This is a genomic window from Georgenia sp. Z1491 (assembly GCF_057652395.1).
Genome location: NZ_CM172729.1, coordinates 1 through 911284, shown reverse-complemented (window position 1 = coordinate 911284; position 911284 = coordinate 1). Strand labels below are relative to the sequence as shown.

The window sequence follows — 911284 nt, the reverse complement described above, 5'->3', positions numbered from 1 at the left end:
GAGCATCTCGACGACGACCCGGACGACGTCCCCGAGGTCAACGCCTGGTTGACCATTGTCATGTTCGCCTTCTTCGTCGTGACGACCGTCGGCTGCTACTTCCTTCTCGACGGCTGGCACTGAGCCCGGCACAGGGCCTGAGGGCCCGTAGAGTCGCCACATGCAGGTCGACGTGCTGGGCCCGATTCGGCTCCGCACCGATGCCGGCCGGGCCGTCGAGCTGACCGAGCGCCAGCTGCGGACCGTCCTCGCGGCGCTGGTCGCCTCCGAGGGGCGACCGATCACCGCCGACACGCTGATCGACCGGCTCTGGGGTGACCGCCTCCCGGCCGCCCCGCCCAAGGCCCTGCGATCCAAGCTCTCCCGCCTCCGTACCGCACTGGACCGGGCCGAGACCGACGGCCGCCGTCGCCTGCGGCACACCCCGGCGGGCTACGTCCTCGACCTCGACCCCGACGCGGTCGACGCCGGCAGGTTCCGTCGCGCGATCGAGCGCGCCCGCCACCTGGGTCCGTCCCGCCGTCAGGTGGCCGAGGTCCGCGAGGCCCTGGCGCTGTGGCGCGGCGAACCGTACGGAGATCTCGCCGACGACCTCTGGCTGGCGCCCGTGGTGGCCGAGCTCTCGAGCACCCGCGCGGACGCCGTCGAGCTGCTCGTGGAGGCGCTGACCGAGACCGGTACGCCCGAGCAGGGCATCGACGTGGCGACGAGCACCGTGGCGACCCACCCCGCGCGGGAGCGCCTGGTCGCCGCGCTGATGCGCGCGCTGTACCAGGCAGGGAGGCAGGAGGAGGCGCTCGGTGCCTTCGAGGCGCTGCGCCACCACCTCAGCGTCGAGCTCGGCCTGGATCCGGGGCCGCAGATCCGCACGCTGCACCAGCGCATCCTGCGCCACGACCCTTCGCTGGCGACGTCGCCGGCGGCAGCCGCCCCACGGGCATCCCGTTCGCACCTGCCCGCCGAGACGGAGCCTCTCATCGGTCGGCGCGAGGAGACCCGTCGGATCGCCTCGCTGCTGGCCACCGCCCGTCTGGTCACCCTGACCGGGATCGGCGGCGTGGGCAAGACCCGCCTCGCGCTGCACGGGGCGCGCAGACACCAGGCGCACACCGACGGCGACGCCTGGTTCGTCGACCTCACCGAGCTGTCCCGCTCCGGCGACGGGGAGCCGCCCACGGGAGAGCGGCTCGCCATGCTGGCAGCGACCGTGCTCGACCTGTCCGGGCGCGAGGCCGGCGGCGGCGCCATCGATCTCGTCGTGGCCGCACTCGGGGCGCGCTCCGGGCTGCTGGTGCTCGACAACTGCGAGCACGTCGTGGACGAGGCCGCCGCATTCGCCGGCGAGATCCTGGCGCGCGCCCCGCAGGTGCAGGTCCTCACCACCAGCCGGCGGCCCCTCGGTCTTCCCGCGGAGCGGCGGTACGACGTCGCGACCCTGAGCACCGAGCCGGGCGACGGCGAGGTGCTGAGCGACGCGGCGCGGTTCTTCGTCGCACGCGCCCGGGCCGGCGACCCGGGCCTCGTGGTGGACGAGGATGCGGGGGTCGTCATCACCGAGCTGTGCCGTCGCCTCGACGGCCTCCCGCTCGCGCTGGAGCTGGCCGCGAGCCGGATCCGGGGAATCACCGTGCACGAGCTGCTCGAGAGGCTCAGCGACCGGCTCCAGCTCCTGCGTCGTCCCGGCGGAGGCGTGCCCCGGCGGCAGCAGACGCTGCGCGGGACGATCGGCTGGAGCTGGTCCCTCCTCGACGACGCGGAGCGGACGGTGCTGCGCCGGCTCGCCGTCCATCCCGGAACGGTCACGCTCGAGGCGGCCGAGTCGATCTGCGGAGGTGCCGCCCCCGGGACCGCCGGCCCGGCGGCCGGCCGGTCGGGCGACGTCGCGCAGGTCGTCGACGTCCTGATCGGCCTGGTCGACTCCAGCATGGTCAGAGCGACGCCGACACCCACGGGCATGCGGTACGGGCTGCTGGAGTCCATCTCGGCCTTCGCGGGAGAGAAGCTCGACGAGGCCGGCGAGCGCGACGGCGTCGCCCGTCGCCATCTGGACCACTACCTGACGCTCGCGTGCGAGGTCGACCGCCGGCTCCGGGGCCCGGACCAGCAGCGCTGGCTCGCCCTGATCGACGCCGACAGGACACAGCTGCGCCATGCCTTCGACGAGGCCACGCGACGTCGCGACGGTGCCAGCGCCGTGGCCATCGGCGTGGCGACGTTCTGGCACCACTGGCTCGCCGGGCGTCACACCCGCCTGCGCGACGACCTGCTCAGGGCCGTCGACCTGCCCGGACCACGGGACGACGGCTACGCCGCCGCCATGTCCTACGCGACCTCCATGCAGTTGAGCCGCCACCCCGGCGAGGAGGCCCGCATGGTGGCCGAGGCGCTCGAGCTCTTCTCCGGCCACGGGCCGGCCCGGGCGCGAGCGCAGTGGTTCGCCGGCATCACCCTGCTGTCCCTGGGCCTGCGCGCAGACGGCGAGCGGCACGTCGACGAGGCCATCGGCGTCCTCGCCGACGCCGGCGAGGAGTGGGACATGGCAGTCGCCGCGAGCCAGCGCGACTGGTTCCTCGTCGCCAGCTCGTTCGACGAGCCACGCGGCCTGCCCGACGGGCGCGATGCCGGGGCCGTGCTGCGTGAGCTCGGCGACGGGTACGGGCTGTCGCAGGTCGTGGCCCTCGACCACCGTGCAGCAGAGGCTCGCGGCGACCACGTCCGGGCCGGTGAGGCCGCCCGCGAGGCGCTGCGCCTCTCCCTCGACCACGGACTCTGGGGCCAGGCGTCCGAGTACTTCAGCGCCACGGCGACGGCCGCCCTGCGCTCCGGGGACGTGACCACGGCACACGCACACCTCGCCCGGGCCAGGACGTTCGCCGCCGACACGGTGTACCAGCGCGGTTCCCTCTTCGCGGACGGCGCCGCCGCGATGCTCGCTCGCTACGAGGGGGACCTGCCGGCTGCCCGTACCGCGTTGGAGCGCTGGCTGTCCCGGGGCGGCGTCGACATCACGCACGCCGTCGGCTCGCATCTCGAGAGCGGCTTCCTCGCGGTGCAGCAGGCGGACCTCGCTCGTGCCGAGCAGGACCTCGCGACCGTGCGTGACCTGCTGCCACCCTCGACCGACGTCCCGGTGGTGGCCGGCGTCCTGGAGCTGGCGGCCGCCGTGCGCGCCGAGAGCGGCGACGCCGCGTTCGCCGCCGAGCTTCTCGGCACGGCCGCCGCCCATCGGGACCGGAGCGGCGTACCCCTCTCCGCGCCGGCGACGCGGGACCTGTCTCGGACACACGCACGCCTCGTCGAACAGATTCCCGCGGACCAGGTGGAGGCCGCCGCCGCACGGGGGCGGACCATCGACACCGGCCGGCAGCTCACGGCGATCTTCTGACGTGACCTGACGCCCGACGAACGGTGCCCGGCGGACGACGAACGGTCCCCGGCGGACGACGAACGGTGCCCGGCGGACGGCGAGCCGAGCCAGCCACGCCCCGCCGACGCGCCGCCTCGCCGTCAGTCGCCACCCGTGTCGTCCGTGGCCACCGGTGATCGGACGGCCGGCGCGGCCGGCGGCGGGGCATCGCCGCGCTCGCTCGGTGGCGCCACCGGCAGGCCGTCGGGCTCGTCCTCCGCAGGGAGGCGCACCCCGCGCAGTCCCCGCGCGACCAGCACCAGCAGGACGGCGGCCACGACGAGTGCCGCCACCACCGACCCCGTCGTGCCGTGGGCCCAGGCGTCCTCGGTCACCGCGTGCAGGTCGCCGCCGAGCGCGCCACCGATCCCGTCGGCGACGGCGACCGCAACACCGGGGCCCTCGGTCGCCGCGTCCAGGTGCGCCGGGGACAGGCCCTCGGGCGCCCCGGATCTCAGGCTGCGACCGAAGATGCCGAGCGCCAGACTGCCCAGGGCCCCGATCCCGGTCGCGGCGCCCAGGCTCGCGCTGACGTCCTGGAGCGCGGCGGCCGGACCGGACTTCCGCATCGGCACGGACGTGACCATCAGCTGTGCCCCCAGCACCATGGGCGGACTCGAGCCGAAGGCGACGATCGACAGCGCCGCGGTGAACGCCGCGGGCGACGGAACCACGGTCAGGGCGACCAGGATGAACCCCAGCCCCACAAGGCCGGTGCCGATACCGGCGACCATCACCGCCGACGGCGTGAACCTGCGGGTGAGCAACGGCGTCACGGCCGTCGCGACGATCGCCGCGACCCCCGGGGCCGCGAGCATCAGCCCGAGCGTGCCGGTCGGTATCCCGAGCACGATCTGCAGGTGCTGCACCAGCACGAGATCGATCGTCAAGAACGCCACCTGGATGAGCAGGAAGGCGATCGCCAACCGACGCAGCAGCCGAACCGCGAACAGACCGAGGTCGAGCAGCGGGTCGGTCAGGCGCCGCTGCCTCCGGACGAAGAGCGCACCGAGGACCAGTCCCCCGCCGACGGCCGCGGCGTGGGTGGCGGTGACGCCCCGGTCGGCGATCTCCTGCAGGCCGTAGACGACCAGCATGACTGCAGCCATGGACATCACGACGCTGGTGATGTCGATCCGGTCGGTGGTCCGCTCGTGGCCGCCGGGGAAGAGCCACAGCCCGCCGACCAGAGCGACGACGGCCACCGGGACGTTGACGAGGAACACCGAGCCCCACGAGAAGTACTCCAGGAGCGCGCCGGTGAACGGTGGCCCGAGTGCTCCGCCCACGGGGAAGGCGCCCATCACGACGGCGAAGGCGATGCCACGATGCTCGGCGCTGGTGAACATCGAGCGCACCATGGCGAACACCGCGGGGGTCGTCGCCGCCGTCGCCACCCCGATGAGGGCCCGGGCGACGAGCAGCACCTCCACGGTCGGGGCGTAGGCGGCCAGCGCCGACGCCGCGCCGTAGAGCCCGAGTGCCATCAGCACGAGCACGCGGGGGCCGAGGCGGCCGGTGAGCCAGCCCATGGTGACGAGCGTGCCCGCCGCGACCAGCTCGCCGATGTGCACCAGCCACAGCGACTGCGTCGAGCTCGGCGCCAGGTCCGCGCTCACCGCCGGCAGCGCGAGGAAGAGGGCGGTGAAGTCGGTGGCCATCATGACCACCGGCAGGCCGAGCATGACGAGCGCGGCCCAGTGCCGCCACGTGGTGCCCGCCGGTGCCGACCTCACGCGGTATCGAACGGGTAGGGGCGGGCCGTCCGCGCCTCGCGCAGCGTGGTGGCCCACCAGGCGAGCTGGTCGAGGAGGCCTGCGGCGAGCCGGTCGGTCCCCGCGGCGTCGAGCGGCAAGCCGTCGTGATCGAACGCCTCCCAGAAGTTCGCGAAGGCGATCGAGTCCCGCAGGGTCACGGCATGGAACTCGGTGAACACCCCGCGCAGCGCGTCGACGGCCTGCAGGCCGCCCGTGATTCCTCCGTACGAGACGAAGCCGACGGGCTTGAGCTGCCACTCGGTGTAGAAGCGGTCGATGGCGTTCTTCAGCGACGCGGGGTAGGAGCGGTTGTACACCGGCGTCACGACGATGAACGCGTCGGCGAGCGCCAGCCTCTCTCCGAGGCGGCCCACGGTCTCGGGCACCTCCGGGGCCGTCGAGCCGACGTCGACGGGCAGGTCGTGGTCGGCCAGGTCGATGAGGTCGACCTCGAGCCCCTCCCGCCTGCGTACGTGCTCCGTGATCCAGCCGGCAGGCACCGTGCAGAAGCGGTCGGTGCGGACGCTGCCGACGACGACGGCGACCTGCGTGGTCGTATCGGTGTGCGCCGCCGTCGCGGATCGGGTGCGGGAGTGCTGATCGTGGTCGAGCTGGACAGCCATGGAGCGCCTCCTCCTGGTTCGGGTGTCTCGGTCGACATCGACCCTGGCCACGGAGGGTTGTCTCAGGGTTGCGGGAAGGCTGCGGCCCGGCCGGAGGGCTCCTGCCCCACGGTTACGGTCGAGCTCACCGGGGACGAGGAGGACAGCAGATGCTGAACGGACGCGGCCCGGACGGCCGGTACGTCCTGGTCGTCGGGGGCACCGGGATGCTCCGCCGGGCGGGCCACGAGCTGATCGGGCGCGGGCACGGGGTGCTGGCGGTGGCACGCCGCCCCGCGCGCGGGGCTCCGGTCGGGGACGGCCCCGGTGAGTACGTTCCCGTCGAGGCGGACTGGCGCCGGCCCGAGGCGCTCGGCGACGCGATCCGTACCGAGCTGCTCGGCCGAGGCGTCGCGTCCGGCGCGATCCTGGGCGCGATCGTCTGGGTGCACTCGCCCCACCGGCAGGCCGTCCTGGACCAGCTCGAGGGTCTGCTCGAGCCGGGCGCGACCGTCCTGCAGGTCTGGGGCAGCGCAGCCTCGGACCCCCGGGAGGTCATGGCGAACGACGACGGCTGTGCGGCGCGTCCGTGGCGGGCACGGCACCTGTTCCTCGGCTACCACCTGGACGAGAGGGGAGCCCGCTGGCTCACCGACGAGGAGATCTCGAGGGCCGCAGTCCGGGCGTGGGACGGGGACGGCCGGCCTTCGCTCGCTGGGCAGGTCGACCCGTGGGAGCACCGCCCCTGAGCGGGTGGCGGTCGTGACGAGCGGTGCCCACGCCCCTCACCCGGGCAGCACCTGGGTCGGCAGCCTCCTAGGCGGTCGGCACCGTCGAGGGCTCCCGGCCGGCGACCCGGTCGATGGCACGCAGGTAGGACTCCCGCTGCGGCCGCCAGTCCAGCACCGCGACGGCCCGCTCGCGGCCACGCGCGCCCATCTCCGACCTGAGCCGATCGTCGTCGAGCAGCCGCTCCACCGCGTCCGCCATCGCAGGGAGGTCGCCGTCCGGGACGTAGAGCACCGCGTCGGCACCGCTGACCCGGGTCTCCTTGAGGTCGAAGGCGACCGAGGGCAGGGCGAAGGCCATGTACTCCATCGTCTTGTTCATCGTGGACAGCTCGTTGAGCGGGGTCGCCCCGTCCGGCCCGATCCCGACGTCGGCCTGGCTGAGGTACTGCCCGATCTCCTCGGGCCCCACCCGCCCGGTGAACTCCACGTACGGATCCAGGTTGAGCTCCGTACTGAGCCGGCGGAGGTCGTCGAGGCTGTCCCCGAAGCCGAGGAGCGCGGCCCGCACCGTCGTCCGACCTCGGCGGTGGACCAGCTCGTCCATGAGGTGCAGGACGACGTCGACGTCGTCCTGCGGCCCCATGATCCCGAGGTAGACGAGCAGGTGGTCCGCGCCGCGGCGCACGTCGACCGTCGGAGCGGTCGGCCGCATCCGCGTCGTGTCGGGACCGCTGCGCACGACGCTCACCCGGTCCTGCGGCACGTCGCCGCGACGTCGGGCTATCTCCGCGTAGGACTCGTTGGTCGAGATCACGTGGTCGGCCGTGCGGAACGTCCTGCGCTCGAGCCACCTGAGCGCGGCGAGCTGCATCCGACCAGCCACCGACCTCGGGCTGCCGAACCGCGAGAGGAACAGCTCCGGGTTCAGGTCGTGGTGGTCGAAGACGAACCGGACCCCGCGCATCTTCCACAGGTGGGCGAGCAACCAGTAGGTGTCCGGCGGGTTGCACGCCTGCAGGACGTCGAAGCCGCGCTCGCGACGGACCCGCAGGCTCAGCCAGGCCGTCCGGAGCCAGGAGTAGGCGAACTCGTACGCGAACCCCGCGGCCCCCTTCGCCTCGGGCGCCGGCCGGTACTTGTACAGCGCCACGCCGTCCACGTCGTGCCGTGCCGGGTCCCCCGGCCCCTTCGGGCAGATGACGCTCACGGTGTAGCCGTGGTCGCGCAGCGCCTGGCACTCGAGCCACACCCTGCGGTCCAGCGGGACCGGCAGGTTCTGGACGATGATGAGCACGCGCTTCTTCGCCTCGTGAACTCCCATACGGAATTGTGACGCACCGGGGCGGCCGGCGGCAGCCCTTCAGCCGCCGCGCACAGGATCGTGGGTGTCGATCCAGAGGTTCGAGTCGTCCCAGTCGCTCTGGGGCCCCAGGTTGGCGACGGCTCCGTAGTTGTGGTCCGGTCCGAGCACGTTGTCGCGGAAGGTGCACGCCGCGCCGTCGGTCCCGCCCCCTCCCCCGTTGACGGTGTAGTTGCCGCCGTTGAGGTAGTTGCCCTCGACGAGGCAGTCGGTCACCGGTCCGTCGTCCTCCCCGAACATGAAGGCCGCGTTGCCGAGCACGTCCTGCTCCGGGTTGTAGACCTCGAGCGCATTGCCCCGGATGACGATGCCGCTACCGGAGACGACCTGAATCACGTCGGTATGGTTGTCGCCGACCTGGACCAGCTGGTGGATGAGCGAGTCCTCGATGGTCACGTTGCTGCCGGCGATGCGCGGCCCCTCGGCGACGTTGTGGATGTGCACCCGGCGCAGGGTGTAGCTGCTGAACGCGACGGCGGCATCAGCGCGACCCTGGCCGTCGATCTCGGAGTCCTCGACCACGAGATTGCTGCCGCCGGAGACCCGGATCGGGAAGTGTCCGGTGTTGAGGATCCGGGTGTTGCGGATCGTCACGTCGTCGGCCTCGACCGTCACCGTCCCCGTGATCTCCAGGCCCTCGACGACCGCTCCGTCCTCGTCGATCGTGAGTGATCCGGACTCCTCCAGCTCGATCCCCTCGGGCACACCGGTCGTCGTCTCGTCGGGGAAGTCGGCCCGCGTCGGCGGCGGGATCTCCGGCTCGGCGTCGACAGCGACGTCCTCTGCGGAGTCGGGCACGGCCTGCGGCTCCACCGGCGCGTCGGACGACGAGCACGCGGCCAGGAACAGGGCGGTGGTGACGGCCAGAAGCCCACCCGTTCGTCGATGCGAAGCAGCCATGTCGGCTCCCTGGGGTCGGACCTCGGTCGGCCCGGACGCGCTGGACCTACCACCTAGTCAAGCGTGCCGCAAGTCCGGGGTCAACGGTCCGCCGACCGGAGGCTGCTACGTTCGCCGTCGTGGACCCTGTGGCCAGTGTGATCATCCCGGCACTGAACGAGGCCGGGACGATCGGCACGCAGCTCGGTGCGCTCGCCCGCCAGGAGATCGACGCCGACTGGGAGGTCGTCGTCGTCGACAACGGCTCCACCGACCAGACCGTCGAGGTCTGTGAGTCCTTCGCCGCCACCCTCCCGCTGAGGGTCGTCACGGCCGAGCGCCCCGGCACGAGCGCGGCGCGGAACCGGGGGGCCGCCGAGGCCTCGGCCGACCTGCTCCTGTTCTGCGACGCGGACGACCAGGTGTCCCCGGGGTGGGTGAGCGCCATGATCGCCGCCCTGGACCAGCACGACGCGGTCGGCGGCGGCATCGAGAACGACCTGCTCAACGGCGAGCGGCCCGGCTACATGCCCCGGCATCCCGACCGTCTCCCGGTCGTCGCCGGGTTCCTCCCGAGGTCGATCAGCGCGAACCTGGCAGTCCGTCGCTCCGCCTTCGAGGCGGTCGGCGGTTTCGCCGAGGACTACACGTACGGCTCGGACGACACCGAGTTCTGCTGGCGGCTGCAGCTGGCGGGGTTCAGCCTCGGCTACGCCCCCGACGCCGTGGTCCACTACCGGCACCGCTCCACGCTCCGGTCGGTGGCGGTGAAGGCCTTCAAGGCCAACCAGTCCCGCGGGCGCCTGTTCCGTGACTACGGCCCGCAGGGCATGCCGCAACCCCGCCTGGTCGGGGTGGCCGGTCGCTGGGCCCGCCTGGCCGTCGCGCTCCCCGGGGTCCCGTTCTCCCCCCGGCTGCGCTGGTGGTGGGTGGAGCAGGCCGCCGGCGCCGCGGGTCGGGTCGACGGCAGCGTCCGGCACCGCGTGCTCTACCTCTGATCCGCGCCCTACCTCTGAGCCGGTGGCCCGGGCCGGCGCGCCATCCTCCGCAGGTGCACGCCCACGCGCAACGCCCGCACGTAGCTGAACGCGGCGGCGTACCGCACCCGGCCCGGGGCGTCGGTCGGGGCCGGTCGGGACCCGCCCCAGACGCGCAGCCAGATCGACATCCCGCCCCGCGCCTCCCGCCAGGCCCGGCGCGCCAGCGCCCCGCGACCGAGGTGCTGGGTCCGGTCGGCGATGCCGTTCGCGACCCGTACCGACTTGCGCCCCAGCTCCCGCCAGGTGCTCCGGGCAGGATGGTCCACCACCACCTGCGGTGCGAACACCAGGCGGCCACCGCTGCCGACCAGGCGGGTCCCCCAGTCGGTGTCCCCTCCCGACTTCAGTCTGGCATCGAAGGGTCCCACCCGGTCGAAGACCTCCCGGGTGACGAACACGTTGGCGGTCGCGGCGAACGACCACTCCTCGACGTACCTGCGCTGCTGGAACTCGTTGTGGGCCTCGAAGTGCTCCGGACCGGTGCGCCGGTGCGGCCCGTGCGGGAAGAAGATCTCGATGGCGCCTCCGATCGCGTCGGGGCGGGGATCGGCGTGCAGCGCTGCGACGCCGAGACGCAGCCAGTCGGGGCGGGGCACGCAGTCGCTGTCGGTGAAGGCGAGGACCTCGCCGGTCGCCTCGAGCACCCCGGTGTTGCGCGCGGCGTAGGAGCCACGGCGGGCCTCGTGGAGCAGCCGGAACCGGGGGTCCTCCGGCACGGCGGCGGACACGTCCTCGCTCGAGGCGTTGTCGACCACCAGCACCTGGACGCGGTCGGCGGGGTAGTCCTGACGCTGCAGCGCCGCCAGGCAGCGACGCAGGGCCGGGACGTCGTTGTAGACGGGAACGACCACGCTCACGGTCGGGTGCGTACTCATGCTCACCAGCCCTCTCGCCATTCTCGACGACGTCGCCAGCTCTCCTGCCAGTGCTGCGCGGGATGAGCTCGCCGACCACCGGCGGGACGGAACCTCGCCCCCACGGCGCGCAGGCCGGTGCCGGCGACCAGCAGCTGTGCGGCCAGCGCCCCGAGGGGGCGGGGGTAGTGCCGGCGGTAGGTGGTCGCCCGTCCGCGCAGGACGAGGGGGAGGCGGTTGGAGCCGGCCGAGGAGGAACCGACCTCGTGGCTGTAGATCGCCTCCCGCGTGACCCGGGGCGACCAGCCCGCCCGGCGGGCCCGCAGGCAGAGGTCGACGTCCTCGCCGTAGAGGAAGTAGCTCCGGTCGAAGCCGTCCAGCGCGTCCCACACCTCGCGCTCCACGAGCATCATCCCGCCGCTGACGACGGGGACCGCCCGAGAGGTCTCCAGCCAGTCGCGGCCGGACTCGGGGTCGAGGACACGGGAGCCGGGAAAGACGCTCGACGCACCGGAGGCGAAGCACAGAGCCGACCACATCGTCGGCCGTCCCATCCAGGACTGGTGGTCCGTCCCGCCGTCCGGCAGCACGGACCTCCCCCCGACGATGCCGGCCCCCGGATGGCTGTCGGACGTCCGGACCAGGGTGTCGATCGCGGAAGCGTCCACGACCGCGTCGGGGTTGAGGAAGAGCAGGGCGGACGCCGTCGACGCCTCGGCCCCGGCGTGGCAGCCCACGGCGAAGCCGTCGTTGTCGTCCCGCAGGATCAGGGTCAGCCGGTCCGAGATCCCGGAGACGGCGTCCGCGACGTCGTCGTCGGACCCGTTGTCCACGACGATGATGCGGGCGTCCGGGAACCTCTCCAGGGCGGGCTCGACCGACGCCAGGCAGGTACGGATGTCGTCCGCGCTGCGGTAGGTGACGATGACGACGTCGAGCCGGGCGCTCACAGCGCGCCCCTGGCCCGCTCGCGGGCCCACCGGCGGTAGGAGGCCCCGGCCCGGGCCCGCCCGGCCCCCAGCCACGACCGCCCCCGACGCAGCCCGGTGGACGCCACCCTGACCGGCAGCCGGGTCAGACGTCGGGCACGGAAGGTGGCACGGTGCAGGTGCTGGCGCCAGGTCGGGTCGCCCAGCAGGGAGGCCCGGGGCAGGCCGAGGAACGGCTGCCAGCCGGCTTCGTAGGACATCTCGCCGACGGGCACGTCACCGGTGAAGTCCTGCGGCGGTCCGACGAAGCCGTAGATCTGGTCGAAGTCGGGAGCCTGCCCGTCGTAGCGGTGGCTGAACTCGTAGTCGACGAGCCGCAGCTCGCCGCCGGGTTCGAGGAGGAAGTTCTGCGGCTTCGCATCGATCAGGTCGAAGCCGCGCGCGTGGACCTCGCGGAGCACCCGCATCATGTCGTGGGCGACCCGCAGCGGCACGAGCCGGCCGTCCGGACGGTCCGGCAGGTCGGCGAGGCCGTTGTCGAACAGCTCGGTCTCGAACCAGTTGGGGCCGACGTCCAGCAGGGTGGGGACGGCGGCGACCACCGGGCCCAGCTCGCGCATGGTCGCGACCTCGCGCTCCAGGTGTCGCGCTCCGTGCGGGGCGAAGGTCTTGCGCAGCACCCGCCGGCCGTCCTCACGCTCGACCACCTCCACCTTCGCGCGGCGCCCTCGACGCAGCACATCCACCACCGGCACGCCAGTCCGGTAGTCGTCGCGGCGGCGGGCCACCTGCGCCCTGAGCTCGGCCGTCTCCTCGGGCAGGGCGAGGGAGAGGTACTCCCAGGTCTCGAACTCGTCGTCCGAGGAGTGCACGGGGTTGAACGACTGCGCGGCACCGACGCGCGCCTCCACCAGCTCCCGCATGTCGACCTTGACCTGCAGCACGTCGCCGTTGGTCAGCCGTGGGTACCGCGCCAGCAGCGAGCTGTTCGGCGGTCGGGGGCCGTAGTGCACGGCGACGACGACGAGGACCGGGTCCCCGCCGCTGAGGGGGTAGGGCCCGCGCCCCCAGTTCCCCCCGCGCACCAGCTCCACCGAGGCCTGACGGGCCGCCCCGGACAGCTCGCGCACCGCGAGGATCTCGAACTCCAGGGACTCGATCACACCGAGCACCTCGGCCTCGTCCAGGACCGAGAGCGTGCGCTCACGGACGAAGAACACCGTCGGCTCCGGCAGCTCCGCCGGCTGCTGGTCGGCCGTGGGGAAGAACCGCCGCCGGACCCAGGGATTGTCCTCGGCGAGCCTGCGCAGCGTGTCCAGCGGTGGCCGCCAACCCTGCTCCTCGAGCACCGCGTCCACGTCCTCCAGCCCCGTGGGGAAGTCCCGGCCGAGGGAGGCCGCGACCTCTGCGAGCGTCGCCGCGTAGTCGTGGTCGGGCCGCGGCTCCTGGGCGACGAGCGCGGAGGCCAGGCCCGAGGCGGGGCCCTTGTGGTAGACCGCGTGGTAGGCCAGCGAGTGGAGGTGATCCTCCGCGGACGGCACCCTCGCCCCGCTGACGTGCGTGTCCGCCCGTTCCAGCATCCGCGTGGCCAGCCGGGGCGGGTAGTAGGCCATCCCCCGGTAGTCGGCCCCCTCCAGGCCGGTCTCGCTGTAGATGTCGACCGGGATGGTGCCGGGCTCCTCGGCGAGGATCTCGTGCAGCCGGTGCAGGTGCCGGTCCGCGACCATCAGGTCGAGGTCCTCGCCCGGGGCCAGGTCCGGCAGCTGGTCGAACCAGCGCAGGACGACATAGTCCAGCCCCTCCTGCTGAAGCCGCCGGATGAGCCCGGGCACGCCGACGGCCTCGGAGAGGTAGTGCCGTGGTCGGGGCCGTCGGACCGGCTGGGCCTCGTAGACCAGGAACCGGCTCTCCCCGCACGTGCGGACCCCCAGCAGGCGCACCCGGCGCAGGAGCCGCGAAACGGCGAGCGCACCCCAGGTCTCCACCCGGGCCGACGGCGAGGTCAGCTCGACGGCGATCCGACCCACGTGGGAGAGGTCCCTCAGGCCCCACACCGCACGGGCGACGGGTGCCCGCAGGATCAGCAGGTCGGTGTCGTGGCGGAAGGCCTGCTCCGGCGCGACGACACGATGGAAGCGACCGGCGTACCGGTCGGGGACGTCGTCGAGGAAGGCCTGGTCCTGCGGCAGCACCAGTCCGAGGTAGCGATGCGCCCCGACGGCGGCGAGGGCGTCCGCGACTCCTTCGTCATGGACCCCGACGTCCAGCACCCGGGACGCCGGCGTCACGAGCCGCTCGAGCGTCACGGACGCACTCTACGACAGCCGACCACCCTCGAGAGGCCCTTGCGGCGTTCACGCGGCGTCAGGCGGGAGCGTCCGGCCGGGACGGCCGCCCGGAGGTGGCGGGAGGGCTACGCTCACCTTCCGATGGGCGTTCCGTCCCCCCAGGAGGCACCCCGTGACGAGCTCTCCCCCACAACCTGCGCAGCCCTCGGACCGGGGCGGCGGCGGGCGGCTCGTCGTGGCGCGGCGCGCCCGACGTGCGTGGCGTGAGCTGTCGCCCTTCTTCCGTGGGTCCGGGCTCCTGCTCACGGCCCTGGTCGCCGTGTCGGTGCTGGCCGGGCTCAGCGAGGCGGGCCTCCTCGCTCTCATCGCCGCGGTGGCGGCGGCGCTGTCCACCGGCGAGTCCGAGGTCACGCTCGGCCTCGGGCCGATCACGCTCTCGTCGGGCGTCGAGGTCACGTTGCTCGCCGGCGTGGGGCTGGCGCTGGTGCGCGCCGGGCTGCAGCTGCTGCTGGCCTACATCCCCGCCCGGCTCGGGGCCAACGCGACCGCCGACCTGCGACGCCGGCTGTTCGACGCGTTCACCCAGGCTGCCTGGCCGATCAAGGCGTCGGAGCGTGACGGGCACTTCCAGTCGTTGATGAACGCCCACATCACCTCGACCAGCCTGGCCATCGTCAACATCGGCAACGGCTTCTCGGCGCTGTTCACCTTCGGCACGATGCTGGTCTCCGCCCTGGTCCTCAACCTGACCGCGGCCCTCGCCCTCAGTGCGAGCTCCCTGGTCCTCTTCCTCGCCCTGCGCCCGCTGGCGCGCCGGCTGAGGCGGCACGCCAAGGCGCTCAGCGGGGAGAACATCGAGTACTCGAAGGGCGTCCAGGAGATCGTCCTCGTGGCCGAGGAGACCGAGGTCTTCGGCGCCTCGGACACCTACCGGTCCGGGGTCTACGAGACGATCGACAACGTGCGCCGGCCCCTGCTGCGCACCCGGTTCCTGTCCGCGGCGGTGCCCGCGGTCTTCCAGAGCGCGGCCCTGCTCCTGCTCATCCTGGCGCTTTTCGCCGTCTCCCTGACCGGGGTGGGGCAGATCGCCACCCTCGGGGCCGTCGTGCTCATCCTGTTCCGCACGCTCACCTACGCGCAGCAGGTCCAGACCGCGGTCACCAGCCTCGACGAACGCATCCCCTTCATGGAGCGGCTCGCCCGGGCGCTGCACAGGTACGAGGCGAACCCCCAGCAGGACGGCGAGAACGACCTGCCCGAGATCCGCACGATCGGGTTCGACCAGGTGCACCACAGCTACCGGTCCGACCGGCCCACGCTGACCGACCTCAGCTTCACCGCGGGCCGCGGCGAGGCCATCGGCGTCGCCGGACCCTCCGGGGCCGGGAAGTCGACCGTCGTGCAGCTCCTGCTGCGGCTGCGCGAGCCCACCGGCGGTCGGGTCGAGGTCAACGGGACCGACGTGCGCGACTTCCGGCGCGACCAGTGGCGGCAGCGGGTGGCCTACGTGCCCCAGGCCCCCCAGCTCGTCTGGGGGACGGTCGCGGACAACATCCGCTTCTTCCGCCCGCACCTGACCACCGAGGACGTCGAGGCGGCCGCCGCACGGGCCAACATCCACGAGGAGATCATGTCCTGGCCGCAGGGCTACGACACCGTGGTGGGCCAGCGCGCCTCCGCCGTCTCCGGCGGTCAGCGTCAGCGGCTGTGCCTGGCCCGCGCCCTGGCCGGATCGCCCGAGGTGCTGATCCTGGACGAGGCGACCAGCGCGCTGGACGTGCGGTCCGAGGCCCTGGTCAACGACTCGCTGAGCCAGCTGCGCGGGTCGGTGACGATCATCCTGGTCAGCCACCGCCCCTCGGCACTGTCGATGTGCGACCGGGTGATGGTCCTCGTCGACGGCCGGTTGCAGAGCATGGACGCGCCCTCGGTCCTGGCGTCCAGCAGCGCCTTCTACCAGGAGGTGACCCGGCTGTCGGGCGGTCGGCAGAGCTGACCGGGCCCCGCGGCGGAGCCGACCGGCCCGGACGGGCGCGGCCGCCCACCCCCGCGGCTACGCCTGGCCGGTCACCACGACCCCCGGCCCCGCAGCCGTCGTTGCACCCGCTTGACGAGGTTGCGCCGCCTGAACCGCCACCCCGAGTACTCCCGCAAGTCCAGCGACGCGGCCTGGACAGCGACAGCCGACTCGTGCTCCTGCTGGGCCCACTCCGCCACCGTGGAGATGCCGAGCGCCTGCGCGGTCAGTGGCATGCGACGGTGGAAGCTCTCGTCGTCGGGGAAGAGGGTGTGCGGCGAGCGGGGGTCGTCCAGGTTCTCCTCCCGGACGAAGGGGTAGAGCCAGCCGTTGACGGCGCCGTGCCTCGCGAGCTCGATGCAGTAACGGGTGAAGGACTGGCCGTCCCTGATCGGACCGTGCCGCTCGACGAGCGCACGGGGCAGCAGGTAGCCGCTGCCCTGGACCCAGTGGTTGCGCAGCAGGCTGACACCTGAAGCGAACGTCTGGATCTTGCGCTCGGCCAGCTCCGGCACGAAGTCCTCGTCCCGGAAGCGCCAGCAGCCGATCGCCCCGAACTGCGGGTCGGCACGATGGGCGTCCCGCAGCTGCTGGATCCACCCCGGCTCGGGCATGCAGTCGTCGTCGACCTTCGAGACGAAGGCTCCGTCGCTCTCCTGCCACAGCCAGTTGGTCGGCGGGCGGAGCCGGACGTTCTCGCGGCTGTGGTGGAAACGGTGGACCCGCGGGTCGGCGGCGAACGACCGCACCACCTCGAGCGTCTCCTCGTGGTCCCCGTTGTGCCAGAGCCACACGCGGGTACTCTCGTCGCACGTATCGAGCAGATGGGGCAGGGTCCGCCGAACATGCTCCGGGCTATTGTAGGTAATCATCAGCACATCGACGTCTGATCGCATCGGCCCGGCCCTCTCGTAGGGAGATCGAGGCTCCACCGGCGGAGTCACCCGTCTCCCCCTCGTGTGGGGACCGAGCCTCCGTCGGCGGAGTCACCCATCTTAGGAGCATCGCTCGTATGGACCTGTTCTCGATAGCCGGGGCGATGATCCGACGCTGGTACCTCACGATCCCGTTGCTGCTCCTCGTCGCCTTCTTCGCCTATCGGTCCTACGCGGCGGTCGAACCCCTCTACATGTCCACCCGGTCAGTCGTGGTGCTGCCGAGCCTGCCGGAGGAACCAGAGGTGGGGTCGCCGGTCGACGAGACCGAGGACCCGTCGGAGCCCGACAACCCGTACTCCGGACAGGGCGGCTCACGCTTCGCCGTGGCCGTCCTGGCCCGCAACATCAACAGCTCCGCCTTCGAGGAGCGCCTCGGCCTGGACGAGAGCCTGGAGCAGGAGTTCGAGGCCAACAGCTCGAGCGAGCAGCCGATGATCCACATCGAGGCCACCGCCCCCAGCGAGGAGGCCGTCCACGACCTCCTGGAGACGGTCGTCGCCGAAGCATCCGTCGTGCTGGACGAGTTCCAGGCCGAGGCCGGCGCACCCGAGGTCACCCGGTACCGCATCGCCCCGGCGGTGCCGGCGGGCCCGGTCGAGGACGTCACCCCGAGCCGACTGCGAGGCGCAGGGGCCATCGCCGCCCTCGGGGGCGGGCTCACCGCCGTCGTCGTCGTCGGACTCGACGCCCTCCTGGCGGCCCGGCTCCGGCGGCGCCGGGCCGCGACGGAGCAGGGCGAGAACGACGGCGCGCCGGACGGTGGCGACCACCTGCGGGACGACGACGCGCACGAGCAGACGCGCACCGGCCGCGCCCGGACCGGAGCCCGGTCCGGAGCGCCCACCGCAGCGCCCACCGCAGCGCGCACCGGAGCGCGCACCAACCGTGCCAAGACCGGAGCGCGGCGGCGGTCGCGCTCCGGCAAGGCACCCACCACACCGAAGGACTGACCGTGACGGTCCACCAGGAGCCGCCGACCTCCGCCCGGCGGTCGTCTCGTGAGAGGCGCCCACAAGGACCGTGGGGTGCCCTGCTGGCCCTTCCCGTCGTCGCGCTGGTGATCCCGGGCTCGCTCGTCCTGGCCGGACCGCTCAGGTCCAACGGGTGGCCGGCTCGCCTGCTCGTCTTCTGGATCGCGAGCATGGTCGTCCTCGGCTGGATCGCGCGGCGCCCCCGTCGGAGCCCCCTGGCACCCGGGCGGGTCGCACCCGCCGAGGCCGGCACCTGGCTGCTGATCATCGGTCTGCTCGCCGGGCTCGGCGGCGCGTTCGTCCGGGACCTCAGCGAGCTGGAGGCGGCCGGGACGCTGCGCTTCGCGCTGGTGCTGTTCCCCCTCGCCATCCTCGCCGTGGGCATCTCGACGCTGGCGGACTCGCGCCGGGCCGACCTCCTCCTGGCCGGACTCCTGGTGGGGGCGACCATCGGCGGCCTCATCGCGATCGCCCAGTTCGTGGTGCCCTTCGACTGGGCCGGGCTGCTGCAGGTACCTCCTCTGCAGAGCGACGATCCCAGCGGCGGCGGATCACGAGGGGGGTTCACGCGGATCAGCGGTGCCGCCGGCCACGCGATCGAGCTCGGGGTCATCAGCGGGGCCGCCCTGCCGCTCGGCATGCATATGGCCAGGTTCGCGGCGACCCGTCAGGCCCGGGTGCTCGCGGCGATCGCCGTCGCCGTCCTCGTCGTCAGCATCCCGCTGTCCGTCTCGCGCTCAGGAGTACTGGTGGCGATCCTCGCCGTCGGGATCTACGCGGTCAGCCTCGACAACCGGCAGCGGCTCACCGTGCTCGTCCTGGCGCTCGCGGGGCTCGCCGTCTTCCGGGCCGCCGTGCCGGGGCTGCTCGGAACCGTGGTGGCGATCTTCGGGGGCGCGTCCACCGACGACAGCATCACCGGCCGGACCGAGGACTACGCCCTCGTCAACGAGCTGTGGAGGGAGCAACCCGTCCTCGGCCACGGCCTGGGCACCTTCCGGCCCGAGGAGTACTTCTTCCTCGACAACCAGTACCTGATGGCGCTCGTCGAGGGGGGCGTCCCCCTGCTGGCCGCCACCATCGCCTTCTTCCTGCTCGCGATGGCGAGTGCGCGGGGCGCCGTACGGCGCGCATCCCACCCGGAGTACTCCTCGCGGGGCCAGGCCGTGCTGGCGTCGATCGTCGCGATCGCCATCTCCGGCACGTTCTTCGACCTGTTCAGCTTCGAGCAGGTGACGGTCATGACGTTCGTGCTCACGGGCGTCGCCGGGGCGATCTGGCGCCACGGCGTGGCCAGCGGCCACCCGCTGCCCATGCCCGCGGAGCGGTTCCGGGCAGCGATGTCCTCCCCGACCGCGAGTCGCTAGGCACGGCTACTCTCGTCCCGCAACCACGTGTTGAAGTCGCCCCGCCGGACTGCGGCCCGCGCCCGCCACGCGGCGAGCCCGGTGACGGCCACGAAGACCGGCACCCTGGGTGCGAGCGCCGGCCTGCGCCGGACCAGGCGCAGGAGCTCGGCCGGCCGCGTGCGCGAGTCGGCGCGCCGGAGCCGACCGGCGTCGGCCTGCGCGTTGCCCGTGCGCACCCGGATGCGGCGGCGCAGCAGGTCCCGGACCGTTCTCGGCGGCCGGACGACCACCGTCACGGACTCGTCCACCCCACGCTCGTGCGGGGCGCAGAGCTCGGAGATCACGAGGTCGTCCGACATCGCGGGCGGGAGCTCCGCATATCGCCGGTGCCCCTCCTCGGACAGCGCGATGACGCCGCGTCCGAAGAGCCCCTCGCGCACCTGGGGCAGCTCCTGCCAGACCTCGTAGTACGAGCGCGCCAGCAGGCCGACGCCGTCCAGCGGGACGCGCCGCCCGGGGGCGCGCGCCAGGAGCGGTCCCGTGCGTACCGCGTCGGCGAGCCGCAGCACGGCGTCGGCCCCGATCTCGACGTCGGCGTCCACGTAGACGCGGGGGTAGACCGAGGCGACCTCGCTGCCCGCACGCATCGCGAGGTGCTTCGACGGCTGCGGGATCTCGACGACCGTCACGCCCGGGAAGTCAGCCGCCCGCTCCGCCGTCGCGTCGGTGCACCCGTTGCAGACCACGACGACCTCGAGCCGGCGCCCGTCAGCCGACGCGGTCAGCCCGGTCAGCAGACGCCCGATCGACCGTTCCTCGTCGTGAGCAGGGACGATCACCGAGGCGGCCGGGACGGTGTGGCCCTTCATGTCACCATGCTGCCAGACTCTGCCCATCGTCGGGCAAAGACGCAGGAAGGGGTCCCCCATGATGCTGCGTGCCGGCTGGGCCACGAGGATGGAACGGCTCTCTCGTACGCGCGGCGCGCGGCGACGGACCCGTGAGCTGGCCCGGACCGCGGAGCACCTGCTGCGGCCCGGGCTCTACCTCCGCGCGGGTGAGAGCATCTGGCGTCACTGGCGCGCCGTCCTGCCTCGTCACCTGCGACAGAGCAAGCTCGACGCACGCTCCGGCACGCCGCGCGCGCTGATCGTCAACGCGGCCCACCGCCTCCTCCCGCCCCTTGTCCTCCGGGTGGGGCGGGGCCGCGGGGGGAGCTTCTCGATCGTCGTGTCGGCCGACGACGGGGGCCTGGTGCTCCTGGCGCCCGAGCACGGTCGGGTCGCGCGCACCTACGGGTCGCGCCGGATCGACGACGACTACGTCAGCCTCCGACGCCGCTTCGAGACGCACGTGGTGACGCCCGCATTCGAGGTGCGGGACGGCGGCCGTCTGCTCGTCGAGGAGTTCGTCCACGGCGACCACTTCCTCGATCTCGAGCCCGACCATCAGCTCGGGGTGGTCCGCGACCTGGTGCGCCGGTACGCCGAGCTGGGCACGCACGAGGGAGAGGGCGACTCGCGTGACCCCGTCGCGACGACGCGGGCCGCCGTCGCGCGGGGCAGCCCGCCGGGCGAGGTGGCCGAGCTGCTCTCCTCATCCAGGATCGAGGCGTGGTCGCGCGCCTGGCCGCTCGTCCCCTCCGCCACCGATGCCAACGTGAAGAACCTGATCATCCGGTCCGACCGGACCCCCGTACTCATCGACCTGGGCAGGATCCGCCTGGACCCGGTCTTCTACTACCCGGTCGGGGTGGTGGTCATGGCGAGAGGACACGTGCTGGACCGGTTCCTCGCCGGAGACCTGGACGACGATCTTCACGCGCTCGCCCCCGGCGGCACTGCGCAGAACCGGCTGGACGACGAAATTCGGCGGAGCCTGCTGGCGCTCCGGGTGGCCATGGTCAGCTACCGACGGGCGAGCACGTCAGGAACCTTCGACCGAGCCGCCTTCGACGACATCCTGGCCTATCGCTGGTCGGCCCTGTGGTCGGGAGTACCGGCGACCTACACCGGGTCGTACCCGGCCGACTCGAGATCCGCACCCGGCCCCTCCTCGGCCCCGGGCGCCGGCCCCGCATCGGGTTCCAACGAGGGTCGCACGGCCTGAGCAGGGCCCGGACCCGCGTGACGCGGAACATCAGAGCGCGCCGTTCGTCCGGTCGTCCGGTGACCACGACCGGCCCGCCGACCTGGCCGCCGCCACCACGCTGTCGAGCACCCGCCCGAGCTCGCCCGCGGTCATGGTGTGGAACATCGGCAGGACCACGGTCGAGTCCGTCAGCCGCTCCGTGACCGGCAGAGGGGGCGCGGGGACCGTGCGCCTCGCGTACGCCGGCTCGCGGTGCGTCGCCATGACACCGCGCCGGGCCGAGATGCCGTCGGCGGCCAGCCATGCCAGCAGGTCGTCGCGCCCCATCGGGAAGCCGGGCAGCACCTCGACCCAGAAGGACTGGTAGTTCGTGGTCCCGTACGGGGGGTCGGCCACGCAGCGCAGGTCCGGCAGGCTGTCGAGGACGCTGCGGTAGTCGGCCGCCAGGGACCGGCGTCGTCGCACCATCTCCGGCAGGCGCTCGAGCTGGACGAGACCGACGGCGGCCTGCAGGTCCGTCATGCGGTAGTTGAAGCCGACCTCGGCATAGCTCGCGTCGGCGGCCGGCACGCCGGCGTGCCGGTCGGCGGCCGAGACGTCCATGGCGTGCTCGCGCAGCCTGCGCGCCCGCGCCGCCCACTCGGGATGGGACGTGGTGAGCATCCCGCCCTCACCGGTCGTGACGAGCGTTCGCGAGTGGAAGGACCAGGTGGTGACGTCGGCCCCGACACCCACCGGCGCACCGGCGTAGGTCGAGCCGGCCCCGCAGGCCGCGTCCTCCACCAGCACGAGGGAGTATCGGTCGCACAGCTCGCGCAGCGGGCCGAGGTCGACCGGGACGCCGCCCTGGTCGGCGACGATCACCGCGGTCGTCGCCGGGGTCAGCGCCGCCTCCACGGTCCGCGCGGTGACGTTGCCGGTCGTCGGGTCGACGTCGGCGAAGACCGGCCGGGCCCCCACGTAGGTCGGGGCGTTCGCGGTGGCGATGAACGACAACGACGGGACGACGACGTCGTCGCCGTGTCCCACGTCCGCCACCGTGAGGGCGAGGTGCAGGGCCGCGGTGCCCGACGACGTCGCGACCGCGTGCGGCACGCGCTGCGCCCGGCTGAACGCGCCCTCGAAGTCGGCCGTCCGCGGCCCCTGGGCGAGCCACCTGGAGGCCAGGACGTCGGTGACGGCCGCGACCTCCTCGGCACCCAGCCACGGCCGGGTCACGCCGATCCGGTCCACCGTCGTCGCCGTCTGTTCCATCGGAACCCCTCCCCCTGTGCTGTGCGCCGACGGTCGCCGCCGACGCCGTCTGCCGAGATGCTCATCAGTACGCGCCGTCGGGTCTGACCATGACCTTGACGGTGCGCCACATGATCATGAGATCGCCGGTGACCGACCAGTTCTCGACGTAGTAAAGGTCCAGGCGGACGCTCTCCTCCCAGTCGAGGTTCGACCGGCCGTTGATCTGCCAGAGCCCCGTGAGGCCCGGCTTGATGTAGAGCCGACGGCCGGTGTGGCCCTCGTAGGTGGCCACCTCCTCCGGCAGCGGGGGGCGGGGGCCGACGAGCGACATGTCGCCGCGCAGGACGTTCCACAGCTGCGGGAGCTCGTCGAGCGAGTGCCGGCGCAGCACGGCACCCACGCGGGTGACCCGGGGGTCGTCCTTCAGCTTGAACAGCGGGCCGGCGCCCTCGTTCCGGGCCGCGAGCGCCGCCTTGTCCTGCTCGGCGGTGGCGACCATGGTGCGGAACTTGCCCATCCGGAACGGCCGCCCGTACCGGCCGGTCCGCGTCTGGGAGAAGAACGCTCCGCCGGGCGAGTCCCACCTGACCATCAGGGCGACGGCGAGGAGCAGCGGCGAGGCGATCAGCAGGCCCGCGCCCGCACCAAGGATGTCGAGCCCCCGCTTGACCACGTGGCGGCCGCCCTCGAACCGGGGCTGGTCCACGTGCAGGAGCGGCAGGCCCTCGACGGGGCGCATGGTGATGCGCGGACCGGCGACGTTGACCAGGGAGGACACGAGGACGAGCTCGGTCCGGGTCCGCTCCAGGGACCAGCCGAGCGTGCGGATGGCGCTCGTGCCTGCACGCAGCGGGCCGGCGACGACCACCGAGTCGGCCCCCAGCTCGGTCACCGCCTGCGGGACGCGCTCGACGCCGTAGAAGGTCGGGGGCGCCGGCGGGCCGTCCCGGTCGGGGTCGCCGGTCCCGGCGTCCTCGGGTGCCGGCCCCGCCGGCGGGTCGGTGGGGACGTCGAGGACGACGCCGACCACGCGGTAGCAGACGGCGGAGCGGCGGGCGATCTGACGGGTCACGTACGCCACGTCGGCCGGCTGACCGACGACGACGACGTCCGACAGCGCGACGCCGCGCAGGCGCAGCCGGTGCAGCCACGTCCGCCACACCCAGCGGCCCACCACGAGGGCGGCCAGCCCGACGGGCAGGCTGAGCGTCAGGTGCGGGCGCGCGTGCGCGGAGAGGTCCGCGCCGAGCAGGACCGTGACCGAGCAGGCGATGCCGGCCGTGGCGGCGGTCGCACCGACGACGCGCTTGTACTCCTCGGCCCCGACCGCCATCCGGCGCGGGGACCGCGTGCGGAACAGCTGCAGGGCCAGGCTCCAGACCAGGACGAGCCCGACTCCGAGGGCGACCGTGGCCCCGGCGGCGACGTCGCCCGATGCCCACGTCCCCCAGGCGACGGCCAGGAGGATGACGCCGAGGTCGGTGGCGTGCACCCGTCGTCGGTAGCGCCGCGACCAGTCGACGCGGCGGTGGACGTCGGGCGGGTCCGGTGCGACGTCGGGCCGCAGGGGGCTCATGGCCGCAGGGGCCGGGCTCAGGACCTCGGGCGCGGGTCCCGCGTCCGTGTGCGGGACGGTGGCGGGCGTGGGTACCTCGAGGACGCGGGCGCCGAGGGCGCCGAGCGTCCCGGTGCGCGCCGACCTCGGTCGGTCGTGGGTCGTCGTCGACTGCGAGTGCACGGGGGCCTCCGGGGGGTGGCAGCACCGGCGCGCGTGGGGGGCGCTGCGCCGGGTCTCCGACGGCGGGTCCGTCGGTCCGTCCTCGACGCTAGGAACGGCCGGTCGCCCGTACATCGGTGGGCGGTACTCGCTCGCCCCCCCCGGGGACCACGTGGAACCACGTGGTCGATGCGCACCGACCACCTGGACGGGTCAGGGCCAGACGTCCCGGAGCTCGGTGCGGTCGCTGATGCCCAGCTTGGCGAAGGCCCGGTAGAGGTGCCCCTCCACGGTCCGGGGCGAGACCACGAGGGTCCTGGCGATCTCGCCGCTCCGACGTCCCTCGAGCGTGAGCCGGACGATCTCGAGCTCCCGGGGCGTCAGCGCCCCCAGGTCCAGCGCCGACCGCACGTACCGGCCGGGCACCCCGCCGAGCTCTCCGACGACCCCGTGCAGGTGCCGCAACGCCTCGCCGCGCCGCCGCAGGTCGTTCGCCCGGTCGTGGAGCCGGACCACGCGTGCCCACGCGTCCGCCGCGACCACCGGGAAGCCCTCGGTCATGGCCTGCTCAGCCACCTGGGACAGGCGCACGGGGTCCCCGGCGATCGCCGGGTCGTGGGCACGCACGACGAGGTCGGCCCGTGGCCCGTCGAGCAGGAGGCCCGCCCGGTGGATGGCCGCGACCAGCTCGTCGTCCGCGGTGTCGGGGTCCCGGACGGCGGACGCGACGAGCAGGATCTCCAGCGCGACGGCGGGGTGCGCGGCGACCTCCGCGTCAGCGACGATCCGCGCCCACGCCGGGGGTTTCCCGGGCGCGTGCTCCCGCCCGGCGTCGTCGACGACCTCGGCGACGCCGGACGCGAGCAGCCGGCGCTCGGTCCGACCGTGGGGCCCCGCGTCCCGGACGCGGTCCACGAGCGACGTGCCGCCCGCGGGTGCGCCGACGGGCGGGGCGGCGGAGGCTCCCTCGAGGGCGGTGACCAGGGGCCGGAGGCGGACCGGGTCCCACTGGTCGAGGTCCGACGCCGCGTCGCGGAGCACGTGGCCACCCGGCCGCACGCGGCCGCGAGCGAGCTCGACGAACCCGTCGAGGGACTGCAGGGTGCCGGCCCAGGCGTGGCTCCGGTACGCCGACCCGCCGCGCCGGTCGGCCACGACCCGGGCGGCACCGTCGACGTCCCCGACGAGCAGCAGCGCCTCCACCAGGTGCACGACCGCGTGCACGCCCAGGAGCGCCGACACCCGTGCGTCCCCCGCCACCAGCGCGTCGGCCTGCGCGGCGTCGTCCGCGGCGTCGACGAGGCGCCCCGCCCGCGTGAGCAGGCATCCTCGTACCCAGTGCGCGACGCAACGCATCACCGTCGGGGCCTCAGGGTCCGTGGCGACCGCGGAGCTCAGGTCGAGAAGCCGGGCCGACTCGTCGGCGACGTCGACGCGGTCCAGCGCCGACCACCACGCCGCGAGCGAGCCGGTCGCGGCGGGCGCCGTGCGCCCGGCCCGGAGCGCGCGGTCCTGCCGCTCGAGCCAGACCTCGCTCAGCGCGGCCCACGGGGTCGTCGACGCCCCCTCCTGGGCCCGGTCCATCGCCAGCGCGGCCAGCACCTCGGACAACACGTGCACGTCCTGCGTGCGGTCGGCCACCTCGACGAGGTCGGTCCGACCGGACATCGCTCGGCCGGCGGCGAGCATGACCTCCGCACGCAGCACCACGCTCTCCTCGTGCGCGGCGTCCGCCGGCCGCGCGGCCAGGAACCAGGCGGTGGCGAGGTCCCGGCTCGCGAGGAGCTCGTAGCCGGCCGCGACGCGGTCCTCGTCGGGCACGGGCAGCCCGCTCTCGACGGCCCGGGCCACGGATCGCGCGGGCTGCCGTCGCGGGGGCCCCGCGACCGAGGCCGGCCGCCGCGCCATGAGCTCGGCACCCCGTCCGGGCGGCGTGATCGAGCGCATGACCTCGCCGTACAGCTCCGCGCTCAGCTCCACGTCCCCCTCGGGGGTGCCGCGGACCACGTGCGTGTCCCACAGGTCCTGGACCTGGTCCCCCACCGCCGCGCGCAGCTCGGCGGCCGGCATGCGTCCGACGAGCGCCAGCATGGTCACCGCCGTCTGCTGCTGGTCGGTGAGCTCGGACTGCATCCCCTCGACGACGCCGACGAGCCGTTCGTCGACCGAGGGGGCCGGTCGGAGCAGCGTCCACCGGTCCGGGCCCCCGTTCGTCCAGGTCTCGCCGTCGGCACCCACGAGGATGCCCTGCTCGTCCGCCGACGCCAGGAACGCGACGACGAGCCCGGGCATCCCGCCCGTCATGCCGAGGATCGTCGCGGCCGCGCCGCCGGTGGGTCGGGCCCCGACGACGGACGCACACAGCGCGCTGGTCTCCGCGAGCCCCAGGGCGGGCATCGTCACGGCGGCGAGCAGGCCCGTGTCCACCAGCGCGCCCAGGCCGGACTCCCCGCGCAGGCCCACGCTGGTGGCGAGCAGGACGGCCTCGCGGTTCTGGGCCAGGAGCGCGAGGACGAACGCGCTGGCCGCGTCCAGGAACTGGCAGTCCTCCACGACGATGACGGGTCGGAGCCGGCTCCCGTCCTGCGCGGGGGACGCGATCCCGTCCAGGTGCCGCTGCACGGCCGCCAGCACGTCGACCGGTCCCTGCACGACCTCGAGGTCGGTGAGGTACGGGGACAGCGCGCCGTAGGGGACGTCCACGAGCGCGGGACCGCACTGCACGGTCAGCGCGGTCGGTCCGCCCCCGTCCCGCAGGAGCACCTGCACCAGGGACGTCGTCCCGGACCCGGGCGCGCCGACGACGACGACGCCGGCCCGGTCGACGTCGTTCAGCCGTTCGTGCAGCACGCCGATGTGGGCGTCCCACAGCGTGTGGTCGAGTGCCGTCATGTCCGCTGTGCCCCGGCCTCCTCGAGGACCGGCCGGTCCGTCGCGAGCCGGCTCAGGCCCCATCGGCCGCGGACGTGCAGCTTGGCGTAGACCTGACCGAGGTGCCCCTCGACGGTCCGGACCGAGATGCGGTGGTGTCGGGCGATCGAGGCGTTCGACAGCCCGTCGACGACCATGACGGCGATCTCGCGCTCGCGCGGCGTGAGGGACCGCAGCCATCCGGGCTCGTCGGACCCGCCGCGCTCGGCGCCAAACGGGCGGGTCCTGGCGACGACCTCGGCGAGCCGCCGGGCGTCGGCCGCCGGCAGGGTGGCGACCACCGACGTCGGCGCGCCGTAGCTCCAGGCGAGGTACCCGATGGCGGCCATCGCGGTCAGGGCGGCGCGGGTGCGCCCCGGATCGTTCTCGCGGACCCCCACGGCGAGCTCGGCGCCGGGACCGGACACCACCGCCCGGGTGCGGGCGACGGCGCTCCCCAGCCGTCCGGCCACCGTGGCGTCCCCGAGCAGCGCGGAGGAGAGCAGGGCGTACATCTCGACCACGGCGAGACCCTCGTGGCCCGCCCGGTCGGCGAGCCGGCCCAGCCGCGCGGGCGCGTCGTCGACCCGGGCGGACGCGACGTCGTCGACACGGGAGGGCGCGGCGTCGTCGCCCGGGGCAGGCGTACCCGCCACCGCGCGCGCGAGCTCGGCGAACCAGCCGAACCGGCCCCAGGTGAGCGGCACCGCCCGGTGCGTGTCCGGCGGCTCGGTCGCGCGGCCGGCCGGCCGGCGAGGCGCGGGACCCTGGTCCGCGCGCGGGTTGAGTGAACGGCAGCAGTCGACCAGGGCCTGGGCCACCGCCCGGCCCTGCGGGTCGTGGACCGCGGCTGCCTGCTCGACGAGACCGGTGGCCGACGCCTCGGCCTCGTCCGGACGGCCGGAGAGCAGGTCGAGGACCACGAGCCCGAGCTCGGCGTCGAGGACCGCCTGGGGGTTGCCGTGCCGGGCGAGAAGGATCGCGTCGGCCAGGCCCCGGGCGGTCGCGAGGTCGCCGCACCTCAGCGCGGTCTCGAGCAGCGACGCGGCGATCGCCGCCCGGTCGTAGGGACCCATCACGCTGTCGAGGACCCCGCGGCGACGGTAGGTGGACAGCTCCGCGTGGACCCGTGCCGCGGCCGCCCGCGCACCGTCCTGGTCGTCCGTGAGCGAGAGGATCTCGGCGCGGGTCGCCTCGCCACGCAGTCGCACGGACTCCTGGTTGCGGCCCGGGCGACCGGGATCGAGGCGGACCCCGGGGTGCGGGTCCGCGGTCCGCCGCAGTCGGTCCTCGGTCCTCGAGCGGTCCCCGACCAGCGCCGCGATCGTCGCGGACAGGACGAGCAGGCACGGCGAGTCGTCGTCCGCGGCGGCGTCGACCTCGTCCTGCGCGCGGCCGACCTCCCCGAGGGCCAGGAGCGCCCGCGCCCGGGCCCAGACCAGGTGTCCGTGCACGTCGTCGGGCCCGGCCGCAGCGGCGGACCCCGGCGTGCGGGCTCCCCCCGGCGTGCCGGCGCCCTCCGGCGTGCCGGCCCCTCCCGGCGGGCGGCCCGGCACCCGTGCCCGGTCCAGCAGGCGCAGGGCACCCGCCGCATCGGCCGAGGCCAGCCGGTCCTCGGCCCGTTCGAGCAGCCGGGCCGGCCCGTCCTGCTCCGACGCCTCGCGCTCGAGCCGGGACCTGCTCTCCGGGTCCAGTGCGGAGACGACACGGTCGCGCCACACGGGCTCGACCGCCGCCACCGTCCCGGCGGGCGTGCGCCGGACCGTGACGATGCCCTGCGCCTGCAGCGAGTCCAGGTCAGAGCCGTGACCGTTCCTGATGAGCTCGCCGGTCTCGACCGGGCCGCGCGTCGCCAGCAGCTCCAGCAGCGCACGGCGCTCGTCGGGCATCCGCCTGAGGACGACGTCCTCGCCGGGCACGCCCCGTCCGCCGTGGAGCGGACCGTCGGTCAGCACCCAGCGACCGTCGACCTCCCGGAGCCTGCCGGACCCGACGCAGTCGTCGGCGATGCTGCGCAGCCGGCCGAGATGTCCCCCGCCGTAGCGCCACAGCACGGTCGCCGCCACGCGCGAGACCTCCCCGCCGAGGTGGTCCACGAGCAGCGCCCGCGTCCCGGCGGGCGTGAGCGGACGCACGGCGACCTGAGCGAGGTCGCCCGAGCGCGCGAGGACCGCGAGGTCGGGCGGCACGTCGATCATCCGGTCGCACTGCACCAGGAGGACCACCCGACGCTGGTGCGCCAGCTGAGCGAGCACCGTCACGGAGCTCGGGTCCATCTCGCGGGGCTGGGAGAGGATGACCACGGCCGGCTCCTCGCCGACCGGTGCCAGGTACTCGCCGAGCACCTTGGCCATGCGGTACCAGGTCGGTTCCGGACCCACGCCCGAGCGCGCCTGGAGGATCGACAGCGCCCCGTACGGCAGGTCGGCGACGAACGCGCTGCCGTGCAGGTGATGGACCGGGCGCTCGGCGCGCAGCTCGTCGACGGCCGCCTGCGTCACCGCCCGACGGTCCTCCGGCGTGCCGACGAGCACCGCGCCGACGCGCTCGACCTGCACCGCGCGCAGGACCTCGTCCACCGCGGATCGCGGGTCGTCGCTCCAGATGCCGTCCGAGTCAGGATTCAGCCATGCATGTGCGAGCGGCATGACTCCTCGCCTCTCGGCCGACGTGTCAGGCTCGCGATCCGCCGCAGGGTCTGCGACAGAGGCGGCACGTCAGGGGCGAGGAGGAATGAAAGCTTCATGTCGATGTGCTCCTTGCGTCTCCGAGGGGAGGCACGCACCCGCGGTGGGGGAGTCCGCGGCCGGCAGCATCGGCACGACCGGTCGGTGCGAGCCCCCGAGGGACGCCCACCGCCGAACCCGACGATCCTGCCCTCCGACGGGTCGGAAGCTCGCGGTCCGGGGGCTCCCGCCGGGCGCCCGGTCGCTCCGCCGTCCGTCGGGACGGCGGGCGCCGGGAGCGTCGTCGTCGACAGCCTGACGATCGTCCTCGGACCACTCCGACCAGCCGGAGGTGCCATCGACAGGAAACCTCCGAGACCCACCGGTGTCAACGCGACATTGACCGTCGGTGACCACCGACGGCGTCCGTTAACCCGGGACGACGCCCGAGGGTCTCCGGACGCGGACATCCGTCCGCTCCGGACCCGGCCGCCGAGGGGGGACGCCGAGTGGGCGCGGACGACCTGTCCAGGCAGCGTCGAGGTGGCGTCGAGCACCGGCGGAAGCGCCCGGTCCTCATCGGCGCGTCCATGCGCGGCGTCGCCTCGCGCCGTGTCCCCGACCGATCGGGGCACACACGCACCGCTCGGGTCCGCTCCCGACCGCGTCGGGGCGCACGGGATGCTCTAACGAAGATATGTGCGGACCGCGCGAGCGTCATCTGGACGCCGGCCCGCGCGGATCACGCCTCCGAGCCAGGTTTGTCACCCTTGCCACCCGGGCGTGGTCCCGGGCATGTCCGCGGACGGGGTGAACCCCCGGCGGCCGAGGAGGTGGACCAGCACCTCCTCGGCCGCCGGGACATCGGGGCGTCAGGGCGTGCGCCGCACCCCGAGGGTGTCGGTGCCGTCGCCGTCCCAGTCGCCGACCAGCACCTCGTCACCTGCTCGTCCGAAGTGCACGAGGACGTCCTCGTTGCCACCGGCCAGGGAGTTCTTCACGTAGTAGGCGTTGCCGCGGCGCACCGCGAACGTGTCGATCCCGTCGCCGTCCCAGTCGCCGGCCAGCACGGCGTCACCGCTGCGCCCGTACTCGAACGCCCGGTCCGCGTTGCCCCCGCTGAGGCTGTTCGCCACGAAGTACGCGTTACCGCGGCGGACGGCCAGGGTGTCGGTGCCGTCGCCGTCCCAGTCGCCGACCAGCACCTCGTCGCCCGCACGGCCGTAGCTCAGCTCGTGGTCGGCGTTGCCGCCGTCCAGAGAGTTCGCCACGAAGTACCGGTTCCCTCGGCGGACGGCGAGGGTGTCGGTACCGTCGCCGTCCCAGTCGCCGACCAGCACCACGTCGCCCGCACGGCCGTAGGACAGGACGTGGTCGGCGTTGCCGCCGCGCGGGGCGTTGGAGACGAGGTAGAGGTTGTCGCGGCGGACCGCGATGGAGTCCGTCCCGTCGCCGTCCCAGTCCCCGATCAGCACCTCGTCGGCGTGCCGTCCGTACTGGAAGGCGTGGTGGGTGGTGCCCTGCCAGTCGTTGCTCAGGAAGAAGCCGTGCTCCTGGTGCGCCGGCGGCCCCGGCTCGGGCTCCGGCTCCGGCTCGGGCTCGGGCTCCGGTTCGGTCGCGCGGTCGCGGATGTGCGCGTGGAGCACGTCGGCGACGTCGGTGTTCTCGATGTAGTCCCCGCGCACCGGGTCACTCTCGTCGGCGACCGCGTCGAAGTCGGACGCGGCGGCGCCGCGGGCGAAGAACGGCACGATCTGGTGCGTGTGGTAGTGCGGGGTGTCCTCGATCTCGTTCTCCTTGAGATCGGTGAAGTCGGTGAACTCCGCCGCGGGCAGCTCGCCCGCGCTACCGGTCAGGGGCGTGAAGTCACCGGTGAACTCGACCCCGCCGTCGACGACGGTGCCCGAGCCCCACAGGTTCCCCGTCTCGTGGTCGGAGGTGACGATGACCGTGGTCTCGTCCCAGCTGGACTCCGAGTCGACCCACTCGATCACCGCGTCGACGGTGGCGTTGAAGTCGATCATGTTCTCGATCGTGCGGCCGAGCTCACCGTGGTGGCCGGCGCCGTCCACGTTGGCCTGCTCGATCACGGTGAAGAAACCCTCGTCGCTGGCGTTCGAGAGCACGTTGAGGGTCGCCGCGGCCATCTCCGGGAGGCGGGCCACGTTGTCCGCGATCGGCGCGGCGAACGGGGTCTCGCGGTCGCCGGGCCGGTCGTGCGTGAGGGCCCCGCTCGTCTGGGCCAGGCCGAGCACGCGGTCCGGCGTCTCGCCGGTGGCGAGCGCCTGGAAGTCGGCACGCTCCTCGACGAGGGTCCACGGCGCCAGCCCGGTGCTCGTGTCACCGGCCGCGATCGCCTCCCAGTCCGCGCGCGGGATGTTGTGGTAGCCCGGCGCCTGCGGCTCGCCGTTGTTGCTGAACGCGGGGTGGCCGCCGCCCATGACGACGTCGAGGTCCTCGTGGCGCAGCAGCTGGTCGATGATGAGGTCCTCGTCGCCGTCGTCGGCGTGGACGGCGAACCCGGCCGGCGTGTCCCCCAGAACTGGCCGCTCGTGACGACCCCGGTCGCCAGGCCAGCCTCGCTCGCGACGTCGACCATGTCGGTCAGCGGCTCCTCGTCGCGGTCCCAGCCCAGGTAGCCGCCCCGCGTGCGCACGCCGGTCGACAGGGCGGTCGCCGCGGCCCCGGAGTCGGTGACGTTGAGCCAGGAGCCGTCGCGCTGGTCGCGGGTGGCGTTCTGCGGGTGCCCCCACGCCTCGATGGTCGAGTAGGCCGGGCTGAAGACATAACCCGTGTCCATCGAGAGCCGCGTCTCGAACTCCTGGTACTCCTCCGACGTCACGCTGTCCGAGCCGTGCGCCGCGAGGTAGGGGTTGTCGCCCTGGTCCTGGTAGGCCGCGGTGCCGTGCTCGTAGAGGCTGGCGGCATCGATGTGGTTGTAGCCCATGCCGTCGGCGATGAGCAGGATGACGTTGGTGCGCTCGTCGTCGTCGGCGACCGCCGCGGCGGGGGCAAGGGTGGCGAGCAGGGTCGCCGTGACGGCGACGGCGGCCGCCCGTCCGGGGCGTGGCAGGCGCATCTGATGGGCTCCTCGTGGGTGCGTGGGATCGACGCCGGTCACCCAAGCAGGGGCGTATGAACCTGCGATGACCCCGGCGCGACGCGCGCGCACCCGTCCGATGAACACCCGGGGGTGCCGGAGCGATCAGCCCTCGAGCTCCTCGGCGGTGTGCAGCCACTCCTCCTCGAGCTCGTCGGACTCGGCGCGCAGCTGGTCCGACTGCGCGGCGAGCGACGTGATCCGCCCGACGTCCTGCTGCTCGGCCGCCTCGGCCATCTGCGCGTCGAGCCGCTCGATCTGGCCGCTCAGCTTCGTCATCCGCCGCTCGATGCGAGAAAGATTCTTGCGAGCCTCCCGCTCGCGCGCGGCATCCGGGGTCCTCGCGGTACCGGACGCGCCGGCCCCTCCCCCGGCCGGGTCCGTGGTGACCGCGCCGTCCGTGCCGGGCTCCGGAGTCGGGCCGGCCGCGGCCAGCGGGGTCCGCCCGCCACCTGCGGACTCGCGCTGGGCACGGCGCAGCTCGAGGTACTCCTCGACGCCGCCGGGCAGGTCCCGGATGTCGCCGCCGATGACGGCGACCTGGTGGTCGGTGACGCGCTCGAGCAGGTAGCGGTCGTGGCTGACCACGACCAGCGTCCCGGGCCACGAGTCGAGCAGGTCCTCCACGGCGGCGAGGGTGTCGGTGTCGAGGTCGTTGGTCGGCTCGTCCAGGAGCAGCACGTTCGGGCCGGCGACCAGGAGACGGAGCAGCTGCAGGCGCCGCCGCTCGCCGCCGGAGAGCTCGGACACTCGCGTCCAGGCGCGCTCGCGGGCGAACCCGAGGCGCTCGACGAGCTGGCTCGCCGACAGGTCCGTCCCGCCCACGCTCACGTGCTCGGCGACGTCGGCGACGGCCTCGACGACCCGCAGCTGCGGGATGTCGTCGAGCTCGCCGGTGTCCTGCGTGAGCACCGCGAGCTCGACCGTCTTTCCCCGCTTGACGCGGCCGCTCGTCGGTTCCTGCAGGCCGGCCAGCAGCCGCAGGGCGGTCGACTTCCCCGCGCCGTTCGCCCCCACGATCCCCACGCGCTCGCCCGGCGCGAGCCGCCAGGTGACGTCGTCGAGGATCGGGGGCGGTGCGTCGTACTGCACGGTGACGGCCTCGAGGTCGAGGACGTCCTTGCCGAGTCGTGCGCCGGCGGCGTCGGTCAGCGCGAGCGTGTCGCGCGGCGGCGGCTCGTCGGCGATGAGCGCGGCGGCGGCGTCGAGCCGGAACTTGGGCTTGGACGTGCGCGCGGGGGCACCGCGGCGCAGCCACGCCAGCTCCTTGCGCAGGAGGTTGTTGCGCTTCTGGGCGGCGACGGCGGCGCTGCGCTCGCGCTCGGCGCGCGCGAGGACGTAGGCGGCGTACCCGCCGTCGTAGGTCTCGACGTGGCCCGGCACCGGGGACCGCCCGCCCGCGCCGTCGTGCCCGGGGACCACGTCCCAGACCCGCGTGCACACCGCGTCGAGGAACCAGCGGTCGTGGGTGACGACGAGGAGCGCACCCTTGCCGGACGCGAAGCGCTCCGTGAGGTGGGCGGCGAGGAAGGCGACGCCCTCGACGTCGAGGTGGTTCGTCGGCTCGTCGAGGACGAGGACCTCCGCCGGGGCCGCGAGGACGGCCGCCAGGGCGACGCGCCGACGCTGACCGCCGGAGAGCGTGTCGACGTCGGCGTCCAGGTCGAGCTCGGCGATCAGCCCCTCGTGGAGCTCACGGACGGTGCGGTCGCCGGCCCACTCGTGCTCGGCGAGGCCGCCGTGGACCGCGTCGAGGATCGGGGCGCCCGGGGGGAGGGTGTCCTGCTGGTCGAGCACGGCGATCCGCGTGCCCGACGGCGAGGTGACGCGGCCGCCGTCGAGCGGGCGCCGTCCTGCCAGCGCGGCCAGCAAGCTCGACTTGCCGGCACCGTTGCGGCCGAGCACGCCGATGCGCATCCCGTCGTCCACACCGAGCCCGACGCCGTCGAGCAGCACCCGCGGGCCGGCCATGAGTCGGAGGTTCTCCGCGCCGAGGAGGTGGGCCATCAGGCGGCTCCACCGGCGCCGTGGTTCGCCGGGGTCTCCGGCGCAGCCTCGACCACGTGGGCACCCCGGGCCGGTGCCGTCGTCGTGAGGACCCGGTCGGCGACCTCGGCGCCCCTCACGACGGCGGCGACGGACGCCGCGTGCCGGGCGTCCAGCGCGAGGGCGGCCACGGTCGGCCCGGAGCCGGAGAGCACGGCACCCAGGGCGCCGGCACGCTCGAACGCGGCAAGGACGTCGCCGAGCTCGGGGCGCAGCTCGAGCGCAGGCTCGGTCAGGTCGTTGAGCAGGAGGCGGCCGAGGGCATCGGGATCGCCGTCGGCGAGGGCGTCGCCGATCGCGGCCTCGTGGGCGCCCGGGGCGAGCCCGCCGCTGCCCGGCCCTGCGGTGCCCGGCCCCACGGTGGTCGGCCTCCCGTCGCCGGGATGCGGCGTCCCAGGGGCGGAGGGCTCGTGCAGCATGCTCGGCACCGACGGCGGGCCGCCGCGCGGATGGCCGTGCATCGAGTCGTAGACCCCGAACACGGCGGGCGTCGAGAGTCCCGTGGCCTGGGTGGCCAGCACCCAGTGCCACTCGCCGACGTCCGGCATCACGACGAGCCGCTCCCCGCGGCCGGTGCCCAGCGCGCTCCCGCCGAACAGCGGGAAGGAGACGTCGGACCCGAGGTTGGCCGCGAGGGCGTGCAGGTCGAAGGCGCCGAGGTCGGTGCCCCACAGGGCGTCGCACGCGAGCAGGGCGGCCGCCGCGTCGGCGCTGCCGCCGGCCATGCCGCTGGCCGCGGGCACGCTCTTGTGGATGGTCAGCTCGACCCCGGCGTCGACGCCGGACGCCGCGCGCAGCGCCTCGGCCGCGCGGGCGGCGAGGTTGGAGGCGCCGAGCGGGACGCCGTCGACGTGCTGGGCGAGCCGGACCGTCGTGCTGCCGCGCGGTGCCGGGGCGGCGGTGACGTGCTCGCCGAGCTCGAGCGCCTGGAAGACGGTGACCAGCGGGTGGAAGCCGTCCTCGCGCGGCGGCCCGACACGCAGCGAGAGGTTGACCTTGCCGGGCGCCCGGACGGTGACGGGGGCGGCGGTGGGACCGGTCGTCATCGGGACTCCTCCGGGTCGTGGGTGGGACTGCGGGCGGCGCGGGCGGCGGCGATCGCGGCCAGCTGCGTGATCGTCAGCGTCTCCCCTCGGGCGGACGGGTCGACGCCGGCACCGCGCAGGGCCCGCTCGGCGGCGGCGGGCGATCCCGCCCATCCCGCCAGCGCCGACCGCAGGGTCTTGCGCCGCTGGGCGAACGCGGCGTCGACGACGGCGAAGACCTCGCGCCGGTCCGCGTCCACGACCGGTTCGGTGCGCCGCACGAGGCGCACGAGGGCCGAGTCGACGTTGGGCACCGGCCAGAACACCTGCCGCCCGATGGTCCCGGCCCGCTCCGCCCGCGTCCACCACGCGGCCTTGGCGGAGGGGACGCCGTACGTCCGCGATCCGGGCGGGGCCGCGAGGCGGTCGGCCACCTCGGCCTGCACCATGACGAGGACGTCGGTGACCGAGGGCAGGTGCTCGAGCGCGGTGAGCAGCACGGGCACGGCCACGTTGTACGGGAGGTTGGCGACGAGCCGGGCGGGCGGGGTCCCGGGCAGGAGGTCCGGCTCGGCGAGCCGCATGGCGTCCGCGGTCACGACCTGGAGCCGGTCGGCGGCGGCCGGTGCGCGCTCCGCGACCGTGGCCGGCAGGGCGGCGGCGAGGACGGGGTCGATCTCGACGGCGACGACGTCGGCCCCGGCCTCGAGCAGCGCGAGCGTGAGGGAGCCGAGCCCGGGGCCGATCTCGAGGACCCGCTCACCGGGGCGGACGCCGGCGGCACGGACGATGCGGCGGACCGTCCCGGCGTCGTGGACGAAGTTCTGGCCGAGCATCTTGGTGGGCCGCACGCCGAGCCGGTCCGCCAGCGCGCGGACGTCCGAGGCGCCCAGCAGCGAGACGTCGGACGGTTCGTTCACAAGGGGACAGCCTACGTGCGTGACGCGGGAGGTACCGGCGCCCGCCCCACACGATCCCACCGGGCGCACAGGGAAGACGCCGAGCCGGACCACGGCGTGGTCCGGCTCGGCGTGCGGTCTGTGGGTTCGGCGCGGAAGGGTGGTTTCGGCGCAGACGTGTGCGGTCAGCGAGGAACCGTTGACCCTGCGGCGTGGATCAGTACCAGCCGACGCTCTCCGAGTGGCCCCACGCGCCGCACGGGGTGCCGTAGCGCCCGGCGATGTAGTCCAGGCCCCAGGCGATCTGCGTCGCGGGGTTCGTGCGCCAGTCGGCGCCGGCAGCGGCCATCTTGGAGCCGGGCAGCGACTGCGGGATGCCGTAGGCGCCGGACGACGGGTTCTGCGCGGTCGGGTTCCAGCCGGACTCGCGCTCCCACAGGGAGTTGAGGCAGGAGAACTGGTCGGCGCCCCAGCCGCGCGAGGCGGCCATGCTCTGGGCGATCGCCCGGGGGTCACCGCCGCTGTAGGCGGGCGTCTCCGCGGCCGGGGCGGCCTCCTCGGCGGGCGCGGACTCCTGCGCGGCCGCGGGCGCCTCCTCGGTGGGCTCCGGCTCGGGGGCGGCCTGGACCGGCTCCGGCTCGCGCGTGCCGACGAGGACGACCTCGTCGACGCGCTCGTCCACCGTGACGCTGGCGACGAGCTCGCGCTCGTCCTCCTCGCCCTCGGCGGAGGTCACGCGGTAGGTGTTGACGACGCGGCCGTCGACGCCCTCGGTCCGGACCTGGGTCTGGCCGACCTCGAGCTCGTCGGTCTCGACCTCGGACGTGCCGTGCTCGTCGATGACCTCCTCGGTGACCGAGTCCGAGGTCACGCGGACGATCTCGACGTCGGTGACGGGCCCGGCGAGCGGGGCGGACACGCGGTCGTCGGCGCCGATCTGGATACCGGCCTCGTGCAGGGCCTCGTCGAGGGTCTGCGCCGCGGTGGTGAAGTCGAGGGTCTCGCCGTCGACGGTGACCGTGAAGCTCGTGGTGACCTCGGCGGTGTCGAGGGCGATGCGCTCGGCGGTGGAACGGCCGGCGGCGTCGCCGCGGTCGACGGGCTCCACCAGGGCGGCGCTCGCGGCGGTGCCGGAGTCGGCACCGAGGCCGGCGTCGGCGGCGATCACGCCACCGGTGACGACGAGTGCGCCGCCGGCCAGCACGGACGCCAGGACGGCGCGCTGGTGCCGGCGGAACCGGTCGGCGCGGCGGGAGGTCGTGGCTGTGTCGGTCACGGGGACGTCGTTCCATTCATCAGGTGTCCGGGGGGCGGCAATGAACGTAACCGTTCTGTGACCTAGCGACAAGGCTGCGACCGGGCGTGAGGTCAAGGTCACGACACGCCTGCGCGCACGGCGCTGCGACCTGGCCCACAACCTGTGCTAACAAGCACCCTCCCGACGCCGGGTCTCCTCCCGGCCGGCCGGGCCTCCGCGCGGCACCGTGACCTGGGGACGTGACCGTCCCGTGACCCAGGACCGTCGCCGATCACGCGGCACGAGCCCCACCGGTCACGCGGAGCAAGCCTCACCAGTCACCCGGCGCGGGCCTCCCGGTCACGCGGAGGCGGACCAGAACTCCCCGTAGACCTCGCGGGTCGTGGCGGTGAGCCGCTCGCACAGCCGCTCCAGGCCGACCCCGCGCTGCTCGGCGAGCGCCCGCACGGTGCGCGTGAGCACGTAGCTCGCGTTGGGCCGGCCCCGGAACGGCACCGGCGTGAGGTAGGGCGCGTCGGTCTCCACGAGCAGCAGGTCGTCCGGCACGAGAGCGACCGCCTCGCGCAGCTGGTCGTTGCTCCGGAAGGTCACCGGGCCGGCCACGGACACGTACCAGCCGTGCTCGGCGCACAGGCGGGCGAGCCGCTCGCCGCCGGAGAAGCAGTGGAAGACCGTCCGCTCGGGGGCGCCGTCGCGCAGGAGGATCTCGGCGACCTCGTCGTGGGCCTCGCGGTCGTGGATCTGGACCGGCTTGCCGAGCTCGCGGGCGAGCGCGAGGTGGTCGCGGAACGCGGCGACCTGGGCGTCGTGGCCCCGCCCGGCGGCGGTGCGGAAGAAGTCGAGGCCGGTCTCCCCCACCGCGACGACCCGGTCGTCGCCCGCGAGCTCCACGACGCGCTCGAAGGCCTGCGCGTAGGTCAGCTCGTGGTGGTCGCGCACGGCCGGGTCGAGGCCGTCCGGGGCGACGTCGTGCACGCGGGCGTGCAGCGCCGACTCGTTGGGATGGATGCCCACGGCCGCACCGATCGACGGCTCGGAGCGGGCGAGCTCGACCGTGCCGGCCAGGCTGGGGACGTCGCAGGCCACGCTGAGCAGGCCGACGACGCCGACCTCCCGGGCGCGCGCGAGCTGCTCCTCGGTGGTGAGGGGGTCGACGCCGCCGGGCAGCCCGGCGTCGCGCGGGTCGACCGGTGAACCGTCCGCCCGCAGGAGCGGCAGGTGGGTGTGGTTGTCGACGACGGCGCCCGGGAGCGCGTCGTCGGTAGGCGGGAAACCTCGCTCCTTCTTCTTCCCGTTCCCGCCGCTCACGAGTCGCTGCCCGCGGACGCCGCGGGGGGCGCTCCGTCGACGCCGAGCCGGCCGAGCTCCTCGGTGACGATCGAGTCGTCGAGCTTGGTGAAGATCGGGGACGGCTTCCCGACCGGGGCACCGACGCGCACGGGGCGTGCGGCCCACGGCGTGGGGTCGGAGTAGTCGCCGGTGATGATCGGGTACCGGCGGTCGTTCTCCAGGTCGTCGACCTCCTCGAGCCGGGGCATCGGCTGGATGTCGCCCGTCCCGCCGATCGCGGCGTCGACGGCGTTGCTCGAGTGCGGGAGGAACGGCGAGAGCATGACGTTGAGGTCCGAGACGGCCTGCGCGAGCGTGTGCAGGACCGTGAGCAGGCGCGGCCGCTGCTCCTCGCTCTTGAGGCGGAACGGCTCGGTCTGCGTGACGTAGGTGTTGGCGACGCCCACCAGACGCATCGCCTCGGCGATCGCCGCGCGCTGGCGGTGGGCGCCGACGAGCTGACCGACGGTCGTGAAGCCGCCCGCCACCGCGGCGCTCAGCTCGCGCTCGAGGTCGGTGATCTCGGCCTCGACGGGCGCCGGCACCTCGCCGACGTTCTTGGCGATCATCGACGCCGTGCGGTTGACGAGGTTGCCCCAGCCGGCCACGAGCTCGCCGTTGGTCCGGCGCACGAACTCCGCCCAGGTGAAGTCGACGTCGTGGGCCTCGGGACCGGCGGACGCGACGAAGTAGCGGAAGGCGTCGACCTGGTACCGCTGAAGCATGTCCCGCACGTAGATGACGACGCGCTTGGAGCTGGAGAGCTTGCGGCCCTCCATGGTGAGGAACTCCGAGCTGACGACCTCGGTGGGCAGGTTGAGCTCGCCCAGGTGCCCGGCGGTCCCGCCCCTGGCGCCGCGCCCCGAGTAGGCGAGGAGCTCGGCGGGCCAGATCTGGGAGTGGAACGTGATGTTGTCCTTGCCCATGAAGTAGAAGGACAGGGCCTCGGGGTCGTTCCACCAGGCGCGCCACGCGTCCGGGTCGCCGGACCGGCGGGCCCACTCCACCGACGCCGAGAGGTAGCCGATGACGGCGTCGAACCAGACGTAGAGCTTCTTCGTGGGGTTCTCGCGCCAGCCGTCGAGCGGGACGGAGATGCCCCAGTCGATGTCCCGGGTCATCGCGCGCGGCCGGATGTCCCCCAGGATGTTCTGGCTGAACCGGATGACGTTGGGCCGCCACGTGCCGGCGGCCTCGCGCTCGTCCAGCCAGCGGCCGAGCTCCTCGGCGAGGGCCGGCAGGTCGAGGAAGAAGTGCTGGGTCTCGACGAACTCCGGCGTCTCGCCGTTGATGCGGGAGACGGGGTCGATGAGGTCGGCCGGGTCGAGCTGGTTGCCGCACGTGTCGCACTGGTCGCCGCGCGCGCCGCCCGCGCCGCAGATCGGGCACGTGCCCTCGATGTACCGGTCCGGCAGGGTGCGTCCGGTCGACGGCGACACCGCGCCGTGCGTGGTCTGCTCGATGAAGTAGCCGTTGGCGTGGACGCCCTCGAACATCTCCTGGACCACCTTGTGGTGGTTGCCCGCCGTCGTACGCGTGTAGAGGTCGTAGGTCAGCCCGAGCGCGACGAGGTCCTCGGCGATGAGCCGGTGGTTCGTGTCGGCGAGCTCCTGGGCGGACACGCCGGCCTCGTCGGCGGCGATGAGGATCGGCGTGCCGTGCTCGTCGGAGCCGGACACCATGAGGACGTCGTGACCCGCCATCCGGGCGTACCTGCTGAAGACGTCGGAGGGCACGCCGAAGCCGGCGACGTGCCCGATGTGCCGGGGGCCGTTCGCGTACGGCCACGCCACGGCGGAGAGGATGTGGGTCATACCGCCCAGGGTAGTTGCGCCCACGCGTGCCGGAGGTCTCACCTCCCCTTGCGCCACGGCCACCTTCCGGTGGCAGGATGGCGCGGCACCGGGTTCACCCGAAACCGGTCAGTCGAACGGAGCAACGTGATGATGGGCGACCGCAGGCGCCGGAACCGGCGCGCACTGCTGGTGGTCGATGTTCAACCCACCTTCTGCGAGGGAGGTGCACTTCCGGTCCCCGGCGGCAACGAGATCGCGCGTCGGATCGCCGCCTACGCCGGGTCCCACAGCGACGACTACGCCGCGGTCGTCACCACCCAGGACTGGCACGTGGACCCCGGGGACCACTTCTCCGACACCCCGGACTTCATCGACAGCTGGCCGCCGCACGGCGTGGCCGGCACCGACGAGGCCGAGCTGCACCCCGCCCTGACGGACCTCGAGACCGACGCCGCCGTGAAGAAGGGCGCCTACGAGGCCGCGTACTCGGGCTTCGACGGGATCGATGCCGAGGGGCGCACCCTCGCCGAGATCCTCGACCAGCTGTGCATCGGCAGCGTCGACGTCGTGGGGCTCGCGGAGTCGCACTGCGTCAAGGCCACCGCGCTGGACGCACGCCGGCTCGGGCTGCCGGTCCGCGTGCTCACCGACCTGACGGCTCCGGTCTCGCCCGAGCTGGGCGAGATGGCCCACGAGGTGCTCACGGCCGCCGGGGTCGAGCTGGTGGAGTCCGAGCGGGTGGCGCTGGCGGTCCGCTGAGACAGCGGCCCGGGTACCGCCACCGGACGCTGCGGGTGCAGCGACCGGGCGGCCCGGGCCGAACGCCTTCCCGAGAGACCGAACGCCTCCCCCGGGAGGTCAGCCGGCCATGCTGGGCGGCAGGCACTCCAGCTGGCGTGCTGACAGACCCGTCCGGATCCGCTCGAGGTGGGCGGTGGAGTAGTCGGGTGCGGGCTGGGTCTTGATCGGCGTCCGGGAGGACCAGGTGAAGGTGACGGAGTACCGGTCCCGGGCGACCGGGGGCGTCGCGCGGTGCAGCAGCCGGCAGTTGTCCGCCACGATCGTGGTCCAGGTCGGCCCCGTGGCCGTCCGGGCCGCGTCCGCGGGCACGAAGCTGTCCAACCGGTCGTCGGCCACGAACCCGGACACGTAATGAAGCCGGCCGACGGCCCGGAGGGACTCCGCCACGGGTAGGTAGGCGAACGGGCCACCCTGTTCGTCGACGTCGTTGAGCCAGACGAGGATCTTGACGGTCCTGCGGTCCTCGACATCGAGGTGCCACTGCCGCACGCCCTCGACCTGGCCGTTGCCCACCTCGCGGCGGACGTCCGCGCCGTAGTACCGGGCCGGGACCCCGAGGTAGTTCTCGACGACGTCCAGCAGCCGGGGCTCGAGCCCCCAGTGCCAGAGGGACATGTCGTCCAGCAGCTCGTCCAGCGAGGGGCGGAGCGTGCTGGCGCCGTCCGCCGACTGCGCCGCCAGCCGGCCGACCAGGGCGTCGAGTGCGTTCTTCAGCTCGGCCGTCCGGGGGATCGCGAGATCTTCGAGCAGACCGATCCGGATGGCGTCACGGTTCAGGGTGGACACCAGGGCGGCCTGCTGCGCATCGAGCACGGGCAGGTACGGCGCCCAGTGACGGCGACGCTCCTCGTGCCTCCCGTCTGCGGCCCACCGTGCGGGAGGAAACTGCGTGAGGATCTGGCGCTTGACCCGGTTGATGGTCCGGGACAGGGGTGCTGCCAGCTCGGCGCTGGGCGTCATGCACGGACATTAGCGGCGGATCCTCCGCGTGGCGAGGCTTCCGAGCAACCTGGTGCTGCTCAGGTAGATCCTGCGATCCGGCTACCTGGGACGACAGTGGAGTCGCCGATCGGACCGTGGCGCCCTGACCAGCACCATCGACAACCACGGCGCGCAGCGGGCGCAGCTACCGCGCCGCCCGGGCCTCCAGCGCCGCAGCGTAGAGGTCGTTCTTCCTCAGGCCCGTGGCCGTCGCGACCTCGCCGGCGGCGTCCTTGAGGCGCAGCCCGTCCGCGGCGAGGGCGAGCACCTCGTCCACGTGGTCGGCCACCGTCGCCACCGTCGGCGGCGCACCCCCGACGACGACGCAGATCTCGCCGCGCACCTCGTCCTCCCAGGCGGCGAGCTCGCCGAGCGTGCCGCGGCGGACCTCCTCGTAGGTCTTGGTCAGCTCGCGGGCGACGGCCGCCGGGCGGTCGGCCCCGAACGCCCCCGCCATCGCGCCCAGCGTCTCGAGCAGGCGGTGGGGCGCCTCGAAGAACACCAGCGTGCGTGCCTCGGCGGCGAGGCCGGCCAGCGCCCGCGCCCGGTCCCCGGCCTTGCGCGGGAGGAAGCCCTCGAACGCGAAGCGGTCGGTGGGCAGGCCGGACAGGGCGAGCGCCGTGAGGACGGCCGACGGGCCGGGCAGCGCGGAGACGCGTGCGCCGGCGTCGATCGCGTGGCGCACGAGGCGGTACCCGGGGTCGGAGACGGCCGGCATGCCGGCGTCGGTCACCACGAGCACGGTGGACCCCTCCTCGACGGCGGCGAGCAGCTCGGCGGAGCGGGCGTCCTCGTTGTGCTCGTAGAGGCTGACGACACGACCGGTCACGGTGACCTCGAGGCGGCGGGCGAGGTCGCGCAGCCGGCGGGTGTCCTCGGCGGCGACGACCTCGGCGGAGGCGAGCGCCTCGCGCAGCCGCGGGGAGGCGTCCCCGGCGTTCCCGATGGGGGTGGCGGCCAGGAGGACGACGCCGGACTGCTCGCTCATGCGCCCAGTCTCCCCCGTCGTCGGACCGTGCTCGCGGCAGGGCCCCGGGCGCGCGCCCGCTCTCAGCCCTTCATCGAGATCCCGACGTACTTGGTCTCGAGGAACTCGTCGATGCCGGTGAGCCCGCCCTCGCGGCCGAGCCCCGACTCCTTGATCCCGCCGAACGGCGCCGCGGGGTTCGAGATGACGCCCTGGTTGAGGCCCACCATCCCGGCCTCGAGCGCCTCGCTCACGCGCAGCGCCCGGGTGAGGTCGCGGGTGTAGACGTAGGAGATGAGGCCGAACGGGGTGTCGTTGGCCATCGTCACCGCCTCGTCCTCGGTGTCGAAGGCCGTGATCGCCGCGACGGGGCCGAAGATCTCGGTGCGGGAGATCTCGGCGTCGGCCGGGACGTCGGTGAGCACGGTCGCCGGGTAGAAGTAGCCGGGCCGGTCCGCCGGATCCCCACCGATCCGGGCCCGGGCGCCGCGCCCGACGGCGTCGGTGACGAGCTCGTCGACCTTGTCCACCGCGCCCTGGTTGACGAGCGGGCCGACGACGACGCCGTCCTCGACGCCGCGTCCCATCGCGAGCTCGCCCATCCGCCGCGCGAGCCGGTCGGCGAACTCCTCGGCGAGCGGTCGGTGGACGAGGATGCGGTTCGCCGCGGTGCAGGCCTGGCCGATGTTGCGCATCTTGGCCTGCATGGCCCCGTCCACGGCGGCGTCGAGGTCGGCGTCGTCGAAGACGAGGAACGGCGCGTTGCCGCCGAGCTCCATGGACGTGCGCATGACGGTCTGCGCGGCCTGCTCGAGCAGGTGCTTGCCCACCGGGGTGGAGCCGGTGAAGGAGAGCTTGCGGGAGCGTGGGTCGAGGATGAGCGGCGTCATCGCGTCGCCGGACCTGCTGGTGGTGACGACGTTGACGACGCCGTCGGGCAGGCCCGCCCGCACGAGGATGTCCGCGAGCGCGAGCGTGGACAGCGGGGTCTGCGCGGCCGGCTTGATGACCGAGGTGCACCCGGCGGCGATGGCCGGTCCGATCTTGCGGGTGCCCATCGCCATCGGGAAGTTCCACGGCGTGATGAGGATGCTCGGTCCCACCGGCTGGCGGCTGACGAGGAACCGCGAGCCGCCCGCGGGGGCGGTCATGTAGCCGCCGTCGATGCGGACGGCCTCCTCGGCGAACCAGCGGAAGAACTCCGCCGCGTAGGCGATCTCGCCGCGGGACTCCGCGAGCGGCTTGCCCATCTCCAGGGTCATGATCAGCGCCAGCCGCTCGGTCTCCTCGACGAGCAGGCCGTGCGCGCGGGTGAGGATCTCGCTGCGCTCGCGCGGCGGCGTGGCCGCCCACGCGGGCTGGGCCGCCGCCGCCGCGTCGAGCGCGGTCATGGCCTCCGCGGGGTCCGCGTCGGCCACCTCGCACAGCACCTCGCCGGTGGACGGGTCCTCCACCGGCATCGTCCTCGCCGCGGGCGTCCACCGTCCGCCGATGAACAGCCCCGACGGGACCGTCGCGATCGCTTCCTTCTCCTGCATGTCCGCCTCCCTTGCCGTCCCGACCATCGTAGAAGTATTGTCGACAATCAGACAACCACTCGAGGAGGTCTCCATGACGACGCTGTCCCCCAGACTCCTGCAGGCGACGCCGGTCACGGTCGACCACGCGCGCGGCAGCCACGTGTTCGACGTCGACGGGCGCCGGTACCTCGACTTCACCGCCGGCATCGGCGTGGTGAGCACGGGGCACTGCCACCCCAAGGTCGTGGCCGCGGCCCAGGAGCAGGTCGGGAAGCTGATCCACGGCCAGTACACGACCGTCATGCACGGCCCCCTGCTCGAGCTCACCGAGCGCCTCACGGACGTGCTGCCCGCCGGGCTGGACTCGGTGTTCTACGCCAACTCCGGCAGCGAGGCCGTCGAGGCGGCCCTGCGGCTCGTGCGCCAGGCGACCGGCCGGCCGAACGTGCTCGTCTTCCACGGCGGGTTCCACGGCCGCACGGTCGCGGCGGCGTCGATGACGACGTCGGGCACCCGGTTCTCCGCGGGCTTCAGCCCGCTGATGAGCGGCGTCCACGTGGCGCCGTTCCCCACGGCCTACCGGTACGGGTGGTCCGAGGAGGAGGCGACCGACTTCGCGCTGCGCGAGCTGGACTACCTCTTCGCCACGATCTGCTCGCCGGCGGAGGTCGCCGCGTTCGTCGTCGAGCCGGTGCTCGGCGAGGGCGGGTACGTCCCCGGCAACACCCGGTTCTTCCAGGGCCTGCGCGAGCGCGCCGACCGCCACGGCATCCTGCTCGTGATGGACGAGATCCAGACCGGTTTCGGGCGCACGGGACGGATGTTCGGCCACGAGCACTTCGACGTGCGGCCCGACGTCGTCACCATCGCCAAGGGCATCGCCTCGGGGTTCCCGCTCTCCGGGATCGCCGCGTCCACCGAGCTCATGGGCAAGGCCTGGCCCGGCTCGCAGGGCGGGACCTACGGCGGCAACGCGGTGGCCTGCGCGGCGGCGGTCGCCACGCTCGGCGTCATCGAGGAGGAGGGGCTCGTCGCCAACGCGGCCGAGCGCGGCACGCAGCTCCTCGACGGTGCCCGCCGGCTCGCCACCGAGGCGGTCGGCGACGTCCGCGGGCTGGGCCTCATGGTCGGCAGCGAGTTCACCGGCCCGGACGGCGAGCCGGACAACGCCCGCGCCCAGGCCGCGCAGAAGGAGGCCGCGCGCCGCGGCCTGCTCATGCTGACCTGCGGCGCGCACATGAACGTGGTGCGCATGATCCCGCCGCTCGTCGTCACCGCCGAGGAGATCGACGACGGCCTGGCCATCTGGGAAGAGGTCCTCGCCGCGGTCTGACCGCGGCCGGGGACGCAGGACCGGGGAGGGACACCGTGGCCCGCCACCTCACCGTCACGCTCGTGTCCCGCGGGGTCACGTGCCGAGCGCGCCTGCTCGACGACGAGGCCCCCCTGACGAGCGAGGCGGTATGGCGGGCGCTGCCCCTGTCCGGCGCCGCGATGCACGCGAAGTTCGCGCGCAACGAGGTCTACACGCTGCTCCCCCGCATCACGGATGCGCCGCGGCGCGAGAACCCGACGGTGACGCCGATCCCGGGCGACCTGTGCCTGTTCGACTTCGAGCCGTGGGAGATCGGCAACCCCGCCTTCGGCTACGAGCCGGGCTCGGCCGCCCACGCGGCCGGCGGGGCGACGGACCTGGCGATCTTCTACGGCCGGAACAACCTGCTCGTCAACGGCGACGTCGGCTGGGTGCCCGGCAGCGTGTTCGGCACGGTGGTCGAGGGCCTGGCCGAGATGGCCGAGGCGTGCAACGACGTGTGGCGCACCGGGTTCGCGGGCGAACGGCTCGCGTTCGCCCGCGCGGACTGAGACGACCGGGCCCGCTCAGTCCTGCAGCTGCTCGACGAACCGGGCGACGGCGAGCACGAGGTCGTCGGAGTGCCGCGGCCCCACGATCTGCAGCCCCACGGGCAGCCCAGCGGCGGTGGTGCCCACGGGGACGCTGATCGCCGGCTGCTGGGACAGGTTGAACGGGAAGCTGAGCGTGGCCCACTGCGGCCAGCGCTCCAGCCCCGAGCCCGGCGGCACCTCGTGGCCGGCCTCGAAGGGCGGGACCGCCACGGCGGGGGTGAGCAGCAGGTTGTGGCGCTCGTGGAAGGTCCCCATCGTGATGCCGACCTGGGCCGCGACCGCGCGGGCCTGGAGGTACTCGACGGCGGAGAAGGTCTCGCCGCGGTCCCAGACCCGGCCGAGGCCGGGGTCGATCGTGTCGCGGGCGCCCGGCATGGTGCGCAGCAGGGTCGCGGCCCCGCTCGCCCACAGCAGCTCGAAGGCCTCGATCGGGTCCGTGAAGCCGGGGTCGGCGGCGTCGACGTGCAGGCCTGCGGCGTCGATGCGGGCGACGGCGGCGTCGACCACGCGGGCGACCTCGGGGTCGACCCGGGCGTAGCCGAGGTCGCGGGAGTAGGCGACGTGCAGGCCTTCGACGTTGCGGCCCAGCTCGCCGCGGAACGTCCGGGCCGGGGGCGGCATCTGGGTGGGGTCGCGGTGGTCGGGCAGGGCGAGGATGTCCATGAGCAGCGCGGCATCCTCGACGGTGCGGGTCATGGGGCCGGCGTGCGCGAGGGGCCCGAACGGGCTGGCCGGGTACATCGGGACGCGCCCGTGGGTGGGCTTGAGGCCGACGATCCCGCAGAAGGAGGCGGGGATGCGGATGCTCCCGCCGCCGTCGGTCCCGACGGCGACCGGCGCCATCCCGCCCGCGACGGCGGCGGACGCCCCGCCCGAGGAGCCGCCGGCGGTGAGCGAGGGGTCGACGGGGTTGCGGGTGACGCCGGTCAGCGGACTGTCGGTCACCGCCTTCCAGGCGATCTCGGGCGTGGTGGTCTTGCCGACGAACACCATCCCGTCGGCCCGCAGCCGCGCCGCGACCGGCGAGTCGACGTCCCAGGCCTGGTCCGGGTCCACCGAGCGGGAGCCGCGCAGCGTGGGCCAGCCCTTGGTGAGGAAGATGTCCTTGATGGAGATCGGGACGCCGTCGAGCAGGCCGGCGGCGTGGCCGCCGAGCCACCGCTCCTCGGACGCCCTCGCCTGCGTAAGCGCGGCCTCGCGGTCGAGCAGGCAGAACGCGCCGAGCTCGCCGTCGACCTCCTCGATGCGGTCGAGCACCGCGGTGGTGACCTCGACCGGGGAGAGATCGCCGGAGGCGTAGGCCGCCACGAGCTCGGCCGCGGACATCTCGACGGGGTTCATGACTCGCTCCCTGGACTCGGCACGTATCCCAGCTCCTTGTCGACGACGTTGCGCAGCTCCGCGCCCGACGTCCACCGCCGGTAGTTGTCGACGAACAGGTCGGTGAGGGCCTCCCGCCAGCCGTGGAAGTCGCCGGCGTTGTGGGGGGTGACGACCACGCCCTCCAGGTCCCACAGCTCGTGGCCCGGCGGCAGCGGCTCGGGGTCGACGACGTCGAGCGCGGCGCCCGCGATGCTCCCGGCGCGCAGCGCGGCCACGAGGTCGTCCGTGCGGACGAGCTCGCCGCGGCCGACGTTGACGAGCCGCGCGTGGGCCGGCATCGCGTCGAACGCGGCGGCGTCGAACATGCCGTGGGTCTGGTCGGTCAGCGGCGCCACCGCCACGACCCAGTCCGCCCGCGCGAGGGCGGCGTGCAGCTCGTCCGGTCCGGTGACGTCGCCGAGGTCGGGGTCCCCCGTGCGCGCGCGACGCCCGGAGACGGTCACCTCGATCCCGACCGCCCGCAGCAGCCGGGCGGTGGCCCGTCCGATCGGTCCCGTGCCGACGACGAGCGCCCGCGTCCCGGCGATGCGCTCGGACTCGCGGTGCACCCACCGGTGGTCCCGCTGCAGCCGCAGGGAGCCGGGGACGTCCTTGGCGAAGGAGAGGATCTGGGTGAGGACGTACTCCGCGATCGGCTCCTCGTACAGGCCGCGGGAGTTGGTGACGACCACGTCGCTCCCCCGCACCTCGGGCGTCATCACCTTGTTGACGCCGGCCGCCGCCACGTGCAGCCAGCCGAGCCGGTCGGCGGCGTGCCATGCGCCGGGGACGGCGCCGGAGAGGAAGTCGTACGCGAAGAGCACGTCCGCGCCCCGCAGGGCGTCGGCCAGGCCGCCCTCCTCGGCGAGACGGATCTCGGCGTGCTCGGCGACGGGGCGCAGGGCGTCCTCGGGCGGGACGAGGCCGTCGTGGAGGACGACGACGACGGGCTTCTCGGGCACGTTGACAACGTATGAGCGGCGTTCCTAGATTGTCAACAATATGGCAATCTGGCGCGGCGCGGAGGTGGGGCCATGGCTCTGACGGGCGCCGAGTTCGACGGCCCGCCGACCCAGCGCGGCATCGGCGTCATCGCGCCCTTCGACCTCGCCCTCGAGCGGGAGCTGTGGCGCTGGGCGCCGCTGGACGTCAGCTTCCACCTGGCACGCACCCCCTACGAGCCGGTGCCGGTGAGCCTGGAGATGGCCGAGCTGGTCTCCCGGCACGAGCACCTGCGCACGGCCACGCGGGACGTGCTCGGGGTGGAGCCTGAGGTCGTGGCCTACCTGTGCAGCTCGGGCAGCTTCATCCACGGCCTCGCCCACGAGGAGAAGCTGCGCGCCGCGATCCTCACCGCCGGAGCGCCCGCGGCGGTGACCACGTCCGGAGCCCTGGCCGAGGCGGTCAGGGAGCTCGGCCTGGAACGTGTCTCGGTGATGACGCCCTACGACGAGCCGCTCACCGACCGGCTGGTCGCGTTCCTCGCGGAGCTGGGCGTGGAGGTGGTGCGCTCGCTCCACCTCGGGCTCGGCGGCGGCATCTGGAAGGTCAACTACCGCACGGTGGCCGAGCTCGTCCTCGCGGCGGACGACTCGCGCTCGCAGGCCGTGTTCGTCTCGTGCACGAACCTGCCGACCTACGACATCATCACGCCGCTCGAAGACCGGCTCGGGAAGCCGGTCCTCACGGCCAACCAGCTCACCGTCTGGGCCTGCCTGGGACGTATGGGCCTGCCGATGGTGGGCCCGGGGCGCCGGCTGCGCGGCGTGTTCGACGACGCCGCCACCACGACTGCCGACGCCACCACGACCGCCGCGGGCACCACGACCGCCGCCGGCGCCGCCGTCGAGGAGGCCACATGAGCGCGCACGCACCGACCGTCGGCATCATCTACCCCGGGCACGCGGCGGAGGACGACTACGCCCTGGCCGCCGGGATGCTCGGCGCGCAGCTCCCGCTCGCCCACGTCTACGGCACCGACCTGCACGCGGCCGACGAGCTGCTCGACCTCGGGGCGCCGGAGCGCCTCGCCGAGGGAGCACAACGCCTCGCGCCCCACCGGCCGGGGTCGGTGATGTGGGCGTGCACCTCCGGCGGCTTCGTCCGGGGTCCCGAGGGCGCACGGCGACAGGTCGAGCGGCTGTCCCGGGCGGCGGGCGTGCCGGCGTCGAGCACGAGCCTCGCGTTCGTCGCCGCGCTCGAGGTCCTCGGCGTCTCGCGGGTCGCGGTGGCGGCCACCTACCCGGACGACGTCGCGGCGATGTTCGCCGGCCTCCTCGGCGACGCCGGGATCGAGATCGTCGCCGCCCGCAGCGCGGGGATCACCACCGCGGCCGAGGTGGGCACGCTCGCGCCGGACCGGGTGCGCGAGCTCGTCCTGGCCCACGAGCGCTCCGACGCCGGGGCGGTCCTCGTGCCGGACACCGCGCTGCGGACGATCGCGCTCGTGCCCGAGCTCGAGTCGCTGCTCGGCCGGCCCGTGCTCACGGCCAACCAGGTGACCGTCTGGCAGGGTCTGCGCCTCGCGGGGGCCCGCACCACGGCCACGGATCTCGGACAGCTGTTCACCCAGGAGGCAGGATCGTGACCATCGATGAGCTCCGGCCCGCGCGGCGCCGCTCCACGGTCGAGCACGTGGCCGAGGAGCTGCGCGCCGCCGTCATGTCGGGCCGGCTCACGCCGGGCACGCAGCTCGGCGAGGTGGAGCTCGCCGAGCGGTTCGAGGTCTCCCGGGGCCCGCTCCGGGAAGCCATGCAGCGCCTGGTGTCCGAGGGGATCCTCGACGCCGTCGTCAACCGCGGCGTGTTCGTCCACGAGCTGTCGCTGGACGAGATGATCGACGTCTACCGCACCCGGTCGGTCATCGAGCGCGGGGCCGTCGAGATCGTGCTGGATGGGCGGCGCGAGAAGGCGCACCGCGCGCTGGGGCGCAGCGTGCGGGCGATGCGGACGGCCGCGGCGCGCGACGACGCCGACGCGGTGGCGGACGCGGACCAGGAGTTCCACGAGGTGCTCGTCGCCTGCTCCGGCAGTCCGCGGCTCATCCGGGCGATGCGGACCCTCGTCGTCGAGACCCGCATGTGCCTGGGCGAGCTGGGGACCACCTACCCGGACCTGGGCGGCCAGGTCCGGGAGCACGAGGAGCTGTGCGAGGCGATCCGCGACCAGCCGGGCGACAGCGTCAAGGCGCTGCTCGTCGCCCACCTCGACGACGCCGTCGCGCGCCTCGTCACCAAGCGCGGGGACGAGCAGCCGGCACCGTCGCGGTCCCGCTAGGGGATGACCATCCGGACCTCGGCGAGCGCCGTCCGGTTCGCGGCCGCGATCCCCAGGGCCGTCCGCCTCGGCGGCACGCCCGAACCGAACCACTCCTCGAGCAGCTGGCCGACCTTGGCCCGCATCTCCGTGCCGAGGCGGTCGAAGGAGTCCGCGGGGTCGGTGCCGACCTGGCCCTGCAGCAGCCACCACGCCCACGCGGCGGCGCCGGCGTTCGCCACGAAGTCGGGCACCACCGGGATCCCGCGGGCGGTGAGCGTCGCCTCGGCGTCCGGCGTGAGGCCCGCGTTGGCGGCCTCCACCACCACGCGGGCCGCGACCCGGTCGGCGTTGTCGGCGCGGATCGCGTAGGACACGGCCGCGGGGACGAGGACGTCGGCGGCCACGTCGAGCACGACGTCGCGGTCGAGCTGCAGGACGTCGTCGGGGATCCGCGACCGGTCGATCTCCCCGTAGTCGTCGCGCAGGTCGAGCAGGGCGGGTACGTCGAGGCCGTCGGCGCGGTAGAGCGTGCCCGCGGCGTCGGCCATGGCCACGACGCGTGCGCCCGCGAGGTGCAGGTACCAGGCGGCGCCGCCGCCCATCGTGCCGACGCCCTGGACCGCGACCGTGGCTGCGGTCGGCTCCGTGCCTGCCGCGGTCAGCGCCGCGAGGCAGGCCTGGGCCACGCCGTAGCCGCCGATGATCTCCCCGAGCAGCAGGCCGTCGGGCGTGCGGGCGGCGAGCCCGGCCTGGACGCGGCGCAGCGCGCGGTCCGGCGCAGCGGAGCGCCCGATGGCGGCGTGGTAGGACTGCTCGAGCCCGAGGCGGGCGAAGGCCTCGTCGATCGTCGCCTGGGTGACACCGAGGTCCTCGGCGGTCACCCAGTGCTCGTCGAGCCACGGGAGCATCGCCGTGCAGAACCGCTCGAGCACGTCGGTCGCACGCGGGTCGTGCGGGTCGAGGTCGATGCCGCCCTTGGCACCCCCGACCGGGAGCCCGAACGCGGCGGTCTTGAGCGACATGCCGCGGGCGAGGTCCGCGACCTCGTCGATCGTGCAGCCCGCCCGCATCCGCGTGCCGCCCGTGGCCAGGCCGCCCACGAGGTTGTGCACCACGAGGAAGCCGCGCACGCCGGTGACCGGGTCGGTCCACTCCAGGCGGTGGGCGTCCACCGGCTCCGCGGAGGCCGGGAGGTGCTCCGGCGGCGCGAGAGTCGTGCGGGTGTGCGGGTCGTGCATGATCGTCACGGGGACCACCTCCGTCGATGCTTCGTGTCCCGCCAGCGTGCGAGCGGCTCCATGACGGCGTCCAGCAACAGTTCGTGCACGGTGCTCTGCACGTTTCCTGCACAGCGAGCGACCGGCGCGGCGCGGCTCGCCCCCGGCCGCGCGTGCTGTCCCGCCCCTACGCTGACCGCATGGAGCTGTCGCTACGTCGACTTCGCATGCTGCGCGAGCTCCATCGGCGCGGCACCGTGACCGCGGTCGCCGCCGCCCTGCACTACAGCCCGTCCGGCGTCTCCCAGCAGCTCGTCCAGCTCGAGCGGGAGGTCGGCATGCCGCTCGTCGAGCGGCACGGCCGCCGCGTGCAGCTCACCGAGCTCGGCGTGCTGCTCTCCGAGCACGCCGACGAGATCCTCGCGTCGGTGGAGCGCGCGACCGCCGCGCTCGAGGGCGCCCAGGAGGGCATCAGCGCACGGCTCACGGGCGGGGTGTGGGCGTCGGTGGCCACCGGGCTCGTCCCGTCCGCCCTCGCCCGGCTCGCCGTGGACCACCCGGGCATCGAGGTCCGCACCACCGAGCTGCCGCCCGAGGCGACGGCCGAGGCGGTGCTCGACGGCGTGCTCGACTTCTCGTTCGTCATCGACTACTCCGACTACCCGATGCCGTGGGAGGGCAATCTCGTCCGCACGGTGATCGCGGTCGAGCGGCTGCACGTGGCCGCGCCGGCGGGCGTGCTCCCCGGCGGCACCCTCTCCCTCGCGCAGCTCGCCGACTCGCCGTGGATCCTGGCGGGCTCCCGCTCGCACTTCGGCCGGGCCGTGCGCATCGCCTGTCAGCGGCACGGGTTCGAGCCGCGGATCGTCCACACGGTCGAGGAGCAGTCCACGGCGTTGGCCATGGTCGCCGGCGGGCTCGGCGTCACCCTCGTCTCCGACCTCGGGCTCACCCTCCTGCCCGACGGGGTCGACATCATCGCGCTCGACGAACCGGTCATGCGCACCGTCTCGATCGTCTCCCGGGCGGGCTCGCCGCTGCGCCCGTCGCTCGAGCTCGTCATCGACGCGGTCCGCGTCGCCGCCGCGGCCAAGGGGCTCGCGGCGAGCTCCAGCCTGCCCCTGACCGACGAGGCGTGAACGCGGCTACCGGCGGCCGGCCCGCCTGCCGGGGAGCACCGACCTAGACTCTCCGGGTGACGTCGAGCGACCCCGCGGACGAGCGCCCCGAGGCCTCCCCCGCCGCACCCGCGCCGACCGGACCGGACCCAGCGACGATCTCGTCCTCCTCCTCGACCCCGGGCCCCGGCGCGTCCCGGCACGGGCGGCCGTCCCGGCGCACGGGGCTGCTCCGACGTCGGGACGACTCGCCCCGTCCGCTGCACGGGAGCGCCGACGAGGTCGAGCACACGCTGCGCGCCCGCCTCGGCCTGCGCCCCCTCGGCGAGGTCCTCGACCCCCGCGCCCGGGTCCTCGGCTGGGTGGTCCCGCTGCTCGTGGGGCTCGTCGCCGCGGTGATCCGCCTGCCCCGGCTCGGCATCCCCGAGCGGCTGGCGTTCGACGAGACCTACTACGTCAAGGAGGCCTACTCCTTGCTCACCCTCGGGTACGAGGGCGACTGGGTCGGGGACGACGCGAACCCGCTGTTCGCGGACGCCGACTTCTCCGCGCTGACCTCCGATCCCGACTACGTCGTGCACCCCCCGCTGGGGAAGTGGATCATCGCCCTCGGGATGCGGCTCCTCGGCCCGGAGAACCCGGAGAGCTGGCGGATCGCCTCGGCTCTCGCGGGGATCGTCATGGTCGTCCTCGTCGCCCGGCTGGGCGCCCGGCTGTTCCGCTCGCCGCTGCTCGGCGGCGTCGCCGGCCTGCTCCTCGCCCTCGACGGCGTCGGTATCACGGCCAGCCGCATCGGCCTGCTCGACATCTTCCTCGCCCTCCTCGTGCTCGTCGGCACGATGCTCGTGGTCAAGGACCGCGAGTCGACGCGCGCGATCCTCGCCCGTCGCTCCGCGGAGGCGATCGCCCGCTCCGGCACGGGGCTGCTCCCCCGCTCCGGCGCCCCGTCGGTGGGCATGCGGTGGTGGCTGGTGGCCGCCGGCGTCGTGCTCGGCGCCGCGTGCGGGGTCAAGTGGTCCGGCGCCTACGCCGTCGCGGTGCTCGGCCTGATGATCTTCGTCTGGGACACGGCTGCGAGGCGCGCCGTGGGTGCGCGCGCCTGGCTCTCCGACGGGGTCTGGCGCGGCGGGGCGCCCGCGTTCTTCGCGCTCGTCCCGACGGCGGCGCTCGCGTACGTGGCCAGCTGGGCGTCGTGGTTCGCCTCGTCGTCGGCGTTCCACCGGACGTGGGCGGCCGACCAGCGGGCGGCGGGCATCCCGACGGGTTACCCGTCGTGGCTCCCGGACTCCTTCGTGTCCTGGTGGGACTACCACGCGATGATGATGGAGTTCCACACCGGGCTGGTGAACCCGCACGAGTCCCAGGGGCACCCGCTGGTGTGGCTGCTCCAGCTGCGCCCCACCCTGTTCTACCGGGCCGGCGGCGAGGAGCGGACCACGCTGGGGATGTGCGGCGACGAGCAGTGCATCGCCGGCGTGACCTCGATGGGGAACCCGCTGATCTGGTGGCTCGCCGTCGTCGGCCTGGGGGTCGTCCTGTACGCGGCGTTCCGGCTGCGGGACTGGCGCGCGTGGGTGGTCCTGTCCGGCTACCTGTCGATGTGGCTGCCGTGGGTGGTGCTGTACTCGCACCGCACGATCTTCCAGTTCTACTCGATCGCGTTCGTGGCGTTCGTCGTCCTCGCGCTGACCTACGCGCTCGGCTGGGTGCTGGGGATCCTCCGGCCACCGACCGACGCACCGGTCCCCCGCGGCGAGCCGCGCGAGAGCGAGGTCGCGCGGTGGCGGTGGCTCCGCGGCCACTTCGCCCGGGTCGTGCCGTTCGCGCAGCGGCCCGCCGTGCCGGACGTTTCCGGCGCGGTGCCCGCCGGGCCCGGGACCGGGAGCGACGTGCCCGACGACGGACGCCGGCCCGACGGCGAACGCGGGACCCCCGGTGACCGGCCGCCCGCCGCGCGCCCGGGGCTCCTCGCGCTCGCGGTCTCGGAGGACGCCTCGACCTCGATGGGGCGCACGGGGTGGATCGCCCTGGGCGTCGTGCTCGTCTCCGTGATCGCCGTCTCGGCCTGGTACTACCCCGCGTGGACCGCGTGGAACCTCACCGAGGCCGCGTGGGAGCTGCGGGTCTGGGGCGGCTGACCGGCACGGACCCGGTTGCGCGGCCTCAGCGCCGGGGGCCGATGCCGAACATCGCCCGGACCATGCCGCGGGTGCGCCGACCGTAGGGGGCGCGCACGAGCGCGAGCGTGTCGGGCCGCAGGGGCTTGCTGAACACCGACTTCTCGTGGCTGAAGAGCCGCACCGACGCCTCGCCGTGGTAGGCACCGGTCCCCGACTCCCCCACGCCCCCGAAGGGCAGACCGGGGGTGGAGAGCTGGAGCATGGGCGCGCCGAACGCCATGCCGCCCGCGCGGACCTCGCGCACGAGGCGCCGACGGTCGGCGTCGTCGTCGGTGAAGGCGTAGGCGGCGAGCGGGTGCTCGCCGGCGCGGATCTGGTCGATCGCCGAGCCGAGGGAGTCGACCTCGACGATCGGCAGGACGGGGCCGAAGATCTCCTCGCTCATCACCCGGTGGTGGGGGCGGACGCCCGTGAGGATCGTCGGCTCGAGGTAGCGGGCGGCGGTGTCGCGACGTCCCCCGTGGTGGAGGTGGGCTCCGGCGGCGACGGAGTCGTCGAGCAGCGCCGCGACGCGGGCGTGGTGCTGCTCGCTGACCAGGCATCCGTAGTCGGGGCTCGCGGACGGGTCCGCCCCGTACATGGCGCGCACGGCGTCGGCGAGGTGGTCGGCGAGCGGGCCGGCGGCGTCGGGCGTGGTGAGGACGTGGTTGGGGGCCACGCAGGTCTGGCCCGCGTTGAGCCACTTCGCCCAGGCGATCCGACCGGCGACCGCCTTCAGGTCCTGGCGCGGGTCGACCCACACGGGGCTGCAGCCGCCCAGCTCGAGCGTGACCGGGGTGAGGTTCTGCGCCGCGGCGGTCGCGACGATGCGGGCGACCCGGCTGCCGCCGGTGTAGAAGATGTGGTCGAGGCGCTCCTCCAGCAGCGCGGTCGTCGTCCCCGCCCCGCCCTGCACGATGCCGACGACGTCCGGGTCGAGGTGCCGGGCCGCGAGGCCCGCCAGCGCGCGCGAGGTGGCGGGCGCGACCTCGCTCGGCTTGAGGACCACGGTGTTCCCGGCGGCGAGCGCCCCCACCAGCGGTGCGAGGACCAGCTGGACCGGGTAGTTCCACGGCGCGATGACACCGACGACGCCGAGCGGCTCGCGCACGACGGTCGCCGACGCCGGCAGGAGTGTCGCCGGCACCGGCACGCGGCGGTTGCTGGTCCACCGCCTGAGGTTCCGGGCGACATGGTCGAGCTCGCCGACGGTGAAGGCGATCTCGACGAGCCAGCTCTCGGTCGGGTGCCGGCCGAGGTCGGCGGCCAGGGCGTCGCCAAGCTCGTCGCCACCCTCGGTCAGGAGGCGCCGCAGGTCCGCGAGGTGGGCACGCCGGGACTCGCGCGGGAGGGTGGCCCCGGCCTCGAACGTGCGCCGCAGGCGCGCGACGACGCCCGGGACGTGGGCCTCGTCGGAGGGCACCGGGGGATGCTGGTCGGCCATGTCCTCGACCGTAGCCGCCGGGGTGGGGTGCCGCAGGGTGCGGTGGTGGCGCCGGCGCGGATGCGGGTGCGGGTGCACCCACGTGCGGGTGACGTCTCCACAGGTGTCGCGGCGACCTCGCCATCCACAGCGGGTCGGCCGCAGCGTGCGCCGCCGGCCCGAGAGACGTCACGATGCACCTATGACGCAGACGAGCAGCGACGCCGCGACCGAACCCGGGGACGGCCTCGTCGTCGGGGAGGACGGTCTCGCCCGGCCGGGATGGGCGGCGACCGACCCGCTGCTGCGCGAGTACTACGACTCGGAGTGGGGCATGCCGGTCACCGACGAGCGGGGGCTGTTCGAGCGGATCAGCCTCGAGGTGTTCCAGTCCGGGCTCGCGTGGGTGACGATCCTGCGCAAGCGGGCGGCGTTCCGGTCCGCGTTCGCGCAGTTCGACCCGGACGCGGTGGCGGCGTTCGACGCGACGGACGTCGAACGGCTGATGGCGGATGCGGCGATCGTCCGCAACCGACGCAAGATCGACTCGACGATCGACAACGCGCGGGCGACCGTGGCCCTGCGCGAGGCCGGCGGGCTGGTGGACCTCGTGTGGTCCCACCGGCCGGATGCCACACCTGCCCCGCGGTCGGTGGACGAGGTCCCGAGCTCGTCGCCGGAGTCCGTGGCCCTGGCGCGGGCGCTCAAGACCGCCGGCTTCCGCCACGTCGGCCCGACGACGATGTTCGCCCTGATGGAGGCCGTCGGGATCGTCGACACGCACCTGGTGGGTAGCCACCGGCGCGGGACCTCGGGGGTGTGGGGGTCGGCCGTCTGATCGGCCCTCGTCAGGGAGCAGCGCCGGGGTCCAGGCGGCGCAGTCCCGGTACGCCGTCGAGGTCCCGGTCCGGCGAGACGATCGCGTCGAACCCCTGCTCGAGTGCGGTCGCTGCGTGCACGGCGTCGCGACCGCCCACGCCGCCGGCGGCGACGAGATCCAGCATGCGGGAGACGATCGTGTCGTCGAACGCGTGGACGCGGCACATGGTCCGCACGTCTCGCACGAGCGAGACTGCCACGCCCCGATCCCCCCGCCGCATGCGATGGAACAGGAGCTCCTGGATCGCCTCGGTGCTGATGTTGAGCTCGACGTCACCGGCCGCGGCGGCGTGGAGCAGTGCCCGGCAGGGCTCACGCAGCGGATGGTGGCCACCCACGGCGAGCGCCAGCACCGCGGTGTCGACGAAGATCCGCTCCCTCACTCCGCGCCTGTGGACGTGGCGTCGAGGACCGGACCGGGATCGCGGCCCGCAAGAAGGCTCGCCTTCGAGTCGGCCCAGTCGGGCTCGGCGGCACCGGGTTCGGCGGTGGCCTCAAGCACGCGCCGTGCGGCCGCTCCAGCTGCTGAGGTCGCTGCCGCGTCGTCGAAGTGGGCGTCGATCGCCGAGCGCACGAGGGCGCCGACGGAGCGCCCCGTGGCACGCGCCTCGGACTCCAACCGCTCGTACCTCTGCGCGTCGACGAGGACCTGGAGCCGCCGCTCGAGCAATGACATGCGCAGACCGTAGCATGTGCATACCTGCTCATGTCTGGAGTCCCCGCCGTCCCACCTGGTGGGCTCAGCCGGTTCCGCGCCGCACGACCCCAGGCCGGCACGGTTCACTACGCTGGACATCTCGTCGACCCCGAGGAGCAGCACGTGACCGACCACCAGACCTTCACCGCACGGCTCGACGCCGGCCCGGTGATCTGCGCCGAGGGATTCCTCTTCGAGCTCGAGCGGCGCGGCTACCTCACCGCCGGCGAGTTCGTGCCCGAGGTCGCGCTCGAGCACCCCGAGGCCCTCACGGCGCTCCACGTCGACTTCCAGCGAGCCGGGTCGGACATCGTGGAGGCGTTCACGTACAACGGCCACCGCGAGAAGATGCGGGTGATCGGCAAGGAGGATCTGCTCGAGCCGCTCAACCGCTCCGCGCTGCGCATCGCGCGCGAGGTCGCCGACCGCGTACCCGGCAACCTCGTGGCCGGCAACATCTCGAACTCCAACATCTGGGACCCGTCCGACACCGCGCGCCAGGACGAGGTGCGTGCGATGTTCGAGGAGATGGTCGGCTGGGCCGTCGAGGAGGGCGCCGACCTCATCGTCGGGGAGACCTTCTACTACGCGGGAGAGGCGCTGGCCGCCCTCGAGATCGCCAAGGGCTCGGGCCTGCCGGTGGTGCTCACCCTCGCGCCGATGGCCTTCCAGGAGATGGCCGACGGACTCGGGATCGTCGAGACCGCACAGCGCCTCGAGCAGGGCGGGGCCGACGTCGTCGGGCTCAACTGTTTCCGGGGCCCGGACACGATGCTGCCGTGGCTGCGCGAGATCCGCGCCGCCGTCTCCTGCCACGTGGGCGCCCTGCCGATCCCCTACCGGACGACGGAGGCCGAGCCCACGTTCTTCAACCTCTCCGACGTCGCCGCCTCCGTCCCCGCGCCGCACGGCCGGACGTTCCCGACCGCGCTGGACCCGCTGTACGCCAACCGCTACGAGATCGGCGCGTTCGCCCGCGAGGCCCTCGACCTCGGCGTGAACTACCTGGGCGTGTGCTGCGGCGCGGCGCCGATCCACATCCGCGAGGTCGCCGAGGCGGTCGGGCGGACCACGGAGGCGAGCCGGTTCTCCGAGCGCATGGAGAACCACTTCATGTACGGCAGCCACGAACGGCTCCCGGAGCACATCGCGGCCCTCGGGTCGCGCGCCTGACCTGGGTCGCCACCCTGCGGGCAGGCCTCGACAGCTTCAGGCCCGTCCGGGTAGCGTGCCGGCAACCCCCGGGGAGCGCCTGCAGGCGCTGAGAGTGCGGAACGACCGCAGACCCGCCGACCTGATCCGGTTCGTACCGGCGTAGGAAGCAGGGAGCCTGTCGGCCGCCGTGCCGGGAGGTCTCGATGTACCCGCGGGCCGAGGAAGGCACCGTGACCCAGCACGACACCACCCGGACGGACCCGGGCACCCGCTCGACCGGCACGAGCATCGCCACCGACACCGTCTCGACCGACGCCACCGAGCAGCGCGGGATCGGCATGCGCGTGAGCATCCACCCGCACACGAGCGACTTCGTCGACGTCATCCTCGGCTCGCTCGCCGACGTCGCCGACCGCGGCCTGCTCGACGGCCTGGTCGTCGAGTCCGACGCCGTCAGCACGTACGTCGGCGCCCGCCGTGCCCCGGCCGAGCAGCGCCTGGCCGCCTACGCGGCCGGGCTGGTCGAGGCGGCCTCGCGCCGCACCGACGGCGGCCACGTCGTCGCCCACATCCTGCTCTCCCGCGGCTGCCCCGGCGAGGTGACCTGCGAGCCGGGCGCCGTCGTCGGCGGCGGCGAGCCGGTCGAGCTCGCACCGACCGGGATCGCCGCGCGAGCGCAGTGGTCGCTCTACCCGCTGCTCGACGGCTCGTCCGGCGCCGGCGAGCACATGGAGCCGATCATGGCGGCCATCGCCGAGGCGCGGGAGCGGGGCGTGGCGAGCGAGGCCGCGCACTACGCGACCATGCTCACCGGCGACCTCGCCGAGGTCCTGGCCACGGCGACGGACGCGTGGGCGCGGGTCGGCGCGAGCGTCCCGCACGTCGTCACCCATCTCACGGTCTCGGTGGGTTCGCCGAGCGAGCAGGTGGCGTCATGAGCGGCGCGGACCAGAGCCACGGGTACGGCCCGTGGGCGCTGAAGGACCTCGTGATCGTGGTGGTGCTCGGCGCGGTCTTCGGGTTCGCCTACTGGGCTCTCGTCCAGGGCTGGAGCGGGCTGCGCGTCCTCATGGGCCCCGCGGGCGACCTCTCCGAGCACGTCCTCTTCGGTGGTTGGCTGATCGTCGCCCCGATCGCGGTGGCCATCGTGCGGCGTCCCGGCGCCGGCGTGCTCGCCGAGGTCCTCGCCGCGACCATCGAGTTCGCGTTCCTCGGTTCACCGGTCGGCCCGCTGCTCCTCGTGGCGGCCCTGCTCCAGGGCGTCGGCTGCGAGCTCCCGTTCTTCCTCACCCGCTACCGGAGGTTCGGGTGGGGCATCTTCGCCCTGGCCGGGCTCCTCGGCGCAACGCTGGTGTTCTTCTACTCCGCGTTCCGCTCGGGCTGGTACGGGCAGGACATCTTCGCGCTGCGCCTGGCGATCCAGGCGCTGTCCGGCGTCGTCCTGGGCGGGCTCCTCGCCAAGGTGGTCGTCGACGCGCTCGCGCGCACCGGGGTCGTGGACAACTTCGCCATCGGCCGGGCCGGTCAGGCATGACGGGCCTGTCGGCACGGCCGGCCCGGACCTCCCCCGACGACAGGGCCGCCACCGGGCACGACCGTCCGGCCGTGGGCACGGCGGCGGCGTCGGCCGTCGCGCTGACCGACGTGTCGGTGCACTTCCCGCGCCGGCCGGAGCCGGCGCTGAGCGGTGTCACGCTCGGCGTCGCGCCCGGCGAGCACGTGGTGGTCCTGGGGCCCTCGGGCTCGGGCAAGTCGACGGTGCTGCAGGTGATCACCGGGGTCGTGCCCCACACGGTGACGGCACGGGTCACGGGGGAGGTGACGGTGGCCGGGGCGCACGACCTCGGCACGCCCGTGGTCGAGCGCTCCCGCCGCATCGGCGCCCTCGCACAGGACCCGGGCGCCGCGGTGTGCCTGCCGGTGGTCGAGCAGGAGCTCGCGCTCCCGCTCGAGAACCACGGCACCGACCCGGCCGCGATCGACGACCGCATCGACACCGCGCTCGACGCCGTCGGCGCGGGCGCGCTGCGCGACCGGTCCTCCGCCGACCTCTCCGGCGGCGAGTCGCAGCGGGTGGCGCTCGCGGCCGCGCTCGTCACGGAGCCGGAGGTGCTCGTCCTCGACGAGCCCACCTCGATGCTCGACCCGGCCGGCATCGCCGCCGTGCGCGACGCACTGGGCACGGCGGTGCGGCGCCACCACCCGGCGGTCGTGCTCGTCGAGCACCGGCTCGACGAGTGGGCGGGCCCGGCCGGCATCGCCGGGCTGCCCTCCCGCGCCGTTGTGCTCGGCCCCGACGGCACGCTGCTCGCCGCGGGCGACACCGTCGAGATCCTGCTCGCGCACGCCGAACAGCTCGTGGCGGCCGGCTGCTGGCTGCCGCTCGAGGCGGAGCTCGCGGCGGCCTGCGGTGGACCGGGCGGGCTGTCGTCTGCCCGCTGCACCGACTACCTGCGCGGGCTCGCCGCCGAGGTGGCACCGGGGTCGGGCCCGGGGACCGAGCCGGAGACCGATCCAGGACCGGGGCCCGAGCCTGTGTCGGCGCCCGAGTCGGCGCCGACCACTGCCGGACCGCCCCTCCTGTCCGCGCGCGGGCTGAGCGCCGGCCGTGCGGCCTGGCGCGGCGGACGTCGGCGCGCGGGGCGTCGCGGTGGGCGGGACGACGGACGGGGGGCCGGCCCGGCCCCCGAGGACCACCCGGTGCTCACCGGGATCGACCTCACGGTCCGAGCCGGGGAGGTCGTGGCAGTCCTCGGCCCCAACGGGGTCGGCAAGTCCACGCTGCTGCTCACGCTCGCCGGACTCCTGCCGCCGCTCGCCGGCACCGTCACGGGGGCAGCTCCGGGCATGGTGTTCCAGAACGCCGAGCACCAGTTCCTCACGCACACCGTGACCGCCGAGATCGGGCACGGGCTCACCGGCGCGGCGGGCGAGGCCTCGGTGGCGGACCGCCTGCGGCGTCACCGGCTCGAGCACCTGTCCGGGCAGAACCCGTTCCGGCTCTCCGGCGGGGAGAAGCGCCGGCTCAGCCTCGCGGCCGTCCTCGCCCACGACGCTCCCGTCCTCCTCGCGGACGAGCCCACCCTCGGGCTCGACCGGCGCGACGCGGTCGCGACGATGGAGACGCTGCGCGCGGAGTCGGCCGCGGGACGTGCGATCGTGCTCTCCAGCCACGACCTGCGCACGGTCGCCACGCTCGCCACCCGGGTGGTCCTGCTCACCGAGGGCGAGATGATCGCCGACGGTCCGACGCACGAGGTGCTGGGCGACGCGGCCCTCGTGCGGCGCGCGGGGCTCAGCCTGCCCCCGCTCGTGTCCTGGCTGCTCGCGCACGTGCCCGGCACGTCGGTCGCGCACGTGCTGCGCAGGCTCGACGAGCGGGTGCGCCGATGACCGCGCTCACCCGGGCACCGCTCGACGACGCCCCGCTGAGCCGCCGCAACCCCACGGTCAAGCTCGCCTCGCTCACCGCGGTCTCGCTCGCGGTCGTGTTCGTGCTCGACCCGCTCACGCCGCTCGTGCTCTACGTGCTGGCCCTGGCCGCCGTGGCCGTGGGCACCCGGGCCGCGCCGCGCACGCTGGCGCTGGCGCAGCTCCCGTTCCTCGTGTTCGGCCTGGGGGTGCTGTCGGTCAACGTCCTCACCCGTCCCGGGGAGGTGCTGTGGCAGTGGGGCGTGCTGCGCGTGACGGCCGAGGGGTTCGAGGTGGGCGCCGCGCTCGGCGTCCGCTCGCTGGTCATCGGGGTGTGCGTCGTCGGGTTCCTGCTGTCCACCGACGGCGTGGCACTGATGACGAGCCTGCACCACAACGCCCGGCTCGGCGCGCGGATGACCTACGCCGTCCTCGCCGGGTACCGGATGCTGCAGGAGATGCCGCGCGAGTGGTCGACGATCCGGCACGCCCACGCGGCGCGCTCCCCCGGCGTGCGGGGCCGGCCCCCACGAGGGGCGCGCCACCTGGCCGGGGTGGTGTTCACCCTGCTCGTGGTGTCGCTGCGCAAGGGCGAACGGATGGCTCAGGCCCTGGAGTCCCGGGGGCTGGGTCTCGCGCCCCGCACCACGTGGCGGCCCACCCCGGTGCGCGGCGCGGACTGGGCGCTGCTGGCCGGTGTGCTCGCGGTGCTGACCGCCGTCCTCGTCGTCAGCCACCTCGCCGGGACGCTGCGGGGCCCCGGTGCCCTCTTCGGATAGCCGGACGACCGCACCCACCGACGAACCACCACCACCGACGGAGAGATCCATGCACCTCGTCGCCCTGGTCAACGCCCCCACCAGCCAGTACGCGGAGTCGTGGCGTCACCCGCTCTCGCGTGGGGACTGGCTGAGCGCGCCGTTCTACGCCGACCTCGCCCGCACGCTCGAGCGCGGCCGGTTCGACATGATCTTCTTCCCGGACGCCCTCGCCGTCCCGGAGGACGCGGCCGGCGACTACGCGACCACCGTCCGCACTGGCGGCAAGGGGGCGATCTACCTCGACCCCGTCACCCTGGCCACGGTGGCGGCGTCGGCCACGACGCACCTGGGCGTGGGCGCGACGATGTCGACCACCTTCCTGCCGCCCTACGCCATCGCTCGCACGATGCTCAGCCTCGACCACCTCTCCGGCGGTCGGACGGCGTGGAACATCGTCACCTCGACCACCGACGCCGAGGCCCGCAACATGGGCCTGTCCGCGATGCCCGACAAGGCGGCCCGCTACGACCGGGCCGACCGCGTGGTGCGCACGGTCCTGGACCTGTGGGACTCGTGGGGGCCGGACGCCCTCGTGCTCGACCGGGAACGCCGGATGTTCGCGGACCCGGCGCACGTGCACCGGGTCCCGGATGCGGGCGCAGGCGCAGGTACGGACGCGGACGCCGTGAGCCGAGGACCGGTCACGCTGCCGCGCAGCCCGCAGGGACGACCGGTGCTCATGCAGGCGGGCGCCTCGGAGCGGGGCCGGACCTTCGCCGCCCGATGGGCCGAGGTGGTGTTCGTCGTCGCCGAGGACGCGGTCGCGATGCGCGCGCTGCGCACCGACCTGCGCGCCCGCGCCGCCGCGTGGGGCCGGGACCCGGACGACCTGCGGGTGCTGGCCGCGGTCCAGCCCGTGGTGGCCGCGACCGACGACGCCGCCCGTGCCCGCCTGGAGGAGATGGCCGCGCTGCTCGACGAGCGCGCGATCCTCACGATGCTCGGACGTCTGCTGCACGCGGACGACCTCGACCCGCACGCCCGCGCGGCGGACCTCCTCACCGCCCACCGGGGCGCGACCGGGAGCGAGGGGTTCGAGGACATGCTGCTGCGCGCGAGCCGGGCGGAGGACCTCACCGTGCGCGAGCTCGCGCAGCGGCAGGCGATCAGCCAGCTCAAGCCCCAGCCCACCGGCTCCCCGGCGACGGTCGCGGACGAGCTGTGCGCGATCGTCGACGCCGAGGCCGCCGACGGTTTCGTCGTCATGTCGGCGCTGTACCCGTCCTCGCTGACGGAGTTCGTCGACGGGGTCGTCCCCGAGCTCCAGCGCCGCGGGCGCCTGCGTCGCGACTACCGGGGCGGAACGCTCCGCGAGCACCTCGCGCCCGGCGCACCGACCGGCCGGACGGCCGACCAGCCGGCTGGCCGGCCCACCGGTCACCTACCGACGGCGACGAGCCCCGACTCGTAGGCCGTCACGACGATCTGCGTGCGGTCGCGCAGGCCGAGCTTGGTGAGGATCCGGGAGACGTGGGTCTTCACCGTCTGCTCGCCGAGGAAGAGATCGCCGGCGATCTCGCCGTTCGACCGCCCGGTGGCGACGAGGCGCATGACCTCGAGCTCGCGCTCGGTCAGCGGGGAGAGCACCGTGGGGTCGGGTCGTCCCGAGGGACGGGCCGCGTAGTCCGTGATCACCTTGCGGGTGATCGACGGCGAGAGGAGCGCCTCCCCGGCCGCCACCACGCGGACGGCGCCGGCGAGCTCGTCGGCCGTGGCGTCCTTGAGCAGGAAGCCGCTCGCACCGGCCTGCAGCGCGGCGAAGACGTACTCGTCGACGTCGAAGGTGGTGAGCATGACGACCCGCGGGTGCTCGTCGCCCGGCATGGCGAACACGGCCCGCGTGGCGTCGAGCCCGTTGACCTTCGGCATGCGGATGTCCATGAGGACGACGTCGGGGCGGGTGCGGCGCACGAGGTCGACGACCTCGGAGCCGTCCGACGCGCTGCCGACGACCGTCATGTCCTCCTGGGCGTCCAGCAGCGCGCCGAAGCCCTGGCGCACCATGGCCTGGTCGTCGACGACTGCCACGCGCACGACCGAGGTGCCCGGCGAGATGCTCACCGGGACACCGTAGTCGGGCGGCCCTCCCCGACGTCGGTCGACCTCCTGCCGTCCCGGGGCTCCCTCTGCCGTAGGGGCCCGGTTCACACCCACGGGTGACGCGGGAGCACCGACCACCGGACGACAGTCCCTGTCATGCACACGACCGCCGCGGTCCCCCACCGCTCCGACACACTGTCCCCACCCACCAGATACGGACGTGACCACATGACCACCGCCTCCGCCGCCGGACCACGCACCTCCCGCGCCGGCCGTGCCGTGCGCACGCTCGGCCGGGACCTCGGCTACCTCGTGCCCGGCACGGTGCTCGCGATCGTCGCGTTCGCCGTCCTGCTCGCGCTGTTCGTCACCGGGGTCGCCACGTTCGTCGTCTGGATCGGCGCGGTGATCCTCCCGCTCTGTCTCGTCGTCGCGACCGGGTTCGCGCAGATCTCCCGGGCGCGGCTGCGGGTCTGGGGCGCCGACGTCACCACGCCGCGCTACCGCGAGCACCGCGGCGGGCTCGGCGGCTGGTTCCGGCTGCTCGCCGACCCGCGACGCTGGCTCGACCTGCTCTACGAGGGACTCCTCGCCTTCCCCCTGCGACTGTTCACCGGGCTCGTGGCCATCATCTGGCCGGTCACCGCCCTCGGCGGGCTCACCTACTGGTTCTGGGGCCTGTTCCTCCCCGAGGACGACGCAATGACCGGCGTCGAGTGGCTGCTGCTCCAGCTGCCCGACGGATGGGTCTCGCAGTCGTTCGCGGAGAGCTTCGCCGCGGACGCGATCCTCACCGGGCTCGCCGGCCTGGTCTTCCTCCTCACCACGCCGTGGGTGGTGCGTCTCATGGCGCTGATGGACGCGGGCGCGACCACCGTCGCGCTCGCGGCCCCGCCGGCGACCACGGCCACCGGGGGGCAGCAGCGATGACGAGCACCGGCACCACCGACCCCGTGGCCGACCTCCTCGCGCTCCGTTCGCCGCGCACCGGCTGGGCCTGGCTGGGCAGCATCTACGCGGGCGTCATCCTCGTCGCCGTCGGGTGGCCCGTCCTCGCAAACGTCCACGGCGTGCAGGTCGCGATCGCCATGGTCCTCGCGTTCGCCACCTCGACGGCACTCGTCCTCGCCGTGCGGTGGCCGGCCGTCGCGATCGCGCTCGCCCTCGTGACGGCCGCGGGCACCGCGGCGGCGGCCTCGACCGCGGCCCCGTGGCCGTGGCCGGTCCCGACGATGATCGCGTTCCTCCTCACGCTGCTCGTCCTCGCGCTCCAGCACGGGTGGCGATGGGCCTCGGGCCTGTGGGCGGGTGGCGCGCTCGTCTCGATCGTCGCGATCCTGGTCCGGCCGGACACCGGCGGTGCGGTCGCCAACGCGATCGTGTGCGCGGGCATCGGTGCCGGACTCCTCGCGGCCGGCAGCGGCATGGGGCTCCTCCTGCGCAGCCGGCACGCCCTGGAGGCCGAGCAGCAGGCCCGGGCCGCGGAGTCCGAGCGGCGCACCGAGCTCCAGGAGCGCAACCGGATCGCGCAGGAGATGCACGACGTCGTCGCGCACTCCATGTCCGTGATCTCCGTCCAGGCGACGACCGCACCGTTCCGCCTCGACGGGACGTCGCACGAGGTGGATGCGGAGTTCGCGTCGATCGCGTCGTCGTCACGCGCCGCGCTCACGGAGATGCGCGGGCTGCTCAGCGTGCTGCGCGGGCGTGAGGACGCCGACCTGGCCCCGCAGCCCGCCCTCGTCGACGTGCCCGAGCTCGTCGACGGGGCACGCAGCTCGGGCGCGACCATCACGTTCGACCACCAGGGCGAGGATCCCGCCTCCGTGCCGCCGGCCACCGGGCTGACGGCCTACCGGATCGTCCAGGAGGGGCTGAGCAACGCACTGCGCCACGCGCCGGGGGCCGAGGTGGCCGTCACCGTGGCCGTCGGCTCGGACGAGGTCGGCGTCGCGGTCGTCAACGGGCCGGCCGCGGAGGAGGCGACGCCGTCCGGGCCGGGGGCCGGCCTGGGGCTCGCGGGGATCCGGGACCGCACCCGCGCGCTCGGCGGGACCGTCGAGATCGGTCCGACGCCGGAGGGCGGATTCGCGATCACCGCCACCCTCCCGGTCGGATGAGCACACCGGGCGGGCCGTGACCGCCATGTTCACGGCGGTCGGGGCCGACGGTTCCCGCGGGACGGTCGCCGTCAGATCCCGATACTGCCGAGGCCGCCGACGAGCAGGCTGACGGTCATGGCGACGATGACCGTGTTGAACGCGAACGCGAGCATCGAGTGGGTCCGCATGACCGACCAGGACTCGCTCGTGCGGCAGCGCACGCCGGCACCCTGCATCGTCGAGGTGAGCACCGACAGGGTGAGGTAGTCGCGGTAACGGGGCTCCGAGAGCAGGTCGAACTCGAGGACCCTGCGACCGACGTCGAGGCGCATGTACCGGGTGGCGTACGCGTAGATCATGAGCGCCCAGGAGCCGGCGACCGAGGCGAGCCCGAGCAGCAGCATCCAGGTCGAGGAGCGGAACTGGTCGGTCTGCGCGATCGCGAGGACGCCGACCGCAGCGACGAGGGCGCCCTGCACCGTCCAGGACTCCGCGCTCACGTCACCGACCATGGCTCGCCACCACCGGCCGCGCGAGCGCACCTGCACGGCGGCGACCCGCCGCAGGTCGATCGGCGTCATGCGGGAGAACGCCCGGTGGGTGAGGACGATGTGGACGATCGCGAAGATCACCCAGAACACCAGGACGATCGGCACGGTGAGCTCGCCGAAGTAGACCCGCAGCCATTCCCGCGCGCTCTCGTACTCGTCGAGCCGCCTCACCAGGGACGACATGCTCGGGAGGAACGCCACCATCGTGACGGCCAGCGCGACGGCGGACGCCACGTTGACGCGGAACAGCTCGCTCGCGAGCCGCGGGATCCGGTCCATGGGTCTCCTCGTGCGGTGGGCGGTGCGGCCACGAGGATGTCACGCGACGCCACGGTCGAGGCCCGACCGCGCCGACGGACCCGGCCCCGCGGTGGGGCGCGCGACGTGGGCGTCGGGGACGGTCGGCGAACCAGGGGCCGCGGCCTCCTCACCGGGCCGTCCCGGGCGCGCTCGGGTTGCAGGATCGACACACCTCGATAGGTTGTGACGCAGGCGATAGTTCTCGACGGGAGCGAGCCCATGGGACCGGGCGACGGCCAGGTGCAGAGCAGGCGCGGACGCCTGCCGCGCTGGGCAGCCCGTGGCCTGACGACGATCGGCGGCACCGGCGCGCTCGCCGTGCTCGGTTTCGCGCTGGCCTCGCCCGCTGCGGCGGACGGCACGTCGACGCCCGTCGACGACCAGCACTCGATCCTCGGATCCGTGCTGGACGGTCTCGGCGAGCACGTCGTCGACCCGGTCGTCGAGCACGTGGTCGAGCCGATCGTCTCGACGCCTCCGGACGTCGAGGATGCGGACCGAGCCGCTCCGGACGACGAGGACGTACCTGCCGACGACGCCGCGCGCACCGAGGAGGGGGCGCCGGGCGACGACGTGGGCACCGCAGAGGTGCCCGTCCTGACGGAGGACCCGGCGGTCATCCCTCCGGCGACCGACGTGTCGGCCGACGAGGCACAGGTTCCGACCGCAGCGCCCGCCACCACGGAGGATCCGGCACCGGCCGACGGGGTCATCCCCACCGACGCACCGGTGCCGACCGAGAACTCCGTGCCCACCGACGGGGTCATCCCCACCGAGGCACCCGAACCGAGCGAGTCCCCGGCACCGGCACCGACTCCGGCCGACTCGCCCCCGGCCGACGCGCCCGGTGCCACGGACGCACCGGCACCGGCCGAGCAGCCGCCGTCGGAGTCCCCCACCCGGACCACCGATCCGCTCGCCCTGCTGACGGACCCGCTGGCGGCCGTGCTCGAGGAGGCGACCGCTCCGCTCGAGGAGCTCACCGCCCCCCTCGGCCAGGTGGTCGGACAGGTCGTCGAGCCCGTGACCCCCGTGACGGACGCGGTCCTGCCCCCCGTCGTCGACGAGGTCGTGACCCCCGTCCTCGAGACCACCGGTCCGCTCACCGACTCGCTGCGTCCCGTCCTCGAGCCGGTCGGCCACGTGGTGCAGCCTGTGACCGGGGCCGCCGCACCGGTCCTCGACGTCGTGGAGCCGGTGCTCGACGTCGCCGCGCCGGTCACCCAGGCCCTCGACCCTGTCCTCGAGCCGCTCGCACCGACCGTGGACGAGGTCCTGTCGACCGTGCGTCCTGCCGTCGACGTCCAGGAGGTCGTCGACCTCGGCGAGCTCGCTCCCTCCCTCGAGGGCCCGACGGCTCCGACGGTCGACGAACCCGCCGTCGACCCGCCCGGCACGCCACCGGTCGTGCCACCTGCGCCGGCGGAGCCCGGATCGTCCGGGGCCGACCCCGCGGAGCCGGCCGCCGAGCCTGGCGTCGGTACGACCAGCCGCGCCGACCACCACGCGCCCGCCGCCGCGGCCGCCACGCTCGTCCCCGACATCGCGGACGCGCCCCAGCCCGCCCGTTCGGACGCTCCCGTCACCGCGACCGAGATCACCCCCGAGCGGGCCGCGGCCGACCGGGACACCCACGAGTCGCCCACGGAGACGGTGGAGCTCCCGCACCTCCTCGACGCCGCCGCCTCTGGCGGACACTCGTTCGCGGTCCTCACGCAGGGCACCGACTCTCCGGTCCGCGCCGGCGGCGCCGACGCGGCGCCGGCGGGCCGCTTCGTACTCGACACCGCAGCCCTGACCTGGGCCGTCGGCGACTCTGCCGATCGGGCCCTCCTCGACGTCGACCACGAGGTCCCGGTCTCCCCTGCCTGAGGGGTGCCCGGTCGGCACACGCGTGCCGGCAGACGCATCCCGCGCATCCGCGCACCCCAGGCAGATCCCAAGGAGACTCATCATGCATGCATTGCTTCGCCATGCGCTGAGAGCCACGGTGCTCTCGGGCGGGCTGCTCGTCGCAGGGGCCGCAGCGGCCCAGGCCGACGACAGCCGGACGGACGACCTCTCGCTCGACGGCCTCGTCGAGGACGTCGTCGCCGACAACACGGTCACCGCACCGGTGACCATCCCCGTCGACGTCGGCGACATCACCGCCAGCGTCCTCGGCGACACGGACGTCGACTCGCAGGAGGTGCCGGCGCCCGAGCCGGCCCCGACCTCGACGGTCGACGTCACGACTGCGCCGGCGCCCGCGGACGATCCCTCGCCGCCGCCGGCCGACCCGGACGAGCCGCTCGCACTCGACGTCGTCGCGGACAACACAGCCACGCTGCCGATCACGGCGCCGGTCACCGCCGGCGACCCGACAGTCACGGCCGGCGGCTCGACCGATGTCGACGAGGCGATGGCCGTCGAGACGGCCGTCGCGGCACCGACGTCGCAGACCTCGGTGTCCGCCCCCGCCGAGTCCCCGGCCCCGGTTGCCGAGGACACTGCTCCGTCGCCCGAGGAGCCGACCGGTGACGACGGGATCGTCGAGGAGATCGTCGGCGACGAGCTCCTCGGCGACGGCGTCGCCGAGGACGTGGCGGCGGACAACTCGGTCACCGCACCGGTGACCATCCCCGTCGACGTCGGCGACATCACCGCCAGCGTCCTCGGCGACACGACGATCGACTCCACCCAGGACGCCGCACCCACCGAGGCACCCACCTCGACCACCACCGTGGACGCCCCGGGCGGGCAGGGCTCGACCGACGACGCGGCCGTCACGGACGTCGTCGCGGACAACACGGTCACCGCACCGGTGACCATCCCCGTCGACGTCGGCGACATCACCGCCAGCGTCCTCGGCGACACGACGATCGACTCCACCCAGGACGCCGCACCCACCGAGGCACCCACCTCGACCACCACGGTGAACACGGCCGACGCAGCGACCGGTACCGCCCCGACGGACGGCTCGGACGGACTGCTCGACGGTGGCCTCCTGGGCGACCTCCTCGGCGACGGCGTCGCCGAGGACGTGGCCGCGGACAACACGGTCACCGCACCGGTGACCATCCCCGTCGACGTCGGCGACATCACGCTGACGCTGATCGGTGACACGACCGTCGATAGGACCGAGGCCCCGGCTGCGCCGGCCGCCCCGGTCTCCGAGGTGGACGTGACCACGCCGTCCGAGCAGGGCTCCACCGGATCGCTGCTCGAGGACATCCTGGCCGGGAACGTCATCACGCTGCCGGTCACTGTGCCGATCGACCTCGGCGACCCGACCGTGACGATCATCGGCGACACCGAGATCGTCGACGAGGGCACGACGCCTGAGCCGGTGGACCCGACCGACCCGGTGGACCCGACCGACCCGGTGGACCCCACTGACCCGGTGGACCCCACTGACCCGGTGGACCCGACCGACCCGGTGGACCCGACGGTTCCGGGCACGGACCCGGGCACTGACCCGGGTGTCGACGGCACCACGCCCGTCGTCGTCGAGCTCGGTGCGCCGCAGGCTCCCGCCCCCGCCGGGGCTCCTGGGCCTACGGACGCCGGTGCGCCGGTGCACGAGCTGCCGGAGACCGGCGCCGGAGCGACGCTCCTGCTGACCGGGCTCGCCGGTGCGCTCATCGTCGTCGGGCTGCTGATGCGGAGGCTCGGGCAGGTCTGACCCGACAGCCCTCGCGTCCGAGCGCGGCGCACGGCGTCGGGCCAGCCCCGGTGGGGATCCACACCACCGGGGCGGGCCCGGCGGCCGTGCCGTGCCCGCAGGCGTGGGCCCGACGGCGCGGAACCGCTCGCTCGCCGAACCGGCCAGAGGTGGTTACCGACCCGTCAACCACTGGACGAGGAACACGATCGGCACGATGACGACGGCGGAGGCGCCGATCAGGCCGACGATGAGTGCACCCTTGGCCTCGGCACCCAGCTTCGGCTTGGTCCATCCTGCGCGGTCGAGGACCGCCTGCAGCGGGGTGTTGAGGTCGGCGGTGTTCAACGTGTAGTCCACGGGCGTCGGCGCGCCGTCGGTGCTCGTCCCGAGCTCGACACGCTTCTCGAAGCGCCAGACCCGGCCGCCGCCGCTGCTGCCCCTGAGCGCGCCGACGACCGGCGCGCCCGCCTGCCAGTCGAGGGCGTAGTAGTGGTCGGAACGCGTGACCTTGCCAGGACCGGCCATGACCAGGCGGGTCTCGAAGACGCGGTTCGTCCCGTTCCGCTGGGCGAGCACCCACCAGGACCGGTCCTGCAGTTCCCAGCGCACGTGGATCACCTCGTCGTTGTGGGCGACGACGTACGGGGTGTCCCGCAGCTCGTGGGCCAGCGCGGCAGCGACCGCGGCGAGCGGCCACGGCGTGTCGGGCTCCTGGACGACCGGGTCCGGGGCCGCCGGCCTGAGGTCGCCGGCACCCTTGGCCCCCATCTCGCGCCTGGCGCGCGGCGCGAAGGCGAGTGCGGTCACGCCCACGACGAGGAACAGCACGGCGATGAATCCGACGGCGAGCCGATCACTCGTCTCGCTCATCACCACCAGCGCCGCGACGGCCGCGACCAGACCCAGGAGCGTGAAGATCACCCCGAAGACGATCATGCCGATCCACCGATGTCGCGGCTGCAGCTCCACTCGCACGTTCGATCTCCTCCCCCGTCGGGCCGCCGATGCTCGGCGGCCGGGGCCGACACGCTAGCTGCCGTCGGGTACGGACGGCCGGAGCGGATGGGGACAGGTGTCCCCGGACCTGCCCCCAGGGAGCACCTGAGGAGTCCCGCCGTCTGTCGCACGAGGTCGCACGCGATCTCGGCGAAGGGAGGGGATCAGTCCGAGGTTGTCGCCGTGGCGAGGCGGCGCTGGAGGTGGCGGCGTTCCGCGGGCGCGTGCGTGAGCGCGATCGCCCGCTCGTACGCGACCACGGCCTCGTCGGTGCGGCCGGCCAGCCGGAGCAGGTGGGCACGCACGACCCAGGCGGGCTGGAACCCGCCGGCCCGGTCGGCGATCCGCTCGAGCACGGCGAGTCCCGCGTCCGGTCCGTCCGTCGTGCCGAGCACGGCGGCGTACGCCGTCGTCCCGCCGAGCGACGGTGCGACCTCGTCGAGCGCGCGGTGCAGACGTCGGAGCGTCGGCCAGTCGGTCGCCGCGCCCGGTGTGCGCGCGCAGTGGACCGCCTGGATCGCCGCCTCGAGCTGGAACCGTCCGACGACGCCGCGTGCGTGGGCGGCCCGCAGGTGCTCGTGCGCGCGCTCGATGAGCGAACGGTCCCAACGCCCGGGGTCCTGCTGATCGAGGGGGACGTACTCACCGTCCGGTCCGCTGCCCGCTCCCGCGCGCGCGGCGGAGAGCAGGACGAGAGCGGCGAGCCCGCGCGCCTCGGGATCGGTCGGGGCCAGCTCGGCGACGATCTCGGCGAGGTACCGGGCCTCCGGCGGCAGCCTGCTCGGCTCCTCGCCGGTGGACCACTCGATGACGTAGGCGCCGTACACGGCCTCGAGCACGGCGGCCATCCGTTCGGGCAGGGCGTGCCGGTCGGGGACCTCGAACGGGACGCCGGCGGCCTTGAGCCGTCGCTTCGCCCGCGTCAGCCGCGTGGCCATGGTCCGGCCCGGGACCACGAACGCCCGGCCCACCTGGGCGGCGGTGAACCCCAGGACGACGTCGAGCATGAGGGGGGTGCGAACCGCCCGGTCGATGTCCGGGTGCGCGCACGCGAGCATGAGCTCCAGGCGCCGGTCGCCGACCGCGTCGGGGTCGACCTCCTCGACGACGCCGAGGCGGCGCGCCACGTCGTCGTCGAGGGGGCCGGTCAGGCGGGTCTCGGCCGATCGCCAACGGTCGCGCGCCCGGTTCCGGGCCACGGTGAGCAGCCAGGCTGCCGGGTCGTCCGGGACCCCGCCCTCGGGCCACGCGCGCAGGGCACGCTCGAGGGCGTCGCCGACGGCGTCCTGGGCGGCCTGGAGGTCCCCGTCGGCGGCGGCGAGCAGAGCGACCACCCGACCGTAGGCGTCCCGGGCCGCGCGCGCCGCGGCGTCGTGCGCGACCTCGCGCGCGTCCTGGGTGGTGCCGGCGCTCAGGCGGTCCATGTCCCGTCGACGATCGACGTCGCGGCCGGGCGGACCTCGATCGTCCCGTAGGAGCTGGCGGGGCAGCGCTCGGCCCACGCCAGTGCGGCGTCCGCGTCGGGCACGTCGACGACGAACACGCCGGCGAGCGCCTCCTTCGTCTCGGCGAACGGCCCGTCCTGGACCTGTGTCTCCCCCGTCCGCCGCGTGACGGTGCGCGCGTCCCCGGGCGCGGTGAGGATGTCGGCGCCGACGAGCACGCCGGCCCGCGTCAGCGCGTCGGCGTACTCGCCGAACAGGCGCTGCATGTCCGCCATGTCCTCGTCCGACACCTGCCCCGGGTCCGGCTCTCCGTTGTGCAGCAGCAGTGCGAATCGCATGATCGTCTCCGTCCGTCGTCGTCAGTCTCACGCAACCAGGATGGTCGCGCACAGTGATGACGATCGGCCGGGGCCCGGATCGTCACCCCGGTCGATCCGGCCCGACGCCGTGGGGGGGACTACCGGTCGTGCACGCTGCGCGCGGCGGCGACGAACCGGTGGATGAGCGCGGGGTCCTTGACGCCGCGAGTGACCTCGACGCCGCTGGAGACGTCGACGCCCCACGGGTGGACACGGGAGATCATCTCGGCCACGTTGTCCGGCGTGAGCCCGCCGGCGAGCATCCACCGGCCGTGCGGGGAGGTCAGCTCCTCGACGTCCCACGTGTCCCCGGATCCCGGGGTCGCCGAGTCCAGGAGGAGGACCTCCTCGTCGTGCGCCCGGACCTCGGTCGATCCGTCGGCCCCGGAGGTGGCCCGCCACACGCGCGGGAAGGTCGCGGCACCGCGCAGGTTGTCGGCCTCGCCGTACCCGTGGAGCTGGAGGACGTCGACGCCGACGTCCCGCGCGAGAGCCACGGCGTCGTCGACCGGCAGGTCGTGGACGACGAGAACGGTGGTCGTGCCCCCCGCTGCGCGGACGAGCCCGGGGATGTCCTCGGGCGGCACGGCGCGGACGCTCGTCGAGCTGACGACGATGCCGACCGCGTCGGCGCCGGCGCCGCGGGCCTCCCGCACGTCCTCGACCGTGCGCATCCCGCAGATCTTGACGAACACCGGCTCTCCCTCCCTCGGCACGACGACGCCGCAGCTCCTCCCGGTCCGGGCCCCGCAGGACCCGGGGCGGGCCGGACGCCATTGTGCCCACAGGCCCGTGCCGGCCCACCCTGCCGCGCGACCTGTGGACGCGCACGGACGCACCCTCGGCCGCCGGGCCACGCTCGTGGCATGACGGGCAGTGACACGACGGCGGAGGTGGAGGACCATGAGCGTCATGACGGTGATGCCGCGCACGGACGGGTGGACGGTCGACGACCTCGACCGGATCCCCGACGACGGCCTGCAGTACGAGCTGCTCGACGGGATCCTCCTCGTGACCCCGGCGCCGGTCCTCGCCCACCAGCGCGCCATCGGCAACCTGCACCTCCTGCTCAGCGCCGCCCGTCCGCCCGGGTGCGAGGTGCTGCTCGCCCCGTTCGACTGGCGCCCGGACCGCCGCACCTCCCTGCAGCCGGACCTGCTGGTCATCGGGGTCGGCGACTCCGGCCCGGCGAACGTGACGACGCCGCTGCGGCTGGCCGTCGAGGTGCTCTCGCCGTCGACACGCCGCAAGGACCAGGTGCTCAAGCGCTCGAAGTACGAGGAGTCGGGCGTCGAGTCGTACTGGATCGTGGACCCGCAGGAGCCGGGCATCCTCGCCCTCGACCTCGTCGACGGCCGGTACGTGGAGGTCGCGAGTGCGAGCGGCGCCGCGGCCGCCCACCTCACCGCGCCGTTCGACATCGACGTCGTGCCGGCCGAGCTCGTCCGCCCGCCCGACTGACCGCCGGACTCGATCCTGGCGAGGTTGCGCCATCGCGGGCGTCGTGCGCCCGTGCCGCGGTCCCGCGCCCCCTCCGCCGATCGGCTGATCCGGCCGTGCGTCCGCGTCCATAGCGTCGACAGCATGGACCGATCAACCACCACCACGGACCCGGGACCGGCCCGCGCGCTCGCTCCCGATCTCGCCCGCGGTCTCATGCTCGCCCTCATCGCGGTCGCCAACGTGGCGATTTACCTGCACGACCGCCCCTACGGGCTACGCCAGCACATCGTCGAGGACGGCGTGCTCGACCGCGCCGTCACCCTCGTCGTCGCCCTGGCCGTCGACGCCCGCGCCTACCCGCTCTTCGCCGCGCTGTTCGGCTACGGGCTCGTGCGGATCGCCGACCGGCAGCGCGACCGCGGGCTCGGCGAGGACGACGTGCGGCGCCTGCTGCGCCGCCGCTCGCTCTGGCTCGTCGCGTTCGGCGCCGGCCACGCCCTCCTCGGGTTCTCGGGGGACATCCTCGGCTGGTACGGGCTTCTCGGTCTCGTCCTCGCCGGGGTCCTGCAGATCTCGGACCGGGCGCTGCTGCGCGCGGCCGTGGTCTGGCTCGTGGTCGCCTCCGCGATCCAGGGACTCGTCTACGCCGACGGGGCCGTGACGACCCAGCGCGGCCACATGTGGTCGTTCGCCATCGGCGACCCGATCGAGGCGCTCGTGTGGCGCCCGGTCGAGTGGCTGATGGGTCCGGTCGGCCTGCTCACCGTCGGTGCGCCGATGCTCGTCGGTGTCTGGGCGGGCCGGCGCCGGATCCTCGAACGCCCCGGGGCGCACCTGGCTCTGCTGCGCCGCACGGCCGGCGTCGGCATCACGGTCGGGCTGCTCGGCGGGGTCGGCACGGCGCTGGCGACCGCCCGGGTGTGGACCCCGGGGGACATCGCCCTCGTCGGCTGGTCGTGGCTGCACATCCTCACCGGCGTCCTCGCCGGGCTCGGGTACGCGGCGGCGGTCACGCTGCTCGCCCGCCGTCTGGGCAGGGACCGCGACGGCGGCGCGGGCAGGCGCGTGATCGATGCGCTGCGGGCCACGGGCGAGCGCTCGCTGAGCTGCTACCTCGCCCAGTCCGTCATCTTCGTCGCGCTGCTGCCGGCATGGACGCTCGGGCTCGGGGGCGACCTCGGTACCGCCGCGGCGAGTGGGCTCGCCCTGCTCGCGTGGCTGCTCACCGTGCTGGGCGCTGACGCCCTCGCCCGGCGGGGTCGACGCGGTCCTGCCGAGGCGCTGCTGCGCCGGCTCACGTACGGCGTCCCTTCGCAGCCGACGCGGTCCGCCGTACGGTGACCGTCATGGCGGACGCACCGCGCAGCAGCTGGACCGATCGGGTCTGGATCCTGCTGCCCTACGTCCTCCTCGTCGCCTCGGCGGTACTCACGCTCCTGGCCGACGGCACCGGCCGGGCCGACCTGCCCGTGCTCGTCGGCGGGAGCGTGGCGCTGATGGCCTGGCACACCGGGTGGTTCTCCCTCCGCCCGGGAATCCTCGGCACCCGCCTCCTCCCGTCCGCCGTCTACTACGTGGGGCTGGTCGCGCTGTGCGCGGTCCTGCTCCACCAGTCGTTCAACTTCTTCCCGCTCTACGTCGTGTGCTTCCCGCTCGCGTTCGACGCGCTGCCGGGCCGCTGGGCGTACGTCGGGGTCGCGCTCACGTCCGGGGTCGTCATCGCCGGACCCGGCGACGTCACCCCGACCGTGGAGAACACCGTCGTCACGCTCGCCGCGGGCCTCGTCGCCGGTCTGGCCGGCTGGTCGATCCGCACCGTCGAGCACGAGTCCGCCCGCCGACGCGCCGCGGTGACCGCGCTGGCCGCGGCCAACGACGACCTCGCCCGCAGCGTCGAGGAGAACCGCTCGCTGCAGGGCCGGCTCCTCACGGAGGCCCGGTCCTCCGGGGTGGCCAGTGAGCGGGCCCGCCTGGCGGGCGAGATCCACGACACGCTCGCCGCGGGGCTCGCCGGCGTCGTCGCCCAGCTCGAGGCCCTCGACGCGGAGCTCGGTGAGGACCACCCGGCCCGCGGGCGCGTCCGGACCAGCGTCACGCTCGCGCGGGACGGCCTGGCCGAGGCCCGTCGCTCGGTGCGGGCGCTGCGACCCGGGCCGCTGGCCCATCAGGCACTGCCGGCCGCCCTGGCCGAGTCCGCAGCGCGGGTGCAGCGGACCCACGGGCTGCCGGTCACGATGATCGTCACCGGCGAGGAGCGGGAGGTGGCCGCCGACGTTGAGGACGTCCTCGTCCGCAGCGCGCGCGAGGCGCTGAGCAACGTGGTGCGTCACGCCCGGGCCACCGAGGTCCGGGTCACGCTGTCCTACCTCGACGACGCCGTCGCGCTCGACGTCGCCGACGACGGCACCGGCACCACGCCCGCACCGGACGACGACGGAGGCTCCGGCTCGGGCGTGGGATCCGACGGCGGGGCCGGCGCGGGCAACGTCACCGGCCCCGGCTCCGGCTCGGGATCCGGCCAGGGACTGGCGTTCATGCGCGGCCGGGCCGAGACCGCCGGGGGCACGATGACGGTGGACTCGACGCCCGGCGAGGGCACCGTCATCACCGTCACGGTGCCCGCAGCACCGGACGCGCGGAAGTCACCGAATCGGCCGGACGCGGCCGAGTGGCCCGATGCATCGACGGGGGCGCGCCCATGAGCGACCCGGGCGACCGGACACCGGGCGGGTGCCCCGGTCAGGACCGTGTCCGGGTGCTCCTCGTCGACGACCACCCGGTCGTCCGCGACGGACTGCGGGCCCAGCTCGACGCCGCCCCCGACCTGAGCGTCGTCGCCGTGGCGGCGAGCGCGGAGGAGGCGCTCGCGCTGCTGCGGCGGCACGCGGTCGACGTCGTCGTCACCGACCTGCGCATGCCCGGCCGCGGCGGCGTCGCCCTCGTCCGGGACGTCCGTGCCCACCACGAGGGGACCGAGGTGCTCGTCCTCACCACGTACGACACCGACGACGACGTCGCACCCGCCCTCGCCGCCGGCGCCCGCGGCTACCTCCTCAAGGACGCGAGCCGCGCGGAGATCGTCGCCGCGATCCACGAGGTCGTCCGCGGCCGGGCCGTCCTCGCGCCCTCGGTCATCGGCCGGACCGGCGCGGCCGAGCGCCCGCCCCTGCTCTCGGCCCGCGAGAGCGAGGTGCTCGCCCTGATCGCCGAGGGGCGGACGAACCGGGACGTCGGGCGCGCGCTGTTCATCGGCGAGGCCACCGTCAAGACGCACGTGCAGAACATCCTCGCCAAGCTCGAGGTGCCGGACCGGGCGGCGGCCGTTGCTGCGGGCTACCGGCGCGGCCTGCTCTGAGCGGTGGCGCCGCCCGCGCCCGCCGGCGCACTCCCGCGTCGAGACCCGGCAGGCCGACCCAGCCGCAGCGCTCAGGGCCGCCGGCCGAGCGGCAGCGGAGATCCGGTCGGGTCGGCGAGCCGCTCGGCGGTCACGGCCACCGCGGGGACGAGCGCGCGCGGCAGTCGGAAGACGTCACCCGTGCGCTCGACGACGTCGAGGCGGGCGAGCGCGAGCAGGTCGAGCCACACGAACCAGTCGTCGCTCGGCTCGGTCGTCCTGCGCGGCTCGGGCACGCTCAGGCCGTCCGGCCCGGCCGCCGCGAGGAGGGTGACGGCGGTCGACGGAGCGGCCGCCGCGCGCCCGGGGTCGGTCTGCCAGGCGAAGAAGGCACCGAGGACGTTGGAGTGGAAGAGTCGGGAGCGGCGCACCGTCTCGTCGATCGAGGGGCCACGGACGAGGACCGGCAGGCCGGGGCGGGCGCGGGTGGCGGCGAGTGTGACGGCGCCCGAGCCCACGAGCGCCGACCACACGACCGACAGCTCGAGGACGTCCCACATCGAGCTCCTGGGTTCGTTCCACGTCCTGATGCCGAGCAGCTCGGCGGCCTCCTCGGTGTCGCCACGTCGCAGTGCCCCGGTCCGCGTGGTCGGCCGGCCCTGCCCCAGCAGGTCGAGCAGCTGCCGCGCCCACCGGACCGCCCTCGAGGTGGTGAGCAGCGCCGCCTCCTCCTCGGGGCTCGGCCAGGTCCGGGCCTCGTCCGGCAGCGCGACGTCGTCGAGGAGCTCGGGCAGGCCGGGACCGAGCAGCACCGTGGGCAGCCCGTACGGGCCGCGCACGGACAGCTCGGGCGGGGGCACCAGGTCGGTCCCGCCGACCAGGCGCAGGTGGCCGCCCGTGCGCGCGTCGCCCGGCGGGGGTGTCCGTCTCCTGGCCATCCGTCCTCCGTCAGCGCTGCCGGCAACGACCGCAGGCGGCGGTGCCGTCTCGCGCGCCGCGGGCCCTCACGGCGACGCTAGCGGGATCCTGCCAGCACGTCCCGCAGGATCCACCGTGCCTGCCGCACTTCCGCATGCTGCCGCTCGCGTGGGCCCAGGCGTGGCCCTCCTCCCCGCACCTGGACCGACCGGACCGGGCGGCGCATAGCCTGGACCATGGCCCTGACGATCGCGGGACGGATCAGGCGGTACGACGTCGCGGAGGACACCCCGCTCCCGGCGCGGCCTCGCGTACCAGGGGTGGACCGGCTGCGCGCGGGCCCGACGGTCCTCGTCCACGAGGAGCTCCTCGACACGCCCGACGGGACCCTGGCGGGTGAGGACGGGGTCCTGGCGACGCACGGGGCGGCGCTGCGCCGGACCTTCGACGGCGCCACGACGCTCGCCGTCGAGGTCCCGCACCGCGGGGGGCACCTCGTGCTGGTCGACCCGGACCAGGACGGGGAGGTCACCGACGAGGTCACCGACGCACTGCAGGCGCTGCTGCGCGGGCGCGAGGTGGACGTCGTCGCGGCACGCGCCGTGCGACGCTCACCGGTCGACGTCCTCGACCCCGGCGGACGGGTCCTCGCGACGTTCGACGACGACGTGGTCGGGAGCGCCACGCAGGGCACGACGACGACGTCGTCCCGCGAGTGGTCGGTGACGTCGGACGACGCCGAGCTGCTCGAGGCGCTCGACGACGAGATCCAGGCCGCCGGGGGTCGGCCCGTCCGGCACGGGGCCGCGGCCGGGGGGCGGACCGGCGACCTGGCCGCGACCCTGTCGACTGCGCTGTCCGCCCAGGTGTCGATCCTCGTCGGCTGGGACCCGTTCGTGCGGTGCGACGTGCCGGACTCCGTCCATCGCATGCGGGTCGCCGCTCGGACGCTGCGCTCGATCGTCCAGGTCTACGCACCGCTGCTCGAGCCGGGGGCCGCGAAGGAGGTCTCGGCCATCCTCAAGGGCCTCGGCCGGGCGCTCGCGTCCGCCCGCGACGCGGAGGTGCTGCGCGAGTCGCTCGACGCCCGGCTCGCCGACCTGCCCGGAGGAGCGGAGGGTGCCGTGGCGGACCTGGTCCCCCGCAAGGCACGGCGGCGGCTGCGCCGGACCCGCGCGGCCAACTATGACAAGGCGCATCGCGCGCTTCTCTCGGCGATGGCCGGACCCGCACACTGGGCCGACCTCGAGCGGATCGAGCGGTTCGCGCGCGAGGTCCCCGCGCGGCGGGACGCCTCCCCGGACGACGCGGCGCAGGGGGCGGTGACGAGCACGCTGGCGGGGCTCGGTCGGGCGCAGGTCGACGTCATCACCGACCTGGTCGAGCAGGCGGACGCGGAGACGGACGACGACCGGCGCCTCGAGCTCCTGCACGACGTGCGCAAGGAGGCCAAGCGGCTGCGCTACGCCGTCGTGGCCGTGCAGGACGAGAACGGTACCGAGCTCGATCCCGAGCTGTCCGACCTCGTGGCCGAGGCGCACGCCGTCCAGAAACGCCTGGGCACGCACCGGGACTCCGTCATGCTGCAGGAGCACCTCCTCGACTGCGCGCGCAGGGCACGGAAGAAGGGCGAGGACACGTTCGCGTACGGGCTGCTGCTCACGGGCGAGATCGAGCACGGCGAGCGGGCGCTGCGCAGGGCCCGCAAGCGCCTCGCCCGCCTCACGGCCGGGTCACCCACGGTCTAGCGTGGCCGACGGCCGGGTCGAGCTCGGCCCGGCGTGGCATCCGGCCGCGATCACGACCACGACCACCACGACGACGAGAAGAGGCAGTCGAGCATGTTCACGGGCCTGAGCGCCTTCCCCCTCACGCCGCTCGCGGACGACCACCTCGACGAGGCCGCGTTCGCCGGACTCGTCGAGCGCCTCGTCGACGCGGGCGTGGACTCGATCACCGCCCTCGGCTCTACCGGCTCCTACGCCTACCTCGACCCCGAGGAGCGGGCGCGGGTGGCCCGGCTCGCCGTCGCGCACGCCCGGGACGTCCCGGTGCTCGTGGGGGTGGGGGCGCTGCGCACCTCGCAGGTGCTCGCGCACGTCGACAGCGCCGAGCAGGCGGGTGCGGCAGGAGTGCTGCTGGCGCCGATGACGTACCAGCCGCTGACCGACGACGACGTGCTCGAGCTGTTCCGCACCGTCACCGAGCACACGGACCTGCCGGTGGTCGTGTACGACAACCCCACGACCACACGGTTCACCTTCACCACCGAGCTCTACGCCCGCGTCGCCGCACTACCCGGTATCGCGTCGATCAAGATCCCCGGCGTGCCCGCGGATCCCGCTCAGGCCCGTCGGCACGTCGACGCGATCCGCACGGCCGTCCCCGATCACGTCACCGTCGGGGTCTCCGGCGACGCCCTGGGGGCCGCCGGGCTCGTTGCCGGGTGCGACGCCTGGTACACCGCGGTCGGAGGCACGCTTCCCGCTCCGATGCTCACGATCACCAGGGCCGTGCAGGCCGGGCGTCCGGAGGAGGCGGCCGCGGAGTCGGCACGCCTCGCACCGCTCTGGGAGCTCCTCCCCGAGCTCGGCGGGAGCGCCCGGGTCTCCGCGGCGATCGCCCAGCACCTCGGCCTCGTCCCGGGCTGGTGCCTACCGCTGCCGATCCGGGCCCTCACCCGCGCTCAACGGGCGCGGGTGGCCGACGTCGTCGACGGGCTCGGGCTCGGCCGGTAGCAGCGCGGGAAGCGGCCTCCGCACGAGACGAGAACGACGTCACCCAGAGGCAGGACCGATCGGGCTCCGGTCACCATGGGTTGGCACTGAGCTTGTGCAGCTGTCCGGGCGGCGGCGCGGAGGCAACTTGACGCCTTCGGTGAGCCCCCGCCCGGAAGAGGTGAGATGTCACACAGGTTCTCGACGTGACCGATGGTAACGACTTAGTCTCACGCGGTCACGTTCCGATAACGAGGAGAACCGACCGACGTGTTTGCACCCCCGCGCGGCCGCCACGCCCGGCGCCGCACCCTCGCCCCCCGGGTCGCCACCGCACTCCTGACCGTCGCCGCCGCGAGCGCGACCGTCACGACCGCCCAGGCGGCCGAGGCGCCCTCGGGCGTCCGCACCGTCAGCCCCGTCATCCGCACCGACGCCGGCTGGCAGAACCAGGTCGCCAACGCGATCGCCGCCCAGACCAACGCCTACCGCGCCGCCAACGGCCTGTCCCAGCTCACGCGCACCGGGTCCATCGACTCGGTCGCGCAGTCCTGGTCCAACCACCAGGCGAGCATCGGCTCGATGGTCCACCGCGGCGACTACGGCCGGTCGGCCGTGCCCGCCGGATCGACCGGCACCTCGGAGATCCTGTCCTGGGGCATCTACCCGGACCACCAGGCCGACTACTTCATGAGCCAGTGGCGCAACTCGCCGGTGCACAACAACATCCTGCTCACGGGGTCCTACACGCACTTCGGCGTCGGCGTGGCGGTCTCGGGGGACGGACGCGTGTTCGCCACCCAGAACTTCGCCACCTACCCGGGCGGCGGCCCCGGCGGCTCGACCCCCGCGCCGGCCGAGCCCGCGCCCGCGGAGCCGGCCCCGGAGCCCGAGACCGCGCCCCAGCCCGAGGCACAGCCGCAGGACGAGACCGAGGCGCAGAACGACCAGGTGGCCCCGGACACCGATGCCGCGCGCGAGGCGGACGCCGCCTCCCGCGACGCCGCGCGCACCGAGCCGGAGCCGGCCCCCGAGCCCGAACCCGAGCAGCTGCCCGGCACGCCGCGCTTCCTGCTCTCGGACGAGCTCGCCGGCGACGCCGCGCACAGCTTCCTCTACGGCGTCGAGGGCGACGAGATCTTCGTCGGCGACTGGGACGGCGACGGGTCCGACTCGATCGCCGTGCGCCGCGGGAACGAGATCCACCTGACGAACACCCTCGGCACCGGCCCCGCCGAGCAGGTCGTCCGGCTCGGGGAGCCGGGCGACGAGATCGTCCAGGGCGACTTCGACGGCGACGGCACGGACACGTTCGCGGTCCGTGACGGCAACGTCCTGCAGATCATCAACGACCTCGAGAACCCGGGCGAGATCGAGCTCGCCGCCTTCGGTGCCGACGGGGACACGCTCCTCGTGGGCGACTTCGACGGCGACGGCACGGACACGTTCGGCATCCGACGCGGCTCCGACGTCATCTGGACGAACGATCCGACCGGCGCAGGCGTGGACGGCGAGATCTCGCTCGGCCGCGACGGTGACCTCGTCCTCGTGGGCGACTGGGACGGCGACGGCGCGGACAGCCTCGCCCTCCAGCGTGGCGCCGACTTCTTCGTGACGAACGAGATGGCCTCCGACGCCGAGGTGATCGAGACCCGCTACGGGCGCGACGGCGACGTCGCCGCGTTCGGCGACTGGGACGGCGACGGCGCGGACAGCCTCGGGGTCGTCCGCATCGAGCAGACCCGCTGATCCACGCTGGGCGGGCCGTCCTCTGTCGGTCCGCCCAGCGCTCCTTAGCAGCGGGACCCGACGGGGTCACCGGTCCATCGGACTGGTGACCCCGTCGTCGTTGACGGGACTGAGTCGTCCCGGCGCCGCGGGCAGGTGTCGGCACGAGCGCTGCGGGTGGCGCCGGTGGGTCAGCTGCTGCGGCGTGGGCAGGGCCGGTGAGCACGGAGAGAAAGGTCCTGTCACGGGCACGAGGTCAGTGAGGCGAAGGGGCCTGACTGTGGTCGACGCTCCTATCCCATCCTCAGCAGGCGGTGAAGGTACTCCTGACAGTCAGACGATGGTCTGGAAGTTGGCGGCGAGGCCCTGCAGGTAGCCCGAGATCCAGTTCCAGAGCCCGGTGATCATCGCCAGTCCGAGCAGGACGAGGAGCCCGCCGCCGAGGCGCTGGAAGGTGAGGCGGTGGCGCCGTAGGAACTTCAGCGCCCGGGTGGAACGGGACAGCAGCATCGCTCCGGCGACGAACGGGATCCCCAGCCCGAGACTGTAGGCGAACACGAGGATTCCGCCGCGGGCGGGATCGGCCTCGCTGAAGGCGAGGCTGAGCACCGCGGCCAAGGTCGGTCCCATGCAGGGGGCCCAGCCCAGCCCGAAGACGACGCCGAGCAGCGGCGCGCCCCAGAGGCCCTGCCGGGGGGTCAGGTGCAGGCGCCGCTCGCGCTGCATGAGGGGGACGTAGCCCATGAAGGCCAGGCCCATGAGCACCACGAGGACACCCAGGATGCGGGTGATCATGTCCAGCCAGGGAGCGAGCAGGATCCCCAGCCAGGCGAAGATGACGCCGAGCAGGACGAACACGGCGGTGAAGCCGGCGACGAACAGCAGTACCCCGGCCAGCAGGCGCCGGTCACGAACCTTGGTCTGCTGCCCGCCGGCCAGCTGCGCACCCGGGGTGGTGGCTCCGGCCATGCCGCCGAGGTAGCCGACGTAGCCGGGCAGCAGCGGCAGCACGCACGGGGAGGCGAAGGAGATGAATCCGGCCAGCGCGGCTACGGGCAGCGCGGCGAGCATGGGGCCGGTGAGCACGGTGCTGGCGAAGAACGAGCCGACCTGGTCCCAGCTCATGCGTCTTCGGCCCTCTCGGCGAGCGTGTCGTCGATGAGGCCGCGCAGGCTGGTGGGGTCGAACTCGCCCATGATGCGGGCCGCGACCCGCCCCTGGCGGTCCAGAACCACGGTCGTGGGCATGGCCTGCAGGGGCACGAGGCCCTGGAAGGCGGCCACGGCACGTGCGCTCTGGTCATGGATGGAGGGGTAGGGGATCTGGAAGGTACGTTCGAAGGCCTGGGCGGTGGCCGTGTCATCGCGTGGGTTGACTCCGAGCAGGCGGACCCCTTGGTCCTGGTAGTCCTCGGCGATGGCCTCGAGGGCTGGCGCCTCGGCCCGGCACGGCGGACATGCGGCATACCAGAAGTTGACCACCGCCACCTCCCCGCGCCAGTCGGTCAGGTCGATGCTCTCCCCGGTGTAGCTCGTGCCCGTCATCTCGACCGGTGCACCGCGCTCGTCGGGCGTCCACAGCGACAGGGACCCGTCACCGGACACGTAGCCTGCGCCGGCCACCTCGGCGGGACTGCCGCCGCTGCCGGGTGCGCATCCGGCCAGCGTGATGGCAAGGGCGAACACGGTCGCTACGACAGCGCGCAGCCGTCCCGGGCCGCGACGAGCCTGTTGGTCGGGATCTGGGTGTGGACGAGGGGCAGGCATTATCCGGAACGTCTCTTTCACGGTTGACATGGGACAGGGCAGCGAGGTCTGCCCGGGCGTCCAGAACTGAGCGCAGACGAGCGTTGGGCGTGGTCGGTGTGCCGGAGCCCGGCGTTGTGATGAGCACGATGACGCAGCGGCGAAGGACCCCACGACCGTGCACCCACAACCGCGCGGGTCGTATCCATGCCGCGCCTCAGGACTTCACGAGGCGACTGATGGCTTCGGAGGCTTCCTTGAGCTTCTCGTCAGCGTCGGCGCCGCCGGCCTTGGCAGCCCGGACGACGCAGTGCTTGAGGTGGTCGTCGAGGAGGGCCAGGGCGACGTTCTCCAACGCGGAGGTGACGGCGCTGATCTGGGTGAGGATGTCGATGCAGTAGGTGTCCTCGTCGATCATGCGGTGGATTCCACGGGCTTGTCCCTCGATGCGCTTGAGACGAGCCAGGTAGCGGTCCTTATCGCTGATGTATCCGTGGTCAGCTTCGGTTGCTGTCGCGGTGGTGGTGTCCATCGTGTCTTCTCCGGATTCGTGCGGTCTCTGCTACGACAGCAGACGGGTGCTCATTCGGTCGTGGCCTGGTCAAGGATCTTCGCCGTGCTGGACGCGGGGGTGAGATCGAGGCGCCGCAGCAGCTGGGCATTGAGTGCAACGACGACGGTGGAGGCCGACATCAGGATTGCGCCGATGCTCATCGGCAGTACGAACCCGATCGGTGCGAGCACACCGGCGGCCAGGGGTACCGACATCAGGTTGTACCCGGCGGCCCACCACAGGTTCTGCTTCATCTTGCGGTAGCTGGCGCGGGAGAGGTCGATGACGGACAGCACCGAGCGCGGGTCGGAGGAGGCCAGGATGACTCCGGCGGACCCGATGGCTACGTCGGTACCGGCACCGATGGCGATGCCGACATCGGCCTGGGCGAGCGCAGGGGCGTCGTTGACGCCGTCACCGACCATGGCGACCTTCCTGCCTTCGTCCTGGAGCTCGGCGACCTTGGCAGCCTTGTCCTCTGGCCGCACGCCGGCGAAGACCCGGTCGATGCCCAGCTCGCGCGCGACGGTGTCGGCGACGGCCTGGGCGTCCCCGGTGATCATCACGACCTGGGCGCCGGCGGCGTGAAGGGCGTCGACAGCATCGTGGGATTCGGGGCGGATCTCATCGGCCAGACGTAGCGCCCCGATGACCTCGCCGTCGGCCAGGACGTGGAGGATGATCGCCCCCTCGTTCCGCCACTGGTCGGCGACCGGCAGTTCGTCCAGCCCGTGCTGGTCGAGCAGGTAGGGGCCACCGACCTCGACCACGGAGCTGTCGACGGTTGCCTTGACCCCGACCGCCGGCGAGGAGGAGAAATCCTGAGCCTTCGCGACTGGAACCTCGCGGGCACTGGCTGCGCCGACGATGGCCCTGGCCAGGGGGTGCTCGCTGTCGGACTCCGCAGCCGCGGCCAGCGCCAGAACGTCCTCGGCACTGCGGTTCCCGACCGGTTCGATGGCGGTGACGGTGGGCTCGCCCTTGGTCAGCGTTCCGGTCTTGTCGAACAGCACGGAATCGACGGTGCGCATCGATTCCAGGGCGAGCCTGTCCTTGACCAGCACGCCCCCGCGGGCTGCGCGCTCGGTGGCGATGGACACCACGAGGGGGATCGCCAGACCGAGTGCGTGCGGACAGGCGATGACCAGGACGGTGATGGTGCGCACCACCGCGGCGTCCGGCAGCCCGATCAGCGACCAGATGACCGCGGTGATCAATGCGGCGCCGAGGGCGAACCAGAACAGCCAGGCAGCGGCGGTGTCGGCGATCCTCTGTGCGCGCGAGGACGAGGCCTGCGCGTCGGAGACAAGTTTCTGGATGCCCGCCAGGGCGGTGTCGTCACCGGTGGCAGTGACCTCGACCCGCAGCCCGGAGTCGGTGGCGACAGTGCCGGCGACGACCTGCTCACCGATCTCGCGGCGTACCGTCTTCGATTCTCCGGTGACCATCGACTCATCCATGGAGGCCGACCCGTCGACGATCTTTCCATCGGCGGGTACCGAAGAGCCGGGACGGACGACGACGACGTCGCCGACCACGAGATCGCCGGGGGAGACCGTCACGACCTCGTCGCCGTCAACCTTCTCGGCCTCGTCCGGGAGGAGCGCTGCCAGGGAGTCGAGGGCGGAGGTGGTCTGCGCCAGGGAACGCATCTCGATCCAGTGGCCGAGCAGCATGATGTCCACCAGCAGCGCCAGTTCCCACCAGAAGTTCAGCTCATGGTCCAGGACGCCCAGGCTCGCACCCCAAGAGGCGAGGAACGCCACGGTGATGGCTAGGCCGATCAGCAGCATCATCCCGGGCTTGCGGGCGCGGAGCTCCGAGACCGCGCCGGTGAGGAACGGCTGGCCGCCCCAGACGTACATCACGGTTCCCAGGACCGGCGACACCCAACGGACCCATCCTGCCTCGGGCAACGGGTACCCGATGAGATCGGCGAACATGTCGTTGAACCCCACCACGGGCACGGCGAGGACCAGCATGATCCAGAACAGGCGTCGGAACTGCGCGACATGGTCTCCGTGACCCGCGTGCCCGCCATGTCCGTGATCGCCGTGTCCACCGTGGTTCCCGTGCGCCTCGGAGTGATCCGAGGCCTCGTCATGTCCCTGGGTGTGGGAGTGGTGGCCAGCATGCGGATCGGACCCGTGGTGCCGCGTGTCGTCGGGCGTCGAGGGTGATCGTGTTGAGTGGTCGTGGTGGCTCATGGTCGCCTCTTTCGTGTGTCCTCCAGGCTGGGAATGGAGCCTGAGCGAAGGGCCCGCGCTCTGCGAGGACGTGCGTCGAAGGAGCGCGGGAACGGATGCGGCCTCAGCCCACCGTCGCGTATCGATCGGGGTCGGCGTCGAACAATGGGCCGCAGGACGCGCAGCACAGCCAGTACCGCTGGCCGTTGTGATCGCGGACCAGACCGGCGTTCTCAGCTTCTGCCTTGACGACCGGGGTGCCGGCCATCACGGGGCACTCGGCCATCTCCTCAGCGGAGGTCTGTGCGACGGCGTCGGCGCTCGGCGCGTGTCCACAGCAGCTGCCTCCACTCGACGAAACGTCGGTCAGGTTCAGGTTCTCGTGTGCAGTCATCGGGTGTCCCTTCCTGTTGCGTGATGACGACGGTCAGACGTTCACCGGCTCACGGGCCGGTGCCGTGCCAGCAGGAGCCGCCGCGCTCTCGTCGTCCGCGCGGGCCGTGAAGGTCCGCAGCCGCAGGCTGTTCGACACGACGAACACCGACGACAGGGCCATGGCCGCTCCGGCGAGCATCGGGTTGAGCAGACCGAAGGCGGCCAGTGGGATCGCGGCGGTGTTGTAGGCGAAGGCCCAGAACAGGTTGGTCTTGATCGTGCGCAGCGTCCGCCTAGCCAGCCGGATGGCGTCCGCAGCGGCGCGCAGGTCCCCGCGCACCAGGGTGATGTCGGCGGCCTCGATCGCCACGTCGGTGCCGGTGCCCATCGCTAGACCCAGGTCGGCCTGGGCCAGGGCGGGGGCATCGTTGACGCCGTCGCCGACCATCGCGACAACCTTGCCCTCGTCCTGGAGCCGGGCGACGACACCGACCTTGTCCTTGGGTAGGACTTCGGCGATGACTTGCTCGATGCCGACCTCGGAGGCGACCTGCTCGGCCACGGACTGGTTGTCGCCGGTCAGCAGCACCGGCGTCAGTCCGAGTTCCTTGAACTGGGCGACGGCCCGGGCACTGGTGGGCTTGATCTGATCGGAGACGACCAGGACCCCACGGGCGGCGCCGTCCCATCCGACCGTGATCGCGGTCTTGCCCTGGGCCTCGGCGGCCCGCTTGGCCGAACGCAGGCTCTCGTCCACGTGCATCGACCAATCGGCCAGGAGCGACTCCCGGCCAGCGACCACTGCGTGGCCGTCGATGACGCCCTGCACACCTTGCCCCTCGACATTGTCGAAGGACTCCGGCGCAGGCAGGTCCCCGACCTCGCTGGTGGCGGCGGCCGCGATGGCTTGGGCGATCGGGTGCTCGGAGTAGTCCTCCAAGCCACCGGCCAGGCGCAGCAGCTCGGCTCGATCGCCCCCGTCGGCGGTGATGACATCGGTGAGGGTCATCTTCCCGGTCGTGACGGTGCCGGTCTTGTCGAGCACGATCGTGTCGACCTTGCGGGTCGATTCGAGGGTCTCGGGGCCCTTGATGAGCACCCCCATCTGCGCACCGCGACCGGTGCCGACCAGCAGTGCCGTCGGAGTGGCGAGGCCCAGGGCGCAGGGGCAGGCGATGATGAGCACCGCCACGGCGGCGGTGAAACCTGCCGACAGGGGGAACCCGGCGCCGATCCACGCGCCCAGGGCTGCAACGGCGATCGCGATCGCGATCGGCACGAACACCCCGGAGACGCGGTCGGCGAGGCGCTGGATCTCGGCCTTGCCCGATTGAGCGTCCTCGACCATCTTTGCCATCTGCGCCAGCTGCGTGTCCGAGCCCACCCGAGTGGCCTTCACCACGAGCCGGCCGCCGGCGTTGACGGTCGCCCCGGCCACGGTGTCGCCTTCGCCGACCTCGACGGGAACGGATTCGCCGGTGAGCATGGAGGCGTCGATCGCGGACTTGCCGGAGCTGATCGTTCCGTCGGTGGCGATCTTCTCCCCGGGCCGGACGACAAACTCCTCGCCTACGGCCAGCTCCTCGACGGAGACCCGCTGCTCCCTTCCATCGCGCAGCACCGATACTTCTTTCGCCCCAAGCTCCAGCAGGGCGCGCAGGGCGGCACCGGCGCGGCGCTTGGAGCGCTTCTCGAAGTAGCGGCCGAGCAGGATGAACGTGATCACCCCGGCTGCCACCTCGAGATAGATGTGTCCGAGCCCGTCGGAGCGAGAGATGGTCAGCTCGAAGGGGTGAACCGTGCCGGGCTGGCCGGCGGTGCCGAAGAACAGGGCCACGCTCGACCAGAGCATCGCCGCGGTCGTGCCCACCGAGATGAGGGTGTCCATCGTCGCCGCGCCATGGCGCAGGTTCATCCACGCCGCCTTGTGGAAGGGCCAGCCGGCCCACACCACGACCGGAGCGGCGAGCACCAGTGACGCGAAGCCCCAGTAGTCGAACTGCAGGGCGGGAATCATCGCCATGGCGATCACCGGCACCGCGAGGATGGCAGAGCCGATGAGCCGCTGGCGCAGCGAACGCAGCTCGGCGTCCGCGGCAGACTCACCCTCCTCGCCCGGGCTCTGATCGGAACCCTTGGTAGGGGTCGGGAGTGCGGCCGTGTACCCGGTCTTCTCGACTTCGGCGACCAACAGCATCGGATCGAGATCGTCGGGGCCCGTGACGCTGGCCTTCTCGGTCGCGTAGTTCACGCTGGCGGTGACGCCGTCGAGCTTGTTGAGCTTCTTCTCGATCCGGTTCGCGCACGAGGCGCAGGTCATGCCACCGATCTGCAGCTCGATGCTGGCGATGCCCGTGCTGGTGTTCTCAGTGGTCATGGCCGTCTCCGCCCTCATTCTCGTCAGCGTTTCCCGGCTCCTGGCCGGGACGCCCGTCCTCGGAGCGCTCCCCGCCGCGGGGGCCTTCGCCTGGGTCGGTGGTCGTGTCGATCACCAGCGGCGCGGTGTGGACCTCGCCGTCGATCTGGAAGTCGAGATAAAGCAGGTACCTCCCAGGCGTGGGCGCGGTGGCCTCGAACACGATCTCGGGTCCGGAGGTCTCCCCAGCCTGGGGTTCGTCCCCGTGCGGGTGGACGTGCAGGTAGGCCAGGTCCCCGTTACGAAGGGCAACCAGGTGACCGAATGCGCCCAGGTAGGGCTCCAGTTCGGTGACCGGCTCGCCGTCACGAGTGATGGTCATGGTCAGCTCGGACGCCTCACCTGCGGTGAGGCTGCCCTCCACGCTGACGTCGAAGCCGCCCACGGTCGTCTCGGTAACCGGCTCGGTCGCCGGTCCCGGGTTGTAATCGCCGGCCACCTGGACCGAGGTCGAGAGCGTGAGGCCCTCTCCGGTGTCTGCGGGGACAAAGTCCGCGAAGACCCGGTAGGAGCCAGCTCCGTCCCACTGCCAGGGGATCGACCAGGTGCCCTCGTCATCCATCTCGGGGTGCACGTGGCGGAAGTGCTGCCCGTCAGCACGGACGGCGATCAGGTGCAGCTCCTGCTCGTGCTCCACCTCGAAGTCCGTCACCGCCATGCCGTCCGGGCCGGTCACGGTCAAGGACAGCTCGCCCTCGCTGGTCGTGTCGGTCGGCGCGATCACGGCGGCCAGCCGGTAACCCCCCTGGGCCAGGCTCAGGCCCAGTGACGACACTCCGGCCTCGCGACCGTCCTGCTCGACGGCGTTCATCAGACCTTCTCCGTCGTGGTGGGCGGTGTCGTCGGTGTCGTGCGTCCAGCCCTGCACGGTCTCCTCGGAAACCACCGCGTTCGCTACGAATCCAGCCACAGCGAACACAGCCACCAGGAGCAGCCCGTACAGGCCGAGCCGCGCAGGCGCCTTCATGTCAGCTCCTGACGGCGGCGTAACCAGCCTCATCGACTGCGGCGATCACCGCGGCATCATCTACCGGCCCATCGGCCGTCACAGCCAGGTGGCCGGTGGCCGCGCTGACGTCGATGCCGGTGACGCCGGGGACCTCGCCTACCTCGGCGCGGACCGCGCTCTCGCAGTGTCCGCAGCTCATGCCAGTCACCTGGTACTCGGTCGTGGTTGCCATGGCTTCCTACTCCTTCATCTGTGTACGACGACCGTCACCCTATACCCCTAGCGGGTATCAATCAATTGTTGGAGCCGCCACGTTCTGCCTCGACCCCGATGACGCGCCGCGGTTCATCTAGGCGATCCTGTTGCCGGCGTTCACTGCCTCCGCGACTCAGGAAGGAACGCGGTGAGCAGCTCCGCGATCGCGATCACCGGCGAGGGTCACCGCACGCCCGGTAACAACACCCGGCCTGTCTCCATCGACCCGCTGTTCACCGTCCGTCACCTCGGCGATACCACGGTTGCGCTGACCGGGGCCGACACCGCCAGTGGTGCTCCTGCACATGAGTCAGGTGTCCGGGCGGCTTGTGGTCGACCACAGGGGCGGTCGGTAACCTGGCCCGATGGTGTCCGTGCCGGCGACGCGATCCGAGAGAGCCCCTCGGGGCATCTTCCGGCGCCTCCTCTGGGGTGGTCTGCTTGTTGCCGGGATCATCGTGGGCCTGGTCGCCATGCATACGCTGAACCTGCATGGCACTCCGACTGCCCAGGCGCCCGCAGCCATCTCAGTTTCCGCCCCTGAGGCCGGAGAGGCCCACCACGCGGCAGTAGGGCAGCAGACATCCAGCGACACGGCCAAGAATCACGAGGGTGCGTGTGCGGACTGCGGCGCCAGCGACCATCTAGAGATGGCGATGGCGTGTGTGCTCGCGCTTCTGCTCGCGCTGCTCGTCCTGATGCCGCCGCGTCTCCTCCCTGGATGGATGCACAGCAACCCACGATCAGATCATCCCCAGGTCCGCCTCACCGTCCGAGTGCCACTGAGGGCACCGTCCTTACACGTTCTCTGCATCAGTCGCACGTGAGGGGCCGGTGAACCCGGCGCGTCCCAGAACGCCCAGGGTTCCCCACCTCACTCACGCGATGCCATCGAGGTTCGCGTGCCATCCAAGCGACTGTTGATATTGGAGAACACTGATGACTACCCGAACTGCGGCGACCGCTGCGCTCGCCCTCGCCGCTGCCTTGGTACTGGCCGGCTGCTCCGCCGGGAGCGAGGACGACTCGACGCCGGTCACGGAAGACGACTCGACCGAGCAAGCAGCAGGCGTCAACGATGCGGACGTGATGTTCGCATCGATGATGATCGTCCACCACGAGCAGGCCATCGAGATGAGCAACATCGTCCTCGCCAAGGACGACGTCGACCCGGAGGTGGCGACGTTGGCCGAGGAGATCAAGGCGGCCCAGGGCCCCGAGATCAACCAGCTCAATGGTTGGCTCGATGACTGGGGCGTCGACCCGGACGAACGCGAGATTGACGGGATGGACCACGGCGACGGAATGATGTCCGAGGAGGATCTCGCCGCCCTCGAAGCGGCCAGTGGCACCGAGGCGTCGCGCCTGTTCCTGGAGCAGATGATCGTCCATCACGAAGGAGCGGTCGAGATGGCCCAGACCCAGGTCGAGGACGGAAGCGACCCGGCTGCGATCGAGCTCGCACAAACGATCATCGACGACCAGACCGCAGAAATCCAGGAGATGGAAGACCTCTTGGCCTCCCTCTAACGCTCCGTCCGGGCCGGTGTCGGAACGCTCGAGCGTTCCGACACCGGCTTGCCCCCACGTCTCAAAGGATCAAACTATGACCAACCCCACCAGGACCCGACGAGGGAGTCTGCTCACCGCAGCCACCATGGCGCTCATCTCTGGCCTCGTGCTCGCCGGTTGCGCAAACTCCACCCCCGAATCAGCAACGCCGCCATCCAGCAACCAAGCTTCCGACAGCGAGTTCTTCTCCACGCACGACCTGGCGGGACTCGACGCCGCGCAGGTCATCGAGCGGCTCGACACGATGCCCGTTGCCGATCGCCCATCTGATCTGCTCGCATCCGTTCAGCCTGACGCTCTCGTGCTCACCGATGACCAGGGCCGCGAGGCACAACTGCCGATGCCCGAGGACGAGGTATACGTCTCCGTCGCGCCCTATCGCGAGCAGACGCACGACTGCTATTTCCACAGCCTGACCACCTGTATCGGTGAACTCGGCAATGCGGACGTTCAAGTCGTGCTCACCGACGCCGACGGTGAAGTTCTCATCAACGAGACGCGCGAGACGTTCGACAACGGCTTCGTCGGGTTGTGGGTGCCTCGCGACATCGAGGGAACCCTCACGATCGCGCATGAAGGACAGGAAGGGACAGTGGCAATCACCACGCTGAACGAGGATGACCCGACGTGCATCACCACCCTGCGAGTTACCTGACCATCAGATAACAGGTTCGACAGCGCGGCGGCGAGTACAGGCTCTTCGGACATCGGGGGCTGCTCGGGTGAGCGGTCGGGAGCGGGGCGCGCCGGCTTGAGGTTGCGGGGGTAGGCGTCGGGGTCCCCTGGATGACCAGCAGTGACGAGTCATGCTGATCACCCTCGGGGACCTCGACGTTGTGCCACGCTACTCAGTGCCCTGGTGCACCCTTCTACGACTGAACTACGCCAACGGCGGGACGACCTCGTGGGACAGCCCGGGGCGCACGTCGAGGCTCCCGAGTGCACCGAGGAACTGGTGACGGTCACAGTCTCCTCGCCGCGGCAGCTGATGGGGTGCCCAACCTACGGCGTCGTCACTCCTAGCCGTGGCCGCCAGCTGCGAGCCCTGCGGAATATGCCGGCGACCGTACCGGTGGGCGTGATGTGGCAACACGAACCGCCCTGAAGCCTGCGCACGCCCACCAACGAAATACGGCTGAACTCCCGGCGCCCGGGGGTTCAGCCGTTCACGAGTCGCTGTCTCACGACTTCCTCGAATGGACGCAGGTGGACTCGGACCGAACATCTGGCGGCGGTTCGAGCGGCTCGGTTTCGCGCGGAAACAGCCGAAGCTCAATGCTGACAAAGTGGTGCCCCTGAGACTGATCTTGCCGCTGGCGACCGCGCCCATATCTGAGACGACCACGAGGTCACCGCACTGCACCACTATCCGGGACTCAACTGTGCGCAATGTGTCCTTCGCAGGGCATGCACACGTCTCATGACCTTCTAACATCGGCCGTGGCGAAGAGATGCTGGCTGCAAATCTACGCAGGCGTGGTGATACTCGGTCACTTCTCGAGACACGATTCGTCATCAGATGTGCGTATGTGTATGCGGTTAGTGCCGGATGGAGGATGGTGGCGATGTCGACGTTGAGGGCGCTGCTTCACATAGTCTTGATGCATCTTCGTGTCGCCCCCCGTGCACTATGGACGAGGACCAGAGCCAGGGTCAGCAGCAGGAGGCTCCCGTGGTGCTCAGCGACGTTCTTGGCCTGGCGGCGGCGGGGTGGGGAGTCGTCACGGCGATCGCCGGGCGTGTCAGATGGTTTGTGTAAGGGGTGGGGTCAGCGTTCGAAGGAGAACATGCTGTGACCATGACCAAGGAGAGTCCGGAGCGTGCGGAACGCAGACGGCGGCAGAAGGAGATCGCGGACGGTCTGAAGGGCTCTGGAGCGTTGGACGACATCTTCGCCAAGATCGATGCCGGCGAGCCGCTCACGGGTGAGCAGGGCCTGCTCGGCGGGATGCTCAAGGCCGCGCTCGAGCGGGGTCTGGGTGCCGAGCTGACCGAGCACGTGGGCTACGACCGTGGCGACGCGGACGCTGCCGAGCACCCGAACTCGCGTAACGGGACCAGCCCGAAGACCGTGGCGACCCAGATCGGGGACGTCGATCTGGCCGTCCCCCGGGACCGGGACGGGACGTTCACGCCGATGCTGGTGCCCAAGGGGCAGCGCCGTCTCGATGGCCTGGACGGCATGATCATCAGCCTCTACGCAGGCGGGATGACGTTGCGGGACGTCGAGCACCACCTCGCGACCACGATCGGCACCGAGATCAGTTACGAGACGATCTCCAAGGTCGTGGACCAGATCAGCGAGGAGGTCCTGGCCTGGCAGCACCGCCCGTTGGAGGCGCTGTATCCGGTGATCTACCTCGACGCGATCGTGGTCAAGATCCGCGATGGCGGACACGTGCGCAACAGGTCCGCCCATCTCGCCATCGGCGTCGATATGGACGGGATCAAGCACGTCCTGGGTATCTGGGTCCAGGCCAGCGAGGGAGCGAAGTTCTGGGCCGGCGTCTGCGCCGAGCTGGCCAACAGGGGCGTGCGTGACGTGCTGATCGTGTGCTGCGACGGGCTCACGGGGTTCCCCGAGGCCGTCGAAGCGACCTGGCCCCAGGCGACCGTGCAGACCTGCGTGGTCCACCTGATCCGGGCCGCGACGAGGTTCGTGAACTACAAGGACCGTAAGGCTCTGACGGCCGCGCTGCGGCCGATATACCAGGCGCCCAGCGCTGAGGCCGCCCTGGAGGTGCTGGAGGCCTTCGAGGCCAGCGAGCTCGGCCGTCGCTACCCCTCGGCGGTCAAGACGTTCCGCGCCGCGTGGGAGCGGTTCACCCCGTTCCTGGCGTTCCCGCCCGAACTCAGGCGGGTCATCTACACGACCAACGCGATCGAGTCGCTGAACTACCAGCTCCGCAAGGTCACCAAGAACCGGGGCCATTTCCCCAACGACGCCGCGGCAGTGAAGCTGCTGTGGCTGGCGATCTGCAACATCGAGGACAAAAGAGCGCGCGAGCGAGCCAAGGAACGAGGACGACCCGCCGCCGAGCGACGAGCCTCGGGCCGGCTCGTCGAGGGCGCTGTCACCACGAACTGGAAGACGGCCCTCCAACAGCTCTCACTGGTCTACCCCGACCGAATCAACCCCCACCTCTGACCCGGCCCCCTTACACAGACAACTTGACAGGCTCCGATCGCCCCGACTCTGCAGATTCACAGGATGCTGCGAACTCGGTCCGCCGACGATGTATCACTCGGCTATTTCGCCCTGCTCATCCCGGGCTTCCTGCTGTGGGCCTTCTACGGACTGGCCCGGCACGACTGGCCGCTCGTCATCCCCAACACGGTAGCCACGGCCGTGGCACTCGTGACCATCGCCGTTGCGGCCCAACTCAAGAGGAGCAGCGCGCAAGCCGAACCGGACGTCTGAGTCGCACCTCTCGACCGCGAACGGACCCGGCAGGGCAGTCCGGTCGGCCCGAAGCGATTGACCATGCGGATCAGAATCGGCGCGACCTCCTCTGCCAGACGCGCGACAGCCTGGCAGGCTCCGGACGGGAGCGAGATCAATGTCCGAGCTCAACCGCCCTGACGCCCGCGCACTCCTACCGACGGAGAAACGGCCGGACCCCCGCATCCGGGGATCCAGCCGTTCACGAGTCGCTGTCTCACGAGTTCCTCGAGTGGAGCTAGGGGTGTCTGGTTCCAGGACATCGTGAACGGGTGTCCCCAGACATCGTGAACGACTGCCCCCTGTCGGGATCGGATGTCCCACGACATCGTGAACGGTGGCGAAGTACGAGGTCCTCATCAAAGCGGTCACCGTCCAGAAGCTCTCCTACGGGCAGGTCGCTGCCCGCTACGGGGTGTCGAAGTCCCTCGTCCACAAACTCCACCACCGCTGGCTCACCGAGGGCGAGGCCGCCTACCAGCCCCGCTCACGCCGACCACTGACCGTCCCCACCCGCACTCCGGACCAGGTCCGAGAACGCGTCCTCCAGCTCCGCGGCGAGCTCACCGCCCAAGGCCTGGACGCCGGCGCGGACACCATCGACTGGCACCTGACCCGCCAAGGCCACACCATCGGCCGAACCACGATCTGGCGGATCCTGACCAGCAATGGCACGATCACGCCCCAGCCTCAGAAACGCCCCCGATCCTCCTGGCGCCGCTTCGCCGCCGACCGCCCCAACGAGCTGTGGCAGTCCGACTTCACCCACACCACGCTCACCGGCGGCACCGAGGTCGAGATCATCGGCTGGCTCGACGACCACTCCCGACTCCTGGTCCACCTCTCCGCCCACCACCGCGTCACCGGCACCACCGTCACCCAGACCTTCACCGCAGCAGCCAGCCAGTACGGATACCCCACCGCGACCCTGACCGACAACGGCATGGTCTACACCACCCGCTACGCCCGCGGCGGCCGCGGACGACCCGACGGAACAGGCAACGCGTTCGAGACCCTGCTCGCCCTGCACGGCATCCAGCAACGCAACGGCAAACCGTTCAAACCCACCACCCAGGGCAAGATCGAACGCTTCTGGCAGACCCTGAACAAGCGCCTCGCCACCCGGCCAGCCGACACCCTCGCCCACCTCCAGGACGAACTCGACGACTTCCGCGACTACTACAACAACGACCGCCCTCATCGCGGCATCGGCCGACAGACCCCCGCCCACGCCTACCAGCTCATCCCCCCGGCGACCCCCACCCCGCCCGGCGACCCCGACCTGTGGCGAGTGCGCTACGACACCGTCGACCGCGACGGAAAGATCAGCCTGCGCCACAGCGGCCGCATGCTGCACCTCGGCATCGGCCGCGCCCACGCCCGCACCGAGATCACCTGCCTGGTCCACAACGACCACGCCACCGTGCTGGACGCCTCCACCGGCGAGATCCTCAGCGAACACACCCTGAACCCCGCACACACCTACCAACGAAAAAACGGCTGAACCCCCGTCACCGGGGGTTCAGCCGTTCACGATGTCCTGGGACATCACACGAGTGGAGCTAGGGGGATTCGAACCCCCGACCTTCTCATTGCGAACGAGACGCGCTACCAACTGCGCCATAGCCCCATGCTCCCCGGCGGGCCGGTGAGCGAAGAAAAGTCTAGCATCGCGCGGACCCCGGGCCAGCGCCTCGATCCGTGTCCTGCGTCATGGCCGCACGGCCGTCGAGGCAGGTCCGGCACCCGGCCGCGGGCGCTGCCCGAACACTCCCCGGGAGCGACCGGAGCCCGGCCGACGCACGTCTCGCGGCGGTCAGGCGCCCTTCGCGCGACGGCGTGCAAGTGCCGCGTCGAGGTCGAGCACGGGTGCGCGCGGCGTCCCCACGGGAGGGGCGTCGGCGCCGGACCCGGCGACGACGCTCCCGGACGAGGCCGGCCGGGTCGGGCGCAGCGGCACCCGGGCGGACGGGGCCGCCGGCGGGGAGAAGGAGGGAGCGGTGCGGCGCTGGAGCCCGGCGCCGTCGTCGGCCCACCGCGAGGCGGGCACCGGCACCGGGGTCCAGGCGTCGGGCGCCTCGTTCGCCAGGAACGGGCGAGCCGGGTGCTGGTCGCCCTCGGGCGCCTCGGTCGGCTCGTCGGCGTCGTCCCTCGCATCCGCGCCTGCCGGCCCATCCTCGGCCCGGTCGGCCGAGCCGGTGTGCTCGTCGCTGTCGGCGGTGAGCCGGGCGGCGGCGACGGTCGCCCAGGTCCGCGAGGCGACGTCGTCGAGGCGGGCAGGCGCCGGAGCCTGGCCGGCACGCGCCGGTGCTCCGACGGCGTGCGCCGCCGCGCCGCCGGTGACGCTCCCCGGCACGCCCGCGACGTCCTCGTCCTCGAGCGGAGCCGCGGTGAGCTCGCCCGGGCGATCCCCGGAGGCGGGCTCGGCGGCGGCCTGCTCGAGCAGCCCGACCTCGCGCGGACGGCGGGCCAGCTCCTTGAGCTCGCCGTCGATGCGTCGGATCTCCGCGCGGTCGATCGAGTTGAGCGTCCGACGCTCCCCCGCAGCGCGCACGGACAGCGCCACGACGCCGGCGAGCAGCACGCTCGGCACGATCGCGGCGGCGAGGTTCCAACCGGCGTAGTGCACGAGGGCCCAGGCCGCGACGGTCAGCAGCCCGAGGACCACCTGGTACATCGTGCGGCGGTTGCGCGCGGCGTCGCGCCTGCTCATCCGGGCGGCCCGCTGCGACCTGGCGTGCGCGAGGTCGCGTGCACGCCGGGCCGGCTCCGAGAGGCGGGGCTTGATCGTGCTCATGGCGCGTGACTCCGGTCCGATGGGCAGCAGTGGCGGGGCGGTGGGGCGATCGGTCGCGCTGCGCGCGAGCCGACCGGGGTGGCCGGGCGAGGCCCGGCCGCGACGGCCGCCGTCGCCGACGGTCGCCAGCACCCGCAGCCGGTCCGAGTGCCGGTCCTCCAGCCGCGTCGCGGCCATGAGGCGCCGACGGTCCGCGACCGCGGGCAGCGCGTAGACCAGGAGCATGATCACCGCCGCAGCGAGGACGTAGCCCTGAAGATCCACGGATCCCACGCTAGGTCGGGCCGCGCCGGAGTCCGGGGAGGCGCGCGGACGTGAGGGGGACCGCAATCCGTTCATTTCCGCCGGATGCACCACCTCGCGTCGCTATCCTGCCGAAGGCCCCTCATGGGGCGACGAGCGAGGCGCCCCCGCCCCTCGCCGACCCGATCGACGAACCGAGGAGCACCCCCACATGCGCAGTACCACCAGGAGGATGACCGCGACCGTCGCGCTCGCCGCGGCCACGGCCCTCACGCTCGCGGCCTGCGGCGGCGACGACGCCGAGGAGACGACCCCCGTCGAGGAGCCCACCAGCGAGGAGGCGCCCGAGGAGGAGACCACCGAGGAGGCCCCGTCCGAGGACGAGGAGTCGGAGTCCGACGAGACCCCGTCCGACGACGCCGCCGCGGAGTCCCCGAGCGAGTCCGAGAGCGACGAGGCCCCGTCCGACGGCGCCGACGCGTCCGGCGGTGCCGGTTCCGCGGCGCCCTGGGCCAACGAGGTCACCGAGGACGGCGAGCTGCTCGGCACGATCGAGGCCGGCGACGTGACCGTCGACGTCTACCAGGTCGGCACCGGCCAGGCGACGCGCTCGAGCGTGTGGGCGGACCCGGACACCGAGGAGCCCATCGTGGCTGAGGGCGACGAGGTCCTCATCCTCAACTACGTGGTGACGAACAACGGCGACCCGATCAACCTCACCTACGGCCTCGTCGACGCCGGCCTGTCCTATGACACCTGGCCCTACATGCAGCAGCCGTCCGTCGCGGACAGCGACCTCCTGGAGGAGAACGGCGTCAACGACAACGGCGTCAACAGCGACTCCCTCGGCGAGGACGTTTACACCCTCGGCAGCGGCGAGCAGTACTCGGTCGGCGAGGTCATGCTCTACCAGCCCGGCGAGGCCTTCACGATCGAGGTCTCCTTCGAGCCCCGCGACGACGCCGGCGAGCGCCTCGGCGAGGACTTCGAGGGCGAGCTCACCGGCACCGTCGAGTAGTCGGTCCCGGCGCCCGTCAGGCGCCGACCACCTCCGGCCCCGTCCCGCTCCCGCGGGGCGGGGCCGGACCCGTTGCGGGGCCGGACCCGCCCCGGTGCACGTGGCGCAGCACGGCGCCCGGGCCCGGGCCGAGGTCGCCCGCCAGGAGCGCGAAGGAGCGATGGTCGCGCCAGTCGCCGTCGACGAACATCAGTCCGCGGCGCCGCCCCTCCTCGGGGAACCCGAGCTTGGCCACGACGCGCAGGCTCGCATCGTTCTCGGGCCGCACGTCGATCTCCACGCGGTGCATGCCGAGCTCGTCGACGAGGTGGTCGGCGACCAGTGCGACGGCGCGGGGCGCGACCCCCCGACCGGCGACGTGCCTCGAGACCCAGTAGCCGATCGACGCCGACCAGGAGGACCCGCGCGTGATCGGCTGGGCGGTCACGGCCCCGACGAGCTCGCCCGCCACCTCGACGACGAACGGCAGCGCGTCCCCGGCCCGCGCGGCCCGCCGGTGGGCGACGATCTGCTCACCCACGCCCATGGTCCGCCCGGGCGCGGGTGATCCGGCCATCCACGGCGACAGCCACTCGTGGTTGGCACCGAGCAGGGCCTGCCACCGGCGGCGGTCCCGACGACGCAGGCCGCGCAGCACGAGGTCGTCGTCGACCAGCCGGACGGGCCAGGTGGCGGGATCGGGCACGCACCGAGCGTAGGCCCGGGCGTGCGGGGATCCGACCGCGGCACCGGTTCCGCAGGCACCTTCGCGCACGGTCCACCACCGCGTCCGCCGGGGGCGAAACGGACCGAACTTCCCGTCCCCAGCCCGCGCCGGACCAGCCGATCCTTGGCATCATGGTGGCCATGCACCGGCGCATCCTTGACCTTCCGCGCGTGGACCACCTCGAGGTCGACGACGCGAAGCAGCTGCTTCGCGAGGCCGTCCGGGAGCACCGTGGTCGGCAGCCGGACACCGGGCGCGCACGCGCGGGGCTCGACATCGCCCGACGCGTCCTCCCCCTGCTCGACGGCGCACGGACGGTCGCGCACCACGTCGCACGGCCCTCCGAGCCCCCCTCGCTCCCGACGATCGAGACCCTCCACGAGACGGGCGTGCGCATCCTGCTGCCCGCCCTCGGTCCGGGGCTCGCCCGCGCCTGGGCCGTCTACCGCGGCACCGACGACCTCGCCGAGCGCGCCCCCGGGCGCCCCCTCGAGCCGTCGGGCGCCCCGCTGCCGTCGGAGACGATCGCGGAGGCCGACATCGTCATCGTGCCCGCCCTGGCCGTCGACCGGCACGGCAACCGGCTTGGTCAGGGCGGCGGCTGGTACGACCGCGTCCTCAAGCTCATCGGGCCCGAGACGGCGGTGTGGGCGGTCCTCTTCGACGACGAGCTGGTCGAGACGACCCTGCCGCACGGGCCGCAGGATGTGCGCGTGACCGGCGTGGTCCAGCCGTCCGGCACGACGAGCCTCCTGCCGCCCGACGACCCGTACGAGGCGACGGCCAGCGGCGGCACGGCTCCCGCCCGCGGCGCCTGACGCCGCCGGCCATCGCCGCCACCCCCGCGGCGGCTGCCCGCGCGGGGCCCCTCAGCCGCCCGGGGTCAGGACGAGGCGCTCCTCCTGGGCGTCCTCGACCGCGGCCCGGCTGAACGCCCACGGGAACGTCTCTCCCTCGGCCCACGCCTGCGCCTGGTCCGTGTAGTGGCCCGAGGCCGGGTGACCGCTCGTCCCGGAGGTCGTCACCCACGTCGAGGCGTCGAGGTCGGCCATGTCGACGACCATCCGCATGGACGGCCCCGCGGTCACCTGGTAGCTGGGGCGGCCGTACTCGTCGCGCGCGGAGGCGCTGTAGCTCGTCGCGTTGACGACCGCCGAGCCGCCCGGCACGCCGACCGGTTCGGGGTTGACGTACCGGCGCACGAGCCCGGGCACGCCGTCGCCGCCAAGCACGGGGTGCTGCGGGGCGAACGTGTGCAGGTCGCCCCACCGCCACGTCGTCGGGTCCTTGCCGAGGCGCGCGGTCAGCTGGTGGCGGCCCTCGACGAGCGCCTCGCCGAGGATCTCGTCCCGGGTCTCGACGACGTTGACGGTCGTGCGGTCGTCCCAGTGCCGGGCGGAGGGCTCGGCGAGCATCTGCTCGAGCACCAGGAGCCACCGCGCTCCGCCGTCCGGCGCCTGGGCGTCGGGGAGCTCGTCCCCGAGCGTCATCGACAGGATCTCGACCCACACGGCGTTGAAGTAGGCCGCCCCGGCGGAGTCGACGTCGTTCGGGTACCCCTCCTCCGCCCAGCTCTCGAGGAGGTCGATGGCCTCGAGCACGAACGGGTCGGTGACGTCGACCTCGAGGAGGTAGGGCACGACGACCTCGCCGAACGGGCTGGCGTCGTCGAGCATGATCTCGTTCGCCCCGTCCACGGTGAGCGGCTCCCCCTGCGCGATCCGTTCCTCGAGGAGGGTGCGGATGCGCTCGGACCGGTAGCCGGCGTCGTAGTCGCCGGTGAGGAACGGGTCCGCCTCGAGAGGCTGGACGGCCTGGTTCGCCGCGACGACGAACCCCTCCTCGGGGTTGAGGGCCGCCGGCATGTCCGCCGGGTCCACGTATCCCTGCCAGTCGTAGCGCTCGTCCCAGCCGGGGCGCGGCCAGGAGCCGTCGGCCGGCAGGTCGCCCTCGGGAACCTCTCCGCGCACGGGGATCCGTCCGGGCGCCTGGTAGCCGATGTCCCCGTCGGCGGTGGCGAAGACGATGTTCTGGCTCGGGACCTCGAACAGCTCGGCGGCCGCGGCCACGTCCTCGGCGTCCTGCGCCCGGTTGAGGGCGAACACCGCGTCGCCCGTCCGGCCCGGGGTGAGCGCGGTCCACTGCAGGGCCACCGAGTAGCCCTCGAAGTGCGCCTCGGGGGAGCCCTCGGGCACGGGGACCCCGGCGGCGGCACGTGCCTCGCCCAGCACGTCGGAGACGATCGGGCCCGCCTCGGTGGACAGGACCTCGAGGGTCACCGGGTCTCCGCCGTCGACGAGGATCGTCTCGGTGCGCCGCTCCAGCGCCAGGCGATCCTCGCCGCGCAGGTACGTGCCGTCGGAGAACGTCCGCTCGAGGGTGAGGTCCATGACGTCGGCGCCGAGGTTCGTCAGGCCCCAGGCGAGCTGGTCGTTGTGGCCGATGATGACGCCGGGCATCCCGGCGAACGAGAAGCCGGTGACGTCGAACGTGCAGTCGGCGGTGAGCTCCACGCAGTGCAGGCCGACCTGGTACCAGAGGTTGGGCTGCTCGAGGCCCAGGTGCGGGTCGTTGGCGAGGATCGGCTCGCCGGTGGCCGTGTGCTCGCCGGACACGACGAACGAGTTCGACCCGATGCCGTCGCCCTCCCCGAGCAGCACGGGCACCGCGTCCAGGGCGGACCCGGCGCTGACGACGGCGGCACCGGCCCGGTTGGCCGTCAGCGGGGTCGAAGGGCCGGTCGTGCCGGCCAGCGGGTCCGCGCCGACGGTCCCGGGCGGGAGGTCGCTGCCGGACCGGCCGGACGCGTCGGTATCGGTGTCGGTCGCGTCGGCGTCGTCGGTGGGCGACTCGTCGGCGGGCGCGTCGGAGGGGCTCTCGCCCTCCCCGTGCGCGTCGGACGGGGACCCGGCGGAGTCGCCACCCTCGGGGAGGATCGGCGCGTGCTCGTCGGCGGGGTAGTCCGGGAAGAGTCCGTCGACCACCTCGACGTCGCCGAACATCGGGCGCAGGGCGGAGGCGCGGGCGACCTCGTCGTCGTAGTTCCCACGCAGGTCCCACGCCATGGCCTTGAGCCAGGCGAGCGAGTCGACGCCGCTCCAGGGCTCGACGTCCTCGACGTCGGTGCTCAGGGAGAGCACGGTGTACTCCAGGCCGAGCCGAGAGGCCTCACGGTCCTCGACGTACGCGTTCACGCCGTCCGCGTAAGCGGTGTACAGGGTGCGGGACTCCTCGCTCAGGAGCTCCCACTCCTGCTCCGCGACGTCGCGCCAGCCCATCGTGCGAACGACCATGTCGGCATCGACGGCGGCGGGAACGTCCCCCACGAGCTCCGCCAGGCGGCCCGACGTCACGTGCCGTCGGTAGTCCATCTCGAAGAACCGGTCCTGGGCGTGGACGAACCCGAGCCCGGCCATCAGGTCGGCGTCGGTCTCGGCGTACAGGTGCGGCACACCGCGCTCGTCGCGTAGGACCTCCACCTCGCCGGTCAGGCCGGGTACGCGCTGCTCGCCCCCGTGGTCCGGCAGCGGGCGACGGACGAGGAACGTCACGACCGCGACCAGCGCCACGGACACCACGAGCGCGACGACGAGGATGCTGACGAGCGCCGTGCGCCACCGGGAGGTCGAGGATCGTGCTGCCACCGCACGAGCGTATGGTGCGCCCCTCCTTCGGCGACGCAGGTCACTGCGCGAGTCGACCCCCGGCGCTAGCATTGGCACTCGATCGGGCGGACTGCTAACCACGCCCCACGAGACCGGAGGTCCAGCAGGTGCCCACGTACGCCTACCGCTGCACGATGTGCAGCCACGAGCTCGAGGCGAAGCAGTCCTTCTCGGACGACGCCCTGACCATCTGCCCCGAGTGCGGCGGGAACCTCCGCAAGCTCTTCAGCTCGGTGGGCGTCGTGTTCAAGGGCTCGGGCTTCTACCGCACCGACTCCCGTTCCGGCTCCGGCTCGTCCGCCTCCGGGACGTCCTCGTCGGCCGCGGCCACCTCCGGCTCGTCCGACACCGGGTCCGCGCCCTCGACGGCGGCGCCCGCCGCGTCGGCCTCGACCTCCGCCGGCAGCGGCTCGGGGGCCAAGGCGTCCGCCACGAGCTCGGCCTCGTCGGGCTCCGCCGCCTGACCACTCCCCCGGCGCACAGCCGCGCGCCAGGACCGGCCGTCCACAGGTCCTGATCGTGCGCGCTCGCGGCGCGGCGGGCGGCTCCTAGCGTCGGGGCATGCCGAGAGCCGCCTCCCCACCCTCGCGCAGCGCCGAGGCCCGACTGCGGCGGGGTGCGTGGCGCTGGCGCCACGCCGTCGCCGCCGTCTGCCTGGCCGGCGCCGTCTCCGTCGTCGTCGGGGAGCTGAGGCCCGAGCCGCCCCCCACTACCTCCGTGGTCGCCCTGGGCACCGACCTGCCCGCCGGTCACGTGGTCGAGGCGGGCGACCTCGAGGCCCTGGACCTGCCCGACGGGGACATCCCGGCCGACGCGCTGCACGATCCCGACGTGGTCGTCGGCCGACCGCTCGCCGTGCGCCTGGCCGAAGGCACCGTCCTGGGGGAGGGCATGCTCGCCGGCGCGAGCGTCTCGGCGGCGCCCGGCGAGGTCGTGGTCGCGGTCCGGATCGCCGACGACGGCAGCGCGCATCTCGCCGAGGCCGGGCTACGCGTCTCGCTCCTCGCCCCGCCCGCCGACGGCGGACCGGCACGGACCGTCGCCGAGCAGGTGCTCGTCCTGGGCGCCGTCGAGGAGGAGGAGAGCGGTCTTCTGGCGTCCGGCGAGACCGACATCACCCGAATGTATGTTTCTGCAAGCCCTGACACCGCTACTGTCCTCGTTGGCTCAAGTGCGTGGACCCCGTTGAGCGTCGTGCTCGGACCGAGCTGACCAGGGGGCCTGCGTGGGCCTGGCGCCACCCGCCGCCACGTTCGCGTTCCCCCCAGCCCTATCAGCGCAGATCCTCGGAGGTCAGCATGCTCAACGGATTCAAGGAGTTCATCTCCCGCGGCAACGCCATCGACATGGCGGTCGGCATCATCATCGGCGGTGCGTTCACGCCGATCGTCACGGCCATCACCGACAGCGTGCTCCTGCCGCTCATCGGCGCGATCTTCGGCGAGCCGAACTTCGACACCATCGGCCAGTTCGTCGTCAACGGCGCCACCATCTCGCCCGGCACGATCGTCACCGCGCTCGTCAACTTCCTGCTCATCGCCGCCGCGCTGTACTTCGCGGTGGTCATGCCGATGAACAAGCTCGCCGAGCGCCGCAAGACCGACGAGGAGGAGCCGGAGGAGAAGGCCGACGACGTGCTCGTCCTCGAGGAGATCCGCGACCTCCTGCGCACCCGCAGCGCCTGACCTGCTCGGTCGCGGCCGCCCGCCGGCCGCACCGACGAACGGCCCACCGCCCCGCCGCCCGGGCTGGTGGGCCGTTCGCGTCGGCGCTCAGATCCGGCCGAAGTGCGGAGGGATCTCCCGCAGGAGATCGGCGTCCGCGCGCGACGGGCCCGGCGATGCCGTACCCGCGGAGGGCGCGTCGTCGTCGACGTCCGGCTCGGGCGCGCCGAGCGCGTCCTCCGCGTGCGCGATCTCCCCGGACTCCAGGCGCCGCCGGTCCGCCGCCGAGAGCGCGATGACGCGCCGCCGGCGTCCGCTCACCGCCCGGTCCCGTCCGGCGCGGCGTCCGGCACTCCGTCCGGCGCCTCGCCTGTTGCTTCGCCCGTCGCCGCGTCCGGCTCCTCGTGCGGGCGGACCACCGGTCCCGACTCCGCCTCGGTGGCGGGCGGGAGGTGGGCGTCGTCGGGGACCGGCGGCTGGACGCCCGACACGCCGCGACGAGCCTCGACCTCGTCGAGCACGACGCGAAGGAGCCGGTCCGCCTCGGCCTGGGGGTCGAGGAAGACGGACACGGTGAACGCGCGCTCGACCCGCCACCCCGCGCGTGCGAGCACCGCCCCGCGGTCGAGCCGGCGGCGCAGGCTGTGCTCCCCCGCGTCCTCGCCGGCGTCGGTGAGCACGGCGACGAGGCGCTGGCCGGGCAGGTCCGGGTGACCGAGCGCGACGGGGACGTCCACCGCACCGCGGAGGCCCTCCTCGACGACGATGCCGAGCGCGCCCAGTCGGCGCACCAGGTCACCGAGGATCTCGTCGTCGCCACCCCCCGAGGCGTCGTCCACCGCGGCGTCGTCCACCGCGGCATCGCCCGACGAGGCGTCGACCTCCGCGACGTCGCCTACCGAGGCGTCGCCCGTCGCGGCAGGGTCCGGCCCCTGGACCTCGCCGCCCGCCAGCTCGAGGAGCTCGGCGAGCATGTGCGCGCCCTCGTGGTGCACGCGCGCGCGGTCGATCGCTCCGGGAGCGATCGTCGACACCACCACGAGGGACTCGCGGGGCGCGGCGAGCGCGGTCACCATGCGGGTGCGGCCGTCCGCGCCCGAGAGGTCGCCGAAGCGGTGGATGAACCGGCCGTGCGCGTTCGCACCGAACCCGACCGAGAGCACCACGACGTCGCGGCGCAGCCCGCCCGCGTCGGCCAGGTCCGCGACGACGAGCGGCTCGACGAGCCGCGGGTCCAGGGCTGCCTCCAGCGCCGGGTCGTCGGCGGCGGCGTGGGCGAGCGCCTCGCGCAGGCGGGAGGCGTGGCGCGGGGAGGGCGTGACCACCGCGACCGATGCCAGCGGCGCGGCGTGCACCTCGCGCCGGACGACGTCGACGACGCCACGGACCTCGGCGTCGACGCTCTCGACCACCTCGGAGCCGGGCGCGGGCGTGCCGTACCCCTCGACGAGCTCGAGCCGGACACCCCCGTCCGTGCGCACGGACGGGACGGGGGCAACCACCGACTCGTACCCGTGGGCGGCGAGCAGCAGGGCCGCTCCGGGGACCAGCGGGCCGCGCACGGCGGGCAGCTCCACGGCGGGCAGCACCTCGGCCAGCGCGTGCGTGGCGCCGCCCTCGTAGCGCCGGGTGTCGCCCACGACGACGACCTGCCGGGCGCGCCCGGCCACGGAGACGGCCTGGGCGAGCGGCAGCTGCTCGGTGCCGTGGAGGACGACGAGGTCGGCCGTGGGCCCCGGCGGGATGGTCTGGGCGACCAGGAGCGGAGCTGCGGCCCGGACGGGACGGATCGTCGGCGCGACCTCGGGGTGCTCCGCGAGGGCGCGCCCGAGCGTGGCGCCGCGGTCCGCGGCGAGCTGCTCCCACAGGTGGGCGGCCTGGGTGCGGTGGGTGCGCACGGCGCGGCGCAGGCGCGTGGCCGCGGCGGAGCGCACGGCGGGCACCAGCGTGGCGCGCTGCTCGGCCTCGCGCCGTTCGAGATCGGCGAGGTCCGCCGTGAGCGCGGCGGGGTCCCGGCCCGCGAGCGCCGGCTCGTCGGCGAGCACCTGCTCGAGGACGGAGCTCCACCAGGCGAGGTCGAGCTCGTCGGCGACGAGGTCGTCCGGCACGGCACGCTCGGCGAGGTCGTCGACGAGCTCGCCGAGGCCCTCGGCCCGCAGCTCGTCGATCAGTCGGGTCCGCTCCGGCAGGGTGCGCAGCGCCGTCGTGTCGGCCTCCAGCGCGTCGACGCGGCGTCGCAGGTCCGCCAGCGGCAGGTCCTCGAGCGCCTCGTCCTCCTCGTGGCGTGCGAGCAGCGAGCCGAGCGCGGCCACGTCCTCGCTCGTCTCACGCTCGAGCTCGCGGACGTCCGCGAGGCCGTCCGGCAGCCGGGGCCAGCCGCCGCCGGTGGAGTGCCGGCGCCAGATCTCGCGCTGCTCCTGCACGCGCAGCAGCTCGGCGTGCAGGTCCGCGACCGACCGACCGGGCCGGACGAGGTCGCGCGCCTGCCGCGCGAGGCGGCGACGCATCCCGGCCGACATCTCGATCTCCTGGGTGCGCCGCGCCTGCCGCGGCGCGGTCGCCGCCACCATGTCGGCGGCCGAGTGCTCGAAGATCTGCGGGAGGAACACGTCGAGCGCGTCGGCGACGCCGTCGAGCATCGCGAGCTGCTCGCGCCATTCCCGCAGGGTGGTGGCCTGCCTGAGCCCGGTCTGCACGGCGGTGCTCTGGACGAGGTCGTCCACCGCGGGCAGCTCCACACGAGTGAGACGCTGAACGCGCTCGAGGGCGTCGGCCGCCTGCTTGTTGGTCGTCAGCCGCGAGCCGTACCAGGGGGTGCTCGAGGGTCGCAGCGTGAACGCCCCCAGCGCCGCGGCCCTCGAGAGCCGGGCGGCGGCGCCGGAACGGGCGTCGCCGCGCAGGGCACGCAGGTCCTCGCCGGAGATGCGGGCACCCGTACGCGGCCCCGGGGTGCGTGCGGTGAGGCGGGCGAGCGCCTGCAGAGCGTCGAACAGGGAGACGCCCCAGCCCTCGTGGCGGCGGTGCAGGGAGTCGAGCTGCTCGCGCACGACCGCGCGCGTGGCGCGCAGCTCCTCACGGGTCCGGGCGACCGACGTCTCGTCGACGACGACCGCGGGCGCCTCCATCCCGCGCCGGACCGACCGGGAGGCCTCCTCCCGCCATCCCCCGTCGGCACGCAGGTCGAGCACGAGCTCGCCGAGGCCGAGCTCGTGGAGATGGGCGACGGTCGACCGGCCCGTGCGGCGGTCGCCCGGGACGTAGGTGACGGTCCGGCCGTCGGCCGCCGAGGCGGCGAGGATCGCGGCGACCACCCCGACGTCGTCGGACCCGGGGGGCGCATCGACGACGAGCTGGTAGCCCTGCGTGACGAGCCGGACGGCGCGCTCCCCCGCCACCTCGACGTCGCCGACGGCGCGCTCCTCGTCCGGGTCGGGGTCGGTGCCGTCGTCCGGCGGTGGGAAGATCGCCAGCCGGTCGCGCGCCTCGAGGTCGCCCGCCAGGGCCGCCACGACGTCGGACGCCGCCAGGTGGGGGACCATCGCCTTGAGGTCCTCGACGGCGACCTGCCCGGGATGCAGGAACGTCCCGACGACGACGCGGTCCTCGATCTCGAGACCGGGCAGGTACTGCGCGGCGAGCTCGGCGAGGCCGGGGAGCGCCTCGCGCTGGCTGGAGGCCGGACCGAGGGGCGCGAGGTGGTCGGCGACGTCGCCGGGCAGCCCGGCCTCGGTCAGGGCGCGGGCGAGCACCGGGTTGAGCTCGACGGTGCGCTCGAGGGTCAGCTCGACCTCGCCGTCGGCGGAGACGGGCTGGAGGCGGACGCCCCGAAGGAAGACGGGCGTGCGGATCGTGCGGGCCAGGGGGGCCTCGACGCTCTCGTCGGGGCGTCGACCGGCCGGCGACGCCGCCGGGTCGAGGTCGGCGTCGTGCTCAACGCCGTCGACGACCGGCGGCGGGAGCGCCGACCAGGTGGCGACGCCGGTGGCGAGGTAGGTCGGGGCCACGCCGAACCGCTGGGCGAGGTCCTCCGCGCGGGCGCGCACGCCCCGCGCGTGCTGGTGGGCCGCCGCGGAGGCCTGTCGCTCCCGCACGAGGTTCGACAGGCGCGTGGGCCGGCCGGCGTAGAGCTGCGCGGTACCTCCGGGGTGCGCGTGGGTGAGATCGAGGACGGCCTCGCCGAGGTCGTCGTCGTCGCCCAGCCCCTCGGCACCGAGCGCGGTGAGGTCGGCGACCCACTGCTCGACGGCGCGGGCCACGGTGGCGGTCCTGCTCGACCTGCGCGTCCCGGCCTGCGCGTACCCGGGCCCGGTCCCCGTCCCCTCCCCACCGGCCGGGGCGCCGGCGGAGCGCTGCTCGGTGGTCGCCGGGGCCCCGTCCGGGCCCGCGTCGACGCGGTCGGGACCCGGGGTCGCGCGGGACGCGTCGTCGGCGCCGGCCCGGGCCGCGTCCCGCGTGCGCGAGCGGTCGCTGTCCCGGCCGCGGCGGAAGGGCGGGATCGGCGGAGGCGTCATTCCTCCAGGGTAGGCGGGGCACCGCCGCGGGGAGCGCAGCACGGGCGCCGGGAGGTGGTGGTGTCGCGGGCTGCCGGACGACGGCGTCGGGTGCGGACACAAGAACGGAGCGTGACGCGCAGGGGGGGCAGGCGTCACGCTCCGTCAGACACCCATTGTGCCGATACCGACGGCTCCGCGCAAGCCTCCATTGCAGGACCGGCGTCACACCCCTTCGCAGGACCGGCGTCACACCCCTCCGACGAATGCGCAAGACATATTTCGCAAGATGTCTTGCGCAATAGTTCTTTAACATCTACGTTCGGGCTCATGACCTCCACGAACAACGAGCGGATCCATGACCCCGAGCGCATCCGAGGCATGGCGCACCCGCTGCGCCTCGAGCTCCTCGACGTGCTGCACGAGCTGGGCGAGGCGACGGCCACCGAGTGCGCCCGACGCGTGGACGAGTCGGTGGCGAGCTGCTCCTTCCACCTGCGCACGCTCGAGAAGTACGGCTACGTCGAGCGCGCCGAGCCCCGGGGCCGCGAGAAGCCGTGGCGAGCCGTCCACCGCTCGTTGAGCACCGCGGCCAGCCCGGACGTCCCCGGCTCCCTGCACGCCACCACCGAGCTGGCCACCATGAATCTCCGGCGCCGGATCAGTCAGTTCGCCGCCGTGATCGAGCGGCTCCCCCACGAGCCGGACGAGTGGGTCGACGCGACGAGCCTGTCGACCGCCGACGTGTGGCTCACCGCCGCGGAGACGGTCGAGCTCCGCACGCAGCTCATGGCGCTGATCGACCGGTACGAGGAGCGCACGACCGACCCTGCGACGCGCCCCGCGGGCGCGCGCCGCGTGCACCTGACGACCACCATCCACTCCGACCCACCCCGGGAGACGTCGTGACCGGGCCGCGCACCGCACCTCGCACGGGCCGAGGGCCGGCCGCCCTGGCCCACCGCGGCTTTCGCCGGCTGAGCGTCGCGTGGGTGTTCACCAACCTCGCCGACAGCGCCCTCTACCTCATGATCGCCGTCTGGGTGAAGGAGCTCACCGGGTCCGACGGCGCGGCGGCCGCCGTGTTCGCCGCGCTCGGGCTGCCGGCCCTCGTCGCACCGCTGCTCGGCCAGCTCGTCGACCGCTTCTCACGGAGACGGCTCCTCGCGTTCACCAACGTCGTCATGGTCCCGATCATCCTCAGTCTTCTGCTCGTCGGCGGCCCGCGCGACGTCTGGCTCGTCTACGTCGTGACCTTTCTCTACGGGGCGACCGGCTACGTCACGGGAGCCGCGCAGTCCGGCCTCGTCCGCGACCTCCTCGACGACGAGGAGCTGCCCGGCGGGAACGCCCTGCTGAGCACCGTGGACCAGGCCTTCCGCCTGATCTCGCCGCTCCTGGGCACGGGGCTGTACGTGGCGGCGGGACCGCAGGCGGTCGTCGCCGTCACCGCGGCCGGGTTCGCGGTGAGCGCCGTCCTCCTCGCCCGCCTCGAGGTCACCGAGACGCCGGCCGAGCAGGCGACGGAGAGCTACGTCGCCGAGCTGACCGCGGGCTTCCGGCACGTGGCCCGGACGGCTCCCCTCGGCCCACTGACCATCGCCATGGCGATCACGATCGGGGCCACCGGCCTGTCCAACGTCGTCGTCTTCCCCGTCATGGAGCAGGGTCTGCGGGTCGACCCCGAGATGCTCGGCGCGCTCGTCAGCATCCAGGGCGTCGGCGCCCTCATCGGCGGAACCACCGCGGCGCTGCTCATCAAGCGCCTGGGCGAGCGCCGCACCATCACCCTCGGCATGCTCGCGCTGGCGGTCGGCATGTCGGCGCTCGTGTTCGCCGGCACGCTCGTCGAGCACCTCGGGCAGGCCCTCGGTCTCGTCGTCGTCGGCGCGGGTCTCATCGTCGTCGGTCTCAACCTCCCGTGGCAGATCGTCGCCTTCGTCACGCTGCGCCAGCGCCTCACGCCGCCGCGCATGCAGGGGCGTGTCGCCGTCGCGACCGGCGTCGTGCTCAACCTGCCGCAGACCCTGGCCACCATGGCCGGTGCGGCGATCATCGGCGCGATCGACTACCGGTGGCTGATCGTGACGACCGTGGTCCTCGTGCTCGTCGGCGCCGCGACGTCAGCGGCTGCGGACCGGCGGCGGACGGGTGCGGGCCGCACGCCCACCGCGGGGTCGGCCGGCGAGGCCGGCACGCCGGCGGCGCGCACGCTCGGGCAGGCGCCTCCGGTGGCGCGCACATGAGCGTGCCCGGCGCACGCAGGACCTGCGTACCGGGCCGGTGCCCTCGGGCGGATTCGAACCGCCGACACCCGCTTTAGGAGAGCGGTGCTCTATCCCCTGAGCTACGAAGGCGGGGAGGTGGCGGTCAGTTTATCGCGGGTCCGCGCCGCCCCCGGCGACGCTCCTGTGAGTCGGACGACGCCGGGACGGTCCGGGCCCGGCGCCGCCGGGGTCCGCCACGGGTGTCCGTTGCGGCCCCGCGTCGGCCGGCCGCGGTGCCGCCCACATCGCGGCCCGGACTGACGGGAGCCGCACCCGTGTGGCAGGGTTCACGACAGGCGCAACGTCGCGCCACGACGATCGGGGGGTCCGATGAGCGCAACCGTCCGCACCACGGCGACCGCACTCGCGGTCGAACGCGTCCTGGACGCGCCGATCGACGCGATCTGGCGGATCCTGTCGGTCCCGGCCCTGCACGTGGCCGCGGACGCGAGCGACATGCTCCGGGGCGCGCGGTCCCCGCGACGGATCGAGGCACTCGGCGACCGGTTCACGATGGACATGCAGCAGGGCCAGGAGGGTCCCCACTACGTCACGGTCAACACCGTGAGCGACTTCGTGCCCGGCCGTTCGATCGGCTGGATCGTCAACGCCCCGGACCGACCCCTGGGCTGGGGCTGGCGCTACGACCTCACCGCCGTGGGTCCGGCGTCGTCGCGCACGCTCACGCGCCTGACGTACCACTGGGGCGACGCCGACCCCGACGCCCTGGCCTCGATCGGCTCCCCGATGCCGGCCATCCCCGCCGAGGTGCTCGAGCGCAGCCTCGAGCTGCTCGAGGTCGAGGCCGCGCTCACGCCCCCACCCGACGACGGGCCGGAGGCCGCCCTGCTTGCCACCGGCTCCCGGCCGGACGCGCCGGTGCCTGCTCGGCCGCCCGAGCGCTGATCGCCGTGTCCCGTGACGCCTCCCGGCTCGCGCGGAACTACGCCCCGCTCGACGTTCGCCTTGTCCGGGCCGAGGGGGCGTGGGTCCAGGGCGACGACGGCCGCCGCTACCTCGACCTCCTCGCCGGCTACTCGGCCCTCAACTTCGGCCACCGGCACCCCGCGCTCGTCGCCGCGGCACAGGCGCAGCTCGACCGCTCCACGCTGGTCTCGCGCGCCTTCGACCACGACCTGCTCGAGCCGTTCGCGGCGGCCCTGACCGCGCTGACCGGCACCGAGATGATGCTGCCGATGAACACCGGCGCCGAGGCGGTGGAGTCGGCGATCAAGGTGGCACGGCGGTGGGGCGCCCACGTACGCGGCGTGCCGCCGGACCGCGCGACCATCGTCGTCGCCGAGAACAACTTCCACGGTCGGACGACGACGATCGTCTCCTTCTCCACGGACCCGGTCGCCCGCGACGGGTACGGGCCGTGGACCCCGGGGTTCCGGCACGTGCCGTTCGGCGACGCCGACGCGCTGGCCGGCGCCGTGGACGAGGACACCGTCGCGGTGCTCCTCGAGCCCGTCCAGGGCGAGGCCGGCGTGATCGTGCCGCCGCGCGGCTACCTCACCGCCGCGCGCGAGATCACCGAGCGGGCGGGCGCCCTCCTCGTGCTCGACGAGATCCAGTCCGGCCTCGGGCGCACGGGCGCGACGCTCGCCCAGGACCTGGAGGGCGTGCGGGCGGACCTCACCACGCTCGGCAAGGCGCTCGGCGGCGGGATCCTGCCCGTGAGCGCCGTCGTCGGGCGGTCGGACGTGCTCGGCGTGCTCACGCCCGGGAGCCACGGGTCCACGTTCGGCGGCAACCCGTTGGCGTGCGCGGTGGGGCTCGCCGTGGTGGACCTGCTGCAGGACGGCAGCATCCAGGCGCGGGCGGCCGAGCTCGGCGAGGTGATGGGCGCCCGGCTCGACGCGATGGTGGGCACCGGCCTCCTGGCCGGCGCCCGTCGCATCGGCCTGTGGGCCGGGATCGACGTCCCGGAGGCCCTGGGGGCGGACGGCCACGACCTGAGCGTCGCGCTCGCCCGGCACGGCGTCCTGGCGAAGGACACGCACGGCAGGACCGTGCGTCTCTCGCCGCCGCTGACGATCGACGCGGCGGACCTCGAGACCGCGCTCGACGCGCTCGAGAGCGCCCTGGGCGAGCTGGCCGCCGGCTGACCCGCGCCGAGCTGGCCGCCGGCTGACCGCGGCCCGGGGTCAGGTGGCGTCCGCCGTCAGCCCGGCGTCCGTGACGCGGGCCGGGGTGACGATCACCGGGCAGGTCGCGTGCGAGAGCACCCCCTGCGAGGTGGAGCCCAGCACGAGACCGGCGAGACCGCCGCGGCCCCGGCTGCCGACCGCGAGGAGGTCGACCTGCTCGGAGATCTCGGCGAGGACCACGCCGGGGTTCCCGTCCACCGCGCGGCGGTGCACGGTGATGTCCCGGCCGTCGAGCAGCGGGTCGACGACCTCGTCGATCGACATCCGCACGTCCGCGAGGATCTCCTCGTGGTCCACGGTCGAGGGCAGCCAGGCCATCGCCGAGGCACCCGCCGTGAGCGGGACCGCTGCGACGGCGTGCACCTCGGCGCCGAAGGACTCCGCCAGGTTGAGGGCGACCGTCACGGCGAGGCGGGCGGCGGGCGAGCCGTCGACCCCGACGGCGATCCGCCGGATCGGGACGAACGGCTCGTCCCGGGCCGAGGGGACGACCACGGCCGGGCTGTGGGCGTGCGCCGGCACGGCGGACGGCACCGCGCCGAGCAGCCGGTCGGTGAACCCGCCACCACCGCGCGTGCCGCACACGACGGCCCGGGCGCCCTTGGACAGCTCGATGAGCACGCCCGAGGGGTCGCCCGGGTCCACCGTCGTGCGCACCGGGACACCGTGGTGTGCCACGCGGGCGGCGGCGTCCTCGACCACGGCCTGCGCGCCCTCCCGCACCGTCGCCTCGTCGATGACGACCGTCCCTGCCCGGCCGCTCGCGATGTAGCTGGGCAGGCGGTAGGCGCAGACGATGTGCAGCCCGAGCCCGCGGACCTTGGCCACCGCGGCGGCCCACTCGAGGGCCCCGAGGCTGATCTCCGAACCGTCGACCCCGACGACGACGTCCTGTGTCATGACGCTCACCCTTCCTCGACGCGTGCGTGGCCCCATTGTGCCGCGCAGCGGGGCCGAGGGGGACGGACGAAGGTCACGATCCGGCGGCCACGCCGGGAACGACGGCGCCCCGCCCCGCTCGAGGCGGGACGGGGCGAAGCGTCGGGCTCGCGTCGGGCGTCAGCCCACGCGGATGTAGGTCGGAGCGCCGAGCCAGGAGTTCGGCCCGATGCGGGTACCCATGCCCTCGTTCCAGGCCCCGATGTTCTGTCCGTCGCCGATGTAGATGGCGACGTGGCCGGGCGTGTAGATGATGTCGCCCGGACGCGCCTGCGAGGCGGGCACGCGGGTGCCGGCGGAGAGCACGGCGGCCGGCGTGCTGCCGACCTCGTGGCCGAGCTGGCGGTAGACGTAGCTGACGAAACCGATGCAGTCCCAGCCGGACGGGCTCGTGCCGCCCCAGACGTAGGGGGCACCCTGGTACTGGAGGGCGATCGAGACCGCGGCGCTGCCCGAGGCGCTGGCCGCGGGGGCCGGGGCCGGCTCGGCGGCGGCCTGCGTGGCCGCCTCGGTCTGGGTCTCGGCCTGCGGCGCCGCCTCCTCGACGGCGGGCTCCGGCGCCTCCGCGCGCTCGTCGGTCCGGGAGGCCGCGGCCGCCTCGCGCTCGACGGGCTCCGGCTCCGGCTCGGGGGCCGGCTCCGGCTCCGGCTCCGGCTCCGGCTCGGGGGCCGGGGCAGCGTCGGCGGTGCCGAAGACGCTGGCGGTCTCGACGTCGTACGTGGCGTCGGCGGCGACCGTCAGGGCGGCGTTCGTCGGGACCACGCGGTCGGAGACCTGCGAGATGCGCTCGGTGGACTTGGAGCCGGCCTCGACCGCGGGGTCGGCGGCGGCGGAGGTCGCGGCGACCGCGACGATCATCGAGGCGGAGACGGCCGCGAGGGCGGTGCGGCGCGCGGGGAGACCCTGGAACGTGGTGGTCATGGATCAGCCCGCCACTCGGATGTAGGTGGGGTTCGCGCGGTAGATCGGCGACTCGTGGGTCGGCGTGCCCGGGTTGCGGGCCGCGATGTGGTTGCCGTCGCCGGTGTAGATACCGACGTGGCCGGGCCACCAGACGAGGTCGCCGGGGCGGGCCTCGGCGGCCGAGACGACCTGGCCGGCGCCGAGCTGGGCGGCCGAGGAGCGCGGGATCGTGATACCGGCCTGGGCGAAGACGTAGGACGTGAAGCCGGAGCAGTCCCAGCCCGACGGCGAGGTGCCTCCCCAGACGTAGGGGACGCCCGTGTACTGGCGGGCGATCGCCACGATCGAGCTGCCGGCGGCCGACGGCGCGGCCTCGGGCCGCGGCGCGGGCTCGGCGGCGGCCTCCGGGGCCGGCTCGGCGGCGGGCGCCTGCTCGACGGCCGGGGCGGTCTCGGCGGGCTGCTCGGCCACGGCCTCGCGCTCGGTGTCGCGGGCGGCGGCCTCGTCCTCGCGGACGACGGGCTCGGGCTCGGGCTCGGGGGCCGGCTCCGGCTCGGGGGCCGGGGCGGCCTCGGCGGTGCCGAAGACGCTGGCGGTCTCGACGTCGTACGCGGCGTCGGCGGCGACCGTCAGGGCCGCGTTCGTCGGGGCCACGCGGTCGGAGACCGTGGCGATGCCGCCCTGGGTCTTGTCCGTGGCGGTGTCCGGGGCGGGGGATGCTGACGCCGACGACGCGGCGACCGCGACGACGATCGACGCCGAGACGGCGGCGAGCGTTCCGCGGCGGGTGGAGCTCTGCACGATGGGGGACCTCTCCGGTGTCATCTACGGGGTGAGCTGTCGGGTTCGGACACGGAGAGCGTCCGGCGCGACCATGACGGCCGCACTTCACCCCTAGGCCGGTCTCCCGGCCGTACTACCTGGTTCCCCCGCCCCTGTCGCGGTGGTTCGCACCTACCCGGGGCGGCGACAGGGCTCGATGTCCGTCCGGGTGCGCCCCCAGCGGGAGGCACGCGTAGGACAGTAACCATTCCGAGACCAAAAGTCACACCTGGGTAACGACTCTGTGTGGAAGGTCACGACCGGGACACGCCCCGCGCCGTGGGGCGGCCTCTCCCGCAGCATCTCGCGGCAGACGACGGGAGCACGAGTTCTCCACAGGCCCGTGGCCGCGGGACTTGACCCGCCCTTGGGGTGGACCGGAAGGTCACGGAACCACATCGGTCGTGACCTTGCTGTTGCCGATCCTCGTTCGGTCACGAACCGGGCACGGCCCGTGACCTGACGTCCGCACGTCGCGCGGCCACCGGGCCGTGCCGGCCGCGGCGCGCGCCGGGAAAGGTCAGGCGACGACGGCGAGGTGCCGGCCGTCGGCCGGGGACATCTCGAGGACCAGCTCCTGGCCGGCGTCGAGCTCGAGCACGTCGTCGCGCCGGGTCACGGTGATCCGTGCGCCGGGCAGGAGCCCGCCGCGGCGCATGTCCGCGAGCAGACCGGTGTGCACCTGGAGCGGCTCCCCGATCCGCACGATCTCGAGCTCGCTGCTCTGGCCCTCCGCGAGTTCGGCCGTGGCCTCGGCGAGCGACGTCATCCCGTGCCGGGGCTCGGGGGCGTCGGACCCGGGGATCGGGTTGCCGTACGGGTCGGTCGTCGGGTCGCCGAGGAGGTCGACGAGGCGCTCCTCGACCCGGCCCGACATCACGTGCTCCCAGCGGCAGGCCTCCTCGTGGACGAAGGCCCAGTCGAGCCCGACGACGTCGACGAGGAGACGCTCGGCGAGGCGGTGCCGGCGCATGACCTGCACGGCGGCGTCCCGGCCCACCTCGGTGAGCTCGACCTCGCGGGAGGGGCTGAGGTGGAGCAGACCGTCGCGCTCCATGCGGCCCACGGTCTGGGAGACGGTCGGCCCCGAGTGGCCGAGGCGCTCGGCGATGCGCGCCCGGAGCGGCGGGACGCCCTCCTCCTCCATCTCGACGACAGCCTTGAGGTACATCTCGGTGGTGTCGATGAGGTCGCTCATGGTCTCTCCGCTGCACGAGGACGGGGCGGAACGCTGCCCCGCGTGCCCGGTCCGGGCACGACGTCGAGCCTACCTGCTGGGCCGGAGGCGGGAGGCGTGCCGCCGAGCGGCGGGCGGCGGGTGCGGACGTCCTCCCGGCGGCCGCGGCGGCGGTGCGATGATCGGTCGGTGGCCGACCTGACGATCCCCTCCCACCTCCTGCCCGCCGACGGACGGTTCGGTTCGGGTCCCACGCGGGTGCGGCCGGGCCAGCTGGCGGCGCTGACCGCGGCCGGCGCCGGCGTGCTGGGGACCTCCCACCGGCAGGCGCCCGTCGAGCACCTCGTCTCGCGCGTGCGCGCGGGGACCGCCGAGCTGTTCGACCTGCCCGACGGCTACGAGGTCGCCCTCGGCAACGGCGGCTCCACGGCGTTCTGGGACGCCGCCGCCTTCTGCCTGGTGCGCGAGCGGGCCCAGCACGCCGTGCACGGCGAGTTCTCGGCCAAGTTCGCCACGGTCACCGACCGGGCTCCGTTCCTCGCGCCGAGCCTGCGGGTGGAGGCGGAGCCCGGCTCGGTCGCCCGCCTGTCCGCCGTCGAGGGCGCCGACGTCCACGCGTACCCGCACAACGAGACCTCCACGGGCGCGCTGTCACCCGTCGAGCGGATCGGCGGCCCGGACGCGCTCACCCTCGTGGACGCCACCTCGGCGGCCGGCGCGGTCGAGGTGGACCTCGCGGCGACCGACGCCTACTACTTCGCGCCGCAGAAGGTGTTCGGCGCCGACGGCGGGCTGTGGGTCTCCACCTTGTCCCCCGCCGCGGTCGATCGCATCGAGGAGCTGACCGCAGACCGCTGGGTGCCCGCCTTCCTCGACCTGGGAGCGGCCCTGGCGAGCTCCCGGAAGGACCAGACGGTCAACACCCCCGCCGTGGCCACGCTCGTCCTGCTCGCCGAGCAGATCGAGTGGCTGAACGAGCGCGGCGGCCTCGCCTGGTCGGCCGGACGCTCGGCCGAGAACGCGACGCACGTGTACGGGTGGGCGGCGCAGCGGGAGTGGGCGGCCCCGTTCGTCGAGGAGCCCTACCGCTCCCCCGTCGTCGCGACGATCGACCTGGCGGGCGTGGACGCGGGCGAGGTCGCGCGCGTGCTGCGCGAGCACGGCGTGGTCGACGTGGAGCCGTACCGGAAGCTCGGTCGGAACCAGCTGCGGTTCGGGCTCTTCCCGGCGGTGCCGCTCGCCGACGTCGAGGCGCTGACGGCCTGCGTCGACCACGTGGTCGAGGCCCTCGCCTGAGCAGCCCGCCGGTTCTCCCCGCCGAGAGTGCGGTTCGGACCCACCCGGAGTGCGGTTCGAACCCGCCGAGAGTGCGGTTCGAACCCGTCGAGAGTGCGGTTCGGGCCCGCCCAGAGTGCGGTCGGGAAGGCCCCGACCGCACTCTCGGTGACCACCGACCGCACTCTCGGTGACCAGGGGGCTAGCTGGACTCGCGTCCCTCCTCGGCGGCCCGGGCCGCGCGCTCGCGCGGCCCCTCGTAGGTGAGATGGCGGGGCGCCGCACGGTCGTAGCCCACCCGCACGTCCCACGCGCGCCGGACCCACAGCGCGGCGATCGCAGCCACGAGGATCGAGGGCACGGCGCCCACGAGGATCGACTCGCGGGCACCGAGCACCTCCGCGATCCATCCCACGAGCGGCGCCCCGAACGGCCCCGTGCCGAGCAGCACCATCATGTACAGGCTCATCACGCGCCCCCGGTAGGCGGGGTCGGTCGACGTCTGCACCGTGGCGTTGGCCGAGGTGAGCATCGTCAGCACCGTGAACCCGACCGGCACGAGCGAGGCGGCGAACCACCAGAAGGTGGGCGCGAGCGCGGAGAGGAACGAGGCGACGCCGAACGCGAACGCGGCGAGGATGACCGTCCGCACCCGGGGGTTGCGGCGCCTCGTGGCCATGAGGGCCCCCAGCAGGGACCCCACGGCCATGATCGAGCCGAGGACGCCGAACTCCTCGGGGCCCCGGCCGAAGATCTGCCGGGCCATCACCCCCTGGGTGACCGCCTGGTTCATGCCGAGGCTGGACACGACGCCGACGGTGACGAGCACGATGACGAGGTCGGATCGGTGCCGGACGTAGGCCAGGCCCTCGCGGAACTGGCCGCGCGCCCGCGGCACCACCACGCGCGGCACGAGCTCGTCGACCCGCATGAACGTCAGCGCGAGGATGGTCGCGCCGAAGAGCACGCCGTTCGCGATGAACACCCAGCCGGTCCCGACCCACGCGATCGCGAGTCCCGCGAGGGCGGGGCCGGCCATGCGGGCGAGGTTGAACGACGTCGAGTTCAGGCCCACCGCGTTCGGCAGGTCCGCCGGCTGGACCATGTCCGAGACGAACGTCTGCCGCACGGGGCCGTCGAACGCCGAGGCACAGCCGAGCGCGAACGCGAACCCGTACACCATCCACAGCTCGACCGCCCCGGTGAGGACGAGAGCGCCGAGACAGAGCGCGAGGATGCCCATCGAGCCCTGCGTGACCATGAGCATGCGGCGCCGGTCGACCCGGTCGGCGTTCACCCCCGCGATCGGGCTGAGCAGCAGCGCCGGGAGGAACTGGAGCCCGGTGACGATGCCCATGGCGATGCCGGAGTCGTCGGTCAGCTCGGTGAGGACGAGCCAGCCCTGCGCGACGCGCTGCGCCCACGTGCCCGTGTTGGCGACCATCGACCCGAAGAACCACAGCCGGTAGTTGAAGTAGCCCAGCGAGTGGAACGTCGAGCCGAGGAACCCGCGCCTCGGGCCCGTGGACGCTGCCGTCATCTATCCATCAGACCGAGCATGGCCAACAGGTCCTGGAATGGCTCGAGCGCGAAGTAGATCGCGAACGCGACGACGACGCCCCACATGAGCGGGTGCACCTTCCGCGCCTGCCCCGTGGTCGTCATGAGGATCGCGTACGCGACGACGCCGACGCCGATGCCGACCGCGATCGAGTAGGAGAACGGCATGAAGATGATCGTGAGGAACGCCGGGATCGCGAGCGACAGGTTCTTCCAGGGGATCTCGACGACCTGCTGCATCATGAGGAAGCCGACGACGACGAGCGCCGGGGTGGCCGCTTCGTACGGGACCGCCTCGGCGAGCGGCGACAGGAACGTGGCCAGCAGGAAGCACACACCCGTGACGACCGAGGCCAGGCCGGTGCGGGCACCGTCGCCGACGCCCGCCGCGGACTCGACGAACGAGGTGTTCGAGGAGACGCCGCCCGCGCCGCCGGCCGCGGCGGCGATCGAGTCGATGACGAGGATCCGGCGCGTGGCGGGCGGGTTGCCCTGCTCGTCGAGCAGGTCGCCCTCGGCCGCGACGGCGACCATCGTGCCCATCGTGTCGAAGAAGTCGGCGAGCATGATCGAGAAGATGAGGACGAGGACGGCGACGATGCCGATCTTCTCGAAGGCGCCGAACAGGGAGAACTCGCCGAGCGTGGCGAAGTCGGGGACCTGGACGATGCTGCCCTCGATCGACGGGACCGTCAGTCCCCAGCCGCCGGGGTTGGCGCCGTCGGGCGTCTGCGTGCCCTGGCTCGAGATCGCCTCGACGATCGCTGCCACCGCGGTGGCGACCACGATGCCGATGAGGAGCGCGCCGCGCACCTTGCGGGCCATGAGGACGAGGATGAGGACGAGCCCGAGGACGAAGACCACCAACGGCCAGGAGGCGATCGAGCCGCCGATGCCGAACTCCAGGGGCGTCCCGGCGCCGGGTCGGACGATGCCCGCGTTGACCACGCCGATGAGCGCGATGAACAGGCCGATACCCACCGAGATGCCGGTCTTGAGCGAGGGCGGGACGGCGCGGAAGATCGCCTCGCGCAGCCCGGTGAGCACGAGGATGAGGATGACGATGCCCTCGAGGACGATGAGGCCCATCGCATCGCCCCAGGTCATGCCCTCCATGCCGACGATCGTGTAGGCGAGCAGCGCGTTGATGCCCAGCCCGGCGGCGACGGCGAGCGGGAAGTTCGCGACCGACCCCATGAGGATCGACATCACGCCGGCCACCAGGGCGGTGCCCGCCGCGATCGCGGCGAAGTTCGCGCCCTCGGTCCCGCCGCCGAGGTACTGGCCGGTGGAGTCCGGCGTCGACAGGATGATCGGGTTGAGCACGATGATGTAGCACATCGCGAAGAAGGTGACGAGGCCACCGCGGACCTCGCGCCAGGGGGTCGAGCCGCGCTCCCGGATCCTGAAGAGGCGCTCGAGCAGGTTGTCCGCCGGTACTGGGTCTGCGCGGCCGGAGGTGGGCTCCGGGGCGGTCGCGTCTGCGTCGGGGGTCACAGTCGGTCATTATGGACGCCGCGGGCCGTTCCCCATAGCCCATGCCCACAGTAGGTGCCTGGAGTGGCGCCGTCCGGTGCCCGGCCACCCGTAGCCCGACGGAGGATGTCGACGTGAAGATGCTGGTCACGAACCGTTCCGACCTCGACCTGAAGGTCCCGGACGGGGTCACCGTGGTCCCCCTGCGGGAGGGCCGCGAGGTCCCGGCCGAGGACCGGGACGCCGAGGCGGTCGTCGCCTGGGGGACGCCGACGCTGCTCGCCTCGGTCGCCGCCGACCTGCCGCGGCTGCGCTGGGTGCAGTCGCTCGCGGCCGGCACCGACATGTTCGAGGCCGCGGGGCTGCCCGACGACGTCGCGCTCACCTCCGGGCGCGGGCTGCACGACGCCACCGTCTCCGAGCACGCCGTCACCCTCGCGCTCACGCTGGTCCGGCGGATGCCGCAGCTGCTCGCGGCCCAGCGGGAGTCGCGCTGGGCGGACGAGCTGAGGCGCCCGCGCGCGATCCAGCCGCCCGAGCGGGTCGCCTCCCTCATCGACGCGCGCGTCCTCGTCTGGGGCTTCGGGTCGATCGGTCAGCACCTCGCCGGCATCCTCGCGGCGCTGGGGGCGCGGGTGCGCGGCGTGGCGCGCACGGCGGGCGTGCGCGCCGGGTTCCCGGTGGTCGACGAGGACGGGCTGGACGAGGCGCTGACCGAGACCGACGTCCTGGTGATGATCCTGCCCTCGACCGACGCGACGGACCGCGCGCTCGACGCGCGTCGGATCGACCAGCTGCCCGACCGGGCGATCGTCGTCAACGTGGGCCGCGGCTCGACGCTCGACGAGGACGCCCTCGTCGATGCCCTCGAGGCCGGCAGGCTCGCCGGCGCCGGGCTCGACGTCAGCGCCGAGGAGCCCCTGCCCGCGGACTCCCGGCTGTGGACCGCGCCGAACCTCGTCTACACGCCGCACGTGGCCGGGTACCGCGCGCACGGCGGCAAGGAGCTCATCGAGCACAATCTGGGCGCGCTGCTGGCCGGTGACCTCGGCGGGATGCGCAACCTCGTCGAGCGCTGACCTCCCCCACCGCCCTCGACGAGTGAGCGGGAATCTGTCTCTACGTCGAGACAGATTCCCGCTCACTCGTCCTGCAGAGCTCTCTCCGGCAGAACTCGCCGGACAGAATCCCGCTCACTCGTCCGGCAGAATCCCGCTCACTCGTCGAGGCGGGTCGGCAGCGAGCCGTCCGGGCGCAGGCCCGCCGCGCGCCGGGTCGACCGGTTCGCGTGCACGGAGTAGCGCGGCAGCCACCGCCGCTGCACACCGATCGACACGGCGGCCACGGCGGAGGTGACCCACACGGCGACCGCGAGCGAGCCGAGCGCCGGGCCGGCGGCGAGCACGAGCGGGCTGGCGGCCGCGCCGAGGTCGCCCTGGAGCCGCCACGCCGCGAGGAACTGGGCCTGGCCGTCGGCGGGCGCGGCGTCGGACCCGATGGTCATGAGGATCCCCGATGTGATCCCGTTGCCGATGCCGAGCACCAGACCGGCCGCGCCGAGCTGGCCCGCCGTGCCCGTCAGCGGGATCGCCGCGAGCGCGAGCCCCATGATCGCCATGCCGGGCACGCCGACCCACAGGCGCCCGAAGCGGTCCATCACCTGCCCGCACGGGTAGAACAGCAGCATGTCCATGCCGGCGGCGACGCCGAAGATCACCGACGTGGTCGCGCCGTCGAGGCCGATGTGCTCCGCCCAGATCGGCAGGACCGTCTGCCGTGCCCCGCGCACCGCCGCGATGGTCACCGCGACCGCGCCGAGGCGGACCAGCACCGCCCGGTGCCGGCCGACGACCGCGCGCATCGACTGCCGTCCGGCGCCGTGCGGTGCCGGGCTCGGGCGGTCGGCGGCGCTCCCGCCGGCGGCGAGGACGACGACGACGGCGAGCAGCGACGTCACGGCACCGACCGCGAACGCCCAGCGGGTCGAGGCGGCCAGCAGCACGGCGGCCCCGACGAACGGGCCGACGAACAGGCCGGCCCGGAAGACCCCGGCGATGGTGGACAGGACGCGTGCCCGGCGCTGCGGCGCCGTCGTGGACGTGAGGTACGCGTGGCGGGCGATCGCGAACACGGACTGCGCCCCGCCGAGGAGGAGGGCCGCCGCGCCGAGGACGACCACCGACCCGGCGGCCACCCCCAGGACGAACCCGACGACGGCGACGAGCCCGGCGACGACCATCGCCCACCGGTCGCCGACGCGGGCGGTGAGCCCGCCGGCGGGCAGGTCGGCGAGGATCTGCCCGACCGGCACGAGCGCGGCCAGCAGGCTCGCGACGCCGAGCGAGGCGCCGAGGTCGGTGGCGCGCGTGACGACGATCGGCAGTGCGGCGCCCACGCCCACCTCGAGGAGGAAGGTGGGCACCATCGCGCCGAGGACGATCGGGCGGAACGGGAACATCGGGCCGTCCGCGGCGGCCGGTGCCGCGGGCGTGCTCACCGCGGGAAGTCGTCGACCATGACGGCGATGTCGTCCGCCGTGTACAGCTCGTTGATCTGCGCGTCGTTGGCGCCGCCGTACCCGTTGGACTCGAACAGCCCGGTCTGCCACGGCCGCTCGATCTCCCGGAAGTCCCGGGGCCGGTTGTGAACCTGCCGCACTCGGACACCGGTGCGCAGCGAGTGCCAGTGCAGCCAGATGTCGTCGGCCTTGGGGCAGCGCTCGGTGAACTCGGTGCCCGAGGCCCTGAGCGCGGCCAGCATGGCCGGCGGGTGCAGGACCCCCGAGACGCCCGTGGCGAAGTGGCGGTGCGAGGCCTGGGTGGAGCGCACCGGGTGCCAGGTGAGGTACGGCGTGAGGATGCGGCCCTGGAGACGCACGCGGTGGGCGCGCATGGCGATGACGTCGTCCGGGTGCTGGGAGTGGACGCCCCAGATCTGCTCGAGCCACCGGTAGGGGTAGATGACGTCGTCGTCGGCCGTGACGAGCGGGAGGTCGTGGCTCTCCCGGCTCGCGACGTACGGGTAGTACTTCTTGTGCGGCCCGTAGTCCTCGCACGGGAGGAGCTCGACGCCGCGCGCCACGAGGCGCCGCAGGGCCTGCGGCGGGTCCTGGAGCACCTCGGGCTCGTCGACCCACAGGATGAGTCGGGCGGGGCGCACGGAGCCGCGGGCGATGGACTCCAGGGCGAGGTAGGCGGTGCGGCGCAGGCGCTTGCCGTAGCTGGTCATCGACACGACGACGGGTACGGAGCCCACCGCCGGCTCGTCCCGGTCGACGACGTTGCGCAGGCCGAGGCGGATCTCGTGCCCGGTGGCGGTCCAGCGGTGCCGGATGAAGCCGCCGGCCCAGCCGGCGACGTTCTTCAGCGCGAGGCGCTGGCGCTCCTGCTCCTGGGCCTGCCAGTCCTGGGAGTCCGTCACCGGGGGTCCGGCCCCGCCTGCCCGCCGTCGGGATCCGTCTCGTCGTCGCCCGTCGGCTCGGCGTCGTCCGCCGACTCCTCGGGGAGCGGGTTGAGCGGCGGAAGGACGATGAGGTCCATCTCGTCGCGCACCGGCGGGGTCGCGTCCCACAGCGCGGCGGGCGCCTGCTCGGTGGTCTCGGAGTGGGCGCCGCAGCCGTGGTCGAGGGAGACGACCCGGCCGTCGTCGGGCGACCACTCGTTCGCGCAGACGCCGAACATCGTCCGGGCGGAGCCGGCGAGGTGCAGGAAGAACCCGCACGAGGAGCACGACGCCGCGGCGTTCTTCGCCGGGGCGGCGTTCGGGCCGGACGCGCCGTCGTACCAGCGCTGCATGGCCTCCTCGCGGCCGCGCGGGGACAGCACCCTGGCCCGCCCCAGCCCCAGCTCGTGGACGGCCTGCCGGTCGGCGTCGTCCTCGTCACCGGTGAACTCGTAGCCCTGGACGAGACGGTCGTCCTCGGCCACGTACGGCAGGACGTCGTTCGTCCCGAGGTCCCCCGGGCGCAGCCGGTCGGCCCACGGCACCCACTCGGGGGCGAGCAGGGCGCCCTCGCCGGGCACGAGCTCGACCTCGCTCACGCTCGGGGTGCGACCGCGCGGCACGCGCGCGACGGTCACGGACCAGCGCCAACCGAGGTAGCCCGGGACGGCGGAGGCGAAGTAGTGGGTGCCCACCCGGTCGGCGAGCAGCTCGAAGCCCAGATGGTCGCCCACGTGACCGCCGACGGCGACGTCCTCGGCCGCCGATCGTGCGACCTCGACGGCTCCGGCGAGGACCTGATCCTTCACGGGGGCGCGGGTCGCGCGGGCAGCAGACACCCCGACAGTCTAGGCGTCGTACCGTGCGCGCACGGTTCGCGGCCCGGCAGACCGGGCCCGGCCGGCATGGGGTCGGTCACCCCGGAGCGCCGGGGCCGAGTCCCCCGGCCCGAGGGCGGGCCGCCGCGAGCCCGGGCGGTCCCGGTCCGGCGGCGAGCAGGAGCGGCGCCGTCAGGCGTCGAACTGGTCGGCCACCGCGCGGAGCATCGCGGCGAGCTTCGCGCCGTTGTCCGGGTAGCGGCCACGGTTGAGCGAGCTCGAGGCCCGGTCGAGGGTCCGGATGAGGTCCTCGACGATCGTCGCCATGTCCTCGGCCGGACGGCGGTGCGCCTTGGCGACCGACGGCGGCGCCTCGAGGACCGTCACCGACAGGGCCTGCGGGCCGCGCCGTCCGTCGGCCACGCCGTAGTCGACGCGCGCGCCCGCGCGCGGGCTGGCGCCGGCGGGCATGGCGGAGGCATGCAGGAAGACCTCGGAGCCGTCGTCTCCGGCGATGAAGCCGAACCCCTTGTCGGGGTCGTAGAACTTGACCTTGCCGGTGGGCACCGCGGAACCTCATTCGTCGCTCGGGGCCGATCGCGTCGGCGTGCGGGGGGTCGGGCCTGCCTCGGCCCGGCGTGGTGATGATACCCGTGGCTCCCGACCTTTCGCCGCGCCGAGCGGTACGCGTCACGGCGCGGGTCCGTCCGCCCGCGGCGGACCGGGGAGTCCGCTCGTTGCGACGGCGGCCGCAGCACGACAAGATCGACTGGTGAGACCTGCCTCTCGTCGCCCCCGTCCCCTCGCCGCCACGCTCGGCGTCGCCGCGCTCACCCTCGGACCCGTGCTGCTCGCGAGCCCCGCCTGGGCGACCGACCCGTCGAACCTCCCCGACGGCGTGCTCGACGAGGCGGACGTCCTCAGCGACGGCGAGGAGGCCGAGCTCGAGGCGCTGTACCAGGAGATCGAGGCCGAGCACGACGTCCAGCCGTTCATCGCCTACGTGTCCGACTTCGGCGGGCTGGAGGCGCAGAGGTGGGCGGAGGAGGCCGCGCAGATGTCGAACATGGGCGACGACGAGGTCCTCCTCGCGGTCGCCGTCGACGAGTCCGCGTACGGGGTCGTCGTCGGGCCGAACGCTCCCGTCTCCGAGGGTGACGCGCGGCAGGTCGTCGACGGCGACGTCGCCGACCACTTCAACGCCGGCCAGTGGTCCGAGCTCGGCACCGCCTGGGGCGAGGGGCTCGGCGACGCCACGGGCGGGATCGGGATCGGGACCGTGCTCGTCGGCGGCATCGTCGTCGTGGCCGTCGGTGCGGTCGGGTTCGCCGCCTGGCGCCGGAAGACCGGGAAGAGCGGCGTCAAGGACCCCCTCGAGAACCTGCCCGAGGGCCACCCGGCCCGCCTGCCCCTGCCCGAGCTGCGCAACGAGGCCGGGTCCGCGCTGGTGGGCGCGGACGACGCCGTGCGCTCGTCCGCCGCGGAGCTCGAGTTCGCCAAGGCCCAGTTCGGCCTGCGCCGCACCGACGAGTTCACCGAGGCGCTCGCCGCCGCGCAGAAGGCCGTCGACCAGGCGTTCCAGGCCCGGCGCACCCTCGACGACGAGCACCCGGAGACCGAGAGCGAGGAGCGTCGGCTGCTGCTGCGCATCCTCGACCGCACCGACCTCGTGCGCACCACGCTCAGCGCCCAGCAGGAGGAGTTCGAACGGCTGCGCAACATCGAGTCCCGGGTCGAGCAGGTCCTCGAGGAGACCCGCACGCGTGCGGAGGAGGTCAGGGCCGACGTCGAGAACTCCCGCATCCACCTGCGGGCGCTCACCGACCGGTACCCGGCGAGCGCCCTGGCCTCGGTCAGGGAGGACCCGGAGCAGGCCGAGCAGCTCATCGACTCCGCGCTGCGCAGCGTCGACGAGGGGCTCGCGACCGCCGCGCGCAACCGCCGGGCGGCCGTCACGCACGCCCGGGTCGCCGAGGAGGCCGTCCACCAGGCCGCCGAGCTCGCCGACCGCGTGATCGGCGCCGGCAAGGAGCTCGAGCACGCGTCAGCGAACCTCGCCAAGGCCCTGTCCTCGATCTCCTCCGACGTCGAGGACGCCGACCGTCTCGCCCCCGACAACCCCGGGGTCCGCTCCGCCCGGGAGGAGGCGGTCGCCGCGATCGCGCAGGGCGAGGCGGCCCGGCAGGGCGGCGACCCGCTGGCGGCGCTCGACCGGCTCTCGACCGCCGAGAACGCCATCGACGAGGTGCTCGCCCCGATGCGCGAGCGCGCCGAGGTGGTCCGCCGCAACCGTGCGACCGCCGCGGGGCGGATCGAGGCCGCGGAGCACCTGAGGCGCTCGGTCGACCAGCTGATCAGCACCCGGCGCGGCGCCGTCGGCCAGCACGCCCGCAGCCAGCTGCACGGCGCGGAGGACGAGATCGCGCGCGCCCGCTCGCTGCTCGACTCCGCGCCCGACGAGTCGGTCCGGGCGGCCGCCCGCGCGCAGTCGATGCTGCGCGAGGCGCAGCAGGACGTCGAGCGCGACCTCGCGTCGCTGCAGATGGGCTCCGGCCTCGGCGGGCACAACCCGTACGGCCGCGGCTACCACCCCCGGCGGGGCGGGGTCGACGTCGGCTCGCTGGTCATCGGCGGGATCATCGGCGGCCTGCTCGGCGGCGGCAACGATCACCACGGCGGCTGGGGCGGTGGCGGCTTCGGCGGAGGCTTCGGTGGCGGCTTCGGCGGAGGCGGCGGTGGTGGCGGCAGCTTCGGCGGCCGCTTCTGACCCGCGCGTGGCCGACCCGCCGGGACCACATGGACGGCCAGCCGGGCACCCGGCCGGCCGAAAAGACGACGTCGCGCACGCGGCGTGGCACGACGACAACCGCGAGAACCAGGAACTGAGGAGTTCACATGGCTGAGAAGCAAAGCATCCTCGGGCGCATCGCCCAGCTCACCCGCGCGAACGTCAACGCGCTGCTGGACCGCGCCGAGGACCCGCAGAAGATGCTGGACCAGATGGTGCGCGACTACACGAGCTCCATCAAGGAGGCCGAGGACGCCGTCGCCGTGACCATCGGCAACCTGCGCCTCGCCGAGCGCGACTACGACGAGGACGTGCGAGACGCCCGCGACTGGGGCCAGAAGGCCATGGCGGCGTCGAACAAGGCCGAGGAGCTGCGGTCCTCCGGCGACTCCGCGGGCGCGGCGAAGTTCGACAACCTCGCCAAGATCGCGCTCAACAAGCAGATCACGGCCGAGGGCGAGGCCCAGTCCGCGAAGCCGATGATCGACTCGCAGAACGAGGTCGTCGAGAAGCTCAAGGCCGGCCTGGTCCAGATGCGCGGCAAGCTCGACGAGCTCAAGGGCAAGCGCGACCAGCTCGTGGCGCGCCAGAAGTCCGCGGCCGCGCAGAAGCAGGTCCAGGGCGCGATCTCCTCGATCAACGTGCTCGACCCGACCAGCGAGATCTCCCGCTTCGAGGACCAGGTCCGCCGCGAGGAGGCGTACGTCGCCGGTCAGGCCGAGATCACCGCCGGCTCGATGGAGGACCAGTTCGCCGAGCTGGCCGACCACAGCAAGGACATGGAGATCGACGCGCGCCTCGCCGCCCTCAAGGCCGGCCGGTCGCCGCAGGCGATCACGGCGGAGTCCGACGACGCCGGCGAGTACGTCCCGGGCCAGACGTCCGCGGACCCGCACGCCGAGGACCGCACGGCCTACTGATCCTGCTCCCGCTCGACCGCGGGCCGAGATCTCCCGGAGCGCCCGTGACCGCGATGGTCACGGGCGCTCCGGCATCCGAGGGCGCCGGAGCGCCCGATCGTCGAAACGGTTGTCGACCGTCCTCATTCTTGTGACACTGTCGCCGTAAGTGGCGCGCGGGGTGCGCATCCGTCCGGCGCGGTCGCTCGGCGGCGGGCCCGTCCGTCGCAGTCACGGACGACCGACGAGGAGATCGACGCACGATGAAGACCCGCACGTCCCGACTCACCCAGGCCCTCACGGTCGCGGCGACGGTGACGCTCACGCTGGCCGGCTGCTCGGGCGGCGACGACGAGGCGGACCCGATCCGGGTCGGCGCGGTCAGCTCGATCACCGGTCCCGCACCGTTCCCGGAGGTGCCCGCAGCGGCCGCTGCCGTCTTCGAGCGCGTCAACGCCGAGGGCGGCATCGACGGACGCATGATCGAGCTCGTCTCGGAGGACGACGGCGCCGACCCCGCCCAGGCGAGCCAGGCCGCGCGGCGTCTCGTCGACGAGAGCGGGGTCGTGGCCTTCGCCGGCTCGGCGAGCCTCGTCGAGTGCAGCGCGAACGCCGCGTTCTACGCGCAGCGCGACGTCGTCGCCCTCTCGGGGACCGGCGTGGAGCCCTCGTGCTTCGAGTCGTCCCACATCGCGCCGGTCAACAACGGCACCATCCGCGGCTACGAGGCGCTCCTCCACTTCGCGTCCGAGGACCTCGGGCACGACAGCGTCTGCCCGGTCATCCAGGAGAGCGCCGGACTGACCGAGCCCTACCTCGAGCTCATCGACCGGTGGGAGCAGGGGACCGGCTCCGAGGCGCCCCACATCGACACCTCGGTGGTGCTCGGCGACGACCCGACGCCGGCGATCCTCGCCGTGCGGGACGCGGGCTGCGAGGCGGTCGTGTTCAACTCGAACGAGCCCGTCGCGGTCGCCTTCATGAACACCGTCGACCAGCAGGGGCTGCTCGACGAGATCGACTGGCTGACGCTGACCTCGGCCTACAGCGAGGACGTGCACGACGCACTGGCGGAGCAGGGCACGCTCGGCCTCTACGCGAACTCCGAGTTCCTGCCGTTCACGAGCGACGACCCGGAGCTCGAGGACTGGCGTACGACGCTCACCGACGCCGACGTCCCCCTCACGTCCCTGTCCATGGGCGGGTACGTGGCCGCGGAGATCCTCGTCGAGGTGCTCGAGGGCATCGACGGCGACATCACCAACGAGTCGGTCACGGCCGCCTTCCGCGACCTCGACGAGGTGGAGCATCCGCTCATGGGTATGCCCTTCACGTTCGGCGACGCGACCGCGCACAACCCCAACCGCTCGAGCATGATGGTCCAGGCCGCCGAGGACGGGTGGGAGACCGTCAGCGACTGGGTGCGCCTGCCGTGACAGCGGCGCCCCGGCCACGGGAGACCGTGGCGGTCCGGACCACCTGATGCTCGACGGCGTCGTCTCGGGCCTCGTGTCCGGCTCCGCCTACGCGATCCTCGCGGTCTGCGTGGTGGTGCTGTATCGCCTGGTCGGGGTGCTGAACTTCGGTCAGGCGGCCCTCGGCGCCGTCGGGGCCTACCTCTGCTACGGGCTCCTGGGCACCGGGGTGCCGCTCCCCCTCGCGGCGCTCGGCGGCCTCGCGGTCTCCGGCGTCGTCGCCGGTCTCGCCGGCTGGGTGATGGCGCGCTGGTTCGCCGAGCCGTCCCAGACGGTGCGGTCCGTCGTCACCGTCGTGCTCCTCGTCGTGCTCCTCACGGCGGGCTTCCGCATGTTCGGCGACTCGCCCCGCGTGATGCCGAGCATCGTCCCGGACAGCACGTTCGACGTCGCCGGGGTACGGATCTCGCTCACCACGGTGGTCGCGCTGGCGCTCACCGTGCTCGTCGCCGCGGCCCTGTCCCTGCTGCTGCGCCACTCGCAGATCGGTCTGCGCCTCGAGGCCATGTCCGAGCGCCCCACGACCGTGCAGCTGCTCGGCGTGAACTCGCGCCGGCTCGCCGTGATCGTGTGGGCCACCACCGGGGTGCTCTCCACCCTCGCGCTCCTGCTCGTCGCCCCGACCCGCAACCCCACCTTCGAGTCGATGTCGTTCCTCGTGGTGCCCGCGCTGGCGGCGGCGCTGCTCGGCGCGTTCAGCCGGGTGTGGGTCGCCGTCGCCGGCGGCCTCGCCGTCGGGGCGGTCGAGGGGGCCGGCGCCCGGATCGACGCGCTCGCCGAGTACCGCGGCGCGATCCCGTTCGTCGTCATCGCCGTCGCGCTCGTGTGGCTGCGCAGGAGAGAGGTCTGGGATGCGCCTCGCTGAACCACGGGCCCTCACCGTGATCGGTTTCGTCCTCACGCTGATCACGCTCGGTCTGATCCTGCCCGTGTACTGGGTCTACCTGCTGAGCACCGTTGCGCTCACCGCGCTCGTCGCGCGCAGCGTCGGGGTGCTCACCAACCAGGCGGGGCTCCTCACGCTGTGCCAGATGTCGTTCGCGGCGATCGGCGGCTGGGTGACGTCCTGGCTCGCCCTGTCCTGGCCCGGCCTCCCGTTCCCGCTCCTCGTGCTCACCGGCGGCCTCACCGCCGCGCCGGTCGGGCTCGTCGTCGGGCTGGCCACCACCCGCATCCGCGGGGTCGAGCTCGCGGTCGTCACCCTCGGGTTCGCCACCGCGCTCGACCTGGTGCTGCGGCAGGGGAGCTTCCCCGGCGTCGGCTCGGGCACGCCCGTGCTCCCCGCCGCACCCTTCGACGACCCGATCTGGTTCTACGCCCTGTGCTGGGCCCTGCTCGTCCTCGCGCAGGTGGCCCTCTCGGCGGTGGGGCGCACGGCCCACGGTCTCGGGTGGTCCGCGGTCCGGGAGAGCGAGCGCGCGGCCGCGGCCCTCGGGGTGCGGGTCGGCGCTGCGAAGGCGAGCGCCTTCATGTGGGCCGCCCTGCTCGCGGGCCTGGCGGGCGGGCTGCTCGCCGGGCAGTACGGGCTGCTGACCACGGCCGTCTTCTCGCCGATGACCTCGATGGTCCACCTGGTGACCGCGGTGCTCTGCGGCGCGTCGATCTTCGGCGGCGCGGTGCTCGCGGGGGTGTTCTCGGTGTTCATCCCCGAGCTCCTGCGGCGCGTGGGCCTCCCGCTCGACACCGCCGACGCCCTCCTCGCGCTCGGCGCCTTCGAGATCCTGCGCAAGGGCGGCGGCGGCCTGATGGAGCAGCTGGACGACCGCCTCGGCGCCCGCGCCGTGCGCGGCATGCGCCTCACGTGCGACCTTCCGCCGGCAGACGATCCCGCGCCTGCTCCCGGTGGTGGCGCGCCGTCCGACGCCACCGGTGCCGCACACGTGGCGGACCCGACCGACGACGCCACGGCCCCGACGACCCGCACGGCCGGCACCCCCGGTTCCGACGGCCTCCCCCGCCTCGCGGTCCGGGGCCTCACCGTCACCCTCGGTACCGCCCGGGTCCTCGACGACGTCGACCTCGAGGTGACCGGCCCCGGCGTGCACGCGCTCATCGGCTCGAACGGCGCGGGGAAGTCCACGCTCGTCGACGCGGTCACCGGCTTCCTGGCCGCCTACCGGGGCGAGGTCCGGCTCGACGGCGAGCGGGTCGACGACGCGTCGGCCCGCGACCGGGCCCGGCTCGGCATCCGACGGACGTTCCAGCACGGCCACGCGATCGACAGGCTCACCGTCGGCGAGTACCTGCGGCTCGCCGCCGGGGGGCGAGACACGGACCGGGTCTCCGCCGTCGCGGAGTTCCTCGGACTCCCCGACGCCGCGGTGCCGATCCGGCTGATGGACGCCGGCTCGCGCCGCATCCTCGAGATCGGCGGCGCCCTGGCCTCCGGCCCCCGCGTGCTGCTCCTGGACGAGCCCGCCGCCGGCCTCGGCGAGACCGAGAGCCGCGCGCTCGCGGAGCGGGTACGACGCCTCCCCGCCGAGCTCGGCTGCGCCACGCTGCTCATCGAGCACGACATGGGGTTCGTGCGGGCGGCGGCGAGCACCGCCACCGCGCTCGACGACGGGCGCCTCATCGCCTCGGGCCCCGTGGCCGACGTGCTGGACGACCCGCGGGTGGTCGCCGCCTACCTGGGGACGACGACATGACCGACGAGCTGAGGGTGGAGTCGCTCACCGTGCGCCGCGGCGACCTCACCATCTGCCGGGACGTCGACCTCGTCGTCCCCCGCGGCGAGATCACCGTGCTGCTCGGCCCGAACGGCGCCGGCCGGTCCACCCTGCTCGACGGGATCGCCGGCGTGCTCCCCTCGGCCTCCGGCACGATCTCGCTCGGCGGCCGGCGGATCGACGCGCTCCCGATCCACCGCCGGGCGGCGGCCGGGCTCGCGTACGTCGAGCAGGGCCGCAGCGTGTTCTCCCGGCTCACGGTGACGCAGAACCTGGTCGTCGCGGACCGCTCGAGGCGCACGCTCGATCGGGCGTTCGACCTCTTCCCCCGGCTCGCGCTCCGGCGCGACGTCCGGGCCGGCCTGCTCTCCGGCGGCGAGCAGCAGATGCTCGTCGTCGCGCGCGCCCTCGCGACCCGCCCGACGATCCTCATGGTCGACGAGCTCTCGCTCGGCCTGGCCCCGCAGGCAGTGCGCACGCTCGTGGACGCCCTCGTCGAGCTCGCCGGCTCCGGCATGGGGATCCTGCTCGTCGAGCAGTTCGTCGAGATCGCGCTCGGCGTGGGGTCGGTCGCTCACGTCATGCATCGGGGCCGGATCGTGCGGACCGAGAGCTGCTCCGCGCTGCGCGAGGAGCGGTCCTCGGTGCTCTCCCCCTACTACCTCGGCGACGGGGGCGCGGGACACCCTGGTGCCACCGAGCCCGATGTGCGTGGCGAGGACCCGACCACCACGTAGCCCGATGCGGAGGCGGAGCCCCCGCGCAGCGCGGGACCGCACAAGTCGTCCATCATGTGAGACGCCACGCCGGGTGGTTCCCACGTGCCCGGATGTGTGCTCCTATTGAAACGTCAACTTTCTCGGTCCGCGCCGCGGACCCGATCCGGGAGCAGCGTTGGGCAACCTCTGGCACCTCACGTCGCGGCTCGACGTCGACCTCGTGCGACGCTCGACCTGCTCGTGTCGGCCCGTGCCCTCCCGGCCGGTCGCCTGACCCGCCGCTGACCGCACCGCGCCGTACGACGGCGCCGACCCGCCGGTCCGCGGCCACTCGCGGACCGGCCCCTGGGCCCGGGCCTGCCCCGGCACCCCTCACCTCGAGCGCAGCGCCCCGGCGGCGTGCGCCCGCGCGACGTCGCGCCTGACCTCCCCACGAAAGGCACATCCGTGTCCACCACCTCCACCACCACGCCCGGCCGCCGGCTCAGGCTGCCGTCGTTCGGCACCCAGATCCTCATCGGCCTCGTCGCCGGCGTCCTGCTCGGCTGGATCGCCCTCGAGATCGGCACGGGCGCCGAGGAGGAGCCCAACGCGCTGACGACGACGCTCGACACGATCGGCTCGGTCTTCATCGGGCTGCTGCGCGCGATCGTCCCGCCGCTGGTCTTCCTCGCGATCATCACGTCGATCGCCAACCTGCGCGGCATCGCCAACGCCGCCCGGCTCGCCGCCCAGACCCTCGTCTGGTTCGCGATCACCGCCCTGGTCTCGGTGCTCATCGCCATCGGCCTCGGCCTCGCGCTCCAGCCCGGCAGCAACGCCGGCGTCGACGCCTCGCAGGCGGAGGCCCCCGGCCGCCAGGGCAGCTGGCTCGGCTTCCTCGAGGGCATCGTCCCGGCGAACTTCCTCGGCCTCGAGATCAACGCCGGCGTCCAGACGGCCGCCGACGGCGCGGTCGAGGGCGTGAGCGCGTCGCCGGGCTTCAACGTCCTGCAGATCATCGTCGTCGCGCTCGTCGTCGGGATCGCCGCGCTCAAGGTCGGCGAGAAGGCCGACCCGTTCCTGTCGGTGTCCGCCTCCGTGCTCGCGGTCGTCCAGAAGGTGCTCTGGTGGGTCATCCGCCTCGCCCCGATCGGCACGGTCGGCCTCATCGGCAACGCGATCGCCACGTACGGCTGGAGCTCGATCGCCTCGCTCGGCACCTTCGTGCTCGCGATCTACATCGGGCTGGCGCTCGTCCTGCTCGTCGTCTACCCGGTCGTGCTGAAGTCCCACGGCCTGTCGGTCTCGCGCTACTTCCGCGGGGCCTGGCCGGCGATCCAGCTGGCGTTCGTCTCCCGCTCGTCGATCGGTACCCTGCCGCTCACCCAGCGCGTGACCGAGCGCAACCTCGGTGTCCCTCGCGCGTACTCCTCGTTCGCCGTCCCGCTGGGCGCGACGACGAAGATGGACGGTTGCGCAGCGATCTACCCGGCGATCTCGGCGATCTTCGTCGCCCAGTTCTTCGGTCTCTCGCTCGGGATCACCGACTACCTGCTCATCGTGTTCGTCTCGGTCGTCGGTTCGGCCGCCACGGCCGGCATGACCGGCGCGACGGTCATGCTCACGCTCACCCTGTCCACGGTGGGCCTGCCGCTCGAGGGCGTCGGCCTGCTGCTCGCCGTCGACCCGATCCTCGACATGGGTCGCACGGCCGTCAACGTCGCCGGGCAGGCCCTCGTCCCGACCGTCGTCGCGCACCGCGAGGGCATCCTCGACCGCGCGCAGTACGACGCCGCCGATGCGGAGGACCTCTTCCGCGACGACGAGGACCGGGGCGGGGCGGACTCCGCGGACGGCTCGGCCCCGGATCCGGCGTCGGACGCCGGTGACCGCCGGGGTGGCGACGACCACGGCCGACGGGACGAGGACCGCTCCGTGCTCGTGCACTGACGCTCCCCCGCTCGCCCACCGGGTCACCCACCGTCGAGGTCGTGCCTGGAGCGGCGAGGTCGTGCTTCGCAGGCACGACCTCGCCACCTCACGCACGACCTCGCCGTCGTCGGGAGTCAGGAAGGGCCGGGCAGGGCCGGGCGACCGGGCACCGCGCCGGCCGCCTAACCTGTCCTCATGAGCGACGCCCCCACCACGTACCTCGTCATCGACGGCGAGAACATCGACGCCACACTGGGGGTGAGCATCCTCGGCCACCGGCCGAGCCCGGAGGAGCGGCCGCGCTGGGACCGCGTGCTCACCCACGCCACGGACGCGTGGGGCGCCGAGACCAAGGGCCTGTTCTTCCTCAACGCGACGTCGGGCAACCTCCCGACCTCGTTCATCCAGGCGCTGCTCGCCATGGACTACCGGCCGATCCCGCTGTCGGGAACGACCACCGAGAAGGTCGTCGACATCGGCGTGCAGCGGATGCTCGAGGCGATCCTCGCCCAGGGGCACGGCAACGTGCTGCTCGTCTCCCACGACGGCGACTTCCTCCCGCAGATGGCGGACCTGCTCGACGCCGGGCACCGGGTCGGTGTGCTGGCCTTCCGCGAGTTCCTCAACCACGAGCTCACCGCGCTGACGGGCCGCGGACTGGAGATCTTCGACCTCGAGGACGACGTCCGGGCCTTCACGACGGCGCTGCCCCGGGTCCGTGTCATCCCCCTCGTCTCGTTCGACGCGAGCCAGTTCCTCTAGGCACCGCAGCAGTTCCTCCCGTCACCGCGGGCCGGGGTTCCCAGGTGCCGTCCAGGCTCAGGGGGGATCATGGGTGGCATGCCCACCCTGCCCGGCTCCGGTCCCGCTCCGACGGAGGCCCACCTGCTCGTCGTCGACGACGAGCCGAACATCCGCGAGCTCCTCACGGCGTCCCTGAGGTTCGCCGGCTTCGAGGTCACTCCCGCTGCCGACGGCAACGAGGCGCTGCGCAGGGCGGGCGAGAACCGGCCCGACCTCGTGGTCCTCGACGTCATGCTCCCCGACATGGACGGGTTCACCGTGCTGCGCCGGCTACGCGCCCACGACGAGTCCCTCCCCGTGCTGTTCCTCACCGCTCGCGACGACCTCTCCGACAAGGTGCACGGGCTGACCGTCGGCGGGGACGACTACATCACCAAGCCGTTCAGTCTCGAGGAGGTCGTCGCGCGGATCCGCACGGTCCTGCGCCGGGTCGGCATCACGGGCCCCGAGCAGGACCCGATGCTGCGCTACGCGGACCTCGAGATCGACCAGGACGCCTACGAGGTCCGCCGGGCCGGGGTGCTCGTCAACCTCGCGCCCACCGAGTTCAAGCTGCTGCGCTACCTCCTCGTCAACGCCGAGCGGGTGGTGTCCAAGGCGCAGATCCTCGACCACGTCTGGGAGTACGACTGGCACGGGGAGGCGACGATCGTCGAGTCCTACATCTCCTACCTGCGGCGGAAGATCGACTCGGCCGAGTTCCTCGGGCTCGAGGGTGAGGCGGCCGAGGATCTCGTGCCGCTCATCCACACCCGGCGCAACTTCGGCTACGTGCTGCGCCGCCCGGCCGGCTGATGCACGCGCTCGGACGGCGCCGGGGCACGCCCACGCCCAGGGAGGGCCTGTCCCTGTCGGCACGGCTCGTCGTGGCCACGGTCCTCCTGCTCGGGCTCGGGCTCGGCCTCGCCGGCGCCACCGTGATCGCGGTGCTGCGCAGCCAGCTCGTCGACCAGCTCGACGACAACCTGCACGACACGGTGGACACGATCGCCCAGCAGGATCTCGAGGACCTCCGCTCGGGCGGCGACCAGGTGGTCCCCACCCGGTACGTCGTCAGCATCGCCCTCGAGGGCGAGAGCACGCAGACGGTCGCCCACCCCCGCACGTCGTCGGTGGTGGGTCTGCCCGTCCTGCCCGACGAGCCCACGACCCACCCCACGTCGCTGCGCGGCACCGATCCGGCCGTCACCTGGCGGGCGCTCGCCCTGCCGCTCGTCAACACCGCCGGCGACCAGGTCGGGGTGCTGACGATCTCCACCCCGATGGACGAGCTGTCCGCCACCGTGCAGCAGACGGGCAAGTACGTCGTCCTCATCTCCGTCTCGCTGGTGGTGCTGGGCGCGACCGGCGGGTACCTGCTCATCCGGCACGAGCTGCGCGACCTGCGCGCCATCGAGCGGACGGCGGGAGCGATCGCGGCGGGCGACCTCACACGCCGCGTGGCCCCCGGGGCGCCGGGCACCGAGATCGGCAGCCTGTCCTCGTCCCTGAACTCGATGCTCGCCCAGATCGAGCGGGCGTTCGCGGCCCGCTCCGCGTCCGAGCGACGCATGCGCCGGTTCGTCGCCGACGCCTCCCACGAGCTGCGCACCCCCCTTGCCACGGTCCGGGGCTACGCCGAGCTCCACCGGATGGGCGGCGTGCCGGAGAGCGAGGTGCCGGCGGCGATGGGTCGGATCGAGGCGGAGGCGCGGCGCATGGGCACCCTCGTCGAGGATCTGCTCACGCTCGCCCGGATCGACGAGGACCGGCGCCTCACGCTGTCCGACGTCGACGTCACGGACCTCGCCCGCGACGCCGTGCGCGACCTGCGTGCGCTCGACCCGACCCGCAGGGCCACGCTCCTGCCGCTCCCGGGAGCCTCCGGACCGACGGTCGCACGGGCCGACGCCGACCAGCTGCGCCAGGTCTTCGCCAACCTCGTCGGCAACGCGGTGCGGCACACGCCGGAGGGCACCGACGTCGAGATCCTCGTCGGGCTGCGACGGGCCGATCCCGCCGCTCCCCCGGCCGGTGCGTCGGCCGCTCCCCCGGTAGGTGGGTCGGCGGCTCCTCCCGCGGGTGCGTCGGCCGCTCCCCCGGCCTCAGGATCACCGTCCGGCGGCCCGATCGGCGGCGAGGTCGGCGGCCCGGTGGGCTCGCCGGTCGGCAGTCCCGCACCGGCCGGTGGCCCGCTGCCGGGCGGGGCCGCGCCGGTCGGCGCACACTCACCGGACGGCGGGGCCCCGACCGGCGTCTGGGCCGCCACCGGTCAGCTCGGTCCGCTGCCTGACGGTCGTGGCGACGCCGCACGGACGACCACCGACGACGCCGCACGGGCACGCTCCTCCGACGCGGGCACCGGCGGCCCACACGCAGCAGGCCCCCCGACGGCCGACCCGGCCGCGGCCGGCCGGCCCTCCGGCGACGCCCCCTCGGCCGATGACGACGCACCGCCCCGTGGAACCGACGCACGCGCGGCGTCCCGCGCGGAGGAGCCCGAGCCCACCGTGCCGCGCCAGGCTCTCCGGCGCGGCGGCGACCGGCCGGCCGTCCGGGTGCCCGACCGTCGGCTGCTCGGGCTGCTCGCCGGCCGTTCGGCGTCGTCGGTGCCGACCGCCGCGTTGCCCGAGCACGCCCCGGAGCAGGACGAGATCGTGCTGCGCGTGCAGGACCACGGGCCCGGCATCCCCGCGGAGGAGGCCGGTCGCGTGTTCACGCGCTTCTACCGGATCGACCGGTCCCGTGCCCGGTCCGCCGGCGGGGGCTCCGGGCTGGGGCTGGCGATCGTCGCCTCGGTGGCTGGTGCGCACGGTGGGAGCGCCCGGGTGCTCCCGACGCCCGGCGGAGGTACGACGGTCGAGCTCACGCTGCCCGTCGCGGGCCCGTCGGGCGGGATGCTCACCGGCGACGAGCAGGCCCCCGTCGCGGTCTAGCTCCGTGCGACCGCCCCGGGCCCGCACGGCCCGGGGCGTCCGTCACCACTCGCGGTGCGCGGGGAGCAGCGTGCCCGGGTTGAGCCGGCGGTGCGGGTCGGCCGACCCGAGCAGGCCCACCATGAGCTCGACGCCCGCCTCGGAGATGTCGGCCTCCATCCAGGGCGCGTGGTCCGTTCCCACACCGTGGTGGTGGGACAGGGTGCCGCCGCCGTCGATGAACGACTGCTGGATCGCGGACTTCAGCTGCCAGTACTGCTCGAGCGGGGGCGCGGCGCCGTCGGCGTCGTCGGCCGGGAAGGCGAACGTGAAGTACAGGCACGCACCCGAGTGGTAGCTGTGCGAGAGGTGGCACATGATGTATCCGCGCACGCCGAGGGCGTCGTAGGTCGCGCGCGCGGCGGTGACGGTGCGCTCGTAGATGCCGCGCAGCCTGGCCCAGGGCGCCGCGGTCTCGGAGACGTCGGCGAGCGCCCCCATGTCGAGGAGGAAGTCGCGGATGTAGGGGGTGTCGAACTTCTTCTGGTCATACAGCGCCCCCGGGCCCGTCCCGAGCGGGATGCCCCCGTGCCGGCCGACGATCCTCCCGACGGCCCTGCGCTGGTAGGCGACGTGCTTCGGGGAGCCCTCGTACCCGACGTAGCTGAGGCAGACCTGGTCGAGGTCCCAGCCGCGCCTGGCCAGCAGGTCGAAGATGCCGGTGGAGATCTTGCCCTTGATCCCGGTCTGCGCCTTCTGCGTGGACAGCGAGAACTGGGTCTCGGCCGGGTCGGAGACGCGGGTGATCGAGGGGTGCACGTCCGAGGTCGAGATCTCGCGCATGGCCTCCAGCGCCGAGCCCCAGCTCTGGTACAGGTAGGCGACGACCAGGCGCTTCTCGGGGAGCCGGTGGACGTGGATCCACACCTCGGTGATGACGCCGAGCCGCCCCTCGGAGCCGATGATCATCTCGCGCACCGACGGGCCGGTCGACGTCGACGGCAGCGGTCGCAGCGAGACGACCCGGCCCGGGAGCACCGAGCGCAGCCCGCGGGTGATGTCGGCGATGTCGCCGTACCGGTCGGACTGCATGCCGGAGCTGCGGGTGGCGACCCACCCGCCGAGCGTGGAGTGGCGGAACGAGTCGGGCTGGTGCCCGGACGTCCAGCCCCGGGCCCCGAGCTGCTCCTCCAGGTCCGGGCCGAGGACGCCGGCCTGGACGCGGGCCAGGCCGGAGGTCTCGTCGATCTCGAGGACCTTGTTCATCCGCCCCATGTCGAGCGAGACGACCGGCCGGGTCTCGCCCGGCTCGGGCGTGAGCGAGCCCGAGATGTTGGACCCGCCGCCGAACGGGATGATCACCGCGTCGGCCGCGTCAGCGAGGTCGACGACGGCGCGCACCTCGTCCTCGTCGCCGGGGTACACGACGACGTCGGGCACCCGCGGGAGGTCGCCCGCGCGGACCCGGACGAGGTCCGAGATGCCCTTGCCATAGGTGTGGACGACCCGCTCCATGTCGCCGGTGACGACGTGGGTCTCCCCGACGGCGGCGCGCAGCTCGTCCGCGAGGGCGTCCGGCAGGCGCGGGGCGGGCACCTCGAGGTCCTCGAAGCGGGGCGGCGGCGTGCCGCCCAGGGAGAGGTCGAGGCCGACCTTGTCCAGCACGAAGGGGGCGAAGTTCGGCTTGTTGTCGTGGGTGAACGTCACACCCTCGACTCCCCATCCCCACCACTTCTGGTGCTGGACCTCGGTCATGATGCCTCCTCCTGGCCGTTCCTGCGGCCGACGGTTCCGGTCCCGCGGGCGACGACGACGTCCGGGGTCCGCGCCCGGTACATGGCGGCCACCTGCGCCTGGATGCGCTCGTTGAACTCCCGGATGCGCTCGCCACGGCGCGGACGCAGCGGCCGGCCGATCACGACCTTGAGGTGCGGCCGGCCGCGGGAGACGAAGGACTGCCCCACGGGCATCGCCTCGTGGAAGCCGATGAGCGCCACCGGTATGCAAGGGATGCGGCGCGTGACGCACAGCGCGGCGACGCCCGGCTTGAACCGGGCCATCTCGCCGGTCCGCGACCGGGTGCCCTCGGGGAAGATGAGCAGCGGGACGCCGGCGTCGACGAGGCGTGCGGACAGGCCGGCCTTGCGGCGGTTGCCGGAACGGTCCACCGGGTAGGTGTTGAAGAACAGTGCCGTGAGGACCCGGGTGAGCCGCCTGGTGTAGAACGTGTCGCCGGCGGCGGCGGTGGCGACCCGGCCCGCGTGCTGCCAGGGCATGGTCGCGTGGATGACGGCGGCGTCGAGGTGGGAGCTGTGGTTCGGGGCGACGACGAACGGCCCCCGCACGCCCTGCAGGTTCTCGCGGCCGACGACGTCGATGCGCGTCACCGTGTGCAGGAGCGCGTTGAGCGGCCCCTTCTGGGCGACGACCCGGCCGGCGCGCCAGAAGCCCGAGGTGTACTGCAGCAGGCTCTCGCCGGCGGCGTCGACGAGCCGGCTCGCGGCCTTGCGCGCGGCGAGCGCCGCCTGGTGGGCGTGCTGGCGGGTGGTCGGCGCCGGCGCGGCGGCGTCCCCGTCGTCCGCGCGGTGCATCGGTGCTGCGCTCATCGTCTGCCTCCCTGGATGATGCGGGAGACCGCCCGCACGGCGGCCTTGGGCCCGCGCTCCGCCGCGAAGGCGATGACCTTGTAGCGCAGCGACGGCACCACGCGGTAGTCGCCCTGCTCGGCGGCGTCGAGCGACTCGACGACGACCTGGTCGGGGTCGAGCCACAGGGCGTCCGGGATCTTCCCCGTCGACATCCCGGCCCGCTGGTGGAACTCGGTGCGCACCCACCCGGGCAGCACGCACGTGACGGTGACGCCGGTGCCCTCGAGCTCGGTGGCCAGCGACTCGGCCCAGCTGTTGGTCCACGCCTTGATGGCGGAGTAGTGGCCGGTGGCGATCATGCCGGAGATCGAGCCGATGGGGATGATCACGCCGTGGCCACGCGCGGTCATGGCGCGTGCGGCGGCGGCACCGGTGTCCAGGACGGCCCGGACCATGAGGTCGATCGCGGCGTGGTGCGGTGCCGTGTCCTCGGCCGCGAGCGGCGTGTACAGGCCGTGGCCGGCGTTGGCGACGTAGACCTCGACCGGTCGGTCCTCGTCGGCGAGGCGGCCGCACACGGCGTCGGAGCCCTCGCGGGTGGACAGGTCGGCGACCATCGTCTCGACGTCGACGCCGAGCGCCCCGAGCTCCGCCGCGATGGTCCCGAGGCGGCCCTCGTCGCGGGCGACGAGGACGAGGTCCAGGCCGCGCAGCGCGAGCCGGCGGGCGAAGGCGAGCCCGATGCCGGACGTTCCGCCGGTGACGAGCGCGCGCCCGCGGAGCCGGGCCGTCACGACCGCGTCCCCCGCACGGCGCGCCACACCGGCGCGAGCCGGGACTCGGCGGTGCCGGTCCAGCTGACCACCGGCCAGCGCCGGGCCCGCGCGAACGCGTACAGCGCGGCGTCGGGGTTGACCGCGGTGGGGTTGCCCACGACCTCGAGCCACGGGCGGTCGGCGTAGGCGTCGCCGTACGCGAAGGAGCCCGACAGGTCCCAGCCGTGCTCGCGCGCCGTGCGGTGGAGCCAGGCGGCCCGTGTCTCGCCCACGAGCGGAGAGACCTCGAGGTGCCCGGTCCAGCGTCCGTCGTCGTCGACCTCCATGCGACCGGCGACGATGTGGTCGAACAGGTCGTGCAGGGGCTCGACGAACACGTCGATCTCGCCGGTGACCAGCACGGTGCGGTGGCCCGCGGCGCGGTGCTCGGCGATGCGGGCGAGCGCCTCGGAGTGCAGGTTGGCGCGCAGCGACGGGGCGAGTCGCTCCTGGACGAGCGCCCGCATCCGCGCGTCGGGCACGCCCTCGTAGCGGCGCATCACCGAGCGGATGAACTCGCCGCGGTCGTGCCGGTCGGCGGTGAGGAAGCCCGGGGCCTTCGAGACCACCTCGAGGACCGAGCGGGGCCAGGAGCCCGGGGACTTCGCGGTGAGCTCGGCCCACAGGAGGTGCTCGACCGGCGTCGAGCGGGCGATCGTCCGCTGCAGGTCGAACACGGCGACGACGTCCTCACGCCGGGCGAGGTCCGCACCGGCGGTCGGGCGCACGCCCTGCGACGCCGCGCGGCGCTCGCGCATGAGGCCGGGCACGTTCGGGATGTGCACCTCCTGGAGGTACACCTGCCAGTCGATCGCGGCGACGTCGAACCCGTGCTCGGCCCGCCGCTCCTCGGGCAGCGAGTGGTGCAGCTCGCGCGTGCGGCGGTCGTCGAAGATCACCTCGGTCTGCGTGTAGGGCTGGTAGAGCTCGGTGAACTTGCGCAACGTGCGCAGGTCGCGGCCGGCCTTGTACAGGGTCGAGGACCAGCTGCGCGACCGCGGGGAGCCGGGCAGCGCGGAGACCGCGCGGTCGGCGAGCTGGACGAGGCGCTCGCGGCGGCCGAGGCCGCGCTCGACGGCCCGTCCGTGCGGGAACGACCAGGTGGGGACCGTGACCTGCTCACCCTCGGCGTCGGAGAGCGGGTGGTCCTGGAAGTACTCGCGCACCAGGCTGTACAGGCGGCCGAACCGCAGGGGGTTCGTCAGGCCGGAGCCCACCTGGTAGTACGCGGGCGCGCCCCGCTCCGGGGGCGCCGCAGCCGCCGCGAGGATGGCCCCGACGACGAAGTCCACCGGGATGACGTCGAGGACGGTGTCGGCGAGCGCCGGGAACTCCGGCAGCAGCCCGCGCCCGTAGGCGGCGATGAGCGGGTCGGCGACCTTGAAGCCGTCGATCCAGCCCGGGTAGGGGTGCCGGAAGGCGGACTCGATGATGGTGGGGCGCACGACGGACAGGCGGTGCTCCGCGCCCCACCGGGTCTCGGCCACCCGCTCCCCGAGCGCCTTGGTGAACGTGTAGACGTCCGGCCATCCGAGCGTCAGGGCGCGGTTCCGGCCCGCGGCGACGAGCTCGTCACGCACGGAGTCCTCGCGCGCCTCCTCGGCGGCGGCCGAGACCGCCTGCGCGCCGGCCCGTCCGTGCTCCCTGGTCGCCCGCTTGAGGACCTCGGCGAGCCGGTCGGCGTCGCGCGAGGCGTGGTCGGCGCGCGTGCGGGCCACGCGGGAGGCGTCCAGCTCGGCCCGCCAGTCGACGTCGTGCTCGAGGGACGTCTCCTCCGAGACCCCCTTGCGCAGGCCGGCGACGTAGGAGGTGGAGACGTGCACGACGTGCGGGTCGGAGCCCGATGCGGCGATCGCGTCGTAGAGCGCGACCGGGCCGGCGACGTTCGAGGCGAACGCCTCGTCGATCGGCAGGTCGAACGAGACGGTCGAGGCGGAGTGCACGACGACGTCGAGGTCGCCCGGCAGGTCCGGGACGCTGCCGAGGTCACCCTCGACGACGGCGACCCGCTCGGCGAGCGCCTGCTCCACGCCCTCGGCCCCCACGCTCTCCCGCCAGGAGGCGAACACCGGCTTGCGGGTGAGCCGGCGGATGCGCTCGGCCCCGCTGATCTCTCCGCGCGCGCGCACGAGCAGCGTCATACGCGTGGTCGGGTACCCCGAGAGGAGTCTCTCGAGCACGGCCTGGCCGACGAATCCGGTCGCGCCGGTGATGAGGACGTGGGCCCCGTCCAACGGTTCAGTCACGCTGGCACTCTACTGGCCGCCGGCGGTGCCGTCGGGCCGAGGGGACGTCGGGTGGCTCTCGTCGCCCGGCGCCGCCCGGACGTCGCGAGGCGGCAGCCCGACGCGCCGTCCGCACGACCTGGAGCGAACGCGGGCCCGCACCGGGTGCGGGCGTGACTAGCATCGTCCGCGCGGACCGCACCGTCCGTGCACGAGGTACCCGACCGGAGAGAAGGCTGCACCCATGGGCGTCACCGACGCTCCCCAGTGGCTCCCGGCCGCGTTCGTGCGCAGCGCCACCGCCGTGGGAGCGACCGCCGGGCCCGCCGACCTCGAGGCCCACGCCCGGGACCTGCTTCAGCGGTGGGCGGCCCCCGGACGACACCACCACGGCCTGCGCCACCTCACGTTCGTGCTCAAGATGGTCGACGAGCTCGCCGAGGAGACGCACCACCCCGACGTCGTGCGGCTCGCCGCCTGGTACCACGGGGTGGTGTTCTCGGTCGCGGAGGAGCACGCGTACCGACGGGCGGCCGGCGAGGACGAGGTCGCGTCCGCCGAGGTGGCCCGGACCGAGCTGGTGCGCCTCGGCGTGCCGCGCGACCTGGCGGACCGGGTCGCCGAGCTCGTGGCTCACCTGCGCGGGCACGAGGTCGACCGGCGGGACATCGACCAGCTCGCCCTGGCCGACGCCCACCTGGCGGTGCTGGCGAAACGGCCGCAGGAGTACAAGGCCTACCGGCAGACGGTGCGGGCCGAGTACGCGCACATCCCCGCCCGGCACTACCTCCAGGCACGCCTGGCGATCGTCGAGACCCTGCTCGACCGGCGCCGCATCTTCGGCAGCCCGCTGGCGGCCGACTGGGAGGACGCGGCACGGGAGAACCTCTCCTCCGAGCGCGCGATCCTGCGCGCCGAGCTCGACGGACTCGGCGGCTCGGGCCCCGAGGGAGACCTGTCCACGGCGGAGGCCGCCGCAGGCGGCCCCGGGCCGGTGCCCCCGGTCCGGCACCGTCCGGGCACGTTCCATCACGCTCCGGTCCCCCCGCCGGGCTCTGCGCCCGTGGTCGCTGCCGGTCCCGCGTCCGGACCCGAGCTGGTGCCCACGCCAGGGCCGGCGCCCGGACCCGACCCGGCGCACGCGACCGGACCGACGCCCCCGCCCGGTCCGGTGCATGCGACCGGACCGACGCCGACGTCGACCCTCGAGATGGGGCCGGACGAGATCCTCGCCCGGCCCCGGACCCGCGGCGGTCCCGGGCCGGGGACCGGCCCGCGCCGTGTGCACGAGGACGAGGACGAGAACGACCTCGCCGCGCGCTCGGGGATGGAACGCGGCCCCGACGATGCCCCCGGTCGTCGCAGGCGCTGACCCGGCGCCGTCCCCACAGGCCTGTCCGGCCCCTCGTTGCCCACAGGTCGCGGCCCGACCGGCACGGCCGTCGCGCGGCGCTCGTAGCGTCGCCCGCGTGGTCCCGCAGCGGGCGGGGCCGGGACGGGGGTAGTCATGGCACGGTTCCAGGTCGACAGCGGCGAGGTCGCCACGGCGGCCGCGCAGGTACGGACGACGGCGAGCTCGGTGCGCGGAGAGGTCGCGGCGATGATGGCGCACCTGGTGGCGCTGCAGAGCACGTGGACCGGCGGGGCGTCCGTCGCGTTCGGCACGTGCGCCGACCAGTGGCGCACCGTGCAGTCGCAGGTCGAGGCCAATCTCGACCAGATCTCGCTCGCGCTCGACTCGGCGGCCCGGGGATACGACGAGGCGGAGTCGGCGGCTCACGGCATGTTCGCCGTGTGACGCGGCGCGTCAGGGCCCGCGCGCCCTGACCGACGCGGCAGAGCACGGCCGCAGCGCCAGGGCCCGGCCGGCGGCCGGGCCCACCAGTCCGCCCGACGGGCGTGGGCACCTAGCATCGGGCCATGGCGCTGCTCGTGGACGACCCGTTGTGGCCCGCCCATGGGATGACCTGGGCGCACCTCGTCTCGGACACCTCGCTCGAGGAGCTGCACGAGTTCGCACGCAACCAGGGCCTTCCGCCGCGCTCCTTCGACCTCGACCACTACGACGTGCCGGCGAGCGCGCTGGATCGGCTCGTGGCCGCCGGGGCGAAGCACGTCGACCGTCGCACACTGGTCACGAGGCTCGCTCGGTCCGGACTGCGGGTCCGCCGGGTGCGCCGGGAGGACGAGCGGCACGCCCGGCGCGCCGAGGAGCTCGCCACGCGGTGGGCTCGGCTCGGCTCGGCCCTGGCGCGGCGGTCGGCCACCGAGGACGAGGACGCCGCGCCCACCGACGGTTCATCGACGGCCGCCGGCACCGACGCGGCGTGGCGGGATCTCGGCAGCGACCTCCTCGAGCGCTGGCAGGAGCCGCACCGCCGCTATCACGACCTCCGGCACCTGGAGGCCGTCCTCCTCGACCTCGACGAGCTCGCCGCGGACGGGGCCGAGATCACCGTGGCCGTCGAGCTGGCCGCGTGGTTCCACGACGCCGTGCACGAGGGCCGCACCCCCGACGACGAGCGCGCGTCCGCCGAGCTCGCCCGGGCCGCGCTCGCCTCGCCCGCGATCGACCCGACCGGCTCGGGCGACCTCGCCGACGAGGTCGCCCGCCTCGTCCTCACGACGGCGGAGCACGACGGGACCGACCGCGACGCCGCCCTGCTCGGCGACGCGGACCTGGCGATCCTCGCGTCGTCACCCGTGCGCTACGAGCGGTACGCGCGCGACGTGCGCGCCGAGTACGCGCACGTCCCCGACGAGGCGTTCGCCTCCGGCCGGTCGGCGGTCCTCACCGCGCTGACCGGACGCGGGACGATCTTCGCGACCCCGGAAGGACGTGCGCGGTGGGAGGAGCGCGCCAGGCACAACGTCGCCGCCGAGCTGGACCGGCTCGGCCGGCGACCCGGCACCTAGGTAGCCGCTCCTAGGTACCCGAGTCGTCCGTCCGGTGCCCGCGGGGCAGACCCAACGGGTGCGGCGCGGCCGCCGGCAGGCCCATGGCCACGAGGGCGACGGCGATCCCGAGGATGACCAGGCTGCCGGGGAGCCAGTCGCCGGAGAGTCCGAAGATCGCGCCCAGGGCGATCGGGCCGAGGGCAGCGAGCGCGTAGGCGACGGACTGGACCATGGCGGACACGCTCCGGCCGTGGTCGGCGTCGACCGGCCGTACCGCGACGAGGGTGAGCGCGGTGCTGATGCCGACCCCCTGGCCGGTTCCGGCGATCACCACCCACAGCGGCCAGAGCTGGGGCGCGAGCAGCAGCCCCAGCGAGGCGAGGATCCACATCGCCCCCGGGAGGGGCGAGACCCGCCGGTAGCTCCCGAGCGCCCGGGCGATCAGCGGGCTGGTGAGCGACCCGACGATCCCGACCAGGAAGAAGATGCTGAGCGCGACCCCGCCCTCGGCCCGGGTGGCCCCCGCCCGGTCGGCGAGGATCGCGGGCAGCCACGCGGCCGCCACGTAGAAGAGCGCGGACTGGGCCCCGAAGTACGCCGCGAGCCACCAGGCGGAGCCCTCGGCCCAGGGCGTTCGCCGCCGGGCGCCGGCCGCCGGCACCGCACGCGGCAGCACGTCGAGCGCTGCCCCCGCGCTGTCCGCGCCTCCCCCGCGGTCCGCCCGTGCGGCACGCATGCGCAGCAGCCACAGCACCGTGGCCAGCAGCGCCGGCACCGCCACCACGGCCAGCGTGGTCCGCCACCCGAGCAGCTGCTCGGCGTCGACGGCCACGAGCGAGGAGAGTGCCGCGCCCAGCGACAGCGAGGCGGTCGAGAGCGGCATGAGCGTGCCGACCCGGGCGGACGCGTCGCGACGGACCACCACCGGCTGCAGCACGTTGGCCACGGTGATCGCGGCTCCGACCGCGACGGTGCCGGCGAACAGCAGCACGACGCCGCTCCACGGTCGGACGGCAGCCGCGACCGCGAGAAGTACCAGCCCGCCGAGCATCGTCCGGTCGGTGCCGAACCGGCGGACGAGGGCCGGGACGACGAGCCCGACAAGGGCGAAGCACACCAGCGGGACGGACGTCAGGGCGCCGGTGAGCGCAGGTCCCATGCCGAGGTCGGCCGCCACCCGGTCCTGGACCGGCGGGATCGACGTGATCGCCGGGCGCTGGTTGAGCCCGATGACGAGGACCGCGGCGACGAACAGACCGAGGCCCGCCCCGGAGGGGGCGGGCCTGCGGCTGGAGCGGTCCCGGGGCTTCACCCGGCGACGTTCACGGTGGCGGGTTCCATACCGTCAGAACCCTGTGGCGCCCGGACCGTCGGGGAGGACGCTCGCCGGGGCGCCCCCACGACCCCCTGTCGTGCCGTGCCCGTGCGCCTCGGCGTCGGCAGCGGCCTGCTGGTCCGCGGTGCGGCCCTCGGCGTAGATGTACTCCTGCCCCTCGCCCCGGTACCCGTTCTTGGCCTTCTGGACGAGCGTGTGCACGTGCGTGCGCAGCTCGGCGAAGCGCGGGTCGTTGCGGGTGACCAGCTGGGAACGCTCGTCGGGCAGGTCGACCACGACGTCCTCGAGGATGATCGTGGGCCGGTGGGAGAGCACCAGGACACGCTGGCCGAGGTAGATCGACTCGTCGATGTCGTGCGTGACGAACAGCAGCGACATGCCCAGCCTGCTCCACAGCTCGCGGACCAGGTCCTCCAGGTCGGCGCGGGTCTGCGCGTCCACGGCCGCGAACGGCTCGTCCATCAGCAGCACGTGCGGCTCGTAGGCCACGGCGCGCGCGATGGCGACGCGCTGCTGCATGCCGCCGGAGAGCTGCCACGGGTAGGAGTGGGGCACGTCGGACAGGCCGACCGCCTCCAGGGCCGCGGTGACCTTCTCCTTGCGCTCCGCCTTGGGCATCCCCCGCTCCTTGAGCGGCAGCTCGACGTTCTTGTAGACCGTCAGCCACGGGAACAGCGAGCGCGCGTACTCCTGGAAGACGACCGCCATGCCCTTGGGCGGGGCGTTGATCGTGTCGCCCTCCATGACCAGGTTCCCGCTGGTGGGCGGCAGGAGTCCTGCGATCGACCGCAGGAGCGTGGTCTTGCCGGCGCCCGACGGGCCGACGATGCAGACCATCTCGCCGGCCTTGAGCGAGAAGGAGATGTCACGGATCGCCTCGTTGGCGTCGGGGCCGGAGCCGTAGACCTTGTTGAGGTTGGTCACCGTGAGGATCTCGGTGCCGCGTTCGGCGCGGTGGGTGGACATCAGTTACCTCCTCGCTGGGCCCGGCGCAGGCCGGTGTACCAGGACAGCACGAAGTGCTCGACGACACGGAAGATCAGGGACAGGATGACGCCGACGACTCCGAGCAGGATGATGCCGGTCCACATCTGGGGGATCGCGAAGCTCCGCTGGAACTGCACGATGGTGAAGCCGAGGCCGTTGTTCGCGGCGAACATCTCCGAGATCACCATGAGGATGATCCCGATCGACAGCGCCTGCCGTGCCCCGGCCATGATCTGCGGGCTCGCACCGCGCAGGAGCAGCGTGGCGATCCGCGTCTGCGGCCGCAGCCGGTAGACGCGGGAGGTGTCACGCAGCAGCTCGTCCACGCCGCGCACGCCCTCGATGGTGTTGAGCAGGATCGGCCACATGCAGCCCATCGCGATGACGAAGATCTTCATCGGGTCCCGGATGCCCAGGAACAGCATGAGGACCGGGACCAGCACCGGCGGCGGGATAGCCCGGAAGAACTCCAGCGTGGGCTCGAGGAACGCCCGCAGCCTCGGCGAGGACCCGATCATCATGCCCAGCAGGATGCCCACGACGACGGCGAACCCGTAGCCGATGAGCAGTCGCTCGACCGAGGGGATCACGTCGGTGAAGATGCGCCGACCGGTGCCGCGCTCGTCGAGCCACGTCGGCCGGAACTCGCTGATGATGCGTTCCAGGGACGGGAAGAACGGGTTCGTGGAGCCCGCGGAGAGGAACCACCAGGCGGCGATGAGAGCGATCGGCAGCGCGAGCGCGATGACGATCTTCAGCCACAGCGGCCGACCCTTCTTCTTCCGCCGCCTGGCCGGCGGGGTCGGTGCCGAGGCCCCCATCGGGGCGCCGGTGCTCACGTCAGGTGTCGTGGTCATCAGCCGTTCGCCTCCCGTCGGACCGAGGTGTGCCAGAAGAGCAGCCGCTTCTCGACCGCCCGGGCCAGCAGGTTGACGCAGACCCCGAGGAGCCCGGTGACCAGGATCAGCCCGTACATCGACGCCACCGCCCCGGACTGCTGCGCGACCGAGATGAGCTTGCCCAGGCCCGGCGTGCCGATGATCAGCTCACCGGTGATCGTGAGGATCAGCGCCACGGACGCGGCCAGCCGGAATCCGGTGACGACGTAGGGCAGCGCGGTGGGCCACACGACCTGGTAGGCCTGGACCCACCACCGGAACCTGTACGACCGCGCCGTGTCACGGGCGACCGGGTCGACGTCCTGGGCCCCGTACATCACCTGCAGGAGCACCTGCCAGAACGACGCGTAGACCACCAGGAGCAGCGTCGAGGGCCGGTCCGTGCCGAGCGTGAGCACGACCAGCGGGATCAGCGCCACGGACGGGATCGGCCGGAGGAACTCGATCGTGGACTGCGTGAGGTCCTTGACGATCTGCATCGAGCCGATGACCATCCCCAGCACCGTGCCCGCGACCATCGCGATCGCCAGCCCGAGGAACCAGGTCACCAGGGTGTCGCCCAGCGCGAACCAGAACTCGCCGCCCTGGACGCGCTCGGCCAACGAGGAGATCCACTCCGAGAACGGCGGCAGGAACCGGGGGTTGACCACCCCGGTGCGCGGGAGGAGCTCGGCCAGGGCGATGACCAGCAGGATCCCGGCAACACCGAGCATCCGCTTCTCGCGCGCCGCGCGCGCCTTGCGTCGTCGGGCCGGCTTCACGGAGGCGGGGACGACGACCGTCATGATCGATCACCCCTTCCACCGGGGGGACGTACGGGCCGCACGGGGCCGGTCAGGGCCCCGGCGTTCCGCGAGGGGATGGCACGCATGCGAATGAACTCCTTCGTTCGTGGAACTGCCGAGCGTGATCGGCCCGGCCGACTGTAGCGGTTCGGGCACGCACGCCCGCCCGCCGACCGGATGCCGTCGTACGCCCCCTCGCGCCGGCCGCCCGGGGGCGTCAGTCCGTGGGCGCGCCCTTGACCGCGAGCACGGGGACGTCGGCCTTCATGAGGATCTGCTGGGCGTTGGACCCGAGCAGGAGCTTGCCCACCTGCGAACGTCGGCGCAGGCCGATGACGATGAAGTCGGCGTTCTCCTGGCTCGCGACCTCGACGAGGTCGTCGGCCGGGTCCTGTCCCCTGATGAGCGTGCGCAGCTCGTGGTCCACACCCTCCGCCTCGAGCTCCGTGCGCACCCGGGCGAGGTCGTCCTCGAACCGGACGGACTCCTCCGGGTCCCACGTTCGCCCGCCGTGCTGGGAGTTGACGACGATGAGCTTGGACTGACGCAGCTTCGCCTCGGCAGCCGCACGTCGCAGGGCGGAGCGCCCCTCCGGGGTCGGTACGTATCCCACGACGATCGACATGGGCGGACTCCTCTCGCTGGGGCCTGTGCCCGGCGACTTCGCCGAGGCTCGTCACATCATACGAACGCGCCGTGTGCACTACAGCCACGGGGGCAGCTCCGGGACCTGGTCGCCCTCGGCGTCCAGGCGCAGCGCGCCGCGTCCGGTCACCCACCGCACGAGGTCGGCCTGGGCGCCGGCGACCCGGCGGCCGCCCGCGCCGACCACGGTCTGCCCGGGCCGGTCGGTCGGGTCCAGCACGACGTCGGGGGTGGTCCCCTTGCGATCCCACACCGCGAGGACGTCCCCGGAGAGGCGGTCGAGCAGCTCCGGCGGGAAGTCGCGGTAGGACCCGTGGTTGTCGAGATCGACGGCGTGGATCCAGACCTCGCGCGTACGCATCCAGGCGGTCTCCCGCACCGGGACCGTCCGGCCCTGGGCGGTGACGACCTCGTGGTCCCACTGCTCGTCCGTGAGGTCGCGCCACTCCACGTTCAGGTGCACGGCGGAGTGGTCGATGAGGTGGCGCAGCGCGACCGGCGGCAGGGTGGCGCCGAGCTCGATCTCGGCGTCGCGCTGCCCCGGGGCGTACATCGGCGTCTCGACGCCGGTGCGGGCCCACTCCGTCAACCGGGTGAGGGCGCGCGCGTTGTAGCCCACGTGCGCGATCAGCTCGCGCCGGGTCCAGCCGAGCAGGCTCGGGCCGTCCAGCTCGTCGTCGGTCAGCTCGCGCAGCTTGCGCAGGAAGTACGCGGTGCCGGACCTGGCCCAGCCCAGCTCCTGCTTCGGGGCCTCCTCGGCGTCGTAGCGGGCGCCGGAGCCCTGGCGCTCCCTGAGCTCCTGGAGGGCGGCCTCGTCGTAGGGGGTGGTCATGCACGCACCGCCTGGTTGGCGACCTCGCCGACGCCGTCGATCGTCACGGTGACCCGCTGGCCGGCCTCGATGTACACACCGGGCTTGCGGGCGTGGCCGACGCCGCCGGGGGTGCCGGTGAGGACGAGGTCGCCCGGGTTCAGCGTGAAGATCGTCGAGATGTAGGAGATCAGCGCGGCGGGGCCGAACACGAGGTCGTCGACCGGGGTGCGCTGCATCTCGCGGCCGTCGAGGCGGGTGACCAGCTCGGCTCCCGCGGTGAGCTCGTCGGGCGTGACGAGGTGCGGGCCCACCGGCGTCGAGGCCTCCCAGGCCTTGCCCTGGAACCACTGGGTGGTGCGGTACTGCCAGTCGCGCATCGTGATGTCGTTGGCCACCGTGTAGCCGGCGATGGCCGCGGCCGCCTCCTCCTCGTCGACCCGCCGCACGGGCGTGCCGACGACGACGGCGAGCTCGCCCTCCCAGTCCACCGCCGGCGACTCGGTCGGCAGGACGATGTCGTCGTAGGGGCCGATCAGCGCGTCGGCGTACTTCGTGAACAGGGTCGGGTACTCCGGGAGGTCGCGACCCATCTCGAGGATGTGGTTGCGGTAGTTCAGCCCGACGCACACGACCTTGCCCGGCGTGGTGACGACCGCGGCGAGGTCGGCGCCGGTGAGGTCGTGGCGCTCCCCGTCGGCGGTGGCGGCCTCGGCGAGCCCGCCCCCGCGCAGGAGGTGGGCGACGTCCCCGTAGCCGGGAACCTCGATGCCGACGTCGCCCTCGACCCGGGCGACGAACGTCCCGCCCCCGCGGCGCAGCGTGGCGAGCCTCATCGGGCACCCCCCTCGAGCTTGGTGCGGGCGAAGTGCAGGCGCTCCATGATCGGCGCGTCCGAGAACCGGAAGAGGTCGAACCGCGACTCCGCCTGCAGCGACCACTCCACCCAGGACGGGACGACGAACATGTCCCCCGTGGCCAGGGAGTGCTCCGTGCCGTCGAGCACGACCTGGCCGGTGCCCTCGAACACCTGGAACACCGTCGAGCCGACCTCTCGGCGGCCCTGGGTGACCGCGCCCGCGCGGAGGCGGTGGAACTCGGCGCGGATGGTCGGCATGACGTCGCCGCCGGTGGTCGGGTTGACGTAGCGGATCGCCGCGTGGCCCTGCTCGACCGTGGCCGGCTGCCCCTCGGACTCCAGCAGGAGCTGCTCGGTGAGCGCCCGGTCGGTGTGCTCCCAGCGGTAGGCGCCGATCGGGGAGGACACGGTGTCCTGCAGGCCCGACAGCGGGCGCAGGCCCGGGTGGGTCCACAGGCGCTCGCCGCGCGAGAAGTTCGGCGTCGCGTAGTCCGTGACCCGCTCGGAGCCGAACTCGAAGAAGCCGACGTCGGTGTAGTGCGAGAACGGGATGTCCAGTCCGTCGATCCAGGCCATCGGCTGGTCGGTCTCGTTGTGGTGCCCGTGGAAGTTCCAGCCCGGGGTGAGCAGGAAGTCCCCGCGCGACATGCGCACGGGATCACCGTTGACGACGGTCCACACCCCCTCGCCCTCGACGACGAACCGGAACGCGTTCTGGGAGTGCCGGTGCTCGGGCGCCGTCTCCTTGGGGCCGAGGTACTGGATCGCCGCCCACAGGGTCGGCGAGATGTAGGCGTTGCCCGGCAGGCCGGGGTTGGACAGGGCGATCGCGCGCCGCTCGCCGCCGCGCCCCACGGGCACGAGGTCGCCCGAGCGCTGCGCGAGCGGGAGCAGGTTGCTCCACCGCCACACGTGCGGCACGGCCTTCGGGGCCGGGTGCATCGGCATGAGCTCGTCCAGCTGCGTCCACAGCGGGATGAGGTTCTCCTTCTCGAAGTCCGCGTACAGCTGACGCAGCTCCGGCGTGTCCTCCGGGGCCATGGCGTTCTCGGTCGAGGCGTGGTCCTGCTGCTCGATGGTCATGACAGGTCTCCTTCGCTGGTCGGTCTCTCAGGCGCCCGTCGGCGCGGTGTCGCTGTCCGGGTAGGCGGCGGGCAGGGGCGGCGGCGGCACGTCGTCCTCGCCGACGACGGGGCCGTACAGCCAGTCGACGAGCGAGTAGTCGGTGATCTCGCGGTTGCTGAAGGCGTGGTCGCGCAGGAGCACGGCGACCGGGTCCTCGACGTGCCAGATGTCGCCCCACACTCGGCCGACCGTCTGGGTCGCCCCCGCAGCGGCGACCCGGTCGGACTCGTAGGCGGCGAGCGCGGCGGCCACGGCGTCGCCCGTCCACTCCCCCTCGATCGCGGCGAGGTGACGCGTGAGCGAGGCGCCGTCGAGGAGCGACTGCCCGGCTCCCTGCGCGAGGTACTGCAGCATCGCGTGGGCGGCGTCGCCCAGGAGGGTCACGCGTCCGGTCGTCCACCGTCGTAACGGCTCGCGGTCCGACATCGGCCACCGGTTGACCCGGCCGAGCGAGGGGATCGCGCCGCTCACGGGCTCCGCGAGGTCGGCATAGGTCGCGTCGAGCTCCTCGGGCGTCCCCCAGTCCTCCTTGCCGTCGAGGTACTCCTGGCTGCGGAAGACCGCGACCTGGTTGTAGAGCTCGCCGGCACGCACGGGGTACTGCACGAGGTGGCACCCCGGGCCCAGCCAGACGTTGACGTCGTCGAGCGCGAGGTGCGCGGGGGCGTCGTCGAGGGGCACGGCGCCGCGGTAGGCGACGTAGCCCGACGGGACGGGCTCGTCGTCGCTGAGCAGACCGCGCACCACAGAGCGCACGCCGTCGGCGCCCACGAGCACGTCGCCGGTGAACCGGCGCCCGTCGGTCGTCACCGCCGTCGCACCGTGCTCGTCGTGCTCGACGTGGTCGACCGCGGCGCTCGTGTGCAGGGCGACGGTGTCGAGCGCACGTGCCGCGTCCACCAGCGCGAAGTGCAGGTCGCTGCGGTGCAGGACGATGTAGGGCCCGCCGTACCGGGCGCGGGCGTCGGCGAGGTCGAGGTGCGTGAGCTCGGCGCCGGAGACCGCGTTGCGGAAGACGAGCCGGTTCGGCACGACGGCGAGGGGCAGGATGTGCTCGAGCACGCCGACCTCGTCGAGCATGCGCGTGATGTTGGGGGCGAGCTGGATCCCGGCGCCGACCTCCCCGAACTCCGGGGCCTGCTCGAGCACCGTCACGCTCACCCCGGCGCGGCCGAGCATGAGTGCCGTGGCCATGCCGCCGATCCCGCCCCCGACGACGACGACCCGTGTGCGGGGCGGGTTCTCGGAACTGCGGTGGTCGCTCATGCGCGCCTCCTCGTTGAAGCCGTGTCGCACGCACGGGTGCGCGCTACATCTGCGCCGACGAACGTCAGCCTACGGGGACCATAGACCGCGTATTCCATTAGTCGCAAGACCCGTCTAGGGTGATTCCATGGAACGGAACAACGCGTCGGCTGCGCCGGCCGTCGTCGAGTCGGTCGACCGTGCCCTCAGGCTGCTCGGCACCCTGGGCACGAACGGTCCGCTCGGCGTGGTCGAGCTCGCCCGGGGGATCGGGGTCGCCCCGTCGACCACCCACCGGCTGCTCGCCACGCTCGCCGCGCGCGACTACGTGGTCCAGCTCGCCGACCGCCGCTACGACGCCGGACCGGCGCTGCTCGCCCCCGGCATCAGCCGCCGCGGCGGCACGGTGGCCGAGGTGGTGCGGCCGTTCCTCGACCAGCTGCTCGAGACGTGCGGGGAGACCTGTCACGTGCTGGTGCGCAGCGGCGCGGAGGTGACGTTCGTCGACGGCGTCGAGTCAGCGCAGGGGCTGCGCGTGACCTCCCGCACCGGGATGACGATGCCGGCCTGGACCACGTCGGGCGGCAAGGCGATGCTCGCCGAGCTGGATATCGAGGACGTCCGCGCCCTCCTCGGCCCTGACGGCGGGGCCGGACCGCGGTCGCGGGTACGGGTGGCGGACCTCGAGCAGGAGGTCGCCCGGATCCGCCACCGGCGCTACGGCCTCAACGAGAACGAGTCCGAGTCCGGTGTGACGGCGATCGGCGCCTCGATCGGCCGGGTCGCCGGTCAGCACGTCGCCCTCACCATGTCGATGCCGAGCGTGCGCGCCACGCCCGAGCTCACCGCGCGACTCGCCACGGCCGTCGTCGCCGTGGCCGATCGCGCCCGGACGGCACTCGCGGGCGACGCCGCGGGCTGAGACCGGCACGGACGTCCGAGCAGGTGCGCGCGTTCCGGCGCGGGCCCGCGCTCGCAGGGACTCCCGGAACCGGTCCACGGGCCACGGATCGTTGGCATCCTTGCGCCATGCACCCGCGCCTCCGCCCCGTCGCCGCCGTCACCGCGGGCCTGCTCGCGCTCCTGCTCGGCGCCTGCGCCGACGACGCGCCGGCCGGCCCGACGGGGGCGCCGGGCGACGAGGTGCCCGTGGAGCGCCCGGACTCCGACGACGGCGACGCGGTCGCCCGCACGACCTCCGCGGAGGGCCTGAGCATGACGGTCCGGCTCGACACGACGGGTGCGGCCGCCGACCCGGCGCAGACCACCCTCGAGGCGATCTACGAGGTGACGAACACCGGCGACACGGACCGGCTGCTCGTGCGCGGCATCGGGGCCACCGCCCCGGGCGCGGAGGAGCTGGCCGCCGACCCGGCCTCGATCCAATCGGCCGTCGAGGTCGACGGCGGCGTGGCGTGGCTGACGAGCCGGTCCGCGCCGGCGACCGTCATCCCCCTCAATGCGCGCGGCATCGTGCTCGCGCCGGGCGAGACCTACGTCAGCCGGGCGTTCGCCCCGCTCCCTCTCGAGCTCGCCGACGGCGCGCGCACGCCGTCGTCGTGGGGCGTGTGCATCGAGCACGGCACGGCGGCTCACGGCGGAGCGACGACGTCGGGACGCGGCCGGGACCTGGGCACGGCGCCGAGCCACGACGGCTCGGGCTCCTTCCCGCTCGTCCTGCTCGACGTCGAGACGCTGGGCTCCATCACGGACCGGCCCGAGCCGATCACCGTGCTCTGCTCGAGCACGGCGCAGGTCCTGCCCGCGCAGGCGCTCCCGGGGGCCACCTGACCCCTGGACCGCCGGGCCGCCAGGTCGCCGGACCGCCGGCCCACCACCACGGACCGACGACGGCGGGCCGCCTCCCGCGTGGGAGACGGCCCGCCGTCGTGGTCCGGGGGTGGACGTCAGCGGATCAGAAGCCGCCCATGCCACCCATGTCGTCGCCGCCGCCGGCGGCCGGGGCCACCTTCTCCGGCTTGTCGGCGACGATCGCCTCGGTGGTGAGGAACAGACCGGCGATCGACGCGGCGTTCTGCAGCGCCGAGCGCGTGACCTTCACCGGGTCGTTGACGCCCGCGGCGAGGAGGTCCTCGTACGCACCGGTCGCGGCGTTGAGGCCGTGACCGGCGGGCAGCGAGCGGACCTTCTCCGCCACGACGCCGCCCTCGAGGCCGGCGTTGATCGCGATCTGCTTGAGCGGGGCGTCGACAGCGGTGCGGACGATCGCCGCACCGGTCGCCTCGTCGCCCTCGAGCGAGAGGTTCTCGAACGCCGCCACGGCGGCCTGGATGAGCGCGACGCCACCACCGGCGACGATGCCCTCCTCGACGGCGGCCTTCGCGTTGCGGACGGCGTCCTCGATGCGGTGCTTGCGCTCCTTGAGCTCGACCTCGGTGGCCGCTCCCGCCTTGATGACGGCCACGCCGCCGGCGAGCTTGGCGAGGCGCTCCTGGAGCTTCTCGCGGTCGTAGTCCGAGTCCGAGTTGTCGATCTCGCCACGGATCTGCTGGACGCGCCCCTCGATGAGGTCCGCCTCGCCGGCGCCCTCGACGATCGTGGTCTCGTCCTTGGTCATGACGACCTTGCGGGCGCGGCCGAGGACGTCGAGGTCCGCGTTCTCCAGCGTGAGGCCGACGGTCTCGGAGATGACCTGGCCGCCCGTGAGGATGGCCATGTCCTGCAGCATCGCCTTGCGGCGGTCGCCGAAGCCCGGGGCCTTGACGGCGGCGGACTTGAAGGTGCCGCGGATCTTGTTGAGCACGAGCGTGGTGAGCGCCTCGCCCTCGACGTCCTCGGCGATGATCGCCAGCGGCTTGCCCGACTGGATGACCTTCTCCAGCAGCGGGAGCAGGTCCTTGACGTTGGAGACCTTCGACTCGACGAGGAGCACGTAGGCGTCCTCCAGGACGACCTCCTGGCGGTCCGCGTCGGTGACGAAGTACGGCGAGAGGAAGCCCTTGTCGAAGCGCATGCCCTCGGTGAGCTCGAGCTCGAGGCCGAAGGTGTTCGACTCCTCGACCGTGACGACACCCTCCTTGCCGACCTTGTCCAGGGCCTCGGCGATGAGCTCGCCGATGGCCGGGTCGCCGGCCGAGATCGCGGCGGTCGCGGCGATCTGCTCCTTGGTCTCGATCTCCTTGGCGTCGGCGAACAGGCGCTCGACGACGACCTCGACGGCCTGCTCGATGCCGCGGCGCAGCGCGATCGGGTTGGCGCCGGCGGCGACGTTGCGCAGGCCCTCGCGCACGAGCGCCTGGGCCAGGACGGTGGCGGTGGTGGTGCCGTCACCCGCGACGTCATCGGTCTTCTTGGCGACCTCCTTGACGAGCTCGGCGCCGATCTTCTCGTACGGCTCCTCGAGCTCGATCTCCTTGGCGATCGAGACGCCGTCGTTCGTGATCGTGGGGGCGCCCCACTTCTTCTCGAGGACGACGTTGCGGCCCTTGGGGCCGAGGGTGACCTTGACGGTGTCGGCGAGGACGTTGAGCCCGCGCTCCATGCCGCGCCGGGCCTCCTCGTCGAAAGCGATGCTCTTGGCCATGCTGGTGTGTTCCTCCACGGTGTGGTGGCGTTCCGGCCGAGGTGCCCGCGACGGACGACCGCCGCACGACGCGTTCATGTCCCGCGTCGGCGGGCGGCCTCACCGAGGCCGGTGGATTGTCACTCTCGGGTCGAGAGTGCTAACCCGAGTCTGGCACTCTCGGTGGTCGAGTGCAAGGAGACCGGGGCGGGCCGGCAGCGGCCACGGGCCGCCCGCACGTAGGGTGCCCCGGTGTCCGCCGAACGCCCGTCCGCGTCGAGCCGGCGGCGCGCCGGCATCGGCCGTCCGAGCAGGTTGCGCCTCACGGTCGCGCTCCTTGTCACCTTCGCCTCGCTGGCCCTGGTCACCGGCGCCAACGTCGTCCAGGGACAGCGGGGTGGGACCTCGACCCACATCGCGCTCTACCAGGACGGGCTCGGGACCGGGGCCGACGGGCTCGTCCGCTCGCTGCCCGCCGGTCGGGACGCCGACTACCTCGCCGGGTCGCGGGTCGTCGTGCCGACGCGCGCCACGGACCTGCCCGCCGCCCGCCTGCAGGCGAGCCGTGAGCGGGCCTGGCTCGCGAGCGGCGTCGTGCCGGGCGCCGGCACGCAGTGGGAGGAGATGACCGCGGGTGCCCTGCTCGACCTGCACGCCCTCCAGGGGGGTCGGGGCACGTCGGGACCCGTCGCGGACACGGACCCGCGCGCGGTGCTCGCCGCGTGGCACCCCCGGTGGCAGTACGTCTGGCCGCGCGACACCGCGTTCGTCGCGGTCGCGCTCGCCCGCACCGGCCATGTCCGCGACGCGGCGGACGCCCTCGTCGCCGTCGGCGAGGCCCGTTCGGAGGACGGCCTGCTCGCCCCCCGGCACCTGCCCGACCTGTCCGGGACGCCGGACGACCGGCCACCCCAGGGCGACGGCCCGGGCTGGATCCTGTGGGGTGCGGGCGAGACGGTCGCCGCCTGCCGCGAGCAGGCGGGCCACCCGGCCGTCGACCCCGCACCGGCCGCGGACACCGGCGCGCCGCCGCGCGGGCCCGCCGAGGACTGCGACGCCGTGCTCGCCGATCTCGCCCCCGTCGTCGTGCGATCGGTGGACGCCGTGCTCCAGGCCACGGACACGCCGAGCCGCCTGCCGGCGCCCACGTCGGACTACTGGGAGATCCCCGAGGACCGGTTGCCGCTCGGTGCGGTCGCGCCCCAGTGGGCGGGCCTCGCCGCCGCGCCCGCCCTGCTCGAGGCGCTCGGCGAGGACGAGCTCGCCGACCTGGCCCGGGAGCGCTCGGAGGAGGTCCGCGCGGCCCTCGAGGCCACCTTCGGGGTGCACGGCTGGACGCGGTACGCGTCCTGGGACCCCACGGCGGCCGTCCGGGGCGTGTCGGGCCGCGACGCCTCCACGGCCTTCCTCCTGCCGCCGTTCACCGACGCCGGCCCGACCGGCGCCGAGACGGCCTGGCTCGTGTCGTCCGGGGAGATGTCCCGGCCCGCGGGTGGGCTGGCGCCCGGGAGCAGCTGGCGGCGGGACGGCATCTCCTGGACGCCGCAGACCTCGCTGTACGCGTGGGTGGCCGCGGAGAACGGCCGGCCCGACGATGCCGTGCGCCGCCTCGCCTGGATCGAGTCCCACCGCACGGAGTCCGGGGCCATCCCCGAGAAGGTGCTCGCGGACGGCTCGCCGGCGGCGGTCGCACCGCTCGCGTGGTCCGCGGCCAACGTCGTGCTCACGGTCCTCGCCCTCGAGGAGTCCGGGCAGCTGCCCGCTCAGATCCCGTCCGGCCAGGGGTCGCCGTCGTCCGACTGACGACCCCCGACCGTCCGATGATGCACCGGCGTGGGCGGGCACGCGGTGCGCGTGGGTGCGGGCCGGGGTCCGGCCCGGCTGTCAGCCCGACTTGCGGCGGAAGGTCCGCTTGAGGTCGGGTGCGGCGACGTCGTGCGCCTTGCCCTCGCCGTGCCCGCCGTCGCCGTGCGAGGCACCGCCCCTGGCCTTCTTCCGCTCGAGGGCCTCGCGCATCTTCGCCTTGACGTCCTCGGTGGTCGGCTGGGAGTCCTGGTCCGACATGGCGCCTCCTTCGTACCTCGCCGGTCCGGCTCTCGGCACCGGATCGCCCCATCCTGGGGCAGGCGCCCGCCCGCCGCCAGCCAATTCGCGGCGTGCGCCGACGTCCGGCCGGGCCGGATCGCCGGGGAGGCGGGCGCTACTCCTGGAAGTCCGGGCGCAGCACCACGACGACCGACGACGTCGCGGCCTGCTCCGCGTCCTCCTCGACGGCGTCGATGCCCAGCGCGTCGGCGACCTCCTGCGCCGTCGCCGCCAGCGTGGGGTCCGCGTAGTACACGGTCGACACCTCTGGCGGTCCCTCGCCGATGTTGCCCGTGGTCACGGTCGTGAACCCGGCCGCGCCCAGCGTCTCCGCCGTGCGGCCCGCGATGCCGGCGACCCGTGCGCCGTTGAGCACCTCGACGTCGGTCGCCAGGTCGACGTCGCCGGCGGGGACGTCCTCGCTCGGCGACTCCTCGTCGGCCGAGCCGTCGGTCGGGCTCTCTTCCCCGGCCTCGCCGGACGGCGTCTCCTCGCCGGTGGGCGACTCCACCGGACCGTCGGTGGGCGTGGGGCCCTCGGTGGCGGTCTCGTCGTCGTCCCCGCCGCCGCCGACCAGCAGCGCCGCCACCCAGACGACCACCACGAGGGCGGCCAGGACCGCGATGAGCGGGAGCAGCGAGGCGCGACGCGCGCGCTCGCGGTGCGAGCCGTGGGCCGCGCGGCTGCGCGCGGCCTCGTCGAACTCGTCCTCGGGGTACTGGTCGGGAGCGCTCACGCGGGTCACGCTACCCGGCGTCGCGGCCCGTGCTCGGACCCTCGCTCAGGGGACACGGGCCCGGCCTCAGGGGAGCTGGAGGCGACGGACGCTGCGCTCGCGGTGCCGCTCGGACCGCAGGCGGCGCAGCCGCTTGACGAGCATGGGGTCCTGGGCGAGCGCTGCCTCGGAGTCCAGGAGCTGGTTGAGGATCTGGTAGTACCGGGTGCCGCTCATGCCGAGGCGTTCCCGGATGGCCGTCTCCTTGACACCGGAGTAGCGCCACCAGCGCCGCTCGACGTCCAGCACGCCCGCCTCGACGTCGGTGAGGCCGTCCGCCGCACCGGTCGCCCCGGTCCGCGCCGCGCCCGCCTCGGGCGTCGCTGCCGACATGTCACGCTCCTCGTCCGTCCCTCGTCGCCCCGGCCGGTCGACGGCCGGGGATACTTCTCGGCCGCCATGGTAGGGGCAGAACGACACCGGTGTCATTCGCCCGCGCGCCGGGGCCGGGCGGGTGCGCCCCGCCGTCGCGGAGCGTGCACCGACGGTGGGAGCGCGCAGGTTCCTCGCCGCGCCTCCCGGGCACGGCTGGCGCCACCCCACCGACGGCACACCTCGGGCCCCGGCGCCGGCCGGGGCCCGAGGACCGTCGGAGCGAAGCCGAGGTCAGCTCGTGTACTCGAAGAGCGAGAGCCAGATCTCGGTGTCGGCATCGACGTTCTCGAGGTACTCGTCCATCGTCACGCGATAGACACCCTCGTCGTCGAGCGGCGGCATCTCACTGTCACCGATCGTGGGCGCACCGACCTCCGGGTTGATCGGGTAGTCACCGATCTCCGTGGCTGCGGACTGCCCAGCCGTCGAGAGGGTCCAGTTGAGGAAGATCTCCGCGGTCACCGGGCTCGAGCCACCGTCGGACAGGCCGACGATGTACTCGTTGACGGGGAACCCCTCCTCCGGCACGACGAGCGTGATGGGTGCCCCGTCGTTGTAGGCGACCTGCCCCACCGTCAGCGGCACGGCGCCGGCGTGGATCTCGCCGCGGGCCAGGGAGTCGGTGAGCGGGGAGGCGGAGTCGAAGATCCGTGGCTCGGTCGCAGCGAGCCCGCCGAGCCACTCCTCTCCCATGACGTCGAGATGGAAGCGCTGGAGCAGGTGCGTCGAGCCGGCGACGTTGACCTGGGTGACCCCGATCTGCCCGGGGTCGAAGCTCTCCGGTGAGAGGTCGGCCCACGACGTCGGCTCGCTCTCCGCGACCTGGTTGTTGTAGGCGAACACGTACGGGCGGTTGTAGGACATGAAGTAGGCACCGTCCTCGTGGATCGCCTCCTCGGGGAGCTCGATCGACTCCGGCGGGGTGTGCGGGACGAAGACCTCGGCGTCGACGAGCTGCTCGACGAGGTCCCAGCCGTCGATCCGGATGACGTCGCTGCCCAGCTGGCCGGAGGCGTGCTCGGACAGCACGCGCTCGGTCAGCCGGTTGGGCACGAGCCGGACGAGGTCGGCCGGCAGGCCCGTGTCCTCGGTGAACTGCTCGAGTAGCTGGCGCTCGCCGGTCTCGCCCGAGCCGGTGTACAGGACGAGCCCGTTCTCACCGGACGCCTCCTCGAGCTGGTCCGCCGTGGCGATGACCTGGCCCTCGACCACGAGGTCGCCGTCCTCGTTGACGTCCGCCTCCGACTCCCCTCCGTCTCCCCCGCCGCACGCGGCGAGCGTGAGTGCGACGACGGTTGCCGCTGCGAGGGTGCCTCGACGCTGAGACTTCTTCATCTGATCCTCCTGTGGTGCATGGGTCGTGCGTGGACGTGTGGCGGGGTCAGGCGATGCTCTTGACACCGAGGCGACCGGCGATCACCGCGAGCGCACCGATGATGAGCACGTACCAGACCCCCAGGGCAGCGGCGTTCTGCATCGCGCCGTTCTCGTACTGGTCGAAGATGACGATCGACAGCAGCCGGGTGTTGGTGTTGTAGAGGAAGAGCGGGACGGTCATCTCACGCATGGAGAGCATGAGCATGAGGACGAAGGTCGAGCCGATGCCCGAGCGCATGAGGGGCGCGGTCACCGTGACGATCGACCGGAACCGGCTCGCCCCGTGGACCATCGCCGACTCCTCGAGCTCCTTGTTGACCTGGAGCATGGAGCTCGACATCCCGCGGAACGCCTGTGGGAGCTGGACGGCCACGAAGGCGACGACGAGGATCGCGAGCGTCCCGTAGATCGGGATCGGGAGGATGAGCCACGTCCAGAGCAGACCCATGCCCATGACGATCGCCGGGATCGCCACCGGGGCCATGGACAGGCCCTCGAGCACCCCGCGCCCCCTGAGGTGGGTGCGGTACACCAGGTAGGCCACGATGAACGCGAGAGCCGTCGCTGCCACCGCGGTGACCACGGAGACGATCGCGGAGTTGCCCATCGCGTCGAGAACCATGGAGTCGCTGAGCGGCGCCAGCAGCCGCTCGCCGGTGAAGCTGCCGCGGTCGAGCATGTTCGTCACCGAGGCTATGTACGGCGAGGAGTAGGCCGAGACGACCACGAGCGCCCCGACGGGCAGGACCACGGTGACGAAGAAGTAGAGCGCCACGGCGACGGCGGCGACCCACCGCAACGGGCCGAGGTCGAGGACCCTGGCGCGCATGCCCTTGCCGGCGACGGTGGTGTAGTCACGGCCGCCGACGATCACCCGTTGGAGCCAGGTCAGGCCCAGCACGATGACGATGAGAACGACGGCGATCGCGGCCGCCTCGTTGCCGCGCGGCGGGGACTCGCTCATGTACCGGTAGATGAAGGTGGGCAGGGTGTCGATCCGACCGGGCGTCGCGAGGAACTGGGCGACGGGGAAGTTCTCCAGCGCGAGGATGAACACCAGGAACGTCGACCCGACGATCGCCGGCGTCATGAGGCTGAGCGTGACGCGCCTGAGGGTGCCGAACATCGAGTCGCCGTGGACGAGAGCCGCCTCCTCCAGGTCGGGGTTCATCAGGGCGAGCGCGCTGGAGACGAAGAGGAAGACGTAGGGCGCGTAGTAGACGCCGAGGACGAAGACGAGCCCGCCCATCGAGTAGGCGTCGATCGTCAGGTCGATGCCGAGGTCGCGCAGGAGGACGTTGATGAGGCCCGACTGGGGGCTGGCGAGGATCGACCAGGACAGCGCCGCGACGAATGCCGGGATGAACATCGGGGCGATGCCGGCCACGCGCAGGAAACGCCGGCCGGGGATGTTCGTCCTGGCGAGCAGGACCGCGAGGACGGTGCCGGTCACGAGCGCGACCAGCGAGGCGCCGAACGCGAGCAGCAGCGAGTTCGTCGCGGCGTCCAACGTCTGCCCGTTGACGATCTGGCGGATCGTCTCGATGCTGAGGTTGCCCATCGAGATGTTGCCCGGCCGCGGCATGACGTCCGAGAGAGCCGCGAACACGACGAACAGGATCGGGATTCCGACCAGCACGACGACGACGGCGACCGTGACGCCGAACGCGATCCTCATGCCGCTCGACTGCCGGCGCGCGGCCCGCCTAAGCACCGTCACCACCACCGAGGATCCGGGCCGCCTCGACATCGACGGCCAGGCGCACGCGGTCACCCCGCGAGAACCTCGCGGCGCTCCCGCCGACCTTCACGCGGATCGTGGTATCGCCGTCGATCACGCAGTCGTACTCGACGCTGCGGCCCTGGTAGGTGACGACCGAGATCTCGGCCTCCGTGTCACCGGTCCCGCCGTCGTCAGCGGCCGTGAGCGTCACGTTCTCCGCCCGGACGCAGAGGTACTCGCGGCCCTGCGCGGGCGTGCCCTCGCCGTCGGTCTCGTGGTCGGTCACCGCGTCGGCCACCTGGTCGGAGTGCGGCACGACGTAGCGTCCGGCCAGTCGGACCGGGGTCTCGCCGGTGGCGATCTCGAGGATGTTCTCGAACCCCATGAATCGCGCAGCGTCCTTGTCGACGGGGTTCTCGAAGAGCTCCGCCGGCGTACCTGTCTGGACGACCCGGCCGGCGCGCATCATGGCGATCCGGTCGGCCAGGGCGAGCGCCTCGGCCTGGTCGTGCGTGACGTACACCGACGTGATGCCCGCCTCCTGCTGGATGCGTCGGAGCTCGTTGCGCAGGTTCTCGCGAAGGAGTGCGTCGAGGTTGGACAGGGGCTCGTCGAGCAGCAGCACCGACGGGTTCATGGCCAGGCTGCGAGCGAGTGCCACGCGCTGCATCTGCCCGCCAGAGAGTCGGCTGGCGCCTCGGTCCGCGTACTCGGTCAGTCCGGTCAGGGCGAGGATCTCGTCGCCCCTCCTCCTCCGCGCGGCGGTCTCCGTCCTGCGGACCCGGAGGGGGAACTCGACGTTCTCGCGCACGGTCCTGTGCGGCCAGACCGCGTAGGACTGGAAGACCATGCCGACGTTGCGCTTGTTCGGAGCGACGTTGGTCCTCGTCGAGGCGTCGAACATCGGCTGCCCACCGATGGTGATGCGTCCGCCGCTCGGGGTCTCCAGGCCGGCGATCGTCCGCATGGTCGAGGTCTTCCCGCACCCCGACGGGCCCAGGAGGACCAGCGCGCTGCCGTCGTCGACGGACAGCGTGACGTCCTTGACGGCGTGGAAGTCGCCGTAGTGCAGCTGGAGGTCGGTCATCCGTACGTCCATCGGACTTACTCCTTCGTCGTACCGGGAGCGGCGGTCGCCGCCGTGGTGTCCTCGCTCTGCCAGCGGTCCCAGAGGGTGGCGACGGCGGCGTAGTCGAGCCGCCCCAGGCCCTCGGCGACTGCGATCTCGTAGACCGAGTGCGCACCCTGGATCGCGAACAGCGGCACGCCCTGGCTGTGGGCGTACTGCAGGGCGAGCACCGAGTCCTTCCGCGCGGCGTCGGTGGGCATGCCGGGCTCGTACTCGCCGCGGGCCACTCGCTCCTGGATGCGGTGGGTCAGGGGCCGCAGCACGCCGCCCTCGCTATCGGCGAGCAGGTCGGCGATGTCCTGGAGCGCGATACCTGCCGACCGTGCCAGGGCGACGGCCTCGACGAGCACGACCATCACCGCGTGCGCGACCGCGTTGTTGACGACCTTCGCCGCCATGCCTGCTCCGAGCTCGCCGAACGTGAGGATCCGTCCGCTGAAAGCCTCGAGGACGGGGCGGACGCGGTCGACGTCCTCGGGTTCCCCGCCGACGAGCAGCGTGGAGTCGCCGGATCGCATGGCGCCGACTCCCGAGAGCACGGCCGCGTCGATGCAGCGCAGTCCTGCCGAGGCACAGAGCCGGCCGACCGCGTGCATGTCGGTGGCGTTGACCGTCGACGTCTCGATGATCGTGGCGCCATCGGCGAGGTGTCCGGCCAGCCGGTCGAGCACCTCGAGGGTGACCTCGGGCCGCGGCAGGGAGAGGACGACGCTCCCGCAGCCCGCGAGGCCCGAGAGGTCGTCCACCGGGACTACGCCGGCGGCGGCGGCCCGGTCCCGCGCCGCGGGGTCCGTGTCGTACCCGACGACGTCGCAGCTCCCTGCGAGGCGGGTTGCGATCTCCAGGCCCATGTTCCCGAGGCCGACGACCCCGATCCGCGGATCACTCATCGCCCGCTCCCGTCTCCTCGAAGCTGTCGTGGTAGTCGGCGGACAGGTCGACCATGACGTTCTTCACGCGCAGGTACTCGTCGAGGGCCTCCTCGCCCCGTTCGCGGCCGTGGCCGGAGCGGCGCACGCCGCCGAACGGCGCCTGCGCGGCGCTCGCGCGGTAGGTGTTGACCCAGACCGTTCCCGCGACGAGCCGCGCGGCGACCCGGTGCGCCCGGGAGAGGTCGGTGGTCCAGATACCCGAGGCGAGCCCGAACTCGGAGTCGTTGGCCAGCGCGATCGCCTCGGCCTCGTCCCGGAACCGGATGACCGACGCGACGGGCCCGAAGATCTCCTCCCTGGCGAGGGGCGAGCTGTTGTCGACGTCGGCGAAGACCGTGGGCCGGACGAACAGGCCCTTGTCCGGCAGGTCCGCGGCAGGCTGCTCGGCCGAGAGGTCGCGGGCCCCCGAGGATCGGCCCGCCTCGATCGCGCCGAGGATGCGGTCGCGCTGCGGCTCGTTCGCGACCGGGCCCATCTGGGTGCCCGGGTCGCGCGGGTCGCCGAGGCGGATCCGGGACGCGCGCCGGGCAAGGCGCTCGACGAGCTCGTCGTGGACGGAGTCCTGGACGAGGATCCGGGAGCCGGCGATGCAGGTCTGCCCACCGGCCGAGAAGATCCCGGCGAGCGCGCCCGCGAGCGCCCGGTCGACGTCCGCGTCCTCGAAGACGATGTTCGGCGACTTGCCGCCGAGCTCGAGCGTGACGGGCACGTGGTTGGCCGCGCAGGTCTGCGCGATGGCGGCACCGGTGCCGACCGAGCCGGTGAAGCTCACCGTGTCGACCGCGGTCGAGCCCGACAGGGCCCGTCCGCACTCGGCCGCGCCGGTGACGACGTTGACGACCCCGGGCGGGAAGCCGACCTCATCGACGAGCTCGGCGAGCCGGAGGGTCGACAGGCTCGCGTGCTCCGAGGGCTTGACGACCACCGTGCACCCGGCGGCGAGCGCGGGAGCCAGCTTGTTGGCGAGAAGCTGCATCGGCGAGTTCCAGGCCGTGATGAGGGCGGCCACGCCGACGGGCTCGCGGAGCGTGTAGTCGAGCATCCCGGGGCGGTCGAGCGGGATCGTCCGGCCGTAGAGCTTGTCGGCGTAGCCGGCGAAGAATCGGTAGTTCCGGGCGGCGAAACGCGCCTGGCCGACGGTCTCGGTGAGCAGCTTGCCGTTGTCCCGGGTCTCGATCGCACCGATCTCCTCGGCGTGCGCGTCGATCGCGTCCGCCAGGACGTGCAGGAGCCGCGCCCGCTCGATGCCCGGCGTCGTGCGCCAACCGCCGTCGAAGGCGGCACGGGCCGCGGCGATCGCGTCGGCGACGTCGGCGGCGTCGCAGTCGGGGATCGTCCCCAGGACCTCTCCGGTGTAGGGGTCGGTGGCCTCGAGCGTCCGTCCGCTCGCGGACGGACGCCTCTCGCCGTCGATGTGGACCAGGTGCTCGCGCACGTTCCCTCTTTCGTCGTCGAACGGGGTGGACCCGGTCCCATGGCGACGGTCCGCGACAACGTCACGCCATTGTGTCGACACTTAGCCGGGTGGGTGGCAAGGAAGTTACGGATCGGCCGGCAGTCTGTCAACACCCTCGGCATCTTCTGTCGACAGTTTGGGGCAGCGACTGTGATGACTGCGCTATGCTGGGCGCATGTCAGGGAGGACGGGAGCGGCCGACGACGACCTCGTCGTGCGGCTCGGCGGCACCGAGCTCACGCTCGCCCAGCTCTCGACCTTCATCCTGTCGCGCAGCCTGCAGGTCTCGGCCTCCCCGTCCGCGCAGGACATCGCCGTCACCATCGCCCGCCAGATCATCGAGGGCGACCTGCCGCCGTCGACGGACCTGAACTCCGTCGGAATCGCCGAACGGTTCGGCACGAGCCGCTCACCGGTGCGCGACGCGCTCGGAGCGCTCGAGCGCAGCGGGCTCGTCGTGGTCCCGCCTCGGCGTCGGCCGACGGTCCGCACCAGCAGCATCGAGGAGATCCGCGAGATCTACGAGATGCGCGCGCTGCTCTACGGCTCGGCCGCGCAGCACTTCGTCGACCGCGCCCGGCCCGAGCACGTCGAGACCATGCACCGCATCCACGCGCGCATGGCTGAGGCGGCCGAGCGGGGCGATCTGACCACGACGCTCTGGCTCAACGTCGCGTTCCGTGAGACCGAGCTGGACGGCGCGGACAACGCGCTCCTCAAGGAGCTCCACGACGTCATCGCGCTGCGCGCCATGATCCTGCGGCGACGGGGCCTCACCGCGGACCGGCTCGGCCGGTCGCACTTCGACCACGGCCGGCTGATCCTCGCCTACGAGGAGGACGACGTGCCGACGGCGCGCGCCCTGTCCCGGAGCATCGTCATGCGCGGGCTCGCATCGCTCGAGACCCTCGCCGAGGAGGGCGAGGAGGGCGACGGCGACGACCGGGACACGCAGCGACTCGCCTGATCCCGGACCGTCCTTCGCGGCCGGACGTGCCCGTGCCTCCCGGGCACGTCGGGCGCCACCCCACCGCCGACACTCCTCGGGCCTCCGCGCCGGACGGATCCCGCGTCAGTCCGCGCCGGGCGCGTCCGTCGCCCTCGGGGCCGCCACCCCGAGCTCCGCGGCGAGGCCGGTCAGCTCCTCGACGGTCCGCGCCGGCAGGGTGAGCCCGCCGGCCTCCCGCACGGCCTCGGCCGCGAGGTCCTCGATCTCGCCGGGGTAGTGGATCCGCGCGTGCCCGGCCGCGAGCGGCGATGAGCGCACCTCGTCGACCATCTGCTGCACGCGGGCGTCGTAGTCCTCCACCGGCCCCATGGCCGCGACGTCGATCGCGAGGACGAGGTGCCCCACTCCGCCGGCGCCGTCGGGGACGTAGGGACCGACGACGGACGTACCCACCGAGCTGCCGGTCAGGGCGCCCGAGAGCAGATCCATCATGAAGCTGATGGCGTAGCCCTTGTGCCCGGCCATCGGCAGGATCGTCCCCGCGATCCCCTCGCCCGGGTCGGTGGTGGGCGAGCCGTCGGCCGCGATCGCCCAGTCCGGGGGGATGTCGTGCCCCCGCTGCTTCGCGAGGTAGAGCTTGCCGCGCGCAACGGCGGTGTTCGAGACGTCGAGCGAGATCACGCCGTCGCGCCAGGGCGCCGCGACGGACCAGGGGTTCGACCCGACGCGCTTCTCCTTCCCGCCCCACGGCGCCATGGCCGGCGAGGAGTTGGTCGACAGGATGGTCACGCAGCCCCGCTCGGCTGCCCGGCGCGTGAAGTACATGGCCGTGCCGAAGTGGTTGGAACGCCGCACACCGACGCCGGCGATGCCGAACCGGCGCGCCCGGTCCACCGCGAGCCGTTGGGCCCGCTCGACCATCACCTGACCGATGCCGTCGGCGGCGTCGAGGAGCACCAGCGGCCCGGTGTCGACCAGGACGGTCTCTGCGGCGTCGGCACGCACGGCACCGCTGCGCAGCCTGGCCACGTACCAGGGCAGGCGCAGCAGCCCGTGCGAGCTGTGCCCCCACACCTCGGCCTGGACGAGGGAGTCCGCGACGAGGTCGGCGTCGACCCCGGGGACGCCGAGCGCACGGAGGATCCCGGCGGCCACGCGCTCCAGCTCGCCCGGTGCGTACCGCGCACCCGGCTCGCCCACCGGCACCTCCTGGTCCGCTTCGCCCACCGTGCTCAGGCCAGGGTGCCTGCCCGACGGCCGAAGACCGCCCCCGCGGCCAGGCCCGACCCGCCCGGGTAGTTCCCGGCGAACAGACCGCCGAGCGCCTCTCCGCACGCGTACAGGCCTGCGATGTGCTCGCCGGCACCGTCGAGCACCCGGCCGTGGGTGTCGGTGGCGAGCCCGCCGAACGTGAAGGTGATGCCGCACGTGACCGGGAAGGCGTAGAACGGGCCCTCCTCGATCGGCAGCGCCCAGTTGCTCTTCGGGGGCTCGACCGCGGCCCGCCGTCCGTCCTTGACGGTCGGGTCCGCCGGGATCGAGCGGTCGATGCTCGCGTTGAACTCGCGCACCGTCGCGGCGAACGCGTCGACGTCGACCCCCATCCCCTCGCCCAGCTCCTCGAGCGTGTCCGCGACGACGACGCCGACGCCCGGCATGTCGTACTCCTCGGTGCGCAGGAGCGGGCGCTGGGTCGAGTCGAAGACCTGGAAGGCGATCGCGCCGGGCTGGCGGAGGATCTCCGCGCCGTACTTGGCGTAGGTGTAGTTGCGGAAGTCCGCGCCCTCGTCGACGAACCGGCGCCCCTCGATGTTGACGACGATGCCCAGCGGGTATCCGCCGCGGGTGAGCCGGTTGGTGAGCTCGCGGTTGGACTCGTTGTCCTCGGCCCATGCGTCCCACGCGACCGCGTGGCACGAGCCCCAGTCACCGTTCGTGCCTGCGCCGAGGTCCAGGGCGCGCTCGAGCATGGTGCCCGTGTTGTGCGGGGTGCCGCGCAGCTTCGCGCCGCCCCATCCCTGCCCGAGGTGCTTCTCGCGCATCTCCGGGTTCGCCTCGAAGCCGCCGGACGCGATGACGACGGACTCGGCGGTGATCTCGACGCGCCCGCCGTCGGCGGTCTCGGCGACCACGCCCCGAACGGCACCGTCGCCGCTGACGAGCTCGGTCACGCGGTGGCCGTACCGGACGTCGATACCCGCGCGCTCCGCGGCGGCCTGGTGGTCGCGGATCAGTCCGACCCCGCCGCCGACGTTGCCCACGTGGAGGCCGCCCCAGAAGAGGTAGCCGCCGCCGTCGCGCTCGTAGGCCTGACGCTCGTACATCAGGCGGTAGCGCGCGCCGTGGGAGTCCTTGAGCCACTGGAGGACCTCGCGCGACTCGGCGGCCAGCACCCGGCTCAGCTCGGGGTCGTTGCGCCCGGCGGTCACCTTCTCCAGGTCGCCCACGTAGTCGGCCTCGGTGTAGGGCGGGACCTCCGTGGTCGCGTGCCGCTCGTCCGGCTCGACCAGGCTCGTCAGGTCGGCGAGACCGTCGTGGACGATGCGGGTGGCGCCGGCGGTGTAGAAGCTGTTGCCACCCTCCTCGCCGTCGACGGCGGCCTCGAGGAGCACGACGCTCCGGCCGCGGTCCGCGGCAGCGAGCGCCGCGACGAAGGCGGCGTTGCCTCCGCCGACGACGACGACGTCGGTCGTTCCGGGCGAGCTGGTCTCTGCAGTCATGGTGGCGTCCTCGGGAGTGTCGGTGGGGCCGGGGCACAGCGACGCGGGTCGCCCCGGCAGCCGCCGGATGCAAATTGTATGCAACGTGGGTCCGGGCGGCAAGGGCGGCCGTTCGGATGATCGGAGCCGCCGATCCTCGACGACCGGAGTCGCAGGTCGGCGAGCAGGGCGCGCGCCACCGGGTGCGTTCAGCGGGAGCCCGCCCTCGACTCGCGCGATCCCGGACGCAGCTGGCCGGCCACCTCCGTCGAGACGCCCCTGAGCACCTCCAGCATCGCGAGCTCCGGCGGCGCCGGCACCCGCCGCGCGTCGCGCGCGAGCAGGATCCGCCGATGGGCGGCGTCGTCGCCCAGCGGGATCGCCCGGACGTCGGCGCGCAGGTTCGCGGTCGCGAGCCGTGGCGCGAGGGCGACACCGAGACCGACCGCCACCATCCCCTGCACCTCCTGGTAGTCGTGCGCCTCGAACGCGACGGTGGGCTCGAACCCGGCGGCGACCGCGCTGCGCCGCAGGACGTCGGCCACGGGGTGCCCCTCGGCGCGGGTGATCCAGCGCTCGCCCGCCAGGTCGGCCATGCGCAGGCTCGGCGCCCCGGCGAGCGGGTGACCGACGGCGACGAGCAGGTCGGTCGGGTCGCGCATGAGCAGCTCGAGGTGCAGGTCCGACTCGTCGAATCGTGTCCACTCGTAGTCCCACAGCAGGGCCGACTCGACGGCCCGCGCCCGCAGCAGGTCGAGCAACGCGCCGATGCGGGCGCTGCGCAGCGACAGCGTCACGCCCGGGTGCCGGGCGGCGAAGCGGGTGATCGCGACCGGGAGCAGACCGGCTCCCGCGGTCGGGAAGGTCGCGAGCCGGAGCGTCCCTGCTCGCAGGCCGGCGATGTCCGCCAGCCGGTCGTCGAGCGCGGCCAGCTGCGACTCGACCGCCCCGCCGGCCTCGACCACCGCCCGCCCGGCATCGGTCAGGCGGGCGCCCCGTGCGTGCCGCTCGAGCACGGCGAGCCCGATCTCGGACTCGAGGCGCCGGACCTGCTGGGAGATGGCGGACAGGGTGTAGCCCATCGACCTGGCGGCCGCCGTCATGCTGCCCGAGCGCGCCACCTCGGAGACGACGCGGATCTGATGGATGTCCGGGCTCATGCGACAAACCTTAAGGGCTGCTTAAGGGTGGCTCGAGAAACTATCGATTGCGTTGACCTCACCGACCATGCAAGATGCACGGAGCCAGCGTGCAGCGTGCATGCAACTCAAGGACGAGAGCGAGACCTGGTCGATGCGAGCAGCCGGTGTGATCATGCGGGGTGGGACCAGCAAGGCCGTGTTCTTCCACGAGAGGGACCTGCCCACCGACCCCGCCGGGCGGGACGCCTTCATCCTCGCCGCCTACGGCTCCCCCGACCGGTACGGCCGTCAGATCGACGGCCTGGGCGGCGCGACGTCGACGACGAGCAAGGTCGCCGTGATCTCCGACGGTCGCGAGCGCGGCGTCGACGTCCTCTACGACTTCGGTCAGGTGGCGATCGACCGTCCGCTCGTGGACAGGAGAGGCAACTGCGGGAACATCTCCTCCGCGGTCGGGCCGTTCGCCGTCGACGAGGGCCTGGTCACCCCGACGGACCCCGTGACGATCGTCCGGTTCCTCAACACCAACACGGACAAGGTGATCGTCGCCCACGTCCCTACGAGGGACGGCCGGTTCGACCCGGTCGGCGACTTCCACCTGCCCGGCGTCCCGGGGACCGGCGCACGCATCCAGCTCGACTACATCGAGCCGGGCGGCGCCGTCACGGGGGCCACGCTGCCCACGGGCAACGTCACGGACACCGTGGACCTGCCCGGCACCGGCACCGGCACCGCCCAGGTGTCCATCGTCGACGCCGCCAACCCGTTGGTGTTCGTGCGCTGGGAGGACCTCGGCCTGACCGGCCTCGAGCACCCCGACCAGATCGACGGCGACCCGGAGCTGCTCGCGCGCATCGAGTCCGTCCGCGCGCAGGCCGCCGTACTGTCCGGCATCACCGAGACGGTGGAGATCGCCACGAAGGAGGTGCCCTCGGTGCCGAAGATCGCGTTCGTCGGCGCACCGCGCGACTACGCGCTGAGCGACGGCACGACCCAGGCCGCCACGGGCACGACGATCCGCGCCGCCATGATGTCGATGGGCCGGCTGCACCGCAGCTACGCGCTCACCGGTGGCATCGCCACGGCGGTGGCCTCGGCGATCCCGGGCACCGTCGTGCACGAGGCGTCCGGCGGCGTGGCGGGCCCCTGCCTCATCGGCCACACTGCCGGCGTCCTCGAGCTCTCCGCCGAGGTCGTCCAGGCCGAGGACGGCTCCTGGCAGGTGCCGAGCGTGGCGGGCTACCGCACCGCACGTCGCCTCATGGAGGGCACCGTCCTCGTCCCCGACGAGCTCCTGCACGACTGATCGAGCCGTCCCCTGCTCCCCGACCATGACCGACGTCCCCCACGGGCACCGACGCCCGCGGACCACGAAGGAGACACCATGAAGTTCACCCACCGCCGTGCCGCCCTGGCCGGCTCCGCCGCCACCGTCGCTCTCCTGCTCGCCGCGTGCGGCAACCCGCAGGGCATCGGCGGCGAGGAGGGCGAGGAGGGCGCCTCCGAGCTGCCCGAGCGCGTCAACCTCGTCGTCCCCTACTCGGAGGGCGGCGGCACCGACACCTGGGCGCGGTTCCTCACGCCCTACCTCGAGGAGAACGTCGAGAGCGGCTCGTCGTTCGTCGTCGAGAACCGCCCCGGCGGAGAGTCGATCACCGGCTCCAACCAGTTCGTCCAGGACGGGAGCACGGACGGCTCCGAGCTCCTCGTCACCTCGGGCACCACCTACTTCCAGGCGCTGCTCGGGCGGCCGGAGGTCGAGTTCGACTTCTCCGTCATGGAGCCCCTCGTCCTCAACGGCACGGGCGGCGTCATCTACGTGTCCTCCTCGACCGGCATCGAGAGCGTGGAGGACCTCGCCGACTACTCCGAGACCCTCACCTACGGCGGAATCAGCGCCACCGGGCTCGACCTCTCCCTCCTGCAGGCGATGGACGTCCTCGAGGTCGACATCGAGGCGACCTTCGGCTTCGAGGGACGCGGTCCCGCGCGGCTCGCCCTCGAGCGCGGCGAGGTCAACCTCGACTACCAGACGACGTCGGCCTACCTCACGCAGGTCGCCCCGCTGGTCGAGAGCGGCGACGCCGTACCGCTGATGTCGTTCGGCGTCATCGAGGACGGAGAGATCGTCCGCGACCCGAACGTCCCCGACCTGCCCACCGTCGAGGAGGCGTTCGAGTCGATCCACGGTGAGGCCCCGTCCGGTCCGGCGTACGAGGCCTACCGCGCGTTCCTCATCCCCGGGTTCGTCTACCAGAAGGGCATCTGGGCGAACGAGGGCACCTCCGAGGAGATCGTCCAGAGCGTCCGCGACGCGGCGGGGGCCCTGACCGACGACGAGGAGTTCAACGAGGCGGCCGCCGACGTGCTGGGCGGCTACCCCCTCTACCCGGGCGAGGTCGCCGAGGACGACCTGCGCGAGGCCTTCAACATCGACCCCGAGGTCCAGCAGTACACGATCGACATGCTCGCCGAGCAGCACGACACGACGTTCTGATCATCGCGCGGGTGCCCGTCGGCCAGGTGATCCGGCCGGCACCCGCGCGTGACCTCACGCGAAAGGCGATCCGATGCTCGAAGCCGCATCAAGCGCACTGTCCTCCCTCCTCGATCCGGCGACCCTGGTCTTCCTCGGCGCCGGCATCGTCGCCGGTCTCGTCATCGGCATCATCCCCGGGCTCGGCGGCACCGGCGCGGTCGCGATCCTGCTGCCGTTCATCTTCGTCCTCGAGCCCAACCAGGCCCTCGCCCTGATGATCGGGGCGGTGGCGGTCGTCCATACCTCCGACACCATCGCCTCCGTCCTCATGGGCATACCCGGCTCCGCGTCGGCGACCGTCCTCATGCTCGACGGTCACGAGATGGCGAAGCAGGGCATGGCGGCCCGTGCGCTCGCCATCGCATTCCTGTCGTCGATGTTCGGCGGTCTGCTCGGCGCCCTCGGCCTCACGCTCTCGATCCCGATCGCCCGGCCGCTCGTGCTCTCCTTCGGGTCTCCCGAGCTCTTCATGCTCACGGTGCTCGGCATCTCGATCACGGCGCTGCTGTCCAAGGGCAACATGATGAAGGGGCTGCTGGCGGGTGCGTTCGGTGTGCTCCTCGGTCAGATCGGCGGCGCCCCCGCGGCCCCCGACTACCGCTTCACGTTCGACTCGCTGTTCCTCACCGAGGGGCTCGACCTCGTCGCGGTCGCCCTGGGCATCTTCGGCATCGCCGAGGTCATCTCCCGCGTGGCCAAGAAGACCTCCGTCGCCACCGGAATGGGGATCGGCCAGGGCTGGGGCACCGGCATCAAGGACGTGTTCTCGAACTTCGGCCACGTCCTGCGCGGCGCTCTCGTCGGCATCTGGGCGGGGGTGCTGCCCGGCCTCGGCGCCACGGCCGGCACATGGATGGCCTACGGCCAGGCCAAGGCCTCCATGAAGGGCAAGGACCGCAAGAAGTTCGGCAAGGGCGACCCCCGCGGCATCATCGCCCCCGAGAGCGCCAACAACTCGGTCGAGGCGGGAGACCTCATCCCCACCCTGCTCTTCGGCATCCCCGGTGGCGCACCGGCCGCGCTGCTCCTCGGCGCGCTGCTCATCTTCGGCATCGAGCCCGGCCCCCGGATCATCGAGGACAACCTCGACACCGTCTACGTCATCGTCTGGTCCTTCGCGATCGCGAGCGTCGTCGGCGCCGCGCTGTGCTTCTTCCTCGCCGCCCCGCTCGCCAAGCTCAGCTTCGTGCGGTTCCCGGTGATCGCGGGCGGCCTCATCGTCATCCTGTTCATGGCGGGCTACCAGGACTCCAAGGAGATCCAGCTCCTGCTCGTCATGCTCGCGCTCGGCATCATCGGCTGGCTGATGAAGATCGCGCACATCCCACGCGCGCCGTTCCTCATCGGCTTCGTCCTCGCGGTACCGCTCGAGCGCTACTACTACCTCACCGAGAACCTGTACACCCCCGCGGAGTGGCTCGTCCGGCCGGCGGTGATCGTCATGATCATCATCCTGCTCGTCCCGGTCGCCCTCGCGGTCTACCGTCGGGTCCGTGCCCGTCGCGACCCGGACGTCCCGGGCCTCATGCCGGACGACGACGACGACGCCGAGGGCGGCGAGAGCGCCGAGCCGCCCGCGATCTGGCGCGTGGTCATCGCCGCCGCGTTCCTGCTGGTGTTCGTCGGCGCGTTCGTCCTCGCCCAGGACTTCAGCCAGCGAGCCCGGCTCGTGCCGAGCCTCATCACTGCGCTCGGGGCGGTGCTCGCCGCGATCGTGCTCGTCATGGAGCTCCGCAACCGCAGGAAGATCGACGCCGACGTCGACCGCGCGGAGTGGCGCCAGGAGCTCAGGTGGGTCCTCTCGGCCTTCAGCTGGCTCATCAGCTTCATCGTGCTCGTCTACGTCCTCGGCATGCTGCTCGCCGCGGTCGTGTTCATCCCGGTCTTCCTCCGCGTCGTCGCCGAGATGAAGTGGTGGCACATCGCCGTCTACACGGCGGTCACCATCGCCGTGATGGTCGCGCTGCGCGAGTTCGCCGACATCGGGCTACCCATCGGCTATCTCACGCCGGTCGGAATCCCCGGCATCGTCTGACCCGGATCCGACGTCGCGCTCCCGGCGCCCCGCCTCGCGCGGGTGCGCCGGGGGCGCGACCTCGTTCGGCGCGACCTCGTTCGGCGCGACCTCGGGCGCCGGCGTCCGGACGGGCACCGACCCGGCCGGGACGCCGTCCGACGGCGGACGGTCGTCAGGAGCCGAGGACCGCGTTCAGCCGCAGCTCGCGCGCGCGCCGCATGTGCGCCTTCGCCGCGGACTCCGCCGCCGCCGCGTCCTGGGCGGCCACCGCGGTGATGATCCCCTCGTGCTCGGCGAGCACCTCCTCGACCCGACCCGGCGCCTCGAGCGTCGTCGCGTTGAGGCGACGCACGGCGTGCTCGACCTGCTGGAGGAAGCGCCCGAGGTAGGGGTTGGAGGAGGCGTCGCGCAGGACCCGGTGGAACTCGAGGTTGACCTTCCGCACCTCCGGCACGTCGCCGGCCTCGTGCGCGGTCCGGATCCGGTCGTTGATCTCCCGCAGCGTCGCGGCCAGCACGTCGTTCCCGCGCACGGCCGCGAGACGCGCGGCCAGCCCCTCGAGGTTCTCCCGCACGACGTACAGGGCGAGCAGGTCCTCGAGCGTCATCGGCGCGACGACGGTGCCCTGATGGGCCGTCTTGACCGTGAGGCCCTCGTCGGAGAGCCGGCGCAGCGCCTCGCGCACCGGGGTCCGGCTCACGCCCAGGGACTGGGCGAGCTCGTCCTCCCGCAACCACGTCGAGGGAGCGAGCACGCCGTCGAGGATCGCCTCCCGCATCGCATCGGTGACGGCCTCGGTCGTCCGCCCCCGCGCCGTGCCCGGCTTGAGGTACGCGCTCAGCCCGTCCGGGCCCTCGGAGGTCGTCATAGCGCCCCACGGTAGGCGAGCGGCGGGCACCCCGGCACCGTGCCACGGGCGGGTCCCGCCCCGAGACGCCCCCTCATCCCGCGATCCGCTCCACGACGGCAGCCGTCACCGCGCGGGTCCCGCCTGCCGGGGAGCCGGTCGGTCCGATGCGCACGGCCCCGTCGGCGAGGGCGGCCGTGACCGCGGCCCCGACGCGCCGGGCGGATCCGGGCCGGCCGACGTGGTCGAGCAGCATGACGACGCTGAGCAGCTGCGAGAGCGGGTTCGCCAGGTCCTGCCCCGCGATGCCGGGTGCGCTGCCGTGGATGGGCTCGAAGTACGCGGCGTCCGCGCCGATGTTCCCCGACCCGCACATGCCCAGCCCGCCGACGGTCCCCGCCCCCAGGTCCGAGAGGATGTCGCCGAGGAAGTTCTCCATGACGAGCACGTCGAAGCGCTCGGGGTGGGCGACGAGCGCGTGCGCGGCGGCGTCGGCGTAGAGGTGGTCGGCAGCGACGTCGGGGAACTCGGCGGCCACCTCGTCGAAGACGGCGCGGAACAGCGCGAAGCTGCGCAGCACGTTGCTCTTGTCGACGCAGGTCACCCGACGCACGCCGTCGCTCGGGGCGCCGGAACGCGAGCGGGCGAGCTCGAACGCGTGGCGCACCACGCGCTCGGTGCCGAACCGGGTGATGAGCATCTGGTCCGAGGCCGCGTGCGGCGTCGCCACCCCGTTGCCGCGCGAGAGGTACAGGCCCTCGGTGTTCTCGCGCACGATGACGTAGTCGATCTCGCCGGCGCCGTGCCGGGTGGGGCCGTCCACACCGGGGAGCAGCCGCACGGGCCGGACGTTGGCGTAGGTGTCGAGCCCGACCCGCAGGACGCCGCCGAGCAGCCCGCCCTCCGTGCCGTCCGGGCGCCGGACGTCGGGCAGCCCGACCGGTCCCTTGATGACGGCGTCGGCGGCACGCAGACGGTCGAGCGCGCCCTCCCGGACGGGCTCCCCGAGCTCGCGGTAGACGGCCGCTCCCCCGGGCTCGTCGTGGACGGCGACCGAGAAACCGTCGACCTGCGCGACCGCGTCGAGGACCGCCAGCGCGCTGTCCACCAGCTCCGGTCCGATGCCGTCACCGCGGATCACCGCGAGGTCGAGGGTCGTCGTCGCTCCGTCCATGAGGAAAGTATGCAACATGACCTTGCGCACGGAACACGTTGCATGCAAGATCGCTCCATGGCAGTCATCGTCAGCTACGTGCCCACGCCCGAGGGGCACGCCGCCCTGCAGCACGCCGTCCGCACGGCGCGTGACCGCGGGCAGAGCCTGCGGGTCGTCGACGGGTCGGGAGGGCGCTCGAGCGTCGGCGGCGAGAAGGGCGAGGTCCCCTACGACGACGTCACCACCCTGCTCACGGACGCAGGCGTCGAGTTCTCCGTGGCCGCCCCCGCCGCGCCTGGGGCCAACCTCGACGACACGACGGCCGCGGAGGTCCAGGACCCGGCCGAGGACATCATCATCGTCGGCATCAGGCACCGCAGCGCCGTCGGCAAGTTCCTGCTCGGCTCCAGCACGCAGCGGCTGCTGCTCTCCGCCGAGTGCCCCGTCGTGGTCGTCAAGGCCACCGCCACCGCCTGACCCGGACAGGAGCACCGAACCACATGGGAACGACCGACGACGCTCGATCCATCACCTCCGTCGACGTCGTCGTGGTGGGGGGCGGCAACGCCGCGCTCACCGCGGCGCTCTCGGCGCACGAGAACGGGGCCCGGGTCCTCGTGCTGGAGGCCGCGCCCCACGCCGAGCGCGGGGGCAACAGCCGGTTCTCCGGCGGGCTGTTCCGCTGCGCGCACGGCGGGATGGACGACCTCCTGCCGCTGCTCGTCGAGGAGTCCGCCGCCTGGGCCGACCGCGTGCGCGTCGACCCCTACACCCGTGCGGACTACGTCGCCGACCTCCAGCTCTCCACGCAGGGCCGCATCGACCCCGACCTCCAGGACGGGCTGGTCGACAAGGCGCTCGACACGATCCGCTGGATGGCCGGCAAGGGTGTGCGCTGGGAGCTCGCCGTGGGCAAGCTCATCGACCCGGAGAACATCGACCCGGACCAGGAGTACGTCCTGCCCCCGGGCGGCGCGTTGCGCGCCCACGACGAGGGGGTCGGCCTCATCGCCGACCTGTACGCCGCCGTCGAGCGCGAGGGGATCGAGGTCTGGTACGACTCCCCCGTCCTCGAGCTGATGATGGACGGCACGGCGGTCACCGGCGTCGTCGTCAAGGGGCCGGACGGCGAGCGACCGGTCGAGGGCGTCGTCGTGCTCGGCTCGGGTGGTTTCGAGGCCAACCCGCAGATGCGCCAGCGCTGGCTCGGCCCGGGCTGGGACCTCGCCAAGGTCCGCGGCACCCGGTTCAACCAGGGGCACGTCCTCGAGCACGCGCTCGAGCGCGGCGCGCAGGCGCACGGGCACTGGGGCGGCTGCCACGCCTCCCCCCTGGACTTCGACGCCCCCGCCGTGGGCGACCTGCGGTACACGGACAAGATGAGCCGGTACTCCTACCCCTACTCGATCATGGTCAACCGGGACGCCGAGCGGTTCGTCGACGAGGCGTCGGACCACGTGTGGATGACCTATGCCAAGACGGGCTCGAAGATCCGCGAGCAGCCCGGCGCCTGGGCCGCGCAGATCTTCGACGCGCAGACCGTCCACCTCCTCGAGACCCGCTACTCCACCGGCACACCGGTCGTCGCGGACACCCTCGCCGAGCTCGGCGAGAAGCTCGGCCTCGACGTCGAGGGATTCCTCGCCACCGTGGAGGCGTACAACGCGGCCTGCCCGGAGCAGGAGTTCGACCCCTTCCGGATGGACGGCCTGCGGTCGGCCCCGCACGGGCAGCCCGTGAAGTCGAACTGGTCGACCCGCATCGAGCAGGGCCCCTTCGTGGCCTACCAGGTCACCTGCGGGATCACCTTCACCTACGGCGGACTGAGGATCGACGCCGAGGGGCGGGTGCTCGACGTCGCCGGCCGCGTCATGCCGGGCCTGTACGCCACGGGAGAGATCACGGGCGGGTTCTTCTACCACAACTACCCGGCCGGCTCCGGGCTCCCCCGCGGCGCCGTATGGGGCCGCATCGGGGGCGCAGGCGCCGCCGCCGAGGCCCTCGCCCGCTCCGGCTCGCCCGCCGCGGCGGAGGTCGGCGCGTGAGGCCCCGCCTGCTCGTCCTCGACGACTGGGAGGGCCGGCTCGCCCGCTCCGAGGGGGTGCGCCGGATGCGCGAGCTCGCGGACGTCACCGTTCTCGACCGTCCCCTCGCCGAGGTCCCCGACGCCGATCTCGCCGACGTCGAGCACCTCATGGCGGTGCGCGAGAGGACGCGGTTCGACGCCGCCACGTTCGACCGCCTGCCGGCCCTCAGGGTCGTCCTCCAGTCGGGCGGGCACGCCTACCACCTCGACGCCGCCGCCGCGCGCGAGCGCGGGATCGTCGTCACGCACGGGAGGCGTGCGCACGGCCCCCGTGCGGCCGTGCCCGAGCTGACGTTCGCGCTGATGATCGGGGCGCTGCGGCACTTCCCGGTCGCGCTGCGCGAGATGGATGCCGGCGCCTGGCCCGCGCTCACGGGGCGCACGCTCGCCGGACGCCGGCTCGGGCTGCTGGGCACGGGGCGGCACGGGACGAACGTCGCGCGCATCGCCCAGGCCTTCGGCATGGACGTCGTCGCCTGGGCCCGTCCGGGCTCGGCCGGGGCCAACCCCGAGATCCCGCGGGTGCCGCTGCCTGAGCTGCTCGCCACCTGCGACGTCGTCAGCATCCACCTGCGGCTCTCGGACGAGGTCCACGGGCTTCTCGGCGCCGGCGAGCTGGCCTCGATGCGCGAGGGTTCCGTCCTCGTCAACACCTCGCGCGGCGCGATCGTCGACGAGCACGCGCTGGTCGAGGCGCTGCGCGCCGGGCCCCTCGCGGCCGCCGGGCTCGACGTGTTCGCGCACGAGCCCCTGGCTGCCGACTCACCGCTGCGCTCGCTGCCCAACGCGCTGCTCACCCCGCACGTCGGCTGGACGGTCGACGAGGTGCTCGACGAGTTCGCCACGATGGCCGCCGACCAGCTGGAGGCCTACCTGGGCGGCACCCTGTCCCCGGACGAGCTCAACCCCGGGGCTGCCGGCCTGTGACGCCGGGGGACGGTCGCGGACGGCTCGCGGCCGGCCTCGGGATCGCGCGGGTCCTGGCCGGGGCCTCGGTGGGCGCGCTCGTCCTGCACCTGCTGTCGGTGCCCGCGGGCATCCTGCTCGGCTCGGTGATCGGCGGCGCGCTCGCCAACCGGGCGGTCCCGGGCACCTCCGCCGTGAACATGCCGCGCGCCGTGCGGGTGGTCGGGTTCGTCCTCCTCGGTGCGCTGACCGGTGTCCGGCTCGAGCCGCACGCCCTCGGCATCCTCGCCCGCGTCGCACTTCCCGTGCTCGGCTCGGTGGCGATCCTCCTGCTCATCAACGTGGCGCTCGCGCTGGTCCTCGTACGCAGGTACAGGGTCGACGCGATGACCGCGGTGCTCGCCACGGCCCCCGGCGGGCTCAGCGAGATCGTGGGGGTGTCGATGGACTGGGGCGCGCGCACGTCGCTCGTGGTCGCCATACACACGGTGCGGGTCATGGTCATCGTGCTCGTCGCGCTCCCGCTCCTCGTCGCCTATCTCTCGACCCGATGAACTGGCTCGAGGTCCTCGCCATCATCGCCGGCGCCATCGCGGTCGCCGCCGTGTTCCGGCTCCTGCGCGTGCCCATGTGGCCGATCACCGGGGGCGTCGTCGGCGCCGCGGCCGTCCATCTCGTCATCGGCGGCACGACGACGATGCCCCCGTTCCTCTCGCCCACCGCGCAGATCCTCGTCGGCGCCGCGATCGGCGCCACGATCGGGCCCGACATCTTCCGGGAGTTCGCGCGCTTCCTCACGCCCGGCGTCATCGCCGTGGTGCTCGTCGTCGTCGTCGGGGTAGGACTCGGATTCGCGCTGTACGGGTTCGGCCTCCTCCCGCCGGCCGAGGCCGTGCTCGGCATGGTGCCCGGCGGCGTCGGAGAGATGGTCGCCGCGGCGATCTCGCTCGAGGTCGACAGCGCGGTGGTCGCCGGGATGCACCTCGTCCGCCTGCTCGTCGTCATGTGGACCCTGCCGCTGCTCGTGCGCTTCGCCCGGCACCTCGGCGGCCCGGGCGGCACGCACCCTCCCGCGGCCACCCCGGACCCCGGCCCGGTCCCCGACTAGCCTGGCCGACATGCCCGCACGCCCCCTGACCGAGATCATGGACGCCGGCTGGGCGGCCGCGATGGAGCCGGTCGCCCCGCAGATCGCCGAGATCGGCGAGCGCCTGCGCGGCGAGCTCGACCAGGGGCGCACCTACCTCCCGGCGGCCGATCACGTGCTGCGCGCGTTCACCTACCCGCTGGCGGACGTTCGGGTGCTGATCGTCGGGCAGGACCCCTACCCCACACCCGGGCACCCGATCGGCCTCAGCTTCTCGGTCGCGCCTGACGTCCGCCCGCTGCCGCCGTCGCTGCGGAACATGTTCACCGAGCTCGCAGACGACCTCGGAGCTCCCCCGCCCTCGAACGGTGACCTCACGCCATGGGCCGAGCGCGGCGTCATGCTCCTCAACCGCGTGCTCACCGTGCGGCCCGGCGCCGCAGCCTCGCACCGCCGGTGGGGCTGGGAGGCCGTCACCGAGCACGCGATCAAGGTCCTCGTCGAGCGCGACGCACCCCTGGTGGCGATCCTGTGGGGCAAGGACGCCGGCACGCTGCGCCCGATGCTCGGCGACACCCCGGTCGTCGCGTCGCCGCACCCGTCGCCGCTGTCCGCCTACCGGGGCTTCTTCGGCTCCCGGCCCTACTCGCGGACCAACGAGCTGCTCCTCGCGGCCGGCGCGGAGCCCGTCGACTGGCGCCTGCCGTAGCGGGTGCCACGGAAAATGCACGGGACAGTCCGGTCGGACGCGCCTAGGCTGGCCCCCGTGATCCAGCAGCTGCTGTTCCTCTGAGGACTCCCGCTCCCGACCCGCCCGCCTGACGGCCCGCGGGTCGGTCGACCGGACCCTGCACACCGGCGGGCCGCCGCACGCACGGCGCCCGCGGACCGACGGATGCCGCGCCGCGCGCGCCCGTCAGGAGGAACGCATGACGATCACCCCACCCACCGTGCCCGCGCGCACCCTCGCCCAGCTCTCCGCCACCGACCTCCACCTCACCAGGGGCGGCATCCCGGTGCTCACCGGCGTCGACCTCACCGTCTCCCCGCGTTCGCGGTGGGGCGTCGTCGGCGAGAACGGCCGCGGCAAGTCGACCCTGCTCCACGTCCTCGTCGGCGATCTCACGCCCGACTCCGGGACGGTGAACCGCACCGGGACGATCGGGGTCGCGGAGCAGCAGATGCCCGCCGGCGACGGCCGCACCGTCGGCGACCTCGTCGACGCCGAGCTGGCCGACTCGCGCCGGGCGCTCGCCCGGCTCGACGAGGCTGCGAGGGGGCTCGCGGACGGCACCGACGGCGCGGACGCCCGGTACGCGGCGGCCCTCGAGGCAGCCACCCTGCTGGACGCCTGGGACGCCGACCGCCGCGTCGACGTCGCCCTCGAGCGGCTCGACGCCGTCACCGACCGGACCCGCCTGCTCGCCACGCTCTCCGTGGGACAGCGCTACCGGGTGCGGCTCGCGGCGCTCCTCGGCGCGGACCACGACTTCCTGCTGCTCGACGAACCCACGAACCACCTCGACGCCACGGGCCTGGACTTCCTCACCACGTCGCTGCGCGAGCACGGCGGCGGAGTCGTGCTCGTCAGTCACGACCGGGCGCTGCTCACGGACGTGGCGACCTCGATCATCGATCTCGACCCGAGCCCCGACGGCCGCCCGACGGTCTACGGCGACGGGTTCGCCGGCTACCAGACCGGCCGACGGGCCCAGTACGAACGCTGGGTGGCCGAGCACGAGGCCGAGCAGGTCGAGCGCGCCCGCCTCACGCATGACCTCGCCTCCGCGCAGGACCGGCTGGTCACCGGCTGGCGGCCGGACAAGGGCACCGGCAAGCACCAGCGCCAGTCCCGCGCGCCGGGACTCGTGAAGTCCGTCCACCGGCGCCGGGAGGCGCTCGAGGCCCAGTCGGTTGCGACGCCCCACCCACCGCTGCGCCTGCAGATGCCGGAGCTGCGGACCCGCACGGGCGTGACGATGCTGGCGGCCGAGGAGGTCACCGTGGCCGGTCGGCTGGACCGGCCGACCACGGTGGACGTCCCCGCCGGCGAGCGGCTGCTCGTCACCGGTCCCAACGGGGCGGGCAAGTCGACTCTGCTCGCGCTCCTCGCCGGGCGGCTCGAGCCGACGTCCGGGACCGCTCGCGTCGCCCGGACGGCCCGGGTCGAGCTGCTCGGCCAGGAGTCGCCGTCCCCGGGCCGGCTCACCGCCCACCAGGTGTACGAGCGGCACGTGGGCCGGCTCGTGTCCGAGGGCGTGCTGCCCCAGGGCCGGGTCGTCGGACTGTCCGGTCTGGGCCTGCTGCGGCCGGACGAGCAGCGCCGGCCGGTGCGGGAGCTGTCGATGGGCAAGCAGCGCCGGCTCGACCTGGCCCTCGCCCTGGCCTCGAGGCCGCACGTCCTCCTGCTCGACGAGCCGACGAACCACCTGTCGATCGCGCTCGTGGAGGAGCTGACCGAGGCGCTCGAGGCGACCCAGGCTGCCGTGGTGATCGCCAGCCACGACCGGCAGATGCTCCGCGACGTCGCGCACTGGCCGCGGCTCGAGCTCTCGCCCGTGACGCCCCTGGGCGCGGAGCCGACTGCGGGACTCGAACCCGCGACCGTCCGCTTACAAGGCGGGTGCTCTACCAGCTGAGCTAAGTCGGCGCGGGCCCGGCCGGAGCCGGGCCTGCGCCGAGGGTACGCGAGGTGTCAGGGGGCGACGGACTGGCTCTCGTCACTCGGCGCCTCGGCCGGGGCGTCGCTCGACGTCTCGGCGGCGGGCTGCTCGTTGCCGGTCACCTCGAGGTAGAGACCGCCCGGGGTGTACCGGCCCTCGGTGAACTCGTCGCCGTCGATGAGGATGGTCGGCGTGCCCTCCACGCCGTCGGCGACGGCCTGCGCGGTCACGGCCTCGACGTACTCCGTGTACTCGTCGTCGGTGATGCTCGAGGCGACCTCGGACGGCACGCCGGCACCCTCCAGGGCGGCGATGATCTCCTCGTCGCTGGGCTCCTGCCCAGTGGACTGGATGACCTCCAGGTTGCCGACCCACAGGTCGAACAGCGCGTCGTTGGCCTCGAAGATCAGCTCGGGAGCGCCGTCGGCGACGACGTACATGGCCTCGACCCCGCGGCCCGAGTAGCCGGAGTAGTCGCCCGACCGGTCGAGCAGGCCGACGGGACGCAGCGCGGCCTGGGCCTCGCCCTCGGAGACCAGCATCTGCAGGCCCTCACCGTTGGCCTCCTCGAAGTTCGCGCAGTAGCTGCACGTGTGGTCGGCGTAGACGTCGATGACCGGCGCCCCGTCGGTCGTGCTGCCGGCGCTGCCGTCCTGACCCACCATGATCGCGCCGTCGGCCTCGACGTTCTCCGGCACCGGCCCCTCGTACTCGTCCAGCGGGGAGCGCGTCCCCTGCCAGACGATGTAGCCGATGACGCCGACGACGAGCGCGGCTCCCGCGACGACGGCGACGATCGTGAGGATCCGGTTGCGGCGGGCCCGGCGCGCCTGCTCCGCCTTGACCTTGCGGGCTCGCTCGCGGGCGGCCTCGCGCCGCTCGTTCGCGGTGGGTCGGTCGTTCTTGGCCATGGGTCCAGTCCTCCGTCGTACCGTCACCTCCCGCGACCGGCCGGAGGCGAGCCCACACTACGACGGGCCGGCACCGCGGCGGGGCGGCGTCTGTCTCGCGACCGGACGAACGTGGCCGGTCTCTCAGCTCCTTCGCGCGTCTCACGGACGGGATGCGTCGGCTCCCAGCGCCGTCGGGCGTCGGTCCGCCGCGCCGGACGGGGCGGGCCGCGGTCCGCCGTGGACCACGGCGCCCGCGTGCTGCAGGTCAGCCCGCCGTGAGGGAGCCGAGGTCCGGCAGCGGCCACCACGTCGGCTCGGGCGCGGCACCGAGGGCGACGGTCCCGCCCGCGACGGCGGCGAGCGCCAGGAACGCCGCGAGCAGCACGATCCGTCCGAGCCGTCCCGGGGCCAGGGCGCCGACGACGGACCGGAACCCCTCGCGCGCGTTGCTCCCGGTGGGCGCGAGCCACACGCCGCACACCGCGAGGATCCCGGCGAGCAGCAGGACCGGCGGTGACGCCGGCTCGCCGCTGAGCAGCTCGGCCCCCAGGACGACGGACGCCGCCAGCACGAGCCCGATGATCATGCCGACGGCGCTGGTGAGCGCGCCGACGACCAGGTACCAGGGCATCGCGGCGAGCATCCGACCGGTGTCGCCCGCGCGGACGCCCCGCCTGAGGCGCGCGTTGCGCCGGGCGCGGTCCGCCTGCCCCCAGGCCGCCAGCAGGACGGTGGAGATCACGAGCAGGACGAGGAACCAGCCCGGTGCGTGCGGGGCGATCGTGGCCATGGCGAGCCCGGCCGCGGCCGCGACGCCCGTCCGTCTCGCCGGCGGGCGGGCCCAGGCGGGCGGTCGCCCGTCCTCGCCGAGGAAGGATCGCGCACCCGCTCCGTCGGGCGGCTCGGTGCCGGCGTTGCCGTAGGCGGCCAGGCCGCCGGGGTTGCGCCCGTAGGGGCCCGTCTCCGGGTCCGGACGATCGAGCCCGAGGGGGCCGATCGGACGGCCCTGGCCCCCGCTCGGACCCGATCCGTACCGCTGCGCGCCGCGCTGCCCGCCGCCGTCGGCCCAGGGCTCCGCGTCCTGCCGCTCGGCGGACCCGGGCGGGTAGCTGCGCGGGGCCTGGCCGCCGGGGGGTGCGCCGGCCGGCGCTCCGCCGTGGGAGTCGTAGCCGTGGGCGTCGTAGCCGCCGGCGGCCCCGTGCCCCGCGACCTCGGCCCACGCGGGGTCGGCCACGCGGGTCCGCCCGTCGGCGCCGCCGCCCGGCGGGTAGGTGGGCGCGCCGTGGTCCGACGACCGGTGGTCCGACGGTCCGTGGCCCGACGCGACGTGGCCGGCCGCTCGGTACCCGGCCGGACCCTGCACCTCGGCCCCGTGCCCGGCGCCGCCGTGCGCGCCGCGCGAATCGTGCGGAGCGTGCGGCGCGCCCGGGGCGCCGCCGGGCAGCACGCCGGTCGCCGCGTGGTCGGCGGGAAGCACGCCGTGCACCGCCGACGACGGCTCCCTGGCCTGCCGCTCGGCGATCCGCTCCTCGAGACCGTCGCGCCCGATCTCCCCGTCGATGACGTCGAGCACGGCGGACGGGTCGAGCCGGTGCGCCGGGTCGGGGCTCAGCGCGGCCGCGAGGGCGCGGGCCAGCAGGGGCTCGACGCCCTCGAGGTCGACCCGGCCGGTCGCCACCCGTCCGAGGACGGCGGCGGTCGGTCCCCGGCCGAACGGCGGGCGGGCGGTCGAGGCGTGGACGAGCACGGCCGCCCATGCCCACCAGTCGCACGCGGGCGACGGCTCCGCGCCGGCCAGGACCTCGGGGTCGAGATAGCCCGGCGTGCCGGTGACGAGGCCGGTCTGGGTGAGCCGTTCGTCGTCGACGACCTGGGCGATGCCGAAGTCGATGAGCACCGGCCCGTCCGGCGAGAGCATGACGTTGCCGGGCTTGAGGTCCCGGTGGACGATGTCGGCGGCGTGGATGGCCCGCAGGGCGTCCGCGAGCCCGTGCGCGAGCATGACGATCTCCTCGGCGGAGAACGCGCCGTGCTCCGCGACGTCGGCCTCGAGGGTGGGCCCGTCCACGAGCTCGGTGACGACGAACGCCTCGGAGTCCTCGACCTCCGCATCGATGACGCGGGCGACGCCGGGCGCCCTGACGCGGTGGAGGAGCTGGACCTCCCGGGCGAGCCGGGCCCGCGAAGCCGCCTCCCTGGCCACGTGCGGGTGGAGCAGCTTGAGGGCCACGCGGTGCCCGTCGCCGTCGACGGCCTCGTGGACCTCGCCCATGCCGCCGGAGCCGATCCTGCGCAGCAGCCGGTAGCCGCCGAGCTCACGCTGGGGCTCCGCCGGCGCGGTGGCGCGGGCAGCGGTCACCTCGTGACCGTCCCTCCCGCCGGCCGCCCGCCCGGGGTCCGTCGCACTGTCCACGGCCCGAGGCTATCCGGGTGGCCCGCCCGGCGCCCGGGGCGCTCCGACGCAGATGCACCAGGTCACGGGGAGGCCTACGGTGGACACGGGCGCCCGGTCGGCGCCGGAGGAGGACGGACCGATGACGAGCAGCACCCACGGCGAGCAGGACGCGGACGGCGCGGGCCGGGACCGGGCGCACGACGGCGCGGACGCGGCGGACCACGCGCACGACGACGCCGCAGGACCGTCCGGCGAGGGCTACGACCTCGTCGTCGTCGCCAACCGGCTCGCCGTGGACGCCGTGGAGGGGGAGGACGGCGAGCGCGAGTGGCGCCGCTCCCCCGGCGGCCTGGTGACCGCGCTGGCCCCGATCATGCAGTCGGTCGACGGCGCCTGGATCGGCTGGACCGGGGACACCGCCGAGGAGGCGGACACCCCGGAGCCGTTCGACGCCGTCGGCATGCACCTGGTGCCGGTCCCGCTGCGCGCCCAGGAGGTCGAGCGCTACTACGAGGGCATGTCCAACGGGACCCTGTGGCCGCTGTACCACGACGTCATCGTCCAGCCCGAGTTCCACCGGGAGTGGTGGGAGGCCTACCGGCGGGTCAACCAGCGGTTCGCCGACGCGGCGGTCGCCACGGTCGCCGAGGGCGGCACCGTGTGGGTGCACGACTACCAGCTGCAGCTCGTGCCCGCGCTCATCCGCACGCGCCGGCCCGACGTGCGGATCGGCTTCTTCAACCACATCCCGTTCCCGCCGGTGGAGATCTTCACCCAGCTGCCGTGGCGCCAGCAGGTCGTCGACGGCCTCCTCGGCGCCGACGTCATCGGCTTCCAGCGCGAGTCCGACGCCGGCAACTTCCTGGCGGCCGTCCGCCGTCTCACCGACCACCCCACCCGCCGCGACCAGGTGCGCGTCCGGGCCAGCAGCCTCCTGCCCGAGGAGCGGTCCGTGCGCGCCCGCGCGTTCCCCATCTCCATCGACTCCCAGGGTTTCGCGGCGACCGCGTCGCGGCCCGAGGTGCGCAAGCGCGCGCAGGAGATCCGCAAGGAGCTCGGGAGCCCGCGGACCATGCTCCTCGGCGTCGACCGACTCGACTACACCAAGGGGATCCTCCACCGGATCAAGGCCTACGGGGAGCTCGTCCGCGACGGCCTGCTCGACGCCGACGAGACCGTGCTCGTCCAGGTCGCCTCGCCCTCGCGCGAGCGGGTCGAGCAGTACAAGGTGCTGCGCGACGACGTCGAGGTCGCGGTCGCCCGGATCAACGGCGACCACGGCGACATCGGGTCCGCCCCGATCAGCTACCTCCACCAGTCGTTCCCGCCCGAGGAGATGGCCGCGCTCTTCCTCGCCGCCGACGTCGCCCTGGTGACCTCCCTGCGCGACGGCATGAACCTCGTGGCCAAGGAGTACATCGCCGCCCGGGAGGACCTGGGCGGTGCGCTCGTGCTGTCGGAGTTCACCGGGGCGGCCGACGAGCTCCCGCAGGCGTTCCTCGTCAACCCCCACCACATCGACGGGCTCAAGGCGGCGATCGTCCAGGCCACGCACGTCAACGCCCGGGAGGGCCGACGCCGGATGCGGTCGATGCGCCGACGGGTGATGAGCCACGACGTTCAGCGCTGGGCCGACGACTTCCTCGGCTACCTCGCCCAGGCCACCCCGCGGGGCCGGGCCCCCGCGGCGGAGGAGGAGACGACCCAGGACACGACGACGGACAACGGCGCCGGCGAGCCGGGGACCGGCACCGGGACCGGCACCACCACCGAGGAGAAGCAATGAACGACCACCAGCCCGACCCCTCGGCGGACCGCGGCGTCCCCGGACCGGGGATCGACGCCCCGATGTTCACCGCGCGCCTGGAGCACGAGCTCGACGAGGCGGTGGCAGCGTTCGCCCGCCGGGGGCACCTGCTCGTCGCGCTCGACTTCGACGGCGTCCTCGCCCCGCTGGTGGACGACCCCACGACCTCCCGCATGACCGACGCCGCGGTGTGGGCCGTCGACCGCCTGGCCGCGCTGCCGGACGTGACGGTCGCGGTCGTCTCGGGCCGGGACGCGGGCACCCTCGCCTCGCTCGCCGACCTCCCGGACGGGACCCTCGTCGTCGCCTCCCACGGTGCCGAGCGGGGTCGCATCGACGCGGGCTCCGAGACCGGCCTGACGAGCGAGCCGATCGACCTCGACGACGAGCTCGCCGCGCTGCGTGCCGAGGTGCTGCGGGGGACCGAGGAGGTCGTCGCCGCGCACCCGGGCACCCACCTGGAGGCCAAGCCGGCGTCGATCACCCTCCACACGCGCGGCATGAGCGAGGACGCCGCGCGCGCCGCGACCACCGAGCTCCTCACCGGCCCGGCAGGCCTGCCCGGCGTACGCGTGATCTCCGGGCACGACGTCCTGGAGATGGCGGTACTCACCGTGACCAAGGGCGACGGCGTGCTCGACCTGCGCGCCGAGACCGGGGCGGACGCCGTGCTCTACGCCGGCGACGACCGCACCGACGAGGACGCGTTCGCCGTGCTGCGGGAGCACGACCTCTCGGTCAAGGTCGGCGACGGCGAGACGGCCGCCCGCTTCCGCGTGGGTGACCCCGACGAGTTCGCGGTCGTCCTCGACCGGCTCGCGCAGCTGCGCGCCTGAGCGAGGGGTCCGGCCCCGCGAGGGTTCCGGCCCCGCGGGGGCGGACGCGGCGTGCCATGATGCTCCTGCGGCGGTCCCGTGTGGCTTCCGCGCGTGTCGGTGTAGACACACCACCGCTCTTCACGACGGATCGTCCGGCACGTACCTGCCGGTGAAGGGAATCAACCACCATGGCTTCAGTGACCTTCGACAAGGCCACGCGCGTGTACCCCGGCTCGGACCGGCCGGCCGTCGACGCGCTCGACCTCGAGGTCGCCGACGGCGAGTTCCTCGTCCTCGTCGGCCCCTCCGGCTGCGGCAAGTCCACCTCCCTGCGGATGCTCGCGGGCCTCGAGGACGTCAACGCCGGCCGCATCCTCATCGGTGACCGCGACGTCACCGACGTCCAGCCCAAGGACCGGGACATCGCGATGGTGTTCCAGAACTACGCGCTCTATCCGCACATGAGCGTCGCCGACAACATGGGCTTCGCCCTGAAGATCGCCGGGACGCCGAAGTCCGAGATCGAGTCCCGCGTGGCCGAGGCCGCGAAGATCCTCGACCTCTCGGACTACCTCCAGCGCAAGCCGAAGGCCCTCTCGGGCGGGCAGCGGCAGCGCGTGGCGATGGGCCGGGCGATCGTCCGCCAGCCGCGCGTGTTCCTCATGGACGAGCCGCTGTCGAACCTCGACGCCAAGCTCCGCGTCCAGACCCGCACGCAGATCGCGTCCCTGCAGCGGAGGCTCGGGGTCACCACCGTGTACGTCACGCACGACCAGACCGAGGCGCTGACGATGGGCGACCGGATCGCGGTCCTCAACTTCGGCCTCCTCCAGCAGGTCGGCACGCCGCGCGAGATGTACGACCGGCCCGAGAACGTGTTCGTGGCCGGCTTCATCGGCTCGCCCGCGATGAACCTCGGTGAGTTCACGCTCGACGGCGAGCACGCCACGCTCGGCGCGGCCCGCATCCCGCTGAGCCCGGCGAGCCTCGCGGCCCTGCGCGAGGAGGGCGCCACGACGGTGACGATCGGCTTCCGCCCGGAGTCCACCGAGCGCGTCTCCGCCGAGACCCCCGGTGCGCTGGCCGTCGAGGTCAACCTGGTCGAGGAGCTCGGCTCCGACGCCTACGTCTACGGCTCCCTCGTGGGGCGCGAGGCCGCCGCGAACGTCGGCTCGGGCGAGGACCCGGACCAGGTCGTCATCCGGATCGACCCGCGCGACGTGCCGGACAAGGGGTCCGTCATCCACGTCGCGATCCGGCCCGACGAGCAGCACGACTTCTCGCCCTCGACCGGCCGACGCCTGCCCCGCTGAACGCCGACCGGCGGCGGCGCGGGTCTCCCGCTCCGCCGCCGGCCCGTTCCCGACCAGCACGACGAGGAGTCCGCGAGTGCCCCAGGAACGGCAGATCACCGCGGCCGTCGTCGACGCCGGCCTGCTCGCCCTGCCCTGGGACGTCCCGCTGGAGGACTGGCCCGACGACGTCCTCGCGGCCCTCCCCCGCGGCCTGTCCCGCCATGTCGTCCGGTTCGTGCGCACGTCCAGCGGGCTGGTGGCCGTCAAGGAGATCGGCGAGTCGGTGGCCTACCGCGAGTACGAGGTGCTGCGCGCCCTGGGTCGTCTCGAGGCGCCGGCCGTCGCGCCGCTGGCCGTGGTCACCGGACGGACGGGCGCCGACGGCGAACCGCTGAACTCCGCCCTCGTCACCCGGCACCTCGAGTACGCCCTGCCCTACCGCGCGCTGTTCAGCCAGCACATGCGACCCGAGACGGTCGGCCGGCTCATCGACGCGCTGGCGGTCCTGCTCGTCCGCCTGCACCTGCTCGGGTTCTTCTGGGGCGACGTCTCGCTGTCGAACACGCTCTTCCGCCGGGACGCCGGCGCGTTCGCGGCCTACCTCGTCGACGCCGAGACGGGCGAGCTGCACCCGCCGCTGTCCGACGCGAAGCGCTCCTACGACCTCGACCTGGCGCGGACGAACATCATCGGCGAGCTCATGGACCTCCAGGCCGGCGAGATCGCGCCGGAGGACATCGACACCATCGCCGTCGGGGACCGGATCGTCTCCCGCTACGAGTCGCTGTGGGCCGAGCTCACGCGGAGGGAGAGCTTCGCGGCCGGCGAGCTGTGGCGGGTCGAGGCCCGGATGAACCGGCTCAACGAGCTGGGCTACGACGTCGACGAGATCGACATCACGACCGACGTCACGGGCACCAACGTCTCGATCCAGCCGAAGGTCGTCGACGCGGGCCACTTCCACCGCCAGGTCATGCGGCTGACCGGCCTCGACGTCCAGGAGGGGCAGGGCCGGCGGATGCTCAACGACCTCGAGCAGTTCCGGGCCACCCGGGGCGGGGCGGGCCAGGACCTCGTCGTCGTCGCCCACCACTGGCTCGCCGAGGTGTTCGAACCGACGGTGCGGGCCGTCCCGCGCGAGCTGCGCCGCAAGCTCGAGCCCGCGGAGATCTTCCACGAGATCCTCGAGCACCGCTGGTACATGTCCCAGGCCCAGGGGCGGGACGTGCCCACCGCGGAGGCCGTGCAGTCCTATATCGAGACCGAGCTGCGGCACCGGATGGACGAACGCCGTGTCATCGACGCGGTCGGGCCCGACGACGAGTAGCCGACCGGGCGGCGCGGGGTACGTCGAGAGGGCGCGACCACGCACCTGTGGTGCCGGTATCCGTGCACCTTCGCGCCCCCTCGACGATGATCCGCGCCCCGGGGACGTCGCCGGTTCAGTCCGTCCGGTCGCCGCGGGGCCGCGGCGGGAGGACGAGGCGCCCGGCAGCGTCGGTGTGCCGGCGGGCGTAGGCCTGCGTGACCAGCTCGCCGACGGCGTCCACGACCAGCAGGACGCTGCCGATCCTGCCGAGTGCGGAGCCCCGGCGTGCGAGGAGGATCGCGGCGCCGACCTCCGCGGCCACGACGGTGCGGGCGATCCACGGGCGGTCGACGGCGACGCTGCGGTAGAAGCCCCACAGGTCGCGCACCGGCAGCGGGATCTGAGGGTCCCGCTCGTCGACGACGAGGCCGTCCCCCGCGAGGACCGCCTCCGCGGCGCGGTCGAGGTACTCGTCGACGCGTGACATCACGCCCCCTGCCCGGCCGGCGCCGGCCCGGCCTCGGCGCGACGACGGGAGATCTCGTAGAGCGCGACGCCGGTGGCGACCGCGGCGTTGAGCGACTCCACGTCCTCGGCGATGGGGATCGAGGCGACGACGTCGCACGTCTCCCGCACGAGCCTGGAGAGTCCCTTGCCCTCGGAACCGGTGACGAGCACGAGCGGCTCGGTGGCGAGCTCGAGGTCCCGGACCGAGGTGGTCCCCTCGCCGTCGAGCCCGACGACGAAGCAGCCGGCCTTCTTCGCCTCGGTGAGCGCCCGGGTCAGGTTGGTCTCGCGGGCCACCGGCACGCGGGCCGCGGCTCCGGCCGAGACCTTCCAGACGGTCGAGGTCACGCCGGCGGAGCGTCGTTCGGGCAGGAGCACGCCGTCGGCGCCGAACGCCGCCGCGGAGCGCAGCACGGCCCCGAGGTTGTGCGGGTCGGTGACGGAGTCGAGCGCCACGACGAGGGGGGCGTGCCCGCGGCGCTCGGCCCGGTCGAGCAGGTCCGCCAGGTCGGCGTAGGCGTACGGGGCGACGGCGATGGCCACCCCCTGGTGCACGCCTCCGTCGGTGAGGAGGTCGAGCTCGACGCGGCTGGACTCCACCAGCGGGGCGCCGAGCGCGGTCGCGGTACGCACGAGCTCGGCGAGGCGCTCGTCCGAGGCGGCGGCCCCGGAGATGAGGACGTGGGACATGGTGACGCCGGCCCGCACCGCCTCGGCCACCGGGTTGCGCCCGACGACGAGCTCGGCGTCCGCGGGGATGCCGATGCGCGTGCGGAGCCGGGCCGCGCGGTCGGCCGCGAGGGCGGCCTGGGCCTTGGGGTCGTTCGAGGCGCGCCGCCGGCTCGCCTCCGCCCGCTTGGCCGCCGGGTGGTACTCGCGGTCCTCGGCCTTCGGGGTCGGGCCCCGGCCCTCGAGCCCGCGGCGGCGCTGCCCGCCGGAGCCCTTCGTGGGTGCCTTCTTCGAGCCTGCCTTGCGTACGGCGCCGCGGCGCTGGGAGTTCCCCGCCATCAGGCACCTCCTGCCAGATGCCAGCGGGCGCCGCCCGCGCCGTCCTCGACCGAGATCCCGGCCGAGGTGAGCCTGTCGCGCACGGCGTCCGCCCGCGCCCAGTCCTTGTCCGCCCGCGCCTGCGCACGGTCCTCGAGCGCACCCTCGACGAGGGCCGCCAGCGCGTCGTGCGCGGCGCCCCCGCCCGCGGCGCCGCCGGCCCCGGTCGTCCCCGCCCGCCAGGGCTCGGCGAGCGGGTCGAGCCCCAGCACGTCGAGCATCGCGCGCACCCGCACCTGGCCGGTGTGCGCGTCGGCCGACCGGCCTTCGGCGAGCGCCGTGTTGGCGGCCCGCAGCTCGGCGTGCACGACCGCCATCGCCGCCGAGACCCCGAGGTCGTCGTCCATCGCGGCGGTGAACGCCGCCGGGAGCGCGTCGGGCGCGGCGAGCTCGTCGTCCGTGGCCTCGCCGGTCGCGTCGGCGGACCGCAGGACGAAGGAGGTGATCCTCTCCCACTGGGTGGCGGCCTCGGCGAGCGAGACGTCGGAGAACTCGACCGCGCCGCGGTAGTGGACCGAGGCCAGCGCGAGCCGCACCACCGGGGCGGCTGCCCGTCCGAGCACGGCGTCGACGGTCAGCGCGTTGCCGAGGGACTTGCCCATCTTCTCGCCCGCGACGACGACCCAGGCGTTGTGCATCCAGATGCGCGCGAACCCGTAGCCCGCGGCGCGGGACTGGGCCTGCTCGTTCTCGTGGTGCGGGAAGCGCAGGTCGATCCCGCCGCCGTGGATGTCGAAGTCCTCACCGAGGTAGCGGTGCGCCATCGCCGAGCACTCGAGGTGCCACCCGGGCCGCCCGCGCCCGTAGGGGGTGTCCCAGGCGGCGGAGGCGGGCTCGCCGGGCCGGGGGGCCTTCCACAGGGCGAAGTCGAGCGGGTCGCGCTTGTCCGGGGCCAGGTCCGTCTCGTCGACGGCGGAGCTCCCGGCGCGCTGGTTCGTCAGCGCCCCGTAGTCCTCGAAGGAGCGCACGGAGAAGTAGACGTTGCCCGGGTCGCCGGCGTAGGCGTGCCCGCGCTCCTCGAGGCGCCGCATGAGGGCGACCATCTCGGTGACGTGCCCGGTGGCGCGCGGCTCGTAGGTCGGCGGCAGGACACCGAGGGCGGCGTACGCGGCGGTGAACTCGCGCTCGTAGCGGTAGGCCCACGCCCACCACGGGGCGCCCGCCTCGGCCGACCTCGTGAGGATCTTGTCGTCGATGTCGGTGACGTTGCGGACGAGCGTGACGTCGAGCCCCGACCGGCGCAGCCAGCGCACGAGCACGTCGAACGCGATTCCGGAGCGCAGGTGCCCGACGTGGGGTGCGCCCTGCACGGTGGCGCCGCACAGGTAGATGCCGACCTTGCCCGGGGTCACCGGGTCGAGGGGGATCTCCCGACGGGAGGCGCTGTCGTGCAGGTGGAGGGTCACCGGGACAGCGTAACGACGACACCCGCGAACCGGCCGACGTCACCTCGCCGACACCACGGGCGGCTAGGTTGCGCGAGTGACCATCCCGGAGCCCCCCGAGCGCCACCGCCCCACGGAGCGCGCCCCCTCGACCGCCGACCAGCCCGGCGGTGCCACCGCGCCCGGCGGCTCTCCCGCACCGGGTACCGAACCGGGCCCCGGCTCCACCGCACCCGGCACCGACCCCACCTCGGGCACCGACCCCACCTCGGGCACCGACCCCGCGGCGGCGTGGCTGCGCACGGAGGCCCGCAGGCTCACCCGCCCGTCGAAGATCGTCGTCTGGGCGCTGTGGGACTGGGCCTCGGCCGCGTTCAACGCCGTCATCACGACCTTCGTCTTCACGGTCTACCTGACGAACGAGGACCTGTTCGGCGAGGGGGCGGACGGCACCCTCGCCGCGGTCCTCGCCGTCTCGGGCGTCGTCGTCGCGCTCATCGCCCCGGTCACCGGCCAGCGGGCGGACCGGTCCGGCAACCGCTCGCTCAACCTCGCGCTCTACACGGCCGTCATCGCGGTGGTCACCGCGTGCATGTTCTTCGTCGCCCCGGCCGTGCAGCCGGACGGGTCCTTCGAGGCCCAGTGGCTGTGGCTCGGGCTCATCCTGCTCGCGGTCGGCAACGTCGCCTCCGAGCTGGCGGGCGTCAACTACAACGCCATGCTCAACGACATCTCCACGCCGAAGAACGTGGGCCGGGTCTCCGGGTTCGGCTGGGGCCTGGGCTACGTCGGCGGCATCGTGCTGCTGCTCATCGTCTACTTCGGGCTCATCAACCCCGACGTCGGCCTGTTCGGCGTCACGAGCGAGGGCGGCATGGACGTGCGGGTGACCACGCTCGTCGCAGCCGTCTGGACGGCGGTCTTCTCGCTGCCGCTCGTCCTCACCTCCCTGCGCGACGCCGCCCGGCTGCGCAGGCGCACCGGCGCCGAGGCCGAGGCACCCAAGGAGTCGATCGCCCAGTCCTACCGCCGGCTCCTCGGCTCGATCGCCGGCCTGTGGCGCACCGACCGGCGGACCGTCTGGTTCCTCCTCGCCTCGGCCGTGTTCCGCGACGGGCTCGCCGGTGTCTTCACGTTCGGCGGCATCATCGCCGCCGGCACGTTCGGGTTCAGCGCCGGCGAGGTCATCATCTTCGCGGTCGCCGCGAACGTCGTCGCCGGCATCGCGACCATCTCCTTCGGCCTGCTCGACGACCGGTTCGGTCCCAAGAAGGTCATCGTGCTGTCGCTGGTGTCGATGGTCGTCGCGGGCATCGGCATCTTCGCGCTGCACGACCTGGGAGCGTCGCTCTTCTGGGTCCTGGGCCTCGTGCTGTGCGTCTTCGTCGGCCCGGCGCAGTCCGCCTCGCGGACCTTCCTCGCGCGGCTCATCCCGCCGGGCAAGGACGGCGAGGTGTTCGGCCTGTACGCCACCACGGGCCGCGCGGTCTCGTTCCTCGCGCCGGCCATGTTCGCCGCCGCGCTCGCGATCGGTGAGGCCGTGACCGGCCTGACCGGCGACGACGTCCAGTACTGGGGGATCCTCGGGATCGTCCTCGTCCTCGCCGCCGGGCTCGCCCTCGTGCTGCCCGTCAGCGCCCGGGACGTCACCCCGGTCCGGTCGGACCGGGCGTCCCCCGCCGAGGGATCGGGGGCGTCCCGCTGACCGGAGCCCGGGCGACGAGCGCGGTCGCGATCGCGGCGACGCCCTCGCGGCGACCGGTGAGACCGAGCCCGTCGGTGGTCGTCGCGGACAGCGAGACCGGGGCGCCCAACGCGGACGTCATCGCGGCCTCGGCCTCCTCGCGGCGCGGACCGACACGCGGGAAGGCGCCGACCACCTGGACGGCGACGTTGCCGATCAGCCAGCCGGCCGCGCGGACGCGGCCCGCCATCTCCGTGAGCAGCTCGGCGCCGGAGGCGCCCTTCCACCGTGGGTCGCTCGTGCCGATCTGGGTGCCGAGGTCGGCCATGCCGGCGGCGGACAGGACGGCGTCGCAGGCGGCGTGGGCGGCGACGTCGGCGTCGGAGTGGCCCGCGAGACCCGTGACGCCGGGCCAGCTGAGGCACGCGAGCATCATCGGCCGGTCGGGATCGGTCGAGACGGCGTGCACGTCGGTGCCGACTCCGGTGCGGGGCAGGTTCACGCCAGCCGCCTCAGTCCTGGCCCGCGGCGCGGTCCGCGAGCACGAGCCCGGCCACCCGCAGGTCCCACGGGGTGGTGATCTTCAGCGCGGCGGTGGTCCCGGGGACCACGACGACGACGCCGCCGAGCGCCTCGACGAGCCCGGCGTCGTCGGAGGCCGCGAGGCCCTCGTCCGCGGCCCGGTGCGCCCCCTGGGCGTGGGCGGAGCGCAGGACGCGCGCGGTGAACCCCTGGGGCGTCTGGACGGCGCGCAGCTCGGCGCGGTCGACGGTGGCGCGCACCGGCTCGGCGCCGCCCGCGGGGGGCCCGTCGGTGGCCGAGCCGGCGGCCGTCGCCCCGCCCGCGCCGGCCCCGTCCGTGGTGCCGGTGGCGGCCCCGACCCGCTTGAGCGTGTCGGTGACGGGAACCGCCGGGACGACGGCGCCGTGCCCGGCGCGGACGGCGTCGACGACAGTACGGATCTGATCGGGCGGCGTGAGGCAGCGGGCGGCGTCGTGGACGAGGACGACGTCGTCGTCCGCCGGCGCGGCCAACGCCTCGAGGGCGTCGAGCCCGGCGACGACGGACCCCTGCCGGGTGGCTCCTCCGGCGGCGACGTCGAGCGCACCGGCGTACCCGTGCTCGGCGAGGGTGGCCGCGGCGAGGTCCCGCACGTGAGACGTTCGCCCCTCGGGGGCGACCACGACGATCGAGTCGAGCACGCCCGAGCGGGCCAGCCCTCGCAGCGCGTGCACGACGAGCGGCTCACCAGCGAGCGCGACGAGCGCCTTCGGCCCGCGGGCGCCGAGCCGGGTCCCGGACCCGGCCGCCACGAGGACGCAGTGGACGCGGGTCACGACGTCGCTCCCCAGCCGGCGGGTCAGGAGGCGGGCGCGTCCGAGGCGACGGGCTCCGCCTCGGCGGCGGCCGCGGCCCCGACGGCGAGCACCTCGTCCAGCAGACCCTCGGCCTCCTCCTCGGAGACGTCCTTGGCGAGCGCGAGCTCGGAGGACAGGATCTGCCGGGCCTTGGCGAGCATGCGCTTCTCTCCGGCGGACAGGCCCCGGTCGGTGTCCCGGCGCGACAGGTCGCGCACGACCTCGGCGACCTTGTTGATGTCGCCCGACGCGATCTTCTCGACGTTGGCCTTGTACCGGCGCGACCAGTTGGTCGGCTCCTCGGTGTGCGGCGCACGCAGGACGTCGAGGACCCGCTCGAGCCCCTCCTCGCCGACGACGTCGCGCACGCCGACGAGGTCGACGTTCTCCGCGGGGACCTGGATGCTCAGGTCCCCCTGGGCCACCCGCAGGTGCAGGTAGGTCTTCTCCTCGCCCTTGATCGTGCGGACCGTGATGTCCTCGATGAGGGCGGCTCCGTGGTGGGGGTAGACCACCGTCTCACCCACTGCGAACGTCATGTGCGAAATGCTCCCTCAGGTTCGGCGACGGACCATTCTACCACGGCGAAACGGCGTGATTCCGCGCCTCGTGGCGGCGCCCGGTCACTGTACGGGGGCCTGTGCCGCCGCGGGTCTAGTACCCTCGCGGCAGGTCCCGTCCACCCCCTCGAAGGAGCTCGACCATGGCCGTTGCCCGGCGCATGTCCCGCGCAGGCCTCGCCGTCGCGTCCGCCTCGCTGCTGTCGTCCTGCATGCTGGCCTCGCCCGTGACCACGCTCAACGAGTACGCCCCGTCCGACGGCACCCGCATCGCGGTCGCGGACGGCGTCGCGGTGGAGAACCTGCTCGTGCTGACCGAGGCCGAGGGCGAGGTCGGCCACGTCGTCGGGAGCATCGTCAACAGGTCGGGCGAGACCGTGACCGTGCAGCTCGACATCGGCGAGACCGGGGCGCCGTCCCCGTTCGAGGTGCCCGCGGGGGGCAACATCGCGCTGCACGACGCCAACGTGACGGTGGAGAACGTCGAGGCCGCACCGGGAGCCACCCTGCCCACCGCGATCCAGGGGCCCGACGGCTTCAACGACGTCCGCGAGATCCCCGTCCTCGACGGCACGCTCCCCGAGTACGCGGAGTTCCTCGAGCAGGCGGACTCCCCCGAGTCCGGCTCCGAGTCCCCCTCCTGACCGCCCCCTGACGGGACGCCCTCACCACGGGGGTCGGCGGTCCGGGCGCCCGCGCTGCGGCGCCGCGCCGGGGGCCCGCCGCGAGCGTCGTCCGTCAGTCGGCGTCGGTGACGAGCTTGTAACCCAGCCCCCGCACGGTGTGCAGCATCTGCGGGTGCGCCGGGTCGATCTCGATCTTGCCGCGCACGCGCTTGACGTGGACGTCCAGCGTCTTGGTGTCGCCGTGGTAGTTCGGGCCCCAGATGCGGTCGATGAGCTGGCCGCGGGTGAGCACGCGGTCGGGGTTGCGCAGGAACAGCTCGAGGAGCTCGAACTCGCGCAGCGGCATGGCCACGGACTCGCCGTCGACCGTGATCTCGTGGCGGTCGACGTCCATCCGGACGCGGCCGACGGTGAGCACGGCCGACTCCCCCTCCTCGACGGCGGGCCCCCGGCGCAGGACGGCCCGCACGCGGGCGACGAGCTCGCGGTAGGAGTAGGGCTTGGTCACGTAGTCGTCGGCGCCGAGCTCGAGGCCCACGACCTTGTCGATCTCCGAGTCCTTCGCCGTCAGCATGATGACCGGCACCTGGGACCGCTGGCGCAGCTGCCGGCACACCTCGGTGCCGGACAGTCCGGGCAGCATGAGGTCGAGGAGCACGAGGTCCGCGCCGTGGCGGTCGAACGCGGCGACCGCCTCCGTCCCGTCGCCCACGGCCTCGACCGCGAACCCGTCGCGCTCGAGCTTGAACGTCAGGGTCTCGCGGTAGGTCTGCTCGTCCTCGACCAGCAGGATCTTCGTCATCAGCGCTCCTCGTCGGATGGGTGACCGTCGCGGTCGTCGCCGTCGGCGTCGACCTCGTCGTCGGGTGAGGGGTGGGGCCCGGGCTCCTGGGCCTCGGGCAGGACCAGCGTGAACGTCGAGCCGCGCCCCTCGGTGGACCACAGCTCGGCACGCCCGCCGTGGTCGGCGGCGACGTGCTTGACGATGCTCAGGCCCAGGCCCGAGCCTCCCGTCTCGCGGGACCGGGCGAGGTCACCGCGGAAGAAGCGCTCGAAGACGCGCTCCCGGGCGTCCGCGGGGATACCGGGCCCCTGGTCGACCACGGCGATGCGGATGAGTCCGTCGCCGCGGGACACGCCGACCGAGGCTGTCGAGCCGGACGGCGAGTACCGCACCGCGTTGTCGAGCAGGTTGCGCACCGCGGTGGTGAGCATGCCCTGGTCGCCGTACAGCCGCAGCCCCTGCGCGCCGCCCGAGCGGATGTCCACCCCGCGGGACCCGGCCTCGACTCGGACCCGGTCCACCGCCTCGGCCACGACCTCGTCGACCTCGACGACCACCGGGTCGACGAGGGCGTCGGGCTCCTGCAGGCGGGACAGGTCGATGATGTCCTGGACGAGCTCGGCGAGCCGCTGCGACTCGGTCTCCATCTTCGACGCGAAGTGCCGCACGCTGTCCGGCTCGTCGGCGACGTCGTCCATCGTCTCGGCGAGCAGCGCGATCGCGCCGACCGGGGTCTTCAGCTCGTGGGAGACGTTGGCGACGAAGTCGCGGCGCATGTCCTCCACGCGGCGGGCCCGGGTGCGGTCCTCGGCGAGCAGCAGGACGCGCCCGTCCTTGAGGGGCGCGACGCGCACCTGGAGGTGGACCGTGCCGGCACCGTCGACGGGGCCGCGGGGCAGCGCGAGCTCGGCGTCGCGGATCTGCCCGTCGCGGCGCAGCCGGGCGACCATCTCGGCGAGCCGGCCGTGCGCGAGGCGGTCGTGCCGGACGAGTCCGAACCCGTACGCCGCGGAGGAGGCCCGCACGACGTCGTCGTCGGCGTCGAGGACGACGATCGACTGGGGCAGGACGGTGAGCACCGAGATGACGTCGTCGTCGAGGCCCGGGGCCGGTCCGGTGGGCTCGAGCTCGGCGTCCCGCTCCCGGTCGGACGCGCGCAGGGCGAGACCGGCCCCGAGCCCGGCGACGAGTCCGAGCAGGGCGACCACCCAGAGCTGCCAGGAGTCGTGCACGGGTCGAGGTTAGGCCGAACCACCCGAGTTCACCGACCCCGCCCCGCGATGTCGCCCCACCGCCACCCTCCGTCCACCACGCGTTCATCGAACAGGTCTTGGCTACCCTTGGACCGTGCGGCCGCGACCCGGCCGCCATCATCACCGCCGCGGAGGCCAAGCAATGCGCAAGATCTTCACGCACGACCTGGAGCAGCTGCAGGACAACCTCGTCCGGATGGCCGAGGCCACCAGCCAGGCGATGACCAAGGCGGCCGAGGCGCTGCGGACGGCGAACCTCCAGCTCGCCGAGCAGGTCATCGACGCCGACGAGCGCATCGACGAGCTCGACCGCCAGCTCAACGAGCAGGGCATCGCGCTCCTCGCGCTTCAGGCGCCCGTCTCGCGGGACCTGCGCCAGGTGATCTCGGCGCTGCGCCTGTCCGGGACCATCGAGCGGATGGGTGACCTCGCTCAGCACGTCGCGTTCGTCGCGCGCGGCCGGTTCCCCGACCAGGTCGTGGGCGGCGCCGGGCACGAGCTGCTCGTCCAGATGGCCGACGAGGCGGTCCGGGTGGCCGACGACGTGGTCGAGCTCGTCCGCGGCGCGGACCTCGACAAGGCGCGCGAGCTCGAGGAGAAGGACCACGTGCTCGACAGCCTGCACCTGCGGACGTTCGACACGGTCCTCGACGACTCGCTCGAGCTCAGCCGCCAGGAGATCGTCGACATCATCCTCATCGCCCGCTACCTCGAGCGCTTCGGCGACCACGGCGTCTCGGCGGCGCACCGCATCAACTACCTCGTCACCGGAGCCACCTCGCCCACGATCGGCGAGGACGAGATCGACCCCGGCGTGAGCGCGAACGTCATCGCGGACGAGTACGGCAGCGAGGGGCACTGACCCCACGACCGCACCACGCACGACGGCGCCGCTCACCTGGAGGTGAGCGGCGCCGTCGTCGTCGGGGCTACCTGCCCTGGTTGGCGACCGCCTCGATCGCCGCGGCGGCGGCGTCGGGATCGAGGTACTGCCCGCCCGGGGTCAGCGGGCGCAGGTCCTCGTCCAGCTCGTAGAGCAGCGGGATCCCCGTGGGCACGTTGAGCCCGGAGATGGTCTCGTCGTCGATCCCGTCGAGGTGCTTGATGATGGCGCGCAGCGAGTTGCCGTGGGCCGCCACGAGCACCGTCTTCCCGGCCCGCAGGTCGGGGACGATCTTGGCGTCCCAGTACGGCAGGGCGCGCTCGAGGACGTCCTTGAGGCACTCCGAGGCGGGGATCGGCTCACCCGCGTAGCGCGGGTCGGCGTCCTGGCTGAACTCGGAGCCGAGCTCGATCGGCGGCGGCGGCACGTCGTAGGAGCGGCGCCACTGCATGAACTGCTCCTCCCCGTACTCGTCGCGGATCTCCTTCTTGTTCTTCCCCTGGAGCGCCCCGTAGTGGCGCTCGTTGAGGCGCCAGTCCCGCGTGACGGGGATCCAGTGCAGGTCCGCCTCGTCGAGGGCGAGGTTCGCGGTCATGATCGCGCGCCGCAGGAGCGAGGTGTGCAGCACGTCGGGCCGCACGCCGGCGTCGGTGAGCAGCGTGCCGCCACGGCGGGCCTCCTGCACGCCCTTCTCCGAGAGCGGCACGTCGACCCAGCCGGTGAAGAGGTTCTTGGCGTTCCATTCGCTCTCGCCGTGGCGGAGCAGGACCAGTCGATAGCTCATGGTCGCCATCCTTCCACCGATCACCCGTGCGCTGCTCGGGGCCCTCAGATGCGGGACGGCCCGCGGACCGATGGTCCGCGGGCCGTCCTCCTCCGACCACGAGGGGTCAGCGGTTGTTGTACTGCTCGACGATCTCGGCCTTGATGCGGCCGCGGTCGCTCACCTCGATGTTGTTCTCGCGCGCCCACTCACGGATGGCCTGCGCCTCGGAGGCGCTGGTGCTGCGCGAACGGCGGGCACCGGTCGAGCGACCGGCACCGGTGCGCTTGGCGGCGCCCCGCACGGGGCGCGCGCCGGCGACCCACGGCGCGAACGACTCGCGCAGCTTCGCGGCGTTCTCGTCCGAGAGGTCGATCTCGAAACGCTCGCCGTCCAGCGCGAAAGTCACCGTGCTGTCCGCGGGCGTGCCGTCGATATCGTCGATGAGCTTGGTAATGGTCTGTCGAACCATGATGCCCTCCCCGGGATTCATACCGACCACTGGATGTCAATCGGCTGGGTGAAGAGTACGAGTAATTGCTCTCCGCTGTCACGTCGACCGACGGAATCGCACTTCTGCACGCCGTGCGAATGAATTTCCGCACACCCCGGGTCGAGGTCGTCGGCACTTCTTCTCGTGGTGTCGCACACATGATGTCGCGACACGTTCGGCGCATCCTGTCATCTCGTGCACGGCATACATCGACGTCACGGGGCATCCCCGTGACGTCGGACGCATCAATTGCCCTGATGATCGGCGGAAATGCGACCGTGCTTTCGCCTGGGTCGACGACGAAGCGCCGCGATCGGGCGCGTGTCGTTATCGGCGATCGCCCGCGGAGCCGGTGTCGGTGTCGGTGTCCTCGGCACGTTCCGCGGCCGCGAGGGCGCCGGCCACGCTCGACCGCGACGGGGGCAGCGGAGGAAGCTCGAGGTCGGGGTGCTCGGCGCGGAACTTCTTCTCCGCCTCCCGCTCCGACCGGTCGGCGCCGAGGAATGCGCGCACGATGACCACGAGGGCGACCAGGAGCCCGATGGGCGGCACGAGGGCGATCACGTAGTCCATGCGTCCAGGATAGGCCGCGGTCGTCGCCCGTGACACCCGCGCACCCGTCCCTGCCCGAATCGGCGCGGCCGCCCATTCGGGTTCCGGCGCCGATTCGGGCACGGTCCCTGATGCGGCCACCGTCCGCGATTCGCGGGGTCGTCACTGTTTCTCGCCGGTCGTGGATTCAGGTGCACGCCCGACCGGAGCCACTGATTCGGGTCCACGCCCGACCGGAGCCACTGATTCGGGTCCACGCCCGACCGGAGCCGCTGATTCGGGGCTTCCCGGGGACACGGTGTCCGACGACGATCTGCGCAAGGCCCCGATCCCTCATTCGGCCGGCCCTCCGGGGCGCGACCGGATGCACTGCGTGCGCGGGGGACAAAGAACCCCTGACCGGATATGTGACCCGGTCAGGGGTTGCGCGGAGCCGCCTGGGAGAATCGAACTCCCGACCTATTCATTACGAGTGAATCGCTCTACCGACTGAGCTAAGGCGGCCTGCCGCCCGTGAGCAGCGCCGTCCATGCTAGCGGCCGGCCGCCTAGTCGACGAACCCGTGGGGCGCGCCATGCGTCACAGTCGGCCACCGGTCCGTGGCGGAGCGGGCGGGCACCACCCGAGGATGGCGCCCGCCCGCATCCCGGCTCAGCAGGAGAGCTCGTCCTCGGGCGGCGTGCCCTCGAGGAAGAACTCGTCGACGGCGCCCTGGACGCAGTCGTTGGACCGGCCGTAGGCCGTGTGCCCCTCGCCCTCGTAGGAGACGAGGACGCCCTCGTCGAGCTGGTCGGCCAGCCCGACCGCCCACTCGTACGGTGTCGCCGGGTCGCCGGTGGTGCCGATGACGACGATGGGGCCCGAGCCCTCGGCCGACACGGGGCCCGGCTCGCGCTCGGACTGGTGGGGGTAGTTCAGGCAGAGCTCGTCGTTCTCGCCGCCGAAGAACTGGCCGAAGGTCGGCGCGACCTCCTCGAGCTCGGCCACCTGCTCGTCGAGCTCGGCCTGCGTGTGCTCGACCGCGGGGTAGTCGAGGCAGTTGATCGCCCAGTTCGCCTCGGTCGAGTTGTCGGCGAACGTGCCGTCGGGGTTGCGCGTGTTGTAGAGGTCGGCGAACTGGAGCAGCGCCGAGCCCTCGTCGAGGTTGATCGCGGCCTGGAGCGCCGCGGTCAGCATCGGCCAGGACGACTCGTCGTACATCGGCAGGATGATGCCGGTCAGCGCGAGCGCCTGCGTGAGCGGCCGGTCGGGGTCGCCGGTCGGCAGCGGATTCGCCTCGGCCGACTCCAGCAGCTCGACGATCTGCTCTGCGCCGTCGTCGACGCTTCCCGACAGCGGGCACAGCGAACCTGACTGGCAGTCCTCGATGTAGGCGCGCAGGGCGCCCTCGAAACCACCGGCCTGGCCGAGCGTGACGTCGAACCCGGTCGAGGTCGGGTCGAGCGCGCCGTCGAGCACCATGCGCCCCACGTTGTCCGGGAAGAGGTCGGCGTAGGTCGAACCGAGCAGGGTGCCGTAGGAGTAGCCGAGGTAGTCCAGCTGCGACTCGCCGAGCACCGCGCGGATGACGTCCATGTCGCGGGCGGCGGACTCGGTGTCCACGTTGCCCGCCAGATCGCCGGACTCCGCTGCGCAGCCCTCGCCGATGAGCTGGGCGTCGGCCTCCCAGTCGGCCTCGCCCTCGGGGGTGTCCGGATAGTCGGTCGCGAGCAGCCGGTCGAGCTCGGAGTCGCTCACGCAGTCGATCTGCGTGGAGTTCTGCACCCCGCGCGGGTCGAAGCCCACGACGTCGTACACGGAGGTGACCTCGGGAGAGATCGAGGAGGTCGCGTACTCGACGAACTCCACGCCCGAGCCTCCGGGACCGCCCGGGTTGATGAGCATGGAGCCGATCGGCTCGCCGTCGGAGGCGGGCAGGCGCTTGATCGCCAGCGAGATCGTCTCGCCGTCGGGGGCGTCGTAGTCGAGGGGCACCTCGATGTCCGCGCACTCGTAGTCGTCGCAGTCGGTCCAGGAGACCTCCTGCTCGTAGAACTCCTCGAGGCCCTCGGGCGCGGGCGGCATCTCCTCACCCGCGTCGCTGCCCTCCGCCCCGGACTCCGAGCCGGTCTCGCCCGGTGCCTCGGCACCGGACGACTCCGCGTCCTCCGCATCGCTGCAGGCGGTGAGGACGAGCGCTGCGGCGGCGAGCGCGGGAACGATTCTGATCAACCTCGGCATGCGGCCCAACCTAAGGCACGCCGGGCGGCCGGCGGTGCGCGGCCCGTCGGGGAGCGCTCCCCCGGCCACCTGGGCGTCCGTCGTCGCTCAGACCCGCTCGAGGTCGGTGCCCGACCACAGCTCGACCATGAGCGCCTCGGTCGCCAGCAGCGGCGGCACGTTGAGGGTGAGCCGGGTGCGGGCGGTCGCCACGGCGTCGAGGCGCCGCAGCGTGGTCTCGGCGGTCGACCCGCGGGCGAGCTCCGCGACGGCGTCGGCGGCCGACGCGTTGACCGGCTCGACCGCGGAGCCGAGCTGACGCAGGAGCACGTCCCGGTAGAGCGACATCAGAGCGAGCAGCGAGCCGTCGAGGACGTCGCGCTGCGCGCGGGTGGTGCGGCGCTTCTGGTCCTCCTCGAGCTGGCGGACCTGCGCGCGCAGCGCGGGCGGGAGCCGGGCGCCGTCCTCGACCCCGAGGGTGCGGAGCAGCTCGGCGCGCTCGGCGGCGTTGCGGTCCTCCGTGCTCGCCGCGGCGTCGGCGGCCGCGATCTCCACGAGCCGGGCGGCCGCGAGCACCGCGTCGCCCACCGAGCGCAGCTCGAGCGGGACCCGGAGCAGCGCGCTGCGCCGCTCGCGGGCGTCCTCGTGCAGGGCCAGGCGCCGGGCGAGGCCGATGTGGGACTGCGCGGCCCGCGCGGCCTCGAGGGCGACATCGGGGTCCGCGCCGTCGCGCCGTACCAGAAGGTCGGCGACCGCCAGGGGGTCGGGGATGCGCAGGTGGATCGACCGGCAGCGGGAACGGATCGTCGTCACGACGTCCCGCGGGCTCGGGGCGCACAGCAGCCACACCGTCCTCGGCGGCGGCTCCTCGATGGACTTCAGCAGCAGGTTGGAGGTCCGCTCGACCATGCGGTCCGCGTCCTCGACCACGACGACCCGCCACGGGGAGGACCCGGGCGCGCGCTGGGCGAGCGTGACGAGCTCGCGCACCTCGTCGATCGAGATCGTCACCTTCTCCGTGGCGAGCACGGTGACGTCGGCGTGCGTGCCGGCGAGCGCCGTCGTGCAGGCCGCGCACTCGCCGCACCCGGGCTCCCCCTCGGCGGTGCACATGAGCGCCGCGGCGAAGGCGCGGGCCGCCACGGAACGCCCCGAGCCCGGCGGGCCGGTGACGAGCCACGCGTGGGTCATCCCGGCGGCGCTCGCACCGTCGGCGCCCCGCGCCGCCCGGGCCGCGCCACGCAGCGTGTCCACGACCGCGTCCTGGCCCACCAGGCCGTCCCACACGCTCACGACGCCCCCTCCGCGCGGCCCGCGGCATCCGTACGGCCCGCGGCATCCGTACGGTTCCCGGCATACGTGCTGCTCCCGGCGTCCGTACTGCTCCCGGCGTCCCCGCGACTCACGGCCAGCACCGGGGCGAGGGCCGCGCGGACGCGCGCGTGCACCTGCTCGACCGTCCCGTCGGCGTCGACGACGACCACGCGGGCCGGATCGGCCTGGGCGATGCGGAGGAACTCCTCGCGCACCCGGGCGTGGAACGACTCCCCGGCGCGCTCGAGGCGGTCCGGCTCCCCCGGCCGCCTCGCGGCCGCGGCGGCGGGATCGACGTCGAGCAGGATCGTCACGTCCGGGACCAGGCCGTCGGTCGCCCACCGGGAGAGCTCGCGCACGTCGCCGGCCCCGAGGTCGCGGGCGGCGCCCTGGTAGGCGACCGAGGAGTCGACGAAGCGGTCGGTGACGACGACGGCGCCGCGCTCCAGCGCCGGACGCACGAGCGTGGCCACGTGGTGCGCGCGGTCGGCGGCGTACAGGAGCGCCTCCGCGCGAGGGTCGACGTGGTCGCCGTGCAGGATGAGCCGCCGGATCTGCGCCCCCAGCTCGGTGCCGCCGGGCTCCCGGGTGGCGACGGCCTCGCGCCCCTGCGCGGCGAGCCAGTCGACGAGCAGCCGCTGCTGGGTGGACTTGCCGGCGCCGTCGCCGCCCTCGAGGGAGATCAGGACTCCGGCAGGTGCGCTCACCGGCCCAGCGTAACGACGCCGGCCGTCACCTGTGCCGCGCCCGCCGGGGCCTGTGGACGCGGCTACTTCTTCCCCGTCGCGGGCTTCCTCGCCGCGGGCTTCTTGGCGGCCGGCTTCTTGGCGGGAGCCTTCCGGGCGGGCTTCTTGGCGGGGCCCTTGGCTCGTTTCTCCGCGAGCAGCTCGTAGGCGCGCTCGTTCGTCAGCGTCTCGATCGGATCGTCCTTGCGCAGCGTGGCGTTGGTCGTGCCGTCCGTGACGTAGGGGCCGAAGCGGCCGTCCTTCACGATCACCGGCTTCTCCGAGACGGGGTCGGTGCCGAGCTCCTTGAGCGGGGGCCGGGCGGTCGCGCCGCGGCGACGCTTGGGCTGGGCGTAGATCTCGAGGGCCTGCTCGAGCGTGAGGCCGAAGATCTGGTCCTCGGTCTCGAGGGACCTCGAGTCGGTGCCCTTCTTGAGGTAGGGGCCGTAGCGGCCGTTCTGCGCCGTGATGTCCTCCCCGCTCGCGGGGTCCTGACCGATCACGCGGGGCAGCGACAGCAGCCTGAGGGCGTCGTCGATGTCGACGGTCGCCAGGTCCATGTCCTTGAACAGGGAGGCGGTGCGCGGCTTGGGCTGGCCCGGCTTCTTCCGTCCGGACGCCGTCCGCTCGGGCTCGGGCAGCACCTCGGTGACGTAGGGGCCGAAGCGGCCGTTCTTCGCGATGATCGTGTGCCCGGTCTCCGGGTCCTCGCCCAGCTCGCGGCCGTCGTCGGCCTGGGCCTCGAGCAGCTCCTTCGCCCTGGCGACGCTCAGCTCGTCGGGGGCGACGTCGTCGGGGATCGACGCGCGGCGCCCCACGGGCGCGGCACCGTCCTCGCCCGGCTTCGCGTCCGCGGCCGGGGCCTCCTCGACGTAGGGGCCGTACCGGCCGACGCGGACCGTGATCCCCTCGCCGATGTCGATCGAGTTGACGGCGCGGGCGTCGATGTCGCCGAGCCCCTCGACGAGGGCCCGCAGGCCCTCGCGGCCCTCGCCGCCCCGGTAGAAGTGGGCGAGCCAGTCGGTCCGGTCGAGCTCGCCGGTGGCGATCCGGTCCAGGTCGGACTCCATCTCGGCGGTGAAGTCGTAGTCGACGAGGCGCGGCAGGTTCTCCTCCAGGAGGCGCACCACGGAGAACGCGAGCCAGCTCGCGACGAGCGCCTGCCCGCGGCGGGTGACGTAGCCGCGGTCCGTGATCACGCCGATGGTCGCGGCATACGTCGAGGGGCGGCCGATGCCGCGCTCCTCGAGCGCCTTGACCAGGGAGGCCTCCGTGTACCGCGGCGGCGGCGTGGTCTCGTGGCCCGAGGCCTCGGCACCCAGGACGTCGAGCACGTCGCCCGAGGACACGTCCGGCAGGCGGGTCTCGCCGTCCTTGTCGCGGTGCCGCTCGTCGTCGCGCCCCTCCTCGTAGGCCGCGAGGAACCCGCGCTCGGTGATGACGGTGCCCGAGGCGGTGAGGATCGCGCGCTCGGCGTCGGCCTCGCTGCCCGTGAGGTCGGCGGCGACCCGCAGGGTGGCGGTCGAGCCGGTGGCGTCGATCATCTGGGAGGCGACCGTGCGCTTCCAGATGAGGTCGTACAGGCGCAGGGCGGCCGGGTCGAGCTGGGACGCCAGCTCGTCCGGGGTGCGCATCTGGTCCCCGGCGGGGCGGATGGCCTCGTGCGCCTCCTGGGCGCCCTTGGCCTTGCCCGCGTAGAGCCGCGGCTTGTCGGGGATGCTCGCGGGGCCGTACAGCTCGGTGGCCCGGCGCCGCGCGGCGCCGACCGCCTCGGAGGACAGGTTCGTGGAGTCCGTCCGCATGTACGTGATGAAACCGTTCTCGTACAGGCCCTGCGCCACGCGCATCGCCTCGCGGGAGGCGAGGCGGAGCTTGCGGGACGCCTCCTGCTGGAGCGTCGACGTGGTGAACGGTGCGGCGGGACGCCGGCGGTAGGGCTTGGTCTCCACGCCCTCGACGGCACTGGTCGCCCCGCGCAGGGCGGTCGCCACCGCGGTCGCCGAGGCCTCGTCGAGCACGACGACGCCGCGGGCCCTCTCGGTGAGCACGCCGTCGTCGCCGAAGTCGCGGCCGGTGGCCACGCGGGCGCCGTCGAGCTCGACCAGGCGGGCGTCGAAGGACTCCGGCGCGTCCGGCGCCGTGTAGGTGCCCTGCACGGACCAGTAGGAGGCGGCGCGGAACGCCATGCGCTCGCGCTCGCGCTCGACGACCAGGCGGGTGGCGACGGACTGCACGCGGCCGGCGGACAGCCCCGAGCGGACCTTGCGCCACAGCAGCGGCGAGACCTCGTAGCCGACGAGGCGGTCGAGGATCCGGCGGGTCTCCTGCGCGTCGACGAGCGGGGCGTCGATCTCGCGGGGGCTCTCCAGGGCGCGGTTGATCGCGTCGTTGGTGATCTCGTGGAAGACCATCCGGTAGACGGGGATCTTCGGGTTGAGCACCTGGTGCAGGTGCCAGGCGATGGCCTCGCCCTCCCGGTCCTCATCAGTGGCGAGGTAGAGCTCGTCGGCGTCCTTCATCTTGCGCCTGAGCTCGGCGACCTTCTTCTTCTTGTCGGCGTCGACCACGTAGTACGGCTCGAAGTCGCCCTCGACGTCGACGGCGAACTTCCCGTACGGCCCCTTCTTCATGTCCGCGGGCAGCTCGGAGGGCTGCGGGAGGTCGCGCACGTGCCCGATCGAGGCCTCGACCTCGAAGTCGGGGCCGAGATAGCCGCCGATGGTGCGGGCCTTGGCGGGCGACTCGACGATGACGAGCTTGCGGGGCATGCGCGGGGCGATCCTTACCGATGGGGGCTGGGCGGGCGGGGCTGTGCCGGGACGGGCTGTGCCGGCACGGGCTGGTCGGCCTGGCCCGACCGTAACAGCGACCTCCCGCGACGACGCGGGCCGGCCCGGCCGATGGTAGGCGACGGCGGCCCGGCGAGGGGACGACGGCCGCTCGTGGGTGACGCCGCCGAGGCGTCGGCGTCGGCGTCGGCGTCGGCGTCGGCGTCGGCGTCGGCGTCGGCGTCGGGGATACCGTGCGCGGGTGAGGTGCGAGTACTTCGACGACGGGCGCTGCCGCTCGTGCACCTTCCTGCGCACCCCCTACCCCGAGCAGCTTGCCACCAAGGTCCGCGCCCGGCGCGAGCTGCTCACCTCGGTGCCGGCAGGCGCCTGGTTGGAGCCGGTGGCCTCGGCCGACGAGGGCTTCCGGAACAAGGCGAAGATGGTCGTGGCCGGGCGGACGGGCGCGCCGACGCTCGGCATCCTCGACCCGGCGGGCGCCGGCGTGGACCTGCGCGGCTGCCACCTCTACCCGCCGCCGATCACCGAGGCGCTGCCCGTGGTCGCGGACATGATCGCCCGGGCCGGGCTCGTCCCCTACGACGTGCCCGGTCGCCGCGGCGAGCTCAAGCACGTCCTCGTGACCGTCTCGCCGGCGGGTGAGCTGATGATGCGGTTCGTGCTCCGCTCGCGCGACCAGCTCGGCCGGATCCGCAGGCATCTGCCCCGGCTGCTGTCCGACCTGCCGAACCTGGCCGTGGTCACCGTCAACCTGCTGCCCGCCCACGTGGCGCTGCTCGAGGGCGAGGAGGAGATCGTGCTCACCGAGCGGTCGGCGTTGCCGATGCGGCTCTCGCTGCCCGGCGGGCCGCTCGATCTGGAGCTGCCGCCGCGCTCGTTCTTCCAGACGAACACGGCGATCGCCGAGGCCATGTACGGCCAGGCTGCGGCGTGGGCGGCCGAGATCGGGCCGGGGACCGCGTGGGACCTGTACTGCGGGGTGGGCGGGTTCGCCCTCGCCGTCGCGAAGGTCGGCACGGGGGCCGGCGAGGGTGCAACGGCAGACGCAACAGTCGGCGCCGGCGCGGCCCGCTCGCCACGGGTGGTCGGCATCGAGTCCTCTCCCGACGCCGTCGCCGGGGCCCGAGCGGCCGCCGCGCGTGGCGGCGTCGCCGATCGGGTGACCTTCGCCGACGGTGACGCGACCGCCTGGGCGCTGGCGTCGTCGTCGGGGGCCCCGGACCTCGTGGTGGTCAACCCGCCGCGGCGCGGGCTCTCCGAGGAGCTCGCCGGACGGCTCGAGGGCTCGGGCGCGGGTCACGTCCTGTACTCCTCGTGCAACGCGACGACGCTCGCGCGGGACCTGGGGCGGATGCCGTCGCTGGCGCCCGTCGCGGCGCGACTGTTCGACATGTTCCCGCACACCGCCCACGACGAGGTCATGGTGCTGCTCGAGCGAGTCTGAGGTCACCCTGTCTGGGGCCCCGGCACCGCAGCTTCTCGGCGCCCCCGCCTGTCTCGCCGAGGCAGTCGGCAACGCGCCCAGTCAGTGCCCCGGTCGACCGACTCGATGGATAGCTGACTGACTCGGCGAAGTCGTCGAGCGCGGGCTTCTCCGCGAGGTAGAGCGACTTCTCGTCGGACAGCTCCCGATCGAGACTCAGGCGTCGCGCCGCCGCGCACTGCTTGTGATTTGCTACCAGTTGCGAATAACGTAGAACTGCTCGTGAATCACGACCAGCAAGGAGGAGAACATGATCGCATCGGCAGCGACGACCGTCCTGGTTCCAGGCGCATGGATGGGCGGGTGGATCTGGGAGCCGACCGTGGAGCGCCTACGCGACCGAAGTATCGACGCCGAGACGATCTCGCTCGGAGGCCTGCAGCCCCACGAGTCCAGCGCAGACATCGCCGCCGTTCGCCTCGACGACCACGTCCGGCAGCTCGTCGAGCTCGTCGAATCCAAGGGCTCCCGACCTGTCATCCTCGTCTCGCACTCCTACTCCGGCATCGTCACTGCGTCCGCCGCGGACCGGCTCGGTGACCAGGTGCTCGGACTCATCCATGTGGGCGCGTTCGTGCCGACGTCCAGGCGCTCGCTGCTCGATGACTGGGGTAGCTCCGACAATGAGCGCGCCCGGGAGCGCGCGGACATCGAAGCGGCGGGTGGCCTGTGGCTCGCCCCTGCTCGAGAGATGCTCGACCACGAGGCAGACCTCGCACCGAGCGACCGCGACTTCCTGGCCGCGAGGTTCACGCCTCATCCCGGGCGGACAATCCTCGACCCCGCCGAGCTGTCTGCACCGGTCGAGCACCAGCCCTCGACCTACGTCGCCCTGACGCCGAGCGGCGGCCTCGAACAGGCATGGAACGGGGCGCCTCCGGTAGCGAAGACCGCCTCAGAGTGGCGACGGAAACACATCGTCAGCGGACACTGGCCGATGGTCTCGGCCCTCGATGCCACGGTCGACCTGCTCGAGGCGGAGATCCACCACTACGACACGACGCAGGGCTGAGGCGTGGCGACGACCGGACGATCCGGCTGCCCGATCAATCTCGCCGTCGAGTTGTTCGGCGACCGATGGACGCTGCTCATCCTGCGCGACATCGTCTTCGACGACCGCCGCCACTTCCGTGAGCTCCTGCGCGGATCGGACGAGAGGATCACGAGCAGCGTCCTCGCCGACCGGCTCGACCGCCTGACCGAGTCAGGGATCCTCACCCGATCGGGCGATCCGACGCACAAGCAGAAGGCCATCTACAGCCTCACCGATCGTGGCGTGGACCTGGTCCCCGTGCTGGCGACGATCGGGAACTGGGGCGCGACGCACTGCCCGGCAGACCCCGACCGGGCAGCATCCGCCCGCGAGCTGCACTACGAGCTGCCCGAAACCTGGGCGGCACTGATGGACTCCCTCCGAGCGGGCCATCTTCGGGTGGACGCGCCCTGAGCGTCGAGCGGTGCGAACTGTCATCTGCGCGGGCAGAGCCGCCTCGATGTCCCGCGGTCCTTCCAGTCCTCCCCCAGGCCGGCACCGGACGCGAGCGGGCCGACCACGGCGATCGCGATGCCGGCGGTCTGATTGTGTCGGCGCTATGTGGTCGCCCCCAGCTGACGACGATGACGAGGGTGCAGGCAGCTTAGTGTCAGGCGGGACGCAGGAACACCTCCCGCTCAAGCCGATTCGCGACCGTGCCGCCAACCCCCTGGTCCTCGGCGTGCAGCCGATCGAGCGCTCAGAGCCGGATGAGGGAGGAGACCGGGAGATTGGCCTCCGTGACCGCCCGCTGCAACCGCCCGTGCTCTCCGTCGGAGAGACGCACGCACACAACGGTGCCGCGACCGGCATTGGGCCGACCTGCCCGGACACGTACGGGCAGTTACTCGGTCGTCTCGTAGTTCTCGGCCGCCGCGCGTGGCGGCGTCGCCGATCGGGTGACCTTCGCCGACGGTGACGCGACCGCCTGGGCGCTGGCGTCGTCGTCGGGGGCCCCGGACCTCGTGGTGGTCAACCCGCCGCGGCGCGGGCTCTCCGAGGAGCTCGCCGGACGGCTCGAGGGCTCGGGCGCGGGTCACGTCCTGTACTCCTCGTGCAACGCGACGACGCTCGCGCGGGACCTGGGGCGGATGCCGTCGCTGGCGCCCGTCGCGGCGCGACTGTTCGACATGTTCCCGCACACCGCCCACGACGAGGTCATGGTGCTGCTCGCGCGGTCCTGACGGCGTCCAGCTCGGGGCCGGTCACCCGCAACTTCTCGGCGCCCCCGCCCCGCCCGCCGGCCGCCCCCCACCCCGCCCGTCTCGCCGAGGCAATCGGCAACGTGCCCAGTCAACCGCCCTCGTCGACCGACTCGATGGATAGCTGACTGACTCGGCGACATGGGGTTCAGGAGAGCCAAGGGAGCCAGGGCATCTCGCCGGCCGCTCAGTCCCGACCGAGCGCTGGCGCGACGTGCCGCACGATGCTCTCCAGAAGGGCCGCGTTGTAGTCCACGCCCAGCATGTTGGGCACGGTGACGAGCAGGGTGTCGGCCGCCTGGACCGCGGCGTCGGCGGCGAGCTCCGCGGCGACGACGTCGGGCTCGTCGGCATACGTGCGGCCGAACCGGGAGCGCACGCCCTCGAGGACGCCGACCTGGTCCTCGCTGTCCTCGCTGCGCGAGCCGAAGTAGCGGCGGTCGAGGTCGGAGACGATCGGGAACACCGAGCGGGAGACGGAGACGCGGGGCTCCCAGTCGCGGCCCTCCTCGGCCCAGGCGTCGCGAAACACCTGGATCTGCTCGGCCTGGAGCTCGTCGAACGGCACGCCCGTGTCCTCGGTGAGCAGCGTGGAGGACATGAGGTTGTACCCCTCCTCGGCGGCCCAACGCGCGGTGGCCCGGCTGCCGGCGCCCCACCACAGGCGCCGGTCGAGGCCGTCGGACAGGGACTGGACCGCGAGCGGCACGCTCTGCCCGGTCTGGCCGGGGTCGGACATGACGACGCCGGCGCCGCGGATCGCCTGACGCGCGATGTCGGCCTTGGTGCGGGCGACGTCGGCCATGGTCTGCCCCTCCGGCGCCCGGTAGCCGAAGGCCGCGGCGCCGTCCTGCGCGGGCTCCGGGGAGCCCCGCGAGATGCCGAGCTGGAGACGGCCGCCGGCGATGAGGTCCGTGGCCGCGGCCTCCTCCGCGAGGTAGAGCGGGTTCTCGTAGCGCATGTCGATCACGCCGGTGCCCATCTCGATGCGGGACGTGCGCGCTGCGATCGCCGCGAGCAGCGGGAACGGGGACGCGAGCTGCGGCGCGAAGTGGTGCACCCGCAGGTAGGCGCCGTCGATGCCGATCTCCTCGGCGGCCTCCGCGAGCTCGATGGTCTGCAGGTGGGCGTCGGCGGCCGTGCTCACGGCGCTGCCGCCGACGTCCCGCCAGTTCCCGAAGGTGAGGAATCCGATGCGCTTCACTGCTGGGTCAACTCCGTGGCGGCGTGGTTGTTCCCGCGCTCGCGCGGCCTCCCCTGTGTCTCGTCGAGCGGGACAGGCACTGGACCTCCGACCGAACCGTTGACGACCCGGCGCACCGTCCGTAACCTCATTAGACAGTTACCGGAGGTGATGGTCATGGCGGAACGCATCCGCACGTGGGACGGGCAGTCGTGGACGTTCGACTCGGGCGCGCTGTTCCTCGACTACGTCTACACCGGCGAGTTCGGGGTCGGACAGTGGCGGGACGGCATCATCTCCACCGCCGACGAGCTCGACGGCTGGCTCGGCGAACACCTCGGGCGGCCGCTGCTGCCGCTGACCGACGAGGAGCTCGCCGCGGCCCTCGACCTGCGCGACCGCCTCACCCGGCTCGTCCGTTCGGCCGCCGGGGTCAGCAACGGCAGTGGCACGGCCTCCCCCGACGACGACCTCCCCCACCTCGCCGAGCTGGCCGCCCAGCCCGACCTGCCGCCGGTGTTCCCAGGCCACGAACCGCCCACCGACCCGGCCGCCTGCCAGGCGCTCGCGACCATCGCCCGGGACGCGCTCGTCCACCTCCGTGACGACACGGATCGCCTCCGGAACTGCGACGGCCACGGTTGCCCGATGGTCTTCCTCGACCTCTCGCGCGGCGGCCGGCGCACCTGGTGCTCGATGGCCCGCTGCGGAAACCGCGCCAAGGTCCGCGCCTTCCGAGATCGCCAGGCCATGCAGGAGATGCCCGTTCAGTGAACGTCCATGCAGGGACCGACAAGGGAGCCGGCGACATGACACGCAGAATCGTCATCACGGAGAACATCACCCTGGACGGGGTCGTCGAGAACGACGGGTCGTGGTTCGACCCGACTGACGACTCGACCCAGGGCCGGCAGCTCGCGGAGATCACGCGTGAGCACGCGGCCGCCTCGGACGGCTTCCTCGTCGGGCGCATCACGTTCGAGGAGATGCGCGGCTTCTGGCCGCAGCGGGTGGACGATACGACCGGCGTGACGAACCACCTCGACCGTGTGGAGAAGTACGTCGTCTCCGCGAGCCTCGAGAACCCGGGCTGGGACGGCACGACCGTCCTGCGCGGCGGTGACGACCTCGACTCCCAGATCAGCGAGCTGACCTCCCGCGAGGGCGCCGACATCGTGCTGACAGGCAGCATCTCGCTCGCCCAGCAGCTGCTCGCCCGCGGCACGGTCGACGAGCTGCGGCTGTTCGTCTACCCGGTCGTCGTCGGCACCGGTCGTCGCCTGTTCACCGACGCGCACGAGCTGCGTGACTTGGAGCTCGCCGAGACCCGCTCGTTCGACGCGGGCGTCGTCCTGCTCCGCTACACGCGTCGCAGCTGACCCACGGTCGCGTAGCCCTGACGACCGGAGAAGCCCGACGAGCGAGGGGCCCGAGCACGAGTGCAGGGATCCAGTCCCCTCACTCGTCGGTCGACCCCCGCACCGGTGGGGGTACGTCACCCGTCCGCCCGGTCAGGCAGGGGCGAGCATCCCCGTCTCGATCAGCTCGCGCAGCTGGGGGACCAGCTCGGTCCGCAGACCGGTCGCGTCGACGTCCAGGAGCCCGGCCACGGCGTCGACGAGTACACCGAGCGGCAGCTCCCCGTCGCAGGCCCCGACGACGGCGGACAGACCGGTCGAGGCGCGCACCGTCCGCGCGTATCCCCCGCCCTGGACGAGCTCGATGACCTCGGGCTGGCCCGCGCCGGGCCGATGATGACGGACCTCGGTGACGTCCGCGGCGACGACGACTGTGGCCGCGAGCAGGGCCTCGTCGTCGACGAGCGCGGGGCGCAGGAGGGCGACGGCGTCGAGCACGGCGGCGACGTGGTCGCCGAGCCGCCCGCTGCCCAGCCCGTCCGCGTCCTCGAGGCGGCGCCACGGCGCGCCGGCCGGCTCGTCCGCGCCCGGGCGGCGCACGGTGACGTGCCCCATGCCGATGGCGCTCACGCCGCGGTCCTCAAGGTCACCGAGCCAGCGCGCGGCCTGCGCCTCGAACTCCTCCCGGCCGGCGGCGGGGTGGGCACCGCCGTCGCGCAGCCAGGTGTCGACGTAGGTCGCGGGGTCCGCGGCGTCGCGCTGGACGACCCACAGGTCGAGGTCGGTATCGACCCAGCCGCCGACCCGCTGGCGCCAGTCCTCGCCGCCCAGGTGCTCCCAGTTCGCGAGCAGCTGGGCCGTGCCGCCGGGCGCGAGGTGCTCACCGACGCCGCGGAGGAGCTCGGCGACCAGGGCGTCGCCCGCGGCCCCGCCGTCGCGGTAGGTGGTGCGCTCGGCGCCGGTGCGGCCGGAGACGACGAACGGCGGGTTGGAGACGATCCGGTCGAACTGGCCGCGGACGGGCTCGAACAGGGATCCCCGCCACAGGTCGATGCTCACGGCGCTGAGGTCGGCGCCGAGGCCGGTGAGGGCGAGCGCGCGCGGGTTGACGTCGGTGGCGACGACGCGGGCCCCCGCGGCGGCGGCCCGCAGCGCGAGGTAGCCGCCGCCGGTGCCGACGTCGAGCAGCCGGTCCCCCGGGCGGGGCCGCACGGTGAGCGTGTCGAGGGTGCGGGTGGCGGCGCCGACGCCGACGACGTGCTCCGGTCCGGGCGCGACGCCGGGGACCAGGCGGTCGGACACCGCCCAGCCGGTCCGGTCCCCGAGGTCGACAGGGGCGACGGTAACGAGCGGCGTCACCGTCGTCCCGTCGGACTCCGTCAGGCCGAGGGCGACGAGAAGGACGACGACGTCCGGCTCCCCCGTCGGTCCGCGCGACGTCAGGTCGGCCGCGTCGACGCGCTCGCCGAGCACGAAGAGCCGGACCCAGACTGCGAGCTCCTGGTCCGCGGTGCCGGCGGCGTCGAGCGCGGCGCGCGCCGGCACGCGGCTTCCGGTCGCGAGCAGCGTCTCGGCCAACGGACCGAGGAGCCGGGCGACGCCGTCGGGGGTGAATCCGGCGTGCCGCCACGCGGCGGCGAGCGTCTCCTCGGGAAGCGGCTGCACCCCTCGAGCGTAGGGCGAGCCGCTTCCCCAGGCGGGCACGTGGCGCAGGCGGGCACGAGCCGCAGGCAGTCACCAGGCGCGGGCGGTCAGGAGGCACAGGCGGTCAGGAGGCGCCGACGGCGTCGTGGCGCCGGCGGTCAGGAGATCCCGGCGTCGGCCAGCTCGCGCTCCTCGGCGCGGACCGCCCGCCTCCGGGACACGAGCACGGCACCGACGGCGACGAGCCCGGCCACGGTCGCGAGCCCGATCCGCAGCGCGTGGTTGGCGTCGGCGGGGACGGACCACTCGACGACCAACGGCGCGATGAGCAGGGCGACGAGGTTCATCACCTTGATGAGCGGGTTGATCGCGGGGCCGGCGGTGTCCTTGAACGGGTCGCCCACGGTGTCGCCGATGACCACGGCCTCATGCTGCGCGCTGCCCTTGCCGCCGTGGTGGCCGTCCTCGACGATCTTCTTCGCGTTGTCCCAGCTGCCGCCGGAGTTCGCGAGGAAGACGGCCATGAGGACGCCGGTGGCGATGGTGCCGGCGAGGAAGCCCGCGAGCGGCCCGACCCCGAGACCGAAACCCACGGCGATCGGGGCGAGCGCGGCGAGCAGACCCGGGGTGGCGAGCTCACGCAGCGAGTCGCGGGTGCAGATGTCGACGACCTTGCCGTACTCGGGGCGCTGCTCCCCGGTCATGATGCCGGGCAGGTCGCGGAACTGGCGGCGCACCTCGCGCACGATCGCCCCGGCGGAGCGGGTCACGGCGTCGATCGTCAGCCCGGAGAAGAGGAAGACCGTGGCGGCACCGAGGATGACGCCGACCAGCGTGACCGGGCTGATGAGCTCGTAGCTCATCATCGCGCCGACGATGCCGCCCGCCTCGGCGCGGCCCTCCTCGGCGAGGCCGGCCACGGCGGTGGACACCACGTCGGCGTAGGAGCCGAACAGGGCGGTGGCCGCGAGGACCGCGGTGGCGATCGCGATGCCCTTGGTGATGGCCTTCGTCGTGTTCCCCACGGCGTCGAGGTCGGTGAGGATCTGGGCACCCTCCTCGTCGACCTCGCCGGACATCTCGGCGATGCCCTGAGCGTTGTCCGAGACCGGGCCGAAGGTGTCCATCGCCACGATGACACCCACCGTGGTGAGCAGGCCGCAGCCCGCGAGCGCCACGAGGAACAGGGCCAGCCACACCGACCCGCCCGCGAGGAGGAAGCACCCGCAGATCGCGGCGGCGATGACGCCGGCGGTGTAGACGGCGGACTCGAAGCCCACCCCGATGCCGGCGAGGACGACCGTGGCCGCACCGGTGCGGGAGGTGGCGGCGACCCGCTTCGTGGGGCTCGTGCCGGTACCGGTGTAGAAGCCGGTGAGCCAGAGGATGACCCCGGCGAGCGCCACGCCGATGAGCACGGCGAGCGAGGCGACCACGCGGGGGTCGTCGATCGGGACGTCCGTGATGGTCCCGGTGGTGCCGACGGTGTCGGCGAAGGAGGCGGGCAGGTAGGCGAACGCGGCGATCGCGGCGAGGACGACGCCGGCCACGGCCGCCGTGTAGAAGCCGCGGTAGATCGCCTTGAGGCCCGACTCCGTGCCGCGCACCCGGGTGGTGAGGACGCCGAGGACGGCGACGACGGCGCCCACCGCGGTGACGAGCAGCGGCAGGATCATGCCGTGCTCGCCGAGGGCGGCGCGACCCAGGATGAGGGAGGCGACGAGCGTGACCGCGTAGGACTCGAAGAGGTCGGCCGCCATGCCGGCGCAGTCGCCCACGTTGTCGCCCACGTTGTCCGCGATCGTGGCGGCGTTGCGGGGGTCGTCCTCGGGGATGCCCTGCTCGACCTTGCCGACGAGGTCGGCGCCGACGTCCGCGGCCTTGGTGAAGATCCCGCCGCCGACCCGCATGAACATCGCGAGCAGGGCGGCGCCGAAGCCGAAGCCCTCGAGCACGACCGGCGCGTCGGTGCCGTAGACGACGACGGTGAGCGCGGCCCCGAGCAGCCCGAGGCCGACGACGCTCATGCCGACGGCGCCGCCGGTGCGGAACGCGATCCGCGCCCCCTCGGCGCGGCCGTCGGCGCGGGTCGCCGCCGCGGCCACCCGTACGTTGGCCCGCACGGCGAGCCACATGCCGAGGTACCCGATCGCCGCGGAGAACGCCGCGCCCACGAGGAACGCGACCGATCGGCCGATGCGGACGTCCATGTCGCCCGGCAGCAGGAGGAGCAGCCCCGTGATGACGACGACGAACACCCCCAGGGTGCGGAACTGCCGGGCCAGGTAGGCGGATGCGCCCTCCTGGACCGCCCGGGCGATGGAGACCATGTTCTCGCTGCCGGACCGTTCGGCGAGCACCTGTCGCCGCAGCACGACGGCGAACGCGAGCGCCCCGATCGCGAGGACGCCGACGCACACGGCGATGACGAGGGACGAGGTCGAGAGATCCTGCACGGGTCCTCCACGGTGAGGAGCGCCGCGAACGGCGCTGACGAGGGCCGGTACCGGAGGGCCGTCGGCGGCGACGTCGCGGCCGCCCCCCGGGGCCGGCTGATCTTCTCAGGAGGGTAACTGACGCGGAGCGATGCGTCCTCCCAGGTGGGCGCGGCACGCCGCGGGGCCCGGGCAGAGCTCCCCCGGTGAGCGCTCCCCTCCGCCGGCGTGGTGGCCGCGCCCACGCTGGGGCATCCTCCCGGCATGAGCACCGCATCCGTCCCCGGCGACAGCGCACCACCGAGCCTTCCCCGCGGCACCGTCCGCCACCGCCGTACGGTGCTCGTCGCCGCTCTCGGCGTCGGCCTGCTCGCGGGGTGCGCGGGGACCGACACCGAGCCGGGGACCGAGGGCCCGGGCACCGGAGGCTCGGAGGGCACGGGGACCGAGGGCACGGGCACGCAGGGGCCGGGCACGGGAGGCTCGAGCTTGACCGAGGATCTCCCGGCCCCCTACGGCGACGCGCTGATCTTCTCGAGCAGCGCCGAGAGCCTCTGCCACGTCCCGACGAACCAGGTCGAGGACATCTACGTGAACGGCCCCGACCCGACCGACCTCTGGCACGACCACGGCGGCGTGCGCGCGAGCGGTCCGGCCCACGCGGCGTCGGCTCATGCGGCAACTGCCCAGGCACCGACGGCCCATGCTGCGACAGCGCCCGCCCCGCGCACTCTGATCCTGCCGGACGAGGGCGTCGTCGAGGAGGTGAGCGTCGAGGTCGTCTCCGCCCCGGACGACCCGATCCTCGAGCTCGAGATCACCCTCACCGGCCCCGAGCAGGAGCAGCCGTACCTGACGGACGCGGTCAGCGTCTCGTTCCTCACGCCCGATGACGACCGTCGCTGGGTCGGCTTCTCCGCGCACGACGGGGAGCTGACCCGCACCATCCAGCTGGACGAGCCGATCGCGCCGTCCCCCGGCGGGACGAGCACGCGGGTCCAGGTGGTGCCGGTGGCATGCCCCACGGACGTCGAGGAGGACGCCGAGTTCACGGCGCAGCCCCTGGCGGACGGGACGTACACGATGACGGTCTTCGGCAGCGCACAGCTCGCCGAGGGCCCCGAGGACGACGAGCGCACCGGGCATGCGATGTGGGGACAGGAGCAGACCACCGTGACCGTCACGGACGCCGTCGTCGAGGGCATCGGCTACTCCGGCGAGAACGCCTACAGCGACTAGCACAGGAGCTCCCGATGACCGCAGCAGCACGGCACGGCCGCGCGCGAGGGCGCGTCGCCCCCACCGACCCGGGCGTTGCACCCCCCGTTCGATCTCGGTCCGTCGTCCGTGCGCTCGCGCTCGGATCGATGCTCGTGCTGGGCGCCTGCGACACGGGCCCACCGGCGGGCTCCTACCCGCCGGACCGGTCCGACCACCCGGACGGGTCCGACCACCCGGACGGGTCCGACCCGCCGTCTGCCCCCGGTGAGGTCGCGTACTCGGAACGAGCGCAGGAGGTGTGCGGGACGCTGATCGACGACGTCTACCGACCCCGGGGCGACACCAGCGCCGTCGACCACGTGGCGGTCCGCCTGCTCGACGGCTCGACGCCGGCCCGTCTCGGCCTGGAGGTCGAGCTCGGCGGACCGGGCTACACCTCCACCGACCTGTTCGCACACACCGTCTTCGTCGTTCTCGTCGACCCCGTCAGCGACGAGGTCGTCGCCGTTCTCGCCGGGGACGACGAGACGGTCACGTACGCCGGCCTCGAGGAGCCGATCGAGATCGGCGCACCGGCCACCTCCACCACGACCGTGTTCCCCATGCCCTGCGGGGACCACGAGACGGGGGAGACGGTCGCCGTCACGCCTCTGCCCGACGGGGAGTACGAGCTGGTCATCGAGGGGCATCTCACCTCGCCGAACACGGCGTTCGAGCGGCCGATCAGCTGGGCGGCCGAGCCGATCCGCGTCGAGGTGGCGGACGGGGTGATCGCCGCGGACTGATCACGCTCCCGCCACCGCCGCCTGGGCACCACCGGTCGGTCGCCGCGCGGGGCCGGCACGCCTGCGGGCACCCTGCCCGCTACCGTGCTGGTGTGACGCTGCTCGCGGAAGACCTCACCCTGCTCCTGCTCGACGACGACTCCGGGCGCTTCACCCACCACTCCTACCTCGTCGCCGGGCTCGGCGGCGCACTGCTGGCCGAGCTCGCCCTCGGCGGCTGGGTCCAGATCGGGGAGCCGTCCGGGCTGTTCCGGCGCTCGACCGTGGAGCCGACGGGTGCGCCGCCCCCCGAGCACCCCGTTCTCGCCGACGCTCTGGAGGAGGTCACGGCCAAGGACCGCACCGCGAGCGAGCTCGTCACGCGGCTCGGCCGCGCCGCCAGGGAGCCGCTGCTCGAGACGCTCGCGGAGCGCGGCATCCTGCGGCGCGAGGAGGGGCGGGTGCTCGGCCTGTTCTCGAGCACCACGTGGCCGACGGACGACGCCAGGCACGAGCGCGAGATGCGCGCCGCGCTGACGGCGGCGATCGCCGAGGGCCGAGGGGACGCGCGAGCCGTCGCGCTGCTCTCCGTGCTCTCGGCGATGGACATCGCCCACAAGGTCCTGCCCGTCGAGGGGCTCGGCGGTCGGGAGGTCCGCCGCCGCGTGAAGGAGATGGCCGAGGGCGACTGGGCCGCCAAGGCGGTCAGGGACGCCGTCGCTGCCGTCGACGCCGCCGTGATGTCCGCTGTCGTCGCCACCACGGTCACGGGCTCGGGGGGCTCGAGCTGACTCGGGTACGGCGCAGAATGTCCCGGTGACCTCACTCGTCGACCTCCTGCGCCGCGTGGGCGCCGAGGACGACCGGCTGGTCCACCTCGAGCACCTGCCGGCCCGTCCCGCCCGCACGGCCGACTGGCCGTCGTGGGCCGACCCCGATCTCGTGGCCGGCTACCGCCGGCTGGGCGTGGCGCTGCCGTGGACCCACCAGGTGACCGCCGCGCAGGCCGTCCACGAGGGAAGGCACACGGCGGTGGCGACCGGCACCGGCTCCGGCAAGTCGATGGCCGTGTGGCTTCCCGTGCTGTCCGCGGTACGCGCGGGCGCGCTCGCCGCCGTGGGCCCTTACGCGGGGTCGATCGCGCGGCACACACGTCGGCCGACGGCTCTGTACCTGGCGCCGACCAAGGCCCTCGCGCACGACCAGGCCACCGCGCTCGAGGGCCTGCTCGCGGCGAGCTCGCTGACCTCGGTGCGGGTGGCCACGTGCGACGGCGACACCCCGGACACCGAGCGTGACTGGGCGCGCGAGCACGCCGACGTCGTGCTCACCAACCCGGACTTCGTCCACTACTCCGTGCTCCCGTCGCGGCGCCGCTGGGAGCGGGTCCTGCGCGGGCTGTCGGTCGTGGTGGTCGACGAGGCGCACGCGTACCGGGGCGTCCTCGGCGCTCACGTGGCGCTCGTCGTGCGGCGGCTCCTGCGGGTCGCGCGGCACCTCGGCGCCGATCCGGCGGTCGTCTGCCTGTCCGCGACCAGCGCGGAGCCCGGCGTCGCCGCCGCCCGGATCATCGGCACGTCGACCGACGAGGTCGTCGTGGTCGACGACGACGCCTCGCCGGCGGGCGACCGCTACCTCGCGCTGTGGCAGCCGGCCCCGGCCGACCGGTGGGGGGCCGGAATCGCCTCGTCCGGGTCCGCGTCCTCGGAGCCCTCGCGCGTCGGCGCCGCGCCCGCGGCGGCGGCCACGTCCCCGGGCGGGCCGCCGGTCCCCCTCGTCGACGACGCGCCGCGCGGCGACAGCGACGACGACCCGTGGGCACTCCCCGCGGACGCGGTGGCGGCCGAGGAGGAGGTGCTCGACCGCGCCGAGGTCGACGAGGTCGAGCGCAGGTCGGCGCTCGCGGAGTGCGCCGAGCTCGTCGCCGACCTCGTGCCCGCCGGTGCCCGGACGCTGGCGTTCGTCCGGTCCCGTCGCGGCGCGGAGGCCCTGGCCGAGTCGGCTCGCCGACACCTCGCGCTCGTCTCGCCCGCCCTCGTGGACACGGTCCGTGCCTACCGCGGGGGCTACCTCCCCGAGGAGCGTCGTGCGCTGGAGGCCCGGCTACGCTCGGGCGAGGTGCTCGCGATGGCGACGACCAACGCGCTCGAGCTGGGCATCGACGTCTCGGGGCTCGACGCGGTCCTGCTGTGCGGGTGGCCCGGCTCGCGCGCCTCGATGTGGCAGCAGGCGGGGCGCGCCGGGCGCGCGGGGGCCGACGGCGTGGCCGTGCTCGTGGCCTCGGCCGACCCGCTGGACTCCTTCCTCGTCCACCACCCCGAGGCCGTGCTCGGGGAGCCGGTCGAGGCCACGGTGTTCGACCCGTCCAACCCCCACGTCCTCGCGCCCCACCTGTGCGCCGCGGCCGCCGAGCTGCCGCTGACGGCCGAGGACCTCGCGCTGTTCGGCATCGAGGACGAGCGCGGGCGCGCGCTCCTCGACCACCTCGTCGACACGCTCGGGCTGCTGCGGCGCCGCCCCACCGGCTGGTACTGGGACGTGGCGAACACCGTGCGTGCCCAGGACCTCACCTCGCTGCGCGGCAGCACCGAGCGGCAGGTCCAGATCGTCGAGTCCGCGACGGGCACCGTGCTGGGGACCGTCGACGCCGGCAACGCCGACACCACGGTCCACCCCGGCGCGGTGTACGTCCACCAGGGCCGGGTCCTGCTGGTGGAGACCCGGGTCGACGACGTCGCGATGGTCACCGACGGCGCCCACCTGCCGTACCGGACGCGCGCCCGGAGCAGCTCGAGCGTCCGGTTCCTGTCCGAGGAGGCCGTGGTCGAACGCGGCGGAGTGCGCTGGTCGACCGGCGAGGTCGAGATCACCGGGCAGGTCGACTCGTTCGTACGCTACCGCGTGCCCGACCAGCGGCAGATCGGGGTCGAGCAGCTCGATCTCGACGCGCGCACGTTCCGCACGGTCGGCACGTGGTGGACCCTCGACGAGGCCGCCCTCGAGGCGGCGGGCGTCGACCCGGGCCGGCTCGGCGGGGCGCTGCACGCGGCCGAGCACGCATCGATCGGCATGCTCCCGCTGCTCGCGACGTGCGACCGGTGGGACATCGGGGGCCTGTCCACCGAGGCCCACGACCAGACCGGCCGGCCCACCGTGGTCGTGCACGACGGCTTCCCGGGCGGAGCAGGGTTCGCGCGCCGCGGCTTCGACGCATCGGTGGAGTGGGTACGCGCCACCCTGGAGACCGTGCGGACGTGCCCGTGCGTCGCCGGGTGCCCGCGCTGCGTGCAGTCGCCGAAGTGCGGCAACGGCAACTCCCCGCTGGACAAGGCGGGAGCGATCGCGCTCCTCACCGTCCTCGCAGGCGCCGCCGAGCGGCACCCGGAGGCGGAGGCTTACGCGCCCCCGACCGGCGACCTCTGACTGGCGCTCCCTCCGCCCGGGCACCGCGCGCCCACCGCACGTGGCGGGCGCACTCACCGCACGGGGCCGGCGCACTCACCGCACGGGGCCGGCGCGGGCGTGAGCCACCGCGTCGTAGGTCCCGAACACGCCGAGCTCCACGAGCACCGTCGCCGACACGACGACCTCCTCGCCCTCCACCTCGCACGACACCGTGGCGGCCTCGTTGAGGCCCACCACCCCGGTCGACCGCGCGCACGCCTCGGCCGGTGCGGCGCCGTGCTGGAGCGCACCGGCGGCGGCCAGGGAGCCGAGGTCGGCGGCGCCCTGGGCCTCCTGCCGGGCGACCTGGACGCGGGCCAGCGCGAGCACACCGACCAGGAGGAGGAGCATGGACGCGACGACGCCCGCGACGAGGACGGTCGCCGCACCGTGCTCGCGGTCCCGGTCGACGACCCGCGCGGCCTCTCGGCCCCGGACCCTCCCGGCAGGCGGCCCGGAACCCGGGGCACTCACGGCGAGCCCTCTCCGACGAGCGCCTCCTCCGGGACCGCGCTCGCGCTGGCGATGACCCGACCACCGACGAGCGAGAGCGGACCCGGGTACGGCGCCACGACCGTGACGACGACGAGGCCGTCGTCCTGCGCCACCGTGACGTTCGCGTCGTCGGGCGCCAGGCGCTGGGCGTGGTCGACGACCACCTGGGAGCTCTCCCCGGCGGCGGCGGCCCGCGCGCCGGCCTGGGCCGCGTCGGTGGCGCGGATGTGCGCGGCCCCAGTGGCGATCGCCGAGAGGACGAGCAGGAGGACGAGGGCGACGGCGGGCAGGACGGTCGCGAGCTCGGCCGTGACCATGCCGCGCTCGTCCGGTCCGGGCCGGTGGGACGCGGCGCCGGCCGCCCGGTGACGCGAGGACCGGCCCGTCCGACGGAACCCGGCCTCGTCCGTCCGGCGGGGCGCGGCCGGGGGCCGGGCATGGTGCCCGGCCCCCGGCTGTGCGTGCGTGGTCATCAGACCCCGAGCGCCCGCGTGATGAGCCCGGTCACCATCGAGATGACGGCGTCGCCGTTGAGGATCCCGATGAGCGCCGCGGCGAGGCCGGCCGCCGCGACCGTGCCGATGGCGTACTCGGCGGTCGCCATCCCCGCCTCGGGATCCTCCGCCGCGCGTCCGTGCCGTGCACGAAGGGTGGTGGTGAGGCGGTGAGCCGCCTGGGTGATCGTGTGCATGTCGTCGTCCTTCCCCGGTTCGTCCCGGTGTGCGCCCGACCCGGTGCCGGGCTCGCGGGACCAGGCTGCCGAGGCGGTGTGCCGGCCCGCTCCGGGACGGTCGGGGCCTGTGCATCCATGCGCACGACGGATACCTGTGGAACCCGCGTCGCGCGAGCTGTCCCGCGCTCGGGGCGCCGTGGCCGGCGCTCTGCACCGCGCGGCACGCGGCCCTCATCGCCCGAGCAGGTCGAGCCCCGCGCCGAGGACCACGGGCAGGATCCCGAGCAGGACGAAGGCGGGCAGGAAGCACAGTCCGAGCGGGAGGACGAGGCGGACGCCTAGTCGCGCCGCGGCCTCCTCGGCCGCCCGGGCCCGGTCCGCCCGCAGCGTCTCGGCCCGCATCGTCAGCAGCGGTCCCGGGTCGGCGCCGTCGTTCCAGGCGGGCTCGAGGCAGTCGGCCAGCGCCCGCGCGTGGGCGGGCGCGCCGGCCCACGCCTCCTCCCACGACGCACCGAGCAGGAGGAGGTCTCCGGCCGGGCGCAGCGCCCGGGCGGTGCTCCCGTCGCCGATCTCGGTCAGGGCACCGCCGAGGGCGCGCAGCGCGCCGGGCACGGAGCTGCCGGCCGCGAGGGCCGCCCCGCACAGGTCGAGCAGGACGGCGGGGTCGAGGGCGAGTCCGGGCAGGCTCGGTCCGCGTCGCCGTTCAGGAACGGCGACCGGGCGGGTCAGCAGCCACGGGGCGACGGCCGCGACGGCGAGCAGGAGCAGATGGACACTCATGCGTCGGCCGTCTCGGCCCGGCGCTCCTCGCGGAGCACCCAGCACCAGCCGCCGACGAGGAACGCCGTGCCGACCACGAGGCACACGGTGCCGAGCCCGCCGTCGAGCAGGACCCCGACCGGGTCCGCCCCGACCGCGGCACCGAGAAGCAGCCCCAGGAGGGGGAGCCAGCCGAGCAACCTGCCGGTCGCTCGCGGCCCGGCGAGCGCGACGGTACGCGCCCCGGCAGCGCGCGCCGACTCGGCGATGCCGACGGCGCTGCGGTCGAGGATCTCCGCCAGCGGCGCACCGGTGGCACGCGTGACGCGGCAGGCCGCGACGACCCCCGCCAGCGCGCCGCGGGCCGAGGCCCGCTCCGCCCGGTTGCCGAGCCGTGGCCCGGCCCGGCGGCCCGCGCCCGGCCGCCCCGCGGACCGCGGACCGCCGCCGAGCCGACCGGCGAGGTCGAGGAGCGCGACGGGGACGCCGCTCTCGTCGAGCTCGGCGCCGGCCCCGAAGGTCTCGCCCGCGGCAGCGCCGGCCGAACGCGCCGCGCCGACGGGCGCCACACCCTCGACGGCACCGGCGGCCCCGGCGCGAGAGAGCTCCCCGTCGGACGAACGAGCCACGACGACCCCCGCGTCACCCCCACGCCCGGCGGGCTCGCCACGGGGCGGGAGACCGGACCGGCGCAGCGCGGCGGTCCAGGCCCGCCCCGGGTCCGAACCGGCACGCAGCCGCATGGCGACCTCGGACACCAGCAGGCCGGGATCGAGCTGCACGGGCCGGTGCCGCCGCCTGCGCCGTGTCAACGGGGCCGCGGGACCGACGGCGCGACGCGCAGGTCGCCGCACGCGCCTGGGCGGCGGCGCGAGGAGCGCGACGGCGAGCAGCACGAGCACGCCGGCGAGCAGGACACCGGACGTCATGCCCCGGTCCTCACCCGTGCCCGGTCGGCGCGCCGACCGGGTTCCGCACGTGCCCCGTCCGTCCGTGCGTCCTCGCCCACCGCGGTCCGGGCCCGCGCCCGTCCTGCCCGCGCCTGCCCGGTCCGCCCACCGTCGGCGCCGACCGGGGACCGGTCATGGCCGTCGTCCTCCGCCGAGACCGCGGCGAGGGCGGCGGCCACGACGTCGTCGCCGACCCGGTGCGCGAGGCGGTCGACCCCGGGGCCACCCGTCACCCGTCCGTCCGGCGCGACCGTCAGCGCGTCGACGCAGTCCAGCTGTGCTCCGGACCGGACGAGCACGCCGACCTGGGCGACGTGCCGGCGTCCGTCGGACCGCCGCAGGTGCACCACGGCGTCGATCCCGGAGGCGGCCTGCGCGGCGAGCGTGGACTCGGTCATCCCGGCGAGCGCCGCGAGCGCGACGAGGCGGCTGGGCACGTCCTGCGCCGTGTTCGCGTGCACCGTCGCCCACCCGCCCTCGTGGCCCGTGTTGAGCGCGCCGAGGACGTCACGGACCTCGGCTCCGCGGCACTCGCCGAGCACGATGCGGTCCGGCCGCATCCGCATCGCGGCCCGCACGAGGTCGGCCAGCGTGACCTCGCCGGCCATCTGGACGTTGGGTCGGCGGACCTGGAGATGGACGACGTGCGGGTGCGCGGGGCGCAGCTCGACCGAGTCCTCGAGGCAGACGATGCGCTCGCGGTGGTCGGCGAGTCCGAGGAGCGCGGCGAGCATCGTGGTCTTGCCCGTACCGGTGGCCCCGGAGAGCACGACGTTGGCCCGGCTGCGCACGAGGGCTTTCAGGACGGGTGCGACGTGCGCGGGCACCGCGCCCAGGCCGACGAGGTCCGCCAGCGACAGCGTCCGGTCCCGGAAGGTGCGCAGGGAGATCGTCGTCCCGTCCGCGGCGAGCGGCGGGAGGACGGCGTGCAGCCGCGTCCCGTCGGGCAGCGTGCCGTCGACGACGGGCGCGGCATCGTCCAGCCGCCGGCCGCACGCGGCCGCGAGCCGGGTCGCGAGCCCCCGCACGGCGCTCTCGTCGCCGAGCACCCGACGCGGGTCGGGCACCGGGACGAGCCCCTCGCCGCGGTCCGCCCACACGCCCGAGGGGCCGTTGACGAGGACGTCGGTGACGTCGGGAGCGGCCAGGAGGGGGGCGAGCAGGGTGCCCGCACCGAGCAGCTCGGCACGCAGGTCGTGCTCGAGGCGCAGGAGCGTGCCGGAGCCGAGGGCACCGACCGTACCGGCGTCGAGAGCCTCGGTGACGTTCCGCCCGGCGGCGACCTCGGCGCGCACCCAGGAGGCACCGGACACCGACGCGGGTCGCGCCCTCACGGGAGAAGCCCCAGCGCGTCCGCGACCTCCTCCGCGGCGGCGCGCAGCGGCCCGCGCCGCGCCCCGGGGACGACCCCGTGCTCGACGCCCGCGTCGAGGGTGCGTACGTGGCGTACGACGCCACGCAGCGGCAGCCCGCAGGCCTCTGCCACGTCGGACGCGAGGACGTCCTCACCGCTGCGCCGGCGCACGACCAGCGAGATCTCCGGGCCGCCGGAGGACCTCGCGAGCGCTCGTGCCGCGGCTGCCGCGGCGGCACCGCCGCGCAGCCCGGCGCTCGCCGTCAGCACCAGGTGGTCGAGGTCGTCGATCAGCGACGGGCGGGAGTCCTGAGCGCGGAAGAGGACGGTACGCGGCAGGTCGAGGACGACGACCTCGGCGGCCTGGGCGACGGCGCGCACGGCCCGGGCCACGACGGGCTCGTCGACGTCGGCACCCCCGCGCAGGTCGCCCCCGAGGAGGCGGACGTGCTCGAACGCGGGAAGGGAGGTGGCGAGTCGCTCGGGCAGCAGCGTGCCCTCCTGGCGCCGGAGGTCCGCCCACCGCGTCCCCGGGTCGCGCTCGAGGCCCGTAAGGAGCTCGACGACGCCTCCGGCCGGGTCGAGGTCGACGAGCGAGACGGGGATCCCGGCGCGCACCGGCACGCTCGCGAGCGCCACCGCGAGCATCGTCGCCCCCGAGCCCCCGTGGGCACCCACGACCCCCACGCGGGTCGCCCGTGCGGGCACCGCGCCGAGCAGCAGGTCCAGCAGCCGTTCCTCATCCCTGGGGACCTGCAGGCGGGCCCCTACCTCCGGGCCCGCGACCACCACCAGCTCGCCCGAGCCGACGTCGTCGAGGACGATCGCCGCGCCGCGCCAGTCGTCGCTCACGCGCACGCCACCCAGCTCGCCGAGCCGCCGCACCGCGTCCCGGCCGGCCGAGTCCGGCGCCCCTCCCCGCACGGCCACGACCGCCGTCGTCCCACCCATGGTCACCCTCCGTCCGCGGCACGGGATGCGCCGTCGGAACCGACGCTGCCGCACCCGACCGGGCGCTCGCCCTGGACCTGTGGACCACGACTCGTCGTCATGCCCTGTGGACCGGCGACGGGGCCCGCGGGGAACGGCGACGGCCTCCGTGGCGACCGGGGGTGGGCGCCCGCGGGGACCGCGGCGGCCCGACTACCCTGGTGCCGACTCGTCCGACCCGCGGGCGCCCGACCGGAGGCCAGAGCTCGATGTCGTCGCCGTCCGGACCCGCTCCCACGCCGGTGTCCGCGGAGACTCCCGAGGACGCCGGGGCCACGGACGGTTCCGTGCCCCGCGCGAGGGCCGGGGCCACCTCGGCGGGTCGTGCCCGGCGGCGTCGGCCCTACCGGCGTCGCACGCGGCTGCCCCAGCACGCGTGGGCCGTCGTGTTCGCCGTCCTTCTCGTCCCCGGCACGCTCGGCGTCCTCGCCGTGCTGCCGTGGGCCTCGGCCCGGGTGGTGGCGACCTCCGGCACCGACGGTGCCCTCGGACCCATGGCCGCGCTGCTGGCTCTCACGCTGGCCGCCCTCGTGCTCAGCTGGCTCGTCGGCTGGGCGACCGCCGTGTTCTCGTCCGTGACGGCCTGGCTCTACGCGCTCGGCGGCTGGCTGGTCGTCTCGCTCTCGGCCGACCGTCTCGCCGAGGCGGACCCGCCCGCCGCGTTCAGGCGGGCCGCCGACGGGTTGCACGTGCTCGCCGAGCACGGGACCGCCACCGTCGCGGTCGTCCTGGTGGCCGGTGTCGCGATCGGCACCTCGATCGCGCGCCGGGCCGGTCGCTCCGACGAGCGCGCCGAGGCCACCACCGGGCACGAGCGTTCCCGCCGCGGGGACCACGTCCTGGCGACCGCGCCCGCCGTGGTGCTCGGCGCCGCCGGTGCGTGGTTCGTCGCGCTCGCCTCGCCCGGGCGTCCCGAGGGCGACGGCTGGGGGTCGTGGCTGCTGCTCCTCGGCGCCGTGCTCCTGGCGGCGTGCGCCGCGACGTCGGGGATCTCCTCGATCGGGGGGCAGGTCGCCGGCGGGCTCCTCGTGGTTCTGTGCCTGCTGCACACGTCGTTGCTCGGCACCGGGCCGGTCCCCGTGGACCTCGACCCGGGCCAGTCCTCGAGCGCCCTCGCCGACGGCACGCTCCTCACGCTCGGTATCGCCCTGGCGATGGGGACGTCCGGCGCACACTGGGCGCGCCGGTCGGGCAAGCGGTACGAACGCACCGAGATGGCCATCGCGCAGGTCTCCCGCACGGGCGGTCCCGCCGCCCGTCGCACCCCTCGCCGCCCCGTGTGACGCGCGCAACGCGCCGGGGCGCCTCCGCGGCGCGCGCGAGATGCGGCCGTAGCGTGGCGGGAGACAGGTGGGAGGCCGTCCCGCCACGCCCACGTCATGTCGAGGAGGCAGTCACGGTGACGGACAACCCGACCACGGACGGGTCGCGCACGTCGGCCGACGAGGAGCTGGCCGCGGCGCGTCGCCGCGCGCTGCTGCCCACCTCCTCCCCCGACCGGTTCCAGCCTCGCCCGGGTCCGGAGGAGACCGGGGCGCCCGCGGCCGAGGTCGACGACGACGCCGCCACCGAGCGGGATGCCACCGAGCGGGATGCCACCGAGCGGGATGCCACCGAGCGGGATGCCACCACCGAGCGGGATGCCGCCGCCGAGCACGCGGCCGGTACCGACGGCCGCGAGCCCGAGCGGACCGAGGCAGCACCCGCGGAGCCCGACCCCGCCGACCGGGCCCACGCCGACGACGTCGACACCGTCGTGGTCGCCGACGACGCAGACCCGGCAGCGCCGCACGGCGCCACCGGCAGCGGCGCACGGGCCGCCCGACCGGACGACACGTCGGTCACGGCCCCGCCGCCCCCGACCGGCGAGGAGACCGCCGAGGACGAGGTCGACGCCGAGTCCTGGGACGCCGCGTTCGCCTCCGGCGGCGACGGCGTGCCGACGGCGGCCGAGCACCCCGCCGACGCACCCGACACGGACCCGCAGACCGCTGACGCACGCGACGCGGACGCGCACTCCGCGGACACGGACGGCGCGCCCTCCTCCGGCACCACCACCGACGGCGCGCCCACGACCACCACCGCACCCACCACCACCGCCGCTCCGGCGGACGACGAGGACGACGAGGCCTGGACGCCGCTGTTCGCCGCCTCGCGCGCGGCGGCCGCCCGCAGCGCCGGCTCGGCCGACGCGGCGCAGGGGCACGCGCCCGACTCCGCCGTGCCCACGACCACCACTCCTGACGCCCCGGGCTCCGACGGCACGGCCACGACCAGGCTCGCCGCCGGCGGAGCCGCCCGCAGCGGTCGCGGCGGCAGCACGCCCGAGTCGAGGGCGGCGGCGTCCACCGCGGGTGCGACCGCAGCGGGTACGACCGCCGCCGGCACCGCGGCGGGCTCGACGACCACCGGCCGGAAGGACCAGGGACTGCCCGACACCTGGGACGGCGACGCCCCGCAGGACGCCCCGCCGAGCCGGGGCGCGGGCACGCACGTCTGGGTCCTGCTCGTCTCCCTCGTCCTGGCCCCCGTGGCCTGGTACCTCGTCGCCGACGCCGGGGCGCGCCTCTCCAACGGCGAGAGCACCGCCTGGGTGACCGGCGACGTCGTCGCCGAGCACGTGGCCGAGCTCGGCGCCGGTGCGGTCCTCGTCCTGCTCCTCGTCCTCCTCGCCCGCGTCAGCTCGCTCGGCGCCTGGGTGTGGGGCATCGTCGGGACCGTGCTCGGCGCGGCCTGGCTCGTCGTCCCGGGTCCCCTGTCCGACCTGCTCGACCCGGTCCTCGACGGCCTGACGAACCTGTCCGGCGTCGAGTCGCTGGGCGAGAACATCGCCGCGCACCTCGTGACGGACGGCACGTCCGGGCGCCTTCTCATGTACGGGCTCGCGCTTCTCGGCGTCGCCATCGCCACCCACGGGGCTCGCCGGGCGGGCCGTGCGGAGGGCGTCTTCGTCGCGGAGGAGCGGCGCGCCACCCGCCCCCGGGGCTAGGCTCGTACCCGGACACGGAACCGGGCCCGCAGGGCCCGCAACGGCGAAGGGGCCCCGATGACGACCGACGAGACGACCGGCGGAGTGGACAACCTGCTCACCGAGACGCGCACGTTCGCACCCGACCCGGAGTTCGCCGCCCAGGCGAACGCAGGGGCCGACCTCTACGACACTGCCGCCGCCGACACCGACGCGTTCTGGCTCGACCAGGCGCGCGACCTGCTCACCTGGCGCACCGAGCCCACGCAGTCCCTCGACTGGTCGGGCGCCCCGGTGGCCCGCTGGTTCGCGGACGGCACCCTCAACGCGTGCGAGAACGCCGTCGACCGGCACGTCGCGGCCGGGCACGGCGACCGGGTGGCCATCCACTTCGAGGGCGAGCCGGGCGACCGGTACGACCTCACGTACGCCGAGCTGCTCGAGCAGGTATCGCGCGCCGCCGGAGCGCTGGAGGCCCTCGGCGTCACGACCGGCGACCGCGTGGCGATCTACCTGCCGATGATCCCCGAGGCCGTGGTCGCGATGCTCGCCTGCGCACGCATCGGCGCCGTCCACTCCGTGGTCTTCGGCGGGTTCTCCGCCGACGCCCTCCACTCCCGGATCATCGACGGCGACGCGCGGCTCGTCGTCACCGCCGACGGCGGCTGGCGCCGCGGCAAGCAGCTCCCCCTCAAGCGGGCGGTCGACGACGCGCTCGCCAAGGGCGGCACGAACGTCGAGCACGTCCTCGTCGTGCGCCGTACCGGCCAGGAGACCGACTGGACCGAGGGTCGCGACGTCGAGTGGGCCGAGGCGCTGGCCGCGGCCCCGGCGGAGCACGAGCCCGTCGCCGTCGAGGCCGAGCACCCCCTGTTCCTCCTCTACACGTCCGGCACGACCGGGAAGCCCAAGGGCATCCTCCACACGACCGGCGGATACCTCACCCAGTCGCAGTACACGTTCCACAACGTGTTCGACCACAAGGCCGGGCAGGACGTCTTCTGGTGCACCGCCGACGTCGGGTGGGTCACCGGGCACTCCTACGTCGTCTACGGACCGCTGTCCGACGGCGTCACGCAGGTCCTGTACGAGGGCACCCCGGACACCCCGCACCAGGGCAGGTGGTGGGAGATCGTCGAGCGGTACGGCGTGACCCTCCTCTACACCTCGCCGACCGCGATCCGCACGTGCATGAAGTGGGGCGAGGACGTCCCGGGGAAGTTCGACCTGTCGAGCCTGAGGCTGCTCGGCACCGTCGGTGAGCCCATCAACCCCGAGGCGTGGATGTGGTACCGCCGCGTCATCGGCGCCGAGCGCACGCCCGTGGTCGACACGTGGTGGCAGACCGAGACCGGCGCGATCATGATCGCGCCGCTGCCGGGCGTGACCTCGACGCAGCCCGGCTCGGCCACGAAGCCCCTGCCGGGCATCTCCGCGGAGATCCTCGACGACGCCGGCAAGGCCGTCACCGACGGCCAGGGGGGCTACCTCGCGCTGACCGCGCCGTGGCCGGCGATGACCCGTGGCATCTGGGGCGACGAGCAGCGGTTCGTCGACACGTACTGGTCGCGCTTCCCGGGCAGCTACTTCGCGGGCGACGGCGCGCGCAAGGACGACGAGGGCGACATCTGGTTCCTCGGCCGCGTCGACGACGTGATGAACGTGTCCGGCCACCGCCTGTCCACCACGGAGATCGAGTCCTCCCTCGTCTCGCACCCGAAGGTCGCCGAGGCCGCCGTCGTCGGAGCGAAGGACGACACGACCGGCCAGGCCGTCGTCGCGTTCGTCATCCTGCGCGGCGACGCGCTCCAGGAGGCCGACGAGCCCGGCGAGGGGTCCGACGTCGTCGGCGAGCTGCGCGCGCACGTCGCCGCCCAGATCGGACCGATCGCCCGGCCGCGGACGCTCCACGTGGTCGCCGAGCTGCCGAAGACCCGCTCGGGGAAGATCATGCGCCGCCTGCTGCGCGACGTCGCCGAGGGCCGCGACGCCGGCGACGTGACCACGCTCGCCGACACCTCGGTGATGGACCAGATCACCCGGGGGATGCAGCAGGACTGACCGCGGGGCTACGCGACCCCGACCCGGGGGCACAGCCCGCGCAGGACGCACGACCCGCACGCCGGGGCGCGCGACGTGCACACGGCCCGGCCGTGGGCGATGAGCCGGTGGCACGCGAACGTCCAGTCCCGCTCGGGCAGCGCCCGGGCGAGGTCCTTCTCGACGGCGGGCGACGACGTCTCCCGGCTGAGGCCGAGCCGCCGGGCGAGCCGGCCGACGTGCGTGTCCACGGTGATCGCCGGGACGTCGAAGGCGTTGCCGAGGACGACGTGCGCGGTCTTGCGGCCCACGCCCGGCAGGGCGACCAGGGCGTCACGGTCCGGCGGGACCTCGCCGGCGTGGTCGTGGACCAGCGCGGCGGCGAGCCCGACGAGCTGGGTGGCGCGGCGGGCCTGGAAGCCGAGCGTGCGGACCACCTCCCGGACCTCGTCGGGGTCCGCGCCCGCGAGGTCCTCGGGCGTGGGCCAGCGGCGGAACAGCTCGGGGGTGACGGTGTTGACCCGCTCGTCGGTGGTCTGCGCCGACAGGACGGTGGCGACGAGCAGCTCGAACGGACCGGAGTGGTCGAGCGCGCAGCGGGCGTCCGGGTAGGCGCGGGCGAGCACGGCGTCGACCTCCCGGCCGTACTCGTCGCCCTCGCCGTCGCCCCGGGGCGCCTCCCCGGCCGTCTGCGCAGATCCCCGGACCACGTCCCGATGCTAGGTCGCGGCGAGGCTCGGTGCCTTGGATCACAGAGAATGGCAGGATAGGGAGGTAGTGCCCCGAGGTACTGCCCGCCGCGAGAAGAAGGAGAAGCGCCGTGGATGGTGACGTCATCGACTCGGTCCCCCTGTTCGAGGACCTCGAGGAGGCCGACCGCGCCGCCCTCTTGCAGGTCATGGGGCAGATCAAGCTGCGCCGTGGCGAGATCCTGTTCCGAGAGGGGGAGCCGGGCGACCGCCTGTACATCCTGATCGACGGCAAGGTGAAGGTGGGGCACCGTTCGGCCGACGGCCGCGAGAACCTGCTCGCCGTGCTCGGTCCGGGCGAGCTGCTCGGCGAGCTCACCCTGTTCGATCCGGGACCGAGGTCGACGACGGCGACCGCCGTCGCGCCGACCCGCATGCTGGTGCTCGAGCACCGGGACCTCATGGAGTACGTCGACACCCGCCCCGGCCTGGGCAAGCGGCTCCTGCGCTCGCTCGCGCAGCGGCTGCGCCGCACCAACACCGCGCTCGGCGACCTCGTCTTCTCCGACGTGCCCGGCCGCGTGGCCAAGGCCCTGCTCGACCTCGCCGACCGCTTCGGCGAGTCGACCTCCGAGGGCGTCCACGTCCCGCACGACCTCACTCAGGAGGAGCTCGCCCAGCTGGTCGGCGCCTCCCGCGAGACGGTCAACAAGTCGCTCGCCGACTTCGTCTCCCGCGGCTGGATCCGCCTCGAGGGCCGCGCCGTCCTGCTCCTCGACATCGAGCGTCTGCGCCGCCGCGCCCGCTGACCCCGACGGCCCCGCCCCGGTCCGTGCGTCCCACGGCCCGGGGCGCCGTCGTGGGGACGCCTGCCGACACCCGCCGAGGAGCTCACGTGAATCTGCCTGCCGACGCCATCAGCGTCGACGCCCACTACGACCTCGTCGTCCTCGGCGCCGGCTCCGGGAACTCGATCCCCTCCCCCGAGCTCGACGACCGGTCGATCGCCATCGTCGAGGAGGGACGGTTCGGGGGCACCTGCCTCAACGTCGGCTGCATCCCCACGAAGATGTACGTATACGCCGCCGACGTCGCGTTGGAGACCGCCGGGGCCGGCCGGCTCGGCCTGGACGCCGAGGTTACCTCCGTCGACTGGCCCGGCATCGTCTCGCGCGTGTTCGAGCAGCGGATCGACCCGATCGCCGCCGGCGGCGAGGAGTACCGCCGCGGACCGCGCACGCCGAACATCGACGTCTACGACCAGCACGCCGTCTTCGTCGGCGAGCGCACGCTGCGCACCGGGCAGGGGGCCGAGCAGAGGATCATCTCCGGCGACCAGATCGTGGTCGCCGCGGGCTCGAGGCCGGTGGTCCCCGACGCGATCGCGGCCTCGGGCGTGCACCTGCACACCAACGAGGACATCATGCGGCTGCCGGACCTGCCGCGCTCCGTCGTCATCGTCGGCGGCGGATTCATCGCCATGGAGTTCGCCCACGTCTTCGACGCCCTCGGGTCGCGGGTCACGATCGTCTCCCGCTCACCGCTCCTGCGGCACCTCGACGCCGACCTCGGTGAACGCTTCAACGACCTGGCGCGGGCCCGGTTCGACCTGCGCGAGGGGCGCACCGTCGTCGGGGCCGAGCAGTTGGCGGACGGCGTAAGCCTGCGCCTCGACGACGGCACGACGGCGGACGCGCAGGTCCTGCTCGTGGCGACCGGCCGCACGCCGAACGGCGACCGCCTCGACCTCGCGGCCGGCGGCATCGAGACGCTCGACGACGGGCGGCTCGCGGTCGACGAGTTCGGCCGATCGACGACCGCGCCGGGCGTGTGGGCGCTCGGTGACGTCTCCTCGCCGTACATGCTCAAGCACGTGGCCAACGCCGAGGCGCGGGTGATCCACCACAACCTGCTCCACCCGGACGACCTGCGGCGCCTGCCACACGACCACGTCCCCGCCGCCACGTTCACGCACCCGCAGATCGCCACCGTCGGCATGACCGAGGAGCAGGCGAGGGCCGCGGGGCACGACGTGACGGTCAAGGTGCAGAGCTACGGGGACGTGGCCTACGGGTGGGCCATGGAAGACACCACCGGCATCGTCAAGCTCGTGGCGGACCGCAGCACCCGCCGGCTGCTGGGGGCCCACTACATGGGCCCGCAGGCCTCGACCCTCGTCCAGCAGATGATCACGGTCCTCGCGTTCGACCTCGACCTGCGCGAGGTCGCGCGGAACCAGTACTGGATCCACCCCGCCCTGCCGGAGGTCACCGAGAACGCGCTGCTGGGCCTCGACCTGAGCTGACGCGCCCGGCGCGCGGCGGGTCGCGTCCTCGTCGGGGCCGGCCGTGCGCCGACCGGCCGGCTCAGTCCTCCTCGGGCGAGAGCTCGACGAGGAGCTCGACCTCCACCGGGACGCCGAGCGGCAGCACGGCGACGCCGACGGCCGAGCGCGCGTGCCGGCCGAGGTCCCCGAAGATCTCGCCGAGCAGCTCGGAGGCGCCGTTGACGACCTGCGGCTGGCCGGTGAAGCCCGGCGCCGAGGCGACGAAGCCGGTCACCTTGACGACGCGGGCGACCGCGTCGAGGGAGCCGGCGAGCGAGCGGACGGCGGCGAGCGCGTTGAGGGTGGCGGTCCGTGCCGCGGCGTACGCGTCCTCGGCGGAGACCTCCGCGCCGACCAGGCCGAGGTGGGTCGGCTCGCCGCCGACGACCGGCAGCTGGCCGGAGGTCTGGACGTGCGTTCCGGTGCGGACGGCGGGCACGTAGGCCGCGACCGGGGTCGCCACGGCAGGGAGCTGGATCCCGAGCTCGACGAGCCGGGCCTCCGCGCCCATCAGGCGCTCGTGGGGCGCTTGAGGTAGGCCACCGGGTTCGTGGTGCCCTCGGGGCCCGGGACGATCTGGACGAGCTCCCAGCCGTCGGCCCCCCACTGGTCGAGGATCGCCTTGGTCTGGTGGCTGATGAGCGGGATGGTCGCGTACTCCCAGGTAGTCATGCGCCGATCCTAGAGGGGTGCGTCAGGTCGTGGCACGCGCCATGAGCAGGCGCGGGGCCTCGGCCTGCCGGAGCTGGGCGATGACGGCGTCGTCCTCGCGGCGCAGCGCCTCGCTCCACGAGGTGACGGCGGGGTACCGGCGCTGCAGCGCGCGACGCTCGCGCTCGGTCAGGCCGCCCCAGACGCCCTGGACCGGGCCCGCCTCGAGGGCGTCGGCCAGGCACTCGAGTCGGACGGGACAGGCGAAGCACACGGACCGGACCTGCCGCTGTGCGGGGCCCTCGGCGAAAAGGACGTCGGGGTCCAGATCAGCGCACGCTGCCCTCATCGTCCAGCTTGCGTCACTCAACGCGTCACACCTTTCTTTGCCTCATCGTGTCGCGACGCACCGGGACGGACGTTGCCGGAACGAAACGCGACGCGCCGAAGTTAGCCCGAATTCCTGGGTTATGGGAAGACCCTCGGGCTGAGGTGAGACGAAATCGCCACGAAGACCTCGCTCGTGAGTGACCTGGCTTGCACCGCTGCAGGTGGCTCGCTGCGTACCCTGACGCCCATGAGTCGCAGCTCCTCACGATCCCGCCGCGCGCTGCGCGTGGACCAGGCGCTCGTCACGCTTCTCGCGTTCCTCCTGGTCTCGATCATGGGGGGGCTGCTCGGTGCCGCGCTCGTCATGCCCGCCGTGGCTACGACCGGCCAGGTCACGCGCGCCGGCACGGAGCTGTTCAGCGACCTGCCGGCCGAGCTCGGCATCCCCGAGCCCTCGGAGCGGTCGACGATCCTGGCCTCCGACGGCACGGTGCTGAGCACGTTCTACGCGGAGAACCGGATCATCGTCGAGTCGGAGGCCATCGACAACGACATGCGCAACGCCGTGGTCGCCATCGAGGACGAGCGGTTCTACCAGCACAACGGCGTCGACCTCCAGGGCATCATGCGCGCCACCGTCAACAACCTCACGGGTGGCGCGCTCGCCGGTGCCTCCACCCTCACGCAGCAGTACGTGAAGAACCTGCTCATCGAGCAGGGCCGGCGCTCGGGCGACGCCGAGGCGATCGAGGGCGCGACCGAGACGTCGCTGGGACGCAAGCTCCGCGAGGCCCAGCTGGCCATCGCGCTCGAGCAGCAGCAGTCGAAGGACGAGATCCTCACCGGCTACCTCAACATCGCGCAGTTCGGTCCGTCGGTCTACGGCGTGGAGTCCGCGGCGCAGCACTACTTCAACCACTCGGCGGCGGACATGAGCGTGGCCGAGTCCGCGCTCCTCGCGGGCATCACGCAGTCCCCCGCGCGCTGGGACCCGGTCGCGCACCCGGACAACGCCCAGGTCCGCCGTGACCTCGTCCTCGACAACATGCTGCGCCTGGAGTTCATCACCGAGGAGCAGCACGCCGAGGCGATCGCCACCCCCGTGGAGGAGATGCTCGACGTCACCTACACCCAGAACGGGTGCGGGGCCGCCGGCAACGCCGCCTACTTCTGCGACTACGTCGTCAAGGACCTCCTGGCGAACGAGGAATGGGGCGAGTCCCTGGCCGACCGTCAGGCGATGCTCTACCGCGGCGGCCTGACCATCACCACCACGCTCGACCTCGACCGGCAGGCCGCGGCCTACGAGACCGTGACGGCGAACGTCCCCGTCACCGACCCGTCCGACATCCGCATGGCCCTCACGTCGATCGAGCCCGGCACGGGCCGGATCCAGGCGATGGTCCAGAACACGAACTACGGACCACCGACGGAGACCGACCAGGACGCCACGCTCATCAACCTCAACGTCGGCACGGACCGCGGTGGCGGCAACGGCTTCCTCACCGGCTCGTTCTTCAAGGTCTTCACGCTCACCGAGTGGGTGGACGAGGGGCACTCGATCAACGACCGGGTCAACGCCACCGATCGCGAGTTCCGGCGCGCGGAGTGGAACATCTCCTGCATGCCCGAGGTGGCCGACGACTACGATCCGGGCAACCTCGAGAGCGGCCTGGGCGCGGCGCGCGGCCTCGTGACGGTCCTCGACGCGACCGCACGGTCGATCAACACCCCGTTCATCGAGATGGGCACGCAGCTCGACCTGTGCGGCATCATCGACACCGCCGCCGCGATGGGTGTGGACGCCCAGGCCAACGGCGACCCGATGGTCCCGCGCCCCTCGATGCTGCTCGGCACGAACCAGAACACCCCGATCCAGATCGCCGAGGCCGTCGCGACGCTCGCCGCCGAGGGCGTGCACTGCGACCCGGTGGCGATCCTCGCGGTCACCGACAGCGCCGGCAACGACGTTCCCCTCCCGCCCGCGAGCTGCGAGGAGGCGCTCGCCCCCGAGGTGGCGGCCGAGGTGACGACCGCGCTCGAGTCGGTGGTGCAGCCGAACTCGACCGGCTCGAACGCCGTCCTGCCCGACGGGCGGCCGGCGGCCGGGAAGACCGGCACGGCCAACCTCGACGCCGCCGCGTGGTTCGCCGGCTACACCCCCCAGCTCGCCTCGGCGATCTGGATGGGGCACATCGACTCCAACGAGTCGATGTTCGACTCCACGATCAACGGGCAGTTCCACGAGGAGGTCTACGGCGGCCTGTACCCGGCGATGGTGTTCTCCGAGTACACCGCCCGGGCGCTCGAGGGCGAGCCCGTCCTCCAGTTCCCCGACCGGACGACGAACCGGCCCTCGACCGCCGACGACGATGACGACGACGCACCCGGCGTCAACGTGCCCGATGTCGTCGGGTACTCGGTCGACGACGCCACGACCCTGCTCGAGCGCGCCGGCTTCACCGTGAGCGTGGGCGCCGAGCGCCCCTCGGAGTGGCGCGCGGGCGGCGTGGCTGCGAGCAGCCCCGCGTCGGGCTCGTCCGCTCCGCGCGGGTCGGTCGTCAACATCTACCCCTCGTCCGGCCCGCCGAGCGAGGAGCCGGCCTCCGAGCCTCCGACCACGGAGGAGCCCTCGCCGTCCGACCCACCGTCGGACGACGAGACCGAGGCGCCGTCCGGCGGGGACGACTGATGGCGGGGGCCTGGCGAGGTGTCGCCAGGAGTGTCGGGCGCAGCGCCGCCCGGATCGGCCGGAACGCGTGGCCGTACGCGCTGGCCGCCGTGCCGGCGGGGGTGGCGACCTGGTCGGTGGCGGAGACCCGGATGTTCACGCTGCGCCACGACCGCGTGACCACGCTCGCGGCGGGCAACGAGCCGCTGCGGGTCCTGCACCTGTCCGACCTGCATCTCCTGCCCACCCAGCGCGCCAAGCTGCGCTGGCTGCGCTCCCTGAAGGACGTCGAGGTCGATCTCGTCGTGCTCACGGGCGACCTCATCGCCTCGCCGGACGCGATCGAGCCGCTGCGCCAGGCGCTCGGCGGTTTCCTCGACGTCCCCGGGTTCTTCGTCCTCGGCTCCAACGACTACACCGCGCCGAGGTGGCGCAACCCGCTGCGCTACCTCACGGGCCCCTCGTCCGAGGACGAGGCGGAGACCGACGAGACGCCGCTCCCGACCGACGAGCTGCGGGCCATGCTCACGTCGGGCTCCTGGACCGACCTGACGAACCGGCGGGACGAGGTCGAGGTGCGCGGCGTGCGGGTGACCGCCGTCGGCGTCGACGACGCCCACCTCGATCGCGACCGCTTCCCCGACCGGGCCGCGGCGACCGAGGCAGAGGACCGCGTGCCGACCGTGCACCTCGGCGTGACGCACGCGCCGTACACGCGGGTGCTCGACGCGATGGCCGACGACGGGTGCGACCTCATCCTGGCCGGGCACACGCACGGCGGGCAGGTCCGCGTGCCGCTCTACGGGGCGCTCGTGACCAACTCCGACCTCGACACGGGCCGGGCGTCCGGCCTGCACGGCTGGCCCGGTGCTCGCCCCGACCGCAGGGGCGGCGAGGTCTCGACCTGGCTGCACGTCTCCGCCGGGCTCGGGACCAGCCCCTACGCGCAGGTGCGGTTCGCGTGCCGGCCCGAGGCGACCGTGCTCACGCTCGTGCAACCGCGCGGCGAGGGCTGACCGGGCCGGACGGCACGACGTTCGACCGGCGTCGCGGCCGCGCCTCCTCCGCACCCGCGCATGTGTGGCGTACCACCTGGTCGAGGAGCGGTGCGCCCCGGCCGAACGGGTAGGCTGGTCCGGTTGCCACGGGGTGTGGCGCAGCTTGGTAGCGCGCTTCGTTCGGGACGAAGAGGTCGCAGGTTCAAATCCTGTCACCCCGACCACGTGGAGGGCCGCTGACCTGCGGAGACGCAGGGAGGTGGCCCTTCGTCGTTCTCGGCCCCGTCCCGGGCCGCCCGGCGTGCCCGATCGGCCCACGCGCTCAGCCGGTCAGGACGACGAGCTGCTGGGTCGCGCGCGTCATCGCGACGTAGCGATCCACGGCCCCCTCGACGCCGTCGCCCCAGGCTGCCGGCTCGACGAGGACGACGAGGTCGAACTCGAGCCCCTTGGCACGCTCGGGGGTCAGCGACGCGACCCGCGGCCGCTCGGGGAACGTCTCGTCACCGATGACGCACGCGACGCCGTCGGTCCGGTCCGCGCTGTCCTCGAGCCACTGGTCGATCACCGCCTCGAGCTCGTCGACCGTGCCGTACCGCACCGGGACGCCCGTGCTGCGCACCGACGTCGGGACGGCGGCGTCCGGGAGCACCTCCCGGATGACCGGCTCGGCCCGCGTCATCACCTCACTCGGGGTGCGGTAGTTGACGCTCAGGGTCGCGCGTCGGGCGTTCCCGATGCCGCACCGCGCGAGGCGCTCCTCCCAGGACTCGGGGAACCCGGACCGCGCCTGCGCCCGGTCGCCGACGATCGTCAGGCTCCCCGAGGGGCAGCGCGCCCGCACCATCTGCCACTCGGCGTCGGTCAGCTCCTGCGCCTCGTCGACGACGACGTGGGCGAACGGGCCGGCCAGCACGTCGACCGGCGGCGTCCGGCGGGTGATCCCCGCGTCGAGGGAGGCGCGCAGGTCCTGCCCGTGCAGCATGACGACCGGACTGTCCGGGTCGTCGATCGACTCGAGGATGCGGTCGACGGCGTGGTCGAGCTGCTCTCGCTCGACCTCGGACTCGAGCTCGGCGTAGCGGTCCCCGGCGCTGCGGCCCGGGCCCCCGATGCGACGCCGCGCGGCGTCGAGCACCGGGAGGTCCGCGGTCGTCCACGCCCACCGACCGGCACGCCCGAGCGAACGCACCTCGTCGTCGGTGAGCCACGGCGCGCAGCGCCTCAGGTAGGCCGGCACCTCCCAGAGGTCGGCGACGACGTCGCTCGGGTCCAGCCTGGGCCAGGCCCTCTCGAACGCGCCGGCGAGCTCGTCGTTGCCCAGCAGGGCACGACGCACGCGCACGGGCGTGACCTCGTCGTCCTCCTCGATCTGGTCGATCAGCCCCTCGACCAGCACGTCCCACACCTGGTCGCGCGCCTCGTTGTGCGGCAGGCCGACCTCGGGCGAGCGGAACGCGGTGGCCCAGTCCGTCGTGGAGACCACGAGGTCGGCCCACGGGGTCCCGACGACGAGCGGCTCCGTCGGGGGCTCCTCATAGATCCCGACGGCGGCGTCGACGGCCCGGACGACGTCCGCCGAGGACTTGAGCCGGGCCACCTCCGGGTCCGGCTCCTGCGCCGCGCCCGCCCCTTCCGGGACGAGGTCGCGCAGGGTGCAGGCGCGCACCCCGTCCTCGCCGAGGTTCGGGAGCACGTCGGAGACGTAGGACAGGTAGCGGTCGTTCGGACCGACGAGCAGAACGCCGCCGCGTCGGTGGCCGAGCCTGGGCTCGGAGTGCAGGAGGTAGGCCGTCCGGTGCAGCGCGACCACGGTCTTCCCGGTCCCGGGCCCGCCGTCGACCACCAGCGCCCCGTCCGCGGCGTCGCGGATGATCGCGTCCTGGTCCGCCTGGATCGTGCCGAGGACGTCGCGCATGCGTGGCGAGCGGTCGGCGCCGAGGCTGGCGAGGAAGGCGGAGTGGTCGTCGAGCGAGGCGCGGGACCCGAGCTCGCCGGAGAACACCTCGTCCCAGTAGTCGTTCACACGGCCGCGGCTCCAGCGGTAGCGGCGGCGGGCGGTCAGGCCCATCGGGTCGGCGTGCGTGGCGGCGAAGAACCGCTCGGCGGCCGGCGACCGCCAGTCGACGAGGAGCCGGCGGCCCGCCCGGTCCGTCAGCCCGGTGCGCCCGACGTAGACGGGCTCGTCGCCGTCGCCCGGGACGAGCCGGCCGAGGCACAGGTCCGCGCCGAAGCGCAGGGCCATCCGCAGCCGGGCGGTGAGCCGGTGGACCTCCTGGTCGCGTTCGAGCGCCTGCTGCCCACCCCCCGCGGGTGCGCGGCGTGCCCGCTCCAGGCGGTGGGTGAGGTGCCGGACCCGGTCCTCGACAGCGGCGGCGACGGCAGCCAGGTGCTCCTCGTCCGGCCCGATCAGGTCGGGGTCGTCCTTGGCTGCCAGGTGGTACGGCAGGTGGAACATGCGTGGCGTGGTCATGGGGCCTCCGGGGGCGCGGGCTGGCGACGAGCCCGCGATACTGCCCCACGAGGGGGGCCTTGCGGCAAGATCCCCCACCCGCCGTACACTTGGGGCAACGGCGGAGGACGGCTCGACGACGAGCGTGACCCGCGTACACCGAGGAACCTGACGGCGGGTCGCCGCGCCGGACGAGCGGCACGCGCGCACACCCGAGCAACGACGAGGGGCCGCAGGCTGTGTGCCTGCGGCCCCTCGTGATGTCTGCGCTGACCCGACGAATCCCCCTGCGATCCGTCCGGACGGCGGTGGCAGATCCGTGGCACGTCCCGGCTGTCCCCCCGGATCGTCCGGGACGCGCCACGGTGTACTGCTGCGGACGCCCCCGCGCCCACAACCCATCCTGCCGCCTCGACACGTTCCCGCTCACCGTCACGAGGGTGAACTCCGGAGCGAATGTCTCCACCGCGAGGAGGAGAGAGCACTACCCACGTGCCCGGCCTGCGCGGGGCTCGTCGATGTGGTACCGGTCTTCACGGGCAGGTGGCGAGCGCCTCGTCGATCGTCGCTGCGTACCGGCCCGCGCCCGCGGTGCCGGGGTGGATGTGGTCCGGCCCGAGCAGCTCGGGATCGGCCTCGACGACGGCGGCCCAGTCGGCGACGACGACGCTCGGGTGCCGCTGCGCGGCCTCGTGGATCGCGCCGTTGGCCTCGGGGATCCAGGTGGCGCTGCCCGGTCCGGACCCGGTGACCAGCACGACGCACCGCTCCCCCGCGGCCTCGACGAGCTCGTCGATCTCGCCGGCCCGGACGATGCCGTTCGTCGCGCCGGCCACGACCAGGTGCTCGCGCAACGAGCCGGTCCGCGCCATCTGCTCGACGATGCCGATCTCGGCGAGGAACGACCGGGAGACCTCCGCATCGACCGTCACGCCAGGCAGCGCCTCTCCGAGCGCCGGGCCGGCGGCCAGCGTGACTGAGTCCCCGACGACGCTCACTGCCTCGCCCGGGGTCGGGTCGGCGCCCGGGGTCGGGTCGGCGCCCGTGCTCCCACCGGGGTTCGCCTCGGCGTCGGAGGGGGTCTCGCCGCCCGGCCCGTCCGCGCCGTCCGACGAGCTCGGGGCGCCGGCGCGGTCCTGGTCCCCGTCGGGCGTGCCGGGTCCGCCGCCGGGTGTGCCCGGGTCGTCGGCGCCCGGGTCCGCCGTCCCGGGGGCCGCGCCGTCGGGCTCCTCCGCCGGCCCCGGGTAGGTCACGACGCCACCGGTTCCGTGGGCGGAGGCGAAGAGCTCCTCGGTCGAGGTGCGGTCGGGCGCCTCGTCCACGGCCCAGGCCGTGCCCGTGAGCACGAGCGCGGACACGGCCGCCACGGGTACCGCGAGGGTGGTGACGCGGCGTCGGAGCGAGGCCGCGGCCCCGCGCAGGCCGAGACGCCGGAACGGGGTCTCGACCCAGCGGTAGCTCGCCTCCGCCGCGAGGAGCGTCGCCGCGAGCACCCCGAGCGCGACGAGGCGCGGGTCGGCGTACGGCCAACGGGCCTGGGCGAGGACCAGCAGCGGCCAGTGCCACAGGTAGATCGAGTACGAGCGCTCCCCGAGCCACACCACGGGCGGGAGCTCGAGCGCTCTGGCGAGGGAGCGGCCGGGCGACCGGGAGAGGACGGCCGGCGTCATCGCCTGGACCACGAGCGCGGCGAGGACCGAGGCGGCCAGGAGCAGCCACGGGGTGGCGAGGTCGCTCGCCGCCGTCCCGAGGACCGCCAGGCCGACCAGCCCCGCGAGCGCTGCCCACCCGGCGAGGCCGCGGATCGCACCCAGGGCCGGCTCCGTGCCCCTCGGGGCGGCGCCACGGGCGGGGTGGCCGGCGGCGGGGTACCAGAGTCCGTCGCCGGCTCGCGCAGGGGCCGGGGCCAGCGCGAGGGCGAGTGCGGCGCCGAGCATGAGGCCGTAGAGGTGGGTGTCCGTGCCGAGGTAGGCGCGCGAGCCGCCGAGGCCGGCGGCCAGCGCCACGGATCCGGCGCCGATCCCGAGGGCCAGGAGGGGCCGGACGCGGCGCGGGGCTCGCCAGATCACGAGGAGCACCAGGGGCCACAGGAGGTAGAACTGCTGCTCGACGCCGAGGGACCACGCGTGCGTGAGAAGGGCCGGCGTCTGCTGGTCGAAGTAGCTCTGGCCGTCGGCGACCTGGACCCAGTTCGCGGTGAAGGTCAGCGTCCCGGCGAGCTGGCGGCCGATCCGGACCAGCACGTCGCCGCCGACGAGCCCCGCGAGGGCCGTGACGACGAGCGCGCACACGGCCACGGCAGGGGCGAGCCGGCGGAAGCGGCGCACGACGAACCCGACGACGTCGACCGAGCCGGTGCGTCCGATCTCGCGCACGAGCAGCGAGGTGATGAGGAAGCCGGAGACGACGAAGAAGACGTCGACGCCGATGTTGCCGGCCGGGGCGAGCCCGGGCAGCAGGTGGTAGACGAGGACGAGCGCGCAGCCGAGCGCGCGCAGGCCGTCCAGTCCCCTGATGCGTCCACCCACCGACATGCGGCGCGCTCCCTCCCGCTGGTGCCCGCCCGGTCGGGACGGCGGCACCATGGAACACCACAAGTCCCTCGAGTCACAGGAGACACGCGGGCCACAGCCGTCCCGCGCCGGCCCGGCGGGCGCACCCGCCCGAGGGACCCACCGCCACGACGGACGGCCCCACCCGGCGGACGCGCACGGCCGCAGCCGCGGTTCGGGCGGTCGGGGAACGGCCGCGGGGCCCGCGGACCCACAGGTCCACGGGCCCCGCGCGGGCGTCCCGGAGGTCAGCCGGCCAGCTCGGCCGCGAGCAGCTCCCCGATCTGGACGGTGTTGAGGGCGGCACCCTTGCGCAGGTTGTCGCCGACGACGAACATCGCGATCCCGCGACCGTCCGGGGCGGCGCCGTCGGCGCGGACACGGCCCACGAGCGTCTCGTCCCGGCCCGTTCCCTTGAGCGGGGTCGGCAGGTCGTCGAGGGCCACACCGGGGGCCGTGGCGAGCACCTCGAGGGCCTGCTCGGGGCCGATCTCCCGCTCGAACTCGGCGTTGACCGACATGCCGTGGCCCGTGAAGGTCGGGACGCGCACGCACGTGCCGGACACGCGCAGCTCCGGCAGCTCGAGGATCTTGCGGGACTCGTTGCGCAGCTTCTGCTCCTCGTCGGTCTCCCGCGAGCCGTCGTCCACGATGCTCCCCGCGAGGGCGACGACGTTGAAGGCGATCGGCTCGGCGTAGACCTCGGGGGCGGGCAGGTCGACGGCACCGCCGTCCAGGGCGAGTGCCTCGATGTCCTGCGTGACGCCCGCACGGACCTGGCCGGCGAGCTCGCGCACGCCGGCGAGACCGGAGCCGGAGACCGCCTGGTAGCTCGTCACGGTGAGGCGGACCAGCCCGGCGGCCTCGTGCAGGGCCTTGAGGGCCGGCATCGCGGCCATCGTCGTGCAGTTGGGGTTGGCGACGATCCCCTTGGGGCGGGCGGCCACCGCGTGCGGGTTGACCTCGGAGACGACGAGCGGGACCTCGGGGTCCTTGCGGAACGCGGAGGAGTTGTCGACGACGACCGCACCGGCCTCGGCGAACCGCGGCGCCCACTCCCGCGAGGTGCCGCCTCCCGCGGAGAACAGCGCGACGTCGATGCCCGCGAGGTCGGCGGTCTCGATGTCCTCGACCACGATCTCCTCGCCCCGGAACGGCAGGCGCGTGCCGGCCGAACGGGCGGTGGCGACGAAGCGCACGTCCGCCGGGGAGAGCTCGCGCTGCGCGAGGAGCTCGCGCATCACGCGTCCGACCTGTCCGGTCGCACCGACGACCGCGACCTTGAGTCCCTTCATCGCCCGGTCCCTCCGTACACGACGGCCTCGGTGTCCTGCGCGTCGAGGTCGAAGGCGGTGTGCACCGCGCGCACCGCCGCCGTCAGGTCCTCGCCCCGCGTGACGACGGAGATGCGGATCTCCGACGTCGAGATCATCTCGATGTTGATGCCCGCGTTGTACAGGGCGTCGAAGAGGCGCGCGGAGACGCCCGGGTTCGAGCGCATGCCGGCGCCCACGAGAGAGAGGAGGCCGACCTCCTCGTCCGCGCGCAGCTCGCCGTACCCGATCTCCTCCCGGGCGGCCTCGAGCGCGCGCCGCGCGGCGGCGACCTGCGTGGTGGGGAGCGTGAAGGAGATGTCGGTCGTCCCCGTCGCCTTGGCGGAGACGTTCTGGACGATCATGTCGATGTTCGCCTCGGCGGCGGCCACGACCCGGAAGAGCCTCGAGGCGGAGCCGGGGATGTCCGGCACGTCGACCACGGTGATCTTCGACTGGCTCTCGTCGTGGGCGATGCCCGAGATGATCGGTTCTTCCATGTCGGCTCCCTCGTAGGTGTCCTCGGAGGTGACCAGGGTCCCCTCCAGGTTCGAGAACGACGAGCGCACGTGCAGCGGCACGCCGTAGCGGCGGGCGAACTCGACGGCCCGCAGGTGGAGGATCTTCGCCCCGTGGGAGGCGAGCTCGAGCGTCTCCTCGAACGAGATCCGTTCGATCTTCCGGGCCTTGGGCACGATGCGCGGGTCGGCGGTGAACAGGCCGTCGACGTCGGAGAAGATCTCGCAGACGTCGGCGTCCAGCGACGCGGCGAGCGCGACGGCGGTCGTGTCGGAGCCGCCGCGGCCCAGCGTGGTGACGTCGTTGCGCTCGTTGACACCCTGGAAGCCGGCGACGATGGCCACCTGGTCGTCCTGCAGCGTCTGCAGGATCCGCTCGGGCGCCATCTTGACGATGGACGCGCGCCCGTAGTTGATGTCGGTGACGAGGCCGGCCTGCTGACCGGTGTAGGACCGGGCGCGTACACCCTCGCCCGTCAGCGCCATCGCGAGCAGCGACATCGAGATGCGCTCGCCGGCGGTCAGGAGGATGTCGAGCTCGCGGGCCGGCGGGTCGTCGGGCATCACCTGGGCGGCGAGGTCGAGCAGGTCGTCCGTCGTGTCACCCATCGCGGAGACGACGACCACGACCTCGTGGCCGGCCTTCTTCGTCGCGGCGATCCGGCGCGCGACCCGCCGCAGCGCCTCGGCGTCACTGACGGAGGACCCGCCGAACTTCTGCACGACACGTGCCACTGCGGTGCCTCCCGCTGGTCGATGGTGTGCCGACGGATCAGGCCACCGCCGACGTCGTCGTGCCGACAAGGATAGGGCGGCCGCCCGAGGGCCGGACAGGTGGTCCCGATCCGCGGACCCGAGTGACGCCTCACACGGGGTCCCGTCGTAGCGGGGGCCACCGTCGCGGGGCCCGGTCACCACCAGCCGAGCTCGTCACCCATCTGCCGGCCCAGCCGCACGACGAGGACCGAGACGACGACGACGAACACCACGCGCACGAACCCGGACCCGCGGGCGACCGCCGTGCGGGCCCCCAGGTAGCCGCCGGCGAGGTTGCCGACGCCGACGGCGAGGCCCGCCGCCCAGACCACGTGGCCCGCGGGGACGAAGAAGAGCAGCGCGCCGAGGTTGGTCGCGAGGTTGACGATCTTGGCGATGCCGGAGGCCTGGAGGAACGCGTACCCGAGCAGGCCGACGAGGCTGATGACGAGGAAGGATCCGGTGCCGGGGCCGAGCACGCCGTCGTACATGCCGATGACGGCGCCGATCGCGCAGGCCGCGGCGAGGTGCCGCCGGCCGGTGAGCCGCAGCGCGTTGTCGCGGCCGACGCTGGGCCGGGCCACCGTGTAGACGAGGACCGCCACGCAGGCGCCGAGGATGATCGGGGTGAACGCCTGCTCGGGGATCGAGGAGGCGATCGCCGCGCCGCCGACCGCCGCGAGCAGCGCGGCGCCCGCCATCGGGAGCGCGGTGCGCAGGTCGACGTGCACGCGCCGGTAGTAGGTGATCGAGCTGACGGTCGTGCCCATGATCGAGCCGACCTTGTTGGTGGCCACGGCCGCGAGCGGGCTCATCCCGGGGACGAGGAGGAGGGCGGGGAGCTGGATGAGGCCGCCGCCGCCCACGACGGCGTCGACCCAGCCGGCGGCCAGCCCCGCGAGGGCGAGCAGCAGGAGGACCGTGAGGTCGATCTCGGGCACGGCCGGGGCTCAGGACGAGATGCGCGTGCGGCCCTCGAACGACCGGCCGAGGGTGACCTCGTCGGCGTAGTCGAGGTCGCCGCCGGCGGGGAGCCCGACGGCGAGGCGCGAGACCGGGATCTCGAGCTGTCCGAGCAGGCGGGTGAGGTAGGTGGCCGTGGCCTCGCCCTCGATGTTGGGGTCCATGGCGAGGATGACCTCCTCGACCGGGTGCTTGCCGATGCGGGTGAGCAGGTCGGCGATCCGCAGGTCGTTCGGGCCGACCCCCCGGAGCGGATCGATGACTCCCCCGAGCACGTGGTACCGGCCGCGGAACTCGCGCGTGCGCTCGATGGCGACGACGTCCTTGGGCTCCTCGACGACGCACAGCAGCGCGTAGGTGCGGCGCTCGTCGGCGCATATCCGGCACAGCTCGGCCTCGGCCACGTTCCCGCACTCGTCGCAGAACCGGACCTTGGCCTTGACCTCGACGAGGGCCGTGGCGAGGCGGGCCACGTCCTCCGGGTCGGCGGCGAGCACGTGGAACGCGATGCGCTGGGCAGACTTCGGCCCGATCCCGGGCAGCTGCCCGAGCTCGTCGATCAGGTCCTGAACCGCGCCGTCGTACACGCGGGAAGCCTACGTCCCCGGGGGGACATCGGCGCCCGGTGACCGTTTCTCGAGGATCCGCGCGCCGAACGCGGAGATCAGCAGGTCGACCCCCATGAGGCCGGACTGGTCCGCGTCCTCGTCGTCCGGGGAGGGCTGGTCGTCGGCCGGGTCGACCCGGGGCCGGGCCGGGCGTTCCTGACCGGTGCCACCCGGTCCGGTGCCGGCGCCCCGCCCGGCGTTCCCCGCAGGCTCCTCGCCGCCGTCGAGGGGTCGCTGCCCGGGCAGCACGACGGGCGGCGGCTCCGGACCGTCGTCCTCGGGTGCGTAGCGCTCGTCCGGGGGCGGGTGGTCGCCGTACACGCCCCGGTCCGCGGTGTATGCGCCGGCGCCGTCGCGCCCGGCGCCGGGCCCGTACGCCTCGGCGCCGGCCGCGTCAGGACCCTCCGTGTCGGAACCGTCCACGTCGGGACCGGCCGCGTCCTGGTCCGGGCCGACGACGGAGCTCTCGTCGACGGCCTCGCCCACCGGGCCGCGCGGCCCGGCCGGGGCGGACCAGCCGTCCTCGTCCGCGACCTCGGGTCCGGGCAGGTCGGCGAGATCGTCCTCGTCGGGACTCGCGCTCACGCCCGGCCCCGCGCCCGGACCGCCGGGTGAGCCGGGCGATGTCGCTGCGCCGGGCGAGGTCGACGACGTCGGAGCGGCCGGCGACGTCGACGACATCGGTGTGGTGGGTACGGGTGCCACGGACGCCGGGGCCACGGAGGCGGCCCGTTCCGAGCCCTCGTCCCCGGCCGCGGCCTCTCGCAGGGCTCGGCCGGGCACGGCCACGGCCGGCCAGCCGTCCGGACCCACCGGCGGCGGGGCGGGCGGGCGTGACTCCGTCGCCTCAGCGCTCACCGGCGGCGGGGCGGGCGTGCGTGACTCCGTCGCCTCGTGGTCGAGGGGGGCGCCCGGCGGACGGTGGCCGTCGGACGGCGCGCGGTGGCCGTCGGCGGGCGGGCCCGGGTCGGTCTCCGGCTCCGCGTGGGCGTGCGAGGACGGCCCGCCGTCCGGGTCGACGGCAGGCTCGCCCTCGGGCGTCAGGGGGACGCCGGGCGTCGGCGCGCCCTGCTCCGGCGGGTGGGCTCCGACCTCGGAGCCGTCCCCGGTGGCCGCGCCGGGCTTCGGGGCGTGCGGCGGTGCGTCGTACGGGTCCGCGGGGGGCTCGGGCTCGGGGGCTCGATGACCGGGGTCGTCGTCGGAGCCGCTGCCGCGCGCGCCCGCGGGTCGTCCCGGGCGGGGCGAGCGTCCCCGCGCCCCGGACGTCTGGGCGTCCGCACCGCCGCCGGGAGGAGCGCCCGCCACGGCCGACGTCGTGCGGAGCCGCACACCGAACGTGCGTCGCAGCGCCTCCTCGACCGGCTCCGCGTGCCCGCCGTTGCGGAAGGCGTCGGCGAGTCCGGCACTCGGGAAGTCGAGGCGCACCTCGTCCGAGGAGACGTCGCCGACGACGGCGTTCTGCGACACGAGCGCCCAGGTGGCGCGGCGCAGCCCGGCCAGCACCTCGACGACCTCGCTCCAGCGTTTCGAGACCGCCTCCGGGCCGATGCCGTCCGCCGTCCCGTCGGCCGCGCTCGGGCCAGCGGTGCCGTCCGCGGGCATGTCGCCCTGCGATGCGCCTCCCTGGCCCTCCGGGCGGTGCGGCCCCGCTGGCGTCGGGGCGTCGTCCCGCGCCTGTGCGGTGCCCGACGGCGGTGGCACCTGCCGGTCGGCCGCCGGCTCTGCGGACGGGGCCGGCGGCGGTGCCGCTGCCGCGTCCGCGGCGACTCCGTCCGGTGCCTTGCCCGCGGTCGACGGGCTCGTGGTCGAGCGGCTCACGGCACCCGGACGGTCCGCCGACTCTGCCGGCGACGCGCCCCCGTCGGACGACCCGCCGGACGACGGCGCCACGGGGGGCGAGAGCATGTCGCGCCAGTCCGGCGCGACCACGGGCTCCGGCGGCACCTGCGCGGGCTCGCTCCCCGACCCGGCGGGCGCGGCCCCCGCGTCCGACACCTGCCCGCCCGCGGACGAAACGCCCGGGCCGGGGTCGACCTCCGTGCGGGCATCCCCTGCAGGGCGGCCTGCGGCGAGCGGACCGGCACCCTCGATCTCCCGACCGACGTCGCCGCCGGTCGTCGCGCGCCCGGGTGCACTCCCTCGGGCGGGCGGCGCCTGCGGTGCCGACGCGCCGCCGTCGTGGGCGATCGCCCCGCCCGAGGCGAGGGCCTGCTCGACCGTCTCGACGCGCGCGAGGATGCCGGCCTCCGCGTCCCCGACGCCGGGCAGCAGGATCCGTGCGCACAGCAGCTCGAGGTGCAGGCGCGGGCTCGTGGCCCCGGTCATCTCCGACAGGGCGGCGTTCGTCAGGTCGGCGGCCCGGCTCAGGCGGGCGGAGCCCATGCGCTGAGCCTGGTCCTGCATGCGCGTCAGCTGGTCCTGCGGGACCCCGCGGAGCACGGAGTCGGCCTGCTCCCCGGCGACCGAGATGACGACGAGGTCGCGGAGCCGCTCGAGGAGGTCCTCGACGAACCGTCGGGGGTCGTGGCCGGTCGCCACGATGTCGTCGACGACGTCGAACAGCGCTGCGCCGTCCCGGTCGACGAGCGCGTCGACGACCGAGTCGAGCAGCGCCGAGTCGGTGAACCCCAGCAGCGCGGAGGCGCGGTCGAGTGCGAGCGTGCCGCCGGCCGAGCCCGCCACGAGCTGGTCGAGGACCGACAGCGAGTCACGGACGGACCCGCCGCCCGCCCGCACGACCATCGGCAGGACGCCCTCGGCGACCTGCACCCCCTCGGCCTCGGCGAGCGAGCCCAGGTAGCCGGTGAGGACCCGGGGCCCCACCAGCCGGAAGGGGTAGTGGTGCGTGCGCGAGCGGATCGTGCCGATGACCTTCTCGGGCTCCGTCGTCGCGAAGACGAACTTCACGTGCTCCGGGGGCTCCTCGACGAGCTTGAGCAGGGCGTTGAAGCCCTGGGGCGTGACCATGTGCGCCTCGTCGAGGATGAACACCTTGTACCGGTCGCGCACGGGGGCGTAGGACGCGCGCTCGCGCAGCTCGCGGGCGTCGTCGACGCCGTTGTGGCTGGCTGCGTCGATCTCGACGACGTCGAGCGAGCCACTTCCCCCGCGCGCGAGCTCGACGCACGAGTCGCACGTCCCGCACGGGGTGTCGGTGGGGCCCTGCGTGCAGTTGAGGCAGCGCGCGAGGATCCGGGCCGACGTGGTCTTGCCGCAGCCGCGCGGACCGGAGAAGAGGTAGGCGTGCGTGATGCGGCCGGTGCGCAGCGCGGCCATGAGCGGCTCGGTGACGTGCTCCTGGCCCACGACCTCCTGGAAGGTGTCCGGGCGGTACCGGCGATACAGGGCTGTCGTCACGGGGTCGACCCTAACCGGGCGAGGGGACACGGTGCGTCGCGTCCCCACAGGGCATGAAGGGACCCCCCGCGCACCCGGTAGAGCCCGCCTACCCTTGCTGCCTTCCGGCCCTGGGGGGGTTCAGCGAGATGCCGCCGCACGGGGGGTCTGGTGACAAGTCTACAAGTCGTGGGGACCGGTGCCGAGGACTGTGGCCCGTCACTCGCCGTCGGGGCGTGAGGCGCCCGGCCGACTCGGGTAGGATCGATCCCCGGTACCGCGCGCCCCGGCACGCGGCCCAGGAGGATTCGCCTAGTGGCCTATGGCGCACGCTTGGAAAGCGTGTTGGGTGCAAGCCCTCGAGGGTTCGAATCCCTCATCCTCCGCAGGGAGAAGCCCCGGATCCGCAAGGGTCCGGGGTTCTTGCTTTCACTACGCGGGCAAGAGCAGCGCCTGTGGCGAACGCGCGTTAGTCTTCTGGACGAGCAGGACGTCGCGCATCGCACACGGTCCGGGAGGGTCATCGATGGTTCAGGGCACCAGCACCCCCACGGAGAGAGCTCCCGCGGTGTCGAGCGCGGCAGTGCTCGACATGGCTCTCACGCTGTTCGCGGAACGCGGGTACCACGGCACCACGCTCCGCCAGATCGCCGAGGCACTCGGGATCAGGACACCGAGTCTCTACAACCACATGACGTCGAAGGCCTCGCTGCTCGACGCCATCACCACCAGCACCATCACCGCTGTGGTCGACGAGTTCACCGCGGCGACCGAGGGTGTCACCGACCCGGTCGAGCGCCTCCGCCGGGCGACCGAGGTGTACGCGTTCCGGCATGCCGTCCACCGCCGGGAGACCATGGTCGTCAACGGGGACGCCGTCCACCTCGAGGACCCGGCCCGGAGCCTCGTGCGCGAGAAGCGTCGCTGGCACGAGAGGGCGTTCAGACAGATCATCGTCGACGGTGTGGACGCCGGCGTGTTCGACGTCGAGTCCGCCAAGCTCGCCTCGTTCGCTATCCGCGAGATGTGCGTGAGCGTCTCGCGCTGGTTCCGCGTCGGCGGCGGCGACACGACGCCCGAGGAGCTGTCCCGGCAGTATGGCGAGTACGCGCTGAGGATCGCCGGAGTGCGTCGGACCGCGTAGCCGCCTAGCGGTGGATGGGCTGGTCGAGCTCGCTCAACGGCCTCCCGGAACCACCCCAGCTCGACGCGATGATCTCAGCGGCGATCGACACCGCCGTCTCCTGCGGGGTGCGACCACCGAGGTCGAGCCCGATCGGGGACGAGAGCCGGGAGAGCTCGTCGTCCGAGAAACCGCGCCTGCGCAGCTCATCGATCCGGTCCAGGTGCGTGCGACGACTTCCCATGGCACCGACGTAGCCGGCGGGACTCCGCAGCGCGAGCTCGAGCAGCGGCACGTCGAACTTCGGGTCGTGCGTGAGGACGCAGATGACGGTGCGAGCGTCGACGGAGATTTCGGCGAGGTGATCGTGCGGCCACGCGACCACGATCTCGTCCGCGTCGGGGAACCGACTGCTCGTGGCGAAGACGGGCCGCGCGTCGCAGACCGTGACGTGATAGCCCAGGAACTTCCCGATCCGCACCACCGCGGCGGCGAAGTCGATCGCACCGAAGACCAGCATCCTCGGGGGCGGGCCGAAGGAGTGGACGAACACCTCGAGGTCCTCGAGGCGGCGCTGGCCCGTGGCGCCGATGGTGACGACCTCCGAGGTGCCGTGCATGAGGCGGGCCCTCGCCTCGTCCTTCACGGCGGCGTCCAGCGTGCCGTTGCCGAGGCCACCGACCGCGCCGTCCGGCCGGACGACCACGTACCCGCCGCGGGCCCCGGCGGTCGGACCGGGGTCGCGGCCCGCGCCGGCTCCACCGTCGGCATCGTCCTCGGCGTCAGCGCGGGAGCCGGGGTTCACACCGGGGACCAGGCTCACCAGCGCGACAGGTTCGCGCGACCGGACGTCGTCCACCACCGCGCCGAGCTCCGGGAACAACTCGCGGTCGACGCGCTGCACCAGGAGCTCGATGGTGCCCCCACAGGTGAGGCCGACCGCGAAGGCGTCGTCGTCGCCCACCCCGTAGGTCACCAGCTCCGGCCGCCCGGTGCGCAGGACCTCCTGGGCGACCTCGTACACGGCGCCCTCGACGCACCCGCCCGACACGCTCCCGACGACCTCCCCCGTGCCCACCACAGCCATCGCGGCACCAGGGGGCCGAGGGGCCGAGCTCCAGGTACGGATGACGACCGCGACGGCGAACGGGACGTCGGACTCCCACCAGCCGACGAGGTCGTCCAGGATGTCCTTCACTGCTCGGGGCCCACGACGGCGCCCTCCTGGAACCCGCGCAGCTCGGCGGCGGCCTGCTCGACCGCGTCGACGATCCCCATGTATCCGGTGCACCGGCAGATGGTCCCGGACAGCTCCTCCCGGATGTGCTCCCGGGAGGGGTTCTCCTCGCGGTGGAGGAGGTCGAGCGCCGACATGAGCATGCCCGGCGTGCAGAATCCGCACTGGAGGCCGCCGCACTCGCCGAACGCCTTCTGCAGCGGGTGCAGGGTGCCGTCGTCGCCGGCCATCCCCTCGACGGTCGAGACAGACATCCCGTCGGCCTGGACCGCGAGCATGAGGCAGGCGCGCGCGGGCTCGCCGTCGACCAGCACGGTGCACGCACCGCACACTCCGTGCTCGCAGCCCAGGTGCGTGCCCGTGAGGTGGAGGTCCTCGCGCAACGCGTCCGCGAGCGTCCGCCGCGGCTCGACGTCGACCTCGACCGCGGCACCGTTGACCGTGAATCTGACCTTCATCCTCAGCCTCCTGTTCTGGCGCTGGCCACGGCGCGTGCCACGGCCCTCCGGGTGAACTGCTCGGTCATCGCCCTGCTGTAGCGGGCTCCGGGCGCGTCCTCGTCCGGGATGGCGATCCCGTCAGCGGCGGCGCGGGCGGCCTCGTCGATCCGCTCATCGGTCACCGTGCCCTCGTCGAGGACGCGCTCGGCTCCGGTCGCGCGGTGGGGCACGCCGCCGACTCCGCCGACGGCGATGCGCCACGAGCCATCGACTGTCGCGGCACAGACGGTGACGAGACCGAAGTCCCCGTGCCGGCGGGACAGCTCCGTGAAGCCCCAGAGCTCCGGCAGCGGGAGCGTCACCCGGGTCACCATCTCAAGCTCCTCGAGGGACGACTCCATCGTCCCCACGAACATCTCGCTCGCCGGGATGTCCCGGGCCCCGTCGGGGCCCGTCACGTGGATGACACCGTCGAGGGCCGCAACGACCACCGGGAGCTCCGCGGAGGGGTCGGCGTGCGCGAGACTGCCGCCGAAGGTGCCGCGCGACCGGATGGCCGGGTGCCCGATCCACTTCGCCGCGGCGGACAGCAGCGGCACCTCGTCCTGCCGGACGAGGTCGACGTGCCGCACGAGCGCTCCGATCCGTACCGAGTCGCCGCGCACGTCGATGGTGCTGAGCCCGGGGATCCGGTTGACGTCCACCAGGATGCTCGGTCGGGACATCCTCATGGCCAGGACGGGCATGAGGCTCTGTCCGCCGGCGATGATCTTGCCGTCGCCGTCGGCCTCGTCGAGGGTCCGGATGGCGTCGTCGACGGTGGAGGCCCGGACGTAGTCGAACGGTGCAGGTTTCACGGTGGCTCCCTCAACGTCCCTGGAAGACGGGCGAGCGCTTCTCCGTGCGTGCCCGGCGTGCCTCGGCGGCGTCGTCGCTGTCCCAGCACCGCAGGAACTCCGCGTCGATATCTGCGGGCCACGCGGCGGGCTCGAAAGCCGCCTCGAGAGCCCGCTTCGAGTACGAGAGCGTGAGCGGAGCCAGGTTCGACATCTCCTCGGCCCAGGCCATCGCGTCGTCGAGATCACCGAGCCGTTCGGTGAGACCGAACGCCGCGGCCTGCTGCGCCGTGAACGACGCCGCGCCCAGCAGGAGCGCCCTGGCCGGCCCGCCGCCGGCCAGGAGCGCGAGCCTGCGCACCGTCCACGGGTCGACGGCCAGCCCGTTCCGCCCGGTGGGGACGGCGAACACGGCGTCCGGGGCCGCCACCCGTAGGTCGCAGGCGATGGCGAGCTGGGTCCCCGCGCCGATCGCCGGCCCGTTGACGGCGGCGACCACCGGCACGGGCGACGAGGTGATCGCGCCGAGGGTGCCGTAGAGGGCGTCGCGGAAGTTCGCGCCGTAGACGCCGTCGAGGTCAGCACCGCCGCTGAAGCTGGTGCCGCGTCCCGTGATGACGACGACGCGGGTGCCGTCGTCGGCCGCCTTCTCGACGGCGCCGCGGATGCCCGCCAGGTGCTCGATGTCGAGCGCGTTGCGCTTGCTGTGCCGGTCCATCTCGACGAGCGTGACGGAGCGGCGTGCGGTCGTGCGGATCATTGCATCGCCTCCCAGACGGTCGCCGGCGTGACCGGCAGCTGTGTGATCTCGAGTCCCAGGGCGTCGGAGACCGCGCCCGCGATCACGGCGTTGGGTCCGAGCGTCCCGCCCTCTCCGACGCCGCGGACGCCGAGCGGGTTGTCCGCGTGGTGCGAGACGTGCTCGATCGTCAGCTCGGGGATCTCGTAGGTCGTGGGCATGAGGTAGTCCATGAGACTGCCGGTCGCGAGGTTGCCCGACTGGTCGTATATGAGGTGCTCGTACATCGCCCCGCCGATCCCTTGCGCGATGGATCCGGCGATCTGGCCGTTCACGACCAGCGGGTTGATGATGCGACCCGCGTCCTCCACGCAGATCCAGTCCAGGATCTTCATCTGTCCGGTGGCCCGGTCGAACTCGATGACGGCGGCCTGTGCGCCGGCCGAGAATGCTCCGAGGATGGGATCGAAGAAGCGCGTGGCCTGCAACCCGGGGTCGATCTCCTTGGGCAGCCGGTTGGACTCCAGGTAAGCGATCCGGGCCACCTCGGCCAGCGTCATGACCGGGTCTCCGTCCAGCCCGTAGATCGTCCCGTCCTTCACGGTGAGGCTGTCCGCCTTGGTCTCGAAGAGGGCCGCCACCAGCTGAAGGATCTGCTCCTGGACGGCGGTCCCGCTCAGGTGGGCCGCTCCTCCGCCGATGACCGCCTGCCGCGAGGAGAACGCGCCGAAGCCCCACAGCGCCTCGTTCGTGTCGCCGATCCGGACGTTGACGTCCTCGTACCGGACCCCGACGGCGTCCGCGACGATCTGGGCGATCGTCGTCTCCTGCCCCTGGCCCTGCGACGTCACGCCGGACAGCACGGTCACCGTCCCGTCGGCCTCGACCCGGACGGTGCAGGCGTCGTGCCCCGTGCGGAACGGCATCCGGGGGCCCGCCGCGGCGGCACGACCGAGACCGGTCAGCTCGTTGTAGCAGGCCACCCCGAGGCCGATCGGGTGCTCCCCCGCGTCGCGACGACGCTCCTGCTCGGTGCGGAAGTCCTCGTACCCGACGAGGGTCAGCGCCTTGTCCAGGCACTCGCGGTACCAGCCGGAGTCGTCCACGAGGCGTGAGGGCATGCGGTAGGGCACGGAGTCGATGAGGTTCCGGCGACGCAGCTCGATCGCGGTCGTCCCGAGCTCGAGCGCCGCGGCGTTCATCACGGACTCCATCGCGAACACGGTCGCCGGCCGCGCGACGCCGCGGTACGGCCCGGCGTACCCGGTGTTCGTCGTGACTCCTCGCGTGGTGCACCGGTAGTTGGCGAGCTTGTAGGGGCCCGTGAGCAGGCCTCCGGCCATGAGCGGCTCGATGCCGGCGGTCCACGGGTACACCGAGTAGGCGCCGATGTTGCAGGTGATGTCCGCCTGCAGAGCGATCAGCTCGCCGTCCTCGGTGAATCCGGCCTTCATCAGGTACCGGTGGTCGCGGGCATGGGCCGCCGCCTGGAGGTGCTCTGCCCGGTCCTCGACCCACTTGAGCGGGATACCCCGCATCTCTCGCGCCATGAGGCACAGCGCGACGTCCTCGGGGTAGAGGATCGACTTCGTACCGAACCCGCCGCCCACGTCGGGGGCGATGACCCGGACGTTGCCCTCCGGCAGGCCGAGCAGCTCGGCGAGCATGTTGCGCACGAGGTGGGGGATCTGGGTCCCGGACCAGTAGGTGAGCCGCTCCTCCGACCGGTCCCAGAGTGCGACGCCCGCGCGTCCCTCCATCGGGTTACCGGCGTGCCGGTTGGTGATGTACTCCCGCTCGACGACGACCGTCGCACGTTCGAATGCCTGGTCGACATCGCCGGCGTCGAACTCGCGCTCGAGGAGGACGTTGTCGGGCGCCTCCTCGTGCACCGGCACACCGGACGGCTCCCAGGCGAGCGTCGTCGCCGGCAGCGGGTCGTAGTCCACGCGGATCTGCTCCAGGGCGTCCTCGGCCCGGTAGCGGTCGCCCGCCACGACGGCGGCGACCGGCTCCCCGACGAACCGCACCTTGTCCCGCGCCAGCGGCGGCTGCGCGGTCTCCACGTACGACTTCAGGGCGGACCTCGCGCGCAGCTCCGTCGTCGCGAAGCTACTGCTCGTCCCCGTGAAGACGGCGTCGGCCCGCACGGCCGAGGTGTCGACGTCGAGGATGCTCGCGTGCCCGTGAGGGGAACGGAGGAAGGCGACGTGACGCATCCGGGGCAGGACGAGGTCCGAGACGTAGTTGCCGTGTCCCGTGAGGAGCCGCCGGTCCTCCTTGCGGGTGACGCTGCGGCCGATGGCGCCCTCCGTGGGCTCCGCGTGCGCGTCCGTGGTCTGCTCGTGGGTGGCGCTCATGGCATGGAGTACCCGCCGTTGACCGACAGGATCTGACCCGTGGTCCACGACGAACGAGGTGAGGACAGGAGGAGGACCGTGGGCGTGATGTCCTCCGTGCGGCCGAACCGGCGCAGCGGGTAGGCCGAGAGGATCTTCTTCATTTTGGCCTCGTCGGCGTTGCCCGTGTGCTCGGCCAGGCTGCCCGTCTGGACGAGCGCGATGGAGACGGCGTTGGCGCGGATCTTGTGCCGGGCGAGCTCCTTGGCGAGCGACTTCGTGAGCCCGAGCGCCGTCGAACGCGCCGTGGCGGTGACCAGCAGCCGCGACTCTCCCACACGACCGGAGTCGCCGGTCATGGTGAGGATCGAGCCCTCGGTGCCGTCCTCGACCATCTGGCGCGCCACCGCGTGGGTCATGCGGAGGGTGCCCGTCACGGTGATGTCGATCTGCGGTAGCCAGTCCTCCTCGTCCGACTCGAGAAAGGGCTGCGAGACGGCCAGTGCGGCGTTGTTGACGAGGATGTCGATCGGTCCGAGCTCGCGTCGCACGGTCGCCACCGCCTCGGTGACCGCCTCACCGTCCCGCACGTCGCAGCCGACCGCGAGAGCGCGGACGCCGGCGGAGCGCGCCTCCTCGGCGGCCTCCTCAGCGCCCGCGGAGGACGAGCCGAAGTGGAAGGCCACGTTCGCGCCCTCCGCCGCGAACGCCAGGCCGATCTCCTTGCCGAGCCCCTTGCCGGCGCCGGTGACCAGGACGTTCTTGCCGTGCAGATCGAGATCCATCTTCGTTCCTTCAGATCGAGGACCAGCGGGGTCCAGTGGGGCCGGCGACGAGACGGCCGGGCCGGAAGTCGGGGAAGTGGGCGGCCGCGATGACCGCCCCGGTGTCGGTGAACTCCTCGACGAGCTCGGTGCGCGAGCGCGCCGCCAGCTCCTGGTCGTGGTCGTGCCGGAACCTCCAGCCGGTCTCCACGAGCTCGACCGGGCTGTGCGCCAGGTCCCCGACGAGGACGAGCCGGTCCTTGCCGTCCGAGACGACGAACGACGTCGAGCCCGGGGTGTGCCCCGGCATGGGCCGGGCGTCGAGGCCCGGAGCGATGGTGCGACTGGCGTCGAACGTCTCCAGCTGCTCCCGGATCGGCTCGAGCTTGCGCAGGGCCCCGGGCTGGGCGTCCGGGGCGTCGACGAAGTGGTTCCAGTCCGCCTCGTGTACGCGATAGGTGGCCCTGGGGAAGACGGGGCTGCCCTTCTTGGAGACCCAGCCCACGTGGTCGAAGTGGAGGTGCGTGAGGAGAACGTCGGTGACGTCCTCGACCTCGACGCCATGCACGCGGAGGCTCTCGAGCAGAAGCCCGCCCTTGTACCGGCCGTTGTCGATCGTGCCCGCACCGGTGTCGACGACGATCGTCCGGTCGCCGCTCTGCAGGAGGTACCCCCCGACGGCAAGGTGGAGGTCGCCTTGCTCGTCGAGCAGGTCTCCGTGGCACGACCAGCCGTCGGCGTGCCCCTCCCGCGTGAGAACGTCCCGGGCGACCTCCCGCCCGTGGCCGTCCTCGAGCGTGAGCACGCGAAGGTCGCCGACCTCGATGACCGGTCCGCTCGAGCGCCCGGTCACTGCTCGCCCCATGTGTGGTCCGTCGGCACGGGGACCGCCTGCCAGGCACCCTGCGGCAGCGTGACGTGGATGTGCAGGCCCCCTGCGGGCCAGCCGCCGGCCCCGGATCCGGAGCCCCCTCGGCGGCGCAGCAGCGCCGCGCCGAGCCCCAGCACCGCCAGGGCCCCGGCGACGGGGAGGAGGTACTTGGCGACGGCCGGTCCTATGGACATGACGTCGAGGGGTTCGACGTCGTCCGCCGATGACGAACGTGCGGTCGGGCGCGACGCCGCCTGGGGGGTGCCATCCTTCGCGCCTGCGGCTGCACCGTCGCCTGCGCCGGGCTGCACCGAGCCCGGATCGGACGGCGCCGCCAGGGACCCGCTCGCCAGCTCCTCCTGGAGGTTCTTGGCGAATCGGCTGAGGATCTTGCCCGCGACGTCCGCGACGATGCCCCGACCGAAGCCGGCGACGCGGCCCGACAGGTTGAGGTCGGTGTCCACCTGGACGCGCGTGCCGCCGCCGTGCTCCTCGAGCGTGACCGTGAAGAGCGCCTCGACGCCCCCCTGGCCTCCGACGTCGGTGCCGGCCGCCCTGATCACCGCACGGTGGTTCTCGGCGTCCTTCTCCACGAAGCGGGCGACGCCCGAGTACTTCGTCGAGACCGGCCCCACCTTGATCTTGACGATCCCGTGGTAGTCCTCGCCGTCAACGCGCTCGATCGCGCCGCCGGGCACGCACGGCATCACCCGTTCAAGCTGCTCGAGCGTCCGGAAGGTGTCGTCGACCGGAAGGTCGACGGTGAAGGCGTTGGTCAGCTCCATCGGTACCCACTCCCTGTACTAATGAACGTTTGTTCGTTACAGTACGGAGGTCATCTCAGACCTGTCAAACCTCGGAGGCACCGCATGGGCACGACGACCGATGCACGGGCACTGACCCGCACGAACTTCCCCGTTCTGATCCCCCAGACGACGCGGTGGGCGGACAACGACATGTTCGGACACATGAACAACGCCGTGTACTTCGGACTCTTCGACAGCGCGATCAACGGATGGATGGCCGCGCAGACCGGGCGCGACCCTCAGGAGTCGCCCGAGATGCCGGTCGTTGCCGAGTCCACCTGCCGCTTCTTCCGTGAGGTCGGCTTCCCCCATCCGGTCTCGACCGGGCTGCGGGTCGCCAATGTCGGGCGCTCCAGCGTGGTCTACGAGCTGGGCCTGTTCGACGACCGGGAGCCCGACGGGACCGTCTCCGCGTACGGCAGGTGGGTCCACGTGTACGTAGACAAGGCGTCCCGCAGCACGGTCTCGGTTCCCGACCCGGTCCGCGACGCCCTGGAGCAGCTCCGGGTCGAGGACGGCGGCGAATCCGCGGGTGCCGTGAGCTAGTGGTTCAAGCCTCGACCGAGTCCCAGAAGTCCGCGACGAGGGAGTTGTAGCGCTCCGCCTCGCGCGGGACGCTGTGGCCGGACCCAGGCACCAGCTCGCGGTGGCCGCCCGTCCGGGCGGCCACCGCGTCGCACGTCGCCTCCATCCCGGCGACGGACCCGCTCGAGAGGACGAGCACCGGCACGCGCGCATCCGCCAGGCGCTCGAGTTCCGGCCGGGCGGTCCACGGGCGACGTTCGCCCCGGAGCAGCTCCACGCCCCTGACCGCCGCCGGCGGCAGACCTCCCGGGTACTTGCGCTCGTCGATGAGGTCGGCCAGGCGGTCGAACCAGGTGTGCGGGTCGAGCCCGGTGTCGTCCCACAGGTCGGCGGCGTCCTCCATCAGTCGGCGCGCGGCCGGGTCGTCCGCGGCGATCCCGTATATCGGGGGCTCACTGACGACGACCGACCGCACGCGCTCCGGATGACGGGTGGCGAGGGTCAGGCTGACGACGGCGCCGTAGGAGTGCCCGACCAGGTGCGCGCCGTCCGGGAGCACGTCCTCGAGGAGGTCCGCCTCGTCGTCGAAGTCGACCCGGGCCCGAGCGGGCGTCCCACCGTGGCCCGGGCGGTCGACGACGAGGAGGCGACGTCCCTCCGCGAGGGGTCGCTGCCGGCGCCACATGAGCTCGCCGCCCGCGCCGCTCCCGTGGACCAGCAGGGCCTCGGGCCCCGCCGAGCCCCAGACGTTGACGTGCATCGTTCCTCCTCGGGAGTCGTAGCGCCGGCGGACCGGATCAGTGCGAGCTCGCGCCCTCGGCGCCGAGGCCGGTCATGGACCGGACGTGAAGCTCGGTGTAGCGGTCCTCGTCCGTGTCGCGCCGAGCACCCAGCAGGGTGCCCACGAAGCAGCCCAGGAAGCCGAGCGGCACGGAGACCAGGACCGGGAACACCATGGGGAACAGCGCCTCCTCCGGCCCACCGGGCCACACGTGCGGCCCGACGAGGATGAGGACGACAGAGCTGATGAGCCCCACGAAGATGCCCACGACCGCACCCGCCGTGTTGAACCGCTTCCAGATGAGGGAGAGGACCAGCGCCGGGAAGTTCGCGCTCGCCGCGACCGAGAGCGCCAGGCCCACGAGCACAGCGACGTTGGTCGAGCCGCCCACCATGAGCGTGACGACGATCGCGAGCCCCCCGACCACGAGGGCGGCCAGGCGTGCGACAAGGGTCCCCTGCCGCTCGTCGCGCGGCTGACCGTGCTTGAGCACGTTGAACCACAGGTCGTGAGAGACCGCTCCGGAGGCGGAGATGAGGAGTCCGGCCACGACAGCCAGGATGGTCGCGAATGCGACGGCGGTGACGACGGCGATGAAGATGTCGCCGCCCACGGTTCCCGCGCCGCCACCGAGGTGCTCGGCCAGGAGAGGTGCGGTGAGGTTGCCGCCGGCCGTGGCCTCCTCCGAGCCCTCCGGCAGCAGGTGACGCGCGCCGTAGCCGAAGAACGAGGTACCGATGAAGAAGGCGCCGATGATGCCGACCGCCCAACCGACCGAGTTCCGCGCGGCCTTCGCGTCGGGCACGGTGAAGAACCGGATGAGTACGTGCGGGAGCGCCGCGGTGCCGATGCCGTAGGCGGCTGCCGAGGACAGGGTGTTCCACGGGCTTTCGCCGGTGCCGCCCGGGCCGAGGTAGCCCTCACCCAGAGGGTGACGGTCGGCCGCGGCGTCGAAGATGCCCAACGGGTTGAGGCCGGACTGGGCGATGATCCCCACCGTCAGTGCGATGCCGACCGAGAGCAGCAGGACAGCCTTGATGATCTGGACCCAGGTCGTGGCGAGCATGCCGCCGAACACGACGTAGGAGAGCATGACCACGCCGGTGATGACGACCGCGGCGTCGAAGCGCAGGCCGACGAGGGCCTGCAGGAGCACGCCGGCGCCGACCAGCTGGGCGACGAGGTAGAAGATGGCGATGACCAGGGTGGCGATGCCGGTCGCCCCGCGCACCGGCCGCGCCGACATCCGGAAGGACAGCACGTCTGCCACCGTGAACTGGCCGGCGTTGCGCATGCGCTCCGCGAGGAGCAGGAGGATGAGGATGAAGGACCACAGGGCCGCCATCGCCATGACCCAACCGTCGAACCCGTTGAGGTAGATCAGACCGGTGAAACCGAGGAAGGTCGCGGCCGACATGAGGTCGCCCGAGATCGCCAGGCCGTTCTGGCGGGCACTGATCCCGCGGCCTGCGGCGTAGAAGTCCGCCTGGGTGCTCGTGCGACGCGAGGCCCATACGGTGACACCGATCGTCACCACGATGATCAGGGCGAAGAAGATGAAGCGGGTCATGTTCATCGCGCAGCCACCTCCTCGGCGACGAGGAGCGCGCGCTCCTGCAGGGGCACGAACACCCTGTCGGACATGCGGATGTAGAGCCAGGTCACGACCCACACCAGGGCGAACTGGGAGAAGCCCAGCAGGTACGCGAGCGAAAGGCCCGGCACGAGGATCGTGGCCATGAGGTCGGGGGCGAACGCGATCAGCAGGAGAAACCCACCGAACCAGGCGATCGAGAACGTCAGCGCGGCGCGGACGAACCTGGACCGACGCCGGACGAGCTCCCGGAACGGCTCGCTGCGCGCGACCTCGTCGAGGATCTTCTGCTTCTCCCTCTGCTCGGGCGAAGAGGTGTGTTGCGACATCGTTGTCTCGTTTCTCGTCGTGCGTGCGTGGCAGCCCGGACGGGCTAACGTGCGATAGTTAGTTAGGCACACCACTCACTGCCTGTCAAGGGCCGAGCAGCACGCCTGGTACCGGAGCTCACCCAGTGGCGACGGACAGGTGCGCGCCGCTGCTCAATCGCGGGCACCGGCCATACGAAGGGCGTAGTCGGCGTAGATCTCCGCAACCTCGGCCGCACTCCGATCGCCGCCGCCGTCGAACCACTTGGCCACGGACACGCACATCTCGAGCACGCCGAACGAGACGAGCGCCGGATGCTCCGTCCCGAACCGACCGTTCGCGACCCCGGCCTCGATGAGCCCCCGCACGCCGCGCTCGTGCCGGCGCAGCAGGGCCAGCGCGCGATCGCGCGCCGGAGGCGCCAGGCTCCGGGCGTCACGGTTGACGATCACCGCCTCGCGAGGGTGCGTGGCGTGCCGCAGGGCGTAGACGCGCACGGCCGCCCACAGGCGGCGCTCCGGGGTTCGCTCCGTCCGCACGGCATCCTCGAAGTCGCGCCACACCTGCTCGGCGGTCGCCAGCACGATCTCCTCGAGCAGGAGATCCTTCGACGCCATGTGGTTGTAGAGGGACGGCGCACGGACACCCAGCAGCGCAGCGACCTGCCCCATCGATGAACCATGGAAGCCGACACGGGCGAACGTGGTCAGAGCGGCCTCACGCACACGCCCCGCGTCGATCGTGCCCCTGGGGCCACCGGCCTCCGACTGTGCCATCCGAATCAACCGCCAGCTCCTCGATCCCGCCCGAGGCTTCCCCTCGGGCCCTCCTCACGCTAGGCTAACGAATACTCGTTAGTAAACGAAGGAGGTTCGATGCTGAACATCGACGCAGTGCGCACCGTCCCCGAGCTGCTGGCGGAGCATGCTCATGCAGGTCAGGACAAAGTGGCGTTCGTCGACGACGTCACGGCAGTGACCTACGGCGACCTGGACACGCGGACCTCTCGGCTCGCCGGCCACCTTCTCGCCGCCGGCCTGAAGCCGCAGGAGCGGGTACTCATGTACCTCGACAACAGCGTCGAGGTGGCCGAGGGATACCTCGCCGCTCCACGCTCGGGCCTCGTCACGGTGTGCGCGAACCCGGCCGCACCCGCAGCCGAGCTCGCCCACATCCTCACCGACAGCGCAGCCCGGGCGGTCCTCACGGACCAGGAGCATCTCGACACGGTCCTCGAGCTCGTCCCCGGGACCGATGTCGACCTCGTCATCGTCACCGGCGCGGCGCCGGTGGACGCCGGTGCGGTCGACGGATCGGTCCGGATCCGTCGGTACGACGACCTGATGGCCGTCGAGCCCGACGTCCAGAGCCCCGACTCGACCGGCCTCGACGAGTGGTGCTGGATGCTCTACACGTCGGGGACCACCGGCCGTCCGAAGGGCGTCAAGCTGACGCAGCGCAGCTGCCTGTGGGTCGTCGCGGCCTGCTGGAGCACCATCGCCGACCTCGGCCCGGACGACCTCGTCCTCTCCCCGCTCCCCCTGTTCCACTCCTACGCGCTCGTGCTGTGCGTCCTCGCGATCGTGGCGACCGGAGCGAGCGAGCGGATCCTCAGGTCGTTCTCCCCCAGCAAGGTCCTCGACCTGCTGGCGAACGAACCGGTGACCTTCTTCCCGGGCGTCCCCACGATGTTCCGGTACCTCATCGACAGGTCGCCGACCGACCGGATCGAAGCACCACATCTACGTCTCTGCGTCAGCGCAGGCGCCAACATGTCGGCGGACCTCAACGCGGAGTTCGAGGAGTTCGCCCAGGTCCGTCTTCTCGACGGGTACGGGATCACCGAGACGTCGACCATGGTGACCCTCAATTCTCCGACCGCCAGCCGCGTGCTCGGCTCCTGCGGGATGCCGCTCCCCGGGCTGACGGTGCGGCTCGTCGATCCGGCGAGCCTCAAGGACGTCGCGCCGGGCGACGAGGGGGAGATCTGGGTGCAGGGCCCCAACGTCATGCTCGGCTACCACAACCTGGACGGCGCCACCGCCGACGTCCTCACGAACGGCTGGTACCGCACCGGCGATCTCGGCCAGCGCGACGAGCACGGGTTCCTGCGCATCAGCGGCAGGGTCAAGGAGCTCATCATCCGCGGCGGCGAGAACATCTACCCCGCCGAGGTCGAGGCTGTCCTGCAGCGCTGCGACGGCGTCGCCGACGCGGCCGTCGTGGGTGCACCCCACCCCATGCTCGGTGAGGTGCCCGTCGCCTACGTCGTCCCCCCGGACGGTAGCGCCCTGGACCACGAGGCGGTCCTCTCCGCGTGCCGCAAGGACCTCAGCTACTTCAAGGTCCCGGCCGAGCTCATCGAGGTCAACGAGATCCCGCGCACGGGCTCCGGGAAGATCCGGCGTTTCCAGCTGACCAAGAACCGACCGGAGCTCCCGAAGGACTCCGGCACTCCCCAGAAGATGGAGGCGAGCAGATGAAGATCCGTGGAGCAGTCCTGGAGGAGATCGGCCGCGAGAGGCCGTACCGGAGCACCCGTCCACTCACCGTGTCCGAGCTCGAGCTCGACGGCCCCGGGCCGGACGAGCTGCTGGTCCGGATCGAGGCGGCCGGTGTCTGCCACTCCGACCTGTCCGTCATCGACGGCAACCGCGTGCGCCCGGTCCCGATGCTGCTCGGGCACGAGGCCGCGGGGCGCATCGAGCAGGTCGGCGACGGCGTCGACGACCTGCAGGTCGGGCAGCGCGTGGTCCTCACCTTCCTACCCCGGTGCGGGGACTGCGAGGGATGCGCGACGGACGGCCGGGCGCCCTGCGTCCGCGGGAGTCTGACGAACAACGAGGGCACCCTGCTCCGAGGCACGAACCGGCTCGAGCGGGACGGTCAGGAGGTCAAGCACCACCTGGGCGTCTCCGCCTTCGCCACCCACGCGATCGTCGACCGCCACTCGGTGGTCCCGGTCGACGACGACGTGCCCCCGGAGGTGGCCGCCGTCCTCGGGTGCGCCGTGCTCACAGGCGGCGGTGCCGTCGTCAACGCCGCGAATCCCAAGGACGGCGACGTCGTCATGGTCGTCGGTCTGGGCGGTGTCGGGATGGCCGCACTCCTCACCGCGCTCGCGCACGCGGGCGTCACGGTGATCGGCGTCGACGGCGTGGACGACAAGCTCGCGGCGGCACGCGCGCTCGGCGCCCACGAGACGTACTCGCCGGCGGAGCTGGCCGAGAAGGGCGTCAAGGCCTCGATCGTCATCGAGGCGGCCGGCAACGCCCGCGCCTTCGACAGCGCGCTGGCCGCGACCGCACCGGGGGGGACGACCATCACGGTCGGCCTGCCCTCACCCGACGCCTCGGTCGATCTCAAGCCGCTCGGGCTGGTCGCCCAGGGGCGGACCATCGTCGGCAGCTATCTCGGCTCGGCCGTCCCGGCCCGCGACATCCCGGTCTTCGCCCAGATGTGGCGGGAGGGTCGCCTGCCGGTCGAGTCGCTGATCTCCTCCCGCATCACGCTCGACGGCATCAACGTCGCGATGGACCAGCTGGCCGACGGCGTCGCGATCCGCCAGATCATCTCGTTCGAGGACGGAGCCACCGCATGACCACCATCGCTGCACGCGACGAGAAGGACCTGCTCGCCACGGTGAGGAACGAGCTGTACATCGGCGGTGAGTGGCGCGCCGCCGGCTCCGGAAAGACGTTCGCGGTCGAGGATCCCGCCACCGGCGACGTCCTCCTGAGCATCGCGGACGCGACGGCGGAGGACGGTCTCGCGGCCCTCGACGCCGCGACGGCCGCACAGGAGGAGTGGCGACGCACCGCGCCCCGCGTCCGCGGAGAGATCCTGCGCGCCGCCTACGAGGCCGTGGTCGCGCGCACCGACGACTTCGCCCTGCTCATGACCCTGGAGATGGGCAAGCCGCTCGCCGAGGCCCGGGGCGAGGTCGCCTACGGCGCGGAGTTCCTCCGGTGGTTCTCGGAGGAGGCGGTACGCATCGACGGTCGGTACTCCACCGCGCCGGACGGGAGGACGCGACTGCTGGTGCACAAGAGGCCCGTCGGCCCGTGCCTGTTCATCACGCCCTGGAACTTCCCCCTCGCCATGGCGACGCGGAAGATCGGTCCCGCGATCGCGGCTGGCTGCACGATGGTGGTCAAGCCCGCGAGCGCCACGCCGCTGACCACTCTGCTGCTCGCCCAGGTGCTGGCCGACGCGGGCCTTCCCGCCGGCGTGCTCAACGTGGTTACCACGTCGAGCGCGAGCTCGGTCACCGGCCCGCTCCTCCAGGATCCGCGCCTGCGGAAGCTCTCCTTCACGGGGTCCACCGAGGTCGGGCGGCGCCTGCTCAAGGACAGCGCCGACCAGGTGCTGCGCACCTCGATGGAGCTGGGCGGCAACGCGCCGTTCCTCGTGTTCGAGGATGCCGACCTGGAGGCGGCCGTCGACGGCGCCATGCTGGCCAAGCTCCGAAATATGGGCGAGGCCTGCACCGCCGCGAACCGCTTCATCGTCCACGAGTCCGTGGCCGAGGACTTCGCCTCGCGCCTGGCCGACCGTTTCGGGGCGCTCCGGCTGGCCCGGGGCACCGAGGAGGGCTCGGACATCGGTCCGCTGATCGACTCGGGCAGTCGGGACAAGGTCGAGGAGCTCGTCCGCGACGCCGAGAGCGGCGGCGGGCGTGTGCTCACCGGCGGCGCGCCCGCGGATGGTCCCGGCTACTTCTTCCCGCCGACCGTCATCACGGACGTCGCGCCGGACGCGCGCATCCTCCACGAGGAGGCGTTCGGCCCGGTCGCGCCGGTCGTCACGTTCTCCACGGAGCAGGAGGCCGTCACCCTCGCGAACTCCACCGAGTACGGGCTGGTCGCCTACGTGTACACCCGGGACCTGGCCCGGTCGATCCGTCTGACCGAGGAGATCGAGGTGGGCATGCTCGGCGTCAACGTCGGCGTCGTGTCGAACGCAGCCGCTCCCTTCGGCGGGGTCAAGCAGTCCGGTCTCGGTCGCGAGGGCGGTGCGGAAGGCATCGAGGAGTATCTCGAGACCCGGTACGTCGGTCTCGCCGACCCGTACGCCTCGCTGACGTAGGCAGCATGCACCTCCACGTCGAGGGCCACGGCTCAGGTCCCCGCGTCGTCCTCATCCACGCGGACGTCGCCACGGGGGCCTCGGCGTGGCGGCGCCAGCTCGAGCTCGCCGACAGCTACCGGCTGGTGATTCCCGACCGCCCGGGATACGGGCAGAGCACGGCCCAGGGACGCGTCGACTTCGAGCGGGAGGTCGAGGCGGTCCTCCCGCTCCTTGACGGCGGGGCGCACCTGGTGGGTCACTCCTACGGCGGTGTCGTGAGCCTCCTGGCCGCTGCCGCACGGCCCTCGTCCGTGCTGTCGCTCACCGTGGTCGAGCCGCCCGCGTTCGCCCTCGCGCCGGACCTTCCCGAGGTGCGCGAGATGGTGTCGGCGCTGGAGCGGGTCTGGGCGGAGGAGCCCGACGATCCCGAGAGGTTCTTCTCGAGGTTTGCCGCGATCATCGGGGAGCGGGCGTGGCCCCGCTCCCCGATGCCCGAGGCCATGGCGGACGGCGTCCGGCAGCTCATGGCCGAGCGTGTGCCGTGGGAGGCACAGATCGACGTCGCCACCATCCGCGAGGCCGGGATCCCGGTCATGGTCGTCTCCGGCGGCCACGCCGAGGCGCTCGAGCTACTGTGCGACCGCCTGGCCGGCGAGCTGTCCGCCCGGCGCGAGGTCGTCGCAGGCGCCCGGCATGCGGTGCCGCGGGTCGGGCCGGCGTTCAACGACCTGCTGCGGGACTTCCTCCCTGCGTGATGCCGTGCGATGCGGGGCACTGCCGTGGGCCAGCACGCCGCCACCCCGACAGGTTGAGAGGGCGCCGACGCCGCGCGCCATTACCCTGGTGCGATGGACGCAACGAGGCGGGGACGTCGACGGGCTCGCACGACGGCGCTGGTGGCGGCCTCGAGCCTCCTGGTTCTCACGGGCTGCGGCGGCGACGAAGCGTTGACGGAGGACGACGCCGTCGAGCGCGTCGCCACGGCGATGCGCGAGGCTCCGACCTTCTCCTTCGAGTGGACCTCCGACATCCCGGACGCCGGCACGACCACGGACGGGGTGGTGCGATACGACGACGAGGGGGAGGTGGATCTCCTCTCGCTCACCACTCGGGACCACGACGGCTCCGTGACCCTCGAGGTGCGGCTGATCGACGGGACGATGTACGAGCGCACCGGCGGTGCCGGTGAGTACGCGGTCCTCGACGACGAGGCCCGTGCTAACCACATCGAGGGCTGGGACTGGGCGGGCGCCACCGAGGCGTGGGGGGATCCGGAGTCCATGGAGGAGGTCGGCGAGGCCGACGTCGAGGGCACCACGACGGTCGAGTACGAGGTGGACCTCGGCGACCAGGTCCACCGGTGGTGGGTCGACGACGAGGACCGGCTCCTTCGCATCGACACCGGGCCGGATGGTGGGGACGGGATCCTGCGCGACTGGGGCGAGCCCGTCGATGTCCAGGTGCCGGACGGCGTCGAGAGCTCCTGACTCCCGTCCTGCCGACGCCGGCCACGCGCGTCCGCACTCCTGTTGCCCGCCCCACCCGGCGGGCCCGTCCGCGGTGAGAACACCCACTTCCCGCGGGGTCATTAGTTGATAGATTGATTGCGTATTGGTCCGCGAATCGCCCGTCGTCGTCGAGGGGAGGCGAAGTGACCACACAACCCTCGCAGGCACCCGTCCTCATGCCGATCCCGACCATCCCGTCGCCCTCCGGTACGGACGCAGCCACCGGTACCGGTTCCGGCACCCCGCTGCCCACCGACGCCCGCGGCCTGCCCGACCGCTTCGGCCGCCGCGCCACCGACCTTCGGGTCTCGCTGACTGACCGCTGCAACCTGCGCTGCACCTACTGCATGCCGGCCGAGGGCCTCGACTGGCTCCCCACGCCGGACGTGCTGACGGACGACGAGGTCGTCCGCCTCGTCGCCATCGCCGTGCGGGACCTCGGGGTGCGCACGGTCCGGTTCACCGGCGGCGAGCCGCTGCTGCGCCGGGGCCTCGAGCACATCATCGCCGGCACGGCCGCGCTCCGGGACCCCGACGGGAACAAGCCGGACATCGCGCTGACCACCAACGCCCTCGGCCTCGACAAGCGCATCGACTCCCTCGTCGAGGCCGGCCTGGACCGGGTGAACATCTCGATCGACTCCCTGGACCGCGAGCGGTACGCCGCGGCCGCTCGCCGGGACCGGCTCCACGACGCGCTGCGCTCGCTCGACGCCGTCGACCGGGTCGGGATCCGCCCGGTCAAGATCAACGCCGTCCCGATCGCCGCCTCCTACCGCGAGGACGCGCCCGAGCTCCTGCGCTTCTGCCTCGAACGCGGCTACCAGCTGCGGTTCATCGAGTACATGCCGATCGGGCCGCGCGAGTCCTGGAAGCGCGGCGAGGTCGTCACCGCCCAGGACCTCCGCGACGCACTGACCGACGCCGGGTTCACCCTCACCCAGCGCCCCGGCCCCCGTGGGTCCGCGCCCGCCGAGGTCGAGGACGTCACCGCTCCCGGCCTGCCCGACGGTAGCGTCGGCCTCGTGGCCTCGGTGAGCGAGCCGTTCTGCGCGGCCTGCACCCGGACCCGCATCACCGCCGACGGACAGGTGCGCTCGTGCCTGTTCGCCACCTCGGAGACCGACCTGCGCGGCCTGCTGCGCGACGGCGCGGACGACGCCGCGCTCGCCCGCCGCTGGCAGGAGGCCATGTGGGGCAAGCCCCGGGCCCACGGCTTCGGCACCGACGACTCCTTCGCCGCCCCTTCCCGCACGATGTCCGCCATTGGAGGCTGACGTGACCACAGAGGCCACGCCCACGACGACGACCACCACGCCCGGCCCGACCGCTGCCGGTACGAGCACCACGGCCGGCACGACCACCGTCACCGTCCGGTTCTTCGCCGGCGCCGCCGAGGCGGCCGGCACCGGCGTCAGGACGGTCGAGGTCCCCGCGGGCGCGACCGTCGGTACGGTCGTCGCCGCGCTGCGCGAGGACGCCGACGAGCGCCTGACGAAGGTCCTCGACGTCGCGACCTGGCTCCTCGACGGGCGCCGCACGCAGGACTCCGCCCCGGTCCCGGCCGGAGCCACGGTCGACTGCCTCCCGCCCTTCGCGGGCGGCTGAGCATGGCCCGACGCGTCGCCGCGGACGTCCTGGAGACCCCTCTGGACCCGGCGGCCCTGACCGAGGCGTGCGCCGACGACCGGTGCGGCGCCGTCGCCACGTTCGCCGGGGTCGTGCGCGACCACGACGATGGCCGCGGCGTCACCGGCATCACCTACAGCTCCCACCCCGACGCCGCGCGGTTCCTCGCGGAGGTCGTCGACGAGTTCACCGACCGGCCCGGCGTGCACGCGGTCGGCGCCCAGCACCGGGTCGGCGACCTGGCGATCGGGGACCACGCGCTCATCGCCGCCGTGGCGGGCGAGCACCGCGCGGAGACCTTCGCGGCGTTGTCCGAGCTGATCGAGCAGATCAAGTCCCGCGTGCCGATCTGGAAGCACCAGGCCTTCACCGACGGATCCACCGAATGGAGCGCCCTCCCGTGAGCCCCGCACCCGCCCCCCTGCCCTCGCTCGAGATCCCGCTCGGCCGGCCGCTCGAGCCGCTGCCGCCGGGCGCCTACGACCGGCACCGCCGGTCGCTCCTCGTCGAGGGCTACGGGGAGCGCGGGCAGCAGCGCCTCGCGGCGGCGCGGATCCTCGTCGTCGGCACCGGCGGGCTCGGCTCGCCCGTGCTCTTCTACCTGGCCGCCATGGGCGTGGGCACGATCTACGTCTCCGACGCCGACGAGGTCGAGCTCAACAACCTCCAGCGGCAGTTCATCCACACCGAGGCCACCGTCGGCACGCTCAAGGCCGACTCCGCCGCCCAGGCGCTGCGTGCCCTGAACTCCGAGATCGAGATCGTGCCGATGGGCCCCGCCACGCCTCAGTCCCTCGACGCGCTGCGCGACGACATCGACCTCGTGATGGAGTGCTCCGACGTCTTCGCCACGAAGTACCTGGTCGGCGACTGGTGCGCAGCGAACGGGAAGCCGCTGGTGTGGGCGAGCGTCATGGCGATGATCTGGCAGGCCTCCGTGTTCTGGACGAGCCCGCCGGCGCCCTGGCGCCCCCTCGCGCTGCGGGACCTCCACGCGGATCCCCCCGCGCCCGGCGCCGTGCAGACCTCTCACGAGATCGGCGTGCTCGGCCCCGTCGTCGGGCAGGTCGCCTCCACCCAGGCCGTCGAGGCCGTCAAGCTCATCGTGGGCACCGGCTCCCCGCTGTTCGGCCGGGTGCTCGTCGGAGACGCACGGACCCAGCAGATGGACCAGCTCGAGTACTCGACCCCCAGGGACGACGCATGAGCCGACTGGTCGACGTCGAGACCCACCTCGGTCGCATCCTGGCCGCGGCCCGCGACGTCGTGGCCGCCGAGCCGGAGCGCACCGTCGAGCGGGTCCCCCTCGGCGCCGCCCGCGGCCGCGTGCTCGCCGCGGACGTCGAGGCGCGCGCCGACGTCCCGCCGTTCACGAACTCCGCGATGGACGGGTTCGCCGTGCGGGCCGCCGACCTCGCGGGCCTGCCCGACGACGCGATCGAGCTTCCCGTGTGCGGCGACGTCGCGGCCGGCGCCGTCCCCGAGCCCCTCGCGAGCGGGACGGCGCAGCGCATCATGACCGGCGCGCCGCTGCCGGACGGCGCCGACGCGATCATCCCCGTGGAGGACACCGACCACTCCCCCGGCCCCGGCCCCGCGCCCGCACGGGTGCGGATCGCCAGGCGTGCCGAGCCCGGCGCGTGCGTCCGGTACCGGGGCGAGGACGTCGCCGTGGGCGACACCGTCCTCACCGCCGGCACCGTCCTCGGCCCGGCACAGGTCGCGGCCGCGGCGTCCGTCGGCCACGGCAGCCTCACGGTCGCCCGCATGCCCCGGGTGCTCGTCGTCACCACCGGGGACGAGCTGGTCGAGCCGGGCGACGCGGCCGCCGTCGGCCTGATCCCCGACTCCAACTCGACGCTCCTCGCGGGCCTGGTCGCCGAGGCCGGCGGCACGCCGGTGCACGGCCGCAGCCGCGACGACGTCGACGCCTTCCGCGCGCGGCTGGACGAGTCGCTGCCCGAGGTCGACCTGGTGGTCACCGCCGGCGGGGTCTCTGCCGGCGCCCACGAGGTCGTGCGCCAGAGCCTCGAGGGCCGCGGCGTCGAGTTCCTGGGGGTCGCGATGCAGCCGGGCAAGCCCCAGGGCTTCGGCACGCTCGACGACGGCACCGGACGGCGCGTGCCGGTGGTCGCGCTGCCCGGCAACCCGGTGAGCGTGTTCGTCGCGTTCCACGTGCTCGTGCGTCCGCTGCTCGCGGTGCTCACCGGCGCGGACCCGGACCGTCCGACGTTCGAGGTCGTGGCCGGCCGCGACTGGCCGACCCCGCCGGGGCGCCGCCAGTACGCGCCCGTGGTCGTCCGGCGCGAGGACGGGGCGCTCGTGGCCGAGCCGCCGCACGCGAGCGGGGCGAAGTCGCACTTCGCGGCCACCCTCGGGCTCGCGGACGCGCTCGCGATCGTGCCGGCCGACGCCGACCGCGTGGCGGCCGGGGACCGCCTCGAGGCCTTCGGTGTCCGAGGATGGGGCGCATGAGCGAGCTCACCCACCTGCGGTCCGACGGCACCGCCTACATGGTCGACGTCACCGCGAAGACCCCCACCGTGCGAGAGGCGACGGCGAGCGCCGCCGTCACGTGCGCGCCGGACACGATGGCGGCCCTGCGCGAGCGGAACGTCCCCAAGGGCGACGTCCTCGCGGTCGCGCGGATCGCCGGCATCCAGGCGGCCAAACGGACGCCGGAGCTGCTGCCGCTGGCCCACGTCATCGGCGTGCACGGGGCGAGCGTCGACCTCGAGCTCCTCGAGGACCGCGTGTCGGTGCGGGCGACCGTGCGGACCGCCGACCGCACGGGGGTCGAGATGGAGGCGCTGACGGCGGTCACCGTCGCCGCCCTGGCGGTGGTCGACATGCTCAAGGGCATCGACCGGACGGTCGCGATCCGCGACGCGATGATCGTCGCGAAGTCCGGCGGGCGGTCCGGGGACTGGGTGCGGCCGGCCGACTGAGGTTGCGGTCGGCCGAGAGGGTCAGCCGGCTGACGAGGCGGTCCGTCGCACGTCCACTGGACCGGCGCGGTCGCTCAGCTGTGTGTGGTCGGGCGTGCGGCGGCGGGCCCCGCCGCCGCACGTCCGTGTGTCAGGACTCCTCGCGGCGCGAGAAGTCCTTCTGCTCGAGCACGAGGGAGGTGAGCACGCCTCCGACGAGGGCCCAGAACGGTGCCGAGATGTGGAGGATGGACACCCCGCTCATGGCGATGACGAGTGCGACGAGCGCTCCGACCTGGAATCGCCTCTCCCGGAAGCTGGACTGGAAGGCCTGGAGCAGCACGCCGATCATGGCGAGTCCGGCGAGTGCCGCCGTCAGCTCCGGCGGGAGCGTGCCGACGATCGCGACGGCGACGCTGGCAAAGATCCCGAAGACGGCGAAGAGGACCCCGTTGACGGCGGTCGCCGCGTATCGGCCGTCCTTGTTCGCACCCGCCTGCTCGGACGAGCAGATCGCGGTCATCGGTCCGGCGATGTTCGCGTTGTGCCCGCCGAACAGGGGCGCGAGGATGCCGCCCACGCCGCTGATGACGGTCATCGAGTTGAAGGGCGGCCGGTACCGCTCGACCATGAGCACGCCCATCGCCTGGGCGTTCTCCGCCCCGATGACGAGGAACGCGAGCGGAACACCGACGGCGAGGATCGCGCTCACGTCGAACGACGGCATCACCAGCTCGGGGGCCGTGAGCGCGAGGTTGCTCTCGAGCGGTGTGAACGACCCTGTGACCGCGGCGGCGATCGCACCGGCCACCAGCGCGCCGACGACTCCGGGCACCGCCTTGATGAACCGGGAGAGCATGAGATACCCGGCGATGGCGGCGCCGACGACGACCGGCAGGGCGACGGCCGCGTCGACGACCCCGGTCCCGAACCTGATGAGAGCTCCGGCGATCATCGCCATGACGATCGGGAACGGCAGCCAGGTGGCCACCTTCCGCACCAGGCCCGTGAGCCCGATGACGAGCACGATGACACCGGCGGCGAGGAAGGCCCCGACCATCTGGGAGAACTCGTACTCGGCGAGCGCCGCGACGACGAGGACTGCGCCCGGGATGCTGTAGGCCCCCGTGATGGGCTGCTTGTAGTACAGCGCCATGACGAACGAGATGAGGCCACCGAACACGTAGATCCCGAAGATCCACGAGGAGATGACGACGTCGGACAACCCGTTGGCCTGGCCGCCGTTGATGACGATGAGGGCCGGGCCGGTGCACCCGAAGATGGCGGCGATGAGGCCCGCGCCGACCGTGGAGATGTTGAGGTGCTTCGGCAGGTCCCGTACACCCGCGGCGAACCCGGACCCCGCCTCGACGAACCTGCGGTCGACCACCGTGGGCGTGGGTTCCTGCTCGTGCTCCTGCTGCTGCTCGCTGACGCTCATGACGCGCCGACCTCCGTGGTGGAACGCAGCTGGTAGTCGCCGGCGACGAGCTTCCGGCGCAGGATCTTGCCGACCGGGCTCTTCGGGATGGCGGAGATGACGAGGATCTTCTTGGGCCGCTTGTACTGCGAGAGCGGGGCCTCGTTGCGGCTCCACTCCTGGAGCTCGGCAGCGAAGGCGGTCGGGTCGACGCCCGTGTCGGCCGGGACGACGAAGGCCGTGACCGCCTGCCCCCACTTCTCGTCCTTGAGACCGACGACGGCGACCTCGGACACACCGGGGTGACGCGAGAGGACGTCCTCGACCTCGATGGGGTGGACGTTCTCCCCGCCCGTGATGATCATGTCGTCGACCCGGCCGTCGACCCAGAGGTCGCCGTCGGCGTCGATGTGCCCGAGGTCGCCCGTGTGGTACCAGCGGCCGCGGATGGACTTCGCGTCGGCGTCGGGCCGGTTCCAGTAGCCCTGGAAGGCCTCGTCGGAGTCGAGCGAGGCGACGATCTCCCCGACGACGTCGACCGGAAGCTGCTCGTGGGTGTCCGTCGACCCGGGGTCGACGACCCGGAGGCGGGAGTACAGGCCCGGGCGCCCGGCGCTGCCGGGCTTGCGGGCCGCGTTCTCCTCGATCGCGAAGGTGTAGACCTCGCTGGACCCGTAGTGGTTGACGAACACCTCCGGGGCGATCGCCTTCTCGAGCTGCTCGCACAGGGTCGAGGTCATCGCGGCGCCCGCGAAGGCGAGCTTGCGCACCGAGCGCCCCACGCGATCGAGCCCGCCGGTCTGGGCGAGTGCCCAGAAGGCGGTCGGCACGAGGTACAGGGCGGAGACCTGCTCGGCCTCGATGAGCTCGACGGCCTGCGGCGCGTTGTAGACGGGCATCTCGACGAACGTGCCGCCGACGATGAGCATCGACTGCAGCGAGCGCAGCCCCATCGTGTGGTACATCGGCATGGCGCCGAGCGTGGACTCGCCGTACTGGTAGCTGCACTGCATGACGTGCGCGGCCGAGGCCGCGAACTCGTTGCGCTGGGTCCGCGGCACGCCCTTGGGCTTGGCCGTGGTGCCCGACGTGTAGAGCATGACGGCGGGGTCGTCCTCGGTGACGACGACGTCCGGCGCCGCGTTGCCGGCGGCGGCGACGACGCTCGCGAAGTCCTCCGCCCCGTCCAGCGGGTCGGTACCGGCGTACAGCAGGACGGGGCTCACCGTCGCCATGCGCAGCGCCTCCTCGGCGACCCCGCGTGCGAGGTCGTCGACGACGACGACCTTCGGCTCGGCGTCGTCGAGGCAGTAGGCGAGCTCCGGCCCCGAGAGCCGGATGTTGTACGGGGTCGAGAGCACGCCGAGCTTCTGCAGCGCGAGGTGCGTGGAGGCCATGACCTCCGAGTTCGACAGGAACATGGCGACCCGGTCGCCCGGGGCCACCCCCAGCCCGCGCACGGCGTTGGCGATCTGGTTGGTGCGCTCGTCCCACTCGCGATACGTCATGCGTCGCGAGCCGACGAACCCGAGCCGCTCAGGGAACCGCTCCGCCGTCCAGGCGAGCGTGCGTCCGATCTCCATCGATCAGTTCCTCCTCGTGATGCGGTTGAGAACCCCACGCAGGCGCGCGGCGGTGAGCTGGGTGACCATGGCGATGGCGCTGGGCGGTGCGGTGGTGACGGGCTCCTCGCCGCGCGCGGTCGCGTCCATCGCACGCGTGAACTGCCCGAACATCTCGCGGCTGACGTCACCCGCGAGCGAGCGGCCGAACTGGGCGATGCGGCCCGTCATGTGCAGGTCGGCCTCGGCGTGGATCACTGCGCCGTCGCCGTGCGGGGCCACCGTGAGAAGCACCCTCGCCTGGACGCTGCCGCCCCCGGCGTCCTCGGCCTGGGCGAGCGCGACGATCCGGCGGTCGGTCCCGTCCCGCTCGACCACGTGGATGTCGCCGACGAACGCGAGCTTGACGGGGCCGAGCGCGACCCGGATGCGACCCTTGTACCGGTCGTCGCCGAAGTCGGAGACGAGCTCGGCGCCCGGCAGGCAGCGGGCGAGGCGTTCGGTGTCCGCCATGACGGCCCAGATCTGCTCGGGGGTGGCGGCCACCTCGTCGTCGACCTCGATCGCCACGGTCGGCTCGGTGGCGGGCATGCGGATCTCGGCGACGCCCTGGTCGACCTCGGCCTCGTCCTGCCCGGCGGCCGAGGCCCGCCCGCCCACGCTGTCGCGCGGGAGAAGGGCGGCCGTGGCGCAGTTGTGCGGGGCGGGGACGCCGTCCGGGTGGTCCTCGGAGACCTCCGCGACCGCGTCCATGATGTTCCGGTACCCGGTGCAACGGCACAGGACGCCGGACATCTTCTCGGGCAGCTCCTCGCGCGACACCCCGGGCTCGTGGTCAAGGAGGTCGTAGGCGCTCATCAGCTGGCCGGGCGTGCAGAAGCCGCACTGGAGCCCGTGGTGCCGGCCGAACGACTCCTGCAGCGGGTGGAGGTCGTCGGGCCGGCCCAGGCCCTCGACCGTCATGATCTCGGCCCCCTCGAGCTGGCAGGCCAGGAGGAGGCAGGCGCGGGCGGCGTCGCCGTCGACGATCACGGTGCACATCCCGCACACGCCGTGCTCGCAGCCGATGTGGGTGCCCGTGAGGCCGAGGTGGTCGCGCAGGGCGTCGGAGAGCGTGACCCGGGGCGCCACGTCGACGGTGGCGGGCCGACCGTTGACGGTGAAGGACACGCGCACGGTCTCCCCGGCCTCGACCCGCAGGGTCTCCGGGGCGTCCTCGGCCGTGCGGCCGGAGCGTCCGGGCCGGCCCGAGCGGCCCGTGAGGAGGTCGCGGGTGGCGGACAGGGTGCGCGGGGGGTTCATGCGGCGACGCTCCTCACGGTCGAGGTGTAGGCGCGGGCGAGCTCGCGGGCGGCGAGCGTGCGGACCAGGCGGCGGCGGTAGGCGGGAGAGCCGCCGGCGTCGCCGCCGGTCGTCACGACGTCGGCAGCCATCGCGTCGGTCGCTTCGGTCAGCCGGGCGGCCAGGTCGGCGGCCGACCCGTCGGAGCCCTCGAGAGCCTCGGCGAGCGCGCCACCGAGGTCGCGGCGCTGCGGCCGGTCGGAGACCCCGAAGGAGGTGACGTGGGCGTCGCGGATCTCGCCGTCCCGGGTGCGCACCCGGACGCCGACGCCTGCGAGCGCGAAGTCGCCGTGGCGGCGAGCGACCTCGGAGAACCCGTACCCGTCACCGGCCTCGGGCACGGGCATCCGCACCGAGGTGACGACGTCGGTGGGGCCCAGCGCCGTCGTCATGGCCCCGACGAAGAAGTCCTCGGCCGTGACCTGTCGCCGTCCGGCCGGCCCCGCGACGTCGAGCGTGGCGCCCAGGCAGAGCGCGACCGCGGGCAGCTCGGAGGACGGGTCCGCGTGTGCGAGCGAGCCGCACACGGTGCCGCGGCTGCGGATCTCCCGGTGGCCGATCCACGGGAGCGCCTGGCTCAGCAGCGGCACGGTGCCGCGGTGCTCCCGCTCGATGCGGCGCTGGCGGACGGCGGCACCGATGCGCAGGCACCCGTCGGAGATGCCGACCTGGGCGAGCTCGGGGACGCGGGTGATGTCGACGAGCGTGGCCGGCCGGCCGAGCCGCATCGCGAGGACGGGCACCAACGACTGTCCGCCGGCGATGACCTTGCCGCCGCCCTGCTCGTCCGCGGCGACGAGCTCGGCGACGACGTCCGCGAGCCTGGTCGGTCGGACGTAGGCGAAGGGGGCGGCCTTCACGTCAACGGCCCTCGAAGACGGGCGCGCGCTTCTCGGTGAACGCGGCGACGCCCTCGGCGAAGTCGTGCGTCGCGCGCAGCATCGAGTAGGACTTGCGCTCGAGCTCGACGCCGGTGGACAGGGGCCCGTCGACGCCGCGGTCGAGGACCTCCTTGGCGGTGCGCAGGGCGACGGGCGAGTAGCCGAGCATCGTCGACACGACGCGCTCGACCTCGGCCTCGAGGCCGTCGCGGTCCTCGGAGACGGACGCCAGCAGGCCCCAGTCGAGCGCCTGCTGCGCCTGGATCCGCTCGGCGGTGAGGACGTGGTACTTGGCTCGGGAGAGGCCGATGAGGCGGGCGAGGCGCTGGGTCCCGCCGCTGCCGGGCATCATGCCGAGACGCATCTCGGGCAGGGCGAACTCCGAGCGCGCGGTCGCGAGCCGGATGTCGGTGGACAGGGCGAGCTCGAAGCCGACGCCGAAGCAGTAACCGTCGACCGCGGTGATGACGGGCTTCGGCGAGCGGGCCGGTGCCGTGATGTCCTGACCGAGGTCGGTGAGATCGAACGGCTCGACCTCCATGAAGCCGGCGATGTCGCCGCCCGAGGTGAAGTGCTCGCCCTCGCCGCGGATGACGACGACCGCCACGCGCGGGTCGGCGTCGATCTCGGCGAACCGCTCGGCCATGAGCGCGCGGGTCTCCATCGTCACGATGTTGAACCGCCCGTGGTCGAGCGTGAGGTTGGCGACGCGGCCGTCGTGGCTGCGCTCGAGTCGGATGTCTCCGCCGGTCAGGGGCATGTCGTCTCTTTCCTTCGTGGGTCAGCGGGAGGTGGTGAGCAGGTCGTGGATGACGTTGCCGTGGAGCGGGAGGCGCGTGATCTCGACGTCGTGCGCGGACAGGGCGTCCTCGACGGCGTTGGCCACGGCCACGGGGAAGCTCATCGAGCTCCCCTCGCCGGAGCCCTTCGCGCCGAGCCTCGTGACGGGGGATGGTGTCACCAGCCGGTTCCCCACCAGCGGGAACATCGACTCCGCGGCCGTGGGCACGAGGTAGTCCATGAACGTCGAGGTCGGCTGCCCGGAGTCCGTGTAGGCCATCTCCTCGTAGAGCGCGCCGCCCAGGCCGTGGACGATCGCCCCGTGCACCTGGCCCTCGATGAGCAGCGGGTTGAGGACGGTGCCGGCGTCGTGCACGCCGGTGACCTTCTCGACGGCGATCTCGTACGTCTCGGGGTCGATGCGGACCTGGACGAGCTCGGCGACGAAGCCGTAGCACAGGGAGGAGTTGACCTGGTCCGTGCGCGAGGGCGCCTTCGCCTCCGGCGGGACGAACGCGGCCTCGGCGTAGAGGCTGGCCTCGACGTCGTCGGGCAGGGAGCCCGGGTCCCAGTGGACGACGCCCGCGGCGTGCCGGAACTTCACCGAGCGCTCGGGCTCGGCGGCGACCCGCACGAGGCCGTCGACCAGCTCGAGCTCGTCCGGCTCCGCCTGGAGCAGCACCCCGGCCGCCACCTTGATCGACGCCGCGATCCGGTCGGTGGCCTCGACGATGGCCGAGGTCAGGAGCGGTGAGAAGCGCGAGGAGTAGCTGCCGGAGGTGACCGTCCACGGCGTCGTCGAGGTGTCCATGTCCACCTTGGGCACGACCTGCTCCAGCGGCAGCCCGAGCTGGTCGGCGACCACCTGCCGGGCGACCGTCGCGTGCCCCTGGCCCTGCGGGACCGTGCCGAGCAGCACGGAGACGACGCCGAACGGGTCGACCGTCACGCGCACGTGCTCCGTCGAGCCGGACTTGTCCCGCCCGGGCGGGCGGTCCTCCGAGGGGGTCGCGAGGCCGACGTAGCCGATGTTCGTGGCCGACGGCTCGACGACGACCGCCACGCCGCTGCCGACGAGCTCGCCGCGCGCGCGGGCCTCGGCCTGCTCGGCGCGCAGCCGCGCGTAGTCGGTCGACTCCAGCAGCAGCTCGACGGCCTTCTCGTAGTCCCCGGAGTCGTAGATGCCGCCGGTGGGCGTGGCGTAGGGGAACGATCCGGAGCGTACGAGGTTGCGCTGCCGCAGCTCGACGGGGTCGTCGCCGAGCTCGCGCGCGATCTTGTCCATCACGCGCTCGAGGCCGAAGTACAGCTGCTGGCCGCCGAACCCGCGGTTGAGCCCGGTGGGTGTCTTGTTCGTGACGACCGCGCGGGACCTCAGGCGCACCGCGTCGATCCGGTAGGCGCCGGTGATGTTGCCGAAGCACCGGTAGAGCGTCGCCGGCTCGGGCGGGCGCAGGTAGGCACCGACGTTCTCGGTGAAGTCGACGTCCAGGGCCTGGACGAGCCCGTCGGCATCGACGGCGGCGGTGAAGCGCATGAGCCGGTCCGACCCGGCCGAGCTCGCGAGCAGGTGCTCGTTGCGGTCCTCGGTCCACCGCACCGGGCGGCCCGCATGCCGGCTCGCGAGCGCCATGAGCGCGATGTAGGGGTAGATGCCCGCCTTGATGCCGAAGCTGCCCCCGTTGTCCTCCGGCACGATCAGCCGCAGCTGCGCCGGCCCGATCCCCAGCGCGCCGGACAGCACCGGCACCATCGAGAACGGTCCGTGGAAGTTGGAGTACGCGGTCACGTGCGGGCCGTCGGCCTCGTCCCGCCACTCGGCGACGACCGAGTAGCACTCCATCGGTGTGGACGAGTACCGCGGGAAGCTGTACTCCCCGGTGACCACGCGCGCTGCCGAGGCGAACGTCTCGTCGACCTCGCCGAAGGTGAACGTGCGGTCGCTCGCGACGTTGGTCTCCGCCGTGTCGTGCAGCAGGGGCGCGTCCGGCTCGATCGCCTTTGCGGTGTCGACGACGGCGGGCAGCAGGTCGTAGTCCACACGGACGAGCTCGGCGGCGTCCTCCGCGGTGTACCGGTCGGTGGCGACGACGACGGCGACCGGCTCGCCGACGAAGCGGACCTTGTCCGTGCCCGTGGGGTAGTAGGGCATCGGTGCGCGCAGCGAGAGGGGGAACGGCTTGAGCGCCTCGAGGACCTCCTCGGGGCCGATGACCGCGGCGACGCCGGGGTGGGCGCGGGCCCGGTCGAGGTCGACCGAACGGATGTAGGCGTGCGGGTGCGGGCTGCGCACGACGGCGGCGACCAGCGTGCCCGGAAGGGGGTCGAGATCGTCGAGGAAGCGGCCACGGCCCGTGAGCAGCGCGGGGTCCTCGAGGCGCGCGAGGCCCTGCCCCACGAACCTCTCGCGGCCGTTCGTATCCCCGGTCATGGCATCCTCCGCCGACATCGTCACATAACCATCCGCTTCAGACGGTATGTCCCGGAGGATGAAACTAGAGTACGGTCGGGGACATGTCAACGGTGCGGCTCTCGACGACGTCCTACGTCGTCCTCGGACTCATCGGGCTGCGTGGCCCGTCCACCTCGTACGACCTCAAGCGCGCCGTCGGCCGCTCAGTCGGCTACTTCTGGCCGTTCCCGCACGCCCAGCTGTACTCCGAGCCGCGCCGCCTCGCCGACGCCGGACTGCTGGAGGTCGAGACGGAGTCGGACGGGCGCCGCCGGCAGACGTTCTCGCTGACGTCGCAGGGCCGCACCGAGCTGTCGCGGTGGCTCGCCGAGCCCGTGACGGACCCCATGCAGATCCGTGACGTCGCCGAGCTCAAGCTCTTCCTCGGTGAGCTTGCCACCGAGGACGACCTGCTCGCGCTCGCCGAGGAGCAGGTCCGCCAGCACGGCGCACGGCTGGGCGTGTACGACGACATGGCGGCCCGCTACGAGGGCGCCCCGCGCCTGGCCCCACGTCTGCGCTCGCTACGGCTCGGGCAGCGGCTCGAGCGCGCCGCGCTCGAGTTCTGGACCGAGCTCGTCGACGAGGTGAGCACCGGCGCCGGCCGGGCTGACGAGGAAGGCACCGGCACCGACCCGGCCGACGAGGTGGGGACGGAGGGCGATCTCATCTACACGGTGGCCGCCACCGAGGACCTGAGGCGCCGGGCATGACCGGCGAGCTCCACGCCACGAGAACCAGCGACCTCCACGTCACCACGACCGGCGACGGCCCACGGGTGGTCCTGCTGCACTGCGACGCCGCCACCGGCAGCACGGGGTGGCGCGCGCAGCGCGGACTGGCTTCGCGCTGGACCCTCGTGGTCCCGGACCGACCGGGCTACGGCCGCAGCCCGCGCGCCCGGGTCGACTTCGAGGCCGAGGCGCCCGCACACGCGGGCCTCCTGAGCGAAGGCGCGCACCTGGTGGGCCACTCGAACGGTGGCGTGGCCGCCATGCACGTCGCCGCGCTGGCACCGCACCTGGTCAGGTCCCTGACCCTCGTCGAGCCGCCCGCCTTCGGCGTCACCGACGCGCCCGAGGCCGTCGCCACCCGCGAGCGGCTCATCGAGCTCTGGGAACAGGGGCCGGACGACCCGTTCGAGTTCTGGGACCGGTTCGCGCGCACGATCGGCGAGCGCCCGTGGCCCCGGCAGCCCCTGCCCACCGCCTTCGAGGACGGCGTGCGGGCGCTCATGGGCTCGCGCGGCCCCTGGGAGGCGCGGCCTGATCTCGTAGCGCTCCGCGCGGCGCCGTTCCCGGTGCTCGTCGTCTCGGGCGGCCACCACGCCGGGTTCGAGGCGGTGGCGGACACGATCGCCTCCGCCACGGACGCCGAGCGTGCGGTGCTGCCGGGCCGACAGCACATGGTGCCGCTGGTGGGCGAGCCGTTCGACGCGCTGGTCGACGACTTCTGGCGGCGGACCGACAGCGCCCAGGCGCGCGACGCCGGCGCCGGTCAGGCCCCGCGGGCGTCCGCGTGAACGGCTGACAGCTCGAGGTACGTCTCGGCGTTCCGGCGGATCGCCTCGACCTCCTCGTCCGTGGTCTGCCGGCGCACCTTGCCCGGGACGCCCGCCACGAGCGAGCGCGGTGGGATCTCGGTCCCCTCGAGGACGACCGTCCCGGCGGCGATCAGGCTGCCCGCGCCGATCCGTGCGCCGGTGAGCACGACGGCGCCCATGCCGATGAGGACGTCGTCCTCGATCTCGGCGGCGTGCACCACCGCGTTGTGCCCGACGGAGACCCCCTCCCCGATGCGGGCGGACTGCCCGACCTCGACGTGGACGCTCACGTTGTCCTGGATGTTGCTCCGTGCGCCGAGCCGGATCTCCTGACCGTCGAGGTCCGCGCGCAGGACGGCGCCGTACCAGATGCTCGATCGCTCGGCCGCCCTCACGCGTCCGACGACCGTGGCGCCGGGGGCGACGAAGGCGTCCTCGGCGAGCTGGGGCGTCGCGCCGTCGGGCAGGGCGAGGGTGCGGGGGGCGCGGTCGGCGTTCATGCGCGGCCCCCTGCGCCCGGGCGGCCGTCGAGGCTCGCAGCGACGCCGGGCCAGCGCTCGACAAGCCCGACCTCGATGTCGAACAGGTCCAGCATCCGCCCGACCGAGTGGTCGACCACGTCCTGCACCGTCGCCGGGTGCGTATAGAACGCCGGCACGGGCGGGGCGATCACGGCACCCAGCTCACTCAGCTCGGCCATGGTTCGAAGATGGTTGCGGTGCAGGGGTGTCTCCCGTATCCCGAGGACGAGACGCCTGCGCTCCTTGAGCTGCACGTCCGCTGCGCGTGCCATGAGGGAGGAGGTCACTCCCGAGGCGATCTCGGACATGGTCTTGACCGAGCACGGTGCCACGACCATGCCCATGGTCCGGAACGATCCGCTCGCGATGCTCGCGCCGATGTCGTGGTTGGCGTGGACGACGTCGGCGAGGTCCTCGAGGTCGCCCGTCCGCAGGCCGGTCTCCTGGGCGAGCGTGAGCCGTCCGGCCTTGCTGACGATCAGGTGCGTCTCCACCGGAGTGTCCCGCAGCACCTGGAGGATCCGGATGCCGTAGGCAGCGCCGGACGCGCCGGAGATGCCGACGATCAGGCGCGGCGTCATGTCGGAGAGATCCATGCGTCCATCCTCCTCATCGAGCGGTGACTGCTGCGTGCCAGTCTGTCACGGAGGCGTCGACGACCGCCTCGAGGTCGACGTCGTCCTCGCCCGGCACCCGGATCCTCAGGAACTTCATGTCGGGAGCGCCCGCCGGGACGGTCGCGTCGAAGCCCAGCTTCGCACCGACACCCTCGGTCGTGGACGGATCGAGCTTGGAACCCTGGGACGGTCCCACGACGACGAGGTCACGATCCGCCTGGAACCTCGTCGCGACGGCCCACTCGACCTCGCGCGGATCGTGCACGTCGACGTCGGTGTCCACCACCGTGACGTGCTTGATGTCGTAGTGGGTGGCGAGTGCGCCGAGGATGACGTTCTTCGCCTCGCCCGGCTGTGCCTGGTCGACCTGCACATAGAGGTGGTAGCGAGCGACTCCGCCGAGCGAGAGGTGGACGTCCTTCACGCAGGGAAAGGTGCGTCGCAGGTGCGAGAGGAACGACGCCTCGCGCGGGATGCCCCCCAGCAGGAGGTGTTCGAGCCCGCCTCCGACGATCGTGTGGAACAGCGGGTCCTTGCGATGCGTGACCCGGTCGACCTCGATGACGTGCCTCTCCGCGCGCTCGCCGTAGTACTGGGGGAACTCTCCGAACGGCCCCTCGGGCTCTCGGCGGTTGGCCAGCAACCGACCCTCGATGACGATCTCTGCGTCCGCCGGGACCCGGACGTCGTTGGTACGGCATCGCGTCACCCGAAGCGGCGCACCACGCAGTGCACCCGAGATCTCGAGCTCGTCCTGCCCGAGCGGGACGATCGCCTGGGAGGCCATGAGGGTCAGCGGGTCGACACCGACCACGACGGCGATCTCGAGGTCCTCGTCGGCGGCCTCAAGCTCGTCGAAGAACCGCATCGTGTGCCGCGGCAGCAGGAGCGCCCCCAGGCGGTCCGGCCCGCTCACCTGGAGCCGGTGGATGGAGACGTTCTGGGCGCCGGTCGAGGGCTGACGGGAGATGAGCAGCCCCGCCGTGATGTAGCTGCCGCTGTCGTGCTCGTTGTGCGTCGGGATCGGAAGGATCCGCTCGAGGTCGACCTCTTCGTGCTCGACCTCCTGGACCGGGGCGTGGGGAACCTCCGTCCACGGCAATGGATTGCGACAGGCAGCCTCGAACGTGCTGACCAACTCGTCTTCCCCGACGCCGACCGCCTCAGCCATCCACGCCCTCTGAGAGAGCAGGCCGGAGATCACCGTGCCGTTATGGGTTCCCGGTCGAGGGAACAACGATGCGGTCGATCCGTCCAAGCGGTTGGCGACCGCGGCGACACCGTGCCGCAGATCGATCCCATGGTGGATGACGGACAGGCGGTTGCTCGCCGCCAGGTGGTCCAGCCAGCCTCGGAGGTCACTGCCAGGCGGAAGCTCCTCCCGGTGGTCCGGGTCGTCCGTCGATGCCGCTCGCGTACTCATCTCTGACTCTCCTGCTCGGTTTCATGAAGGGATGGCGGGCACGGATCCGGGATCTACAGGGAGAAGTGGACGTGCTTGAGCTCGGTGAACTGCTCTATGCCCTCGACCCCGCGGGTGCGCCCCAGCCCTGACATGCGATATCCACCCGAGGGGGCTTCTGCGTAGGACCTGTTGTAACCATTGATCCAGACCGTGCCGGAGCGGATTCCTCGTGACACGGACAGAGCGCGGCCGAGATCGCGACTCCACACCGAGGTGGCGAGACCGAACGAGTTCGCATTGACGAGCTCGACCGCGTCGTCCTCGTCCCGGTAGGACTCGACCGAGAGCACAGGACCGAAGATGTCGTCCTGAACGAGTGCCGATCCCGGCTCAGCGTCCGTCACGACACTCGGCGTCATGAAGAATCCGCGGGTGCCCGCCGGTTGAACCTGCTCGCCACCGACGCGGACAGTTGCGTCCCGACGGGCAAGGTCGACATACGACGACACCTTCTCGAAGGCTGCCTCGGAGATCAACGGGCCGAGGTCCGACGTCGGATCACGCGGGTCCCCGACCTTGAGCGCGCCGATCGACTCGCCCAGTCGGTCGGCGGTCTCGCCGAGCTGATCCTCGTGAACCAGCACACGGGTGCAGGCCATGCACATCTGCCCGGAGGTCGTCACCGCGGCGCGGGATGCTGCTGCGAGTGCCTGGTCGAGGTCGCCGTCCGGGAGGACGAGCATCGAGGCCTTGCCCCCGAGCTCGAGCAGCGGCCGAGTCATCGTCTCCGCCGAGTCGCGCAGGACTGCCTGTCCGGCTGCCGTCGACGCTGTCAGAGCCACGGCCGCCGTCCCCGGGTGACGCACGAGGGCAGAGCCGGCCACGGCTCCACCGGCGACGACCTGCAGCACACCCGCCTCGATCCCCGACTCGTGGCCCAGTCGAACGATGTGCTCCGTGACCATGTGGGTCTGCGGACTCGGCTTGACGATCGCGGTCACCCCGGCAGCGAAGGCCGGCGCCAGGTCCCGCAGCAGGAGAAGGACGGGCCAGTTCCATGGTGTGATGAATACCGTCGGACCAACGGGCTCACGCACGAGATGCGACTCGCTGCCGTCGGACATCGAACCTGCGCGACCGAGCGGAAGTCGCGCGAGTCCGGCGTTGAACCGCAACGCATCGATACTTCCGACGAGCTCCGTCCGCGCCTCGGCCGTGATCTTGCCGGTCTCCAGGACGATCTCGTCGACCAGGCTGTCGAACTCCGACTCGATCCGTTCCGCCCACCCGAGCAGCACCTCCGCCCGGCGCTTGTGGTCTCGGGGCCACGATCCACGGAAGGCGGCGAGCGAGGCGGAGACGACACGGTCGATCTCCTGGTCGCTTGCCTCGTCGGGGACCTCGAGCTCGTCCTGACTGACCGGTAGAAGGACGTGAGTCATACGAACACCCCACCGCCGTCGACGACGATCGTCTGTCCTGAGACAAAGCCTGCGCTCGGTCCGGACAGCCACATGACTGCTCCCACGAGGTCCTCCGGGACCATCGAGCGTTGGACGGACCGGGTCGAGGCGACCTTGCTCATGTATTCGTCGGTGTTGACTGCGCGGGACCCCGTGTCGTCCACGAGCCCCGGGGATACGGCGTTCACCGTGGTGCCTGATGCGCCCAGCTCACGCGCGGCAGCTCGGGTGAGCCCCTCGACCGCCGCCTTCGACGCGACATAGTGCGCGAATCCTGCGGCCCCCATCCGCGTCACGGTCGAGGCAATGTTGACGACGCGTCCCCCGCCGCCGTCGGCGAGTGCGGGTGCAGCGGCGCGCATCATCTGCCACGTTCCAACGACGTTGACCCGCAGGACGAGGTCCCACTCGGCCTCGGTGAGCTCGAGCATCGAGCGCTTCGCACCGAGCCCGTGATAAACAGCTGCGTTGTTGACGAGGGCATCGAGGCGCCCGAAGCTCTCGACGGCAGCCTCTACCGCGCGGTCAGCGCTCGCCCGATCGGTGATGTCGCCGCCCATGAACTGCGCCCTACCCGGACCAGCGGAGCTTGCCCGTTCGACGAGAGCGCTCGCCTGATCAGCCGTGGACTCGAGGTCCATCGCGAGCACGTTCGCACCGGCTGCCACGAGGGCGCGGAGATACGCCTGGCCGATGTCCCCCACCACACCCGTGAGCAGGACGGTGCGCCCTGCGTGTTCGTTGGTCATTTGTCGCCTTTCAGGTGGTCGACGGTCGGCCGGATCAGTAGAGGAGGCTCTCAGGGGCAACTTCCTCCTCGAGCAGACCGTGCTGATAGGCCAGATCGGCGAGGGTCTCGATCGACTCGATCGCGAACTCGCTGGGCCACCGAGGCAGAACGATCGCTTCACGCACCTCCGGAGCGATCTCCGTGAACTCGGAGAGAACGGCACGCGCCTCGTCCGGGTGCTCCTCCGCGTACGTCAACGACTCCTGCATCGCGGCCTGGAAGGCCTCGATGACCTCCGGGTCCGAGCTCGCGAGCTGCTCCGACGTGAAGTACGCGGCAACCATCAGCTCGGGGTGCACCTCCGCGTAGGGACGACTGATGGACTCCGCTCCCTCGTCGTTCAACATCGTCATGAACGGGTCGAGCACCCACGCGGCCTCCACCCTGCCCTCGGTCAGCGCCGCAGGCATGTCCGGGAAGGCGAGCTCGACGAACTCGACCGCGTCCGGGTCTCCTCCGTCGGCCTCGACGACGGACCTGACCACCGTGTCACCGATGTTGTTGAGGGTGTTGACAGCCACCGTGCGCCCCTCGAGGTCCGACGGAGACGAGATGCCGGATCCAGGCATGGTCATCACGGCGCTGAAGTCCTCCTCGACATCACCCGTGGTCGAGGCAGCCGGAGCCACCCAGCTGAGCCCGAGCCCCTGGTCCGCCGCGATAAGTAGTGATGTCGTGTTGGAGAAGCCGAACTGGATGTCACCACTGAGCACCCCAGGAATGACGGCGGCGCCGCCCTGGAGCACCTGGATCTCGACGTCCAGACCGTGTTCCTCGAAGATTCCTTCCTGCAGCCCCAACCACGCGGGCGCGGTATCACCGATCGGGATCACGCCGACCGTGATGCTCGTCAGGCCACCATCCCCCTCTGGTGCCTCTCCCTCTGCGTCGCCCCCGCACGCGGCTAGCGCGAGAGCACCGGCGACCAAGACGGTCCCAACTGTCAGTCTGCGACTCATGAGCTGCTCGATTCCTCGTTGAACGTGCACCACTCCGGACACGCACCCACGGTGCTCGTCGTGCAAACGTGATCGGCGCCCCGACTCACGTAGTCCGACTCGGACCATCCTTGTCGGACCATTGAGAAGGTGTCAAGTCCGCTGAGATCCAGGCCGTCATCGCGGCTGGTCAGCTACGGGAGACGAGAGGGTCGCCATCGAGCGCGTTCGGAAGACTCACGCTGCCCTCCGCCGGAGGGCTCTGGGTCAGGCGTGGATCGGCGAGGTGGTGTCGCTCAGCCGCCGGCCGCTCCCGCCCCAGTGCGCGGCGACGATCTCGGCGGCGATCGCGACCGCGGTCTCCTCCGGGGTGCGGCCGCCCAGGTCCAGCCCGATCGGGGAGGAGAGCCGGGCCAGGTTCGCCTCCGAGACCCCCTCCTCGCGCAGCCGGGCCATCCGGTCGTCGTGCGTGCGCCGACTGCCCATCGCCCCGATGTAGCCGGCCCTGGTCCCCAGGGCCTCGACCAGCAGCGGCACGTCGAACTTCGGGTCGTGCGTGAGCACGCAGATCACGGTCCGCTCGTCGACCTCGCGACCGGCGAGATAGTCGTGCGGCCACTGCACGACGATCTCGTCCGCGTCCGGGAACCTCCGGGCGGTGGCGAACACCGGCCGCGCGTCGCACACCGTGACGTGGTAGCCGAGGAACTTGCCCACCCGCACGACGGCCGCGGCGAAGTCGATCGCGCCGAACACGATCATCTCCGGCGACGGCGCGAACGACTCGACGAACACCGTGACGTCCTCCATGCGGTGCTCCCCGTGGGCCCCGAGGTGGAGCACCCCGTTGCGCCCGTGCGCCAGCAGGCCCTCGGCGAGCTCCGCCACGCTGTATGCCAGGTCGGGATCGCGCACCGTGCCGGAGGCACCGTCCGGCCCGAGGACGATCCGGCCGCCGAGCTCGCCCTCGCCGTCGACGACGGTCGCGACCGCCGTCGCACGGCGGTCGGCCTCGGCCGCGGCCACGGCGGGCAGCTCGGGGAACGACTCCGCCGTGACGAGCTCGACGAACACCTCGATGGTGCCGCCGCACGTCAGCCCGACGCCGAACGCCTCGTCGTCGGAGACCCCGTAGGTCTCGCGCACCGGCACGCCGGTCGCGATCACGCGCTCGGCCAGGTCGTACACCGCCCCCTCGACGCACCCGCCGGACACGCTCCCGACGACCTCGCCCGACTCCGCGACCGCCATCGACGCACCGGGCCCGCGCGGGGAGGAGCTCCACGTCCGCACCACCGTCGCCAGTGCGAACCGGGTCCCTGCCCGGTGCCACGCCAGCACGTCGTCGAGAATGTCCCTCATCGCAGCCTCCCTGAACGTCCGCGCCCGGCCAGCACCGGTGCCAGCGCCTCGAGGCCGGCGATGCTGTGACCGGCGCGGAAGTCGTCGATGTGTGGCAGCGCAGCAGCCATTCCGCGCGCCAGCGGTTCGTAGCGGGGATCCGCCTTGAGCGGGTTGAGCCAGACCAGCTCGTGGGCCAGGCGCTGCAGCCTGGCGATGCTCGCGGCCATGACCGCGGGCTCGTCGTGGTCCAGCCCGTCCGAGCATACGACGACGACGGCGCCGCGCAGCGCGTCCTGCCCCCGTCCGCCCCGCAGGAGGGTGGAGATGGAGGACGCGAGCCGGGTGCCACCGTCCCAGTCCGTCACCGCGGCGCCGACCCGTTCGAGGGCACGATCTGGTGAGGGCGTGCGCATGTCGGCCGTCACGCGGTGGGGACGCACGCCGATCGTGAACACCTCGATCCGTTCGCCGGCACGCATGAGCATGTGCGCGAACCGCAGGATCGTCCGGCCGTAGGCCGACATGGAGCCGGAGACGTCGACGAGGAAGGTGATCGGCCGCTGACGCGTGCGCCGCCGGAGCCGCCGGAGCCTCAGCGGCTCGCCGTCGGTGGCGAGGAGGCTCCGCATGGTCCCCCGCATGTCGAGGTGCCGACCGGAACGGGCGGGGCGCCGCCGCCTGCTCAGCCTGTGGCGCAGGCGCAGCCGCAGGTCCCGGATCATCCGGGCCGCCTCGCGCCGCTCCTCGTCGGTCATCGCGGTGAACGACTTGACCCGGAGCCGCTCCTCTGCGCTGGCCACAACCCGGGCAGGCTCGGGCTGTTCGCGGTACTCCTCCTCGACACTCCCGTCGGACGGCGGCTGCCCCTGACCGTCCGGAGCCTCGACGAGGAGGCTCGTCGGGGGGCGTGCCACGACGGGGAGATCCTCACCCGGCACGGCACCGGCGAAGAACTCGGCGAACGCCCGCGCGTAGGCGTCGTAGTGGCGAGGGTCCTGGACGAGGATGGCGCGACCGGCCCAGAAGAGCTCGCCCGCCCGCACGCCACCGAGCGCATGGAGCGCCTGGACGAGGGTGAGGACCTGCGACGTGCCGATGCGCACGCCGTGTCCGCGCAGGACCTCGGCGAACTCCGCGCACAGCGTCTCGACCTCCCGCCCGGAGGTCGTCGTGCCGGCCGGCGGGTCCGGGCGCCGGAGGGTGTCCGTCGCCGTCCTCGTCACGCCGGCCCCGAGTCCCGGTCGGGGACGATCGTCTCCACGGCGTCGAGCACGGCCCGCTGGTCGTCGACGTCCTTCGTCATGGTCGAGAGCGTGGCGCGCGCGACGTCCGCGTCGAGCGTCGTCACGCCCAGCATGTGCAGGGCACCTGCCCAGTCGAGCGCCTCCCCGACGCCGGGCCGGTGGGAGAGCTCGAGGCCGCGCACCCGTGCCACCGCCTCGCACACCTCCCTGGCCAGCTGCTCGGGCACCTCGGGAGCCCGAAGGGCGAGGATCTCACGTTCACGCTCCGGCCCGGGGTGCTCGACCCAGCTGTAGAGGCACCGGCGACGGACCGCGTTGTGCAGCTCGCGGGTCCGGTTCGACGTGAGGACGACCAGCGGCGGCTCGGCCGCGCTCACCCGGCCGATCTCGGGGATCGTCACGGCGAAGTCGGACAGGAGCTCGAGCAGGAACGCCTCGAACTCGTCGTCGGCCCGGTCGAGCTCGTCGATGAGCAGCACGGCACCCGAGCCTGCCCGCAGCGCCCGGAGCAGGGGACGCTCAAGCAGGAACTCCTCGGTGAACACATCGGCGTGACCGGCGCCCTCGCGCACGGCCAGCAGCTGCGCCGGGTAGTGCCAGTCGTAGAGCGCCTGGCTCGCGTCGATGCCCTCGTATGCCTGGAGCCGGACGAGCTCGCGACCGAGCACGTCGGCGAGCGCCCGAGCGATCTCCGTCTTGCCGACGCCGTTCTCCCCCTCCAGGAGCAGCGGACGGCCCAGCCGCAGCGCGAGGAACGCCGCCATCGCGAGGTCGTCGCCGGCGACGTAGCCGACACCGCGCAGGGCGTCCCGCAGCTCGCCCGCGTCGGCCGGTCGGGCCTGGGCGGGCGAGCCGTGGTGCTCGGGCACGGTCGTCATGTGCTCAGTCCTGACCGGCGCGCCCTGGCGACGCTCTCGACGATGGCGGACGGCTTGACCGGCAGCTCGCGCACGCGCATGCCGAACTCCTTCAGCGCGTCGTCGATCGCCGCCGACAGCACGCCCGGGGTCGCCATGCGGCCGCCCTCGCCGCCGCCCTTGATACCGAACTCCGTGTACGGCGACGGGGTCTCGACGTGCCCGAGCTTGACGTACGGGACCTCGTGCGCTGTCGGCACGAGGTAGTCACGGAACGAGATGGCCTCGAACGTCCCGTCCTCCCCGTACGGGAGCTCCTCGAGCAGCGCGGTGCCGATGCCCTGGGCCGTGCCGCCGACCACGTGGCCGCCGAGCGTCACGGGATTCACGACGGTGCCGGCGTCGTGGACGGCGGTGTAGTCGAGGATCTTCAGCAGACCGGTGTCCGGGTCGACCTCGACGACGGCGATGTGGCAGTTGTGCCCCATGATCGGGTAGAAGACGCCGAGGTCCGCGCGGTCGGCGGACGGCATCGTGGTCATCGGGTGGTCGTACGTGAACTGCTCCTCCAGCCCGCTCGTCACGCCCGGCGGGAGGTTGAGGGCGAAGAAGTAGGCCGTCCCGGCGACGTCGGCGAGCCCGAGGCTGACGTCGGGGGCGCCCTTGACCTGGACGCGCTCGTCGACGATCTCCAGGTCCTCGGCCGGCACCTCGAGGGTGTGCGCCGCGATGTCGATGACCTTCTTCTGCAGCTTGCGCGCCGCGCCGCGGATCGCGCCGGTCACCATCACCGTGAAGCGGCTGCCGCCCGGCCCGGTGCCCGGCAGTGCGTGCGCCGAGTCCTGGTACCGGATGTTGACGGTCGACGGGTCGGTGCCGAACTCCTCGGCGACGACCATCGCGGCCACGGTCTCCGGGCTGTTGCCCCACATCGCCTGCGAGTGCAGGACGACGTGGAACTGGCCGGTCGGGTCGATGGTGATCGTCGCGCTCTCCGGGCTCGAGGTCGGGGCGAAGCCCGGCTCGTCGAACCAGTACCAGAACTCGGTCGAGCTGAAGACGCTGCGCTCCTGCGTCGAGACGAGGCCGATGCCGACGTAGCGGCCCTCCTCCTCGCGTAGCCGGACCTGCTCGGCGCGCCAGTGCTCGAGGTCGACGAGCCCCAGAGTCTCGTCGAGGACCGCCTCGTAGTCGCCGGAGTCGTAGAGGTTGCCGCCCGGGATCTTGTGGGGGAACTGCTCGGGCCGTATGAAGTTCTTCCTGCGGATGTCCTCCGGCCGCATGCCGGTCTCCTTCGCGGCCAGGTCGACGAGTCGTTCGAGCACCCAGTTCTGCACCTCGGAGCCGAAGCCCCGGTAGGCGCCCTGCTGGCACTTGTTCGTCACCGCGGCACGGAGGTGGTACTTCAGCTTCCCGATGTTGTACGGCCCCACCGACTGCGAGAGTGCGTTGCCGTGGGTGCCGACGCCGAACTGGAGGTAGGCGCCGTAGTCGTCGAGAACATCGACGTCGAGCGCCGTGAACGTCCCGTCCGCGGTGAGCGCGAGCCGGGCCTCGTAGTACCGGTCGGACGCGTGGTGGTCGGAGTTCATCGTGTGGTCGAGCCGGTCCTCGATGTAGGCGACCGGCTGGTCGACCTGCAGCGCGAGGAACCCGGCGAGGGTGGGGACCTTGTGGGCGGTGAACTTGGTACCGAAGCTGCCGCCGGCCGGGACGGGCTGCAGGGTGACCTGGTTGCTCGGCAGCTTGAGGGCGGTGGAGATGAGGAAGGCGAAGTAGGTGAAGTTGATCGAGTTGCAGAAGATCTCGAGCACGCCGTTGAGCCCGGGGCGGGCGACGGCGCCGGTCGTCTCCATGGGCGTGCCTGAGGACCGTCCCCAGTGGAGCGTGTCGGAGACGATGATGTCTGCCTCGGCGAACGCCTCCTCGGCGCCGCCGAAGTCGAAGGTCCGCTCGTAGGCGAGGTTGGAGCCGTGCTCCTCGTGCAGCACGGGAGCGTCGGGCTCGAGCGCTGCGAAGGGGTCGACGACGTGCGGCAGCGGCTCGATCTCGACCTTCAGTGCGTCGATGCCGTCCTCGGCGATGTAGCGGCTGTCCGCGATGACCGCGACGACGGCCTCACCGAAGTAGCGCACCTTGTCCACCGCGAGCGGGTACTGCGGGATCGTCGCCGGCCCGAAGTTCATGCAGGGGTTCATCTTCGCCTTGCAGTCCTCGCCGGTGACGACGGCGACGACGCCGGGGATCTTCAGCGCCTCGGAGGCGTCGACGGAGACGATCCGGCCGTGCGCGACCGGGCTGCGGTAGACGGCGGCGTGCTTGAGCCCGGGGATCTTGAGGTCGGCGATGTAGCCGCCGCGACCGACGAGCAACCGGGGGTCCTCGACCCGCTTCATGCTCCGGCCGATGTACCGGTGCTTGCTTCCTTCCGGGGCCGGCACGGACTCCGTGCCGCTGCGGTGCTCGGTGCTGGCGCTGGTCATGACTCGTGGCCTCCTGCCTCGTCCGCGGCTCCGTTGCCGCCGGCCGCTGCCGTGGCCCGACGCGGGCACCCGCCCGCGTCAAGCTTGCGTGCCGCGCACTGGACGGCGTTGATGATGTTCTGGTAACCGGTGCACCGGCAGAGGATCCCGGAGATGCCGTCCCGCACCTCGTCGTCGGTCCGGTCCCGTCTCTCGTCGAGCATCTCCTTGGTCCGCAGGACCATCGCGGGGGTGCAGAAGCCGCACTGGAGCCCGTGCTCCTCGTGGAACGCCTCCTGGATCGGGTGCAGGTTCTTCTGGTCGGCGGACAGGGACTCCACCGTCTCGATCGAGTGGCCGTCGACCTGGACCGCCAGCATGAGGCACGAGCGCACGGACTGCCCGTCCATGAGGACGTTGCACGCCCCGCAGACGCCCTGCTCGCAGCCGAGGTGGACGCTGACGAGATCGAGCTCCTGGCGGAGCCAGTCGGCGAGCGTCATGCGCGTCTCGACCTCGCGCACGACCTCGCGGCCGTTGACGGTCACGGTGATCTCACGCCGCCGGGTGCGGTCCGTCGTCGGTGTCGTCATGCCGTCTCTCCTCTCGCCCCGCGGTGGAGCGCAGCGGTGATCGCGCGGGCGGTGATGGTCGCCGCGACGTGCTTGCGGTAGTCGTGCGTGGCGTGGATGTCGTCGCCGTTGGTCACCTGGTCGCGGACGGTGCGCGCGGCCTCGGTGACGAGCTCAGCGGTCGGTTCGCTCCCGACCAGCAGCTGCTCCGCCGCGGAGGCGCGCAGGGGTCGGTCGGCGATGTTGCCGACGCCGATCGCGGCGGCCGCCACCGTGCCGTCGTCGGCGAGCTCGAGCTGGCAGGCGGCGGCCGCCATCGGCCGGTCGCCGACGCGTCGGGAGACCTCCACGTATCCGTGGGACCCTCCGGGCACCGGCCACCGGGTCGCGACGAGGACCTCGTCGGGCTCGAGCGCGTTGATCTTCTGCCCCACGAAGAACTCCTCGGCCGGCAGCGTGCGGACCCCGGACGGGCCGGCAACCACCATCTGCGCGCCGAGGGTGACGGCGACAGTGGGGAGCTCGGTCGCGGGGTCGGCGAACGCGATGCTGCCGCCGACGGTCCCGCGGTGGCGGATCTCGGCGTGACCGATGTAGGAGATCGCCTCGGTGAGGATCGGGACGGCCGTGCGGACCCCGCCGTCGGTCTCGGCGGTCCGTTGGCGGACACCCGCGCCGATCTCGACGTGGTCGCCGGCGACGACGACCTGCTGCATCTCGGTGACGCGATTGATGTCCACGAGTACCTCGGGCCGGTGCACGCGTGCGTAGATGAAGGGCATGAGGCTGAGGCCGCCCGCGAGCACGGTGGCGTCCGACCCGTGGGCGGACTTCAGCGTCACCGCCTCGTCGATGGTCTCGGGGTCGTGGTAGGCGAAGGCCGACGGCTTCATCGCGCTCCCTTCGTTCTGGTGGTCTGTGCGTCGGCGTCGACGACGCCTGACGGGTGGGAACGTGCTGCTGCGGGGGGCTCCATCGCTCTCCTTCGGGCAAAGGCCTGCTGCCGGGGTCGGGACGACGTCCCGCGACCGGCGTGGACGCCAGTCTCGCGCACACCGCCGAGGTCATCCATGTGGCAACGCACCGACCGCCAGTGGTCGACTGTGCCCCGTCACAGCGGATGCGCCTCCTTACCGGTCGCGGCCTGGCGAGCCCTCCACCCAGGGGGGAAGACCGGACGGCGACGGTGCACCGTGGACCGGCCGCCGGTCAGCCGGCGTCGACGGGAAGCGGGTCGTTGTCGCTGTCCAGGTGCTCCACGGTGGTGAAGATCAGCTCCTGGTCGCCGATGTTCTCGATGTCGTGCAGCAGGTACTCGCCGGGGCCGAAGTGGAAGTGCCGCGTCTCGCCCGCCCCGTAGGACACGTCGCGCGTGGTGCCGTCGAAGGTGTGCTGTCTGCTCGTCCCCGCCGTCACGGCGGTCCAGAAGTAGTCCAGCACGTGCCGGTGGGCGTGCCACCGCTCCCCCGGCGCCAGCCGGATCTCCCACACGCGCACCCGGTCGGTCTCGCTGAGCAGCCGGGATCCGACGTGACCGTCGAACGCAAGGTCCTCGAACTCCTTGCGCACATCGTCCGGCCAGCCCTCGAAGTTCTCTCCCACCAGTTCTCCGGCCAGCGGGAAATCCGCAAGAAACTTCGGCGTCGTCATCGTTCTCACCACAACCTTCCTCGTCCTGTCGGGTCCGGCCCTCGGGCCCGGTACTTGTTCCGTCCGCGCCGGACGGCGCCTGCTGATCAGGGCGTCGCCGTGGCCCGGGCCGCCTCGCGGGTGAGCACCCCGGCGCCGTAGAGGCCGAACTCCAGGTCCTTGTCTCCGGGCACCCACGTGTTCGTGAACTGCGAGCGCTCCCCCATCGCGGAGACCCTGTCGACGAGGGCGTGCCCCAGCGCGAGCTGCTCGGGCTCCCACGCCGCCAGCGCGGCGGGGATGTCCCCGTCCCCGGACCCCAGCGTCTCGGCCAGCGCCCACGCGTCCGCCGCCGCCTTCGCGCTCCCTGCGGCCGCGTGCGGTCGGGACGCGAAGGACGCATCGCCGACCAGGGCCACCCGCCCGACGGCCGCGCGCTCGCTGCGGATGTCGTACAGGGCCTGGATGTACGGCTCCTCGGTCAGGCGCACGAGCTCGGCCGCGGCCGGGGCGAGCAGGTCGCCCGCGGCCTCCTTCATCTCGGCCACGTAGCGGTCCTGCACCTGGCCCGGGTGCACCGACACCGGGCGGGGGATCCCCTGCTTGTCAAGCATCATCTCGTCAAGCTCGGGACCCTCGGTGACGTTGCGGTACCAGACGTAGTTCATCAGCCGGTCGCCCTGTCCGAGAGCGTCCTGCGACGCCGGGATCGGGTACATGCAGATCTGGGTGTGGGGCGCCACCGAGTAGGCGAGCGCGTCCCCCAGCAGCGCGTGCGACCCCGGGGACAGCAGGCTCTCCGGGACCGTGCCGCGCCAGCCGACGTAGCCGGAGTAGGTCGCTCCCGCACCGGGGTTGAGCCGCTGCCGGCCGATCGACGAAATGCCGTCGGCGAACACGACGAGCTCCGCGCGCTCGACCCGACCGCTGACGAACCGGACCTCGACGCCGTCCTCGTCCTGGCTGAAGCCCGCCGCATACTCGCCGAGCACGTACCTGTGCGGGTCGAAGTCCTCGTAGAGCGCGCGGTAGATCGTCGACCACGAGGAGTATCGCCACTCGATTCTCTCCTCGTGGAGGATCGCGTCACCCTTGCCCAGGTAGCGCAGGTAGCTCGTCGCCGAGCTCACGTCCTCGGGCGTTCGCTCGCTGCGCTCGGCGAACCATCGCACCGTGTCGGGCTGCAGCACGATGCCGCCCCCGCGGTCGGTCAGCAGGCTGGGGGTCCGCTCGAACACGGTGACGTCGAACCCCAGGTCGCGCAGCAGCAGCGCCTGCGTGAGTCCGCCGATCGATCCTCCGATCACGAGGGCCCGCGCGCCGTCGAACGTTGTCACCATCGACTTCTCCTTCGTAGTGGTTCGCGGCCGGTCGACGCCGGTCTCCCCGCGTCGCGCCCGGCCCTCAGTATCGAGGGGCCTCGATGCCGCCTCCATGGCGGGAGCGACAGAAGATGCGCAGTTTGCTGTGTCACGGCCCAGTCCTCGCCGCCGGCCGTCGAACCGGCAAGGAACCAGCCGGCGACAGGCGCCCGGCAGGCCACCACGGTGCGGTGACTCGCGTCGGCTGGTGCGCCACCGGCGAGAGGCAGCCGACTTCAGTGCTGCTGCGCGTGCACCGCCATGACAGGGCAGCGCGCACCGAGTAGTACTCGCTGTGCGTCGGAGCCGAAGACGAGCTTGCCGACCGGCGAGCGTCGTCGCATCCCGATGACGACGAGCTCGGCAGACCGCTCGTCGGCGACGCGGAGGATCTCGCTGCTCGGGTCCTCGCTCGACACGATCGGCACCAGCTCGTGCTCGACCCGCGAGTCGACGAGCAGCCGGCCCACCTCGTCGAGCACTCCCGCGACCGCGCGGCGCGCCTCGTCGAGCTCGTCGCGGAACGCAGCCGCGGCACTCGCCCCCTGGGGTTCTCCGGCCCGCCCCACCGACACCACCACGAGCAGTGCGTCGCGCAGGCGTGCCTCGGCGGCGGCCGTGTCGACGGCTGCGCGCCCCGCATCGGTCGGTGAGTATCCGACGACGATCGTCATGTTGTTCCTCCTGGTGCTGATGGGTGTCGTGACGGCGGAACGACGGCGGAGCCCGGACGCGGACCGGGGCTCATCCGAGCAGCGACGGCAACCACGTCACCAACGGTGGGAACGCGGCGAGCAGGCCGAGCGTGAGCAGCATCGCGAGGACGAACGGCATCGCGCCGGCGAAGATCTCGCCGACCGTGGCGCGGTCGCCGAGGACGGCGCTCATGGCGAACGGGGACATCCCGAACGGCGGGGTGAGGAGCCCGACCTCCACCGCGACGATGACGATGATCGCGAACCAGATCGGGTCGAGTCCGAGCGAGGTCACGACCGGGGCCATGAGCGGGACCATGATGAGCAGGATCGAGCTCGAGTCGAGCACCGCCCCCAGCACGATGAGGACGACGACGAACAGCAGGACGACCATCCCCGCCGAGAGCGCCGAGTCGGTGATCCGGTTCGTCATCTCGGTGACCAGCCCGCTGCGGGCAAGGGTCCGGGAGAACAGCTGGGCACCGATCAGCAGCAGCATGATGGAGCCGATGCTGACCGCGGACTCGCGGAACGCGCTGACGATGGCCCGCGTCCGCATGCCGTAGCCGACCGCGACGACGAACGCCCCGGACGCACCGACGGCCGCCGCCTCGGTGGGCGTGAACCATCCGAGCCAGATCCCGCCGAGGACCAGGGCGATGAGTGCGCCGATCGGGAGCGCGCGCACCATCGTCCGCGCGGCCGAGACGTCCTCGACCGTCGTCCTCGCGGTCGGCAGCGCCGGCGAGGAGCACCCGGTGCCGGTCGGCTCCGTGGCGGCGGACGAGGAGGAGGTGGGCGACGCGGTCGCGATCCGCCCGGGCCGGGCCGGGCGGCCGACCCGCTCGGGGCGTGCGACACCGATGGCGGTGATCGTCAGCACGTACACGAGCGCGAGAAGGACTCCGGGCACGATGCCGGCGATGAAGAGGGTGCCGATCGAGACGTTGGCGAGGACCCCGTAGAGAATCATCAGCAGGCTGGGCGGGATGAGCATCCCCAGGACCGAGCTTCCGGCGACGGTCCCCAGGGCCAGCTTCTTGTCGTACCCGCGCGCGACCATCTCGGGCACGGCGATGCGTGCGAAGATCGCGGCTGAGGCGACGCTGACGCCGGTGACGGCGCCGAAGATCCCGTTGGCGAAGACGGTCGCGGAGGCGAGCCCGCCGATGAGCCGTCGCGCCACCAGCCTGGCGACGTCGAACAGGTAGCGCGCCGCGGGGCTGTGGCTCATGAAGGCGCCCATGAGGATGAACAGCGGGATGACGGCGAACACGTAGTCGCGTACCCCGCCGAGCACCGTGTTGGACACGAGCACCGCCGTCTGCTCGACGCTCCCGGTGAGCAGGAGCATCCCGAGCAGGCTCGCGACGAACAGCGAGAAGGCGATCGGAACGCCGAGGACCACCAGGGCGAAGAGCGCCACGACGGCGACGCCTCCGACGGCAAGATCCGCCATCACGCCTCCCTCCTGCCGGTCCGGCCGGAGCCGTTCCGGGAAGAGTGCCCCCCGGCCGGTGCCACGGTGTCGGCACCGTGACCGGGGCCGGCATCGCTCGCGGGGGCAGCACCGTCGTGGTCGGCGGACGACCGGGGCCCTCGGTGCGCGGCAAGCAGGCACTCCACCGCCATGCAGACGGCGAACAGGACGACGATCGTGCGTAGCGGGCCGGTCGGAATCCGAATAGACCCCTCGCCCGAGTACTCGCCGGAGGCCCAGGACTCGAGCATCGGCCCCCAGGTCGACCACGCGACGACGGCGAACACGATGGCGCCGAGCAGGCAGGCGACGATCCAGGCGACGCGCTGTGCTCGCACCGGGAGGCGGTCGACGAGGATCCCGGTCCGGATGTGGCCGCCGCTCCGCATCACGTAGGGCACGCACAGCAGTGTCACTGCGGCCACCCCGTTCGAGGCGACCTCGGCGCTCCCGATCACGACGACACCGTCGACGAACCGACCCACCACGCTCGCGAGGACCCAGCCGATCATCACGACGAGGAGCACCCCCGCCAGCACCGCCATGGCACCGGACACGGTCCGCATCACACGGTCGGCTCCGTCGACGAACCTGGCGGCACCGCCAGGACGTGGGCCGCCGGTCGCATCGCGCGTGGTCACTGCTGCTCCCCCGGTTCGTAGGGCACGGGGTACTCGTGCCCGAGCTCCTCCTGCGCCGCGATGTAGGCGGAGATGAGCTCGGAGCCGGGCCGCCCGGACTCGTCCATCTCGTCGGCGCGCCGCTGCGGGAGGTCGGCGAGCGCCTCGGTCCAGTGCTCGCGGAGCTCGTCGCTGGGCTCCGTCACCGTCATTCCCTCCGCCGCCATCGTCTCCTCCGAGTGCGCCACGGCCTCGTTGACCGCCTGAGCGGAGACCTGCTCGAACTCGAGGGCGACCTCGAGCACGATGTCCTGGACCTCCGGCGGGAGCGTCTCCCAGGTGTCCTGGTTGACGGTGAGCGCCCCCAGCGGCACCGCGCCGAAGTCCATCGCGGTGAAGTGGCTGAGCACCTCGTAGAGCCGGAGGTTGTCGAATCCCTCGACGAAGTTGACGACGCCGTCGTACACACCCGTCTGGAACGCCGAGTACCACTCGGTCGAGGGCGCCTGGACCGGGACGACGTCCATCGGCCCGAGCCATTCGAGGTTCGATCCGACGCCGGCGACCTGCCGGTCGGTGAGGTCCTCGACCCCTTCGACCGGGAAGTTGGTGCCGAGCCCGTAGTTGCCGACCGCGAGGAACGCGATCGCCGTCTGGTTGCGATCGGCGTAGACCTGCTGGAACTCCTCGTTCCCCTCGTAGACCTGCCGGAACGCGGCGATCGCGATCTCTGCGTCGGGCGAGGAGAAGGGCACGTAGTAGCCGAGGTTGTGCAGGGGGAGCTCAGACGGGTTGTAGGGGAAGACCGAGGCCCCCATGTCGAGCTGGCCGGACTCCATCGCGTCGAGCTCCTCGCCGACCTCGACGTAGGTGCCGAAGAACTCGTCGAACTCGATCTCGTGGATCGTCTCCTCGGAGACCCTGCGTACGACCTCGGGCACGAAGACGTCGGACACCGATCCGACCGAGGTCAGCGCGGTCCGGGGGACCCCGGCTCCGATCGTCAGGGTGAACGTCTCTCCGCCCTCGGCGGTCGTGGGCGCGCCGGTCGAGCAGGCCGCCAGCGCCGCTGCACCCGCCACGACGGTGGCGGCCGTGGTACGCCGCATGGTCGAGCGTCGCCTGCGCGTCATCACGCGAGCCATCGAGAACCCTTCGGGTACGGGGACAGAACTGCCCGAGTGTCACCGGCTCACACTCACCCGCTCAATGGGCCGCTGCACCGCTCGATGAGCTCCCACTGTGGCGACATCCAGTACGGTCGGCCACGAGGGCATGGCAGCGTCGACGCTCCGCCCCGAAAGGACCGCGCCATGTCGCCCACCCATCCCCCCTCGCACGAGCCGATCGACGTCGGCCGTGACGCCTCGTCACCGGAACCGGTCGGCCTACGCGACCTCCTGCACGGCGTCGCCGAGATCTCGTCGGCCGTGAACGAGCCGGTCTCGGTGCCGACCCTCCTCAACCTCGTGGCGGAGACCGCGTGCCGGCTCATGGGATTCGACTTCTGCGGCGTGTTCCTGCCCGACCGCACCAAGGGCGTCCTCGTGGTCGAAGGCTCCTACGGGTTCTCGCCCCGGTACATCACCGAGGTCAACGCCCTCCACCCGATCACGATCGAAGAAGGTACGACGCAGGCCCCGTCCACGCGCGCGTTCCTCACGCAGGAGCCGGTCCAGGTGCTCGACACCGCGACGGACCCGGCGTTCGCACAGTGGGGCGAGGGGGCCCGGGAGCAGGGGTTCCGCTCCATGATCGCCGTGCCGCTCATCGTGTCCGGCACGACCGTCGGGACCCTCAACGGGTACACGAGCAGGCGCCAGACGTTCGACGAGCACGTTGTCGAGCTCGCCGGCACGCTCGCGAACCAGGCGGCGATCGCCATCGCCAGCGCCCGGTTGCGTACCGCCCAGGCCCGCACGATTCAGAACCTCGAGCAGCTGAACTCCTCGCTCGAGGAGCAGCACACGCTCGCCCAGCAGGCCGAGGCGATCCACCAGCGGCTCGCACAGGTCGCCCTCGAGCAAGGCGGCGTCGAGGGCGTCACGCTGGCGCTGAGCGAGCTGCTCCATCGGTCCGTCGTCGTCGAGGAACCTGGCGGCCGGGAGATCGCGCGCGTCGTGGTGGACGGGCAGTCGCTCACCGCGCCACCGGCCGACGACGGTCCGGGCGACGGCCGCGCGGAGGAGACATCGACCGGTGGAGAGCTGGTCGACGTCGACGGTCCGGACGGCCCCCTGACGATCCTGCAGGTCCGGCTCGGCGGGGACGTTGCCGCCCACGTGTGGCTCGAGGGCCGCAGCGCGGACCTGTCCCGGCTCGAGCGGCGCGCGGTGGACTACGCCGGGACCGTCCTCGCGCTCGAGCTCCTTCGGCGGCGGACCGCGCAGGAGGTCGAGTGGCGCACGTCGAGCGACCTCGTCCACGAGCTCGTGCGCGGTGGGCCGACGACGCCGGCCGACCTGACCTCCCGGGCGCAGCGCCTCGACCACGACCTCGACCACCCGCACGTCGTCCTCGTCGCGCGGCCGGACACGGCGAGCACCGCCGGGGAGAGCGCACTGCTCGGCGCCGCTCGCTCCGCAGCGTCGTCGGTTCGTCCACGCCCGCTCGTGGCCGCGATCGGTCCCTACGTCGTCATGCTGTGGCCCGACGACGAGGAGTCGGCGATCGATGCTGTCGCGGACGAGCTCAGGCGCACCTACCGCCGGATCCGTGGACGCTCCGGGACGGCGTCCGTGACGGTCTCCTCGACCTGCCGCTCGATGCACGAGTACGCGGGCGCCTTCCGTCTCGGGCGTGGCATGGCCGAGCTCGCACGGGTCAGGCGCCGTCGGGACGGCACCATCCGCCTCGACGACCTCGGTCCGATGTCCCTCCTGCTCCAGATCGAGGACCCCGCCGAGCTCGTCCGCTACGCCGAGCGCCTGCTCGGCCCGCTGCGCGCGCACGACGAGCGGCGCGGCTCAAGCCTGGTCGACACGTTGTCCGTGTACTTCGCGCACGACCAGAACACGGCGGCGACGGCGCGCGAGCTGCACGTGCACCCCAACACCGTGGGCCTGCGCGTGCGGCGCATCGAGGAGATCCTCGGCCTGTCCCTGTCCGGGACGGACGCCGTCGTCCACGTGGGGATGGCGCTCATGGCCGACCAGGTCGCGCTGACCCTGGACGCGTAGGCCCGTCGTTCAGCGTGCGCGGGAGCGCGAGGAGCGGCACCGCCCACGCGACCGCGACCACCACCAGCGCACCGGCGGTCGCGCCGCGCTCGATCGCCCACGCGAGCAGCGGTGTGCCGATGACGACGAGGAAGTTCGCTGCGGCGTTGAGCACGCCGACCGCGGCCCCCGGCCGGTCGTCGCGCAGCCGCTGGGCGCCGGCGAGGGCCGAGGCGAACGGCAGGCCGCTCGCCACGCCGATCGTCAGGGTCGCGACCACGGCCACGGCCGGCGTCGAGGGGACGGCGAGCAGCAGCGTGCCGACGGCGCAGGCGACCAGCGACACCGCGACGAGGCTGCGGCTGCGGTGGCCGATCAGCGAGGTGAGGTAGCCGCCCAGGGGCCGGCTGACCAGGGTCGTCGCCAGCACGAGCGAGGCCACGGTGGACGCGGTGCGCGGCTCCATCCCCCAACGCTCCGTGAGGATCGTCCCGGTCCAGTTGCCGAGGACGACTCCGATCCCGAAGGTCGAGGCGTGCACGGCGGCGAGCCGGAGGAGCTCGGGGTCGCGCAGCAGGTGAGGTCGCGCCCCCGAGGCGGTGGCTGCCGGCGGTCCTTCCTGTGGCGCGTCGTCGACCAGGAGGAGCACGAGCAGCCCGGCCAGGACGGCCACGGCTATGCAGGTGATCCAGGCCGAGCGCCAGCCGAGCAGGTCCTCGAGGGCGGGGATCACCGCGACCGCGATGCCGCCGGTGCCGATCGCCATGCCGCCGAAGACGCCCAGCCCGGTCGGGCCGGTGCGCGAGCGACGCGCCAGCTCGGCGCCCGCGACGAAGCCGACGGCGCAGCCCGCGCCGGCGAGCAGCCGCGCCGGGAACGCGATGAGCAGCGAGGGGGTCACGACGGCGGCCGCGTAGGCCAGCACCGTCAGGCCCAGTCCTGCGAACGCGGTCCGGCGCACGCCCCACCGGTCGACGAGGACGCCGGTGGGGATCTGGAGCGCCGCATAGGCGACAGCGAACACGGTCGTCAGCAGGCCGATCGTGACGAGGGTGGTGCCGTGCGAGCGGGCGAGCGTCCCGGCCGCAGCGCCCGCGGCGGTGAGCCCCCAGCCGGCGGCGGAGGCCAGGAGTCCGGCAGGGATCAGGAGGAGCGGGTGCGGCCGGTCCGATGCGCCTGCTCGCGTGCCGCTCCCCGTCACGCAGACCTCGTCTCCCTCGTGTCCTCGTCCGCGACCGGCACGCACCGCCGGTCCGGACGTTCGGGCAGCCATTCTCACCCTCGACGCCGACCCCGTCCATGTCGGCCCGGCCAGCGGACCGCGCCGCCGGTGTGCCGGGCCACCGCCCCTCGCCCGCGCCGTCGCCACCGGGAGCGACCCACACCGGACGCGGGCCGGACACCCCTGTCACGGGTCAGCCCGGGACGTCGACGTCCTCCCCGCCGGCGAGGTCGCCGCACTCGACGAGCCGCACGCGCTGCCCGCGCAGGTAGGGCGCCGCCCCGTCGTCGTCGGTGAGCGCGGCGAGCAGCGGGGCGAGGTGGGCGGCCGGGACGACCACGGGGTGCCTCGGGCGTCCGTCGAACGCGGCGCGGGCGAGGTCGTCGCCCGCGGCTGAGAGGATGCGTGCGACGACGTCGTGCCCGATGTCGGGGTAGTCGACGAGGTGGATGGCCACGCGCCCGGCGCCCGCGGGGACCGCGCCGAGCCCGGCCCGCAGCGAGACTCCCATCCCCCGGTCCCACCCGGCGCAGTGGACCTCCTCCGCGCCGCGCGGTATCTCGGGCCGGGCGGCGCCGGTGACGACGAGCACGCGATCGCAGCCGCCCCGACCCAGTGCGTCGACGGCGTGCTCGAGCCAGCCCGGGACGAGGATCTTCGGGTGCCCGTAGCGCCTGCCCGCGCCCGCGGCGAGCAGCAGCCCGTACGTCCCACCGGCGGGGGCCTCCGTCTCCATCCGGCCAGCGTCCCCCAGCCGGGGCTCGGCGCCAAGCGGGGCGGCAAGCGGGGTGCTCGCCGCCGATCCACAGCCCGCCGAGGTGGAGAAGTGTCCACGTGTCGCCGTGTGTCATCGACCGCCCGCGTGATGCACTACGGTCACCCGTCTACCCGGGACCACCCGTTCCGGATACCGCACGACCTCGGAAGGAGACCCGCGATGTCCCACGACGCCACGACCGTCGGCTCCACGAGACCTGAGCGGGTGGCCGAGGCGTCCCCCCTTACCGGCGTACCGTCGGCCCTCTCACCGGACACCGCCTGGATGCTCCCGCCGGCCGAGCTCGTCACCGACGTCGAGTCGGCGTTCACGGGGGCTCCCCGGACGACCCCTCCGCCGTACGGCGGGCTGCGCTACACGGCCTCCTGGTGGGCGGCGCGCGCCGGCCACTGAGCACTCGCGGACGGGCCGGCCGCGCTACCGGGCGGGCAGCGCCGCCCCCACAGGCTCCGGGTCGCTCGTGGCGAACCGTTCGATGCGCACCCACACGACCTCCGACCCGAGGCCCTCCCAGCCCGGCGGGACGTCGACGTCGAGGGTCTGACCGTCGCCGAGCTCGACGTCGAGGCGGACCGCTCCGACCGAGGCCGTCACGGCGACCGGCCTGGCCGGGAGCGACCCGGGCAGCTCGTCGAGCGAGGCGCGGGCGTCCGCCGCGCGGACGTGGACGAGGCACGCGCCGGGCGTACCGTCACCCGCCCGGGTGGCCGCGCCGCCACCCCGCCCGGGCCGGCCGGCCGGCGCGGGGCCGCCGGGCGTGCCGTCCGTTCCGACGAGCTCGGTCCCCGCGACGGCGACGCTCCCCGAGGGGGTCCGTTCGCCGTCGAGCGTGGTCACCCCGGTGAGCCGGCGCCCGAAGTCCGACCGGGGGGCGGCGAGGAAGGTCTGTACGGGCACCGACTCGGCGAGGCCGCCGTCGGTGAGGACGACGACGTCGTCGGCGAGGCTCGCGACGTCGAGCAGGTTGTGCGTGACGAGCATGCCCGTGCGGCCGACCAGCACCTCGCGCACGACGTCGCGCACCTCGGCGGCCGCGCGGACGTCGAGGGCGGCGAACGGCTCGTCGAGCAGGAGCACGTCCGGGTCGACGGTGAGCGCGCGGGCGAGCGCCACGCGGGCGCGCTGGCCGCCGCTGAGGGTGCCGACGCGTCGGCCCGCGAGGTGCTCGGAGCCGACCCGGCGCAGCGCCGCGTGCGCCTGCTCGCGGGCCGAGGCGGTGCGCGCGCCGCGGATCCGGGGGCCGAGGGCGACCGCGTCTACCACCCGCTGGCCCGGCAGGAGTCCCGGGTTCTGGCTGAGCAGGGCCGTGCGGGGGGCGCGGTCGTCGGAGGCGGCATCGGGAGCGGGCGCGCTGCCGACGGCCGGCGCACCCTGGGTGCCGCCGGTTCCCGCCCCCGCGTCGGCGCGGTACGCGCTCACGTCGGTCTCGGCGTCCGGGAGCAGGCCCGCGAGCGAGGCGACGAGGGTGGACTTGCCCGCACCGTTCGGCCCGACGACCGCGGTGAGGCGGCCGGGCCGCAGCGTCACGCGGACGTCGACACCCCGCGCAGGGTGCACGACCCGTGCCCGCAGAGCGACGGCCGCCCCCCGGTCGGTGCGTCCGGCGTCGTCGGGCGTGGTTCCGGCTCCGGACCGGAGCGGGGACCGGTCACCCGGGCCCTCTGCGGACCCCTCCTCCGGAGGTGCGCCCCGGTCCCGGCCGCTGCCGGCGGTGAGCCGGCCCGCGAGCCACAGGCCGGCGCCGATGAGGACCACGGCGGTGAGGATGAGGACGAGCGCCAGCGCGTAGGCGCCCTCGGGGTCGGAGACGCGCGAGAGGTAGATCGCCGTCGGCATCGTCTGGGTGACACCGGGCAGGGAGCCGGCGAACGTCAGGGTCGCCCCGAACTCGCCCAGGGCGCGCGCCCCGGCCAGAGCGGCACCGGTGACGACGGCGGGTGCCACCGCCGGGAGGACCACGCGCGCGAGGACCGTCCAGCGCCGCGCACCGAGGGCGCGCGCGGCGTCGGCGGGGGCGGGGTCGAGCACGCGCAACGCCGACTCGACGGTGACGACGACGTACGGCAGCGCGACGAACACCTGGGCGAGGACGACGGCGGGGGTGGTGAACCCGACGTCGAGTCCGAGCTCGCCGAGGACACGCCCGAGGGGTGAGTTGCGCCCGAGGGTGGCCACGAGCGCGAGGCCGGCGACCACCGGGGGCAGTGTGAGGGGCAGGAGCACGAGGAGCCGCGCGACCGGCGCCAGGCGCGCCTGACCCGACAGCCACAGGCCGAGCGGCACGCCGAGCAGCGTCGTGACGACGGCAGCCGCGGCAGACGTGCGCAGCGAGAGCCACAGGGCGTCGAGCAGGTCGGGCCGGGACAGGGTCTCCGGCAGCCCGGCCCAGTCGACGCGCGAGACGAGCCCGACCAGGGGGAGGACGAGGTAGGCCAGGGCGAGGATCCCGACGGCGACCACCGCCGGGTGCCGCCCCGACGCACCCACCGCGGCGGACGGCGGGGTGGCGGCTGTACGCCCGGTCCGCTCACGTGTCACGGGCGTCCGAAGCCCTCCTCGTCGAGGGTGGCGCGCACGTCCTCGGACAGGAAGTGCTCGAGGAGGCTCCCGGCGTCGTCGCCGGCGTCGGCGGTGAGCGCCACCGCCGAGGTGACGATGACCTCCTGGGACTGGTCGAGCTCCACGAACTCCAGGTCGCCGACGTCGGTCTGGTAGACGATGCCGACGTCGGCCTCACCGGTCTCGACCTTGCCGACCGTGTCGGTGACGTTGGGTTCGAGGGAGACGGGGTCGTACTCGACGCCGCTCAGCTCGGCGAGCTCCTCCGTCGCCGTGCCGCAGGGCACCTCGGGCGCGCAGACGACGAGCCGGCCGGACGCCCACGCGTCGGCGCCGCTCTCGATGCCGCCGGGGTTGTCCGGCGCGATCGCGGCGACGAGCGTGTTCGTCGCGAGGTCAGTCGGGTCGGCCGCGACGCCCTCCTCGACCGCGCGGTCCATCGTCTCGAGGTTCGCGGTGACCAGCATGTCCCCCGGCGCACCCTCGACCAGCTGGTCGACGAGCGCGTTCGAACCGCCCCCGACGACGGAGACCTCGACCCCGGAGGTCTCTGTCCAGTCCTCGGCCGCCGCGGTGAGCACATCCGCGAGCGAGGCGGCCACGTAGATCGTCAGGTCGCCGCCGTCACCGCCGCCTGCGCCGTCGCCGACGTCGTCCGACCCGGACCCGTTCTCGTCGTCGCTCGTGCCGCAGGCGGCGAGCCCCAGTGCGAGCACTCCCGCGCTCGCGGCGAGCGCCACCCGTCCCGGGCCTCGTCTCATGTCACCCGTCCGTTCGATCGCCGTCGTGATGCCGATGATTCGGCATGAATGGAACCCTAGCACCGCATCTGCGGCGCTGTTCGCGTGTTGTCAGCGTGGATGCGGAACGTCTCATGTTCGCAGGGTCGCGTCGGCGTCGGCGTCGGCGTCGGCGTCGGGCGAACGTCCCACGGGCCCGTCTCCTACCGTGGTGAGCATGAACACGACTCCGGACGTCCCCGCTGCCGTCATCACCGTGTCCGACCGCTGCCACGCCGGCACGCAGGAGGACCGCTCGGGCCCGCTGGCCCGCGACCTGCTCGCCGCCGAGGGCATGGTCGCGGACGAGGCCGTCGTCGTGCCCGACGAGATCGACGCCATCCAGGGGGCCGTGCGCGCGGCCCTCGAGGCCGGCGCCCGCCTCGTGCTCACCACCGGCGGGACCGGGGTCGGGCCGCGGGACGTCACGCCGGAGGCCGTCGCTCCGCTGCTGGCGCTCGACCTGCCGGGCGTGGCCGAGCAGGTCCGCGCCCGCGGCCTGGCCTCGACGCCGCACTCCGTCATCGCGCGCGGGGTCGTCGGCCTCACGGACCGGGGCGAGCGCGGCGCGCTGGTGGTCACGGCGCCCGGATCGACGGGCGGGGTGCGGGACACGGTCGCCGTCGTCGCGCCGCTCGTGCGCCACGTGCTCGGGCAGGCCGCCGGCGCCGCGCACTGAACGGAACCCCCGGGCCCGCCGGGCAGAGCTCCACGGTCCCTGCGATCCACGGACCCCCGGTCCACCCCACCCACTGCCGCTCCTGTGCGCCGTGACACAACGGCAACCTCGGGCCACCGCACGGATCGGCGACGCGGGCGGTCCGCCGCCTACGATCGGACGGACGACGCGGCTGCGCCCGGCAGCGGGGCGCAGCGAACGCGTCGGCCGGTACGCGGGCTCACGGCCGGCGCCATCACCAGGACACCGGACGGGGCCCGCACCCCGGAACAGGCGAGGAGCGACGAACGAGCGATGATCTTCAAGGCCGTCGGCGAGGGGCGCCCGTACCCCGACCACGGCCTGGTCACGCCCAAGGAATGGTCCGCGGTCGCGCCGCGCCAGGTCCGCCTCGACCAGCTCGTCACCACGCGCGCCGAGCTGGACCTGCACTCGTTGCTCTCCTCCGACTCGACGTTCTTCGGGGACCTCTTCGCCCACGTCGTCCGGTGGCAGGGCGCCCACTACCTCGAGGACGGGCTGCATCGGGCGCTGCGCGCAGCGCTCCAGCAGCGGACCGTCATCCACGCCCGGGTGCTCGACCTGGACGACCCGACGAACCCGACCGGCACGCACACCGCGATCGACGCGCCGCTGCGCCGCTCGTCCCGGGCCGGCTCCACGCGCCCTCCGCTCGGCTCGGCCCCACCGCCTCCTCCGCGCACGTCGACCGCCCCTCCGCCGCCGCCACCGCCGCCCACGTCCGCGGCCGGGCCGGAGCGCCAGGTGCGCCGCCGTCCGCTCTCCCGCCGTCGCCCACCTACCGATCGCGCGTGACCTTCTCGATTACGGTGGCCCGGTGAACTCGGCCCGTACCAAGCTGTCGCCGCACGACCGACGTCGTCGCGCCATACAGCAGCGGCAGACGACCGTCATCGGCGGCCTCGTGGCCGTGCTCCTGCTCGTCGCCCTCGTCGCCGCCGCGATCTGGGCCCAGATCCTGCCCAGCCCGTTCGACCGGGAGTTCAGCGCCGACCCCGAGTCCGCCACCGACGGCGGCGGCACGGGCGAGGCGTCCCAGCCGTGCCCCCCGCCCGGCGCCACCGCGCGGCCGCTCGACGAGATCACGGCGAACGTGTTCAACGCGACCGAGCGCGGCGGGCTCGCGGGCACCACCGCGCAGGAGCTCGCGGCCGCGGGCATCGTCGTCAACCAGCAGGGCAACTGGGCGGGCAGCCCGATCACGGGGGCGGTCCGGATCATCGCCGGCGCACCGGGCGTGGTGCCCGCCTACTCCGTGGCGCGCGTGTTCCCCAGCGCCGAGGTCACGATGGACGACCGCACCGACGAGTCCGTCGACATCGTCCTCGGCGAGGCCTACGACTCGCTGCTCCCGCCCGAGGAGATGACCGCGCTCGACCCGACCGAGCCGCTCGTCGCCCCCGAGGAGTGCGTGCCGGTCGAGGAGGTCCCGACCGACGGCTGAGCCGCCGGGGCGGACGCCCCGCGGCAGGGTCGGTCCGCGCTCCCCCGGTCACGACCGGCCTGCGCCCCGCGCGACCCTCGGTCCGCGCTCCCCCGGTCATGACCGGCCTGCCCCCCGCGCGACCCTCAGTCCGCGCTCCCCCGGTCACGACCGACCTCCGAGCCCGACGGCGCCGACGCCGGCGAAGCGGACTCCTGGTGCGTCCCACGCAGCCAGGCGATGAGTCGCATGCCGTGGTAGACGATCAGCGTGGCGAACGAGCCGAGCGCGATGCCCTCGAACGTCATGTCCCCGATGACGAGGGTGAAGTTGGCGATGCCGATGACGAGCGCGACGGCCGCGGTGTTGAGGTTGGCCGGGTCGGAGAAGTCCACGCGGTGCTGCACCCAGATGCGCGCACCGAGCATGCCGATCATCCCGTAGAGCACGGTCGCCGCACCGCCGAGGACGCCGGCGGGGATCGTCGCGATGAGCTCCCCGAACTTCGGTGACATCGACAGTGCGAGCCCGAACAGGCCGGCCACGAGGTAGGCCGCCGTCGAGTAGACGCGCGTGGCGGCCATGACTCCGATGTTCTCCGCGTAGGTCGTGGTGCCGGAACCGCCCCCGCTGCCGGCCAGGACGGTGGCCAGGCCGTCGGCCATGAGCGCCCGCCCGGTCACCGGATCGAGGTCGCGCCCCGTCATCGCGGCCACCGACTTCACGTGGCCCACGTTCTCCGCGACGAGGACGAGGACGACGGGCAGGAACAGGCCGAGCACGTTGATGTCGAACGTCGGGGCGGTCAGGTCCGGCAGGCCGATCCAGGCGGCGTCGCGCACCGGGTCGAGGTCGACCTCGCCGCGCACGAGCGCCGTGGCGTACCCGATGAGCACGCCGACGAGGATCGAGAGCCGCCCGAGCAGCCCCTTGAACAGGACGGTGATCAGCAGGATCGACACGATGGTCACGACGGCCGTCACCGGCGCCAGCTGCACGTTGCCCCACGCGGCCGGCGCGAGGTTGAAGCCGATGAGGGCGACGATCGTTCCCGTGACGACCGGCGGCATGACGAGGTCGATCCACCTGGATCCGGCGACGTGGACGAGCAGCCCGACCAGCGCCAGCGCCACGCCCGTGACGAGCACGCCGCCCAGGGCGAGGGCCATCTCCTCCGGTGTCGGCTCGCCGGGGACGACCTGCAGTGCCGTGATCGGCGCGATGAACGCGAAGCTCGAGCCGAGGTAGCTGGGCAGCCGCCCGCCGGTGATGACGAGGAACAGCAGGGTCCCGACGGCGGAGAAGAACAGCGTCGTCGCGGGCGGGAACCCCGTGAGGAGGGGAACGAGGAACGTGGCGCCGAACATGGCCACGACGTGCTGGGCGCCGATGCCGATCGTCGCCGGCCACGAGAGCCGCTCCTCGGGGGCGACGACGTCGCCGGACCCCACGACCTTGCCGTCCCCGTGAAGGGTCCACAGACCCTTGCGGCCCGTGTGTTCCGTGCGTTCCGTGCGACCCGACGCCATGTGCACTCCCTCGCCTACCTGCGCGTTCGTGGCCCCGGGCGGGACCCGCGCAATGCTAGCCCCGCGCCGGGGGCCGCTCCCCGCGGCGGACCGCGACGTCGTCGGCCGCCCTGTGCGATGCTGCGAACGTCCGGGCCGGCGCCCGGACCCGCCGGCGCCACGGGCTCCGGCCTGGCTGTGGCAGCGCGGACGGAGGGGCGATGAGCGAGCACGGGTGGCACCTCCCTGCCGGCGCGGGCGACCGGTTCGCCGGGGCCGGCGGCGCGGGGGCCGGTAGCGCAGCGACCCGCGCGCCGGCCGGCGAGGCGCTCGCGACGTACGGGGCCGCGCCGACGCCGGGCGGGCCCGCCACGGCACCGTACGGGGTCGCCGACCTGCCCTGGGCGTGGAACGGCAGCGAACGAGCGGACTCGACGCCGCCGGGCCGCGCCCACGAGCCGTTCCCGGGCACGGAGTTCGTCGACCTGCAGGCCACTCTCGGCGGGCAGGGCTACGAGGGGCGGCCGCCGCGCACCGACGGCCTCGCCGTGCTCACCCTCGTGGTCGGCATGCTCGGCGTCATCCCCTGGGTCGGGCTCGGGGCGATCGCGCTCGGCCACGTCACCCTCCACCGGCTCGCGCAACGGCCCTACACAGGGGGTCGCGGCATCGCGCTGACGGGCACCGTCCTCGGTTACCTGACGGTGGGCGTGCACGTGCTCATCGAGCTGTTCGTCGAGACGTTGCGCTCATTCTTCTGAGCCCGCGCTCGACGGCTCCGCCGCCGCCCTAGCATCGCGGCCATGAAGCCGTTCCTTCTCCTGGCGACCCGGCCGGAGAACGCCGTCGCCGACGCGGAGTACGAGCAGCTGCTGCGGCACACCGGGCTCGCGCCGGACGAGCTCGTGCGCGTGCGGCTCGAGCAGGGGCCGCTCCCGGACATCGACCTCGGGGACCTGTCGGGCATCGTCGCCGGGGGCAGCCCGTTCACCGGGTCCGTCCCGGAGGAGACGAAGTCCGACACCCAGCTGCGGGTGGAGGCCGAGCTCGCCGGCCTGCTCGACGTCGTCGTCGCCGAGGACTTCCCCTTTCTCGGGGCCTGCTACGGCGTGGGCACGCTCGCCCGCCATCAGGGGGCCGTCGTGGACGGGACGTACGCCGAGCCGATCTCGGCCCCGGTGGTCGAGCTGACGGATGCGGGCCTCGACCACGAGCTGTGCGCCGGGATGCCGCGGAGGTTCCAGGCGTTCGTCGGGCACAAGGAGGCGGTGCGGCAGCTCCCCGGGGGTGCGACGCTGCTGGCCACGTCCGAGCGCTGCCCCGTCCAGATGTTCCAGGTGCGGGAGAACCTGTTCGCCACGCAGTTCCACCCCGAGCTCGACGTACCGGGGATCCTCCAGCGCATCGAGGCCTACCGGCTGGCCGGCTACTTCGACCCGACGGACCAGGCGCTGGTGGAGCAGGCGGTCGAGGACGTCGACGTGTCTGCGGCCCACAAGGTGCTGACGAACTTCGCCCGCCTCTACGCCCGCCACTGACCGACTGACCCGCTGACCCGCTGACGAGTGAGCGGACTTCTGCCGGTTGGGGAGCGGGTCGCGGGTGTCGCGGTGTGGCGCCGTCGCCCAGTCAATCGGGTAACCACCGAGGCAGTCCCCCCGGGGCACTGCCTCGATGGGTATCCCACTGACTCACCGACCAGACCGAGCCGGCGCCGGGCACGACGACGGCGAAGGGCGGGCCCCGCACCCATCAGGATGCGGGACCCGCCCGTCGTGAAGCCGAACTCCGCTCACTCGTGGAGCGGAAGTCCGCTCACTCGCCGATCGTCGGCATCAGCTCCTGGTTCAGCGGCGCACACCAAGGGTGTCGCTGCCGTCACCGTCCCAGTCGCCGACGAACACGGTGTCGCTGGACCGGCCGTAGTGCTGCTCGATGTCCGCCCAGCCTGACTCCAGGCTGTTGGACACCAGGTACAGGTTCCCGCGGCGCGAGGCGAACGTGTCCACCCCGTCGCCGTCGAAGTCTCCCACCAGCACCTCGTCGTGCACCCGGCCGTAGGTGAACTCCGCGTCCGCCCAGCCGGTCTCGAGCGAGTTCGACACCAGGTAGGCGCTCCCGCGACGCACCGCGAAGGAGTCCACGCCGTCGCCGTCGTAGTCACCCACGAACACGCCGTCGGTGGCCCGCCCGTAGTCCAGCTCGGTCTCGGCATTGCCGCCGGTCAGCGAGTTGGTCAGGAAGTAGCTGTTCCCGCGACGCACCGCGAACGAATCACTGCCGTCGCCGTCCCAGTCGCCCACCAGCACCGTGTCCCCGGCGCGGCCGTAGGTCAGCTCCACGTCGGCAGCACCGCCGTACAAGGAGTTGGAAAGGAAGTAGGCGTTGCCGCGGCGGACCGCCAGCGTGTCGCTGCCGTCGCCGTCCCAGTCACCGACCAGGACGTCGTCACCCGGGCGGCCGAAGCTGAACTCGTGCTCGGCATTCGCGTCCCACCCGTTGTTGAGGTAGAACCCACGCCCCGGCGTCGGCGGCACCGGCTCACCGGGCTCGCCCGGCTCCTCCGGGTCCTCGACGAGGTCGGTGACCTGGAAGAACGTCGTGGTGCCGGAGACCTCGTTGCCGACGATGAGCAGCGGCTGCTCGTTCGGCGACTCCTCGGCCGTCACGAACGCGAGACCCTCGGGACCGAGGTCGCCCGCCTGCGGGAGCGCCTCCTCGGTGTTCCCGGCGTCGGCCTCGTCCTCCATCGAGATGGAGAAGTCACGGTTGTTGACGTAGGTGACGAACGTGGCGCCGGCCGGGTCGGTGATGTCGTAGACGGCCACGCCGCCGACGCGCTCGAACCCGATGAAGGCGTACGTGCGGTCGCCGACCTCGCCGAGGACGAGGCCCTCGGGCTCGGGGCCCTTGTCCTCGGAGCGTCCCTCGAGGTTGGACTCGGAGTGGTTGGAGTTGAAGAACTCGGGCGCCGCCTCGTGGGTGATGCGCTCGAAGTCCTCGCCGGAGTCGAAGACCCGGTTGCCCTCGGTGTCGAAGATCGAGAAGGAGCGCGAGCCGAAGGCGTGGAGCTCCTCGTACATCCCCGTCTCCTCGTTGAAGCCCTCCTCGATGCTGACGTTGAGGCGACCGAGCTCGTCGTCCTCGAGCAGCTCCGCGGGGAAGAACTCCGGGTCGACCGGCCCGTGGCCGACGTAGTCCTCGTCCTCGGGGTCGGCCCCGAGGTGCTTCACCCGCACGGACTCGAGGTAGTCGTTCTCGGTGCCCTCGCCCCACTCGCGCGCGTCGCCCTCGTTGGCGGTGACGATGTAGTCCTGGTCGCCGACCGTGTAGGCGCCGACCGAGTCGGGCATGTAGATGCCGAACAGGTTGTCGTAGGTGCGGATATCGAAGGTCGGGTCGTCCTCAGGATCCCGGTCGGACGGGTCGATGCCCTGGCCCTCGGCGGAGTGGTCCTGGCGGCCCAGCGGGAGCAGGTCGGTGAGCGTGGCCGACCCGATGTCGACGACGGCGATCGCGTTCGCCTCCTGGACCGACACGTACGCGGTCGACCCGGCGATCGTCACGAACTCCGGCTCGAGGTTCTGCGAGATCCGACGCTCGGGCTCGCCGTTCGTGTTCGGCCGCTGCGGGCCGAACACGCGCACGCCCTCGGGCAGGGTCTCCGGGGCCTCGTCGAACTGGTGGAAGGTGACGGTCTCGACGTCGGCGGCCGTGGCGGCGGCGATCCCGCCCGGGAGGGCGACGACGGAGATCGACCCCTCCGGGTCCACCGAGAAGTCGTCCGCCGGCTCACCCTCGTTGGCGACGACGGCGTGGCCACCGTCCTCGGAGAGCGCGACGGAGTCGGGCAGCGGTCCGACCTGGACCGCGCCGAGGGTCGTCGGCTCACCGCTGACGTCGACGAACATCAGCCAGCCGTCGTCGGTCTTCGTGGGGTTCTCCACCGCGACGACGGCGAGGCCGTCCTCCCGCACGTCGATCGAGTTGGCGATGGCGCCCTCGGGGATGGTGCCGCCACCGTCGACGTCGACGCCGGCCGCGGCGATCTGCCCGGACTCGACCGGGGTCGTGGGGTCGCCGGAGTCGATGACCTGGACGACGCCGTCGAGGGCGTTGACCACGAACGTCCGCTGAGTGGGGGCGTGGAAGGCGACGATCTCGGAGGCGGACTCGTCGAACACGCCCGACTCGAAGGTGCCGATCGGGTCGAGCGACACCGACGGGTCGTCCGCGGAGACGGTGATCGGCTCGGGGACGATCGCGGTGCGGCCGGGCACGGAGCCCGGCCCGGCGACCGCCGGGGCCGCAAGTGGCAGGAGGAGGGCGGAGCCGAGGACGGCGGCTCCGCACGCGCGGAAGCGCTGGCGGTTCATCAGGTGTCACCTTCGTCGGTGGGACTGGGGAGCCACCAACGTACGAGCGAGCGGTGGCCGTCCGATGACCTCGAGGTGAACGTCCCGGGTTGCCGCGCGCCAGTGGTCGGCCCATCCGCGCGCGCTCGCGCAGAGCGAACGACAGCGGCGGCCACGCCCCCGTCCGGTTGCGGACCCGGGGCGGGCGCGGAACAGTGGAATGCAGGCCCGGCGCTCGCCGGGAGCTCGACGACACGAGGAGGTGGCCCGATGGGCCTCGGTGACAAGTTCGACGAGATGAAGGGCGCGGCCAAGGAGAAGTTCGGCGACGCCACGGACGACCGCTCCACCCAGGCGAAGGGCGCCGCAGAGAAGCACGCCGCCAGGGCCAAGCAGGACGTCAAGGAGGGCGTCGACAACCTCAAGGAGGGCGCTCAGGAGCGGTTCGGCGACGACAAGCCGCGCAACGTCTGAGCCTGCCCCACCGCCGTCGGCCGCGCCGACGACCACACCCGAGCCCCCGGCCGATCCGGCCCGGGGCTCGGTCGTGCTCGACGGCGAGCAGCGCTCCGGGCCCGGGTGCGCCGGCCCCACACGGGTACGCCGGCCCCACACGGGTACGCCGGCCCGACCTCCGGTTCGCCGTGGGGCCCGGATCTACCGCGGCCCCTCTCGACCGGGCCGCACGCGGCTGCGATGCTGTGGCCGTCCCGCCGGCCGGAGCCGATCTTGTCGTCGATGTCGATCCGTCCCCTCCCCGTTCGACGGGACGGTAGGAGGGCGCACACGGCCCCTCCACGACGAGGGAGCACCACGATGAAGTACATGCTGATCATGCGCAGCACCGACGCCGCGCTCGAGGCCTCCAAGGAGATCGACTTCGAGGAGATCCTCAACGCCATGGGCCGGTACAACGAGTCGCTGATGGGGGCCGGCGTCATGCTCGCCGGCGAGGGCCTGGCCGGAGCCGAGGAGGGGTTCGTCGTCGACTTCGACGGCGAGACGCCGATCGTCACCGACGGCCCGTACGGGGAGACCCACGAGCTGTTCAACGGGTTCTGGATCCTCGAGGTCTCGGGCAAGGAGGAGGCCGCCCAGTGGGCGAGCCGCTGCCCGCTGGGCCCCGGCAGCAAGCTCGAGGTCCGCCGCGTGCACGAGGAGGCCGACTTCGCCGAGTTCGAGGGCAACGAGTACCTCGAGAAGGAGAAGGGCTGGCGCGAGGAGCAGGAGAAGAGGGCGCGGGCCTGAGCACCTCTGACGGAGCGACGGCGTCGTCGTCCGGCGGGGCGGCGTCGTCGTCCGGCGGGGCGGCGTCGTCGTCGTCGAACAGGTCTGTTGCGGACGTGCGCCGAACCGTCGAGGCGGTGTGGCGGATCGAGGGCGCGCAGGTCGTCTCGACGCTCGCGCGCGTGACCGGCGACGTCGCACTCGCGGAGGACCTCACGCAGGAGGCCGTCGCCGAGGCCCTGGAACGGTGGCCGACGACGGGCGTCCCGCGCAACGCGGGTGCCTGGCTCACGGCCGTCGCCCGGCGGCGGGCGATCGACGCGTGGCGGCGTCAGGCGGCGCTCGACGCCCGGTATCGGGACATGGCCAGGGACCTGTCCGAGATCCACGACGACGAGTGGCAGCCGATCCGCGACGACGTCCTGCGCCTCGTGCTCACCGCCTGCCACCCGGTCCTCTCGCGCGAGGCACAGGTCGCGCTCACGCTCCGGGTCGTCGCGGGACTGACCACCGAGGAGATCGCCCGGCTGCTGCTCGTCCCGGTGCCGACGGTGCAGCAGCGCATCGTCCGGGCGAAGAGGACCCTGTCCGCCGCCCGGGTGCCGTTCGAGGCGCCCGACCCCGGCGAGTGGCGCGAGCGGCTCGGCGCGGTCCTCGGCGTGATCTACCTGCTCTTCACCGAGGGCTACGCCGCCACCGCCGGTCAGCGCTGGATGCGCCCCGACCTCGCGATGGAGGCGCTGCGCCTCGGTCGGGTCCTCGCCGGACAGCTCCCGCGCGAGCCCGAGGCGCACGGACTGGTCGCGCTCATGGAGCTCCAGGCCGCACGCTTCGGCGCGCGCACGGCGCCCGACGGCAGCCCGGTACTCCTCGCCGACCAGGACCGCTCCCGATGGGACCGGGCGCAGACCCTGCGCGGACGCGCCGCGCTCGCCCGCGCCGACGCCGTCGGCCGGGGCCGGGGCAGCTACTCGCTCCAGGCGGCGATCGCGGAGTGCCACGCGGTGGCGCGCCGCTTCGAGGACACGGACTGGGACCGCATCGTGCTGCTCTACGAGGCACTCGGTCGCCTGGCGCCCAGCCCTGTCGTCGAGCTCAACCGGGCGGTCGCCGTGGCGATGGCCACCGGACCCGGAGAGGCGCTGCGGATCGTCGACGGCCTCGCGGGCGCGAAGGGGCTGCGCGGCTCCCACCTGCTGCCGAGCGTGCGGGGCGAGCTGCTCGGCCGGCTCGGGCGTCGCTCCGAGGCGCGCGCCGAGCTGCTCGCCGCGGCCGACCTCACCCGCAACCACCGGGAGGCCGAGGTGCTGCGGGCGAAGGCGGCCGCGCTGTGACGCTTCGACACTCGCGTGCCGGCGTGGCGCGGAGCCGACCGGGCCCGTGCGCGGCCCGGATGCCGCGGCAGGTCCGGACGCCGCGGCAGGCCTGGATGCCGCGTCACCGAGGCGCGGTGACCTGCGTCAGTACCTGAGGATCGCCGCCACCGGGGCGCCGTCGGGCAGGTCCTCGAGGACGCGCACCGCGCCCCCGGCGCGCAGCGTGGCGCGGGCGGCGACGCCCACGCGCCCGTAGATGTCGTACGGCTCGGGTCGCGACGGGGCGACGGTCGGACCGCCCGATCCGCCCGGGTGCCCGGTCTCCGTCGTCATGAGCAGCGTGTCGACACGCCCCTCGTGAGCCGCGCGGAAGGCGTCGTCGAGGCCCAGCGCGGCACCGCCACGTGCGTGCTGCTCGTGGAAGCGGTCGAGCAGGCGCGCGTTCTCACGGCCCAGGCGCTCCTCGACGAGCTCCCACGCAGCAAGCCGAAGATCGTCCTGGCTCAGGTCGTCGGGATTGCGCTCGATCGCCGCCTCGACCAGGTGCGGGTACGAGCTGACGTCGCGGTACATCGTCACCCACTCGGGAAGTCCGGCGAGGATCATCGGCACGGTGCGACCGTTGAAAGAGCTCTCCACCCCGCGCGCGACCTCCCGGAGGAATTCGACCATGTCCTGCTGGTGCACGTTGTCCAGGGCGCTCGCCCCGTAGTAGACGGACCCGCCGTTGCCGATCGCGCCCGACGCGTTCGGTCGCGGCACCTTGTCGGACTGGGGCCCGTCCTTCTCGTACACGTCGGAGAAGGCGCGCGGCACCCCGTCCAGCTCCAGCTCGACGATCCGGTCGCGGGCGCCGCGCAGGACCCGCACGTTCTTCTGACTGAGCGCGAGCACCACGAAGTTGCGGTCGGTGAGCAGCGGCAGCAGGGGCGTGAGGACGAACTCGGGCCCGACCGTCGCGTGCTCGGGCAGGTCGAGCGGCACGCGGTACGTCGCCTGCCAGCCGGGCGCGAGGAACATCGCCAGGCCGTCGGCCATATGGCTCCAGGCCACTGAGTCGCCGTGCAGGTCCCAGGCCGGGGCGAGCAGCTCGTCGATGTCGCGCCGCGCGTGCCCCTCCTCGGTCAGCGTGGCCTCCACGGCCGTGAGCAGCTTCTTCCAACGCAGCCGGTCGGCGTCGCTCTCCCGCGGGCCGCTCACGCGGTGGGTGGGCACGTACAGGGACACCCGCGTCCCACCACCGTCGCCCACCAGCTCCTCGAACTCGGGCCTGGTCATGAGGTCCATACGTTCCTCCAGTCGCTCGGTGACCGTCCACGCTATCGTCCGGCGCCTCCCACGTCCTGCCCGATTTGGCTGCGCCCCGCACCGCCGCGACGTCCGCCACCGACGAAAAAACGGCTGAACCCCCGTCGCCGGGGGTTCAGCCGTTCACGATGTCCTGGGACATCACATGGCGGTAGCGGTGGGATTTGAACCCACGGTGGCTGTTAACCACACAGCATTTCGAGTGCTGCACCTTCGGCCGCTCGGACACGCTACCTCGGCGCACCACTGTACCCGCGGGGCTCTCCCGCCTCGCACCGATCCGACGCGAGACGTGTCACGCTCACGCGTCGCACACGACGCCGTCACCTGTCGCCCATACCCTGACCTGGTGACTCAGCCGCCGACGCCGAACGGGAGCGGCCACACCCTGGGCGACTTCTTCCCGGGTGTGGGCGCCGGCGACGCGCGCGTCTCCGCCGCGGACGGTGCCAGGCAGGGCGCGGGCACTCACGAGGCCCCGACCACGACCCCCTCGACGCCGAGGCTCCGCCTCATCCCGCCGCCCCCACCCCCACCGGCGGGCTCGCTGCCGCCGGAGCCGAGCGACATCGACGCCGCCGTCGAGCCGCTGGCCGACGCGCTCGACGGCCGCCGCTTCCTCGTGATCTCCGGCGCGGGCATCTCCACCGACTCCGGCATCCCGGACTACCGCTCCCCCGGTTCGCCGGTGCGACGGCCGATCACCTACCAGCAGTTCCTCACCTCGCCCGCACACCGGGCGCACTACTGGGCGCGCAACCACCTGGGCTGGCGCTACATGGCGGGCCGCCGGGCCAACCTCGGCCACCGCACGCTCGCGGAGATGGAGCGGGCGCGATTCGCGACCGGCGTCGTCACCCAGAACATCGACCTCCTGCACGCGCGGGCAGGCCAGCCGACGGTCGTGCACCTGCACGGCCGCTACGACCGCGTGCGCTGCCTGGGCTGTGGCCGGACGATCCCGCGGGCCGAGCAGGACGACCGCCTCACCGCCGCGAACCCGGGCTGGCGCGAGCGGCTGCTGCGGCTGCAGGACGTCGAGGTGGCGCCCGACGCCGACGCCGTCCTCGACGACACCTCCGACTTCCACGTCGTCGACTGCGAGGTGTGCGGCGGGATCCTCGTGCCCGACGTCGTCTTCTTCGGCGGGAGCGCCGAGCCCGACCGGTCACGCCGGGCGGCCGAGCTGGTCGAGGCGTCCACCGGCGTCCTCGTGACCGGCTCGACCCTGTCCGTGTTCGGCGTGCGCCGCCTCGTCCGCCGGGCCGTGCGCAACGGGTTCCCGCTGGTGATCGTCAACCGGGGACCGACCCGGTCCGACGACGAGGCGGCGGCCACGCTCTCGGCCTCCACCACACGGGCGCTGCCCGCCCTCCTGCGCGCCCTGCGCAGGCGCCGCGACGCGCGCCCGGCCTGGCAGCGCTGAGCCCTCCCCACGTCGTCGAGCGTGCGGTTGCCGGTCGTCGAGTGTGCGGCTGATGCTCGCCGGAGAATGCGCGCACCCGCACACTCGAGGGTCACGAACCGCACACTCGACGAATCCGGGGGTCAGCGGCGGGCGCGGAAGAAGGACTCCAGCACCTGGGCGCACTCGTCGCCACGCACGCCGGCGACCACCTCGACCCGGTGGTTGAGCCGGGAGTCGCGCACGACGTCGCGCACCGACCCCGTCGCCCCCGCCTTGGCGTCCCACGCGCCGAGCACGAGCCGCTCGACCCGGGCGAGCACGAGCGCGCCGGCACACATCGTGCACGGCTCGAGGGTGACGACGAGCGTGCAGCCGTCGAGCCGCCACTCCCCTATTTCCCGAGCCGCCGCGCGCAGGGCGAGCACCTCGGCGTGGGCGGTGGGGTCGGCGTCGGCCTCCCGCCGGTTCGCCCCCTCACCGAGCACGCTCCCGTCGGGACCCAGCACGACGGCGCCAACGGGCACGTCCCCGCGCCCCGCCGCCTGACGCGCCAGCCCGAGCGCCCGGTCCATCGGAGCGCCCCACGGCGACGACGCTCCCCCGCCGGCCCGCACGCTCACCATGCCGCCATGGTGCCAGCCACGAGGCGTGGGCCCCCTACGCTCGGTCCATGACCGCCCGGTCCGACCTGCCGCCCTGGCCCGACACGGCCCCGGCGCACGGCGGTGCGGTGCTCCGCAGGCCACGGACGGCAGACGCGGAGATGGCCCGCGAGCTCGCGACCGACCCGTACGTCCCGCTCATCGGCACGCTCCCCGCGCACGCGAGCAGCGACGAGGCGATCGCCTGGGTGGAGCGGCAGCGCGCCAGGTACGACGACGGCGCCGGGTTCTCGTTCACCATCGTCGAGCGGGCGACCGGGGCGGCGGTCGGTAGCTGCGGCCTCTGGCTCCGCGAGCTGGCCGACGGACGCGCGAGCATCGGGTACTCGCTCGTCCCCTCCGCGCGCGGGCGCGGGCTGGCGACCGACGCCCTCCTGGCGCTGACCGCCTTCGCCTGGACGGTGCCCGCCCTGCACCGCGTCGAGCTGCGGATCGAACCGGGCAACACCGGGTCGCTGGCTGTGGCCGAGCGTGCCGGCTACGTCCGGGAGGGCGTGCTCCGCAGCCACGAGGAGATCGGCGGCCGGCGGGTGGACATGGTGATCCTCGCCGTCGTACGGCCGAGCGGACCCGGGCCCGGTCACGCGCGCCACCGCACGCGCTCCGACCCTTACCCCGGGTAAGTTCGTCCCATGCGCGTCCACCTCGCGGAGCACCCGCTCGTCGCCCACAAGCTGACCACGCTGCGCGACGAGCGCACCGAGTCGCCGACCTTCCGGCTCCTCGTCGAGGAGCTCGTCATGCTCCTCGCCTACGAGGCCACGCGCGACGTGCGCACCGAGCCGCACGAGATCACCACACCCGTCACGACGACGACGGGCGTACGGATCGCCCGCCCCCGACCGCTCGTCGTGCCGATCCTGCGCGCCGGCCTGGGCATGCTGGAGGGGATGAGCCGGCTCATCCCCACCGCCGAGATCGGCTTCCTCGGGATGAAGCGCGACGAGGAGACGCTCGAGGCGATCACCTACGCCAACCGTCTGCCCGACGACCTCTCCGGCCGCCAGTGCTTCGTCCTGGACCCGATGCTGGCCACCGGTCACACGCTCGTCGCCGCGATCGAGTACCTGCTCGACCTCGGCGCCCGCGACGTCACCTGCATCACGCTGCTGTGCGCGCCGGAGGGGCTGCGGCACGTCGAGGAGAGCGTCGGCGCCCGCGGGGACGTCTCGGTCGTCACGGCCGCGATCGACGAGGGTCTCGACGACAGGTCGTACATCGTGCCCGGTCTGGGGGACGCCGGGGACCGCCTGTACGGCATCGTCGACTGACGCTCGCCATGGTGTCGACTCCCCCGGTGACCACCACCGCGGACCTCTCGGCCCCCACCGCCGACGTCCTCGGCGACCCGTACGTCTCCCGCACGGTCGGACTCTCCCTGACCGACGGCGGCCACTCGCGTCGGGTGCGCGACGTCGCCACGATCGTGCACCACGAGGGCACGGGCCGGCACGGCCGCGCGGTGGTCTACCTGCACGGGTTCATCGACACGTTCTTCCACGCCGAGCACGAGCACGCCTGGCACGAGGCGGGCTGGGACCTCTACGCCCTGGAGATGCGACGGTCCGGCCGATCCCTGCGGCCCGGGCAGGTGCGCGACGACATCCGCATGATGTCGGTCCGGCACGAGGAGGTGGGCCTCGCCGTCGACCTCGCCCGCAGCGAGGGCGCCCAGGAGGTCGTCCTGCTCGGCCACTCGACCGGCGGGCTGCAGGCCGTGCTCTTCGCGCACGACCACCCCGGCGCCGTCGACGGCGTCATCCTCAACTCGCCCTGGCTCGACCTCGGCCGCGGCCCGCTCACCGACGTCGTCGCGACCGCCGTGATCGACCGCCTCGCCCCCCTCGCACCCCGGCTGCCGATCTCCTCGCTGACCGGCACGTACGGCGCCTGGCTGACGGACCCGGACGGCGGCGGGTGGAAGGTCCCGCCGTCGCTCAAGCCGACCGACACGATGCCCGTGCACGCGGGCTTCTTCCGGGCCGTGCGGCGCGCGCAGCGGGCCGTGCAGGCGGGCCGCGCGACGGTCGCGGAGCCGGTCCTGATGGCGATGTCGCGACGGTCCGGCGCCCGCGTCGATCCCGGCCCTGCGGACCTGTCGTCCTCGGACGTGGTGCTCGACGTGACGACGATGCGGCGCAGCGTCTCCCTGCTGGGGGACCGCGTCGACGTCCTCGAGGTCCCGGGCGGGATCCACGATCTCGCGCTGTCCCCGGAGCCGGCCCGTTCCTTCTACACCTCGGAGGTCATCGCCTGGGCGAGCTCGCGCCCGTGGACCCCCTGAGAGCCGGCACCCGCTCATCGTCGGTGCGGTCCGAGGGGCCGACGACGTCGTTCACGTCGCCGTCGGGCAGGGTCGCGTCGGCCTCGGGCGGCGTGAGTCCCGCTGGTGCCGTGGTCACGGACGCGCCGGACGTGGGGACGACGGGGCCCGCCGGACCGGTCGCCCGTTCGACGTCGACCGTGTCGCGCAGGGAGGTGCCCCGCATGAAGATCGTCGCGACGAAGCCGACCAGGGCGAGCGCGAAGATCGAGAGGAACACCGGTCCGATGCCCTCGGCGTAGGCGGCACGCACGACCACCTCGACGTCGTCGGGCAGGCCGGCGAGGTCGAGCGTGCTCCCGGAGGCGTCGCCGCCGGGCATGGTGACGCCGGCGTCGCGCATGTGGCTCGCGACCTGCCGCGCGTAGAGGATGCCGAAGACCTGGATGGCGATCGCGCCGCCCAGGTTGCGGAAGAACGTCACCGAGCTGGTGGCCGCACCCATGTGCCGGAGGCCGACCGTGTTCTGTACGGCGAGCACGAGGTTCTGCAGGCACATGCCCATGCCCCAGCCCGCGACGAACAGGAACAGCGACGTCAGCAGGAGCGAGGTGTCCTGGTGGACGCGGGTGCCGAACAGGAACGTCCCCTGCGTCATCAGACCCATCCCCCACATGACGACGCCCTTCCAGGTGCCGCGGGCCGTGACGACCCGGCCGGACCAGGTCGACGCGATGAGCAGACCGAACATCAGGGGCAGCCCGAGGAAGCCGGCGACGGTGGCCGAGTAGTCGCGGCCGTACTGGAAGTACTGGCCGAGGAAGACGTTGGAGCCGAACATCATCCCCCCGACGCCGAGCGAGGCGACGATCGCGAGCACCGTGGTGCGCGACCCCAGGATGTGCAGGGGGATGAGCGGCTCGGGCACGAGCCGCTCGACGACGACGAACAGCACCGCGAGGACGATCGCGCCGCCGAGCATGAGGGCGGACGGCCACGACGCCCACTCGAAGGTGGTGCCACCGATCGAGATCCACACCAGGAGCAGCGTGGAGCCGACCGCGATGATGGCCGCGCCGAGGAAATCGATCCGGGCCCTGCCGGTGCGTGGGTTCGGCGGGAGCTTGAGACGCGAGCCGACGACCGCTGCGGCGAGCAGCATGAACGGGATCATCACGAAGAAGCACCAGCGCCAGCCGAGCCACGGGGTGTCGACGATGACGCCGCCGACGAACGGGCCGGAGACCGTGGCCACCGCCATGACGGCGCCCTGGTAGCCGTTGTACCTGCCGCGCTTCCTCGGCGGGATGATCGTCGCCATGATGATGATCGACATCATCACCTGGCCACCCATGCCGATCCCCTGCAGGATCCGGGTGGCGATGAGCATCTCGGCGTCCACCGCGAGGCCGCTCAGCAGCGAGCCCAGCACGAAGACGCCGATGAAGGCGATGAGCATGAGGCGCTTGTCGAAGAGGTCGCCGAGCTTGCCCGCGATCGGCGTCATCACCGTGTTGGCGAGGATCGCCGAGGTGATGATCCAGACGTACTGGTCCGGCCGCGCGCCGACCTCGGCGGCGATGACCGGCATCGCGTTGCCGACGATCGTGTTGGCCATCATCCCGAGGAACTGCGTGAGCAGCAGGCCGGTGAGCACGGCCATGATCCGGCGGTGCTCCGCCTCCGCGGCCTCCGCCTCGGCCTGCGTGAGGCCGGCGTAGATCTTCTTCCGCGTGAGGTCCTTCGGCCTGCGCCCGGACTGGCGCGCGCTCGTCCGGGCGCCGGGTGCCGCGGGATTCGTGGGGGTCCTGGAGCTCGTCGTCTCCCTCACCGGTCCTTCGTGTCGGTCGTCGTGGTACTCGCGCCGGTGGCGTCGGCGGTCTCGCTCGTGCTCGCCCCGCCGTCCGCGTCCGCCCCGGCGTCCTCCGCCGTGTCCGCGACGGCGGCCTCGGGCCGGTGCGAACCGAGGCGGTGGAGGCCGGCGGCGAGGGTGGCGAGGTCGTCGGTGTCCCAGTCGGCCGTGAGCCGCCCGACCGCCTCCGTGTAGATCCGGCGGTTCTCCGCGATGGTGGCGCGCCCGAGCTCGGTGACGGACACGACCTGGGCGCGGCCGTCGTCGGGGTGCGGGCTGCGGGAGACGAGGCCGAGCTCGTCGAGGGCGGCGATCTTCCGCGAGATCACCGACACGTCGAGCTCGAGGCCCGCCGCGATGTCCGAGATCCGGGAGCGGTCGAACTCCTGGATCCGCAGCAGCGTGAGGTAGTTGGCGCGGTGGATGCCGGTGTGCTTGTTGACGGCCTCCCCCAGGCCGCGGGTGACCCGCCCCGCCTCGAGCACGGCCAGGACGAGATCGGCGACGACGGCTCCGCGGTCCTCGGGGGGCCCGGGGGGCGCGGGGTCGGGGGTCCGGGAGCTGGCGGACGAAGTATCGGGCACAGTCCCGATATTACGCTTTTGTTTGCCACATGCAACTAGTCGTGAGCCGGGGCACATCGGGCGGGTCGCGGCCATGGTCGGGCGGGCTCGCCGGAGCGGACGAGGCCGGGGACCGGAGGGCGATCGAACGGGCCGGCGGGGCCATCGGAGCGGCCGGGCCACACTGGTGGCGGGGCCGGACGTCCCCGGGAATGACGAATGCCCCGGCCGCATACGCGACCGGGGCATCTGCGCGCCCGAAGGGACTCGAACCCCCAACCTTCTGATCCGTAGTCAGATGCTCTATCCATTGAGCTACGGGCGCACGCCACGAGGGCAGGGACCAGGTTACAACGGCCCGGGGACCGCAGCCGCCCCCGTCCCCGTGAGTGTGCTCACCACGACCGGGTGGCCGGCGCGAGGGGGCCGGCGTGCCGGCCCCCTCCCCCGGACCGCCTACATCGCGATGCCGAGGACCCAGTTGCCGAGGGTCATCACCGTGAGGGTGATGAGCACGATCCCCGAGAGGTTGAGCCACAGGCCGGCCTTCACCATCTGGGAGATCTTGATGTAGCCGGAGCCGTAGACGATGGCGTTCGGCGGCGTGGCCACCGGCAGCATGAAGGCGCAGGTCGCGGCAAGCGCCACGGGCACCATGAGCAGCATGACGTCGACGTTCATGCCCGTGGCGACGCCGCCCATGATGGGCAGGAACGCCGCGGCGGTGGCCGTGTTGGACGTCATCTCCGTGAGGAAGATGACGAGGGCCGTCACGCCGGCCACGATGAGGATCACCGGCGCTCCCTCGAGCCCGCCCGCGGCTTCACCGATCCACTGGGACAGCCCCGTCGCGGTGAAGGCGGCCGACAGCGACAGGCCGCCGCCGAACAGCAGGAGGATGTCCCACGGGACCTCCTTGGCGGTGTCCCAATCGAGGAGCTGGACGCCCTTGTTGACGTCTGCCGGGACGAGGAACAGCACGAGCGCGAGGATCATCGCGATGACCTCGTCGCTGAAGTTCGACTCGGGCCAGACCAGCGGCACGGTCACCCAGGAGATGGCGACTCCGGCGAAGATGACGAGGGTCATCTTCTCCTGGCGGCTCATCGGACCGAGCTTGCGGTACTCCTCCTGGATGACCTCACGGCCGCCCGGGATCTCCTTCATCTCCGGCTTGAACACCACGTTGACGAGCAGCAGCCAGCACAGGAGCGTGAAGACGATCGCCAGCGGGGTGGCGAACAGCATCCACGTGCCGAAGTTGAGGTTGATGTCGTAGTTGTCCGCGAGGTTCGCTCGGAGCAGCGCGTTCGGGGGCGTCCCGATGAGCGTGGAGACGCTCATGATCGACGACGAGTAGGCGATGCCCAGCATGAGCGCGGTACCGAAGTTCGACCTCTTCGTGTCGTCGCCCCTCAGGGTGCCGACCAGCGCCAGCACGGAGAGCCCGATCGGCATCATCATCACGGCGGTGGCGGTGTTCGACACCCACATGGTGAGGAACCCGGTGGCGACCATGAAACCGAGGACGAGCATCTTCGGCTTCGTCCCGACCGCCAGCACCACCCCGAGGGCGATGCGCCGGTGCAGGTTCCACCGCTGCATCGTCAGGGCGAGGAAGAACCCGCCGAGGAACAGGAAGATCGTCGGCGAGGCGTAGGGCGCGGCCGTGTCGCCGATGCTGACGACACCCAGCCCCGGGAAGGCCACGAGCGGCACGAGCGCGGTGGCCGCCAGGGGGATCGCCTCCGTCATCCACCACACGCCCATGAGGACGGCGACCGCCGCCGTGATGGCGATGTGGTGGCCCGACGGCTCGATCTCGTTCTCCGTCAGGGTGGCCACCAGCTCGGCCGACAGCTCCTTCGGGAAGATGAAGTAGATGACGAACGCGCCGACGACGCCGAGCGCGAGGCCGATCCATCGTCGGTTGCGGGTCCTGGGGTCGGCGGGGAGATCGTCGAGGCCGGCGGCCCGCGACGTGCTCTCCTTGACTTCTGGGGTGGACACGAGCTGCTCCTTGCGTCGTCGCAGGCGGCAGGGGGCAGGCGTGGGCCGGGCCCCCGCCACGCACCGCTGCGTGGTTCCGGTCGCTCGCGAACCTACCAGCGGGAGAGGCGCGTCACAGGATCTGCGTCATCGCCTTCCGTCGGCGCGTCGCAGGCCCGGCACCGTGATCGTGCCGGGCCCGCGCCGCACGTCGGGGCGGGCCGGCCCTTACGGGGCCGAGCCCTCCCAGTCGGCGTAGATCTCGTAGCCGACCACCTCGAACGTCCCGACGTCGGTCGGCGCCACCTCGGCACGCCCGATCGGCCGCTCGTGGTCGTCCGAGTAGACGTCGCACGTGATGACACCCGTGTCGAACGACTGGTGGCAGTTCTCGATGCTGGACGGCGTCAGCGGCGGGTCGTAGAAGCCCTGGAACGCGTACCAGAGCTCGTCGTAGCCCGCGGCGTCCGTGTACGCCTCGAGCTCGGCGGCGTCACCCTCCGCTGCGGCGAGCGTCGCGCCCCGGACCGCCGCGCGGATGAAGTCGGCACGCCGCACCATGGGCGAGTCGACGCCGTCGCCGTCCCAGTCGCCCACGACGAGCCCGTCGTCGAGGCGCCCGTAGTCGAGGACGGTCTCGGCCGGCCCCGTGGCGATCTCGTCGTGCAGGTAGATGCTGATGCCGCGGCGCACGCCGAGCGTGTCCGCGCCGTCGCCGTCCCAGTCACCGACCAGGACCGTGTCGTCCGCCCGGCCGTAGATCGCGTGCTCGTCCGCGGGACCGGACTCGAGCGTGTTGTGCAGGAAGTACTCGGCGCCGCGGCGCACGGCGAGCGTGTCGTGCCCGTCGCCGTCCCAGTCACCGACCAGGACCGTGTCGTCCGCGCGGCCGTAGGCGACCGTCGTGTCCGCCGGCCCCGCGCTCAGCGTGTCGCGCAGGTGGTACTCGTTGCCGCGACGGACGCCGAAGCTGTCGGCGCCGTCGCCGTCCCAGTCGCCGACGAACACCGAGGAGGTGGCGTCGCCGAACGTGAACCGGGTGTCGGCCGTCTCCGACCAGGAGTTGCTCGGGTAGTAGCCCTCGCCGAGCTCGTCGTTGGAGCCGCCGGTCGCGTGCGCCGCGATGGCACCGGCGGCGACGAGACCGGTCGTCGCGAGTCCCGCGCAGATGAGGCGCAGTCGTGCGGGTGCGATCTGTGTGCGGTGGGTGCTCATTGCTGATGTCCCTCCAGTGTGGCGTCCTCGGAGCACCGACCGGCCCCCCGAGTCGTGGCGCCGGGCCGGCAGGTGCCGGCCCAGCGCCACGACCGTGTCGGACCACCCGGTGCGCGACAACGCTCGGTCGCGGGAACGCCTGACCTGGCCACCGGTAGGGGCTGCGCGGGACCGGCCGAAGGAGTACGCTCCCTTGACGGATGCGTGACCTTATCGTGACCTTCACCTCCGCAGCCCGTCGGCCCTCACCAGTCCGCGACGATGGCGTAGTCGATGACCTGCCAGGTGGTCCGCCCGTCGGGCGCCACGTAGGCGTGACCGATCGCGACCGGGTAGTCGTCGGAGCGGACGGCGCACACGAAGACACCGCCGGGCTCGGGGCTGCAGCCCGTCACACTGGTCGGCCACTGCGGCGGGTCGGAGAACTCCTGGAACGCGTACCAGAGCCACTGCTCGCCGTTGTCGCTGCTCAGGTGGTCGAGCAGGGGCCGGTCCCCGGCGGAGGCGGCGCGCGCGGCCCGCAGCACGACGTCCTCGATCGGGCCGGGCCGGCGCACCCCGAGGGTGTCGTCGCCGTCGCCGTCCCAGTCGCCCACCAGCACGCTGTCGCCGGCTCGCCCGTAGTCGAGGACGATCTCGGCGGCGCCCGGCGCGATCTCGTCGTCGAGGTAGTAGGTGTTGCCTCGACGCACGCCGAGCGAGTCGCGCCCGTCGCCGTCCCAGTCACCCACGAGCACCTCGTCCCCCGAGCGGCCGTAGTCCACGACGATGTCCGCCGGACCCGAGCTCTGCGAGTTGCGCAGGAAGTAGGTGTTCCCCCGCCGCACGCCGAACGTGTCCACGCCGTCGCCGTCCCAGTCACCCACGAGCACCACGTCGTCCGCGCGGCCGTAGTGGACCACCCGGTCGGCCACGCCGTGGGTCAGGGTGTTGCGCATGAGGTACCGGTTACCGCGGCGGACCGCGAAGGTCTCGGTGCCGTTGCCGTCCCAGTCGCCCGTGTACAGGGTGTCGAACGTGCGGCCGAACGTGAACCAGCCGTCGAACTCGGTGGGACCGAGGATGTTGACGTAGTCGATGACGTTGCCGCGCTGCCGGGCGAAGGTGTCCGTCCCGTTGCCGTCCCAGTCGCCCATGAACACCATCTCGACAGGCAGGCTGAACGGGATCTCGTGGTTGGCGGTGCCGGTCCACTCGTCGTTGAGGAAGTACATCTCCCCGAAGTCGTCGTTGCCCTCGCCCGCGGCCACGGCCGACGGCGCGCCCACCCCCAGCAGGCCCAGGGTCAGCGCGGACGCCGCCCCGGCCCTCAGTGACCTTCTCGGCGGACTCGTCCCGGTCTCACGATGCATCCCCATGGCTCACTCCTGCGTGATCCTCGAGGCACGTCACCGGGCCCCGGTGGGCGGTCGGGCGGGCTCGTGCCGGTCCGATCTCAGGAACGTACTCCCGCGGGATCGCCCGGTACAGGCCCGGTCGGTCACGGTTGGGCGGCATCGCACGACTGTGCCCGGCCGCGGTCGTTCTCGCGGCCGGGCGCAGTCCGGGCCGGGCGGGATCCGCCGGCATCGCTCCTGGTCAGGCGGCGGGCGTGCCGGCGTCGCTCCGGGTCAGGAGACGGGCTCGCCCGTCTCGAGCGGGAGCGCCGGGTTGTTGGCCCACTCGGTCATGGACCCGTCGTAGACGGCGACGTCGCCCCGGCCGGCGCGTGCCAGCTGGAAGGCGGCGTAGGTCGCCGCGATGCCGCCGCCGCAGTAGGTGATGATCGAGGGCTCGCCGTCGATGACCTCTGCCGCGTCGCCCGTCGAACGCACCTGGTCGACCTCGGCGGCCAGTCCGTCCTCGCCGATGATCCCGCCCCAGAACACGTGCTTCGAGCCGGGGATGCGACCGGCGCGAGAGAACGTCTGCCGCTCGCCGGTGTAGGTGCGCCGGTCGAGGACGTTGACGAGCACCTTGGTCGGGTCGTCGATCGCTGCGGCGACGGTGTCCACGGAGGCGTAGAGCTCGGGGCGTGGGTGCGCGACGAAGCTCTGCGGCGGCAGTGCCGGGGTCGGACCGGTCTCGACCTCGAGGCCCGCGGCCTCCCAGGCGGGAAATCCGCCGTCGAGGACGTAGATGTCGTCGTGACCGACGTAGCGCAGGTTCCACCACAGGCGGGTGGCCCACATGCCCTGGCCCTGGTCGTACACGACGACGGTGGTGTCGTTACCGATGCCGAGCGCGCCGATCTTCTCGGCGAACTCCTCGGGCGCCAGGGCCGTCCAGAACTCGGGGTTCGAACGGTCGGCGAACTCCTCGAGCAGGTCGACGAACACGGCGCCGGGAACGTGGCCGTTCTCGTGCACGTCGCGGCCGGTCTCGGCGTCGTAGAAGCCGTCGCCCTCGGGGTGGTGGATGATCGAGGTCGCGTCGAGGACGACGACGCCGGGCCGGTCCTTCAGCTCGGCGAGCTCGGTGGCGGAGACGAGTCGGGCGATCGAGGTCGGGTCGGTGGTGCCGGTGGTGGTCATGGGCGCTCCTGGGTGTGGGTGGGGGTGTCGGGTCGGCAGCGCTGAAGAAGCGCTGTCAGCGACATCGGCGGGAGCGGGCCTGGCCCTGGTCGAGCCAGAGCCGGCGCACGAGCACGAGTTCCACGCCGTCGACGCTAGGTGGGAACGGGGCCCTCGTGGGTCCGCCCCCGCCAGGTCCCGCCATGTGGACCACCGGGAGGCGCGGTCGGGGCCGGACCGGCGAGCGGACGTCGTCCGCGACCGTGCCGGTACGGGTCCACCTCCCCGTCGGAATCCGCTCCTCGTCCCCGACGCGCGGCCACAATGTCGGCAGCCGACCGAGTTGAGCCGTGGAGACCATGCCCAGGAAACGCCCCGCCGTCCCCGCCCTGGCGCTCGTCGGCGCCCTCGTGATGACCGCGTGCTCCGCCGCCCCCGAGGTCGCCCTCCGGCCGTCGCCCACCCGGGCGGGCCCCTCCTGGCAGGAGGCCGCACCGATGGGATCGACCGTCACCGTCGGCGGGTGGGCCGTCACCCTCGGCGAGACCGAGGACGACGCGACCAGGCAGCCCGTCGCCGGCGTCGACCTCGTCGCGGCTCCCGGCGACGACCAACGGATCGTGTCCGTGGTGGTCGACGCCGTCAACCAGGCGGACGGCCCGCTGGATCCGGGCGCCCGGTTCGGGCTCGAGCTCGTCACCGCGGCCGGCGCCTCCTACCCGGGCAGCGCCTGCGAGGGCGAGGCGACGGTGGTCGGCTCCCCCGCCGTCGCGCCCGGCGAGCGCCTGACCGCACGCTGGTGCACGGTCGTACCGATCGACGGGCTCGAGGGTGCGGTGTGGGCCGTCGCCGACGGCGTCGAGGATGCCGAGGAGCGCCGCTACGTGCGCCTCGCCGCCGAGGCGCCGGGCCAGCTCGGCCCCCTGCCCGTGGTGGACCCGCTGGCCGGCCGCAGCATCGAGCTGCCGGCCGCCAGCGGCACGCCGATGCGGGTGGGAGACATCGCCGTCGCGGTCGGGCCCACCGACCTGGCGCCGGAGCTCCTGCCCGACGAGGACGGGGACGAGCCGGTCCCCCATCCCGGCGACATGTTCATCGGGACGACGCTGACCGTGACCAACCTGGGGACCGAGCCGGTGCGGCCCGCCCTGGGCGGCCTGGAGTTCGTCGACTCGACCGGGCTCGCCCACCCGCAGGTCCCCGAGTGCACGCCGCTGAGCCGGCCCACGGACCCCCTCGGCCCGATCCAGCCGGGTGGCACCGCGGAGATCTCCCTGTGCCGGTCCGTCCCGACCGAGATCGTGGCCGGCGGGCGGTGGCAGCTCGCCGAGGGCTCGGTGGGCTGGGAGGGCTCCTACCGGTACGTCGAGCTCGGGGTCGAGCCGACGCCGGAGCTCCTGGCCGCGTCGACCGCGCCGGAGCCGGGGAGCACCGAGGGGATCACCCGGGAGCAGCCGGCGCCGGCCGGGAGACCGCTCGAGGTCGGGCACACGACCGTGACCATCGGCCCGGCCGAGACCGACGACGTCATCGGGTTCGGCGACCACGACCGCGAGAGCGAGGCCCGGGACGGGCACGTCTTCGTCCTCGCCGACATCGAGGTCGTCGAGGACGCCTCCGGCGTCATCGACACCTGGAACCGGTACTCGTTCGACGTCTCCTACGTCGACCGCGACGGCCGGCTGCACCGGGCCACCGGTTCTCCCTGCAGCTACGGCTCGGACGACGAGTTCGACGTCGACGATCTCGAGAGCTCGCGCGGCGGCAGCCCACGGGGCCACGCCTCGGGGGTGCTCTGCGTCGAGGTCGGCGAGGACGTCGTCGACGGCGGCGCCTGGCAGGTCACGAGCTACGGGCCCGACAGCACCGCCCCGCGCCGCTACGTCGCGACCGACGCCGCGGCGACCGAGCTCGATCCCCTCGAGATCCCGGTGGTCGACCCCGAGGACGGAGTCGACGAGGACCGGCCGGCGCCCGCCGGCACGCCCGTGCGGGCGGGACTGTGGGTCGTCGAGGTCGGTCCGGCGAGCATCCGGGGGCACGCGGTCGACGACGAGGAGCCCCTGCGCAGCGGTCGGACGCGGCTCGGGGCGACCGTGATCGTCACCAACACGTCCTCGGTGCCGGCCGGCGCCTTCGACGAGGTGACCCTCGCCTGGATCCCCGACGACGGGTACCCCGCCGCGTACGGGGACTCCCACGCCCAGTGCTCCTGGGATCTCGGCACCGGGCTCGCGGTGGTCACCGCGGGGTCGGTGACCCACGACGTGTGCCTCGAGATGCGCGAGCACGAGGGCGCCGCCGGGCACTGGGAGGTCCGCACGACCGGGTGGACCCAGGACCCCGAGACGGAGGACCTGGTCGAGGAGGAGATCGTCCGCTACGTCGCCGCCGGGTGACGGCGACCCCGGCCGCGGCAGCTCGGCGCGCGGCCGTGCGGGCGCGCGTTCCGGCCGACGGAGAGGTCAGGTGCGCCGGCTGATCCACCAGATGGCGCCGATGATCGTCATCACCACGCCGAGGATGCCACCGAGGATGCCGCCGACGAGCCCGACGATCGGCGCCGCGATCTCGCCGGCGCCGATGTTGTGCCCGACGAACGCGCTCTGGTCGCAGGTGACCGAGTACGTGCCGGCCTGCGGGGTGGTGAAGCGGTGCCCGAGCTCGTACTCGTTGACCGAGATGTCGGTGCCGGTGGTCGACAGGGGCACGCTCGCGCCGTCGGGCCCGACGACCTCGCAGGACTGCGTCCGCGCCTCGGGCGATCCGCCGTCGGAGGCGTAGAGGGCCCATTCCTCGCCCGCCTCGGCCTCGATCTGTGCACCGCCGGCACCCACGGTCTCGAAGTCGGCGTCGGAGACGAGGCTGCCGATGCGCGAGATGCCGAAGACGACCCCGGCGATCGCGAGGACGATGAGCCCGATACCGATGAACGTGACGACCTTGGGACCCGTGGTGCTCTTCTGCTGCCGCCCCGGCATGACTCCATCACCCTGCGCGTAGGGGTTCCCCGGAGCCTGGCCGTAGCCTCCCTGGGGAGACCCGTAGCCTCCCTGCGGAGCGCCGTAGCCTCCCTGGGGAGCGCCGTAGCCTCGCTGGGGCTGACCGCCCTGCGGCGGGTTGCCGTACGCCCGGTTGAACTGGTCCTCGTAGCCACCGCCGGGACCTCCGCCCTGCTGGGGGCCGTACCCACCGCCGTAGCTGCTCATCTGTCCGTCCGTTCGTCCTGTTCGTGGGGCCGGCCTCGCTGGTCGCGCCGGGCGGTCGCAGGGCGAGCCCGCTCCCGGCGCGACGCTAGCAGTGCGCAGGCGCGCGCCAGGCGACCGTGTGCGGGGCCTCCGCCTCGTGATCGCCATCTCAACCCGTCCCCCCGGCCGCGCGGTGGTGGGACCATGTGGCCATCCTCTGCAGAACCCGCCCTAGGAGACCCTGTGCGTCGCCGACTCGCCGCCCTCGCCTTTCCCGCCCTTGCCGCGGCGTCGCTCGCCGCCTGCGGCGGGCCCGACATCCCGACGGCCGTCGCGCCGCAGACCCCGGAGGTCGAACGGTCCACCGAGCAGCCCCCGGCGCCGTCGTCAGAGCCCGCCCCGAGCTCCGAGCCGGCGCCGACCACCGAACCCGCCCCGACCACCGAACCGGCACCGACCACCGAACCGGCACCGACCAGCGAACCGGCACCCTCCGGCGGCGAGGGGGACGACGTCGGGGTCTCGCGCGACGCGCCCGCACCGATCGACACGGCCGTGCGCGTAGGCGACTGGGAGATCCAGGTCGGGTCGACCGTCGACGACGCGAACCAGACCATCGCCAACGAGAACATGTTCAACGACCCGCCGGACGACGGCCACAACTTCGTCGTCGTGCCGATCACGGCGACCTACCTGGGCTCGGAGTCCGGCACCGCCTGGCTCGACCTCAGCATCGAGTTCGTCGGGACGGACGCCGTGACCTACTCCGGGTACTGCGGCGTCGTGCCGAGCCCGCTCATGGATGCCGGCGAGGTCTACGAGGGCGGCACCGTGACCGGCAACTCCTGCGCCATGGTGCGGGTGGATGCGATCGAGGGCGGCGTCTGGCGCATCGAGGAGTCGTTCAACTTCGAGCAGGACACGGCGCGCTTCTTCGCGGCCGGCTGACCGGGCCGGGGCGCTCCTCTCGTCGAGAGGGCGCGAAGGTGCACGAATCGGCCTCCGTTCGTGCAGTTCGGCGCCCTCTCGACGCGCCACGCCGGGCCCGACCCCGAGCCGCGCAGCATCATCGGCACCGGTCCGGCGGCCCTCGCCACCGTGTGGTTCGCCGTCGTGAGCGCTGCCGTCATCGCCGGGATCCGAGCGGCGTCGGCGCGGCGCCCGAGTGGTACTGCGCGTAGACGCGCAGCACCCCGCCGTTCTGGCCGGCGTGCCAGGCGGGCGTCTTGTGCTGCATCGCCCTGAGCCGGTGCACGACGACCCCTGTGCGCGGGCTGACCAGGAGGAAGGCGAACGGCACGTCTCGACCACGCGAGCAGCAGGTCAGCAGCCACCCGACGGTGCCGAAGACCGAGGCGAGCTGGGACACGCAGGCCCGGATGACGTCCTCGAAGTCGGAGCCGGCCGCCATCCGCCACGACTGACCGTGTGACATGGCGTCGTCGCCCGCCGCGACCGGATCACGGTCGAACTCCACCACGAGGTCGTCGGCCGCGGCCCGCTGCTCTCCCTGCATGGCTGCACGGTAGGCGGGTTCACCCTGGATCCCGCACACACCTACCGACGAAAGAACGGCTGAACCCCCGGTCACCGGGGGTCCAGCCGTTCACGATGTCCTGGGACATCACACACGCGGAGACGGTGGTGTCTGGTTCCAGGACATCGTGAACGGGTGTCCCCAGACATCGTGAACGACTGCCCCCTGTCGGGATCGGATGTCCCACGACATCGTGAACGGTGGCGAAGTACGAGGTCCTCATCAAAGCGGTCACCGTCCAGAAGCTCTCCTACGGGCAGGTCGCTGCCCGCTACGGGGTGTCGAAGTCCCTCGTCCACAAACTCCACCACCGCTGGCTCACCGAGGGCGAGGCCGCCTACCAGCCCCGCTCACGCCGACCACGCACCTGAGCGCGCCGAGTCGTCGAGAGGGCGCCACTGTTCATCTGACAGGCCGTCCGGATGCACTTCGGCGCCCTCTCGACACGCCTCGCGCAGCAATAACGGGGCGCCGCGGCCCTCGCAGAGCTCACCCCCGGGCTTCAGCCGCGGCCGGCCACCGGCCACCAACGAAAAAACGGCTGAACCCCCGACACCGGGGGTTCAGCCGTTCTCGATGTCCTGGGACATCACACACGCGGAGACGGTGGGATTTGAACCCACGAACGGGTTACCCCGTTACATCCTTAGCAGGGATGCGCACTAGGCCTGACTATGCGACGTCTCCAGATGCAGCGTCCAGGGTACCCGGACACCCGCGACCGTTCCAAAGCAGAGGGCACGCCGGACGCGCGAGACTCGTCACCACCGCCGCGGAGGGTAAGGGATTCGAACCCTTGGTGGTTTCCCACAACGGTTTTCAAGACCGTCACATTCGGCCGCTCTGTCAACCCTCCTCGCCCGGCACCGCCGGGCCTGCGGCCCGCCCCCGAGCGGGCCGCGGACCATCCTACGATCCGGTCGATCCGGTTCCGCCACATCTCGTGAGCGCCTGGGGCACGATGGGCGGATGGACGCCATCACTGTCACCGACGACGGCCGGCTCGAGCTCGTCGACACCCCCGACCCGGTCCCCGGTGCGGGCGAGGTCCTCGTCGACGTCGTCGCCGCCGGCGTCAACCGCGCCGACCTCCTCCAGGTGCGGGGCGGCCACCAGCCGCCCGAGGGCGAGTCCGACGTGCTCGGCCTCGAGTGCTCGGGCACGATCAGCGTGCTCGGCGACCACGTCGAGGGCTGGCAGGTCGGGGACCGGGTGTGCGCGCTGCTCGCCGGCGGCGGCTACGGGACGAAGGCGGTCTTGCCGGTGGGGCAGCTGCTCAGGGTCCCCGACTCCGTCGACCTCGTCGACGCGGCCGCGCTGCCCGAGTCGGTGTGCACGGCCTGGACCAACATGGTCGAGCAGGGCCACCTCGCGCCGTCGCAGACCGTGCTCGTGCACGGTGGGTCGGGCGGCGTCGGCACGATCGCCATCCAGCTCGCCCACACCTACGGCTCGCGCGTCGTCACCACCGCGGGCGGGCCGGAGCGGACGGCCCGCTGCATTGAGCTCGGCGCGGACGTCGCCGTCGACCACCGCTCCGACGACGTGGCGGACCAGATCCTGGGCGCGACCGACGGCCGCGGGGTCGATGTCGTGCTCGACGTCCTGGGTGCCGGCGGCCTCGAGCTCAACATCTCGGTCCTCGCCGAGCGCGGGCGCATCATGGTCATCGGCGTCCTCGACGGCGCGACCGGGCCCATCGACCTCGGCGCGCTGCTCGCCCGGTCCGGCACGATCAGCGCCCTCAAGCTGCGCACCCGCTCCCGCGCGTCGAAGGCGGCACTCATCGACGACGTCCGCGAGCGCGTGTGGCCATGGGTCGCCGACGGCCGGGTCGTGCCCGTGATCGCCGAGCGGATCCCGCTCGCCGAGGCCGGGCGCGCCCACGAGGTGATGGCGGCCGGCGGCGCGTTCGGGAAGATCCTGCTCACCGTCTGACCGGGCGGTAGGACGGCGCCACGCCGCACGGGACCGGGACACGCACGGCCCGACGACGACGGACGGCGGCGTCTGGGCGCCCCCGCGCCCGCGTCAGTACCCGTAGACGTCGAGGGCCGCGTCCTCCAGCGCCTGTGCGGTGGCCTCCGGGTCGGAGGGGTCGTCGTAGAAGTCGGACAGGATCGGCCACAGCCCCTCGAGCTGGTTCGACCCGAAGTCGGGCGCCATGAGGCCGGACATGTCGAGGCGGAACACCTCGGCGTCGACGATCTGTTGGGCGAGCTCTCGCGACACGTCGTCGTCGTAGAGGTCGAGGTCTGCCTGCCGGTTCGGTGCGGGCGAACCGCCGAGCTCGATCCAGGTGTTCGCCGCCTCGGGCGAGGCGAGGTAGCGCATGAGCTCGGCCGTCCCCTGCTCCTCGTCGAACGCGACCGCACCGGCCGCGTCCCCCACGACCGACGGGGCCGAGCCTTCGATCGCGGGCCAGGGGTAGAACCGGGCGTCCTCGCCGACCACCGCGTCGGTCTGCCCGACGATCGAGTCGGCCACGATCTCCCCGCCGACCAGCGTGGCGGCGCTCGGCTCGTCGCCGAAGACGTTCTCCACGCTGTCCGGGTAGGTGCGGTCGGCGCCGCCCTCGAGCACGATCTCCTCGTCGCTCCACAGCTCGCCGAGGAGCTCGAGGGTGTCGACCACGCTCGGGTCGGTCCACGGGATCTCCCGCGCCACCAGCTGGTCGTAGGCCTCCGGGCCGGCCACCCGGAGGTACGCGTTCTCGAACCAGTCCGTCAGCGTCCAGCCGAGGTCGACGGCGACCGCCAGCCCCGCGACGCCCGTCCCGGAGACCGTTCGCAGCGCCTCGCCGAGCTCCTCCCACGTCTCGGGAGCCTCGACGCCGGCCTCGGCATAGGCGGCGGTGTCGTACCAGAACAGGGAGTTCGTCGAGGCCTCGAGCCAGACGGCGTAGACCTCGTCGTCGACGGAGCCCAGGTCGATCCACGTCTGCGCGTAGCTCTCCTCGACGCTCGCGAGCGTCTCCTCGCGCAGCGGCACGATGCTGCCGTCCTCGGCCAGCGCCTCGACGAGCCCCCGGTCGCCGACGAACGAGATGTTCGGCGGCCTGCCGTTGTCCAGGCTCTCGGTGATCGCGAGAACCGGGTTGCCGCCGAGGCCCAGCTGGTCGACGCGGGCCCCGGTGGCCTCCTCGAACGCGACGACGACCTCGTCGAAGCGGTCGCGCTCGTGGCCGGTCCAGGGGGTCGCGACCTCGACGGTCTGTCCGGACAGGTCGGCGTACCCCTCGAGCTCGGGCAGCTCGACGTCCTCGGGGACCGGCGGGCCGTCCGAGCCGGCCTCCGGCGGGCCCGACGACGGGGCCTCGGCGGGGCCCGCCGCGTCCGGCTCGTCGGCCGTGCCTGGGTCCTCCGCGGTGCCCTGCTCCTCGGAGGTGTCCTCGGCGTCGTCGGCACTCCCGCCGCACGCCGCCAGCAGCGTCGCCGCGGCCAGTCCCGCGGCGAGCGCCGCACCTCGACGTCGCCTCGTGCTCCGTGCCATCGTCCGCCCTTCCGCGCGCCCCCTCTCCCGGGAGCGCCACGCCATCGTAGGGCGAGCCGGGCACGAGGCCGACGACGCGTCCGACCGCCCCGGGGCGCGGAACGTCACGACGCGTCCGCCGCCCCCGGGGCACGGAGCCGGAGCGGCCGCTACTTCTGGGACCCCGCCATGAGCGCGCTGACGAAGTACCGCTGGAAGGCGAAGAACACGATGAGCGGCACGATCATCGACAGGAAAGCGCCCGCGGAGAGCACGTCCATGTTCGACGAGAACTGCCGCAGCTGGGACTGCAGGGCCACGGTGATGGGCTGGCTCTGCGGGGAGGCGAACAGCAGGGCGACGAGCATGTCGTTCCAGGACCACAGGAACTGGAAGATCGCGAGCGAGGCGATCGACGGCATCGCCAGCGGCAGGGCGATGCGCACGAAGATCCGCATCTCGCTCGCCCCGTCGATCCGTGCGGCCTCGAGCATCTCGTTGGGGATCTGCATGAAGAAGTTGCGCAGCAGGAACACCGCGAACGGCAGCCCGAAGGCGGTGTGGAACAGGACTACGGCCGTGACGGAGCCGAAGATCCCGATGTCGCCGAACAGGCGGGCCAGCGGGATGAACGCCACCTGCAGCGGCACCGCCATGAACGCGATGATGACGATGAGCAGCCAGTCCCGCCCCGGGAACCGCACCCACGCGAGCGCGTAGCCCGCCATCGCGCCCAGGCCCACCACGAGCAGGGTGGACGGGACCACGATGAGCACCGTGTTCCACAGGGACGACATGATCCAGTCGGCCTGGAGCAGGCCCCGGTAGTTGTCGATCGAGAACTGGGACAGGTCGAGGAACCCCGCCCACCAGCCGGACTGGGCGTTGGCCTGCGAGCTGCGCAGCGAGGAGAAGAACAGGCCCACGGTCGGCACGAGCCAGACCAGCGCCACGACGACGAGGACCACGTTGACGATGCCGCGGCCCAGGAACCGCGTGACGCGCGAGCCCCCGCCGGGACGTGATCCGGGCGGGGTGGCGGGCGGCAGCGGGGCGCCGCCGCCGCTCCCGGGGGCACCGCCGCTTCCGCCGGAACCGCTGCCGGGTCCGCCCACGTCGGCACGGTCGTCGCGGTCCGGACCGTCCACGGGCGGCGTGGTGCCGACGACGGCCGTCATGCCTGACCTCCTCGGCGGAAGTTGCGGATGTTGAGCAGGATCGCGGGCAGCACGAGCAGCAGCAGGAAGATCGCGAGCGCCGAGCCGAGCCCCTGGTTGTTGCCGCCGCCGAAGGACACGGTCCACATGCGCGTGGCGATGACGTCGGCTGCGGGTTTCGACACCCCGGGCGGGATGACGTAGACGAGGTCGAAGATCTTCAGCACGTTGATGACGAGCGTGACCATGACGACCATGAGCACCGGCGCCAGCTGCGGCACGGTGATCTTGCGGAAGACCTGCCACTCGTTGGCGCCGTCGGTGCGGGCGGCCTCGAGCAGGGAGCGGTCGACCGAGGACAGCCCGGACGCGATCATCACCATGGCGAACCCGGCCCAGATCCACACGTAGGCGAGGATCGTCACCGGCGTGATGAGGCCCGGACCGAGCCAGTCGATGCCGGCGGCGCCGGGGGCGAAGCTCGTGGCCGGGAGCGTGAGCGTGTACTCAGCCCCGGGATCGAGGCCCTCGACGACGAAGGTCCCGTCGTCCTGGGTGACCGCGGTGCCGACCTCGGCCCCGGAGGCGTCGGTGAGCACCACGTCGATGCCGCCGAGGCCCGGCTTGCCGTCGCCGACCTCGCCGTTCGTCCCGCCGCCGCCGACGATGAAGTCGAACCAGATCGTTCCGGTGACCTGGTCCGCGCCCGGGGCGGGTGCCGTCACGGCGTCGACGGCGTCGTCGGGCCGGCTCTCCTCGGAGATGCCGACAAGTGGGACCTCGACGACGGACCCCGCGGCGATCTCCTCGGTCGAGGTCATCTCACCGGTCTCCTCGAGCGCGACCGGGCCCTCGGGCCGCGGCCGCGCATCGGGGTAGGACGTGGACTCGGCGCCGACCATCTCCTGCACGGAGACGATGACGGCGTTGGCCAGGCCGATGTCCGGGTTCTGCTGGAAGACCGAGCGGAAGATGACGCCGGCGGCGAGCATGGAGATCGCCATCGGCATGAAGATGATGAGCTTGAACGCCGTCTGCCAGCGGATGCGCTCCATGAGCACCGCGAAGACGAGGCCGAGCACCGTGCACACCGCCGGCGCGACGAGCACCCAGATCGCGTTGTTGCGCAGCGCCCGGAAGGTCTGCGGGTCGGTGAACATGTCGACGTAGTTGCCCAGGCCGACGAAGGTGTCGCCGGAGGCGTCGAACAGGCCCCGGGTGATCGAGTAGACGATGGGGTAGGCGACCAGGGCCCCCAGGACGAGGACCGCCGGCCCGAGCAGGATGACAAGGACCAGCCACTGCCGGGACCCCGAACGGGGGGCGCGCCGTGCGCGCCCCCCGCGAGGTTCGGCCGCGGTGGTCTCGGCCGAGGTCACGTCGTCAGCCGCCGTACGCGGCGGCCGCTGCGTCCTCGAGGGCCTGGGCCGTGGCCTCCGGGTCCGACGGGTCGGTGTAGAACTCGATGAGGATCTGCCACATGCCCTCGCCCTCGGTACCGCCGAAGGCGGACGGCGCGAGGTCGGACAGGTCGAACCGGAACACCTCGGCGTCGACGAGGTTCTGCGCGATCTCCAGGGAGATCTCGTCCGGGTAGAGGTCGAGGTCCGCGTTCTGGTTCGGCGAGGTGAAGCCGCCGAGCTCGATCCAGATGTTCGCGGCCTCCGGGGAGGCGAGGTAGCGCATGAGCTCGGACGTGGCCTCGTTCTCGTCGAACGCGACCGCGACGTTGCCGGCGCCCATGACGGACGGGGCGGAGTCGTTCATCGTCGGCCAGGGGTAGAACAGGGCGTCCTCGCCGACGACGGCCTCGGTCTGGTCGGCGATGTTGCCGGCCACGAAGTCTCCCTCGAAGACGGTGCCGGCCTCCGGCGGGTCGGAGAACACCGAGGTGACCGAGTCGGGGAACGACCGCTGGCCGCCGCCCTCGAGCAGGAGCGCGTCGTTGCTCCACACCTCGGCGAGGGTCTCCAGCGCCTCGACGACGCTGGGGTCCGTCCAGGGGATCTCGTGGTCGGCGAGCTGGTCGTACATCTCCGGGCCCGCGGTGCGCAGGTAGACGTTCTCGAACCAGTCGGTCAGCGGCCAGCCGACGTCGGCGCCCACGGACAGGCCCGGCACGCCGGAGTCCGACACGAGCTGGAGGGTGGAGACGAAGTCCTCCCAGGTCTCGGGCACCTCGGCGCCCGCATCCTCGTAGACCTGCGTGTTGTACCAGATGGTCGACTTGTTGGCGGCCTTGAACCAGACGCCGTAGACCTCGCCGTCGACCGAGCCGAGGTCGATCCACGTCTCCGCGTAGTTCTCCTCGACGGCGGCGAGCGTGTCCTCCGACAGCGGCACGATGTTGCCGTCGGCAGCGAGCTGGTCCATGAGCCCGGGCTGCGGGATGAGCGCGAGGTTCGGCGGGTTGCCGCCCTCGACCCGGGTGCCGATCGTCGTCGCCACGTTGTTGCCGTAGGACTCGTAGGTGACCTCGGCGCCGGTCGCCTCCTCGAAGGCGTCCAGGACGATCTCGAAGTTCTCCTGCTCCGCGCCGGACCAGTCCGACGCCACGACGAGCGTCTCGCCGCCGAGGTCCGCGTAGCCCTCGAGCTCGGGCAGCTCGGCGCCGCCGCCGTCACCGCTGTCACCGCCGTCGGAGCCGTTCTCGGACGACCCGTCGTCGCCGGTGTCCTCCGAGTCGTCGTCCGCACCGCCACCGCAGGCCGCGAGCATCGCTGCCGCGGTCAGACCCGCGACGACCGCCATGCTGCGGCGTCGCCCCATGCCTCGTGCCATTGTTCGCCCTCCTTGGCCAACCGGTGATGCACACCATGATCCCGGTCAGCGTAGGCCTCGGGCGCTGCATCGGAGGCCATCTCGATGTCTCGAACCAGTCACGGCCCGGGGAGGTCGCGGGGAGCGCCCGAGGGGGCGCCGGCAGGTCCGAGGGACCGGAGTCAGCGGGCGGTGCGCCGGGGGCGACGGACCGAGGTCAGCGGGCGGTGCGCAGGTCCGGCGGACCGACGTCAGCGGGAGGAGCGGCGGGGTCGGGCGAGGAGGTCCAGCAGGTCGGCGAGCCCGTCGGCCTCGACCGGGCCGACCTCGGCCCGGGCGTAGGACTTGACCTCGGCGCGGGCCCCGCCCATCGCGACCCCGAGCCCGGCCCAGGAGAGCATCTCGACGTCGTTCGAACCGTCCCCCGCGCCGACCGTCGCCGTGGTCTCGACCTCGAGGAGGTCGCGGACGCGTTCGAGAGCGGTCGCCTTGGAGATGCCCTCCGGGGCGACGTCGACCCACGACGACCAGCCGATCGCGTAGGTCACCGACTGCATGCCGGCCGAGTGGACGGCCTCCTGGAACGTCTGCGCGTCGAGGTGCGCGGCCCGCACCGTGAGCCGGGTGACCTCGCGCGAGCACAGGTCCTCGAAGTCGACGAGCTCCCACTCCCCGCCGAGCTCGCCGGGTGGGAAGGGCGAGGACAGGCGAAAGCCCGTGCCGACGTCCTCGACGGCGAACACCCCGTCCGGGATCGCCCGGTGCAGGGCGCGCAGGGCCGGCTCCGGGTCGAACGTGACGACGTGGTCGAGCTCGTACCCGTCGGGCGCGTCCTCGTCGAGCCGCACCGTGACGGCGCCGTTGGAGGAGATCGCGTACCGGCTGTTGAGGCGCAGCTGGCGGGCCACGGGGACGGTCGCGAACACCGAGCGTCCGGTCGCCAGCATGACGTGGGTGCCGGTGTCCTGCAGCGCCGCGACGGACTCGGCGACGCGCGGGGACAGGGTCGTGTCGTGGTGGAGGATCGTCCCGTCGATGTCGAGCGCCACGAGGAGCTCCGGCCCCGCCTCGGGCAGCGCGGACACGGCCTCGACCAGCGGGTGGGGGCGCGGGCGTCGACGCACCACCGACCGCGCCCAGGAGGCGGCCCTGGTCAGCGCGGCCCCGACGGCGGGGGCGGTCCGACCTCCCGGACGGCGCTCACCACCGACGGCAGGATCGTCGTCGGGGGCCTCGTCGGGGACGTCGGTCCCGTTCTCGAGGTCGGGGTCCGCGGGCCCGGCCTCGTGCGCGTCGGGCTCGAGGTCGGCCTCGTCGACGTCGAGGTCCGTGCCGTCGAGGTCCTCCTCGCCGTCGACGAGGTCGGCGTCGGCCTCCTCGTCGACCACCGTGGCGCCGGCCGGCCCGAGGTCGCTCCCGCCGTCGGCCCGGGTGACGCCGTCGGCCCGGGTCTCGCCGTCGGTCCGGGTACCTCCTGCCTGGTCCTGCTCGACCGGCAGCGTGTCCGCCCCGGCGTCGAGGATCGCGTGGTCCCCGGCGGGCGTGGCGACGAGGGCCTCGTCGTCGCGGGGAGTCACGCAGCCACCGGCGTGAGGACCTCGCGACCCCCGAGGTAGGGACGCAGCGCCGCGGGCACGTGGACCGAGCCGTCGGCCTGCTGGTGGTTCTCCAGCAGAGCGACGATCCACCGGGTCGTGGCGAGGGTGCCGTTGAGGGTGGCGACCGGCGTCGTGCCCGTCTCCCCGCGCTCGCGGGTACCCAGGCGGCGGGCCTGGAAGGTCGTGCAGTTCGACGTCGACGTGACCTCCATCCAGCGCTCCTGGCTGGGCAGCCACGCCTCGCAGTCGAACTTGCGGGCAGCGGACTGCCCGAGGTCCCCGGCCGCGGTGTCGATGATCCGGTAGGGCAGCTCCACGGCGTCGAGCATCTCCCGCTCGAGCTCGAGCAGCGCGGCGTGCTCCTCGGCGGCGTCCTCGGCGTGGACGTAGGAGAACATCTCGAGCTTGTTGAACTGGTGGACCCGGATGATGCCCCGGGTGTCCTTGCCGTAGGAGCCGGCCTCCCGGCGGTAGCAGGTCGACCAGCCCGCGTACCTCAGCGGGCCCGCGGAGACGTCGACGATCTCGTCCGCGTGGTAGCCGGCCAGCGCCACCTCGGAGGTGCCCGTCAGGTACAGGTCGTCCGCGGGCAGGTGGTAGATCTCGTCGGCGTGGGCACCGAGGAATCCGGTGCCGGCCATGATCTGCGGGCCGACCAGCGTCGGCGTGGTCATGAGCGTGAAGCCGGCCTCCTCGGCGCGGTCCGCCGCGCGGGTGAGGAGCGCGAGCTCGAGGCGCGCACCGATGCCCGTGAGGTAGTAGAACCGCGCGCCGGACACCTTGGTGCCGCGACGCACGTCGATCGCGCGCAGCGACTCCCCGATGTCGAGGTGGTCGCGCACGGTCACGCCCTCGGCGGCCAGGTCCCGCGGGGTGCCCACGTGCTCGAGGACCTCGTAGTCGTCCTCGCCGCCGGCGGGCACGCCCGGCGCCACGATGTTCGGCATCTGCCACAGGAGCTCGTCCGCGGCGGCAGCGGCGGCGTCGGCGCGCTCCTGCGCGGCGGAGACCTCCGCGGCCATCTCCTTGGCGCGCGCCAGGATCGCGGGCCGCTCCTCGGGCGAGGCCTTCCCGACGCCCCGGGAGAACTCCTTGTGCTCCGCGCGCATCGACTCGAACTCACCGAGCGTGCTGCGACGCGCCTGGTCCGCCTCGAGGATCCGGTCGACGAGACCCGGATCCGCACCTCGGGACACCTGGCTGTCGCGCGCGGTCTGGGGGTCCTCGCGCAGGGCACGCACATCGATCATGCCCCGAGCCTATGCCGGACCGGGAACACCTCCCCGCCCTGGACCCTGCCGTGGTGTCGCGAGCGGTGCCAGGATGTCCGGCGGACCGCGTGCGGCCCGTCCGTCCATCCGTCCCACCGAGGCACGAGGGGTGTCCCATGATCGTCACCACCACAGCGACCATCCAGAACGCGAACATCGCGGAGTACATCCGCGTCGTCGCCGGGGAGACGGTCGTCGGCATCAACATGTTCAAGGACATCGGGGCCGGGTTCCGCAACCTCGTGGGCGGCCGCTCCGAGGGCTACGAGCGCGAGATCGGTGGCGCCCGCGAGTCCGCGCTCGGGGAGATGGTCCAGCGTGCGATCGAGCTCGGCGCGAACGGGGTCGTCGGTGTCGACATCGACTACGAGTCGGTCGGCCAGGGGATGATGATGGTGACCGCCTCCGGGACCGCCGTGCGCATCGCCTGATCCTCGTCGGGCGACGGGAGGCACGCGCCCACCGCCGCGCCGCACCGTGCGCTCCGGGCTACCGTGAGGTGTGCCCTCGGAATGGTTGATCGTCCTGGTCGTCGCGCTCGTCGTCGCGCTGCCCACCCTCCTCGTCACGGTCTCCGTCGCGCGCAGGCGCGGCGCGCTCGAGCGGGAGTCGGCCGCCGCGAACGCGGAGGCAGCTCGGCTGCTGGACGAGGAGCGGGCCGCCCGGGAGGAGGCCGCGGCGAGGGCCGGCCGCCCCGTCCCGCCGCCGGTCGCCGTCGTCGTCAACCCCTCGAAGAACGTCGATCCCGACGAGCTGCGCCGGCACTTCCAGGAGGCCGCCCGGCGCGAGGGGCGTGCCGAGCCTCTCTGGTACGAGACGACCGCCGACGACCCGGGACGCGGCCAGGCCACCGAGGCGTTGCGCGCCGGGGCGAGCACGATCGTCGCCGCAGGCGGTGACGGGACCGTCCGGGCGGTCGCGGAGATCCTCGCCGGCACCGGCACCCCGATGGGCGTGATCCCGCTCGGCACGGGCAACCTGCTCGCCCGCAACCTCGGCCTGCCGCTGGAGGACACCGACCAGCTCGTGCGGATCGCGACCTCGGAGGAGCCGCGCCCGGTCGACGTCGGCTGGCTGCGGGTCGAGGACGCGGGGCGGGACCGCTCGGGCGACGCCGAGGGGATCCTTGCAGACGAGGCGGACGCCGGCCGCGACGGCTGGCACGCGTTCACCGTCATCGCGGGGCTCGGGTTCGACGCCGACATGGTCCGCGAGACCGGCGACGAGCTGAAGTCGCGGATCGGCTGGGCCGCCTACTTCGTGGGCGGCGTGAAGAACATGGTGAAGTCGCGCCTGAAGGTCTCGGTCACGGTCGACGACGCCGCGCCCGAGGACCTCAAGGTCCGCACCGTCATGCTCGCCAACTGCGGGCTGCTGCCCGGCAACCTCGTCCTCTCCCCGGACTCGCGCTTCGACGACGGAGTGCTCGAGGTCGTGACGGTCGACACGCGCTTCGGCCTCGTCGGCTGGGCGAACCTCGGCCTGTCGGTCCTCGCCCAGCGGGCCGGCCGGCGGCGGACGGGCGACCTGCCCGGCAGCGAGCTGCTGTTCAAGCCCGCGCGTCGCATCCGGGTCGCGGCCCAGGACACCGCACACGTCCAGCTCGACGGCGACCTGCTGAGCACCTCGGGGGCGATCGAGGTGCGGGTCGAGCAGGGGGCGCTGCAGATGCGCTACCCGGTCCCGGCCGACCGCCTGCAGACGCGCGAGGGAGAGCACGTGCCGGGCGAGCCGGCCGAACGACACCCCGAGAAGCTCGACGAGTGAGCGGGTTCCTGCCCGGCTCAGGCCTCAGGTGCCCGTGCCCTCGATGGAGACGTTGGTGGCCTTGACGACCGCGGTCGCGGGGGAGCCCACCACGAGCCCGAGCTGATCGACGGCCTCGGTCGAGAGGAGGGACACGACCCGGTAGGCGCCGCACTGAAGCTCGACCTGGCTCATCACCTGGTCGGAGACGACGCGCGTGACGATGCCCGTGAGGTGGTTCCGGGACGACCGGCGGTCGATACCGTCGTCGAGGGAGTCCACGGACTTCTCGCTCGCGAGCTCCTGCGCAAGGGCGGCGACCGACGCGCCGTCGACGGAGCGCCTGCCGCCGTCGTCGACGACCTCGAGGCGACCCTGGTCGACCCAGCGACGCACGGTGTCGTCGGAGACCCCGAGAAGATCGGCCACGGCGCGGATCCGGATGTGCGGCATGAGCAGATGCTAGTTCGCGCACCTGCGGAAACTTCGGGGATCATCATCGACGAGTGAGCGGACTCCTGCCCGACGACTGACCGAGATTCCTCCCCATGGGTGAGCTCCTGTCCCCCCGCCGGGGGACTCGCGCCGCCCGCGCGGTCGATAGCGTGACTCCATGACGGCGACGACGACCCCCAGGTCAGGCCGCCAGGTCCTGGCCGTGTCTCACTCGGGCACGACCTCCTTCGGCGCGACGACGGCGGTCGCGCTCGCGCTCGAGGCCGCCCGCTCCGACCTCACCGTCCTCCTCGTGGACCTCTCCCCCGACGGCGAGGCCACGCGCTGGCTCCAGGCCGCCCCCTGGGAGAAGGGACAGGACGTCGGCGCGATCCTCGACGACCGCTACCCGCTCGGGTGGGCCCGCTCGCTCTCGGTCCCCACCCGCGACCACGCCGGGCTCAAGCTGCTCCCGGCGTCGTCGGGGCCCTCGAGGGAGCCCCGCGCCGGGGCCGGTCCGCAGCTGCGCCACGCCCTGACGACGGCCGACGAGTTCGACGTCGTCGTCATCGACTGCGGCCGGATCCGGTCGGGCGCGCGGTTCGTCGCGGCGCTGAACGCTGCCACGGACGTCATCGTCACGACGTCGGGCTCCCCCGGCGACGTTGCCGAGGTCGGCGACATCCTCACGAGCGTGGACAGGTACCAGACGCTCGTCGGGGACGACGCCGGACCGGACCTGGTGCGCCTGCGTGGGGTCGTGGTGGGCGCGCCGGTTCGCGGCTCCGGACCCGACGCGTCGACGGTCGCCGACCTCGCGGCCGCCACCGGCTGGTCGGAGCTCGCGCTGTCTCCCGTCGTCCCGGCGCTCCCGACCGAGGACGGGACTCCCTCGAGCCGGCAGCGCCCGTTCGGCATCTGGAAGGCGGACAGCGAGCTCGCGCGGCACTACTCACGGCTGGCCGCTCAGCTGATCGACGCCCATCCGCAAGCCGAGTAGACGCTCACCCGGCAGGCAGAAGTCCGCTCACTCGCCACGTCGGACAGGCAGAAGTCGGCTCACTCGCCAAATGGGTCAGAAGGCGGTGCCGTCCGCGAGGGCCGACACCCAGGCCCGCGCCTCGTGGAACTCCTGGTCCGACGTGCCGCGGGCGAGCACCGGGCGGCGCTGGTCGGCGCGCGGGTAGGAGCCGAGGAAGCGCACCACGGGGCAGACGCGGCGCAGGCCGAGCAGCGCGGCCTTGACCCGCTCGTCGGTCACGTGCCCCTCGGCGTCGATGGAGAAGGCGTACCGGCCGATGGCGTCCCGGATCGGGCGCGACTCGATGCGGGAGAGGTTGACCCCGCGCGCGGCGAACTGCTCGAGCATGGTGAGCAGGGCGCCGGCCTCGTCGTCGGGCAGGTGGACGAGCAGGGTCGTCTTGTCGGCGCCGGTCGGCGGGGGCGGCGCGACGAGGCGGGAGACGGCGATGAAGCGGGTGACGGCCTGGCGGTTGTCCCCGACGTCGTGGGCGAGCACCGGCACCTCGTACCGACGGCCGGCCAGCGGGGAGACGATGCCCGCGTCGAAACCGGGCTCGCCCTCGTCCGCGAGCATCCCCGCGGCGGCAGCCGTGGAGGTCGCGGGGACGTGCACCGCGCCGGGCAGGTGCTCGGCGACCCAGCCGCGGCACTGCGCCCACGCATGCGGGTGGGTGGCGATCCGGCGCACGTCGGCCAGCTCGGTCCCCTCGCGCGCGATCAGGTCGAACTGGATCGGCACGAGCATCTCCGCGACGACGACGAGCGGCTCCTCGCCCGCCACCAGCGAGTCGATGGTCGCGTTCACGCCGCCCTCGACGGAGTTCTCGATCGGCACGACCGCCCGGTCGAACCGGCCCTCGCGCACCGCGGTGAGCGCGCCGGGGACGTCGGTGCTCGGCTCGGCGACGTCGGCCGGGTCGAGGATCTGGTTGAGGGCCTCCTCGGTGAACGTGCCCTCGGGGCCCAGGTAGGTGTAGCGCACCGGCCGAGCCTATCCGCGACCGACCCCCGCGTGACGGGTCCCGCACCTGCCGGACGGCCGACGGCACGTACCCTCGGACGCATGTCTTCCGGCCCGATCCACCCACGGCCGGTCCTCGCGTGAGGCGCGACGACCGGAGGCGCTCCGACCGGCGCCGCACGGTCATGCTGGTGCTCGGCGTCCTCGTGATGATCGCGATGGTCAGCCCGTTCATCCTGCCTCTGCTGGCCAACGGCGCCACCGGCGCTCCGGCCGGGTCCGCGACCACGACCGCGGTCGGCGACCCCCGCACGGCCGGGCCCGACGACGACGCCCCGGTGGTCCTCCTCGGCACCGGCGGGCTCACCTGGCGGAACATCGACGCCGAGGGCACGCCGCGGATCGCCGAGCTCGTCGCCGAGGGGTACTCGGCCAACCTCGTGGTGCGCTCCGTCGGCTCGACGACGTGCCGGACCGACGGCTGGCTCGCCGTCTCTGCGGGGCAGCGGGCGTCCGGCGAGCGCGACGGCGGCGACTGCGTCCCGCCGGCCGAGGTCCCGGCCGGCTCCGGCCAGGACTGGTCCGTGGTCGGCTGGTCGGACTACGTGGACAACGCGCGGGCAGATCGCTTCGACGCCGTCCCCGGCACGCTGGGCGCAGCCCTCGCCGAGGCGGGCCGCAGCCCGGTCGCGATCGGCCCAGGTGCTGCCGTGGCCCTCGCCGAGCCGGACGGCTCGGTCGCCGACGCGCGCCCCGCACCCGAGGACGACGACGCGCTCGCAGAGGAGGTGGCCGCCGCTCTCGCGGACGGCGCGGACGTCGTCGTCGTCGACCTCGACCCCGCCGAGGCGACCGGCCGCGTCCCGGACGGCGAACGCGACTACTTCGGCCTCCCCACCCCTGCGCTCGACCGCCGCGTGGGCGCCGTCGTCGACGCGATCGAGGAGAGCGGCACAGACCCGACGGTCCTGCTCGCCTCCCTCTACGACGGCACGCGCAGCTCCAGTCTCCAGGCACTGACGATCGCCGGCGCGGACGACGGCTCCGGCCTCGCCACCTCCCCGGCCACCCGGACCGACGGCATGGTCCAGGCCCCCGACCTCCTGCCGACCGTCCTGTCCCTGCTCGACGTCGAACGACCGGGCGGGCTCGTGGGCTCCCCGATCGTCACCCGCCAGGTCGAGGACGACCCGGAGGCGCGGGCGGACGGCCTGCGCGACGTGGGACTGCGGGCAGCCGCGGTCGCGCCGCTGGTCTCGCCGGCGGTGCTGTGGCTGGTCGGGCTCAACATCGCCCTGGGCGCGGCGGCCCTCGTCGGGCTCAACCGCCGGGTCCTGGCAGCGCTGGGTGGCACGGAGCGGGCGAGGCGCACGGTCCTGCGGGTCCTGCGCAGCGCGGCACTGGTCGTGGCCTCCCTTCCGTTCGCCCTCATCGCCTCCTCCGTGCTGCCGTGGTGGCGCGCCGGCGAGCCGGGCCTGGCGCTCGCGGGCGCGACCCTGGGTGGCGCCGTCCTGCTCGCCGTGGTCGCCGGCGCCGGGCCGTGGCGGCGATCGATCGTGGGCCCCCTGGCGGTCGTGTCCGGGGCGACGGCGGTCGTCATCGCCGCCGACGTCATCGGCGGCTCGCACCTGTTCCTCGGGTCCGTGCTGGGGACCCAGCCGCAGATCGGCGCGCGCTACTACGGCATGTCGAACCACTACTTCACCCTGTTCGCGACCGCCTCGCTCGTGCTCGCGGCGACCCTCGCGCAGGCGCTCGTCGCCCGCGGGCGGATACGGGTCGCGGCCGTCTCGGCGCTGGTGATCGGCGCGGTCGCCACGGTGATCGACGGCTGGCCGGCGATCGGCGCCGACTTCGGCGGGCCTCCCGCGATGATCCCCGCGTTCGTCGTGCTCGCGCTGCTCGTGGCGCGCGTCCGGCTGACCTGGCCGCGGATCCTGGTCATCGGTGTGGTGACGGTCGTGGTGGTCGGGGGCGTCTCGCTGCTGGACTGGCTGCGCCCCCCGGACGAGCGCTCGCACCTGGGCCGCTTCTTCGCCACCGTCCTCGACGGCGGTGCGTTCGACGTCATCTGGCGCAAGCTCGGCCGCAACCTCGAGATCCTGGTGTCCTCGCCCTTCACGGTGATGGCCGCGGTGGGGGCGATCGTCGTCGTCGTGCTCGTGGCCCGTCCGCTGCGGCGACCGGACACGGCGGCGACCTCGGACTACGGGTGGCTCGTGCGCCGCCCGGCCGAGCCCGCGGTCGGCGACCGCCCCGCGGCCGACGCGCGCGCCCTGCCGGAGGCGGCCCTCGTGCTGCGACCGGCCGCGGTGTCGCTGGTGATCCTGTGGGTGATCGGGTTCGCCGTCAACGACTCCGGGATCGTCATCCCGGCACTGGGCATCGCGCTCGTCGTGCCGCTCACGCTCGTGCTGCTCACGTCCTGGCTGCTCGAGCGGCCCCGGCACGGCCCCCTGCCCGAGGAGCCGGCCCGGGTGAGCGCCACCACCTGAGGTCCTGCCCGGGTGAGCGCCACCGCCTGAGGTCCTGCCCGGGCGGACCGCTCGCGTCAGCCGGTGAGCAGCGCGGGCAGCGCGCGCGAGGCCGTGAGCACCGCGACCACGGCGAGCAGCGCCGCGAAGATCCCCGTGAGCACGGTGGTGGAGGCCCGGGTCGAGAGCCGGGCGCCGAGCTGGCCGGCGATCGTCGAGGCGAGGGCGAACGCGAGGACCGGCGGCCAGTCGAGCTCGATGCCCTGCGGGACGCGGGCGATCAGGCCGGCCGCCGAGTTGACGGTGATGACGAGCAGCGAGGTCCCGACGGCGTCACGCACCGGATAGCCGAGAGCGAGCACCAGGGCGGGGATCGCCGCAAAACCCCCGCCGACGCCGAAGAGCCCCGTGAGCAGGCCGACGAGCGCCGCGAGCCCGACGAGCACGAGGACTCCTCGCCGCACCCCCTCGGCCCCGGCGACCGCCCCGGCGACCGCCCCGGTGGCCGCCTCGGTGGCCAGCTCGGGAGCCGCCTCGGGGGCCGCCTCCGAGGCTTCCTCCGGGGATGCCGAACGACGCTCCGTCGTCGCGCGGCGGGCCATGAGGACGGCGACGCCGAGGAGCAGCACCGAGAACGCGGCCATGAGGACGGGGCCGTCGACGAGGTGGGCGAGCCACGCACCACCCACGGCCGCGACCGCGCCGACGGCCCCGAAGACGAGCCCGCCGCGCAGCCGCACGTGGCCGCGCCGCGCGTGCGGGACGAGCGTGACCAGGGAGGTGGCCCCGACGATGACGAGCGAGGCGGTCGCCGCCGCGTGCGGGTCGAACCCGACGAGGTAGACCAGCGCCGGGACCGTGAGCACTCCCCCGCCGGCCCCCAGCGTGCCGACGACGACGCCGACGAGCACACCGATCGCCGCCGCGAGGACGAGGGTCTCCACGGGCGTCCCCTATCGGAGCGTCGCGCGAGGCCCGCGGCCGCGACCCGCGCGGCCGCGGAGCTCGCTGCGCGACCCGCCGCACCGGACCCCGCCGCGGCAGACAACGCGGCCCGGGGTCACGCGGGCGAGTGGGCCGACCCCGCGGAGTCGGGCGACTCGGGGGTCTCCGCCGTGGGCTCGCCTGCCGGATCCTGCGCCGCCGGTCCGGTGAGCGCCGCGTCGCCGCGCTTCCCGCCGGCCTCCCGGGCGTCGACCCGCCCCGCGTCCACGGGCGTGGCGTCGTCGGGGGGCTCGTCGGGACGCCGGGGTGCCCACGCGCGGTAGGGCTCGCCGGGCTGCTGGTCGTCCGCCTCGGCGCTGCGCCGGCTCATCGGCACGTTGTGCCTCCGGGAGACGCGACCGGCGACGGCCATCGCGACGTCGCGGTACTGGCGCATGCGGTGCATGCGCCCGGCGATGTCCCGCCCGGTGGGGCGGTGGCTGACGTCGCAGGGGATCTCCTGGACGGTGAGCCCGGCGACGAGCAGGTCGATCGTCATGCCCACCTCGACGCCCCAGCCGCGCGCGAGCGGCTGCGCGGTCTCGTAGGCGCGGCGGGTGAGGCACCGCTGCCCGGACAGCGGCTGGGCGCTGACGAACCCGGTGGCGGACTCGATGGCGGCGCGCGCCATCCGCACCACGCGACCGCGGCCGCCGGAGCCTTTCTGGGGCGGCAGGACGGCGACCGCCAGGTCCGTCTCGCCGGCGAGGACGGCCTCGACGAGCGGGGACAGCCCGACGGCGGAGTCCTGCAGGTCGGCATCGACGAAGAGCAGCGCCCGGGCCGGGGCGTCGGGCAGGTCCCGCATCGACACGACCGATGCACCCGTCTCCATCGCGGACGCCTTGCCGCGGTTGACGGAGTGGCGGACCACGACGGCGCCGGCCGCGCGTGCCACGTGCTGGGTGTCGTCCGTCGACCCGTCGTCGACGACGAGGACGAGATCGACGTGCGGGATCGCCCGGCAGGCACGGATGGTGGCAGCGATGTGTGTGCCCTCGTCCTTGGCAGGGACGACCACCGCCACCCGCCTGGAGTCCTGCGCCACAGCCTTAGCCTAACCAGGTTGCACGCCACGGTCCGTGACCTGTCCGCGAACGGGCGGCCCGGCGAGCCGTGCGGGGAGGCGGGGCCCCCGCGCAAGGGGCGCCGACGGTATGTCTGCTCGTCGTGCAGGTGACCGGTCGGCGGTGTCCCCGGCGGTGCGTCAGCGCAGGGAGACCTGGCGGCTGACGAGGCCGGCCCGGGCGCGACGCGCGTCGGGGTCGAGCGGCTCCTCGATCGCGAGCGCGGCGTCGAGGCGCGCGCCGAGGTCGGCCAGCGGGCGGGCGATCTGGTCCGCCTCGGTGCCCTCGGCGAGCTCCCACACGGGCACGAGCAGCCCGCACGTGCGGAAGGCGCCGACGAACCGGGTGCCCTCCTCGATCGCGGACTCGCGCGCGGCGTGCAGGCGGGCGAGGGCGTCGAAGACGGCCTCGGGGTCCTCGGGGCGGACCCACCGGACGAACTCGCGGCCCATCCGGCACCAGTAGGCCGAGCCCGCGGAGTCGATGTGCACGGTGGGCACGATCTGCTCGGCGCTGTCCTTGACGGCCTGGGCCACGTCGGCCTCGCCGCGCTGCTCGTCGGAGAGCCAGTACGCGAAGTCCTCGTGGACGGTGACCACGGGCTCGACGCCCGGGTCGAGGATGTCCTGCAGGCGCGGGCCGGGCTCCGGCAGTCCGCCGACGGGCAGGGGCTGGCCGGGCTCGAGCTCGAGGGCCCGCAGGAGCGCGTGCGCCACGTCCCGGGAGGCGTCCCCGGAGCTGCTCGCGGTCTGCATGCCGACGAGGATCGTGCCGTCCTCGCGGCGCAGGGCCGGGGCGAGGTCCGGCAGCAGGCTGGCGATGAGGACGTCCGCCCCGCCGTGGTCGGCGGTCGTGCGGACGGGGATCGTCGCGGCGGGGACGATCTCGCGCATCGCCACGAGGTCGGTCTCCGCGGCCAGCCCCTCGAAGGGCCGCTCGACGTACTCCGCCTTCGGCGGGCGCACCCGCGTCGGCCGCTCCTGCTGGCGCGCGCGGCGCCTCGATGCCTTACCCATGACAGGCAAGCCTAGTTGCGCCGCGGCCAGGGGTGCGCCCGGGCCGCGGCGCAGCGTCACATGATCTCGGGCACGGAGCCGTCGGAGGCGACGATCTCACGGCCGGCGGCGGCCCAACCGGTCATCCCGCCGTCGACGTTCCAGGCGTCGTAGCCGGACTGGTTGAGCCACTGCGCGGCGCGGGCTGAGCGTCCGCCGGTGCGGCAGATGACGAGGATGTCGTCGTCGCCGAGCTCGTCCGCCCGCTCGGTGAGCTCGCCGAGCGGGATGTGGACCGCGCCGGGGGCGTGGCCGGCCTCCCACTCGTCGTCCTCCCGGACGTCGAGGAGCGTGTAGCCCTCCGGGATGGTCTGGCCGGGAAGGTCGGCGATCGTGATGGTGCTGGGTGCGTCGGGGATGGGCATGTCTCCAGCCTTCCTGGCCCTGCGCCGTCCGTCCAGTGCTGTCCGCGCGGAGGTGAACCGGCCGGCGGGGGCGCACCTACCGGTAGACCGATCCCGGGGTGCGGCCAAGAGCGGCCCGGAAGACCGTGATGAACGCGCTCGGCGTCGCGTAGCCGCAGTCGGCCGCCACCCGGGTGACGGAGCGCCCCTGGGCGAGCAGGAGGTTCGCCCGGTGCAGGCGCACCTGGTGGCGCCAGGTCGTGAAGCTCATCCCGAGCTCGCTGCTAAAGAGCCTCGAGAGCGTGCGCTCGCCGGCACCGACCTCTCGCGCGACGTCGGACAGGCTCGGGCCCTCCGCCAGCCGCTCCTCGACGACCTGCGCGACCCGCCGGAGCCGCTCGTCGCGGAGGACTGGGACCACGGTGGGGGCCTCCCGGGCCGGCAGGACCTGGTCCGCGAGGACGGACAGCAGCCGGCGCTCGGCCGGTGTCTCGGCGCGCCCCTGCTCCGAGCAGGCGACGAGGAGCTCGCGCACGAGCGGCGTGACGACCACGAGGGACGGGGCGGGGTCGTCGGGGTGGTTCACGGACGTCTGCGTCGGCGTCGGCATGCCGACCATCCGCACGGTGGTGGCCCCGTGGACCCGCCAGGTGTGCGCGGTCCCGCCGGGGACCAGGACGGCGCGGGTGGGCGGCGTGAACCACGTGCCCTCTGCGGTGAGCACCTCCAGCACGCCGGTGCTCGCGCTGATGAGCTGCGGGCCGTCGTGGCGGTGGAGGTCGACGCCCGCGCCGCCGGGCAGGTGCCGCACCTCGGTGGGCGCCTCCGGGTGATGGCGGATTCTCGACACAAGTTGGCACACTAGCGAAGGTGCGCAATGCCGTACGCGCCTCAGGGTGGGGGCATGACCTCCGTCGTCCCGACCCGGGCGCGCCGCTCGGCCCGCCTCCTCGCCTACTCCCACGCGACGGTCGACCTCTACCAGGGGGCCGTCGCCGCCCTGGTGCCCTTCCTCGTGCTCGAGCGCGGCTACAGCTACGCGGCGTCGGCCGGCATCGTGCTCGCCTTCTCGCTGTCCTCCTCCGTGGTGCAGCCGATCTTCGGGGCGCTGGGCGACCGGTGGCGGATGCCGTGGCTGATCCCGGTGAGCATCCTGCTGGCCGGCCTGGGCATCGGGGCCGTGTCGGTCTCGGAGTACTTCTGGGTCACGGCGACCGTGGTGGGGGTGTCCGGCGTCGGGGTGGCCGCCTTCCACCCGGCGGCTGCCGGGCGGGCCCGGGAGCTGGCGCGGGACGACCACGTGGTGATGGCGTGGTTCTCGCTCGGCGGGAACATCGGCTTCGCCGCGGGGCCGCTGGTCGTGGCTCCGACGATCGGGCTCCTCGGCCTGGCCGCGAGCCCGCTCCTGGTGGTCCCTGCGCTCACCGGCGTCGTGGCGGTCGCGCTCGCCGGGCGACGACGCGCCCGGCCGTCCGCGGTCGGCGGTGCGGCGTCCACGCGGCCCCGTGGGCGGGACGACTGGTCGGCGTTCGGACGCCTGTCGGTCGCCATCGTCTGCCGCTCGATCGTGTTCGTCGGGCTCGGCTCGTTCCTCGTGCTGTTCATGGGGCGGCACGAGGGGGTGGGTGAGGCGGCCGCGGCGGCGTCGTTGTTCGTGTTCTACGCCGGCGGTGCGTTCGGGACAGCCATCGGCGGCCACCTCGCCCGCCGATGGCCACGCACCTCGATCCTGCGCGGGGCGTACCTCGCGGCCGTGCCCCTGCTCGCCGGGCTGCTCCTCGTCCCGGGCCCGGCAGCGTTCCTGCTCGTCCCGCTCGTGTCCGTGGCGCTGTACGTGCCGTTCTCCCTGCACGTGAGCCTCGGTCAGGACTACCTGCCCCGCCACATGGGGACGGCCAATGGGGTCACGCTCGGGCTGGCCGTGTCGATCGGCGGGCTCGCCTCCCCCGCGATCGGCGCCCTCGCGGACCGGGTCGGCCTTCAGCAGGCGCTGCTGCCGATGATCGCCCTCCCGGCGATCGCCGCGCTCGCCCTCGTCAGACTGCGGGATCCCCGGTCGGCGACGGCCGGCGACGCCGGAGGCCGGGCACCGGGAGGCGACGGGGGTCCGCCATCGGCGGACGGCACAGGCAGGTCACCGGACGACGCCGGAGCGGACACCGGGGCCCCGCCGGGACGTGCCGACGCACGCGCCTGACCCGTGCGCGGCGGCGCAGGCGCGACTACCTCTTGGTAGCCGCGCGGTACTTCATGTAGTCCGTGCTCGTGCGCTGCCACATGAAGACGAGTACGAGGATGACGAGGATCAGTCCGATGACGGTGGCCCCGGCATCGACGCCCTGGCCGAGCTGGGCGAGGCTGCCGAGGAGCGAGAGACCGAGGAGCACGGTGAGGATGATGCGGGCGACGTTGGAGCCCTTCCAGACGAACACGGTGAGAAGTGCGTAGAGCGCGGCCATGACCATGATGACGACGCCGACGGTCTGTTGGACGCCGCTGTCCTGGCTGCTCAACCCGAGCTCCGACGGCTGCATGGCCATCACCCCGATCCCGCCGAGCAGCGCGAACCCGGAGATCACCCACAGGATGATGCAGGCGGCGCTGAGCATGCCCGGTCGGCGCACGGGCCCCCCGTGCATCGGCGTCGCGCCGTAGGGCTGCGGCGCGGCGAAGGGATTGGTGTCCTGGCCCTGGTAGGCGGGCAGGCCACCCTGCTGCTGCCCGTACTGAGCGTTCTGGCCGTACTGAGCGTTCTGCCCGTACTGCGGGTCCCCTGGCTGGGCGTAGGCGCCGAACTGCGGCTCGCCGGGCTGGGCGTAGGCGCCATAGCGCGGGGCCTCGGGCACGCCCGGGTCCGCCGGGCTCTGCCCGTACGGGGTCTGCTGGCCGAAGCCGCCCTGCTGGTTCTGGCCCCAGGGGTCACCCTGCTGGGGCGCCGGGCCCCACCCGTCCTGCCCGTAGCTGTTCGACATGCGTCAAGTCTGGCAGTTTCCCGCCCGTCGGGACCGAAGTGTGACGAGCGCCCACCGGGCAGACGTGCCCCGGACGACGCCGCGCGTCCGTCCCGGTCGGCCGACCGGGTCCGCCCTCGTCGTACGCGTCCCCGCGGACCGGCTCACGGCCGCAGCGCGCGGCGCATCCGGATGTACCGAGAGCTGGCCGGGAGCCACATCGCGACGACGACGAACACCGCGAGCGCGAGCCCGAGGATCGGGCTGCCCTCGGCCTCCGGGAGTCGCACGACGAGCGCGACGGCCGCGACCAGGGCGGTCGCCGTGAGCCCGATACGTGCGCCGTTGCGGCCCTGCCAGAGCAGGGCGGCAAGCACGATCGCGAGGCTCGAGACGGCCACGCAGGCAATCCCGATGATCAGCGTCTCCGTCGCGGGCCCGGGCGTACCGAACACGCGGGAACCGCCGGCGTCGAGCATCCGTCCGAGCCCGCCGATGAACGTGGCGAACAGGCCGTAGAGGAGCGGCCACGGGGCGATGACCCACACGAGGATCGAGGCTGCGACGATCCAACCCGGACGGCGCGGTGCCGGGTGGCCACCGGTGGGCGGCGACGCGTACGGGTTGCTCGGGTGGGGAACGGTCACGGGCCGATCCTGGCAGGCGGGAGACCGGACGCCCATCGGTACCTCTGCCCGTCCGTCGTCGGCGGGCGACGCTTGTGACCACCCCCTCGAAGAACGGGCCCGCTGCTGGCAGGATCAGTCCATGGACCCCCGCGCCGGCACGCCTGCACAGCCTGACGACCTCATCGACGTCGACGAGGTGCGCGGCGCCTACTACGACCGCACGCCCGACCCCGAGGATCCGGCGCAGCGCGTAGCGTTCGGGACCTCCGGCCACCGCGGCTCGAGCCTGGACACCGCGTTCAACGAGGCGCACATCGTCGCCATCACGCAGGCGATCGTCGAGCACCGCCGGTCGGCCGGGGTCGACGGCCCGCTGTACCTCGCCAGGGACACGCACGCACTGTCCGACCCGGCGTGGACCACCGCGGTCGAGGTCCTGGCGGCGGCCGGCGTCGAGCTGCGGGTCGACGCCCGCGACGGGTACACCCCCACACCGGCGCTGTCCCACGCGATCCTGCGGGCCAACGGCGCGGGCACCACCGGCGGGCTCCGCCTCGACGGGCCCGGTCTGGCCGACGGCATCGTCATCACCCCCAGCCACAACCCGCCGCGCGACGGGGGCTTCAAGTACAACCCCCCGCACGGCGGCCCGGCGGACTCGGCGGCGACGTCGGCCATCGCGGACCGCGCCAACGAGCTGCTCGGGAGCGGGGTCGGCCAGATCGAGCGCCTCCCGGTGGAGCGGGCGCTCGCGGCCGAGTCCACCCGGACCCACGACTTCATGTCCGCCTACGTGGACGACCTGGCCAACGTCCTCGACCTCGACGCGATCCGGGCGGCCGGCGTACGCATCGGCGCGGACCCGCTCGGCGGTGCGGCGGTCGCGTACTGGGGCGAGATCGGTGAGCGATACGGCCTCGACCTCACGGTGGTCAACCCCGACGTCGACCCGACCTGGCGGTTCATGACCCTGGACTGGGACGGCAAGATCCGGATGGACTGCTCCTCGCCGTCGGCCATGGCGTCCCTGCGCGAGGCCATGGCGACCACCGGCGGCGCCGCGGCACCCTTCGACATCGCCACCGGGAACGACGCCGACGCCGACCGGCACGGCATCGTCACCCCCGACGGCGGCCTGATGAACCCCAACCACTTCCTCGCCGTCGCGATCGACTACCTCTTCTCCCACCGCGAGAGCTGGCGGGCCGACGCGGCGATCGGAAAGACCCTCGTCTCGTCCTCGCTCATCGACCGCGTGGCCGACTCGCTGGGCCGTCGGCTCATCGAGGTGCCGGTCGGGTTCAAGCACTTCGTCCCGGGCCTGCTCGACGGCTCGGTCGGCTTCGGCGGCGAGGAGTCCGCGGGCGCCTCGTTCCTGCGGACCGACGGCACCGTGTGGACGACCGACAAGGACGGCATCCTCCTCGCGCTGCTCGCCTCGGAGATCACGGCCGTCACCGGCTCCTCGCCGAGCCGGCGGCACGCCGAGCTCGTCGAGCGGTTCGGCGCGAGCGCCTACGCGCGCATCGACGCCCCCGCGACGCCCGAGCAGAAGGACCGCCTGAGGAAGCTCGCCCCCGACGACGTCACCGCCACCGAGCTCGCGGGCGAGGCGATCACGTCCCGCCTGGTCGACGCGCCCGGCAACGGCGAGGCCATCGGCGGGCTCAAGGTGACCACCGAGAACGCCTGGTTCGCCGCGCGCCCCTCGGGCACCGAGGACGTGTACAAGATCTACGCCGAGTCCTTCCTCGGCGAGGAGCACCTCGCCCGCGTACAGGAGGAGGCGCGCGCCGTCGTCGGGAGCGCGCTCGGCGCCTAGCCTTCCGCGCGGTCCCGGTCGACGCGCGCCGCCCACCCCGCGCGCGATCACCGATGTCCTGCCATCCTGGGGCCACCGGGGCCCGACCGGCGGGCCCCCGACGAACGAGGAGGCGCGATGGCTGCCCTCGGCATCATCCTCATCGCGGTCGGTGCGATCCTGTCCTTCGCGGTCCAGGACTCGATCGCGGAGGTCGACCTCACGATGGTCGGCTACATCCTCATGGGCGTCGGCGTCGTCGCCGTCATCATCGGGATCATCCAGATCGTGTCGCGGCGTCGCACGGAGCACGTCACCCGGGTCGAGCGCACGGGCCCGCCGGACGTCGAGGTCCGCGACCCGCGCGATCCCCGGGACCCGCGCGTCTGACGACCGCAGCGCCGGCGAGCGGGCGCACACCCGGCGTCGGGGGCGCCCGCCTGCCGTCGCCCGACGACCGCGGCCGCTCGTGCGCATAGGCTGGCGGTATGTCCCTCGCGAACCTCGGCATGGCGTTCGAGGACGGCATCAACAAGCGGTCGGTCGACATGCTCAAGCGACGGGGCTGGCGCCCGCGGACCATCGGTCTGACCGGGTACGGCTCCGTGCACTCCCTGCACGTCATGGGCCGCGTCATCATGGGCGACCCCGACGCCACCCCGGAGTCCGACCCGTGGGTCGACGTGCACGGCGAGGGCCCCGGCTCGCGCCCCGCGCGGTACCCCGCGCTCAGCGACAACGCCGGTGAGTTCCTCGCCCGGACCGCGCAGGAGGCGCGCCGCGGGTGGCGGCAGTTCTTCACGGCGCAGGTCGGCCACCTCCCGGTGACGGTGCGGGTCGACGGCCGGGAGTTCGCGACCACCACGGACCGCTCCGGCTACATCGACGTCATGGTCTCCGACCACGGGCTGGCGCCGGGGTGGCACCCGGTGACGCTCGAGGCGAAGGCGGCGGAGCCGGTCGTCACGGACGCGCTCGTCGTCGCCCCTACCACGAGGGTCGGGATCGTCTCCGACATCGACGACACGGTGATGGTGACGATGCTGCCGCGCGCCGCTCTGGCCGCGTGGAACTCGTTCGTCCGGCACACGAACACGCGCAAGCCGGTGCCGGGGATGGCCGAGCTCTATGCCAAGGTCCTCGACGTCCACCCCGACGCGCCGATGTTCTACCTGTCCACGGGCGCGTGGAACGTGGTGCCGACCCTCAAGCGGTTCATGCTCCGCCACGGGCTGCCGGTGGGGCCGATGCTCATGACGGACTGGGGGCCGACTCCGACCGGGCTGTTCCGCTCCGGCAAGGAGCACAAGCGGGTCCAGCTGCGGAACCTCATGATCACGTTCCCCCAGATCTCCTGGCTGCTCGTCGGCGACGACGGGCAGCACGATCCGATGATCTACGACGACGTGGCCCGTGAGCACCCCCGCAACGTGTGGGCGATCGCCATCCGCCGCCTGACCCCCACCGAGCAGGTCCTCGCGCACGGCACGATGGAGTCCGCCGAGCTGCCGATCCGGGGGCGATCGGCGGCGACCGAGCACGGCGTGCCGACCGTCCACGGCAACGACGGCTACGCGCTGGCGGACGAGCTGCCCGACGTGCTCACCTCCCAGCGCCGGCGGCGCGAGCGGCGGGAGCAGGTCGAGGCCGGCACCTCCCCGGACCAGGCTGCGGCCGGCGCGGCCGTCGCAGACACACCCGGCACGGACCACGCCGCCGCGACGTTTGGCGGGCCGGCATGAGCGGCCCGGGTCCCGACGTCGGGGCGGGCCTTTCCCCCGACGCCCGGCAGGATCTTCCACCCGACGTGGCCGACGCGATCGACGCCGCCCCGGCCCGCTTCCAGGGGCTGACCGAGCGGCTGTACCGGATCCTCGAGGGGGCCATGCCGGACGGCTACGAGCGCTCGGTCGACCGCGGGTTCGTCACCTGGTCGATCCCGCTGTCGGTGTACCCGGACACGTACAACGGCGAGCCGCTCCAGTACGTCGCCCTCAAGGGCCAGAAGGGCTACGTGAGCGTCTACCTCATGGGCGTGTACTCCCGAGCCGAGGAGGCCGAGGCGTTCCGACGGGCGTGGGCGGACTCGACCGGGCACCTCGACATGGGCAAGTCGTGCCTGCGGCTGAAGAAGGACGAGCAGGTCGACGAGAAGCTGCTCGCCGAGACCGTCGCGGCCACGCCGCCGCGGACCTTCATCGAGACTTATCAGAGGATCAAGGGGTAGGACCATGCCCGACGCCGCAGGCCAGGACTCGTACGACGTCGTCGTCGTGGGAGGGGGCATCGTCGGGCTCGCGACCGCCCGCGCGCTGCTCCGTGCGCGACCCGGCTCGCGCGTGGTGGTGCTCGAGAAGGCCGACGACGTCGGCGTCGGGCAGACCGGCCACAACTCCGGGGTGATCCACGCGGGCCTGTACTACCGGCCCGGGTCGCTCAAGGCGCGCCTGTGCCGCGCCGGCGAGCGGGCCACCAAGGAGTTCTGCCGCGAGCACGGCATCGAGGTCAAGGAGATCGGCAAGCTGGTCGTGGCCACCGACCACGACGAGAGGGCGCGGCTGGACGCGCTGGCTGCCGGCGCGCGCGAGAACGGCATCGACGTGCGCGACATCGACGTCGCCGAGCTGCGCGAGATGGAACCGAACGTCACGGGGGTGGCGGCGCTGCACTCGCCACGCTCGGCCGTCGTCGACTTCGGGGAGGTCGCCCGGGCCTTGGCCGACGAGGTGACCGAGCTCGGCGGCGAGGTGCGCGTGCGATCCGAGGTCGACCGGATCGCCGAGTCCGAGACCGGCGTCGACGTGTCGCTCGAGCACGGGGAGCGGCTGCGGGCGCTGCGGCTCGTCGCGTGCGCCGGGCTGCAGGCGGACCGGGTCGCGGCAAGCGCGCACGTGCGGACGGACGTGAGGATCGTGCCGTTCAAGGGCGAGTACTACACGCTGCCGGGCCACCGGGAAGGGCTCGTCGAGCGGCTCATCTACCCCGTGCCCGGCGAGGGGCTGCCGTTCCTCGGCGTGCACATCACGCCGACGGTCGACGGGCGGATCCTGCTCGGCCCGAACGCCGTGCTCGCGATGTCGCGGGAGAAGAACACGCGCTTCGGGTTCGACGCCGACGACGTGCGGGACGCCGTGAGCTTCGGCGGGCTGTGGAAGCTCGGCCAGAAGCACTGGCGCACCGGCGCGAAGGAGCTGTGGAACTCGCTCGTCCCGGACGGCTACCTGTCCGAGGTGTCGAAGTACTGCCCGTCGCTGCGCTCGACCGACCTCGTGGGCTACCGGACGGGCGTGCGGGCGCAGGCCCTCCGGCCGGACGGCACGCTCGTGGACGACTTCGAGATCGCCTCGACCCCGCGCCAGGTGCACATGCTCAACGCGCCCTCCCCCGCCGCGACGGCGGCCATCCCCATCGGCGAGGAGCTCGTGGGCCGCGTCTGGGAATGACGGCCGGCGGTGACGGACCGCGTTGCCGCCGCGGCCGTCGTGAGCCAGGCTGGTGGGGTCCCCTCGTCACCGCTGCCGGAGGTCCATCCATGCCGCACAAGGTCCAGGCCGTCGTCTCCCGTTCGAAGGACGCTCCCGTCGAGGTGGTGACGATCGTCGTGCCCGACCCGGGGCCGGGCGAGGTGGTCGTCGACGTCGCCGCCTGCGGGGTGTGCCAGACCGACCACCACTACGTGGTCGGCGGCGTGTCCGACGACTTCCCCTTCCTCCTCGGCCACGAGGCCGCCGGGACGGTCTCGCAGGTCGGCGAGGGCGTCACGCACGTCGAGGTCGGCGACTATGTCGTCCTCAACTGGCGGGCCGTGTGCGGGGACTGCCGCGCGTGCGACCGGGGCGAGCCCTGGTACTGCTTCGCCACCCACAACGCCACGACGAAGATGACGCTCGAGGACGGCACCGAGCTCACCCCGGCGCTCGGCATCGGGGCGTTCGCGGACAAGACGCTCGTGGCGCAGGGCCAGTGCACCAAGGTCGACCCCGCCGCCCGGCCGGAGGCCGCCGGGCTCGTGGGCTGCGGCGTCATGGCCGGCGCCGGCGCCGTGCTCAACACGGGGAAGCTGCGGCGGGGCGAGTCGGTCGCCGTCATCGGCTGCGGTGGCGTCGGGGCGGCCGCGGTGGCGGCCGCGAGGCTGGCGGGGGCGACGACGATCATCGCCGTCGACCTCCAGGAGAAGAAGCTGAGGTGGGCGAGCGAGCTGGGTGCGACCCACACGATCGACGCCGGCAGCGAGGACGTCGTCGAGCGCATCCGGGAGCTGACCGGCGGGTTCGGCGCGGACCTCGTCGTCGACGCCGCGGGCGTGGCCGCGACCTACCGGCAGGCGTTCGAGGCCCGCGACCTGGCGGGCCGCGTGGTGCTCGTGGGCGTGCCCGACCCGGGTACGGAGATCACGCTGCCGCTGGACCAGGTGTTCGGCCGGGGCGGGTCGCTGATGTCCGCCTGGTACGGCGACTGCTTGCCGGAGCGGGACTTCCCGATGCTCATCGACCTGTACCTGCAGGGGCGGTTCGACCTCGACGCGTTCGTCACGGAGACGATCGGCATCGACGACGTCGGGGCGGCGTTCGACACGATGGCTGCCGGGGACGTCCTCCGGTCGGTGGTGGTCCTCGGCGGGGCCGGTTCGACGAACGAGGAGGTCACGGCATGAGCGAGCTGCGGATCGAGACGGTGGTGACGTCGGGGACGTTCACCCTCGACGGCGAGACGTTCGACGTCGACAACAACGTGTACGTCATCGGCGACGACGCCTCGTGCGTGATCATCGACGCCGCGCACGACGCGGCGCCGGTGATCGCGGCGGTCGCCGGCCGGAAGGTGACGGCGATCCTGCTCACCCACGGGCACGACGACCACCTGCACGCGGTCGCCGCCCTGCGCGAGGCGACGGCGGCGCCCACCTACCTGCACCCGGCGGACCGGATGCTGTGGGACGTGACGAACCCGGACCTCCCGCCGGACGAGCAGCTCGTCGACGGCATGGAGCTGGGGGTTGGCGGGGCAGGCTCCGGCTCGGGTTCGAGCTCGGGTGCCGGCTCGGCCGGCGCCGGTGGAGCAGGTGGCCCCGATCGCGCCCGGGTCACCGTGATCCACACGCCGGGCCACTCCCCCGGCTCGTGCTGCTTCCACGTGCCCGAGCTCGGCGTGGTGCTCACCGGGGACACCCTGTTCCAGGGCGGGCCGGGAGCGACCGGCCGCAGCTACTCCGACTTCCCCACGATCATCGACTCGATCCGGGACCGGCTGCTCACGCTGCCGGCCGAGACGCGGGTACTCACCGGGCACGGGGACTCCACGACGATCGGTGCCGAGGCGCCGCAGCTCGAGGAGTGGATCGCGCGCGGGCACTGAGCGACGCGGGCCGCCGGTCGGGGCCGAGGTCGGTCAGACGACCTCGACATCGACGTGCCGGCGGGCAGCCGACGCGAGCCGTCGATCCCGGGTCCAGAGCGGGCAGCCGAGCCGATCGGCGACGACGACGAACGCCGCGTCGTAGCTCGTCATGGTGTCCCGGAGCATCCAGACGCTCGCCCGCAGTCCGGGTGTGCTGGCGTGCCGCCGGATCGCCAGGTCGTCATAGTCCGTGAGCGCGTCCTGGGCGCGAGCCGCGCTGATGTGGCGGCCGAGGGCAAGTCCGCGAAGTGCACCGACGATCTCGTGGTCGATGAGGTCCGGGGCGTGGAGGACCTCGCCGGCCAGGCGCCGGCGCAGGTCAGCGAGTGGTTGCTGAACGAGGGCGTCGGCGATGACGGACGTGTCGACGACGATCATCGACGGTCGCGGTCGTCCCGGACGAGATCCACGGTCGAGACGGTGCTCGACTCCGACCTGGCGTCGACACGGGCGAGCACATCCGCGAGCTCGGGCGTCGCTGCCTCGCGCTCGATGAGGTCTCGGAGATAGGCCGACAGGCTCTGACCGCTCCGTGCAGCGCGCGCCGCCAGCTCGTCGCGCGCCCGGGGGTCGACCCCACGCACCTGAATCAGTATGGATGACATACATCCATTGTGCATCCATCCGTAGCGATGTCCAACGCCAGGCCGACCGGACGTGTCGGTGGTGCGCGGGACCATGCGGCATGGGCATCGCGAGCGACCGTCCGATCCTCGTCCTCGGCGGCACCGGCACGGTCGGTGCGCGCGTCGTCGAACAGCTGCGTGCCACGGGCGTGGTGGCGCGGCCGGTGACGCGCGGAACCGACCCGCCGTTCGACTGGGGCGACCCGGGGACGTGGGACGCGGCGCTGGACGGGGTGCACCGGCTCTACCTCCTCCTGCCCGACGACGGCGAGCTCCCCGGCGGATTCCTCGAGCGCGCGTCGGCCGCCGGCGTGCGGCGGGTGGTCCTGCACTCCGACCGCGGCGTCGACGTGATGTCCGTCGAGCGGCTGCAGCGTGCGGAGGCCGCGGTACGGGGCTCGGGCCTGGAATGGACGATCCTGCGTCCGGACTGGTTCGACCAGAACTTCGAGACGTTCCTCCGGGACGACGTGCTCGCGGGCCGGGTGGCGCTCCCGGTCGGTGACGGCCGCCAGGGCTTCGTCGACGCGGAGGACATCGCGGCGGTCGCGGTCCGCGCGCTGGTCACCGACGACCACCTCGGCGAGGTGCTCGAGCTGACCGGGCCGGAGGCGCTCTCGTTCGGCGAGGCCGCGGCGGCGATCGGGCGCGCGACCGGTCGGAACGTGACGTACGTCGGGGAGCCGGCCGAGTACCGCGAGGCGATGGCGGTGGCCGGCCTGCCGGAGCCGGTGGTCGACGGGATCGTGGCGCAGCTCGCGCCCCTGCGGGCCGCGGGGGACACGACGCCGACGGGCACGGTCGAGCGGGTGCTCGGGAGGCCGGCCCTGGCGTTCGAGGACTACGCCTCGGACGCGGCGAAGCGCGGGGTCTGGGGCGGGGTCGCCCACTAGCGTGGGCGCCGTGAGCGACGTCGAGATCACCGTGCGCGGGTCGCACCGCCGGTTCCACCCCGCCGAGCGCGGCACCGTCCACGCGCGGGCGGACCTCCAGGTGAAGTTCCGCGACTTCGACCGGCTGAGCGCCTGGCTCCGAGAGATGTCGACGGTGACGGGGTTCGTCGTCGACCGCGTGGCCTGGTCCCTCACCGAGGTGCGCAAGGCGGAGCTCGTGCGCGAGGCCCGGGTGGGGGCCGTGACGAACGCCCGGGACAAGGCGGGCGCCTACGCCGCCGCCCTCGGCCTGGCCACCGTCACGCCGCTCGAGGTCGCCGACGCGGGGATGCTCGGCGACGACCGCCGCGCCGAGAACGAGGATGCCGTACCCTTCGCCCGCGCCGCCGCGCTCGGCAGCGCGGGCGAGCCCGACCTCAGGCTCGTCCCCGAGGACATCGAGATCACCGCGAAGGTGGACGCGCGGTTCGTGGCGTCGGGCGGGTGAGCGGGTCCGTTCGGGATCGGCTCCTGTCGGTGGCCCCCAGGTCGGGGTCGGTCGGCCAACGCCCCAGGTCGGGCTCGACCGTCCGAGCCCGACCGCGCTCAGTCCGCCGCGGCCTTGACCGCGAGGACGGGGCACGGGGCGTCGTGGAGGACGGCGTGGGCCGCCGAGCCGAGCACGAGCTTGCCGACCGGGGACCGGGGGCGCAGCCCGATGACGATCATCGTGGCCTCAAGCTCAACCGCGAGCTTCACCAGGTCGTCGCCCGCGAGCCCGTCCGAGGTGCCGTGCCGCACCTCGTGCTCGACCCCGGAGCTCGCGAGCGCCTCCGTCAGGCGGGTCATGTCGGCGTCGTGCGCGTAGCGCGGGTCGGAGAGGCGGTCGCCTCGAGTGGTGTTGAGGACCACGAGGCGCTCGCCGCGCAGCCGCGCCTCCTCCAGGGCGGCGGCGAGCGCTGCCTCCCCCGGCGGCGTGGGGATGTACCCGAGCACGACGGTCATCGGTTCTCTCCTTCGGAGGGTTCGGCAACGGGTGCCGACTCGCCGGCGGCAGGAGCCGCCTGGTCGGCGGCGACCGGCGCAGTCTCGCCGGACATCGCCTCCGCCTCGACCACCGCCTCGAGGCGCTGCTGGCGTCTCTTGAGCCAGAACGACAGCGCGAAGATCACCAGCAGCGCCACGTACACGAACAGCGCGAACCCGGACTGGACGAGCGCGACCGGGTCGCCCTGGGAGATCGACAGCGCGCGGCGCAGGTGTGCCTCGAACATCGGGCCGAGGATGAGCCCGACGACCATGGGTGCCACGGGGTAGCCGTAGCGCCGCATGAAGAACCCGAGCAGGCCGATGATGAGCAGCAGGAGCACGTCGGCGGGCGTGAAGTTCACGGCGAAGGCGCCGAGCCCGGCGAACGTGATGATCCCGGCGTACAGGTAGGGCCTGGGGATCTGCAGGATCTTCACCCACATGCCCACGAGCGGCAGGTTGAGCACGAGCAGCATGAGGTTGCCGATGTACAGCGACGCGATGAGCGTCCACACCAGAGCCGACTGGTTCTCGAACAGCAGCGGGCCGGGCTGGATCTGGTAGCGCTGGAAGGCGGCGAGGATGATGGCGGCGGTCGCCGTCGTCGGGAGCCCGAGGGTGAGCAGCGGGACGAGCACGCCCGCGGCGGCGGCGTTGTTCGCGGACTCCGGGCCGGCGACGCCCTCGATGGCGCCCGTGCCGAAGGCCTTCTTCCGCTCCCCCTTGGCCAGGCGGCGCTCGCTCGCGTAGGAGAGGAACGTCGCGACGTCGGCGCCGCCCGCGGGGATGGTCCCGATGGGGAACCCGATGGCGGTGCCCCGCAGCCAGGGCTTCCAGGATCTGCGCCAGTCGCCCCTCGACATCCAGCTGCGCCAGCCACCGGTCACGGGGATGACCTCGACCGGGCCCTTCCGCAGGCGGGAGGCCACGTGGAAGGCCTCGCCGACGGCGAAGAGCCCGACGGCGACGAGCACGACGTCGATGCCGTCGACGAGCTCGGGGATGCCGAGCGTGTACCGCTGCTGCGCGGAGATCGCGTCGACGCCGATGAGCCCGATGAACAGGCCCAGGCCGAGCGAGACCATGCCGCGCGTGACCGAGGAGCCCAGCAGCGCGCCGACGGTGAGGAAGGCGAGCACCATGAGCGCGACGTAGTCCGCGGAGGAGAGCTTGACCGCGAAGCGGGCCGCGACGGGCGCGACGAAAGTGAGGCCGACGGTGGCGACGGTTCCCGCGATGAAGGAGCCGATGGCGGCCGTCGCGAGGGCGGCGGCGCCCCGGCCGGCCCTGGCCATCTTGTGGCCCTCCAGGGCGGTGACGATCGAGGCCGACTCCCCCGGTGTGTTGAGCAGGATCGACGTGGTCGACCCGCCGTACATGCCGCCGTAGTAGATGCCGGCGAACATGATGAACGCGGCGGTCGGCTCGAGCGTGTAGGTGAGCGGGAGCAGCAGCGCGACGGTCATCGCGGGGCCGATGCCCGGCAGGACGCCGACGGCGGTCCCGACGAACACGCCGAGCAGCGCGTAGAGCAGGAAGATGGGCTGCATCGCAGCCCCGAAGCCCTCGATGAGCAGCGCGAGGTTATCCACGGAAGATCGCCACCTCCTCCAGGAGCGGGCCCGCGGGCAGCGAGATGCCCAGCCCGCCGGCCATGGCGATCTGGATGATGAGCGCCATCGCGAGGCCGGTGAGGATGGCCCGCCAGATCGGCCGGCTGCCGAGCGTGATGGCCGTGCCGGCGAACAGCATGGTCGCGGCGATCGGCCAGCCGAGCGGCGAGATGAGCAGGATGTGCACGACGACGACGGCCACGAGGATGCCGACCGTCAGCCAGTCGGTGCCGGACGTGGGGTCGATGTCCTCGCTGTCCTCGGTGTCGCCGCGCCTGCCGCGCAGGAGGGTCGCCAGGACGCCGAGGCCGGCCAGGACGAGCAGCCCGCCCACGAGGTAGGGCATGGTCCGCGGCCCCATGGCGCCCGAGGTGATCGGGACGTTGATGTTGCCGGCGTCGAGCAGGACGTACCCGCCCAGGGCCACGACCGCGACGGCGAAGACGAGCTCGCCGACGGGCGCACGCCGGGCCGCCGCCGGCTTCGTGCCGGCGGCGGCGGGTGTGGTGGGCGCCGTCATGTCAGACGAGCCCGATGTCCTCGAGCGTCTGCCGGACCGACTCGATGTCCTCCTCGAGGAAGGCGGCGAACTCGTCGCCGGCGAGGAAGGCGTCGTCCCAGTTGTTGGCCTCGAGCGCCGAGGCCCACGACTCGGAGCCGTGCATCTCGGTGACGAGCTGGGTGAGCGCCTCGGCCTGGTCGTCCTCGATGTTGCCGGGCGCGACCACGCCGCGCCAGTTGGTCAGCACGAGGTCGACGTCCTGGTCGGTGAGGGTGGGCGTGTCCGGCAGGGCGGGCGAGGGTTCCTCGCTGGAGACCGCGAGCGCCCTCAGGGTGCCGGCGTTGACCTGCTCGGCGTACTCGGCGACCCCGGAGATGCCGGCGTCGACGTTGTTGCCGAGCAGCGCCGCGAGGGACTCCCCGCCGCCGGAGTAGGGGATGTAGTTGAGCGAGCTCGCCACGTCGGCGGGGTCCATCCCAGCCTCGGTGAGCAGCTGGGCCGCGAGGATGTGGTCGACACCGCCGGCGGACCCGCCGGTCACCGACACGTCCTGGCCGTTGGCGATGATGTCGTCGGTGAGGTCCTGGATCGTCTCGTACTCGGACTCCGCCGGGACCACGACGACGAGCGGCTCCTCGGTCAACCGCGCGATCGGGGTGACGTCGTCGAGGGTGGTCTGTGACTGGTTGGTCTCGATCGCGCCGACCATGACGTAGCCCATCACCATGAGGGTGTCCGGGTTCGTGGCGGTGGCGAGCTGGGCGAGGCCGACGGTCCCGCCGGCACCGCCGACGTTGACGACCTGGGCGTCGCCGACGATGTCGTTGTCCTGCAGCTCGGACTGCATGGTGCGGCCGGTCTGGTCCCAGCCACCACCCGGGTCGGCGGGGACGATGATCTCGACGCTGTCGATCGAGACCTCCCCGTCCTCGGAGCCCTCGCTGTCCGAGCAGGCGGTGAGAACGAGCGCGGCGGCGGCGCCGACGGCCAGGGCGGTGGTCGTACGTCGCGCGGATCGACGCGCGGTGGGGCGTGCGGACATGAGGCTCCTCCTTGAGCTGATCAGGTGCCGCGAAGTTAGGACCTTGGTCCCGGGCCGGAGAAGTCTTCGGCCGTAGTGGTCGCAGAGGTCGTTGCGGTCGTTCCGGTCGTTTCGGTCACGCTCATGGCGGGGGGTGCGGCGCGGCGGGCGTGGCACGCTGGGCGCATGCGCCGGCCGATGTCGCTGCGGCGACAGCTCCTCCTGCTCCAGGCGGCGATCGTGGTGATCACGATCGGCACCGTGGGGCTGGTCGCGATGCGCATGCAGGAGTCCCAGATCCGGGACTCCTACGAGCAACGGATGGTCGGCGTGGCCCAGTCGGTCGCGACGCTGCCGTCCGTCGTCGAGGCCTACGAGGACCCGGACCCGTCGGCGGTCATCCAGCCGATCGCGGAGCTCATCCGTGAGGCGTCGGGCGTGACGTACGTGGTCGTCACCGACGCCGAGGGCATCCGGTACTCGCATCCCAACGTCGAGAACATCGGGCAGATGGTGTCCACCGACCCGAGCGAGCCTTTGTCCGGCCGCGTGTACGTGGGCACGCAGACCGGCACGATGGGCGAGTCGTGGCGGGTGAAGGTCCCGATCTGGGCCGGTGGCGAGGTCATCGGCTCGGTGTCCGTCGGCACCCTGGAGGAGACGCTGCGCGCCGAGCTCATGGACGACCTGCCGCCCCTGTTCGGCTGGCTGCTCGGCGCGGGACTCGTCGGCACGCTGGGGGCGGTCTACATCTCCCGGTTGGTGTGGCGGCGCATCTACCGGATGGAGCCCGAGGAGATCGCCTCCCTGCGCGATGTCCGCGAGGCCATGCTCCACGGCCTGGGCGAGGGCATGGTCGCGGTCGACGAGCATGACCGGATCGCGCTGGCCAACGACCAGGCGCGGCGGATGCTCGACCTGCCCGAGGACTGCATCGGGAAGCCGGCGGGCGACGTGCTCGCACCGGCGCTGACGGAGATCCTCGCCGGGCCTGACGAGGTGCGGGACACGCTCGTGCTGGTGGGCGAGCAGATCCTGTTCGTCCGGGTGGACCGCGCGGAGGTAGATGACCGGCAGGTGGGCTCGGTGCTGCTCCTGCGCGACCGGACGGAGATCTACGCGCTCGTTCGGGACCTCGACGGCGCGCGGGACCTCACGCAGGCACTGCGGGCGCAGGCCCACGAGTTCGCCAACCACATGCACGTGGTCTCCGGCCTCATCGAGCTCGGGCGCGAGGACGAGGCGGTCGAGTTCATCGCTCGGACCGGCCGCTCGGGCGTCGTCGGCATGTTCGGCTCGCTGCCCGGCGTCACGGACCCGGCGGTCGGGGCGCTCCTCCTGGCCAAGACCGCGATCGCCCACGAACGAGGGGTGAGCGTGCGGACCGATCCCGAGGCGCGGATCGAGCCGGACGGCACCACGGACGTCGTCACCATCCTCGGCAACCTCATCGACAACGCGATCGACGCCGCAGGCAGCGGCGGGACCGTCGAGGTCTCTGCACGCCGCGTGGACGGGCGGGCCGTGCTGACGGTTGGCGACGACGGGCCGGGCATCCCGGTCGAGCGACGCCAGCACGTGTTCGAGGCCGGGGTCTCGACCAAGGACGGGGCACGCTCGCGCGGTATTGGCCTCACGCTCGTGCGGCAGGTCGTCGACCGGCGCGGCGGGACGATCCAGGTGGGCGACTCCGAGACCGGGGGCGCATCTGTCGAGGTGGAGCTTCCCGCGGCGCGGTTCTCGGCCGAGGAATCGCCGGGCGTGCAGTCTGCGGAGAAGCTCCCTGGCACCAGCACGCACCTGGCCGGGGTGGCAGTCTCTGAGACGCAGTCCGCAACGATGGCGGGCCGGGCCGAGGCAGGAGCCGCCAGGTGAACGTGGAGAACGTGCGCGTGCTCGTGGTGGATGACGACTTCGCCGTCGCCGGCCTGCACCGCAGCTTCGTCGAGTCGACGCCCGGCTTCGAGGTCGCCGGCGTGGCGGCCACCGGCGCCGAGGCGCTGATGGAGGCCGAGCGGCTGGCACCCGATCTCGTGCTGCTCGACATCTACCTGCCGGACATCACCGGGCTCGAGGTGCTGCGGCGGCTGCGGGCTCAGCAGGAGGTCGACGTCGTGGTCATCACGGCGGCGCGCGAGGTCGAAACCGTGCGGTCGGCGATGTCCGGCGGGGTGCTGCACTACCTCATCAAGCCATTCACGCGGGCGGACCTCGCGGCTCGGCTCGACGACTACCTCCGCCGACGCCGCATGGTCAGCGAGCAGCCCTCGGAACCGCTGAGCCAGGAGCAGGTCGACCGGTTGCTGGGCGGGACGCGGTCCGCGCGGACGCGCGCGGGTGATCGGGCGGTCCTGCCGAAGGGCCTCGCCGCACGGACGATGGAGATGGTCACCGAGGCCCTGCGGGCGAGCGACGAGCCGCTGTCCGCCGAGGAGCTGGCCGACCGGGTCGGGATGTCCCGGGTGTCGGCGCGCAGGTACCTCGAGCACCTCGTGGCGACGGAGCAGGCCGAGGTACGACCGAGGTTCGGTGGGTCCGGGCGGCCGCAGCATCTGTATGAGGCGACGGGGTGACCAGCCACAGAATTGATGGCGTGAACTCTCAACTCAGCCACTGCTGCAACCTGTGCGGTCCATCTGCAGTCCACTTGATCATTCAGTGACCGCGGATCGATGAGGCTACACACCAGCAGGTGGAGGACCGCACGAGGCCGGTGTATGACCAACCAACCAAGATCGCACAGTCCACATCTGAGCGAACGGAACATCGCACGCACGCGGAATGTCAGACTCTTGACATGGAGGACGGACTCTACGAATCGCTCGGTACCCGTCGACTTCGCGACGAAATTGCGCACCTGGACGCAGCGCATGTCACGTGGGAGGACGTTGAGGAAGCGGAACGGCCGCAGGTACTTGCTCGACACCTCGGTGCGCTGGTCGAGCACGCCCTACGGTCTGCGAGGGGTGACGAGCGCAACAAGCTGGCCAACCGACTCATTGAGGCGATTGACCCGAGCGAAATCGTGGACGATCCTCCGCGCCAACTCCATTACCTCCAGCGGTTCCAGGCTCACACGAGTCCCGCCACCCCATCTCGCCCGACGACACCGCTCAGCGATGCCGCACTTCTCACTAATGTGCGCGGCGAGCCGAGCCTCGGCGCGGAGTTGCGAGCTGAGCTGGCTTCGGCCGATCAAGTCGACCTGCTCTGCGCATTCGTCAAATGGCACGGACTCCGCGTCATCGAGGACCACCTCCGTGAACTACGGGACCGGGGGGTGAGGTTTCGAGTCATCACAACGACCTATATGGGGGCCACCGAACGACGAGCGATCGATCGTCTCGTGGAACACTTCGGCGCCGAGGTCCGAATCCACTTTGACGAAGCAAAGACCCGGCTCCACGCGAAAGCGTGGATGTTCCATCGAAAGTCAAAGTTCGACACTGCATACGTCGGGTCGTCAAATCTATCTCGCAGCGCGCTACTCGACGGTCTGGAGTGGAACGTCCGACTTTCCAACGTTGCCACACCACACCTTCTACAGAAGTTTAGTGGCACATTCGAAACCTATTGGAACGACCCGACATTTAGACCCTACGACCCCGACGATGAATCTCAACGAGACCAACTCGATCACGCACTTGCAGTCGCAGGAGGCCGTTCCGGCTCCCGCGACCAACACATTGACCTGTCGGGCCTCGATGTCAGGCCCTACGCTTTTCAGCAACACATGCTCGACGCCCTGGCGGCCGAACGTGGACTACATAACCGGCACCGAAACCTCGTGGTCGCGGCGACGGGAACAGGCAAGACTGTAGTCGCCGCCCTCGATTATCGTCGTTTAGCCAACACGACAACACGAGAGTATCCGAGCCTTCTCTTTGTCGCCCATCGACAGGAAATCCTCGAACAGTCACGTCGCACATACCAAGAGGTGCTCTCGGATCCGAAGTTTGGAGAACTGTACGTTGCAGGAAATCGCCCCGGACGATGGAGACATGTCTTCGCGAGCGTTCAGTCACTTCGCTCGGCTGACATCCAGACGATTCCACGCGACGCATTCGACATTGTCGTCATCGACGAGTTCCACCACGCTGCAGCGAAAAGCTACACGGCACTTCTGGAACACCTCGAACCACGGGAACTCCTAGGGCTCACCGCCACACCTGAACGCGCAGACGGGTTCGACGTTCGTGCGTTCTTTGACGGTCGAACAGCAGCCGAATTGAGGCTATGGGAAGCGTTAGACGCCGGCATACTTTCGCCGTTTCATTACTTCATGTGCTTTGATGGCACCGACTTGCGCGAAGTTCCGTGGACCCGCGGCCACTACGATCAAACACAGCTCGAGAACCTGCTCACCGGCAACGACTCAAGAAGCCGGGTAATCCTGCGGGAACTCTACGACAAAATTCTCGACGTCCATTCGATGCGCGCTCTTGGGTTTTGTGTGGGCGTACACCACGCCCACTATATGGCACGAGTATTCTCCGATCAGGGGATCAATGCGGTGGCATTAGATGGCAGCACGCCCGACAACGAGCGCAAGAACGCCATAAAGGGCCTGCGTAACGGTGACTTGAACATCATCTTCACGGCCGACTTGTTCAATGAAGGCATTGACATACCGGACGTCGACACGATTCTGTTTCTTCGGCCTACGAGCAGTGCAACCATTTTCCTCCAACAGCTCGGCCGGGGGCTTCGCCAGCGACCTGAAAAGCCAGTTCTCACGGTCCTCGACTTTGTCGGCAATCAGCGCGACGAGTTCAGATTTGACCTGAAACTGCAGGCATTAACAGGCCGTTCGCAGCGTCGGCTTGAGCGAGACCTCGAGGACGGGTTCCCCTTCCTCCCTGCCGGGAGTCAAATAGTACTCGATCACCAAGCTCAGGAAATTGTGCTCCAGAGCCTTAAATCTCAGATCAATGCTCGTTGGCCACATCTCGTCGCGCAACTACGAGCGCTGGATTCAACGGTTGACCTTCCCGAATTTTTGGATCGCACTGGGTACAGCTTGGCAAGTGTTCTCCGAAAGGGGACGCGCTCGTGGACTGAACTGCGCAGAGAAGCCGGTCACCTTGAGGTAGAACCAACTGAGCACGAATCCTCGCTCGCCAGGCGAATCCGGGCATTCGCGCACATCGATGATCCGATTCGACATGATGGCTATTTGAGAATCCTCCGCGCAATAATTACCGGCGAATCGGCCCCCGTTGACGACACTCTCGCCGAGATGCTCTTCTTCTCAATATGGCCCGGTGGAGGCGGGTACTCAAGCGCTCAGAACGGGCTCCGCACGCTCGAAGCCGAGCCCGAGCTGGTCAACGAGCTAAGCACCGTAATCGAGCTCGCCTACGAAGCTGCGCGCCGTCCCGTGGAACGTGCACCTGGTGATCTAGCTACGCTTCCCCTTCACGTCCATGCTCGCTATCAACGCGAGGAAGTTCTTGTGGCGCTAGGGTACTCGTCTCTTGCACGCAAGCCTAACTCATTCCGCGAAGGCGTGCTTTACGAGCCCAACCGCAACATTGATGCGTTTTTTGTTACGCTCAACAAGACTGAAGAACGATACTCACCTACAACGATGTATCGCGATTTTCCAATTAGTCGCGAGTTGTTCCACTGGGAAAGCCAGTCGACCACGAGCGTCAATTCACCAACCGGCACCAGATACATCTCTGGCTCGAGCACTGTGCTTCTATTCGTTCGCGAGGAGGGTCAGGACGAGTTCGGAACGAGTCCATACATGTACCTGGGCCCTGCAACCTATGTTTCACATTCTGGCGACCGACCTATCGCAATAACCTGGCGCCTCGAAGTTCCTATGCCTGCGGACATGTTCGCGTCGACCACCGTGGCGGCGAGTTGACTCGTCGCCCTCACACGTGCGCGATGTACCCCGCCAGCAGCGCCTGGATGACGAACAGGTCCACCCCGCGCCCCAGCTTGCGCACGTAGGGGTCCGCCTGGCTGCTCACCCAGAACTTCAGCTCGCCGTCGAGGTCCGCCGTGCCGGCGGTCTCGAGGGAGAACTGGGTGATCGCCCGGTAGGGCACCGAGTGGTAGTCGACCTTCGAGCCCGTCACGCCCTGCACGTCGATGAGGATCACCCGGTAGTTGGTGAACATGAACCGGTCACGGATGGTCTTGTACCCGAGCTCGAACTTCTCGCCGTGGGCGAGGATCCGGCCCCAGTTCTCGTCCATCTCAGCCATGTCCATGACCGACGCGTTGTCGATGATCCGTCCGACCGCCACAGCACCCTCCCTCGTCCTCGGGCGCCGGGTGGCGGCCCTGCCTCACATCCTTGCGCGGCGCGCGTCACGAGTGGTGGACAGCCTCCGACCGCTCGTCACACCCCGGGCGCGACGACCTCACCCCCGCCGGCCCGCATCGCGGCGGCCAGCCCGTCCGGCGGCGGCTGGTCGGTGACGAGGCCGTTGACGTCGAACCACTCCCCGATCGCGTACCGGCCGACCACGCCGTGCTTGGAGGAGTCCGCCAGGATGTAGGACCGCTCGCTGTTGCGGGCCACCGTCCGCTTGACCTCCACGTCGTCGAAGTCGAAGTCCGTCGGTCCCGCCGCGGCGTCCACGCCGCCGCAGGAGATGAGCGCAAGGTCGAAGTGCATCTGCCGGATGAACGTGTGCGTCGCCGTCCCGGACAGCGACCACTCCCCGCGCCGCAGCCGCCCCGGCGCGAGCACGAGCTCCGCTCCGGTCCCGCGCGCGATCTCGTTGGCCACGAGCAGGGAGTGGGTGACGATCGTGCCCTCGAAAGACGGCGCGAGCGCCGCGGCGACCGCCTGAGCGGTCGTCCCGACGTCGAGGAACAGCGACTGTCCCGGCCGCACCAGCCCGCGCACCAGCTCCCCCACCACCCGCTTCTCCTCCTCGCGGATCGCGGAGCGCTGGTCGAACGACGGCTCGCTGCTCCGCTGCCGCGTCACCGTCACGGCGCCGCCGTACACCCGCCGGAGCAACCCCTCCCGCTCGAGGTGCACGAGGTCCCTGCGCACCGTCTCAACCGAGACCCGCAGCGCACGCGAGAGCTCGAGGGTCGACACGGACGCCTGCGACCGGAGCGCCCGCAAGATGTGCCGGTACCGCTGCTGGACGAGCACGCCCACCTCCATCCCAAACCCACAACATTCCACACCGGTTGCCCGCAGGTCCACATCGGGCGAGGCTCTCAGCAGTGCCCGCTCCCGGGCGCACGGGACGAACCGGACGGCACCGTCCGGACCGCAACGACACGAAGGGTTGCATCGTGGCAATTCTGGCCCTGGACCAGGGCACCTCAGGATCGAAGGCGATCGTCGTCGACGCCGACGGCATCCACGCCGTCGTCGAGATCCCCATCCACCCGGCCTACCTCCCCGGCGGCGCCGTCGAGCAGGACCCCGAGGAGCTCTACGCCTCGGTCGTCGAAGCCGGCAGGCAGGCCGTGGAGCAGGCCGGGAAGACCATCGACGGCGTCTCCCTGGCCAACCAGGGCGAGACCGTCCTCGCCTGGGACCCCGAGACCGGGGACCCGCTCACCACGTGCGTCGTGTGGCAGGACCGCCGCGCCGAGGTGGTCGTCGACCGCCTGCGCGAGCACGCCGAGGACATCCACGCCCGCACCGGCCTCGTGCTCGACTGCTACTTCACCGCGCCCAAGCTCACGTGGGTCCGGGAGAACCTCACCCGCGACGGCGTCGTCACCACCACCGACACGTGGATGCTCCACCGCCTGACCGGCGAGTTCGTCACCGACGTCTCCACCGCGTCGCGCTCGCTCCTCGTCGACGTCGACACCGGCGAGTGGGATCCCCACCTCGTCAATATCTTCGGCCTGACGGGCGAGCGCCTCCCCCGCATCGCCGCCTGCGACGAGATCGTCGGCACCACCACCGTCTTCGGCGGCGAGGTCCCCGTCGGCGGCCTCATCGTCGACCAGCAGGCGGCCCTGCTCGCCGAGGGCTGCCTCGAGCGCGGGCAGGCCAAGTGCACGTACGGCACCGGCGCCTTCATCCTCGTCAACATGGGCGAGACCGCGCCCCGCTTCGACAACGGGCTCACCACCTCGGTGGCCTGGCGCCTGCGCGGCCGCACCACCTACTGCTCCGACGGCCAGGTCTACACCGCCGCCTCCGCGGTGCGCTGGATGGAGGAGCTCGGCGTCATCACCGGCCCCGAGGAGATGGACGAGATCGCCGCCGACGACGCGGGCGGGGTCCTCTGCGCGCCCTCCTTCGCCGGCCTGGCCGCACCGTGGTGGAAGCCCGAGGCGGGGGCGTTCGTCGTCGGGATGACGCTGTCCACCGGGAAGCCCCAGATTGTGCGCGCCGTCCTCGACGGCATCGCCGCCCAGATCGCGGAGCTCGCCGACCTCACGCACACCGAGCTCGGTGCACCACTGACCCGGCTCCGCGTCGACGGCGGACTGACGAGGTCCGTGCGGCTCATGCAGGCGCAGGCCGACATGCTCCAGGCGCCGGTCGACACCTACCCCTCCGCGCACGCCACCGCGCTCGGCACGGCGGCCTGCATGCGGCTCGCGCTGGACCCCGACCTCGCCGTCGAGGACGCCCCGTTCGCCTGGGAGGCCGAGGCCTCCTACGTCCCGCAGCGCAGCGCCGAGGACGTCACCGAGTTCCGCGCCGCGTGGCGCACCGCCGTCGAGACCACGATGGGGCTCTGAACCGTGAGCGAGACCGTGTACGACGTCGCGGTGATCGGAGCCGGCGTCGTCGGTGCCGCGATCGCCCGCCGGCTCGCCGGCACGACCGGTTCGGTCGTGATCATCGACGCCCGTGACGACGTCGGCGAGGGCACCACCAAGGCCAACACCGCCCTGCTGCACACGGGATTCGACGCCACGCCCGGCACCCTCGAGGCCCGCCTCGTCGCCCGCGGCTACGCGCTCCTCACCGACTACTGCGCCCGGGCGAACATCGGGCTGCGGAGGACCGGCGCGGTGCTCGTGGCCTGGGACGAGGAGCAGGCCGAGTCCCTGACCGGCCTCCAGGCGAAGGCGGAGGCCAACGGCTACCACGCCACCGAGATCATCGGCGCGGACGAGGTCTACGCCCGCATCCCGAGCCTCGGCCCGGGCGTCACCGGCGGGCTCACCGTGCCCGACGAGGCGGTCATCGACGCCTGGTCCGTCCCCCTCGCGTTCGCCACCGAGGCCCTCGCCCGCGGCGCGACGTTCCTGCGCGAGCACCGCGTGGCCTCGGTCGAGGTCGGTCCCGCCACGACGACGATCCGCACCGACCGCGGCGACGTCACCGCGCGATGGGTCGTCAACGCCGCCGGTCTCGGCGCGGACGCCGTCGACGCGATGCTCGGGCACGACCGCCTCGACGTCCACCCCCGCAAGGGCGAGCTGCTCGTCTACGACAAGCTCGCCGCGCCGCTGGTGGACACGATCGTGCTCGCGGCCCCGTCGAAGGCCGGCAAGGGCGTGCTCGTCAGCCCGACGATCTTCGGCAACGTCATGCTCGGCCCCACCGCCGAGGACATGACGGACAAGGCCGACACCTCCACCAGCGAGGACGGGTTCGAGTTCCTCCTGGACAAGGGCCGGCGGATCATGCCCGCCCTGCTCGAGGAGGAGGTCACCGCCTCCTACGCCGGCCTGCGGGCGGCGAACAACCAGTCGGACTACCTGATCGACGTCGACGCCGAGCAGCGCTACGTGATCGCCGCAGCGATCCGGTCGACCGGGCTGACCTCCGCACCGGCCGTCGCCGAGCACGTGGTCGAGCTCCTCACGGACGCGGGGGCGGACCTCGACCTCGAGGAACGGGCCGGCCTGCCGGAGCCGCCGGTGATGCCGCCGCTGGGCGAGCACCAGCTGCGCCCCTTCGCCGACGAGGAGCGGATCGCCCGCGACCCGGACTACGGCACGGTCGTCTGCTTCTGCGAGCGCGTGACCCGCGGCGAGATCCGCGACGCCATGACGTCCGGCGTCCCGCCGTGCAGCCTCCAGGGGCTGCGCCGGCGCACGCGGGCGATGAACGGGCGCTGCCAGGGCTTCTACTGCGGCGCCGAGGTCCAGCGACTGTTCGACACCCACCATGCGTGCGGCACCGACCGCGGGAGCGGCACCGACCACGCGTGCGGCACCGACCGGGGGGCCCGGGGCGACCATCCGTGCGAGACCCGGTCAGAGCACCACACGGAGGCCGACGATGCCTGAGCTCCTCACCCCGACGGTCGCCGTGATCGGCGGCGGCCCGGGCGGCCTCTCCGCGGCCGCCCGGCTGGCCCCCGAGCTCGACCAGGTCCTCGTCCTGGAACGCGAGCAGCAGGCCGGCGGCATCCCCCGCCACTCCGACCACCCCGGCTACGGCATCCGCGACCGGAAGCGGTTCATGTCCGGCCCGGCGTACGCCCGGGCGCTCGAGGCCGACGCCCGCGCGGCCGGCGCCCAGATCCTCACCGGCTGGACCGTCACGGGCTGGGCGGACGAGGACACCCTCGCGGTCACCACCCCCCGCGGCCTCCTCCACGTGCGTCCCGACGCGTTCTGTTTCGCCACCGGCGCCCGCGAGCGCCCCCGCACGGCGCGGCTCGTCCCGGGCACGCGGCCCGCCGGCGTGCTGACGACCGGTCAGCTGCAGAACCTCGTCCACGTCCACCACCAGGAAGTGGGCCGGCGGGCCGTCGTCGTCGGTGCCGGGCTCGTCAGCTGGTCGGCAGTGATGACCCTCGCCGAGGCCGGCTGCGCGACCGAGGCGCTGGTCTCCGAGCACCCCGTCGGCGAGTCGTACGCCCTGTTCCGCGTCCCGGGGAAGGCCCTGTTCCGCACCCGGGTCGAGACGACGTCGAGGGTCGTGGCCATCCACGGGCGGACGCGCGTGACGGGTGTCGAGATCGAGGACACCCGCACCGGGAACCGCCGGACGATCGACTGCGACACGGTCGTGTTCACCGGCGACTGGATCCCGGACCACGAGCTCCTCCGGTCGGCCGGCGTCGAGATCGACCCGGCCAGCGGAGCGCCGGTGGTGGACGCGGCGATGCGCACCTCCAAGGAGCGCGTGTTCGCCGTCGGGAACCTCAACCACCCCGTCGACACCGCCGACGTCGTCGCGCTCGCCGGCACCCACGCGGGCGAACGGATCCTCGAGCACCTGGCCGGGCGGCCGGCGCCCGAGGCGAGCGTCCGCCTCATGGCGGAGGACCCGATCCGGTGGGTCTCGCCGTCGAGGTGGGCACCCGGCGGGCCGGCCCCCGCCCGGAACCGGCTCGTGTGCTGGATGGACCGGCTCGTCACGCGGCCCGTGGTCACCGTGCGGCAGGGCGGACGGGTGCTCGCGCGTCGGCGGCTCCCGTGGCCGGCGGCGCCCGGGCGGACGTTCCGGATCCCCTCGGGCGTGCTCGACGGCGTCACCGCCGACGGCGGGGAGGTCCGGCTCTCGGTCGACTGAGACGGAGGACGGCGCGGCCGCGTGGGACCGGACGACGGCGGACGGGCTGGACGACGAGGCGCGGCAATGGAGGGGACGTAGGCCCGGAACCCGCCCGGCGTGGCCGCCGACACCCGGGACTCCCGTCGACCGATGTCGGCGAGCGTGCGCATGATGGACCCGTGCACGAACCCGGTTCCTCCCCCACGCCCCCCGACCGCGAGCCCCCCGCCGACATCAACACCTGGACGGTCGACCCCGACGCCATGGCGCTGTACCAGGCGACCGTCGAGGCGCGGGCGATCACCTTCGGCAGCGGCCAGCACTTCTCGGGCTCGCTCGCCGCGGTCCACCTCACCCCGCCCGTGATCGTCCTCGTCGACGACCCGCTCGCCCAGGCCGCCGAGGTCCTCGACCGCGCGGCGCTCATGGCGGCGGAGTGGGACGACGATGACGAGGACGACGAGGAGTGGGAGGTCGTCGTCATCGAGGAGTGGGACTGGGACGACGACGACCTCGACGAGTGAGCGGCTATCCGTCCGACGAGTGAGGGGATTCTTGCTCACTGGTGAGGACGGTTTGGCCTCGCGTACACGCGCGAACCGGCCCGGCACCGCGGAAGAGTTTCCTCCCGGGAGAGACCTGACGATCACACCGATATTTGCAGCTCTGTTACCGATCACACCGATATCGACAGCCCTGCGCAGAAACGAACAACCCTCTCCCCTGCGGCCGGGCCGCATCGAGAGCCTCCGTCACGAGCAGCCGGCACGAGCGGATGGGCCGGTCGCGTCGAGACTGCGTTCCAAGCGGAGCGGCCACCACCCCAGGCACGACCTCGGCATGCGTGCCACGCACGAGAGCGCCCACCACTACGGCACGATCCCGACGTCGGGCACCCCGGTGTCGACGCGCCAGCGCCCTCCCACCGGCGGACCAGCTGGAGTCCGCTCGCTCGTCGGGGAAAAGTCCCCTCACTCGTCGGGGAAAAGTCCCCTCACTCGTCAGAAGGAGGCGCTCCCGGAGCGGCCAGCCGCGAAGATCCGCGTCACCGTCGATGCGGCCCGCCGGAGGTTCGCGCCGCCCTCGGCGAGCGCCGTGGGCAGGTCCGTCACGCCGGGCACGATCGGCACGAGCGCGGTGACCCCGTGGTCGAGCAGCACGGCGGCGTCGTCGGCGACCCGCCCGGCGAGCACCACGCACGGCACCCCCGCCCGCGCGGCGACGGCCGCCACCCCGGCGGGCGTCTTGCCGGACAGCGTCTGCGCGTCGACCGAGCCCTCGCCGGTGAGGACGAGGTCGGCCCCCGCCACTGCCTCCTCGAGCCCGACCGTCTCGACCACCAGCTCCACCCCGGGCCGCATCCGCGCCCCGAGGAACCCGATGAGCGCGTAGCCCAGGCCGCCCGCGGCGCCGGCACCAGGCTCGTGCGCGGCCCCGCCATCGCCGTCGTGCCCGGCGACCTCGGCCACGCGGGCCAGGATCGCGTCCAGCTCCGTCACGAGCTCCGGGGTCGCACCCTTCTGCGGGCCGAAGACCGCGCTCGCGCCGGACTCCCCCAGCAGGGGGTTCGACACGTCGCAGGCCGCCTGGACCTCGACGCCGGCCATGCGCGGGTCGAGCCCGGACACGTCGATCTCGGCGAGGTGCGCGAGCTCGCGGGGGGTCGTGCCGATCTCCGCCCCGGACGCGTCGAGGAACCGTGCGCCGAGGACGCGGAGCATGCCGGCGCCGGCGTCGTTGGTCGCGGACCCGCCGAGCCCCACGACGATCTCGTCCGCGCCCTCGTCGAGGGCCGCCCGGATCAGCTCGCCGACGCCGGTGGAGTCGGCGCCCATGACGTCCCGCTCGTCGGAGGCGATCATGCCGAGCCCGACGGCGGAGGCCACCTCGAGCACGGCCCGCCGCCCGGCGACGGCGACCTGCCCGGTGGCCTCGCGACCGAGGGCGTCACGGACGGGGACCTCGAGCGTGCGGGCGCCGAGCGCGACGGCGACGGACTCCGTGAAGCCCTCCCCGCCGTCGGACACGGGGAGCTCGCGCACCTCGGCGTCGGGCACGGCGTCCCGGACGCCGGCGGCCATGGCGGCTGCTGCATCGGCGGCGTCAATCGACTCCTTGAACGAGTCGGGGGCGAGGATCACGAGCATGCACGAACTCCTTCGTCCTGGCCGGGCGCCTCCCGACCGGGGTCAGCCTACGGCGCCGCCGAACAGCAGACCGAGGACGTACGTCACCGCGGCCGCGCCGTAACCGATCGCCAGCTGGCGCAGCGCGCGCGGCAGCGGTGCCGAGCCGGACAGCACGCCGACGACGGCGCCCGTCATCAGCAGCGCGATGCCGACGAGCGCGGCGGCCACGGCCACGGCGGCGAGGCCGGTGAGGCCGAAGAGGTAGGGCAGCACGGGGATGATCGCGCCCGAGGCGAAGAACAGGAAGCTCGACGACGCCGCCTGCCAGGCGGTGCCGATCTCCTCGTACGCGGCCTCGTCCGCGCGGGGCGCCTCCTCGCCGCCGGCGACCCGTTCCCCCGCGTGGGCGGCGATGACGGCGCGGGCGTGGGCGTCGGCGTCCTCGACGGACATGCCCCGCGCCCGGTAGAGCAGGGACAGCTCGTTGGCGTCGACGTCGAGCGCCGGCACCACCTGCGCGCTGCGCGTGCTCGGGGTGGAGGACTCGAGCAGCTCGCGCTGGCTGCGCACCGAGACGTACTCCCCGGCGCCCATCGACAGGGCGCCCGCGAGCAGACCGGAGATGCCGGTGGCGAGCACGACCGACGTGCCGACGCCGGTCGCACCGATCCCCAGGACGAGCGCGAGGTTGGAGACCAGTCCGTCGTTCGCGCCGAACACGGCGGCCCGGAAGGTCCCGGACATGCGGGCGCGTCCGCGGGCGGCGAGCGCCCGCACCACCTCGCCGTGGACGCGCTCGTCGGCCGCCATCTGCTCGGTGGCGTCGGCGTCGTCGTCATAGTTCGCCCGCAGCTCGGCGCGCTGGGCGAGCGCGAGGACGAACACCGACCCGAAGCTGCGGGCGAGCCACGCCATGAGGCGGCTGCGCAGCGTGGCCCGGCCGGGCCGCTCGGCATGGGGACCGAGCAGGTCGATCCAGTGCTGCTCGTGGCGCTTCTCCGCCTCGGCGAGACCGAGGAGGATCTCGCGCTCCTCGCCCGACTTGCGCTGGGCGAGGTTCCGGTAGACCGCGCCCTCCGCACGCTCCTCGGCGAGGTTGCGGCGCCAGCGGCGGATCCGTGCGGGATCCGGCGCCCGCGCGGGCACGTCGGGACGGGACATGGTCATCACGATCACCCATTGTGCTCCCGACGCGCCGGACACCTGTTGCGGGTCCGCACGAAGGGTGATGGGCTGGCTCACATGGCCAACACACCTGACAAGATCGTGTACACCGCCACCGCCACCAGCACCGGGGGCCGCACGGGTTCCGGCGTCTCCGAGGACCCCCACCTCGAGCTCACGTTCACCTCCCCGAAGGACATGGGAGGTTCCGGCGAGGGCACCAACCCCGAGCAGCTCTTCGCCCTCGGCTACGGCGCCTGCTTCACGGGCGCCCTCGGCCTGGCCGGCAAGGAGAAGGACGTCGACGTCTCCGAGGCCACCGTCCGCACCAAGGTCGGCTTCGGCCCCGAGGGCGAGTCGTTCGCCCTCACGGTCGAGCACGAGGTCCACATCCCGGGCCTGGGCATTGACGAGGCCCAGACCATCGTGGACCGCACCCACGAGCTGTGCCCCTACTCGAAGGCCACGCGCGGCAACGTGCCCGTGACGGTCACCGCCGTCGACTCGCTCTGAGCCGACCACCAGCTGAGGGAGGGACCGCCGTGCCGGTGACCGTCGAGCGTCACGAGATCGTCGGACGGGCGCCGGACGGCGGGCCCTTCCCCAACAACACCTACCTGGTGGGCGACGAGCGAGAGGTCCTCGTCGTCGACCCGGCGCACGACGCCGACGCCGTGCGCTCCTGCGTGGCCGGGCGCACCGTGGTGGGCCTGGTCCTCACGCACGGGCACTGGGACCACGTCGGTCCCGCCGCCGAGCTCGCCGCGGGGTGGGGTGTCGTCCCGCTGCTGCACCCCGCCGACCGGTTCCTGTGGGAGCAGACGCACCCCGGCGTCCCCACCGGAGATCTCGCCGACGGCCAGGTCATCGAGGTGGCCGGCGCCGAGGTGACCGTGGCGCACACGCCCGGGCACACCCCCGGCGCCTGCTCGTTCCTCGTCCCGGACGCCGCCACGGTGCTCACGGGCGACACCCTGTTCCCGGGCGGCCCCGGCGCCACCCGCTGGGACTACAGCGACTTCGACCAGGTCATCTCCTCGATCCGCGAGCGCCTCGTGACCCTCGACCCGGCCTGGACGGTCGGGCCGGGTCACGGTGACCCGACCACGGTGGGCACCGAGGCCCCCGAGGTCGACGCGTGGGAGTCCCGCGGCTGGTAGCGGGCAGAGCGCCCGTCGCCCGCAACATCGGCGGTCCTCCGCGTCCGGCGGACACGGGGCTCCGGCACCGAGCAGGGGTTCCGACGTCGGGCGGGGGTTCTCCGCCGTCGTGCCCCGGTTGTAGGTTGGCTCACATGTCCTCGGGAGCGCGGTCCATCGACAGCTCGGTCAGCGACGAGAAGGTGCGCGAGGCGACGGGTCGCGCGCGCGAGGAGTGGTTCGCCCTCCTCGACGACGCCGGCGCCACCGACTGGGACCACACCCGCACCGCGACCTGGCTGCGCGAGGAGCACGGCGTCGACGGCTGGTGGGCGCAGGGCGTGACCGTCGCCTACGAGCAGGCCCGCGGTCTGCGGGAGCCCGGCCAGCGGCGCGACGGTGGCTGGGAGGCCTCGGCGTCGAAGACCCTCTACGTGACGGCGCAGAACCTGTGGCCGTACCTGGCCGAGCGGTCGCACCGGTCGGACTGGATCGGTAAGCGCCTCGACGTCACCGGGCAGACCGAACCGACCTCGGTGCGGCTGCGCGACGGCGACGAGCGCATCACGCTGCGCATCGACCCGCTCGAGCCCGGCGCCGACGGCCGGCACAAGGTGCGCCTCGCCGTCCAGCACACCGGGCTCACCTCCGGGGAGCGGATCCCCGAGCTCAAGGCGTCGTGGAAGAAGGCGTTCGCCACGCTCGCCGACCTGCTCTCCGAGAGCTGACCCGAGGGCCGGTCCGCTCACCGGTCAGCGACCGGCGAGGGACCCGACCGGAGGGCCGGACAGGGACCCGACCGGAGGGCCGGCCCGGGACCTGATGTGAGGCGCGGCCGGGACCCGGCCCGTGGGCGAGGTCCCGGCCGCGACCGGGGCGGCGCGCTCCGTCAGCGCAGCGGCCCCTGCCAGGCGCCGGAGAGCGACGCCAGCTCGAACCCGACGGCATGGTTGACGTCGAGCATGTGCCGGTTCTCGGCCGCGTTCCACGTGTGGATCCGCTCCACGTCGGGGAAGCGCTCGAGCAGGGCGAGCTGGTTGACGAGCTTGACGACCGTGCCGAGCCGGCGGCCGCGGTGCTCCTTCATCACGAGCGTCTCGTCCTGCCAGGCGGCGGGGCGGCCGAGCGGGACCGTCAGCTTGGAGAACGCGACGAGCGCCCTGGTGGTGGTGTCCCGCACCGCCGAGACGAGGTAGGTGCGGTGGCCGGACGCCAGGCGGGCGGCCTCGGTGGTCCGGACGCGCTCCGCGTCCCAGGCCTCCTCCTCCCAGTCCAGGCCGCCGAGCGGCACGTCGGTGCTCATCCGGCGCATGAGCTCGGCGATGTGGGCGAGCTCGGCCTCCGGCGTCGCGCCCACCCAGGTGACGATCTCGTCCGTGGGCGCCGTCCAGCCGCGGGCCTGGTCCAGCGCGCCGCGCCACGCGCGCTCCCGACCGGCAACGTGGAGGACCGAGTGCCGTTCGACCTGCTCGAGGACGAGGCCCCGGTCGGTGCAGAACCGGGCGGCGGCGTCGCGCGCGATCGCCCCCTCGCTCCGGGTGGGCCGGATCGGCTCCGCGTCCCCGGCGGGCGGCTCGTGGTCGACCCAGGCCTGGACCACGCTGCGCCCCTCCGCGCGGGCGACGTCCGTGGCCGCGCGCCACAGCGCGTCGCCGATGCCCTGCCCGCGGTGCGCGACCCGGGTGAACAGCTCGACCCCGCAGGTCCGGGTGTTGTCGCGCAGCTCGAGGTCCATCGCGAGGTACCCGAGGACGTCGTGCGCCTCGGGGCCGGGGTCGTCTGCGCCGGAGGCGACCGCGGCCGGCGCCGCGGTCCCGCCCGCGGCCAGCCGCTCGGCGACCGGCCCGGTGGCGGCGACGATCACCACCCGGCGCACCGAGGACTGGTCGGCGTAGGCGCCCAGCCGGGTGGCGGGGTCGCCGAGCAGGTCGGTGTCGCCGAGCCGCTCGAGCAGGTACTCGGCGTCGATGTCGGTCAGGGCCCGGAAGGCGGCCGACGGCGTGGCCCCGGCGGCGATCTCCTCGGCCGCGGGCGCGACGAGGTGGAGCAGGTGGACGCCGGCAGGCAGCCCGTCCGGGCGCACCGTCGGCGCCGTCGTGGCGGGACGGGTCGTCCCCTCGTCGGTGGTCGTCATGCGGGCAAGCGTGGCAGCGCACCGGCTACGGCGCACCGGCTTTTCCGACGTTCGCCCGCAGGGGAGGCGGGTGCGGCGCGGGTGCCGCTTGCCGGTGCGGCGTGGGAGTGCCCGGCTCAGCCGACGGGCTCGACCCGGACGACCAGCGCGCGGTGCGTGGCCTGTCCGACGTCGAAGACCGCGCCCTCGGCCACCCGGTAGCTGGCCTCGTCGACGAGGATGCGGTCGATCGGCGAGCCGAAGAACCAGGGGATGTCCGCGGGCCACGTGGCGACACCGCCGAGGCCGGCCTCGGTCGCGCCGTCGACGCAGCGGCCGAGGTCGCGCGCGGGCGCGTGGTCGACGGTGGCGTTGAGGCCGCCCGCGACCACGACCGGTCCCGAGCCCGTGCGGCACCACGTGAGCGCCTCCCCGACCTCGCGGCGCCAGACGTCCATCGCGTCGGGCCTCGGCGCCGTGGGGTGCACGGCGACGATCGTCGGCCCCACGCCGGAGACGGGTCGCAGGGCGAACGCCTCGGCGGTGGGCTCGGCGTCGACCGGCACGTAGCCGCCGAGGGAGTCGGCGAGGAGCACCGCCGTCGCCCCACGGTCCTCGGTGGCGGAGCCCGCGCCGTAGGCCGTGAACGGGTGGCCGGACCCGGTGAGCTCGGTCGCGAGCGCCGTCGCGTCCGCGTCGAGCATCTCGGGCAGGACGACGACGTCGACGCCCTGCTCGACGATCGGTGTGGCGAGATCGGACCCCGCGACGTCGCCCTCCTCCATGTTGACGGTGAGGATCGTCAGCGCGGCGTCGGGCGCCGCGGCCGTGTCGTCGGTGCGGCTGATCGAGGTCGCGGCCGACGTGCCGCGGTCGAACATGATGGCGAGGTGACCGACCGCCACGAGCAGGAAGACGCCGCCGAGCACCATGATCGCCGCGCCGGCCCGGATGAGCTGCCGGCGGACGAGGCCGATGACGAGGAAGACGATGCCGAGCACGGCGAGGGTGAGCACGAGCCAGCCCTTGAGGGCCACGACCTGAGCCACCGGCGTGACGCCGGAGATCCCGTCCAGGGGCGGGACGATCGCACCCGGGAGCTCGGGATCGAGCGTGAGGGCGGCGAGCAGCCCCACGACGGCGACGACGACCCAGATGACGATGCGCACGGATCCAGTGTCCCGCACGTGCGTCGGCGGGCCCGCAGGCCGGGGGTCTCGAACCGGTCACGCCCCCGGTCGGCGAGAGTGCGGCTCCCGGTCGTCGAGAGTGCGGCTCCCGGTCGTCGAGTGTGCGGGTCCCGGTCGGCGAGAGTGCGGGTCCCGGTCGTCGAGAGCGACGGTCGACCGTCGGTCAGTCGCTCGGTGCGGTGAGCCGGAGCTCGACGGCCACGGCGCGGTGGTCGGAGCCCCCGACCTCCTCGACCTGCCCGGACGTCCCCCGCAGGCCGCCGGCGACGAGGACGTGGTCGATCGTGGCGCCCGCCCACACCGGCCACGAGGCGGGCCACGTGGCCAGGCCGCCGATGCCGGCGTCGACGCCCGCGTCGTGGCACCGCCCGCCCGCGGCCGCGACGCCGGTCAGCGAGGCGTGGTCGAGCGTCATGTTGAGGTCGCCGGCGATGACGGTGGGCCGCATCGCGCGCTCGCACGTGCCCATGATCGCGCGGTTCTCCGCCCGCCAGGCCGCCATGTTCCCGGCGACCGGGGGGATCGGGTGCGCGGCGACGAGCACGGGCTGGTCCGGGTCGTCGCCGGTCGGCCGGAGGTGCACGCGGCCGAAGCCGCCGGTCACCGCGTCGGTGCGCTGCTCATAGGGGCCGAGGGCGTCGGCCACGACCATCGAGGTCGCCCCGACCGCGCCCGTGCCCTCGGTGTAGCCGGTGAAGCCCTGACCGGTGCGTTCCTCGAGCACCCGGACGATCTGCTCGGCGAGGTCGGCGGAGGTCTCGGGCAGGGCGAGGACGTCGGCCCCGACGCTCACGGCATGGTCGACGACGTCCGTCGGCGTCGCCGCACCACCGAGGGTGTTGAGCGTGAGAACGGTGAACCTCTCCGGCGTGGGCGGCTCGTCCGAGGCGGTGACGCCCTCGCCCGAGACGCCGCGATCGAGCAGCTCGACGCCGTGCGCCACCCCGGCGAGCGCCGCGACGACTCCCCCGGCCAGCACGACCACGGCGGGCGCTCCGCCCCGCACCGGGCGAGCCGGGGCGCGGCTCCTGTCCGCGCGCGAGTCCCTGCTTCCCTCCCGCTCGACCGGGTCGTCGGCCCGGTGATCGCCCGGGCCTCCCACACGGGCCCGTCGCTGCCGGGCGAGGAGCACGAGGCGACCGGCGAACACGAGGAGCAGGCCGAGGACCAGGAGCGTCGCCGCGAGCGTGCCCTTGAGGGCGAGGACCTGCGCCACCGGCATCCGCTCGCTGAACCACAGGGGACGCAGCGTGTAGAGGCTCGCGAGGGCAAGGAGCACCGCCGCCACGGCGCCCGCCACCCCCGCTCCCCTGCGCATACGCTCCATCGTCGGCCACGTCACCGACGTCGGGCCACCCCACGGTGGGGAGTCCGACCCAGGTCAGCGCTCCCCACAATGGGTGCACGCCTGGTGCGGGGTTCCCTGCCGAGAGCGCGAGGTGTCGCCGAGAGCGCGGTTTCCGACCGAGGGCGCGGAATATGGCCGAGAGCGCGAGGTGTCGCCGAGAGCGCGGTTTCCCACCGAAGGCGCGGTCAAGACGCCGAGTGGATGGCCGCCGGGGGTCCACTCGACACGGAACCCGCGGCCTCGACACGGAACCCGCGCCCTCGACACGGAACCCGCGCTCTCGGCACGGCGCGCGCAGCGCCGACACCCGACCCGCGCCGCCGACGCACACGAACACGGCCGTCGACGCACATCTCGCTTCCTCCAGGGACGCGTGCGCCCCGAATCTCCCGATTCCCGGTGCATCCTGGGGCGGACATGCCGAACAATGGATGCCCGTGACCTCCGCCGACCACGATCCCCGCCGCCCCGACCAGGGTGAGCCGCGTCGGCGCGCGAACCGACGCCCCACCGGTGGTCACGGCAACGGGGCCGGCATCCCCAACGACGGTACCGGCACGGACACGACGGCGAGTCGTCGTGGGGGACGCCGCAGGGGTCGTGGCGCGGCGCGCGGCGCGGACCGGGTGGCGCGCGGACCTCGCCCCCCGACGCCGGAGCAGGTCGAGGCCCGCCGTGCCGCGGTCCCCGTCATCAGCTACCCCGAGGAGCTCCCGGTCGCCGAGCGGCGCTTCGAGATCGCGGCGGCGATCGCGAGCCACCAGGTCGTCGTCGTCGCGGGCGAGACCGGGTCCGGCAAGACCACCCAGCTGCCGAAGATCTGCCTCGACCTCGGCCGCGGCGTCGAGGGCATGATCGGGCACACCCAGCCGCGTCGCCTCGCCGCCCGGTCCGTCGCCGAGCGCATCGCCTCCGAGCTGGACGTCGACCTCGGCAAACAGGTCGGCTACCAGGTCAGGTTCACCGACGAGGTGTCCGCCACCACGCTGGTCAAGCTGATGACCGACGGCATCCTCCTCGCGGAGATCCAGCGCGACCCGCTGCTGCGGCGCTACGACACGATCATCGTCGACGAGGCCCACGAGCGGTCCCTGAACATCGACTTCCTGCTCGGGTACCTCGCCCAGCTGCTCCCGCGCCGTCCCGACCTCAAGCTCGTCATCACGTCCGCCACGATCGACTCCGAGCGCTTCGCCGAGCACTTCGGGAAGGCCGCAGGGATGGACGGCCCGGCCCCGGTCGTCCAGGTCACGGGCCGCACCTACCCGGTCGACGTCCGCTACCGTCCGCTCGTCCCCGACGTCGACGACGAGACCGACGAGGACGAGTCCCCCGACGACGACGGACGCACCCGCACCGCGGCCTCCGCCCGGCGCGCCGACGGCCCGGGGAGCGGCCCGGCGGGCGGCTCACCCGCCGACCCCGAGGAGCCGATCGACCAGGTCACCGGCATCCTCCGGGCCTACGACGAGCTCGCCGCCGAGGGGCCCGGCGACATCCTCGTGTTCCTCTCGGGCGAGCGCGAGATCCGCGACACCCACGTGGCGTTCGCCGAGCACCTGGGCGAGCGGTACCTGGCGCCCGGGGGCCGGTCGACGGTGCCGGGCGCCGTCGAGATCCTCCCCCTGTACGCGCGGCTCACCGCCGCCGAGCAGCACCGGGTCTTCGCCCCGCACAGCACCCGTCGCGTCGTGCTGGCCACGAACGTCGCCGAGACGTCCCTGACCGTGCCCGGCATCCATTACGTCATCGACCCGGGCACGGCCCGCATCTCGCGGTACTCCACGCGGACCAAGGTGCAGCGGCTGCCGATCGAGCCGGTCTCGCGGGCGAGCGCCGCCCAGCGGTCGGGGCGCTCGGGCCGCGTCGCCGACGGGGTCGCCATCCGGCTCTACTCGCGCCGGGACTTCGACAACCGTCCGGAGTTCACCGAGCCCGAGATCCTGCGGACCTCCCTCGCCTCGGTCATCCTGCAGATGGCCTCGCTCGGGCTCGGCGACGTCGCGCAGTTCCCGTTCGTCGACCCCCCGGACACGCGGGCCGTGCGCGACGGCGTCCAGCAGCTCGAGGAGATCGGTGCCCTCGAGCCCGGGTCGACCGAGCTGACCCGCGTGGGCCGGGACCTGGCCCGCCTGCCCGTGGACCCGCGCCTGGGACGGATGCTGCTGGAGGCCGAGCGGCTCGGGTGCGCGGCCGAGGTGATGGTCGTCGTCGCGGCCCTGTCCGTGCAGGACGTGCGCGAGCGGCCCGTGGAGAAGCAGACCCAGGCCGACCAGAAGCACCGCCGGTTCGTCGACGAGACCTCGGACTTCCTCGCCTACCTCAACCTGTGGCGCTACCTGCGCACGCTCCAGCGGGACCTGTCCGGCTCCGCGTTCCGCCGCACCGTGCGCGGGGAGTACCTCAACTACCTGCGCATCCGGGAGTGGCAGGACGTCGTCACCCAGCTCCGCCAGCTGGCCAAGCCCCTCGGCCTGCACCTGCGCCCCCTCGCCCTGCCGCCGGCGGCCGAGGTGGACACGCCGGACACCGACCTCGTGGCCTCCACCGTGGTCGCGCTCGGACGCGGGTCGGACGCCGCGTCCGCGGACTCCGTCCACCAGGCCCTGCTCACCGGCCTGCTGTCCAACCTGGGGAGCTACGACGAGCGCAAGCGCGACTACGCGGGCGCCCGCGGGACCCGGTTCGTCATCTGGCCCGGCTCGGGGCTCTCGCGGAAGACGTACCCGTGGGTGATGGCGGCCGAGCTCGTCGAGACCTCGCGACTGTTCGCCCGCACGGTCGCGCGGGTGAACCCGGACTGGGTGGAGCGGGCCGCCGGGCACCTCCTGCGCCGCACGTACTCCGAGCCCTACTGGTCCACCCGCAACGGCGCCGCCATGGTCAAGGAGCGCGTCCTGCTGTACGGCATGACGCTGGCTGCCGACCGTCCCGTACTGCTGGGTCGCCTCGGCGACCAGCCGATCGGCGACGCCACGGCCGCCGAGCTCGCGCGGGAGATGTTCGTCCGCCACGCGCTCGTGGAGGGCCAGTGGCGCACGCACCACCGGTTCGTGAAGGACAACGCGGCGGTGCTCGAGGAGGCCAGAGAGGTCGAGGCACGGCTGCGGCGCCACGGCGTCGTCGGGGACGAGGACACGCTGTTCGCCTTCTACGACGAACGCGTCGGCGCCGAGGCCGTCTCCGCCCGCCACTTCGACACGTGGTGGAAGAAGGCCCGGCGCGAGACCCCGGACCTGCTCACCCTCACGCTCGAGGAGCTCGTGCCGGAGAACCCGGTGTCCGAGGCGGACCAGCCCTCGACCTGGCAGCAGGGCGACCTCACCCTCCCCCTGTCCTACGACTTCACACCCGGCGCGTGGGCGGACGGCATCACCGCGACGGTCCCGGTGGAGGTCCTCGGCCGGCTGCGTCCCGAGGGGTTCGACTGGCTCGTGCCCAGCTACGTCGACGAGCTCGCCGTCGCGACGATCCGCGCGCTGCCCAAGCGGGTGCGGCGCGAGCTCGTGCCCGCCCCGGACGTCGCGCGCGCCGTCGTGGCGGCCATGCCCGACTGGCACGACGCCGTCGCCGCCGCCCCCGGGGACGCGGGCCGGCAGGGCGGCCGGGTCGACCCCGCAGACGTGCCCGCCTGGCAGGACGCCTTCGCCGCCGCCGTGCGCGAGGTGCGCGGGGTGGAGATCGACGAGGCCGCCTGGGGCGAGTCCGCCGAGCTGCCCGGGCACCTGCGGATGAAGTTCCGGGTCGTCTCCGCCAAGGGCGCGGTGCTCGGCGAGGGCGACTCGCTGCTCGCCCTGCAGCGCGAGCTGGCGCCGGCCGTCGAGAGCGCGGTCGCCTCGGCGGTGCGCGGCGCCGTCGCGGTGGCCATGGCCGAGGCGCGGTCCGCCGCCGGGGAGGGGGCCGGGGGCGCCCGTGGGTCCGGTGCCGCCAAGTCCGGTGCCGGTGCGCGCGGGGGCCGCTCCTCCGGCGGCCGCGGCGCGGGCGGGAGCGAGGCCGCTGTGGAAGCCTCCGACCCCGCGGCCGGCGGGACCGCTCCCGGGGCCGCGACCGCCGTCGAGCAGGAGGGCCTGACCACCTGGCCGGACGTGCCGGGCGGGGCGATCCCGGCCAGCGTGGAGACGATCGGGCCGGCCGGGCTGGTCGTGCGCGGCTATCCCGCGCTCGTCGAGGAGGCCACCTCGGTGGCCCTGCGGGTCCTGCCCGACGCCGGTTCCCAGGTCCGCGCGCACCGTCTCGGCGTGCGTCGGCTGGCGCTGGCCGCCACCGCGCTGCCCGAGCAGCGGGTGAGCACCCGGTGGGGCGGGCAGGACGCGCTCGCGCTGGCCTCCTCGCCCTACCCGAGCACGGGCGCGCTCGTGTCCGACCTCCAGCTGGCCGCGGTCACCGAGATCGTCGACGACTGGTGCGCCGAGCACGTGAGCGGCGGAGCCGGGATGCTGCGGGACAAGGAACGGTTCGAGGAGCTCGTCGCGCACGTGCGCACCCGGCTCGAGGACCGGGTCTTCGAGCTGGCCGGCACGGTGGTCAACGTGATGAACGCCTGGCGCGAGCTGCAGGCCACGGTCAAGGCCTCCAGCTCAATCCACCTGCTCGGAGCGGTCACCGACGTGCGCGCCGCGGTCGGTGACCTGGTCTTCGACGGGTTCGTGGCCGTGACCGGCCCGGACCACCTCGTCCACCTGCCGCGCTACCTCAAGGCGGCCCAGCGCCGCCTCGAGCGGGCCGCGCAGAACGTGCACGCCGACGACGCGGCCGCCTGGCAGGTGCAGGAGATGGTCGACGCCCTCGAGGCGGCCCGGGCCCGCGCCGGGGACGACCCCGACGCCCAGGCCCGGCTCCGCGAGGTGCGCTGGCTGATCGAGGAGCTGCGGGTCTCCCTGTTCGCCCAGCAGCTCGGCACGCCGGTCAAGGTCTCGACCACGCGGGTGCGCAAGGCCATCGCGGCGGCGCTCGGGGGCTAGGGCCCCGCGACCGACAGGGTCGCCGGCCGTCGGGCGGGCCGGGCCTTCCTGGGTCCAACTACCCAGGTCACGGGCCTGCAGGACCGTCCCGGGCGCTCGTAGCGTCGAGGGTGCACGACGGGGAGGGCTTCGGATCTCCCCCACCGTCCGGTCGGCACCGACGAGGGTCGACCGGGTCCGCGACGGGCCTGCCACCGGCCCCGAGAGGAGGACGACATGTCCACCATCCGCCGATACGCAGCATCCACGACCGCGGTCCTGCTCCTGGCCGGCGGAGCGGTCGCCTGCAGCTCCGACGACGAGGCGTCGCCCCAGGGTGACGGCGACGCCAACATCGAGCCGCCGGCCACCGACGGCGAGCAGGACGGCGGGGCCGAGGCTCCGAGCGACGACCGGCCCCCGGCCGACGAGGATCCCGCCACCGTGCCGTCCGACGACGGCAGCGTCGACGACTCCGTCGTACCGGGTGACGAGGAGCCTGGCGCTGAGGACCCCGGCGCCGGGGAGCCTCCCGTCGAGGACCCGGGCGCAGAGGATCCGGCTGCCGAGGACCCGAACGCCTCGGTCCCCCCGCGCGCCGAGGCCGGCTTCGTGTCGTTCGAGCTGCCCGAGAACGCCGTGGAGGATCGCCAGGAGCCCGGACTGTGGCAGTGGTCCCTCCCGGCCACGCCGGAATCCGACCCTCAGCCGGCCGAGCTGCTCGTCGTCCAGGGCCCGGAGAACCACCAGATGACCGGCACCTTCGACGAGGAGATCGCGGCCTTCGAGCAGATGATGGTCGAGGGCCTCCCGGAGGACGTGAACTGGGAGGACGGCGAGGTCGATGCGGCCGAGGGTCTGCGCGTCTACCGCTTCGAGACGCTCGGCCTGGAGCCGGGCGAGGTCCACTGGATCGTGGAGAACGCCTCGACCGGCGAGCTCATGCAGCTCACCGTCACCGTGAACGGAGACAGCACCGAGATGGTCGACGCGATCGACGCGACGCTGCAGCCGTCCGCCAGCTAACCCGCGTGGCCGGCCGACCCGGGCGGCCGGCTGACCCGCGTGGCCAGCTGAGCCGCACCGCCAACCCCGACCGCGTACCACGGCCCCCGAGCGCTCCGGCGCCGGGGGCCGTAGCGTCGTGCCCATGAGCACCGAGTTCACGCACGAGCCCGCCAGGAGCCGCTACGTCACCACGGTCGACGGTGTCGAGGCCGGCGAGGCCACCTACGTCCTCGAGGGCGACATGCACGTCTTCGACCACACGTTCACCGATCCGAAGCAGCGCGGGCAGGGGCTCGCGGGCCGGCTCGTCGAGTTCGCGCTGACCGACGTGCGCGAGCGCGGCGGGATGGTCCGGCCGGTGTGCCCGTTCGTCGTCGACTACATGGACGCCCACCCGGAGTTCGCCGACATCCGCGCCTGACGGCTGCGGGGCCGGTCGACGGGTCCGGCTCGCCGACCCACTCCGCCGAGCTGGACCGAAGCCGCCCGACCAGGACCTCAGCACGGTCCACCTCGACACTCGAAGGTCCAGCTCGCGGACCCGCGCGACCACACGCTGCGCCCTGCCGACGACGCGTCGGGGGGGCGCGACTGCGCAGTCGCGGCAGGGGCTTGTGCCGTCGGTCCGGTCCGGCCAGGATCGTCGCAGGCGCACGGACGCGCCGACGCAGGGGGACCTGGACCTGGAAGGCCGCGCCGATGTCAGCTCCCGCTCACCGACGCCCGCCGCTCGACCGTGCCGACGACCCCCGCGCGGCCGACACCAGGCCCACCGACACCGGGCCCGAGAGAACGAGGCCCACCAGTACCGGGCCCGACGGCAGCCAACCCGCGGCCGGTCCGATCGACACCTCCCCCGCCCGCCCCGCGGCGGGCGCCGCGCTCATCGCGCTCCTCCTGGCTCTCACCGCCTGCGGAGGCTCCGACGACGAGGGGACGACCGAGCACGAGGTCCACGTCGAGGTCGACGACGCCGCGGACGGGACGCCCGAGCTCGCCCCCGTCGAGTCCGGCTCGGACGACGCCGTGGAGGTCGACGCCGACCAGACCGGCGCCGAGACCCTGTCCGACGGCGCCGCGGGCGGGGGTTACGGCGTCGTCGGGGAAGAGGTCGGGGAGGAGGCCCAGGAGGCGGGCCCGACCATCCGCGACGTCGACCTGTCGACCCTCCCGTGGCGGCAGGCGCTCACGGGGGAATCCGTCGTCCCCGTCGAGGGCGACGAGTACGGGCGGATCTACACGGTGGGCGAGCAGATCGAGTTCGCGGACGTCGACGGGGACGGCCACGAGGACGCCCTCGCCGTGCTCGAGGTGGTCGACGGCAACGCCGTGGAGGAGACCTGGTACATCTGGACGTGGGACCCGGAGGCCGAGGCTGCCGTGCAGGTCGAGAGCCCGGTGGCGCGGACCGCCCGCTGCGGGGACACCGTGCACGAGGTCGCCGCGGTCGACGGGGCGTTCGCCGTGACCGAGGCGCTGCGCTACCAGGACGACACCTCCGGCGACTGCGCGACCGACGGCCCGATCGTGCACACCCGCCACGTCACGTTGGAGTCCGGGTGGCCCGTGCTCACCGGCGGCCTGAGCGGTGAGGGCGGGATCTGCCCGCAGTTCCAGTACGCCACCGACGACATGTGGCCGGTCGGCGACGTCGAGCTGCACGCCGCACCGGTCGACGGCAGCGCGCCGCTCGGCGAGCCACGGCCGGACTGGTGGCTCGAGGTCGACGTCTCCCGGCACGAGTTCCTGTGGCGGCCGAACTGGATCCTCGTGCACCAGGTCTACGACGCGCAGCCCGAGGCGCTCGCGAGCTCCAACGGCTACCGGCCCTGCGCGTGGGCGTACCTCGCGGACGATCAGCGCCCGCTCCCCCACGGCCCCTACGTCGACGACCTGTGACGCGGTGCGGCGGTGAGCCGCCCTCACCCCAGCAGGTCGATGATCGCCGCCACCGCGCGCCGCCCCGCCCGGGTCGCCCCCACCGTCGAGGCGCCCGCGCCGTACCCCACGAGGTGCAGGCGCGGCTCGTCGACGACCTCCGTCCCGCGCACGAGCACCCCACCGTCGCGGGTGCGGATCCGCATGGGCTTGAGGTGCCGCAGCTCGTGCCGGAACCCGGTGGCCCAGAGGATCGTGTCGACCGGCGTGAGCGTGCCGTCGGCCTCCCGCACAGAGTGCTCGGTCATCTCCGTGAACATGGGACGCCGGGCGAGGACGCCGGCGTCCATGGCGCGTCTCGTGGCCGGCCCGAGGAACAGCCCGGTCTCGGCGACCACCGGCAGCGGCCGCAGCCCCTGCTCGACCCGTGCGGTCACCCGTTCCTCGACGCCGCGCCCGGCCTCGTGGTCGAACCGTCCGGTCGACCACCGCGGCGGTGTGCGGGTGTACCAGAGCGCCTCCGCCGCGTGCGAGAGCTCGAGCACGTGCCCTACGCCGGAGATCCCGCCGCCGACGACCGCCACGCGATCACCCTCGTGCTCCTCCGGGCCGGCGTAGTCGTGGGTGTGGAGCTGCCGGCCGCGGAACCGGTCGACGCCCGGGACGGTCGGCCAGAACGGTCGGGACCACGTGCCGGTCGCGGAGACGACGGCGCGCGCCGCCCAGCTCCCCTGGTCGGTGTGGACGAGGAGCCGACCGCGCGGGTCGTCGTCGGCGCGCTCGACGGCCATGACCACGACCGGCCGCAGCACCGGCAGGTCGAACATGTCCTCGTACGTCGTGAAGTACCTCGGCAGCGCGGTGGACGCGGGCTCGACCGGGTCCGGCTCCGGGAACCCCGCGCCGGGCAGGTCGTGGATCCCGTTGACCGTCGCCATCGTCAGCGTGTGCCACCTGTGCCGCCAGGCGCCGCCGGGCCCGTCCTCGGCGTCGAGCACGACGAAGTCCGGCACGTGCCCGCGGTGCCGCGTCGCCCCGGTCTGCTCCACCGGGTCGCCCGCGTACCCGACGAGTCCGCGCCGCTGCAGCCGGTATGCGGTGGCGAGTCCGGCCTGGCCGGCTCCGACGACGACGACATCCACCTCACGTGCGCCCGCGCCCCGGTCCACGGGGGCGTCGCCGGCCCGAGCGGCGGTCGAGTCCCCGGGCAGGCGGCGGGGGCGCACGGTGAGCCGTTCGCCGTCGGGGTCACCGCTGGGCGAGAGCACCGGGACCCACCCGGTCGGGCCCGGCACCGGTCGTCGGGTCTCGACGTACTCGCCCCAGGGCTCGCCGCCGTCGTCGCGCAGCTCGGCGTCGGTGTCGGTATCGATGTCGTCGTGCCCGGCAGCCTCTCGGGTCCGTCGGGGCGACGCACGGCGGTCGGGGCCGGTCGCCGCGCTGTCCATGCCGCGACGGTACCCGGCCGGACCCGGGCCCACCTGGTCACTCACGCTCGCCCCCGGCCACCACGTGCGGCCCGCCACGGTACCCACAGGCGGCCGTGCCACGTGGTGATCCACACGCCGTCGGCCGGGTGCGGGACCCCCGACGCCGCGGGAACGTACCGTGGCCCGGTGACCATGGACGACTCGCCGGAGCGCGACGGCGCACGCCGGCACGGGCGCCCCTCCGACGACGGTCCGCGGCCCTTCGAGCCCGTCCGTCTCGGGCGCTCCCCGCTGCACCGGATCCCCACGGTGTCGGTGCTGGCGTTCGCGGTCCTCATCGTCATCGTCGCGTCCACCACCCGCGGTCCCGTCCGGTGGCTCATGCTCGCCGTGGTCCTCGTGGCCGCCCTCAGCGCGTGGCGCTCCGCCCGCATCCGCGCCCGCTCGAGCAGGGACGACGCCGCCGACGTCAGAACCACCGACGCCGACGGCAACGCCGACCCCGGCACCGACACCGGCCCCTGCCCCGGCCGCGACGGGAACCGGGCGTAGCACCGTGGACGGACCCGGCGCGCTGCGCCTTGCACGATCCCTCGTGGCCGAGCACGGGCTGCGCGGGTGGACGGTCGCGCTCGACCGGGCCGTCCGTCGCGCCGGCGCGACGCACTTCCACGACCGCCGCATCACCCTGTCCCGCCACCTCGTCGAGCTCTACACGGAGGACGAGGTGCGCGACGTCGTCCTGCACGAGATCGCCCACGCCCTGGTCGGACCGCGGGTCGGTCACGGCCCGCGGTGGCGTGCCGCCGTCGTGCGCATCGGGGGCTCCCCCCGCCGCACGACCGCTCCCGACAGCCCGAGCGTCCCTGCCCCGTGGTCCGGGCGCTGCCCGGCCGGCCACCTCCACCAGCGCTACCAGCGCCCGCGCGCGACCTACCTGTGCCGCCGGTGCCCGCCCGCCCTGCGCCGGAGCGCCGTCATCGAGTGGACCCACGTCCGGGGTGCGGCATGAGGCGAGAGGCACCGACCGGCACGCCACCGCCGCCGGGCGCCGCGGTACCCGGCACCCCGGCGGGTCCCGGCGACACGCCACCGCCCTCCGGACCACCCCGCGGTTCCGGTCGCGAGGGCGTCCCGGCGTCGGCCCGCGCCCGCCGACGCCGCGAGACCGCCGCGGCCTACGCGCTTCTCGCGCCCTCGCTCGTCGGGCTGATCCTCTTCCTCGGGCTGCCGGTGCTCCTCGTGCTCGGCATGAGCCTCACGCACTACGACCTGCTCGGGGATCCGACCTGGGCGGGCCTGACGAACTACACCGACCTCGCCGGCGACCGCCAGTTCCGCGGCGCCCTGCTCGTCACCGCCGGGTACGTGCTCATGGCGATCCCGCTGACGGTCGGCGCCGGGCTCCTCCTCGCCGTCCTGCTCAACCGCCACCTGCCCGGCTCCGGGATCCTGCGCGTGATCTACGTGCTCCCGTGGGTGTGCTCGCCGCTCGCGCTGGGCGTCGTCTGGCAGTGGATGCTCGCCCCCAGCAACGGGGCGATCAACGCAATCCTCGGCCAGCGCGTCGAGTGGATGAGCGACCCCACGCTCGCGCTGCCCGCCGTCGCGCTCGTGTCCGCATGGTCCTCGATCGGCTACGTCTCGCTGTTCTTCCTCGCGGGCCTCCAGCAGATCCCGCCGAGCATCTACGAGGCGGCCCGGCTCGACGGCGCCGGCCCCTTCCGGATGCTCACCTCGATGACGATCCCGCTGCTGCGACCGACGATGTTCTTCGTCCTCGTCACCACCGTCATCTCCAGCTTCCAGGTCTACGACCTCGTGTACGGGCTCACGGGCGGCAGCCCCGGCTACCCGTCGGGCAGCACCGACGTCATCGCCGCCCGGATCTACCAGGAGGCGTTCGTCGCTCTCGACCTCGGCAGCGCGTCGGCGATGGCGGTCGTGCTGTTCGTCGTCCTCGTCGCGATCACGCTCGTCCAGCAGCGGTACTTCGCGTCCCGCACGACCTACGACATGTCATGAGCACCAACCAGCCGGACACCCAGCTCTCGGCGGCGGGCCCACCACCGCCGCCGACGGACGCCCCCGAGGACGACGCACCCCGCCTCCGCAGGCGCCGCCGCCCGGTGTCGGTCGGCCGCGGGTCCGCCCACGCGCTGACCTACCTGCTGCTCCTGGCGGGCGCGGTGGTCACGCTCGCCCCGCTCCTGCTGCCGGTGATGACCGCGCTGAAGACGAACCGCCAGTTCGCCACCGAGAGCCCGCTCGCCCTGCCCGACCCCCTGACGCTGGAGAACTTCCGCGCCCTGTTCGGCGACGGCGCGAACTTCTGGGTACCGATCGCGGTGACGGTGCAGATGGTGGCGGTCCTCGTCGCCGGCCAGCTCGTGGCCTCGATCCTGGCCGCGTACGCGTTCGCCACGCTGGAGTTCCGGGGGCGCGAGACGCTCTTCTGGTGCTACCTGGCCACGCTCATGGTGCCGGCGGTCGTGACGATCATCCCGCTCTACACGATGATGACGCTCGCCGACCTCAAGAACACGTTCGCCGGGCTCGTCGTCCCGTTCGTGCTCGGCTCGCCCTACGCCGTCTTCCTGCTGCGGCAGAACTTCCGCTCCATGCCGCGCGAGCTCCTCGACGCCGCCACCCTGGACGGCGCAGGCGTGCTCCGGCGGCTGTGGTCGGTGGTGCTGCCGATGAACCGGCCGATCGTCGTCACGCTGCTGCTCATCACCGTGGTCACCCAGTGGAACAGCTTCCTGTGGCCCTCGATCATCGCACCGCGCCCGGAGTGGCACGTGCTCACCACCGCGACGTCGGCGATGCAGACCCAGTACGACGACCGGGTCGTGCTCGTCATGGCCGCCGCGGTGGTGGCCATGTCCCCGCTCATCGTCCTGTTCCTCATCTTCCAGCGGCACATCACGCGCGCGATCGGCGTGGGCGCGGGCCGCTGAGGTCGCGTCCCGTCGAGCACTCGCGCCCACCTGCGCCAGCTCTCGCCCGCCTCCGCCCACTCCTGCCGACCTGGACCCTGCGCCGTCGAACCTGACCTCAGCAAGGTCCAGCTCGGCGGACACAGGTCCAGCTCGGCGCGGAGCGCACACGGCAAGGTCCAGCTCGATGCGCACGGCGCGCGGCACGGGCCGGCCCGCTGTCCGGCCACCGGATGACCGAACGCCGAGCACGCGACTCATGTAATCTTCAACTTTCCGCGCCCGGAGACCCGATGGAGGATCCGATGATCCGTGCTCGCCGCCCGCTGACCACCGCCGCACTGCTCGCGGCGACGGCCCTGACCCTGGCGGCGTGCTCCCCCGGGGCCGACGACCCGGGCGGCGAGTCCGGGACCGACGGTGACGGCACGACCGTCACGTTCCGCCTGTGGGACGAGGTCGCCGCCGAGGCGTACGAGACCTCCTTCGAGGAGTTCAGCGCGCAGCACCCCGACATCACGGTCGAGGTCGAGGTCATCCCGTGGGGCGACTACTGGACCCAGCTCCCGCTCGACGTCCAGTCCGGCGACATGGCGGACATCTTCTGGACGAACACCTCCAACTTCGGCACCTACGCCGACAACGGGACACTGCTCGACATCGACGAGACCCTCGGCGAGGACCACGACGAGTGGGAGCAGTCCGTCGTCGACCTCTACACGCGGGACGGCGTCAACTACGGGGTGCCACAGCTGTGGGACTCGATCGCCCTGTTCTACAACGCGGACCTCGTCGAGGAGGCGGGCATCGACGTCGCCGACCTCCAGTGGCGTCCGGACGCCGCCGACGGTGACACCCTCCTCGAGGCCGCCACCGCCCTGACCACCGACGCCGAGGGCCGCCACCCCGGGGACGACGGCTTCGACGCCGACGCCCGCGAGACGTACGGCTTCAACAGCCAGGCCGACCTGCAGGCGATCTACGTCGACTTCCTCGCGCAGAACGGCGCGCAGTTCCAGGACCCCGAGACCGACGGCTTCGCGTTCGACTCCCCCGAGGGCGTCGAGGCGTTCCAGTACCTCGTGGACCTCGTCAACACGCACCAGGTGGCGCCGTCGGCGGCCGACACCAACGTCAACGGCGACTTCTCACGCGACCTGTTCGTCCAGGGCGACCTCGGCCTGTTCCAGTCCGGCCCGTACTCGCTCCCGCACGTCGCGGAGAACGCGGAGTTCGAGTGGGGCCTCGCGCCCATGGTCGCCGGACCCGAGGGGCGCATCGGCGTGGTGCACGGCGTCGCCGCGGTCGGCAACGCGGAGTCCGAGAACCTCGAGGCGACCACCGAGGTGCTGCGCTGGATCGGCTCGGCCGAGGGGCAGGCGCCGCTCGGTGAGACCGGCGCGGCGTTCCCCGGCGCCGTCGACGCCCAGCAGTCCTACATCGACTACTGGTCCGAGCAGGGGGTGGACGTTTCGGTCTTCGTCGACGCCGCCCAGGAGCCGACCGCGCCGTCCCCGGTCGGGGCGCAGATCAACGCCGGCGCCAATGTCATCACGCCGATCTTCCAGGACATGTTCCTCGGTGCCATCCCGGTCGAGGAGGCGCTCGCCCAGGCGCAGGAGGACGGCAACGCGGAGATGGGCATCGAGTAGCCCGTCGGCGCGGCCACCACAGCTCCACTCGCCGGCCCCCCGCCACCCACCACCTGGTGAAAACGCTCCTTCACGCAGTGGTGCGCTCGCTCGTAGCGTGACCCGCACCTCGCCGCGACGACGCGGCATCACTGCGAGGAGGGGCCATGGGCGTCGCACCGTCGGGCGGAGCGCGCAGCGCCGAGCGCGTGCTCGCTCTCTACGAGCACCTGTGCCGCTCCTCGCGCGCCACCGTCTCGGGCGCGGCGTCGGCCTGCGACCTGCCCGTCTCCACCGCGCTGCGCCACCTGCGCACGCTGGAGTCGACCGGGCTCGCGTACCGATCCGCCGACGGGCTGTGGGCACCGGGCGCGAAGGCCATCGAGCTCGCTGCCCGCGTCCTGTCCGGCGATCCGCTCGTCGCGCTCGCGCGTCCCACGATGGAGCGCCTCGGTGAGCAGGTCGGCGAGTCCGTCTACCTCGCGGTCCGCGGCAGGTCCGGCACCGCTCAGTACCTCGACGCCGTCCGCGGCCCGCACCTGCTCCAGTACTCGGGCTGGGTGGGGCAGACGATCCCGCTGGCCACGAGCGCCGCGGGCCGTGCGCTCACCGGCCGCGGCCTGACCGGCGGATACGCGGTCGTCGACGCCGGCGTGGAGGGCGACGTCACCGCGATCGCCGCTCCCGTGCGCGCCGGCGGCCGGTCCATCGCGTCGATGAGCATCGTCGCGCCCAGCGCACGCCTCGACGACGCAGCGGTCCGCCGTGCCGGCCGGCAGCTCGTCAGCGCCACCGGCGAGCTCTCCGCCACCTTGTCCTCCGGCCAGACCCACGAGCCCGACGGCTGAGCGCCGGACCGACCGCACACCACACCGACGTCGCACCCGACGCGCCACCCGACCACGCCCCGCCCCGCCCCATCGACCAGCAAAGGACCCACCTCATGCGCACCACAGCACCCACTCGTCGGCACGCCGGAGTCGCCGGCGTCGCCACGCTCGCCCTCCTCCTCGCGGCCTGCGGCTCGTCGGAGGACTCGGACGACACCGGCGACGAGTCCGGATCGAACGGATCCGGCGGCGGTCTCGACCAGATCACCGTCGGGATGATCCCCATCGCCGACGTGGTCCCCCTCAACATGGCCGTCGAGGAGGGCATCTTCGAGGAGCACGGCCTCGACGTCGAGCTCGTCGCCGCCCAGGGCGGCGCGGCCATCATCCCGGCCGTCATCTCCGGCGAGTTCCAGTTCGGCTACTCCAACGTGGCGTCGCTGCTCATCGCGCACGACACCGGGATCGGCATCGAGGTCGTGTCCAACGGCTCGACGTCGACGAACGAGCCCGGCAACGACGTCACCGAGGTGGCGTCGCTGGACGAGTCGCTGCAGTCGATCGAGGACCTCGAGGGCAGCACCGTCGCCGTCAACGCGCTCAACAACTTCGCCGACATCACGATCCGCGCCTCGATGGAGGCGGCGGGAGCCGATCCCGACACGGTGGAGTTCGTCGAGCTGCCCTACCCGAGCATGCCGGCGGCCCTGGAGGCCGGCGACGTCGACGCCGCGTGGACCACGGAACCGTTCCGCACGGAGATCCTCCAGAACGGCGGCCACATCGTCGCCAGCCCGATGACCGACATGTCCGAGAACTTCGACTCGGCGTTCTACTTCGCCTCCACCGAGCTCGCCGCGGAGGACCCAGACCTGGTCGAGCGGTTCGTCGCCGCGATGCACGAGGCGTTCGAGCTGGCGATGGAGGACGAGGACGCCACCCGTGACGCCATCGTCGAGTTCACCGGCATGGACCCGGACGTCGCGGCGGAGATCGCCATGCCGCAGTTCCTGCCGGAGATCAACAGGGACGGCGTCGAGGCGCTCGCCGAGGCCGCCGTGAGCTACGGCGCGATGTCCGACACGCCCGACTGGGACGCCTTCTACGGCAGCTCCCGCTGACGGACAGGCCGACGCACCCCGGTCCGCATCGCCCGCACCCGCACCTCGGCCCCCGCCCCACCACCGAAGGAGATCCCATGACGTCCGTGGCCCGCCTGCTCGGCGACATCGCCGAGATCGGTCGTGACCCGTCCCGCGGCGGCTACTCGCGACCGGTCTACTCCACCGCGGAGCGCGACCTGCGGTCATGGTTCGTCGGCGAGGCGAGTGCGCGCGGGCTCGACGTGAGCACGGACCGCAACGGGATCATCTGGGCGTGGTGGGGCGAGCCGCGGGACGGGGCGATCGTCACCGGGTCCCACCTCGACTCGGTCCCCGGAGGGGGAGCGTTCGACGGGCCGCTCGGCGTCGCCTCGGCGCTCGCGGCGATCGACGAGCTGCGACGACGCGGTCACACCCCGGGCCGGGGCCTCGCCGTCGCCGTGTTTCCCGAGGAAGAAGGCTCCCGTTTCGGCGTGGCCTGCCTCGGCTCGCGGCTCCTCACCGGGGCGATCGAGCCGGACCGGGCGCGCGGACTCACCGACGCCGACGGGATCTCCTTCGCCGAGGCGAGCGCCGCCGCCGGCATCGACCCGGACCACCTGGGTCCCGACCCGGAGGCGCTGGCCCGGATCGGCACGTTCGTCGAGCTGCACGTCGAGCAGGGCCGCGGGCTGGGCGACGACCCGCTCGGACCTGCGATCGCGGTCGCGACGTCGATCCTCGGGCACGGCCGCTGGCGGCTGTCGATCGCCGGCCAGGGCAACCACGCGGGCACCACGCTCATGGCCGACCGGCACGACCCCATGGTCGCCGCGGCGCGCGTCGTGCTCGCCGCCCGCGAGGCAGCCGCCGCACGCCCTGACGCCCGCGCCACGATCGGTCGCGTCGTCCCGGTACCCGGCGGCACGAACGTCATCGCGTCGCGCGTCGACATGTGGCTCGACGTGCGGCACCCCGACGACGCCATCACCGCCGAGGTCGTCGCCGCGATCTCAGCGGCCGCGCACGCCGCGGCGGCCGAGGAGGGGTGCACCGTCGACGTCGTCGAGGAGTCCCTCAGCGCGACGGTCGACCTGGACCCCGCCCTGGGGCGCGAGCTGGCGGGGCTCCTGCCGGGCGCGGCACGGCTCGCGACCGGCGCGGGTCACGACGCGGGCGTGCTGGCCGCGCACGTCCCGTCCGGGATGCTGTTCGTGCGCAATCCGTCCGGGATCTCGCACGCTCCGCAGGAGCACGCCTCCGACGACGACGCCGAGCGCGGCGGCCTGGCCCTCGCCGACGTCCTGGTCGGCCTGGAGCCGGGAGCGTGACCGTCCCCGCCCCCGGCGAGGCTTCCGTCGTCGCCCCCGGCCTCGTCCGCCTGCCCGGTCCCGTCAACGCCCACAGCCACGCCTTCCACCGCGTGCTCCGCGGCCGGACGCACGCGGGATCGGGCAGCTTCTGGACCTGGCGCGAGCAGATGTACGCCGCGGCGGCCGCCCTGACCCCCACGCGCTACGAACGCCTGGCCACCGCCGTGTTCGCCGAGATGGCCGCTGCCGGCTGGACCGCGGTCGGGGAGTTCCACTATGTCCACCACGCACCGGACGGCACCCCCTACGACGACCACGCGATGGAGCGGGCCCTCGCCCGCGCCGCGCAGGCCGTCGGCATCCGACTCGTCCTCCTGGACACGCTCTACCTCGCCGGCGGCATCGGCCAGCCGCTCGCCCCGGAGCAGACGCGGTTCGGCGACGGCGACGCCCGCCGCTGGCTCGACCGGCTGGACGCCCTGCGACGAGCCCTGGCCGACGAGTCCGACGACCTGGTCACCGTCGGCGGCGCGGTGCACTCGGTGCGCGCCGTGCCCGTGGACGAGCTCGCCGTCGTCGCCGACGGGCTGGACCCCGACCTCCCGCTGCACATCCACCTGTCCGAGCAGCCCGCCGAGAACGCAGACTGTCTCGCCGCCCACGGCCTGACCCCGACCGGGCTGCTCGACTCCCTCGGCCTGCTCGGCCCGCGCCTGTCCGCCGTGCACGCCACGCACCTGAGCGACGACGACATCGCGCTCCTGGGCGGCGCGGGCTCCACGGTCGTCATGTGCCCGACGACGGAGGCCGACCTGGGTGACGGCATCGGTCCCGCCCGGGCACTGGCCGACGCCGGGGCGCACCTCGCGCTCGGTTCGGACCAGCACGCCGTCGTCGACCCCTTCCTCGAGATGCGCGCCCTCGAGCACGGCGAGCGACTCGCGTCCGTCTCCCGAGGCCGCTTCTCCCCCGCGGAGCTGCTGGCCGCCGCCACCGACGGGGGGCGCCGCAGCCTCGCACTGCCGATCGGCGCGGGCTCCCACCGGGGTCGGGAGGGCACCGGGCACCGGAACCACGACGAGGACCACGTCCTCGTCCGCACGACCACCGCCCGCACCGCGGGCTCCCTGCCCGAGCAGCTCCCCCTGACGGCGAGCGCCGCCGACGTGGCGAGCGTCGTCGTCGGGGGGCGTGAGATCGCCCGCGACGGTGCCCACACCACGCTTGGCGACCCCGGCGAGCTCCTCACGGCGTACCTGCACGACCAGGGCTGACCGCCCACCCCGACCTACCAGCCACCCACGGCTCCGCGAAAGGACCACCAGTGACCACCACCGACCGGCCGGCGTTCACCCGGCACGACCCCTCCCGGCAGGTCCGCGCCCCCCGCGGGACCGAGCTGACCGCGCGGAGCTGGCAGACCGAGGCCCCGCTGCGAATGCTGATGAACAACCTCGACCCGGAGGTCGCCGAGCGTCCCGAGGACCTCGTCGTCTACGGCGGCACCGGCCGCGCGGCCCGCTCCTGGGAGGCCTACGACGCGATCGTCGCCGCCCTGACCGACCTCGCCGACGACGAGACGCTGCTCGTCCAGTCCGGCAAGCCCGTCGGCATCTTCCGCACCAACCGGTGGGCGCCGCGCGTCCTGCTCGCCAACTCCAACCTCGTGGGCGACTGGGCGGACTGGGAGACGTTCCGCGAGCTCGAGGCCGAGGGCCTGATGATGTACGGGCAGATGACCGCGGGGTCGTGGATCTACATCGCCACCCAGGGCATCCTTCAGGGCACGTACGAGACCTTCGCGGCGGTCGCGAACAAGCGCTTCGGCGGCACCCTCACCGGCACGCTCACCCTCACCGGCGGCTGCGGCGGCATGGGCGGCGCGCAGCCCCTGTCCGTCACGCTCAACGGAGGGGCGGTGCTCATCGTCGACGTCGACACCACGCGCCTCGAGCGCCGCCGCGCGAAGCGGTACCTCGACGAGGTGGAGACCGACCTCGACGTCGCGCTCGCGAAGGTGGTCGCTGCCAAGGAGGAGCGCCGCGCCCTGTCCGTCGGCCTCGTCGGGAACGCCGCGGACGTGTTCCCCGAGATCCTCCGCCGCCATGTCGCCGGCGAGCTGACGGTCGATGTCGTCACCGACCAGACCTCGGCGCACGACCCGCTGAGCTACCTCCCGCGCGAGGTCGACGTCGAGACGTGGACCGCGGAGGCCGAGGCCGACCCTGCCGGATTCACCAAGAAGTCACGCGAGTCGATGGCCGCGCAGGTCGAGGCGATGGTGGGGTTCCAGGACGCCGGCGCCGAGGTCTTCGACTACGGCAACTCGATCCGCGACGAGGCGCGCAAGGCCGGGTACGAGCGGGCCTTCGAGTTCCCGGGCTTCGTGCCCGCCTACATCCGCCCGCTGTTCTGCGAGGGGCTCGGGCCGTTCCGGTGGGTGGCGCTGTCAGGGGACCCGGCCGACATCGCCGTGACCGACGCCGCGATCAAGGAGCTCTTCCCCGACAACGAGCACCTGCACCGCTGGATCGACGCCGCCGGCGAGTACGTGGAGTTCGAGGGGCTGCCGGCCCGGATCTGCTGGCTCGGGTACGGCGAGCGGCAGCAGGCCGGCCTGCTGTTCAACCGGCTCGTCGCCGAGGGCGCGGTGTCCGCGCCCATCGTCATCGGCCGCGACCACCTCGACTCCGGTTCGGTCGCCTCCCCCTACCGGGAGACCGAGTCCATGCTCGACGGCTCGGACGCCGTCGCCGACTGGCCGCTGCTCAACGCGCTGACGGCGACGAGCTCCGGCGCCACCTGGGTGTCCATCCACCACGGCGGCGGGGTCGGCATCGGCCGCTCGATCCACGCCGGTCAGGTCGGCGTGGCCGACGGGACCGAGCTGGCCGCGGAGAAGCTCGAGCGGCTGCTGACCAACGACCCCGGCATGGGTGTCATCCGGCACGTCGACGCGGGCTACGAGCGCGCCGCCGACGTCGCCCGGGAGCGCGGGGTCCGCATCCCCATGGCGGACCACCCGTGAGCGAGCTCATCACCGGGATCTCCGAGCTGACGACCGTCGATCCGGCGCTCGGCACGATCCGGGACGCGGCGGTCGTCGTCGAGCACGGCCGGTTCGCCTGGGTCGGGCCCGCCTCGGGTGCGCCGGCTGCGGACCGGAGCACCGACGTCGGGGGCCGAGCCGCGCTGCCCGGCTGGGTCGACTCCCACACGCACCTCGTGTTCGACGGCGACCGCTCGGCGGAGTTCCAGGCCCGGATGGCCGGCGAGAGCTACGCCGCGGGCGGCATCCAGGTGACGACCGACGCCACCCGGTCCGCCGACGACGAACGCCTCGCCACGCTGGTCGCGCACCGGGTCGCCGAGGCGGTGGCCGGCGGGACCACGACGATCGAGACGAAGACCGGCTACGGCCTCACCGTCGACGACGAGGAGCGGTCGGCGCGGGTGGCCTCCGCCCTCGTGGACGAGGTCACCTTCCTCGGCGCCCACCTCGTGCCGTCGGGGTGGGCGGCCGAGGACTACGTCGACCTCGTCGTCGGCGACATGCTCGACGCCGTGGCGCCCCACGTGCGGTGGGCCGACGTCTTCTGCGAGACGGGGGCGTTCGACGCCGAGCAGTCGCGGCGCGTGCTCGAGGCCTGCCAGGAGCGAGGTCTCGGCCTGCGTGTCCACGGCAACCAGCTCGGCCACGGCCCCGGCGTGCAGCTCGCGGTCGAGCTCGGGGCGGCGAGCGTCGACCACTGCGCCTTCCTCGACGACGACGACCTCGAGGCGCTCGGCTCCTCGGACACCGTGGCGACCGTGCTGCCCGCCTGCGACCTGTCCACCCGCATGCCGCTGGCACCGGCGCGCGAGATCCTCGACGCCGGAGCCACGCTGGCCATCGCCTCGAACTGCAACCCGGGGACGAGCTACACCTCGTCGATGGCGTTCTGCGTGAGCACCGCCGTGCTGCAGATGGGGCTGTCCATCGAGGAGGCGGTGCGGGCGGCGACGTGGGGCGGAGCGCGGGCGCTGCGCCGCGAGACCGGCGAGGGGCCGGACGGGATCGGCCCGGTCGGCTCGATCGCCGTCGGGCACCGTGCCGACCTGCACGTCCTCACCCACCCGGCGGCGATCCACCTGGCCTACCGCCCCGGCATGCCCGCGACGCACGCGGTCTGGCGGGCAGGGGTCCGGACGGGCTGAGCGGTCCGCGCGAGCTGAGCGGTCCGGCGCAGCCCTCGGGCGCCGGTGCGGCACGGGTCCTGCTCCTGTGCCGTTCCAGCACCGCCTCAGGGCACCTCCTAGCATGGCCGACATGCTCTTCGCCTTCTCCGTGGCTCCCACGGTGTCCGACGCCCCGGACGGCTCCGTCGGCGAGGCCGTGGCACGCGCCGTCGGCATCGTCCGCGACTCGGGTCTGCCCAACGAGACCAGTGCCATGTTCACAAGGATCGTCGATCTAGGACATGGGTCTTTCATCAGGCCCGCAGGAATCTGAGGAGGGAACCGCCATGTTGCTTGCATTCTCCGTTGCCCCGTCCGGAACTGGCCGCGAAGATGGATCAGTCCACGATGCTGTCGCTGCCGCAGTGAAGGTCGTCCGCGACTCCGGTTTGCCCAATAGGACGTCGAGCATGTTTACCGAGGTTGAAGGTACCTGGGACGAGGTCTTCGGCGTGCTGAAGCGTGCTACAGAAGCCGTTGAGCCATTCGGCTCGCGGGTCTCTCTCGTCATCAAGGCTGACATTCGTCCGGGCTACGAGGGCGAGCTGGACGCCAAGGTCGAACGGCTCGAACAGGCGATCTCGGAGTCGGATGAGTAGTAACCGCGCCCGCAGCCGTCCGAGACGGTGATCCTCAACTGGACGTGCTCTCGATGCGATGGGCCTCCTCGTCCCTCATGACGAGGAGGCCCCCGCCTTTCCGGCTCTTCAGAGCTGAGTGTGGGGTGAGGCATCCAGGCCTCCAGCGATGAGCAGCATGCGGAGTCGATGGTGCTCGAAGTTGCGGAACCCGCGGGCGATGCGGCGGCCAAGTTCGATGATCCCGTTGATGGTCTCGGTGCCACCGTTGCTGGCACCACCGGTATCGAAGTACGCCAAGATCGTCTTCTGCCACTTCCGCAGCGTCCTGCCCAGCCGGGCGATCTCCGGGATCGGGCACGTCGGCAAGGCCTCGATCACCCGGGCGGCGAGCCGCTTCCCCCGGGCGAGAGAGTCTCGGAGGAACATGTCACGCACGTCTTGGGCGCGTTGGTAGGCGACCTCGACACTGATGTGATCCTCGTGCGCGACGAACGCCAACTGCAGACGGGCCGGCTGTCTCTCGGTGGGGCGTTCCCGTCTGGCCCGCAGCAGGTTGCGGATGCCGGAGAGCGGATCACCCTCCCGACCCCGATGTCCGGGTGTCTGCTGCTGGATACGCCGACGGACGTCATCGACAGCACTGGTGGCGTATGGGTTCGCCGATATGGGCGGCTGGGTCGGAGGTCAAGCTGAGTACCTGCGGGTGCCCTGGGGTGATTTCCAGCGCCTGCGGCTCCCCGAGGATGCCCGTGAGAAGTAGAACGACTACGTGATGCTCTCCGATGTCTTCCCCACAGGTTGGCACGCCGTGGAGATGTCAGGCCTCACGCCCGGAGAGAGCGTCCTCATCTATGGAGCCGGCCCGGTGGGGCTGATGGCGGCTCTCTCGGCGACCGTCAAGGGAGCCCGGAAGGTGATGGTCGTTGATCGTCATCCTGATCGGCTGCGCCTGGCCGAACAGATCGGGGCCACCGAGATCGATGACTCCAAGGGTGACCCTGTCGTACAGGTGATGGAGCACACCAAGGGTGTGGGGGCTGACCGAGGGGCTGAGTGTGTCGGCTACCGGGCCCACGATGTCCAGGGCAATGAGGATAACGCGGCGACCTTGAATGCCCTGGTCTCCTCCGTGCGGTTCACAGGAGGAATCGGCACCGTCGGGGTGTTTATCCCGGAGGCTCCAGGAGCCCCAGATGAGCTTGCTCAGGAGGGGAAAGCGCGGTTCGACTTCGGCAATTTCTGGTTCAAAGGCCAGCAGATGGGATGTGGACAGGCCCCGGTCAAGCGTTATAACCGGCACCTTCGCGATCTCATCGCCGCCGATAAGGTCACGCCCTCGTGGATCGTGTCCCACAATCTCCCGCCCCGGACTTCTACGCACACTTCGACGCCCGCGAGGACGGGTGGACCTAAGTGGTGCTCAACCCCACCTCCTCCTATAGACTGACGCGGGACGTGGAAGCTTGAGTGTCCACTCGAGGAGTGGGACAGCAAGAGAACTTCAAGGCCGCCGGTCGACGTGTGCTCTCGCCTGACATGAACCGGGGTCGCTTCCCTGGTGCCTGAAATCAGCTGAAGCACTCTGGGGTGAGGAATCGAGACTCTGAGAAGCCGGTAGGAGCACGCGAACTGACAACGCAGAAGGAGTCGACTTTTGATGACTCACAAGAGTGAACCCATCGGGGCGACGCAAAGCCCGACGGGGGAGATAGTGGTCGGGGTGGTGGCCGATCCGGTCGCCACCACCCTGACAGTCGCGAAGCATCTCGAACGGGAACTGCCTGGCCTACTCGCCGAGCAGCTCTCTGACGGTCACTGGAGAGTGGAGGTGCACCGAGAGAGGTTGCCTCCCAGTGACGAGAAGCGGTTCGAGATGATGGACCTGGCAGTCGAGCGTAAGCGGGAACATGGCTGGGACCTCGCGGTATGCGTGACCGACCTCCCACTGATGATCGACCGGCGCCCCGTCGTCGCTGACGCCGACCACAGTCGGAACGTGGCGGTGGTTTCACTGCCGGCCTTCGGGGCCATGAGCCTACGAAGGCGAGTTTCAGAGGTGGTGACACAGCTCATTGGGGACATGCGCGGCGGGACCACTCCGAAGGACGGGTCCCAGGCGCATCGGCGGTCACGGGTCCCGGCTCTGGGCGGCGCCTTCGAGCGGACGACCCCAGACCAAGACGGGGTCGACGTCCGTATCTTCGCGAACCGCGGGCGTCTGCGGCTGCTCGTGGGAATGGTCCGGGATAATCGTCCGTGGCGGCTGGTCTCCGGTCTCCGAGGGGCGTTGGTGGGAGCGTTCGCGTTCAGCGCGTTCTATCTGTTGAACACCACGCTGTGGGAACTCGCACTCACCATGGCAGCGTGGCAGCTGGTCGCCGTCGTCGTTGCCTCGATTACGGCGATGATCACTTGGCTCATCGTCTATCACCGCCTCTGGGAACGAGCCAAAGATCTGCCGCCGCAGGAACGTGAGCGAACGGTGCTGTTCAACGCGTCGACTGTCTTGACCCTCGCTATTGGGCTGACGTGCGGCTATGCGGGGCTGTTCGTCCTGAACCTGACTGCCGCGCTGATCGTTTTCACTCCGGAGGTGTTCAGCCAGTACGCCGGAGACGAATACGGACTGGGCGAGTATCTACTGGTGACCCTGTTCGCGACCGCCGCTGCGACGATCGCGGGTGCGATTGGGTCTGGCTTCGAAAGTGAAGAGTCGGTGCACGAGGCCGCCTATAGCTACCGGGAGCGCGCACGGCGCGAGGCGCTGCGCCGCTCACGCAGCGCAGAGAACAACGACAGCGCGGTCCACGACGCGGCGCAGAACGACGACACATCTCGTGCAGAGGACTCCGATGCAGGCCCGGACCACTGAGGAGCCAATAGGTCGTTGGCGGATGGTGGGGCTCAAGTTCTTGGCGTACGTAAGCCCTGCCCGAATGAATTCCCGCTGAGGGATCCCTCAACGAGCTACTACTTTCGTTTTTGGTACGACATAGAAGCGATCACCATAGCCATACCCGCAACGCTGATAAGGGACTGCCGCACGGATAGGCGACAGTTGGGGTGTCAGGCCGCGAGGGCGGCCGGGTTCATGATGGTTTCGTATTCGATGGGGGTCAATCGGCTCAGGCGGGCCTGTCGGCGGCGTCGGTGGTAGGTCCTCTCGATCCAGGTGATGATGGCGGTCCGGAGCTCTTCTCGGGTCCGCCAGTGCTTGCGATCCAGGAAGCTTTCCTGGCTCTTCCCAGATGAGGGTGTAGGTCGGCCGGGCGCGTCGGTCCGCAGGTAGACGTCGAGGTCTCCCGACGATGGAGGTTCCTACGCCATCCATCCGAAAGACCTCGACGTGACCGACGCTACCCCGCCGGCCGGTTTCGGGGCTCTTCCGGATTGAGGGTGTAGACGGCCTGGCGCGGTGGTGAGCGAGGTGCCGGCGTGTCAGCGTCCAGATAGGGGTCGAGGTCTTCCGATGATGGGGGTTCTCACGCCACCCACCGGGAAGACCTCGACGTGCCTGACGCTACCTTCGCCCGCCCTGATCTGACCACGTTCGCTCGTCTGGACGAGCTCGGCTTGGAGGTCGTCGGCCAGCGCATCGAGCCTGGTCGGGCGGTCCTGGCCTGCCGGGTCGTCGAACCGGACAGCTGGTGCCGGCGGTGCGGGTGCGAGGGCGTCGCGCGGGACACCGTCACGCGCGAGCTCGCTCACGAGCCGCTGGGGTGGCGTCCCACGACGCTGGAGGTGAGGGTGCGTCGGTACCGGTGCACGGGCTGCGGGCACGTGTGGCGTCAGGACACGACCGCCGCGGCCGAGCCGCGCGCGCGGCTCTCCCGCCGCGGGTTGCGGTGGGCGCTGGAAGGGATCGTGTGCCAGCACTTGAGTGTCGCTCGTGTCGCCGAGGGGCTGGGGGTCTCGTGGAACACCGCCAACGCCGCGGTCCTGACCGAAGGACGCCGCGTCCTCATCGATGATCCGACCCGGTTCGACGGCGTCAGCGCCATCGGTGTCGACGAGCATGTCTGGCGCCACACCCGCCGCGGCGACAGGTTCGTGACCGTGATCATCGACCTCACCGCTGTTCGCGAGGGGACCGGCCCGTCCCGGCTGCTGGACATGGTCCAGGGCCGCTCGAAACACGCCTTCAAGCAGTGGCTCGCGGGCCGGCCGCAGGACTGGCGCGACGGGGTCGAGATCGTCGCGATGGACGGCTTCACCGGGTTCAAGACCGCCGCCGCCGAAGAGCTGCCCGACGCGGTCGCCATCATGGATCCTTTTCACCTGGTCCGCCTCGCTGGCGACGCGCTCGATGACTGCCGGCGCCGTGTCCAGCAGGACACCTGCGGGCACCGGGGCCGCAAGGGCGATCCGCTCTACGCCGCCCGCCGGACCCTGCACACCGGCGCCGACCTGCTCACCGAGAAGCAGTCCCAGCGCCTGGAGGGCCTGTTCGACGGCGACACCCACGTAGCGGTCGAGGCCGCCTGGGCCGTCTACCAGCGCATGATCGCCGCCTACCGCGTCCCCGACCGCGCACATGGTCGCCAGCTCATGGCCCAGCTCATCGACTCCGTCAGCTCCACCGTGCCAGCCGCCCTGACCGAGCTGCGCAAGCTGGGCAGGACCCTGAAGCGCCGCGCCGCCGACGTGCTCGCCTACTTCGACCGGCCCGGCACGTCCAACGGCCCCACCGAGGCCATGAACGGCAGGCTCGAGCACCTGCGCGGCTCGGCCCTCGGCTTCCGCAACCTGACCAACTACATCGCCCGATCACTACTCGAGACGGGCGGATTCCGACCCCAACTACACCCTCGAATGTGAAGAGCCAGGAATCACCCATGAACACCCTCGGCCTGAATCGCCATCGGCTCACTCGTCATCGCCGGGCGGTCCTCCCGGAGTGCCGAACGCTCCGCGAACTCTGCAGAGACACAGACACAGACACAGCTCGCAGCGGATGCTGCCCACGAGGCACGCCTCCCTCGTCTGTGGGTGGATATCCCGGGCAACAAGGACGAGCCGACGGCCTTCAAGCTCTACATCGGCAACACGGGCGACACCACCGCTCACGACACCCGTTTCTCGATCGAACCACCGATCGTCCCTGGTAGGTCGATGAAAGAGGGCCCGGACCGAGCAGCCCGGGCGGGAGCGGCTGGAAATGCCGCCCTCCCCCCTGGACGCACCATTTCCTGGATGCTCGGCTGGCCCCCCAGCCGGCTGGGCTATCTCCAACGCGGCCCATCGCGGCCACACAGCAGCACCGTCAATCACATGCATGCGGTGGGGTCAGGCGAGCTGAAGGTCTGTGAGGCACGTGGCCCCGTCGTCGGTGGTGGAGAAGTCCGCCGTTCCCGTCAAGCCGTCATAGGTGATCTCGATGGTTCCTTCGACGTCGCGCGGTAACCAGAAGCCTGCGAAGCCGTTGTCGAAGGTGGTCATCTCGTCGTTTACGAGCTCTTCACCGCTTGCCTGGTCCAGGATCCGCACCTGGATGTCCTGGCCGGTGAGCTCCCCCTGGCAGGTGGTCAGGCTGTGGTAGTAGCAGTCGTGCGTCTGGTTCACGTACGGGGCCACGGAGAGGTAGAACAGGTCGTCAGGCATGTCCAGGGCGAAGTCCTGCTGCCCGTCGGAGAACAGCAGTTCCTCCGACCGGATGGATGCCATGTAGCTGGTGGGGCGTTCTTGACCGCCCAGGCGGTCAAGATGGTCGATCATCTCCGGGACTTCCATCCCGTCCAGGCCGTGGGCGGCGAGAAACCCTTCTTCAGCGCCCTCCACGGACTGCTCGTCGCTGGTGTCTGCGGTCGAGCAGCCAGCCAGGATCAGTACCAACGCCGGGATCGTTGCGGCAAGTCTCTTCACGCTTCTTCTCCTGTCCGACGGTGCTGGCTGCCAGGACCGGACGGCTTCATGTCCTGGGGGGCCGGCACATGGTAGGCAACCGTTGCCCAGGTGGATCTGGGTATTTCGTCCCGGGCTCGAGCATGTCTCATCCGGGAGTGCCGAAGGATCTGCGTCAGCACAAGCGGTGCCCGGTCATACCAGGGTCTGAAAGTTGGCGACCAGGCCCTGGAGGTACCCCGAGAGCCAGCTCCACACCCCGGTGACCATGGCGAGTCCGAGGAGCACGAGCAAGCCTCCGCCAAGTCGTTGGAAGAGGAGACGGTGGCGGCGCAGGAGATCCAGCGCCCGGCGCGAGCGGGACAGCAGCATCGCCCCAGCGACGAACGGGATACCGAGGCCGAGGCTGTAGGCCAGCACGAGGACGCCGCCGCGGGCGGGGTCGGCTTCGCTGAACGCCAGGCTCAGGACGGCGGCCAAGGTCGGTCCCATGCACGGCGCCCATCCCAGCCCGAAGACGACGCCGAGCAGTGGGGCTCCCCAGATCCCTTGACGCGGGGCCAGGCGCAAGCGTCGGTCGCTCTGCAGCATGGGGATGTACCCCATGAATGCCAGCCCCATGAGCACGACGAGCGCGCCAAGGATTCGCGTGATCGTCTCCACCCACGGGGCCAGCAGGATCCCGAGCCAGGCGAACACCACGCCGAGCAGCACGAACACAGCGGTGAAGCCGGCAACGAACAGCAGCGCACCGGCGAGCAGCCGCCCGTCGCGCACCTTCGTGCGTTGCGTCCCTCCGCCGTGCCCGCCAGGCGCCGTCGCTCCGGCCATTCCGCTGAGATAGCCGACGTAGCCAGGCAGTAGGGGCAGCACGCAGGGAGAGGCGAAGGAGATGAAGCCGGCGATCAGCGCGACCGGGAGTGCGGCGAGCATCGGCCCGGTGAGAACCGTGCTGGCAAAGGTAGACCCGAGCTGGTCCCAGAGCATCGCTGTCAGGCCTCCTCGGCGAGGGTGTCGTCGATGAGGCCGCGCAGAACGGTCGGATCGATCTGTCCCATGACGCGCGCGGCCACCCACCCCTGCCGGTCCAGGACCACGGTGGTGGGCATGGCCTGGAGCGGCACAAGCCCCTGGAAGGCGGCGACTGCGGCAGCTCCGCTGTCGTGCACAGAGGGGTAGGGGACCTCGAAGGTCCGCTCAAAGGCTTGAGCGGTCGCGACGTCGTCGCGCGGATTGACTCCCAGCATCTCTACACCCTGGGGGGCATAGTCCTGGTGGATCGCCGCCAGATCGTCGGCTTCAGCCCGGCACGGCGGGCAGGCCGCATACCAGAAATTCACCACCACCACCTCACCGCGCATGTCGTTCACGTCGACCTCCGCACCGTCGTACGTCACCCCGACCAGGTCGATGGAGGCCTGACGCTGCTCGGGCTCCCATAGCTCCAGCGACCCGTCACCCGAGACGTAACCCGTATCAATGCTGAGGTCCGAGTTGGCACCGGGTGCCGAGGCGCAGCCTGCCAGTGCCATCACCGATGCCACGCCGGCCGCAACAAGCCACCGGTCCACCGAGCCTCGACGCCTGTTGTTGGACTTCACGCCTTTCACCCTTCAAGAGCCCTTGGGGGCTCACGTGCCGCTGCCTACACGGGGCCGGTCGTCAGACCGTCCGACCTCGTAGTTCTACAACTTCTCCTACGTGCGTTACTCAGAAGTCTTTTTCGCGCATGGATGCCGATGGGGGCTGGATCCCATCCGGTGTGCGCGAAAGTTGCCAATTGGACCCGCGCTTCCAACGCCACACCATAAGCCCGGTCCAAACGTTGGTGACCTGCACCGCCCGCCCGGTGAGACTCCATGAAGAGTTGATGAAGATTCGCCGCAAACACTGGCATCGATCCCTCACCTCTGGTCGCGCACGGCTAGCGTCGACGCGGCGCCGAGCACGCGGGTGGGCAACTCTGCCAGCAAACCTAATGAGCGGGCCGGCCGATGATGCTTTTCTTGCCGCCCGTCCTGCTAGCCCGGCGCCCCAACTCGAATGATCTGGAGAAAAAGGAACCATGAAATTGAGGACCCTGCTTACCACGGTTGCGGGCGGAACCGTTCTGGCATTGACGCTCGCCGCGTGCGGCAACGGTGACCAAGATGCAGCGACTTCCGCTGCGGCCGAGGAGGAGAGCTCGGAGACGACAACAGAGAGCACGCTGCAGCCGGAGGTATCCGACATGCACAACGAAGCCGACGTGAACTTTGCCCAGATGATGATCGTCCATCACGAGGGCGCCATCGAGATGGCTGACGTAGCGGTGGAACGTGCCGGTAGTCAGGAGGTGCGCACGCTCGCTGAAGGGATCTCCGCAGCCCAGGGGCCGGAGATCACACAGATGACCTCCTGGCTGGAGGCCTGGGGCGAGGAGACCTCTCCGGCCGGTGACGGCGGCATGGACCACGGCGGCATGGAGATGGAAGGGCTGACCCAGGAGGAAGCCATGGTCGAGCTGGAGTCGGTGCCGGACGCCGAGTTCGAACTCCGCTTCCTGGAACTGATGATCGCGCACCATCGCGGCGCGGTGGACATGGCCGAGACCGAACTGGACGACGGTGAGAACCCCGAAGCGCTCGCCCTCGCCCAGACGATGATCGACGACCAGCAAGCGGAGATCACCGAGATGGAAGACATGCTCGAGAGTCGTTGATGCCCAACGGACCCGGGGCAGCACTCATGAGGGCTCGCTCGAGGCTGAGACCCAGCCGCACGGCCACGCGCCGAGAGCCCCGCCACACGATTCCCCCACCTGGTACGGGGCCGCCTCGCGGCGTCAGGGGAAGTTCTGCAGTGCGCCGGATGTCAACCGCGGGACGTGAGCCTGCGCACATGTCCTCGACCCCTAGAAGGTCACGCTTTACTATCGCTCAGGTTACGTTCCGATAACGAGGAGTCCTCCCGACGTGTTTGCACCCCCGCGCGGCCGCCACGCACGGCACCGCACCCTTGCCCCCCGGGTCGCCACCGCGCTCCTGACGGTCGCCGCGGCGACGTCGGTCGCCACGAGTGCCCAGGCCACCGACACCTCCGGCGCAGTACGCACCGTCACCCCGAGCATCCGCACCGACGTCGGCTGGCAGAACCAGGTGGCCAACGCGATCGCCGCCCAGACCAACGCCTACCGCGCGGCCAACGGGCTGTCCCAGCTCACGCGCAGCGGCTCGATCGACTCGGTCGCCCAGTCGTGGTCCAACCACCAGGCGAGCATCGGCTCGATGGTCCACCGCGGCGACTACGGAGCCTCGGCCGTCCCCGGCGGCTCCTCCGGCACCTCCGAGATCCTGTCCTGGGGCATGTACCCCGACCACGGGGCGGACTACTTCATGAGCCAGTGGCGCAACTCGCCGGTGCACAACAGCATCCTGCTCACCGGTTCGTACACGCACTTCGGCGTCGGCGTGGCCGTCTCGGCCGACGGTCGCGTCTTCGCGACGCAGAACTTCGCGACCTACCCGGGCGGCGGCCCGGGCGGCTCCACGCCCGCTCCCGCCGAGCCCGCGCCGGCGGAGCCTGCTCCCGAGCCGGAGCCGGAGCCGCAGGCCGAGCCGCAGCCGGATGCACAGGCCGAGGCCCAGGCGCAGGCCGAGGCCCAGGCCGCACGGACCGACGACGCAGCCTCGCGCGACACCGCCCGCACGGAGCCGGAGCCCGAGCCGGTCCGCCCGCCCGGGACCCCGCGCTTCCTGCTGTCGGACGAGCTCGCCGGCGACGCCGTGCACAACTTCCTCTACGGCGTCGAGGGCGACGAGATCTTCGTCGGCGACTGGGACGGCGACGGCACCGACACGATCACGGTGCGCCGCGGCAACGAGCTGCACGTCTCGGACACCCTGGGTACCGGCCCGGCGGAGCGCGTCGTCGAGCTCGGGGCTGGCGAGGGCCACGAGATCGTTCAGGGCGATTTCGACGGCGACGGCACCGACACGTTCGCGGTGCGTCACGGCAACGTCCTGCACATCATCAACGACCTCGACAACCCGGGCGAGATCGAGCTGGCCGCCTTCGGCGCCGACGGCGACACGCTCCTCGTCGGCGACTGGGACGGCGACGGCACCGACACGTTCGGCGTCCGCCGAGGCACCGACGTCGTCTACACGAACGACCCGACCGGCGCGAGCGTCGACGGCGAGTTCTCCCTCGGCGAGGCGACCGACCTCGTCCTCGTGGGCGACTGGGACGGTGACGGCGCGGACAGCCTCGCCCTCCAGCGCGGCGCCGACTTCTTCGTCAGCAACGAGAACGCGGACGGCGCCGAGGTCGAGGAGACCCGGTACGGCCGCGACGGCGACACCGCCGTCTTCGGCGACTTCGACGGCGACGGTTCGGACAGCCTCGGCGTCGTCCGCATCGAGCAGACCCGCTGACCCGGCCCCCCCGGCTGCATCAGCACGACCCGACGGGGTCACCGGTCCCACCCTGGACCGGTGACCCCGTCGCCGTCCGGCCCGGACCAGCCAGCCGCGTGAACGACGTCGGTCGATCTGATCGACGGGGTGCTACCCGGCGATTCGCACGATCGCGGACGGGTGAGCCACCGGGAGGCGATGCTCTTGCTTCACGATGACGCCGTGGCTCCGCACGCTTCCCCTGACGCGAATCTGCCGCGAGTTCTCGTCGTGGACGACGAGGCGCCATTGGCGCGACTGGTAGCGAGCTACCTGGAACGTGACGGCTTCGAGGTCGAGGTCACCGGCGACGGGAACGACGCGGTCGAGCTCGCGCGGCGATGGCACCCCGGCGTGATCGTCCTCGACCTGGGCCTCCCGGGCATCGACGGCATCGAGATCTGCGGGATCGTGCGCACCTTCTCCGACTGTTACATCATCATGCTCACCGCCCGCGTGGAAGAGATCGACAAGCTCCTCGGTCTGTCGGTGGGGGCCGATGACTACATGACCAAGCCGTTCAGCCCGCGGGAGCTCGTCGCCCGGGTGCGGGCGATGCTGCGCCGCCCGCGCCTAGACTCGGGCGACACCCGTCGCTCGGCGTCGTTCGGGCCGCTGACGGTGGACGTCGTAGGCCGGGAGGTGTTCCTCGCCGAGCATCCGGTGGAACTGACCCGCACGGAGTTCGACGTCCTGTCCGCGCTCGCGACACGCCCACACATGGCTTTTTCCCGGCGCGAACTGATCGAGGCGGTGTGGGGGCCGGGCTGGGGCGGCGACGAGCACCTCGTCGACGTACATGTCGGACATCTCCGGCAGAAGCTCGGTGACAAGGCGTCCGCGCCGAAGTTCATCCGGACAGTTCGTGGGATCGGTTACCGGATGGGGCCGGGATGGTGAGCAGCGGCCGGCCGAGGTCATGGGGGTTGGGTGCTCGGCTGCTTGCGGCGATCGTGGCGGTCATCCTCGTGGCAGCGGGCACTGCGTGGGTTGTCGCCGCGGCCATCGGGCCGGTGATCTTCCACGACCACATGCTCATGGCCGAGCCGGCGGAATCGGATGTCGTCGCCCACGCCGAGCAGGCCTTCACCACTGCGTCGACGCTGGCCCTCTCCCTTGCTCTGCTCGCCGGCCTCCTGACATCGGTCGTGGTGAGCGTCCTCGTCACCCGGCGGATCGCCAGGTCGTTGGAACGGGTGCGGCACGCGGCAGCCAAGGTAGCGAACGGGGACTACGAGGCCCGTGTCCCCGAGGTGCACATGGGGTCCGAGTTCGACGATCTCGCGGCGGCTTTCAACACCATGGCCACCGATCTGGGGCAGATCGAACAGACACGCACGCGGATGCTCGGGGATCTGGCCCACGAGATGCGCACCCCTGTGGCAACGCTGGACGGCTATCTCGAGGGCATGATCGACGGCGTTGTCCAGGTGGACGAACCGACCTTGGGCATGCTGCGCGAGCAGGCCGGTCGGCTCTCCCGCCTGGCACATGACATCACCCTGGTCACCGCGGCCGGCGAGGGACGGTTGAGCATGCGACAGGAACTACTGGTCGTCGGGGACCTCCTCGACGATGCCTGGGCCCAGGCGCGGGCAGGGTATGCGGACAAAGGTGTCCACCTGCACCTCAGCGGCACCGACAGCGACCGACGCACCACCATCGTGGCCGACCGTGACCGGCTCGGACAGGTGCTGACGAACCTCCTCGACAACGCGTTACGACACACACCCGGTCACGGGCGGGTGGAGCTGGGCGTCCAACGCGACGTGCCCGTCCTCCGGTTGTGGGTCAAGGACAACGGCGACGGAATCACCGCTGAGCACCTGCCGCACATCTTCGAACGCTTCTACCGGGCCGACGCCGCCCGCGACCGCGCACACGGCGGATCAGGGATCGGGCTCGCCATCGTCCGATCCATCGTCGAAGCCCATAGCGGCACCGTGACCGTGACCAACCCCGGCCCGGGCGCCCTGTTCACCATCGACCTGCCTATGAACCACCCTCAGCCCGCGTAGGGCACAGTGGGAAACGTTCAGACGGCTCGACAGTGCGCGGCACTGAGCGGTACAGAGGGCAACTCATCGTCCGGTCGGGCCGGATACGTACGACTGTGGGACGTTGATCTTCGTTCGCTGGGATCAGCGGTGCTGCTCAGTGACTTCGTCGAGAAGCCCGCGCCCGCGCCCGCGCCGATGATGCCCACCCGTGAGCGTTCATCATGTGCTTCCGGGCTGCGCAGCGTTCGCAAAAGCCGGCAGCAGGATGGCGTCGATGAACCAGGGGGCGTCCTCGGCGTTGAGCCGCCCGGCTCGCACTTCCTCGGCCGCCCCGTTGATCACGACGTGGGTAGTGGCCAGGAGCCAGCTGACCGGAAGGTCAGCGCGAAAGGCGCCTTCGTGCTGACCACGCTCGAGCAGGTCGCGCATGCGGGCTTCGGCCTTCTCGTGGTGTTCGCGGATGCGGGCTGCAGGCAGTTCCTTCTGCGCCGCAGCCAGCACGGCCCTCGCCTGGTCCACGAGGACCCAGCTGGAGGCGACGAGCCGCTGGAACGCCTTACGGGCGTCACCGTCCAGTGACACCTCGCGCAGGACCTCCTCACCGCGTTCGAGGCTGTCGATGAGTGCAGCCTCGATGAGTTCGGTACGGGTCGCGAAGTGCCCGTACAGCGTCATGCGGCCCACCCCCGCCTCGGCAGCGATGTCGGCCACCGAGGCGTCGGGGTGCTCGCGGATCGCAGTGACGACCGCCGCCAGGATCTTCGCTCGGTTGCGTTGCGCGTCGGCCCGCTGGTTGGCCGCGCGGCGGTCACCTGCTGCGGGCGCTTGCTGGGGCCCGTCGTTCGTCAGGGGCTTCTTGGCCGCCATGCTCCACCTCAGTACTCGTACGGGAATGTATGAGATAGTCTAACCGCTGTATCTCGTACACACATGATTGAGTTGCGTGGGCGAAGCGCAGAACCCATGGGCACCGTCGAGTAGAAGGAGATCGATGATGACTGCGACACAACACGAGCAAGTAGGCGAAGGGGCCCACCCCAAGCGCTGGCTGGCGCTGGGCCTGTTGGGCACGGCCCAATTCATGTTGATCCTCGACGTCACGGTCGTGGCGATCGCCCTGCCGCAGATGGGACTGGACCTGAACCTGTCACGCGAGGCGATGACCTGGGTGGTGGCCGCGTACACAGTGACCTTCGGCAGTCTGATGCTCCTGGGTGGGCGCAGCGCCGATCTGTTCGGCTCCAAACCGATCGTCTATACCGGGCTGTTCATCTTCACCGCCGGGTCGCTGCTGGCCGGGCTGTCCGAGAGCGGCGGCGTCCTGCTCGGCGGGCGAGTCGCGCAGGGCCTGGGTGCAGCGCTGCTCTCACCCGCCGCCCTGTCCGTGGTGGTGCGACTGTTCACCGGCGACGAGCGCAACCGCGCCCTGGGTATCTGGTCCGCCCTCGGCGGTGGCGGCGCGGCGGTCGGCGTGTTGCTCGGCGGCCTGATCACCGCGGGGCCGGGCTGGCCATGGGTGTTCTTCATCAACATCCCCGTCGGTCTCATCGTGCTGGCAGGCCTGCTGTGGGTGCTCCCACCACTGCCACCTGGCGCCGGCCCGCGGCCATCACTCGACATCCTCGGCGCGCTGCTGGTCACCGCAGCGACGGGCTCCGCGATCTACGCCCTGACCGTGGCTGGTGAGCTCGGTTGGACCAGTCCGCAGACTCTTATCGCTGCGGGGGCGGCCGTTGTGCTCTATCTGCTGTTCGGGTGGCGACAGAAGACCGCTGCATCCCCGCTGATGAATCTCAGCCTGCTGGGCCGACGATCTGTGGGTGCCGGGGTGTTCGTGATCCTGATCGCCACCGCGCTGATGGTCGCGGTGTTCTTCCTGGGCACCTTCTACTTCCAGCAGTTCGCCGGACATGGCCCTCTGGCAACCGGCTTGCTGTTCCTGCCGATCGCACTGGCCACGATGACAGGTGCCAATCTCGGCGGACGCCTGATCGCCCGCCTGGGAGCGCGCGCCCTGGGAGCTGTCGGCATGCTCATCGCAGCCATCGGCCTGATGGTGCCCGCCTTGTGGCCCACAACCGTGGCGACCACGATCGGCATCAGCTTCGGAGCCTTCGGTATCGGCGCACTGTTCGTCGTCGCCGCGGCCACGGCGCTGGGACAGATCGGGCCGGCGGAGGCCGGCATCGCCTCGGGCCTGCTGAGCACCTTCCACGAGTTCGGCGCCTCGGTCGGCGTCGCCACGGTCTCCAGCATCGCAGCCCTCAGCCTCGCCACCGATGGTGGCACCGCAGGCTTCCAACAGGCCTTCACGGCCGCCGCCATCGCCGCAGTGGTTGCCGCCGTGATCTCAACGATCGCGATTCCGCGGCAACCCGCTCGCACCTAAGCCGCGAGCCTCACCCCTGTGGGCTCACCACTTGCATCAGATACCCCTACCAGGTATAAGTGGTGATACCCCCCCTGAGGTATCTCTGAAGGAGAAGGACATGACCACTACGTCCACATACACCGTGACCGGCATGAGCTGCGGCCACTGCGAGGGCGCGATCCGCGCCGAGGTATCGCAGATCGCCGGAGTCCAGGACATCGAGGTCAGCGCGGCCACGGGCCGCTTAGCCGTCACAACGAACGACCCGGCGGACGATGCCGCGGTGATCGCCGCGGTCGACGAGGCCGGCTACCAGGCCACCCCCAGCTGATATGCGAGCCCCGGCACGGCTCGGTTTGTACGGGCTGCTCCTCGTGTCCGTGTTCGCCGTGGCATTCGTCACGGCGGGCGCGGTCATCCCCGAGCAGACCGTGCAGAGCTGGACAGAAGAGACGGAACAAACCGATCACGCAGGGGAACAAGACATGGGCACCGGCGGCCACGAGACACACACCGACGATGCGTCCTCACTGGGTCTCGGCGTCGCGCAGGACGGCTACCGGCTCACCGGGGTCACCGCTCCCGCGGAGACCGGCACCGACGGCGACCTGTCACTGATCGTCACGGGACCCGCCGGGGACCCGGTCACCGACTTCGAGCTGGAGCACGAGAGGGAGTTGCACCTGATCGCGGTCCGCACTGATGGGCAGCACTTCCACCACGTCCACCCCGAGATGAACGCGGATGGCACCTGGTCGATCCCCTGGCAGTGGGATGCAGCCGGCTCCTACCGCGTGTTTGCCGACTTCGTGCCCGCCGAGGCCGGTGAGGGCATCACTCTGTCGACCTCGGTACAGGTCGCCGGCAACTACGCCCCAGCACCGGCTGAGCCTGCCACCACGACCACGGTGGATGGCTACGAGGTCAGCGTGACCGGCGACCTGGTGGCAGGTGCATCGACCCGGCTGACGATGGCCATCACCCGTGACGGGCAGCCGGTCACCGAGCTGGAGCCGTACCTGGGGGCCTTCGGGCACTTGGTGGCGCTGCGTGCGGGCGATCTGGCCTACCTGCACGTCCACCCGCACGGCGAGGAGCCCCAGCCGGGCCAGACATCGGGACCGGAGATCGTGTTCGAGGCCACCGCGCCGACCCCGGGACGGTACCTGCTCTACCTCGACTTCCAGGTCGAGGGTCAGGTCCACACCGCACCGCTGGTGCTGGATACCACCGGCGACGCCGGGACAGACCACGGCGAGGCCGAAGAGTCGGACCACACCGATGAGCACGAGGAGGGAGGCGGCCATGACCACGACTGAGAACACCACCGGCGCCAGCAGCGTCGAACTGCAGATCGGTGGCATGACCTGCGCCTCGTGTGCGAACCGGATCGAGAAGAAACTCAACAAGCTCGACGGGATCACCGCCAGCGTCAACTACGCCACCGAGAAGGCCAGCGTGAGTGGACCGGAGGGCCTGGACCCGCAGACGCTGATCGCCGAGGTGGAGAAGACCGGCTACACCGCCGCCCTCCCCACCCCCGCGAAAAGGGCCGGTGACGCACCGGGCAGCGAGGCCGAATCGGCCGAGGACGCCGAACTGCGCTCGCTGCGCCAACGGCTCATCGGTTCGGCGGTCCTGGCTGTCCCGGTGATCGCGATGGCGATGATCCCGGCACTCCAGTTCGACTACTGGGGCTTCGCCTCGCTCGTGCTGGCCGCCCCGGTGGTGGTGTGGGCCGGCTGGCCCTTCCACAAGGCAGCCTGGACCAACCTGCGCCATGGTGCGGCGACGATGGACACCCTGATCTCGGTGGGCACGACCGCAGCCCTGGTGTGGTCGATCATCGCGCTGTTCTTTGGCACCGCAGGCCAACCCGGGGTGGTCCATCCGTTCGAGTTGACCATCTCCCGCGGTGATGGTCTCGGGCACATCTACCTGGAGGTCGCAGCCGGGGTGATCACGTTCATCCTGCTGGGGCGCTACTTCGAGAAGCGGTCCAAGCGCCGCGCCGGTGCCGCCCTGCGGGCGCTGCTGGAACTCGGCGCGAAGGAGGTCTCGGTCCTGCGCGAGGGTCGGGAACAGCGGGTGCCGATCGAGGAGCTCTCCGTCGGTGACGAGTTCATCGTCCGGCCCGGGGAGAAGATCGCCACCGACGGGGTCATCACCTCGGGCAACAGCGCCATCGATGCCTCCATGCTCACCGGAGAATCCGTACCGGTCGAAGTGACCGAGGGCGATTCGGTCACCGGTGCGACGGTCAACGCCGGGGGCCGACTGGTCGTGCGGACAACCCGTGTCGGCTCCGATACCCAGCTGGCGCAGATGGCGAAGATGGTCGAGGATGCCCAGTCCGGTAAGGCCGAGATCCAGCGGCTGGCCGATCGGGTCTCGGGGGTGTTCGTCCCGATCGCGATCGCGATCGCCGTCGCCACGCTCGGGGCCTGGATCGGCGCCGGTTTCCCCGTCAGTGCGGGCTTCACCGCCGCGGTGGCGGTGCTGATCATCGCCTGCCCCTGCGCCCTGGGGCTGGCCACCCCGACCGCCCTGCTGGTCGGCACCGGGCGGGGGGCGCAGATGGGTGTGCTGATCAAGGGTCCCGAGACTTTGGAATCCACGCGCCGGGTCGACACGATCGTGCTGGACAAGACCGGCACCGTCACCACCGGCAAGATGACCCTGGGCGATGTGATCGTCGCCGAGGGAGTGGATCGTACCGAGCTGTTGCGACTGGCCGGCGGTCTGGAGGATGCCTCGGAGCATCCCATCGCTCAGGCGATCGCCGCTGGAGCTACCGCCGAGGTCGGCGCCCTTCCCACGCCGGAGTCCTTCGAGAACGTCGAGGGCCTCGGTGTCCAGGGTGTCGTCGATGGGCGCACCGTCCTCGCCGGCCGCGAGGTCTTGCTGCGCGACTGGTCGCAGCACCTCGACGAGAATCTGCGGTCGGCCAAGCAGGCCGCCGAGGCGCAGGGCAAGACCGCGATCGCGGTCGGCTGGGATGGTCGGGCACGCGGCGTGCTGGTCGTGGCCGATCAGGTCAAGCCCACCAGTGCCGAAGCGATCGCCCAGTTCAAAGAACTCGGTCTCACGCCGGTGCTGCTCACCGGGGACAACCAGAGCGTGGCCGAGCAGGTCGCCTCGGAGGTCGGCATCGAGTCGGTCATCGCCGAAGTCCTGCCCAAGGACAAGGTCGATGTCGTGGCCCGCCTCCAAGACGAAGGCAAGGTCGTCGCGATGGTCGGCGACGGCGTCAACGACGCTCCCGCCCTGGCCCAGGCCGACCTCGGCCTGGCGATGGGCACCGGCACCGACGTCGCGATCGAGGCCGCCGACATCACCCTCGTCCGCGGTGACCTCCGAGCCGCGGCGGACGCGATCCGCCTTTCCCGGCGCACGCTGGGCACGATCAAGACCAACCTGTTCTGGGCCTTCGCCTACAACACCGCTGCCATCCCGCTGGCGGCCTTCGGTCTGCTCAACCCGATGCTCGCCGGGGCGGCCATGGCCCTGTCCAGCGTGTTCGTCGTCAGCAACAGCCTGCGCCTGCGGACCTTCACCGCCCGGGCCGATGACAGTGCGCCAGCTCCCACACGAGCACCGGCTGAGCGTGAACCCGTCCACGTCTGACACCGGCATCAACACCACAGGAAAGGAACACACGATGACCGCACATGAGGACCACAACCACCACGAAACACCGCAGGGCGGAGGGTGCCACAGCCACCAGCCCACGACGGAGAGCCTGGCCAGTGTCGGGGCCGACGAGATCACCGAGTGCCCCGTGATGGTCGGCACCGCGGTGATCAAGTCCGAGGCCGAAGAAGCCGGACTCGCCCGCGACTACAACGGGCAGCGGTACTGGCTGTGCTGCGCCTCCTGCGGGCCGCTCTTCGACGCCGACCCCGAACGCTACGTCGCCGCATAAGCACATTCGACCGGTCCCGCTCGCCCCGACCCCAGTCCGGGGTGAGCGGGACCGCCGCCCCGGTGAACCAGGAACGGTCAGGGGCGCAGGAAGGAGAAAACAGCATGAGCCACGACCATCCGACCGCGTCACAGACCGCGACGCACGACGACCACAGCACGCACGATGCACACGACCAGGGCATGCATGACAGTCATGCAGGCCACCACGACCACGCGGATCACGAAGCCCCCGGTGGTCACGCCGGGCATGCCGGGCATGGTGACCACGTCGGTCAGTTCCGTCGCCTGTTCTGGATCATGCTCGTTCTCGCCGTGCCCGTCGTTGGGTTCAACGACATGTTCGCCGACCTCATCGGCTACCAGCTGCCCGAGGCCGAATGGGTCTGGTGGGTCTCGCCGATCCTGGGCACGGTCATCTACTTCTGGGGCGGCTGGCCGTTCCTGACCGGCGCAATCTCGGAGATCCGCTCCCGCAAGCCCGGCATGATGCTGCTCATCGGCCTGGCCATCACGGTGGCGTTCATCGCGTCCTGGGGCGCGAGCCTGCGCCTGCTGGACCATGAGCTGAACTTCTGGTGGGAACTGGCCCTGCTGGTGGTCATCATGCTGCTGGGCCACTGGATCGAGATGCGGTCCCTGGCCCAAACCACGTCCGCCCTCGACTCCCTGGCAGCGCTGCTCCCGGATGAGGCCGAGAAGGTCGACGGCGATCAGGTCGTGAAGGTTGCCCCCGCCGACCTCATCGTCGGCGACGTGGTCATCGTCCGCCCGGGCGCCGCGGTGCCCGCCGATGGAAAGATCGTCGACGGGTCGGCGAGCATGGACGAGTCCATGGTCACCGGAGAGTCGAAGACGGTACGTCGCGAGACCGGTGAGCAGGTCGTCGCTGGCACTGTCGCCACCGACTCCGGGCTGCGCGTCGAGGTCACTGCCACCGGTGACGACACCGCCCTGGCGGGCATCCAGAAGCTCGTCGCCGACGCGCAGGCCTCGTCCTCGCGCGCGCAGCGGATCGCCGACACCGCCGCTGCCTGGTTGTTCTGGTTCGCCCTCGGCGCCGCATTGATCACCGCAGTCGTCTGGAGTCTTATCGGCCTGCCGGAATCCGCGGTCGTGCGCACCGTCACCGTGCTCGTGATCGCCTGCCCTCACGCGCTGGGACTGGCAATCCCGCTCGTGGTCTCCATCGCCACCGAGCGTGCTGCCCGCGGCGGCGTGCTGATCAAGGACCGGCTCGCCCTGGAATCGATGCGCACCGTCGATGCCGTGCTGTTCGACAAGACCGGCACGCTGACCAAGGGTGAGCCCACCGTCACCGCCATCGAACCGGTCGGGAACCGCAGCGCCGAGGAGGTACTGGCACTGGCCGCGGCGGCGGAATCCGACAGCGAGCACCCCCTGGCCAAGGCCATCATCGGCGCAGCCGGTGCCCGCGAGCTTCCAGTCGCGAAGGCGCGGGACTTCTCCTCCTCCCCGGCAGTCGGGGTCAAGGCAACAGTGGACAGCTCCGTGATCGAGGTCGGCGGCCCGTACCTGCTCGACCAGCACGGATTGGAGGAACTGTCGGTCGCCGACGAGTGGCGGGACGAGGGCGCGATCATCCTCCACGTCCTGGCCGACGGTGAGGTCATCGGGGCGCTGCGGCTGGCCGATGAGATCCGCTCCGAATCCCGTGAGGCCGTCGACGCCCTGCACGCTGCCGGCGCCCAGGTGGTAATGATCACCGGTGACGCGCAGGCCGTTGCCGACACCGTCGCGAAGGAGCTGGGCATTGACCGGGTCTTCGCCGGAGTGCGGCCCGAGGACAAGGCTGCCAAGGTCGCCGAGCTCCAGGACGAAGGCAGGAAGGTCGCCATGGTGGGCGACGGCGTCAACGACGCCCCTGCTCTGGCCCAGGCCGATGTCGGTATCGCCATTGGTGCCGGCACCGATGTCGCGATCGGTTCCGCCGGGGTCATCCTGGCTTCCTCCGACCCGCGCTCGGTGCTCTCCGTCATCGAGCTCTCCCGCGCCAGCTACCGGAAGATGAAGCAGAACCTGTGGTGGGCCGCCGGCTACAACCTGATCTCGGTGCCCCTGGCCGCTGGCGTGCTCGCACCGATCGGGTTCGTGCTGCCGATGAGCATCGGCGCGATCCTGATGTCGGTCTCGACCGTCGTCGTCGCGCTCAACGCTCAGCTGCTCCGCCGCCTCGACCTCACGCCCGAGGCCAGCGCGGCCAAGATCCTTGACCAGGACACCTCCAAGTGATCGCCCCGGCGGTGCCGGATCGAGTACCGCACACCTCAGGAGAAGACACGATGGGCACCATCACCACGCCATCAGCCGAAGTCGACCATGGCTACATCAGTGACAAGGACCGCTACCTTGCCCGTCTCAAGCGCATCGAGGGACAAGCACGCGGCATCCACCGCATGATCGATGAGGACACCTACTGCATCGACATCCTCACTCAGATCAGCGCCGTCACCTCGGCGTTGGAGAACGTCGCTCTGGCCCTCTTGGACGACCACCTCAAGCACTGCGTGGTGGATGCCGCCAGGACCGGTGGCTCCGAAGCCGACGAGAAGATCAAGGAAGCCTCCGCGGCCATCACTCGCCTCGTGAAGTCCTGAGGAGGCAGTCATGGGTAGGACGCGAAGGGCGCTCAGCGGCGTGCATGAGTGGCGTGATGCCCTCGAGGCACGGATCGACCACCACAACCAGCACCGACCGCGCTCGGCGTGCGGAAGCCGCCCTTCACGCGATTGATCAACGTCCCCGAGCAGCACAACTAGTAGCCCCACCGCAGCCGCCTACCTTCGTCTTGTTGGGGTAGACCCTGCGCGGAGTAATCCGCGGATCGACACCGGATTTAGGTGTTCAGCTGCTGGAGGAGCGGTCGGTCAGTTGGCTGGTCGGGATGGCGTGGCAGACGTGCTGGGGGAGGCACTGGCCGGGATCCAGTGTGGTCGCCCGCTGGCTGAGCCGGCGCACATGCTCGAGCAGGTCACTGAGGGCGGTGATGCGCGCTTGGAGGGCGGTGGCGTGGTTCTCCAGCATGGCAGCGACGTGCTGGCAGGGTGCTCCGCTCGCCTCCCGCGCCGAGATGACATCGCGGACCTGAGCGAGGGTCAGACCGGCGGCCTGGGCTGCCTTGACGAACGCGAGACGGTCGACCGCACTGGAGTCATAGACCCGGTAGCCCGATGTGGTCCGAGCGGGCGCCGGCAATACACCGGCCGTCTCGTAGAACCGGATGGTCTTGGGACGCACACCGGTCTGCGCGGCCAGCTCTCCGATACGCATGCCTCGACCGTACGCCCTTGACCTTCCAGTGTGCTGGAAGGTTTACGGTCGAAGCGACCGGGTGCGGACCGAAGGAGAGATAGTCCATGGAGTACGACTTGATCGTCATCGGCACCGGAGGTGGGGCCATGGCCGCCGGGATCGAGGCGCGCTCCCGGGGCAAGAGCGTGCTGCTCATCGAGCACGGTCCGCTCGGCGGTACCTGCCTGAACGTGGGCTGCATCCCGAGCAAGAACCTGCTAGCCGCCGCCGGTCAGCGCCACCGCGCCTTGGCCAGCCCGTTTCGTGGTGTGCCCACCAGCGCTGAGGGCGCGGTGGTGGGCGAACTGATGACCCAGAAGCAGGGACTCATCGAGGACCTGCGCCAGGCGAAGTACGCCGACGTCGCCGAGGCCCACGGGTTTCCCATCATGTACGGGCACGCGCAGTTCCTCGACGAGCAGAGCATCCAGGTCGGGAACCGGACGTTGCACGCTGGGGCATACGTCATCGCAACCGGAGCAACCCCGCACATCCCCGACCTGCCCGGTATCGGTGCGGTCGACTACCTGACTTCGACCACCGCCATGGAGCAACAGAACCTGCCCACCTCCCTGGTCGTGCTCGGTGGTGGGTACGTCGGCTTGGAGCAGGCCCAGCTGTGGGCCCAGCTGGGCGTGAACGTCACCCTCGTGGGCCGAGTCGCCCCCTACGCTGAACCCGAGGTCGCTGACGTGCTCCGCACCGCCTTCCAGGAGGAGGGCATCGCGGTGATCGAGGAACACGGGCGGGAAGTAGCGCCTCACGCCGGAGGGGCCATCGTCACCACCGACAGCGGCGTTCACGTCCATGGCCAGCGGTTGTTGATCGCCACCGGTCGCCGCGCCAGCACCAGCGGTCTTCGGCTGGACGCCGCCGGAATCGGCACCGACGCCCGCGGATTCATCCGCGTGGATGAGAACCTGCGCACGACCAACCACCGCGTGCACGCCGCCGGGGATGTCTCCGGTGCCCCGCAGTACGTTTACGTCGCCGCGAAGACTGGCCGGGTCGCCGCCGCCGGTGCGCTGGGTGAGCCCTCCACGGTGGACTACCGCGGCCTGCCCGGGGTCACCTTCACGACTCCGCAGATCGCCAGCGCCGGACTGACCGAAGCCCGCGCCCTCGAGCTCGGCCACGACTGCGACTGCCGAATCCTGGGGGCGCAGGACATCCCGCGCGCACTGGTCAACCAGGACACTCGGGGGGTCCTCAAACTCGTCATCGACGCCCAGACCCGCAAGGTCCTGGGTGTGCACGCTGCACTTGACGGCGCCGGAGAGCTCATGCTCGCCGCGACGTACGCCATCAAGTTCGGGCTGACCGTCGAGGACCTGGCGGACACCTGGGCGCCCTACCTCACGATGAGCGAAGCCCTCCGCATAGCGGCCGGCCTGTTCCGTTCGACCATGCCCACCAGCTGCTGCGCCTGAACAGCGTTGACCGCCGAGCGTGAACCCGTACCCAGGTACGAGTCGCCGGTGCGGGCTTCTTTACACTGGCACGGTGCCGTTGGCCCCCTCGACCCGAGCGATGGAGCGCCACCAGATTGGCCTGTATCTGGCTCATCGCAGTTGAGGGTGTAGGTGGGGTCTGAATCCTCCTGCTTCGAGCAGGCTGCGGGCGGTGTAGTGGGTCAGGTTCCGGAAGCCCAGTGCGGAGCCGCGCAGGTGCTCGAGCCGCCCGTTGATCGCTTCGGTCGGGCCGTTCGACGTGCCGGGTCGATCGAAGAACGCGAGCACGTCGTTGGCTCGCTGCTTGAGGGTGCGGCCGAGGCTGCGGATCTCGACGAGCGCGGCAGGGACGCCGCCGCGCAGGGCGTCGATCACGGCCCGCATCGCCAGTTTCGCCTTGTTCTTGTCGGGCTCGCGGTAGGCGGCCACGATGCGCTGGTAGATGCCCCATGTCGCCTCGACCGCGACGTGCTCGTCGCTGGCGAACAGCGCCTCGAGACGGGCGTACTGCTTCTCGGTGAGCAGACTGGCGCCGGTGTGGAGCGCGCGGCGCGCCTTGTAGAGCGGATCGCCGGCGCGGCCGCGATGCCCGAGCGTGTCCTGCTGCACCCGCTGCCGGCACCGGTCCAGCGTATTGCCGGCGAGACGGACGACATGGAACGGGTCCATCACCGGTACCGCGTCAGGGAGCTCTTCCGCGCTAGGGCGTGTCTCCTAACTGGTTGGGGTTGCGGGCGGCAGGGTGGGGGTCATGTCGCGGACTCGTGTGTTGTCGGATGCTGCGTGGGCTCGGATCGAACCGCTGATGCCGGCCCCGTCTCGCAAGGGAGGTCGTCCGTTCCAGGACCACCGCCAGGTCGTGGAAGGGATCGCTTGGCGGTTCCGCACGGGCTCTCCGTGGCGGGACCTGCCCGAGTGCTTCGGACCGTGGCAGACGGTGTGGAAGCGGCACCGCCGGTTCAGTAGCGACGGCACGTGGGACCAGATCCATGCGGTGCTGCTGGCCGAGGCCGACGCGGTCGGGGAGATCGACTGGGCGGTGAGCGTGGACGCCACGGTCAATCGCGCCCATCAGCACGCCACGAACCTCCCGCGGGACACAGGGGGCACCGTCGAACTACACGAATCTGCTCATCGAGCCCGCTAACCACGCAGTCGGACGCTCCCGTGGAGGGTTGAGCACCAAGATCCACCACCTCGTCGATGGCCGCGGGCTTCCGCTGGTCGTGCTGGTGGGCCCGGGCCAGGGCGGTGATGCGCCGATGTTCCCGGTGCTCATGGGCCACCTGCGCGTCGCTCGCTGCGAGTCGGGCCGGCCCAGGACCCGACCAGAGCGGGTCCGCGGGGACAAGGCCTACTCCTCCCGAGCGATCCGTCACCACCTACGCCGGCGCGGGATCGGCGCTGTCATCCCTGAACCGTCCGACCAGCAAGGACACCGCAAACGCCGTGGCCGCAAGGGCGGGCGGCCCGTCACCTACGACATCGAGGACTACAAGGGCCGCAACGTCGTCGAACGCGCCTTCAACGAGGACAAGCAATGGCGTGGCCTGGCCACCCGCTACGACAAGCTCGCCCTGACCTACCGCGGCGGCGCCGTCCTGCGGGCCATCACCCTCTGGCTCAAACGGTTAGGAGACACGCCCTAGCGGTCTTGAACCCGCTGAACCCATCCATCGCGACCACCTCGACCCCGTCCCGCCACTGCTTCGGGCGACCCGCGAGCCACTGCTTGAAGACGGCCTTCGAGCGGCCCTGGACCATGTCCAGCAGCCGGGCGGGACCAGACTTCTCGCGGACGGGGGTGAGATCGATGATCACGGTGACGTACGTGTCGCCCAATCGCGTGTGGCGCCAGACGTGCTCGTCGACACCGATCGTGGTCACCCCGTCGAATCGGGCGGCGTCGTCGATCAGACGCCGCCTGCCCTCGGCGATGATCGCGCTGTTCGCGGTATGCCACGACACCCCGAGACCGGCCGCGGCCCGCGAGACAGTGAGATGGTCGACGACGATCGCCCCCAGCGCCCAGTCCAGCCCGCCGCGAGAGATCTTCGCCCGCGGGGCTGCTGCCGCCGTGGTGTCCTGCCGCCACGTCTTCCGGCAGTGCTCGCATCGGTAACGGCGCACCCGCACATGCAGGACCGTGGGCCGTCGTCCGAACGGCTCATGCGCAAGCCGACGAACCACCGTGTCCCGCGGCACGCCCTGCGCCCCGCACGCCCGGCACCACGGATCGTCCTCGACGACGCGGCACTCGATCACCGCCCGACCCGTCTCAAGACGTTGTCCCACAGCTTCGAGACCAAGTTCATCGAGGCGGCAGAATGTGGTGAGGCACGGCGCGGCATAGGTAGCGTTGAACACGTCGAGGTCTTCCGGATGGCGAGCGTAGGAACTTCCATCATCGGGGGACCTCGACCCCTACCCGGCTACCGCCACACGCACCCTCTCTACACCCTCAACTGCGAAGAGCCATCAATTGCTCCTTCGAATGTGGCGTGCGCTTTGTGGCTCGAGCCGCTCCAGAGCCGCCCGTTGGTTTGCCTGTTGAGTTTGTGACCGACAGCGCTCGTGTTGTGCTTCGCGTTGCGAACGTGCGTGGGCGGACTACGGGAGCTTGGACGCGAGGACGTCGGCCGGCAGGATCTCGGGTGCTGCGCCGAGGAGGTGCTGGTTGGCCGTCAGGGCTGCGACGATGGCGCCGTTGGCGTGGGCGTCGCGAGCGGCCTCGTCGGGGAATGCATCGAAGATCCAGAAGGTGTCGGCGTGGGTCCTGACCGCGAACCAGACAATCGTTCCTACTTCTTCGTTGGCGAGGGCGACAGCGCCGGCGAGCAGATCGGCGAGCGCGTCGTGCTGTCCATCGGCCGCGACGATCTTGGCGACGAAGGCATACGGAAGTGATGCGGGTGTGGACATGAGGGGTTCTCCTAGGTGTCGAGGTTTCTTGGTGAAGCGAGTTCAGCGTATGACGAGCAAGGGCATGTGAGAAGTGGCGTATACGACAGTGTTGCTATTGTTCACGCCATGCGTATTGGACTGATCGCGATCGACGGCTGCTTCGGTTCGGCTGTCGCGTCGATCATCGACATCGTGCGGGTGGCCGACGGAGCCCGCAGCGATGTCGACCCGCGGATCGACCCGATCGAACTCGCCATCCTCGGACCGAAACGGCGAGTGACCACGACAACATCGATGACCCTGTCGGTGGACCACCCGCTGTCGGAGTCCGCAGAGTTCGACGTGGTCGTCGTCCCTGCGCTTGGAACCCTCACGGCCGCCGCTACCCACGACGCCCTCCAGAGCCGAGATGCTCGTTCGGTCATCGCCTCGCTCGGGCGCCTCGACGAGGCGACCACCCGGATCGCCGCGGCGTGCACCGGCGTGTTCGCCGTCGCCGAGACCGGACGGATGCATCATCGGCGGGCGACGACCAGCTGGTTCCTGGGGCCGGAGTTCCTGAAGCGCTATCCGACCGTCGCCCTCGATCTCGACACCATGGTCGTGGTCGACGGGAACCTCGTCACCGCCGGCGCCGCGTTCGCCCACATCGACCTCGCGCTCTCACTCGTGCGATCGATCAGCCCCGACCTGGCCCAACATGTCGCCAAGCTCCTCATCATCGACGAGCGTCCGTCGCAGGCGACCTTCGTCGCCTACGACCATCTCCGGCACGAGGACCCGATCGTCGTCGAGTTCGAACGCTTCGTGCGCGCCCGCCTGGACGAACCGTTCAACGTCGCCTTCGTCGCGCAGTCGCTCGGCACCAGCCGGCGCACCCTCGAACGACGAGTCCGTGCGGCGCTCAACCTCACTCCGCTCGGGTTCGTCCAACGGCTTCGCACCGAACGAGCTCGGCACCTCTCAGCAACCACGGATCTCACCTCCGCCGAGATCGCGCTACGGGTCGGCTACGCGAACGCCGAGACTCTGCGCTCCCTCCTGCGCAGGGAGCGACGCCGTTCCTGACCTATCGCCATGCCTGTAGCCGGTGTCCTAGTGCTCGACTGGAACCACCTCTCAGCACGTCGCGTCGACGCTACTGCGTCGCCCCTGGACGACCCACTCGACACGCCCGCAGCACAGGCCATGTGACGTGCCCCGGCTTCCCGGACGGTCGGGGTCGGGTGGCTGTGATGTGTCGCTGCGTTCTCGTCGAGGGGGTCAGCAGACTCGATCAGGGTCGATTGGGATGAGACGCGAAGGCGCTCAGGTCAAGGCGGCCGAAACCGGCTCTTCACATTCGAGGGTGTAGTTGGGGTCGGAATCCGCCCGTCTCGAGTAGTGATCGGGCGATGTAGTTGGTCAGGTTGCGGAAGCCGAGGGCCGAGCCGCGCAGGTGCTCGAGCCTGCCGTTCATGGCCTCGGTGGGGCCGTTGGACGTGCCGGGCCGGTCGAAGTAGGCGAGCACGTCGGCGGCGCGGCGCTTCAGGGTCCTGCCCAGCTTGCGCAGCTCGGTCAGGGCGGCTGGCACGGTGGAGCTGACGGAGTCGATGAGCTGGGCCATGAGCTGGCGACCATGTGCGCGGTCGGGGACGCGGTAGGCGGCGATCATGCGCTGGTAGACGGCCCAGGCGGCCTCGACCGCTACGTGGGTGTCGCCGTCGAACAGGCCCTCCAGGCGCTGGGACTGCTTCTCGGTGAGCAGGTCGGCGCCGGTGTGCAGGGTCCGGCGGGCGGCGTAGAGCGGATCGCCCTTGCGGCCCCGGTGCCCGCAGGTGTCCTGCTGGACACGGCGCCGGCAGTCATCGAGCGCGTCGCCAGCGAGGCGGACCAGGTGAAAAGGATCCATGATGGCGACCGCGTCGGGCAGCTCTTCGGCGGCGGCGGTCTTGAACCCGGTGAAGCCGTCCATCGCGACGATCTCGACCCCGTCGCGCCAGTCCTGCGGCCGGCCCGCGAGCCACTGCTTGAAGGCGTGTTTCGAGCGGCCCTGGACCATGTCGGCTCATCGCAGTTGAGGGTGTAGGTGGGGTCTGAATCCTCCTGCTTCGAGCAGGCTGCGGGCGGTGTAGTGGGTCAGGTTCCGGAAGCCCAGTGCGGAGCCGCGCAGGTGCTCGAGCCGCCCGTTGATCGCTTCGGTCGGGCCGTTCGACGTGCCGGGTCGATCGAAGAACGCGAGCACGTCGTTGGCTCGCTGCTTGAGGGTGCGGCCGAGGCTGCGGATCTCGACGAGCGCGGCAGGGACGCCGCCGCGCAGGGCGTCGATCACGGCCCGCATCGCCAGTTTCGCCTTGTTCTTGTCGGGCTCGCGGTAGGCGGCCACGATGCGCTGGTAGATGCCCCATGTCGCCTCGACCGCGACGTGCTCGTCGCTGGCGAACAGCGCCTCGAGACGGGCGTACTGCTTCTCGGTGAGCAGACTGGCGCCGGTGTGGAGCGCGCGGCGCGCCTTGTAGAGCGGATCGCCGGCGCGGCCGCGATGCCCGAGCGTGTCCTGCTGCACCCGCTGCCGGCACCGGTCCAGCGTATTGCCGGCGAGACGGACGACATGGAACGGGTCCATCACCGGTACCGCGTCAGGGAGCTCTTCCGCGCTAGCGGTCTTGAACCCGCTGAACCCATCCATCGCGACCACCTCGACCCCGTCCCGCCACTGCTTCGGGCGACCCGCGAGCCACTGCTTGAAGACGGCCTTCGAGCGGCCCTGGACCATGTCCAGCAGCCGGGCGGGACCAGACTTCTCGCGGACGGGGGTGAGATCGATGATCACGGTGACGTACGTGTCGCCCAATCGCGTGTGGCGCCAGACGTGCTCGTCGACACCGATCGTGGTCACCCCGTCGAATCGGGCGGCGTCGTCGATCAGACGCCGCCTGCCCTCGGCGATGATCGCGCTGTTCGCGGTATGCCACGACACCCCGAGACCGGCCGCGGCCCGCGAGACAGTGAGATGGTCGACGACGATCGCCCCCAGCGCCCAGTCCAGCCCGCCGCGAGAGATCTTCGCCCGCGGGGCTGCTGCCGCCGTGGTGTCCTGCCGCCACGTCTTCCGGCAGTGCTCGCATCGGTAACGGCGCACCCGCACATGCAGGACCGTGGGCCGTCGTCCGAACGGCTCATGCGCAAGCCGACGAACCACCGTGTCCCGCGGCACGCCCTGCGCCCCGCACGCCCGGCACCACGGATCGTCCTCGACGACGCGGCACTCGATCACCGCCCGACCCGTCTCAAGACGTTGTCCCACAGCTTCGAGACCAAGTTCATCGAGGCGGCAGAACGTGGTGAGGCACGGCGCGGCATAGGTAGCGTTGAACACGTCGAGGTCTTCCGGATGGCGAGCGTAGGAACTTCCATCATCGGGGGACCTCGACCCCTACCCGGCTACCGCCACACGCACCCTCTCTACACCCTCAACTGCGAAGAGCCACCATGTCCAGCAGCCGGGACGGGCCGGTCCCCTCGCGAACAGCGGTGAGGTCGATGATCACGGTCACGAACCTGTCGCCGCGGCGGGTGTGGCGCCAGACATGCTCGTCGACACCGATGGCGCTGACGCCGTCGAACCGGGTCGGATCATCGATGAGGACGCGGCGTCCTTCGGTCAGGACCGCGGCGTTGGCGGTGTTCCACGAGACCCCCAGCCCCTCGGCGACACGAGCGACACTCAAGTGCTGGCACACGATCCCTTCCAGCGCCCACCGCAACCCGCGGCGGGAGAGCCGCGCGCGCGGCTCGGCCGCGGCGGTCGTGTCCTGACGCCACACGTGCCCGCAGCCCGTGCACCGGTACCGACGCACCCTCACCTCCAGCGTCGTGGGACGCCACCCCAGCGGCTCGTGAGCGAGCTCGCGCGTGACGGTGTCCCGCGCGACGCCCTCGCACCCGCACCGCCGGCACCAGCTGTCCGGTTCGACGACCCGGCAGGCCAGGACCGCCCGACCAGGCTCGATGCGCTGGCCGACGACCTCCAAGCCGAGCTCGTCCAGACGAGCGAACGTGGTCAGATCAGGGCGGGCGAAGGTAGCGTCAGGCACGTCGAGGTCTTCCCGGTGGGTGGCGTGAGAACCCCCATCATCGGAAGACCTCGACCCCTATCTGGACGCTGACACGCCGGCACCTCGCTCACCACCGCGCCAGGCCGTCTACACCCTCAATCCGGAAGAGCCCAATATCACCGATCTGGGCACCGAGCTATCCGAGACGCACGGCATTCCCCTTGAGGAAGCACGAATGCTGGTCGCTGGGCTCGTCGGCACTCTTGTCGCGCGTCAAGATTCTTGGCAGGGCTGTTGAGTCAGTCCTGAAGGAGAATCAGAACCATGGGAAGACCCCCTTCGATTCCGGTCGAGAAGAAGACTCGGATCGTGTTGAGCGTGCTCGCTGGTGAGCTCACGATCGCCGAGGCCGCGCGCCGCGAGAAGGTCAGCGAGCAATCGATCGGCCGGTGGAAGGCCGAGTTCCTCGAGGCCGGCAAGACCGCGCTGGCGACCGGCCGCAACGGGCCGACGTCCCGCGAGGAGCAGCTCGAGGCCGAGGTCGTCGAGCTGACCCAGGCCCTCGGTGAGGCCGCTGTCGAGATCCGGGTCTGGAAGAAGAGCGCGGAGGGCCGGTTGGGCCCTTCGAGGACCTCGAGGTGATCCGGGAAGAGGCCGGGATGTCGACCGCGAGGTGGTGCAGGATCTTCGACATCCCCGAACGCACCTGGCGGCGTTGGCAGTCACGCGCCCGCGTCGGCGAGCCAGCCCGTCGGCCGCATCCGCGCCCGGCCCGGGACGCCGCGGCCACGTTGATCGACATGCATGCCGCGAAGCACCCGGTGTGGGGTCATCGCAAGATCTGGGCGATGGTCCGTCACGACGGTCACGTCGTCTCCGAGGCGACCGTGCTGCGCCGGCTGCGCGACCAGGGGCTCATCCTGCCCGGCCAGTACCAGCGGGAGAGACGCAAGCTCGCCGAGCGTCGCAAGGCCGCGTTCGCCGAGGAGCCGACCGGCCCGAACCAGGTCTGGCAGCTCGACTTCTCCGAGTTCGAGACCACCGCCGGTGGAACCTGGCGGATCGCGGGGTGCCGGGACTACTGGTCGAAGTTCGAGCATCGCTGGCACCTGTCACCGACGGCGAACCAGTTCGACGCGATCGAGGCCGTCGAGCTCGCCCTGGCCGACTACGAGACCCTGTTCGGGCACCCGCTGGTCGAGCGCTGCGGGGTCGACACCGAGACCGGTGAGGTGCTGCCGGTGGTCACGATCGTGACCGACAACGGCGGCCCTTTCCGCTCGTTCCGGTTCGAGGCGTTCATCGCCTCCCACCCCGAACTGCGACACGTCCGCACCCGCGTCCGATCGCCGGGGCAGAACGGCTCACGCGAACGCGGATTCGGGACGCTGAAGTACGAGCGGCTCTACCTCGACGAGATCGACGACGCGGTCATGCTCGCCAAGCACGCCGAGGACTACCGGATCGAGTACAACACGATCCGACCCCACGAGGCCCTCGCCTGGAACCGGCCACAGGAAGTCCACCTCGGCCTGGCCGACCCCACCGTCCCGACCTTTCAAACCATCAAATCCCTGCCAACTACTTGACGCGGGACACTCTCACGTATGGCGACGGGCCGGGTGCAATCACTGGAACCGAGCCTCGGGTCGACGAACTGGGTAGCGTCGTGGGCACGGAGACGACGCTGACCGCCGAGACCGCAGACGCCATCCGGCGCTACATTGCCGAAGAGGTGAGGGACAGTGGGTCCATCGCCGACGTCCTGCCTGGAGTCGAGGCGCCGCAGGAGCCCGAGAGCGACAAGGCAGAGAGGTTCCGCACCGGTGGCCTTCGTACCACCCTCATTTTGGCGCTCATCGTGTTCGTCGTCTTCGTCGTGGTCGCCCTCGTCGGCGGAGAGGAGATGTGGTTTGAACTTCTGGCTCTGCTTGCGGTCATCGTGCTGTACACCGTCGGATGGGTTGTTGCCGCACGCCGCACGCCGCACGCCGCGCGCATCGCCGGCGCGGAACGGTCAGGGGGAGCGATGCGCAAGACCGCTGAGAGCGTGCGGTCTGGTACTACGACGGTCCTGGTGCCCAGGTCCTCTCCACGGGAGCGGGCGCCAGTGATTGGTGCAAGCCGTTTGTATGTGACTTCTGACCATGTCGCGTCGCGTGTCCGGCCGCACCATCAGCCCTTCCGGTGAGAAAACCTCAGTTGTTGCAACGACCGATTGAACCCGCCCAACTAAGCGGTGTCCGGCCAGCGAATGCTTGATAACAAAGTCATTACGTCAATTGATTCGACGGACCGCATGGGGCAGCGTGCTCTGGGCAGGCAAGTTCTGAGCCAATGACGATCGGGGCGGGCGTGAAACGGACGAGACGAACGGGCGTGGTGAGTGCAGCTGCGCTGGTGGCAGTGGCTGGTTCAGCCGCGGCGGGGGCAACAACCACCTCGGTGGCTGAGATGCCCGCGGGGGCGTCGCTGGAGGAGATGACGAGGCTGGACACGATGCCGGACGCGGATCCGATGTGGGCGGAGCAGGTCAACGTCACCATGCGTGACCTGGGTCTGACCGAGGAGGAGGCTATTGTCCACGTCGATCAGACGATGGACCGGATGTTCTTCCGGGACGACCTGTACGAGGCGCACGCGGACTGCATCGGCGGGTTCTCCCACGATGCGGCGACCGGGGTGATGTCGGTCTTTACGACCACCGAGGAGTGCGACGCGCACGTCGAGGAGGCCGCGGTCGATGTGCCGTTCGAGATGGACACGGTGCGGGTCGATCACTCGGGCAGTGACCTGGAGGAGTTCGCCGATTTCCTGAATGCCTCCCCACCTCCGGAGGTGCCGTCCTTCACGGGCGCATACGTCGGGCTCGAGACCAACAGCGTGCTCATCTACGTGTCGTCCGCGGCGGACGTGCAGACGACCGCCACGCAGCCGACGATCGACGACGCGATCACCTCCGACACGGTGATCACTACCGACAATCCGTGCCCGGACTGCACCGTCCTCATCCAGGAGGACCCGATCTTAGGCTCGGAGGAGGATGTGTGCACGGCGACCGACGCATGCGGGCAACCACTCCGTGGGGGCATCGACATCAGAACGACGCTTCCTCCCGATAATGGAGTTGGTGTTTTTTCTGCTGGATACACCATGACCGCCGCTGACGGAAGCCGCTGGCTTCTCACGAGTTTTCATCGCGATGGCGGCGGGGACACAGAGATTCGCAATCGCATGGTATGGCATGGGGAACAGAACATCGGCCGCGTGCGTGAGAGTTTCGAGAACTCGAATGGAACTCCCCAGTATGACTTTGCTCGAGTGCGTATTGAGAGTTCCTATTGGTTGCAGGGATCGCGTGGCTGGCTGACCAGTCCGATGCAGGATCGCCTACCGCACCCGTCCCCTACCCTCGCGGGTCCCATCCGGCTCAACAACGATCCGATTCCGCTCGACTGGTACACAGCAGGCTCGGTAGGGCTGCAGAGCGGCGACACGGTCTGCCTTTTCGCGCGTGCAACTCGCGCGGGTGACATGTGCGGGACGATTTCCTCGGCAACGTTCGACGGATTTGTCTACGTTAATGACTACGACGCGTGCGATGGCGACTCCGGCGGTGCCTGGACGCACCAGTGGGGAGCGGCGAACGGCGAATACGTCGCTGTTGGCCTGCACAAAGGTAGTGCAAGGTCATGCCCCGCACTTTCTGGCGGAAATAACAACTCCCGGGGATATTCGTACTTCACGCCGATCTCGTATGTCCACAAGCATTACCAAGCCACAGCTGGCCAGACTCTGCTGATCGATACGAGGTGATGGTGATGCGCGCATTGCGCCGATTGTGGATTTTCTCGGTCCCGCTGGCGGCGGCTGTGGTGCTGACCGCCTGCGGCGGCGCAGACGAGGAGGAATCGACAACGGATGTGCCAGGCCGCGGCGAGGTGCCCTCCGAGTCGGCGAGCGTGTCACCCACTGAGGGGGCGGAGGAGGAGTCGGTCGAGCTCACACGGGGACAGCTCGGGGCCGGGCTTGTCGAGGACGGCGTCACGTACGTGCTGGAAGACCAGCCAGTTATCCAACCCGACGGCGGCGAGCTTGTCGTGGCGACCGGACTCTCGGAAGGGTCGGTATATATCTACGACGAGGGCACTCCTCAGGCCGGGATCCCCTACACCTGGGCGGACGAGATCCTGACCCTCACGCTCGAGGGCAGCACCACCGCGGACGACATGGGGATCACACGCGTAAGCGACGGATGGTTCGACGCCGGCGACATCACGTTCCGAGTCACCGACGCCGAGTCCGAGCCGCCGACGGCCGTGCTCCTCTCCTTCGAGCGGTCCTGATGGGCCCGATCGGTCTGTAGCGGTAGACCGCTGGACCGTCTCTCCTCATCGATACGAAGGTGATGGCGATGTCGACGCCACGCTCTCACCGCGCCGCTACACCGTCGATTGCGAAGGGCCTACAGGGCTCTTCGCAGTTGAGGGTGTAGAGAGGGTGCGTGTGGCGGTAGCCGGGTAGGGGTCGAGGTCCCCCGATGATGGAAGTTCCTACGCTCGCCATCCGGAAGACCTCGACGTGTTCAACGCTACCTATGCCGCGCCGTGCCTCACCACGTTCTGCCGCCTCGATGAACTTGGTCTCGAAGCTGTGGGACAACGTCTTGAGACGGGTCGGGCGGTGATCGAGTGCCGCGTCGTCGAGGACGATCCGTGGTGCCGGGCGTGCGGGGCGCAGGGCGTGCCGCGGGACACGGTGGTTCGTCGGCTTGCGCATGAGCCGTTCGGACGACGGCCCACGGTCCTGCATGTGCGGGTGCGCCGTTACCGATGCGAGCACTGCCGGAAGACGTGGCGGCAGGACACCACGGCGGCAGCAGCCCCGCGGGCGAAGATCTCTCGCGGCGGGCTGGACTGGGCGCTGGGGGCGATCGTCGTCGACCATCTCACTGTCTCGCGGGCCGCGGCCGGTCTCGGGGTGTCGTGGCATACCGCGAACAGCGCGATCATCGCCGAGGGCAGGCGGCGTCTGATCGACGACGCCGCCCGATTCGACGGGGTGACCACGATCGGTGTCGACGAGCACGTCTGGCGCCACACGCGATTGGGCGACACGTACGTCACCGTGATCATCGATCTCACCCCCGTCCGCGAGAAGTCTGGTCCCGCCCGGCTGCTGGACATGGTCCAGGGCCGCTCGAAGGCCGTCTTCAAGCAGTGGCTCGCGGGTCGCCCGAAGCAGTGGCGGGACGGGGTCGAGGTGGTCGCGATGGATGGGTTCAGCGGGTTCAAGACCGCTAGCGCGGAAGAGCTCCCTGACGCGGTACCGGTGATGGACCCGTTCCATGTCGTCCGTCTCGCCGGCAATACGCTGGACCGGTGCCGGCAGCGGGTGCAGCAGGACACGCTCGGGCATCGCGGCCGCGCCGGCGATCCGCTCTACAAGGCGCGCCGCGCGCTCCACACCGGCGCCAGTCTGCTCACCGAGAAGCAGTACGCCCGTCTCGAGGCGCTGTTCGCCAGCGACGAGCACGTCGCGGTCGAGGCGACATGGGGCATCTACCAGCGCATCGTGGCCGCCTACCGCGAGCCCGACAAGAACAAGGCGAAACTGGCGATGCGGGCCGTGATCGACGCCCTGCGCGGCGGCGTCCCTGCCGCGCTCGTCGAGATCCGCAGCCTCGGCCGCACCCTCAAGCAGCGAGCCAACGACGTGCTCGCGTTCTTCGATCGACCCGGCACGTCGAACGGCCCGACCGAAGCGATCAACGGGCGGCTCGAGCACCTGCGCGGCTCCGCACTGGGCTTCCGGAACCTGACCCACTACACCGCCCGCAGCCTGCTCGAAGCAGGAGGATTCAGACCCCACCTACACCCTCAACTGCGATGAGCCCAATTGATGCTATCTATTCCTACATTGTCGTTGGACGACGCCAAACGTGTCATCGCGGCAGCAGAAGCTGAATCCAGCACGCAGGGTCAGCCCAGTAACATCGCCGTCGTCGATGCCGGCGGCAATCTCGTCGCTCACGTACGGATGGACGGAGCGTGGCTGGGCAGCATCGACATCTCGATCAACAAAGCCTTCACGGCCCGCGCGTTCGACACAGCCACCAAAGACCTCGGCGACCTCGCCCAACCCGGTGAGCAGTTCTACGGCATCCACGCCTCCAACGACGGTCGGGTGATGATCTTCGCCGGTGGCATCCCGCTCGAGCGCGACGGCCAGGTCGTCGGCGCCGTCGGCGTCAGCGGAGGAACCGGTGACCAAGACCAGGCCGTCGCCGAAGCCGCCGCCAGCGCCTTCTGAGACCGACCCGCACCGAACCCGGCCCCCGGCCGGCAGCCCACCCACCGAAGGAGCCGCACCATGCGTGCTCTCGTGTACCACGGTTGTGAAGCGCCCCAGCTTTGATGCCGCTCCCTTCTGAGTCCAGGAGGATGAGCACCATGCCGAAGAAGATCGATCCCGAGCTGCGTGAGCGCGCGGTGCGGATGGTGCGTGAGCACCAGCAGGACTACCCGTCGGTGACGGCCGCGTCGAAGGCCGTGGCCGAGCGGCTCGGATTGGGGGCTCTTCGGACATTGGGTGGGGAGGGTGACGCGCGGGGGTGAGCATCCGGGGGTAGGGGTCGAGGTCCTCGATGATCAGTAGCGACCAAGCAACTGCTCTGCTCGAGGACCTCGACGATGCCCAACGCTACGTGGTGCCCGGACGCGCCTTCTACTGATCCCTGCGACCGCTGTGACGAGCTGGTCGGAATCCCCGGGCTGCATGTCGAGGCCGTCGAGCGGACGGACGCGGTCGTGAGGGTCACTGTTTCTACGCCGTGGCAGCTGATGGGCTGCCCGGCCTGCGGTGTCATCGCGCCCAGCCGTGGCCGACGACGGCGGGTCCTGCGCGACGTGCCGTCGGTGGTGCCGGTGCAGATCCTGTGGCGTCAACGGACCTGGCGGTGCCCCGACCCGCACTGCCCGGTCGGGATGGTCGTCGAGCAGCATCCCGGTCTGGTCGCTCCGCGCGGATCGATCACCTGCCGGGCGATCGAGCGGGCAATAGGTCAGCTGCGTCGCGAGCACGCCACGATCCAGGGCCTCGCCCGTCGGCTCGGGACGGCGTGGAAGACGTTGTGGCGCGCGATCCGGCCCCGCCTGGAAGCGATGGCCGACGACGAGGACCGGTTCGGCGGCGTGCGGTCCCTGGGGGTCGACGAGCACATCTGGCACCACGTCGACACCCGTAGGCGCGGCCCGAAAGAGCTGACCGGGATGGTCGACCTGACCCGTCACCGCGATGCGAAGGGCAACTGGCGAGTGCGTGCCCGGCTGCTCGACCTCGTCCCCGGCCGGTCAGGGACGGCCTACAGGAACTGGCTCACCGAACGCGGCGAGCACTTCCGCTCCGGCGTGCAGGTCGCCGCCCTGGACCCTTTCGCCGGCTACAAGGCCGCGATGACCGTCTCGAAGACGCCGTGGCCGTCCTGGACGCATTCCACGTCGTCAAGCTCGGCACGCAAGCCGTGGACGAGGCACGTCGTCGCGTCCAGCAGGAAACTCTGGGCCATCGCGGACGCAAGGGCGACCCGCTGTACGGCATCCAGAAACTGCTGCGGGCCGGGGCCGAGAACCTCACCGATCGTCAGCTCGATCGACTCACCGCCGCGATCACCGCAGACCAGGCCCACCAGGGTGTCTATCTCGCTTGGCGCTGCGCCCAGGACCTGCGGGCCGCCTACCGAACAGAGAATCTCGTCGAGGGCAGGAACCTCGCGCTGAAGGTCCTCGACACGCTGCGGTCCTGCCCCGTGCCCGAGATCGCTCGCCTGGGACGCACCCTGCGCCGCTGGCGAGCGGCGTTCCTGGCCTACTTCACCACCGGCCGGACCAACAACGGCGGCACCGAGGCCATCAACGGCATCATCGAGCTCCACCGCCTCGCCCGCGGCTACCGCAACCAAGGCAACTACCGCCTCAGAATGCTCCTCGCCGCAGGCGGCCTCAGCCCTTGATCCCCACCCAATGTCCGAAGAGCCCCCAATGTCCGAAGAGCCGCATTATCCCGGCTCGATCGCTACACATCAACTCAAGGCGAGCCCCTTGACACGTGGTTCCTGGGGGCGTTGAGTCGATAGCGACTGGGCCGGCGTCGGAGAGGCCTTGCCAGAAGGACGTCGAGCAACACAATCGGATCGGAGTAGTCATGAAAGCAGTGGTGTACGAGGGACCCCGTCAGGTCAGCACGAAGGACGTCCCGGACGCGAAGATCGAGCGACCCACCGATGTCCTGGTCAGGGTAACGACGACGAACATCTGCGGCTCGGACCTCCACATGTACGAGGGGCGGACCTCCTTCGAAGTAGGCCGGACGTTCGGTCACGAGAACATGGGGGAGGTCATCGAAGTCGGTAGTGGCGTGGAGAAGGTCAGGGTCGGAGACCGGGTCGTGCTCCCGTTCAACATCTCGTGCGGATTCTGTAAGAACTGCGAACGCGGCCTGACCAACTACTGTCTCACCACCCAGCCCGAACCATCATTCGCCGGAGCGGCCTACGGGTTCGCCGACATGGGCCCGTACGGCGGCGGGCAGGCAGAACTGCTCCGGGTGCCCTTCGGCGACCACAACGCGCTGCGCCTGGGTGAAGACGCGCAGGACAAGGAGAATGACTACGTCATGCTCTCCGACATCTTCCCCACCGGCTACCACGCCACCGAGATGGCCGGCGTGATCCCGGGCGACAGCGTCGTGATCGCCGGGGCCGGCCCCGTGGGACTGATGGCCGCCCTGTCCGCGACGATCAAGGGCGCCGCAAAGGTGATGGTGGTTGATCGTCATCCCGACCGGCTCGCGCTGGCCGAGCAGATCGGAGCGATCGCCATCGACGACTCCAAGGTCGACCCCGTGCAGGCTGTGCTGGACGAGACCATGGGGCTCGGAGCCGACCGCGGCTGCGAGTGCGTCGGATACCAGGCCCACGATCCCCAGGGCAACGAAGATCCGGCTGCCACCTTGAACATGCTCATCAACGCGGTCCGCTTCACCGGCGGGATCGGCACCGTTGGCGTGTTCGTGCCCCAGGACCCGGGGGCCAAGGGCGAATTGGCCAAGCAGGGCAAGGCGGCCATCGACTTCGGCACACATTGGTTCAAGGGGCAGACCATGGGTAACGGTCAGGCCCCGGTCAAGCGGTACAACCGCCAGCTGCGAGACTTGATCGCGGCCGGCAAGGCGAAGCCGTCGTGGATCGTCTCCCACGAGATCTCGCTGGACCAAGCTGCCGATGCCTACAAGAACTTCGACTCCAGGGCCAAGGGTTGGACCAAGGTCCTCATCAAGCCCGGCATGTCAAACGGAAAGAAGGCAAACTGACATGGCAGCTGATCTCCAGGGCAAGAGGGTCGCGATCCTCGCCGCCGACGGAGTCGAACGCGTTGAGCTCAAGCAACCCCGCGAAGCACTGGACCGCGCGGGCGCTCAGACGGAGGTCCTTTCGATCCACGACGGCGAGATCAAGGCCCGTAAGAACGACCTGGATGAAGCGGGCACGTTCACCGTCGACGGGCTGGTCGCCGACGCCTCGGTGGGCGACTACGACGCCCTGCTGCTTCCCGGCGGCACGGTGAACCCCGACCAGCTCCGGGTCGACACGGACGCCGTTTCCTTCGTCCGCGACTTCGTCGAGAGCGGGAAGCCAGTCGCGGCGATCTGCCACGGGCCGTGGACGTTGATCGAGGCTGGCGTGGCCGCCGGTCGCACCCTGACGTCGTTCCCGAGCATTCGCACCGACCTGCGCAACGCCGGTGCCGACGTCGTCGACCAGGACGTGGTGGTCGACAAGAATCTCATCACCAGCCGCTCACCCGACGACCTGCCGGCGTTCTCCGAGGCGATAGTGTCCCAACTCGCGGGCACCCCGACAAAGGAAGAGGAGAAGTCATGAGCGTGACCAAGGGACTGCTGGTCAGGTTTGACGCGTTGCCCGGGAAGGAGGACGACGTGAAGGAGTTCCTTGACAGCGGCCGTGCGCTAGTTGAGGGCGAGCAGGCGACCACCGCGTGGTTCGCGATCCGCCTCGGCCCGACCTCGTTCGGGATCTTCGACGTGTTCCCCGATGACGCCGGACGTGACGCCCACCTCTCCGGCCCTGTTGCGGTGGCTCTCGGCGAGCAGACCGGCACGTTGTTCTCCGAACCGACGATCGAGAAGCTCGACGTACTGGGCTCCAAACTTCCCGCCTGACACCACAGACCGGGAGTACTAGCCCAGAGAGGAGGGGTCGCCGCGAGTGGTGACTTCGGGCTTACACAGCCCGCTGACGTCGTGGCAGCGGCCCCTTCTCCTGCGGCCTATCGCTCATCACCAACAGATCGAGGAACCGCGATGCCAGGAACTGACGACGGCGTTGCCACGACGCGTTCACCCGAGGTAGCAGTCATCGGGGGCGGGATCGTTGGTCTGTCGACGGCGTACGCGCTCCGGGAGCAGGACGTGCCGGTGCGCTTGTACGAGGCTGGTCTGCCCGGGACGGGTCAGTCCGCAGGCGAGTCTCGGATCTTCCGGCATGCCCACGACGACCCGCGACTCGTTGCTTTCGCGCGCGAAAGCCGGGGCGTATGGGACGAGTGGGCCGAACACTTCGACGTCGAGCTGGTCTCATCAGACGGTGTCCTGGCGATCGGAGACAGCGCCCTGGCGCGGCTGCGGGTGCTCGACCAGGTCGGCGGCGTGGAAGCGCGCGAGATCGACGCGGCCGGGGTCGCCCAGCGGATGCCGCTGCTCGCTGGGTACTCGGGGCCGGCGGTGCTCGACGAGTCGGGCGGCGCGATCCGCACTCGCGCCGCGATCACGGCACTCACGGGTGCCCTGGCAGATGCGGTCACCACCGGTGAGGTCATCTCCATCGATCCCCGCGCCGACGGGACGGTCGAGGTCCGCAGCGTCACCGACCGGGCTGTCTACTCCAAGGTGGTCGTGTGCGCCGGCCGCGAAACCGCCCGCCTGGCACGCAGCGTCGGCCTGTCGCTGCCGGTTCGCCTTGCCGCACACGTCCGGCTGACCTTCGATGTGAAAGACGCCGCCCCGGCGCGAGTCGCGTGCTTGCAGGACAGCAGCGGCGTCTTCGGCGAAGTCGGCGTCTACGCGACGCCGCTACCGGGCAACAGCAGCTATTCGGTCGGACTCAGCGACACCGTCGGCGTCCGCGACGACGGAACTTTCATCGACCCGGCGGCGATTCGATCGCTGGACGAACGCGCACGCGAATACGTGACACGGGCGCTGCCCGGTCTCCACCCAGAGCCGCGCGACTTCCTTCACTGCTGGGTGACCGACCTCCCGTGGAGTGAGGACGGCGTGGCCGTGTGGGAGGCAGGCTCTGTCTTTCTTGTGGCCGGTCACAATTTGTTCAAGCAGGCACCTGCGCTGGGTCGCGCTCTTGCCCGGGCTGCGACCGGCGGCGGTCTCCGCGCCGAGCTCACGCCCGAAGCGCGCCTCGGCGAGGCCCAGAGCTAGGGCGTGTCCCCCAATCGCGGGGGTGACCCGCGATTCTGGCCGGCAAACTGCCGAGTGTGTCGCTGTGCGATGTCCAGATCGCACAGCGACACACTCGTCACACTGGGGTCACGTTGGTGGCTGCCTGCAGTGCGGCGGCACGGTAGCCCGCGGAAGCACCGACGCCCTTGTCCGCGACGTAGGCGGGCGTACCAGCTGCAACCACGGTCCCGCCGGCGTCGCCCGCGCCGGGTTCAAGATCGATCACGTGATCGGCCACCGCGACAACGCGCATGTCCAGCTCCGCGGCGACGACCGTGTTGCCCGCATCGAGCAGCGGTTCGTCCTGGCTAAGGTTCCTCGCAGCGGCGCTCGAACAACGACCACCCACACCACGCTCGAGGGTGAGTGGGACGAGGTCATGCCGGTGATCAAGCGGGCGTGCGACGCCGTCGCCGAGGTCAGCCCGCGCGTGAGCCTGGTACTCAAGGCCGACCTGCGACCGGGCTACACGGGCCAGCTCGCCGCGAAGGTCGAGCGCATCGAGCAGCACCTGGACGTGGCCGACAGCTGAGCCGCACGACCCGAGGCAGCGGAGTCGGGCGCCCTCGGACTGTCGACGACACGGCGTCGGTGCCGAGGACACGGCTTGTCGCCGAGGGCACGGAGTCTGCGCCGAGAGTACCGACGGCGGATGTCCAGTCGGCGCGTTCCCCGCGTCCTCGACGCGTAGCCCGCGTCCTCGGCACGCCGTCCATGTCCTGGCCGGGCTACTTGCGTCGTCCCGCCCGCGACTCAGGGGGGCAGCTCGCACCGTCCGCGGCTCACGGGTACAGCTCGGACCGCCCGGCGGCGAGCGCCGCGGCCAGTGCCTGAGCGCCCGGCGCGAGCATCTCGTAGGTCTCCTCGAAGTCGGAGTCGTCGCCCCACCACGGGTCCGGCACGTCGAGAGTGCCGACGTCGCGGGCGTCACCAGCACCCGGCGCGTCGGGCCCGTCGGCGGCCCGCCACAGCATGATGCGGCCGGGGTCGCTGCCCGAACGCTCCGCGAGCCGTCGAAGCCACACCGCGTGCTCCTCGGTCATGGCGAGCACGAGGTCGGCGGCGCCGAGCTCCTCGGCGGTGACCTGCCGCGCGGTGTGCGCACCGACCTCCACCCCGCGCCGCGCCAACGTGCTCGCCGCGCGCGGGTCGATCGGGTTGCCGGCCTCGTAGTCGGACGTACCGCCGGAGACGACCTCGGCATCGACGTCGGCCCGCTCGAGCGCGTCGGCCAGCACGAGCGCGCCCATCGGCGAGCGGCAGATGTTTCCCGTGCACACGACGAGGATCCTGACGGGCCGCGACACCGGGAGACGCATGGCTCCAGTCTGTCAGGCGGTGCGCGACCACGGGAGCCCCCGCACCCGCGCGGCTCGACTGCCCCGCACCCGCGCGGCTCGACTGCCCCGCAGCCCGGCGGCACCGGCACCGCCGCACGCGCCCGACTCCACGGCCGCCCCTTCGCGTGGGACTCTGGGCGCGTGCACCACGTCCGCCCCGCCTCCCGCACAACCCGCACCACGCGCACCGGCCTCGTCCTCGCCCTCGCGCTCCTCCTCTCCGCCTGCGGGTCGGGCGACGACTCGGGCGACGACACCACCTCCGATGCCGGCGACGAGGACGCCCCGGCGTCGGTCGACGACCTCGTCCCCGTCACCGACCAGAGCGAGGAACCGCCCACCTGGCTCTCGGAGACCGGCGAGCCGCGGGAGTCGGAGTCGCTGCTGTGCACGGACGTCTTCGCCACGGGAGGCACCGAGCTGGCGACGACGGACCTCGCGGCCTGCCAGGCGGAGTCCCTGCGGGATGTGGTCGGCTACGTCCAGACCACCGACGCCGGCCAGGACGCCCGGACCGAGCTGCGCGTCTCCACCGAGGACGGGCTCGCCGTCGAGGCGGACCTCGGCGTCGCGCGGATCCTCGTCGTCGGGGCCGACTGGTGGGCCACGACCGACGGTGACTGGCTCGAGCCCGGCGAGGCGGCCGAGATCCCCCGGCTGTCGGGCGCCGGCGAGGCGGCCGTCTCGCTGCAGCAGCTCCACGACCCGCAGGTGGCCGCCGCGTCCACCGAGCCCATCGACGTCGCCGTCACCGGCTCGGCGACGATCGACGGTACCGAGGTCGCCGTCCTCACCGGCACGGGTGAGGGCTCGAGCGGCGAGGAGATCGCGGTGGAGTACTTCGTCACGAGGGAGTACGTCGCGCTCCGTGCGGTCAACGACGTGACGACGTCGGCGGGCACCGCCACGACCACGACCGTGATCAGCGAGCTCGACGAGCCGCAGGACGTCACCGCTCCGTAACCGACGACGACGTCAGACGTGCCACACGAACGGGGCACGATCGCGCTGGTTAATCACAAGCTCGTAACAATGCCGGCGCGCCGCGAGCGCCCCGGGGGCTGCCCCTGACTCCCGCACGCGCTGCCGCCCCGATCGTTGCCAGGACACGGAAAGATGGCTGTCGCGCCACGCCCGGACACCCCGGGGCGGGCCGGATCGAGCATCGGACGATCACAGATCGACCGGTTGTTCACCGCGCCGTCCCTCCATACGGTGGTCGAGTTCAAGGGCCCGCAGCACCGCGGGCGCCGCCAGCCACTTCGAGCGCCCGCCCCCCAGGGCATCGTGCGCGCCACCGGGAGGAACCCCTTGACCACCACAGCACAGCGTCGCGCCCGTCGCATCGCCCCGCTCGCCACGATCGCCGCCCTGGCCCTCACCCTCGCCGCCTGCGCGGACGAGGGTGAGTCCGCCGACCGCGGGGGCGGTGGCGACGACGGCGACGCCTCCGGTGGCAGCGGTGCCACGCTCACGCTCGAGGATCTCCAGGAGGCCGGCAGCATCACGGTCGGCTTCGCCGGCGAGGCCCCCTACAGCTTCATGGAGGACGGCGAGCTCACCGGCGCCACCGTCGCGCTGCACGAGGCCGTGTGGGCCGAGCTCGGCGTCGACACCGTCGAGGGCCAGCAGGCCGAGTTCGGGCAGCTCATCCAGGCGCTGACGGCCGAGCGCTTCGACGTCGTCGCCGCAGGCATGTCGATCCTGCCCGAGCGCTGCGAGCAGGCCATCTTCTCCGACCCGGAGTTCCAGTACACGACCGCGCTCATGGTTCCCGAGGGGAACCCGGACGGGCTCGAGCCGTCCATGCAGTCCGTCGAGGAGTCCGACGTCCAGATGGCGGCCATGACCGGCGCCATCGAGGCCACCTACGCCGCCGACCTCGGCATCGACGCCATGGAGGTCGGCACCCCGCAGGACGGGATGGACGCCGTCGTCAACGGTCGAGCCGACGTCTTCGCCCTCACGGGCATCTCGCTCAACTGGATGGCCGACAACAACCCGGACGCCCCGATCGAGGTCACCGAGTCGTTCGTGGCCGAGATCGACGGCGTCGAGCAGGTCGGTGCCGGCGGCACCGTCTTCCGCAACGCCGACACCGAGCTGCGGGACGCCTACAACGAGGTCCTCGCGGAGATCGTCGGTGACGAGGAGCGCTACCTCGAGATCGTCGGGGACTTCGGCTTCACGGCCGAGGAGCGTCCGACGGGCGACCTGACCACCGAGCAACTGTGCGCCGGAGACATCTGATCCGGTGAGCGACAACCTCGACGCAGTCGTCGGGGCGCTTCCCCAGCTGTGGGAGGGCGTCCTCATCACCCTCCAGCTCACCGTCGGCGGCATCATCGGCGCCTTCGTCATCGCCATCGTCCTCGGGCTGGTGGTCAGGAGCGAGCGCTGGTACCTGCGGGTGCCGGCGCGTCTGCTCATCGAGTTCTTCCGCGGGATCTCGCTGCTCGTCCTGCTCTACGTGCTCTTCTACGTGCTCCCGCTGTTCGGCGTGACGTTCACCGGACTGTTCTGCGGCATCTTCGCGCTCTCGTTCAACTACGGGGCCTACGGCGCCGAGGTGGTGCGCGGAGCGATCAACAACGTGCCCAAGGGACAGTGGGAGGTCGGCACCGCGCTGAGCATCAGCCCGTTGCACCACATGCGCCGGGTGATCTGGCCGCAGGCGTGGGCCATCATGCTGCCCTCGCTGAGCAACCTCGCGGTCATGCTTCTCAAGGGCACCGCGGTCGCCTACATCATCCTCATGCACGACCTCACGTGGCAGACGGACATCCTGCGTTCGCAGACCGGGAGCACGTTCTTCTCCTACGGCGTCGGGATGGTCATCTACTTCCTCATCTCGCTGGTCATCGTCCTGCTCGCACAGCTCCTCGAGCGGCAGGCGAAGCGCAAGCTGGGTCAGGGCGCGCCGATGAAGGAGATGTTCGACGTGCAGGTCGCCAAGCCGAACCCGGTGGTGTCCGGTGAGTGACATCTGGAGCTGGGACCGCGCCGCCGAGGTCTTCCCCGACCTCCTCATGGCCTTCCTGCAGGTCACACTCGTCGCGACGGTGCTGGGATCGCTCATCGCCGCCGTGCTCGGCCTGGTCGTCGCCATCATCCGCAGGGTCATGCCGAAGTGGATCTCCATGCCGATCCACGCGGTGATGGAGTTCATCCGCATGACGCCGGTGGTCATCCAGCTGCTGTTCGTCTTCTACACGTTCAACAACCTCAGCGGCATGACGATCGGCGTGGTGGTCCTCGGCGTTCACTACGCGACCTACATGGCAGAGGTCTACCGGTCCGGGATCGACGCGATCCCGAAGGGCCAGTGGGAGGCCTCGACGGCCCTGTCGATGTCCCGCACCCGCACGTGGGTCAAGGTGATCATCCCGCAGGCGGTCCGCACGACCCTGCCCGCCCTGGGTACCTGGGTGATCTCGATGTTCAAGGACACCCCCTTCCTCACTGTCATCTTCGTGGGCGAGATGGTCCGCGAGGCGGAGCGGTACGGCTCCCGGACGTTCACCTACACCGAGGCGCTCGTGCTCGCCGGCCTGATCTTCCTGGTCGCCAGCTACGGGACGTCGGTCCTGCTACGCAAGATGGAGAAGCGCCTTGCCACCTACTGACAGCTACGACCCCATCGGTGACGGCCGGTCGTCCTCCGCGGGAGCCGGGGGCGGCGACGCGCACGCCACCGGCGAGCCGAAGCTCCGGTTCGAGAACGTGCTGAAGAAGTTCGGCGACCACACGGTGCTGGAGAACCTCAACTTCTCCGTCAACCGCGGGGAGCGGGTCACGCTCATCGGCCCGTCCGGGTCGGGCAAGACGACGATCCTGCGCCTGGTCATGACGCTCGAGCACCTCACCGGCGGGTTCATCTACGTCGACGGGAAGCCGCTGACCCACGAGCAGCGCGGGGACCGACGGGTCGAGCGGAAGCCGAAGGACGTCGCGCGCATGACGACGAAGATCGGGATGGTCTTCCAGCACTTCCACCTGTTCCCCAACATGTCGGTGATCGAGAACATCACCGAGGCGCCGATCCACGTGCTCGGGCGCTCGAAAGACGAGGCCCGGACCCGCGGCCTGGAGCTCCTCGAGCAGGTCGGGCTCTCGGACAAGGCGAACGAGCACCCCACGAGGCTCTCGGGCGGTCAGCAGCAGCGCGTCGCGATCGCACGCGCCCTGGCCATGGACCCCGAGATCCTGCTCCTCGACGAGGTGACCTCCGCCCTGGACCCCGAGATCGTCAAGGACGTCCTGTGGGTCCTGCGCGAGGTCGCGAACAACACAGACATCACGATGCTCATCGTCACGCACGAGATGCAGTTCGCCCAGGACGTGTCCGACCGCGTGATGATGTTCGACGGCGGGCACATCGTCGAGGAGGGACCGCCCGACGTGATGTTCTCGAACCCGTCCCAGGAGCGCACCCGGGCGTTTCTGCAGGCGGTGCTCTGAGCGCTCCAGCCGCGGCGTGCCCCGCACCCGCGATCGACGGGCCGACGACGAAAATCCCTCGCCGTCGGCCCGTCGCCGTGTCTACCGTGAGGTCATGAGCAGCATCGTGTGCAGCGCGCCGACGACGGCGCTCGCCCGCGTGCACCGCGACCGCCGCGCCTGACGGCGCCGCGGTCCACCTCCAGGGCCCCGCCCGGCCAGGCCGGGTGCGTCCGCGCGCCGTCCGAGAGTCAGCCGCACCTCGGCCGAGCCACGCCACCGCCGGCACTCCCGCGCGCCTGCTGCGCCGCCCCGAGGTGCTCCACCACCGACCCTCGTGGAGCGCACCCATGCCTCGCACCCCCTCCCCTCGCTCGTCCGCCGGCGGCCGGCACGAGCTCGGCCAGAACTTCCTGCACCACCGACCCACGATCGACCGGATCGCCGACCTCGTCGCCGACACGGACGGGCCGATCCTCGAGCTCGGCGCCGGCGACGGCGCACTGACCCGGGCGCTGGCACGCCTGGGTCGGCCGCTCACGGCCGTCGAGATCGACGAGCACCGGGTCCGGCGTCTGCGCCGCAGCGTCCCGGGGGTCCGCGTCGAGCACGCGGACGCGACCCGGATCGCCCTCGACGCTCCGGTCGTCGCGGGCAACATCCCCTTCCACCTCACCACCCCGGTGCTGCGGCGTCTGCTCGGTGCCGGGAGGTGGCAGCGCGCCGTCCTGCTCACGCAGTGGGAGGTCGCGCGCAAACGGGCCGGCGTGGGCGGCGGAACCATGCTCACCGCCGCGTCGGCGCCATGGTTCGCCTTCACCCTGGAGTTCCGTGTCCCCGCGGCGCACTTCGCACCGAGGCCGAGCGTGGACGGCGGCGTGCTCGGCGTCGTCCGCCGTGCGCGGCCGCTCGTCCCGCACCGCGAGCGCCGCCGCTACGAGGCGTTCGTCCGGGGAGTCTTCACGGGTCCCGGCGGGGGGCTCGCTCGGGTCGTCGAACGTGCGGGGCGCACGGACCAGCGCACCGCACGACGCGCGCTGGGCCGTGCCGGTGTGGCGGAGCGAGCCCTGCCACGCGACCTCGGGCCCGAGCAGTGGGCAGCGCTCTGGGGCGCCGTCCGCAGGTAGGTCGGCGTCACCGCTCGGCGTTACCGCTCGTCCTCGCCGTCCGACGCGAAGCCCGGTGCCATCCACCTCGGGCACTCCTGCGCCGCAGGAGGGCGTCCAGACCGAGCCCGAGCAGTACCCCCGCGGACACCCCGATCGCCACCGACACGAGCGGGTGACCGCCGACCACGGCGTGCGCGCCCGCGCCCAGCGCCGCCGTCACGCCCGCCCACAGGAGGGCCGCCGCGCCCGCGGCAGGCAGGTAGCGGCGCGGGGCGAGGTCGAGGACCCCCGCCCCGACGTTGACCGCCACCCGGCCGACCGGGACGAACCGCGCGGCGACGATCACGGGCACGCCACGGCGCTCGAGCGCGCGTCCCGCGGAGCCCACCGCCCGGCGCCCCCGCTCACCCCGGAGCCCTGGCAGGCGGTGGATCGGGACGAGACGGCCGAGCAGGTAGGCGATGGTGTCGCCGACGAACGCGCCGGCAGCCGCCGCGAGCACGATGAGGACGACGTGGACGCCACCGCCGGACAGGGCCAGCACGGTGGCACTGACCAGGATCGTCTCGCTCGGCACCGGCGGGACCAGGCCGTCGACGAGGGCGAGTCCCGCGACCAGCACGAGCAGCCACGGCGACGCGGCGAGCGCGTCGGCGGCGCCCCCCAGGTCGGTGAGGATGTCCACGGCGAGCACCTCCGATCCCGCGCGGGTGCATGACGGCGGGGCCACGCCCGCCCGCCCGTGGTGCATCTCGGGTGCGCCTGCTCCGCACGTCCGCCCGCACCGTGGGCCGAGCCGTCACGCTAGGTCGCCGGCTCCGTCGTCGTCGCCGGAATTCTTTGCGCTCACCTCCCCATAGGCTGGCCGGATGGACGACGACGCACGGATGGCCGTGTTCCTCGACTACGAGAACCTGGCGCTGGGCGCCCGCGACCACCTGGGCGGGATGGCGTTCGACTTCGGTCCCATCGCCGACGCGCTCGCGGTGCGCGGCCGCAGCCTCACGCGCCGTGCCTACGCGGACTGGTCGTTCTTCGACGAGGACCGCCGCATGCTCACCCGCCACCAGTTCGAGCTCATCGAGATGCCGCAGCGCATGGGCGCGTCGCGGAAGAACGCCGCCGACATCAAGATGGTGGTCGACGCGATCGAGATGGCGTTCGAGCGTGACTACGTCTCGACCTTCGTCCTGTGCACCGGCGACAGCGACTTCTCGCCGCTCGTCCACAAGCTGCGGGAGCTGGACAAGCGGGTGATCGGCGTCGGGGTCGAGCTCTCGACCTCCCGCCTCCTCCCGCCGGCGTGCGACGAGTTCCTCTTCTACGACCGCCTCGAGGGCGTGGAGCCCGGGGAGGAGGCCCCCCGACGACGGGGCGCGCACGCCCGCGGCGGAACCGGCCAGGAGCGGCACGACGCCCAGGTGGTGCTGCCGTCGGGCACAGGGGGCGGTGCCGGTTCGTCGGGTGCGGGGTCGTCGGGCGCGGGTTCGTCGGGCGCGGCCGGGTCGGCCCGGGGCGGTGCGACCGGGTCGGTTGCCGCCGGCGGCGCCGCAGCCGACCAGGACCTCGACGCCGCCCCGGCGATCGACGGCTCGATCGACGGCTCGGTCGACGACGAGATCGGCTCGCCCGACGAGTCGGCCGAGACCGAGCCGATCGAGGTGCGCGTGGCGCAGACCCTCGCCGGGCTCGCGACCACGTCCGACTCCGTGACGGCGTCCGTGCTCAAGCGGGCGCTCCTGCGCAAGGACCCGACGTTCAGCGAGTCCGACCTCGGGTTCCGCTCGTTCGGCGAAGTCCTCAAGCACCTGGCGGACCGCGGCGTCGTCGAGCTGTCGACGGGACCCGCGACCGGCGACCCCGAGGTCTCGCTGCCCCAGCAGGGGGACCTCGAGCAGACGTTCGCCCTGCTGGTCGAGATCGTGGCCGAGGGCGACGGCAACGACGACGGTGCCTTCGCCCTGTCCGGCCTGAAGAACCGGCTGCGCAAGCGGCGCCCCGACTTCAGCGAGAAGGCCTTCGGCTTCCGCAGCTTCCTGCAGTTCTGCCGCGCCGCGGAGACGGAGGGCCACGTCGATCTCGACTGGGACGACGACGCGGGCGACTACCTCGTCACCGTGCCCGAGGACTGACCCCGGCGCCCACCACCTCACCGCCCAGCCGGACCACTGACCGCCCAGCTGGACCACTGACCGCCCAGCTGGACCACCGACCGCCCAGCTGGACCACCGACCGCCCAGCTGGACCACTGACCGCCCAGCTGGACCACCGACCGCCCAGCTGGACCACGCTGAGGTCATACTCGACGGATCCGAGTCGAGCTCGGGAGAGATGTCGAGGATCGTTGACACCGCGTGTAGAGGATCCTTGACATTGAATGTCGATGATCCTTAACATCTCGGCATGACCCCACCGGCACGCACCGACCCGGGCGCCGTCAGCCCGGTCCGCGAGCGCCGCAAGCAGCACCGGCTCACGCAGGCGGAGCTGGGCGCGCTCGTGGGGGTCAGCCGCCACACCGTCATCGCGATCGAGCAGGGCGACTACGCCCCCTCGGTCTTCCTGGCCCTGCGCATCGCGCGCACCCTCGGGTCGACCGTCGAGGACCTCTTCGGCGCACACCCCGAGGCGGCCACCGACCAGCTGGGAGAGACCTCATGACCTCGGAGCACACCCCCACGAGGGGGACCGGGACACGCCGGCCCGAGCCGGTCGACGAGCGCGAGCGGTCGATCGCCAACGAGGCCTCGGCCGTCGGCATGCGGGCCGGCATCTACGCGGGGCTCGCGGTCGCCGTGGTCGCCGCGGTCCTCGGGTCGCTGATCGTCCCGCTCGTGCTCATCCTCCTCACCGGCGTGCCGACCTGGTCGGCGATGCTGTGGGCCCGGCGGCGCCACGTCGACCTCACCGACGTCGCAGGGCGCGCCCGGCTCGGCGTGCGGGTCTCGGTCTGGGCCGTCATCGGCACCGGGATGCTGCTGGCGCTCGGGGCGATGTGCTGGACGATCGTCACCGGCTCCGGGCTCGTCACGCCGCCCGACCTCGATGTCGTGGGGCCGCAGGCCGACGGGATCGGGAACAGCTTCGCGCGCGGCGCTGTCGTCGGCGGCATGGTCGGCGTCGTCCTCGCCGTGGCCGCCACGTTCTGGCCCCGACGCCGTCGCGACGACGCGTAGCCGTCAGGCCGGGTCGAGCAGCTCCTGCGCCGCGGCTCGGTGCTCGGGCCTGCCGGTGATGAGCGCGTAGATCCCGTAGCCGACCGGGCTCGCGGCCATGTGCTCGGCGCAGTGGTCCGCGAGCCGGGGCCACGTCCGGCCGCCGGCATCCTCGTAGGCCTCGAGCGTGACGGCGAACGCCTCCCGGCCCGCCGTCGCGTGGTGCAGAGCGAGATCCGCGCCCGGGTCGGAGACCTTCGCCGTCGTCCAGTCGAGCACGGCGGTCGGCCGGTCGGCCTCGTCGACGAGCACGTGCGCGGGATAGAGCTCGCCGTGGGTGAGCACGGACCGGTCCGGCCAGAACGAGTCCTCGCCGATCCACGTGCGCCATCGCTCGAGCAGCTGCGGCGCGACGCGGAAGGATCCGGCGACCCGCTCGACCTCCCCGGCCCGACGGGTGCGCACCTCGTCCGGGGTCTCGACCACCGCACCACCGGCCGCCGCCGCGTCGACGTCGATGCCGTGCAGCTCGGCGAGCAGCTCGCCGAAGGCACGTGCATAGGTACGCGACGTCGGGTCGACGTGCCAGACCGGCTCACCGGTGGCGGGATCGACCGTCAGCCCGGGCGACCCTGGCAGCAGCGGGTAGGCCACGAGCCGGGTCGACCGGATGCGCCAGTCCGGGACCGCGACCGACAGGCGCGGCCGCACGACGTCGAGGATCGCCGCCTCCGCCGCGATGCCCTCGGCGACGTCCGGCCGGCGGGGCACGCGCAGCACCCACGACTCACCGGCAGCCGTGCTCCCGATGGCCACCCGGTAGTCCAGCCCGACCTCCTCGATCCGTAGCGAGGCCGGGTCGATGTCGAGCCCGTGGGCGGCGGCGAGGGCGGCGAGCTCGTCCCGGCCTGCCGGAACCTGTGCGTCATCCGTCATCGGGTCCTCCCGGCGTGCGGTCGTCGCCGGCGCCGCCGCGCGCTCGGGCGTGGCGGCGCCGTCGGGAGACTCAGAAGTCCCAGTCCTCGTCCTCGGTGTTCTCCGCCTTGCCCATGACGTAGGAGGAGCCGGATCCGGAGAAGAAGTCGTGGTTCTCGTCCGCGTTGGGGCTCAGCGAGGAGAGGATCGCCGGGTTCACGGCCGTCTGGTCGGCCGTGAACAGGCCCTCGTAGCCGAGGTTGTTGAGGGCCTTGTTGGCGTTGTACTTGAGGAACGCCTTGACGTCCTCCGTGAGCCCGAGCGGGTCGTAGAGGTCCTCGGTGTACTGCTCCTCGTTCTCGTAGAGCTCGAGGAGGAGCTCGAAGGTGTAGTCCTTGAGCTCCTGGCGACGCTCGGCCGAGGAGCGCTCGAGCGCCTTCTGGTACTTGTAGCCGATGTAGTACCCGTGCACGGCCTCGTCGCGGATGATGAGGCGGATGAGGTCCGCGGTGTTCGTCAGCTTGGCGCGGCTCGACCAGTACATCGGAGCGTAGAAGCCCGAGTAGAAGAGGAAGGACTCGAGCATCACGGACGCGACCTTGCGCTTCTCCGGGTCGTCGCCGCGGTAGTAGTCCATGATGATCTGCGCCTTGCGCTGGAGGTTCTCGTTCTCCTCCGACCAGCGGAAGGCGTCGTCGATCTCCGCCGTCGAGATGAGCGTGGAGAAGATCGACGAGTACGACTTCGCGTGCACCGACTCCATGAACGCGATGTTCGTGTAGACGGCCTCCTCGTGCTGTGTGACGGCGTCGGGGATGAGGCTGACCGCGCCGACGGTGCCCTGCACGGTGTCCAGCAGCGTGAGGCCGGTGAACACGCGGGTCGTCATCAGCTTCTCGTGGTCGCTCAGGGTCGCCCACGACTGGATGTCGTTCGACAGCGGCACCTTCTCCGGCAGCCAGAAGTTCGAGGTCAGGCGGTCCCAGACCTCCTGGTCCTTGTCGTCGTCGATGCGGTTCCAGTTGATGGCCTGGACCGAGGAGACGAGCTTGAGCTTCTCGGACACGGTGCTCCTTGTCATGCGTCGCGCGTGCGTCGCGCGTGGGGTCGTCGCCTCGCGAGGGACGTCTCGGGCGGTGCGTCCATGCTGCCACGAAGCACCGACGACGTCGCCGACCGACAAGGTGAGGTACGCCGTCGAGGCGCCTCCCCCACGTGCACCGCACGGTGGGCAGCCGATACGCGCCCGACGCCGACACGCCGGTCACCGAGGTACCCGCTCCCCGGGTGTAGCCGGGATTCGCGGGCGAGGACACTGGCGCTGTGACCGAAAGTCCGTATGGCCGCCCTGCGCACGCCCCCGACGGCGTGCGCATGGGGCACGACCTGCCGACGAGGTCCCCATCCGCCGACCGGCGGACGCACGGCCGGGACACCAGAATGTCCCCGTGAACGTCGACCCGCACTCGCAGTACACCTCTGCACAGCACCCACCCGCGCCGGGCCGGCGCGCCCCCGACGGCAGCGTGTGGAACGGCAGCTTCTGGGAGCTCCCACCCGGCGGGCCGGGCGGGCCGTCGCCCGACCAGCTCCGGCAGCGCGCACGAGACGCGGCGCGGCCTCGCCTCGACGCCGGGCGATCGACCCGGTCCGACCTCTCGACGACGACGATCGCCTCGATCCTGCTGGTCGCGGCGGCGGCGATCACGGCCGTGCTCATCGACGGCTCCGGGCAGGGCATGGCGCCGGGGCTCGTCGCGACGCTGTCGGCCGGCGCGGGCCTCGTCCTCGGTGGCGTGGTGATCCTCGTCCAGCGCTTCCGCATGGACGACCGCTCCTGGTACGTCGCCCGCAGCGACGCCCGGTCCATGGGCTCCGGAGCGGCGATCGGGCTCGACGTGCTGCAGGCGTTCCTCGGTTACGTGCCTGCGGTGGCGCTGACGGTCGGGGCCGCCGGCGCCGGCGAGCGCCTGCTCTCGCTGACGGGTTTCGCGTGCGCGATGCTCGTCGGGCTCACGCTCGCCGTCTGGGTCTCGCGCGAGCCGCTGCGTGGCGACGGGAACCGGCGCAACCGCAGCCACGAGTGGATCCACGAGGAGATCGTCGGGTTCACCCGACGAGGCCGGGCCGCCCGCTGGAGCCGGTTCCTGCTCGGCGTCGTCATGGGCGTGGCCGCGGCCGCGACGGGCGTGCTCGTGCCCGCCCCCGCCCCGGAGGTCGGGACGATGGTGGGCCTCCTCGTCATCGGGGCGGTGGCCGGGTGGATCTTCTTCGGCGTGCAGGCCTGGTGGGACAACCTCGACCGGCGCGTGTCGAAGCCCGCGGGGCGCGAACCGCGTGCGCGCACGGAGCCCGAGCGTCCGGAGCCCGAGCGCGGCGATCCCGAGCGCCTGGAGCAGGACCGCGATCGCCGCACGGGCGGTCCTGTCCTCCCCGACCCGCCCTCCGGGCACGTGCCACCGTGGTGATGTGGGAGGCGCCGCGGGGGGACGCGCACCGTCCCGCTCACGGCGCGGGGCCGGGCATCCCGTCCTTCGAGAACGCGGAACCTCGCGGGTGGGGTGACCAGCCACATGGGTGGCCCGAACGGCCGAGCGGCTCGGCCGGACTACCGATCGGCCGGGCCGGACCGCCGACCAGCACAGCCGTCGACGGTGGCCGCTCGAGCAGGTCCGACGTCGTGGCGACGACGCTCGGCTCCCTCCTCATGGCCGCCGCCTCCGTGGGCGTGCTGTTCCTGGTGACCACGTACGGCGACGCGACCGCGCCCGGGGCGAACGCGGCGGTGTCCGCCGGCATCGCCGGGATCGCGTACGGGGTGGTCCGGGTGGTGCAGGACGCCCGCATGGACAAGCGGTCCTGGTACGTCGCGCGCAGCGACCGCCGATCGATGGGGCTGACGGCCGCGATCGGTGTCGACCTCGTCCAGAACGTCCTGCTCTACGCCCCGCCCGTGACACTCACGGTGCTGGCCGCCGAGCTCGGCGACCGCACCCTCGCGCTGACGGGCGCGATCTGCGCGATCATCCTCGGGGTGCTCACCACGAGCTGGTCCGTTCGCTATCCGTTGCCCTACACGGGCCTGCAGCAGACTTCGTGGCGCTACAGGCCCTATGCGCCGGACCCGGAGTTCGTGCGCAGGTCGGTGGGGGCGCGCCTCCTGCGTCTCCCCGTCGGGGTCCCGCTCGGACTCGCCGGGGCGGTCACCGTCCTGCTCGTGACCGAGCCCCGCCCGGGGCTCGTCATGACAGTCACCCTCATGGCGCTGGTCGGTCTCGCCAACGGGGTGGGCGTCCTGGTCTATGGCCGGCCCAAGCTGCGAGGGCCGAGGCGACGCGACCAGGAGCTCCACACCCGTATGCGGCAGGGGCCCGACACCCGTATGCGGCACGAGCACGAGCAGCTCCGCCGGCAGGGGCGCCGATGAGCTCGCCCGGTGGCAGGGGCCCGTTCGGTCGACGGCACGGTGACCACAGGGCTGCGCACCGGTCGGGGCCGGCCGCGCAGTGGCCCGCCCACCCCCCGCGGGCCGAGGCGCATCGGCCGGAACCTTTCGCACCGTGGCCCGGCGCGACCTGGCCCAGCCGTCCTCACCACCCGAACGAGGAACCCTGGCCGGCGCGCCGTCCGTGGGCCTCGGCCCTGTGGGACGTCGCGGCGACGACGGCGGTGGCCGCCGTCGCCGTCCTGGTCGCCGCCTTCCTGGCCGACCTGCTCATCGACGACGCCGGCAACCTCCGGTTCGAACCGAACCGCGGGCCCGACGGCACCTCGGGTGCAGCGACGACGGGCGGCACCCTCGGGCTCGTGGTCGGCGCAGCGGTGCTGTGGCCGTACCGCCGGTGGCGCAACGGTCGCACCTGGTACGAGGGCCGCGGCGACGCACGGTCGATGAGTACCGGGTCCGTCCTGCTCGTCGACCTCGTCCAGGCCGCGTTGCTCACTCTCCCGCCCGCCGTGGTCCTGCTGGCTGTGGACGTGTACCTGCACCGGGAGGTCGGCCTGACCGCGGTCGCGGTGGCCACGGGACTGCTCGCGACGCGAGCCGTCACGGCGCACAACTGGGCGGGCGAGGCAACGGCCCGACCGGGCGACCCGCGTCCGTTGACCGACCGGTGCCGCGGCTCGAAGATCGCCCGGATCGGCCTCGCCTGGCTGACGGCCCCCGTCGGCCCGCTGCTCGGGCTGCTGGCGTTCGACGACACCGAGTTCATCTACGCGGGCGCCATCGTGGTGGCCGTGCTCGTGCCACCGGTCAGCCTCTTCTGGTGGTGGCGGCTGCGCACACCGCAGCCCCCAACGGCCAGGGGCCGCGGCGATGCCTGACCACGGCCCCGCCAGACCACAGCGCCGCCTGACCGCACCGACGCCTCCGGCGCGACACGGTCAGCTCTCTGTCTCCGCCCCGTCCTCGGACGCGGACTCCGAACCGGACTCCGAACCGGACTCCGCGCCCGCACCGTCGGCGACCTCTCCGGAGAGGACGGCGTCGACGTAGTCCGGGTTGTCCTCGAGCCACTGGTCGACGGCGTCGTCGTTGGACTCGCCGCCCATCTCGTTGAACATGATGTTCTCCAGCGAGTGCAGCTCCTCGCTGGTCATGTAGAAGCCGCTGAGCCACTCGGCGACCTCCGGGTACTCCTCCGCGAACCCCAGGTGCCCGTAGACGTAGATGTCGTCGGGCACGCCGAGTGCGCCTTCGGGGTCCTCGAGGTCCCGGATGGGGAACGCGTCGTAGGCCCAGTGCGGTCGCCACAGCGTGACGACGATGTTGTCCCCGCTCGAGGTGGCCGCCTCCACCTCGGCGAGCATCGCCGTCGTCGAGGAGGTCACGTACTCCATGTCCTCCAGGCCGTAGGTCGGGATGACCTCGTTCTCGGTCAGCGACGTGAGCACCGCGCCGGACTCGATGCCGACGATCCGGTTGTCGAACTCGTCGGCGTTCTCCGCGAGCTCGGCGAGCGAGGTGATCGGGGCGTCCTCGTTGACGGCGATGGTCATCGGCGCCTCCTCGTACCACATGCCGATCTCCTCGACCCGGTCGCCGTACTCCGCCATGTGCGGGGAGTTGGCCTCCGGGAGCCAGACGTCGAAGTTGAGGTCGTACTGGCCCTCGGCCAGGCCCGTCCACAGCACGGCCATGTCGACGATCTCCAGCTCGACCTCGTAGTCCTGGTCCTCGAGGATGCGCTGCCACAGGTGGCCGGTCGCCAGCGCCTCCTCCCAGCCCGCCGGGATGCCGATGACGATGGGCTCCGCCGCATCGGCCGACCCGCCGCCGGACGCGCCGTCGTCATCTTCGCCGCCGCAGGCGGACAGGGTGAGGGCCAGTGCTACGGCCGTGGTGGCGGTCCGGCGGGTCGTCGTTCGCATGTGTCTCCTTCGACTGGTGATCGGCCGGGAGCGGCGGGGCCGCACGCTCCGTCGGTGGGGGTCATTCCCCGACGATCTCGGGCACGAAGTCCGGGTTCTCCTCCACCCACCGGTCCACGGCCTCGTCGTTCTCCTCACCGTTCAGCTCGTTGAACATGATGGTCTCCAGCGAGGAGACCTGCTCGTCGTCCATCGCGAACCGGCCGCTCCACTCGGCCACCTCGGGATGCTCCTCGGCGAACCCGGGACTGCTGAACGTGTGGATGTCGTTCGGCGGGCCGAGGGCGCCCTCGGGGTCCTCGAGGTCCCGGATCGGGAACGCGTCGTAGGCCCAGTGCGGGCGCCACAGCGTGGCGACCACGTTCTCCCCCGACTCGATCGCACCCTGCAGGTCCGCGAGCATCGACGGCGTGGAGGAGACGACGAACTCCATGTCCTCCAGCCCATAGGTGGGGATTACCGAGTCCTGCACGTAGCGGGTGAGGCCGGCGCCGGGCTCGATGCCGACGATGCGGTTGTCGAACTCGTCGGCGTGGTCGGCGAGCTCGGTCAAGGAGGTGATCGGGGCGTCGTCGTTGACGACCATCGTGTTCGGGTAGTCCTCGAACCAGACGCCGAGGTCCTCGATGTCGTCGCCGTACTGCTCGAGATAGTCCTCGTGGTTGTGCGGGAGCGCCACGTTGAAGTTGAGGTCGTAGTCCCCGGCGGCGAGGCCGGTGAAGACGACGCCGACGTCGGCGTGCTCCGTCTCGACCGCGTAGCCCTGCTCCTCGAGGATGTGCTTCCAGATGTAGGAGGCGGCGATGCCCTCCTCCCAGCCGTGGAAGACGCCGATCGTGATCGTCTCCCCGGAGCCGTCGCCACCGTCGCTGCCGGCCCCCTCGTCCGGGTCGTCCCCGCCGCCGCAGGCGGCGAGCGCCGGTGCGGCCGCCGTCGTGACGGCGCCGGCCGTCAGCCATGTCCGAGTAGTTCGCATGTCGGTCCTTCTCCTCGTGTGTCGTCGTCGACGACGAGTGCTGATCGAATCTGCGTCTGGCTCAGGTGATGGCTCGTGCCGGCGCGTGCTCCTCGTGAATGGTGTCGGCTCGGTGGGCGGTGGCTGGACGGGCGCGCGGCCCGCCCCGGTGGCCGGGGCGGGCCGCGCGTCGTGATCGTGCATGCCGGGTCGCGCCCGGCGGGGCCGCTCGAGGAGCGGCGCCCGGTCAGCTCTCGGTCTCGGCGTCCTCGGAGTCGGTCTCGGAACCGGCGCCCTCGGTGCCGGACTCGCCGCCCTCGGTGTCGGTCTCGCCGCCGGCCTCGCCGCCGCCGCTGACGACGGAGTCGATGAAGTCGGGGTTGTCCGCGAGCCACTGCTCGACGGCCTCGTCGTTGGAGTTGCCGCCCATCTCGTTGAACATGATGTTCTCGAGCTCGGCGAGGTCCTCGTCGCTGAACGTGAAGCCGGCGATCCACTCGGCGACCTCCGGGAACTCCGAGGAGAACTCGGCGTTGCCGTACGTGTAGATGTCGTCCGGCTCGCCGAAGGCGCCCTCGGGGTCCTCGAGGTCGCGGATCGGGAAGGCGTCGTAGGCCCAGTGCGGGCGCCACAGGGTGACGACCACGTTGTCACCGGAGTCGATCGCGGCGCTCAGCTCGGAGAGCATCGCCGTGGTCGAGGAGATGACGTACTCCATGTCCTCCAGGCCGTAGGTCGGGATGACCTCGTCCGTGGTGATGCGGGTGAGGCCGGCGCCGGGCTCGATGCCGACGATGCGGTTGCCGAACTCGTCCGCGTTGTCCGCGAGCTCGTCGAGGGACTCGATCGGGGCGTCCTCGTTCACGGCCATCGTCAGCGGCGCGTTCTCGTACCACATGCCGAGCTCTTCGAGGTCGTCGCCGTACTGCTCGATGTAGTCCGAGTGGGTGTTCGGCAGCCACGTGTCGAAGTTGAGGTCGTAGTCGCCCTGGGCGAGGCCCGTGAAGACGACGCCGGCCTCGGCGGTCTCGAGCGTGACGTCGTAGCCCTGCTCCTCGAGGATGGCCTGCCACAGGTGGGAGACGGCGATGCCCTCCTCCCAGCCGGAGTGGACGCCGATGGTGATCTCGCCGCCGGCCGAGCCGGCGTCGCCGCCGTCACCCTCACCGCTGTCGCCCTCACCGCCGGCGTCGCCGCCGTCGCCCTCGGACGTGCCGGTGTCGCCGTTGTCGCCGCCGTTGTCACCCTCGTCGTCCCCGCCGCCGCAGGCGGCGAGGGTCAGTGCGAGGGCCGACACGGTGGCCGCTGTCGTCATGAATCGCTTGGTACGCATGTCTCTCCTTGTGTTCTTCGTAGGGTCGTTCCTGCGCGGGGGCGCGTGCTCGTCCGGAGCGTCAGCTACCGGCCATCCGCTTGGCGCGGTTGACCGCGCCGTGCTGGGCCAGCGATGCCGTGAGCCGGTCGAGGTACATGGCCAGGATGACCACGCCGAGCCCGGCCTCGAAGCCGAGACCGATGTCGATGCGCGTCAGCGCCTGGTAGACCTGCTGCCCGAGGCCGGGGGCCCCGACCATGCCGGAGATGACCACCATCGACAGGGCGAGCATGATCACCTGGTTGACGCCGGCCATGATGGTGGGCTGCGCGAGGGGCAGCTGGATCTGGCGGAGGATCCGGCCCGGGGTGGAGCCGAACGCCTGGCCCGCCTCGACGACCTCGCTGTCGACCTGCCGGATGCCGAGCTCGGTCATGCGCACGGCGGGCGGCAGCGAGAAGATGATCGTCGCGACGATGCCCGGGACCTCGCCGACGCGGAAGAGCACCACGGCCGGGATGAGGTAGACGAACGCCGGCAGGGTCTGCATGACGTCGAGGAACGGCCGGATCGCCGCGGACGCTCGTGCACTGAGACCTGCCCAGATGCCGAGGGGGATACCGATGAGCACGGCGATGATGCTGGCCACCAGGACGAGGGCGAGCGACATCATGGCATTCGTCCACTGGTCCATGCCGTAGATCAGCAGGAGGCCGATCAGGGAGCCCAGCGCAAGCTTCCAGCCCTTCGCCAGGAAGGCGGCGGCGACGAGGATCGCCATGATCAGCCAGAACGGCGGGCTGCTGAGGGCGGTCATCAAGAGGTCGTAGGCGCCGCCGAAGACGGTCCCGATGAAGCTGAAGACGGCACTGAGCGTGCTGGTCAGCCAGTCGACGGCGGAGTTGGCCCACTCGCCGACCGGGACGCGGAAGAGCAGATCGTCGTCGTTCATCGCGTCTCCGTCTCGGTCGTGGTGGTCGTGGCGGCGTCGGTCGTGGCCGCGTGGGCGCCGCCCGTCGCGGCGTGGGCACCGCCGGCGTCGTCACCCGCCTCGTCCGGTGGGGAGAGGTCCTCCACCGACCCGCCGGCGTCCTCCAGCTCGCTGGGAACCATCGCCTCCAGGAGCGCCACGCGGGGGACGACGCCGAGGAGCCGGTCCTCGTCGTCCGTCACGGGGACGGCGAGACGCGCCTCGGCGGCCGGTGCGAACACCTCCGAGATCGGGGTGTCGACGTTGACCGCGCTGGTGTCCGGGTGGATGTACGGCCCGATCCTGTCCTCCCTGCGCCGCTGCGCCTCGAGGAGCTCCTCGTCGTAGACCGACCCGACGAGCCGCTGACGGCGGTCGATGACGTAGGCCGCGGAGACCTGGCTGTCCCGCAGGGTGCGCAGCGCCTCGCCGGGCCCGTAGTTCTCCCAGACCGTGGTCGCCGGCCTGGTCATGACCGAGCCGGCGGTGATGACGCGGGACCGGTCGACGTCGGCGATGAAGCGGGCGACGTACTCGTCCGCGGGGTCCGACAGGATCTTCTCGCCGGTGTCGATCTGGACGATGCGGCCGTCGCGCATGACGGCGATGCGGTCGCCCAGGCGGACGGCCTCGTTGAGGTCGTGGGTGATGAAGACGATCGTCTTGCCCAGCCGGGTCTGGAGCTCGACGAGCTGGTCCTGCATCTCGCGCCGGATGAGCGGGTCGAGCGCCGAGAACGCCTCGTCCATCAGGAGGATCTCGGTGTCCGAGGCGAGGGCGCGCGCCAGGCCGACGCGCTGCTGCATGCCGCCGGAGAGCTGGGCGGGCACGGAGTCCTGCCAGCCGCCGAGGCCGGTGAGCTCGACGACCTCGCGGGCGCGCTCGAGCCGCTCGGACCGACCGACGCCCTGGATCTCCAGGCCGTACGCGGCGTTGTCGAGCACGGTGCGGTGCGGGAGGAGCGCGAAGTGCTGGAACACCATCGACACCTTCTTGCGGCGGATCGCCCGCAGCTCGGAGCCCGAGGCCTTCGCGATGTCGGTGCCGCCGATCTCGATGCTGCCCGTGGTCGCGGGGTGCAGCCCGTTGAGCGTGCGGATGAGCGTCGACTTGCCCGATCCGGACAGGCCCATGACGACGAAGATCTCGCCGGGGTCGACGTCGAAGCTGGCGTCGATGACGGCGGCGGTGCCGAGGTGCTTGATCTCGTCCCGGCTGGCGCCGTTCTCGAGGCGCTCGACCGCGCGACGACCCTGTCGTCCGAAGACCTTGTAGACGTTGCGTGCACTGAGTGCGACCATCTGTCCTCCGTGATCCGAGCCTGTCCGCGGTACCTGGGGGGCGGCACGCGGTGGTCCGCTCGGTGCGCACCAGGCCTGTCGTCGTCACGAGCACGCACCTGGCAGACGCCGGCTCCCCGCGGGCGGGGAGCCCTGTCCAGGCCCGGTCGTCCCGTTTCCGGGCGCGGCCGAGCAGCGCTGTGACCACACAAGAGTGGGGGTGCCCGGGGATCTTTGCAAACACCGGGATGCCCCCAGACGCTGCGGGGAAGCCACGAAATCCGCGGGATCGTGCGGAAACAGCGCCCTTCGCGCGGCCGGGGCATCGTTAACCCATTGTGACCGGACGCCCGGCTCCGGTGGTTCTGCTCACTCGATCGGGGTGTCGGCCAGGGAGATCGAGTCGTCGAGGAACTCGTTCGTGTAGAGGACGTTCGGGTCCAGCTCGTCGAACGTGACCGCCCCCTCGGCCACGAGCACCGGCAGGTAGGTGTCGACGATCTCCTGCATCCGCGCCGGGTCGAAGGCGCCGAACGTCCCCGACGCCGGGTCGTCGTGCACGAGGTCCGCATCCAGCTGCGTGTCCACCGAGTACTCGGCGACGCCCGCCGAGTAGGTCCACGAGAGCTGGTAGGCGTCGACGAGCTCGAGGATGAGGTCGGTCGCCGGCCCCGGGTCCGCGAGGAAGTCGATCTGGGCCTGCTGGAGCACGGGTACGAGGCGCTCGAGGCAGGGGGAGAGCTCCTCGAGGCGGTCGGCGCGCACCGCGACGGGCCCGGGGTAGGTCGAGTGCCCCACCTCGGCGAGCAGGGCGCTCGCCACGGGGCGCGACCAGGGCTCGACCTCGTGCTCGTAGACGTAGGGCTCGTTGGTGAGCAGCCCCTGCTGGACGATGCTCGGGTCCGAGACGAAGCGGGCGGGCGTGCCCTCGTAGCTCGTGTCCGATCGAGCGAGGTCGAAGCCGGTGGTCGAGGCGATGAGCGCGGGCAGCACGGTGCCGCTCGTGACCACCGTGGCGTCGGTCGCGACGATGTCCTCGATCGTCTCCGCCTCGGGGTAGGTCTCCGGGTCCCACATGAGGATCTGCGGGGAGACGGTGAGCTGGGAGGTGACCGCGACCGTCGGCTGCGCCTCGTGGTTGATGATCGCGGAGTCGGTGTTGACCGCCCCGACGGTGATGTCGTCGTCGAGGTACATGAGCGCGGCGACCGACTGGAAGCCGACGTTCGGTCCGCCCGGTCGCACCTCGATCTGCACGCCGGTGTCGACGCCGCCCGCCACCAGCGAGCCGGTGACCGACTTGGCCTCGGTGTCGATCTCGTGGTCGTCGCCGACGAGCTGGTACATCGCTCCGTGCTCCGCCTGGGGCTGCCAGTCCTGCTGCATGACCACGGTCGCGGGGCAGACCTCGGCCAGGTCCAGGGCGCTGCCCGCCTCGGCCGCGGTGGCGCCGGGGGCCGGGCCGGCGGCCGCGTCGTCGTCGGTGGAGCCGCCGCCGCAGGCGGCCAGGAGCAGCGCGGTGCCGACGACGGCGACCACGGGACTCGCCCACCGTCGGCGTGCTCGCCCCGGTCGGGGGGCGTCCGACGTCGAGGTCGTACCCCGGTCGTCGGAAGTACGGGCGACGGTGCGGTGATGAGGGGACATGGGGGCTCCGGTTCTGCGGCTCATGCGCGCGGTCCGTACCAGCGGCTGATGACGAGGGAGTCGAGGATCGCGAAGAGCGCGAAGACGACGACGCCGAACAGCGCCGTGAGCGTGATGGCCGTGAACAGGGCGTCCATCTGCAGGCGCAGCGTGTAGGTGCGCAGGAGTCCGCCGATGCCGGCCGGTCCCTGCTGGAAGAAGTAGTCGCCGACCAGCGCGCCGATGACCGACAGTCCCGCGGCGGTGCGCAGGCCCGTGAACATCGACGGGACCGCGGCCGGCAGGGTGAGGTGGCGCAGCCGCTGCCAGCGGTTCGCGCGGTGCAGGGTGAACAGGTCGTGGGCGGCGCTGCCCGCCGAGCGCAGGCCGAACAGGGTCGTGGAGATCATCGGGAACAGCGCGATGATCACGCAGACGATGACGCGCGCCGGAAACCCGTACCCGAACCAGATGCCGATGAGCGGCACGAGCGCGAGGATCGGGATCGTCTGGAGGATGACCGCGTACGGGTAGAGGACCTTCTCCACCCATCCCGCGAGCGACATGAGCACGGCCCACGCCACCCCCACGACGACGGCGAACGCCAGGCCCGCCATCGCGACGACCACCGTGTTCCACAGGGCGTCGAGCATCGGGCCCATGACGCGCTCGTCGGCGAGCGCCCCCGCGTAGACCTCGTGCGGCGGCGGGAGCAGGAAGCGCTGGTCCTCGGGCAGCACCAGGTAGGAGACGAGGTACCAGATCGCGACGATCCCGGCGAGAGCGACCGCGACCGGCCAGACGGCGGAGAGCCAGGCGCCAGGTCCCGCGCCGCGCCTGCGGCCCGGCAGCGTGTCCGCTCCCCCGCCGCCGGACCCGGGCGTCGGCCGGACGACGTCGGCCTCGTCCGCGCGGGGATCCAGGGTGTCGGGGGCCTCCCGTACGACGTGGGTGCTCACGCGTTCGCCTCCAGCGCGGCGGAGACGCGGCCGGCGAATGCGGCGAACTCGGCGTCGTACCGGATCTCCGGGGGGCGCGGGTAGCCCCACGGCACCGGGAGGTCGGCGACGATCCGGCCGGGACGGCCGCTCATGACGACGACGCGGGTCGAGAGGTAGACGGCCTCGGACACGGAGTGGGTGATGAACAGGGCGGCGAACCCCGCGTCGGTGAAGAGGCGCAGGAGCTCGGTCTGCATCGTCAGGCGGGTGATCTCGTCCAGGGCGCCGAAGGGCTCGTCGAACAGCGCGAGGTCCGGGTCGCGCACGAGCGCGCGGGCCAGGGAGACTCGCATCCGCATGCCGCCGGAGAGCTCGCGGGGGAAGCGCTGCTCGGCGCCCGCGAGGCCGACGAGCTCGAGCGCGGCCAGGGCCTGACGGCGTCGTTCGGCCCGGGGCACACCGGTGAGCCGGCCCGCGAGCTCGACGTTGCCGAGCGCGGTGCGCCACTCCAGCAGCGTGGGGTCCTGGAAGACGTAGCTGATCGCGTCCGTGCGGGCGGTCAGCGTCCCGGCGGTGGGCTGCTCGAGCCCGGCGGCGAGGCGCAGGAGCGTGGACTTCCCGCAGCCCGACGGGCCGACGACCGTGACGAGCTCGCCGGGCGAGACGCTGAGGTCGACCCCGGTCAGGGCCTCGGTGCCGGTGGCGAAGGTCTTGCCGACGCCGGCGAGCGTGAGCGCCGCCGCGGACGCACCCGCGCCGGTCGTCGGTCGGGTCGGCTGGGGGGCGGCCTGTGCCGTCATGGCGGGTGCTCTCGGTCGGGATCACGGGGACAGGCGGCCGTCGGTCGGCCAGGGCCGCCCGACCCGGTTCCGCGTCACCCGTGCCCACCTCGATCAGGTGCCGCCCGGGGGCGGCTCGGGATGACGCGGGTCCCTGTCTGCCTGGGTCGAGGTTGTCCACAGCATAGGCGCGATCCCCCATCCTTCGTCGAGCGTGCGGTGGGGCGGTCACGGACAGGCGCCTCAGGTGACGTCCGCGCTGCGCACCCGCCAGAGGCCGACGACCATCGGGAGGACGATCCACAGCCCGACGTTGCTCAGCAGGTGCGGCCAGCTCGCCACCTCGCCCTGGGTGAGGTCGCCGACGGCATGGCTGAACATCACCCACGGACCGATGTCCGCCATGCGCTCGCCGAGCAGCATCTCCACCGTGTTGACGACCTGCGGTCCGGCGAGCGCCACGACGACGGCGAGCGGGGTGCTCAGTGTGGCCGCGCCCCACGCGGAACCGAGCAGCGCGTAGATGACGAGCGCGGCCGTGACCCCGGCGCACGTCCGCGCGAGGTCGGCGCCCGACCCGAGGTCGACCCCGGCGACGGCCGCGACCACGATCGCGACCGCCAGGCACAGGGCGGCCACGGCGAGGGAGACGACGAGCCCGGCGAGCACCTTCGCCGCCAGCACCCGGCCCCGGCGGTGGTCCATGGCGAAGGTGGAGACGATCGACCCCTGGCCCCACTCCGAGGTGATGAGCAGGCTCGTGAGCACGGGCAGGAGGAATGCGGCCGCGAGGGAGCCGGCCCCGAGGACGAGGCTGATCGTGGTCCCCTGCGCGCCCTCCGCGAGGAGGCCGACGACGACGAGGATCGGCGCCGCGCCGAGGGTGACGGCGGTCAGCGCTGCACCGGAGACGGTGTCGATCGACCTGCGCAGCTCGATGTGCAGGCGCCGGCGCATCGACAGGCGGTGGCCCGGGGAGACGGTGGTCGGGGCGATGGAGCTCATGTCGGGTCCTTCCGGGTGGGGCGGCGCTCAGGCCGCGGTGAGGGAGAGGAACGCGTCCTCGAGGGCGGAGCTCGCGGGGGCGAGCAGGGTGAGGGGGATGCCGGCGGCCTGCGCGGCGCGGCCGACCTCGTCGGCGCCGGCGCGGACCTCGACGCCCGCACTCGTGCTCGGCGTCTCGGCGCCGAGCGTCTCGAGCCCGGCGTCGCCCAGCGCGGCGACGAGTGCAGCCCGGTCGGCGGCGTCGACCCGGACCGATCCGGACCCGAGGAGCTCGGCGGCCGTCCCCTCCGCGCGCAGCCGGCCCGCGCCGATGACGACGTAGCGATCGGCCACCGTCTGCACCTCGGCCAGCAGGTGGGAGGACAGCAGGACGGTTCCGCCGTCGTCGGCGAAGTCGCGCAGGACGCCCCGGAACCAGCGGATGCCCTCGGGGTCGAGGCCGTTGAAGGGCTCGTCGAGGACGAGGATCCCGGGGTCGCCGGCCAGCGCCACCGCGAGGCCGAGGCGCTGGCGCATGCCGAGGGAGTACGCGCGCACGCGCCGGTCCGCGGCTCCGGTCAGCCCGACCCGCTCGAGGAGCTCTCCCGCGAGACCGGTCGGGCGATCGACCGTGAGGAGGGCGAGCCGCAGGATCTCGGCGCCGGTCCGACCGCGGTGCAGGGCGCCGGAGTCGAGCAGCTGCCCGACGACGCGGCCAGGGTTGGCGAGCGCCGTGAAGGGCTCCCCGCCGACTCTGGCAGAGCCGCCCGTGGGTCGGGCGAGCGCACAGATCATGCGCATGGTGGTGGACTTGCCCGCACCGTTCGGTCCGAGGAAGGCCGTGACGGAGCCGGGCGGGGCGGTGAACGTGAGGTCGTCGACGACGCGGCGGGACCCGTAGGTCTTGGTCAGGTGCTCGGTGGTGATCATGGCGTCAGCCTCGCGAGCACGGCGGGCGGTCGCCTCGGTCGTGCGGTCGGGACCGTCTCCGACGAAGGTCGGGGGTCGATGCGGTCGGGCGCGACCGAAGGTCGGAGGGTCGGACCGGCCGGGCTCCCTAGGCTGGAGCCGTGTCCGCCCCGTCCCGCAGGGTCCCCGACCGGGCACCCGCCCGCGTCCACCGGCGCACGGCCGCCTACCTGCTGTTCGTCACCGTCGACCACGTGGCGGGCCTCGTCGAGGGTGACCGGGCGCCCTGGCAGGACGTCACCGCCTGGGTGCTGCTGCCCGCCGTCGTGCTCGCCGTGCTCGCGCGCCGCCGATGGCCGGTCCTGCTGCCCGCGCTCGCGATCGTCGGGAAGGTGCTCACCGGGTCCTCGGTGCTGCCTCTGGCGGTGATGTCTCTCGTGCTGCGCCGCCGGGACGCGCTCACCGCGGTGGTCCTCGTGCTCGCGGCGGCCTCGGTCGCCTCCCCCTGGGCCCTCTCGCCCGACGAACGCGCGGAGACGACGCTCGGGTCCACCGACCACCTCGTCGACCTGAGCGCCACGGTGGGTCTCGAGGTCCTCGTGCCCGCCCTGGTCGGCGCCTACCTCGCGACCCGGCGACGGCTGACGGTCGAGGAGGCCGCACGCGCCGAGCTGGCCGAGCAGGCACGCGCGGCGCGCGAGCAGGAGGCGGTCCTCGCCGAGCGGCGCCGCATCGCGGCGGAGATGCACGACGCCGTCGGCCACCAGCTCGCCCTCATCAACCTGCAGGCCGGCGCGCTCGAGATCGCGCCCGGTGCCGGGGAGCAGGTGATCGAGCGTCACGCCGCGGCCATCCGTGGTGCCGCGTCGTCGGCCGCGCGCGACCTGCGCGCGATCCTCGACGTGCTGGGGGCCGACGACGCGCCGGCGGCGCTCGGCCCTCAGCCCGGTCTCGGCGACCTCGACGCACTCCTCGACGACGCGGCACGAGCCGGCGCGACGGTGCGTCGACGGATCGCGGTCGGTCCAGGCGCTGGGGCTACCGCGCGCGAGACGGGCGACGACGGCAGCACGCGCGAGGCGGATGCGGGACTCGCGCCCACGACCGCCCGCGCGGCCTACCGGATCGTGCAGGAGTCCGTGACGAACGCGCTGCGGCACGCACCGGGGGCCCCGATCGACGTCGAGGTCGGCGCGGACCCCGGTGCCGGCGTGCGTGCCACGATCTCCAACGTGGTCGCCGGGCAGGCAGGCCCCGACGGCGACGATGCGGCCGCTGGGTCCAGCATCCCGGGCCCGGTGCGCGCCGGGCTCGGGCTGCGCGGCCTGGTCGAACGCGCCCGCAGTGTCGGCGGCACGCTGGACGCGGGCCGGCGGACCGCACCCGACGGCGCACAGCTCTGGGTCGTGCACGCCCACCTGCCGTGGCGGGAGGCGGGCGAGGTCGGCGCCGACGCAGGTCGGACGGACACCGCAGCCGTTCCGCCACACGCACCCGCACCCGGACCCGGACCCGGACCCGGACCCGGACCCGGACCCGGACAGGAATCAACACCGACACCGACACCGACACCGACACCGACACCGACGGAGGAGTCGTCATGATCCGGGTCCTCGTCGTCGACGACGATGCGCTCGTCCGCTCGAGCCTGGCGATGATCCTCGCCTCGGCCGACGACATCGACGTCGTCGCCGAGGCCGCCGATGGGCGCGCGGGGGTCGAGGCCGCGATCGCGCACCGCCCCGACGTCGTGCTCATGGACGTGCGGATGCCCGTGCTCGACGGCATCGCGGCGACGGCGGAGATCCGCCGGGCCGTCCCCTCCGCGCAGGTGTGCGTGCTGACGACCTTCCAGCTCGACGAGTACGTGTTCGGAGCGCTGCGCGCCGGCGCGGCCGGCTTCCTCCTCAAGGACGCCGGTCCGCGACAGATCCTCGACGCGGTCCGTGCGATCGCGGGCGGCGAGGCGATCCTCTCCCCCGCGGCCACGCGCTCGCTCATCGACGCCTACGCCCCGAGCGACGACTCCGCCCAGGTCGCCGACGCCCGCCGGTCGCTCGCGATGCTCACGCCGCGAGAGCGGGAGGTGGCCGACGTCGTCGCGGAGGGTGCGTCGAACGCCGAGATCGCCACCGCGCTGCACATGTCGGAGACGACCGTGAAGTCCCACGTCACGCACATCTTCGGCAAGCTCGGCGTGGACAACCGCGTGAAGGTGGCGATCGCGGTGCGGCTGGCGGGCGGCCGGGGCTGAGCCACGCGTCGGCCGGGTCGGTCTTGTTAGCGTGACCGCCATGAGCGGACCGACACCGATCCTCATGGGCGTATACCGCTACCCGAAGATGCTCACCTCCAGGTCGGAGCCCGCCATCCTGGGGGTGCTGCCGGGGCGGGTGTGGCTCACCGGGCAGGGCGGTGTCTTCTTCGACACGGCCGCCGAGCAGATCAGCGCGAAGGTCAGCAGGACGGTCGGGCACGTCACGCTCGAGGTCGACGGCACCAGGCACATCGTCGCCGGAGTGGGTAGCGCCAAGGGCGGGCCGTTCAGCCCCGAGCAGCTCCAGGAGCTGCAGGACTCGCGGCAGGCGATCGCGGCGGACCCGACGACGCAGTCGTTGATGGCCGGGCGGGCGCTCTATGTCGGCACCGCCGGCAAGGTCGATGGCAGCTACTCCGGCGGGATCAAGTCGCTGGCCGGCGGGGAGATCGGTCAGCAGCGCGACTTCGGCGCGGCCATGCGTGAGCTGCTGACCGCGGTGGGCGTCACGCTCTGACGGTGCGGGTTCACCGTCCGCGCGCGGCGATCTCCTCGGTGATCGTGTCCGCTCCGGCGCCCGACGCGAGGAGCACGTGCAGCAGCAGCCGGGCCTTGCGGGCCGACAGCCGACCCGCCATGAGGGCGCCGCGGGCGATGAGGTCCTGCTCGGAGCCGGGGAACCCGTACAGCCGCGTCGTCGTCCCGCCGCGCAGGGTCCGGGAGGCCACGACGACGGTCACCCCGTCGGCGACGGCCTGCGAGACGAGCTCCGCCGCGGGCTCCGACACGTGGCCCACCCCGGTGCCCGCGACGACGATGCCGCGCACCCCGGTACCGAGGACGGCCTGCAGGACGGAACCGTCGTCGTCGAAGGGGGACTCGATCAGTGGGACGGCCACCCGCCCCGACGGCGGGGCCGCGAGCGCCGGGTGCCGCTCGAACGGCGACCAGCTCGGCCAGAACCGTTCCTCCACGATCACGCCGACCGGCCCGGTCCCCGGCGACTCGAACGTCTCAAGCGCCGTGGACGACGTCTTGGTCACGCGTGCGGCGAGGTGGACGGTGTCGTTGAGGCAGACGAGGACACCGAGGCCGCGGGCATCTGGCGAGCCGGCGGTGACCGCGGCCGCGAGCAGGTTGGCGGGACCCTCGGCACCGGCCATCGCGGCCGACCGCATCGCGCCGGTGACGACCAGGGGCGTGTCGTGGGCCCACAGCAGGTCGAGGAGGTAGGCGGTCTCCTCGAGCGTGTCGGTGCCGTGGGTGAGCACAACCCCGTCGGCGCCGTCACGGACCTGCGCGTCGGCCCAGGCGTGGACGCGCAGGACGTCTTCGAGCGTGAGCGAGGCGGACGGGACGTTCGTCAGCTGCTCGGCCGACACGTCGGCGACCTCGGCGAGCCCGGGGGTCGCCGCGACCAGGTCGGCGCCGGTGAGCGCGACGGTCGCGCCCTGCCCCGGCACGGATGTGGACATCGCGATGGTCCCGCCCATCGCCCCGAGCGCCAGGTGCGTCATACCCCCACCCTGGCACGACGGCGGGGGCCGGGTCCGCGATGCGCGGCCCCGGCCCCCGCCGCCCACGAGTGAGCGCGGTTCTGCCCGTCCAACCGCGCGACGGGTGGGCGGTTCCGCCCACGAGTGAGCGGGCTCCTGCCTCACGAGTGAGCGGAGTTCTGCCCGGCCGCCGAAGGAGGTCCGTACCGATCGCCGAGCGCGGTCAGTACCAGCCGCGCGACTGGATGTGCGACCAGGCTCCGCACGGGGTGCCGTAGCGGCCGGCGATGTAGTCGTTGCCCCAGGCGATCTGGGTGGCCGGGTTCGTGCGCCAGTCGGCGCCGAAGGCCGCCATCTTCGACCCGGGCAGCGCCTGCGGGATGCCGTACGCGCCGCTGGAGGGGTTGTGCGCGCTGGGGTCCCACCGGGACTCGTACGTGTAGACCTGGTCCAGGCAGGTCCACTGCGAGCCGGTCCAGCCGCGTTCGGCGGCCATCGCCCGGCCGATCTCGCGCGGTGTACCGGTCGGCTCCGGGTCCGGCGCAGGCGTGGGTGCCGGCGCCGGCGTGGGCGTCGGCGCGGGCCGACGCAGGCCGAGGGAGTCGGCCGCCCGGCCGGCCTCCCAGCGCCCGACGAACGGCTGGTCGGTCGACCGTCCCCACCGCACGATCTGGTCGGCCGGCCCCGAGCTCACGGCGTTGCGCAGGTAGAAGGACGCGGTGGACGGGCGGTGGACCCCGAAGGAGTCGACGCCGTCCCCGTCCCAGTCCCCGGAGATCGCGGTGTCCCCCGCGGAGCCGTAGCGGACGACCTGGTCGGCCCACCCGGAGGTGTTGCTGTTGCGGACGTGCAGCTCGACGCCGCGGTAGATGGCGAGGGTGTCGATGCCGTCGCCGTCCCAGTCGCCGACCAGGTAGTCGTCGGACGCCCGCCCGTAGGACAGCGAGACCTGGGCGTGGCGCGGCCGGACGTCGTTGGACATGAGCACCTGCGAACCGCGGTGCACCGCGAGGGTGTCGATCCCGTCGCCGTCCCAGTCGCCCACGAGGTAGTCGTCGCCCGGCCGGCCGAAGGTGACCTGGTAGTCGGCCGTGGTCGGGTTCGTCGAGTTCGAGATGTGGAAGGTCGTGCCTCGGCGCACGGCGAGGGTGTCCACGCCGTCGCCGTCCCAGTCGCCGACGTAGGCCGCGTCGGCGACGCTGCCGTAGCGGGCGGACCGGTCGCCGGCGGAGGTCCGGAAGTAGAACTGCGTGCCGTCGTCCCCGATCGGTCCGCCGTGCATGGGGAGCGTGGTCGCCGTCGGAACGCCCGCGACGGCCGCGGCGGGCGCTGCCTGGGCGGCCGGGGCAGCGAAGGCGGCTCCGGCGGCAGCGGGGGCCGTGACGGCCGCGGCGGCTGCGAGCGCGAGCGTCGGCAGGGTCCTGGTGGTCATGTGAACCTCGATGCTGGGGGGACAGGGGCTGCCCGCCCGGCGCGAGGCGCGCCGCCGACGTCCCGTCGCAGGTCCGGGGGGACCTGCGCGCGACCGGTCGGAACCGCGGGCCCGCGAACCCTAGGACGGTTGCCGTTACCCGGTCGAGACCTTGCGCGCGTAAGTGAGGGATGTCGCCGGAATCGGTAACACCGTCCGACCACCCGTCCCGGGGTCACCTCCCCGCTCCGACTCCCGCGTGCCCGCGCCCGTGGGGGCGTGGATCGGCCCCGGTCCGCATGCGCGGACCGGGGCCGGGTACGGGGGGCGAGCGACGCCGTCGGGCCTCGCTCTCACCGCGTGGCTGCGGCGTCGGAGCAGGTCAGAGCATGCAGGACACGCAGCCCTCGACCTCGGTGCCCTCGAGCGCGAGCTGCCGCAGGCGGATGTAGTAGAGCGTCTTGATGCCCTTGCGCCACGCGTAGATCTGCGCCCGGTTGAGGTCGCGAGTGGTGACCGTGTCCTTGAAGAACAGCGTCAGCGACAGGCCCTGGTCGACGTGCTGAGTCGCCTCGGCGTAGGTGTCGATGATCTTCTCGGGGCCGATCTCGTACGCGTCCTCGTAGAACTCGAGGTTGTCGTTCGTCATGTAGGGCGCCGGGTAGTAGACGCGCCCGATCTTGCCCTCCTTGCGGATCTCGACCTTGGAGACGATCGGGTGGATCGACGACGTCGAGTTGTTGATGTAGGAGATCGACCCGGTCGGCGGCACGGCCTGGAGGTTCTGGTTGTACATCCCGTGCTGCTGGACCGACTCCTTGAGCGCCGTCCAGTCCGCCTGCGTGGGGATCGCGACGCCGGCCTCCTCGAACAGCTCGCGGACGCGCTGCGTGCGCGGCTCCCACACCTGGTCGGTGTACTTGTCGAAGTACTTACCCGTGGCGTAGTCGGAGCGCTCGAAGCCGTCGAACGTCACGCCCCGCTCACGAGCGATCGCGTTCGACGCCCGCACGGCGTGGTACGTCACCGTGAGGAAGTAGATGTTGGTGAAGTCCAGCCCCTCCTCGGACCCGTAGTGGATCCGCTCGCGGGCGAGGAAGCCGTGCAGGTTCATCTGCCCCAGGCCGATCGCGTGCGACATGTCGTTGCCGCGCTCGATCGAGGGGACCGAGGAGATGTTCGACGCGTCGGAGACCGCGGTCAGCGCCCGGATCGCGGTGCTGATCGTCTTGCCGAAGTCCGGCGAGTCCATCGTCTTCGCGATGTTGAGCGACCCGAGGTTGCAGGAGATGTCCTTGCCCACCTCGTCGTACGAGAGGTCCTCGTTGAAGGTCGACGGCGAGGAGACCTGGAGGATCTCCGAGCACAGGTTCGACATGCTGATCCGGCCGTCGATCGGGTTGGCGCGGTTGACCGTGTCCTCGAACACGATGTACGGGTAGCCCGACTCGAACTGGATCTCCGCGAGCGTGGTGAAGAACTGGCGCGCGTTGATCTTCGTCTTGCGGATCCTGCCGTCCTCGACCATCTCGCGGTACTTCTCCGAGACCGAGATCTCGGAGAACGGCACCCCGTAGACCCGCTCGACGTCGTACGGCGAGAACAGGTACATGTCCTCGTTCGTCTTGGCCAGATCGAACGTGATGTCCGGGACGACGACGCCGAGGGACAGCGTCTTGATGCGGATCTTCTCGTCCGCGTTCTCCCGCTTGGTGTCGAGGAACCTGAGGATGTCCGGGTGGTGGGCGTTGAGGTACACCGCGCCGGCTCCCTGACGCGCACCGAGCTGGTTCGCGTACGAGAAGGAGTCCTCGAGGAGCTTCATCACCGGGATGACGCCCGAGGACTGGTTCTGGATCTTCTTGATCGGCGCGCCCGACTCGCGGATGTTCGTCAGGGACAGCGCCACGCCGCCGCCGCGCTTGGACAGCTGCAGCGAGGAGTTGATGCCGCGGGCGATCGACTCCATGTTGTCCTCCACCCGCAGGAGGAAGCACGAGACGAGCTCGCCGCGCTGCGCCTTGCCGGCGTTGAGGAACGTCGGCGTGGCGGGCTGGAACCGGCCGGCGAGCATCTCGTCGACCATGTCGCGGGCCGTCTGCTCCTTGCCGGCCGCCAGGGTGAGGGCGACCATGACGACCCGGTCCTCGAACCGCTCGAGGTAGCGGCTGCCGTCGAACGTCTTGAGCGTGTAGGACGTGTAGTACTTGAACGCGCCGAGGAACGTCTCGAACCGGAACTTCCGCGACCACGCCTGGTCCCACAGGCTCTCGAGGAACTCGTGGCTGTACTGCGCGAGCACCTCGCCCTCGTAGTAGCCCTCGGTGACGAGGTGGTCGAGCTTCTCGCGCAGGTCGTGGAAGAAGACCGTGTTCTTGTTGACGTGCTGCAGGAAGTACTGGCGCGCCGCCTGGCGGTCGGCGTCGAACTGGATCTTGCCGTCGGCGTCGTAGAGGTTGAGCATCGCGTTGAGCGCGTGGTAGTCGAGCTCCGGCGACGACAGAGCCTCCAACCCGGTGTCGGTCAGCGTGGTGGCCACAGGGCGTTCAGTCCTTCCTTGACCCGGGCGACGTCGTGCGGCGTGCCCAGGAGCTCGAATCGGTACATGTGCGGGACGCGACACTTGGCGGAGACGATGTCCCCCGCCAGTCCGTACGCCGACCCGAAGTTGAGGTTGCCCGCGGAGACGACCCCGCGGATGAGGGAGCGGTTGTGCTCGTCGTTGAGGAAGTGGATGACCTGCTTGGGCACCGCACCCTTCCCGTTCCCGCCCCCGTAGGTGGGGACCACGAGCACGTACTCCTCGTCGACGCGCAGGTGGGGCTCGGTCCGGCGCAGCGGGATCCGCTCCGCCGGCACGCCGAGCTTGTCGACGAACCGGTGGGTGGTGTTGGTGACGGACGAGAAGTAGACGACGCGAGCCACGCCGACCCCCTTCTCGGCCCGGTCAGGCCACCGCCGCGGCGCGCGCGGCGGCGAGGGCCTTGATGCGGTCCGGACGGAAGCCCGACCAGTGGTCGCCGTCGGCCATGACCACGGGCGCCTGCTGGTAGCCGAGGGCCTGGACGGAGGCGAGCGCCTCGGCGTCCTCGGTGACGTCGACGACGTCGAACTCCAGGCCCTGCTTCGTGAGCGCGCGGTAGGTGGCATCGCACTGCACGCACGACGGCTTCGAGTAGACGGTGATGCTCATGGCGAGCCGGTCTCCTTCCGTGGGGCCTGTCCGGGACTGCGCGGACTTCCGCGCGTGTAACTACAAGCGTGTGGTTCGGACGAGGCCGTGTGCGACCTCGGACCATCGACACTACACCTGGGGGTCGCTCCCCGCGACGACCACTAGGTCTTGTGGTGGCGTGTCATCCACAACCTGCTCTGTCCACAACCCGTCCCTCTGCCCTGTGCGTCCCAACCGGGTACCTGTGGAGCGGCGGTGGACGGCCGGGGTCGCCTCGCCGACCACCCCCGGGGGCACCCGGACCGCGAGTTCTCGCGGTCCCCACAGCCTGCCGCGCACCACTGACATCGGGGCGCGGGCCCGTGGACGGAGCGGGCGACGGCGGCCCCGGGCCTGGGGACGGACGCGCACCCGGGGCGGATGTCCACCGCCGCCGAGCGTGAACCTCACGGCGTGTCGCACCCGTGTCGGCGTGTCGTCCACAGGGTGCGCGTCGTCCGGCGTCGGACATCCCGGGCGTGTCGCTCCGACCCGGGGCGGGACATCGCCGCCGTCGCACCGCCGGGGCGGGCCCGCGCCCCGCCAGCGGTCGCCGACCGCACTCTCGGCGGTCACCGACCGCACTCTCGGCGGTCACCGACCGCACTCTCGACGGATCTGGCGTCAGTGCGCCTCGCCGGCGTCCTGGACCATGCGCGCCACGTGGACGCGGTTGGCCACGCCGAGCTTGTTGAACACGCGCCCGACGTGGGTCTTGACCGTGGCCACACCGAGGAAGAGCTCGGACGCGATCTCGGCGTTGGACAGGCCGCGGGCCACGGCGCGGGCCACGTCCTGCTCGCGCTCGGTGAGCTCGGCGAACGCGGCACGGGCCTCCTCGGCGGCGCTCTCCCCGTCGTCGACCTCCTCGGGCGCTGCCACGCGGGCCATGAGCTGGGCGGCCACCGACGGCGAGAGCGCGGGCTCCCCGCGGGCGGCCCGGCGCACGGCGGCCACGAGGTCCGCGGGCGGGGTGTCCTTGAGAAGGAACCCCTGGGCGCCGGCCCGCAGCGCGCTGATCACCATGTCGTCGGAGTCGAAGGTGGTCAGCACGATGACCCGGGTCGGCGCACCGGCGTCGGTGAGCCGCTGCGTGGCCGTCACGCCGTCCATGACGGGCATGCGCACGTCCATGAGCACGACGTCGGGACGGTGCTCCTCGACGAGGCGCTGCGCCACACGCCCGTCGTCGCCCTCGGCGACGATCTCGATCTCCCCGCCGTGCAGCAGCATGCGCAGGCCGGCGCGCACGAGCGGATCGTCGTCGATGAGGATCACCTTCACGGGCGCTCCGGCGGGCGGGGTCCCTTGCTCGCTCATGGCCCTATCCTCCACCGCGCCCGCGCCAGCCGCCGACGCTCTCGTCCCACGGCAGCCACGCACGCACGGCGAAGATCGTCCGGCCGAACCCGTCGGGCTCGACCCCGTGGTCGAGCGTCCCGCCCGCGAGGTCGGTGCGCTCGGCGAGACCGGCGAGCCCGCTGCCCGATCCGACGACGCCCCCGAGGGACTCGCCGTCGGCGCGCCCGGGGTCGACCTGCCCGGGGAACGGCATCGGGTTCGTCACCGCCACGGTGAGCACCTTGCCGAGGCGACCGGACAGCTCGACGTCGACCACGCCGTCGGGAGCGTGCTTGCGGGCGTTGGTCAACGCCTCCTGCAGGATCCGGTAGGCCGTGCGCGAGACGGTGGGCGACAGGGTGGCCAGGACGTCGTCGACGCCGGTCCCCGAGATGAGAGCCTGCGCCGGGGGCAACGGCACCGCGCCGATGCCGATGACGGACACCCGGACGCGCATGCCCACCTGCCGCGCGTCCGTGAACAGTCCGTCGACCGCGGTCATGGTCGGCTGGGGCGGCTCCCGGTGGCCCGCCCCCTCCCGGCCCGTTCTCCCGTTGTCGGCGCGCAGCACGCCGAGGACCTGCCGCAGCTCGGTCAGGGCGAGCTGGGCGTTGGAGCTGATGACGTCGGCGGCCTCGCGCACGGCCTCCGGCGGCAGGTCGGTGCGGTGGCTGAGCGCACCGGAGTGCAGGGCGACGAGCGAGATGCGGTGCGCGAGGACGTCGTGCATCTCCCGCGCGATGCGGTTCCGCTCGGCCGTGCGCGCCCGCTCGGTCGACGCCTCGACGACGGCCTCCGCCCGGCGGGCGCGGGTCTGCAGCTCGGCGAGCAGGGCCCGCCGGGCGCCGATGTAGGACCCGACCGCGAGGCAGAAGCCCACCAGGAGGGCCGAGACGACGATCGACGAGACCACGCCGGTGGTCGAGGCGATGATCGGCTCGGCGTCCTGCGTGCCCGCGATCATCGAGCCGGGCTCGCTCTGCGCGGGGGCCGTCACGTAGGTCTGCGTGACGTAGTCGTAGAACATCCCGCCCACGACCACGACGAGCAGGACGACGCCGAAGAAGACGTACCGCCTCAGCCGCCTCCCCTGCTCGATCGGGCGTGCCGCGTAGCTGACGAGCACGACGATCAGGGCGCCCATGGACGAGAAGGACAGCGTCGAGGCGAGGACCGTCACCGTGAGGGTCACCGTGCGCGGCCACCGCTTGCGCACGTAGAGCAGCCCGAAGCAGAGAAGACCCACGCCGAGCTCCACGACGAACGCTGTCCGGGAGGCGCCCGTGCTCGGGGCCAGCGCGATCCAGACGAACAGCGACCCGAGGATCCCGAGGATCGTCCATCCCCCGGCGAACACGTACGGCGCCGCCCGGCGCCACCACTTCTGCCGGACCTCAGCGCGGGCGGTGTCGGCCACGGGAGGAGCGGCTGGGAGAGGGTCGGGCCGGGGGACGCCAGCCCCGCCGACGCCCGGGTCGTCGCGGCCCGCGTCGGCATCCGCGCCGTCCGCGCCGCCGTCGCGCGGGACACCGCGCGCGCCGGAGAAGTCGGCCGGGGACGAGGTCATGGCGCCACAGTAGGTTCCGCGGGCACCCGCGGCGTCCCGCCTGCGGCCGGGCTCGATCCGCCGTCGGTCTGCCGGCATCCACCCAAGGGTGGACCCGGTCCCTCCCCCGACGTACGCCGACGGTCGTGCAGGACCAGCCTCCCGGCGCCGGGAAGCGACCCGTTCGGTCGATCCGCCGACCCCCTCCGCCAGGCGAACCTGGCGCCATGATCACCACCGACTCGCTGACGAAGCGCTACGGACCGACCACCGCCGTCGACGACCTCACGTTCACCGCGCGCCCCGGGCGCGTCACCGGCTTCCTCGGCCCCAACGGGTCGGGCAAGTCCACCACCATGCGGATGCTCGTCGGTCTCGCGACACCGACCGCCGGCACCGCGACGATCCTCGGCCGCCCCTACACCGAGCTGCGCAACCCGGGCCGGCACGTCGGCGTCCTGCTGGACGCCTCGGCCCAGCACAACGGCCGGTCCGGCCGCGAGGTGCTCGCGCTCGGCGCCCTGACGATGGGACTGCCGAGGACCCGCGTCGACGAGGTGCTCGAGACCGTCGGCCTCACGGCCAAGGAGGCCAGGCGCCGCGTCAAGGGCTACTCGCTCGGGATGCGCCAGCGCCTGGGCATCGCCTACGCGCTGCTCGGCGACCCGGAGGTGCTCATCCTCGACGAGCCCGTCAACGGCCTGGACCCGCAGGGCATCCGCTGGATGCGCAACCTCCTGCGCAGCCACGCCGAGGCCGGCGGCACGGTGCTGCTGTCCTCGCACCTGCTCAGCGAGGTCGCGCAGGCCGCCGACGACCTCCTCGTCATCGGCAACGGACGGCTGCTGGCCGCCGGCGCCAAGGACGAGCTGCTCGCCACCACCGACATCGAAGAGCTCTTCTTCTCGACCACCGCCAACGACGACCGTTCGGAGCGTGCCGCATGACCACCACCGTCCAGACTGCGCCCGCCGCACCTGATGCGGCGCCCCGTCCCACCGACACCCCCGGGATCTCGCTCGGCCGCCTCGTGCGGGTCGAGCTCCGCAAGGCGGTCGACACCCGCTCGGGCATCGGCCTCCTCGCGGCGATCCTCCTCATCGACCTCGTCGCCGTCGCGATCCTCACGTTCGCGGACGCGACCTCCGAGTTCGGCTTCGAGGGCTACCTCGCGATCCTCATGAACGTGCAGTTCCTGCTCCTGCCGATCGTCGGCGTCATCGCCGCGGCGGGCGAGTGGTCCCAGCGCACCACGCTGCAGACCTTCGCGCTGGAGCCCCGGCGCTCGCGGGTGATCGCGGCCAAGGTTGCCGCCGCGCTCGCCCTCATGGTGCTCATCACCATCGGCACGGTCGTACTCGCCGCCGCGGGCCACGCGGTCTCGCAGGCCACCGGCAACACGACCGAGGGCTGGGGCATCGACCCGCAGATCGCCCTGGGCATGCTCCTCATGCTCACGCTCGTCACCCTCATGGGTGTCGCGTTCGGTCTGCTGCTGCACGCACCGGCGATCGCGATCGTCACCTTCCTGTTCCTGCCGCAGGTCTTCTCGGTCCTGCCGCTGCTCCTGCCGAACCTCGAGGGCTTCTTCAGCTGGATCGACTTCCAGTGGGCCTGGAGCGCACTGTTCGAGGACGGCGGACCGACGGCCGGCGAGTGGGCGCGGATCGCGTCGACCACCGCCATCTGGGTGGTCGCCCCGATGGTCGCCGGCTGGTACCGCACGGTGCGCCGCGAGGCCGCCTGATCCACGTGCGGTGCGTCGCCGGGGGGCTGCGCACCGCACGGACCGGCACGACCGTGCCGGACACGGCGCCTGACCGGGACCACCCGTCGGCGCCCCGCCCGGAGCCCGACCCGTGGAGCGCACCCCGCGGGCCGGGCTCCGGTGCACCTTCGCTCCCGGCCCGCCGCGGCGGGCCGGGAACGGCGCCGACCGGCGTCCCCAGGGGTCGTGCGGTCGGCGGCACCATTCACGCGCGGTGCGGAGTCCTGGGGGACGGCACACCGCGCGGGTCGTCGACGACGACCACGAGGCCCCCGCACCGGGATGGCTACCCGGTGCGGGGGCCTCGACCCGTCGTCCGTGTGGGATGCCCGACCCCGGGGCGGCGGCCCCGGTCGTCGGTCTCCTGGGATGATGGCCGCGTCTCCCCTGGACGAGAGGATCGCGCTGTGCCCCAGATGAACGTCGAGAGCTTCAACCTCGACCACCGCGCCGTGTCGGCCCCGTACGTGCGCGTCGCCGACGTCAAGGAGCTGCCCGGCGGCGCCGTCCTGACCAAGTACGACGTCCGTCTCACCCAGCCCAACGTCGGTCACCTCGAGATGCCGGTGGTGCACTCGCTCGAGCACTCGGTCGCCGAGACGGTCCGTGACCACGCGGACGACGTCGTCGACTTCTCCCCGATGGGCTGCCAGACCGGCTTCTACCTGCTGCGCGCGGCCGCGCCCGACCTCCCCGGGACGATGGACGTCCTCGCTGCGACCCTGCGGGCCGTCACCGAGCTCGACGCCGTGCCGGCCGCCAACGAGGTCCAGTGCGGCTGGGGCGCGAGCCACAGCCTCGAGGGGGCGCGGGAGGCCGCGGCCACGATGCTCGCCGCCCGCGCGCAGTGGGGCCAGGTCTACGCCGACCCCGCCGACGATCTCGCCGCCGGCGGACCGGCCGGGGCCACCGCCACCGGTGCCACCGCCGCCGGGACCGACGACGAAGGACGCCGCTGATGTCCCCCATCGACCGCATCCTCGAGGGGCGCGCCGCCGCCCGCGAGGCTCGCGCCGCGAAGAGCTCGATCGACACCGTCGACGCCGTCGTCCTGTGCGCGATGGGCGAGGAGCTCGCCCCGTTCCTCGAGGACGCCACCGACCCCGTGGAGCTCGACGCGCCGGGCGACGCCCGCGCCCTGCGGGCGACCGTCCGTGGGCTCGACCTGGTGCTCGTCCGCACCCGGGTCGGTCTCGTCAACGCGGCCACCGCCACCACGTGGGCGCTGCTCGGCTACGCGCCGCGCGTCGTCGTCTCCGCCGGTGCGGCCGGCGGGCTGCACCCGGACGTCGAGGTGGGCGACGTCGTCGTGGCCACCGAGCTCGTCTACGGCCAGGCCGACGCCACGGCCTTCGGCTACGCCCGCGGCCAGGTCCCGGGCCAGCCCCCGACGTTCTCCGTGCTCCCCGCGCTCGTCGAGGCGGGGCTCGCCGCCGGACGCAGCATGGGCCAGCCGGTCCGCGAGGGGCTCGTGCTCAGCGGGGACGCCTTCGTCACCGCCGCCAACGTCGACTCCTACCGCTCCGCCTTCCCCGAGGCGCTCAGCACGGACATGGAGTCGACGGCGATCGCGCAGGTCGCCACCGATGCCGGCGTGCCCGTCATCTCGGTGCGCGGCATCTCCGACCTGTGCGGACCGGCGGCCGACCAGGACTTCCACCTCGAGGTCGACCACGTGGCCGGGCTCAGCGCCCGGGTGGTGCTCGGCATGCTCGCCGACTGATCGGACCCGGGCGCCACGACCACCCCGCACGCTCCCGGCCCTACGATCGAGCCACCGCGACCAAGGAGAGACATGCCGGACTGGACCTGGATCCTCGTCGTCGTGGGCGTGCTCGCGCTCGCCGTCGTCGTCGCGCGCACCGTCATCGGCCTCGGGCCGCGCGACGAGGCCGCCGTGTCCGCGACCGCCGTGCACCAGGGGACCGAGCCCGCCCCATCCGGGTCCGCGACGTCGAGCGACGAGGCACCGGACGACGCGACGGCCTCGACCACCTCCGCCGACTGAGCACGGCCGGCTCGACCCATCGCATCGGACGACGCGCCACCAGGAACGCGCGTCAAGGACGCTTGACACACGACGTCAAGGACGTTTGACTGTATGCGTCAAGGTCACTTGACACCGGAGGGTCGGACGACGCGTCGCCCGACCTCGGAGCCCGTCCTGGTCCCGAGCCGTGAAGGAGCCGACGCCATGACCGAGAACGATGTCACCGACGCCGGGGGGCAGGACGCCGCCGCGACCGGGGCCCCGGACGCGCCGTCGCCCGCCGCCGAGCCGCGCCCTCGGGCCGGGTTCGCCCGCTGGGCCGCCGTCGTCGCCCTTACCGTGGCCACGTCCGGAGCCCTCGCCTACGCGGCGACGTTCATCCCGGCCTTCGCGGACACCGGTCGGCCCTGGCTGGTGGCCCTGGTCTTCATGGCGTGCCAGATCGTCCCGATCGGCGCGATCTACTACCTGTGGCTGATCGGACCCACCCTCGAGACCGACCCGCACGCGGAGGAGAGCGTCGAGTCCCGGTGGCTCGAGCGCGCGACCTCGGGGGCCGCCATGGACACGCTCCTCGCGGCGGGCATCGGCACCGTCGCCGTGGTCTTCACGTCGGTCGACTTCCCCGTGGTCTGGGCGCTGAGCGGGGTGGTCGCCCTGCTCATGGGGTCGACGGTGGCCCGCTACGCGATCCTGTCGCGCAGGGGCGGCTGACGGTGCGCAGCTCGGTCGCCGAGCGCCGGGCCGAGCGGGGGATGTCCCAGGCCGAGCTCGCCAGGGAGCTCGGCGTGTCCCGGCAGACGGTCATCTCCATCGAGAAGGGCAGGTTCGATCCGTCGTTACCGCTCGCCTTCCGGCTCGCGCGGGTCTTCGGGTGCGCGATCGAGGACCTGTTCACCCCCGACGACGGGCCCGCCGGCCCCGCCTGACTGCCCGCCGGCCCGATCTGAGAGCTCGCCGGGCCGGTCCGCAGCCGTGGCCGGCAGGTGCGCCTGCTCCCCCGCCCGGTCCGACACCGCGGCCGGCGGGTGGGCCTCCTCGGTCCGGCCGCTGTGCGCGAGGCGCAGCCGCCTCCCCTCTGCCACGAGCCGCTCCCGCCGGGCATGAACCTTGCGCAGCTTGGTGTCGTCCCGCAACGGGAGCTGGAGGGCGACCTCGGCCACCACCCCGCGCCGGAGCTGCCGCACGCGGGCGATCTCGGAGTCCAGGACGGCGCCGAGGAGGATGACCAGGTTCATCACCCACAGCCACAGCAGGAAGATGATGACCCCGGCCAGAGCCCCGTACGTGGCGTTGAAGCGCCCGAAGCTGGTCACGTAGGAGCCGAAGCCCACGGTGGCGATGCCGGCGACGAGGATCGCCAGGGCCGCGCCCGGGCTCATCCAGCCCATCCGTGCGAGACGGGCGTTCGGCGTGAGGTAGTAGAGCAGCGCGATGACCACGATCACCACGAGCAGCAGCACCGGCCATCGCACGACGTTCCAGACCATCACGGCCGTGGAACCGAGCCCGACGAGGTCCCCGATCCAGCGCGCGACGGGACCGCTGACGACCAGCAGCAGGGCCGCCACCCCGACGAGGACCACGAGCACGATCGTCAGGACGTACATCGCCGGGCGGTGCTTCCACAGCGGGCGTCCCTCCTCCATGCCGTAGACGATGTTCATCGCCCGGCTGAAGGCGTACACGTAGTTCGACGCCGTCCACATCGAGACGAGGATGCCGACGACCAGCCCGAGCCCGGCGCCCTGGTTCTCCGTGATCGACGCGACCGGTCCGCGCAGCTGGGCGACCAGCTCGGCGGGCAGCGGCTCCTCGAGCATCGTGAGGATGGCGTTCGTCGTCGTCACGCCCTGGCCGAAGATCCCCAGGACCGAGACGAGGGCGACGAGTGCCGGGAACACCGACAGGACCGCGAAGAACGTCAGCGCCGCCGCCCGGTCGATCAGCTGGTCGTCGATGAACTCGGCGACCGTCCGGCGGGCGACGTACCACCAGGTCGACGGCGTGCCGTCGGCGGGTTCCGGCACCCGGTGCGCGCCCGCTCCCGTCCTCATGTGCTCAGCGTGGCTCAGGAGCGGGCTCGCAGCCGGGACGTCGGGCCGTCGGACCGCCCTCAGGTTCTCGGCGAGCGGGCCCGGCGGGAGGGCCGGACGAGCCCGGCCGGCGGCCGAGCGCTCAGGGCCGTGCGGTGGCCCCCAGCTGGTCGAGGACGAACGCCCACTCCTGGGCCCGCTCGGTCCACCGGTCGTACCGACCCGACCGCCCGCCGTGCCCGGCGACCATCTCGCAGCGCAGGAGCACCGGTCGCTCGGCGGGGTCCGAGGTCGTCACCTCGCGCAGCCGCGCCACCCACTTCGCGGGCTCGACGTACATCACCCGGATGTCGTTGAGCGAGGTGGTGGCGAGGATCGCCGGGTACGCCGCCGCGCGCAGGTTGTCGTACGGCGCGTACGTGGCCATGTAGTCGTAGAACGCCGGGTCGTGCAGCGGGTCGCCCCACTCCTCCCACTCCCCCGTGGTCAGCGGGAGCGAGGGGTCGAGGATCGTCGTCAGCGCGTCGACGAACGGCACCCCGGCGTGGATGACGCGGAACGTCTCCGGGGCGAGGTTCGCCACGGCGCCCATGAGCAGCCCGCCGGCCGAGCGGCCCTGGGCGGCGAGCCGGCCGCGCGCGACGACCCCGGAGTCGAGCAGGTGGTGGGCGGCGTCGACGAAGTCGGTGAAGGTGTTGCGCTTGCGGTCGAGCTTGCCGTCCTCGTACCAGGAGCGGCCGAGCTCGCCGCCGCCTCTGACGTGCGCGACGGCGAACACCACGCCCCGGTCGAGCAGCGGCAGGCGCTCGGCGCTGAAGGCGGGGTCCACCGACACCTCGTAGGAGCCGTACCCGTAGAGCAGCCCGGGCGCGGTGCCGTCGGCCGGGACGTCGGCCCGGTGCACGACCGAGAGCGGGATCCGGGTGCCGTCCTGCGCGATCGCCCATTCGCGGCGCTCGACGTAGCGGCCGGGCTCGTACCCGGGCACGGCCTTCCGCTTGACCACCTCGGACGTGCCGTCCCGCATCGAGTAGGCGGAGACCGTGGGCGGGGTGAGGAACGACTGGGTCTCGAGGAGGAGCTCGTCGGTGCGCCACTCGCGCACGTCGCCCAGCGCCACGGCGGTGAGCTCGCCGTCGACGACGACGTCCCGCGCGGCCCCGTAGGTCGGTGCGCCGCCGGCGGGGCCGGATGCTGAGGTCGGGCCGGCCTCGGCATCGCGGCCGTCCGTGCGGGGCAGGACGCGCAGGGCGGGCAGCCCTCCGGAGCGGAGCTCGACGACGGCGTGGTCGGCGAACGCGTGCGCGAGGAGGATGCGCTCGCCGTCCGCGGAGCGGAGCAGGTCGGTCCAGTCCTCGGGGGACGAGGGGCCGACGGGCGCCGTCGAGAGGGTGAAGTCCTTCTGGTGGAGGTTGTGGACCACGAGGAGGTGGTCACCCGCGACCTCCACCTGGTACTCCAGGCCCGGTCGTCGCGGCGAGACGACCTGCGGGCGGAGCGCACCGCCGTCGAGCGGGACGAGGACCGCCTCGGCCGCCGTGGTCGAGGCGTGGTGGACCACGAGCCAGCGGGCGTCCCGCGAGGTCTCGATCCACGTCCAGTACTTCTCGTCGTCCTCGCGCAGGAGGCGTTCGTCCGACGCGGGGTCGGACCCGACGACGTGGCTCCAGACCTCGTGGGGCCGCCAGGCGTCGTCGGTGCGCACGTAGACCAGGCGCGCGGAGTCCGTCGTCCAGGCCAGCCCGTAGCCGACGCCCCGGACGGCGGAGTCGACGGTCTCCCCCGTGTCGAGGTCGACGACCCGGACGTCGAAGAGCTCGCCGCCGTCGAGGTCGATACCGATCGCGGCGTGCCGGGCGTCGGGGGCGACGACGATCTCGGAGACCTTGAAGAAGGCCCGCCCCTCGGCCTCGGCGTTGCCGTCGAGGACGAGCTGCTCGCCCTCGACCTCGCCGGCGGGGTCCGGGCGGCCGGCCCCGGTGTCGGCCACCCTGTGCCAGGTGGGGTACTGGAGCCCCTCGTGGGTGCGCGTGTAGTACCACCAGCCACGCTGGAGCACCGGCACGTCGGTGTCGGTCTCCTGGGTGCGCTCCCTGATCTCGGCGACGATCCGTTCCTGAAGGTCGGCGAGGTGGGCCGTGCGCGCGTCCGCGTAGGCGTTCTCGGCCTCGAGGTGGGCGACGACCTCCGGGGACTCCTTGTCGCGCATCCAGTCGAAGGGGTCCACGAAGTCGTGACCGTGGTGGGTGCGATGGTGCTCGACGCGCTTCGGGGCGGGCGGCTGCGGGAGATCGGCGGCGGTGCTCACCGCCCGAGGCTACCCACCCCCCGATTCATCGAGCGTGCGGTTTCCGGTCGTCGAGCGTGCGGTTCCTGGTCGTCGAGTGTGCGGTTCCCGGTCGTCGAGTGTGCGGTTCCCGGTCGTCGAGCGTGAGGTTCCTGGTCGTCGAGTGTGCAGACCGAGCAGTGCGACGCGTCAGCCCTGGGGGTGGTAGTTCGCGCCGGGGTACTGCTGCATGCCGGGCTGCTGGCCGCCGTACTGCCCCGGCTGCTGCTGGTAGCCCTGCTGGCCGCCGTACTGCCCCTGCTGCTGGTAGCCCTGCTGGCCGTAGCCGTCGGGCACGGACTGCGCCGGCCCGCCGTACCCCTGCGTGGCGCCGCCGCCCTGCTCGGCCGCCTGCTCGAGCTGCTCGAACTGCTCCTTGCTCAGCGACGTCTGGGTGCCGCAGAAGGTGCACTCCAGGAACCGCTTTCTCGAGACCGGGAACAGCGGGATGAAGAACAGCGTGAACTTCGTGATGAGCAGGAAGAGGTGGTTGGCGGCCGGGTTGTGGCACCGGCTGCAGACGAGGTTGGTGGTCAGGACGTGTCGCCGCTTCGTGCGCGATCCCCAGATGATCATGGCGGAAGACTAGAGCGCGGCACCGCACTCTCCACGCGACCGGTCGGGGAGAGGTTCCCGCGCGCACGGCTGGCGCGCTCGGACGACCGGGCTCTCGCGGTCCAGCCGTCAGCCGTCGCGCTCCCGGCGCTCCCTCGCGAGCCGCATCTCGGCCCAGAGCCCGCTGACCGCGCCGACGATCGCTCCGAGGATCACCCACCGTCCGAGGTCGCCGCGCCACAGCCCCCAGAGCAGGCCGAGGATCGCGCCGACGACGATCGAGATGATCAGCTGGGACCACTGCGGGGGAAGGGGGCGGCTGGCGGGAGCGTCGGGCATGGCTCGACGCTACCCGCCGGAGCAGGCGGGCCCGGTGCGGTCGGTGCCGGGGTGGGAGGGCCGGGCGCGTTCGGTGCCGGCGCGCACCGGCATCAGCCCCCGCATCCCGGTCGTCGCCCGCAGCGTGCCGTGTCAGGGGATCTGGAGCTCGCCCATCTCGTCCCAGCCCTCGCCGTCGACCTGACGGGAGATGATCTGCGGCGTGCTCACCAGGTGCGGGCGCATGGCCTCGAGCCCGGCGGCGAAGTGGGCGCTGCTGACGTGCGGGGCCGCGCCGTCGTCGGTGAATCCCTCGACGAGCACGTACTCCGACGGACGGTCGATGCTGCGCGACCACTCGAAGAAGAGGTTGCCGGGCTCCTGCCGCGTCCGCTCGGTGAACTCCCGGACGATCTCGGGCCAGGCGTCGATGCTCTCCGGCCTGACCTCGTACCTGACGACGATGAAGTACATCGGTGCTCCTTCTACTACTCGGCATTGCCCGGTTCTGATCCGTGCACGAGGGTGGCACGCCCAGCGCGCTCGGGCGTCCCTGTCCGTGCACGCGTCGTGCGAACGTCCGCTCACTCGTGAGGAGGACGTCCGCTCGCTCGTCGAACGCGGACGTGTCCGACGGCGGGGCTCGCCCGGGGTGGTGAGCCCCGCCGTCGGGGGTGGTGCGGGGTGGATCAGCGCTGGATGCCGGGGGTGTCGGTCCCGTCGCCGTCCCAGTCACCGACGAGGATCTCGTCGTCGGGCTCGCCGTAGAGGTGGGTGATCTCGGCGTTCCCGTCGACCAGGTCGTTGCGCAGCAGGTACTCGTTGCCCCGACGCACCGCGAACGTGTCCAGCCCGTCACCGTCCCAGTCACCGACCAGGATCGTGTCCTGGGTCCGGCCGTAGTTGAACACCGTGTCCGCCACGCCGTCGGTCAGCGTGTTGCGCACGTAGTACGTCTTCCCGCGCCGTACCGCCAGGGTGTCGGTCCCGTTGCCGTCCCAGTCCCCGACCAGCACGGTGTCCCCCTCACGGCCGTAGGTCACGATCGTGTCCGCCGGGCCCGGGGTCATCGTGTTGCGCACGTGATAGGCCGCGCCGCGACGCACCGCGAAGGTGTCCGCGCCGTCGCCGTCCCAGTCACCGACCAGGATCGTGTCCCCCGACCGGCCGTAGACCACGACCTCGTCCGCGGACCCGGAACCCAGGCTGTTGCGCACGAAGAACACGTTGCCCCGGCGCAGAGCGAGGGTGTCGGTCCCGTCCCCGTCCCAGTCGCCGACGAAGACCTCGTCCCCGGGCCGACCGAACCGGAACACGTGCTCATGCATCCCACCCCAGTCGTCATCCAGGAAGAACCCGTTCTCCAACGCCGGGGTCGACGAGTACGCCGGCAGGTGGACGTCCACCTCGTGCTCGGCGACCGCGTCGTTGACGGCGAGGGAGACCGTCACCGGCACGTCCGTCTCGCCGGTGGCGTAGCCCGGAGTCTCCCCCTCCTCGACGGTGACGAGCTCACCGTCGACGACGGCGCGACCCGGGATCGCGGTGACGACGCCGGAGGCCGGGTCGACGGTGGCGACGGCGGTCTCGGGGACCTCCGCACCGGCGTCGACAGCGGTCTCGTCGTCGCCGGACCACCGCACGGACACGGGCCAGTCGGCGGGGACCCGGCGCTCGTCCTGGACGATCGTGCCGTCCAGGTCCAGCGGCGAGCCGGCCTCGACGGCCGTGCCGCCCGAGATCTCCAGGGAGTCCACCAGCGGCCGGATCTCGACCTCGGACCACTCGCCGTCGGTGTCGTGCATCCCGGCGGCCGGGTCCAGCCCGATCATCGACCAGCCGGAGAACCCGCCGCGGTCCGGGGTCGAGTTCGGCGACTTCCCGACGTTGCCGTTGGTCAGGTACTCCACGCCGTCACGCGTGGCCATGTCGAACGCGCCCACGCCCGCGCCGACGAACATCGCCGACCGGCCCGAGGCCTCGACCTCACCGAGCCACGTCTCGAGCGTGGCGGCCTCGAGTCGGTCGGCCATCGCCGACGGCGAGCCGGGCAGGAAGTCCCGCGGGGGGTAGTGCGAGAACACCAGCACGCCCGTGATCTCCGGGTCGAGCTGGGCCAGCAGCAGCTGCTGACGCAGCATCACCATCTGACCGAAGTCGTCACCCAGACGACCGGTCGCCGAGTTCAGCGTGATGATCCGCGTCCCCGCCACGTCCCGCACCGTCGACGTCTCACCGAACTCGTCGACGAAGTTGCTGATCGGGCCACCCATGATCTCGTGGTTGCCCGGCACATAGATCCACGGCACCACCGGATCCTCGCCCAGCTCCTCGGTCAGGATCCGACGCGCCAGGTCGAAGTCCTCCGGCGCCGCCTCGTCCGTGAAGTCACCGTTGATGACCAGCAGGTCCGGGTCCGCCGCCACGATCTCCTGCAGACCACGACGCGCGTTCTCCACCTGCGGCGACTCCGGCGCACGCGCCACGAACTGCGCGTCCGACATCACGGCGACCCGCAGGCCGGCGTCGTCGGCCGCGTTCGCGAGCGAGAGCGACGGGTCCTCCCAGACCGGGACCTCGGGCGCATCGGCGATCGGTGCGGCCGTGGCAGTGATGTCGTCCACCCAGACAGTCGTGTCGTAGGTGGTCGCGGAGGCCTCGTAGACCGCGACGTGGCTGAACGTGAGCGGCTGCGCCCAGTCGGTGGGCACCTGGACGGTGATCTCCTGCCACTCCGTGCCGGTGACGGACGGGCCGTAGATGGCCCGGCCCACCCCGTTGGCGTCGACGAAGTAGAAGTAGGTCTCAGGCTCTCCGCGCCCGTCGCCCCGGAACCAACCCGAGACGGACTGGAGCTGGCCGTCGATCGGCTCGAAGTCGTGGTCGTTGGGCGCGAAGTTCATCGTGCGTGTCGCGGTCGAGTCGCTGAACACAGCCTCGCCCTGGATGGCGGCGGTATCCCCCTCGGTCCGGCCCTCGTCGACCATGGTCATCGAGGAGCCGTCGTTGCGGGCACCGTAGTTGTACCAGCCGCCCTCCTCGTCGAAGCTCGTGATCTCGAGGTCGTCGAGCCCGACGAGCACGGCGACCTCGACCGTGATGTCTCCGACTGCGAGCGTGATGTTCGCCGAACCCGAGTCCACGAGGGCGCTGATGTCGAACGTGCTGTCGGTCGCGGGGGTCAGCTCGACGACCTCGTTCGTGCCCTCGACAGTGAGGTCGGCCGGCTCGATCGGAGCGATGTAGCCCTGGGCGTCGTACCCGTAGACCGTCAGTGCCGCCGTCGCGTCGGGGTCGGGCAGCGAGACCACGTTCGACGACACCTCGAGCCGGACGAGCTCACCGAGAACCTCGATGTCGGTCTCGCCGGTGGCGCTGCCGAGCTCGGTCTCGGTCGACACCGAGACGGTCGTGGAACCGCCGGCCGCCGCGGTCAGCAGGCCGTCCTGGTCGACGGAGGCCACCGCCTCGTCGGCGGAGGCCCACGCGTCCGGCGGGGTGTCAACCGGGCGCATCACCTCGTCGTAGCCGAGCGCCACGAGCTGACGGTGCAGACCGGGGAAGACCCGGTTCGCATTGGCTGGGCGCTGCTCGGCACGCACGGTGTAGTCGTGCACGATCCCGGAGCTCGGGCCGACGACGACCCCGATGCCGTTGCCGTCCTCGCGCTCCTCGCCGTCGGAGGGGGTGTTGACGATCTCGTCGTCGGCCTCGCCCGGGCGCTGGGCGTTCATCTGGGTCGAGCCGCCGCCGTCGAGGTTGAGGGCGTTGTACGAGCCGATCTGCTGCATGAACAGGCCGAGCTCGTCGAGGCTCAGGCCCCGCGACACCGCCTGGCGCCCGTCGATGACGACGAGGTAGAGGTGTTCACCGGCCCGGTCCAGGCCCACTGCCGTGCGCGGGTGCACGGTCTGGTCGGTCGCCTCCTGCCGCACGCCACCCTGGAGGATGATGGCGTTGGAGCCGCCGTGACCGCCGAGGGCCAGGACGACCTCGTCCGCGTCGGAGCGGACCGAGTACGTCGCCTGGAGACGGTCGCCGACGGCGAGGGTGCTCAGCCGGTCGGCCAGCTCGCCGGCGGGGGCGACGACGACGCGCATCCCCTCGGGGATCTCGCCCTCGCCGACCGGGGCAGCAGCCTGGGTCACGCGCGACTCACGGTCGATCCACACCTCGACGGCTCCGTCGCGGTCGGCCAGGGAGTTCGCGCGGGCGTATGTTCCCCACCGGTCGGTGAACACCGCGAGGCCCGAGGTGTCCCACGTCGAGGCGTTCACGCCGTGCACGGGAACCTGCCAGCCGGCGTCGGGCGCCACGGCGACGCCCGCCATGAAGACCTCGGTGATGAGGCCCAGGCCCTGGGAGTCGATGACGAGCGCGGCGTTGTCACCCGGGTTCGGCGAGGTCACGATGCCCGCCTCGGGGTCGACACCGATGCCGTTGGCCGACCCGGAGTTGTTGATGTCGAAACCGGACCCGTTGATGCCGGCCACGGCGTCGGCCTCGTCGATCATGTCCGAGATCGTCGAGGTACCGGCGACCTCGCCGGCGTCCATGTAGTCCAGAGAGATCGCCGGGTTCGTCAGGTCGATGTCGAGGATCGCACCGCGCAGCCAGCCGGCCGACTCGAGCCGCTCGAGCTCGGTGAGCACCGCACCCGGGGCGATCCGGGTCGCGGTCTGCTCGCTGACGATCGCGGTGCCGTCGTTGGTGACGTCCAGGTAGTCGTCGGCGACCTCCTCGGGCTCGTCGGGGCCCGGGCCGTCCGTGGCGGTCGCCCCGCCGTCGTCGGGAGCCTCGGGCGCGGCGGGCGCCTCGGGCGCCGCGGAGTCGGTCTCGGCGCCCGCGTCGAGCTCCGCGGTGTCGCCCGGCGTGGGCTGGTCGGGGCCCGGCAGGGGCGTGGCACCGGCGGGGGCGAGCAGGGTCGCGGTCACGCTCGTCGAGGCGAGCAGACCGATGAGGGTGGCGGCGACGCGGGAGCGCCGTCGTCCGGGCACAGCTGACATAACCGTCCTTTGGGAGAACCGGGAAGGGGTGGGGCCATCCCACCGCCACCGGGTGGACCGAACCTGTCGCACGGGTGGACCCGAGGTGTCCTGGAAGCGGCGCGCAGGAGAGGTCGTGCACGACCTGTGCACGCAGGTGGGGACGGGCGTGGAGGACGTTCTCGACGGCGGGACGTTCGTCCCTTCCCCGCCCACGACCGTGGCCCCTGGAGCACCTCCCACGGCGACCGGGCACTGCTCCGACGCCGCACGACCTCCCGACGGAGGCGCGGTGTGAGGGAGGATGGGCGGGATGCGCCCGGCCGGGCACGCGCCCCACGCGGTGCGGTCGGCCGGGAGCGCCCCGACCGTGAGGAGTGACCCCGTGAAGATCGTCGTGCTCGTCAAGCACGTCCCGGATCCGGAGGAGCCGGCGGTGCTCGCCGGCGAGGATCGCCGGATCGTCCGCGAGGGCGGGGTGCTCTCGGAGACCGACTCGCGCGCGATCGCGGTGGCCGAGGAGCTGCGGGGCGACGGCGACACGGTGACCGCCCTGACGATGGGGCCCGCGCTCGCGGAGCCCTCCCTGCGCAAGGCGCTGGCCGCCGGCGCCGACGACGCGGTGCACGTGCTCGACGACCGTCTCGCCGGGGCCGACGCGCTGACGACCGCGCGCGTCCTGGCCGCCGCCGTCACCCGCCTGGACGCGGACCTCGTGCTCGCCGGCAACCTCGCCACCGACGGCATGGGCGGCATGGTGCCGGCGATGCTCGCCGAGCTGCTCGGGCTCCCGCACGTCACGCACGTCGAGGACGTCTCCCTCGACGCCGACGTACTGAGCGCGCGGCGCGTGTCCGGCCCGGTCGCGCGGACCGTCAGCGCACCCGTCCCCCTCGTCGCGTCGGTGGTCGAGCAGGCGGCCGAGCCGCGGATCCCGAACTTCATGGGGCTGCGGTCCGCCCGCACCAAGCTCGTCGAGGTCCTCGGCCTGGACGACCTCGGCCTCGACGTGCCGCGGGCGGCGTGGCGCGTGACCGGCGCCGAGCCCGCGGCCGAGCGCACGCGCGCCGAGCTCGTCACCGACACCGACGAGGCGGTCGAGCGCATCGTCGACCTCCTCACCTCCACCGGCACGATCGGAGCCGCCACGTGACCGTCCTCGTCCTCCTCGAGACCGCCGAGGCGGCGGCTACCGCCGACTCCCTGGCGCTCCTCCCGCTCGCCCGCACCCTCGACGCCGGCGAGGTCGTCGCCGTCGGTTCTGCCCCCGCCGCGGACCACGACGCGATCGCTGCCGCGGCCACGGCCGCCGGGGCCGACGTCGTCGCCCTCGCACCGGTGCCCGGCGCCGAGGTGCTCGTCTCCCCGCTCGTCGACGCCCTCGCCGGTGCCGCCGAGCTGCTCGGCGACGTCTCGGTCGTCCTCGTCCCGGCGACGTCGGACGCCCGTGAGGCGGCCGGCCGGCTCGGCGTGCGGCTCGGCGTCGCTCCCCTGTGGGGCGCCGACCGCCTCACCGCCCCCGGCGGCACGCTCACCACCAGGCAGCCGGTCCTGTGGAACCAGTGGACCGTCACCGCCGAGTCCACCGGCGAGGTGGCGATCATCGTCGTCGACCCCACGACCGACCCGCCCGCGGCGACGCCCGGTGCCGGCCGGCGCCTCGAGCTGCCCGCCCCGACCTCACCTGGCGCGCAGGTCCACGAGCGCGAGGTGGCCACGACCGAGGGCGGCCGGCCCTCCATCACGGAGGCCGACGTCGTCGTGGCCGGCGGTCTCGGCGTGGGCTCGGGCGAGCAGTGGCCGGTCGTCGAGGAGCTCGCGGACGCGCTCGGCGCGGCGGTGGGCGCGACGCGGTCGGCCGTGGACGAGGGCTGGGTGCCGTTCGCCGCGCAGATCGGGCAGACCGGTGAGGTGATCTCCCCGCGCGTCTACATCGGGCTCGGGATCTCCGGCGCCATCCAGCACACGTCGGGCATGCAGCGCTCGGGGACGACCATCGTCGTCAACGAGGACGAGGACTCCCCGCTCTTCGAGCTCGCCGACCTCGGCGTGCTGGGCGACCTGCACGAGATCGTCCCCGCCCTGCTGGAGGCCATCCGCGCCCGCGGCTGAGGGCGGGGAGGTCCGCTACTGCGGCCCCCTCCGGTACCGGTCGTGGTCCTCGGCCGGCGGCAGGTCGTGCGCCTCGGCCACGCCCGCGTGCAGGACCGCGCCGTCGTGGGTGTTGAGCCCCTCGGCCAGGACCGGGTCCGCGGCGCACGCCGCGCGCCACCCGCCGTCACCGGCGAGCGCGCGCACGTAGGGCAGCGTGAGCGAGGTGAGCGCGAACGTCGACGTGCGCGGGAACGCGGCCGGCATGTTCGCCACGGCGTAGACGGTCGATCCGCCGGCCGTGAAGGTCGGGTCGGAGTGCGTCGTGGGCCGGGAGACCTCGAAGCAGCCACCCTGGTCGATGGAGATGTCGACGAGGGCCGCCCCGGGACGCATCGCCTCGACGAGCTCGCGGCTGACGAGCTGCGGCGCGTGGGCGCCAGGGACGAGCACGGTGCCGACCACGAGGTCCGCGCGCAGGACGGCCTCCTCGATCGCCTGGCCGGTGGCGGCGAGGGTCCGCACGCCCGGGCCGAACGCGTCGTCGAGCCGACGCAGCGCGGGGATGTGCTTGTCGAACACCGTCACGGACGCGTGCAGCCCGTGCGCGAACGTGGCCGCACCGGTCCCCGCGACGCCGGCGCCCAGGACGACCACCTCGGCCGGGGCCACCCCGGCGATGCCGCCCATGAGCACCCCGGTGCCGCCACGGGTCGCGTCGAGCAGGTTGGCTCCGACGATCCCTGCCATGCGGCCGGCGATCTGGGACATGGGGGCGAGCAGCGGAAGGCGGCCGTCGTCACTCTGCACGGTCTCGTAGGCGATCGCCGTGGTGCCCGCCTCGAGGAGCCGCTCGGTGAGGGGGCGGTCGGCCGCCAGGTGGAGGTAGGTGAACAGCACCTGATCGCTGCGCAGGAACCCGTACTCGGAGCCGACCGGCTCCTTGACCTTGACGACGAGGTCCGCCGCCCAGGCCTCGGCGGGGTCGTCGGTGAGCGTCGCCCCGGCCGCGGCGTAGTCGTCGTCGGTGAGTCCGGAGGCCACGCCGGCGCCGGCCTGGACGACGACCGCGGCGCCGTCCCCGACGAGCTCCTGCACGCTGGCCGGCGTCAGTCCGACCCGCCCCTCGTGGTCGAGGACCTCGGTCGGGACACCGATCCGCATGCTCACCTCCGTCTCACGGCCGTGCTCGGCTCCCGCCGGGCGCGGGCACCCGCACGGGTGGCGACCAGCGTAGTGCGGATACGCATCCGGCCTGGTCGCAACCACCGCGTCGGCCCCGCGCCGCCCGCCCTTCCCGGTCAGCGCCTTCCGGTCAGCGCCGCCCGGTCAGCGCCACTCGGTCAGCGCCGGACGGCGGCCGCCTCCTCCGCCTCGGACAGGGTCGACGACGGCCTGAGCCGGACGTGCAGCTGCTTGCGCACACGCGCCACCACGGTCCCGTCGGTCGCGACGACATCGGTGGTCAGCCAGTGGAGGTGCGCCCCGCCGTCGGCGGCGCCGGCGCGGATCTCGTCGAGCAGGTCGTCGGTCACGCGGAACTCGGCCTCGACGGCCGTGCGGCCGGGACGGAGGTAGTCGATCTCGCCGCGCTTGTCCCACACCGTGTAGTCGGGGCCGAGCGCGCGGCCCACGAGCAGCATCCAGAACGGGTCGGTCATCGCGTACAGCGAGCCGCCGAACTGGGTGCCGACGTAGTTCGAGGTCAGCGGATTCTTCGAGAGCCGGACCCGCGCCGTCCGCGCGTCCGGGGAGAGATGGGTGATCCGGATGCCCGCGAACAGCATCGGCGGCCAGGCGTTCATCACCCACTTCAGCGCGAACGTCGATCTCAGGCTCCGGTCGAGGTCGGCGTAGGTGGGCAGCTTCGGCAGCGACGGCATGGGACATTCTCCCGCAGCCGCCCCCTCCGGCGCAGATGGGTGACCGGCTATCGCCGTTCGCTCCGACGTCGTGCCTGGTCCTGGTCCCCGAGGAAGACCTGCACGAGCACCCGTGCGCCGAGCGTGAACGCGAACAGCAGGAGCGCCGCTCCCACGACCGGGAGGATGCGGATGCCCTCGGCGAGGTCCGGGCCGCCCGGCGTACTGATCAGGAGGGCGCCCGCCAGTCCCAGGGAGGCGGCGAGCACGGCGACGATGAGCTGCTGGACGATGCCCGTGACGAACGCGCGGTCGTCCTCGTGGCCGAGCACGCGGGTGTTGACGGTGAAGCGGCCTGCCTCGAGGTCCTCCGTGAGCCGGTTGAGGCGTCGGGGCAGGCGCTGGAGCATCGGCAGGACCGCGGCCGCCTGCCCGAGCAGGGCGTCCTTGACCGCCTGCGGGCCGAGCTTCTCGCGGGACAGCGAGCGCCCCTCGGCGCGGGCGGCGGTGACGAGGTCGACGTCGCTGCGCAGGAGGGCGAGGGTGCCCTCGAGCGAGCCGAGCGCGCGGAAGGCACCGGCGAGCTGAGGCGGCACGGTGAACCGGTGACGCAGGACGATGCTCAGCAGGTCGCCGAACACGGCCGAGGTGCCCCCCGCGTCGAGCACCGCCAGCCGGGTGAGCAGCTGACCGATCTCGCGCTCGAGCGCCCGGTCGTCGAGGTGGTCGGGCCGGTCGAGGAGGTCGACGAGGGCGTCGGTCGTGGCGATCGCGTCGCCCCGCTCGACGGCGCCGAGCACGAGCCCGAGCGATCCGCGCGACCCCGAGTCCAGGCGTCCCACCGAGCCGAGGTCGAGGAGCGCGACGGTGTCGTCGGGGCGCAGCATGATGTTGCCGGGGTGCAGGTCGGCGTGGAAGACCCCGGTGACGAGCACCTGGCGCAGGATCGTGCCGACCAGCGCCTGGCTGAGCGCGTCGCGCCGGTCGAGCCGGAGCCGTTCGACGTCGGCGCGCGGCGACGACAGGGGCGACCCCTCGATGCGTTCCATCACCAGCAGGGTCCGCGAGCTGATCTCCGGGTAGGCGCGCGGCACGTGGACCAGGTCCGACGTGGTCGACGCGGCCATCGCCTGCATGTTGGAGAGCTCGACCGTGTAGTCCAGCTCCTCGTCGAGGGAGTCGGCGAACCCGCGGGCGAGCGAGCGCAGTCCGAGGCTGCGGCCCCAGGAGGTCGTGCGGTCGAGCCGGTCCGCGAGCCGCATGACGATGTCCATGTCGCCGGTCACCTGCTGGCGCGCGCCGGGGCGCTGGATCTTGAGGACGACCTCGGAACCGTCGTGCAGGCGCGCCGTGTGGACCTGGGCGACCGAGGCGGCCGCGAGCGGCGCGGTGTCGACGTGCGCGAAGACCTCCTCCAGGGGGCGGCCGAGCGAGGCGTCGACGACGGGGCGGACCTCCTCCCAGGAGAGGGCGGGGACGTCGGAGTGCAGGCGGGACAGCTCCTCGACGACGGTCGCCGGCAGCAGGTCCGGCCGGGTGGAGAGCGTCTGCCCGAGCTTGACGAACGTGACGCCGGCGTCCTCCAGCGCCCGCCGCAGCGCGCGGGCCGACGTGTGGGGAGCGGCGTCGGCGTCGCGCCGCCTGGGCATGCGTGGCCGGAGCCAGGCCACCAAACCGTGCCGGGCCGCGATCTGGACGACCTCCGCGTACCGACGTGCCCGCCGGAAGCGGGCGGGCGTGCCGCGGACGAACGCGATCGGCGAGGGGAGCGCGCCGGTGGGGACGACGGCCTCGAGCACGGCGAGGACCATGATCTCCAGGACGAGGACCCATGCGGTGCCGAGCACGAGGATGATCCCGAGCGGGAGCGGGTCCGCCGTGCTGGTCCAGATCTGGTCGGTGCCGATGTGCAGGCCCTCGAGCACCCGGTCGAGCAGCGCCACCGCCGCCGTGTTACCGATCAGCGCGACGATGATCGTGCGCGGCCAGCCGACCGGCGCCCCGAGCAGGCGCCGGGCCACCACGGCGACGACGATCGCGTTGACCAGCGCCGTCGCGGCGACGAGGAGGTACCCGAGCAGGGACTGCATGTCGGACAGTGTGGCGGACGCGTGGTGCTCGGTGTCACCCGGCCCCGACGCGCGGCTGGTCCGGAGCGAAGTCCGCACCCCCGCGGCGGGCCCGGTAGCGAGGGCCCCGCCCGCGCAGCGGGCCCGGCCTACCGGTCCGCTCGCATGAAGGTCGTGTCCGCGAAGGGGCTCGCCCCCGCCACCTCCTGGGCGAGGAGCTCGCCGATCGCCGGCGCGTGCTTGTGGCCGTGCCCGGAGTCCCCCGCGGCGACGACCAGCCGCTCCCGGCCGGGCAGGCGGCCCACGTGGAACTGCTGGTCCGCCGAGCGCGTGTACATGCAGGCGACGCCGGACACCGGGCTCGGGTCGACGTCCGGGTAGGCGTGCGCGACCGCGTCGGCGAGCGCAGCGGCGTCGCGGCCCAGGTCGATCGACCGGTCGAGCCGGTCGGGATCGGCGTCGGAGAAACCGAGTGCGTCGGTGCCGTCGTCGTCGAGGCCGAGCTTGACGGCGAACCCGCCGTCGGTGCCGGGGAGCTGGGCGCCGTGCCCCCAGACGCAGCGCCCGTCGTCGAGCTCGCGGATGATCACCGGGAACCTCCCGACGTCGAGGATCCCGCCCGGTGCGAGCGCCGCGGGGTCGCGCCCGGTGAACCAGAACATGGGGACGCGGCGCGGCCGCAGCGGCAGGTCGACGAGCCGGTCGGTCCAGGCGCCGGCCGCGACGACCACCTGGCGGACGGTGAGGGTGCCTCCGCCGCCGAGGCGCACGACGACGCCGGCTCTCGCCTCGTCGATGGCCTCCACCCGAGCGCGGACGACCCTTGCTCCGGCGGTGCGTGCGGCGTCGACGGAGGCACGGACCCCGGCCTCGGGCCGTGCGAGGCCGGCGGCCGGGTCGAGGACGGCCACGTGGTCCTCGGGCAGGGCGTGCAGGACGGGGAACCGGTCGCGGGCGTCGGGGGCGCCGATCGTCTCCACCGCCGTGCCGGCGGCCCGGGCGGCGTCGAGGACCCCGGAGACGACGCGGCCGGCCGACGGTCCCGCCATCACGCCGCCGGTGAGCGTGAGCAGCTCGGTGCCGGTGGCGGCCTCGAGGTCGCGCCACAGCTCGCGGGCGCGGCCGGCGATCGGCGTGAGGCCGGGGTGCTCGAGGCAGAGCTCGCGGAAGAGGCGCGTGGTGCCGTGGGTCGAGCCGAGCGCGTGGCCGACGGCGTGCTGCTCGACACCGACCACGTCGATGCCGCGGGCGGCGAGCCGCCACAGCGCCTGGGAGCCCCAGGCACCGAGGCCCACGACGGCGACGTCGGCGCTTGTCGTGGGGGCGGAGGAGGTCGTGGCAACGGAGCTCGTGGGGACTGTGGACACCGGCTGAGTCTGGCACCGTGCGGGACGCGCGTTGTCGGCGAACGGCGCGTCGACCACGATGGGAGACGGGCCGGCAGGCGTCGGACGGGGGCAGACGCGGGGTGTCAGGCGGGCGGGAGCAGGTCCGTTCGTCCGAACATCTCGGCGGTGGCGCGCGCCGTGGGAGTGCCGTGGTCCGGATCGGCGCCGTGCTCGAGAAGGGCGGCGACAACGTCCTCCTCGCCCTTGAAGACCGCGCCTGCCAGCGGGGACTGGCCCCGGTCGTTGAGCCGGTCGACGCCGGCGCCACGATCGGCGAGCGCCCGGACGGCGTCTGCGTGCCCGTGATACGCGGCGAGCATGAGCATGGTGTTGCCTGCCGGATCGGCGAGGTCGACCGGGGCCCCGGCGTCGACGTACGCGGCGAGCCGCTCGGCCTCGCCGCGGCGCGCCATGTCGAACAACTCGTGGGCCAGCTGCGCCGCGCGGTCCTGCTCGTCGGGGTCGTCGTGCTCGTCCTGCTGAGCCGGCTGCTCGTGCTGAACGGGTCGGTGCTGCGAGGTCGGTTCGTCGGCGTCGCGCGGGTCGTCCGTGGCCATCGACCGAGCGTAGCCGCGGCGCCGGCCCGCCCGCCGACGAGAACCTGCGTTCAGCGTCGGCGGCGGAGCCGGTCCATCAACGAGCGCCTGCGCGGAGCCGGTACGGCCTGCCCGGACACCGGGTCACCCGGTCCCGATACGTCGCCGTCGCGGACGTACGGGGTGGTCTCGGTCGATATCAGCGCGTCGTCGAGCGCCACGCCCGTCGTGCGCTGGAGCAGCTCCATCAGCGAGTCCTCGGTCAGCGGCCCGATCCCTGCAGCCGCTTCCGCCGTGTCCGGCTCGCCGTCGTCGAGCTCGATCTGTCCTTCCTGCGAGCGCAGCTCGCGGAGAGGTCCGCCGGGCGCCGTGACCTGCCAGAGGTAGCTGTCCGAGGTGCCGCCGAAGACGGCGAGTCGAACGGTGCGGCCAAGGACCGGGGCCAGGACGGGGGCAAGCCCGAGAACGTCGAGCATGTCGCCGAGGAGCACCGTCCCGCTCGGAACCGCGGCGGCGAAGACCGCACCCGGATAGCCGACTGCCGAGGTGTCCGCCGTGAGGACGAAGTCCGCGAGGACGGTGCCGTCGACAGGTCGCAGTCCGGCGCCGGCGAGCTCGGCCGGTGCGGCACCCTCGACGACGGCGATCGCGCAGTTCCATGACATGGCAGGACGATAGCGCCGGCCGGGGTCAAGCCGCGTCGCGGAGTGCGATCGGGCCTGCGTCTCGGGTCGGACCGCGGCCGGCCGGGCGGGTCAGGCCGGTGGCAGGAGATCGGTGCGACCAAGGATCGGCGAGCGACCGTCACGCGCCGGCCGGGCTGCTTGTCCGACCGCCGCCCGCCACGCGGCTTCTCCCGAGGTCGCGAAGGAGACGGGGGTCCCGTCCACCGTGAAGCCGATCGACTCCTCGCTTATCGGTTCCTTGTTCCCGCCCGGCATCACCGCGGCTGCGTGAGTCGCCGGCGGCCGCGTCGTTCGAGGTCGGGGAGCTGGTGCGTGCGTCGGAGGTGGCGGCGCGACGATGTAGCCGGCGGCGGCACTGCCGTAGACATGGAGCGCAGCCGCATCGATGTCCCACAGCCACGCCAGGTGTGCGCACAGGATCGCGTCGACCTCGTCCTCGACCCTGTTGATGTCGGCCGGCCGAGAGGCTGCTGTCACGATCTCGACGATCTCCTGCCAACGCCGGCTCTCGCGGAGCTTGAGGTTGTCGAGCCCTTCAATACGGTCAACGACCTCGGCAAGGGCTGGTCGTCGGGTCTCGATGGAACCCTTCTTGTACTTCAGCGTCCGACCGAGCTCGAAGAGCCCCACCATCGCCGCGTGCGGGTAGACCTCGAGGCAGAGCGGCCGCGCCGTCGACCCCGGATCCACCTCCCAGCCGTGGCGCTGCGCCAGACGTTCAGCGCGGGGCGGGTTCATGTAGCTCATCGAGCGGTTGCTCGAGTGGCAGCCGGCGTCGTACCGGCCGTAGACCGAGGTCACGAGACGCTCGCAGTCGCGCTGGCCGGTCTCGTTCGTCACGACCAGAGGTGCGTCGACGGCGATGATTTCCCGCCCGTGAGCAACGTGCCGGGCGAGCCAGTCGTCGATCTCGGCATCGGAACCGACCGACCCGGATGCCGTCAACGCGCCGTCGGCATCGAGCACCGCCAGGCCGGTCCTCGCTCGATCGTTCCACGCGAGGTCGATCCCGACGTACGCCATGGTGGTCCACTACGCCTCTCATGCAGGTGTGACGGGGCCTCCGAACCTAGAAGGTCCGGAGGCCCCGTGACAACGGGTGACAATGGGCGCGCAGGAGGGCCTGAACTCCTGCCCTCGTCGACTCACGCACCCGCGCGGGGGCGCCGCATGCCTCCGAGCGGGTGCCTATGGCGTGGCGCGGACGATGACCAGCGAGCCGTCGAACGTCGGTTGCCGCCGCAGTGCGCCGTACTTGGTGTCCCACGCGCCCGAATCGATCGCCGCACCCAGGGCTGCCACGTACTTCTCGGCCTGCGCAGGATCGACGAAGCTCCAGGCCGAGCATGCCGCGCGCGCCCCGGCACCGAGCAGCTCCTCGGGACGCCCGTAGTACGCCTCGTTGAACCCGTCCGTGCAATCGAGCGGAATCGGCACCAGGTCGACGGCGACCGCGCCGCCGAGCCCCTCGGCGAGCTCGGACATCGCAGGGTAGCGACGACGTTCCGTCGAGATGACGTCCGGCGCGTACTCGGCGAGCCAGAAGCGGTCGAGCAGGTCAGGGTCGCAGGTCAGGATGACGACAAGGCCGCGGGTGACGCGGCGGATCTCCGCGAGTCCCGCGGCGAGATCGCCCCACTGATGGACCGAGAACGTCGTCATCGCCGCGTCGAAAGCATCGTCTGGAAACGGCAACGACTCGGCTACCGCGTCGATCGCAGTGCTGAGCTGGTCCGCTCGCTGGGCGCGCATGCTCGCTGACGGTTCGATCGCCGTCACGTCCCGGTCGACGGGCTCATAGTTCCCGGCCCCTGCGCCGACGTTGAGCACCGTCCGTGCACCGCCGAGCGCATCCCACACGGCCTGCGCGATCCGCGGGTCGGGACGGCGATAGTCACTGTACGACTTCCCGATGACACCGTAATCAGCATCCCCGGCGCTGCCGTCCAGCTTTCTCGACTGCTCCACGGCCATGCACCGATCGTCACACAGGGCTGCGCGCGCACCGTCGTCGTCAAGAGACCGTCAACGAAAAACGGCTGAACCCCCGAGACCAGGGGTTCAGCCGTTCACGATGTCCTGGGACATCACACTGTGCGCGAAGGGGGACTTGAACCCCCACGCCCTTTCGGGCACACGGACCTGAACCGTGCGCGTCTGCCAATTCCGCCACTCGCGCGAGCCGTTGTACTGCGGCAAACAGCGTAGAGCAGGCTATCACCTGCGATCCGCGTGACGCCCGCGGATCCGGGCACCCCGGTGGTGATCCCGCACACCGGCGGCGCCGGTCGACGCGCAGCAGTGACCGGCACACCGGCGCCCACCGAGCCGGTGCGAGGCGTGCCGAGTCACCGAGGCAACTGGGTACGTGCCGAGTCAGTCGACGCGGGGCACTGACTCGATGTGTACCCCGCTGGCTCACCGCGAGACGCCGCAGGAGGGACGCCCAGCAGAACCGAGCTCACCGGCCGGGCCGAATCCCGCTCACTCGCCAGGTGGGGGCCGCTGCGCCCGGCAGAACTGCGCCCACCCGCCGGGAAGGGTCAGTCGTTGTCGCCGCCCGTGTCGTCGGTCGACCCGAGCCGCACCTCCTCGCCGCGGCTGTCCGTGAACGTCCACTCCGCGACCTCCGGGAGGTCCTCGCCGTGCCGGCGGGCGTGCATGCGGGCACGGGTCCTGGTGTCGAGGAGCTCCTGACGCAGCCCGGCGGCGCGCTCGGCGAGGCCGGGGACGCGGTCGATGACGTCGGCCGCGAGGCGGTACCGGTCCAGGTCGTTGAGCATGAGCATGTCGAAGGGCGTCGTCGTGCTGCCCTCCTCCTTGAACCCGCGCACGTGGATGTTGCCGTGGTTGGTGCGGCGGTAGGTCAGGCGATGGACGAGCGCCGGGTATCCGTGGAACGCGAAGATCACCGGCCGGTCGGTGGTGAACAGCGCATCGAAGTCCTTGTGGCTCAAGCCGTGCGGGTGCTCCCGCTCGTCCTGCAGCCGCATGAGGTCGACGACGTTGACCACGCGGATCCTCAGGTTCGGCAGCGCCCGCGCGAGCAGGCCGGCGGCCGCGATGGCCTCCATCGTGGGGATGTCGCCCGCGCACCCGATGACGACGTCGGGCTTCTCGCCGGTCACCTCGGTGCCGGCCCAGTCCCAGATGCCGATGCCGCGGGCGCAGTGCAGCTCGGCCTCGTCCATCGTCAGCCACTGCGGGTTCGGCTGCTTGCCGGCGACGACGACGTTGACGTACCCCTTGCTGCGCAGCACGTGGTTGAAGGTCGACAGCAGCGTGTTGGCGTCCGGCGGCAGGTAGATCCGCGTGACGTCGGCGGTCTTGTTCATGACGACGTCGAGGAACCCCGGGTCCTGGTGGGAGAACCCGTTGTGGTCCTGGCGCCACACGTGGCTCGACAGCAGGTAGTTGAGCGACGGGATCGGCACGCGCCAGGGGATCTCCAGGCTCGCGTCGAGCCACTTGGCGTGCTGGTTGAACATCGAGTCGACGATGTGGACGAACGCCTCGTAGCTGTTGAGCATGCCGTGGCGACCGGTGAGCAGGTAGCCCTCGAGCCAGCCCTGCACCTGGTGCTCGGAGAGCACCTCCATCACGCGCCCGCGGCGGGAGAGGTCGACGTCGGTGTCCACGATCTCGCCCTGCCAGGCCTTCCCGGCGACGTCGACGGTGGCCGAGAGCCGGTTCGACGCCGTCTCGTCCGGCCCGAAGACCCGGAAGTTCGTGCGGTTGCGGTCGACGACGCCGGCGAGCCAGCTCCCCAGCGTGCGCGTGGCCTCGCCCATGGTCCCGCCGGGCGAGGGCACGTCGACGGCGTGCTCGCGGTAGTCGGGCAGGTCGAGGTCCCGCGTCAGGCTGCCGCCGTTCGCGTGCGGGTTGGCGCTCATGCGCCGCTCGCCGGCGGGGTTGTTGCGGGCCACGGCGGAGGTGACCCGCCCGTCCTCGTCGAACAGGTCCGCGGGCCGGTAGCTGCGCATCCAGTCCTCGAGGAGCCGCGTGTACTCGGCGTTGCCGCGCACGTGGTTCATCGGCACCTGGTGGCTGCGCCAGGTCCCCTCGACGGGCAGTCCGTCGATCTCCTTCGGCCCGGTCCACCCCTTCGGGGTGCGGAAGACGATCATCGGCCAGCGCGGGCGACCCTCGAGCGTCCCGGCGGCCGCGGCCGAGCGGATGTTCGCGATCTCGTCGAGCACCCGGGCCAGCAGCGCGGCGAAACGGCGGTGCGTCTCGGCGGGGTCCTCGTCGTCGAACCCGCCCTCGAAGAAGTGCGGGCGGTGACCGTAGCCGATCATCAGCGCCTCGAGCTCCTCGCGCGGGATGCGGTCGAAGAGGGTGGGGTTGGCGATCTTGTAGCCGTTGAGGTGGAGGATCGGCAGGACCGTGCCGTCGACCGTGGGGTCGAGGAACTTGTTGCTGTGCCAGGCGGTGGCGAGCGGGCCGGTCTCGGCCTCGCCGTCGCCGACGACCGCGACGGCGATCGTGCCCGGGTTGTCGAACGCAGCCCCGTAGGCGTGGGACAGGACGTACCCGAGCTCTCCGCCCTCGTGGATCGACCCGGGTGTCTCGGGCGCGACATGGCTGGGGACGCCGCCGGGGAAGGAGAACTGACGGAACAACTCGTTGACGCCGCGCTCGTCGGGTCCGACGTGCGAGTAGACCTCGGAGTACGTGCCCTCGAGCCAGGCGGCCGCCACCAGCGACGGGCCGCCGTGCCCCGGGCCGCTGAGGTAGATCGCATCGAGGTCGCGCTCGATGATCTGGTGGTTGAGGTGGGCGTAGAGGAAGTTCTGGCCCGGCGAGGTGCCCCAGTGGCCGAGCAGCCGCGGCTTGATGTCCGCGTCCTGCAGCGGCCGGCGCAGCAGGGCGTTGCCCATGAGGTAGATCTGGCCGACGGCCAGGTAGTTCGCTGCCCGCCACCACGCGTCGACGGCCTCGACCGTCGCGTCGTCGAGGCGGTAGCTCTCGGTCTCGTTCGAGTCTGTCCCGGCCGTTGCGGCGTGGAGCTCCATGTCACCCAGCCTGGTGCTCCGGGCGCGGTTCCGCCACCCCCGAAGGTCCCGGTCCCGGTGTTGCCCGACGACGACGAACGGGGGCCGACCACCCTGAGGTGGTCGGCCCCCGCCGCCCCGGTCGGCGCCTTCCCGTGCCCACCGGGTCAGGGCTGCCTCCCGCCAGCCGTCCTGCGACACCTACCTGCCGTGCACCAGCACGGCGGTGGCGCCGATGCCGATGAGCAGGGCCGCGATGAGCGCCAGGGGTGCGCCGTCGGCGCCGGTGACCGCCACGGACGTGTCGTCCGCGCCGCCGGTGCCGGTCTCGGTGACCACGCAGGTCGCGCCGAGCGGGAGGTCGTCGTAGACGGCGGACAGGTTGTCCAGGGTGAGCTCGCGCGTGGAGCCGCCCGGGATCGTCACCTCCTGCTCCGCACCGTCGACCACCCGGACGCACTGCAGGTCGACCTCGAAGGTCGAGCCCTGTGGCGCCGGGCCCTCGACGGCCTTGGTGACCACGAGCGAGGTGGCCTCGAAGGTGTTCGTGATGACGACCTCCGCGACCTCGTCGCCCTCACCGATGACGACGGTGCCGTCCTCCGGCGAGATCGACGACGCGTCGGCCCCGCCGTTGAGCGTCTCCGCCACGACGCACGCGGCGCCCTGCGGCAGGTCACCCACCGTCGCGACGTAGTCGTTGTCCGGGCCGAGGACGACCCGTTGGTCGTCGGCGCCGACCACCGACTCGACCTGGAGGTCGGTCGGGCTGCCGGTGCGCGACGTCTCACCGAACTCGCCGGTCTCGCCCTGCTCGCTGACCGTGCCGGCGGAACCCAGCGGGAAGCCGTCGACGCGGACGATCCACCCGCCGTCCTCGGAGAGCGACACGGTGCCGAAGTCACCCATGTGCACGTCGACGCCGGAGATCGTGCACTCGACGTCGGCGAGGATCTCTTCCGGTGCGTAGGCCGCGGCCGGGCCGGAGATCTCCTTGTCGATCTGGATCGAGCCGGTCGGCAGGTGCGCGCCGGCCACGGACGGGGAGCGCTTGTCCCAGGTGCCGACGCAGGCGCCGGCGTCGATGGTGACCTCGATCGTCGTCGTCGCGCCCTCGGGTGCGTGGACGACCGGGGCCTCGACGAGCTGCGGGCGGTACTGCGTGCCTCGCGGCGTGCCCGAGACCAGCATGGCCTCCTCCGGGGAGGGCAGCTGCTCGACGATCACGAGCTCGTCGATGCGCCTGGTGCCGGCGTTGACCGCCCGCAGGACCCAGTCGTCCTCGCCGTCGATGACGGAGTTCGCGACGCAGGGGCTGCGGAAGTAGCTTCCGTCGGCTGCCGCGCCGAGGCCGGGGGCCGCGGTGAGGTTCGGTGTGCAGGTGGCGCACGCCTGAAGGCGGGAGACGACCCGGTCGCCCGGCTCGACGGCCCCGCCGGGTCGGACGTCCTTGGGAGCGTGACCTCGATGCCCGGGGCGATGACGACGAGGGTGTCGCCGGCACCGGCCTCGGCCGTACGGCCGTTGGCGGCCGTGACGGTCGTGGTCATCGTGTTGTTCACCGTGATGCTGCTCGTCGCGGAGCCGGCTGCCTCGTCGGTGGTCCCGATCGTGAAGGCGGCGCTGGTCTGCGTGTCCGCGAGGGTGAGCTCGACGACGGGTCCGGCAGAGGTGTCCCGCTCGGTGGCGCGCTGCTCGACGTCGAGGGTGATGCCCGCGCTCGCGCCGGGCTCGATCTCGCCGGTGCAGGTCAGCCGCAGGCCGGCGACGTCGGCCTCGCTCACGCCGGTCGCGAGCGCGGTGATGTCCGTGCCCGGCGCCAGGTCCACCGGCACCTGGAGGCTGAGGACGATGGTGAAGTTCTGGCCCTCGACCATGCCGACCGCGCCGCACGGCAGGTCGCTGCCGCCCTCGCGCCACGTGACCGCCCGCGGGATCGACGCCTCGCCGGGCGAGATGGCCGCATCGGTGATCGGGAGGCCGGCGAGCTCCGCGGGCAGTTGGTCGACCAGCTGCGCGTCGACGCAGGCTGCCTTGTCGCAGCCCATGACGATCGTGTCGCTGAAGGGCTCGCCGGGGGTGAGCTCGGACGTGCTCACCAACGTGCTGACGGTGAGGTACTGGACCGTCGCCGTGGGCGCGGGCGCGTCGTCTCCGCCCTCCGGGGCCGAGCTGACCGCCGACGGGACGAGCATGAGCACCGACGTGGGCAGGCCGAGGAACGCCCCGAACCGGGCCCGCCTCCTCCGGCGTGCACCGTGCCCGGTGCTTCTGTGACGTGGGCGGCAGGCAGGCGGCGCGCAGCGGACATGCACGCTCCTAGCAGGCAGGAAGCGCATGCCGTGTCCCCGCGCGCGGACGTGCCGGCGCGGCGGGGCGACGTCGGGCTGCCGGGGGGGACGAGCTCGACGGAATGGGGGGCGAACGCTTCTCAGGGGGGCGGGGGCGTGCAGCTGGGGACGACGGCACGGGGACACCAGTTGCTCATCGTTTCGATCTGCATCGGCTTCGGTGCGGGGTGAGCCGGAACGTCCCCCGTGTCACCCCCCCGGGGAGTGTCTCGACCTCACCCAACGGGGTGTTCCGACCTGCTTCCTCGGCGGGACCGGGTCCGGGCTCAGCCCGCCGGCAGGATCAGCCCGCCAGCAGGCCGGCCACCAGCGCCCGTGCCAGGGTCTCCTCGCGCGAGGAGACGCCCAGCTTCCGGCAGAGCGAGCTGCGCTGCGACTTCACCGTGTTCAGGGACACGCTGAGCGTCTCCGCGATGCACGCCAGGCTCGATGTCCGCGAGAGCTCGCGCAGCACGACGAGCTCCCGCACGGTGAGGTCCGGCTGGTCGCTCGCCGGCGGGAGGATCGGCCGGACGCCGTCGGCCGCGTCGCCGAACTCGTCGAGGGAGCGGGTCGGCAGCAGCATGAACGGCGAGCGGAGCCCGTGCACGCGGCTCACCACCGCGGCGCGCTCGGCCACCGTGCGCGCCTCATCGACATGGCCCCCCGCGCGCAGGGCCACCGCCGTGAGTGCGCCCGTCGTCATGCGGTCCACCGGGTCGTCCGGGGCGAGGGACCCCGGGAGCCGACCTGCCGGCCCGGCGTCGCCCCTGGCCAGCATCACCCGTGCTGCGGCCGTGCCGAGCACGATCGTCGTCCCCAGCCCCACGGCGGGGTCGGCGGCGGAGCCGAAGGCGTTGAGCATCCGCTCGGTGCCGGCGAGGCCGAGGTAGAGGTCGGGGGCGAGCTCGACGTCCCAGTCCAGCGCCCGCCGGGGCACCGACCGCACGGCGCCGCGGACCGAGAGGCCGTGATGGCGCCGGAGCGTCGCCGAGATCCGCGACCGTGCCTCGGGCCCGAGATCCTGGAGGTCGTCGACGGCGAGAAAGCCTTCCGTGACATCGGGGATCACCCCGTCCTCGACCCAGTGGACGTCGCCGCGCCCCTGCGCCCAGGCCGCCAGCGCGGAGGACTTGCCGCTCCCCCGCGGACCGGTCAGAGCGACCGCCGCGTGGGACCAGGACAAGGCCGCCACAACGCCCGCGGGCTCGATCTACGGTGTCGGGACTCGAGGCGGCACCGCAATACCCTAGCCGCAACCGTCCCGGCGCATGACACCGTCCCGCATCGCGACCCGCATCGCGTCTCGCCACGTCACGCCGAGTCGTGGGACGGGGCGGCGTCCCGCTCCCGAGCCACGGGTCGTTACCATCTGCGTCAGGTACAGCGAGCGCACACCGTCCGGTCGGGACCGGGCGGACCGGCCGACAGCAAGGAGCACCGCACGGATGGGCATCCTCGACCGCTTCGAGAAGGGTGTGGAGAACGTGGTGTCCACGGTCTTCTCCAAGGCCTTCCGCTCGGAGGTCAAGCCCGTCGAGATCGCCTCCGCGGTGCGGCGGGAGATGGACGAGCGCGCGGCCACGCTGACCCGCGACCGCACGGTCGCCCCGAACGAGTTCCACGTCGAGCTCGCCCCGAACGACCTCGCTCGCGTCCAGGAGTGGGGGCACGACGCGCTGGCCGGAGAGATGACGGCGGCCGCGACCGCGCACGCCACCTCGCAGTCCTACAGCTTCGTCGGACCCGTGGACATCGACTTCGTCGTCAACGACTCGTTGAGCACCGGGCGCATCCAGGTCCGCTCCGCCACGCGGCGCGGCGCCGTGGCGCCCGCGGCCGCCGCGACCGCCTCCGCCGCGCACCCGATCCTCGACATCGACGGACGCCGCTACCTCCTCACCGGCCCGACGACCGTGCTCGGCCGCGGCTCGGAGTCCGACATCGTCCTCGACGACTCCGGCGTGTCCCGCCGGCACCTCGAGATCACCGTGTCGCCGCAGGCCGTCATCGCCACCGACCTGGGGACGACCAACGGCACGTTCGTCGAGGGGCACCGCATCACCGCGGCCACCCTCGTGGACGGCAACACGATCACGATGGGCCGCTCGCGGATCATGTTCTGGACCGGCGAGGACGAGGCCTGATCGCGTGAACGAGCTCGTCGTCACGCTCCTGCGCGTGGGCTACCTGGCCGGTCTGTGGCTGTTCGTCCTGCTCGCCGTCCTCGTCCTGCGCAACGACATCTTCGGCACCCGCGTCTCGCCCCGTCCCACGCGCGGCCGACCCGCGCGCGGCGGTCGGTCCACGGGCGCCCCCGCCCGACCGGCCCCCGGTCGTGACGCCCCGACCCGGCTCGTCGTGACGGAGGGCCCGCTGACCGGCACCTCGGTGCCGCTCACGCGCTCCGCGATCCTCGTGGGACGCGCCGAGTCGTGCACGCTCGTGCTCGAGGACGACTACGCCTCCTCCCGGCACGCCCGCTTCTTCCCGCGCGACGGCAAGTGGTTCCTCGAGGACCTCGGCTCGACCAACGGGACGACCGTCGCCGGCCAACGGATCGGCACCGCCATCCAGGTCCCCGCCGGCCTCCCCGTCCGCATCGGCCAGACCGTCATCGAGCTGAGGCGGTAGCGGATGCCCATCGTCACGCGATTCGCCGCCCGGTCCGACGTCGGCCTGCTGCGGTCGAGCAACCAGGACTCCGGGTACGCCGGCGAGCACCTGCTCGTCCTCGCGGACGGCATGGGCGGGCCCGCGGGCGGCGACATCGCCAGCTCGGTCGCCGTCGCGCACCTCGCCCCGCTCGACGACGAGCACGGCGCCGACGAGCTGCTCGGCCTACTGCGCGGCGCCGTCGCCGACGCCCACGCCGACCTCGTGGCCCGCTCGACTGCGGATCCCGACCTCGCGGGACTGGGCACCACGTGCATCGCCATGCTCCGCACGGGCAGCAAGCTCGCGATGGTGCACATCGGGGACTCCCGGGCGTACCTCCTGCGCGGCGGCGAGCTCACCCAGATCACGACGGACCACACGTTCGTCCAGTACCTGGTCTCCACGGGCCGTCTCACGCTGGAGGAGGCCGAGCGCCATCCGCAGCGCAACATGATCCTCCGCGCCCTGGGGGACACGGACGGCGAGGTCGACCTCGACGAGTCCATGCGGGAGGCCAAGGTCGGCGACCGCTGGCTGCTGTGCTCCGACGGGCTGTTCGGCGTGGTCTCCAAGGACACGATCGCCGAGACCCTGCGGGACACCGACGACCCGGGCGCGGCCGCCCAGGCACTCGTCGACCTCTCCCTGCGCGCGGGCGCGCCCGACAACGTCACGTGCGTCGTCGCCGACTTCCTCTCCTCCGGCGACTCCCCCGGGCTCCCGACCGCCGACCCCCAGATCGTCGGTTCCGCCGCCGAGCGCCCCACGCAGCGCCCGGACGGGGCAGGCCGGTCGGACGCCTCCGCCGGCGGCGCCACCGGGGCCGCGGCGCGCGCGTCCTCCGCCGAGCGTGCGGCCGCACTCCTGGGCGCGGAGTCCGGCGAGCAGGACACGACCCGCAGGCGCCGCCTGCCACGGGTCCTGCTCGGCGTCGTCGCCGGTCTCGTCCTGCTCGCCGCCGGCGCGTTCGCGGGCTGGACCTGGACGCAGCAGCAGTACTACGTCGCGCCCTCGGGCGACCACGTGGCGATCTACCGCGGCATCCCCCAGCACGTCGGCCCGCTGGGCCTCTCCGACCTCCACGAGCGCACCGACCTGCGCATCGACGAGCTCACTCCGCTGGCCCAGCAGCGTCTCGACTCGCCCATCACGCGCGGCTCGCTGTCCGGGGCTCGCGACGTCGTCGAGAACCTGCGTGGTTCCGTCGTACCCGAGGAGTCGCCCAGCGAGTCCCCGAGCGAGTCCGGGAGCGAGTCGCCCAGCGAGTCGCAGAGCGGGGCCGCGTGAGGGGGGCCGTCTGATGGCGGTCGTCCGTCAGCAGTCCGCCCGGTCGGGCCGGTGGCCGGAGCTCGGGCTGCTGGCGCTGGCCGTCGCGATCGTCCTGTTCGGCTACGTCCAGGTCGCCCTCAACACGACCGAGGCGCTCCCGACCGACCTCCTCCAGCGGGGTGGAGCCTTCGCGGGCATGGCGCTCGTCGCCCACCTCGTCGTCCGGTGGCGTGCACCGTACGCCGACCCCGTGATCCTGCCGTCGGTCATCCTCCTCAACGGCATCGGCCTGACGATGATCCACCGCATCGACATCGCCGACGGGACGGCGTCGGTCGACCGGCAGCTCATGTGGACCGCCATCGGCGTCGCACTGGCCCTCGCGGTGCTGCTCCTCGTCCGCGACCACCGCGGGCTGCGCGGCATGACCTACACCTCGATGGTCGTCGGCATCGTCCTGCTCCTCCTGCCGCTCGTGCCCGGTCTCGGCCGCACGATCAACGGCGCGCGCATCTGGATCGGCGTGGGGCCCCTGAGCTTCCAGCCCGCCGAGGTCGCCAAGATCGCGCTGGCCGTGTTCTTCGCCGGCTACCTCGTGGCGAACCGGGACAACCTCGCGTTCGCGGGCCCGAGGTTCCTCGGCATGCACCTGCCCAGGGCCCGGGACCTCGGCCCGATCCTCATCGCCTGGGGCGTCGGGATGGCCGTCCTCGTCCTGCAGCGCGACCTCGGCACCGCGGTGCTGTTCTTCGGGATGTTCGTGGCGCTCATGTACCTGGCGACGGAGCGCATCAGCTGGGTGATCCTCGGCGCGCTGCTCGCGATCGGCGGGGCGGTGCTGGCCGCCTCGCTCTTCCCGCACGTCGGGGCGCGCGTGGACGTCTGGCTCCACGCCCTGGACCCGGAGGTGTACTCCCGGAACCCGGGCGGCTCCGGCCAGCTCGTCCAAGGCCTCTTCGGTCTCGCGTCGGGCGGGCTCATGGGCTCGGGCTGGGGACTGGGCTACCCGCAGCTCGTGCCCTACGCCGAGTCCGACTTCATCATGGCCTCGCTCGGCGAGGAGCTCGGCCTCACCGGGCTCGTCGCCATCCTGCTCGTCTACCTCGTCGTCGTGCAGCGCGGCATGCGCGCGTCGATCGCCGTGCGCGACGGGTTCGGCAAGCTCCTCGCGGCCGGTCTCGCGTTCACGATGGCGCTTCAGGTGTTCGTCGTCGTCGGCGGCGTGACCCGGCTCATCCCGCTCACCGGCCTGACCACCCCGTTCCTCGCCCTCGGCGGGTCCTCCCTCGTGGCGAACTGGGTGATCGTCGCGCTCCTGCTGCGCGTCTCCGACGCCGGACGGCGGCCCGCGCCCGTCGTCGACCCGTCGTCCGTGGCGGCGCTCGGCACCGGCACCACCGCACCTTCCCCCGACGTGGCCCGCGCGCCCGCAGTCGTCGGCGCCTCGGGTGCGACCGCCTCGAGGGGCGGTGCCGCGGACCACGCAGGGGCGGGTGCCGGCCGCCCCACCGACGACGCGCCGACGAGCGTGGGCGGCACGCCGGTGCCCGACGCCGCCCCGGGGGCCCACGGACGGTCGCCGGCCCCGGACCGGCACCGCGACGCGGACGCGCCGTCCGGCTGGACCGCCACGGGTGACGCGTGGGACGAGGAGGACGGAAAGACCCTGGGCGACGCCCCGCGCTCGGGCTACCGGCCCGTGCCCGGCGAGCAGCGCCCGACGGCGGCCACGGCCGCCCGGGACGCCACGGCGGCCACGGACGCGGACCCCGGTGCCACCCTGCTCCCCGACGAGGAGCACGACGGGTACGGCGCGCACGACGCGCACGACGACCGACCCGGCCGCGGCGAGCAGGAGGGCAGGCGATGAACCCCCAGATCCGACGCCTCACCGTGGTGATCGCGCTGATGTTCCTCGCGCTCATGGTCTCGGCGACCACCGTCCAGTTCGCCCAGGCGGGCGACCTCAACGCGGACGGCCGCAACGTGCGCACCTTCTACCGGGAGTTCGGCCAGGACCGCGGGCCGATCGTCGTCGAGGGCACGCCCATCGTCACGTCGGAACCCGTCGACGACGCCTACAACTACCTGCGCCGCTACCAGCAGGGGCCGGCGTACGCCCACCTGACCGGGTACTTCTCGGTGGTGCACTCGTCGATGACGGGGCTGGAGCGGTCGGGCAACGAGGTCCTCAACGGCAACGACCCCGGCCTGCTCGTCGCCCGGCTCCAGGCCCTGATCACCGGTAACCAGCCGCGCGGCGGGGCCCTCGACCTGACGATCGATCCCGCGGTCCAGGCAGCCGCGATCGAGGGGCTCGGGGACCAGCGCGGCGCCGTCGTCGCGATCGACCCACGCACCGGCGCGATCCTCGCCATGTACTCCTCGCCGTCCTTCGACCCGAACCCCCTCGCGTCCCACGTGCGCGAGGAGGCCACCAGCGCCTACGACGAGCTGTCGAACGACCCCGACCGCCCGCTGCTCAACCGCGCGATCGGGGGCGACCAGTACGCACCCGGCTCGACCTTCAAGCTCGTCACCGCGGCCGCCATGGTGGAGAACGGCCTGACGGCGGACTCGGTCGTCGAGGCCCCCACCGAGTACCAGCTGCCGCAGACGCAGACGTTCATGCACAACCCCGGCGAGCGCGCGTGCGGCGACGGCTCGGGCAGCGCCACCCTGCGCCAGGCGCTCATCGAGAGCTGCAACACCCCGTTCGCGATCGGCGCGGTCGACCTCGGCACCGACGAGATCAACGAGCAGGCCGAGGAGTTCGGCTTCGGCCGCGCGCTCGAGGTCCCGCTGCCGGTCACGCCGTCGCGCTTCCCCGCGGACGCGACCCCGCCCGAGCTCGCCCAGTCGGCGATCGGACAGTTCTCGGTGCGCACGCACCCGCTCCAGATGGCGATGGTGGCGTCCGCGATCGCCAACGACGGCGTCCTCATGACCCCGTACCTGGTCGAGCGCACCCTCACCGCGGACCTCGAGGAGGTCGGCACCCACGACCCGGAGGTCTTCTCCGAGCCGATCTCCTCCCGCACGGCCGAGGAGATGACGTCGATGATGATCGACGTCGTCGAGCAGGGCTACGACACCCCGGGCGCGATCCCGGGGGTGAGCGTGGCCGGCAAGACCGGCTCCGCCGAGATCGACGCGAACACCCCGCCCCACGCCTGGTACACCGGCTTCGCGCCGGCGGACGACCCGCAGGTCGCGGTGGCCGTCATCGTCGAGAACGGCGGGAACGTCGGCTGGGGCGTCGGCGGGGCCCAGCTGGCCGCACCGATCGCGGCGTCCGTGATGGAGGCGGCGCTGCCATGACCACCCCCCGCGGGCACCCGCCCTCGCCCGGGCCCGACGACGTCGCCCGCACGGGCGCGCTGCCGGGCGCGCAGGCGTCCCGGCCGCCCGGCACCCCGCCGGAGGAGCCGGCCGGGCGCCTGGCTGCGGGCGACCTCGTCGTCGGCCGGTACGAGCTGACCGTGCACCTCAACACCGGCGGCTCGGGCGAGGTGTGGGTGGCCCGTGACCAGCGGCTCGGACGGCAGGTCGCCATCAAGTGCCTGCACCCGGACCTCGCCGCGCAGCCGCACTTCCTCGAGCGCTTCCGCAAGGAGTCCCAGAACACGGCGCGGCTGCGGCACGTCAACATCGCCGCGCTGCTGGACCACGGCCGCGCCGACGACGGCGGCGCGTACCTCACGCACGAGCTCGTCGTCGGCGACGACCTCGCCGACCTCCTCACCCGAGAGGGCACCCTCCCGCCGACGACGCTGATCCGGATCCTCGTCCAGGTCCTCGACGGGCTGCAGGCCGCCCACGCCGCCGGCGTCGTGCACCGGGACGTCAAGCCCGCCAACGTGCTCGTCTCCGCGCGCGGCACCGTGAAGATCACCGACTTCGGCATCTCCCGGGCCGTGGGCCAGGAGACGATGACGTCCGCCGGGATGGTCATGGGGACCCCCGAGTACCTGGCGCCCGAGCTGGCCCGCGGCGCCACGGCGGGGCCGGCGGCCGACCTGTACGCGGTCGGTGTCATCGCCGTCGAGGCGCTGACCGGCGAACGGCCGTTCGGCGGGGCGCGGCCGCTCGACGTTCTGCTGGCCCACGTCAACGACCCCGTGCCGGAGGTGTCCGGGGCACCGCCCGAGCTGGCCGCCGTCGTGCGCGACCTGCTGGCCAAGGACCCGGCCGGCCGACCGGCGTCGGCCTCGGCCGCGGCGGACCGGTTGCGCGACGCGCTGGAAAGTATCCGCAGACCACGACGGCCCGGCGGCGATCCCGTCGGTAGAGTGGACGGCACCGCGCCCGCCGCGGGAGACCGGGCGGAGACCGCGAAGGAGGACGGACGTGAGTGACGACGTGACCGACGAACCCCTCGTCCTGGCGGATCGGTACGAGCTCGGCGGCCTCATCGGACGCGGCGGGATGGCCGAGGTGCACGTCGGGCGGGACACCCGGCTCTCGCGCACGGTGGCGGTCAAGATGCTGCGCGCCGACCTCGCGCGCGACCCCTCGTTCCTCACCAGGTTCCGGCGGGAGGCCCAGTCCTCAGCCGGTCTCAATCACCCGGCGATCGTCTCCGTCTACGACACGGGCGAGCACGTCGAGGCGGCCGGCACGCCCGGCGAGCGTCGCATCCCGTTCATCGTCATGGAGTACGTCGAGGGCCACACGGTGCGCGACCTGCTCGGCGACGGCGACCCGGTGCCGATCAGCGAGGCCGTCGACATCGTCGTCGGCGTGCTCAACGCGCTCGAGTACAGCCACCGCGAGGGCATCGTCCACCGCGACATCAAGCCCGGCAACATCATGATCACGCCGACCGGTGACGTGAAGGTGATGGACTTCGGCATCGCCCGCGCGCTGTCGGACAACTCTGCGACGATGACCCAGCCGCACTCCGTGGTCGGCACCGCCCAGTACCTCTCCCCCGAGCAGGCGCGCGGCGAGGTCGTCGACACCCGGTCGGACCTCTACTCCACGGGCTGTCTGCTGTTCGAGCTCCTCACGGGCCGTCCCCCGTTCTCCGGCGACTCCGCCGTGGCGGTGGCCTACCAGCACGTCCGCGAGACCCCGCCGACGCCGTCCTCGATCGCCTCCGACATCCCCGAGAACCTCGACCGCGTCGTCATGCAGTCGCTCGCCAAGAACCGCGACGAGCGCTACGCCGACGCCGCCCACTTCCGCAGCGACCTGCTCGCCGCCTCCCGCGGCAGCGAGGTCAGCGCGCCGCCGACCACCGCGTGGGCGGCTGCCGGAGCGGGCGCCGCGGCGGCCGCCGCCGCGGGCTCCGCCACCCGGGTCGTCCCCAAGGCGTCGGTCCCGGCCGCCGCTCCCGGCGCCGGCGACCCCGAGCCCTACCGCCGTACACCCCAGCCCGTCGAGGACGAGCCGAAGCGGTCGTGGGCCTGGCTGTGGATCCTGCTCGCCGCCCTGCTCGTCGTCGGCGGCGTCGTCACCTACCTGCTCGTCACCGGCGACGGTCGCGGCGACGAGGAGACCACCCCGGCAGTGACGACGGTCGACGTGCCCGAGCTCGAGGGGCTCGACGAGGCGGCCATCACGGCCGAGCTCGACGAGGCCGAGCTCGTCCCCAACTTCCTCGACCCCGAGAGCTCGGACGACGTCGAGGAGGGCCTGTTCCTCAGCTCGACGCCGGAGCCCGGCACGTCCGTGGAGACGGGGAGCTCCGTCGACGTCGTCCTGTCCTCCGGGCCCGCCGAGGTGACCGTCCCGGACCTCGAGGGAATGGACCGGGCCGAGATCGTCGACGAGCTCGAGGAGGTCGAGCTCGAGGCGACGTTCGGTGAGCCCGAGAACGACGACACGATCGAGGAGGACCTGTTCCTCCGCTCGACCCCCGCACCGGGTGAGTCCGCCCCGCGCGGCAGCTCCGTCGAGATCATCCTGTCCGCCGGGCCCGGCGACGTCCTCGTTCCCGACGTCGCCGGCCGCAGCCAGGAGGAGGCCCGGCAGATCCTCCAGGACGCCGGTCTCAGCGTGGGCAACACCAACACGGTCGACGAGCCCGGGGCGGGCGCCGACCAGGCCCTGCGGACCGACCCCGCGACCGGCACCTCGGTGCCGCGCGACACCGAGGTGACGCTGTTCCTCGCATCCGGCAACGTCGATCTGCAGGACCTCACCGGCCTGCCGCGCGAGGAGGCCGAGTCGATCCTCGACTCCCTCGAACTGAGCTCGAACTTCACGGAGGAGTTCTCGGACGACGTGCCGGAGGGCGACGTCATCACGCAGTCGCACAGTGGGCTGATCCCCCAGGACACGCGGGTCGACGTGACGATCTCCCGCGGGCCCGAGGAGACCGAGGAACCCACGACCACCGAGCCGCCGCCGGAGCCCCCCACCGACGGGGACTGACCCGCAGCCTCCCCGCTCGCGCAGAGCGCGCGGGTGGGGGCCGCCGAGTGTGCGGTCGATACCCGGAGGCCGCGGGCCGCGCCCGCGCGGCCCGCCGTCGTCAGGCCCGGACGAGCGGGGCGAGCCCCTCGGCCGCGGCGACCGCGCCGGTCTGGCCGGCGAGCTCGAGCCAGTTGGCCAGCAGGCGGTGGCCGCCTCGGGTCATCACCGACTCGGGGTGGTACTGCACGCCGTGCAGCGGCAGCTCCCGGTGGGCGAGCCCCATCACCACGCCGCCGGGCGTGCGCGCCGTGACGACCAGCTCGTCCGGCACCGACTCCGGCACGACCGCCAACGAGTGGTACCTCGCCGCGGTGAACGGGCTGGCGAGCCCGGCGTGGACCCCGGTGCCGTCGTGCTCGACCTCGGAGGTGCGGCCGTGCATGAGCTCCGGCGCGTGCATGACGACCCCGCCGTAGAGCTCGGCGAGGACCTGGTGCCCGAGGCAGACCCCGAGCATCGGCACGCCCGTGCGAGCACAGTCCTCGACGATCTCGCCGGAGCGGCCGGCCTCCTTCGGGACGCCGGGCCCGGGCGAGACGAGGACGCCGTCGTACCCCGCGACGTCGAGCTCGGCGTCGTCGTTGCGCCGCACGGCGGTCCGGGCACCGAGGTGCTGGAGGTACCCGACGATCGTGTGCACGAAGCTGTCGTAGTTGTCCACGACGAGGATGCGGGCCACGTGTCACTCCACTGTCAGGTCGGCGCTGGGGAGCTGCGACTCTACCCACGGGAAGACCCACAGGAAGAGGGCGACCACGGCGAGGAGGAGCAGGGCCGTCATGAGCACCGCCCGGAACCACCGTGGGCCGGGCAGGGCACGGAACAACGCCGAGTACATCAGTCCTCCTCGAGGAGCTCGGCGGGCAGCCCGTCGGCGCGGTCGACCCAGTGGTCGAGCTCGGTGTAGGTGATCCACCGGTGGGTGGAGTAGTTGAACGGGTGGCAGGTCGTCAGGGTCATCAGGCGCTCGGTGGGCTCGGCACCGGGGTCCCCCGGCACGGGCGCGACGACCTCGACGTCCCAGGGGCGCACGATCTCGGAGCCCGTCACGCGGTAGACGTAGTAGGTGTCCGCCGTCTCGACGACGATCGGGTCGCCCGCGTCGAGGTCGGCGACCCGCCCGAGCGGCGAGCCGTGGGTCTGCCGGTGCCCGGCGGCCGCGAAGTTCCCCACCTCCCCGGGCATGGCCGTTCCCGGGTAGTGACCGAGGGCGCCGAAGTCCATCACGTCCATGCCGACGCCCTCGATCAGGGGCAGGCCGTGGTCGCTCCCCCACGACGGCACGTGGACGATCCCGAGCGCCTCCATCCCGTCGGGCAGGGTGAGCGCGGCGGGCGAGAACGGGGGCGGCTCGTCGGTCCGCGGGGCCCCGACCGCGGTCGGGGCCTCCCCGATGGCGTCGGCGATGGCAGCGACGGACTGCTCCTGGCGTGCGTGCCCCTCGAGGTCGGTCCACCACAGCTGCCACACGACGTACAGGCCGAGGAGCACGCCGGCCGTGAGCAGCAGCTCGCCGATCACGCCGACGGCGCCCCAGACGGGTGAGCGTCGGCGCCCCGGGCGACGGGACGAGCGCGCCTCGGTGTCCTCCGGGGGCGTCGGGTGCTGCCGGCCGTCGGCCAGGGCCGTCACGAGGACGCCTCGTCGCCCTCGGGCCCGCCGGCCCCGATCGGCTCGGCGAACCGCGTCGTCACCGACGACGACGGCGGGACGTCCAGCCGGTCGTGGACCGTGACCGCATAGCCGAGGCCGATGAGGTCGACCCACTGCCGGTAGATGTCGACCGCCTCGGAGCTCTCCAGCGCGGCGAGCAGCTCGTCGGTATCCCCGACGGCTCCGACGACGAACGGCGGCGAGTAGACGCGCGCACCGACGTAGAGCACGTTGCCGACGCACCGCACGGTCGTCGTGGGCAGGACGCGCTGCCCCTGGACGGTCAGGGCCTCGGCGCCACCCGCACGCAGTGCGTTGATGACGCCCTCCACGTCCTGCTGGTGGACCACGTAGTCGTCGGCGACCCGGTCCGCAGGCATGCCGGAGTCGGGCACGTCGGCGTCGTCGAGCGCGACCTCGATGCCGGGACCGCTCACGGCAGCGGTACCGGCCGCGACGCGCACCTCGTCCGGGGCGGCTCCGGGATCCTCCTCGTGCGGCTCGAGGTAGGGCTCGATCTGCTCGCGGAGCTCGGAGTTCTCGTCCTCGAGGGTCTCCAGGCGTGAGGTCTGCGCGCGGGCGAGCGAGACGAGGTCGGTCGCGGCACGCTCCGGGTCGTCCCCCGCGTCGCGGGCGTTGACGGCGATGACGAGCCCGGCGAGCACCCCGACCGCCGCCACGCGCAGGGAGGCCGGCGGGACCCGGAACCCGGCCATCTCGCCACCTCCCGACATCGCCGCTGCGCTCGAAGACTACGCTAGGCCGAGGTCGCGCCCCGTGCGCGCGCACCCACTTTCCGCACCGCCCCGACGGCGGACCACCACCTGGAGGACGACGTGCCCGTATCGAAGAGGCGCAAGCGCAAGGACGGCACCCCGGTCACCCGCACCAAGGAGCACGAGGAGGAGCTCGCCGCAGCGGCCGCCGCCGAGCCCAGCCCCACGTGGTGGGCACCGACGATGGTCACGCTCATGCTCCTCGGCCTCGTGGTCCTGCTCGTCACCTACCTGACCTCCGCCGCCTACCCGGTGCCCGGGATCGGCAACTGGAACCTCGCGATCGGCTTCGGGATCGCGATGCTGGGGTTCCTCATGACGCTGCGCTGGCGCTGAGAGGCGGTCCCCGACCACGCGACGGCGACCTGCCCGGGCCGCCGTCTCTCCACAGGGATACCCACAGGTGGGGAGGAATGACACGGGTGTCGTTCGCCGGCCTCGCGGGCGGACGACGACGAGAACCACAGCCATGTGATTCCCACAGGTTTCCCCACACCTGGGGACGAATGACAGCCGTGTAGTTCCACAGCTGTGAGCATGGGTGTGGACACGGCTGCGCCACGTGTGCCGCGATCGCCCCGCGGATGGACGGTCCTCGCGACCGGCCCGGGCTCGGTGGACCTTCACGGTCGGTCACGGGCTCGAGAGGGTCCGCGGTCGGCCCGGGCTCGAGAGGGTCCGCGGTCGGCCCGGGCTCGAGAGGGTCCGGGGTCAGCCCGCGCCGGACAGGTACACCGCGCACGTCGCGACGAGCGCGACGGCGACGCCTGTCGAGGAACCGATCGCAACCGCCGCGGGCCGCCTGCGCCACGTGGACCAGGCCAGGCCGAGCACGATGCCGACCACCATGCCGCCCAGGTGCGCCTCCCAGGAGATGTTCCAGCCGGGGACGAAGCCGATGGCGAGGTTGATGACGAGCAGCACGAGCAGCTGGTTCGTCTGCTGACCCAGGCTGCGCTGGATCGCGAGGACGGCGCCGAACAGACCCATGACGGCACCGGAGAAGCCGACCACACCGGTGACCCAGCCGGCGGAGTCGGGACCGCCGGACAGAAGCAGCACCGCGGTGGACCCGCCCAGCGCGGTGAGCACCATGAGCACGGCCAGGCGCCAGCGGCCGACGACCGGTTCGAGCGCCTGGCCGGCGATCCACAGCGCGTACATGTTGAACATCAGGTGGGCCAGCCCGCCGTGCAGCACGACGGTGGTGAGCATCCGCCACGGCTCGTGCTCGGTGACCGCCGGCCAGTAGATGAGGTCGCCCTGGAGGCCCGTCGCCCGCTGCAGGAGGTAGACGACGCCGAGCACGCCCATGACCGCGAAGGTCAGGTAGGGGGATCCGGCGCGCACGCGTATCCCGACGGGCCCGGCCCCGCGGGCGGCACCGGGCCTCGGGCGGTTGTCCGGGTGCGGCGGCCCGGGCACGAGGTGCGGCGGCGGCTGCTGCCCGGGCGCGACGTACGCGCCGTAGCGGGGCGCCGGCGCGTACTCGCCGCCGCGCTGTCCGCCACTGGCCCCGGGAGGGCTCCCGCCCCCGTAGGGGTCGTGCCCGGCGGGGCTCCCGGCCCCGGCGGGTGGGTTCCCGGCGGGCCCCGGGGAGGTCCCGGAGGGTTCGCCGGTCCCGCCCGGGCCGTCCGGCACGCGCGGGTCGCGCATGTCCTCGGGCCCGGGCGGGGTGGTCACTCGACGATCTCGACGGACTCGATGACGACGGGCTCGACGGGACGGTCGGCCGCGCCGGTGGGCACCGCGCCGATCGCGTCGACGACGCCGCGCGAGGCCTCGTCGGTCACCGTGCCGAAGATCGTGTGCTTGCCCTGGAGCCAGGTGGTGGGCTGGGTGGTGATGAAGAACTGGGACCCGTTGGTCCCCTGGCCGCCGCGCTTTCCGGCGTTCGCCATCGCGAGCACGTACGGCTCGGTGAAGCCCAGCTCGGGGTGGATCTCGTCGTCGAACGTGTAGCCCGGGCCGCCGCTGCCGGTGCCCTCGGGGCAACCGCCCTGGATCATGAAGTTCGGGATGACCCGGTGGAACGTCAGGCCGTCGTAGAACGGACGGGTGACCTTCTCGCCGGTCTCGGGGTCCGAGAACTCCTTGGTGCCGCGCGCGAGCTCGACGAAGTTCTTGACCGTCTTCGGCGCGTGGTTCGGGAAGAGCCGGATCGACACGTCGCCGTGGTTGGTGTGCAGGATGGCGTCCATACCCCGATCTTCGCACGCGTGGGGCCCCCGGCACCTCCCGGTCCCGGCGGGTCGCCGTTCACCTGGTGGGACGCCCGGCCCGTGCCGTGCGCCGCCGCTCACGTGGTGGGACGGCCCCGGCCCGCGCCGTGCGCCGCCGCTCACGTGGTGGGACGCACCATGCGGGCCGGGTCCGTCCCCCGTCTCCGGCGTTCTACTGGCAGCCCACGGCCTGATACGGAACTATGGGGGGTGGGGCGGAACGGCACCCGCCGCGAACGACGAGCAGGTCGGGTCCCGACCGCACGACCGCTACGAATGGAGAAACGCACATGTCGCGCAAGAACAAGCGCACGTCCACGACGGCGGAGAACGGGCAGGCCGATGTCGGCGCGAGGCTCGCCGACCTGGGCACCGCGCTCTCCGAGCAGGCCAAGATCAAGGGCGCCCGTGCGGCCGAGCTCGCGCAGGACGGCGTCGACTGGGCGGCCCCGCGCGTCCAGAAGGCCCTCGACGACGCACGGACCACCGCGGGTCCCTCGCTCGAGCAGGCCCGGAGCAAGGCCGAGTCCGGCTACGCCACGGCCCGCGACAAGGTGAAGGACGACTACGTCCCGCGGGTCCAGAAGGCCATGCACGACGCCGCCGAGGCGGCGAGGTCGGACGCACCGCTCACCGACCGGGCGAAGGACGCGACGAAGGCGGCACGCACCTCGCTCACCGAGAAGCCCGCCAAGAAGAAGGGCGGCGCAGGCAAGGCGCTCGGCTGGGTGCTCGTGGGCACCGCCGTCGCGGGCGCCGGCTACCTCGTGTGGCGCCGCACCCAGCCGGTCGACGACCCGTGGGCGGAGGAGTACTGGGACGACACCACGGTGTCGCGCCCGGCCGACTCCTCGGGCTCGCTCGGCGACAAGGCGAACGCGGCCAAGGACAAGGCGGCCGACCTCGCGGGCAAGGCCAAGGACGCCGCGTCGTCGGCGGCCGGCACCGTGAAGGACAAGGCGGCCGACCTCGCCGACCGCAGCGGCGACGACGCCCAGGTCAGCGACGCCACGGCAGCGCCGGACGACGCGGCCGCGGCCGACGTCCCGGTCGAGGCCGCCGGCACGGGTGTCTCCCCGGAGGACACCCCGGTCTACAACGACACGGCAGACCCGCAGGCGGGCAAGCCCCAGGCCTGATCCCGGTCTCATCGCGCCACCGACGACGGGGGCCGACCGTGCGGTCGGCCCCCGTCGTCGTGCCTGCCGCGCGACCGTGGTCATGCAGCCGTCGTCGGCCGTCGGCCGTCCTCCGGTAGGACCTCGGCGCCCGGGCGGGCGAGGCCTCAGGCCGCGCGTGCCCCTGCGATGACGTCCCTGAGGTCTGCGCGCTCGAGGCGTCGCCCGAACACCGGGCCGGAGGGCTCGAGCAGATGGGCGTCGGCCGCGGCGATCGGCAGCGGGTCGAACCCCGCGCGGTCGACGACGTCCGTGACCCGCCGCACGGCATCGGCGTCGTCCCCGGCGACGGCGAAGGCCCGCCGACCAGGCGCGCCGGTCGGACGGGCGTCGGCCAGCAGGTCCGCGTAGGCCGCATGGTTGAAGGTCTTGACGATCCGAGCCCCCGGGTGCGCGGCGGCGAGCGCGGCGGTCGTGTCGACCTCGTGCGCCGTGGCCGCGTCCGTGTCGTACCAGGAGTTCGTCGCGTCCACGACCACACCGCGGAACGCCTCGACATCCAGGTCGCGCGCCGACGCCATCGGTAGCGCGAGCACGACGACGTCGGCCCGGCGCGCCACCTCCTCGAGCTCGACGAGCTCCGCCTCCGGCAGGACGCTGCCGACGACGAGCGCCACGTGCGGGGCGTCGGGCCGGTCGGTGACGAGCAGGTGATAGCCCGCGTCCGCGAGCAGCCGGCCGATCGCCGTGCCGAGCCGGCCCGCTCCGACGATGCCGATGGTCTCAGTCATGCTGCGGGAACGTCCCGCGGCCCGCGCGCTATTCCGCACGCTGTGCCGCCGGGGCCCGCCGAGCGGCACCAGGGTGCGGAATAGTCGGCGTCCGGGCCGGGTTGCGCGGGTCATGACCATCGAGCTCGGCATCGACACCTTCGGCGACGTGACCTCCCGCGAGGACGGGACGCTGCTGAGCCACGCGCAGACCGTCCGCAACGTCGTCGAGGAGGGTGTGCTCGCCGACGAGGTCGGGCTGGACGCCATCGGCATCGGTGAGCACCATCGCGATGACTTCGCCGTGTCGTCGCCCGAGATGGTGCTCGCCGCGATCGCCGCCCGCACGACGCGCATCCAGCTGGCGTCCGCCGTGACGGTGCTCAGCTCGGACGACCCGGTGCGCGTGCACGAACGGTTCGCCACCCTCGACGCGCTCAGCTCCGGACGGGCGGAGGTCGTCCTCGGTCGAGGGTCCTTCACCGAGTCCTTCCCGCTGTTCGGGTTCAGGCTCGAGGACTACGAGGCCCTGTTCGAGGAGAAGCTCGAGGTCTTCTCGCGGCTGCGGACCTCGCAGCCCGTGACCTGGCGCGGGACCCACGTCCAGAACCTCGACCAGGTCACCGTCTACCCGCCCGTGGAGAACGGGATGCTGCGGGCGTGGGTGGCGGTCGGCGGGAGCCCGCAGTCGGTGGTCCGCGCGGCGCAGCACGACCTGCCGCTCATGCTGGCGATCATCGGCGGGCCGGTCCCCCGCTTCGCGCCGTTCGCCGACCTCTACCGGCGCGCGCTCGACCAGCTCGGCCGCGGTCCGCAGCCGGTCGGCTACCACTCCTACGGGCACGTCGCCGAGACGGACGAGCAGGCCCGCGAGGAGATCTACCCGCACTACGTCGAGCAGGTCGCGCGCATCGGTCGCGAGCGGGGCTGGAGCCCGCCCTCGCGCGCGTCGTTCGAGCACGAGGCCGAGCACGGCGCGATGGCGGTCGGCTCGCCGGAGACCGTGGCCCGCAAGATCGCCGAGGGCGTGCGTGCCCTGGGTGCGGACCGGTTCGACCTCAAGGTGAGCACCGGCCGGCTGCCCCACGAGAAGATCATGGCGAGCATCGAGCTGTACGGCACGAAGGTCGCGCCCATGGTGCGCGACATGCTCGCCTGAGCCCGGACGGCGGGCCCTCGCTACTGGACGGCGGCGCCGGTCTCGGCCGGGTCGATCGGGTCCGCGCAGTAGGAGAGCGGGCCGTCACCCTGGCCGTGGAAGTGGTGCTCCTCGCCGCCGACACCCAGGATCAGCAACCGCCCCTCGACGAGTGCCTGCGTGTAGGCCTGACCCGGGGTCGGGCAGCCGATCGAGCCGTCCGACCAGGTGACCTCCTCGAACGAGATCACCTCGATGTCGGCGGGCTCGCTGTCGGTGTCGGTCGCGAGGTCCTCGATCGCGGCCTCGACGTCGGGATCCTGGGCCGAGCCGTCCGAACCTCCGGCGTCACCCGATCCGCCCGGGTCGACGCTGTCCGACGGCGTCTCGTCCGCATCGTTGTCCGTCGGTGCCTCGCCGGTCGGTGCCTCGTCACCCGGGGTCTCGTCGCTCTCGGTCTCGTCCGACGGCTGTTCTGGCGCCGGTGCCTGGGTCGTCGGCTCGTCCGTGTCCTCGCTCCCGCCGTCACTGCACGCACCGAGCGTCAGGAGCGCGGCCGCCGCCACGGCGAGCACTCTGTGGTTCGTCCTCATCGTCGATCACCTCCGGTGGGTCCCACCGTAAGCGGCAGCACCGGTCCCTGCACGGGCCGAGGTACCCACCGGCCGCTGCTGGTCCCGGGCATTGCCCGATGGCGGACCTCGCCGGTCAGTCCCGTTCGCGAGCGACCGTCAGCAGGCAGGCGGAGTCCTCGAGCGCCCGCACGCCGTGCCGGACCGGTGGGATCTCGGCCATAGCGCCGGCCGCCAGCTCAACCTCGTCCTGCCCGGCATGGAGCACCACGCGTCCGCGCAGCACGTGGAGGGTCGCCTCCCCCGGACTGTCGTGCTCCTGGAGCTCCGTGCCCTCGAGGAGGACCATGAGGTGCTGACGCAGCCGGGAGGTCCGGTCCCCGACGACGGCGGTCGACGAGCGGCGCGCCCGTGCCTCGCGGGCGAGCTCCAGCTGCTCGTCGATCAGTGCGTCGAGGTCGATGCGGTCCATCTCGTCTCCCTGGTGTCGGTGTCCCCGACGTCGGGGACCTGTGGGCGCCCCCGGCGTCGGGGAGCTGTGGTGGTGGTGGACTCCGGCGGGGTTGTCACAGACCCCTGCGTCCGGCGCCGGGCGGGGCGCTCGCCACGAGCTCGGTGTCGACGCCCAGCCTGCCGACCCACTGGGCCCCGCCGGGCGCGCCGATCGGCTCGTCGCGGCCGGGCAGCGTGTCGTCGAAGAAGCCGGCGTTCTCCACGAGAAAGGGTTGCAGGGACCGGGGCAGGTCGTCCTCGTAGTAGATGGCCATGACCGGGCAGACCGGCTCGCACGCGCCGCAGTCGATGCACTCCTCGGGGTGGATGTAGAGCATCCGGTCGCCCTCGTAGATGCAGTCCACCGGGCACTCGTCGACGCACCCGCGGTCGAGCACGTCGATGCACGGCTGGGCGATCACGTACGTCATCCGACGACCCTAGTGAGGCCGACGGATACTCTCGAGGCATGTCGACAGGCGGATCGGAACGTCCACGGATCGTCGCGTCGACGTCAGCGCTCGGCCCCGAGGTCGGTGACCCGGGGGCCACCGGGGCGCTCTGGCACCTGACGGGCGACGAGCGGGGGCTCGACGCGAACGTCGTCCAGCTGCCGCCGGGCGGTCGGATCGACCGGCACGCCGGTCCGGCGCTCGACGTGCTGTGGCACGTCGTCGCCGGTGCCGGCAGGCTGCTCACCGACGGCGACGGCGACGGCGACGGGCTCAGGATCGGGCCCGGCGACGTCGTGCACCTCCCCCGCGGCACCGAGCGTGGAGTGGTGGCCGGCGAGGGAGGCCTCCGTTACCTCACCGTCCACGACCGCAAGCCGCCGCTCGGGCTCGGCCCGACGCGGAGCTGAGGACCCGGCAGGAGCCGGGGAGGCCGGCGGCACGGCTGCGCTCGGAACAGGACGGTCTGCCTCAGGTGCACTCGCACGAGAACGGGCCGGTCCGCGAGGGGCGTACTCCCCACCGTCACCGTCTCGTGCCGGCCGCAGGCGCCCTAGCCTCGTACGCGGTACGGCGAGGCTGACGACGCCCCGCTCATCGGACGCACACCGCGTCCGGGTCGACGAGCAGCAAGGTACTTCCATGACACTCGGATCCTCGGTCGGCATCGACGCCGACATCGATCCCATCACCGGCACGGACCATGACCAGTACGTCGCGGTGACGGTCGCCGACGGCGGCCACATCGTCGGTCTCGAGCTGGACCGCAACTGGCGCGTCGACATCGGTCCTGCAGGGCTCGAGCACTCGTTCGTCGAGGCGTACGGCGCAGCGATGACGGAGCTGACCGACGTGGTGCTCGCCCGGTCGTCCCAGATGTTCGACGCTTTCGAGGAGAACCTCGCCGGCGCACGCTCGGGCACGAGCCTGACCCCGATGAGCGAGGACGAACGGCACGAGGCGCTGAGGACGCTACGGGAGTCGGCCGCGGAGAGGGCCGGCTATGCCGAACGACTCACCCAGCTGAAGACGGAGGTCCGCAGCCACACCACCACGGACGGTCGACTGACCGTGGAGACCCGGGACGGTCTGCCGCTGGCCGTCCACGTGCACGACCGCTGGGGCGAGGGGCGGGACGCCACATGGTGCGCACGGGCGCTGTACGGCCTCATCGAGACGGCCCGGGCCGCGCAGGAGGCCGAGATGCAGCACCTCGCGGCCGAGTTCCCGGCGACCCACCGCCTGCTCGAGCTCTCGCAGAACCAGGAACGGTCCGCCGACCTCGGCCGGACCACCGCCGACGACGGGAAGGACCCCTCATGAACGTCATGGTCAACACCGACGACCTCCGGAAGGACGCCAAGATCTGGCGAGGGTTCGCCGACGACCCGTTCGGCACCACCGCCTCCGAGGTCGACGGATTCACGATCCCGGACTCGGCCTTCACGGAGATCGGCGTCCGTGCCGGCGTGCCGGCCGCCTACGAGACGCTGCGACAGCGCGTCAAGGACCTGACCGCCGAGGGCAAGAAGTCGTTCACGGAGATGGCCGACACGCTCGACGACGCCGCCGACATGTACGACGAGACGGACCGGGAGATGCACATCCAGTTCGAGCACGTCGACGTCGACGTGTGACGGCCGACGACCACCGACGACGATCTGCGAGAGGACCAGGACACATATGACAACAGCAGCTGAGGTCAGGGCAGCCTGGACGAGTGCGAGCGAGACGCTCAGGGAGGCCCGCGACCGCTGCCAGCCGACCATCGACTCGTGCCCCTTCGAGTACCGCCCGTACCCGGAGCGGCCAATCGCACCGACGAAGGAACAGATCGAAGAGCTCTTCCGGAAGATCGAGGAGCTCATGGAGATGCTCGGCGATCCTGACGCGATCCGCGACCTTGCCACCGACTGGCAGCAGTGGGGCACAGACATGGGGACGAACTCGGACGTCCTCGAGGCCGACTCGCTTCCGACCACACTGTCCTGGGGAGAGGGCGGGATCCCCTACCGTGCCGCGACCGAGACCAATCGGAACGCTGTCGGGACCACGCTCAAGGACACCGGCCACAAGATCCAGGAGGTCCTCGACGCGATCGCGGAGGACATCGACGACCTCCACCTGCAGATTCTCACCCTCGTCATCTCGCTCGGACTGACCGCCGGTGGCGTGGTCGTTGCCCTCATCGGCGTGGCGGGCGCCATCGTCGGAGTCGTCGCGGCGGCCCCGACCGGTGGACTGAGCCTGGCCGCCTCGATCATCGGGCTCGTGGCTGCGCTCGGCGGATTCGTCATGTCCGCGGCGGGCATCCTCAGTGCGGTTCCCACCGCGATCGAGATCGTCCGGACGGCGGAGTCCCTCGGCGCAGGTGCCAAGCAGGATCTTGAGGACGTCGACACGCACACCATCACCCCGTCCGAGCCCCTCAAGAACGGTGAGTGGCCGCAGGTGATCGGGACCGACGGATACCAGTAGCCTCCGCGCGCCCGGGACGCGCTCCTACGGTGTCGGCTCCCCCGGCACGTTGAGCGCCCACATCACGCCGAACCGGTCGAACATCTGCCCGTAGTGGTCGCCCCACGGGGCGAGCTCGAAGGGCATCTGGACCTCCCCGCCGGCCTCGAGCATCGCCGCACCCACGCGCTGCGCCTCCTCGACCGTGGCGAACGTCAGGAGGAACGAGTAGGCGGAGCCCCGGATCGGGTACTCGTCGTCGTCGACGGCGTCCGAGCCCGCCAGGACGCCCGCGTCCGTGGTGAGGACGGCGTGCGCGACGGCGTCGGGGGGCATGTCCATGCCCGGCATCGGCATGTCCCCGTAGGTGATGATCTCGAGCTCACCGCCGAACAGGTCGCGGTAGTGCTCGAACGCCTCGCGGGTCTGTCCCCGGAACGCGATGTAGGTGGCGATGCTCGTGACCATGGGTGATCTCCGTCGATCGGGCCGCTGACGGCGGACGCCGCCGGGGGAAGTGTGGCGGCTCCGGGCCTGGGGGCGCCACCCCCTGGGCGCGTCGCTCCTCCACCCGTCGATGACACCCCTCCCGCGACGAGCAGCACCTCGCTAGCCTGGTCCTGACGGTGGGGCGCACCGGCGGCCCCGGGGAGCCGACGAGAGGGCACGACCATGGACATCCGCTCGAACGCCGCGGCGGTCCGCGGGCCCGAGGACCGCTTCACCGGCGACGTGTGGCTGACCCCCATCACCACCGGTGACACGCCGTCGAAGGTGCACTCCGCCGTCGTGCGGTTCGCGCCCGGCGCACGCACCGCGTGGCACATGCACCCGGTGGGGCAGACGATCTACATCACCGAGGGCCTGTGTCTCGTCCAGGTGGCCCAGGGCCAGGTCCAGGTGTTCCGCGAGGGCGACGTGGTCCGGTTCCACGGCGGGCTGTGGCACTGGCACGGCGCCGGCCGGCACACGTTCATGAGCCACATCGCCGTCACCGACGGACCCGAGGAGGGGGCGGAGACCATGTGGGGCGCGCTCGTGGCCGACACGGACTACAACCAGCACTGAGCCGGGTCAGTCGCGTCGGACCAGCGCCCGGACGGTGACCGCCAGCCCGACCACGCACCACACGAGCAGCACCAGGAGGTCGCGGCCGCTCGCGTCGTAGGACTCGGAGAGCAGGCCGGCCCGGACGAGGTCCCCGGCCGGCTGGACCGGGAGCACGGCGTGCACGTCCTGGAACCACCCGGGCAGGCGCTCCGCGGGGAACGTGATCGGTGAGAAGAGCAGGACGAAGAACACGAGCACCTGGCTGATCACCTGGGCGAGCATCGGTGGGAGCACCACGGCGACCGCGTATCCCACGGCCGTCGCCGTCAGCGCGGTGAGCATCGAGGCCAGGACCAGCACGGGCCAGGCGATCGAGTAGTCGAGGTCGAAGCGCAGCTGCGCGACGACGACGGCGACGGCGACGCCCGGCAGCGCCACGAGCAGCCACACGACCAGGTCGGCCAGGAGGACGAGCACGCGTGGCACCGGCAGCGCCCGCTGGTAGGTGAATGTGCCGTTCGACTTCGCCTGCGCCACGCCCTGCGGCACGATGACGAGCCCGACGGTCAGCAGCAGGACGGTCGGTGCCCCGGTCGAGAGGAACGCCGCGGCACCGCCGTCGACGTCGGGGATCAGCAGACCGAACCCGATGATGATGCCGGCCGCGAGGAGCGCCTGGACGACGACGATGAGCGGCAGCATCGGCCCCATCTGTGCCAAGGTCCAGCGCAGCAGGGTGGTGAGGACGGTCCAGCTGCCGGTGCGCGGCGGGATCTCGGCAGGCCTGCCGGCGGGACGCTCGGTGAGGGCGGTGTCAGACATGGTGGTCCTCCGTGGTGGTCGCGGCGTCGGACGTGAGGGCGAGGTAGGCGTCCTCGAGCGTGACCGGTGCGAGCGAGTAGCCGTCGATCCGGTCCTCGTCGCGCAGCCCGGTCGCCCAGGCCACCGCACGCTCGGCGTCGCTCGCCCGGATCGTCAGCAGGAGCCGACGTCCGACGAGGACCCGCCGCGTGTAGGGGATCGCGGGAGCGGATCCTGTCGGGTCCGCACCGCCCGGGACGAGCGCGAGCTCGAGACGCAGGCTGGAGTCCTCGCTCCCGCGGATCCGTGCCGGCGTCCCGCTCCCGACCACGCGCCCGCGGTCGAGCACGACGAGCTCGTCGACCACCCGCTCGGCCTCGACCACGTTGTGGGTGACGAGCAGGACGCCGACCCCCTGGTCGCCGAACCGCCGGACCGTCTCCCAGAGACGTCGACGGCGGGAGGCGTCGACGTCGTTGGTGGGCTCGTCGAGGATGAGCAGCGGGACCGGCGCGACGGCGGCCATCGCGAAGGCCGTCAGTCGACGCACGCCTCCGGACAGCCCGGTGCCGTCGGTCGCGGTGCGCCGGGTGTACCACTCGTGGAGGTCGAGCTCGTCGGCGAGGGCGTCGGCCGCGGCCCGCGCCTCCCGCGGCGCCATCCCCCGCAGGCGTCCGGCGATCTCGATGGCGGAGCGCGGGCTCAGGCCGTCGAGCGGCGCCTGACCCTGGCCCTGGAGCGCGACGGCGCGGCGGGCCGTCGCGGGTTGCGCGACGGCGTCGACGCCCGCCACGCGGATCGTTCCTGCGTCGGGCCGCAGGAGCCCGACCACCTGGGAGACGAGGGTCGTCTTGCCCGCACCGTTGTGGCCGAGGAGGCCGACGACCTCGCCGGGACGGACGCGCAGGCTGACGGCGTCGTTCGCCACCACCTTCCCGAATCGCCTCGTGAGGTTGTCGAGCTCGAGCACGGCGTCGCTCATGGCTTCCTCCATGGGTCGAACACATTCACATACCGTCAGTATTGCGATACTTACGGTATCTACGTACCGTCGGTACGTCAATTAGGTTGGGCGCATGACGAGCGAGGAAGCGGCGGGCTCCGCGGGACGCAGGACGCGCGCGGCGCAGCAGGAGGCCACGCGGCACAACCTGGTCCTCTCGGCGCTCGCGAACTTCACCGAGGACGGTTACCACGGGGCGAGCCTGGACAAGATCGCCGCCGACGCCGGCTACTCCAAGGGCGCGGTCTACTCGAACTTCGCCGGCAAGGCCGAGCTGTTCCTCGCGGTCATGGACCACAACATCGCCTTCGCCGACGAGGCCGCGTGGGACCCGCTCGAGCACCCCGGCCGGCACGGCCTCGAGGACCCGCCCTCTCCCGCGGACCCGGCAGGCCGGCGCCGACCGGACGAGCCGGCGGCGGCCGAGGCGGTGCGGGCGTTCGGGCTGGCCACCCTGGAGTTCATCGGCGCGACGGCCCGCGACCCCGCGATGCGAGGGGCCATCTCCGAGCGGCTGGACCTCATGGTGACCATCTTCGATCGGTACGTCGCCGACCGGCGCCCGCCGCAGGAGGAGCTCACCACCGAGGAGGTCGCCACGCTGCTCACGGCGCTCGACCAGGGCGCGGCGGTCCTCGATCTCGGTGGTATCAGCATCGATCCCGCGGTCCTGCGCGAGGGACTGTCCCGGCTGATGGATCCGTGGGGATCGGGGACCTCCGACGGAACCGCCCGCGTGCAGCCGCCGCGCTCGCACGACGTCGCCGTCGTCAGCCGCCTCATCGCCGAGGTGCGGGAGGCCGAGGAGCGGCAGCGTGCGCACCGGGAAGGGGACGACGACCCGGGAGGCTCGGGCCGGGACGACGCGTGAGAGCGCCGGCCGACACCGGCCGGAGCCGCCCGGGTCGGCACCGGGCGGTAGCGTGCGCGCCATGACGACACGCGTCGCCCGGGACCGAGCTCGCCGGATCCGGTTCGACGCCCACCTGCTGGGGGGCTCCACGCTGAGCCCCACCGAGGTCGTCGACCGGGCCGTCGCCCTGCAGGGTCAGGACCTGCCCGCCGTGCTCCGGGCGATCGCGATCCGGTCCCGTCCGGGCACCACGCTCGACGACGTGCGGGCCGCGTTCGACGCGGGTGCGATCGTCCGCTCCTGGCCCATGCGCGGGACGCTCTTCGCGACGACGCCGGAGCACCTGGCCACCCTCCTGTCGCTCACGGCCGAACGGATCCAGCGGGCGGACGGTCCCCGCCGGGAGGCGCTCGGCCTCGACGCGCACGTGATGAGCGCGGCGCGGGAGGTCCTCCTCGACGCCCTGGCGGAACGTCCGCACACCCGCGCGGAGGTCCTCGAGATGTGGAACGCCGCGGGGATCGCCACCGAGTCGGGACGCGGGTACCACCTCATCGCCCACCTCGCGATCGACGGACACGCGCACTGGGGCGCGTTCACGGACGACGGTGCGGAGCAGCTGTTCACGCACTCCTCCACCGCTCCCTCCACCGGGAGTGCGGTCACGTCTTCGTCCGCGCTCGACGGGCCCGCCGACCGCGCCGATCCCGACCGAACGCTCGCCCGGATCCTGCGCGGCTACGTGGCGGCCCGCGGACCCGTCACCGCGGCCGACCTCGCCTGGTGGACGAAGCTCCCCAAGACCCACGTCCTGCGGGCAGCCACGCTGGTGGACGATCTCGTCGAGGTCGACGTCGCGGGCGCGACGGCCTGGGTCCTGGCCGAGATGCTCGACGGCGACCGCGACGGCGACGCTCGGACCGCCCGGCCGACGGGCCCCACCGGAGACGTCACGCTCGTCCCCGCGTTCGACGAGTGGCTGCTGGGATACCAGGACCGCTCGCTCGTCGCGAGCCCGGCCATGCTCGACGCCGTGGTCCCCGGCCGCAACGGGGTCTTCCGACCCACGATCCTCGTCGACGGCGTGGTCGTGGGCACGTGGCGGATCCCTGCGTCGCGCGGGTCGCGCCCCGCCGCGCCGGTCGTGGAGCTGGTCGAGCGCGTCCCGGCGCGCACGAGGAAGTCCGTCGACGCTGCGCTCTCCGCCTGGCCCCACCGGTAACCGCAGCGCCCGTCACGACCGGACGTGGGCGGAACGGTCGTGCACACCACCGCGGTCAGGCCCCCGGCGCGCGCAGCACGAGGACGACGGTCTGCTCGTCGTCGGACCATGGATCGTCGTCCGCGTCGTCCGCGTCGTCGGGCGCGAGCCCGGCGCAGGGAGCACGCTCGGGGAGCAGGCCGTGCGAGCGGCCGTGCTCGGCGGCCGGTTCTTCCTGGTCGCGGTGGAGCTCGACGAGAAGCACGCCGCCGGGGCCGAGCCACTGCGCGGCCTGCGTGACGAGTGCTCGCACGTGGTCGAGGCCGTCGGGGCCACCCAGCAGCGCCGCGTGCGGCTCGTGGTCGCGCGCCTCGTGCGGAAGGAGGTCGATCGCGTCGTCGGGGACGTAGGGCGGGACCGCGGCGACGACATCGACCCGGCCGCGCAGAGTCGCCGGGAGGCCCTGCAGGACGTCACCGCGTTGGATACCGGCGTCGGGTCCGAGGTTGGTCCGGGCGTGCTCGAGCGCGACGGGCGAAGAGTCCACGGCATGGATCTCTGCGGACGGCAGAGCCTCCCGTACGGCGCTGGCCACCGGTGCCACCCCGGAGAAGGCCTCGACGATCACGGGTGGACGGGCACAGGCCCGGGTGGACAGGACCTCTCGGGCAGCGTGCAGGGCTGCCGCGACGAGGCGGCGCGTGCGGCGGCGGGGGACGAAGACACCAGGGCCGACCGAGAGTCGCAGACCGCCGAACCGCACGTGGCCGACCACGTGCTCGAGCGGTTCACCGACGAGGCGTCGGGCCAGCATGCGATCGAGCTCTGCCGGGTGCTCCGCGCTGCCCCGCAGGATCTCGGCCTCCTCCTCGGCGAACACGGAGCCGGCGGTGCGCAGCGCGTCGACGACGGCGTCCCTCTCGCCCCGCAGCGCGGTCATCGGTGCATGGTGTCATCCCCGAGGGACAGGCTGGTGAGCGGACCGTCCGGTCACCGGCTGCTCTGCCGGCGGGACGTGGTGGAGCCACGGGGACTCGAACCCCGAACCCCCTGCTTGCAAAGCAGGTGCGCTACCAGTTGCGCCATGGCCCCTCGTGGCCGGTGGAACCGGCCGGCCGACTCGTCGTCGGGCCGTGCGACGAGACTACTCGTCGCGGATGCCGCCGGTCGGAACCGGCGGATGGTGCTCGGTCAGCCCTCGGTCGCCCCGGACTGCGGGTTGGGGCCGGGGCCCTCGGCGGGGTGGGGGTCGTCCGTGACCTCGGCCCAGATGGCCCGCTCCTCGCGGTCCTGCTGCACCTTGATCCAGACGGCGTACCCGGCCACCGCGGCCGCAAGAACGATCAGAACCTTCTTCATGGACGTCCTCCGGTGCCTCGAGCGTGGGTGGGACAGTGGGCCTGAATGGACTCGAACCATCGACCTCTTCCTTATCAGGGAAGCGCTCTAACCGACTGAGCTACAGGCCCGTGCCCGGCTGAGCGGGCTCGACACGCACGGCGCGCCGACGTGCGAGTTTAGCCCACTCCCCGGCCGCTACCCAACTCGTGAGGGACGCGCACGTGGTGAGTTCCCGCACGCTCGGCGACCGGGGGCGTCAGTCGTCTGTGAAGGTGACCGACAGGCCGCCGACCAGCGCCGCCACGAGGTTGTAGAGGAACGCCGCCAGCGCACCGAGCACGGTGAGCAGGAGGACGTCGAGCACCGCGATGATCGCGGCGAGAGACATCACGCGGTCGAACTCGAGCAGCTGCATGAGCTCGAGGAAGCTGGCCGATCCGATCGTGGCCAGGAGCTCCTCGATCTCCGAGAAGACGTACATCTGGTCGAGCACGAACCACACGGTGGCCACGGCGACCACGAGCATGATGCCCGCGGCGATCGACAGCAGGAACGACAGGCGCATCGCCGACCACGGGTCGATCCGGGCCAGCGTGAGACGCGCGGTGCGCGCCCCGGCGAACCGCCCGGCAGGCCGTCCTCCCCCTCCGGAGGCCCGGGCGGCGCCACCACCCGACCGGGCGGACGCCTGGTCCTCGGGCGGAGGTGGTGGAGTGGTGCGGGACCGGCCTCCGTCGCGGGTCGATGCCTCGCTCACGCGTTACCTCCGTCGTCGTCGGCGCCGTCCCCCGGCACCTGCTCGCCAGACGCTACCCGCTCGTCGGCCGCGTCCGGGGACGGTGTGCCGGCGCCGGCGCTCTCGCCCGCGGCCTCCTCGATACGCTCGACCTCCTCGGCGACCTCCCGCTCGGCGTTCTTCGCCACTGCGATGATCCGGTCCCCGTCGTCGACGCGGGCGAACGAGACGCCCTGGGTGTTGCGTCCGGTCAGGCGGACCTCGTCCACCCGGGAGCGCACCACCTTGCCGCCGGCCATGATGACGAGCACCTCGTCCTCGTCGGTGACGGTGAGCGTGGCCACCAGGTCGCCGCGCGCCTCGACGAGGTTGGCCACCTTGATGCCCAGCCCGCCACGGCCCTGGACGCGGTACTCGTCGACCTCGGTGCGCTTGGCGTAGCCGCCCTCGGTGACGACGAAGGCCTGGTCGCCCGGGTGGACGACCTCCATCGACAGCAGGTGGTCGCCGTCGCGGAATTTCATGCCCGTGACTCCGGACGTCGCGCGGCCGGTCGCCCGCAGCGCCTCGTCGGTGGCTGTGAAGCGCAGCGACTGGCCCTTCTTGGACACGAGCAGCACGTCGTCGCCCTCGTTCACCAGGCGCGCGGCGATCACCCGGTCGGGCTCGCCGTCGCCGTCCTCCCGCAGGTTGATGGCGATGAGGCCGCCCTGGCGGGCCGACTCGTAGTCGGACAGTCGGGTCTTCTTCACCAGGCCGCGCTCGGTGGCGAGGACGAGGTAGTCGGCAGCCTGGTAGTCGGCGATGTCGACCACCGACGCGATCGACTCCCCCGGCTGGAACGCCAGCAGGTTGGCGACGTGCTGACCCTTGGAGTCCCGTCCGCCCTCGGGCAGCTCGTAGCCCTTGGCGCGGTAGACCCGCCCGAGCGTGGTGAAGAACAGCTGCCAGTTGTGCGTGGACGTCACCCCGAAGTGCTCGACGACGTCGTCCTCCCGCAGCTGCGCCCCGCGCACGCCCTTGCCGCCGCGTCGCTGTGCCCGGTAGGAGTCGGTGCGGGTGCGCTTGACGTACCCGCCCCGCGTGATCGTCACGACCACGTCCTCCCGGGGGATGAGGTCCTCGACCGTCATCTCGCCGTCGAACGGGAGGATCGTCGTGCGGCGTTCGTCGCCGTAGCGCTCGACCGTGGCCGCCAGCTCCTCGGAGACGATCGTCCGCTGCCGCTCGGGTCGCGCGATGACGTCCTGCAGGTCCTCGATCTTCGCGGCCAGCGCGGCGTGCTCGTCGAGGATCTTCTGGCGCTCGAGGGCTGCGAGCCGGCGCAGCTGGAGGGCGAGGATCGCATCCGCCTGATCGGTGTCGATCTCGAGCAGCTCCATCAGGCCGGTGCGCGCGTCGTCCGCGGTTGGCGAGCGACGGATGAGCGCGATGACCTCGTCGAGCGCGTCGAGCGCCTTGAGGTAGCCGGTGAGGATGTGCATGCGCTTCTGCGCCTCGCCGAGCTCGTACTGCGCGCGACGCCGCACGACCTCCAGCTGGTGGGTCACCCAGTGGCGCACGAACCCGTCGAGGGACAGCGTGCGGGGCACGCCGTCGACGAGGGCGAGCATGTTCGCCGGGAAGTTCGTCTGCAGCTGCGTGTGCTTGTAGAGGTTGTTGAGGACGACCTTCGCGACGGCGTCGCGCTTGAGGACCACGACGAGCCGCGTGCCGGTGCGCGAGGAGGTCTCGTCGCGCACGTCGGCGATGCCGGGGGCGCGGCCGTCGCTGACCGACTCGGCGATCTTCTCCAGCAGCCGGTCGGGGTTGACCTGGTAGGGCAGCTCGGTGGCGACGAGGCACGTGCGGCCGTCGAGCTCCTCGACCTCGACGACGGCACGCTGGACGATCGAGCCGCGGCCCGTGCGGTAGGCCTCCTCGATGCCGCGCGTGCCGAGGATCGTGGCGCCGGTCGGGAAGTCCGGGCCCTTGATGCGCTGCATGAGCTCGCCGAGGAGCTGCTCCTTGGAGGCCTCCGGGTTCTCCAGGTACCACTGGATGCCGGCCGCGACCTCGCGCATGTTGTGCGGCGGGATGCGGGTGGCCATGCCGACGGCGATGCCCTCGGAGCCGTTGACGAGCAGGTTGGGGTACCGGGCCGGCAGGACGACCGGTTCGGAGTCCCGGCCGTCGTAGTTCGCCTGGAAGTCGACGGTGTCCGAGGTGATGTCGCGGACCATCTCCATGGCCAGCGGCGCCATGCGCACCTCGGTGTACCGGTGGGCGGCCGCACCCTGGTCACCGGGCGAGCCGAAGTTCCCCTGGCCGGCGGCGAGCGGGTAGCGCATGGTCCACGACTGGACGAGGCGGACGAGCGTGTCGTAGATGGCGCCGTCACCGTGCGGGTGGAACGTCCCCATGACGTCTCCGACGACGCGCGTGGACTTGCTGAACGCGGACTCGGGACGGTAGCCGCCGTTGTACATGGCGTAGATCACCCGGCGGTGGACCGGCTTGAGGCCGTCGCGCACGTCGGGCAGGGCGCGCCCGACGATGACGCTCATCGCGTAGTCGAGGTACGAGCGCTGCATCTCGTCCTGCAGGTCGACCTGCGTCACGCCGGAATGCTCGGGTGTCTCGCTCACTGGTGTCCTTCGGTCGGCTGGTGTGCCAGAGGGTGGCGGGCCGCGACGGCGGTGCGCGGCCGTGTGCCGGGGCCCGCCCGGTGGTGGGCGGGCCCGCGGCGGTTCAGATGTCGAGGAAGCGGACGTCGTGGGCGTTGCGCTGGATGAACCCGCGGCGCTGCTCCACGTCCTCCCCCATGAGGATCGCGAAGATCTCGTCGGCGGCCGCGGCCTCCCCCAGGGTGATCTGCTTGAGGGTGCGGGTGTCCGGGTTCATCGTGGTCTCCCACAGCTCGGAGTCGTTCATCTCGCCGAGACCCTTGTACCTCTGGATCGGCCCGTCCTTCTCCTTGGGCAGGCGCTTGCCGTTGGCCAGGCCGTCGGCCACCACGGCGTCGCGCTCCTTGTCCGAGTACACGTACTCGTGCGCGGCGTTCGTCCACTTGATGCGGAACAGGGGCGGCTGCGCGAGGTAGATGTGCCCGCCCTCGAGCAGGGGGCGCATGTAGCGGAACACGAGGGTGAGCAGGAGGGTCGCGATGTGCTGGCCGTCGACGTCGGCGTCGGCCATGAGGACGATCTTGTGGTACCGCAGCTTGTCGAGGTCGAACTCCTCGCCGACCCCGACCCCGAACGCGGTGATGAGGTTGCGGATCGTCTCCGAGCCCAGGGCCCGGTCGAGGCGCGCCTTCTCGACGTTGAGGATCTTGCCGCGGATCGGCATGATCGCCTGTATCCTGGGGTCCCGGCCGCCGACCGCGGACCCGCCCGCCGAGTCACCCTCGACGATGAAGATCTCGCACTCGCGCGGGTCCTTGCTCGAGCAGTCCTTCAGCTTGCCCGGCATGGAGGCCGACTCCAGGACCGTCTTGCGGCGGGTGGCCTCCCGCGCCTTGCGCGCGGCGACGCGTGCGGCCGCGGCCGACTGGGCCTTGCGGATGACGTCCCGGCCCTCGTTGGGGTGCTGGTCGAGCCAGTCCGTGACCTGGGAGTACACCTGGGACTGCACGTAGGTGCGGGCCTCGGTGTTGCCGAGCTTGGTCTTCGTCTGCCCCTCGAACTGGGGCTCGCCGAGCTTGATCGAGATGACGGCGGTCAGCCCCTCCCGTACGTCGTCGCCCGTGAGGTTGTCGTCCTTGTCCTTCAGCAGCCCGTGGTCGCGCGCATACTTGTTGACGACCGACGTCATCGCGGACCGGAAGCCCTCCTCGTGGGTACCGCCCTCGGTGGTGTTGATCGTGTTGGCGTAGGTGTGGACGGACTCGCTGTAGCCGCTCGTCCACTGCATCGCGAGCTCGAGGGAGATCCGCTTCTCGCGGTCCTCGGACTCGAAGGCGATGACCTCGGGATGCACGACGTCGACCCGCTTGGCCGAGTTGAGGTGCTTGACGTAGTCGACCAGGCCGTCGTCGTACCGGTACGTGATCGTGCGGAAGCCGGGGACCGGGTCGTCGGCCGTGCCCTCGTCGTCGCCCGTGACCTCGTCCCCGGAGTCGACCGCCTCGGGGCGCTCGTCGGTCAGGGTGAGCTGCAGGCCCTTGTTGAGGAAGGCGTACTGCTGGAGCCGCGAGCGCAGCGTCTCGTAGTCGTGGTCGACGGTCTCGAAGATGTCGGCGTTGGGCCAGTACCTGACGGTGGTCCCGCTGGCGTCGGTCGCCTCGCCCTTCTCGAGCGGGCCGGTCGGCACCCCGTCGACGAACGACATCCGCCAGACGGAACCGTCCCTGCGCACCTCGACCTCGAGCCGGTGGGAGAGCGCGTTGACGACCGAGACGCCGACGCCGTGCAGCCCGCCCGAGACGGCGTACCCGCCGCCGCCGAACTTGCCGCCGGCGTGCAGCACCGTCAGGACGACCTCGACGGCGGGCTTGCCCTCGGTCGGGTGCAGGTCGACCGGGATGCCTCGCCCGTCGTCGACCACCGTCACCGACCCGTCGCCACCCAGGGTGACGGCGATGTTGCCGGCGTGACCGGCCAGGGCCTCGTCCACCGAGTTGTCGACGACCTCGTAGACGAGATGGTGCAGCCCGCGGGGCCCGGTGGAGCCGATGTACATACCCGGTCGCTTGCGGACGGCCTCCAGACCCTCGAGGACCTGGATGTTCTGGGCCCCGTACTGCCCGCCGGAGCCCGTGGCACCGGTGCTCGCGTCCGGTGCGGGGCCGGGCGTCGACGGGGCGCCTGGTGCAGCTGCGTCCGTCCCGTCTAAGGCGTGCTCGGGGGAGGTTGCGCTGCGATCTGCTGCCACGGTCGACGGTTCTCCTCGGCTCTCGGGCGACGACGGGGAGGCTGACCGCCCCCTCGTCGCCACGTGTCCGGCCCCGGGGCGCGATGCCCCGGACTGCGCCGGACGGGTCGTGAGATTCTACCGTGGACAGCCCTTCCCGCCCAATCATCCACAGGCTGTGTCCACAGCCTGTGGGGTGGTGTCACCCACGTGCGATCCGCGGCGTGCTGCCCGACGTCAGCCGTAGGTGTCCCGGGGCCCTCGACCCCCGCGGACGGCGAACCGCCCGTGCTTCCAGCTGGGTCCGCCGGGGCCCAGGACGGTGATCGAGGAGACGGTGCCGGCGCCCGTCTCCTCCTCGATGCGGCGCTCGAGCTGGGGAAGCAGGAGCCGCACCTGGGTCGCCCACGCCGTCGAGGAGGTGCGCAGCACGAGCTCGCCGTCGGCGAAGGTCTCGACGGCGCAGTGGTCGGCGACCTGGTCACCGACGATCTCGCGCCAGCGCGAGACCACCGAGGCCAGGGACAGCTCGCGGCCCCAGCCCCGCCGCCGCACGAGCTGCGCACCGATCCGGCCCAACGGCTGCGGGTCTCGCCTCGACGGCGACGAGCCCGACCCGGCCCAGCCGAGGCCCGGGCCCGGCCGCCACGGCGAGCGGCGCCGTCCGGGGGTCCCGTCCGCGGCGTCGTCCTGGCCCCCTGCGCCGCTGACTGCGCTGCCCCCGGGGACGATGTCCTCCCCGGCGTCGTCGAGCGCGTCCGTGTCCTCCCGGCTCCTGATGTGCCGGGGCGCCGGCGTGGTGCGCAGCCCCTTGTCCCAGGCGGCGGCGCGCGCACGGGCGAGCACCGCGTGGGCGAGCGCGTCCGGCGAGGCGGGCGGGTCGTCGTCGAGCTCGTCGTCGTTCGTCATCGGGCCCCTCGCACGGTCGCGGTCCCGTCCGCGACGTCGATCCGCGTACCCCCCAGCTCCCCCGGCACGTCCTCGTCGACGGCAACCGTGAGCAGCACCTGCTCGGCCTCGGCGACCATGCCGGCGAGGCGGCTGCGCCGGCGCGAGTCGAGCTCGGCGAAGACGTCGTCGAGGACGAGGACCGGGTCTCCCCCACCACTCTCCCGGGCGGCGTCGCGCAGCACCCGCCAGGCGCCGAGCCGCAGCGCGAGGGCGTAGGACCACGACTCGCCGTGGCTGGCATACCCGCGTGCCGGCAACGGGCCCAGGGCCAGCGCGAGGTCGTCCCGGTGCGGACCGACGAGACACACGCCCCGCTCGACCTCCTTCGGGCGGGCCTCCTCCAGCGCGGCGAGCAGCCGGTCGGCGACGGCCGTCCGGTCCGTGAGGCCCTCCTCGACGTCCTCGGCGCCGCGCCGCGCCAGGCGTCCGGCGTCGTCGTCGATCGTCTCGGGTCCCGTGACACCGGCGAGCACGGCGGCGTCCGGCTCCGGCCCGCCCTCGGCGCCGACGAGCGAGTACCGGCCGTCGATGCGGGCCTCGCCCTGTCCACCGGAGACGTCCCCGTAGGCAGCGGCCACGTGCGGTCGCAGGCGCGCGACGAGATCGGCACGAGCCGCGACGATCTCCGCCCCCGCTTCCGCGAGCTGGGCGTCCCACACGTCCAGGGTCGACAGGTCGACGCTCCTCCCCGCGCGCGCCGCGGCGCCGGCCGACTTCAGCAGCGCGACCCGCTGCCGCAGGACGCGCTCGTAGCGCTGGCGCACCTCCGACAGGCGGGGCCGCAGCTGGACGAGGAGGTCGTCGAGGAACCGGCGCCGACCGGACGGGTCGCCGCGCACGAGCTCGAGGTCCTCCGGGGCGAAGACGACGAGGCGCAGGTGCCCGAGCAGGTCGCGCGGCCGGGCGGGGTGACGATCGAGCCGGGCGCGGTTGGCCCGGCCCGCGATGATCTCGACCTCGAGGAGCGTGTCCCGTTCGTCGTCGCGCACCTTGGCACGGACCACGGCGCCGGGCGTCCCGCGGCGCACGAGCGCCGTGTCCGCGGCGACCCGGTGGGAGCTGAACGTGGCCAGGTAGCCCACCGCCTCGACGATGTTCGTCTTGCCCTGGCCGTTCGGGCCGACGAACGCAGTGACACCCGGCTGAAGGGTGAGCACGAGCTCGCGGTAGGAGCGGAAGTCGCTCAGCGCGAGGTCCGTGACCCGCACCTAGCTCGCCGCGGGACCCACCGGGGGCTCACCGGCAGGGTCCTCGGCGGGCCTGGTGGCGTGCGCACCGAACTGGTTGCGCATGGCCGCGACCATCCGCATCGCCGGGGAATCCTCCTGGCGCGAGGTGAACCGGGCGAACAGCGACGCCGAGATCGCCGGGACCGGGACCGCGGCGTCGATGGCCGCGTCGATCGTCCACCGCCCCTCGCCGGAGTCCTCCACGTATCCGCGGATGGCGTCGAGGTCGGGGTCGTCCTCCAGGGCGAGCACCATGAGATCCAGCAGCCAGGAACGCACCACGGTGCCGCGGCGCCAGGCGTTGAGCACCGCACCGGGGTCGTCGACGAGGTCCTCGTGGGCGTGCATGAGCTCGTAGCCCTCGGCGTAGGCCTGCATGAGGCCGTACTCGATGCCGTTGTGCACCATCTTCGTGAAGTGGCCGGCGCCGACCGGTCCGGCGTGCACGAAGCCCTCCTCACGCGGACCCTCGGGGCGCAGCGCCTCGTAGATCGGCATGAGCCGCTCGACGTCCTCCGTCGAGCCGCCCACCATGAGTCCGTAGCCGACGTCCTTGCCCCAGACGCCGCCCGAGACGCCGGTGTCGACGTAGTGGATGCCGCGCTCGGCCAGCCTCGCGGCGTTCGCACGGTCCTCCTCGAAGTGGGAGTTGCCGCCCTCGACGACGAGATCACCCTCGGACAGCACCTCGGACAGCTCGTCGAGGGTCGCCCGCGTCGGGTCGCCCGCGGGGACCATCACCCACACGGCCCGAGGGGCCGGCAGCGCATCGACGAGCGCGGCGAGCGAGTCGACGTCGGACAGCGCCGGGTCCTGGTCGTACCCGATGACGGTGTGCCCCGCCGCGCGGAGCCGCTCGGCCATGTTGCCGCCCATGCGGCCCATGCCGATCATCCCGAGGTGCATGGCTACTCCTTGACCGGCCGGCTGCTCAGCCGGCGAAGCGGATGGGCATCAGCAGGTAGCGGAACTCGCTCGAGTCCTCGCCGTCGGGCTCGTCCTGGCCCGTGAGCGTGGCCGGCTTCGACGGATGCGTGAAGGACAGTCGGGCCAGCGGTCGCGTGAGCGCGCCCAGCCCGTCCAGCAGGTAGACCGGGTTGAACGCCGTGGTGATCGGTTCGCCGACCAGCGTCGCCTCGAGCGCCTCGGACGCCTGCGCGTCGTCGCCCTGACCGGCCTCGAGCACGACCTGTCCCTCGGTGAACGAGAGCCGGATCGGGGTGTTGCGCTCCGCGACGAGGCTCACGCGCTTCGCGGCGGCGATGAGCTCGGCCGCGTCGACCACGGCGTGGGTGGGCGTCTCGTCGGGGAACAGGCGGCGCACGGGCGGGTAGTCACCGTCGACCAGCAGCGAGGTGGTCCGCCTGCCGCCGGCCTCGAACCCGATCAGCGAGCCGGCGCCGGAGGTGTCCAGGTCGACCTCGACCGCACCGGCCGAGGTGAGGGACTTCGCGACGTCGGAGAGCGTGCGGGCCCGCACCAGCGCGACGGCGGAGACGTCGTCGCCGGCCGGGTGCCACGGCAGCTCACGCATCGCGAGCCGGTACCGGTCGGTGGCGAGCAGGGTGATGGAGTCGCCCTCGATCTCGACACGCACGCCGGTCAGCAGCGGCAGCGTCTCGTCGCGGGAGGCGGCGGTGGTCACCTGGGCGACGGCCTGCGCGAGGACGTCGGCGTCGATGGTGCCGGCCTTGTCCGGCATGGCCGGGAGCGCCGGGTACTCCTCGACGGGCATGGAGGTCAGCGTGAAGCGCGAGGCGCCGCAGGTCAGGGTCACCCGGGTGCCGTCGACCTCGACGTCGACCGGCCGCGCGGGAAGGGCGCGGCAGATGTCCGCGAGCAGGCGTCCGACGACCAGCACCGTGCCCGCCGTCTCGACCTCGGCCTCGACGACGGAGCGCGCCGAGATCTCGTAGTCGAACGTCGCAAGCGTCAGCTGGCCGTCGGCGGCCTCGATGCGCACGCCGGCCAGGACGGGGACGGGAGGACGCGCCGGCAGCGAGCGCGCCGTCCAGGACACGGCCTCGGCCAGGACGTCGCGGTCAACCCTGAACTTCACGGTAGATCACTTTCTCTCAAGACTTCCGCGCTCTCCATGGACGGGGTGCGGCGCACGGCACACCTTACGTGCTCGAGCGCGTGCAGCGGTCGGCGGGAGGAGCTCTCCGGGAACGGGACGGTCGTCGTGGGTCGGGCAGGGGCACCTGGGCATGGGCTGATGAACCACAAAGTCCGAGATCTAGGGTTCGTCATCGTCATAGCACCTGTGGATCCTGGGGATTCTCGTCGTCGGGCCAGGTCAGAGGCTTGTCATTCATGTGGATCGTCCTGCGGAGGACGTCGTGGACGAATGACACGGTCCGTGGATGTCATTCGTCCGTCCACGGAGCGCGGTCGGTCGTCCCCAGCTCGTCCACGATCGTGACCGCGGTCGTCCACCGACGAACCACAGACCGGTCCACACCGTCCGTGAGCGCACGACCGAGGCCGAGGTCACCCTTCGCGCGCCCGGTTCTTGATGCGGGCCGTGAGCTCGGAGACCTGGTTGTAGACCTGGCGCTTCTCCGCCATGAGGTCCTTGATCTTGCGGTTCGCGTGCATGACCGTCGTGTGGTCGCGGCCGCCGAACAGCTGCCCGATCTTCGGCAGCGACAGCGGGGTGAGCTCGCGGCAGAGGTACATGGCGATCTGGCGGGCGGTGACCAGGACGCGGGAGCGGTCCGCCGACGTGAGGGCGTCCAGCGAGATCGAGAAGTAGTCCGCCGTCTGCGCCATGATCAGGCTCGGCGTGATCTCCTCGCTCTCCGGGTCCGTGATGATGTCCTTGAGGACCATCTCGGCGAGCGGCCGGTCGACGTGCTGCCGGTTGAGGTTGGCGAAGGCCGTCACCCGGATGAGCGCGCCCTCGAGCTCGCGGATGTTGGTCGAGATGCGCGAGGCGATGTACTCCAGGACCTCCGGCGCGGCGTCGAGCCGGTCGTTCTCGGCCTTCTTGCGAAGGATGGCGATCCGGGTCTCGAGGTCGGGCGGCTGGACGTCGGTGAGCAGACCCCACTCGAAGCGGGACACGAGCCGCTGCTCGAAGCCGCTCAGCTGCTTCGGAGCGACGTCCGAGGTGATGACCACCTGCTTGGAGTCGTTGTGCAGCGTGTTGAACGTGTGGAAGAACTCCTCGACCGTCTGCTCCTTGCCGCCGAGGAACTGGATGTCGTCGATGAGCAGGACGTCGACGTTGCGGTACCGGCGCTGGAACGACTCCGCCTTGTCGTCCCGGATGGAGTTGATGAAGTCGTTGGTGAACTCCTCGGAGTTCACGTACCTCACCCGGATCCCCGGGTAGAGGTTGCGCGCGTAGTGGCCGATCGAGTGCAGGAGGTGGGTCTTGCCCAGGCCCGAGCCGCCGTAGATGAACAGCGGGTTGTAGGCCTTCGCCGGCGACTCCGCGACGGCGGTCGCCGCGGCGTGGGCGAACCGGTTGGACGACCCGGACACGAACGTCTCGAAGGTGAACTTCGGGTTGAGCCGGGAGGCCTGGTCACCGTTGTCCTCGACCGACGACGTGCCGCGGCTCTGCGACGAACGGTCGGGCGCGCTGCGGGCGGGCGTCTCCTCGGGCGCCGGGGCCGTCCCGGTGGACGGCGGGCGAGCAGGGGTCGCCGCGCTCGGTGGGACGGGGAGCTCGGTGACCACGGGGCGTTGCGGCGTCGGCTCGTCGAGCAAGGAGGGGTCGACGGTCACCGCGAACCGCACCTTGCTGCCGTGGACCCGGGACATCGCGGCGACGATCTGCTCGCGCGCCTGCATCTCGAGGTAGTCCTTGGCGAGGTCGGACCCGACGGCGAGCAGCAGCGTGTCGTCGATGATCCCCAGCGCGCGCGCCTGACGGACGAAGGCCAGCTGGGCCGGGCGGATGTCCCCGCTGTCCGAGAGCTGAGAGACCGCGAGCTGCCATGCCTCGGCGATGGATGTCGCCACGCCCACCCCACTCCTTGCGCGCCTGTCGCCCGACCGGTGCCGGGCGGGTCCCTTACTGTGTCACGGAACGGCCACATCCACATACTTGTCCACAGTTGTGCGCATCTGCCCCCGGCCCGGCGGCCGCACTCTCGTGCGGTTCGTGCGCTCCGGCCACCTGCCGCTCGGACGCATCGGTGGATGACGACGTTCCACAGGTCACGCCCGTCCGCCGTTGACCACGATGCGGCGACGCCCGTAACCTGAGGCGTCCACTGCTGTGGACACCACTCATTCCTGGGCCCGTGGTCGGGCCCGTGCGCGCGCCTGTCCCAGGCCTGTGCGCGGGGGTCGGATCCTCCAGGGCCAGTCAGTTTCTCGAGCAACGTCAGGGGTAGAGCCGTGAGCAAGCGGACTTTCCAGCCGAACAACCGCCGCCGGTCGAAGGTGCACGGCTTCCGTCTGCGGATGCGCACCCGCGCGGGCCGCGCCATCCTCTCGGCGCGCCGTTCCAAGGGTCGCGCGAAGCTCTCCGCCTGAGCCGTGCTCCCGGCGCACCACCGGATGCGCCGCGGGCAGGACTTCACCGCGACCGTCCGGAAGGGCGTGCGGGCCGGCACCGACCGGCTCGTCGTCCATAGACGGCCGACCGCCGACGAGGACGCAGTCCTCGTCGGCTTCGTCGTCTCCAAGGGTGTGGGCGGCGCGGTCGTGCGCACCAGGGTCAAGAGGAGGCTGCGCCACCTGATGTCGGAGCGTCTGGCCTCGATCGAGCGCGGCACGCACGTGGTCGTGCGGGCGCTCCCGCGGGCCGCGCAGGCGACCTCCGCGCAGCTCGGCGCCGACCTGGACCGGGCGCTCAGGTCGACCGCACGCAAGCTGGAGCGGCGGCGTCCCCCGGCAGCGTCGCGCGGGTCCGAGTCGTCTGCGCCGCGCGCGTCCGCGGCGCCGTCGCCGGCGACCGATGGATGAGTCCGCCGGGCGGCGGATCGGACCGCTGACCTGGCTGCTGCTCAAGCTGGTGCGGGGTTATCAGCTGGTCGTGTCCCCCTGGTTTCCGCCCACGTGCCGGTACTACCCCTCGTGCTCGGCGTTCGCCGTCGGGGCCCTGCGCACGCACGGAGCGGGCAAAGGACTGCTGCTCGCGGTGTGGCGTGTGCTGCGGTGCAATCCCTGGTCGAAGGGCGGGGTGGACCACGTGCCGGAGCGCGGGGCCTGGGTGGGACGGCGGGTCCCCCTGCCTGATCCGACGGAGCCAGGTCCGACGCAGCCCGGTCCGGCGAGTGCGGGTGAGGAGACTCACCACACCCCGGAGGGTGCCCCCGAGCACCCGATGACGACCGGCACCGCCGGTGCGTCTACCCTCAGGGAGACCGAACGAGGGGCGGGCGACAGCTCGCCGCAGGACCACAGGGAGCAACCGAGCTGATGGGCTTCTTCGACACCATTCTCGCGCCGATCAGGTGGGCGGTTGCCTGGGTGATGGTGCTCATCCACGACGGCGCCGTCGCCATCGGTCTGCCCGAGGGCCCCGGGTGGGCCTGGATCATCTCGATCGTCGGCCTCACGGTCGTGGTCCGCATTCTCATCATCCCGCTGTTCTTCCGGCAGATCCGCGCCTCGCGGGCGATGCAGCTCGTGCAGCCGGAGCTGAAGAAGCTGCAGGACAAGTATAAGAACAAGAAGGACCCGGCGTCGCGGCAGCGCTTCCAGGAGGAGATGCAGGCGCTCTACAAGGACGCCGGCACGTCCCCGTTCGCGTCCTGTCTCCCCCTGCTGCTGCAGATGCCGATCTTCTTCGGCCTGTTCTCGGTGCTCAACTCGCTCGACAACATCGCCGCCGGCACCTCGGACGCGATCGGCCCGCTCACCCAGGAACGCGCGGTCGAGGCCGAGAACTCGCTCCTGTTCGGCGCGCCGATCTCCTCGACGTTCATGCAGACGTTCGGGGACGGCGCCGCGAACCTCGATGCGGACGTCACCGCGGTCCGGATCGTCACGGTCATCCTCATCATCGCGATGTCGCTCTCCACGTTCTTCACGCAGCGCCAGCTGACGATGAAGAACATGCCGCCCGCGGCGATGGAGAGCCCGATGTTCCGGCAGCAGCAGATCCTGCTGTACATCCTCCCCGTCGTCTTCGCCGTCACGGGCGTCAACTTCCCGATCGGTGTCCTCATCTACTGGTTCATCTCGAACCTGTGGTCGATGGGTCAGCAGTTCTACACGATCAAGCGTCAGCCCACGCCGGGGTCCGACGCGCACAAGGCCATGCTCGAGAAGAAGAACGCCAAGCGTGCGAAGAAGGGTCTCCCACCGCTCGAGGAGGAGACGCCGACGCTGCGGCGCAGCCCCACGGCCGGCCAGCGCCAGCCGCAGCCCAAGCGCGGGAGCGAGGCTGCCGGCACGACGGCGGAGACCACCGCGGACTCCGACGAGGACGAGTTCGAGGTCCGCGGCAAGGACGGCCTGACCGCGGCGGAACGCGCACAGAAGCGGTACGAGCGGCGGCAGGCGGAGCGCCGGCTCGCCGCGGAGAAGCGCAGGAAGCGCGAGGGCGGATCCGCCGGCGGGTCCAAGAAGAATTGATATCTCGCGACCGCGAGGGAGTCGCTCCCGCCGCGGACGCACCACCTGGCACGCGCCCGGATCGGGCGTCGGACGAAGGAGCACACCGTGACCAACGACCTCACCACCGAGAACAACGCTGCCGGCACCGTCGCCGACCAGGAGCCCCGGGAGGACGGCGCGGCTCAGGAGCCGCCGAAGCCCGCCGAGGCGGTCGACGCGGCAGGGCGGGACTCGACGTCCGCGGCCGGCGACGGTCAGCACGAGGCCGCACCGTCCGCACGCGTGAGCCGTCTCGAGGAGGAGGGCGACGTCGCAGCCGACTACCTCGAGGAGCTGCTCGACATCGCGGACCTCGACGGGGACATCGACATCGAGGTGGACCACGGCCGCGCGTCCGTGTCGATCGTGTCCGAGGAGGACGGTGACCGGTACCTGTCGCGCCTCGTCGGTGACGACGGCGGTGTCCTCGACGCCGTGCAGGAGCTCACCCGGCTCGCGGTCCAGGCCAAGCTCGGCGAGCGCTCCCGGATCATGGTGGACATCGCCGGCTACCGCGAGGGGCGGCGCGCGACCCTCACGGCCCTGGCCGAGGAGGCGATCGAGAAGGTCCGCGCCAGCAGCGAGGACGTGTCGCTCGACCCGATGAACCCGTTCGAGCGAAAGATCGTGCACGACGCCGTGTCGGCCGCCGGTCTCGTCTCGGACTCCGAGGGCGTCGAGCCGCGCAGGCACGTGGTCATCCGTCCCGCCTGACATGGACCGGCCAGGTGAGGAGAACGGCCGGGAGGCGGGCACAGAGCCGCGCCCGGACCACTCCCCCGTCGGCTCCGCGGAGGAGGTGAGCCGCGGCGTGGAGATGCTCGAGGTGCCCGGCTCAGGCGTCGCCGAGCTCTTCGATCTCGCATGGTCGCCGGCGCAGCACTTCGCCCGGATGCTCGCGGAGGAGGGTGAGCTGCGCGGACTGATCGGCCCCCGCGAGCTCCCCCGCCTGTGGCGCCGGCACATCGTGAACTCGGCGGCGGTGGCGTTCTACGTCCGGGACGAGGACTCGGTGGTCGACGTGGGCTCGGGTGCCGGGTTCCCGGGGATCGTCGTCGCGCTGCTCAGGCCCGGCGCGACGGTGCACCTGGTCGAGCCCATGGAGCGTCGCGTGGACTGGCTCCACGACGTCGTCGACGAGCTCGGCCTGGACAACGTGGACATCCATCGTGCGCGCGCCGACGAGCTCCACGGCGTCCTCAAGGCCTCGGTCGTGACCGCACGGGCGGTCGCCGCTCTGGACAAGCTCGCGCGATGGACGATGCCCCTCGTGACCGGCGGGGGTCGGCTCGTCGCACTCAAGGGTGAACGGGCGAGCGCCGAGGTCGCGAAGGCCAACAAGGTCCTGCGCAAGCTGGGCGCCACGAGCACCACTGTGGAGACGGTGGTGCCGGTTCCCGGTGGCGAGACGGCCACCCTGGTGCTGGTCAACAAGCGTTGAGTTAGGTTCGTCCCCCGCCGTCGTCGAAGGGCGAGCGACCGGGCTGCTCCTCTACCCTGCGCGCCGCTCCGGCGCCCGTGGGCGTCGTCCGCGGGCGGGTTGTGCGGTGGTCGCTGCGACCGAGGACCTCGACGTGAGTGTGGTGGCGGTCGATCGTCGCTCGCGCGGTCGAGGACAGCACCGGTGGCTCGGTTGTTTCCGGGTTCGGTGCCGGGACGCACAGCAGGTGAGCGGCCCGGTGACGTGCGGATCTCCCGCGGGAGGCGTTGATCGAGGACTCCCTATAGATGCATAAGCATCAAAACTGTCGTTCGCGCTCTCTCGTGAAGGCTGAGTGGCTTCGCGATCTAGCCATCCCGTAGATCCCCCGTGGTCGAGGCCGGTGGCCGGGCGCGGTGGCTGGTCGTTGGTGGCCGGTGGGCCTGAAGAGCGGCGATGGACGGCGGCCGGTCGCGTGGGCTGCCGGTCGGGCGTCGGCTCCTGGACGCCAGCGCCTGGACGGCACGTTGCCGGGTATCCGGCGGCTTCGGGCTTCGCCTGGACCGACAGTTCTGGGCCGCTGTGCCCGTCGAGTCGTCGGCGCTACTCGAGCTCGGTGCAGATGATGATCATCGCGGAACGGCCGCGGGGTTGAGGGGCAGGATCGTTGGGGCGTGAGAAGGCCTCCGCGATGGGATCGCTCGAGGTGGTGACTTCCCTGCAAATACCTGCACCAGTCGCTCGCATTGGCGTCGTTGAGCCTGCGGTCCGTTGTTTCACGTGGAACCTCTGAGTGCCGGATGTCCCTGTGAAGGTGTCGGTCTGGGAAGCGTTCCAGCGCGGTGATGCATGTGGCGCCTACCGGGTGTTGCTTCCGTTGGCTGTCCTCTTGGCCATCCATGGAGGCGCAGGGATAGATCACGTCCGATCCCCGCTGGTGCCGAGAGTGTCAGGTGGATGGAAGCTGAGCGTGCACGGGCGCTTCGAGAAGGACCTGCGTTTCACGTGGAACCGTGTACTCGTCGAGGTGTCATGTGCGTGACGGCCCGGAGTGCGTTCGCGTTCCCGTGGCCATAGCGGACTGAGGAGCTTCCGACACCACGCTGCACGGGCCCGCATACATGAAGCGGTGACGACGCCGAGCACGTTTCACGTGCAACCGACAACAGCCGCGCATGCGGGAGTCCAACATTCGTGAGGACCAAGACGTGCAGAGTCCGTCTCATGCAGGTGCGGCGACAGTGTGAACGGCACATCGCTTCCCGTGAGCAATACAGGTGGACGTGTCACGGGCTCGCACCCGAGGTTCCACGTGAAACAACATGGCCGCACCGACCGCGGACATACCCCATGAGCAACGACGGCCGGCCCACGGTGATTCTGACATCGCCCGCCCCAGTCCCACGCGCACAAGGAGGGAGCTGTGCCGTTGCGCGCGCTCCGCGGAGCAAGCGGACGGCTAGGAAAGCGCAACGGATCGTGCGACGAGCGAAAAGTGCTCTGTCAGGTGTGAGGTGGGTGCCCATATAGGTGTTGAACCACGCGGCCCGAGTCCCAGCGGCGGTGCCACTACTGCCATCGACATCTCCGTCCCGGCCTACAACGCGTGCGGGAAGGCGGGAAACGCCGCATGTCACAGAACATCTCGTTCCACGTGAAACCTGGAGAGCGACGAGCTGGCGGGACAGGTCGGTCGGCCAGCGTTGAACACCTGCCAGGAGCGCGCGGACGGGGACCCGCACCGGTCATGCTCGGCTTAGACTCGCTCCGACGTATTTCCCACGAGCTGGAGACCCGACGCATGGGCGATCGCACGACAGACAAGGCCGCCGAGGTCGCTGACCACAGTTCCGCGGTGCCGGAGGACGATCAGGACGACGCGCTGTCCCACACGGCGTTCGACGACGACGAGACGACGCCGCTCGCTCAGGAACTGGCAGAGCAAGCCGCGCGCCGCCGGAGACTGTTCGGCAAAGACATGCCCAAGCCCACACAAATGCGGACTATAACCGTCGCTAATCAGAAGGGCGGAGTCGGGAAGACCACAAGCGCCGTCAACCTCGCCGCAGCGCTGTCCGAGGGGGGGCTGCGAGTACTTCTGGTGGACAACGACCCGCAGGGCAACGCCTCCACGGCGCTCGGCGCGGAACATGCACCGGGTACACAGTCGTTGTACGACGTCCTCATGGGGGATCTGACGATCGCGGACGTCGTCGTTCCTGCCGAGCTGTTGCCGGGTGTGGAGGTGGTGCCGTCGACCATCGACCTCTCGGGGGCGGAGATCGAGCTGGTCTCCGAGGAGAACCGCGAGAGGCGATTGGCGGACGCCTTGGCGGAGTATGTTCGTCACCGCGAAACTGCAGGTCAGGAGCCCGTTGACTACATTTTGGTCGACTGCCCACCGAGCCTCGGCCTGCTGACGATCAACGCGTTCGTCGCGGCTCGGGAGGTCCTCATCCCCATCCAGTGCGAGTACTACGCGCTGGAGGGCCTCACCCAGCTCGTGCGCAGCATCGGTCTGATCACCGAGCACCTCAACCCCGAGCTCGTGGTCTCGACGATCCTGCTGACGATGTACGACAAGCGCACGAACCTCTCGCGCGAGGTGGCGCACGAGGTGCGTACCCACTTCCCGGACCAGGTCCTGAAGACGGCGGTGCCACGGTCCGTGCGGATCTCTGAGGCTCCGAGCTTCGGCCAGACGATCATCACGTACGACCCGACGTCGTCGGGGGCGCTCACCTACCGTGAGGCTGCGCTCGAGATCGCTGTGCGTGGCGCAGCACCGAAGGAGTAGGACATGGCGGAGAAGCGGCGTGGTCTTGGTCGGGGGATCGGTGCGTTGATCCCGAGCGGACCACCGGCAGGTGCCCGGAGTGCTCGTCCGGCGGATATCTTCTTCGACAGTTCATCGAACGAGTCCGATCGAAGGAAGACGCAGGTCACGACCTCGCCTGAGACTGAAGTGGACGGTTCGGCACCTGTTGCGGAAGCCGGTGCGGTTGAGCAGACACAGGGTGGAAGCACCAGACCTGCCGGTGCGGTACAGGGGGACGCCGCGTCCGATGCGACCTCGACCACGGCCGGTGTCGACAGCGCGGGAGCTTCAGCCGTGACGCCCGACGCCGAGGGACACGAAGGTTCGTGGAACCAGGCGCCCACCACCGGTGACGAGGATCCTCCGGAGGTGCCGGCCGCCCACGACGGTGGACTTCGCCCGGTGCCCGGCGCGACCTACGCCGAGGTTCCCGTCGCCTCGATCGTCCCCAACTCGCGGCAGCCACGGCAGGTGTTCGACGAGGAGGACCTCGACGAGCTGTCGGCCTCCATCCGCGAGCTCGGGGTCCTGCAGCCGGTCGTCGTCCGGCCGATCCCCGAGTCCGACCCTCGGCGCAGCGACACCGTCCGGTACGAGCTGGTCATGGGAGAGCGCCGGCTCCGGGCCTCGATCCAGGCGGACCTCACGGAGATCCCGGCCGTCGTCCGGTCCACGGACGACACGGACCTTCTGCGTGACGCGCTCCTGGAGAACCTGCACCGCGCACAGCTCAATCCGCTCGAGGAGGCGGCCGCCTACCAGCAGCTGCTCGACGACTTCGGCGGCACCCACGACGAGCTCGCACGCCGCATCGCGCGCTCCCGCCCGCAGATCTCCAACACGCTGCGGCTGCTCAAGCTCCCGGCGCTGGTGCAGCGCCGTGTGGCGGCGGGCGTGCTGTCCGCCGGGCACGCGCGGGCCCTGCTCGGCCTCGAGGACGGCGCGGCGATGGAGCGCCTCGCCCAGCGGATCGTCGCCGAGGGCCTGTCGGTGCGCGCGACCGAGGAGGCCGTGACCATGGGGGAGGGCGCGGCCCGTCCCGAGCTGCGTCGCCGGCGTGCGCCCTCCGCGCACTCCGAGCAGCTCGACAGGCTGGCCGACCGGCTGTCGGACCGGTTCGACACGCGGGTCAAGGTGGTGATGGGGCAGCGCAAGGGGCGCATCACGGTGGACTTCGCCTCCGTGGAGGACCTCGACCGCATCCTCACGAGTCTCGTGCCGGGCGAGCAGATCAACGCGGACTGACGCGCTGCCCCCTGCCCACCGGGGCGGTACTACGCCTCCGGCCCGCGTTCGACGGCGCGGCGGGCGAGGGCGAGGTAGAGCTCCTCGGGGGTGGTCGGCCCCTGCGCCGCCGCCTGCGGGAACAGGGACGTCTCGGTGAGCCCGGGGGCCACGTTGATGTCGATGACCCAGGGGCGGCCGTCGCCGTCGACGATCATGTCGACCCGCGACAGGTCGCGCAGCCCCAGGGCCGTGTGCACGGTGGTGGCGGTGCGGGCGACCTCGGCCGCGACGTCGGCGGAGAGCCGCGCGGGGGTGAAGAACTCGGCACGTCCCGGGTTGTACCGGGCGTCGAAGTCGTACGGCCCGTCGGAGGTGGCGATCTCCACCGGCGGGAGCGCGATGGGCCCGTCCCCGAGGTCGACGACCGAGACGGCGACCTCCGTCCCGTCCACGGCGCGCTCGATGAGCGCCTCCGGTCCGTAGGCGAAGCAGGCCACCATCGCGCCCGGGAGCTGGGCGCGATCCTCCACGAGGGTGACACCCAGGGCGGAGCCGCCGTCGACGGGCTTGACGACGAGCGGCAGGCCGAGCCGGTGGACCACGTCGTCGAGGACGCGGCGGGGGCCCACCTCGCGGAAGAGGGACTGGGGGAGCGCGACGTAGGACGGCGTGGCGACGCCGGCGGCGCCGACGACGGCCTTGGACACGGGCTTGTCCGAGGCGAGGCGCGCGCCGGCCGAGGGGGAGCCGACGAACGGCAGGCCGAGCAGCACGAGCAGGTCCTGCAGGGAGCCGTCCTCGCCCTCGGCGCCGTGGACCACCGGCCACACGACGTCGGGCTCGAGCCGGCCGAGCCGGTCGATGAGCGAGGCGTCGAGGTCGAGGATCTCGACCGTGGCGCCGGCCGAGCGCAGCGCCCCGCCCACGCGACGCCCGGAACGGATCGAGACGTCGCGCTCGTGGGTGAGGCCTCCGCTCACCACGGCGACGGTGAGGTCCTCCCTGCCGGAGGTGCGGGGCGATTCTCCGGCGGCCGCGTCGTCCATCTGCTGCTCCTCGTCGTCATGTGGTCACTGGGACCGGCATCGGTGTCGGGTGGTGGGTGCCCGGGCTGGCCCGGACCTGGTCAGCTGGCGTCGGGGCCGGGCACGTCGACCGTGCCCGTGCCGCCGGCAGGGATGTCGTTCGCCGTGCCGAACATCTCGACGAGCTCCGCCTCCGCGCGGACGACCTCCGCCAGTCGGCGCACCCCCTCGCGGATGCGGTCCGGCGTCGGGAAGCAGTAGGACAGTCGGACGTGGTCCTGGCCGGTGCCGTCCGCGAAGAAGGCCGTGCCGGAGGTGTAGGCGACCCGGTTGGTCACCGCCCGCGGCAGCATCGCCTTGGCGTCGAGCCCGGGCGGCAGCGTGAGCCACGTGTAGAAGCCGCCCGTCGGGACCGTCCAGGACAGGTGGGGAAGGTGCTCGCTCAGGGCGCCGAGCATCGCGTCCCGACGCTCGCGGTACATCTCGCGGAACGACTTCACCTGCCCGTACCAGTCGAACTCCTGGAGGTAGCGGGTGACGATCATCTCGTTGATGACCGACGGCGAGAGGATCGCGGACTCCGCGGCCAGCACGAGCTTCTCCCGCACGGCGAGCGGCGCGTACGCCCAGCCGACCCGCAGGCCGGGAGCGAAGGTCTTCGAGAAGGAGCCCAGGTGGACGACGGCGTCCTCGTCGTAGGACTTCAGCGCCGGCAGCGGGTCGGAGTCGAAGCCGAGCAGCCCGTACGGGTCGTCCTCCATGATGAGCACCCCGTAACTGCGGGCGATCTCGACGATGCGGGGGCGCCGCTCGAGGGACAGCGTGACGCCGGCGGGGTTGTGGAAGTTCGGCACCGTGTACAGCAGCTTGACGGTGCGACCGGCCCGGGCGAGCTCGCCGAGGATGCGCTCGAGCTCCTCGGGGATCAGGCCGTGGTCGTCCATCGGAACGTGCACGACGTCGGCCTGGTAGCTCCGGAAGACCCCGAGGGCGCCGACGTAGCTGGGCGCCTCGGCGACGATGACGTCGCCCGGGTCGATGAAGATGCCGGTGACGAGGTCGAGCGCCTGCTGGGAGCCGGTCGTCACCACCACGTCGTCCGGGTGCGCGTGCATCGCGGAGTAGCGCATGACCTCGACGATCTGCTCGCGCAGCTCCTCCTCGCCCTGGCCGCCGCCGTACTGCAGTGCACGCGTACCGGCCTCGGCCACCATCGACCCGATCATGTCGCCGAGCCGCCCCAGGGGCAGGTCCGCGATGTTGGGCATGCCGCCGGCGAGGGAGACGACCTCCGGACGGTTCGCGACGGCGAACAGCGACCGGACCTCCGAGGCACGCAGGTGGTGGGCGCGTCCCGCGTAGTTCTTCAGCCACGGGTCGAGCCGGGTGCCGGCGGCCGCGGCAGCGGGGGCGGCCGCGCGCGGCTCCTGCTGCTCGACCTGGCCGTCCTGGCTGTCCGTGGTGCTCATCGCCTGCTCCTCGTGGCTCGGTGCGCTGGTGCGCGGAGAGGCCAGTCTGCCACCGCGCACCCGCCGCCCCGGGAGGAGCCGGGCGTGGTCAGCCGGGTATCGAGCCCAGCGCCTCGTCGATCGCGGCGAGCAGGCGCGGCTTGGTCTGGGCGCCGACGAGGACGCCCGCGCCCTCCTCGCGGATCCGCAGGTGGTAGGTCGGGATCGTACGCACGCCCCAGCGCTCGGCGATGCCCGGATGCTCGGCGGTGTCGACCGACACCACCGTGACGTCGGGGCGCATGCCGGCGACCTCCTCGAGGACGGGTGCCATCAGACGGCACGGGCCGCACCACTCGGCCCAGAAGTCGACGACGACGAGCCCGCCGGAGCCGAGGACCTCCTCGAGGCCCTCGGCGTCGACGGGCGTGACGTGCACGGTCTCAGCCGGCGACGGGCGTGGGCGACCCGACCGCCTGCGCGGCCGGCTCCGCGTCCGTGACGACGGCCGCCTCGACCTCGGGTGCGCCCGGAGACACGGTGCCGTGGGCGAGGTCCGCGAGGTACCGCTCGGCGTCCAGGGCGGCCGAGCAACCGGTGCCTGCGGCCGTGATCGCCTGGCGGTAGACGTGGTCGACGGCGTCGCCGCAGGCGAAGACACCCGGCAGGTTGGTGGCGGTCGTCGGGTGCTCGACGACGATGTAGCCGTCCTTGTCGAGCTCGACCTGCCCGGCGACGACGCCGGTGCGCGGCAGGTGGCCGATCGCGACGAACATGCCGGTCACCGGCAGCTCGCGCTCCTCGCCGCTCACGGTGTCGCGCAGCGTGAGGGACTCCAGGCGCTGCTCGCCGTTGATGGCGGCCACCTCCGAGCTCCAGGCCATCTGGATCTTCGGGTCGGCGAGCACGCGGTCGGCCATGACCTTCGAGGCCCGCAGCTCGTCGCGGCGGTGGATCATCGTCACCTTGTCGGCGAACTTGGTGAGGAACAGGGCCTCGGTCGCGGCCGAGTCGCCGCCGCCGACCACGGCGATGTGCTGCTGCTTGAAGAAGAAGCCGTCGCAGGTGGCGCAGTAGGACACCCCTCGGCCCGACATCTCGTCCTCCTTGTCGAGACCGATGTGCTTGTACGCACTGCCGAGCGCAAGGATCACCGACCGCGCCCGGTAGGTCGCGTCGTCGGTGGTGAGGACCTTGATGTCGCCGGTGAGGTCGGCGGAGACGACGTCCTCGTAGAGGACCTCGGCGCCGAACCGCTCGGCCTGCGCCTGCATCTTCTCCATGAGGTCGGGACCCATGACGCCCTCGGGGAACCCGGGGAAGTTCTCGACCTCGGTGGTCGTCATCAGCGCACCGCCGGCGTCGATCTGCCCGGCGATGACGAGGGGGCTGAGGTCGGCGCGCGCGGCGTAGATCGCGGCCGTCCAGCCGGCGGGGCCGGAGCCCACCACCACGACGTCGTGGATCTTCTCGGCGGCGGTGGTGTCGGTCATGGACTCTCCTCGGACGTATTCGGTGGGTGCTGCCGGGTGAACAGCGGGCCGCGGCGGGTTGTTCCGGGCCACCTCGGCGGTGTGCCCTGCTACTGGACGGTGATCTCGGCGATCTCCGCCCGGTTGGCGCCGTCGGTGCCCGCGGTCGGCAGCTCGGTGATCCAGACGATGAGGTGGGCGGTCGTGACCGGCGAGTCCCACGTGAACGTGGTCTCCCCGGCCTCGAGGGGGCCCTCGGCGAGCAGCTCGCCCTCGCCGGGCGTGGCCGGGTCGGAGATGCGGATCTCCACGTTGCCGCCCTCGCCGTCGGCGAAGGTGTCGATCGTCAGTCCGCCGACGGTACTGATCTCCTCGAGCCACACGAGCAGCCCCGTGCCGGACTTCACACCGAAGTCGGGCGACTGGTAGGACAGCGAGCGCCAGTAGGTGTCGACGTCGCCGTCGGCGGCCAGCTCGGCGGTGTCGGCGTTGTCCGTGCCGCCGCCCTCGGGGTCGACGAGCTCGGTGCGCGAGAGCACGGGGGCCGGCAGGTCGGAGGCCTCGGCGGTCGGCTCGTCCGTCGTGCTCTCCTCGACCGGGTCGGGCGTCACCACGGGCGGGTCCTCGCTGGGCAGCTCGACGGCAGTGGTCGGCGTGAGCAGCGTCCGGACGGCCAGCCAGGCGCAGATCACGACGACGACGAGGAACAGGACGACGACCCACGGCATCGGGTCGATCGTGTGGCGGCTGACCTCGCGCCCGGGAACGCGGTCGTCCATGAGCGAGCGGTCGTCCCGGGCGTCCAGGCTGCCGGTGGGGCGGTAGCCCACGGGCGGCGCCTGCCCCGTGCGCTGGTCGGCACCCGCGGCCGACGACCGGCCTCGGGCGTCGACCGGTACCCGGCGGACGGGCTCGTCGATCGCGGGCTGCGAACCCGAGCCGGACGTGCCGTAGGGGACGTCGAGCGGCTGCTCGCCGGCCTCCTCCTCGGTCAGGCGCCCGGGGTTGGACAGGCGTTCCTGGATCGAGGTGCGTGCGCGCCCGACCGAGCGTCCGATCGACGACGACGCACCCCCGATCCCCGCCGCGGCTGCCGCGGCCGCGGCCGAGGCCCTCGAACCGATCGACGAGGCACGTCCCGTGGCTCCGCCGGTGCCCGCCGCGGCACCGTCGGGTGCGCCCGGACGACCGGGGCCGCCCGTGTGCTGACCGCGCGCTGCCGGGCCACCGGTGGAGGGGCCGGCCGCCGCTCCGAGGGACGAGCTGCCGGCGACGGCGGTGTCGCTGCCGGCGGCACGGCGAGCGCGACCGCGTCCGTCCGGGGCCGTCCCGGCACCGGCGCCCTCGTCGGACGTAGGGCCGTGGGGGTCCGGGACGGGGAGGTGCGCCACCGCCACGCGGGCATGACGTACGGGCGGGCGAGCGCCGCCGACCACGCGGCGCGTGACGGCGTCGAACCGGGCGGAGGCCCTGGTGGGGACGATGCCCGCCAGCGGGTCGGTGTCGGTCGACCCGTCGGAGGGTGTGTCCTCGGCCGTCGGACGCTCATCCGAGCCACCCGGCTCGGTGGGGCTCGGCGCCGAGGTGCGTGCCGCCTCGGTGGGAGCGTCGGTCGCCGTCTCGTCGCGCGCCGGTCGCGCGGCGCTGCTCGACCCCTCCGCGGCGCGACCGGCCGTCCCGGAGCTGTCTCGACCGCGCTCCTGGTCGCCGGAGCCGGTGGTGCTCGACGATGCCGTGGCGCGTCCGGCCGAGACGGCGTCCCCGGTCCGGGCCTCGGCCCCGTAGGCACCGGCCGCGAGCGTCCCGGCCGCGGCCGCGCCCAGCCCCACCGCGCCGGCGGACGCGGCAGTGGCGGAGGACGTGCCGGACGCCACCGCCTCGGCGGTGCCGTCGGCGGGCGGGATCGACGGCGGTGGGATCTGACGACGAAGCCGCCCGCCGAGCGTCGACCGCGGGCGCGGCTCCGCGGTCTGGGCGGGACGTTCGTCGTCGACGGCGGAGATCTCCTCGGTGGAGTCGCTCGGCGCGGGAGGCGGAGGCGGAGGCGGAGGCGGGGGGGCGGAGTGTCCCCCTGCCGAGCGTCGGACCTCCCGCGGCGGCGGCTCGATGTCGCCCCACGGGGCCAGGGTGTGGAACAGGTCGCCGGCGCTGGAGGGTCCTGCCCCCTCGTCGAGCGTGCGCACGCAGAGGTCGTCGAGGTCGTGCGGGACGCGGTCGATCAGCACGCCGGGCGCGGGCGGGGCCGAGCCGTCGTCGGTGGTCGCCGGTCGGCCGGTCAGGGCGAGGTAGAGGAGCTCGACGAGGTCGCTCGCGTCCTTCCGGGACGCGCGGGCAGGGGTCAGGACGAGGTTCTCGCCGAGCGCGTTGGCGACTCCCGCCCCCGCGACGAGGACCTCGCCGTCGTCGGTGACGTGCACGGACCGCGCGTCGAGGGCGAGGTGCCGGACCCCGTGCCGCCGGGCGGCGTCGAGCGCTGCGGCCGCCTCCCCGATGATGGCCCGGGCCTGCTCGGCCGGGATCGGGCCGTTCCCGGCGTAGTCGGCGAGGGTCGTGCCGCGCGCCGGCTCGCCGACGACGTACGCGGTGCCGTCGTCCGTCGCGACCTCGTAGATGCTGCGCAGCCGGTCGTCCTCGACCAGGGACGCCCGGCGGGCGGCGTCGAGCACCTCGTCCGTGGTGGGCTGCGCGGGGTCCAGCAGCAGCACCTCGACCTGGCGGTCGAGCACCGTGTCGTGAGCCGCGTACCTGGTGGCGCCCGCGGAGGCGGTCTCGAGGGCATGGCCAAGCGCGTAGCGGCCCGCGAGGAGCGGACCGGGTGCGGAGCCCCGGTGCGTGTCCAGGTGTCCCCCTCGGTCGTGGACGGCGGTACGGCGGTGCCGCGGTGCGTGGTCGTGCGCGAGTCTAGTTGCCCGGGGTGCGCCGATCGGGTCGGCTCACCGGCGCGGTGGCTCCGTGTGACCGTCGGCCGAGTCCGGTGTGCCGGACGGTGGCGGGGGAGGGGGCGGCGGCGTCCGACCCGCGACCTCCTCCTGTCGCGGCCGCGCGTGGCGGGCGTGGCGTGGCGCGTGCGCGGGGTCCCGGTCGGGCAGGTCGTCCCCGTCGGCCCGCTCGGCGGGTTGAGGGCGCTCGGGAGGCTCGGCGCGGTCGGCAGGGTCGGGGCGCTGGGGGCGCTCGGTCACCGGCCGGACGGGGCGGACCACGGTCTGGTCGGGCGGGCCGTCGAGCGCGTCGAGGTGCGTGAGCGGGTCGAGCTCGGCCGCGGTGGGGGCGGGAGGTGCGTGCCTGCCGGTTCGGCGCACGGCGTCCCGACTCTCCGGCGGGCTCGCTGGGCGCGCACGGGCCGTGCCGGGCGCGGTGCCGGCCTCGCTCGAGCCCTCGGTGGGAGGCGGTTGAGCCACCTCCGGACGGCTGCGGCGCCCGGGGTTCCAGACCGGCTCCCACGCGGACTCGATGTGCGGGGCCCACGGCAGGTCCCTCGAGGCGTCGACGGCCGCGTCGGCCTCGCGCACCTCCTCGGCGGCCGGCCCGCCCCACAGGGGGCCCGCACCGTCGTCGGTGGGGACCGGACCGGTGGGTCCCCCACCCACGGGCTCGCCGCCCACGGGCCTGTCGCCGTCGGCACCGTCGCCGGGATCGTCACCGGGCCCGTCGTCGGGACCCTCGCCGGGTCCGGCGTCACCGCCGTCGGGCCCGTCGTCAGGACCACCGTGCCGAGGACCGTCGCCCGGCGTGCCCGCCCGCAGGCCGGGATTGAGCACCCGGGCCAGCCACAGGACGACCACGCGCAGCGGCCCGGGGAGCCTGCGCGCGAGAGACGCGACCATGGTGCCGAGCGGACGGGCCACCACCTCGAGCTCGCCGACACCCAGCGCGCGCAGGGCGACGAAGTAGCCCACCATCATGAGGAGCCCGACGATCACGACGCGCAGGAGCGCGCCGGCGACGTCGAGGTCGGACTCGTCCGTGCCGAGCAGGGTGAGCAGGCCCCAGCCGAGCAGGAGCGGGCCGGCGGCGGCCACCGTCATCCGCACGTGCGAGCGCAGCACGCGGCCCCCGTCGGTGCGGCCCAGCCGGGGCCGCAGGCCGAGGAAGGACAGCGCGGCGCCGACGATGTTCGACACCGCCATCGCGACGCAGGCGCCGACGAGGACCCACCGGGGGGTCAGCAGCAGCGACGCGAACGCGCCGCCGACCACGATGACGGTGAGCGGGAGCTGGAGGAAGAACAGCCGCCGGGCGTCCTCGAACGCGTAGTACACCCGCTGGATGACGGTGAACGCGCCCACCCCCACGAGGCCGAGCAGCATGGCGACGAGCACCCTGGCGATCGACTCCACCTCGACGAACGCGGCGGCCGGCGTGATGACCCGGACGACCGGCAGCGCGAGCACCATGAGCCCGCCCGAGCAGAACAGGGTGAACAGCCCGACGACGCGCAGGCCGAGGGAGAGGTCGGCGCGCACGGCGTCGAGGTCCTGGTGCGCCGCGGAGGTGGACATGCGGGTGAACAGCGCGGTGATGAGCGAGACGACGATGAGCGAGGTCGGCAGCGAGTACAGGAAGTAGGCGTTGGTGTACGCGGCGTTGCCGGCCACGTCGATGGCGTAGTCGCCCGCCGCGGAGGCAGCGGCGGCCACGTTGGAGATCGCGAGCGTCGCGAGCTGACCCACCAGGAGGGCGGCGAAGACCCACATCGCCGTCGACGTCGCGGAGCCCAGCCCGCGGCCACGGAACCCGAACTTCGGCCGCAGCTTCACCCCGGCACGGCGCAGCGGCCACATCAGGACGAGCGCCTGGGCCGCGACCCCGGCGGTCGCCACGCCCGCGAGCAGGATCGTGCGGTCCTGCGTCCACCCCTCGGCGCCGGCCGCGGTGAGGTCGGCGACCGACCCGTGCAGCCCGAGGAACACGAGCAGACCCGCGATGGCCACGACGTTGTTGAGCACCGGTGCCCACGTGTACGGGCCGAAGATGCCGCGCGCGTTGAGCACCTGTCCGAGCAGCGTGTACATCCCGTAGAAGAACAGCTGGGGGATGCACCAGTACGCGAACGTCACGGACAGCGAGTACCAGGGGTCCTCCATCCCGAAGGCGAACAGCCGCACGAGCAGCGGTGCGGCGAGCGTGAGCGCGACCGTCAGTCCGGCCAGGCCCAGCGTGATCGCCGTGAGCAGGCGGGAGACGTAGTCGTCGCCGCCGTCCTCGTCCTTGGTCATCGCCCGGACGATCTGGGGGACGAGGACCGCGTTGAGGACGCCGCCGGCGACGAGGAGGTAGATGAGGTTGGGGAGCCGGTTGGCCACGTCGAACGCGTTCGACGCGCCCGTGTTCGCTCCGAGCACCGCGACCAGGAGCACGGGCCCCTTGACCAGGCCGAGCACGCGGGAGACGAGGGTGCCGGCGAACATCGTCACCGAGGACCCGGCGAGCCCCCTCCTGCCGCTCATCGCTCGTCGTTCCTCTCGTCGTCGTCCTCGGAGGTGGCCCGGGGCGGGTGCTCCGGGCGGTCCGCACCGTCGCCGGCGCGAGGGCCATCGTCGACGACGGCGGGCTGCTCCCCCGTGACGTGGACGGTCGGCGCGCCGGGATCGCCGGCGATGACGGGCGTGGCGTCGCCGGTCGGGACCCGGACACCGCGCCGGATCCGGCGCGCGAGCCCGACGACGACGAGCAGGGCGAGCACGACGCCCGCGATCGTCACCGCGGTGCCCTCCCAGCCCGCGCGGACGCGGACGACGATCGTGGCGGCCGAGCCGATCTGCTCGCCGTCGGGCGTCACCAGCCGGATCCGCACCGGAAGGTCGCCGGACCCGATGGCCGAGACGGGGACGAGCGCGGTCTCCTGCCCGCCGGCCGGGACGACGATCTCGACGCCCTCGGGTGCCTCGAGCCTGGGGTCGTCCGGATCGACGACGACGGTCACCCGCGCGTCGAAGTCGCCCTCGTTCTCCACCCGCACCGGCAGGTCCGCCGTCGAGGCGATGAGGTTGATCGGGGAGGTGGGGGTCGGCCGGACGGCGTGCGTGGCCGCGGACAGGGAGTCGCGCCAGCCGGTGACGAGTGCTTCCCGCCCGGCGGCGTCGTCGCGCCAGCCGGCCGAGACGGCGGTGCGCACGGCGAGCGTGGCGCCGGCCACCGCGGGGGGCGGCGTGTCGGTCATCGTGGCCACCGCGGCGGCGAGCCGCTCCGTCTCCTCGGCGCGCGCGAGCCCGGCGGCGTCGATCTCGCCCGGCCCGACGGTCCGGTCGGGCAGGGAGAGGGCCTCGTCCGACGCCGGTGGGGTGTCCATGAGGTCGCCGAGGGCGAGGAGATCGACCCACGGTGCGTCGGCGAGCGCGCGGGCGACGTCGCCGACGACGGCCGGGTCGGCCGGCGAGGAGCGGTCGTAGGTGAGCAGGAGCGGGCGCGGGTCGCTGGGGCGCTCGCGGAAGACGACGGCGAGGTCGGCGAGCAGGAGCTGGCGCGACTGCACGGCGGACAGCTCGACCGGCGACCCGGTCGACCACGGCATGAGGGTGCCGGCGAGCAGCGAGCTGGCCCTCTCCTCGGCGACCAGTGCGGGGGCGGTGAGGCCGCGCGCGCCCCCGAGCTCGACGTCGGCCCGGCCGGAGACGGTGTACGTGAGGTCGGCTACGGGCGCGAGGACGGGGCCGGGCAGGACGGTGACGCTCGTCGAGCCGTCGTGCGCCAGCTCGACGGTGGAGGCGTCGACCTCCTCCCCGGCGGGCCAGGCGAGGGAGGGGACGACGTGGCCGGTGAGCATCCCGATGCGGTCGACCCCGTCGTTCGTGAGCCGCTGGGCGAGGTCCGGTCGCTCGAGGTGGGCGAGGGCGGCGAGGTCGGCGTCGCCGGCGGGCAGCGCGAGCAGCCGGTCGTCCTCGGCGAGCTCCGTGAGTGCCGTGCCCGACGGCGACCCGGCCCCGTCGAGGAGGACCGGGTCCAGCGCGAGGCTCGCCCCGGTGCCGGCGACGGCCTGGGCGAGCGTGAGCACCGCCGACGGCGCGTCCTGCGCGGAGGCGGCGCCCGGATCGGTGGTCGAGCCGGAGCCGGAGGCGGCGTCCGGAGCGGTGGTCGTCGAGGCGTCGCTCGGCGGCTCCCCGGACGGCACCTCACCGGGCGCCGCCCGGTCGGACGGGGTCTCCGTGGCCGGCGGCCCGTCGGTGGGCGGCTCCGACCCGCCGCCCGTCGGCGCCTCGGAGGCCGGTGGCGCCTCTGAGCCCGTCGGCGCCGGGTCGTCCGGTGCGCCGGCCGTACCAGGGCCGAGCCCGGGCACGAGCGCGGGGTCGGCGACGGAGCCGGACGTCGCCGGGACGAGGAGGCCGACCGGCAGCGGCTCGAGGGACTCGGCGGGCGCGCCCCACACCACGACGGAGCGCACCACCTCCTCGACCTCGCCGGCGTCGGTGAGGACGACCTCCAGGCCGCGCGGGCCCCACTCGTCGCGGCCGGCGACGAGACCGAGCTCCTCGGCGGGGACCTCGAGCTCGACCGTCCTGCTCTCGCCCGCGGCCACGGTCCCGTCGAGCTCGACCTCCGTCCGGCTCGCGTACCCCGAGGGCCCCTCGCCGGACTGCCAGGCCGCGAGCACGGACCGCGACAGAGGGATCGTCGGGTCGAGCGCCAGCGCGAGCGTGCCGTCCTCGACGTCGGTGGTCGGGGTGAGCGTGACGGTGACCGTGAGGTCGTCCTCGGGATCGAGGACCGCCGGGGCCACGTCGTCCAGGGCGAGCGGCTCGGCCGGCTCCTCGGCGTCGACAGGGTTGGTGCGGGCCGTCGTCGAGGGTGCGGCCACGGCCGGCGCGGGCGGCGGGCCGGCAGCCGGGGGAGCGGTCGCGGCCGGCCGGGGTCCGTGCGCGGCCGGGAGGCCACCTGCCGCGGGGGTCCCGGAGAGGCACAGCGCCGTCAGCGCCGAGGTGAGAAGTGCCGCCGCGGCCCGCCCCCGCGTGGCTCTCGAGATCATGCCCGGCCGGCCAGCACGTCCCGGGCTGTGGCGACCACGCGCCGCTCGTTGGGGTAGGCCAGGCGTGCCGCGACCTTGTCCAGACGCACCCACGCCACCTGCTCCGCCTCCTGGTCGGGGTCGTTCTCGATGGTCAGGGTGCCGCCGGTGGCCTCGAGGAGGAAGTGGTGCACCACCTTGTGGACGCGCCGGTCCGTGCCGGCGAACCAGTAGTCGATGGTGCCCAGGTGGCGCAGGACGCGGCCGTCGATGCCGGTCTCCTCGGCGATCTCCCGCACGGCGGCCTGCTCGGCGGTCTCGACGCCCTCGAGGTGGCCCTTCGGCAGGCACCACTCGAGGCGGCCGCCCCGGTTGCGGCGGGCGATGACGGCGACGTACGCGACGCCGTCGGCGACCTTGACGACGATGCCCCCGGCGGAGGTCTCGTCGACCACGGGCAGGCGCGAGGAGCGCGAGCCCGGGGTCCGCACCCGCAACGGGCGCGGGGCCCGTGGCTGGGGTATCGGGGCGGCAGGCATGCAGTCCACTGTAAGAGACTCCGTGCCGGACCGAAGGAGGGCGGGCCGAGCCGGCAGGACCGCTCGGGTCCGGAACGGCCGCCGTGGCACCCTTGGTCGGTGCCGGACGACCTGCCTGACGACCTCGCCCTGAAGGTGCGCGCCATGAAGGTGCTCGCTGACCTCCCGCGGCCCGTGCTCGACCTCGCCGCGGCGTTCGTCGACGCCGGCGAGGAGATCGCGCTCGTCGGCGGCCCCGTGCGGGACGCGTTCCTCGAGGTGCCGCCGAAGGATATCGACCTCACCACCTCGGCGACGCCGGAGGACACCGAGCGCCTGCTGCGCGCCTGGGGTGCGCGCACGTGGGACATGGGCCGCGAGTTCGGCACGATCGGCGGCGCGCGCGCCGGCCTCGAGGTCGAGGTGACGACCTACCGCACCGACGAGTACGAGGTGGGGTCGCGCAAGCCCGCCGTCGCGTTCGGGGACTCCCTCGAGGGCGACCTGTCCCGCCGGGACTTCACGGTCAACGCCATGGCCGTGCGACTGCCCGGGCTCGAGCTCGTCGACCCGCACGACGGCCTGGGCGACCTGGCCCGCGGCGTGCTGCGCACCCCGGTCACCGCGGAGCAGTCCTTCGACGACGACCCGCTGCGGATCATGCGGGCCGCCCGGTTCGCCGCGCAGCTGGGGTTCGACGTCGTCGGCGACGTGCGCGAGGCGATGACGGCGATGGCCTCCCGGCTGGAGATCGTCTCGGCCGAGCGCGTGCGCGCCGAGCTCGAGCGCCTGCTGGTCGGCGACCACCCGCGGGCCGGTCTCCGGCTGCTCGTCGACACCGGCGTGGCCGAGGTCGTGCTCCCCGAGCTGGCCCTGCTGCGCGAGACCGTCGACGAGCACGGGCGGCACAAGGACGTCTACGAGCACACGCTCACCGTCCTCGACCAGGCCGTCGACCTCGAGACCGGACCGGACGGCCCCGTGCCCGGACCGGACCTCGTGCTGCGGCTCGCGGCGGTGATGCACGATGTCGGCAAGCCGGCCACGCGGCGCTTCGAGCCCGGCGGCGGGGTGAGCTTCCACCACCACGAGCTCGTCGGGGCGAAGCTGACGGCGAAGCGGATGCGGGCGCTGACGTTCGACAAGCAGACGACGAAGGACGTCGCCCGCCTCGTGGAGCTGCACCTGCGGTTCCACGGGTACGGCGACGGCGCCTGGACGGACTCGGCCGTGCGCCGGTACGTCACCGACGCCGGTCCGCTGCTCGAGCGGCTCCACCGCCTCACCCGGGCGGACTCCACGACCCGCAACCGGCGCAAGGCCGCGCGCCTGTCGGCGGCCTACGACGATCTCGAGCGACGCATCGAGGAGCTCGCCGAGGCCGAGGAGCTGGCGGCGATCCGTCCGGACCTCGACGGCTCGCGGATCATGGAGCTGCTGGGGATCTCACCGGGTCCGCTGGTGGGCCGGGCCTACCAGCACCTGCTCGCGCTGCGGATGGAGGAGGGGCCGCTCGGCGACGAGCGGGCCGAGGCCGAGCTGCTGGCCTGGTGGGCCGAGCAGCCCGAGTCCTCGGCCTGAGGGCTCGTCACGGCAGCGGGGCGGCGGCGTCGCCGAACCGCTCGTCGACGGTGGCCGGCACCAGCTGCGGGGCCGGGTGGGCGTCGCGCCCCTACCGCTCGATCTCGCCGCGGATGAACGCCTCGACGTCGGCCCGGGCGGCGGTGTCCTCGCGCTGCTCGGGCGGGGACTTCATGAGGTAGGCGCTCGCCGCGAGCAGCGGGCCGCCGACGCCCCGGTCCAGGCCCAGCTTCGCGAGGCGCACGGCGTCGATGACGATGCCCGCCGAGTTGGGGGAGTCCCACACCTCGAGCTTGTACTCCAGCGACATCGGGGCGTCGCCGAAGCCGCGGCCCTCGAGGCGCACGTAGGCCCACTTGCGGTCGTCCAGCCACGCCACGTGGTCCGAGGGGCCGATGTGGATGTCGCGGGCCGGCAGGTGCCCCGCGATGTTCGACGTCACCGCCTGGGTCTTGGACACCCGCTTGGACTCGAGGCGCTCGCGCTCGAGCATGTTGCGGAAGTCCATGTTCCCGCCCACGTTGAGCTGGAACGTGCGGTCGAGCCGGACGCCCCGCTCCTCGAGGAGCCGGGCCAGCACGCGGTGCGTGATCGTGGCACCCACCTGGGACTTCACGTCGTCACCGACGATCGGCAGACCTGCGTCGACGAACTGCTGCGCCCAGTCGGGGTCCGAGGCGAGGAACACCGGCAGGGCGTTGACGACCGCGCAGCCCGCCTCGAGCGCGGCCTGCGCGTAGTGGCGGGCCGCCTCCTCGGAGCCCACCGGCAGGTAGCAGACGAGGACCTCGGCACCGCTCTCGCGCAGGGCGGCCGCCACGTCGACCGGGGCGGCGTCGGACTCCTTGATCGTCTCCCGGTAGTACCGGCCCAGGCCGTCGAGCGTGGGCCCGCGCAGCACCTCCACGCCCGTGGGCGGGACGTCGGTGAGGCGCAGCGTGTTGTTCTCCGAGGCGCCGATCGCCTCGGCGAGGTCGGCACCGACCTTGCGGGAGTCGACGTCGAACGCGGCGACGATCTCGACGTCGCGCACATGGATCCCGCCGAGCTCGACGTGCATGAGGCCGGGCACGGTGTCCCGGGGGTCGGCGTCCGCGTAGTACCGCACGCCCTGGATGAGTGAGGAGGCGCAGTTGCCCACCCCGACGACTGCTACCCGCACCACGTCTCGCCTCCTCCGTCGCTCGTCTCCGACCGCCACCGTAACCGGCGCGGGCAGCGGCACCGCGCCTCTTTCCGCCCGGCGCCGGGCGTGTGATCGGGCACAGCCGCGAGCGGCGCCACGAGCCCGAGCTCCATACTGTGGAGCTCACGTCGCGACGAAAGGTTGACGCGGATGGCCAAGGACTCCACGGGCACCGGGACCACCGACCCCGGGACGAAGGGGCGCGTGCCTCTCTGGCGACGCCTGCTGTTCTGGATGGTCGGCCTGTTCGTCGCCGGCGTGGCCGGCGCCGCGGGCCTGTTCGTCGCCGCGTACGCCTCGATCGACGTGCCGGCACCCGACGACTTCGCCCTCGCGGAGGGCACCACCGTCTACTTCGCGGACGGCGAGACGGTGATGGGCCGGTTCGCCGAGTACGACCGGAGCTCGATCTCGCTCGACGACGTCCCGGACCACGTGAGCCAGGCCGTCATCGCCTCCGAGGACCGGCGGTTCTACGAGAACCCCGGGGTCGACTGGCGCGGCATCGCCCGTGCCCTGTGGAACAACGTCCAGGGCGAGGCCCGTCAGGGCGGCTCCTCGCTCACGCAGCAGTACGTCGAGCGGTACTACACCGGCACCACGACCTCCTACGTGGGCAAGTTCCGGGAGACGATCCTCGCGCTGCGGATCGACCAGGAGCAGTCGAAGGACGAGATCCTCGAGAACTACATGAACACCATCTACTTCGGCCGCGGTACGTACGGCGTGCAGGAGGCCTCGATGGCGTACTTCGGGCACGGCGCGTCGGAGATGACGCTCTCGGAGTCGGCGCTGCTCGCAGGCATCATCCCCAGCCCGTCGGCGTGGGACCCGGGGGTGGATCCCGAGCGCGCCGAGCAGCGCTTCGAGCGCGTCCTGGACCTCATGCTCGAGGACGGGTGGATCACGGCGGAGGAGCGCGCGGACGCAGAGTTCCCGGAGGTGATCGAGCCCGAGGAGAACGAGACCTACGCCGGGCCGAACGGCTACCTCCTCGCGATGGTCCGCGACGAGGTCGTGGCCCAGGGCGATCTCACGCTCGAGGAGATCGACACCGGCGGGTACGACATCGTCACGACCATCGACCAGCGCAGCCAGCAGGCCGCGGTCGACGCCGTGGGCAACCTGCCCGAGGACCGTCCCGAGAACAACAACGTGGGTCTGGTGTCGCTGCGGCCGGAGTCGGGCGCGATCGTCGCGCTGTACGGCGGCCCGGACTACGTCACCGACGCCCGGAACAACGCCACGCAGGACCGGGCGCAGGCCGGCTCGACGGCGAAGCCCTTCACGCTGGTGGCGGCCATCGAGGACGGCGTCTCCATGGCGGAGCGGTTCCCGTCCTACACGCCGATGGAGATCGAGGGCTACGACGTCCCGGTCAACAACTACGACCAGCACAACCGCGGCCCCATCACGCTGCGGGAGGCGACCGCCCAGTCGGTCAACACCACCTACGCGCTCGTCAACCAGCAGGTCGGCCCGGAGACCATGGTCGACGTCGCGACCAGGGCCGGGTGGTCCGAGGAGACGCCGGGCCTGGTGGCGAGCGCGTCGAACGTCCTCGGACCGGCGTCCCCGACGGTGCTCGACAGCGCGCAGGCGTACAACACGTTCGCCTCCCGGGGCGTGCGGCACGAGCCGTACATCGTCGAGGAGGTGCTCGACCGGGACGACAACCGGATCTACACCGGCGGCGACGAGGGCGTGCGCGCCTTCGAGGAGGCCGTCATCGACGAGGCCACCTACGCGATGGAGGCGGTCCTCGAGCCCGGCGGCACCGGGGCCACTGCCGGCGAGATCGGTCGCCCGGCGGCGGGCAAGACCGGCTCGTCCAACGCCTACCGCTCGGCCTGGTTCGCGGGGTGGGTGCCGCAGCTGACGACCGTGGTGAGCATGTACCAGGTCGGCGAGGACGGTACCGAGGAGGAGCTCACCGGGTTCGGCGGCGTCGACCTCGTCGCGGGCGGCACCTTCCCCGCGGAGATCTGGCGCGACTACATGCAGGTGGCGACGGAGGGCATGCCAGTCGTCGAGCTCCCCGAGCGCCCGGACCCCGAGGACCTGCCCGGGTCCCCGGACCGGCAGACCCAGATCCCGACCCAGGCGCCGGTGCCCACCGAGGAGCCGACGACGGAGGAGGAGACGACCGAGGAGGAGACCACGGAGGAGGAGACGACCGAGGAGGAGACCACCGAGGAGGAGACCACGGAGGAGGAGACGACGCCGGAACCCACCGAGGAGCCGACGACCGAGGACCCGACGACGCCGGACCCCACCGAGGAGCCGACGACCGAGGCGCCGCCGTCGACGCCACCGCCCGGCCAGGGTGGCCAGGGCGGCGGGAACGGTGGTCCCGGCCAGGGTGGGGCCGGCAACGGTCGCGGTCCCGGGCAGGGCGACGGAGGCTGATCCCGCTCGGCTCCCCGCGGGTGGTGACGCGTCCCGCGCGTCGTGACGCGCGCGCCCGGGCGACCGGGCGCGGTCGGGCCCGGTTCGGCGGAGGCGGCGGGGCGCCGTCGGGCGCTGCTCCGCCGGGGTGACCGGCGGCACGGGACCGGGCGCTCCGTGCGACCCCGGGACCGGGTACCGTTGACGGTCGGCCCCGGAATCGTCCGGTGCCACGCATGACCCTCCTGTCACGGAGAGACCGTGACCGCCCAGTCCGAAGGAGGTGGGGATACCCATGCGGCAGTACGAACTGATGATCATCCTCGAGCCGGAGGTCGACGAGCGCACCGTCGCCCCGTCGCTCGACAAGCTGCTCTCGGTCGTCACGACCGGTGGCGGCACCGTGGACAAGGTCGACATCTGGGGCAAGCGCCGGCTCGCCTACGAGATCGACAAGCGCGCCGAGGGCATCTACGCGGTCATCGACATGACGACGACCCCCGAGGTGGCCCGCGAGCTCGACCGTCAGCTCGGTCTCAACGAGGCCGTCCTGCGCACGAAGCTCCTGCGTCCCGACGCCCACTGACCCGACCGACAGCCACCGTCAGGAGCTCTCATGGCAGGCGACACCATCATCACCGTGGTCGGCAACCTCACCGCCGACCCCGAGCTGCGGTTCACCCCGTCGGGGGCTGCGGTCGCGAACTTCACCGTCGCGTCGACCCCCCGCCAGTTCGACCGTCAGTCGAACGAGTGGAAGGACGGCGAGACGCTGTTCATGCGCTGCTCGGTCTGGCGTGACGCTGCGGAGAACGTGGCCGAGTCCCTGACCAAGGGCATGCGCGTCATGGTCCAGGGCCGTCTGGTCCAGCGTTCCTTCGAGACCCAGCAGGGCGAGAAGCGCACGGTCGTCGAGATGCAGGCCGACGAGGTCGCTCCCTCGCTGCGCTACGCGACCGCCAAGGTCACGCGCACCCAGCGCGGTGGCGGCGGCTTCGGCGGCAACCAGGGTGGCGGCTTCGGTGGCGGCAACCAGGGTGGTGGCGGCTACGGCGGCGGCAACCAGGGTGGCGGCTACGGCGGTAACCAGGGCGGCCAGGGTGGCTTCAACGGCCCGGCCGGCGGCAGCCCCGACGACCCGTGGGCCACGCAGGGTGGCGGCACCGCCTTCCCGAACGACCCGCCGTTCTGAGCCTTCCCGTCGGCACGCTCGACGAACCTGCCGCCCTGCGCGGCGACAACGACATCCACGAAGGGCCCGGACGCGCGACGCACGCGCGCGAGGGCCGGTACTGAGAACCCAAGGAGAACCCCATGGCGAAGCCCGTACTTCGCAAGCCCAAGAAGAAGGTCGGTCCGGTCAAGGCCGTCAAGGTCGGCACGATCGACTACAAGGACACCGCCACGCTGCGGAAGTTCATCTCGGATCGCGGCAAGATCCGCTCGCGCCGGGTCACCGGCGTCTCCGTCCAGGAGCAGCGCCTCATCGCGAAGGCCGTGAAGAACGCCCGCGAGATGGCTCTGCTGCCCTACACCGGCGCCGGACGCTGAGGAAGGGGATCGAGATGGCAAAGCTGATCCTCACCCACGAGGTCACCGGTCTCGGTGCCGCGGGAGACGTCGTCGAGGTCAAGGACGGGTACGCCCGCAACTACCTGGTCCCGCGCGGTCTGGCTGACCGGTGGACCAAGGGCGGCCAGAAGCAGGTCGACCAGATGACGTCCGCCCGCCGCACGCGCGCGATCGCCACGGTCGAGGAGGCCCAGGCCACCCGCGACCGCCTCCAGTCGGTCCCGGTCACCGTGGCCGTCCGCGCCGGCGAGGCCGGCCGCCTGTTCGGCGCCGTGTCGACCGTCGACATCGCCGAGGCCGTCGCGGCCGACGGCGGGCCGCAGCTCGACCGCCGCAAGATCGAGATCCCGGCCCCGATCAAGTCGCTCGGCGAGCACCGCGTGCAGGTCCGCCTGCACGAGGACGTCACGGCGAGCCTCGTCGTCAACGTGGTCCCGGAGGCCTGACGCGCCTCTCTGACCAGTGAGCGCGATTCTGCTCGACCGGTGAGCGTGGTTCCGCTCGACGAGTGAGCGCCCTTCTGCCCGATCCGGGTGGGAGGGCGCTCACGCGTTGACGCCCGGGTCCTCGACGAATGAGCGGAGACCACCGCGTCACGGTCGACCGACACCCCCGGGCCCCAGGTCCGGGGGCGTCGTGCTGTCCGGAGTGGTGCCTGCGTCGCAGACAGGTGAAGTGCTCCTCGGCCCCACGTCTGGTTGCCGACCGCGGCGCCCTGCGCGAGACCACACGGTGCGTGCCGAGCGGACACGTCGACGTCGAACCCACAGTGTGTTCGCCGAACCTGCCCCCGGCGGGTGTGGGATCGGCAGGGATCGTGTGGGTTCGGCCGGCAGGTGTGGGATCGGCAGGACCCGAGCCTCAGACGAGGGCGAGCCGGGTGGCCAGCGCGGCGGCCAGACCGAGCGCGACGTCGAACGCGACGTTCCAGGCCATGCTCACGCGTTCCGCCTGGCCCTGCGTGACCGCCCGGCGCATCATCACGGTCAGCGCCGCGGTCTGCACGGCGCCCGACGCCGCGCCGACGGCCGTGGCGGCGACGACGAACCGGAGCGGGTCGTCGTCGACCACCGCCCACGTCAGCGCGAGAGCGACCACGACCGACGCGACGAGCATCGTGCCGGGGCCGGACCAGCGGTCCGCGAGCCACCCCGCGACCGGCCGCCCGAGGGCCACGGCACCCTGGACGCTGAACGCCGCCACGAGCGCGACCGATCCCGCGTCCGAGTCGGAGAGCGCGCCGGCGGACGTGAGCATGAGCCCGTACGCGATCACCGCGAGGGTATGGACGAGGATGGTCGGTGCGGCGACGGCGACCATCGCGCTCCCCGAGCTCCCCGCGCCGTCGGGGCCCGTGGCCGCGGTCTGGGCGCTGCCGGACCGGGCCACCGTGGGGACGTGGTCCGTGGGGGCGTCGGTCAGGCCGGCGTGGCCGCGCTCGCCGACGCGCCGGGCCGCGGCGACGGGGATGAGCCCGAGGGCCGTGACCACGGCACCGGCGATCGCGACGCCGACGACCCCGACGCTGTTCGCCAGCGCGAGAGCCCCCGGGGCGGCGAGCGTCCCGCCGATCGCCGACGCCAGGCCGTAGATCCCCAGCGCACGTCCGGCCGTGCTCGCGTCGGCCAGCTCACGCGTCCAGGCCGCGCTCGTGACGACGAAGACCCCGAACCCGAGCCCCGTGAGCACGAGACCCGGCCAGCCGTCGGCGAACGGGAGCACGGCGAAGCCCACCGCCATCGCCGCCAGGCCGCCCCCGACCGACCGCGAACGCACCCGCAGCCACCGACCGAAGATCGTGACGAGCGGCTGGACCGCGACGACGCAGACCATGAACACGGCGGTACGGGTGCCCGCGGAGACGCTGCCGCCGGCGAGGGCGACCGGGGCCGAGGTGTACAGGCCGTAGAAGGTGCCGAAGCCGCAGGCCGACGCGATCGCCACGAGGAGGACCGCGCGCAGGTCGGGGCGCTCGATCCTGATGCGGGGTGCGAGGGACATAGGGCCAGGGTGCCCCAGTCCTGCGGCGGGTGGCACGGAGGGCCGGGCGGAAGCGGCGGACCGGCCGGTACCGGCGGACCGGGCGGCAGCGGTGGAGCGGGCGGTACCGGACGAGTCCCCCTCCGCTCCGCGTCGTCGTGCCGGGCTCAGCGCCCCTCCCCGAGCACCATCCACCGCGTGCCGCGCGAGCGCACGTAGGTCGTCACGGCGCGCGCCCCCATGAAGACGCCGGCGAACGCGATCCACAGCCACACCAGGCCCCAGGTGCCGCCGGGCCCGAGCTCGGCGACCGCCCATGCCGCGGGGAGATAGACGACGAGCGTGATGACGCCGGACACGGCGAGGAACGGCCCGTCGCCGGCGCCCATGAGGATCCCGTCGAGGACGTAGACCAGGCCGGCCAGCGCCATGAGGACCCCGACGACGACGAGGCACCACACGGCGGCCGACCGCACCTCGGGGTCGGACGTGAAGATCCGGACCAGCAGCGGTGAGCCGGCGGCGACCGCGACGCCGAGGACCAGCCCGCCGAGGATCCCCCAGCGCAGGCACCGCCCGACGAGGCGCCGGACGGCGCCGGGGTCGCCCCTGCCGAGCCCCTGACCGACCAGGGCCTGCGCGGCGATCGCGACGGCGTCGAGCGCGAACGCGCACAGCGACCAGATCGAGCTCGTCACCTGGTAGGCCGCGAGCCGGGCGGGGCCGAGCGCCGTGGCCACGGCGACCGTCACGAGGATCGCCGCGCGCAGCGAGAGGGTGCGCACGAACAGCGGGAGGCCCGCGCGGGCGGAGGCGAGGACCCCGAGACCGGAGGGGGCGAGCGAGACCTTGTACCGGCGTGCCCCACGGACGACGACGCCGGCGAGCACCGCACCCATGCCGATCTGCGCGATCGCCGTGCCGAGCCCGGAGCCGAGGATCCCCAGGCCCAGGCCGTAGATGAGGATCGCGTTGAGCACGGCGTTGGCTGCGGCACCACCGCCGGCGACGTACAGAGGCGTGCGCGTGTCGAGCAGGCCGCGCAGCGTCCCGGTCGCCGCAAGTACGACGAGCATCCCGGGCAGCCCGAAGGCGGATGCCCGTAGGTAGGTCACCGCCTCGTCGGCGACCTCGCCGCTCCCGCCCAGGGCGCCCACGAGCCAGGGCCCGCCGAGCAGGAGGGCCACGGCGAGCAGGAGCCCGAGGCCGACGGCGAGCCACATGCCGTCGACGCCCGCCCGGATGCCGCGCGCCCGCTGGCCGGCGCCCACGAGCCGGGCGGTCGCGGCCGTCGTCGCATAGGCGAGGAAGACGCACACCCCGACGATCGTCGTCAGCACGGCCTGGGCGATCGCGAGCCCCGCGAGCGAGGACGTCCCCAGGTGGCCGACCATCGCGGAGTCGATGATGAGCAGCAGCGGCTCGGCGACGAGCGCGCCGAGCGCGGGCACCGCGAGACGCAGGATCTGCCGGTCGACCTCACGGGGCGAGAGCTCCGGCCCGACGTCGGCACCCGGGTCCGTGGACATCTCTCCTCCTCAGGTGCTTGTCGGCCGGTACCGGGGTCACGGTAGGCCGGGGCCCGGGAGTGGGCGACCACGGCCCGAGGGGCGACCACAGCCCGAGGAACGGGTCGGCGCGGGGACCGCCCGAGGGTCGGGTCGGCGCGATGACCCCCCGGGGAGAGCGGGACGCGACATGGCCGCCCCGGCGGGAGTCCACACGACACGCCCAGCAATCTTCGTCCACACCCTGTGGGGCGTCCTCCGACGTCGTCGTAGGCCCGGTGCGCATCCGACCGGCTTCCTACCCACACCTTTGTCCACATCTGTGCACACCCTCACGGTGTTGGTCCACAGGGCGTCCACGGGTGTCGGCGCCTTCGTGCACAGTGGGGGTTTGGCACCGGGGCGGGACGGCCGTACCGTCGCCTGGCCCGACGTGCGTGCGGGCACCGAACAGGAGTGAGCGTGGCAGAGGATCCGGGCGTTTCGCGGGCCGACTTCGACCGGACCCCTCCGCAGGACGTGGCCGCCGAGCAGTCGGTGCTCGGCGGCATGCTGCTGAGCAAGGACGCGATCGCGGACGTGGTCGAGGAGGTCCGCGGCGTCGACTTCTACAAGCCCGCCCACGCCCTCGTCTACGAGGCGGTCATCGACCTGTTCGGTCGCGGCGAGCCCGCCGACCCGGTGACGGTCGCCGCCGAGCTCACCCGGCGCGGGGAGATGGCCCGCGTCGGCGGCGCGCCCTACCTGCACACCCTCGTCTCGTCGGTCCCGACGGCGGCGAACGCCGGCTACTACGCGCGCATCGTGCGCGAGCAGGCCGTCCTGCGCCGGCTCGTCCAGGCCGGCACCCGCATCGTGCAGCTCGGCTACGCGACCGACGGCGGCGACGTCGAGGAGATCGTCAACTCCGCCCAGGCCGAGGTGTACGCCGTCGCCGACCAGCGCAACGCGGAGGACTACCGGCCGCTGCGCGAGCTGGTGGACCCCACCCTCACCGAGCTGCAGCGCATCGAGTCCAAGACCGGCGACGACGGCGCCGTCCCGACCGGCTTCGCGGACCTCGACAGCCTGACGAACGGTCTGCACCCGGGGCAGATGGTCATCATCGCGGCGCGTCCCGCCATCGGCAAGTCCACGCTCGCGCTCGACATCTGCCGCACCGCGTCGATCCGCCATAACCATGCCTCGGTGATCTTCAGCCTCGAGATGGGGCGCACCGAGATCACCATGCGACTGCTGTCCGCGGAGGCCGGGGTCTCCCTCAAGCACATGCGCGAGGGCTCGATGCGGCAGGACGAGTGGGAGCGGGTCGCGGGGGCGGCGAGCCGGTCGTCGGGGGCCCCGCTGTTCGTCGACGACAGCCCCAACATGTCGCTCATGGAGATCCGGGCGAAGTGCCGGCGGCTCAAGCAGAACCACGACCTCAAGCTCATCGCCGTGGACTACCTCCAGCTCATGAGCTCGGGCAAGCGCGTGGAGTCGCGCCAGCAGGAGGTCTCGGAGTTCTCCCGTGCCCTCAAGCTGCTCGCGAAGGAGCTCGAGGTGCCGGTCATCGCCGTCGCCCAGCTCAACCGTGGTCCCGAGCAGCGCGGCGACAAGAAGCCGATGATGTCCGACCTGCGCGAGTCGGGCTCGCTCGAGCAGGACGCCGACGTCGTCATGCTGCTGCACCGCGAGGACGCCTACGAGAAGGAGCACCCGCGGGCCGGCGAGGCGGACATCATCATCGCCAAGCAGAGGAACGGACCCACCGGCACGGTGACGGTGGCGTTCCAGGGGCACTACTCGCGATTCGTCGACATGGGGCGCTGAGGGCCGGATTTCTCACAGCGGTGCCCGGCGGCCGCGCATCGCGATCCGGATCGGCCGCTGAGACGATGGTTCTCGGCATCCGGCGGGCTCGAGATGCGGGCCCCGTGACCTGGAGAACGGAGGGGTCGACCCGTGACAGACGTACCCGCGCAGGCCGGCGTGATCGGCGAGTGGTTCGCCTCGAACACCGGGGAGCTGATCTCCAGCCTGATCAACGTCGTCATCATCGTCCTGGTGGCGATCATCGCGCGCGCAGTCCTGGGGCGGGTGATCCTCCGGCTCGCCCAGAGGATCGTCCAGTCGCGGCAACAGCTGGACCGGGCCGCGTCCAACGCCCGGCGCAAGGTCACCAAGTCGATCCCCGACGAGGCCGCTCGCGTGCGCCGCCAGGAGCAGCGGGCGCAGACGATCGGCTCGGTGCTGCGCAGCATCGCCTCGTTCGTCATCTTCGGCGTGGCGTTCATGATGATCCTGGGCGAGTTCGGGATCAATCTCGGCCCGGTCCTGGCCAGCGCCGGCGTGCTGGGTCTGGCTATCGGCTTCGGCGCGCAGAGCCTCGTGCAGGACTTCATCGCCGGCCTGTTCATGATGTCGGAGGACCAGATCGGCGTGGGCGACGTGGTCGACGTCGGTGACGCGGTCGGCACGGTCGAGGAGATGACGATGAGGATCACGAAGATCCGCGACCTCGACGGCAACCTCTGGTACGTGCGCAACGGTGAGATCCGGCGGGTCGCCAACATGAACCAGGACTGGGCCAACGCGGTGATCGAGATTCCGCTGGACTACTCGGTCGACCTGGCCAGGGCGAAGCAGGTGATCGAGAGCGGCCTGGAGGAGTTCGCCGCGGACCCGGAGCTCGCCACCGAGATCCTCGACAAGCCCGAGGTGAGCGGTGTGACCGGCATCGGGAACGGCGCCGTGACGATGCGCATGATCATCAGGACCCGGCCCGGCTCGCAGTGGGCCGTCGGCCGCGCCGCCCGCGCGCACCTCAAGGGCCGATTCGACGCCGAGGGGATCCAGGTCGCGGTACCGATGTTCCCGCAGGCCGAGGTCGGAGCGACCAAGCAGGGCTGAGCGCGTGGCCTGCCCGCTACCTGCTGAGGTTGCGGAACTCCCGCACCGCGAGCGGGACGAAGATCGCCATGATGACGATCGGCCAGAGGATCGCGCCACCGATCGCGTGCCCGTCGATCCAGTAGCTCGCCTCGCCCGTGCCGGCGCCGGGGGTCGCGAACAGCTCGCGGATCGCGCTCGCAGTCGAGGACACCGGGTTCCACGCCGCGACCGCACCGAGCCAGCCCGGCATCATCTCCGGCGGGGTGAACACCGAGGAGATGAACCCCACCGGGAAGGCGACGGCGAACAGCGAACCGGCCACCTCGGTGTTCTTGATCCGCAGGCCCAGGTAGACGCCGACGAAGATGAGGGCCAGCCGCAGCCAGAGCAGCAGCGCGAACGCGAACAGGGCCTCACCCACGGTCCCGGCGGCCCGCCACCCGATGATCAGCGCGAGGACAGCGATGGTGGCGAGGTCGACGGCCGCCTGGATGAGGTCGGAGACCCCGCGTCCGGTCACCACCGCCGACGGGGACATCGGCATGGACCGGAAGCGGTCCATGAACCCCTTCTCCTTGTTGAGCGTCACGGCGAAGGCCGTGTTCATGAACCCGAAGGCCATGGTCATCGCGAACATCCCGGGCATGGCGTAGTCGATGTAGCCCTCGCCGGCGCCCTGCCCGGTGACGTCCATGGCCGAACCGAAGACGTAGACGAACATCAGCACCATCACCACGGGCATGCCGAGCTGCCAGGCGAACGTGGACGGCTGGCGCACCAGGTGGGTGAGCTCCTGCACGACGATCGTCCAGCAGTCCTTGACCGCCCACCTCAGGCGGGACAGGGGGTCGCTCGAGTGGACCGGTGCGGTGGGGACGGACGGGCCGGTCGCGGCCCGGTCGGTGGTGCTCATGAGGCGGCCTCCGTGGTGGTCCGGGCGGTCAGGTGCAGGAATGCCTCGTCGAGCGTGGGCCGGCGCAGCCCGATGTCGTCGATCTCCAGGCCGAGCCGGTCGATCTCGGCCGCCACCGCGGTCAGGGCGCGGACGCCCGCCGTGACGGGGGCGCTGACGCTGCCGTCGGTCACCGTCACCTCGGCGTCGGTGACCCGGCGGACGACCTCGGCGACGCGCGACATCGTGTCGGGGTCGGCCGCGGCGACCTCGAGCCGCTCGTCGCCCATGCGCCGCTTGAGCCCGGCCGGTGTGTCGTCGACGAAGTTCCGCCCCTGGTCGATCACGCTGATCCGGTCGCAGAGCTTGTCGGCCTCGTCGAGGTAGTGGGTCGTCAGCAGCACCGTGGTGCCCCGGGAGGCGAGGTCGCGCACCGCCTGCCAGACCTCGCGCCGCCCGGCGGGGTCCAGGCCGGTCGTCGGCTCGTCGAGGAAGAGCACCTTCGGGGCGAGGATCATGCTCGCGGCCAGGTCCAGCCGTCGCCGCATGCCTCCCGAGAAGGTCTTGGGTGAGCGCTTCGCGGCGTCCTGCAGCCCGAAGAGCTCTAGCAGCTCGTCCGCCCGACGACGCGCCGCCGCCTTCTCCAGCCGGAACAGCCTGCCGAAGATGGTGAGGTTCTGCCGGGCGCTGAGGATGTCGTCGACAGCGGTCTGCTGGCCGACCAGCCCGATGCTCGCGCGGACCTCGCGCGGACGGCTGCGCACGTCGTGCCCGGCCACGGACGCCTGGCCGGCGTCGGCCCGGGTGAGCGTCGCGAGGATGCGGACCGTCGTCGTCTTGCCCGCACCGTTCGGGCCGAGCAGGCCGTGGACGGAGCCGCGCAGCACGGCGAGATCCACCCCGTCCAGGGCCACCTTCTGCCCGTAGCGCTTGCTGAGGCCCACGGTGCGGACCGCGAATCCTGACTCGTTCATCGTCGCTCCCAGGCGTTCTGAGTACATTGCACGCAGGACGATAGCGTACGCTGTCCGCAGAACACAACAGCTTTCGGTGCAAGGGGTGGAGATGTCCGAGGAGAACCCGCTCGCGCGCAGTCATCAGCTGCTCTGGGAGGGCCTGCCGCCCGCGACGAAGGGTCCGAGACCCACGCTGACCCTCGACCAGATCGTCACCGCGGGCATCGGGATCGCCGACTCGGAGGGCATCGACGCACTCTCCATGCGCCGGCTCGCCACGGAGCTCGGGATGGGCACGATGTCGCTCTACCGGTACGTGCCCAGCAAGGCCGAGCTCCTCAACCTCATGCTCGACCACGTCAGCGGTGCCCAGCTCGGCCGCGTCGACCCGGACGGCGACTGGCGCGCCACGCTGACCTCGGTCGCGCGACGCGGCAGGGAAATGTACCTCAGCCACCGGTGGCTCCTCCAGGTCAACTGGTCGCGCCCGGTGCTCGGTCCCGGCAGCGTCTCCCAGATGGAGGAGACGGTCGCGGGCCTGACCGACCTGCCCTTCGGCGATCAGAAGATGATGATGGTGGTCTCCCTGCTCGACGCCTACGTCGTCGGCTCGGTCCGCGAGGAGATCCTCTACGAGCGCGCCGCCGAGGAGAGCGGCATGACGGAGGACGAGTTCTGGGACAACCAGATCCCGGTGCTGACCCGTGCCATGGAGTCGGGGAGCTACCCCGCGATGGCCGCTCTGGACTGGGACGTCTTCGATGCCGGCTGGGCCGACTCCTTCGAGCTCGGCCTGCAGTTCCTGCTGGACGGGATCGACGCCGAGGTCGCCCGTGGCCGCAAGGCTCGCTGAGCCGACACGGCTCAGCGCGGTAGCGGGACCTCGAGGTCGTAGGCCAGGACGATCGCCCTGACCAGCTGCTCCTCCTGCGCCGGTGTCACGAAGCCGATCGTGCGCCCCAGGTGTGCCGTGGGCACGGTGGTCACGTTGTCGATCGCGGCGACGCAGGGGTGATCCAGGCCGTTCTCCGGGCCGAGCGGTACTTCGCTGGACAGACCCTTGGCGGTCGTGGTGATCGGAGCGATCGTCACCTTGGTCATCGCGGTCCGGGCGGCCGGGCGCGTGAGTACGACCGCCGGCCGAGTCTTGTCGAGCCGAACGAGGCAGATCTCCCGCACGTCAGTCCTGGGCCGAGTGGTGCACGACGCTCCACTCGACCAGCGCGTCGAGATCGTCGCCCGCGCCCTGGTCGCGCAGGATCTGTGCGTCCCTCTCGGCGAGGCGATGCCGCAGCTCGCGCTCGAGCGCCGAGGTCACGACCTCGGCGCGGCTGGTGGCAGCACCCTGACCGACGACGTCGTCGAGGAATGTCACGAGACTGTCGGGAAGTCGAAGTGTGATCTGCGTGCTCACGCGACAACAGTACCAAACTGAATCCCGGATCGGGATTCAGTCGGTCGGACCTGAAATCGCTGGCGTCCGCCCTCCGCCGAGGCCACGATCAGCAGGTGAGCACGAGCCCCTACCCCCTGACCACCGACCGGCTGACCGTGCGCATGGTGAACGGCGAGGACGTCGACGTGCTCACGGAGTACCGCAACGACCCGGCCGTCAACGCCCTGCAGGACTGGGACCTGCCCTACCCCCGCGAGCGCGCCGAACGGCTCGCCGCCGCCCACGCGGACCGGGACGACGTCGTGCCGGGCACCGGCACCCAGCTGGCCGTCGAGGCCGACGGCCGGCTGGTCGGCGACCTGTACGTCGGCCTCGACGACCACTCGGGCATCGCCGAGATCGGCTTCACGCTCGCGGCCGCGCACCAGGGCCAGGGATACGCCCTCGAGGCGGCCTCCGCGGTCGTCGACGACCTCGTCGACCGCCTCGGCGTGCACCGTGTCGTCGCCGAGCTCTCGCCGGACAACCGCGCCTCCGCACGACTCCTCGAGCGCCTCGGCATGACCTTCGAGCTCCTCGCGGAGAAGTCCTACCGGTGGCGGGGGACGTGGGACGACAACCTCCGCTACGCGATGACCGCCGACGAACGCCGTGCCTGGCGCGACCGCCCGCGCAGCGCGCCGCAGGAGGTCCGGCTCGTCGAGCTGGACCACGAGAACGCCTGGGCCTACCGGCGGCTGCGCTCGCACCGGTCGCAGGAGCTGTTCGTCGCGAGCGTCGACCATTCCTACACGGACGCGCTGTTCCCCGAGCCCGAGGACGGCCACCCCGTCGTCCCCGTGCTGCGGGGCATCGAGGCCGACGGCGAGCCGGCCGGCTTCCTCATGTGGGCGGACGCCGTCAACGCCGGCACACCGGATCCGTACCTCTGGCGGTTCCTCGTCGACCGGCGGCACCAGGGGCGGGGCATCGGCCGACGTGCGCTGGAGCTGTGGACCGCGGACCTGCGCGCCGCCGGCCACTCGGCGGTCGAGACCAGCTGGGTCCAGGCCCCGGGCGGCCCCGAGCCGTTCTACCTGGGGATGGGCTTCGTGCTCACCGGCGCGTACGACGACGGCGAGGCCGTGGCCCGGCTGTCGCTGTAGGGGAGGCGCTGGTCGCTCGGGATCGTCGCGACGCCCTTGTCGACGCCCTGGCAGAGGCTCTGTCGGTGCCCCGTCCACCTCCGACCGGTACGCTCGGTGTGGACATCCCCACAGCACGCTCGTCACGACGCCGACGTCACCGAGGAGGCTGCCGCCATGACGTCCACCGACACCGCCGTCGCCCCGGACGGCCCCACCGCGCCCGCCGACCGGAGCTCGACCAGCCCGCTCGGCCGCGTCACGGCCGAGCTCGCCCGCACGTTCGACGTCGATCGGATCATCACCGACCGGCAGCGTCTTCAGACCTACGAGTGCGATGGTCTGGCCCAGTACCGGACGGTGCCGGGTCTCGTCGTGCTCGCACGCGATGCGGACGACGTCGCGCGGGCCGTCCGCGTGTGCGCCGCCCACCGGGTCCCGTTCGTCGCACGCGGCTCGGGTACGGGTCTGTCGGGCGGTGCGCTCCCGCACGCGGAGGGCGTCCTCGTCGTCATGTCCCAGATGCGCAGCATCAAGGAGATCGATGCCGCGAACCAGCGCGCGGTGGTCGACCCGGGCGTCATCAACCTCGCCCTGTCCCGTGCGGCGACGCCCGACGGCTACTACTTCGCGCCGGACCCCTCGAGCCAGACGATCTGCTCGATCGGAGGCAACGTCGCCGAGAACTCGGGCGGCGCGCACTGCCTGAAGTACGGCTTCACCGTCAACCACGTCACCGGCGTCGACCTCGTCACCCCGGGCGGTGAGCGGGTCGAGATCGGCGGGAAGGCCCCCGACCCTCCGGGCTACGACCTGCTGGGCGCCCTCGTCGGCTCGGAGGGCACGCTCGGCATCGTCACCGAGGTGACGGTGCGCCTCACCCGGCTGCCGCAGGAGGTCCAGACCGTCCTCGCAGGGTTCCGGTCGGTCGACGACGCGGGGGCCGCGACCTCGGCGATCATCGCTGCCGGCGTGATCCCGGCGGCCATCGAGATGATGGACGCGCTCGCCATCGAGGCGGCGGAGGAGGCGGTCGCCTGCGGCTATCCCGACGGCGCGGGGGCGGTGCTGGTCATCGAGGTCGACGGCTCGTCGGCCGACGTCGCAGGAGAGCTGGCCGAGGTGCTGCACCACTGCGACGCGAACGGGTCGTTCGAGACGCGGCTGGCGGCGGACGACGTCGAGCGCGCCCTCATCTGGAAGGGCCGCAAGTCTGCGTTCGCGGCCGTCGGTCGGATCAGCCCGGACTACATCGTTCAGGACGGCGTCATCCCGAGGACCGCACTGCCCGACGTGCTGCGCCGGATCGCCGACCTGTCCGAGGAGAAGGGCGTGCGGGTGGCCAACGTGTTCCACGCGGGCGACGGCAACCTGCACCCGCTCGTCCTCTTCGACGACGCCGAGGAGGGTGCCGCCGAGCGCGCCGAGGAGGTGGCCGGCGGGATCCTCGACCTGTGCATCGAGGGCGGCGGGTCGATCACCGGCGAGCACGGCGTCGGGTCCGACAAGGCGAAGCACATGCCGCGGATGTTCACCGCCGCCGACCTCGACACGATGCAGGCGGTGCGGTGCGCGTTCGACCCCGAGAACATCTCCAACCCCGGAAAGATCTTCCCGACCCCGCGCCTGTGCGGCGAGCGGCCGGGCCGGCACCAGGGGGCGCACCCGCTCCAGGAGGCCGGCCTGGCGGAGGTGTTCTGATGTCGGCGACGGGTGCGGCCACGCGCGGTGGACCGGCAAGGCCGGGCGGCCCCGATCTCGCGGCCCTGGCCAGGAGCCTCGGCGGCGAGGGCGAGGTCCGCGAGGCGGGCCCGGGCGACGTCGTCGACGGTGTGCCGGCGGCCGTCGTCGCCCGGCCGACGTCGATCGACGGCGTCTCCCGTGTGGTCCGGGAGGCCACCGGCCAGGGGCTCGTCACCGTCGCGCGCGGCGGCGCGACCGCGCTCGACCGGGCGGCGCCCCCCGAGCGTGTCGACGTCGTCCTCGACACCACCGGGCTGGACCGGCTGGTCGAGCACGGGGCCGGCGACCTCGTCGTCGTCGCCGAGGCCGGGCTGCGGCTGCGCGACCTGCAGGCGCAGCTGACCGGCGCCGGCCAGGAGCTCGTGGCCGAGGTCGGGCGGGAGCGGTTCGAGGGTGGGTCGACCGTCGGCGGCGCCCTCGCGACGGGCGCGTCGGGTCCGCGGCGGGTCCTGCGCCACGCGCTGCGCGACCTCGTGCTCGGCACGACCGTGGTCCTGGCGGACGGGACCGTTGCCGCCTCGGGCGGCAAGGTCGTCAAGAACGTCGCCGGCTACGACCTGGCCAAGCTGATGACGGGCTCCTACGGCACCCTGGGGATCATCGTGCGGGCGGCGTTCCGGCTGCACCCCGTCCCGGTCGACCGGCGCTTCGTCGTGCGCAGCGGCGCGCTCGACGAGGTCGCCGACCTCGCCCGGGCGGTGCTCGGCTCCCAGGTGGCCCCCGCCGCCGTCGAGATCGACCGCCCGGCCGGCAGCGACGAGGCGACCCTCGCCGTGCTGCTCGAGGGTGGGACCGACGGCGTCGCCGCCCGGGCCGCCGAGGTCGCCGACCTGATCGGTGGTCGCCTCGCCGAGGAGCCCGCGTGGTGGGACCGTGCGCCCGACGGCGCGGTGAGCGCGCGGGCCACCGCGACCCTGGTCGGGGTGCGCGAGGTGCTGCTCGCGGCCCGCGCGGCGGAGCAGGCGCACGGGACCGGCGTCGCCGTGCGCGGCTCGGCGGCGGGCGTGCTGGACGTCGGTATCGACGGCGCGGACGTGGCCGGCACCGTCGATCGGCTGCGGGCCGCGGCCCCCGACCCGCGGGAGGGCACCGTCGTCGTCCTGCGCGCACCGGCCGCGATCCGCGAGGGCCTCGACGCGTGGGGACCGGTCGGCGGGATCGAGCTCATGCGCAGCATCAAGGAACGCCTGGACCCGGGCCGGAACCTCGCGCCCGGACGCTTCGTGGGAGGAATCTGATGAGCACGGACATGCACCGGCTCGACATGACGGACACGGCGGCCCGGTCGGGCCACGCGCAGACCGACGTCCTGGGCCTGGCGGCCTTCGACGACCACCACCCGCCCTCGCGCGAGCTCATCGACGACTGCGTGCACTGCGGCTTCTGCCTGCCCGCCTGCCCCACCTACGAGCTGTGGGGCGAGGAGATGGACTCCCCGCGCGGGCGCATCTACCTCATGCAGCAGGGCCTGGAGGACCAGCCGATGAGCCCGGCCATGGTCCAGCACATGGACGCCTGCCTGGGCTGCATGGCGTGCGTGACCGCCTGCCCGTCGGGCGTCCAGTACGACAAGCTCATCGAGGCCACCCGCCAGCAGGTCGAACGGCGCGGCAGGCAGCACCGGACCGTGGCGCAGCGCGCCCTGCGGCAGGGCATCTTCGCGCTGTTCCCCCGGCCCGAGCGCCTGCGACTCGTCCGCGGACCCCTCGCGCTGTACCAGAGGAGCGGGCTGAGCAGGCTCGTGCGCGGCTCGAAGGTCCTGGAGAAGATCTCCCCGACCCTGGCCACGATGGAGGCCGTCGCCCCGCCGATCGGGCGCCGGGTGCGCATCCCCGCCCACATGCCCGCCAGGAGCGAGCGCCGGATGACGGTGGGCCTGCTGCTCGGCTGCGTCCAGCGCGAGTTCTACCCCGGCGTCAACGCCGCCACGGTGCGCGTGCTCAACATGGAGGGCTGCGACGTCGTCACGCCGCCGTCCCAGGGCTGCTGCGGCGCCCTGTCCGTGCACGCCGGCCGCGAGGCCGAGGGCCTGACCTACGCGCGCCGACTCATCGACACCTTCAGCGAGGCCGGCGTCGAGCGGATCATCGTCAACTCCGCCGGCTGCGGGTCCACCATGAAGGAGTACGCCCACCTGCTGGCCGACGACCCCGACTACGCCGACCGCGCCCGGGAGTTCTCGGAGAAGGTCCGGGACGTCTCCGAGATCCTCGTCGAGCTCGGCCCCGTCGCGCCCCGGCACCCCCTGCCGATGACGATCGCCTACCACGACGCCTGCCACCTCTCGCACGCGCAGAAGGTGCGGTCCCAGCCCCGCCGGCTGCTGGGCGACATCCCCGGCGTGACGATCAAGGAGATCGCCGACGGCGACCTGTGCTGCGGCTCCGCGGGAATCTACAACCTCGTCAACCCCGAACCGGCGCGCGAGCTGGGGGACAAGAAGGCGACGAACGTGGCGGCGACCGAGGCCGAGCTGCTCGTGACCTCCAACCCCGGCTGCCTGCTGCAGATCACCGACGCCCTGTCCCGCCAGGGCAAGCACATGTCGACCGCGCACATGATCCAGGTCCTCGATGCCTCCCTGCTCGGCAAGGACGTCGGCACCCTCGTCGACGAGGCGCCGACGACCGTGCGCGCCCCCGACACCCCCGAACGGGCCGGCGGCTGCGCCTGCGGAAAAACCGGCGGCTGCGGCGGCTGACGCGAGGCGGCGCGCCGGTCCCTGACGGCCGGCCGGTCGGCATCGACGCGACGTCGTCGGTCGAAATGTCCGCTCGACGAGGCGCGAGGCGTTAGGTTGTCCGCACGACCGGCAACTGGATACAGAGCTTCACCCCTCGACATCCCACGAATCGGCAACGGTGCCGAGCCCGGAGGTCCAGATGGACAACCTCGTCGTACTCGCTCTCTTCGCCATCCTTCCCATCCTCGTCATCGGTGTCCTGCTCGTCGGCCTGCGCTGGCCGGCGAAGTACGCGATGCCGGTCGGACTCGTCGTCATCGTCGTCATCGCCGCCGCCGTGTGGGAGATGTCGTGGACCACGATCGGCGCGTCCGTCGTCCAGGGCCTCCTCGTCGCCATCGGCCTGCTGTGGATCGTGTTCGGCGCGCTGCTGCTGCTCGAGACGATCACCAAGAGCGGGGCGCTGCACTCGATCCGCGCGGGCTTCACCACCATCAGCGCCGACCGGCGTGTCCAGGTGGTCATCATCGCCTGGCTGTTCGGGTCCTTCATCGAGGGTGCCGCCGGCTTCGGCACGCCGGCGGCGGTCGTCGCGCCGCTGCTGCTCGCGCTGGGCTTCCCGGCGATGGCGGCGGTCATGGCGGGCCTGATCATCCAGTCCACGCCGGTCAGCTTCGGCGCGGTCGGCACCCCGATGCTCGTGGGGATCGGCAATGGCCTGTCAGGCACGGACGGGAGCTTCGTCCCGGCGGTCGCGGGACGCGCGGACGAGCTCGGCATGAGTCACTCGGAGTTCGTCGCCCACACGGCGACCCAGGTGGCCACGATCCACGCGATCGTCGGTGTCCTCGTCCCGCTGTTCCTGGTCTGCCTGATGACCGGGTTCTTCGGGGAGAAGCGCAGCTTCCGGGCGGGGCTGGCGGTCGCGCCGTTCGCCCTCTACGCCGCGCTCGCCATGATCCTGCCGTACCTCGCCGTCGCCTACCTGCTCGGCCCCGAGTTCCCGGCCATGATCGGTGGCTTCGTCGGGCTCGCCGTCGTGATGTTCACGTCGTCGAAGGGCTTCCTCATGCCCACGGACACGTGGGACTTCCCGCCGAAGGAGCGCTGGAGCGACCGGTGGATCGGCACCGTGGACCCGGAGGCCGGGGCCACCGTGCTGAAGAAGAAGATGCCGATCGCCATGGCCTGGATGCCGTACGTCGTCGTGGCCGCGGTCCTGCTCGTCACCCGCAACGTGCCGGCGATCACGGAGTTCCTCACCGGACCGGCGGTCCTCCAGGTCAACGACATCTTCGGCACCGGGATCTCCCAGAACATGGACCTGCTGTACTCGCCCGGCGCCGTGTTCCTGCTCGCGGTGCTCATCACCTACGTCCTGCACAGGATGAACGTCCACCAGATCGCGGCGTCGTGGAAGGTGGCGGGCGGGCAGATCGCCGCTGCCGCCGTCGCACTGCTCTGCGCGCTGCCGCTCGTGCGCATCTTCATCAACTCCGGCAGCGAGTTCAACCAGGCGGGACTGGAGTCCATGCCGATCACGCTCGCCGAGGTGGCGGCGAACGCGACCGGAGAGGGCTGGCCGGTCCTCGCTCCGTTCATCGGCGCGCTCGGTGCCTTCGCCGCCGGCTCGAACACGGTGTCGAACCTGATGTTCTCCCTGTTCCAGTACTCGACCGGCGAGAACATCGGCGCGAACGGTCCGGAGACGGTCGTCGCCGCCCAGGCCGTGGGCGGCGCCGCGGGCAACATGGTCACGGTGCACAACGTCGTCGCAGCGGCGGCCACCGTGGGCCTGCTGGGCCGGGAGGGCGACCTCATCCGCAAGACGATCATCCCGATGACCTACTACTGCCTGGCCGCGGGATCGATCGCCTACATGTGGATCTTCGGGGTCGGCCTCAACGTCGGCACGATCGTGTGCGTGCTCGTCATCGTCGCGCTCGCGGTCGGCATCTGGCGGATCTCGACGATGCCCGACGTCCCGAACAAGCAGCTCCTGCCGGCCGGACGGTGACGGCCGCCGCTGCGGGCTCGACCGAGGCGGACCAGGTCAGGGGCTCCCGCCGCGCAGGACGTCGACGTGCACGTGGTCGAGGTGCCGCAGGATCTCGCCGCCCGGCTCGGGCGCGTCGTAGGGCTGCCACCGACCGCTCCGGCTGTGCGCGCTCCAGATGCGGTCGTCGAAGATCACGTACTGGATGTCGAGGGTGTCCTCGTGGGCGACGAGCCAGTGCGCCAGCAGCCAGCCACGACGTCGGTTCTCCTCGGTGACGGGCTGGTAGAAGATGTCGATCGCCCGCCCGTCGTTGTGCGTCGACTCGCCCGCGCGCTGCACGCCACCGGGTGCGAACCCGCCGAGGACCTGATCGCCGAACACCACCGTCATCTGCTCGAGCACCGCCTGCGCCCGCGGGGTGAGGCCGGAGCCGGTGATCTGCTCCTCAGCCAGGTCGTCCGCGGCGGAACCGCGGCAGGACAGGCTCGGTCCGGCGCCCTCCGGCGGGCCGTCCGCCAGCACGCGCAGCACGGCGTCGTCGACGTCGGAGGTGTCGGGCGCCGTGACCGCCGAGCCGTCCCGGGTGTCGGCGGCGACCGCCGTCGTCGCCCGTCGCGCCTGGTCGCGCGTGAGCCCGACCGGACCGTCCGGGCCGGCCACCTCGCACTCGGGCTCGCTCCCCGGGACGGGCAGCCCCTCCTCGCGCACGAGCTCGACGACCCGAGGCCCGACGACGACGAGAGCCACCGCGAGGAGCACCACCACGGCCCAGGTGGCCCAGCGCCGGCGCCCGATTGCGCCTCGGCCGTTCCGTCGGGTCCGCGCCCCGGAGTGGTGGCGCCGCGCTGCTCGGCCTGACGGCGCATCGGTCACGCCCACGAGTCAAGCACGGGTCGGCAGCCTTGATCGGTGATCGACCACCCCCCAGCGCGTCCCTGCGTGGCGACGACGTGCCGCGCCTGGCGAGGTTGTGCCTCGCACGCACGACCTCGCCAGCCAGGGCACGACCTCGGTGGGTCGGGGCGACACCCCGTCGGCCGGCCGACACTCGCGACGCCCCCTGCCACCTGGGCTGTTGACGACGCCGCGGCGAGCCAATACCCTTCCCAAATCGATTCAGGCCCGAATCGATTTGGGAATGTCCATCAGGTCCGGTCCGAAGGAGAACCGCATGACCACATCGACCGACGAACGTCGACCGCACCCCGTCGACGAGATCCCGCCCGTCCGCAAGATCGTCCCGTTCGGCCTGCAGCACGTGCTCGTGATGTCGGCCGCGCCCATCTCGTCCGTCTTCCTCGTGGGAGCGAGTCTCCAGCTCGAGCCGGACCTCATCGTCCAGCTGCTCAGCATCACGTTCGTCTTCTCGGGGATCGGCTCGATCATCCAGTCGATGGGGCGCTGGGGCATCGGCGTGCGGCTGCCGTTCATGATGCTTCCCGGCGGCGCGCCGGTGGTCATGTTCATCGCCATCGCCTCCGAGCACGGCCCGGCGACGGCGTCCGGAGCGGTGCTGCTCACCGCGGTCTTCTACTTCATCGTGCTACCGGTGTTCAGCCGCATCATCAAGTTCTTCCCGTCCCTGGTGATCGGCACGATGATCGTCGTCGTCGGCGTCAACCTCATCCGCATCAACGTGCTGCTCGTGACGGGACGTCCCGAGGAGGAGACCTTCGGCGATCCGGTCGGCGTCGCGCTCGGCATCATGACGATGGTCCTCATCGTCCTGCTCTTCCGGGTGCTGCGCGGCATGGTGCGCCAGCTCGCGGTGATGATCGGCCTGGTCGCGGCGACCGGCATCGCGGCGCTGCTCGGACGGGTGGACGTCCCCGACCTGTCGGGACCGGTCGCCACGGTGCCCGAGCTGTTCCCGTTCGGCACGCCGCAGTTCGACATCCTCGCCTCGATCCCGCTGCTGATCTTCTGCCTCGCCTCGATGGCGGAGGCCACCGGCCAGACCGCGATCAACGCGGAGATCGTCGGCAAGAGGATCGACATCACCAGGGCGGCACCCCGCACCATCCGCGCCGACGCGCTCGTCTCGCTCTTCGCCGGCATGTTCGGCACCTCGCTCATGGTGACGAGCGGCGAGAACATCGGCATCGTGCGGGTGAGCAACGTCAAGAGCCGCTTCGTCACGGCGGCGGCGGGTGTCATCCTCATCGTCATCGGACTGATCACCCCGGTCGCCCGGATCATCTACGCGATCCCGGCCCCCGTGGTCGGCGGGACCGGCGTCGTCGTGTTCGCGATCCTCACCGTCATCGGCCTGCAGATGCTGGGCCGCTCCGACCTGGGCGACCAGCGGAACATGCTCGTCGTCGCCGCGGGCCTGAGCTTCGGCCTGCTCCCGATCGTGGTGCCCGGCGCCTACGACGGCCTCCAGTCCACCCTCGGAAGCATCCTCTCGAGCGGGGTCGCCATGGGCGCCCTGGTCGCGGTGCTCGTGAACATCCTGTTCAACCACATCGGACGCCGTTCCACGGACGCCGCTGCGCCCGCCGACGACTCGGAGGACGACGGCGGGGCCATCGGGGCAGAGGCTGACGCCGACCGGTCGGTCGGGGCCACCGTCGACGCCCGGTCGCACGACGACGAAACCCTCGAGCGCCGGCGCCCGAGCGCCGAGAACCGTGAAGGAGAACGATGAGCGACCTCGCCGCTCTGCACGAGCGCCCCACGCTGCTGATCCCCGAGCTGACGCTGCTGCCCGAGGGGGTGCGCACCGACCGCGCGGTGCTCGTCGACGACGGTCGGGTGTCCGACGTCGGACCGGCCGACGAGATGCGGCTCCGCCACCCGGAGGCGGCGACGATCGAGCTGCCCCGGCGGCTGCTCATGCCCGGCTTCGTCGACGCGCACCACCACCTCACCCAGTCGTTCGGCAAGTCGCTCGTGTTCGGCGAGCCGTCGGAGATCTTCCGCCGCGTCTGGGTCCCGATGGAGGCGCACCTGGACGAGGAGGCCATCGACGTCGCCACCCGGCTCGCCGCGTGGGAGTCGCTGCGCGGCGGGTTCACCACCGTCGCCGACGCCGGCACGCGGGCCACCGTCGACGGCGGGGTGGACACCCTCGCCGCCGCCACGACCGCGCTCGGGGTGCGGTGCGTCCTCGGCGTCATCTGCAACGACATGGTCGCCGGAGAACGCGTCGCCGAGGTCGACGACGTCCTGGCGTCCGCCGAGCGGCACCTCGACCGATGGTCGGAGGACGCGCTCGTGCACCCGTCCCTGGCGGTGTCGCTGCCGGAGGTCGCCTCGGACGAGATGCTCGGGGCCGTCACCTCGCTCGCCCGCCGTGCGGGCGTGACTTTCCAGACCCATCTCAACGAGCACCTCGCTGCCGTCGAGCGGTCGTTGGAGGCCACGGGGCTGCGCCCGCTGGAGCGGCTCGCCCAGCTCGACGCGCTCGGGCCCGAGCTCCTGGCCGCGCATGCCACCCTGCTCACACCACGGGAGATCACACTGCTGCGCGACAGCGGCGGTGCGGTCTCCTACAACCCGGTGGCCAGCTCGTGGAAGGGCAACGCGGTGGCGCAGGCGCTGCTCATGCACGAGCTCGGCGTGCGGCTCGGCCTGGGCACCGACGGCACCCGCGGGGACGCGTTCCGGCTGCTGGACGCGGCCGAGACCGCCCAGCGCCTCACCTACGGCCTGGCGTCCGGCGACTCCTCGGTCGGCGGCGGCTGGCCGTGGCTGGAGCAGGGCCTGACCGGTGGGGCGGACGCCGTCGGACTCGGTGGCGAGGTCGGCACGATCGGCCCGGGGGCCCACGCGGACCTCCTGGTCCTCGACGTCGACGTCCCCGAGCTCGTGCCCTCCTGGGACCTGCCGTGGGAGCTCGTCCGGCTCGCCGGCAAGGACCAGATCGAGTCCGTGGTGGTCGGTGGCCGGCTCCGCCTGTCGGCGGGCCGTCCGGTGGACCTCGACGGCGACGCGCTGCTGGACCGGGCGCGCGCGATCGCGCACCGGGCCGTCGAGGACGCCCCCATCCACATGGTCCACCCGTTCTCCGCCGAGCACCGGGAACGCCTCCGCGGCGTGCACGCATGACCGAGGCGGCCTTCGCGCTGGTCGCCGTGACCGTCCTGGTCGCGGCGTTCGTCCAGGGCTCGACGGGGATGGGGTTCGCGCTCATCGCCGCGCCCGTGGTCACCCTGATCGACCCCCGGCTGCTGCCGGTGCTCCTGCTCGTGCTCATGCTGCCCCTCAACGGGTACGTCGCGTGGCGCGAGCGGGAGCACCTGGACTGGCGGGGGGTCCGCTGGATCAGCGTGGGCCGGTTCGCCGGCACCTTCGCCGGGCTCTGGATCCTGATCCTGGTGAACCTCGACCAGCTCGCGCTGCTCATCGGCTGGTCGACGATCATCGCGGCCGTCGCGGCGCTGCTCGCGCCCGCGTTCGACCCCAACCGGACGGGCCTCGTGGTCGTCGGGCTCATCACCGGCGTCACCGAGACCTCCACCGGCGTGGGTGGCCCGCCGCTCGCGCTGGCCTACCAGCACAAGAGCGGCCCGACCCTCCGGGCGACCGTGGCGGTCTGCTTCCTCGTGGGCGAGGTGATCTCGCTGGTGGTCCTCGGCGTGAGCGGGCAGATCGAGCTTCGCACCCTGGGCCTGAGCGCCGTGCTCGTGCCGTTCGTCGTCGTCGGTGCGTTCGTCAGCCGGTGGGTGCACCACCGCCTCGACGGCCCCCTCCTGCGGATGCTGGTGCTGGGATTCGCCATCATCTCGGGGATCGTCGTCCTCCTCTAGCCGCGTCACCAGCACGGTGACGGACGAGTACGCTGCCAGGACCGTGACTCCTCCTCCCGCCGCCAAGCGCCCGACGATCGCCGACGTCGCACGCGAGGCGGGGGTCTCCCGCACCACGGTGTCGCACGCCCTCAACGACCGGGGCCAGGTGCATGTCGGCACCCGCGACCACGTGAAGGAGGTCGCGGCCCGCCTCGGCTACCGACCCAGCGTCCGGGCCCAGCGTCTGCGGACCGGGCGTTCCCGCACCGTCGCCCTCCTCTCGGCGATGCCGGCCGCGGTCTCCGGCGGGCCCTCGCGTCTCGGATTCTTCACCGAGCTCGCGGTCGGGTGCGCCGAGAACGCGCTGACGCGGGGCTACAGCCTCGTCCTGGTCCCGCCGTCGGAGGATCCCGCCGCCCTGGCCGTGCTGGACATCGACGGGGCGATCCTCCTCGAGCCGCCGGGTCAGGACCCGCTCGCGGCCGAGCTCACGCAGCGAGGGGTCCCGTTCGTGACGATCGGGGAGGACCTCGGCGGCGCGCACGCGCGCCCGTCGGTCGACCTGCGCCACCGTGACGTCGCCGAGCTGCTGCTCACCCACCTGCGGGCACAGGGGGCACGGCGCGTCGGCCTCGTCCTCGGCTCCAGCGGACGACAGTCGCAGGAGACCTTCCGGGCGGTGCACCGAGAGCTCGCCGAGGCAGACGGCGTGACCCCGGTGGTCGTGACGGCCGACGAGCGCCTCGGGGAGGACGCGGGATACGCGGCGACCCGGGGCCTCCTCGAGGCGCACCCCGAGCTGGATGCGCTGTGCGTCCCGATCGACGCGTTCGCCTCCGGGGCCGCCCGTGCCGCATCCGAGGCCGGGCGCCGGGTGGGGAAGGACCTCCTGGTGGCGACCCGTTACGACGGTGTCCGTGCGCGGGCGGCACGGCCCCAGCTCACGGCGGTCGACCTGCACCTCGCGGAGGTCTCCCGTGCGGCGGTGGACCTGCTGCTGCTCGAGCTCGGCGAGACGGCGCCGGGGCCCCCCGCGCAGGTGCCCGCCCCCGTGCTCGTCGCGCGCGCCTCGACGAGGTCCGGCGGCCCCGCGGGCTAGCCGAACAGGTGGCCGCGCACGCCCAGCAGCATCGTGTCCCCGGGCTCGGTCTCGCGCAGGTACCGCGAGACCAGGTGCTCGGGGATCGCGATGCAGCCGGCCGTGGCCACCGGGTTGGCGTGCAGGAAGATCGCGTAGCCCATGCCTTCCCGGACGGCACTGTCCGGCGGGCGGTTGTAGTTGACGACGGCGCCCTGGCGGTAGTCGCCGCCCCGGGTGTGGGCGAGCCGCCACATGTTCTCGTCCGGCATGGTGTTCGCGAGGCTCGGCGTCGCTGCGTCGTAGTACCGGTTGTAGTTGACGCCCGGCGTCCCGCCCCACCGCGAGTACGGCGTGAGGATCCTGTGGTCGAGCGCCGTGCCCGGGTCGTAGAGACCGAAGGACTCCGTCACCGAGTACGCGCCGGTCGGCGTGCGGTAGGTGTGCCAGGCGGCCGGCTGACCGGGGCGGGCGGTGCCGTTCGCGCCGATGCGTGCGGACGTCGACCAGCGCTCGCGGTAGGCCTCCGACCCGGGGACCCGCTCGCACACGGTGAAGGTCGCCCACGAGGTCGACCAGGTCTCCGCGACGGCCATCGACACGCGCCCGGTCAGTCCCGTGTCGTAGCGGGACTGACCCAGGGAGAGCGGGGCGCAGCGTCCCCAGGTGGACCGGTCGGCCGAGCGCGCCCCGACGGTGTCGGTGCCGTTCCCGTCCCAGTCACCGAGGAACGTCACGTCGTAGGCGGCCGCGTAGGTGAACGACCGGTCGGCGTGGACCTGGCCGTGGCTGTCGCTCACGTGCACGGTGCTGCCCCGTCGCACCTGGAAGGTGTCGGTGCCGTCGCCGTCGGTGTCGCCCACGAGGACGCTGTCGGTGGCCCGTCCGTACGGCCACTGGACGCTCGCGGGGCCGCTGGTCAGCGTGTTGCGGACGTGGATCTGGATCCCGCGGCGGATGGCGATCGTGTCGAGGCCGTCGGCGTCGTAGTCGCCCACGTGGACCTCGTCGCCCACCCTGCCGTAGTCGAACGACAACGTCGCGAACCCGGCCGAGTTCGAGTTGCGCACGAGGAACGTGTTGCCGCGACGCACGGCGGGGGTGTCGCCCCCGTCGCCGTCCCAGTCCCCGAAGAAGACCTCGTCGCCGGCGCGACCGTAGACGAACCGGTGCGCGGTCACGGCCGACCCGCCGGACCCGGAGACGTGGAACTCGGCGCCGCGGCGCACGATCATCTCGTCGGTCCCGTTGCCGTCGGTGTCCGCGATGTACACCTCGTCGCCGGCGCGGCCGAAGATCACCTGCCGGGAGGTGGCGCCCGTGGGGGAGTCGGACAGGTGGAACGTCGGCGAGCCGCCGACCGACCCGATCGTGCCGCCCTGGTCGGGCGCGGGGCCCGCGTCGGCGCTCGCGGAGTCCGGCAGGACCACGGGCGGGGAGCCGTCGGTGGTGTCCTCCCCGTCCGGGACCGGGGCGGCTCCGGCGGGCGGACCGAGGGCGGTGACGCCCAGGAACGCGGCGCCGAGCGTGGCGACCAGGCGCCGGACGCCCGGCCCCGACCTGGCGGGGAGCGGCAGGGACGGGCGGGCGACGTGGCGCACGGGCGCTCCGATCAGTGCAGGGACGACGTCGGCGTGGATCCACCGCGAATGTAGCGGTGATCGGCGCCCCTGGGGAGGGCCCGTGCGGCGCGTCCTCAGGCGCCGCCGCGTCCTCAGGCGCTGCCGCGTCCTCAGGCGCTGCCGCGTCCTCAGGCGCCGCCGGAGACGAACTCGTGGATCGCCGTCGCGAGTCGCGCGTCCTCGACGCCGTGCCACTCGCCGGGCAGGATCGCGGCCGTCACGGCGGGGACCTTCTCGTCGAGCTCCCGCACGCCGTCGAGCATGCCGGGGTCCGTGGCGTCCGAGGCGATGACCAGCGTGGGTGTCGTGACCGACGCGAACCGCTCCGCCGGGGTCCCCGGGAGGAACGTCAGCTCGTGCACGATCGTCCGGGTGTTCTCCAGGTCCTGCTCGCTCGGGGGCGGCATCTCGTCGAGGATCTCGGCCGGGACGCCGACGACCTCGACGTCGAACCAGCGCCGGGCCGCGGCCAGGTCCTCGTCGATGAGTCGTCGCGCGTGCTCCCGCGCGGCGAGCCCCGGGTCCTCGGGCATGAGCGGCGGCTCGAGCAGGGCGAGGCGGGCGACCGGGGCGCCGGCCTCGGCCGCCAGCAGGAGCAGGGTGGCGCCGGAGGAGAATCCGTAGGCGGTGACGGGCCGGCCCTCGGCGAGGCCGACGACCGCCGCGAGGTCCTCCAGCTCACGCTCGAACGTGTACGGCTCGGTGGTCCCGCTCTCGCCCGTGCCGCGGCGGTCGTACGTCCACACCGTGAAGTGCTCGGCGAGCGCGGCGGGAAGGCCGGGCTGCGGGGTGGCTGTCCGGGACGTGGCCACGCAGTGGACCATCACGAGGTCGGGCCCCGAGCCGGTGCGGCTCCAGGCGAGCTCGGTCCCGTCCGCCGAGGTGACGGTGCCGTGGTCGGTGGGTGCGGCGTCGGACGGGTGCGCGGTGGTCGGGCGGGTATCGCCGAGGCCGGTCTCGGTCGGGCCGGAGGTGGTCACGATGGCTCCTTCGTCAGGTCGTGCGGTGCGTGCGGTTCGCGGCGGGGCGGTTGGGTGCGGGCGGCGCGGTCCGTGGCAGGACCCGGCACGGGCGCGTCGGTGCGCAGCCACTGCGCGACGGGCCGGCCGTCGCGGCGCCACCACGTGCCGGCGGGGGTCTGGGGCCAGCCGTCCGGCGAGTCCTCCCACTTCTCCTGGCGACCGAGCAGCGTCCGGTCGAGCACGAGGTTGGCCATGTCGAGCAGCTCGGTGCCGCGCGCGATCGTCTGCCACGCGAGGTAGACGACCGCCCCGTCGCGGACGAACGTCCGCAGCTGCCCGCCGCCTGCCACGGCCGGGTCGTCCAGCGCGAGCTCGACCGAGTACCAGGGCATCGTCCACCCCATGAAGTCGCGGTACGCGGCGAGCTCTGGCCACGCGCCCTCGCTGAGGACCGCGAAGGTGACGTCGCGCTCGGCCAGGTAGGCGCGGGTCGCCTCGGAGACCTGGCTCATGGAGAAGGTGCAGCCCTCGCACTGCCGGTGGAGGGGCTCCCCGTGGTGCCACATGAACGAGTAGGTGACGAGCTGGCGGCGTCCCTCGAACGCCCGGGCGAGGGACCCCTCGCCCTCGGCACCGACGAGCCGGACCGGCCCGACCCGGGTGACGGGGAGCCGGCGCCGGGCCGCGGCGAGAGCGTCGCCGGCACGGGTGTGGGCCTTCTCGGCCACGAGGTGCTCGGCCTGGGCGCGTTCCCAGGCGGTGCGGTCGACAGCGCTGTCGGCGAGGTCCATGGCGATATGTTTAACAGAGCGAACACTATCGTGTCCATAGCGGACGTGGGACGATGGTGCCATGCCGATCAAGCGTTCCTACGCGGACCACGGGGATGCCTGCGCCACCGCCCACGCCACGGAGCTCCTCGGCGACCGGTGGACGTATCCGATCCTGCGGGAGCTCATGCTCGGACCGAAGCGGTTCGTCGAGCTCGCCGAGGGCCTGCACGGCGTCACCCCCGCGGTGCTGACCACGCGGCTGCGGACCATGCGGGAGGTGGGTCTCGTAGAGCGCGTCGAGCTCCCGGCGCCTGCACGCGCCACCGCCTACCGGGTGACCGACTGGGGCCGGGAGCTGCGTCCCGTCCTCGACGCTCTGGGCCGGTGGGCGATGAGGTCCCCGGTCCGGGACGACTCCGGCGGCCTCACGCCGGACGGGGCCGTGCAGTCGATGCTCACGATGGCGCCGGCTGCCGCCCCGACGCCGGGGGTGGAGATCGGGCTGCGCCTGCACGACGCCCGGAGCTCCACGGCCCGCCCCTACGACTACCGGCTCTCCTGGGGGCAGACGCTCGAGATCGTGCGTGAGCCCGTCCCGACCGCGCGCGCCCTGGTGGCCGGCGACTCCTCCACCTGGGTGGCCGTCCTCTACGACGGCGTCCCGCTCGAGAAGATGGACGTCTCCGGGAACCGGGCCGAGGTCCGGCGTCTGATCGACGCCTTCGCCGCCTGAGGGCACCGCGCGGGCGTTCCTGCGTGTCGGACGTGAGACGACCGGCGGATGCCCGGCACCGCAGCCCCGGTAGCCGGTAGCGTCCGCACGGCGCGGACGGGCGTCGACATCGTCCCCGCGAGCACCGGACCACACACGACGAGGGGACAAGACCGGATGGCACAGAACGTGATGTTCTCGGGAGGGATCCCGGCGGACGGGGCGGAGGGCGTGTTCACCCTCCTGGCCGACACGATCGGGGACCGCGCCCTGAGCTGGCCCGACGGCGAGACCACCCCGCAGCGGCGCGGCTGGATCGGTGCGGTCAACAACGAGGTGCTCGCCACCGCCCCGTGCTTCGAGGAGGTCGACGCCGACCTCGGGCAGCCCGGCGACCACGCGTACCAGGTCTTCCGGACGCTCCGGATCCGCCCGGGTGCGACCGTGGACCTGCGCGGGCACCTGCCCTACGCGCGCGACGCCATCGACTCCTACCGCACCTTCACGCGCCTCAAGGGCGAGGGACGGATCCCGGACGGCACGCGGTTCCAGGTGTCGGTCCCGGGCGCGCACGACGTCGTGTCGATCACCTTCCCCGACGTCGAGGAGTGGCCGGTCGTCGTCGCCGCCTGGCAGGAGGCGCTGCAGGAGGAGTACCGCCGCATCCTCGAGGTCGTCCCGGCCGAGGAGCTGTGCGTCCAGGTCGACTACTGCACCGAGATGATCCACATCGGCGGCACATGGGCGCAGCTGTTCGCCTGGGTGCCGGACGAGCCGGCCGAGAGCCTGTTCGAGACCTACACGTCTCAGGACTACATCCGGGGCCACCTGGCCGGGCTGCCCGACGACGTCCGGATCGGCATCCACGTCTGTTGCGGCACCTCGCCCAGCTTCCCGGTCCAGGACCTGGCGGACATCGGGCTCCCGGTGCGGCTGTCCAACGCCATCCAGCGCGCCTCGGGCGGCGTGATCGACTTCTTCCACCTGCCGGCGCTCGTCGACTCCGGCGATGCCTACTTCGCCCCGCTCGCGGATCTCGACGCCGGCGGGGCCACGATCTACCTCGGCCTCGAGTGCAACGACGGCATCGAGGCGATGGACCGGCGGATGGCCGCGGCGCGCACGTACCTGCCGGACTTCGGGGTGGCGCACTACTGCGGCTACTTCTGGAACCAGGCGATCATGCCCGAGCTGCTCGCGACCCTCGCCGAGGGTGCGGACCGGCAGGCCGCCACCCTCTGACGGGACGGCGGGGCCGCCCGGCCGGCACGGCCACGCTGTGACTTCGTCTGCTGAATGGCGGGGTTCTTCGGTCGCTTCGTGGCGGGGTCAGGTGACACCGATGACCAGGGTGCTCTGTGCGGCTTCGATGACGTCGTTGGTGATGGTGTCGAGTTCGTTGATCTTCAGGACCCGCTGGATCTGGGGGAAGAGGCGTTCGAGGAGCCGGAAGTTGCCGCGGGTGATCCGTGCGATGGCTGCGATGGCTTGGGCGTCGGTGAAGTCGTCGGGGTCGAGGGTCTTGCCGAGGGATCGCCAGTGTCGCTCGAGGACGAACAGCAGTTCGTCTTGTCCCAGGGGCCGGTACTGGTGGGCGAAGCCGACTCGGCTGTAGAACTGGGGGTAGTGGCTGAACTGCTTCTCCAGGCCGGGCATGCCGATCAGGATCAGGGCGATGCCGTCGCGGTCGTAGCGATCGCGCAGCAGTTCCAGCGCGGCGGGACGCAGTCGTTCGGCCTCGTCGACGATGATCAGCTCCACGTAGTTCCTGCCGTGTCGCCATCCCCAGGCCTCGGGAGTGGCCGTGCCGGGAGGTACGAGGTGCTGCTCGATGCACATGTTGGTGCGGGTGATGGCTTGGGTCAGCTCGTCCTTCAGGGTCCGCGGGGTGGTCAGCACGCTGGGGGTGTAGAGCACGGTGCGGCTCCGGTTCAAGGCGGCGTAGATCTTGGCGTCGTTGTCGGAGCGCGGCCCCCAGTAGGTCAGCAGGTCATGAGCCTTCTCGTAGTGTGCGTAGCGGCGTGCGGAGAGTGTCTTTCCTACGCCGGCTGATCCGAAGCACAAACCGATGGTGTGCCCGCGGCGCACGGCGTCGGCGAACTCGGTGAAGCGGCGGTGCTCCTTGGTGACGATGAAGCGCTGGCTCACCTGAGGTCCTCCTTGTAGATCTTCAACGCCGACCTCGGCGCCGGAGCCGGTGCTTCGGTGATCCGTGGCGTCTCGGTAGGTGCGGCCACGAGGGCGATGCGTTCGTTGATGCCGGCTCGCAGCGCCCGGCGGCGGGCGTTGCGCGCGGCCTGGATCTCCTTGAGGCTGACCTTCTGGTCGTGGTGCTCTTGGTTGACGGCCTTGCAGACGAATTCGTCGTGATCGAAGACGCGGATCTCGGTGATGTCGCGGGGGTCGTAGCGGATCACGACCGAGCGTCCGACGTAGCCGGCCAGAGTTGGCGAGACGTAGCGCAGGCCCTGGAAGCGGATGCCATCGCGGCGCACGACGCGGGTCTTGGCGACGGTTAACAGCAGTCTGTCGAGGTCTTCCAGGCTCTCGGGCATTCGGGGCAGCCAGCCATCGGCGATCCACGCGCTGCGCGGGGAGGTTCCGAGCTCGCTGTGCGTGCGGTCGTTGTAGGTGGCCACGAACGCCTCCAGGGCGCTATCGAGGGCGGCCAGGGACAGTTTCGGTGTCGGCCAGGGGTGCCCTTCGGTGATGAGTCCGGGCAGGGTGGCGAGTAGCTCGGTGTTGATGGTGCCGAAGAACCGCTCGATCTTGCCCCGTCCCTGGGGTCGGGCGACGGTGGAGTGGATCAGTCGGATGTGGAGGTCGACGGCGGTGTGGGCGAGCTGGTCACTGGTGAAGTCGCTGCCGTGGTCGACGTAGAGCACGTCGGGCAGGCCGCACATCGGCCAGGCCGGGTCGGTCTTGTGCCAGATCGCTTGGCGCAGCGCCAGGGCGGTGTTCATCGCCGACGGTGCGCCCAGGAAGACTGTGTAGCCGCAGACCGCCCGCGAGCAGTCGTCGAGGATCGTTGTCAGCCATGGCCGTGCGGGCTTGCCGTCGGTGCCCACCACCAGGATGTCGAGCATGGTGTGATCGGATTGCCACATCGCGTTGGGCAGCTCTGCTTGCCGGCGTAGCACCAGCTCGTGCTTGTCGCGGTAGGACGCTGCGCCCTCCAGGGCGAGGGTGACCATGCCGGGATCCAGGGTCCGCACGATGTCCCACACCACCGAGTAGGAGGGGACCGGCCACCTCCGGGCGGCGCAGATGCCCGTGACTTTGCGATGGATCGTGGCGATGGCCGGCCGCGGCTTGCTCAGTGCCAGGCCCTCGATCAGGTCGACGAGGTCGGGCGGAAGGCGGCGGGAGCCGGCGTCCGCCCGTGAGGCCGTCTCCAGTCCGGCGTAGCCGTCGGCGCGGTAGCGGGCGTGCCAGCGCTCCAGGGTCCGCAGCCCTACATCGGTCTCGCGAGCTAAGCGCGCGAGGGGCACCTGGTCCTCGACGTGGAGCCTGAGGATTCGCCACCGCGCTCGAGCGTCCACGACGCACCTACTGCACGACGTTCTCGCGCCCGCGCTCGGCGCGCTGAAGGGCGCGGTAGACCGTGGAGCGGCCCACGCTGAACAGCTCGGCCAGCTCGCCCACGGTGTGCTCGTCGGCAGCATGTAGCTGGACGAGGTGAGCTTCTTGCCGGGGGGTGAGTTTCGGTGACTTCCCGCGCAGCCGGCCCTTGGCCTTGGCGACCTTCATCCCCTCGCGGGTGCGGGCACGGATGAGGTCGGCTTCGAACTCGGCGACCATCGCCAGCACGTTGAACAACAGTTTCCCCATCGGGTCGGTCGGGTCGTACACCGATCCGGCGATGCTCAGCTTCACTTCCCGCGCCGCGAGGTCGTCGGCGATCTGGTGGGCATCACGGACTGAACGCGCCAGCCGATCGAGCTTGGTGACCACGAACGTATCGCCGTCCCGACAGGCAGCCAGCGCCTGCCGCAGGCCCTCACGGTCGGCGTTGCGGCCCGTGAGCCCGTGATCGACGTAGATGCGCTTGGGATCGACGCCGAACGCCGCGAGTCCGTCACGCTGCGCGGTCAGGTCCTGCTCGTCGGTGGAGACTCGGGCATAGCCGACCTTCAAGGGGGACATGCTCCCCAGTGTGTCATATAGCCTCCCTTCACCGGACAGTTCACCGGACGGGTCTTACGGGACAACCCGCCAGGCGTGCCGCCGTTCCTCTCGATCAGTAGCGGTGGTGTCCGGTGAGGGTTCCCCATGCGGGCATGCGATCTGGGCTGACGCCTGTGACCGAGTATTCAGTTCGCGCTGTACAGTTCAGTCCATGCTGACTATTGCTTCGCGTCTCGACGTGATGAACCGCCTGGGTCGTGCACTGGCCGACCCCACTCGATCCCGGATCATCTTGACCCTGCTCGACCATCCCGCTTACCCGGCGGAACTGGCCCGAGATCTGGACCTGACACGCCCGAACGTGTCCAACCACCTGGCATGCCTGCGCGATTGCGGGATCGTCGCCTCCGAGCCCGAGGGTCGTCGGACACGATATGAGATCGCCGATTCGCACCTGGCGCAGGCGCTGACGGCACTGGTCGATGCCACCCTGGCAGTGGACGAAGACGCCCCGTGCATCGATCCCGCCTGCTCGCTTCCCGGATGCGACGCAGCTGGGGAGGGCGCATGATCCTCACCTCGGTCTTGCAGGCGATGGGCCTGTTCGCAGCGACCAACATCGACGACATCATCGTGCTCTCCCTCTTCTTCGCGCGAGGGGCAGGCCAGCGCGGCACTACCGCCCGCATTCTGGCCGGCCAGTACCTCGGATTCGCCGGCATCCTCGGTGCCGCGGTCCTGGTGACCATCGGCGCCGGAACATTCCTGCCCTCGGCAGCCATCCCGTACTTCGGTCTCATCCCTCTGGGCCTCGGCCTCTGGGCCGCATGGCAGGCCTGGCGCGGAGACGATGACGACGATGACGACGAGGCCAAGGTTGCCGGCAAGAAGGTCGGCGTGTGGACAGTCGCAGGCGTCACCCTTGCCAACGGCGGCGACAACATCGGCGTCTACACCCCTGTCTTCCTCAGCGTGGAACCTCTCGCAGTAGTCGCCTACTGCATCGTCTTCCTCGCGCTCGTCGCGGTCCTGGTGGCCCTGGCAAAGTTCGTCGCCACCCGCCCCCCGATCGCCGAAGTGCTCGAACGCTGGGAGCACATCCTCTTCCCCATCGTTCTCATCGGCCTCGGCATCGTGATCCTCGTCAGCGGCGGAGCCTTCGGACTCTGACGTAGCGGCAGCGATCCAAACGGCCCCGACCGGGCGCACCCCTCTCGGTTCAGACCGCGACACCTACCTGCAGCCAGTCCTGCGTGATCGCGGCAACAAGACCGCCACGGAGCGCTGCAAAAACCCCGCCACCAAGCGAACGAAGCCACAGCCACGCTCCGCCGCCCTACCCCCGCACGAGGTCCGGCGCGGGCGGGTCGAGCGTGAGCCCGGCGGAGCGGTAGGCGCCGATCCCGGCCGCGTTGTGCCCTTCCGTCTTCACCAGGACGCTCGAGGCGCCCATCCCGCGGAGGTGCGCCGCGGCGGCGAGCGTGATCGCGCGCCCGTACCCACGGCCGCGGTGGTCCCGGTGCGCGCCGAGCGGCTCGATGAGCCCGGGCCGGCCGGGCCCCGCCGACCACACGCTCGCCGCGGCGACCGCGGTGCCGGCGTCGTCGCGGACCAGCAGGCAGGCGGCGTCGGCGTAGGGCGGGGACGCGGCGAGCGTGCGCCACTGGTCGATCGTGAACCGCGAGGAGTCGAACGCGGCGTGCTGGAGCCCGACGCGCTCCGTCGCGGTGGCCGCGTCGACCACCTCGACCCGGACCCCGGGGTCCTCGACCGGTTCCGTGAGGTCACGGCGCAGCGCAGCCCAGGTCTCGCCCGCGCGCCAGCCAGAGCCGAGCAGCGCGTCCGACAGGGCCGTCCCGGCCGGTACCTCGACGGCGGCCGCGCCGTCGGCGAGGAGGCCTCGGGCGGGGTCGGCGACGTCGTCGGCGACGGCCCGTGCCAGGGCCCCGTCCGACGCGAGAGCGGGGTCGATCCCCATCCGCACGAGCCCGGGACCGTCGAGGAAGCCGACGGCGACCAGCCGACCGTCGCGGTGCCACGTCCGCAGGGCGGTCGCGGCGGTCTCGGCGCCGAGGCGCCAGTGCCACGCGACGTCGCCGGGGTGCAGCTGGGTCGGCGCCCCGTCGAGCTGCCACGGTCGCAGGCTCCCGACGACGCCGGGCAGTTCTTCCACGGTCGGCGTGGACAGCGTGATCGTCATGTGGTGATCACAGCGCACGGCGAATGGGTGGGTCGACCGGAAATCGGCGGAGCCGCTGTCGTTGCCGGCGCGGGGCGTCGGCACGTTGATCGGTGATCGGTGATCGCAGCCGCGCCCCCGTGACAGCAGATGCCGTCGTCGCGCCATGGACGATCTGGCCGCGCTGGCGAGGTCCAGCGACGAGGCTGTCGCTCGAGCGCGGCGGGTACTCGTGGCAGGTGTCCGCCGGGCGGCCGCCCGGGGCATGTCGCAGCGCACTGTCGCGCGCGAGATCGGCCGGAGCCAGCCGGAGGTGTCGAGGCTGCTGCGGTTCCACTCCGGCAGCCCTCTCGGTCGCAGACTGCGTGCGGTCCGGGACGACGTGCGTCGGACGGTGGCGGCTGCCGGAGGAAGCAATGTTCGCGTGTTCGGCTCGGTCGCCATGGGGTGATGACAGCGCAGGAGCCCGTGGCGGTCGATGGTTCGCCCTGGCGTGGTATCGCGGTTGATACCTTCGGAGCCATGGCCATGGCCATGGCCTTGCGCCTCACCGATGCAGAGACCGACGCACTGCGCCGTCGTGCCGAGCTCGAGTCGCGTTCGATGCAGGACGTTGCACGGCAGGCCGTCCGTGAGTACGTGGACAACCACAGTCGGGCGGAGCTGCTGGACCGGGTGCTGGACCACGAGCTGCCGAGGTACCGGGAGGCGCTGGATCGGCTCAGTCGGTGATCTATCTGAGTCCGGCTGATCTCCTGCACGTCGCCGAGAGGGCGATCGGCGCGGTGCCGGTGGTCCGCGACCACGGGCTCCTGGCTTCCGCGTCAGCCCGGCCGCAGGCGACGGCCTTCGGAGCCGACGCCTATCAGGAGCTCGAGGACAAGGTTGCCGCGCTCCTGCACTCACTGGCCTGCAACCATGCGCTGGTCGATGGCAACGAGCGCCTCGCGCTGGGTGCGACGATCGCCTTCCTCGGGGTCAACGGGCGGCGACTCACCCTCACCAACGATGAGGCGTACCACCAGGTGATGACGGTCGCCGAGGGTGCGCAGGAGGACATCGCGGGACTCGCGGCACGGATCCGGTCCGGTTCCCGTCCGTGGTGATCGACGGCTCCGCCTGATCCACTGCCCATGCGTGTGCGCGGGATCGAAACGGCGCCGAGGGCGCGGTATGTCGCCGAGGGCGCGGGTTCTCGCCGAGTGGGAGGCCGCTGGGCGTCCGTTCGGTACGCTGACCGTGTCCTCGGCGTCGGCCGGCCGACGCAGGAGCACCCGCAGGTGTCTGTCGCTGCCGTCGACGTCACGTCGGCAGCCCACCGACGCCGGCCGACCTCAGGACCGAGGCCCGAGCCGCTCCGGCAGGCCCAGCTCGGCGAACCGGTCCGCGGCGTCCAGCCAGGTGGTGGCGCGCCGGACCCGGCCCGCGTCCGTCTCCAGACCGAGGACGGCGAACGGCACCCAGCCGGCGCCCTCGGGCCGGTACTGGCCGAACATCGTCGTGCCGTTCGCCGCGAACGGCACGAGCCGGTGCCCCTGACATCCTCCCGGCGTCGCGAACGCCTCGAGCACGTGCGCGCGCCCGTCGAGCCACCAGGAGAACGGGGGCATCGACGTACGCACGTCCTCGTGGAGGACCGCGCGCATGAGGTCGACGTCGTGCGCCTCGAACGCCGCCTGGTAGCGGGCGAGCAGCGCCTCGTCGACGGGAGCGGCGTCCGCTCCGGCTCCCGACGGGAGACGTGCTGCGGCTCCCGGTGCGGCGCCCGCCCCAACTCCCGGTGCGTGGCCCGCCCCAGTTCCCGGTGCGTGGCCCGCCCCAGTTCCCGGTGCGGCGCCCGCCCCGTCGCCCGGGCCGGCGTCGGCGCCCGCCCCGTCGCCCGCCTCGGCCCCGGCGTCGGCCCGGAGCGCCTGCCGTGCCCGCCGGAGGGTGGAGTGCGTGGCGCTCGCCGAGAGCCCGAGCGCCTCCCCGGTCTCCGCCGCGCTCATCCGGTACACGTCCCGCAGCAGGAGGACGGCACGCTGCTGGGCGGAGAGTCGCTGCAGGGCGAGCACGAACGCCACCCGGAGGCTTTCCCGGCCCACAGCGCGCTCGGCGGGGTCCACGCTGCGCGAGTCGGCGATCGGGGTCACCCAGCGCTCGGGCTCCGGCTCGGCGAGCGGCGTCTCCGGCGAGCTCGGCCCGGTGAGGTCCATCGGCAGCGCGCGCCGCTGGACGCGGCGGTGCAGGTCGATGCACACGCGCGACGCCGCGGCATAGGCCCAGCTGCGCAGCGAGCCCCGGGCCGGGTCGAAGCTGCCGGCGGACCGCCACAGCCGGACGAGGGTCTCCTGGACCGCGTCCTCCGCCTCGTGCGCGTCGCCCAGCATCCGGTAGCAGAGCCCCGTCAGCCCCTGGCGCAGTCCGTCCAGCTCCTCCGCGCTCACCGCGGGTGCGGGGTGCGCCTCGCTCGTCACCACGCCCATGACGCTACGGCGCGACCGCTCCGGGCAGTGGCCGCCTGGCCGTGAGCATGGCCAGGAGCTCGGTGGCCGGCGCCTCGACGATGCGGTCGCCCCCGCCGACGCTCACGTTTGCGTCCGTCGCGACGAGCCGGTAGTTCTTGAGCCCGACGCCGAAGAACCCCCAGTTCTCCGGCCCGCCGCCGGAGATCGCGCGGGCGACGGTCCCGGCCGGTGGGCCCGGCAGCCCGAGCGGCACGGTGATGTCGAGGCCGTGGATGACGTCGTGTGCGAGAGCGCCCTCGAAGCCGTCGCCGTCGGGGGACCACCGACTCTCGATGCCGGACCGGTAGAGGTCGAGCAGCTCGGCGTCGGTGCGGGCGGCCGCGTCCTCGCGGGCCCAGCGGTCGAGCATGGCGTTCATGTCCTCGATCGAGCTGATCTCGGCCGAGCCGTACTCCTCGTCGGCGTGGGTGAGGTGCGCGGTCATGTGGGCCACCACCTCCCGGACCGTCCAGTGCTCGCACAGGCTGCTCGCCCGCCACTGCTGCGCCGTCAGCTCGGCGAGGAGGTCGGCCAGCCGGGTGCGCTCGGTGACCAGGATGTCGAAGGTCGGTGTCATGGGAGCTCTCCTGTCGATGCGGGACGGCGGTCGCCGGCCCCACCGGTGGATACGCAGCGGCGTCCCGAGATTCGTCGCGGCCGCTCCGGGACCCGTCGCCGTCGTCGCTGCCGGCCCGACGGTCCGGCGGCCGGTCGCGCCGCTGCCGGTGCCCGTCGCGACCCCGGCCCGGGCTACTGTCAGGAGCACCATGGCCACGCCGACCGCCGATGCCCCCACCCGGCTTCAGGTCCCGATCTCGCTGCTCGACCGCTCCCGCACCCGGGAGGGCGAGCCGGCAGGCGCCGCCCTCGCCAGCACGGTCGAGCGCGCCGTCCGCGCGGAACGGCTCGGCCTGGGCCGCGTCTGGGTCGCCGAGCACCACGCGGTGCCGGGCATCGCGAGCGGCGCGCCGCCCCTGCTCATGGCCGCGATCGCCGCCCGCACCGAGCGCATCCGCGTCGCCTCCGCGGGCGTCATGCTGCCCAACCACGCGCCGCTCGTCGTCGCCGAGCAGGCCCGGATGCTCGAGGCCCTGCACCCGGGCCGGATCGACCTCGGTGTGGGCCGCTCGCTCGGCTTCACCGCGCCGGTGCGCGAGGCCCTCGGCGTCACGCGGTACCCGCCGGCCGAGTTCTCCGCCGACATCGAAGCCCTCGCCGCGTTCTTCGCCGACGACGGCCCGGTCACCGCGATGCCCCGCGGAGTCGCCCCGCCGCCCGTCTACGTGCTCGCCGGCCGGTCGGGCCTCGCGGTGGCGGCCGAGCGCGGGCTGCCCGTCGTCGTCGGGGGCCCGATCCTGTGGGGCGACCTCGCTGCCCTGGACGGCTACCGTCGCGACTTCCGCCCCTCGCCCGCGAACCCCGAGCCGCGGCTCCTCGTCAGCGTCGACGTGCTGATCGCCGAGACCGCCGACCGCGCCCGGGCGCTCGCGCTGCACGAGGCGTGGGCGATGGTCGAGTCCACCGCCCTTGGCGCGTTCCCACCCCTGCGGACGGCGCCGCACGCGCGGTTGACCGACAAGCAGGAGGCTGCCGTCCAGCAGCACCTCGACCTGGGGATCTCCGGGACCCGGGACGAGGTCGCCGCCCGGCTGGCGGACCTCGTGGCGCGCACGGGGGCGAGCGAGGTCGTGGCGTTCTCGTCCACCGCCGACCGCACGGCGCTCGCCGCCTCGGACGCTGCGCTCGCCGAGCTGTCCGGTCCGGCCGGCGGGTAGCGGCCCGGCGAACCCGGTGCGGGCACGCACCGGGGCGCGGCCCCGAACCCGGTGCGGGTCCGCGCCCCGATGCGTGCCCGCACTCCGGGACACCGCCCTACCGGCCCAGGCGGCGCAGCAGGACCAGGGCGAGCGGGACGCAGACGGCGATGATCGCCAGCGGCCACGCCACCGCCATGAGCTGGCCGTTCTCGGCCACCCACGACGACGCCGGCCCACCGCCCGCGCCGAACAGCTCGCGCGCGGCCACCACCGTGGACGACAGCGGGTTCCACGCCGCGACCCCCGCCAGCCAGCCCGGCATGAGGGTGGTCGGCACGATCGTCTCGGCCACCATCGCCAACGGGAACACGAGCGCAAAGTACTTCATCGCCGCCTCCGGCCCGCTGACGAGCAGCCCGAGCACGACCCCGATCCACGAGAACGCGAGCCGCAGCAGCAGGAGCAGGCCGAGCGCGCCGACCGCGGCCGCCGGCCCCGCGTGCCACTGCCAGCCGAGCAGGGCACCCATCCCGAGCAGGATCGTCAGCTCGACGACGGCGGTCGCCAGGTCCGCGAGCGCCCGCCCGGCGAGGATCGCGGTGGGCGACGTCGGCATCGACCGCATCCGGTCCACGACGCTGTCCCGCACGTCGGCGGCGACCGACACGGTGGTGGCCCCGATGCCGAAGGCCATCGTGAGGACGAGGACCCCGGGCAGGAGGAACTCCCGGTAGTCCCCGCCCGGGGCGGACATCGCCGCGCCGAACGCGTCGCCGAGGACGAGCCCGAACATCGCCATCGCCATGACGGGCAGGAGCAGCGTGCTGAGCAGCTCGTCGGGGCGGCGGTGGAGCCGGCGCAGGTGACGGCCGGCGATCACCCACGTGTCCGAGGCCGCCTTTCCGAGCCGCACGAGCGCCGGCGACGCGGCACCGCCGAGGCCGCGGCGGGTCGGCGGGGCCGACGCGCTGACGGCGTCGGCGGTGAGCTGCCGCGCCGGCGCGGGGCCCCGGCGGGTGAGGGACGCCGTCGGGGACGGGAGGGCGGGCGAGGAGACGAGGTGCGCGGTCATGGGCGCGGTCCTTCCGTGGCGTCGGGCGCGGTCAGCTGGAGGAAGACGTCGTCGAGGTCGGGCCTGCGCAGCGCGAGGTCCTCCGCGGGCACGCCGACGTCGGCGAGAGCGCGTGCGGCGCGGGCCAGGGCGTCGGTCGTCCCCGTCAGGGGGACCGTGACCCGGCGGCTGCCGGGGTCGACGTCCGGCACGGCGCCGAGCGCCGCGGCGAGCGCGGCCACGACCGGCGCCAGGGGCGCCCCCGGCGGGACCATGACCTCGAGCCGGCTGCCGCCGGTCGACGCCTTGAGCTCCTCGGGCGAGCCCTCGACCGCGATCCGCCCCCCGCGCACGAGCGAGATCCGGTGGCAGAGGCGGTCGGCCTCCTCCAGGTACTGGGTGGTGAGCAGCACCGTGGTCCCGCCGGCGGCGAGCTCGCGCACGGCGTCCCAGACCTCGCTGCGGCTGCGTGGGTCGAGGCCGGTGGTCGGCTCGTCGAGGAACAGGACGAGCGGGCTGCGGATGAGGCTGACCGCGAGGTCGAGCCGCCGTCGCATGCCTCCCGAGTAGTGCCCGACGGGCCGGTCCGCGGCGCCCGCGAGGTCGAACCGGTCGAGCAGCTCGTCCGCGCGGGCGCGTGCCGCGCGGGGCCGCAGCCGGTGCAGGCGGGCGAACATCCGCAGGTTCTCGCGGCCGGTGAGGACCTGGTCGAGGGCGGCGTGCTGGCCGGCGACCCCGATGCGCTCCCGGACGGCCGCCGGGTCGCGCGCGACGTCGTGCCCCGCCACCCGGACCTGCCCCGAGTCGAAGCGCTGGAGCGTGGCGAGGATGCGCACCGTGGTGGTCTTGCCCGCGCCGTTCGGGCCGAGCAGCCCGTGCACGGTGCCCGGGGCGACGGCGAGGTCGAGCCCGTCGAGGACGGGCGGCCGACCCGGGTAGGACGTGCGCAGACCGACGGCGAGGACGGCGGGCGTCTCGGTGCCCCCGGCCGCGCTCATGCGGCCCTCACGAGGGTGAACGCCTCGGCGGAGGGGGTCGGGACGACGGCCCTCCCCATGTGGGCGGTGGAACCCGCCGGCGGCGCGGCGGGTGCCCCGACGACGGGCAGCGCGGCGGCCGGGACCCGGCCGTGGCCGCCGCTGTGCACGGTCACCTCGGCGAACCTGCCCAGGGCGATGCGCGCGGTGTTGAGCAGCGACTCGCTGCCCTCGTCGTAGTAGGCGAGGTGGCCGGTGATGTCGCCCGTGCCGATGCGCACGGCCCCGAACGCGGGGTGCAGCGGCGAGCGCCCCAGCCCGAGCGGGCCGAGCCGGACGCGCGGGAAGTGGCGGATCCAGTCCGTCGGCGCCTGCGCGGCCCAGATGCGAGCGCCCCGGGCGGCGTCCGCTCGGCGCAGCACACCCATGCCGGGGCTGCCGAGCGCCACGACGTCGTCGATCCTGGCGTCGGCCAGGGCGAGCCCGGTGACCGTGGTGCCGTAGGAGTGGCCGACCACGGTGAGGTGCGCCGAGCGCGGCAGGTAGTGGGTGAACCGGGCGAGGTCCCTCGCACCGTCTCGGGCGTACCGGATCGAGAAGGAGGCGCGCAGGTCCGGCGCGGTGCGGTAGCCGACCCACGCGACCACCGCGGTGCGGGCCGCGGGGTCGATGCCGGCCATGGTCGCGAGCATGAGCCGGGCCCGCGAGCGCAGGGCGAGCGGGCCCCGGGCGCGGAAGTAGTTGCCCTGGTGGTGGCCGTTGCCCGGGACCATCACCACGACGTGGTCGGCGGTGGCGAGGTCGCCGAACACCTCGACGACCCGCGGGCCGCCCGGAGGGTCGATCGCGAGGAGCTGGTGGCCGTCGACCGTGCGAGGTCCGTAGTGGAGCGGTGTCGTCGTCATGCCGGGAACGCTAGGAACGCGCTTCGGGGCTCCGCGTCACCCGCTGGAGCCATTCGTCCCCCCTACCGGGGTAGTGCCTGCCGCCCCCCGCACGCGACCCCCGGTAGGCCCCCGGAGGGCCCCGGGGCGATTCCCGGCGCACACGTGGACGTGCGCCGCGAGACCGCGGTCCGCCGCAGCACGACCGCGAGCACACCGACGGCCCCGTGCCCGGTGCGCCCCCGGGGTTCCGCGCGGCCGACCCTGACAGACTGAGCGGCGATGACCTCCGTGAGCCGCACCCGCCGGACCAGCCGCCCGCTCTCCGCCCGCCGCACCGCGCCCACCGCCGTGGCGGCGCTCGCCCTCGTCCTGGCCGGGTGCTCCGGCGCCGGGGACGACGAGACCGGCGGCGAGCAGACCGACTCCTCCTCTCAGAACGGCTCCGCCACGGACGGGCCCGAGTCCTCGTCCGGCGAGACCCCGTCCGGCGGCGAGACGGCCACGGACGGCGAGGCCCCCTCCGACGGCACCGCCGAGGCGGTCGATCCCGCGGACCACCTCACCGACCCCGAGCTCCTCGAGCAGGTCGAGTGGGCGCTCGCCAACCTCGAGGAGGACGCGGAGGGGCCGGAGGCCGCAGACGTCGAGGAGCGCTTCTCCGACGAGATGCTCGCCCAGATCCCCGCCGAGCAGTTCACCCAGGTCTTCGCCCAGCTGCGCTCCGGCGCCCCCTACACCGTCACCGCCGTCGCCGAGTCGCGCGAAGCCATGCCTACCGCCGAGCTGCGCCTGGACTCCGACGCGCAGCCGCTGATCATGACGGCGGTCATGGGCGACGACGGACGGCTCGGCGGGCTGTCCTTCGTGCCCGACACCGCCGGCGAGGCTCCCGATCTCGGTGCCTGGGAGGACCTCGACGAGAGCCTGACGGAGGTCGGCGGCGAGAGCCAGGTCGTGGTGGGCAGCGTCTCCGGCGGGGAGTGCACGATCGAGTACACGACCGAGGGCGTCGAGGACGGCGGAGTCCCGGCGCCCAGCGGGTCGGTGTTCAAGCTCGTCGTGCTCGCCGCGCTGGTCGACGCCGTCGAGGCCGGCGAGATCGCCTGGGAGGACGAGCTGACGATCACCGACGAGCTGCGCTCCCTGCCGTCCGGCATCCTCCAGGAGCGCGAGGCCGGGTCCACGGTCACCGTGACCGAGGCGGCCGAGCTGATGATCTCGATCAGCGACAACACGGCCACCGACCTCCTGCTCGACGCCGTCGGGCAGGACCGGGTCGCCGGCGCCGCCGAGGCCGCGGGCCTCGACACCGACCGCCTCCTGCCGCTGGCGAGCACGCGCGACTTCTTCCAGCTCGGCTGGCAGGTCGACGACTCCGTGCGCGCGGAGTTCGAGGCAGCCACGTCCCCCGAGGAGCGTCAGGCCGTCCTCGACGCCCTGCCGGTCGAGCTCGACATCGACCCCGCGGCCGTCACCGAGCCGCGCTGGCAGGAGGGGGTGGGCTGGAATCTCACCGGGGCAGAGATCTGTTCGGTGCACGCGCTGCTCCAGGAGCAGGCCGGGTCCGAGGCCGGCGGGCCGGTCCGCGACATCCTCTCCGAGAACCCCGGCGTGGGCGTGCCCGACGCCGCCACGTACCAGGGGTTCAAGGGGGGCTCGGCCCCGGGTGTGCTCGCCTTCTCCTTCTACCTCGAGGCGGACGGCGACGACGAGGGGGCCGGCCGGGTGCTCGTCGTCCAGACGCGCAGCGACCAGGCGATCGACCAGATGCGGGCCACGACGATCGTCGGCGCCGGCGTCGGGCTCCTCGCCGAGCAGTAGGGGCCGGCGGCCGGGCCCACGGCGCCAGGGTAGACGGGTAGATGGCGGGAGAGGTAGATTCTACCCATGGGGCTCAACATCAAGAACGAGCGGGTGCACGCGCTCGCACGCGAGGCGGCGCGCGTGACGGGCAAGACGCAGACGAGCGCGATCGAGGAGGCGCTCGAACGCCTGTTGACCGCGCACGGCGAGGACCCGGCCCGCGCTCGCGCGCAGGAGCGCATGCGTCGGGTCCGGTCGATCGTCGCCGAGTACGCCGAGCTCCCGGTGGCGCCGGCTCGGGAGGGACGCGTGACCGAGGTCGACGACCTGTACGACGAGGTCACGGGACTGCCGCGGTGATCGTCGACTCGTCGGCGCTCATCGCCGTCCTCCGCGGCGAGCCGGGCTGGGAGCAGGTCGCCCAGGTGGCTGTCGACGGCAGCTGCCGGATGTCGACAGCCACCTGGCTCGAGGCGTCCGTCGTGGCGGACCAGCGTGCTCCGGGGGGCGGGGAGCGACTCGACGACCTCGTCGACGCCCTCGGGATCGAGCTCGTCCCGCTCAGCGTGCGGGACGCCCAGGTGGCCCGGCTCGCCTACCGGCGGTTCGGACGAGGGTCGGGATCGCAGGCGATGCTCAACCTGGGTGACTGCTTCTCGTACGCGCTCGCGGCGACCTCCGGGGAGCCCTTGCTGTACGTCGGTGACTACTTCTCCGCGACGGACATCGCCTCCGCGATGTGACCGCGCCCGGGTCGGCGGGCCCGCGGATGACGTCGGGCGCGCGCTCAGCCCCAGGGCTCGGCGAGCACCGCGTCCCAGAAGTCGGCCATGTACGCGGGTCGGTCGGACGAGCCCATGCCCCGCCAGGTGAGCAGCACGGCGGTGACGTCCCGCTCCGGGTAGACCCACAGGCTCGTGCCGGTCCCGCCGTCCCAGCCGAACCCGCCCTGGTCGTCGATGCCGACGCCGAGGCCCCAGGCCCAGCCGGTCTCGAGGAACCCCTCGGCCCAGGGCCGCGTGGCGTCGGTCAGGGAGTCGGTCCGCATCGCGCGCACCGAGTCGGCGCCGAGCAGGCGCGCTCCCGCATCCGCACCGTGCTGCTTCTCGGGCGGCGCCAGGCCCTCGTCGAGGAGCATCTGGCCGAGCCGCAGGAGGTCCGCCGCAGTGGAGACCAGACCGGCGGCGCCCGAGCAGAAGACGGGCCGCCGGGTCAACGCCGGGGCCGCGGCGGGCGCGAGCTCGGAGGAGGTGCCGTCCTCGCCGACCCACGCGAACGCCGGCACGCGGTGCAGCGCCGCGGCCGGCACCGTGTACCCCGTCTCCGTCATGCCCAGGGGTGCGAGCAGCCGGTCGCGCAGGATGTCGTCGAACCCTCGGCCGGTGGCTGCCTCGACGATCACCGTCAGCGCGTCGAACGACGACTGGTACAGCCACCCCTGCCCGGGCTGGTGCGCCATCGGCAGCCCGGCGACCTGCTCGGACCACTCCTCGGGTGCGATCGCCGGACCGGTCCAGCCCGAGAGGATCCCGCCGTCCTGCGACGCAGCGGTCAGCGGCTCGTCCGCGGCGGCGTCGAGGTCGTAGCCGAGACCGAGCCCCATGAGCAGCAGGTCCCGCACCGTGAGCTCGCGCGCGGCCGGGACCGTGTCGTCGAGCCCCCCGTGGCGCTCGCGCAGCACGGCGCGGTCGCGCCACGCCGGCACCCACCGGGACAGCGGGTCCTCGAGGGAGAGGACCTCGTCCTCGGTCAGGGCGAGCACCAGCGCGGACGTCGCGGGCTTGGTCAGCGACGCCACGCGCACCAGGGCGTCCTCGGCGAGACCGCCGGCGGCCGCCACGGTCACGCGTCGGCCGTGCCGCGGCCCGGAGGCGATGCCCCACACGGCGCCGGGCGCGGGACCTTCCTCAGCGTGGGCGCGCATGACCTGCGCGACCGCGGCCGCCCGGACGTCGTGCCTCGTCGCCATGCCCGCGACACTAGCGGCGGCGGGCCCGACGCGTGGACCTACCATCGGGGGCGTGAGGGCCCCGTCGTCCGTCGATCTGCGCAGCCTGGTGACGATTGCGCCGAGCCCGCCGAGGCTCGCCGTCGCCCTGCGGGCGCCCGTGGCGATCGGTCTGCCGCTGGTGGTGGCGACCGCGTTCGACCAGACATCGGTGGGTTTCCTCGCGAGCCTCGGCGCGACCGGTGGCACCGACCCGTGGCTCATCCTCTCGGCGGCTGCGGTAGGAGCCGTGAGTGCCGTCGTCGTCGGCACCTCCGACATCTGGCTGCGCCGGCACGGCATCGAGGAGGCGGCCGTCGCCCACGCCGAGCGCACCGTCGCGCGCTTCGAGCAGGCCGCCCGGTCCGGTGACCCGGGGGACCTGGACCGGCTGCGTCCCGAGGCGTCGACCGCGCTGCACGCCGCCTGGACCGCCGTCACCGACGGCGGGTCCGCCGCAGGCTTCGAGTCGCGCCTCCAGCTGGTCCACGAGCGCTACGCCGCGACGTCGGCCCACGTGTCCGGGCGGCTGACCGGCGTCGACCCGCGACCGTGGGAGAACGCGGTGGACCGCGCCGACGAGCCCGCCCGGGACACCACGGAGCTCGCCGGCGCCGACCTCGGGCGGTCGGACGCCGAGCAGCGGCACATCGAGCGCACCCAGGTCCGCTACTCCTCGCTCGGTCGGCCGGGCGCCGGAACCTCCTGCGGCAGGCCGCCTGGTGGCCCTCGGAGAGCATGCTCGTGGCCCTGCGCGTGCTGCTCGCCACCGGCGTCGCAGGCACGATCGCCACCCTCATCGGCAACGACCACGTCTACTGGGCGGTGGTGTTCGCCGCCCTCGTCGTGCAGACGGGCGGCACGCGCTACGCCCAGGCCACCAAGGCGCTGCAGCGGGTGCTGGGCACCGCGCTCGGGCTCGGGGTCTTCGCCGTCGTGCTCGCTGCCGACCCGCGGTCGTGGTGGCTCGTGGCCACGGTCATCCTCCTGCAGGGCACGGTCGAGCTGCTCGTGACCCGGAACTACATGCTCGCGGTCGCCGTCATCACGCCGCTGGCGATGACCATCTCGGTGACGGTGACCGGCATGAGCACGGAGACGGTGGTCGGGGACCGCGCCCTTGACACGGTCATCGGCGTCGGCACGGCGGTTCTCGTGCTCGTCCTCAGCGGCCTGGGCGGGAAGGAGGTCGTCCTGCGCGCGCACGCCTGCCGCGTGGCGATCGCCCTCGACGCCGTGCTCGCCGACCTCGTCGCGGGCGAGGACGACACGCCCGACGTCGTCCGGCGCAGGCAGCACCTCTACGTCGAGCTCCTCGAGTCGGACACCGTCGCGCGGCGGGCGCTCGCCGACGCTCCGCGTCAGGTCGCGCCCTTCCGGGACATGGAGCGCGTCCTGTCCGACGTGGGCTACCTCGTCCTCGGTGCCGCGTGGCACCAGCACCTGTGGGGGCGCCGGGAGCGGTTCGTCCGCGCGCGCGAGCGCCTGGCGCTCACGCTCGGCCGACGGGTGACCGAGCGGCGGCCCGCGGCGGAGCTCACCGCGGAGCTGCGCGCCGTCGAGGCTGCCCTGACCGGCGCGTGAGCGGGCGCGCGGTCGGAGCGCGACCGGCGTACATCCGGCGAGGCGGAGCCGTCCCCCTTGCAACATACAACCCGATGGTTGTACGTTGGTGGTGTGATCGAGGCGGGGGACGAGGACCGGGCGGACGCCCTGTTCCACGCCCTCGCCGACCGGACCCGGCGAGACATCCTGCGCCGGGTCCTGGCCGGGGAGCACTCGGTCTCGGCGCTCGCGGCGAGCTACGACATGAGCTTCGCCGCGGTGCAGAAGCACGTCCGCGTCCTCGAGACGGCCGGCCTGCTCACCAAGCGGCGCAGCGGTCGCGAGCAGCTGGCCTCGGGGGACGTCTCGGCGGTCCGTTCGGTGGCCTCCCTGCTCGGCGAGCTGGAGGGCGTCTGGAGGGGCCGCGTCGAACGGATCGACGCGCTGCTCGCGCGCGAGCTGACACCCGAGGAGGACTGACATGCCCGTCATCGACTTCACCACCGACGTTCCCGGCAGGACCATCACCATCACGGCGCGGTTCGACGCGCCCGTCGAGCGGATCTGGGCGCTGTACACGGATCCGCGCCAGCTCGAGCAGGTCTGGGGCCCGCCCGGCTACCCGGCCACGTTCGTCGAGCACGACGTCCGGGTGGGCGGACGCAGCAGCTACTACATGACCGGGCCCGACGGCGAGCGCTACGGCGGCTGGTGGCAGATCACCGCCGTGGACGAGCCGCACACCCTGGAGTTCGACGACGGGTTCGCCGACGCCGACCTCAACCCGACGACGACCATGCCCGTCTCGCACAACGTGTACCGGTTCGGGCCCGACGGCGAGGGGACGACACTCGTCGCGACCTCGACCTTCGAGTCGGAGGAGGGGATCCGCACGGTCGTCGAGATGGGGGTCGAGGAGGGCACGCGGGACGCGATGAACCAGATCGACGGGTTCCTCGCGGCCCACTGATCGACGCACGGCGACCGGGGCGGGGGCCGGCGCGGAGCGCCTCCGCCCCGGTCCACCGCGACGCGCCGGGGCGATCTGTGCGCGCGGGCGTCGCGTGCCAGCATGAGGAGATGATCGTTCCGACCAGGTCGGCCGCCGCCGTCGGATGCCTGCTCGTCGCCCTCGGTGCCTCGGGCTGCTCGGGGGACCAGCGATCCGTCCCGTCGATGGTCGTGGCCTGGCCGCAGGAGCCGACCTCCACCAGCGAGCCCGCGACCGGCGCCGCGGCGTCCGGCACGGACGGTGACGCCGGGGACCCCGGCGCGGACGCGAGCGCACCGGTCGACCTCGAGGCGCTCGACGCCGCCCGCACGGACACCGTCGAGGACGCCGGCGCGCTCCGCGCCCTCCTCGACGCGGTCGGCCTGGACGACCTGGGCGAGTACAGCGTATCCGTCGACCCCGGGGCCTCTCCGGTCGTGCTCGAGATCGGCTGGGACGAGCCCGCGCCGTCCGCCGCGCGGTGGCCGGACACGGTGGAGGAGCGCGGCGTGCTGCTGCTCGCGACGATCGCCGACCTCGACGAGATCCGCTTCCACCTGGAGGGCGGCACCGGTACGGACGGTCACGTCGACCGGGCCTCGGCCGACCGCCTGCTGGAGGAGCCGGTCGACGAGCTCGGCGCCACGACCGAGGGGCTGCGCGAGATCCTCGACCGCGTCGATCCCTGACCGGGTCCGCGACCGGTGTCGGCGGTCGGTGCCACCCTCACGGCATGACGCGCACGATCTACTACACGGCGACGACGCTGGACGGCTACCTCGCGGACGAGGACGACTCGCTCGCGTGGCTGTTCGCGCAGCGGCAGGACCCGGCGGTGACGTCGGACTACGAGGACTTCGTCGGCGACGTCGGAGCGATCCTCATGGGACGCACCACCTACGAGTGGGTGCTGCGCGAGCTCGGCGACGGCGCGGCCTGGCCGTACGACCTCCCGACCGTCGTCGCCACGCACGCGGATCTCACGGCGCCGGCCGGGGCGGACGTGCGGTTCGCCCGCGGCGACGTGCGGCAGATCCACCGCGATCTCGTCAGCGCCGCGCGGGGAAAGGACGTCTGGGTCGTCGGCGGGGGCGACCTCGCCGGTCAGCTGGCCGACGCCGGTCTCCTCGACGAGCTGCGGCTCTCGGTCGCCGCCGCGACCCTCGGCGCCGGTCGGCCGCTGCTCCCGCGCCGGCTGGCGCTCGGCCTGCGCTCCGTCGTGCGGACCGGTGACTTCGTCTCGGTCGTGTACGACGTCCTCGGGCCGGGCGACCCGGTCTGGGTGGACGCCCCGACGCCGGACGGCCCGGTGCCGTAGCCGGTCGGCCCGGTGCCGTAGCCGGCGAGCGGCCGGCGCACCGGCGGAGTCTGCGGTCGGGCCGCTCAGCGGTCCCGGGCGTCCCCCGCACCGTCCTCGCGCTGCGACGCGTCCCCCAGTCCGGCGAGGAGCTTCTCGAGCAGGCCGGCGAGCTCTGCCAGCTCCGTGTCGTCCAGGGCGCCGAGCAGCTCCCCCTCCGCCGCGGCGTGCAGGGGGGCCACGTGCTCGATCACCGACAGGCCGTCGTCGGTGAGGCTGACGAGGACGCTTCGCCGGTTGTTCGGGTCCGTGGTGCGGGCGACGAGCCCCTTGTCCTCGAGGCGGCCGAGCCGGTTCGTCATGGCCGCCGCCGTCACCATCATGGAGGCGGTGAGGGCACCGGGCGTCAACGTGTACGGCGCTCCGGCGCGCCGCAGGGCCGCGAGCACGTCGTGCTCGCCCGGCTGGAGGTCGTGCTCGGCGAAGAACCCGCGCATCCCCTGCCCGATGAGGTCGGAGGCGCGCGAGACCCGGCCCGTCACGCTCATCGGGGCCCGCGGGAGCTCGGGGCGCTGCTCGCGCCACTGCTCGAGGTAGTCGCTCACTCGGTCACGCATCGACCAACAATAGTTCAATCTCGAAAAGTTTGACGAGCGAACCGCGTCCCGCTAGACTCTTTTACGTCGAAGCGTTCGGCGTCGAACGGTGTGGTCCTCTCGTTCACGTGCGGGCGGGGGAGACGGCGCCGTGCCTCACCGGTGCATCGACGGCCCTGACGACGCGGCCGCGCGTGAGGCGCGGCCAGGAGCGGCGCCCGTCCAGCGCCGAGAAGAGAGACCAGCATGACCGCCACCCCCCTCACCGGCGACACCCGTGCCGTCCGCAGCCGCGACGCCGGGCTCACCGGTCCCGCGACCCGCGCCGAGATGGACGCCCGGATCGACCGCTACGCCATCGCCCCCGGACGCGTGACCGCCCTCGACATCGTCGCCCCCACGACGCCCGCGGACCCGGCCACCCGGCCCGATCGCCACAGCATCCCCCCGGGGCGCGTGGCCGTCCTCGACCTCGCCCGGCGTCGTGACACCGAGGCGGTGTCCGGCGCCGACCGTGCCGTCGCCGTCGGCGCGATCGTCACCGGGATCGCCGCCGCCGTCGGGATCGCCGTCGGGATCGGCTGACGCCCCCGCGCCTGCGCGCCGAGTCCCCGTACCCCCCGTACCCCCCGCGCCGCGCCCCGGGAATGTCCGGGCCGCGGCGCGCCTTGCACCTCGCAGGACCCCCACCCCGAGGAGCAACGTGACCACCGAGACCCCCATCGCCGTCGACGTCTGGTCGGACATCGCCTGCCCCTGGTGCTACATCGGCAAGCGCAAGTTCGAGGCAGGCCTCGCGACGTTCCGCGAGGAGCACCCCGACGCCCCCGCGGTCGAGGTCACGTACCACTCGTTCGAGCTCTCCCCGGACACGCCGGTCGACTTCGCGGGCTCGACCGTCGAGTTCCTCGCCGAGCGCAAGGGCATGCCGGCCGACCAGGTCGAGGAGATGCTCGACCGCGTCACCGGGATCGCCGGATCGGTCGGCCTCGACTACGACTTCGACGCCGTGCAGCACGTCAACACGCTGCGCGCGCACCAGGTCATCCACCACGCCAGGGCCCACGGCCGGCAGGCCGAGGCCAAGGAGCGCCTCCTGCGGGCCTACTTCGTCGAGGGGAAGAACCTCTCCGACGTCGACGTCCTCGCGGGGCTGGCCGCCGAGATCGGGCTCGACGCCGAGCAGGTCGCCACCGACCTGCGCGCGGACCGCTGGGCCGACGACGTCCAGCAGGACATCGCCCAGGCTCGCGCCTACGGGATCCAGGGAGTGCCGTTCTTCGTCCTGGACGAGCGGTACGGCATCTCCGGCGCACAGGAGTCCGCGGCGTTCGCTCAGGCCCTCGCCCAGGTCGCCGCCGAGCGCCGGCAGACCGGGACGGCCCGGGTCGGCGCATGAGCGCCCACGACATCCGCGCCGCCGACGCACCCGCCGTGGACGGGGTTGCCGCCGACGCACCGACGTCCGAGGTTCCGCCGACCGCCCGGCCGACCCTGCTGATGCCGCTCGCGGGACTCGACCTGCCCGGCGTCGATCTCGGCACGGGACCTGCCTGCGGCCCCGCGGGCTGCTGAGGCTCAGCGCCCTCCGCGCGCCCGGGCGAGCAGGTCCCGGACGGGCCCGGCGAGCTGCTCGTCCCCGCTGGTGACGAGGACCGCCATCCTGCCGGCGTCGAGCGGGATCCCGGGGTTGTCGGCGAGGCCGGCGCCCGGACCGGTGTACTCGGTGCCGGAGTACCGCCAGTCGCCGTCGGCCCCGATCGTGCGCCGTTCCGGCTCCAACCAGCCGACGTGCCCGAGCGCGGTCCTGCCCTCGTCGCCGAGACGGAGCGGCGCGATCGGCGGCGTCGCCTCGATCCGGTAGTCGGGCGTCATGTAGGCCACGGCGAACGAGCCGCGGTCGACGACGACCATGCGGAACCGCGCGTCGCCCGTCCCCAGGTCCGACGCGTCGATCTCGTTCAGCAGGCGCTCGGTCATGTGGGGCCTGGGCCGGCGCGTCGCCCCCTCGCGCCGCGGCGGCCGTACGCGCCGGCGCAGGTAGAGGTGCAGCCGCGCGGAGCGGTAGATCCCGACGGCCGCGACGAGCAGCACGAGGGCACCGAGCACGCCGCCGACCCAGAGCGCGACCGACGGCAGGTCGCCGGGGTCCACTGAGAAGGTGCGGCGCACGCCCATCGTGATGCCGACGACGAGCAGGATCGCGAGCAGCGCCGACACAACGGCCGCCGCGAGGAGCTGGCGCAGCGCCGCCGCCACCGGGTGGGGCAGCGCGCGGGCCGAGCCCCGGTTCGTCGATCTCGCCATGGCGGAAGTCTTCCAGGTCCCGGCGGGAGTCTCGGCCGGATCGCCCGCGGAACGCGCTACGGGAGGTGCCGCAGGTCGGGTTCGATCCGCTCACGCACCTCGAGCTGGACCCCACCGGGTGCCCCGCGGACGCCCCTGCGCTCGACCTCGCCGCGCTCGCGGTCGTGAATCTGCCCGTCGCGACGCACGGCGAGACCGATGACGACGGCCCCGACGACGAGAAGCACCGCCGAGGGCAGCAGCACCCACCATCCGGACCGGTCCTGCGTGAGCGCGAACAGGAGGAACGCCCCGACGGCCCCGTAGATCCCCACCTGGAGCCGGCCGCCGATCCGGTACCGGCTCGCCGCGGCGGAGGCCGCCTCGACCACGGCGCGGTTCGGGGTGCGCAGCTGGGCCGCCGCGAGGGCGCGCCACCGCGAGCGCATCCCGAGCCAGGCCAGCACCGCGGTCACCACCACCGCGAGGCCGAGACAGCCGGCGAGCACCGCGGTCGCCGTCGTGCCCGGCCCGGTGAACATCATCCCCACGAGCAGGCCGACGGCGACGAGCCCGGTCAGGCCGGGGAGCCGGTCCAGCGGACCGAGGCGGGCGGAGCGGCGCCCGGGCCCGGCGCGTCGACGATCGGCACCCTCCGGGGCCGGGGCGTTCGACTGCCGTGCGGCTGCCTCGTGCGCGGCCACCTCCTCCTCGGCCGCGCGGGCCGCGTGCTCGCGGCGGCCGACGTCGAGCAGGAAGATCCCCACCGGCCCGGCGAGCGCGTCCGGCCCGTTGACGAGGACCTGCAGGTCCTCGCGCGAGAGGGACAGGCCCCGGCGTCGGAGGCGCTCCGTCCCGTGCGGATCGAGCCCGACCTTCGCGAGGGTGGCGTGCGCCGCCTCGGGCAGCTCGTCGAGGACGAGCGGCTCGGTGGTGGCGTGCTCGGTGCCGCGCCGCCAGGTGAGTCGCACGGCGTCGGGCCGGTCGCCCCCACCGCTGGGCACGAGGCGCATGCGCTCGGCGGAGGCCATCGCCAGCTCGCCGGCCCGTAGGTCGTCGACGCCGCCGGGAGCGCGGCCTTGAGCGCCGGGGGCTCGCCCCGGGTACCTCTCGTCCCCGGGGGCACCGCCGGGCGCGCCCGGGCCGGTCACGCCTGCCCTTCGCCGTCCGTCGGTCGGCGCACGGCGGGGCCGGTCCCCAGCCGGGCCGCCCGGATGTAGAGGGTCGCGGAGTAGATGTGCAGCGCGGCGCCGACCCAGACGAGCACGCGACCGACGTCGAGCACCTGCGGCCATACCGAGATGCCGAGGACGATGGCGCAGATGCCGAAGAAGAGCACCGCGGTGCGGGCCTTGCCCACGTGGGTGACGCGCATGCGGCCCTCCTGGGCGGCGCGGCCGGCAAGGAGGACCACGAGGAGGTCGACGAGCACGATGACGGCGACGGGCTCCCAGCGCAGGGCGTCCGCCAGGCCGAGGGCGACGACGACGAGCGCGATACCGATGCGGTCCGCCACGGGGTCGAGGATCTCGCCGGTGCGCGACTGCTGGTTCAGCGCCCGGGCGAGAAGGCCGTCCACCCAGTCCGTCACGGCCCACACCCCCACGAGGACCGGCGGCAGCCAGCTCCCCTCGGGGTCGTCGACGATCACCCAGCAGGCGGGGCCCAGCAGGAGGAAGCGCAGGAGCGTGACGACGTTGGGGATCGTCGCCCAGTCCGGCCGGCCCGACGCCTGACGAGCACGGCCGTCCGGCGTCGGATCGGTTGGCATGTCCCGAGCCTACGCGGGGCGCGCGCGGGGGTGAGAGGGGATTTCACGTTGACCGCGCCGCCTACCGTGACCGGATGAGCGACTCGCCACCCACCCTCGCCACCGATCGGCTCGTGCTGCGGGCGTGGGAGGCCGCGGACGCGGACGACGTGCTGGCCCTCTACTCGCGCCCGGAGACCGTCCGGTGGTCCGGCGGGCCGGGGACCGAGCTCGCCACGCGTGCCGACGCGCTCGAGCGCCTGGCGCGCTGGGAGGTGCGAGCCGCGCGCGGGGGACCGCGCGGGATCTGGCTCGTCACCGACCCGGCCGCCCCCACCGACCCGGCCGCCCCCACCGACCCGGCAGGGCGCTCCGACCCGGCGGTGCGGGCCGGCGGCACCGACTCCTCGGGCGCGGGTGAGGAGTCACGCCCCGTGGTCGTCGGTGACGTCCTGCTCGTCGACCTGCCCGCCAGCTCGCCGGACGGGTCCCGGCCTCCCTCGGGGGATCTCGAGATCGGCTGGCACCTGCACCCGGACCGGTGGGGGCGCGGCTATGCGACCGAGGCCGCCCGGGCGGTGCTCGCCCACGCCTGGTCCCACGGGGTCGAGAGGGTGCTCGCGGTGACCCACCCCGACAACGTGGCCTCGCAGGCCGTGGCACGGCGGATCGGCATGCGGCACGCGGGCCGGACGACGGCCTACTACGACACGGAGTGCGAGCTGTTCGTCGTCGAGGCCCCGGCTGCACGGAGATCGGTCCCGTCGGTCTGACCCGGCGGCTCGTTCGTCTGACGCGGCGGCCTGACCCGGCGGCGCGCCCCGGCCCGCGCTACCTCGCCCCGCGCTGTCTCGGCCCGGACGCCGCGCCGGCGCCCCGGCCGAGCAGGCCGCGCCCCGCGCTGTCCGGGCCGACGAGCAGGAAGGCGGCGACCATCCCGACCACGGACACGGCGGCGGGCAGCAGCATCGCCTCCCCCAGGGCGCGGGTGTACGCGTCGGCGGAGGCGCCGGTGAGGGTGCCGTCGGTCGTCCGGTCGAGCCCGCCCGGCAGGTGGACCGAGACCCGCCAGTCCATGGCCCAGGCGATCCCCGCGCTGCCGAGCACGGAGCCGACCTGACGCATCGTGTTGTAGACGCCGGAGCCCGCCCCCGCCCGCTGGAGCGGGAGCCGGCGCGTCGCCGACGTCGACATCGGCCCCCACACGTGGACCGACCCCAGTCCGTACAGGAACGACGGGACCACCAGGAGCCAGACCGGCGTCGTCGGACCCATGACGAACCAGAACGCCACGAGCGAGCAGGCGACGAGGACGAAGCCCGGACCGGCCAGCAGCCGGTTCTGCACGAGGTTGATGCGCCGGCCCACCCACCGGGCGAGCAGGATCGACACCAGTGCCTGGGGGACGAGCAGCAGGGCGGACTCCGTCGGGGACCAGCCGCGCACCGTCTGCGCGTAGATGACGAGCGGGAACATCGCCGAGGACATCGAGAACCCGATGGCCGAGACCCCGATCGACGACGCCGTGAAGTTCCGGTCCCGGAACAGCCCCAGCGGGACGAGCGGTGCGGAGGCGCCCCATGCCTGCCACGCGACGAACGCGAGGAGGACCGCGACGCCGACGCCGAGCAGCAGCGGGATCGACACCCACCCCCACACCTGCCCCCACCCGAAGCGCTCGCCCTCCTGGATGGCGAACACCGCGCAGAACGTCCCGAGCGCCGACAGGGCGACGCCGATCGGGTCGAACGTGCGGGCGTGCGGTCGCAGCCGGGGCACGAGCCGAGCGGCGAGAACGAGCCCGACGAGGCCGACCGGTACGTTGATGAGGAAGATCCATCGCCAGCCGGCCGTGTCGAGCAGGACCCCGCCGAGCACCGGCCCCACGAGCATGGCCACGCCCGCCGTCGCGCCCCACAGCGACATCGCGACGCCGCGGACCTCGGGCGCGAACGTGCGGGTGACGACGGTCATCGTCTGCGGCGTCATCAGGGCCGCGCCGAGCCCCTGCGCGACCCGCGCCGCCACGAGCATCTCGACCGTGCCGGCCAGCGCGCACCACAGCGAGGCGCCGGTGAAGACCGCGAGCCCGGTCATGTAGACGTTCTTGGGCCCGACCAGGTCGCCGAGCCGCCCGGTGACCAGCAGCGGGACCGCGTAGGCGAGCAGGTAGGCGCTCGTCACCCACATGACGGTGGTGACGTCGGAGTCGAACGCCTCCACGAGCGCGGGCGTCGCCACGGACACGATCGTCGTGTCGACGAGGATCATGAAGAACCCGAGCACGAGGGCCCACAGGGCCTTCCAGGGCGGATCGTCGGGGAGGTCGGACACGGCGCCGTCGCGCGTCCCGGTCGGTCGGGTCACCGGCCGAGCGTAGGCCGGGTGCCGACCGGGACGGTTGCCGGGCCATCGCCCGGCGTCCACGATGGTCACCACGACAGACACCGCGGCGACCCGCCGTCGCGGCGGGACGGGAGGCGCGCCGTGAGCAACCTGGAGACCCGACCGGCGGAGATGGTGCTGTCCTGCCCGGACGAGGACGGGCCGGGCATCGAGGTCGTCACCTCGCGCGTGGTCCCGCTCGGCGGGCCGCGCGCGATGCCCGTCCGGCGCACGCTGCCCAGCCGGGAGCGCAGCTTCGTCGGCGCCTGGTGCTTCGCCGACCACTACGGCCCCGACGACGTGGCCGCCACCGGCGGCATGGACGTCGCCCCCCACCCGCACACCGGCCTGCAGACCGTGTCGTGGTTGTTCACCGGGGAGGTCGAGCACCGCGACTCGGCCGGCGTCCACGCCATGGTGCGGCCCGGCGAGCTCAACCTCATGTCCTCCGGCGTGGGGATCTGCCACTCCGAGGTGTCGACCCCGCAGACCACGGTCCTGCACGGCGTGCAGCTGTGGCTCGTCCTGCCGCGCGAGGCGCGGGGCGGGCCGCGCGGCTTCCAGCACCACGCCCCGGCGCCCGTGGAGCTGCCCGGCGGCGCGGGGACGGCGTCCGTGTTCATCGGCGAGCTGCTGGGCGAGACCTCGCCGGTCGGCACCGCCACCCCGCTGCTCGGCGCCGAGATCACGCTCGAGCCGGGCGGCGTCGTCGATCTCCCGGTCCGGCCGGACTTCGAGCACGGGGTCCTGCTGGACACCGGCACGGTCGAGGTCGACGACGTGGCGATCGACCGGGCGGAGCTGGCCTTCCGGGCGCCGTGCGGCGAGACGCTGCGGATCGCGAGCACGGGGGAGGGCCCGGCGCGCGTCATCCTCCTGGGCGGCGAGCCGTTCCGCGAGGAGATCGTCATGTGGTGGAACTTCATCGGGTCCGACCACGAGGAGGTCGTCGCGGCCCGCGACGCCTGGAACGCCGGCGGCGACCCCGCGGGCGCGTACGCCGGGAGCGAGCGCTTCGGCCGCGTCGAGGGGTACGTGGGCGAACGCGCCTGGCTGCCGGCGCCCGACCTCCCGCACGTCCGGCTCCGGCCGCGGCGGAACCCGAACGCCGTGACGGACGTCGTCGCGACGTACGAGGGCGAGGAGCGATGACCGTGCCCGAGATCCCGGCGGCCGTCGACATCACGGAGGCGCACCGCCCGGCGTACCGCGCCGCCAACGGGCTGGCGACGGCCGCCCGGGAGGCGGCGGAGGCGGCCGGGATCGGCTCCGACGTCGTCGAGCTGGTCGACGTCCGGGTCTCGCAGATCAACGGGTGCGCGCGCTGCCTGAGCGTGCATGTCCCCAGGGCGAGGCGGGCAGGCGTGACTCAGCACCGCCTCGACCTGCTGACCACCTGGCGGGAGGCCTCGGTCTTCACGCGCGTCGAGCGGGCCGCGCTCGAGATCGCCGAGCTGACGACCGCCCTCCCGCACGGCGCGGCGCTCGCGGCGACCGGGGGCGCCGGCCGTCGCGGGGGCCTCACCGAGGAGCAGGTCGCGGCGATCGTCTGGGTGGCGATCACGATCGGGGCGTTCAACCGGATCTCCGTCATGTCCGGCCACGACGCGCTGCCACCGCGTGACGAGGCGGCCGCCGGACCGGCGAGGAACGGCGGGACCGACCGCAGGACCGACGAGAGGAGCGAGCGATGAGCGACGAGGTGCTGGTGGACGGGCAGGTGCCCACGATCCGCAACGACGCCGACAACCACAGGTACGTCATCGAGGTCGACGGCGACGTGCTGGGCCGGATCGACTACCGGGTGCGCGGCACGGACGTCGCGCTCACGCACACCGAGGTCGACCAGGCCCGGTCGGTCCCGGGTCTCGCGCGCAGGCTCGTCGACGAGGTGCTCGCCGACCTGCGATCCCGCGGCGCCGGCGTGCTGCCGTACTGCCCGTACGTGAAGAAGCTGATCGACGAGAACCGCGCCGAGTACATCGACCTCGTGCCCGAGGACCGGCGCGGGGAGTTCGACCTCGGGTAGCCGCGGGCGGACCGCCCCGGCGCCGTGGGGGCCGTCGCGGTGGGGTGTGATGTCCGCTACGGTCGAGGTGGGCGAGGGAAGGGGTCAGCGATGACGAACCACGTGCTGGTGGCCGGCCAGGTGCCGACCGTGCGGGACGACCCGGACCACGGCAGGTACGTGGTCGAGGTCAGCCACGTGCGGATCGGCCGGATCGACTACCACCTCCACGGCCGCATGATGGCGATGGTCCGCACCGAGGTGCACCCGGACCGCGAGACCCCGGGCCTGACGGAGCTGCTCGTCGACGGGGCGCTGGACGACGTCCGTGCGCGCGATCTGCGTGTGCTCCCGTACTGCCCGGTCGTCCGCGGGATCATCGACGCCGAGCGGGAGCGCCGTCTCGACCTCGTCCCCCGGGCGATCCGGGGCGAGTTCTTCGACGTCGAGGACGAGGCACGTCTCGCCTGAGAGCCGTGACCCGGTCCGCCGGACGGGATCGGGGCGGTCACGACCCGGTGGGCCGGTGCGCGACGACGAAGGCCCGACGAAAAGGCATGACCACGCCGATGTCGGTGGGCGGGTAGGCCTGGCGCAGGCGCTCGCGGTACTCACCCACGAACCTGTCGCGCAGCGGCTGAGGGAGCGCCTGCAGCGTGGGTCGCGCCCCGGTCCCGCTCGCCCAGGTCAGCACCGGGTCCTCGCCGGTGAGCACGTGCAGGTAGGTGGTCGACCACGCGTCGACGACGCAACCCAGGTCCGTCAGTGCCCGCAGGTACTCGACCGGCTCGCGGGACGCAGGGCCGGCTATGCCGGCCGTGTGCTCCGCGTAGGGCACCCGTGCGGCCAGCTCGCGCCTGATCGTGTGCATCGCGGTGTCGAGGTTGGCGGGCACCTGGAAGGCCAGGCACCCGCCGGGCCGGACGGCCGCGACCAGGCTCGGCAGCAGGTCGAGGTGGTCCGGGACCCACTGGAGGGTGGCGTTGGAGACGAGGACGTCGACCGGGTCGGCGGTCGCGAGCCAGTCGCGCAGGTCGGCCTGCTCGAAGCGCAGCGCGGGGCCCGCGTGGCGCGCGGCCGTGACGAGCATGGCCGCGCTCGAGTCCACCCCCACCACCTGTGCGGACGGCCATCGACGTGTGAGCCCGTGCGTCAGCTCGCCGGGGCCGCACCCCAGGTCGACGACGGAGCGCACCTCGGCGTCCGGGCCGGCCGTGCGCACGCGCGCGAGGAGGTCGACGAACGGCCGGGACCGTTCGTCGGCGTAGACGTCGTAGAGCTCGGGGTCCCAGGTGTGCGTCATCGGTGCCTCCGGTCGGTGGACCGTCAGCACACCACCACAACTATCTCGACGTCAAGATAAATCGCGCGGTGGGTGGGCGCGCGGCGTGCTGGCGCGCGGGGGCGGACACGCCGACGCCGGCCCCACCGTGCGGTGGGACCGGCGTCGGCGCTGCTACGGGTGCGGCTCGGTCAGCCGGCGTCCTCGACGATCAGGGGGTAGACGCCGTGCTCGTCGTGGACCTCGCGTCCGGTGACCGGCGGGTTGAACACGCACACGGTCTTCATCTCCGTGCGCGGGCGCACGATGTGCTTGTCGTGGTCGTTGAGCAGGTAGAGCGAGCCCGGTGCGAGCTGGTGGACCTCACCCGTGGCGAGGTCCTCGATCTCGCCCTCGCCGGAGGTGATGAACACGGCCTCGATGTGGTTCGCGTACCAGAACTCGTTGACGGTCCCCGCGTACAGCGTGGTCTCGTGCACCGAGAAGCCGACCCCCTCCTTGGCGAGGATGATGCGCTTGCTGCGCCAGTTCGGCGTCTTGATGTCGGCGTCGGTGTCGGTGATCTGGTCGAGCGTGCGGACGAGCATGGGGACCTCCCGTGAGCAGATGTCAGATGGACGGTGGCGCGCCGGGCGCCGCGATCAGGCGGAGAGGACGGAGTCCACGGCCGACTCGATGATGTCGAGGCCGCGGGCGAGCTCGTCCTCGGTGATCGTCAGGGCGGGCAGGAACTTCATGACCTCGCTGAGCGGGCCCGAGGTCTCGACGAGCAGGCCGCGCTCGAACGCCAGGGTGCACGCCTCGCCGGCCTTGTCGGCGTCGGCGAACTGCAGGCCGCGCGCCAGGCCGCGGCCCTTCGGCGTGAGGCCGTGGGCCTCGTGCTTGGCGGCGATCTGGTTGAGGCGGCTCTCCATGTACATGCCCTTGGCCGTCGTGGCCTTCTCGAGGGTGTCGTCGCTCCAGTACTCCTCGATGGCCTTGGTGGCGGTGGCGAAGGCCGGGCCGATGCCGCGGAAGGTGCCGTTGTGCTCGCCGGGCTCCCAGATGTCGAGCTCGGGACGGATGAGCGTGAGCGCCATCGGCAGGCCGTAGCCGCTGATCGACTTCGACAGGGTGATGATGTCCGGGACGATCCCGGCCTCCTCGAAGCTGAAGAAGCCGCCGGTGCGACCGCAGCCCATCTGGATGTCGTCGAGGATGAGCAGGATGCCGTGCTCCTTGCACAGGTCGGCGAGCTTGCGGAGCCACTCGGCGCGCGCGGCGTTCATGCCGCCCTCGCCCTGGACGCTCTCGACGATGACGGCGGCCGGCTCGTTGAGCCCGCTGCCGAGGTCCTGGAGCAGGCGCTCGAAGTAGAGGAAGTCGGGGTACTCGTCGTCGAAGTAGTCGTCGTACGGCATCGGGGTGGCGTGGACGAGGGGGATACCCGCGCCGCCGCGCTTCATCGAGTTGCCGGTGACCGACAGGGCGCCGAGCGTCATGCCGTGGAAGCCGTTGGTGAAGTTGACGACCGACTCCCGTCCGGTGACCTTGCGGGCGAGCTTGAGCGCCGCCTCGACCGCGTTGGCCCCGCCCGGGCCGGGGAAGACGAGCCGGTGGTCCAGGCCGCGCGGCTCGAGGATCTTGTCGTGGAACGTCTGCAGGAAGTCGTTGCGCACGTCGGTGAACATGTCCAGACCGTGGACGACCTTGTCCGCGGTGAGGTGGTCGATGAGCACCTGCTTGAGCGCGGGGTTGTTGTGCCCGTAGTTGAGGGCGCCGGCGCCGGCGAAGAAGTCGAGGTACTCGCGGCCCGTGTCGTCGGTCATCGTGCTGCCGGTCGCCGTCGTGAACGTCGTCGGCCAGCTGCGGGAGTAGCTGCGGACCTCGGACTCGAGCTCGGTGGTGGGGGGCGTCATGGTCGTCATCATCGCTCCTGTGTCGGTGTCGAGTACATCTGGTGGGCGTGCAGGCGGTGCGGTCGTGCTCGCGCGTCGGACGCGCTCGGACGCGGGGTGCCGGTGGTCGTCGACGCGTGCGCGGCGGCCCTCGGCGGGGGAGTGGGGAGGGATCAGCTCTCGGCGGGGTGCAGCGGGGTGATCACGTGGAGCACCTCGGCGTCGTGCCCGTCGGGGAAGTCGCCGGCCTCGAAGCCCGGCTCGGTGGCCAGGCCCGCGCCGTGCCGCTCCGCGAAGGAGGCGAACAGGCGCCGGGAGGCGGCGTTGTCCTCGGTGATGGTGGTCTCGAGGGTCGTGACCCCGGGGTTCCCGGCGAGCAGGTCGTCGAGGAGCCTCGCGGCGACGCCCTGCCCGCGCAGACGCTCGTCCACGGCGACCTGCCAGACGAAGAGCCGCTCCGGCGCGTCCGGACGGAGGTAGCCGGACACGAATCCGGCCACGTCACCACCGGTGACGGCCACGCGGGTGGTCGCAGCGAAGTCGCGCGCCCAGAGCAGGTACGCGTAGGAGGTGTTGAGCTCGAGGGCGCCGGAGTCGCGCGCCACGCGCCACATGCCTGCGCCGTGCGCGCGGGCCGGGCGGAGAATCTCGACGGGCCCCGTCGAGGGTGGGATGTCGATCGTCGATGTCGATGGCCTCATAAGGGACCTCCACGATATCGATCCTGATGACGTTATGCCGTGCTGTGGTGAGAGGTGCCCCACGTTCGATCGGATCCGCGCCCCAGAAATATTGCTTATCGATAGATCGCGATCGATACTCGGTGCATGCTGCGCACCCCGTGGATCGTCACCCTCCTCCGGGTCGGCCTCGTCGCCGCCACCGTCTGGCTCACCGTCCTCCAGGTGTTCTCCCTGCCGGGCTGGTTCGCGCACGACGCGGGCCCGGAGGACGCGCACGTGCGGATCCCCGCACAGGTGGTCGCCGTCGTCGTCCTGGTGTGCATCCAGGTCGTCGTCGTGTGCATCTGGCGACTGCTCACGCTCGTCCGCCGGGACCAGATCTTCGGCCACGAGTCCCGCCGCTGGGTCGATGCCGTCGTCGTCGCGCTCGCGGTGGCATGGGTGCTCGTCGCCTCGCTCGCGCTCTACCTCTGCGTGCTCGTCTATCTCGGTCCCGAGCGCGACCCGGGGTTCCCGATGCTGATGACCGGCGTGGTCGTGCTCTCCGCGCTCCCGGTCCTGCTCATGGTCGTCATGCGCGGCCTGCTCAGGCAGGCCTCGGACTACCGGGCAGAGCTCGCCGAGGTGATCTGATGGCGATCGTCGTGCGCCTCGACGTCGAGCTCGCGCGCCGCAAGCTCGGCGTGGGTGAGTTCGCGGACCTCGTCGGGCTCACGCCCGCGAACGTCGCGGTGCTGAAGAACGGGCGGGCGCGGGCGATCCGGTTCAGCACCCTCGAGGCCATCTGCCGGGTGCTCGAGTGCCAGCCGGGAGACATCCTCGAGCACGTGCCCGACGAGCCCGGCGAGCCCAGCGGCTCGGCTGGGCCCGACGAGCCCGCCTGACGAACACCCGGCTCAGCTGGGCCGCTGGGCCGGCATCCTCTCGGCGGTCCGTGCGGGGTCCCGCTCGACGACGTCGCCGAGCGCCTCGTCGATGCGAGCCATGTGCTCCGGCTCGAGCCGCACGCCGGACGCGCGGACGTTCTCCGTGACCTGCTCGGGCCGGGAGGCGCCGACGATCGCGGCCGCCACGTTCTCGTTCTGCAGGACCCAGGCCAGCGCCAGCTGCGACATCGTCAGTCCGACCGCGTCGGCGACCGGGCGCAGCTCCTGGACGCGGCCGAGCAGCTCGGGGGTCATCCACCGCGAGATGGCGTTCCTCGTCGACTCGTGCGCCGCGCGGGAGCCCGCCGGCGCGTCGGCGTCGGGCAGGTACTTGCCCGACAGGACGCCCTGGGCCATCGGGCTCCACACGATCTGCGAGACGCCGAGCTCCGCAGACGTGGGAACGACCTCGCCCTCGATGACCCGCCAGAGCATCGAGTACTCGGGCTGCGAGGAGATGAGCTGGAAGCCGAGCTGGTGGGCCAGCGAGACGCCGTCGCGGATCTGCTCGGCCGTCCACTCGCTGACACCGATGTAGAGAGCCTTGCCCTGCCGCACGACGTCGGCGAACGCCTGCATCGTCTCCTCGAGCGGCGTCTCCACGTCGAAGCGGTGCGCCTGGTAGAGGTCGACGTGGTCGGTGCGCAGGCGCCGCAGCGAGGCGTCGATCGACTCCATGATGTGCTTGCGGGACAGCCCGGAGTCGTTGGGCCCCTTGGGGCCGGTGGCGTTGTAGACCTTGGTGAAGATCTCCAGCGACTCGCGCCGCTCCCCGGCCAGGGCGTCGCCCAGGACCGACTCCGCCGCGGTGTTCGCGTAGCTGTCGGAGGTGTCGAAGCTCGTGATGCCTGCGTCCAGCGCGGCGCGGACGCAGGCGGTGGCCACGTCGTTCTCGACCTGCGAGCCGTGGGTGAGCCAGTTGCCGTAGGTGATCTCGGAGATCTTCAGGCCGGATCGGCCGAGGTAGCGGTGCTCCATGGGTCGAGCGTATGCGGCTGCGCAAGCGCAGGACGCGCGTTCGTCGCTAGCGTGAGGTCATGTCCCACGACGCCGAGGGCGAGGGCCCCGCGAGCGGCCACGGTCAGCACGCGCACGACGACGAGCACGCCCACGCCGACGGTCACGGTCACGAGGGGCACGCGCACGGCGCCCCGCTCGCGCCCGACGACCCCCGGCTGCTCCGGGTCCAGCAGCGCCTGGACGAGGCGCGCGCCGCCGTGCGGCCCTCGGGCCTGCCGGCGCCGCGTGCCACGGGCACGGTCACCCCGGGTACGACGCCGGGCCGGGTCCACGTCGTCATCACTCGCCGGCTCCCGGTCCCGCAGTCCGTGGCCTGGTACAACCTGGCGACCAGCGCCGGCCTGGCCCGCTGGTTCGGGCCCTTCGACGGCGACCCCCGTTCCGGCCGCGTCGACGTCACGATGCTCGCCGAGGAGGGCCACCCGACGATGCCGATCGACGTCGTCGAGTGCCGGGCGCCCGAGCGGCTCGTCGTGCGGTCGGTGGGCGAGGGGGCCTGGGACCTCGCCGTCGACCTGCAGCCCGACGTCGAGGCGTGCTTCGCCACGCTCACCCACCTGGACGTGGACCCGGCGATCGTCGGCGACGTCGGACCGGGCTGGGAGTTCTACATGGACCGGCTGCTCGCCGCGGAGAGCGGCGGGGACCCCACGGCCGTCGACTTCTCCGAGTACCACCCGGCGATGGCGGAGCACTTCACCGAGCAGCTCTGAGGCATGCGCCCGGACCGACCGGTCCAGGCCGGCCCGACGAGCAGCGAGCGTGCCGTCAGTCCACGTTCTCCGTGCCGCCGCCCTGGCGACGGCTCAGCTCGTCGTCGAGGCGCAACAGTCCGGGCCCGTCGTCGCCGACGAGCTCGATCCGGGCGAGGATCTCGCCCACGGTCGACTCCTCCTCGATCTGCTCGTCGACGAACCAGTTCAGCAGCGGGCGGGCGTCGATGTCGCCCTCGGCGTCGGCGGCGCGGTACAGGTTGCGGATCGACTCGGAGACGATCTGCTCGTGCTCGAGCGCGGCGGCGAACGCCTCGGCGGGGGAGAGGCCCGTCTTCACCGCCGGCGCGTCGACGGCCCCGATCGAGGGGCTGTTGCCCCGGTCGATCACGTGGTCGATGAACTTGTTGGCGTGGACGATCTCCTCGTCCGCCTGGTGCCTCAGCCAGAGCGCCATGCCCGGCAGGTCCTGGACGTCCATCTCGATCGCGAGCTGGCGGTAGGCCTGGGACGAGGCGAACTCGAGCGTGATCTGGTCGTCGAACGCGGGCATCAGCGACTCGGAGATCTTCATGGTGTCGAACCTATGACCATGGGGCCGTCGGCTCAAGAGGGCGACCGTGCCGGACGAGGCTCAGGTTCCGGTGCGCGCGGAGCGGCGGGGGTTCGGCCCCGCGAGCCGGTGCGTCATGACGACGAACACCGCCGCGGCCACGAGCACGGTCGCCCCCGCCGCGACCGCCGGGATCGTGCCCAGCACGAGATCGAAGATGAGCACGGCGGTCCCGGCGAGCATGAGCACCACACCTGCGAGCACCACGCGCAGGATCGTGTGCCCCAGCGCCACGGTCTGCTCCTTCATCCGACGACGGAAGAGAGTGCGATGGAGGGCGACAGGCGCCAGCCCCAGCGCGGTAGTGGTCACGCCGAGGAGCACCAGGGACAGGTAGACGGTGCGCTGGAAGTCCGTGAGGTCGGCGATGCGGTCCTGGAACGCCGCTGCCAGGAGGAAGCCCGTCATGATCTGGGTGCCCATCTGGGACACGCGGATCTCCTGCAGGAGCTCGGCCCAGTTGCGGTCGAAGCGCTCCGGCGCCGTCTCGTGCCGGCCCGGGTTGCTCGCGTCGCCTGCTTCGCCGTCGAGCGCGCCTCCGGTCGGGACCTCGCTCACGTGCCCTCCTGGGGTCTCCGGCGGGGGCGGCCGGTGCGCCGTGCGATCGGAGGCGCTCGCCTCAGTCGGCGGTCTGCTCGTCGGCGGTGCGGTTCCTGCGCAGGCGGTCGGTGAGCGAGGCCGGGCGCGGGGCGGACTCGGCCGCCAGGCGGGCGTGCTCCTTGACCAGGGGGACCACGTCGGCGATCGAGTCGAGCACCCGGGTCGCCTGGTAGGGGAAGCGGTCGACCATGTTCGGCTTCGTCGAACCGGTGAGGACGAGGATCGTGCGCATGCCCGCCTCGAGGCCCGACTTCACGTCGGTGTCCATGCGGTCGCCGACCATCACCGAGGTCTCGGAGTGGGCGTCGAGCCGGTTGAGCGCGCTGCGCATCATCAGGGCGTTCGGCTTCCCGATGAAGTACGGCACCTGGCCGGTGGCGGCGGTGACGAGGGCAGCGACGGAGCCGGTGGCCGGCAGGGTGCCCGACGGCGAGGGGCCCGAGACGTCCGGGTTCGTCGCGATGAAGCGGGCACCGTTCTCGATGAGGCGGATGCCGCGCGTGATGGCGGAGAAGGAGTAGGTGCGGGTCTCGCCGAGGACCACGTAGTCCGGGTCGCGCTCGGTGATCGTGTACCCGGCCTCGTGCAGGGCGGTGGTCAGGCCGGCCTCGCCGATGACGTAGGCGCTGCCGCCGGGGCGCTGGGTGCGCAGGAACTCGGCGGTGGCCAGGGCGGAGGTCCAGATGGACTCCTCCGGGATGTCGATGCCGGAGGCGAGAAGCCGGGCGCGCAGGTCGCGCGGCGTGTAGATCGAGTTGTTGGTGAGGACCGCGAAGGGCAGGTCGGCACTCTTCAGTGCGTCGATGAAGTCGACAGCGCCGGGCAGGGCGCTCTCCTCGTGAACGAGAACGCCGTCCATGTCGGTGAGCCAGCTGTCGACGGGCTTGAGCTCGTCGAACGAGGGCAGGTGGGGCGTGTTCATGGCTCCAGTGTCCCGGGTCCTGCCGTCCGGGGTAAGGACCCAGGGCACCATGGGGCCGTGAACCGGGTCACCGGGACGGGGGTCGGTAAATTCGCCGGGTCGATCACGTTTCGTACGTGCGTCGAGCGGGTGACCCGTGCGTCGCGGCGGGCAGCGCGCACGCGGCCGAGCCGCCCGGCAGCGCGAAGCGGTTCCGGGCGACGACGCCGTACGCGCGGGCGGCGAGCGGGCGAAGCGGACGTGCGTCGAGCAGGGCGCCCGCGACGCGCAGCCAGGCGGGACCGGTCCTCAGTGCGGCGGCGATCCCGCGAGCGCCGTAGCGCACCTCGCCGCCCGGCAGCACGAACGGGATCTCGCGGGTCGCCCGGTCGGCGTCCACGCCGAGCTCGGCGAGCCGTCCCGGGGTGATGGGTTCGATCGAGCAACCCATCTCGCGCCGGCCGAGCCAGCCGGCCGCCCGCGTGCAGGCCCCGCAGTCGGGGTCGTAGAGCAGGTGCCCGGCGGTCATGGCTCCACCGTAGTCCCGGGGGTGTCCGGGTCACCGGGCCGCCGACCCCTGGGCGCGGGCGGCCCAGGGGTCGGCCCAGGGTCCCCCGGCTCCACGAGCGGCTGCGGCTCCCCGGTGGCGGTCAGTGCTCGACGAGGGCGAGCGCCCGCGTCGGGGACCCGGAACCGCCCACGATCTTCAGCGGCGAGGTGAGGACGACGGCGCCGGTCTCCGGGAGCCGGTCGAGGTTGCGGAGCTGGGAGAGCCCGTACTTCCCGTTGCCCAGGAAGAAGTGGTGGCACGGGAACAGCGGGTCGAAGCCTCCGGCCGCCCCCGCGTCCGTGCCGACCGTCTCGACGCCGAGCCCCTGGAGCTCGGTGTCCTCGGCCACCCACCGGGCCGCCTCGACGGACAGCCCCGGCGAGGTGGGGCCGTCCGCCGTGCGGTTGATCATCTCCTCCTGGGTGGTGCGCGAGGACCAGCCGGAGCGCACGAGCAGCCAGCCACCGCGGGGCAGGCCGCCGATCTCCTCGGCGAACGCCTCGACCCGCTCGCGCTCGACGATGTAACCGGGCTCGTCCGCGACCTCGGCGGTGACGTCGAGGACGACCGCCGGGGCCACGAGCGCGCCGACGGGCACGGAGGCGATGTCCTGCCCGTCCCTGCCGCTCGCCCAGTGGTTCGGGGCGTCGAAGTGCGTGCCCGTGTGCTCGCCCGTGCGGAAGTTGTTCCAGTACCAGGCGGGCCCGCGGTCGTCGTACCGGCTGATCTCCTCGAGCTCGAAGCGCGCCGTCTGCCCGAACTGCTCGGGCAGCTCGAGGATCGGCGTCGTGTCGGCCAGCGGCGCGGTGAGGTCGACGATCTCCACCGCGCCGGAGGTCAGCGCCTCGGTGAGCGCGGTCAGGACGGAGGGACGGGACGGTGCGGTCATGTGTCGAGCTCCTTGACGGTCGGTCGGGCGGGTGGTGGGTCTGGGAGAGCTGCGGGTCCCCGGGCGACGGCGCCGTCGGGGGCCGTGGCCGCGACGACGGACGTCACGGCACGACGGCGGTGGCCTCGATCTCGATGAGCATGCCCGGGACGGCCAGCCCCGTCACCCCCACGATCGACTGGGCCGGATGCTCGGTGGAGCCCTGGACCTCCTCGACGGCCTCGGTGATCGTGGCGAACTCCGTGGGCCGGGTCGTGTAGACGGTGCGTCGGACGACGTGCTCGAAGCCGCCACCGACGGAGGCGAGGGCGATCTCGAGGTTGCGCATCGCGGCCACCGTCTGCTCGCGCAGGTCGTCGCCGCCGAGGATCGAGAAGTCGGGCGCCAGGGCGCCCTGACCGGCCACATGGACGGTGCGGCCGGCGGGCGCGACGGTCACGTGGCTGAAGCCGGGGGTGGGATGGAGCTCGGTCGGACTGACGAGCTCGCGCTGCTCGGACATGGGACGCCTCCGGGGGGTGAGGTGAGTCCGCCCCGCAGACGCGGGCACGGCACTGTGCGGCACACGTCACCATAGAGGTGGACGGGGCCCGTGGCTCCCTCGTCTCAGCGGCCGGGTCCTCCGGCCGCAGCCCAGGACACCGAGCCACCTCGACGACGAGAGGCGGCACGCGATGGACGCCCCCGGTACACCGGACGCACCGACCGCGACGGACGTGGCCGCAGCTGCGCGCCACGACCCCCCGCTGCCCGACGCGGGGCCCGACGGCACGCTTCCGGCAGTCGCCACGGTGGCCGACCTCGTCGGCTGGGCGCTCGCGCGGCTGGGCGCCGGGCACTGCTTCGGCGTCGTCGGCTCGGGAAACTTCCGGGTGACGAACGCCCTGCGCGCCCACGGGGTGCCGTTCACCGCCACCCGCCACGAGGGCGGCGCCGCGGTCATGGCCGACGCGTACGCGCGCATGTCCGGCACGGTCTCGCTCGTCTCGGTCCACCAGGGCTGCGGGCTGACCAACGCGGTGACCGGCATCGTCGAGGCGGCGAAGTCCCGCACGCCGATGATCGTCCTGGCCGCCGAGACCGCGCCCGCGGCCGTGCGCTCGAACTTCGCCATGGACCAGCCCGGTCTCGCCCGCTGCGGCGGTGCCGTGGCCGAGCGCGTCCACTCCGCCGCGAGCGCGCTGACCGACGTCGTCCGTGCCTTCCGCACCGCGAAGAACCAGCGCCGCACCGTGGTGCTCAACCTGCCCCTCGACGTCCAGGCCATGCCCGCCCCGCGGGCGGACCCCGCGGCGCTCGATCTCGCCCCGCCGCAGGCCGTCCGCCCGGGCAGCGACGCCGTCGAGCGGCTGGCCGACCTCCTCGCCGGTGCGGAGCGGCCCGTGCTCGTCGCCGGCCGCGGCGCCCGTGCGGCCGGCCGCGAGCTGCGGCGGCTCGCCGAACGGGTGGGTGCGCTCCTGGCCACCTCGGCCGTCGCGAAGGGCCTGTTCGAGGGCGACCCGTTCGACCTGGGGATCTCCGGCGGCTTCTCCTCCCCGACGACGGCGGAGCTGATCGCGGGCGCCGACCTCGTCGTCGGCGTGGGCTGCACCCTCAACATGTGGACGATGCGCCACGGGCGGCTGATCTCGGAGGGGACCACGGTGGTCCAGGTCGACCTCGAGGACGAGGCGCTGGGCGCCAACCGGCCGATCGATCTCGGGGTGCTGGGCGACAGCGCCGAGACCGCGACGGCCGTGACCGACGAGCTCGAGCGCCGCGGGGTCGCCCGCACCGGGTACCGCACGGACGAGGTGCGCGCCCGGATCGCGTTCGGCTCGCGGTGGAGGGACGTGCCGTTCGAGGACGCCTCGAGCGGCGTCCGGATCGATCCGCGGACCCTGACCCGCGCCCTCGACGACCTGCTCCCCGCCGAACGGATCGTGTCGATCGACTCCGGGAACTTCATGGGCTACCCGAGCCAGTACCTCGCCGTGCCCGACGAGAACGGCTTCTGCTTCACCCAGGCCTTCCAGTCGATCGGCCTCGGCCTCGGCACCGCGATCGGCGCCGCGCTCGCCCGGCCCGATCGACTCCCGGTCCTCGGCACCGGGGACGGAGGGCTCCTCATGGCGGTCGCCGAGCTGGAGACCGCCGTGCGGCTGCGGATCCCGCTCGTCGTCGTGGTCTACGACGACGCCGCCTACGGCGCCGAGGTCCACCACTTCGGCGTCGGCGCGGACGGCCGGTCGACCGGGGCCGACCTGTCGACGGTGACCTTCCCCGACGTCGACGTCGCGGCGATCGCCCGCGGCTTCGGGGCCGAGGGCGTCGTCGTGCGGGGCGAGGCGGACCTCGAGGCGGTGCGCGAGTGGGTGGCCGGTGAGCGCGACCGGCCGATCGTGATCGACGCGAAGATCGTGTCCGACGGCGGGGCCTGGTGGCTGCAGGAGGCCTTCCGTGGGCACTGACGCGGCTACGGTGTCGGTCGACGACGACCCGGAGGATCGATGGAGCTGACCGAGCTGGCGCTGCTCGCCGTGGTGGCGGTGGCGGCCGGAGCCGTCAACGGCGCCGTGGGCTCGGGCTCCCTCATCACCCTGCCCGCCCTGCTCTCGCTCGGTTTCTCGCCGGCGTCGGCCCTCGTGACGAACACGATCGGGATCCTGTTCTCGGCGGTCGGCGGGACCCTGCGCTACCGGGAGGACCTCGCCGCCGAGGGCACGGCCCTACGGTCGCTCATGGTGATGTCGGGCCTGGGCGCGGCCGTCGGGGCCTCGGCCCTGCTCGTCTCCCCGCCCGGAGCGCTGCAGGTCGTCGTCCCGTTCCTCATCGTGCTGGCGATCCTGCTCGTGGTGCTGCAGCCGATGATCGTGCGCGCGCTGGCCCGACGGCGCGAGCGGCGCGCCGCCGTGGGCGAGACCCGGCCGGGGGCCGACCGCGGGCCGTACGGCTCACGGGGTCTGCAGGCCTCGATGTTCGGCGCGTCGATCTACGGGGGCTACTTCACGGCCGCCCAGGGCATCCTCTACATGGGGGTCCTCGGGTCGTTCACCGGGCGTCCGCTCGGCGAGGTCAACGGGCCGAAGAACCTGCTGAGCGCGATCGTCAACCTCGTCGCGGCGGTGTTCTACACGGTCGCGTTCTTCCTCGGGCACGCCGACGTCGTGTGGGTGGCGTCGGCGGCGATCGGGCTCGGCGCGGTCGTCGGCGGGTATCTCGGCGCGGACATCGCCAAGCGGCTGCCGTCCGTGGTGCTGCGCGGGGTCATCGTCGTCGTCGCCCTGTTCGCGCTCGTGCGCGAGCTCACCTGAGTCACATCGTCCGGGACCGGAGGAGGGGGCCGCACCCGGCACAGGCACGGCTCCCGGCGGCCGGGTGCGGCCCGCAGGGGGCGCCCGGCCTGCCCGCTCGTGCGCGGCACCGGCACGTCCCGCCCGAGGAGGCCGACCACCTCGGGCGGGACGTCCCGGGTCGCAGGGCGCTACGAGTCGTCGTCCTTGTTCCGTCGGGCGCGCTCCGCGCGGTTCTCCGAGCGGCTGAACAGCCCGCGGCTGCGGGAGAGCCGGTAGTCGATCCGGGTGTCGACGTACTGCTCGACCTCCGGGTACCGCTCGAGGGACGAGGCCGTCATCTCGCCGGCGACCTTCATCCGCTGGAGGAGCTCCTCCCGCTCGAGGATCATGGAGTCGATCCGCAGGGCGCGGATGTTCGCCCACGCCATGAGCAGCAGGACGACGCTGAACGGCAGGGCCGTGATCAGGGACCCGGCCTGTACCGCGTTCAGTCCGCCGGCGACCAGCAGCGCCGCTGCGATGACGCCCTCGAGGACGGCCCACAGCACCCTCGACCACACCGGCGGGTTCGGGTGCCCGCCGGACGAGAGCATGTCGACGACGAGAGAGCCGGAGTCGGACGACGTGATGAAGAAGATGGCGATGAGGATGATGCCGGCGATCGAGAAGATCTCCCCGAGCGGCAGGTCGCCCAGGACCTGGAAGAGTGCCGCCTCGACGTTGACGTCGCCGTCCTCCACGAGATCGCCCTCCCCGAAGAACTGTCGGAACAGCCCCGTGCCGCCGAGGACCGAGAACCAGAGGAAGCCGACGACTGTCGGGACGAGCAGCACACCGGCGATGAACTGACGGACGGTGCGGCCGCGGGAGATGCGGGCGATGAACACACCGACGAACGGCGACCACGCGATCCACCAGCCCCAGTAGAACAGCGTCCAGTCGCCGAACCACGTGGACGCGCCCTCCCCGCGGTAGTAGGCGCCGACGTCGAACGTCATGCCGACGACACCCGCGAGGTAGGCCCCCAGCGACTCGACGAAGTTCTGCAGGAGGAAGACGGTCGGACCGAGCAGCAGCAGGCTGATGAGGAGGATGCCGGCGAGCGAGAGGTTGACGTTGGACAGGATCTTGATGCCTGCGCCGAGCCCACTGACCACCGAGATCGTGGCCAGCAGCGTGATGCCGATGATGAGGCCGACCAGCAGGACGTTGTCGACCTCGTCGACGATACCGATCTCCGCCATGCCGGCGGAGATCTGGCCGACGCCGAGCCCGAGCGAGGTGGCGACGCCTGCGATGGTGCCCACGACCGCGAGGACGTCGATGACATCGCCGACCCAGCCCTTGACGCGCTCACCGAGGATCGGTTCGAGCGCCCAGCGGATCGAGACCGGCCGCCCGCGACGGTGGATCGCGTAGGCCAGGGCGAGTCCGATGACCGCGTATACCGACCACGGGTGCAGCCCCCAGTGCAGGAACGTCTGGGCCATCGCCAGGGCGGACATCTCCGCCTCGTTGCCGCCCCAGGACGGCTTCGGCTCCGTCGTGGCGAACGTCAACGGCTCACCGACGCCGTAGAAGACGAGCCCGATGCCCATGCCGGCGGCGAAGAGCATCGCGAACCAGGACAGGACACCGAACTCCGGTTCCTCGCCGTCGCGGCCGAGCGTGATGCGACCGTACTTCGAGAGTCCGATACCGATGGCGACGACCACGAACGCGCCGACGACGAACATGTAGTACCAGTCGAGGTTGGAGTTGATCCATCCCTGAGCGCCCAGGAACATGTCGTCCGTGAAGTCGGGGAAGGCGATCGCGACGACGCACACGGCCAGGATGATGCTCAGCGCGGGCCAGAACACCCGTGGGGCGATGAGGCCCTTGCCGAGACGCACGCCGTGAGCACGCAGCTTGTCGGCGATCTGCGCGTCGGAGTCGGAGTCCTCGATCTGGAAGTTGCGGGGGAGACGCATCGTCTCCGGGAGATCGGCGGGGAGACCGGGGACCTTGACCTGCGTCATGGGTCGGGAGCGCGACTCGCCGGTCGACGTCGCATCTTCGGGCCCGGTGGACGGTGGCGGAGCCGACCCGCCCTCCGAGGTGGTCGGCCCATGCTCGTTCGTGGTCACGTCTGCTCCGTTCGTTACCGGCGATGAGGATTCACCAGGTTGTCCACTTAATCCCGCTTGTGCAAGTACGACCCCAGCGAGGGGGCGCCCCGCGGGTGGTCGGATCGCTCGGCGGGTCAGGGTTCAGAGCGCCCGGCCCAGCCGCGCGGCCTCCTCCTGCAGCACGGGCAGGTGCCGGGTGCGAAGCTCCTCGACGGTCGCGCGCGAGGCGAACACGGCCACGCTCATGGCTGCGCGGGTGGCACCGGTGGAGTCGACGACCGGCACCGACATCGTTCGCATGCCGGCCTCGAGCTCTTCGTCCGTGATCGCGTAACCGTCACGTCGTGCCTCCGAGACTCGTTCCCGGACCTGTTCGGGCGTGCGGAGCGTGCGCGGCGTGGTGGGGTGCGGAGACCACCGGGAGAGCAGGTCGTCGGTGACGGAGTCCGGCTCCGCCGCGAGCAGGACCCGTCCCGAGGCCGAGGCGAGGACGGGGAGGCGGGCGCCGAGGCGCACTCCGGCCGAGACGATCCGGCGGACCTCTGCTCGCGCGACGAACACGACGTAGGTGTCGTCCCGCAGGGCGACGGACACCGACTCCTCCAGCTCGTCGCGCGCGCGATCGACGCACGGTGTGGCCAGCGACGCCAGGGGCGAGGTCTCGATGTAGGAGGACCCGAGCCGGACGATCCGCGGGGTCGGCCGATAGAACTTTCCGTCGAAGGAGACGTATCCGGACTCCTCGAGGGTGATGAGGCAGCGCCTGGCGCTCGCGGGGCTCAGCTGAGCCCCGCGAGCGGCCTCGGCCACCGTCACTCGCGGCAGGTCCGGGCCGAAGAGCTCCAGGATCGCCAGCCCCTTCGCGAGCCCGCCCATCGTCTCCCGCCGCGGCGCCGCGGCCCGGCTTCCGGCGGCGGGAGCGTGCGGCGTCGGGAGGACCGGGGCGGACGGCGCGGCGCCGCCGTCGTCCGGACTCGTCTGGGGCATGCCTCATGGTCCCGTCGCTGGTCGTGAAGGGGCAACCGGGGCTCGGACCACCACCGACGGCGGGGTTGCGCGAAGCCGGCAGCGGGATAGTGCGGAACCGGCGATGGTCGGTGTCAGGGCGTGTACATCAGCGCGTCGACATCGAGCTCCTCGTCCAGGAGTCCGTACTCGAGCATGAGGTCGCGCAGCACGTCGAAGTCGGTGAGGTCCGACGTTGGTGTCAGGGCCGGGGGAGACAGCTCGGAGGCCAGCTGGGGGTCGATCTCCGTGTACCCGGGTATGGCCTCGGCGATGACGCCGGGGTCGTCCTCCGCCTCGGCCATCGCCTGGTCCATGACGGCGATGAAGGAGTCGACGACATCGGCGTTCTCGGCGAGGTACTCCTCGGTCGTCAGCCAGCCGGCGACCGGCAGATTCTCGGTCGGCCCCTCGAACGCGGAGGCGACCTCGCGATGACCGGCCTGAACGCCGCGCGTGAGGAACGGTTCGACGAGCCAGGCGGCGTCGACGTGCCCCTGCTCGAGGGCGGCGCCCATGTCGGGCGGCGGCATCTCGACGAACTCCACGGTCGCAAGGTCCACGCCGTGCGACTCCAGCACGGCACGCGACGTGAGCTCCTGGATGTTGCCCAGGCTGTTGATGGCCACCGAGGCCCCGGACAGGTCTGCCGGATCCTCGATGGGGGAGTCCGCCGGTACGTAGATGCCCTGCGGGCCGGACCGGTTGTTCTCCCGAACGATCCGCAGCGGCAGACCCTCCTGGGCGCCCTGGAGCACCGAGACGAAGTTCGAGTAGGTGATGTGGACGTCGCCGGACATCATCGCTGCGATCTGAGCCGCTCCCGCCGACGACGAGACGAACTCGACGTCGAGGCCCGCCTCCTCGAAGAGCCCCGTGTCCAGCGCGTGATGGAAGGGGGCCAGGTCGGCGAGCGGCATCGTGCCGACGACGATCGATGGAGCGCTCTCCTCGTCGGTGCTCGCCTCCTCCTCCCCGGAGCCGCAGGCGGTGAGGACGAGGACGGCGGCGGTGCCGGCGACGGCGGCGCGCAGGTGGGTGGTGGTCATGTGGTGCTCCCCTGGGTGGATGGGTGGCTCGTGGCCACGAGATCTGCCACGACGTCGATGTCGTAGAGCCAGCGACGGAACTCCTTGGACTCCTCGAGCTCGGCGTCGCGCCGGTCGAGGTCGGAGAACTGCGAGTCGTACCGGCGGCCGGAACGCCGCGACCCGGCCTGGACGGACGACGTGCGGCCGAGGCGGATGTCCGAGTAGCGCTGGAGCGCGGCCGGCGCGGACTCCGCGTCCGCTCCAGCGAGCAGCTCGGCGAGGACCGCAGCGTCCTCGATCGCCTGGTTCGCTCCCTGCCCGACGTGCGGCAGCATCGGGTGCGCGGCGTCGCCGAGGAGGGTCACGTGCCCCGTGGTCCAGCGTGAGAGCGGCTCGCGGTCGTACATGCCCCACCGGTTCGTCGAGTCGATCTGCGACAGGAGGCGCGTGGTGCGCTCGTCCCAGCCGGAGAACTCGGCGATCAGCTGGCGTGGGTCGCCCGGGGCGGACCACGACTCGCGCATCTCGTCGTCGGCGGGGACGAAGCCCACGACGTTGATGAGGTCGCCGCCGCGGACAGGGAAGACGAGGAGGTGCCGCCCGCCGCCCATCCAGACCTCGAACGCGTCGGCCGGCCAGTCCGGTACGCGGCTCCGTGGGACCAGGCCGCGGTACGCCACCTGCCCGGAGAACTGCGGTGCAGAGGGGGCGGTGACCGCCTCGCGCACCCGGGAATGGATGCCGTCGGCGCCGACGACGACGTCGGCACGGCGCACACGGCCGTCCGTGAGTCGGATCTCCGCGCCGTGCTCGAGCGTGACGACGTCGGCGACCGTGTGCCCCGTGTGGAGACTGTCCGAGGGGAGCGGGGCGAGCAGCGCGTCGAGGAGGTCGGCGCGGTGGACGCCCGCCACCGGGTAGGCGCCGTCGCTCGAGCCGACGACGACGGACGTGACGGGTGAACCGTCCTCGCGCCGGTACGTCGATCCGGGCCCGAAGGGCACGACGACCTCTCGTACGGCAGGCCCGACACCGATCCGGTCGAGCTGGCGCAGCCCGTTCGGTGCCAGCTGGACGCCCGCCCCGATCTCCCCGATCGCCGGCGCCTGCTCGAGCACGTCGACCGCGATCCCTTTCGCGCGTAGAGCGTTGGCGGCAGCCAGGCCGCCGATCCCCGCGCCGACGACCGCCACGCTGAGGTCCGTCACGGCGCATCACCTCTCTTCGTCGAGTTCGATATACGAATAAGATTCGCTTGTCGAACTACGCTATCGAGGTCGGCAGGCTCGGTCAATCGCTGCGAGCCCGGCGCGACCTACTCTCGAGCGATGGGTGCGCGCGGGGCGGGAGGAGCTGCGGGTGGGGGGCGTCCCGCCGGGGACACCACGCTGGACCGACTGATCCGCATCCTCGACGCCTTCGACGCCGGCCGGACCACGCTGACCGTGGCCGCGCTCGCGAGGCGAGCCGCGATCCCGCTCCCGACCGCCTACCGCTGGGTCGAACGGCTGACGGCGGCCGGCCTGCTCGAACGGGGGACCGGCGGCGCCGTCGGCCCCGGCATGAAGCTGTGGGAGCTGGCGTCACGGTCCGCCCCGAGCACCTCGCTGCGCAACGCGGCGATGCCGTTCATGGACGACGTCCAGGCGGTGCTGCGCCAGCACACGCAGATCGCGGTGCTCGACGAGGCCGGCGTCCTGGTGCTCGAGCGGCTCTCCGCCCGCGGCGCGGTGCCCAACCAGGCCACGGTCGCCGGCCGGCTGCCGACGTCGACGACCTCGCTGGGTCTGGTGCTGCTCGCGTACTCCCCGTCCGGCGTCACCGAGGATTTTCTCGCCCGGCACGCCGAGGAGCTCGGTGCCCCGCAGGTGCCCGCGGACCTCGCCGCCGGACGGACGCCGGTCCGCGGCACCGCCCGGGGCGTCGTCAACCCCACCGAGATCGAGCTGCGGCGGCAGCTGGCGGCGGTACGCAGCCAGGGTTGGGCGGCGGTGGACGGCCAGGTCGACTCCGAGGCCACCGGGGTGGCGGTCCCGGTGCTCACGGCCCGGGGCCGGGTCCTGGCCGCCCTCGGCGTCGTCGTGCCGAGGTCCTCCGAGCTGCGCCCGGGGCTGGCCCCGATGCTCATGGCGGCGGCGCGGGGCATCAGCCGTGCGGTGGGGGAGCGGCAGGTGGCGTCGCAGGGCGCTTCGCCTCCCCACGTACCTGCGCCGTGACGTTCTCACCCAGTGAGAATGGACGTTCTGGCGACCCGTCATCTCCTCCAGACTGACCGGCACCGGGCGGCGTCACGGCGGACGCGCCCTCGCGACGAAGGAGCTGGAGTGGCAGACCCCGCACCCGTGACCCGCACGAAGGTCGGCATCGTCGGCGGCGGGCCGGCCGGGCTTCTGCTCTCGCACCTGCTGGCGCAGCAGGGCATCGACAACGTGGTGCTCGAGTCCCGCGACCACGAGACCATCTCCCACACCCATCGCGCCGGCATCCTCGAGCAGCAGGCCGTGGAGATGCTCACCGGCTCCGGCGTCGACGGGCGAGTCCTCACCCACGGGGACGAGCACGCCGGGATCGCCCTGCGCTTCAACGGCGAGTCGCACCCGCTGAACTTCCCGGACCTGGTGGGGGCCACCGTCACCCTCTACGCGCAGAACGAGGTGTTCGTCGACCTCGCCGCGGCCCGCGCCCGCGACGGCGGGGACGTCCGCTACCTCCGCGAGGTCGTCGGCCTGGACGGCGCGACGTCGGACACCCCGACGGTCCGGTACCGGGACACCTCCCCCGGTGCCGACCCGGACGCGATCCACGAGCTCAGGTGCGACGTCGTCGTCGGGGCGGACGGCTCGCGGTCCTTCTGCCGGCGTGCCCTCGGCGACGACGCGGAGCATCGCGACCACCGGGTCGAGTACCCGTTCGCCTGGTTCGGGATCCTCACCGAGGCGCCGAAGTCGTCGCCCGAGCTCATCTACGCCAACTCCCCGCACGGCTTCGCGCTCATCTCGCAGCGCTCGGAGACCGTGCAGCGCATGTACTTCCAGTGCGACCCCGACGAGCGGGTCGAGGACTGGTCCGACGACCGGATCTGGTCCGAGCTCCAGCGGCGCGTCGCCGGCCCGGACGGGTTCGAGCTGCGGACCGGCCCCATCTTCGACCGCACGGTGCTCGGCTTCCGCTCCTTCGTCCGCGAGCCCATGAGCCACGGCAACGTCTTCCTCGCCGGCGACGCCGCGCACACCGTCCCGCCGACCGGCGCCAAGGGACTCAACCTGGCCTTCGCCGACGTCAAGGTCCTCTTCGAGGCGCTCGACTCCTACTTCGGCACCGGCTCGCGCGACCTGCTCAACGCCTACAGCGACACCGCGCTGCGGCGGGTGTGGAAGGCGCAGAACTTCTCGTACTGGATGACGTCGATGCTGCACACCCACCCCGACGCGGACCCGTTCGAGACGAAGCGTGCGCTGGGCGAGCTGGACACCGTGACGTCCTCGCGCTACGGCCAGCAGTACCTCGCCGAGTCCTACACCGGCTGGCCGCACGCATGACCGGCACACGAGACACGACACGACCGGCACACGACACACGAAAGGAGGGTCCCGTGAGCACCCAGGCTCCCAGGCGGGCCGACGCCGCTGACGACGACGAGACGTTCGACAGCGCCCACGTCCTCGACCCCGCCGCGACGCAGGACTCCCAGGCGACCATCAGCGCGGAGATCAGCTCGATCCACGCCGGTGCCTCGGGCGAGACGCAGCCGCGCGTCGACTTCCCGCCGTACCGCAGCTCCCTGCTGCGCCACCCGACGAAGGCGATGCAGCACGCCGACCCGGAGACCATCGAGCTGTGGTCGCCGGCCTTCGGCCACCGCGACGTGCATGCCGTGGAGTCCGACCTGACGATCCAGGGCTCGGGGGAGCCGCTCGGCGAGCGCATCGTCGTGCGCGGCCGGATCCTCGACGGCGACGGCCGCCCCGTGCGCGGCCAGCTCGTCGAGATCTGGCAGGCGAACGCCTCGGGGCGCTACGTGCACAAGCGGGACCAGCACCCGGCGCCCCTGGACCCGAACTTCAACGGCATCGGCCGCACGATCACCGACGACTCCGGTACGTACTCGTTCACCACCATCAAGCCCGCCCCCTACCCGTGGAAGAACCACCACAACGCCTGGCGGCCGGCGCACATCCACTTCTCCCTGTTCGGGACCGACTTCACGCAGCGGATGATCACCCAGATGTACTTCCCGGGCGACCCGCTGTTCGCGCTGGACCCGATCTTCCAGTCGATCACCGACCAGGCCGCCCGCGACCGCCTGGTCGCCACGTACGACCACGACGTGTCCAGCCACGAGTGGAACACCGGGTACACGTTCGACATCGTGCTCACCGGCAGCAACCGGACCTGGATGGAGGAGGACCCCGATGCGCATTGACGCCGAGCAGCTGCGCGCGGCCCAGGAGGGGCGCGAGCGACTTGCGCCCACGCCGGGGCAGACGATCGGACCGTTCTTCGGCTACGTCGACGCCTACGGGCCGGTCTACCTGCCCTTCCCCGACGGCCAGCACCTCGTCGCGCCGGGCAGCCCGCGTGCGGTGCGCCTGACGGGCACCGTCTACGACGGGAACGGCACCCCGGTCCCCGACGCACTGATCGAGATCTGGCAGGCCGACGAGGAGGGCCGCATCGTCCAGGAGACGGGGTCGCTCGTGCGTGACGGCTGGACCTTCACCGGCTGGGGGCGCGCGGCCGTGGACAACGTCGGCACCTTCACGTTCTCCACCGTGGAGCCGGGACCCGTCGAGCCGGGTGCGGCCGCCTTCATCCACATGGTGGTGTTCGCCCGCGGCCTGCCGAACAAGCTGCACACCCGGATCTACCTGCCCGAGGACACGGAGGCGCTGGCCGCGGACCCGCTGCTGTCGTCGGTGGAGGAGTCGCGCCGGCACACGCTCGTCGCCGACCGCCTGCCGGACGGATCGCTGCACTTCGACGTCCGGCTCCAGGGCCTGGGCGAGCACGCGGCCGACGAGACGGTGTTCCTCCAGTTCCCCGGCATCGAGTACCCGGCGGTCACGTGAGCGCCCCCACCGTCACGGCGACCCGGCTGACCCCGGGCACCGAGGCGCCGCCCGGTGCGGACGTGCTCGTCGTCGGCGCGGGCCTCGGCACCGGCGTGCAGGCCCTGTGGGCCGGGTGCGCCGCCGAGCTCGCCGACAGGTTCGTCGTCGTCGGCTGGGACATGCCCGGGCACGGCAGCTCCCCGGCACGGGACGAGCCGACGTCGGTCGCGGACCTGGCCGACGCCCTCGCCGCCCTCGTCGGGGACCTGCGGGAGTCCGGCGTCGCGACGGAGGGCGCGCGGATCGCGTACGCCGGGGTGTCCCTCGGCGGCGCCGTCGCCCTGCAGCTCGCCCTGGACCACCCGCGGCTGTTCGACGGTATCGCCGTGGTCTGCTCGGCGGCCCGGATCGGCGAGCCGGACGCCTGGCGCGAGCGGGCGGCGTTCGTCGCGGCGTCGGGCACGCCGTCCCAGGTGACCGGCTCCGCCGAGCGCTGGTTCGCCCCGGGCTTCATCGAGCGTCACCCCGACCGGGCCGCCGCACTGCTGCACACCCTCCAGGACGCCGACCGCCACGCCTACGCCCGGCTCTGCGAGGCGCTCGCGGAGTTCGACGTCCGCGACCGGCTCGGCGAGGTCGCCACCCCGCTGCTCACCGTCCACGGCGCCGACGACGCCGTGTGCCCGCCCCCGCGCGGGGAGGAGATCGTCGGTGCCGTGCAGGCCGGTACGGCCGTCGTCCTCGAGGGCGTGGCGCACCAGGCGCCCGCCGAGGACCCGGTGGGCACGGCACGCGCGCTCGCCGCGCATCTGCTCCCGTGAGTCGCCGCCGAGCACCTGCCCGGTGAGCGTCCCTCCCTGCGGGCGGGCGACCGGGCGGGCGACCGGGCGGTGGCCCTCGGCAGCGGTCATGTGCGCCCTTCGGCAGCGAGGGCGACGGCCTCGGCGTCGTGGCCGTAGATCCATCCGTTGGCGACCAACGGGTCCCCGTCCGCGAGGCGGGCGTCGCGCTCGCGCTGGGCCGCGCCGTCGGGCAGGTGGTTGGCGTGCACGCGACCGTGGCTGATGCGCTGGATCTCGGCCGTGCGCGCACGTCGCAGCTCCTCGTAGCGGAGCAGTGCGGCGTGCGGGTCGTCGGGGGTGGTCGACAGCGTGACGGCCAGCGTGGCGGCGTCCTCGACCGCCTGCGCCGCCCCCTGGGCGTAGAACGGGAACTGGGGGTGCGCGGCGTCGCCGAGCAGGGTGACGCCGCCGAAGGTCCAGCGTGGCAGCGGCGGTCGGTCGAGGAGCGCCCAGCGGCCGACCCGCCCGGAGGCCGCGACGAGGTCGGTGACCCGGCGGTCCCAGCCGGCGAACTCGGCGCGGAACTGCTCCACGGTCGTCTCGGCCGTCCACGAGTCGTCCCGGTCGTCGCCGGCCGGGCCGAACGCGACGACGTTGACCAGCCGTCCCGCGCTCACGGGGTAGTGGACGAGGTGATGGTCCGGACCGAGCCAGAGCGTGTGGACCGGCTCCCTCGCGCCGGGCGGGGCGTGCTCCGCGGGGACCAGGGCGCGGTAGGCGACGATCCCGGACGGCTCGGGCTCCTCCGGGGCAGCGAGCTGCTGACGGAGCACGCTGTGCACGCCGTCGGCGGCGACCACCACGTCCGCCTCGTGGCTCGAGCCGTCGGCGAGGTCGATGCGGTAGTGGTCGCCGACCTCAGTCACCCCGACCGCCCGCACGCCGAGCGAGACCTGCTCGGCGGGGACCGCGCCGCGCACGGTCGCCAGCAGGTCGGCCCGGTGCGCCGTGTACGTCCGCTCGCCGTACAGCTGCTCGCACGCCGGGTCGAGCCGCTCGGTGGAGAGCACGCGGCCGTCCTCCCAGCGCTGGAACTGCCAGGCCGCGCGCAGCGGGACGGCCGAACGGGAGAAGTCCTCGTAGCGACCCAGGCGGCGCAGGAGCCGGACGATGTTCGGTGCGGCGACCACGCCCGCACCGACCTCCCTGAGCTCCGCCGCCTGCTCGAGCACGTGGGCGGTCAGGCCGTGACGCGCGAGGAACGCGGCGGTGGCGAGGCCACCGATCCCCCCGCCGACGACGGTGATCCGTGGCTGGGTGCGGGACGTGGGCGTCGTCATGGGTCCTCCGGGGTGCGGGCGTCGGCGCCTGGGCGGGCCGGTCGTGGTGTCCGCCGACCCGGATCGTGCGCGAGGGCGGGGCAGCTGAGGTACCCCGAGGTCCGATCAACGGATACGTTCGGCGTGGACGGGAGGAGAAGCCGATGCCACGAACGAACGAGCCCGGCGCCGGCGTGCTCGAGCGGGCCGTGCGGATCCTCGATGCGTTCGACGCGGACCACCTCACGCTCGGTCTCGGCGAGCTCGTCGCCCGTTCGGGGCTCGCCCACGCGACGACGAGCCGCATCGCGACCGACCTCGTCCGCGCTCGGCTCCTCGCGCGCGGTCCGGATGGCCGCTACGCGATCGGCGCCCGGACCAGGGACCTGGCACTGCTCGTGCCCTCGTCGGCGAGCGTGCGCGCCGTGGCGCTGCCCTACATGCACGACCTGCACGCGGCTCTGCGGGAGCACGTCCAGCTCGCCGTCCTCGGCACGCGCGAGGCGGTGATCGTCGACCGGATCTCGGCGCCGGAGGCGGTGGTCGTGGTCTCCGACGTCGGTGGGGACCTCCCGCTGCACGCGTCGGCGGCCGGGAAGGTCCTGCTCGCGCACGCCCCGACCGTCCTGGTCGAGGAGGTGCTCGCCGGCCCGCTCGAGCGCCTGACTCCGCGGACCGTGACTGAGCCCGAGAGGTTGCGGGCCGAGCTGGCGCGGTGCCGGCGCACCGGGCTCGCGGTGGTGCGCGAGGAGGTCAACGAGCGCGCCTCGTCGGTCGCCGCGCGGGTGGTCGACGGCACCGGCGAGGTGGTGGCGGCCGTGTCGGTGGTCGTCCGGGCCGGCACCCCGGCCCTGCGCACGTCGGTGCCGGCCGTCGCGACGACGGCGCTCGCGATCTCGCGGCGGCTCGGCTGGGCTGGCGTCGTTGCCGGCCTGGACGGGTGACGCACGGACGGCGCGACGTGCGGGACCTGATGTCGACGACGACACTGCGAAGTATCACGGGTTCGCGGCCAGATCATGCGCTTCTTCAGTGAGCAACGGACGAGGCTGTTGCTTGACATGTGTCATCCGATTGACGACCGACGTTGAAATGCCACATACTGTGCGGAGGAGAACTCGTCATGAAGGAGCAGGCAGATGCCACGGAAGATCGCCGTCGTGGGCGGAGGCCCGGGTGGCCTCCTGTTCGCGCTGCTCCATCGGCGCCGCCACCCCGAGGACACCGTCGTCGTGCACGAGCGCAACCGCGCGGACGACACCTTCGGGTTCGGGGTCGTCTTCTCCGACGCGACGCTCCGTGGGATCAACGCCGTCGACCCGGTGCTCCAGGACGCGCTTGACGCCCACGGGAGGCGGTGGGACCGGATCGAGGTCCGGGCCAAGGGTGAACGGCACCATGTCCCGGGCAACGGGATGTCGGCGATCGCGCGTCGCCAGCTGCTGCTCACCCTGCAGGAGCGGGCGCGTGCCGCCGGCGCCGACCTCCGCTTCGAGTCGCCGGTCGGCTCGCTCTCCGAGCTCTCGGACTACGACGTCGTCGTCGCGGCCGACGGCGCCAACTCCCGGCTGCGTACGGAGCTCGAGGACGAGATCGGTCCGACGTACGAGGAGGCCACCGCGAAGTTCATCTGGTTCGGCACCACGTACGAGTTCAACGGACTGACGTTCGTCCACGAACCCACCGAGCACGGGCTGTTCGCGGTGCACGCCTACCCCGTCGGGGACAACCTCTCGACCTTCCTCGTCGAGACCGACGGCGAGACCTGGCGCCGGGCAGGCCTGGACGAGTTCGACACCACCAGCCCGCCCGGGCCGAGCGACGAGAAGTCGCGGGAGTTCCTCGAGCAGCTCTTCGCGAAGCAGATCGACGGCCACCCGCTCGTCGTCAACAACTCGCGCTGGTCCAGCTTCCGCACCCGGCGCGCCCGCAGGTGGTCGTCCGGCAACGTCGCGCTGATCGGCGACGCCGTGCACACCGCGCACTTCTCCGTCGGCTCCGGGACGAAGATGGCGATGGAGGACGCCATCGCACTCGTGGACGCGCTCGACGAGCACCCCGACGACGTCAGCGCGGCCTTCGCCGCGTACGAGGACGTCGCGAGACCGCCGGTCGAGAAGATCCAGGCGTCCGCCCGTCCGTCGTTGTCCTGGTGGGAGCGGTTCGGGATGTACCACGACCAGCTCGAGCCGGCTCAGCTGACGTTCCACTTCATGGCTCGAGCGATGTCGGCCCAGCGGATGCGCAGGCGCGCGGACACGTTCGTGGAGGACACGCTCGCCGACTGGCGCGCCAGGCACGACGGGACCGACCCGCTCGAGACCCCCCTGCGGATCGGGACGACGGTCCTGCCGGGGCGCACCCTGGAGATGTCCGCAGACGGCGGCGCCCTCCGGTCCGGTGATCACACGGTCCCGGTGCTGACGACACCTCCGACGGCGGACGGCTCGGCCGACGCGGTCTGGGTGCTGGCGGTGGACGCGCCCACCGAGGAGGCGGCCGTGCCCGCCGTCGTCGCCGAGGCGCGGCAAGCGGTGCGCGCGGACGGATCGAACGGGCCGGCGGCCGTCGTCGTCCGGGGGGAGGCGACGCTGCCGGTACGGCTGGTCGCAGAGGACCTTCGGTTCGACGGCGCGGTTCCCGTCCTCGTCGCGGACGTCCCCGACGAGGACGCCGCCCTCACCCACGTCCTGGCCGGCCGCGCCGACGCGGTCGCCATGACCGTCGCCTGACCAGGCGCCCACCATCCAACGCTCCGGGAGAATCATGCGCACGCACAGGTACCGCACCGCCGTGAAGTGGGTCGACACGGACGCCAGCGGCCGGATCCACAACACGGCCGCCTTCCGCTGGGCCGAGGCCGCCGAGCATTCCCTCTACGAGATCGTCTGCCCGGAGCTCGGCGCGACCCCCTTCCCTCGTCGCACCGTGGCGGCCACCTACCACCGCGCGCTCGTGTTCCGCGACGCGATCGAGGTCGAGCTGAGGGTCGTGCGCCTGGGACGCTCCTCGATCGGCTACGAGTGGACGGTCGTCGCCGACGACCAGCCGGCGATCGAGGGCAACCACGTCGCGATCTACGTGGACGAGTCCGGACGTCCTGCCCCCCTGCCGGAGACCCTGCGTGCCGGTCTCGAGGCCGCCACAGTGGGTGTCACCCAGGACTGAGCCGACCGCGCAGTGGCCCCCGGACCGTGAGGACCGGGGGCCGCTGCGTCGTGCCCGGGGGTGTGGTCAGGTCTCGATGAGGAGGGCGTCGCCTTGTCCGCCGCCTCCGCACAGCGCGACGGCGGCACGGCCGGTGCCGGCCGCGCGGAGCTGGTGGATGGCGTGGGTGGCCAGGCGTGCGCCGGAGGCACCGATGGGGTGTCCGAGGGCGATGGCGCCGCCACTGGGGTTGAGTCGTTCGTCGCCCGGGTCGATCCCCAGGACGGCTGCGCTGGCGATGCTCACGGCGGCGAAGGCCTCGTTGATCTCGATGTGCGCGAGCTCGCCGACGTTCCACCCCTGCCGGACCAGGGCCGCGGCGATGGCGTTGCCGGGCTGGTTGTGCAGGGAGGTGTCGGGGCCGGCGACCTGTCCGGAGGCTCGGACGGTGGCGAGCACCTCCCACCCGTTCTCCTCGGCCACGGACCGGCGGGTCAGGACCAGGGCGGCGGCGCCGTCGCTGATCTGGGAGGCGTTGCCCGCGGTGACCGACCCGTCCTTGCGGAACGCGGGACGCAGCTTGGCCAGGGACTCGGGCGTGGTGTCGGTCCGGAGCCCGTCATCGGCATCGACGACCGTCTCGCCCTTGCGGCTCTTGACGGTCACCGGTGCGATCTCGGCGTCGAACCGGCCGGCCCCCTGTGCGGCGGCGGCCCGCTGGTGGGAGGCCGCGGCCACGGCGTCCTGCTGATCGCGGGTGATGCCGGGGTGGTCGGCGGTGGTGTAGTTGTCGGTGTCCAGGCCCATCGCGTGGCCGGAGGTGGCGTCGGTCAGGCCGTCGTGCGCGAGATGGTCGACCGCGGTGCGGTCCCCGTACGCCCACCCCTTCCGGGTCCCGCCCAGCAGGTGGGGGGCCTGGGACATGGACTCCTGACCGCCGGCGACGACGACCTCGGCCTCGCCCAGGCGGATGAGGCGGGCACCGTCGATGATCGCCGCCAGTGAGGACAGGCAGACCTTGTTGATCGTCGTCGCGTGCGCACCGGGGTGGACACCGGCCGCGAGCGCGGCCTGCCGGGCCGGGTTCTGACCCGCTCCGGCCTGCAGGACCTGCCCCATGAGGACCACGTCGACGGCCTCGCCGCACACGCCGGACCGCTCCAGCGCGGCGCCGATCGCGTGAGCACCGAGCTCGACCGCGGACAGGGTCGCGAGCTGACCGTTGAACCGGACGAACGGGGTGCGAGCGGCCCCGACGACGACCACGTCGTCGGCACCCACCGCGGTCGCGGGCCCCGTCGCGGCGTCGGCCGTCATGACCCGGCCCCGGCGAGCGTCTCGGCGACCGTGAGATTCGCGCCGGTGGCGGCGACGACCTCGTCCGGGGTGACGCCGGCGGCGACCTCGACCAGGACCAGACCGTCGTCGATGACGTCGATGACGCCCAGGTCGGTGATCACCCGGTCCACCACGGCCGTGCCGGTCAGCGGCAGGTCGCAGGTGTCCAGAATCTTCGGCTCCCCGGCCTTGTTCGTGTGCTGCATGAGCACCACGACCCGCTTCGCGCCCTGGACCAGGTCCATCCCGCCGCCGGGGCCCTTGACCATCTTGCCCGGGATCATCCAGTTCGCCAGGTCACCGCCGGCAGAGACCTGCATGCCGCCCAGGATCGCGACGTCGATCTTCTCCCCGCGGATCATCGAGAACGACATCGCCGAGTCGAAGAACGCCGCACCCGGCAGCGTGGTCACCGTCTGCTTGCCGGCGTTGATCAGGTCCGGGTCCACCTGGTGCTCGTAGGGGAACGGGCCCACCCCTAGGATCCCGTTCTCGGACTGGAAGCTCAGCTCCACCCCACCCGGCAGGTAGTTCGGCACCAGCGTCGGCAGCCCGATCCCCAGGTTGACGTAGTCGCCGTCGCTCAGCTCGCTGGCCGCGCGCGCGGCCATCTGCTCCTTGGTCCACGCCATCTCGCTCAGGCCTCCTCGTTCTCGGTACGCACGGTGCGCTTCTCGATCGGCTTCGACGCCTCGGTCGCCGGGGCGTGCACCAGGCGGTGCACGAACACGCCCGGCAGGTCGACCTCGTCCGGGTCGATGTCGCCCGGCTCGACCAGCTCCTCGACCTCCACGATCGCGACCTTCGCCGACATCGCGGCCAACGGGTTGAAGTTCCGCGCCGACTTGTTGAACACCAGGTTCCCGTGCCGATCGCCCGCGATCGCGTGCACCAGAGCGAAGTCCGCCCGGATCGCCTCCTCCAGCACGTACGAGCGCGGCTCGCCGTCCACGACGAACGTCCGCGTCTCCTTCGGGGCAGAGGCCTTCGCGACCGTCCCGTCCGGGTTGTACACCTGCGGCAGACCGCCCAGCGCGAACTGCGTCCCCACCCCGGTGGGGGTGTAGAAGGCCGCGATCCCGGACCCGCCGGCACGCAGCCGCTCCGCGAGCGTGCCCTGCGGGTTGAGCTCGACCTCCAGCTCACCGGACAGGTACTGGCGCTCGAAGGACTTGTTCTCCCCCACGTAGCTCGCGATCATCTTCCGCAGCCGACCCGCACCCAGCAGCACGCCCAGGCCGAAGTCGTCCACACCGCAGTTGTTCGACGCCACCGTCAGGTCGTCCGCACCCTGCTCCAGCAGCGCATCGATCAACGCCACCGGATTGCCCGACAGGCCGAAACCACCCACCGCCAGCAGCGCACCCGAGGGGATGTCCGCTACCGCTTCCGCGGCAGAACCCACCACCTTGTCCAGACCCCGGGCTGTCCCGGGAGCAGACGTCACCGTCATGAAAAGACTCCTTCGTCATCGTCGTCGGCCGGGCGCGCCTTCCCGGTCCGACGAGATGTGGCGCGGCTGCCGGAAAAGGTGAACCGGTTGTCAGGTTATCGGTTTCGCGCGCGAGGGACGAGGGTCCCGACCACGCACGTGGGGTCGTCCGGTCGAACGACCCGTTGGCGGCAGCCGAGCTACTCCGCCGTGAACATCATGTCCTCCGCCGGGAAGGACTCGGGCACGACCCCCTGCTCGGCGAGCATGTCGATGACGGTCTGGATCTCCTCGGCGGTCACGTCGTCGTGGAACGCGGGGAGCGTGACCTCCGCTCGTACGTCCTCGTCGATCTCCGTGTACGTCCCCATGACGTCCCGGACCTCGTCCGGGTTGTCCTGGGCGTAGGCCTGCGCCTCGTGCATCGCGTCGGCGAAGGCCTGGACGAGCTCCGGGTTCTCGTCCGCGAGCTGCTGGGACGTGAAGTAGACGGCGATGTTGAGGTTCGGGTCGGCGCCCACGTACGGCGACGTGAGGTAGGTGAGGCCGGCGTTGCGGGCGATCGTCACGAACGGTTCGACGACCCACGCCGCGTCGACGTCACCGTTGAGCACGGCGTTCGGCGCGTCGGGGAACGCGAGCTCGACGAACTCGATGGTCGATCCGTCCCCGCCGTCGCCGTTGACCGTCGCGCGGACCGAGGTGTCGCCGATCGAGTTGAGGGTGTTGACGGCGACGCTGCGGCCCGCGAGGTCCGCCGGCGAGGTGATGTCGCTGTCCGGGGGCACGATGATGCCGGCGGTGTCGCCGTCCGGGTCGCCGTTGGAGCTGGACGCGTTCGCGACGATCGTCAGCGGGAGCCCGTTCGAGACGCCCGTGATGAGTGCGGGGGAGTTCGAGAAGCCGAAGTCGTAGTCGCCGCTCGTCACGCCGGGGATCGTCACGGCGCCGCCCTGGTTGGTGGAGTCGAACGTGATGTCGAGCCCGTGCTCCTCGAAGATGCCCTGCTCGAGCCCGAGGTGGAAGGGCGCGGTGTCGACGATGGGCATGACCTGGACGGTGATGTCCGTGAGTCCGTCGGCGCCCTCGGTGGGTGACTCGCTGGTGGAGCTGGCCTCGCCGTCGCCACCGCACGCGGCGAGTACGGCCGCGGTGACTGCCGCGAGAGAGATGACGCTCAGGTGCCTGCGCATGTGGTCCTCCTTGGGGGACTGCGCGCCGTCGTCGGCACGCGCGTGGAGACAGTATGTGCAAGTTGACAGAAGTGCGTCAAGCATCTGTCACAGGTGTTCGTCCGACGTGCCCCTTCGGCGGCTCGGACCGCCCACGCGCCGCGCCGCGCATATCAGTGATGGAGGCACGGCTGTACGTCGATGGGGGCGGGACGTGGTCGCGAGGATGTGGCGTGTGACGTTGACTTGACGCAGCACTTCCACGTGGTACACGATGACGAGTGGGCGGAGCCGCCATCGTTGCGGGCCGCGCGACTGCCGCACCAGCAGCGGACATCGACGTCCCACGTAGGAGGACCCGGAACCATGGCAACGACGATGAAGGGCGATTTCAAGCCCCGGAAGATCATCCTCACGGTCGCGCCGACCGGCGGGATGGCCGGCAAGGAGCAGAGCGAGCATCTGCCCATCACTCCCGACGAGATCGCGGACGACGTCGCGGCGTGCACCGAGGCGGGCGCCTCGATCGTCGCGGTCCACGCGCGCCGGGAGGACGGGCTCGCCACCTGCAACCCGGACATCTACAGCACGATCAACGCCAAGATCCGTGAGCGCGGGTCGGACATCATCATCAACAACTCCACCGGCGGCGGGATCTCGGGCGACATGCCGATCTGGTCCGACACCGGCATGTACCGCCTCGACCTCGAGGAGCGCTACCGGGGGCTCGAGGCGCAGGGCGTCGAGATGGCCACCTTCGACGCGTGGACGATGATCGCCCAGTCCGGCGGAAACGAGTACCTCTCCCACACCTCGGCCTCGCAGAACGACGAGCTCGCCTCGCGGATGAAGGACCGCGGGATCAAGCCCGAGTGGGAGGTCTTCAACCACGGGCAGATCCTGGGCGACACGATGCGGCTCATCCGGTCGGGCTTCGACGCCGAGCCCTTCTGGATCAACATCGTGACCGGCGGCGACAAGGGCTTCCAGAGCGCGATGCCCTACACGCCCACCGCCCTCAACCAGATGGTCGACCTGCTTCCCGAGGGCCACGAGCTCTGCGTCTCCGGCATCGGCCCGAGCCAGCTGCCGTCGCTGGCCCACTCGCTGATCCTCGGTGGCCACGCCCGCGTCGGCCTCGAGGACAACCTCTACTACAGCCGCGGGGTCAAGGCGACCAACCTGCAGCTCGTCGAGCGCGCGGTGCGCATCATCCGTGAGCTCGGTCACGAGCCGGCCACGCCGACCGAGGCGCGCGAGATCCTCGGCCTGCCCGCCGACGGCCGTGGAGCGAACTGGTGAGCCGCGTCGAGACCGAGGACGTCCCCTACGGCGACGTACCCGTCGAGCCGGGTCCCGGCACGATCCGGTTCCGCCGGCTCGTCACGGGCCTCGACGAGCAGGGGCGCTCCGTCGTCCTCGAGGACGGCCCCAGCCCGCACCGGCAGACGGTGGCCGGCGTCCCGTCGTTCGTCCAGACCGAGTTCTGGCGCCATGACGAGGTCCCGGTGGACAACTCCGGGGCGCCCGACGACAAGGTGTCGAGCCCGATCGCGATCACGCCGCCTGCTGGCGGCTCGGTCTTCCGCGTCCTCGAGATTCCGCCGGACTCCGACTGGGACCACCAGGAGGGCTACAAGGAGCGGATGACGCACGCGACGCCGTCGCTCGACTACGCGATCGTCACCGAGGGCGAGGTGTGGTCCGTCATGGACGGGAACGAGGTCCTCATGAAGGCCGGCGACGTCCTCGTCCAGCGGGGGACGAACCACGCCTGGTCGAACCGGTCGGCGGGGCGTGCGGTCGTCTACTTCATCCTCATCGGTGGGACGCTCGCGTCGTGACCCCGGGGAGCGCGTGAGTGAGCCGGTCGACCCCGGGCGTCCGGGGCCGACCGGCTCCTCGGAGCGTGTCCCGTGCCGTCCGCACGGTCGAGCGCGCGAACGGCCGGTCGGGAGATTCTAGGATCGAGCGATGAGTGTCCGCTCCGCCATCCTCGACGTCGTCGGCTACTACGTGCGGTTCTCCGGAGGCTCGATCGGACTCACTCCGCTCTCCGAGCTCCTGGGGGCACTCGGCATCCAGGGCGACGCCGTCCGCGCCACGATGACCAGGCTCCGCGCCGAGGGGTGGTTCACCTCCGCGAAGGAGGGGCGGCAGGTCACCTACTCGATGACACCGCACCTGTACGCGATCGTCGACGAGGGGCGCGAGCGCATCTTCTCGCGCCGTTCGGGGCCGTGGGACGGAGAGTGGCACATGGTGCTGTTCGTCGTCCCGGAGTCGAAGCGGGCGGTTCGTGAGTCGCTGCGCAAGCGCCTGAGCTTCCAGGGCTTCGGCTCGCCCGCCCCGTCGACCTGGATGTCGACCACGGACCGCCGCGCCGAGGTGGACGCGATGGCCATCGACCTCGGCATCGACTCCTCCGACGACGTGCGGCTCATCCAGATGATGTCGCGCACCGACTCGGTCGCGCTCGACCGGCAGATCGCCCGGCAGTGCTGGGACCTCGAGCGTCTCAACGACGGATATCGGGAGTGGCTGCGGGAGTGGCGGCCGCGGGTCGCCACCCAGAGAGCTCATGCACCGGACGGACCCGCAGCGCTGGCCGAGCTCGTCGACCTCGTCAGCACCTTTCGGAAGTTCCCGTTCGACGATCCCGACCTGCCCGGCGAGCTGCTCCCCGCCACCTGGCACGGCACGGCGGCCTTCGCCGTGTTTCACGAGGGCCTGCGGGCGCTGGTCGGCGCGGCCGACCGGTACGTCACCGACGTGACCGGGCAGGTCGCCGAGCGGCCCGCTACCATGTGGGGGACCGCGTCCGAGACCGCCTGACGCCGGGGACTAGCGGGCACGCCGCGAGAGGGCCGGCCGCGTGTACTCGTCGAGATTCAAGGTCGCCCTCGCGGAATCCTGAACCGCTGGGAAGTGCGAGTACGGCGACCCCCCGGCTCTCGCGTCCGACGACGCGAACACGCAGTCACGAGTCTCCACGCTCTCGCGGTGGTCTGACGACCGAGATTCACCCAGCGGTCGACGGTTGGGAGCACCGGTGGCGAAAGGTGCTCGCCGACGGGCGGCGCAACTGCGGCGTGACGCTGGCCGAGGGCCTCGCCGACATCCACGTGCCGCGGCTGAGGCCGGCACGTCCTTGCATTCGGCCCGATGCCGTTGTCCCCGACGAGACCTGCACCACCGGCGTGATCCGCACCGAACTCCGCCGCCGTGGGGTCAGGACGGTATGCACGGCAAGGAACTTTCCGATCACCGTGTGTCAACGACGCCACCCCGGGAGCGCCATCACTGTCAGGCGCACACACCCCGTCGCTGGCAAGAGTCGCAACGCCGTCGAACGGCTCCTCGGCTAGGCCAAGAAGTGGTGCGGCCCGCCTACGCGATACCAGGAGTTCGGCGATGCCTACCGCGCTGCATTCACCCTCGGGGCGTTCCCCACCTGGCTGCGTACAGAGGAGCAACGCGACCTTGATCGGGACCCGGGCGCTCCTCGTGGGCAAGCACGCGAATCCGTCTTCGCCGCAGATGTATCGCAGATAGTGAAGAGGATGTGTCGGCATATGGTTGACGAGGGGCGCCGGGGTGAGTAGCGTTTTGCACCAGCGGCCGTACGAAGAGGCCGTAACCATTGGCAAGGAGGCCAACGATGGCGAGTCGAGTCTTTCGAGCAGGAGCCGTGGCGGTCGGCGTCGCGCTGCTCGTCACAGCCTGCGGTGCCGGCGGCGGGGAGACCGACGGCGGCGGCGAGTCGGCGTCCGGCGAGGGACTCGACGTCGTGCGCCTGGGAATCTTCCCGGGCGCGACCTTCGCATCCGTGGAGATGGGCATCGACGAGGGCTCCTTCGCCGACCGCGGCATCGAGCTTGAGCTCAACATGGGTCAGGGCGGCGCGGAGCTACTCCCGGCGCTGACATCGGGTTCGCTCGACGTTGCCGTGGGTAACCCGGTCTCCGTCATTCAGGCGCACCATCAGGGCCTGCCGATCACCCTCATCTCCGGTTATGCCGCAGACGGCCCAGGTGAAGATGACACGACATCGGTCGTCGCCATGCCGGATGCCGGCATCGAGTCAGCGAGCGATCTTGAGGGGATGTCCGTCGCGGTGAACTCGCTCAACGGGGCGCTCGAGCTAGGCATCCGGGAGTCGATCAGGCTCGACGGCGGGGACCCGGACAACGTGGAGTTCGTCGAGGTCGGGTTCCCCGACATGCCGTCCGTGCTCGAGAACGGTGACGTCGATGCAGTCACCGTGGGTCAGCCGTTCATGGGGTCGATCCTCGCAAACGGGGGAGAGATCGTCCTGGACAGTCAGAATGAATCGGGAACTGAGTCGACGATCTTGGTGACGTTCGCCTCGGACGAGTGGGTGGATGAGGACGCCGAGCTGGTCGACCGGTTCCTGGAGGCGTGGGCCGAGACGCTCGACCACGCACGGGAGAACCCGGACCTCGTCCGGGAACGCTTGCCGGAGTTCATCGGCATGGAGCCGGAGATCGCCGAGGACCTCCCGCTCGAGGTTGTATCTGCCGAGCTCGACCGCGGCGGCCTGGAGACCTACGCCCGGCTGATGGTCGAGTACGACGTCATCGCCGACGACCCCGATCTCGACGCGCTCATCCGGGAGTAATCCATGACAGTGCAGACCGATGGCCAGACCGCAGTGAATGCCGACGAGCTCGACGACGTAACGCTGGCCACGATCGACCGGCACCTGCTCGAACGCATCGTGCGCGGCGCCCACCTGCCCTCGCTGCTCGCGGCGCTCGCGCACGTCACCGGCGATACGTCGATCCTCGAGCCCGGTGTGCGTCCGCGCCTCGCGTCCGAGACGCTCGCGATGGACCAGACGGGTGGGCTCGACGCCGCGGCTCGGGACCGCGCCATCGAGCTGGTCGTCGAGACGATCCTCGCGCACCGTGAGCGGCTGGCCGAGTCGGTCGCCGACACGGTGACGGATGACCTCAGTGAGATCTTCACGTTCCTCACCGGCTCCGACGACCCGGCCTACCGCGACGTCATCCTGCATGAGCTCGGGATCTCCCCGGAGCGTCCGGAGGCGACGTGGACCAAAGCGGGAACCGCAGCGAACCGCGACTTCCGTGTGATCGTCGTCGGGGCAGGCATGTCGGGGATCGCCATGGTGCACGAGCTGGTGCGGGCCGGCGTGGACGTCCTGGTTCTCGAGCGGGCGGACGACGTCGGGGGCGTGTGGCTCGCAAACGACTACCCCGGCGCCAAGCTGGACACGTCGAACTTCACCTACAGCTACTCGTTCGCCCAGCGAGCTGACTGGGCCGACCAGTACTCCAGCCGCGACGAGGTGTTGAACTACCTCCGACACGTGGCGGACCAGTTCGACCTGCGCCGACACATGCGGTTCGGCGTGCGCGTCGAGAAGGCATCGTTCGACCGCGAGAGCGGCACATGGACCATTGAGGTTGTGGGGCCCGGCGGGCCCGAGATCCTGACGTCGAACGTGTTCGTCAGTGCGGTGGGGCAGCTGAGCGAGCCGAACATCCCGCCGATCGCCGGCGCCGAGACGTTTGCCGGGCCGGCGTTTCACACGGCTGAGTGGCGGCATGACGTCGATCTCGAGGGGCGCAACGTGGCGCTCATCGGTACCGGGGCGAGCGCGTTCCAGGTGGTCCCTCCGGTCGCGAAGGTCGCGAGCCACCTGACAGTCTTCCAACGCACCCCGGCCTGGGTCATCCCCACCGCGGACTACAATGCGCCCCTGGCGCCGGCGGCCCGTTGGCTCTTCGAGCAGATCCCGACCTCCGGCCGCTGGTATCGCTTCAACCAGTTCTGGACGAACGTGGACGGCATCCGTCGGCTCGCGGAGGTCGATCCGGACTGGGACATCGACGGCTCCGTCTCGGCGGAGAACGCCCGCATGAGGGAGGCGCTCGCCGATGGGTTCCGAGCGGCGTTCGAAGGTCGTCCCGATCTCGTCGAGCAGCTGATCCCGACCTACCCGCCGTACGCCAAGCGCACGGTCCGGGACGACGGTACGTGGTCCTCCGCGCTCCAGCGAGACAACGTCACGCTCACGTCCGCCGGCATCGCACGCATCAGCGAGCACGCGGTGCATACGAAGGACGGCGCCGAGCACCCGGCCGATGTCGTCATCTACGGCACGGGCTTCCGCGCCTCGGAGTTCCTCGCGAGCATCGCGGTCGAGAACTCCGACGGGGTCACGCTCGAGGACTTCTGGGCCGGTGACTCTCGTGCCTTCTACGGAGTGATGGTGCCGACCTTCCCGAACTTCTTCATGCTGTACGGCCCAAACACCAACCTCAACGTCAACTCCAGCGTCGTGCTCTTCTCCGAGGCCGGCGCGGAGCTCGTCTCGCAGTGCATTCGCCAACTTCTCGTCCGGGAGGCGTCGAGCATCGAGGTGCGTGAGGAGCCTTTCCGCGAGCTCAACGAGAAGATCGACCGCGACAGCCAGGGCCTCGCGATCGGCGTCTCCACAGTCAACACCTGGTACAAGAACCGGTTCGGCCGCAATTCGCAGAACTGGGCCGGATCGACGCTCGAGTACTGGCGCGGGACGCACGACTTCGACCCGGAAAACTTCCGCATCTCCTAGGCGCGCTGACGTGCGGCCCACCGAACGCCGCTCTACCGCCGAACCACCCACGAAAGAAAGGTTGACCTGTGACCACATCGAGCGACGTGAGCGTGCTGATCGTCGGCGGCGGTCCCGTTGGGATGTTCCTCGCCGCGGACCTGGGCAGGCGAGGGGTCCGCACCGTCGTGGTGGATCGCGAGGAGCGTGGCAGCGACCAGGCCAAGGTCATGCAGGTCAGCGTCCGGACGCTGGAGTTCGCGCGCCAGCTGGGCATCGCCAAGGCCATGAGCACCTGGGGCTTCCCTGAGGACTACCCGCTGCACAACCTGTTCGTCACCTCGTTGGACGGCTACGAGCTCGGTCGCGCGCCCGGGGCGCCGATGGGGCAGCCGGGCTCTCCCGGTTACACCGAGCTCAGCCCCGAGTTCCAGGTGCATTGCCCGCAGCCCTGGCTTGAGCCGATCATCGAGGGTGCCGCACAGTCGAAGGACAGCGTGACGATCCTGCGGCGGCATGAGTTCGAGAGCTTGACCGAGTCGGCGGACGGCGTGACCTCGCTGGTGACCGACCTCAAGACCGGTGAGCAGCAGACCATCCGCGCCGACTACCTCATCTCCTGCGAGGGGTTCGGCGGCAAGGTCGGTGAAGCCCTAAACATCCCGGTCGACGAGCTCACCGTGGACTACTCCGTCGACATCGAGTTCGAGTGCGACGACCTGTTGGCCGAGCACGCCTTGGGTCCGGCGGTCCGCTATTCGCTGGTGGGCCCGCAGGGGACCTGGGCAACGATCGTCGCCGTCGACGGCGTACGCCGCTGGCGTCTGTCGGTGTACGCTGTCGGCCGGGAGGCCGCGAACACGTTCGACCCGCACCCCGCCATCCGGCGCGCGATCGGACACGACTTCACCTACGAGGTCGTGCGGCAGGGGCGCTGGAAGCGGCGGGCGGCGATGGCGGCGACCTTCGGACGCGGTCGCGTCCTGATCGCCGGCGACGCGGCGCACTGCAGCCCCCCGAACGGCGGCTTCGGCATGAACACCGGCATCGCCGACGTCATGAACCTCGGCTGGAAGATCGAGGCCGCCCTGGCCGGGTGGGCCGGCGAGGACCTGCTGGACTCCTACGGCGCCGAGCGACGCCCCATCGCGCAGATCACCCTCGCGGAGTCGCTGCGCGACTACGACCGGCTCGTCGGCAGCACCGCATACGCCGACATCGCGGCCGATACGGACGAGGCCGGCCGGAAGCGCCGCGAGATCGGCGACCGCCTCGTCGAGGGCAGTCTCAAGGCCTGGCGGCCGCTCGGCATCCACCTTGGTTACAGCTACGCCTCGTCCGGCATCGTTTGCACCACGCCGGGCACCTACCCCGAGTTCGATGCCCAGGACTACGAGCCGAAGGTGACCCCGGGCGCCCGCGCTCCGCACGTGTGGCTCTCCGAGGGCCGGTCCACGCTCGATCTGTTCGGTGAGTCGTTCGTGCTCCTCCGCGTCGGCGCACCGGCGGACGACGGCGGCTCCCTGGTGGAGGCCGCAGCGGCGGTCGGCATGCCGGTCGAGGTCGTGGACCTCGATGGCGACGAGGTCGCGTCGGTCTACGGCCGCTCCCTGGTGCTCGTCCGACCGGACGGACACGTCGCCTGGAGCGCCTCCGAGGTGCCCGGGGACCCCCGGCGAATTGTCGACACCGTTCGCGGCCAGCTGTCTGTCCGCAATCAGCTGCACGACCGGGACACCGTAGGGGCGATCTGATGTTCTTTGGACTTCGCCCGCCCGCTGCTCCGCCGGCTGCGGAGCCGGAGATCGACGTGCTCGTCGTCGGTGCCGGTCCTGCCGGGCTGACCGCCGCACTCACGCTGGCCTCCTACGGGCTGCGGGTGCACGCGCTCACGCAATTCCCGTGGCTCGCCAACTCGCCGCGGGCGCACATCACGAACCAGCGGACGATGGAGGTCCTGCGGGACCTCGGCGTCGACGACGAGGTGATGACGTACGGGTCCCCGTGGGATCAGATGGGGGACACGCTGTTCACCACCTCCCTGGCGGGGCCCGAGATCGCGCGCATCCGCGCTTGGGGCAGCGGCGACGACGAGCACGGACGGTACGTACGCTCGAGCCCCTCCGAGATGGTCGACGTCCCACAGCCCTACCTCGAGTCCGTGCTCGTTCGGAACGCGGGCGAGCGCGGTGCGCGCGTGCGTTTCAACACGGAGTACCTCGGGCACACACAGCACAGCGGCGGCGTCGATGTGCGGGTGCGCGAGACGCTCAGCGGCACCGAGTCCGTCGTGCGGGCGAAGTACCTCGTGGGGGCCGACGGCGCGCGCTCGGCCGTAGCTCGAGACATCAACCTCGAGTTCGAGGGCGACATGGGCCGGGGTTCCACGGTCTACGTCCGCTTCGAGGCCGACCTCACGCACCTCGTCGCTCATCGGCCGAGCATCCTCTACTGGATCGTCTCGGACGGAGGTGCTTACGGCGAGATCGGTCTCGGTCTGCTGCGCGCGGTGCGCCAGTGGGGGGAGTGGATCGCCGGGTGGGGGTTCGACCCCGCGGACGGCGAAGCGGACCTGTCGACCGAGACCGTCACCCGCAGGATCCGCGAGTTCATCGGCGACCCGGACATCGACGTCGAGGTGCTCGGTACCTCCGTCTGGCAGGTCAACGAGGCCTACGCGACGACATTCGGCAAGGGGCGCGTCTTCTGTGCCGGAGACGCCGTGCACCGCCACCCGCCGTCCGGCGGTCTCGGGTCGAACACGAGCGTCCAGGACTCGGCAAACCTCGCCTGGAAGCTGGCTTACGTCCTCAAGGGCTGGGCGGGGCCCGAGCTGCTGGAGACGTACGAGGCGGAGCGAGTGCCTGTCGGGCGCCATGTCGTCGGCCGTGCCAATCAGTCCCGACGCGACTACGTAGAGCTCCACGCGGCACTCGGGCAGGTGCCCGGCAGCGCCAAGGACTCGGTGCTCCGACGCGTGTCCGACCCGTCCGATGAGGGGGTTCGGGCCCGGGACGCGCTCGGTCAGGCGCTCGCCGTCAAGCAATACGAGTTCAACGCTCTCGGAGTCGAGCACAACCAGCGCTACTCGTCCGCTGCCGTCATCAGCGACGGCAACGACGACGAGCAGTGGTCCGAGGACCCGGAGCTGTACGCCACACCGACCACCCGACCGGGTGCCAAGCTCCCGCACACATGGCTGGTGGGCCCCGACGGTCGCCGCGTGTCGACCCTGGACGTCGTCGGCGCCGGGTGCTTCACGCTCGTCACCGGCTGCTCGGGGACCGACTGGCCCGAGGTGGTCGGCGAACTGGATCTTCCCTACCTTCGCTGCGTCGTCGTCGACGGTCCCGAGGTCGCGGACCTCTACCGCAGCTGGCAGGAGGCCCGGCAGATCGATGAGGCCGGCGCCCTCCTAGTACGCCCGGACGGGTACATCGCCTGGCGACACGCGGTCTCACCCGACGACCGCGACGCGGCGCGGCACGCGCTGACGGCCGCGCTCGAGCACGTGCTGTCGCTGTCCATCCGCACGAGCGAAGGAGTTGCGCCGTGAGTGCTCATTCCGTTGAGCTGCACGAGTCCATCACCGAGACGCAACTGGAATGCGGCGGGTACTCGACACGCATCCTGCTCGCCGGCCCGGCCGACGCCGAGCCGGTCCTCCTCCTGCATGACGGGGCCTGGGGCGGGAGCGCGGACGTGTCTTGGGAGTACGTCATCCCCGAGCTCGCCCGCGACCGGCGTGTCATCGCCCCTGACCTGCTCGGGTTCGGGGGAAGCGACAAGATCGTGTTCCTCGACCGCTCGCCGCACTCCTTCCGGATCAAGCACATCGCGAGCGTTCTTGCCGAGCTCGGGGTGCGCGCTCCAGTGGACGTGGTAGGCAACTCCTTCGGCGGCGCCACGGGGCTACGTGCGCTGGCCGGGCCCGACACGTTCCCGATCCGTTCGCTGGTCAGTATCGCCGGTACGGGTGGTGGTTGGCGGACGGAGAAGTCGCTGGGTGAGCTCGGCGAGTGGGACGGCACCCGCGAGGACCTGGCGCGGATTGCGGCCCTGCTGGTCGACACGGATACCGCCCACTTCGAGTCCTACCTGGATCGGCGACTCCACTGGGCGTCCCAGTCGGGTCATGCACGATCGGTACTCGCACCGGCGATCAAGATCCCTCACCATCTCCGGTCCAAGGTCGAGGACTCGTGGCCGGACCAGCTCCGGGGCATCACGACGCCGACGCTCCTCGTGCGCTGCGCACGTGACGTCCTGCTGTTCCCCGAGTGGGCGGACCGTGTGGCAGAGGCACTCGTCGACGCGCGCATCGTCGAGGTCGACCATCTGCATGCGCCGAACCTCGATCGACCAGACGAGGTCGTGTCCGTCGTCCGCGACTTCTGGCGTGAGGTGGCGGACGGTCGTCCGGCATCCTCACCGGCTGACCCGGCAAGAGCTTCCTGACCCACCGACTGGCACTCGCACCACCTACGCACGATCAACGACGAAGGAGTCACCACATGGACCTCGGATACTTCCTCATGCCGCTTCACCCCCCGGGCACGCCGGTCGAAGACTGGCTGCACGGCGACCTCGACCAGGTCGTGCAGCTCGACCGGCTCGGCTTCGAGGAGGCGTGGTTCGGCGAGCACTTCTCCAACGAGTGGGAGCCGCTCGTCTCGCCCGAACTGTTCATCGCCAATGCGCTGGGCCGCACCGATCGGATCCGCCTCGGCACCGGCGTCAACTCCCTCAGCTACCACCACCCGGTCCATCTGGCCAGCCGTATCGCGCTCCTCGACCACATGGCACAGGGCCGGTTCATGTGGGGTGTCGGGAACGGCGCACTACCGACCGACGGCGCACTGTTCGACGTCGACTTCTTCAAGAAGGAGCAGCGCACCGGCTCACGCGAGGTGCTCTCAGCCGTCCTCGACCTCTGGGACGACCCGAAGCCCGGACTCCACGAGAGCGAGTTCTTCCGCTACACGGTCCCGGAGCCGAACGAGGCTGCCGGCGTGCGTCTGCACATGCGGCCGTTCACCAAGCCGCATCCGCCCATCGCAGCCGCGGGTTCGGGCCCCAAGTCGGACATGCTCGGGTACGCAGGGGCGAACGGCTGGATCCCCATGAGCGTCAACTTCGTCGTTGCCGATACGGTGAAGAAGCAGTGGGAGGTGTACGAGGCCGCGGCGAAGGAGGCGGGCCGCGTGGCCGACCGGCGTCAGTGGCGGGTCAGCCGAGAGGTCGTCGTCGCACGAACCGATGAGGAGGCCCAGGAGCTCGCACTGAACAGCGCGCTCGGGCGCGACTGGATGAGCTACCTCGTGCCACTGTTCAAGATGCTGGGCGAGATGATCAACTTCAAGGACGACCCCTCGATCCCCGACGACGTCATTGACGAGCAGTTCTTCCTCGACAACATCTGGATCGTCGGCAGCCCCGAGACCGTCACCCAGAAGCTGCGTGACCTGTACGACTTCACGGGCGGCTTCGGCGTCCTCGCGGTGGCCGGTCACGAGTGGGACGCCGAGGGGCGCTCGCTCGAGTCGATGCGGCTCCTCGCCGAGGAGGTCCGGCCGAACCTCCCGACACCGCCGGCCCCTGAGGGCGCTTGACCTCATCGAGCGGCCGGCCCCGGAGCATCGCCAGATGCTCCGGGGCCGACTGTCGAACGAGCCGACGATGCGACACTTTAGGTGGTCTTCGCAGGCGGCCGACCTCAGCTCCCGGCCGGGTCAGGCCTGCGTTCGACGAGGTCCTTGATGTCCTGCACCGCCTGGAGGAGCAGCGGGACGGCAGCCCTGATGGCGTCCTCGTTCGGGCTGGAGATGTTGAGGCAGACGCGTGCGGCGACGAGCGTCGGGTCGAGCGGGGCCGCTAGCGCCCAGAAGCCGTGCTGGACCTCGGCGTGGGTGAGGGCGTAGCCCTGATCGCGTGCCTCGGTGACCTTGGTGGGTTCGTCAGGGTGTGGCTGGCGGAGCGAGAGAAGCGCGTACCCGCTCGCCCCGCGGTCGAGCGGGTGGCGACTGCCCTCGCCCAACCGGTTGACGTAGGCGAAGGTGCCGGGTTCGACGACGAGGGCGGCGACCGCCTCATCGTTCTCCTCGACGTAGAGCGCCACGGTCGAAGTTGTGGCCTCGCTCAGGTGCTTGAGGGTGGAAAGGAGCAACGACCGGAAGCCCGACCGGGCCGACTGCGCCAACCGCAGCACGCTGAGGCCGACCCGGTGCCGCCCGTCGAGGTCACGGCGGACGATCTGGTACTGCACAAGTGTCTGCAGGACCCGGTAGGCGATCGACTGATGGACGTCGAGCGCTCGAGCAACCTCGGCCCCCGTGAGACCGTCCGGTGAGTCGGAGATCAGCTGCAGCGCGGACAGCCCACGTGCAAGAGTCTGTGAACCCTGTACCGGTCGATTCTTGTCGGTCGCCATGTGAAGACCCCTCACTATCCGCTGCTCCAGAGTCCGTGCCCATGGTCCGTGCTGCGGAGGAAGGGCGACGCCTGTTGCGTATACGTAGATATAGTACTGGAACTGTCAATAAATGAGAATTTCGGTGGGTGCCGCCTGCTAGTGGTCGCTGAACCAGTCGTCGGCCGTGGCCACGCCCTGTGGTTGTTCTCCGCGCAGGTAGCGAGCCACGTTGGTTGCGGCTCGCTGGGCACCTGCCCGCCGGGCGCCCGTCACGGACGCCGAGTTGTGTGGCGAACCGAGGACGTTGGGTAGCTCGAAGAACGGATGGTCGAGCTCGAAGCGGCCGTGGCGAAACGGCTCGACCCACCACGCGTCGATGCCGGCAAGAAACCGGGGTTCGGCGACCAGGCGCGCATAGAGCGCCTGCTGGTCGACGATCTCGCCTCGTGCAACGTTGACACGGATCGCGTCGTCGCGCATCGACGCCAGCGCTTCCGCATCTATCAGGCCTGCGGTCCGGCGCGTGAGCGGCAGCGTCAACACAAGGATGTCGGCATGCGGGAGCGTCCGGGCGAGCTCGTGGACGTCGACCACGTCGTCGGCGGTCCCGTCGTTCGTCCCGCTCCGGCTGATCCCGATCACCCGCACTCCGAACGGCCGGAGCAGCTTGGCGACGGCCCGGCCGATCCCGCCGTACCCGAGGATGACGGCTGTCTGCCCGACTAGGCTGCGTCCGGTCGTGGTCTGGTCGAAGACACCCGTCGCCAGTTCACTGTGAGCGCCGAGCAGGCGCTTGGCCAGCGCGAGGATCATTGCGATGGCGTGCTCGGCCATGGGTTCGGCGTAGGCGCCGGCGTTCGTGGCCACCGTGACGCCAGGCGGTATCCGACGGGCGCTGACGTGATCCAGGCCGGCCGATACGGTCTGCAGGAGCCGGACGTGCACAGCGGAGTGCCAGTCCTCCTCTGTCACCTCCCGATCGGGATGCCAGCTGATCAACGCGGACGCGCGCTCGAAGGCCCCCGCGCGCTCCTGCTCACCGACCTCGGCGAGTGGGGCAACGTCAGCGATGCCGTCGAGCGCCGCCGTGATCGCTGACAGTTCACCGGAGTCCATCGCCGACGTGACCGCGACGGCCGGCGCAACAGCGGGTCTCGACACGTGCTCGTCGTGTCGACGAGTCCGGTGCTGCCCTTGCATCCCACCACCTCCCGGTCGGCGCGACCTGTCATGCATGTGTCAACAGGGAACTGACCCGCTCCCCGCGCCTTGACGCTAGCAAGCGGAGTGCCTGTTGACTGGACCAACTGTGTGCGCTTAGATCAGATATAGGCGCTAATGCCGCGATAAATGAGAAAGGTGACAACGTGGTCCCGATCGAGACTTCGAGCAGACCTCTTCAGCCGAGCCGTGCCGTGACGCCGAACGAGGTGTTCGCCGCCGAGGCCGACGTCATCGTCGTCGGATCGGGGGGTGCGGCCTTCGCTGCGGCTCTGAACGCCTCGTGGGAGGGCGCGGACGTCCTCATGCTCGAGAAGGGGTCGCGTGTGGGCGGGACCACCTTCAAGTCGCACGGGTGGACCTGGTGGCCCAACAACAGCTACCTCCGATCCGCCGGACTGACCGACGAGAGGACGGACGCCCTCCGGTACATGGCGAAGCTCGCCCGTCCCCACCGCTATCAGCCCGATGCGCCGACGTTGGGACTGGACCGGTGGGAGTACGACTGGCTGGCGACCTTCTACGACGAGGCCGGCGGTGTGCTCGACAACCTCGTCGAGCGTGGCGCGCTCCGCGTGATGCACGGCGCCGAGGTGCCCGACTACTTCGCCAACCTCCCCGAGGACAAGGCGCCGCGCGGCCGCGTGATGATGATGTCGACGGAGGACGGCGAGCTCGGATACGGCGACGAGCTCGTGGCGCAGCTCGTCCGCGCGGGCGAGGAGGCCGGCATCCCGTTGCACACCGAGCACGAGGTGGTCCAACTACTCGTGAACGACGCGCGGGCCGTCACGGGTGTGACTGCCAGAACCTCCGAGGGGCTCAGGTCATTCCGCGCCCGCCAGGCGGTGGTCTTCGGAACTGGCGGGTTCGGTCGGAACGAGGAGTACCTCAGCAACTTCCTCGCCCACCCCACGTTCGGGTCATGCGCGGCGGTCACCAACACGGGCGACTTCATCCCGCTCGCGACGAGCCTAGGTGCCCAGCTGCGCAACATGAACAACGCGTGGTTCGCGCCGACCACCTTCGAGAAGTGGATCAATTGCCAGGACGACCCGGACTACGCGAGCCTGTTCGCCCCGCCCGGCGACAGCATGGTCTTCGTCAACAGGTACGGCCGACGGGTGATGAACGAGCATGCGGTGTACAACGAGCTCGCCCAGGGATTCTTCGGGTGGGACGGTGCGCGCTCAGAGTTCCCCAACCTGTTCCAGCTGATGATCTGGGACGACGACTGCCAGCGGATCTTCAACGGCTACCCGAACCGGAACGACAACCCGATCCCTCCGGCAGGCGAGGACGACTCCCACGTCATCAAGGGCGCCACCTGGCCCGAGCTTGTCGCGAACATTCGCGAGCGGTTCGGCTCGCTCGCTGAGCAGACCGGCGGATACGAGCTAGACGACCACTTCGAGGAGACGCTCGCCGCGACGGTCGAGCGGTTCAACAAGCTGGCCCGCCAGGGCCGCGACGACGACTTCGGCCGGGGCGACAACCCGATCGAGATCGTGCTCCAGATGCACAACACCCCGGCTCTGCGCGAGAGCGACCTGCCGTCGAAGCAGCTCCACCCCATCAGCGACACCGGCCCGTTCTACGCCACCATCGCGACGGCCGGCACGCTCGACACCAAGGGCGGTCCGCTGACGAACACAGACTCCCAGGTGCTGGACGCGATGGGCCTCCCGATCCCCGGCCTCTACGGCGCGGGCAACTGCGTCGCCTCCGGGAGCGGCAAGGGGTACTTCGCGGCGGGGGCGACGCTCGCGCCCGCCCTGACCTTCGGAGCGATTGCCGGACGCCGTGCCGCCGCCGAGCCGGTCAAGGAGCTGCAGACCGTGCTCTCCGCATAGATGGACGACGCGTGCATAAGGATCCACGTCCCGACGCGCTCACGTCTACGACCCGACGCTCGCCCGCGGTAGGTGACGAGCACCCAGACCGACCACATCCGAAAGGACCACCCGATGGCACAGACCACTACCCCCCGGGCCGTCACCGCCGAGGGCCTCGCCGAGGGCGCTCGCGCTCTCGCCCCGAAGCTCGCCGAGCGCGCCCAGACCTTCGACGAGCTCCGCCGGCTCACCCCCGAGACCGCGCAGGAGATCCGTGACCTCGGGATCATCGGGGCGATGGTCCCCACCCAGCTCGGTGGGAGCGACCTCGGACCGGTCGCCGTCTTCGACGCGTGCGTCGAGCTGGCCAGGGGGAACGCCTCGGCCGCGTGGGTCGCGGGCAACTGGACCGTGCACGGCACGCTCGGGGCGATGTTCCCGGTCGAGACACACGAGGAGCTGTTCGGCGACGGGCTGCCGACGATCGCGACGGGGTTCAGCCCGTGGAGGGGCAAGACGAAGGCGGCCGACGGCGGCACCGTCCTCAGCGGTGACTGGGACTTCTCCAGTGGGATCAACCACTCGGACTGGGTGGTCCTCCAGGCCCTCGGCGAGCGTGGCCCCATCGCCCACCTCGTGCCCACGAGCGAGGTCCAGGTGCTCGACAACTGGAACACGAACGGCCTTCGCGGCACCGGCAGTCACGACGTTCACATCGACGAGCTCTTCGTCCCGGAGCGTCGGACCATCAACATGGGCGAGTCCAGCGACGGCGACTCGCACGGTTCGCGCGCGTATGGCACGGAGACCCTGCGCGTCCCGCTGGCGCAGCTCTTCGGCACGGGTGTCATCGCCACCGTGGTCGGCGCTGCGTTCGCTGCGGTCGATGCCTTCACGGGCGGGACGGCCAACGTCATCGGAGGGCTCGGCGGCGTCAAGCGCTCGAGCCGGCCCGAGGTGCACCTCGTCCTCGGCAAGGCGTCGGCCGACATCGGCGCCGCGCACACGGTCGTCCGGGACACGCTCCAGACCGCCATCGACACGGTCGACATCGAGGGCGGGTTCTCGCACGAGCAGCGCGTCCGGTGGCGCCGTGACATCGCCTGGGCAGGCCAGACGGCGGCGGGTGCGCTCTCGAGCATCTACGAGATCTCCGGAGCCCGCTCGCTCTTCCGCGGCGACGCACTCGACCAGGCTTACCGCGACGGGATCGCCGCATCGCACCACTTCAGCCTCTCGTGGGACCGCCTCTACGTCGGCTATGGCGAACTCATGACGGGCACGACCGAGACCGACCTCGCCATGGTCTGACGGCTCGTGCGCCATGCGAGAGACGACGCCCACCCGTCGGCCCAGCGAGCTCCGACACGTGCGAGCGCGGCGGCCAGGTCCACCGACCAGACGAAGGAGACCGTGATGAGTCAGCAGACCAGACAGATCGACAGACGCACCGATGTGGAGGATGCCGATGTCGGTGTGCATTTCGAGAAGGGCGACGACCTCCGTGAGGGGGCACCGGGGGAGGCCATTGCGACGAAGGCGCTGGCGTCGGTCGAGCGGCGGGGAGAAAAGTTCGACGACCCACGTGCGCTCCGCCACACCTTTGGGCAGTTCGCAACGGGTGTCACCGTCGTGACCTACGAGGTCGACGGGGAGTACTTCGGCGCGACCGTCAACTCGTTCACCTCGGTGTCGATCGATCCGCCACTCCTCCTCGTGTCGTTCACGCGCAAGAGCCAGGCCGCGCAACGGCTCATGGATCAACCATTCACGATCAATGTTCTGGCGGGTGACCAGAAGTCCACGGCGCTGCAGTTTGCCGGGAGCCCGCAGGAGGGCCACGAGATCGAGTGGGACTTCCAGTTCGGCTCGCCGCGCATCGCGGGCAGCCTGGCGCACTTCTCATGCACACCCTGGCGCGAGTACGACGGCGGCGACCACGTCCTCTTCCTCGGCGAGGTCGTCGACTTCGGTCACTCCGAGAACAAGGACTCCCTCGTGTTCTACCGCGGGCAGTGGCACAACGTCGCCCACCTCCCGCCGCAGGTCTGGCTGGAGTGGGACCTGCACGGCCCCCACGCGTAGTCGGTAGCCGCCCGCAGTGCTCCGGCCGCCCCGCCGTGGGGTCCGAGCGGGCCGCATCCGCGGGCCCCTTACAGTTGCGCGTCCTGCCGCTGGCCCGGCCCGAGCTGTACGTCGCAGGCGCTCTCGACCCGCGCGGGCTCGCGGCTGCCGTCACCAAGCTGTTCCGTCACGTCCGCGTGCGCTCGGCCGCCTTGACAGCCGCTGTCTTTCCTCGGGCCCGATGCCGATCCCGGCCGCCGTCTTGCCCCTCACCAGAACCGACCAGGAGAAGGACCACCTGTGAACCTCACGCGCGCCGTCAGCGAGATGGGCTACCTCGCCATCCGCACCACCGACCTCGAGTACAGCGTGCAGATCGCGGTCGAGGTTCTCGGCCTGCATGTCACCGCACGAGAGGTGGATCGCGTCTATCTGGCTGCCGCGCCGGTGAGCCACGAGATCGTCTACATCGCCGCCGACCACAACGCGGTCGACCACATCGGGCTGAAGGTCCGCGACGCCGCCGCGCTCGCCGAGCTGCGCGCGTCCCTGACGGCGGCCGGTCGCGAGATCGTCGCCGAGGGGCCGCTGACGCCGGGCGTCGAGGGCGGCTTCGCCGTCGTCGGGCCGGACGGGTTCGTGTTCTCCCTGTACCTCTCGATGTCCGGCGAGGCGACCCGTCACGCGCCGGCGGTCACCAAGCGGTTCGGTCACGTCAATCTCCACGTCACCGACCTCGCCGACGCCCGCGCCTTCTTCGCCGACGACCTCGGGTTCATGACGTCAGACGTCATCGGGAACATGGGCTACTTCCTGCGGTGCAACTCCGAGCACCACGGGATCGCGCTCCTGGCCGGGCCGGGCAAGCTCCACCACCACGCGTGGGAGATGCGCGGGGTCGGGGACATCACTGAGGTCCTCGACCGCCTCGACCGGCTCGGGGAGCAGCGCGCCGTGTGGGGGCCGGTCCGGCACGGCGCGGGCCGTAACATCGCCGGCTACTACGTCGAGCCGCCGGGCGACGTCGTCGAGGTCTACACCGACATGGACCAGATCTACGACGACTTCCGTCCGCCGATCGTGTGGGAGGACGGCGACGACAGCTGGATCAACCGGTGGGGCACCTACCGTGGCGACAACTTCCGCAGCCATGGGCTCCCCGCCACCCCGCGCGCCTGACCTGGCACGATCCTTCCTGTAGACGTTCGAACCTTCCCTGGAGGCACTGCATGCGATTTACCACCTTCACCACCGCCGAGCTCGCCCCGACGTGGGGCGCGGTCGACGGTGACGACGTCGTCGTCCTCGGTCCTGGGGGAGCCGACGTCGCCACGAGCCTTGCCGACGCCATCACCGCGGGCACCCTGCCGGCCGATGCCGCGGCCCTGCCCGCCGGCGCCCCGCGCGTGGCGCTCGCCGACGTCACCTACCTGCCGGTGATCCCCGCCCCCGGCAAGATCATCTGCGTCGGCGTCAACTACGAGGCGCACGCCAAGGAGGCCGGCCGCGAGCGCCCGCCTGCCCCGACCCTGTTCATCCGAACGATCGAGTCCCAGATCGGTGCGCGCGCCGACGCGATCTATCCGACCGAGAGCTCCAAGTTCGACTACGAGGGCGAGCTGGCGGTCATCATCGGCACCCAGGCCTACCGGGTCGGCACCGAGAACGCGCTGGACCACGTCGCCGGCTACGCGCCGTACAACGACTTCACGGCCCGCGACTGGCAGCGCGCCACGCCGCAGTGGACGGCCGGCAAGAACTTCGTGGGCACCGGTGGGTTCGGCCCGACCATGGTCACCCCGGACGAGGTGCCGAACCTGCTGGAGTCCACGCTGACGACCCGGGTCAACGGCGACGTCCGGCAGCAGGCGAAGATCGCCCAGCTGACGTTCGACATCCCCGAGCTCATCGCCCACATCTCGACCGTCACCCCGCTCAACCCGGGCGACGTCATCGTCTCCGGCACGCCTGGCGGCGTCGGGTTCTTCATGGAGCCCCAGGGACTGCTCGAGGACGGCGACGTCGTCGAGGTCGAGATCGAGGGCGTCGGCGTCCTCACCAACACCGTGCGCCAGCGGGTCGCCGAGCTGCCGTCCTGGCTCTGAGGCACCCGGGGCGCCCCATGGGCCGGGGCGGGGGAGTCGTACGCTGGTAGTGACCGCGACCGCTCGCGCCCACCCGTGGGCGCGCCGTCAGGAGGTACGTCTTGGCCACGTCACGTACGACCGGAACGACGCCCGACGAGAAGGAACGAGCGACCCCTGCGCGTCCGCGCAGCTACGGGCGCGGCGAGCCCGCCTGGATCGAGCTGTCGGTCCGGGACACGGAGCGCGCGGCCGGCTTCTACCGGCGGCTGTTCGGATGGGAGCACAACCGCCCGGCCGGTGAGCGGATGTCCTTCGGCGTCCTCGAGGGCGAGCGCGTGGCGGGGTTCCGCCCCATGTCCGACGACGACCGTGGCTCGGCCAGGTGGTCGGTCTACCTCGCGACCCAGGACCTCGAGGGCACCGTGACGGCCGCCGAGTCGGCCGGGGCCACGGTGCTCGTGGCCCCGCGGTCGGCGTCGTCGTGGGGGCGTCTCGCGATCGTGTCGGACCCGACCGACGGCGAGGTGGGCCTCTGGGAGGCGGAGATCCTCAAGGGCGTCCAGGCCGCGCCCGGGAACGGGACGCCGGTGTGGTTCGAGCTCGCGTCCGCGGACCACGACGCGGCGGTCGACTTCTACACCGACGTGCTCGACTGGGAGTGCCGCGAGCTCGAGCGGGACGAGGCCGGGGACGGCGACGGCACGTACACCGTGCTCGGCGACGCGCCCGACGGCGGAGCCGGCATCACGGGCCTTCCCACCGGGTCCGAGGACCGCTCGCACTGGTCGGTGTACTTCGGCACCCCGGACACCGACGCCTCGGTCCGGCGGGTCGTCGAGATCGGGGGCGCCGTGGTGTCGGAGCCGCGGGACACCCCGCACGGGCGGCTCGCCGCCGTGGCCGACGACCAGGGCGGCGTCTTCCACCTCATGGGCCCGACCTCCGACTGACGGGCGCCTGCGCGCCCGGCGTGCGCGACGCCGTCGGGCGCCTGCGCGCATCGCCCGTCAGGGAGACCTCGGTCTCCCTGACGGCGCGGTGGACCGGGTGTGGCGTACTCTGACCAGGCAGTCCGCACGTTCCTCGTCCCGGGCTGCCGGTGCCGCGGGAGAACCCGCCACCAGCGCCCCCGCCGCGACCCGCGCGGGCCGAGCGCCCGGACGAGGTCGACGACGGACGGACTTCACCCCGCCATGACCACTGCCTTCGCACGCCTGGGCGTGCCCCCGACCCTGCTCCCCGTGCTCGAGCGCGCCGGGATCACCACCCCCACCCCGATCCAGTCCGCCACGCTGGCCGACTCCTTCGCCGGCCGCGACGTGCTCGGCCGCGGCCGCACCGGTTCGGGCAAGACCTACGCGTTCTGCCTGCCGCTCGTCGGGCGGCTCGCGGCTGCGGAGCGCCCGCGGCGCACCTCCGGCGGTCGCCCTCGTGCGTTGATCCTCGCCCCGACCCGCGAGCTCGTCCTGCAGATCACCGAGACCCTCGACCCGCTGGCACGCGCCGCGGGCCTGACCACCCGCACCGTGTTCGGCGGCGTCGGACAGAACCCGCAGGTCACCGCGCTGCGTTCCGGCGTCGACATCCTCGTCGCGTGCCCGGGCCGCTTGCTCGACCTCATGGGCCAGGGCGAGGCGCGCCTCGACGGGATCGAGATCGTCGTCCTCGACGAGGCCGACCACATGGCCGACATGGGCTTCCTGCCGATGGTCCGCCGCATCCTCGACACCGTCCCGCGCTCGGCCCAGCACCAGCTGTTCTCCGCCACGCTCGACGCCGGTGTCGACGTCGTCGTGAAGAAGTACCTCACCGACCCGGTCGTGCACGAGGCCGACTCCGCCACCGCGCCGCCGCCGACCTCTGCGCACCACGTGCTGCAGGTCCGCGACGACGAGCGGATCGACGTGGTCGCCGAGCTCGCCGGCAAGGCCGAGCGCGCCATCGTGTTCACTCGCACGAAGCACGGGGCCAAGCGGCTGACCAAGCAGCTCGGATCGCGCGGTCACCAGGCCGTCGAGCTCCACGGCAACCTCGGGCAGGGCGCCCGGCAGCGCAACCTCGAGGCGTTCCACTCGGGCTCGGCGCCCACGCTGGTCGCCACCGACATCGCGGCCCGCGGCATCCACGTCGACGACGTCGCGCTCGTCGTGCACGCCGACCCGCCCACCGAGCACAAGGCCTACCTGCACCGGTCCGGGCGGACCGCGCGCGCCGGCGCCTCCGGCACGGTCGTCACGCTGTCGACCGATGCCCAGACGTCCGACGTGCGCAGCCTCATGCGCGCCGCCGGCATCCGGCCCACGCTGCACCGCGTCCGCCCCGGGGACGGCGTCCTCGCCGACATCGCCGACGGCAGCGCGAAGGAGAACCCGGTCGCAGCAGAGCCCGCAGCCGGTGGGCGTGGTGGTGGCGCGCGTTCCGGTGGTCGTCCGGGTGGCGGCTCCGGCAACGGCGGCGAGCGTGGTGGCGCCGGATCTGGCGACGCGCGTCGTGACGGTCGGGGCGGAGGCTCGCCGGCGGGTGGCGGCTCCGGGCGCCGACGCGGTGGGCGCGGCCGCGGACGAGGTCGTTCGGGCGGAGGCGCGCCGTTCGTCGAGCACGGCGTCCGGTCCTCCGGCGGTCAGGGCGGTCAGCCCGGCGGACGCTCGGGCGGTGCGCCCGGTGGTGAGCGCGGTGGTCGCCCCGGCGGTGGCGCCGGCGGGCAGAAGGGTGGCGCGGCTGCGCACCGTCCTGGCTCGTCCGGTGCATCGAGCTCGGGCTCGGGCCGTCGAGGTCCGCGCCGCGCGACCCGTCCGGCGACCGATCAGGGCTGACTCGCGTCCCTTCCCTGGACGAGATCAGAGGAAACTGTGCGAGTGCAGGGGTTGTTTCCTCTGATCTCGCCGATTACCTCTGATCTGGTGGGAGAGCCGGGCGGCTCGCCCTGATCCGATGACGAACGGCCCTCGGTCTCACCGAGCCTTACTCTCCCGCGCCCGTCGCGCAGGCGCTGCGCATGCGCCGCCGGGCACACGATCTCCTGTGCCGCCACAATGGACGCATGGCACGAACCAACGGGATCCCCGACGGCGTGGGCAAGGCGCTCGTGGCCCTGGCCGCCGCCGGCGCGGGAGTCGTCACGGTCGTCTCGGCGCGCAGGTTGCGGCCCCTGACGAACCTCCGGGCCAGGCGTCCGCGTGGACCGCGCGTCCTCGGGCCGGGGCCGGAGCGTGCGCAGATCGGGTCCGGTCGGAGCGCCGGCCCGGACGTCGAGCAGGAGGTGCCCATGGCCGGAACGCCGACCGATGATCAGCCCGGGTCGTCCCCGGCCCCGTCACCGCGGAGCGGCCGGGCCCCGGGGGGCAACAACGGGCTCGCGGCAGACGACCGGCCGACTGCGAGCGACGACGCTCCGGCCACGATCCGTCCCGTCGACGAGGGTGAGTGGGCCACCGCCTCCTACCCGCTCGGCGCCCACGCCGTCGCTGCCGGCACCAGCGCGTCCGGCTCCAGCGCCGCCGGCGCCAGCGCGTCCGGTAGCAGCACGTCGGGCAGCAGCACCTCGCGCACCAGCCCCACCACCTTCGCGGTCCACGCACCGGCGGCCACCCGCGTGCTGCTCGAGATCTACCCGTCGGCCACCGGCACCGACGCCTCCGTCGAGGTCGACACCCACCGCGGGCACGACGGCATCTGGCGCGCCCGCGTCGAGGGCGCCGGCCACGGCACCCTGTACGGCTATCGCGTCTGGGGGCCAGGCTTCGAGCCCCACGAGGACTGGTCCCGCGGCGGCTCGGCGGCAGGCTTCTCCGCGGACCACGACGAGGTCGGCAACCGCTTCAACCCGAACAAGGTCCTCCTGGACCCCTACGCCCGCGAGATCACGCACAACCTCTCCTCCTCGCTCATCGAGGCCGAGGGCGGGACCCCCGAGGACTTCGCCGGCGGCCCGGACACCCACGCGCAGCACGGCAGGCCCCGACGCGAGGTCGACACTGGCCGGATCGCGCCGAAGGGGATCGTCGTCGTCGACGAGACGTCCTTCGGGACGCACCCGCACCTGCTGTCCGAGGGGACGAGCATCTACGAGGGGCACACGCACGCGATGACCGCGCACCCGTCGGTGACCACGCTCGGCGACGACCTCGCCGGGCGCCGTGGTTTCTCCGGCGTGCGCAACGTCGACGACGAGGCGCGCGGCACGTACAAGGGGGTCGGGCAGCTCGCGCCGTACCTCAAGGGTCTCGGCCTCACCACCCTCGAGCTCCTCCCGGTGCAGGCCACGGACACGACCGCCCGCCCGGGCGACGACGGCACGTCGAACTACTGGGGCTACATGACGCTGGCGTTCTTCGCGCCGAACCGCGACCTGGCCTGCGACACGAGCCCCGGCGGCCCCACCCGGGAGTTCAAGGAGATGGCCCGCGCCCTGCACGAGCAGGGGATCGAGCTGTACATCGACGTCGTCTACAACCACACGGGCGAGGGCGGCAGCTGGGGTGGCGACCCCGCCACGTCGGCCTTCGTCTCCCTCGGCGGGTTCGCGACGGCGGAGTACTACGTCCAGACAGACGACCACGTTCTCGTCGACGGCGCGACCGGCACCGGCAACCAGGTGAACTTCTCCTCGGAGGCCTCGCAGCGGCTCGTGCTCGACTCGCTGGCCTACTGGACGGACGTCATGGGCGTCGACGGGTTCCGGTTCGACCTGGCACCGGTGCTGGGGCGCGCGCCCGAGGACTCGGCCCGCGAGGACTGGGAGGGGCAGAAGGAGTTCTACCCCCTGCACCCGCTGCTCACCTCGATCCGCGACCTCGCGGCCGACCGCCGGATCGAGGTGATCGCCGAGGCGTGGGACCTGTGGGGCTACGAGGTCGGCAACTTCCCCGCCGGCTGGGGCGAGTGGAACGGCCGGTTCCGGGACGCGGTGCGCGACTTCCTGCGCGGCGAGGGCTCGACGATGGCGTTCGTCGAGCAGGTCAACGGCGACTGGCCGCACTTCCACGACCAGGGCGGCCCCGCGCGCTCGATCAACTTCGTCACGGCGCACGACGGCTTCACCATGCTCGACCTCGTCTCCTACAACGACAAGGTCAACGACGGCGAACCGCCGTTCGGTCCGTCCGACGGCGGTTCCGACGACAACAGGTCGTGGGACTCCGGCGGCGACCAGGCGCTGCGGCGGGCCCGGCTGCGCTCGTTCCTCACGGTGCTGTTCCTCGCGCGCGGCGTGCCGATGATCGTGGCCGGCGACGAGCTCGGACGCACCCAGAACGGCAACAACAACCCCTGGTCGCTCAACTCGGTGGGCATGTGGACGAACTACGGTTTCGCCACCTCCAACCGCCCGACGCAGCTGCCGGTCGACCCGACCGGCCAGGTCGAGGCCGCCTATCACGACAACGTGGGCGAGGCGGCGACGCCCGAGGGCACCAGCCCGTTCCTGCCGTTCGCGCAGGCGCTCGCCCACCTGCGTCGTGTGGAGCCCGCGCTCCGGCAGCGCGAGTGGGGCGGCGTCCACCTCGACGACGGCGACGTCAGCTACCTCTTCGGCTCCCCTGATGCGTCGCGCGGCACCCAGGCGGGCGACCGTGCGGTGCGTGTGCACATCGACGGTTCACCGGTCGGCGGCCACGACTACCTCATGTGCGTCAACATGACGACCGACGTGGTCGACTTCGCCCTCGGCCAGGAGCACGACGGCCTGCGCTGGCACCGGGTGGTCGATACCGCGCCGTGGGCGGAGGAGCAGGGCAACGTGTGGCCCACCGCGGTGGCGGAGGTCGTCGAGGGCGACTACGCCGTGCAGCCGTGGACGGTGGCGGTCCTCCAGCTCGCCTGACCGTCCCACCCCTGGCGAGTGAGCGGACTTCTGCCCCCGAAACGGCCAGTGAGCGCGCCCCACGATCGACGACTGTTGCGCGTGGGCCGGGTGGCGGACACTGGATCCATGACCACCCCGACGAGCGACGACGACCTCCCCATCCTCACGCGCCGGCGGATCGAGGCGGCGATCCTCGCTCCCGTGCACCGGATCCTCGTCCGCGAGCTGGGCGAGGAGCGGGCCAGGGAGATCCTCACCGAGGCGATCCGCGAGGACGCCCGCGCCCAGGGCGCCCGCCTCGCGCAGCGCGAGCCGGGCGGCTCGAACCTGCGGACGTTCATCGACCTCCAGGACCTGTGGAAGGCCGACGACGCCCTGCAGACGGAGACCCTGGAGGCCACCGAGGAGGTCTACTCCTACGACGTCCACCGCTGCCGGTACGCCGAGACCTACCACGAGATGGGTCTGGGGGACATCGGCGAGCTGCTGTCCTGCACGCGGGACTTCGAGTTCCCCTTCGGCTACGACCCGAGCATCACCCTGGAGCGGACGCAGACGATCATGTCCGGCGCCTCCCACTGCGACTTCCGCTACCGCAGGCCCGCCGGCGCCCCGAACGCCCACACCGGAGCCGCGCACCAGGACTCCGGCGAGGTCGCCCACGTGGCCGCCGAGGAGCGGGACCGGTGAACGCCCCCGACGGCGGGGCTCACCCGGGGAGAGCGGCGTCCCCCGACGGCGGCCCTCACCCGGGGAAGGCGGCGTCTCCCGACGGCGGTGCTCGCCCGGGCGACGACACGTCGCCCCACCGCGAGGTGATGATCGACGGCGAGCGCCTGTGGGCCGACCTCGAGCGCGTGAGCACGTTCGGGGCGACCCCCGCCGGCGGTCTCCACCGGCTCGCTGCAGGTCCCGACGACGCCGATGCCCGCGCCTGGCTCCGCGAGCGCGCGTCCGAGGCCGGAGCCGGCGCGCGCGTGGACCGGGTGGGCAACATGTTCCTCCGACGCCCCGGCGGTGGGAGCGACGTCGGCGCGACCACGGGACGCGACCCCACCGCGGGGACCGGGCCCGCAGCGGGACGTGACGTGGCGGACCCCCGAGCGATCCTCGTCGGTTCCCACCTGGACTCGCAGCCGTCCGCGGGGCGGTACGACGGGGTGTACGGCGTCGTCGCGGGTCTGGCCGTCCTCGACGCGCTCGAGCGGGCCGGCCACGTGACGCGGCACCCGGTCGAGCTCGTCGACTGGACGAACGAGGAGGGCGCCCGGTTCGCGCCGATGATGGGTGGCAGCTCGGTGTACGCGGGGCGTCTCGACGCGGGCGCGGCGCTGGCGTCCCGTTCACGCGACGGTCTGGACGTGCCCGGCGCGCCCGAGGGGCAGACGCTGGCGGAGGCGCTCGCCGTCACGGGCTGGGCGGGGTCCGACGTCGTGACCCCGGACGAGCACGCCGCCTACCTCGAGGCGCACATCGAGCAGGGCCCGCTCCTCGAGGCCGAGGGGCTCAGGGTCGCGACGGTCACCGGCGTGCAGGCGATGTGCTGGCTGGAGGTCGAGCTCACCGGCTCGCCGGCGCACGCCGGGACGTTCCCCATGGAGTCCCGCAGGGACGCGCTCGTGGCCGCGGCGCAGGTCGTCACCGACGTCCACCGGATCGGCCTCGCCCGTCCCGGGGTGGGGCGGGCGACGGTGGGGCGCCTCGTCGTCGGACCGGGGTCTCCGAACGTGGTGCCCGGCAGCGCGTCGCTGACAGTGGAGCTCCGCCACCCGGACCGGACCGAGCTGGAGGCGATGGTCGCCGAGGTGCGGGAGGCGGTCGACCGGGCCACCCGCGGCGGCGTCGTCGCCGAGGTCCGCGAGATCTCCCGGGCGGAGCCCGTCACGTTCGACCCGCTCGTCACCGGAGCGGTGGCGCGTGCGGCGGCAGAGCTCGGTCACCCGCCGCGCGAGCTGGTGTCCGGCGCGGGGCACGACGCGGTGCAGGTCGCCTCGCGGGTGCCGACCGGGATGCTGTTCATCCCGTGCGTCGGGGGCGTGTCGCACGCGGAGGAGGAGGCGATCACGCCGGAGTGGGCGCTTGTGGGCGCCGAGGTGCTGCTGCGCGTGGTCCTCGACCTCGACGCCCGCCTCCCCTGACGAGCGCGGGGATATTTCGGCACGAGTGAGGGGACGTGTCGACCGACATGCGGAGATCCGCCCGGGTCGGAGCGAAAGTCCCCTCACTCGTCGCGAAGGTTCCCCTCACTCGTCGGCCGTGGGGTCAGTCCGTCGTCGCGGCGTACGAGGAGAAGCCGCCGTCGACGAGCTCGTGCGCCTCGTCGCCGTTGATCGGCGGGTTGAAGATCGACACGAGGATGAGGTCCTCCTCCTCGCCGCCCTGGAGGTAGTGGGCGTCGTGCTCGTCGAGCACGTAGATGACGCCGGGCGTGATCTCGTACCGCGTCTGGCGGTCCTCGCTGACGACGTACCCCTTGCCGCCGATGCAGTAGCAGGCCTCGAGGTGGTTCCGGTACTGCAGCGCCGCCTCGGTGCCCTTGCGGACGACCGTGTGCGCCACGGCGAAGCCCATGCCGTCCTTCTTCGTCAGGACCCGCTGGCTCGTGCCCTGGCCCCACTCGACCTTGGGCACCTCGTCGATCGACCGGATGAACATGCAGACCTCCTCGTGTCGGTGGGCGCCCGCTCCTGCCGCACGGTCCAAGGACAGTCCGGGGCGCCCCATCGATACTAGGTCCGTCCGGATCCGGCGGCAGCACCCGCCGTCCGAGGACCGGGACACGCCGCGGGGTGTCATGACAGTGTGGTGCCCGGGGCATAGGGTCTCGCGCATACCGACCGATCGTCGCCGACGGCCGCGGGCCGTACCCGGTGACGCAGTCTCGTGAGGAGCCCCCCATGTCCACCGACGACGGAACGCACGCAGGCGGAGCCCACGCCGCCGGTGCCGGCGGGCCCGGCGGGCCCGCCGGAAAGCCTGCGCCGAGTCCCCACGGCTCCGGATCCCACGCCGCCCGTCCGGAGGGCTCGGCCTCGGAGCCGCTGACCGCCGGCGAGGCCGCCACCCAGTCGCCCGGCGCTTCGGTGTCCGGCCGCCGTGCCGGTTCGAGGTTCGGTCCCGGCCTCATCATCGCGGCATCGTTCATCGGTCCCGGCACGATCACCACGTCGATCGTCACGGGCGCCGACTACGGGCACGCGCTGGCCTGGACGATCGTCTTCTCCATCGTCGCGACGATCATCCTCCAGGAGATGACGGCCCGGCTCGGCCTGGGCACCCGGCGCGGCCTCGGCGAGGCGATGCGCGAGGTCTTCCACTCCCCGGTGGCCCGCCTGCTCATGGCGGTCCTCGTCGTCGCCGCGATCGGCATCGGCGGGGCCTCCTACGCGGGCGGCGACACCTCGGGCACGGCCCTCGCCGTGACGAACGTCGTCGACGTCGACACGCGCATCGTCGTCGTCGTCCTCATCGCCCTGATCTTCGCCCTGCTGTGGACCGGGAGCTACAAGCTCATCGAGAAGGTGCTGATGGCGATGGTGGCGGTCCTCGTCGTCATCTTCGTCGTCACCGCGGTCATCGTGAGGCCGAACCTCGGCGACCTCCTCGGGGGCATGTTCGTCCCCTCGATCCCGCCGGGCGCGATCCTCACGGCGATCGCGCTCATCGGCACCACCGTGGTGCCCTACAACCTTTTCCTGCAGGCCCAGCTCGTCAAGGAGAACTGGGGCCAGGTCCCGGTCGACCGGGCGATGAAGGAGGCGCGGACCGACACGGCCGTCTCGATCGGCATCGGCGGCCTCATCACGCTCGCCGTCATGGTCACCGCCGTCGGGTCGATGTTCGTGCGCGGCATCGCCGCCGAGGAGGGCACGGACCTCGCCGAGGCGCTGACCCCGCTGCTCGGCGACGCCGCTCCGTGGGTGTTCGCGCTCGGCCTCTTCGCCGCCGGCTTCACCTCGGCGATCGCCGGCCCGCTCGGTGCCGCCTACGCGATCACCGGCGTGCTCGGGCTCTCGAGCGACCTTCGCTCGACACCGGCGCGCATCGTCTGGGTCGCGATCCTCGTCGTCGGCGGGGCCATCGCCCTCACCGGGTTCAACCCGATCCAGATCATCGTCATCGCCCAGGCCGCGAACGGGCTGCTGCTGCCGATCGTCGCGATCTTCCTCATGAGCGTCATGAACAACCGCAAGCTCATGGGCAAGTACCGCAACGGCCCCGTGGCCAACGTGCTGGGCTGGCTCATCGTCGCCGTCGTCGTGTTCCTCGCCGGCTACCAGTTCGCCGACATCTTCGGCCTGCTGCCCCAGTGACCCCGGGCCCGGAAGGGTGTTGACTGGCGCCGTGGTGGACCGACGCGACCCCGTCCGGCAGATCTTCCGGACCTCGTGGCTCACCACGGCGGGCCGCGGGATCGCCGCGGTCGCCGTGGGCGTCGCCGTCATCCTGTGGCCGGGCACGATGATCGACGCCGTCATCCAGCTCTTCTCGATCTTCCTGCTCGTCGACGGGCTGCTCAACGTCCTGGGCGGCATCGGGCTCGGGGTCGACGCCAGGAACCAGGAGCCGGACCGGCCCACGCAGAAGATCCTCACGATCGTGCTCGGCGTCGTCGAGATCGCCGCGGGCATCTTCGGGCTCGTCCGGCCCGGCAACGTCGCCACGCTGATGATCACCGTCATCGGCGTGTGGGCGATCGTCATGGGGCTGTGGGAGCTCATCACGGCCCTCCGCGCCCGCAGGTACGTCCACGGTGTGCGGCCCCTCGTCGTCGCCGGCACGTTCTTCGTGGTCGTGGGGGCGTTCGTGGTCTGGCGCCCCTGGGTCTCCCTCGACGTCGTCGCCTGGACCGTCGCGATCGCCGCGCTCCTCTGGGGGGTCATGCAGATCGTCGTCGCCCTCTCCGTGCGGCGCTGGATCAGGAACATCGACGACCGCCTCGAGGTGGACCGCGAGCCGCCCCGCATGCTCGGGGGCTGACGGGATCGAGCGCTCCGTCACAACCGGCATAACGGGACCTGGCGCGCTGTTGCACGGCGGGTGACCACCCCCGGTCACGCGGCCCCGACCGCAGGCGCGTCACGAGCGCGCCGCGGGTCCCGGCCGTCCCGACTCCCGGAGCACCAGTCGATGCCGAGTACCGCACGCCGCAACCTCGCCCTCTTCACGCTCGCCCTGGGGGGCTTCGGCATCGGGACGACCGAGTTCGTCACCATGGGCCTGCTCCCGCAGATCGCCGAGGAGCTCGTCCCCGGGTTCGGGTCCGACCCGACGGGCGGGATCGCGCAGGCCGGCTGGTTCGTCACGGCCTACGCGCTGGGCGTCGTGGTGGGCGCCCCGGTCACGGCGGTGATCACGGCACGCCTCTCGCAGCGCCGTCTCGTGCTCATCCTCGCGGCCGCGCTCGCCCTGGCGAACCTGGCCAGCGCCCTCATGCCGGACTTCGCCCTCACCGCGCTCGCCCGGTTCGTCGCGGGCCTCCCGCACGGCGCGTACTTCGGCGTGGCCTCGTTGCTCGCCGCGCGCCTCATGGGGCCGGGCCGCCAGGGTGCGGGCGTCGCCATCGCCCTGTCCGGCCTCACCGTGGCGAACGTCGTGGGCGTCCCGCTGGGGACCTGGCTGGGCCAGGAGGCCGGTTGGCGCTGGGCCTACGCGGCCGTCGCCGCCATCTTCGTGGTCACCCTCGTGCTCGCGCTGCGCACGATCCCGGCCGTCCCCGGCAATCCCGACCGCCACCCGATGAAGGAGCTCTCCGCGTTCCGCAACCCGCGGCTGTGGCTCATGCTCGCCGTCGGCGCGATCGGCTTCGGAGGCTTCTTCGCCGTGTACTCCTACATCGCCGAGGTGGCGACGCGGACGGCGGGGCTGTCCGAGCCCGTCGTGCCGTGGGTGCTCGCCACGCTCGGCGTCGGCATGGTGATCGGGAACGTGCTCGGCGGCTGGGCCAGCGACCGGGACCTGGCCCGGACCGTGATCATCGGTTTCACGAGCATGTCGACGGCGATGGCGCTCTACGCCCTCCTCGGCGGCAGCGGGCTGCTGCTGTTCCCGCTCGTGTTCGCCATCGGCATCACCTCCTCCTCGCTCATCCCCTCGATCCAGGCGCGCATCATCGACATCGCCGGGGAGGCAGAGCTGCTCGGCGCCGCGCTCAACCACGCCGCCTTCAACGTGGGCAACTCCCTGGGCGCCTGGCTCGGCGGTCTCGTCATCGCCGGTGGCCTTGGCTACCTCGCGCCCGGCTGGGTCGGCGTCGCGCTCGCCCTCGCCGGTGGCGTCCTCGCGCTGGTGAGCATCCGCCTGGACCGGAGCCGCCCGGGGGCGACCGAGCCGGAGGCGCAGGCCGTCCGGGCCTGACGAGCGCCTGGGCGCCCGGGCGCCCGGGCGCACGGCCTGCTCAGTGCTCGAGGAGGTCGCGCACGTCGTCGGGCGAGAGCGGGGCGGACAGGGCGCCCCCGTCGCCGACCACGCGCGAGACCAGGTCGCGCTTGCGGTCCTGCAGCGCGAGCACCTTCTCCTCGATCGTGCCCGCCGAGACGAGCCGGTAGACGTTGACCCGGCGGTCCTGGCCGATGCGGTGCGTCCGGTCCACGGCCTGGTTCTCCGCCGCCGGGTTCCACCAGGGGTCGAGCAGGTAGACGTAGTCGGCCTCGGTGAGCGTGAGACCGAACCCGCCGGCCTTGAGCGAGATGAGGAAGACAGGGGCCTCGCCGTCGCGGAACGCCTGGACGACTCCCTCGCGGTCGCGCGTGGAGCCGTCGAGGTAGAGGTGCTCGATGCCCGCGTCCGCCAGCCGGCCGCGGACCGCGGACAGGAACGACGTGAACTGGCTGAACACGAGCACCCGGTGCCCCTCGGCGAGGACGGCGCCCAGGTGGTCGAGCAGGGTGTCGATCTTCGTCGACCGCTCGCCGGCGGTGCCGTCGCGGTCGGCCAGCGCGGGGTCCAGGGCCGCGAGCCGGAGCGTCGTCAGCGAGGACAGCACGCTGACCCGGTTGCGCCCGATGTCGTCGAGCAGACCGAGGATCCGCTGGCGCTCGCGCTGGAGGTGGCGGTCGTAGCTGCGGCGGTGCGCGGCCGAGAGCTCGACGTAGACGACCTGCTCCTGCTTGGGCGGCAGGTCCCGCTCGACGAGCTCCTTGGTCCGCCGCAGCACGAACGGGCGCACCCGACGTCGGAGCTCCTCCAGCGGCCCGGGGTCGGTGCCGGCCTCGATGGGGCGGCGGAACGTCGTGGTGAAGACGTCGGCCCTGGGGAGGAGCCCGGGGGTGACGAGGGCGAGGATCGACCACAGGTCGGACACCGAGTTCTCCACCGGCGTGCCCGTCATCGCGAGCCGGCGCGGCGCGCGCAGGCGCGCGACCGCCCGGTGCGTGGCCGTGCGGGGGTTCTTGACGAACTGGGCCTCGTCGAGCACGAGCGCCGCCCACGGGATCGGGGCGAGCTCGTCTGCGTCGAGCCGGACGATCGCGTAGGAGGTGACGACGATGTCGGCGCGCGCGACCACGTCCCGCAGGTCCTCCTCGCGCCGGGCGCCGGTCGCGCGCAGCGCGACGACCGTGAGGTCGGGCGCGAACCGTTCCGCCTCGTGCACCCAGGTGCCGATGACCGAGGTGGGGCACACGACGAGGACGGGTCCGGCGTCGGCCGTGGTGTCACCCGCGTCGCTCGATGTGTCACCCGTGGCGGCCCCCGCCCCGTCCGCGGTCCTGCCGCGCCGGTCGCCGCCCCCTGCCCGCAGCCCGCCGACCTCGCCGCGCTCCTTCCCGCGCTGGACGGTCGCGAGGGTCTGCAGGGTCTTGCCGAGCCCCATGTCGTCCGCGAGGATCCCGCCGGCGCGCGCGTCCCACAGCAGCGAGAGCCACGAGTAGCCCTCCCGCTGGTAGGGCCGCAGGGTCGCGTCCAGGCCGGCGGGCGGCTCCGGGGTGGGACGGCCGGCGATGTCCGCGAGCGCGCGCAGCGAGTCGGTCCACGCGGCGACGTCCTCGTCGAGGAGGTCGAGGTGGGCGAGCTCCTCGAGCTGCTCGGAGCGGTACCGGGAGACCTGGACCGTGCCGGGCGGGGCGTCCGTGAGCGCGCGCGACTCGGTGACGAGACGGCGCAGCGCGGTGAGCTCGGGGGTGTCGAGCGGGAGGTAGGTGCCCGAGGGCAGGACGACGAGGTCGGCCCCGGTGGCGAGTGCCTGCAGGAGGTCGTCGACGGGGACCTCCTCGTCGCCGACGTGGACGCTGACCCGCAGGTCGAGCCAGTCCGTCGACGTGTCGAGGCCCTCGGCGGAGGCCACGCTGACGGTCGCCACCTCGGTGGCACGCCGGAAGTCGGCGGCGTCCCCGACGACCTCGACGGCGATGCCTGCCTCGCGCATCCGCGGCAGCACCCGGTCCACGAGCAGCGCGGTCTCGGCGGGACCCAGGTCGACGACGGCGACCTCCGGCGGGTGCAGCCCGGGCACCATGGCGATCTCTCGCGCCACCGCGGAGAGCAGGCCCGACTCCGTCGCGGCGTCGCGCGGCAGGTCGAGGTCCCCCCCGCGCAGCGGGACGTCGACGTGCCGCTCCCCGCCCACGTACCGGAACCCCAGCTCGGCCCGGCTGCGGTGGGCCGGCCCCATCGTCACGGTGATCAGGACGCCGGGCACGAGGGCGTCGGGCACGTCGACCGAACCGTCCGACGAGCGCACGTCGATCCGCTGGCGCAGTCGGGGCAGGTAGCCGTGGGTGAACCGCACGCGGTCCGCCGCGGGGACGACGACCGACGCGATGGTGAGGTCCCGCAGGTGGGGGTCGACGGGATGGTCGAACGGGGCGAGCACGTAGCTGCCGTCGGGGTCGCGCACCGACACCCCGTGGGCCGGGTCGCCCTCGAGCGTGACGCGGCTCCCCGGGCGGTCGGCCGGCGCGAAGGGGCCGACGAGGGAGGTGTGCCCGCCGTTGAGGTCGAGCTCGACGTAGGGGGTGACGCGGATGCCGTCGCCGGCGGCGGTGAGGTCCACGCCGAGCGCGGCCCCGGGGGCGAGGCGCAGCTGCTCGACGCCGGAGCCCCCGACGAGATCGACGCCCGCCACGTACGCCTGGACCAGCGCGTGCCACCCGTTGCCGTCGAGCTCGTCGAGGTAGACCTCCTCGGCCCGCTGCCACTCGGGACGCGTCCCGTGAGCGGCGGCCTTGAGCAGGGACAGGGCGCGGACGTGGTCGGGCACGTAGTCCTGCGCCGTGTAGCCGGTGGTCACCGAGGCCCAGGACCGGCCGCCGGTGAGCCACCGCCCGGTGCGCCCGCGCACGACCGGACGGAGCCGGAGCCGCGGGACGGCACCCCGCGGCGAGCCGATCGCCAGGCGCTGCGTGCGCAGGCCGGACGAGCGCTGGACCTCGCTGACCTGCAGGCCCAGGGGAGCGAGGTCGGGGGAGGCGGCGTGACCGTCGGCGACGATGGGGTCGAAGATGGACTCCCACCCGCGGCCGTCGGGCGTGCGGCGGGCGCGCTCGCGGAGCTCGATGAGGACGGCGCCGACGTGCTTGCACGAGCTGCCCACGGGGCACGTGCACGACCCGTGCCACACGACGGTCCCCGGGGCGGGGTCCGCGCGCACCACGACCGTGTAGCGGTCCCCGCGGCTGCCGACGACGGGCGCGATGATGACGGTGCCCTCGGGGTTCGTCGTCGGGTCGCCGACGTGGCCGGCACCGGCCAGCCCGCGGGCCCGTTCGAGGGCGGCGGCACCCAGGGCCGCCTCGATCTCGCCGTCGGTCAGCTCCGAGACCCACTCGAGCACGACGTCCTGAGGCACCCCGACACTCTAGGTCGCGGGGCCGACACCCGGGTCACCGCGGCCTCTCCGGTACCGGTGCACGGGGCGACGCCATACTCGTGGTCTGCTCGTGAGCGCCATGGGGAACTCTCCCCATGGCGCCGGGGCGCGGCCCGTGGGACGGTCCGCGCGTGGCGCGGGTCACGTTGAGCTGCGACCAGGTCCGATCGGTGCGGGTCCTGGTCGCGGTACTGCCGGACACCGAGACGATTCCCTCCCCCTTCCGCACGAGACCAGGAGCGAGCTCATGACCACGGAACCCAGCAGCACGGCCGCCGAGCAGCCGCAGGACACCATTCGCCTCGTCTCCGTCGTGGCGGTCGTCCTCACGATGGCGTGGGGCATCGGCTGGATCTGGGTGGGCGGCACCGGTGCCGAGCAGCTCTACCTGTGGATCGGCGCGCCGATCATCGCCCTCATGTGGGTGCTCATCGGCTGGTGGTCGACCCGCAACAACCGCCGCTGACGCGCGCGGCCCGGGTCGCCCCGAGTCGTGACGGGCCGGTGACCTCGACCGTGACGGACCGGCCGTGACGGGCCGGCCGGGGGGCTCCGCGCGACCCGGCGCGGCACCCGAGGGTCAGCGGGTGTAGGCGCCCTGCCACACGGTGTCGAACGGGGTGGCGGCCGACACGCGTGCGCGGATGCCGGTGGTGACCATGTCCTTGGCGACCTGCACGGCGTCGTGGATCTCGGTCCCCCGCGCGAGCTCGGCCGTGATCGCCGCGGCGACCGTGCAGCCGGCGCCGGACACGCGGTGCTCGCCGATCTTCGGCGCGGAGAAGACGTGGACGTCGGTGCCGTCCCACAGCACGTCGACGGCCTCGTCCCCGGGCAGCTCCGCCCCGCCCTTGGCGTAGACGTACTGCGGGCCGTGCGCGCCGATGACCTTGGCCGCCTCGACGAGCTCGTCGACGGTGCCGATCGAGTCGGCGCCGGACAGGATCGTCGACTCGAACACGTTCGGGGTGATGACCGTGGCGAACGGGAGGATCTGCTCGCGCAGCGCGTTGTCGGTGTCGAGCGCCGCGCCCGGCTCCTGCCCCTTGCAGATGAGGACCGGGTCGAGCACGACGTTGTCCCACTCCTGCGCGCCGAGGCCGGCGGCGACGGTGTCGATCGTCGCGGGCGTGCCGAGCATGCCGATCTTCACCGTGCGCAGATCGTGCGCGGAGGTCGCGGCCTCCATCTGGTCGGCGATGACCTGGGGCTCGACCGGGACGAACCGGTGGCCCCAGCCGTTGTTCGGGTCGAAGCTGACGATGCAGGTCAGGGTCCCGACGCCGTAGACGCCGAGCTGCTGGAACGTCTTGAGGTCGACCTGGATGCCGGCGCCGCCGGTCGCCTCGGAGCCGGCGACGACGTATGCGAGGGGGACAGACACGTGGGGAAACCCTCCGGGACGGTGAGTACCGGCACCGGTCGGTGCCGTGCTTGGCAGCCGAGAATACGCCGCACCGGGCCTTCCGTCATCGCCCACCGCGCGCGGACCACGATCCGGGATGCTGATGCCGCGGCAGGGACGGACGACGGCGGCAGAGGCGGACACGGACGACGGCGGGGGCGCGGTCGGGTGTGACCGCGCCCCCGCCGTCGTCGGGGTCCTGCCGGGCGTCAGGCCCGGATCTGGGACCGGTCGAAGGTGTACGGGTCCTGACCCACGCGCCCCTCGCCGTCCATGCGGTCGAGCACGGCCATCTCGTCGGCGCTCAGCTCGAACCGGAACAGGTCGAGGTTCGCCTCGATGCGCGCCGGGTTGACGGACTTCGGGATGACGATGTGGCCGTGCTGGACGTGCCACCGGAGCACGACCTGGCCGGGGGTGACGCCGTGGGCGTCCGCGAGCTCGGCGACCTCCTCGGACTGCAGGTCGGCGCCCTGGCCGAGCGGCGAGTAGGCCTCGACGGCGATGCCGGCCGACCGGGTGGCCTCGAGCGTGGCGTGCTGCTGGTAGGTCGGGTGGACCTCGATCTGGTTGACGTCGGGCAGGACCCCGGTCTCCTCGGCGAGCCGCTCGAGGTGCTCGGGCAGGAAGTTGGACACGCCGATGGATCGGACGGCTCCGCTCGAGAGGATCTCCGCGAGGGCCCGCCAGGTCTCGACGTAGAGGTCCTTGCTCGGGACCGGCCAGTGGATGAGGTAGAGGTCGATGACGTCGACGCCCAGGCGCTGGAGGCTGTCGTCGAAGGCGCGCAGCGCGGAGTCCCGCCCCTGCTCGCCGTTGCGCAGCTTGGTGGTGACGAAGATGTCGTCGCGTGCGAGCCCGGAGCCGCGCAGCGCCGCCCCGACGCCGGCCTCGTTGTTGTAGGCGGCGGCCGTGTCGATGTGCCGGTAGCCGTACCCGAGCGCGTGCTCGACGGCGGACTGGGTCTCCTCCGGCGGGATCTGGAACGTGCCGAACCCGACCTGCGGGATGGTCACGCCGGAGGCCAGTGTGACGTGGTGGTCGTCAGCAGGTGTCATGCGACAAGTGTGACGGGCCCGGCGCGTCGACGGCGACCTGGGACCACCTCTCGGGACGATCCCGGTGCCTCGCTACCGGGGATCGTCCGGTCCGCTACCGGGGATCGTCCGGTCCGGGCGCCGCAGTCCCGGCGTCGTCGGGTCGCGCCGGACCGGTGGTCCCCGTCCGTCGTGGCGGCGCCTGGCCGCCGGCCTGCGCGTCCGGGCGAGGCTGCTGCCCGGCCGGTCCGGGCGCCGCGGGCCGGTCGTCCGGGCCGCCCGACCGCGGTGCCTGGCGGACGGGCCGCGTGTCGGTCGGGGCGGGGGAGCGGCCGCCGCCGGCCGCGCGCCGCCCGCCGCCGGCCGCGCGCTCGCCGCTGCCGCCCTCGCGCTCGCCGTCGGGGGCCCAGGCCGTCGCACCGTCGGAGGTCGCGGCCCGGGTCGCTCCCGGGACGGCCGGCGTCGTCGGGGTGAGCGGGTGCCCGCCGGAGCCGGAGCCGGAGCCGGCACGGGCGCGCCGCAGCTCGCCGACGGTGATCTCGTCGGACTTGGACCGCACCCGGTCCCCGGCGCCACCGTTGGCCTCCTCGCGCCGGGCGTTGCGCCCGCGCCGCTCCGCCCGGAGCCTCTCGGAGGCGTCGAGCTCGGTCTGGGTGCCGGTGACCTTCTTGTCCCCGGACTGCAGGAACACGGCGAACACCTTGGTGCGCGGGTCGGAGTCGATGAGGACGGCCTTGGCGAACAGGGTGAGCGGGACGGCGAGGATCGAGCCGAGCGGGCCCACGATCGAGGTCCAGAAGACCAGCGAGAGGAACGTGACCGCGGAGTTGAGCCCGACGGCGTCGCCCGTCACCTTCGGCTGGATGAACGTCTGGAAGCCGTTGTTGATGACGGTGTAGATGACGATGATCCAGATCATCGTGCTCACCCCGCCGTCGAGGAGCCCGACGAGGGCCGGCGGGATCAGGCCGATGAAGAACCCGATGTTGGGGATGTAGTTGGTGACGAACGCGAACAGCGCGAACGTCCAGGCCAGCGGCACGTCCATGACGGTCAGCGCGATGCCGTCGCCGATCGCGACGATCGCGCCGAAAACCGTGGAGACGATCCAGTACTTGCGCACCTGCGAGGAGAAGCCGGTCAGGGCGTCGGTGAGGTAGGGGGCCGCCTCCCGCAGGGACTCGGTGCGACCGCGGACGTTGATCGTGTCGAACGCCATGAACGCCGTGACGACGACGAACAGCACCGCCTGCGAGGTGCCGGAGGTGAGCATGTTGGCGGCGCCGCTGACCACGCCGAGGATCTGGTTGAAGTCGATGCCGGAGAGGTACTGCTCGAAGTTCGAGACGTCCAGGCCGAGGCTCGTCAGCCAGGCGAAGGAGTCCTCGTACATCTGCTGGTACGTCTCGCGGTACTCCTGCCGAGCCAGCAGCTGGCCCGTCTCCGCCACCCCGTAGGCGATGCCACCGATGATCGAGAGCAGGATGAGGTAGATCGCCAGGAGCATGATCAGCGTCGCCAGCCACCCGGGCAGGTGGAGGTACTTGCGCAGCCACACGATCAGCGGGCGCGCGGTGACGATCATCGTCAGGCCGAAGAACGCCGGCGCGATGATCGAGCTGATCGTCTGGACACCGGCCATCGCGATGACCGTGACGGCGGCGACGCCGAGCATCACCAGCCCTACGGGGAAGGACCGGCGGTGGTCGCTCATGTCGCTGGTGCTCATCGATCCTCCACGGATGCACTCGCCCGTCGCCGCGGTGGTCGGCGGGCGAGGCACATCCTGCCAGGCCGGGGCGGCGGTCGTGCCGCCGGGCGGGGGGCAGGGTGCGGCGGTAGCGTGCGGGGATGACTGACTCCGGTCTCGACGCCGCGCTCCGGAAGATGGCCGACGCCGGCACCTCCGCCACCGCCCGTCGTGTCTTCGCCGCCCACTACGAGGATCTCGGGCGGGGGGCGTCGGGCACGGTGCCCGAGTCGACGCTCAGCCCGCTCGACGACGTCCCGCGCCTCGCGGACGTCGAGGTCGACGAGGAGGCGGCCGACGCCGCGCTGCGGGCCACCGCGCTCGTGCGGCTCAACGGGGGGCTCGGCACGTCGATGGGGATGACGGGGCCGAAGTCGCTGCTGCCGGTCCGGGACGGGCGCTCGTTCCTCGACCTCGTGATCGAGCAGGTCCGCAGCGCCCGAGCCTCCTCCGGCGCCACGCTCCCGCTCATCCTCATGCAGTCCTTCCGGACCCAGGAGCCGACGCGCGAGGCGCTCGCCGCCCATCCGGACGTCGCCGTCGAGGGGCTCCCGGCCGACTTCGTGCAGAACCGGGTGCCGCGCCTGCGGGAGGACGACCTCGCGCCCGTCGAGTGGCCGGAGGACCCGGACCTGGAGTGGGCGCCACCCGGCCACGGCGACCTCTACACCGTGCTGCACGACGTCGGGCTGCCACGCACGCTCCTCGACGCCGGGTACCGCTACCTGTCGGTGTCCAACATCGACAACCTCGGGGCGACGCCGGACGGCCGCCTCGCGGGCTGGTTCGCCGCGAGCGGCGCCCCGTTCGCCATGGAGGTGTGCCGCCGCACGCGGGCCGACCGCAAGGGCGGGCACCTGGCCGTCCGTACCGACGACGACCGGCTGGTCCTGCGCGAGATCGCCCAGACCGACGAGGAGGACCTGGCGGCCTTCCGCGACGTCGACCGGCACCGGTACTTCAACACGAACTCGCTGTGGTTCGACCTCGAGGCGCTCGACGCGGCGCTCACCGAGCGCGACGGCGTGCTCGCCCTGCCGCTCATCCGCAACGTCAAGTCCGTCGACCCGGCCGACAAGACCTCGACCCGGGTCGTCCAGGTCGAGACCGCGATGGGTGCCGCGATCGAGCTGTTCGACGGCGCCGTCGCCCTGGAGGTGGGCCGCGACCGCTTCCTGCCGGTGAAGACGACCGACGACCTGCTGCTGGTGCGCTCCGACGCCTACGACCTCGACGACGACGCACGGCTGGTCGCCCGCGCCGACCCGGCTCCCGACATCGACCTCGACCGCGACGTCTACGCGCTCGTCGCCGCGCTCGAGGAGCGGTTCCCGGCCGGCCCGCCGTCGCTGCGCGGCGCCCGGTCCTTCGCCGTCGAGGGGGACGTGACGTTCGGTGCGGACGTCGTCGTCACCGGCGACGTCGTGGTGCGCGCCGACGACGTCGACGGCCGCGTGGTCGACGGAACGCGGCTCGGCGAGGTGTAGCCGCCCCACGTCGGCAGGGGTCCCGGTCCTCAGGACGCACGAAAGGGCCGGTGGCGGTCTGTCGACCGCCACCGGCCCCGGTGATCTCACCACTCCCCCCGGGGTGATGGATCCCCTTCTTCGTGAGAGCCGTGGGTCCGTGTACCAAGCGTCCCTGTGGCTCTCATCCCCCGTCCCCTGCGGGGCGGCCCACCCGCCCTACGCAGCGACGATGCGACGCTCCTTCCGGATCGCCCGACGCTCCGACGGCGTCGTGCCGCCGAAGATGCCGAAGGGCTGATTCGTCCGGAGCGAGAACTCGAGGCACGTCTGCGCCACCGGGCAGCTCGCGCAGACGGCCTTGGCCCGGGCCACCTGTGCGTCCACGGCCTTGCCCTGACCCTCGGGGAAGAAGTCGTCGGTGGGCAGGTCGGTGCACGCGCCCTGAACGCGCCAGTTCGGGTCGGTGTCCTCCGGGAAGCTGTTCATGTGTAGACCACACCGGGCGAACCTGGACGGACCCTGGGAATGGCCGCACAATCGTCTGCGAATCCTCGGCGGCGACGGTCCGCGGTCCGTCCACGCGCCTCCCACCACGCTCGCGGCGGCGCCGACCGCGCTAGGTTTCCGGTGGCCGGAGCACCCCGGCCCGTCGTACGCCCACCGTCGAGGAGAACCCATGTCGAACGCCAAGCTCGTCGCCAAGGTCGCGGAGGTGCTCGGGTACGCGCCCGAGGACGCCGTGCCCATGCTCCCCAGGGACGGTCAGAACTGGGTCGCGCAGAGCATGGACAAGGGGCCGAAGAAGTTCTCCGTGGGCTCGCTGGTCGCGGACGCGGTCATCAAGACCGAGGTCCGGCCCGGGGGGCACGTCCTGGGCATGCCGTTCCCGCCCGAGGGGCCGGTGGTGTGGGCGCTGACGCCGACGGCGGCGGTCTGCATCGTCGCGCGGGCCGGGTTCGGCAGGTGGATCCCGGAGCGGGTCTTCGCGTCGTTCGACTACTCCGCCCTCGACCGGATCTGGCACGAGCAGGCCGGCCGCTCGTTCTACGCCGTCCACGTGACGATGCGCGACGGCAACCACTGGGAGTTCACCGTCGCCAAGAAGGAGCTGCCGGCCTACCAGGCCATCGAGCAGCAGATCCTCGGCCGGATCCAGCGCGCCGGTGGCGGGCAGGCGCAGCCGCAGGGCGGCCGGCAGGGGGAGCCTGGTCAGTGGCAGCCGGGGGCGCCGCAGGGTCAGCCGGGCCAGTGGCAGCCGGGGGCGCCGCAGGGCCAGCCGGGCCTCTAGCGGTCAGAGCGGCGTGACCGCGGCGTAGGCGTCCTCGAGCTGGGCGAGGCGGCGGGCGTAGTGCGCGGTGCGGGCCGGGACCGGCTCGCACCGCTCGCCGAGCGGCCCCACGGCGCGGTCGACGTCGGGCGCGAGCTCCCGGAGCGCGAGGAGCGCCGTCCCGCGCATGGTCGTGCGCTTGTAGGTCACGGGGGTCACGGGAGCGCCGAGGACGTCGGCGAGGAGCTGGGCGAAGCCGGGCACCCCACCGATCACTCCGCCGCTCACGCGAATCTCCGACGGCATGCCGGCCACCTCGCGCAGCTGCTTCGCGACGCGCGCGTAGCTCAGCGCGACGCCCTCGAGCAGCCCGCGCGCGAGGTCCGTCGGCGTGTGCGCCGCCGAGATGCCGAGCACGGTGCCGAGCGCGCCCGCCGACCAGCCGGTCGACCGCTCGCCCGACAGGAAGGGCAGTACCAGCGGGGTCGAGGACACCGGCTCGGGCCCGAGCACGTCGTCGAGGTCGTCGTCGACCCGGATGTTCTCGCGCAGCCAGGTCACGGCGCTACCCACGTCGCTGAGCGCACCGCCGAGCAGGGAGTGCCCGTCGTCGACCCGGTAGCCCCACAGGCCCGGGGGGAGCGTCGCGGGGATCGTCTCGACGAGCAGTCGCATCGCGCCGGTCGTGGAGGCCGAGAGGACGGCCGTCGAGCTGCCCGTGCCGCCGGCGCCGAGGCTGGAGCCGAGACCGTCAGGGATGCCGGGGAACCACTGCGCGTCGGCCAGCGCGGGCCAGGTCCGGGCGACCGACGACGCGGCCCCGGGCGTGGGGGTGATCGCCACGGCCGGGTCCTGGACGGGGGAGAGCTGGGCGCGCCGGATCCCCGACAGCCGCAGCAGCTGCGTGTCCCACTCGCCGGTGCGCCGGTTGAGCAGCCCCGTCCACGAGGCCGCCGGTGTGCTCGCGACGGCGACGCCGAGCAGCCGCAGGTGGACGTACTCGGGCAGCGACATCCACCGGTCGACGGCGGCGAACAGCTCCGGCTCGGTGTCCCGCAGCCAGCGCAGGCGCGGCGCGAGGTAGCTCGTGTGCAGGCGCGTGCCGGTGCGCTGCTGGAGCTCGGACTCGCCCAGCTTGGTGCGCAGCTCGGCGACCCGGGGCGCGCAGCGGGAGTCGGCGTACGTGTAGCACGGCGTGACGGCCTTGCCGGTGGCGTCGACACCGACGAGCGACGCGGCGAACGAGTCCAGACCGACGCCCGCGATCCCACCCTCGGGGACGGCGTCGGTGACCGCGCCCACGACCTCGGAGACCTCGGCGACCACCTGGTCGGCGTCGATCGTCGAGGTGCCGTCGACGTCGGTCGTGAAGGTGTGCGACACCTTCTGTCGTGCGTCGCGCAGCGGGCGGCCCGCCGCGTCGTACAGCCCTGCCCGGCTGGCCGTCGACCCGATGTCGACCGAGAGGACGAGCGGGCGGTCGGCGTCGGCCAGCGTGGTGCGGAAGGCGTCGGACATGGGTCTCCCTGACGTGGGTCTCCCGGGCGTGGGTCTCCCGGGCGCGGGGGCGATGCCGCCACCGTAGTCGCCCCCGGCGCGCGTCGTGCCGGTGCCCGTCCTCCGGTCGGTCCGTCTCCGGCCGGCCGGCAGCGGCCACGTCCGGCGGTCACGGCCGGTGGTGGTGGCGCGGCTAGCCTCGTCGGTATGGACGACGAGCCCCGCGAGACGGTCCCCGGCGCACTCTTCGAGCGGATGTGGCCCGAGCCCGCCACGGTGACGGCCGACGACCTCGCGGCGACCTACCTCGAGCCCGGGGTGCGGTCGAACATGGTGACGTCGATCGACGGGTCGCTGACCATGGACGGCCGGGCGGGCGGTCTGTCCGACCCCGTCGACCAGGCCCACCTGCACCTGGCCCGCAGCGCCGCCGACGTCCTGCTCGTCGGGGCGGGCACCGTCCGCACCGAGGGGTACGGCCCGGTGCGCACCGACGAGGTCGGCGTCGCACGACGCCGGGCTGCCGGCCAGAGCGACCACCCCCGTCTCGCGGTCGTGTCGACGAGCCTCGACCTCGACCCGAGCTCCGCCATGCTCCGCGAGGCGCCCGAACGGCCCCTCGTCCTCACGGTCACCGGCGCCGAGCCGGAGGGCGTGGCGGCGCTCGAGGAGGCTGCCGAGGTCGTGCTGCTGCCGCCGGGCGAGGGAGGCGGCGTCCACGGCCGCGCCGTCGTCGACGCCCTGCGCGAGCGGGGGCACACGCGGATCCTCACCGAGGGCGGGCCCACCCTGCTGGGGGCCCTCGTCGCGGCGGACGCCCTGGACGAGATGCTCGTCAGCTACGCACCGGTCGTCGCCGGCGGCACGGGGCGGCGGATGGTGCTCGGCGCGCCCGAGGCCACGCGCGGCGCTGAGCTGGTCTCGCTGCTGCGGTCCGACTCGTTGCTCGTGGCCCGCTACCGGCTGCGGTAGCCGGGCCGGCCGGCGCCGGGCCTACGCGAGCGACCAGTCGACGTCGAGCATCTCGGCGGACAGCTCCCAGTGCCGGCGGACGATCGCGGGGTCCTTCGCCGCTCGGTTGAGGAGGCCGGGCCGGCGCCGGTCGTTGTAGTAGCGGCCCGAGCGCCAGGTGGTGCCCGGCGTGCCGTCGACGAAGTGCGCCAGCGTCGCGCCACCGCGCTCGGGCCGGGTGAGCAGCGGCCGGAGCGCACCGTGGTACATCCGGCGCATGTAGCCCACGGTCTCGGCGCCGAAGCTCGTCGCGACGACTCCGGGGTGGAAGGCGACCGACGAGATCCCTTGGCGGTGAAGTGCGGCGTGCAGCCCCCGCGTGAACAAGATGTTGGCGAGCTTCGCGTTGCCGTACGCGCGGTCGGCACGGAAGTCGGCCGTGCTCTCGAGGTCGTCGAGGTCGAGGCGGGCGTAGACGACGTTCGCGACACTGGCGGTCGCCACCACGCTCGCGCTGCTCGCGACCAGCTTCGTCCGCAGCAGGTTCGTCAGCAGGTACGGGGCGAGGTGGTTGACCTGGAACGTCTTCTCGAACCCGTCGGCGGTCCGGACGGGCCCGTCGAAGAAGCCGCCCGCGTTGTTGGCGAGCACGTCGATCCGGTCGAGGCTGCGGTCGAGGTCCTCGGCCAGGGCGCGGACCTCGTCGAGGCTGGTGAAGTTGGCGACGTGGTGCTCGGCGCCGACGCGCTCGGCCACGGCACAGGTCTTCTCGGGGGAGCGGCCCACGACGACGAGCCGCACGGAGTCTCCGGCGAGCCGTTCCGCGGCGGCCGCGCCGATCCCGTCGCTGGCGCCGGTGAGGACGATGGTGCGCATGGGGACCCTCCGGGGCCGGCTGGTCAGTCGGACGGCGCGGTCGTCGCGTACGTCGCCGTCTCCTCGTCCGCGAGGGACGGCGGCGTGCCGAGGTCGGGGTGGACGCCCACCTTGTCGGCGTAGAAGGCGCGGATCACGTCCATGTCGGCACGGACGTCGCCGGTGAGGCGAAGCCTGGGGCCGAGCCCGGTGGTGCGGGTGACCGAGTCGAGGAAGCCGAGGATGACCGGCAGGTCGGCCGCGCGCGCGATCCGGTAGAAGCCGGACTTCCAGTGCTCCCGGCGTCCGCGCGTGCCCTCCGGGGTGATGACGAGGTGGAACGCCTCGCCGCGAGCGGAGCGGGCCACCAGATCCGCCACCAGGCCCTCCGGGTTGCCCCGGTCCACGGGGATCCCGCCGAGCGCACGGAAGAACGGGCCCGCCACGCCGTCGAAATACTCCTTCTTCATCAGCACCTTCGGCGTGAGATCGCGCGACCACGCGATGCCGAGCATGAGGACGAAGTCCAGCTGGGCCGTGTGCGGCGCCCCGATGAAGATCGCCCGTGGCTCGGTGACGTCGGTGGCCACGAGGCGGTACCGCGCGGCGGCGAGCAGAGCCTTGCCGAGGGCGCGACGCAGGGGGCGGAGGGAGGGCACGTCCACACGCTATCCGCTGGGTCGTGGCCGCGCCCGGTGGTCGGGGCAGTAGGTTCGGGTCATGAGCGACACCGGCTACGGGGACTTCGAGTTCGAGCGCAAGTTCGTCTGCGCGGGCCTCCCGCAGATCGTGGCCGCCGAGGCGGACCCGGTGCTCATCGTCCAGGCCTACCTGCTCGCCGACGAGGGGTACGCGGTGCGGGTGCGCGTCCAGGGGCCGGGCGCCGGCTTGCACCCCGCCGACCTCGACGGGACCGAGGAGGTGCTCGACGAGCTGGCGCCGCGCGTGGAGTTCGCCGCGCTCACCGCCAAGGGACCGCACGTGGGCGGCACGCGCTACGAGGCGGAGCGCGAGCTGGACCCGGGCGTCGCCGTCGAGCTCGTCCGACGCGGGCGGCACCACGTGGTCAAGCTCCGGCACTCGGTCTGGCTCGGTGACGACGGCTGGGTGATCGACGAGTTCGCCGGCGCCAACGCGCCGCTGGTCGTCGCCGAGTGCGAGCGCGGCGGCCCCGTCGTCGACCTGGTGGTGCCCGACTTCTGCGTGACCGAGGTGACCGAGGACCCGAGGTTCGGCAACGAGCACCTGGCGGTCGAGCCGTACGGCACGTGGCGGGCGGCCTTCGAGCGCGAGCTCGCCGTCACCGGCCCCGCCTTCTCCCAGGAGTTCGGCCGGAACCGGCTGCCCAGCCAGGGGTGATCCGGGCCGGTCCCGCCCGGCCCCGACGCCCCCGTCCGTCCCGCTACGGCCGGACCATCACCTTGATCTCGCGGCGCTCGTCCATCGCGGCGTAGGCCTCGGCCACCCGGTCGAGCGGCTCGGTCGCGGTGAAGACGGCTCCGGGCTCGATGCGCCCGGCCCGCACGTCCGCCAGCAGCTCGGGGACGTAGGCGCGGGCGGGCGCGACGCCCCCGGCGAGTGCCACGTTGCGGCTGAACAGGGAGCGTGGCCGGATCCCGCGGGTGACGCCGTGGGGCACGCCGACGTACCCGACCGTGCCGCCCGGCCGTGCGCACGCGATGGCCTGGTCCATGGACTCGTCGGTCCCGACGGCCTCGAGCACGACGTCGGCGCCCGGCACGCCGAGCAGGTCGGTGAGCTCGTGGACGGCGTCGTCGCCGCGCGTGGTGAGGATGTCGGTCGCGCCGAACCGCCGCGCGAGCTCCTGGCGGTCGGGGTAGCGGGAGAACGCGACGACCCGGGACGCGCCGAGGTAGGCCGCCGCGAGGACGGCCGACAGCCCCACGGCGCCGTCGCCCACCACGGCGACCGTCGCACCCTCGCGCAGGCCGGCCGAGCGGGCGGCGTGCAGGCCCGTCGCCATGACGTCGGACAGCGTGAGGAGGTGGGCGAGGAGGTGATCGTCGACGTCGGCGGCGTCCAGGCCGGCGGCCACCAGGGTGCCGTCGGCGAGCGGGACGCGCACGGCCTCGGCCTGGAGGTGGCCGGTGGGCAGCCCGTCGCCGTCCTCGGCGCCCCAGAACCCGCCCCTCTCGCACGAGGTCTGGATGCCGTGGCGGCAGGCGAAGCACACGCCGCACGAGTACGCGAAGGGCACGACGACGAGATCGCCGGCGCGCACGGTGCGCACCTCGGCGCCGACCTCGTCGACGATGCCGACCGCCTCGTGGCCGATGGTGCGCGGCGCCTTCACGGGGACGACACCCCGGTAGTGCCACAGGTCGGAGCCGCAGACGCACGCCGCGGCGATGCGGACCACCGCGTCCGTCGGGGCCAGCAGGGCGGGGTCGGGTCGCTCCTCGACCCGGACGTCGTGGGCGGCGGCAAGGACGGTGGCTCGCATGAGCCCAGCGTCCCACCGGAGGGCGCGGCCGCGCGAGCGCGGTCAGGCGCCCCCGAGCTCGGTGGAGTCGTCCATCCGCCACATCGGCGGGGCGTCGATGTGCTCGCCGTGCGTCTCCCACGTGCGCCACCACGTGTCCGCGTGCGCCGGGACGTGGCCGGCCGGCAGCACCTCGAGCAGGTCGCGGACCTCGTTCTTCACCTCGGTGAGCTCGTCGACGAGGGCGGTGCGGGGCTCGCTCGCCGGCCCGCGGTGGAGCAGGCGGCGCAGCTCGGCGCGCAGGTCGGTCCGCTGCGCGGGGTGACGCCCGCCCGGGTCCGGCGTGGCCGGTGCGGCCCCGGGAGCCGACGGGCGGGACGTCGCCGGTCCCGCGCCCGGCCGTGCCGGCGGTCCCGCCGCGGTGCCGGGGCGGGCCAGGCCGGCGAGCCCGGAGGCGCCGTCGGACTGCTGGACGCGTCCGGAACCGTCCGGGGCGAGCAGCAGCTCCTCGATCTCCCAGGCCCGGCGCCGCGCGCGGATGAGGGCGGAACCGGCGTCCTCGTCGCCCTCGGTGGCCGACAGGTGGGTCTGGGCGGCGCGGATCCACCCGTGGTCGGCCATGAGTGCGGTGAGGCCCCGGTCGACCGTCATGGTGTCGTGGACGTCGACGGTCGCGTGGACGACCTTCGCGCCGGACTTGCGGGCGAAGACGACCTCGTCGCGCAGCTGCTCGTCGGACATGATCGAGGTGCCCGTGCGCATCATCACCGAGACGATGTCGGTGCCCACCCGGGCCTCGCCGGCGTCGGCGCCGGGCGGGTGGCAGACGACGGCCCAGACGTCGGAGACGCCGAGCTTGTCGATGACGACGTCGGCCGGCAGGTTCTCGCGCACGCCGCCGTCGATGTAGTGCTCGCCGGCGATCGGGATGGGCTCGAAGACCGCGGGGATCGCGCACGAGGCCCACACGGCGAGGGTGAGGTCGGTGGCGGTGACCGGCTCGCCGTCGTCGCCGAGCACCGGGACGTCGCCCCGGTCGCGCAGCACGCCGTCCTGGTCGGCGAACCGCAGCTCGCCGGACTGCAGGCCGACCATCGCGATGCGCAGGACGACGCCGGAGGCCCGGACCCGCGCGGGGTCGAAGGTCTCGGCGTCGATGAGGGAGTCGACCACGGGTCCGGGCGTGTACATCGAGCCGGCCTGCGCGGCGCCGCGCAGGATCGAGGCGAGCTCGCCGCCGGCCCGGCCGAGCGCCGGCAGGTTGCCGATCATCTGCACGATCTGGGCGGCGGTCCAGCCGCCGGGCTCCTCGGCGGCGGTCGACCGGCCGGCGCGGGCCTCCGCCGCGGTCTCCGGCACCGTGCCCGCGGGCGTGGTGGTGCGCTGGCCGGTGCCCCGGTTGATGGGGTCGAGGAGCTGGAGGTAGCTGGGCCCACGCTCGCTGAGCGTCTTCCACCACGGCTGGGGCACGAACATCGCATCGGGGGAGTCCATCGCCCGCCACAGCGTGTCGAGGTGGTCGAGCCAGGCGCGCTGCTCGTCCCGCGTCGATCCCTGAGCGATGATCGCCGCCACGATCGCGCCGGCGGAGGCCCCCGCCATCACGCGGGGCGCGATGCCGACCTCGTCGTAGAGGTAGCGGAGCGCGCCGAGGTGGAAGTCGGCGCGGGAGCCGCCTCCCGAGAGGACGAGGCCGGTGGTGCGGTTGCGTCGGCGTCGCGCGCTCGGCACCCATCGTCCGGGCGTCGGGCGGGGACTCATGGCCCCAGGGTAGGTGGCGTGCCCGACCGCGGGGTAGGCGGTCGTCAGGCGGGGGTGGGCGGGCCGATGACGGCATCGACCATCCGGCCGGCCTCGGCGCGGTCCGGCGGGGTGCGGCTGAGGACGCGCAGGACGACCGACCCGACGAGCGCCTCGGCGATCTCGTCGAGCGGCGCGCCGGGGTAGAGGTTGGCGCCCGTGCCGGTCGCGGCTCGCAGGCGCCCGACCATCGACTCCTCACCGGTCAGGCTCTGGCGGACGCGCAGGCCGATGTCCGCGCTCTCGATGCTCGCGGAGACCAGCGAGCGCAGGATGCCCTCGCCCTCCGGCCGTCCGATCGTGCGGAAGACGACGAGGACCCAGTCCGTGAGGTCCCGGCGCAGGTCGCCGGTGTCCGGCGCGGTCACGCTCTCGGGCAGAAGCATGCCCTCGACGAGGCACTCGGCCACCAGGTCGGCCTTCGAGCGCCACCACCGGTAGATCGTCTGCTTGCCCACCCCGGCCTCGGCCGCGATCCCGGCGATCGTCATGGCGTCGTAGCCCTGCTCGCCGAACAGCCGCGCCGTGGCCTGGAGGATCGCCAGCCGGGCCGTCTCGGAGCGCACGGGCCCGCTGCGGGTCGAGGTCATGTCGTCGGGGGTCCTTTCGTGCGTGTTCCGGCCGTCACCATAGGCGGCCGAGCGTTGACGAGACGAAACGTCTCGTCTTAGCCTAGCCGAGGTCGCCCGCGTGCAGCGGGCTTTCGCATGTCGACACGGAGGAGCAGGGCGCACATGGCCGGATGGCTGTACGGGGTAGGGACGTTCGCCGCACGGCACGCCAAGGCGGTGCTCGGCGCCTGGCTGGCCGTGCTCGTGCTCGCCGGAGGGGCGTTCGCCGCCTTCGCCGGCACCCTCACCGGCTCCTTCGACATCCCCGACACCGCGTCGTCCGAGGTGATCGCCGAGCTCGAGGAGGAGCTGCCCGACCAGAGCGGCGCGACCGGGACGGTCGTCCTCCGCTCCGAGGACGGCTCCTTCACCGACGAGCAGATCGCGGCCGTCGCCGACCTCGGCGCCGACATCGAGGAGCAGGACGACGTCGCCGCCGTCGTCGACCCGTTCGTCACCCAGGGCGAGCTCGAGGGGCAGGCGGCCGAGCTCGAGACCGGCGCCACGGACCTCGAGACGGGACAGGCCGAGCTGGACGCCGGTGCGGCCGAGCTCGAGGAGGGGCAGGCGCTCCTGGACGAGGGCCGCGCCGCCCTGGACCAGGAGCAGGCGAGCCTCGACGAGGCGCGCGAGCAGGCCGAGGCGGCCGGCGCACCGACCGAGGAGATCGAGGCGGGCCAGGCCGAGATCGACGCCGGTCGCGCCGAGCTGGACGCCGAGCAGGAGCGGATCGACGAGGGCCGGGCCGAGCTCGAGTCCGGCCAGGCCGAGCTCGACGCCGGCCGCACCGAGCTCGAGCTGGGCACCGAGCTCCTCCAGCACGCCGAGGGCATCGGCGTCGTCTCGGACGACGCCTCCACCGCGCGCCTGACCGTGTCCTTCACCGAGCCGATGCTCGAGCTCGACGACGCCTCCCGCGAGGCGGTGGTCGACGTGGTCGAGGCCGCCGAGATCGAGGGCGTGGAGATCGTCCCGGCCTCCGACCTGTCGATGACCGTCCCCGAGGTCCTCGGCGTCGGCGAGGTGATCGGCGTCGTCATCGCCGCGATCGTGCTCGTCGTGGTGCTGGCCTCCGCGCTGGCCGCCGCCTTCCCCATCGTCACCGCGATCACCGGGGTCGGGATCGGCTCCCTCACCACCCTCGCCTTCTCCGGCGTCATCCAGATGTCGTCGGTGACGCCGGTCTTCGGCGTGATGCTCGGCCTCGCGGTCGGCATCGACTACGCGCTGTTCCTCATCAACCGGCACCGCACCCAGCTGCTCGAGGGCACCGAGGTGCGCCGGTCCATCGCGCTCGCGACCGGCACCGCCGGCACCGCGGTCGTCTTCGCCGGGTCGACGGTCGTGCTCGCGCTGCTCGCCCTCAACGTCGTCGGGATCCCGTTCCTCGGCGTCATGGGCACCGCCGGCGCGGTGAGCATCGTCGTCGCCGTGCTGCTCGCCGTCACCGCGACGCCGGCGCTCCTCTCGCTGGCCGGCACCCGCATGCTCGGCCGCAAGGGTCGCGAGCGCCGCGAGGCGGCGCTCGCGGCGGCGGCCGACACCGCGGCCGGCGCCTCCCCGGCCTCGACCACGCCCGGGCAGGAGCCCGCGCGCCCGATGTCGACGGGCTCCGCGATCGCGCGGGTGCTGGTCGGAGTCGTCGCGCTGCTCGTCGTCGCGATCCCGGCGCTCGACATGCGCCTCGGCCTGCCCACCGGCGAGAACGAGCCGCAGGAGTCCGACGCCTACCGCGCGCACCAGATCGTCTCCGAGGAGTTCGGCGAGGGGGCGAACGGGCCGCTGCTCGTCACCGCGGACCTGCCGGGCGACCTGGACGAGACCGAGCTGCTCCAGGCGCAGCTCGAGGTCGTGCGCGAGATCGCGGACCAGGAGGCGGTCGTCGCCGTCGCACCGATCGCGGTCTCCGAGGACGGCACGCTCGCCTCGTTCCAGGTCCTGCCGGAGGAGGACCCCAACGGCGAGTCGACGGCCGACCTCGTCCACGACCTGCGCTCCCTGCCGCCCGTGAACGGCGAGTACGAGCTCGGCGTCGCCGGGCAGTCCGCCATCAACATCGACATCTCCGAGGGCCTGTCCGACGCGCTGCCGGTCTACCTCGCCGTCGTCGTCGGGCTGTCGTTCCTCATCATGGTCACCGTCTTCCGGTCGATCCTCGTGCCGCTCGTGGCCACGGCCGGGTTCGTCCTGTCGCTGTTCGCCACCTACGGCGTGGCCACCGCGGTGTTCCAGTGGGGCTGGCTCGCCGAGCTCATCGGCGTCCACTCGACGGGGCCGATCCTCAGCTTCCTGCCGGTGATAGTGGTCGGCGTGCTGTTCGGCCTGGCGATGGACTACCAGCTCTTCCTCACCACGGGCATGCGGGAGGCGTACGTCCACGGCGCGTCCGCGCGGGTCGCCGTCGCCGAGGGGTTCCGCGCCGGGCGCCGCGTCGTCACGGCCGCCGCGCTCATCATGATCGCGGTCTTCGCCGGCTTCATCAGCTCGGACTCGGTGATGATCAAGTCCTTCGGCGTGGGGCTCGCGGTCGGCGTCCTGTTCGACGCGTTCGTCGTGCGCATGCTCATCGTCCCCGCGACCCTGCACCTGCTCGGCCGGTCGGCCTGGTGGCTGCCGAGGTGGCTCGACAAGGTCGTCCCGAACGTCGACGTCGAGGGTGCCGCGCTCGTCGAGCAGCAGCCCGCGCCGGCCGGTGGAGGGTCGACCGGCGGCAGGCACGCCGCGGGCGAGCCGGTGCACGAGGAGCAGCCGACGTCGTCGGGCTCCGGGCGGCACACCCGCTGACCGGCGGGCGCCGGGCTACGGCGTCAGCGCGTCCGGGATCTCCGCGCGCAGCCAGGCCCCGACCGCGTCGACGAGGGCGTCCACGGCGCCCGTGACGGAGCCGGGGTCGGCCGCGGCGGTGAGCACCGCGCCCGTCCGCTCGGCGAAGCCGGCCGGCAGCGACCCGCACAGCGCCGGCACGAGGGTGCCGAGCCGCTTCTCGCCGGGGTGGGTGCGGCGGTTGACCGCGAGCACCAGGTCGTGGACCATCGCGAGGAGCTCGGCGACGCGGTGGTTGAGGGCCACGAGGTCGCCCCGGGCCGCGGCGGTGGCGATCTGGGCCGGGAAGCTCGTGATCGTGCCGCGCAGCAACGGCCACCCGTGGGCGACGATCGCCGCGCGCAGCTCCTCGGGGTAGTCCGCCTGGGCCCGGCCCCGGAGGCGAGTGACGTGGCCGGCCGGGTCGGCCACCGGCAGCCAGTGCCGCACCGTGTGCCAGTGCGCCGTGGAGTAGCCGACGGACGGCTCGTGGCGCGTGAGGACGGCGTCGAGCCGGTCGGCGACCCAGGCCGTGTCCCAGTACATGACGTCGAGGTCCAGCCCGGAGGCGTGGGTCCACATGTCGGTGGTGTCCCAGTACCGCTGGTCGAGGTCGAGCCGTCGCGCGCCGCCCAGCGCGTCGACGACGGCGGCCCGGGTGGGCACGGGCGGGGGTGCGCCGTCGGACAGGACGTAGAGGTCGACGTCGGAACGGGCGTCCTCCTGGCCCGTGGCCAGCGAGCCGCCCGCGGCGACCCCGACCACCCCCGGCAGCGCCGCGTACGCCCGCGCGGCGGCGAGGACGAGCCGGGTGGTGGGGCCCAGGCCGTCGTCGGTCGGGCCGGCGTCTCCGGTGGCCCCGGCGCCGCCCGCGGTCCCGTCCGCCCCGGTCACAGCAGCATCCCCAGCACGCCGCTGCCGAGCGTGAGGCGTTCGATGCGCATCGGCGAGCGCTCCATCCGGTCCTCCAGCCCGGCTCGGTCGGAGGCGCGGGCGAGGTCGATCCCGACGAGCGCCGGGCCGGTCTCCCGGTTGTTCTTCTTCGTGTACTCGAAGTGGATGATGTCCTCGTCCCCGGACAGGGTGTCCTCGAGGAAGCTGCGCAGCGCGCCGGGCTCCTGAGGGAACGTGACGAGGAAGTAGTGGCGCAGACCCTCGTGGATCGCGGAGCGCTCGACGATCTCGGCGTACCTCGAGACGTCGTTGTTCCCGCCCGAGACGAGGCAGACGGCCGGCCCGCCGTCGCCGATCTCGACCACTCCGGAGGAGACCGCGGCCGTCGCGAGGGCGCCGGCGGGCTCGGCGATGATCCCGTCGGTCTGGTACATGGCGAGCATCTCGGTGCACACCGCGCCGGTGGGGACGGAGACCACCTCGTCGACGAGGTCCCGGACGATCTCGAAGGGGACGCGCCCCGCCCGTGCGACCGCGGCGCCGTCGACGAACGCGTCGACCTCGGGCAGCCGCACGGGACCGCCGGCCGCGAGGGCGGCCTGCATCGAGGCGGCGCCCTCGGGCTCGACGCCGACGATCCGCACCCCGGGTACCCGGTTCTTCAGGGCGAGGGCGACGCCGGCGAGCAGACCGCCACCCCCCACGGGCACGACGACGACTCCCGGCTTCTCGCCGTGCTCGGCACTCTGCTCGGCGATCTCGACCCCCACGCTGCCCTGGCCGGCGATCGTCAGCGGGTGGTCGAACGGGTGCACGTAGGTCAGGCCCTGCTCGGCGGCGAGCTCGCGGGCACGCGTGTCGGCGTCCTCGAACGGGCCGTCGACGACGACGGTGGTCACCCAGGGTCCGCCGATCTCGTCGATGCGGGCGCGCTTCTGACGGGGCGTCGTCCCCGGCAGCACGACCGTGCCGTGGATGGACAGGCGGGAGCACGCCAGGGCGACACCCTGCGCGTGGTTGCCTGCCGAGGCGCAGACGACCCCCGCGCCGCGCTCCTCCTCGCCGAGGGCCGCCATCACCGTGTAGGCGCCGCGGACCTTGTAGGACCGCGTGAGCTGCAGGTCCTCGCGCTTGAGGAGCACCCGGTGGTCGGCCCGCTCGGACAGCCGGGGGTTCGACTCGAGCGGCGTGCGGCGGACGACGGGCCGCAGCAGGTGCGCGGCGCGGCTGACCGCGGTGGCGGTGGGAGTCTCCATCCCCCCATCGTGGCACCGCCGCATCCGCACCGCGGCCGATGATCAGACCGTGCGACACGCCTCGGCGCGGGGCGAGGTGGGCCCGTCGCACGGGCCGGACCGCGCGACGTGCGACGGGTCCCGCGTCCCTGGACCCGTCTCAGACGGTGGCGTCGCCGTCGTCCTCGCCGCGGCCCTTGCCGTCCGCGCCGTCGCCGCGGTTGCGGACCGCGACGAACCACACGGCCGCGCCCGCCGCGACGACCAGGGCGATGCCGCCGATGAGCCATGCGTTGCGGCTGCCGGGCAGCCACGAGTCATCGTCGGACCCGGTGTCGTCCTCCGACGCGGCGGCGTCGTCGGCCCCGTCGTCGGACGTGCCGTCCTCGTCGGACGCGTCCGTCCCGTCGCCGGCGCCCTCGGCGGTGTCGTCCGTCGTCGCGTCGTCGTCGGAGCCGGCGGCCCCGGCGTCGTCGGTCGCGGCGCCCTCGGCGGTGTCCTCCGTCGTCGCGTCGTCGTCGGTACCGGACGTCCCGGCGTCGTCGCTCTGCGTCTCGTCGTCGCCGGAGGTCGTCACCGTGAACGGGATCTCGCCCTCGATGCGGTGGCCGTCGGAGGAGATGACCGACCAGACGAGGGTCTGCTCGCCGTCCTCGATCTCGGGAAGCTCCCAGATGGCGTCGCGCCCGTCGTAGGTGGGCTCGTCGAGCTCGGTCTCCTCGCCGTCGGGGCCCTGCAGCACGGCGACGCCGCCGCTCGGCGTGAGCTCGGCGGAGTACGTGAGGACCGCTTCCGTCGGTGCCTCCTCGAGGGTGTCCCCGTCCGCGGGGTCGGACTCGACGAGCGTGTCGTGCGCCAGGGCCGGGGTCGCGGTGAGCGCGAGGCCGAGCGAGGCGAGCACGGCCACCGCCGTGGCGCGTGCGCGCACGGCGGGCCGCCGGGCGGATGCGTCCCGGCGTCCGGCGCGCGGTGCGGTCCGGGCGATCAGGCGTGACATCGGTGGGGTACCTCCTCGACGACCCGGGCCCGGTCCTCCGGGCGGTGCCACCCACCATAGGACGGGTGCGCGCGGGCGCGGCTGCGCCGTTCAGTCCCGAGGACCGACCAGCGCGGCGACGGCGTACCCGTCCTCGTCCTGCACCACCTCGAAGTCCCACCCGGGGAACTCGCGCTCGGCGACGACCTCGACGTCCTGGTCGCCGGGCTCGCGACGCCACGTGTCGAGCACGACGGCGTCGGGCACCGGGTTGCCGTCGTTGCCGATCCAGTGCACGCGCGTGGTCGGGACCAGCTGGGCGAGCAGGAAGATGTCGGCGGCGACGACCGGCTCGTCGCCGTCGCGGGGCCGGACGGCGCTCGCGGCCGCGACGGCGTCGTGCGCAGCCTCGATGCGCGGGCTCGGCCGGGGTGCGCCGTCGGCGAAGGTCGTCACCAGCGGCAGGGTGGGCCACACGGCGAGCGTGCTCGTGACCGAGACCCCGACGGCGACGGCCCGGGCGAGCCGGGGACGCGCGGGCGACCGCACGACGTCGACGAGCGCGGCCACCACCACCGGCATGAGGATCGCCGAGTAGTGCCACTCCCACCCCCAGTAGTAGGGGACGTTCCCGACGAACCGCCAGGCCAGCGTGGGCAGCAGGAGCCACATCAGCGGGGAGCGGACGCCCAGGAGCCCGGCGGTGAGCGCGAGCAGGGCGAGTGTGACGACCTTGACGGGCGGCCACAGGATCGTCACCGCGGTGGCGAACCAGTCGGCGTGCTCCTCGCCGATGCGGTCGACGTAGTCGTAGGAGCCGCCCGGGTTGAGCAGCGGCAGGATGACCACGACGGCGAGGAAGACCCACACCACGCCCCACGCGGCCAGCGCGGCCCCGATCCGGCCCGCCCTCGTGGCGAGCGCCTCTCGCCACAGGGGTCCGGTCGGGAGGGTCTCCGCGGGCGCCAGGCCACCTGCGGGCGCGTGGTTGCCGGCGGTGGCCCGGGCCGGTGTCCTGGTGCGTGCCGGCGCGGCGCGCCAGACCATGACCACCCCGAGCGCCGCGACGGTGAGCCCCAGGTCCTCCTTGACGAGGACGAGGGGCGCCGCCCACAGCGCGGCCGCCAGCGGGCGGTCGCGCAGGAACGCGGCGAGCGACAGGGCGAGCAGCGGCACGGCGAACGCGATCTCGTGGAACTGGGCGAGCACCGCGCCCTGCAGGCCCCACGAGAACGCGTAGCCGACGCCGAGGACCGTCCCGGCGGCCCGCCCGATCATCTGCCGGGCGACCGACGTGATCGGCACCGCGCTGAGCGCGAGCAGCACCGCCTGCGTGACGAGCAGCGTCCAGCCCGACGGGTGCAGCCGGTACAGCGGCCCGAGGGCGACGAGGATCGGATGGAAGTGGTCGCCGAGCAGGTTGAACCCGGGCCCCTTGATGTCGACGACCGGTGGCCCGCCCTCGCTGTACGCGCGGGCGAGCTGGGTGAAGATGCCCAGGTCCCACGACGGCGTCGCGACGTCCCGCCAGCCCGGCCAGGCGAGCGCGACGTACGCGATCCCGGCGACGGCCGCCACGAGCCACGGCACGAGCAGGTCGTCCCAGCGGCGCGGGCGACCCGTCCCTGTGCGCCGCCGCCTTGCGCGTCGAGGTCGTGCCTCGGATGGCGAGATCGTGCCTCGCACGCACGACCTCGACGCGTCGGGCACGACCTCGACGCGCGGCCGAGGGTCCGGCCTCGTCACACGAGGTTCTTCCGGCGCAGGTAGGTCAGAGCCGCCCAGCCGATCGGTACGCGGCCCCACATCGTCAGCAGCCGGTAGAGCAGCGCGACGGACAGCGCGGTGGCCGGCGAGACGCCCGCGACCGTCAGGCCGCCGGTGAGGGCCGCCTCGACCGGGCCGATACCGCCGGGCGAGGGGACGAGCGCGCCCACGGAGTTCGACACGAGGTAGGTCAGCGCGAGCGTCGTCAGCGGCAGGGACTCTCCGTACGCGGCGAGGCAGAGCCCGAAGGTCGCGACGTAGAACGCGGTGAGCAGCAGGTTGCCGGAGACGCCGACGATCAGTCGCTGCGGGCTCGAGACGAGCCACATGATGCGCGGCCCGATCTGCCTGAGGGTCGGCGCGGCCTTGGACCACACCCAGCGGCGCACGGGCCGCACGGCGAGCGCGACCGCCACGACGACGACCACGGCGGCCGCCACCCACATGACCGTCCCGCTGGGCAGGCTCAGCGAGCCGACGGACCCGGTGGTCAGGCCGACGATGACCAGCAGCAGGATCGTCGCGACGAACTGGAAGACCTGGACGAGGGCGACGGAGGCGACCGCGAGCGGGGTGGCCACCTTGTGCTTGGCCAGGAACCGCATGTTGACGGCGGCCGGGCCGATGCCGGCGGGTGCGACGAGCGCGACGATCGCCCCCGCAGCCTGGGCGAGCACGGTCTGCCCGAACGGCAGGCGCGCCGGGGAGAACGCCATGAGCGACATCGCGGCGCCGATGTAGGTGGCGAGCCCGAACACGTAGGCGATCGCCATGAGCGTCGGGTCCGCCGAGGTCAGGGTGGTCCAGACCTCCTGGAAGTTGAGCGAGGTGATGAGGACGTAGACGACGACGAGGAGCAGCGTCGTCATCACCACGCGCGAGACCGAGAACCGGGCGAGGGGGATCGGGGGGACGTCCGCCGTCGGGACGAGGGCGACGAGCGTGTCCCGCAGCGACCCGAGGAGCTGGGGGCTGCGTCGGACGGCCTGCCGGGTGGACACCGGCAGCGCCACCCGCTGGAGGACGGGTGCGATCGCCGCCATCTGCTCGCGGGTGAGCGCCCGACCGGCCGACGCGAGCGAGCGCTCCGCGCCGGCGACGACACCGAGCAGCGCGAGCGTCTGGGCGAGGTCCATCCGCCGCGAGAGCTCGGTGGCGGCGACCTCGCCGCTCTCCCAGCCGACGAGCCACACCGCTCCGGACCCGTCGACGAGGACGTTGGCGGTGGTGAGGTCGCGGTGCGTGAGACCGGCGGCGTGGGCACGACGGAGCTGGCGCCACACGTCGTCGAGCACGTCGTCCTGGAGGTCCTCCGCCGGCACCTCGTCGATCGGGACGAGGTCGTCGACGTGGTCCTCGACGACGAGCACGGAGGCGCGCGCCGTCGTCACCGAGGACATGGCCGGCGTGCGTACGCCCGCGGCCGTGGCGGCCAGCGACATGAGCGACGTGCGGGCCGCCGCGTCCTTCAGCGAGGTCACCGGGCGGCGGTCGATCCCGCGCAGGCGGATGGCCTCCCAGATCGAGGAGAGCAGGCCGACGACCTGCCGGTCGCCGTCGAGGAGCCTGAGGTCGCGGCGCTCGCCCGCCGCGTCCCACACGGCGTACAGGCGCCCGGGCGCGGCCTCGCCGGGGTCGTCGGGGTGCGCGGCCGAGCCCACGCGGGCCAGCAGGGCGGGGACGTCGGTCACCGGGTCGGGCCGGATCGTGTCGCTCCCGGCCGCGTCGACCGCGGCCATGAGCGACTCGGCGCTGGGCGGCTCGTCTGCGTCGAGCATGCTGCCCGTGGCCGCGGACGGGTCGTCGTCACCTCGCGACGCCGGGGGCAGGTCCACGCCGGTGCGGCGCGGGCCGGCAGGCTCGATGTATCCCAGCGGCGCCTCGGTGGTCACGGTGTAGGCCACCACGGCGGAGCGGTTGGGCCGGTCCATGCGCACCACCGAGACGGCGTCGATCCCGGCGCGCCGCAGCCCGCGCACGAGCGAGGTGCCGTCCGCGCGGTCGTGCACGACGCCGTCCACGTACCGCACCGCGTAGCCGGCGATCGCGCCGAGCAGGACCGCGATGATCGCGCCGGGCAGCGTCTGGGCGCCCTGGATGATCTCGAGGGCGAGGACCACCCACAGCAGGTTCCACGACCAGCGGGCCACCCGGTTGGCCGTCGCGGGCCCGACGGCCGTGAGCACGCCGGCGAGGCCCGCGATGAACGGGGACATGACGACCGTGGCCCGACCGACGCTGGTGATCGTCAGCGAGGTGAACAGCTCGGAGCCCGTCAGCGCGTCGAGCGCCTCCAGCGAGCCGAGGGCGAGGCCCACCCCGAGCGCGCCGGCGGCCAGGCCCTGCGACGCGGAGCGCCATCGTCGCTGCCAGGCCCGCTCGACGAGCACGGCGATCGGGACGACGAACGTGAGCAGGCTGCCCAGCGCTGTGACGGGGAGCTGGAACAGCTGGCGGAAGAATCCCGTGACGGCGTCCTGGACGTCCTCGGTGACGGCGAGGGTCGTGCCCCGCGCGTAGACGGCGAGCAGCAGCACGAGGGCCAGGCCCAGGACGGCGGTGAGGAGCCGGACGAGGTCGACCGGTCGGCGGACCCGCTTCTCGAGGGCGTCGACGAGGAGTACCTCGCGGCGAGGCGCGCGCGCCGCGGGGAGCGGCAGGGGCGTGCGCGGGTAGATCGTGCGGCCGCTGACCGGGTCGACCTGCGGACCGTCGTCCGCCTCCTCGGGCGTGACCGCGGTGATCGCGGTGCGGTCGCGTCCGCCGTCCGCGGGGCCGGGGAGCACGACCTCGGCGGGGTCGGGACCCGAGGTGCCGGCGGAGGTGCCGGTCCCGGCGGGGGTGGGACGGGCCGCCTCCTCGGGCACAGGGGTGCCCGGCTCGTCGGCCCGTCCGGTCATGCGGGGAGTCTAGGGCTCACCTGCCACGACGGTCCGGCCCGGCCGGTCACGACGACCGACCGCGACCGTTCTCACCCGTGGAGCGCACGTCGTCGATGTCCACCCCGACCCTGCGCTCGTCCGCCTGCCGCTCGTCCCCGGACCGGCCGGACAGCACGGACTGCGCGACGGCGGCCATGTCGTCCAGATCGCCCCGGTCGGGGGCGGTCCGGCCGGTCGCCCGGTCGGTGCGCGCGGCCCGCCGTCCGCCGTCGTCCATGCCCGGCAGGATCTGCGCGAGGAGCAGCGTCGAGAGCGCGGAGGTGTCCGTCGAGGCCCCGTCCGTGCGCACGATGACCGGCCGCGGCGCGTGCGAGGTGAGCTCGGAGCCGACCTCGAGGCGACGCCGGGCCAGCTCGTAGCCGAGGACGGCACGGTTGTCGCGGTAGGACGTGGCGAGTTGCTCCTGCGCGCGGGCCTCACCCTGCGCGGCCACGAGGTTCGTCCGGCCCTTGGTCTCGATCTCCCACTTGACCTTCTGCGCCTCGGTCTCCTGCTCCTCGAGCTTCTGGGCCACGTTCTTGCGGGCCTCGTTGAGGGAGGCGTTGACCTCGACGACCTTCGCGTCGCGGACCTTCTTCGACCGCTCGATGTCCATCAGCAGGGTGTCGATCCGCCGCTTGCGCGTCAGGTCCCACTCCTTCTCGTACGCCTGCAGCTCCTTGGAGACCCGCTCGCGGGTGGCGATGTGCTGCTGGTACTGCTCGGGCAGCCGGACGTCGGGGATGTTGCAGCCCATGATCTGCACGCCGTAGCGGGCGAGCTGACGGTTGAGCAGCGCCTGCATGTCGGCGACGTCGGAGCCGCGCAGGTCGTGCGCCCGCTCCGTGCGCACGAGCCGCGAGCGCTGCCGGATCGCGTCCTGGACCGCGTTGGACAGCACGAGGTCGAAGTTGCCGGCGCCGATCGTGCGGACGAACTGCACGGCGTCGTGGATGCGGAACTTGAGGAAGAACTCGATCGAGCGCAGCGGGACCGACTCGGCGGTCGGGCAGGCGAGCACCGGCGCCGTGTAGGGGATCTCGGTGCTGACGTCGACGACGTAGTCCACGCGGGTCCACGGGTGCCACAGGTAGTGGCGCCCGGGCTTGAGCGGTGCGGACGTGATGGCACCGAACCTCGAGCGGACACCGACGGTGCCCTCCTCGATCTCGATGATCGAGGTCCGCCACCACCACACGGCGGACAGCGCGACGACGAGGCCCCCGACGATCCACAGCCACATCGCGCGCGTGCCGTGGCCGTCGGCAGCGGTGAGCACGCCGCCGACGATCAGCCACAGGCCGATCCCGGCCAGGAACAGCCAGCGCAGGCCGCGCTGGTCCCGGGGGATGACGACGGGCACGAGCGACCCGCCGTCGCCGCCGCGCAGCAGCTGTGCGACGTCGCTCCACGAGGCCAGGGACTCCTTGATCGACGACATCGACCGGGCGATGGGTGCCTCAGACATCGCGGTTCTCCTCGGTGGTCGGGTGCGGCGGGAGGTGGGTCATGTCCGGCGGCGGGTCCGCCGGGGCGTCGGCCGGTTCGGCGGGTGCGGTCGGCTCGGTGGTCGGCTCGCCGGGTGCGGTCGGCGCCGGCTCGGCCGGTGCGGTGTGTGCCCCCCGGGCCGCGGGCGCGGCGGGGTCAGCGGGTGCGGCGGGCTCCGCGGGGGCCGAGGGTGCGGCGTGCGCGCCGGGCGTGGTTCCGGCGTCGTCGTCGATCTCCTGGGCCACGGAGCGGCGGATCTCCTCGAGTCGGTCGGCGCCGGGGAGCTCGTCCTCGTCCGACGGCGCCACGATCGCGACCTCGGTCTCCTCGGGCGGCTCGAGCAGCTCGGCGATGCGGTCCTGCCGCTCGGCGACCCGGGTCTCGATGGCCGCGGCGCGCTCGCGGATCTGGCTGAGCTCGGACTCGGAGAACAGCTCGAGGTCGGTCCCGCCGACCAGCTCGGAGGCGATGCGCAGGAAGTCGACGCCGCCGCCCTGCTCGCCGACCTGCACGATCTGGGGCAGCGACTCGGCGACCTGCTCGAGCCGGTCGAGGAGGTCCTGCTGATAGCGGAACGAGAGGATCTCGGGGGCGTTGGCGGCCGAGAGCGCCCGGATGTCCAGCGCCTGGGCCTCGAGCAGGGCGGCGTTGGCGTGCGCCGTGGACTCCGACTCGACGAAGCGCTGGCGGGCCATGGCGTCGGCCCGGTTCGTCTCGCGCTCCAGGGCGGTGTCCATCTGCGCCTGGTACTTGGCGATGTCCGCCTGGATCGAGCTCAGCGTCTCGCGCAGCGAGGCGAGGTCCTTGTTGAGGTCACCCTCGTTCTGCTCCTTCTTCAGCTGGAGCTCGTACTCGTAGGTGTAGGCCTCCTTGGCCACGCGGATCATCTCGGGCGCGCCGAGGTCCGCGCGGTACTCGTCGCTGGAGGGCTCGGCATGGGTGATGTTCGCGTGCGTGAGCTCCACCGCGGGCCGGAACTGCTCGTTCAGCTGGTCGAGCAGGACCTGCGTGGACTCGCCGACGAGGTCGTAGATGTCCGCCGCCTCCTGCTCGTAGATGAGCGAGCGGGTGGTCTCAGAGATGGCGTTGTTCAGCTTGTCCTGGAAGCCCTGGACGGCGCCGAGGACGAAGATGAACTCGCGCGGGTCGTCGATGCGGAACTGGAGGAACAGGTCGACCGAGGCCTGGACGCCGGAGCGTGTGGGCGCCTCGTGGATGGGCGCGTTGAACGGGTACTCGCGCGTGGTGTTGACGATGTAGGAGACCCGGCGCCACGGGTTGAGCAGCGTGACGAGGCCGGGCCCGACGACGCGCTCGACCTTCCCGAACCTCGAGATCAGCGCCTGGCAGCCGTCCGGGACCATGACCATCCCGGCCCGCCACCACAGGAAGCCGGCGAGCACGAGCAGCAGCACCCAGTAGTGCACGCCGAACAGGGCGGTGGCCAGGCCGCCGGTGAGGCCGCCGTCGCCGGCGATCCGGGTGACGTCGACGACGTTGGTCGCCGAGAGGATCCAGTAGCCGACGGCGCCGACGATCGCGAGGATCACGACGGGGATCAGCGCACGGACGCGGCCGCCGCTCGGCATGACCATCGGCGTGATCACGTGGACCGGGCCGTCGGAGCCGTTCTCGTACTCGGAGCGGTTGAGCTTCTGGCCGGCGTCGCTCAGCGAGGAGCGCTGGGCGACGATGCGGGTGCCGACACCGCCCGTGCTCTTCGCCGTGCTGAACGCCGCCACGTCCACCCTGAACGCGTCCGAGCCGTCGCCGACCGACCCGCCGCGCAGGTCGTCGATCGTCTCGAGACCCTGCTGGGCCTTCTGGGCCAGGCCTCGGGCACGCCCGACCCAGCCGGTGTCCTGTGACATGGGGTACCTCTCGATGGGGGAGTGGCGGCCGAGACGTCGGCGACCGCGCGGCCAGTGTCCCAGGTGACGGGCGACACGGAGAAGTTCCCGGCGGGGAGTTGAGCCCTCCCCGGCCCCGAGCACGCCCGATTCGTCGAGCGTGCGGTTCTCGGACCTCGAGCGTGCGGAGCGGCCCCCGGTCGTCGAGCGTGCGGAGCGGCCCCCGGTCGTCGAGCGTGCGGTTCTCGGACCTCGAGCGTGCGGGCGGCCTGTCCGTCAGCCCGCCGAGCGCAGGCGCAGCGAGTTGAGCACGACGATGACCGAGCTCGCCGCCATCGCGGCCGCGGCGATCCCTGGGTTGAGCAGGCCGGCGGCCGCGAGCGGGATCGCCGCCACGTTGTAGGCGAACGCCCAGAACAGGTTCTGCTTGATGACCCGCAGCGTGGCGCGCGAGATGCGCACGGAGGTGGGGACGGCGTCCAGCTCGGTGCGCACGAGCGTGAGGTCCGCGGCCTCGATGGCGATGTCGGTCCCGGTGCCCATCGCGAGCCCGAGGTCCGCCTGGGCGAGGGCGGCGGCGTCGTTCACGCCGTCGCCGACCATCGCGACGACGCGCCCGCCCGCCTGCAGCCGCTCGACGACCGTGACCTTGTCCGCGGGCAGTACCCCGGCGGTGACGTTCTCGGTGGCGATGCCGACCGTGGCGGCCGCCTGGCGTGCCGCCGCGTCGTTGTCCCCGGTCAGCAGGTGGGCCGTCAGGCCGAGCCCGCGCAGCTTGGCGACCGCCTCGGCGGCGTCGGGGCGCACGGTGTCCCGTACGGACAGCACGCCCCTGGCGGACCCGTCCCAGGCCACGACGACGGCGGTCGCCCCGGTCTCCTCGGCAGCCGCGTGGGCGGCGGCGTGCTCGCCGAGGTCGACGCCCTGCTCGGCGAGCCAGCTAGGCCGACCGACGAGCGCGGTGACGACGTCGGCGTCCGGCGCGGTGGCGCGGCCGGCGTCCGCCGGAGCCGCACTCTCGAGGTCCGGGAACCGCACGCTCGACGAATCAGCGGAGGTGCCCGGGGACGCGGGGGCGACGCGGGCGCTGACTCCGCGGCCCGCGTGGTTCTCGAAGTCCTCGACCGCGGGCAGCGCCGCCCCCTGCTCGGCGGCGGCCTCGGTGATCGCGCGCGCCACGGGGTGCTCGGAGCCGGCCTCGACGGCGGCGGCCACGGCGAGCGCGTCCGGCTCGCCGGAGACGTCGACCAGCGCGATGCGCCCGGCCGTCACGGTGCCCGTCTTGTCCAGCACCACGGTGTCGATGCGGCGCGTCGACTCGAGGATCTCCGGCCCCTTGATGAGCACGCCGAGGTTCGCGGCGCGCCCGGTCCCGACGAGCAGCGCGGTCGGGGTGGCCAGGCCGAGCGCGCACGGGCACGCGATGACGAGGACCGCCACGGCGGCGGTGAACGCCTGCTCGACGCTCCCGCCCGCGAGCAGCCAGCCCGCGAGGACGGCGATCGCGATGCCGATGACGACGGGGACGAACACCGCCGAGACGCGGTCGGCGAGCCGCTGGACGGGTGCCTTGCCGGTCTGCGCGCGCGTGACGAGCCGGCCGATCTGGGCGAGCGTCGTCTCCTCGCCGACCCGGGTGGCGCGCACGAGCAGCGAGCCGGAGGTGCTGATCGTCGCGCCGGTGACCGCGTCGCCGGGGCCGACCTCGACGGGGAGGGATTCCCCGGTCAGCAGCGCGGCGTCGACGGCGGAGGCCCCCTCGACGACGACGCCGTCGGTCGCGATCTTCTCGCCCGGGCGGACGACGAACAGCTCGTCCACGGCGAGCCGCTCAACCGGGACGCGCTCCTCGGTGCGCGTGCCGTCGTCGGCGATGTGCACGCGCGCCACGTCCTTCGCACCCAGCTCGAGCAGGGATCGCAGGGAGTCCCCGGCCCGGTGGCGGGAGCGGGCCTCGAGGTAGCGGCCGAGCAGGAGGAAGACGACGATGAGCACCGCAGTCTCGAAGTACAGGTGCGGGGGCGCGTGGCCGCCGTCGTGGCCGCCGGCGGCCGGCCACAGCGTCATCTCCATCCGCATGCCGATCTCGCCGGCGCCGCCCAGCGTGATCGCCCACAGCGACCAGAGGGTCGAGGCCACGACGCCGAGCGAGACGAGGGTGTCCATCGTCGACGCGCCGTGCCGGGCCGCGCGGACGGCGGCGGTGTGGAACGGCCAGGCGCACCACGTGGCGATCGGCAGGGCGAGCACCATCACGACCCACTGCCAGCCCGCGAACTGCAGCGGCGGGACCATCGACAGCACGCCGACGGGGACACCGAGCACGAGCGCGACGAGGAGCCGGCGGCGCAGGTCCGCGGCGCGGCGCTGGGTGGGCGTCGAGGTGTCGTAGGTGTCGGAGTCGTCGCCGAGCGGGGAGTGGTCGTGCCCGCCGTGACCCGCGGCGTCGTGCTCCGCGTGGCCGCTCGCGTCGTGGTGCGCGTGCTCACCCGAGTCCCGGACCGGCTCGGGCGCGCCGAGGCGGGTACGGGAGGTGACCTGCCCGTCGTACCCGGCGGCCCGCAGGGCGGCGACCAGGGTGTCGTCGTCGACGTCGGCGCTCAGCTCGACGTGCGCGGAGTCGGTGGCGAGGTTGACGGTCGCGGCGACGCCCTCTACCGCGTTGAGCTTCTTCTCCACGCGGCGCACGCAGCTGGCGCAGGTCATGCCCTCGACCTCGAGCTCGGCCTCGCCGAGCAGGTCGGTGGCGTCGATCAGGTCCGTGGGGGCGCGCCGGGAGTTCTTGTCGTCGGGTCGTGCGGAGGTGGTCATCGTGGGCCCTTCTTCCGGATCGGTGGGGCCGCGGGGGTGGGTGCGTCGCGTGGCGCGATCGGGTCGCGGGACGACGACGTCGCGCCGAGCGGTCGTACGGGTCGTGCAGGTTGTGCGGTGACGCTGCGTGCGCGGGGCGGGTCGTGCGGTGACGGTGCCCGGGGAGGCCGTGCGGCGTCGTCGGGGCCGCGTCAGGCGCGGATCGCGGCGACCTCGTAGCCGGCCTCGTCGATCGCCGCGCGGAGCGCCGACTCCTCGAGCGGGGCGTCGGAGGTCACGGTGACCGGCGAGGTGCCGCCGGCGTCGAGCGCGACGTCGACGTCGGTGACGCCGGCGATGGCGGAGAGCTCGGAGGTGACGGCCTGCGCGCAGTGGCCGCAGGTCATGCCGGTGACGTCGAGGACGGTGGTGGTCATGGGTGCTCCTTCGTGGTGGCTGAGGTGGTGCTTCGGGCGGCTCGGGTGCCGGTGCGGTCAGACGCGCAGCAGGCGGGCGGCGGCGGTGGTGGCCTCGGCGACCTTGGCCTCGCCCTCCTCGGGGGAGGACTGGGCGGCCTGCACGACGCAGTGGCCGACGTGGTCCTCGACCAGCGTGAGGCCGACGGTCTGGAGGGCCTTGGTCACCGCGGAGATCTGGGTGAGGACGTCGATGCAGTACGTGTCCTCGTCGACCATGCGGGCGATGCCGCGGACCTGGCCCTCGATGCGGCGCAGGCGCCGGGCGATCGCCTCCTTGTCCTTGGCGTATCCGTGCACATCGGCCTCCTGGTGGTGCGTGCTCACGACGCGACTCTACCCCCTGGGGGTATCACGGCGATACCCCCAGGGGGTGATATGCCGCACCGCGGCCGGCCCGGCCCGCTCAGTCGGTCGTCAGGTGCTCGCGCCACCAGTCCGGGATGTTCTCCGGCGCGCGCGGGTGCCGCTGGAGCTCGACGGTGTAGTCCTTCTCGGCCGGCTTCTTGCGCCACGTGGGCTGGATGTCGTGGTCGGTGGCGAGCTTGACCGACCCGGCGGGCTCCACGCTGATGACCGCAGTCAGCCAGGCGCCCTTGCCGCCGTTGTCCGCCGAGTCCGCGCGCAGCTTCGCCACCGCCTGCGCGACCTCCTTGCCCAGGCCCTGGAGGGTGACCTCGGTGCCGTCCGCCGTCGTCGCGCCGGCGCGGATCTCCCCGCGGGTGCCGAGCATGACGGCGACGAGCCGGGCGCGGGTCCAGTCGGCGGGCACGACGTCGACCATGCCGCGCACGATCGCCTGCAGCTCCTCGCGGTGCTTCACGGCCGGGTGGGACTCGTCGGCGCCCTCGGGCGTGCCGAGCGAGAGCGTGGCGCCCGAGCGGTTGGCCGTGTGCGGGGCGGGCGCGGTCGTGGTGCCGTCGGCGCGCGAGCGCTGGTACTCCTCGCCCTTGGCCAGCTGCTCCTCGGTGGCCCACTGCTTGGGCACGCGCTGGGCGTAGACGACGTCGCTCAGCTCCTCCCACAGGACCGTCTTCTCGTAGACGCCGGCGTCGATCTTGTCCATCTTGTGCCGCTCGTTGACGTTGGCGTCGCGGGCGATCGAGAAGATTCTGGCGCGGCGGGTGCCCTGGGGGTCCATCTGGTCGTCGACGACCCGCACGGGCACGCCGTTCCAGCGGGCGGTGCAGTGCATGGCGAACAGCTCGTCGATCTCGGAGCGGACGACCTGCTTGGCCCAGGTGCCGGCCTCGGTCATCGTGAAGCCCTGGCTCTCGGAGTCCTTGCTCGGGGAGACCAGGGTGATGAGCGAGGGGCGACCGTCGTCGTCGAGGCGGACGTCCGCCGCCCACGTGGCGCCGTCCGTCTTGGCCACGTAGCCCACGAGCTTCGAGGGCACCGCGGTGGCGAAGAGGTCGCCGGCCGCGTGGTTCTGCCAGCCGTACGCGGGGCCGTGGTAGGTCCCCAGGTGCTCGGGCTCGGCCTGGCCCGGCAGGAAGCGCCACAGGCGTGCGCCGACGGTGAGCCGGTCGTGCTCGATCCAGGCGAGCGGCGCACGGACGTCGCCGACCTGGCTGAACCCGGACCCGTCGAAGGGCTCGCGGTCGAGGATGTTGCCCTTGACCTTGGCGCGCTCGGCCTCGGTGCGGCCGCCGGTCGCGGGGACCATCTGCCAGGTGGGGGACAGCGGGACGTGCAGGACGTCGATCGGCTGGTCCGGTGCGAACGGGGTGCCGGTGAAGCTCAGGCCGTGCAGCTTGTAGAGCTCCTCGGTGGTGCCGAGCGTGGCGACCTCGGCGGCGGGGACGACGTAGCCGCTCACCCGGTCCAGGCCCTTCTCGAGGTAGACCTTCGCCATCGCGGGGGTGACGGCCTTCTGCAGGACGAGCTGGGACATGGGGGCCTTCCGGGTCGGGATCCTGACGCCAACGGTACGTGAGTCGGCGAGGGCCGCTCGGGGCGTGGCGGCGGCGGGGCTCGCGGGGACGGTCGGGGAGGTGGGTGCTGATGCGTCGGTCACGTCCTGGGGGCCCAGCGCATCAGCTCTCGCATATATCACCACTAAGTGATAGGAATGTGCCCGTGGACACCTTCGCCCTCGTCGCCGACCCGGTCCGACGCCGGATCGTCGAGGCGCTCGCCGACGGCGAAAGGGCGGCCGGCGACGTCGGCGCGCTCGTCCAGGGCGAGTTCGGGATCAGCCAGCCGGCCGTGTCCAACCAGCTGCGTGTGCTGCGGGAGTCGGGGGCCGTCGAGGTCGAGGCCCGTGGGTCGCGTCGGATCTACCGGCTCCGCCCCGGCGCCCTCGACGAGGTGGACGCCTGGGTCGAGCGGTACGCGCGCCTGTGGCCCCAGCGCCTCGACGCGCTCGAGTCCGAGCTCGCGCGGGGGAGGCGGGCGGCGCGGGACGCGACCCCTGAGGGCTCCGTCGGCCGGACCGCCGCGCCCCGTCGATCACCCGTCCCCCGGACCGCACGCACCGCGAAGGAGACCGAGCATGGACGCCACGATCGTCAGGGCACTGACCGGACCGCGTGACCACCCCGTCCTCAGCATCGTCCGGGTCTACCGCGCGGAGGTGGCCGACCAGCGCGACGCCTGCACGGACACCGCCCGGCTCGCACGCTGGTTCGGCACGGTGACCGGCGACCCCGCCCGGGTCGGTGACACCTTCGGGGCCGCGCTCTCCGACGACCCGGACGACCGTGCGACCGGCCGCGTGCTGCGGTGCGCGGATGACGAGGTCGCCGTCGAGTGGTCGTGGCAGGGCGAGGCGACGAGCGTGATCTCCGCCCGCTTCCGACCGGTCGACGACAACCGCACCGAGCTCACGCTGCGGCACGAGCTGGCGGAGCCGGATCACGCCGTCGGGTACGGCGGCGGCTGGGAGCAGGTCCTCCAGTCGCTCGCCCGCGCGCTCGGCGCCGCGAGTCCGGACGCGCCGGGTGACGAGGACAGCGAGGGGGGCGCCGCCGAGGTCTGGCTGACGATCACGCGCGCCCCGCTCGAGCTCGAACGCACCCTCGACGCTGACGCTCAGCGGGTGTGGGCGGCGCTGGCCACCGAGGAAGGACTGCGGTCGTGGTGGTGGAAGCACTGGGACGACGTGACGATCGAGGCCGACGTGCGCCGCGGTGGCGCCTACCGGATCGAGGCGCCCGGCGCGGGCATCGTGCTCGACGGTCGGTACCTCGACGTCGTCCCCCCGGCCGGCGGCCGGGCCGGCCGGCTGTCGATGACGTGGCGCTGGAGCGACGCCGACGGGACCAGCGCGGACGAGGCCGTCGACATCCACGTGCACACCGGTGGCGGAGCGGCCGACGACGCGCCGGGCGCCGGCGCTGCGAGCGGGACGCGCGTCGTCGTGCGGCACTCGGGACCGTGGGCCGACGACGCCCCGGCCGAGAGCTACCGCCAGGGCTGGGAGTTCACGCTCGGCGCGCTCGGCGACGCACTCTGATCGGCGCACCCCCCATGGACGCACTCTGATCGGCGCACCCCCCATGGACGCACTCTGATCGGCGCGGTCCGACCGGCCGCTCGCGAGCCCTGGGGCGCCGGCGCCGTGGTGTGTTGGGTCACGTCGGGACGCTACGGTGTGCGGATGCGCCTGGGAGTTCTCGACGTCGGGTCCAACACCGTGCACCTCGTGGTGCTCGACGCCGTGCGGGACGCCCGCCCGGACCCGGAGTCCTCCGACCGGTCGACCGTCCGGCTCATGCAGTACCTCACCGACGACGGCACGATCGACGACGACGGCGTCAAGGCACTGAAGAAGGCCGTCAAGCGCGCGAGGAAGGCTGCGGAGAAGTTCGGCTGCGAGGAGCTCGTCGGCATGGCGACCTCCGCCATCCGGGAGGCGCGGAACGGTCCGGAGGTCGTGGCCAAGCTCGAGAAGGCCGCCGGCGTCCCGCTGCGGGTGCTCAGCGGCGACCAGGAGGCCGAGCTGACGTTCCTGGCGGCCAGGCGCTGGCACGGCTGGGCGTCGGGCCGCCTCCTCGTGCTCGACATCGGCGGCGGCTCGCTGGAGGTCGCGCTCGGCATCGACGAGTCGCCCGAGTTCCGGGTGTCCCTCCCTCTGGGGGCCGGTCGGCTCACCCGGCACTTTCTCACCTCCGACCCGCCCGAGAAGAATCAGATGGCCACGCTCCAGCGGCGCGTGGACAAGCTCCTCGCGCCGGTCGCGAAGGAACTGGCCGACCTCCCGAGCCCGGACCACGTGGTCGTCACGTCGAAGACCTTCCGCTCGCTGGCCCGCCTGGCCGGGCACTCGCAGGCCGTCATCGGGCCCGAGGAGCGGCGCCGGATGGCACTGCGGGATCTCCAGGACTGGGTGCCCCGGCTTGCGCGCATCCCCGCGGAGCAGCGCATGGAGCTGCCGGGTATCACGCCGGAGCGCACGCACCAGATCGTGGCGGGTGCCGTCGTCGCGGAGTCGGCGATGCGGCACCTCGGTGTGGACCGGGTCGAGGTCTGCCCGTGGGCGCTGCGCGAGGGCGCGATCCTGCGCCGCATCGACCACATGTCCGGCCCGGACAACGGGGACAACCTCGCACCCGTCGGCGCCGGGGCCCCGGCGGGCGGCCCGCCCGGGGGCGCGCTGCGCTCGTCGTTCGTCTGAGGTTCGTCTGAGCCCTGCGCGTTCGAGTCGGCTGCGTGGGGCGGCTGCTCGCCCGGAGGGCTCGTCGAGTGGCAGAGGGACCCATCGAAGGCGCGGTGTGCGTGCCGAAGACGCGGTGGCCGCGCCGAGTGGAGGGTCGGCGGCTGTCCTCTCTGCGATAGACCGCGCCCTCGACGACAACCCGCACCCTCGACGCGCGCTGGGCTGCCGTCGGCGACGGCTCAGTCCTCGCGAGCAGGCTCCTCGGCCCCGCGGGCCGGGCGGAGCAGGCCCCAGAACTCCGGCAGCCCGTCGGCCCTCTCGTGCGCCACGACCTCGAATCCGAACCGCTCGTAGATCGCCACGTTCCGTTCGGCGTTCGTCTCGAGCCACACCGGCGCGCCGGTGCGGTCGGCGCGCGCCAGACCGTGCCGCAGCAGGGCCCCCGCGTGCCCCTGGCCCTGGTGCTCCGGGTCGACGGCGAGGAACGCGAGGTACCAGGCGGCGGACTCCGGGTCGTGGTGCCGGTGGGCGGCCTGGGCCTGCCGCTCGGCTGCGGCGAGCCGGCGCACGTCGCCCGGGCGCAGGCGCAGCAGTGCCCCGAGGGCGCCGCCGCGCAGCTGGTCGAGCATCCGCGGGGTGTGGCCGGGCGCGTACCAGACGGCGACCGACCCGCCGTCGACTGTGTCGACGACGCCGTGCGCCAGACCAGTCCGCACGCTGGCGACCGCCCAGGCGGGCAGGCGCCGGTGCCGGCGCTCCCGGTCGGGCACGGCCCAGGTGAACAGCGGGTCGTCGTCGAAGGCGGTCGCGATGAGGGCGCCGAGCCCGGTGATCTGGTCCTCGCGCGCGGAGGAGACCTCGGGGGCGGTCACAACGCGGGGTCCGTGGTCGAGGTCGGGCCGCGCCCGTCGTCGGAGGTGGAGCCCGCGCGACGGGTCGGTCGTGCGTCTCCGGAGGCGGCCGCGTCCTGCTGGGTGGGGCGGGTGTCGTCGATGGTCGCCGGGCGTGCGGATGCGCCGTCGCCACCGGCCGCGCCACTCTCGCCACCGGCCTCGGTGCCGGCGGCGGCGCGCGCGCGACGCTTGCGCAGGTGCGCGACGACGAACCAGACGAGCAGGAGGAGCACCGCGGCGATGACGACGTACTGCAGCCAGCTCGTGTACTCCTCGACGACGTCCCAGTTCTCGCCCAGGTAGTAGCCGGCGAGGATGAGGACGGTGTTCCAGACGAGGGAGCCGATCGTCGTGAGCAGGCCGAACATGAGCAGCGACATCCGCGTGATGCCCGCGGGGATCGAGATGAGGGAACGGAAGATCGGCAGGCACCGCCCGAGCAGGACGGTCCAGTGGCCGTGCTTGTCGAACCAGTTCTCGGTCTTGGTCACGTCCTCGACGTCGACGAGCGGCAGCCAGTTCATGATCGCCCGGGTGCGCTCGCGGCCGAGCAGCGCGCCCACGCCGTAGAGCGCGTAGGCGCCGAACACCGAGCCGGCCGTGCACCAGATGATCACCTCGACGAGCCCGAACGTCTGCCCCTGGGAGGCCGTGAACCCGGCGAGCGGAAGGATGATCTCCGACGGGATCGGCGGGAACAGGTTCTCGATCGCGATGAGCAGCGCCGCCCCGAACCCGCCGAGGGACTCCATCATCGACACGGCCCAGCCGGCGATGCCGGTCAGCCCCTCGTCGGGGACGGAGGCTGCGATCGGGGCGCCGGGGGCGTGGGCCGCGGCGGTCGCGTGGGCGAGGGCTGAGGTCGTCACCGCACCAACCTATGGGGCGGTGGACGAACGCGGGCGGCGGCGTGTCCGTGAGATGCCCGACGACGCCGGGCCCCCTCCCGGTCAGCCCTCGGCCTCGACGGTACGGGCCAGCTGTGCGGACAGCCCCGTGTAGGTCGCGGGGGTCAGGGCGATCAGCCGCTCCTCGACGTCGGCGGGGAGCCCGAGCGAACCGATGAACTCGCGCATTGCCGGCCCGTCGACCTTGCGGCCGCGCGTGAGTTCCTTGAGCCGCTCGTAGGGGTCCTCCATGCCCCTGGCGCCCGCGACCGAGGCGGCGCGCATCGCCTGCTGGACGGCCTCGCCGAGGACCTCCCAGGCGTCGTCGAGGTCGCGGGCCATCGCCTCGGCGTCGACGTCGAGGCCCGCGAGCCCCCGGCTCACGTTGTCGATCGCGAGCAGCGAGTGCCCGAACGCGGTGCCGATGTTGCGCTGCGTCGTCGAGTCGGTGAGGTCGCGCTGCAGGCGGGAGGTGACGAGCGTCGAGGCGAGGGTGTCGAGCAGGGCGCAGCTGATTTCGAGGTTCGCCTCGGCGTTCTCGAACCGGATCGGGTTGACCTTGTGCGGCATCGTCGAGGAGCCGGTCGAGCCCTGCGCCGAGAGCCGCTGGGTGAAGTAGCCGAGCGAGATGTACGTCCACACGTCGGTCGCGAGGTTGTGCAGGATCCGGTTGAACCGGGCGACGTCGGAGTAGAGTTCCGCCTGCCAGTCGTGCGCCTCGATCTGCGTGGTCAGCGGGTTGAAGGAGAGTCCGAGGCCGGTGACGAAGCGCTCCGCGACCGCCGGCCAGTCGGTGCCCGGGACGGCGACGCTGTGCGCGCCGTAGGTGCCGGTCGCGCCGTTGATCTTGCCGCGGTACTCGGTCGACGCGACCCGGTCGAGCTGGCGGCGCAGGCGCGCGACCGTTACGGCGAGCTCCTTGCCGAGCGTGACGGGCGTGGCCGTCTGACCGTGCGTGCGGGCGAGCATGGGGACCTCGGCGTGGGCGAGCGCGAGCTCGGCGAGCTGGTCGGTGACCGCCGTTGCTGCGGGCAGCCACACGTCGACGACGGCGGCGCGCACCGTGAGCGCGTAGGAGAGGTTGTTGACGTCCTCCGACGTGCAGAAGATGTGGACGATCTCGTGCGCGCCCGGCAGCGACGTGTCCGGGCCGAGGGCGTCCGCGGCGGCGTCCAGGCGGCGCTTGAGCAGGTACTCCACGGCCTTGACGTCGTGCCGGGTCTCGGCCTCGATGGCGGCGTGCTCGGCGATGTCGTCGGCGCCGAAGCTGTCGACGACGCCGCGCAGGTAGGCGCGCTCCGCGTCGGTGAGGGTCGGCGCGCCGGGCAGAGACCCGGTGTCGCACAGGTGGATGAGCCACTCGACCTCGACCTGGAGTCGCGCCCGGTTGAGCGCGGCCTCGCTGAGGTGGTCGACGAGCGGGGCGACCGCGGACCGGTAGCGGCCGTCGAGCGCCCCGAGGGCGATGGGCGGGGTGATCGTCGAGAGGTCGGTGCGCGCAGTCACGGGGACGATTCTCCCCCAGGTCGCGGCGACCGCGGTCAGCCGGCCGGCGGCGCCGCTTCCGCCGCCACGCGGGCCGCCGACGGCAGGGCGTCGACCACCCGGGCGAGAGCCTCGTCGTCGTGGGCCGCGGTGAGGAACCATGCCTCGAACGCGCTCGGCGGCAGCAGCACGCCGGCCGCCGCCATGGCGCGGAAGAACGCCGGGTACCGCCAGGTCTCGGAGGCCTTGGCCCCCGCGTAGTCGCGCACGCCGCCCGCCGCGGACTCGCCGAGGAAGACCGAGAACAGGTTCCCCGCCCGGCTCACCGTGTGCGCCAGCCCGACGGCGTCGAGCGCCTCGCCCGTGGCCGTGGCAACGGCGTCGGCGGCGGCGTCGACCGCGGAGTACACGGCGTCGTCGGCGAGGCGCAGCGTGGCGAGCCCGGCGGCGGTCGCCAGCGGGTTCCCGGACAGCGTGCCCGCCTGATAGACGGGACCGCTCGGGGCGAGCTCGTCCATCACAGCCGCCCGACCGCCGAGGGCGGCGAGCGGCATCCCGCCGCCGAGCACCTTGCCGAACGTGAAGAGGTCGGGCGCCCAGCCCTCGGTCGCCCCCTCGAGGCCCCACCAGCCGCCCGGTCCGACGCGGAAGCCGGTGAGCACCTCGTCGAGGACGAGCAGTGCGCCGTGGCGTCTCGTCAGCTCGCGCAGCGCCCGGTTGTACCCGGGCTCGGGCGCGACGACGCCCATGTTCGCGGCGGCGCCCTCGACGATCACGGCCGCCACCCGGTCGCCATGGGCGCCCATGACGGCCTCCATCGCCGGCAGGTCGTTGTACGGCACGACGACGGTGAACGCGGCGATCTCCTCGGGCACCCCGGGCGTGCCGGGGATGCCGAGCGTGGCCACGCCGGAGCCCGCGTCCACCAGGAGCGAGTCGGAGTGCCCGTGGTAGTGGCCGGCGATCTTGACGATCAGGGGCCGACCCGTCACGCCGCGGGCGAGGCGGACGGCGGTCATCGTCGCCTCGGTGCCCGAGCTGACGAACCGCACGCGTTCGGCCGGGGCCACCCGGGCGGTGACGGCCTCGGCGAGCTCGGTCTCGGCGACCGTCGGTGCGCCGAAGCTGAGGCCGGACGCGGCCGCCTCTCGGACCGCGCCCACCACCTCCGGGTGGGCGTGCCCGAGCAGCGCGGGCCCCCACGACGCGACGAGGTCGACGTACTCGCGCCCGTCGACGTCGGTGACGTACGGGCCGCGGGCCGAGGCGAGGAACCGGGGCGTGCCGCCCACGGACCCGTAGGCCCGGACGGGGGAGTCCACCCCGCCGGGGATCGCCGCCCGCGCGGCCTCGAACGCCGCCTCGCTCGCCGGGCCCGCGGACCAGCTGCCGGGTGACGCCGTTCCGGGAGATGCCATGGCTGTCGTGTCGCCGGAGGAAGCCGCCGTACCCGGCGCGGATGCGTCTCGTTCGTCGCTGCTCGACGATCCTGCTCCAGTCGATCCGTTCACCTGCGTCATCGCCTCTCTCACCTCTCCCGCAGCCAGCCGGCCGCCTCGGTCGCCCAGTACGTCGCCACGATCCCCGCCCCGGCCCGGCGCACCGACAGCAGGGTCTCGAGGATCGTCCGCCGCCGGTCGATCCAGCCGCGCTCCGCGGCGGCCTCGACCATCGCCATCTCGCCCGACACGTGGTAGGCCGCCACCGGCACGTCGACGGCCTCCGCGACGTCGCCGAGGACGTCGAGGTAGAGCGTGGCCGGCTTGACCATGACGACGTCGGCACCCTCCTCGACATCGAGGAGCGTCTCGCGCAGCCCCTCCCGACGGTTGGCCGGATCCATCTGGTAGGTCCGCCGGTCGCCCGTGAGCTGCGAGTCGACGGCCTCGCGGAACGGCCCGTACATGGCCGACGCGTACTTCGCCGCATAGGCGAGCGTGCCGACGTCGGTGCGTCCGGCGTCGTCCAGGGCCGCGCGCACGGCCCCGACCTGGCCGTCCATCATCCCCGACAGCCCGAGGAGCGACGCTCCCGCCTCGGCCTGCGCGAGCGCCATCTCCGCGTAGCGGACCAGCGTGGCGTCGTTGTCCACCCTCCCGTCGGCGGCGAGCACGCCGCAGTGGCCGTGGTCGGTGAACTCGTCCAGGCACAGGTCGGAGACGACGACCATCGACTCCCCGACCTCCTCGCGCAGCAGGCGCAGCCCGACGTTCGCGATCCCGTCCGGGTCGGTCGCCCCCGTCCCGGTGGCGTCGTGGGTGGCCGGCACGCCGAAGAGCATGATCCCGCCGACGCCGGCCTCCGCCGCCTCGGCCGCCGCCCGGCGCAGGGAGTCGGGGGTGTGCTGGAGGACCCCGGGCATCGACCCGATCGGCCGCGGCTCGCTGAGGCCCTCGCGCAGGAACACGGGCAGCACGAGGTCGGCCGGGTCCATGCGGGTCTCGGCGACGAGCCGCCGCAGCGCCGGCGAGGAGCGCAGCCGGCGGGGACGGACGGTGGGGAACTGGCTCATGGTGTCCTCCGTGGTGGTGCGGTACCGCCGGGCCCGACGCCGGAGCGCGGGTCCGCGGGGCGGGTGACGGTGGGTGCGTGGTCGGGTCGGGCGCGGTCGGTAGCAGCCGCCTCTTCGACCGCGGCGACGATCGCCTCCGGGGTCGGCGCCCCGGCGACGGACGAGACGTCCAGGCCCGCCTCGCGGATGGCCGTGGCCGTCGTCGGACCGATGGCGACCAGGGCGGTCGACGTCGGAGGGCGGCCCGCGGTCTCGAGCAGCGCGCGCAGGGTCGAGGGCGAGGTGAGGGCGACGACGTCCGGCCACGGGCGCGTGGCGGCCCGGGCCTCGTCGGGCTCCGCGGTGACGGTCGTGTAGACGGGGACCGCGTCGACGCTCCAGCCGGCGCCGGCCAGCCGCCGGGCGGTGGCCGGGTCGGCCAGGGCGCTCGCCGGCAGGAGGACGCGCCGCCGGCGAGGGTCCCCGGGGCGGTCGACGACGTCCAGCAGCGACGCGGCCGTGCCCGCCGGCGCCTCCGCGTCGACAGTGATGCCGACGCCGGTGAGCGCGGCGGTGGTCGCGGGTCCGACAGAGCCGATGCAGGTGCCGTCCGCGCGGGCGGCCGCGACGGCGGCCGGCCAGGTGCGCGGACCGTCGTCGAGCCGCACGCCCGCGAGCCTGACGTCGGCGAGTCGGGCCACCGTGCGCGCCGAGGTGACGAGCACCCAGGCGGCACCGGCCGGGTCGACGGCGCCCGGGTCGACGTCGAGCTCGACCGTGCGCGTGAGCGTCACCGGCACCACGTCGGCGCCGGCCTCCCGCAGGGCCCGGGCGATCTCGAGCGACCCTGCCGGGACGAGGACTCGCGCGCCGGCCAGGCTCACGCGTCCGCCATGAGGTCGGCGGCGCCGGATACGAGCAGGTCGTCGGCGAGGTCGCGCCCGACGGTCGCGGCGAGCGTCGTGTCGGCCGGGTCGATGCTCGCGTGCGCCGCGCGCCGCAGGTGCAGGGCGCCGTCCGGTCGGGCGACGACGGCGGCGAGCTCGAGGTCCTCGCCGTCGAGGGTGGCCAGTGCGCCGACCGGGGCGGCGCAGCCGGCCTCGAGCCGGCCGAGCAGGGTCCGCTCGGCGACGACCGCGGCCGCGGACGGCGCGTGGTGGATCGCTCGCAGTGCGGCGGCGAGACCGGGCAGCTCGGAGTCGACGTCGTCGCGGGTCTCCACGGCGAGGGCGCCCTGGCCGGGGGCCGGTAGGAAGCTCGGCGGGCCGAGGATCTCGGTGGCCCGGCCCTCGAGGCCGAGCCTGCGCAGGCCGGACAGTGCGAGGACCACGGCGTCGAGGTCGTCCTCGGTCCGCGCGAGGCGAGTGGGCACGTTGCCGCGGATGTCGACGATCTCGAGGTCGGGCCGGGCGATGAGCAGCAGCGCGGCGCGGCGGGGGGAGCCGGTGCCGACTCGGGCGCCGGCGGGCAGGTCGGCGAGCGTGAGCCCGTCGCGCGCGCACAGGGCGTCGCGCGGGTCCTCGCGCGGGGGGACCGCGGCGATCGTCAGTCCGGGGTGCGGCGCCGTGGGCAGGTCCTTGAGGGAGTGCACGACGACATCGACCTCGCCGTCGAGCAGCGCCGCACGCAGGGCGCCCGCGAAGACGCCGGTGCCGCCGAGGGAGGCGAGCGAGGCGGTGGACACGTCGCCCTCGGTGCGCACGACGACCAGATCGAGCGCGCCGGCGCCCGCGGCGGTCAGTGCGTCGGCGACGTGGCTCGACTGCGTGCGGGCGAGGTCGGAACCTCGCGTGCCCAGGCGCCAGGGCCGCGCGGCGGTGGCTGAGGTCATGCCGTCATTCTCGCACCGACCGCCGTCGAGAATGGTTCTAATATGCAAGTGCGGCGTAACGAAAATGCGAAAACTGGACATCTGTGAAATCGACCTGACGAACCGTCAGGACCATTCTTTGGATATGACGACGAGTCGTCATAAAGCATATTCAGTCGCACGTGCTGCCTCATTCAGAACACGTGTATGTCACATGATGTACGCAACATCCGACAGGTGGGCCGGTGCGGGCACGGACCGTGCCCGGGTTATCTCACACGAGGCGCCGGGCCAGCCGACGGGCGTGGGCGACGACTGCGGGCAGCCCCGTCCCGGCGACCCACGCGCCCGCGAGGTGCAGGTCCCGCTCCGCCGCCGTCGCCGCCAGGTCCGTGACGGTCTCCCGCATGCCCGGGGTCTGCGGCGCGAGCGCGCCGCCGTGCGAGATCGGCGCCGTGGCGAGCAGCTGGGCCGCGGTGAGATCGACGCCGAGCAGCGCCGCGGCGTCGGCCAGTGCCTCGTCGACCCCGGGCAGGCGCGGCTCCTCGCCGGGGCGCCCGTAGGAGAGCCGCACGGCGTGCCGGCCGCCCAGCGCCGCGGCCACCCAGGGCCACTTGGCGCTGGAGTGGGTGAGCGCCTTCGCGCGGACGGCGCGCCCGCCGGGCTCGGCCCCCTCGCCGACGATGACGCCCGATCCTCGCGGCGCCCGGTCCAGGGCCGGGGCGTCGAGGATCAGCGTGCGGTGCTCCACCGGCGCGCCGGGGACGAGCCGGACCTCCCGGGCCGTGGGGAATTCCGGCTCGACCATGCGCAGCGCCTCCGGGCCGGGAACCGCCAGCACCACCTCACGCGCGCGCAGCGTCCCGCCGGGCGCGACCTGGAGCTGCCAGGCTCCGCCGTCGCGGACGAGCCGCTCGACAGCCGCGCCCGTGCGGATCTCGGCGCCCGCGGCGACGGCCGCGCGGGCGAGCGTTGCGGGCAGCAGGTGCATGCCGCCGCGGACGGTGGCCACGGCCGGTCCTTCGCCGACGAGCGACGCGACCGCCGTGCTCAGCGACCCGGACTCGGCCAGGGCCGCGCGCAGGCCGGGCGCGACGACGTCGATCGCGAGCTCCTCCGGGTCGGACGCGTGCAGCGCGCCGGCGATCGGGCGGACGAGGCGCTCGAGGACGTCCTCGCCCATCGCGTACCGCACGACGTCGGCGAGCGAGGCCGAGCCTGGCAGCGCGCCGGCTCGCCCCGCGGAGTCCGCCTCCGCCGCCCGGCGCGCCGCGCGCTCCCCGAGGATCTGGGCGACGAGCGGATGGGCGAGGTCCGAGGGGACGCCGAGCAGCGACCGCGGCGGCACGGGCCGCGCGGGGCCGGCCGCCGGCTGCACCCACGAGCCCGCGGCGGGCCGCTCGATCGCGAGCCCCAGCTCCTCGGCCAGCTCGATCGCCGCCGGCCGCCGCGTGCCCATGGCCTCGGCCCCGCCGTCGAGGAGGACCGGACCGGTGCGGACTCCGCCGTCGGCACCGCCGTCGGCACTGCCGGACCCGCCGACGAGCGAGAGCGAGAGCGGCGAGACGAGCCCGCCGACCCGGCCCGACGCCTCCAGCAGGACGACCGACCGGCCGGACCGGGTGACGTCGTGGGCGAGCGTGAGGCCGGCGATCCCCGCCCCGATCACGGCGAGGTCCCAGGTGGTGCGGTCGGGGGCGGGGACCTTCCGGCCGGGGTCGTGCGAGGTGGCTGCGCCGGCCGCGGGATCCGGCCCGGTGGAGGTCGCTGCGCCGGCCGCGGGGTCCGATCCGGTCACAGGGAGTGGACGAGCTCGACGATGCGCGTGAGCACCGCCGGGTCCGTGGTGGGCGGGACGCCGTGACCGAGGTTGACCACGTGCCCGGGCGCCGCCCGACCCGCCTCGACGACGGCGCGCACGTGCCGCTCGAGAACCTCCCACGGCGCGGTGAGCAGCGCAGGGTCGATGTTGCCCTGCAGCGGCACCTCTCCGCCCAGCCGCTCGTTCGCGACGTCGAGCCGGAGTCGGTGGTCCACCCCGACGACCTCGGCGTGCCCCGCCATGACGGTGAGGAGCTCGGACGTGCCGGTCCCGAACGAGACCCGCGGCACCCGGTCCGCCACGTGGTCCAGCGCGCGCGCCGAGTACGGGGCGGCGCGCGCGGTGTAGTCGTCGACGGACAGCGAGCCGGCCCAGGAGTCGAAGAGCTGGACGGCGCGGACGCCGGCGTCGACCTGCGCGGCGAGGAACGCGCCCGTGAGGTCGGCGGTCCAGGTGAGCAGCCGGTCCCAGGCGGCGGGGTCGGCGTGCATGAGTGCGCGGGCGGCCAGGTGGTCGCGCGAGGGGCGGCCCTCGACGAGGTAGGCGGCCAGGGTGAACGGGGCGCCGCCGAAGCCGATGAGCGGGGTGTCGCCGGGCCCGTCGCCGGTGCCGAGCTCGTCGGTCACCGCGCGGACGGCCGCCGCGATCGGGGCGTGGTCGCCGGGCTCGTGGGCGGTCAGGCGCGCGACGTCGGCCGGGGTGCGGACCGGGTCCGCGATGACGGGGCCGACCCCGGGGACGATCTCGACGTCGATGCCCGCGAGCCTCAGCGGCACGACGATGTCGGAGAAGAGGATCGCGGCGTCGACGCCGTGCCGGCGCACCGGCTGGCAGGTGATCTCCGCGGCGAGCTCGGGCGTGAGGCAGGCGTCGAGCATCTCCGTGCCCGCGCGCACCTCCTTGTACTCCGGCAGCGAGCGACCGGCCTGCCGCATGAACCAGACCGGCAGGCGCTCCGGTCGCCGTCCGGAATAGGCCTCGAGCAGGGCGGGCGTGCCGGCGCTCACGGAGGCGGCCGTGGAGATGTCGGAATTCGTCACGCAGCCATTGTGCACGGGCGGGAGAAACTTCTTCGCGTCGAATTGCTAACCTGTCTCGGTGCCGCTCACCCTGCTTTCCGCCGACCACCACTCGGTGACGCTCGACGACCTCGAGCGGCTCAGCGTCGGAGTCGACTCCCTGCCCACCCTCCTGGCCGACCACCCGGCCGTCGACGGCGCCGTCGTGCTCGCCACCTGCAACCGGGTCGAGCTCTACCTCGAGGCCGCCGACCCGGACGCGGCGCTCGACGCCGCGCGCGCCGCCCTCGCCTCGACCAGCGGCGTGGACCCCCTCGAGATCGACGACCTCACCGGACGCACCGACGGCCACGACGCCGTCCGGCACCTCTTCGAGGTCGCCTCCGGCCTCGACGCGATGGTCGTCGGCGAGCGCGAGATCGTCGGTCAGGTCCGGCGCGCACTCGAGGACGCCCGCGCCGCCGGCGCGACCACCCCGGCCCTGGAGGACGCGCTGCAGCGCGCCTCGCGCGCCTCGCGCCGGATCGCCGTCGACACCGACCTCGCCGCCGCCGGCCGCTCCGTCGTGGCAGTCGCCCTCGACCTCGCAGGCACGGTCCGGGCGCGCCCGGCGTGCCCCCGCGACGACGAGGCCTGGACGCCCGAGTCCGGTGAGCTGCCCCGCAGCTCGTGGTCCGGCGCCCGCGCCCTCGTGGTGGGCACCGGCGCCTACGCCGGCGCCACCGTCGCCGCGCTGCGCCGCCGGGAGTGCACGACCATCGCCGTGTGGTCGGCCAGCGGCCGGGCCCGCGGCTTCGCCGACGCCGAGCACGTGCGTGCCGCGGGCGACCTGGCCGAGGAGCTCGCGCTCGCCGACGTCGTCGTCGCCTGCCGCGGCACGGGCACACCGGTCGTCGACGCCGACGCGATGTCGTCCGCCCTGGCGGCCCGGCGAGCGGCCGGGACCACGGAGCCGCTGGTCGTCGTCGACCTCGCGCTGCGCCACGACGTCTCGGCGGAGGCCGCCGCGCTGCCCGGCGTCGTCGTCGTCGACCTCGACACCGTCAAGGCGCACGCGCCGGCCGCGACCGAGGGGCAGGTGCGCCACGCCCAGGAGGTCCTCGCCGAGGAGGTGCGCGTCGTCGTCGAGACCCGCGCCGAGCGCGCGATGGACGACGTGGTGGTCGCCGTGCGTGACCGCGTCGGATCCGCGCTGGAGGACGAGCTCACCCGACTTCCCATGGCGGGCACCGTGCCCGCCGACCAGGCGGCGCAGGCCCTGAGGCGCCTCGCCGCGCGCCTCGCCCACCCACCGACGGTCGCGGCACGGGCGGCCGGGCGCGACGGCCGGGGCGAGGAGTTCGTCCGCGCCCTCGAGCTCGTCACCGGCATCGCCGTGGCCGACGAGACCGCGGGCGCCGGCGCCGGACAGGGCCGCCCACCCGCAAGGAGGACCGCCAAGTGACCGTGACGACCGGCCGACCGACGACCGGGGAGCAGGACCCTCCGCGGGGGCAGGACGCTCCGGGCGGTTCCGCACGGACCGCGCCCCCCGTGACGGCCGGCGCCCTGGCGCCCTACGACGCCGTGCTGCTCATGTCCTTCGGCGGCCCCGAGCGGCCCGAGGACGTCGTCCCGTTCCTGCGTCGCGTCACCGCCGGGCGCGGCATCCCCGACGAGCGGCTCGAGGAGGTCGGCGAGCACTACTACGCGTTCGGCGGCCGCAGTCCCATCAACGACCTCAACCGCGACCTCCTCGCCGCCCTGCGTACCGAGACCGCCGCGCGCGGGATCGACGTGCCGGTGGTCTGGGGCAACCGCAACTGGGACCCGGACGGCATCGACGTCCTGCGCGAGCTCTACGACGCCGGCGCCCGGCGGGTGGCCATGGTCGCCACCTCGGCGTACGGCTCGTACTCGAGCTGCCGCCAGTACCGCCAGGACGTCGGGCGCTACGTCCCGGCGCTCGTGGCCGAGGGGCGCCCCCTCGTGGTCGACAAGGTGCGGCCCTACTTCAACGACCCCGGCTTCGTCTCGGCCAACGCCGACGCGGTCGAGGAGTCGATGCGGGCCCTCGGCGGCGAGCCGCACCTGATGTTCGTCACGCACTCCATCCCCACGACGATGGAGGTGGCCTCGGGCCGGCGGACCACGGCGACCTACGCCGAGCAGCACGAGGAGGTCGCCCGGCTCGTGTCGGCCGAGGTCGGGCGGCGCCTGGGCCGTGAGCTCGACTGGTCGCTGACCTACTGCTCCCGGTCCGGCGACCCGCGCACCCCGTGGCTCGAGCCCGACGTCAACGACGCGCTGCGCGACCTCGCCACCACCGGCCGGGGCTCCGTGGTGCTCAGCCCGATCGGGTTCGTCTCGGACCACATGGAGGTCGTCTACGACCTCGACACGGAGGCCGCCGAGACCGCCGAGGAGCTCGGCCTGCGCCTCGCCCGCGCGGCGACGGCCGGAACGTATGCCCAGTTCGTGGCGGGACTTGCCGACCTCCTGCTCGACCGCGCCGCCGAGGCGCGGGGGGTGCCGGCCGGTGCCGAGGGCCGGCGCGCGGTCGTCGGCGACCTGCCGGCGTGGGAATCGGCCTGCGCGGTCGCCTGCTGCGCGGTGCGCGACGGGGTCGACGACGGGCGGCTCGCGCTGTGCGGGCAGCCCGACGACGTGGTGACGGCGATCGAGGAGAGCGCGTGAACGACGGGACGACGGGTGCGACGGACGCCGGAGGTGTGATCGGCGGCGGGGCCGGGTCCGCGAACGACCTGACCGAGCACGACGCCGAGGCGCTCAACGAGCGCATCCGCTACACGATGTGGTCGGTGTTCGCCACGACCCAGCCGCTGCCGACCGGCGCCGCTGAGCGGGACGCGCTCGCGGCCGACGCGGAGCGGGCGGTGCGCGCGACCGGCGTCGAGCTGCGTGGCTGGTACGACGTCGCGGGCCTGCGCGCCGACGCCGACCTCATGGTGTGGTGGCACGCCGAGACCATCGAGGAGGTCCAGGCCGCCTACCACGCGCTGCGCGCGAGCGACCTCGGGTCCGCGCTCGAGCCGGTGTGGTCGGTCGTCGGCCTGCACCGCGCGGCCGAGTTCAACCGCCGCCACGTCCCGGCGTTCCTCGCCGGAGAGCCGGCGGGCGACTACATCTGCGTCTACCCGTTCGTCCGGTCCTACGAGTGGTACGTCCTCCCCGCGGAGGAACGCTCCCGCATGCTGCGGGAGCACGGCATGGCCGCCCGCGACTACCCGGACGTGCGCGCCAACACCGTCTCCGCGTTCGCGCTCGGCGACTACGAGTGGATCCTCGCCTTCGAGGCCCCCGAGCTGCACCGCATCGTCGACGTCATGCGCGAGCTGCGCGCCGTCGACGCGCGACGGCACGTGCGCGAGGAGATCCCGTTCTACACGGGACCGCGCGTCGAGCTGGCCGACTGGGCCGCCAGGCAGCCGCTCGCGGCCGACTGATCCACGCCTGACCTGCCCCGCGCCTGACCTGACCCGCGCCTGACCTGACCCGCGCCTGATGGGCGCCGCCGTCCCCACGGGCCGACTGATCCACGTCTGACCGGCGCCGCCGTCCCCACAGCCCGCCTCCCGGTGCCGGTGCCCACAGGTGCCGCCGATCGCCGCTGCCCTCCGCCAGGGACGCACCTAGCGTGCCGGGCAGGAGAGAGGGGGCGTGATGCTCGACCAGATCGAGGCGGACCTGCAGCGGGTGCGCGCGCAGGTCACGGCGGTGGAGGGCGTGCGGGACAGACTGTCGTCCTGCGTTCCGATGCGCTGGACGGGTGAGGCGGGCGCGGCGGCCACGGAGTCGCGAGAGGTGCTCCGCGGGGACGTCGACTCCGCGATCGGTGAGCTGCGCGGGTTGGAGGGACGGCTCCTCGGCCTCACGCTGCGGATCGATATCCAGGGCGCGCCCGGCGTGGGGGCGGTGCGATGGGTGGGCTGATCCGACCCGTCGCCGGTGACCGGCCCGACCCCCCGGTGCCGCCCGATCCCGTCGCGCGGGAGCACGTCTCCTCCTCGGCCGACGGTATGGACGTCGACACTGCCGAGGTGCGCCGGATGGCGAGCGAGGTCGACGAGGTCGCGGCGGGGTTGAGGGCGGCCGCCGGGCCGCTCCGGCTCGTCGGCTCGAGCCCGCAGCACGGTGGCCGCCTCCTCGTCCCGGTCCCGAACGCCGCCCACGACCCCGCGCTCGCCGCCGAGTTCGCGGCCGCCAGGGCGTCCGCGCAGGCGGTGGCGGACACGCTCGGCGCCGTCGCCGGGCGCGCCGAGGATCTCGCGAACGGCCTGCGCGGGTGGGCGGCGCGGATCGAGCACGCGGACGGCACCGCCGGCGCCCTCTTCCACGTGCTCGGCGCCCTGTCCAACGCCACCGGCCCGCCGCGTCTGATCCCAGGGCGTGTGGTCGCCTCTCGCAACCCGGCCACCTGGGCCCTCCCGGGGTACGGGATCCTCACGAGCCCGGGCTGGGCGGCCCGGCCGGGCGGCGCGGGTATCGCCGCGGAGCTCGACGCCGACGTGGCCGCGGCCGGTGGGCTGGTCGATGCCGCGGTCGGTGCCGTGGGGCGGGGGCCCCTCCTCGCCGCCGTCGACCGGGACGCGGCGGACGGCGAGATGGCCGCGCTCGCGGCCCTGCCCCTGGCGCGCGGCCTGCTCGCCGGTGTACCGGGTGGGGCGCGCGCCGTGCTCGACCCCGAGCCCGTCCCGGGCCTCCCGGCGCCGGTCGCCGGCGTGGCCGGTCTGCGGTTCGGCGCGCCCCGGGACCTGTCCGCACCGGGCTCGCTGCTCTCGCGCCGACCGGCCTCCGACCGTGGTCCGGAGCCCCTCGCCGGGACCCGGCCCGGCTCCGTCGGCGACCTCATCGACCGGATCGACCCGCTCCACGCCGAGTCCGGTCGAGCCGACCGCCCGCACCTGGAGGTGCTGCGGACCGAGCACGCCGACGGGTCGACGTCGTTCGTCGTCGTCATCCCCGGCACCAGCGCGGACGCGACGGTGGCCGACCCCGACAACCTCATGGACAACGCCTCGAACATCGAGCTCGCCGCCACCGGCAGCTCCGCACTGCTCGAGGGCATCTCGGAGGCGCTCGAGGTCGCCGGGGCCCGGGACGGGGACGCCGTCGGGATGATCGGGCACAGCCAGGGCGGGCTGGGCGTGGCGCACTGGGCGGCGGGGGACGACGCCCGCCGGTACGACCTGCGGGCGAGCGTGGCGCTCAACGCGCCGATCGCGCACGCGGGCGCACCCGTGGCCGGTCACCACCTGAGCATCGACGTCGCTGACGACGCCGTGTCCGGCCTCGACGGCGCACCCGTCCCGCACGTCGCGCCGAACGCCGAGACCGGGAGCCGGAGCGCCTACACGGTCGACACCTCCACCCGCCCGCGCGACCTCGGCGACGTCTTCCCGTTCGAGGGGCACTACCCCGAGCACTCCGCCGCCGCATGGGACGGCGTCCTCGAGCACCGCGGGCACGAGTACGACGTCGCCCACGTCGACGACGAGTTCCGTCGCCTGCTCGGAGTGGGGGAGGAGGGGGCCGTGACGACGTCGGTGGTCGTCGAGCTCGAGCGGGACTGACGGGGCGGCCGAGCGGGCGGGTGGGGGCCGCCGGGCCGGACTGCGCCGCGCTGGGCCGACCCACGCCGGGCCATGACGGGCGGGCCTCCGCCCGGAGCGAACGCCTACCGGGCGGGCTCTCCGGTTCCCACCGGCTGGGAGAATGGGACGGGTGTCGTCGTCAGTGCGTCGGCACCGGACCCGCACCCGGTACGACAGGAGACGACGTGACGACGACCGACGCGACGACCACGCCCTGGGGGCCGCCGCCTTTCCCGGAGCCCCCGGAGCGCGGGGAGGTCGACGTCGTCGCCGGCCGGACCGTGGTCTGGGCGCCCGGGACCGTGCTGCGGGCCGGCCGGGTGGTCCTGGGAGGCTCGCCGTTCTCCGTCACCGTGGTCCCCGAGGAGTTCCGGGACTTCGCCACCCGGGTCTGCGACGCCGAGGAGCACGGCGCCGAGGCGGCGGACGACACCGAGCGCGCCGCCGCACGGTTCCTCCTCGACCTCGGCATCGTCCACCCCAAGCCGGTCGCCTACGGCGAGGTCACCGACGTCGAGGTCGTCATCCCGATGTACGGGGACCCGACCCTGCTGGACCCCCTGCTGGCCTCGCTCGCCGTCGAGGGGCACCCGGTGACCGTCGTCGACGACGCCACCCCCGACCCGGAGCACGCGTCCCGGATCGCGGCGATCGCCGACCACTACGGCGCACGACTCATCCGGCACGACGTCAACCAGGGGCCGGGCGGCGCCCGCAACACCGGCTTCGCTGCGACCAGTGCGCCGTTCATCGCGTTCATCGACTCCGACGCGCGCGCGAGCGACGACTGGATCGCCCGCCTGCGCCCCATGCTCGACGACGAGCAGCTCGGCGCGGTCGGTCCTCGCGTGCGCCCGCGGTTCGACGGGGACAGCGCCATCGAGCTCTACGAGGACACCCGCTCCGAGATCGACATGGGACCGGTCCCCAGCCGCGTCGTCCACGGCGTCATGGTCGGCTGGCTGCCCAGCGCCGCGGTCCTCGTGCGGCGCTCCGCCGTCACCGACCCGCCGTTCGAGCCGGGCCTGCGCATCGGCGAGGACGTCGACCTGTTCTGGCGAATGGACGAGGCGGGCTGGAACGTCCTGTACGCCCCGGACGTTCAGGTGTTCCACGAGGTGCGGACCACGTGGCGGGCCTTCATGGGCCGCCGCGCCGGGTACGGCAGCTCCGCCGCGCTTCTCGAGCAGCGGCACCCGCTCCGCCTCACCCCGGCCTCGCCGAGCCTGTCCGGCCTCGCCGTCATCGGGCTGGCCTCGACCGGGCACCGGTGGCTGGCCGCCGGCGTCGCCGGCTACGAGCTCGCCCGCCAGCGCGCGAGCCTGCCCGACGAGGTGCCGCTGAGCGTCGTCGCCGAGATGGCCGGCCGGCAGATCTGGTCCGACGGCTTCTGGACGGGACACCTGCTGCGCCGCGACTGGTGGCCGGTCGGCTGGGCCGTCCTCGCGTCGACGCCACGCTCCGGGCTTGCGCGCGGGGTGGCGGCAGCCATGATGTGGGAGCCGGTACGTGACCACATCCTCCGGCCCACGCGTCTCGGGCCGGTCAAGAGCCTGGCCATGCGGTTGCTCGACGACGCCTCCTACGGCACGGGCGTCATCACGAACGCGATCCGGGAGCGGGTCCCGAACGTCGTCACCCCGCGCCCGCGCATCCCCTGGTGGCCCCGCGGACGCTGATCCTCGCCCCGCGTCCCCCGCGTCCCCCGCGTCCCCCGCGTCCCCCGCGTCCCCCGCGCTGACCTCGCACGGTGGGAGGGCCGCTCCGTGACCCTGTGCCCCGCGCAGGGGTGGGGCGGGGCATGCTGGACCGATGGCCAGCACGTTCCCGCCCAGCCCCGCACACCCCGCCGATCTCCTGCGGGCCGACATCGCGTCGCTGCCCGCTTACGTCCCCGGCGAGCGCCCCGCGCAGGACCGGCCGGTCGCCAAGCTGTCGTCCAACGAGATGCCCTACCCGCCGCTGCCCGGCGTGGCCGAGGCCGTGCTCGCCGCCGTCCAGGACTCGGGGCGCTACCCCGACATGGCTGCCGTGGACCTCGTCGAGGCGCTGGCGACCCGGCACGGCGTGGCGCCCGAGCAGGTGGCGCTCGGCGGCGGCTCGACCGCGGTGCTCGAGACGATCCTGCGAGCGACCTCCGGGCCGGGGGACGAGGTCGTCGCTCCCTGGCGCAGCTTCGAGGCGTACCCGATCGCCGTACAGGTCACCGGCGCGTCCATGGTGCGCGTACCGGTCGATGCCGAAGGGCGCCACCGCCTCGACGCGATGGCCGAGGCGGTCACCGACCGCACCCGCGTGATCCTGCTCTGCTCACCGAACAACCCGACCGGCACCGCGCTCACGCGGGGGGAGGTAGAGCAGTTCCTCGCCGACGTCCCGCCGACGGTGCTCGTCCTCCTCGACGAGGCCTACATCGACTTCGTCACCGCGGACGACCCGACCGACGGTCCCTCGCTGCTGCCCGCGCACCCGAACCTCGTGGTCCTGCGGACGTTCTCCAAGGCCGCCTCCCTCGCCGGTCTGCGCGTGGGTTACGCCCTCGGTCATCCCGACGTCGTGGCCGGCATCCGCGCGGCCTCGACCCCGTTCGGAGTCTCCAGCCCCGCGCAGGCGGCGGCGCTCGCGGCCCTCGACGCCGATGCGGAGATCCGCCGGCGCGTCGCCGAGGTCGTCGCGGAGCGCGAGCGGCTCGTGGCGGGGCTGCGCGCACTCGGGCTCGAGATCCCGGACACCCAGGCCAACTTCGTGTGGCTGCAGCTGGGCGACGGCGCGGCGCCGTTCGCGGACGCCGCCCGCGAGGTCGGCCTGCTCGTCCGGCCCTTCCCCGGCGACGGGGTGCGGATCAGCATCGGGACGAGCGAGGACACCGACGCCGTTCTCGCGCTCGTGGCCGAGCGCATGGGCTGAGCGCTCGCTGAGTGCATGGGCTGGGAGCGCGGAGCGCGGTGCCCTTCGTCGGACATGCGGTCGGAGCTCTGCGACGTCGGGCACGCACTCGATCCCGCCCGTGCGCGGCCGCGAGCCGGGGGCCGTTCGGGCCTGGCCCTCGTCGTCGAGGCGAGCTCAGCCCTCGTGGCCGATGAGCCACCGCACCCCGTAGCGGTCCACCAGGGTGCCGTCGTGGTCGCCCCACGGCCGCGCCTGCAGCGGGTCGATGACGCGGCCACCTGCGGAGAGCGCGTCGCACCAGGCGGCGAGGGTGCCCGGTCCGGCCGTACCGAGCAGCGAGAGGAACATGCCGGTCATGGCCACGCCGTCCTCGTTCGCACCGGCATCCGCGCCGGCGATCTCGACGGGGCCGACCAGCATCGCGTGGGCGACCGCGTCCGGCGGCCCGTCGTGCCGCCCGGCTTCCCCGTAGTCGACGACCGTGAGCTCACCGCCGAACACCGCCCGGTAGTGCTCCATCGCCTCGCGGGCGGTTCCCGGGAACAGCAGGTACGGGACGAGTCCGCTCATGCCGCGATGGTAGGGGCGTAGTGCCGCGAGGTGGCAGGGCGGCCGGCCCTGTCGGTGAGTCAGTGAGGTAGGTATCGAGTCAGTGCCCCCGGTCGATTGACTCGGTACCTACCCGATTGCCTGGGTGACGGCTCAGGGTGTGGGGCAGGCCACCGCGCGGCGCGCTCGCGCTCGAACCTACACCTGTGTAGCCTACACAACCGTAGGTAGCTTGCCGGGCCCGCACGTGCTGATCCACGAGCGGTGCCCGACGGCTCGGACGAGGTGCGCCGATCGCGCGCAGAGTCTCGCCGGCCGGCCGCGCAGATCGCGTGGCCGGCCGGGCACGGGCCGGGGGCAGGAGCAGGATGGTGCCGCGCCGGGCGAACCGCCGGGCCGGCCGGCACGACGACGTCCGGGCCCGAACCAGCACCACAGCGTCGGACGACCGAAGGAGGACCACGTGTCCGTTCCCACGACGAACGCCCCGCACGCATCGGCCGGCCCGTCGGCCGCGGGCGGCGAGGCAGCCGCAGCCCCGGACGGCAGCACGACGCCGAACGGCACCGCCCCGAACGGTCCCGACACCCAGAACAGCCCCGCGGCCCCGCACGGCGCCTCGCTCGACCCGGACGACGCCGTCGTCCAGCTCCTCACCCCGGCCGGCGAGCGCGTCGACCACCCCGTCTACGGCCCGCTCGTCGACGAGCTCACGCCCGACACGCTCCGCACGATGTACCGCGACATGGTCCTCACCCGCGCGTTCGACGCCGAGGCCACGCTGCTCCAGCGCCAGGGCGAGCTCGGCCTGTGGGCGTCCAGCCTCGGCCAGGAGGGCATCCAGATCGGCTCCGCCCACGCCCAGCGCCCCGCGGACATGGTCTTCCCCAGCTACCGGGAGCACGGCGTCGCCCACGTCCGTGGCCTGCCCCTGACCGACCTCCTGCCGGTCATGCGCGGGACCCGCCACGGCGGGTGGGACCCCCGCGCGCACAACTTCCAGGTCCAGACGTTCGTGATCGCCGCCCACACGCTGCACGCCGTCGGCTTCGCGATGGGCATCCAGCGCGACGGCGACGTCGGCACCGGGACCGACCGCGACCGGGCCGTCGTCGTGTACCACGGCGACGGCGCCACCTCGCAGGGCGACTTCAACGAGTCGCTGGTCTTCGCCGCCTCCGCCCAGGCGCCGGTCGTCCTCATCTGCCAGAACAACAGCTGGGCGATCTCGGTCCCCACCCGGGTCCAGTCGCGCGTGCCGATCGCCCGGCGTGGCCCCGGCGTCGGTATCCCCGCGGTCCGGGTCGACGGCAACGACGTCCTGGCCTCCTACGCGGCGACGACCGAGGCCCTGCGCCGGGCCCGGGCCGGCGAGGGCCCCACGCTCGTCGAGGCCGTCACCTACCGGATGGGTGCCCACACGACGTCGGACGACCCCACCCGCTACCGGGAGCGCGCGGAGGAGGAGGAGTGGCGGGCGAAGGACCCGATCGACCGGCTGCGCGCCCACCTGCTCGCCACCGGCCTCGCCGACGACGCCTTCCTCGCGGCGGTCACGGCCGACGCCGAGGCCCTCGCCCGCGAGACCCGCGCCGCCTGCCTCGCCGACCGTGCCGGCCGGCCCGAGGAGATGTTCGACCACGTCCACGCGCTCCCGCACGCACAGGTCGAGGCCGACCGCGCCGCGATGTCGGCTTTCGAGGCCGGGTTCGCCGACGCGGACACCGCGGACACGGCCGGCACCACCGGCAACACCACCGCGGACACGACCGGCACCACCGCGTATGCGCAGGAGGCCCGCTGATGCACCCCGCCCCGCCGGCCACGGCGACCACGCTCCCGCTCGCGCGCGCCATCAACGCCGGGCTGCGCGCGGCACTGACGCACGACCCCACGGTCCTCGTCATGGGCGAGGACGTCGGCCCCCTCGGCGGCGTCTTCCGGGTGACCGACGGCCTGCAGGCCGAGTTCGGCGCGGACCGGGTCGTCGACACGCCGCTGGCGGAGTCCGGCATCGTCGGCACGGCGGTCGGGCTGGCGATGGCCGGCTACCGTCCCGTGGTCGAGATCCAGTTCGACGGCTTCATCTTCCCGTCCTACAACCAGATCACCACGCAGCTCGCCAAGCTCAGCTACCGCACGTCCGGCGCGCTGAGCATGCCGGTGGTCGTGCGTGTGCCCTACGGCGGCCACATCGGGGCGATCGAGCACCACAGCGAGTCGCCCGAGTCGCTGTTCGCCCACACGGCCGGCCTGCGGATCGTCAGTCCGGCGAACGCCGCCGACGGCTACGCCATGATCCAGCAGGCCATCGCCTCCCCGGACCCCGTGCTGTTCCTCGAGCCGAAGGCCCGCTACTGGGAGAAGGGTCCCGTCGAGCTCGACGCCCCCGTCGACCTCAGCCCCGGGGCGCTCACGAACGACCTGCACGCCGCCCGCGTGGTCCGGCCCGGCACGGACCTGACGATCGCCACCTACGGGCCCGGCGTGAAGGTCGCACTCCAGGCCGCGGAGGTCGCCGAGCAGGAGGGCTCGAGCCTGGAGGTCATCGACCTGCGCTCGATCTCCCCCCTCGACGTCGATGCCGTGGCGGCCTCCGTCCACCGCACCGGCCGGCTCGTGGTCGTCCACGAGGCGCCGACGTTCTTCGGGCCGGGCGCCGAGCTGGCCGCCGCCGTCCAGGAGCGCTGCTTCTACGAGCTCGAGGCGCCGGTCCTGCGCGTGGGTGGGTACCACACGCCGTACCCTGCCTCGACGCACGAGTCCGTCTACCTGCCCTCCCTCGACCGGATCCTCGACGCCGTCGAGCGTTCGCTCGCCGCCTGAGCCGTCACGACAAGGAGCCGAGATGAACGACCAGCGTCACCGGACCTTCCGCCTGCCCGACGTGGGGGAGGGGCTGACCGAGGCCGAGATCGTCAGCTGGTCGGTCGGCGTCGGCCAGCGCGTCGAGGTCAACCAGGCGCTGTGCGAGATCGAGACGGAGAAGTCGGTCGTCGAGCTGGCGAGCCCCTGGTCGGGTGCCGTGCGCGCGCTCCTCGTCGAGGAGGGGGCCACCGTCGAGGTCGGTGCGCCGATCGTCGAGCTGGACACCCGCCCCGACGAGCCCGACGACGACGCCGCCCCCGAGCCGGCGGCCACCGCCGCCGGCGACGCGAGCGCCGAGGCGGGCGACGGGTCCGGCGCCGTCCTCGTGGGGTACGGGACGCGTCCCGGTGCCGCGCGCCGTCGGCCGCGGGTCGCCACCCCGGCCTCCGGTCCCGCAGGGTCGGGAGCCACCGGGTCCTCCGGTCCTGCACTCTCGACCGCCACGCCGTCCGCCGCGCAGGTGCCCGCCACCCCGGCCTCCGGTCCCGTACCCGCCACCCAGGGGGCGGGCCCCTCGACGGGCGCCTCGAGTGCCACCGGCCCGACCCCGCTCGTCTCGCGTCCTTCGCCGGCCGGCACGCGCGTCGCCCCCGGGAGGCCCCGCCCCGCGCCCGGTACCGCGTCCTCGGCCGACCCGACGTCCGGCCCGGCTCGGCCGGCCGTCCCCGCGCGCGGCGGGTCGAGCACGCGGTTCGTGCCGACGTCGGGCGGACCGACCCGGGCCAAGCCACCGGTCCGCCGGCTCGCGAGGGATCTCGGGGTCGACATCGACTCGGTCCACGGCACCGGGCCCGGCGGGATCGTCACGCGCGAGGACGTCGTCGCGCTCCACGAGCGGTCCGACGTGCAGCAGCTGGCCACGTGGTCCGAGGACGAGCCGTGGCTCGAGGGCGGCTCGGTGTCCCCGGACGGCCGTCGCACGCGCGTGCCCGCCCGGTCGGTGCGCCGCCGGACGGCCGAGGCGATGGTCCAGTCCGCCTTCACCGCCCCGCACGTCACCGAGTTCCACACGATCGACGTCACGCGGACGATGGACCTCGTCGCGCGGCTGAAGAAGGACCGGGAGTTCGAGGGCCTGCACGTCACCCCGCTGCTCATCGCGATGCGGGCGCTGCTGCTGGCCGTCAACCGGCACCCGGAGATCAACGCCTCGTGGGACGACGACACGCAGGAGATCGTCTACAAGCACTACGTCAATCTCGGCATCGCGGCGGCGACACCCCGCGGCCTCGTGGTGCCCAACGTCAAGGACGCCCACCGGCTCAACCTCAAGGAGCTCGCCCAAGCCCTCGGCGAGCTCACGTCGTCGGCGCGCGCCGGCCGCACCCAGCCGGCACAGATGGCCGACGGCACCATCACCATCACCAACGTCGGCGCCTTCGGCATCGACACCGGCACGCCGATCCTCAACCCGGGGGAGGCCGCGATCCTCGCACTGGGCGCCGTGCGGCAGCAGCCGTGGGTGCACGAGGGCGAGATCGCGGTCCGGTGGGTGACGCAGCTGGCGCTGAGCTTCGACCACCGCCTCGTCGACGGCGCGCTCGGCTCGTTCGTCCTCAAGGACATCGCCACGATCCTCGAGGACCCGTCGATGGCGCTGGTCTGGGGCTGAGCCCCGGCGCTCGACGACGACGAAGGCAGGCGATACCCGTGGCACGGTCCGACGACGCCCTCCACCCCGACGTGCAGGTCGGCATGTACTCCTTCCGGACGCCGGAGCCGGTCCGCCTCGCCACGTTCTGGGGCGAGCTCATGGGGCTGCCGATGGCGGACGGGGCATCGGATCAGATCGCCATGCTCGACCTCGACCACGAGGTCGGACCGATCACGTGGCTGTTCGAGCCCGACCTCCGACACCAGACCCGCGACCTCGGACCGGCGAGCGTCGACCTGACACGTGCGAACCGAGTCGCCGCTGACCTCGAGGATGAGGCGACTGGCGGAGAGTGCTGGACGGTCGACGGTGACCGTGGCTGACGAGGTGGTCGTGCCGGGCTGAGCGCCCGCCCCTCAGCGCAGCGGGACGAACACGTAGCCGCCCGGCGCTGTCTCCTCGTCCCACCCGTCCTCGGTCCTGTTCACCCGGACGAGCCTCCCGCCCGCCGGCACCACCATGACCCCGCCGACCGCGAGCTGTCGGGCGAGCCGCTCGGGAACGGCGTCCGACATCGCCGAGACGAGGATCCGGTCGAACGGCGCGTCCTCGGGAGCACCGAGCACGCCCTGCTCCGCGACGCGGACCTCGACCCGCGCCGACTCCTGACTGTCCAGCGCTGCGCGACTGTGTTCGACGAGCTCGGGCACCAGCTCGACGGCGAGGACCCGGCCGGCCGGGCCGACCAGGTGGGCGAGGATCGCCGTCGTCCAGCCGGACCCGCTGCCGACGTCGAGGACCCGCGCCCCCACGGGCACGTCCAGCAGCTCGAGCATCGCGGCGACCGTGGTCGGCTGGGAGCACGTGGCGCCGTGCCCGATCGTCAGCGGGGCGTCGGTGGCCGCGTACGGCCGCGTGGCGGGCGGCAGGAACCGGGCGCGCTCCGCCCTCTCCATCGCCTCGGCCACGGCCGCCCGGTCACGCACGTCAGCACCTAGCCCAGCAGGTCCGGCGTCGCGGGTGGTTCCTCGCCGCGCACGTGCTCGCCCAGGAAGCCGAGCACCACCTGGTACCAGAGCTTCGCGTGCTGCGGGGTGAGGATCCAGTGGTTTTCGTCGGGGAAGTAGAGGAACCGGTGCGGGGTCCGGCCCGCGTCGTCCATGGCCAGGGCCGACTCCGAGACGAGGGAGCGCCACAGCGACAGGCCCTCGCCGATCGGCACCCGGTAGTCCTTGTCGCCGTGGATGACGAGCATCGGCGTGGAGATGTCCTTCGCCGCATGGTGCGGGGAGTGCGTGGCGCGCATCTCGGGCGTCATCTCGCGCTGCCAGAACCAGCCGACGTCCGTGGTGCCGGCGAACGTCTCGATGTTCCACAGGGAGGCGTGCGTGACGACCGCGTCGAACCGGTCGGTGTGCCCGGCGATCCAGTTGGCCATGTACCCGCCGAACGAGCCGCCCATCGCGGCGGTGCGGGTGTCGTCGATCTCCGGCAGGGACGCGGCGGCGTCGGTGACGGCGAGGACGTCAGTGTAGGGGTTGGCGCCCCAGGTGCCCCAGCCCCGCGCGATGAAGTCCCACCCGTAGCCGGTCGACAGTGCCGGGTCCGGCAGCACGACGGCGTACCCCTGGGCGACGGCGATCCACGGGTTCCACCGCCACGACCAGGTGTTCCACGAGGAGACGGGCCCGCCGTGCACCCACAGGAGCAGGGGGGCGGGTGCCTCGGGGGTGGCGCCGTCGGGCACGGCGAGCCAGCCGCGCAGGGGGTGGCCGTCGGGCGCGAACGCCTCGATCTCGGTGAGGGTGCCGGGCAGCTCCGGCGCGTCGACGGGAGAGGGGACCTCGGTGACCTCGGCGCCCCCCAGGGCCGGCTCGCGCAGCACCGACAGGTCGAGGCGCACCGGTGCGGCAGGGGCTCCGTAGCTCGCCCGCAGCGCGTACGCGACGGTGCCCTCGGGCGAGACCCGGACGTCGGAGAACGCCCCGTCGGCGGTGAGCCGGGTGACGTCGGCACCGTCGAAGGGGACGTGGAAGACGGGTGCGCGGCCCCGGTCGTCGGCCACCGCGAGCATCCCCGAGCCGTCCGGCAGCACGACAGCCTCGTTGATCCAGCGGTCCCAGCCCGCGGCGATCTCCGTCCGCTCCCCCGTGGCGAGGTCGACGAGGGCGAGGGTGACGATCGGCGGCCGCTCCGGCGTCGAGGGCCGCTCGACGGCGACGACGGCGCGCGCCCCGTCCCGGGTGAGCGCGACCGGCGAGAACTCCAGGTCCGCCGACGGCTCGGCGACCCACCGGCGCTCGCCCGAGGCGACGTCGATGGCGACCACGCCGGTGCGGAGCTCGCCGCGCGCCGCCGGGAGCGACCAGGCCGCGAGGAGCGTGGTGCCGTCGTCGCTGAGCAGGTACGCGCCGTCGAACAGGGCGACGCCGGCGTCCGGCGTGAGGTCGTGCAGCGTGCCGGGGCCCTCGGCGCCGTCCGCAGGCGGGTCGACGCGGTAGAGGTGGGCGCGGCCCGGGCCGAGGTCGTGGTCCCAGAACCGGACCGGGTAGGCGGTGTGGAGGATCGCGGCGACCTTCTTCTCGGTGCGCGCCGTGCGCCGCTCGGTGTCGTCCTCGAGGTCGGACGAGCCGGGCAACGGGGAGCCGGCCACGACCACGGTGTCCGCGGCCCGGGCGGTGAGGACGGCCTCGACGCCGCCGGGGTGGTCGGCGAGCACGCGGGCCTCGCCGCCGCCGGCGGGCAGCACCCAGGCGCGGGCGCGCTCGCCCTCCTCGTCCGCGGGGTCGGGCCGCGCGGCGGTGAACACGAGGTCGCCCGACGCGGTGACGGTGGGGGCGGACTCGCCGCTCCCGCCCCGGGTGAGGCGCCGGGCCGGCCGCTCGCCGGCCGGGTCGAGCTCCCACACCGAGCTCTGGTACCGGGTGGCCTTGTCGTCGAGCGCGGCGACGGACGTGACCAGGCGGGTCCCGTCGGGGCTCAGCGCGAGTCCGGAGACGCGCCCGAGCGCGACGTAGGCGTCGAGGTCGTGGAAGGGGGTACGGGTCGCGTCGTCGTCGGTCACCGGTGCATCGCACCACGGCGTGACGGCCCGTGTCTGCCCGATACCCGCCGTGTTCGCGACGCGCGGACGGCGTGGCGACGCCGGCGCCGCGGCGGGGGACGTCCTCCGTGCGGCCCGCCCGGCGGCACCGCTCAGTAGGTCTCGAGCACCGACGGGCCGAGGCGGAAGCCGCCGCCGGACTCGGTCGACCAGCACTCGACGTCGACCCCGGTCACCGTGCACGCCAGGTCACCGTTGTACGCGGACTGGCCGTCCGACAGGAGCGGGTCGGCGTTCGCGGATCGGTTGCAGTTGACGCCGGCCTCGCCGTCGGAGCTGATCTCGACGCTGATCCCGCCCGGCAGGCAGCCCTCGGGGGTGTCGAGCGAGTGGTCGACGATCGTGCACACGACGTCGCTCCCGCTGAGGTTGCACGCCATGTTCGCGCCCTGCACCCAGAACCCGGGCATCTGCTCGGCGTCCGCCGGGATCTCGGGGACCTCCAGCCAGCTCATGTCGGCCTCGATCGCCGTACGAAGCGCCGGGTTCGTCCCGGAGTCGCCGAGGATCATGTCGACGACCGCCTCGGCGTGCTCCTGGCCGCACTCGTCCTTCAGCGCGATGAGGGAGTCGACGACGCGGTCGCCGTGCGCGGGGTCGCCCCAGGTCCCGTCGGGCGCCGCGGCGGAGGCGAACGCCTGGACCACCTCGGTGTCGGGACCGGCGTCGGAGCAGTCCGAGCGCGACGGCAGTGCCTCGAGGGCGGCGAGCGCCTCCGCGATCTCGTCGGTCGCCGGGCTCTCCTCGTCGCCCTCGCTCGGCGCCTCTGTCGTGGCCGGCGGGAAGTCCGGGTCGGGCTCGCCGGCGGTGGTGGGCTGCTGGTCGTCGTCGCCGGGCAGGTTGAAGATCCACAGGGCGCCCAGCACGATGACGGCGAGCGCCGCGGCGACGGCAAGGATGCCCGCCCAGGGTACCGCGCGGCGCGGCTCGTCGATCTGGCGCGGCGGCGCGTCCGGCGTGCGGGTGGTGGTCGGGGAGCCGTCCGGCGGAGTGACCGGACGGGCGGGGGACGCCTCGACGGCGGGTGACTCGGTCGTCGGGCGCCTGGTGCTGCCCCCCGCGGCGGCGCCGGCCGCCCCCGCGGCGCCGAAGCGCTCGGCGGTCGGACGGCGCACCGGCGCCGTGGCCGGCTCGTCCGGGTCGATGCCCGCCGTGCGCGCCCGCCGCTGGGCGATCGCCTCGTCGATCTCGCTGTCCCCGAGGTTGCCGAGCCACTCGAGCAGGCCCGGGTAGGTCGAGGGGTTGCCGGCGATCGCCGGGCGCAGCTCGGGGTGGTGCTCGGCGAGCTCCTGCAGGCGGGTGAGCGGGGTCGCCGGATCGGCCGCCTCGAGTGCGGGGTCGTTGCTGTCGTCGGTGCCGGTCACGGCCGTGTCCTCCATCGCGAGTCTGCCCGGGAGTGTACGCAGGGCGGCTGCCCGCCGCCGACCAGGTGTGGTGAGCGACGCACGGGTGCAGGAGCTCGTCGAGGCCGTCATCGAGGGGCCGATGGCGCTGGTCGAACGGGCCGGCACGGCGCGGCCGGCGCGTGGGCCCGTGACGGCACCGAACCGGACCGGCTGCGCGCCAGGGTCGTCGAGCCCGGTCTCGGGGGCAGGTCTGACCCCCGCCGACGGACGCCGCTCACCCTAGGGTTGTCGCGTGCTGCCCGGGACCTCCGACGACGACATGGACCGCTCGCCCGACCCCGTGGCGGATCCGACCGGGCCCCCGGGGACCGATGCCGCCGACGCGGCGCATCCCGAGTCCGATCCGGATGCGGCACATCCCGAGCCCGATCCCGACGTCCTGCCCGAGCCGGTGCCCGACGTCGTCGCCGAGGCCGGCACCGACCAGGGGTCGGAGCCCCCGACGGCGAGCACCGCACCCCGTGCGAGCGAGCCCGCGAGCGAGGTGCCCGAGCTCCCCGAGCACGGTGAGGTGGAGGCTCCCGGGTCGGCCACGTCCGCCCACGAGCGCGACACCGCCGAGCTCGACGGCGCGGGCGGTACCGCCGTGGTCCCGGTCGTCGAGGGTGGCGCCCCTCTCGCGTCGGACGCCGCGGCCGGGTCCGACGCCGGGCCCGGCGCCCAGGACGCCGGCGCGGTGGCCGATCCCTCCCCGCACGACGACCCCGACCACGCGCGTGCCGAGCACAGCGACCGCGACCCGGGCACCCCCGCGGCGCTCGCCGCCGTCCAGGGCGCGGCCCAGGCCGTGCGTGGCTGGTGGCGCCGGGCGGGCTCCGGCGTGGTCCAGCGCTGGGTGCTCTCGCTGGTGATCGCGTCGCTGGTGCTCGTCGTCGGACTGCTCGTCGCCGACCGCTGGGCCCTCATGCGGGCGCGCGCCGAGGCCGACGACGCGATCGTCTCCTTCACCCAGGAGGTCGAGAACCCGGACGTGCGGCTGGACGGCTTCCCCTTCCTCCCGCAGGTGGTCTCCGGCCGCATCGACCGCATCGATTTCACGGCCGACCGCATGGTCCTGCCGGACGTCGAGCTGATGGACGTCCGGGGCTGGATGACCGGCGTCGGGTTCCGGGCCCCGATCGAGGTGGCCCGCCTCGAGGCGAGCGGCACGGTCCCGCTCGAGCTGGTGCAGGAGCAGGTGGCGGAAGCGACGTTCGACGTTCCCGTCCTCGGCGAGCGCAGCTTCGAGGCGGACATCGAGGGCAACGAGCTCGTACTGACGACGAGCATCCTCGGCGGGGACATCCACGTCACCGCCGACGTCGCGCCCACCGACGACGGCCGCGGCATCCACCTCCACCTCGACCGGGGCACGCTCGGCGGCGTCAGCACCGAGCTGTCGTCGATCCCGCTGGTCGGCAGCCGGCTGCCGCTCGACCACTACGTGCCGCTCGAGGGCCTGCCCGAGGGGCTGGTCCTCACGAGCACGACCGTCGTCGGGGACGGGATCGCGGTGGGCGTCGAGGGCGACGACGTCCGGTTCTGACCCGCTGGGCTACCGGCCCCGGTCGCCCCGCGCCCGGGCGGCCAACATCTCGTTGTACGCGGCCAGCTCGGCATCGCCGTCGGCGTCGGCCCGGCGGTCGACGCGCCGGGCCTCCTTCTTCTCCGACCGCGCCCACTGCACCGCCACCCCGACGGCCAGCGCGAGCGTCGGGAACTCGCCGACGCCCCAGGTGATCGCGCCGCCGACCTCCTGGTCGGCCATCGCGTCCACGCCCCAGGGCAGGCCGAGCCAGCCGAAGTGGCCGGCGCCGAGCAGCGAGGTCGCCTGCATGACGGCGACTCCGAAGAACGCGTGGAAGCCCATCGTCGCGATGAGCAGGACGAGCCGCAGCGGGTACGGCGGTCGCGTCGGCCCGGGGTCGATGCCGATGAGGGCGTTGGCGAACATGTACCCGGCCAGGGAGAAGTGGACGACCATGAGGATGTGGCCCACGTGGCTGCCGAGCGCCAGGTCGAACAGCGGGGTGAAGTAGAAGACGACGAGGGAGCCCGCGAAGTTGGCCCCCGCGACGATCGGGTGCGCCCAGGCCTTCGCCCACGGCGACCCGACGAGCGCGAGCAGCCACTCCCGCGGCCCGCGCGACCCGTCCTGACGCACCGGGAGCGCGCGGAGCGCGAGCGTGACGGGGGCGGCGAGCACCACGAACAGCGGGACGAGCATCGTCAGCGCCATGTGCATCGCCATGTGGACGCTGAACAGGACGTCCCCGTAGACGGCCGGCGCCCCGATCGTGAGGTAGGCGAAGACGGCCATCCCCAGGTACCAGCAGATCGTCCGGCTCACGGGCCAGCGGATGCCGCGGCGCCGCAGCCGGAGCGCCCATCGTCCGTAGACGAGCACGCCCGCGCCGACCAGAGCCACGAACAACGGGTCCGGGCGCCACACGGTGAGGTAGGCGAGCGGGGTGGGGAACGGCGGGACGGGCGAGTTCGTCAGCACGTAGGTCGGCGTCGGGTCGGGCGGCGGCGCGATCGGCACCGGCGTCTCGCTGGACCCGAGCGCGACCGCCACCCCGACGACGGCGGACATGAGGACGACCTCGCCGAGCGCCAGGCGCGTGAACGCGCCGCGGGCACCGCGCGCGAGGGCGGGCAGGGTCGAGCGCCGGTGCCATCCGCCCGCGGCGAGCAGGAGGCCGGTGGCGATGATCTTCACCAGCAGCAGGCGACCCCAGCCCGTGGTGACGAGCTCGCCGAGGCCGTTGACGCGCAGGAGGGCGCTCGCCACCCCGGACAGGACGACGAGGATCGACGCCCAGGCCGCGATCGACGAGTAGCGCGGCGCCGCCCGCGAGAGGTCCGACGAGCCCAGGTGGCGGCCGGCGAGGAGCAGCCCGGCGAGGCCCCCCATCCACAGCACGACCCCGGCGAGGTGCAGCCACATGCCCGTCATCGCGACCTCGTGGTTCGCGGCCCCGTTGGCGTGGCCGGTGAAGCCGATCGGCGCGAGCGCCACGACGCCGAGCACGGCGGTCCACGCGGCGCCGGCCGGCCCGGAGGTCGAGACCGCGACCAGCCCCACGAGCAGCGCGAGCACCGATGCGCACACGAGCGTGACCCCGAGGTCGAGCTCGGTGACGAACTGCCGCAGCGAGGCGGTGTAGAGCTCACCGGTCAGCGGCTCGCCCACGACGGACGCATGCGTGAGCAGGAGGTGGGCGACCTGGGCGGGCCCCCACACGACGGCCGCCGCGGTCCCCGCGCGCACGACGGCGGTCCACGCCTTCGTCGGGGGCCTCGCCGCATGCCTGCGGTCGTTCCGGACGGGGGCCGGCGTCGACCCGGTGCGCTCGCCCGGGGCGGCCGCGGCGCGGGCGGCGCGCTCGCGTGCGCTGACCCTGACGGTGCGCGCCTTCGCGGGGCCGACGAGGACAACTGCGGCCACCGCGAAGCAGCCGACGGTCAGCGTCGCCGCGAGGTGCGTGACGACCGTGACCAGCGGGAGTCCCCAGCGGACGAGGGCGCCGGGGTCGGCGAGCAGCGCGGGCTCGGCCGCCCCGGAGGAGAGGAGCGCCAGGACCAGCGCCACGACGGCTGCGGCGCACACCAGGAGCCCGCCGGCGACGGCCCGTCGCGCGCCGGGGGTCACGGGCAGGCTGGGCACCCGGCCAGGGTACGTCGGCACCCTGCCCGGCCCGGGTTCGCCCGGAGGTGTGGACGGCGGAGGTGTGGACGAAGGGGTGCGCACGGCGGTGGGAAGCACTGCCCTGTGCGCACCACGTGCGGGCGGGTCCGCGTCGGTAGTCTGCTCGGGCCACCCCGCCGGAGTGGTACCGAGCATCGTGAGGGAGTACTCGTGCCTGAGTGGACCGCCCAGCCCGAGCAGCAGGCGAGGGCCCGCGTCAAGCGGATCAAGGACGACGAGGTCTGGCGCGCCACCGACCTCGTCCGCCAGGTCACCGAGGTCTTCAACACGCGGGTCGTCGGCCAGGACGACCTGCGCCGGGCCCTGCTCTCCACCCTCATGGCCGGCGGCCACATCCTCCTGGAGTCCGTGCCCGGCCTGGCGAAGACGACGGCCGCCCAGACGCTGGCGTCCGCCGTCTCGGGCTCGTTCCACCGCATCCAGTGCACGCCCGACCTCATGCCGAACGACATCGTCGGCACGCAGATCTACAACTACGCGACCGGCGAGTTCACGACCCAGCTCGGCCCCGTGCACGCGAACCTCGTCCTGCTCGACGAGATCAACCGCTCCTCGGCCAAGACGCAGTCGGCGATGCTCGAGGCGATGCAGGAGCGCCAGACCTCGATCGGCGGCGAGGTCTACCCGCTGCCCCGGCCCTTCATGGTGCTCGCCACCCAGAACCCCATCGAGGAGGAGGGCACGTACGTCCTCCCCGAGGCCCAGATGGACCGCTTCGTCCTCAAGGAGGTCCTCACCTACCCGACGCCGACCCAGGAGGTCGAGATCCTCTCCGGGATCGCGTCGGGCTCGCTCAACAGCCCGATCGACACGCAGCCGATCAGCCTCGAGGACGTCGAGCTGCTCCAGGACCTCACGTCGCGCGTCTACGTCGACATGTCGATCAAGCAGTACATCGTCGCCCTCATCAACACCACGCGTGGCGGCGGGCCCCGACCGCTGCCCGGGTTCTCCGACCACGTCCGGGTGGGCGCCTCCCCGCGCGGCGGGATCGCCCTGCTGCGCGTCGCGCAGGCGGTCGCCCTCCAGGAGGGGCGCACCTACGTCGTGCCCGACGACGTCAAGCTGCTGCGCCACGCGGTCCTGCGGCACCGGCTCGTGCGCACGTACGACGCGCTGGCCAAGAACGTCGCCCCCGAGGCGCTCGTCGACGCGGTCTTCGCCGCCGTCCCGACGCCGTAGGGGGCCCGGTGGATCGGTCGAGCTCCAGGCTGGAGCAGATCCGGGCGCGGCTCGAGCTGCCGACGGTGCGCCGCGCGAGCGGCCTCCTCGACGGCCGGCACCGCTCGATCTTCTCCGGGCACGGCCAGGACTTCGACGACCAGGTCGAGTACCACCCCGGCGACGACGTCAAGGACATCGACTGGAAGTCCTCGGCGCGCGCGGGTCATCCCATCATCCGGCGCTTCGTGCGCGAGTCGAACCTGTCGACCGTCCTCGCCTTCGACACCGGCGTGTCCATGGCCGCCACCAGCGCCTCGGGCATCTCGAAGAAGGACGTCGCGATGTTCGCGGCGGACATCATCGCCTACGTCGCCCGTGCCCGCGGCGACCTCGTCGCGCTCGTCGCCGGGGACGCCGAGCGGATGGTCCAGCGGCCCGCGCGGCACGGCACCGCGCACCTGGAGTCCGTGCTGGGCATCGTCGACGACGCGCTCACGCTCGAGGCGCCGCACTCCGACGTCGGACGGGTGATGGACCGCGTCCTCACCGGCTTCCCCCAGCGCTGCCTGGTCGTCCTCATCACCGACGAGGCCCGGCCGGGCCCCGAGCACGAGGACTCGCTGCGCCGGCTGCGCACCCGCCACGAGGTCCTCGTCGTGCGCGTCGGCGACGCGATGCCCACCGCGCAGGGCATCGGTCCCACCGCCGACGTCGACGGCTGGGAGCGCCTGCCGGCGTTCGTCCGGGACGACCACGTGCTCGCCGCGCAGGTCGACCAGGCGGCGGCCAGCCGCGCCACCTCAGCCACCCGGCTGCTCGACCGCCGCGGCGTCCACCACGTCGTCGCCTCGTCCGAGGACGAGGTCGTCGGCGCACTGCTCGACCTGCTGGGGAGGTCTCGACGTGTCCGCCGTTGACCTCGGCACCGACCTCGCCGGGCTGCGGGACTACCCCTGGTGGGTCCTCGTCACCGGCGTCGTGCTCGTGCTGGCCGCCGCCGCGTGGATCGCGTTCGTCCTCGTGCTCACCTCCGCACGGCGCGAGCGCGCCCGGACGGCCGTGCCGCTGACGATGGCCGACTCCGAGCGCGCCCGCTTCCTCGCCGAGGTCGAGGAGCACTACGCCGCCTACGAGGCCGGGGCGCTCGACCTGCGGGCCCTGCACCTCAAGCTCGCCCGCACGATGCGCGCGTTCGTCTCCGAGCGCGTCGGTCGCGACGTGCGCTCGTGGACGGTGCGGGACATCTCGGGCCACGACCCCACCGCTCGCGCCGGTTCGCTGCTGCGCGTGTGGGAGGAGCCGAGCTTCGCCCACCGGTCCGACGCCGAGGCCCGGGCCGCACGTGACGGCGCCGTGGAGGTGATCGAGCGATGGTGACTCCTTGGCTGTGGCCGGTCGCGATCGTCGTCGTGCTCGCCGCGGCGGCCCTGGGCTGGTTCTTCGCGGTCCGCGGCACCCGACGACCCGAGGACGTCACGTGGGTGGCGAACTCGAGCTTCATCCGGTCCCTGCCGCGCTACCAGCAGCGCATGCGGACGATGCGGATCCTCCTGGGCGGTGCCGCCGCGGTGCTCGCGCTGACCAGCGTCGCCGGCGGGGCGCTCGCCGCCCGCCCGGTCGACCGGGACGTCCGGCACGAGGAGCTGACCAACCGGGACATCGTGCTCTGCCTCGACGTGTCCGGCTCCATGATCGAGTTCGACGCCGAGATCATGGCGGAGTTCCAGGAGCTCGTGGAGTCCTTCGACGGCGAGCGCATCGCCCTCAACATCTGGAACTCGACCACCCGGGTGGTCTTCCCCCTCACCGACGACTACGCCCTGGTCAACGAGGAGCTCGAGCACGGCGCGGAGGTCCTCGGCTCCTACCTCGACTGGAGCAGCACGGACTGGGAGGAGATCGACTCCTACATGCGCGGCACCACGTCGACGAGCTCGATGTCCTCCTCGCTCATCGGCGACGGCCTCGCGAACTGCGTCAACGGCTTCGACCTCGACGACGACGAGCGCTCCCGCTCGATCATCCTCGCCACCGACAACGAGATCGCGGGCGACCCGGTCTACGAGCTGGAGGAGGCCGCCGAGCTCGCGCAGGAGCGCGGCGTGACCGTGCACGGTCTGTACGCCTCGACCCTCGGCTCGGCCGGTGGCCCCATGCGGGACGAGTACGAGAGCGTGGTCACGGAGCACGGCGGCGTGTTCTACGAGCTCGGCGACCCCGGAGCCGTCCCGGCGATCGTCGAGCAGGTCCAGGACCAGCAGGAGGCCGAGCTCGACGCCGACCCGACGGTCGTCGTCACCGACCGCCCCGACCGGTGGCTCGGCTGGCTCGTCGCCGGTCTGACCGGGTTCCTCGTCGTCGTCTGGCGGGTGCGCTCATGACGCTGCGCTGGGCCTGGGACTGGTGGATCGTGGCACTGGTCGCGCTCGTCCTGCTCGCGATCTGCGTGCACGGGCTGCTGCGCGCCCGCTCCTCGGACGAGGGCACGCAGTGGTCCTGGGTGCGGCGCACGGGCATGGTGCTGTGCGTCGTCGTCGTGGGCATGGCGCCCGCGATCCCCGCCGAGGAGACCGAGGTCGGCACCAACGCCGACGTGTTCTTCGTCGTCGACCGCACCGGGTCGATGGCCGCCGAGGACTACGAGGACGCCCAGCCCCGCCTGGCCGGTGTGCGCGCCGACATGGCCGAGATCGTGGAGTCGATGCCGGGCGCCCGGTTCTCGATCGTCGCGTTCGACTCGCAGGCCACCCGCGAGCTTCCGCTGACCAGCGACGCGCGCGCCGTCGGGACCTGGGTCGACACCCTGCGGCAGGAGGTCACCTACTACTCCGGCGGCTCGTCCATCGACCGGCCCCGCCAGAGCCTGACCGAGGCCCTGGCCCGCGCCGAGGAGTCCAGCCCCGGCAACGTCCGCCTCGTCTTCGTCCTGTCCGACGGCGAGAACACCGCCGGCGACACCTCCCAGCAGCAGCTGCCGGGCGCGTGGTCCGACTCGGCGCCGTACATCGACGGCGGCGCGGTCCTCGGCTACGGCACCGCCGACGGCGGGCAGATGCGTAGCTATGACGGCACCGAGCGCACGGGGCCGGGCACCACCGCGCCCTACATCATCGACGACTCCACCGGAGAGCCCGCGATCTCGACGATCGACGAGGCGAACCTGCGGACGGTGGCCGAGGAGCTCGGCGTGGGGTACGAGCACCGCACCCAGCCCGGCGGCCTGGACCAGCTGGTCGCGGGCATCGACGTCGAGGCCATCGCCCGGGTCGACGGTCGCCAGAACGTCGACGTCTACCGGGACGTGTGGTGGCCGGCGATGTACGTCCTCGTCGCCCTGCTCGCCTGGGAGGCCTTCGAGCTCGCCCGGCGGATGCGCGCCACCTTCGACACGGAGGCGACCCGGCGCGCGGCGCTCGCCGCGCGTGCGGGCTCCGGCGGGCGGGGTGGTCCGGGTGCGGGCGGCGGAGCGGCCGGTGGTCCGCGAGCCTCAGGAGGTAGGTCATGACCCTGACGACAGGCGACGACGCGCGCCCCGACGAGGCCGGGCGCGGCCTTCCGGAGCGGCTGCGACGCAGGCGCCGCATGCTCGCGTGGTCCGCCCCGCTGCTGGGCATCGCGCTCACGGCGGGACCGTTCCTCATCGGGATCGCCCTCGCCGACGACTCCCACCGGTCGACCGCGGAGGAGAATCCTGCCGCGGCGATCGACGGATATGCCGCCCTGGCCGACGACACCCGGTTCGGACCGCGCCCGTGGATCGCCGTCTACAACACGGGTACCTCCGCGCTCATGGCGGAGCAGGCGGCGACCGCCGTCACCGAGCTGACCGAGGCTCTCGAGCTGGTCCCGGAGGGGACCGAGGGTGACGACGGTGAGGTCGACCCCGAGCTGCCCGAGTGCCTCGTGCGTCGCAACCTGTCCCTGTCCTACGAGACCCTGGCGGACGAGGCGCTCGCCGCCGAGGACCGGCCGATGGTCGAGCAGTACCTCACCGACGCCCTCGAGGCGCTGGGCCCGTGCACCACCGAGCCGATCGAGGACGAGCCGTCCGAGAGCCCGTCGGACAGCCCGTCCGACGACCCCTCGGAGAGCCCGTCGGAGAGCCCGTCCGAGAGCGAGTCGCAGGACGGCGGTGAGGACCCGTCGCAGGACGAGCCGCAGGAGGGCGACGAGGACTCGTCGCAGGACGGCGAGGACGGTGAGGACGAGTCGCAGGACGGCGAGAGCGGCAACCCCAACGACGAGATCCAGCGCCGGCAGGACGAGAGCCGCGAGCAGAACCGGGAGGCCCAGCGCCAGGAGGAGGAGGGCTCCGAGGGGGACGACGGCGAGGACCCCTCGGACGACGGTGAGGGGGGCGAGGACGGCGAGGAGGAGTCGAGCCTGTCGCCGCAGGAGCAGGAGCTGCAGGACCGCAACGCCGAGGCCGAGCAGGACCAGCGCCAGCAGGAGCAGCGTGGCGGCGGCGGGTACGGGGGCGGCCAGAACTGGTAGTCGGGCCTCAGTCCGCCGAGGTCTGCGGGGGCGGTACCGGGCTCGACCAGATGGCGAGTCGCTCGGCGATGTCCGGTAGTGCGAGCTCGCCCGCGATGATGTCGAGGAGGAGCTGTTCGCCGGACTCCGTGGACGGTGCGCGCAGCGCGACGTCGTTGAACCGCAGGAACAGCTTGGTCGCCGCCCACGCCATGCGCTTGTTGCCGTCCACGAGGGCGTGATTCCGGACCAGCGACTGCATCAGTGCCGCTGCCTGGGCCGACAGTGTCGGGTAGGCCGGTTCACCGAATGCGCTGGCCCGCGGTCGCATCAACGCGGAGTCGAGCAGGCCGCGGCGTCCGTGATCAGAAGGTCTGCACCTTCCTCGGCCATCATCGCGATGCCGAGCTCGGTGACGTCCTCCAGGGTGAGGAAGTAGGTCACTGTGCGAGACGGTGCAACAGCTCGCGGTCCTCGTCGAGGATGTGCCGGATGAACCGAGCGCGTTGCTCACCGTGGAGCATCTGCCGGATCCCGTCGACGGCTGCCTGCTGCATCGACGTGTTGTGCTCGGCGGCATAGGCGCGCAGGGCTTCTGTGTCCTCGTCCGTGAGCCGCAGGTTCATCGCCATGCACCAACGGTACCGCAAGCGGTACTACTGCCTCGAGCTCCTCGCGCGTCGATCTAGGCGAACGCCGGCGCGGCCGGTATCCGCACGCCCACCGCGCGCAGGACGAACTCCTGCGTGGCGATGATGAACTCCTCGCGCTCGGCCTCGTCCGTGGGCAGGCGGCGACCGGACAGGCAGGCGTGGACGAGCTGGACGGTGACGTCGAAGTCGCTCTCGCCGATGAGCTCCTGCGCGCGCGCCTGGGCGAGGATCCCCCGCAGGAGGAGCTCGACCCGGCCGACGTGGGCGCGGAGGTTCTCGGCGGCGTCGCGCGAGATGATCTCCTTGAGCGCGGGCCCGGGGGCCGAGTGGTAGGAACGGTCGAGCTGGAGCTGCTCGCGGACGTAGGTCCGCAGCTGCTCGACCGGGTCGTCGATCGCGGCCAGCCGCGCGGTGAGCGCCTCGGTGAAGTCGGCGGTCTCCTGCTCGATGAAGCCCAGCAGCAGCGCCTCCTTGTCCGCGAAGTGGTTGTACACCGAGGTACGGCCGACGCCTGCGTCCTGGGCGATCTCCGCGAGCGAGAGCGCGTCGAACCCGCGCTCACGCATGAGCCGGTCGAGCGAGGCGAACAGGGCGCGGCGCGTGAGGTCGCGGTGCTCCGCGAGCGAGCCGCCGATGATCCGAGGCATGCACAGATGATGCCATGTTCTGACGCATACGGGGAATCTGTCTGATCGAACGACCCGGGCGGTGGGCCCGACGGGACCGGTAGGTTGATCCGCGGAGAGGGGGCCGCCTTGCGCGACGACGACGCACGACCCGGCACGCCGGCCACTGCCGGCGCGGCCGCGGTGCACGTCGGCGACGGTGCGCACGGGACGCCGTCCCTCGACGCCACCGGGGCACGCGCCGACGACGACGCCGACGCCGCCAGGTCGCGGCGCCGCCGGACGACCGTGATCGTCGCCGCGGTGTGCCTGGTGCTCGTCCTCGTCATGACGATCATCGCCGCCGTGCTCGTCGGACCGCGCCGCCCCGCGGAGTACGGGGACTGGCTGCCGCTGGACCGGCTGTGGGACGAGTGCGCGGCGGGCGACGGCGCGGCCTGCGACGAGCTGTTCGTCGAGTCGCCGATGCGCAGCGACTACGAGCGGTTCGGTAGCTCGTGCGGCGACCGGTTCCCCGGCGCCACCCTCTCGTGCGTCGACCTCATGACCAACCGTCCCGACGAGCGGCAGCAGTAGCAGGGGCGGCAGCAGGAGGGGTCCGGCCGAGCCGGGCGCGCATGGCGGCTGCGATCGGCACGTCGCCGTCGAGCCAGTCGAGGTCCTGCAGGCCCGCCGGGCCGACCCATGCCAGCTCGTCGTGGTCCTCGAGCGGCGCCGGTGTGCCGGCGGTCAGCCCGGCCCACCACACGCGCATGACCATCCCCTCGACGATCGGCCAGTCGCCCGACTCCGGCCCGGGCAGCAGCTCGCCGAGCTCGACGCTCACGCCCAGCTCCTCGGCGAGCTCGCGGTGCAGGGCCTCCGCGGGCTCCTCGCCGTGCTCGACCTTGCCGCCGGGCAGCTCCCAGCGGCCGGCGAGGTGCTCGGGCGCCGAGCGGCGGGCGCACAGCACGAGGGGGTGTCCGCCGTCGTCGTCGACGATCGCGGCGGCGACGACGAGGCGCGGGCTCACCACTGCTCACCCCGCTCGGCCCGGGCGACGAGATCGGTCAGCTCGGCCTGGTCGACCGGCCACAGGTCGACCCCGACGTCGAGGGTGGAGGAGCCCTCGTCCCGGTAGACGATGCCGGACAGCGGCGAGACGTCCCGGAAGTCGCGGCCCCACCCGAGGACGACGTAGCGCGAGTCGACGAACTGGTCGTTCGTGGGGTCGAGGTGGACCCACCCGCCGCCGGGGACCCACACGGCCACCCAGGCGTGGGTGGCGTCGACCCCGCGCAGTTTCTCCCGTCCGGGCGGCGGCCGCGTCTCGATGTACCCGGACACGTAGCGGGCCGACTGCCCGACCGCGCGCAGCGCGGCCACCATGAGGTGCGCATAGTCCTGGCACACGCCCCGGCGACGCTCGAGGATCTCCTCCAGCGTGGTGCGCACCGTGGTGGTGCCCGGCGCGTACTCCAGGTCGGTGAAGATGCGGTGGCACAGGTCCCAGGCCGCGGCGACGAGCGGCCGGTCCGGGGCGAACGACTCCGCCGCGTAGGCGAGGACGGACTCGCCCGGGCTCGCGTGCTCGGACGGCAGGCTGTGGTCGACGATCGACATCACCGAGCTCGCCCCCTCGCCGTGCTCCGCCTGCCCGGTGGCCCGCATGACGGCGACCTGGGCCGCGGACTCCTCCCACGCCACGTGAGGCAGCCGCGCCGGGTCGCTGCGGCGGTCGATCGTCAGCAGCGACCGGGCGACGACCTCGAGCTCGGTGTGGTCGCTCGTGACGTGGAAGTACGTCACCCGGTTGCCGTGGACGTCGAGGTGCTCGGCGATCTCGCCGGGCTCCGGCGTGACGGTCAGGGACGTGGCGTGCACGTGCTGCCCGCCCACCTGCCGGGGCAGGATGAGCGCCCGCCCGTAGCTGCTCGTCACGGTCGTCTCGTACGTGTAGGTCGTCCGGTGCTCGAGCCGGTAGTACGACGTGGTCGGCACGGTCACTGCTCCCACCGCCCCTCGGTCCAGCGCGAGGCCGGCGTGCGCCGGAAGTGCACGGCGGTGATCTCGCCGGTCAGCTCACGCAGCCGCCACGAGATCGACGTGAGGATCTCCTCCAGGTGCGTGCGGGTGCCGTCGTCCCGCACCTCCTCCGCGCGCTCGGTGCGCAGCTCGGCGAGCAGCTCGCGGACCTGGGCGAGCAGCTCGTCGCGCTGACCGGTCGTGCGGGCCAGGGCCGGCAGCTGCTCGAGGTGCTGCTGGAGGGCGGCGACCTGGAACGCGAGCGCGCGCGGGTTGGCCTCGTCGAGCAGGAGCAGCTCGAGCGCGGCGCCGAGCCCGCCGGCCGGGTAGCGGCGGCGGAACGTGATGACCGAGTCGTGGGCGGTGAGCACCGACTCCAGGACGAGCTCCTCGGCGCCCGCCGCCCGTCGTCGGCTGAACGGCTCGAGCGCCCGGACCACGCCCTGGGCGCGCTCGAGACGCCGACCCACGTCCAGCAGGCGCCAACCGATGTCCCGCACGAGGGACTCGGTGAAGATCCCGTGCAGGGCCATGAGCGACTCGAGCAGGCGCGAGAGCGTCGACTGCACGCCCGTGAGCTCGTCGGTGGCCCTGCGGCGCTCGCGCCCGATCACCCGCTCCAGGCTGGCGATCACCGTGAGGACCTCGGGCGGAAGGTTGTCGCGCACCCCGCGCGCGTCGCGCTGGATGCGCTGCACGCACCAGGCGACCGAGCCCGCGAGCGACCGGTCCGTGACGAGCGCCCCGAACGCGGGGTCGTCCGGAGTGAGTCCCAGCGCGCGCACGAGGACGTCGAGGGCGTCGTGGCCGGACCCGCCGGGGCCGGCCGGCTCGTCGTGGTTGGTTGTCTCGTCCTGCGCGTCCGCCTCGTCCGGCCCGATCGCGGTCCCCGGCTCGTCGTCCGGGCGGGAGCGGAAGTCGTCCCAGCGGTCGGTGGCGACCGCCAGCATCCGCACCGTCGCCTCGGCGCGCTCGGTGTACCGGCCGAGCCAGAACAGGTCCTCGGCCGCGCGCGGCGAGACCGCCGTGTCGGGGAACCGGCCCGGCAGGGCGTCCAGCCCGGCGGCCCCCGAGGCCGTCACCGGCTGCGGGCGGTGGGTGATGACCCAGACGTCCTTGGCGCGTCCGTCGAGCGAGCCGCCGAGCGGGGTGGACCGGTCGTCGGCGGCGGACGTCCCGACCGCGCCGGACATCACCTGGTAGTCCGCGCCGTCGACGACGGCGAACAGACGCAGCGACGTGGCGCGCGGGTTCAGCGTGCCGGCGTCGACGGTCGGCGTCGTCGAGGCGTCGACCGGCTCCTCGCCCACCCACCAGCCCGGCCGCTGCGAGATGCGCGCCGCGAGTGCCGCCCGCTCGGCGACGGTGAGCTCCCAGCCCCGCACCGCGCGCTCGGGCCCGGCCACGGGACGGACGACGAGCCGGTGGAGGTTGGCGATGACGTGGTTGCACATCGACCGGTCGCCGCACCAGTAGGTCACGGCCGTGGGGAGCTCGAGGTCCCCGAGGCCGAGGTACCGGGCCGCGCGCGGCAGGTGCGCCCGCACGGCGGGCGACTCGAGCACGCCGGAGCCGATCGGGTTGAGGACCGCGACCGAGCCCGACCGCAGGGCGTGCAGCAGGCCCGGTGTGCCCGCCCCGGCCGAGGACCGGATCTCGAGGGGGTCGACGTCGGCGGCCGGCACGTGGCGCAGCAGGACGTCGACCTGCTCCTCGCTGCCGAGCGAGCGCATCGTCAGCCGGCCGCCGTCGACCCGCAGGTCGGAGCCGTGCACGAGCTGGAGGCCGAGCATCCCTGCGAGGTAGGCCTGGTCGAAGTAGGTGGGGTGCTCGGGGCCGGGGGAGAGGACCGCGACGTGCGGCTCGTCGCCGGCGCCCGCGGGCGCGGCCTCCTGCAGGGACCGGAGCAGCGTCTGGAAGTACGGGCCGACGCGGCGGACGCGGGAGCGCCGGTACACGCCGGAGAGCACCTCGGACACGACGCGGCGGTCCGCCATCGCGTACCCGGCGCCGGCCGGTGTGCCCGTGCGGTCCATGAGGACGGTCCACGTGCGGTCGGCGTTGCGTGCCACGTCGACGGCCAGGTGGAACAGGCGGTGCTCCCCGTGCAGGGGGAGACCCAGCGCGTGGCGGGAGTACCGGGGGTGGGCGAGCACGACCTCGGGCGGGATCGCGCCGGACGTGAGCAGGCGGCGCTCGCCGTAGATGTCGTCCAGGACGAGGTCGAGCAGGTGGGCACGTTGGGCGAGGCCGGACTCCAGGGGCTGCCAGCCGTCGTCGTCGACGAGGACGGGCACGGGGTCGAGGTTCCAGCCGTCCGTGCTGTCCGGCTCCCCGTAGGTGACCGACTGGTCCTGGAGGAGGTCGACGACCTCGTCGGCGACGGCCGTCAGTGCGGCGGGGTCGGCGCCGAAGGGGCGGGTGAGGATCTTCGTCCACGCCCGGCGGTGGTCGGGGTGGGAACCGAGCATCTCGTCGTGGGCGGTGGCTCGGGCACGGTAGTCGTCGACGAGGTCGCTCACGGTCCTCCCGTCGCTCGTCTCCCGCCCGGACCAGGGCGCCCCCGAGGTTACCCGGCCCACCCCGAGGGTCTGCTCACAGTCCGGCGGGCGTGACGTACCCAGGGGTGAGGGTCACAGTCCGGCGCACGTGACGCACCCAGGGGCGCGGGACGGGTACAGTGGTCGGGCGCTCAGGCGCGACGCGGGTGTAGTTCAATGGTAGAACTTCAGCTTCCCAAGCTGACAGCGCGGGTTCGATTCCCGTCACCCGCTCGGATGTGATGTCCCAGGACGTCGTGAACGGCTGGATCCCCGGTGTCGGGGGTTCAGCCGTTCGTCGTCGGTGGCCGTGGCTGGAGCCCGTGGGTGCGGGCGGCCCGGCACCGACGCGCCCCGGTCGACGGGGCCTGGTGCCTGCCGCGGGACGCCCCGCGCGCAGGGCTACCCGGCGTCGACGACCTCGACGGTGATCTCCGCGGGCTCACCGCGCTCGCCCGCGCTGTCGACGCCCGCGTAGGACACGGTGTGCGAGCCGGGCTCGTCGAGGACGATCGCGTCCGCATAGGGCTGCCACTCGCCACCGTCGAGGGAGTACTCGATCGAGTCGACGTCGTCCTGGTCGGCCTCGAGCACGACGCTTGCCGGCGCGTCGAACGCCGAGAGGGGCGCACAGGCGATGGGAAGTCCGGGCGCCTCGAAGTCGTGGATCATCATCGACAGGGGCTGGACGCGCGGGAGCCAGTCCGCGCCCCCCTCTCCGGTCGCGAATCCCGTCGGGCTGGGTTCGAGCGACCCCTCCGGGTCGCCCGTGGAGGACAACCAGATCTCGTTGGGCGGAGACATGGGACCGGTGGGGTCGTCGCCGTAGTGCCCGCCGAAGTCCGCGCACGATCCGTCGTGCAGATGGGCCGGATGCGCCTCGCCGGAGAGCAACCCGTTCGCCTCCGTGGTGATCTCCGTGCCGGACTCGGTCATCACCATGGTGGCCGTGCCCTCGACGACGAGCGTGTTGGTCGGGCTGCCGAGTCCCTCCGCGAGCTCGACGTACTCGCCCGTCGAGGTGCCGAGGATGCGTGCGACCACCGGCCCCTCGTCCACCGGTTCCGCGTCGGGGTCGGCGTCGTCACCGTGCCCCTCGTGCGCGCCGTGCGCGTCGGCCGACCCATGGTCGTGCGAGCCGTGGTCCTCGTGCTCGTCGTCGGCGAGGCCGTCAGCCTGGTCGTCGGAACCGACCTGCGCCCCGTCGGACTCGGCAGCGGGTTCCGGGCCGTCGGGCTCGGAGCCGTCGTCCGAGCACGCCGAGATCACCAGGCCGGAGCCCAGCAGGACGGTGGCGAGTCGGGTCCGTGTGCGCATCGTTGCCCCCAGGTCGTGGTGGCGGCCGTCGTTGCCGCCCGAAGGAGCGTAGTGGAACGCGAGGTGCGGGGGTCGCCACGCTGTACGAGGTCGCGCCGCGTGGACGCGTCTCGCCGCGCACCGACGGGCATGCGTGTCTACGCTGTGGCTCCGAACATCCTCGTCATTACGGAAGGCGTCAGAATGAACCGCGCACCCGACCCCTCCGCCGGCGAGCCCACGGCCGCCGGGTGGCCCGTCGACGACGGTCGGTCGGCGGAGAGCCACGGCGAGTACGTGCCCGGCGACCGGGAGCACCCGCCCGGGACGACGGCGCGGCCGCCCGCGACCACCTCGACCGGTCCGCGACCCGGGGCGGGTTCCTCCCAGGTCCAGATGCCCGCGCGCCAGCGCCCCGGTATCGCCGTCAGCACGTGGGTCGCGCTCATCCTCGGCGCGGTGATCCTCGTGCTCGTGCTGGTCTTCATCCTGCAGAACAACGTCCCGGCGGACTTCAGCTTCCTGGGCTGGAGCTTCGAGCTGCCGCTCGGCATCGCGATGCTGTTCGCGACCATCGCCGGTCTGCTCGTGATGGCGTTGTTCGGCTCGGTGCTGCTCGTCCGGGACGCGCGCCGGGTGCGCAGGCTGGAGAAGGAGCTCGCGGCGCTCCGGCAGGGTCGCTGACCGGCACAGCCTCACCGGCCGCCGCCTGACCAGGGACCAGGTCGCCGTCGCGGGCCGTCGTGGTTCCGGCCCTCGATGAGCCCGCCCCGGCCTATCCCGCCCGGGTGGGTCCGGCCACGGCCGCGTCTGCGCCGGCCCCGGCCCGTGCCGCACGGATCGCGGAGATGTTGATCAGCAGCGTGAGCGTGAACGCGATCGTCGCCGAGGTGAGCATCGCCAGCACCATGCCGAGGGCGTCGGTGGCGACGAACGGCACCGCCACGGCGGGAAGGTACGCAGTGGCCTCGACCCCGAACAGCCCCACCATGCCGCCGCCGACCGTGGCGGCGAGCAGGGCGGTGCCGAGGACGCGCCGGTCGCCGAACATGAACGGGTAGGACGCCTCGACGAAGGTGCCGAAGAAGAAGTTGACCGCGCCGCCCGAGCCGGCCAGGGCCCGTTCGCCGGAGGTCCTGGGGCGGACGACGTTCGCCAGCGTGATGCCGAGGGAGACCATCACCAGCGCCACCATGTCGACGGCGCCGAAGAAGCTGTGCCCCTTCTGTCCCATCTCCAGCAGCACCAGCGGCAGGATCACCGAGTGGTACACGCCGGCGATGATGGCCGGCCACATCACGGCCCCGGCCAGCGCGCCGGCCAGCAGCGGGTTGACGTCGACGGCCCACTCGATCGACAGCTGCACCCACTCGCCGAGGAGCCGGGTGAGCGGCGCGAGCGCGAAGTACACGAGCAGACCGGGCAGCAGGCCGGCGACGGCGCCGGTGGTGATGTTGGCGGTGGTCGCCGGGAACCGTCGGGCCAGCGTCCACCGCAGCAGGAACGACGCCGCGAGGCCGGCGAGGATCCCGCCGACCAGCCCGCCGAGGATGCCGCCGGGCGCCGAGAGGATCCCGGCGATCGCCCCGGTCACGAGACCGACCTCGTCCAGGCCGCTGACCCGGCGCGCGGCAACCGCGGCGACCACGATCGGCAGCGCCGCGATGAGCATGTCGAAGACCGGGGTGAGCGCGTCCGCGCCCGGGATCCTCGAGACGGCGAGGACGAGCGCCAGCGCGATGAACGCGGGGATGGAGCCGACCATGATCCCGCGCAGGCTGATGCGCCGCCACGCCGGCCCCGAGGCGCCGGCGCTCGAGCCGGCCACGCCGGCGGACCCGCCCAGCGCGGGTCGGTACGGCACCTTCCAGTGCCGGGCGAGGCCGGACACGTAGGACACCGCACGGGTCGAGCTCGTGGTGCCGGTGGTCCCCGACACGGAGACCAGGTCGAGACCGAGGCGCTGGGCCGTCGCGATCGAGGTGCCGCCCGTCCCGGCGGCGGGGATGCCGGCCGCCACCGCCGCCTCGACCGTGCGCCGGTTGGTGTCGGTCGGGTCGGCGCTCATGAGCACGAGGCCGTCCACGTGCCCGCCGCTCACGAGCGCGGCCGACCGCTCGTCCATGGCGCGGGCCTCCACGTTGACCTCCTCGAGCGTGCCCGCGCGCAGCACGGTGGGCTCGCCGTCGACCATGCTCCACAGCTCGGCCGCGGTGGACGGCGAGATCCCGTCCATCGACGTCGCCGCGGCCACGAGCTGGACCGGACCGACGGCGAGGCCGGCGGCGTCGAGCTGGCGGGCGACGTCGCGCAGCAGCCGGGCGGGGTCGTCGCCACCGTGGCTCCTCAGGTTCCCCCCGCTGCTGCCCAGGACGGCGACGGTGCGGCTCCGCGGACGTGGGGTCTCCTGCGGTGCGTCGGGCATGGCGGTGGGCCTCTCGGGGCGTGCGGACGGGTCACGGCACAGTAGAGGTGCGGCGCCGACGGCGCGCGCCCGTCCGGTCCCCGGGCCCCTCCCCGGGCCCCTCCCCGGGCCCCTCCCCGGGCGGAGGTCGGGCTCGCGCGCCCTGCCGCCGGGGCGCGTGGCCGGTCGGGGCCGGTCCCCGCCCGGGCACCCGTGCCAGGCTGGGTGCATGACGACCCGCGCCCAGCTCCGTAAGGCGGCACTCGCGCTCCCGCAGGTCGAGGAGCGCGGCACGCGCGCCGACGCCGCGTTCCTGGTCGACGACGAACGGTTCGCCGCGGTCGACGGCCCCTGGGCCGTGCTGCACCTGGACCAGGCGGACGCCGACGAGGTGCTCCGCTCGTACCCCACGGCCGAACCGCTCGACGAGGAAGGCGCCCCAGCGGGCGTACGGGTCCGGGTCGCCGACATCGACGGCATGGCGCTCAACCACTGGGTGCGTCGCGCCTGGACCTCCCGCGCCCCGGCGCGCGTGAGCGCGGACGCCGAGAGCGCCGCGACGGCGGAGCCCGGTGAGGTCGGCGACCTCCCGCGCAGCATCGGGCGGCCCGCCACGCGCGCCCTCGCCGCCGCCGGGATCACCACGCTGGCGCAGATCGCCGAGACGACGGACGACGACCTGCTCGACCTCCACGGCGTGGGACCCCGGGCGGTGACCCTCCTGCGGGAGGCCGTCGCCGAGGTGCCTGGACAGCACGGCTAGTCGGGGCTCCCGAGCCCCGACCCGAGCCCCGCCCCGCGCCCGTACCTACGCGTGCGCCCGTGGGTGGAGGCCCGTCATCCTCCGGGCGGATCGCGGGCGGGCACTTCTACCCGCAAGAGGGACGCCCTCCGGCGCCCTGCCGCGCCATGCTCCTGCTATGACCTCGACGCCGCCCGCCGCCACGCGGCACCCGCGCGCGCCGTCGAACCGGAGGGGGCGCGTCATGACCATCGACGAGCGGACCCGGAGCAGGCGCCGTGCGCCCCGGCTCCCGCAGCTGCAGCCTCGTCCGGCGAAGGTCGCCCAGGAGCCGACCGAGCCCGAGCGAGCCCACGTGACCACCATCGACCCCACGACCGGGCCGGCCGACGAGTCCGCCCGCCGCCCGCCCGCCGCGACGCGCGTGCGGGCCCGCACCGGTCGCCGCCTCTCCCTCGCCGTCGGGCTCCCCCTGGGTGGCGCCGTCGTCGGTGCGCTCCTGGCCCTCGTCGTCGAGCTCGTCGCGCACCTGACGGCGTTCGGCGGCGTGCTCGGCTACGGCGACCGCCTCGGCGAGCCCGTGGCCCTGCTCGTGGGGGTCGGGCTCGGCGTCGTGCTCGGCGCCGTCGTCGCGGCCGCCGCCCTGCGCGAGACGATGCGCGCGGAGGTCTCCGACCGCTCGCTGTCGATCACCTGGGACGACGCCCGCGTCTGCGTGCCGCGCGCGCTCGTCGGGACGATCGTCCTCGGCGAGGACCTCGTGGTCCTCGGCCGCGGCGGGGTCGAGCTCGCCCGGCTCCCGCTCCGGCTGTCGGAGGAGCCGCTGCGCCGGGCGCTGGTGGAGCACGGCTACCCCGAGCCGCAGGACGACGACCCCCACGAGGACGACTTCCGCACCTGGACCGAGGGCGACGCGCTCGACGACGCGACGGCCCGCCTGCTCGCCGCCCGGGCCGCCGCCGTCCAGGACGGTCAGCACGGCGACGCCGAGCTTCTCCGCCGCCAGCTCGCCCGCCGGGGCGTCATGGTCCGCGACCGGGGCTCGCGCCCCGCGCAGCAGCAGTGGCGTCGCGTCGTGGGCCGCGGGACCGCCGCCGCGGCCTAGCGGTCCGGGTCGGCGTCCGACGTCCGGCATCCGGCCCGCCGGCCCGTGCGCGGGCCCTCGGTCGGGGACGGACGCCGCCGCCCCGCGATGGCACAATCGATCCGTGCTGCTCTCCGACCGCGACATCCGCGCGCAGATCGACGCAGGGCGCGTGGGCCTCGAGCCGTTCGACCCGGCCGCCGTGCAGCCCGCGAGCATCGACGTCCGGCTCGACCGACGGTTCCGCCTCTTCGACAACCACCGCTACGACGTCATCGACCCGTCCGCCGACCAGCCCGACCTCACGCGGCTCGTCGAGGTCGGCCCCGACGAGCCCCTGGTGCTGCACCCCGGCGAGTTCGTACTCGGCGCGACCTTCGAGCAGGTCACCCTCCCCGACGACGTCGCCGCCCGTCTCGAGGGGAAGTCCTCGCTCGGGCGGCTCGGCCTGCTCACCCACTCCACGGCGGGGTTCATCGACCCCGGCTTCACCGGGCACGTGACGCTCGAGCTGTCCAACACGGCGACGATGCCGATCCGGCTGTGGCCGGGCATGAAGATCGGCCAGCTGTGCTTCTTCCGCCTCACGTCCGCCGCCGAGCGGCCGTACGGGCAGGGCGCGGACGGATCGCGCTACCAGGGTCAGCGCGGGCCGACGGCGTCCCGGTCCCACCTGCGGTTCAACCGCGTCGACGTGTCATGACCACCCGCCGGGCCCGCCGCGAGGCGGAACGCGAGCTCGAGCGTGCGCGCGAGGCGGACGGGACCCCGGCGCCAGGGGGTCCCGGAGACGGCACCGCGCCGCCGCGTCGCCGGCGCCGCGACCGTCGGGCCGAGGGGCCGGCGGAGACCTCGGACGCCGCGGGGGGCGCGGTGGACGCCTCCGGACAGGTGCCCGGCGGCCCGACGTCGACCGCCCCCTCCGGGCCGCGCACCCGTCGGCTCGACCGCTCCGTCGCGACGAACCACCATCTGCTCGTGCTCGAGCGGCACACCAGTGCGAGCGCGCTCGCGGGCGTGCTCGTCGAGCGGCTCCCCGACCTGCGCACCCGGCGGGACGACGAGATCATCCTCGGCCCGGGCGCGGTGCTCACGGGCCCGTGGGAGGTGACCCCGGAGCTGGCCGCCGACCTCGACCTGCCCGGGGCCTGCGCGTTCGTGCTGCGCGTGCGGCCCGACCGCGGCGAGCCCGCCCCGCCCGAGCTCAGGGGCCTCGCGCCGCTCGAGGACGCGTTCCCCGACGGCACCCCGCAGGGCGACGAGCTGCGCGCTCTGGAGAACGTCCAGGCGCTCGCGCGGCGCCTCGGCGGCGCGGTCCGCGTCACCGGCACCGGCGCCGTCGTGGTCCCCGACCCGGCCTCGGTGGTCGACCGTCTCGTGCGCAGCGAGGTCGAGCTCGGCGCCACCGAGCTGGCGGTCCTCCTCGACCGGTTCCTCGACGACGTCGTCATCCTCTCCGACGACATCTGGGGCGGCGGCTCCTCGTCCGTCGGCGGACGGATGGTGGGCGACGGGCCGGAGTGGGCGCGGGACATGGTGACGATCGAGGTGACGACGGTGGCTCCCGTCGTCGAGCTCCCGGCGATCCGCCCTCGAGCGACCACCGGAGGCGACGGCGCCCTCCCGGTGCCGCCGCTCGAGCCGCCGGTCCTGGGCCAGGGCGGGGCGGGCCGTGGATCGCTCGCCGAGCACTCCGACGACGCCACCCCCGACGCCGTGCCCGGCTCCCGGCCGGTCCTCACCTACGAGGTGCGGTTCCGCCCCGGGCGCCCGTACGAGGTCCTCGGCACCCACCCGACGCGCGCCGGACGGCGCTCGAGGCGCGAGGGCCGCCGCGTCGTGGACGGTGTCGCGGCGGACCTCGTCCGGCTCATCGGTGGCCACGTGGTCGACGACGACGGTTTCGTCCGCTCGACCGACGGCGCCGAGTCCGGCGACTGAGACGCGGCCGCGGGGGGTCGGTCGCCACGGCTCGGCCCCTCCTATCCTACGGACCGATATCCGTTGCACACCGGTGGAGGAAGAGGATCCCCATGAGCACGTACAGCCCACTCCTGCAGAAGGCCACGCTCGCCGACGTCTCCCCCGACGTGCACGGCCGGATCTCGAAGCGCACGGCCGAGCTCGACGGCGTCTCCGTCACCGAGGTGACGTTCGATGTCGGCGCGAGGTGGTCCGAGGACCTGAAGCCCGACGCGGGCACCGAGCTGTGCGAGCTCCCGCACGTCGCCTACGTGACGGCAGGCGTGCTCCGGGTCCTCGACGCCGGCGGGACCGAGGTGGACTACGCGGCGGGCGACGTCATGCTGCTTCCGCCCGGGCACGACGCCTGGACCGTGGGGGACACGGCCGTGACCTTCGTCGAGTTCTCGCGCGGGAACGACTACTACGCGGCCTAGGCCCGCCGCAGCCTGGCGGCCTGCACGAGCACGATCGCGAGGAACGGGAGCGTCGCCAGGCACAGCGTGTGGAAGCCGGCGAGCGCCACGACCGGGCCGGACAGGATGGCCCCGACCGCGGCGACGGCGTTCATCGCCATGTCGCCGGCTCCCTGGACGACGGGTCGCTGACCGGCGGAGACCGCCCCGGTGAGCATCGCCGCAGCGGGCACGGTCACCACCGACCAGCCCACGCCGACGAGGAACAGCGCGACGCCGACCACCGGCCGGGAGGGCCCGGCCACCGCGCCGATCACCGCGCCGACCCCGAGCACGAGCTGGCCCGCGACGATGACCGGCACCGGGCCGAGCCGGTCCGACGCTCGGCCGACGAGCGGGGCGAGCCCGAACATCCCGAGCACGTGCACCGAGATGACGAGCCCGACGACGCCGACGTCCGCCCCGTGGTGGTCGAGGTGGATGGGGGTCATCGTCATGATCGCGACCATGACGAGGTGCGCGAGGACCTGGGCTGTCAGCGCGAACCGGGCCCGCGGGACGGTGGCGACGAGACGTAGCGCGGCCCGCACCGTCGTCCGGCGCGCGGGCGGGGCAGGCTCCGCGGGCAGCTCGGCGGTCGTCCCCTCCGGGGAGGTGGGGGGAGCAGCCTGCGTCCGCGTCCCTTCCGGGGAAGCCGCCTCCGGCAGCGTCCCACCCGGGAAGGCCGGGCGAGCAGGCGCCGCCCGCGTGCTCCGGTCGACCCGGGCGGCGCGCAGCCGGATCGAGAGCAGGAGCGGGTCGGGCCGGAGCAGGACGAGGAGCGCGACCCCGGCCAGCGCGACGAGTGCGCCGCCGATGACGAACGCACCGGTGTACTCCGGCAGTCCCCAGCGCTCCTCGAGCACCTCGCCGGGCAGGCCGAGGTTCGGCCCCAGCACGGAGCCGAGCGTCCCCACCCACACGACGAGCGCGATCGAGCGCCCGCGGTGGTCGGCGTCGGCGAGGTCGGCGGCGGCGAAGCGCACCTGGAAGTTCGCGGCGGTGCCGCAACCCACGAGCATCATCCCGAGCACCAGCAGCGCCGTGCTCGAGGCGACGGCGGCGACCACGAGCAGGCCGGCGCCGATCGCGGCGGCGCCGTAGGCGGAGGCGAGCGCGCCCCGGCGTCCCCACCGCAGCGCGAGCGTGCCCAGGGGGACGGCGGCGAGGGCGGCGCCGATCGTCGTCGCGGACCGGGCGACGCCCGCCCACGTCTCGGAGTGGACGACGGCGCTCGCGAGGAGGATGCCGATGCTCGGAGCGGCCCCCGCGCCGAGGTTGCCGAGCACCTGGGCCAGGGAGAGCGTGGCGAGCGTCCGGCGTCGGGTCCGGTCGAGGTCGGCGCGCTGCACCCGGTCAACCTAGCCGCCGTCGCCCCGCACCTGCGTCCCCGGCCCCGATTCCTGCGTCGCTCCGCATCCCCGTCCCGGCCCGATGCCGGCCCCGGCGAGAGCATTACCACCCGGACGGCGGGCGTGCGGCCCGCCTCGCCCGCTTACACTGGCACCAACCCCCGTCGGCCGGTAGCTCCGGCCAGTGCCGTCGCCCGCGTCCTGGTGCGGTCGTGCGCCCGACAGGCCGGGGAGGACGACGGACCGCGACCGGATGGGAGACAGCCCGTGATCGAGCTGCTGACTCTCCACGCCGTCGTGGCCGTCGCAGCTCCACCTCTCGTCTCGCGGTTCGGTCGCCGCATCTTCCTGCTCCTCGCGCTCGCCCCGGCGTCGGCTGCCGTGTGGGCCCTGTGGCACACCCGCGAGGTGTTCGACGGAGACGCCCCCACGCAGTTCGTCAGCTGGGTCCCCGGGTTCGACCTGCACCTCGACTTCCGGCTGGACGCCCTCGCCTGGCTCATGACGATCGTCGTGGGCGGTGTCGGGGCCCTGGTGCTCGCGTTCTGCGCGGCCTACTTCTCGAAGACCGCCGCGGGGCTGCCCCGGTTCGCCGGCGTGTTCGTCGCCTTCGCCGGCGCCATGCTCGGCCTCGTCACGACCGACAGCACGCTGCTGCTGTACGTGTTCTGGGAGCTGACGACGGTCTTCTCGTTCCTGCTCATCGGCCACTCGTTCGACCGCCAGTCCGCCCGACGCTCGGCCGTGCAGGCCATCCTCGTCACGACCCTCGGCGGCCTCGCGATGCTCGCCGGCTTCATCGCCCTCGGTGAGATGGACGGCGGCTCGTACCGCCTGTCCGGGCTGGTCGAGTCCGGCGCCGCGGGCCGCCTGGCCGAGGGCCCGCTCCTCACCTCGGCGATCGTCCTCGTGCTCGTGGGCGCCCTGAGCAAGTCGGCGCTCGTGCCGTTCCACTTCTGGCTGCCCGCCGCGATGGCCGCCCCGACGCCGGTCTCCGCGTACCTGCACGCCGCGGCGATGGTCAAGGCCGGCGTCTACCTCGTCGCCCGCCTCGCACCGGGACTCGCCTGGGAGACGTCCTGGCAGATCATGGTCCTCGGCTTCGGGCTCGGCACCCTGCTGATCGGCGGGTACCGGGCGTTGCGCCAGCACGACCTCAAGCTCGTACTCGCCTTCGGCACGGTCTCCCAGCTCGGCTTCCTCATCGCCCTCGTCGGCCACGGGCAGCGCGCCGTCGCGCTCGCGGGCCTCACCCTCCTGCTCGCCCACGCCCTGTTCAAGTCCTGCCTGTTCCTCTCGGTGGGCATCATCGACTGGACGGTCGGCTCCCGCGACCTGCGCACGCTCTCCGGACTGGGCAGGCAGATGCCGGTCCTCGCCGTCGTCATGGCGATCGCCACGGCGTCGATGGCGGGGCTGCCGCCCACGCTCGGGTACCTGGGCAAGGAGGCCGCCCTCGAGGCACTCGTGCACGGGTCCGGGTGGGTCGACGTCGTCACCCTGGTCGGCGTCGTCGTCGGTTCGGTCCTCACGCTCGCCTACGGGTTGCGCCTGTGGTGGGGGGCGTTCGGGACCAAGAAGGGTGTCGAGCGCACCGAGGTCCCGCACCGGTCGATGCTCATCATGGCGCCGCCGATCGTCCTGGCCGCGGCCTCGTTGGTCGCCGGCCTCGTCCCCGCACGGCTCGAGCGGTTCCTCGCCCCGCACGCGGACCTGCACCCGGGCGAGCCAGGGCATCTGGTCCTGTGGGCCGGTGTCACACCCGCGTTCCTGCTCACGGTCGCCGTGGTCGTGGCCGGCATCGCGCTCTTCACGCTGCGCCGCCAGGTCGAGCGCGCGCAGGACCTCCTGCCCAACCATGCCGGCGCCGAGGGCGTCTACCGGCGCTCGCTCGTCGCGCTCGACCACTTCGCGGCGGACGTCACCGCGCTGACCCAGCGGGGATCGCTGCCCGCCTACCTCTCGACGATCTTCGTCGTTGTCGCCGCCGGCGCGCTCTCTGCGCTCGTGCTCGTACCCGGCGGCGCCCCGGCCGACGTCCGCGTCGCGGACTCCGCGCTCCAGGCGGCGGTCGCCCTGCTCGTGTGCGTGTCCGCGGTGCTCGCCGCGCGTGCGCGACGCCGGCTCAAGGCCGTCCTCCTGCTCGGCGTCGCCGGGTACGGGGTCGCCCTGCTGTTCGTGCTCCACGGGGCACCGGACCTCGCGCTCACGCAGACCGTGGTCGAGACCGTCACTCTCGTCGTGCTCATCCTCGTGCTCCGCCGCCTGCCCGCGTACTTCTCCAACCGGCCGCTCGCCGCGTCGAGGTGGACGCGCCTGGCCATCGGCACCGCGGTGGGCGCCACCGTCGCCGTCGGTGCGCTGTTCATGACCGGGGGCCGGATCCACCCGCCCGTCACCGTCGACTTCCCCACGGAGGTCTACGAGTACGGCTACGGCCGCAACATCGTCAACGTCACGCTCGTGGACGCCCGTGCCTGGGACACGTACGGCGAGGTCTCGGTGATCGTCGCGGCCGCCACCGGCATCGCCTCGCTGCTGTTCGTGCGCGGCCGGTTCGGGCGGGTCGAGCGCCGCATCGAGCCGAAGAAGGGTTCGCCGGGCGTGTGGGCGGAGTTCCCGGACCCGGCCGCAGCCGTCCGCAAGGACCGCCAGCGCAAGCGCCTCGCGTCGAACGCGTCGCTGCGCGACCCCCAGCGGGGTCAGCGCTGGCTCGCCGCGAGCGCGACGCTCGCCCCGGTGCGCCGCTCGGTGATGTTCGAGATCGGTGCGCGGCTGATCTTCCACACGCTCATCATCTACTCGCTGTTCCTCCTCTTCTCCGGGCACAACGCGCCGGGCGGCGGGTTCGCCGGCGGCATCGCGGCAGGCATCGCGCTCATCGTCCGCTACCTCGCGGGCGGGCGGTTCGAGCTCGCCGAGGCGATGCCGCTCCACCCGGGCCACCTGCTCGGTGCCGGCCTGGTGACCATGACCCTCGCGGCCACCGCCCCCATGCTGTTCGGCGGCACGGCCCTGCAGAGCGCGGTCTTCGACTTCACCCTGTGGCCGTTCGGCGACGTCCACCTCGTCACGACCCTGATCTTCGACGTGGGCGTCTACCTCGTCGTCATCGGGCTCGTGCTCGACATCCTGCGCTCGCTCGGCGCCGAGGTCGACCGGCACGGCGAGCTCGAGGGCGCGCAGGCCCCGGACCTGTCCCACGACGACCCGGCCCGCGCGTCGGACGACCGCGTGGTCGGCGTCGACCGCCGGGACGACGTGGCCGACCACCTGCAGGGCGCCGCAGCCCCGACGCGGCGCACCGGACCCGACGGAGCGCCGGGACGGGGGAGCCCGTGATCGACGTCAGCCCCTCCCTCGCCCTCCTCCTCGTGGTCGCCGTCCTCGTCGGCGCCGGCGTCTACCTCGTGCTCGAGCGGTCCCTCACGCGCGTCGTCATCGGCGCGGGCCTCATCACGCACGGCATCAACGTGCTCATCCTCGTGGCCGGCGGCCGGGCCGGCGAGCCGCCACTCATCGGGTCGAGCGAGCCCGAGGACATGTCCGACCCGCTGCCGCAGGCGATGATCCTCACCGCGATCGTCATCAGTCTCGGCATCACCGCGTTCCTCCTGGCGCTGGCCTACCGCTCGTGGCAGCTCAACGGCCACGACGAGGTGCAGGACGACCTGGAGGACCGCCGTATCGCCCGACGCGCCGCCCGCGACGAGCTCGATGCCCGCTCGACCGACGACTCCGGCTCGACCCTCGAGGAGGAGGCCGCCACCACGTTCGACGAGACCGACACCGGTGACGACCGACGGTCGAGCAAGTCCCCGCCGCCGCCGGGACACCGGTCCACGCGCGTGGGCACCCGGGGCGTCCCGCACTCGGCCACCGCGACCGAGCAGGTCGGCCACCCGGACGAGGACCGGCGCAACCGCACGGCGGACCACGACGACGAGGGGGGGCGTTCATGAGCTGGCTGCTCGCCGTCCCCGTCCTGCTCCCGCTCCTCGGCGCGGGCACCTCGCTCATGCTCGCCAGGTTCCGCCGCGCGCAGGGCATCATCTCGGTGGTCGTGCTCGCCGCGGTCCTCGCCGTCGCCATCGTGCTGCTCGTGGCCGTGGACTCCGGCCCGATCGTGCTCAACATCGGCGGCTGGTCGGCCCCCGTCGGGATCGTCCTGGTGGCCGACAGGCTGTCGGCCCTGCTCCTCGTGGTCTCCGTGGCGGTCACGCTCGCCGTGCTCGTGTACTCGTTCGCCCAGAACGTCGCGGACGGCGACGAGGGCGCTCCGGTGACGATCTACCACCCGACGTTCCTCGTCCTGTCGGCGGGCGTGTCGAACGCCTTCCTCGCGGGCGACCTGTTCAACCTGTACGTCGGGTTCGAGATGCTGCTCGTCGCGAGCTTCGTCCTCATCACGCTGGGCGGCACGCGCGACCGGATCCGCTCGGGCACCGTCTACATCATCGTCTCCTTCATCTCGTCGTTCATCTTCCTCGCCGGGATCGCCTACGTGTACGCGGCGGCGGGCACCGTCAACATGGCCCAGCTCGCGCAGCGGCTGCCGGAGATCGATCCCAGCGTGACGGTCGTCCTCGAGGCCGTCCTGCTCATCGCGTTCGGCATCAAGGCGGCGCTGTTCCCGCTGTCCGCGTGGCTGCCCGACTCCTACCCGACGGCGCCCGCGCCGGTGACCGCCGTCTTCGCGGGCCTGCTCACCAAGGTCGGCGTCTACGCGATCATCCGCTCCCAGGTCACCCTGTTCGGCGACAGCCGGATGAGCACCGTCCTCCTGGTCGTCGCGGCCGCGGCCATGATCGTCGGCATCCTCGGCGCGGTGGCGCAGGCCGACCTCAAACGACTGCTCTCGTTCACCCTCATCAGCCACATCGGCTACATGATCTGGGGCATCGGCACCGCGACGACCGACGGGCTCTCGGCGGCCATCTTCTACGTCGCCCACCACATCACCGTGCAGACCGGGCTGTTCCTCGTGGCGGGACTCATCGAGCGTCGCGGCGGCACGACGTCGCTCGTGCGGCTCGGGTCCCTCGCCCGGCTCGCCCCGCTCCTGGCCGTGCTGTACCTCGTGCCCGCGCTCAACCTCGCCGGGATCCCACCGTTCAGCGGATTCCTCGGGAAGGTCGGGCTCATGCAGGCTGCCGCGACCGAGGGGTCGTGGATGTCGTGGACGCTCGTCGGAGCCGGCCTGGTCACCTCGCTGCTCACCCTCTACGCCGTCGTCAAGGCCTGGAACATGGCGTTCTGGCAGGAGGCGCCGGAGGAGCTCGAGGGCCAGTCCACGCCCGCGACGATGACGCTGTCGGCCGGCGCGGTCATCGCCATGTCGCTCGGCATGACCGTGGCCGCCGGCCCGATCGTCGACTACGCGGACACCGCGGCCCGCGACCTCATGCTGCGCACGCCCTACATCGCCGCCGTGCTGCCCGGCGGCGAGCGGGGCGACGGCATCTCCGACGAGATCGCCGAGCGGGGCGAGCGCTCGGAGGAGATGCCGGTCGAGACGCCCAGCGAGGACCAGCCCGTCGGAGAGGAGGGTGTGCCGTGACCGACGAACTCGGACACTCCCGCGCCGGAGCGGTGACGCCCGCGGACCCGCGCACCGCCGGGCGCGCGGCCCGGGAGGGCCGGCCCGGCGGGCGCGCACGCTGGGGCCGCCGCCGTCGCGGCGCCCGTGGTGCGCCGCCCCGCCTCGCCCCGACGTCGTGGAAGCTCGTCGTCTGGCTGACCGTCGTCTGGGTGCTGCTCTGGGGCGACCTGTCCGTCGGCAACGTCGTGGCCGGCCTCGCGCTGGGTCTCTTCGTCACGATCCTCATGCCCATGCCGCGCGCGACGGGCCGGACCACCGTGCGCCCGCTCGCCGTCGTCGTGCTCGTGGCGGTGTTCGTGCGGGAGGTGCTGCGTGCCTCCTGGCAGATCGTCGTGCTCACGGTGCGGGGCCGTCCCCCGCGCGGCGCCGTCATCCGCGTCCAGCTGCGCTCCCACTCCGACCTCATCCTCACCGGCACCGGCGGGATGTGCTCGCTGGTCCCCGGTTCGCTCGTCGTCGAGGCCATGCGCCTGTCCGGGATGCTCTACATGCACATCCTCGACGTCGACATCGCGGGCGGTCTCGAGCGGGCGCACTCCGACGTCCTCGACCAGGAGGAGCGTCTCCTGCGGGCCTTCGCCACCGACGACCAGCTCGTCGACGCCGGCTTCCGCCCTGGCTGGTCCCGGCGCGCCGGGCGGCTGCCGTCGCCGTCCGTCGAGGGCCCGGCGGCCGAGGCCCCGTCGGAGGACGGCCAGTCGGCGGCCGGCCAGGTCGGTCCGTCCCCGACGACGGGGGGCGGTGCGTGATGGAGATCGTCGTCTACGCCTGCCTCGCCGTGGTGGTGCTCGCCGTCTTCACCGCGCTCGTGCGCCTGGAGCGTGGGCCGTCCACGCTCGACCGCGCGGTCTCCACGGACGTCGTCACCGCGTCCGTCGTCGCGCTCGTGGGCCTGCTCATCGCGTGGACCGGGAGCGCCGCGTACGTGCCGATGCTCGTGGTCATCACGCTCGTCGGGTTCCTCACCACGGTGACGATCGCGCGGTTCACCGCGGTCGAGAAGTCCGACGAGGCCCGCATCCTCACCAAGGAGGAGCTCGCCCAGGTCATCGCGCGCGAGCGCGAGCTCGACGACGACGACGCGCCCGTCCACGGTCCCGACTCGCCGCGCGTGACGGGCGAGGACACCTCGGGCCCGGAGGACGACGGCACCGGGGAGGGACGGTCATGAGCTGGTCCGACGTCGTGACGGTGCTCGCCGCGATCCTGCTGGTCGCGGGCTCGCTGCTGGTGCTCGTCGCCGCGGTCGCGCTCGTGCGCTTCCCCGACCTGTTCAGCCGGATGCACGCCGCGGCCAAGCCGCAGGTGCTGGGTCTCGCCCTGCTCATGGCGGGGGTCGCTCTCGAGGTGCGCGACCCGCGGATCGGGTGGACGCTTGTCCTCGTCGTCGCGTTCCAGCTCCTCACGGCGCCCATCAGCGCCCACATGGCCGGGCGCGGCGGCTACCGCACCGGGCGGGTGGACAGGTCCGCGCTCGTGGTCGACGAGCTGGCCGAGGACATCGAGGCCTCGGGCGGGGACGCGAACCACAAGCACACTGGGGCATGATCGTCCCGACGGACTGCGCGGGAAGGCCGGGCAGCCCGGGAGACCACGACCAGGGCGTCACGCCCTGACCACGGAGGGCACAGATGGACATCGGTTGGAAGATCGTGAGCACGGGCGCCGGCGTGGTCGCCGGCATCGCGGCGAACAAGATCCTCTCGAAGGGCTGGGTCGCGGTCACGGGCCACGAGCCGCCGGAGATCGTCGACGGTGACGACTCGGTCTCCCTTGTCGAGATCGTGGTGTTCACGGCCGTCTCGGGAGCCGTCGTCGGCCTGGTCCGCCAGCTGGCCATGCGCCAGGCCGCCAAGTGGTACAAGCCCGCCGAGCTGCAGAAGGTCTCGGACGACGTCTTCGACGACTGACGGCCGACGACTGACGGCAGGCGACCGGCGCCCGGGGTGCGAGGCGCGCCCGGCGCCACCGCCGGCCGCCGTCGCACTCCGGTGTCCGCGGGCCCGCACCACGCACGTGGCGCGGGCCCGCGTCGTGCCCGGCCGGCGGGGTAGCATGTCCGCGAACGACAGGGGAGCGCCGACCACGGCGCTGAGAGTGCGGCACGCCGCAGACCCTCGAACCTGATCCGGTTAGCACCGGCGGAGGTAGTCGGGACATCTCTCCGTCGTCGCGGTACCCGCCGCGGCGACGAACCCTGCGCACCCACGCAGGAGGTACGACATGCGCAGCACCATCACCGGCCCGGGCACCGGCTTCCGCCGCCCGGGCGCCGGCACGGACCACCCGGGCCCCCACCGCCGCGGCGCGCGGGCCCTCGGGCTCGGCACGGCCCTCGCCCTCACCCTCGCCGGCTGCTCGCTGGGCGGCGGGGACGAGGACACGGACGACTCCGAGAGCGCGGGCGACGCGGAGACGGCGGAGCAGGCGTCCGAGGGCGCGTCCGGCGGGTCCGGCGAGGCGCCGGCAGGCGCGGGCGGCGAGGTCGCTCTCGTCACGCACGACTCGTTCAACCTCCCCGACGAGCTGATCGAGCAGTTCGAGGCGGAGAGCGGGTACACGCTCGTCGTCACGGCGCCCGGGGACGCGGGCAGCGTCGTCAACGAGCTCCTCCTCACCGCGGGCAGCCCGTCCGCCGACGTCGTGTACGGCATCGACAACGCCTACGCGAGCCGTGCGATCGACGGGGGCGTGCTCGAGCCCTACACCTCGCCGGACCTGCCCGCCTCCGCGGAGGACCTGCTCGTCGACGGAGGGGACCAGCTCACTCCCGTCGACTTCGGCGACGTGTGCCTCAACGTCGACACCGCGTGGTTCGAGCGGGAGGGGCTCACACCGCCGCAGACGCTCGCGGACCTGACCGAGCCCGACTACGCGGACCTCACGGTCGTCACCGACCCGAACGTCTCCTCGCCGGGTCTCTCGCTCCTCGTGGCCACCGTCGCGGAGAGCGGCGAGGAGGGGTTCGCCGACTACTGGCAGAGCCTTCTCGACAACGGCCTGCGGGTCGTCGACTCCTGGTCGGACGCCTACTACGTCGACTTCACGTTCTCCGGCGGGGACCGCCCGATCGTCCTGTCCTACTCCTCCTCCCCGGCCGCGACCCCCACCGAGGACGGCACGGGCTCGACCACGGCGGCGCTGCTCGACACCTGCGTCCGGCAGGTGGAGTACGCGGGCGTCGTGGCGGACGCGAACAACCCCGAGGGTGCGCGCGCGGTGATCGACTGGTTGCTGTCCGCGGACGTCCAGGCCGCCATGCCCGACTCGATGTACATGTACCCCGTCGACGACGAGGCCCCGCTGCCCGAGGCGTGGTCCGAGTTCGCACCGCCCGCCGAGGAGCCGATCGAGATGCCGGCCGGCGAGATCGACGCGAACCGCGAGGAGTGGCTGCGCACCTGGGACGAGGTGGTCGGCGGTTGACGGCCCGCCGCCTCGCGCGCGCTCTCGCGGTCGGGGTGCCGGTCGCGTTCCTCGCGATCTTCTTCGTCGCGCCCGTCGCGGCGCTGGTGGTCCACGGGCTGCTACCGGGGGAGCGGATCCCCGGGATCCCCGCCGGCGACCCCGTGCTGGAGATCCTCGCGCGCAGGTCCACGCTCGACGCGCTCTGGCGCACCCTCGCGCAGGCGCTCGCCGCGACCGTCTGCGCGCTCGCGCTCGGGGTCCCGGGCGCGTACGTCCTGTACCGGACGTCGTTCCCCGGTCGCCGGATCCTGCGCGCGGTCGTCGCGGTGCCGTTCGTGCTGCCCACCGTGGTCGTCGGCGTCGCGTTCCGGGCGGTCCTCGCCCCGTCGGGCGTCCTGGGGTTCCTCGGGCTCGACCGGTCCCCGTGGGCGCTGCTCGCGGCGCTCGTGTTCTTCAACTACTCGGTCGTCGTCCGGGTGGTCGGGCCGGCGTGGGCCGCGCTGGACCCGCGGCCGGAGCAGGCGGCGCGCACGCTCGGCGCCTCCCCGTGGCGGGCGCTGCGCACGGTCACGCTGCCCGCCCTGGCCCCGGCGATCACCTCCGCCGGTGCGCTCGTCGCCCTGTTCTGCGCGACCTCCTACGGGATCGTCCGCAGCCTCGGCCCGCTCGGCTGGTCGACCCTCGAGACCGAGATCTGGCGGCTGGGCACCCGCAACCTCGACCTGCGCGGGGCCGCGGTGCTCTCGATCGTGCAGATCGCCGTCGTCGTGGCGGCCACCCTGCTCGTCGCGCGGTCCCGGCGCCCGGCCGGCCGGGCGCGTCCCGTCGCGACCCCGCCGCTCGACCTCCGCTCGCCCGGCACCCTGGGCGCCGCCGCGCTGACGGCCGCCGTCGTCGCCGGTCTGCTGATCGCGCCGATGCTCGGCCTCGTCGAGCGCTCGCTGCGCGCGGCCGACGGCTCGTGGACGCTCGACCACTACCGCGCGCTCGCGGGCGACGGCGGCGGGGCGCTCCCGCGCTCCGTGCTCGACGCCGCGGAGCTCTCCCTGCGGTCGGCCGTCGACGCGACCCTTCTCGCGCTCGTGGTGGGCCTGCTCGCCGCCGTCGTCATCGCCGGCCGGCCTGGTGCGGGGGAGCTCGTGGCGCGCGGCGGGGCCGGGCCGGGCGCGCATGGGGCGGCCGCGGCGCGGGCCGGTGGTGCGGACCGGGGCCGGGGCGCAGGGCGTAGGCCCGCCGGAGCCGGTCGTGGCCGCGCCCTGCTCGACACCCTCGTGATGCTGCCGATCGGCGTGTCCGCGGTGACGGTGGGCTTCGGTCTCGTGCTCCTGTCGGGGTGGTTGCCGGTCGACCTGCGTGGCTCGCCGCTCGCCGTCCCGATCGCACAGGCCGTCGTGGCGGTGCCGCTCGTGGTCCGCACCGTGGTGCCGGTGCTCAGGTCGGTTCCCGCCCGGCAGCGGGAGGTCGCCGCGACGCTCGGGGCGTCCCCGCGGCGGGTGCTGCTCACCGTCGACGGTCCTGCGCTCCTGCGCGCCGGCGGGGTGGCGACCGGCTTCGCGTTCGCGGTGTCGATGGGAGAGTTCGGGGCGACGAGCTTCCTCGCGCGCTCCACCGACCCGACACTGCCGGTGGCGGTCGTGCGCCTGCTCGGGCGGCCCGGCATCGACAGCCAGGGCACGGCGATGGCGGCCGCCGTGCTGCTGGCCGCGCTCACGGCCACGGTCATGGCGCTCGCCGAGCGCGCACGTGCGGAAGGGGATGCGGGATGGTGAACGACAGGCACGCGACGGTCACGGCGGACGCCGCCGGTGGCCTCGTCGTCGACGGGGTCTCGGTCGTCTACCCGGACGGGCACCGAGCCGTCGACGCGGTGTCGCTCAGCCTCGCGCCGGGTGAGGTCCTCGCGGTCGTCGGCGCCTCCGGGTCGGGCAAGTCCTCGCTGCTGCGTGCCGTCGCCGGGCTCGAGCCCCTCGCGTCCGGGGCGGTGCGTCTTGACGGTGCCGACCTCGCCGGGGTGCCCGTGCACCGGCGCGGGGTGGGGCTGCTCTTCCAGGACGGGCAGCTGTTCGACCACCTCGACGTCGCGGGGAACGTCGCGTACGGGCTGCGCTCCTTCGCCCGGGCCGAGCGGCCCACCCGGGCCGAGCGCGAGCAGCGGGTGGCCGAGCTGCTCGAGCTCGTCGGCCTCGCGGACCTGGCCGGCCGCGCCGTGACCACGCTGTCGGGCGGGCAGGCGCAGCGCGTGGCGCTCGCCCGCGCCCTCGCCCCGCGACCGCGGGCGGTCCTGCTCGACGAGCCGCTCTCGGCACTCGACCGCGCGCTGCGGGAACGGCTCGCCGTCGACCTCTCGGCGATCCTGCGCGCGGCCGGCGCCACCGCGCTGCACGTCACGCACGACCTGGACGAGGCGGCCACCGTCGCCGACCGGATCGCGGTGCTGTCGGCCGGTCGGCTGCGCCAGGTGGCGACCCCGCGGCAGCTGTGGTCGGCCCCCGCCGACCGGGAGGTCGCCGAGCTACTGGGACACGGGCCGGTGCTGCCGGCGTCCGCGCTCGGCCGCGGCGCGGACGGCGGGGACGGCGCGGACGGTGCGCACCGCGTCGTGGACGGCCCCGGCCGGGGCGAGGTCGCGCTGGCGCCCGGGGCTCTCGTCGTGCGTCCGGTCGGGAACGGGCCGGGCGGCCCGTCCGACGACGTCGCGGCCGTGCTGCCGGCCCGTGCCACGGGGGTGCGGCACGTGCGGGGCAGGACCTGGGTCGACGTCGTGCTCGAAGTGGACGGCGGCGTGCGGGCGCGGGCCCTCGTCCGCGGGGAGCCGGGCCGGGCCGCCGACGACGACGCTCCCGACCTGTCCGACGTGCGCGAGGTCGCGGTGCTCTCGGCGGGGATCGTCCGGATCGGCGACCCCGAGTCGTCGGCGCGCTGGTGAGGCGCGTCAGGCCGCGCGGGTGAACCGCGTCCGGAGGGTCTGAACGCCGGGGCCCTCGAGCCGGTCGAGGAACTCGGGGCGGCCGGCCATCGCCATGACGAGCTCGAGGGTGCGGCCGGAGACCCTCGGCCCCTCCCCGTACCGGAAGACGCCGTCGGTGGCGACGAGCTCGAGATCCTCGACCGCCGAGCTGGAGTTGACCGCCCAGTCCTTGGCGGCGTAGCTCAGCGCCACCTGCTCGACCGCGTCGTGGTCCGGTTCCGAGGAGATGCCGAGAGGTACGCGGACGTCCATGCCGTGCACCACCACCTCGCCGAGCCAGGCCCACGTGGTGCGGGTGGGCTCGATGCGGCTGGGGATCGTCGTGCGGAAGCGCCGCAGCGTCTCGGCGGGGGAGTCGCCCATGTGCTGGGCGAGGAGACGGGCGTTGTGGACGTCGGTGCGGAAGCGCGAGCCGACCATGCTCCGCAGCCAGGCGATCTTCCCCGTGCTGCCGGCGGCGGTGAGATGGGCGAGCGTCTCCTCGACGGTCCAGGCGCTGCTCAGGGAGGTGGTGCGCCACTGCTCGTCGGTGAGTCCCTCGAGGTCCTCGGCGAGGCGCGTGCGCTCCGTCTTGATCGCCTGCCACAACCGGTCCCGGTCCCAGGTGTCCACGGCATCCTCCGCGTGTCGGGAAGGTCAGGTTCTCACAGCCCGTCCACGGGCGGGAGGGGCCAGGTCACACACGTGGTCCGCAGGGACCGCAGGCGGGGCCGGACCCGGACGGCGGCCGCGGTACGCGGCCCTGGTCGCGCTGTGGGGCCTGGGCCGCGGTGCGCGGGCCGGGTCGCGGTGCGGTCAGGGCCCCGCGGGGGCCCGGCCGACCGAGGCGAAGGTCCCCACGAGGGTCTCGGCGTCGTCGGCGATGATCCCGTCGACCCCCTGGTCGAGCAGGCGACGCACGTCGTCCGGCGCGTCCACCGTCCAGGCGACCACCCGGAGCCGGAGGTCGTGCGCCATGCCGACCAGCCGGTCGGCGACCCGTGGGTTCGCCATGAGGGCGAGCCGGCCCAGGCGCCAGGCGGCGTGCGCGAAGTCGCCGCCGGCAGCGATCTCCCGCGGCGGGCGCACCCCGGACATCGCGCACAGGTAGAGCCGGAGCAGGGCCCGCCAGCCGAGCGCCGAGGCGACCCCCGTGCGGTCACGGATCTCGGCGAGCCAGCCGTCGAACCCGCCCGCGACGCAGACCCGGTCGGCCGCCCGGGTGCGGCGGACCGCGTCGACGAGCGGGCCGATGGCGGCCGCCTCCTTGACGTCGACGATGAAGCGCGAGTCCGGGAAGCGGGCGAGGAGGTCGTCGATGCGGGTGATCGGCTCGGCGCCGAGGACCCGGGCGGTCGCCAGCTCGACCCACGTGCGCGCCCCGACGGGTCCGACGAGGTCGGTGACGCGGTCGAGCGTGGCGTCGTGGAAGGCGACGGGCACCCCGTCCGCGGTCACGCGCACGTCGGTCTCGAGGTAGGTCAGTCCGGCGTCCGTGGCCCGGGCGAACGCGGCGACCGTGTTCTCCGGGGCGTTCGCCAGGCCGCCTCGGTGCGCGATCGCCCAGGGGCCGGTGCGCTGCCCGTACGGCACCGCGACGCGCGGGTACGGGGCGGGCAGTGGCTCGATGTCGAACATCGACCAGGCCGGGGACGGCGCGGAGGGGTGACCGGTCGTCGTGGCTCCCGGCAGGGGCGGGGCGCCCAGGTGTGCGGGCGACGTCGCCACGGGTACGGGTGCGGCGAGGTCGCTCGGCGGGAGGGTGGTGAACGACGTCCCGGGGTCCACGAGGATGGCCACGGCCCCATCCTGGGGCGGCCGGCGGCGCGATCCCCGCGACCTGGCTCACGATCACGAAGTGTTCACCGAGCCGCCGCCCGGGTGTCGTCGGGGGGTTGCCGCGACGTCGCTCGACCGGCCGGGCGCCGGGGTCCGGCCCCGCCGTCGTCAGGCGTGGCCGAGCAGCGCGACGAGGAAGTCCGAGGACGGTCGCAGCGCGCGCAGGTCCCACGTCCCCAGCAGGAGGTCGGGCGTGAGGCCGGCGGCCCGGGCGTCGGCGAGGAAGTCGTCGACCGGGTAGCCGCGGTCCGGCCCGAAGCCGACGGCGACGCGGCCGTCGGCGGCGAGGTGCCGGGCGAAGCCCGCCAGGGTGGGGCGCCTCTCGGCGTGGGAGAGGAAGGTGAGGACGTTCCCGGCGCAGACGACGGCGTCGAACGGCTCGTCTGTGCCCGTACGGGCGTCGAGCGCGCGATCGAGGTCGGCGATGTCGCCGACGAGCCACTGGGGACCGGGGTGGACGGCGCGGGCCTCCTCGACCAGCTCGGGGTCGAGGTCGACGCCGACGACGACGTGGCCCGCCGCCGCCAGCCGGCCCCCCACGCGGCCGGTGCCGGCACCGGCGTCGAGGATCCGTGCGCCGCGGGGGACCATCGCGTCGACGAGGCGGGCCTCGCCGCCGAGGTCCACCTCGTTGTCCGCCATGCGCCGGAACCGGTCGATGTACCAGCGCGAGTGGCCGGGATTCTCTGCGAGCATCGCGGTCCAGCCGTTGACGTCGTCCACGTCCCGACAGTAGCCGCGGGGTGCGCACCGGTGGCAACGGTGCGCGCGGGGAAGGGGTCACCCGTGGGCGACAATGGCCCGGACATGACGACTCCACCTGGCTCCGGCCCCGTCCCGGCTCCCGACTCCGAGCCGATGCCGCGGGAGATCTGGTTCCTCGTCGTCGCCTCGTTCATCGTGGCGATGGGCTACGGGCTGGTCGCGCCCGTGCTGCCGACGTACGCGCGGTCGTTCGGCGTGGGCGTGACGGCGGCGACCGTCGTCGTGTCCGCGTTCGCCTTCATGCGACTGGTGTTCGCCCCCGTCGGCGGGAGCCTCGTGGGTCGCCTCGGACCACGGGTCGTCTACGTGACGGGGCTCGTCGTCGTGGCGCTGTCGACCGGAGCGAGCGCGTTCGCCGGCGACTACTGGCAGCTCCTCACCTTCCGCGGGCTGGGTGGCATCGGCTCGACGATGTTCACCATCTCGGCGGCCTCCCTGGTCATCGCGCTCGCGCCGGTGGCGAAGCGGGGGCGGGCCTCGGCGCTGTTCGGCTCGGGCTTCCTGCTGGGCAACGTCCTCGGCCCCGTGCTGGGCGCCGCGTTGTCCGGGCTGGGCCTGCGGGCGCCGTTCATCATCTACGGGGTCGGGCTGCTCGTCGCCGCCGCCCTCGTCGCCGTGTTCGTCCGCCCGTCCCGGGCCGCGCGCGAGGCGGCGAAGGCGCGCGTGGACGCCCCGCCGACCCAGCCGCCGATGCGGGTGGCCGAGGCCATGCGGGACCCGGCCTACCGGGCGTCGCTCGTCTCCGGGTTCACGCACGGCTGGGCGAACATGGGCGTGCGGATGGCGATCATCCCGCTGTTCGTGGTCACCGTCGCCGGTGCGGGCGACTGGTCCCCGGGAGTCGCGCTGGCGAGCTACGCGATCGGCACGCTCGTCACCCTCAGGTGGAGCGGGCGGGCGATCGACCGCGTCGGACGCCGACCGCTGCTCATGGGAGGGCTGGCCTTCTCCGCCCTCACCGCCCTGCTGCTCGGACTCTCCTTCCACGTGGTGATGGTCCTCGTGCTGTGCGTGCTCGGCGGTGTGGCTGCGGCGGCCATCCAGCCGGCCCAGCAGGCGGTGCTCGCCGACGTGGTGGGACGCGAACGGAGCGGCGGCCCGGTGGTCGCGCGCAGCCAGATGGCGATGGACACCGGCACGATCCTCGGCCCGATCGTCTCGGGCGTGCTCGTGGACTCGGTCGGCTACGCGTGGGCCTTCGGCGTGGCCGGCGTGATCCTGCTGGTCGGACTCCTGCCGTGGCGGACCGCGCCGGAGACCCTGGAGCGCACGCGGCCCGACCATCCGTGACGAGTGAGGGGATTTTTTCCTGGCGAGTGAACGCGGCGGTTCAGCTTGGAGAGTGCGTGCGGGTCCGCCCGACCGACCGGCCCTTCTCCGCCCTGGCACGATGGCGGTCGACCTGACGGAACGAACCCGGGAGCAACGGTGACCGAGATCCAGCTGGGGGACATCCGCGCGCGCTGGTGGGGCGCCGAGCCTGCCGACGCCGAGGTGGCCGTCCTCGCCGTCCACGGCCGCGGACAGACGACCGACTACATGACGGCGGTCCTCGACCGGTTGCCGGGCGGACTCCCAGCCGTCGCTGCACTCCTGCCGCAGGCGGCGGATTGCTCGTGGTACCCCGAGCGGTTCGTCGCGCCGATCGAGCAGAACCAGCCATGGCTCGATGACGCGCTGGCCACCGTGACGCGCGGACTGGACGCTCTGGCCGAGGCGGGTCTGCCCCGGCAGCGCGTCGTCGTCCTCGGGTTCTCGCAGGGGTCGTGCCTGCTCTCGACGTTCCTCCTGCAGGAGAGCGGCGCCGCGGGTCTTGCGGGCGCCGCACTGTTCGCGGGCGGGTACGTCGGGCCGAGGGGCATGGCTCCGCCGACCGGCGACGCCTCGCTCGACGGTCTGCCCGTGCGTATGGCGCTCGCCGAGGCGGACGATCTGGCGCCGCTGTTCCGCACCGAGGAGACCGTGCGGGCCCTCGTCGAGCGCGGGGCCGAGGTCCGGCTGGACGTGCTTCCCGGTGAGGAGCACGTCGTCGCCGACTCGCAGGTCGAGGCGCTCGCCGAGCTCGTGCGGGACGCCGCGGCAGGTTGACGCGGGGGCTGCCGGCAGACGCGGCTCGACGGGTGCGGGCAGACGGAGAGCCTCGTTGGGAGCCGAGCCGAGCCGAGCCGAGCCGAGCCGAGCCGGGGCGGGGCGGCGGGCGAGGGGTTCGTCGTCGTCGGCTTGACCCGATCCGCCACGGCGGGCCGGGCGACGGGCGGCTCGCGGCGAGCCGGATCTAGCGTCGACATCGAGCGGCACGGAGCCGTGCCCGGCGCCGCACCACCCAGGTCGACGAGGAGCGAAGGAGCTTCCCATGCCCCACATCAACGGTTCCCACCACGTGACGCTGTCCGTCGGTGACGCGCAGGAGGACGTGGACTTCCACGTCAAGGTCCTCGGCATGCGCTTCATCAAGAAGACCGTCCTGTTCGACGGTGGCCTGCCGATCTACCACCTGTACTACTCCAACGCGGCGGGCGACCCGTCGGCCGTCATCACCACCTTCCCCTGGAAGCAGGCGGGTCTCGAGGGGCGCCGAGGGACCAACCAGGCTCGGGAGAACCAGCTGGCGGTGCCGGCGGGGTCGCTCAACTACTGGACGGACCGTCTGGGGTCGTTCGGCATCGAGACCCGCGACCTCGAGGCGCTGGGCACCCGCCGCCTGGCCTTCGACCACCCCTCGGGCATCAACTACCAGCTCGTCGAGGTCGAGAACGACCCGCGGGTCGGCTACCCCAAGGGGGGAGTCGGGGGCGAGCACGCGATCCACGGCATCTACGGGGTCGGCATCCACGTGCAGAACCCGGAGAACATGGTCGAGTTCCTGGGCGACTCGTTCTACAGCCGTGACGTCAAGGAGGAGGGTGAGCGGTTCCAGCTGGCCGTCGGCACCCCCGAGCACGGGAACAACGTCGAGCTCGTGGTCAACCGGACGGAGGAGCCGGGGACCTGGCGGTACGGGTCCGGCACGTTCCACCACTTCGCGTGGAACATGGACAACCTGGAGAACCAGGCCGAGGTGAAGTTCGACCTCGAGGGCATCGGCTACACCGACGTCTCCGACCTCAAGGACCGCACGTACTTCAAGTCCAACTACATGCGGACCCCCGGTGGCGCGCTGTTCGAGCTGGCCGTGACCCACGAGGAGGGCGGCTGGACCTGCGACGAGTCGCCCGAGGAGCTGGGCAGCAGGTTCATGCTTCCCCCGCACTGGGAGGACAAGCGGGACGAGATCATGCAGAAGCTCGACCCCGTGACGATCCCGACCAACCCCACGGACGCGACCCGGCCCACCACGCTCTGAGCGGCCCGATCTCAGCTACTCGCGCCGAGCCGGCGGTGCGGGTGGAGCCCTCCAGCGGCATCCACTCGCCGCGTCAAGGCTCCGCTCGCGGTGTGGGCTGCGTCGTGCGGGGCACGGCGTAGCCGCCGGACCGCGGCCGGTCCTCCCGCGGGGAGACACCGAACCGGTCCTTGTAGACCCGGGACAGGTGGGCGGGTGAGCCGAGTCCCCAGCGGCGTCCGAGGTCGGCCGCCGACACGTCGGCGAGTGCAGGGTCCTGCAGGTCGCGGCGAGCACGGGCGAGGCGACGGTCGGTGACGAACCGGGGCGCGCTCGTGCCCTCGGAGGCGAGCACCCGGGACAGGTACCGCTCGGAGATCCCGATGCCGGCGGCGACGCTGACCGCGCCGAGGTCCGGCTCGGCCAGGCTCCGGTCGACGAGGTGGCGGGCGAGCAGGAAGTAGCTGCGCAGCGAGGGCGCGGCCCCCGGTACGCACAGGCGCAGCGCCTCGAGCACGTCGGCCGGCCGCCACTCCCCGCCGGGGAGGAGCTCGGCGGGCGCGTCGTGCCAACGCGCGCCGCGCAGCATCGTCGAGGTCAGCGTGGCCACCCGCGGGTCCACGAGGCCGCCCGGGCGGGGCTCGAGCACCCGGGAGACCGCGGTCGTCGCAGTGACGGCGGTGAGGAAGTCCTCGCGCGGGACCAGCCACATGAGCAGGTGCATGCCGCGGTCGTACGCGCGCCGGAACGGGACGTCCGCGTCGAAGACCATGACCTCACCGGTGGCGACCGACCGGTGGGGACCGAGACCGTCGCCGTGCGCGGCCGGGCCCAGCTGCGCGGCGATCGCCACCGCTCCGGTCGGCCAGTGCTCGACGTCGCCGGTCGACCGGCCGACGACGTGGCTGCGTGCCTGCACCTCCGCGACGACGGAGTCCTCGGCCCGGGTGGAGCGGATGCGCGCGTCCATCGGTCGACGACCCGGTGTGCGCACGGAGATCTTGTGGAGGAGGTGGGCGCTCGCGGCCTCCCAGGACTCGTTGCGCACCGCGGGCTCGACCAGGGTGGTCGAGAACTCCCGGACCTCGGTCATGACGCGCTCCTTCGGGCGGTGCAGCGGTGCGGCGCCCTCGATGAGGATGCATGGGCGATCGGGGGGCGTCAAGGACGCGCGGTCCGTGTGCGCCGCCGATCGGGAGCCTGCCGCGTCCGTACCTCCGGCCGTCTTGTCTGGATCGGCCACGTCGGTCCGTTGGACGGACTTCCACGTGGTTCCGGCCTCACGTCGGGACGAGGATGAGGACCGGTCGGGGCCGCCGGGCCTCTCGGCGACCCGACGGGTCGGCGACGGCCCATGTCGACCGGTCGAGACCGTCGTCCACACGGAGGTGGAACAGATGACCAGCACGTCCAGCGTGTACGTCGCGCACGCCCAGCGCGTCGTCTCCGGCCCCGGTGCCGCGCGTACCGCGCTTGCCGGCGAGATCGAGGCGGTCGGGGGCGGGCCGGTGCTGCTCGTGGTCTCCGAGCGGGAGCTGGGCATCGCCGAGGCGCCGCTCGCCGCGCTCTCGGCGGCGGGCGTCGACGTCGCCGCGACGTTCCCCGACGTGCGCCCGCACGTCCCGGCCGACGCCGCGGAGGCCGCCCGCGCCGTCGCGCGCGACCACGGGGTTCGCACGGTCGTCGCCCTGGGCGGGGGCTCGACGACGGGGCTCGCCAAGGCGATCGCGCTGACCGACGACGTGCGGATCGTCGCGATCCCGACGACGTACGCGGGCTCCGAGGCGACGGTCGTCTGGGGGGTCACGGAGAACCAGCGCAAGACGAACGGGTCCGATCCGCGGGTCCTGCCGGCGTCGATCGTGTACGACCCGGAGCTGACCGTCACCCTTCCGGAGTCACTGTCGGTGACCTCCGGCCTCAACGCCATGGCTCACTGCGTCGACTCGCTCTGGGCGCCGTCGGAGTCCGCGGTCTCCACCGCCTACGCGACCGAGGGGATACGCGCCCTCGGACAGGGGCTCGCCCCCGTCGTGGCCGACGGCGCCGACCTCGCCGCGCGCGGTCGCCTCCAGGACGCCACCTACCTGGCCGCCGCTGCCTTCTCCGCGGCCGGCTCAGGGATGCACCACAAGATCTGCCACGTGCTCGGCGGCCGGTTCGACCTCGAGCACGCGGCCCTCCACACGGTGGTGCTGCCGCACGTGCTGGCATTCAACGCGCAGGCCGCACCTGACGCCGCGGCAAGGGTCGCGACCTCGCTCGCGGTCGCGGGGTACGGCGACGGGACCGACGCCGTCGGTGCGCTGCTGCACCTGTACGACGCGCTCGGCGCGCCGCGCGCCCTGGCCGACCTGGGGCTCCGGACGGAGGACCTCGACGAGGCCGCTGAGCTCGCACTGGAGAAGGTCCCCGCGTCCAACCCCCGCCAGGTCGGGACCGAGGATCTTCGCGCGCTCCTCGGACGCGCCCAGGCGGGCGAGGCCCCCCGCGGATGACCGCCGACGAGAGGTGCGCCCGACGCCGGGCCGGGGTCTCCGACCTGGCAGTGGCCCGACGCGGCCGCACCAGCACGGCGCCGGCGAGACGCGGTGCGACGGATCTGAACGATCAGCAGCCAGAGACACGGAGGTCATGACATGGCGAAGGTGGTCCCGGCCCCGGAGCCGGGTTCCGAGCAGGAGCACCGCGAGGCCCAGGTCCTCGAGGAGGTGCTCGCCAGCTTCGCGGGCACGCCCGACGCCCGCCTCCGCGAGGTGATGGAGAAGCTCGTCACGCACCTGCACGCGTTCATCCGCGACACACGCCTGACTCAGGACGAGTGGGACACCGCCATCGCGTTCCTGCGTGCGGCGGGCGACATCACCTCGGACGTGCGCCAGGAGTTCATCCTGCTCTCCGACGTGCTCGGCGCCTCGATGCTCACCGTGGCGGTCAACGAGCCGGCCCGTGGCGACGCGACGGAGGCCACGGTCTTCGGCCCGTTCTTCGTCGAGGACGCCCCGCACGTGGAGCTCGGCGGCGACATCGCCCAGGGTGCCGCGGGTACGCCCGCCTGGGTCTCGGGCACCGTGAAGGACGTTGACGGGAACCCGATCGCAGGCGCTCGCCTCGAGGTCTGGGAGGCCGACGACGACGGCTTCTACGACGTCCAGTACGAGGACGGACGCACCGAGGGCCGCGCCTACCTCATCTCCGGCGACGACGGCGACTTCCGGTTCTGGGGCGTACAGCCGACGCCCTACCCGATCCCGCACGACGGGCCGGTCGGCCAGCTCCTCGAGGCCACGCACCGCTCCCCGATGCGCGCCTCGCACCTGCACTTCATGGTCACCGCGCCCGGGTACCGGCGACTCGTCACGCACATCTTCGTGCGCGGGGACGAGCTGCTGACGTCCGACGCCGTGTTCGGCGTCAAGGAGTCGCTCATCAAGGACTGGATCCACCACGAACCCGGCAGCCCGACGCCGGACGGCCGTGAGATCGAAGGCCCGTGGACCTCCGCCGAGTTCGACATCGTCCTTGCGCACGCCGAGGACGGGGACGCGCAGGATCCGTCGGGCGCGGCCCCCAGCTCGTCGGCCCAGATGACGGGCCGGACCTGACCGGTCCGAGGTACGGCTGCGCGGTGCGGCAGAGAACGTGCCTACGGTCGGCCCATGGGTGCGGACGCGATCGCTGAGACGGGACGCGCCACCGAGGTGGTCGTCGTCGGTGCCGGGGCGGCGGGTTGTGCCGTCGCGGCGCGTCTCGCCGACGAGGGCCTGCGCGTGCTCCTGCTCGAGGCCGGCGCGCTCGGCGTGGACCCCATGATCAGCGTGCCGATGGGCTTCGTCCGCACGATGACCAGGCAGCCCCTGTCCTACCGGTACGACGCCGAGCCGGGGCCCGACGCACCGTCCGACGACGACCACTGCTCCGACATCACCTCCACCACCGACGACGACGGCACCAACGCGCACGGCTCCGCCGAGACCTGGTTGCGTGGTCGCGGTCCCGGCGGCTCGACGCTGATCAACGGCACGATGTATCTCCGCGGCGAGTCCCATCTCTACGAGGCGCTCGCGGCCGAGCTCGGACCGGCCTGGGCATGGCCCGAGTTCGAGGCGGCGTTCGCGCACGTCGAGCGCAGGCTTCCGGCGCCGGTGCCCGCCGCCGACCCCGGCGAGTCACCCGTCCTGCGCGCCCTCGCCGGCGGACTCGCGGCGACCGGTGCACCTTTCGTGCCGGACGTGCGCGTCGGGGGTGGCCCGCGTGCCGGCCGGACACCCGGCACGATCCGGTGGGGACGCCGCGTCACTGCCCTCGCGCTCCTGCGGCGTCACCTGCTCACCGGGCGCGTCCGGCTCGTCACCCGACGCCGCGCGGTCCGGGTCCTTCTGGAGGCGGGCCGTGCCGTCGGCGTCGTCGTGCGCACCCCGGACGGGCGGCATCTCGTGCACCGGGCCCGGGAGGTCGTCCTCGCGGCCGGCGCGCTCGAGTCGCCGCAGATCCTCGAGCGCTCCGGCATCGGAGACCCCGACCGACTGGCGAGCCTCGGCATCACGCCGCGCGTGACCTCGCGCGCGGTCGGGGAGGGGCTGCGCGAGCAGCGCGGCGCCACGGTCAAGCTGCGCATACACGACGGCCTCGGCATGAACGAGCGACTGCGCGGACCCGGCCTGCGCGGCACGATCCTCCGGTACCTGCTCACCGGGGCGGGACGCCTGGCGGGCGGCCCGTACGACCTCGTCGCATCCGTGGATTCGCGCGGTGGTCGGACGCCTGACCTGCAGCTTCTCCTCACCGAGGTCTCGACCGGTGACGACGGGCTGACGCCCGCCGAGCACGCCGGGCTCATGATCCAGGCTTTCCCGCTCGTGCCGCGCGCGACCGGTGCCGTGCACGCCACCGGACCCGATCCGGACGCCCGACCCGACCTCAGGGGCCCGCTCCTCGGCGACGTCCGTGACCGCGTCATGGCTGAACGCGCCCTCGCGGCGGCGCAAGCGGTGGCGGCGACGGACGAGGTCTCGCGCATCGCGATCGACGAGCTGGCCCCCGCGGAGCTCGCGCCCGCGGGTGATGTCGCCGCGGCCGCGCGCTACGTGCGGGACACGGGCGGCGCGATCTTCCACTCCGTGGGCACTGCCGCTGTCGGCGGACCGGACGCGGTGCTCGACGAGCGGCTGCGCGTCCGTGGCGTCCCCGGTCTACGGGTCGCCGACCTCTCGGCGCTCCCGTTCCACACCTCGGGCGGGACCCAGGCCGTCGCCATGGCGCTCGGGCACCTCGCGGGGGGCTGGATCGCGAACGACCTGCCCCACGGTCGCGCGCGCCCGGAGTGATCGGCGCGCTCGCGACGTCATCCTTTCAGTCGGCGAGTAGATCAGGCGTGATGTCCCACCAGGCCGGAACGCGCACGGCACTCCGCTACGCGACGCTCCGCGCGACGTCGTCGTAGGCGTCCAGAGCCAGCTCCACCAGGGCCGCGCGCATCTCGGTCCCGTGCTCGGCGGTGGCGTCCGTGGGATCCCCGAGGACACCGTTCGGGCTGAGCGCGCGCACCCCGCGCGCCCGCATCTCCTCGATGATCTCGCGGATCGGGGTCGTGTTCCCGGTCTCGGCCAGCTCCGTGCGCACGCGTTCGGGCGTCAGGTGCAGCAGCAGCGACGTCTCGGACCGGCCGGCGCGCGCATCCATGCCGGCCAGGCCGAGGTGGTGCCGGGCGAGCACGCGTCCCTCGGAGGCGCAGGTCTCGATCGCCGCACGGATCCCGGCCGCGTTCCCGCCGTGCCCGTTGATCGCGAGCACGGCGTCGAAGGTCGTTGCCGAGCCGCGGACGATCGCCACCAGCACGTCGCGCAGCGCCTCCGTACCGATCGAGATGGTGCCGGGGAAGTCGGCGTGCTCGTCGCTCGCCCCGTACGGCAGCGTCGGGGCGAGGACGGCGCCGGGCCGGGCCGCCACCACACCCTCGGCGACCGCCGTCGCCGTCGTGGCGTCGGTGTCCAACGGGAGGTGTGGCCCGTGCTGCTCGAGAGCGCCCACCGGGAGCACGAGGACGGTGGGCGTCCCGGACGTCCTGCCCTCGACCTCGGGCCACGTGGCGTCGGCGAGCCTCATCGGGGCCCCGAACCCGCGGCGCCCTGGTCCGTGGCTGCGGCGTCGGTGCGCGACGTCCCCGTCAGGCGTGCGGTGAGGCCCGCGGAGCGCTCGGCATCGAGGAGGTCGAGATGGTCGATCGCGCTGAACGCGGCGTCGATGCAGGTGGCGAGGTCGGCTGAACGGCGCGGGATCCACTGCCGGTAGGCGGCGATCGCCGTGGACAGTGCGACCTCCCCGAGGAGCTGCGGGCCGAACGCCGTGGCGTCCTCGCAGAGCCGGCGGCCGACGAACTCCGCGATCGCCCGGCGCCAGCCCTCGAACTTCAACAGGGAACGCGCGATGAGATCGGGCTCGGTGAGGATGAGCCGGAGCCGGGCCCGGTGCTGCGCCATGCCCTCGGGCGGCACCCGGTTGAAGTCGACGACGGCGATGCGCAGGGCCGCCATCATCGGCACGTCGTCGTCGACGTCGGCCAGGGTGGCGCGCAGGCGTTCGACCTCGGCGTCGAAGTCGCCCCAGACGACGTCGGCCTTCGTCTCGAAGTAGCGGAAGAAGGTGCGCCGGGAGACGCCGCCCGCGGCCGCGACCTGCTCGACCGAGACGTTCGCGTAGCCGTGCTCGGTGAAGAGGTCGACCCCGATCGTGGCGAGCGCGTCGTGCGTCGTCGCGCGCGGCCGACCCGGCGAACGGTCCGAGCCGGGCGTGCCCCGGTCGGCGTCGTCCGGGTCCGTCTCCGCGACGGAGTCCGGCCGGCCTTCCCCGCTGTCGTCGGTCCCACGGTCCGTCATCGGGCGTCCTCCCTCGGCGATCCGTTGCAGTGGCACACAGTGTCATATACGCTCACGAGAGCACTGTGTGGGCCAGCCCACACAAGGGTCCGACGTCCTGATGACTGTTCGAGGAGGAACACATGACCCAGTCCATCACGACGTCGCCCTGAGCCCGCTCCCGGCCCGCGACCTTCCCCGCGCGGACCTGGATCGACCGATCGACGTGGGGACCCACCTCCCTGGGCCCCTGCGTCACCGCACACAGACGTGAGGAGACAGCACATGGCAGGACGGCTCGAGGGCAAGGTCGCGCTCGTCTCGGGAGGTGCGCGCGGGCAGGGACGCTCCCACGCGCTGCGCCTCGCCGAGGAGGGTGCCGACATCATCACGTTCGACGTCGTCGCACCGATCGACGGCGTCGAGTACCCGGCGCCCACCGCGGAGGACCTCGCGGAGACCGTGGCGCAGGTCGAGGCGCTCGACCGCCGGATCGTCGCCCGCACCGCGGACGTGCGCGACTGGGCGGCGGTCAAGGCGGTCGTCGACGAGGGCGTCGCCGAGCTCGGCGGTCGCCTCGACGTCGTCTCCGCCAGCGCCGGCATCTTCACGTTCGGGACCCCCGCCGTCGAGGAGTCCGAGGAGTCCTGGGACACGATGCTCGACATCAACCTCAAGGGTGTGTGGCGCACGGTCAAGGCGGCCGCGCCGCACATGATCGAGGCCGGCAACGGCGGGTCCGTCGTGCTGACCAGCTCCACGGCAGGCCTGCAGGGGACCGCCAACGTCGGTTCCTACACCGCCGCCAAGCACGGCGTGGTCGGCCTCATGCGCACGCTCGCGCTCGAGCTGGGTACGCACAGGATCCGCGTCAACACGGTGCACCCGACCGCGGTCAGCACGCCGATGGTGCTCAACGACGCGCTGTACCGGCTTTTCGCGCCGGACCTGGAGAACCCGACGGAGGACGTGTTCCGCGAGCGCATCGAGGCGCTGCACGCCCTCCCGGTCTCAGCGGTCGAGCCCGTGGACATCTCGAACGCCATCGTCTGGCTGTCCTCGGAGGAGGCCCGGTACGTCACCGGCACCGAGATCAAGGTCGACGCCGGCTTCACGCTCTGACAGATCCGACGACAGGCCACCAACGATCACGACGAAGGAGTCACGCATCATGGCTGGACGAGTAGAAGGAAAGGTCGCGTTCATCTCCGGGGCGGCGCGCGGGCAGGGGCGCTCGCACGCCATCCGGCTCGCCGAGGAGGGGGCGGACATCATCGCCTTCGACATCTGCAAGGACGTGGAGACCAACGAGTACGCGGGCTCGACGCCCGAGGACCTCGCCGAGACCGTGCGGCAGGTCGAGGCCCTCGACCGGCGCATCGTCGCTCGTGAGGTCGACGTCCGGGACTACGACGCCGTCAAGGCGGTGGCGGACGAGGGTGTGGCCGAGCTGGGCCGACTGGACATCGTCGCCGGGAATGCCGGCATCACCGGTGAGCTCAACCCGACCGAGGACCAGTCCGAGTTCGGGTGGCAGACGATGATCGACGTCAACCTCACCGGCGTGCGTCATACGGCCAAGGCGGCCATCCCGCACATCAAGGCGGGCGGGAACGGCGGAGCGATCATCCTCACGAGCTCGACCGCCGGGATCAAGGGCTACGCCAACCTCTCCCACTACGTCGCGGCCAAGCACGGCGTCGTCGGGCTCATGAAGGCGCTGGTCCTCGAGCTGGCCGGGGACAGTATCCGGGTCAACACCGTGCACCCCACCCAGGTGGATACGGACATGATCCAGAACGACTCGCTGTACCGGCTGTTCCTCCCGGACAAGGAGAACCCCACGAGGGAAGACTTCGCGGCGGTCTCGCGTGGCATGCAGGCGCTGCCGATCCCATGGGTCGAGGCCCGTGACATCTCGAACGCCCTGCTCTTCCTCGCCTCCGACGAGGCTCGGTACATCACCGGCCAGCAGCTGAAGGTCGACGCCGGCCAGACCAGCCTCTGACCCCGTCCCCGATCCATTGCTGAACGCACGACGAAGGAGTCACGAATCATGGCTGGACGAGTAGAAGGAAAGGTCGCGTTCATCTCCGGGGCGGCGCGCGGGCAGGGGCGCTCGCACGCCATCCGGCTCGCCGAGGAGGGCGCGGACATCATCGCGTTCGACATCTGCAAGGACGTGGACTCGGTGCCGTTCCCGGGAGCGACGCCCGAGGACCTCGCCGAGACCGTGCGGCAGGTCGAGGCGCTCGACCGCCGGATCGTCGCCCGCGAGGCGGACGTGCGGGACTTCGACGCGGTCAAGGCGGTCGCGGACGAGGGCGTGGCCGAGCTCGGACGGATCGACATCGTCTCGGGCAACGCGGGGATCTCCGGTGAGCTCAACCCCGCCGCCGTGATGTCCGAGGTGGGGTGGCAGGAGATGATCGACATCAACCTCACCGGCGTGTGGCACACGGCCAAGGCGGCCATCCCGCACATCCAGGCCGGCGGCAACGGCGGGGCGATCGTCATCACCAGCTCCGTCGCCGGGCTCAAGGGGATGGGCAACATCGCGCACTACGTCTCGGCGAAGCACGGCGTCGTCGGACTCATGCGGGCGCTCGCCATCGAGCTGGCCCCCGACAACATCCGCGTCAACTCCATCCACCCCACCCAGGTGGACACCCCGATGATCATGAACGACACGATCAAGGGACTGTTCACGGGCAACGAGAACGCGTCGGACGAGGAGTTCGCCGGTGTGTCGCAGGCGATGAACACCCTGCCGATCCCGTGGGTCGAGGCTCGTGACATCTCCAACGCCCTGCTGTTCCTCGCGTCCGACGAGGGCCGTTTCATCACCGGTGTGCCACTGCCCGTCGACGCCGGCGCGCTGCTCAAGTAGCTCGACAACCAGTACGAGAACCCACGAAGGAGTCACGAACCGTGGCAGGACGTATGGAAGGCAAGGTCGTCTTCATCACCGGCGCCGCTCGCGGCCAGGGGCGCAGCCACGCGCTGCGTCTCGCGGAGGAGGGGGCCGACATCATCGCCATCGACATCTGCGAGTCGGTGCCAGGAGTCGTCTACGACGGTGCGACCTCGGAGGACCTTGCCGAGACCGTGCGGCAGGTCGAGGCGCTCGACCGCCGGATCGTCGCGCGGGAGGCCGACGTGCGGGACGAGGACGCCCTCGCCTCCGCGGTGGCGGACGGCGTGGCCGAGCTCGGCCGTCTCGACGGCGCCGTGGCGAACGCGGGCATCGACATCATCAAGCACTGGCAGGACTTCACCAAGGACGACTGGGACAACACGATCGGCACGAACCTCACCGGCGTGTGGAACACGGTCCGTGCGGTCGCGCCGGCGATCATCGACGGCGGCAACGGCGGGTCGATCGTCCTCATCTCCTCGGCCAACGGCATCAAGCCCGGACCGTTCAACGCCCCGTACAACGCGGCGAAGTTCGGCGTCACGGCGCTGTCGAAGTCGTTCGCCATGGAGCTGGGCAAGCACCGCATCCGGGTCAACAGCATCCACCCCGGTGCCGTCGAGACCCACATGGGAACGGGCGCGGCGGGCAACATCGGGGAGCTCGACAAGGAGAACCCGGGTCTCCTTCAGATGCTCAACGGGTGGTTCAACAACGACGACGGAAGTCTGAACTTCATGCAGCCGCGCGAGATCTCCAACGCGGTCCTGTACCTGCTGTCCGACGAGTCCCCCTTCACGACGGGGCTCGCGATGAACGTCGACGGCGGGATGGCGTCCTACTGACGGCCCCCGGCCCGGCAGCGCGACTCTCGGGTCGCGCCGCTGAGCCGGCCCCGCCACATCCTGCGCTCCCGAGGAGCGCGACCTCCCGGCCGACCACCAACCGCACGCTCGATGCTCACCAACCGCACGCTCGACGACCACCAACCGCACACTCGGCGAACGAGGGTGACCAGAGCTTCCCCACGAAGGCGAGAAATGACCACGCAGTCCACCGGCACCCGAGACACCGGCTACGTCACGCGCATGCGCGAGCGGGTCGGTGAGCGCGTCGTCGGGCGCGAGCACGAGCTGGACCTCGTGCTCGCCGCCGTCGCCGCGGGTCGGGACATCCTCCTCGAGGGCCCGCCGGGGACCTCGAAGTCCACTCTCCTGCGCGCCATCGCGGAGGAGTGGGGAATCCCGTTCGTCCTGGTCGAGGGCAACGCCGACCTCACGCCGAGCAAGCTCATCGGCGGCCACGACCCGGCGCGCGTGCTGCGCGAGGGGTACAAGGACGCGAACTTCGTCGACGGCCCGCTCGTGCGGGCGATGCGCGAGGGCGGGTTCCTCTACATCGAGGAGTTCAACCGCGCCCCCGACGACACCCTCAACACGCTGCTCACCGCGATGGCCGAGCGTGAGGTGACGGTCCCGCGCGTCGGCACGATCGGCGCACAGCCGACGTTCCGGATCATCGCCTCGATGAACCCCTACGACAACGTCGGCACCACACGGCTCTCGTCCTCGGTCCACGACCGGTTCAACCGGCTCGTCGTCGACTACCAGGACGACGCCGCCGAGCGCGAGATCGTCGCCCTGCGCACGGGGCTCGCCCCGGACGCACACGACGACGTCTCCCCGGCGCTCGCCGAGGCGCTGGTCGCCGACGCCGTGGCGCTGACCCGCGCCACCCGCGACCACGAGGACACGCGCCAAGGGAGCTCGGTGCGCGGCGCGATCGACCTCGCGCTCGTCGGTGCCCAGCTCCTCGCGATGCGTGGCATCGACACCCCCGGCGAGGGGCGGATCACCACGGAGGACTCCCCGCGCCGCAGGTACGCGGAGTCGATGCGCGACGCCGCGCTGGTCGCCCTGTCCGGCCGGCTGCACGTCGATGCCGCCAGCGCGACCACGCCCGAGCGCGTCGTCCAGGAGATCTGGGAGGACCACTACCTCCTCCAGCCCGCGGCGGCTGCCGGTGGTTGAAGAGAGGTCGCGGCCGACTCCCCGGTCCGGCGCAGGTCGGACACGTCCAAGGGGCGTCGTCGCCCGAAGGTCCTCGACGAGGAGCCGACCGTGTTCGAGCCGGCCACCGGCGAGGGCGGGGGACAGGTCCTCGTCGCCACCGGCGACGGCACCAAGGGGCCCGGCGCGCGCACCCGCGGGTCGGCCGCACCCGGCGAGACCGGGGAGGAGGGCGAGGTCGTCGACCTCGCCGATCTCGACGACGAGGCCGACGCCGACGCGCTGCGCCGCGCCCGCGAGATCGCCGCTGCCCTCGCGATCCCGCAGCCGCCCAGGCGCGAGTCCGCAAGGCGCGGGCTCGGCGAGCTCGAGTCCCTGCCCTACGTGGGCGCCGCGGACGACATCGACCTCGAGGCGACCGTCGACAATCTCGTGGCCCATCCCGTGCCCGACCCGCGCGACGTCGTCGTGCGCGAACGTATCCGGCAGCGCCGCGCCGTGGTGCTCGTCGTCGACGTCTCCGGCTCGATGCGGGGCGAGCGCATCCGCTCGGCCGCCGCGGCCGTCGGCGCCCTCGTCGGCGAGCTCGTGCGGGACGACCTCGCCGTCGTCGCCTTCTGGTCCGACGCCGCGATCCTGTCCCCGATGGGGCGCACCGCCACGTCGGGCGAGATCCTCGAGCTGCTCGTGCGCATCCCCGCGCGCGGGCTCACCAATCTCGAGCTGCCGCTGCGGCTCGCCCGCGACGAGCTCGCGTCCGTACCCGGCTCCGAGGGCCGGGTCCTCCTGCTGTCGGACTGCGTGCACAACGCCGGACCCGACCCGCGCAGCGTCGCCGCGGCCCTCCCGCGCCTAGACGTCCTGCTCGACACCACCGGCGAGAAGGACGTCGACCTCGGGCGCGACCTCGCCCGGCTCGGCCGCGGGACGCTCGAGACCGTGCGCTCCCACCGCGACCTCCCGGCCGCGCTCTCCCGGATCCTCGCGTCGTGAGCGATCCGTGCCCACCGGACCAGGCCCGCGGCACCACGCCGTCGGGCACATCGGCGCGATCACCGCGCCCTGAGAAGTAAGGACAGCAAGCCCATGGCCAACCCGTGGTTCGAAAGCGTCATCGAGGCGCAGCGCCGGGCGCGCAGGCGCCTCCCGAAGTCCGTCTACATGGCCCTCGTGGCCGGCTCCGAGCGGGGCACGACGGTGCGCGGCAACATCGACGCCTTCTCCGAGCTCGGCTTCGCTCCGAAGATCACGAGCAACCCGATGAACCAGGACACCTCGACGACGATCATGGGCGTCCCCGTCGACCTGCCCGTGATGATCTCGCCGACCGGTGTGCAGGCCGTCCACCCCGACGGCGAGCTCGCCGTGGCTCGCGCCGCCCACAACCGCGGGGGCGCGATGGGGCTCGGCGCCTACTCGTCGAAGCCGATGGAGGACGTGATGGCGGCCAACCCCGGCCGCACGTTCTTCCAGATGTACTGGTCGGGCGGCCGCGACCAGATGCTCGCCCTCGCCGAGCGGGCGCGGGCAGCGGGCGCCGTCGGCCTCATCGTCACCCTCGACTGGACCTCCGGCTACGGCCGCGACTGGGGCAGCCCCGAGATCCCCGAGCAGATGAACATCAAGACGATCCTCAAGTACATTCCCGAGATCGTCGCCGGAGGCAAGTTCGACTACGCGCTGGACTGGGCCAAGACCCTGCGCCCGCCGGAGCTGTCCGTGCCCAACGCCGTCCTCAAGGGCGAGCGTGCGCCGGGCTTCTTCGAGGCCATGGGCTGGTGGCGCCAGACCGAGATCCCCTCATGGGAGGACATCGCCTGGCTGCGCGAGCAGTGGGGCGGTCCCTTCATGGTCAAGGGCATCACCCGGGTCGACGACGCGAAGGCGGCCCGTGACGCCGGTGCCACCGCGATCTCCGTGTCCAACCACGGCGGCAACAACCTCGACACCACGCCGGCCGCCATCCGCCTCCTCCCGGCCATCGCCCAGGAGGTCAGCAGCGAGGTCGAGGTCCTCATGGACGGCGGCGTCCGCCGCGGTTCGGACGTCTACAAGGCGATCGCGCTCGGTGCGCACGCGGTGCTCATCGGCCGCGCCTACCTGTGGGGCATGAGCGCCAACGGGCAGGGCGGCGTGGAGAACGTCCTCGACATCATGCGCGACGGGCTGAAGGCCGCGATGATGGGCAACGGTCACGAGACGCTCGACCAGATCTCGGTGTCCGACCTCGTCATCCCGCCGCACTTCGCGATCACCGCCGGCGGCGAGGACGGCAACGTCTGGGGCGCCCCCGAGCTGCGCAGCGACGTGGCGATCGACCAGGAGCGCGCGGCGGAGCACCGGTAGTCGGTCCGGGAGCGGACCGGGACCTCCCGACCGCCGCGCGGGCTCGCTCCCGACGGCCACGCGCGCTCTCGGGGATCGCGCCCCCCGCTCCCGACGAGTGGGTGGCAGCCGACCCGGATTCCACCGTTTCTGAGTCGATCGCCACCCGCTCGTCAAGGCACCGGGAGTCCCGGCGCCTGGTCGAGGAGCTGGACCGCCGGATCCTCACCGTCCAGGCCGACGTCCGCGACGCCGCAGCACTCAAGGAGGCCGCGGCCCGCGCGGTCGCCGAGCTCGGCAGTCTCGACATCGTCGTGGCCAACGCCGGCATCTGCGAGCCCGCCAAGTGGGAGGACATCACCGCGGACTCGTGGAAGGACACGATCGACATCAACGTCACGGGCGTGTGGAACACGATCACGGCGGCAGCCCCGCACATGATCGAGGCCGGCAACGGTGGCGCCGTCGTCATCACCTCGAGCTACGCCGGCAAGAAGGTGCAGCCGATGATGATCCACTACACGACCTCCAAGCACGCCGTGGTCGGCATGACGCGCGGCTTCGCGGTCGAGCTGGGACTGCACAACATCCGCGTGAACTCCGTCCACCCGGGCGGCGTCGCGACCCCGATGGGCAGCCCCGGCGTCATGGCGGCGATCGAGTCCTCGACCAAGGAGAACCCCAAGGTCAACCAGATGGGCCAGCCGTTCATCGGACCCGGCTGGATGGAGCCCGAGGCGATCGCCGACGCCGTGGCGTTCCTCGTCTCGCCCGCGGCCGCCAACATCACCTCCGAGCACCTGAGCGTGGACCAGGGCATGCAGTACTTCTGACCGGTCCGGGTCGCACCCGCGACCCCCACCCGGCACGACGACGGCGCCGGCACCTCCCGCAGGTGCCGGCGCCGTCGTCGTGGATGGGCGCCGGTGACCGTCGTCCGGCGCGGTGACCGCGCCGCCGGGGGGTCGTAGCCCGGTGCGGTGAGAGACGGACGGTGAGCGGTCAGGGGCCGAGGAGTGCGATCGCCCCGTCGGTGGTATTCGCACGGCCCCAGTGCCGGGCGATCCGGGCCACGGCGGACTCGTGGGCGGCCTGGTCGTACGAGGCGCAGGCGTCGGTGACGAGAACGACCCGGAAGTCGCGCTCGACGGCATCGCGCAGCGTCGTCTCGACGCAGATCTCGGTGGCGACCCCGCAGATCAGGAGGGTCTCGACGCCCAGGTCGCGCAGCGCCCGGTCGAGGCCCGGGGAGGTGAAGCCCGAGTAGCGGTGCTTGACGTGCACGAGCTCGCCGGGCGCCGCGGTGACCACGAACGGTTCGGCTCCCCACGTGCCGGTGCGGCAGTTGCGCGCAGGAGGAGGCGTGCCGGCCGGCAGGGAGTACCGCTCGTCCCAGGCCGCGGAGTCGACCTGCTCGTCGTGGGCGGTGCGGACGTGGACGACCGGGACCTGGGCGTCCCTGGCCGCGTCGACGAGCCGTACGACGCGACTCACGGCGGCCGGGATCGATGCGACGTCGAGGCCGCGTGCGGCCATCGTGCCGTCCGGCGAGCAGAAGTCGTTCTGCACGTCGACGACCACCACGGCGAGCCTCGCGCCCGCCCTCATGGCCGGATGTCCCGGCGACCGTTGCCGGGAGCCTCCTTGCGGACGCCCCGGCGCCCGACCTGGGGCGCGGGCGTCGTCGTGCGGCACGGTGGGGGCGTCACTGCTCGCCGACGATCGATGCCACGTCGATCTCCTCGCTCACGTATCCCTCCGCGCGCATGCGCTCGGAGAGGAACTCCAGGGACTCCACGTCGATGTCGGTGTGGTACTCGGGCAGGATCATGGCGTCGGCGACCTCGGGGTCGAGGTCGGGCACCGCCGAGCGGAACGCGTCCGGATCGCTGTCGACAAGCTCGATCGTGGCCGCGAGGCCCGCCCGGAACGCGTCGATCACCTCGGGGTTCTCCGCGGCGTACTGGTCGGACGCCAGGAACGAGCCGACCTGCAGCCCCGGGTAGGCCTCGACGTACGGGTGGGACACGACGCGGTCCCCGGCCTCGAGGGCGAGCGTCCGGAAGGGCTCGATCACCCAGGCCGCCTCGACCTGACCGGAGTCGAGTGCAGGGAGCATGTCCGGGAAGCCGAGCTCGACGTACTCGATGGCGGACGGGTCCGCGCCGGCGTTCTCGACGCTCGTGGAGATGGTGATGTCCCCGATGTTCTGCAGCGTGTTGACGGCGACCTGACGGCCGGCGAGGTCCGCGGAGGTCTCGATGTCCGAGTCGGCCGGCACGACGACCGCCGAGAAGTCGGACTCGGGGTCCTCGGTCGCGAACGTCCCCGGCGCGATCATCGTGATCGGCAGACCCTGGTCCGCCGCGAGCAGCACGCTGACCGTGTTCGACCCGGCGATGTCCAGCGTCCCGCCCACGACACCCGGGATGGCGGCCGCACCGCCGGCGGAGGTGTCGACCCGGACGTCGAGCCCCTCGTCCTCGAAGAGCCCCTGGTCGACGCCGTACTCGAGGAACGCCGAGGGGATGCCGGCGGTCTCGCCGACGCGGACCTCGGTGAGACCGCCGTCGCCGCCGCCCCCACCGTCCCCGGTCTCGTCCGAGTCCCCGCCGCACGCGGCGAGCACGAGTGTCGTGGCGAGCGCGATGGTCGACACGATGACTGGACGCGAACGCTTCATGGGTCCTCCCGGGGCTGCGGACGCTGCGACGCGTCCGAGATCTGTGCGGGTCGGCCCTCGACCCGGCTGGAGGAGACGGTAGGCCCCGCTCGCCGCAGTGCGATGGGTGACGGAACCGATTCGACATGGTGGAATTCTCGGCGGGGTCAGCCATGCAGAACCGGCATGCACCCCCGAACCGTTCGAGACTGCGGAATCGCGTCGCTGCGGCGGGAACGGTCCGGCCCGACCTCCCTAGCATCCCCGCAAGGACCGGCCACGGTCGACGCGGGCCGAGCAACCGGTGCCGCGAGGAACAGCCCAGGGGAGATCCACGCATGAAGGTCGTCATCGCAGGGGCCGGCATCGGCGGCCTGACCCTCGCCCTCTCGCTGCACGAGGCAGGCATCGACTGCGAGATCCACGAGGCCGCCCCCGAGATCACCCCGATCGGCGCCGGCATCAACCTGCTCCCGCACGCGATCAAGGTGCTCGACGGCCTCGGCGTGCTGCCCGCGCTCGAGCGCGTGGCGGTCGAGACCCGTGAGGCAGCCTTCTTCAACCGGCACGGGCAGTTCGTTCACAGCGAGCCGTCCGGGCGGTTCGCCGGCTACGCCCATCCCCAGCTGTCCATCCACCGGGCCGACCTCCAGCTCACTCTGCTCTCCGCGGTGCGCGACCGCCTCGGGGAGGGGGCCGTGCACCTCGCCAGCCGCGCGACCGGGTTCACCGACGGTGACGGCGCGGCGGTCCTGCACACGATCGACGCCGCCGGACGCGAGGTCGACGTGGCGGGAGACGTCGTCGTGGGGGCGGACGGCGTGCACTCCGCGGTGCGCGCCCAGCTCTACCCGGACGAGGGTGCGCCGAGGTACTCGGGCGTGACGATGTGGCGCGGCGTCGTCGAGTGGGACGGGTTCCTCACGGGCGCGTCGATGACGCGGGTCGGCTGGCTGACGAGCGGGAAGATGGTCATCTACCCCGTGCGACCCGCCACGGACGACGGGCGCCAGCTCGTCAACTGGGTGGCCGAGGTCGAGCGCCCCCGCCCCCAGCGCCGCGAGTGGAACCGGCCCGGCCGGCTGGAGGACTTCATCGACGTCTTCGAGGACTGGAGCTTCGACTGGCTCGACGTCGCCGGCATGATCCGCGCGACCGGGACCGTCCTCGAGTACCCGATGGTCGACCAGGACCCGCTGCCGCGCTGGTCGTTCGGACGAGTCACCCTGCTCGGCGACGCCGCACACCCCATGATCCCGCGCGGGTCCAACGGTGCCGGCCAGGCGATCCTCGACGGGCCGGTACTCGCCCGGTACCTGGTCGCGGGCCCTGATCCCGCCGCGGCGCTGACCGCCTACGACGACGAGCGCCGCCCGGCCACCTCCCAGGTGGTGCTCACCAACCGGACCAACCCGCCGGACACGATCCTGCGCGAGGTCTACGAGCGCACCGGGGACCAGCCGTTCGACCGCATCGAGGACGTCATCTCGGCCGAGGAGATGACCGCGATCAGCGACCGGTACAAGAAGGTCGCGGCGTACGACCGCGACCGGCTCGCCTCGTCGTAGGGAGCTCGTGGACGAAGCCCCTGCGTGCTGTGCCGCACGAACATGTATGCGATCGCTGTGGACCGGAGATGCGGCGGCACCTCACCGGAACTGACGTACGAGAGATCGATGGATGGAGCAGCAATGGACGCTGTGCAGGAGCGGTACGTGCCCATGGAGCACCAGGAGGTACCACGACGGGTGGTGGTCACAGGAGGTGGGAGGGGGATCGGAGCCGCGCTGGTCAGTGCGCTCGCGGAGTCCGGCGACCGAGTGGTAATCGCCGATCTGATCGACGACGGCGCGCAGCTCGCCGACGAGCTCACCACCGCGGGTCGAGACGTCTCGTTCATCCGGACCGACATCGGCGACGAGTCGTCGGTGGCGGCGCTCGCGGACCACTGCCGCAGCGCCCTGGGGGCGGTCGACGTCCTCGTCAACAACGCCGGCATCTACCAGTCGCTCGGGGCCAAGGTCCCGTTCGAGGAGATCTCGCCCGACGCGTTCCGGCGCGTGCTCGACGTCAACGTCACCGGGACCTGGCTTGTCACGCGCGCGATGCTTCCCCTCCTCGAGAACGGTAGCGATGCGCGGATCATCTGCACCGCGTCGTCGACGGTCCACATGGGTGTTCCGTACTTCGCGCACTATGTCGCGTCCAAGGGGGCCGTGATCGCGCTCGTCCGGGCGCTCGCGCCGGAACTGGGCAAGAAGGGCATCACGATCAACGCCGTCGCCCCCGGTCTCGTCGACACCGAGGCCACGCGGATCCTCAACGGCAAGGAGTACCTCCCGACGGCCGCCCAGCGCCGCGCGATCCCTCGCACGATGGTGGCCGACGACCTTGTCGGTGCCGTGCGTTTCCTCGGTGGACGCGACTCGGGATTCATCACCGGACAGACCCTCGTCGTCGACGGCGGCGTGGTCTTCCTATGAGCATGAGCGACGGAAGGACAGGCATGCACGACACGATCCTCGACAAGGCGACGGGCGCCACCCTCGGCGAGGTCACCCTCGACGACGCGGCATCAGCCGACCGGACGATCGCCACGGCGGACGCGGCGTTCCGGAGCGGACCGTGGCGCTACGACGCCAACCTCCGGCAGGTCGCGCTCGCCGGCTGGGCCGACGAGCTGGAGCGCCACGGCGACGAGCTGGCCGCGATCATCCGCGGGGAGACGGGCAAGGTCCGCCGCGAGTGCGATCGCGAGGTGGCGATGGCGATCGACGCCCTGCGCTTCAACTCGGGTGCTGCGCGTTCCGTCGCGGGCACGGCCCACGAGCTGCCGGACGGGAGTGCCGGTCACCTGGTCCGCGTGCCGGTCGGTCCCGCCGCGTTCGTCACTCCCTGGAACTGGCCACTCTTCCTCCTCCTGCGGGACATGGCTCCTGCCCTCGCGGCAGGCGTGACGGCCGTGATCAAGCCTGCCCCGCTCACTCCGCTGGCGACGGCCCGCGCGATCGAGCTGGCCGGCGGTCACGTGCCCGCGGGCGTCCTCAACATGGTCCGCGGTGGCGCCGACATCGGACAGCTGCTCAGCAGTGACGAACGCCTGAAGGTTGTCGCCTTCACCGGCTCCACGCAGGTCGGACGCGACGTGGCTCGTACGGTCTCCGGCCGCCTCGGCCGTCCGTTCCTCGAGCTCGGCGGCAAGGGCGTGAGCGTCCTCCACGACGATGCCGACCTCGACGCCGCGATCGACACGATCTTGACGTTCGGGTTCATCACCGCCGGCCAGATGTGCATGGCGAACTCCCGCGTCCTCGCGCATCGCTCCGTGGCCGACGAGGTCCGCGACCGACTCGTGGACCGCGTGTCCCGACTGGTTGTCGGACATCCGGACGACCCCGCGGTCGACACAGGGGCGATCGTCTCCACCACCCAGGCGGAGAAGATTCGGGGCTACCTCGAGATCGCGAGGAACGACGGCACGCTCCTGGTCGGTGGCGAGCAGCCTGGCGGGCTCGACCTTCCGGGCGAGTTCATCACCCCGGCACTCGTGGCGGGCGACCAGATCGATACGCGCCTGCTCAAGGAGGAGATCTTCGGCCCCGTCGTCACGCTCGAGACCTTCGACTCCGACGCGGACGCGGTCCGGATGGCCAACGACACGGACTACGGCCTCGCGGCCGCGGTGTGGACGAACGACCTCCGGCGCGCGTGGCAGTCCGCGCGGGCCCTCGACTTCGGGACCGTCTGGCTCAACCGGTACAACCGCACGTTCTCGGAGGTCCCGTCCGGAGGGATGAAGGCCTCCGGAGTGGGCCGGACGCGTGGGTTCGACGGGATCCACGAGTTCATGGAGCTCAAGCACATCAACTTTGACGTCGGGCACCTCGCGGTGTGAGACGGCTGCCTCCCCCCTACGAAGAAAGGACGACAGGAATGCGGAAAAGATTCACGGTCGCATGCGCAGGAGCCCTCCTGGTGCTCACAGGCTGTAGCGGCAGCGACGATGGCGATACAAGTGCCGAGGGAGATGACTCCGGCAGTGGCTCAGGTCTGACCGAGGTGACCATCGGCGTCATGCCGATCCTCGACGTGGCCCCTCTCTACCTCGGTGTGGAGCAGGGCATCTACGAGGAGCACGGCATCGACCTCAGCTTCGAGAGCGCGCAGGGCGGCGCCGCGATCGTGCCGGCGGTCGTCTCCGGCGAGTACGACTTCGGCTTCTCGAACACCACCTCGCTCATGCTCGCGCAGACCACCGGGCTCGAGCTCGAGGTCGTGAGCCCGGGCGCCTCCTCGACCGGGAACCCGGAGGACGACTTCGGCGCCATCCTCGTCCCGGAGGACAGCGATCTCGAGTCGGTCGAGGACCTCGAGGGCCACAGCGTGGCGATCAACACGCTGAGCAACATCAACGACACGCTCATCCGTGACGCGGTCGACCGTGCCGGAGGGGACTCGTCCGCGGTGGAGTTCGTCGAGATCGGCCACGCTGACATGGTGGCCGCGCTGGAGAGCGGTCAGGTCGACGCCATCTGGGAGGTGGAACCCTTCCTCACGATCGGCCGCGACACCGGATTCCGTGACTTGTACAGCCTCTACGCGGAGGCGACGCCAGACCTGACTGTCGCCGTCTACTTCACCACGGCAGCGTTCGCCGAGGAGGACCCGGACACGGTCGACGCGTTCATCGAGGCGACCGCCGAGGCGCTTGACTACGCAACGGAGAACCCCGATGAAGCCCGGGGCGTGCTCACCGACTACACGGAGATTGATCCCGAGATCATCCCCGAGCTCACACTTCCGGCCTTCCCGACCGAAGTGAACCTCGAGTCCGTCGAGTTCGTCGCCGACGCCGGCGCGCACTACGGGGTGTTCGCCCGCGACGAGGTCGACCTCGAGGCACTGTTCCCGCGGGCCCAGTGACGTCGGGTCCGGCCGGGCCGCCTCGCGTCGCCCGGCCGGAGCCGCCGTCCGTGGGAAGGGGCGATACGTGGCGGATGATGCTCCGATGAGCGACCAGGCGGACGAGCGGCGGACCTCGGTCGACAACGCACTCAAGCTGCTCGATGAGCTCGTCCGCCGCGGGGAGATCCGGGTGCACGAGGCAGCCACCTTTCTCGGTGTCGCCCGATCAACCGCCCACCGTCTGCTGGCGGCGCTGGTCCGTCATGGTTTCGTGCGGCAGCGCACCGCAGGAGGCCCGTACGTGCCGATGGTCATCCTCGACCGGCCGGTGGTCCCGAAGGTCACGCACGAGCGCATGATCGCAGCGGCGGCCCCGGTTGTCCGCGCCCTCCGGGACGAGACGGAGGAGACTTCGCACCTCGCGCTGCTCCAGGGGAACAGCGTGCGTTTCGTCGTGGGGTACCAGGGGAGTCGCGACGACAGCACGCCGCTCCGCACCGGAATGGTTCTGCCGGCCCATGCGACAGCAGTCGGCAAGGTGATGCTGGCAGCGCTGCCTGCCGAATCGCTGCGGCACCTCTACCCACGTGGCGTCCAGGTACTCACGGACGCGACACTGCGGACGGAGGAGGAGATCGGGACCCACCTGCGTGACGTCGCCCGACGCGGCCACGCGACGAATATCGCGGAATCCGCGGAGGGGCTCACTGCCGTAGCCGTGATCGTTCGGGACGCCGAGGCAGCGCCGGCCGCGGCGATCGCCGTGGCCGGACCGGCGGAGCGGATGCCGGCTGTCCGGCTGCCGTACATCGTCAGCCGTATGCACCGAGCGGCGCTCGACATTCAGGCCGAGCTGCTCGGTCCGGCTCGTCCGTAGCGCGTCTTTGCCGCCGACAACTCATGATCTCTTGACCCAAGGGCCACCACGACACGGGACTTGACCTCCGATCGCCCGGCTCGGCAGCGCCTACTGCCGGGCGGGCGATGCTGATTCGAGGAATACTCGCGTGGTGGTTGTGATCTGGTCGAGCACCTTCGCTGCCGCCTCGACCACGGCATGCATCGACAAGAAGGCGTGCCCCAGCGTCGGCGCCGTGATGACCCGTGTCTCGTCGTCGTGGGCACGCAGCAGTTCGGCGAGCTCGGACGCCTCGTCCCGTAGAGGATCATGGCCGGCGATCACCACGCAGGTGCGTGGTAGGTGGCGCAGGTCCCCGCGGAGCGGCGAGACCCGGGGGTCCGCACGGTCAGCATCGGCCGGTAGGTAGCGCTCGACGTACCAGGCGAGATCAGGCGTCGAGAGCAGCAGCAGGGGGTCGTCGTGCCGCGCATGCGAGGGACGCCGTCGCCCGAGGTCGACGAGCGGGGTGACGAGCACCGCGCCGGCGAAGGAGCTCCGCTCGGTCGCGCCCATCGACTGCAGCGCGCCGAGCACAAGGTTCGCACCCGCGCTCTCGCCCATGACGACGACGGGGCAATCCGACCGTTGGATCTGATTGATCAACAGCTCTGTGGTGGCCGTGAGCGCAGCAGGGAAGGGCGACTCGGGGGCGAGTGGGTACTCGACGGACAGCACGTCGCACGATGAGTCGAGCGCGAGACGGCGGCACGTCGGGTCCGCGTGGGCGATTGACCCGAGGACCCAGCCTCCGCCGTGCAGGTAGATGACGGTGCCGAGGGAACGACCGGTCAATGTGTATCGGCGGAGCGGCAGGCCGCAGCTCTCGAGCGCGAGCACCGAGTCCTCGACGAGCAGGCGGGGATCCTCCGGCGCGTCCGGCGGCAGAGGCATCTGCGCCCGCGCCTGGTCCGTCGTCAGAACGGCGACCGAGCGCCGGCCCGCTGCGCGCGAGACACGTAGCGCTTTGTCCAGCAGAGGGTCGAGCGGCAACTCGGGGATGTCGGTCCCCGAGCCGTGATCAGTCGAACTCATAGTGCTCCGCATCGACCACGCGCGTCGCACGCCAGTAGTCGAGCGTGCGGTAGGGCCAGTTCTGGGTGACTCGTCCTCGTGCGTTCTTGTACCAGCTGGACACCTCGGATGCCCCCCATGCCATGAGCGCGTTCGCCCGGTCGAGCTCCTCGTTGTGTCGGAGGTACGGGCCCTCTCTTACTTCGACCGTGCGGTGATCCCCCTCGAGCAGGGCACGGGCCGCCTCCAGCACGACGTTCACCGCGAGCTCCGAGAACAGGAGGATCGAGCCGTTGACCACGAGGTTCGTGTTCGGGCCGTAGAGGCAGAAGAGGTTTGGAAAGCCCGGCACAGTGATGCCGTGAAAGGCGCGGGCGTCGCCGTCCCAGTACGCGTGCAGGTCGCGGCCGTCACGTCCGGTGACGGTGAGCGAACCGAGAAACTCGGACGCCTTGAACCCGGTGCCGTAGACAAGTACGTCGACCTCGTGCAGCACACCGTCGGACGTGCGTACGCCGTCGGGTTCAAGCCGTTCGATCGGGGCTGTGACCAGCTCGACGTGCGACTTCGAGAGCGTCTCGGCCCAGGCGCCGTCGTCCCGCAGCATGCGCTTGGCCCCGGGCGGGTACGACGGAGTCACGGCAGGCAGCAGGTCGGGCCGTGCACCGAACTGGTTTTCCAGGTAGCCCGTAAGCACCTCGCGGAGCTCGTTGTTCTTCGCGGAGACCGAATCGGTGCCCGTCCAGGTCGGGTCGACCTCGACGTACGGGCGGCGTCCTTCGACCGTCGTCCAGAACTGGAACAGCCGATACCACCGGTAGTAGTGCGGAACGTGACGCAGCAACCAGGTCATGCCCGGTGCGATGCGCTGACGGTAGTCGGGTGCCGGCAACAACCAGGGCGGTGTGCGCTGGAAGACAATGACGGCGGGGCTGCTCGACGCGAGCTCGGGGATCGCCTGGAACGCGCTGGCACCGGTGCCGATCACGCCGACGCGACGGCGACCGACATCGACGTCGTGCCGCCAGCGGGCCGTGTGCCAGCGCGGGCCCGAGAAGTTGTCCGACCCGGGGATGTCGGGGATGTTCGGCTGGTTGAGCTGGCCGGTGGCACTGACGACCAGGTCGGTCGTGAGCGTGCTCGTCCGGCCCGCCGAGTCGACCAGGCGGGCCGTCCATTTCTTGGTCGAGTCGTCGAAGTCAAGGGAGCTAACGGTCGTGTCGAACGTGATGAGCTCGCGAAGCCCACGACGATCCGCCACGTTTCGGAAGTACGAGTAGATAGCGGGCTGCGTCGAGTACTGCGTGGGCCAGAGCTGGGTCTGTGCGAACGTAAAGCTGTACCCGAAGTTGGTGGTGTCCAGCCGGCAACCGGGGTAGGTGTTCTCGTGCCAGCTCCCACCGACGTCCGAGTTCTTCTCGACGACGGTGACGTCGACTCCGGCCTGGTGCAACCTGTGGGCGCAGGAGAGTCCGGAGAGTCCGGCTCCGATCACGAGGGCGGAGAGGCGGCGCTCGCCGAAGTCGGACACCGTCCACGTCGGTGCGCCGGCGTCACCGGGATACGCGAACTCGTGGGCCAGCAGATCCGTGTAGTCGTCGTCAGCCGGGCCCGTGAGAAAGTCGAAGAGGTGCTGCGCCGTACCGGCATCGCGCATGTCGAGCGCGGAGCACGGGCCGTCGCGAAGCTGCCGCAGCGCGTCGAGCGCCAGACCGCGCAACGTGCGCTGCTCCGAGTCCGAGAGGCCCCCCTGCGCAGGCGGTATCGCCCCGGCCGTGTCTCCGGAGGGCCGAAGGTGGGGCGAGACGAGGTCGAGGCGACCGGTTGCCTGGGCCAGCGCTGCCATTAGTGGGAGCAGCTCCGCGTCGCGGACGGCGTCGCGGAGTTCGTCGTCGCTGGCCGCGATCGGTTCGACCGGCCGATCAATACGGACATCGTCGGCCGCCTCCGCCGCTGGGGCTGCCTGGTCCGTTCCCGCCAGTGGGTGCATCGTGTCCTCATCTTCGAGCTGATGTGCGCATAATGCACGAACTGCGCGCACTGTGCCCATAGTAGGGTCGGCGACCGTGGCGACGTCAAGAACTTCAGCGGCACGTGCGGTGGGTGGCTCGGTCGACGGACTGGTCGACCGGCGGTCCACCGTTCAGGCCGTGGACCGCGCGATGCTGGTTCTGGACGTGCTCTCGGCTAGCAGCGGTCCGCTCCCCGTCAAGGATGTGGCGGCGCGAGCCGACCTTGATCGCACGACCACGCACCGCCTCCTCAAGTCGCTTGCGGGACGTGATCTTGCCGAGCAGGGTGAGAACGGATGGCGCCTGGGTGTGGGGACGTTCCGGCTCGGTCGCATCTACCTCGACTCCCTGCCGTTTACGACCGTCGCTCCGGCCTATGCGCTTGACCTGTTCCGCTCGCAGGTGCAGCACCGGCCGTGGTCGGTCGTGGTCTCGTTGCTCCTCGACGACGCCGCAGCCATCGTCGATCGATACTGGAGCGACACGGCGCCGCTGTCGACCGTTCTTGAGATCGGCGCGCTCCTGCCGCTGGATCGAAGCGCGACCGGGCTGGCGCTCCTGGCGACGATGTCGGACGACGAGGTTCGACGGCGGGTCGGCGCCCCGCGTGCGACCGAGCTCGAGGAGCTCATCGACGAGGCGCGTGCCGATGGCGGTCTCGCGTGTGTCCCTCATCTGCTTCACAACGACGTGCATGCCGTGGCGTGTGCGGTGCGTGGCCCGAGCGGGGCTCCGGTCGGTGCGATCAACGTCAATGGTGTGGACATCGAGGACCAGCTCCGACCGGACTCCGAGCTTGCTCGCGGCGTCAAGCGGGCCGCAGACAGGATCAGCGTGGTTCTTAGTTCGCGCTGACGCCCTTTCGAGGGGTGGGTCCGGCGGTGCGTGGACTGCCGAGTTTGGGGCGCATGAGCGCCGGTTGAGCCGATAGTGCCCGTGTCGCCTCGGTTCGTGATGGGTCGCCCGAACGATGCCGCCGATCCTTGACCGGGTGGTCGCGATGGTGTTTGACTCAAGCCGCGCGCGAAGTGCACACATAGTGCACTATGCGCACAATGCGTCGTTGAGACGACACAAGCGGACGAGGAGGACGCGATGATGCGTCGTGGAGCAGGTGGATGGTTGGTCGTTGCCATGGGGGCGTCGCTCACGTTGGCAGCATGCGGAAGTGAGGATGGGGAGGGGGCCGAGGCGTCGACCGAGGAGGGGTTGGTACCTGTGGCGATCGCTGAGACGCCCGGGATGCCTACCCATATCGTCGAGTTCGGCATCGAGCAGGGTTTCTTCGAGGATGCGGGCCTCGACGCCACGGTGACCAGCATTGCCGGCGGCTCACAGCAGGTGACCGCAGCGATGGCGGGTGAGGTTCAGTTCACCGGCGGAGACGTCGTCTCCATCAATACGTTCCTCGCGCAGGACATGCCCCTCGTCGTCGTCGGCCCTGGAACCGCGGCCAGCGAGGAACCCGAGGACGACTTCTCCGTCGTGGTCGTGCGGGACGACTCTCCGATCCAGGAGCCAGAAGATCTCGAAGGAGCTTCGCTCGCCACGAACGAGCTCGACAACATCACTGCACTCGGTGTGGTGGGGGCGCTAGACAACCTGAGGCTCGACACGGAGGCGCTGGAGTTCGTCGAGATCCCGTTCCCCGAGATGGTCGCCGGCGTGGAAAACGGGCACGTGGACGCCGCGACCCTGATCGAGCCGTTCGCGACGATCGCCATCTCCCAGGGCTACCGACCCGTACTGCATCCGTTCGCGAGCTGGGAGCCTGAGACGCAGATCGGCATCTCCCTGACGACCCAGGAGTATGCGAGCGAGAATCCAGAGGTCGTGGAGGCATTCCAGGCGGCGCGACTGGCGACAGCCCAGTACGTCACGGAGAATCCTGACGAGTTCCGATCGGCGCTCCTCGAGCTGGGCGAGTTCGACGAGCAGGTCGTCCAGGACATGAATCTGCCGCTCTACCGAGAGGAGCTCGACCGCGAATCGATCGAGCGAGCAGCGGCGCTCATGGTCGACCACGGCATCCTGGACGAGGTGCCGGACTACGAGGGACACATCGACGACGGGGCCTGACGGTTCCCGCGACCTATCGGGAGTGGTCCTTGCCCAAGGACTCGCAGCATCGTTCCTGCGCTCCCGCTACCGCCCCGGGACGAGACCCGCGCGGATGATCGCCTGCAGGTCGGTGTAGTCGACGTCGAGCTCGCCGCCCAGGACGGCCGCCCAGCTCGGCAGCAGCTCGGAGTGGTAGCTGTGGGCGGTCCCGCCCTGCAGCGTCACCGAGCTCGGCATGTCGACGGCCATCTGCCAGAACGTCACCCACGGATACCAGTTGACGGCCTTCGACACCTGACGGCCGGCCTTCTCCCGGACCCACCGCGGGGCCCGCCACAGCAGGTCCGGGGACCAGAAGACGACCGGGTCGTTGGAGTGCTGCTGGAAGACGAACCGTGGCGACTCCCACGGGACGTACGGCTCGCCGAACGCACCGTGCATGAGCTCGGACGGCCGGGACACGAACCGCACGTGCCGGCCGTGGTCGACGATCGGCAGGACCTCCGGCGAGCCGCGCCGCGAGGAGGCGACGAGCTCGCGCCACATCCGGGTGAACCGCGGCGTGCCGATCCACACGCCGCCGTCGGTGCGCTCGAGCATGTCCGCGGCCGAGGAGAACGCGGCGAGACCGCCGTCCGTGCCGAGGGACTCGCCCCCGACGTAGAGCTTCGGCTGCTTCTCCGGCGGAAGGGACCGCACCGCACGCTCGACGGCCTCGAACAGGGCGATCCCGGCCCGCTGGGCGGTGTGACGGTCGCTGACCCACGCCAGCCCGCTCGGGAGGTAGGAGTACTGCATCGAGACGATGGCGCAGTCCCCGCCGGTGAGGTACTCGATCGACGAGCCGTTCCACTCCTGCACCCACCCGGAGCCGGTCCCGGTGAGCACGACGACGACGGATCGCTCGAGCCCGCCTGCCCGCACCAGCTCGCGGCACGCGGCCTCGGCGGTCTCCTCGATCTCGCGGTCCTCGAGGAACCCGGCGTACGCGCGGATCGGCTCGAGCGCGGGCGTGCCGGTGACCCGTTCGATGTCGGCGCGCCGCGGGCCGTCGCTGACGAACACCTGCCCGTGGCGGCCGAGCGTGTCGAACGACTCCAGGGAGGCGGGCGAGCCCGAGCGCTCGGGCTCGGCCGGCTGCGACCGCCCCGGGGCACGGCGCGCGTTCTGGTCCTTCGCCTGCACGGCGAGGCGGCGCAGCGCCCGCCGGACGAGGAGGCGGTCCGAGGCGTAGACCACGGCGGTGGCCGCGATCCCGGTGGAGAGCACGGGCACGAGCACCTTCGGGGCCACCCGGCGCACCACCGGCGAGATGGCGCGTGCCCCCGCCGTCGTCGCGCGCGCGGCAAGGAGCACGACCCCGAACCCCGCGGTGCCGGCGACGAGCCCACCTGCGTGCCCGGCCGCCGTGACGGGCTCGGTGCCCGCGAGCTCGGCGATCTCGTTCTGGCGGCGCAGGGAGCGCAGGAACGCGGTGGCCGTCCCGACCCCGAGGGCCGACTGCCACACGGCCTTCACGCGACGCTCGGTGCGCGGCGACATGTCCGAGCGGAGCTTCGCCAGCCGCCCCACCCCGCGGACCCCCGCGACCGTGCCCTCGCCCACGAGGTACCCGTAGGCCTGCGAGAGACCGACGTTGACCGCGGTCATCCACCACTGGCGCGGCAGGAGCGAGGGGCCCAGGGCGACCCAGGTCGCGATCTGCGCCCCGGAGGCCCCGGCGTTGTCGAGGGCCCTGAGGACCGGGCGGGTACGGCGCAGGGCGCCCCGAGCAATGGATCGCCTGGCCATGCGTCCCATCCTGACAAACCGGCGCGACGGCGTCGTCCGCCGTCCGGTGGAGATCGGCGCGGTGCGACGTGACCCAGGTCCCCCTCGATGTCCACCACCCGGGGGATATCCCCCGGTCGGGTCGTCTGCCAGCACCCTGCCCGGCCCGTCCCCGGGCGCAATAGCGTGACCGTCATGAACCCGACCTCTTCCACCGCCCCGGGCGTCCCCGGGCCGGCCGCCGCCGTCGGCCGTGCCTCGTTCGGCCGCGCCTCCCTCGGTCGCGCGGCCGGCCTGGCCGCCTCCGGTCTCGCCGACCTCGTGTTCTCCGGGATCGTCAGCCTCACGCTGGCGGTCACGGTCGTCACGCTCCTGGCCACGGGAGCGGGCCTTGCCGTCATCGGCGTCGGTCTGCTCCTCCTGGTGGGCACGCTCTACGTCATGCGCTGGGGCGTCGAGCTCCACCGGTGGAAGGCGCGCTCCCTGTACGGCGTCACCACCGCGCAGGGCTGGCGCAGCCCGCCGCCGCACGCCCGCACCCCGGGGTTCGGCAGCTACGTCGCCCGCCAGTGGGACCGGTTCAAGGACCCCGAGATGTGGCGCGGCATCGGCCGCATCGCCGCCGGCGCGATCCTCGGCATCGTGCTGCTGACCTTCGTGCTGTGGTGCGCCCAGCGGGTGGGCATCATGATCGCGGCGCTGGCCCGCGGGTACACGGGTGTCCCGCTCGGCCCGTGGGTCCTCGACACCTGGGCGATGGTCCTCGTGACACTCCTGCTCGTCGTCCTCGGCGCCCTGACCTGCCTGCTCTACGCCCACCTGTCGCGCGCCATCGACGCCGAGCTGCTCGGTGCCGTCACCCGCGCCGAGTACAGCGAGCGGATCCACCGCCTCGAGGGTGCCCGGCACGGCGCGGTCTCCGCCGCCGAGGACCAGCGCTACCGCATCGAGCGCGACCTGCACGACGGCGTCCAGCCCCAGCTCGTCAACGTCGCGATGACGCTCGACATGGCGCGCCGGGCGTTCGCCACGAACCCGGACGAGGCCCAGGCCCTGCTCGACGAGGCGCACACCTCCTCGAAGGAGGCCATCACCTCGCTCCGGCAGACGGTGCGCGGCATCCACCCGGCCGTCCTCACCGACCGGGGGCTCGACGCCGCCCTCTCGGCGCTCGCCGCACGGTCCACGGTGCCGGTCGACCTCGCCGTCGACCTGAGCGAGCGGCCCGGGCCGGAGGCGGAGGCCACCGTGTACTTCGTCGTCGCCGAGGCCCTGGGCAACGTCGCCAAGCACTCCCACGCCTCGTCCGCCCGGGTGACCGTCCGCCCGATCGGCCCCGACGGCGACCACCTCCAGGTCGTCGTCTCCGACGACGGCGGTGGCGGGGCCACGCTCGACGCCGGGGTGAGCCACACCGGGCTGCGCGGCATGCGGGACCGGCTCGCCGCCGTCGGCGGGTCGCTCACCCTGACCAGCCCGCACGGCGGCCCGACGACGATCGTGGGTGAGCTGCCGTGCGGATCGTGATCTGCGAGGACTCCGTCCTCCTGCGCGCCGGGCTGGAGCGGCTGCTCACGTCCGCCGGCCACGAGGTGGTCGCCGCACTGCCCGACGCCACCGGCCTGCTCGACGCGGTGCGTCCCGGCGTCGACCTCGCCCTCCTCGACGTCCGGATGCCGCCCACGTTCACCGACGAGGGGGTGCGCGCCGCCCTCGAGCTGCGGCGCCGGGACCCGCACGTGTCCGTGCTGCTGCTCAGCCAGTACGTCGAGCACTCCTACGCGGCCGACCTCGTCGCCCAGCACCCGCACGGCCTGGGCTACCTGCTCAAGGACCGGGTGGCGGACGTCGGCGACTTCCTCGAGGACGTCGACCGCATCGCGGCCGGCGGCACCGTCCTCGACCCCGAGGTCGTCTCCCAGATCCTCGTCCGGACCCGAAGGAGCCAGCCCTTGTCCGACCTCACACCCCGGGAGAAGCAGGTGCTGGCTCTCATGGCCGAGGGCCGGTCCAACGGCGCGATCGCCGCCGCCCTCAAGGTCTCGCCCGGATCGGTCGAGAAGCACGTCTCCGCGATCCTCCTCAAGCTCGACATCCCCAATACCCCCGACGAGAACCGCCGCGTCCTGGCGGTCCTGCGCTACCTGGAGTCCTGATGAGCACCGACGACACCACCCGCGAGACACCCGCCCGGGAGGCTCCCGTCCCGACGGCCTCCACCGGCCCCGGCAACCCTGGCCGAACGATCCTCGTCGGCCTCTCGGCGCTGCTCGTCGGGCTCGCCGCCGTCCCGCCGGCGCTGGGCTACGTCCAGGGCCGGCCGGACGGCCGGCCCCTCGACGTCGACGGCACGACGGCGGCGACCACCATCGAGGTCGACACCGACCGGGCCGACGTCACGGTCGTGCCCACGGCCGGTGACGAGATCGAGTGGTCCGTCGTCGGGGGGCGCGGCACCACGTCCGCGGACCTCACCGAGAGCGGGGACACGGCCACGCTCGAGGTCGACGACGGGCGCGGCGGCTGGGCCAGGATCGGTCCCAGCTTCGACCTCGACTGGATGGGGCGGCGCTCGAGCGACACCGCCCTGGTGACGGTGGCGGTCCCCGAGGGGACCGACGTCGTCGTCAGCTCGGGCTTCGGGCGCGTCCAGGCCGAGGACGTGGCGCTCGGCGACCTGAGCGTGGAGTCGTCCTTCGGGAGCGTGCTGGCGTCCGGGTCCGCCGAGAACCTCGACCTGCGCCTCGACTACGGCGAGGTCACCGCCGTCGACCTCGCGGTCGCCGGGGCGATCGAGGTCTACGCAGACTTCGGCGACGTCGAGCTGCGCTCGCCCGAGGTCCCGACGTCGGTCGACGTCGAGGCCTCGTTCGGCGACGTCACCGTCGCCCTGCCGCCCGGGCCCTACTCGGTCTCGCACGGCTCGGACCTCGGCGACGTGCGGAACCTCCTCGAGCAGGCCGGCGACGGGCCGACCGTCCCGGTGCGCCTGCACACGAGCTTCGGATCTGTGACCGCCGAGACGTACTGAGGCGCGCGGCCGACGGCCGGCCGTGATCCGGGGCTCCGGGCCGCTTCGCCCGGGCCCCGGCACGTCCCCGACATGCCCCACGTCACACGCCTGTCATGCGCGCGTGGCAGTGTTCTCCCACCGCGGCGCCATGAGGGCGCCGCACCTGGCGGGGGGAGCAGGGCATGGACCGGATCGAGGTCGTCCTCGGTGACATCAGTGCGTTCGTGTGGGGGCCGTGGCTCCTCATCCCCCTCCTGGGGCTCACGGGCGTCATCCTCACCGTTCGCCTGCGCGGGATCCAGTTCCGCACCCTTGGTGCGGCGCTCCGCCTCGGCATCGGGCGTCGCAAGGACGCGGGCGCCGACGACGGGGACCTCTCGCAGTTCCAGGCGCTGACGACGGCGCTCGCCGCGACGGTCGGCACGGGCAACATCGTCGGCGTCGCCACGGCGATCGGCGTCGGTGGGCCCGGCGCACTGTTCTGGATGTGGGTGACCGGGCTGTTCGGCATGGCGTCGAAGTACACCGAGGCGTTCCTCGGCGTCCGGTTCCGCACCACCGACGCCGCCGGCGAGAAGTCGGGGGGCCCGCAGTACTACCTCGAGCGCGGGATCCGGGGCCCGCTGGGCAAGATCCTGGGCCTGTTCTTCACGATCGCGGCGGCCATCGCCGCGTTCGGCATCGGCAACATGACGCAGGGCAACTCGATCGCCGGAAACATCGAGGGGTCGTTCGGCGTGGACCGGTGGATCACCGGCATCGTGCTCACGGTCTTCGCGCTGGTGGTCCTCGTCGGTGGGATCAGGTCGATCGGCCGGGTGACCGCCGGGTTCGTACCGATCATGATCGCCTTCTACGTCCTCGGCGCCCTGTTCATCCTCGCGGTCAACATCGGCGACCTGCCTGCCGCTCTCGGCCTCGTGCTCAGCGACGCCTTCACCGGGACCGCCGCGACCGGCGGATTCGTCGGGTCGACGATCATGCTCGCCGTCCAGTTCGGCGTGGCCCGGGGCATCTTCTCCAACGAGTCCGGCATGGGGTCCGCCGCGATCGCCGCCGCGGCCGCGAAGACCACCCACCCGGTGCGTCAGGGGCTCGTCTCGATGACGCAGACCTTCATCGACACGATGATCGTCGTCACCTGCACGGGCCTGGTCATCGTCACCACCGGCGTGTGGGACGTCGGCGAGGACGGGGCCGCCACCATGACCGGGGAGGCGTTCAGCCACGGGCTGCCGGGCGACTGGGGGCACTACATCGTCACCATCGCGCTGGCGATGTTCGCGTTCTCCACCGTGCTCGGCTGGGCCTACTACGGCGAGCGGTGCATGGAGCGGCTGTTCGGCCGCAGGCTGGTCATGCCGTACCGGGTCGTGTTCTCGCTGGTCGTGTACGTGGGCTGCACGGTGCCGCTCGCCGCGGTGTGGAACTTCTCCGACGTCGCCAACGGCCTCATGGCGCTCCCGAACCTGGTCGGGCTGCTCATCCTGTCCGGCCTGGTGGCCCGGGAGACGCGGCACTACCTGCGTCACGACCCGCGGCTGACGGCCGGCAAGGCAGAGGTCGACGCGTTCATGGCGGGCCACCCCGGCGGCATCGACACCTACGAGTCGACCGGTCGCTAGGCGGCGCGGGCAGGAGGGGCGGGAGCGGGGATCGGGCCGGGAGCTCGGGCACGGAGCTCGTTCGGCCGGCCGTGCACGAGAACGGGGCCCGGGCAGCGCTGCTGCCCGGGCCCCGTCCGTGCGCCTGGTGCGGTCAGGCCCCCTGGACCTGGCCCGCGTTGTTCTCGAGGTGTGCGCGGACGAACCACTGGAACTTCTCGAGCTCCGCGGTCTGGCCGATGAGGATGTCCTCGGTCATCGGGTCGACGTCGCCGACGGCCTTGATGGCCTTGCGGTGGTCCTCGACGACGCCCGTGTAGACGTGGTCGAGCGCGGTGAGGTGCTCCTGCGTGCTCGCGCGGCCCACCGCGTAGTCGTCCCACGTGCGGTCCTTGACGAGCGCGCCGGGGGTGCCGATGGGCTCGGCGCCGAGGGTGGCGATGCGCTCGGCGAGCTCGTCCGCGTAGCCGCGCACGAGCTCGACCTGGGGGTCGAGCATCTCGTGGACCGCGATGAAGTTCGGGCCCACCACGTTCCAGTGCGCGTGCTTGAGCGTGAGGTGCAGGTCGTTGAGCGCGTGGAGCCGGTGCTGCAGCTCGTCCGCGACGGAGCGCCCCTCGGTGAGCGAGAGGCCCGGGACGGTGTAGCCGGAGTTCGTGGAGTCAGCCATGATCAACCCTTCCGCAGCGTGTGTCGCCGCTTGTCATACAGTCCCGCAGGGGGTCGCTTCGTGGGCGTCCGGCGGTGCGGGGTGAACGGTTCCCATGGTAGTCGGCACGGCGGTGCGGGGGCCACCGGAACCGCATGATTCCGCCGTTGGAAGGCTGTCTGACTAGACACGCAGGGAAGGCTCACCTAGCGGCGAGCACCGCCGTGAGACCGTCCAGACCGGTGTGTGCGGTCAGTGCGAAGTACACCGCGAGGACGGCTCCCACGGCCCCGACCGCGACGGCCCACGTGGGCGGTCGAAGGTCCGGTGCGGAGCTCTTGCGCAGCCTCAGGAGGACCGCGACGAACGCGAGCACGAGGACGGCGGCCGCGATCGCCTGGAAGACGTCGAAGCGGAAGAACTCCACCACCTCGCCGTTGACGGTGCGCATGTTCTGGATGTTGAAGCTGACGACGAGCGGGAGGACCGCGAAGATCGCCGTCACCCAGGTCGGCCCCGGGATCGTCCTGTGCCACGGCCGTCCGGAGGCCGAGCCGGAGGCGGACGCGGGGGCGGGGGCCTCGTCGGTGTCGGCGGCCTGGATGTGCGGGGGGAGCGAGGAGGACATGGCTGCATCGTGGCCGGTCAGGACCGGTGCGCGCTCGGCGCGAACAGGGGAGTGCTGACCGGGCAGAGGTGTCCGCCGTCGTCGTCGGGGACACTGGTCCTCTCGCGGGAGCCGCCCGCGAGGGGAGGCCGGCCCGCATCCGGAGCGACCGGGGCCCGGCCCCGGGGAGAAGAGGCAGCTGCCCGTGGACGTCGTCATCGTTCCCACGCCCGCCGAGGTCGGCGAGCGCGCCGCCGAGGTCACCGCGCGACTGCTGCGCGCCGCCGGCTCCGAGGCCGTCCTCGGGGTCGCCACGGGCTCGAGCCCGCTCGGCCTGTACGCGGGCCTCGCCGAGCGCGTCCGCGCCGGTGAGCTCGACCTGTCCCGCGCGTCCGCCTTCGCCCTCGACGAGTACGTGGGCCTGCCCGACGGTCACCCGGAGTCCTACCGCGAGGTCGTCCGACGCACCGTGACCGAGCCGCTCGGGATGGACCCGGCGCGCGTCCACGTGCCCGACGGGCAGGCTGCCGACCTGGACGCCGCCTGCGTGCGGTACGAACGTGCGATCGCGGAGTCCGGCGGGGTCGACGTCCAGATCGTCGGCGTCGGTGTCAACGGGCACATCGGGTTCAACGAGCCGGCGACCTCGCTGGCCTCGCGCACCCGCGTCGAGCTGCTCACCGATGACACCCGGCGCGCCAACTCCCGGTTCTTCGCGTCGATCGACGAGGTGCCGAGGCGGGCGGTCACGCAGGGTCTGGGGACCATCCTCGACGCCCGTCACGTCGTCCTCGTGGCGACCGGCAGCGCCAAGGCGGACGCCGTGACCGCCGTCGTCGAGGGGCCGGTCGGTGCGCGCCGGCCGGGCTCGGTGCTGCAGCTGCATCCCGAGGTGACGGTCGTCGTCGACGAGGAGGCCGCCGCCGGCCTCGAGCTCGCCGACTACTACTGCCAGATGACCGACGCGCGGGAGGCGCTGCTCGGCGACTGACCGCGCCCGGCGCACGGGTGCGGAGACGGCTCGGCGCCGCCCTCCGGAAGGTTCCGGAGGGCGGCGCCGAACGGGCGTGCGGGGGATGCGGGGGCGTGAGGGGGTGTCAGGCTCCGACGTTCGCGCCGCGGATCGCGGCGAGCGCGGAGGTCATCTGCTCGACCGAGGCGAGCAGCGCGTCGATCTCCCCGTCGCGGCGGGCGTCGGGCTGGACCCCGTTCTCGCCGAACTCGGTGAACAGGCTGAGCGAGACCTGGCCGCGCACGGCCACCATCTGTGCGTTGGCGACGATCTGGCGCCACTGCTCGACGGCGCGTACGCCGCCGTCGGCGCCGTAGGAGACGAGGCCGACCGCCTTGTGCGCCCACTCCGGGGCGATCGTGTCGAACGCGTTCTTGAACGCGCCGGGCACGCCGTGGTTGTACTCGGGCGAGACGAAGATGAACCCGTCGTAGCCGTCGATCTCGGTGCTCCACGCGCGGGCCTCGGCGGTGCCGTACTCGCGGTTGGCGGCGCCCGGGACGACCGGGTCGGTGAGGATCGGCAGGTCGAACGCCTTGAGGTCGACGATCTCGTAGTCGACGCCGTCGCGCTGCTGGGCGTGGCTGTACACCCACTCGGCGACGGACTGGCCGGCGCGACCCTCGCGAACCGAACCGATGATGATGCCGATCTTCATGTGCGCTCTCCGTAACGATGTCGGGGTCGTGCTGCGGTCGCCGGCGTCAACGGGAGCGCGCCTAGTTCCATTCCTATGCATGCGGTGGGGCGGGTCACGTCTCAACTCCCCGTCCCCGACGCCGGGTGCGGGGGGCTGTCCTGGCACGATGCTCCTGGCCGGCGGCGGACGCCTCCGCCCGGTGCCACAGCACCGTCGCACTGTCCGGTGCCTCGTCCCGTCATCCAGCGGAGCCCAGCAATGTCCACGACGACGCACGTCCCCGAGCGCCTGGAGCAGCACGACCGTGCCGGGTGGCGCGTCCGCCTCGGCGAGCTCGTGACGTCGCCCGGTGTCCAGCGGATCGTCGTCGTGCTCATCATCGTCAACGCGGTCACGCTCGGCCTCGAGACGTCCGCGACCGTCATGGACCGCGCGGGCGGCCTGGTCCTCGCAGTCGACTCGCTGTGCCTGCTCGTGTTCACGGTCGAGATCGCGGCGAAGCTCGTGGCCTTCGGCGGCCGCTTCTTCGAGGACGGTTGGAACGTCTTCGACCTGCTCGTCGTCGGGATCGCGCTCGTGCCCGGGTCGGGACCGCTGGCGGTGCTCCGCTCGCTGCGCGTGCTGCGGGTCCTCCGACTGGTCTCGGTGCTGCCGCGGCTGCGGTTCATCGTCGAGGCGCTCATGCACTCGCTGCCCGGCATCGGCTCGATCGCCCTGCTGCTGGCGATCATCTTCTACGTCTCGGCCGTGATGGCGACCTCGCTGTTCGGGACCGGGCACCCCGAGTACTTCGGCGAGCTCGGCGACTCGCTGCTCACGCTGTTCCAGATCATGACCCTCGACAGCTGGGCCGGGGCGGTCGTGCGGCCGATCATGGAGACGCAGCCCTGGGCGTGGATCTTCTTCGTCGTCTTCATCCTCGTCTCGGCGTTCACCATGCTCAACCTGTTCATCGCCGTCATCGTCGACACGATGCAGTCGATCGGGCACGGGCGCGGACAGGTGGAGGACGCGGACGAGGTGGCCGACGACGTGGCGCGGCACCCGGGCGACGACGAAGAACGGCACCGGGGTGACGACGTGGCTCGGCACCCGGGCGACGACGAGGAACGGGCGCAGCTCGCCGAGGTGCTCGCCGAGCTGCGGGCCCTGCGCGCCCAGGTCGACGCGCTGCCCGGGCAGCGCGTCGACGCGGAGTCCTGAGCCCGGCGTACGACGTCGGGCCCGAGCGCCGGCCGGACCCCGGTGGTACTGCCGGGTACCCGGCGGTGCTGCCCGGAACCCGGGCGTGCCGACCGGTCGACCGCTACGGTGTGAGGACTCCTCCCGCACAGAAGCGAGGTCGACATGTCGCACGACATCGAGGTCACCGTCACCGTCGACGCCCCCCGGCCGGAGGTCTGGCGCGCGTTCACGGTCGACGTCGGGATGCGTCCGTGGTGGTGGGCCGAGGCCGGGGACGTCACCTTCGAGCTGCCCGAACGCGTGGACGGCCGGTACCGGATCGCGTCGCGTTCGCTGGACCTCGCCGTCAGCGGGTGGTTGCTCGAGAGCGACCCGCCCGCGCGTCAGGTCCTCACCTGGCTGCGCGAGGGCGAGGCGCCGCCGGCCGACCCGGAGTTCGACCATGTGACGATCACGCTCGAGCCCGACGGCTTCGCGACCGCCGTCACCGTCCGGCACACGACGCACCTGGGCGACCCGGCCGAGCTCGAGCGCGCCTGGCACGGGCTCCTCGGCTCGCTCGTGCGCCTCTACGACAACACGCACTGAGCAGGCCGACGGGCAACCACCGCACTGTCCGAAAACCGCCGGTGGTGAGCGTCGTCGTCGTGCATGCTTGACCGCGTGAGCACCGCGATCGACGACGCCGCCGCCTACGCGGCGTGCTCGGCGCGCGACCCGCGCTGGGACGGCCGCGTCTACCTGGGCGTGACCTCGACGGGCGTGTACTGCCGCCCCTCCTGCCCGGCGCGGATGCCACGGCGGGAGAACTGCCGCTTCTTCCGCACGGCGGCGTCGGCCGCGACCGCCGGGTTCCGCGCGTGCCGCCGCTGCCGGCCCGACACCCTGCCCGGGCGCCGCGCGCCGGGGGAGTCGCCGGAGCTCGTCGAACGCGCACTGGCGATGATCGCCGGCGGCGTCGTCGACGAGGTGGGTGTGCCGGGCCTGGCGGCGCGTCTGGGTCTCCAGGAGCGGCGCCTGCACCGGATGCTGACGGCCGAGCTCGGTGCGGGGGCTCTCGCCCTCGCGCGGACGCGGCGCGCACAGACGGCCCGCACGCTGCTCGAGCAGACCGACCTGCCCGTCACCGACGTCGCGTTCGCGGCCGGCTTCGCCTCCGTGCGTCAGTTCAACGACGTGGTCCGCGCCGAGCTCGGCGCCTCGCCGACCCAGGTCCGGGCCCGGGCGCCACGATCGCCCGGGGCGCGTGGGCGGGGCGTGCCCCGGGGTGCGTCCTGGGGTGCGGACGGTTCGGGCGAACGGGTCGCCGACGGCGCGGCCACGCTCACGCTCCGCCTGCGGGTCCGGCCGCCGTTCGACGGGCCGCGCCTGGCCGCGTCGATCGCCCAGCACGCCGTCGACGGCGTGGAGACCGTGACAGACGTCGAGGCGACCGCGACGCTGCACGCGGGCGGGACGTTGCACGCGTCAGCGACCGATGTCGGGGCGACCGCGAGGCTGCACGCTGCCGAGACGTTGCACGCGTCAGCGACGTTGCACGCGGCGGGCGGGCCGGCGCGTGTCAGCGTGGAGCTGTCGGACCTCTCCGGCGGTGGTCCGAAGCCGTGGGACGGCGACCGTGCGCACGTGGCGATGCGCGCCGACCTGACGGACCTCGCGGACCTGCCGGCCGTCGTCGCTCGTGTACGCCGGTGGCTGGACCTCGATGCCGAGCCGGTCGCCGTCGCCGACCACCTGGGGTCGGACCCGCTGCTCGCGCCGCTGGTGGCCGCCCGTCCGGGGCTGCGCGTGCAGGGCAGCGTCGACGCGTTCCGCACGCTGATCGTGGCGATCCTTGGCCAACAGGTCTCCCTCGCGGCAACCCGCACCTTTGCCGGACGACTCGTCGGGGCGCTGGGCGAGGCCGCGCCATGGCGCGGCTCGGTGTTGACGGGCGCGAGCGTCCTCGGAGAGGCGACGGGCGGCTCTCCCATGGCCCCCGACGACGCCGGAGCGGCCGGACCGTCTCCGGCCGCTGCGTCCGGGGCCGTTGCGTCCCCGGCTGATGCACGTCCGGCCGGGCCGGCTTCGACCGATGTGTCCCAGGCTCTCCTGTTTCCGACGCCGGAGGCACTCGCTGCGGCCGGCCCGGAAGCGATCCGAGAGGCCGTGCGCATCCCCGCAGCCCGTGCCCGCACCGTGCACCGCGCAGCCGAGCTGGTCGCGGGTGGGCTCGACCTCGGACCGGGAGCGGATGGCGAGGACGTGCGCGCCGCTCTGCTGGACGTCTCCGGCATCGGGCCGTGGACCGTCGACCTCCTCGAGCTGCGCGGCCTCGGCGACACCGACGCGCTCCCGCCCGGCGACCTCGTGCTTCGCCGCGCGCTCGGGCGCCTGCTCGGCACGACGCCCGACCCGTCTGCCGTCACGGCGCGGGCCAAGAGCTGGCGGCCGTGGCGCGCCTACGCCACCACGCACCTGTGGACCGACGAGATGGAGAGACCATGAGTGAACAGCTGCACGTCCTCACCGTGCCGAGCCCGGCCGGAGACCTCACCGTCGTCGTCGAGCCGGGCACCGGCGTCCTGCGGGGCACCTCGTTCTGGGGTGCCGACGACATCCTCGGCAGGCTCGGCCTGGGGCCGGACGAGGTCGTCGGGGGCACGGGTGAGCCGGCGCCACGCACGCCCGCGACCGACCGGGTCGTCGAGACCTTCGCCCGGTACGCCTCCGGTGAGATCGACGCGCTCGACGCCCTCGAGGTGTCCCAGCCGGGCGGACCGTTCACCCAGCGCGCGTGGGCGGCGATGCGCGAGGTGCACGGCGTGGCTACGTACGCCGAGATCGCCGAGACGGCCGGCAGCGCGACGGCGTACCGCGCCGCGGGCAGCGCGTGTGCGCGGAACCTCGTCCCGGTCGTCGTGCCGTGCCACCGGATCCTCACGTCCGACCGCCGGGTCGGCGGCTACTACTTCGGCGGCGAGACCAAGACGGCGCTCCTCGAGCACGAAGGCTCCCTCGGGAGCGTCCACCGCTGACGGGTGAGCGCGGTTCGGTAGGAACGAACCGCGCTCACTCGTGGGGCAGAACGGCCCTCACTCGTGGGGCAGAACGGCCCTCACTCGTGGGGCCGCACCGCGCTCACGCCGGACTAGGCACGACCTGGTTGGACCGAACTCCGCTCACTCGTCGGGGATGGCGGAGGCCCGGCGCGGTGTCGTCGGTGAGTCAGCGGGGTAACCGTCGAGGCAGTGCACCCGGGGGACTGCCTCGACGGTTACCCGATTGTCTGGGCGACGGTGCGACACCGCGGCCAGCTCATCCATGGGCAGAACCGCGCACACTGGTCAGGCCCGGGCAGCGCCACGCTCACTCGTCGGTATCTTGACCGGGTGCGCGCGGGCGCCCTACCGTATCCGAGTAATCGATTTCCCAGCGACCGACGGACGTGACGATGACGCACCCCGAGACGCCGCGCCGTGCCACGGCCCCGCGGTACCCGGACATCGAGCAGCCACCCTCCTGGGCCGAGGCGTCGTGACCACGCCGGCCCAGGTCTGCGTCGTCGCCTCGTTCATGTACGACATGGTGGCGACCGCGCCGCGGCGCCCGGCCGAGGGGGAGACGCTCGTCGGGACCGGCTTCGCCACCTTCGTCGGCGGCAAGGGGTTCAACCAGGCGGTGGCCGCCGCGCGGTCCGGCGCGAGCACGGCCGTCGTCGGCCGTGTCGGCGAGGACCACTTCGCCACGGAGTTCCGCGAGTTCCTGCGCGCGGAGGGGATCGGCGACGCGCACGTGACCGGCGACCGCGAGCAGGGCACCGGAGTGGGCCTGCCGGTCGTCGTCGAGGGTGGGCAGAACTCCATCATCATCGTGCCGCGCGCCAACGAGGCCGTGACGATCTCCGACGTCGAGGCCGCCCGTCCGGCGATCGAGGTCGCCGAGGTCCTGCTCCTCCAGCTCGAGATCCCGCTGCCCGCCGTCCGCCTCGCGGCGCAGATCGCGCGCGACGCCGGCACCACGGTCGTCCTCAACCCCGCGCCCTTCGCCGATCTGCCGCCGGACGTGCTCGGTCTCGTCGACGTCCTCGTCCCCAACGAGGTCGAGCTGAGCCAGCTGGTCCCCGGCGAGCCGGACCCGGCCGAGGCGGCGGTCGCGCTCCGGCGCAGCGCGGGGTGCGTCGTCGTCGTGACGTGCGGGCGCGCCGGCGTGCTGGTCGTCGACGACGAGAGCGCTCCCCGGCGCATCGCGGCGCACCGGGTGGACGTGGTCGACACGATCGGCGCCGGCGACGCCTTCTGCGGCAACCTGAGCGCCCGCCTCGCCCTGGGCGACGACCTCGACACCGCGCTGCGGTTCGCCAACGCCGCGGCCGCGCTGTCCGTGACCCGCCCGGGCGGCGCGCCGGCCGCACCACGCGCGGCCGAGACCGCGGACCTCGTGGCAGGGGCGGGGTCGTGACGCGGATCGTCGACGTCGCCGCGCGGGCCGGCGTGTCGACCGCGACCGTCTCCCGTGTGCTCAACGGGACCAAGGTGCGTGCCGACCTCGAGGAGGCCGTCCGGCGGGCCGTCGACGAGCTCGGCTACAGCGCCAACCGGGCGGCACGCTCCCTGCGGCGCCAGTACAGCGACGTCGTCGCCCTCGTCATCCCTGACGTCGAGAACCCCTTCTTCACCTCCGTCGCGCGCGGGGTGGAGGACGTCGCACAGGCCGCGGGTCTGTCGCTCGTGCTGTGCAACACCGACGACGACGTCGAGAAGGAGCAGAGCTACCTCTCTGTCGCGGAGTCGGAGAACATGGCGGGCGTCATCCTCGCCCCGGCGGGCGACGCGCCCGATCTCACGCGGCTCCTGGGCCGGTCCCGCGCCGTCGTGGTCATCGACCGTGAGGTGCGGGACCAGGTCGACCAGGTGCTGTTCGACAACGTGGGCCTGGGTCGGAGGGCGACCGAGCTCCTGCTGGCCCGGGGGCACACCGACGTCGCCTGCATCACCGGTCCGCGGACCACCAGCACGGCCGTCGAGCGCGCGGCCGGGTGGCGCGACGCCCTGGGCGACGCCGGGATCGGCGCGGACCGGCTCGTCCACGCGAACTTCCGTGTCGACGGCGGGCGGGCGGCGATGACCGAGATGCTCGCCGGCCCCACCCAGCCGGACGCGGTCCTCGCGACGAACAACCTCGTGGGGGTCGGCGTGCTGCAGGCGCTGGCCGCCTGGGGCGGTCCGCGGATCGAGGTGGGCATCGTCGGCGACCTGCCGTTCGCCACCTCCGACGTGGCGGACGTGGCCCGGCTGCCGCTGAACCCTCGCGAGATGGGGGTGCGCGCGGCACGCCTGCTGGTCGACCGGATCCGGGGCACGGCCGGCGAGCCGGGGACGCACGTCCTCGGGACCGACCCCTGACCGGGGCTCCGCCGGGCCCGTGACCGCAGCTCCGTCCGAGGCCCCGACACGGAGGGGTGAAGGTCTTGCGTCGCCGGTCGGCAGCGCGTAACGTTCCAGCGAGAAATCGATTACTTGCCAAGTTGCCAACGGGGGTAGCGTGCAGTCGTCCGACCGGTCGGTCCCCGACACACCTGTGCTGCAGATGTCCGGGATCGCCAAGCGCTTCGGCGGGATCCGTGCCCTCAAGGGCGTGGATCTCGAGGTCCGGGCCGGTGAGGTCATGGCCCTCCTGGGCGAGAACGGCGCGGGCAAGTCGACCCTGATGAACATCCTCGCCGGCGTGCTCCCGCCGGACGCCGGCCGGATCGAGGTCGGCGGGGAGGAGCGGCGGTTCGCGTCACCGTCGGACGCCCAGGCGGCCGGCGTCGCGATGATCCACCAGGAGCTCGACCTCGTCCCCGGCGCGAGCGTGACCGACAACCTCTTCCTCGGCGCGGAGAAGCGCCGCCTCGGCCTGCTCGACCGGCGCGGGATGGAGCGCGAGACCAAGGAGCTCCTCGCGGAGGTCGGTATCCGCATCTCGCCGTCCCGTCACGTGGGCACCATGCGCGTCGGGGAGCAGCAGATGGTGGCGATCGCCAAGGCGCTGCGACTGGACGCCCGGATCCTCGTGATGGACGAGCCCACCTCCGCGCTGTCGGAGACCGAGGTGACCCGGCTGTTCGAGATCATCCCCGGCCTGCGGCGGCGCGGGGTCGCGGTCGTCTTCATCTCGCACCGGATGGACGAGATCGCCCAGATCGCCGACCGCGGCACCGTCATGCGTGACGGCGAGAACGCCGGGACCTTCGACGTCGTCACCACGAGGCCGGCCGAGGTCATCCGCATGATGATCGGCAAGCCGCTCGACCAGGTCTATCCCGACCGGGCCGAGCCGGAGGCGGACGTCCGGCTGCGCCTGCGCGGCCTCCGGCTCGACGGCGGGGTGGACATCTCCCGCAGCGAGCCGAACGGGATCGACCTCGAGGTGCGGCGCGGGGAGGTCCTCGGCCTGGCCGGTCTGCTCGGCGCCGGGCGCAGCGAGCTCCTCGAGGCCGTGTTCGGCCTGGGCGGCGGCCGGCTGCGCGGGGACGTCGAGCTGGACGGCGAGCCGGTCCGCATCCGTTCCCCGCGCGACGCCATGGCCCACGGGATCGGGTTCGTCCCGGAGGACCGGCGGGCCGCCGGCCTCAACATGCACGCCACCGTCGGCGCCAACATCGCCATCAGCGTCCTCGAACGACTCGCCACCCTCGGCTGGCGGTCGAGGTCGAAGGAGCGGCGCGCGGTCACGCGCGCGATCGAGGCGCTGCGCATCAAGACCGGCTCCCAGGACACGATCGTGCGCACCCTGTCCGGCGGCAACCAGCAGAAGGTCGTCTTCGGCCGGAACATGCTGCGCGAGCCGCGCGTCCTGCTGCTCGACGAGCCCACGCGCGGGGTCGACGTCGGGGCCAAGTCCGAGATCTACCGCCTCCTCGCCGAGCTCTCGGCCGACGACGTATCGGTCGTCATGGCCTCCTCGGAGCTGCCGGAGCTCATCGGCGCCTGCGACCGCATCGCCGTGCTCCGCGAAGGCAGGGTCGTCGAGGTCGTGGCCGCCAGGGCCGCCACCGAGGAGTCGCTGCTCGCGGCAGCAGGCATGGAGCACCGCGAGCCCGCGCGCGTGGGCGCGGGTGGGGCGGAGCAGAGCGGCGCCGGCGGTGCCGAACGCGCAGGCCCGAAGGGCGCCGGCGAGCGCGCCACCACGAACGACCGGGACGAGACGGGGGAGACCCAATGAACGGGACGACGACCGCGGAGGGCACGGCTGCGGGGGCGACGACGGCGAGTCCCGTGCCCAAGCGGCGGCGCTTCCAGATCCCGGAGCGGTTCTTCGCGCTCCAGAGCTATGTGGCGCTGCTGCTCGTGTTCGTCGCCGCGATCGTCTTCTCGCCCAGGCGGGGTGGGGAGATCGTCTTCCTGAACAGCGAGAACCTGCTCAACATCGTCCGCGCGACGTCGGAGATCGGCATCATCGCCATCGGGATGACCTTCGTGATCCTCATCGGAGGCATCGACCTGTCCGTCGGATCGGTCCTCGGGCTGGCGGCGACCGGCGTGGCGAGCCTGCTCATGGTCAACCAGATGGGCGTGATCGCCGCGGTCCTCATCATCCTCGCGATCGGCGCGGCGTTCGGGGCCGCGCAGGGTCTGATCACCGCGAGGTTCGGCATCCAGGCGTTCATCGTCACCCTGGCGGGCCTGCAGATCGCCCGCGGCCTGGCGCGGATCTGGTCCGGCGGGCAGGGCATCCCGATCGCCTACGGCGACGGACCCGGCACGGCCCCGGACTCCTTCGCCCTGCTCAACTCCCGCACGTTCAACGGCACCGTGCCGATCCCCGCCCTGATCTTCCTCGCGGTGGCGGTCGTCGCCATCCTTGTCGCCCGGAACACGGTCTTCGGCCGGCACGTCTACGCGATCGGTGGCAACGAGCGCGCCGCCCGCCTGTCGGGCGTCCCGGTGCGGCGCGTCAAGGTCGCGGTGTTCGCCATCGCCGGTCTGCTCGCGGCCCTGGCGGGCATCATCCAGGCCGGGCAGCTCAACCAGGGCAGCCCCAACGCCGGGATCAGCTACGAGCTCGACGCCATCGCGGCGGTCGTCATCGGCGGCACGAGCCTCATGGGCGGTGTGGGCACGGTGGCCGGGACGATCGCGGGCGCCCTGCTCATCGGCATCCTCAAGAACGTCCTCGCCCTCAACAACATCGACTCCAACATCCAGCTGCTCATCACCGGATTCATCATCATCGTCGCGGCGGGCGTCCAGACCTTCCGCGCGCGCTCATAACAGGAGGCAGGACATGACCACCCGACACTTCTTCGCTCGTCGCCGCTGGACGGCCGCCCTCGCGGGCAGCGCGGCCCTCATGCTGACCCTCGCCGCGTGCGGGACCGAGTCCGACGCGCCCGGCGTCGGGGACGACGAGGCCGGTTCCGGGGACGGCGGCGGTGACACCGGCGCGGAGTGCGCCGGGGCCGACGGCGAGTACCTCATCGGCATGAGCCAGGCGAACGTCGCCGAGCCCTACCGGCAGCAGATGGACGACGACATCCGGGCGGCCGCCGAGGAGATCGACCAGTTCGAGGTCGTCTTCGCCGACGCCGCACAGGACAACGCGCAGCAGGTCTCCGACGTCGAGAACTTCCTCACCCAGGGCATCGACCTGCTGATGATCAGCCCCAACGAGGCCGCGCCGCTGACCGACGTGGTCGAGCGCGCCTACAACGAGGGCATCCCGGTGATCGTGCTCGACCGCAGGGTCGAGGGCGAGGCCTTCACCCAGTACATCGGGGCCGACAACTTCGAGATCGGCCGGGCCGCCGGCGAGTACGTCGCTACCGAGCTGCTGACCGACGGCGGGAACGTCGCCGAGCTGGCCGGTCTGCCCGGGTCGACGCCCGCGCAGGAGCGGGCCGAGGGCTTCCGCGAGGGCATCGCCGGCACCGACGGCATCGAGATCATCGCCGAGGGAACCGGCGACTGGCTGCGCGAGCTGGGCCAGAGCCAGGCCGAGGGCATCCTCCAGGCCAACGCGGAGATCGACGTCTTCTACGCCCACAACGACCCGATGGCCGAGGGCGCCTACCTCGCCGCGCAGTCCGCGGGCCGCGAGGGGGAGCTCGAGTTCATCGGTATCGACGGTCTGCCCATCCCGTCCGGCGGTATCCGCGCCGTCGAGGAGGGGCGCCTCTCGGCGACGTTCGTCTACCCGACCGGTGGCGTCGAGGCCGTCGAGACCGCCGAGCAGATCCTCATCGGCTGCGAGGAGGTCGACGTCGAGCAGATCCTCGAGACCCAGCTCGTCACGCAGGACAACGCAGCAGACGTGTACACCGAGCTCGGCGGGGAGTAGGGAGCCGAGGAACGCCGACCGGGAGGGGGGCGCGGGGACCCCTCCCGGCGTGGTCGGGCGAGGATGACACGCCACGCCCGGCCCGGTCCCGCGCCGTACGGCACGGACCCGATCGGCCTCCCGCACGTCCCGGACGGACCGCGCGGTCCTTCGGCATCCGGCAGGGCATCGCCGCCCCGCCAGGCTCGACGAGGAGCCACCGCACCGACGCACACGAGATCGACGCACACCAGATCGCACGACCAGTCACAGCTCCGATCGAGGGGGATCAGACATGTCCGACCAGTCACGCATCAGAGCACGGGGGAGACGACGCGCCGTCCGGGCGGTGGTCGCCGCCGTCGGCACGATCGGCCTGCTCGCGCCGGTCGCGGCCGCCTCCGCCGCACCTGCCGAGCACGCCGTACCTACCGAGAACGCCGCACCGCCGCTCGTCCTGCAGCCCGCGGTCCAGGAGCCGGCGCCCGACCAGGACGACACGTCGTCGTCGACCGGTCCCGTGGGCCGGGGCACCTACGACAGGCTCGACCTGCTCCCGACCCTGACGACCGGCGTCGAGACCCGCCAGTTCTCGAGCTTCGACCGCACCGGCGGCAACGACGACGGTTTCGAGGGCACCTACTCGTGCCTTCGCGAGGACGAGTCGGGCTGCGTGCTCGCGGAGGACACCGGGCCCGGTGAGATCGGCTCGATCTGGTTCACCTGGGACGGCGGCAACGTCTCCGGGGCCGGCAACATCGTCATCGAGCTCGACGGCGAGACGGTCGTCGACGCACCGCTGCAGGAGCTCGTCGACGGCGAGCACGGCGACCCGTTCACCTACCCGCTCGTGGCCAACGCCGACCAGAGCTCCGGCGGTGTCTACATCAAGGTCCCGATGCCCTACCGGGAGTCGATGCGGGTGACGACGACGAACAACCCGTTCTTCTACTACGTCACGCACCGGTCCTTCCCCGACGCCGAGGGCGTGACCACGTTCGACCCGACCGACCCGGCGAGCGACCTCGTCGAGGCTGCGCAGGCCTGGGGCACCGCGGACCCCAAGCCCGCCCACCCCGACGCGACCACGGTCGAGACCGACGTCGCGATCGCCCCGGGCGAGTCCGTCCGGCTCGCCGAGCAGAGCGGCCCGGGCGTGATCGACGAGCTCCGGCTGCAGCTCCCGCAGATCGTCGGGGTACCGCCCGACGGCGACCCGGTCGAGGACGACGGCCGCGCCCACACCGGGACCAGCAGCTTCACCGTGGCGATCGACCCGGACAACGAGGGCGTGCAGCTCACCAGACGCTGGGACCCGCTCTCGGCGAACCAGCACGCGACGATCACCGTCGACGGCGAGCCGGCCGGCGAGTGGGAGCCCGTCCGCGGGGACACGGGACGGTGGACCGACCAGACGGTCGAGCTGCCCGCCGAGCTCACCGCCGGGCAGAGCGAGATCACCGTGGAGAACACGTTCGTCTCGGCCGGGATCGACTTCAACGAGTTCCGCTACTGGGTCGACTCCGTCGTCGACGGCGAGCTCGTGCGGACCGACGAGCTCGACGTCGGCCCGGGGGACGAGGCGCTCGCGAGCGAGGAGGCCCACGGGTACGAGATCACCGACCAGCAGTGGGAGGGCTCGCACCGATACTCCTACCCGCGGGAGATCGACAACGAGGAGGAGATCCTCGCGTCCAACGAGCTGCTCCGTGACGTGCGCGTGCAGATGAGCTTCGACGGCGTACAGACCGTCGACGCCCCGCTGGGCGAGTTCTTCGGCTCGGGCCTCGGCGAGGCCGAGGTGCGCGCGCTCATGTACTCGATGGAGACCGAGGACGACGGCTCGTACTATTCCTGGTGGCCGATGCCGTACGCCGAGTCCGTCACCATCGACCTCGTCAACGGCTCGAGCCAGCCGATCGAGGCGGGCAACGGCTCGGTCACCTCGCACGCGGACCCCGCCGTCGCCGAGCAGCTCACCGGTCCGTCCCCGTCCATCGGCTACTTCCAGGCCGAGAGTCGGATCGGAGAGACCGTCAACGGGCAGGACTGGACGTTCCTCGACACCCAGGGCGTCGGCCGGTTCGTCGGCGTCAACCACACGATGGTCGGGCACATCGAGGAAGGGAACATCCGCAACTACCTCGAGGGCGACGAGCGGGTGTTCGTCGACGGATCGCGCTCGCCGCAGATCCACGGCACCGGCTCGGAGGACTTCTACCACGGCGGCTGGTACTTCAACCGCAACGAGTTCTCCGCACCGCTCAACGGGGCGCCCGCCATGCAGACCGGCATCCTCGACTGCCCGAACCAGTGCGACGCCGCCTACCGGCTCATGCTCGCCGAGGCCGTCAGCTTCGGCTCGGGGATCGAGTTCGGTATCGAGCCCGGCCCGACGGCGAACGAGCCCGGCCTCTACGGCTCCACCGCGTTCTGGTACGGGCACGAGGGCGTGAGCAGCCTGCGGGTCACCGACCGGATCGACGTCGGGAACGCCGAGAGCGAGGACGCCCACGCCTACACCGGCGGCGGCGAGGTGGAGAGCCTCACCTCGACCTTCGAGGGCCGGCACGGACCCAGCCCCGTGACCGAGGACCTGCGCGCGAGCGAGGAGGCCGTGTCCTTCACGGTTGCCGTCGCCGAGGACAACGACGGCGTGTGGCTGCGCCGCACGTCCGACCAGGCCCACGGCTACCAGGCGGTCGAGGTCGCGGTCGACGGCGAGGTCGTCGGCATCTGGCAGCAGCCGCTGGCCAACGAGACGCATCGGTGGTTGGAGGACTCCTTCGTGGTGCCCGCCGCACTCAGCCAGGGCACGGACGGCATCGCCGAGGTCGTCCTCACCCCGGTCGACGGCTCCGCGCCGTGGTCCGCGGCGAGCTACCGGGTCGAGTCGATCGTCGACCCGGTCGCGGACACGACCCCACCCTCCGCCCCGGTCGACCTCGTCGCCGAGGGCCAGGAGTCCAACGCGGTCGAGCTGAGCTGGGGAGCGGCCACCGACGACGTCGGTGTCGCCCACTACGAGATCCACGCCTCCACCGAGGCCGGATTCGAACCCGGTGAGGACACGCTGATCACCACCACCGCGAACCTCGGCCTGAGGCACGACGACCTCGGCCTGGGCGAGCAGTGGTACTACCGGGTCCGCGCCGTCGACGTCGGGGGGAACCCCGGTGAGCTCTCGCCGGAGGTCTCCGCCACGAGCGGCACGAGCATCCATCTCGAGGCCGAGAACCTCGAGGTCCTGGCCAGCGACGCCGACGCCGTCCGGCAGGGCACGTGCTGCGGGGCCGACTGGTCCGCCGGGGCACAGCTGTGGTTCAGGGCCACCGAGGTCGGCCACGCCGTCACCCTCGGAGTCGATATCCCCGAGGACGGGACCTACGACCTCGCCGGTGTCTTCACCCAGGCCGGTGACTACGGGATCGTCGAGATCCTCGTCGACGGTGAGGTCGTCGGCGAGCCCGTCGACGGCTACGGCGCCGAGGGCGTCGGGACGACCGACCCGGTCGTGCTCGGCACGGTGGAGCTCACCGCCGGCAGCCACGAGCTGACGGCGCGCGTGACGGGGCAGAACGCGGAGGCGTCCGGCTACTTCGTCGGGCTGGACTACTTCACGCTCACCGGTGACGACGAGGACCCCGGTGAGCCTGGTGAGCCGGTGCCGCCGTCGGCCGGTCGTGGGTTCTACCTGAACGACGGCTGGGGGATCTGGGCGGATCACGAGTTCAGCTTCGGCCGCCCGGGGGACGAGGTCCTCGTCGGTGACTGGGACGGCGACGGCAGCGACACGCTGGCCGTACGCCGGGGGAACGCGTACTACCTGAGCAACTCGCTGTATGGCGGGGCGGCGGAGGTCGAGCTGACCTACGGGCGTGCTGATGATGCGGTGCTGGTGGGTGACTGGGACGGTGACGGTGCGGATTCGTTCGCGGTGCGTCGCGGGAACAGTTACTTCCTCACCAACTCCCTGACCGGTGGCAATGCGGATGCGGTGCTGGACTACGGCCGCGCCGACGACACCGTGCTGGTGGGTGACTACGACGGCGACGGCGTCGACACGTTCACCGTGCGACGTGGCAACACGTACTACGTGTCCAACAGCCTCAACACGGGCTGGGCGGACAGCGAGCTCGACTACGGCCGGGCGTCGGACGACGTCCTGGTCGGTGACTGGGACGGCGACGCGGCCGACACCTTCGCGGTGCGGCGGGGCAACCTGTACCTGGTGTCGAACTCGCTGACGTCCACGGTGGCTGACACCGAGGTCCGCTACGGCCGGGCCGGGGACGAGGTGTTCGTCGGTGACTGGGACGGCGACGGCTCCGACACCCTGGGAGTCCGCCGCTGACCAGATCCATGTGGCGAGTGAGCGGACTTCTGCTCCACCAGTGAGCGGAGTCCTGCTCCACGGATAGGCGCCGCCCGGATCTCGGTCCGGGCGGCGCTCAGCTATATGGCGGGGCACGCCATTCGCCGTCGTCGTGCCCGTCGCCGGGTCGGTGTGGTCGGTGAGTCAGCGGGGTAACCGTCGAGGCAGTGCACCCGGGGGACTGCCTCGACGGTTACCCGATTGACTGGGCAACGGCGCCTCGGCGCGACACCGGAATCCGCTCCCCAGCGGGCAGAACAGCCCTCACTCGTCACGCGCGACGGACAGAACCGCGCTCAGTCGTCATGCGGTGGGGGTGGGGAGGCCGACGGCCTCGGGACCCTCCTCGATCACGGTGCGCAGCATCGACTCGAGCTCGGCGCGGGTGGCGTCGGCCTCGGTGCGGTCGATCTCCCCGTCGACCACAGCCGCGTCCAGCTGCTCGTCCACGGGCTCCAGGCCCAGCTGCACGAGGTCCTCGGGGTCCACGCCCTGCTCGGTGGCGAGCTCGCCGATTGTCGCCCCGTTCGAGAGCTCGCCGAGCAGCTCGAACGGTGAGAGGTCGAGGAGTTCGAGGCCCTCGAGCGCGGCGTCGATCATGGGCTGCATCGCGTCGGTGAGCGCCTCGACGTCGGCGCTGCCCGCGAGGTCCTCGGGCAGCTGCGCGGCAAGGTCGTCCGGCAGCTGCGCGGCAAGGTCGTCCGGGAGCTGCTCGGCCAGGTCCTCAGGAAGCCGCTCGGCGAGGTCCTCGGGCAGCTGCTCTGCCAGGTCGTCGGGGAGGTGGTCGAGGAGGTCGTCGGGCAGAGCGGGCAGTCCGCCGGGCGGGGTCGTCCCATCGCTCTCTCCTGGGCCGTCGCCCGGTCCGTCGTCGGAGTCCTCGTCCCCGGCACCGCCGGCGTTACCGGCAACCGCCGGCCCGGTCGGAGTGTCCTGCGCGCCGTCGTCCGTGCCCATGGTGGCCGCGACAGCCACGCCGCCGACCCCGACGAGACCGAGCCCGGCAACCGCCGCGACGGTGATGACCTTGTTCCTCATGCTGCTCCCTCGTCGTCGTGCCGGGCCCGCACTGGGGGCGCCGCCCGGCCGATCCTCCGTCTCGACGGTACGCGGGGCGCCGCGGACCGGCAACGAGTTCCGGCCCCGGTACACGACGCGACGCACCGCCCGCCTCGCTCCCGCCGGGCACTCCGCTTCCCTCGCCCTGCGCATCGCCCGTCCTGCTCACAGTTCCGTGCACCACTGCCCGTGCGGGATCCTCCGCAGTGGCGTCCCGCCGACCTAGACTTGGCCCTCGCGCGCCAGGACGCGGCAGCAGGGGCGGACCGCTCGCCCCGGGACCACGAGGGAACGGTGTGACCAGCTCGACGCCGGACGAGACCACCAGTCGGAGCCCCGACGAGCCGTCCGACGTCCCGTCGGACGACTCGCTCGACGACGACGTCATCGCGCTCTCCGGGGCCGACGACGCCGATCGTGGCCGACGTGGGCGCCGTCGTGGTGGCGGTCGGAAGGCCCTCATCGCCTCGCTCGTCATCGTGCTCATCCTCGTGGGCGGCGTGTACGGCGCGCTGCGGTACATCCAGCACCGCATCGACTCGCAGGTGGAGCGCATCCCGGACGTCTTCGAGTCCGTGACCGACCGACCGACGCACGCCGAGCCCGAGGAGGGGGACGGCACCCCGGTCAACTTCCTCGTCCTCGGCTCCGACTCGCGCATCTCGGCGGGCGACGCGTCCGAGTGGCAGGCCGGCGCGCAGCGGACCGACGCGATCATGATCGTCCACCTGTCCGGGGACCGGCGCTCCGCCGTCGTCATGTCGATCCCGCGCGACTCGTGGGTGCCGATCCCTGGTTATGGCGACAACAAGGTCAACGCGGCGTTCTCCTTCGGCGGGCCCTCCCTGATGGTGCAGACCGTCGAGGACCTGACGAACATCCCGATCGACCACTTCGCGGTCACCGACTTCGAGTCGTTCGCGACCCTGACCGACGAGCTCGGCGGCGTCGAGATCCACCTTCCGAACGGCATGCAGGGCACCACCCGGGACGGCCGCACGGTCGACCTGCCGCCCGGCACCCACCTGCTCGACGGCGAGGAGGCGCTCATGTACGCCCGTGACCGGTCGATCCCCGGCGGCGACCTCGGCCGTGTGCAGCGCCAGCAGAACTGGATGCGGGCCATGATGTCCGCCGTATTCCGGGAGAACCTCCTGCGCCGCCCGACCGCGCTGTACGACTTCGCCCAGGTCGTGGCCGGGACCGTGGCGGTGGACGAGCACCTGTCGGTGAGCCAGATGACCACGCTCGGACTCTCGATGCGCGACGTCAGGCCCGACGACGTCACCTTCCTCACCGCGCCGGTGGCCGGCACGGGGTGGAGCCCCGACGGGCGGCAGTCGATCGTCGAGCTGGACATGGCGGCCTTCGACGAGCTCAACGCGGCGATCGCCGAGGACCGCGCGGCGGAGTACCTCGACGAGAACCCCGACGTCGCCGAGCGACTCCAGGAGGAGGTCCGGTAGGGACCCGGCCGGGTCGGCCGGCACCGGCCCCGCCGGGACCGGACCACCGGCCACCGGGCCAGCGACCACCGGACCAGCGACCACCGGACCAGCGACCACCGGGTCAGCGACCACCGGGTCGGCCGACCGGTGGCGCGGCATCCTCCGTGGCGCCGTCGGCCACGAGGGCGTCGACGTGGTCGGCGATCTCGTCGACCCGAGCGTCGGCCTCGTCCTGGCTGAGGGTCCCGTCGGCGACCTCGTCGTCGAGCAGGGTCTCGATGTCGACCAGCAGCGCGTCGACGAGCTCGCTGCCGGCGACGCCCTCGTCATGGGCGATCTCGCCCAGCGTGGCGCCGCCCGCGAGGCGGGCCTCGAGGTCGGCCGGGTCGAGTCCGAGCGTGGTCGCGGCGGTGTCGAGCATCGGGACGGTGCCCGCGGCCTCCGGGGTGCTCCGGGTCGGTGTCGCGTTCACGTGCATGTCGTTCTCCTTGCGAGCCGGGTGCGAGGGGCCCGGTTCGAGCCCGTACGAGAGAATCTCGCTCATCGACCTGGGAGGGGCCTTGCGGGGCGCTGTGCGCGTCCTGCCGGAGTGGTGGGAGTCCGCTGGACGCGGGCACGCAGGGACAACTCAGGGGGCAGAAGTTCGCTCACTCGTCGGGCGGAGCGGGCAGAAGTTCGCTCACTCGTCGGGCGGAGGGGCAGAAGTCCGCTCACTCGTGGGACGGGCGCCGCCAGGTCAGGCTGTGCCGAGGACCTTGTCGGCGATGGCGTCGATCGCCTCGGCCACGGCATCGATCGCGGCCCGGTACTCCTCGGGGCTGCCGCGGTAGGGGTCGGGCACGTCGTCGAGCTCGCGGGGGACCTGCACGCGGTGACGGGAGGCGAGGTCGACGAGCGCCTTGAACCGGGCGGCGGGCGAGGCACCCTCCCCGGCCCGCGCCACGAGGTCGTCCTCGTCCACGTCCTGGGCGAGGCGGGCGAGCTCGCGCAGCGTGAACGACCGGCGCACGAGCGCAGGCGCGGCATCGACGACCGCGGTGCGGTGCTCGCGTGTGGCGGTGAGCACGACGTCGCTCGACGTCGCGATCCGCTCCGTCAGGGCCCGCGCGGCGAAGTCGCCGGTGTCGGTGCCGCGGGCGCTGAGCAGCTCGACCACGGGAGCGTCGATCGGGGCGCCGACGACCGCCTGCACGCCGGCGCTCCTCACCGTGACGCCGGAGCCTGCCCCGAGCCGCTGGCGCAGCAGCCGTTCGGCGGCGGGGGAGCGGCAGATGTTGCCGGTGCAGACCGTGAGGACCTGCAGCACGGCGGTGTCGCCGCCGGGGCGCGTGGCAGTCATGTCCGCTCCGTCAGGAGGCGGCGCGGGTGCGCCGGTTGCGGCGAGGGGCGGACGTGGCGCGGCGCGGGGCTCCCGCGCGCGTGATCGGCTCGGGGCGGGGCGCGTCGTCCTCGGTCAGCGGCTTGTAACCGCCGTACGCGTAGGAGTACCGGCTGTTGGAGCGCGCCACCCGGTTGAGGACGATGCCGAGCACGTGGGTCTCGACCGCCTCGAGCGACTCGAGCGAGTCGGCGAGCTGGCCCTTGTGGATCTGGTCGGCGCCGGCCACGACCAGGGTCCCGCCGGTCATGCCGCTGAGCACCGTGGCGTCGGTGACGGGCAGGATCGGCGGGCTGTCGAGCAGCACCGCGTCGTAGGACTCCGTGGCCTCGGCCAGGAGCGTGCGCATCGACTGCGAGCCCAGCAGCTCGCTCGGGTTCGGCGGGATCTGGCCGGTCGGCAGGATGTCGAGGGACGAGCTCTGCCACGGCTGCACGACGTCCTCGAGCGACGCGCGGCCGATGAGCACGGTCGTCAGGCCGACGCCGCCCTCGAGCCCGAGGTACTCCGCGACCGACGGACGCCGCAGGTCGGCGTCGATGAGCAGCACGCGGGCGCCCGTGTCCGCGAGCGAGGCGGCGAGGTTGATCGCCGTCGTCGACTTGCCCTCGCCCGGCAGGGAGGAGGTGACGACGATCGAGCTCGGGCCGTCGCCGAGGTCGACGAACTGGAGGTTGGTGCGCAGCCGGCGGACGGCCTCCGCCGAGGGCCCGTGCGGCTCGTCGTGGACGAAGACCCGGTCGCGCTCGGCGTTGTCCTTGACCGCGACGGCGGCGATGACGGGCACCTCGGTGAGGCCGGCGATGTCCTCCTCGGTGTGCACGCGGGTGTCCGCGAGGTGCCGGACGAAGGCGGCGCCCAGGCCGAGGAGCAGGCCGAGCACGAGGCCGAGCGCGCCGTTGCGCACGACGTCGGGCGACGACGGCGAGCCCGGGACCTGGGCGGGCGTCATGACGGTGGCCTGGACCGGCGCGGTCTCCCCGCCGTCGGGCGAGGACAGGGCCGCGGAGGTGCTGGCGAGCTGGCCCGCGACCGCGTTGGAGATGCGCGCGGCGTCGTCGGGGCTGGTCGAGGTCGTCGAGACCTCGAGGATGACCGTGTCCTGGGGCACGCTGACGGTGACCATCCCGGCGAGCTCGCCGGCGGACATGTCCAGGCCGAGCTCCTCGATGACGGGCTCGAGGACGAGCGGCGAGGTGGCCACCTCGGCGAAGGACGTCATCTGCCGCTGGGCGAACGTCGAGCCCTGCGCGAGGTCGGAGACGGAGTCGCCGCCCTGCACGGCGAAGAACACCTCGGAGCTCGTCGTGTAGCGCGGTGTGGCCAGCAGGCTGGCGGCGAGCGAGGCGGCGAGGCACAGGAGGGTGACGACCAGGACGATCGGCCACCGTCGGCGTAGGACGGCGACGTAGTCGGTCAGCTCCACAGGTCCACCATTCGTCTCGTTCCGCGCACCGGCGTCCCCACGCGAACCTGAGGGGGTCATGGGACGTGTGATGCATTAGTTGGGGGGGGAGTTGCGAGAGTACTACGGCGCGGCGGTGGTCCTGGGCCGTTTCCTCGGGCGATCCGGTCACTGCGGCGGTGCAATCGGCCGGCCGGGGGCTTCGCAGCAGGTCATGGGTTTGATAACTTCGTGAGGTGGTCCCTGGGATGAGAACTGCGGTCGTCGTCGAGGACGACGCCGACATCAGGTTCCTGTTGGAGACCACCCTTCGGCAGGCGGGGTTCGAGGTGCACGCCGCGGCGACCGGCGTCGAGGGTGTGGAGGCGGTGCGCCGCCACGATCCGCTCGTCACCACCCTCGACATCTCGCTGCCGGACATCGACGGCTTCGAGGTCGCCCGCCAGATCCGCACGTTCTCCTCGACCTACGTCCTCATGCTCACCGGCCGCTCCGACGAGATCGACACCCTGCTCGGGCTCGAGGCCGGCGCCGACGACTACGTCACCAAGCCGTTCCGGCCGCGTGAGGTCCGCGCCCGCATCGAGGCGATGCTGCGCCGGCCCCGCGCGGTCGCCGGTCCGGTGGGCTCGTCGTCGGCGGCGTCCGCCGGCTCGGCACCCGTCGCCGTGTCCGGCGAACCTGCCGCACCACTCCCGCCCCCGACGACGACGAACGGCTCGGCGGAGGGTGCTCCGCGCGAGTCGTCGGCCCCCGCGGCGGGGTCCTCGGCGGAAGGTCCTGCCTCACCGGCGCCCACGTCGCCCCCGGGGGGCGGGCTCCCGGACGCCGACGACGACTCGGTGCTGCGGCACGGCGGGCTGCTCGTGGACGTCGGGGCCCGCCTGACGTCCGTCGACGACGTCGCCGTCCACCTCACGCGCAGCGAGTTCGACATCCTCGTCGCGCTCGTGGGGGCCGGTCGACGGGTCGTCGAGAAGGACAGCCTGGTGCGCGCCGCGTGGGGCGACGCCGACGATCACGCGCGGTACGTCACCGACCCCGACCGCCGCGCCGTCGAGGTGCACATCGCGAACCTGCGCCGCAAGCTCGGTGACGGAGCATCGGCGCCCCGGTTCATCGAGACGGTCCGGGGTGTCGGCTACCGGATGGCGGCCGTTCGGTGACGGAGCGGACGTAGCGGCTGCCGCGGATCGGTCGGCGGTCAGCAGACGCAGCGGACGGACCGGGTGTCGAGCTCGTCCGCCGACCGGCGCGCGAGGTCGTCGAGCCGTGCGAGCGCCGGCCCCCTTGAGGTGCGGCCCGCCCGCGACGGGACGCCGTCCGGCGGCGGTAGGTCCCGGGCGGCCTCGGCGAGGGCGTCGGCGCCGAGCATCGCCGCCGAGCAGGCGAGGCTGAGGACGGCGACCTGGAGCTCGTCGGTGTCGGATGCGCGTCGGATGCGGGCCAGCCGCTCGTCGAGCATGGCGAGGAATCGGGCGACCAGCTCGTCCGTGGCCTCCTGACCGATGTCCTCGGCGAGCGCGAGCAGCGTGGATCGGTCGAGGACCGCGCGGTCGCCCTCCGTCATCGCGCGGCACCGGCGGACGATCGCGCGTGCGCCCCGCTCTCGCTCTCGACGCCGCTGGCGTCGGTGGTGGCCGCCTCGGCGCCGGCGCCCGTGCTCGCCGCGGAGCCGCCGTCCTCGACGTCGAGGGCCGGATCCTCGCCCGCCGCGCCCCCGTGCCGGCGAGCTCCGCGGACGGCGCCGAGGACCTGGACGGCCGCGTAGGTGAGCAGGGCGGCCGCGGCGACGATCGCGCCCGCGGCCTTCTGCCCGCCGTCGAGGGCCGTGGCGACATAGCCGGCGTAGGGGACGTGGTAGCGGACCTCGCCGCGGATCTGGGTGGCGGTGACGTCCCACGCGTCGACGGCGCCGTTCGCGTCACCCTGCGTGACGAAGCCGACCCCGTTCGAGGAGTCATGCCGCTCGACGATCCGGTGGGTGACCAGCGTCGGGTCGTTCGGGTAGGGCATGACGGTGATGACGTCGCCGACCTCGAGCTCGCGGGCGTCCGCCTCGCCGTCGACCTCCTCCACGACGACCTGGCTACCGGTGGGGATCGTCGGCTCCATCGAGCCGGTGAGGATCGTCAGCGGTACCCAGCCCATGATCCGGGGGACCACGACGAGTGCGCCGAGCAGGGCGAGGATCGCGACGAGCGCGAGGCCGGCGAGGGCGCGGCCGAGGTGGCGGACGGACATGGTGGGCTCCTTGGGCGTGGCGTGGCGTGTGCGGGGTGGCGGGGAGGGCCCGAGGTGCTCACCTGCGGGTGATGGTGCCGCCGTGCTGGGGCGATATCGTGACGGCGATCTGGGTGCTCGCGACGGCGCTGCCGTCCGGCAGGACCGCGACGACGCGGAGCCAGCCGGTGCTGCCGCTCCGCGTGAACTCGCTGCGAATGTCCTGCCACCTGATCTCGACGGTGCGGGCGGTGCCACTGATCGAGGTCCGGAGCATCGGCTGCCAGTTCGACGTGGCGACGCGGTACTCGACCCGCCACTCGGCGACGGGGGCCGTGCTCGGCGCGCCGCTGGCGGAGTCGGCCCAGGTCCAGTCGAGGTGAATCCACTTCCCGTTGGTGTGCGGACGGCTGTCGAGGGAGCCGACCTCAGGCAGGGCCGGCAGCGCGGCGGGTACGTCCTGAGTGGTCGACCAGCTCTGTGCGGCCGTCCAGGTGCCGTCGCCGGCCTGGGTGGCGGTGATCGCGGTCGTCACGGCCAGGGACACGCCCGCGTGGCTCGCCCGCAGGGTGTCGCCGGGGACGAGCGTGACGCACAGGGTCTGCGTGCCGCTGAGGGCGGCGCCACCGGTGACGGGGAAGCTCGTCCCCGCGGCGGTCGGTGTCGCGCTGAAGAGCGGTGCGCCGGAGACCGTGCACGACGTGCCGCCCGCCGTGCGGTACTCGATGCGGGAGCCGGCCAGCTGGGTGCCGGTGAGCGGGACCCCGCCGGCGGTCACGGTGACGGACGTCGGCGCCCAGGTGCTCGCGGCCGTCCCGCCGGGCGTGACGACGGCGGATCCGGTGACCCCGCCCGTGACGGCGAGGGAGAGCGAGCCCGTGGTCCCGGTGGGGGCGGAGACCTCGACCGAATCGCTCCACGCGGCCGTCGTGCCGCCCGAGGGCTGCAGGACCACCACGGCGACGACGGCGACGAGCGCCGCGACCAGCGCACGCACCAGGTGGGGGCGGGGGCGTGAGTGCGTGGTGGTCGCGGCGCTCATCGGTTCTCCTTCGGGCAGGTTCGGGTAGCTCGGTGAGCTCACGGCTGCTGGACGAGGGTCCAGCGCAGGCCCCCGGGGGTGACGGTCTGGTTCTGGAGCTGGGAACCCCACCAGTTCGACCGGTCCGCGGCGCGCGCCCGGCCGTCCGTGGTGGCGGGGACGGTCCACGAGACGGTGGCGGTCGCCGTGGCGCCGTCGCCGGTCTCGGTGACGCGGAACGCGTGGGACCCGGCGCCGGGCAGCGAGCTGGTGGTGGAGATCCGGGGGGTCCACTGCCGGGCGACGCCGCCGACGGTCATCACCAGGCCGGCGCTGTCGAGCTCGAGGCGGGCGCCGAGGGTGTCGCCCGCGGCGTGGACGCGGACGGTCGAGGTCATCGTGATCGTGTCGCCGGGGTTGACCCGGGTGGAGGCGAGCGGAGTGGCGGTGGGGCTGCCCGGCCGCGCGACGACGACGCTCTGGGACACCGCCTCGACCTCGAGGGGGCCCGACTCGATCGTGGCGCCAGCGCTCGTGACCGAGTCGGTCCACGAGGCGGCGGTGCCGCCCGAGCCCGAGAGGAGGACGACGCCGAGCGCCGCTGCGATCGCCGCGCGGCCGAGCCGGGGGGTGCTCATCGTCGTCGTCCTCCTCTCAGGGGTTCAGGGGGTGTCCGGTCCGGGGTGCGTCAGCCGGCGACGGGGGGCTGCTCGACGCGGGGCTGCGCGACGGTGACCGTGAGGTCCTGGACGTCGACCGAGCCTCCCTGCGCGTAGGTGCCGTCGGCGGCGAACGGAAGCTCGACCCTGATGTCGAGCGTCTGCTCGCCGACGTTCGTCGGGATCTCGGCGGTCGGGCCCTCGGGACCGGGTGCGACCTGGAGCTCCTGGCCGTCGATCGTGAGCGTCATGGTGGCGGAGCGGGTGAGTGCCTCGATGAGCTCGCTGTCGCCGGAGAGTGCCGGGATGTTGGTCGAGACCTCGGCGGCGAGCCCGTCGCCCTCGGCGTCGATGGTCATCGAGTGGGTGTAGATGAGGGTGGTGCCCGGGACGATGAGGTAGTCGTCGAGCTGGACCGAGTTGCCCGCGCCGTCCGTCCACGCGCCGTCGTCGTTCGACTCGATGTCGAGCACGCCGGAGCTGATGGGGGCGCCGGCGCTGGCGGAGGCGGAGTCGCGCCACTCGGCGAACGAGGCACCGCCACCGGCGAGGAGGGCGATGGCGGCGACGCCGGCGGCGACACCCTTCCAGGTCTTCGAGCGGGAGGAGGCGGGGGCGGTGGAGCGCGACATGGCGGGGGCCTTTCGAGAAGGGGGTCAGCCCGGCCTGTCCGGGCTGCTGGGAAGAGATTCCCCCGCGCCCCTCAGCGCCCGCCCACGGCCACCGTTCGGTTCCCTCAGGTTCTCCTCAGGATTCCCGGGCGCCTCGGTCCCGTGCGGCGCCGATGCTGCGGCCGACAGCCCCGAGGCTCGCCTCGCCCTCCTCGCGCGTGGCGACGCGGACCCGGTTGCCGCCGTCGCCGGCCGCCGCGGCCGCGCTGTCCCGGCTGACCTGAGCGAGGTCGTCCAGGTCGTACCCGGCCGTGTCGTCGCAGGCCACGCCGATGCTCAGGCGGAGCCTGAGGTGCCCGTCGTCGACCTCGAGCGCGACGTCGGTCAGCTCCCGGCGCACCTGCTCGGCCCAGGTGCGCGCCTCGGCCTGCGCGCGACCCGGCAGCAGGACGTCGAACCCCGCCCGGTGGCGCTCGCGTCCGATGAGCGAGAGCGGCGGGACCAGCCGGCGCACGACCTCACCGAGCACGGCGACGGCGCGTTCGGCGAGCACGGTGTCGAACGCCGTCCGGAGGCGCTCGTGGTCGTCGAGGTCGAGCGTGACCATGGACACGGGTCGGTGCGCCTCGCGGTGCTCGGCGACCGCCGTGACCGCGCGCGGCCGGAAGCTCGCCACCGTCCGGGCGCCCGTCATCGGGTCGTAGGCGGCATCCTCCTCGCGTGCGCGGCGGCCGTCCTCGGCCCGCATGCTCACCATGCAGAACGCCGCGCAGGTGATGAGGACGATGATGACCAGGGACGACGTCGTGGTACCTGCCCACAGCTCGAAGATCTCGGAGTCCGGCCCGTGGGTGAGGAGCAGCACGAGGCGGCCCGCGTAGAAGGCGGACACGACGGCGAGCACGCCCGCGAGGACGCGCACGACGAGGGAGCGGAGTCGGGGGGTGCGGAGGAGCGCGATGCAGGCCGCGAGTGCTCCGAGGGAGGTCCCGGCGAGCATCGCCCATGCGCCGCCCCACGCCCCGGCGCCCTGCCCCGCGACGAGGGCCGCGAGGACGACGAGCCCCGACGCGGCAAGCGAGACCCCGACGAGCGGTCGCCGGCCCGTCCAGGCGCGCACGCCGTTCCACATGAGCAGGGTCGTGAGGGCGACGCCGGCGTTGCCGATCGCGTTCGCCCACCACGTGCCGGGAGTGGCGGCGGCTGCGACGTAGGCGACCGCCCCGGTGATGGCGGCGGCGAAGGCGCCGCCCCAGATCCGGTCGACCGCGTCCTCGCCCCGGCCGCGCGCGTCGACGACGAACAGGATCGTCACGGTCATGATGACGAGCCCGGTCGTGGCCTGGAGCGTGAAGGGGTCCAGGGTCATCGGGCGCCCGCCGCGGGGAGGCTGACGTGGACGGTGGTGCCCTCGCCCAGCCGGCTGTCCAGCTCGATCGTCCCGCCGATCGCCTCGACGAGCCCCTTGGTGATGTGGAGGCCGAGCCCGGTGCCCTGGACGGGTCCCTGCCGCACGGCCGGTGCCCGGTAGAACCTGGAGAAGAGGCGGATGCGGTCGCCGGCCGAGATGCCGATGCCGGTGTCCGCGACCTCGAGATGCACGTGCTCGGGGTCGCGCCAGGTCTCGACCCGCACGTGGTCGTCCGGGCGGGAGTACTTGATCGCGTTGGAGACGAGGTTGTCGACGATCTGGGTGAGTCGGGTGTCGTTGGCCTCGACGTCGCAGGGTGCCTCGGCGTGCACCGTGACCGTCACCTGCCCGTCCCTGGCGCGCGGCGTCTGGCTCTCGACGACGTCGCGGACCACCGCCGAGAGGTCGACCAGGCCGGCCGGCGCGGGAGTCGCCTCGGCGCTCTCCCTGGCGGCGACCAGGAGGTTGGAGATGAGCAGCTCGAGCCGTTCGGCGTTGCGCACGGCGACCTCGAGCCGGGCGCGGGCCTCGTCCGGCAGGTCCGGGTCGTCGATCGCGAGGTCGAGGTAGCCGAGGATCGAGGTCAGCGGCGTGCGCAGCTCGTGGGTGACGGAGGAGACGAAGTCGTCCCGCTGGGCGAGCGCCGCCATCTCCTTGGTGAGGTCCTGGTAGACGACGACGGATCCGGCGTGCTCGCCGTGCTCGTCGGTGAGCCGGGCGGCGGAGACCCGCTGTGCGGACCGAGGCTCGTCGGCGCCCCACCAGACGATCTCCCGCACGAGACGCTCGCCGCGGTGCACGCGCACGCTGGGGAGCTGCTCGGCCCGGAGCTCGGTGGTGCCGTCCGCCGCGCGGACACGGCCGACGCTGCGGGCCCGCGCGGCCGGGTCGTCGACGAGCTCACCGACGGCGGGGACCGGCGCGTCCTGCTCGACCAGGGTGCGGTTGCGGAGCGTGACCCTGCCGGCCGCGTCGAGGGCGAGCACGCCGACGTCGACGGTGTTGAGGACGGCCTCGAGCAGGCGGCGCTGGGAGCGTGAGTCCGCCAGGGCGTCCTCGACGACCTGGCTCTGCGCGGACACGAGCTCGAGCCGTGCGGCGGCGCGCCGTTCGGACCCTGCGACGACGATCGCCGCCGAGGCCAGCACGGCGGGCACGAGGACGAGCCGCTGCAGCGTGACGCCGTCGACCGTGAGCTTGCCGGTAGAGGTGAGGAGGTCCCGGATCTCGGGCGACCAGGCGGCGAGGACGCCGAGCGCGATCGCCGGGACCACGCCGACGCGGGGGAACGTGCGTGCCAGCACCATGACGGGCAGCACGAGCGTCGAGGAGACGATGAGCGAGTCGGTGAGCAGGAGCGCGACCGCGAGGATGTCGAGCACGGGGACGGTGGCGACCGCCCACCGCGGCAGGCGGTGCCACGGCATCGCGACGGCCGCGGTCGTCGCCGCGATGACGACGAGGAAGGCGGCGAAGGTGCGGTCCCGGGTGAGGAGCTCGGCATCCGTGGCCACGTGGACCAGGGCGACGACGATGACGACGACGACGAACGGCAGCTGCCGGACCAGCGGCGAGGACCTGCGGTGACCGGACCGCTTCGACGCGCCGCGCCCCGGGTCGTCCGCGGGCGCGCCGGAGACGGCCCACGGGCGGTTCCGCTGGGGTTCCGCAGCCGGTCCGCCGGCCGGTCGTCGTCCCTCGTCGTCGGGGGCGAGGACGGGGGCCATGGGGCGACCCTATGCGCCGCGGCGCCCCCCGGGCGGTCGTTCCGACGTCGACCGGGACGCCCGTCGTCCGGACGCGCTCGTGGGATGCCTGGTGCGGGGACGCGCACGTGGGGCGCCCGACCCCGGTCGCGGTCGGGCGCCCCACGTGGTGGGCCGGTCGGTCGCTCAGCCCTGGGTCGGGCCCCCCGGCATGCTGGGGGCGCCGCCCGGGACCGTCGGGTCGGCGTCGAGCCTGCGCTCCGCCTTGCCGAGGGTGCGGGCGGCGGCGTCGCGGCCGCCGAGGCCGAAGGCCAGGGCCGCGGCGAGCGCACCGCCGACGACGACGGCGCCGAACGCCAGGTTGACGATCGACTCGGCGATACCCATGTAGCTCAGGCCCATCGCGGCGAACAGGGCGACGGTGGCCCAGTAGACGATCTGGCCGGGCGTCCCACGACCGATGGCCCGGCGCAGGAGCGTGGCGACGAGCACGCCGACGGCGACGAACGCGGCGCCGAAGAGGATGCGTCCGCCGACGGCGATGATCTCCTCGAGGAACGCGGTGATCTCCGGGAAGCCGAGCATGCGGGTCGCCATGATCGCGAAGAACACGACGATGGCCACCTTGACCGCCGTGGCGATGATGCTCGAGGCCCGACGGCCCTCGGGGACGATGCCCTGCTCGACCGCGACGCGGTCGATGCTGAGGCCGGCGAGCGTCGACTCGAGGAGCTGGCCGACGAACTTCGCGATGACCCAGCCGAGGACGAGGAGGACCGCGGCGGCGAGGACGTTCGGGATCGCGTCGAGGAAGGTCTGCAGCATCGAGGTGGCCGGGTCGGAGATCGCGGAGATCCCGAGGATCTGCAGCGCCGAGATCGCGACGACGACGAGCACGACGGCGAACGCCAGGTTCGCGAGGACGTTCGTCAGGCTGGCCGGCTGCTGACCCGGCTGCTGACCCGGGTGCGGACCGTCCTGCGGCTGGTGCGGTGCGTAGGGCTGGCCGGGAGCGCCCTGCGCGTGCGGGGCGCCGGGCGCGACCTGTGCGCCCGCGGGGGCGCCGGCCTGCGCGGCGGCGGGTGCCCCCGTCCGGCGGGCGGAGCCGACCGCGCCGCCGCTCAGGCGGGCGACACGCTCGTCGAGGCCCGCGGAGTGCAGCGCGGTGCCGACGAGCTGGCGGACGATCCGGGCGAGCACGAGACCGATGAAGAACACCACTCCCGCACCGATGACGTTGGGCAGGTAGGAGAGGATCGTGTCGAGCATCCCCTGGATCGGCGAGAGGACCTGCTCCAGGCGGAAGACCTGCAGGATGGCGATGAGGCCGAACATCCAGATGAGGAGCGAGGCGATCTGTCCGATCGCGCTCCCGATGCTCTGGCCGTCACGTCCCGTGCGCTGGAGCGCGGGGATGCGCACCACGAGCTTCTCGATGAGGGTCTTGACGGCCTTCGCCACGATCCAGGTGACCAGCAGGATGACAAGGGCGACGACCACCTTCTCCAGCAGCCCCACCCAGTCGTAGTTCCGTAGTTCGTCCATGTCGCTGCGCTCGCTTCCACATCATTGAGTCATAACGGACGCTGAACAACGTAGCGACACGATGCACACATGGGAAGGCCAGGAGTTGACCAGTTCCTGACGCGGTCATGGATCGCAGGCGTGGTGCGACCGCGTCACACGGTCAGCGAGCGGGACTCAGCAGCTCGAGGACCGCCCGGACGTCGCCGACCGGAAGCTGTCCGGGGGCCGAGGTCGCGCCGGCGCTCGCGAACGTGGCCGCAGAGCCGTAGCGGCCCCCGACGAGCCTGCTCGGCGCCCCGAGGTCGCCCATCGCCATCGTGATCAGGGGGACGCGCGCGTCCTGTGCCCGCTCGGCGGTGGCCCCCAGGAGGGTGAGGACGTCGTCGGAGGAGTGCGGCATGACGGCGATCTTCGCGACATCGGCGCCGGCCTCCTCCATCGCCGCGAGCCGGTCGACGATCTCCACGCGGGTCGGCGTGCGGTCGAAGTCGTGGTGGGACAGGACGACCGCGGGGCGGGTGGGCGCTCCCGGCGCAGCGTCCGTGCCTGCGGTGGGCGCGGCGGCAGGGCCCC

At 72.8% G+C, this 911284-nt stretch carries 812 protein-coding genes, 14 tRNA genes, 1 other RNA gene, 17 pseudogenes and 3 riboswitches (1 of these 847 cut by a window edge); of the genes and pseudogenes, 421 read left to right on the top strand and 423 right to left on the bottom strand.

Features of this window, described 5'->3' with window-relative positions; translation table 11 throughout:
• Together AC24HA_RS04220 and AC24HA_RS04215 are read left to right on the top strand one after the other, a co-directional pair.
• On the top strand, nt 1–123 hold the end of the coding sequence (locus AC24HA_RS04220; protein ID WP_425709349.1) for a hypothetical protein. It extends 162 nt beyond the left edge of the window; the window shows 123 of its 285 coding nt (coding positions 163–285); the start codon falls outside the window, past its left edge; it ends in the stop codon at nt 121–123.
• 37 nt (nt 124–160) lie between these two features.
• Nucleotides 161–3385 carry an AfsR/SARP family transcriptional regulator gene (locus tag AC24HA_RS04215; protein WP_425709348.1) on the top strand — a complete coding sequence of 1075 codons (3225 nt, stop codon included), beginning with the start codon at nt 161–163 and terminating at the stop codon, nt 3383–3385.
• A gap of 122 nt (nt 3386–3507) precedes the next feature.
• Here AC24HA_RS04215 and AC24HA_RS04210 read toward each other — a convergent pair whose 3' ends face one another.
• Both AC24HA_RS04210 and AC24HA_RS04205 read right to left on the bottom strand, forming a co-directional pair.
• A complete protein-coding gene (locus AC24HA_RS04210; RefSeq protein WP_425709347.1) occupies nt 3508–5142 on the bottom strand; it encodes an MFS transporter in 1635 nt (544 codons plus the stop codon).
• Entirely contained in the window at nt 5139–5786 is a 648-nt protein-coding gene (locus tag AC24HA_RS04205) for an NADPH-dependent FMN reductase (RefSeq protein ID WP_425709346.1), read from the bottom strand. Before AC24HA_RS04205 ends, AC24HA_RS04210 begins: the two co-directional genes overlap by 4 nt.
• A gap of 149 nt (nt 5787–5935) precedes the next feature.
• Between AC24HA_RS04205 and AC24HA_RS04200 the strand changes: the two genes are divergently transcribed.
• Nucleotides 5936–6514 (top strand): Rossmann-fold NAD(P)-binding domain-containing protein, encoded by a 579-nt coding sequence (locus AC24HA_RS04200; protein ID WP_425709345.1) that lies wholly within the window; start codon nt 5936–5938, stop codon nt 6512–6514.
• 67 nt (nt 6515–6581) lie between these two features.
• Here AC24HA_RS04200 and AC24HA_RS04195 read toward each other — a convergent pair whose 3' ends face one another.
• The gene (locus AC24HA_RS04195) at nt 6582–7817 is read right to left on the bottom strand and encodes a glycosyltransferase family 4 protein (RefSeq protein ID WP_425709344.1); all 1236 of its coding nucleotides are present in this window, start codon (nt 7815–7817) and stop codon (nt 6582–6584) included.
• 39 nt (nt 7818–7856) lie between these two features.
• Nucleotides 7857–8756 carry a right-handed parallel beta-helix repeat-containing protein gene (locus AC24HA_RS04190; protein WP_425709343.1) on the bottom strand — a complete coding sequence of 300 codons (900 nt, stop codon included), beginning with the start codon at nt 8754–8756 and terminating at the stop codon, nt 7857–7859.
• 119 nt (nt 8757–8875) lie between these two features.
• Here AC24HA_RS04190 and AC24HA_RS04185 point away from each other — a divergent pair, with 119 nt between their 5' ends.
• Nucleotides 8876–9733: a glycosyltransferase family 2 protein gene (locus AC24HA_RS04185; protein ID WP_425709342.1), complete on the top strand. Its 858-nt coding sequence runs from the start codon at nt 8876–8878 to the stop codon at nt 9731–9733.
• Between the two features lie 8 nt (nt 9734–9741).
• On the opposite strand, the gene AC24HA_RS04180 is transcribed toward AC24HA_RS04185, so the two are convergent.
• The 3 genes from AC24HA_RS04180 to AC24HA_RS04170 are packed head-to-tail and all read right to left on the bottom strand — an operon-like array spanning nt 9742 to nt 13864.
• Complete coding sequence (locus AC24HA_RS04180; protein ID WP_425709341.1) at nt 9742–10650, bottom strand: glycosyltransferase family 2 protein; 909 nt, start codon at nt 10648–10650, stop codon at nt 9742–9744.
• A 2-nt stretch (nt 10651–10652) separates the two neighbouring features.
• Nucleotides 10653–11579, bottom strand: coding sequence for a glycosyltransferase family 2 protein (locus tag AC24HA_RS04175; RefSeq protein WP_425709340.1), 927 nt, complete (start codon nt 11577–11579; stop codon nt 10653–10655).
• Nucleotides 11576–13864 carry a hypothetical protein gene (locus AC24HA_RS04170; protein WP_425709339.1) on the bottom strand — a complete coding sequence of 763 codons (2289 nt, stop codon included), beginning with the start codon at nt 13862–13864 and terminating at the stop codon, nt 11576–11578. The genes AC24HA_RS04175 and AC24HA_RS04170 overlap by 4 nt, the downstream gene beginning before the upstream one ends.
• Before the next feature lie 154 nt (nt 13865–14018).
• Here AC24HA_RS04170 and AC24HA_RS04165 point away from each other — a divergent pair, with 154 nt between their 5' ends.
• On the top strand, nt 14019–15842 hold the full coding sequence (locus AC24HA_RS04165; RefSeq protein ID WP_425709338.1) for an ABC transporter ATP-binding protein: 1824 nt from the start codon (nt 14019–14021) through the stop codon (nt 15840–15842).
• A gap of 71 nt (nt 15843–15913) precedes the next feature.
• Here AC24HA_RS04165 and AC24HA_RS04160 read toward each other — a convergent pair whose 3' ends face one another.
• The gene (locus tag AC24HA_RS04160; RefSeq protein WP_425709337.1) at nt 15914–16735 is read right to left on the bottom strand and encodes a glycosyltransferase family A protein; all 822 of its coding nucleotides are present in this window, start codon (nt 16733–16735) and stop codon (nt 15914–15916) included.
• A gap of 140 nt (nt 16736–16875) precedes the next feature.
• Here AC24HA_RS04160 and AC24HA_RS04155 point away from each other — a divergent pair, with 140 nt between their 5' ends.
• Nucleotides 16876–17751 (top strand): hypothetical protein, encoded by an 876-nt coding sequence (locus AC24HA_RS04155; RefSeq protein WP_425709336.1) that lies wholly within the window; start codon nt 16876–16878, stop codon nt 17749–17751.
• A 2-nt stretch (nt 17752–17753) separates the two neighbouring features.
• Nucleotides 17754–19139 carry an O-antigen ligase family protein gene (locus tag AC24HA_RS04150; RefSeq protein ID WP_425709335.1) on the top strand — a complete coding sequence of 462 codons (1386 nt, stop codon included), beginning with the start codon at nt 17754–17756 and terminating at the stop codon, nt 19137–19139.
• On the opposite strand, the gene AC24HA_RS04145 is transcribed toward AC24HA_RS04150, so the two are convergent.
• Nucleotides 19136–19990: a glycosyltransferase family 2 protein gene (locus tag AC24HA_RS04145; RefSeq protein ID WP_425709334.1), complete on the bottom strand. Its 855-nt coding sequence runs from the start codon at nt 19988–19990 to the stop codon at nt 19136–19138. The genes AC24HA_RS04150 and AC24HA_RS04145 overlap by 4 nt on opposite strands.
• A 58-nt stretch (nt 19991–20048) precedes the next feature.
• On the opposite strand from AC24HA_RS04145, the gene AC24HA_RS04140 reads away from it, so the two are divergent.
• The gene (locus AC24HA_RS04140; RefSeq protein WP_425709333.1) at nt 20049–21230 is read left to right on the top strand and encodes a hypothetical protein; all 1182 of its coding nucleotides are present in this window, start codon (nt 20049–20051) and stop codon (nt 21228–21230) included.
• Between the two features lie 30 nt (nt 21231–21260).
• Here the strand turns inward: AC24HA_RS04140 and AC24HA_RS04135 are convergent, their stop codons facing one another.
• The 5 genes from AC24HA_RS04135 to AC24HA_RS04115 form a co-directional block, all read right to left on the bottom strand.
• Nucleotides 21261–22466 carry a DegT/DnrJ/EryC1/StrS family aminotransferase gene (locus AC24HA_RS04135; protein WP_425709332.1) on the bottom strand — a complete coding sequence of 402 codons (1206 nt, stop codon included), beginning with the start codon at nt 22464–22466 and terminating at the stop codon, nt 21261–21263.
• 64 nt (nt 22467–22530) lie between these two features.
• Nucleotides 22531–24186, bottom strand: coding sequence for a sugar transferase (locus AC24HA_RS04130; RefSeq protein ID WP_425709331.1), 1656 nt, complete (start codon nt 24184–24186; stop codon nt 22531–22533).
• A gap of 192 nt (nt 24187–24378) precedes the next feature.
• Nucleotides 24379–27057 carry a LuxR C-terminal-related transcriptional regulator gene (locus tag AC24HA_RS04125; RefSeq protein WP_425709330.1) on the bottom strand — a complete coding sequence of 893 codons (2679 nt, stop codon included), beginning with the start codon at nt 27055–27057 and terminating at the stop codon, nt 24379–24381.
• Nucleotides 27054–29723, bottom strand: a complete 2670-nt coding sequence (locus AC24HA_RS04120; protein WP_425709329.1) for a helix-turn-helix transcriptional regulator — start codon at nt 29721–29723, stop codon at nt 27054–27056. Before AC24HA_RS04120 ends, AC24HA_RS04125 begins: the two co-directional genes overlap by 4 nt.
• Before the next feature lie 890 nt (nt 29724–30613).
• Nucleotides 30614–32209: an alkaline phosphatase gene (locus AC24HA_RS04115; protein WP_425709422.1), complete on the bottom strand. Its 1596-nt coding sequence runs from the start codon at nt 32207–32209 to the stop codon at nt 30614–30616.
• Between AC24HA_RS04115 and AC24HA_RS04110 the strand changes: the two genes are divergently transcribed.
• Nucleotides 32168–32380 carry a hypothetical protein gene (locus AC24HA_RS04110; RefSeq protein ID WP_425709428.1) on the top strand — a complete coding sequence of 71 codons (213 nt, stop codon included), beginning with the start codon at nt 32168–32170 and terminating at the stop codon, nt 32378–32380. The genes AC24HA_RS04115 and AC24HA_RS04110 overlap by 42 nt on opposite strands.
• On the opposite strand, the pseudogene AC24HA_RS04105 reads toward AC24HA_RS04110, so the two are convergent.
• Nucleotides 32347–32541, bottom strand: a pseudogene (locus AC24HA_RS04105) (hypothetical protein); the annotation flags it as partial. The gene AC24HA_RS04110 and the pseudogene AC24HA_RS04105 overlap by 34 nt on opposite strands.
• Nucleotides 32542–32595: 54 nt before the next feature.
• On the opposite strand from AC24HA_RS04105, the gene AC24HA_RS04100 reads away from it, so the two are divergent.
• Nucleotides 32596–32880: a hypothetical protein gene (locus AC24HA_RS04100; RefSeq protein ID WP_425709328.1), complete on the top strand. Its 285-nt coding sequence runs from the start codon at nt 32596–32598 to the stop codon at nt 32878–32880.
• A 66-nt stretch (nt 32881–32946) separates the two neighbouring features.
• Here AC24HA_RS04100 and AC24HA_RS04095 read toward each other — a convergent pair whose 3' ends face one another.
• The 6 genes from AC24HA_RS04095 to metG form a co-directional block, all read right to left on the bottom strand.
• Nucleotides 32947–34848: an ABC-F family ATP-binding cassette domain-containing protein gene (locus AC24HA_RS04095; RefSeq protein WP_425709327.1), complete on the bottom strand. Its 1902-nt coding sequence runs from the start codon at nt 34846–34848 to the stop codon at nt 32947–32949.
• A complete protein-coding gene (locus tag AC24HA_RS04090) occupies nt 34848–35933 on the bottom strand; it encodes a GHMP family kinase ATP-binding protein (protein ID WP_425709326.1) in 1086 nt (361 codons plus the stop codon). Before AC24HA_RS04090 ends, AC24HA_RS04095 begins: the two co-directional genes overlap by 1 nt.
• Entirely contained in the window at nt 35930–36832 is a 903-nt protein-coding gene (rsmA, locus tag AC24HA_RS04085) for a 16S rRNA (adenine(1518)-N(6)/adenine(1519)-N(6))-dimethyltransferase RsmA (protein WP_425709325.1), read from the bottom strand. The genes AC24HA_RS04090 and rsmA overlap by 4 nt, the downstream gene beginning before the upstream one ends.
• Nucleotides 36833–37028: 196 nt before the next feature.
• Nucleotides 37029–38087: a resuscitation-promoting factor gene (locus tag AC24HA_RS04080; RefSeq protein ID WP_425709324.1), complete on the bottom strand. Its 1059-nt coding sequence runs from the start codon at nt 38085–38087 to the stop codon at nt 37029–37031.
• 321 nt (nt 38088–38408) lie between these two features.
• Complete coding sequence (locus tag AC24HA_RS04075; RefSeq protein WP_425709323.1) at nt 38409–39377, bottom strand: TatD family hydrolase; 969 nt, start codon at nt 39375–39377, stop codon at nt 38409–38411.
• On the bottom strand, nt 39374–41212 hold the full coding sequence (metG, locus tag AC24HA_RS04070) for a methionine--tRNA ligase (RefSeq protein ID WP_425709322.1): 1839 nt from the start codon (nt 41210–41212) through the stop codon (nt 39374–39376). The genes AC24HA_RS04075 and metG overlap by 4 nt, the downstream gene beginning before the upstream one ends.
• A gap of 129 nt (nt 41213–41341) precedes the next feature.
• On the opposite strand from metG, the gene AC24HA_RS04065 reads away from it, so the two are divergent.
• Nucleotides 41342–41953, top strand: a complete 612-nt coding sequence (locus AC24HA_RS04065) for an isochorismatase family protein (RefSeq protein WP_425709421.1) — start codon at nt 41342–41344, stop codon at nt 41951–41953.
• A 99-nt stretch (nt 41954–42052) separates the two neighbouring features.
• Here the strand turns inward: AC24HA_RS04065 and AC24HA_RS04060 are convergent, their stop codons facing one another.
• The 3 genes from AC24HA_RS04060 to AC24HA_RS04050 all read right to left on the bottom strand — a co-directional run bounded on the left by AC24HA_RS04060 (nt 42053) and on the right by AC24HA_RS04050 (nt 45481).
• Nucleotides 42053–42955 carry a phytanoyl-CoA dioxygenase family protein gene (locus tag AC24HA_RS04060; protein ID WP_425709321.1) on the bottom strand — a complete coding sequence of 301 codons (903 nt, stop codon included), beginning with the start codon at nt 42953–42955 and terminating at the stop codon, nt 42053–42055.
• A gap of 166 nt (nt 42956–43121) precedes the next feature.
• Complete coding sequence (gene rsmI, locus AC24HA_RS04055) at nt 43122–43964, bottom strand: 16S rRNA (cytidine(1402)-2'-O)-methyltransferase (RefSeq protein ID WP_425709320.1); 843 nt, start codon at nt 43962–43964, stop codon at nt 43122–43124.
• Nucleotides 43965–44026: 62 nt separating this feature from the next.
• Complete coding sequence (locus tag AC24HA_RS04050) at nt 44027–45481, bottom strand: NAD-dependent succinate-semialdehyde dehydrogenase (RefSeq protein ID WP_425709319.1); 1455 nt, start codon at nt 45479–45481, stop codon at nt 44027–44029.
• 73 nt (nt 45482–45554) lie between these two features.
• On the opposite strand from AC24HA_RS04050, the gene AC24HA_RS04045 reads away from it, so the two are divergent.
• Together AC24HA_RS04045 and AC24HA_RS04040 are read left to right on the top strand one after the other, a co-directional pair.
• On the top strand, nt 45555–46796 hold the full coding sequence (locus AC24HA_RS04045) for an aspartate aminotransferase family protein (protein ID WP_425709318.1): 1242 nt from the start codon (nt 45555–45557) through the stop codon (nt 46794–46796).
• A 35-nt stretch (nt 46797–46831) separates the two neighbouring features.
• Nucleotides 46832–47329, top strand: coding sequence for a DUF3830 family protein (locus AC24HA_RS04040; RefSeq protein WP_425709317.1), 498 nt, complete (start codon nt 46832–46834; stop codon nt 47327–47329).
• A 15-nt stretch (nt 47330–47344) separates the two neighbouring features.
• On the opposite strand, the gene AC24HA_RS04035 is transcribed toward AC24HA_RS04040, so the two are convergent.
• Together AC24HA_RS04035 and AC24HA_RS04030 are read right to left on the bottom strand one after the other, a co-directional pair.
• Nucleotides 47345–48712 (bottom strand): amidase, encoded by a 1368-nt coding sequence (locus AC24HA_RS04035; protein WP_425709316.1) that lies wholly within the window; start codon nt 48710–48712, stop codon nt 47345–47347.
• A complete protein-coding gene (locus AC24HA_RS04030; protein ID WP_425709315.1) occupies nt 48709–49695 on the bottom strand; it encodes a D-2-hydroxyacid dehydrogenase in 987 nt (328 codons plus the stop codon). Before AC24HA_RS04030 ends, AC24HA_RS04035 begins: the two co-directional genes overlap by 4 nt.
• A gap of 72 nt (nt 49696–49767) precedes the next feature.
• Here AC24HA_RS04030 and AC24HA_RS04025 point away from each other — a divergent pair.
• The 3 genes and pseudogenes from AC24HA_RS04025 to AC24HA_RS04015 form a co-directional block, all read left to right on the top strand.
• Nucleotides 49768–50505 (top strand): annotated as a pseudogene (locus AC24HA_RS04025) (maleate cis-trans isomerase family protein); the annotation flags it as partial.
• 86 nt (nt 50506–50591) lie between these two features.
• A complete protein-coding gene (locus AC24HA_RS04020) occupies nt 50592–51320 on the top strand; it encodes a maleate cis-trans isomerase family protein (RefSeq protein WP_425709313.1) in 729 nt (242 codons plus the stop codon).
• Nucleotides 51317–52009, top strand: a complete 693-nt coding sequence (locus AC24HA_RS04015; RefSeq protein WP_425709312.1) for a GntR family transcriptional regulator — start codon at nt 51317–51319, stop codon at nt 52007–52009. Before AC24HA_RS04020 ends, AC24HA_RS04015 begins: the two co-directional genes overlap by 4 nt.
• Here AC24HA_RS04015 and AC24HA_RS04010 read toward each other — a convergent pair.
• The gene (locus AC24HA_RS04010) at nt 52006–53229 is read right to left on the bottom strand and encodes a Glu/Leu/Phe/Val dehydrogenase dimerization domain-containing protein (RefSeq protein ID WP_425709420.1); all 1224 of its coding nucleotides are present in this window, start codon (nt 53227–53229) and stop codon (nt 52006–52008) included. The two genes, AC24HA_RS04015 and AC24HA_RS04010, sit on opposite strands and share 4 nt — an antisense overlap.
• Before the next feature lie 179 nt (nt 53230–53408).
• Between AC24HA_RS04010 and AC24HA_RS04005 the strand changes: the two genes are divergently transcribed.
• Complete coding sequence (locus AC24HA_RS04005; RefSeq protein ID WP_425709311.1) at nt 53409–54347, top strand: LysR family transcriptional regulator; 939 nt, start codon at nt 53409–53411, stop codon at nt 54345–54347.
• Nucleotides 54348–54403: 56 nt separating this feature from the next.
• Nucleotides 54404–56464: a dolichyl-phosphate-mannose--protein mannosyltransferase gene (locus tag AC24HA_RS04000; protein WP_425709310.1), complete on the top strand. Its 2061-nt coding sequence runs from the start codon at nt 54404–54406 to the stop codon at nt 56462–56464.
• Between the two features lie 25 nt (nt 56465–56489).
• Here the strand turns inward: AC24HA_RS04000 and AC24HA_RS03995 are convergent, their stop codons facing one another.
• The gene (locus AC24HA_RS03995; RefSeq protein ID WP_425709309.1) at nt 56490–57929 is read right to left on the bottom strand and encodes an aldehyde dehydrogenase family protein; all 1440 of its coding nucleotides are present in this window, start codon (nt 57927–57929) and stop codon (nt 56490–56492) included.
• A 181-nt stretch (nt 57930–58110) separates the two neighbouring features.
• Between AC24HA_RS03995 and AC24HA_RS03990 the strand changes: the two genes are divergently transcribed.
• Nucleotides 58111–58746: a DNA-3-methyladenine glycosylase I gene (locus AC24HA_RS03990; protein ID WP_425709308.1), complete on the top strand. Its 636-nt coding sequence runs from the start codon at nt 58111–58113 to the stop codon at nt 58744–58746.
• A gap of 10 nt (nt 58747–58756) precedes the next feature.
• Here the strand turns inward: AC24HA_RS03990 and AC24HA_RS03985 are convergent, their stop codons facing one another.
• Entirely contained in the window at nt 58757–59170 is a 414-nt protein-coding gene (locus tag AC24HA_RS03985) for a type II toxin-antitoxin system VapC family toxin (protein WP_425709307.1), read from the bottom strand.
• Entirely contained in the window at nt 59167–59463 is a 297-nt protein-coding gene (locus AC24HA_RS03980) for a ribbon-helix-helix protein, CopG family (protein ID WP_425709306.1), read from the bottom strand. Before AC24HA_RS03980 ends, AC24HA_RS03985 begins: the two co-directional genes overlap by 4 nt.
• Nucleotides 59464–59607: 144 nt before the next feature.
• On the opposite strand from AC24HA_RS03980, the gene AC24HA_RS03975 reads away from it, so the two are divergent.
• From AC24HA_RS03975 to AC24HA_RS03950, 6 genes are all read left to right on the top strand, one after another.
• Nucleotides 59608–60657 (top strand): homocysteine S-methyltransferase family protein, encoded by a 1050-nt coding sequence (locus AC24HA_RS03975; protein ID WP_425709305.1) that lies wholly within the window; start codon nt 59608–59610, stop codon nt 60655–60657.
• 59 nt (nt 60658–60716) lie between these two features.
• A riboswitch (TPP riboswitch) is annotated at nt 60717–60824 on the top strand.
• A gap of 45 nt (nt 60825–60869) precedes the next feature.
• On the top strand, nt 60870–61577 hold the full coding sequence (locus AC24HA_RS03970; protein WP_425709304.1) for a YkoF family thiamine/hydroxymethylpyrimidine-binding protein: 708 nt from the start codon (nt 60870–60872) through the stop codon (nt 61575–61577).
• Complete coding sequence (locus AC24HA_RS03965; protein ID WP_425709303.1) at nt 61574–62173, top strand: ECF transporter S component; 600 nt, start codon at nt 61574–61576, stop codon at nt 62171–62173. The genes AC24HA_RS03970 and AC24HA_RS03965 overlap by 4 nt, the downstream gene beginning before the upstream one ends.
• Before the next feature lie 71 nt (nt 62174–62244).
• Nucleotides 62245–64032 (top strand): ABC transporter ATP-binding protein, encoded by a 1788-nt coding sequence (locus AC24HA_RS03960; RefSeq protein ID WP_425709302.1) that lies wholly within the window; start codon nt 62245–62247, stop codon nt 64030–64032.
• Nucleotides 64029–64829 (top strand): energy-coupling factor transporter transmembrane component T family protein, encoded by an 801-nt coding sequence (locus AC24HA_RS03955; protein WP_425709301.1) that lies wholly within the window; start codon nt 64029–64031, stop codon nt 64827–64829. The genes AC24HA_RS03960 and AC24HA_RS03955 overlap by 4 nt, the downstream gene beginning before the upstream one ends.
• 49 nt (nt 64830–64878) lie before the next feature.
• The gene (locus tag AC24HA_RS03950; protein WP_425709300.1) at nt 64879–66282 is read left to right on the top strand and encodes an NtaA/DmoA family FMN-dependent monooxygenase; all 1404 of its coding nucleotides are present in this window, start codon (nt 64879–64881) and stop codon (nt 66280–66282) included.
• Here the strand turns inward: AC24HA_RS03950 and AC24HA_RS03945 are convergent.
• Entirely contained in the window at nt 66249–66875 is a 627-nt protein-coding gene (locus AC24HA_RS03945) for a response regulator (protein ID WP_487563607.1), read from the bottom strand. The genes AC24HA_RS03950 and AC24HA_RS03945 overlap by 34 nt on opposite strands.
• 264 nt (nt 66876–67139) lie before the next feature.
• On the opposite strand from AC24HA_RS03945, the gene AC24HA_RS03940 reads away from it, so the two are divergent.
• Both AC24HA_RS03940 and AC24HA_RS03935 read left to right on the top strand, forming a co-directional pair.
• Complete coding sequence (locus AC24HA_RS03940) at nt 67140–67841, top strand: sensor domain-containing protein (RefSeq protein ID WP_425709298.1); 702 nt, start codon at nt 67140–67142, stop codon at nt 67839–67841.
• Nucleotides 67838–69031, top strand: coding sequence for a sensor histidine kinase (locus AC24HA_RS03935; RefSeq protein WP_425709297.1), 1194 nt, complete (start codon nt 67838–67840; stop codon nt 69029–69031). Before AC24HA_RS03940 ends, AC24HA_RS03935 begins: the two co-directional genes overlap by 4 nt.
• 71 nt (nt 69032–69102) lie before the next feature.
• Here AC24HA_RS03935 and AC24HA_RS03930 read toward each other — a convergent pair whose 3' ends face one another.
• Nucleotides 69103–69843 carry a DUF1345 domain-containing protein gene (locus AC24HA_RS03930; RefSeq protein WP_425709296.1) on the bottom strand — a complete coding sequence of 247 codons (741 nt, stop codon included), beginning with the start codon at nt 69841–69843 and terminating at the stop codon, nt 69103–69105.
• 240 nt (nt 69844–70083) lie between these two features.
• Between AC24HA_RS03930 and AC24HA_RS03925 the strand changes: the two genes are divergently transcribed.
• Both AC24HA_RS03925 and AC24HA_RS03920 read left to right on the top strand, forming a co-directional pair.
• Entirely contained in the window at nt 70084–71736 is a 1653-nt protein-coding gene (locus tag AC24HA_RS03925; protein WP_425709295.1) for a hypothetical protein, read from the top strand.
• 82 nt (nt 71737–71818) lie between these two features.
• Nucleotides 71819–73528 carry a hypothetical protein gene (locus AC24HA_RS03920; protein WP_425709294.1) on the top strand — a complete coding sequence of 570 codons (1710 nt, stop codon included), beginning with the start codon at nt 71819–71821 and terminating at the stop codon, nt 73526–73528.
• 153 nt (nt 73529–73681) lie between these two features.
• Here the strand turns inward: AC24HA_RS03920 and AC24HA_RS03915 are convergent, their stop codons facing one another.
• From AC24HA_RS03915 to AC24HA_RS03900, 4 genes are all read right to left on the bottom strand, one after another.
• On the bottom strand, nt 73682–74446 hold the full coding sequence (locus AC24HA_RS03915) for a hypothetical protein (protein ID WP_425709293.1): 765 nt from the start codon (nt 74444–74446) through the stop codon (nt 73682–73684).
• A gap of 224 nt (nt 74447–74670) precedes the next feature.
• Complete coding sequence (locus AC24HA_RS03910) at nt 74671–75930, bottom strand: RNA polymerase sigma factor (RefSeq protein WP_425709292.1); 1260 nt, start codon at nt 75928–75930, stop codon at nt 74671–74673.
• Nucleotides 75918–76289, bottom strand: coding sequence for a YciI family protein (locus tag AC24HA_RS03905; protein WP_425709291.1), 372 nt, complete (start codon nt 76287–76289; stop codon nt 75918–75920). The genes AC24HA_RS03910 and AC24HA_RS03905 overlap by 13 nt, the downstream gene beginning before the upstream one ends.
• Before the next feature lie 119 nt (nt 76290–76408).
• On the bottom strand, nt 76409–77005 hold the full coding sequence (locus tag AC24HA_RS03900) for a phosphoribosylanthranilate isomerase (RefSeq protein ID WP_425709290.1): 597 nt from the start codon (nt 77003–77005) through the stop codon (nt 76409–76411).
• 208 nt (nt 77006–77213) lie between these two features.
• Here AC24HA_RS03900 and AC24HA_RS03895 point away from each other — a divergent pair, with 208 nt between their 5' ends.
• The 4 genes from AC24HA_RS03895 (at nt 77214) to AC24HA_RS03880 (ending at nt 81108) form a co-directional block, all read left to right on the top strand.
• Complete coding sequence (locus AC24HA_RS03895; protein WP_425709289.1) at nt 77214–77771, top strand: Uma2 family endonuclease; 558 nt, start codon at nt 77214–77216, stop codon at nt 77769–77771.
• A 123-nt stretch (nt 77772–77894) separates the two neighbouring features.
• Complete coding sequence (locus AC24HA_RS03890) at nt 77895–79094, top strand: DUF418 domain-containing protein (RefSeq protein WP_425709288.1); 1200 nt, start codon at nt 77895–77897, stop codon at nt 79092–79094.
• A 5-nt stretch (nt 79095–79099) separates the two neighbouring features.
• Nucleotides 79100–80455, top strand: a complete 1356-nt coding sequence (locus tag AC24HA_RS03885) for a sensor histidine kinase (RefSeq protein ID WP_425709287.1) — start codon at nt 79100–79102, stop codon at nt 80453–80455.
• A gap of 53 nt (nt 80456–80508) precedes the next feature.
• Nucleotides 80509–81108 carry a response regulator gene (locus AC24HA_RS03880; RefSeq protein WP_425709286.1) on the top strand — a complete coding sequence of 200 codons (600 nt, stop codon included), beginning with the start codon at nt 80509–80511 and terminating at the stop codon, nt 81106–81108.
• 71 nt (nt 81109–81179) lie between these two features.
• Here AC24HA_RS03880 and AC24HA_RS03875 read toward each other — a convergent pair whose 3' ends face one another.
• Nucleotides 81180–82025, bottom strand: coding sequence for a hypothetical protein (locus AC24HA_RS03875; protein ID WP_425709285.1), 846 nt, complete (start codon nt 82023–82025; stop codon nt 81180–81182).
• Between the two features lie 216 nt (nt 82026–82241).
• On the opposite strand from AC24HA_RS03875, the gene AC24HA_RS03870 reads away from it, so the two are divergent.
• The 3 genes from AC24HA_RS03870 to AC24HA_RS03860 all read left to right on the top strand — a co-directional run bounded on the left by AC24HA_RS03870 (nt 82242) and on the right by AC24HA_RS03860 (nt 86471).
• Nucleotides 82242–83753, top strand: coding sequence for a CYTH and CHAD domain-containing protein (locus AC24HA_RS03870; protein ID WP_425709284.1), 1512 nt, complete (start codon nt 82242–82244; stop codon nt 83751–83753).
• A gap of 93 nt (nt 83754–83846) precedes the next feature.
• A complete protein-coding gene (locus AC24HA_RS03865; protein ID WP_425709419.1) occupies nt 83847–84743 on the top strand; it encodes a dihydrodipicolinate synthase family protein in 897 nt (298 codons plus the stop codon).
• Between the two features lie 249 nt (nt 84744–84992).
• Nucleotides 84993–86471 carry a CAP domain-containing protein gene (locus tag AC24HA_RS03860; protein WP_425709281.1) on the top strand — a complete coding sequence of 493 codons (1479 nt, stop codon included), beginning with the start codon at nt 84993–84995 and terminating at the stop codon, nt 86469–86471.
• 312 nt (nt 86472–86783) lie between these two features.
• On the opposite strand, the gene AC24HA_RS03855 is transcribed toward AC24HA_RS03860, so the two are convergent.
• From AC24HA_RS03855 to AC24HA_RS03820, 8 genes are all read right to left on the bottom strand, one after another.
• Nucleotides 86784–87575 carry a cytochrome c biogenesis CcdA family protein gene (locus tag AC24HA_RS03855; RefSeq protein ID WP_425710257.1) on the bottom strand — a complete coding sequence of 264 codons (792 nt, stop codon included), beginning with the start codon at nt 87573–87575 and terminating at the stop codon, nt 86784–86786.
• Complete coding sequence (locus AC24HA_RS03850; protein WP_425710258.1) at nt 87572–88135, bottom strand: TlpA family protein disulfide reductase; 564 nt, start codon at nt 88133–88135, stop codon at nt 87572–87574. Before AC24HA_RS03850 ends, AC24HA_RS03855 begins: the two co-directional genes overlap by 4 nt.
• 277 nt (nt 88136–88412) lie before the next feature.
• On the bottom strand, nt 88413–88727 hold the full coding sequence (locus tag AC24HA_RS03845) for a metal-sensitive transcriptional regulator (RefSeq protein ID WP_425710259.1): 315 nt from the start codon (nt 88725–88727) through the stop codon (nt 88413–88415).
• 50 nt (nt 88728–88777) lie between these two features.
• Nucleotides 88778–90955 carry a heavy metal translocating P-type ATPase gene (locus AC24HA_RS03840; protein ID WP_425710260.1) on the bottom strand — a complete coding sequence of 726 codons (2178 nt, stop codon included), beginning with the start codon at nt 90953–90955 and terminating at the stop codon, nt 88778–88780.
• Between the two features lie 103 nt (nt 90956–91058).
• Complete coding sequence (locus AC24HA_RS03835; RefSeq protein WP_425710261.1) at nt 91059–91328, bottom strand: hypothetical protein; 270 nt, start codon at nt 91326–91328, stop codon at nt 91059–91061.
• A 33-nt stretch (nt 91329–91361) separates the two neighbouring features.
• The gene (locus AC24HA_RS03830) at nt 91362–93686 is read right to left on the bottom strand and encodes a heavy metal translocating P-type ATPase (RefSeq protein WP_425710262.1); all 2325 of its coding nucleotides are present in this window, start codon (nt 93684–93686) and stop codon (nt 91362–91364) included.
• Entirely contained in the window at nt 93676–94692 is a 1017-nt protein-coding gene (locus tag AC24HA_RS03825; RefSeq protein WP_425710263.1) for a heavy-metal-associated domain-containing protein, read from the bottom strand. The genes AC24HA_RS03830 and AC24HA_RS03825 overlap by 11 nt, the downstream gene beginning before the upstream one ends.
• 1 nt (nt 94693) lies before the next feature.
• Nucleotides 94694–94906 (bottom strand): heavy-metal-associated domain-containing protein, encoded by a 213-nt coding sequence (locus AC24HA_RS03820; RefSeq protein WP_425710264.1) that lies wholly within the window; start codon nt 94904–94906, stop codon nt 94694–94696.
• Between the two features lie 388 nt (nt 94907–95294).
• On the opposite strand from AC24HA_RS03820, the gene AC24HA_RS03815 reads away from it, so the two are divergent.
• The 6 genes from AC24HA_RS03815 (at nt 95295) to AC24HA_RS03790 (ending at nt 101447) form a co-directional block, all read left to right on the top strand.
• Nucleotides 95295–95756 (top strand): DUF6153 family protein, encoded by a 462-nt coding sequence (locus tag AC24HA_RS03815; RefSeq protein ID WP_425710265.1) that lies wholly within the window; start codon nt 95295–95297, stop codon nt 95754–95756.
• Between the two features lie 112 nt (nt 95757–95868).
• Complete coding sequence (locus AC24HA_RS03810; protein ID WP_425710266.1) at nt 95869–96459, top strand: DUF305 domain-containing protein; 591 nt, start codon at nt 95869–95871, stop codon at nt 96457–96459.
• Nucleotides 96460–96535: 76 nt separating this feature from the next.
• Nucleotides 96536–97156, top strand: coding sequence for a CueP family metal-binding protein (locus tag AC24HA_RS03805; RefSeq protein ID WP_463649043.1), 621 nt, complete (start codon nt 96536–96538; stop codon nt 97154–97156).
• Nucleotides 97157–98299: 1143 nt separating this feature from the next.
• Nucleotides 98300–99649 (top strand): IS256 family transposase, encoded by a 1350-nt coding sequence (locus AC24HA_RS03800; RefSeq protein ID WP_463649307.1) that lies wholly within the window; start codon nt 98300–98302, stop codon nt 99647–99649.
• Nucleotides 99650–99712: 63 nt separating this feature from the next.
• A complete protein-coding gene (locus AC24HA_RS03795) occupies nt 99713–99922 on the top strand; it encodes a SemiSWEET family sugar transporter (RefSeq protein ID WP_487563580.1) in 210 nt (69 codons plus the stop codon).
• 358 nt (nt 99923–100280) lie between these two features.
• A complete protein-coding gene (locus AC24HA_RS03790; protein ID WP_425708384.1) occupies nt 100281–101447 on the top strand; it encodes an IS481 family transposase in 1167 nt (388 codons plus the stop codon).
• Between the two features lie 53 nt (nt 101448–101500).
• Here the strand turns inward: AC24HA_RS03790 and AC24HA_RS03785 are convergent.
• Both AC24HA_RS03785 and AC24HA_RS03780 read right to left on the bottom strand, forming a co-directional pair.
• A tRNA-Ala gene (locus AC24HA_RS03785) sits at nt 101501–101573 on the bottom strand.
• Nucleotides 101574–101759: 186 nt separating this feature from the next.
• A complete protein-coding gene (locus AC24HA_RS03780) occupies nt 101760–103004 on the bottom strand; it encodes a hypothetical protein (protein ID WP_425708138.1) in 1245 nt (414 codons plus the stop codon).
• A 211-nt stretch (nt 103005–103215) separates the two neighbouring features.
• Here AC24HA_RS03780 and AC24HA_RS03775 point away from each other — a divergent pair, with 211 nt between their 5' ends.
• Nucleotides 103216–104001, top strand: a complete 786-nt coding sequence (locus AC24HA_RS03775; protein ID WP_425708137.1) for a hypothetical protein — start codon at nt 103216–103218, stop codon at nt 103999–104001.
• 16 nt (nt 104002–104017) lie between these two features.
• On the opposite strand, the gene AC24HA_RS03770 is transcribed toward AC24HA_RS03775, so the two are convergent.
• The gene (locus AC24HA_RS03770) at nt 104018–104686 is read right to left on the bottom strand and encodes a GNAT family N-acetyltransferase (protein WP_425708136.1); all 669 of its coding nucleotides are present in this window, start codon (nt 104684–104686) and stop codon (nt 104018–104020) included.
• Between the two features lie 152 nt (nt 104687–104838).
• On the opposite strand from AC24HA_RS03770, the gene AC24HA_RS03765 reads away from it, so the two are divergent.
• Nucleotides 104839–105525, top strand: a complete 687-nt coding sequence (locus AC24HA_RS03765) for a 5-formyltetrahydrofolate cyclo-ligase (RefSeq protein WP_425708135.1) — start codon at nt 104839–104841, stop codon at nt 105523–105525.
• Nucleotides 105526–105576: 51 nt separating this feature from the next.
• Here the strand turns inward: AC24HA_RS03765 and AC24HA_RS03760 are convergent, their stop codons facing one another.
• Entirely contained in the window at nt 105577–108351 is a 2775-nt protein-coding gene (locus AC24HA_RS03760) for a penicillin acylase family protein (RefSeq protein ID WP_425708134.1), read from the bottom strand.
• 128 nt (nt 108352–108479) lie between these two features.
• Here AC24HA_RS03760 and AC24HA_RS03755 point away from each other — a divergent pair, with 128 nt between their 5' ends.
• From AC24HA_RS03755 to mscL, 3 genes are all read left to right on the top strand, one after another.
• Entirely contained in the window at nt 108480–108836 is a 357-nt protein-coding gene (locus AC24HA_RS03755; RefSeq protein WP_425708133.1) for an FmdB family zinc ribbon protein, read from the top strand.
• Nucleotides 108837–108933: 97 nt separating this feature from the next.
• Nucleotides 108934–109584, top strand: coding sequence for an SAF domain-containing protein (locus tag AC24HA_RS03750; protein ID WP_425708132.1), 651 nt, complete (start codon nt 108934–108936; stop codon nt 109582–109584).
• Between the two features lie 86 nt (nt 109585–109670).
• Nucleotides 109671–110057, top strand: a complete 387-nt coding sequence (gene mscL, locus AC24HA_RS03745) for a large conductance mechanosensitive channel protein MscL (protein ID WP_425708131.1) — start codon at nt 109671–109673, stop codon at nt 110055–110057.
• An 87-nt stretch (nt 110058–110144) separates the two neighbouring features.
• Here the strand turns inward: mscL and AC24HA_RS03740 are convergent, their stop codons facing one another.
• Entirely contained in the window at nt 110145–110357 is a 213-nt protein-coding gene (locus tag AC24HA_RS03740) for a hypothetical protein (protein WP_425708130.1), read from the bottom strand.
• Complete coding sequence (locus AC24HA_RS03735; protein ID WP_425708129.1) at nt 110354–114547, bottom strand: hypothetical protein; 4194 nt, start codon at nt 114545–114547, stop codon at nt 110354–110356. The genes AC24HA_RS03740 and AC24HA_RS03735 overlap by 4 nt, the downstream gene beginning before the upstream one ends.
• A gap of 309 nt (nt 114548–114856) precedes the next feature.
• Between AC24HA_RS03735 and AC24HA_RS03730 the strand changes: the two genes are divergently transcribed.
• Nucleotides 114857–115435, top strand: coding sequence for an ArsR/SmtB family transcription factor (locus AC24HA_RS03730; RefSeq protein ID WP_425708128.1), 579 nt, complete (start codon nt 114857–114859; stop codon nt 115433–115435).
• An 83-nt stretch (nt 115436–115518) separates the two neighbouring features.
• Nucleotides 115519–116772 carry an MFS transporter gene (locus AC24HA_RS03725; protein WP_487563579.1) on the top strand — a complete coding sequence of 418 codons (1254 nt, stop codon included), beginning with the start codon at nt 115519–115521 and terminating at the stop codon, nt 116770–116772.
• A gap of 38 nt (nt 116773–116810) precedes the next feature.
• On the opposite strand, the gene AC24HA_RS03720 is transcribed toward AC24HA_RS03725, so the two are convergent.
• Nucleotides 116811–116883 (bottom strand) — tRNA-Arg (locus AC24HA_RS03720).
• A gap of 240 nt (nt 116884–117123) precedes the next feature.
• Here AC24HA_RS03720 and AC24HA_RS03715 point away from each other — a divergent pair.
• Both AC24HA_RS03715 and rocD read left to right on the top strand, forming a co-directional pair.
• Nucleotides 117124–117699 (top strand): SRPBCC family protein, encoded by a 576-nt coding sequence (locus AC24HA_RS03715; RefSeq protein WP_425708144.1) that lies wholly within the window; start codon nt 117124–117126, stop codon nt 117697–117699.
• Nucleotides 117696–118904: an ornithine--oxo-acid transaminase gene (gene rocD, locus AC24HA_RS03710; RefSeq protein ID WP_425708143.1), complete on the top strand. Its 1209-nt coding sequence runs from the start codon at nt 117696–117698 to the stop codon at nt 118902–118904. The genes AC24HA_RS03715 and rocD overlap by 4 nt, the downstream gene beginning before the upstream one ends.
• A gap of 39 nt (nt 118905–118943) precedes the next feature.
• Here rocD and AC24HA_RS03705 read toward each other — a convergent pair whose 3' ends face one another.
• The 4 genes from AC24HA_RS03705 to AC24HA_RS03690 all read right to left on the bottom strand — a co-directional run bounded on the left by AC24HA_RS03705 (nt 118944) and on the right by AC24HA_RS03690 (nt 122808).
• A complete protein-coding gene (locus AC24HA_RS03705) occupies nt 118944–119846 on the bottom strand; it encodes a universal stress protein (protein WP_425708126.1) in 903 nt (300 codons plus the stop codon).
• Between the two features lie 159 nt (nt 119847–120005).
• Nucleotides 120006–120806 carry a C40 family peptidase gene (locus tag AC24HA_RS03700; RefSeq protein WP_425708125.1) on the bottom strand — a complete coding sequence of 267 codons (801 nt, stop codon included), beginning with the start codon at nt 120804–120806 and terminating at the stop codon, nt 120006–120008.
• Between the two features lie 3 nt (nt 120807–120809).
• Nucleotides 120810–121589 (bottom strand): C40 family peptidase, encoded by a 780-nt coding sequence (locus AC24HA_RS03695; protein ID WP_425708124.1) that lies wholly within the window; start codon nt 121587–121589, stop codon nt 120810–120812.
• A gap of 24 nt (nt 121590–121613) precedes the next feature.
• Nucleotides 121614–121739, bottom strand: a riboswitch (cyclic di-AMP (ydaO/yuaA leader).
• Between the two features lie 391 nt (nt 121740–122130).
• Nucleotides 122131–122808, bottom strand: coding sequence for a metal-dependent transcriptional regulator (locus AC24HA_RS03690; protein ID WP_425708123.1), 678 nt, complete (start codon nt 122806–122808; stop codon nt 122131–122133).
• Nucleotides 122809–122976: 168 nt separating this feature from the next.
• Here AC24HA_RS03690 and serC point away from each other — a divergent pair, with 168 nt between their 5' ends.
• Entirely contained in the window at nt 122977–124083 is a 1107-nt protein-coding gene (gene serC / locus AC24HA_RS03685) for a phosphoserine transaminase (protein ID WP_463649051.1), read from the top strand.
• Nucleotides 124084–124264: 181 nt separating this feature from the next.
• On the opposite strand, the gene AC24HA_RS03680 is transcribed toward serC, so the two are convergent.
• Entirely contained in the window at nt 124265–125602 is a 1338-nt protein-coding gene (locus tag AC24HA_RS03680; RefSeq protein ID WP_425708122.1) for an MFS transporter, read from the bottom strand.
• The gene (locus AC24HA_RS03675) at nt 125599–127119 is read right to left on the bottom strand and encodes an NCS2 family permease (protein WP_425708121.1); all 1521 of its coding nucleotides are present in this window, start codon (nt 127117–127119) and stop codon (nt 125599–125601) included. Before AC24HA_RS03675 ends, AC24HA_RS03680 begins: the two co-directional genes overlap by 4 nt.
• Before the next feature lie 119 nt (nt 127120–127238).
• Between AC24HA_RS03675 and AC24HA_RS03670 the strand changes: the two genes are divergently transcribed.
• On the top strand, nt 127239–128177 hold the full coding sequence (locus AC24HA_RS03670) for an NAD(P)-dependent oxidoreductase (protein WP_425708141.1): 939 nt from the start codon (nt 127239–127241) through the stop codon (nt 128175–128177).
• 137 nt (nt 128178–128314) lie between these two features.
• On the opposite strand, the gene AC24HA_RS03665 is transcribed toward AC24HA_RS03670, so the two are convergent.
• The 4 genes from AC24HA_RS03665 to AC24HA_RS03650 form a co-directional block, all read right to left on the bottom strand.
• Nucleotides 128315–129595 (bottom strand): MFS transporter, encoded by a 1281-nt coding sequence (locus tag AC24HA_RS03665; RefSeq protein WP_425708120.1) that lies wholly within the window; start codon nt 129593–129595, stop codon nt 128315–128317.
• The gene (locus AC24HA_RS03660) at nt 129592–130518 is read right to left on the bottom strand and encodes a hypothetical protein (protein ID WP_425708119.1); all 927 of its coding nucleotides are present in this window, start codon (nt 130516–130518) and stop codon (nt 129592–129594) included. The genes AC24HA_RS03665 and AC24HA_RS03660 overlap by 4 nt, the downstream gene beginning before the upstream one ends.
• Complete coding sequence (locus tag AC24HA_RS03655) at nt 130515–131378, bottom strand: DUF3027 domain-containing protein (protein WP_425708118.1); 864 nt, start codon at nt 131376–131378, stop codon at nt 130515–130517. Before AC24HA_RS03655 ends, AC24HA_RS03660 begins: the two co-directional genes overlap by 4 nt.
• 171 nt (nt 131379–131549) lie before the next feature.
• Nucleotides 131550–131924 (bottom strand): cold-shock protein, encoded by a 375-nt coding sequence (locus tag AC24HA_RS03650; RefSeq protein WP_425708117.1) that lies wholly within the window; start codon nt 131922–131924, stop codon nt 131550–131552.
• Between the two features lie 205 nt (nt 131925–132129).
• On the opposite strand from AC24HA_RS03650, the gene AC24HA_RS03645 reads away from it, so the two are divergent.
• The 10 genes from AC24HA_RS03645 to AC24HA_RS03600 all read left to right on the top strand — a co-directional run bounded on the left by AC24HA_RS03645 (nt 132130) and on the right by AC24HA_RS03600 (nt 145540).
• Complete coding sequence (locus AC24HA_RS03645) at nt 132130–134124, top strand: TPM domain-containing protein (RefSeq protein WP_425708116.1); 1995 nt, start codon at nt 132130–132132, stop codon at nt 134122–134124.
• 128 nt (nt 134125–134252) lie between these two features.
• Nucleotides 134253–135065: a PspA/IM30 family protein gene (locus AC24HA_RS03640; RefSeq protein ID WP_425708115.1), complete on the top strand. Its 813-nt coding sequence runs from the start codon at nt 134253–134255 to the stop codon at nt 135063–135065.
• A 242-nt stretch (nt 135066–135307) separates the two neighbouring features.
• Nucleotides 135308–136480 carry an ABC transporter substrate-binding protein gene (locus tag AC24HA_RS03635; RefSeq protein WP_425708114.1) on the top strand — a complete coding sequence of 391 codons (1173 nt, stop codon included), beginning with the start codon at nt 135308–135310 and terminating at the stop codon, nt 136478–136480.
• A gap of 46 nt (nt 136481–136526) precedes the next feature.
• On the top strand, nt 136527–137384 hold the full coding sequence (locus AC24HA_RS03630) for a branched-chain amino acid ABC transporter permease (RefSeq protein ID WP_425708113.1): 858 nt from the start codon (nt 136527–136529) through the stop codon (nt 137382–137384).
• Nucleotides 137371–139167: a branched-chain amino acid ABC transporter ATP-binding protein/permease gene (locus AC24HA_RS03625; RefSeq protein ID WP_425708112.1), complete on the top strand. Its 1797-nt coding sequence runs from the start codon at nt 137371–137373 to the stop codon at nt 139165–139167. The genes AC24HA_RS03630 and AC24HA_RS03625 overlap by 14 nt, the downstream gene beginning before the upstream one ends.
• The gene (locus AC24HA_RS03620; protein WP_425708111.1) at nt 139164–139925 is read left to right on the top strand and encodes an ABC transporter ATP-binding protein; all 762 of its coding nucleotides are present in this window, start codon (nt 139164–139166) and stop codon (nt 139923–139925) included. The genes AC24HA_RS03625 and AC24HA_RS03620 overlap by 4 nt, the downstream gene beginning before the upstream one ends.
• Nucleotides 139926–140354: 429 nt before the next feature.
• Complete coding sequence (locus tag AC24HA_RS03615) at nt 140355–141839, top strand: dicarboxylate/amino acid:cation symporter (protein WP_425708110.1); 1485 nt, start codon at nt 140355–140357, stop codon at nt 141837–141839.
• 177 nt (nt 141840–142016) lie between these two features.
• On the top strand, nt 142017–142583 hold the full coding sequence (locus tag AC24HA_RS03610) for an NYN domain-containing protein (RefSeq protein WP_425708109.1): 567 nt from the start codon (nt 142017–142019) through the stop codon (nt 142581–142583).
• 78 nt (nt 142584–142661) lie between these two features.
• On the top strand, nt 142662–143420 hold the full coding sequence (locus AC24HA_RS03605; RefSeq protein WP_425708108.1) for a response regulator transcription factor: 759 nt from the start codon (nt 142662–142664) through the stop codon (nt 143418–143420).
• Complete coding sequence (locus AC24HA_RS03600; protein ID WP_425708107.1) at nt 143420–145540, top strand: sensor histidine kinase; 2121 nt, start codon at nt 143420–143422, stop codon at nt 145538–145540. The genes AC24HA_RS03605 and AC24HA_RS03600 overlap by 1 nt, the downstream gene beginning before the upstream one ends.
• A 42-nt stretch (nt 145541–145582) precedes the next feature.
• On the opposite strand, the gene AC24HA_RS03595 is transcribed toward AC24HA_RS03600, so the two are convergent.
• Genes AC24HA_RS03595 through AC24HA_RS03580 form a run of 4 tightly spaced genes read right to left on the bottom strand, consistent with a single transcriptional unit; the run spans nt 145583 to nt 151168 of the window.
• Nucleotides 145583–147274: an FAD-binding oxidoreductase gene (locus AC24HA_RS03595; RefSeq protein ID WP_425708106.1), complete on the bottom strand. Its 1692-nt coding sequence runs from the start codon at nt 147272–147274 to the stop codon at nt 145583–145585.
• Nucleotides 147271–148125, bottom strand: a complete 855-nt coding sequence (locus AC24HA_RS03590; RefSeq protein ID WP_425708105.1) for a lysophospholipid acyltransferase family protein — start codon at nt 148123–148125, stop codon at nt 147271–147273. The genes AC24HA_RS03595 and AC24HA_RS03590 overlap by 4 nt, the downstream gene beginning before the upstream one ends.
• Nucleotides 148122–148901 (bottom strand): SDR family NAD(P)-dependent oxidoreductase, encoded by a 780-nt coding sequence (locus AC24HA_RS03585; protein ID WP_425708104.1) that lies wholly within the window; start codon nt 148899–148901, stop codon nt 148122–148124. Before AC24HA_RS03585 ends, AC24HA_RS03590 begins: the two co-directional genes overlap by 4 nt.
• Nucleotides 148898–151168, bottom strand: a complete 2271-nt coding sequence (locus tag AC24HA_RS03580; protein ID WP_425708103.1) for an HAD-IB family phosphatase — start codon at nt 151166–151168, stop codon at nt 148898–148900. Before AC24HA_RS03580 ends, AC24HA_RS03585 begins: the two co-directional genes overlap by 4 nt.
• Nucleotides 151169–151391: 223 nt before the next feature.
• Between AC24HA_RS03580 and AC24HA_RS03575 the strand changes: the two genes are divergently transcribed.
• The 3 genes from AC24HA_RS03575 to AC24HA_RS03565 all read left to right on the top strand — a co-directional run bounded on the left by AC24HA_RS03575 (nt 151392) and on the right by AC24HA_RS03565 (nt 154063).
• Nucleotides 151392–152519: an HD domain-containing protein gene (locus AC24HA_RS03575; protein WP_425708102.1), complete on the top strand. Its 1128-nt coding sequence runs from the start codon at nt 151392–151394 to the stop codon at nt 152517–152519.
• Nucleotides 152520–152654: 135 nt separating this feature from the next.
• Nucleotides 152655–152945 carry a WXG100 family type VII secretion target gene (locus tag AC24HA_RS03570; RefSeq protein WP_425708101.1) on the top strand — a complete coding sequence of 97 codons (291 nt, stop codon included), beginning with the start codon at nt 152655–152657 and terminating at the stop codon, nt 152943–152945.
• A 122-nt stretch (nt 152946–153067) separates the two neighbouring features.
• Complete coding sequence (locus AC24HA_RS03565; protein WP_425708100.1) at nt 153068–154063, top strand: DUF4031 domain-containing protein; 996 nt, start codon at nt 153068–153070, stop codon at nt 154061–154063.
• A gap of 10 nt (nt 154064–154073) precedes the next feature.
• Here the strand turns inward: AC24HA_RS03565 and AC24HA_RS03560 are convergent, their stop codons facing one another.
• The 9 genes from AC24HA_RS03560 to AC24HA_RS03520 all read right to left on the bottom strand — a co-directional run bounded on the left by AC24HA_RS03560 (nt 154074) and on the right by AC24HA_RS03520 (nt 162758).
• Nucleotides 154074–155357: an MFS transporter gene (locus AC24HA_RS03560; RefSeq protein WP_425708099.1), complete on the bottom strand. Its 1284-nt coding sequence runs from the start codon at nt 155355–155357 to the stop codon at nt 154074–154076.
• Nucleotides 155358–155390: 33 nt separating this feature from the next.
• Nucleotides 155391–156347: an ABC transporter ATP-binding protein gene (locus AC24HA_RS03555; protein ID WP_425708098.1), complete on the bottom strand. Its 957-nt coding sequence runs from the start codon at nt 156345–156347 to the stop codon at nt 155391–155393.
• A complete protein-coding gene (locus AC24HA_RS03550) occupies nt 156347–157225 on the bottom strand; it encodes an ABC transporter permease (protein ID WP_425708097.1) in 879 nt (292 codons plus the stop codon). The genes AC24HA_RS03555 and AC24HA_RS03550 overlap by 1 nt, the downstream gene beginning before the upstream one ends.
• The gene (locus AC24HA_RS03545) at nt 157225–158052 is read right to left on the bottom strand and encodes an ABC transporter permease (RefSeq protein WP_425708096.1); all 828 of its coding nucleotides are present in this window, start codon (nt 158050–158052) and stop codon (nt 157225–157227) included. Before AC24HA_RS03545 ends, AC24HA_RS03550 begins: the two co-directional genes overlap by 1 nt.
• A 217-nt stretch (nt 158053–158269) precedes the next feature.
• Nucleotides 158270–158677: a universal stress protein gene (locus tag AC24HA_RS03540; RefSeq protein WP_425708095.1), complete on the bottom strand. Its 408-nt coding sequence runs from the start codon at nt 158675–158677 to the stop codon at nt 158270–158272.
• Between the two features lie 78 nt (nt 158678–158755).
• Complete coding sequence (locus tag AC24HA_RS03535; protein WP_425708094.1) at nt 158756–159529, bottom strand: maleylpyruvate isomerase family mycothiol-dependent enzyme; 774 nt, start codon at nt 159527–159529, stop codon at nt 158756–158758.
• The gene (locus AC24HA_RS03530; protein WP_425708093.1) at nt 159526–160344 is read right to left on the bottom strand and encodes a fumarylacetoacetate hydrolase family protein; all 819 of its coding nucleotides are present in this window, start codon (nt 160342–160344) and stop codon (nt 159526–159528) included. The genes AC24HA_RS03535 and AC24HA_RS03530 overlap by 4 nt, the downstream gene beginning before the upstream one ends.
• Nucleotides 160341–161450, bottom strand: a complete 1110-nt coding sequence (locus AC24HA_RS03525; RefSeq protein WP_425708092.1) for a cupin domain-containing protein — start codon at nt 161448–161450, stop codon at nt 160341–160343. The genes AC24HA_RS03530 and AC24HA_RS03525 overlap by 4 nt, the downstream gene beginning before the upstream one ends.
• 27 nt (nt 161451–161477) lie before the next feature.
• Nucleotides 161478–162758, bottom strand: a complete 1281-nt coding sequence (locus tag AC24HA_RS03520; RefSeq protein WP_425708091.1) for an FAD-dependent monooxygenase — start codon at nt 162756–162758, stop codon at nt 161478–161480.
• Between the two features lie 127 nt (nt 162759–162885).
• On the opposite strand from AC24HA_RS03520, the gene AC24HA_RS03515 reads away from it, so the two are divergent.
• Nucleotides 162886–163659: an IclR family transcriptional regulator gene (locus AC24HA_RS03515; RefSeq protein ID WP_425708090.1), complete on the top strand. Its 774-nt coding sequence runs from the start codon at nt 162886–162888 to the stop codon at nt 163657–163659.
• Nucleotides 163660–163766: 107 nt separating this feature from the next.
• Entirely contained in the window at nt 163767–164528 is a 762-nt protein-coding gene (locus AC24HA_RS03510; protein WP_425708089.1) for a hypothetical protein, read from the top strand.
• Between the two features lie 124 nt (nt 164529–164652).
• Here AC24HA_RS03510 and groL read toward each other — a convergent pair whose 3' ends face one another.
• Nucleotides 164653–166281, bottom strand: a complete 1629-nt coding sequence (groL, locus tag AC24HA_RS03505; protein WP_425708088.1) for a chaperonin GroEL — start codon at nt 166279–166281, stop codon at nt 164653–164655.
• 231 nt (nt 166282–166512) lie between these two features.
• On the opposite strand from groL, the gene AC24HA_RS03500 reads away from it, so the two are divergent.
• Entirely contained in the window at nt 166513–168063 is a 1551-nt protein-coding gene (locus AC24HA_RS03500; RefSeq protein ID WP_425708087.1) for a glycoside hydrolase family 15 protein, read from the top strand.
• A gap of 81 nt (nt 168064–168144) precedes the next feature.
• On the opposite strand, the gene AC24HA_RS03495 is transcribed toward AC24HA_RS03500, so the two are convergent.
• From AC24HA_RS03495 to AC24HA_RS03460, 8 genes are all read right to left on the bottom strand, one after another.
• A complete protein-coding gene (locus tag AC24HA_RS03495) occupies nt 168145–168324 on the bottom strand; it encodes a DUF5302 domain-containing protein (protein ID WP_425708086.1) in 180 nt (59 codons plus the stop codon).
• A gap of 136 nt (nt 168325–168460) precedes the next feature.
• On the bottom strand, nt 168461–169081 hold the full coding sequence (locus AC24HA_RS03490; RefSeq protein WP_425708085.1) for a LytR C-terminal domain-containing protein: 621 nt from the start codon (nt 169079–169081) through the stop codon (nt 168461–168463).
• 66 nt (nt 169082–169147) lie between these two features.
• The gene (locus AC24HA_RS03485; RefSeq protein WP_425708084.1) at nt 169148–169453 is read right to left on the bottom strand and encodes a DUF3263 domain-containing protein; all 306 of its coding nucleotides are present in this window, start codon (nt 169451–169453) and stop codon (nt 169148–169150) included.
• Between the two features lie 273 nt (nt 169454–169726).
• Nucleotides 169727–170830, bottom strand: a complete 1104-nt coding sequence (locus AC24HA_RS03480) for an ABC transporter substrate-binding protein (RefSeq protein WP_425708083.1) — start codon at nt 170828–170830, stop codon at nt 169727–169729.
• A 46-nt stretch (nt 170831–170876) separates the two neighbouring features.
• Nucleotides 170877–172550, bottom strand: a complete 1674-nt coding sequence (locus tag AC24HA_RS03475) for an ABC transporter permease (protein WP_425708082.1) — start codon at nt 172548–172550, stop codon at nt 170877–170879.
• 28 nt (nt 172551–172578) lie between these two features.
• Nucleotides 172579–173694, bottom strand: a complete 1116-nt coding sequence (locus AC24HA_RS03470) for an ABC transporter ATP-binding protein (protein WP_425708081.1) — start codon at nt 173692–173694, stop codon at nt 172579–172581.
• Between the two features lie 5 nt (nt 173695–173699).
• Nucleotides 173700–174614 (bottom strand): NAD(P)-dependent oxidoreductase, encoded by a 915-nt coding sequence (locus tag AC24HA_RS03465; RefSeq protein ID WP_425708080.1) that lies wholly within the window; start codon nt 174612–174614, stop codon nt 173700–173702.
• A complete protein-coding gene (locus AC24HA_RS03460; protein ID WP_425708079.1) occupies nt 174607–176091 on the bottom strand; it encodes an aldehyde dehydrogenase in 1485 nt (494 codons plus the stop codon). Before AC24HA_RS03460 ends, AC24HA_RS03465 begins: the two co-directional genes overlap by 8 nt.
• A 196-nt stretch (nt 176092–176287) precedes the next feature.
• On the opposite strand from AC24HA_RS03460, the gene AC24HA_RS03455 reads away from it, so the two are divergent.
• Nucleotides 176288–177079, top strand: a complete 792-nt coding sequence (locus tag AC24HA_RS03455) for a GntR family transcriptional regulator (RefSeq protein ID WP_425708078.1) — start codon at nt 176288–176290, stop codon at nt 177077–177079.
• 105 nt (nt 177080–177184) lie between these two features.
• Here AC24HA_RS03455 and AC24HA_RS03450 read toward each other — a convergent pair whose 3' ends face one another.
• The 3 genes from AC24HA_RS03450 to AC24HA_RS03440 all read right to left on the bottom strand — a co-directional run bounded on the left by AC24HA_RS03450 (nt 177185) and on the right by AC24HA_RS03440 (nt 180920).
• On the bottom strand, nt 177185–178288 hold the full coding sequence (locus AC24HA_RS03450; RefSeq protein ID WP_425708077.1) for an Ldh family oxidoreductase: 1104 nt from the start codon (nt 178286–178288) through the stop codon (nt 177185–177187).
• 5 nt (nt 178289–178293) lie between these two features.
• Complete coding sequence (tcuA, locus tag AC24HA_RS03445) at nt 178294–179781, bottom strand: FAD-dependent tricarballylate dehydrogenase TcuA (RefSeq protein WP_425708076.1); 1488 nt, start codon at nt 179779–179781, stop codon at nt 178294–178296.
• Nucleotides 179782–179969: 188 nt separating this feature from the next.
• On the bottom strand, nt 179970–180920 hold the full coding sequence (locus AC24HA_RS03440) for a LysR family transcriptional regulator (protein ID WP_425708075.1): 951 nt from the start codon (nt 180918–180920) through the stop codon (nt 179970–179972).
• A gap of 100 nt (nt 180921–181020) precedes the next feature.
• On the opposite strand from AC24HA_RS03440, the gene AC24HA_RS03435 reads away from it, so the two are divergent.
• From AC24HA_RS03435 to AC24HA_RS03425, 3 genes are all read left to right on the top strand, one after another.
• Nucleotides 181021–182208, top strand: a complete 1188-nt coding sequence (locus AC24HA_RS03435; RefSeq protein WP_425708074.1) for a 2-methylaconitate cis-trans isomerase PrpF family protein — start codon at nt 181021–181023, stop codon at nt 182206–182208.
• A 78-nt stretch (nt 182209–182286) separates the two neighbouring features.
• Nucleotides 182287–183399: a type 2 periplasmic-binding domain-containing protein gene (locus AC24HA_RS03430; RefSeq protein WP_425708073.1), complete on the top strand. Its 1113-nt coding sequence runs from the start codon at nt 182287–182289 to the stop codon at nt 183397–183399.
• Nucleotides 183400–183472: 73 nt separating this feature from the next.
• Nucleotides 183473–185476, top strand: coding sequence for a tripartite tricarboxylate transporter permease (locus tag AC24HA_RS03425; RefSeq protein WP_425708072.1), 2004 nt, complete (start codon nt 183473–183475; stop codon nt 185474–185476).
• 154 nt (nt 185477–185630) lie between these two features.
• Here the strand turns inward: AC24HA_RS03425 and AC24HA_RS03420 are convergent, their stop codons facing one another.
• Nucleotides 185631–186326, bottom strand: a complete 696-nt coding sequence (locus AC24HA_RS03420; RefSeq protein ID WP_425708071.1) for a GntR family transcriptional regulator — start codon at nt 186324–186326, stop codon at nt 185631–185633.
• Nucleotides 186327–186399: 73 nt separating this feature from the next.
• A complete protein-coding gene (locus AC24HA_RS03415) occupies nt 186400–187479 on the bottom strand; it encodes an isocitrate/isopropylmalate dehydrogenase family protein (protein WP_425708070.1) in 1080 nt (359 codons plus the stop codon).
• A 57-nt stretch (nt 187480–187536) separates the two neighbouring features.
• On the opposite strand from AC24HA_RS03415, the gene AC24HA_RS03410 reads away from it, so the two are divergent.
• The 7 genes and pseudogenes from AC24HA_RS03410 to AC24HA_RS03380 all read left to right on the top strand — a co-directional run.
• Nucleotides 187537–187938, top strand: coding sequence for a universal stress protein (locus AC24HA_RS03410; protein WP_425708069.1), 402 nt, complete (start codon nt 187537–187539; stop codon nt 187936–187938).
• A 23-nt stretch (nt 187939–187961) separates the two neighbouring features.
• Complete coding sequence (gene tcuA, locus AC24HA_RS03405; RefSeq protein WP_425708068.1) at nt 187962–189506, top strand: FAD-dependent tricarballylate dehydrogenase TcuA; 1545 nt, start codon at nt 187962–187964, stop codon at nt 189504–189506.
• Nucleotides 189503–190474, top strand: a complete 972-nt coding sequence (locus AC24HA_RS03400; RefSeq protein ID WP_425708067.1) for an NAD(P)-dependent oxidoreductase — start codon at nt 189503–189505, stop codon at nt 190472–190474. The genes tcuA (AC24HA_RS03405) and AC24HA_RS03400 overlap by 4 nt, the downstream gene beginning before the upstream one ends.
• Entirely contained in the window at nt 190471–191007 is a 537-nt protein-coding gene (locus tag AC24HA_RS03395; RefSeq protein WP_425708066.1) for an AbrB family transcriptional regulator, read from the top strand. Before AC24HA_RS03400 ends, AC24HA_RS03395 begins: the two co-directional genes overlap by 4 nt.
• Entirely contained in the window at nt 191004–191561 is a 558-nt protein-coding gene (locus AC24HA_RS03390) for an AbrB family transcriptional regulator (RefSeq protein ID WP_425708065.1), read from the top strand. Before AC24HA_RS03395 ends, AC24HA_RS03390 begins: the two co-directional genes overlap by 4 nt.
• Before the next feature lie 10 nt (nt 191562–191571).
• Nucleotides 191572–192249, top strand: coding sequence for a uracil-DNA glycosylase (locus tag AC24HA_RS03385; protein WP_425708064.1), 678 nt, complete (start codon nt 191572–191574; stop codon nt 192247–192249).
• Nucleotides 192250–192469: 220 nt separating this feature from the next.
• A pseudogene (locus AC24HA_RS03380) lies at nt 192470–194107 on the top strand (ABC-F family ATP-binding cassette domain-containing protein); the annotation flags it as partial.
• Between the two features lie 10 nt (nt 194108–194117).
• Here the strand turns inward: AC24HA_RS03380 and AC24HA_RS03375 are convergent.
• The 3 genes from AC24HA_RS03375 to AC24HA_RS03365 form a co-directional block, all read right to left on the bottom strand.
• Nucleotides 194118–194190, bottom strand: a tRNA-Thr gene (locus AC24HA_RS03375).
• A gap of 45 nt (nt 194191–194235) precedes the next feature.
• Entirely contained in the window at nt 194236–195114 is an 879-nt protein-coding gene (locus AC24HA_RS03370; RefSeq protein WP_425708063.1) for a DsbA family protein, read from the bottom strand.
• 247 nt (nt 195115–195361) lie between these two features.
• On the bottom strand, nt 195362–197509 hold the full coding sequence (locus AC24HA_RS03365; RefSeq protein WP_425708062.1) for a protein kinase domain-containing protein: 2148 nt from the start codon (nt 197507–197509) through the stop codon (nt 195362–195364).
• Nucleotides 197510–197630: 121 nt separating this feature from the next.
• On the opposite strand from AC24HA_RS03365, the gene AC24HA_RS03360 reads away from it, so the two are divergent.
• The 4 genes from AC24HA_RS03360 (at nt 197631) to AC24HA_RS03345 (ending at nt 202738) form a co-directional block, all read left to right on the top strand.
• Nucleotides 197631–199277 (top strand): alpha,alpha-trehalose-phosphate synthase (UDP-forming), encoded by a 1647-nt coding sequence (locus tag AC24HA_RS03360; protein ID WP_425708061.1) that lies wholly within the window; start codon nt 197631–197633, stop codon nt 199275–199277.
• Nucleotides 199274–200134, top strand: a complete 861-nt coding sequence (gene otsB / locus AC24HA_RS03355) for a trehalose-phosphatase (RefSeq protein WP_425708060.1) — start codon at nt 199274–199276, stop codon at nt 200132–200134. The genes AC24HA_RS03360 and otsB overlap by 4 nt, the downstream gene beginning before the upstream one ends.
• Before the next feature lie 170 nt (nt 200135–200304).
• A complete protein-coding gene (locus AC24HA_RS03350) occupies nt 200305–201429 on the top strand; it encodes an ABC transporter ATP-binding protein (protein ID WP_425708059.1) in 1125 nt (374 codons plus the stop codon).
• Between the two features lie 76 nt (nt 201430–201505).
• Entirely contained in the window at nt 201506–202738 is a 1233-nt protein-coding gene (locus AC24HA_RS03345; protein WP_425708058.1) for a DUF4032 domain-containing protein, read from the top strand.
• 115 nt (nt 202739–202853) lie between these two features.
• Here the strand turns inward: AC24HA_RS03345 and AC24HA_RS03340 are convergent, their stop codons facing one another.
• The 3 genes from AC24HA_RS03340 to cysS are packed head-to-tail and all read right to left on the bottom strand — an operon-like array spanning nt 202854 to nt 205680.
• Nucleotides 202854–203207, bottom strand: coding sequence for a hypothetical protein (locus tag AC24HA_RS03340; protein WP_425708057.1), 354 nt, complete (start codon nt 203205–203207; stop codon nt 202854–202856).
• Nucleotides 203207–204235 carry a 23S rRNA (guanosine(2251)-2'-O)-methyltransferase RlmB gene (gene rlmB / locus AC24HA_RS03335; RefSeq protein ID WP_425708056.1) on the bottom strand — a complete coding sequence of 343 codons (1029 nt, stop codon included), beginning with the start codon at nt 204233–204235 and terminating at the stop codon, nt 203207–203209. The genes AC24HA_RS03340 and rlmB overlap by 1 nt, the downstream gene beginning before the upstream one ends.
• The gene (gene cysS, locus AC24HA_RS03330; protein ID WP_425708055.1) at nt 204235–205680 is read right to left on the bottom strand and encodes a cysteine--tRNA ligase; all 1446 of its coding nucleotides are present in this window, start codon (nt 205678–205680) and stop codon (nt 204235–204237) included. The genes rlmB and cysS overlap by 1 nt, the downstream gene beginning before the upstream one ends.
• 274 nt (nt 205681–205954) lie before the next feature.
• On the opposite strand from cysS, the gene AC24HA_RS03325 reads away from it, so the two are divergent.
• Nucleotides 205955–207364: an MFS transporter gene (locus tag AC24HA_RS03325; protein ID WP_425708140.1), complete on the top strand. Its 1410-nt coding sequence runs from the start codon at nt 205955–205957 to the stop codon at nt 207362–207364.
• Here the strand turns inward: AC24HA_RS03325 and ispF are convergent.
• From ispF to AC24HA_RS03310, 3 genes are all read right to left on the bottom strand, one after another.
• On the bottom strand, nt 207306–207779 hold the full coding sequence (gene ispF / locus AC24HA_RS03320) for a 2-C-methyl-D-erythritol 2,4-cyclodiphosphate synthase (protein WP_487563606.1): 474 nt from the start codon (nt 207777–207779) through the stop codon (nt 207306–207308). The two genes, AC24HA_RS03325 and ispF, sit on opposite strands and share 59 nt — an antisense overlap.
• 76 nt (nt 207780–207855) lie before the next feature.
• Nucleotides 207856–208680, bottom strand: coding sequence for an IspD/TarI family cytidylyltransferase (locus AC24HA_RS03315; protein WP_425708053.1), 825 nt, complete (start codon nt 208678–208680; stop codon nt 207856–207858).
• 23 nt (nt 208681–208703) lie between these two features.
• Complete coding sequence (locus AC24HA_RS03310) at nt 208704–209240, bottom strand: CarD family transcriptional regulator (RefSeq protein WP_425708052.1); 537 nt, start codon at nt 209238–209240, stop codon at nt 208704–208706.
• Between the two features lie 164 nt (nt 209241–209404).
• On the opposite strand from AC24HA_RS03310, the gene AC24HA_RS03305 reads away from it, so the two are divergent.
• Nucleotides 209405–209905 carry a hypothetical protein gene (locus tag AC24HA_RS03305; RefSeq protein WP_425708051.1) on the top strand — a complete coding sequence of 167 codons (501 nt, stop codon included), beginning with the start codon at nt 209405–209407 and terminating at the stop codon, nt 209903–209905.
• A 94-nt stretch (nt 209906–209999) separates the two neighbouring features.
• On the opposite strand, the gene AC24HA_RS03300 is transcribed toward AC24HA_RS03305, so the two are convergent.
• The gene (locus tag AC24HA_RS03300; RefSeq protein WP_425708050.1) at nt 210000–210689 is read right to left on the bottom strand and encodes a response regulator; all 690 of its coding nucleotides are present in this window, start codon (nt 210687–210689) and stop codon (nt 210000–210002) included.
• Entirely contained in the window at nt 210689–211903 is a 1215-nt protein-coding gene (locus tag AC24HA_RS03295; protein ID WP_425708049.1) for a sensor histidine kinase, read from the bottom strand. Before AC24HA_RS03295 ends, AC24HA_RS03300 begins: the two co-directional genes overlap by 1 nt.
• A gap of 163 nt (nt 211904–212066) precedes the next feature.
• Between AC24HA_RS03295 and phoU the strand changes: the two genes are divergently transcribed.
• Nucleotides 212067–212786, top strand: a complete 720-nt coding sequence (gene phoU, locus AC24HA_RS03290; RefSeq protein ID WP_425708048.1) for a phosphate signaling complex protein PhoU — start codon at nt 212067–212069, stop codon at nt 212784–212786.
• Nucleotides 212787–212853: 67 nt separating this feature from the next.
• Here phoU and AC24HA_RS03285 read toward each other — a convergent pair whose 3' ends face one another.
• The 8 genes from AC24HA_RS03285 to topA all read right to left on the bottom strand — a co-directional run bounded on the left by AC24HA_RS03285 (nt 212854) and on the right by topA (nt 221621).
• On the bottom strand, nt 212854–213591 hold the full coding sequence (locus AC24HA_RS03285) for a phosphoglyceromutase (protein ID WP_425708047.1): 738 nt from the start codon (nt 213589–213591) through the stop codon (nt 212854–212856).
• A 106-nt stretch (nt 213592–213697) separates the two neighbouring features.
• Nucleotides 213698–214042 carry a histone-like nucleoid-structuring protein Lsr2 gene (locus tag AC24HA_RS03280; protein ID WP_425708046.1) on the bottom strand — a complete coding sequence of 115 codons (345 nt, stop codon included), beginning with the start codon at nt 214040–214042 and terminating at the stop codon, nt 213698–213700.
• 348 nt (nt 214043–214390) lie between these two features.
• Nucleotides 214391–214636: a hypothetical protein gene (locus AC24HA_RS03275; RefSeq protein WP_425708045.1), complete on the bottom strand. Its 246-nt coding sequence runs from the start codon at nt 214634–214636 to the stop codon at nt 214391–214393.
• A gap of 410 nt (nt 214637–215046) precedes the next feature.
• Nucleotides 215047–215119, bottom strand: a tRNA-Thr gene (locus AC24HA_RS03270).
• A 147-nt stretch (nt 215120–215266) separates the two neighbouring features.
• Nucleotides 215267–216835, bottom strand: coding sequence for an alpha/beta hydrolase (locus AC24HA_RS03265; protein WP_425708044.1), 1569 nt, complete (start codon nt 216833–216835; stop codon nt 215267–215269).
• An 87-nt stretch (nt 216836–216922) separates the two neighbouring features.
• A complete protein-coding gene (locus AC24HA_RS03260) occupies nt 216923–218107 on the bottom strand; it encodes a DNA polymerase III subunit delta' (protein WP_425708043.1) in 1185 nt (394 codons plus the stop codon).
• Nucleotides 218104–218835 (bottom strand): dTMP kinase, encoded by a 732-nt coding sequence (gene tmk, locus AC24HA_RS03255; RefSeq protein ID WP_425708042.1) that lies wholly within the window; start codon nt 218833–218835, stop codon nt 218104–218106. Before tmk ends, AC24HA_RS03260 begins: the two co-directional genes overlap by 4 nt.
• Before the next feature lie 62 nt (nt 218836–218897).
• On the bottom strand, nt 218898–221621 hold the full coding sequence (gene topA / locus AC24HA_RS03250; protein WP_425708041.1) for a type I DNA topoisomerase: 2724 nt from the start codon (nt 221619–221621) through the stop codon (nt 218898–218900).
• 262 nt (nt 221622–221883) lie between these two features.
• Between topA and AC24HA_RS03245 the strand changes: the two genes are divergently transcribed.
• The 4 genes and pseudogenes from AC24HA_RS03245 to AC24HA_RS03230 form a co-directional block, all read left to right on the top strand.
• Nucleotides 221884–223086, top strand: coding sequence for a methyltransferase domain-containing protein (locus AC24HA_RS03245; protein ID WP_425708040.1), 1203 nt, complete (start codon nt 221884–221886; stop codon nt 223084–223086).
• Between the two features lie 289 nt (nt 223087–223375).
• Complete coding sequence (locus AC24HA_RS03240; protein ID WP_425708039.1) at nt 223376–224137, top strand: alpha/beta fold hydrolase; 762 nt, start codon at nt 223376–223378, stop codon at nt 224135–224137.
• Nucleotides 224138–224140: 3 nt separating this feature from the next.
• Nucleotides 224141–224572: a winged helix-turn-helix transcriptional regulator gene (locus AC24HA_RS03235; RefSeq protein WP_425708038.1), complete on the top strand. Its 432-nt coding sequence runs from the start codon at nt 224141–224143 to the stop codon at nt 224570–224572.
• Between the two features lie 458 nt (nt 224573–225030).
• Nucleotides 225031–225342: pseudogene (locus AC24HA_RS03230) on the top strand (23S rRNA (uracil(747)-C(5))-methyltransferase); the annotation flags it as partial.
• A gap of 205 nt (nt 225343–225547) precedes the next feature.
• Here AC24HA_RS03230 and AC24HA_RS03225 read toward each other — a convergent pair.
• A complete protein-coding gene (locus tag AC24HA_RS03225; RefSeq protein ID WP_425708037.1) occupies nt 225548–226564 on the bottom strand; it encodes an LLM class flavin-dependent oxidoreductase in 1017 nt (338 codons plus the stop codon).
• 156 nt (nt 226565–226720) lie between these two features.
• Here AC24HA_RS03225 and AC24HA_RS03220 point away from each other — a divergent pair, with 156 nt between their 5' ends.
• Both AC24HA_RS03220 and AC24HA_RS03215 read left to right on the top strand, forming a co-directional pair.
• On the top strand, nt 226721–227317 hold the full coding sequence (locus AC24HA_RS03220) for a CGNR zinc finger domain-containing protein (protein ID WP_425708036.1): 597 nt from the start codon (nt 226721–226723) through the stop codon (nt 227315–227317).
• Nucleotides 227318–227352: 35 nt separating this feature from the next.
• Nucleotides 227353–227922, top strand: a complete 570-nt coding sequence (locus AC24HA_RS03215) for a dihydrofolate reductase family protein (RefSeq protein WP_425708035.1) — start codon at nt 227353–227355, stop codon at nt 227920–227922.
• Between the two features lie 132 nt (nt 227923–228054).
• Here the strand turns inward: AC24HA_RS03215 and AC24HA_RS03210 are convergent, their stop codons facing one another.
• Both AC24HA_RS03210 and AC24HA_RS03205 read right to left on the bottom strand, forming a co-directional pair.
• Nucleotides 228055–229566 (bottom strand): methyltransferase, encoded by a 1512-nt coding sequence (locus tag AC24HA_RS03210; protein WP_425708034.1) that lies wholly within the window; start codon nt 229564–229566, stop codon nt 228055–228057.
• A 137-nt stretch (nt 229567–229703) separates the two neighbouring features.
• Entirely contained in the window at nt 229704–232001 is a 2298-nt protein-coding gene (locus AC24HA_RS03205) for a sodium-translocating pyrophosphatase (RefSeq protein ID WP_425708033.1), read from the bottom strand.
• A 243-nt stretch (nt 232002–232244) separates the two neighbouring features.
• On the opposite strand from AC24HA_RS03205, the gene AC24HA_RS03200 reads away from it, so the two are divergent.
• The 4 genes from AC24HA_RS03200 (at nt 232245) to AC24HA_RS03185 (ending at nt 237388) form a co-directional block, all read left to right on the top strand.
• On the top strand, nt 232245–233219 hold the full coding sequence (locus tag AC24HA_RS03200) for a hypothetical protein (RefSeq protein WP_425708032.1): 975 nt from the start codon (nt 232245–232247) through the stop codon (nt 233217–233219).
• A 14-nt stretch (nt 233220–233233) separates the two neighbouring features.
• The gene (locus tag AC24HA_RS03195) at nt 233234–233986 is read left to right on the top strand and encodes a hypothetical protein (RefSeq protein WP_425708031.1); all 753 of its coding nucleotides are present in this window, start codon (nt 233234–233236) and stop codon (nt 233984–233986) included.
• 92 nt (nt 233987–234078) lie between these two features.
• Nucleotides 234079–234756 carry a GOLPH3/VPS74 family protein gene (locus AC24HA_RS03190; protein ID WP_425708030.1) on the top strand — a complete coding sequence of 226 codons (678 nt, stop codon included), beginning with the start codon at nt 234079–234081 and terminating at the stop codon, nt 234754–234756.
• 25 nt (nt 234757–234781) lie between these two features.
• Nucleotides 234782–237388: a DEAD/DEAH box helicase gene (locus AC24HA_RS03185; RefSeq protein WP_425708029.1), complete on the top strand. Its 2607-nt coding sequence runs from the start codon at nt 234782–234784 to the stop codon at nt 237386–237388.
• Nucleotides 237389–237463: 75 nt separating this feature from the next.
• Here the strand turns inward: AC24HA_RS03185 and AC24HA_RS03180 are convergent, their stop codons facing one another.
• The 7 genes from AC24HA_RS03180 to ssd all read right to left on the bottom strand — a co-directional run bounded on the left by AC24HA_RS03180 (nt 237464) and on the right by ssd (nt 242591).
• On the bottom strand, nt 237464–237883 hold the full coding sequence (locus tag AC24HA_RS03180; RefSeq protein WP_425708028.1) for an Rv3654c family TadE-like protein: 420 nt from the start codon (nt 237881–237883) through the stop codon (nt 237464–237466).
• Nucleotides 237880–238377: a TadE family type IV pilus minor pilin gene (locus tag AC24HA_RS03175; protein WP_487563578.1), complete on the bottom strand. Its 498-nt coding sequence runs from the start codon at nt 238375–238377 to the stop codon at nt 237880–237882. The genes AC24HA_RS03180 and AC24HA_RS03175 overlap by 4 nt, the downstream gene beginning before the upstream one ends.
• Nucleotides 238377–238595, bottom strand: coding sequence for a DUF4244 domain-containing protein (locus tag AC24HA_RS03170; protein WP_425708026.1), 219 nt, complete (start codon nt 238593–238595; stop codon nt 238377–238379). Before AC24HA_RS03170 ends, AC24HA_RS03175 begins: the two co-directional genes overlap by 1 nt.
• A gap of 213 nt (nt 238596–238808) precedes the next feature.
• Nucleotides 238809–239357: a type II secretion system F family protein gene (locus AC24HA_RS03165; RefSeq protein WP_425708025.1), complete on the bottom strand. Its 549-nt coding sequence runs from the start codon at nt 239355–239357 to the stop codon at nt 238809–238811.
• Nucleotides 239354–240265 (bottom strand): hypothetical protein, encoded by a 912-nt coding sequence (locus AC24HA_RS03160; RefSeq protein ID WP_425708024.1) that lies wholly within the window; start codon nt 240263–240265, stop codon nt 239354–239356. Before AC24HA_RS03160 ends, AC24HA_RS03165 begins: the two co-directional genes overlap by 4 nt.
• Nucleotides 240262–241620, bottom strand: coding sequence for a TadA family conjugal transfer-associated ATPase (locus AC24HA_RS03155; RefSeq protein WP_425708023.1), 1359 nt, complete (start codon nt 241618–241620; stop codon nt 240262–240264). The genes AC24HA_RS03160 and AC24HA_RS03155 overlap by 4 nt, the downstream gene beginning before the upstream one ends.
• On the bottom strand, nt 241617–242591 hold the full coding sequence (ssd, locus tag AC24HA_RS03150; RefSeq protein ID WP_425708022.1) for a septum site-determining protein Ssd: 975 nt from the start codon (nt 242589–242591) through the stop codon (nt 241617–241619). Before ssd ends, AC24HA_RS03155 begins: the two co-directional genes overlap by 4 nt.
• Nucleotides 242592–242917: 326 nt before the next feature.
• Between ssd and AC24HA_RS03145 the strand changes: the two genes are divergently transcribed.
• The 3 genes from AC24HA_RS03145 to acs all read left to right on the top strand — a co-directional run bounded on the left by AC24HA_RS03145 (nt 242918) and on the right by acs (nt 247659).
• Entirely contained in the window at nt 242918–243913 is a 996-nt protein-coding gene (locus AC24HA_RS03145) for a hypothetical protein (RefSeq protein WP_425708021.1), read from the top strand.
• A 116-nt stretch (nt 243914–244029) separates the two neighbouring features.
• Nucleotides 244030–245619, top strand: coding sequence for a hypothetical protein (locus tag AC24HA_RS03140; protein ID WP_425708020.1), 1590 nt, complete (start codon nt 244030–244032; stop codon nt 245617–245619).
• A gap of 57 nt (nt 245620–245676) precedes the next feature.
• A complete protein-coding gene (acs, locus tag AC24HA_RS03135) occupies nt 245677–247659 on the top strand; it encodes an acetate--CoA ligase (RefSeq protein ID WP_425708019.1) in 1983 nt (660 codons plus the stop codon).
• 8 nt (nt 247660–247667) lie between these two features.
• Here the strand turns inward: acs and nth are convergent, their stop codons facing one another.
• Nucleotides 247668–248348 (bottom strand): endonuclease III, encoded by a 681-nt coding sequence (nth, locus tag AC24HA_RS03130; protein WP_425708018.1) that lies wholly within the window; start codon nt 248346–248348, stop codon nt 247668–247670.
• A gap of 110 nt (nt 248349–248458) precedes the next feature.
• Between nth and AC24HA_RS03125 the strand changes: the two genes are divergently transcribed.
• Nucleotides 248459–249136 (top strand): Crp/Fnr family transcriptional regulator, encoded by a 678-nt coding sequence (locus AC24HA_RS03125; RefSeq protein WP_425708017.1) that lies wholly within the window; start codon nt 248459–248461, stop codon nt 249134–249136.
• An 86-nt stretch (nt 249137–249222) separates the two neighbouring features.
• Nucleotides 249223–250632 carry a mycothione reductase gene (gene mtr / locus AC24HA_RS03120; RefSeq protein ID WP_425708016.1) on the top strand — a complete coding sequence of 470 codons (1410 nt, stop codon included), beginning with the start codon at nt 249223–249225 and terminating at the stop codon, nt 250630–250632.
• Nucleotides 250633–250693: 61 nt separating this feature from the next.
• On the opposite strand, the gene AC24HA_RS03115 is transcribed toward mtr, so the two are convergent.
• Genes AC24HA_RS03115 through AC24HA_RS03105 form a run of 3 tightly spaced genes read right to left on the bottom strand, consistent with a single transcriptional unit; the run spans nt 250694 to nt 251653 of the window.
• On the bottom strand, nt 250694–251164 hold the full coding sequence (locus AC24HA_RS03115; protein ID WP_425708015.1) for a RidA family protein: 471 nt from the start codon (nt 251162–251164) through the stop codon (nt 250694–250696).
• A complete protein-coding gene (gene sp36 / locus AC24HA_RS03110) occupies nt 251164–251325 on the bottom strand; it encodes a Sp36 family protein (protein WP_425708014.1) in 162 nt (53 codons plus the stop codon). Before sp36 ends, AC24HA_RS03115 begins: the two co-directional genes overlap by 1 nt.
• 22 nt (nt 251326–251347) lie before the next feature.
• Nucleotides 251348–251653 carry a WhiB family transcriptional regulator gene (locus AC24HA_RS03105; protein ID WP_463649265.1) on the bottom strand — a complete coding sequence of 102 codons (306 nt, stop codon included), beginning with the start codon at nt 251651–251653 and terminating at the stop codon, nt 251348–251350.
• Nucleotides 251654–251881: 228 nt separating this feature from the next.
• Between AC24HA_RS03105 and AC24HA_RS03100 the strand changes: the two genes are divergently transcribed.
• The 3 genes from AC24HA_RS03100 (at nt 251882) to AC24HA_RS03090 (ending at nt 255527) form a co-directional block, all read left to right on the top strand.
• Entirely contained in the window at nt 251882–254326 is a 2445-nt protein-coding gene (locus AC24HA_RS03100; RefSeq protein WP_425708012.1) for a penicillin-binding protein, read from the top strand.
• The gene (locus AC24HA_RS03095) at nt 254326–255321 is read left to right on the top strand and encodes a metallophosphoesterase (RefSeq protein ID WP_425708011.1); all 996 of its coding nucleotides are present in this window, start codon (nt 254326–254328) and stop codon (nt 255319–255321) included. Before AC24HA_RS03100 ends, AC24HA_RS03095 begins: the two co-directional genes overlap by 1 nt.
• A gap of 129 nt (nt 255322–255450) precedes the next feature.
• A tRNA-Pro gene (locus AC24HA_RS03090) sits at nt 255451–255527 on the top strand.
• Between the two features lie 98 nt (nt 255528–255625).
• On the opposite strand, the gene helR is transcribed toward AC24HA_RS03090, so the two are convergent.
• From helR to ffs, 8 genes are all read right to left on the bottom strand, one after another.
• Nucleotides 255626–257776 (bottom strand): RNA polymerase recycling motor ATPase HelR, encoded by a 2151-nt coding sequence (gene helR, locus AC24HA_RS03085; protein ID WP_425708010.1) that lies wholly within the window; start codon nt 257774–257776, stop codon nt 255626–255628.
• A gap of 512 nt (nt 257777–258288) precedes the next feature.
• On the bottom strand, nt 258289–260289 hold the full coding sequence (locus AC24HA_RS03080) for an acyltransferase family protein (RefSeq protein WP_425708009.1): 2001 nt from the start codon (nt 260287–260289) through the stop codon (nt 258289–258291).
• 266 nt (nt 260290–260555) lie between these two features.
• Entirely contained in the window at nt 260556–261602 is a 1047-nt protein-coding gene (locus AC24HA_RS03075; protein ID WP_425708008.1) for an aspartate-semialdehyde dehydrogenase, read from the bottom strand.
• Complete coding sequence (locus AC24HA_RS03070; protein WP_425708007.1) at nt 261599–262873, bottom strand: aspartate kinase; 1275 nt, start codon at nt 262871–262873, stop codon at nt 261599–261601. Before AC24HA_RS03070 ends, AC24HA_RS03075 begins: the two co-directional genes overlap by 4 nt.
• Before the next feature lie 176 nt (nt 262874–263049).
• A complete protein-coding gene (locus AC24HA_RS03065) occupies nt 263050–263835 on the bottom strand; it encodes a TSUP family transporter (protein ID WP_425708006.1) in 786 nt (261 codons plus the stop codon).
• A gap of 9 nt (nt 263836–263844) precedes the next feature.
• Nucleotides 263845–264444 carry a recombination mediator RecR gene (gene recR, locus AC24HA_RS03060; protein ID WP_425708005.1) on the bottom strand — a complete coding sequence of 200 codons (600 nt, stop codon included), beginning with the start codon at nt 264442–264444 and terminating at the stop codon, nt 263845–263847.
• A 9-nt stretch (nt 264445–264453) separates the two neighbouring features.
• On the bottom strand, nt 264454–267822 hold the full coding sequence (locus tag AC24HA_RS03055) for a DNA polymerase III subunit gamma and tau (protein WP_425708004.1): 3369 nt from the start codon (nt 267820–267822) through the stop codon (nt 264454–264456).
• 54 nt (nt 267823–267876) lie between these two features.
• Nucleotides 267877–267973, bottom strand: an RNA gene (gene ffs / locus AC24HA_RS03050) — signal recognition particle sRNA small type.
• Nucleotides 267974–268102: 129 nt separating this feature from the next.
• Here ffs and AC24HA_RS03045 point away from each other — a divergent pair.
• Nucleotides 268103–268187 (top strand) — tRNA-Ser (locus AC24HA_RS03045).
• A 182-nt stretch (nt 268188–268369) separates the two neighbouring features.
• A complete protein-coding gene (locus AC24HA_RS03040; RefSeq protein ID WP_425708003.1) occupies nt 268370–268945 on the top strand; it encodes a TetR/AcrR family transcriptional regulator in 576 nt (191 codons plus the stop codon).
• Between the two features lie 4 nt (nt 268946–268949).
• Here the strand turns inward: AC24HA_RS03040 and AC24HA_RS03035 are convergent, their stop codons facing one another.
• Genes AC24HA_RS03035 through AC24HA_RS03000 form a run of 8 tightly spaced genes read right to left on the bottom strand, consistent with a single transcriptional unit; the run spans nt 268950 to nt 276935 of the window.
• Complete coding sequence (locus tag AC24HA_RS03035) at nt 268950–270122, bottom strand: XdhC family protein (RefSeq protein ID WP_425708002.1); 1173 nt, start codon at nt 270120–270122, stop codon at nt 268950–268952.
• On the bottom strand, nt 270119–270619 hold the full coding sequence (locus AC24HA_RS03030; protein ID WP_425708001.1) for a (2Fe-2S)-binding protein: 501 nt from the start codon (nt 270617–270619) through the stop codon (nt 270119–270121). The genes AC24HA_RS03035 and AC24HA_RS03030 overlap by 4 nt, the downstream gene beginning before the upstream one ends.
• A 2-nt stretch (nt 270620–270621) precedes the next feature.
• Nucleotides 270622–271458 (bottom strand): FAD binding domain-containing protein, encoded by an 837-nt coding sequence (locus tag AC24HA_RS03025; RefSeq protein WP_425708000.1) that lies wholly within the window; start codon nt 271456–271458, stop codon nt 270622–270624.
• Between the two features lie 10 nt (nt 271459–271468).
• Nucleotides 271469–272197: an enoyl-CoA hydratase gene (locus tag AC24HA_RS03020; RefSeq protein ID WP_425707999.1), complete on the bottom strand. Its 729-nt coding sequence runs from the start codon at nt 272195–272197 to the stop codon at nt 271469–271471.
• On the bottom strand, nt 272194–274536 hold the full coding sequence (locus AC24HA_RS03015) for a xanthine dehydrogenase family protein molybdopterin-binding subunit (protein WP_425707998.1): 2343 nt from the start codon (nt 274534–274536) through the stop codon (nt 272194–272196). Before AC24HA_RS03015 ends, AC24HA_RS03020 begins: the two co-directional genes overlap by 4 nt.
• Nucleotides 274533–275300 (bottom strand): SDR family NAD(P)-dependent oxidoreductase, encoded by a 768-nt coding sequence (locus AC24HA_RS03010; protein WP_425707997.1) that lies wholly within the window; start codon nt 275298–275300, stop codon nt 274533–274535. The genes AC24HA_RS03015 and AC24HA_RS03010 overlap by 4 nt, the downstream gene beginning before the upstream one ends.
• 10 nt (nt 275301–275310) lie before the next feature.
• Nucleotides 275311–276144: an MBL fold metallo-hydrolase gene (locus AC24HA_RS03005; RefSeq protein ID WP_425707996.1), complete on the bottom strand. Its 834-nt coding sequence runs from the start codon at nt 276142–276144 to the stop codon at nt 275311–275313.
• The gene (locus AC24HA_RS03000; protein ID WP_425707995.1) at nt 276129–276935 is read right to left on the bottom strand and encodes an SRPBCC family protein; all 807 of its coding nucleotides are present in this window, start codon (nt 276933–276935) and stop codon (nt 276129–276131) included. Before AC24HA_RS03000 ends, AC24HA_RS03005 begins: the two co-directional genes overlap by 16 nt.
• 84 nt (nt 276936–277019) lie before the next feature.
• Between AC24HA_RS03000 and AC24HA_RS02995 the strand changes: the two genes are divergently transcribed.
• A complete protein-coding gene (locus tag AC24HA_RS02995; protein ID WP_425707994.1) occupies nt 277020–277502 on the top strand; it encodes an acyl-CoA thioesterase in 483 nt (160 codons plus the stop codon).
• Between the two features lie 4 nt (nt 277503–277506).
• Here the strand turns inward: AC24HA_RS02995 and AC24HA_RS02990 are convergent, their stop codons facing one another.
• The 4 genes from AC24HA_RS02990 to AC24HA_RS02975 all read right to left on the bottom strand — a co-directional run bounded on the left by AC24HA_RS02990 (nt 277507) and on the right by AC24HA_RS02975 (nt 280836).
• Complete coding sequence (locus AC24HA_RS02990) at nt 277507–278241, bottom strand: alpha/beta fold hydrolase (RefSeq protein WP_425707993.1); 735 nt, start codon at nt 278239–278241, stop codon at nt 277507–277509.
• A 37-nt stretch (nt 278242–278278) separates the two neighbouring features.
• Nucleotides 278279–279838, bottom strand: coding sequence for a solute symporter family protein (locus AC24HA_RS02985; protein ID WP_425707992.1), 1560 nt, complete (start codon nt 279836–279838; stop codon nt 278279–278281).
• Nucleotides 279835–280185: a DUF485 domain-containing protein gene (locus AC24HA_RS02980; RefSeq protein WP_425707991.1), complete on the bottom strand. Its 351-nt coding sequence runs from the start codon at nt 280183–280185 to the stop codon at nt 279835–279837. The genes AC24HA_RS02985 and AC24HA_RS02980 overlap by 4 nt, the downstream gene beginning before the upstream one ends.
• A 153-nt stretch (nt 280186–280338) precedes the next feature.
• A complete protein-coding gene (locus tag AC24HA_RS02975; RefSeq protein WP_487563577.1) occupies nt 280339–280836 on the bottom strand; it encodes a TetR-type transcription factor C-terminal domain-containing protein in 498 nt (165 codons plus the stop codon).
• Between the two features lie 204 nt (nt 280837–281040).
• Between AC24HA_RS02975 and AC24HA_RS02970 the strand changes: the two genes are divergently transcribed.
• The 11 genes from AC24HA_RS02970 to moaC all read left to right on the top strand — a co-directional run bounded on the left by AC24HA_RS02970 (nt 281041) and on the right by moaC (nt 291320).
• Nucleotides 281041–282648, top strand: coding sequence for a class I adenylate-forming enzyme family protein (locus tag AC24HA_RS02970; RefSeq protein WP_425707989.1), 1608 nt, complete (start codon nt 281041–281043; stop codon nt 282646–282648).
• Nucleotides 282645–283766: an alcohol dehydrogenase catalytic domain-containing protein gene (locus AC24HA_RS02965; protein ID WP_425707988.1), complete on the top strand. Its 1122-nt coding sequence runs from the start codon at nt 282645–282647 to the stop codon at nt 283764–283766. Before AC24HA_RS02970 ends, AC24HA_RS02965 begins: the two co-directional genes overlap by 4 nt.
• Nucleotides 283763–285253, top strand: a complete 1491-nt coding sequence (locus AC24HA_RS02960; RefSeq protein WP_425707987.1) for an NAD-dependent succinate-semialdehyde dehydrogenase — start codon at nt 283763–283765, stop codon at nt 285251–285253. Before AC24HA_RS02965 ends, AC24HA_RS02960 begins: the two co-directional genes overlap by 4 nt.
• A 5-nt stretch (nt 285254–285258) precedes the next feature.
• Complete coding sequence (locus AC24HA_RS02955) at nt 285259–285990, top strand: alpha/beta fold hydrolase (protein ID WP_425707986.1); 732 nt, start codon at nt 285259–285261, stop codon at nt 285988–285990.
• Nucleotides 285991–286083: 93 nt separating this feature from the next.
• Nucleotides 286084–286722, top strand: coding sequence for a hypothetical protein (locus tag AC24HA_RS02950; RefSeq protein ID WP_425707985.1), 639 nt, complete (start codon nt 286084–286086; stop codon nt 286720–286722).
• A 197-nt stretch (nt 286723–286919) separates the two neighbouring features.
• The gene (gene moaA, locus AC24HA_RS02945; protein ID WP_487563605.1) at nt 286920–288020 is read left to right on the top strand and encodes a GTP 3',8-cyclase MoaA; all 1101 of its coding nucleotides are present in this window, start codon (nt 286920–286922) and stop codon (nt 288018–288020) included.
• A 1-nt stretch (nt 288021) separates the two neighbouring features.
• Entirely contained in the window at nt 288022–288351 is a 330-nt protein-coding gene (locus AC24HA_RS02940) for a MoaD/ThiS family protein (RefSeq protein WP_425707983.1), read from the top strand.
• Between the two features lie 2 nt (nt 288352–288353).
• Nucleotides 288354–288776, top strand: a complete 423-nt coding sequence (locus AC24HA_RS02935; protein ID WP_425707982.1) for a molybdenum cofactor biosynthesis protein MoaE — start codon at nt 288354–288356, stop codon at nt 288774–288776.
• Nucleotides 288773–289579: a HesA/MoeB/ThiF family protein gene (locus AC24HA_RS02930; RefSeq protein WP_425707981.1), complete on the top strand. Its 807-nt coding sequence runs from the start codon at nt 288773–288775 to the stop codon at nt 289577–289579. Before AC24HA_RS02935 ends, AC24HA_RS02930 begins: the two co-directional genes overlap by 4 nt.
• Nucleotides 289576–290847: a molybdopterin molybdotransferase MoeA gene (locus AC24HA_RS02925; protein ID WP_425707980.1), complete on the top strand. Its 1272-nt coding sequence runs from the start codon at nt 289576–289578 to the stop codon at nt 290845–290847. Before AC24HA_RS02930 ends, AC24HA_RS02925 begins: the two co-directional genes overlap by 4 nt.
• The gene (moaC, locus tag AC24HA_RS02920) at nt 290844–291320 is read left to right on the top strand and encodes a cyclic pyranopterin monophosphate synthase MoaC (RefSeq protein WP_425707979.1); all 477 of its coding nucleotides are present in this window, start codon (nt 290844–290846) and stop codon (nt 291318–291320) included. The genes AC24HA_RS02925 and moaC overlap by 4 nt, the downstream gene beginning before the upstream one ends.
• A 130-nt stretch (nt 291321–291450) precedes the next feature.
• Here the strand turns inward: moaC and AC24HA_RS02915 are convergent, their stop codons facing one another.
• From AC24HA_RS02915 to AC24HA_RS02890, 6 genes are read right to left on the bottom strand one after another with little or no spacing between them, the layout of a single operon-like run.
• Nucleotides 291451–292740 (bottom strand): benzoate/H(+) symporter BenE family transporter, encoded by a 1290-nt coding sequence (locus AC24HA_RS02915; protein ID WP_425707978.1) that lies wholly within the window; start codon nt 292738–292740, stop codon nt 291451–291453.
• Entirely contained in the window at nt 292737–294302 is a 1566-nt protein-coding gene (locus AC24HA_RS02910; RefSeq protein WP_425707977.1) for a class I adenylate-forming enzyme family protein, read from the bottom strand. The genes AC24HA_RS02915 and AC24HA_RS02910 overlap by 4 nt, the downstream gene beginning before the upstream one ends.
• Before the next feature lie 3 nt (nt 294303–294305).
• Nucleotides 294306–295583: a xanthine dehydrogenase family Fe-S subunit gene (locus AC24HA_RS02905; protein WP_425707976.1), complete on the bottom strand. Its 1278-nt coding sequence runs from the start codon at nt 295581–295583 to the stop codon at nt 294306–294308.
• Nucleotides 295580–296482: an FAD binding domain-containing protein gene (locus tag AC24HA_RS02900; protein WP_425707975.1), complete on the bottom strand. Its 903-nt coding sequence runs from the start codon at nt 296480–296482 to the stop codon at nt 295580–295582. Before AC24HA_RS02900 ends, AC24HA_RS02905 begins: the two co-directional genes overlap by 4 nt.
• Nucleotide 296483: 1 nt before the next feature.
• Nucleotides 296484–297263: an enoyl-CoA hydratase/isomerase family protein gene (locus AC24HA_RS02895; RefSeq protein WP_425707974.1), complete on the bottom strand. Its 780-nt coding sequence runs from the start codon at nt 297261–297263 to the stop codon at nt 296484–296486.
• A gap of 21 nt (nt 297264–297284) precedes the next feature.
• Nucleotides 297285–299714, bottom strand: a complete 2430-nt coding sequence (locus tag AC24HA_RS02890; protein ID WP_425707973.1) for a xanthine dehydrogenase family protein molybdopterin-binding subunit — start codon at nt 299712–299714, stop codon at nt 297285–297287.
• A gap of 83 nt (nt 299715–299797) precedes the next feature.
• On the opposite strand from AC24HA_RS02890, the gene AC24HA_RS02885 reads away from it, so the two are divergent.
• The gene (locus tag AC24HA_RS02885) at nt 299798–300448 is read left to right on the top strand and encodes a PadR family transcriptional regulator (RefSeq protein WP_425707972.1); all 651 of its coding nucleotides are present in this window, start codon (nt 299798–299800) and stop codon (nt 300446–300448) included.
• On the top strand, nt 300445–301257 hold the full coding sequence (locus AC24HA_RS02880) for an alpha/beta fold hydrolase (protein ID WP_425707971.1): 813 nt from the start codon (nt 300445–300447) through the stop codon (nt 301255–301257). Before AC24HA_RS02885 ends, AC24HA_RS02880 begins: the two co-directional genes overlap by 4 nt.
• Here the strand turns inward: AC24HA_RS02880 and AC24HA_RS02875 are convergent.
• The 18 genes from AC24HA_RS02875 to AC24HA_RS02790 all read right to left on the bottom strand — a co-directional run bounded on the left by AC24HA_RS02875 (nt 301233) and on the right by AC24HA_RS02790 (nt 320385).
• Entirely contained in the window at nt 301233–301778 is a 546-nt protein-coding gene (locus AC24HA_RS02875; RefSeq protein ID WP_425707970.1) for a gamma carbonic anhydrase family protein, read from the bottom strand. The genes AC24HA_RS02880 and AC24HA_RS02875 overlap by 25 nt on opposite strands.
• Nucleotides 301775–302395: a UbiX family flavin prenyltransferase gene (locus AC24HA_RS02870; RefSeq protein ID WP_425707969.1), complete on the bottom strand. Its 621-nt coding sequence runs from the start codon at nt 302393–302395 to the stop codon at nt 301775–301777. Before AC24HA_RS02870 ends, AC24HA_RS02875 begins: the two co-directional genes overlap by 4 nt.
• Before the next feature lie 13 nt (nt 302396–302408).
• Nucleotides 302409–303839, bottom strand: a complete 1431-nt coding sequence (locus AC24HA_RS02865) for a UbiD family decarboxylase (RefSeq protein ID WP_425707968.1) — start codon at nt 303837–303839, stop codon at nt 302409–302411.
• 53 nt (nt 303840–303892) lie between these two features.
• Nucleotides 303893–305263: an aldehyde dehydrogenase family protein gene (locus AC24HA_RS02860; protein ID WP_425707967.1), complete on the bottom strand. Its 1371-nt coding sequence runs from the start codon at nt 305261–305263 to the stop codon at nt 303893–303895.
• Nucleotides 305260–306033 (bottom strand): SDR family oxidoreductase, encoded by a 774-nt coding sequence (locus tag AC24HA_RS02855; RefSeq protein ID WP_425707966.1) that lies wholly within the window; start codon nt 306031–306033, stop codon nt 305260–305262. Before AC24HA_RS02855 ends, AC24HA_RS02860 begins: the two co-directional genes overlap by 4 nt.
• A 34-nt stretch (nt 306034–306067) precedes the next feature.
• Nucleotides 306068–306907 carry an ABC transporter substrate-binding protein gene (locus AC24HA_RS02850; RefSeq protein WP_487563576.1) on the bottom strand — a complete coding sequence of 280 codons (840 nt, stop codon included), beginning with the start codon at nt 306905–306907 and terminating at the stop codon, nt 306068–306070.
• A 372-nt stretch (nt 306908–307279) separates the two neighbouring features.
• Nucleotides 307280–308374: an XdhC family protein gene (locus AC24HA_RS02845; RefSeq protein ID WP_425707964.1), complete on the bottom strand. Its 1095-nt coding sequence runs from the start codon at nt 308372–308374 to the stop codon at nt 307280–307282.
• Nucleotides 308371–309579, bottom strand: coding sequence for a vWA domain-containing protein (locus AC24HA_RS02840; RefSeq protein ID WP_425707963.1), 1209 nt, complete (start codon nt 309577–309579; stop codon nt 308371–308373). Before AC24HA_RS02840 ends, AC24HA_RS02845 begins: the two co-directional genes overlap by 4 nt.
• Entirely contained in the window at nt 309576–310478 is a 903-nt protein-coding gene (locus tag AC24HA_RS02835) for an AAA family ATPase (RefSeq protein ID WP_425707962.1), read from the bottom strand. Before AC24HA_RS02835 ends, AC24HA_RS02840 begins: the two co-directional genes overlap by 4 nt.
• Nucleotides 310475–312940: a xanthine dehydrogenase family protein molybdopterin-binding subunit gene (locus AC24HA_RS02830; RefSeq protein ID WP_425707961.1), complete on the bottom strand. Its 2466-nt coding sequence runs from the start codon at nt 312938–312940 to the stop codon at nt 310475–310477. The genes AC24HA_RS02835 and AC24HA_RS02830 overlap by 4 nt, the downstream gene beginning before the upstream one ends.
• Complete coding sequence (locus tag AC24HA_RS02825) at nt 312937–313512, bottom strand: (2Fe-2S)-binding protein (protein ID WP_425707960.1); 576 nt, start codon at nt 313510–313512, stop codon at nt 312937–312939. The genes AC24HA_RS02830 and AC24HA_RS02825 overlap by 4 nt, the downstream gene beginning before the upstream one ends.
• The gene (locus AC24HA_RS02820; RefSeq protein ID WP_425707959.1) at nt 313509–314384 is read right to left on the bottom strand and encodes an FAD binding domain-containing protein; all 876 of its coding nucleotides are present in this window, start codon (nt 314382–314384) and stop codon (nt 313509–313511) included. Before AC24HA_RS02820 ends, AC24HA_RS02825 begins: the two co-directional genes overlap by 4 nt.
• A 316-nt stretch (nt 314385–314700) precedes the next feature.
• Complete coding sequence (locus AC24HA_RS02815) at nt 314701–315141, bottom strand: cupin domain-containing protein (protein WP_425707958.1); 441 nt, start codon at nt 315139–315141, stop codon at nt 314701–314703.
• 86 nt (nt 315142–315227) lie between these two features.
• A complete protein-coding gene (locus AC24HA_RS02810) occupies nt 315228–316457 on the bottom strand; it encodes an FAD binding domain-containing protein (protein ID WP_487563604.1) in 1230 nt (409 codons plus the stop codon).
• Between the two features lie 260 nt (nt 316458–316717).
• Nucleotides 316718–317155 carry a universal stress protein gene (locus tag AC24HA_RS02805; protein WP_425707956.1) on the bottom strand — a complete coding sequence of 146 codons (438 nt, stop codon included), beginning with the start codon at nt 317153–317155 and terminating at the stop codon, nt 316718–316720.
• Nucleotides 317156–317225: 70 nt separating this feature from the next.
• Nucleotides 317226–318635, bottom strand: coding sequence for a TRAP transporter large permease (locus AC24HA_RS02800; protein WP_425707955.1), 1410 nt, complete (start codon nt 318633–318635; stop codon nt 317226–317228).
• Nucleotides 318635–319222, bottom strand: coding sequence for a TRAP transporter small permease (locus tag AC24HA_RS02795; RefSeq protein WP_425707954.1), 588 nt, complete (start codon nt 319220–319222; stop codon nt 318635–318637). The genes AC24HA_RS02800 and AC24HA_RS02795 overlap by 1 nt, the downstream gene beginning before the upstream one ends.
• Before the next feature lie 71 nt (nt 319223–319293).
• Complete coding sequence (locus AC24HA_RS02790; RefSeq protein ID WP_425707953.1) at nt 319294–320385, bottom strand: C4-dicarboxylate TRAP transporter substrate-binding protein; 1092 nt, start codon at nt 320383–320385, stop codon at nt 319294–319296.
• Between the two features lie 204 nt (nt 320386–320589).
• Here AC24HA_RS02790 and AC24HA_RS02785 point away from each other — a divergent pair, with 204 nt between their 5' ends.
• On the top strand, nt 320590–322455 hold the full coding sequence (locus tag AC24HA_RS02785) for a helix-turn-helix domain-containing protein (RefSeq protein ID WP_425707952.1): 1866 nt from the start codon (nt 320590–320592) through the stop codon (nt 322453–322455).
• Here AC24HA_RS02785 and AC24HA_RS02780 read toward each other — a convergent pair.
• Nucleotides 322418–323635, bottom strand: coding sequence for an MFS transporter (locus AC24HA_RS02780; protein ID WP_425707951.1), 1218 nt, complete (start codon nt 323633–323635; stop codon nt 322418–322420). The genes AC24HA_RS02785 and AC24HA_RS02780 overlap by 38 nt on opposite strands.
• A gap of 214 nt (nt 323636–323849) precedes the next feature.
• Nucleotides 323850–324392 carry a nucleotidyltransferase family protein gene (locus AC24HA_RS02775; RefSeq protein WP_425707950.1) on the bottom strand — a complete coding sequence of 181 codons (543 nt, stop codon included), beginning with the start codon at nt 324390–324392 and terminating at the stop codon, nt 323850–323852.
• A gap of 201 nt (nt 324393–324593) precedes the next feature.
• On the opposite strand from AC24HA_RS02775, the gene AC24HA_RS02770 reads away from it, so the two are divergent.
• Nucleotides 324594–324827 (top strand): hypothetical protein, encoded by a 234-nt coding sequence (locus AC24HA_RS02770; protein WP_425707949.1) that lies wholly within the window; start codon nt 324594–324596, stop codon nt 324825–324827.
• A gap of 24 nt (nt 324828–324851) precedes the next feature.
• Here the strand turns inward: AC24HA_RS02770 and AC24HA_RS02765 are convergent, their stop codons facing one another.
• Both AC24HA_RS02765 and modA read right to left on the bottom strand, forming a co-directional pair.
• Nucleotides 324852–326972 (bottom strand): ATP-binding cassette domain-containing protein, encoded by a 2121-nt coding sequence (locus AC24HA_RS02765; RefSeq protein WP_425707948.1) that lies wholly within the window; start codon nt 326970–326972, stop codon nt 324852–324854.
• Complete coding sequence (gene modA / locus AC24HA_RS02760; protein ID WP_425707947.1) at nt 326969–327754, bottom strand: molybdate ABC transporter substrate-binding protein; 786 nt, start codon at nt 327752–327754, stop codon at nt 326969–326971. Before modA ends, AC24HA_RS02765 begins: the two co-directional genes overlap by 4 nt.
• 196 nt (nt 327755–327950) lie before the next feature.
• Here modA and AC24HA_RS02755 point away from each other — a divergent pair, with 196 nt between their 5' ends.
• The 3 genes and pseudogenes from AC24HA_RS02755 to AC24HA_RS02745 all read left to right on the top strand — a co-directional run bounded on the left by AC24HA_RS02755 (nt 327951) and on the right by AC24HA_RS02745 (nt 329916).
• Nucleotides 327951–328451: a MogA/MoaB family molybdenum cofactor biosynthesis protein gene (locus AC24HA_RS02755; RefSeq protein WP_425707946.1), complete on the top strand. Its 501-nt coding sequence runs from the start codon at nt 327951–327953 to the stop codon at nt 328449–328451.
• A gap of 294 nt (nt 328452–328745) precedes the next feature.
• A pseudogene (locus AC24HA_RS02750) lies at nt 328746–329039 on the top strand (type II toxin-antitoxin system VapB family antitoxin); the annotation flags it as partial.
• A gap of 250 nt (nt 329040–329289) precedes the next feature.
• The gene (locus AC24HA_RS02745; protein ID WP_425707945.1) at nt 329290–329916 is read left to right on the top strand and encodes a LytR C-terminal domain-containing protein; all 627 of its coding nucleotides are present in this window, start codon (nt 329290–329292) and stop codon (nt 329914–329916) included.
• 125 nt (nt 329917–330041) lie between these two features.
• Here AC24HA_RS02745 and AC24HA_RS02740 read toward each other — a convergent pair whose 3' ends face one another.
• The gene (locus AC24HA_RS02740) at nt 330042–331424 is read right to left on the bottom strand and encodes a uracil-xanthine permease family protein (protein ID WP_425707944.1); all 1383 of its coding nucleotides are present in this window, start codon (nt 331422–331424) and stop codon (nt 330042–330044) included.
• Between the two features lie 200 nt (nt 331425–331624).
• On the opposite strand from AC24HA_RS02740, the gene AC24HA_RS02735 reads away from it, so the two are divergent.
• A complete protein-coding gene (locus AC24HA_RS02735; RefSeq protein WP_425707943.1) occupies nt 331625–332164 on the top strand; it encodes a DUF4190 domain-containing protein in 540 nt (179 codons plus the stop codon).
• A gap of 42 nt (nt 332165–332206) precedes the next feature.
• On the top strand, nt 332207–332941 hold the full coding sequence (locus AC24HA_RS02730; RefSeq protein ID WP_425707942.1) for a glutamine amidotransferase: 735 nt from the start codon (nt 332207–332209) through the stop codon (nt 332939–332941).
• A 309-nt stretch (nt 332942–333250) separates the two neighbouring features.
• Here AC24HA_RS02730 and AC24HA_RS02725 read toward each other — a convergent pair whose 3' ends face one another.
• Entirely contained in the window at nt 333251–335779 is a 2529-nt protein-coding gene (locus tag AC24HA_RS02725; RefSeq protein ID WP_425707941.1) for a choice-of-anchor I family protein, read from the bottom strand.
• A 249-nt stretch (nt 335780–336028) separates the two neighbouring features.
• Here AC24HA_RS02725 and AC24HA_RS02720 point away from each other — a divergent pair, with 249 nt between their 5' ends.
• The 3 genes from AC24HA_RS02720 to AC24HA_RS02710 all read left to right on the top strand — a co-directional run bounded on the left by AC24HA_RS02720 (nt 336029) and on the right by AC24HA_RS02710 (nt 338319).
• On the top strand, nt 336029–336232 hold the full coding sequence (locus AC24HA_RS02720) for a CsbD family protein (protein WP_425707940.1): 204 nt from the start codon (nt 336029–336031) through the stop codon (nt 336230–336232).
• Nucleotides 336233–336574: 342 nt separating this feature from the next.
• Nucleotides 336575–337006: a YciI family protein gene (locus AC24HA_RS02715; protein ID WP_425707939.1), complete on the top strand. Its 432-nt coding sequence runs from the start codon at nt 336575–336577 to the stop codon at nt 337004–337006.
• Nucleotides 337007–337101: 95 nt separating this feature from the next.
• On the top strand, nt 337102–338319 hold the full coding sequence (locus tag AC24HA_RS02710; protein WP_425707938.1) for an RNA polymerase sigma factor: 1218 nt from the start codon (nt 337102–337104) through the stop codon (nt 338317–338319).
• 126 nt (nt 338320–338445) lie between these two features.
• Here the strand turns inward: AC24HA_RS02710 and AC24HA_RS02705 are convergent, their stop codons facing one another.
• Both AC24HA_RS02705 and AC24HA_RS02700 read right to left on the bottom strand, forming a co-directional pair.
• Complete coding sequence (locus tag AC24HA_RS02705) at nt 338446–339588, bottom strand: baeRF3 domain-containing protein (RefSeq protein WP_425707937.1); 1143 nt, start codon at nt 339586–339588, stop codon at nt 338446–338448.
• A gap of 167 nt (nt 339589–339755) precedes the next feature.
• Nucleotides 339756–339844 (bottom strand) — tRNA-Ser (locus AC24HA_RS02700).
• 312 nt (nt 339845–340156) lie between these two features.
• On the opposite strand from AC24HA_RS02700, the gene AC24HA_RS02695 reads away from it, so the two are divergent.
• A complete protein-coding gene (locus AC24HA_RS02695; RefSeq protein WP_487563603.1) occupies nt 340157–341035 on the top strand; it encodes a Sir2 family NAD-dependent protein deacetylase in 879 nt (292 codons plus the stop codon).
• 122 nt (nt 341036–341157) lie between these two features.
• Here AC24HA_RS02695 and tadA read toward each other — a convergent pair whose 3' ends face one another.
• Nucleotides 341158–341640 carry a tRNA adenosine(34) deaminase TadA gene (tadA, locus tag AC24HA_RS02690; protein ID WP_425707935.1) on the bottom strand — a complete coding sequence of 161 codons (483 nt, stop codon included), beginning with the start codon at nt 341638–341640 and terminating at the stop codon, nt 341158–341160.
• A 47-nt stretch (nt 341641–341687) separates the two neighbouring features.
• On the opposite strand from tadA, the gene AC24HA_RS02685 reads away from it, so the two are divergent.
• Genes AC24HA_RS02685 through AC24HA_RS02675 form a run of 3 tightly spaced genes read left to right on the top strand, consistent with a single transcriptional unit; the run spans nt 341688 to nt 343963 of the window.
• Entirely contained in the window at nt 341688–342302 is a 615-nt protein-coding gene (locus tag AC24HA_RS02685; RefSeq protein ID WP_425707934.1) for a GNAT family N-acetyltransferase, read from the top strand.
• Between the two features lie 9 nt (nt 342303–342311).
• A complete protein-coding gene (gene upp / locus AC24HA_RS02680; protein WP_425707933.1) occupies nt 342312–342950 on the top strand; it encodes a uracil phosphoribosyltransferase in 639 nt (212 codons plus the stop codon).
• Nucleotides 342951–342976: 26 nt separating this feature from the next.
• Nucleotides 342977–343963, top strand: coding sequence for an alpha/beta fold hydrolase (locus tag AC24HA_RS02675; protein ID WP_425707932.1), 987 nt, complete (start codon nt 342977–342979; stop codon nt 343961–343963).
• Here AC24HA_RS02675 and AC24HA_RS02670 read toward each other — a convergent pair.
• The 7 genes from AC24HA_RS02670 to AC24HA_RS02640 form a co-directional block, all read right to left on the bottom strand.
• Nucleotides 343926–345773: an MFS transporter gene (locus tag AC24HA_RS02670; RefSeq protein ID WP_425707931.1), complete on the bottom strand. Its 1848-nt coding sequence runs from the start codon at nt 345771–345773 to the stop codon at nt 343926–343928. The genes AC24HA_RS02675 and AC24HA_RS02670 overlap by 38 nt on opposite strands.
• Nucleotides 345770–346378: a MarR family winged helix-turn-helix transcriptional regulator gene (locus AC24HA_RS02665; protein WP_425707930.1), complete on the bottom strand. Its 609-nt coding sequence runs from the start codon at nt 346376–346378 to the stop codon at nt 345770–345772. The genes AC24HA_RS02670 and AC24HA_RS02665 overlap by 4 nt, the downstream gene beginning before the upstream one ends.
• A 231-nt stretch (nt 346379–346609) precedes the next feature.
• Nucleotides 346610–346682, bottom strand: a tRNA-Arg gene (locus AC24HA_RS02660).
• A 131-nt stretch (nt 346683–346813) separates the two neighbouring features.
• Entirely contained in the window at nt 346814–348367 is a 1554-nt protein-coding gene (locus AC24HA_RS02655; RefSeq protein WP_425707929.1) for an SLC13 family permease, read from the bottom strand.
• Nucleotides 348368–348574: 207 nt separating this feature from the next.
• Nucleotides 348575–349561: a hypothetical protein gene (locus tag AC24HA_RS02650; protein WP_425707928.1), complete on the bottom strand. Its 987-nt coding sequence runs from the start codon at nt 349559–349561 to the stop codon at nt 348575–348577.
• 245 nt (nt 349562–349806) lie between these two features.
• A complete protein-coding gene (locus AC24HA_RS02645; RefSeq protein ID WP_425707927.1) occupies nt 349807–350919 on the bottom strand; it encodes a hypothetical protein in 1113 nt (370 codons plus the stop codon).
• 252 nt (nt 350920–351171) lie between these two features.
• Complete coding sequence (locus AC24HA_RS02640) at nt 351172–352074, bottom strand: sulfurtransferase (RefSeq protein ID WP_425707926.1); 903 nt, start codon at nt 352072–352074, stop codon at nt 351172–351174.
• A 338-nt stretch (nt 352075–352412) separates the two neighbouring features.
• On the opposite strand from AC24HA_RS02640, the gene AC24HA_RS02635 reads away from it, so the two are divergent.
• Entirely contained in the window at nt 352413–354452 is a 2040-nt protein-coding gene (locus AC24HA_RS02635; protein ID WP_425707925.1) for a hypothetical protein, read from the top strand.
• A 66-nt stretch (nt 354453–354518) separates the two neighbouring features.
• On the opposite strand, the gene AC24HA_RS02630 is transcribed toward AC24HA_RS02635, so the two are convergent.
• Nucleotides 354519–355262, bottom strand: a complete 744-nt coding sequence (locus AC24HA_RS02630; RefSeq protein WP_425707924.1) for a hypothetical protein — start codon at nt 355260–355262, stop codon at nt 354519–354521.
• Nucleotides 355263–355484: 222 nt separating this feature from the next.
• Between AC24HA_RS02630 and AC24HA_RS02625 the strand changes: the two genes are divergently transcribed.
• On the top strand, nt 355485–356189 hold the full coding sequence (locus AC24HA_RS02625) for an SPOR domain-containing protein (RefSeq protein WP_425707923.1): 705 nt from the start codon (nt 355485–355487) through the stop codon (nt 356187–356189).
• Nucleotides 356190–356367: 178 nt separating this feature from the next.
• Here the strand turns inward: AC24HA_RS02625 and AC24HA_RS02620 are convergent, their stop codons facing one another.
• Entirely contained in the window at nt 356368–356757 is a 390-nt protein-coding gene (locus AC24HA_RS02620) for a hypothetical protein (RefSeq protein WP_425707922.1), read from the bottom strand.
• Between the two features lie 221 nt (nt 356758–356978).
• Here AC24HA_RS02620 and AC24HA_RS02615 point away from each other — a divergent pair, with 221 nt between their 5' ends.
• Nucleotides 356979–357149 carry a helix-turn-helix domain-containing protein gene (locus AC24HA_RS02615; RefSeq protein WP_425710117.1) on the top strand — a complete coding sequence of 57 codons (171 nt, stop codon included), beginning with the start codon at nt 356979–356981 and terminating at the stop codon, nt 357147–357149.
• A 227-nt stretch (nt 357150–357376) separates the two neighbouring features.
• On the opposite strand, the gene AC24HA_RS02610 is transcribed toward AC24HA_RS02615, so the two are convergent.
• Together AC24HA_RS02610 and AC24HA_RS02605 are read right to left on the bottom strand one after the other, a co-directional pair.
• A tRNA-Ser gene (locus AC24HA_RS02610) sits at nt 357377–357465 on the bottom strand.
• Between the two features lie 86 nt (nt 357466–357551).
• Nucleotides 357552–357634: transfer RNA gene (locus AC24HA_RS02605), tRNA-Ser, on the bottom strand.
• A gap of 113 nt (nt 357635–357747) precedes the next feature.
• Between AC24HA_RS02605 and AC24HA_RS02600 the strand changes: the two genes are divergently transcribed.
• Entirely contained in the window at nt 357748–358716 is a 969-nt protein-coding gene (locus AC24HA_RS02600; RefSeq protein WP_425710116.1) for an NAD(P)H-quinone oxidoreductase, read from the top strand.
• A gap of 93 nt (nt 358717–358809) precedes the next feature.
• Here the strand turns inward: AC24HA_RS02600 and AC24HA_RS02595 are convergent, their stop codons facing one another.
• The 6 genes from AC24HA_RS02595 to serS all read right to left on the bottom strand — a co-directional run bounded on the left by AC24HA_RS02595 (nt 358810) and on the right by serS (nt 367014).
• A complete protein-coding gene (locus AC24HA_RS02595) occupies nt 358810–360270 on the bottom strand; it encodes an ABC transporter substrate-binding protein (protein WP_425710115.1) in 1461 nt (486 codons plus the stop codon).
• Between the two features lie 149 nt (nt 360271–360419).
• Nucleotides 360420–361427, bottom strand: a complete 1008-nt coding sequence (locus AC24HA_RS02590; RefSeq protein WP_425710114.1) for a carbohydrate ABC transporter permease — start codon at nt 361425–361427, stop codon at nt 360420–360422.
• Nucleotides 361424–362785, bottom strand: a complete 1362-nt coding sequence (locus AC24HA_RS02585) for an ABC transporter permease subunit (RefSeq protein ID WP_425710113.1) — start codon at nt 362783–362785, stop codon at nt 361424–361426. The genes AC24HA_RS02590 and AC24HA_RS02585 overlap by 4 nt, the downstream gene beginning before the upstream one ends.
• Nucleotides 362786–362789: 4 nt before the next feature.
• A complete protein-coding gene (locus AC24HA_RS02580; protein WP_425710112.1) occupies nt 362790–364187 on the bottom strand; it encodes an ABC transporter substrate-binding protein in 1398 nt (465 codons plus the stop codon).
• 230 nt (nt 364188–364417) lie between these two features.
• Entirely contained in the window at nt 364418–365743 is a 1326-nt protein-coding gene (locus AC24HA_RS02575; RefSeq protein WP_425710111.1) for an HAD hydrolase family protein, read from the bottom strand.
• Entirely contained in the window at nt 365740–367014 is a 1275-nt protein-coding gene (gene serS, locus AC24HA_RS02570) for a serine--tRNA ligase (RefSeq protein WP_425710110.1), read from the bottom strand. Before serS ends, AC24HA_RS02575 begins: the two co-directional genes overlap by 4 nt.
• A gap of 137 nt (nt 367015–367151) precedes the next feature.
• Between serS and AC24HA_RS02565 the strand changes: the two genes are divergently transcribed.
• Entirely contained in the window at nt 367152–367466 is a 315-nt protein-coding gene (locus AC24HA_RS02565) for a YbjQ family protein (protein WP_425710109.1), read from the top strand.
• An 85-nt stretch (nt 367467–367551) separates the two neighbouring features.
• Nucleotides 367552–368802, top strand: a complete 1251-nt coding sequence (locus AC24HA_RS02560; RefSeq protein WP_425710108.1) for a diacylglycerol/lipid kinase family protein — start codon at nt 367552–367554, stop codon at nt 368800–368802.
• A gap of 24 nt (nt 368803–368826) precedes the next feature.
• Here AC24HA_RS02560 and AC24HA_RS02555 read toward each other — a convergent pair whose 3' ends face one another.
• The gene (locus AC24HA_RS02555; RefSeq protein WP_425710107.1) at nt 368827–369234 is read right to left on the bottom strand and encodes a TOBE domain-containing protein; all 408 of its coding nucleotides are present in this window, start codon (nt 369232–369234) and stop codon (nt 368827–368829) included.
• A gap of 160 nt (nt 369235–369394) precedes the next feature.
• Here AC24HA_RS02555 and AC24HA_RS02550 point away from each other — a divergent pair, with 160 nt between their 5' ends.
• Nucleotides 369395–370216: a ParA family protein gene (locus AC24HA_RS02550; protein ID WP_425710106.1), complete on the top strand. Its 822-nt coding sequence runs from the start codon at nt 369395–369397 to the stop codon at nt 370214–370216.
• Between the two features lie 75 nt (nt 370217–370291).
• Here AC24HA_RS02550 and pheA read toward each other — a convergent pair whose 3' ends face one another.
• Nucleotides 370292–371221 carry a prephenate dehydratase gene (gene pheA, locus AC24HA_RS02545; protein WP_425710105.1) on the bottom strand — a complete coding sequence of 310 codons (930 nt, stop codon included), beginning with the start codon at nt 371219–371221 and terminating at the stop codon, nt 370292–370294.
• Nucleotides 371222–371340: 119 nt separating this feature from the next.
• On the opposite strand from pheA, the gene AC24HA_RS02540 reads away from it, so the two are divergent.
• Nucleotides 371341–373695, top strand: a complete 2355-nt coding sequence (locus tag AC24HA_RS02540; protein WP_425710104.1) for a hypothetical protein — start codon at nt 371341–371343, stop codon at nt 373693–373695.
• Nucleotides 373696–373751: 56 nt separating this feature from the next.
• On the opposite strand, the gene AC24HA_RS02535 is transcribed toward AC24HA_RS02540, so the two are convergent.
• From AC24HA_RS02535 to AC24HA_RS02515, 5 genes are all read right to left on the bottom strand, one after another.
• The gene (locus AC24HA_RS02535) at nt 373752–374618 is read right to left on the bottom strand and encodes a sulfite exporter TauE/SafE family protein (protein ID WP_425710103.1); all 867 of its coding nucleotides are present in this window, start codon (nt 374616–374618) and stop codon (nt 373752–373754) included.
• Between the two features lie 116 nt (nt 374619–374734).
• Nucleotides 374735–375706: a glycosyltransferase gene (locus AC24HA_RS02530; RefSeq protein WP_425710102.1), complete on the bottom strand. Its 972-nt coding sequence runs from the start codon at nt 375704–375706 to the stop codon at nt 374735–374737.
• A 159-nt stretch (nt 375707–375865) separates the two neighbouring features.
• Entirely contained in the window at nt 375866–376741 is an 876-nt protein-coding gene (locus AC24HA_RS02525; protein ID WP_425710101.1) for a DUF5926 family protein, read from the bottom strand.
• A gap of 56 nt (nt 376742–376797) precedes the next feature.
• A complete protein-coding gene (locus tag AC24HA_RS02520) occupies nt 376798–377145 on the bottom strand; it encodes a rhodanese-like domain-containing protein (protein ID WP_425710100.1) in 348 nt (115 codons plus the stop codon).
• Between the two features lie 76 nt (nt 377146–377221).
• Nucleotides 377222–377974: a helix-turn-helix transcriptional regulator gene (locus AC24HA_RS02515; RefSeq protein ID WP_425710099.1), complete on the bottom strand. Its 753-nt coding sequence runs from the start codon at nt 377972–377974 to the stop codon at nt 377222–377224.
• Nucleotides 377975–378028: 54 nt separating this feature from the next.
• On the opposite strand from AC24HA_RS02515, the gene AC24HA_RS02510 reads away from it, so the two are divergent.
• Nucleotides 378029–379321, top strand: a complete 1293-nt coding sequence (locus AC24HA_RS02510; RefSeq protein WP_425710098.1) for an MFS transporter — start codon at nt 378029–378031, stop codon at nt 379319–379321.
• Between the two features lie 25 nt (nt 379322–379346).
• Here AC24HA_RS02510 and AC24HA_RS02505 read toward each other — a convergent pair whose 3' ends face one another.
• Nucleotides 379347–380096: a hypothetical protein gene (locus AC24HA_RS02505; protein WP_425710097.1), complete on the bottom strand. Its 750-nt coding sequence runs from the start codon at nt 380094–380096 to the stop codon at nt 379347–379349.
• A gap of 143 nt (nt 380097–380239) precedes the next feature.
• Nucleotides 380240–380722: a hypothetical protein gene (locus tag AC24HA_RS02500; protein WP_425710096.1), complete on the bottom strand. Its 483-nt coding sequence runs from the start codon at nt 380720–380722 to the stop codon at nt 380240–380242.
• A 121-nt stretch (nt 380723–380843) separates the two neighbouring features.
• On the opposite strand from AC24HA_RS02500, the gene pgm reads away from it, so the two are divergent.
• The 7 genes from pgm to AC24HA_RS02465 all read left to right on the top strand — a co-directional run bounded on the left by pgm (nt 380844) and on the right by AC24HA_RS02465 (nt 387860).
• Nucleotides 380844–382526: a phosphoglucomutase (alpha-D-glucose-1,6-bisphosphate-dependent) gene (pgm, locus tag AC24HA_RS02495; protein ID WP_425710095.1), complete on the top strand. Its 1683-nt coding sequence runs from the start codon at nt 380844–380846 to the stop codon at nt 382524–382526.
• 117 nt (nt 382527–382643) lie between these two features.
• Nucleotides 382644–382895, top strand: a complete 252-nt coding sequence (locus tag AC24HA_RS02490; RefSeq protein WP_425710094.1) for a DUF6458 family protein — start codon at nt 382644–382646, stop codon at nt 382893–382895.
• Nucleotides 382896–382993: 98 nt separating this feature from the next.
• Nucleotides 382994–384247: an App1 family protein phosphatidate phosphatase gene (locus AC24HA_RS02485; RefSeq protein WP_425710093.1), complete on the top strand. Its 1254-nt coding sequence runs from the start codon at nt 382994–382996 to the stop codon at nt 384245–384247.
• A 65-nt stretch (nt 384248–384312) separates the two neighbouring features.
• Nucleotides 384313–384732 carry a DUF1801 domain-containing protein gene (locus tag AC24HA_RS02480; protein ID WP_425710092.1) on the top strand — a complete coding sequence of 140 codons (420 nt, stop codon included), beginning with the start codon at nt 384313–384315 and terminating at the stop codon, nt 384730–384732.
• Between the two features lie 4 nt (nt 384733–384736).
• Complete coding sequence (gene lhgO, locus AC24HA_RS02475; protein ID WP_425710091.1) at nt 384737–385948, top strand: L-2-hydroxyglutarate oxidase; 1212 nt, start codon at nt 384737–384739, stop codon at nt 385946–385948.
• A gap of 89 nt (nt 385949–386037) precedes the next feature.
• Entirely contained in the window at nt 386038–387159 is a 1122-nt protein-coding gene (locus AC24HA_RS02470) for an S-(hydroxymethyl)mycothiol dehydrogenase (protein WP_425710090.1), read from the top strand.
• Nucleotides 387156–387860 carry an MBL fold metallo-hydrolase gene (locus AC24HA_RS02465; RefSeq protein ID WP_425710089.1) on the top strand — a complete coding sequence of 235 codons (705 nt, stop codon included), beginning with the start codon at nt 387156–387158 and terminating at the stop codon, nt 387858–387860. The genes AC24HA_RS02470 and AC24HA_RS02465 overlap by 4 nt, the downstream gene beginning before the upstream one ends.
• Nucleotides 387861–387893: 33 nt before the next feature.
• Here the strand turns inward: AC24HA_RS02465 and AC24HA_RS02460 are convergent, their stop codons facing one another.
• Together AC24HA_RS02460 and AC24HA_RS02455 are read right to left on the bottom strand one after the other, a co-directional pair.
• Nucleotides 387894–388280, bottom strand: coding sequence for a type II toxin-antitoxin system VapC family toxin (locus AC24HA_RS02460; protein ID WP_425710088.1), 387 nt, complete (start codon nt 388278–388280; stop codon nt 387894–387896).
• Nucleotides 388277–388507 carry a FitA-like ribbon-helix-helix domain-containing protein gene (locus AC24HA_RS02455; RefSeq protein WP_425710087.1) on the bottom strand — a complete coding sequence of 77 codons (231 nt, stop codon included), beginning with the start codon at nt 388505–388507 and terminating at the stop codon, nt 388277–388279. The genes AC24HA_RS02460 and AC24HA_RS02455 overlap by 4 nt, the downstream gene beginning before the upstream one ends.
• A gap of 80 nt (nt 388508–388587) precedes the next feature.
• Here AC24HA_RS02455 and AC24HA_RS02450 point away from each other — a divergent pair, with 80 nt between their 5' ends.
• Together AC24HA_RS02450 and AC24HA_RS02445 are read left to right on the top strand one after the other, a co-directional pair.
• Complete coding sequence (locus tag AC24HA_RS02450) at nt 388588–389421, top strand: NAD(P)H-binding protein (RefSeq protein WP_425710086.1); 834 nt, start codon at nt 388588–388590, stop codon at nt 389419–389421.
• A gap of 10 nt (nt 389422–389431) precedes the next feature.
• Entirely contained in the window at nt 389432–389908 is a 477-nt protein-coding gene (locus AC24HA_RS02445) for an SIMPL domain-containing protein (protein WP_425710085.1), read from the top strand.
• Between the two features lie 98 nt (nt 389909–390006).
• Here AC24HA_RS02445 and AC24HA_RS02440 read toward each other — a convergent pair whose 3' ends face one another.
• The 4 genes from AC24HA_RS02440 to AC24HA_RS02425 are packed head-to-tail and all read right to left on the bottom strand — an operon-like array spanning nt 390007 to nt 393586.
• Nucleotides 390007–390405: a universal stress protein gene (locus AC24HA_RS02440; RefSeq protein ID WP_425710084.1), complete on the bottom strand. Its 399-nt coding sequence runs from the start codon at nt 390403–390405 to the stop codon at nt 390007–390009.
• Nucleotides 390402–392021 (bottom strand): tripartite tricarboxylate transporter permease, encoded by a 1620-nt coding sequence (locus tag AC24HA_RS02435; RefSeq protein ID WP_425710083.1) that lies wholly within the window; start codon nt 392019–392021, stop codon nt 390402–390404. The genes AC24HA_RS02440 and AC24HA_RS02435 overlap by 4 nt, the downstream gene beginning before the upstream one ends.
• Nucleotides 392014–392562, bottom strand: coding sequence for a tripartite tricarboxylate transporter TctB family protein (locus tag AC24HA_RS02430; protein WP_425710082.1), 549 nt, complete (start codon nt 392560–392562; stop codon nt 392014–392016). The genes AC24HA_RS02435 and AC24HA_RS02430 overlap by 8 nt, the downstream gene beginning before the upstream one ends.
• A 1-nt stretch (nt 392563) precedes the next feature.
• Nucleotides 392564–393586, bottom strand: coding sequence for a Bug family tripartite tricarboxylate transporter substrate binding protein (locus AC24HA_RS02425; protein ID WP_425710081.1), 1023 nt, complete (start codon nt 393584–393586; stop codon nt 392564–392566).
• Between the two features lie 165 nt (nt 393587–393751).
• Here AC24HA_RS02425 and AC24HA_RS02420 point away from each other — a divergent pair, with 165 nt between their 5' ends.
• The 3 genes from AC24HA_RS02420 to AC24HA_RS02410 all read left to right on the top strand — a co-directional run bounded on the left by AC24HA_RS02420 (nt 393752) and on the right by AC24HA_RS02410 (nt 399440).
• A complete protein-coding gene (locus tag AC24HA_RS02420) occupies nt 393752–395440 on the top strand; it encodes an ATP-binding protein (RefSeq protein ID WP_425710080.1) in 1689 nt (562 codons plus the stop codon).
• Nucleotides 395437–396138, top strand: a complete 702-nt coding sequence (locus AC24HA_RS02415; RefSeq protein ID WP_425710079.1) for a response regulator — start codon at nt 395437–395439, stop codon at nt 396136–396138. Before AC24HA_RS02420 ends, AC24HA_RS02415 begins: the two co-directional genes overlap by 4 nt.
• 224 nt (nt 396139–396362) lie before the next feature.
• Nucleotides 396363–399440, top strand: coding sequence for a DEAD/DEAH box helicase (locus tag AC24HA_RS02410; protein WP_463648972.1), 3078 nt, complete (start codon nt 396363–396365; stop codon nt 399438–399440).
• Between the two features lie 10 nt (nt 399441–399450).
• Here the strand turns inward: AC24HA_RS02410 and AC24HA_RS02405 are convergent, their stop codons facing one another.
• Nucleotides 399451–399828: a PH domain-containing protein gene (locus AC24HA_RS02405; protein ID WP_425710153.1), complete on the bottom strand. Its 378-nt coding sequence runs from the start codon at nt 399826–399828 to the stop codon at nt 399451–399453.
• A gap of 95 nt (nt 399829–399923) precedes the next feature.
• Nucleotides 399924–400694, bottom strand: coding sequence for a DeoR/GlpR family DNA-binding transcription regulator (locus tag AC24HA_RS02400; RefSeq protein ID WP_425710154.1), 771 nt, complete (start codon nt 400692–400694; stop codon nt 399924–399926).
• 143 nt (nt 400695–400837) lie between these two features.
• On the opposite strand from AC24HA_RS02400, the gene AC24HA_RS02395 reads away from it, so the two are divergent.
• The 4 genes from AC24HA_RS02395 to AC24HA_RS02380 all read left to right on the top strand — a co-directional run bounded on the left by AC24HA_RS02395 (nt 400838) and on the right by AC24HA_RS02380 (nt 405499).
• Nucleotides 400838–402256 (top strand): FGGY family carbohydrate kinase, encoded by a 1419-nt coding sequence (locus AC24HA_RS02395; protein ID WP_487563602.1) that lies wholly within the window; start codon nt 400838–400840, stop codon nt 402254–402256.
• 3 nt (nt 402257–402259) lie between these two features.
• Nucleotides 402260–403759, top strand: coding sequence for an NAD(P)/FAD-dependent oxidoreductase (locus tag AC24HA_RS02390; protein ID WP_425710156.1), 1500 nt, complete (start codon nt 402260–402262; stop codon nt 403757–403759).
• Nucleotides 403752–404993, top strand: a complete 1242-nt coding sequence (locus tag AC24HA_RS02385; protein ID WP_425710157.1) for an NAD(P)/FAD-dependent oxidoreductase — start codon at nt 403752–403754, stop codon at nt 404991–404993. Before AC24HA_RS02390 ends, AC24HA_RS02385 begins: the two co-directional genes overlap by 8 nt.
• Before the next feature lie 161 nt (nt 404994–405154).
• Entirely contained in the window at nt 405155–405499 is a 345-nt protein-coding gene (locus tag AC24HA_RS02380; protein WP_425710158.1) for a hypothetical protein, read from the top strand.
• A 477-nt stretch (nt 405500–405976) separates the two neighbouring features.
• On the opposite strand, the gene AC24HA_RS02375 is transcribed toward AC24HA_RS02380, so the two are convergent.
• Together AC24HA_RS02375 and AC24HA_RS02370 are read right to left on the bottom strand one after the other, a co-directional pair.
• Nucleotides 405977–407122: a glycerate kinase family protein gene (locus tag AC24HA_RS02375; protein WP_425710159.1), complete on the bottom strand. Its 1146-nt coding sequence runs from the start codon at nt 407120–407122 to the stop codon at nt 405977–405979.
• 42 nt (nt 407123–407164) lie between these two features.
• On the bottom strand, nt 407165–408271 hold the full coding sequence (locus AC24HA_RS02370; RefSeq protein ID WP_425710183.1) for a VIT1/CCC1 transporter family protein: 1107 nt from the start codon (nt 408269–408271) through the stop codon (nt 407165–407167).
• A 75-nt stretch (nt 408272–408346) separates the two neighbouring features.
• Here AC24HA_RS02370 and AC24HA_RS02365 point away from each other — a divergent pair, with 75 nt between their 5' ends.
• The 3 genes from AC24HA_RS02365 (at nt 408347) to AC24HA_RS02355 (ending at nt 410135) form a co-directional block, all read left to right on the top strand.
• A complete protein-coding gene (locus AC24HA_RS02365) occupies nt 408347–408781 on the top strand; it encodes an organic hydroperoxide resistance protein (RefSeq protein WP_425710160.1) in 435 nt (144 codons plus the stop codon).
• 35 nt (nt 408782–408816) lie between these two features.
• Nucleotides 408817–409428, top strand: a complete 612-nt coding sequence (locus tag AC24HA_RS02360; protein WP_487563575.1) for an MBL fold metallo-hydrolase — start codon at nt 408817–408819, stop codon at nt 409426–409428.
• A gap of 134 nt (nt 409429–409562) precedes the next feature.
• Nucleotides 409563–410135, top strand: a complete 573-nt coding sequence (locus AC24HA_RS02355; RefSeq protein WP_425710162.1) for a DUF4287 domain-containing protein — start codon at nt 409563–409565, stop codon at nt 410133–410135.
• A 161-nt stretch (nt 410136–410296) separates the two neighbouring features.
• Here AC24HA_RS02355 and AC24HA_RS02350 read toward each other — a convergent pair whose 3' ends face one another.
• From AC24HA_RS02350 to AC24HA_RS02340, 3 genes are all read right to left on the bottom strand, one after another.
• Entirely contained in the window at nt 410297–411541 is a 1245-nt protein-coding gene (locus AC24HA_RS02350) for a GNAT family N-acetyltransferase (RefSeq protein ID WP_425710163.1), read from the bottom strand.
• A gap of 116 nt (nt 411542–411657) precedes the next feature.
• On the bottom strand, nt 411658–412689 hold the full coding sequence (locus AC24HA_RS02345) for an endonuclease/exonuclease/phosphatase family protein (RefSeq protein WP_425710164.1): 1032 nt from the start codon (nt 412687–412689) through the stop codon (nt 411658–411660).
• A gap of 184 nt (nt 412690–412873) precedes the next feature.
• Entirely contained in the window at nt 412874–414028 is a 1155-nt protein-coding gene (locus AC24HA_RS02340) for an endonuclease/exonuclease/phosphatase family protein (RefSeq protein WP_425710165.1), read from the bottom strand.
• Nucleotides 414029–414489: 461 nt separating this feature from the next.
• On the opposite strand from AC24HA_RS02340, the gene hrpA reads away from it, so the two are divergent.
• From hrpA to AC24HA_RS02320, 4 genes are all read left to right on the top strand, one after another.
• The gene (gene hrpA, locus AC24HA_RS02335; protein ID WP_425710166.1) at nt 414490–419019 is read left to right on the top strand and encodes an ATP-dependent RNA helicase HrpA; all 4530 of its coding nucleotides are present in this window, start codon (nt 414490–414492) and stop codon (nt 419017–419019) included.
• Nucleotides 419020–419235: 216 nt separating this feature from the next.
• Complete coding sequence (locus AC24HA_RS02330) at nt 419236–420024, top strand: ICP22 family protein (RefSeq protein ID WP_425710167.1); 789 nt, start codon at nt 419236–419238, stop codon at nt 420022–420024.
• Between the two features lie 124 nt (nt 420025–420148).
• On the top strand, nt 420149–420427 hold the full coding sequence (locus tag AC24HA_RS02325) for a GNAT family N-acetyltransferase (protein WP_425710168.1): 279 nt from the start codon (nt 420149–420151) through the stop codon (nt 420425–420427).
• Nucleotides 420428–420705: 278 nt separating this feature from the next.
• On the top strand, nt 420706–421905 hold the full coding sequence (locus AC24HA_RS02320; protein WP_425710169.1) for a hypothetical protein: 1200 nt from the start codon (nt 420706–420708) through the stop codon (nt 421903–421905).
• A gap of 23 nt (nt 421906–421928) precedes the next feature.
• Here AC24HA_RS02320 and AC24HA_RS02315 read toward each other — a convergent pair whose 3' ends face one another.
• On the bottom strand, nt 421929–423332 hold the full coding sequence (locus AC24HA_RS02315; RefSeq protein ID WP_425710170.1) for an NAD(P)-binding domain-containing protein: 1404 nt from the start codon (nt 423330–423332) through the stop codon (nt 421929–421931).
• Between the two features lie 168 nt (nt 423333–423500).
• Between AC24HA_RS02315 and AC24HA_RS02310 the strand changes: the two genes are divergently transcribed.
• From AC24HA_RS02310 to AC24HA_RS02250, 13 genes are all read left to right on the top strand, one after another.
• Nucleotides 423501–423866, top strand: a complete 366-nt coding sequence (locus AC24HA_RS02310; protein WP_425710171.1) for an energy-coupling factor transporter transmembrane component T family protein — start codon at nt 423501–423503, stop codon at nt 423864–423866.
• Between the two features lie 4 nt (nt 423867–423870).
• Nucleotides 423871–424326, top strand: coding sequence for a SprT-like domain-containing protein (locus AC24HA_RS02305; RefSeq protein ID WP_487563574.1), 456 nt, complete (start codon nt 423871–423873; stop codon nt 424324–424326).
• Nucleotides 424323–425339 carry a carbohydrate ABC transporter permease gene (locus tag AC24HA_RS02300; RefSeq protein ID WP_425710173.1) on the top strand — a complete coding sequence of 339 codons (1017 nt, stop codon included), beginning with the start codon at nt 424323–424325 and terminating at the stop codon, nt 425337–425339. Before AC24HA_RS02305 ends, AC24HA_RS02300 begins: the two co-directional genes overlap by 4 nt.
• Nucleotides 425336–426274 (top strand): carbohydrate ABC transporter permease, encoded by a 939-nt coding sequence (locus AC24HA_RS02295; RefSeq protein ID WP_425710174.1) that lies wholly within the window; start codon nt 425336–425338, stop codon nt 426272–426274. Before AC24HA_RS02300 ends, AC24HA_RS02295 begins: the two co-directional genes overlap by 4 nt.
• Nucleotides 426275–426558: 284 nt before the next feature.
• Nucleotides 426559–427905 carry an ABC transporter substrate-binding protein gene (locus AC24HA_RS02290; RefSeq protein WP_425710175.1) on the top strand — a complete coding sequence of 449 codons (1347 nt, stop codon included), beginning with the start codon at nt 426559–426561 and terminating at the stop codon, nt 427903–427905.
• A 146-nt stretch (nt 427906–428051) separates the two neighbouring features.
• On the top strand, nt 428052–428732 hold the full coding sequence (locus tag AC24HA_RS02285; protein ID WP_425710176.1) for an IclR family transcriptional regulator: 681 nt from the start codon (nt 428052–428054) through the stop codon (nt 428730–428732).
• 95 nt (nt 428733–428827) lie between these two features.
• Complete coding sequence (locus tag AC24HA_RS02280; protein WP_425710177.1) at nt 428828–429835, top strand: ABC transporter substrate-binding protein; 1008 nt, start codon at nt 428828–428830, stop codon at nt 429833–429835.
• Nucleotides 429836–429912: 77 nt separating this feature from the next.
• On the top strand, nt 429913–431127 hold the full coding sequence (locus tag AC24HA_RS02275) for an allantoate amidohydrolase (RefSeq protein ID WP_425710178.1): 1215 nt from the start codon (nt 429913–429915) through the stop codon (nt 431125–431127).
• Complete coding sequence (locus AC24HA_RS02270; protein ID WP_425710179.1) at nt 431124–432383, top strand: formimidoylglutamate deiminase; 1260 nt, start codon at nt 431124–431126, stop codon at nt 432381–432383. Before AC24HA_RS02275 ends, AC24HA_RS02270 begins: the two co-directional genes overlap by 4 nt.
• Nucleotides 432384–432433: 50 nt before the next feature.
• Entirely contained in the window at nt 432434–434137 is a 1704-nt protein-coding gene (gene hutU, locus AC24HA_RS02265; protein WP_425710180.1) for a urocanate hydratase, read from the top strand.
• On the top strand, nt 434134–435306 hold the full coding sequence (hutI, locus tag AC24HA_RS02260; RefSeq protein WP_425710181.1) for an imidazolonepropionase: 1173 nt from the start codon (nt 434134–434136) through the stop codon (nt 435304–435306). Before hutU ends, hutI begins: the two co-directional genes overlap by 4 nt.
• Nucleotides 435307–435418: 112 nt before the next feature.
• On the top strand, nt 435419–435601 hold the full coding sequence (locus tag AC24HA_RS02255; protein ID WP_425710182.1) for a thiamine-binding protein: 183 nt from the start codon (nt 435419–435421) through the stop codon (nt 435599–435601).
• A 13-nt stretch (nt 435602–435614) separates the two neighbouring features.
• A complete protein-coding gene (locus AC24HA_RS02250) occupies nt 435615–435926 on the top strand; it encodes a thiamine-binding protein (RefSeq protein ID WP_463648950.1) in 312 nt (103 codons plus the stop codon).
• A gap of 108 nt (nt 435927–436034) precedes the next feature.
• Here the strand turns inward: AC24HA_RS02250 and AC24HA_RS02245 are convergent.
• A pseudogene (locus AC24HA_RS02245) lies at nt 436035–436550 on the bottom strand (ISL3 family transposase); the annotation flags it as partial.
• Here AC24HA_RS02245 and AC24HA_RS02240 point away from each other — a divergent pair.
• Together AC24HA_RS02240 and AC24HA_RS02235 are read left to right on the top strand one after the other, a co-directional pair.
• Nucleotides 436546–437321: pseudogene (locus AC24HA_RS02240) on the top strand (zinc-binding dehydrogenase); the annotation flags it as partial. The pseudogenes AC24HA_RS02245 and AC24HA_RS02240 sit on opposite strands and share 5 nt — an antisense overlap.
• A gap of 241 nt (nt 437322–437562) precedes the next feature.
• The gene (locus AC24HA_RS02235; protein ID WP_463648949.1) at nt 437563–438780 is read left to right on the top strand and encodes a hypothetical protein; all 1218 of its coding nucleotides are present in this window, start codon (nt 437563–437565) and stop codon (nt 438778–438780) included.
• Nucleotides 438781–438974: 194 nt separating this feature from the next.
• Here the strand turns inward: AC24HA_RS02235 and AC24HA_RS02230 are convergent.
• A pseudogene (locus AC24HA_RS02230) lies at nt 438975–439145 on the bottom strand (IS3 family transposase); the annotation flags it as partial.
• Nucleotides 439146–439418: 273 nt separating this feature from the next.
• Here AC24HA_RS02230 and AC24HA_RS02225 point away from each other — a divergent pair.
• Together AC24HA_RS02225 and AC24HA_RS02220 are read left to right on the top strand one after the other, a co-directional pair.
• A complete protein-coding gene (locus AC24HA_RS02225) occupies nt 439419–440726 on the top strand; it encodes an ISL3 family transposase (protein WP_463648948.1) in 1308 nt (435 codons plus the stop codon).
• A 36-nt stretch (nt 440727–440762) separates the two neighbouring features.
• Complete coding sequence (locus tag AC24HA_RS02220) at nt 440763–441311, top strand: hypothetical protein (protein ID WP_487563601.1); 549 nt, start codon at nt 440763–440765, stop codon at nt 441309–441311.
• Here AC24HA_RS02220 and AC24HA_RS02215 read toward each other — a convergent pair.
• From AC24HA_RS02215 to AC24HA_RS02205, 3 genes are all read right to left on the bottom strand, one after another.
• Nucleotides 441195–441770 carry a CueP family metal-binding protein gene (locus AC24HA_RS02215; protein ID WP_463649350.1) on the bottom strand — a complete coding sequence of 192 codons (576 nt, stop codon included), beginning with the start codon at nt 441768–441770 and terminating at the stop codon, nt 441195–441197. The two genes, AC24HA_RS02220 and AC24HA_RS02215, sit on opposite strands and share 117 nt — an antisense overlap.
• 174 nt (nt 441771–441944) lie before the next feature.
• The gene (locus AC24HA_RS02210; RefSeq protein WP_425710223.1) at nt 441945–442736 is read right to left on the bottom strand and encodes a cytochrome c biogenesis CcdA family protein; all 792 of its coding nucleotides are present in this window, start codon (nt 442734–442736) and stop codon (nt 441945–441947) included.
• Nucleotides 442737–442741: 5 nt separating this feature from the next.
• Nucleotides 442742–443350 carry a TlpA family protein disulfide reductase gene (locus tag AC24HA_RS02205; RefSeq protein WP_425710222.1) on the bottom strand — a complete coding sequence of 203 codons (609 nt, stop codon included), beginning with the start codon at nt 443348–443350 and terminating at the stop codon, nt 442742–442744.
• 464 nt (nt 443351–443814) lie between these two features.
• On the opposite strand from AC24HA_RS02205, the gene AC24HA_RS02200 reads away from it, so the two are divergent.
• The 4 genes from AC24HA_RS02200 to AC24HA_RS02185 all read left to right on the top strand — a co-directional run bounded on the left by AC24HA_RS02200 (nt 443815) and on the right by AC24HA_RS02185 (nt 448203).
• Nucleotides 443815–444450 (top strand): DUF305 domain-containing protein, encoded by a 636-nt coding sequence (locus tag AC24HA_RS02200; RefSeq protein WP_425710221.1) that lies wholly within the window; start codon nt 443815–443817, stop codon nt 444448–444450.
• 253 nt (nt 444451–444703) lie between these two features.
• A complete protein-coding gene (locus AC24HA_RS02195) occupies nt 444704–446164 on the top strand; it encodes a CAP domain-containing protein (protein ID WP_425710220.1) in 1461 nt (486 codons plus the stop codon).
• A gap of 180 nt (nt 446165–446344) precedes the next feature.
• Complete coding sequence (locus AC24HA_RS02190; RefSeq protein ID WP_425710224.1) at nt 446345–447085, top strand: response regulator; 741 nt, start codon at nt 446345–446347, stop codon at nt 447083–447085.
• Nucleotides 447079–448203, top strand: a complete 1125-nt coding sequence (locus AC24HA_RS02185; protein WP_425710219.1) for a sensor histidine kinase — start codon at nt 447079–447081, stop codon at nt 448201–448203. Before AC24HA_RS02190 ends, AC24HA_RS02185 begins: the two co-directional genes overlap by 7 nt.
• Before the next feature lie 201 nt (nt 448204–448404).
• Here AC24HA_RS02185 and AC24HA_RS02180 read toward each other — a convergent pair whose 3' ends face one another.
• Nucleotides 448405–449052, bottom strand: coding sequence for a TetR/AcrR family transcriptional regulator (locus tag AC24HA_RS02180; protein ID WP_425710218.1), 648 nt, complete (start codon nt 449050–449052; stop codon nt 448405–448407).
• Nucleotides 449053–449179: 127 nt separating this feature from the next.
• Between AC24HA_RS02180 and AC24HA_RS02175 the strand changes: the two genes are divergently transcribed.
• The 7 genes from AC24HA_RS02175 (at nt 449180) to AC24HA_RS02145 (ending at nt 457098) form a co-directional block, all read left to right on the top strand.
• On the top strand, nt 449180–450574 hold the full coding sequence (locus tag AC24HA_RS02175) for an MFS transporter (RefSeq protein ID WP_463649332.1): 1395 nt from the start codon (nt 449180–449182) through the stop codon (nt 450572–450574).
• A 100-nt stretch (nt 450575–450674) separates the two neighbouring features.
• Nucleotides 450675–450887 (top strand): heavy-metal-associated domain-containing protein, encoded by a 213-nt coding sequence (locus AC24HA_RS02170; RefSeq protein WP_425710216.1) that lies wholly within the window; start codon nt 450675–450677, stop codon nt 450885–450887.
• 1 nt (nt 450888) lies between these two features.
• Complete coding sequence (locus AC24HA_RS02165) at nt 450889–451875, top strand: heavy-metal-associated domain-containing protein (protein ID WP_425710215.1); 987 nt, start codon at nt 450889–450891, stop codon at nt 451873–451875.
• Nucleotides 451862–454183, top strand: a complete 2322-nt coding sequence (locus AC24HA_RS02160; protein ID WP_425710214.1) for a heavy metal translocating P-type ATPase — start codon at nt 451862–451864, stop codon at nt 454181–454183. The genes AC24HA_RS02165 and AC24HA_RS02160 overlap by 14 nt, the downstream gene beginning before the upstream one ends.
• Before the next feature lie 34 nt (nt 454184–454217).
• Nucleotides 454218–454481 (top strand): hypothetical protein, encoded by a 264-nt coding sequence (locus AC24HA_RS02155; RefSeq protein ID WP_425710213.1) that lies wholly within the window; start codon nt 454218–454220, stop codon nt 454479–454481.
• 104 nt (nt 454482–454585) lie between these two features.
• Nucleotides 454586–456733 carry a heavy metal translocating P-type ATPase gene (locus AC24HA_RS02150; RefSeq protein WP_425710212.1) on the top strand — a complete coding sequence of 716 codons (2148 nt, stop codon included), beginning with the start codon at nt 454586–454588 and terminating at the stop codon, nt 456731–456733.
• Nucleotides 456734–456783: 50 nt separating this feature from the next.
• Complete coding sequence (locus AC24HA_RS02145) at nt 456784–457098, top strand: metal-sensitive transcriptional regulator (protein ID WP_425710211.1); 315 nt, start codon at nt 456784–456786, stop codon at nt 457096–457098.
• A 247-nt stretch (nt 457099–457345) separates the two neighbouring features.
• On the opposite strand, the gene AC24HA_RS02140 is transcribed toward AC24HA_RS02145, so the two are convergent.
• On the bottom strand, nt 457346–457771 hold the full coding sequence (locus AC24HA_RS02140; protein ID WP_425710210.1) for a heavy metal-responsive transcriptional regulator: 426 nt from the start codon (nt 457769–457771) through the stop codon (nt 457346–457348).
• 86 nt (nt 457772–457857) lie between these two features.
• Here AC24HA_RS02140 and merA point away from each other — a divergent pair, with 86 nt between their 5' ends.
• Nucleotides 457858–459222: a mercury(II) reductase gene (gene merA / locus AC24HA_RS02135; protein ID WP_425710209.1), complete on the top strand. Its 1365-nt coding sequence runs from the start codon at nt 457858–457860 to the stop codon at nt 459220–459222.
• Nucleotides 459223–459354: 132 nt separating this feature from the next.
• On the opposite strand, the pseudogene AC24HA_RS02130 reads toward merA, so the two are convergent.
• Nucleotides 459355–459945 (bottom strand): annotated as a pseudogene (locus AC24HA_RS02130) (transposase); the annotation flags it as partial.
• Nucleotides 459946–459994: 49 nt separating this feature from the next.
• Here AC24HA_RS02130 and AC24HA_RS02125 point away from each other — a divergent pair.
• A protein-coding gene (locus AC24HA_RS02125; protein WP_487563524.1) for an IS5 family transposase occupies nt 459995–460892 on the top strand; the annotation gives its coding sequence in 2 pieces (ribosomal slippage) (nt 459995–460345 and nt 460347–460892; 897 coding nt in all).
• Here the strand turns inward: AC24HA_RS02125 and AC24HA_RS02120 are convergent.
• Both AC24HA_RS02120 and AC24HA_RS02115 read right to left on the bottom strand, forming a co-directional pair.
• A pseudogene (locus AC24HA_RS02120) lies at nt 460885–461610 on the bottom strand (transposase); the annotation flags it as partial. The gene AC24HA_RS02125 and the pseudogene AC24HA_RS02120 sit on opposite strands and share 8 nt — an antisense overlap.
• 243 nt (nt 461611–461853) lie before the next feature.
• Nucleotides 461854–462165: a putative quinol monooxygenase gene (locus tag AC24HA_RS02115; protein ID WP_068102119.1), complete on the bottom strand. Its 312-nt coding sequence runs from the start codon at nt 462163–462165 to the stop codon at nt 461854–461856.
• Nucleotides 462166–462273: 108 nt separating this feature from the next.
• Between AC24HA_RS02115 and AC24HA_RS02110 the strand changes: the two genes are divergently transcribed.
• Nucleotides 462274–463215, top strand: coding sequence for a GlxA family transcriptional regulator (locus AC24HA_RS02110; RefSeq protein ID WP_425710294.1), 942 nt, complete (start codon nt 462274–462276; stop codon nt 463213–463215).
• Nucleotides 463216–463483: 268 nt separating this feature from the next.
• Here AC24HA_RS02110 and AC24HA_RS02105 read toward each other — a convergent pair.
• From AC24HA_RS02105 to AC24HA_RS02095, 3 genes and pseudogenes are all read right to left on the bottom strand, one after another.
• Nucleotides 463484–464191: pseudogene (locus AC24HA_RS02105) on the bottom strand (ISL3 family transposase); the annotation flags it as partial.
• 3 nt (nt 464192–464194) lie between these two features.
• On the bottom strand, nt 464195–465505 hold the full coding sequence (locus AC24HA_RS02100) for an ISL3 family transposase (protein WP_487563570.1): 1311 nt from the start codon (nt 465503–465505) through the stop codon (nt 464195–464197).
• A gap of 97 nt (nt 465506–465602) precedes the next feature.
• Nucleotides 465603–466223: pseudogene (locus tag AC24HA_RS02095) on the bottom strand (transposase); the annotation flags it as partial.
• 285 nt (nt 466224–466508) lie between these two features.
• Here AC24HA_RS02095 and AC24HA_RS02090 point away from each other — a divergent pair.
• The 13 genes and pseudogenes from AC24HA_RS02090 to AC24HA_RS02030 all read left to right on the top strand — a co-directional run bounded on the left by AC24HA_RS02090 (nt 466509) and on the right by AC24HA_RS02030 (nt 477695).
• A complete protein-coding gene (locus tag AC24HA_RS02090) occupies nt 466509–466826 on the top strand; it encodes a transposase (protein WP_143914768.1) in 318 nt (105 codons plus the stop codon).
• Nucleotides 466827–466984: 158 nt separating this feature from the next.
• Entirely contained in the window at nt 466985–467773 is a 789-nt protein-coding gene (locus AC24HA_RS02085) for a transposase (RefSeq protein ID WP_487563511.1), read from the top strand.
• An 80-nt stretch (nt 467774–467853) separates the two neighbouring features.
• Nucleotides 467854–468375 carry a hypothetical protein gene (locus AC24HA_RS02080; RefSeq protein WP_487563573.1) on the top strand — a complete coding sequence of 174 codons (522 nt, stop codon included), beginning with the start codon at nt 467854–467856 and terminating at the stop codon, nt 468373–468375.
• A 254-nt stretch (nt 468376–468629) separates the two neighbouring features.
• Nucleotides 468630–470000 carry a chymotrypsin family serine protease gene (locus AC24HA_RS02075; RefSeq protein ID WP_487563572.1) on the top strand — a complete coding sequence of 457 codons (1371 nt, stop codon included), beginning with the start codon at nt 468630–468632 and terminating at the stop codon, nt 469998–470000.
• A 5-nt stretch (nt 470001–470005) separates the two neighbouring features.
• Nucleotides 470006–470530 (top strand): hypothetical protein, encoded by a 525-nt coding sequence (locus tag AC24HA_RS02070; RefSeq protein WP_487563571.1) that lies wholly within the window; start codon nt 470006–470008, stop codon nt 470528–470530.
• A gap of 235 nt (nt 470531–470765) precedes the next feature.
• On the top strand, nt 470766–472076 hold the full coding sequence (locus AC24HA_RS02065) for an ISL3 family transposase (RefSeq protein WP_487563570.1): 1311 nt from the start codon (nt 470766–470768) through the stop codon (nt 472074–472076).
• Between the two features lie 9 nt (nt 472077–472085).
• Entirely contained in the window at nt 472086–472496 is a 411-nt protein-coding gene (locus AC24HA_RS02060; RefSeq protein ID WP_135537774.1) for a GlcG/HbpS family heme-binding protein, read from the top strand.
• A gap of 140 nt (nt 472497–472636) precedes the next feature.
• Nucleotides 472637–472762 (top strand): annotated as a pseudogene (locus AC24HA_RS02055) (IS3 family transposase); the annotation flags it as partial.
• 114 nt (nt 472763–472876) lie between these two features.
• Nucleotides 472877–474195 (top strand): annotated as a pseudogene (locus AC24HA_RS02050) (ISL3 family transposase).
• A gap of 191 nt (nt 474196–474386) precedes the next feature.
• The gene (locus AC24HA_RS02045; RefSeq protein WP_425707152.1) at nt 474387–475553 is read left to right on the top strand and encodes a glutathione-independent formaldehyde dehydrogenase; all 1167 of its coding nucleotides are present in this window, start codon (nt 474387–474389) and stop codon (nt 475551–475553) included.
• 1 nt (nt 475554) lies between these two features.
• Nucleotides 475555–476124, top strand: a complete 570-nt coding sequence (locus tag AC24HA_RS02040) for a type 1 glutamine amidotransferase domain-containing protein (protein WP_425707153.1) — start codon at nt 475555–475557, stop codon at nt 476122–476124.
• The gene (locus tag AC24HA_RS02035; RefSeq protein WP_425707154.1) at nt 476121–476423 is read left to right on the top strand and encodes a putative quinol monooxygenase; all 303 of its coding nucleotides are present in this window, start codon (nt 476121–476123) and stop codon (nt 476421–476423) included. Before AC24HA_RS02040 ends, AC24HA_RS02035 begins: the two co-directional genes overlap by 4 nt.
• A gap of 141 nt (nt 476424–476564) precedes the next feature.
• Nucleotides 476565–477695: an NAD(P)/FAD-dependent oxidoreductase gene (locus AC24HA_RS02030; protein ID WP_425707155.1), complete on the top strand. Its 1131-nt coding sequence runs from the start codon at nt 476565–476567 to the stop codon at nt 477693–477695.
• A 97-nt stretch (nt 477696–477792) separates the two neighbouring features.
• On the opposite strand, the pseudogene AC24HA_RS02025 reads toward AC24HA_RS02030, so the two are convergent.
• Nucleotides 477793–478011, bottom strand: a pseudogene (locus AC24HA_RS02025) (ethanolamine utilization protein); the annotation flags it as partial.
• Between AC24HA_RS02025 and AC24HA_RS02020 the strand changes: the two are divergent.
• Nucleotides 478003–478248 carry a thiamine-binding protein gene (locus tag AC24HA_RS02020; protein ID WP_425707618.1) on the top strand — a complete coding sequence of 82 codons (246 nt, stop codon included), beginning with the start codon at nt 478003–478005 and terminating at the stop codon, nt 478246–478248. The pseudogene AC24HA_RS02025 and the gene AC24HA_RS02020 sit on opposite strands and share 9 nt — an antisense overlap.
• A 250-nt stretch (nt 478249–478498) precedes the next feature.
• Here the strand turns inward: AC24HA_RS02020 and AC24HA_RS02015 are convergent, their stop codons facing one another.
• Nucleotides 478499–479035 (bottom strand): low molecular weight protein-tyrosine-phosphatase, encoded by a 537-nt coding sequence (locus AC24HA_RS02015; protein WP_425707156.1) that lies wholly within the window; start codon nt 479033–479035, stop codon nt 478499–478501.
• A gap of 162 nt (nt 479036–479197) precedes the next feature.
• Between AC24HA_RS02015 and AC24HA_RS02010 the strand changes: the two genes are divergently transcribed.
• The 6 genes from AC24HA_RS02010 to erm all read left to right on the top strand — a co-directional run bounded on the left by AC24HA_RS02010 (nt 479198) and on the right by erm (nt 484623).
• Nucleotides 479198–480019, top strand: a complete 822-nt coding sequence (locus AC24HA_RS02010) for a hypothetical protein (RefSeq protein ID WP_425707157.1) — start codon at nt 479198–479200, stop codon at nt 480017–480019.
• Nucleotides 480020–480367: 348 nt separating this feature from the next.
• The gene (locus AC24HA_RS02005; protein ID WP_425707158.1) at nt 480368–481306 is read left to right on the top strand and encodes a transporter substrate-binding domain-containing protein; all 939 of its coding nucleotides are present in this window, start codon (nt 480368–480370) and stop codon (nt 481304–481306) included.
• 4 nt (nt 481307–481310) lie between these two features.
• Entirely contained in the window at nt 481311–482039 is a 729-nt protein-coding gene (locus AC24HA_RS02000) for an amino acid ABC transporter permease (RefSeq protein WP_425707159.1), read from the top strand.
• Complete coding sequence (gene ehuD / locus AC24HA_RS01995; RefSeq protein WP_425707160.1) at nt 482032–482682, top strand: ectoine/hydroxyectoine ABC transporter permease subunit EhuD; 651 nt, start codon at nt 482032–482034, stop codon at nt 482680–482682. The genes AC24HA_RS02000 and ehuD overlap by 8 nt, the downstream gene beginning before the upstream one ends.
• On the top strand, nt 482669–483517 hold the full coding sequence (gene ehuA, locus AC24HA_RS01990; RefSeq protein ID WP_487563569.1) for an ectoine/hydroxyectoine ABC transporter ATP-binding protein EhuA: 849 nt from the start codon (nt 482669–482671) through the stop codon (nt 483515–483517). The genes ehuD and ehuA overlap by 14 nt, the downstream gene beginning before the upstream one ends.
• 329 nt (nt 483518–483846) lie before the next feature.
• Nucleotides 483847–484623, top strand: coding sequence for a 23S ribosomal RNA methyltransferase Erm (gene erm / locus AC24HA_RS01985; protein ID WP_425707161.1), 777 nt, complete (start codon nt 483847–483849; stop codon nt 484621–484623).
• A gap of 7 nt (nt 484624–484630) precedes the next feature.
• Here erm and AC24HA_RS01980 read toward each other — a convergent pair whose 3' ends face one another.
• Nucleotides 484631–485290 carry a DedA family protein gene (locus AC24HA_RS01980; protein WP_425707162.1) on the bottom strand — a complete coding sequence of 220 codons (660 nt, stop codon included), beginning with the start codon at nt 485288–485290 and terminating at the stop codon, nt 484631–484633.
• 184 nt (nt 485291–485474) lie between these two features.
• Here AC24HA_RS01980 and AC24HA_RS01975 point away from each other — a divergent pair, with 184 nt between their 5' ends.
• The 3 genes from AC24HA_RS01975 to AC24HA_RS01965 all read left to right on the top strand — a co-directional run bounded on the left by AC24HA_RS01975 (nt 485475) and on the right by AC24HA_RS01965 (nt 487781).
• Nucleotides 485475–486737 (top strand): NYN domain-containing protein, encoded by a 1263-nt coding sequence (locus tag AC24HA_RS01975; RefSeq protein ID WP_425707163.1) that lies wholly within the window; start codon nt 485475–485477, stop codon nt 486735–486737.
• 271 nt (nt 486738–487008) lie between these two features.
• Nucleotides 487009–487266, top strand: coding sequence for a helix-turn-helix transcriptional regulator (locus tag AC24HA_RS01970; RefSeq protein ID WP_425707164.1), 258 nt, complete (start codon nt 487009–487011; stop codon nt 487264–487266).
• Nucleotides 487263–487781 (top strand): hypothetical protein, encoded by a 519-nt coding sequence (locus AC24HA_RS01965; protein ID WP_425707165.1) that lies wholly within the window; start codon nt 487263–487265, stop codon nt 487779–487781. Before AC24HA_RS01970 ends, AC24HA_RS01965 begins: the two co-directional genes overlap by 4 nt.
• A gap of 3 nt (nt 487782–487784) precedes the next feature.
• Here the strand turns inward: AC24HA_RS01965 and AC24HA_RS01960 are convergent, their stop codons facing one another.
• Both AC24HA_RS01960 and nrdF read right to left on the bottom strand, forming a co-directional pair.
• Nucleotides 487785–488696, bottom strand: coding sequence for a macrolide 2'-phosphotransferase (locus AC24HA_RS01960; protein WP_425707166.1), 912 nt, complete (start codon nt 488694–488696; stop codon nt 487785–487787).
• A 70-nt stretch (nt 488697–488766) separates the two neighbouring features.
• A complete protein-coding gene (gene nrdF / locus AC24HA_RS01955; protein WP_425707167.1) occupies nt 488767–489741 on the bottom strand; it encodes a class 1b ribonucleoside-diphosphate reductase subunit beta in 975 nt (324 codons plus the stop codon).
• Nucleotides 489742–490123: 382 nt separating this feature from the next.
• Between nrdF and AC24HA_RS01950 the strand changes: the two genes are divergently transcribed.
• The 3 genes from AC24HA_RS01950 to AC24HA_RS01940 all read left to right on the top strand — a co-directional run bounded on the left by AC24HA_RS01950 (nt 490124) and on the right by AC24HA_RS01940 (nt 493001).
• Nucleotides 490124–491143: a tripartite tricarboxylate transporter TctB family protein gene (locus AC24HA_RS01950; RefSeq protein ID WP_425707168.1), complete on the top strand. Its 1020-nt coding sequence runs from the start codon at nt 490124–490126 to the stop codon at nt 491141–491143.
• 212 nt (nt 491144–491355) lie between these two features.
• Entirely contained in the window at nt 491356–492102 is a 747-nt protein-coding gene (locus AC24HA_RS01945) for a hypothetical protein (protein ID WP_425707169.1), read from the top strand.
• Nucleotides 492103–492344: 242 nt separating this feature from the next.
• Nucleotides 492345–493001, top strand: coding sequence for a hypothetical protein (locus tag AC24HA_RS01940; protein WP_425707170.1), 657 nt, complete (start codon nt 492345–492347; stop codon nt 492999–493001).
• A 60-nt stretch (nt 493002–493061) separates the two neighbouring features.
• Here the strand turns inward: AC24HA_RS01940 and AC24HA_RS01935 are convergent, their stop codons facing one another.
• The 10 genes from AC24HA_RS01935 to AC24HA_RS01890 all read right to left on the bottom strand — a co-directional run bounded on the left by AC24HA_RS01935 (nt 493062) and on the right by AC24HA_RS01890 (nt 503828).
• The gene (locus AC24HA_RS01935) at nt 493062–494048 is read right to left on the bottom strand and encodes a glycine betaine ABC transporter substrate-binding protein (protein WP_425707171.1); all 987 of its coding nucleotides are present in this window, start codon (nt 494046–494048) and stop codon (nt 493062–493064) included.
• A gap of 61 nt (nt 494049–494109) precedes the next feature.
• On the bottom strand, nt 494110–495024 hold the full coding sequence (locus tag AC24HA_RS01930; protein ID WP_425707172.1) for a glycine betaine ABC transporter substrate-binding protein: 915 nt from the start codon (nt 495022–495024) through the stop codon (nt 494110–494112).
• 226 nt (nt 495025–495250) lie between these two features.
• A complete protein-coding gene (locus AC24HA_RS01925) occupies nt 495251–496336 on the bottom strand; it encodes a glycine betaine ABC transporter substrate-binding protein (RefSeq protein ID WP_425707173.1) in 1086 nt (361 codons plus the stop codon).
• 61 nt (nt 496337–496397) lie between these two features.
• Nucleotides 496398–497270: an ABC transporter permease gene (locus AC24HA_RS01920; protein ID WP_425707174.1), complete on the bottom strand. Its 873-nt coding sequence runs from the start codon at nt 497268–497270 to the stop codon at nt 496398–496400.
• Nucleotides 497267–498589: a quaternary amine ABC transporter ATP-binding protein gene (locus tag AC24HA_RS01915; protein WP_425707175.1), complete on the bottom strand. Its 1323-nt coding sequence runs from the start codon at nt 498587–498589 to the stop codon at nt 497267–497269. The genes AC24HA_RS01920 and AC24HA_RS01915 overlap by 4 nt, the downstream gene beginning before the upstream one ends.
• A 348-nt stretch (nt 498590–498937) precedes the next feature.
• Nucleotides 498938–500107 carry a hypothetical protein gene (locus AC24HA_RS01910; protein ID WP_425707176.1) on the bottom strand — a complete coding sequence of 390 codons (1170 nt, stop codon included), beginning with the start codon at nt 500105–500107 and terminating at the stop codon, nt 498938–498940.
• A gap of 128 nt (nt 500108–500235) precedes the next feature.
• Complete coding sequence (locus AC24HA_RS01905) at nt 500236–501153, bottom strand: ABC transporter permease (protein ID WP_425707177.1); 918 nt, start codon at nt 501151–501153, stop codon at nt 500236–500238.
• Complete coding sequence (locus AC24HA_RS01900; protein ID WP_425707178.1) at nt 501150–501935, bottom strand: ABC transporter ATP-binding protein; 786 nt, start codon at nt 501933–501935, stop codon at nt 501150–501152. Before AC24HA_RS01900 ends, AC24HA_RS01905 begins: the two co-directional genes overlap by 4 nt.
• Nucleotides 501936–502157: 222 nt before the next feature.
• Complete coding sequence (locus AC24HA_RS01895) at nt 502158–502919, bottom strand: hypothetical protein (protein WP_425707179.1); 762 nt, start codon at nt 502917–502919, stop codon at nt 502158–502160.
• 27 nt (nt 502920–502946) lie between these two features.
• Nucleotides 502947–503828 carry an ABC transporter ATP-binding protein gene (locus AC24HA_RS01890; RefSeq protein WP_425707180.1) on the bottom strand — a complete coding sequence of 294 codons (882 nt, stop codon included), beginning with the start codon at nt 503826–503828 and terminating at the stop codon, nt 502947–502949.
• A gap of 140 nt (nt 503829–503968) precedes the next feature.
• Here AC24HA_RS01890 and AC24HA_RS01885 point away from each other — a divergent pair, with 140 nt between their 5' ends.
• Genes AC24HA_RS01885 through AC24HA_RS01875 form a run of 3 tightly spaced genes read left to right on the top strand, consistent with a single transcriptional unit; the run spans nt 503969 to nt 506581 of the window.
• A complete protein-coding gene (locus tag AC24HA_RS01885) occupies nt 503969–505411 on the top strand; it encodes a sensor histidine kinase (RefSeq protein ID WP_425707181.1) in 1443 nt (480 codons plus the stop codon).
• Nucleotides 505408–506061 (top strand): response regulator, encoded by a 654-nt coding sequence (locus AC24HA_RS01880; RefSeq protein ID WP_425707182.1) that lies wholly within the window; start codon nt 505408–505410, stop codon nt 506059–506061. Before AC24HA_RS01885 ends, AC24HA_RS01880 begins: the two co-directional genes overlap by 4 nt.
• A 40-nt stretch (nt 506062–506101) precedes the next feature.
• Complete coding sequence (locus AC24HA_RS01875; RefSeq protein ID WP_425707183.1) at nt 506102–506581, top strand: hypothetical protein; 480 nt, start codon at nt 506102–506104, stop codon at nt 506579–506581.
• A 10-nt stretch (nt 506582–506591) separates the two neighbouring features.
• Here AC24HA_RS01875 and AC24HA_RS01870 read toward each other — a convergent pair whose 3' ends face one another.
• From AC24HA_RS01870 to AC24HA_RS01840, 7 genes are all read right to left on the bottom strand, one after another.
• Nucleotides 506592–507581 (bottom strand): asparaginase, encoded by a 990-nt coding sequence (locus tag AC24HA_RS01870; protein ID WP_425707184.1) that lies wholly within the window; start codon nt 507579–507581, stop codon nt 506592–506594.
• Between the two features lie 202 nt (nt 507582–507783).
• Nucleotides 507784–508992 carry an aggregation-promoting factor C-terminal-like domain-containing protein gene (locus tag AC24HA_RS01865; protein WP_425707185.1) on the bottom strand — a complete coding sequence of 403 codons (1209 nt, stop codon included), beginning with the start codon at nt 508990–508992 and terminating at the stop codon, nt 507784–507786.
• A 361-nt stretch (nt 508993–509353) separates the two neighbouring features.
• Nucleotides 509354–511510 (bottom strand): class 1b ribonucleoside-diphosphate reductase subunit alpha, encoded by a 2157-nt coding sequence (nrdE, locus tag AC24HA_RS01860; RefSeq protein WP_425707186.1) that lies wholly within the window; start codon nt 511508–511510, stop codon nt 509354–509356.
• Nucleotides 511495–511896: a class Ib ribonucleoside-diphosphate reductase assembly flavoprotein NrdI gene (gene nrdI / locus AC24HA_RS01855; RefSeq protein ID WP_425707187.1), complete on the bottom strand. Its 402-nt coding sequence runs from the start codon at nt 511894–511896 to the stop codon at nt 511495–511497. The genes nrdE and nrdI overlap by 16 nt, the downstream gene beginning before the upstream one ends.
• A 22-nt stretch (nt 511897–511918) precedes the next feature.
• On the bottom strand, nt 511919–512164 hold the full coding sequence (nrdH, locus tag AC24HA_RS01850) for a glutaredoxin-like protein NrdH (protein WP_425707188.1): 246 nt from the start codon (nt 512162–512164) through the stop codon (nt 511919–511921).
• A gap of 645 nt (nt 512165–512809) precedes the next feature.
• A complete protein-coding gene (locus tag AC24HA_RS01845) occupies nt 512810–513505 on the bottom strand; it encodes a response regulator (protein ID WP_425707189.1) in 696 nt (231 codons plus the stop codon).
• Nucleotides 513506–513509: 4 nt separating this feature from the next.
• Nucleotides 513510–515093 carry a sensor histidine kinase gene (locus tag AC24HA_RS01840; protein WP_425707190.1) on the bottom strand — a complete coding sequence of 528 codons (1584 nt, stop codon included), beginning with the start codon at nt 515091–515093 and terminating at the stop codon, nt 513510–513512.
• Between the two features lie 206 nt (nt 515094–515299).
• Between AC24HA_RS01840 and AC24HA_RS01835 the strand changes: the two are divergent.
• From AC24HA_RS01835 to AC24HA_RS01805, 7 genes and pseudogenes are all read left to right on the top strand, one after another.
• Nucleotides 515300–515950 (top strand): annotated as a pseudogene (locus AC24HA_RS01835) (ABC transporter ATP-binding protein); the annotation flags it as partial.
• A gap of 65 nt (nt 515951–516015) precedes the next feature.
• Nucleotides 516016–516819 carry a hypothetical protein gene (locus AC24HA_RS01830; RefSeq protein ID WP_425707192.1) on the top strand — a complete coding sequence of 268 codons (804 nt, stop codon included), beginning with the start codon at nt 516016–516018 and terminating at the stop codon, nt 516817–516819.
• Between the two features lie 437 nt (nt 516820–517256).
• Nucleotides 517257–517706: pseudogene (locus AC24HA_RS01825) on the top strand (S-ribosylhomocysteine lyase); the annotation flags it as partial.
• Between the two features lie 92 nt (nt 517707–517798).
• Nucleotides 517799–518563, top strand: a complete 765-nt coding sequence (mtnN, locus tag AC24HA_RS01820) for a 5'-methylthioadenosine/S-adenosylhomocysteine nucleosidase (RefSeq protein WP_425707193.1) — start codon at nt 517799–517801, stop codon at nt 518561–518563.
• 72 nt (nt 518564–518635) lie between these two features.
• On the top strand, nt 518636–518848 hold the full coding sequence (locus AC24HA_RS01815) for a hypothetical protein (RefSeq protein ID WP_425707194.1): 213 nt from the start codon (nt 518636–518638) through the stop codon (nt 518846–518848).
• 186 nt (nt 518849–519034) lie between these two features.
• Nucleotides 519035–519544, top strand: coding sequence for a hypothetical protein (locus AC24HA_RS01810; RefSeq protein WP_425707195.1), 510 nt, complete (start codon nt 519035–519037; stop codon nt 519542–519544).
• A gap of 2 nt (nt 519545–519546) precedes the next feature.
• Entirely contained in the window at nt 519547–519759 is a 213-nt protein-coding gene (locus AC24HA_RS01805; RefSeq protein ID WP_425707196.1) for a helix-turn-helix transcriptional regulator, read from the top strand.
• On the opposite strand, the gene AC24HA_RS01800 is transcribed toward AC24HA_RS01805, so the two are convergent.
• From AC24HA_RS01800 to AC24HA_RS01775, 6 genes are all read right to left on the bottom strand, one after another.
• Nucleotides 519670–520887 carry a YihY/virulence factor BrkB family protein gene (locus tag AC24HA_RS01800; RefSeq protein WP_425707197.1) on the bottom strand — a complete coding sequence of 406 codons (1218 nt, stop codon included), beginning with the start codon at nt 520885–520887 and terminating at the stop codon, nt 519670–519672. The genes AC24HA_RS01805 and AC24HA_RS01800 overlap by 90 nt on opposite strands.
• Before the next feature lie 121 nt (nt 520888–521008).
• Complete coding sequence (locus AC24HA_RS01795) at nt 521009–523174, bottom strand: S9 family peptidase (RefSeq protein ID WP_425707198.1); 2166 nt, start codon at nt 523172–523174, stop codon at nt 521009–521011.
• A 168-nt stretch (nt 523175–523342) separates the two neighbouring features.
• Nucleotides 523343–523768 (bottom strand): zinc ribbon domain-containing protein, encoded by a 426-nt coding sequence (locus tag AC24HA_RS01790; RefSeq protein ID WP_425707199.1) that lies wholly within the window; start codon nt 523766–523768, stop codon nt 523343–523345.
• 108 nt (nt 523769–523876) lie between these two features.
• Nucleotides 523877–524086 (bottom strand): hypothetical protein, encoded by a 210-nt coding sequence (locus AC24HA_RS01785; RefSeq protein ID WP_425707200.1) that lies wholly within the window; start codon nt 524084–524086, stop codon nt 523877–523879.
• A 132-nt stretch (nt 524087–524218) separates the two neighbouring features.
• Entirely contained in the window at nt 524219–524539 is a 321-nt protein-coding gene (locus AC24HA_RS01780; protein ID WP_425707201.1) for a putative quinol monooxygenase, read from the bottom strand.
• Between the two features lie 215 nt (nt 524540–524754).
• The gene (locus tag AC24HA_RS01775) at nt 524755–529071 is read right to left on the bottom strand and encodes a phosphodiester glycosidase family protein (RefSeq protein WP_425707202.1); all 4317 of its coding nucleotides are present in this window, start codon (nt 529069–529071) and stop codon (nt 524755–524757) included.
• A gap of 364 nt (nt 529072–529435) precedes the next feature.
• Between AC24HA_RS01775 and AC24HA_RS01770 the strand changes: the two genes are divergently transcribed.
• Nucleotides 529436–530203, top strand: a complete 768-nt coding sequence (locus AC24HA_RS01770) for an electron transfer flavoprotein subunit beta/FixA family protein (RefSeq protein WP_425707203.1) — start codon at nt 529436–529438, stop codon at nt 530201–530203.
• Nucleotides 530200–531162, top strand: a complete 963-nt coding sequence (locus AC24HA_RS01765; RefSeq protein WP_425707204.1) for an electron transfer flavoprotein subunit alpha/FixB family protein — start codon at nt 530200–530202, stop codon at nt 531160–531162. Before AC24HA_RS01770 ends, AC24HA_RS01765 begins: the two co-directional genes overlap by 4 nt.
• Before the next feature lie 15 nt (nt 531163–531177).
• Here AC24HA_RS01765 and ald read toward each other — a convergent pair whose 3' ends face one another.
• From ald to AC24HA_RS01700, 13 genes are all read right to left on the bottom strand, one after another.
• Nucleotides 531178–532305, bottom strand: coding sequence for an alanine dehydrogenase (gene ald, locus AC24HA_RS01760; RefSeq protein ID WP_425707205.1), 1128 nt, complete (start codon nt 532303–532305; stop codon nt 531178–531180).
• 179 nt (nt 532306–532484) lie between these two features.
• On the bottom strand, nt 532485–533024 hold the full coding sequence (locus AC24HA_RS01755) for a DUF4442 domain-containing protein (protein WP_425707206.1): 540 nt from the start codon (nt 533022–533024) through the stop codon (nt 532485–532487).
• Between the two features lie 47 nt (nt 533025–533071).
• Nucleotides 533072–535093 carry an ABC1 kinase family protein gene (locus tag AC24HA_RS01750; protein WP_425707207.1) on the bottom strand — a complete coding sequence of 674 codons (2022 nt, stop codon included), beginning with the start codon at nt 535091–535093 and terminating at the stop codon, nt 533072–533074.
• Between the two features lie 128 nt (nt 535094–535221).
• Nucleotides 535222–536439 carry an N-methyl-L-tryptophan oxidase gene (solA, locus tag AC24HA_RS01745; protein WP_425707208.1) on the bottom strand — a complete coding sequence of 406 codons (1218 nt, stop codon included), beginning with the start codon at nt 536437–536439 and terminating at the stop codon, nt 535222–535224.
• Nucleotides 536440–536543: 104 nt separating this feature from the next.
• Nucleotides 536544–537017 carry an ankyrin repeat domain-containing protein gene (locus AC24HA_RS01740; protein ID WP_487563568.1) on the bottom strand — a complete coding sequence of 158 codons (474 nt, stop codon included), beginning with the start codon at nt 537015–537017 and terminating at the stop codon, nt 536544–536546.
• Between the two features lie 50 nt (nt 537018–537067).
• Nucleotides 537068–537661 carry a hypothetical protein gene (locus AC24HA_RS01735; protein WP_425707209.1) on the bottom strand — a complete coding sequence of 198 codons (594 nt, stop codon included), beginning with the start codon at nt 537659–537661 and terminating at the stop codon, nt 537068–537070.
• A 90-nt stretch (nt 537662–537751) separates the two neighbouring features.
• Nucleotides 537752–538705: a DUF429 domain-containing protein gene (locus tag AC24HA_RS01730; RefSeq protein WP_425707210.1), complete on the bottom strand. Its 954-nt coding sequence runs from the start codon at nt 538703–538705 to the stop codon at nt 537752–537754.
• A gap of 165 nt (nt 538706–538870) precedes the next feature.
• Nucleotides 538871–539656, bottom strand: a complete 786-nt coding sequence (locus AC24HA_RS01725) for a class I SAM-dependent methyltransferase (RefSeq protein WP_425707211.1) — start codon at nt 539654–539656, stop codon at nt 538871–538873.
• A 121-nt stretch (nt 539657–539777) separates the two neighbouring features.
• A tRNA-Leu gene (locus AC24HA_RS01720) sits at nt 539778–539861 on the bottom strand.
• A gap of 364 nt (nt 539862–540225) precedes the next feature.
• Nucleotides 540226–542697 (bottom strand): phosphoketolase family protein, encoded by a 2472-nt coding sequence (locus tag AC24HA_RS01715; RefSeq protein ID WP_425707212.1) that lies wholly within the window; start codon nt 542695–542697, stop codon nt 540226–540228.
• Nucleotides 542698–542877: 180 nt separating this feature from the next.
• A complete protein-coding gene (locus tag AC24HA_RS01710; RefSeq protein ID WP_425707213.1) occupies nt 542878–543903 on the bottom strand; it encodes a DUF5979 domain-containing protein in 1026 nt (341 codons plus the stop codon).
• Nucleotides 543900–544871: an RAD23 family protein gene (locus tag AC24HA_RS01705; RefSeq protein WP_425707214.1), complete on the bottom strand. Its 972-nt coding sequence runs from the start codon at nt 544869–544871 to the stop codon at nt 543900–543902. Before AC24HA_RS01705 ends, AC24HA_RS01710 begins: the two co-directional genes overlap by 4 nt.
• Before the next feature lie 439 nt (nt 544872–545310).
• A complete protein-coding gene (locus tag AC24HA_RS01700; protein WP_425707215.1) occupies nt 545311–546192 on the bottom strand; it encodes a helix-turn-helix transcriptional regulator in 882 nt (293 codons plus the stop codon).
• A 262-nt stretch (nt 546193–546454) separates the two neighbouring features.
• Between AC24HA_RS01700 and AC24HA_RS01695 the strand changes: the two genes are divergently transcribed.
• From AC24HA_RS01695 to pknB, 7 genes are read left to right on the top strand one after another with little or no spacing between them, the layout of a single operon-like run.
• Nucleotides 546455–547153, top strand: coding sequence for an FHA domain-containing protein (locus tag AC24HA_RS01695; RefSeq protein ID WP_425707216.1), 699 nt, complete (start codon nt 546455–546457; stop codon nt 547151–547153).
• A gap of 4 nt (nt 547154–547157) precedes the next feature.
• Nucleotides 547158–547640 carry an FHA domain-containing protein FhaB/FipA gene (locus AC24HA_RS01690; RefSeq protein ID WP_425707217.1) on the top strand — a complete coding sequence of 161 codons (483 nt, stop codon included), beginning with the start codon at nt 547158–547160 and terminating at the stop codon, nt 547638–547640.
• Between the two features lie 3 nt (nt 547641–547643).
• Nucleotides 547644–548951, top strand: a complete 1308-nt coding sequence (locus AC24HA_RS01685; RefSeq protein ID WP_425707218.1) for a PP2C family protein-serine/threonine phosphatase — start codon at nt 547644–547646, stop codon at nt 548949–548951.
• 13 nt (nt 548952–548964) lie between these two features.
• On the top strand, nt 548965–550803 hold the full coding sequence (locus AC24HA_RS01680) for an FtsW/RodA/SpoVE family cell cycle protein (protein ID WP_425707219.1): 1839 nt from the start codon (nt 548965–548967) through the stop codon (nt 550801–550803).
• Entirely contained in the window at nt 550800–552254 is a 1455-nt protein-coding gene (locus tag AC24HA_RS01675) for a peptidoglycan D,D-transpeptidase FtsI family protein (protein ID WP_425707220.1), read from the top strand. The genes AC24HA_RS01680 and AC24HA_RS01675 overlap by 4 nt, the downstream gene beginning before the upstream one ends.
• A complete protein-coding gene (locus tag AC24HA_RS01670; RefSeq protein WP_425707221.1) occupies nt 552251–553291 on the top strand; it encodes a serine/threonine-protein kinase in 1041 nt (346 codons plus the stop codon). The genes AC24HA_RS01675 and AC24HA_RS01670 overlap by 4 nt, the downstream gene beginning before the upstream one ends.
• Nucleotides 553284–555314, top strand: coding sequence for a Stk1 family PASTA domain-containing Ser/Thr kinase (pknB, locus tag AC24HA_RS01665; RefSeq protein ID WP_425707222.1), 2031 nt, complete (start codon nt 553284–553286; stop codon nt 555312–555314). Before AC24HA_RS01670 ends, pknB begins: the two co-directional genes overlap by 8 nt.
• Before the next feature lie 100 nt (nt 555315–555414).
• Here the strand turns inward: pknB and AC24HA_RS01660 are convergent, their stop codons facing one another.
• From AC24HA_RS01660 to AC24HA_RS01645, 4 genes are read right to left on the bottom strand one after another with little or no spacing between them, the layout of a single operon-like run.
• On the bottom strand, nt 555415–556035 hold the full coding sequence (locus AC24HA_RS01660; RefSeq protein ID WP_425707223.1) for an anthranilate synthase component II: 621 nt from the start codon (nt 556033–556035) through the stop codon (nt 555415–555417).
• Nucleotides 556036–556038: 3 nt separating this feature from the next.
• Nucleotides 556039–556194, bottom strand: coding sequence for a hypothetical protein (locus AC24HA_RS01655; protein WP_425707224.1), 156 nt, complete (start codon nt 556192–556194; stop codon nt 556039–556041).
• Complete coding sequence (locus AC24HA_RS01650; RefSeq protein ID WP_425707225.1) at nt 556194–556988, bottom strand: class E sortase; 795 nt, start codon at nt 556986–556988, stop codon at nt 556194–556196. Before AC24HA_RS01650 ends, AC24HA_RS01655 begins: the two co-directional genes overlap by 1 nt.
• Nucleotides 556985–557725, bottom strand: coding sequence for a DUF881 domain-containing protein (locus tag AC24HA_RS01645; protein WP_425707226.1), 741 nt, complete (start codon nt 557723–557725; stop codon nt 556985–556987). The genes AC24HA_RS01650 and AC24HA_RS01645 overlap by 4 nt, the downstream gene beginning before the upstream one ends.
• Before the next feature lie 120 nt (nt 557726–557845).
• Between AC24HA_RS01645 and AC24HA_RS01640 the strand changes: the two genes are divergently transcribed.
• On the top strand, nt 557846–558121 hold the full coding sequence (locus AC24HA_RS01640) for a cell division protein CrgA (RefSeq protein ID WP_425707227.1): 276 nt from the start codon (nt 557846–557848) through the stop codon (nt 558119–558121).
• A 375-nt stretch (nt 558122–558496) separates the two neighbouring features.
• Here AC24HA_RS01640 and AC24HA_RS01635 read toward each other — a convergent pair whose 3' ends face one another.
• Both AC24HA_RS01635 and AC24HA_RS01630 read right to left on the bottom strand, forming a co-directional pair.
• Nucleotides 558497–559468: a rhomboid family intramembrane serine protease gene (locus tag AC24HA_RS01635; RefSeq protein WP_425707228.1), complete on the bottom strand. Its 972-nt coding sequence runs from the start codon at nt 559466–559468 to the stop codon at nt 558497–558499.
• Entirely contained in the window at nt 559465–559986 is a 522-nt protein-coding gene (locus tag AC24HA_RS01630; RefSeq protein ID WP_425707229.1) for a peptidylprolyl isomerase, read from the bottom strand. The genes AC24HA_RS01635 and AC24HA_RS01630 overlap by 4 nt, the downstream gene beginning before the upstream one ends.
• 311 nt (nt 559987–560297) lie before the next feature.
• Here AC24HA_RS01630 and AC24HA_RS01625 point away from each other — a divergent pair, with 311 nt between their 5' ends.
• A complete protein-coding gene (locus AC24HA_RS01625; RefSeq protein ID WP_425707230.1) occupies nt 560298–561146 on the top strand; it encodes a hypothetical protein in 849 nt (282 codons plus the stop codon).
• A gap of 146 nt (nt 561147–561292) precedes the next feature.
• On the opposite strand, the gene AC24HA_RS01620 is transcribed toward AC24HA_RS01625, so the two are convergent.
• Nucleotides 561293–561916: an NADPH-dependent F420 reductase gene (locus AC24HA_RS01620; RefSeq protein ID WP_425707231.1), complete on the bottom strand. Its 624-nt coding sequence runs from the start codon at nt 561914–561916 to the stop codon at nt 561293–561295.
• Nucleotides 561917–562028: 112 nt separating this feature from the next.
• Between AC24HA_RS01620 and AC24HA_RS01615 the strand changes: the two genes are divergently transcribed.
• Nucleotides 562029–563054, top strand: coding sequence for an LLM class flavin-dependent oxidoreductase (locus tag AC24HA_RS01615; protein ID WP_425707232.1), 1026 nt, complete (start codon nt 562029–562031; stop codon nt 563052–563054).
• A 20-nt stretch (nt 563055–563074) separates the two neighbouring features.
• On the opposite strand, the gene AC24HA_RS01610 is transcribed toward AC24HA_RS01615, so the two are convergent.
• The 3 genes from AC24HA_RS01610 to fdxA all read right to left on the bottom strand — a co-directional run bounded on the left by AC24HA_RS01610 (nt 563075) and on the right by fdxA (nt 564528).
• A complete protein-coding gene (locus AC24HA_RS01610) occupies nt 563075–563626 on the bottom strand; it encodes a hypothetical protein (RefSeq protein WP_425707233.1) in 552 nt (183 codons plus the stop codon).
• Between the two features lie 115 nt (nt 563627–563741).
• Complete coding sequence (locus AC24HA_RS01605) at nt 563742–564077, bottom strand: cupin domain-containing protein (protein ID WP_425707234.1); 336 nt, start codon at nt 564075–564077, stop codon at nt 563742–563744.
• 94 nt (nt 564078–564171) lie between these two features.
• Nucleotides 564172–564528 (bottom strand): ferredoxin, encoded by a 357-nt coding sequence (gene fdxA, locus AC24HA_RS01600; protein WP_425707235.1) that lies wholly within the window; start codon nt 564526–564528, stop codon nt 564172–564174.
• Nucleotides 564529–564566: 38 nt separating this feature from the next.
• On the opposite strand from fdxA, the gene AC24HA_RS01595 reads away from it, so the two are divergent.
• The 4 genes from AC24HA_RS01595 (at nt 564567) to AC24HA_RS01580 (ending at nt 567027) form a co-directional block, all read left to right on the top strand.
• Complete coding sequence (locus AC24HA_RS01595) at nt 564567–564959, top strand: cupin domain-containing protein (protein ID WP_425707236.1); 393 nt, start codon at nt 564567–564569, stop codon at nt 564957–564959.
• A 232-nt stretch (nt 564960–565191) separates the two neighbouring features.
• Nucleotides 565192–565872 carry a hypothetical protein gene (locus AC24HA_RS01590; RefSeq protein ID WP_425707237.1) on the top strand — a complete coding sequence of 227 codons (681 nt, stop codon included), beginning with the start codon at nt 565192–565194 and terminating at the stop codon, nt 565870–565872.
• Entirely contained in the window at nt 565869–566186 is a 318-nt protein-coding gene (locus tag AC24HA_RS01585) for a hypothetical protein (protein WP_425707238.1), read from the top strand. Before AC24HA_RS01590 ends, AC24HA_RS01585 begins: the two co-directional genes overlap by 4 nt.
• A 46-nt stretch (nt 566187–566232) precedes the next feature.
• Nucleotides 566233–567027 carry a hypothetical protein gene (locus AC24HA_RS01580; RefSeq protein WP_425707239.1) on the top strand — a complete coding sequence of 265 codons (795 nt, stop codon included), beginning with the start codon at nt 566233–566235 and terminating at the stop codon, nt 567025–567027.
• Between the two features lie 24 nt (nt 567028–567051).
• Here AC24HA_RS01580 and AC24HA_RS01575 read toward each other — a convergent pair whose 3' ends face one another.
• The gene (locus tag AC24HA_RS01575) at nt 567052–567474 is read right to left on the bottom strand and encodes a VOC family protein (RefSeq protein ID WP_425707240.1); all 423 of its coding nucleotides are present in this window, start codon (nt 567472–567474) and stop codon (nt 567052–567054) included.
• A 204-nt stretch (nt 567475–567678) separates the two neighbouring features.
• On the opposite strand from AC24HA_RS01575, the gene AC24HA_RS01570 reads away from it, so the two are divergent.
• Nucleotides 567679–568074: a (R)-mandelonitrile lyase gene (locus AC24HA_RS01570; protein ID WP_425707241.1), complete on the top strand. Its 396-nt coding sequence runs from the start codon at nt 567679–567681 to the stop codon at nt 568072–568074.
• A gap of 6 nt (nt 568075–568080) precedes the next feature.
• On the opposite strand, the gene AC24HA_RS01565 is transcribed toward AC24HA_RS01570, so the two are convergent.
• A complete protein-coding gene (locus AC24HA_RS01565) occupies nt 568081–568878 on the bottom strand; it encodes an ABC transporter permease (RefSeq protein ID WP_425707242.1) in 798 nt (265 codons plus the stop codon).
• Nucleotides 568871–569839 (bottom strand): ABC transporter ATP-binding protein, encoded by a 969-nt coding sequence (locus AC24HA_RS01560; RefSeq protein ID WP_425707243.1) that lies wholly within the window; start codon nt 569837–569839, stop codon nt 568871–568873. Before AC24HA_RS01560 ends, AC24HA_RS01565 begins: the two co-directional genes overlap by 8 nt.
• Before the next feature lie 94 nt (nt 569840–569933).
• Here AC24HA_RS01560 and AC24HA_RS01555 point away from each other — a divergent pair, with 94 nt between their 5' ends.
• Entirely contained in the window at nt 569934–570731 is a 798-nt protein-coding gene (locus tag AC24HA_RS01555; protein WP_425707244.1) for a TetR/AcrR family transcriptional regulator, read from the top strand.
• Nucleotides 570732–570792: 61 nt separating this feature from the next.
• Nucleotides 570793–571935 carry a winged helix DNA-binding domain-containing protein gene (locus tag AC24HA_RS01550; RefSeq protein ID WP_425707245.1) on the top strand — a complete coding sequence of 381 codons (1143 nt, stop codon included), beginning with the start codon at nt 570793–570795 and terminating at the stop codon, nt 571933–571935.
• A gap of 55 nt (nt 571936–571990) precedes the next feature.
• Here AC24HA_RS01550 and AC24HA_RS01545 read toward each other — a convergent pair whose 3' ends face one another.
• The 12 genes from AC24HA_RS01545 to dnaA all read right to left on the bottom strand — a co-directional run bounded on the left by AC24HA_RS01545 (nt 571991) and on the right by dnaA (nt 584979).
• Nucleotides 571991–572854 (bottom strand): class I SAM-dependent methyltransferase, encoded by an 864-nt coding sequence (locus tag AC24HA_RS01545; protein ID WP_425707246.1) that lies wholly within the window; start codon nt 572852–572854, stop codon nt 571991–571993.
• Between the two features lie 76 nt (nt 572855–572930).
• Nucleotides 572931–573006 (bottom strand) — tRNA-Ala (locus AC24HA_RS01540).
• A gap of 99 nt (nt 573007–573105) precedes the next feature.
• Complete coding sequence (locus AC24HA_RS01535) at nt 573106–573273, bottom strand: DLW-39 family protein (protein WP_425707247.1); 168 nt, start codon at nt 573271–573273, stop codon at nt 573106–573108.
• 36 nt (nt 573274–573309) lie between these two features.
• Nucleotides 573310–573383, bottom strand: a tRNA-Ile gene (locus tag AC24HA_RS01530).
• Nucleotides 573384–573511: 128 nt separating this feature from the next.
• Nucleotides 573512–574012 carry a DUF3566 domain-containing protein gene (locus AC24HA_RS01525; RefSeq protein ID WP_425707248.1) on the bottom strand — a complete coding sequence of 167 codons (501 nt, stop codon included), beginning with the start codon at nt 574010–574012 and terminating at the stop codon, nt 573512–573514.
• Complete coding sequence (gene gyrA / locus AC24HA_RS01520; protein WP_425707621.1) at nt 574009–576564, bottom strand: DNA gyrase subunit A; 2556 nt, start codon at nt 576562–576564, stop codon at nt 574009–574011. The genes AC24HA_RS01525 and gyrA overlap by 4 nt, the downstream gene beginning before the upstream one ends.
• 157 nt (nt 576565–576721) lie before the next feature.
• On the bottom strand, nt 576722–578845 hold the full coding sequence (gyrB, locus tag AC24HA_RS01515) for a DNA topoisomerase (ATP-hydrolyzing) subunit B (protein WP_425707249.1): 2124 nt from the start codon (nt 578843–578845) through the stop codon (nt 576722–576724).
• A gap of 216 nt (nt 578846–579061) precedes the next feature.
• Nucleotides 579062–579733: a DciA family protein gene (locus AC24HA_RS01510; protein ID WP_425707250.1), complete on the bottom strand. Its 672-nt coding sequence runs from the start codon at nt 579731–579733 to the stop codon at nt 579062–579064.
• On the bottom strand, nt 579730–580983 hold the full coding sequence (recF, locus tag AC24HA_RS01505) for a DNA replication/repair protein RecF (protein WP_425707251.1): 1254 nt from the start codon (nt 580981–580983) through the stop codon (nt 579730–579732). Before recF ends, AC24HA_RS01510 begins: the two co-directional genes overlap by 4 nt.
• On the bottom strand, nt 580984–581910 hold the full coding sequence (gnd, locus tag AC24HA_RS01500; protein WP_425707252.1) for a phosphogluconate dehydrogenase (NAD(+)-dependent, decarboxylating): 927 nt from the start codon (nt 581908–581910) through the stop codon (nt 580984–580986).
• Between the two features lie 25 nt (nt 581911–581935).
• Entirely contained in the window at nt 581936–583063 is a 1128-nt protein-coding gene (gene dnaN / locus AC24HA_RS01495) for a DNA polymerase III subunit beta (protein ID WP_425707253.1), read from the bottom strand.
• A gap of 434 nt (nt 583064–583497) precedes the next feature.
• On the bottom strand, nt 583498–584979 hold the full coding sequence (dnaA, locus tag AC24HA_RS01490) for a chromosomal replication initiator protein DnaA (RefSeq protein WP_425707254.1): 1482 nt from the start codon (nt 584977–584979) through the stop codon (nt 583498–583500).
• Between the two features lie 381 nt (nt 584980–585360).
• On the opposite strand from dnaA, the gene rpmH reads away from it, so the two are divergent.
• The 8 genes from rpmH (at nt 585361) to AC24HA_RS01450 (ending at nt 593051) form a co-directional block, all read left to right on the top strand.
• The gene (gene rpmH, locus AC24HA_RS01485) at nt 585361–585498 is read left to right on the top strand and encodes a 50S ribosomal protein L34 (protein ID WP_425707255.1); all 138 of its coding nucleotides are present in this window, start codon (nt 585361–585363) and stop codon (nt 585496–585498) included.
• Nucleotides 585499–585522: 24 nt separating this feature from the next.
• Entirely contained in the window at nt 585523–585930 is a 408-nt protein-coding gene (rnpA, locus tag AC24HA_RS01480) for a ribonuclease P protein component (protein WP_487563567.1), read from the top strand.
• 25 nt (nt 585931–585955) lie between these two features.
• Nucleotides 585956–586387 (top strand): membrane protein insertion efficiency factor YidD, encoded by a 432-nt coding sequence (gene yidD / locus AC24HA_RS01475; RefSeq protein ID WP_463648060.1) that lies wholly within the window; start codon nt 585956–585958, stop codon nt 586385–586387.
• Nucleotides 586387–587547 carry a membrane protein insertase YidC gene (gene yidC / locus AC24HA_RS01470; RefSeq protein ID WP_425707258.1) on the top strand — a complete coding sequence of 387 codons (1161 nt, stop codon included), beginning with the start codon at nt 586387–586389 and terminating at the stop codon, nt 587545–587547. The genes yidD and yidC overlap by 1 nt, the downstream gene beginning before the upstream one ends.
• A gap of 264 nt (nt 587548–587811) precedes the next feature.
• Complete coding sequence (locus AC24HA_RS01465; RefSeq protein ID WP_425707622.1) at nt 587812–588282, top strand: Jag family protein; 471 nt, start codon at nt 587812–587814, stop codon at nt 588280–588282.
• Nucleotides 588283–588385: 103 nt separating this feature from the next.
• Nucleotides 588386–589009, top strand: a complete 624-nt coding sequence (gene rsmG, locus AC24HA_RS01460) for a 16S rRNA (guanine(527)-N(7))-methyltransferase RsmG (protein ID WP_487563600.1) — start codon at nt 588386–588388, stop codon at nt 589007–589009.
• A 1780-nt stretch (nt 589010–590789) separates the two neighbouring features.
• Nucleotides 590790–591785 carry a ParA family protein gene (locus AC24HA_RS01455; protein ID WP_425707260.1) on the top strand — a complete coding sequence of 332 codons (996 nt, stop codon included), beginning with the start codon at nt 590790–590792 and terminating at the stop codon, nt 591783–591785.
• 315 nt (nt 591786–592100) lie between these two features.
• Nucleotides 592101–593051, top strand: a complete 951-nt coding sequence (locus tag AC24HA_RS01450) for a ParB/RepB/Spo0J family partition protein (RefSeq protein WP_425707261.1) — start codon at nt 592101–592103, stop codon at nt 593049–593051.
• Nucleotides 593052–593080: 29 nt separating this feature from the next.
• On the opposite strand, the gene AC24HA_RS01445 is transcribed toward AC24HA_RS01450, so the two are convergent.
• The 8 genes from AC24HA_RS01445 to AC24HA_RS01410 form a co-directional block, all read right to left on the bottom strand.
• The gene (locus AC24HA_RS01445) at nt 593081–594079 is read right to left on the bottom strand and encodes a D-alanine--D-alanine ligase family protein (protein WP_425707262.1); all 999 of its coding nucleotides are present in this window, start codon (nt 594077–594079) and stop codon (nt 593081–593083) included.
• 80 nt (nt 594080–594159) lie between these two features.
• Nucleotides 594160–595527 (bottom strand): aminotransferase-like domain-containing protein, encoded by a 1368-nt coding sequence (locus AC24HA_RS01440; RefSeq protein ID WP_425707263.1) that lies wholly within the window; start codon nt 595525–595527, stop codon nt 594160–594162.
• An 88-nt stretch (nt 595528–595615) separates the two neighbouring features.
• Nucleotides 595616–595945, bottom strand: coding sequence for a thioredoxin family protein (locus AC24HA_RS01435; RefSeq protein ID WP_425707264.1), 330 nt, complete (start codon nt 595943–595945; stop codon nt 595616–595618).
• A 4-nt stretch (nt 595946–595949) separates the two neighbouring features.
• Nucleotides 595950–596999 carry a thioredoxin-disulfide reductase gene (gene trxB / locus AC24HA_RS01430; RefSeq protein WP_425707265.1) on the bottom strand — a complete coding sequence of 350 codons (1050 nt, stop codon included), beginning with the start codon at nt 596997–596999 and terminating at the stop codon, nt 595950–595952.
• 89 nt (nt 597000–597088) lie between these two features.
• Entirely contained in the window at nt 597089–599704 is a 2616-nt protein-coding gene (locus AC24HA_RS01425) for a protein kinase family protein (protein ID WP_425707266.1), read from the bottom strand.
• A gap of 207 nt (nt 599705–599911) precedes the next feature.
• Entirely contained in the window at nt 599912–602425 is a 2514-nt protein-coding gene (gene murJ / locus AC24HA_RS01420; protein WP_425707267.1) for a murein biosynthesis integral membrane protein MurJ, read from the bottom strand.
• Nucleotides 602422–604938, bottom strand: a complete 2517-nt coding sequence (locus AC24HA_RS01415; RefSeq protein ID WP_425707268.1) for a DUF6049 family protein — start codon at nt 604936–604938, stop codon at nt 602422–602424. The genes murJ and AC24HA_RS01415 overlap by 4 nt, the downstream gene beginning before the upstream one ends.
• A complete protein-coding gene (locus tag AC24HA_RS01410; protein ID WP_463648062.1) occupies nt 604935–605441 on the bottom strand; it encodes an NUDIX hydrolase in 507 nt (168 codons plus the stop codon). The genes AC24HA_RS01415 and AC24HA_RS01410 overlap by 4 nt, the downstream gene beginning before the upstream one ends.
• 159 nt (nt 605442–605600) lie before the next feature.
• Here AC24HA_RS01410 and AC24HA_RS01405 point away from each other — a divergent pair, with 159 nt between their 5' ends.
• On the top strand, nt 605601–607016 hold the full coding sequence (locus tag AC24HA_RS01405; protein ID WP_425707623.1) for a CCA tRNA nucleotidyltransferase: 1416 nt from the start codon (nt 605601–605603) through the stop codon (nt 607014–607016).
• Between the two features lie 91 nt (nt 607017–607107).
• Here the strand turns inward: AC24HA_RS01405 and AC24HA_RS01400 are convergent, their stop codons facing one another.
• Entirely contained in the window at nt 607108–608181 is a 1074-nt protein-coding gene (locus AC24HA_RS01400; protein WP_425707270.1) for an inositol-3-phosphate synthase, read from the bottom strand.
• 171 nt (nt 608182–608352) lie between these two features.
• Between AC24HA_RS01400 and AC24HA_RS01395 the strand changes: the two genes are divergently transcribed.
• The 5 genes from AC24HA_RS01395 to rplI all read left to right on the top strand — a co-directional run bounded on the left by AC24HA_RS01395 (nt 608353) and on the right by rplI (nt 612608).
• Nucleotides 608353–610611, top strand: a complete 2259-nt coding sequence (locus AC24HA_RS01395) for a transglycosylase domain-containing protein (RefSeq protein ID WP_425707271.1) — start codon at nt 608353–608355, stop codon at nt 610609–610611.
• Between the two features lie 274 nt (nt 610612–610885).
• Nucleotides 610886–611176 (top strand): 30S ribosomal protein S6, encoded by a 291-nt coding sequence (gene rpsF / locus AC24HA_RS01390; RefSeq protein ID WP_425707272.1) that lies wholly within the window; start codon nt 610886–610888, stop codon nt 611174–611176.
• Nucleotides 611177–611206: 30 nt separating this feature from the next.
• Nucleotides 611207–611782, top strand: coding sequence for a single-stranded DNA-binding protein (locus AC24HA_RS01385; RefSeq protein ID WP_425707273.1), 576 nt, complete (start codon nt 611207–611209; stop codon nt 611780–611782).
• Nucleotides 611783–611904: 122 nt separating this feature from the next.
• Nucleotides 611905–612141: a 30S ribosomal protein S18 gene (gene rpsR / locus AC24HA_RS01380; protein ID WP_425707274.1), complete on the top strand. Its 237-nt coding sequence runs from the start codon at nt 611905–611907 to the stop codon at nt 612139–612141.
• Between the two features lie 14 nt (nt 612142–612155).
• The gene (gene rplI, locus AC24HA_RS01375) at nt 612156–612608 is read left to right on the top strand and encodes a 50S ribosomal protein L9 (RefSeq protein ID WP_425707275.1); all 453 of its coding nucleotides are present in this window, start codon (nt 612156–612158) and stop codon (nt 612606–612608) included.
• 415 nt (nt 612609–613023) lie between these two features.
• On the opposite strand, the gene AC24HA_RS01370 is transcribed toward rplI, so the two are convergent.
• Nucleotides 613024–614163: an MFS transporter gene (locus AC24HA_RS01370; protein ID WP_425707276.1), complete on the bottom strand. Its 1140-nt coding sequence runs from the start codon at nt 614161–614163 to the stop codon at nt 613024–613026.
• Nucleotides 614164–614309: 146 nt separating this feature from the next.
• Entirely contained in the window at nt 614310–615671 is a 1362-nt protein-coding gene (locus AC24HA_RS01365) for an MATE family efflux transporter (protein WP_425707277.1), read from the bottom strand.
• 435 nt (nt 615672–616106) lie between these two features.
• Between AC24HA_RS01365 and dnaB the strand changes: the two genes are divergently transcribed.
• Together dnaB and AC24HA_RS01355 are read left to right on the top strand one after the other, a co-directional pair.
• Nucleotides 616107–617462: a replicative DNA helicase gene (dnaB, locus tag AC24HA_RS01360; protein WP_487563566.1), complete on the top strand. Its 1356-nt coding sequence runs from the start codon at nt 616107–616109 to the stop codon at nt 617460–617462.
• A 132-nt stretch (nt 617463–617594) separates the two neighbouring features.
• On the top strand, nt 617595–618542 hold the full coding sequence (locus AC24HA_RS01355; RefSeq protein ID WP_425707279.1) for a mechanosensitive ion channel family protein: 948 nt from the start codon (nt 617595–617597) through the stop codon (nt 618540–618542).
• A 16-nt stretch (nt 618543–618558) separates the two neighbouring features.
• On the opposite strand, the gene AC24HA_RS01350 is transcribed toward AC24HA_RS01355, so the two are convergent.
• Nucleotides 618559–619437: an ABC transporter permease gene (locus tag AC24HA_RS01350; RefSeq protein ID WP_425707280.1), complete on the bottom strand. Its 879-nt coding sequence runs from the start codon at nt 619435–619437 to the stop codon at nt 618559–618561.
• Nucleotides 619434–620390, bottom strand: coding sequence for an ATP-binding cassette domain-containing protein (locus AC24HA_RS01345; RefSeq protein ID WP_425707281.1), 957 nt, complete (start codon nt 620388–620390; stop codon nt 619434–619436). Before AC24HA_RS01345 ends, AC24HA_RS01350 begins: the two co-directional genes overlap by 4 nt.
• Nucleotides 620391–620481: 91 nt before the next feature.
• Between AC24HA_RS01345 and AC24HA_RS01340 the strand changes: the two genes are divergently transcribed.
• Nucleotides 620482–621225 (top strand): TetR/AcrR family transcriptional regulator, encoded by a 744-nt coding sequence (locus tag AC24HA_RS01340; protein WP_425707282.1) that lies wholly within the window; start codon nt 620482–620484, stop codon nt 621223–621225.
• Nucleotides 621226–621236: 11 nt separating this feature from the next.
• Here AC24HA_RS01340 and AC24HA_RS01335 read toward each other — a convergent pair whose 3' ends face one another.
• On the bottom strand, nt 621237–621473 hold the full coding sequence (locus AC24HA_RS01335) for a type II toxin-antitoxin system PemK/MazF family toxin (protein ID WP_487563565.1): 237 nt from the start codon (nt 621471–621473) through the stop codon (nt 621237–621239).
• Nucleotides 621474–621552: 79 nt separating this feature from the next.
• Nucleotides 621553–621786 (bottom strand): YlcI/YnfO family protein, encoded by a 234-nt coding sequence (locus AC24HA_RS01330; RefSeq protein WP_425707284.1) that lies wholly within the window; start codon nt 621784–621786, stop codon nt 621553–621555.
• A gap of 95 nt (nt 621787–621881) precedes the next feature.
• On the opposite strand from AC24HA_RS01330, the gene AC24HA_RS01325 reads away from it, so the two are divergent.
• From AC24HA_RS01325 to AC24HA_RS01305, 5 genes are all read left to right on the top strand, one after another.
• Nucleotides 621882–622913 (top strand): GNAT family N-acetyltransferase, encoded by a 1032-nt coding sequence (locus AC24HA_RS01325; RefSeq protein ID WP_425707285.1) that lies wholly within the window; start codon nt 621882–621884, stop codon nt 622911–622913.
• A gap of 156 nt (nt 622914–623069) precedes the next feature.
• Entirely contained in the window at nt 623070–624593 is a 1524-nt protein-coding gene (locus tag AC24HA_RS01320; protein WP_425707286.1) for an FAD-linked oxidase C-terminal domain-containing protein, read from the top strand.
• Entirely contained in the window at nt 624593–625873 is a 1281-nt protein-coding gene (locus AC24HA_RS01315) for an FAD-binding oxidoreductase (protein ID WP_425707287.1), read from the top strand. The genes AC24HA_RS01320 and AC24HA_RS01315 overlap by 1 nt, the downstream gene beginning before the upstream one ends.
• 26 nt (nt 625874–625899) lie before the next feature.
• A complete protein-coding gene (gene glcF / locus AC24HA_RS01310; RefSeq protein WP_487563599.1) occupies nt 625900–627336 on the top strand; it encodes a glycolate oxidase subunit GlcF in 1437 nt (478 codons plus the stop codon).
• A gap of 181 nt (nt 627337–627517) precedes the next feature.
• On the top strand, nt 627518–629335 hold the full coding sequence (locus tag AC24HA_RS01305; protein WP_487563564.1) for an L-lactate permease: 1818 nt from the start codon (nt 627518–627520) through the stop codon (nt 629333–629335).
• Nucleotides 629336–629371: 36 nt separating this feature from the next.
• On the opposite strand, the gene AC24HA_RS01300 is transcribed toward AC24HA_RS01305, so the two are convergent.
• Complete coding sequence (locus AC24HA_RS01300; protein ID WP_425707290.1) at nt 629372–630064, bottom strand: VldE C-terminal domain-containing protein; 693 nt, start codon at nt 630062–630064, stop codon at nt 629372–629374.
• Nucleotides 630065–630488: 424 nt separating this feature from the next.
• On the opposite strand from AC24HA_RS01300, the gene AC24HA_RS01295 reads away from it, so the two are divergent.
• Genes AC24HA_RS01295 through AC24HA_RS01280 form a run of 4 tightly spaced genes read left to right on the top strand, consistent with a single transcriptional unit; the run spans nt 630489 to nt 635152 of the window.
• On the top strand, nt 630489–631967 hold the full coding sequence (locus AC24HA_RS01295; protein WP_425707291.1) for a uracil-xanthine permease family protein: 1479 nt from the start codon (nt 630489–630491) through the stop codon (nt 631965–631967).
• The gene (locus AC24HA_RS01290) at nt 631964–633370 is read left to right on the top strand and encodes an amidohydrolase family protein (RefSeq protein ID WP_425707292.1); all 1407 of its coding nucleotides are present in this window, start codon (nt 631964–631966) and stop codon (nt 633368–633370) included. The genes AC24HA_RS01295 and AC24HA_RS01290 overlap by 4 nt, the downstream gene beginning before the upstream one ends.
• Complete coding sequence (locus tag AC24HA_RS01285; protein WP_425707293.1) at nt 633367–634071, top strand: sulfite exporter TauE/SafE family protein; 705 nt, start codon at nt 633367–633369, stop codon at nt 634069–634071. The genes AC24HA_RS01290 and AC24HA_RS01285 overlap by 4 nt, the downstream gene beginning before the upstream one ends.
• Nucleotides 634072–634114: 43 nt before the next feature.
• The gene (locus AC24HA_RS01280; RefSeq protein ID WP_425707294.1) at nt 634115–635152 is read left to right on the top strand and encodes a LacI family DNA-binding transcriptional regulator; all 1038 of its coding nucleotides are present in this window, start codon (nt 634115–634117) and stop codon (nt 635150–635152) included.
• Here the strand turns inward: AC24HA_RS01280 and AC24HA_RS01275 are convergent.
• The 3 genes from AC24HA_RS01275 to AC24HA_RS01265 all read right to left on the bottom strand — a co-directional run bounded on the left by AC24HA_RS01275 (nt 635149) and on the right by AC24HA_RS01265 (nt 638506).
• Nucleotides 635149–636732: a hypothetical protein gene (locus AC24HA_RS01275; RefSeq protein WP_425707295.1), complete on the bottom strand. Its 1584-nt coding sequence runs from the start codon at nt 636730–636732 to the stop codon at nt 635149–635151. The genes AC24HA_RS01280 and AC24HA_RS01275 overlap by 4 nt on opposite strands.
• Nucleotides 636733–636881: 149 nt before the next feature.
• Complete coding sequence (locus AC24HA_RS01270) at nt 636882–637733, bottom strand: alpha/beta fold hydrolase (RefSeq protein WP_425707296.1); 852 nt, start codon at nt 637731–637733, stop codon at nt 636882–636884.
• A complete protein-coding gene (locus AC24HA_RS01265; RefSeq protein ID WP_425707297.1) occupies nt 637730–638506 on the bottom strand; it encodes a DUF899 family protein in 777 nt (258 codons plus the stop codon). Before AC24HA_RS01265 ends, AC24HA_RS01270 begins: the two co-directional genes overlap by 4 nt.
• A gap of 61 nt (nt 638507–638567) precedes the next feature.
• Here AC24HA_RS01265 and AC24HA_RS01260 point away from each other — a divergent pair, with 61 nt between their 5' ends.
• Together AC24HA_RS01260 and AC24HA_RS01255 are read left to right on the top strand one after the other, a co-directional pair.
• Nucleotides 638568–639221: a winged helix-turn-helix transcriptional regulator gene (locus tag AC24HA_RS01260; RefSeq protein ID WP_425707298.1), complete on the top strand. Its 654-nt coding sequence runs from the start codon at nt 638568–638570 to the stop codon at nt 639219–639221.
• 156 nt (nt 639222–639377) lie between these two features.
• Nucleotides 639378–640442, top strand: a complete 1065-nt coding sequence (locus tag AC24HA_RS01255) for a hypothetical protein (protein WP_425707299.1) — start codon at nt 639378–639380, stop codon at nt 640440–640442.
• Nucleotides 640443–640529: 87 nt separating this feature from the next.
• Here the strand turns inward: AC24HA_RS01255 and AC24HA_RS01250 are convergent, their stop codons facing one another.
• The 3 genes from AC24HA_RS01250 to AC24HA_RS01240 are packed head-to-tail and all read right to left on the bottom strand — an operon-like array spanning nt 640530 to nt 643346.
• Nucleotides 640530–641348: an AAA family ATPase gene (locus AC24HA_RS01250; protein ID WP_010552309.1), complete on the bottom strand. Its 819-nt coding sequence runs from the start codon at nt 641346–641348 to the stop codon at nt 640530–640532.
• Nucleotides 641345–642742, bottom strand: a complete 1398-nt coding sequence (locus AC24HA_RS01245) for a Mu transposase C-terminal domain-containing protein (protein ID WP_095797975.1) — start codon at nt 642740–642742, stop codon at nt 641345–641347. Before AC24HA_RS01245 ends, AC24HA_RS01250 begins: the two co-directional genes overlap by 4 nt.
• 7 nt (nt 642743–642749) lie before the next feature.
• Nucleotides 642750–643346, bottom strand: coding sequence for a recombinase family protein (locus AC24HA_RS01240; protein ID WP_006590953.1), 597 nt, complete (start codon nt 643344–643346; stop codon nt 642750–642752).
• Between the two features lie 193 nt (nt 643347–643539).
• Here AC24HA_RS01240 and cmtR point away from each other — a divergent pair, with 193 nt between their 5' ends.
• A complete protein-coding gene (cmtR, locus tag AC24HA_RS01235; RefSeq protein WP_082157299.1) occupies nt 643540–643899 on the top strand; it encodes a Cd(II)/Pb(II)-sensing metalloregulatory transcriptional regulator CmtR in 360 nt (119 codons plus the stop codon).
• Nucleotides 643896–644498 (top strand): cadmium resistance transporter, encoded by a 603-nt coding sequence (locus AC24HA_RS01230; protein WP_038992391.1) that lies wholly within the window; start codon nt 643896–643898, stop codon nt 644496–644498. Before cmtR ends, AC24HA_RS01230 begins: the two co-directional genes overlap by 4 nt.
• A gap of 166 nt (nt 644499–644664) precedes the next feature.
• On the opposite strand, the gene AC24HA_RS01225 is transcribed toward AC24HA_RS01230, so the two are convergent.
• Complete coding sequence (locus tag AC24HA_RS01225) at nt 644665–645528, bottom strand: GNAT family N-acetyltransferase (RefSeq protein ID WP_425707300.1); 864 nt, start codon at nt 645526–645528, stop codon at nt 644665–644667.
• A 145-nt stretch (nt 645529–645673) separates the two neighbouring features.
• Here AC24HA_RS01225 and AC24HA_RS01220 point away from each other — a divergent pair, with 145 nt between their 5' ends.
• The 3 genes from AC24HA_RS01220 (at nt 645674) to AC24HA_RS01210 (ending at nt 646613) form a co-directional block, all read left to right on the top strand.
• Nucleotides 645674–645958 (top strand): hypothetical protein, encoded by a 285-nt coding sequence (locus AC24HA_RS01220; protein ID WP_487563563.1) that lies wholly within the window; start codon nt 645674–645676, stop codon nt 645956–645958.
• Nucleotides 645959–646035: 77 nt separating this feature from the next.
• Complete coding sequence (locus AC24HA_RS01215; RefSeq protein WP_487563598.1) at nt 646036–646239, top strand: ribbon-helix-helix protein, CopG family; 204 nt, start codon at nt 646036–646038, stop codon at nt 646237–646239.
• Entirely contained in the window at nt 646236–646613 is a 378-nt protein-coding gene (locus AC24HA_RS01210; RefSeq protein ID WP_425707302.1) for a type II toxin-antitoxin system death-on-curing family toxin, read from the top strand. Before AC24HA_RS01215 ends, AC24HA_RS01210 begins: the two co-directional genes overlap by 4 nt.
• Before the next feature lie 228 nt (nt 646614–646841).
• Here AC24HA_RS01210 and AC24HA_RS01205 read toward each other — a convergent pair whose 3' ends face one another.
• Both AC24HA_RS01205 and AC24HA_RS01200 read right to left on the bottom strand, forming a co-directional pair.
• Nucleotides 646842–647966, bottom strand: coding sequence for a sigma-70 family RNA polymerase sigma factor (locus tag AC24HA_RS01205; RefSeq protein ID WP_425707303.1), 1125 nt, complete (start codon nt 647964–647966; stop codon nt 646842–646844).
• A 10-nt stretch (nt 647967–647976) separates the two neighbouring features.
• Nucleotides 647977–648570 carry a maleylpyruvate isomerase family mycothiol-dependent enzyme gene (locus tag AC24HA_RS01200; RefSeq protein ID WP_425707304.1) on the bottom strand — a complete coding sequence of 198 codons (594 nt, stop codon included), beginning with the start codon at nt 648568–648570 and terminating at the stop codon, nt 647977–647979.
• 190 nt (nt 648571–648760) lie between these two features.
• Between AC24HA_RS01200 and AC24HA_RS01195 the strand changes: the two genes are divergently transcribed.
• Nucleotides 648761–649768 carry an MsnO8 family LLM class oxidoreductase gene (locus tag AC24HA_RS01195; protein ID WP_425707305.1) on the top strand — a complete coding sequence of 336 codons (1008 nt, stop codon included), beginning with the start codon at nt 648761–648763 and terminating at the stop codon, nt 649766–649768.
• Between the two features lie 97 nt (nt 649769–649865).
• Here AC24HA_RS01195 and AC24HA_RS01190 read toward each other — a convergent pair whose 3' ends face one another.
• From AC24HA_RS01190 to AC24HA_RS01180, 3 genes are read right to left on the bottom strand one after another with little or no spacing between them, the layout of a single operon-like run.
• A complete protein-coding gene (locus tag AC24HA_RS01190; RefSeq protein WP_425707306.1) occupies nt 649866–650822 on the bottom strand; it encodes an ABC transporter permease in 957 nt (318 codons plus the stop codon).
• The gene (locus AC24HA_RS01185; protein ID WP_425707307.1) at nt 650819–651799 is read right to left on the bottom strand and encodes an ABC transporter ATP-binding protein; all 981 of its coding nucleotides are present in this window, start codon (nt 651797–651799) and stop codon (nt 650819–650821) included. Before AC24HA_RS01185 ends, AC24HA_RS01190 begins: the two co-directional genes overlap by 4 nt.
• Nucleotides 651796–652683, bottom strand: coding sequence for an alpha/beta hydrolase (locus tag AC24HA_RS01180; RefSeq protein WP_425707308.1), 888 nt, complete (start codon nt 652681–652683; stop codon nt 651796–651798). The genes AC24HA_RS01185 and AC24HA_RS01180 overlap by 4 nt, the downstream gene beginning before the upstream one ends.
• A 261-nt stretch (nt 652684–652944) precedes the next feature.
• Here AC24HA_RS01180 and AC24HA_RS01175 point away from each other — a divergent pair, with 261 nt between their 5' ends.
• From AC24HA_RS01175 to AC24HA_RS01165, 3 genes are all read left to right on the top strand, one after another.
• Nucleotides 652945–654486 (top strand): serine hydrolase, encoded by a 1542-nt coding sequence (locus AC24HA_RS01175; RefSeq protein ID WP_425707309.1) that lies wholly within the window; start codon nt 652945–652947, stop codon nt 654484–654486.
• Nucleotides 654487–654552: 66 nt separating this feature from the next.
• On the top strand, nt 654553–654828 hold the full coding sequence (locus AC24HA_RS01170; protein WP_425707310.1) for a type II toxin-antitoxin system VapB family antitoxin: 276 nt from the start codon (nt 654553–654555) through the stop codon (nt 654826–654828).
• Entirely contained in the window at nt 654825–655211 is a 387-nt protein-coding gene (locus AC24HA_RS01165; protein WP_425707311.1) for a type II toxin-antitoxin system VapC family toxin, read from the top strand. Before AC24HA_RS01170 ends, AC24HA_RS01165 begins: the two co-directional genes overlap by 4 nt.
• Nucleotides 655212–655255: 44 nt before the next feature.
• Here the strand turns inward: AC24HA_RS01165 and AC24HA_RS01160 are convergent, their stop codons facing one another.
• A complete protein-coding gene (locus tag AC24HA_RS01160) occupies nt 655256–656437 on the bottom strand; it encodes a serine hydrolase domain-containing protein (RefSeq protein WP_425707312.1) in 1182 nt (393 codons plus the stop codon).
• A gap of 756 nt (nt 656438–657193) precedes the next feature.
• Here AC24HA_RS01160 and AC24HA_RS01155 point away from each other — a divergent pair.
• The 5 genes from AC24HA_RS01155 (at nt 657194) to AC24HA_RS01135 (ending at nt 660309) form a co-directional block, all read left to right on the top strand.
• Nucleotides 657194–658039: an FUSC family protein gene (locus AC24HA_RS01155; protein WP_425707313.1), complete on the top strand. Its 846-nt coding sequence runs from the start codon at nt 657194–657196 to the stop codon at nt 658037–658039.
• A 96-nt stretch (nt 658040–658135) separates the two neighbouring features.
• Entirely contained in the window at nt 658136–658480 is a 345-nt protein-coding gene (locus AC24HA_RS01150; RefSeq protein WP_425707624.1) for an ArsR/SmtB family transcription factor, read from the top strand.
• 1 nt (nt 658481) lies between these two features.
• Nucleotides 658482–658970, top strand: a complete 489-nt coding sequence (locus AC24HA_RS01145) for an SRPBCC family protein (protein ID WP_425707314.1) — start codon at nt 658482–658484, stop codon at nt 658968–658970.
• 110 nt (nt 658971–659080) lie between these two features.
• Entirely contained in the window at nt 659081–659680 is a 600-nt protein-coding gene (locus AC24HA_RS01140) for a hypothetical protein (RefSeq protein WP_425707315.1), read from the top strand.
• 44 nt (nt 659681–659724) lie between these two features.
• Complete coding sequence (locus tag AC24HA_RS01135; protein ID WP_425707316.1) at nt 659725–660309, top strand: dihydrofolate reductase family protein; 585 nt, start codon at nt 659725–659727, stop codon at nt 660307–660309.
• 65 nt (nt 660310–660374) lie between these two features.
• On the opposite strand, the gene AC24HA_RS01130 is transcribed toward AC24HA_RS01135, so the two are convergent.
• On the bottom strand, nt 660375–660905 hold the full coding sequence (locus tag AC24HA_RS01130; protein WP_425707317.1) for a MarR family winged helix-turn-helix transcriptional regulator: 531 nt from the start codon (nt 660903–660905) through the stop codon (nt 660375–660377).
• 225 nt (nt 660906–661130) lie between these two features.
• Here AC24HA_RS01130 and AC24HA_RS01125 point away from each other — a divergent pair, with 225 nt between their 5' ends.
• The 3 genes from AC24HA_RS01125 to AC24HA_RS01115 all read left to right on the top strand — a co-directional run bounded on the left by AC24HA_RS01125 (nt 661131) and on the right by AC24HA_RS01115 (nt 662459).
• Nucleotides 661131–661469: a hypothetical protein gene (locus AC24HA_RS01125; RefSeq protein ID WP_425707318.1), complete on the top strand. Its 339-nt coding sequence runs from the start codon at nt 661131–661133 to the stop codon at nt 661467–661469.
• Between the two features lie 118 nt (nt 661470–661587).
• The gene (locus AC24HA_RS01120; protein WP_425707319.1) at nt 661588–662283 is read left to right on the top strand and encodes a DsbA family oxidoreductase; all 696 of its coding nucleotides are present in this window, start codon (nt 661588–661590) and stop codon (nt 662281–662283) included.
• The gene (locus tag AC24HA_RS01115) at nt 662280–662459 is read left to right on the top strand and encodes a hypothetical protein (RefSeq protein WP_425707320.1); all 180 of its coding nucleotides are present in this window, start codon (nt 662280–662282) and stop codon (nt 662457–662459) included. Before AC24HA_RS01120 ends, AC24HA_RS01115 begins: the two co-directional genes overlap by 4 nt.
• A gap of 3 nt (nt 662460–662462) precedes the next feature.
• On the opposite strand, the gene AC24HA_RS01110 is transcribed toward AC24HA_RS01115, so the two are convergent.
• Genes AC24HA_RS01110 through AC24HA_RS01100 form a run of 3 tightly spaced genes read right to left on the bottom strand, consistent with a single transcriptional unit; the run spans nt 662463 to nt 664941 of the window.
• Nucleotides 662463–663191 carry a hypothetical protein gene (locus tag AC24HA_RS01110; RefSeq protein WP_425707321.1) on the bottom strand — a complete coding sequence of 243 codons (729 nt, stop codon included), beginning with the start codon at nt 663189–663191 and terminating at the stop codon, nt 662463–662465.
• Nucleotides 663192–663247: 56 nt separating this feature from the next.
• Nucleotides 663248–664321: a hypothetical protein gene (locus tag AC24HA_RS01105; protein WP_425707322.1), complete on the bottom strand. Its 1074-nt coding sequence runs from the start codon at nt 664319–664321 to the stop codon at nt 663248–663250.
• Entirely contained in the window at nt 664318–664941 is a 624-nt protein-coding gene (locus AC24HA_RS01100) for a CDP-alcohol phosphatidyltransferase family protein (RefSeq protein ID WP_425707323.1), read from the bottom strand. The genes AC24HA_RS01105 and AC24HA_RS01100 overlap by 4 nt, the downstream gene beginning before the upstream one ends.
• 74 nt (nt 664942–665015) lie before the next feature.
• On the opposite strand from AC24HA_RS01100, the gene AC24HA_RS01095 reads away from it, so the two are divergent.
• The gene (locus tag AC24HA_RS01095; RefSeq protein ID WP_425707324.1) at nt 665016–665693 is read left to right on the top strand and encodes a GNAT family N-acetyltransferase; all 678 of its coding nucleotides are present in this window, start codon (nt 665016–665018) and stop codon (nt 665691–665693) included.
• A gap of 58 nt (nt 665694–665751) precedes the next feature.
• On the opposite strand, the gene AC24HA_RS01090 is transcribed toward AC24HA_RS01095, so the two are convergent.
• Nucleotides 665752–667287, bottom strand: coding sequence for a DHA2 family efflux MFS transporter permease subunit (locus AC24HA_RS01090; protein WP_425707325.1), 1536 nt, complete (start codon nt 667285–667287; stop codon nt 665752–665754).
• A gap of 120 nt (nt 667288–667407) precedes the next feature.
• On the opposite strand from AC24HA_RS01090, the gene AC24HA_RS01085 reads away from it, so the two are divergent.
• The 4 genes from AC24HA_RS01085 to AC24HA_RS01070 all read left to right on the top strand — a co-directional run bounded on the left by AC24HA_RS01085 (nt 667408) and on the right by AC24HA_RS01070 (nt 669784).
• Nucleotides 667408–668457 (top strand): pirin family protein, encoded by a 1050-nt coding sequence (locus AC24HA_RS01085; RefSeq protein ID WP_425707326.1) that lies wholly within the window; start codon nt 667408–667410, stop codon nt 668455–668457.
• On the top strand, nt 668454–668999 hold the full coding sequence (locus tag AC24HA_RS01080) for a carboxymuconolactone decarboxylase family protein (RefSeq protein WP_425707327.1): 546 nt from the start codon (nt 668454–668456) through the stop codon (nt 668997–668999). The genes AC24HA_RS01085 and AC24HA_RS01080 overlap by 4 nt, the downstream gene beginning before the upstream one ends.
• Entirely contained in the window at nt 668996–669334 is a 339-nt protein-coding gene (locus tag AC24HA_RS01075; protein ID WP_425707328.1) for a GNAT family N-acetyltransferase, read from the top strand. Before AC24HA_RS01080 ends, AC24HA_RS01075 begins: the two co-directional genes overlap by 4 nt.
• A 90-nt stretch (nt 669335–669424) precedes the next feature.
• The gene (locus AC24HA_RS01070) at nt 669425–669784 is read left to right on the top strand and encodes a GNAT family N-acetyltransferase (protein WP_425707329.1); all 360 of its coding nucleotides are present in this window, start codon (nt 669425–669427) and stop codon (nt 669782–669784) included.
• Nucleotides 669785–669821: 37 nt separating this feature from the next.
• Here AC24HA_RS01070 and AC24HA_RS01065 read toward each other — a convergent pair whose 3' ends face one another.
• The 4 genes from AC24HA_RS01065 to ectA form a co-directional block, all read right to left on the bottom strand.
• Nucleotides 669822–670616, bottom strand: a complete 795-nt coding sequence (locus tag AC24HA_RS01065; protein ID WP_425707330.1) for a methyltransferase domain-containing protein — start codon at nt 670614–670616, stop codon at nt 669822–669824.
• 170 nt (nt 670617–670786) lie between these two features.
• Nucleotides 670787–671182: an ectoine synthase gene (locus AC24HA_RS01060; protein ID WP_425707331.1), complete on the bottom strand. Its 396-nt coding sequence runs from the start codon at nt 671180–671182 to the stop codon at nt 670787–670789.
• Between the two features lie 54 nt (nt 671183–671236).
• On the bottom strand, nt 671237–672493 hold the full coding sequence (gene ectB, locus AC24HA_RS01055) for a diaminobutyrate--2-oxoglutarate transaminase (protein WP_425707332.1): 1257 nt from the start codon (nt 672491–672493) through the stop codon (nt 671237–671239).
• 152 nt (nt 672494–672645) lie between these two features.
• Entirely contained in the window at nt 672646–673173 is a 528-nt protein-coding gene (ectA, locus tag AC24HA_RS01050; RefSeq protein ID WP_425707333.1) for a diaminobutyrate acetyltransferase, read from the bottom strand.
• Nucleotides 673174–673299: 126 nt separating this feature from the next.
• On the opposite strand from ectA, the gene AC24HA_RS01045 reads away from it, so the two are divergent.
• Complete coding sequence (locus AC24HA_RS01045) at nt 673300–673788, top strand: DUF2975 domain-containing protein (protein WP_425707334.1); 489 nt, start codon at nt 673300–673302, stop codon at nt 673786–673788.
• Entirely contained in the window at nt 673788–674039 is a 252-nt protein-coding gene (locus tag AC24HA_RS01040; RefSeq protein WP_425707335.1) for a helix-turn-helix domain-containing protein, read from the top strand. Before AC24HA_RS01045 ends, AC24HA_RS01040 begins: the two co-directional genes overlap by 1 nt.
• A 12-nt stretch (nt 674040–674051) precedes the next feature.
• Here AC24HA_RS01040 and AC24HA_RS01035 read toward each other — a convergent pair whose 3' ends face one another.
• Nucleotides 674052–675059, bottom strand: a complete 1008-nt coding sequence (locus AC24HA_RS01035) for an aldo/keto reductase family protein (RefSeq protein WP_425707336.1) — start codon at nt 675057–675059, stop codon at nt 674052–674054.
• Nucleotides 675060–675118: 59 nt separating this feature from the next.
• Between AC24HA_RS01035 and AC24HA_RS01030 the strand changes: the two genes are divergently transcribed.
• A complete protein-coding gene (locus AC24HA_RS01030; protein ID WP_425707337.1) occupies nt 675119–675814 on the top strand; it encodes an SRPBCC family protein in 696 nt (231 codons plus the stop codon).
• Nucleotides 675815–675869: 55 nt separating this feature from the next.
• On the opposite strand, the gene AC24HA_RS01025 is transcribed toward AC24HA_RS01030, so the two are convergent.
• From AC24HA_RS01025 to AC24HA_RS01000, 6 genes are all read right to left on the bottom strand, one after another.
• Complete coding sequence (locus tag AC24HA_RS01025) at nt 675870–676388, bottom strand: ferritin (RefSeq protein ID WP_425707338.1); 519 nt, start codon at nt 676386–676388, stop codon at nt 675870–675872.
• A gap of 60 nt (nt 676389–676448) precedes the next feature.
• Entirely contained in the window at nt 676449–676985 is a 537-nt protein-coding gene (locus AC24HA_RS01020; RefSeq protein WP_425707339.1) for a DUF6328 family protein, read from the bottom strand.
• Nucleotides 676986–677046: 61 nt separating this feature from the next.
• Complete coding sequence (locus AC24HA_RS01015) at nt 677047–677949, bottom strand: HAD-IIA family hydrolase (RefSeq protein WP_425707340.1); 903 nt, start codon at nt 677947–677949, stop codon at nt 677047–677049.
• Nucleotides 677950–678052: 103 nt separating this feature from the next.
• Nucleotides 678053–678457: a thiol-disulfide oxidoreductase DCC family protein gene (locus AC24HA_RS01010; RefSeq protein WP_425707341.1), complete on the bottom strand. Its 405-nt coding sequence runs from the start codon at nt 678455–678457 to the stop codon at nt 678053–678055.
• Nucleotides 678458–678578: 121 nt separating this feature from the next.
• Nucleotides 678579–679367 carry a cyclase family protein gene (locus AC24HA_RS01005; protein ID WP_425707342.1) on the bottom strand — a complete coding sequence of 263 codons (789 nt, stop codon included), beginning with the start codon at nt 679365–679367 and terminating at the stop codon, nt 678579–678581.
• A gap of 103 nt (nt 679368–679470) precedes the next feature.
• Nucleotides 679471–679869: a RidA family protein gene (locus AC24HA_RS01000; protein WP_425707343.1), complete on the bottom strand. Its 399-nt coding sequence runs from the start codon at nt 679867–679869 to the stop codon at nt 679471–679473.
• A gap of 172 nt (nt 679870–680041) precedes the next feature.
• Here AC24HA_RS01000 and AC24HA_RS00995 point away from each other — a divergent pair, with 172 nt between their 5' ends.
• Entirely contained in the window at nt 680042–681817 is a 1776-nt protein-coding gene (locus AC24HA_RS00995) for a thiamine pyrophosphate-binding protein (RefSeq protein WP_425707344.1), read from the top strand.
• 39 nt (nt 681818–681856) lie between these two features.
• On the top strand, nt 681857–682660 hold the full coding sequence (locus tag AC24HA_RS00990) for a sulfite exporter TauE/SafE family protein (protein ID WP_425707345.1): 804 nt from the start codon (nt 681857–681859) through the stop codon (nt 682658–682660).
• A gap of 170 nt (nt 682661–682830) precedes the next feature.
• Here AC24HA_RS00990 and AC24HA_RS00985 read toward each other — a convergent pair whose 3' ends face one another.
• From AC24HA_RS00985 to AC24HA_RS00970, 4 genes are all read right to left on the bottom strand, one after another.
• Nucleotides 682831–684615, bottom strand: a complete 1785-nt coding sequence (locus AC24HA_RS00985) for a BCCT family transporter (protein ID WP_487563597.1) — start codon at nt 684613–684615, stop codon at nt 682831–682833.
• Between the two features lie 279 nt (nt 684616–684894).
• Nucleotides 684895–685740 (bottom strand): IclR family transcriptional regulator domain-containing protein, encoded by an 846-nt coding sequence (locus AC24HA_RS00980; protein WP_425707347.1) that lies wholly within the window; start codon nt 685738–685740, stop codon nt 684895–684897.
• Between the two features lie 113 nt (nt 685741–685853).
• Nucleotides 685854–686807, bottom strand: coding sequence for an ABC transporter substrate-binding protein (locus AC24HA_RS00975; protein ID WP_425707348.1), 954 nt, complete (start codon nt 686805–686807; stop codon nt 685854–685856).
• Entirely contained in the window at nt 686804–687997 is a 1194-nt protein-coding gene (locus AC24HA_RS00970; protein ID WP_425707349.1) for an FAD-dependent monooxygenase, read from the bottom strand. The genes AC24HA_RS00975 and AC24HA_RS00970 overlap by 4 nt, the downstream gene beginning before the upstream one ends.
• 120 nt (nt 687998–688117) lie before the next feature.
• Between AC24HA_RS00970 and AC24HA_RS00965 the strand changes: the two genes are divergently transcribed.
• The 5 genes from AC24HA_RS00965 to AC24HA_RS00945 all read left to right on the top strand — a co-directional run bounded on the left by AC24HA_RS00965 (nt 688118) and on the right by AC24HA_RS00945 (nt 692661).
• A complete protein-coding gene (locus tag AC24HA_RS00965) occupies nt 688118–689005 on the top strand; it encodes an IclR family transcriptional regulator (protein ID WP_425707350.1) in 888 nt (295 codons plus the stop codon).
• Between the two features lie 108 nt (nt 689006–689113).
• The gene (locus tag AC24HA_RS00960; protein WP_425707351.1) at nt 689114–690328 is read left to right on the top strand and encodes a 4-hydroxybenzoate 3-monooxygenase; all 1215 of its coding nucleotides are present in this window, start codon (nt 689114–689116) and stop codon (nt 690326–690328) included.
• 53 nt (nt 690329–690381) lie between these two features.
• Nucleotides 690382–691212: a protocatechuate 3,4-dioxygenase subunit beta gene (pcaH, locus tag AC24HA_RS00955; protein ID WP_425707352.1), complete on the top strand. Its 831-nt coding sequence runs from the start codon at nt 690382–690384 to the stop codon at nt 691210–691212.
• Nucleotides 691202–691858 carry a protocatechuate 3,4-dioxygenase subunit alpha gene (gene pcaG / locus AC24HA_RS00950; RefSeq protein WP_425707353.1) on the top strand — a complete coding sequence of 219 codons (657 nt, stop codon included), beginning with the start codon at nt 691202–691204 and terminating at the stop codon, nt 691856–691858. The genes pcaH and pcaG overlap by 11 nt, the downstream gene beginning before the upstream one ends.
• Entirely contained in the window at nt 691855–692661 is an 807-nt protein-coding gene (locus tag AC24HA_RS00945) for an alpha/beta fold hydrolase (RefSeq protein ID WP_425707354.1), read from the top strand. Before pcaG ends, AC24HA_RS00945 begins: the two co-directional genes overlap by 4 nt.
• Nucleotides 692662–692747: 86 nt before the next feature.
• Here the strand turns inward: AC24HA_RS00945 and AC24HA_RS00940 are convergent, their stop codons facing one another.
• Entirely contained in the window at nt 692748–693962 is a 1215-nt protein-coding gene (locus AC24HA_RS00940; protein ID WP_425707355.1) for an FAD-dependent monooxygenase, read from the bottom strand.
• A 143-nt stretch (nt 693963–694105) separates the two neighbouring features.
• On the opposite strand from AC24HA_RS00940, the gene AC24HA_RS00935 reads away from it, so the two are divergent.
• The 3 genes from AC24HA_RS00935 (at nt 694106) to AC24HA_RS00925 (ending at nt 697109) form a co-directional block, all read left to right on the top strand.
• Nucleotides 694106–694885, top strand: a complete 780-nt coding sequence (locus AC24HA_RS00935) for an IclR family transcriptional regulator (protein WP_425707356.1) — start codon at nt 694106–694108, stop codon at nt 694883–694885.
• A 195-nt stretch (nt 694886–695080) separates the two neighbouring features.
• Nucleotides 695081–696673 (top strand): FAD-dependent monooxygenase, encoded by a 1593-nt coding sequence (locus AC24HA_RS00930; protein WP_425707357.1) that lies wholly within the window; start codon nt 695081–695083, stop codon nt 696671–696673.
• A gap of 34 nt (nt 696674–696707) precedes the next feature.
• A complete protein-coding gene (locus AC24HA_RS00925) occupies nt 696708–697109 on the top strand; it encodes an acyl-CoA thioesterase (RefSeq protein ID WP_425707358.1) in 402 nt (133 codons plus the stop codon).
• A 66-nt stretch (nt 697110–697175) separates the two neighbouring features.
• Here the strand turns inward: AC24HA_RS00925 and AC24HA_RS00920 are convergent, their stop codons facing one another.
• The 4 genes from AC24HA_RS00920 to AC24HA_RS00905 all read right to left on the bottom strand — a co-directional run bounded on the left by AC24HA_RS00920 (nt 697176) and on the right by AC24HA_RS00905 (nt 701051).
• Complete coding sequence (locus AC24HA_RS00920; protein WP_425707359.1) at nt 697176–698405, bottom strand: acetyl-CoA C-acyltransferase; 1230 nt, start codon at nt 698403–698405, stop codon at nt 697176–697178.
• Entirely contained in the window at nt 698402–699058 is a 657-nt protein-coding gene (locus AC24HA_RS00915) for a 3-oxoacid CoA-transferase subunit B (RefSeq protein ID WP_425707360.1), read from the bottom strand. Before AC24HA_RS00915 ends, AC24HA_RS00920 begins: the two co-directional genes overlap by 4 nt.
• 5 nt (nt 699059–699063) lie before the next feature.
• Nucleotides 699064–699879, bottom strand: coding sequence for a CoA transferase subunit A (locus AC24HA_RS00910; RefSeq protein ID WP_425707361.1), 816 nt, complete (start codon nt 699877–699879; stop codon nt 699064–699066).
• 179 nt (nt 699880–700058) lie between these two features.
• Complete coding sequence (locus AC24HA_RS00905; RefSeq protein ID WP_425707362.1) at nt 700059–701051, bottom strand: ABC transporter substrate-binding protein; 993 nt, start codon at nt 701049–701051, stop codon at nt 700059–700061.
• Between the two features lie 345 nt (nt 701052–701396).
• Between AC24HA_RS00905 and AC24HA_RS00900 the strand changes: the two genes are divergently transcribed.
• The 9 genes from AC24HA_RS00900 to AC24HA_RS00860 all read left to right on the top strand — a co-directional run bounded on the left by AC24HA_RS00900 (nt 701397) and on the right by AC24HA_RS00860 (nt 713228).
• On the top strand, nt 701397–702332 hold the full coding sequence (locus AC24HA_RS00900; protein ID WP_425707363.1) for a beta-keto acid cleavage family enzyme: 936 nt from the start codon (nt 701397–701399) through the stop codon (nt 702330–702332).
• Complete coding sequence (locus AC24HA_RS00895) at nt 702329–702874, top strand: cupin domain-containing protein (protein WP_425707364.1); 546 nt, start codon at nt 702329–702331, stop codon at nt 702872–702874. Before AC24HA_RS00900 ends, AC24HA_RS00895 begins: the two co-directional genes overlap by 4 nt.
• 130 nt (nt 702875–703004) lie before the next feature.
• Nucleotides 703005–703865 (top strand): PaaX family transcriptional regulator, encoded by an 861-nt coding sequence (locus AC24HA_RS00890; RefSeq protein ID WP_425707365.1) that lies wholly within the window; start codon nt 703005–703007, stop codon nt 703863–703865.
• A gap of 826 nt (nt 703866–704691) precedes the next feature.
• On the top strand, nt 704692–705672 hold the full coding sequence (locus AC24HA_RS00885; RefSeq protein WP_425707366.1) for an ABC transporter substrate-binding protein: 981 nt from the start codon (nt 704692–704694) through the stop codon (nt 705670–705672).
• A 3-nt stretch (nt 705673–705675) separates the two neighbouring features.
• Nucleotides 705676–707637 carry a flavin-containing monooxygenase gene (locus AC24HA_RS00880; RefSeq protein WP_425707367.1) on the top strand — a complete coding sequence of 654 codons (1962 nt, stop codon included), beginning with the start codon at nt 705676–705678 and terminating at the stop codon, nt 707635–707637.
• 68 nt (nt 707638–707705) lie between these two features.
• Complete coding sequence (locus AC24HA_RS00875; protein ID WP_425707368.1) at nt 707706–709370, top strand: FAD-dependent monooxygenase; 1665 nt, start codon at nt 707706–707708, stop codon at nt 709368–709370.
• Nucleotides 709370–711172 (top strand): FAD-dependent monooxygenase, encoded by a 1803-nt coding sequence (locus AC24HA_RS00870; RefSeq protein WP_425707369.1) that lies wholly within the window; start codon nt 709370–709372, stop codon nt 711170–711172. The genes AC24HA_RS00875 and AC24HA_RS00870 overlap by 1 nt, the downstream gene beginning before the upstream one ends.
• Nucleotides 711169–712074 (top strand): alpha/beta fold hydrolase, encoded by a 906-nt coding sequence (locus AC24HA_RS00865; protein ID WP_425707370.1) that lies wholly within the window; start codon nt 711169–711171, stop codon nt 712072–712074. The genes AC24HA_RS00870 and AC24HA_RS00865 overlap by 4 nt, the downstream gene beginning before the upstream one ends.
• A gap of 56 nt (nt 712075–712130) precedes the next feature.
• On the top strand, nt 712131–713228 hold the full coding sequence (locus AC24HA_RS00860; RefSeq protein WP_425707371.1) for an LLM class flavin-dependent oxidoreductase: 1098 nt from the start codon (nt 712131–712133) through the stop codon (nt 713226–713228).
• Nucleotides 713229–713332: 104 nt separating this feature from the next.
• On the opposite strand, the gene AC24HA_RS00855 is transcribed toward AC24HA_RS00860, so the two are convergent.
• Entirely contained in the window at nt 713333–714046 is a 714-nt protein-coding gene (locus tag AC24HA_RS00855; RefSeq protein WP_425707372.1) for an IclR family transcriptional regulator, read from the bottom strand.
• Between the two features lie 138 nt (nt 714047–714184).
• On the bottom strand, nt 714185–715228 hold the full coding sequence (locus AC24HA_RS00850; protein ID WP_425707373.1) for a 2-hydroxyacid dehydrogenase: 1044 nt from the start codon (nt 715226–715228) through the stop codon (nt 714185–714187).
• Between the two features lie 215 nt (nt 715229–715443).
• On the opposite strand from AC24HA_RS00850, the gene AC24HA_RS00845 reads away from it, so the two are divergent.
• The 10 genes from AC24HA_RS00845 (at nt 715444) to AC24HA_RS00800 (ending at nt 729176) form a co-directional block, all read left to right on the top strand.
• Complete coding sequence (locus tag AC24HA_RS00845; protein WP_425707374.1) at nt 715444–717102, top strand: FAD-dependent oxidoreductase; 1659 nt, start codon at nt 715444–715446, stop codon at nt 717100–717102.
• Nucleotides 717103–717216: 114 nt separating this feature from the next.
• Entirely contained in the window at nt 717217–718395 is a 1179-nt protein-coding gene (locus tag AC24HA_RS00840) for an acyl-CoA dehydrogenase family protein (RefSeq protein WP_425707375.1), read from the top strand.
• Between the two features lie 105 nt (nt 718396–718500).
• Nucleotides 718501–719169 (top strand): flavin reductase family protein, encoded by a 669-nt coding sequence (locus AC24HA_RS00835; RefSeq protein WP_425707376.1) that lies wholly within the window; start codon nt 718501–718503, stop codon nt 719167–719169.
• A gap of 279 nt (nt 719170–719448) precedes the next feature.
• Nucleotides 719449–720327 (top strand): VOC family protein, encoded by an 879-nt coding sequence (locus AC24HA_RS00830; protein WP_425707377.1) that lies wholly within the window; start codon nt 719449–719451, stop codon nt 720325–720327.
• Nucleotides 720328–720377: 50 nt separating this feature from the next.
• Nucleotides 720378–721253: a fumarylacetoacetate hydrolase family protein gene (locus tag AC24HA_RS00825; protein ID WP_425707378.1), complete on the top strand. Its 876-nt coding sequence runs from the start codon at nt 720378–720380 to the stop codon at nt 721251–721253.
• Between the two features lie 101 nt (nt 721254–721354).
• Nucleotides 721355–722185, top strand: a complete 831-nt coding sequence (locus tag AC24HA_RS00820; protein WP_425707379.1) for a VOC family protein — start codon at nt 721355–721357, stop codon at nt 722183–722185.
• A gap of 243 nt (nt 722186–722428) precedes the next feature.
• On the top strand, nt 722429–724048 hold the full coding sequence (locus AC24HA_RS00815; protein ID WP_425707380.1) for a DEAD/DEAH box helicase: 1620 nt from the start codon (nt 722429–722431) through the stop codon (nt 724046–724048).
• 227 nt (nt 724049–724275) lie between these two features.
• Nucleotides 724276–727056 carry an alpha-amylase family glycosyl hydrolase gene (locus AC24HA_RS00810; RefSeq protein WP_425707381.1) on the top strand — a complete coding sequence of 927 codons (2781 nt, stop codon included), beginning with the start codon at nt 724276–724278 and terminating at the stop codon, nt 727054–727056.
• A gap of 108 nt (nt 727057–727164) precedes the next feature.
• On the top strand, nt 727165–727728 hold the full coding sequence (locus AC24HA_RS00805) for an L-2-amino-thiazoline-4-carboxylic acid hydrolase (protein ID WP_425707382.1): 564 nt from the start codon (nt 727165–727167) through the stop codon (nt 727726–727728).
• Nucleotides 727725–729176 (top strand): Zn-dependent hydrolase, encoded by a 1452-nt coding sequence (locus AC24HA_RS00800; protein ID WP_425707383.1) that lies wholly within the window; start codon nt 727725–727727, stop codon nt 729174–729176. The genes AC24HA_RS00805 and AC24HA_RS00800 overlap by 4 nt, the downstream gene beginning before the upstream one ends.
• Before the next feature lie 124 nt (nt 729177–729300).
• Here the strand turns inward: AC24HA_RS00800 and AC24HA_RS00795 are convergent, their stop codons facing one another.
• Nucleotides 729301–729693 (bottom strand): ectoine synthase, encoded by a 393-nt coding sequence (locus AC24HA_RS00795; protein ID WP_425707384.1) that lies wholly within the window; start codon nt 729691–729693, stop codon nt 729301–729303.
• A gap of 242 nt (nt 729694–729935) precedes the next feature.
• Here AC24HA_RS00795 and AC24HA_RS00790 point away from each other — a divergent pair, with 242 nt between their 5' ends.
• The 3 genes from AC24HA_RS00790 (at nt 729936) to AC24HA_RS00780 (ending at nt 733395) form a co-directional block, all read left to right on the top strand.
• On the top strand, nt 729936–731351 hold the full coding sequence (locus AC24HA_RS00790; RefSeq protein WP_425707385.1) for an Nramp family divalent metal transporter: 1416 nt from the start codon (nt 729936–729938) through the stop codon (nt 731349–731351).
• Nucleotides 731352–731382: 31 nt separating this feature from the next.
• Nucleotides 731383–732018, top strand: a complete 636-nt coding sequence (locus tag AC24HA_RS00785) for an HdeD family acid-resistance protein (RefSeq protein WP_425707386.1) — start codon at nt 731383–731385, stop codon at nt 732016–732018.
• A gap of 150 nt (nt 732019–732168) precedes the next feature.
• Nucleotides 732169–733395: an MFS transporter gene (locus AC24HA_RS00780; RefSeq protein WP_425707387.1), complete on the top strand. Its 1227-nt coding sequence runs from the start codon at nt 732169–732171 to the stop codon at nt 733393–733395.
• A 40-nt stretch (nt 733396–733435) separates the two neighbouring features.
• Here AC24HA_RS00780 and AC24HA_RS00775 read toward each other — a convergent pair whose 3' ends face one another.
• Entirely contained in the window at nt 733436–736825 is a 3390-nt protein-coding gene (locus AC24HA_RS00775; RefSeq protein ID WP_425707388.1) for an SNF2-related protein, read from the bottom strand.
• Between the two features lie 268 nt (nt 736826–737093).
• On the opposite strand from AC24HA_RS00775, the gene AC24HA_RS00770 reads away from it, so the two are divergent.
• On the top strand, nt 737094–737312 hold the full coding sequence (locus AC24HA_RS00770) for a hypothetical protein (RefSeq protein ID WP_425707389.1): 219 nt from the start codon (nt 737094–737096) through the stop codon (nt 737310–737312).
• A 114-nt stretch (nt 737313–737426) separates the two neighbouring features.
• On the opposite strand, the gene AC24HA_RS00765 is transcribed toward AC24HA_RS00770, so the two are convergent.
• The 3 genes from AC24HA_RS00765 to AC24HA_RS00755 form a co-directional block, all read right to left on the bottom strand.
• On the bottom strand, nt 737427–738230 hold the full coding sequence (locus tag AC24HA_RS00765) for a hydroxymethylpyrimidine/phosphomethylpyrimidine kinase (RefSeq protein WP_425707390.1): 804 nt from the start codon (nt 738228–738230) through the stop codon (nt 737427–737429).
• A gap of 230 nt (nt 738231–738460) precedes the next feature.
• A complete protein-coding gene (locus AC24HA_RS00760; protein WP_425707391.1) occupies nt 738461–739309 on the bottom strand; it encodes an aldo/keto reductase in 849 nt (282 codons plus the stop codon).
• 94 nt (nt 739310–739403) lie between these two features.
• The gene (locus tag AC24HA_RS00755; protein WP_425707392.1) at nt 739404–741017 is read right to left on the bottom strand and encodes an AI-2E family transporter; all 1614 of its coding nucleotides are present in this window, start codon (nt 741015–741017) and stop codon (nt 739404–739406) included.
• Between the two features lie 122 nt (nt 741018–741139).
• Between AC24HA_RS00755 and AC24HA_RS00750 the strand changes: the two genes are divergently transcribed.
• The gene (locus AC24HA_RS00750; RefSeq protein WP_425707393.1) at nt 741140–742525 is read left to right on the top strand and encodes a UTP--glucose-1-phosphate uridylyltransferase; all 1386 of its coding nucleotides are present in this window, start codon (nt 741140–741142) and stop codon (nt 742523–742525) included.
• A 198-nt stretch (nt 742526–742723) separates the two neighbouring features.
• On the opposite strand, the gene AC24HA_RS00745 is transcribed toward AC24HA_RS00750, so the two are convergent.
• Nucleotides 742724–742993: a WhiB family transcriptional regulator gene (locus tag AC24HA_RS00745; RefSeq protein WP_425707394.1), complete on the bottom strand. Its 270-nt coding sequence runs from the start codon at nt 742991–742993 to the stop codon at nt 742724–742726.
• A gap of 190 nt (nt 742994–743183) precedes the next feature.
• Between AC24HA_RS00745 and AC24HA_RS00740 the strand changes: the two genes are divergently transcribed.
• A complete protein-coding gene (locus AC24HA_RS00740) occupies nt 743184–743795 on the top strand; it encodes a hypothetical protein (RefSeq protein ID WP_425707395.1) in 612 nt (203 codons plus the stop codon).
• Nucleotides 743796–743798: 3 nt separating this feature from the next.
• Here the strand turns inward: AC24HA_RS00740 and AC24HA_RS00735 are convergent, their stop codons facing one another.
• Entirely contained in the window at nt 743799–745292 is a 1494-nt protein-coding gene (locus AC24HA_RS00735; protein WP_425707396.1) for a gluconokinase, read from the bottom strand.
• A 186-nt stretch (nt 745293–745478) separates the two neighbouring features.
• On the opposite strand from AC24HA_RS00735, the gene AC24HA_RS00730 reads away from it, so the two are divergent.
• On the top strand, nt 745479–746243 hold the full coding sequence (locus AC24HA_RS00730) for a dihydrofolate reductase family protein (RefSeq protein WP_425707397.1): 765 nt from the start codon (nt 745479–745481) through the stop codon (nt 746241–746243).
• A gap of 21 nt (nt 746244–746264) precedes the next feature.
• Here the strand turns inward: AC24HA_RS00730 and AC24HA_RS00725 are convergent, their stop codons facing one another.
• A complete protein-coding gene (locus AC24HA_RS00725) occupies nt 746265–747098 on the bottom strand; it encodes an SDR family NAD(P)-dependent oxidoreductase (protein WP_425707398.1) in 834 nt (277 codons plus the stop codon).
• Nucleotides 747099–747121: 23 nt separating this feature from the next.
• Nucleotides 747122–747736 (bottom strand): 1-acyl-sn-glycerol-3-phosphate acyltransferase, encoded by a 615-nt coding sequence (locus AC24HA_RS00720; RefSeq protein ID WP_425707399.1) that lies wholly within the window; start codon nt 747734–747736, stop codon nt 747122–747124.
• Nucleotides 747737–747797: 61 nt separating this feature from the next.
• On the opposite strand from AC24HA_RS00720, the gene AC24HA_RS00715 reads away from it, so the two are divergent.
• Complete coding sequence (locus AC24HA_RS00715; protein ID WP_425707400.1) at nt 747798–748436, top strand: CYTH domain-containing protein; 639 nt, start codon at nt 747798–747800, stop codon at nt 748434–748436.
• A gap of 43 nt (nt 748437–748479) precedes the next feature.
• Here AC24HA_RS00715 and AC24HA_RS00710 read toward each other — a convergent pair whose 3' ends face one another.
• Genes AC24HA_RS00710 through AC24HA_RS00700 form a run of 3 tightly spaced genes read right to left on the bottom strand, consistent with a single transcriptional unit; the run spans nt 748480 to nt 751910 of the window.
• Entirely contained in the window at nt 748480–749541 is a 1062-nt protein-coding gene (locus AC24HA_RS00710) for a zinc-binding dehydrogenase (protein ID WP_425707401.1), read from the bottom strand.
• Between the two features lie 42 nt (nt 749542–749583).
• Nucleotides 749584–751281, bottom strand: a complete 1698-nt coding sequence (locus AC24HA_RS00705) for a patatin-like phospholipase family protein (RefSeq protein WP_425707402.1) — start codon at nt 751279–751281, stop codon at nt 749584–749586.
• Nucleotides 751282–751325: 44 nt separating this feature from the next.
• Nucleotides 751326–751910, bottom strand: a complete 585-nt coding sequence (locus AC24HA_RS00700) for a TetR/AcrR family transcriptional regulator (protein ID WP_425707403.1) — start codon at nt 751908–751910, stop codon at nt 751326–751328.
• A 144-nt stretch (nt 751911–752054) separates the two neighbouring features.
• On the opposite strand from AC24HA_RS00700, the gene AC24HA_RS00695 reads away from it, so the two are divergent.
• Nucleotides 752055–754715, top strand: a complete 2661-nt coding sequence (locus AC24HA_RS00695; RefSeq protein ID WP_425707404.1) for an MMPL family transporter — start codon at nt 752055–752057, stop codon at nt 754713–754715.
• A 15-nt stretch (nt 754716–754730) separates the two neighbouring features.
• On the opposite strand, the gene AC24HA_RS00690 is transcribed toward AC24HA_RS00695, so the two are convergent.
• The 11 genes from AC24HA_RS00690 to AC24HA_RS00640 form a co-directional block, all read right to left on the bottom strand.
• Complete coding sequence (locus AC24HA_RS00690; protein WP_425707405.1) at nt 754731–755627, bottom strand: DUF4037 domain-containing protein; 897 nt, start codon at nt 755625–755627, stop codon at nt 754731–754733.
• Nucleotides 755624–756883, bottom strand: coding sequence for a threonine ammonia-lyase IlvA (gene ilvA / locus AC24HA_RS00685; RefSeq protein ID WP_425707406.1), 1260 nt, complete (start codon nt 756881–756883; stop codon nt 755624–755626). The genes AC24HA_RS00690 and ilvA overlap by 4 nt, the downstream gene beginning before the upstream one ends.
• A 139-nt stretch (nt 756884–757022) precedes the next feature.
• Complete coding sequence (locus AC24HA_RS00680) at nt 757023–757859, bottom strand: copper resistance CopC family protein (protein ID WP_425707407.1); 837 nt, start codon at nt 757857–757859, stop codon at nt 757023–757025.
• Between the two features lie 90 nt (nt 757860–757949).
• Nucleotides 757950–759428 carry a DUF2079 domain-containing protein gene (locus AC24HA_RS00675; RefSeq protein WP_425707408.1) on the bottom strand — a complete coding sequence of 493 codons (1479 nt, stop codon included), beginning with the start codon at nt 759426–759428 and terminating at the stop codon, nt 757950–757952.
• A gap of 152 nt (nt 759429–759580) precedes the next feature.
• Nucleotides 759581–762505, bottom strand: a complete 2925-nt coding sequence (locus tag AC24HA_RS00670; protein WP_425707409.1) for a lysylphosphatidylglycerol synthase transmembrane domain-containing protein — start codon at nt 762503–762505, stop codon at nt 759581–759583.
• A gap of 46 nt (nt 762506–762551) precedes the next feature.
• Nucleotides 762552–763994, bottom strand: a complete 1443-nt coding sequence (locus AC24HA_RS00665; protein WP_425707410.1) for an SPFH domain-containing protein — start codon at nt 763992–763994, stop codon at nt 762552–762554.
• Nucleotides 763987–765885, bottom strand: coding sequence for an SPFH domain-containing protein (locus AC24HA_RS00660; RefSeq protein ID WP_425707411.1), 1899 nt, complete (start codon nt 765883–765885; stop codon nt 763987–763989). Before AC24HA_RS00660 ends, AC24HA_RS00665 begins: the two co-directional genes overlap by 8 nt.
• A gap of 255 nt (nt 765886–766140) precedes the next feature.
• Entirely contained in the window at nt 766141–768675 is a 2535-nt protein-coding gene (locus AC24HA_RS00655; RefSeq protein WP_425707412.1) for a heavy metal translocating P-type ATPase, read from the bottom strand.
• A gap of 191 nt (nt 768676–768866) precedes the next feature.
• Nucleotides 768867–769091 carry a heavy-metal-associated domain-containing protein gene (locus AC24HA_RS00650; RefSeq protein ID WP_425707413.1) on the bottom strand — a complete coding sequence of 75 codons (225 nt, stop codon included), beginning with the start codon at nt 769089–769091 and terminating at the stop codon, nt 768867–768869.
• 57 nt (nt 769092–769148) lie between these two features.
• Complete coding sequence (locus AC24HA_RS00645) at nt 769149–769457, bottom strand: metal-sensitive transcriptional regulator (RefSeq protein ID WP_425707414.1); 309 nt, start codon at nt 769455–769457, stop codon at nt 769149–769151.
• Between the two features lie 79 nt (nt 769458–769536).
• Nucleotides 769537–771027, bottom strand: a complete 1491-nt coding sequence (locus AC24HA_RS00640) for a hypothetical protein (RefSeq protein WP_425707415.1) — start codon at nt 771025–771027, stop codon at nt 769537–769539.
• A 185-nt stretch (nt 771028–771212) separates the two neighbouring features.
• Here AC24HA_RS00640 and AC24HA_RS00635 point away from each other — a divergent pair, with 185 nt between their 5' ends.
• From AC24HA_RS00635 to AC24HA_RS00625, 3 genes are all read left to right on the top strand, one after another.
• Nucleotides 771213–771668, top strand: a complete 456-nt coding sequence (locus tag AC24HA_RS00635; RefSeq protein WP_425707416.1) for an ArsR/SmtB family transcription factor — start codon at nt 771213–771215, stop codon at nt 771666–771668.
• Nucleotides 771628–772590, top strand: a complete 963-nt coding sequence (locus AC24HA_RS00630) for an SRPBCC family protein (protein WP_425707417.1) — start codon at nt 771628–771630, stop codon at nt 772588–772590. Before AC24HA_RS00635 ends, AC24HA_RS00630 begins: the two co-directional genes overlap by 41 nt.
• A gap of 144 nt (nt 772591–772734) precedes the next feature.
• Nucleotides 772735–773751, top strand: coding sequence for a Ppx/GppA family phosphatase (locus AC24HA_RS00625; protein ID WP_425707418.1), 1017 nt, complete (start codon nt 772735–772737; stop codon nt 773749–773751).
• 221 nt (nt 773752–773972) lie between these two features.
• On the opposite strand, the gene AC24HA_RS00620 is transcribed toward AC24HA_RS00625, so the two are convergent.
• From AC24HA_RS00620 to hemE, 9 genes are all read right to left on the bottom strand, one after another.
• On the bottom strand, nt 773973–774605 hold the full coding sequence (locus tag AC24HA_RS00620) for a GNAT family N-acetyltransferase (protein ID WP_425707419.1): 633 nt from the start codon (nt 774603–774605) through the stop codon (nt 773973–773975).
• Nucleotides 774602–775495 carry a DedA family protein gene (locus AC24HA_RS00615; protein WP_425707420.1) on the bottom strand — a complete coding sequence of 298 codons (894 nt, stop codon included), beginning with the start codon at nt 775493–775495 and terminating at the stop codon, nt 774602–774604. The genes AC24HA_RS00620 and AC24HA_RS00615 overlap by 4 nt, the downstream gene beginning before the upstream one ends.
• An 81-nt stretch (nt 775496–775576) precedes the next feature.
• Nucleotides 775577–777019, bottom strand: a complete 1443-nt coding sequence (purB, locus tag AC24HA_RS00610) for an adenylosuccinate lyase (RefSeq protein ID WP_487563559.1) — start codon at nt 777017–777019, stop codon at nt 775577–775579.
• A gap of 35 nt (nt 777020–777054) precedes the next feature.
• Nucleotides 777055–778416, bottom strand: coding sequence for a glutamate-1-semialdehyde 2,1-aminomutase (gene hemL / locus AC24HA_RS00605; RefSeq protein ID WP_425707422.1), 1362 nt, complete (start codon nt 778414–778416; stop codon nt 777055–777057).
• A 110-nt stretch (nt 778417–778526) separates the two neighbouring features.
• On the bottom strand, nt 778527–779510 hold the full coding sequence (gene hemB / locus AC24HA_RS00600; protein ID WP_425707423.1) for a porphobilinogen synthase: 984 nt from the start codon (nt 779508–779510) through the stop codon (nt 778527–778529).
• Nucleotides 779507–780373: a uroporphyrinogen-III synthase gene (locus AC24HA_RS00595; protein WP_425707424.1), complete on the bottom strand. Its 867-nt coding sequence runs from the start codon at nt 780371–780373 to the stop codon at nt 779507–779509. The genes hemB and AC24HA_RS00595 overlap by 4 nt, the downstream gene beginning before the upstream one ends.
• Entirely contained in the window at nt 780370–781320 is a 951-nt protein-coding gene (hemC, locus tag AC24HA_RS00590) for a hydroxymethylbilane synthase (RefSeq protein ID WP_425707425.1), read from the bottom strand. Before hemC ends, AC24HA_RS00595 begins: the two co-directional genes overlap by 4 nt.
• 253 nt (nt 781321–781573) lie before the next feature.
• Nucleotides 781574–783097, bottom strand: a complete 1524-nt coding sequence (locus tag AC24HA_RS00585) for a protoporphyrinogen/coproporphyrinogen oxidase (RefSeq protein WP_425707426.1) — start codon at nt 783095–783097, stop codon at nt 781574–781576.
• Nucleotides 783094–784161 carry a uroporphyrinogen decarboxylase gene (hemE, locus tag AC24HA_RS00580; protein ID WP_425707427.1) on the bottom strand — a complete coding sequence of 356 codons (1068 nt, stop codon included), beginning with the start codon at nt 784159–784161 and terminating at the stop codon, nt 783094–783096. The genes AC24HA_RS00585 and hemE overlap by 4 nt, the downstream gene beginning before the upstream one ends.
• 58 nt (nt 784162–784219) lie before the next feature.
• On the opposite strand from hemE, the gene AC24HA_RS00575 reads away from it, so the two are divergent.
• From AC24HA_RS00575 to hisC, 7 genes are all read left to right on the top strand, one after another.
• Nucleotides 784220–785584: a glutamyl-tRNA reductase gene (locus tag AC24HA_RS00575; RefSeq protein ID WP_425707428.1), complete on the top strand. Its 1365-nt coding sequence runs from the start codon at nt 784220–784222 to the stop codon at nt 785582–785584.
• Complete coding sequence (locus AC24HA_RS00570) at nt 785581–786816, top strand: ferrochelatase (RefSeq protein ID WP_487563558.1); 1236 nt, start codon at nt 785581–785583, stop codon at nt 786814–786816. The genes AC24HA_RS00575 and AC24HA_RS00570 overlap by 4 nt, the downstream gene beginning before the upstream one ends.
• 116 nt (nt 786817–786932) lie before the next feature.
• Nucleotides 786933–787586, top strand: coding sequence for a hydrogen peroxide-dependent heme synthase (gene hemQ, locus AC24HA_RS00565; RefSeq protein WP_487563596.1), 654 nt, complete (start codon nt 786933–786935; stop codon nt 787584–787586).
• Between the two features lie 217 nt (nt 787587–787803).
• The gene (locus AC24HA_RS00560; RefSeq protein WP_425707429.1) at nt 787804–788073 is read left to right on the top strand and encodes a hypothetical protein; all 270 of its coding nucleotides are present in this window, start codon (nt 787804–787806) and stop codon (nt 788071–788073) included.
• A complete protein-coding gene (locus tag AC24HA_RS00555) occupies nt 788061–789713 on the top strand; it encodes a hypothetical protein (RefSeq protein WP_425707430.1) in 1653 nt (550 codons plus the stop codon). The genes AC24HA_RS00560 and AC24HA_RS00555 overlap by 13 nt, the downstream gene beginning before the upstream one ends.
• A 206-nt stretch (nt 789714–789919) precedes the next feature.
• Entirely contained in the window at nt 789920–791413 is a 1494-nt protein-coding gene (mftF, locus tag AC24HA_RS00550) for a mycofactocin biosynthesis glycosyltransferase MftF (RefSeq protein ID WP_425707431.1), read from the top strand.
• Between the two features lie 133 nt (nt 791414–791546).
• Entirely contained in the window at nt 791547–792641 is a 1095-nt protein-coding gene (gene hisC, locus AC24HA_RS00545) for a histidinol-phosphate transaminase (protein ID WP_425707432.1), read from the top strand.
• A 156-nt stretch (nt 792642–792797) separates the two neighbouring features.
• Here hisC and AC24HA_RS00540 read toward each other — a convergent pair whose 3' ends face one another.
• The gene (locus AC24HA_RS00540) at nt 792798–793193 is read right to left on the bottom strand and encodes a VOC family protein (protein WP_425707433.1); all 396 of its coding nucleotides are present in this window, start codon (nt 793191–793193) and stop codon (nt 792798–792800) included.
• Between the two features lie 442 nt (nt 793194–793635).
• Between AC24HA_RS00540 and pdhA the strand changes: the two genes are divergently transcribed.
• The 4 genes from pdhA to AC24HA_RS00520 are packed head-to-tail and all read left to right on the top strand — an operon-like array spanning nt 793636 to nt 798017.
• Entirely contained in the window at nt 793636–794976 is a 1341-nt protein-coding gene (gene pdhA, locus AC24HA_RS00535; protein WP_425707434.1) for a pyruvate dehydrogenase (acetyl-transferring) E1 component subunit alpha, read from the top strand.
• Nucleotides 794976–795998: an alpha-ketoacid dehydrogenase subunit beta gene (locus AC24HA_RS00530; protein WP_425707435.1), complete on the top strand. Its 1023-nt coding sequence runs from the start codon at nt 794976–794978 to the stop codon at nt 795996–795998. Before pdhA ends, AC24HA_RS00530 begins: the two co-directional genes overlap by 1 nt.
• Before the next feature lie 22 nt (nt 795999–796020).
• Nucleotides 796021–797652, top strand: coding sequence for a dihydrolipoamide acetyltransferase family protein (locus AC24HA_RS00525; RefSeq protein ID WP_425707436.1), 1632 nt, complete (start codon nt 796021–796023; stop codon nt 797650–797652).
• A 38-nt stretch (nt 797653–797690) separates the two neighbouring features.
• Entirely contained in the window at nt 797691–798017 is a 327-nt protein-coding gene (locus tag AC24HA_RS00520) for a hypothetical protein (protein ID WP_425707437.1), read from the top strand.
• A 33-nt stretch (nt 798018–798050) separates the two neighbouring features.
• On the opposite strand, the gene AC24HA_RS00515 is transcribed toward AC24HA_RS00520, so the two are convergent.
• The 3 genes from AC24HA_RS00515 to AC24HA_RS00505 form a co-directional block, all read right to left on the bottom strand.
• The gene (locus tag AC24HA_RS00515) at nt 798051–798620 is read right to left on the bottom strand and encodes a protein-L-isoaspartate O-methyltransferase family protein (protein ID WP_425707438.1); all 570 of its coding nucleotides are present in this window, start codon (nt 798618–798620) and stop codon (nt 798051–798053) included.
• 8 nt (nt 798621–798628) lie between these two features.
• Nucleotides 798629–800698, bottom strand: coding sequence for an alpha/beta fold hydrolase (locus tag AC24HA_RS00510; RefSeq protein ID WP_425707439.1), 2070 nt, complete (start codon nt 800696–800698; stop codon nt 798629–798631).
• A gap of 131 nt (nt 800699–800829) precedes the next feature.
• Complete coding sequence (locus AC24HA_RS00505; protein WP_425707440.1) at nt 800830–802101, bottom strand: variant leucine-rich repeat-containing protein; 1272 nt, start codon at nt 802099–802101, stop codon at nt 800830–800832.
• A gap of 274 nt (nt 802102–802375) precedes the next feature.
• Between AC24HA_RS00505 and AC24HA_RS00500 the strand changes: the two genes are divergently transcribed.
• Nucleotides 802376–803668 carry an LmeA family phospholipid-binding protein gene (locus tag AC24HA_RS00500; RefSeq protein ID WP_425707441.1) on the top strand — a complete coding sequence of 431 codons (1293 nt, stop codon included), beginning with the start codon at nt 802376–802378 and terminating at the stop codon, nt 803666–803668.
• 9 nt (nt 803669–803677) lie between these two features.
• Here AC24HA_RS00500 and AC24HA_RS00495 read toward each other — a convergent pair whose 3' ends face one another.
• A complete protein-coding gene (locus tag AC24HA_RS00495; protein ID WP_425707442.1) occupies nt 803678–805792 on the bottom strand; it encodes a bifunctional copper resistance protein CopD/cytochrome c oxidase assembly protein in 2115 nt (704 codons plus the stop codon).
• 192 nt (nt 805793–805984) lie between these two features.
• Between AC24HA_RS00495 and AC24HA_RS00490 the strand changes: the two genes are divergently transcribed.
• From AC24HA_RS00490 to AC24HA_RS00465, 6 genes are read left to right on the top strand one after another with little or no spacing between them, the layout of a single operon-like run.
• The gene (locus AC24HA_RS00490; protein ID WP_425707443.1) at nt 805985–807016 is read left to right on the top strand and encodes an AAA family ATPase; all 1032 of its coding nucleotides are present in this window, start codon (nt 805985–805987) and stop codon (nt 807014–807016) included.
• A gap of 8 nt (nt 807017–807024) precedes the next feature.
• A complete protein-coding gene (locus tag AC24HA_RS00485) occupies nt 807025–807915 on the top strand; it encodes a DUF58 domain-containing protein (protein WP_425707444.1) in 891 nt (296 codons plus the stop codon).
• On the top strand, nt 807902–808375 hold the full coding sequence (locus AC24HA_RS00480; protein ID WP_425707445.1) for a hypothetical protein: 474 nt from the start codon (nt 807902–807904) through the stop codon (nt 808373–808375). Before AC24HA_RS00485 ends, AC24HA_RS00480 begins: the two co-directional genes overlap by 14 nt.
• A complete protein-coding gene (locus tag AC24HA_RS00475; protein WP_425707446.1) occupies nt 808369–809379 on the top strand; it encodes a vWA domain-containing protein in 1011 nt (336 codons plus the stop codon). Before AC24HA_RS00480 ends, AC24HA_RS00475 begins: the two co-directional genes overlap by 7 nt.
• On the top strand, nt 809376–810503 hold the full coding sequence (locus tag AC24HA_RS00470) for a vWA domain-containing protein (RefSeq protein ID WP_425707447.1): 1128 nt from the start codon (nt 809376–809378) through the stop codon (nt 810501–810503). The genes AC24HA_RS00475 and AC24HA_RS00470 overlap by 4 nt, the downstream gene beginning before the upstream one ends.
• A complete protein-coding gene (locus tag AC24HA_RS00465; RefSeq protein ID WP_425707448.1) occupies nt 810500–811492 on the top strand; it encodes a hypothetical protein in 993 nt (330 codons plus the stop codon). The genes AC24HA_RS00470 and AC24HA_RS00465 overlap by 4 nt, the downstream gene beginning before the upstream one ends.
• Before the next feature lie 7 nt (nt 811493–811499).
• Here AC24HA_RS00465 and AC24HA_RS00460 read toward each other — a convergent pair whose 3' ends face one another.
• The 3 genes from AC24HA_RS00460 to AC24HA_RS00450 all read right to left on the bottom strand — a co-directional run bounded on the left by AC24HA_RS00460 (nt 811500) and on the right by AC24HA_RS00450 (nt 812771).
• The gene (locus AC24HA_RS00460) at nt 811500–811820 is read right to left on the bottom strand and encodes a type II toxin-antitoxin system death-on-curing family toxin (RefSeq protein ID WP_425707627.1); all 321 of its coding nucleotides are present in this window, start codon (nt 811818–811820) and stop codon (nt 811500–811502) included.
• A 91-nt stretch (nt 811821–811911) separates the two neighbouring features.
• Nucleotides 811912–812103: a DNA-binding protein gene (locus tag AC24HA_RS00455; RefSeq protein WP_425707449.1), complete on the bottom strand. Its 192-nt coding sequence runs from the start codon at nt 812101–812103 to the stop codon at nt 811912–811914.
• A 53-nt stretch (nt 812104–812156) separates the two neighbouring features.
• Nucleotides 812157–812771, bottom strand: a complete 615-nt coding sequence (locus tag AC24HA_RS00450) for a TetR/AcrR family transcriptional regulator (protein WP_425707450.1) — start codon at nt 812769–812771, stop codon at nt 812157–812159.
• A 108-nt stretch (nt 812772–812879) separates the two neighbouring features.
• Here AC24HA_RS00450 and AC24HA_RS00445 point away from each other — a divergent pair, with 108 nt between their 5' ends.
• Nucleotides 812880–813326 (top strand): hypothetical protein, encoded by a 447-nt coding sequence (locus AC24HA_RS00445; RefSeq protein WP_425707451.1) that lies wholly within the window; start codon nt 812880–812882, stop codon nt 813324–813326.
• Here AC24HA_RS00445 and AC24HA_RS00440 read toward each other — a convergent pair.
• Genes AC24HA_RS00440 through AC24HA_RS00430 form a run of 3 tightly spaced genes read right to left on the bottom strand, consistent with a single transcriptional unit; the run spans nt 813292 to nt 817276 of the window.
• Entirely contained in the window at nt 813292–813762 is a 471-nt protein-coding gene (locus AC24HA_RS00440) for a (deoxy)nucleoside triphosphate pyrophosphohydrolase (protein ID WP_425707452.1), read from the bottom strand. The two genes, AC24HA_RS00445 and AC24HA_RS00440, sit on opposite strands and share 35 nt — an antisense overlap.
• Nucleotides 813759–814730 (bottom strand): transglutaminase family protein, encoded by a 972-nt coding sequence (locus AC24HA_RS00435; protein WP_425707453.1) that lies wholly within the window; start codon nt 814728–814730, stop codon nt 813759–813761. Before AC24HA_RS00435 ends, AC24HA_RS00440 begins: the two co-directional genes overlap by 4 nt.
• A 2-nt stretch (nt 814731–814732) precedes the next feature.
• Nucleotides 814733–817276, bottom strand: coding sequence for a circularly permuted type 2 ATP-grasp protein (locus tag AC24HA_RS00430; RefSeq protein WP_425707454.1), 2544 nt, complete (start codon nt 817274–817276; stop codon nt 814733–814735).
• 181 nt (nt 817277–817457) lie between these two features.
• On the opposite strand from AC24HA_RS00430, the gene AC24HA_RS00425 reads away from it, so the two are divergent.
• Nucleotides 817458–817528 (top strand) — tRNA-Gly (locus tag AC24HA_RS00425).
• Between the two features lie 168 nt (nt 817529–817696).
• Here the strand turns inward: AC24HA_RS00425 and AC24HA_RS00420 are convergent.
• Nucleotides 817697–818611, bottom strand: coding sequence for an OmpL47-type beta-barrel domain-containing protein (locus AC24HA_RS00420; protein WP_425707455.1), 915 nt, complete (start codon nt 818609–818611; stop codon nt 817697–817699).
• Nucleotides 818612–818794: 183 nt separating this feature from the next.
• Between AC24HA_RS00420 and AC24HA_RS00415 the strand changes: the two genes are divergently transcribed.
• Nucleotides 818795–819274, top strand: coding sequence for a LapA family protein (locus AC24HA_RS00415; RefSeq protein ID WP_425707456.1), 480 nt, complete (start codon nt 818795–818797; stop codon nt 819272–819274).
• Nucleotides 819275–819365: 91 nt separating this feature from the next.
• On the opposite strand, the gene AC24HA_RS00410 is transcribed toward AC24HA_RS00415, so the two are convergent.
• Nucleotides 819366–821015, bottom strand: a complete 1650-nt coding sequence (locus AC24HA_RS00410) for a hypothetical protein (RefSeq protein ID WP_425707457.1) — start codon at nt 821013–821015, stop codon at nt 819366–819368.
• Between the two features lie 208 nt (nt 821016–821223).
• On the opposite strand from AC24HA_RS00410, the gene AC24HA_RS00405 reads away from it, so the two are divergent.
• From AC24HA_RS00405 to AC24HA_RS00385, 5 genes are all read left to right on the top strand, one after another.
• Nucleotides 821224–821757 carry a hypothetical protein gene (locus tag AC24HA_RS00405; protein WP_425707458.1) on the top strand — a complete coding sequence of 178 codons (534 nt, stop codon included), beginning with the start codon at nt 821224–821226 and terminating at the stop codon, nt 821755–821757.
• Nucleotides 821758–821914: 157 nt separating this feature from the next.
• Complete coding sequence (locus tag AC24HA_RS00400; protein WP_425707459.1) at nt 821915–822841, top strand: YqeB family protein; 927 nt, start codon at nt 821915–821917, stop codon at nt 822839–822841.
• 103 nt (nt 822842–822944) lie between these two features.
• Nucleotides 822945–823523, top strand: a complete 579-nt coding sequence (dcd, locus tag AC24HA_RS00395; RefSeq protein WP_425707460.1) for a dCTP deaminase — start codon at nt 822945–822947, stop codon at nt 823521–823523.
• On the top strand, nt 823520–824761 hold the full coding sequence (locus AC24HA_RS00390; protein WP_425707461.1) for a hypothetical protein: 1242 nt from the start codon (nt 823520–823522) through the stop codon (nt 824759–824761). The genes dcd and AC24HA_RS00390 overlap by 4 nt, the downstream gene beginning before the upstream one ends.
• A 92-nt stretch (nt 824762–824853) precedes the next feature.
• Entirely contained in the window at nt 824854–825219 is a 366-nt protein-coding gene (locus AC24HA_RS00385; RefSeq protein ID WP_425707462.1) for a cupin domain-containing protein, read from the top strand.
• On the opposite strand, the gene AC24HA_RS00380 is transcribed toward AC24HA_RS00385, so the two are convergent.
• Nucleotides 825216–826589, bottom strand: a complete 1374-nt coding sequence (locus AC24HA_RS00380; protein ID WP_425707463.1) for an MFS transporter — start codon at nt 826587–826589, stop codon at nt 825216–825218. The two genes, AC24HA_RS00385 and AC24HA_RS00380, sit on opposite strands and share 4 nt — an antisense overlap.
• Nucleotides 826590–826856: 267 nt before the next feature.
• Between AC24HA_RS00380 and AC24HA_RS00375 the strand changes: the two genes are divergently transcribed.
• The 10 genes from AC24HA_RS00375 to AC24HA_RS00330 all read left to right on the top strand — a co-directional run bounded on the left by AC24HA_RS00375 (nt 826857) and on the right by AC24HA_RS00330 (nt 838525).
• Complete coding sequence (locus AC24HA_RS00375) at nt 826857–829931, top strand: Na+/H+ antiporter subunit A (RefSeq protein WP_425707464.1); 3075 nt, start codon at nt 826857–826859, stop codon at nt 829929–829931.
• On the top strand, nt 829928–830551 hold the full coding sequence (locus tag AC24HA_RS00370) for a Na(+)/H(+) antiporter subunit C (protein WP_425707465.1): 624 nt from the start codon (nt 829928–829930) through the stop codon (nt 830549–830551). Before AC24HA_RS00375 ends, AC24HA_RS00370 begins: the two co-directional genes overlap by 4 nt.
• The gene (locus AC24HA_RS00365) at nt 830548–832149 is read left to right on the top strand and encodes a Na+/H+ antiporter subunit D (protein WP_425707466.1); all 1602 of its coding nucleotides are present in this window, start codon (nt 830548–830550) and stop codon (nt 832147–832149) included. Before AC24HA_RS00370 ends, AC24HA_RS00365 begins: the two co-directional genes overlap by 4 nt.
• Nucleotides 832146–832940, top strand: coding sequence for a Na+/H+ antiporter subunit E (locus AC24HA_RS00360; protein WP_425707467.1), 795 nt, complete (start codon nt 832146–832148; stop codon nt 832938–832940). Before AC24HA_RS00365 ends, AC24HA_RS00360 begins: the two co-directional genes overlap by 4 nt.
• Nucleotides 832940–833362, top strand: coding sequence for an MrpF/PhaF family protein (locus tag AC24HA_RS00355; RefSeq protein ID WP_425707468.1), 423 nt, complete (start codon nt 832940–832942; stop codon nt 833360–833362). The genes AC24HA_RS00360 and AC24HA_RS00355 overlap by 1 nt, the downstream gene beginning before the upstream one ends.
• Nucleotides 833359–833739: a monovalent cation/H(+) antiporter subunit G gene (gene mnhG, locus AC24HA_RS00350; protein WP_425707469.1), complete on the top strand. Its 381-nt coding sequence runs from the start codon at nt 833359–833361 to the stop codon at nt 833737–833739. Before AC24HA_RS00355 ends, mnhG begins: the two co-directional genes overlap by 4 nt.
• An 83-nt stretch (nt 833740–833822) precedes the next feature.
• Nucleotides 833823–834101 (top strand): DUF4235 domain-containing protein, encoded by a 279-nt coding sequence (locus tag AC24HA_RS00345; RefSeq protein WP_425707470.1) that lies wholly within the window; start codon nt 833823–833825, stop codon nt 834099–834101.
• Between the two features lie 150 nt (nt 834102–834251).
• Nucleotides 834252–834358, top strand: a riboswitch (TPP riboswitch).
• 56 nt (nt 834359–834414) lie between these two features.
• Complete coding sequence (locus AC24HA_RS00340; protein WP_425707471.1) at nt 834415–835617, top strand: thiamine ABC transporter substrate-binding protein; 1203 nt, start codon at nt 834415–834417, stop codon at nt 835615–835617.
• Nucleotides 835614–837368 carry an ABC transporter permease gene (locus AC24HA_RS00335; protein ID WP_425707472.1) on the top strand — a complete coding sequence of 585 codons (1755 nt, stop codon included), beginning with the start codon at nt 835614–835616 and terminating at the stop codon, nt 837366–837368. The genes AC24HA_RS00340 and AC24HA_RS00335 overlap by 4 nt, the downstream gene beginning before the upstream one ends.
• Nucleotides 837362–838525, top strand: a complete 1164-nt coding sequence (locus AC24HA_RS00330; RefSeq protein WP_425707473.1) for an ABC transporter ATP-binding protein — start codon at nt 837362–837364, stop codon at nt 838523–838525. The genes AC24HA_RS00335 and AC24HA_RS00330 overlap by 7 nt, the downstream gene beginning before the upstream one ends.
• 6 nt (nt 838526–838531) lie before the next feature.
• On the opposite strand, the gene AC24HA_RS00325 is transcribed toward AC24HA_RS00330, so the two are convergent.
• The 3 genes from AC24HA_RS00325 to AC24HA_RS00315 all read right to left on the bottom strand — a co-directional run bounded on the left by AC24HA_RS00325 (nt 838532) and on the right by AC24HA_RS00315 (nt 841081).
• Nucleotides 838532–839179, bottom strand: a complete 648-nt coding sequence (locus tag AC24HA_RS00325) for a maleylpyruvate isomerase family mycothiol-dependent enzyme (protein ID WP_425707474.1) — start codon at nt 839177–839179, stop codon at nt 838532–838534.
• A 183-nt stretch (nt 839180–839362) separates the two neighbouring features.
• Entirely contained in the window at nt 839363–840346 is a 984-nt protein-coding gene (locus tag AC24HA_RS00320; RefSeq protein ID WP_425707475.1) for a glycerophosphodiester phosphodiesterase family protein, read from the bottom strand.
• A 147-nt stretch (nt 840347–840493) separates the two neighbouring features.
• Nucleotides 840494–841081: a class I SAM-dependent methyltransferase gene (locus AC24HA_RS00315; protein ID WP_487563652.1), complete on the bottom strand. Its 588-nt coding sequence runs from the start codon at nt 841079–841081 to the stop codon at nt 840494–840496.
• Nucleotides 841082–841192: 111 nt separating this feature from the next.
• On the opposite strand from AC24HA_RS00315, the gene AC24HA_RS00310 reads away from it, so the two are divergent.
• From AC24HA_RS00310 to AC24HA_RS00300, 3 genes are all read left to right on the top strand, one after another.
• Complete coding sequence (locus AC24HA_RS00310; protein ID WP_425707477.1) at nt 841193–842440, top strand: MFS transporter; 1248 nt, start codon at nt 841193–841195, stop codon at nt 842438–842440.
• Between the two features lie 138 nt (nt 842441–842578).
• The gene (locus AC24HA_RS00305; protein WP_425707478.1) at nt 842579–843238 is read left to right on the top strand and encodes an alpha/beta hydrolase; all 660 of its coding nucleotides are present in this window, start codon (nt 842579–842581) and stop codon (nt 843236–843238) included.
• Between the two features lie 265 nt (nt 843239–843503).
• The gene (locus tag AC24HA_RS00300; RefSeq protein WP_425707479.1) at nt 843504–844493 is read left to right on the top strand and encodes a VOC family protein; all 990 of its coding nucleotides are present in this window, start codon (nt 843504–843506) and stop codon (nt 844491–844493) included.
• A 73-nt stretch (nt 844494–844566) separates the two neighbouring features.
• On the opposite strand, the gene AC24HA_RS00295 is transcribed toward AC24HA_RS00300, so the two are convergent.
• A complete protein-coding gene (locus AC24HA_RS00295) occupies nt 844567–845565 on the bottom strand; it encodes a helix-turn-helix domain-containing protein (RefSeq protein ID WP_425707480.1) in 999 nt (332 codons plus the stop codon).
• A 304-nt stretch (nt 845566–845869) separates the two neighbouring features.
• Here AC24HA_RS00295 and AC24HA_RS00290 point away from each other — a divergent pair, with 304 nt between their 5' ends.
• The 3 genes from AC24HA_RS00290 (at nt 845870) to AC24HA_RS00280 (ending at nt 849799) form a co-directional block, all read left to right on the top strand.
• Complete coding sequence (locus tag AC24HA_RS00290; RefSeq protein ID WP_425707481.1) at nt 845870–846970, top strand: maleylacetate reductase; 1101 nt, start codon at nt 845870–845872, stop codon at nt 846968–846970.
• A 141-nt stretch (nt 846971–847111) separates the two neighbouring features.
• Nucleotides 847112–848077, top strand: a complete 966-nt coding sequence (locus tag AC24HA_RS00285) for a dioxygenase family protein (RefSeq protein WP_425707482.1) — start codon at nt 847112–847114, stop codon at nt 848075–848077.
• Between the two features lie 54 nt (nt 848078–848131).
• Complete coding sequence (locus tag AC24HA_RS00280) at nt 848132–849799, top strand: GMC family oxidoreductase (protein ID WP_425707483.1); 1668 nt, start codon at nt 848132–848134, stop codon at nt 849797–849799.
• Between the two features lie 85 nt (nt 849800–849884).
• Here the strand turns inward: AC24HA_RS00280 and mftE are convergent, their stop codons facing one another.
• Together mftE and mftR are read right to left on the bottom strand one after the other, a co-directional pair.
• Nucleotides 849885–850577 (bottom strand): mycofactocin biosynthesis peptidyl-dipeptidase MftE, encoded by a 693-nt coding sequence (gene mftE / locus AC24HA_RS00275; RefSeq protein ID WP_425707484.1) that lies wholly within the window; start codon nt 850575–850577, stop codon nt 849885–849887.
• Nucleotides 850574–851347 (bottom strand): mycofactocin system transcriptional regulator MftR, encoded by a 774-nt coding sequence (gene mftR / locus AC24HA_RS00270; protein WP_425707485.1) that lies wholly within the window; start codon nt 851345–851347, stop codon nt 850574–850576. The genes mftE and mftR overlap by 4 nt, the downstream gene beginning before the upstream one ends.
• 264 nt (nt 851348–851611) lie before the next feature.
• Between mftR and AC24HA_RS00265 the strand changes: the two genes are divergently transcribed.
• The 8 genes from AC24HA_RS00265 to AC24HA_RS00230 all read left to right on the top strand — a co-directional run bounded on the left by AC24HA_RS00265 (nt 851612) and on the right by AC24HA_RS00230 (nt 859410).
• Nucleotides 851612–852448 carry a mycofactocin-coupled SDR family oxidoreductase gene (locus AC24HA_RS00265; RefSeq protein ID WP_425707486.1) on the top strand — a complete coding sequence of 279 codons (837 nt, stop codon included), beginning with the start codon at nt 851612–851614 and terminating at the stop codon, nt 852446–852448.
• A 49-nt stretch (nt 852449–852497) separates the two neighbouring features.
• The gene (locus AC24HA_RS00260; RefSeq protein ID WP_425707487.1) at nt 852498–853334 is read left to right on the top strand and encodes a mycofactocin-coupled SDR family oxidoreductase; all 837 of its coding nucleotides are present in this window, start codon (nt 852498–852500) and stop codon (nt 853332–853334) included.
• Between the two features lie 48 nt (nt 853335–853382).
• Nucleotides 853383–854216: a mycofactocin-coupled SDR family oxidoreductase gene (locus AC24HA_RS00255; protein WP_425707488.1), complete on the top strand. Its 834-nt coding sequence runs from the start codon at nt 853383–853385 to the stop codon at nt 854214–854216.
• A gap of 53 nt (nt 854217–854269) precedes the next feature.
• On the top strand, nt 854270–855088 hold the full coding sequence (locus tag AC24HA_RS00250) for a mycofactocin-coupled SDR family oxidoreductase (RefSeq protein WP_487563557.1): 819 nt from the start codon (nt 854270–854272) through the stop codon (nt 855086–855088).
• 195 nt (nt 855089–855283) lie between these two features.
• Complete coding sequence (locus AC24HA_RS00245; RefSeq protein ID WP_425707490.1) at nt 855284–856273, top strand: AAA family ATPase; 990 nt, start codon at nt 855284–855286, stop codon at nt 856271–856273.
• A 90-nt stretch (nt 856274–856363) separates the two neighbouring features.
• On the top strand, nt 856364–857245 hold the full coding sequence (locus tag AC24HA_RS00240) for a vWA domain-containing protein (RefSeq protein WP_425707491.1): 882 nt from the start codon (nt 856364–856366) through the stop codon (nt 857243–857245).
• Nucleotides 857246–857338: 93 nt separating this feature from the next.
• Nucleotides 857339–858598, top strand: a complete 1260-nt coding sequence (gene mftD / locus AC24HA_RS00235) for a pre-mycofactocin synthase MftD (RefSeq protein WP_425707492.1) — start codon at nt 857339–857341, stop codon at nt 858596–858598.
• Nucleotides 858599–858699: 101 nt separating this feature from the next.
• Nucleotides 858700–859410, top strand: a complete 711-nt coding sequence (locus AC24HA_RS00230; protein ID WP_425707493.1) for an SDR family oxidoreductase — start codon at nt 858700–858702, stop codon at nt 859408–859410.
• Nucleotides 859411–859579: 169 nt separating this feature from the next.
• Here AC24HA_RS00230 and AC24HA_RS00225 read toward each other — a convergent pair whose 3' ends face one another.
• Both AC24HA_RS00225 and AC24HA_RS00220 read right to left on the bottom strand, forming a co-directional pair.
• The gene (locus tag AC24HA_RS00225; RefSeq protein WP_425707494.1) at nt 859580–860185 is read right to left on the bottom strand and encodes a cysteine hydrolase family protein; all 606 of its coding nucleotides are present in this window, start codon (nt 860183–860185) and stop codon (nt 859580–859582) included.
• 97 nt (nt 860186–860282) lie between these two features.
• On the bottom strand, nt 860283–861260 hold the full coding sequence (locus tag AC24HA_RS00220) for an ABC transporter substrate-binding protein (protein WP_425707495.1): 978 nt from the start codon (nt 861258–861260) through the stop codon (nt 860283–860285).
• Between the two features lie 317 nt (nt 861261–861577).
• On the opposite strand from AC24HA_RS00220, the gene AC24HA_RS00215 reads away from it, so the two are divergent.
• From AC24HA_RS00215 to AC24HA_RS00195, 5 genes are all read left to right on the top strand, one after another.
• On the top strand, nt 861578–862807 hold the full coding sequence (locus tag AC24HA_RS00215; RefSeq protein ID WP_425707496.1) for a flavin-dependent oxidoreductase: 1230 nt from the start codon (nt 861578–861580) through the stop codon (nt 862805–862807).
• A gap of 123 nt (nt 862808–862930) precedes the next feature.
• On the top strand, nt 862931–863722 hold the full coding sequence (locus AC24HA_RS00210; RefSeq protein WP_425707497.1) for an SDR family NAD(P)-dependent oxidoreductase: 792 nt from the start codon (nt 862931–862933) through the stop codon (nt 863720–863722).
• A 23-nt stretch (nt 863723–863745) separates the two neighbouring features.
• Nucleotides 863746–865134 (top strand): aldehyde dehydrogenase family protein, encoded by a 1389-nt coding sequence (locus AC24HA_RS00205; protein ID WP_425707498.1) that lies wholly within the window; start codon nt 863746–863748, stop codon nt 865132–865134.
• A gap of 179 nt (nt 865135–865313) precedes the next feature.
• A complete protein-coding gene (locus AC24HA_RS00200) occupies nt 865314–866162 on the top strand; it encodes an ABC transporter substrate-binding protein (protein ID WP_487563556.1) in 849 nt (282 codons plus the stop codon).
• A gap of 85 nt (nt 866163–866247) precedes the next feature.
• Entirely contained in the window at nt 866248–867021 is a 774-nt protein-coding gene (locus AC24HA_RS00195; RefSeq protein WP_425707500.1) for an IclR family transcriptional regulator, read from the top strand.
• A gap of 90 nt (nt 867022–867111) precedes the next feature.
• On the opposite strand, the gene AC24HA_RS00190 is transcribed toward AC24HA_RS00195, so the two are convergent.
• Together AC24HA_RS00190 and AC24HA_RS00185 are read right to left on the bottom strand one after the other, a co-directional pair.
• Complete coding sequence (locus tag AC24HA_RS00190) at nt 867112–868077, bottom strand: alpha/beta hydrolase (RefSeq protein ID WP_425707501.1); 966 nt, start codon at nt 868075–868077, stop codon at nt 867112–867114.
• Entirely contained in the window at nt 868064–870046 is a 1983-nt protein-coding gene (locus AC24HA_RS00185; protein WP_487563555.1) for a flavin-containing monooxygenase, read from the bottom strand. Before AC24HA_RS00185 ends, AC24HA_RS00190 begins: the two co-directional genes overlap by 14 nt.
• A 172-nt stretch (nt 870047–870218) precedes the next feature.
• Between AC24HA_RS00185 and AC24HA_RS00180 the strand changes: the two genes are divergently transcribed.
• The gene (locus tag AC24HA_RS00180) at nt 870219–870923 is read left to right on the top strand and encodes an IclR family transcriptional regulator (RefSeq protein ID WP_487563554.1); all 705 of its coding nucleotides are present in this window, start codon (nt 870219–870221) and stop codon (nt 870921–870923) included.
• 267 nt (nt 870924–871190) lie between these two features.
• Nucleotides 871191–872147 carry an ABC transporter substrate-binding protein gene (locus AC24HA_RS00175; RefSeq protein WP_425707504.1) on the top strand — a complete coding sequence of 319 codons (957 nt, stop codon included), beginning with the start codon at nt 871191–871193 and terminating at the stop codon, nt 872145–872147.
• A gap of 66 nt (nt 872148–872213) precedes the next feature.
• Here AC24HA_RS00175 and AC24HA_RS00170 read toward each other — a convergent pair whose 3' ends face one another.
• Nucleotides 872214–873920: an alpha/beta-hydrolase family protein gene (locus AC24HA_RS00170; protein WP_425707505.1), complete on the bottom strand. Its 1707-nt coding sequence runs from the start codon at nt 873918–873920 to the stop codon at nt 872214–872216.
• 174 nt (nt 873921–874094) lie between these two features.
• Between AC24HA_RS00170 and AC24HA_RS00165 the strand changes: the two genes are divergently transcribed.
• The 4 genes from AC24HA_RS00165 to AC24HA_RS00150 all read left to right on the top strand — a co-directional run bounded on the left by AC24HA_RS00165 (nt 874095) and on the right by AC24HA_RS00150 (nt 878537).
• Nucleotides 874095–875426, top strand: coding sequence for a sensor histidine kinase (locus tag AC24HA_RS00165; RefSeq protein ID WP_425707506.1), 1332 nt, complete (start codon nt 874095–874097; stop codon nt 875424–875426).
• On the top strand, nt 875414–876055 hold the full coding sequence (locus AC24HA_RS00160; RefSeq protein ID WP_425707507.1) for a response regulator transcription factor: 642 nt from the start codon (nt 875414–875416) through the stop codon (nt 876053–876055). The genes AC24HA_RS00165 and AC24HA_RS00160 overlap by 13 nt, the downstream gene beginning before the upstream one ends.
• The gene (locus AC24HA_RS00155; RefSeq protein WP_425707508.1) at nt 876055–876930 is read left to right on the top strand and encodes a DUF4097 family beta strand repeat-containing protein; all 876 of its coding nucleotides are present in this window, start codon (nt 876055–876057) and stop codon (nt 876928–876930) included. The genes AC24HA_RS00160 and AC24HA_RS00155 overlap by 1 nt, the downstream gene beginning before the upstream one ends.
• Nucleotides 876931–877094: 164 nt before the next feature.
• Nucleotides 877095–878537, top strand: coding sequence for an alanine/glycine:cation symporter family protein (locus AC24HA_RS00150; RefSeq protein ID WP_425707509.1), 1443 nt, complete (start codon nt 877095–877097; stop codon nt 878535–878537).
• Between the two features lie 133 nt (nt 878538–878670).
• On the opposite strand, the gene dps is transcribed toward AC24HA_RS00150, so the two are convergent.
• On the bottom strand, nt 878671–879186 hold the full coding sequence (dps, locus tag AC24HA_RS00145; RefSeq protein ID WP_425707510.1) for a DNA starvation/stationary phase protection protein Dps: 516 nt from the start codon (nt 879184–879186) through the stop codon (nt 878671–878673).
• Between the two features lie 181 nt (nt 879187–879367).
• The gene (locus AC24HA_RS00140; RefSeq protein ID WP_425707511.1) at nt 879368–879793 is read right to left on the bottom strand and encodes a hypothetical protein; all 426 of its coding nucleotides are present in this window, start codon (nt 879791–879793) and stop codon (nt 879368–879370) included.
• Nucleotides 879794–879977: 184 nt separating this feature from the next.
• Here AC24HA_RS00140 and nagB point away from each other — a divergent pair, with 184 nt between their 5' ends.
• On the top strand, nt 879978–880763 hold the full coding sequence (nagB, locus tag AC24HA_RS00135) for a glucosamine-6-phosphate deaminase (RefSeq protein WP_425707512.1): 786 nt from the start codon (nt 879978–879980) through the stop codon (nt 880761–880763).
• Between the two features lie 106 nt (nt 880764–880869).
• On the opposite strand, the gene AC24HA_RS00130 is transcribed toward nagB, so the two are convergent.
• Nucleotides 880870–881442, bottom strand: coding sequence for an NADPH-dependent FMN reductase (locus tag AC24HA_RS00130; protein WP_425707513.1), 573 nt, complete (start codon nt 881440–881442; stop codon nt 880870–880872).
• 240 nt (nt 881443–881682) lie between these two features.
• Here AC24HA_RS00130 and AC24HA_RS00125 point away from each other — a divergent pair, with 240 nt between their 5' ends.
• From AC24HA_RS00125 to AC24HA_RS00080, 10 genes are all read left to right on the top strand, one after another.
• Nucleotides 881683–882627, top strand: coding sequence for an ion transporter (locus AC24HA_RS00125; protein WP_425707514.1), 945 nt, complete (start codon nt 881683–881685; stop codon nt 882625–882627).
• A 144-nt stretch (nt 882628–882771) separates the two neighbouring features.
• On the top strand, nt 882772–883197 hold the full coding sequence (locus AC24HA_RS00120) for an SRPBCC family protein (RefSeq protein WP_425707515.1): 426 nt from the start codon (nt 882772–882774) through the stop codon (nt 883195–883197).
• Nucleotides 883198–883272: 75 nt separating this feature from the next.
• Entirely contained in the window at nt 883273–885096 is a 1824-nt protein-coding gene (locus tag AC24HA_RS00115) for a DNA-3-methyladenine glycosylase 2 family protein (RefSeq protein ID WP_425707516.1), read from the top strand.
• A complete protein-coding gene (locus tag AC24HA_RS00110) occupies nt 885093–885626 on the top strand; it encodes a methylated-DNA--[protein]-cysteine S-methyltransferase (RefSeq protein WP_425707517.1) in 534 nt (177 codons plus the stop codon). Before AC24HA_RS00115 ends, AC24HA_RS00110 begins: the two co-directional genes overlap by 4 nt.
• Before the next feature lie 499 nt (nt 885627–886125).
• Nucleotides 886126–887049 carry a ribokinase gene (locus tag AC24HA_RS00105; protein ID WP_425707518.1) on the top strand — a complete coding sequence of 308 codons (924 nt, stop codon included), beginning with the start codon at nt 886126–886128 and terminating at the stop codon, nt 887047–887049.
• Nucleotides 887046–887993: a LacI family DNA-binding transcriptional regulator gene (locus AC24HA_RS00100; protein WP_425707519.1), complete on the top strand. Its 948-nt coding sequence runs from the start codon at nt 887046–887048 to the stop codon at nt 887991–887993. Before AC24HA_RS00105 ends, AC24HA_RS00100 begins: the two co-directional genes overlap by 4 nt.
• A 139-nt stretch (nt 887994–888132) precedes the next feature.
• The gene (locus AC24HA_RS00095) at nt 888133–889797 is read left to right on the top strand and encodes a sugar ABC transporter ATP-binding protein (RefSeq protein WP_425707520.1); all 1665 of its coding nucleotides are present in this window, start codon (nt 888133–888135) and stop codon (nt 889795–889797) included.
• Nucleotides 889794–890846 (top strand): ABC transporter permease, encoded by a 1053-nt coding sequence (locus AC24HA_RS00090; RefSeq protein WP_425707521.1) that lies wholly within the window; start codon nt 889794–889796, stop codon nt 890844–890846. Before AC24HA_RS00095 ends, AC24HA_RS00090 begins: the two co-directional genes overlap by 4 nt.
• A 13-nt stretch (nt 890847–890859) precedes the next feature.
• On the top strand, nt 890860–891912 hold the full coding sequence (locus AC24HA_RS00085; protein ID WP_425707522.1) for a substrate-binding domain-containing protein: 1053 nt from the start codon (nt 890860–890862) through the stop codon (nt 891910–891912).
• Nucleotides 891913–892186: 274 nt separating this feature from the next.
• Nucleotides 892187–896245 carry a glycoside hydrolase family 172 protein gene (locus AC24HA_RS00080; protein ID WP_425707523.1) on the top strand — a complete coding sequence of 1353 codons (4059 nt, stop codon included), beginning with the start codon at nt 892187–892189 and terminating at the stop codon, nt 896243–896245.
• 324 nt (nt 896246–896569) lie between these two features.
• Here AC24HA_RS00080 and AC24HA_RS00075 read toward each other — a convergent pair whose 3' ends face one another.
• The gene (locus AC24HA_RS00075) at nt 896570–897301 is read right to left on the bottom strand and encodes a hypothetical protein (RefSeq protein ID WP_425707524.1); all 732 of its coding nucleotides are present in this window, start codon (nt 897299–897301) and stop codon (nt 896570–896572) included.
• A gap of 317 nt (nt 897302–897618) precedes the next feature.
• Here AC24HA_RS00075 and AC24HA_RS00070 point away from each other — a divergent pair, with 317 nt between their 5' ends.
• Nucleotides 897619–898788: an LCP family protein gene (locus AC24HA_RS00070; protein ID WP_425707525.1), complete on the top strand. Its 1170-nt coding sequence runs from the start codon at nt 897619–897621 to the stop codon at nt 898786–898788.
• A gap of 103 nt (nt 898789–898891) precedes the next feature.
• On the opposite strand, the gene AC24HA_RS00065 is transcribed toward AC24HA_RS00070, so the two are convergent.
• The 3 genes from AC24HA_RS00065 to AC24HA_RS00055 form a co-directional block, all read right to left on the bottom strand.
• Nucleotides 898892–899248 carry a hypothetical protein gene (locus tag AC24HA_RS00065; RefSeq protein ID WP_425707526.1) on the bottom strand — a complete coding sequence of 119 codons (357 nt, stop codon included), beginning with the start codon at nt 899246–899248 and terminating at the stop codon, nt 898892–898894.
• Between the two features lie 258 nt (nt 899249–899506).
• Entirely contained in the window at nt 899507–900109 is a 603-nt protein-coding gene (locus AC24HA_RS00060) for an arsenate reductase/protein-tyrosine-phosphatase family protein (protein ID WP_425707527.1), read from the bottom strand.
• 10 nt (nt 900110–900119) lie between these two features.
• Nucleotides 900120–901574, bottom strand: coding sequence for a tyrosine-protein kinase domain-containing protein (locus AC24HA_RS00055; RefSeq protein ID WP_425707528.1), 1455 nt, complete (start codon nt 901572–901574; stop codon nt 900120–900122).
• A 227-nt stretch (nt 901575–901801) separates the two neighbouring features.
• On the opposite strand from AC24HA_RS00055, the gene AC24HA_RS00050 reads away from it, so the two are divergent.
• Entirely contained in the window at nt 901802–902719 is a 918-nt protein-coding gene (locus AC24HA_RS00050; RefSeq protein ID WP_425707529.1) for a response regulator transcription factor, read from the top strand.
• Nucleotides 902720–902757: 38 nt separating this feature from the next.
• Here AC24HA_RS00050 and AC24HA_RS00045 read toward each other — a convergent pair whose 3' ends face one another.
• The 9 genes from AC24HA_RS00045 to AC24HA_RS00005 form a co-directional block, all read right to left on the bottom strand.
• Nucleotides 902758–903123, bottom strand: coding sequence for a hypothetical protein (locus tag AC24HA_RS00045; protein WP_425707530.1), 366 nt, complete (start codon nt 903121–903123; stop codon nt 902758–902760).
• Complete coding sequence (locus AC24HA_RS00040) at nt 903120–903797, bottom strand: signal peptidase I (RefSeq protein ID WP_425707531.1); 678 nt, start codon at nt 903795–903797, stop codon at nt 903120–903122. Before AC24HA_RS00040 ends, AC24HA_RS00045 begins: the two co-directional genes overlap by 4 nt.
• Before the next feature lie 58 nt (nt 903798–903855).
• Complete coding sequence (locus AC24HA_RS00035; RefSeq protein WP_425707532.1) at nt 903856–904818, bottom strand: SipW-dependent-type signal peptide-containing protein; 963 nt, start codon at nt 904816–904818, stop codon at nt 903856–903858.
• 38 nt (nt 904819–904856) lie between these two features.
• A complete protein-coding gene (locus AC24HA_RS00030; RefSeq protein WP_425707533.1) occupies nt 904857–905435 on the bottom strand; it encodes an alternate-type signal peptide domain-containing protein in 579 nt (192 codons plus the stop codon).
• Between the two features lie 50 nt (nt 905436–905485).
• Nucleotides 905486–906088 (bottom strand): alternate-type signal peptide domain-containing protein, encoded by a 603-nt coding sequence (locus AC24HA_RS00025; protein ID WP_425707534.1) that lies wholly within the window; start codon nt 906086–906088, stop codon nt 905486–905488.
• A gap of 115 nt (nt 906089–906203) precedes the next feature.
• Complete coding sequence (locus AC24HA_RS00020; protein ID WP_425707535.1) at nt 906204–907436, bottom strand: GGDEF domain-containing protein; 1233 nt, start codon at nt 907434–907436, stop codon at nt 906204–906206.
• A complete protein-coding gene (locus AC24HA_RS00015) occupies nt 907433–909205 on the bottom strand; it encodes a sensor histidine kinase (RefSeq protein WP_425707536.1) in 1773 nt (590 codons plus the stop codon). Before AC24HA_RS00015 ends, AC24HA_RS00020 begins: the two co-directional genes overlap by 4 nt.
• A 165-nt stretch (nt 909206–909370) precedes the next feature.
• Nucleotides 909371–910729, bottom strand: a complete 1359-nt coding sequence (locus tag AC24HA_RS00010) for a mechanosensitive ion channel (protein ID WP_425707537.1) — start codon at nt 910727–910729, stop codon at nt 909371–909373.
• A 142-nt stretch (nt 910730–910871) separates the two neighbouring features.
• On the bottom strand, nt 910872–911177 hold the full coding sequence (locus AC24HA_RS00005; RefSeq protein WP_487563551.1) for a type I 3-dehydroquinate dehydratase: 306 nt from the start codon (nt 911175–911177) through the stop codon (nt 910872–910874).
• Between the last annotated feature and the right edge of the window lie 107 nt (nt 911178–911284).

What these genes read in the sequence shown, in the direction of transcription:
- AC24HA_RS04215 (WP_425709348.1), top strand. Translation starts at nt 161, where the DNA reads ATGCAGGTCGACGTGCTGGGCCCGATTCGGCTCCGCACCGATGCCGGC.
- AC24HA_RS04205 (WP_425709346.1), bottom strand. Translation starts at nt 5,786, where the DNA reads ATGGCTGTCCAGCTCGACCACGATCAGCACTCCCGCACCCGATCCGCG.
- AC24HA_RS04200 (WP_425709345.1), top strand. Translation starts at nt 5,936, where the DNA reads ATGCTGAACGGACGCGGCCCGGACGGCCGGTACGTCCTGGTCGTCGGG.
- AC24HA_RS04195 (WP_425709344.1), bottom strand. Translation starts at nt 7,817, where the DNA reads ATGGGAGTTCACGAGGCGAAGAAGCGCGTGCTCATCATCGTCCAGAAC.
- AC24HA_RS04190 (WP_425709343.1), bottom strand. Translation starts at nt 8,756, where the DNA reads ATGGCTGCTTCGCATCGACGAACGGGTGGGCTTCTGGCCGTCACCACC.
- AC24HA_RS04180 (WP_425709341.1), bottom strand. Translation starts at nt 10,650, where the DNA reads ATGAGTACGCACCCGACCGTGAGCGTGGTCGTTCCCGTCTACAACGAC.
- AC24HA_RS04160 (WP_425709337.1), bottom strand. Translation starts at nt 16,735, where the DNA reads ATGATTACCTACAATAGCCCGGAGCATGTTCGGCGGACCCTGCCCCAT.
- AC24HA_RS04155 (WP_425709336.1), top strand. Translation starts at nt 16,876, where the DNA reads ATGGACCTGTTCTCGATAGCCGGGGCGATGATCCGACGCTGGTACCTC.
- AC24HA_RS04145 (WP_425709334.1), bottom strand. Translation starts at nt 19,990, where the DNA reads ATGAAGGGCCACACCGTCCCGGCCGCCTCGGTGATCGTCCCTGCTCAC.
- AC24HA_RS04140 (WP_425709333.1), top strand. Translation starts at nt 20,049, where the DNA reads ATGATGCTGCGTGCCGGCTGGGCCACGAGGATGGAACGGCTCTCTCGT.
- AC24HA_RS04135 (WP_425709332.1), bottom strand. Translation starts at nt 22,466, where the DNA reads ATGGAACAGACGGCGACGACGGTGGACCGGATCGGCGTGACCCGGCCG.
- AC24HA_RS04125 (WP_425709330.1), bottom strand. Translation starts at nt 27,057, where the DNA reads ATGACGGCACTCGACCACACGCTGTGGGACGCCCACATCGGCGTGCTG.
- AC24HA_RS04120 (WP_425709329.1), bottom strand. Translation starts at nt 29,723, where the DNA reads ATGCCGCTCGCACATGCATGGCTGAATCCTGACTCGGACGGCATCTGG.
- AC24HA_RS04095 (WP_425709327.1), bottom strand. Translation starts at nt 34,848, where the DNA reads ATGGCCCACCTCCTCGGCGCGGAGAACCTCCGACTCATGGCCGGCCCG.
- AC24HA_RS04090 (WP_425709326.1), bottom strand. Translation starts at nt 35,933, where the DNA reads ATGACGACCGGTCCCACCGCCGCCCCCGTCACCGTCCGGGCGCCCGGC.
- metG (WP_425709322.1), bottom strand. Translation starts at nt 41,212, where the DNA reads ATGACCCACATCCTCTCCGCCGTGGCGTGGCCGTACGCGAACGGCCCC.
- AC24HA_RS04065 (WP_425709421.1), top strand. Translation starts at nt 41,342, where the DNA reads ATGATGGGCGACCGCAGGCGCCGGAACCGGCGCGCACTGCTGGTGGTC.
- AC24HA_RS04060 (WP_425709321.1), bottom strand. Translation starts at nt 42,955, where the DNA reads ATGACGCCCAGCGCCGAGCTGGCAGCACCCCTGTCCCGGACCATCAAC.
- rsmI (WP_425709320.1), bottom strand. Translation starts at nt 43,964, where the DNA reads ATGAGCGAGCAGTCCGGCGTCGTCCTCCTGGCCGCCACCCCCATCGGG.
- AC24HA_RS04050 (WP_425709319.1), bottom strand. Translation starts at nt 45,481, where the DNA reads ATGCAGGAGAAGGAAGCGATCGCGACGGTCCCGTCGGGGCTGTTCATC.
- AC24HA_RS04045 (WP_425709318.1), top strand. Translation starts at nt 45,555, where the DNA reads ATGACGACGCTGTCCCCCAGACTCCTGCAGGCGACGCCGGTCACGGTC.
- AC24HA_RS04035 (WP_425709316.1), bottom strand. Translation starts at nt 48,712, where the DNA reads ATGAACCCCGTCGAGATGTCCGCGGCCGAGCTCGTGGCGGCCTACGCC.
- AC24HA_RS04020 (WP_425709313.1), top strand. Translation starts at nt 50,592, where the DNA reads ATGAGCGCGCACGCACCGACCGTCGGCATCATCTACCCCGGGCACGCG.
- AC24HA_RS04010 (WP_425709420.1), bottom strand. Translation starts at nt 53,229, where the DNA reads ATGCACGACCCGCACACCCGCACGACTCTCGCGCCGCCGGAGCACCTC.
- AC24HA_RS04005 (WP_425709311.1), top strand. Translation starts at nt 53,409, where the DNA reads ATGGAGCTGTCGCTACGTCGACTTCGCATGCTGCGCGAGCTCCATCGG.
- AC24HA_RS03995 (WP_425709309.1), bottom strand. Translation starts at nt 57,929, where the DNA reads ATGGCCGACCAGCATCCCCCGGTGCCCTCCGACGAGGCCCACGTCCCG.
- AC24HA_RS03990 (WP_425709308.1), top strand. Translation starts at nt 58,111, where the DNA reads ATGACGCAGACGAGCAGCGACGCCGCGACCGAACCCGGGGACGGCCTC.
- AC24HA_RS03980 (WP_425709306.1), bottom strand. Translation starts at nt 59,463, where the DNA reads ATGTCATTGCTCGAGCGGCGGCTCCAGGTCCTCGTCGACGCGCAGAGG.
- AC24HA_RS03965 (WP_425709303.1), top strand. Translation starts at nt 61,574, where the DNA reads ATGAGCGGCGCGGACCAGAGCCACGGGTACGGCCCGTGGGCGCTGAAG.
- AC24HA_RS03955 (WP_425709301.1), top strand. Translation starts at nt 64,029, where the DNA reads ATGACCGCGCTCACCCGGGCACCGCTCGACGACGCCCCGCTGAGCCGC.
- AC24HA_RS03950 (WP_425709300.1), top strand. Translation starts at nt 64,879, where the DNA reads ATGCACCTCGTCGCCCTGGTCAACGCCCCCACCAGCCAGTACGCGGAG.
- AC24HA_RS03945 (WP_487563607.1), bottom strand. Translation starts at nt 66,875, where the DNA reads ATGGTGCGCCAGGGCTTCGGCGCGCTGCTGGACGCCCAGGAGGACATG.
- AC24HA_RS03940 (WP_425709298.1), top strand. Translation starts at nt 67,140, where the DNA reads ATGACCACCGCCTCCGCCGCCGGACCACGCACCTCCCGCGCCGGCCGT.
- AC24HA_RS03935 (WP_425709297.1), top strand. Translation starts at nt 67,838, where the DNA reads ATGACGAGCACCGGCACCACCGACCCCGTGGCCGACCTCCTCGCGCTC.
- AC24HA_RS03930 (WP_425709296.1), bottom strand. Translation starts at nt 69,843, where the DNA reads ATGGACCGGATCCCGCGGCTCGCGAGCGAGCTGTTCCGCGTCAACGTG.
- AC24HA_RS03925 (WP_425709295.1), top strand. Translation starts at nt 70,084, where the DNA reads ATGGGACCGGGCGACGGCCAGGTGCAGAGCAGGCGCGGACGCCTGCCG.
- AC24HA_RS03920 (WP_425709294.1), top strand. Translation starts at nt 71,819, where the DNA reads ATGCATGCATTGCTTCGCCATGCGCTGAGAGCCACGGTGCTCTCGGGC.
- AC24HA_RS03915 (WP_425709293.1), bottom strand. Translation starts at nt 74,446, where the DNA reads ATGATCGTCTTCGGGGTGATCTTCACGCTCCTGGGTCTGGTCGCGGCC.
- AC24HA_RS03910 (WP_425709292.1), bottom strand. Translation starts at nt 75,930, where the DNA reads ATGGACCGCCTGAGCGCCGGCACCACCCAGGACGCGCGCGAGGTCGCG.
- AC24HA_RS03905 (WP_425709291.1), bottom strand. Translation starts at nt 76,289, where the DNA reads ATGCGATTCGCACTGCTGCTGCACAACGGAGAGCCGGACCCGGGGCAG.
- AC24HA_RS03895 (WP_425709289.1), top strand. Translation starts at nt 77,214, where the DNA reads ATGAGCGTCATGACGGTGATGCCGCGCACGGACGGGTGGACGGTCGAC.
- AC24HA_RS03890 (WP_425709288.1), top strand. Translation starts at nt 77,895, where the DNA reads ATGGACCGATCAACCACCACCACGGACCCGGGACCGGCCCGCGCGCTC.
- AC24HA_RS03885 (WP_425709287.1), top strand. Translation starts at nt 79,100, where the DNA reads ATGGCGGACGCACCGCGCAGCAGCTGGACCGATCGGGTCTGGATCCTG.
- AC24HA_RS03875 (WP_425709285.1), bottom strand. Translation starts at nt 82,025, where the DNA reads ATGGCCAGGAGACGGACACCCCCGCCGGGCGACGCGCGCACGGGCGGC.
- AC24HA_RS03870 (WP_425709284.1), top strand. Translation starts at nt 82,242, where the DNA reads ATGGCCCTGACGATCGCGGGACGGATCAGGCGGTACGACGTCGCGGAG.
- AC24HA_RS03865 (WP_425709419.1), top strand. Translation starts at nt 83,847, where the DNA reads ATGTTCACGGGCCTGAGCGCCTTCCCCCTCACGCCGCTCGCGGACGAC.
- AC24HA_RS03855 (WP_425710257.1), bottom strand. Translation starts at nt 87,575, where the DNA reads ATGAGCTGGGACCAGGTCGGCTCGTTCTTCGCCAGCACCGTGCTCACC.
- AC24HA_RS03845 (WP_425710259.1), bottom strand. Translation starts at nt 88,727, where the DNA reads ATGGACACCACCACCGCGACAGCAACCGAAGCTGACCACGGATACATC.
- AC24HA_RS03840 (WP_425710260.1), bottom strand. Translation starts at nt 90,955, where the DNA reads ATGAGCCACCACGACCACTCAACACGATCACCCTCGACGCCCGACGAC.
- AC24HA_RS03835 (WP_425710261.1), bottom strand. Translation starts at nt 91,328, where the DNA reads ATGACTGCACACGAGAACCTGAACCTGACCGACGTTTCGTCGAGTGGA.
- AC24HA_RS03830 (WP_425710262.1), bottom strand. Translation starts at nt 93,686, where the DNA reads ATGACCACTGAGAACACCAGCACGGGCATCGCCAGCATCGAGCTGCAG.
- AC24HA_RS03825 (WP_425710263.1), bottom strand. Translation starts at nt 94,692, where the DNA reads ATGAAGGCGCCTGCGCGGCTCGGCCTGTACGGGCTGCTCCTGGTGGCT.
- AC24HA_RS03820 (WP_425710264.1), bottom strand. Translation starts at nt 94,906, where the DNA reads ATGGCAACCACGACCGAGTACCAGGTGACTGGCATGAGCTGCGGACAC.
- AC24HA_RS03815 (WP_425710265.1), top strand. Translation starts at nt 95,295, where the DNA reads ATGGTGTCCGTGCCGGCGACGCGATCCGAGAGAGCCCCTCGGGGCATC.
- AC24HA_RS03810 (WP_425710266.1), top strand. Translation starts at nt 95,869, where the DNA reads ATGACTACCCGAACTGCGGCGACCGCTGCGCTCGCCCTCGCCGCTGCC.
- AC24HA_RS03805 (WP_463649043.1), top strand. Translation starts at nt 96,536, where the DNA reads ATGACCAACCCCACCAGGACCCGACGAGGGAGTCTGCTCACCGCAGCC.
- AC24HA_RS03800 (WP_463649307.1), top strand. Translation starts at nt 98,300, where the DNA reads ATGACCAAGGAGAGTCCGGAGCGTGCGGAACGCAGACGGCGGCAGAAG.
- AC24HA_RS03795 (WP_487563580.1), top strand. Translation starts at nt 99,713, where the DNA reads ATGCTGCGAACTCGGTCCGCCGACGATGTATCACTCGGCTATTTCGCC.
- AC24HA_RS03775 (WP_425708137.1), top strand. Translation starts at nt 103,216, where the DNA reads ATGACCGCGACCGTCGCGCTCGCCGCGGCCACGGCCCTCACGCTCGCG.
- AC24HA_RS03765 (WP_425708135.1), top strand. Translation starts at nt 104,839, where the DNA reads ATGGTGGCCATGCACCGGCGCATCCTTGACCTTCCGCGCGTGGACCAC.
- AC24HA_RS03750 (WP_425708132.1), top strand. Translation starts at nt 108,934, where the DNA reads ATGCCGAGAGCCGCCTCCCCACCCTCGCGCAGCGCCGAGGCCCGACTG.
- mscL (WP_425708131.1), top strand. Translation starts at nt 109,671, where the DNA reads ATGCTCAACGGATTCAAGGAGTTCATCTCCCGCGGCAACGCCATCGAC.
- AC24HA_RS03735 (WP_425708129.1), bottom strand. Translation starts at nt 114,547, where the DNA reads ATGACGCCTCCGCCGATCCCGCCCTTCCGCCGCGGCCGGGACAGCGAC.
- AC24HA_RS03730 (WP_425708128.1), top strand. Translation starts at nt 114,857, where the DNA reads ATGACCTCCACGAACAACGAGCGGATCCATGACCCCGAGCGCATCCGA.
- AC24HA_RS03715 (WP_425708144.1), top strand. Translation starts at nt 117,124, where the DNA reads ATGAGCGCAACCGTCCGCACCACGGCGACCGCACTCGCGGTCGAACGC.
- AC24HA_RS03705 (WP_425708126.1), bottom strand. Translation starts at nt 119,846, where the DNA reads ATGACACAGGACGTCGTCGTCGGGGTCGACGGTTCGGAGATCAGCCTC.
- AC24HA_RS03700 (WP_425708125.1), bottom strand. Translation starts at nt 120,806, where the DNA reads ATGACCACCACGTTCCAGGGTCTCCCCGCGCGCCGCACCGCCCTCGCG.
- AC24HA_RS03690 (WP_425708123.1), bottom strand. Translation starts at nt 122,808, where the DNA reads ATGAGCGACCTCATCGACACCACCGAGATGTACCTCAAGGCTGTCGTC.
- AC24HA_RS03680 (WP_425708122.1), bottom strand. Translation starts at nt 125,602, where the DNA reads ATGACGGCAGCGTCCACGGGCCCGAGGCGCGGGTTCCTCGGCTCGACG.
- AC24HA_RS03670 (WP_425708141.1), top strand. Translation starts at nt 127,239, where the DNA reads ATGCTGGTCACGAACCGTTCCGACCTCGACCTGAAGGTCCCGGACGGG.
- AC24HA_RS03640 (WP_425708115.1), top strand. Translation starts at nt 134,253, where the DNA reads ATGGCTGAGAAGCAAAGCATCCTCGGGCGCATCGCCCAGCTCACCCGC.
- AC24HA_RS03635 (WP_425708114.1), top strand. Translation starts at nt 135,308, where the DNA reads ATGAAGACCCGCACGTCCCGACTCACCCAGGCCCTCACGGTCGCGGCG.
- AC24HA_RS03630 (WP_425708113.1), top strand. Translation starts at nt 136,527, where the DNA reads ATGCTCGACGGCGTCGTCTCGGGCCTCGTGTCCGGCTCCGCCTACGCG.
- AC24HA_RS03625 (WP_425708112.1), top strand. Translation starts at nt 137,371, where the DNA reads ATGCGCCTCGCTGAACCACGGGCCCTCACCGTGATCGGTTTCGTCCTC.
- AC24HA_RS03620 (WP_425708111.1), top strand. Translation starts at nt 139,164, where the DNA reads ATGACCGACGAGCTGAGGGTGGAGTCGCTCACCGTGCGCCGCGGCGAC.
- AC24HA_RS03610 (WP_425708109.1), top strand. Translation starts at nt 142,017, where the DNA reads ATGAGCGACGCCCCCACCACGTACCTCGTCATCGACGGCGAGAACATC.
- AC24HA_RS03605 (WP_425708108.1), top strand. Translation starts at nt 142,662, where the DNA reads ATGCCCACCCTGCCCGGCTCCGGTCCCGCTCCGACGGAGGCCCACCTG.
- AC24HA_RS03600 (WP_425708107.1), top strand. Translation starts at nt 143,420, where the DNA reads ATGCACGCGCTCGGACGGCGCCGGGGCACGCCCACGCCCAGGGAGGGC.
- AC24HA_RS03595 (WP_425708106.1), bottom strand. Translation starts at nt 147,274, where the DNA reads ATGACCGAGGTCCAGCACCAGAAGTGGTGGGGATGGGGAGTCGAGGGT.
- AC24HA_RS03590 (WP_425708105.1), bottom strand. Translation starts at nt 148,125, where the DNA reads ATGAGCGCAGCACCGATGCACCGCGCGGACGACGGGGACGCCGCCGCG.
- AC24HA_RS03575 (WP_425708102.1), top strand. Translation starts at nt 151,392, where the DNA reads ATGGGCGTCACCGACGCTCCCCAGTGGCTCCCGGCCGCGTTCGTGCGC.
- AC24HA_RS03570 (WP_425708101.1), top strand. Translation starts at nt 152,655, where the DNA reads ATGGCACGGTTCCAGGTCGACAGCGGCGAGGTCGCCACGGCGGCCGCG.
- AC24HA_RS03565 (WP_425708100.1), top strand. Translation starts at nt 153,068, where the DNA reads ATGGCGCTGCTCGTGGACGACCCGTTGTGGCCCGCCCATGGGATGACC.
- AC24HA_RS03555 (WP_425708098.1), bottom strand. Translation starts at nt 156,347, where the DNA reads ATGTCCACCCACCGCGCCGAACGCGGCACCGAGATCCTCACGGTGACC.
- AC24HA_RS03550 (WP_425708097.1), bottom strand. Translation starts at nt 157,225, where the DNA reads ATGACCACGACACCTGACGTGAGCACCGGCGCCCCGATGGGGGCCTCG.
- AC24HA_RS03545 (WP_425708096.1), bottom strand. Translation starts at nt 158,052, where the DNA reads ATGACGGTCGTCGTCCCCGCCTCCGTGAAGCCGGCCCGACGACGCAAG.
- AC24HA_RS03540 (WP_425708095.1), bottom strand. Translation starts at nt 158,677, where the DNA reads ATGTCGATCGTCGTGGGATACGTACCGACCCCGGAGGGGCGCTCCGCC.
- AC24HA_RS03535 (WP_425708094.1), bottom strand. Translation starts at nt 159,529, where the DNA reads ATGACCACCCCCTACGACGAGGCCGCCCTCCAGGAGCTCAGGGAGCGC.
- AC24HA_RS03530 (WP_425708093.1), bottom strand. Translation starts at nt 160,344, where the DNA reads ATGAGGCTCGCCACGCTGCGCCGCGGGGGCGGGACGTTCGTCGCCCGG.
- AC24HA_RS03525 (WP_425708092.1), bottom strand. Translation starts at nt 161,450, where the DNA reads ATGACCATCGAGCAGCAGGACCACGCCTCGACCGAGAACGCCATGGCC.
- AC24HA_RS03520 (WP_425708091.1), bottom strand. Translation starts at nt 162,758, where the DNA reads ATGAGCGACCACCGCAGTTCCGAGAACCCGCCCCGCACACGGGTCGTC.
- AC24HA_RS03515 (WP_425708090.1), top strand. Translation starts at nt 162,886, where the DNA reads ATGGAACGGAACAACGCGTCGGCTGCGCCGGCCGTCGTCGAGTCGGTC.
- AC24HA_RS03510 (WP_425708089.1), top strand. Translation starts at nt 163,767, where the DNA reads ATGCACCCGCGCCTCCGCCCCGTCGCCGCCGTCACCGCGGGCCTGCTC.
- groL (WP_425708088.1), bottom strand. Translation starts at nt 166,281, where the DNA reads ATGGCCAAGAGCATCGCTTTCGACGAGGAGGCCCGGCGCGGCATGGAG.
- AC24HA_RS03495 (WP_425708086.1), bottom strand. Translation starts at nt 168,324, where the DNA reads ATGTCGGACCAGGACTCCCAGCCGACCACCGAGGACGTCAAGGCGAAG.
- AC24HA_RS03485 (WP_425708084.1), bottom strand. Translation starts at nt 169,453, where the DNA reads ATGTCGGCAGCGACGCCCGAGGCGGGCGCGGCGCGGACCGGGGCGACC.
- AC24HA_RS03480 (WP_425708083.1), bottom strand. Translation starts at nt 170,830, where the DNA reads ATGAAGAAGTCTCAGCGTCGAGGCACCCTCGCAGCGGCAACCGTCGTC.
- AC24HA_RS03475 (WP_425708082.1), bottom strand. Translation starts at nt 172,550, where the DNA reads ATGAGGATCGCGTTCGGCGTCACGGTCGCCGTCGTCGTCGTGCTGGTC.
- AC24HA_RS03470 (WP_425708081.1), bottom strand. Translation starts at nt 173,694, where the DNA reads ATGGACGTACGGATGACCGACCTCCAGCTGCACTACGGCGACTTCCAC.
- AC24HA_RS03465 (WP_425708080.1), bottom strand. Translation starts at nt 174,614, where the DNA reads ATGAGTGATCCGCGGATCGGGGTCGTCGGCCTCGGGAACATGGGCCTG.
- AC24HA_RS03455 (WP_425708078.1), top strand. Translation starts at nt 176,288, where the DNA reads ATGTCAGGGAGGACGGGAGCGGCCGACGACGACCTCGTCGTGCGGCTC.
- tcuA (WP_425708076.1), bottom strand. Translation starts at nt 179,781, where the DNA reads ATGACTGCAGAGACCAGCTCGCCCGGAACGACCGACGTCGTCGTCGTC.
- AC24HA_RS03440 (WP_425708075.1), bottom strand. Translation starts at nt 180,920, where the DNA reads ATGAGCCCGGACATCCATCAGATCCGCGTCGTCTCCGAGGTGGCGCGC.
- AC24HA_RS03435 (WP_425708074.1), top strand. Translation starts at nt 181,021, where the DNA reads ATGCAACTCAAGGACGAGAGCGAGACCTGGTCGATGCGAGCAGCCGGT.
- AC24HA_RS03430 (WP_425708073.1), top strand. Translation starts at nt 182,287, where the DNA reads ATGAAGTTCACCCACCGCCGTGCCGCCCTGGCCGGCTCCGCCGCCACC.
- AC24HA_RS03425 (WP_425708072.1), top strand. Translation starts at nt 183,473, where the DNA reads ATGCTCGAAGCCGCATCAAGCGCACTGTCCTCCCTCCTCGATCCGGCG.
- AC24HA_RS03420 (WP_425708071.1), bottom strand. Translation starts at nt 186,326, where the DNA reads ATGACGACCTCCGAGGGCCCGGACGGGCTGAGCGCGTACCTCAAGCCG.
- AC24HA_RS03415 (WP_425708070.1), bottom strand. Translation starts at nt 187,479, where the DNA reads ATGGACGGAGCGACGACGACCCTCGACCTCGCGGTGATCCGCGGTGAC.
- AC24HA_RS03410 (WP_425708069.1), top strand. Translation starts at nt 187,537, where the DNA reads ATGGCAGTCATCGTCAGCTACGTGCCCACGCCCGAGGGGCACGCCGCC.
- tcuA (WP_425708068.1), top strand. Translation starts at nt 187,962, where the DNA reads ATGGGAACGACCGACGACGCTCGATCCATCACCTCCGTCGACGTCGTC.
- AC24HA_RS03390 (WP_425708065.1), top strand. Translation starts at nt 191,004, where the DNA reads ATGAACTGGCTCGAGGTCCTCGCCATCATCGCCGGCGCCATCGCGGTC.
- AC24HA_RS03385 (WP_425708064.1), top strand. Translation starts at nt 191,572, where the DNA reads ATGCCCGCACGCCCCCTGACCGAGATCATGGACGCCGGCTGGGCGGCC.
- AC24HA_RS03370 (WP_425708063.1), bottom strand. Translation starts at nt 195,114, where the DNA reads ATGGCCAAGAACGACCGACCCACCGCGAACGAGCGGCGCGAGGCCGCC.
- AC24HA_RS03360 (WP_425708061.1), top strand. Translation starts at nt 197,631, where the DNA reads ATGACGAGCAGCACCCACGGCGAGCAGGACGCGGACGGCGCGGGCCGG.
- otsB (WP_425708060.1), top strand. Translation starts at nt 199,274, where the DNA reads ATGAACGACCACCAGCCCGACCCCTCGGCGGACCGCGGCGTCCCCGGA.
- AC24HA_RS03350 (WP_425708059.1), top strand. Translation starts at nt 200,305, where the DNA reads ATGGCTTCAGTGACCTTCGACAAGGCCACGCGCGTGTACCCCGGCTCG.
- AC24HA_RS03340 (WP_425708057.1), bottom strand. Translation starts at nt 203,207, where the DNA reads ATGTCACGCGTCGACGAGTACCTCGACCGCGCCGCGGAGGCGGTCCTC.
- rlmB (WP_425708056.1), bottom strand. Translation starts at nt 204,235, where the DNA reads ATGGCGGGGAACTCCCAGCGCCGCGGCGCCGTACGCAAGGCAGGCTCG.
- ispF (WP_487563606.1), bottom strand. Translation starts at nt 207,779, where the DNA reads ATGATGCTCGCGTGCCTCAGCTGGCCCGGCGTCACGGGTCTCGCGGGC.
- AC24HA_RS03310 (WP_425708052.1), bottom strand. Translation starts at nt 209,240, where the DNA reads ATGACGTTCGCAGTGGGTGAGACGGTGGTCTACCCCCACCACGGAGCC.
- AC24HA_RS03305 (WP_425708051.1), top strand. Translation starts at nt 209,405, where the DNA reads ATGGCCGTTGCCCGGCGCATGTCCCGCGCAGGCCTCGCCGTCGCGTCC.
- AC24HA_RS03300 (WP_425708050.1), bottom strand. Translation starts at nt 210,689, where the DNA reads ATGACGAAGATCCTGCTGGTCGAGGACGAGCAGACCTACCGCGAGACC.
- phoU (WP_425708048.1), top strand. Translation starts at nt 212,067, where the DNA reads ATGCGCAAGATCTTCACGCACGACCTGGAGCAGCTGCAGGACAACCTC.
- AC24HA_RS03285 (WP_425708047.1), bottom strand. Translation starts at nt 213,591, where the DNA reads ATGAGCTATCGACTGGTCCTGCTCCGCCACGGCGAGAGCGAATGGAAC.
- AC24HA_RS03280 (WP_425708046.1), bottom strand. Translation starts at nt 214,042, where the DNA reads ATGGTTCGACAGACCATTACCAAGCTCATCGACGATATCGACGGCACG.
- AC24HA_RS03275 (WP_425708045.1), bottom strand. Translation starts at nt 214,636, where the DNA reads ATGGACTACGTGATCGCCCTCGTGCCGCCCATCGGGCTCCTGGTCGCC.
- AC24HA_RS03265 (WP_425708044.1), bottom strand. Translation starts at nt 216,835, where the DNA reads ATGCCGAGGTTGATCAGAATCGTTCCCGCGCTCGCCGCCGCAGCGCTC.
- topA (WP_425708041.1), bottom strand. Translation starts at nt 221,621, where the DNA reads ATGCCCCGCAAGCTCGTCATCGTCGAGTCGCCCGCCAAGGCCCGCACC.
- AC24HA_RS03240 (WP_425708039.1), top strand. Translation starts at nt 223,376, where the DNA reads ATGATCGCATCGGCAGCGACGACCGTCCTGGTTCCAGGCGCATGGATG.
- AC24HA_RS03220 (WP_425708036.1), top strand. Translation starts at nt 226,721, where the DNA reads ATGGCGGAACGCATCCGCACGTGGGACGGGCAGTCGTGGACGTTCGAC.
- AC24HA_RS03215 (WP_425708035.1), top strand. Translation starts at nt 227,353, where the DNA reads ATGACACGCAGAATCGTCATCACGGAGAACATCACCCTGGACGGGGTC.
- AC24HA_RS03200 (WP_425708032.1), top strand. Translation starts at nt 232,245, where the DNA reads ATGAGCACCGCATCCGTCCCCGGCGACAGCGCACCACCGAGCCTTCCC.
- AC24HA_RS03195 (WP_425708031.1), top strand. Translation starts at nt 233,234, where the DNA reads ATGACCGCAGCAGCACGGCACGGCCGCGCGCGAGGGCGCGTCGCCCCC.
- AC24HA_RS03175 (WP_487563578.1), bottom strand. Translation starts at nt 238,377, where the DNA reads ATGACCACGCACGCACAGCCGGGGGCCGGGCACCATGCCCGGCCCCCG.
- AC24HA_RS03170 (WP_425708026.1), bottom strand. Translation starts at nt 238,595, where the DNA reads ATGCACACGATCACCCAGGCGGCTCACCGCCTCACCACCACCCTTCGT.
- AC24HA_RS03165 (WP_425708025.1), bottom strand. Translation starts at nt 239,357, where the DNA reads ATGAGTGTCCATCTGCTCCTGCTCGCCGTCGCGGCCGTCGCCCCGTGG.
- AC24HA_RS03160 (WP_425708024.1), bottom strand. Translation starts at nt 240,265, where the DNA reads ATGACGTCCGGTGTCCTGCTCGCCGGCGTGCTCGTGCTGCTCGCCGTC.
- ssd (WP_425708022.1), bottom strand. Translation starts at nt 242,591, where the DNA reads ATGGGTGGGACGACGGCGGTCGTGGCCGTGCGGGGAGGGGCGCCGGAC.
- acs (WP_425708019.1), top strand. Translation starts at nt 245,677, where the DNA reads ATGACGACCGACGAGACGACCGGCGGAGTGGACAACCTGCTCACCGAG.
- AC24HA_RS03115 (WP_425708015.1), bottom strand. Translation starts at nt 251,164, where the DNA reads ATGGGCGCGGAGGCCCGGCTCGTCGAGCTCGGGATCCAGCTCCCTGCC.
- sp36 (WP_425708014.1), bottom strand. Translation starts at nt 251,325, where the DNA reads ATGACTACCTGGGAGTACGCGACCATCCCGCTCATCAGCCACCAGACC.
- AC24HA_RS03105 (WP_463649265.1), bottom strand. Translation starts at nt 251,653, where the DNA reads ATGAGGGCAGCGTGCGCTGATCTGGACCCCGACGTCCTTTTCGCCGAG.
- AC24HA_RS03100 (WP_425708012.1), top strand. Translation starts at nt 251,882, where the DNA reads ATGAGTCGCAGCTCCTCACGATCCCGCCGCGCGCTGCGCGTGGACCAG.
- AC24HA_RS03095 (WP_425708011.1), top strand. Translation starts at nt 254,326, where the DNA reads ATGGCGGGGGCCTGGCGAGGTGTCGCCAGGAGTGTCGGGCGCAGCGCC.
- helR (WP_425708010.1), bottom strand. Translation starts at nt 257,776, where the DNA reads ATGACCACGCCACGCATGTTCCACCTGCCGTACCACCTGGCAGCCAAG.
- AC24HA_RS03080 (WP_425708009.1), bottom strand. Translation starts at nt 260,289, where the DNA reads ATGTCGGTGGGTGGACGCATCAGGGGACTGGACGGCCTGCGCGCGCTC.
- AC24HA_RS03075 (WP_425708008.1), bottom strand. Translation starts at nt 261,602, where the DNA reads ATGAAGGGACTCAAGGTCGCGGTCGTCGGTGCGACCGGACAGGTCGGA.
- AC24HA_RS03030 (WP_425708001.1), bottom strand. Translation starts at nt 270,619, where the DNA reads ATGAAGGTCAGATTCACGGTCAACGGTGCCGCGGTCGAGGTCGACGTC.
- AC24HA_RS03020 (WP_425707999.1), bottom strand. Translation starts at nt 272,197, where the DNA reads ATGATCCGCACGACCGCACGCCGCTCCGTCACGCTCGTCGAGATGGAC.
- AC24HA_RS03015 (WP_425707998.1), bottom strand. Translation starts at nt 274,536, where the DNA reads ATGAGCGCCACCCACGAGCAGACCACGGACGCGCACGCGGAGCCCACG.
- AC24HA_RS03010 (WP_425707997.1), bottom strand. Translation starts at nt 275,300, where the DNA reads ATGGATCTCGATCTGCACGGCAAGAACGTCCTGGTCACCGGCGCCGGC.
- AC24HA_RS03005 (WP_425707996.1), bottom strand. Translation starts at nt 276,144, where the DNA reads ATGGGGCGAGCAGTGACCGGGCGCTCGAGCGGACCGGTCATCGAGGTC.
- AC24HA_RS03000 (WP_425707995.1), bottom strand. Translation starts at nt 276,935, where the DNA reads ATGGAGCTGACCAACGCCTTCACCGTCGACCTTCCGGTCGACGACACC.
- AC24HA_RS02995 (WP_425707994.1), top strand. Translation starts at nt 277,020, where the DNA reads ATGGGCACGACGACCGATGCACGGGCACTGACCCGCACGAACTTCCCC.
- AC24HA_RS02990 (WP_425707993.1), bottom strand. Translation starts at nt 278,241, where the DNA reads ATGCACGTCAACGTCTGGGGCTCGGCGGGGCCCGAGGCCCTGCTGGTC.
- AC24HA_RS02985 (WP_425707992.1), bottom strand. Translation starts at nt 279,838, where the DNA reads ATGAACATGACCCGCTTCATCTTCTTCGCCCTGATCATCGTGGTGACG.
- AC24HA_RS02980 (WP_425707991.1), bottom strand. Translation starts at nt 280,185, where the DNA reads ATGTCGCAACACACCTCTTCGCCCGAGCAGAGGGAGAAGCAGAAGATC.
- AC24HA_RS02975 (WP_487563577.1), bottom strand. Translation starts at nt 280,836, where the DNA reads ATGGGGCAGGTCGCTGCGCTGCTGGGTGTCCGTGCGCCGTCCCTCTAC.
- AC24HA_RS02970 (WP_425707989.1), top strand. Translation starts at nt 281,041, where the DNA reads ATGCTGAACATCGACGCAGTGCGCACCGTCCCCGAGCTGCTGGCGGAG.
- AC24HA_RS02965 (WP_425707988.1), top strand. Translation starts at nt 282,645, where the DNA reads ATGAAGATCCGTGGAGCAGTCCTGGAGGAGATCGGCCGCGAGAGGCCG.
- AC24HA_RS02960 (WP_425707987.1), top strand. Translation starts at nt 283,763, where the DNA reads ATGACCACCATCGCTGCACGCGACGAGAAGGACCTGCTCGCCACGGTG.
- AC24HA_RS02955 (WP_425707986.1), top strand. Translation starts at nt 285,259, where the DNA reads ATGCACCTCCACGTCGAGGGCCACGGCTCAGGTCCCCGCGTCGTCCTC.
- AC24HA_RS02950 (WP_425707985.1), top strand. Translation starts at nt 286,084, where the DNA reads ATGGACGCAACGAGGCGGGGACGTCGACGGGCTCGCACGACGGCGCTG.
- moaA (WP_487563605.1), top strand. Translation starts at nt 286,920, where the DNA reads ATGCCGATCCCGACCATCCCGTCGCCCTCCGGTACGGACGCAGCCACC.
- AC24HA_RS02935 (WP_425707982.1), top strand. Translation starts at nt 288,354, where the DNA reads ATGGCCCGACGCGTCGCCGCGGACGTCCTGGAGACCCCTCTGGACCCG.
- AC24HA_RS02925 (WP_425707980.1), top strand. Translation starts at nt 289,576, where the DNA reads ATGAGCCGACTGGTCGACGTCGAGACCCACCTCGGTCGCATCCTGGCC.
- moaC (WP_425707979.1), top strand. Translation starts at nt 290,844, where the DNA reads ATGAGCGAGCTCACCCACCTGCGGTCCGACGGCACCGCCTACATGGTC.
- AC24HA_RS02915 (WP_425707978.1), bottom strand. Translation starts at nt 292,740, where the DNA reads ATGAGCGTCAGCGAGCAGCAGCAGGAGCACGAGCAGGAACCCACGCCC.
- AC24HA_RS02910 (WP_425707977.1), bottom strand. Translation starts at nt 294,302, where the DNA reads ATGGAGATCGGACGCACGCTCGCCTGGACGGCGGAGCGGTTCCCTGAG.
- AC24HA_RS02905 (WP_425707976.1), bottom strand. Translation starts at nt 295,583, where the DNA reads ATGAACCCCCCGCGCACCCTGTCCGCCACCCGCGACCTCCTCACGGGC.
- AC24HA_RS02895 (WP_425707974.1), bottom strand. Translation starts at nt 297,263, where the DNA reads ATGCCCCTGACCGGCGGAGACATCCGACTCGAGCGCAGCCACGACGGC.
- AC24HA_RS02890 (WP_425707973.1), bottom strand. Translation starts at nt 299,714, where the DNA reads ATGACCGGGGATACGAACGGCCGCGAGAGGTTCGTGGGGCAGGGCCTC.
- AC24HA_RS02885 (WP_425707972.1), top strand. Translation starts at nt 299,798, where the DNA reads ATGTCAACGGTGCGGCTCTCGACGACGTCCTACGTCGTCCTCGGACTC.
- AC24HA_RS02880 (WP_425707971.1), top strand. Translation starts at nt 300,445, where the DNA reads ATGACCGGCGAGCTCCACGCCACGAGAACCAGCGACCTCCACGTCACC.
- AC24HA_RS02875 (WP_425707970.1), bottom strand. Translation starts at nt 301,778, where the DNA reads ATGAACGCCGACCGCGCCCCCCGCACCCTCGCCCTGCCCGACGGCGCG.
- AC24HA_RS02870 (WP_425707969.1), bottom strand. Translation starts at nt 302,395, where the DNA reads ATGGATCTCTCCGACATGACGCCGCGCCTGATCGTCGGCATCTCCGGC.
- AC24HA_RS02865 (WP_425707968.1), bottom strand. Translation starts at nt 303,839, where the DNA reads ATGAGTACGCGAGCGGCATCGACGGACGACCCGGACCACCGGGAGGAG.
- AC24HA_RS02860 (WP_425707967.1), bottom strand. Translation starts at nt 305,263, where the DNA reads ATGACTCACGTCCTTCTACCGGTCAGTCAGGACGAGCTCGAGGTCCCC.
- AC24HA_RS02855 (WP_425707966.1), bottom strand. Translation starts at nt 306,033, where the DNA reads ATGACCAACGAACACGCAGGGCGCACCGTCCTGCTCACGGGTGTGGTG.
- AC24HA_RS02845 (WP_425707964.1), bottom strand. Translation starts at nt 308,374, where the DNA reads ATGAGGGACATTCTCGACGACGTGCTGGCGTGGCACCGGGCAGGGACC.
- AC24HA_RS02835 (WP_425707962.1), bottom strand. Translation starts at nt 310,478, where the DNA reads ATGACGACCGTGCCCGAGCACCACGGCTCGCCCGCCCAGGCCCGACCG.
- AC24HA_RS02830 (WP_425707961.1), bottom strand. Translation starts at nt 312,940, where the DNA reads ATGACCAGCGCCAGCACCGAGCACCGCAGCGGCACGGAGTCCGTGCCG.
- AC24HA_RS02825 (WP_425707960.1), bottom strand. Translation starts at nt 313,512, where the DNA reads ATGACGACACCGACGACGGACCGCACCCGGCGGCGTGAGATCACCGTG.
- AC24HA_RS02820 (WP_425707959.1), bottom strand. Translation starts at nt 314,384, where the DNA reads ATGAAGCCGTCGGCCTTCGCCTACCACGACCCCGAGACCATCGACGAG.
- AC24HA_RS02815 (WP_425707958.1), bottom strand. Translation starts at nt 315,141, where the DNA reads ATGACGACGCCGAAGTTTCTTGCGGATTTCCCGCTGGCCGGAGAACTG.
- AC24HA_RS02805 (WP_425707956.1), bottom strand. Translation starts at nt 317,155, where the DNA reads ATGACGATCGTCGTCGGATACTCACCGACCGATGCGGGGCGCGCAGCC.
- AC24HA_RS02800 (WP_425707955.1), bottom strand. Translation starts at nt 318,635, where the DNA reads ATGGCGGATCTTGCCGTCGGAGGCGTCGCCGTCGTGGCGCTCTTCGCC.
- AC24HA_RS02795 (WP_425707954.1), bottom strand. Translation starts at nt 319,222, where the DNA reads ATGCGGACCGTGTCCGGTGCCATGGCGGTGCTGGCGGGGGTGCTCCTC.
- AC24HA_RS02790 (WP_425707953.1), bottom strand. Translation starts at nt 320,385, where the DNA reads ATGCGGCGTACCACGGCCGCCACCGTCGTGGCGGGTGCAGCGGCGCTG.
- AC24HA_RS02785 (WP_425707952.1), top strand. Translation starts at nt 320,590, where the DNA reads ATGTCGCCCACCCATCCCCCCTCGCACGAGCCGATCGACGTCGGCCGT.
- AC24HA_RS02775 (WP_425707950.1), bottom strand. Translation starts at nt 324,392, where the DNA reads ATGGAGACGGAGGCCCCCGCCGGTGGGACGTACGGGCTGCTGCTCGCC.
- AC24HA_RS02770 (WP_425707949.1), top strand. Translation starts at nt 324,594, where the DNA reads ATGTCCCACGACGCCACGACCGTCGGCTCCACGAGACCTGAGCGGGTG.
- modA (WP_425707947.1), bottom strand. Translation starts at nt 327,754, where the DNA reads ATGAGACGAGGCCCGGGACGGGTGGCGCTCGCCGCGAGCGCGGGAGTG.
- AC24HA_RS02755 (WP_425707946.1), top strand. Translation starts at nt 327,951, where the DNA reads ATGAACACGACTCCGGACGTCCCCGCTGCCGTCATCACCGTGTCCGAC.
- AC24HA_RS02740 (WP_425707944.1), bottom strand. Translation starts at nt 331,424, where the DNA reads ATGGCGTCGGGTCGCACGGAACGCACGGAACACACGGGCCGCAAGGGT.
- AC24HA_RS02735 (WP_425707943.1), top strand. Translation starts at nt 331,625, where the DNA reads ATGAGCGAGCACGGGTGGCACCTCCCTGCCGGCGCGGGCGACCGGTTC.
- AC24HA_RS02730 (WP_425707942.1), top strand. Translation starts at nt 332,207, where the DNA reads ATGAAGCCGTTCCTTCTCCTGGCGACCCGGCCGGAGAACGCCGTCGCC.
- AC24HA_RS02725 (WP_425707941.1), bottom strand. Translation starts at nt 335,779, where the DNA reads ATGAACCGCCAGCGCTTCCGCGCGTGCGGAGCCGCCGTCCTCGGCTCC.
- AC24HA_RS02720 (WP_425707940.1), top strand. Translation starts at nt 336,029, where the DNA reads ATGGGCCTCGGTGACAAGTTCGACGAGATGAAGGGCGCGGCCAAGGAG.
- AC24HA_RS02715 (WP_425707939.1), top strand. Translation starts at nt 336,575, where the DNA reads ATGAAGTACATGCTGATCATGCGCAGCACCGACGCCGCGCTCGAGGCC.
- AC24HA_RS02705 (WP_425707937.1), bottom strand. Translation starts at nt 339,588, where the DNA reads ATGGACCTCATGACCAGGCCCGAGTTCGAGGAGCTGGTGGGCGACGGT.
- tadA (WP_425707935.1), bottom strand. Translation starts at nt 341,640, where the DNA reads ATGGTGAGCGTGCGGGCCGGCGGGGGAGCGTCGTCGCCGTGGGGCGCT.
- AC24HA_RS02685 (WP_425707934.1), top strand. Translation starts at nt 341,688, where the DNA reads ATGACCGCCCGGTCCGACCTGCCGCCCTGGCCCGACACGGCCCCGGCG.
- upp (WP_425707933.1), top strand. Translation starts at nt 342,312, where the DNA reads ATGCGCGTCCACCTCGCGGAGCACCCGCTCGTCGCCCACAAGCTGACC.
- AC24HA_RS02650 (WP_425707928.1), bottom strand. Translation starts at nt 349,561, where the DNA reads ATGAGCACCCACCGCACACAGATCGCACCCGCACGACTGCGCCTCATC.
- AC24HA_RS02645 (WP_425707927.1), bottom strand. Translation starts at nt 350,919, where the DNA reads ATGGGGATGCATCGTGAGACCGGGACGAGTCCGCCGAGAAGGTCACTG.
- AC24HA_RS02640 (WP_425707926.1), bottom strand. Translation starts at nt 352,074, where the DNA reads ATGACCACCACCGGCACCACCGACCCGACCTCGATCGCCCGACTCGTC.
- AC24HA_RS02635 (WP_425707925.1), top strand. Translation starts at nt 352,413, where the DNA reads ATGCCCAGGAAACGCCCCGCCGTCCCCGCCCTGGCGCTCGTCGGCGCC.
- AC24HA_RS02630 (WP_425707924.1), bottom strand. Translation starts at nt 355,262, where the DNA reads ATGAGCAGCTACGGCGGTGGGTACGGCCCCCAGCAGGGCGGAGGTCCC.
- AC24HA_RS02620 (WP_425707922.1), bottom strand. Translation starts at nt 356,757, where the DNA reads ATGCAGGGAGAGCAGCGGGCCGCGGCCGACGACCTCGTGGTGGAGTTC.
- AC24HA_RS02600 (WP_425710116.1), top strand. Translation starts at nt 357,748, where the DNA reads ATGGACGCCATCACTGTCACCGACGACGGCCGGCTCGAGCTCGTCGAC.
- AC24HA_RS02595 (WP_425710115.1), bottom strand. Translation starts at nt 360,270, where the DNA reads ATGGCACGGAGCACGAGGCGACGTCGAGGTGCGGCGCTCGCCGCGGGA.
- AC24HA_RS02590 (WP_425710114.1), bottom strand. Translation starts at nt 361,427, where the DNA reads ATGACGGCCGTCGTCGGCACCACGCCGCCCGTGGACGGTCCGGACCGC.
- AC24HA_RS02580 (WP_425710112.1), bottom strand. Translation starts at nt 364,187, where the DNA reads ATGGCACGAGGCATGGGGCGACGCCGCAGCATGGCGGTCGTCGCGGGT.
- serS (WP_425710110.1), bottom strand. Translation starts at nt 367,014, where the DNA reads ATGATCGATGTGCGTGCCCTGCGCGAGGACCCCCAGACCGCGCGCGAC.
- AC24HA_RS02565 (WP_425710109.1), top strand. Translation starts at nt 367,152, where the DNA reads ATGATCGTCACCACCACAGCGACCATCCAGAACGCGAACATCGCGGAG.
- AC24HA_RS02555 (WP_425710107.1), bottom strand. Translation starts at nt 369,234, where the DNA reads ATGCCGCACATCCGGATCCGCGCCGTGGCCGATCTTCTCGGGGTCTCC.
- AC24HA_RS02550 (WP_425710106.1), top strand. Translation starts at nt 369,395, where the DNA reads ATGACGGCGACGACGACCCCCAGGTCAGGCCGCCAGGTCCTGGCCGTG.
- AC24HA_RS02525 (WP_425710101.1), bottom strand. Translation starts at nt 376,741, where the DNA reads ATGGGTAAGGCATCGAGGCGCCGCGCGCGCCAGCAGGAGCGGCCGACG.
- AC24HA_RS02520 (WP_425710100.1), bottom strand. Translation starts at nt 377,145, where the DNA reads ATGCCCATCCCCGACGCACCCAGCACCATCACGATCGCCGACCTTCCC.
- AC24HA_RS02510 (WP_425710098.1), top strand. Translation starts at nt 378,029, where the DNA reads ATGACCTCCGTCGTCCCGACCCGGGCGCGCCGCTCGGCCCGCCTCCTC.
- AC24HA_RS02505 (WP_425710097.1), bottom strand. Translation starts at nt 380,096, where the DNA reads ATGTCGAACAGCTACGGGCAGGACGGGTGGGGCCCGGCGCCCCAGCAG.
- pgm (WP_425710095.1), top strand. Translation starts at nt 380,844, where the DNA reads ATGGACCCCCGCGCCGGCACGCCTGCACAGCCTGACGACCTCATCGAC.
- AC24HA_RS02490 (WP_425710094.1), top strand. Translation starts at nt 382,644, where the DNA reads ATGGCTGCCCTCGGCATCATCCTCATCGCGGTCGGTGCGATCCTGTCC.
- AC24HA_RS02485 (WP_425710093.1), top strand. Translation starts at nt 382,994, where the DNA reads ATGTCCCTCGCGAACCTCGGCATGGCGTTCGAGGACGGCATCAACAAG.
- lhgO (WP_425710091.1), top strand. Translation starts at nt 384,737, where the DNA reads ATGCCCGACGCCGCAGGCCAGGACTCGTACGACGTCGTCGTCGTGGGA.
- AC24HA_RS02470 (WP_425710090.1), top strand. Translation starts at nt 386,038, where the DNA reads ATGCCGCACAAGGTCCAGGCCGTCGTCTCCCGTTCGAAGGACGCTCCC.
- AC24HA_RS02465 (WP_425710089.1), top strand. Translation starts at nt 387,156, where the DNA reads ATGAGCGAGCTGCGGATCGAGACGGTGGTGACGTCGGGGACGTTCACC.
- AC24HA_RS02460 (WP_425710088.1), bottom strand. Translation starts at nt 388,280, where the DNA reads ATGATCGTCGTCGACACGTCCGTCATCGCCGACGCCCTCGTTCAGCAA.
- AC24HA_RS02455 (WP_425710087.1), bottom strand. Translation starts at nt 388,507, where the DNA reads ATGTCATCCATACTGATTCAGGTGCGTGGGGTCGACCCCCGGGCGCGC.
- AC24HA_RS02450 (WP_425710086.1), top strand. Translation starts at nt 388,588, where the DNA reads ATGGGCATCGCGAGCGACCGTCCGATCCTCGTCCTCGGCGGCACCGGC.
- AC24HA_RS02440 (WP_425710084.1), bottom strand. Translation starts at nt 390,405, where the DNA reads ATGACCGTCGTGCTCGGGTACATCCCCACGCCGCCGGGGGAGGCAGCG.
- AC24HA_RS02430 (WP_425710082.1), bottom strand. Translation starts at nt 392,562, where the DNA reads ATGACGGCGCCCACCACACCCGCCGCCGCCGGCACGAAGCCGGCGGCG.
- AC24HA_RS02425 (WP_425710081.1), bottom strand. Translation starts at nt 393,586, where the DNA reads ATGTCCGCACGCCCCACCGCGCGTCGATCCGCGCGACGTACGACCACC.
- AC24HA_RS02420 (WP_425710080.1), top strand. Translation starts at nt 393,752, where the DNA reads ATGCGCCGGCCGATGTCGCTGCGGCGACAGCTCCTCCTGCTCCAGGCG.
- AC24HA_RS02410 (WP_463648972.1), top strand. Translation starts at nt 396,363, where the DNA reads ATGGAGGACGGACTCTACGAATCGCTCGGTACCCGTCGACTTCGCGAC.
- AC24HA_RS02385 (WP_425710157.1), top strand. Translation starts at nt 403,752, where the DNA reads ATGCCTGAGCTCCTCACCCCGACGGTCGCCGTGATCGGCGGCGGCCCG.
- AC24HA_RS02375 (WP_425710159.1), bottom strand. Translation starts at nt 407,122, where the DNA reads ATGCTCGTGATCCTCGCCCCCGACTCGTTCAAGGAGTCGATTGACGCC.
- AC24HA_RS02370 (WP_425710183.1), bottom strand. Translation starts at nt 408,271, where the DNA reads ATGACCATGTCCCGTCCCGACGTGCCCGCGCGGGCGCCGGATCCCGCA.
- AC24HA_RS02365 (WP_425710160.1), top strand. Translation starts at nt 408,347, where the DNA reads ATGGCCAACACACCTGACAAGATCGTGTACACCGCCACCGCCACCAGC.
- AC24HA_RS02355 (WP_425710162.1), top strand. Translation starts at nt 409,563, where the DNA reads ATGTCCTCGGGAGCGCGGTCCATCGACAGCTCGGTCAGCGACGAGAAG.
- AC24HA_RS02350 (WP_425710163.1), bottom strand. Translation starts at nt 411,541, where the DNA reads ATGACGACCACCGACGAGGGGACGACCCGTCCCGCCACGACGGCGCCG.
- AC24HA_RS02340 (WP_425710165.1), bottom strand. Translation starts at nt 414,028, where the DNA reads ATGCGCAGGGGAGCGGGGGTGGCGGGCGCCGTGGCGGCGGTGCTCCTT.
- hrpA (WP_425710166.1), top strand. Translation starts at nt 414,490, where the DNA reads ATGCCCGTGACCTCCGCCGACCACGATCCCCGCCGCCCCGACCAGGGT.
- AC24HA_RS02330 (WP_425710167.1), top strand. Translation starts at nt 419,236, where the DNA reads ATGTCCACCATCCGCCGATACGCAGCATCCACGACCGCGGTCCTGCTC.
- AC24HA_RS02325 (WP_425710168.1), top strand. Translation starts at nt 420,149, where the DNA reads ATGAGCACCGAGTTCACGCACGAGCCCGCCAGGAGCCGCTACGTCACC.
- AC24HA_RS02320 (WP_425710169.1), top strand. Translation starts at nt 420,706, where the DNA reads ATGTCAGCTCCCGCTCACCGACGCCCGCCGCTCGACCGTGCCGACGAC.
- AC24HA_RS02315 (WP_425710170.1), bottom strand. Translation starts at nt 423,332, where the DNA reads ATGGACAGCGCGGCGACCGGCCCCGACCGCCGTGCGTCGCCCCGACGG.
- AC24HA_RS02300 (WP_425710173.1), top strand. Translation starts at nt 424,323, where the DNA reads ATGAGGCGAGAGGCACCGACCGGCACGCCACCGCCGCCGGGCGCCGCG.
- AC24HA_RS02295 (WP_425710174.1), top strand. Translation starts at nt 425,336, where the DNA reads ATGAGCACCAACCAGCCGGACACCCAGCTCTCGGCGGCGGGCCCACCA.
- AC24HA_RS02290 (WP_425710175.1), top strand. Translation starts at nt 426,559, where the DNA reads ATGATCCGTGCTCGCCGCCCGCTGACCACCGCCGCACTGCTCGCGGCG.
- AC24HA_RS02285 (WP_425710176.1), top strand. Translation starts at nt 428,052, where the DNA reads ATGGGCGTCGCACCGTCGGGCGGAGCGCGCAGCGCCGAGCGCGTGCTC.
- AC24HA_RS02280 (WP_425710177.1), top strand. Translation starts at nt 428,828, where the DNA reads ATGCGCACCACAGCACCCACTCGTCGGCACGCCGGAGTCGCCGGCGTC.
- AC24HA_RS02275 (WP_425710178.1), top strand. Translation starts at nt 429,913, where the DNA reads ATGACGTCCGTGGCCCGCCTGCTCGGCGACATCGCCGAGATCGGTCGT.
- AC24HA_RS02255 (WP_425710182.1), top strand. Translation starts at nt 435,419, where the DNA reads ATGCTCTTCGCCTTCTCCGTGGCTCCCACGGTGTCCGACGCCCCGGAC.
- AC24HA_RS02250 (WP_463648950.1), top strand. Translation starts at nt 435,615, where the DNA reads ATGTTGCTTGCATTCTCCGTTGCCCCGTCCGGAACTGGCCGCGAAGAT.
- AC24HA_RS02210 (WP_425710223.1), bottom strand. Translation starts at nt 442,736, where the DNA reads ATGCTCTGGGACCAGCTCGGGTCTACCTTTGCCAGCACGGTTCTCACC.
- AC24HA_RS02200 (WP_425710221.1), top strand. Translation starts at nt 443,815, where the DNA reads ATGAAATTGAGGACCCTGCTTACCACGGTTGCGGGCGGAACCGTTCTG.
- AC24HA_RS02190 (WP_425710224.1), top strand. Translation starts at nt 446,345, where the DNA reads ATGCTCTTGCTTCACGATGACGCCGTGGCTCCGCACGCTTCCCCTGAC.
- AC24HA_RS02185 (WP_425710219.1), top strand. Translation starts at nt 447,079, where the DNA reads ATGGTGAGCAGCGGCCGGCCGAGGTCATGGGGGTTGGGTGCTCGGCTG.
- AC24HA_RS02180 (WP_425710218.1), bottom strand. Translation starts at nt 449,052, where the DNA reads ATGGCGGCCAAGAAGCCCCTGACGAACGACGGGCCCCAGCAAGCGCCC.
- AC24HA_RS02175 (WP_463649332.1), top strand. Translation starts at nt 449,180, where the DNA reads ATGACTGCGACACAACACGAGCAAGTAGGCGAAGGGGCCCACCCCAAG.
- AC24HA_RS02170 (WP_425710216.1), top strand. Translation starts at nt 450,675, where the DNA reads ATGACCACTACGTCCACATACACCGTGACCGGCATGAGCTGCGGCCAC.
- AC24HA_RS02165 (WP_425710215.1), top strand. Translation starts at nt 450,889, where the DNA reads ATGCGAGCCCCGGCACGGCTCGGTTTGTACGGGCTGCTCCTCGTGTCC.
- AC24HA_RS02160 (WP_425710214.1), top strand. Translation starts at nt 451,862, where the DNA reads ATGACCACGACTGAGAACACCACCGGCGCCAGCAGCGTCGAACTGCAG.
- AC24HA_RS02155 (WP_425710213.1), top strand. Translation starts at nt 454,218, where the DNA reads ATGACCGCACATGAGGACCACAACCACCACGAAACACCGCAGGGCGGA.
- AC24HA_RS02150 (WP_425710212.1), top strand. Translation starts at nt 454,586, where the DNA reads ATGAGCCACGACCATCCGACCGCGTCACAGACCGCGACGCACGACGAC.
- AC24HA_RS02145 (WP_425710211.1), top strand. Translation starts at nt 456,784, where the DNA reads ATGGGCACCATCACCACGCCATCAGCCGAAGTCGACCATGGCTACATC.
- AC24HA_RS02140 (WP_425710210.1), bottom strand. Translation starts at nt 457,771, where the DNA reads ATGCGTATCGGAGAGCTGGCCGCGCAGACCGGTGTGCGTCCCAAGACC.
- merA (WP_425710209.1), top strand. Translation starts at nt 457,858, where the DNA reads ATGGAGTACGACTTGATCGTCATCGGCACCGGAGGTGGGGCCATGGCC.
- AC24HA_RS02115 (WP_068102119.1), bottom strand. Translation starts at nt 462,165, where the DNA reads ATGTCCACACCCGCATCACTTCCGTATGCCTTCGTCGCCAAGATCGTC.
- AC24HA_RS02110 (WP_425710294.1), top strand. Translation starts at nt 462,274, where the DNA reads ATGCGTATTGGACTGATCGCGATCGACGGCTGCTTCGGTTCGGCTGTC.
- AC24HA_RS02090 (WP_143914768.1), top strand. Translation starts at nt 466,509, where the DNA reads ATGGGAAGACCCCCTTCGATTCCGGTCGAGAAGAAGACTCGGATCGTG.
- AC24HA_RS02085 (WP_487563511.1), top strand. Translation starts at nt 466,985, where the DNA reads ATGCATGCCGCGAAGCACCCGGTGTGGGGTCATCGCAAGATCTGGGCG.
- AC24HA_RS02070 (WP_487563571.1), top strand. Translation starts at nt 470,006, where the DNA reads ATGCGCGCATTGCGCCGATTGTGGATTTTCTCGGTCCCGCTGGCGGCG.
- AC24HA_RS02060 (WP_135537774.1), top strand. Translation starts at nt 472,086, where the DNA reads ATGCTATCTATTCCTACATTGTCGTTGGACGACGCCAAACGTGTCATC.
- AC24HA_RS02045 (WP_425707152.1), top strand. Translation starts at nt 474,387, where the DNA reads ATGAAAGCAGTGGTGTACGAGGGACCCCGTCAGGTCAGCACGAAGGAC.
- AC24HA_RS02040 (WP_425707153.1), top strand. Translation starts at nt 475,555, where the DNA reads ATGGCAGCTGATCTCCAGGGCAAGAGGGTCGCGATCCTCGCCGCCGAC.
- AC24HA_RS02035 (WP_425707154.1), top strand. Translation starts at nt 476,121, where the DNA reads ATGAGCGTGACCAAGGGACTGCTGGTCAGGTTTGACGCGTTGCCCGGG.
- AC24HA_RS02030 (WP_425707155.1), top strand. Translation starts at nt 476,565, where the DNA reads ATGCCAGGAACTGACGACGGCGTTGCCACGACGCGTTCACCCGAGGTA.
- AC24HA_RS02015 (WP_425707156.1), bottom strand. Translation starts at nt 479,035, where the DNA reads ATGCGTCTCCCGGTGTCGCGGCCCGTCAGGATCCTCGTCGTGTGCACG.
- erm (WP_425707161.1), top strand. Translation starts at nt 483,847, where the DNA reads ATGCCTCGCACCCCCTCCCCTCGCTCGTCCGCCGGCGGCCGGCACGAG.
- AC24HA_RS01975 (WP_425707163.1), top strand. Translation starts at nt 485,475, where the DNA reads ATGGACGACGACGCACGGATGGCCGTGTTCCTCGACTACGAGAACCTG.
- AC24HA_RS01970 (WP_425707164.1), top strand. Translation starts at nt 487,009, where the DNA reads ATGACCCCACCGGCACGCACCGACCCGGGCGCCGTCAGCCCGGTCCGC.
- AC24HA_RS01965 (WP_425707165.1), top strand. Translation starts at nt 487,263, where the DNA reads ATGACCTCGGAGCACACCCCCACGAGGGGGACCGGGACACGCCGGCCC.
- AC24HA_RS01960 (WP_425707166.1), bottom strand. Translation starts at nt 488,696, where the DNA reads ATGACGGATGACGCACAGGTTCCGGCAGGCCGGGACGAGCTCGCCGCC.
- AC24HA_RS01935 (WP_425707171.1), bottom strand. Translation starts at nt 494,048, where the DNA reads ATGCGAACGACGACCCGCCGGACCGCCACCACGGCCGTAGCACTGGCC.
- AC24HA_RS01930 (WP_425707172.1), bottom strand. Translation starts at nt 495,024, where the DNA reads ATGCGAACTACTCGGACATGGCTGACGGCCGGCGCCGTCACGACGGCG.
- AC24HA_RS01925 (WP_425707173.1), bottom strand. Translation starts at nt 496,336, where the DNA reads ATGCGTACCAAGCGATTCATGACGACAGCGGCCACCGTGTCGGCCCTC.
- AC24HA_RS01920 (WP_425707174.1), bottom strand. Translation starts at nt 497,270, where the DNA reads ATGAACGACGACGATCTGCTCTTCCGCGTCCCGGTCGGCGAGTGGGCC.
- AC24HA_RS01915 (WP_425707175.1), bottom strand. Translation starts at nt 498,589, where the DNA reads ATGGTCGCACTCAGTGCACGCAACGTCTACAAGGTCTTCGGACGACAG.
- AC24HA_RS01900 (WP_425707178.1), bottom strand. Translation starts at nt 501,935, where the DNA reads ATGACGGCACAGGCCGCCCCCCAGCCGACCCGACCGACGACCGGCGCG.
- AC24HA_RS01895 (WP_425707179.1), bottom strand. Translation starts at nt 502,919, where the DNA reads ATGAGCTCCATCGCCCCGACCACCGTCTCCCCGGGCCACCGCCTGTCG.
- AC24HA_RS01890 (WP_425707180.1), bottom strand. Translation starts at nt 503,828, where the DNA reads ATGATCACCACCGAGCACCTGACCAAGACCTACGGGTCCCGCCGCGTC.
- AC24HA_RS01880 (WP_425707182.1), top strand. Translation starts at nt 505,408, where the DNA reads ATGATCCGGGTCCTCGTCGTCGACGACGATGCGCTCGTCCGCTCGAGC.
- AC24HA_RS01875 (WP_425707183.1), top strand. Translation starts at nt 506,102, where the DNA reads ATGAGCGGACCGACACCGATCCTCATGGGCGTATACCGCTACCCGAAG.
- AC24HA_RS01870 (WP_425707184.1), bottom strand. Translation starts at nt 507,581, where the DNA reads ATGACGCACCTGGCGCTCGGGGCGATGGGCGGGACCATCGCGATGTCC.
- AC24HA_RS01865 (WP_425707185.1), bottom strand. Translation starts at nt 508,992, where the DNA reads ATGACCACCAGGACCCTGCCGACGCTCGCGCTCGCAGCCGCCGCGGCC.
- nrdH (WP_425707188.1), bottom strand. Translation starts at nt 512,164, where the DNA reads ATGAGCATCACCGTCTACTCGAAGCCGTCGTGCGTGCAGTGCGATGCC.
- AC24HA_RS01845 (WP_425707189.1), bottom strand. Translation starts at nt 513,505, where the DNA reads ATGAGCGAGCAAGGGACCCCGCCCGCCGGAGCGCCCGTGAAGGTGATC.
- AC24HA_RS01840 (WP_425707190.1), bottom strand. Translation starts at nt 515,093, where the DNA reads ATGACCTCGTCCCCGGCCGACTTCTCCGGCGCGCGCGGTGTCCCGCGC.
- AC24HA_RS01830 (WP_425707192.1), top strand. Translation starts at nt 516,016, where the DNA reads ATGACCACCACCGTCCAGACTGCGCCCGCCGCACCTGATGCGGCGCCC.
- mtnN (WP_425707193.1), top strand. Translation starts at nt 517,799, where the DNA reads ATGTCCCCCATCGACCGCATCCTCGAGGGGCGCGCCGCCGCCCGCGAG.
- AC24HA_RS01815 (WP_425707194.1), top strand. Translation starts at nt 518,636, where the DNA reads ATGCCGGACTGGACCTGGATCCTCGTCGTCGTGGGCGTGCTCGCGCTC.
- AC24HA_RS01810 (WP_425707195.1), top strand. Translation starts at nt 519,035, where the DNA reads ATGACCGAGAACGATGTCACCGACGCCGGGGGGCAGGACGCCGCCGCG.
- AC24HA_RS01800 (WP_425707197.1), bottom strand. Translation starts at nt 520,887, where the DNA reads ATGAGGACGGGAGCGGGCGCGCACCGGGTGCCGGAACCCGCCGACGGC.
- AC24HA_RS01790 (WP_425707199.1), bottom strand. Translation starts at nt 523,768, where the DNA reads ATGATCATCTGGGGATCGCGCACGAAGCGGCGACACGTCCTGACCACC.
- AC24HA_RS01785 (WP_425707200.1), bottom strand. Translation starts at nt 524,086, where the DNA reads ATGCCCGACGCTCCCGCCAGCCGCCCCCTTCCCCCGCAGTGGTCCCAG.
- AC24HA_RS01780 (WP_425707201.1), bottom strand. Translation starts at nt 524,539, where the DNA reads ATGTACTTCATCGTCGTCAGGTACGAGGTCAGGCCGGAGAGCATCGAC.
- AC24HA_RS01775 (WP_425707202.1), bottom strand. Translation starts at nt 529,071, where the DNA reads ATGTCAGCTGTGCCCGGACGACGGCGCTCCCGCGTCGCCGCCACCCTC.
- ald (WP_425707205.1), bottom strand. Translation starts at nt 532,305, where the DNA reads ATGCGGATCGGTGTCCCGACCGAGGTCCTCGACCACGAGGGGCGGGTC.
- AC24HA_RS01755 (WP_425707206.1), bottom strand. Translation starts at nt 533,024, where the DNA reads ATGCCGTCGCTGCCGAAGCTGCCCACCTACGCCGACCTCGACCGGAGC.
- AC24HA_RS01750 (WP_425707207.1), bottom strand. Translation starts at nt 535,093, where the DNA reads ATGCAGTCCCTGCTCGGGTACCTCCTCGTCGCCGCGACGGCGCTGGTC.
- AC24HA_RS01740 (WP_487563568.1), bottom strand. Translation starts at nt 537,017, where the DNA reads ATGGCCACGGACGACCCGCGCGACGCCGACGAACCGACCTCGCAGCAC.
- AC24HA_RS01735 (WP_425707209.1), bottom strand. Translation starts at nt 537,661, where the DNA reads ATGTCATGGAACTGCGCGATCGCCGTCGTCGAGGGTGCCGCACCGGCC.
- AC24HA_RS01730 (WP_425707210.1), bottom strand. Translation starts at nt 538,705, where the DNA reads ATGGCGTACGTCGGGATCGACCTCGCGTGGAACGATCGAGCGAGGACC.
- AC24HA_RS01725 (WP_425707211.1), bottom strand. Translation starts at nt 539,656, where the DNA reads ATGGCCGTGGAGCAGTCGAGAAAGCTGGACGGCAGCGCCGGGGATGCT.
- AC24HA_RS01715 (WP_425707212.1), bottom strand. Translation starts at nt 542,697, where the DNA reads ATGGAGCTCCACGCCGCAACGGCCGGGACAGACTCGAACGAGACCGAG.
- AC24HA_RS01705 (WP_425707214.1), bottom strand. Translation starts at nt 544,871, where the DNA reads ATGCTCGTCCCGTCGGCGGTCAGCTCGGCCCCGGAGGGCGGAGACGAC.
- AC24HA_RS01695 (WP_425707216.1), top strand. Translation starts at nt 546,455, where the DNA reads ATGGGCATCCTCGACCGCTTCGAGAAGGGTGTGGAGAACGTGGTGTCC.
- AC24HA_RS01685 (WP_425707218.1), top strand. Translation starts at nt 547,644, where the DNA reads ATGCCCATCGTCACGCGATTCGCCGCCCGGTCCGACGTCGGCCTGCTG.
- AC24HA_RS01680 (WP_425707219.1), top strand. Translation starts at nt 548,965, where the DNA reads ATGGCGGTCGTCCGTCAGCAGTCCGCCCGGTCGGGCCGGTGGCCGGAG.
- AC24HA_RS01675 (WP_425707220.1), top strand. Translation starts at nt 550,800, where the DNA reads ATGAACCCCCAGATCCGACGCCTCACCGTGGTGATCGCGCTGATGTTC.
- AC24HA_RS01670 (WP_425707221.1), top strand. Translation starts at nt 552,251, where the DNA reads ATGACCACCCCCCGCGGGCACCCGCCCTCGCCCGGGCCCGACGACGTC.
- AC24HA_RS01655 (WP_425707224.1), bottom strand. Translation starts at nt 556,194, where the DNA reads ATGTACTCGGCGTTGTTCCGTGCCCTGCCCGGCCCACGGTGGTTCCGG.
- AC24HA_RS01645 (WP_425707226.1), bottom strand. Translation starts at nt 557,725, where the DNA reads ATGGCCGGGTTCCGGGTCCCGCCGGCCTCCCTGCGCGTGGCGGCGGTC.
- AC24HA_RS01630 (WP_425707229.1), bottom strand. Translation starts at nt 559,986, where the DNA reads ATGGACGCCATCCTGCACACCAACCACGGCGACGTGTCGATCCGGCTC.
- AC24HA_RS01625 (WP_425707230.1), top strand. Translation starts at nt 560,298, where the DNA reads ATGTCGCGCAAGAACAAGCGCACGTCCACGACGGCGGAGAACGGGCAG.
- AC24HA_RS01620 (WP_425707231.1), bottom strand. Translation starts at nt 561,916, where the DNA reads ATGACTGAGACCATCGGCATCGTCGGAGCGGGCCGGCTCGGCACGGCG.
- AC24HA_RS01615 (WP_425707232.1), top strand. Translation starts at nt 562,029, where the DNA reads ATGACCATCGAGCTCGGCATCGACACCTTCGGCGACGTGACCTCCCGC.
- AC24HA_RS01610 (WP_425707233.1), bottom strand. Translation starts at nt 563,626, where the DNA reads ATGAGGACGAACCACAGAGTGCTCGCCGTGGCGGCGGCCGCGCTCCTG.
- AC24HA_RS01605 (WP_425707234.1), bottom strand. Translation starts at nt 564,077, where the DNA reads ATGGACCGCATCGACCTCGACGCACTGATCGACGAGCAGCTGGAGCTC.
- fdxA (WP_425707235.1), bottom strand. Translation starts at nt 564,528, where the DNA reads ATGACGTACGTGATCGCCCAGCCGTGCATCGACGTGCTCGACCGCGGG.
- AC24HA_RS01595 (WP_425707236.1), top strand. Translation starts at nt 564,567, where the DNA reads ATGTCGACAGGCGGATCGGAACGTCCACGGATCGTCGCGTCGACGTCA.
- AC24HA_RS01590 (WP_425707237.1), top strand. Translation starts at nt 565,192, where the DNA reads ATGACACTCGGATCCTCGGTCGGCATCGACGCCGACATCGATCCCATC.
- AC24HA_RS01585 (WP_425707238.1), top strand. Translation starts at nt 565,869, where the DNA reads ATGAACGTCATGGTCAACACCGACGACCTCCGGAAGGACGCCAAGATC.
- AC24HA_RS01580 (WP_425707239.1), top strand. Translation starts at nt 566,233, where the DNA reads ATGACAACAGCAGCTGAGGTCAGGGCAGCCTGGACGAGTGCGAGCGAG.
- AC24HA_RS01575 (WP_425707240.1), bottom strand. Translation starts at nt 567,474, where the DNA reads ATGGTCACGAGCATCGCCACCTACATCGCGTTCCGGGGACAGACCCGC.
- AC24HA_RS01570 (WP_425707241.1), top strand. Translation starts at nt 567,679, where the DNA reads ATGGACATCCGCTCGAACGCCGCGGCGGTCCGCGGGCCCGAGGACCGC.
- AC24HA_RS01565 (WP_425707242.1), bottom strand. Translation starts at nt 568,878, where the DNA reads ATGTCTGACACCGCCCTCACCGAGCGTCCCGCCGGCAGGCCTGCCGAG.
- AC24HA_RS01560 (WP_425707243.1), bottom strand. Translation starts at nt 569,839, where the DNA reads ATGAGCGACGCCGTGCTCGAGCTCGACAACCTCACGAGGCGATTCGGG.
- AC24HA_RS01555 (WP_425707244.1), top strand. Translation starts at nt 569,934, where the DNA reads ATGACGAGCGAGGAAGCGGCGGGCTCCGCGGGACGCAGGACGCGCGCG.
- AC24HA_RS01550 (WP_425707245.1), top strand. Translation starts at nt 570,793, where the DNA reads ATGACGACACGCGTCGCCCGGGACCGAGCTCGCCGGATCCGGTTCGAC.
- AC24HA_RS01545 (WP_425707246.1), bottom strand. Translation starts at nt 572,854, where the DNA reads ATGACCGCGCTGCGGGGCGAGAGGGACGCCGTCGTCGACGCGCTGCGC.
- AC24HA_RS01535 (WP_425707247.1), bottom strand. Translation starts at nt 573,273, where the DNA reads ATGAAGAAGGTTCTGATCGTTCTTGCGGCCGCGGTGGCCGGGTACGCC.
- gyrA (WP_425707621.1), bottom strand. Translation starts at nt 576,564, where the DNA reads ATGCAGCGCTCGTACCTCGACTACGCGATGAGCGTCATCGTCGGGCGC.
- AC24HA_RS01510 (WP_425707250.1), bottom strand. Translation starts at nt 579,733, where the DNA reads ATGACGAACGACGACGAGCTCGACGACGACCCGCCCGCCTCGCCGGAC.
- gnd (WP_425707252.1), bottom strand. Translation starts at nt 581,910, where the DNA reads ATGCACCTCGGGATGATCGGCATGGGCCGCATGGGCGGCAACATGGCC.
- rnpA (WP_487563567.1), top strand. Translation starts at nt 585,523, where the DNA reads ATGCGCCGCGGGCAGGACTTCACCGCGACCGTCCGGAAGGGCGTGCGG.
- yidC (WP_425707258.1), top strand. Translation starts at nt 586,387, where the DNA reads ATGGGCTTCTTCGACACCATTCTCGCGCCGATCAGGTGGGCGGTTGCC.
- rsmG (WP_487563600.1), top strand. Translation starts at nt 588,386, where the DNA reads ATGCTCGAGGTGCCCGGCTCAGGCGTCGCCGAGCTCTTCGATCTCGCA.
- AC24HA_RS01455 (WP_425707260.1), top strand. Translation starts at nt 590,790, where the DNA reads ATGGGCGATCGCACGACAGACAAGGCCGCCGAGGTCGCTGACCACAGT.
- AC24HA_RS01445 (WP_425707262.1), bottom strand. Translation starts at nt 594,079, where the DNA reads ATGGACGACGCGGCCGCCGGAGAATCGCCCCGCACCTCCGGCAGGGAG.
- AC24HA_RS01440 (WP_425707263.1), bottom strand. Translation starts at nt 595,527, where the DNA reads ATGAGCACCACGGACAGCCAGGACGGCCAGGTCGAGCAGCAGGAGCCG.
- trxB (WP_425707265.1), bottom strand. Translation starts at nt 596,999, where the DNA reads ATGACCGACACCACCGCCGCCGAGAAGATCCACGACGTCGTGGTGGTG.
- murJ (WP_425707267.1), bottom strand. Translation starts at nt 602,425, where the DNA reads ATGAGCGGCAGGAGGGGGCTCGCCGGGTCCTCGGTGACGATGTTCGCC.
- AC24HA_RS01415 (WP_425707268.1), bottom strand. Translation starts at nt 604,938, where the DNA reads ATGATCTCGAGAGCCACGCGGGGGCGGGCCGCGGCGGCACTTCTCACC.
- AC24HA_RS01405 (WP_425707623.1), top strand. Translation starts at nt 605,601, where the DNA reads ATGAAGGTGCTCGCTGACCTCCCGCGGCCCGTGCTCGACCTCGCCGCG.
- AC24HA_RS01395 (WP_425707271.1), top strand. Translation starts at nt 608,353, where the DNA reads ATGGCCAAGGACTCCACGGGCACCGGGACCACCGACCCCGGGACGAAG.
- rpsF (WP_425707272.1), top strand. Translation starts at nt 610,886, where the DNA reads ATGCGGCAGTACGAACTGATGATCATCCTCGAGCCGGAGGTCGACGAG.
- AC24HA_RS01385 (WP_425707273.1), top strand. Translation starts at nt 611,207, where the DNA reads ATGGCAGGCGACACCATCATCACCGTGGTCGGCAACCTCACCGCCGAC.
- rpsR (WP_425707274.1), top strand. Translation starts at nt 611,905, where the DNA reads ATGGCGAAGCCCGTACTTCGCAAGCCCAAGAAGAAGGTCGGTCCGGTC.
- rplI (WP_425707275.1), top strand. Translation starts at nt 612,156, where the DNA reads ATGGCAAAGCTGATCCTCACCCACGAGGTCACCGGTCTCGGTGCCGCG.
- AC24HA_RS01370 (WP_425707276.1), bottom strand. Translation starts at nt 614,163, where the DNA reads ATGTCCCTCGCACCCCGCATCAGGATCGAGCGCCCCGACCTGCGCGCG.
- AC24HA_RS01365 (WP_425707277.1), bottom strand. Translation starts at nt 615,671, where the DNA reads ATGTCCACGGACCCGGGTGCCGACGTCGGGCCGGAGCTCTCGCCCCGT.
- AC24HA_RS01350 (WP_425707280.1), bottom strand. Translation starts at nt 619,437, where the DNA reads ATGAGCACCACCGACCGGGCCGCGACCGGCCCGTCCGTCCCCACCGCA.
- AC24HA_RS01345 (WP_425707281.1), bottom strand. Translation starts at nt 620,390, where the DNA reads ATGAACGAGTCAGGATTCGCGGTCCGCACCGTGGGCCTCAGCAAGCGC.
- AC24HA_RS01340 (WP_425707282.1), top strand. Translation starts at nt 620,482, where the DNA reads ATGTCCGAGGAGAACCCGCTCGCGCGCAGTCATCAGCTGCTCTGGGAG.
- AC24HA_RS01335 (WP_487563565.1), bottom strand. Translation starts at nt 621,473, where the DNA reads ATGACCAAGGTGACGATCGCTCCGATCACCACGACCGCCAAGGGTCTG.
- AC24HA_RS01320 (WP_425707286.1), top strand. Translation starts at nt 623,070, where the DNA reads ATGACGTCCACCGACACCGCCGTCGCCCCGGACGGCCCCACCGCGCCC.
- AC24HA_RS01315 (WP_425707287.1), top strand. Translation starts at nt 624,593, where the DNA reads ATGTCGGCGACGGGTGCGGCCACGCGCGGTGGACCGGCAAGGCCGGGC.
- glcF (WP_487563599.1), top strand. Translation starts at nt 625,900, where the DNA reads ATGACGGACACGGCGGCCCGGTCGGGCCACGCGCAGACCGACGTCCTG.
- AC24HA_RS01305 (WP_487563564.1), top strand. Translation starts at nt 627,518, where the DNA reads ATGGACAACCTCGTCGTACTCGCTCTCTTCGCCATCCTTCCCATCCTC.
- AC24HA_RS01295 (WP_425707291.1), top strand. Translation starts at nt 630,489, where the DNA reads ATGACCACATCGACCGACGAACGTCGACCGCACCCCGTCGACGAGATC.
- AC24HA_RS01290 (WP_425707292.1), top strand. Translation starts at nt 631,964, where the DNA reads ATGAGCGACCTCGCCGCTCTGCACGAGCGCCCCACGCTGCTGATCCCC.
- AC24HA_RS01285 (WP_425707293.1), top strand. Translation starts at nt 633,367, where the DNA reads ATGACCGAGGCGGCCTTCGCGCTGGTCGCCGTGACCGTCCTGGTCGCG.
- AC24HA_RS01265 (WP_425707297.1), bottom strand. Translation starts at nt 638,506, where the DNA reads ATGGACCTCGCCGACAGCGCTGTCGACCGCACCGCCTGGGAACGCGCC.
- AC24HA_RS01260 (WP_425707298.1), top strand. Translation starts at nt 638,568, where the DNA reads ATGCCGATCAAGCGTTCCTACGCGGACCACGGGGATGCCTGCGCCACC.
- AC24HA_RS01255 (WP_425707299.1), top strand. Translation starts at nt 639,378, where the DNA reads ATGGCACAGAACGTGATGTTCTCGGGAGGGATCCCGGCGGACGGGGCG.
- AC24HA_RS01240 (WP_006590953.1), bottom strand. Translation starts at nt 643,346, where the DNA reads ATGTCCCCCTTGAAGGTCGGCTATGCCCGAGTCTCCACCGACGAGCAG.
- cmtR (WP_082157299.1), top strand. Translation starts at nt 643,540, where the DNA reads ATGCTGACTATTGCTTCGCGTCTCGACGTGATGAACCGCCTGGGTCGT.
- AC24HA_RS01230 (WP_038992391.1), top strand. Translation starts at nt 643,896, where the DNA reads ATGATCCTCACCTCGGTCTTGCAGGCGATGGGCCTGTTCGCAGCGACC.
- AC24HA_RS01225 (WP_425707300.1), bottom strand. Translation starts at nt 645,528, where the DNA reads ATGACGATCACGCTGTCCACGCCGACCGTGGAAGAACTGCCCGGCGTC.
- AC24HA_RS01220 (WP_487563563.1), top strand. Translation starts at nt 645,674, where the DNA reads ATGGACGATCTGGCCGCGCTGGCGAGGTCCAGCGACGAGGCTGTCGCT.
- AC24HA_RS01215 (WP_487563598.1), top strand. Translation starts at nt 646,036, where the DNA reads ATGGCCATGGCCTTGCGCCTCACCGATGCAGAGACCGACGCACTGCGC.
- AC24HA_RS01200 (WP_425707304.1), bottom strand. Translation starts at nt 648,570, where the DNA reads ATGACACCGACCTTCGACATCCTGGTCACCGAGCGCACCCGGCTGGCC.
- AC24HA_RS01195 (WP_425707305.1), top strand. Translation starts at nt 648,761, where the DNA reads ATGGCCACGCCGACCGCCGATGCCCCCACCCGGCTTCAGGTCCCGATC.
- AC24HA_RS01190 (WP_425707306.1), bottom strand. Translation starts at nt 650,822, where the DNA reads ATGACCGCGCACCTCGTCTCCTCGCCCGCCCTCCCGTCCCCGACGGCG.
- AC24HA_RS01185 (WP_425707307.1), bottom strand. Translation starts at nt 651,799, where the DNA reads ATGAGCGCGGCCGGGGGCACCGAGACGCCCGCCGTCCTCGCCGTCGGT.
- AC24HA_RS01180 (WP_425707308.1), bottom strand. Translation starts at nt 652,683, where the DNA reads ATGACGACGACACCGCTCCACTACGGACCTCGCACGGTCGACGGCCAC.
- AC24HA_RS01175 (WP_425707309.1), top strand. Translation starts at nt 652,945, where the DNA reads ATGACCTCCGTGAGCCGCACCCGCCGGACCAGCCGCCCGCTCTCCGCC.
- AC24HA_RS01170 (WP_425707310.1), top strand. Translation starts at nt 654,553, where the DNA reads ATGGGGCTCAACATCAAGAACGAGCGGGTGCACGCGCTCGCACGCGAG.
- AC24HA_RS01160 (WP_425707312.1), bottom strand. Translation starts at nt 656,437, where the DNA reads ATGGCGACGAGGCACGACGTCCGGGCGGCCGCGGTCGCGCAGGTCATG.
- AC24HA_RS01155 (WP_425707313.1), top strand. Translation starts at nt 657,194, where the DNA reads ATGCTCGTGGCCCTGCGCGTGCTGCTCGCCACCGGCGTCGCAGGCACG.
- AC24HA_RS01145 (WP_425707314.1), top strand. Translation starts at nt 658,482, where the DNA reads ATGCCCGTCATCGACTTCACCACCGACGTTCCCGGCAGGACCATCACC.
- AC24HA_RS01140 (WP_425707315.1), top strand. Translation starts at nt 659,081, where the DNA reads ATGATCGTTCCGACCAGGTCGGCCGCCGCCGTCGGATGCCTGCTCGTC.
- AC24HA_RS01135 (WP_425707316.1), top strand. Translation starts at nt 659,725, where the DNA reads ATGACGCGCACGATCTACTACACGGCGACGACGCTGGACGGCTACCTC.
- AC24HA_RS01130 (WP_425707317.1), bottom strand. Translation starts at nt 660,905, where the DNA reads ATGCGTGACCGAGTGAGCGACTACCTCGAGCAGTGGCGCGAGCAGCGC.
- AC24HA_RS01125 (WP_425707318.1), top strand. Translation starts at nt 661,131, where the DNA reads ATGACCGCCACCCCCCTCACCGGCGACACCCGTGCCGTCCGCAGCCGC.
- AC24HA_RS01115 (WP_425707320.1), top strand. Translation starts at nt 662,280, where the DNA reads ATGAGCGCCCACGACATCCGCGCCGCCGACGCACCCGCCGTGGACGGG.
- AC24HA_RS01110 (WP_425707321.1), bottom strand. Translation starts at nt 663,191, where the DNA reads ATGGCGAGATCGACGAACCGGGGCTCGGCCCGCGCGCTGCCCCACCCG.
- AC24HA_RS01100 (WP_425707323.1), bottom strand. Translation starts at nt 664,941, where the DNA reads ATGCCAACCGATCCGACGCCGGACGGCCGTGCTCGTCAGGCGTCGGGC.
- AC24HA_RS01095 (WP_425707324.1), top strand. Translation starts at nt 665,016, where the DNA reads ATGAGCGACTCGCCACCCACCCTCGCCACCGATCGGCTCGTGCTGCGG.
- AC24HA_RS01080 (WP_425707327.1), top strand. Translation starts at nt 668,454, where the DNA reads ATGACCGTGCCCGAGATCCCGGCGGCCGTCGACATCACGGAGGCGCAC.
- AC24HA_RS01075 (WP_425707328.1), top strand. Translation starts at nt 668,996, where the DNA reads ATGAGCGACGAGGTGCTGGTGGACGGGCAGGTGCCCACGATCCGCAAC.
- AC24HA_RS01070 (WP_425707329.1), top strand. Translation starts at nt 669,425, where the DNA reads ATGACGAACCACGTGCTGGTGGCCGGCCAGGTGCCGACCGTGCGGGAC.
- AC24HA_RS01065 (WP_425707330.1), bottom strand. Translation starts at nt 670,616, where the DNA reads ATGACGCACACCTGGGACCCCGAGCTCTACGACGTCTACGCCGACGAA.
- AC24HA_RS01060 (WP_425707331.1), bottom strand. Translation starts at nt 671,182, where the DNA reads ATGCTCGTCCGCACGCTCGACCAGATCACCGACACCGACGCCGACATC.
- ectB (WP_425707332.1), bottom strand. Translation starts at nt 672,493, where the DNA reads ATGACGCCCCCCACCACCGAGCTCGAGTCCGAGGTCCGCAGCTACTCC.
- ectA (WP_425707333.1), bottom strand. Translation starts at nt 673,173, where the DNA reads ATGAGGCCATCGACATCGACGATCGACATCCCACCCTCGACGGGGCCC.
- AC24HA_RS01045 (WP_425707334.1), top strand. Translation starts at nt 673,300, where the DNA reads ATGCTGCGCACCCCGTGGATCGTCACCCTCCTCCGGGTCGGCCTCGTC.
- AC24HA_RS01040 (WP_425707335.1), top strand. Translation starts at nt 673,788, where the DNA reads ATGGCGATCGTCGTGCGCCTCGACGTCGAGCTCGCGCGCCGCAAGCTC.
- AC24HA_RS01035 (WP_425707336.1), bottom strand. Translation starts at nt 675,059, where the DNA reads ATGGAGCACCGCTACCTCGGCCGATCCGGCCTGAAGATCTCCGAGATC.
- AC24HA_RS01030 (WP_425707337.1), top strand. Translation starts at nt 675,119, where the DNA reads ATGTCCCACGACGCCGAGGGCGAGGGCCCCGCGAGCGGCCACGGTCAG.
- AC24HA_RS01025 (WP_425707338.1), bottom strand. Translation starts at nt 676,388, where the DNA reads ATGAAGATCTCCGAGTCGCTGATGCCCGCGTTCGACGACCAGATCACG.
- AC24HA_RS01015 (WP_425707340.1), bottom strand. Translation starts at nt 677,949, where the DNA reads ATGAACACGCCCCACCTGCCCTCGTTCGACGAGCTCAAGCCCGTCGAC.
- AC24HA_RS01010 (WP_425707341.1), bottom strand. Translation starts at nt 678,457, where the DNA reads ATGACCGCCGGGCACCTGCTCTACGACCCCGACTGCGGGGCCTGCACG.
- AC24HA_RS01005 (WP_425707342.1), bottom strand. Translation starts at nt 679,367, where the DNA reads ATGACCGCACCGTCCCGTCCCTCCGTCCTGACCGCGCTCACCGAGGCG.
- AC24HA_RS01000 (WP_425707343.1), bottom strand. Translation starts at nt 679,869, where the DNA reads ATGTCCGAGCAGCGCGAGCTCGTCAGTCCGACCGAGCTCCATCCCACC.
- AC24HA_RS00995 (WP_425707344.1), top strand. Translation starts at nt 680,042, where the DNA reads ATGGACGCCCCCGGTACACCGGACGCACCGACCGCGACGGACGTGGCC.
- AC24HA_RS00990 (WP_425707345.1), top strand. Translation starts at nt 681,857, where the DNA reads ATGGAGCTGACCGAGCTGGCGCTGCTCGCCGTGGTGGCGGTGGCGGCC.
- AC24HA_RS00985 (WP_487563597.1), bottom strand. Translation starts at nt 684,615, where the DNA reads ATGCGTCTCCCCCGCAACTTCCAGATCGAGGACTCCGACTCCGACGCG.
- AC24HA_RS00980 (WP_425707347.1), bottom strand. Translation starts at nt 685,740, where the DNA reads ATGCCCCAGACGAGTCCGGACGACGGCGGCGCCGCGCCGTCCGCCCCG.
- AC24HA_RS00975 (WP_425707348.1), bottom strand. Translation starts at nt 686,807, where the DNA reads ATGACCACCACCCACCTGCGCGCCGCCGTCGCCGGCACCGCCGCCGTC.
- AC24HA_RS00965 (WP_425707350.1), top strand. Translation starts at nt 688,118, where the DNA reads ATGGGTGCGCGCGGGGCGGGAGGAGCTGCGGGTGGGGGGCGTCCCGCC.
- pcaG (WP_425707353.1), top strand. Translation starts at nt 691,202, where the DNA reads ATGCGCATTGACGCCGAGCAGCTGCGCGCGGCCCAGGAGGGGCGCGAG.
- AC24HA_RS00940 (WP_425707355.1), bottom strand. Translation starts at nt 693,962, where the DNA reads ATGACGACGCCCACGTCCCGCACCCAGCCACGGATCACCGTCGTCGGC.
- AC24HA_RS00935 (WP_425707356.1), top strand. Translation starts at nt 694,106, where the DNA reads ATGCCACGAACGAACGAGCCCGGCGCCGGCGTGCTCGAGCGGGCCGTG.
- AC24HA_RS00930 (WP_425707357.1), top strand. Translation starts at nt 695,081, where the DNA reads ATGCCACGGAAGATCGCCGTCGTGGGCGGAGGCCCGGGTGGCCTCCTG.
- AC24HA_RS00925 (WP_425707358.1), top strand. Translation starts at nt 696,708, where the DNA reads ATGCGCACGCACAGGTACCGCACCGCCGTGAAGTGGGTCGACACGGAC.
- AC24HA_RS00920 (WP_425707359.1), bottom strand. Translation starts at nt 698,405, where the DNA reads ATGACGGCCGACGCCGCGACGGGGCCCGCGACCGCGGTGGGTGCCGAC.
- AC24HA_RS00915 (WP_425707360.1), bottom strand. Translation starts at nt 699,058, where the DNA reads ATGGCGTGGACCAAGGAGCAGATGGCCGCGCGCGCGGCCAGCGAGCTG.
- AC24HA_RS00910 (WP_425707361.1), bottom strand. Translation starts at nt 699,879, where the DNA reads ATGACGGTGACGTCTGCTCCCGGGACAGCCCGGGGTCTGGACAAGGTG.
- AC24HA_RS00905 (WP_425707362.1), bottom strand. Translation starts at nt 701,051, where the DNA reads ATGCGCAGGCACCTGAGCGTCATCTCTCTCGCGGCAGTCACCGCGGCC.
- AC24HA_RS00900 (WP_425707363.1), top strand. Translation starts at nt 701,397, where the DNA reads ATGGCAACGACGATGAAGGGCGATTTCAAGCCCCGGAAGATCATCCTC.
- AC24HA_RS00890 (WP_425707365.1), top strand. Translation starts at nt 703,005, where the DNA reads ATGAGTGTCCGCTCCGCCATCCTCGACGTCGTCGGCTACTACGTGCGG.
- AC24HA_RS00885 (WP_425707366.1), top strand. Translation starts at nt 704,692, where the DNA reads ATGGCGAGTCGAGTCTTTCGAGCAGGAGCCGTGGCGGTCGGCGTCGCG.
- AC24HA_RS00880 (WP_425707367.1), top strand. Translation starts at nt 705,676, where the DNA reads ATGACAGTGCAGACCGATGGCCAGACCGCAGTGAATGCCGACGAGCTC.
- AC24HA_RS00870 (WP_425707369.1), top strand. Translation starts at nt 709,370, where the DNA reads ATGTTCTTTGGACTTCGCCCGCCCGCTGCTCCGCCGGCTGCGGAGCCG.
- AC24HA_RS00860 (WP_425707371.1), top strand. Translation starts at nt 712,131, where the DNA reads ATGGACCTCGGATACTTCCTCATGCCGCTTCACCCCCCGGGCACGCCG.
- AC24HA_RS00855 (WP_425707372.1), bottom strand. Translation starts at nt 714,046, where the DNA reads ATGGCGACCGACAAGAATCGACCGGTACAGGGTTCACAGACTCTTGCA.
- AC24HA_RS00850 (WP_425707373.1), bottom strand. Translation starts at nt 715,228, where the DNA reads ATGCAAGGGCAGCACCGGACTCGTCGACACGACGAGCACGTGTCGAGA.
- AC24HA_RS00840 (WP_425707375.1), top strand. Translation starts at nt 717,217, where the DNA reads ATGGCACAGACCACTACCCCCCGGGCCGTCACCGCCGAGGGCCTCGCC.
- AC24HA_RS00835 (WP_425707376.1), top strand. Translation starts at nt 718,501, where the DNA reads ATGAGTCAGCAGACCAGACAGATCGACAGACGCACCGATGTGGAGGAT.
- AC24HA_RS00825 (WP_425707378.1), top strand. Translation starts at nt 720,378, where the DNA reads ATGCGATTTACCACCTTCACCACCGCCGAGCTCGCCCCGACGTGGGGC.
- AC24HA_RS00815 (WP_425707380.1), top strand. Translation starts at nt 722,429, where the DNA reads ATGACCACTGCCTTCGCACGCCTGGGCGTGCCCCCGACCCTGCTCCCC.
- AC24HA_RS00810 (WP_425707381.1), top strand. Translation starts at nt 724,276, where the DNA reads ATGGCACGAACCAACGGGATCCCCGACGGCGTGGGCAAGGCGCTCGTG.
- AC24HA_RS00805 (WP_425707382.1), top strand. Translation starts at nt 727,165, where the DNA reads ATGACCACCCCGACGAGCGACGACGACCTCCCCATCCTCACGCGCCGG.
- AC24HA_RS00795 (WP_425707384.1), bottom strand. Translation starts at nt 729,693, where the DNA reads ATGTTCATCCGGTCGATCGACGAGGTGCCCAAGGTCGAGTGGGGCCAG.
- AC24HA_RS00790 (WP_425707385.1), top strand. Translation starts at nt 729,936, where the DNA reads ATGTCCACCGACGACGGAACGCACGCAGGCGGAGCCCACGCCGCCGGT.
- AC24HA_RS00780 (WP_425707387.1), top strand. Translation starts at nt 732,169, where the DNA reads ATGCCGAGTACCGCACGCCGCAACCTCGCCCTCTTCACGCTCGCCCTG.
- AC24HA_RS00770 (WP_425707389.1), top strand. Translation starts at nt 737,094, where the DNA reads ATGACCACGGAACCCAGCAGCACGGCCGCCGAGCAGCCGCAGGACACC.
- AC24HA_RS00760 (WP_425707391.1), bottom strand. Translation starts at nt 739,309, where the DNA reads ATGACACCTGCTGACGACCACCACGTCACACTGGCCTCCGGCGTGACC.
- AC24HA_RS00755 (WP_425707392.1), bottom strand. Translation starts at nt 741,017, where the DNA reads ATGAGCACCAGCGACATGAGCGACCACCGCCGGTCCTTCCCCGTAGGG.
- AC24HA_RS00750 (WP_425707393.1), top strand. Translation starts at nt 741,140, where the DNA reads ATGACTGACTCCGGTCTCGACGCCGCGCTCCGGAAGATGGCCGACGCC.
- AC24HA_RS00745 (WP_425707394.1), bottom strand. Translation starts at nt 742,993, where the DNA reads ATGAACAGCTTCCCGGAGGACACCGACCCGAACTGGCGCGTTCAGGGC.
- AC24HA_RS00740 (WP_425707395.1), top strand. Translation starts at nt 743,184, where the DNA reads ATGTCGAACGCCAAGCTCGTCGCCAAGGTCGCGGAGGTGCTCGGGTAC.
- AC24HA_RS00735 (WP_425707396.1), bottom strand. Translation starts at nt 745,292, where the DNA reads ATGTCCGACGCCTTCCGCACCACGCTGGCCGACGCCGACCGCCCGCTC.
- AC24HA_RS00730 (WP_425707397.1), top strand. Translation starts at nt 745,479, where the DNA reads ATGGACGACGAGCCCCGCGAGACGGTCCCCGGCGCACTCTTCGAGCGG.
- AC24HA_RS00725 (WP_425707398.1), bottom strand. Translation starts at nt 747,098, where the DNA reads ATGCGCACCATCGTCCTCACCGGCGCCAGCGACGGGATCGGCGCGGCC.
- AC24HA_RS00715 (WP_425707400.1), top strand. Translation starts at nt 747,798, where the DNA reads ATGAGCGACACCGGCTACGGGGACTTCGAGTTCGAGCGCAAGTTCGTC.
- AC24HA_RS00710 (WP_425707401.1), bottom strand. Translation starts at nt 749,541, where the DNA reads ATGCGAGCCACCGTCCTTGCCGCCGCCCACGACGTCCGGGTCGAGGAG.
- AC24HA_RS00705 (WP_425707402.1), bottom strand. Translation starts at nt 751,281, where the DNA reads ATGAGTCCCCGCCCGACGCCCGGACGATGGGTGCCGAGCGCGCGACGC.
- AC24HA_RS00700 (WP_425707403.1), bottom strand. Translation starts at nt 751,910, where the DNA reads ATGACCTCGACCCGCAGCGGGCCCGTGCGCTCCGAGACGGCCCGGCTG.
- AC24HA_RS00695 (WP_425707404.1), top strand. Translation starts at nt 752,055, where the DNA reads ATGGCCGGATGGCTGTACGGGGTAGGGACGTTCGCCGCACGGCACGCC.
- ilvA (WP_425707406.1), bottom strand. Translation starts at nt 756,883, where the DNA reads ATGGAGACTCCCACCGCCACCGCGGTCAGCCGCGCCGCGCACCTGCTG.
- AC24HA_RS00680 (WP_425707407.1), bottom strand. Translation starts at nt 757,859, where the DNA reads ATGTCACGCCTGATCGCCCGGACCGCACCGCGCGCCGGACGCCGGGAC.
- AC24HA_RS00670 (WP_425707409.1), bottom strand. Translation starts at nt 762,505, where the DNA reads ATGACCGGACGGGCCGACGAGCCGGGCACCCCTGTGCCCGAGGAGGCG.
- AC24HA_RS00665 (WP_425707410.1), bottom strand. Translation starts at nt 763,994, where the DNA reads ATGTCTGAGGCACCCATCGCCCGGTCGATGTCGTCGATCAAGGAGTCC.
- AC24HA_RS00660 (WP_425707411.1), bottom strand. Translation starts at nt 765,885, where the DNA reads ATGTCACAGGACACCGGCTGGGTCGGGCGTGCCCGAGGCCTGGCCCAG.
- AC24HA_RS00655 (WP_425707412.1), bottom strand. Translation starts at nt 768,675, where the DNA reads ATGACCACCTCCGCACGACCCGACGACAAGAACTCCCGGCGCGCCCCC.
- AC24HA_RS00650 (WP_425707413.1), bottom strand. Translation starts at nt 769,091, where the DNA reads ATGACCACCACCGTCCTCGACGTCACCGGCATGACCTGCGGCCACTGC.
- AC24HA_RS00640 (WP_425707415.1), bottom strand. Translation starts at nt 771,027, where the DNA reads ATGTCCCAGCTCGTCCTGCAGAAGGCCGTCACCCCCGCGATGGCGAAG.
- AC24HA_RS00630 (WP_425707417.1), top strand. Translation starts at nt 771,628, where the DNA reads ATGGACGCCACGATCGTCAGGGCACTGACCGGACCGCGTGACCACCCC.
- AC24HA_RS00625 (WP_425707418.1), top strand. Translation starts at nt 772,735, where the DNA reads ATGCGCCTGGGAGTTCTCGACGTCGGGTCCAACACCGTGCACCTCGTG.
- hemL (WP_425707422.1), bottom strand. Translation starts at nt 778,416, where the DNA reads ATGGCATCTCCCGGAACGGCGTCACCCGGCAGCTGGTCCGCGGGCCCG.
- hemB (WP_425707423.1), bottom strand. Translation starts at nt 779,510, where the DNA reads ATGAGCCAGTTCCCCACCGTCCGTCCCCGCCGGCTGCGCTCCTCGCCG.
- hemC (WP_425707425.1), bottom strand. Translation starts at nt 781,320, where the DNA reads ATGACCTCAGCCACCGCCGCGCGGCCCTGGCGCCTGGGCACGCGAGGT.
- hemQ (WP_487563596.1), top strand. Translation starts at nt 786,933, where the DNA reads ATGTGGTCGGTGTTCGCCACGACCCAGCCGCTGCCGACCGGCGCCGCT.
- AC24HA_RS00560 (WP_425707429.1), top strand. Translation starts at nt 787,804, where the DNA reads ATGCTCGACCAGATCGAGGCGGACCTGCAGCGGGTGCGCGCGCAGGTC.
- AC24HA_RS00555 (WP_425707430.1), top strand. Translation starts at nt 788,061, where the DNA reads ATGGGTGGGCTGATCCGACCCGTCGCCGGTGACCGGCCCGACCCCCCG.
- hisC (WP_425707432.1), top strand. Translation starts at nt 791,547, where the DNA reads ATGGCCAGCACGTTCCCGCCCAGCCCCGCACACCCCGCCGATCTCCTG.
- AC24HA_RS00540 (WP_425707433.1), bottom strand. Translation starts at nt 793,193, where the DNA reads ATGAGCGGACTCGTCCCGTACCTGCTGTTCCCGGGAACCGCCCGCGAG.
- AC24HA_RS00530 (WP_425707435.1), top strand. Translation starts at nt 794,976, where the DNA reads ATGCACCCCGCCCCGCCGGCCACGGCGACCACGCTCCCGCTCGCGCGC.
- AC24HA_RS00525 (WP_425707436.1), top strand. Translation starts at nt 796,021, where the DNA reads ATGAACGACCAGCGTCACCGGACCTTCCGCCTGCCCGACGTGGGGGAG.
- AC24HA_RS00475 (WP_425707446.1), top strand. Translation starts at nt 808,369, where the DNA reads ATGGTGACTCCTTGGCTGTGGCCGGTCGCGATCGTCGTCGTGCTCGCC.
- AC24HA_RS00470 (WP_425707447.1), top strand. Translation starts at nt 809,376, where the DNA reads ATGACGCTGCGCTGGGCCTGGGACTGGTGGATCGTGGCACTGGTCGCG.
- AC24HA_RS00465 (WP_425707448.1), top strand. Translation starts at nt 810,500, where the DNA reads ATGACCCTGACGACAGGCGACGACGCGCGCCCCGACGAGGCCGGGCGC.
- AC24HA_RS00455 (WP_425707449.1), bottom strand. Translation starts at nt 812,103, where the DNA reads ATGGCGATGAACCTGCGGCTCACGGACGAGGACACAGAAGCCCTGCGC.
- AC24HA_RS00450 (WP_425707450.1), bottom strand. Translation starts at nt 812,771, where the DNA reads ATGCCTCGGATCATCGGCGGCTCGCTCGCGGAGCACCGCGACCTCACG.
- AC24HA_RS00420 (WP_425707455.1), bottom strand. Translation starts at nt 818,611, where the DNA reads ATGCGCACACGGACCCGACTCGCCACCGTCCTGCTGGGCTCCGGCCTG.
- AC24HA_RS00415 (WP_425707456.1), top strand. Translation starts at nt 818,795, where the DNA reads ATGAACCGCGCACCCGACCCCTCCGCCGGCGAGCCCACGGCCGCCGGG.
- AC24HA_RS00410 (WP_425707457.1), bottom strand. Translation starts at nt 821,015, where the DNA reads ATGCCCGACGCACCGCAGGAGACCCCACGTCCGCGGAGCCGCACCGTC.
- AC24HA_RS00405 (WP_425707458.1), top strand. Translation starts at nt 821,224, where the DNA reads ATGACGACCCGCGCCCAGCTCCGTAAGGCGGCACTCGCGCTCCCGCAG.
- AC24HA_RS00400 (WP_425707459.1), top strand. Translation starts at nt 821,915, where the DNA reads ATGACCTCGACGCCGCCCGCCGCCACGCGGCACCCGCGCGCGCCGTCG.
- AC24HA_RS00390 (WP_425707461.1), top strand. Translation starts at nt 823,520, where the DNA reads ATGACCACCCGCCGGGCCCGCCGCGAGGCGGAACGCGAGCTCGAGCGT.
- AC24HA_RS00385 (WP_425707462.1), top strand. Translation starts at nt 824,854, where the DNA reads ATGAGCACGTACAGCCCACTCCTGCAGAAGGCCACGCTCGCCGACGTC.
- AC24HA_RS00365 (WP_425707466.1), top strand. Translation starts at nt 830,548, where the DNA reads ATGAGCTGGCTGCTCGCCGTCCCCGTCCTGCTCCCGCTCCTCGGCGCG.
- AC24HA_RS00355 (WP_425707468.1), top strand. Translation starts at nt 832,940, where the DNA reads ATGGAGATCGTCGTCTACGCCTGCCTCGCCGTGGTGGTGCTCGCCGTC.
- mnhG (WP_425707469.1), top strand. Translation starts at nt 833,359, where the DNA reads ATGAGCTGGTCCGACGTCGTGACGGTGCTCGCCGCGATCCTGCTGGTC.
- AC24HA_RS00345 (WP_425707470.1), top strand. Translation starts at nt 833,823, where the DNA reads ATGGACATCGGTTGGAAGATCGTGAGCACGGGCGCCGGCGTGGTCGCC.
- AC24HA_RS00340 (WP_425707471.1), top strand. Translation starts at nt 834,415, where the DNA reads ATGCGCAGCACCATCACCGGCCCGGGCACCGGCTTCCGCCGCCCGGGC.
- AC24HA_RS00330 (WP_425707473.1), top strand. Translation starts at nt 837,362, where the DNA reads ATGGTGAACGACAGGCACGCGACGGTCACGGCGGACGCCGCCGGTGGC.
- AC24HA_RS00315 (WP_487563652.1), bottom strand. Translation starts at nt 841,081, where the DNA reads ATGCTCGCAGAGAATCCCGGCCACTCGCGCTGGTACATCGACCGGTTC.
- AC24HA_RS00310 (WP_425707477.1), top strand. Translation starts at nt 841,193, where the DNA reads ATGACGACTCCACCTGGCTCCGGCCCCGTCCCGGCTCCCGACTCCGAG.
- AC24HA_RS00300 (WP_425707479.1), top strand. Translation starts at nt 843,504, where the DNA reads ATGCCCCACATCAACGGTTCCCACCACGTGACGCTGTCCGTCGGTGAC.
- AC24HA_RS00295 (WP_425707480.1), bottom strand. Translation starts at nt 845,565, where the DNA reads ATGACCGAGGTCCGGGAGTTCTCGACCACCCTGGTCGAGCCCGCGGTG.
- AC24HA_RS00290 (WP_425707481.1), top strand. Translation starts at nt 845,870, where the DNA reads ATGACCAGCACGTCCAGCGTGTACGTCGCGCACGCCCAGCGCGTCGTC.
- AC24HA_RS00285 (WP_425707482.1), top strand. Translation starts at nt 847,112, where the DNA reads ATGGCGAAGGTGGTCCCGGCCCCGGAGCCGGGTTCCGAGCAGGAGCAC.
- AC24HA_RS00280 (WP_425707483.1), top strand. Translation starts at nt 848,132, where the DNA reads ATGGGTGCGGACGCGATCGCTGAGACGGGACGCGCCACCGAGGTGGTC.
- mftE (WP_425707484.1), bottom strand. Translation starts at nt 850,577, where the DNA reads ATGAGGCTCGCCGACGCCACGTGGCCCGAGGTCGAGGGCAGGACGTCC.
- mftR (WP_425707485.1), bottom strand. Translation starts at nt 851,347, where the DNA reads ATGACGGACCGTGGGACCGACGACAGCGGGGAAGGCCGGCCGGACTCC.
- AC24HA_RS00265 (WP_425707486.1), top strand. Translation starts at nt 851,612, where the DNA reads ATGGCAGGACGGCTCGAGGGCAAGGTCGCGCTCGTCTCGGGAGGTGCG.
- AC24HA_RS00260 (WP_425707487.1), top strand. Translation starts at nt 852,498, where the DNA reads ATGGCTGGACGAGTAGAAGGAAAGGTCGCGTTCATCTCCGGGGCGGCG.
- AC24HA_RS00255 (WP_425707488.1), top strand. Translation starts at nt 853,383, where the DNA reads ATGGCTGGACGAGTAGAAGGAAAGGTCGCGTTCATCTCCGGGGCGGCG.
- AC24HA_RS00250 (WP_487563557.1), top strand. Translation starts at nt 854,270, where the DNA reads ATGGAAGGCAAGGTCGTCTTCATCACCGGCGCCGCTCGCGGCCAGGGG.
- AC24HA_RS00245 (WP_425707490.1), top strand. Translation starts at nt 855,284, where the DNA reads ATGACCACGCAGTCCACCGGCACCCGAGACACCGGCTACGTCACGCGC.
- mftD (WP_425707492.1), top strand. Translation starts at nt 857,339, where the DNA reads ATGGCCAACCCGTGGTTCGAAAGCGTCATCGAGGCGCAGCGCCGGGCG.
- AC24HA_RS00225 (WP_425707494.1), bottom strand. Translation starts at nt 860,185, where the DNA reads ATGAGGGCGGGCGCGAGGCTCGCCGTGGTGGTCGTCGACGTGCAGAAC.
- AC24HA_RS00220 (WP_425707495.1), bottom strand. Translation starts at nt 861,260, where the DNA reads ATGAAGCGTTCGCGTCCAGTCATCGTGTCGACCATCGCGCTCGCCACG.
- AC24HA_RS00215 (WP_425707496.1), top strand. Translation starts at nt 861,578, where the DNA reads ATGAAGGTCGTCATCGCAGGGGCCGGCATCGGCGGCCTGACCCTCGCC.
- AC24HA_RS00210 (WP_425707497.1), top strand. Translation starts at nt 862,931, where the DNA reads ATGGACGCTGTGCAGGAGCGGTACGTGCCCATGGAGCACCAGGAGGTA.
- AC24HA_RS00205 (WP_425707498.1), top strand. Translation starts at nt 863,746, where the DNA reads ATGCACGACACGATCCTCGACAAGGCGACGGGCGCCACCCTCGGCGAG.
- AC24HA_RS00200 (WP_487563556.1), top strand. Translation starts at nt 865,314, where the DNA reads ATGCCGATCCTCGACGTGGCCCCTCTCTACCTCGGTGTGGAGCAGGGC.
- AC24HA_RS00195 (WP_425707500.1), top strand. Translation starts at nt 866,248, where the DNA reads ATGAGCGACCAGGCGGACGAGCGGCGGACCTCGGTCGACAACGCACTC.
- AC24HA_RS00190 (WP_425707501.1), bottom strand. Translation starts at nt 868,077, where the DNA reads ATGAGTTCGACTGATCACGGCTCGGGGACCGACATCCCCGAGTTGCCG.
- AC24HA_RS00185 (WP_487563555.1), bottom strand. Translation starts at nt 870,046, where the DNA reads ATGCACCCACTGGCGGGAACGGACCAGGCAGCCCCAGCGGCGGAGGCG.
- AC24HA_RS00180 (WP_487563554.1), top strand. Translation starts at nt 870,219, where the DNA reads ATGCTGGTTCTGGACGTGCTCTCGGCTAGCAGCGGTCCGCTCCCCGTC.
- AC24HA_RS00170 (WP_425707505.1), bottom strand. Translation starts at nt 873,920, where the DNA reads ATGGCCAGGCGATCCATTGCTCGGGGCGCCCTGCGCCGTACCCGCCCG.
- AC24HA_RS00165 (WP_425707506.1), top strand. Translation starts at nt 874,095, where the DNA reads ATGAACCCGACCTCTTCCACCGCCCCGGGCGTCCCCGGGCCGGCCGCC.
- AC24HA_RS00155 (WP_425707508.1), top strand. Translation starts at nt 876,055, where the DNA reads ATGAGCACCGACGACACCACCCGCGAGACACCCGCCCGGGAGGCTCCC.
- AC24HA_RS00150 (WP_425707509.1), top strand. Translation starts at nt 877,095, where the DNA reads ATGGACCGGATCGAGGTCGTCCTCGGTGACATCAGTGCGTTCGTGTGG.
- dps (WP_425707510.1), bottom strand. Translation starts at nt 879,186, where the DNA reads ATGGCTGACTCCACGAACTCCGGCTACACCGTCCCGGGCCTCTCGCTC.
- AC24HA_RS00140 (WP_425707511.1), bottom strand. Translation starts at nt 879,793, where the DNA reads ATGTCCTCCTCGCTCCCCCCGCACATCCAGGCCGCCGACACCGACGAG.
- AC24HA_RS00130 (WP_425707513.1), bottom strand. Translation starts at nt 881,442, where the DNA reads ATGAAGATCGGCATCATCATCGGTTCGGTTCGCGAGGGTCGCGCCGGC.
- AC24HA_RS00125 (WP_425707514.1), top strand. Translation starts at nt 881,683, where the DNA reads ATGTCCACGACGACGCACGTCCCCGAGCGCCTGGAGCAGCACGACCGT.
- AC24HA_RS00120 (WP_425707515.1), top strand. Translation starts at nt 882,772, where the DNA reads ATGTCGCACGACATCGAGGTCACCGTCACCGTCGACGCCCCCCGGCCG.
- AC24HA_RS00110 (WP_425707517.1), top strand. Translation starts at nt 885,093, where the DNA reads ATGAGTGAACAGCTGCACGTCCTCACCGTGCCGAGCCCGGCCGGAGAC.
- AC24HA_RS00090 (WP_425707521.1), top strand. Translation starts at nt 889,794, where the DNA reads ATGAACGGGACGACGACCGCGGAGGGCACGGCTGCGGGGGCGACGACG.
- AC24HA_RS00085 (WP_425707522.1), top strand. Translation starts at nt 890,860, where the DNA reads ATGACCACCCGACACTTCTTCGCTCGTCGCCGCTGGACGGCCGCCCTC.
- AC24HA_RS00080 (WP_425707523.1), top strand. Translation starts at nt 892,187, where the DNA reads ATGTCCGACCAGTCACGCATCAGAGCACGGGGGAGACGACGCGCCGTC.
- AC24HA_RS00075 (WP_425707524.1), bottom strand. Translation starts at nt 897,301, where the DNA reads ATGAGGAACAAGGTCATCACCGTCGCGGCGGTTGCCGGGCTCGGTCTC.
- AC24HA_RS00065 (WP_425707526.1), bottom strand. Translation starts at nt 899,248, where the DNA reads ATGCACGTGAACGCGACACCGACCCGGAGCACCCCGGAGGCCGCGGGC.
- AC24HA_RS00060 (WP_425707527.1), bottom strand. Translation starts at nt 900,109, where the DNA reads ATGACTGCCACGCGCCCCGGCGGCGACACCGCCGTGCTGCAGGTCCTC.
- AC24HA_RS00050 (WP_425707529.1), top strand. Translation starts at nt 901,802, where the DNA reads ATGAGAACTGCGGTCGTCGTCGAGGACGACGCCGACATCAGGTTCCTG.
- AC24HA_RS00045 (WP_425707530.1), bottom strand. Translation starts at nt 903,123, where the DNA reads ATGACGGAGGGCGACCGCGCGGTCCTCGACCGATCCACGCTGCTCGCG.
- AC24HA_RS00040 (WP_425707531.1), bottom strand. Translation starts at nt 903,797, where the DNA reads ATGTCCGTCCGCCACCTCGGCCGCGCCCTCGCCGGCCTCGCGCTCGTC.
- AC24HA_RS00035 (WP_425707532.1), bottom strand. Translation starts at nt 904,818, where the DNA reads ATGAGCGCCGCGACCACCACGCACTCACGCCCCCGCCCCCACCTGGTG.
- AC24HA_RS00030 (WP_425707533.1), bottom strand. Translation starts at nt 905,435, where the DNA reads ATGAGCACCCCCCGGCTCGGCCGCGCGGCGATCGCAGCGGCGCTCGGC.
- AC24HA_RS00025 (WP_425707534.1), bottom strand. Translation starts at nt 906,088, where the DNA reads ATGTCGCGCTCCACCGCCCCCGCCTCCTCCCGCTCGAAGACCTGGAAG.
- AC24HA_RS00020 (WP_425707535.1), bottom strand. Translation starts at nt 907,436, where the DNA reads ATGACCCTGGACCCCTTCACGCTCCAGGCCACGACCGGGCTCGTCATC.
- AC24HA_RS00015 (WP_425707536.1), bottom strand. Translation starts at nt 909,205, where the DNA reads ATGGCCCCCGTCCTCGCCCCCGACGACGAGGGACGACGACCGGCCGGC.
- AC24HA_RS00010 (WP_425707537.1), bottom strand. Translation starts at nt 910,729, where the DNA reads ATGGACGAACTACGGAACTACGACTGGGTGGGGCTGCTGGAGAAGGTG.